Source organism: Methylacidiphilum kamchatkense Kam1, assembly GCF_007475525.1.
In the GTDB taxonomy this organism is placed as follows: domain Bacteria; phylum Verrucomicrobiota; class Verrucomicrobiia; order Methylacidiphilales; family Methylacidiphilaceae; genus Methylacidiphilum; species Methylacidiphilum kamchatkense.
In genome coordinates this window covers 922744-1845489 of the sequence record NZ_CP037899.1, presented here as the reverse complement: position 1 = coordinate 1845489, position 922746 = coordinate 922744, and the positions used below count along the sequence as shown (strand labels likewise).

Annotated in this window: 809 protein-coding genes, 19 tRNA genes, 3 rRNA genes, 2 other RNA genes, 32 pseudogenes, 1 CRISPR repeat array and 2 riboswitches (2 of these 868 cut by a window edge); of the genes and pseudogenes, 454 read left to right on the top strand and 411 right to left on the bottom strand. The window is 40.0% G+C overall.

Going from position 1 to position 922746, the window contains the following annotated elements; translation table 11 throughout:
- Window positions 1-1221 carry the 3' end of a tetratricopeptide repeat protein gene (locus tag kam1_RS08525; protein WP_143958383.1) on the top strand. The gene continues 1317 nt to the left of window position 1, outside the view, so the window shows 1221 of its 2538 coding nt (coding positions 1318-2538); the start codon falls outside the window, past its left edge; it ends in the stop codon at window positions 1219-1221.
- Window positions 1222-1334: 113 nt separating this feature from the next.
- Here kam1_RS08525 and kam1_RS08520 read toward each other — a convergent pair whose 3' ends face one another.
- A complete protein-coding gene (locus kam1_RS08520; RefSeq protein WP_143958382.1) occupies window positions 1335-3281 on the bottom strand; it encodes an ATP-binding protein in 1947 nt (648 codons plus the stop codon).
- A 403-nt stretch (window positions 3282-3684) separates the two neighbouring features.
- Window positions 3685-4809, bottom strand: a complete 1125-nt coding sequence (locus tag kam1_RS08515) for a citrate synthase/methylcitrate synthase (protein WP_039720948.1) — start codon at window positions 4807-4809, stop codon at window positions 3685-3687.
- Between the two features lie 215 nt (window positions 4810-5024).
- Between kam1_RS08515 and kam1_RS08510 the strand changes: the two genes are divergently transcribed.
- Complete coding sequence (locus tag kam1_RS08510) at window positions 5025-5804, top strand: polysaccharide deacetylase family protein (RefSeq protein ID WP_039720949.1); 780 nt, start codon at window positions 5025-5027, stop codon at window positions 5802-5804.
- A 69-nt stretch (window positions 5805-5873) separates the two neighbouring features.
- Window positions 5874-5946, top strand: a tRNA-Phe gene (locus tag kam1_RS08505).
- Window positions 5947-5968: 22 nt separating this feature from the next.
- On the opposite strand, the gene kam1_RS08500 is transcribed toward kam1_RS08505, so the two are convergent.
- Window positions 5969-6409 (bottom strand): DUF3455 domain-containing protein, encoded by a 441-nt coding sequence (locus tag kam1_RS08500; RefSeq protein ID WP_244946042.1) that lies wholly within the window; start codon window positions 6407-6409, stop codon window positions 5969-5971.
- Between the two features lie 138 nt (window positions 6410-6547).
- Here kam1_RS08500 and kam1_RS08495 point away from each other — a divergent pair, with 138 nt between their 5' ends.
- The 3 genes from kam1_RS08495 to panB are packed head-to-tail and all read left to right on the top strand — an operon-like array spanning window position 6548 to window position 8802.
- The gene (locus kam1_RS08495) at window positions 6548-7507 is read left to right on the top strand and encodes a class I SAM-dependent methyltransferase (protein WP_235276882.1); all 960 of its coding nucleotides are present in this window, start codon (window positions 6548-6550) and stop codon (window positions 7505-7507) included.
- 52 nt (window positions 7508-7559) lie between these two features.
- A complete protein-coding gene (folK, locus tag kam1_RS08490; protein WP_039720952.1) occupies window positions 7560-8063 on the top strand; it encodes a 2-amino-4-hydroxy-6-hydroxymethyldihydropteridine diphosphokinase in 504 nt (167 codons plus the stop codon).
- A complete protein-coding gene (gene panB, locus kam1_RS08485) occupies window positions 8014-8802 on the top strand; it encodes a 3-methyl-2-oxobutanoate hydroxymethyltransferase (RefSeq protein WP_143958381.1) in 789 nt (262 codons plus the stop codon). The genes folK and panB overlap by 50 nt, the downstream gene beginning before the upstream one ends.
- Here the strand turns inward: panB and kam1_RS08480 are convergent.
- From kam1_RS08480 to kam1_RS08470, 3 genes are all read right to left on the bottom strand, one after another.
- Window positions 8791-9837, bottom strand: a complete 1047-nt coding sequence (locus kam1_RS08480; protein ID WP_039720953.1) for a hypothetical protein — start codon at window positions 9835-9837, stop codon at window positions 8791-8793. The two genes, panB and kam1_RS08480, sit on opposite strands and share 12 nt — an antisense overlap.
- Window positions 9838-10071: 234 nt before the next feature.
- On the bottom strand, window positions 10072-11139 hold the full coding sequence (locus kam1_RS08475) for a glycosyltransferase family 4 protein (RefSeq protein WP_244946041.1): 1068 nt from the start codon (window positions 11137-11139) through the stop codon (window positions 10072-10074).
- Window positions 11140-11211: 72 nt separating this feature from the next.
- Window positions 11212-12153, bottom strand: a complete 942-nt coding sequence (locus kam1_RS08470) for a glycosyltransferase family 2 protein (protein ID WP_039720954.1) — start codon at window positions 12151-12153, stop codon at window positions 11212-11214.
- Between kam1_RS08470 and kam1_RS08465 the strand changes: the two genes are divergently transcribed.
- Genes kam1_RS08465 through kam1_RS10805 form a run of 3 tightly spaced genes read left to right on the top strand, consistent with a single transcriptional unit; the run spans window position 12152 to window position 13748 of the window.
- Window positions 12152-12937 (top strand): polysaccharide deacetylase family protein, encoded by a 786-nt coding sequence (locus tag kam1_RS08465; protein ID WP_039720955.1) that lies wholly within the window; start codon window positions 12152-12154, stop codon window positions 12935-12937. The two genes, kam1_RS08470 and kam1_RS08465, sit on opposite strands and share 2 nt — an antisense overlap.
- A 35-nt stretch (window positions 12938-12972) precedes the next feature.
- Window positions 12973-13431: a glycosyltransferase family 2 protein gene (locus kam1_RS10810; protein WP_244946040.1), complete on the top strand. Its 459-nt coding sequence runs from the start codon at window positions 12973-12975 to the stop codon at window positions 13429-13431.
- A complete protein-coding gene (locus kam1_RS10805) occupies window positions 13428-13748 on the top strand; it encodes a glycosyltransferase family protein (RefSeq protein ID WP_244946039.1) in 321 nt (106 codons plus the stop codon). The genes kam1_RS10810 and kam1_RS10805 overlap by 4 nt, the downstream gene beginning before the upstream one ends.
- A 29-nt stretch (window positions 13749-13777) precedes the next feature.
- Here the strand turns inward: kam1_RS10805 and kam1_RS08455 are convergent, their stop codons facing one another.
- The 5 genes from kam1_RS08455 to kam1_RS08435 form a co-directional block, all read right to left on the bottom strand.
- Window positions 13778-14731 carry a glycosyltransferase family 2 protein gene (locus kam1_RS08455; RefSeq protein ID WP_143958380.1) on the bottom strand — a complete coding sequence of 318 codons (954 nt, stop codon included), beginning with the start codon at window positions 14729-14731 and terminating at the stop codon, window positions 13778-13780.
- Between the two features lie 77 nt (window positions 14732-14808).
- A complete protein-coding gene (locus tag kam1_RS08450) occupies window positions 14809-15738 on the bottom strand; it encodes a glycosyltransferase family 2 protein (RefSeq protein ID WP_039720957.1) in 930 nt (309 codons plus the stop codon).
- 43 nt (window positions 15739-15781) lie between these two features.
- Window positions 15782-16327 (bottom strand): hypothetical protein, encoded by a 546-nt coding sequence (locus kam1_RS08445; RefSeq protein ID WP_052250426.1) that lies wholly within the window; start codon window positions 16325-16327, stop codon window positions 15782-15784.
- Window positions 16320-16706 carry a hypothetical protein gene (locus kam1_RS08440; protein ID WP_039720958.1) on the bottom strand — a complete coding sequence of 129 codons (387 nt, stop codon included), beginning with the start codon at window positions 16704-16706 and terminating at the stop codon, window positions 16320-16322. Before kam1_RS08440 ends, kam1_RS08445 begins: the two co-directional genes overlap by 8 nt.
- A gap of 116 nt (window positions 16707-16822) precedes the next feature.
- On the bottom strand, window positions 16823-17320 hold the full coding sequence (locus kam1_RS08435; RefSeq protein WP_039720959.1) for a thioredoxin family protein: 498 nt from the start codon (window positions 17318-17320) through the stop codon (window positions 16823-16825).
- Window positions 17321-17442: 122 nt separating this feature from the next.
- On the opposite strand from kam1_RS08435, the gene kam1_RS08430 reads away from it, so the two are divergent.
- Window positions 17443-18894 carry a sigma-54-dependent transcriptional regulator gene (locus kam1_RS08430; protein WP_052250427.1) on the top strand — a complete coding sequence of 484 codons (1452 nt, stop codon included), beginning with the start codon at window positions 17443-17445 and terminating at the stop codon, window positions 18892-18894.
- A gap of 157 nt (window positions 18895-19051) precedes the next feature.
- Here the strand turns inward: kam1_RS08430 and kam1_RS08425 are convergent, their stop codons facing one another.
- From kam1_RS08425 to kam1_RS08415, 3 genes are all read right to left on the bottom strand, one after another.
- On the bottom strand, window positions 19052-19423 hold the full coding sequence (locus tag kam1_RS08425; RefSeq protein ID WP_039720960.1) for a Fur family transcriptional regulator: 372 nt from the start codon (window positions 19421-19423) through the stop codon (window positions 19052-19054).
- 77 nt (window positions 19424-19500) lie between these two features.
- Complete coding sequence (locus kam1_RS08420; protein WP_039720961.1) at window positions 19501-20049, bottom strand: ribonuclease H-like domain-containing protein; 549 nt, start codon at window positions 20047-20049, stop codon at window positions 19501-19503.
- Window positions 20050-20315: 266 nt separating this feature from the next.
- The gene (locus kam1_RS08415) at window positions 20316-21083 is read right to left on the bottom strand and encodes a hypothetical protein (protein ID WP_039721076.1); all 768 of its coding nucleotides are present in this window, start codon (window positions 21081-21083) and stop codon (window positions 20316-20318) included.
- Window positions 21084-21670: 587 nt separating this feature from the next.
- Here kam1_RS08415 and rpsB point away from each other — a divergent pair.
- From rpsB to kam1_RS08390, 5 genes and pseudogenes are all read left to right on the top strand, one after another.
- A pseudogene (rpsB, locus tag kam1_RS08410) lies at window positions 21671-22416 on the top strand (30S ribosomal protein S2).
- 109 nt (window positions 22417-22525) lie between these two features.
- Window positions 22526-23143: a translation elongation factor Ts gene (gene tsf / locus kam1_RS08405; RefSeq protein ID WP_039720963.1), complete on the top strand. Its 618-nt coding sequence runs from the start codon at window positions 22526-22528 to the stop codon at window positions 23141-23143.
- A gap of 297 nt (window positions 23144-23440) precedes the next feature.
- Window positions 23441-24805 (top strand): acetyl-CoA carboxylase biotin carboxylase subunit, encoded by a 1365-nt coding sequence (accC, locus tag kam1_RS08400; RefSeq protein ID WP_039720964.1) that lies wholly within the window; start codon window positions 23441-23443, stop codon window positions 24803-24805.
- Between the two features lie 8 nt (window positions 24806-24813).
- Window positions 24814-25482 (top strand): thiamine phosphate synthase, encoded by a 669-nt coding sequence (gene thiE, locus kam1_RS08395; RefSeq protein ID WP_143958378.1) that lies wholly within the window; start codon window positions 24814-24816, stop codon window positions 25480-25482.
- Window positions 25483-25523: 41 nt separating this feature from the next.
- Window positions 25524-26483 (top strand): NADPH:quinone reductase, encoded by a 960-nt coding sequence (locus kam1_RS08390; protein ID WP_039720965.1) that lies wholly within the window; start codon window positions 25524-25526, stop codon window positions 26481-26483.
- 133 nt (window positions 26484-26616) lie between these two features.
- Here the strand turns inward: kam1_RS08390 and kam1_RS08385 are convergent, their stop codons facing one another.
- The 4 genes from kam1_RS08385 to kam1_RS08370 all read right to left on the bottom strand — a co-directional run bounded on the left by kam1_RS08385 (window position 26617) and on the right by kam1_RS08370 (window position 33563).
- Window positions 26617-27510: a hypothetical protein gene (locus kam1_RS08385; RefSeq protein ID WP_039720966.1), complete on the bottom strand. Its 894-nt coding sequence runs from the start codon at window positions 27508-27510 to the stop codon at window positions 26617-26619.
- 291 nt (window positions 27511-27801) lie between these two features.
- Window positions 27802-30507, bottom strand: coding sequence for an isoleucine--tRNA ligase (gene ileS, locus kam1_RS08380; RefSeq protein ID WP_039720967.1), 2706 nt, complete (start codon window positions 30505-30507; stop codon window positions 27802-27804).
- A gap of 43 nt (window positions 30508-30550) precedes the next feature.
- Entirely contained in the window at window positions 30551-31603 is a 1053-nt protein-coding gene (gene pheS, locus kam1_RS08375; RefSeq protein ID WP_039720968.1) for a phenylalanine--tRNA ligase subunit alpha, read from the bottom strand.
- Window positions 31604-31649: 46 nt separating this feature from the next.
- Window positions 31650-33563 carry a cytochrome c biogenesis protein ResB gene (locus tag kam1_RS08370; protein WP_039720969.1) on the bottom strand — a complete coding sequence of 638 codons (1914 nt, stop codon included), beginning with the start codon at window positions 33561-33563 and terminating at the stop codon, window positions 31650-31652.
- 300 nt (window positions 33564-33863) lie between these two features.
- Here kam1_RS08370 and kam1_RS08365 point away from each other — a divergent pair.
- Window positions 33864-35551 (top strand): annotated as a pseudogene (locus kam1_RS08365) (formate--tetrahydrofolate ligase).
- Between the two features lie 30 nt (window positions 35552-35581).
- Here the strand turns inward: kam1_RS08365 and kam1_RS08360 are convergent.
- From kam1_RS08360 to kam1_RS08335, 6 genes are all read right to left on the bottom strand, one after another.
- Entirely contained in the window at window positions 35582-36046 is a 465-nt protein-coding gene (locus kam1_RS08360) for a universal stress protein (RefSeq protein ID WP_039720970.1), read from the bottom strand.
- A gap of 267 nt (window positions 36047-36313) precedes the next feature.
- The gene (lepB, locus tag kam1_RS08355; RefSeq protein ID WP_039720972.1) at window positions 36314-37456 is read right to left on the bottom strand and encodes a signal peptidase I; all 1143 of its coding nucleotides are present in this window, start codon (window positions 37454-37456) and stop codon (window positions 36314-36316) included.
- Window positions 37453-39273 (bottom strand): translation elongation factor 4, encoded by a 1821-nt coding sequence (gene lepA / locus kam1_RS08350; protein WP_039720973.1) that lies wholly within the window; start codon window positions 39271-39273, stop codon window positions 37453-37455. Before lepA ends, lepB begins: the two co-directional genes overlap by 4 nt.
- Before the next feature lie 252 nt (window positions 39274-39525).
- Window positions 39526-40512 carry an aldo/keto reductase gene (locus tag kam1_RS08345; RefSeq protein WP_039720974.1) on the bottom strand — a complete coding sequence of 329 codons (987 nt, stop codon included), beginning with the start codon at window positions 40510-40512 and terminating at the stop codon, window positions 39526-39528.
- A gap of 235 nt (window positions 40513-40747) precedes the next feature.
- Window positions 40748-41416, bottom strand: coding sequence for a lysophospholipid acyltransferase family protein (locus kam1_RS08340; protein ID WP_039720975.1), 669 nt, complete (start codon window positions 41414-41416; stop codon window positions 40748-40750).
- Between the two features lie 86 nt (window positions 41417-41502).
- A complete protein-coding gene (locus tag kam1_RS08335) occupies window positions 41503-42840 on the bottom strand; it encodes a hemolysin family protein (RefSeq protein ID WP_235276898.1) in 1338 nt (445 codons plus the stop codon).
- A 314-nt stretch (window positions 42841-43154) separates the two neighbouring features.
- Between kam1_RS08335 and kam1_RS08330 the strand changes: the two genes are divergently transcribed.
- The 5 genes and pseudogenes from kam1_RS08330 (at window position 43155) to kam1_RS08310 (ending at window position 48671) form a co-directional block, all read left to right on the top strand.
- A complete protein-coding gene (locus kam1_RS08330) occupies window positions 43155-44480 on the top strand; it encodes a bifunctional folylpolyglutamate synthase/dihydrofolate synthase (protein WP_039720977.1) in 1326 nt (441 codons plus the stop codon).
- A gap of 40 nt (window positions 44481-44520) precedes the next feature.
- Window positions 44521-45198, top strand: coding sequence for an HAD family hydrolase (locus kam1_RS08325; RefSeq protein WP_039721078.1), 678 nt, complete (start codon window positions 44521-44523; stop codon window positions 45196-45198).
- A 94-nt stretch (window positions 45199-45292) separates the two neighbouring features.
- Entirely contained in the window at window positions 45293-45943 is a 651-nt protein-coding gene (locus tag kam1_RS08320; protein ID WP_235276905.1) for a succinate dehydrogenase cytochrome b subunit, read from the top strand.
- Window positions 45944-45958: 15 nt separating this feature from the next.
- A pseudogene (locus tag kam1_RS08315) lies at window positions 45959-47913 on the top strand (fumarate reductase/succinate dehydrogenase flavoprotein subunit).
- Window positions 47910-48671, top strand: a complete 762-nt coding sequence (locus tag kam1_RS08310; RefSeq protein WP_039720979.1) for a succinate dehydrogenase/fumarate reductase iron-sulfur subunit — start codon at window positions 47910-47912, stop codon at window positions 48669-48671. The pseudogene kam1_RS08315 and the gene kam1_RS08310 overlap by 4 nt, the downstream one beginning before the upstream one ends.
- On the opposite strand, the gene kam1_RS08305 is transcribed toward kam1_RS08310, so the two are convergent.
- Genes kam1_RS08305 through pstS form a run of 5 tightly spaced genes read right to left on the bottom strand, consistent with a single transcriptional unit; the run spans window position 48654 to window position 53722 of the window.
- Window positions 48654-49808: a bile acid:sodium symporter family protein gene (locus kam1_RS08305; RefSeq protein WP_143958377.1), complete on the bottom strand. Its 1155-nt coding sequence runs from the start codon at window positions 49806-49808 to the stop codon at window positions 48654-48656. The genes kam1_RS08310 and kam1_RS08305 overlap by 18 nt on opposite strands.
- A 47-nt stretch (window positions 49809-49855) precedes the next feature.
- Window positions 49856-50677 carry a phosphate ABC transporter ATP-binding protein PstB gene (gene pstB, locus kam1_RS08300; RefSeq protein ID WP_079254232.1) on the bottom strand — a complete coding sequence of 274 codons (822 nt, stop codon included), beginning with the start codon at window positions 50675-50677 and terminating at the stop codon, window positions 49856-49858.
- Window positions 50678-50691: 14 nt separating this feature from the next.
- Window positions 50692-51531, bottom strand: a complete 840-nt coding sequence (gene pstA / locus kam1_RS08295) for a phosphate ABC transporter permease PstA (protein WP_039720980.1) — start codon at window positions 51529-51531, stop codon at window positions 50692-50694.
- Window positions 51532-51533: 2 nt separating this feature from the next.
- Entirely contained in the window at window positions 51534-52559 is a 1026-nt protein-coding gene (gene pstC, locus kam1_RS08290) for a phosphate ABC transporter permease subunit PstC (RefSeq protein ID WP_039720981.1), read from the bottom strand.
- A gap of 20 nt (window positions 52560-52579) precedes the next feature.
- Window positions 52580-53722: a phosphate ABC transporter substrate-binding protein PstS gene (gene pstS, locus kam1_RS08285; protein WP_039720982.1), complete on the bottom strand. Its 1143-nt coding sequence runs from the start codon at window positions 53720-53722 to the stop codon at window positions 52580-52582.
- Between the two features lie 961 nt (window positions 53723-54683).
- On the opposite strand from pstS, the gene kam1_RS08280 reads away from it, so the two are divergent.
- The 4 genes from kam1_RS08280 (at window position 54684) to kam1_RS08265 (ending at window position 57435) form a co-directional block, all read left to right on the top strand.
- Complete coding sequence (locus kam1_RS08280) at window positions 54684-55019, top strand: hypothetical protein (RefSeq protein ID WP_039720984.1); 336 nt, start codon at window positions 54684-54686, stop codon at window positions 55017-55019.
- A 7-nt stretch (window positions 55020-55026) separates the two neighbouring features.
- Window positions 55027-55911, top strand: coding sequence for a polyprenyl synthetase family protein (locus kam1_RS08275; protein WP_235276914.1), 885 nt, complete (start codon window positions 55027-55029; stop codon window positions 55909-55911).
- A gap of 101 nt (window positions 55912-56012) precedes the next feature.
- Window positions 56013-56504, top strand: a complete 492-nt coding sequence (locus tag kam1_RS08270) for an FKBP-type peptidyl-prolyl cis-trans isomerase (RefSeq protein WP_143958376.1) — start codon at window positions 56013-56015, stop codon at window positions 56502-56504.
- 256 nt (window positions 56505-56760) lie between these two features.
- Complete coding sequence (locus kam1_RS08265) at window positions 56761-57435, top strand: lipoate--protein ligase family protein (RefSeq protein ID WP_039720986.1); 675 nt, start codon at window positions 56761-56763, stop codon at window positions 57433-57435.
- A gap of 10 nt (window positions 57436-57445) precedes the next feature.
- On the opposite strand, the gene ald is transcribed toward kam1_RS08265, so the two are convergent.
- A complete protein-coding gene (gene ald, locus kam1_RS08260) occupies window positions 57446-58552 on the bottom strand; it encodes an alanine dehydrogenase (RefSeq protein WP_039721081.1) in 1107 nt (368 codons plus the stop codon).
- Between the two features lie 175 nt (window positions 58553-58727).
- Here ald and kam1_RS08255 point away from each other — a divergent pair, with 175 nt between their 5' ends.
- The 7 genes from kam1_RS08255 to recO all read left to right on the top strand — a co-directional run bounded on the left by kam1_RS08255 (window position 58728) and on the right by recO (window position 63401).
- Window positions 58728-59279: an NADPH-dependent FMN reductase gene (locus tag kam1_RS08255; protein ID WP_039720987.1), complete on the top strand. Its 552-nt coding sequence runs from the start codon at window positions 58728-58730 to the stop codon at window positions 59277-59279.
- 653 nt (window positions 59280-59932) lie between these two features.
- The gene (locus kam1_RS10795; protein WP_244946036.1) at window positions 59933-60379 is read left to right on the top strand and encodes a PhoH family protein; all 447 of its coding nucleotides are present in this window, start codon (window positions 59933-59935) and stop codon (window positions 60377-60379) included.
- Window positions 60292-60903, top strand: a complete 612-nt coding sequence (locus kam1_RS10790) for a PhoH family protein (RefSeq protein ID WP_315861687.1) — start codon at window positions 60292-60294, stop codon at window positions 60901-60903. The genes kam1_RS10795 and kam1_RS10790 overlap by 88 nt, the downstream gene beginning before the upstream one ends.
- Window positions 60900-61568 (top strand): hypothetical protein, encoded by a 669-nt coding sequence (locus tag kam1_RS10785; RefSeq protein WP_244946035.1) that lies wholly within the window; start codon window positions 60900-60902, stop codon window positions 61566-61568. The genes kam1_RS10790 and kam1_RS10785 overlap by 4 nt, the downstream gene beginning before the upstream one ends.
- Before the next feature lie 14 nt (window positions 61569-61582).
- Window positions 61583-62518: an HDIG domain-containing metalloprotein gene (locus tag kam1_RS10780; protein WP_244946034.1), complete on the top strand. Its 936-nt coding sequence runs from the start codon at window positions 61583-61585 to the stop codon at window positions 62516-62518.
- Complete coding sequence (gene ybeY / locus kam1_RS08240; protein ID WP_244946033.1) at window positions 62496-62843, top strand: rRNA maturation RNase YbeY; 348 nt, start codon at window positions 62496-62498, stop codon at window positions 62841-62843. Before kam1_RS10780 ends, ybeY begins: the two co-directional genes overlap by 23 nt.
- Window positions 62844-62846: 3 nt before the next feature.
- Window positions 62847-63401, top strand: a complete 555-nt coding sequence (gene recO, locus kam1_RS08235; protein WP_039720993.1) for a DNA repair protein RecO — start codon at window positions 62847-62849, stop codon at window positions 63399-63401.
- Between the two features lie 42 nt (window positions 63402-63443).
- Here the strand turns inward: recO and kam1_RS11085 are convergent, their stop codons facing one another.
- The 3 genes from kam1_RS11085 to kam1_RS08225 form a co-directional block, all read right to left on the bottom strand.
- Window positions 63444-64034, bottom strand: a complete 591-nt coding sequence (locus tag kam1_RS11085; RefSeq protein ID WP_276507615.1) for an AMP-binding enzyme — start codon at window positions 64032-64034, stop codon at window positions 63444-63446.
- 50 nt (window positions 64035-64084) lie between these two features.
- Complete coding sequence (locus tag kam1_RS11080; protein ID WP_276507614.1) at window positions 64085-65605, bottom strand: AMP-binding protein; 1521 nt, start codon at window positions 65603-65605, stop codon at window positions 64085-64087.
- An 82-nt stretch (window positions 65606-65687) separates the two neighbouring features.
- Window positions 65688-66812 carry a glycoside hydrolase family 3 N-terminal domain-containing protein gene (locus kam1_RS08225; RefSeq protein ID WP_143958375.1) on the bottom strand — a complete coding sequence of 375 codons (1125 nt, stop codon included), beginning with the start codon at window positions 66810-66812 and terminating at the stop codon, window positions 65688-65690.
- A gap of 390 nt (window positions 66813-67202) precedes the next feature.
- On the opposite strand from kam1_RS08225, the gene kam1_RS08220 reads away from it, so the two are divergent.
- From kam1_RS08220 to kam1_RS11305, 4 genes and pseudogenes are all read left to right on the top strand, one after another.
- Window positions 67203-67478 (top strand): acylphosphatase, encoded by a 276-nt coding sequence (locus tag kam1_RS08220; RefSeq protein ID WP_039720995.1) that lies wholly within the window; start codon window positions 67203-67205, stop codon window positions 67476-67478.
- A gap of 257 nt (window positions 67479-67735) precedes the next feature.
- Complete coding sequence (gene ilvN / locus kam1_RS08215) at window positions 67736-68209, top strand: acetolactate synthase small subunit (protein WP_009059426.1); 474 nt, start codon at window positions 67736-67738, stop codon at window positions 68207-68209.
- 109 nt (window positions 68210-68318) lie between these two features.
- Window positions 68319-69347: a ketol-acid reductoisomerase gene (ilvC, locus tag kam1_RS08210; protein WP_039720996.1), complete on the top strand. Its 1029-nt coding sequence runs from the start codon at window positions 68319-68321 to the stop codon at window positions 69345-69347.
- Between the two features lie 30 nt (window positions 69348-69377).
- Window positions 69378-70891 (top strand): annotated as a pseudogene (locus tag kam1_RS11305) (2-isopropylmalate synthase).
- A 70-nt stretch (window positions 70892-70961) separates the two neighbouring features.
- Here kam1_RS11305 and kam1_RS08200 read toward each other — a convergent pair.
- A complete protein-coding gene (locus kam1_RS08200) occupies window positions 70962-71174 on the bottom strand; it encodes a hypothetical protein (RefSeq protein WP_039720998.1) in 213 nt (70 codons plus the stop codon).
- A 141-nt stretch (window positions 71175-71315) separates the two neighbouring features.
- Window positions 71316-74096, bottom strand: coding sequence for a phosphoenolpyruvate carboxylase (gene ppc, locus kam1_RS08195; protein WP_235276926.1), 2781 nt, complete (start codon window positions 74094-74096; stop codon window positions 71316-71318).
- A gap of 210 nt (window positions 74097-74306) precedes the next feature.
- On the opposite strand from ppc, the gene kam1_RS08190 reads away from it, so the two are divergent.
- From kam1_RS08190 to kam1_RS08155, 8 genes are all read left to right on the top strand, one after another.
- Entirely contained in the window at window positions 74307-75254 is a 948-nt protein-coding gene (locus kam1_RS08190; RefSeq protein WP_039720999.1) for a tyrosine recombinase XerC, read from the top strand.
- 15 nt (window positions 75255-75269) lie between these two features.
- Complete coding sequence (locus tag kam1_RS08185; RefSeq protein ID WP_052250433.1) at window positions 75270-76643, top strand: 3-deoxy-D-manno-octulosonic acid transferase; 1374 nt, start codon at window positions 75270-75272, stop codon at window positions 76641-76643.
- A 43-nt stretch (window positions 76644-76686) separates the two neighbouring features.
- The gene (locus tag kam1_RS08180) at window positions 76687-77703 is read left to right on the top strand and encodes an ABC transporter ATP-binding protein (RefSeq protein WP_039721084.1); all 1017 of its coding nucleotides are present in this window, start codon (window positions 76687-76689) and stop codon (window positions 77701-77703) included.
- Complete coding sequence (locus kam1_RS08175; protein ID WP_039721000.1) at window positions 77687-78481, top strand: ABC transporter permease; 795 nt, start codon at window positions 77687-77689, stop codon at window positions 78479-78481. The genes kam1_RS08180 and kam1_RS08175 overlap by 17 nt, the downstream gene beginning before the upstream one ends.
- Before the next feature lie 137 nt (window positions 78482-78618).
- Window positions 78619-79155, top strand: a complete 537-nt coding sequence (locus tag kam1_RS08170) for an SCO family protein (RefSeq protein ID WP_235276933.1) — start codon at window positions 78619-78621, stop codon at window positions 79153-79155.
- 85 nt (window positions 79156-79240) lie between these two features.
- Window positions 79241-79666 (top strand): DUF420 domain-containing protein, encoded by a 426-nt coding sequence (locus kam1_RS08165; RefSeq protein ID WP_039721002.1) that lies wholly within the window; start codon window positions 79241-79243, stop codon window positions 79664-79666.
- 78 nt (window positions 79667-79744) lie between these two features.
- Entirely contained in the window at window positions 79745-80563 is an 819-nt protein-coding gene (locus tag kam1_RS08160) for a hypothetical protein (protein WP_039721003.1), read from the top strand.
- 50 nt (window positions 80564-80613) lie between these two features.
- On the top strand, window positions 80614-82056 hold the full coding sequence (locus kam1_RS08155; protein WP_052250434.1) for an NAD-dependent succinate-semialdehyde dehydrogenase: 1443 nt from the start codon (window positions 80614-80616) through the stop codon (window positions 82054-82056).
- A 143-nt stretch (window positions 82057-82199) separates the two neighbouring features.
- On the opposite strand, the gene htpX is transcribed toward kam1_RS08155, so the two are convergent.
- The 15 genes from htpX to kam1_RS08085 form a co-directional block, all read right to left on the bottom strand.
- Window positions 82200-83105, bottom strand: a complete 906-nt coding sequence (gene htpX, locus kam1_RS08150; protein ID WP_039721004.1) for a protease HtpX — start codon at window positions 83103-83105, stop codon at window positions 82200-82202.
- An 85-nt stretch (window positions 83106-83190) separates the two neighbouring features.
- The gene (gene purD / locus kam1_RS08145; protein ID WP_039721005.1) at window positions 83191-84492 is read right to left on the bottom strand and encodes a phosphoribosylamine--glycine ligase; all 1302 of its coding nucleotides are present in this window, start codon (window positions 84490-84492) and stop codon (window positions 83191-83193) included.
- 335 nt (window positions 84493-84827) lie between these two features.
- Window positions 84828-85622 (bottom strand): MBL fold metallo-hydrolase, encoded by a 795-nt coding sequence (locus tag kam1_RS08140; protein ID WP_161792025.1) that lies wholly within the window; start codon window positions 85620-85622, stop codon window positions 84828-84830.
- A gap of 25 nt (window positions 85623-85647) precedes the next feature.
- Window positions 85648-85724: transfer RNA gene (locus kam1_RS08135), tRNA-Asp, on the bottom strand.
- Window positions 85725-85945: 221 nt separating this feature from the next.
- Window positions 85946-86809 (bottom strand): MBL fold metallo-hydrolase, encoded by an 864-nt coding sequence (locus kam1_RS08130; RefSeq protein WP_244946030.1) that lies wholly within the window; start codon window positions 86807-86809, stop codon window positions 85946-85948.
- Between the two features lie 69 nt (window positions 86810-86878).
- Window positions 86879-87154, bottom strand: a complete 276-nt coding sequence (gene infA / locus kam1_RS08125) for a translation initiation factor IF-1 (protein ID WP_039721007.1) — start codon at window positions 87152-87154, stop codon at window positions 86879-86881.
- Between the two features lie 204 nt (window positions 87155-87358).
- Window positions 87359-89536: a carboxy terminal-processing peptidase gene (locus kam1_RS08120; protein WP_039721086.1), complete on the bottom strand. Its 2178-nt coding sequence runs from the start codon at window positions 89534-89536 to the stop codon at window positions 87359-87361.
- Window positions 89533-90798 (bottom strand): serine--tRNA ligase, encoded by a 1266-nt coding sequence (gene serS, locus kam1_RS08115; protein WP_039721008.1) that lies wholly within the window; start codon window positions 90796-90798, stop codon window positions 89533-89535. The genes kam1_RS08120 and serS overlap by 4 nt, the downstream gene beginning before the upstream one ends.
- A gap of 278 nt (window positions 90799-91076) precedes the next feature.
- The gene (locus tag kam1_RS08110) at window positions 91077-92648 is read right to left on the bottom strand and encodes an Rne/Rng family ribonuclease (RefSeq protein ID WP_039721009.1); all 1572 of its coding nucleotides are present in this window, start codon (window positions 92646-92648) and stop codon (window positions 91077-91079) included.
- 123 nt (window positions 92649-92771) lie between these two features.
- On the bottom strand, window positions 92772-93953 hold the full coding sequence (gene rodA / locus kam1_RS08105; RefSeq protein ID WP_039721010.1) for a rod shape-determining protein RodA: 1182 nt from the start codon (window positions 93951-93953) through the stop codon (window positions 92772-92774).
- 2 nt (window positions 93954-93955) lie between these two features.
- Window positions 93956-95602 carry a penicillin-binding protein 2 gene (gene mrdA / locus kam1_RS08100; RefSeq protein WP_244946029.1) on the bottom strand — a complete coding sequence of 549 codons (1647 nt, stop codon included), beginning with the start codon at window positions 95600-95602 and terminating at the stop codon, window positions 93956-93958.
- Window positions 95599-95982 carry a hypothetical protein gene (locus tag kam1_RS10765; protein WP_244946028.1) on the bottom strand — a complete coding sequence of 128 codons (384 nt, stop codon included), beginning with the start codon at window positions 95980-95982 and terminating at the stop codon, window positions 95599-95601. The genes mrdA and kam1_RS10765 overlap by 4 nt, the downstream gene beginning before the upstream one ends.
- Before the next feature lie 31 nt (window positions 95983-96013).
- Entirely contained in the window at window positions 96014-96562 is a 549-nt protein-coding gene (locus kam1_RS08095) for a hypothetical protein (protein ID WP_143958373.1), read from the bottom strand.
- A gap of 30 nt (window positions 96563-96592) precedes the next feature.
- On the bottom strand, window positions 96593-97504 hold the full coding sequence (gene mreC / locus kam1_RS08090; RefSeq protein ID WP_039721087.1) for a rod shape-determining protein MreC: 912 nt from the start codon (window positions 97502-97504) through the stop codon (window positions 96593-96595).
- A 35-nt stretch (window positions 97505-97539) separates the two neighbouring features.
- On the bottom strand, window positions 97540-98676 hold the full coding sequence (locus kam1_RS08085; protein ID WP_276507613.1) for a rod shape-determining protein: 1137 nt from the start codon (window positions 98674-98676) through the stop codon (window positions 97540-97542).
- 168 nt (window positions 98677-98844) lie between these two features.
- Here kam1_RS08085 and kam1_RS11075 point away from each other — a divergent pair, with 168 nt between their 5' ends.
- Complete coding sequence (locus tag kam1_RS11075) at window positions 98845-99255, top strand: type I 3-dehydroquinate dehydratase (protein WP_276507612.1); 411 nt, start codon at window positions 98845-98847, stop codon at window positions 99253-99255.
- Window positions 99240-99584: a type I 3-dehydroquinate dehydratase gene (locus kam1_RS11070; protein ID WP_276507611.1), complete on the top strand. Its 345-nt coding sequence runs from the start codon at window positions 99240-99242 to the stop codon at window positions 99582-99584. Before kam1_RS11075 ends, kam1_RS11070 begins: the two co-directional genes overlap by 16 nt.
- 42 nt (window positions 99585-99626) lie before the next feature.
- Here kam1_RS11070 and kam1_RS08075 read toward each other — a convergent pair whose 3' ends face one another.
- The 5 genes from kam1_RS08075 to kam1_RS08055 form a co-directional block, all read right to left on the bottom strand.
- Window positions 99627-100700 carry a coiled-coil domain-containing protein gene (locus kam1_RS08075; protein ID WP_143958372.1) on the bottom strand — a complete coding sequence of 358 codons (1074 nt, stop codon included), beginning with the start codon at window positions 100698-100700 and terminating at the stop codon, window positions 99627-99629.
- Window positions 100701-100747: 47 nt separating this feature from the next.
- Window positions 100748-101194 (bottom strand): hypothetical protein, encoded by a 447-nt coding sequence (locus kam1_RS08070; RefSeq protein WP_143958371.1) that lies wholly within the window; start codon window positions 101192-101194, stop codon window positions 100748-100750.
- 26 nt (window positions 101195-101220) lie between these two features.
- Window positions 101221-102036 (bottom strand): chorismate mutase, encoded by an 816-nt coding sequence (locus tag kam1_RS08065; RefSeq protein WP_143958370.1) that lies wholly within the window; start codon window positions 102034-102036, stop codon window positions 101221-101223.
- Window positions 102037-102049: 13 nt separating this feature from the next.
- Window positions 102050-103021 carry a tryptophan--tRNA ligase gene (gene trpS / locus kam1_RS08060; protein ID WP_039721016.1) on the bottom strand — a complete coding sequence of 324 codons (972 nt, stop codon included), beginning with the start codon at window positions 103019-103021 and terminating at the stop codon, window positions 102050-102052.
- Between the two features lie 72 nt (window positions 103022-103093).
- A complete protein-coding gene (locus kam1_RS08055; RefSeq protein WP_039721017.1) occupies window positions 103094-103561 on the bottom strand; it encodes an NYN domain-containing protein in 468 nt (155 codons plus the stop codon).
- Between the two features lie 364 nt (window positions 103562-103925).
- Between kam1_RS08055 and kam1_RS08050 the strand changes: the two genes are divergently transcribed.
- The 3 genes from kam1_RS08050 (at window position 103926) to glpK (ending at window position 107850) form a co-directional block, all read left to right on the top strand.
- A complete protein-coding gene (locus kam1_RS08050) occupies window positions 103926-105473 on the top strand; it encodes a DegQ family serine endoprotease (RefSeq protein ID WP_039721018.1) in 1548 nt (515 codons plus the stop codon).
- 41 nt (window positions 105474-105514) lie between these two features.
- Window positions 105515-106270 carry a type III pantothenate kinase gene (locus kam1_RS08045; protein WP_039721019.1) on the top strand — a complete coding sequence of 252 codons (756 nt, stop codon included), beginning with the start codon at window positions 105515-105517 and terminating at the stop codon, window positions 106268-106270.
- Window positions 106271-106341: 71 nt separating this feature from the next.
- Window positions 106342-107850, top strand: a complete 1509-nt coding sequence (glpK, locus tag kam1_RS08040) for a glycerol kinase GlpK (protein WP_039721020.1) — start codon at window positions 106342-106344, stop codon at window positions 107848-107850.
- A gap of 82 nt (window positions 107851-107932) precedes the next feature.
- On the opposite strand, the gene kam1_RS08035 is transcribed toward glpK, so the two are convergent.
- Window positions 107933-108610, bottom strand: a complete 678-nt coding sequence (locus kam1_RS08035; protein ID WP_244946027.1) for a LysM peptidoglycan-binding domain-containing protein — start codon at window positions 108608-108610, stop codon at window positions 107933-107935.
- 17 nt (window positions 108611-108627) lie between these two features.
- Window positions 108628-110700: an NAD-dependent DNA ligase LigA gene (gene ligA / locus kam1_RS08030; RefSeq protein WP_052250445.1), complete on the bottom strand. Its 2073-nt coding sequence runs from the start codon at window positions 110698-110700 to the stop codon at window positions 108628-108630.
- A 130-nt stretch (window positions 110701-110830) separates the two neighbouring features.
- Here ligA and kam1_RS08025 point away from each other — a divergent pair, with 130 nt between their 5' ends.
- Window positions 110831-112609, top strand: coding sequence for an N-acetylmuramic acid 6-phosphate etherase (locus kam1_RS08025; RefSeq protein ID WP_143958369.1), 1779 nt, complete (start codon window positions 110831-110833; stop codon window positions 112607-112609).
- 50 nt (window positions 112610-112659) lie between these two features.
- Here kam1_RS08025 and gatB read toward each other — a convergent pair whose 3' ends face one another.
- Genes gatB through gatC form a run of 3 tightly spaced genes read right to left on the bottom strand, consistent with a single transcriptional unit; the run spans window position 112660 to window position 115918 of the window.
- Complete coding sequence (gene gatB, locus kam1_RS08020; protein WP_143958368.1) at window positions 112660-114117, bottom strand: Asp-tRNA(Asn)/Glu-tRNA(Gln) amidotransferase subunit GatB; 1458 nt, start codon at window positions 114115-114117, stop codon at window positions 112660-112662.
- A 56-nt stretch (window positions 114118-114173) separates the two neighbouring features.
- Window positions 114174-115634: an Asp-tRNA(Asn)/Glu-tRNA(Gln) amidotransferase subunit GatA gene (gene gatA / locus kam1_RS08015; protein WP_039721022.1), complete on the bottom strand. Its 1461-nt coding sequence runs from the start codon at window positions 115632-115634 to the stop codon at window positions 114174-114176.
- Window positions 115631-115918, bottom strand: a complete 288-nt coding sequence (gene gatC, locus kam1_RS08010; protein WP_039721023.1) for an Asp-tRNA(Asn)/Glu-tRNA(Gln) amidotransferase subunit GatC — start codon at window positions 115916-115918, stop codon at window positions 115631-115633. The genes gatA and gatC overlap by 4 nt, the downstream gene beginning before the upstream one ends.
- Window positions 115919-116100: 182 nt before the next feature.
- Here gatC and proS point away from each other — a divergent pair.
- Window positions 116101-117623 (top strand): annotated as a pseudogene (gene proS, locus kam1_RS08005) (proline--tRNA ligase).
- Window positions 117624-117918: 295 nt separating this feature from the next.
- Here proS and kam1_RS08000 read toward each other — a convergent pair.
- The 3 genes from kam1_RS08000 to kam1_RS07990 all read right to left on the bottom strand — a co-directional run bounded on the left by kam1_RS08000 (window position 117919) and on the right by kam1_RS07990 (window position 123084).
- Window positions 117919-118134, bottom strand: coding sequence for a YgaP family membrane protein (locus kam1_RS08000; protein ID WP_039721025.1), 216 nt, complete (start codon window positions 118132-118134; stop codon window positions 117919-117921).
- An 89-nt stretch (window positions 118135-118223) separates the two neighbouring features.
- Window positions 118224-121475, bottom strand: a complete 3252-nt coding sequence (locus tag kam1_RS07995; protein WP_039721026.1) for an efflux RND transporter permease subunit — start codon at window positions 121473-121475, stop codon at window positions 118224-118226.
- Window position 121476: 1 nt separating this feature from the next.
- Window positions 121477-123084: a TolC family protein gene (locus kam1_RS07990; protein ID WP_039721027.1), complete on the bottom strand. Its 1608-nt coding sequence runs from the start codon at window positions 123082-123084 to the stop codon at window positions 121477-121479.
- 323 nt (window positions 123085-123407) lie between these two features.
- Between kam1_RS07990 and kam1_RS07985 the strand changes: the two genes are divergently transcribed.
- Both kam1_RS07985 and kam1_RS07980 read left to right on the top strand, forming a co-directional pair.
- Entirely contained in the window at window positions 123408-124478 is a 1071-nt protein-coding gene (locus kam1_RS07985) for a class 1 fructose-bisphosphatase (RefSeq protein WP_039721091.1), read from the top strand.
- Between the two features lie 22 nt (window positions 124479-124500).
- Window positions 124501-125376, top strand: coding sequence for a phosphoribulokinase (locus tag kam1_RS07980; protein ID WP_009059352.1), 876 nt, complete (start codon window positions 124501-124503; stop codon window positions 125374-125376).
- A 229-nt stretch (window positions 125377-125605) separates the two neighbouring features.
- Here kam1_RS07980 and kam1_RS07975 read toward each other — a convergent pair whose 3' ends face one another.
- On the bottom strand, window positions 125606-126352 hold the full coding sequence (locus tag kam1_RS07975; RefSeq protein ID WP_039721028.1) for a sulfite exporter TauE/SafE family protein: 747 nt from the start codon (window positions 126350-126352) through the stop codon (window positions 125606-125608).
- 413 nt (window positions 126353-126765) lie between these two features.
- On the opposite strand from kam1_RS07975, the gene kam1_RS07970 reads away from it, so the two are divergent.
- Window positions 126766-127740, top strand: a complete 975-nt coding sequence (locus kam1_RS07970) for a CapA family protein (RefSeq protein ID WP_039721029.1) — start codon at window positions 126766-126768, stop codon at window positions 127738-127740.
- A gap of 75 nt (window positions 127741-127815) precedes the next feature.
- Here the strand turns inward: kam1_RS07970 and kam1_RS07965 are convergent, their stop codons facing one another.
- Window positions 127816-129699: a S9 family peptidase gene (locus kam1_RS07965; RefSeq protein ID WP_052250436.1), complete on the bottom strand. Its 1884-nt coding sequence runs from the start codon at window positions 129697-129699 to the stop codon at window positions 127816-127818.
- A gap of 395 nt (window positions 129700-130094) precedes the next feature.
- Between kam1_RS07965 and kam1_RS07960 the strand changes: the two genes are divergently transcribed.
- Window positions 130095-130562 carry an energy transducer TonB gene (locus kam1_RS07960; protein ID WP_052250437.1) on the top strand — a complete coding sequence of 156 codons (468 nt, stop codon included), beginning with the start codon at window positions 130095-130097 and terminating at the stop codon, window positions 130560-130562.
- 34 nt (window positions 130563-130596) lie between these two features.
- Here kam1_RS07960 and kam1_RS07955 read toward each other — a convergent pair whose 3' ends face one another.
- Genes kam1_RS07955 through kam1_RS07940 form a run of 4 tightly spaced genes read right to left on the bottom strand, consistent with a single transcriptional unit; the run spans window position 130597 to window position 135868 of the window.
- On the bottom strand, window positions 130597-131841 hold the full coding sequence (locus kam1_RS07955) for a Zn-dependent hydrolase (RefSeq protein WP_039721030.1): 1245 nt from the start codon (window positions 131839-131841) through the stop codon (window positions 130597-130599).
- Window positions 131825-133237 (bottom strand): dihydropyrimidinase, encoded by a 1413-nt coding sequence (hydA, locus tag kam1_RS07950; protein WP_039721031.1) that lies wholly within the window; start codon window positions 133235-133237, stop codon window positions 131825-131827. The genes kam1_RS07955 and hydA overlap by 17 nt, the downstream gene beginning before the upstream one ends.
- Window positions 133221-134561, bottom strand: a complete 1341-nt coding sequence (gene preA / locus kam1_RS07945; protein ID WP_039721032.1) for an NAD-dependent dihydropyrimidine dehydrogenase subunit PreA — start codon at window positions 134559-134561, stop codon at window positions 133221-133223. Before preA ends, hydA begins: the two co-directional genes overlap by 17 nt.
- Window positions 134562-134584: 23 nt before the next feature.
- The gene (locus kam1_RS07940) at window positions 134585-135868 is read right to left on the bottom strand and encodes an FAD-dependent oxidoreductase (protein ID WP_143958367.1); all 1284 of its coding nucleotides are present in this window, start codon (window positions 135866-135868) and stop codon (window positions 134585-134587) included.
- Window positions 135869-136546: 678 nt separating this feature from the next.
- Between kam1_RS07940 and kam1_RS07935 the strand changes: the two genes are divergently transcribed.
- Window positions 136547-137071, top strand: a complete 525-nt coding sequence (locus kam1_RS07935; RefSeq protein ID WP_143958366.1) for a DUF488 domain-containing protein — start codon at window positions 136547-136549, stop codon at window positions 137069-137071.
- A gap of 111 nt (window positions 137072-137182) precedes the next feature.
- Window positions 137183-137443, top strand: a complete 261-nt coding sequence (locus kam1_RS07930; protein ID WP_039721034.1) for a hypothetical protein — start codon at window positions 137183-137185, stop codon at window positions 137441-137443.
- A gap of 53 nt (window positions 137444-137496) precedes the next feature.
- Here kam1_RS07930 and kam1_RS07925 read toward each other — a convergent pair whose 3' ends face one another.
- From kam1_RS07925 to kam1_RS07915, 3 genes are all read right to left on the bottom strand, one after another.
- Complete coding sequence (locus kam1_RS07925) at window positions 137497-138324, bottom strand: tetratricopeptide repeat protein (protein ID WP_052250438.1); 828 nt, start codon at window positions 138322-138324, stop codon at window positions 137497-137499.
- 33 nt (window positions 138325-138357) lie between these two features.
- Window positions 138358-139923: a GNA1162 family protein gene (locus kam1_RS07920; RefSeq protein WP_143958364.1), complete on the bottom strand. Its 1566-nt coding sequence runs from the start codon at window positions 139921-139923 to the stop codon at window positions 138358-138360.
- Window positions 139924-141336: 1413 nt separating this feature from the next.
- Complete coding sequence (locus kam1_RS07915) at window positions 141337-142257, bottom strand: DUF2971 domain-containing protein (protein ID WP_039721036.1); 921 nt, start codon at window positions 142255-142257, stop codon at window positions 141337-141339.
- Between the two features lie 415 nt (window positions 142258-142672).
- Between kam1_RS07915 and kam1_RS07910 the strand changes: the two genes are divergently transcribed.
- Entirely contained in the window at window positions 142673-143656 is a 984-nt protein-coding gene (locus kam1_RS07910; RefSeq protein ID WP_039721037.1) for a DUF6607 family protein, read from the top strand.
- A 178-nt stretch (window positions 143657-143834) separates the two neighbouring features.
- Entirely contained in the window at window positions 143835-144275 is a 441-nt protein-coding gene (gene cynS, locus kam1_RS07905; RefSeq protein WP_039721038.1) for a cyanase, read from the top strand.
- A gap of 66 nt (window positions 144276-144341) precedes the next feature.
- Here cynS and kam1_RS07900 read toward each other — a convergent pair whose 3' ends face one another.
- The 4 genes from kam1_RS07900 to kam1_RS07885 all read right to left on the bottom strand — a co-directional run bounded on the left by kam1_RS07900 (window position 144342) and on the right by kam1_RS07885 (window position 147574).
- The gene (locus kam1_RS07900) at window positions 144342-145772 is read right to left on the bottom strand and encodes an amidase (RefSeq protein WP_039721096.1); all 1431 of its coding nucleotides are present in this window, start codon (window positions 145770-145772) and stop codon (window positions 144342-144344) included.
- Between the two features lie 435 nt (window positions 145773-146207).
- Window positions 146208-146696: a hypothetical protein gene (locus tag kam1_RS07895; protein ID WP_200885773.1), complete on the bottom strand. Its 489-nt coding sequence runs from the start codon at window positions 146694-146696 to the stop codon at window positions 146208-146210.
- A 106-nt stretch (window positions 146697-146802) separates the two neighbouring features.
- Window positions 146803-147375: an FkbM family methyltransferase gene (locus kam1_RS07890; protein ID WP_039721040.1), complete on the bottom strand. Its 573-nt coding sequence runs from the start codon at window positions 147373-147375 to the stop codon at window positions 146803-146805.
- Window positions 147320-147574 carry a hypothetical protein gene (locus kam1_RS07885; protein ID WP_143958363.1) on the bottom strand — a complete coding sequence of 85 codons (255 nt, stop codon included), beginning with the start codon at window positions 147572-147574 and terminating at the stop codon, window positions 147320-147322. Before kam1_RS07885 ends, kam1_RS07890 begins: the two co-directional genes overlap by 56 nt.
- 350 nt (window positions 147575-147924) lie before the next feature.
- Between kam1_RS07885 and kam1_RS07880 the strand changes: the two genes are divergently transcribed.
- From kam1_RS07880 to kam1_RS07865, 4 genes are all read left to right on the top strand, one after another.
- Window positions 147925-148671, top strand: a complete 747-nt coding sequence (locus kam1_RS07880; protein WP_143958362.1) for a hypothetical protein — start codon at window positions 147925-147927, stop codon at window positions 148669-148671.
- Window positions 148672-148685: 14 nt separating this feature from the next.
- Window positions 148686-151850: a PD-(D/E)XK nuclease family protein gene (locus kam1_RS07875; protein WP_039721043.1), complete on the top strand. Its 3165-nt coding sequence runs from the start codon at window positions 148686-148688 to the stop codon at window positions 151848-151850.
- Entirely contained in the window at window positions 151843-152319 is a 477-nt protein-coding gene (locus tag kam1_RS07870; RefSeq protein WP_039721044.1) for an FtsK/SpoIIIE domain-containing protein, read from the top strand. The genes kam1_RS07875 and kam1_RS07870 overlap by 8 nt, the downstream gene beginning before the upstream one ends.
- Before the next feature lie 309 nt (window positions 152320-152628).
- Window positions 152629-153165 carry a cupin domain-containing protein gene (locus kam1_RS07865; protein ID WP_052250439.1) on the top strand — a complete coding sequence of 179 codons (537 nt, stop codon included), beginning with the start codon at window positions 152629-152631 and terminating at the stop codon, window positions 153163-153165.
- Between the two features lie 36 nt (window positions 153166-153201).
- Here the strand turns inward: kam1_RS07865 and kam1_RS07860 are convergent, their stop codons facing one another.
- Window positions 153202-153795: an energy transducer TonB gene (locus kam1_RS07860; protein ID WP_143958361.1), complete on the bottom strand. Its 594-nt coding sequence runs from the start codon at window positions 153793-153795 to the stop codon at window positions 153202-153204.
- Window positions 153796-154301: 506 nt separating this feature from the next.
- Complete coding sequence (locus kam1_RS07855) at window positions 154302-155342, bottom strand: lipase family protein (protein ID WP_039721046.1); 1041 nt, start codon at window positions 155340-155342, stop codon at window positions 154302-154304.
- Between the two features lie 139 nt (window positions 155343-155481).
- Here kam1_RS07855 and kam1_RS07850 point away from each other — a divergent pair, with 139 nt between their 5' ends.
- The 3 genes from kam1_RS07850 (at window position 155482) to kam1_RS07840 (ending at window position 159977) form a co-directional block, all read left to right on the top strand.
- Complete coding sequence (locus tag kam1_RS07850; RefSeq protein ID WP_039721047.1) at window positions 155482-156807, top strand: NAD(P)/FAD-dependent oxidoreductase; 1326 nt, start codon at window positions 155482-155484, stop codon at window positions 156805-156807.
- A gap of 1108 nt (window positions 156808-157915) precedes the next feature.
- Window positions 157916-159322, top strand: a complete 1407-nt coding sequence (locus tag kam1_RS07845) for a TolC family protein (protein ID WP_143958360.1) — start codon at window positions 157916-157918, stop codon at window positions 159320-159322.
- A gap of 82 nt (window positions 159323-159404) precedes the next feature.
- Entirely contained in the window at window positions 159405-159977 is a 573-nt protein-coding gene (locus kam1_RS07840; RefSeq protein ID WP_039722308.1) for a putative colanic acid biosynthesis acetyltransferase, read from the top strand.
- A 416-nt stretch (window positions 159978-160393) separates the two neighbouring features.
- Here the strand turns inward: kam1_RS07840 and kam1_RS07835 are convergent, their stop codons facing one another.
- Complete coding sequence (locus kam1_RS07835; protein WP_039722310.1) at window positions 160394-160708, bottom strand: class I SAM-dependent methyltransferase; 315 nt, start codon at window positions 160706-160708, stop codon at window positions 160394-160396.
- Window positions 160709-161647: 939 nt separating this feature from the next.
- A complete protein-coding gene (locus kam1_RS11300) occupies window positions 161648-161821 on the bottom strand; it encodes a glycosyltransferase 61 family protein (protein ID WP_079254308.1) in 174 nt (57 codons plus the stop codon).
- Window positions 161822-162941: 1120 nt separating this feature from the next.
- On the opposite strand from kam1_RS11300, the gene kam1_RS07825 reads away from it, so the two are divergent.
- Window positions 162942-163259, top strand: a complete 318-nt coding sequence (locus tag kam1_RS07825) for a hypothetical protein (protein ID WP_039722312.1) — start codon at window positions 162942-162944, stop codon at window positions 163257-163259.
- Window positions 163260-163261: 2 nt separating this feature from the next.
- Window positions 163262-163621, top strand: coding sequence for a hypothetical protein (locus kam1_RS07820; RefSeq protein ID WP_039722313.1), 360 nt, complete (start codon window positions 163262-163264; stop codon window positions 163619-163621).
- A 49-nt stretch (window positions 163622-163670) separates the two neighbouring features.
- Here kam1_RS07820 and kam1_RS07815 read toward each other — a convergent pair whose 3' ends face one another.
- The 5 genes from kam1_RS07815 to kam1_RS11290 form a co-directional block, all read right to left on the bottom strand.
- A complete protein-coding gene (locus kam1_RS07815; protein WP_052250586.1) occupies window positions 163671-164627 on the bottom strand; it encodes a class I SAM-dependent methyltransferase in 957 nt (318 codons plus the stop codon).
- On the bottom strand, window positions 164618-165073 hold the full coding sequence (locus kam1_RS07810) for a class I SAM-dependent methyltransferase (RefSeq protein WP_052250587.1): 456 nt from the start codon (window positions 165071-165073) through the stop codon (window positions 164618-164620). Before kam1_RS07810 ends, kam1_RS07815 begins: the two co-directional genes overlap by 10 nt.
- A 200-nt stretch (window positions 165074-165273) precedes the next feature.
- Complete coding sequence (locus kam1_RS11295) at window positions 165274-165540, bottom strand: class I SAM-dependent methyltransferase (RefSeq protein WP_391524877.1); 267 nt, start codon at window positions 165538-165540, stop codon at window positions 165274-165276.
- 176 nt (window positions 165541-165716) lie between these two features.
- Complete coding sequence (locus kam1_RS07800) at window positions 165717-166214, bottom strand: glycosyltransferase family protein (protein ID WP_052250588.1); 498 nt, start codon at window positions 166212-166214, stop codon at window positions 165717-165719.
- Window positions 166215-166358: 144 nt separating this feature from the next.
- Window positions 166359-166568 (bottom strand): glycosyltransferase, encoded by a 210-nt coding sequence (locus kam1_RS11290; protein WP_052250589.1) that lies wholly within the window; start codon window positions 166566-166568, stop codon window positions 166359-166361.
- Window positions 166569-166647: 79 nt separating this feature from the next.
- On the opposite strand from kam1_RS11290, the gene kam1_RS07790 reads away from it, so the two are divergent.
- A complete protein-coding gene (locus kam1_RS07790; RefSeq protein ID WP_244946024.1) occupies window positions 166648-167196 on the top strand; it encodes a TolC family protein in 549 nt (182 codons plus the stop codon).
- A gap of 707 nt (window positions 167197-167903) precedes the next feature.
- On the opposite strand, the gene kam1_RS07785 is transcribed toward kam1_RS07790, so the two are convergent.
- The 26 genes and pseudogenes from kam1_RS07785 to kam1_RS07670 form a co-directional block, all read right to left on the bottom strand.
- Window positions 167904-169073 carry a glycosyltransferase gene (locus kam1_RS07785; RefSeq protein WP_143958359.1) on the bottom strand — a complete coding sequence of 390 codons (1170 nt, stop codon included), beginning with the start codon at window positions 169071-169073 and terminating at the stop codon, window positions 167904-167906.
- 182 nt (window positions 169074-169255) lie between these two features.
- On the bottom strand, window positions 169256-170440 hold the full coding sequence (locus tag kam1_RS07780) for a glycosyltransferase family 61 protein (RefSeq protein ID WP_143958358.1): 1185 nt from the start codon (window positions 170438-170440) through the stop codon (window positions 169256-169258).
- A 62-nt stretch (window positions 170441-170502) separates the two neighbouring features.
- A complete protein-coding gene (locus kam1_RS07775) occupies window positions 170503-171021 on the bottom strand; it encodes a glycosyltransferase family 4 protein (RefSeq protein ID WP_052250357.1) in 519 nt (172 codons plus the stop codon).
- Window positions 171018-171608 carry a hypothetical protein gene (locus tag kam1_RS07770; RefSeq protein ID WP_052250358.1) on the bottom strand — a complete coding sequence of 197 codons (591 nt, stop codon included), beginning with the start codon at window positions 171606-171608 and terminating at the stop codon, window positions 171018-171020. The genes kam1_RS07775 and kam1_RS07770 overlap by 4 nt, the downstream gene beginning before the upstream one ends.
- A pseudogene (locus kam1_RS07765) lies at window positions 171595-172107 on the bottom strand (class I SAM-dependent methyltransferase); the annotation flags it as partial. The pseudogene kam1_RS07765 and the gene kam1_RS07770, both read right to left, overlap by 14 nt.
- Before the next feature lie 20 nt (window positions 172108-172127).
- A pseudogene (locus kam1_RS11285) lies at window positions 172128-172256 on the bottom strand (methyltransferase domain-containing protein); the annotation flags it as partial.
- Window positions 172257-174709: 2453 nt separating this feature from the next.
- Complete coding sequence (locus tag kam1_RS07755) at window positions 174710-175858, bottom strand: glycosyltransferase (RefSeq protein WP_039720472.1); 1149 nt, start codon at window positions 175856-175858, stop codon at window positions 174710-174712.
- Window positions 175859-175903: 45 nt separating this feature from the next.
- Window positions 175904-177046, bottom strand: a complete 1143-nt coding sequence (locus kam1_RS07750; protein ID WP_276507608.1) for a lipid II flippase MurJ — start codon at window positions 177044-177046, stop codon at window positions 175904-175906.
- A 569-nt stretch (window positions 177047-177615) separates the two neighbouring features.
- Complete coding sequence (locus kam1_RS07745; protein WP_039720474.1) at window positions 177616-177801, bottom strand: hypothetical protein; 186 nt, start codon at window positions 177799-177801, stop codon at window positions 177616-177618.
- A 364-nt stretch (window positions 177802-178165) separates the two neighbouring features.
- Window positions 178166-178921 carry an FkbM family methyltransferase gene (locus kam1_RS07740; RefSeq protein WP_235276573.1) on the bottom strand — a complete coding sequence of 252 codons (756 nt, stop codon included), beginning with the start codon at window positions 178919-178921 and terminating at the stop codon, window positions 178166-178168.
- Between the two features lie 35 nt (window positions 178922-178956).
- On the bottom strand, window positions 178957-179448 hold the full coding sequence (locus kam1_RS07735) for a class I SAM-dependent methyltransferase (protein WP_235276747.1): 492 nt from the start codon (window positions 179446-179448) through the stop codon (window positions 178957-178959).
- A 222-nt stretch (window positions 179449-179670) separates the two neighbouring features.
- Window positions 179671-180525: a glycosyltransferase family 2 protein gene (locus tag kam1_RS07730; RefSeq protein WP_039720476.1), complete on the bottom strand. Its 855-nt coding sequence runs from the start codon at window positions 180523-180525 to the stop codon at window positions 179671-179673.
- 100 nt (window positions 180526-180625) lie between these two features.
- Window positions 180626-181456 carry a class I SAM-dependent methyltransferase gene (locus tag kam1_RS07725; protein ID WP_235276575.1) on the bottom strand — a complete coding sequence of 277 codons (831 nt, stop codon included), beginning with the start codon at window positions 181454-181456 and terminating at the stop codon, window positions 180626-180628.
- Between the two features lie 173 nt (window positions 181457-181629).
- Complete coding sequence (locus kam1_RS07720) at window positions 181630-185409, bottom strand: hypothetical protein (RefSeq protein WP_370657530.1); 3780 nt, start codon at window positions 185407-185409, stop codon at window positions 181630-181632.
- Between the two features lie 333 nt (window positions 185410-185742).
- Window positions 185743-186063, bottom strand: a complete 321-nt coding sequence (locus kam1_RS10755; RefSeq protein WP_244946023.1) for a WD40/YVTN/BNR-like repeat-containing protein — start codon at window positions 186061-186063, stop codon at window positions 185743-185745.
- Between the two features lie 2 nt (window positions 186064-186065).
- Entirely contained in the window at window positions 186066-186722 is a 657-nt protein-coding gene (locus tag kam1_RS07715) for a WD40/YVTN/BNR-like repeat-containing protein (protein WP_244946022.1), read from the bottom strand.
- Between the two features lie 415 nt (window positions 186723-187137).
- The gene (locus kam1_RS07710) at window positions 187138-188181 is read right to left on the bottom strand and encodes a hypothetical protein (protein ID WP_172616765.1); all 1044 of its coding nucleotides are present in this window, start codon (window positions 188179-188181) and stop codon (window positions 187138-187140) included.
- Window positions 188182-188205: 24 nt separating this feature from the next.
- Window positions 188206-188795 (bottom strand): annotated as a pseudogene (locus tag kam1_RS10750) (glycosyltransferase).
- Window positions 188796-189016: 221 nt separating this feature from the next.
- Entirely contained in the window at window positions 189017-189442 is a 426-nt protein-coding gene (locus kam1_RS10745; protein WP_244946021.1) for a glycosyltransferase family protein, read from the bottom strand.
- Window positions 189443-189871: 429 nt separating this feature from the next.
- Window positions 189872-191197 (bottom strand): hypothetical protein, encoded by a 1326-nt coding sequence (locus kam1_RS07700; RefSeq protein ID WP_235276579.1) that lies wholly within the window; start codon window positions 191195-191197, stop codon window positions 189872-189874.
- A 28-nt stretch (window positions 191198-191225) separates the two neighbouring features.
- Window positions 191226-192149 carry a glycosyltransferase family 4 protein gene (locus tag kam1_RS07695; protein ID WP_235276581.1) on the bottom strand — a complete coding sequence of 308 codons (924 nt, stop codon included), beginning with the start codon at window positions 192147-192149 and terminating at the stop codon, window positions 191226-191228.
- 281 nt (window positions 192150-192430) lie between these two features.
- Entirely contained in the window at window positions 192431-193477 is a 1047-nt protein-coding gene (locus kam1_RS07690; protein ID WP_172616764.1) for a glycosyltransferase family 4 protein, read from the bottom strand.
- Between the two features lie 66 nt (window positions 193478-193543).
- Window positions 193544-193927, bottom strand: coding sequence for a glycosyltransferase family 2 protein (locus kam1_RS07685; RefSeq protein ID WP_143958354.1), 384 nt, complete (start codon window positions 193925-193927; stop codon window positions 193544-193546).
- Window positions 193928-194047: 120 nt separating this feature from the next.
- The gene (locus kam1_RS07680; protein WP_039720484.1) at window positions 194048-194473 is read right to left on the bottom strand and encodes a glycosyltransferase family 2 protein; all 426 of its coding nucleotides are present in this window, start codon (window positions 194471-194473) and stop codon (window positions 194048-194050) included.
- Window positions 194474-194562: 89 nt separating this feature from the next.
- On the bottom strand, window positions 194563-195579 hold the full coding sequence (locus tag kam1_RS07675; protein ID WP_052250362.1) for a class I SAM-dependent methyltransferase: 1017 nt from the start codon (window positions 195577-195579) through the stop codon (window positions 194563-194565).
- A 15-nt stretch (window positions 195580-195594) separates the two neighbouring features.
- Entirely contained in the window at window positions 195595-196125 is a 531-nt protein-coding gene (locus kam1_RS07670; RefSeq protein ID WP_235276583.1) for a glycosyltransferase, read from the bottom strand.
- Between kam1_RS07670 and kam1_RS07665 the strand changes: the two genes are divergently transcribed.
- A complete protein-coding gene (locus kam1_RS07665) occupies window positions 196116-197057 on the top strand; it encodes a hypothetical protein (protein WP_143958353.1) in 942 nt (313 codons plus the stop codon). The genes kam1_RS07670 and kam1_RS07665 overlap by 10 nt on opposite strands.
- 10 nt (window positions 197058-197067) lie before the next feature.
- Here the strand turns inward: kam1_RS07665 and kam1_RS07660 are convergent, their stop codons facing one another.
- The gene (locus kam1_RS07660) at window positions 197068-197871 is read right to left on the bottom strand and encodes an arylamine N-acetyltransferase family protein (RefSeq protein WP_039720486.1); all 804 of its coding nucleotides are present in this window, start codon (window positions 197869-197871) and stop codon (window positions 197068-197070) included.
- Window positions 197872-198437: 566 nt separating this feature from the next.
- On the opposite strand from kam1_RS07660, the gene kam1_RS07655 reads away from it, so the two are divergent.
- Genes kam1_RS07655 through kam1_RS10170 form a run of 5 tightly spaced genes read left to right on the top strand, consistent with a single transcriptional unit; the run spans window position 198438 to window position 200310 of the window.
- Complete coding sequence (locus kam1_RS07655; protein ID WP_039720487.1) at window positions 198438-198689, top strand: hypothetical protein; 252 nt, start codon at window positions 198438-198440, stop codon at window positions 198687-198689.
- A gap of 43 nt (window positions 198690-198732) precedes the next feature.
- Entirely contained in the window at window positions 198733-199416 is a 684-nt protein-coding gene (locus kam1_RS07650) for an AAA family ATPase (protein ID WP_039720488.1), read from the top strand.
- On the top strand, window positions 199382-199924 hold the full coding sequence (locus kam1_RS07645) for an AAA family ATPase (RefSeq protein WP_079254213.1): 543 nt from the start codon (window positions 199382-199384) through the stop codon (window positions 199922-199924). The genes kam1_RS07650 and kam1_RS07645 overlap by 35 nt, the downstream gene beginning before the upstream one ends.
- Window positions 199924-200142, top strand: a complete 219-nt coding sequence (locus kam1_RS07640) for a hypothetical protein (protein WP_039720490.1) — start codon at window positions 199924-199926, stop codon at window positions 200140-200142. The genes kam1_RS07645 and kam1_RS07640 overlap by 1 nt, the downstream gene beginning before the upstream one ends.
- 6 nt (window positions 200143-200148) lie before the next feature.
- Window positions 200149-200310 (top strand): DUF4276 family protein, encoded by a 162-nt coding sequence (locus tag kam1_RS10170; protein ID WP_161792013.1) that lies wholly within the window; start codon window positions 200149-200151, stop codon window positions 200308-200310.
- A gap of 196 nt (window positions 200311-200506) precedes the next feature.
- On the opposite strand, the gene kam1_RS07635 is transcribed toward kam1_RS10170, so the two are convergent.
- The 6 genes and pseudogenes from kam1_RS07635 to arsB all read right to left on the bottom strand — a co-directional run bounded on the left by kam1_RS07635 (window position 200507) and on the right by arsB (window position 208239).
- Window positions 200507-200998: a Slp family lipoprotein gene (locus kam1_RS07635; protein ID WP_039720492.1), complete on the bottom strand. Its 492-nt coding sequence runs from the start codon at window positions 200996-200998 to the stop codon at window positions 200507-200509.
- Between the two features lie 172 nt (window positions 200999-201170).
- Window positions 201171-203585, bottom strand: coding sequence for a hypothetical protein (locus kam1_RS07630; RefSeq protein ID WP_039720493.1), 2415 nt, complete (start codon window positions 203583-203585; stop codon window positions 201171-201173).
- A gap of 580 nt (window positions 203586-204165) precedes the next feature.
- Window positions 204166-205035 carry a beta-ketoacyl-[acyl-carrier-protein] synthase family protein gene (locus kam1_RS07625; RefSeq protein ID WP_235276586.1) on the bottom strand — a complete coding sequence of 290 codons (870 nt, stop codon included), beginning with the start codon at window positions 205033-205035 and terminating at the stop codon, window positions 204166-204168.
- 260 nt (window positions 205036-205295) lie between these two features.
- Complete coding sequence (locus tag kam1_RS07620) at window positions 205296-206315, bottom strand: NAD(P)/FAD-dependent oxidoreductase (RefSeq protein ID WP_039720494.1); 1020 nt, start codon at window positions 206313-206315, stop codon at window positions 205296-205298.
- The gene (locus kam1_RS07615; protein WP_039720495.1) at window positions 206312-206992 is read right to left on the bottom strand and encodes a class I SAM-dependent methyltransferase; all 681 of its coding nucleotides are present in this window, start codon (window positions 206990-206992) and stop codon (window positions 206312-206314) included. The genes kam1_RS07620 and kam1_RS07615 overlap by 4 nt, the downstream gene beginning before the upstream one ends.
- A 225-nt stretch (window positions 206993-207217) precedes the next feature.
- Window positions 207218-208239 (bottom strand): annotated as a pseudogene (arsB, locus tag kam1_RS11280) (ACR3 family arsenite efflux transporter).
- A gap of 237 nt (window positions 208240-208476) precedes the next feature.
- Here arsB and kam1_RS07605 point away from each other — a divergent pair.
- The 3 genes from kam1_RS07605 to kam1_RS07595 all read left to right on the top strand — a co-directional run bounded on the left by kam1_RS07605 (window position 208477) and on the right by kam1_RS07595 (window position 210596).
- Complete coding sequence (locus kam1_RS07605; RefSeq protein ID WP_039720496.1) at window positions 208477-208839, top strand: ArsR/SmtB family transcription factor; 363 nt, start codon at window positions 208477-208479, stop codon at window positions 208837-208839.
- The gene (locus tag kam1_RS07600; protein ID WP_039720497.1) at window positions 208839-209273 is read left to right on the top strand and encodes an arsenate reductase ArsC; all 435 of its coding nucleotides are present in this window, start codon (window positions 208839-208841) and stop codon (window positions 209271-209273) included. Before kam1_RS07605 ends, kam1_RS07600 begins: the two co-directional genes overlap by 1 nt.
- 117 nt (window positions 209274-209390) lie before the next feature.
- The gene (locus kam1_RS07595; RefSeq protein ID WP_039720498.1) at window positions 209391-210596 is read left to right on the top strand and encodes a hypothetical protein; all 1206 of its coding nucleotides are present in this window, start codon (window positions 209391-209393) and stop codon (window positions 210594-210596) included.
- Here kam1_RS07595 and kam1_RS07590 read toward each other — a convergent pair.
- The 3 genes from kam1_RS07590 to kam1_RS07580 all read right to left on the bottom strand — a co-directional run bounded on the left by kam1_RS07590 (window position 210478) and on the right by kam1_RS07580 (window position 214320).
- On the bottom strand, window positions 210478-211350 hold the full coding sequence (locus tag kam1_RS07590) for an N-acetylmuramoyl-L-alanine amidase-like domain-containing protein (protein ID WP_235276600.1): 873 nt from the start codon (window positions 211348-211350) through the stop codon (window positions 210478-210480). The two genes, kam1_RS07595 and kam1_RS07590, sit on opposite strands and share 119 nt — an antisense overlap.
- 113 nt (window positions 211351-211463) lie before the next feature.
- Window positions 211464-213086, bottom strand: coding sequence for a glycoside hydrolase family 57 protein (locus kam1_RS07585; protein WP_244946020.1), 1623 nt, complete (start codon window positions 213084-213086; stop codon window positions 211464-211466).
- 58 nt (window positions 213087-213144) lie between these two features.
- Window positions 213145-214320, bottom strand: a complete 1176-nt coding sequence (locus tag kam1_RS07580; RefSeq protein ID WP_039720500.1) for a DUF4912 domain-containing protein — start codon at window positions 214318-214320, stop codon at window positions 213145-213147.
- 187 nt (window positions 214321-214507) lie between these two features.
- On the opposite strand from kam1_RS07580, the gene bamD reads away from it, so the two are divergent.
- The 3 genes from bamD to kam1_RS07565 all read left to right on the top strand — a co-directional run bounded on the left by bamD (window position 214508) and on the right by kam1_RS07565 (window position 217332).
- A complete protein-coding gene (bamD, locus tag kam1_RS07575; protein WP_039720501.1) occupies window positions 214508-215584 on the top strand; it encodes an outer membrane protein assembly factor BamD in 1077 nt (358 codons plus the stop codon).
- Complete coding sequence (locus tag kam1_RS07570; protein ID WP_039720502.1) at window positions 215584-216117, top strand: LptE family protein; 534 nt, start codon at window positions 215584-215586, stop codon at window positions 216115-216117. The genes bamD and kam1_RS07570 overlap by 1 nt, the downstream gene beginning before the upstream one ends.
- Window positions 216118-216318: 201 nt before the next feature.
- Window positions 216319-217332, top strand: coding sequence for a zinc-dependent alcohol dehydrogenase family protein (locus kam1_RS07565; protein ID WP_039720503.1), 1014 nt, complete (start codon window positions 216319-216321; stop codon window positions 217330-217332).
- Window positions 217333-217352: 20 nt separating this feature from the next.
- Here the strand turns inward: kam1_RS07565 and thiD are convergent, their stop codons facing one another.
- Window positions 217353-218126 carry a bifunctional hydroxymethylpyrimidine kinase/phosphomethylpyrimidine kinase gene (gene thiD / locus kam1_RS07560; RefSeq protein WP_039720504.1) on the bottom strand — a complete coding sequence of 258 codons (774 nt, stop codon included), beginning with the start codon at window positions 218124-218126 and terminating at the stop codon, window positions 217353-217355.
- Window positions 218127-218185: 59 nt separating this feature from the next.
- Here thiD and kam1_RS07555 point away from each other — a divergent pair, with 59 nt between their 5' ends.
- The 3 genes from kam1_RS07555 (at window position 218186) to tyrS (ending at window position 221083) form a co-directional block, all read left to right on the top strand.
- Window positions 218186-218572 carry an ApaG domain-containing protein gene (locus kam1_RS07555; protein WP_039720505.1) on the top strand — a complete coding sequence of 129 codons (387 nt, stop codon included), beginning with the start codon at window positions 218186-218188 and terminating at the stop codon, window positions 218570-218572.
- 563 nt (window positions 218573-219135) lie between these two features.
- Complete coding sequence (locus kam1_RS10740) at window positions 219136-219858, top strand: RNA-binding protein (protein ID WP_235276602.1); 723 nt, start codon at window positions 219136-219138, stop codon at window positions 219856-219858.
- A gap of 67 nt (window positions 219859-219925) precedes the next feature.
- On the top strand, window positions 219926-221083 hold the full coding sequence (tyrS, locus tag kam1_RS07545; protein WP_039720506.1) for a tyrosine--tRNA ligase: 1158 nt from the start codon (window positions 219926-219928) through the stop codon (window positions 221081-221083).
- A 154-nt stretch (window positions 221084-221237) separates the two neighbouring features.
- On the opposite strand, the gene kam1_RS07540 is transcribed toward tyrS, so the two are convergent.
- The 4 genes from kam1_RS07540 to kam1_RS07525 form a co-directional block, all read right to left on the bottom strand.
- Window positions 221238-223085, bottom strand: coding sequence for a SulP family inorganic anion transporter (locus kam1_RS07540; protein WP_039720507.1), 1848 nt, complete (start codon window positions 223083-223085; stop codon window positions 221238-221240).
- Window positions 223037-224176, bottom strand: coding sequence for a hypothetical protein (locus kam1_RS07535; protein ID WP_039720508.1), 1140 nt, complete (start codon window positions 224174-224176; stop codon window positions 223037-223039). The genes kam1_RS07540 and kam1_RS07535 overlap by 49 nt, the downstream gene beginning before the upstream one ends.
- A gap of 69 nt (window positions 224177-224245) precedes the next feature.
- Window positions 224246-225358: a 3-isopropylmalate dehydrogenase gene (gene leuB / locus kam1_RS07530; protein WP_039720509.1), complete on the bottom strand. Its 1113-nt coding sequence runs from the start codon at window positions 225356-225358 to the stop codon at window positions 224246-224248.
- 33 nt (window positions 225359-225391) lie between these two features.
- Window positions 225392-225940, bottom strand: coding sequence for a LeuD/DmdB family oxidoreductase small subunit (locus tag kam1_RS07525; protein ID WP_039720510.1), 549 nt, complete (start codon window positions 225938-225940; stop codon window positions 225392-225394).
- A 39-nt stretch (window positions 225941-225979) separates the two neighbouring features.
- Between kam1_RS07525 and kam1_RS07520 the strand changes: the two genes are divergently transcribed.
- From kam1_RS07520 to kam1_RS07480, 9 genes are all read left to right on the top strand, one after another.
- Window positions 225980-226936 carry an aspartate carbamoyltransferase catalytic subunit gene (locus kam1_RS07520; RefSeq protein WP_039720511.1) on the top strand — a complete coding sequence of 319 codons (957 nt, stop codon included), beginning with the start codon at window positions 225980-225982 and terminating at the stop codon, window positions 226934-226936.
- A 20-nt stretch (window positions 226937-226956) separates the two neighbouring features.
- Window positions 226957-228276 (top strand): dihydroorotase, encoded by a 1320-nt coding sequence (locus kam1_RS07515; RefSeq protein WP_052250364.1) that lies wholly within the window; start codon window positions 226957-226959, stop codon window positions 228274-228276.
- A gap of 23 nt (window positions 228277-228299) precedes the next feature.
- Entirely contained in the window at window positions 228300-229511 is a 1212-nt protein-coding gene (gene carA / locus kam1_RS07510) for a glutamine-hydrolyzing carbamoyl-phosphate synthase small subunit (protein ID WP_039720512.1), read from the top strand.
- Between the two features lie 6 nt (window positions 229512-229517).
- Complete coding sequence (gene trpD, locus kam1_RS07505) at window positions 229518-230600, top strand: anthranilate phosphoribosyltransferase (RefSeq protein WP_039720513.1); 1083 nt, start codon at window positions 229518-229520, stop codon at window positions 230598-230600.
- A gap of 107 nt (window positions 230601-230707) precedes the next feature.
- A complete protein-coding gene (locus tag kam1_RS07500; RefSeq protein WP_039720514.1) occupies window positions 230708-231898 on the top strand; it encodes a S1C family serine protease in 1191 nt (396 codons plus the stop codon).
- Window positions 231899-232015: 117 nt separating this feature from the next.
- On the top strand, window positions 232016-235036 hold the full coding sequence (secA, locus tag kam1_RS07495; RefSeq protein WP_039720515.1) for a preprotein translocase subunit SecA: 3021 nt from the start codon (window positions 232016-232018) through the stop codon (window positions 235034-235036).
- A gap of 30 nt (window positions 235037-235066) precedes the next feature.
- Window positions 235067-236305 carry a CinA family nicotinamide mononucleotide deamidase-related protein gene (locus tag kam1_RS07490; RefSeq protein ID WP_039720516.1) on the top strand — a complete coding sequence of 413 codons (1239 nt, stop codon included), beginning with the start codon at window positions 235067-235069 and terminating at the stop codon, window positions 236303-236305.
- 46 nt (window positions 236306-236351) lie between these two features.
- On the top strand, window positions 236352-237014 hold the full coding sequence (gene aat / locus kam1_RS07485; RefSeq protein ID WP_039720517.1) for a leucyl/phenylalanyl-tRNA--protein transferase: 663 nt from the start codon (window positions 236352-236354) through the stop codon (window positions 237012-237014).
- Window positions 237015-237102: 88 nt separating this feature from the next.
- On the top strand, window positions 237103-237801 hold the full coding sequence (locus tag kam1_RS07480) for a lysophospholipid acyltransferase family protein (RefSeq protein WP_039720518.1): 699 nt from the start codon (window positions 237103-237105) through the stop codon (window positions 237799-237801).
- Between the two features lie 156 nt (window positions 237802-237957).
- Here the strand turns inward: kam1_RS07480 and kam1_RS07475 are convergent, their stop codons facing one another.
- The 3 genes from kam1_RS07475 to kam1_RS07465 form a co-directional block, all read right to left on the bottom strand.
- Window positions 237958-238710 (bottom strand): M14 family metallopeptidase, encoded by a 753-nt coding sequence (locus kam1_RS07475; RefSeq protein WP_039720519.1) that lies wholly within the window; start codon window positions 238708-238710, stop codon window positions 237958-237960.
- A gap of 346 nt (window positions 238711-239056) precedes the next feature.
- Complete coding sequence (gene mazG / locus kam1_RS07470) at window positions 239057-239842, bottom strand: nucleoside triphosphate pyrophosphohydrolase (RefSeq protein WP_039720520.1); 786 nt, start codon at window positions 239840-239842, stop codon at window positions 239057-239059.
- A 69-nt stretch (window positions 239843-239911) separates the two neighbouring features.
- A complete protein-coding gene (locus tag kam1_RS07465; RefSeq protein WP_039720521.1) occupies window positions 239912-241033 on the bottom strand; it encodes a DUF362 domain-containing protein in 1122 nt (373 codons plus the stop codon).
- 92 nt (window positions 241034-241125) lie between these two features.
- Between kam1_RS07465 and dnaG the strand changes: the two genes are divergently transcribed.
- From dnaG to kam1_RS07445, 4 genes are all read left to right on the top strand, one after another.
- Window positions 241126-242901 carry a DNA primase gene (gene dnaG / locus kam1_RS07460; RefSeq protein ID WP_039720522.1) on the top strand — a complete coding sequence of 592 codons (1776 nt, stop codon included), beginning with the start codon at window positions 241126-241128 and terminating at the stop codon, window positions 242899-242901.
- Window positions 242902-242955: 54 nt separating this feature from the next.
- Window positions 242956-244833: an RNA polymerase sigma factor RpoD gene (gene rpoD, locus kam1_RS11140; protein WP_039720523.1), complete on the top strand. Its 1878-nt coding sequence runs from the start codon at window positions 242956-242958 to the stop codon at window positions 244831-244833.
- A gap of 539 nt (window positions 244834-245372) precedes the next feature.
- On the top strand, window positions 245373-246413 hold the full coding sequence (gene recA / locus kam1_RS07450; RefSeq protein ID WP_039720525.1) for a recombinase RecA: 1041 nt from the start codon (window positions 245373-245375) through the stop codon (window positions 246411-246413).
- 56 nt (window positions 246414-246469) lie between these two features.
- A complete protein-coding gene (locus kam1_RS07445) occupies window positions 246470-247078 on the top strand; it encodes a hypothetical protein (protein ID WP_039720526.1) in 609 nt (202 codons plus the stop codon).
- Between the two features lie 49 nt (window positions 247079-247127).
- On the opposite strand, the gene kam1_RS07440 is transcribed toward kam1_RS07445, so the two are convergent.
- The gene (locus tag kam1_RS07440) at window positions 247128-249773 is read right to left on the bottom strand and encodes a valine--tRNA ligase (protein WP_039720527.1); all 2646 of its coding nucleotides are present in this window, start codon (window positions 249771-249773) and stop codon (window positions 247128-247130) included.
- A gap of 179 nt (window positions 249774-249952) precedes the next feature.
- Between kam1_RS07440 and kam1_RS07435 the strand changes: the two genes are divergently transcribed.
- From kam1_RS07435 to kam1_RS07415, 5 genes are read left to right on the top strand one after another with little or no spacing between them, the layout of a single operon-like run.
- Complete coding sequence (locus kam1_RS07435; RefSeq protein ID WP_039720528.1) at window positions 249953-250468, top strand: hypothetical protein; 516 nt, start codon at window positions 249953-249955, stop codon at window positions 250466-250468.
- A gap of 6 nt (window positions 250469-250474) precedes the next feature.
- Complete coding sequence (gene xseB, locus kam1_RS07430; RefSeq protein ID WP_039720529.1) at window positions 250475-250720, top strand: exodeoxyribonuclease VII small subunit; 246 nt, start codon at window positions 250475-250477, stop codon at window positions 250718-250720.
- A 30-nt stretch (window positions 250721-250750) separates the two neighbouring features.
- Window positions 250751-252643, top strand: coding sequence for a 1-deoxy-D-xylulose-5-phosphate synthase (gene dxs, locus kam1_RS07425; protein WP_039720530.1), 1893 nt, complete (start codon window positions 250751-250753; stop codon window positions 252641-252643).
- Between the two features lie 22 nt (window positions 252644-252665).
- A complete protein-coding gene (locus kam1_RS07420; protein ID WP_039720765.1) occupies window positions 252666-253868 on the top strand; it encodes an argininosuccinate synthase in 1203 nt (400 codons plus the stop codon).
- Window positions 253869-253885: 17 nt separating this feature from the next.
- Entirely contained in the window at window positions 253886-254575 is a 690-nt protein-coding gene (locus kam1_RS07415) for a dienelactone hydrolase family protein (RefSeq protein ID WP_370657533.1), read from the top strand.
- A gap of 36 nt (window positions 254576-254611) precedes the next feature.
- Here kam1_RS07415 and kam1_RS07410 read toward each other — a convergent pair.
- Window positions 254612-255936 (bottom strand): annotated as a pseudogene (locus kam1_RS07410) (aminotransferase family protein).
- Between the two features lie 60 nt (window positions 255937-255996).
- Between kam1_RS07410 and kam1_RS07405 the strand changes: the two are divergent.
- Together kam1_RS07405 and kam1_RS07400 are read left to right on the top strand one after the other, a co-directional pair.
- A complete protein-coding gene (locus tag kam1_RS07405) occupies window positions 255997-257334 on the top strand; it encodes an APC family permease (protein WP_244946019.1) in 1338 nt (445 codons plus the stop codon).
- A 405-nt stretch (window positions 257335-257739) separates the two neighbouring features.
- The gene (locus kam1_RS07400; protein ID WP_244946018.1) at window positions 257740-258846 is read left to right on the top strand and encodes a hypothetical protein; all 1107 of its coding nucleotides are present in this window, start codon (window positions 257740-257742) and stop codon (window positions 258844-258846) included.
- 25 nt (window positions 258847-258871) lie between these two features.
- On the opposite strand, the gene kam1_RS07395 is transcribed toward kam1_RS07400, so the two are convergent.
- From kam1_RS07395 to lipA, 3 genes are all read right to left on the bottom strand, one after another.
- A complete protein-coding gene (locus kam1_RS07395) occupies window positions 258872-259966 on the bottom strand; it encodes a serine hydrolase domain-containing protein (protein ID WP_039720533.1) in 1095 nt (364 codons plus the stop codon).
- Between the two features lie 54 nt (window positions 259967-260020).
- Window positions 260021-260788: an N-acetylmuramoyl-L-alanine amidase family protein gene (locus tag kam1_RS07390; RefSeq protein ID WP_039720768.1), complete on the bottom strand. Its 768-nt coding sequence runs from the start codon at window positions 260786-260788 to the stop codon at window positions 260021-260023.
- 623 nt (window positions 260789-261411) lie between these two features.
- On the bottom strand, window positions 261412-262275 hold the full coding sequence (gene lipA / locus kam1_RS07385) for a lipoyl synthase (RefSeq protein WP_039720534.1): 864 nt from the start codon (window positions 262273-262275) through the stop codon (window positions 261412-261414).
- 96 nt (window positions 262276-262371) lie between these two features.
- Here lipA and kam1_RS07380 point away from each other — a divergent pair, with 96 nt between their 5' ends.
- On the top strand, window positions 262372-263016 hold the full coding sequence (locus tag kam1_RS07380; RefSeq protein WP_039720535.1) for a phosphopantothenoylcysteine decarboxylase domain-containing protein: 645 nt from the start codon (window positions 262372-262374) through the stop codon (window positions 263014-263016).
- A gap of 46 nt (window positions 263017-263062) precedes the next feature.
- On the opposite strand, the gene kam1_RS07375 is transcribed toward kam1_RS07380, so the two are convergent.
- On the bottom strand, window positions 263063-264520 hold the full coding sequence (locus kam1_RS07375) for a cellulose synthase family protein (RefSeq protein ID WP_039720536.1): 1458 nt from the start codon (window positions 264518-264520) through the stop codon (window positions 263063-263065).
- 415 nt (window positions 264521-264935) lie between these two features.
- Entirely contained in the window at window positions 264936-265511 is a 576-nt protein-coding gene (locus kam1_RS07370) for a hypothetical protein (RefSeq protein WP_235276608.1), read from the bottom strand.
- Window positions 265512-265698: 187 nt separating this feature from the next.
- On the opposite strand from kam1_RS07370, the gene kam1_RS07365 reads away from it, so the two are divergent.
- The 3 genes from kam1_RS07365 (at window position 265699) to kam1_RS07355 (ending at window position 267575) form a co-directional block, all read left to right on the top strand.
- Window positions 265699-266196, top strand: coding sequence for a GIY-YIG nuclease family protein (locus kam1_RS07365; RefSeq protein ID WP_143958352.1), 498 nt, complete (start codon window positions 265699-265701; stop codon window positions 266194-266196).
- Entirely contained in the window at window positions 266180-267019 is an 840-nt protein-coding gene (locus tag kam1_RS07360) for a D-alanyl-D-alanine carboxypeptidase family protein (RefSeq protein WP_143958351.1), read from the top strand. The genes kam1_RS07365 and kam1_RS07360 overlap by 17 nt, the downstream gene beginning before the upstream one ends.
- A 465-nt stretch (window positions 267020-267484) precedes the next feature.
- Window positions 267485-267575 (top strand) — tRNA-Ser (locus kam1_RS07355).
- Between the two features lie 280 nt (window positions 267576-267855).
- On the opposite strand, the gene kam1_RS07350 is transcribed toward kam1_RS07355, so the two are convergent.
- Entirely contained in the window at window positions 267856-268533 is a 678-nt protein-coding gene (locus tag kam1_RS07350; protein WP_039720538.1) for a hypothetical protein, read from the bottom strand.
- Between the two features lie 168 nt (window positions 268534-268701).
- Here kam1_RS07350 and kam1_RS07345 point away from each other — a divergent pair, with 168 nt between their 5' ends.
- The 4 genes from kam1_RS07345 to kam1_RS07335 all read left to right on the top strand — a co-directional run bounded on the left by kam1_RS07345 (window position 268702) and on the right by kam1_RS07335 (window position 271628).
- Window positions 268702-269013 (top strand): hypothetical protein, encoded by a 312-nt coding sequence (locus tag kam1_RS07345; RefSeq protein ID WP_143958350.1) that lies wholly within the window; start codon window positions 268702-268704, stop codon window positions 269011-269013.
- Between the two features lie 49 nt (window positions 269014-269062).
- Window positions 269063-269194 carry a hypothetical protein gene (locus kam1_RS11060; RefSeq protein ID WP_268747052.1) on the top strand — a complete coding sequence of 44 codons (132 nt, stop codon included), beginning with the start codon at window positions 269063-269065 and terminating at the stop codon, window positions 269192-269194.
- 487 nt (window positions 269195-269681) lie between these two features.
- Window positions 269682-270320, top strand: coding sequence for a hypothetical protein (locus tag kam1_RS07340; protein WP_143958349.1), 639 nt, complete (start codon window positions 269682-269684; stop codon window positions 270318-270320).
- Window positions 270321-270404: 84 nt separating this feature from the next.
- On the top strand, window positions 270405-271628 hold the full coding sequence (locus kam1_RS07335) for a hypothetical protein (protein WP_039720542.1): 1224 nt from the start codon (window positions 270405-270407) through the stop codon (window positions 271626-271628).
- A 44-nt stretch (window positions 271629-271672) separates the two neighbouring features.
- On the opposite strand, the gene kam1_RS07330 is transcribed toward kam1_RS07335, so the two are convergent.
- Window positions 271673-272329, bottom strand: a complete 657-nt coding sequence (locus kam1_RS07330) for a hypothetical protein (protein ID WP_143958348.1) — start codon at window positions 272327-272329, stop codon at window positions 271673-271675.
- Between the two features lie 13 nt (window positions 272330-272342).
- Window positions 272343-273941, bottom strand: a complete 1599-nt coding sequence (locus kam1_RS10725; protein ID WP_235276621.1) for a hypothetical protein — start codon at window positions 273939-273941, stop codon at window positions 272343-272345.
- A 175-nt stretch (window positions 273942-274116) separates the two neighbouring features.
- Between kam1_RS10725 and kam1_RS07320 the strand changes: the two genes are divergently transcribed.
- From kam1_RS07320 to kam1_RS07310, 3 genes are all read left to right on the top strand, one after another.
- Window positions 274117-275319, top strand: coding sequence for an SMI1/KNR4 family protein (locus tag kam1_RS07320; RefSeq protein WP_143958347.1), 1203 nt, complete (start codon window positions 274117-274119; stop codon window positions 275317-275319).
- 375 nt (window positions 275320-275694) lie between these two features.
- Window positions 275695-275922 carry a hypothetical protein gene (locus tag kam1_RS07315; RefSeq protein ID WP_052250406.1) on the top strand — a complete coding sequence of 76 codons (228 nt, stop codon included), beginning with the start codon at window positions 275695-275697 and terminating at the stop codon, window positions 275920-275922.
- Window positions 275923-275969: 47 nt separating this feature from the next.
- On the top strand, window positions 275970-276332 hold the full coding sequence (locus kam1_RS07310; RefSeq protein WP_039720547.1) for a hypothetical protein: 363 nt from the start codon (window positions 275970-275972) through the stop codon (window positions 276330-276332).
- Window positions 276333-277177: 845 nt separating this feature from the next.
- On the opposite strand, the gene kam1_RS07300 is transcribed toward kam1_RS07310, so the two are convergent.
- The 9 genes and pseudogenes from kam1_RS07300 to bamA form a co-directional block, all read right to left on the bottom strand.
- Complete coding sequence (locus tag kam1_RS07300; RefSeq protein WP_039720770.1) at window positions 277178-279520, bottom strand: HAD-IC family P-type ATPase; 2343 nt, start codon at window positions 279518-279520, stop codon at window positions 277178-277180.
- 34 nt (window positions 279521-279554) lie between these two features.
- Window positions 279555-279642: transfer RNA gene (locus tag kam1_RS07295), tRNA-Ser, on the bottom strand.
- Between the two features lie 61 nt (window positions 279643-279703).
- Complete coding sequence (locus kam1_RS07290) at window positions 279704-280045, bottom strand: SH3 domain-containing protein (RefSeq protein WP_039720548.1); 342 nt, start codon at window positions 280043-280045, stop codon at window positions 279704-279706.
- A 35-nt stretch (window positions 280046-280080) separates the two neighbouring features.
- Window positions 280081-281447, bottom strand: a pseudogene (locus kam1_RS07285) (3-isopropylmalate dehydratase large subunit).
- Window positions 281448-281566: 119 nt separating this feature from the next.
- Window positions 281567-282667, bottom strand: a complete 1101-nt coding sequence (gene thrC / locus kam1_RS07280) for a threonine synthase (RefSeq protein ID WP_039720549.1) — start codon at window positions 282665-282667, stop codon at window positions 281567-281569.
- Complete coding sequence (locus kam1_RS07275; RefSeq protein ID WP_039720550.1) at window positions 282651-283967, bottom strand: homoserine dehydrogenase; 1317 nt, start codon at window positions 283965-283967, stop codon at window positions 282651-282653. Before kam1_RS07275 ends, thrC (kam1_RS07280) begins: the two co-directional genes overlap by 17 nt.
- Window positions 283968-283978: 11 nt before the next feature.
- Window positions 283979-285040 (bottom strand): UDP-3-O-(3-hydroxymyristoyl)glucosamine N-acyltransferase, encoded by a 1062-nt coding sequence (lpxD, locus tag kam1_RS07270; protein WP_039720551.1) that lies wholly within the window; start codon window positions 285038-285040, stop codon window positions 283979-283981.
- Window positions 285041-285117: 77 nt separating this feature from the next.
- The gene (locus kam1_RS07265) at window positions 285118-285717 is read right to left on the bottom strand and encodes an OmpH family outer membrane protein (protein WP_039720552.1); all 600 of its coding nucleotides are present in this window, start codon (window positions 285715-285717) and stop codon (window positions 285118-285120) included.
- A gap of 349 nt (window positions 285718-286066) precedes the next feature.
- On the bottom strand, window positions 286067-288262 hold the full coding sequence (gene bamA / locus kam1_RS07260; protein ID WP_244946016.1) for an outer membrane protein assembly factor BamA: 2196 nt from the start codon (window positions 288260-288262) through the stop codon (window positions 286067-286069).
- Between bamA and kam1_RS10165 the strand changes: the two genes are divergently transcribed.
- Window positions 288242-288685 (top strand): hypothetical protein, encoded by a 444-nt coding sequence (locus tag kam1_RS10165; protein WP_172616763.1) that lies wholly within the window; start codon window positions 288242-288244, stop codon window positions 288683-288685. The two genes, bamA and kam1_RS10165, sit on opposite strands and share 21 nt — an antisense overlap.
- Window positions 288686-288873: 188 nt before the next feature.
- On the opposite strand, the gene rplI is transcribed toward kam1_RS10165, so the two are convergent.
- From rplI to kam1_RS07230, 5 genes are read right to left on the bottom strand one after another with little or no spacing between them, the layout of a single operon-like run.
- The gene (gene rplI, locus kam1_RS07250; protein WP_039720554.1) at window positions 288874-289452 is read right to left on the bottom strand and encodes a 50S ribosomal protein L9; all 579 of its coding nucleotides are present in this window, start codon (window positions 289450-289452) and stop codon (window positions 288874-288876) included.
- Between the two features lie 58 nt (window positions 289453-289510).
- On the bottom strand, window positions 289511-289951 hold the full coding sequence (locus kam1_RS07245; RefSeq protein ID WP_039720555.1) for a single-stranded DNA-binding protein: 441 nt from the start codon (window positions 289949-289951) through the stop codon (window positions 289511-289513).
- A gap of 6 nt (window positions 289952-289957) precedes the next feature.
- Window positions 289958-290293, bottom strand: coding sequence for a 30S ribosomal protein S6 (gene rpsF / locus kam1_RS07240; RefSeq protein ID WP_039720556.1), 336 nt, complete (start codon window positions 290291-290293; stop codon window positions 289958-289960).
- Window positions 290294-290335: 42 nt separating this feature from the next.
- Entirely contained in the window at window positions 290336-290881 is a 546-nt protein-coding gene (gene pth / locus kam1_RS07235; RefSeq protein WP_052250365.1) for an aminoacyl-tRNA hydrolase, read from the bottom strand.
- A 57-nt stretch (window positions 290882-290938) separates the two neighbouring features.
- Complete coding sequence (locus tag kam1_RS07230; protein WP_039720558.1) at window positions 290939-291601, bottom strand: 50S ribosomal protein L25; 663 nt, start codon at window positions 291599-291601, stop codon at window positions 290939-290941.
- A gap of 170 nt (window positions 291602-291771) precedes the next feature.
- Here kam1_RS07230 and kam1_RS07225 point away from each other — a divergent pair, with 170 nt between their 5' ends.
- From kam1_RS07225 to kam1_RS07210, 4 genes are all read left to right on the top strand, one after another.
- Window positions 291772-294480 carry a sensor histidine kinase gene (locus kam1_RS07225; RefSeq protein WP_143958343.1) on the top strand — a complete coding sequence of 903 codons (2709 nt, stop codon included), beginning with the start codon at window positions 291772-291774 and terminating at the stop codon, window positions 294478-294480.
- A complete protein-coding gene (locus tag kam1_RS07220) occupies window positions 294461-295216 on the top strand; it encodes a response regulator (RefSeq protein ID WP_200885769.1) in 756 nt (251 codons plus the stop codon). The genes kam1_RS07225 and kam1_RS07220 overlap by 20 nt, the downstream gene beginning before the upstream one ends.
- 231 nt (window positions 295217-295447) lie before the next feature.
- On the top strand, window positions 295448-296182 hold the full coding sequence (locus kam1_RS07215; RefSeq protein ID WP_244946015.1) for a helix-turn-helix transcriptional regulator: 735 nt from the start codon (window positions 295448-295450) through the stop codon (window positions 296180-296182).
- Between the two features lie 174 nt (window positions 296183-296356).
- On the top strand, window positions 296357-296650 hold the full coding sequence (locus tag kam1_RS07210; RefSeq protein ID WP_052250366.1) for a hypothetical protein: 294 nt from the start codon (window positions 296357-296359) through the stop codon (window positions 296648-296650).
- A gap of 48 nt (window positions 296651-296698) precedes the next feature.
- Here the strand turns inward: kam1_RS07210 and acpS are convergent, their stop codons facing one another.
- Window positions 296699-297070: a holo-ACP synthase gene (gene acpS / locus kam1_RS07205; RefSeq protein ID WP_039720561.1), complete on the bottom strand. Its 372-nt coding sequence runs from the start codon at window positions 297068-297070 to the stop codon at window positions 296699-296701.
- 3 nt (window positions 297071-297073) lie between these two features.
- Window positions 297074-297817: a pyridoxine 5'-phosphate synthase gene (locus kam1_RS07200; protein ID WP_039720562.1), complete on the bottom strand. Its 744-nt coding sequence runs from the start codon at window positions 297815-297817 to the stop codon at window positions 297074-297076.
- An 87-nt stretch (window positions 297818-297904) separates the two neighbouring features.
- Between kam1_RS07200 and glnD the strand changes: the two genes are divergently transcribed.
- Together glnD and kam1_RS07190 are read left to right on the top strand one after the other, a co-directional pair.
- Window positions 297905-300619, top strand: coding sequence for a [protein-PII] uridylyltransferase (gene glnD, locus kam1_RS07195; RefSeq protein ID WP_244946014.1), 2715 nt, complete (start codon window positions 297905-297907; stop codon window positions 300617-300619).
- An 18-nt stretch (window positions 300620-300637) separates the two neighbouring features.
- Window positions 300638-302362 (top strand): GAF domain-containing protein, encoded by a 1725-nt coding sequence (locus kam1_RS07190; RefSeq protein WP_039720563.1) that lies wholly within the window; start codon window positions 300638-300640, stop codon window positions 302360-302362.
- A 15-nt stretch (window positions 302363-302377) separates the two neighbouring features.
- On the opposite strand, the gene kam1_RS07185 is transcribed toward kam1_RS07190, so the two are convergent.
- From kam1_RS07185 to kam1_RS07175, 3 genes are all read right to left on the bottom strand, one after another.
- Window positions 302378-302450: transfer RNA gene (locus kam1_RS07185), tRNA-Glu, on the bottom strand.
- Window positions 302451-302532: 82 nt separating this feature from the next.
- The gene (locus kam1_RS07180; RefSeq protein ID WP_200885770.1) at window positions 302533-302820 is read right to left on the bottom strand and encodes a cupin domain-containing protein; all 288 of its coding nucleotides are present in this window, start codon (window positions 302818-302820) and stop codon (window positions 302533-302535) included.
- Window positions 302817-303686, bottom strand: a complete 870-nt coding sequence (locus tag kam1_RS07175) for an NAD(P)-dependent oxidoreductase (protein WP_039720775.1) — start codon at window positions 303684-303686, stop codon at window positions 302817-302819. The genes kam1_RS07180 and kam1_RS07175 overlap by 4 nt, the downstream gene beginning before the upstream one ends.
- A gap of 73 nt (window positions 303687-303759) precedes the next feature.
- On the opposite strand from kam1_RS07175, the gene ispF reads away from it, so the two are divergent.
- Entirely contained in the window at window positions 303760-304260 is a 501-nt protein-coding gene (gene ispF / locus kam1_RS07170; RefSeq protein ID WP_039720776.1) for a 2-C-methyl-D-erythritol 2,4-cyclodiphosphate synthase, read from the top strand.
- Between the two features lie 35 nt (window positions 304261-304295).
- Here the strand turns inward: ispF and kam1_RS07165 are convergent, their stop codons facing one another.
- Complete coding sequence (locus kam1_RS07165) at window positions 304296-304883, bottom strand: protoglobin domain-containing protein (protein ID WP_039720564.1); 588 nt, start codon at window positions 304881-304883, stop codon at window positions 304296-304298.
- Between the two features lie 346 nt (window positions 304884-305229).
- Between kam1_RS07165 and kam1_RS10160 the strand changes: the two genes are divergently transcribed.
- Window positions 305230-305367 carry a hypothetical protein gene (locus kam1_RS10160; protein WP_161792014.1) on the top strand — a complete coding sequence of 46 codons (138 nt, stop codon included), beginning with the start codon at window positions 305230-305232 and terminating at the stop codon, window positions 305365-305367.
- An 11-nt stretch (window positions 305368-305378) separates the two neighbouring features.
- Here kam1_RS10160 and kam1_RS07160 read toward each other — a convergent pair whose 3' ends face one another.
- Both kam1_RS07160 and kam1_RS07155 read right to left on the bottom strand, forming a co-directional pair.
- Window positions 305379-306578, bottom strand: coding sequence for a hypothetical protein (locus tag kam1_RS07160; protein ID WP_235276634.1), 1200 nt, complete (start codon window positions 306576-306578; stop codon window positions 305379-305381).
- Between the two features lie 222 nt (window positions 306579-306800).
- Window positions 306801-306872: transfer RNA gene (locus kam1_RS07155), tRNA-Thr, on the bottom strand.
- Window positions 306873-307586: 714 nt separating this feature from the next.
- Here kam1_RS07155 and kam1_RS07150 point away from each other — a divergent pair.
- The 5 genes from kam1_RS07150 to kam1_RS07130 all read left to right on the top strand — a co-directional run bounded on the left by kam1_RS07150 (window position 307587) and on the right by kam1_RS07130 (window position 312161).
- The gene (locus kam1_RS07150; RefSeq protein WP_143958341.1) at window positions 307587-308141 is read left to right on the top strand and encodes a hypothetical protein; all 555 of its coding nucleotides are present in this window, start codon (window positions 307587-307589) and stop codon (window positions 308139-308141) included.
- 103 nt (window positions 308142-308244) lie between these two features.
- Window positions 308245-308931, top strand: a complete 687-nt coding sequence (locus kam1_RS07145; RefSeq protein ID WP_039720567.1) for a lipid-binding SYLF domain-containing protein — start codon at window positions 308245-308247, stop codon at window positions 308929-308931.
- A gap of 412 nt (window positions 308932-309343) precedes the next feature.
- A complete protein-coding gene (locus tag kam1_RS07140) occupies window positions 309344-309937 on the top strand; it encodes a 5-formyltetrahydrofolate cyclo-ligase (protein ID WP_052250368.1) in 594 nt (197 codons plus the stop codon).
- Between the two features lie 70 nt (window positions 309938-310007).
- Window positions 310008-310721, top strand: coding sequence for an SDR family oxidoreductase (locus tag kam1_RS07135; protein WP_039720569.1), 714 nt, complete (start codon window positions 310008-310010; stop codon window positions 310719-310721).
- Between the two features lie 42 nt (window positions 310722-310763).
- Window positions 310764-312161 (top strand): aspartyl protease family protein, encoded by a 1398-nt coding sequence (locus kam1_RS07130; RefSeq protein WP_052250369.1) that lies wholly within the window; start codon window positions 310764-310766, stop codon window positions 312159-312161.
- Window positions 312162-312174: 13 nt separating this feature from the next.
- Here the strand turns inward: kam1_RS07130 and putA are convergent, their stop codons facing one another.
- The 3 genes from putA to miaB all read right to left on the bottom strand — a co-directional run bounded on the left by putA (window position 312175) and on the right by miaB (window position 318058).
- Window positions 312175-315246, bottom strand: coding sequence for a bifunctional proline dehydrogenase/L-glutamate gamma-semialdehyde dehydrogenase PutA (putA, locus tag kam1_RS07125; RefSeq protein WP_039720570.1), 3072 nt, complete (start codon window positions 315244-315246; stop codon window positions 312175-312177).
- A 56-nt stretch (window positions 315247-315302) separates the two neighbouring features.
- On the bottom strand, window positions 315303-316346 hold the full coding sequence (locus kam1_RS07120; RefSeq protein ID WP_235276641.1) for an AI-2E family transporter: 1044 nt from the start codon (window positions 316344-316346) through the stop codon (window positions 315303-315305).
- A gap of 317 nt (window positions 316347-316663) precedes the next feature.
- Window positions 316664-318058: a tRNA (N6-isopentenyl adenosine(37)-C2)-methylthiotransferase MiaB gene (gene miaB, locus kam1_RS07115; RefSeq protein ID WP_039720571.1), complete on the bottom strand. Its 1395-nt coding sequence runs from the start codon at window positions 318056-318058 to the stop codon at window positions 316664-316666.
- Window positions 318059-318259: 201 nt separating this feature from the next.
- On the opposite strand from miaB, the gene kam1_RS07110 reads away from it, so the two are divergent.
- The 3 genes and pseudogenes from kam1_RS07110 to purL all read left to right on the top strand — a co-directional run.
- A complete protein-coding gene (locus kam1_RS07110; protein ID WP_143958340.1) occupies window positions 318260-319399 on the top strand; it encodes an N-acetylglucosamine-6-phosphate deacetylase in 1140 nt (379 codons plus the stop codon).
- A gap of 5 nt (window positions 319400-319404) precedes the next feature.
- Complete coding sequence (locus kam1_RS10720) at window positions 319405-319632, top strand: hypothetical protein (protein WP_244946013.1); 228 nt, start codon at window positions 319405-319407, stop codon at window positions 319630-319632.
- Window positions 319633-319658: 26 nt separating this feature from the next.
- Window positions 319659-321680 (top strand): annotated as a pseudogene (purL, locus tag kam1_RS07105) (phosphoribosylformylglycinamidine synthase subunit PurL); the annotation flags it as partial.
- 246 nt (window positions 321681-321926) lie between these two features.
- Here the strand turns inward: purL and kam1_RS07100 are convergent.
- A complete protein-coding gene (locus kam1_RS07100; protein ID WP_039720574.1) occupies window positions 321927-323381 on the bottom strand; it encodes an excinuclease ABC subunit UvrC in 1455 nt (484 codons plus the stop codon).
- 266 nt (window positions 323382-323647) lie between these two features.
- Here kam1_RS07100 and kam1_RS07095 point away from each other — a divergent pair, with 266 nt between their 5' ends.
- Together kam1_RS07095 and kam1_RS07090 are read left to right on the top strand one after the other, a co-directional pair.
- A complete protein-coding gene (locus kam1_RS07095; RefSeq protein WP_244946012.1) occupies window positions 323648-325744 on the top strand; it encodes a protein-disulfide reductase DsbD family protein in 2097 nt (698 codons plus the stop codon).
- 17 nt (window positions 325745-325761) lie between these two features.
- Window positions 325762-326535, top strand: coding sequence for an aminotransferase class IV (locus kam1_RS07090; RefSeq protein WP_143958338.1), 774 nt, complete (start codon window positions 325762-325764; stop codon window positions 326533-326535).
- Here kam1_RS07090 and kam1_RS07085 read toward each other — a convergent pair.
- Window positions 326442-328520, bottom strand: coding sequence for an NAD(+) synthase (locus tag kam1_RS07085; RefSeq protein ID WP_143958337.1), 2079 nt, complete (start codon window positions 328518-328520; stop codon window positions 326442-326444). The two genes, kam1_RS07090 and kam1_RS07085, sit on opposite strands and share 94 nt — an antisense overlap.
- Before the next feature lie 227 nt (window positions 328521-328747).
- Between kam1_RS07085 and kam1_RS07080 the strand changes: the two genes are divergently transcribed.
- The 24 genes from kam1_RS07080 (at window position 328748) to kam1_RS06970 (ending at window position 358421) form a co-directional block, all read left to right on the top strand.
- Window positions 328748-330082 carry a TolC family outer membrane protein gene (locus tag kam1_RS07080; RefSeq protein WP_039720576.1) on the top strand — a complete coding sequence of 445 codons (1335 nt, stop codon included), beginning with the start codon at window positions 328748-328750 and terminating at the stop codon, window positions 330080-330082.
- 8 nt (window positions 330083-330090) lie between these two features.
- Complete coding sequence (locus kam1_RS07075) at window positions 330091-330969, top strand: efflux RND transporter periplasmic adaptor subunit (protein WP_039720577.1); 879 nt, start codon at window positions 330091-330093, stop codon at window positions 330967-330969.
- 6 nt (window positions 330970-330975) lie between these two features.
- Entirely contained in the window at window positions 330976-332043 is a 1068-nt protein-coding gene (locus kam1_RS10715; protein ID WP_244946011.1) for an ABC transporter ATP-binding protein, read from the top strand.
- 35 nt (window positions 332044-332078) lie between these two features.
- A complete protein-coding gene (locus kam1_RS10710; RefSeq protein WP_244946010.1) occupies window positions 332079-332726 on the top strand; it encodes an ABC transporter ATP-binding protein in 648 nt (215 codons plus the stop codon).
- Window positions 332723-333847 (top strand): ABC transporter permease, encoded by a 1125-nt coding sequence (locus kam1_RS07065; RefSeq protein WP_039720579.1) that lies wholly within the window; start codon window positions 332723-332725, stop codon window positions 333845-333847. Before kam1_RS10710 ends, kam1_RS07065 begins: the two co-directional genes overlap by 4 nt.
- Window positions 333848-333890: 43 nt before the next feature.
- Window positions 333891-335000, top strand: coding sequence for an ABC transporter permease (locus tag kam1_RS07060; protein ID WP_039720783.1), 1110 nt, complete (start codon window positions 333891-333893; stop codon window positions 334998-335000).
- Between the two features lie 96 nt (window positions 335001-335096).
- Window positions 335097-335795 (top strand): response regulator, encoded by a 699-nt coding sequence (locus kam1_RS07055; protein ID WP_143958336.1) that lies wholly within the window; start codon window positions 335097-335099, stop codon window positions 335793-335795.
- 905 nt (window positions 335796-336700) lie between these two features.
- Complete coding sequence (gene amoC / locus kam1_RS07050) at window positions 336701-337528, top strand: bacterial ammonia monooxygenase, subunit AmoC (RefSeq protein ID WP_039720580.1); 828 nt, start codon at window positions 336701-336703, stop codon at window positions 337526-337528.
- Window positions 337529-337625: 97 nt separating this feature from the next.
- The gene (amoA, locus tag kam1_RS07045) at window positions 337626-338363 is read left to right on the top strand and encodes a bacterial ammonia monooxygenase, subunit AmoA (RefSeq protein ID WP_039720784.1); all 738 of its coding nucleotides are present in this window, start codon (window positions 337626-337628) and stop codon (window positions 338361-338363) included.
- A gap of 42 nt (window positions 338364-338405) precedes the next feature.
- On the top strand, window positions 338406-339683 hold the full coding sequence (amoB, locus tag kam1_RS07040) for a bacterial ammonia monooxygenase, subunit AmoB (RefSeq protein ID WP_039720785.1): 1278 nt from the start codon (window positions 338406-338408) through the stop codon (window positions 339681-339683).
- 526 nt (window positions 339684-340209) lie between these two features.
- On the top strand, window positions 340210-341040 hold the full coding sequence (gene amoC, locus kam1_RS07035; RefSeq protein ID WP_039720581.1) for a bacterial ammonia monooxygenase, subunit AmoC: 831 nt from the start codon (window positions 340210-340212) through the stop codon (window positions 341038-341040).
- Window positions 341041-341114: 74 nt separating this feature from the next.
- A complete protein-coding gene (gene amoA, locus kam1_RS07030; RefSeq protein ID WP_009060827.1) occupies window positions 341115-341852 on the top strand; it encodes a bacterial ammonia monooxygenase, subunit AmoA in 738 nt (245 codons plus the stop codon).
- Window positions 341853-341915: 63 nt separating this feature from the next.
- Entirely contained in the window at window positions 341916-343205 is a 1290-nt protein-coding gene (gene amoB / locus kam1_RS07025; RefSeq protein ID WP_039720582.1) for a bacterial ammonia monooxygenase, subunit AmoB, read from the top strand.
- Window positions 343206-344799: 1594 nt separating this feature from the next.
- Entirely contained in the window at window positions 344800-345630 is an 831-nt protein-coding gene (amoC, locus tag kam1_RS07020; protein ID WP_039720583.1) for a bacterial ammonia monooxygenase, subunit AmoC, read from the top strand.
- A gap of 116 nt (window positions 345631-345746) precedes the next feature.
- On the top strand, window positions 345747-346409 hold the full coding sequence (locus kam1_RS07015) for a hypothetical protein (RefSeq protein WP_235276664.1): 663 nt from the start codon (window positions 345747-345749) through the stop codon (window positions 346407-346409).
- 199 nt (window positions 346410-346608) lie between these two features.
- Window positions 346609-348177 carry a glucose-6-phosphate dehydrogenase gene (gene zwf / locus kam1_RS07010; protein ID WP_039720584.1) on the top strand — a complete coding sequence of 523 codons (1569 nt, stop codon included), beginning with the start codon at window positions 346609-346611 and terminating at the stop codon, window positions 348175-348177.
- A 15-nt stretch (window positions 348178-348192) separates the two neighbouring features.
- Window positions 348193-348870 carry a 6-phosphogluconolactonase gene (gene pgl / locus kam1_RS07005; RefSeq protein WP_039720585.1) on the top strand — a complete coding sequence of 226 codons (678 nt, stop codon included), beginning with the start codon at window positions 348193-348195 and terminating at the stop codon, window positions 348868-348870.
- 362 nt (window positions 348871-349232) lie between these two features.
- Window positions 349233-349958 carry a tetratricopeptide repeat protein gene (locus tag kam1_RS07000; protein ID WP_235276666.1) on the top strand — a complete coding sequence of 242 codons (726 nt, stop codon included), beginning with the start codon at window positions 349233-349235 and terminating at the stop codon, window positions 349956-349958.
- A gap of 42 nt (window positions 349959-350000) precedes the next feature.
- Window positions 350001-350072, top strand: a tRNA-Cys gene (locus kam1_RS06995).
- Window positions 350073-350170: 98 nt separating this feature from the next.
- On the top strand, window positions 350171-350935 hold the full coding sequence (locus kam1_RS06990) for a hypothetical protein (protein WP_039720787.1): 765 nt from the start codon (window positions 350171-350173) through the stop codon (window positions 350933-350935).
- Window positions 350936-351104: 169 nt separating this feature from the next.
- Window positions 351105-354143, top strand: a complete 3039-nt coding sequence (locus kam1_RS06985; protein ID WP_039720587.1) for a tubulin-like doman-containing protein — start codon at window positions 351105-351107, stop codon at window positions 354141-354143.
- 30 nt (window positions 354144-354173) lie between these two features.
- Window positions 354174-355769: a phosphate ABC transporter substrate-binding/OmpA family protein gene (locus kam1_RS06980; RefSeq protein WP_039720588.1), complete on the top strand. Its 1596-nt coding sequence runs from the start codon at window positions 354174-354176 to the stop codon at window positions 355767-355769.
- 118 nt (window positions 355770-355887) lie between these two features.
- Entirely contained in the window at window positions 355888-357495 is a 1608-nt protein-coding gene (locus tag kam1_RS06975) for a hypothetical protein (RefSeq protein ID WP_172616762.1), read from the top strand.
- A gap of 209 nt (window positions 357496-357704) precedes the next feature.
- Entirely contained in the window at window positions 357705-358421 is a 717-nt protein-coding gene (locus kam1_RS06970) for a hypothetical protein (protein WP_244946009.1), read from the top strand.
- Between the two features lie 7 nt (window positions 358422-358428).
- Here kam1_RS06970 and kam1_RS06965 read toward each other — a convergent pair whose 3' ends face one another.
- From kam1_RS06965 to kam1_RS06940, 6 genes and pseudogenes are all read right to left on the bottom strand, one after another.
- Complete coding sequence (locus kam1_RS06965; protein ID WP_039720789.1) at window positions 358429-359010, bottom strand: protoglobin domain-containing protein; 582 nt, start codon at window positions 359008-359010, stop codon at window positions 358429-358431.
- Between the two features lie 105 nt (window positions 359011-359115).
- Window positions 359116-360492: an NAD(P)(+) transhydrogenase (Re/Si-specific) subunit beta gene (locus tag kam1_RS06960; RefSeq protein ID WP_039720590.1), complete on the bottom strand. Its 1377-nt coding sequence runs from the start codon at window positions 360490-360492 to the stop codon at window positions 359116-359118.
- A gap of 21 nt (window positions 360493-360513) precedes the next feature.
- On the bottom strand, window positions 360514-360801 hold the full coding sequence (locus tag kam1_RS06955; RefSeq protein WP_079254216.1) for an NAD(P) transhydrogenase subunit alpha: 288 nt from the start codon (window positions 360799-360801) through the stop codon (window positions 360514-360516).
- Between the two features lie 27 nt (window positions 360802-360828).
- Window positions 360829-361919, bottom strand: a pseudogene (locus kam1_RS06950) (NAD(P) transhydrogenase subunit alpha).
- A gap of 299 nt (window positions 361920-362218) precedes the next feature.
- Window positions 362219-362755 carry a hypothetical protein gene (locus tag kam1_RS06945; RefSeq protein WP_039720592.1) on the bottom strand — a complete coding sequence of 179 codons (537 nt, stop codon included), beginning with the start codon at window positions 362753-362755 and terminating at the stop codon, window positions 362219-362221.
- Window positions 362756-362814: 59 nt separating this feature from the next.
- Window positions 362815-365418 carry a TonB-dependent receptor gene (locus kam1_RS06940; protein WP_052250377.1) on the bottom strand — a complete coding sequence of 868 codons (2604 nt, stop codon included), beginning with the start codon at window positions 365416-365418 and terminating at the stop codon, window positions 362815-362817.
- A gap of 273 nt (window positions 365419-365691) precedes the next feature.
- On the opposite strand from kam1_RS06940, the gene kam1_RS06935 reads away from it, so the two are divergent.
- The 10 genes from kam1_RS06935 to kam1_RS06890 all read left to right on the top strand — a co-directional run bounded on the left by kam1_RS06935 (window position 365692) and on the right by kam1_RS06890 (window position 375489).
- Window positions 365692-365762 (top strand) — tRNA-Gly (locus kam1_RS06935).
- Window positions 365763-365836: 74 nt separating this feature from the next.
- Complete coding sequence (locus kam1_RS06930; RefSeq protein WP_039720593.1) at window positions 365837-367393, top strand: coiled-coil domain-containing protein; 1557 nt, start codon at window positions 365837-365839, stop codon at window positions 367391-367393.
- 15 nt (window positions 367394-367408) lie between these two features.
- On the top strand, window positions 367409-368155 hold the full coding sequence (locus tag kam1_RS06925) for a hypothetical protein (RefSeq protein ID WP_143958335.1): 747 nt from the start codon (window positions 367409-367411) through the stop codon (window positions 368153-368155).
- A gap of 96 nt (window positions 368156-368251) precedes the next feature.
- Window positions 368252-369037 (top strand): alpha/beta fold hydrolase, encoded by a 786-nt coding sequence (locus tag kam1_RS06920; protein WP_039720594.1) that lies wholly within the window; start codon window positions 368252-368254, stop codon window positions 369035-369037.
- 148 nt (window positions 369038-369185) lie between these two features.
- The gene (locus kam1_RS06915) at window positions 369186-371036 is read left to right on the top strand and encodes an ABC transporter ATP-binding protein (protein WP_039720595.1); all 1851 of its coding nucleotides are present in this window, start codon (window positions 369186-369188) and stop codon (window positions 371034-371036) included.
- 314 nt (window positions 371037-371350) lie between these two features.
- Window positions 371351-371965 (top strand): YSC84-related protein, encoded by a 615-nt coding sequence (locus kam1_RS11340; RefSeq protein WP_455429709.1) that lies wholly within the window; start codon window positions 371351-371353, stop codon window positions 371963-371965.
- Window positions 371966-372116: 151 nt separating this feature from the next.
- Window positions 372117-372812: a hypothetical protein gene (locus tag kam1_RS06905; protein WP_039720597.1), complete on the top strand. Its 696-nt coding sequence runs from the start codon at window positions 372117-372119 to the stop codon at window positions 372810-372812.
- A 58-nt stretch (window positions 372813-372870) separates the two neighbouring features.
- Window positions 372871-374526, top strand: a complete 1656-nt coding sequence (locus tag kam1_RS06900) for a multicopper oxidase family protein (protein ID WP_143958334.1) — start codon at window positions 372871-372873, stop codon at window positions 374524-374526.
- Between the two features lie 43 nt (window positions 374527-374569).
- Window positions 374570-374968: a hypothetical protein gene (locus tag kam1_RS06895; protein WP_039720599.1), complete on the top strand. Its 399-nt coding sequence runs from the start codon at window positions 374570-374572 to the stop codon at window positions 374966-374968.
- A gap of 53 nt (window positions 374969-375021) precedes the next feature.
- Window positions 375022-375489: a DUF3347 domain-containing protein gene (locus kam1_RS06890; protein ID WP_039720600.1), complete on the top strand. Its 468-nt coding sequence runs from the start codon at window positions 375022-375024 to the stop codon at window positions 375487-375489.
- On the opposite strand, the gene kam1_RS06885 is transcribed toward kam1_RS06890, so the two are convergent.
- Genes kam1_RS06885 through kam1_RS06875 form a run of 3 tightly spaced genes read right to left on the bottom strand, consistent with a single transcriptional unit; the run spans window position 375486 to window position 378427 of the window.
- Window positions 375486-376184 (bottom strand): hypothetical protein, encoded by a 699-nt coding sequence (locus kam1_RS06885; RefSeq protein ID WP_039720601.1) that lies wholly within the window; start codon window positions 376182-376184, stop codon window positions 375486-375488. The genes kam1_RS06890 and kam1_RS06885 overlap by 4 nt on opposite strands.
- Window positions 376169-376615: a YdbL family protein gene (locus kam1_RS06880; RefSeq protein WP_244946008.1), complete on the bottom strand. Its 447-nt coding sequence runs from the start codon at window positions 376613-376615 to the stop codon at window positions 376169-376171. Before kam1_RS06880 ends, kam1_RS06885 begins: the two co-directional genes overlap by 16 nt.
- A 39-nt stretch (window positions 376616-376654) precedes the next feature.
- Complete coding sequence (locus kam1_RS06875) at window positions 376655-378427, bottom strand: hypothetical protein (protein ID WP_039720602.1); 1773 nt, start codon at window positions 378425-378427, stop codon at window positions 376655-376657.
- A 150-nt stretch (window positions 378428-378577) separates the two neighbouring features.
- Between kam1_RS06875 and kam1_RS06870 the strand changes: the two genes are divergently transcribed.
- The 4 genes from kam1_RS06870 (at window position 378578) to kam1_RS06855 (ending at window position 383492) form a co-directional block, all read left to right on the top strand.
- The gene (locus tag kam1_RS06870; RefSeq protein WP_039720794.1) at window positions 378578-379138 is read left to right on the top strand and encodes a bactofilin family protein; all 561 of its coding nucleotides are present in this window, start codon (window positions 378578-378580) and stop codon (window positions 379136-379138) included.
- A 228-nt stretch (window positions 379139-379366) separates the two neighbouring features.
- Complete coding sequence (locus tag kam1_RS06865) at window positions 379367-380362, top strand: aspartate-semialdehyde dehydrogenase (RefSeq protein WP_039720603.1); 996 nt, start codon at window positions 379367-379369, stop codon at window positions 380360-380362.
- A 263-nt stretch (window positions 380363-380625) separates the two neighbouring features.
- Entirely contained in the window at window positions 380626-382812 is a 2187-nt protein-coding gene (locus tag kam1_RS06860; RefSeq protein WP_039720604.1) for a heavy metal translocating P-type ATPase, read from the top strand.
- 20 nt (window positions 382813-382832) lie between these two features.
- Complete coding sequence (locus kam1_RS06855; protein WP_039720605.1) at window positions 382833-383492, top strand: phosphatase PAP2 family protein; 660 nt, start codon at window positions 382833-382835, stop codon at window positions 383490-383492.
- 359 nt (window positions 383493-383851) lie between these two features.
- On the opposite strand, the pseudogene kam1_RS10705 reads toward kam1_RS06855, so the two are convergent.
- A pseudogene (locus kam1_RS10705) lies at window positions 383852-384128 on the bottom strand (hypothetical protein).
- 236 nt (window positions 384129-384364) lie between these two features.
- Here kam1_RS10705 and kam1_RS06840 point away from each other — a divergent pair.
- The 4 genes from kam1_RS06840 to kam1_RS06825 all read left to right on the top strand — a co-directional run bounded on the left by kam1_RS06840 (window position 384365) and on the right by kam1_RS06825 (window position 389806).
- Window positions 384365-385591 carry an amidohydrolase family protein gene (locus kam1_RS06840; protein WP_039720608.1) on the top strand — a complete coding sequence of 409 codons (1227 nt, stop codon included), beginning with the start codon at window positions 384365-384367 and terminating at the stop codon, window positions 385589-385591.
- Complete coding sequence (locus kam1_RS06835) at window positions 385588-386763, top strand: aminotransferase class I/II-fold pyridoxal phosphate-dependent enzyme (RefSeq protein ID WP_052250378.1); 1176 nt, start codon at window positions 385588-385590, stop codon at window positions 386761-386763. Before kam1_RS06840 ends, kam1_RS06835 begins: the two co-directional genes overlap by 4 nt.
- An 18-nt stretch (window positions 386764-386781) precedes the next feature.
- Window positions 386782-388170, top strand: a complete 1389-nt coding sequence (gene bioA, locus kam1_RS06830; protein WP_039720609.1) for an adenosylmethionine--8-amino-7-oxononanoate transaminase — start codon at window positions 386782-386784, stop codon at window positions 388168-388170.
- Window positions 388171-388525: 355 nt separating this feature from the next.
- A complete protein-coding gene (locus tag kam1_RS06825; protein ID WP_235276749.1) occupies window positions 388526-389806 on the top strand; it encodes a putative Na+/H+ antiporter in 1281 nt (426 codons plus the stop codon).
- Here kam1_RS06825 and kam1_RS06820 read toward each other — a convergent pair.
- The 6 genes from kam1_RS06820 to argS all read right to left on the bottom strand — a co-directional run bounded on the left by kam1_RS06820 (window position 389799) and on the right by argS (window position 396492).
- On the bottom strand, window positions 389799-391001 hold the full coding sequence (locus kam1_RS06820) for a DUF763 domain-containing protein (RefSeq protein WP_039720797.1): 1203 nt from the start codon (window positions 390999-391001) through the stop codon (window positions 389799-389801). The two genes, kam1_RS06825 and kam1_RS06820, sit on opposite strands and share 8 nt — an antisense overlap.
- Before the next feature lie 18 nt (window positions 391002-391019).
- Window positions 391020-391091, bottom strand: a tRNA-Glu gene (locus kam1_RS06815).
- 86 nt (window positions 391092-391177) lie between these two features.
- On the bottom strand, window positions 391178-392704 hold the full coding sequence (locus tag kam1_RS06810; RefSeq protein WP_143958332.1) for a hypothetical protein: 1527 nt from the start codon (window positions 392702-392704) through the stop codon (window positions 391178-391180).
- Window positions 392705-392776: 72 nt separating this feature from the next.
- The gene (locus kam1_RS06805; protein ID WP_039720611.1) at window positions 392777-393475 is read right to left on the bottom strand and encodes a response regulator transcription factor; all 699 of its coding nucleotides are present in this window, start codon (window positions 393473-393475) and stop codon (window positions 392777-392779) included.
- A 7-nt stretch (window positions 393476-393482) separates the two neighbouring features.
- Window positions 393483-394574 (bottom strand): PAS domain-containing sensor histidine kinase, encoded by a 1092-nt coding sequence (locus tag kam1_RS06800; protein WP_039720612.1) that lies wholly within the window; start codon window positions 394572-394574, stop codon window positions 393483-393485.
- Window positions 394575-394749: 175 nt separating this feature from the next.
- Window positions 394750-396492 (bottom strand): arginine--tRNA ligase, encoded by a 1743-nt coding sequence (gene argS / locus kam1_RS06795; RefSeq protein WP_039720613.1) that lies wholly within the window; start codon window positions 396490-396492, stop codon window positions 394750-394752.
- A gap of 143 nt (window positions 396493-396635) precedes the next feature.
- Between argS and rpsT the strand changes: the two genes are divergently transcribed.
- From rpsT to rplQ, 8 genes are all read left to right on the top strand, one after another.
- Entirely contained in the window at window positions 396636-396905 is a 270-nt protein-coding gene (gene rpsT / locus kam1_RS06790; protein WP_039720614.1) for a 30S ribosomal protein S20, read from the top strand.
- Window positions 396906-396976: 71 nt separating this feature from the next.
- The gene (map, locus tag kam1_RS06785; protein ID WP_039720798.1) at window positions 396977-397759 is read left to right on the top strand and encodes a type I methionyl aminopeptidase; all 783 of its coding nucleotides are present in this window, start codon (window positions 396977-396979) and stop codon (window positions 397757-397759) included.
- Between the two features lie 78 nt (window positions 397760-397837).
- Window positions 397838-397954: a 50S ribosomal protein L36 gene (gene rpmJ, locus kam1_RS06780; RefSeq protein WP_039720615.1), complete on the top strand. Its 117-nt coding sequence runs from the start codon at window positions 397838-397840 to the stop codon at window positions 397952-397954.
- A 21-nt stretch (window positions 397955-397975) separates the two neighbouring features.
- The gene (gene rpsM, locus kam1_RS06775; protein WP_009058371.1) at window positions 397976-398371 is read left to right on the top strand and encodes a 30S ribosomal protein S13; all 396 of its coding nucleotides are present in this window, start codon (window positions 397976-397978) and stop codon (window positions 398369-398371) included.
- Between the two features lie 58 nt (window positions 398372-398429).
- The gene (rpsK, locus tag kam1_RS06770) at window positions 398430-398972 is read left to right on the top strand and encodes a 30S ribosomal protein S11 (protein WP_052250380.1); all 543 of its coding nucleotides are present in this window, start codon (window positions 398430-398432) and stop codon (window positions 398970-398972) included.
- 28 nt (window positions 398973-399000) lie between these two features.
- Window positions 399001-399609 (top strand): 30S ribosomal protein S4, encoded by a 609-nt coding sequence (gene rpsD / locus kam1_RS06765; RefSeq protein ID WP_039720616.1) that lies wholly within the window; start codon window positions 399001-399003, stop codon window positions 399607-399609.
- A 44-nt stretch (window positions 399610-399653) separates the two neighbouring features.
- On the top strand, window positions 399654-400667 hold the full coding sequence (locus kam1_RS06760) for a DNA-directed RNA polymerase subunit alpha (protein WP_039720617.1): 1014 nt from the start codon (window positions 399654-399656) through the stop codon (window positions 400665-400667).
- Between the two features lie 38 nt (window positions 400668-400705).
- Window positions 400706-401101, top strand: a complete 396-nt coding sequence (gene rplQ / locus kam1_RS06755; RefSeq protein WP_039720618.1) for a 50S ribosomal protein L17 — start codon at window positions 400706-400708, stop codon at window positions 401099-401101.
- Between the two features lie 80 nt (window positions 401102-401181).
- On the opposite strand, the pseudogene ppk1 reads toward rplQ, so the two are convergent.
- The 3 genes and pseudogenes from ppk1 to kam1_RS10700 all read right to left on the bottom strand — a co-directional run bounded on the left by ppk1 (window position 401182) and on the right by kam1_RS10700 (window position 404726).
- Window positions 401182-403334, bottom strand: a pseudogene (ppk1, locus tag kam1_RS06750) (polyphosphate kinase 1).
- A gap of 94 nt (window positions 403335-403428) precedes the next feature.
- Window positions 403429-404379 carry a DNA recombination protein RmuC gene (locus kam1_RS06745; RefSeq protein WP_244946007.1) on the bottom strand — a complete coding sequence of 317 codons (951 nt, stop codon included), beginning with the start codon at window positions 404377-404379 and terminating at the stop codon, window positions 403429-403431.
- Between the two features lie 62 nt (window positions 404380-404441).
- The gene (locus tag kam1_RS10700) at window positions 404442-404726 is read right to left on the bottom strand and encodes a hypothetical protein (protein ID WP_244946006.1); all 285 of its coding nucleotides are present in this window, start codon (window positions 404724-404726) and stop codon (window positions 404442-404444) included.
- A 158-nt stretch (window positions 404727-404884) separates the two neighbouring features.
- Between kam1_RS10700 and kam1_RS06740 the strand changes: the two genes are divergently transcribed.
- The 7 genes from kam1_RS06740 (at window position 404885) to kam1_RS10695 (ending at window position 412065) form a co-directional block, all read left to right on the top strand.
- Window positions 404885-406033: a lysylphosphatidylglycerol synthase transmembrane domain-containing protein gene (locus kam1_RS06740; RefSeq protein ID WP_244946005.1), complete on the top strand. Its 1149-nt coding sequence runs from the start codon at window positions 404885-404887 to the stop codon at window positions 406031-406033.
- A 124-nt stretch (window positions 406034-406157) separates the two neighbouring features.
- On the top strand, window positions 406158-406976 hold the full coding sequence (locus kam1_RS06735) for an SAM hydrolase/SAM-dependent halogenase family protein (protein WP_235276687.1): 819 nt from the start codon (window positions 406158-406160) through the stop codon (window positions 406974-406976).
- Window positions 406977-407029: 53 nt separating this feature from the next.
- On the top strand, window positions 407030-408862 hold the full coding sequence (gene typA, locus kam1_RS06730) for a translational GTPase TypA (RefSeq protein WP_172616761.1): 1833 nt from the start codon (window positions 407030-407032) through the stop codon (window positions 408860-408862).
- Window positions 408863-408910: 48 nt separating this feature from the next.
- On the top strand, window positions 408911-409453 hold the full coding sequence (locus tag kam1_RS06725) for a cysteine hydrolase family protein (RefSeq protein ID WP_039720624.1): 543 nt from the start codon (window positions 408911-408913) through the stop codon (window positions 409451-409453).
- 252 nt (window positions 409454-409705) lie between these two features.
- Entirely contained in the window at window positions 409706-410605 is a 900-nt protein-coding gene (locus tag kam1_RS06720; RefSeq protein ID WP_235276689.1) for a hypothetical protein, read from the top strand.
- A gap of 24 nt (window positions 410606-410629) precedes the next feature.
- Window positions 410630-411745 carry a tetratricopeptide repeat protein gene (locus kam1_RS06715; protein ID WP_244946004.1) on the top strand — a complete coding sequence of 372 codons (1116 nt, stop codon included), beginning with the start codon at window positions 410630-410632 and terminating at the stop codon, window positions 411743-411745.
- Window positions 411742-412065, top strand: coding sequence for a pepsin/retropepsin-like aspartic protease family protein (locus kam1_RS10695; RefSeq protein WP_244946003.1), 324 nt, complete (start codon window positions 411742-411744; stop codon window positions 412063-412065). Before kam1_RS06715 ends, kam1_RS10695 begins: the two co-directional genes overlap by 4 nt.
- Window positions 412066-412086: 21 nt before the next feature.
- Here the strand turns inward: kam1_RS10695 and cyoE are convergent, their stop codons facing one another.
- Window positions 412087-413037, bottom strand: a complete 951-nt coding sequence (gene cyoE, locus kam1_RS06710) for a heme o synthase (protein WP_052250381.1) — start codon at window positions 413035-413037, stop codon at window positions 412087-412089.
- Window positions 413038-413068: 31 nt separating this feature from the next.
- The gene (locus kam1_RS06705; RefSeq protein ID WP_143958331.1) at window positions 413069-414118 is read right to left on the bottom strand and encodes a COX15/CtaA family protein; all 1050 of its coding nucleotides are present in this window, start codon (window positions 414116-414118) and stop codon (window positions 413069-413071) included.
- Window positions 414119-414348: 230 nt separating this feature from the next.
- Here kam1_RS06705 and kam1_RS06700 point away from each other — a divergent pair, with 230 nt between their 5' ends.
- The 3 genes from kam1_RS06700 to kam1_RS06690 are packed head-to-tail and all read left to right on the top strand — an operon-like array spanning window position 414349 to window position 417249.
- Window positions 414349-415329: an AAA family ATPase gene (locus tag kam1_RS06700; RefSeq protein ID WP_039720628.1), complete on the top strand. Its 981-nt coding sequence runs from the start codon at window positions 414349-414351 to the stop codon at window positions 415327-415329.
- A complete protein-coding gene (locus kam1_RS06695) occupies window positions 415310-416251 on the top strand; it encodes a DUF58 domain-containing protein (protein ID WP_143958330.1) in 942 nt (313 codons plus the stop codon). The genes kam1_RS06700 and kam1_RS06695 overlap by 20 nt, the downstream gene beginning before the upstream one ends.
- Window positions 416245-417249: a VWA domain-containing protein gene (locus kam1_RS06690; RefSeq protein ID WP_039720629.1), complete on the top strand. Its 1005-nt coding sequence runs from the start codon at window positions 416245-416247 to the stop codon at window positions 417247-417249. Before kam1_RS06695 ends, kam1_RS06690 begins: the two co-directional genes overlap by 7 nt.
- A 14-nt stretch (window positions 417250-417263) precedes the next feature.
- Here the strand turns inward: kam1_RS06690 and kam1_RS06685 are convergent, their stop codons facing one another.
- Window positions 417264-417953 carry an acyltransferase gene (locus tag kam1_RS06685; protein ID WP_039720803.1) on the bottom strand — a complete coding sequence of 230 codons (690 nt, stop codon included), beginning with the start codon at window positions 417951-417953 and terminating at the stop codon, window positions 417264-417266.
- Window positions 417954-418220: 267 nt separating this feature from the next.
- On the opposite strand from kam1_RS06685, the gene kam1_RS06680 reads away from it, so the two are divergent.
- The 17 genes and pseudogenes from kam1_RS06680 (at window position 418221) to kam1_RS06605 (ending at window position 437115) form a co-directional block, all read left to right on the top strand.
- Window positions 418221-418661, top strand: a complete 441-nt coding sequence (locus kam1_RS06680; protein ID WP_039720630.1) for a division/cell wall cluster transcriptional repressor MraZ — start codon at window positions 418221-418223, stop codon at window positions 418659-418661.
- 75 nt (window positions 418662-418736) lie between these two features.
- Window positions 418737-419696, top strand: a complete 960-nt coding sequence (gene rsmH, locus kam1_RS06675) for a 16S rRNA (cytosine(1402)-N(4))-methyltransferase RsmH (protein ID WP_039720631.1) — start codon at window positions 418737-418739, stop codon at window positions 419694-419696.
- 29 nt (window positions 419697-419725) lie between these two features.
- Complete coding sequence (locus tag kam1_RS06670) at window positions 419726-420064, top strand: hypothetical protein (RefSeq protein ID WP_039720632.1); 339 nt, start codon at window positions 419726-419728, stop codon at window positions 420062-420064.
- Complete coding sequence (locus kam1_RS06665; RefSeq protein ID WP_039720633.1) at window positions 420057-421871, top strand: peptidoglycan D,D-transpeptidase FtsI family protein; 1815 nt, start codon at window positions 420057-420059, stop codon at window positions 421869-421871. The genes kam1_RS06670 and kam1_RS06665 overlap by 8 nt, the downstream gene beginning before the upstream one ends.
- Before the next feature lie 11 nt (window positions 421872-421882).
- Window positions 421883-422059, top strand: coding sequence for a hypothetical protein (locus tag kam1_RS10155; protein ID WP_161792017.1), 177 nt, complete (start codon window positions 421883-421885; stop codon window positions 422057-422059).
- Window positions 422060-422135: 76 nt separating this feature from the next.
- A complete protein-coding gene (locus kam1_RS06660) occupies window positions 422136-423626 on the top strand; it encodes a UDP-N-acetylmuramoyl-L-alanyl-D-glutamate--2,6-diaminopimelate ligase (protein ID WP_039720634.1) in 1491 nt (496 codons plus the stop codon).
- Window positions 423627-423891: 265 nt separating this feature from the next.
- Window positions 423892-425271: a UDP-N-acetylmuramoyl-tripeptide--D-alanyl-D-alanine ligase gene (locus kam1_RS06655; RefSeq protein ID WP_039720635.1), complete on the top strand. Its 1380-nt coding sequence runs from the start codon at window positions 423892-423894 to the stop codon at window positions 425269-425271.
- Window positions 425272-425281: 10 nt separating this feature from the next.
- Complete coding sequence (mraY, locus tag kam1_RS06650) at window positions 425282-426382, top strand: phospho-N-acetylmuramoyl-pentapeptide-transferase (RefSeq protein ID WP_039720636.1); 1101 nt, start codon at window positions 425282-425284, stop codon at window positions 426380-426382.
- Window positions 426383-426407: 25 nt separating this feature from the next.
- The gene (locus kam1_RS06645) at window positions 426408-427127 is read left to right on the top strand and encodes a muramidase family protein (RefSeq protein WP_143958329.1); all 720 of its coding nucleotides are present in this window, start codon (window positions 426408-426410) and stop codon (window positions 427125-427127) included.
- Between the two features lie 15 nt (window positions 427128-427142).
- Window positions 427143-428322 (top strand): annotated as a pseudogene (locus kam1_RS11275) (FtsW/RodA/SpoVE family cell cycle protein).
- Window positions 428323-428327: 5 nt separating this feature from the next.
- Window positions 428328-429437: an undecaprenyldiphospho-muramoylpentapeptide beta-N-acetylglucosaminyltransferase gene (murG, locus tag kam1_RS06635; protein WP_143958328.1), complete on the top strand. Its 1110-nt coding sequence runs from the start codon at window positions 428328-428330 to the stop codon at window positions 429435-429437.
- Window positions 429413-431698, top strand: a complete 2286-nt coding sequence (gene murC, locus kam1_RS06630) for a UDP-N-acetylmuramate--L-alanine ligase (protein WP_039720640.1) — start codon at window positions 429413-429415, stop codon at window positions 431696-431698. The genes murG and murC overlap by 25 nt, the downstream gene beginning before the upstream one ends.
- The gene (locus tag kam1_RS06625) at window positions 431695-432624 is read left to right on the top strand and encodes a D-alanine--D-alanine ligase (RefSeq protein ID WP_039720641.1); all 930 of its coding nucleotides are present in this window, start codon (window positions 431695-431697) and stop codon (window positions 432622-432624) included. Before murC ends, kam1_RS06625 begins: the two co-directional genes overlap by 4 nt.
- 37 nt (window positions 432625-432661) lie before the next feature.
- Window positions 432662-433531: a cell division protein FtsQ/DivIB gene (locus tag kam1_RS06620; protein WP_039720642.1), complete on the top strand. Its 870-nt coding sequence runs from the start codon at window positions 432662-432664 to the stop codon at window positions 433529-433531.
- 30 nt (window positions 433532-433561) lie between these two features.
- Window positions 433562-434800, top strand: coding sequence for a cell division protein FtsA (gene ftsA / locus kam1_RS06615; protein ID WP_039720643.1), 1239 nt, complete (start codon window positions 433562-433564; stop codon window positions 434798-434800).
- Window positions 434801-434837: 37 nt separating this feature from the next.
- The gene (locus kam1_RS06610; protein ID WP_172616760.1) at window positions 434838-435950 is read left to right on the top strand and encodes an FtsZ/tubulin family protein; all 1113 of its coding nucleotides are present in this window, start codon (window positions 434838-434840) and stop codon (window positions 435948-435950) included.
- A gap of 28 nt (window positions 435951-435978) precedes the next feature.
- A complete protein-coding gene (locus kam1_RS06605; RefSeq protein WP_235276691.1) occupies window positions 435979-437115 on the top strand; it encodes a substrate-binding domain-containing protein in 1137 nt (378 codons plus the stop codon).
- Here kam1_RS06605 and kam1_RS06600 read toward each other — a convergent pair.
- Together kam1_RS06600 and kam1_RS06595 are read right to left on the bottom strand one after the other, a co-directional pair.
- Window positions 437099-438946, bottom strand: a complete 1848-nt coding sequence (locus kam1_RS06600) for an ABC transporter ATP-binding protein (RefSeq protein ID WP_039720646.1) — start codon at window positions 438944-438946, stop codon at window positions 437099-437101. The genes kam1_RS06605 and kam1_RS06600 overlap by 17 nt on opposite strands.
- A complete protein-coding gene (locus kam1_RS06595; protein ID WP_143958326.1) occupies window positions 438946-441477 on the bottom strand; it encodes a glycosyltransferase in 2532 nt (843 codons plus the stop codon). Before kam1_RS06595 ends, kam1_RS06600 begins: the two co-directional genes overlap by 1 nt.
- A 108-nt stretch (window positions 441478-441585) precedes the next feature.
- Between kam1_RS06595 and kam1_RS06590 the strand changes: the two genes are divergently transcribed.
- Window positions 441586-442482, top strand: a complete 897-nt coding sequence (locus kam1_RS06590) for a phosphoribosylaminoimidazolesuccinocarboxamide synthase (RefSeq protein ID WP_039720648.1) — start codon at window positions 441586-441588, stop codon at window positions 442480-442482.
- On the opposite strand, the gene kam1_RS06585 is transcribed toward kam1_RS06590, so the two are convergent.
- Entirely contained in the window at window positions 442472-443548 is a 1077-nt protein-coding gene (locus kam1_RS06585) for an HD domain-containing protein (protein WP_039720649.1), read from the bottom strand. The genes kam1_RS06590 and kam1_RS06585 overlap by 11 nt on opposite strands.
- 168 nt (window positions 443549-443716) lie before the next feature.
- Between kam1_RS06585 and kam1_RS06580 the strand changes: the two genes are divergently transcribed.
- The 10 genes from kam1_RS06580 to kam1_RS06545 all read left to right on the top strand — a co-directional run bounded on the left by kam1_RS06580 (window position 443717) and on the right by kam1_RS06545 (window position 458918).
- Window positions 443717-445255, top strand: coding sequence for a TolC family protein (locus kam1_RS06580; protein ID WP_235276693.1), 1539 nt, complete (start codon window positions 443717-443719; stop codon window positions 445253-445255).
- A gap of 112 nt (window positions 445256-445367) precedes the next feature.
- Window positions 445368-445946 (top strand): RNA polymerase sigma factor, encoded by a 579-nt coding sequence (locus kam1_RS06575; RefSeq protein WP_039720652.1) that lies wholly within the window; start codon window positions 445368-445370, stop codon window positions 445944-445946.
- A 100-nt stretch (window positions 445947-446046) separates the two neighbouring features.
- Window positions 446047-446520, top strand: a complete 474-nt coding sequence (locus kam1_RS06570) for a hypothetical protein (RefSeq protein WP_143958325.1) — start codon at window positions 446047-446049, stop codon at window positions 446518-446520.
- Between the two features lie 105 nt (window positions 446521-446625).
- A complete protein-coding gene (locus kam1_RS06565; protein ID WP_039720654.1) occupies window positions 446626-449820 on the top strand; it encodes an efflux RND transporter permease subunit in 3195 nt (1064 codons plus the stop codon).
- A gap of 36 nt (window positions 449821-449856) precedes the next feature.
- On the top strand, window positions 449857-450684 hold the full coding sequence (locus tag kam1_RS10675) for an efflux RND transporter permease subunit (RefSeq protein ID WP_244945999.1): 828 nt from the start codon (window positions 449857-449859) through the stop codon (window positions 450682-450684).
- Window positions 450648-453110, top strand: coding sequence for an efflux RND transporter permease subunit (locus kam1_RS06560; protein WP_244945998.1), 2463 nt, complete (start codon window positions 450648-450650; stop codon window positions 453108-453110). Before kam1_RS10675 ends, kam1_RS06560 begins: the two co-directional genes overlap by 37 nt.
- Window positions 453111-453179: 69 nt before the next feature.
- Window positions 453180-453350 carry a hypothetical protein gene (locus kam1_RS10150; protein WP_161792018.1) on the top strand — a complete coding sequence of 57 codons (171 nt, stop codon included), beginning with the start codon at window positions 453180-453182 and terminating at the stop codon, window positions 453348-453350.
- Between the two features lie 708 nt (window positions 453351-454058).
- The gene (locus kam1_RS06555) at window positions 454059-456758 is read left to right on the top strand and encodes a TonB-dependent receptor (RefSeq protein ID WP_244945997.1); all 2700 of its coding nucleotides are present in this window, start codon (window positions 454059-454061) and stop codon (window positions 456756-456758) included.
- Window positions 456759-456968: 210 nt separating this feature from the next.
- Window positions 456969-457733, top strand: a complete 765-nt coding sequence (locus kam1_RS06550) for a tetratricopeptide repeat protein (RefSeq protein WP_052250389.1) — start codon at window positions 456969-456971, stop codon at window positions 457731-457733.
- Between the two features lie 189 nt (window positions 457734-457922).
- Window positions 457923-458918, top strand: a complete 996-nt coding sequence (locus kam1_RS06545) for a dihydroorotate dehydrogenase-like protein (RefSeq protein WP_039720656.1) — start codon at window positions 457923-457925, stop codon at window positions 458916-458918.
- 339 nt (window positions 458919-459257) lie between these two features.
- Here kam1_RS06545 and kam1_RS06540 read toward each other — a convergent pair.
- A tRNA-Leu gene (locus tag kam1_RS06540) sits at window positions 459258-459340 on the bottom strand.
- A 72-nt stretch (window positions 459341-459412) separates the two neighbouring features.
- Window positions 459413-460570, bottom strand: coding sequence for a cation:proton antiporter (locus tag kam1_RS06535; protein WP_143958323.1), 1158 nt, complete (start codon window positions 460568-460570; stop codon window positions 459413-459415).
- Window positions 460571-460614: 44 nt separating this feature from the next.
- Window positions 460615-460694: riboswitch (Fluoride riboswitch) on the bottom strand.
- 102 nt (window positions 460695-460796) lie between these two features.
- Here kam1_RS06535 and dtd point away from each other — a divergent pair.
- The 3 genes from dtd (at window position 460797) to kam1_RS06520 (ending at window position 462812) form a co-directional block, all read left to right on the top strand.
- Window positions 460797-461234 carry a D-aminoacyl-tRNA deacylase gene (gene dtd / locus kam1_RS06530; protein ID WP_039720657.1) on the top strand — a complete coding sequence of 146 codons (438 nt, stop codon included), beginning with the start codon at window positions 460797-460799 and terminating at the stop codon, window positions 461232-461234.
- A gap of 86 nt (window positions 461235-461320) precedes the next feature.
- A complete protein-coding gene (locus kam1_RS06525; RefSeq protein WP_235276719.1) occupies window positions 461321-462016 on the top strand; it encodes an ABC transporter ATP-binding protein in 696 nt (231 codons plus the stop codon).
- Between the two features lie 4 nt (window positions 462017-462020).
- Window positions 462021-462812 (top strand): ABC transporter permease, encoded by a 792-nt coding sequence (locus kam1_RS06520; protein WP_039720659.1) that lies wholly within the window; start codon window positions 462021-462023, stop codon window positions 462810-462812.
- Window positions 462813-462858: 46 nt separating this feature from the next.
- Here the strand turns inward: kam1_RS06520 and kam1_RS06515 are convergent, their stop codons facing one another.
- Complete coding sequence (locus kam1_RS06515; protein WP_039720660.1) at window positions 462859-463083, bottom strand: hypothetical protein; 225 nt, start codon at window positions 463081-463083, stop codon at window positions 462859-462861.
- A gap of 220 nt (window positions 463084-463303) precedes the next feature.
- Here kam1_RS06515 and kam1_RS06510 point away from each other — a divergent pair, with 220 nt between their 5' ends.
- Window positions 463304-463867 carry a DUF4337 domain-containing protein gene (locus tag kam1_RS06510; RefSeq protein WP_039720661.1) on the top strand — a complete coding sequence of 188 codons (564 nt, stop codon included), beginning with the start codon at window positions 463304-463306 and terminating at the stop codon, window positions 463865-463867.
- A gap of 31 nt (window positions 463868-463898) precedes the next feature.
- On the opposite strand, the gene kam1_RS10670 is transcribed toward kam1_RS06510, so the two are convergent.
- The 5 genes and pseudogenes from kam1_RS10670 to kam1_RS06490 all read right to left on the bottom strand — a co-directional run bounded on the left by kam1_RS10670 (window position 463899) and on the right by kam1_RS06490 (window position 467521).
- Window positions 463899-464252, bottom strand: a complete 354-nt coding sequence (locus kam1_RS10670; protein ID WP_244945996.1) for a hypothetical protein — start codon at window positions 464250-464252, stop codon at window positions 463899-463901.
- 2 nt (window positions 464253-464254) lie between these two features.
- Window positions 464255-465316: a DUF4339 domain-containing protein gene (locus tag kam1_RS06505; RefSeq protein WP_244945995.1), complete on the bottom strand. Its 1062-nt coding sequence runs from the start codon at window positions 465314-465316 to the stop codon at window positions 464255-464257.
- A 191-nt stretch (window positions 465317-465507) separates the two neighbouring features.
- A pseudogene (locus kam1_RS11270) lies at window positions 465508-465725 on the bottom strand (hypothetical protein).
- Between the two features lie 95 nt (window positions 465726-465820).
- A complete protein-coding gene (locus kam1_RS06495; RefSeq protein WP_039720663.1) occupies window positions 465821-466855 on the bottom strand; it encodes an Mrp/NBP35 family ATP-binding protein in 1035 nt (344 codons plus the stop codon).
- Between the two features lie 24 nt (window positions 466856-466879).
- Window positions 466880-467521 (bottom strand): site-2 protease family protein, encoded by a 642-nt coding sequence (locus tag kam1_RS06490; RefSeq protein WP_039720664.1) that lies wholly within the window; start codon window positions 467519-467521, stop codon window positions 466880-466882.
- On the opposite strand from kam1_RS06490, the gene kam1_RS06485 reads away from it, so the two are divergent.
- On the top strand, window positions 467520-468842 hold the full coding sequence (locus kam1_RS06485; RefSeq protein ID WP_235276721.1) for an exo-beta-N-acetylmuramidase NamZ family protein: 1323 nt from the start codon (window positions 467520-467522) through the stop codon (window positions 468840-468842). The two genes, kam1_RS06490 and kam1_RS06485, sit on opposite strands and share 2 nt — an antisense overlap.
- Window positions 468843-468882: 40 nt before the next feature.
- Complete coding sequence (locus kam1_RS06480) at window positions 468883-469236, top strand: type II toxin-antitoxin system RelE family toxin (protein WP_039720665.1); 354 nt, start codon at window positions 468883-468885, stop codon at window positions 469234-469236.
- Between the two features lie 718 nt (window positions 469237-469954).
- On the opposite strand, the pseudogene mdh reads toward kam1_RS06480, so the two are convergent.
- A pseudogene (gene mdh, locus kam1_RS06475) lies at window positions 469955-470877 on the bottom strand (malate dehydrogenase).
- A 112-nt stretch (window positions 470878-470989) separates the two neighbouring features.
- On the opposite strand from mdh, the gene kam1_RS06470 reads away from it, so the two are divergent.
- Window positions 470990-472162 carry a hypothetical protein gene (locus kam1_RS06470; protein ID WP_039720810.1) on the top strand — a complete coding sequence of 391 codons (1173 nt, stop codon included), beginning with the start codon at window positions 470990-470992 and terminating at the stop codon, window positions 472160-472162.
- Window positions 472163-472173: 11 nt separating this feature from the next.
- Here the strand turns inward: kam1_RS06470 and kam1_RS06465 are convergent, their stop codons facing one another.
- From kam1_RS06465 to nadD, 9 genes are all read right to left on the bottom strand, one after another.
- Entirely contained in the window at window positions 472174-472581 is a 408-nt protein-coding gene (locus tag kam1_RS06465; protein WP_039720667.1) for a YidH family protein, read from the bottom strand.
- Between the two features lie 62 nt (window positions 472582-472643).
- On the bottom strand, window positions 472644-473807 hold the full coding sequence (locus tag kam1_RS06460; RefSeq protein ID WP_039720668.1) for a pyridoxal phosphate-dependent aminotransferase: 1164 nt from the start codon (window positions 473805-473807) through the stop codon (window positions 472644-472646).
- A 37-nt stretch (window positions 473808-473844) separates the two neighbouring features.
- Window positions 473845-475014 (bottom strand): nucleoside-diphosphate kinase, encoded by a 1170-nt coding sequence (locus tag kam1_RS06455; RefSeq protein ID WP_039720669.1) that lies wholly within the window; start codon window positions 475012-475014, stop codon window positions 473845-473847.
- 76 nt (window positions 475015-475090) lie between these two features.
- Window positions 475091-476146 carry a tRNA (adenosine(37)-N6)-threonylcarbamoyltransferase complex transferase subunit TsaD gene (gene tsaD / locus kam1_RS06450; RefSeq protein ID WP_039720670.1) on the bottom strand — a complete coding sequence of 352 codons (1056 nt, stop codon included), beginning with the start codon at window positions 476144-476146 and terminating at the stop codon, window positions 475091-475093.
- Window positions 476147-476202: 56 nt separating this feature from the next.
- Window positions 476203-477141: a UDP-glucuronic acid decarboxylase family protein gene (locus kam1_RS06445; RefSeq protein WP_039720671.1), complete on the bottom strand. Its 939-nt coding sequence runs from the start codon at window positions 477139-477141 to the stop codon at window positions 476203-476205.
- Window positions 477142-477370: 229 nt separating this feature from the next.
- Entirely contained in the window at window positions 477371-477658 is a 288-nt protein-coding gene (locus kam1_RS10145; RefSeq protein WP_161792019.1) for a hypothetical protein, read from the bottom strand.
- Between the two features lie 164 nt (window positions 477659-477822).
- Window positions 477823-478845 carry a potassium channel family protein gene (locus tag kam1_RS06435; protein WP_039720673.1) on the bottom strand — a complete coding sequence of 341 codons (1023 nt, stop codon included), beginning with the start codon at window positions 478843-478845 and terminating at the stop codon, window positions 477823-477825.
- A 21-nt stretch (window positions 478846-478866) separates the two neighbouring features.
- Window positions 478867-479304, bottom strand: coding sequence for a ribosome silencing factor (gene rsfS / locus kam1_RS06430; protein WP_143958322.1), 438 nt, complete (start codon window positions 479302-479304; stop codon window positions 478867-478869).
- Between the two features lie 65 nt (window positions 479305-479369).
- Window positions 479370-479987, bottom strand: coding sequence for a nicotinate-nucleotide adenylyltransferase (gene nadD / locus kam1_RS06425; protein WP_039720674.1), 618 nt, complete (start codon window positions 479985-479987; stop codon window positions 479370-479372).
- A gap of 90 nt (window positions 479988-480077) precedes the next feature.
- Here nadD and kam1_RS06420 point away from each other — a divergent pair.
- A tRNA-Pro gene (locus tag kam1_RS06420) sits at window positions 480078-480151 on the top strand.
- A gap of 130 nt (window positions 480152-480281) precedes the next feature.
- Window positions 480282-481376, top strand: coding sequence for a class II fructose-bisphosphatase (gene glpX / locus kam1_RS06415; protein ID WP_039720811.1), 1095 nt, complete (start codon window positions 480282-480284; stop codon window positions 481374-481376).
- A 44-nt stretch (window positions 481377-481420) separates the two neighbouring features.
- On the opposite strand, the gene kam1_RS06410 is transcribed toward glpX, so the two are convergent.
- The 5 genes from kam1_RS06410 to rnhC all read right to left on the bottom strand — a co-directional run bounded on the left by kam1_RS06410 (window position 481421) and on the right by rnhC (window position 487092).
- Window positions 481421-482275 (bottom strand): rhomboid family intramembrane serine protease, encoded by an 855-nt coding sequence (locus kam1_RS06410; protein WP_039720812.1) that lies wholly within the window; start codon window positions 482273-482275, stop codon window positions 481421-481423.
- An 88-nt stretch (window positions 482276-482363) separates the two neighbouring features.
- Window positions 482364-482759: a Do family serine endopeptidase gene (locus kam1_RS10665; protein ID WP_244945994.1), complete on the bottom strand. Its 396-nt coding sequence runs from the start codon at window positions 482757-482759 to the stop codon at window positions 482364-482366.
- Window positions 482681-483955, bottom strand: coding sequence for a S1C family serine protease (locus kam1_RS06405; protein ID WP_244945993.1), 1275 nt, complete (start codon window positions 483953-483955; stop codon window positions 482681-482683). Before kam1_RS06405 ends, kam1_RS10665 begins: the two co-directional genes overlap by 79 nt.
- Before the next feature lie 98 nt (window positions 483956-484053).
- Complete coding sequence (locus kam1_RS06400; RefSeq protein ID WP_052250391.1) at window positions 484054-486126, bottom strand: ATP-dependent DNA helicase RecG; 2073 nt, start codon at window positions 486124-486126, stop codon at window positions 484054-484056.
- Window positions 486127-486174: 48 nt separating this feature from the next.
- Entirely contained in the window at window positions 486175-487092 is a 918-nt protein-coding gene (rnhC, locus tag kam1_RS06395; RefSeq protein WP_052250392.1) for a ribonuclease HIII, read from the bottom strand.
- Between rnhC and kam1_RS06390 the strand changes: the two genes are divergently transcribed.
- The 4 genes from kam1_RS06390 to kam1_RS06375 all read left to right on the top strand — a co-directional run bounded on the left by kam1_RS06390 (window position 487091) and on the right by kam1_RS06375 (window position 491960).
- Window positions 487091-488164 carry an A/G-specific adenine glycosylase gene (locus kam1_RS06390; protein WP_039720676.1) on the top strand — a complete coding sequence of 358 codons (1074 nt, stop codon included), beginning with the start codon at window positions 487091-487093 and terminating at the stop codon, window positions 488162-488164. The genes rnhC and kam1_RS06390 overlap by 2 nt on opposite strands.
- Window positions 488165-488214: 50 nt before the next feature.
- Window positions 488215-489279, top strand: coding sequence for a 3-deoxy-7-phosphoheptulonate synthase (locus kam1_RS06385; RefSeq protein ID WP_039720677.1), 1065 nt, complete (start codon window positions 488215-488217; stop codon window positions 489277-489279).
- 91 nt (window positions 489280-489370) lie between these two features.
- Window positions 489371-489446: transfer RNA gene (locus tag kam1_RS06380), tRNA-Ala, on the top strand.
- Window positions 489447-489983: 537 nt separating this feature from the next.
- A complete protein-coding gene (locus kam1_RS06375; protein ID WP_039720678.1) occupies window positions 489984-491960 on the top strand; it encodes a sigma-54-dependent Fis family transcriptional regulator in 1977 nt (658 codons plus the stop codon).
- 336 nt (window positions 491961-492296) lie between these two features.
- On the opposite strand, the gene kam1_RS06370 is transcribed toward kam1_RS06375, so the two are convergent.
- From kam1_RS06370 to kam1_RS06350, 5 genes are all read right to left on the bottom strand, one after another.
- Window positions 492297-493628, bottom strand: coding sequence for a (Fe-S)-binding protein (locus tag kam1_RS06370; protein WP_052250393.1), 1332 nt, complete (start codon window positions 493626-493628; stop codon window positions 492297-492299).
- 43 nt (window positions 493629-493671) lie between these two features.
- Window positions 493672-495024 carry an FAD-binding oxidoreductase gene (locus kam1_RS06365; RefSeq protein WP_244945992.1) on the bottom strand — a complete coding sequence of 451 codons (1353 nt, stop codon included), beginning with the start codon at window positions 495022-495024 and terminating at the stop codon, window positions 493672-493674.
- Between the two features lie 70 nt (window positions 495025-495094).
- Entirely contained in the window at window positions 495095-496675 is a 1581-nt protein-coding gene (locus kam1_RS06360) for a GMC family oxidoreductase (protein WP_039720681.1), read from the bottom strand.
- A 39-nt stretch (window positions 496676-496714) separates the two neighbouring features.
- Window positions 496715-497290: a hypothetical protein gene (locus kam1_RS06355; protein ID WP_039720682.1), complete on the bottom strand. Its 576-nt coding sequence runs from the start codon at window positions 497288-497290 to the stop codon at window positions 496715-496717.
- Window positions 497291-497322: 32 nt separating this feature from the next.
- Entirely contained in the window at window positions 497323-497712 is a 390-nt protein-coding gene (locus kam1_RS06350; RefSeq protein WP_039720683.1) for a VOC family protein, read from the bottom strand.
- Between the two features lie 292 nt (window positions 497713-498004).
- On the opposite strand from kam1_RS06350, the gene kam1_RS06345 reads away from it, so the two are divergent.
- The 9 genes and pseudogenes from kam1_RS06345 (at window position 498005) to kam1_RS06305 (ending at window position 508722) form a co-directional block, all read left to right on the top strand.
- Window positions 498005-498868 (top strand): methane monooxygenase/ammonia monooxygenase subunit C, encoded by an 864-nt coding sequence (locus kam1_RS06345; RefSeq protein ID WP_039720684.1) that lies wholly within the window; start codon window positions 498005-498007, stop codon window positions 498866-498868.
- Window positions 498869-498964: 96 nt separating this feature from the next.
- Window positions 498965-499714, top strand: a complete 750-nt coding sequence (locus kam1_RS06340; RefSeq protein ID WP_039720685.1) for a methane monooxygenase/ammonia monooxygenase subunit A — start codon at window positions 498965-498967, stop codon at window positions 499712-499714.
- A 44-nt stretch (window positions 499715-499758) separates the two neighbouring features.
- A complete protein-coding gene (amoB, locus tag kam1_RS06335; protein WP_039720686.1) occupies window positions 499759-501000 on the top strand; it encodes a bacterial ammonia monooxygenase, subunit AmoB in 1242 nt (413 codons plus the stop codon).
- A 119-nt stretch (window positions 501001-501119) separates the two neighbouring features.
- Window positions 501120-501632 carry a hypothetical protein gene (locus tag kam1_RS06330; protein WP_172616759.1) on the top strand — a complete coding sequence of 171 codons (513 nt, stop codon included), beginning with the start codon at window positions 501120-501122 and terminating at the stop codon, window positions 501630-501632.
- 24 nt (window positions 501633-501656) lie between these two features.
- A pseudogene (gene ppsA / locus kam1_RS11265) lies at window positions 501657-504096 on the top strand (phosphoenolpyruvate synthase).
- Between the two features lie 56 nt (window positions 504097-504152).
- A complete protein-coding gene (locus kam1_RS06320) occupies window positions 504153-504902 on the top strand; it encodes a hypothetical protein (protein WP_235276727.1) in 750 nt (249 codons plus the stop codon).
- Between the two features lie 304 nt (window positions 504903-505206).
- A complete protein-coding gene (gene wrbA, locus kam1_RS06315) occupies window positions 505207-505818 on the top strand; it encodes an NAD(P)H:quinone oxidoreductase (RefSeq protein ID WP_039720689.1) in 612 nt (203 codons plus the stop codon).
- Between the two features lie 5 nt (window positions 505819-505823).
- The gene (locus kam1_RS06310; protein WP_039720690.1) at window positions 505824-507668 is read left to right on the top strand and encodes a glycoside hydrolase family 15 protein; all 1845 of its coding nucleotides are present in this window, start codon (window positions 505824-505826) and stop codon (window positions 507666-507668) included.
- Window positions 507669-507924: 256 nt separating this feature from the next.
- Window positions 507925-508722 (top strand): class I SAM-dependent methyltransferase, encoded by a 798-nt coding sequence (locus kam1_RS06305; protein ID WP_039720691.1) that lies wholly within the window; start codon window positions 507925-507927, stop codon window positions 508720-508722.
- A gap of 347 nt (window positions 508723-509069) precedes the next feature.
- Here kam1_RS06305 and glgX read toward each other — a convergent pair whose 3' ends face one another.
- A complete protein-coding gene (gene glgX, locus kam1_RS06300) occupies window positions 509070-511214 on the bottom strand; it encodes a glycogen debranching protein GlgX (protein WP_039720692.1) in 2145 nt (714 codons plus the stop codon).
- A gap of 308 nt (window positions 511215-511522) precedes the next feature.
- Here glgX and kam1_RS06295 point away from each other — a divergent pair, with 308 nt between their 5' ends.
- The 4 genes from kam1_RS06295 to kam1_RS06280 all read left to right on the top strand — a co-directional run bounded on the left by kam1_RS06295 (window position 511523) and on the right by kam1_RS06280 (window position 514147).
- Window positions 511523-511756: a hypothetical protein gene (locus tag kam1_RS06295; RefSeq protein ID WP_143958320.1), complete on the top strand. Its 234-nt coding sequence runs from the start codon at window positions 511523-511525 to the stop codon at window positions 511754-511756.
- A 54-nt stretch (window positions 511757-511810) separates the two neighbouring features.
- Window positions 511811-512674: an MNIO family bufferin maturase gene (bufB, locus tag kam1_RS06290; protein WP_039720694.1), complete on the top strand. Its 864-nt coding sequence runs from the start codon at window positions 511811-511813 to the stop codon at window positions 512672-512674.
- A complete protein-coding gene (locus kam1_RS06285) occupies window positions 512634-513575 on the top strand; it encodes an HvfC/BufC family peptide modification chaperone (protein ID WP_039720695.1) in 942 nt (313 codons plus the stop codon). The genes bufB and kam1_RS06285 overlap by 41 nt, the downstream gene beginning before the upstream one ends.
- A 194-nt stretch (window positions 513576-513769) precedes the next feature.
- Window positions 513770-514147, top strand: coding sequence for an arsenate reductase family protein (locus kam1_RS06280; protein WP_039720696.1), 378 nt, complete (start codon window positions 513770-513772; stop codon window positions 514145-514147).
- Here kam1_RS06280 and kam1_RS06275 read toward each other — a convergent pair.
- On the bottom strand, window positions 514139-515257 hold the full coding sequence (locus tag kam1_RS06275; RefSeq protein WP_039720697.1) for a pyridoxal-phosphate-dependent aminotransferase family protein: 1119 nt from the start codon (window positions 515255-515257) through the stop codon (window positions 514139-514141). The two genes, kam1_RS06280 and kam1_RS06275, sit on opposite strands and share 9 nt — an antisense overlap.
- 274 nt (window positions 515258-515531) lie before the next feature.
- Between kam1_RS06275 and kam1_RS06270 the strand changes: the two genes are divergently transcribed.
- The 3 genes from kam1_RS06270 (at window position 515532) to kam1_RS06260 (ending at window position 518965) form a co-directional block, all read left to right on the top strand.
- Window positions 515532-516689 (top strand): glycosyltransferase family 4 protein, encoded by a 1158-nt coding sequence (locus kam1_RS06270; RefSeq protein WP_039720698.1) that lies wholly within the window; start codon window positions 515532-515534, stop codon window positions 516687-516689.
- 26 nt (window positions 516690-516715) lie between these two features.
- Window positions 516716-517855, top strand: a complete 1140-nt coding sequence (locus kam1_RS06265; RefSeq protein ID WP_244945989.1) for a polysaccharide deacetylase family protein — start codon at window positions 516716-516718, stop codon at window positions 517853-517855.
- Window positions 517856-518008: 153 nt separating this feature from the next.
- On the top strand, window positions 518009-518965 hold the full coding sequence (locus tag kam1_RS06260) for an alpha-amylase family glycosyl hydrolase (RefSeq protein WP_235276729.1): 957 nt from the start codon (window positions 518009-518011) through the stop codon (window positions 518963-518965).
- A 34-nt stretch (window positions 518966-518999) separates the two neighbouring features.
- Here the strand turns inward: kam1_RS06260 and kam1_RS06255 are convergent, their stop codons facing one another.
- The gene (locus tag kam1_RS06255) at window positions 519000-519209 is read right to left on the bottom strand and encodes a hypothetical protein (protein ID WP_134390579.1); all 210 of its coding nucleotides are present in this window, start codon (window positions 519207-519209) and stop codon (window positions 519000-519002) included.
- A 75-nt stretch (window positions 519210-519284) separates the two neighbouring features.
- Here kam1_RS06255 and kam1_RS06250 point away from each other — a divergent pair, with 75 nt between their 5' ends.
- Entirely contained in the window at window positions 519285-519701 is a 417-nt protein-coding gene (locus kam1_RS06250) for a VOC family protein (protein ID WP_039720699.1), read from the top strand.
- Between the two features lie 9 nt (window positions 519702-519710).
- Here kam1_RS06250 and kam1_RS06245 read toward each other — a convergent pair whose 3' ends face one another.
- Both kam1_RS06245 and kam1_RS06240 read right to left on the bottom strand, forming a co-directional pair.
- Window positions 519711-520286, bottom strand: a complete 576-nt coding sequence (locus tag kam1_RS06245) for a VanZ family protein (RefSeq protein WP_079254220.1) — start codon at window positions 520284-520286, stop codon at window positions 519711-519713.
- Entirely contained in the window at window positions 520286-521542 is a 1257-nt protein-coding gene (locus kam1_RS06240) for an FIST signal transduction protein (protein WP_039720700.1), read from the bottom strand. The genes kam1_RS06245 and kam1_RS06240 overlap by 1 nt, the downstream gene beginning before the upstream one ends.
- A gap of 216 nt (window positions 521543-521758) precedes the next feature.
- Between kam1_RS06240 and kam1_RS06235 the strand changes: the two genes are divergently transcribed.
- Complete coding sequence (locus tag kam1_RS06235) at window positions 521759-522451, top strand: rhomboid family intramembrane serine protease (RefSeq protein ID WP_143958447.1); 693 nt, start codon at window positions 521759-521761, stop codon at window positions 522449-522451.
- A gap of 67 nt (window positions 522452-522518) precedes the next feature.
- Here kam1_RS06235 and kam1_RS06230 read toward each other — a convergent pair.
- Window positions 522519-523714, bottom strand: a pseudogene (locus kam1_RS06230) (NAD-dependent formate dehydrogenase).
- 326 nt (window positions 523715-524040) lie between these two features.
- Between kam1_RS06230 and kam1_RS06225 the strand changes: the two are divergent.
- From kam1_RS06225 to kam1_RS06210, 4 genes are read left to right on the top strand one after another with little or no spacing between them, the layout of a single operon-like run.
- Complete coding sequence (locus kam1_RS06225) at window positions 524041-525159, top strand: hydrogenase small subunit (protein WP_039720818.1); 1119 nt, start codon at window positions 524041-524043, stop codon at window positions 525157-525159.
- Window positions 525152-526951 (top strand): nickel-dependent hydrogenase large subunit, encoded by a 1800-nt coding sequence (locus kam1_RS06220; RefSeq protein WP_039720702.1) that lies wholly within the window; start codon window positions 525152-525154, stop codon window positions 526949-526951. The genes kam1_RS06225 and kam1_RS06220 overlap by 8 nt, the downstream gene beginning before the upstream one ends.
- A gap of 20 nt (window positions 526952-526971) precedes the next feature.
- Window positions 526972-527658: a Ni/Fe-hydrogenase, b-type cytochrome subunit gene (gene cybH, locus kam1_RS06215; RefSeq protein ID WP_244945986.1), complete on the top strand. Its 687-nt coding sequence runs from the start codon at window positions 526972-526974 to the stop codon at window positions 527656-527658.
- Complete coding sequence (locus tag kam1_RS06210) at window positions 527645-528358, top strand: hydrogenase expression/formation C-terminal domain-containing protein (protein ID WP_052250395.1); 714 nt, start codon at window positions 527645-527647, stop codon at window positions 528356-528358. Before cybH ends, kam1_RS06210 begins: the two co-directional genes overlap by 14 nt.
- A gap of 20 nt (window positions 528359-528378) precedes the next feature.
- On the opposite strand, the gene kam1_RS06205 is transcribed toward kam1_RS06210, so the two are convergent.
- Window positions 528379-529413, bottom strand: a complete 1035-nt coding sequence (locus tag kam1_RS06205) for a hypothetical protein (RefSeq protein WP_039720703.1) — start codon at window positions 529411-529413, stop codon at window positions 528379-528381.
- Between the two features lie 488 nt (window positions 529414-529901).
- On the opposite strand from kam1_RS06205, the gene kam1_RS06200 reads away from it, so the two are divergent.
- On the top strand, window positions 529902-531785 hold the full coding sequence (locus kam1_RS06200; RefSeq protein ID WP_039720704.1) for a heavy metal translocating P-type ATPase: 1884 nt from the start codon (window positions 529902-529904) through the stop codon (window positions 531783-531785).
- Window positions 531786-532274: 489 nt separating this feature from the next.
- On the opposite strand, the gene kam1_RS06195 is transcribed toward kam1_RS06200, so the two are convergent.
- On the bottom strand, window positions 532275-532562 hold the full coding sequence (locus kam1_RS06195) for a CCDC90 family protein (RefSeq protein ID WP_039720705.1): 288 nt from the start codon (window positions 532560-532562) through the stop codon (window positions 532275-532277).
- Between the two features lie 242 nt (window positions 532563-532804).
- Between kam1_RS06195 and sixA the strand changes: the two genes are divergently transcribed.
- A complete protein-coding gene (sixA, locus tag kam1_RS06190) occupies window positions 532805-533287 on the top strand; it encodes a phosphohistidine phosphatase SixA (RefSeq protein WP_039720707.1) in 483 nt (160 codons plus the stop codon).
- 305 nt (window positions 533288-533592) lie between these two features.
- On the opposite strand, the gene kam1_RS06185 is transcribed toward sixA, so the two are convergent.
- Window positions 533593-534708 carry a phosphotransferase gene (locus tag kam1_RS06185; protein WP_143958319.1) on the bottom strand — a complete coding sequence of 372 codons (1116 nt, stop codon included), beginning with the start codon at window positions 534706-534708 and terminating at the stop codon, window positions 533593-533595.
- Window positions 534709-535066: 358 nt separating this feature from the next.
- Between kam1_RS06185 and kam1_RS06180 the strand changes: the two genes are divergently transcribed.
- A complete protein-coding gene (locus tag kam1_RS06180) occupies window positions 535067-535867 on the top strand; it encodes a hypothetical protein (protein WP_039720710.1) in 801 nt (266 codons plus the stop codon).
- Between the two features lie 101 nt (window positions 535868-535968).
- On the opposite strand, the gene kam1_RS06175 is transcribed toward kam1_RS06180, so the two are convergent.
- Together kam1_RS06175 and kam1_RS06170 are read right to left on the bottom strand one after the other, a co-directional pair.
- Window positions 535969-537480, bottom strand: a complete 1512-nt coding sequence (locus kam1_RS06175) for an Lhr family helicase (RefSeq protein WP_143958318.1) — start codon at window positions 537478-537480, stop codon at window positions 535969-535971.
- Window positions 537434-540127, bottom strand: coding sequence for a DEAD/DEAH box helicase (locus kam1_RS06170; RefSeq protein ID WP_052250396.1), 2694 nt, complete (start codon window positions 540125-540127; stop codon window positions 537434-537436). The genes kam1_RS06175 and kam1_RS06170 overlap by 47 nt, the downstream gene beginning before the upstream one ends.
- Before the next feature lie 126 nt (window positions 540128-540253).
- On the opposite strand from kam1_RS06170, the gene kam1_RS06165 reads away from it, so the two are divergent.
- Window positions 540254-540709, top strand: coding sequence for a Slp family lipoprotein (locus kam1_RS06165; RefSeq protein WP_143958317.1), 456 nt, complete (start codon window positions 540254-540256; stop codon window positions 540707-540709).
- A gap of 458 nt (window positions 540710-541167) precedes the next feature.
- On the top strand, window positions 541168-542424 hold the full coding sequence (locus kam1_RS06160; protein WP_039720713.1) for a glycosyltransferase: 1257 nt from the start codon (window positions 541168-541170) through the stop codon (window positions 542422-542424).
- A 669-nt stretch (window positions 542425-543093) separates the two neighbouring features.
- On the opposite strand, the gene kam1_RS10645 is transcribed toward kam1_RS06160, so the two are convergent.
- From kam1_RS10645 to kam1_RS06150, 3 genes are all read right to left on the bottom strand, one after another.
- Window positions 543094-543696, bottom strand: a complete 603-nt coding sequence (locus kam1_RS10645; protein WP_244946194.1) for a DinB/UmuC family translesion DNA polymerase — start codon at window positions 543694-543696, stop codon at window positions 543094-543096.
- Window positions 543697-543794: 98 nt separating this feature from the next.
- Complete coding sequence (locus kam1_RS10640) at window positions 543795-544358, bottom strand: Y-family DNA polymerase (RefSeq protein WP_244945985.1); 564 nt, start codon at window positions 544356-544358, stop codon at window positions 543795-543797.
- A 69-nt stretch (window positions 544359-544427) separates the two neighbouring features.
- Window positions 544428-544955: a LexA family protein gene (locus kam1_RS06150; RefSeq protein WP_216363789.1), complete on the bottom strand. Its 528-nt coding sequence runs from the start codon at window positions 544953-544955 to the stop codon at window positions 544428-544430.
- Window positions 544956-546035: 1080 nt separating this feature from the next.
- On the opposite strand from kam1_RS06150, the gene kam1_RS06145 reads away from it, so the two are divergent.
- Window positions 546036-546299: a hypothetical protein gene (locus kam1_RS06145; protein WP_039720717.1), complete on the top strand. Its 264-nt coding sequence runs from the start codon at window positions 546036-546038 to the stop codon at window positions 546297-546299.
- A 269-nt stretch (window positions 546300-546568) separates the two neighbouring features.
- A CRISPR array of direct repeats spans window positions 546569-547905; the repeat unit is 37 nt; unit sequence GTCTCAATTGCCTTTCGGCTTCATCTCTAAATCTGAC.
- A gap of 275 nt (window positions 547906-548180) precedes the next feature.
- On the opposite strand, the gene cas2 is transcribed toward kam1_RS06145, so the two are convergent.
- The 18 genes from cas2 to kam1_RS06060 all read right to left on the bottom strand — a co-directional run bounded on the left by cas2 (window position 548181) and on the right by kam1_RS06060 (window position 564559).
- Entirely contained in the window at window positions 548181-548570 is a 390-nt protein-coding gene (gene cas2 / locus kam1_RS06140) for a CRISPR-associated endonuclease Cas2 (RefSeq protein ID WP_052250398.1), read from the bottom strand.
- Between the two features lie 2 nt (window positions 548571-548572).
- Complete coding sequence (cas1, locus tag kam1_RS06135) at window positions 548573-549580, bottom strand: CRISPR-associated endonuclease Cas1 (protein ID WP_052250399.1); 1008 nt, start codon at window positions 549578-549580, stop codon at window positions 548573-548575.
- Window positions 549581-549941: 361 nt separating this feature from the next.
- Window positions 549942-550265, bottom strand: a complete 324-nt coding sequence (locus kam1_RS06130; RefSeq protein ID WP_039720718.1) for a glycosyl hydrolase 108 family protein — start codon at window positions 550263-550265, stop codon at window positions 549942-549944.
- Window positions 550253-550624, bottom strand: a complete 372-nt coding sequence (locus kam1_RS06125) for a hypothetical protein (protein WP_039720719.1) — start codon at window positions 550622-550624, stop codon at window positions 550253-550255. The genes kam1_RS06130 and kam1_RS06125 overlap by 13 nt, the downstream gene beginning before the upstream one ends.
- Window positions 550625-550881: 257 nt before the next feature.
- Window positions 550882-551625 (bottom strand): amidohydrolase family protein, encoded by a 744-nt coding sequence (locus kam1_RS06120; protein ID WP_276507674.1) that lies wholly within the window; start codon window positions 551623-551625, stop codon window positions 550882-550884.
- A gap of 287 nt (window positions 551626-551912) precedes the next feature.
- On the bottom strand, window positions 551913-552545 hold the full coding sequence (locus kam1_RS06115) for a CRISPR-associated ring nuclease (protein ID WP_039720722.1): 633 nt from the start codon (window positions 552543-552545) through the stop codon (window positions 551913-551915).
- Window positions 552546-552557: 12 nt separating this feature from the next.
- Complete coding sequence (gene csm6 / locus kam1_RS06110) at window positions 552558-553961, bottom strand: CRISPR-associated ring nuclease Csm6 (protein WP_039720723.1); 1404 nt, start codon at window positions 553959-553961, stop codon at window positions 552558-552560.
- A 127-nt stretch (window positions 553962-554088) separates the two neighbouring features.
- Entirely contained in the window at window positions 554089-555129 is a 1041-nt protein-coding gene (cmr1, locus tag kam1_RS06105; protein WP_039720724.1) for a type III-B CRISPR module RAMP protein Cmr1, read from the bottom strand.
- Window positions 555126-555392 carry a hypothetical protein gene (locus kam1_RS06100; protein ID WP_039720725.1) on the bottom strand — a complete coding sequence of 89 codons (267 nt, stop codon included), beginning with the start codon at window positions 555390-555392 and terminating at the stop codon, window positions 555126-555128. The genes cmr1 and kam1_RS06100 overlap by 4 nt, the downstream gene beginning before the upstream one ends.
- A 26-nt stretch (window positions 555393-555418) precedes the next feature.
- The gene (gene cmr6 / locus kam1_RS06095; protein WP_143958315.1) at window positions 555419-556534 is read right to left on the bottom strand and encodes a type III-B CRISPR module RAMP protein Cmr6; all 1116 of its coding nucleotides are present in this window, start codon (window positions 556532-556534) and stop codon (window positions 555419-555421) included.
- Window positions 556535-556564: 30 nt separating this feature from the next.
- Entirely contained in the window at window positions 556565-556927 is a 363-nt protein-coding gene (gene cmr5, locus kam1_RS06090; protein ID WP_039720727.1) for a type III-B CRISPR module-associated protein Cmr5, read from the bottom strand.
- Window positions 556917-557969: a type III-B CRISPR module RAMP protein Cmr4 gene (gene cmr4 / locus kam1_RS06085; protein ID WP_039720728.1), complete on the bottom strand. Its 1053-nt coding sequence runs from the start codon at window positions 557967-557969 to the stop codon at window positions 556917-556919. The genes cmr5 and cmr4 overlap by 11 nt, the downstream gene beginning before the upstream one ends.
- Entirely contained in the window at window positions 557953-559290 is a 1338-nt protein-coding gene (gene cmr3 / locus kam1_RS06080) for a type III-B CRISPR module-associated protein Cmr3 (RefSeq protein WP_039720729.1), read from the bottom strand. Before cmr3 ends, cmr4 begins: the two co-directional genes overlap by 17 nt.
- A complete protein-coding gene (gene cas10 / locus kam1_RS06075; protein ID WP_039720730.1) occupies window positions 559287-562262 on the bottom strand; it encodes a type III-B CRISPR-associated protein Cas10/Cmr2 in 2976 nt (991 codons plus the stop codon). Before cas10 ends, cmr3 begins: the two co-directional genes overlap by 4 nt.
- Window positions 562263-562454: 192 nt before the next feature.
- On the bottom strand, window positions 562455-562868 hold the full coding sequence (locus kam1_RS11260; protein ID WP_370657532.1) for a methyltransferase domain-containing protein: 414 nt from the start codon (window positions 562866-562868) through the stop codon (window positions 562455-562457).
- A complete protein-coding gene (locus tag kam1_RS06070) occupies window positions 562801-563133 on the bottom strand; it encodes a class I SAM-dependent methyltransferase (RefSeq protein WP_039720732.1) in 333 nt (110 codons plus the stop codon). The genes kam1_RS11260 and kam1_RS06070 overlap by 68 nt, the downstream gene beginning before the upstream one ends.
- Before the next feature lie 113 nt (window positions 563134-563246).
- A complete protein-coding gene (locus kam1_RS06065) occupies window positions 563247-563441 on the bottom strand; it encodes a hypothetical protein (RefSeq protein WP_143958314.1) in 195 nt (64 codons plus the stop codon).
- 521 nt (window positions 563442-563962) lie between these two features.
- Complete coding sequence (locus tag kam1_RS06060) at window positions 563963-564559, bottom strand: hypothetical protein (protein WP_039720734.1); 597 nt, start codon at window positions 564557-564559, stop codon at window positions 563963-563965.
- Between the two features lie 827 nt (window positions 564560-565386).
- On the opposite strand from kam1_RS06060, the gene kam1_RS06055 reads away from it, so the two are divergent.
- Window positions 565387-565581 carry a hypothetical protein gene (locus tag kam1_RS06055; protein WP_143958313.1) on the top strand — a complete coding sequence of 65 codons (195 nt, stop codon included), beginning with the start codon at window positions 565387-565389 and terminating at the stop codon, window positions 565579-565581.
- Window positions 565582-565910: 329 nt separating this feature from the next.
- Here kam1_RS06055 and cmr6 (kam1_RS06050) read toward each other — a convergent pair.
- The 5 genes and pseudogenes from cmr6 (kam1_RS06050) to kam1_RS06035 form a co-directional block, all read right to left on the bottom strand.
- Window positions 565911-566522 (bottom strand): annotated as a pseudogene (gene cmr6 / locus kam1_RS06050) (type III-B CRISPR module RAMP protein Cmr6); the annotation flags it as partial.
- A 613-nt stretch (window positions 566523-567135) separates the two neighbouring features.
- Window positions 567136-567285 (bottom strand): hypothetical protein, encoded by a 150-nt coding sequence (locus kam1_RS10140; protein ID WP_161792021.1) that lies wholly within the window; start codon window positions 567283-567285, stop codon window positions 567136-567138.
- Window positions 567286-567823: 538 nt separating this feature from the next.
- The gene (locus tag kam1_RS06045; protein WP_052250400.1) at window positions 567824-568189 is read right to left on the bottom strand and encodes a helix-turn-helix domain-containing protein; all 366 of its coding nucleotides are present in this window, start codon (window positions 568187-568189) and stop codon (window positions 567824-567826) included.
- A gap of 252 nt (window positions 568190-568441) precedes the next feature.
- Entirely contained in the window at window positions 568442-569125 is a 684-nt protein-coding gene (locus tag kam1_RS06040) for a hypothetical protein (RefSeq protein WP_039720738.1), read from the bottom strand.
- Between the two features lie 886 nt (window positions 569126-570011).
- Window positions 570012-570926: a class I SAM-dependent methyltransferase gene (locus tag kam1_RS06035; RefSeq protein WP_039720739.1), complete on the bottom strand. Its 915-nt coding sequence runs from the start codon at window positions 570924-570926 to the stop codon at window positions 570012-570014.
- A gap of 776 nt (window positions 570927-571702) precedes the next feature.
- Here kam1_RS06035 and kam1_RS06030 point away from each other — a divergent pair.
- From kam1_RS06030 to kam1_RS06015, 3 genes are all read left to right on the top strand, one after another.
- On the top strand, window positions 571703-572047 hold the full coding sequence (locus kam1_RS06030) for a DsrE family protein (protein WP_039720740.1): 345 nt from the start codon (window positions 571703-571705) through the stop codon (window positions 572045-572047).
- A 908-nt stretch (window positions 572048-572955) separates the two neighbouring features.
- The gene (locus kam1_RS06025) at window positions 572956-573267 is read left to right on the top strand and encodes a DUF302 domain-containing protein (protein ID WP_052250401.1); all 312 of its coding nucleotides are present in this window, start codon (window positions 572956-572958) and stop codon (window positions 573265-573267) included.
- Window positions 573268-574056: 789 nt separating this feature from the next.
- Window positions 574057-574629 (top strand): hypothetical protein, encoded by a 573-nt coding sequence (locus kam1_RS06015; RefSeq protein ID WP_039720742.1) that lies wholly within the window; start codon window positions 574057-574059, stop codon window positions 574627-574629.
- Between the two features lie 4 nt (window positions 574630-574633).
- Here kam1_RS06015 and kam1_RS06010 read toward each other — a convergent pair.
- The 3 genes from kam1_RS06010 to queD all read right to left on the bottom strand — a co-directional run bounded on the left by kam1_RS06010 (window position 574634) and on the right by queD (window position 576650).
- Window positions 574634-574706 (bottom strand) — tRNA-Ala (locus kam1_RS06010).
- A gap of 81 nt (window positions 574707-574787) precedes the next feature.
- The gene (lysS, locus tag kam1_RS06005) at window positions 574788-576248 is read right to left on the bottom strand and encodes a lysine--tRNA ligase (RefSeq protein WP_039720743.1); all 1461 of its coding nucleotides are present in this window, start codon (window positions 576246-576248) and stop codon (window positions 574788-574790) included.
- Between the two features lie 39 nt (window positions 576249-576287).
- Entirely contained in the window at window positions 576288-576650 is a 363-nt protein-coding gene (gene queD / locus kam1_RS06000; protein ID WP_039720744.1) for a 6-carboxytetrahydropterin synthase QueD, read from the bottom strand.
- Between the two features lie 127 nt (window positions 576651-576777).
- Here queD and kam1_RS05995 point away from each other — a divergent pair, with 127 nt between their 5' ends.
- From kam1_RS05995 to kam1_RS05975, 5 genes are all read left to right on the top strand, one after another.
- A complete protein-coding gene (locus kam1_RS05995) occupies window positions 576778-577710 on the top strand; it encodes an aldo/keto reductase (protein WP_039720745.1) in 933 nt (310 codons plus the stop codon).
- Between the two features lie 29 nt (window positions 577711-577739).
- Complete coding sequence (locus kam1_RS05990; RefSeq protein WP_039720746.1) at window positions 577740-578021, top strand: DUF167 domain-containing protein; 282 nt, start codon at window positions 577740-577742, stop codon at window positions 578019-578021.
- Window positions 578022-578035: 14 nt separating this feature from the next.
- Window positions 578036-578893: a PDZ domain-containing protein gene (locus tag kam1_RS05985; protein ID WP_039720747.1), complete on the top strand. Its 858-nt coding sequence runs from the start codon at window positions 578036-578038 to the stop codon at window positions 578891-578893.
- Between the two features lie 180 nt (window positions 578894-579073).
- Window positions 579074-579820 (top strand): hypothetical protein, encoded by a 747-nt coding sequence (locus tag kam1_RS05980; protein ID WP_039720748.1) that lies wholly within the window; start codon window positions 579074-579076, stop codon window positions 579818-579820.
- Window positions 579821-579876: 56 nt separating this feature from the next.
- Complete coding sequence (locus tag kam1_RS05975) at window positions 579877-580125, top strand: hypothetical protein (RefSeq protein WP_039720749.1); 249 nt, start codon at window positions 579877-579879, stop codon at window positions 580123-580125.
- Between the two features lie 31 nt (window positions 580126-580156).
- Here the strand turns inward: kam1_RS05975 and kam1_RS11255 are convergent.
- The 3 genes and pseudogenes from kam1_RS11255 to ispE form a co-directional block, all read right to left on the bottom strand.
- Window positions 580157-580845: pseudogene (locus kam1_RS11255) on the bottom strand (radical SAM protein).
- A gap of 60 nt (window positions 580846-580905) precedes the next feature.
- Complete coding sequence (locus kam1_RS05965; protein WP_052250402.1) at window positions 580906-582090, bottom strand: NAD(P)/FAD-dependent oxidoreductase; 1185 nt, start codon at window positions 582088-582090, stop codon at window positions 580906-580908.
- Between the two features lie 63 nt (window positions 582091-582153).
- Entirely contained in the window at window positions 582154-583014 is an 861-nt protein-coding gene (gene ispE, locus kam1_RS05960; protein ID WP_143958311.1) for a 4-(cytidine 5'-diphospho)-2-C-methyl-D-erythritol kinase, read from the bottom strand.
- Between ispE and pyrF the strand changes: the two genes are divergently transcribed.
- The 13 genes from pyrF (at window position 583013) to kam1_RS05895 (ending at window position 594541) form a co-directional block, all read left to right on the top strand.
- The gene (pyrF, locus tag kam1_RS05955) at window positions 583013-583708 is read left to right on the top strand and encodes an orotidine-5'-phosphate decarboxylase (protein ID WP_039720752.1); all 696 of its coding nucleotides are present in this window, start codon (window positions 583013-583015) and stop codon (window positions 583706-583708) included. The genes ispE and pyrF overlap by 2 nt on opposite strands.
- A 109-nt stretch (window positions 583709-583817) precedes the next feature.
- Window positions 583818-585464 carry an AAA family ATPase gene (locus kam1_RS05950; RefSeq protein WP_235276745.1) on the top strand — a complete coding sequence of 549 codons (1647 nt, stop codon included), beginning with the start codon at window positions 583818-583820 and terminating at the stop codon, window positions 585462-585464.
- Between the two features lie 22 nt (window positions 585465-585486).
- Entirely contained in the window at window positions 585487-587034 is a 1548-nt protein-coding gene (locus kam1_RS05945) for a proteasome accessory factor PafA2 family protein (protein WP_039720754.1), read from the top strand.
- A gap of 16 nt (window positions 587035-587050) precedes the next feature.
- Complete coding sequence (locus kam1_RS05940) at window positions 587051-587260, top strand: ubiquitin-like protein UBact (protein WP_235277785.1); 210 nt, start codon at window positions 587051-587053, stop codon at window positions 587258-587260.
- Window positions 587257-588093, top strand: a complete 837-nt coding sequence (locus tag kam1_RS05935; RefSeq protein WP_039722262.1) for a proteasome subunit alpha — start codon at window positions 587257-587259, stop codon at window positions 588091-588093. Before kam1_RS05940 ends, kam1_RS05935 begins: the two co-directional genes overlap by 4 nt.
- A 163-nt stretch (window positions 588094-588256) precedes the next feature.
- Entirely contained in the window at window positions 588257-589024 is a 768-nt protein-coding gene (locus tag kam1_RS05930) for a proteasome subunit alpha (protein WP_039722263.1), read from the top strand.
- A 41-nt stretch (window positions 589025-589065) separates the two neighbouring features.
- Window positions 589066-590457 carry a proteasome accessory factor PafA2 family protein gene (locus tag kam1_RS05925; protein WP_143958310.1) on the top strand — a complete coding sequence of 464 codons (1392 nt, stop codon included), beginning with the start codon at window positions 589066-589068 and terminating at the stop codon, window positions 590455-590457.
- 7 nt (window positions 590458-590464) lie between these two features.
- Window positions 590465-591778 (top strand): signal recognition particle protein, encoded by a 1314-nt coding sequence (gene ffh, locus kam1_RS05920; RefSeq protein WP_039722264.1) that lies wholly within the window; start codon window positions 590465-590467, stop codon window positions 591776-591778.
- Between the two features lie 107 nt (window positions 591779-591885).
- Window positions 591886-592143 carry a 30S ribosomal protein S16 gene (gene rpsP / locus kam1_RS05915; protein ID WP_039722265.1) on the top strand — a complete coding sequence of 86 codons (258 nt, stop codon included), beginning with the start codon at window positions 591886-591888 and terminating at the stop codon, window positions 592141-592143.
- A 99-nt stretch (window positions 592144-592242) separates the two neighbouring features.
- Window positions 592243-592950: a tRNA (guanosine(37)-N1)-methyltransferase TrmD gene (gene trmD / locus kam1_RS05910; RefSeq protein WP_039722266.1), complete on the top strand. Its 708-nt coding sequence runs from the start codon at window positions 592243-592245 to the stop codon at window positions 592948-592950.
- Window positions 592937-593281: a 50S ribosomal protein L19 gene (rplS, locus tag kam1_RS05905; protein WP_039722267.1), complete on the top strand. Its 345-nt coding sequence runs from the start codon at window positions 592937-592939 to the stop codon at window positions 593279-593281. Before trmD ends, rplS begins: the two co-directional genes overlap by 14 nt.
- A gap of 31 nt (window positions 593282-593312) precedes the next feature.
- Window positions 593313-593960 (top strand): ribonuclease HII, encoded by a 648-nt coding sequence (locus tag kam1_RS05900; RefSeq protein WP_244945982.1) that lies wholly within the window; start codon window positions 593313-593315, stop codon window positions 593958-593960.
- Window positions 593961-594100: 140 nt separating this feature from the next.
- Complete coding sequence (locus kam1_RS05895; protein WP_052250579.1) at window positions 594101-594541, top strand: YraN family protein; 441 nt, start codon at window positions 594101-594103, stop codon at window positions 594539-594541.
- 282 nt (window positions 594542-594823) lie between these two features.
- On the opposite strand, the gene kam1_RS05890 is transcribed toward kam1_RS05895, so the two are convergent.
- From kam1_RS05890 to rplU, 4 genes are all read right to left on the bottom strand, one after another.
- Window positions 594824-595174, bottom strand: a complete 351-nt coding sequence (locus kam1_RS05890) for a TMEM14 family protein (RefSeq protein ID WP_039722269.1) — start codon at window positions 595172-595174, stop codon at window positions 594824-594826.
- Between the two features lie 19 nt (window positions 595175-595193).
- A complete protein-coding gene (gene obgE, locus kam1_RS05885; protein WP_039722270.1) occupies window positions 595194-596291 on the bottom strand; it encodes a GTPase ObgE in 1098 nt (365 codons plus the stop codon).
- A gap of 74 nt (window positions 596292-596365) precedes the next feature.
- Window positions 596366-596623 (bottom strand): 50S ribosomal protein L27, encoded by a 258-nt coding sequence (gene rpmA, locus kam1_RS05880; RefSeq protein ID WP_039722271.1) that lies wholly within the window; start codon window positions 596621-596623, stop codon window positions 596366-596368.
- Window positions 596624-596647: 24 nt separating this feature from the next.
- Window positions 596648-596980, bottom strand: coding sequence for a 50S ribosomal protein L21 (gene rplU / locus kam1_RS05875; protein ID WP_039722272.1), 333 nt, complete (start codon window positions 596978-596980; stop codon window positions 596648-596650).
- A 196-nt stretch (window positions 596981-597176) separates the two neighbouring features.
- Here rplU and kam1_RS05870 point away from each other — a divergent pair, with 196 nt between their 5' ends.
- The 8 genes from kam1_RS05870 (at window position 597177) to kam1_RS05835 (ending at window position 605939) form a co-directional block, all read left to right on the top strand.
- Window positions 597177-598520 (top strand): transaldolase family protein, encoded by a 1344-nt coding sequence (locus kam1_RS05870; protein WP_039722273.1) that lies wholly within the window; start codon window positions 597177-597179, stop codon window positions 598518-598520.
- Window positions 598521-598593: 73 nt separating this feature from the next.
- Window positions 598594-600057, top strand: a complete 1464-nt coding sequence (locus tag kam1_RS05865; RefSeq protein ID WP_039722274.1) for a form I ribulose bisphosphate carboxylase large subunit — start codon at window positions 598594-598596, stop codon at window positions 600055-600057.
- Window positions 600058-600084: 27 nt separating this feature from the next.
- Window positions 600085-600501 carry a ribulose bisphosphate carboxylase small subunit gene (locus kam1_RS05860; RefSeq protein WP_039722275.1) on the top strand — a complete coding sequence of 139 codons (417 nt, stop codon included), beginning with the start codon at window positions 600085-600087 and terminating at the stop codon, window positions 600499-600501.
- Between the two features lie 51 nt (window positions 600502-600552).
- A complete protein-coding gene (gene cbbX / locus kam1_RS05855) occupies window positions 600553-601503 on the top strand; it encodes a CbbX protein (RefSeq protein WP_079254302.1) in 951 nt (316 codons plus the stop codon).
- A 9-nt stretch (window positions 601504-601512) separates the two neighbouring features.
- Window positions 601513-602535, top strand: coding sequence for a phosphoribulokinase (locus kam1_RS05850; RefSeq protein ID WP_039722276.1), 1023 nt, complete (start codon window positions 601513-601515; stop codon window positions 602533-602535).
- Window positions 602536-602539: 4 nt separating this feature from the next.
- Complete coding sequence (tkt, locus tag kam1_RS05845) at window positions 602540-604567, top strand: transketolase (protein WP_052250582.1); 2028 nt, start codon at window positions 602540-602542, stop codon at window positions 604565-604567.
- Window positions 604568-604616: 49 nt separating this feature from the next.
- Entirely contained in the window at window positions 604617-605219 is a 603-nt protein-coding gene (locus kam1_RS05840) for a histidine phosphatase family protein (RefSeq protein WP_039722277.1), read from the top strand.
- A 15-nt stretch (window positions 605220-605234) separates the two neighbouring features.
- A complete protein-coding gene (locus kam1_RS05835) occupies window positions 605235-605939 on the top strand; it encodes an HAD family hydrolase (protein WP_143958309.1) in 705 nt (234 codons plus the stop codon).
- Here kam1_RS05835 and kam1_RS05830 read toward each other — a convergent pair.
- The 3 genes from kam1_RS05830 to serA are packed head-to-tail and all read right to left on the bottom strand — an operon-like array spanning window position 605936 to window position 608318.
- Window positions 605936-606310: a DUF488 domain-containing protein gene (locus kam1_RS05830; protein ID WP_052250580.1), complete on the bottom strand. Its 375-nt coding sequence runs from the start codon at window positions 606308-606310 to the stop codon at window positions 605936-605938. The two genes, kam1_RS05835 and kam1_RS05830, sit on opposite strands and share 4 nt — an antisense overlap.
- Window positions 606298-606681 carry a hypothetical protein gene (locus tag kam1_RS05825; protein ID WP_039722281.1) on the bottom strand — a complete coding sequence of 128 codons (384 nt, stop codon included), beginning with the start codon at window positions 606679-606681 and terminating at the stop codon, window positions 606298-606300. Before kam1_RS05825 ends, kam1_RS05830 begins: the two co-directional genes overlap by 13 nt.
- 41 nt (window positions 606682-606722) lie before the next feature.
- Entirely contained in the window at window positions 606723-608318 is a 1596-nt protein-coding gene (gene serA / locus kam1_RS05820) for a phosphoglycerate dehydrogenase (RefSeq protein ID WP_039722282.1), read from the bottom strand.
- 312 nt (window positions 608319-608630) lie between these two features.
- Here serA and kam1_RS05815 point away from each other — a divergent pair, with 312 nt between their 5' ends.
- From kam1_RS05815 to kam1_RS05805, 3 genes are all read left to right on the top strand, one after another.
- Window positions 608631-609167, top strand: coding sequence for a helix-turn-helix transcriptional regulator (locus tag kam1_RS05815; RefSeq protein ID WP_244945981.1), 537 nt, complete (start codon window positions 608631-608633; stop codon window positions 609165-609167).
- Window positions 609168-609256: 89 nt separating this feature from the next.
- Entirely contained in the window at window positions 609257-611098 is a 1842-nt protein-coding gene (locus kam1_RS05810) for a GreA/GreB family elongation factor (RefSeq protein ID WP_039722105.1), read from the top strand.
- Window positions 611099-611142: 44 nt separating this feature from the next.
- Window positions 611143-611466, top strand: coding sequence for an FmdB family zinc ribbon protein (locus kam1_RS05805; protein WP_039722123.1), 324 nt, complete (start codon window positions 611143-611145; stop codon window positions 611464-611466).
- Between the two features lie 49 nt (window positions 611467-611515).
- Here the strand turns inward: kam1_RS05805 and kam1_RS05800 are convergent, their stop codons facing one another.
- Genes kam1_RS05800 through thrC (kam1_RS05790) form a run of 3 tightly spaced genes read right to left on the bottom strand, consistent with a single transcriptional unit; the run spans window position 611516 to window position 613315 of the window.
- The gene (locus kam1_RS05800) at window positions 611516-611758 is read right to left on the bottom strand and encodes an NIL domain-containing protein (RefSeq protein ID WP_009060241.1); all 243 of its coding nucleotides are present in this window, start codon (window positions 611756-611758) and stop codon (window positions 611516-611518) included.
- 2 nt (window positions 611759-611760) lie between these two features.
- Complete coding sequence (locus tag kam1_RS05795) at window positions 611761-612051, bottom strand: ubiquitin-like small modifier protein 1 (protein ID WP_039722104.1); 291 nt, start codon at window positions 612049-612051, stop codon at window positions 611761-611763.
- Between the two features lie 25 nt (window positions 612052-612076).
- Window positions 612077-613315 carry a threonine synthase gene (thrC, locus tag kam1_RS05790; protein ID WP_039722103.1) on the bottom strand — a complete coding sequence of 413 codons (1239 nt, stop codon included), beginning with the start codon at window positions 613313-613315 and terminating at the stop codon, window positions 612077-612079.
- Between the two features lie 76 nt (window positions 613316-613391).
- A riboswitch (SAM riboswitch) is annotated at window positions 613392-613504 on the bottom strand.
- 193 nt (window positions 613505-613697) lie between these two features.
- On the opposite strand from thrC (kam1_RS05790), the gene kam1_RS05785 reads away from it, so the two are divergent.
- The gene (locus kam1_RS05785; protein WP_039722102.1) at window positions 613698-614165 is read left to right on the top strand and encodes a nucleoside deaminase; all 468 of its coding nucleotides are present in this window, start codon (window positions 613698-613700) and stop codon (window positions 614163-614165) included.
- 9 nt (window positions 614166-614174) lie between these two features.
- Window positions 614175-614882, top strand: a complete 708-nt coding sequence (locus kam1_RS05780) for a uracil-DNA glycosylase (RefSeq protein WP_039722101.1) — start codon at window positions 614175-614177, stop codon at window positions 614880-614882.
- Window positions 614883-615209: 327 nt separating this feature from the next.
- On the opposite strand, the gene kam1_RS05775 is transcribed toward kam1_RS05780, so the two are convergent.
- From kam1_RS05775 to kam1_RS05760, 4 genes are all read right to left on the bottom strand, one after another.
- Complete coding sequence (locus tag kam1_RS05775; protein WP_172616758.1) at window positions 615210-617279, bottom strand: TonB-dependent receptor family protein; 2070 nt, start codon at window positions 617277-617279, stop codon at window positions 615210-615212.
- Window positions 617280-618390: 1111 nt separating this feature from the next.
- Complete coding sequence (locus kam1_RS05770) at window positions 618391-618735, bottom strand: glutaredoxin family protein (RefSeq protein WP_039722099.1); 345 nt, start codon at window positions 618733-618735, stop codon at window positions 618391-618393.
- A gap of 44 nt (window positions 618736-618779) precedes the next feature.
- Window positions 618780-619688, bottom strand: a complete 909-nt coding sequence (locus kam1_RS05765; RefSeq protein ID WP_052250551.1) for a deoxyribonuclease IV — start codon at window positions 619686-619688, stop codon at window positions 618780-618782.
- Between the two features lie 2 nt (window positions 619689-619690).
- Window positions 619691-622123, bottom strand: coding sequence for an AsmA-like C-terminal region-containing protein (locus tag kam1_RS05760; RefSeq protein WP_235277671.1), 2433 nt, complete (start codon window positions 622121-622123; stop codon window positions 619691-619693).
- 35 nt (window positions 622124-622158) lie between these two features.
- On the opposite strand from kam1_RS05760, the pseudogene kam1_RS05755 reads away from it, so the two are divergent.
- Window positions 622159-623531 (top strand): annotated as a pseudogene (locus kam1_RS05755) (glycine--tRNA ligase).
- A 37-nt stretch (window positions 623532-623568) separates the two neighbouring features.
- On the opposite strand, the gene kam1_RS05750 reads toward kam1_RS05755, so the two are convergent.
- Complete coding sequence (locus kam1_RS05750) at window positions 623569-627147, bottom strand: DUF6537 domain-containing protein (protein WP_039722096.1); 3579 nt, start codon at window positions 627145-627147, stop codon at window positions 623569-623571.
- Between the two features lie 243 nt (window positions 627148-627390).
- On the opposite strand from kam1_RS05750, the gene kam1_RS05745 reads away from it, so the two are divergent.
- Window positions 627391-627594, top strand: coding sequence for a hypothetical protein (locus kam1_RS05745; protein WP_039722095.1), 204 nt, complete (start codon window positions 627391-627393; stop codon window positions 627592-627594).
- Between the two features lie 185 nt (window positions 627595-627779).
- Here the strand turns inward: kam1_RS05745 and pqqE are convergent, their stop codons facing one another.
- From pqqE to pqqA, 5 genes are all read right to left on the bottom strand, one after another.
- The gene (gene pqqE / locus kam1_RS05740) at window positions 627780-628907 is read right to left on the bottom strand and encodes a pyrroloquinoline quinone biosynthesis protein PqqE (protein WP_143958307.1); all 1128 of its coding nucleotides are present in this window, start codon (window positions 628905-628907) and stop codon (window positions 627780-627782) included.
- A gap of 9 nt (window positions 628908-628916) precedes the next feature.
- Entirely contained in the window at window positions 628917-629189 is a 273-nt protein-coding gene (gene pqqD, locus kam1_RS05735; RefSeq protein WP_039722094.1) for a pyrroloquinoline quinone biosynthesis peptide chaperone PqqD, read from the bottom strand.
- Window positions 629179-629964 (bottom strand): pyrroloquinoline-quinone synthase PqqC, encoded by a 786-nt coding sequence (pqqC, locus tag kam1_RS05730; protein WP_079254292.1) that lies wholly within the window; start codon window positions 629962-629964, stop codon window positions 629179-629181. Before pqqC ends, pqqD begins: the two co-directional genes overlap by 11 nt.
- Window positions 629965-630123: 159 nt before the next feature.
- Window positions 630124-630870: a pyrroloquinoline quinone biosynthesis protein PqqB gene (pqqB, locus tag kam1_RS05725; RefSeq protein WP_052250550.1), complete on the bottom strand. Its 747-nt coding sequence runs from the start codon at window positions 630868-630870 to the stop codon at window positions 630124-630126.
- Between the two features lie 68 nt (window positions 630871-630938).
- Window positions 630939-631019, bottom strand: coding sequence for a pyrroloquinoline quinone precursor peptide PqqA (pqqA, locus tag kam1_RS11250; RefSeq protein WP_079199488.1), 81 nt, complete (start codon window positions 631017-631019; stop codon window positions 630939-630941).
- 276 nt (window positions 631020-631295) lie between these two features.
- On the opposite strand from pqqA, the gene kam1_RS05715 reads away from it, so the two are divergent.
- The 8 genes and pseudogenes from kam1_RS05715 (at window position 631296) to kam1_RS05680 (ending at window position 639790) form a co-directional block, all read left to right on the top strand.
- The gene (locus kam1_RS05715; protein WP_039722119.1) at window positions 631296-632267 is read left to right on the top strand and encodes a beta-propeller fold lactonase family protein; all 972 of its coding nucleotides are present in this window, start codon (window positions 631296-631298) and stop codon (window positions 632265-632267) included.
- A gap of 215 nt (window positions 632268-632482) precedes the next feature.
- Window positions 632483-632932 carry an NAD(P)H-dependent oxidoreductase subunit E gene (locus tag kam1_RS05710; RefSeq protein ID WP_235277656.1) on the top strand — a complete coding sequence of 150 codons (450 nt, stop codon included), beginning with the start codon at window positions 632483-632485 and terminating at the stop codon, window positions 632930-632932.
- A gap of 2 nt (window positions 632933-632934) precedes the next feature.
- Window positions 632935-634502 (top strand): annotated as a pseudogene (locus kam1_RS05705) (formate dehydrogenase beta subunit).
- Window positions 634503-634570: 68 nt separating this feature from the next.
- Entirely contained in the window at window positions 634571-637450 is a 2880-nt protein-coding gene (gene fdhF / locus kam1_RS05700) for a formate dehydrogenase subunit alpha (RefSeq protein WP_039722118.1), read from the top strand.
- Between the two features lie 92 nt (window positions 637451-637542).
- Window positions 637543-637740 (top strand): formate dehydrogenase subunit delta, encoded by a 198-nt coding sequence (locus kam1_RS05695; RefSeq protein ID WP_244945977.1) that lies wholly within the window; start codon window positions 637543-637545, stop codon window positions 637738-637740.
- A 69-nt stretch (window positions 637741-637809) separates the two neighbouring features.
- Window positions 637810-638481 carry a DNA-3-methyladenine glycosylase gene (locus tag kam1_RS05690; RefSeq protein WP_039722090.1) on the top strand — a complete coding sequence of 224 codons (672 nt, stop codon included), beginning with the start codon at window positions 637810-637812 and terminating at the stop codon, window positions 638479-638481.
- Between the two features lie 231 nt (window positions 638482-638712).
- Entirely contained in the window at window positions 638713-639048 is a 336-nt protein-coding gene (locus kam1_RS05685) for a DUF4870 domain-containing protein (RefSeq protein WP_039722089.1), read from the top strand.
- A gap of 151 nt (window positions 639049-639199) precedes the next feature.
- Window positions 639200-639790 (top strand): L,D-transpeptidase, encoded by a 591-nt coding sequence (locus kam1_RS05680; protein WP_235277641.1) that lies wholly within the window; start codon window positions 639200-639202, stop codon window positions 639788-639790.
- Between the two features lie 23 nt (window positions 639791-639813).
- On the opposite strand, the gene kam1_RS11040 is transcribed toward kam1_RS05680, so the two are convergent.
- Both kam1_RS11040 and kam1_RS10610 read right to left on the bottom strand, forming a co-directional pair.
- On the bottom strand, window positions 639814-641364 hold the full coding sequence (locus kam1_RS11040) for an MMPL family transporter (RefSeq protein ID WP_276507598.1): 1551 nt from the start codon (window positions 641362-641364) through the stop codon (window positions 639814-639816).
- Entirely contained in the window at window positions 641322-642617 is a 1296-nt protein-coding gene (locus kam1_RS10610; RefSeq protein ID WP_276507597.1) for an MMPL family transporter, read from the bottom strand. The genes kam1_RS11040 and kam1_RS10610 overlap by 43 nt, the downstream gene beginning before the upstream one ends.
- A 272-nt stretch (window positions 642618-642889) precedes the next feature.
- Between kam1_RS10610 and kam1_RS05670 the strand changes: the two genes are divergently transcribed.
- Entirely contained in the window at window positions 642890-643486 is a 597-nt protein-coding gene (locus kam1_RS05670; RefSeq protein ID WP_039722117.1) for an HNH endonuclease, read from the top strand.
- Window positions 643487-643553: 67 nt separating this feature from the next.
- On the opposite strand, the gene kam1_RS05665 is transcribed toward kam1_RS05670, so the two are convergent.
- Entirely contained in the window at window positions 643554-644138 is a 585-nt protein-coding gene (locus tag kam1_RS05665) for a globin domain-containing protein (protein ID WP_039722087.1), read from the bottom strand.
- 221 nt (window positions 644139-644359) lie between these two features.
- Window positions 644360-644515: a hypothetical protein gene (locus kam1_RS10135; RefSeq protein ID WP_153300116.1), complete on the bottom strand. Its 156-nt coding sequence runs from the start codon at window positions 644513-644515 to the stop codon at window positions 644360-644362.
- Between the two features lie 363 nt (window positions 644516-644878).
- On the opposite strand from kam1_RS10135, the gene ssrA reads away from it, so the two are divergent.
- Window positions 644879-645255: a transfer-messenger RNA gene (gene ssrA, locus kam1_RS05660) on the top strand.
- Between the two features lie 375 nt (window positions 645256-645630).
- Here the strand turns inward: ssrA and purM are convergent.
- Together purM and purF are read right to left on the bottom strand one after the other, a co-directional pair.
- Entirely contained in the window at window positions 645631-646644 is a 1014-nt protein-coding gene (gene purM / locus kam1_RS05655; RefSeq protein WP_039722085.1) for a phosphoribosylformylglycinamidine cyclo-ligase, read from the bottom strand.
- A gap of 17 nt (window positions 646645-646661) precedes the next feature.
- Window positions 646662-648116 (bottom strand): amidophosphoribosyltransferase, encoded by a 1455-nt coding sequence (gene purF / locus kam1_RS05650; protein ID WP_052250548.1) that lies wholly within the window; start codon window positions 648114-648116, stop codon window positions 646662-646664.
- A 78-nt stretch (window positions 648117-648194) separates the two neighbouring features.
- On the opposite strand from purF, the gene kam1_RS05645 reads away from it, so the two are divergent.
- Both kam1_RS05645 and kam1_RS10605 read left to right on the top strand, forming a co-directional pair.
- Entirely contained in the window at window positions 648195-649073 is an 879-nt protein-coding gene (locus tag kam1_RS05645; protein WP_244945976.1) for a M20/M25/M40 family metallo-hydrolase, read from the top strand.
- A 2-nt stretch (window positions 649074-649075) separates the two neighbouring features.
- Complete coding sequence (locus kam1_RS10605) at window positions 649076-649282, top strand: hypothetical protein (RefSeq protein ID WP_244945975.1); 207 nt, start codon at window positions 649076-649078, stop codon at window positions 649280-649282.
- Here the strand turns inward: kam1_RS10605 and kam1_RS05640 are convergent.
- The 4 genes from kam1_RS05640 to kam1_RS05625 all read right to left on the bottom strand — a co-directional run bounded on the left by kam1_RS05640 (window position 649279) and on the right by kam1_RS05625 (window position 652050).
- On the bottom strand, window positions 649279-650322 hold the full coding sequence (locus kam1_RS05640) for a beta-ketoacyl-ACP synthase III (RefSeq protein WP_052250547.1): 1044 nt from the start codon (window positions 650320-650322) through the stop codon (window positions 649279-649281). The two genes, kam1_RS10605 and kam1_RS05640, sit on opposite strands and share 4 nt — an antisense overlap.
- Window positions 650276-651319 (bottom strand): phosphate acyltransferase PlsX, encoded by a 1044-nt coding sequence (plsX, locus tag kam1_RS05635; RefSeq protein WP_039722083.1) that lies wholly within the window; start codon window positions 651317-651319, stop codon window positions 650276-650278. The genes kam1_RS05640 and plsX overlap by 47 nt, the downstream gene beginning before the upstream one ends.
- Window positions 651320-651333: 14 nt before the next feature.
- Window positions 651334-651525, bottom strand: coding sequence for a 50S ribosomal protein L32 (gene rpmF, locus kam1_RS05630; protein WP_039722082.1), 192 nt, complete (start codon window positions 651523-651525; stop codon window positions 651334-651336).
- 75 nt (window positions 651526-651600) lie between these two features.
- Window positions 651601-652050: a YceD family protein gene (locus tag kam1_RS05625; RefSeq protein WP_039722081.1), complete on the bottom strand. Its 450-nt coding sequence runs from the start codon at window positions 652048-652050 to the stop codon at window positions 651601-651603.
- 138 nt (window positions 652051-652188) lie between these two features.
- Here kam1_RS05625 and nrdR point away from each other — a divergent pair, with 138 nt between their 5' ends.
- From nrdR to kam1_RS05600, 5 genes are all read left to right on the top strand, one after another.
- Complete coding sequence (gene nrdR, locus kam1_RS05620) at window positions 652189-652689, top strand: transcriptional regulator NrdR (protein ID WP_009061393.1); 501 nt, start codon at window positions 652189-652191, stop codon at window positions 652687-652689.
- 13 nt (window positions 652690-652702) lie between these two features.
- Window positions 652703-653056, top strand: a complete 354-nt coding sequence (locus kam1_RS05615; RefSeq protein ID WP_039722080.1) for a histidine triad nucleotide-binding protein — start codon at window positions 652703-652705, stop codon at window positions 653054-653056.
- A gap of 188 nt (window positions 653057-653244) precedes the next feature.
- Entirely contained in the window at window positions 653245-654042 is a 798-nt protein-coding gene (locus kam1_RS05610; protein WP_039722079.1) for a hypothetical protein, read from the top strand.
- Between the two features lie 36 nt (window positions 654043-654078).
- Window positions 654079-655281, top strand: a complete 1203-nt coding sequence (locus kam1_RS05605) for a cysteine desulfurase family protein (protein ID WP_143958306.1) — start codon at window positions 654079-654081, stop codon at window positions 655279-655281.
- Window positions 655278-656045 (top strand): phosphatase PAP2 family protein, encoded by a 768-nt coding sequence (locus kam1_RS05600; RefSeq protein ID WP_039722078.1) that lies wholly within the window; start codon window positions 655278-655280, stop codon window positions 656043-656045. Before kam1_RS05605 ends, kam1_RS05600 begins: the two co-directional genes overlap by 4 nt.
- 184 nt (window positions 656046-656229) lie before the next feature.
- Here the strand turns inward: kam1_RS05600 and kam1_RS10600 are convergent, their stop codons facing one another.
- The 4 genes from kam1_RS10600 to kam1_RS05585 all read right to left on the bottom strand — a co-directional run bounded on the left by kam1_RS10600 (window position 656230) and on the right by kam1_RS05585 (window position 660196).
- Complete coding sequence (locus kam1_RS10600; protein ID WP_244946191.1) at window positions 656230-656661, bottom strand: glycosyltransferase; 432 nt, start codon at window positions 656659-656661, stop codon at window positions 656230-656232.
- A 29-nt stretch (window positions 656662-656690) separates the two neighbouring features.
- Window positions 656691-657431, bottom strand: a complete 741-nt coding sequence (locus kam1_RS10595) for a glycosyltransferase (protein ID WP_244945974.1) — start codon at window positions 657429-657431, stop codon at window positions 656691-656693.
- 802 nt (window positions 657432-658233) lie between these two features.
- The gene (glnA, locus tag kam1_RS05590) at window positions 658234-659667 is read right to left on the bottom strand and encodes a type I glutamate--ammonia ligase (RefSeq protein WP_039722076.1); all 1434 of its coding nucleotides are present in this window, start codon (window positions 659665-659667) and stop codon (window positions 658234-658236) included.
- A 184-nt stretch (window positions 659668-659851) separates the two neighbouring features.
- Window positions 659852-660196: a P-II family nitrogen regulator gene (locus kam1_RS05585; RefSeq protein ID WP_009061406.1), complete on the bottom strand. Its 345-nt coding sequence runs from the start codon at window positions 660194-660196 to the stop codon at window positions 659852-659854.
- Between the two features lie 431 nt (window positions 660197-660627).
- Here kam1_RS05585 and kam1_RS05580 point away from each other — a divergent pair, with 431 nt between their 5' ends.
- Entirely contained in the window at window positions 660628-662019 is a 1392-nt protein-coding gene (locus kam1_RS05580) for a dihydrolipoyl dehydrogenase (RefSeq protein ID WP_143958305.1), read from the top strand.
- 206 nt (window positions 662020-662225) lie between these two features.
- Here the strand turns inward: kam1_RS05580 and kam1_RS05575 are convergent, their stop codons facing one another.
- The 11 genes from kam1_RS05575 to kam1_RS05525 all read right to left on the bottom strand — a co-directional run bounded on the left by kam1_RS05575 (window position 662226) and on the right by kam1_RS05525 (window position 674117).
- Window positions 662226-662885 (bottom strand): hypothetical protein, encoded by a 660-nt coding sequence (locus kam1_RS05575; protein WP_079254293.1) that lies wholly within the window; start codon window positions 662883-662885, stop codon window positions 662226-662228.
- Between the two features lie 314 nt (window positions 662886-663199).
- Window positions 663200-663982 carry a class I SAM-dependent methyltransferase gene (locus tag kam1_RS05570; protein WP_039722075.1) on the bottom strand — a complete coding sequence of 261 codons (783 nt, stop codon included), beginning with the start codon at window positions 663980-663982 and terminating at the stop codon, window positions 663200-663202.
- Window positions 663983-664327: 345 nt separating this feature from the next.
- Window positions 664328-664807, bottom strand: a complete 480-nt coding sequence (locus kam1_RS05565; RefSeq protein ID WP_235277617.1) for a hypothetical protein — start codon at window positions 664805-664807, stop codon at window positions 664328-664330.
- Entirely contained in the window at window positions 664794-667271 is a 2478-nt protein-coding gene (locus tag kam1_RS05560) for a hypothetical protein (RefSeq protein WP_039722073.1), read from the bottom strand. Before kam1_RS05560 ends, kam1_RS05565 begins: the two co-directional genes overlap by 14 nt.
- On the bottom strand, window positions 667268-669934 hold the full coding sequence (locus tag kam1_RS05555) for a VirB4 family type IV secretion system protein (RefSeq protein WP_039722072.1): 2667 nt from the start codon (window positions 669932-669934) through the stop codon (window positions 667268-667270). Before kam1_RS05555 ends, kam1_RS05560 begins: the two co-directional genes overlap by 4 nt.
- Window positions 669935-669980: 46 nt before the next feature.
- Complete coding sequence (locus kam1_RS05550) at window positions 669981-670382, bottom strand: hypothetical protein (RefSeq protein WP_143958304.1); 402 nt, start codon at window positions 670380-670382, stop codon at window positions 669981-669983.
- Window positions 670379-670837: a hypothetical protein gene (locus kam1_RS05545; protein WP_235277615.1), complete on the bottom strand. Its 459-nt coding sequence runs from the start codon at window positions 670835-670837 to the stop codon at window positions 670379-670381. Before kam1_RS05545 ends, kam1_RS05550 begins: the two co-directional genes overlap by 4 nt.
- Window positions 670838-670872: 35 nt before the next feature.
- Window positions 670873-671217: a hypothetical protein gene (locus tag kam1_RS05540; protein ID WP_039722069.1), complete on the bottom strand. Its 345-nt coding sequence runs from the start codon at window positions 671215-671217 to the stop codon at window positions 670873-670875.
- A 101-nt stretch (window positions 671218-671318) separates the two neighbouring features.
- The gene (locus kam1_RS05535; protein ID WP_143958303.1) at window positions 671319-672107 is read right to left on the bottom strand and encodes a hypothetical protein; all 789 of its coding nucleotides are present in this window, start codon (window positions 672105-672107) and stop codon (window positions 671319-671321) included.
- 56 nt (window positions 672108-672163) lie between these two features.
- Window positions 672164-672928 (bottom strand): hypothetical protein, encoded by a 765-nt coding sequence (locus tag kam1_RS05530; protein ID WP_039722067.1) that lies wholly within the window; start codon window positions 672926-672928, stop codon window positions 672164-672166.
- A gap of 22 nt (window positions 672929-672950) precedes the next feature.
- Entirely contained in the window at window positions 672951-674117 is a 1167-nt protein-coding gene (locus kam1_RS05525) for a hypothetical protein (RefSeq protein ID WP_161792043.1), read from the bottom strand.
- Between the two features lie 440 nt (window positions 674118-674557).
- Between kam1_RS05525 and kam1_RS05520 the strand changes: the two genes are divergently transcribed.
- Complete coding sequence (locus tag kam1_RS05520) at window positions 674558-675454, top strand: sigma-70 family RNA polymerase sigma factor (RefSeq protein ID WP_039722065.1); 897 nt, start codon at window positions 674558-674560, stop codon at window positions 675452-675454.
- Window positions 675454-677049 carry a ParB/RepB/Spo0J family partition protein gene (locus tag kam1_RS05515; protein WP_039722064.1) on the top strand — a complete coding sequence of 532 codons (1596 nt, stop codon included), beginning with the start codon at window positions 675454-675456 and terminating at the stop codon, window positions 677047-677049. The genes kam1_RS05520 and kam1_RS05515 overlap by 1 nt, the downstream gene beginning before the upstream one ends.
- On the opposite strand, the gene kam1_RS05510 is transcribed toward kam1_RS05515, so the two are convergent.
- The 4 genes from kam1_RS05510 to kam1_RS05495 are packed head-to-tail and all read right to left on the bottom strand — an operon-like array spanning window position 677016 to window position 680872.
- Window positions 677016-677927 carry a hypothetical protein gene (locus kam1_RS05510; protein WP_039722063.1) on the bottom strand — a complete coding sequence of 304 codons (912 nt, stop codon included), beginning with the start codon at window positions 677925-677927 and terminating at the stop codon, window positions 677016-677018. The two genes, kam1_RS05515 and kam1_RS05510, sit on opposite strands and share 34 nt — an antisense overlap.
- Window positions 677917-679119, bottom strand: coding sequence for a DotG/IcmE/VirB10 family protein (locus kam1_RS05505; protein WP_039722062.1), 1203 nt, complete (start codon window positions 679117-679119; stop codon window positions 677917-677919). The genes kam1_RS05510 and kam1_RS05505 overlap by 11 nt, the downstream gene beginning before the upstream one ends.
- Window positions 679116-680087 carry a hypothetical protein gene (locus kam1_RS05500; RefSeq protein WP_039722061.1) on the bottom strand — a complete coding sequence of 324 codons (972 nt, stop codon included), beginning with the start codon at window positions 680085-680087 and terminating at the stop codon, window positions 679116-679118. The genes kam1_RS05505 and kam1_RS05500 overlap by 4 nt, the downstream gene beginning before the upstream one ends.
- Entirely contained in the window at window positions 680084-680872 is a 789-nt protein-coding gene (locus kam1_RS05495; RefSeq protein ID WP_039722060.1) for a hypothetical protein, read from the bottom strand. Before kam1_RS05495 ends, kam1_RS05500 begins: the two co-directional genes overlap by 4 nt.
- A gap of 61 nt (window positions 680873-680933) precedes the next feature.
- Here kam1_RS05495 and kam1_RS05490 point away from each other — a divergent pair, with 61 nt between their 5' ends.
- Genes kam1_RS05490 through kam1_RS05480 form a run of 3 tightly spaced genes read left to right on the top strand, consistent with a single transcriptional unit; the run spans window position 680934 to window position 684597 of the window.
- A complete protein-coding gene (locus tag kam1_RS05490) occupies window positions 680934-682991 on the top strand; it encodes a GspE/PulE family protein (protein WP_039722059.1) in 2058 nt (685 codons plus the stop codon).
- Window positions 682992-683039: 48 nt separating this feature from the next.
- The gene (locus kam1_RS05485; RefSeq protein ID WP_039722058.1) at window positions 683040-683906 is read left to right on the top strand and encodes a hypothetical protein; all 867 of its coding nucleotides are present in this window, start codon (window positions 683040-683042) and stop codon (window positions 683904-683906) included.
- Window positions 683907-683928: 22 nt separating this feature from the next.
- Window positions 683929-684597 carry a hypothetical protein gene (locus kam1_RS05480; protein WP_039722057.1) on the top strand — a complete coding sequence of 223 codons (669 nt, stop codon included), beginning with the start codon at window positions 683929-683931 and terminating at the stop codon, window positions 684595-684597.
- A gap of 24 nt (window positions 684598-684621) precedes the next feature.
- Here the strand turns inward: kam1_RS05480 and kam1_RS05475 are convergent, their stop codons facing one another.
- Window positions 684622-685209: a hypothetical protein gene (locus kam1_RS05475; RefSeq protein ID WP_143958302.1), complete on the bottom strand. Its 588-nt coding sequence runs from the start codon at window positions 685207-685209 to the stop codon at window positions 684622-684624.
- A gap of 40 nt (window positions 685210-685249) precedes the next feature.
- Between kam1_RS05475 and kam1_RS05470 the strand changes: the two genes are divergently transcribed.
- Window positions 685250-685963, top strand: a complete 714-nt coding sequence (locus tag kam1_RS05470; RefSeq protein WP_143958301.1) for a hypothetical protein — start codon at window positions 685250-685252, stop codon at window positions 685961-685963.
- A gap of 29 nt (window positions 685964-685992) precedes the next feature.
- Here kam1_RS05470 and kam1_RS05465 read toward each other — a convergent pair whose 3' ends face one another.
- On the bottom strand, window positions 685993-686652 hold the full coding sequence (locus kam1_RS05465) for a hypothetical protein (protein ID WP_039722056.1): 660 nt from the start codon (window positions 686650-686652) through the stop codon (window positions 685993-685995).
- Between the two features lie 51 nt (window positions 686653-686703).
- Between kam1_RS05465 and kam1_RS05460 the strand changes: the two genes are divergently transcribed.
- The 4 genes from kam1_RS05460 to kam1_RS05440 all read left to right on the top strand — a co-directional run bounded on the left by kam1_RS05460 (window position 686704) and on the right by kam1_RS05440 (window position 691995).
- Complete coding sequence (locus tag kam1_RS05460) at window positions 686704-688833, top strand: type IV secretory system conjugative DNA transfer family protein (protein ID WP_143958300.1); 2130 nt, start codon at window positions 686704-686706, stop codon at window positions 688831-688833.
- A gap of 11 nt (window positions 688834-688844) precedes the next feature.
- Complete coding sequence (locus kam1_RS05455) at window positions 688845-689237, top strand: hypothetical protein (protein WP_039722053.1); 393 nt, start codon at window positions 688845-688847, stop codon at window positions 689235-689237.
- Between the two features lie 287 nt (window positions 689238-689524).
- A complete protein-coding gene (locus kam1_RS05445) occupies window positions 689525-690151 on the top strand; it encodes a hypothetical protein (protein WP_039722052.1) in 627 nt (208 codons plus the stop codon).
- Window positions 690152-690204: 53 nt separating this feature from the next.
- Entirely contained in the window at window positions 690205-691995 is a 1791-nt protein-coding gene (locus kam1_RS05440) for a hypothetical protein (RefSeq protein WP_244945973.1), read from the top strand.
- 416 nt (window positions 691996-692411) lie between these two features.
- Here the strand turns inward: kam1_RS05440 and kam1_RS05435 are convergent, their stop codons facing one another.
- Window positions 692412-693329, bottom strand: a complete 918-nt coding sequence (locus kam1_RS05435; RefSeq protein ID WP_039722050.1) for an AAA family ATPase — start codon at window positions 693327-693329, stop codon at window positions 692412-692414.
- A gap of 266 nt (window positions 693330-693595) precedes the next feature.
- Between kam1_RS05435 and kam1_RS05430 the strand changes: the two genes are divergently transcribed.
- Window positions 693596-694753 carry a hypothetical protein gene (locus tag kam1_RS05430; RefSeq protein ID WP_143958299.1) on the top strand — a complete coding sequence of 386 codons (1158 nt, stop codon included), beginning with the start codon at window positions 693596-693598 and terminating at the stop codon, window positions 694751-694753.
- Window positions 694743-695573 carry a sigma factor gene (locus tag kam1_RS05425; protein WP_244945972.1) on the top strand — a complete coding sequence of 277 codons (831 nt, stop codon included), beginning with the start codon at window positions 694743-694745 and terminating at the stop codon, window positions 695571-695573. The genes kam1_RS05430 and kam1_RS05425 overlap by 11 nt, the downstream gene beginning before the upstream one ends.
- Window positions 695574-695712: 139 nt before the next feature.
- Here kam1_RS05425 and kam1_RS10130 read toward each other — a convergent pair whose 3' ends face one another.
- A complete protein-coding gene (locus kam1_RS10130; protein WP_166791935.1) occupies window positions 695713-695886 on the bottom strand; it encodes a hypothetical protein in 174 nt (57 codons plus the stop codon).
- A 112-nt stretch (window positions 695887-695998) separates the two neighbouring features.
- Here kam1_RS10130 and kam1_RS05420 point away from each other — a divergent pair, with 112 nt between their 5' ends.
- The 7 genes from kam1_RS05420 to kam1_RS05390 all read left to right on the top strand — a co-directional run bounded on the left by kam1_RS05420 (window position 695999) and on the right by kam1_RS05390 (window position 701268).
- Window positions 695999-696901 (top strand): hypothetical protein, encoded by a 903-nt coding sequence (locus tag kam1_RS05420; protein WP_039722046.1) that lies wholly within the window; start codon window positions 695999-696001, stop codon window positions 696899-696901.
- 665 nt (window positions 696902-697566) lie between these two features.
- Window positions 697567-697965: a hypothetical protein gene (locus tag kam1_RS05415; RefSeq protein ID WP_039722044.1), complete on the top strand. Its 399-nt coding sequence runs from the start codon at window positions 697567-697569 to the stop codon at window positions 697963-697965.
- A 39-nt stretch (window positions 697966-698004) separates the two neighbouring features.
- Window positions 698005-698625 (top strand): hypothetical protein, encoded by a 621-nt coding sequence (locus kam1_RS05410; protein ID WP_039722043.1) that lies wholly within the window; start codon window positions 698005-698007, stop codon window positions 698623-698625.
- The gene (locus kam1_RS05405) at window positions 698622-699197 is read left to right on the top strand and encodes a hypothetical protein (RefSeq protein ID WP_039722042.1); all 576 of its coding nucleotides are present in this window, start codon (window positions 698622-698624) and stop codon (window positions 699195-699197) included. Before kam1_RS05410 ends, kam1_RS05405 begins: the two co-directional genes overlap by 4 nt.
- A gap of 142 nt (window positions 699198-699339) precedes the next feature.
- Complete coding sequence (locus kam1_RS05400) at window positions 699340-699810, top strand: hypothetical protein (RefSeq protein ID WP_143958298.1); 471 nt, start codon at window positions 699340-699342, stop codon at window positions 699808-699810.
- 35 nt (window positions 699811-699845) lie between these two features.
- Window positions 699846-700493: a hypothetical protein gene (locus tag kam1_RS05395; protein WP_039722040.1), complete on the top strand. Its 648-nt coding sequence runs from the start codon at window positions 699846-699848 to the stop codon at window positions 700491-700493.
- Between the two features lie 22 nt (window positions 700494-700515).
- On the top strand, window positions 700516-701268 hold the full coding sequence (locus kam1_RS05390; protein WP_039722039.1) for a hypothetical protein: 753 nt from the start codon (window positions 700516-700518) through the stop codon (window positions 701266-701268).
- A 238-nt stretch (window positions 701269-701506) separates the two neighbouring features.
- Here the strand turns inward: kam1_RS05390 and kam1_RS05385 are convergent, their stop codons facing one another.
- Window positions 701507-701980 (bottom strand): c-type cytochrome, encoded by a 474-nt coding sequence (locus tag kam1_RS05385; protein WP_039722038.1) that lies wholly within the window; start codon window positions 701978-701980, stop codon window positions 701507-701509.
- A gap of 132 nt (window positions 701981-702112) precedes the next feature.
- Window positions 702113-702763: a pyridoxamine 5'-phosphate oxidase gene (gene pdxH, locus kam1_RS05380; RefSeq protein ID WP_052250544.1), complete on the bottom strand. Its 651-nt coding sequence runs from the start codon at window positions 702761-702763 to the stop codon at window positions 702113-702115.
- Window positions 702764-702866: 103 nt separating this feature from the next.
- Between pdxH and kam1_RS05375 the strand changes: the two genes are divergently transcribed.
- Window positions 702867-704294: a hypothetical protein gene (locus kam1_RS05375; RefSeq protein ID WP_039722036.1), complete on the top strand. Its 1428-nt coding sequence runs from the start codon at window positions 702867-702869 to the stop codon at window positions 704292-704294.
- On the opposite strand, the gene bioD is transcribed toward kam1_RS05375, so the two are convergent.
- Window positions 704258-704902, bottom strand: a complete 645-nt coding sequence (gene bioD / locus kam1_RS05370) for a dethiobiotin synthase (protein ID WP_052250543.1) — start codon at window positions 704900-704902, stop codon at window positions 704258-704260. The two genes, kam1_RS05375 and bioD, sit on opposite strands and share 37 nt — an antisense overlap.
- 398 nt (window positions 704903-705300) lie before the next feature.
- On the opposite strand from bioD, the gene kam1_RS05365 reads away from it, so the two are divergent.
- The 7 genes from kam1_RS05365 to kam1_RS05335 all read left to right on the top strand — a co-directional run bounded on the left by kam1_RS05365 (window position 705301) and on the right by kam1_RS05335 (window position 710781).
- Entirely contained in the window at window positions 705301-705576 is a 276-nt protein-coding gene (locus tag kam1_RS05365; protein WP_039722035.1) for a ferredoxin, read from the top strand.
- A gap of 208 nt (window positions 705577-705784) precedes the next feature.
- Window positions 705785-706576 carry an RluA family pseudouridine synthase gene (locus tag kam1_RS05360; protein WP_039722034.1) on the top strand — a complete coding sequence of 264 codons (792 nt, stop codon included), beginning with the start codon at window positions 705785-705787 and terminating at the stop codon, window positions 706574-706576.
- The gene (locus kam1_RS05355) at window positions 706533-707357 is read left to right on the top strand and encodes a uracil-DNA glycosylase (RefSeq protein ID WP_039722033.1); all 825 of its coding nucleotides are present in this window, start codon (window positions 706533-706535) and stop codon (window positions 707355-707357) included. The genes kam1_RS05360 and kam1_RS05355 overlap by 44 nt, the downstream gene beginning before the upstream one ends.
- Before the next feature lie 89 nt (window positions 707358-707446).
- The gene (gene ftsH, locus kam1_RS05350; protein WP_143958297.1) at window positions 707447-709366 is read left to right on the top strand and encodes an ATP-dependent zinc metalloprotease FtsH; all 1920 of its coding nucleotides are present in this window, start codon (window positions 707447-707449) and stop codon (window positions 709364-709366) included.
- 69 nt (window positions 709367-709435) lie between these two features.
- Complete coding sequence (locus kam1_RS05345; RefSeq protein ID WP_039722032.1) at window positions 709436-710293, top strand: hypothetical protein; 858 nt, start codon at window positions 709436-709438, stop codon at window positions 710291-710293.
- Between the two features lie 14 nt (window positions 710294-710307).
- Window positions 710308-710643, top strand: coding sequence for a thioredoxin (gene trxA, locus kam1_RS05340; RefSeq protein WP_039722031.1), 336 nt, complete (start codon window positions 710308-710310; stop codon window positions 710641-710643).
- A gap of 64 nt (window positions 710644-710707) precedes the next feature.
- Window positions 710708-710781 (top strand) — tRNA-Met (locus kam1_RS05335).
- A 243-nt stretch (window positions 710782-711024) separates the two neighbouring features.
- Here the strand turns inward: kam1_RS05335 and kam1_RS10590 are convergent.
- The 5 genes from kam1_RS10590 to kam1_RS10585 form a co-directional block, all read right to left on the bottom strand.
- Window positions 711025-711243, bottom strand: a complete 219-nt coding sequence (locus kam1_RS10590; protein ID WP_244945971.1) for a hypothetical protein — start codon at window positions 711241-711243, stop codon at window positions 711025-711027.
- A 17-nt stretch (window positions 711244-711260) separates the two neighbouring features.
- A complete protein-coding gene (locus kam1_RS05330; RefSeq protein WP_244945970.1) occupies window positions 711261-711848 on the bottom strand; it encodes a hypothetical protein in 588 nt (195 codons plus the stop codon).
- Window positions 711849-712004: 156 nt separating this feature from the next.
- Entirely contained in the window at window positions 712005-713339 is a 1335-nt protein-coding gene (locus kam1_RS05325; protein WP_039722029.1) for a sigma-54-dependent transcriptional regulator, read from the bottom strand.
- Between the two features lie 5 nt (window positions 713340-713344).
- Window positions 713345-714379 carry a sensor histidine kinase gene (locus tag kam1_RS05320; RefSeq protein ID WP_244945969.1) on the bottom strand — a complete coding sequence of 345 codons (1035 nt, stop codon included), beginning with the start codon at window positions 714377-714379 and terminating at the stop codon, window positions 713345-713347.
- Window positions 714376-714795 (bottom strand): hypothetical protein, encoded by a 420-nt coding sequence (locus tag kam1_RS10585; RefSeq protein ID WP_244945968.1) that lies wholly within the window; start codon window positions 714793-714795, stop codon window positions 714376-714378. Before kam1_RS10585 ends, kam1_RS05320 begins: the two co-directional genes overlap by 4 nt.
- 214 nt (window positions 714796-715009) lie before the next feature.
- Between kam1_RS10585 and bioB the strand changes: the two genes are divergently transcribed.
- The 4 genes and pseudogenes from bioB to kam1_RS05300 all read left to right on the top strand — a co-directional run bounded on the left by bioB (window position 715010) and on the right by kam1_RS05300 (window position 717974).
- Entirely contained in the window at window positions 715010-715960 is a 951-nt protein-coding gene (gene bioB / locus kam1_RS05315) for a biotin synthase BioB (RefSeq protein WP_039722027.1), read from the top strand.
- 71 nt (window positions 715961-716031) lie between these two features.
- Window positions 716032-716874 (top strand): annotated as a pseudogene (locus tag kam1_RS11245) (sulfurtransferase); the annotation flags it as partial.
- 26 nt (window positions 716875-716900) lie between these two features.
- On the top strand, window positions 716901-717368 hold the full coding sequence (locus tag kam1_RS05305; RefSeq protein ID WP_039722025.1) for a SufE family protein: 468 nt from the start codon (window positions 716901-716903) through the stop codon (window positions 717366-717368).
- A 60-nt stretch (window positions 717369-717428) separates the two neighbouring features.
- On the top strand, window positions 717429-717974 hold the full coding sequence (locus kam1_RS05300) for a DUF721 domain-containing protein (RefSeq protein ID WP_039722024.1): 546 nt from the start codon (window positions 717429-717431) through the stop codon (window positions 717972-717974).
- On the opposite strand, the gene ubiE is transcribed toward kam1_RS05300, so the two are convergent.
- Window positions 717949-718659, bottom strand: a complete 711-nt coding sequence (gene ubiE, locus kam1_RS05295; RefSeq protein ID WP_039722023.1) for a bifunctional demethylmenaquinone methyltransferase/2-methoxy-6-polyprenyl-1,4-benzoquinol methylase UbiE — start codon at window positions 718657-718659, stop codon at window positions 717949-717951. The two genes, kam1_RS05300 and ubiE, sit on opposite strands and share 26 nt — an antisense overlap.
- A gap of 99 nt (window positions 718660-718758) precedes the next feature.
- Between ubiE and kam1_RS05290 the strand changes: the two genes are divergently transcribed.
- Window positions 718759-719472 carry a CehA/McbA family metallohydrolase gene (locus kam1_RS05290; RefSeq protein WP_039722022.1) on the top strand — a complete coding sequence of 238 codons (714 nt, stop codon included), beginning with the start codon at window positions 718759-718761 and terminating at the stop codon, window positions 719470-719472.
- A gap of 41 nt (window positions 719473-719513) precedes the next feature.
- A complete protein-coding gene (gene purH, locus kam1_RS05285) occupies window positions 719514-721046 on the top strand; it encodes a bifunctional phosphoribosylaminoimidazolecarboxamide formyltransferase/IMP cyclohydrolase (protein WP_039722021.1) in 1533 nt (510 codons plus the stop codon).
- A gap of 105 nt (window positions 721047-721151) precedes the next feature.
- Here the strand turns inward: purH and kam1_RS05280 are convergent, their stop codons facing one another.
- The 6 genes from kam1_RS05280 to kam1_RS05255 all read right to left on the bottom strand — a co-directional run bounded on the left by kam1_RS05280 (window position 721152) and on the right by kam1_RS05255 (window position 725276).
- The gene (locus kam1_RS05280; protein ID WP_143958294.1) at window positions 721152-721682 is read right to left on the bottom strand and encodes a hypothetical protein; all 531 of its coding nucleotides are present in this window, start codon (window positions 721680-721682) and stop codon (window positions 721152-721154) included.
- A gap of 532 nt (window positions 721683-722214) precedes the next feature.
- Window positions 722215-722673, bottom strand: coding sequence for an SsrA-binding protein SmpB (smpB, locus tag kam1_RS05275; RefSeq protein WP_039722020.1), 459 nt, complete (start codon window positions 722671-722673; stop codon window positions 722215-722217).
- A 13-nt stretch (window positions 722674-722686) separates the two neighbouring features.
- The gene (locus kam1_RS05270; RefSeq protein WP_039722019.1) at window positions 722687-722968 is read right to left on the bottom strand and encodes a DNA-directed RNA polymerase subunit omega; all 282 of its coding nucleotides are present in this window, start codon (window positions 722966-722968) and stop codon (window positions 722687-722689) included.
- A 15-nt stretch (window positions 722969-722983) separates the two neighbouring features.
- Window positions 722984-723649, bottom strand: coding sequence for a zinc ribbon domain-containing protein (locus tag kam1_RS05265; RefSeq protein ID WP_235277602.1), 666 nt, complete (start codon window positions 723647-723649; stop codon window positions 722984-722986).
- A 114-nt stretch (window positions 723650-723763) separates the two neighbouring features.
- Window positions 723764-724849 (bottom strand): transaldolase, encoded by a 1086-nt coding sequence (gene tal / locus kam1_RS05260; RefSeq protein ID WP_039722108.1) that lies wholly within the window; start codon window positions 724847-724849, stop codon window positions 723764-723766.
- A gap of 355 nt (window positions 724850-725204) precedes the next feature.
- A tRNA-Val gene (locus tag kam1_RS05255) sits at window positions 725205-725276 on the bottom strand.
- A gap of 866 nt (window positions 725277-726142) precedes the next feature.
- Here kam1_RS05255 and kam1_RS05250 point away from each other — a divergent pair.
- From kam1_RS05250 to kam1_RS05240, 3 genes are all read left to right on the top strand, one after another.
- A complete protein-coding gene (locus kam1_RS05250) occupies window positions 726143-726700 on the top strand; it encodes a hypothetical protein (RefSeq protein WP_039722018.1) in 558 nt (185 codons plus the stop codon).
- Window positions 726701-727049: 349 nt separating this feature from the next.
- Window positions 727050-728162 carry an SMI1/KNR4 family protein gene (locus kam1_RS05245; RefSeq protein WP_039722016.1) on the top strand — a complete coding sequence of 371 codons (1113 nt, stop codon included), beginning with the start codon at window positions 727050-727052 and terminating at the stop codon, window positions 728160-728162.
- A 69-nt stretch (window positions 728163-728231) separates the two neighbouring features.
- Window positions 728232-729560 carry a hypothetical protein gene (locus kam1_RS05240; RefSeq protein WP_039722015.1) on the top strand — a complete coding sequence of 443 codons (1329 nt, stop codon included), beginning with the start codon at window positions 728232-728234 and terminating at the stop codon, window positions 729558-729560.
- Window positions 729561-729921: 361 nt separating this feature from the next.
- Here the strand turns inward: kam1_RS05240 and kam1_RS05235 are convergent, their stop codons facing one another.
- The gene (locus kam1_RS05235) at window positions 729922-730293 is read right to left on the bottom strand and encodes a gamma-glutamylcyclotransferase family protein (RefSeq protein WP_268747089.1); all 372 of its coding nucleotides are present in this window, start codon (window positions 730291-730293) and stop codon (window positions 729922-729924) included.
- Window positions 730294-730474: 181 nt separating this feature from the next.
- Here kam1_RS05235 and rdgB point away from each other — a divergent pair, with 181 nt between their 5' ends.
- The 4 genes from rdgB to rnc are packed head-to-tail and all read left to right on the top strand — an operon-like array spanning window position 730475 to window position 733464.
- Window positions 730475-731068 carry an RdgB/HAM1 family non-canonical purine NTP pyrophosphatase gene (gene rdgB / locus kam1_RS05230; RefSeq protein WP_039722014.1) on the top strand — a complete coding sequence of 198 codons (594 nt, stop codon included), beginning with the start codon at window positions 730475-730477 and terminating at the stop codon, window positions 731066-731068.
- Entirely contained in the window at window positions 731065-731769 is a 705-nt protein-coding gene (locus kam1_RS05225; RefSeq protein WP_039722013.1) for a sugar phosphate nucleotidyltransferase, read from the top strand. The genes rdgB and kam1_RS05225 overlap by 4 nt, the downstream gene beginning before the upstream one ends.
- Window positions 731770-731779: 10 nt before the next feature.
- Window positions 731780-732703, top strand: a complete 924-nt coding sequence (locus kam1_RS05220; protein ID WP_052250541.1) for a tyrosine recombinase — start codon at window positions 731780-731782, stop codon at window positions 732701-732703.
- 32 nt (window positions 732704-732735) lie between these two features.
- Window positions 732736-733464: a ribonuclease III gene (gene rnc, locus kam1_RS05215; protein ID WP_039722012.1), complete on the top strand. Its 729-nt coding sequence runs from the start codon at window positions 732736-732738 to the stop codon at window positions 733462-733464.
- Here rnc and kam1_RS05210 read toward each other — a convergent pair.
- Together kam1_RS05210 and hemB are read right to left on the bottom strand one after the other, a co-directional pair.
- On the bottom strand, window positions 733403-735979 hold the full coding sequence (locus kam1_RS05210; protein ID WP_039722011.1) for a [protein-PII] uridylyltransferase family protein: 2577 nt from the start codon (window positions 735977-735979) through the stop codon (window positions 733403-733405). The two genes, rnc and kam1_RS05210, sit on opposite strands and share 62 nt — an antisense overlap.
- Window positions 735980-735989: 10 nt before the next feature.
- Window positions 735990-737000, bottom strand: a complete 1011-nt coding sequence (gene hemB, locus kam1_RS05205) for a porphobilinogen synthase (RefSeq protein ID WP_039722010.1) — start codon at window positions 736998-737000, stop codon at window positions 735990-735992.
- A gap of 81 nt (window positions 737001-737081) precedes the next feature.
- Here hemB and upp point away from each other — a divergent pair, with 81 nt between their 5' ends.
- The 4 genes and pseudogenes from upp to tnpA all read left to right on the top strand — a co-directional run.
- Window positions 737082-737735 carry a uracil phosphoribosyltransferase gene (upp, locus tag kam1_RS05200; protein WP_039722009.1) on the top strand — a complete coding sequence of 218 codons (654 nt, stop codon included), beginning with the start codon at window positions 737082-737084 and terminating at the stop codon, window positions 737733-737735.
- Window positions 737736-738226: 491 nt separating this feature from the next.
- Window positions 738227-739246: a class I SAM-dependent methyltransferase gene (locus tag kam1_RS05195; protein WP_039722008.1), complete on the top strand. Its 1020-nt coding sequence runs from the start codon at window positions 738227-738229 to the stop codon at window positions 739244-739246.
- A 1200-nt stretch (window positions 739247-740446) separates the two neighbouring features.
- Window positions 740447-740737: a hypothetical protein gene (locus tag kam1_RS10125; protein WP_161792037.1), complete on the top strand. Its 291-nt coding sequence runs from the start codon at window positions 740447-740449 to the stop codon at window positions 740735-740737.
- Window positions 740738-740937: 200 nt separating this feature from the next.
- Window positions 740938-741312, top strand: a pseudogene (tnpA, locus tag kam1_RS11240) (IS200/IS605 family transposase); the annotation flags it as partial.
- Window positions 741313-741531: 219 nt separating this feature from the next.
- Here tnpA and kam1_RS10570 read toward each other — a convergent pair.
- The 3 genes from kam1_RS10570 to kam1_RS05175 all read right to left on the bottom strand — a co-directional run bounded on the left by kam1_RS10570 (window position 741532) and on the right by kam1_RS05175 (window position 744698).
- Window positions 741532-742281, bottom strand: coding sequence for a hypothetical protein (locus kam1_RS10570; RefSeq protein ID WP_244945966.1), 750 nt, complete (start codon window positions 742279-742281; stop codon window positions 741532-741534).
- Window positions 742236-742958, bottom strand: coding sequence for a hypothetical protein (locus tag kam1_RS10565; RefSeq protein ID WP_244945965.1), 723 nt, complete (start codon window positions 742956-742958; stop codon window positions 742236-742238). Before kam1_RS10565 ends, kam1_RS10570 begins: the two co-directional genes overlap by 46 nt.
- Before the next feature lie 216 nt (window positions 742959-743174).
- A complete protein-coding gene (locus kam1_RS05175) occupies window positions 743175-744698 on the bottom strand; it encodes a glycosyl hydrolase family 57 (RefSeq protein WP_370657538.1) in 1524 nt (507 codons plus the stop codon).
- 241 nt (window positions 744699-744939) lie between these two features.
- On the opposite strand from kam1_RS05175, the gene kam1_RS05170 reads away from it, so the two are divergent.
- The 3 genes from kam1_RS05170 (at window position 744940) to kam1_RS05160 (ending at window position 746778) form a co-directional block, all read left to right on the top strand.
- Window positions 744940-745623, top strand: a complete 684-nt coding sequence (locus tag kam1_RS05170; RefSeq protein ID WP_152606295.1) for an energy transducer TonB — start codon at window positions 744940-744942, stop codon at window positions 745621-745623.
- Window positions 745624-745689: 66 nt separating this feature from the next.
- Window positions 745690-746271, top strand: a complete 582-nt coding sequence (locus kam1_RS05165) for a hypothetical protein (protein ID WP_039721608.1) — start codon at window positions 745690-745692, stop codon at window positions 746269-746271.
- 3 nt (window positions 746272-746274) lie between these two features.
- Window positions 746275-746778, top strand: coding sequence for a hypothetical protein (locus kam1_RS05160; RefSeq protein WP_039721609.1), 504 nt, complete (start codon window positions 746275-746277; stop codon window positions 746776-746778).
- 74 nt (window positions 746779-746852) lie between these two features.
- Here kam1_RS05160 and kam1_RS05155 read toward each other — a convergent pair whose 3' ends face one another.
- The gene (locus kam1_RS05155) at window positions 746853-747695 is read right to left on the bottom strand and encodes a phosphosulfolactate synthase (protein ID WP_039721610.1); all 843 of its coding nucleotides are present in this window, start codon (window positions 747693-747695) and stop codon (window positions 746853-746855) included.
- 94 nt (window positions 747696-747789) lie between these two features.
- On the bottom strand, window positions 747790-748701 hold the full coding sequence (locus kam1_RS05150; RefSeq protein ID WP_039721611.1) for a LysR family transcriptional regulator: 912 nt from the start codon (window positions 748699-748701) through the stop codon (window positions 747790-747792).
- A gap of 133 nt (window positions 748702-748834) precedes the next feature.
- On the opposite strand from kam1_RS05150, the gene kam1_RS05145 reads away from it, so the two are divergent.
- From kam1_RS05145 to kam1_RS05110, 8 genes and pseudogenes are all read left to right on the top strand, one after another.
- Window positions 748835-749881, top strand: coding sequence for a CmpA/NrtA family ABC transporter substrate-binding protein (locus kam1_RS05145; protein ID WP_039721612.1), 1047 nt, complete (start codon window positions 748835-748837; stop codon window positions 749879-749881).
- 410 nt (window positions 749882-750291) lie between these two features.
- A pseudogene (locus tag kam1_RS05140) lies at window positions 750292-752432 on the top strand (molybdopterin oxidoreductase family protein).
- Window positions 752432-754873, top strand: a complete 2442-nt coding sequence (gene nirB / locus kam1_RS05135) for a nitrite reductase large subunit NirB (RefSeq protein ID WP_039721614.1) — start codon at window positions 752432-752434, stop codon at window positions 754871-754873. The pseudogene kam1_RS05140 and the gene nirB overlap by 1 nt, the downstream one beginning before the upstream one ends.
- A gap of 22 nt (window positions 754874-754895) precedes the next feature.
- Window positions 754896-755255, top strand: a complete 360-nt coding sequence (locus kam1_RS05130) for a Rieske (2Fe-2S) protein (protein WP_039721615.1) — start codon at window positions 754896-754898, stop codon at window positions 755253-755255.
- Between the two features lie 8 nt (window positions 755256-755263).
- On the top strand, window positions 755264-756565 hold the full coding sequence (locus tag kam1_RS05125) for an MFS transporter (protein ID WP_052250501.1): 1302 nt from the start codon (window positions 755264-755266) through the stop codon (window positions 756563-756565).
- On the top strand, window positions 756562-758985 hold the full coding sequence (locus tag kam1_RS05120; RefSeq protein ID WP_039721616.1) for a TonB-dependent receptor: 2424 nt from the start codon (window positions 756562-756564) through the stop codon (window positions 758983-758985). The genes kam1_RS05125 and kam1_RS05120 overlap by 4 nt, the downstream gene beginning before the upstream one ends.
- A 202-nt stretch (window positions 758986-759187) precedes the next feature.
- Window positions 759188-759946 (top strand): globin domain-containing protein, encoded by a 759-nt coding sequence (locus kam1_RS05115; protein WP_244946181.1) that lies wholly within the window; start codon window positions 759188-759190, stop codon window positions 759944-759946.
- Window positions 759947-760003: 57 nt separating this feature from the next.
- Window positions 760004-760663 (top strand): class I SAM-dependent methyltransferase, encoded by a 660-nt coding sequence (locus kam1_RS05110; protein WP_143958292.1) that lies wholly within the window; start codon window positions 760004-760006, stop codon window positions 760661-760663.
- A gap of 17 nt (window positions 760664-760680) precedes the next feature.
- On the opposite strand, the gene kam1_RS05105 is transcribed toward kam1_RS05110, so the two are convergent.
- Entirely contained in the window at window positions 760681-760983 is a 303-nt protein-coding gene (locus kam1_RS05105) for a septal ring lytic transglycosylase RlpA family protein (RefSeq protein ID WP_235277330.1), read from the bottom strand.
- A 424-nt stretch (window positions 760984-761407) separates the two neighbouring features.
- Here kam1_RS05105 and kam1_RS05100 point away from each other — a divergent pair, with 424 nt between their 5' ends.
- Complete coding sequence (locus tag kam1_RS05100) at window positions 761408-761851, top strand: OsmC family protein (RefSeq protein ID WP_039721619.1); 444 nt, start codon at window positions 761408-761410, stop codon at window positions 761849-761851.
- 88 nt (window positions 761852-761939) lie between these two features.
- On the opposite strand, the gene kam1_RS05095 is transcribed toward kam1_RS05100, so the two are convergent.
- The 3 genes and pseudogenes from kam1_RS05095 to kam1_RS05085 all read right to left on the bottom strand — a co-directional run bounded on the left by kam1_RS05095 (window position 761940) and on the right by kam1_RS05085 (window position 763682).
- Entirely contained in the window at window positions 761940-762182 is a 243-nt protein-coding gene (locus kam1_RS05095) for a hypothetical protein (RefSeq protein WP_039721736.1), read from the bottom strand.
- A gap of 45 nt (window positions 762183-762227) precedes the next feature.
- Window positions 762228-763142, bottom strand: coding sequence for a ribokinase (locus kam1_RS05090; protein ID WP_039721620.1), 915 nt, complete (start codon window positions 763140-763142; stop codon window positions 762228-762230).
- 112 nt (window positions 763143-763254) lie between these two features.
- Window positions 763255-763682: pseudogene (locus tag kam1_RS05085) on the bottom strand (secondary thiamine-phosphate synthase enzyme YjbQ).
- Window positions 763683-763778: 96 nt separating this feature from the next.
- Between kam1_RS05085 and kam1_RS05080 the strand changes: the two are divergent.
- Window positions 763779-764159, top strand: coding sequence for a P-II family nitrogen regulator (locus tag kam1_RS05080; protein ID WP_039721622.1), 381 nt, complete (start codon window positions 763779-763781; stop codon window positions 764157-764159).
- On the opposite strand, the gene kam1_RS05075 is transcribed toward kam1_RS05080, so the two are convergent.
- From kam1_RS05075 to kam1_RS05060, 4 genes are all read right to left on the bottom strand, one after another.
- On the bottom strand, window positions 764151-764642 hold the full coding sequence (locus tag kam1_RS05075) for an isochorismatase family protein (RefSeq protein ID WP_244946180.1): 492 nt from the start codon (window positions 764640-764642) through the stop codon (window positions 764151-764153). The two genes, kam1_RS05080 and kam1_RS05075, sit on opposite strands and share 9 nt — an antisense overlap.
- An 80-nt stretch (window positions 764643-764722) precedes the next feature.
- A complete protein-coding gene (lysA, locus tag kam1_RS05070) occupies window positions 764723-766009 on the bottom strand; it encodes a diaminopimelate decarboxylase (RefSeq protein ID WP_039721624.1) in 1287 nt (428 codons plus the stop codon).
- A gap of 61 nt (window positions 766010-766070) precedes the next feature.
- Window positions 766071-767126: a ribonucleotide-diphosphate reductase subunit beta gene (locus kam1_RS05065; protein ID WP_052250492.1), complete on the bottom strand. Its 1056-nt coding sequence runs from the start codon at window positions 767124-767126 to the stop codon at window positions 766071-766073.
- Window positions 767127-767168: 42 nt separating this feature from the next.
- Window positions 767169-769997 (bottom strand): ribonucleoside-diphosphate reductase subunit alpha, encoded by a 2829-nt coding sequence (locus kam1_RS05060; RefSeq protein WP_143958291.1) that lies wholly within the window; start codon window positions 769995-769997, stop codon window positions 767169-767171.
- Between the two features lie 163 nt (window positions 769998-770160).
- Between kam1_RS05060 and kam1_RS05055 the strand changes: the two genes are divergently transcribed.
- Both kam1_RS05055 and kam1_RS05050 read left to right on the top strand, forming a co-directional pair.
- Window positions 770161-771717: an ammonium transporter gene (locus kam1_RS05055; protein WP_235277353.1), complete on the top strand. Its 1557-nt coding sequence runs from the start codon at window positions 770161-770163 to the stop codon at window positions 771715-771717.
- Window positions 771718-772218: 501 nt separating this feature from the next.
- Window positions 772219-772497, top strand: coding sequence for a DUF4242 domain-containing protein (locus tag kam1_RS05050; protein ID WP_039721625.1), 279 nt, complete (start codon window positions 772219-772221; stop codon window positions 772495-772497).
- Window positions 772498-772503: 6 nt separating this feature from the next.
- Here the strand turns inward: kam1_RS05050 and kam1_RS05045 are convergent, their stop codons facing one another.
- Together kam1_RS05045 and kam1_RS05040 are read right to left on the bottom strand one after the other, a co-directional pair.
- A complete protein-coding gene (locus tag kam1_RS05045) occupies window positions 772504-772824 on the bottom strand; it encodes a hypothetical protein (protein ID WP_039721626.1) in 321 nt (106 codons plus the stop codon).
- Window positions 772825-772889: 65 nt separating this feature from the next.
- Window positions 772890-773420: a rhodanese-like domain-containing protein gene (locus kam1_RS05040; protein WP_039721627.1), complete on the bottom strand. Its 531-nt coding sequence runs from the start codon at window positions 773418-773420 to the stop codon at window positions 772890-772892.
- Between the two features lie 139 nt (window positions 773421-773559).
- On the opposite strand from kam1_RS05040, the gene kam1_RS05035 reads away from it, so the two are divergent.
- Together kam1_RS05035 and kam1_RS05030 are read left to right on the top strand one after the other, a co-directional pair.
- Window positions 773560-774003, top strand: coding sequence for a YbhB/YbcL family Raf kinase inhibitor-like protein (locus tag kam1_RS05035; RefSeq protein ID WP_039721739.1), 444 nt, complete (start codon window positions 773560-773562; stop codon window positions 774001-774003).
- Between the two features lie 28 nt (window positions 774004-774031).
- The gene (locus tag kam1_RS05030) at window positions 774032-775294 is read left to right on the top strand and encodes a PQQ-dependent sugar dehydrogenase (protein ID WP_039721628.1); all 1263 of its coding nucleotides are present in this window, start codon (window positions 774032-774034) and stop codon (window positions 775292-775294) included.
- 53 nt (window positions 775295-775347) lie between these two features.
- Here the strand turns inward: kam1_RS05030 and kam1_RS05025 are convergent, their stop codons facing one another.
- From kam1_RS05025 to kam1_RS04960, 16 genes and pseudogenes are all read right to left on the bottom strand, one after another.
- Window positions 775348-775530 carry a hypothetical protein gene (locus kam1_RS05025; RefSeq protein WP_009058665.1) on the bottom strand — a complete coding sequence of 61 codons (183 nt, stop codon included), beginning with the start codon at window positions 775528-775530 and terminating at the stop codon, window positions 775348-775350.
- Between the two features lie 223 nt (window positions 775531-775753).
- Window positions 775754-776125: a hypothetical protein gene (locus tag kam1_RS10225; protein WP_200885780.1), complete on the bottom strand. Its 372-nt coding sequence runs from the start codon at window positions 776123-776125 to the stop codon at window positions 775754-775756.
- The gene (locus kam1_RS10220; protein WP_200885781.1) at window positions 776076-776540 is read right to left on the bottom strand and encodes an ROK family protein; all 465 of its coding nucleotides are present in this window, start codon (window positions 776538-776540) and stop codon (window positions 776076-776078) included. Before kam1_RS10220 ends, kam1_RS10225 begins: the two co-directional genes overlap by 50 nt.
- A gap of 496 nt (window positions 776541-777036) precedes the next feature.
- Complete coding sequence (locus tag kam1_RS05015; RefSeq protein ID WP_235277355.1) at window positions 777037-777942, bottom strand: outer membrane protein; 906 nt, start codon at window positions 777940-777942, stop codon at window positions 777037-777039.
- A 674-nt stretch (window positions 777943-778616) separates the two neighbouring features.
- On the bottom strand, window positions 778617-780302 hold the full coding sequence (locus kam1_RS05010; RefSeq protein ID WP_039721631.1) for a cbb3-type cytochrome c oxidase subunit I: 1686 nt from the start codon (window positions 780300-780302) through the stop codon (window positions 778617-778619).
- Window positions 780303-780318: 16 nt separating this feature from the next.
- Window positions 780319-780801: a cytochrome c oxidase subunit II gene (locus kam1_RS05005; protein WP_039721632.1), complete on the bottom strand. Its 483-nt coding sequence runs from the start codon at window positions 780799-780801 to the stop codon at window positions 780319-780321.
- Window positions 780802-780806: 5 nt separating this feature from the next.
- Window positions 780807-780962 (bottom strand): hypothetical protein, encoded by a 156-nt coding sequence (locus tag kam1_RS10120; RefSeq protein WP_172616757.1) that lies wholly within the window; start codon window positions 780960-780962, stop codon window positions 780807-780809.
- A 21-nt stretch (window positions 780963-780983) separates the two neighbouring features.
- Complete coding sequence (locus kam1_RS05000) at window positions 780984-781238, bottom strand: hypothetical protein (RefSeq protein WP_143958290.1); 255 nt, start codon at window positions 781236-781238, stop codon at window positions 780984-780986.
- A 418-nt stretch (window positions 781239-781656) separates the two neighbouring features.
- Window positions 781657-783333: a 30S ribosomal protein S1 gene (locus kam1_RS04995; RefSeq protein ID WP_039721633.1), complete on the bottom strand. Its 1677-nt coding sequence runs from the start codon at window positions 783331-783333 to the stop codon at window positions 781657-781659.
- A gap of 294 nt (window positions 783334-783627) precedes the next feature.
- Window positions 783628-785745, bottom strand: a complete 2118-nt coding sequence (gene feoB, locus kam1_RS04990) for a ferrous iron transport protein B (protein ID WP_039721634.1) — start codon at window positions 785743-785745, stop codon at window positions 783628-783630.
- Between the two features lie 81 nt (window positions 785746-785826).
- On the bottom strand, window positions 785827-786105 hold the full coding sequence (locus kam1_RS04985) for a FeoA family protein (protein WP_039721635.1): 279 nt from the start codon (window positions 786103-786105) through the stop codon (window positions 785827-785829).
- Between the two features lie 35 nt (window positions 786106-786140).
- Complete coding sequence (locus kam1_RS04980; RefSeq protein WP_039721636.1) at window positions 786141-786788, bottom strand: lysophospholipid acyltransferase family protein; 648 nt, start codon at window positions 786786-786788, stop codon at window positions 786141-786143.
- Between the two features lie 58 nt (window positions 786789-786846).
- On the bottom strand, window positions 786847-788919 hold the full coding sequence (gene aroA, locus kam1_RS04975) for a 3-phosphoshikimate 1-carboxyvinyltransferase (RefSeq protein ID WP_039721637.1): 2073 nt from the start codon (window positions 788917-788919) through the stop codon (window positions 786847-786849).
- Window positions 788920-789444: 525 nt separating this feature from the next.
- Window positions 789445-790335, bottom strand: a complete 891-nt coding sequence (gene sucD / locus kam1_RS04970) for a succinate--CoA ligase subunit alpha (protein WP_039721638.1) — start codon at window positions 790333-790335, stop codon at window positions 789445-789447.
- 12 nt (window positions 790336-790347) lie between these two features.
- Window positions 790348-791531 (bottom strand): annotated as a pseudogene (gene sucC / locus kam1_RS04965) (ADP-forming succinate--CoA ligase subunit beta).
- Window positions 791532-791543: 12 nt separating this feature from the next.
- Window positions 791544-792869, bottom strand: coding sequence for a hypothetical protein (locus kam1_RS04960; protein WP_143958289.1), 1326 nt, complete (start codon window positions 792867-792869; stop codon window positions 791544-791546).
- 175 nt (window positions 792870-793044) lie between these two features.
- On the opposite strand from kam1_RS04960, the gene trxB reads away from it, so the two are divergent.
- The 7 genes from trxB (at window position 793045) to cutA (ending at window position 800260) form a co-directional block, all read left to right on the top strand.
- A complete protein-coding gene (gene trxB / locus kam1_RS04955; protein ID WP_039721639.1) occupies window positions 793045-793977 on the top strand; it encodes a thioredoxin-disulfide reductase in 933 nt (310 codons plus the stop codon).
- A 727-nt stretch (window positions 793978-794704) separates the two neighbouring features.
- Window positions 794705-794887, top strand: a complete 183-nt coding sequence (locus kam1_RS04950; protein ID WP_039721640.1) for a hypothetical protein — start codon at window positions 794705-794707, stop codon at window positions 794885-794887.
- 48 nt (window positions 794888-794935) lie between these two features.
- Window positions 794936-796261 carry a trigger factor gene (gene tig, locus kam1_RS04945; RefSeq protein WP_235277372.1) on the top strand — a complete coding sequence of 442 codons (1326 nt, stop codon included), beginning with the start codon at window positions 794936-794938 and terminating at the stop codon, window positions 796259-796261.
- Window positions 796262-796266: 5 nt separating this feature from the next.
- Window positions 796267-796917, top strand: coding sequence for an ATP-dependent Clp endopeptidase proteolytic subunit ClpP (gene clpP / locus kam1_RS04940; RefSeq protein ID WP_039721741.1), 651 nt, complete (start codon window positions 796267-796269; stop codon window positions 796915-796917).
- A 9-nt stretch (window positions 796918-796926) separates the two neighbouring features.
- The gene (gene clpX, locus kam1_RS04935; RefSeq protein WP_039721642.1) at window positions 796927-798189 is read left to right on the top strand and encodes an ATP-dependent Clp protease ATP-binding subunit ClpX; all 1263 of its coding nucleotides are present in this window, start codon (window positions 796927-796929) and stop codon (window positions 798187-798189) included.
- 67 nt (window positions 798190-798256) lie between these two features.
- Window positions 798257-799363, top strand: a complete 1107-nt coding sequence (gene mnmA, locus kam1_RS04930) for a tRNA 2-thiouridine(34) synthase MnmA (protein ID WP_039721643.1) — start codon at window positions 798257-798259, stop codon at window positions 799361-799363.
- A gap of 582 nt (window positions 799364-799945) precedes the next feature.
- The gene (gene cutA / locus kam1_RS04920; protein WP_143958288.1) at window positions 799946-800260 is read left to right on the top strand and encodes a divalent-cation tolerance protein CutA; all 315 of its coding nucleotides are present in this window, start codon (window positions 799946-799948) and stop codon (window positions 800258-800260) included.
- Window positions 800261-800292: 32 nt separating this feature from the next.
- Here cutA and kam1_RS04915 read toward each other — a convergent pair whose 3' ends face one another.
- Both kam1_RS04915 and kam1_RS04910 read right to left on the bottom strand, forming a co-directional pair.
- Entirely contained in the window at window positions 800293-800946 is a 654-nt protein-coding gene (locus tag kam1_RS04915) for a hypothetical protein (protein ID WP_244946178.1), read from the bottom strand.
- 29 nt (window positions 800947-800975) lie between these two features.
- Window positions 800976-801929 (bottom strand): bifunctional methionine sulfoxide reductase B/A protein, encoded by a 954-nt coding sequence (locus kam1_RS04910; RefSeq protein WP_235277373.1) that lies wholly within the window; start codon window positions 801927-801929, stop codon window positions 800976-800978.
- A 301-nt stretch (window positions 801930-802230) separates the two neighbouring features.
- Here kam1_RS04910 and gap point away from each other — a divergent pair, with 301 nt between their 5' ends.
- The 6 genes from gap to kam1_RS04880 all read left to right on the top strand — a co-directional run bounded on the left by gap (window position 802231) and on the right by kam1_RS04880 (window position 807820).
- Window positions 802231-803274 (top strand): type I glyceraldehyde-3-phosphate dehydrogenase, encoded by a 1044-nt coding sequence (gene gap, locus kam1_RS04905; protein WP_143958287.1) that lies wholly within the window; start codon window positions 802231-802233, stop codon window positions 803272-803274.
- Window positions 803275-803350: 76 nt separating this feature from the next.
- Window positions 803351-804568 carry a phosphoglycerate kinase gene (locus kam1_RS04900; protein ID WP_079254261.1) on the top strand — a complete coding sequence of 406 codons (1218 nt, stop codon included), beginning with the start codon at window positions 803351-803353 and terminating at the stop codon, window positions 804566-804568.
- Between the two features lie 13 nt (window positions 804569-804581).
- Entirely contained in the window at window positions 804582-805349 is a 768-nt protein-coding gene (gene tpiA, locus kam1_RS04895) for a triose-phosphate isomerase (protein WP_039721742.1), read from the top strand.
- Window positions 805350-805355: 6 nt separating this feature from the next.
- Window positions 805356-805676 (top strand): preprotein translocase subunit SecG, encoded by a 321-nt coding sequence (gene secG / locus kam1_RS04890; protein ID WP_039721650.1) that lies wholly within the window; start codon window positions 805356-805358, stop codon window positions 805674-805676.
- Between the two features lie 10 nt (window positions 805677-805686).
- The gene (locus tag kam1_RS04885; RefSeq protein ID WP_235277381.1) at window positions 805687-807276 is read left to right on the top strand and encodes a peptide ABC transporter substrate-binding protein; all 1590 of its coding nucleotides are present in this window, start codon (window positions 805687-805689) and stop codon (window positions 807274-807276) included.
- Entirely contained in the window at window positions 807221-807820 is a 600-nt protein-coding gene (locus tag kam1_RS04880) for an alpha/beta hydrolase (protein WP_235277383.1), read from the top strand. Before kam1_RS04885 ends, kam1_RS04880 begins: the two co-directional genes overlap by 56 nt.
- Here kam1_RS04880 and acnA read toward each other — a convergent pair.
- Entirely contained in the window at window positions 807807-810551 is a 2745-nt protein-coding gene (gene acnA, locus kam1_RS04875; protein WP_039721653.1) for an aconitate hydratase AcnA, read from the bottom strand. The genes kam1_RS04880 and acnA overlap by 14 nt on opposite strands.
- 118 nt (window positions 810552-810669) lie before the next feature.
- On the opposite strand from acnA, the gene kam1_RS04870 reads away from it, so the two are divergent.
- From kam1_RS04870 to treZ, 8 genes and pseudogenes are all read left to right on the top strand, one after another.
- Window positions 810670-811383: a metal-dependent transcriptional regulator gene (locus kam1_RS04870; RefSeq protein ID WP_039721654.1), complete on the top strand. Its 714-nt coding sequence runs from the start codon at window positions 810670-810672 to the stop codon at window positions 811381-811383.
- Window positions 811384-811428: 45 nt separating this feature from the next.
- Window positions 811429-812742 (top strand): Nramp family divalent metal transporter, encoded by a 1314-nt coding sequence (locus kam1_RS04865; protein ID WP_039721655.1) that lies wholly within the window; start codon window positions 811429-811431, stop codon window positions 812740-812742.
- 79 nt (window positions 812743-812821) lie between these two features.
- Window positions 812822-814783 carry a 1,4-alpha-glucan branching protein GlgB gene (gene glgB, locus kam1_RS04860; protein WP_052250493.1) on the top strand — a complete coding sequence of 654 codons (1962 nt, stop codon included), beginning with the start codon at window positions 812822-812824 and terminating at the stop codon, window positions 814781-814783.
- A complete protein-coding gene (locus tag kam1_RS04855) occupies window positions 814761-816206 on the top strand; it encodes an ATP-binding protein (protein ID WP_143958286.1) in 1446 nt (481 codons plus the stop codon). The genes glgB and kam1_RS04855 overlap by 23 nt, the downstream gene beginning before the upstream one ends.
- A gap of 11 nt (window positions 816207-816217) precedes the next feature.
- Window positions 816218-817612, top strand: coding sequence for a sigma-54-dependent transcriptional regulator (locus tag kam1_RS04850; RefSeq protein WP_143958285.1), 1395 nt, complete (start codon window positions 816218-816220; stop codon window positions 817610-817612).
- Window positions 817613-817940: 328 nt separating this feature from the next.
- Window positions 817941-818022 (top strand) — tRNA-Leu (locus kam1_RS04845).
- Window positions 818023-818094: 72 nt separating this feature from the next.
- Window positions 818095-821492 (top strand): annotated as a pseudogene (treS, locus tag kam1_RS04840) (maltose alpha-D-glucosyltransferase).
- A 104-nt stretch (window positions 821493-821596) separates the two neighbouring features.
- Complete coding sequence (treZ, locus tag kam1_RS04835; RefSeq protein ID WP_244946175.1) at window positions 821597-823444, top strand: malto-oligosyltrehalose trehalohydrolase; 1848 nt, start codon at window positions 821597-821599, stop codon at window positions 823442-823444.
- A gap of 800 nt (window positions 823445-824244) precedes the next feature.
- Here the strand turns inward: treZ and treY are convergent.
- On the bottom strand, window positions 824245-827052 hold the full coding sequence (gene treY / locus kam1_RS04825) for a malto-oligosyltrehalose synthase (RefSeq protein WP_039721745.1): 2808 nt from the start codon (window positions 827050-827052) through the stop codon (window positions 824245-824247).
- 547 nt (window positions 827053-827599) lie between these two features.
- On the opposite strand from treY, the gene pgi reads away from it, so the two are divergent.
- The 6 genes from pgi (at window position 827600) to kam1_RS04795 (ending at window position 831751) form a co-directional block, all read left to right on the top strand.
- Window positions 827600-829243: a glucose-6-phosphate isomerase gene (gene pgi, locus kam1_RS04820; RefSeq protein WP_039721659.1), complete on the top strand. Its 1644-nt coding sequence runs from the start codon at window positions 827600-827602 to the stop codon at window positions 829241-829243.
- Between the two features lie 122 nt (window positions 829244-829365).
- Complete coding sequence (locus tag kam1_RS04815; protein WP_052250496.1) at window positions 829366-830049, top strand: TraR/DksA family transcriptional regulator; 684 nt, start codon at window positions 829366-829368, stop codon at window positions 830047-830049.
- Between the two features lie 17 nt (window positions 830050-830066).
- A complete protein-coding gene (gene rpsR / locus kam1_RS04810; RefSeq protein WP_134390553.1) occupies window positions 830067-830318 on the top strand; it encodes a 30S ribosomal protein S18 in 252 nt (83 codons plus the stop codon).
- An 11-nt stretch (window positions 830319-830329) separates the two neighbouring features.
- Window positions 830330-830593, top strand: coding sequence for a 50S ribosomal protein L28 (rpmB, locus tag kam1_RS04805; RefSeq protein WP_039721660.1), 264 nt, complete (start codon window positions 830330-830332; stop codon window positions 830591-830593).
- Between the two features lie 31 nt (window positions 830594-830624).
- Window positions 830625-830828, top strand: coding sequence for a hypothetical protein (locus tag kam1_RS04800; RefSeq protein ID WP_012463350.1), 204 nt, complete (start codon window positions 830625-830627; stop codon window positions 830826-830828).
- A gap of 23 nt (window positions 830829-830851) precedes the next feature.
- Window positions 830852-831751, top strand: coding sequence for a Kdo hydroxylase family protein (locus kam1_RS04795; RefSeq protein ID WP_052250497.1), 900 nt, complete (start codon window positions 830852-830854; stop codon window positions 831749-831751).
- Between the two features lie 69 nt (window positions 831752-831820).
- Here kam1_RS04795 and kam1_RS04790 read toward each other — a convergent pair whose 3' ends face one another.
- Window positions 831821-832387: a bactofilin family protein gene (locus kam1_RS04790; protein WP_039721661.1), complete on the bottom strand. Its 567-nt coding sequence runs from the start codon at window positions 832385-832387 to the stop codon at window positions 831821-831823.
- 125 nt (window positions 832388-832512) lie between these two features.
- Here kam1_RS04790 and kam1_RS04785 point away from each other — a divergent pair, with 125 nt between their 5' ends.
- Window positions 832513-832818, top strand: coding sequence for a Dabb family protein (locus tag kam1_RS04785; RefSeq protein ID WP_039721662.1), 306 nt, complete (start codon window positions 832513-832515; stop codon window positions 832816-832818).
- A 703-nt stretch (window positions 832819-833521) separates the two neighbouring features.
- Here kam1_RS04785 and kam1_RS04780 read toward each other — a convergent pair.
- Window positions 833522-834886: an aspartate aminotransferase family protein gene (locus tag kam1_RS04780; RefSeq protein ID WP_039721663.1), complete on the bottom strand. Its 1365-nt coding sequence runs from the start codon at window positions 834884-834886 to the stop codon at window positions 833522-833524.
- Window positions 834887-835010: 124 nt separating this feature from the next.
- Between kam1_RS04780 and pdhA the strand changes: the two genes are divergently transcribed.
- Window positions 835011-836084: a pyruvate dehydrogenase (acetyl-transferring) E1 component subunit alpha gene (gene pdhA / locus kam1_RS04775; protein WP_039721664.1), complete on the top strand. Its 1074-nt coding sequence runs from the start codon at window positions 835011-835013 to the stop codon at window positions 836082-836084.
- Window positions 836085-836131: 47 nt separating this feature from the next.
- Window positions 836132-837109, top strand: coding sequence for an alpha-ketoacid dehydrogenase subunit beta (locus kam1_RS04770; RefSeq protein ID WP_039721665.1), 978 nt, complete (start codon window positions 836132-836134; stop codon window positions 837107-837109).
- 12 nt (window positions 837110-837121) lie between these two features.
- Here kam1_RS04770 and kam1_RS04765 read toward each other — a convergent pair whose 3' ends face one another.
- On the bottom strand, window positions 837122-838819 hold the full coding sequence (locus kam1_RS04765) for a tetratricopeptide repeat protein (protein ID WP_143958282.1): 1698 nt from the start codon (window positions 838817-838819) through the stop codon (window positions 837122-837124).
- Window positions 838820-839106: 287 nt separating this feature from the next.
- On the opposite strand from kam1_RS04765, the gene kam1_RS04760 reads away from it, so the two are divergent.
- From kam1_RS04760 to kam1_RS04750, 3 genes are all read left to right on the top strand, one after another.
- A complete protein-coding gene (locus tag kam1_RS04760) occupies window positions 839107-840357 on the top strand; it encodes a pyruvate dehydrogenase complex dihydrolipoamide acetyltransferase (protein WP_039721668.1) in 1251 nt (416 codons plus the stop codon).
- Between the two features lie 13 nt (window positions 840358-840370).
- Window positions 840371-841759, top strand: a complete 1389-nt coding sequence (gene lpdA, locus kam1_RS04755; protein ID WP_039721669.1) for a dihydrolipoyl dehydrogenase — start codon at window positions 840371-840373, stop codon at window positions 841757-841759.
- 141 nt (window positions 841760-841900) lie between these two features.
- Entirely contained in the window at window positions 841901-842797 is an 897-nt protein-coding gene (locus kam1_RS04750; protein ID WP_039721670.1) for an NAD(P)-dependent oxidoreductase, read from the top strand.
- A 583-nt stretch (window positions 842798-843380) separates the two neighbouring features.
- Here the strand turns inward: kam1_RS04750 and kam1_RS04745 are convergent.
- From kam1_RS04745 to kam1_RS04730, 5 genes are all read right to left on the bottom strand, one after another.
- Window positions 843381-843749, bottom strand: coding sequence for a 4a-hydroxytetrahydrobiopterin dehydratase (locus tag kam1_RS04745; RefSeq protein WP_039721672.1), 369 nt, complete (start codon window positions 843747-843749; stop codon window positions 843381-843383).
- 95 nt (window positions 843750-843844) lie between these two features.
- Entirely contained in the window at window positions 843845-844723 is an 879-nt protein-coding gene (locus kam1_RS04740) for a c-type cytochrome (protein ID WP_039721673.1), read from the bottom strand.
- Between the two features lie 31 nt (window positions 844724-844754).
- Window positions 844755-845627 (bottom strand): substrate-binding domain-containing protein, encoded by an 873-nt coding sequence (locus kam1_RS04735; RefSeq protein WP_039721674.1) that lies wholly within the window; start codon window positions 845625-845627, stop codon window positions 844755-844757.
- A 48-nt stretch (window positions 845628-845675) separates the two neighbouring features.
- Window positions 845676-845834: a hypothetical protein gene (locus kam1_RS10115; RefSeq protein ID WP_172616756.1), complete on the bottom strand. Its 159-nt coding sequence runs from the start codon at window positions 845832-845834 to the stop codon at window positions 845676-845678.
- A gap of 45 nt (window positions 845835-845879) precedes the next feature.
- Window positions 845880-847715 carry a methanol/ethanol family PQQ-dependent dehydrogenase gene (locus kam1_RS04730; protein ID WP_052250498.1) on the bottom strand — a complete coding sequence of 612 codons (1836 nt, stop codon included), beginning with the start codon at window positions 847713-847715 and terminating at the stop codon, window positions 845880-845882.
- Window positions 847716-847894: 179 nt separating this feature from the next.
- On the opposite strand from kam1_RS04730, the gene kam1_RS04725 reads away from it, so the two are divergent.
- The 3 genes from kam1_RS04725 (at window position 847895) to rnpB (ending at window position 850309) form a co-directional block, all read left to right on the top strand.
- Window positions 847895-849085 (top strand): MFS transporter, encoded by a 1191-nt coding sequence (locus kam1_RS04725; protein WP_039721675.1) that lies wholly within the window; start codon window positions 847895-847897, stop codon window positions 849083-849085.
- Window positions 849086-849168: 83 nt separating this feature from the next.
- Window positions 849169-849786 carry an HAD family hydrolase gene (locus tag kam1_RS04720; protein ID WP_039721676.1) on the top strand — a complete coding sequence of 206 codons (618 nt, stop codon included), beginning with the start codon at window positions 849169-849171 and terminating at the stop codon, window positions 849784-849786.
- A 122-nt stretch (window positions 849787-849908) separates the two neighbouring features.
- Window positions 849909-850309: RNase P RNA component class A (gene rnpB / locus kam1_RS04715), an RNA gene on the top strand.
- A 461-nt stretch (window positions 850310-850770) separates the two neighbouring features.
- Here rnpB and kam1_RS04710 read toward each other — a convergent pair.
- Genes kam1_RS04710 through modA form a run of 3 tightly spaced genes read right to left on the bottom strand, consistent with a single transcriptional unit; the run spans window position 850771 to window position 853265 of the window.
- Entirely contained in the window at window positions 850771-851898 is a 1128-nt protein-coding gene (locus kam1_RS04710) for an ABC transporter ATP-binding protein (RefSeq protein ID WP_244946174.1), read from the bottom strand.
- Window positions 851871-852548, bottom strand: coding sequence for a molybdate ABC transporter permease subunit (modB, locus tag kam1_RS04705; RefSeq protein WP_039721678.1), 678 nt, complete (start codon window positions 852546-852548; stop codon window positions 851871-851873). Before modB ends, kam1_RS04710 begins: the two co-directional genes overlap by 28 nt.
- Before the next feature lie 15 nt (window positions 852549-852563).
- Window positions 852564-853265: a molybdate ABC transporter substrate-binding protein gene (gene modA / locus kam1_RS04700; protein ID WP_235277401.1), complete on the bottom strand. Its 702-nt coding sequence runs from the start codon at window positions 853263-853265 to the stop codon at window positions 852564-852566.
- A 173-nt stretch (window positions 853266-853438) separates the two neighbouring features.
- Here modA and kam1_RS11335 point away from each other — a divergent pair.
- The 3 genes and pseudogenes from kam1_RS11335 (at window position 853439) to kam1_RS04685 (ending at window position 856497) form a co-directional block, all read left to right on the top strand.
- A pseudogene (locus kam1_RS11335) lies at window positions 853439-853811 on the top strand (MerR family transcriptional regulator).
- A gap of 212 nt (window positions 853812-854023) precedes the next feature.
- The gene (gene fdhD / locus kam1_RS04690; protein WP_039721680.1) at window positions 854024-854875 is read left to right on the top strand and encodes a formate dehydrogenase accessory sulfurtransferase FdhD; all 852 of its coding nucleotides are present in this window, start codon (window positions 854024-854026) and stop codon (window positions 854873-854875) included.
- A 146-nt stretch (window positions 854876-855021) separates the two neighbouring features.
- On the top strand, window positions 855022-856497 hold the full coding sequence (locus kam1_RS04685) for a hypothetical protein (RefSeq protein WP_235277405.1): 1476 nt from the start codon (window positions 855022-855024) through the stop codon (window positions 856495-856497).
- A 4-nt stretch (window positions 856498-856501) separates the two neighbouring features.
- Here kam1_RS04685 and kam1_RS04680 read toward each other — a convergent pair whose 3' ends face one another.
- Window positions 856502-856924, bottom strand: coding sequence for a hypothetical protein (locus kam1_RS04680; RefSeq protein WP_143958281.1), 423 nt, complete (start codon window positions 856922-856924; stop codon window positions 856502-856504).
- 102 nt (window positions 856925-857026) lie between these two features.
- Between kam1_RS04680 and kam1_RS04675 the strand changes: the two genes are divergently transcribed.
- The 4 genes from kam1_RS04675 (at window position 857027) to kam1_RS04660 (ending at window position 859683) form a co-directional block, all read left to right on the top strand.
- Window positions 857027-857500, top strand: coding sequence for a peroxiredoxin (locus tag kam1_RS04675; protein ID WP_039721683.1), 474 nt, complete (start codon window positions 857027-857029; stop codon window positions 857498-857500).
- 63 nt (window positions 857501-857563) lie between these two features.
- A complete protein-coding gene (locus kam1_RS04670) occupies window positions 857564-857989 on the top strand; it encodes a hypothetical protein (protein WP_039721684.1) in 426 nt (141 codons plus the stop codon).
- Entirely contained in the window at window positions 857986-858636 is a 651-nt protein-coding gene (locus tag kam1_RS04665) for a Tll0287-like domain-containing protein (protein ID WP_039721685.1), read from the top strand. The genes kam1_RS04670 and kam1_RS04665 overlap by 4 nt, the downstream gene beginning before the upstream one ends.
- Window positions 858637-858768: 132 nt before the next feature.
- A complete protein-coding gene (locus kam1_RS04660) occupies window positions 858769-859683 on the top strand; it encodes an alpha/beta hydrolase (RefSeq protein ID WP_052250503.1) in 915 nt (304 codons plus the stop codon).
- A 45-nt stretch (window positions 859684-859728) separates the two neighbouring features.
- Here the strand turns inward: kam1_RS04660 and kam1_RS04655 are convergent, their stop codons facing one another.
- The 10 genes from kam1_RS04655 to kam1_RS04610 all read right to left on the bottom strand — a co-directional run bounded on the left by kam1_RS04655 (window position 859729) and on the right by kam1_RS04610 (window position 868930).
- Window positions 859729-860952 (bottom strand): molybdopterin molybdotransferase MoeA, encoded by a 1224-nt coding sequence (locus kam1_RS04655; RefSeq protein WP_235277407.1) that lies wholly within the window; start codon window positions 860950-860952, stop codon window positions 859729-859731.
- Between the two features lie 16 nt (window positions 860953-860968).
- Complete coding sequence (mobB, locus tag kam1_RS04650; RefSeq protein WP_039721686.1) at window positions 860969-861502, bottom strand: molybdopterin-guanine dinucleotide biosynthesis protein B; 534 nt, start codon at window positions 861500-861502, stop codon at window positions 860969-860971.
- Window positions 861503-861506: 4 nt separating this feature from the next.
- Entirely contained in the window at window positions 861507-862106 is a 600-nt protein-coding gene (mobA, locus tag kam1_RS04645; RefSeq protein ID WP_039721687.1) for a molybdenum cofactor guanylyltransferase MobA, read from the bottom strand.
- 4 nt (window positions 862107-862110) lie between these two features.
- On the bottom strand, window positions 862111-862902 hold the full coding sequence (locus kam1_RS04640) for a histidinol-phosphatase HisJ family protein (RefSeq protein ID WP_039721688.1): 792 nt from the start codon (window positions 862900-862902) through the stop codon (window positions 862111-862113).
- 26 nt (window positions 862903-862928) lie between these two features.
- On the bottom strand, window positions 862929-864101 hold the full coding sequence (locus kam1_RS04635) for an aminotransferase class V-fold PLP-dependent enzyme (protein ID WP_039721689.1): 1173 nt from the start codon (window positions 864099-864101) through the stop codon (window positions 862929-862931).
- Window positions 864102-864282: 181 nt separating this feature from the next.
- A complete protein-coding gene (locus kam1_RS04630) occupies window positions 864283-865437 on the bottom strand; it encodes a cysteine desulfurase family protein (RefSeq protein WP_039721690.1) in 1155 nt (384 codons plus the stop codon).
- Between the two features lies 1 nt (window position 865438).
- A complete protein-coding gene (locus kam1_RS04625) occupies window positions 865439-866368 on the bottom strand; it encodes a glycosyltransferase family 9 protein (RefSeq protein ID WP_235277409.1) in 930 nt (309 codons plus the stop codon).
- A gap of 19 nt (window positions 866369-866387) precedes the next feature.
- Window positions 866388-866939 carry a hypothetical protein gene (locus kam1_RS04620; RefSeq protein ID WP_039721691.1) on the bottom strand — a complete coding sequence of 184 codons (552 nt, stop codon included), beginning with the start codon at window positions 866937-866939 and terminating at the stop codon, window positions 866388-866390.
- Window positions 866940-866969: 30 nt separating this feature from the next.
- Complete coding sequence (locus kam1_RS04615; protein WP_039721692.1) at window positions 866970-868037, bottom strand: agmatine deiminase family protein; 1068 nt, start codon at window positions 868035-868037, stop codon at window positions 866970-866972.
- A 23-nt stretch (window positions 868038-868060) separates the two neighbouring features.
- Complete coding sequence (locus kam1_RS04610; protein WP_039721693.1) at window positions 868061-868930, bottom strand: carbon-nitrogen hydrolase; 870 nt, start codon at window positions 868928-868930, stop codon at window positions 868061-868063.
- A gap of 130 nt (window positions 868931-869060) precedes the next feature.
- Between kam1_RS04610 and kam1_RS04605 the strand changes: the two genes are divergently transcribed.
- Window positions 869061-869597: a Slp family lipoprotein gene (locus tag kam1_RS04605; RefSeq protein ID WP_143958280.1), complete on the top strand. Its 537-nt coding sequence runs from the start codon at window positions 869061-869063 to the stop codon at window positions 869595-869597.
- Between the two features lie 15 nt (window positions 869598-869612).
- On the opposite strand, the gene kam1_RS04600 is transcribed toward kam1_RS04605, so the two are convergent.
- Window positions 869613-870476 (bottom strand): prephenate dehydratase, encoded by an 864-nt coding sequence (locus kam1_RS04600; protein WP_039721695.1) that lies wholly within the window; start codon window positions 870474-870476, stop codon window positions 869613-869615.
- Window positions 870477-870588: 112 nt separating this feature from the next.
- Here kam1_RS04600 and kam1_RS04595 point away from each other — a divergent pair, with 112 nt between their 5' ends.
- The 12 genes from kam1_RS04595 (at window position 870589) to kam1_RS04545 (ending at window position 881426) form a co-directional block, all read left to right on the top strand.
- Window positions 870589-871608, top strand: a complete 1020-nt coding sequence (locus tag kam1_RS04595) for a bifunctional heptose 7-phosphate kinase/heptose 1-phosphate adenyltransferase (RefSeq protein ID WP_039721696.1) — start codon at window positions 870589-870591, stop codon at window positions 871606-871608.
- Window positions 871605-872144, top strand: coding sequence for a D-glycero-alpha-D-manno-heptose-1,7-bisphosphate 7-phosphatase (locus kam1_RS04590; protein ID WP_039721697.1), 540 nt, complete (start codon window positions 871605-871607; stop codon window positions 872142-872144). Before kam1_RS04595 ends, kam1_RS04590 begins: the two co-directional genes overlap by 4 nt.
- Window positions 872137-872922, top strand: a complete 786-nt coding sequence (gene kdsB, locus kam1_RS04585; RefSeq protein WP_244946173.1) for a 3-deoxy-manno-octulosonate cytidylyltransferase — start codon at window positions 872137-872139, stop codon at window positions 872920-872922. Before kam1_RS04590 ends, kdsB begins: the two co-directional genes overlap by 8 nt.
- Entirely contained in the window at window positions 872919-874532 is a 1614-nt protein-coding gene (locus kam1_RS04580; protein ID WP_143958279.1) for a CTP synthase, read from the top strand. Before kdsB ends, kam1_RS04580 begins: the two co-directional genes overlap by 4 nt.
- Before the next feature lie 27 nt (window positions 874533-874559).
- The gene (gene kdsA / locus kam1_RS04575; RefSeq protein ID WP_039721700.1) at window positions 874560-875348 is read left to right on the top strand and encodes a 3-deoxy-8-phosphooctulonate synthase; all 789 of its coding nucleotides are present in this window, start codon (window positions 874560-874562) and stop codon (window positions 875346-875348) included.
- The gene (locus kam1_RS04570) at window positions 875332-875862 is read left to right on the top strand and encodes a hypothetical protein (protein WP_039721701.1); all 531 of its coding nucleotides are present in this window, start codon (window positions 875332-875334) and stop codon (window positions 875860-875862) included. Before kdsA ends, kam1_RS04570 begins: the two co-directional genes overlap by 17 nt.
- A gap of 13 nt (window positions 875863-875875) precedes the next feature.
- The gene (locus tag kam1_RS04565; protein WP_235277411.1) at window positions 875876-876382 is read left to right on the top strand and encodes an LptA/OstA family protein; all 507 of its coding nucleotides are present in this window, start codon (window positions 875876-875878) and stop codon (window positions 876380-876382) included.
- Between the two features lie 22 nt (window positions 876383-876404).
- On the top strand, window positions 876405-876800 hold the full coding sequence (locus tag kam1_RS10540) for an MGDG synthase family glycosyltransferase (protein ID WP_276507661.1): 396 nt from the start codon (window positions 876405-876407) through the stop codon (window positions 876798-876800).
- Window positions 876801-876844: 44 nt separating this feature from the next.
- Complete coding sequence (locus kam1_RS10535; RefSeq protein ID WP_276507660.1) at window positions 876845-877585, top strand: glycosyltransferase; 741 nt, start codon at window positions 876845-876847, stop codon at window positions 877583-877585.
- An 87-nt stretch (window positions 877586-877672) separates the two neighbouring features.
- A complete protein-coding gene (locus kam1_RS04555; protein WP_039721704.1) occupies window positions 877673-879274 on the top strand; it encodes a glycoside hydrolase family 1 protein in 1602 nt (533 codons plus the stop codon).
- An 18-nt stretch (window positions 879275-879292) separates the two neighbouring features.
- A complete protein-coding gene (locus kam1_RS04550) occupies window positions 879293-879928 on the top strand; it encodes an MBL fold metallo-hydrolase (protein WP_039721705.1) in 636 nt (211 codons plus the stop codon).
- A gap of 100 nt (window positions 879929-880028) precedes the next feature.
- Window positions 880029-881426, top strand: coding sequence for an aspartate aminotransferase family protein (locus tag kam1_RS04545; RefSeq protein WP_039721706.1), 1398 nt, complete (start codon window positions 880029-880031; stop codon window positions 881424-881426).
- Between the two features lie 60 nt (window positions 881427-881486).
- On the opposite strand, the gene kam1_RS04540 is transcribed toward kam1_RS04545, so the two are convergent.
- On the bottom strand, window positions 881487-882383 hold the full coding sequence (locus kam1_RS04540; RefSeq protein ID WP_039721707.1) for a DNA-3-methyladenine glycosylase family protein: 897 nt from the start codon (window positions 882381-882383) through the stop codon (window positions 881487-881489).
- 72 nt (window positions 882384-882455) lie between these two features.
- On the opposite strand from kam1_RS04540, the gene kam1_RS04535 reads away from it, so the two are divergent.
- The 5 genes from kam1_RS04535 to kam1_RS04515 all read left to right on the top strand — a co-directional run bounded on the left by kam1_RS04535 (window position 882456) and on the right by kam1_RS04515 (window position 887274).
- A complete protein-coding gene (locus kam1_RS04535) occupies window positions 882456-883394 on the top strand; it encodes a DnaJ C-terminal domain-containing protein (protein WP_039721708.1) in 939 nt (312 codons plus the stop codon).
- Window positions 883395-883400: 6 nt separating this feature from the next.
- Entirely contained in the window at window positions 883401-883709 is a 309-nt protein-coding gene (locus tag kam1_RS04530) for a hypothetical protein (RefSeq protein ID WP_039721709.1), read from the top strand.
- Window positions 883710-883835: 126 nt separating this feature from the next.
- Window positions 883836-884924: a class I SAM-dependent methyltransferase gene (locus tag kam1_RS04525; protein WP_235277426.1), complete on the top strand. Its 1089-nt coding sequence runs from the start codon at window positions 883836-883838 to the stop codon at window positions 884922-884924.
- Window positions 884925-885039: 115 nt separating this feature from the next.
- Window positions 885040-886734, top strand: a complete 1695-nt coding sequence (locus tag kam1_RS04520; protein ID WP_039721710.1) for a 4-alpha-glucanotransferase — start codon at window positions 885040-885042, stop codon at window positions 886732-886734.
- A gap of 111 nt (window positions 886735-886845) precedes the next feature.
- Window positions 886846-887274 carry a hypothetical protein gene (locus kam1_RS04515; RefSeq protein WP_039721711.1) on the top strand — a complete coding sequence of 143 codons (429 nt, stop codon included), beginning with the start codon at window positions 886846-886848 and terminating at the stop codon, window positions 887272-887274.
- 14 nt (window positions 887275-887288) lie between these two features.
- Here the strand turns inward: kam1_RS04515 and kam1_RS04510 are convergent, their stop codons facing one another.
- From kam1_RS04510 to kam1_RS04465, 10 genes are all read right to left on the bottom strand, one after another.
- The gene (locus tag kam1_RS04510) at window positions 887289-888149 is read right to left on the bottom strand and encodes a sugar phosphate isomerase/epimerase family protein (RefSeq protein ID WP_039721712.1); all 861 of its coding nucleotides are present in this window, start codon (window positions 888147-888149) and stop codon (window positions 887289-887291) included.
- A 10-nt stretch (window positions 888150-888159) separates the two neighbouring features.
- Window positions 888160-888233 (bottom strand) — tRNA-Gln (locus kam1_RS04505).
- A gap of 34 nt (window positions 888234-888267) precedes the next feature.
- Complete coding sequence (locus tag kam1_RS04500) at window positions 888268-889713, bottom strand: NADP-dependent isocitrate dehydrogenase (protein ID WP_039721713.1); 1446 nt, start codon at window positions 889711-889713, stop codon at window positions 888268-888270.
- A 66-nt stretch (window positions 889714-889779) separates the two neighbouring features.
- The gene (locus kam1_RS04495; protein ID WP_039721714.1) at window positions 889780-890271 is read right to left on the bottom strand and encodes a hypothetical protein; all 492 of its coding nucleotides are present in this window, start codon (window positions 890269-890271) and stop codon (window positions 889780-889782) included.
- Between the two features lie 26 nt (window positions 890272-890297).
- The gene (locus kam1_RS04490) at window positions 890298-890822 is read right to left on the bottom strand and encodes a hypothetical protein (protein ID WP_039721715.1); all 525 of its coding nucleotides are present in this window, start codon (window positions 890820-890822) and stop codon (window positions 890298-890300) included.
- 635 nt (window positions 890823-891457) lie between these two features.
- A 5S ribosomal RNA gene (rrf, locus tag kam1_RS04485) occupies window positions 891458-891573 on the bottom strand.
- A 96-nt stretch (window positions 891574-891669) separates the two neighbouring features.
- Window positions 891670-894518, bottom strand: a 23S ribosomal RNA gene (locus kam1_RS04480).
- 133 nt (window positions 894519-894651) lie between these two features.
- Window positions 894652-894725 (bottom strand) — tRNA-Ile (locus kam1_RS04475).
- An 89-nt stretch (window positions 894726-894814) separates the two neighbouring features.
- A tRNA-Ala gene (locus kam1_RS04470) sits at window positions 894815-894890 on the bottom strand.
- A gap of 400 nt (window positions 894891-895290) precedes the next feature.
- Window positions 895291-896814: ribosomal RNA gene (locus kam1_RS04465) — 16S ribosomal RNA — on the bottom strand.
- Together the 16S, 23S and 5S rRNA genes with 2 tRNA genes alongside form the textbook arrangement of a ribosomal RNA operon.
- A gap of 543 nt (window positions 896815-897357) precedes the next feature.
- On the opposite strand from kam1_RS04465, the gene kam1_RS04460 reads away from it, so the two are divergent.
- Both kam1_RS04460 and kam1_RS11235 read left to right on the top strand, forming a co-directional pair.
- Complete coding sequence (locus kam1_RS04460) at window positions 897358-898896, top strand: ArnT family glycosyltransferase (protein ID WP_143958278.1); 1539 nt, start codon at window positions 897358-897360, stop codon at window positions 898894-898896.
- A gap of 224 nt (window positions 898897-899120) precedes the next feature.
- Window positions 899121-899464, top strand: a pseudogene (locus tag kam1_RS11235) (multicopper oxidase domain-containing protein); the annotation flags it as partial.
- 93 nt (window positions 899465-899557) lie between these two features.
- On the opposite strand, the gene nadB reads toward kam1_RS11235, so the two are convergent.
- The 7 genes from nadB to kam1_RS04420 form a co-directional block, all read right to left on the bottom strand.
- A complete protein-coding gene (nadB, locus tag kam1_RS04450) occupies window positions 899558-901132 on the bottom strand; it encodes an L-aspartate oxidase (protein ID WP_052250499.1) in 1575 nt (524 codons plus the stop codon).
- A 30-nt stretch (window positions 901133-901162) separates the two neighbouring features.
- Window positions 901163-902938: a YidC/Oxa1 family insertase periplasmic-domain containing protein gene (locus tag kam1_RS04445; RefSeq protein WP_039721753.1), complete on the bottom strand. Its 1776-nt coding sequence runs from the start codon at window positions 902936-902938 to the stop codon at window positions 901163-901165.
- 113 nt (window positions 902939-903051) lie between these two features.
- Window positions 903052-903309, bottom strand: coding sequence for a membrane protein insertion efficiency factor YidD (gene yidD / locus kam1_RS04440; RefSeq protein ID WP_143958277.1), 258 nt, complete (start codon window positions 903307-903309; stop codon window positions 903052-903054).
- A complete protein-coding gene (rnpA, locus tag kam1_RS04435) occupies window positions 903306-903665 on the bottom strand; it encodes a ribonuclease P protein component (protein WP_235277428.1) in 360 nt (119 codons plus the stop codon). The genes yidD and rnpA overlap by 4 nt, the downstream gene beginning before the upstream one ends.
- A 62-nt stretch (window positions 903666-903727) precedes the next feature.
- Complete coding sequence (gene rpmH / locus kam1_RS04430; protein WP_079254265.1) at window positions 903728-903901, bottom strand: 50S ribosomal protein L34; 174 nt, start codon at window positions 903899-903901, stop codon at window positions 903728-903730.
- A gap of 38 nt (window positions 903902-903939) precedes the next feature.
- A complete protein-coding gene (locus kam1_RS04425; protein WP_039721722.1) occupies window positions 903940-905016 on the bottom strand; it encodes a polyprenyl synthetase family protein in 1077 nt (358 codons plus the stop codon).
- A gap of 149 nt (window positions 905017-905165) precedes the next feature.
- A complete protein-coding gene (locus kam1_RS04420; protein ID WP_009058904.1) occupies window positions 905166-905393 on the bottom strand; it encodes a PUR family DNA/RNA-binding protein in 228 nt (75 codons plus the stop codon).
- Between the two features lie 148 nt (window positions 905394-905541).
- Between kam1_RS04420 and kam1_RS04415 the strand changes: the two genes are divergently transcribed.
- Genes kam1_RS04415 through def form a run of 4 tightly spaced genes read left to right on the top strand, consistent with a single transcriptional unit; the run spans window position 905542 to window position 908526 of the window.
- Window positions 905542-906759 carry an energy transducer TonB gene (locus tag kam1_RS04415; protein WP_039721755.1) on the top strand — a complete coding sequence of 406 codons (1218 nt, stop codon included), beginning with the start codon at window positions 905542-905544 and terminating at the stop codon, window positions 906757-906759.
- 49 nt (window positions 906760-906808) lie between these two features.
- Window positions 906809-907483, top strand: coding sequence for a MotA/TolQ/ExbB proton channel family protein (locus tag kam1_RS04410; RefSeq protein ID WP_039721723.1), 675 nt, complete (start codon window positions 906809-906811; stop codon window positions 907481-907483).
- A gap of 34 nt (window positions 907484-907517) precedes the next feature.
- Window positions 907518-907940 (top strand): ExbD/TolR family protein, encoded by a 423-nt coding sequence (locus kam1_RS04405; RefSeq protein WP_039721724.1) that lies wholly within the window; start codon window positions 907518-907520, stop codon window positions 907938-907940.
- Between the two features lie 13 nt (window positions 907941-907953).
- Window positions 907954-908526, top strand: coding sequence for a peptide deformylase (gene def, locus kam1_RS04400; protein WP_039721725.1), 573 nt, complete (start codon window positions 907954-907956; stop codon window positions 908524-908526).
- A gap of 137 nt (window positions 908527-908663) precedes the next feature.
- Here the strand turns inward: def and kam1_RS04395 are convergent, their stop codons facing one another.
- Both kam1_RS04395 and kam1_RS04390 read right to left on the bottom strand, forming a co-directional pair.
- Window positions 908664-908939 (bottom strand): glutaredoxin family protein, encoded by a 276-nt coding sequence (locus kam1_RS04395; protein ID WP_039721726.1) that lies wholly within the window; start codon window positions 908937-908939, stop codon window positions 908664-908666.
- Window positions 908940-908968: 29 nt separating this feature from the next.
- Window positions 908969-909766: a chlorite dismutase family protein gene (locus tag kam1_RS04390; RefSeq protein WP_039721727.1), complete on the bottom strand. Its 798-nt coding sequence runs from the start codon at window positions 909764-909766 to the stop codon at window positions 908969-908971.
- Window positions 909767-909901: 135 nt separating this feature from the next.
- Between kam1_RS04390 and lptB the strand changes: the two genes are divergently transcribed.
- The 8 genes from lptB to kam1_RS04355 form a co-directional block, all read left to right on the top strand.
- Window positions 909902-910885 (top strand): LPS export ABC transporter ATP-binding protein, encoded by a 984-nt coding sequence (gene lptB / locus kam1_RS04385; protein ID WP_216363796.1) that lies wholly within the window; start codon window positions 909902-909904, stop codon window positions 910883-910885.
- A 179-nt stretch (window positions 910886-911064) separates the two neighbouring features.
- Window positions 911065-912966, top strand: coding sequence for an ATP-dependent helicase (locus kam1_RS04380; RefSeq protein ID WP_039721728.1), 1902 nt, complete (start codon window positions 911065-911067; stop codon window positions 912964-912966).
- A 12-nt stretch (window positions 912967-912978) separates the two neighbouring features.
- The gene (locus kam1_RS10525) at window positions 912979-913974 is read left to right on the top strand and encodes a PHP domain-containing protein (RefSeq protein WP_244946172.1); all 996 of its coding nucleotides are present in this window, start codon (window positions 912979-912981) and stop codon (window positions 913972-913974) included.
- Window positions 913950-916463, top strand: a complete 2514-nt coding sequence (gene dnaE, locus kam1_RS04375; protein ID WP_244946171.1) for a DNA polymerase III subunit alpha — start codon at window positions 913950-913952, stop codon at window positions 916461-916463. The genes kam1_RS10525 and dnaE overlap by 25 nt, the downstream gene beginning before the upstream one ends.
- Window positions 916460-917545, top strand: coding sequence for a 3-dehydroquinate synthase (aroB, locus tag kam1_RS04370; protein WP_039721730.1), 1086 nt, complete (start codon window positions 916460-916462; stop codon window positions 917543-917545). Before dnaE ends, aroB begins: the two co-directional genes overlap by 4 nt.
- A 13-nt stretch (window positions 917546-917558) precedes the next feature.
- Window positions 917559-918671, top strand: coding sequence for a DNA-processing protein DprA (gene dprA, locus kam1_RS04365; protein ID WP_039721731.1), 1113 nt, complete (start codon window positions 917559-917561; stop codon window positions 918669-918671).
- Window positions 918672-918771: 100 nt separating this feature from the next.
- Window positions 918772-921345 (top strand): DNA topoisomerase III, encoded by a 2574-nt coding sequence (locus kam1_RS04360; RefSeq protein ID WP_039721732.1) that lies wholly within the window; start codon window positions 918772-918774, stop codon window positions 921343-921345.
- Between the two features lie 356 nt (window positions 921346-921701).
- Window positions 921702-922746: the start of a phosphoketolase family protein gene (locus kam1_RS04355; RefSeq protein WP_143958276.1), read on the top strand. It continues 1325 nt past the right edge of the window; the window shows 1045 of its 2370 coding nt (coding positions 1-1045); it begins with the start codon at window positions 921702-921704; its stop codon lies beyond the right edge, outside the window.

The following is a 922746-nucleotide window of genomic DNA, read 5'->3' as shown; positions in this document are numbered from 1 at the left end:
CTTTCGAGGGCTCGGATGCATAATGTTGATGATTTTCTCAAAGCAAAAGAAGCTTTTTTGTTGAAATATCCTACAAGTAACTTCCGTTTAGAAATCTATCTTACCGAAGCTAATCTTTGGGAAGAACTCAATCAATTTGACAATGCTATTGGCATACTCGAAAAAGCGCTATCGGATCCTTTAATAAAAAAAGGGAAAGCCATTTTGCTTTTAAACCTCGGAAAACTCTTTTTAAAACAGACAAAATATGCTGAGGCTACCGAAGAATTTATGAGGCTTTGTAATGACTACCCAACCGACAAATTTGTTCCTGAGGCATTATATCTGGCTGTTTTTTCTGATTATCTTGCTGGTCATATAGGGGTGCATGCTGCCAGAGAAAGGATGGTAGAAATTTTAAGAAAGTATCCTTCCGATCCTATTGCCCCGAAAGCTTTGTTTTCGGCTGCTGAGTATGCCTATGATGAAGCGGATTTTTATGGGGCACGATGGCTTTTTGAAGAAGTGCCTAAAGACTATCCCAACAGTGAACTAGGAGATCAAGCTTATTATTGGGCATCAAAAGCAGCGATCGAGTGCAAAGATCTCTCTGGGGCCGTGCTGCTTTTGGAGAAAATTCCAGAAAATTCCCCTATAAAATCCGAAGCTAGATTATTACAGGGCAAGATTTATTTTGATCAGAGCCAATACCCAGCCGCCGTTTCGCTTTTTGATGGGGTTTTGGATAAAGAGCCCACAGGAAAACTGCACGTGATTGCGCTCTTAAGAAAAGCTGATTGCTTTTTTGCCATGGCGGCTAAGGAAAAAAAATATTACCAGGAAGCCTCTTCTCTTTATTCCAATGTCATAAAAGACCCATCAGCTGATATTGAGGAAAAAGACGAGGCTGCTTTCAAATTTGCAGTTTGCCTTCAAAAACTAGGAAGAATTGAGGATGCACTGGCTTCCTTTTTAGATGTTCTCAATGGAAGGACAGATCATATAAAATTTGAAGCTGACCGAGAGAATCCACAAGCACTGCAACCGACGCTTTTCCCTGAGTTTTATTGGAGAATTAAAGCTGGAGTAGAAGCAGCGTTAATAAAGGAAGAACAGAAAGATTGGATGGGAGCCCTTACTATTTACCGAAAGCTAGAATCCCTTGGTGGGCCTACCCAACAGGAATTTCATGAAACCCTGAACAGGCTTAAAAAAGAGCACTTTTTAACAGAAGGCTTCTAAAAGCTTGGCTCCATAACAGAATTTCTTATTCTTTATTAACAATAAGTGTATCAATAAGACGGAGTGGGCTATTGGAACCGAATAGCTATTGGAAAGAATGCATTTTTTTTCGGTCAATGTATCCAAAGGAAATGTGGAAGACCAGAAAGGGAAGGAACGACAAGGATTTCTGGGGAAAAACCTGCGGCACGCAGAATATCTTTTCTAGTTAGTTTTAAGGGTAAACTCTCCTGTAGAGAGGAAAAGCCAACGGATTTTTTGTCTCTTACCGTATCGCGAACAATTTCGTAGACGGTTTGTTGGAGGTCTTCTTCATAGGATGGCTTAAGCTGAGGATCCTGTTTGGAAATCAAATAGCGGGCTAAAGTTTCAATTTGTTCTTTTATGCCTGACTGTTCGAAAAGAGTGTCTCGGTAGGCAGTAATGTAAAGAAGATAAAGAGCAGAGATTTCAGTAAACTTTTCGAAATCAACTAGTTGAAATTGAACAGGTAGATCTTTTGCTTCTTTAAGCTTTGAATGGAAAGTAGGAGAGATAGTGGGAGGCAGAAAACAAATTAGAGAAAGGTTAGAATCTATCTTTTTTTTATTTAGTTCCGATAGGAATGTTTCAGTCAAAAAAGAAGAAAAAGGCTTAAGACTAAGCCAGTAAAGATGTGAGTCGACAGTCCAACAGAGATCAAAATAGGGTTGTTCTAGAATGACAACTGTTATCCAGGAGATGGTTCTGGCTGCAGTTGTCAAAAACCAGCTCATAGGTGCTTGGAAAGGGAGCAGTCGTGGATTTAATTCTATAGCGAGTTTAGCTTCGAGCAGAACTGTTTCGAAATAAGGCATTGTAGAGATTTGTGGATTTCTTAATTGAGGTAAAATTGTGTTGTATCCGAATTCAAAGAATGCAGGAAAGGCTGTTGGCCCTTCGTAGTACCGACATAGCTGTTCTAGGGCCATTTTTTTCTCCTTTTTTAACCCTTTTATCATGGCCAATCTTGAGCCTCCCACTGCCACCATTTCCTCTTTGGTCGGAACCTCCATGCGGATTGTAAGTAAGTGAGGATAAATTTGACTGCTTGTTTGGAGAGCCTGTAGAAGAGGTTCATTCCCAACGATTAATAGGAATCTGTTGGGAAAGGAAAAAAGGTCTGAAAGAAAGCAAAAAAATCTATCGAGCAAAGATTCGCTATGGAGGATATGATCCCAATGATCGAAAACAAGCAGAAAGGGGCGGACCCTTGACGAAAGGTGGAATAGATCTTTAATCTTTAATTTTGCCTCTTCTTCTTTGTCTATTTTTAAAGGTTTATAAGGGATATCAAAAAAGGAAGGTTCGGGACTTACGAATGGTTCCCCCAAAAACCAATTTTTACACATTTCCGTTATTCGCTTGTCTTGTCCGAGGACTGAAAACCCATAGATGACTTTGATCCAATCTCTTGGGTCGTTAGCAAAAGCTCCCCATCCGGTCAGTACTTTTTCCAGAAGGGGAAGGACAAAATGGAAGTCTCTTTTCAGCCATTCCACCCATTCTGGAACGACTTCTTCGGGGAGAAGCGAGGTCGGATTTTTTTTTAAAAAAACAAGAGCAGAACGAATTTTCCTGTGTAAGCTTTTATTTTTTTGGGCGGCTTCATTTACTAATTCAAGAAGAATGCCATAGGCCAGAACATCGCGTTGATTTGCTTGGCCGGGCCAGCATCCTGTCGAGCCAGATTTTTCAGGGAAAAGTAGCTCATTGTAAATACAATGCCGAAGGTATTGAAAAAAACCCGATTGAGAGAAAAGGGGAGGCAGCGAAACAAGAAAAAAATTTGGCGAAAAATACTGGAATAATCTTCCTACTAGATGGCTTTTCCCAACCCCATTAGAAGTGGAATAGAAAACGATGATTTTTTTCTCTACCTCTCTCTTTTGGCTGGAGAACAGGTTAACGATTTGAGTAAAACTCTCTTTCCCAATCCCTTTTACTGTTGGGGATATTTTTCTTGGATCGTAACTGTGCGATCCAAAAAATATATTCCAATCAAGATTGTTTTCTTTTTTGCTATTAAATAAACCGATCATTTTTCATTTATCTAAGCATGAGAGGCTTTTTTCTGGTTATTTTGCAGAAGAAAGAAAGGAGTAGCTAGTTTTTATAAAATTACTCCGCTAGAAAGAAGACTGACAACAGAGACCTTTCTTTTCATAACCCACTGCATCCCACTCAGAACATCCGTTGGTTATAGGCCAGTCTCTTGACTATCTTTTAGTCTGAGCGAATAGGGATAAGACCAAGAGGCATCTTTCTTTTCTTAACATAAATTATCAGCCTTATTTTCTAGTTGCCACGGAATCCCTTCAAGGCGTCAAACTTTAGGCACCTATCAAAGAGGTCGCCTCGCATACACTTTTATCCTTAGGTAGGCGAACATTAAACTTACATCTTTTATTTCTTTTGAAAACTTGAACTATTCACTCTCAAGATTCAATTTCTTTCTTCAATGGGTATAAATGGCTTGGGAAGAGGACCGACATATTCGGCAATGGGTCGAATCAGCCGGTTATTAGCCCTTTGTTCAAAAATATGGGCGCACCATCCAGAAGTTCTAGAAATCACAAAAAGAGGAGTAAAAAGAAAAGTGGGGATTCCAAGAAAATGATAAGTAAGAGCACTGTAGAAATCTACATTAGGATACAGATGCTTTTCCCTGAACATGACTTCTTCAATTCTTTCTGCAATGGAAAAGAGGTTTTTCTTTGAGGGCTCATCGGCAAGCTTTTTAGCCCATTCTTTTATAATATCCGACCGAGGATCACCGTATTTATAGACTCGATGTCCAAAGCCCATGATTTTCTCTTTTTTGCTGAGCATGGATTTTATGCCGGCCTCGGCCTCATCCACTGATTTAAACTGGCTGATTTGTTCCATAGCTGCTTCATCGGCTCCTCCATGCAACGGGCCTCTTAAAGCACAGATTCCTCCAGTAATAGCAGAATAAAAATCGGAAAGAGTCGAAGTAATAACTCTACAGGTAAAAGTCGACGCATTGAATTCATGCTCGGCATGCAGGATGAGGGCGACATCCAGGGCGCGTATTTGAGAGGGGCTAGCAGGATGGCCATATAAAAGGTGTAAAATGTGAGCGGCTATTGTTTTTTCGCTTTCTGATGAAGTTTCAATCGATCCTTTGCCCATATGATATTGATACCAGAAAAGTAGCATGGAAGGCATGATTGCCAGTAGCCTTTTGGCAATACTCAGCTGCAGGCTGCTGCTCTTTTCAGGTTCAAGGGTTCCAAGCATTGAACAGCCCGTCCGTAACACATCCATGGGATTAGAGTCTTTGGGGATGAGTTTTAAAACGGTTTGAAGTTCAGGAGGAAGGGAGCGCAAGGACATTAGCTGATCAATGAATTCATTAAGTTGTGTTAAGGTGGGTAATTCTCCATGGAGTAAGAGAAAGACGACTTCTTCGAAGGTTGCCTTTTTTGCTAAATCATGAATAGAATATCCTCTATAAGTCAAATCCAGTCCTTCTTTTCCTACGGTGCTTATAGAAGTTTTTCCTGCTACGATTCCTTCTAGTCCTGCTTTCGTTGCTTCAGTCATAAATTTGGTCCTTTCTAATAAGTTTTTTTCTTTAAATAAATGTATTGTTCTGTCTCATTGTTGATGAAAGGATGAATTTTTTAAGTATAAAACAATTATGTATAAAACAAATGTAATGAGAATATTGTTTTTATTAATATAAAGTTTTCTTATTTCAAAGATAAAAGAATAAGTTGATGTTGTTTTTTAAAAATGCTAAATAAAAGGCTTTGTCAATGAATAGAAGATTTTTTTTCAAGAAAGTTTTCTTCACACTCTTTGGTTTTAGTATTGGCTATTCTCTTAGAGATGTATTTCCTCTGCAAAAGCCAACTATTAACTATAATGCGACTCCTACAGCTCCAGGCTCTTCTAAAAACCCATTAGATATTGAAGTCCCCTTTGTTCATAGCGGTCCTGGCTTTGGGAGAAGAATTGCAATAACTTTTGATGATGGACCCGTTCCACATACGACTGAAATGGTTTTGCGCGCTTTAGAAAGCAGGAAAATCCCTGCAACTTTTTTCATGCTTGGAGAGCACGTGAAGGCCTATCCTTCTTTAGCCAGAGAAGTGCTTGCAGCAGGACATGAGATTGGCAATCATACATTCAATCATCCCCAACTTTCTAAGCTGTCCGATGCTCAAGTAGAAGATCAGATCCGCGTTACCCAAGACTTAATTGTGGAAGCTACAGGCACTCGTCCGGTATGGCTGAGACCTCCTTATGGAGCATTCCGACGCTCTCAAGCTCATATAGCCTATAAATTCAAGCTAGGGGTGGCCCTATGGAATGTGGATACAAGAGATTGGACGAAGCCAGGGGTACAAAAAGTAATGCAGATTATAGAGAAGGAAACGAGGCCTGGTTCAATCATTCTTTTGCACGATATTCATAAAGAAACCGCACAAATGACAGGACAAATACTCGATTATCTTCTGGAAAAAGAATATGAGTTTTCGACCATTTCTGGATTTATTGGCAATCCCTATGCGCCAGCTCGAGTTCCTTCCTGAAAATATCCTTTGGAGTTGACTTTGACTGCTTTTCCTTTTTTAATCATATAACTGTTTTTTTTTCTGTTTGGCTGGGTAGCTCAGTCGGTAGAGCAGCGGACTGAAAATCCGTGTGTCGGCGGTTCGATTCCGCCCCCAGCCACAGGGTTAGTGAGATTTTTTTTTCAAAAAGATTGGGTCGACCTTGCTAAAAAAAGATAAGTGGCTCGGTAGGATATTTTCGAACATTGATTTTCTTTAGCAGGTGCTTTTTTAGGTGGGAGACCTCCTAGGGTAGCAACCCGAATGACATATTGGACATTACTTAAAAGACCTTTGCCTTCGTGATTTTTAACTTTTAGAAGCAACCAGGGAACAGCTGTCTTTTGTTCTACTTTCGCTAGGGGAGGAAGCAGAGCGGTTATTTTACTCCCATCGTTGAGCTCCCAACTTGGCCCAGCATAATGCTTGCCTATTTGTTTTCCTGATTTATCAAATAGTAAGGCTTGTGGAGCTGTCAATTTCCATTCGAAGCTGTTTTTTTTCCCAATTTGGGGCTGACTGGAATAGATCTGAACCCCTTTTGCCTCGGCTACCAAAACAATCATCGTATGGGATGGAAGCACAAGCCCAGAGTTTTTTTGTCCGAATAAAAGGGAAAATTGGAAGAAAAAGAAAAAAGTTGTTAATAAAAAATTCTTCATATTGAGTTATCTCGTTCCTTTTTAGCAAAGAGGTTTTAATCTATTCAATAAAAAATGCCAATGATGCTCCCTAATATTACGAAATGCAGGATTTGTGGCTGTGAGGCTAGTCATCCTGTGTATATCGCTCAAGAAACCATTATGGGGAGTTTTGAGCGCTTTGTTTATTTCAAATGTTTAGAGTGTGGCTGTTTGCAGATCGATCCTATTCCTACAGATTTGGCAAGACATTACACGGCTAACTATCAGTCCAAAATTTTAGAATTTGGAACGATGGCAAAAAAAAGCCTTTTTAAAAAATATTTAGCTTGGTTCCTTTTGTTTACGGGAAATAAAAAAGAAAGCTCTCTAGGGGTTATAAGAAAATTATTTCCTGGCTTTCTCTGGCAATTTAAAGAACTAGGCATCCATCCACACTCAAAAATTCTTGATTATGGTTGTGGAAGGGCTCAATTTCTCTTAAGGCTGTATAGTTGGGGATTTGAAAATCTTTATGGCTTAGATCCTTATTGGCAAGGTCCAGAAATTGAGACAAAAGAAATAGTCATAAAAAAGGGGGATTATTCTCAGCTAAGGGACCAATTTGATCTAATCGTTTTAAATCATGTGATAGAGCATTTAGAAGAGCCTCTTATTGTTTTGAAAATTTTGAGAGATCATCTCAAGGAAAATGGGGTAATCTTGGTGAATACTCCGCTTGTGGATAGTTACGGATGGAGAAAGTTTGGAAATGCTTGGGCGATGTGGGATCCGCCTCGACACCTTCATATATTTAGCGTCAAATCGATGGCATTGGCTGCTAAAAAATGTGGATTAAAAGTTGAAAAAGTTAAATACGATTCTGGTAAAAATCTTTGGACGACTTCCCAACTCTTTTCAATGAATCCTGAATCGCATTCTGGCTTGGCTATTTCCCAAAAAGAATTGACAAAACGACAAAAGCCTATGAACAAATTTTTAAGGATGATGGAAGCGATAGGGGATAGTGATATGGCTTCTTTTTATTTAAGAATCAGCTGAAGAGACTTGCCGTTATGTTACAGTACCGATTAAAAACCGGTTATTTTTTTCTATGAAAGTAGGCATAGGAGTGGGGACCAATCAGGGGAAAAGAGAAGAGCAAATCAGGGAAGCTTTAGCCTTTTTAAAAGGATTAACCGAAGGAGAACATTTTCTTTGCTCTTCTATTTGGGAAACCGAGCCAGTAGATTGTCCCATAGGCTCACAATGTTTTCTGAATTGTGTTGTAGAAATTGAGACCTCTCTCTCTTCCCGAAACTTATTGCAGTGTCTTCAAGATTTCGAACTTTCTCAAGGAAGATTGCCTCTCTCCCTACGAGAAAAGAATGGGCCTCGACCGATCGATTTGGATATTTTATATTATGGTTCTAACATTATCGTTGAACCTGATCTTCTCATTCCTCATCCGCGCATTAGTCAAAGGCGTTTTGTTCTAGGGCCTCTTGCCGAAATTCGACCAGAACTCATCCTACCAGGATACGCCAAAACCATAAAAAGCCTTCTTCATGAACTCGATAAAAATAACAACAGATTGGATAAGACACCGGAAAAATAGCGGGGAAAAGATTGCGGCATTGACTGTTGTCGATTATCCGACAGCGAAAATTCTTGACGAAGCAGGTCTGCCACTCCTGTTAGTAGGGGATTCTCTTGGAATGGTAGTATTGGGTTATGAAGATACGACAAAAGTCAGCTTGGAGGATATGCTTCATCATGTTCGAGCGGTTGCTCGCGCAAAAGTCAAAGCGTTAGTTGTTGCCGATATGCCTTATGGTTGGAATCGTGATCCTCATCAGGCCCTTTATTGTGCTCAAAAACTCTGTGATGCGGGAGCAGAAGCAGTAAAAGTTGAAGGTGGAACGGAAATTGCCGCTACCGTAGAAATGCTTCTTGCCAAAGGCATTCAGGTGATGGGACATATTGGGTTAATGCCTCAATTCTTGGGAGAGACTCCAAGGTATAGGAAGCAGGGATTAAGTGAAGAGGAAAAAAAGAAGATTAGTGAGGATGCGCTTTTTTTAAGCAGGGCAGGTGTTTTTGCTATTGTGCTTGAGGCTGTAGAAGATCAGCTGGCAGAAGAAATTACCAAAAGAGTGGAGGTCCCAACAATTGGGATTGGCTCAGGCAAATGTTGCGATGGACAGATCCTTGTTTTCCATGATCTTATGGGACTTTTCCCATGGTTTCGGCCAAAATTCGTTCAACCAAAATTAAATTTGGCTTTGCTTATTAAAGAAGCAGCAATGGCTTATAAGAAAGAGGTTCAAGAAGCCCTCCCTAAATCATTTAGATGAAAATTCAGATAGAAAAGCTTGATCTGCGTTTTTTGTACCCTGCAATAAGGCAAGTCCATAGGCCATTCGATTGACATCTTCTAATAACCCACCAATTGGAACGGCCAGCATATGCGCCTTCCAAACCAAAGTCTTCATCTTGCCTTTTGACTCCAAAGGCCACATTTCTACTATTTCCATGCCGTTGTAGTAGATGGCACTCACATAAAATTCGAGGTTGATCTGTTGCCAGCTTTCTTGGGTTTTGAACCCGTAACTGGACCCAAGGGTGAGGGTGCCCATGCCGTTAGCATCGAAAAAATTGCAGTAATAGTTTTGGGGAGGTTGTTGACTGGTCCAATTGCTGAGCAGGGAATCAAGAAGAGCTTGGTAACGGGCGTAAATTTTGGGGCTTGCCTTCGTCATTTTGTCAATTTCTTCTATGGGTTTTACAGGACTATTCCCGTTTTCATAGGGTGGAAGGTTGAGGAGTCCAGATTTTGAATAATTAAGTAGTCTGGACTGTAAATCGTTCACAAAAAAAGTATGGAGGGCTTGTGCAGAATGTTCATCAATTTTCCCCTTAAAGTTAGAAAGATCTGCTTGGAGTTGTTTGATTTCTTCTGTACTTAGGTTCAGGGAGCTTCGGCCTGGTTTCACTCTGAATGCTTCCTGAAGCAGTTTTTTTATTGGAGTTTTCTTGATATCGAATGGTAAGGCATTAAATGGAAAAGCATCGGCCGTGGCATGCTCCAAATGACTAAAGACTTTAAGCGATGGGAATTTGCTTGGATCCCAGTGTAAAAAAGCATTGGAAACAGCCTGTGGATCAGCTGGCACTATGAAACAAGTTTCAATTAGTATCACATGGCCTTTGCTGTTTTTATCATCAAAGTTTCCTAGAATTGTTCCTTCAGATAGACTGGCCTCTGAAATATTGGGAATAGAACTGAAAGAAGCCACTTCCTGGAAGGGGGAAGAAAAAAGGAAGGCTGGCCTAAATAGTATCCAGAACAAAAGAAGCCAAAAACTTAGTTGCTTGTGAAAATTATTCATTTAAAAAAATTTTTTATAGCTTAATAATTAGCAACAAATTACATTACTTTCTGTGTAGGGGGCTACAGGAGCGAATAAACTGATAGTTCTTTTTACTCAATGAGCAAACCTTCATACAGTACTTTCTATCAAGTTTTTTCATCTAATCCAAGTAGAATGGAAGACTTTTGTGCCTTAGAATTTTAAATCAATCATATTCTGCTTCTTCCTTTTATTCAGAAGAAAAGTTAACTCCTATAGCGTATCATATAGCTTTAACATGTTTTTTGCCATAATGTTGTAGGCATAAGAAGAGGCAATTTTTTTATGATAATCCCAGCGTTTTTCTTCTGGAAGTGGCGGCCAATTTCCGATATCAACCATTGCTTGAGATAATGCTTGTATGGACCATGGAGGGATTAGCCTGCCAAACTGACAGGCCTCAAAAGCTTCAGGGATGCCGTCTAAAAAAGAGGCAATGACTGGCTTGCCGCAGGCAAATGCTTCTAAGATAACTAAGCCAAAAGCTTCAGTGGCGATGGCTGGATGAACCAAACAGTCGAGTGCATTGATCCAGTTTTCTATTTCTGAGTTATGAGGGATGAGAAAGAAGTGGTTTTGCAAAAAATAACTTTTTATTTTTTCTTCAAGCAACTGTTGCATGTTCCCTCTTCCAATTAGGAGGAATCGGCTCTTTGGAAGCAGTTTTCGAACTTGGTTTGCTGCTTCGATAAATTCCACCTGACCTTTTCCCACTGGAAAATCATAACTGCCAATCATTCCGAAAAGAAAATGTTCGTCACCAATCCCTAATTGATTCCTTAACTGGGTTGCTTTTTTGGGGTAGAATCGTTGGGTGTCAATGCCCCCATAGACGACTTTAATTTTTCTGTGGTCCCCCAAAAGCGGATCTCTTTGGTGCCGTTCTTTTATTGGACATCGTGGATCGTAATCTCCCTGGGTGAGAACTTTTTTCGTAAATTGAGAGACTGCAACCAAACAGTCGCAAAACTCTAAAAGATAATGTTTGCTGATCCAAGAACCAGGGCTTTTAGCCATATGACGCGAGAGCACAATTTTGGGTTTGGTTGCGGCCAAAGAACCAGCGACAATGGTTGGCCAATAATCTCTGCCATGATGCGCATGCAAAATGGAAATTTCTCGACTCTTAATTATTTTCCCTAACTGGAAAATCCCAGAAAGATTTTTTTCCCAACGGACCGTTTCGATCCCATAGTCTTCTAATAAAGAGGAAAGTTCTGCGTTTTGTGGACAAGCAACGAGGACAGGAATCTCTAATTCTTTGAGACCCTTTGCAAGCAATAGGCATTGATTGTCTGTTCCTCCCCCTTCAGCAGGGAATTGATCAATAGCACTTTCAGCTTGTTTTGCATTTTAACTCTTAGATAGCCCCATGTTCTCAGGCATTCCTTTGAGATGCCAAAGGGCGATTTTATAGCTAATCCTTAAGCGTTCGGAATTACGCCTGCCTAAAGTTAGAAGATACAGGAGGCTTTCAAAAAGCAAAGAAAAGCTAAGCCGTAACAACAAACCGATTTTTAAGAGGAGAAATTCGGGGTAGGAATGGTGGATTTCAAAGTACCTATATCGAGATTTCCAATACTCGATTCGAGCTTCGGCAAGAACCGTTTTAGCTGTTTTCCCTTGCCCATGCCACACTTTGACTTGTGGCAAATGATACACTTGATAGCCCTTTTGTATGACTCTAAAGCAAAAATCAGTTTCTTCAAAAAAGAAAAAAAACCGTTCGTCTAATCCTCCCAATTCATCCCAAATTTTCTTTCGAACGAGGAAAAAGGCACCAATAACGGATTCAACGGCTTGGGGGTTTTTAGGTTTATTTTCTTTACCTGGGAATTTTTTCGGGAACAGCTTTCGAAGCAACGACTTATTCCCTAACTCAGTTAAAAGAGTAGGAAAATTGGCGATGGAATTTTGAAGGGTCCCATCTTCATTAAGGAGTTGTGCCCCGCACACAGCACACTCTGTGTGTGTTTCCATCCAGCTAATAGCTTGTCTGATGGAGTCAGCTTCTAACCTGGCATCAGAATTAAGCAATAAAAGATAGTCGCCTTGAGCATATGTGGCTGCAGCGTTGACTGCTTTGGCAAACCCCAGGTTCGTTTCGGAACGAAGATAAAGGACCCAAGGAAAAAATTTTTTTATCATTTCTTCTGTCCCATCTTTTGACCCGTTGTCGAAGACGATGACTAGCTTGGGAAGAGAGTCTTGGCTTTTTTCAATAGAAAGGAGAGCTTCATGAAGCAACAGTTGGGTATTGCAACTAACTATAATTATCGATAAATTCGCATTCATGGCTGGCTTACCTAAAATCTCTTCCAAACTCGATGACTCCTTTACCCATCTGTCTCATTACCGAAGAGTTTATGGAGATAAGACCCCCATACTCATGTACCATCATATTGGAAAAAGTCCAAAAGAATCAAAATTCCCTTCATTGTGGGTTTCCAATTTGCTCTTTGAAAGACAATTAGGAGAATTCTGGTCAATGGAATGGCCATCCATAACGCTTGGAGAATTTGTCGCAGCAAGTTGTTCGGTTTGTCGTGGGGTTATTATCAGTTTTGATGATGCGTATCAATCTGTTTTTACTCGAGCCTTGCCGCTTTTAAATCGCTTTCGCATGCGAGCCATTCTGTTTGTGGTTGCTGGATATATTGGGAAAACGAACGAATGGGATAGGCCTTTAGGAGAGCCAGCACATAAGCTAATGACTAAAGAAGAGATTAAGGAGTGGATTGCTTCTGGTCAGGAAATTGGTAGTCATACTTTTTCGCATCCGCATTTGCCTCTTCTTTCTAGTAAAGAGCTGAAAAAGGAAATCGAGGATTCAAAAAAGTATCTGGAGGATACTTTCTCCGTACCGATCCGCCATTTTTCTTTTCCTTATGGGCAATACACGAAACAATGCCTGGAGATAGTGGAGCAAGCTGGATATGAATCTGCTTGTCAAATTGGAGAAGGAGTGAATTTGCCAGGAGAAAATCCTTTTGCTCTTAAAAGACTGACTGCCCGTAGGCCCAAAAGGAACTTAAGAACTTTCTTGCATATGCTCTTGCCTTTTAGACATACCGCCTGATTGCTCTCATGGATAAACTGCCGATAAGTCTAACGATGATAGCGAAGAACCAGGCGCATAATTTGCCCAGAAGTTTAGGTAGTGTGGCCTCATGGGTCAGCGAAATTGTCCTTGTCATTAACGATTGTACCGATGAAACGGAATCTGTGGCAAAGCGTTATGGAGCACGTGTGGAAGAAAGACCGTGGAGCTGTCGTAGAGATCAAAAAAATATAGCCCTCGATTTGGCTTCCTATCAGTGGATTTTAGGATTAGACGCCGATGAGGTTGTCTCTGATGCATTACGGCAAGATATCCATAACTTTTTTAGAGAGGATCATCTGAAGTACGCTGGGGCTTATTTTCCAAGAAAAACATGGTTAATCGATCGGTGGATTACCCATGGGGATTTTTATCCTGATTATAATTTGAGGCTTTTTCGAAAAGATTGTGGACGTTGGGGGGCAGTAGAGAGCATGATAAAGTTATCGTTCAAGGAAAGGTTAAAAAGTTGAAAGGAGACCTTCTTCATTATTCGTTTCCTACGATCGATTTTACGATTACCAAACTTCCTGAGTACGCTCATTCTTTTGCCAAAGAAGCATTAGAAAAAGGAAGGTCGTGGAGTTGGCTCGATGTGCTCTTTAGACCGCCCTGGAGATTTTTTAGAAGCTACATTCTGAAATTAGGTTTTCTCGATGGGTTCCCAGGATTTTATGTGGCGTCCATGGCGGCCTTTTCTAATTTTTTTAGGTATAGCAAACTTTTCGAATTGTCTAAAAGCTGCGACCGTAGCAACACTACTCAAAGGGATCTCAATCAAGGAAAATAGAGAACGAGTAAAAGCTGGCTTTTTTAAGCTTATTTCTCTTTAAAGAAAGGCAAGAGACGTCTGCTCATGTATTTGATTTTGTGTATATCTGAAAAGGAAAGCCCTAAAGAAAGAGCAAAGCGATAACGGAAAGGTAATTTTTTTTTCAATAATTCCTTATGTTTTTTGAAATAGGCTTCAGCTATGGAGAGATCTACGGATTTATAGGCTAAAAACTTTTGAAATCGGTTTTTTAGAATCGCTGCTTGTCTTGCTTCAGTGAGCATCTTTTCTTTTTTCAAATATTCAATCATTTCCTCAAGGAGAGCATCATGATCCTTAAGAAGTTCTATAAAATGGCTAACTGCTCGGCTGCGCCTATGGCCTACACGGTAAACAGCTCCAGGAGTAGGACAATAAACAAACTTCAATTTATTGGTAATAGCGCGCATATAAAGGCTATAATCTTCACAAAGATGGAAGTTGTCCCATCCGCCAATTTTAAGCAGGGATTGTTTTCGCCAAATATAGGATCCTATTTGTGGCATATCCCAGGAAAGCCATAGAATTAAGGGATCTTGGTAGGAATCAGCACCTAGCAAATTATTTGGGTGGATGGATGCCCCATTTTTCCAGATTTCAACATAAGTTGGAGAGTATAAGACATCGGCAGAATCGAGCTGTTCTTTTGCTTCCTCAAATTGTGTTTTTATTTTTCCTTTCACTAAATAATCGTCATGATCGATGTACTGAATCCATTCGCCAGTCGCTTCCAAAAGGATTAAATTTCTACTCTCAGCGGTACCTAATGTCTTTTTTAGACTGATAAGCTTAATTTTATCCTTGTATTTATTTAAAATAGAAGGAGTTTCATCAGTGGAACCTGAGTCAATCACTATGATTTCTTTTTTTTCCCAATCCTGGGATAGAGCACTTTCTAAAGTTTGGATAATCCATTTTCCAGGATTATATGCAGGAATGCCAATGGTGACTTTTGGATCCATCTTGTAAAAAGATATAGCATCCTTTTTATTTTATATTCTTTCGATTCTCAACAATTTTCGACTGAACAACACCATTTTCATCTCTGCCTAAAAAGGCTTTGAATCTTTTCTGTAGCAAGAAATCCAAAAAGAGAATACAAAACATTGTATCTCCAAGACCCATCGACATAAAAAAGTCCTAATGCTTTTTGCTTTCTTTCTAAAGCGACTGCTTCCTCTATTTTCCCTTCTCTTGCAAGCCATCTGGCAATTAAAAAGTAGGCTTTACCAATTTCTATTTGAAGCTCAGGATCCATGCGGCCAGTTTGAATCAACCACTGCACCATCCTATCCATACATTTCTTTTTTTGGTTAATGAAATCTAAAGCTTGTTCATGCGGCATAGGCTTGTTTCTATAATTCCAATAAGCTCCAGGAATCGGCGTCAAAGAAAATCTTAAATTCGATTGAATGGCTCTTCCTACAAGTTCATAATCATCAAACAGTGGGGCATCCTCTCTCCAGCCACCAATTTTTATAGCCGATTCTTTTTTCCAAAGATACCCACCTGTTTGCGGCAGTTCGGAGGAAAACCAGAGAGAAAGAAGAGGTTTATGCATCGTTTGGGCCGAGGGGACATATTTCTCTTTTCCTTCCGGAGAAACAGCAATGATAGGGGAATAGAAGACATCGATAGCATCTAATTCGGTTGTTAGAGAAAAGTGGTTTTTAATTTTATTCGGCTCTAAATAATCGTCGTGATCGAGCCACTGTATCCAGTGACCATTGGCTCTTTGCAATGCTTCATTTCTGGCTTTAGCTCTACCAATTTTTTCTTTGAAAAAAACATGCGAAACCGCGCCTCTAAACTTTTCAATAATTTCAGCAGTTTTATCAGTAGACCCATTGTTAATGACGAGGATCTCTTTGTTTGGCCATGATTGATTGAGAGCGCTAAGAATGGCCTTTTCGATCGTTTTTTCGCCATTATAGGTGGGAATGGCGACCGTCACAGCCGGTGGGTTCATTTATTTATAATCTTGGCGAAACTGAGAAAAAAAGAAAAGGGATTTAATGGGCTGCTTCGTTGTCTTGAGAATCTTGAGTGGGCTGAGCAGAAGAGGGCGAAGAGGAAGTATTGGTAGAGGGAGCGGTTGGGGGTTCAAAGGCATTTGGAAGGCTGGATGACTGGGAAAGAGATTTTAACTCACGCATTCGAGAACGCATCGCATCCATTTCCTGATGCATCTCTTTTCTTTGTTCGATCAAACGCGTAACGATCGTGGTCAGACAATCGACTTTTTTTTCTTTGGGAGCCTTTTTCAGTTCTTTAAGAAGCGCCTCAAGCTCTTTGTCCTGTTTATCCAGTAGTCTGCGGAAGCTTTCCTGCATTTCCGATACGACGGCTCGCTGATTTGCATCCAACAGTTGATCCTCAGAACCTCTTTTGAGGTTTTGAGGTTGAGGAGCTTGGGCTCTAAGCGTGTAGGTTCCGGTCCCTATCAGGAAGAAAAAAAGAAAGGAAGCAATCCAGTGATGATGCCAAATAGAAAGCCTCTGAGGAAAGTGGAGAAAACATGGAAAGGAATTCTTCTTTGAAGTGACCCTTTTATTCATGATGTTCTTTATGATTTCCCATCATTTTATGATGCATCGCTTTCATTTCTTCATGCATCTGAATACGCTGATTGACCAGAGTATTTAAAAGGGTAACAACTTTATCCAATTTTTGGTCTTTAGGAGCTTTGTTCATTTCGTTAGCTAGTTTCTTTAATTCCTCATCCTGTTTATCCATCAATCGCTGCATTTTTTCATGCATCTCTCTAGCCATTTTATGCCTATAAGCTTTACCATGAGGATGGGAGTTTTCAGAAGAAGAGGATTGTGCTTGGGGATCAGCTTGAGATTCAGGAGGATTTTGAGCAAAAACTGGAGACAATAATAGGCTTCCAAAAGCAAAACAACAGCTAAGATACTTTAACTTTTTCATTTTCATTGTATTCCTCATCCTTTTTTAAACCATGAATAGAAATTGTGTTTCTTTTTTTAGAAAAAAAATTAGAAGGCTGTCAAGCTTGTCGGATGCAAGGCAGAAATGCATGAACTGAAGCATTAGTTTTTGGAAATGATTTTTTGACGTAATTTCTCAATTTTGTCGATGAATGGTCCGGGTCCTCCAGGCATATAGCCAAAGGTGGAAAGCTCTTCACCGCTTGGAGACAAAAGGATCAATGTTGGAAAAGAATCCACGTTGTATTGGTTTGCTAGATCCTCATTCTGTTTTTTTAATTCTGCCGATTGAGTTTTATGCTGAGGGAAATCTACTTCGAGTAAGACGAGATTTTTTTGAGCATAGTTTATGAACTCTTGGGTTGAAAAAACTTCTTTATCAAGTTTTTGGCACCAAGGACACCAATCAGAGCCGGTAAAATTCATTAACACCATTTTATTTTCTTTCTTAGCTTCAGATAGGGCTTGTGCATAATTGGTTAGCCATTTGGGATTTTCAGCAGCTAAAAGAAAAGGCAGAGATAAAAAATAAAAAAAAAGCGTTAGTATATACAAGCGATTCGTAGTCTTTTTAAGAGGAATAAATTTATTATTGGTCATATAGGTATGATTTTAAAAGTCTTATGGTAAAAATCAACCGCTCTTTCATTCTAAAACTTGTATTTTGTCATTGGGATATAAATTAATTTAAAAGTACTTTATAAATTGTATTAGTATTTACGATGAAAGAAAAAGTCTCTAGTTTACGTTCCACTCCAGCAGAAGATTCCTTTGTCCAGTCGATACTCATTGTGGATGACGAAGAAGACGTGTTTTATTCTTTTCAAAGGTTTCTAGAGGAGTTTCCTCTAAAGGCATATAACGCCAAATCGGGTGAAGAAGCATTGAAGTTTCTAAGATCGAATGCTGTCGATATTGTCCTTATGGATATAAGAATGGGCGGAAAGAATGGGTTGGAAACATTAAAGGAAATAAGAAAGCTTTCTCCCCAACAAATCGTTATCATAATGACCGCCTATGGTACCTGTCAGACCGCTATTGAAGCCATGAAATTAGGAGCTTATGATTATATTCTAAAACCTTTTAACATTCTAGAACTTAAATCGATCCTGACTAAGGCGATGGAAGCTTCTAAACTGACTAAAGAGGCTTCTAAAGAAAGTCCCCATTCCTCTTTCGATAGACATGGCCTTCAAATCATTGGCAACAGCCCGGCCATGCAGAAAGTTTACAAATTGATTGGGCAGGTAGCTCCAACGAATGCAACCGTGTTGATAGTAGGAGAAAGTGGCTCTGGTAAAGAACTTGTAGCACGAGCCATTTATCAGTATAGCCTTAGATCTAATAGACCATTTATTGCTATCAACTGTGCCGCGATTCCAGAAAATCTTCTTGAAAGCGAGCTTTTTGGTCATGAAAGAGGCTCCTTTACGGGCGCCATGGCACAACGGATTGGAAAGTTTGAACAAGGGGATGGAGGCACGGTATTTTTGGATGAAATAGGGGAGATGCCTATTACTACTCAGGCAAAGATTTTAAGAGTGCTTCAAGAAGGGGAGTTTTGTAGATTGGGCAGTAACGAGCCGATCAAAACAGATGTGCGTATTATTGCAGCCACGAATAAAGATCTAGCAGCCGCTGTGGCTAAAAGGGAGTTCCGAGCGGATCTCTATTATCGACTCAATGTTGTTAAGCTGACACTTCCTCCGCTCAGAGAAAGAGTGGAGGACATTCCAGCTCTTGTGGAGCATTTTTTAGCAAAACACCGTCGGTATCTTCCCAATGCAGCTTCGCGGGTTTCACAGGATGCCTTAAAACACCTCATGGCCTATCATTGGCCTGGGAATATTAGGGAATTAGAAAATGTCATTCAAAGAGCGATGGTTCTGGCAACAAGCGCTACGATCCAGAGTTGCCATCTACCAGAAGAAATTCGGCTCTATGAAAAGAAAAAAGATTCAAAAAAGACAAGCTCGGTCGAGCATTTTAGCAAAGAGTTGAATGCCCTTATTGAAGAAACTGTGGCTGCAGAGCGTAAAGAAAATCGAGTCGAAAATCTGAAAACGCTATTCTATTCGATTTATAATCACGTTCTTGAGGAATGTGGAGGAGATGAAGCAAAGGCAAAAGAAATTTTAGGCTTTCATCCTTCTAGCGTTGATGCCATAAAGTAACAACATTCTTTAAACCATTAAAAACGGGTGCGCTACTTTAGCTAGGGCTTAGAGGTTCTAGAGAGTTTCTCATGGGGAAGTAGCCAAGAAAAAGTAAGGGAAAGTCTTAAAGTGGAATCAGACCGCCTTCACTTTTTTCCCTAGATAGCTTTTCTTCTTATTTTGCACAAGAAGGACAACGGCCATAGAGAATAATCTCATGTTCCTGAACAAGAAATCCTTTGGGAACAAGTTCTTCGATCTTGTCAGTGCATTTCCCAAATTCGAAAATTTGGTGGCAGTTGCGACAATAGAAATGATGATGGTGGGCCCTTCCAGAAATTTCATATCGTGGAGACTCTCCTGGAATTTCAACAGTTACGACTTTTTTATTTTCTTTTAGGATTCGTAGTAATCGATAAACCGTTGCAATACCAAGAGAGGGGACAAGTAAAGAAGCTCTAGTTTGAATTTCAGCAGGGGACAAAGGACTTTCGGCGCTACGCAATACACTGACAATAGCTTCCTTTTGCTTAGTTTTCCGTGCCATAAGCTTTAATCACTATGAATAAAGAGGATAGGATAGTCAAGAATGGAGATAGGAAAAGCAATTAATCAGTGTAGAGGTTAATCAATCTGCCAATTCACTGCTATTGGTTCCTTAATACCATTTTCATTAAAATAATACACTTTGCCGTTTTTTATTCCATACTCATGGAGAAGTTTGGTGATCTTCACGTCATAGCAGCAATATTCTGCAATATCCAATAATTTTCCTTCTTTCCACCATCTTAAAGCCTGCAGACCGTGAGCTGTTTTCCCTATTCCTAGAGTGGCTCGGGCTAACTGCTCGAGTTTGATGCGTCTAGAAATTCTTTTTTCGATATCTAAGAGCAGATCGATACAGGGAAGAGTGGATAAACTGAAAACAGCATATGAATCAAGCACTGGGATATCAAATCCCAAGATATTGAAACCGACAATACAATCCGATTCTCTCAGCATGGTTAGCAGCTGATCTACTTCTTCTTCTCTAAAAATGAAGTATTTGTTATGCAGGCTGCTATAGATGACAGCAATGGAAACCCGCATTAAATGTTTTTTTTGCCAACCTCCAACCTCAGAAGCGCTATTCTGTGTTTCAACGTCTAAGTAAATGATATGCTTAGTAGCCACTCTTAAAATATATTCCCTAACATGATCTTCTTGCCAGGATCAACCCAGAAATTGTGAAGAAAGGGAAGCTGCATCAGCTTTCATCTGATCTTTGTCTAGCTCATGAGCTTAAGCAATATCCTCTCCTTTCCCCAAGAGACATGAAATGCTTTCTGTTTGGAATGGACCTCTCAGCCCTAATGCCTGTAAAGGCCTATAGCCTTTTGCTAAGCCAATAAACAACTGGCACGTCTGCTTTTGGGTCTCTTAGATCAAACTTTTTCTAGTTATTGAAAAGAAGCAGGTCTCCATTGGGAAGAGGCTTCCTTTTCTCTTGCCTTTATTGCGGAATAGATGATAGCTTGTTCCCCATATTTGATCCACGGCCCAGGGGGTACAAGGCAATCGTCCACAATTCTCCAATCGGTCAAATTCATACCGCTTAATCCTAAATAATCTCTAACGGCTGGTGAAACATCTAAGCCAGCTTGGTTATGTTCATGCGGTCTGTCTGGGCCAAAGACATAAGAAGCAAAATCACTTCTTAGTGGGCCCACATCTTCCCATTGGGCATAGGCAACTTTTCCGCTTTTCGATCTAATTTCTACCCAACGCCCCTTACACTGAGAGACGAAACGGTTTTCAGGGGAGGGAACCTTATACCATGGCACCCATTTTCTAGCTAAGTCTGGATAGGCTACATCGTTGAAAGGAAGAGCCACATAAAAGGGGTTTAAAGTCGCTGCGAAATGACGCGGCAGAAAACCTACGCGTTTAATAGGGTCATCCAGTCCACCATAATTTTTTCTCCAGTGAACGTCCCATGCACTGGTAGAGCAAGCAGCTCCGCTGATTGGTGTTCTTCCTTCTCCAATCCAAAAAACAGTCGTAACGATATTCCTATGCCAAGGATAAGCATGGTCACGATTTTCAGTTTTTAGATAGTCTTTATACGAATATCCGAAAAGAGAATGGGTAAAGAAATGGGTTAAGAATAATAGGAAAATTGAAAGTAGCAATTTGTAGTGTATCGATTCTCTCCCACAAGCCAGCACTCTCACCTCCTTTCGAATATTTAATTTTGTGCTTTTTTTTCTAGAGATTTTGGAGCGGCGAGTCAATAACTTTTTTTTCTCTATAGATAAAAAAGTTTTTAATTGTGAAAAAGATACATAGACTTGGTTGTTTGAGCTTGACGAATATCTTTTTCTTTTGCTTGTAAGGTTAGGACTAGTCTCTCACCAAGGTTCATTCAAAAATCGATTTTAGGCCTTCACGGCTGTTGGGCTAAGCTCCTGGGCAGTAGTTCTTCATTCCCAGCGTTTCTTCATTCCCAGCGTGAGTCCGATGGTAAATAAATAAGACCCTGAGGCAGAAGGAAATGTTATCAGTGGCAAGCACGTTGGCAAATTCCTTGACATCTGTTTTGACTATCAGTACCGTATCAATTGCCAAAGGAATAAGAGGAGTAGGGATAAGGAAACCATCCTTGTCGACTACGGGTTAATGGAATCCTACAGGATATCTGAAAAAAAACCCGTGGAGCTCTTTTTTTAGTTTTATCATTAGCAACGAAATTAATTGTTGCTAATGAAGAAGGATAAAAGTAAAATAAAAAATTTAATCATAACAATAAAGAAAAATGGTAGAATTAGAAGATCTTATAAAATCTGGAACCTATTTTGGTCATAGGAAAGACCGTTGGAATCCCAAAATGGCTCCCTTTTTACTTGGACTAAAAGGGGGTATTCATTTGATAAACCCAAATAAAACAATGGAATGTTTAAAGAGAGCCGCTGATTTTTGAAAAAAACATCATTTGAAGGGGGTAAGGTTCTCTTTGTTGGATGTAAACGCCAAGCCCAAGGGCTTATTGAGGAGATAGCTAAGAAAAGCGGTTCTTTTTATGTGAATTATCGATGGCTTGGGGGAACATTGACAAACATGGTGACTATCCGCAAATCGATTGCGCGTATGAAGTGGATAGATCAACTTGAAGCCAGTGGCACAATGGAAAGGCTCCCTAAAAAAGAAGTAGCCAAATTGAGAAGAGAGAATGCTAAGCTGCATCGAAGCTTGGATGGGATCAAAGATATGGAAAGGCTTCCTGCGGCCATCGTTATAGTCGATGTGGTAAAGGAAGAGATTGCGGTATCCGAAGCAAGAAAATTAGACATACCTATAGTTGCTATTGTTGATACCAATGGGAACCCTGAAAACATCGATTATCCAATCCCTGCCAATGATGATTCTATCCGTTCTATTCGAACCATTTTGGAAGAAATTGGTAATGCCATAATAGAAGGGAAAAAAGAGGCGGGATTCTCTCTTCCTGTGGAAAATTCCGGCAATATGGCTTCAGAAGCAGCGCTTGTGTCAACCAATTAAGTTCCCAATGATTTAAAATAATAATAATAAGAACAACACTTAAATAAAGCATTCTCTAATTCTTGTTGTTTGATTTCATTTTTTTGGGGTCGTTAATAGAAGGAGATATATGAGCAATGCGATTTCTGCCAATTTAGTCAAAGAGCTTCGCGAAAAAACTGGAGCCGGTATTATGGATTGTAAAAAGGCTTTAGAAGCTTCAGGAGGGAGCCTAGAGGAGGCTGAAAAATGGCTCCGACAACAAGGGATGGCCAAAGCAAAGAAGAAATCTGAAAGACAGACCCCAGAGGGGGTAATTGCTTCCTATATTCATGCTGGCGATAAAATAGGAGTCTTAGTAGAAGTAAACTGTGAAACTGATTTTGTTGCTCGCACGCCAGCTTTCAAAGAATTTGTTAAAGAGATAGCTATTCAAATTGCGGCAGCCAATCCCAAGTTCATCTCCAAGAACGACGTCCCCAAAGCGATCCTAGATGCTGAGAAAAACAAGATTATCAGCACTTATAAACTTGAGAATGACGAAAATATGGATCGCATTGTCCAAGAAAAGCTGGAAAAGTTTTTTATTGATAACTGTCTGCTGGAGCAACCGTTCGTGAAGGATCCCAGCATCACTATTAATGATCTTCTCTGTCAGCGTATTGCTCAGATTGGAGAAAACATTGTCATCCGCCGTTTTGTTCGATTCCAGGTAGGCGAAGAATTAGAAGAGTCCTTCCCTAGTTAAAAAAATATCTTAAAGGGAGCAACGCAGGTTCTTATTGTAGCCTCAAGAAAAAAACATTAGTAGAGAAATGCAGCAGACACCCATAGAATGAGACTAAATTTTGATAGCTGCTATCAGATTTGAGCATCTTAAAGTATTCTGGTTTATTATGATTGGGAGATGTTTGCTAAAAATATAAAAATAATTCTTTTGAATCTTGATCTTGTTTTTTTCTTTTATTAGCATTGGTCTTTGCTCGAAAGAAATATTTCAGATAAATTTAATCTGCTTCTTTTCCTATAGAGATAGGACCCAACAATGTTCAATAAGATCTTAATTGCCAACCGAGGTGAAATCGCATTAAGAATTATCCGAGCTTGTCGTGATCTGGGTATAAAGACTCTGGCTGTCTATTCAGAAGCGGATGAGAAGTCTCTGCATGTTCAACAGGCAGACGAAGCGATATGTATTGGCAGTGGGCCTTCAACGGAAAGTTATTTGAGGATGGATAGGATTATCAGTGCTGCAGAAATAGGGGATGTCGATGCGATTCATCCAGGATACGGTTTTTTAGCAGAAAATCCTCATTTTGCTGAAATTTGTGCCAACTGCAATATCAAATTCATTGGTCCGAAGGCCACAACACTGAAGAAAATGGGGAATAAGGCCATGGCTCGGTTTCATGCAAGAAAAGTAGGCGTGCCCGTGGCACCGGGTAGTGATGGCATTGTGGAGTCAGAAAAGGAAGCTTTGAAAATTAGCCATCAGATTGGCTATCCGGTGATTATAAAAGCGGTTGCAGGAGGAGGGGGAAGGGGGATGAGGATAGCGCATAACGATGTAAGTTTAGTTCAGGGGTTTGTCGCTGCAAAACTTGAGGCAGAAAAATCTTTTGGAGATGGCAGCTTGTACATCGAAAAGTTGATCGAAGATCCACGACATGTAGAATTTCAAATTCTAGCTGATACCAAAGGAAAAATTGTTCATGTTGGAGAACGGGATTGTTCCATTCAGCGAAGAAATCAAAAGCTTGTCGAAGAATCTCCATCTCCTATTATGGATCCGGCCTTAAGAAAAAGAATGGGCAAGACAAGCATCCGACTTGCTGAATCAGTCGATTATGAAGGGGTAGGAACAGTAGAGTATCTGGTAGATAAAGCTGGTAATTTTTATTTCATCGAAATGAATTGCAGGATTCAGGTGGAACATCCGGTGACGGAAGAAGTCTATGGTGTTGATCTAGTCAAAGAGCAGATCCTTGTAGCTGCTGGTTATTCTATAGGCAAAGAATGGGAAGAACTCGAACCTAAAAAACATGCCATAGAGTTTCGGGTTAATTCAGAGGATGGCTTGCAAGACTTTCGTCCAAGTGCAGGCAAAATAGATTTCCTACATCTTCCTGGTGGACCTGGCATCCGCGTCGATTCTCATCTTTATCAAGGAATTGAAATTTCTCCTTATTACGACTCTATGCTTGCCAAAATTATAGCCATTGGCAATTCCAGGGATGAAGCAATCGCTCGGATGAATAGAGCATTAAATGAAACGATTATTGAAGGGGTTAAAACCACCATTCCAATAGGCAAGTCTGTTTTTCAAAATACAGATTTCAAAAGGGGCGATTACACGACCAATCTTATCAACAAAATTCTGGCTGCAAAAAAATCTCTGGAAGAGCATTGAAGGATTGAATGAAACAGGACATTTATAGAAAAAAATTTCTTTTAAGTCAGGCACGATTTTATGGGATTTTGGATCTGGGATATGTTCCTGCTGAAAAACTAAAAGCTTATAGCGAACAACTTGCTGAAGGGAGAGTGGACATTTTACAGCTTCGAGCAAAGAATCTAGAAAAAAAGAAAATCGCAGAACATGCCCGGGCAATACAATCGAGCTTGGTGGAGAAAGAGATTCTTTTTATAATCAACGATTATCCGGATATAGCTTTGGAAATAGAGGCCGATGGAGTGCATTTGGGTCAAGAGGATATGCCAATTGAACAGGCAAGAAAATACTTAGGCGAGGAGTTCTTAATCGGGAAATCGACTCATACGCTCTCTCAAGCTCTAACTGCTGCCCAAGAGCCAGTGGATTATATTGCCTTTGGGCCTATTTTTAAAACACCAACCAAGCCTGATTATCTTCCTGTTGGAATTGAATCGATAGCTGCTGTCAAGGAGAGGATTAAAAAACCGGTTTTTTTTATCGGAGGGATAAATAAAGAAAATATTTCTTTGGTTTTGTCTGCTGGAGCTGATCGAATAGTCATGGTTTCTGCGCTTTTAGGCGCTAAGGATATTCCAGAATTTTGCCGGCAAATGAGAAATCTTTTGTCTTTAAAAGGCCTGCTAGCCAATTAGAAATAGGGGTTTTGGCCATTTTTTATTGCAGTCGATAAATCATGAAAGCCATCCTTGTCTCACGTTTTGGAGGTCCTGAAGTTCTTGAATTGAAAGAGACTCTCATTCCTCAACTACAGCCAGCTTCGGTTCTGATAGCAGTGAAAGCAGCTGGAGTCAATCCTGTGGATACCTATTTAAGGGCTGGTAGTTTTGGTTACCAACCAAACCTTCCGTTTATACCAGGTATCGACGGAGCCGGTGTTATTGAAGAAGTTGGCGAAGGGGTATCAAAATTTCATAAAGGTCAAGCCGTTTTCTTTCAAGGAGTCTTAGGAAGTTATGCCCAATACATTGTTTGTCCTGAAGATCACGTCTTTGAACTTCCTCAAGGTTTATCTTTTGCTCAAGGCGCTGCCATTGGAAGTCCTTATGCGACTGCCTATCATGCATTGTTCCAATGTGCTGGTGCTAAAGCTGGACAAACGGTTTTAGTTCATGGGGCGAGTGGTGGAGTTGGGATTGCGGCTGTACAATGGGCCAAAAGTCGTGGGCTTCGAGTTTTGGCTACAGCAGGAACGGCAAAAGGCAAAGAGCAAGTGCTCGGTATAGGGGCTGAAATGGTTTTTAACCATGGAGAAGAAGGGTACGTTAACAAAATTTTAGAATATACCCAAAATCAAGGAGTCGATATCATTCTAGAGATGCTTGCGAATAAAAACCTTGAGAACGATTTTTCTCTTGTAACGAACTATGGCAAAATTCTTGTTATTGGAAGTCGTGGCAAAATTGAAATCGATCCACGAAATATCTTAAGAAAAGAGATCTCTGTCATTGGTGTAAATCTTTTTCTTGCAAGCTCTTCTCAAAGAAAATCCATATTTGCTGCTATAGAAGCAGGCTTGAAAAATAAGAGCTTATGGCCAATCATCCGTGCAGAAATTCCATTAGAGCAGGCAGCATTGGCTCATAAAATGATTATGCAAGGGGGAGCGACTGGCAAAATTGTTCTCATCCTTTAACCAGTCATTTTTCCTATTAGCTTTTTTCGAACCTCACCAATTCTCTAGTATGCTTTAGGATTTGCCAATATTGTATTGATAACAAAAAAAAGGGCTTCCAACTGGAAGCCCTTTAATTTTAACTTCTAACTTTTTACCAAAACACGTATTTAGCACCAAGCACGCCAATATAGTTCAGCATGTTCCCAAAGTGCATGGATTCATTACCCACTGCAGTCCCATAATTGAGAATCGGATTGTTCATGTAGAGGAACTTAAATTCCACGAACAGACTGAGTTCTCTTGTAAAATAATATTCCGTACCCGCTATCGGAGTAAATACGAATCCACCGTCAGTAGTACTTGCGCCATTAACAATCCCGTGACCTGCTATACTCTGGCTAATGTTACTAGCAGACAGATAGTAGCCACCAACACCCATACCGATATACGGAACCAGTTTCCATGGCGTCACCAACTTTAACAATCCATTAATGGTCATTACCCCTATGTTTAACTGCATCCCCGTATTGGTGCTTGCTCCAGCAAATCCCCCAGGAAAAGCAAGACCTGTGAATCCTGTACCAGACTGAGAATTTCCAATATAAAATCCGTCAAATTCTGCGGCAGGCATTAAATACCACCCTTTACCAGACAGGTTATCTCCCAGTTCCCATCCTTTCCACTGATAACCAACTTTGATACCACCAACCCACTGCCAATTACCACCTAAATTTCCATTGCCAATCAACCCAGAACTGAAAGTTGAGGTATAACGATTGGTATCCATGTAACCAGCGCCCCCATAAAGGCCTGCATATAATCCTTCTTTGGGACGAAATGCTTCTTCCTTGGAAATTTCTTTCTGTTCCTTCATTTCCTTGCTGGCTTCCTTCATTTCTTTATCCCCACCTGCACTTGACAAGTCCGTCGATGTGGAAGCCGCACTATCTCCCTCTTCAATTCCCGCTCTTAAAGGTTGTGTCACTGCAAGTGCAAACAAACCAATTGCAGGTACCAAATAACGGAGTGTTTTCCTCCTCTTCATAGTATATCCTCCTTCTTTTTCATATTTGGAATAACATTTATGCTATTCTTTTCTGTAAGTTTTCTTTTTTTCAAAATTTACAAGAAATGTCAAACAAATTTCTAAAATATTTTGGAAAAATAAGAAATTTTTTTATTTCCCTAATATTGTTACCTAATTTTTTCTTATTTTTCCTATCCATTTCTCCAAAATCTTATTTATAGCAAATACTTACTTACATTAAGGTTCATAGATTGATCAACACTTTTTTGCTAAAAGTTTTCATTTTTTTTTTATTTTTTTCAAACTTAGCTAGCGAATATACGCCTTTTCTTGCAGGACTTTTAAGCATCTCTCGCATACATGTGGAAATTCAGGATCTTCATTCCTCTGAGCAAAAAGACTGAATTTCCAGCACCGCGGACATTTTGCTCCTGGAGCCTTTATCACCTCGATTTCCGTTTTTTCTGCTCGGCAAAGTTCCAGCTGCGAAACCAGCAATACTTCTGTTAAAATAGGAATATCTTTTTCTTCAAATTCATGCGTATGTAGGATTACTTTTGCTTCTAAGTTCTTCCCAATTCGCTTCTCTCTTCTAGCTTTCTCCAGTTCAATATTGGCTAGATCCCTTAATCGCAATATTTTTTGCCACCGTTGCTCGAGGCCTGTTCCCTCCTGTTCGTCTTTTTCGGTAGGGAAAAGCTCAAGATGGATCGAACGCTTTTTCCCAAAAACTCGCCATGCTTCTTCGGCGGTAAAAGGGATAATAGGAGCAAGCAGTTTAACAAGAGATTCAAAGGCTCGGTGCAAGACGGTTTGTGCTGACCTTCTTGAAAGCCAGTTTTTCCCATCGCAGTACAACCTATCTTTTAGGATATCGATGTAAAAACTCGATAGCTCAACAGAACAAAATCGAACTAAAGATTGATAGACCTGTGGAAATTCATAGTTGGCATAGGAGGCTTTAGTTTTTTTAATTAGTTGATCGACGCACAAATCAAAATACCTATCGATTTCCAACAGCTCATCTTTGGGGACCGAATGAATGGTAGGATCGAAATCAAAGAGATTGCCTAAAAGGATCCTCAGGCTATTCCTAATCAGTCTATAAGAATCAGAGAGTCTAGAAAATATTTCCTTGGAAAAGGGAACGTCTTCTGAAAATTCTTCACTGGCCACCCAAAGCCGAAGAAGATCAGCTCCATATTCTTTTATCTGTTCAGATAAGTCTTTAGCACCTGAGGATTTGGAAAGTTTTTTACCATCCAGATCAACCACAAATCCATGAGTAAGCACGGATTTAAACGGTGCCTTTCCTTTCGATGCCACTCCAAGCAGCAGGGAAGATTGAAACCAACCGCGATGTTGATCGCTTCCTTCCAGATACAGATCAGCAGGATTTTCTCCCCTCGGTACAAGTACTGCAAAATGGCTTGAGCCTGAATCTATCCAGACATCGAGCGTATCCATTCCTTTTTCGTAGCCAGTCGGAACCTCAAACTTTTTTCTGAGCTCTTCTGAATCTAGTTGGAACCATAAATCGGTTCCTTGCACTTCGACCATGTCGGCAAAACGTCTGATAATTTTTGGATCTAGAAGCGGCTCACCATCTTTTCTGTAAAAAACCGGGATGGGGACTCCCCAGTATCTTTGCCTGGAAATACACCAATCTTTGCGGCTTTCAACAGCTCCTTTGATCCTGTTTTCACCTCGCTTAGGGATCCATTGAACCTTTTCAATCTCCTGGAGGGCTTGGATTTTGAACGCTTCAATATTGATGAACCATTGGGGCACAGACCGAAAGATAATAGGGGTTTTGGAGCGCCAACAAAATGGATAATCATGGATGTAGAGTTTTTTTGCCCATAAAAGCCCTTTTTCTTCGAGCATATCACACAGAATGGGATTGGCATCGAAAACATTCATCCCAACGATCTTTTCTATGCCGCATTCTTTTGTGAATCTTCCTAAATCATCCACCGGAGAAAATACTGCTAATCCTTTATCGACCCCCAGTTGGTAATCTTCCATTCCATGGCCTGGAGCAATATGGACAATCCCACTACCGGTTTCTTCACTGACAAAATCAGCTGCGTAGACTTTCCCACATCTAGGGAGAAGCGGATGAACATATTGCATCCCTGCTAGTTTTTTGCCTTTAGAAAAAGAAAGGATTAGAGTCGATTCAGCTAGTTTAGGAATTGTGGGTGCCAGCTTGGAAGAAACGATAATATGTTTGCTGCCTACGCTCCTTAAATCATAAGACAAATCAGGGTTTACTGCTAAAGCTAAGTTTGCAGGCAAGGTCCATGGAGTCGTTGTCCAAACAAGAAAAGAGGATCCTTGAGGCAAACCTGCTTCTTTGCAGCTCATCTCAGAAACAGGAAATTCCACATAGATGGAGATGTCTTCCTTTTTCTGATATTCTACTTCAGCTTCGGCAAGGGCCGTTTTACAGCCAATACTCCAAAAGACTGGACGCAACCCTCGGTACACTAATTTTTTTTCGACTAGTTCAGCAAAAAGTCTTAGCTCATTGGCTTCGTAATGAGGATCCATGGTGATGTAAGGATTATCCCATGCTCCTAATACGCCAAGCCGCTTGAACTGTTCTTTTTGTACTTCTATCCATCGCTTGGCATATTCCTGACACTTTTTCCGAATGGTAGGGGGATCATTGGATAAGGAGGGGGTCTCGCTCATCACCTTGTGTTCAATTGGTAGCCCATGACAATCCCACCCAGGAATATAAGGACAGTGAAAGCCAAACATGTTTTTAGATTTAAGAACAATGTCTTTGAGTATTTTGTTCAACCCACTTCCCATATGAGCTTTGCCGTTGGCAAAAGGAGGCCCATCATGAAGAATGAACTTAGGACTGTTTTTTCTCAGTTCCAAAAGGGTTGCATAGACCTTTTCTTTTTCCCATACTTCGAGCCATTGAGGCTCCCTTTTGGGAAGGTCGGCTTTCATTGGAAACTCTGTTTTTGGTAATAAGACAGTAAGACTGTAATCCATGGAAAATCCTCTTTAAAAAATGGTTCTAAAAGTTCCCATTCCTTTAAAAGGAAGGACTTAAATTCTTTAAAAACCGAAAATCATTTTCGGAGAACAATCTCAGATCCGGCACCTTATGGACAACCATCAAGTATCTTTCAATGCCGAAGCCAAAAGCAAATCCAGAATATACTTCTGGATCTATTCCCATATTTAAAAATACTTTTGGATGGACCATCCCACAACCACATAGCTCAAGCCATCTGGGTGCTTCTCCCTCCTGCGTAGCAATGGCCCCATCTACTTCGAAACTTGGTTCAGTAAATGGAAAATAGTGAGGCCTAAATCGAAATTGCAACTGATTTCCTAAAAGCTCTCTAAAAAAATATTCGAGGGTTCCTTTGAGATCGGCAAGACTAATTCCTTTATCAACCACTAACCCTTCGACCTGCCAGAAAACGATCGAATGGGTGGCATCGATTTCGTCTCGTCTGTAACATCTTCCAGGAGCAATCATGCGGATAGGCAGTTGGTTTTTTTTCATGACCCGTATCTGGACTGGAGAAGTTTGAGGTCGGAGGAGGAGTCTACCAGGAGAATTGTCTTCAAGGCTTAGGTTTTCTTTGATATAAAAGGTATCTTGTTCATTCCGAGCAGGATGCCCTAAAGGAATATTTAATGCATCAAAATTGTTGTATTCGCTTTCAATTTCGGGGCCACATTCGATTGTAAAGCCGATTCTTTGGAAAATCTCGATAATTTTTTTTAGAGCAATAGAAACCGGATGCAGTGTGCCAGAAAGATAGGGTCTACCGGGCAGTGTATTATCGGCAAAGGATGGTGATGGAAAAGCAGACTGCGCAAAGGAATCAGCAGTAGATAAGGAAATTTCCTTTTTGTGTAGACTCTCCAGCAGTTTCGATTTGAGCTCGTTTAGTTTTTTGCCTACTATTGGTCTACTTTCTTTGGGTAGTTGGCCTATTTTTTCCAGTAAAGTGGAAACTATCCCCCTGCGTCCAAAATATTTGATCCGCAGGGACTCGATCGCTTCCTTTGTAGTGATGGCTTCAAGCTCTTCGGAAAAACTTTTTTCTAAAATTTCTAATTCTTTATCCATAGGAGGGTATCAAACATTCATGGCAATATTTTGGTATGAAAGAAATCTAAGAGAGGGAACGGGAGTTAAGCGTTGAACAAGCCGCCTTTTCGTCGGTTTTTGCTCCCGCACTCTCTTCTTTATCTAGAACGACAGGAGGTTTTGGACTAATAAAAAACATGGTTAAAATACCAATGCAGATCATAAGAGAGCCTATCCACTTGAAAGGCCAGCCAGGATCATAAAGAACCTGTAAAGTGCTTTCGTTCAAATCTTGTGGGTTCCACGAGGATTGAGAAAACTTGTAGTTAAGCCCTAAGACTGATCTCCAAAATCCTCCAGGATAGGAAGCGGGATAATTCATGTGAGCCTTTCCAATGACAATTTTTTTAGTTTTTGGATCTTCAAACTTAAGGGTGCTGATAAAATCTGAAGGAGCGTCAGAACCTTCATTTCTTGGAACTTCAAATTTTTCCAGGGATACAAAAAATGGCAAGGAGATTACCTTAAAACCAAAACTAATTTGTAAGGGAATATTGTTTAGTACAAAACTTTGTGGATATCCCGAGAGGATCCAAAGGGCTTGGGATTTTTCCTTAGTTTGTTTGTCTTCTATCCAACCATGGATTCCCGGAGGAAGGACCTGAGCGATATTGGCTTGAGAAAGTCTTTGCTTTTGAATTTCACTGGTGATAGTGGCCGAAGGTTCATAGCGCAGTAGGGTGGCTGACCAGTCTGCCCATCCTAAAAGGAAGGTTTTGCCAATAGCCATTTGTCCTTCCTGATAGGATTTTCCATTTCGAAGCAGCTGGTAATTGATCGTTCCATTAGGAGAATCCCATATCCTAAAAACCAATTTTTGGGTGCGATTCTGTTGCCAGTACACATGCACAAGGATGGCTGGATTAAGAGGTTCTCCAGATAAAGAGGTGGGTTTCCCCTCTTTTATCGAAAAATTTGGCCAATACTCAGCCACTTCCATTTTTCCCTCTCCTGGAAGATCGACCACCTTCTGCATGATTTCATTCAATGGCCAAGCCCTTTTTTCTCCATCCTGGCTGATAGCCACAACATAAAGCGATCTATTCGATGGAGAAGGGTTATCCCACAGAAGAAAATACTTGTAAGTTGAATTGACCCCTTCATGAGCATGGATGACAGATTGATCGGGGGCATTGGCAAAAAGGACTGCCGATTCGTGGAAAGTCTCTCCATCCGAGTCGGATGGCTCTTTCATTTCAATTCTTGCCATTCCAAAAAAATCTTCATACCACCTAGAAGGATCGTTCTTCAATAGCACATAGGTGAACTTTTGGTTGGCCATTTTGCTTTTCAACTCAATAAGGACACCTGGGCTTCCAGAATTTTGTTGAGGAGATAAATTTTCACTTAGAAATAGTTCTTTGGCATAATCATCGGTATAAAACTTCAGTCCTGTTCCAGGAATGTCAATGGATCGTGGAGCCTTGGATGAAGGTCTCCAGAGTTCTGCAGGAAATCTATATTCTTCGATTTCCTTCAGGATGGGATTTTGCACTAAAAGGACCGTCTCTTTAGATGTTAATCTGTTTTTTGGTATCCCACCAGCTTCCAAAGTTATAAATCCCTCAAAGCCTTTTTGCAGTCCAATCAAAGCACCGATCAAAAGAATGATAATCCCATAGTGGGTGACAATAAAGCCAATATGTCTTTTTTTCCATGGAATCCGGGTCAATGTCACCGCAAAAAGATTGATGCAAAGTATAATAAGCCAGCCAAAAAACCAGGGAGATTTGTAGATATAAAACTGAGCAACCTGAGTATCTAACCTAGATTCTACAATTGTTGCTATTGCACAGCCTAAAGCGATCGATAAAAGAAGAACAATCGCTAACCGAAGAGAGCCTAACAGATGGATAATTTTCCAATATAACGAACTCTTTTTCCTTTCCTCTATTAGCTTTTTCCGTTCGAGTTCTGATAAACTACTAAATAATCTCACTTTTTTTTACTTGCTTAAAATAAAAGTATATAAAAAAACTTCTTAGATTCTAGGTGCAATAGATTACCTTCTCAAGTACAAAATACATCCCTTGGGGGGTATTTTCGTTCACCCAATAGCCAAATGCTTAGAAGCCGCTTTAGCTTTCATCGGTAGATAGTACTGAAGGATAGTACTGAAAGAACTATATTTTCTTGAAAATAACTGGGATAGAATGAAAAAATAAAGGCAAAGAAAAAAGTAAACAAAAGAGATTTTTTCAAGCATGGCATGGTTTGAGAAAATCCAGAATCAATTATTGTGAAAGAAATACGCTTTTCTCCAGATTTAAAGATAGCGCGAGAAAAAAAACTTTTAGCAATCGAAGAAATAGCAAAAAGAATTGATATTCCTTCAGGATCCATTGAATGTTACGGACATTTTATTGCCAAAATATCATGGCAATATTTAAAAGAACTCTTTTCTCAGCCAAAGCGAGGCAAGCTCATTTTGGTAACGGCTACAACTCCTACTCCTGCAGGGGAAGGAAAAACGACCACAGCAATTGGTCTTACGGATGGATTCAATCGATTAGGTCAAAAAGCCATCCTTTGTTTGAGGGAGCCATCGATGGGCCCCATTTTTGGAGTGAAAGGTGCAGCCACCGGAGCGGGCCTTGCACAAGTTGTTCCAAGAGAAGAGATAAACCTTCATTTTACTGGTGATTTTGCGGCAGTGGCGGCCGCACATAATCTTTTGGCTGCCTTGATAGACAACCATCTTTATCAGGGTAATGCCTTAGGTATTGATCCAAGAAAGGTAAGCTGGGGAAGGGTATTGGATTTGAATGACAGGTCTTTGCGAAAAATCCTTGTAGGGTTAGAAAGCAGAAAATCTTTTCCCAGAGTCTCTTTTTTTGACATCGTAGCGGCATCTGAATTGATGGCCATATTGTGCCTTTCGCAATCTTACATGGATTTGAGAGAAAGGTTAGCCAACATCCAAGTTGGTCGCAGATGGAATGACACAAAGGTTACGGCCGAAGATCTTGAAGCTGCCGGGGCTATGTCGGCTCTACTAGTGCATGCTCTCAAACCAAATCTTGTCCAAACTTTGGAAAATAATCCAGTTTTTGTGCATGGGGGACCTTTTGGTAATATTGCCCATGGATGCAGTTCGGTGATGTCGTTGCATACGGCCTTGCGGCTTTCGGATTGGGTGGTTACTGAAGCAGGATTTGGAAGTGATCTAGGGGGAGAAAAATTCGTTAACATACTATGCCGGCAGAGTGGTTTAAGCCCAGACTGTGCGGTGATAGTCACGACTATCCGTGCTTTAAAGTATCATGGAGGGATGGAGTTGGAATCCTTGGCAAAAAAAGACTTAGCCTTTTTAGAAAAGGGACTACCTAATCTTTTGAGGCATATTGAGATTGTAGAAGAAGGCTTTGGAATTCCTGCAGTCATTGGATTGAACCGTTTTAGCGTTGATAGTGAAGAGGAAATCGATTGGCTTGGGGAAAAACTTACTGACATGGGACATTCCTTTGTCCTATGCAATCATTGGCAGCAGGGAGGGTTAGGGGCTATGGATCTTGCAAAGAAAGTGATCGAAAAAAGTAGCCTCCATAAAAGCAATTGTAAGTTTAGCTATGCAGACTCAGACTCTGTTGTCGAAAAGATTCGCAAGATCGCATTTAATATTTATAAAGCTGGAGATCTTTCCTTCCATCCTACTGCTTATAATGAAATAAAAAGGATTGAAGAAGAGGGACTAGCCCATTTCCCCTATGTATGGCTAAAACGCAATATTCATTTTCTGTTGATCCCAATCTAAAAGGGGCACCTGAAGGACACCATTTTTATGTTAGAGAAATCAGAGCGGCTACAGGGGCAAAATACATTCTTGTTTTGTGTGGGGAGATCAACACGATGCCAGGCTTGCCCAAAGTCCCATCTTCCAGTTTTATCGACATCGATGCGGATGGTAATATCATCGGAACAATTTAAACTTTTTTCATCGGTTTTCTTTTCGTTGTTTTAGGATTCTTCTGAAGTCGAGCGAATCAATAAAATAGGAGCTTTTGCTTTCTTCCTTACAGGAATGGCTGTAGAGCCCCAAAAAATTGATCCTACTAAGCCATGGCAATGGCTTCCCATAACTATCAAATCGACTTTTTTTTCTATGGAGACCTCAGCAATATGACTTGCGGCATCTCCATATTGGATGATGATTTCGGTATCGATGCCTTTTTCTTGGAAAAGCTTGGCTACTGCCATTAATTTTTCTTTATTGATGGCCATTTCTTTAGCCATACTGTTTTCGACCGTTTCGTTAGAAACCACCGTCCATGATTCATATCCAGGAAATGGGAAGGCAAAACCCGCCATGACATGGAGAAGATAGACTTTGGCTTTGAGAAAAAAAGCAAGCTCTTTTACATGAGCAATGATTGGGAAATCTTTTTCATTATTTTCCAGGGCTAAAAGGATCGTTTTGTACATGAAATTAAAAAATGGCTATATTCGCATAGAGAGAAATAATTTTTTTTGTGCACTTCTTTAAAAAAAATATACGATCTAGAAAAAACAGCTAATAGAATAGAATGTTTTTGGGATTGAGTTCTGTTTGTATCGGAGCAGCAGCTGTGTCTTCTATAGCTATAGCTGGCCTTGGCTTTGCTGTATGGAGCTATTATAAAAAAAGAAAAAGTTATCTTTTATAGTTTTCTTTCTTTCTGCACTTCTAGCTTTGATTGCCAATCTGTTTTGTTAATGGATTATTCCCCATCTTTTATTGAAAGGCCAGTAGACAATAAATCCGGTGCCCACAAGATTTTGCATGGGCACAGGCCCCCAAAATCTACTGTCGAGACTATCAGGACTGTTATCCCCCATCGCCCACAGGCATAGTGGTGGAACAGTATAGGTTTCGGTTGGATCGACTAAATATTGTTGATTAGGTAAAATGACATAGCCTTGATAGCCATCTTTTTGCGATTCAATTTTTGCCATCATCTGATTAGGGGGAGTCGCGGATCCATTGATCAATAAAAATGGAGGCCGAATTTGGAGTGTATCGCCCCAGATCCCTACGCATCTTTTGATATAGTATTGAGAGCCTTCGATTCCTTGGAGTCGCAGATTAGCCTCAATTCCCTCTATCCCAGTTGTTTTAAATACGATAACCTCTCCCCGTTTGGGAGGACGAAAATGGTAGATCAATTTATTGACGAGGACTTGATCTCCTGTATCTACTTCAAAATTCAAGACATGGTTTTTGGGCTCGAAGGACAAACCAGGACGAACGCCAAGCTTATACTCTAAAAGGTGAGGATTAGTCCAGAGGTAAGACTGTTCTCCACTATCGAAGGTAAGTTTAGAGTATTCAAAAAACAAAAACTTCCCTCCTTCGATTTTTTCGAGTGTTCCTCCTTTTTTTAAAGAAAGGCTATGGTAGCTTTTGCCAAGAAGAATAAAATCCACAAGCCTTTGGATGAAATTTGGAGGTTTTTCGTTTCTTTCGATAACCTGGATTCCGTACAGCGTCGGTTTCATGGAGTCTGTAGGAATTTTAAAAGGTTGCAAAAAATAAGCCCGGATAGCTAAAGCGACCACTAGCGCTACGAAAAGCACTTCGATGTTTTCTTTCCATCCAGCCCACTTTGATTCAGGAAAAAGAAGATGAAATAATTTTTCTCCTTCCTCCACGAGTGCCTCTAGATTACTATTCTTGTGAGCATGAATGACAGATTGAAACCTTTGGAAATAATCTTGAACTTGTTTGATTTGACTTTCGTTAAGTAAGTCTTTGCGATAATTAAACTTTCTTCGAAAGTCTTTTAAAAATTGTAAAGCCAATTTTCTATTTTTTTTGGCTTGTGCCTCTTTCTTGTTAAGAAGTAGGAAATTCATGATTGTTTTACGTCTGTTTTAAGGATTTCCAGAAAGGCTTCTTGAGGAATATCAACTTTACCAAATGTCTTCATCCTTTTTTTGCCTTCTTTTTGTTTTTCTAACAGTTTTCTTTTTCGTGTAATATCTCCCCCATAACATTTAGCCGTTACATTTTTTCCAATAGCTCCTATATCTTCTCTAGCGATAATTTTGCTTCCTATGGCAGCTTGAAGGGCAATCTTAAAGAGATGTCGTGGAATGCGTTCCTTCAGTTTCTGAATGATCGCTCTGCCTCGGGACTCCGCTTTGGATGCATGGACGATGCAGCTTAAAGCTTCAATCGGTTCCCCATTGACTAAAATATCAAGTTTTACCAAATCACTGATCCGGTAACCTGCTGGTTTATAATCCATTGACCCGTAGCCGTGGGTGATTGATTTTAGCTTATCATTGAAATCCACAAGAATTTCGTTTAATGGGAAGAGGCAGTGGAGGATCACCATATTTTGATCGAGGGTTTCTGTAGTCTCACAACTGCCTCTTTTTTCAGAAATAAGCTGCATCAGCTCCCCGATATTTTCAGAAGGAACAATTAAATAAGCCTTTACTAAGGGCTCTGCGATGTGCTCTATGGTTGAAGGATCAGGGAGTTTGGAAGGATTATCCACTTCCAGGATTTCTCCGGAACGCAAATAGACTTTATACACAACACTAGGATAAGTGGTCAGTATGTCCACCCCATATTCTCTTCTTAGTCTTTCTTGGACTATCTCCATGTGAAGAAGTCCTAAGAATCCACAACGGAATCCCGAACCCAGGGCGACCGAACTTTCTTGACTGATAGTAATTGCTGGGTCATTAATTTGCAGTTTTTGAATTGCATTCTTAAGTTTTTCAAACTCAGAGGAGTTTAGCGGATAGATTCCGCTGAAAACCATAGGTACAATTTCCTGGAAGCCAGGCAATGGAGAGGTAGTTCCACCAGTTTCCCAAGTTATCGTATCGCCGATTTTAATTTCGGAGGGATCTTTAATATTTGCAATAACGTAGCCAGAATTGCCTTCATATAATTCTTCTTCGGGCACCATTTTGGGGTTGAAAATGCCTACTTCTTTTACTTCATAAGACTTCTTTGTCGATAAAAGGAGAATTTTCTCTCCTTTTTTAATTTTTCCAGAAAACATGCGAACATAGAGAATGACTCCTTTAAAAGGGTCATAAACGGAGTCAAAAATTAAGGCTCTGAGAATTTGGTCGGGGAAAGCTTGTGGAGGAGGAATATGGCGAATGATCGCTTGGAGAATTTCATCAATACCAATGCCTTCTTTCCCACTTGCAAGGATGGCTGTATCAGCTGGAATAGCAAGAATTTCTTCTAGTTGCTTTTTTACAAGCTCAGGATTTGCCGTTGGCAGATCGATCTTATTAATGACGGGGATAAGAACAAGGTTATGTTTTTCTGCTAAGAAAACATTAGAAACCGTTTGAGCCTGAATTCCTTGTGTCGCATCGATGACTAAAAGGGCTCCTTCACAGGCCGAAAGGCTGCGAGAAACTTCATAGGAAAAATCGACGTGTCCAGGGGTATCGATGAGATTGAGTTGATAGTATTGCTTGTCTTTGGGATAGAAATAGGTCATGGTTACGGGATGGGCTTTAATGGTGATGCCTCTTTCTCTTTCTAGGTCCATGGAATCAAGCATCTGATTTTGTAGCTTGCTTTCAACAACGGTTCCCGTAATCTGCAGAAGCCTATCCGAAAGCGTCGTCTTCCCATGGTCTACATGGGCGATAATGCAGAAATTTCTAATTCTTTCTCTTGGGATTTTTTCCATTTTTCAATGTAAAGGTGAACCCACTTCAATGATCCATTCGACAAGATATAAGAGAAGCTAGTTTTTAACCAGCCATTGGGTAATTTTCAACAAAATCTTTTTCTTTTTTGCCTTCGAAGAAGAAATTAAATACCAATCCACCAAAACGCTGCTTTTCAATATAGCGGTAGAGAAAAGACCGTTCAATTTGTTTTTATCTTTTCCTCACAGAAGAAAAGAGGATGGATAAAAGCAACAAAAGGTAACCGGAAATTAGCCTTCTATAGGAGCCATAAATTCAGGACCTATAGGTTGAGGGATGGTTTCGGTAAGGATCTTATCAATCAATCGAAGGTCTTCTTGAGTTAAACTCCAGCCTGTAGCGCCAAAGGCTTCCTCTATCTGGCTTGGACGTCTGGCTCCCCAAAGCACAACAGACACTCCAGGCTGCATCAGAGCCCAGCAAGCAGCAAATTGTGCCAAAGATTTCCCGTAGCGGGTAGCAATTGGTCTAAATTTTTCCACAGCTTGAAGATACCGAAGAAAATTCTCGCCTTGAAACTTTGGATCTATTTTTCTCAGATCCCCATCGGGGAAAGTGGATTCAGGCCGAAATTTTCCTGTTAACAATCCCCTGCAGAGTACGCCATAGGTCAGGGTTGCGATCCTCTCTTTAATACAATAAGGTAAAAGTTCTTTTTCAATTTCTCTTTCGAACAGATTATAGGGCGGTTGATTCGTATGAATGGGAGCGGCCTTTTTGAAAAGTTCCATTTGCCTCGGTGAAAAATTACTGACCCCTATAGCCCGAATTTTCCCTTGTTCCTTTAATTTCCAAAGACACTCTGCTGTTTGTTCAAAAGGCACCTTGGAGTCTGGCCAGTGGACTTGATAGATATCGATGACGGAAAGACCAAGGCGCCTTAGACTATCCTCGATTTCCTGTTTGATTCTAGTAGGAGAAGAATTTCTTCTAATTTCCCCACGCTGATTCCATTCAAGACCAAATTTAGTAGCGATGACAATAGGTTTGGATTTTCCTAAGAGTCGAAGGGCTTTGCCAACTATTTCTTCTGCTTTTCCAAAACCATAAATGGGAGCGGTATCAATGATGTTGATTCCCCCCTCAACAGCTTTGATTATTGCTTGGATAGCTTCTTTTTCATCGATTCCTCCCCACATCCATCCACCCATTACCCAGGTGCCAAGAGCGATTCGGGAGACTTTTTCGGCTATAGCAGGAATTTGAATGTAATCCATAGTGTTTTTTTTTCTATTCAGTTATTTATTTCTTAATTAATGGTTAGTGAAAAGCTTTTGGAATGTATTTAATTGCCTCCTAACCAAAAGGCTTCTTTCCAATTCATTTCTCCTTTTAGCCATATGCTGATGGACTATTCTTTCTATTGCTTGCAAGATATTCAATAAGTAAAGGCCACAAGCAGCTCTCTCAACAACCTGGTTTATTGACGTATCAGCTCTTTCATACTTTTACTTACCTAGAAAGCGCTATCGATAATTCGGTTTTCAGTTCAAGCAGTTTATCTTCGGTTATATTTTTGGGGATCGAAAACATAGGACCTACAAAAATGGTACACTTGCTAAATGGAAGAGGAATTTGAAAGCGATCCCAACTGTTTAATTCTATTTTTTTTTCAAGATGATAACTGACAGCTACGATGGGAAAGCCAGAAAGCCTGCTTAGTTGAAGCACCCCCTCTTGAAAGGAATAACAAGGGCCTCGAGGGCCATCAGGGGTGACCGCTATATCAAATCCTTCTTTTTTAGCTGCTTGAATGGCTCTTTTAAAAGCCGAAATGCCTCTTTTTGAAGAAGAACCTGAGGCTGGGAAAAGATTGAATTGTCCTAAGAGTCGACTCAGAAATTTGCCGTCGTTACTACCGCTGACCATGGCAATGAGCTTTCTGGACGGAAAATGTTTTCTGTATAGATAAGGCATCAGGAAAAGGCGGTTATGCCAAAAGGAGAAGATAAGCGGTGTATTAGGGGGAGAGCTGACAATTCCAAAAGGATCATGGAGCTCATAGCGGAGCGTTTTTGCTAAACTGCGAATGAGACTACCTGCGAAAGCAGGAGAAAATTTCCCTCTTGCCCATTTCCTAGCTTCTGTGATCAACGAAGAGCTAAAAATGATGTGGGACATAGGTAGGGAAAAAACTTATTTTATTTCAAAAAAATTACTAAAAAATATTTTTCTTATTTTCCAATGACAATAACGAAATTGAATTTTTAGTGTTCTGCTTCAAAGAAGCTTTCCTCATCGGTTGGCTCTTGGATCCGAATGAGTTTGACTCTTTTTATCTTCTGTGGACTTACCTCTTCAACGACAATATTAAATCCATCAACCGAAAACATTTCAGATTTTTTAGGTTGTCTTTTTATTTTCTCAAAACACCATTCAGAAACTGTTTGAGTCGTGTCAATGGGCAGAGGCCAGTTTGTTTCATTGGCTAAATCTCTTAAGGGGAGATCTCCATCTACCACTGCGTACTCTTTGGTCAGTTCATAGATTGGTCCCTTCTCAATGTCAAATTCGTCTCGAATGTCGCCTACTAACTCTTCCAACACGTCTTCAAAACTGACAAGGCCAATAACTTTTTCATTTTTATCCTTAACAATTGCCAGATGAGTTCTGGCCTTACGAAATTTTTCAAGCATTACGGGCAAAGGGGTAGAGGGAGAAAAAATGAGAGCGGGTCGTAGAATAGAAGAAAGTTTTGTTTGTTCTCCAAGCGTTATATATTGCCATAGAAGTTCCTGAAGAAGGACCATCCCAACCAGATTATCGATAGACCCTTCACATACGGGGAAGCGACTATAACCGGATCGTTGAGCAATTTTAAGATTTTCTTGAATCGGTTGATCAAGCCAGAGAACAACCACCCTATCTTTTGGAATCATTACTTGTTGGGCGGTCGTATTTTTGAGTCGTAGTGCTTTGATCATGATCCGGTTAATTAGTTCATCAAAAGGATGGGCGTGGGCTGAATGCATGATGATTTGTTGGAGTTCATCCATAGAGATGCTCTGGCCCAAGCGTCCAGTTGTCTTAGGAGGTTCAAATCCAAGAAGCTTGAGAGCCCAATTAGCAGAAACGTTAAGAATAAAGATCGCAGGATAAAAAAGAATAGAAGAAATAGTAAGGATGGGGCTTGTAAAAAGAATAATCTTTCTGGCATATTGAAGCGCCAAAAACTTTGGGGCTAATTCGCCAAGAGCAATAGACAAAAAGGTAATCAAGCAGAGGGCAAACAAATAGGAAAGAGAATTTAAAGTGATATCATGAGAGATGCCTAATCGGAAGAGCAGGGCTTTTATCCATCCAGCCATAGCCGGTTCTGCTATCCAGCCTAAGCCTAGGCTAGAAAGGGTAATCCCAATTTGGGTAGCTGATAAAAATAGGGTTGGATTTTGAACGATCTTTAGAGCTAGAGGTAGCCGCCAATCTTTTGTTTTTAAAAGAAGTTTCAGTTCCGTTATCCTTACTTTGATGATGGCGAACTCGGCCGCAACGAAAAATCCGTTTGCAAGGATGAGAAAAACAATAAGCAGGGGTTTCCAGCTCATTTCAAACCAGTTGTTCATGATGGATACAAGACAGCAGTTCAACGGGAAGGGACAATAAAAAGGAAGTTGCTAGAGGAAAATCTATGGATGATGATGCTACCAGTTTACTCACTTTAATTTTTCAATCAATAAATATAGCAGTGGAAAAAAGTGAAACGGAAGCTACAAAAAAAGAAGGAATAAGGGGTTGCACGGTGTGAGGTTCCTTTTTAATTTTTCGCAACATGTAAAAAAAACAACAGAGAAGATAATTTTTCTTATCGAACCCATTCTCAAGCATAAAAGATTAAAAAAACTTAAAAATTTCAACCGGAATGAATAATCCTTTTTCGCAAGATCCATTCTATAGGCAAGCTCTTAAGTTCCTTGGTCAAACCAGAACAGTAGGGATGAAACTTGGCTTGCAAAACATTATAGAGCTGGCCGAGGAAATGGGAAATATTCATGAAAAAATGAATTTTATTCATATTGCTGGCACTAACGGCAAGGGTTCTACAGCTGCATTTATTGCCTCAGCATTGAAAAGGAGTGGATATAAAACCGGTCTTTATACTTCGCCTCATCTCGTTACTATCAGGGAAAGAATACAGATTAATGGGCATCCAATCTCTAGGGAACAATTTAGTCATTGGGTCTTGGAAATTCAAGAAAAGATTGAAAGGATGAAACAAAGAAAGAAGGATTTTGCCTGTACCTTTTTTGAAATTATTACAATGGTAGCCATTTTAGAATTTTTCAGGTGCAAGGTGGATTGGGTGGTTTGGGAGACGGGGCTGGGCGGTCGTTTAGATGCCACCAACATAGTCAATCCTAGACTTACTATCATTACCAACATCGACTATGATCATACTCAATTTTTAGGAGACACTTTAGAATCGATTGCGGAAGAAAAAGCTGGGATAATCAAAGAAGGGGTTCCTGTGATTGTGGGCAAAATGCCTAAAGAAGCCTTGGCTGTCATAGAAAAGAGGGCATTGGAAAAAGGGGCAGAGCTCATTGATATCTGCCAAGTGGTGGGGATGAAACCCATAAAAATGGACTATGAAAGGCAATGGGTGGAAATTGCGAATATTCCTTTTTGTTTAGGCTTAACTGGAATCCATCAACTAGAGAATGCAGCCTGTGCTTTTGCTGCCCTTCGCCTCCTTTTTGCTAAGGAAAATAGTATGGACATAAAGAGGATGCAGGAGGGATTTAGAACGGTTTGCTGGCCTGGAAGATTCCAAGTCATTCGCAGAGCTCCTTTGTGCATTATCGATGGAGCCCATAATGTGGCAGCGACAAAGCAGCTCGTTGCAAACTGGGAGCAGATTGTTGGAGCCGAACCTTATCATTTAGTTTTTGGAGTGCTACAAGACAAAAACTTTCCTATGATGGCTCAAATTCTTAAAAGGAAAGCCGCAAGGGCAACTTTGATCAAACCACCTACCTCTAGAGGTCTAGAACCAAAAGAACTCCTTCCTTATTTTGATGGCATTACAACACAAATCTGCCCCTCCTGGGCTGACTTTATGGCCTCCATGGATGGTTCCTTAGAGCCGATTTTAGCTACTGGCTCCCTTTACTTAATTGGCCAAATTTTGGTCGAGGAATACGAAGGCAAAGAAGAATTCAAATGGAATGAATTATTAGATGGATAAGAAAGCACCTATTTTTTTGTCGGTGGCGTGCAGAAAAAAAATGAAAAGGCCGGCTATAGTCTTCGATCTAGTGGGAACACTGTTACAGACAGCATTGCCTGTGGGCGTCGTTTATTCGAAATTGCTTACAGAATACGGCATTAGAAGCGATCCAAAGGTTATGCACGATAATTTTATAAAAGTTTTTGATCTTTTTAAGTTTCGGCCTCAAGGAACGATTCCCAAAGATGGGAACGACAAAATGTTTTGGGAAAAAATTGTCAAAACGGTGCTTCAAGAAAGTGGGATTCCTCTGGGTTCTTTCTTTTCTGATTATTTCAATAAACTGTATGCTTATTATTCCAAAAAAGAGGCTTGGAAGCTTTATCCAGAGGTTGTGAGCGCTCTTGAAAAGCTCACTTCCCTTGGTTTCCCTCTGTTTGTTGCATCCAATTGGGATAGTCGTGCTCGAACAGTCCTGATGGAATGGGGGATAATGCCATTTTTTTCAGACATTTTTTTATCCGCAGAATGCGGAGTGGCTAAACCAGAAGCATTGTTCTATCACTTAATTCTTTTAAAAACAAGGCAAGTGAGTTCAACAGTTTTTTTTGTCGAGGATGACCCTCAGATGCTGCCGCCATACTCAGAAAAGATCCGCTTTTTTCTTTTAAAAAGACCTATTACAAATCTTTTCGATCTTTTATCTCAGCTCCAAAAAAGCTCTTCTGATCAATGAGAATGATTAAAAAAAAGAATTGCCCACAAAATTTATTTTATTATTATATTTTTTGATGTCATCCCAACCACCTCGATCCTTTTCGACTATAGGCTTGAAGTTCATTTTAGGGCTTAGTGGCTTAGTTTTATTCCTTTTTCTAATAGTTCATATGCTGGGGAACTGGCAGGTCTTTCTGCCTCCCTATTATATGAACGTGTATGCTTATTATTTAAAATCGAATCCTGTAGTTCTTTGGTCCGTGCGGTTATTCCTTCTTGGAGCATTGATTGTTCATGTGAGCACCGCCATAAAATTATGGAAAATTAATCGAGCGGCTCGGCCTCAGCCCTACAAACTTTTACTTCCAAACCAAGCCAGTTTTGAGTCTAGGACTATGATAGTCTCTGGATTGATCGTATTAGTTTTTATACTCTTCCACCTCTATCATTTTAGTTTTAAAGGTCCACCTTTTGGATTTTTCAAAAACTTTCTTTTCCCCTTATCGAAACAAATGATCCCAGACGTTCGAACGATGGTCATCGTGGGATTTCAGAATCCCTGGGTAACCTTGTTTTATGTTTTTTCCCTATCTGTTTTGTTCCTCCACCTCCGGCATGCCTTAGAAAGTTTTCTTAACTCATTGGGGTTTGTGAATAGCAAATCGCTACCCTGGGAAAAAATCGTTGCGCATGCCTTTGCTTTAATTTTATATGTCGGCTTTCTTATCATCCCAATGGCTATTTTTTTGAGGCTAATTCATTAAGAAAAGAGAGTAAAAATGCAAATTTCGGCTGTAGCTCATGGAAGAGATGTTGAATTTCCAGTACCAGATGCAAGGATTCCTTCTGGTCCATTAAGTCAGAAATGGCAGAAGCTTCAACGAAGTATCTCGCTTGTTTCTCCCAATAACCGTCCAAAATATAGAATCATTGTAGTAGGCACGGGTTTAGCGGGATCAGCCGCTGCTTCAGCGCTTGGAGAGCTAGGCTATAATGTGGAGTCTTTTTGTATTCAGGACAGTCCAAGGCGGGCTCATAGTGTGGCTGCGCAGGGAGGAATAAACGCAGCCAAAAATTACCGTAACGACGGCGATAGTGTGTATAGGCTTTTCTATGAAACGATCAAAGGGGGGATTTTAGAGCCAGAGAAGCCAATGTTTATCGTCTGGCTGAAATCAGTACGAAGATCATCGATCATTGTGTAGCTTTGGGGGTCCCTTTTGCTAGGGAATATGGAGGCATGCTAGCAAATCGGTCATTTGGAGGAGTTCAGGTTTCAAGGACGTTTTATGCCAGGGGAGCTACTGGCCAACAGCTGCTCCTTGCTACTTATAGCGCTTTATGTAGGCAGATAGCCTTAGGGAAAGTAATAATGCATCCTCGGACAGAAATTCTGGATATTGTTCTGGTCGATGGGCATGCGAAAGGGGTTATTGCGCGGGATCTTGTTTCAGGAGAAATATCTGCTTATAGTGCTGATGCGGTAGTATTGGCGACGGGTGGATATGGAAATATCTATTATTTGTCGACCAATGGCCGTGGTTCTAATGCCACCGCTATATGGAGAGCTTTCAAAAGAGGGGCAGCTTTTGCTAATCCCTGTTTTACTCAAATCCATCCGACCTGTATTCCTGTATCTGGAGATTATCAATCAAAACTTACCCTGATGTCTGAATCCCTTCGAAATGACGGCCGGATTTGGGTTCCTTCTAAAAAGGACGATAAAAGGGCTCCGGAAATAATTCCTGAATCGGAACGAGACTATTTCCTTGAAAGACTTTATCCAGCCTATGGCAATCTTGTTCCTCGAGACATTGCTTCAAGGGCAATAAAAAGAATCTGTGATGAGGGCCGAGGCGTTGGACCCGGTGGACAAGGAGTCTATCTTGATTTTTCGGATACGATCAAACAGAAGGGAATAGACTATCTTAAAGAACGATACGGTAATCTTTTTGATATTTATAGAGATATCACCGGAGAAAACGCCTATAGGACCCCAATGCGAATTTATCCGGCAGTTCATTATGTCATGGGAGGATTATGGGTGGATTATCATTTGATGTCTACCATTCCGGGCTTATTCGTTCTTGGAGAGGCGAACTTTTCGGATCATGGTGCTAACCGTCTTGGTGCTAGTGCCTTAATGCAAGGGTTAGCCGATGGCTTCTTTATCTTACCTGTCACTATAGCCGATTATTTGGCTAGAGTAGGACCTAAGAAAATCTCCACGGAGAGATCAGAGTTTATAGCCCAACAACAGGAGGCGGTGGAAAAGAACAAAAAACTTTTGTCTATTCAGGGGAAAAAGACAGTTAGTCAGTTTCATAAAGAACTTGGGACAATTCTTTGGAATCGATGCGGAATGATACGAAATGGCAGTGGTCTAAAAGAAGCCTTATCCCAAATTATAGAACTAAGAGAGCAGTTTTGGAAAGATGTGAAGGTGGGAGGGGCAAACGAAGGACTTAATCAATCGCTTGAATATGCTTCAAGACTGAGTGATTACTTAGAACTTGCTGAGCTGATGTGCATGGATGCGGCAAGCAGGGAAGAATCCTGCGGCTGCCATTTCAGAGAAGAATATCAAACCCCTGAAGGAGAAGGGATAAGAAACGATAAAGATTTTGCCTACGTGTCTGTCTGGTTTTATAGAGGAAAAGAAAATACACCCTTGTTAGTCAAAGAGCCTCTTGTTTATGAGGAAACCCAATTTGCGATCAGAAGTTACAAATGAAAATACGATTGAAGATTTGGCGTCAGCCCTCTAGAGCTGCAAAAGGGGATTTTGTCTTTTATGCCTTAGATGGACTCAATCCCAATATGTCTTTTCTCGAAATGCTTGATTATCTGAACGAAAAACTGATATCCGAAGGCCAAGAACCTGTTGCATTTGATTCTGACTGTAGGGAAGGCATATGCGGTAGCTGCTCCCTGATGATCAATGGGAAACCCCATGGCCCAGGCTTTGGAATTACGACCTGTCAACTCTATCTGCGGCAATTTCAAGATGACCAAGAAATCATTGTGGAGCCTTTTCGAAGCCGAGCGTTTCCAGTGATCAAGGATCTCATTGTCGATCGTTCAGCTTTGGACAGAATTATGCAGGCAGGAGGATTTATTTCCACCTTGGTTGGCCAAGCTCCTGAGGCCAATAGTATTGCGATACCGCATGACGTTGCAGAGAAAGCCTTTGATGCTGCCCATTGTATCGGTTGTGGTGCCTGTGTGGCTGTTTGTAAGAATAGTTCAGCTTCCCTGTTTGTGGGAGCGAAAATAGCACATCTTTCTTTGTTGCCGCAAGGTCAGCCAGAAAGGCGAAAACGGGTGCTTCAAATGGTTAGACAAGCTGACAAAGAAGGATTTGGAGCTTGTAGTTTTACGAAAGCCTGTGAGGCTGTTTGTCCTAAAGCAATTTCGGTTGAAGTCATTTCTAGAATGTATCGGGAGTATCTAACAAGCGCTTGGATGCAGAAATTAGGGTGGATTAACTGAGCTACAGTTTTTGAATTTTTGGGTCAGCTGTTTTCCTTTTATGATAGCGGGACCTTCTGTGGAAGCTCCAAGAAGATTGTCTTTCTTGGTCCATGAGGAATAAAAAGCAGCAGCCAGAATCTGCTGAAAAAGGTTGTAAAGAATGATAGGCAAGATAATGGAAGGTTGATTGCCAACGACAGCATTGCTAAGGACTAGCCCCATCCCATTGTTATTCATGCCAAGAGCATAAATGAGGGAGCGCTTTGTAGGCTCACCAAAATGAAAGAGAGCTCCTATCCATTGGCCAGCATGGAATCTTATCAAGCAAAGGAGAAAGACGACGATGCCGATTAAAAGAAAAAAATCAGTATCAGGCTTGTGTATTATAAAAGGAAGGGCGGTAGCAGCATTGGAATAAATTAGAACCAACAAGTTTATTTCGTTGAGTGGTTTAATAATCCGGATGACTTTTTCATAAAGTACATTTCCAGATATCAGTCTAGCAAACATTCCTAAAAAGGAAGGGATGACAATGTCTAGAATGAGGAATTGGCTGTTGATCTGATGACTAATATGTCCGAATAGCTCTGGTTTATAGGTTCCTCCCAAAACTTTTGCTGCCTGAAAAATCATTGGAGTAAGAAGGGGGCTGAGGAGAGTCGAAAAGAAGACTAATCCAAGGCTAAGAGGGATGTTAGCGTTTGAATTTTGCGACCAGCCAATGGTAGAGCCGGCAATAGGCATGGCTATAATCAGGATGAGACCCACAAAAAGATCGTACCGTTCCTTTGGATTATGCCATAGGCTGGAAATAAACCAATAAAGCGAAACGAACAGACAAGGGACTATTAAATTAAAAAAAACGCCTAGGATCAAAGGCAGTGGTTTTGACAATTGGGTTATGAATTCTCTGATTTTTACCCCAAAGCCTCCATTGAAAAGCAGGATAAAGAGCTGGAATATTGGAAAAGTAATCTCTTCTCTCACTCCTAAAAGATTCCAATGAAAGAGGGTTATATCCCTAAGCTTAAGACCAGTTTCTGGGAATAAAGCAGCCAGCAGGTAGGAGAGAATCAAAAAGATAAAAAATTTTTTATGAATTAAATCAAAAAGCCTATGAAAGCCCTTTAAAAGAAGCCTTGGCAAATTGTGCATAATGCTTGGTTTTTGAAGAAAAGTTTTATCTTTTGTGAAAAAAACGATCAGCCAAATCTCCCTGTAATATAATCCTCTGTAAATTTGTGCCGAGGATTGGTAAAAAGTTTCTTTGTTGAATCCATTTCAATCAGCTTGCCGCCGAGGAAAAAAGCCGTATAGTCTGATGTTTTCCCTGCTTCCTGCAGGTTATGAGTGACTAGGACAATGGTGTAGTTTTTTTTGAGACTGACAATAAGCTCTTCGATCTGAGCGGTGGCAATCGGATCAAGGGCTGAACAGGGTTCGTCCATTAGCAAGACTTCGGGCTGTACAGCAATTGCACGGGCTATACATAGCCGTTGTTGTTGTCCACCAGACAGACTTGTGCCTGGAGCCTCCAGTCTGTCTTTTACCTCATCCCATAATGCAGCCATTCGAAGGGACTGTTCGAGTCTTTCTTCTAAAAAGGATCGATTGCGGATGCCTGCTAATTTCAATCCTATCAAGACATTTTCTTCTATGGACATAGTAGGAAAGGGAGTAGATTTTTGAAATACCATTCCTACCCTTCTTCGAATCAAAGTTGGATCGACATCCGGAGCATAAATTTCTTTACCCATCAGTTTCACTGAGCCTTCGACTCTAACTCCGGGAGATAATTCATGCATACGATTGAGACAGCGTAAAAACGTCGATTTCCCACAACCACTCGGTCCAATAATAGCAAGAATCTGTTGATAGAAGATATTCATCGAGATATTAAAAAGAGATTGCTTCGTACCAAACCAGACATTTAAATCACGAATCTCAAAGGCGAAGGAGCCTGTTGGATTGGAGTCTGGATTGGAAGGGGAAGAAGGATAAGAAAAAGGACTTTTATGGGTCATGTGTTATTTTTTTGTTAGCTATTCTTCTTTAAGAGGATTCGTACAGAAAGATGAAGGAGAAATATCAATAAAAGTAGCACGAGGGCACCAGCCCAGGCATCCTTGTGCCACTGTTCATAAGGGGAAATAGCGTATTCAAAAATCTGCAAGGGCAGGGCTGAGATGGGTTCATCAAGTCTATAGGTCCAATATTGATTCCCAAAAGCGGTGAAGAGTAGAGGAGCTGTTTCTCCAGAAATTCTAGCAAGGGCTACGAGAATTCCAGATAAAATGCCCTGCTTCGCTGTTTCAATCAAGACATAACACACTACTTTCCACTTTCTTATCCCTAAAGCCAGGGCAGCATCTCGCAGTTCCTTTGGCACAAGGAGAAGGGATTCTTCGGTAGTCCGTAAGACGAGGGGGATAAATATAAGACTTAAGGCAATCGAGGCAGCTATTACAGAAAATCCATGCATTGGAGAAACAATCCAACCATACACTAAAATTCCAATAACAATAGATGGAGTCCCATTGAGAAGATCGGCAGAAAATCGAACGATTTTTCTTAGCTTCTCATTGCCATATTCAGCAACAAATACCCCACTGAGAATCCCAATGGGAGTGCCGATCAGAAAAGTTAAACCCATCAGAATAAGGGTTCCCACTATGGAATTTGCCATTCCTCCTCCTTTTTCTCCAATCGGTTTTGGCAATTGAGTGATAAAATCGAAATTAAAGGAAGAGGCTCCTGCAACGATCAGATAAACTAAGATAAGAACAAAGGGTAAGATAACAAAAAAGGAAGCAAAGGCACAGAGCAGCTTAATAAGGATATTTTCGAATTTTCTCAATCGATAAAACGCAACCCTCATATTTAACTTAAATTTTTCTTTTGGTTTTCTTTTCCAAACAACTTAGTGAAATCCAAGGGTTCCAATCCATGGATGAAAAGCTGTGCGAGCAGATTCACTACGATAGTTATTGCCCCTAAAAGGAGCGCAATTTCATAAAGAGCACTAATGTGAAGTTCGGATGTTGATTCAGCAAATTCATTGGCAAGCACACTGGATAGAGTATAGGCTGGAGACAAAAGCGAAAGAGAAATCTCGGGCCTATTGCCAATAACCATGGTTACAGCCATGGCTTCTCCTATTGCTCTGCCAAGTCCGAGGATAGCAACACCCAAAAGCCCTTTTCTGATAAAAGGCAGGACTCCGATGCGGATCGATTCCCAGTGAGTAGAGCCAAGAGCAAAGACTGCTTCCTTATAAATAGATGGAACCGATTTGATCATTTCTATGGTAACGGAGATCATGATTGGAAGAATCATGATAGCAACAACGAGAGAGCCGGAAAGCAAACTCACTCCATAAAAATTACCTTGGAATAAGGGAAGAAACCCTAAGTAGTCTTTGAGAAAAGGGACAACATATTTTTGCAACCAGGGGATAAGTTCAAAAAGAGCCCACAGTCCCCAAACAACGCTAGGAATGGCAGATATTATTTGGATCAAGATAATGAGGGGCTTTTGGATCCATCGTGGAGAAAATTCTGTAAGGAAAAGAGCTGTTCCAATGCCTAAGCAGGATGCGATCAATAATGATAATCCAGAAGACATGGCTGTGCCATAGAGAAAGGGTAATGCCCCAAAATGGCCAGATACAGGATTCCAATCATGATTAAACAGAAAGGAAAGCCCGAATTTGCTGACAGATGGCATGCATTTTGTCGTGAGCTCATAGGCTGCAAATACGAGCAAAGTAGGCAACGTAAAAGCACAACAATAAACAAGAAGAGTAAACACATTTTCTTTGAATTTTTGCCCTCTGTTGGGGTGCGCTAGCTCAAAAGGATCGTTATTGGCTGTATTGTGCTGCGAAGAAAAAAGCATCCTTCCCATAAGCGCTCTATTCGATTTATTTATTTATTTTTAAAAATGGCTAGATTTGGACAACTCATTTTACACTCTTTTCCTAGTAAGAGCCAATAAGCCCCCCGTTGGCTCCATGGAAACACAGACAGAGAATTTTTCCTTTTCACTTCCTCCAGTAAATTCAAAACATTTTGCCGAAGAGAGGAAGGCAAGGGGGCATAATCCATCGGCAGGGCGTACGTTTGGCCATCGGTTAAAGCCCAAGATAAAAATTTAATAAGACATTCTAATCTTAATGGAGGAGTCGAGTTAATATTCAGCAAAATCCAAGTCAGCCCGGCGATAGGATAGGCACCTTCTTCAGCTGAATCCGTTAAGGAGATCCGAAAGTCTTTGTGATCAAAAGACCGAGGAAAGGCTTTTGTGACACTATCCATGGAAGGGGCCACATACTGCCCAGTTTGGTTTTGAATCGCTGCCATGGAAAAGTCGTTTTGTAGAGCATAAGCCAATTCGATATAGCCAATGGCCCCATGGATTGTTTTAATGGCCGCAGCAACTCCAGCATTGCCCTTGGCACCTATACCAATCTGCCAACGTACCGAAGTGCCTTTTCCTGCAAGAGTGGCCCAGCGTTGACTTATTTTAGAAAGATATTCTGTAAAGATATAAGTCGTTCCACTCCCGTCTGATCGGTGGATTACGACAATAGGAAGATCTGGTAGGGTCGCTTGTGGATTTAAAGAAACAATTCGAGGATCGTTCCATCGGGTTATTTCACCCAGAAAGATGCCACTGATGGTTTCTTTATTGAGGTTTAAAAGGGGAATATTTGCCACATTATAGGCAATTACGACAGCCCCAGCTACTGTTGGAATATGGATGACTTCACTTGAAGAGCCAGTGAGGAGAGTATCAGGAATTGGACTATCGGAACCGGCAAAATCTATGGTATGGCTTAAGAGCTGATGAATCCCTCCTCCCGAGCCTATAGGTTGATAGTTAAAGCGGACAGAAGGATCGATTTTAGTGTATTCAAAATACCATTTCGAATAGAGAGGATAGGGAAAGCTACCCCCAGCACCATTGAGAATAGGAGGGCTGTGTCCAAAGAATAGCCCGCTCATTCCTAATAAATACGGAATGGTTAAAACTCCTAAAAAGAAGGTAAGTTTTTGAAAAAAAGACATTTTATTTATCCACGACTTGTGGATGCTTTATTATCTTTGTTCTTTTCAATCCTCTGTAGAGGAGGCCGTATTGATGAAACCTTATTATTATTACAATGTTTTCTTTGAAATCCAAACAAAATTAGGATTCGTTTTTTTTGCTCTTACCCATTTAATACCAAGATCTCCCTATTCTTTCTAAAAGTCTAATGGATCTACTCCAAAGGAGCATTTGAAGGAAGCAGCGCCTGTTCTTTATTGGGGATAGACAAGAAAGACTTTTAGAAAAGAATTTGACGTTGTAGAGGCAGCAAAGCTTTGCATGCGAAAGAAAAAAGGCATTGAGAAAGCTCTATCTTCTTTCCTAACAATATATCTCAAGGGACCTGACTAGTTCAGAAACCAAAGGGCAGGAATTGATTTCGTAGAGACGAATGCTCACAGCAAACAGAGAACGCTTGAGCGAAAGTTGAATAAAGCAATGGAAAAGGAAGGGAGCAATTCTCTTCTTGCAAAATTCTTGCAAAAGCTTTCTTCAGGCTTTATTCAATGTTGGTTATGTGGCAAAAAAAAGACTGGTTAGTACGAGTAGCAGAAGAAAAATAGCTGGAAGCACATTGTTGCTTAGGCTTGGGGTGTGGAAAAACTCTAACTTATCCTTTAATAGGAGAGGAGAAGAAGCTCTTGGAGGTCTTATACAGTGGATGCTTTGTAGTTAGGAGGAAAGTAGGAGGAAAAAAAGAGAGGCTTGGAATGGAGAGAAATAAGGCTTTTGTGATAGGACTGACTTTTAGATATTGTCAAAAGGGGCTTGAGCTGCTAAATCAAAACCTCCTTCCAAAGAAAGGCAAGGAGGAAAGAGGGATGGTAGCTTTCTTCTAATCGAAACTTGTCATTCCTTTTTTGATTTTTTCCTTAAGAGCAATCATGGGGAGTAAATAAACAAAAGAAAACATTGGTACATAGAATACAGAAGCATACTATGCTTGAGGATTATTCACAGAGAGAGGAGGAGGGAGTCCCAAGAAAAGAGAAAAAAAGAGTTCTTATCGTGGTGAAAGCTGATCCAGAAAAAAGTCATCGCTTTGCTGAGGCATTGAGGGTAGCTGCTGGATTAAGCATGCATCCTTTTCTTTCTGTTATCCTGGTTTTAAAAGATGATGTGTTAAAAAAGTTGAATAGTGGAGATTTTTCGGTATGGATGGATTCTGAAATTATTGAAAGTGCATGGGCGGAGTTAAAAGAAAATGAATGTCCAATTCTCTCTCAAATTCCGCCCAAAGAGAATATCGATTGTTTAATCCAATTTGATGGATGATAAGGCTATGGAAATCGAAGCTTATATTGCAAAGCAGCAAGGGATCGTAGAGTCGGCTTTAAGAAAATATGTTACGGACAAATCGAAGAAGCCCAGAATCCTTCATGAAGCTATAGACTATAGTTTATTTTCTGGGGGCAAGCGGCTTCGGCCAATTCTTTGCTTAGCTGGGGCTCATACTGTTTGCATGACAACAGATTGTGCCTTGCCTATGGCATGTGCTGTTGAATGCATTCATACTTATTCTTTAATTCATGACGATCTTCCCAGCATGGATAATGATGATTTTAGACGGGGCAAACCTTCCCTCCATAAAATATATGGAGAAGCTATGGCTATTCTTACTGGGGATGCCTTGCTAGCTCTTGCTTTTGAGATTGCCAGCTTATGCTCTCCGTTAGGATCTAACTATCCATTATCCACGATGATTTGGGAGCTAGCGAGGGCTGCAGGCAGTCGTGCCTTAGTGGCTGGCCAAGTTGCTGACTTAGAATCCGAAGGCAAGGACATCGGTCTGATCCAGCTTCGTTATATTCATTGTCGGAAAACAGCAGCGCTCATCACTGTGGCATTGAGATTAGGGGCAATGAGTGCCAATGCCGATGAAAAAACCTTAAGGCTCATAACAAAATATGGAAGATCGCTTGGATTGGCTTTCCAGATCATAGACGATATTTTAGATGTCACTCAAACCACTGAGGTTTTGGGGAAGAGTGCTGGTAAAGATCAAAAAGCCAAAAAAGCTACCTACCCAAGAATTATGGGACTTGAGTATTCAAAAAAAGCGGCAGCCTACTATACCCAAAAATCTCTCTATTATGCCTCAGCTCTTGGAGAAAACGGCAGACTCCTTTCGGAGTTAGCTAATTATTTGCTGGCAAGAAAAAGATAAACAAAGAGGCCTTTTTTGCTTTTGATTCCTTTCTGTTCGCTAGCAGGCCATCAAAAAAACGATCTTGTATGTGAGAGGAAATCTACTTATAGATAGGAGCAATGAGTGCAACCCCTTCTTATTTTTTTCTTAAACGGATTTTCATTGTGCTTTTTTTTGTTGGAGCTCTAATTTCATTTTCAGGCCGTAGCCTACTCTTTGGCCAGGATGATTTTTTTGCTGCAAAACCTTTTCACGAATCAGATTCTGAAAAAATCGTTACCACCCCATCAGGCCTCAAATATATCGATTATACTGTTGGATCGGGCAATCCCGTAGCTCCAGGAAAAAGAATTACTCTGAACTATGTGGGAAAGCTAGAAGATGGCAAGATTTTTGATAGCTCTCTTTCCAGGGGTAAACCGTTTAGCTTTGTTCTGGGCGTGAGTCGAATGATTAAAGGCTGGGAAGAAGGGGTTTCCACAATGAAAGAGGGAGGGAAAAGGCGATTGATTATACCTCCAGATTTAGGTTATGGGACTGAAGGAGTAGAAGATGTCATTCCTCCGAATGCCACTTTGATTTTTGATATTGAAGTACTGAAAGTAGAATAAGTTTTTTCCATCTTTTTTTTCTTGGACACATAGCTCTACGCGAAGAGAGAAGCCTTCTAGTTTTACGAACAAAAAACTGGCTCAAAAGCCTCTATTTTGTCATAAGGAAATAAGTGGCATCTTTAGAGAATGTACGAGCCCCTCTTATAGGATTGCCTACTTAGGCTTAAGGAACTTCTCAGTGGAAGCGGGCTAGACGTAGCTCAAAGCCAAGAGTGTCATTTATTGAAAAGTTATGTAAAATAGTAGCAAGACAATGAAGCATCCACAGCAAAGCTGGAGCTTGGTTATCGAAGGGCCTTTTCATGGGGAATTCAATATGGCCCTTGACGAAGCCTATCTGGATTTTGTTTCTGCCCCGCTGTTGCGGATATACCAGTTTTTAGAGCCAATGCTATCGATTGGCTATTTTCAAAAATGGAAAGAAGTTTCTCCTGATACCAAATTTGTCCGCCGTTATACTGGCGGAGGGGCCGTCCAACATGGAAAAGATTGTGTCTATGCTTTGGTTATTCCTAAGGATCATTTTTTCTGTAAGGTTGCTGCCACAGATACCTATTTTTCTATCCATAAGGCGATTGGGGTGGGAATCAGTAAGTTAGGATTAGAAACCACCCTTTATGGTGGGGAAAAGAAACAGGAAGGGGCTTTTTGTTTTCAGAAACCAGTGAAACATGACTTGATGTGGGGACAGGAGAAAATTGCAGGGGCGGCGCAAAGAAGAAATCGCAAAGGCTTGCTTCATCAAGGAAGTGTTCAGCTTCCTAAAGGCATTTTCTTTGATGAAATGCGTAGAGCGATTGTTAGAGGCTTTGAAGAGACTTTTGGCGTTTATTTTCAGCAAGATGAAATCTCTGAATCGGTCTGGTCATTGGCCAAAGAACTCGAACTAAAAAAGTACAAAACCGAAGCGTGGAATTATATGCGTTAAAACGGCTTAGTTAGAGGAACTTCTCAATGGGACTCCAAGGCATGCCAAAAGCTTCGGCTACGGCCCTACAAGTAAGTTCGCCTCTTATCGTGTTGACGGCGGTTTTAATCGCTGGGTCAACGTTGATAGCCTTCAGTCCATGAGTGGCTAAAAGGTTGATCCAATAGAATGTGGCGTTTGTTAAAGCATAGGTTGCGGTTCTAGGCACAGCGGCTGGAATATTGGCTACAGCATAATGGATGATTCCAGATTTTATAAAAGTTGGATTGTCATGGGTCGTAGGTTTATCGATAGTTTCAATACAGCCTCCTTGATCGATCGAAATATCCATGACGACACTGCCGGGTCGCATTTTTTCAATCATCTGTTTGCTAATCACTTTGGGAGATTTCGCACCAGGATTTAACACCGCACCAATCAATAGATCAAACGAACTGATCCTTTCTTCGATGGTGTAAGGGTTTGCCATAATTGTTTTAATCGTTCCTCCAAAGAGGTCGTCTAATAAACGTAATTTTTTAAGGCTATTATCAAAAACTGTAAGATCAGCGCCAAGACCTAAGGCCATTTTCAAGGCATTTGTACCAACCGTTCCCCCTCCAACAATAGCAACTCGTGCTGGCTCAACCCCTGGTACCCCGCCTAAAAGAATGCCCATGCCTCCATGGTTTCTTTCTAGAATCCGAGCAGCATGTTGTATTGCCACTCTTCCTGCAATTTCACTCATTGGAATGAGAAGTGGTAAAGTGCCATCTGGCAACTTAAGGGTTTCATAAGCGATGGCCGTAACCTCTTTTTCTAGCAAGGCTTCAGTGAGTCGACGATTCGCCGCGAGGTGCAAAAAGGTAAAAAGAATCAAGTTTTTTCTGAAAAAACGATATTCGGTTTCTAGCGGCTCCTTGACTTTAACCACCAGATCACTACCCCATGCCTCCTCTGCCGATACCAGCAAAGCCCCTGCTTTAAAGTATTCTTCATTTGTAAACCCACTCCCACTCCCTGCATCCAACTCCACTAAAATCGTATGACCAGATTCCACCAAGCTTCTTACGCAGGCTGGAATAAGAGAGACTCTATTTTCCCCTTCTTTGATTTCTTTTGGAATTCCAATTCGCATACTTTCAATAATGGATAAATGAATTAATATAGTTGCGTTAATTGTCCCTGCTGTAAAGGCAAACAAAAGATTATTCTTTTCTAATAGATTATTGGAACTTATTAAATGCTAAGAAGTATTAGCCCATGGCCTAAATACATTTTTCAACAACATTGCTGATGCTCTGGAAATGTTTATGATTGGAATAGTAGTTGGTACGAATCGAGTAGGCAGTAAAAGTCGGCTTGTAGCTGCGCAACTGGCACGGATTTATTCAAAACTAGAACAAAAAGTAAGCATCATTGATTTAGGATTGATGCCTAAAGAAGCATGGTCAGGCACGGCTTTTAAAAAAACTCCTCAATCAATCCTTCCAACGATAAGGCAAACAATTGATGCTCAAGGACTTGTCTTCGTTTTTCCTGAATATAACGGCAGTATTCCTGGTCCTTTAAAGCAATACATTGACTTGCTGCCTCGCCAAGAGGCTCTCGAAAAAAAACCCGTTTGTCTGGTTGGGGTGACTCGTGGAAATTTTGGTACCATGAGAGCGTCGCTGCATTTAGAATCTATATTGTTCTATAGAAGAGCATTGATTTTCCCTTTTTCGCTGTATTTGCCTAAGATTGACGAACTTTTTGATAACAAAAGTTTTATTGAAGAGGCAAATGTCCAAAGAAAAATGATGGAGCAATCAAAGAATTTTCTAGAATTCATGCAAAGGAACCATAAGGAGTGTTCTTGTTAGCTTTGTTTCCTTTCATTTCTGCCTAGAAAATTCTAACTCTCTACTCGATAGCAATCCGTATGCTCCATTATTGAAGCTTTTGAGTAGGTCTAGAACTTACCAAAGTAAGTAAGTAGCCTAATAGCTCCTCCTATCTGATTAGAGCAGTCTTACGGCAAGGGCATGCATTGGTGAGTTGAAGCTTGTTCTCTCGATCAAGCTAAAAGAAAAACTTTGGCTTAGAAGAAAAAAGGATTTATTTCTCTGGTGTCGTTGTCCTTGGACGGAGAGAAAGAGTTGACTGAGGGTTTTAGGAAGGCTGTATTTGTAGGAAAGAAAAGAGTTTTTTGGTAAGGATGGAAATTCCAATTTGATATTTGACGGATTTTTAAAAAATGATAATTCTATAAATAGATACTTTAAAAGTGTGAGCATCTTCTATATTCATAAAGATAGGAAAATTTATTTTTTTTCATGATTTGTTGGAGAAACTTGCTTTATAAAAAACTAGTTTCAAATTTGAATTTTTTAAGTTTCTTTCCTCTTTTCTTCTATAAATTCCGCCTTGCTTCGTTTCCCTTTTCTCTTTCTCTGTGGCGACATTCTCTTGTCTATGCGTTTTGGAGCATTGTTTTTTTACAATCCGTTTCATTTTTTCTTAAACCCCTAAAATCATGAATCATTCAGAGATTATTTCATTTGAAAACGGTCGATTTGTTCATGAACTTTTTGCCAATGAAATTAAAAATGTTCGCCTTTTGGAGGAACGTTTTGGGGTCAAGGTAACTACAAGGGATGGCTGGCTACGGATTGATGGGGCACCTGATAATGTACGAAAAACCAGGAAAGTTATAGATCAATTGCAGGATGCCCGAGATCAAGGTTTGGAAATTGGGAAAAAAGATTTTCATAATGCTATGGAATTTGTTGAGAAAGATAACGGTGTTGCGCTCAGTGATTTGCAAAAATCCAAATTAGAAACTTCGACGAAAAAACCTCCGGTAATCCCGAGAACCTTAAATCAAAAAAATACATTGAGGCTATTAAAGAACATGAACTTGTTTTTGGATTGGGACCTGCTGGGACAGGCAAAACCTTCTTGGCAGTGGCGGCGGCATTAGCCGCTTTTAGGGATGAAGAGATCAAAAAAATTATATTAACGCGGCCTGCGGTAGAAGCTGGAGAAGAGCTTGGATTTCTTCCTGGGGAACTCGAAGAAAAAATATTCCCTTATTTGCGTCCCTTATATGATGCTCTGGAAGAGATGCTTGACCCAGACGAACTAAGGAAAATGCTTGAAAAAGGAATCATAGAATTAGCGCCACTGGCCTTTATGCGTGGCAGGACATTAAGTGGCAGTTTTATTATTCTGGATGAAGCTCAAAATACAACGGCCGAACAGATGCTCATGTTTTTAACGCGTTTGGGGCAGAGATCTCGCTGTGTTATTACGGGGGATCCGACACAAGTCGATCTTCCAAAGCATAGGAGTTCTGGCTTGTTTGAGGCAATCAGCGCTTTAAAATCAGTTTCAGGAATCTGTTTTTGTGAGTTCGACGAAAAGGATGTTGTCAGGCATAAGCTTGTCAGGGATATTGTAGAAGCCTATAGGATCCATAGGTCGAACTGTAAGGAAACCAAATGAAACCGTTATTTGAGCAGCTTATTGCCAGGTTTAAAGGAAATCGACAAGAGAGGAAAAGAAAAATTTTTGTAATCCCGAAGTGGGAAAATCGTCTGGAAACAAACGAGCCGATCCGCATTGCTATTTTTCTTTTTTTTATCTTCTTTTGCATTGTCTTAGGCCTTTTTGCTACCGGTCATGTGACCTATTCGCTAGTTTTCCTTTCTTTGATCCTGACAAGTTGTACCGCAATGGTGTTGAATTTAAGTCTTCCAAAGATATTCTATAGCAATTCCAAGCTGCTGCTTGTCTTTGCCGTTATTGCCATTAATTTGTTAATTGCCAAGTCTGTCTATGTCTGGTCCATTCATCAGCCAGGCTTGGAATCGAGGGCCATCTATTTTTATGTTTCCACTGCTGTAGCTCCCCTGTTAGTGACAGCCTTGATAAATGTTCATGCGGGAGTAATTGTCGTAGTGCTTTCCAGTGTCTTTATTTCTCTGCTTGTCAATCCGAGTATTCCTCTTTTAGCTAGTAACCTTTTATCTGGCATTGTTGGGGTCTATTTTATACAGAGGATTTGCCAACGGAGGGATATTTTGAAAGCCGGGATTGCAGTGGGACTGACGAGTCTTGTTTGCGCGGTTGGCTTTGGAATTATTAATGGGGGGATACAGATGTACTGATTCAACAAGCCTTTTTGAGCATCGGGATAGGACTTTTTACTGCGGTATTGGTCAACACGCTTTTGCCTGTCCTGGAAGAGATTTTCCAACTAAATACCGATTTTACCTGGCTGGAATTGTCGGATTTGAATCACCCGTTACTGCGCAGGCTAGCAACTGAGGCACCTGGGACTTATCATCATAGTTTAATGGTTGCCAATATTGCTGAAGCGGCTGCTAATGCAATTGGAGAAAATGGGAGTCTTTGTAGAGTAATGGCTTATTTTCATGATATTGGTAAGGTAGTAAACCCCCAATATTTTGTAGAAAACCAGGGGGCTGATAATCCGCACACCCGACTGACTCCTTCCATGAGTGCCCTGATTATTATTTCTCATATTAAGGATGGAGTGGATCTTGCTTTAGAACATCATTTGAGAAGACCTATTATTGATGCCATCCAACAGCATCATGGGACCTCTTTGGTTTATTATTTCTATAGAAAAGCTTTGCAGAATATAGAGGATTGTAAGATGGGGGTTAAGCTGCTGAACATGGGAGAGGAAGATGTTCCGGAGCTAGATGAATCACGGTTTAGATATCCTGGTCCTAAGCCCCAAACAAAAGAAATAGGGATATTGATGCTAGCCGATTCCATTGAAAGTGCTTCTCGGTGCTTAGAAAAGCCAAGCCTTAAGGACATTGAACAGTTAGTCGAAGATATCGTCTCCCAAAAACTCCAAGATCATCAGCTTGACGAATGCCCCCTAAGTATGAAAGAAATTACTGAAATCAAACATAGCTTTATTTTTTCATTAAAAACGATATTACATACTCGCATTCATTATCCGAAAAGTCCGAAAAACGTTGAAAAATCAACTGATAGTGATTCAGAATCTTCAGAAAGAAGTGCCCTTGCCCTTGCTAAGGCTAAAGAAGGGGTGGAAATTGGCACTGGGTTTAATGCCTAAGGAAATAAATTTTCCACAAAAGCTTTATTTTGTCCTTTTATCTTCAAAAGAAATGGGTGAGGTGCATGCCCGCTTTTTTAATGACCCTACTCCTACCGATGTCATTAGTTTTGATTATGGCGAAATTTTAATTTGTCCATTCATTGCAGAGAAGGAAGCCAATGCTCGGGCTATTCCTGTAGTAAAAGAAGTGTTGCTCTATGGTATTCATGGGATGCTACATCTTTGTGGATTAGATGATCAGACAGAGGTGGATCGACAGAAAATGGAGCGGATGCAAACAAGCATTCTTGAGTCTGTATGGATAAAATTAAATGCAGCTTGATCCATGGAAAAAGAATCAAACCATATTCTATCCACAACAGGTATCGCTTTTAGAAAATATCCATACTCAGAAAGTAGTTCGATCCTCTATTGGATTAGTAGTTTAGGATGCATTAAAACACTGGCTAAAGGCGCTCGAAAGACAGGAAAGTCTTCTTTTGCCCCCATTGATCTTTTTTATGAGTGTGAACTGACTTTCTATGTTCCGAAAAAAAGTGATCTCTATTTATTAAAAGAATATCAGATTATAGATCCAATGCTAGGGTTAAGAAAAGATTGGACGACTTTTCTTTGTTCCACTTATTTTATTGAACTGGTGGTTCAGACCGCCGAGGAACGAACGCCCCTACCAGAATGTTACGCGCTTCTTCAAAAGGCTTTGGCCTTTATTCAAAAAAAACCTATTTCTTTAAAAATCATAGATCGTTACGAAGAGAGGCTTTTAAGTATTCATGGATTAGAAGGTGGGAAAATCGAACAACTGATGGGGCAGGCTCCAGGGGGAGGCAAAAAATTATGGGAAACTAGGAAAAGGCTTGTTGATGCTTTGGGCTTGTAAGCAAAGATATTCTTTCATTATTGTGATATTCGAGAATTATCCTTAACTAGATCGATCCTCCTCTTGATCCATGCTTTCTTTTGGACTAGACTGGTCATCGGCATAGATTGCTTTATTGGCAGCAATCAGCCGGCATCGAAGATAATCTATTTTTCCAAGAGGTGTTTTTGGAAGGGATTCCAAGAAAATAACTTGTTTTGGGATCCAAAGCCTGGAAAAACCCTGGGCAAGAAGATATTTTCTAATTTGCCAATTATGAACCTGCTTGTTAATCAGTAAGGCCAGTGTTTCACCTTTTTTGAGGTCAGGAATCCCTACGATTGCCATTTCAATCTCTTCTCCATGGGTTTGCGACAAACTTTTTCTTAAAGCTTCTTCAATGGTACCATGAGGGACCATTTCTCCACCAATCTTAGAAAATCGACTGGCTCGGTCTTCAATAAAAATAAACCCTTCGTTATCCAATGTCCCTATATCAGCACTTAAATACCAGCCTTCTTGAAAGGAAGCTGCCGTACGCAATGGATCATCCAAATAACCATTAAAAATATTAGCGCCTTTAAAGCTTAATATCCCCCTGGCTGAAAGCGGTAATTCCTTTCGGGTTTCTTGGTCAAATATCCGAATAGACATTCCCGCCGAAAGCTGACCGACGCTTCCGGGTTTGTTCCTTTCGGTGTTAGCTATTGAACCAGGGGCTGGAAAGGATCAACCACATTGGAACTAATCACAGGAGCGGCTTCTGTCGTCCCATATCCTTCACAAACAGGAATTCCAAATTTCGACTCAAAATCAGCTGCAAGCTGACGTTGAAGTTTTTCTGATCCCACAATCACAATTTTAAGACTCCGAAGTTTTTCGGGAGGAACTTTTTTAAGGTACTGCCGTAAGAAGGTAGGCGTAGTAATAAGAAGATCAATTTGGTGCTGTTCGATGAGGTTTGCTAATTTTTCTATTTCCAGGGGATTGACGTAAGTAACTGTCTGAGGACCACCTAATATCGGCCACCAGAGACAGGTCGTTGAACCAAAGCTATGAAAAATAGGAAGGGCACCAAGTAATTTTTTAATCGGAATAGTCGAAAGAATGGTTTTAATCTGGGAAATATTAGCCAAGATATTTTTATGGGATAAGGGGACTCCTTTGGGCTCTCCAAAAGAGCCGCTTGTAAAAAGTAAAATTGCTTCTCTATTTCCCCCCAGTTTGGGAATACCCCAAAGAGTCGTAAGAGCTTTTGTGGACAAATGATCAGCCAAGAAAATATGAAAGAAAAGCGAAAGCTTTGAAAAGGATTGAAGAAGGCTTTCTATTTCGATGGTCCTTTTCGGCCAAGGGAAGTCCTGAAGTTTCTCTTTGATCATTTTGGCTGTGAACACCGTTTTAACCTTGGACCTTTCGATCGAAACGAGGTTCATTGCAGATCCAACGGTTAAATTGAAATTTACAGGAATTTTTCCAGAAAAAACGATCCCTAAATTGACGATGACGGCACCTGCTCCGATCGGCAAAAGGACCCCTACTCGTTGTTCATGGACATTTTTGGAAATCCAACTGGCAACTTTTAAAGCTATTCCCAAAAGGACCTTTCCTGTAAGCGTTTTTTGGCTATAACCATCGATGAAGATAGGGAGGTTTTTTCTCTCTTTAAGATAATAAACAGCTTGCCAACCAATGCTTTCTTCTAGTTCTGAATGCATGGACAAAGCTTGAGCGGAAAGATCATAGAAACTTTTTCTTAGCCAATCCCATCCGGTATCATTAGGAGACTTAGGAGCGCCAACAAGGATGCGACGCGCAATTGGTTTTGAATCCGAATGAGTTAAAAAATGATTCCAGAAAGAATCGATCCAGACTGGAATACGCATGGATTGCGTTGCTTCGATAATATCCAAAACAAACTGTGGAAAGACGGAAACAGTTCCTTGTGGCTCCTCTGTCAATCGAAGGATTATAGCGATCAGTTCCCGCGATTCGATTTTATCTCTTAGCCATTGAACAGCCTCTTCTTTATTGATTTTTCCTAAGCATAGATACCCTCTTTCGAGCAGCTGTTTGCAATCTTTTATCTCTGTTTCTCCCACCGCGATGACAAGCTTTCGAGGAGCGTTTTTTTCAAGATACTCAATGTCTTCTAAAGTTGCAGCGTAGATTAGAAGCAGAGCCCCTTGAGACGATGGAATCCATTCCCTACCAATCCAGTCCATTACATTGTTCCTCAAAAGCTAAAGATCTTTAGGAGAAATAACCATATTTTACCTCTAGAGAAAATTCAAATGGAAAATGGGTTCAATAAATTTCAACAGGAGAGCGTTTCCCATCCTCTGGTGCTCTAAGTTTTGCTCTTTCTTTTCCAAGGACTTTTTCCCTAAGCGAATAGATCTCTGAGTCTATGCTTTGAAACTCACTCAGAGAGAAGGGAAGGGGAGGAGCCAGCCGCTTTCGGAAATTTTCGATTCTCTGCCAGGCAGCTTCCTTTATGGTTTCAGGCAATGAGCTCAAAATAGAGGCGGCTTCTCTAATTAATGGAAAACGATGGCAAAGTAAGAGCAGATCTATTCCAGCTTTGAGGGATAGTTCGAGGGTGTCCTTTAAGGAGTAATGATGAATGATGGCTCCCATGTCGATGTCGTCGGATAAGAGGAGTTTGGTATAATTCCATTCTTTTCTTAAAACATCATGAATGGTTCGAAACGAAAGAGAAGCGGGCAGTCCCTCTGGATCCAGATTCAAGTTGCGAATGTGAGCAATCATGAAACTATCACACAAATATTGAAGGTTTTTAAAAGGAACCCATTCATAAGCCTCGAGTTCTTTTTTGGTTTTAAAAACTTGAGGCAGTTCAAGGTGCGGATCGCATTGCGCGAAACTATAGCCAGGGAAATGTTTGCCACAGCACAGTATTCCCTGGGAGTGGATGCCTTCTATAAAGGCTTTGGCAAAAGAACAAACACTTTGTGGATTCGCAGCAAACGTTCTGCCTTTTAATGAATTGTGTTCCTGTTCAGCAGTTTCGAAATCCAACACAGGGGCAAGGTTATAATTCAGGCCGAAAAGCCTTAATAATTTTCCTGTCAGTTCTCCATGTGTCCTAAGAAGGGCTATATCCCCCTTTTCCCCAAGATCTTTCGCACTAGGGGGTTCACTACCGAATACTTTCAACCGAGAGACCCTACCCCCTTCTTGATCAATGGTTAAAATAGGCTCATGGTTGAGTAGGGATCTCAAAGTGTCGACTAGATTTCTGAAAGCAACCGGATTTTCAAGGTTCCGAGAAAAAAAAATGAATCCTGCGGGCTGAACGTCTCGAATCGTCTCTATCTGCTCTTGGGTAAGTTTTGTACCAGGTAAACCTACAATAAGGAATCTTCCTCCATCACTCAGTGCATGCGTCGAAGAAAAATATCTGCTCATAGATAATCCTATTCCTTATTCTTTTTACCGATAAGCATCAAAGAAAAAAAAGCTATTTTTCTCTCATTGACCCAAGCGAACTAGTAGGGTGTTTTAAGATACCTTGATCCGCCCCCGCCAATCGAATCCCTGCTTAAAGAGAGTCTTCTCAAGCGACATCAATGATTGGAGGCTGGAATTTCCTTGACAGCTTCTTCTCTGAGTTTAATGTGAAAAATTAAGGATAGAAGCTCTAACTCTAAGCCCCTACGCTTCATCCCTGCAACCGGCCATTGAGAAATGCTATGATGGGTTATTACTTTTTTTATTTTAATCAATTTCCTATTGCTTTTTCTTAGGAAAAAGAGATGGTAATTTTTTTAATGAACTGAGAATCTTTCTTGGATTGCTGTGAATAAACAGCTAAAAGCTTATTTTTCTGGTTTTGTTCAAGGTGTTGGTTTTAGAGCGACGGCTAAAAGAATTGCCCAACGTTATCCCCTTGGAGGGCTAGTCCGCAACTTAAAAGATGGAAGAGTAGAATTGATTGTGGAAGGAGAAGAACAAGCAATCAAGGAGTTCATTCGAGAATTAACGCATTCCTATCTGCAATCATACATTTCTCATATGGATTTTCTTTGGGGAGAGCCTGAAGGTAAATATAATCATTTTTATATTGCTCATTGATATGCTATCTATACAGGACAGGAAGAGTGGCACGAGGAAAGACTACCTTTTACAGAAAAGATGGTTTTAGCCTCATGTTAGGAAAGGGAAGCTGGTAAGGCTTACCGTAGTCTAGCGGTTAGTTTTTCTTTAATGCCTAAGTAGCTGAAACAAAAAAATATTTTTTACAAAAGAAAAAGAACTACATTCGAATCTATGCAAAAGATTCGATAAATTATTTTTTATAGAGAGAAAAATATTTGTAATATATCAAGTATATGAGGCATACGTTATCTATTTTAGTGGCGAACCGGTTTGGTGTTTTGACCAGGATTGCTGAGCTTTTCAGCGGCAGAGGCTATAATATTGATACCCTGAATGTAGGTCCAACCCATGATGAGTCTGTTTCTCGGATGACGATAGTGGTCAAAGGAGATGATCAAGTATTAGACCAGGTGACAAAACAATTGAACAAACTCATTGATGTTTTAGCGGTTCAGGATTTTAGGGATGGAGAATATATTGATAGGGAGTTAGTGTTGGTAAAGGTAGCGACGAGCAATAAAAGTCGAGCGGAGTTAATGCAGATCTGCGATATTTTCCGGGCAAAAATAGTCGATGTCGAACCCAAAAATATGACTATAGAAGTGACTGGGGATGAGAGTAAAATTTCGAAATTTATTTTTCTTATGCAGGACTTCGGGATATTGGATTTAAGCAGAACTGGAAAGATCGCACTACCAAGAATCTAAAAAACCTTAAAAGAAGGAATATTGAAAGACTAAACATAGAAAGGCTAATCATCGACTTTTTGAGGTAGAAAAGTAGGAATATTTCATTGTCGATGGTGGAAAGGAAAAAATGACAAAGACTGTATTATTGGATAAAGATGCGGATTTATCGATTTTAAAAACCAAGACCATTGGAGTCATTGGGTTTGGTTCCCAAGGACATGCCCATGCTTTGAATTTAAGGGATAGCGGAATGAACGTAATCATTGGGCTGCATCCTCAGAGTAAATCAATAGACATTGCTAAAAAACATGGATTGGAAGTTTTAACGAATAGCGAGGTAGTGAAAAGAGCCGATATTATTTTTTTAGCCACTCCTGATCTAGTGATTCCAGAGATTTATGCCGATCAGATACTTCCCAATCTTACTCCTGGTAAAATTCTTGGTTTTGCCCATGGTTTTGTGATCCACTACAAGCTTGTAGTGCCTCCTCCTGAAGTAGACGTCATTCTTGTGGCACCAAAAGGTCCAGGGCATCTGGTTAGAAGAGAATACATCCAAGGCAGAGGAGTTCCTGCCTTAATTGCGGCCTACCAGAATCGAAGTGGCAAGGCAAGAGATGTGGCTTTGGCCTGGGCTAAGGGCATAGGTTCGACTCGAGTGGGGGTTATTGAAACAACTTTTAAAGAAGAAACCGAAACGGACCTTTTTGGAGAGCAGGCGGTGTTATGTGGAGGATTAACCTCCCTCATTACTGCTGGTTTTGAAACATTGGTCAACAGTGGGTATGCACCAGAAATGGCCTATTTCGAATGCGTACACGAAATGAAATTGATCGTGGATTTGATTTATGAATCAGGAATTTCTGGCATGAGATTTTCTATATCAGAAACGGCCAAGTGGGGAGATGTTTCGGTTGGCCCCAAAGTCATTGATGAGCATGTCAAAGAAAACATGAGAAAGGTTTTGGAGAACATTCAAAACGGTACCTTTGCCAAGGAATGGATTGAAGAGGTTAAATCGGGAAAACAGCGGTATAGAAAATTGCTAGCCCAGGGAGCTGAGCACCAGATTGAGAAAGTAGGAGCAGAGATTCGTGCACTCTTTCCTTGGCTGAAGCAGAAAAATCTTCAAGGCGTGCAGGCTGCTTACGATTAAACAACAACAACCAGTGAAGAGGGCCTTCCTATGGCTGAAAATCGGCTTATTATTTTTGATACCACTTTGAGGGATGGAGAACAATGTCCTGGAGCCAGTATGACTGCCAGGCAGAAGCTAGAAGTGGCTAAACAGTTAGCCAGGCTTGGGGTCGATGTGATTGAAGCAGGATTTCCGGTTATCAGCCAAGGAGATTATCAATCAGTCCGAGAAATAGCTACGCAAGTGAAAGGACCAAAGATTTGTGGGCTTTCCCGCTGCTTACCTAAGGACATTGAAGTGGCAGCATCCGCCTTGGAACCAGCTGGGAGTGCGGCAAGGATTCATGTATTTCTTGCTACCTCTCAAATTCATCGTCGCTATAAGCTTGCTAAGGATGAAGAGGAAATTATCCAGATTGCGGTCAATGGAGTACGTTTGGCGAAAAGTTTTGTAGAAGATGTGGAATTTTCAGCTGAAGATGCTTCGAGGACCGAGCCCGAATTTTTAGCTAGAATCCTGCAGCAGGTCATAGAAGCGGGGGCAACCACCGTCAATATTCCAGATACAGTTGGGTATGCTGTTCCAGAAGAATTTGCTTCTTTGATCCGCTATCTTTTTGAAAATGTCCCCAATATTCATAAAGCCGTTGTTAGCGTGCATTGTCATAATGATTTAGGCCTGGCTGTTTCTAACTCTTTGGCAGCAATAAAAGCTGGAGCTAGACAAGTCGAGGGAACCATAAATGGAATTGGAGAAAGAGCTGGAAATGCTTCTCTTGAAGAAATTATTATGGCTATACACACCCGTCCCGATTTTTTGGGAAAATCGAGATTGGCATTCAACTGAAAGAAATTCTTAGGACTTCTAGGCTTGTTGCAAGAATGTCGGGTTTGGCTGTCCAGAGAAATAAAGCGATTGTCGGAGAAAATGCCTTTGCCCATGCTGCCGGTATCCATCAAGATGGCATCTTAAAGAAAAGGGAAACTTACGAGATTATTGATCCAAAAATAATTGGATGGGACCAAAGCGAACTGCCTTTAACAAAACATAGTGGAAGAGCTGCGCTGGAAAACAGACTGCGCATGTTAGGCTTCGAATTAGAAAAAGATGAAATAGATAACATTTTCTCCCAGTTTAAAGACATAGGAGATAAGAAAAAGTTTGTTTATGATGATGATTTGATTGCTCTTGTCGAGGGACAAATCTCTCGGATCAAAGAGACCTATCAGCTGGAATATGTAGCAGTAGCTGTTTGTAGTGGAGGGATTCCAATGGCCACGATAAAATTACGGCGTGGCCAAGAACTGCTCGTGGATGCGAGTACCGGTGATGGAGCGGTAGATGCAGCAATGAAAGCTGTAGATAGGATTACGGGTCTGCATGGGCATTTAGTTGAATATGAAGTCAGATCAGTGACAGAGGGAAAAGATGCTATTGGAGAAGTGACCGTTAAAGTGAATTTTGACTCAAAACATTTAGTAACAGGGAAAGCAGCTTCCACTGACGTCCTCGAGGCTAGTGTCAAAGCCTATCTTAATGCGGTCAATAAAGCCTTGTTGTAGGACTGATCAATTTAGGCAAACCGAATAAACAGCCTTTTTTTCTAGATCAAAGGAGTAATTTTTTTGTTCTTTAAAAAGGAGTGGGAGGAATATCGAAAATTTCGCTTTCTGGCCTTAAATACGGAATAAAATGATCAAAATTCAAAAAGATTACGAAAAGTACATAGCCAATGATGATAGCCAGAACAATCGATAAAGAGATGTAATCCCATTCCCGCTTTAAATGGGAAGTGCTCCGATCAAAAGAATTTTTATGATCAAAGCTTTTATAATTATTATCCATCTAGGAGTATTATTGCATAAAATAGGCAATTAGCAAAGAAAAAATCTTTTTTTTTAGTTTGGAAGATAGCACTTTATTTAAGCTTCGAAAGCTCCAGCCTTCTTATGGAAAAAGATCTCTAGGAAGAGCTGGAAGGGAAGACTATCCAGTGTTTCTTAGCCCTGCGCTGATTCCATTGATAGTTAATTCGATGACTGACCGGATCTTGTCAATCTCATTTGGATCGGTGATTGAGCCGCTGCGGTTTCTTCGGATCATCTCTACTTGAATAAAATTGAGTGGATCTACATAAGGATTTCTTAATCGGATAGATCTTTGAAGAATGGGCTCATGATCTAGAATGGAAGTTTGATTGGTTATTTTCAGGATAGTTTCGACCGTTTGCTTGTATTCTGATTCTATTATTGCAAATATTTTGTCGCTGAGGTTTCTGTTGGTGGCTAACGAACAATACAGTTTAGCAATGTCAATATCTGTTTTAGCGAGGGAAAGTTGGGCATTATCTATGACAGTTTGAAAAAAAGGCCATTTTTCGTACATCTGTCGTAGGATGGATAAAGATTCAGGACTAGATTCAATTGCTATTTTTAAACTTGATCCTATGCCATACCAGCCAGGAATAACGAACCGAGTTTGCATCCAAGAGAACACCCATGGGATGGCTCTAAGATCTTCGAAACTTTTAGACTGAAAACGGAAAATAGGCCGGGAAGCAATTTTTAAAGACCCGATTTCGTTGATTGGGGTGACCTCTTGCCAAAAACGCAAAAAATCGACTTCATTTTGAACCAATTGAGTATAGGCAACATAACTATTTTCGGCGATCGACTCTATAATAGTTTTCCAAGATTTTGGAATCACGCTTCTTTTTCTACTCTTATAAATAGCAAGGAGTACCCCATAGGCGGTTTGTTCGAGGATTCGAAAAGCGATATCGAAATCATGATAACGGGTGGACAGCACTTCTCCTTGCTCTGTAATCCTAATTTTTCCGTCTAAAAGCCCTTTGGGTTGGGCTAAAATAGCTTTTGCTGCTGGACCTCCTCCGCGGGCAATGGTCCCCCCTCTCCCATGAAAAAGGATAAGATCGACTCCGTGCGATTGACAAACTTCATGGAGCCTTTCTTGTATGTGATAAAGCCACCAATTAGAAGTCATATATCCGCAATCTTTGTTACTATCCGAATAGCCCAGCATGACTATCTGTTTGTTGTTTCGTTTTTGCAGATACTTTCTATAAAGTGGGTGAGAGAGAAGATCCTCTAGAATCTTTGGAGCTGACTTTAAGTCCGAAAGAGTTTCAAAAAGTGGAGCAATATCAATGAAACAATCGCATATTTCACAAAGATAAAGGACTTCGAGGATATCAGATAAGCCAGAAGTCATGCTGATCAAATAACATCCGCATGCTTCTTTTCCTAAGATCCGTATTGATCTAGAAAAAACGAGGATAGGCCCTAGGATTTCCTTGAGCTTTTCGCTTCCATGGCTGTAAAGAGATGGAAGAGAAGGGAAAGGCTTCTGGAACAAGCTATTTAGAACTTCGACCTTTTCTTCTTCTTTGAGAGTCGCGTAGGATTTGACACCATTGCCATTGAGTTGGAGTAGCTCTTCAATAGCTTCTTGATGCATAGAGGAATGTTGCCGGATATCTAAAGAGAAAATATGGAGGCCAAAGACTTCGATTCTCTGTTTTAGTTTTTGAAATTCTCCCTCAAGAAAAATTCGAGTATTTGGTGCCTTAAAATTCTCTTCAATTGCTTCTAGAACGGCGTTTATGGTATTCAGTGTGAAGCAACGAGGCAGCGGTTCGGTGAAGAAATCGAGCAGATCTTTTTCAGTGATAGTATCGATAGCCATTTCGACTTCTTTTTTTAGAGCTAATAACAATAGGCGGTATGGCTCGTTGGGGTAACTCTCGTATTCTTCTTTAAGAGAGGGAAAAACTTTGAGTTTTTCCTCTAAAAGCCCAAGGACATTTTTGGAGGGGGCAATATGTTGACTAGAAACAGAGAAGACTTCGGAAAGTTGAAGAAGGCTTTGAGCAATTTTTTTTAGGGCTAGATTGCGCTGCAAAATAAGTGTAGCGGCGGTTGTGGCTGTTGTCACTTGAAAGTTCCCGTCCCTATCTCCTCCAATCCATGAGCCAAAGGAGATCCATCTGGGTTTTAAGGAAACTCCAGGGTAATAAATATGAAGGACTCTTTTGAATTCATTATGGAGCTCAGGGATGACATCCCATAGGGTATGTTCAAAATACCAGAGTCCTGTTCGGACTTCATCTAAGACCTGAGGATTTTTTGATCTCGACCGTTCCGTTAGCCACAGTGAAGCGATTAATCGTTCTATTTCGGTCTGAATGGTTTGAGGCAGTCTGACAGTACCAAATGCTTGTTTTAACAGGAAGGATATTTCGCAAAGCTTATTTAATACCGTTTGCCTTTTGATTTCTGTTGGATGGGCAGTGAAAACAAGAACGATCTCCATTTTTTCTAAAATTTCTTGGATTTGCTTTTTGGTAACTTTCGCTTTTTTTAACTCAAACAAAGCCGATTCGATCGATTCTTTAGGAATAGCCTTTTTGGGATAGAGCAGTTGGTTTGCCCGTCTTTTCTTTAAAATCCGAACTCGATAATTTTCTTCAGCAATATTGACCAATTCGAAGTAACAAGTAAAAGCCATAGCCATTCGATAGGCGATGTCAGTATCTAACCCTTGGACTATACGTAGGAGAGCTTTAGTGGCTTCTTCTTTGCCTTGTCGGCTTTCTTTGGCCAATTTCCTTATAGTTTCTTCTATGGCGAGTATTTTTTTACCTTCTAAATTCGTAATGACCCGTCCTAAGGTATCGCCTAAAAAATGGATGGTTTTCGATAAAATGGAAAAATCGTGTTCAGCGGAAATATGAGGTAAATGTTTCACCAATTTTTTTTTAGTTTGAAAGTTTAACAGTTGCTTGGTTTTTTGATTCATCTAAATGAAAAACCTTTGAAAGAAATTTCAACATTTTTTCTATATCCTATGGCCTAAGAAGGGTGTCTGTAACACATCAAATGGCTGCTGAAAGTAAAAGTTCTTTTTTCTCTTTTCTTTTTCTTAATAAACAAGAATGATAGAAAGAGGACTGTTTCGATGGCATTAGAAAAAGAAAAAGGCCTTTTATCACCAGAAGTAGCAGAGTCTCTGAAGAAATTTATCCATTATCTTTCTGAGAAAAATTTTTCTTCTTATACCCTACGGAACTACGGGCAGGCATTAAGAGAATTTTTTTCCTGGGGAAAATGGCAATCTTGTAGAGAGGTAGGGAAGGAAGAATGCAGAAGCTATCTGTATTTTCTTTCTAAAAAACCTGATTTAAAGCAGAGTTCCATCCGATTGAGATTTGCTGCCCTTCGTTCGTTTTTTAAATTTTATTATCAACATCAAGAACAAGGAAAAGAAAGTCCTCTTTCTAATCTTTCCTTACCCAAACTCTTTCGGCCCCTTCCTAGATATCTTAGTTTGGAGCAGATTCGCGCCTTACTCGATGCGCCTTGCCAGAAATGGGAAAAGGAGAAGGAAAAAGGAACAAAATCCAAATGGAAAGAATGGCAATGGAAAAGAGACCAGGCGTGGTTAGAAACCCTTTATGGTGGGGGTATTCGAGTTGGAGAGCTGTGCGCATTAAAGAGAAAAAATTTTTTTCCTGCTGAACTGGCTCTTCTTGTTAAAGGGAAAAGGAAAAAAGAAAGATTTTGCATCATTGGAGAGGTTGCTACCGCTGCTATCTGCGATTACCTTAACGTTTGTCCTTATGACTCCGAGTTTCTTTTCGTTTCTTCAAGAGGGAAGCCATTGACTCCGCGTTTTTTCCAACTTGCTTTGAAAGAATACCTTATGATTGCTGGATTGGATCAGTCGATAAGCCCTCATAAGTTAAGACATACCTTTGCCACGCATCTATTGGAAGGAGGAGCGGATTTGAGGAGTATCCAAGAGTTACTAGGTCATTCTCATTTATCGACAACTCAAATTTATACCTCAGTAAGTGCGGAGCATTTAAGAGCCTCTTATCAGCGCGCGCATCCCAGAGCGCAGTAAACACATCTAGATAATATGAAGTCTTTTTTTCTCCGTTGGCTTTATTCCTTCTTGTTTGGACTTTTTACCATCCTTTGCCTTCCCTATTATTTTATAAAACTGAAACGAAGGGGCAATCCTTTCGATGGAATTGACCAAAGATTAGGATTGTATCCAAAGCGAGAGCTGAACGATGGGCAAGGGGTAGATTTGTGGATCCATGGAGTGAGTGTGGGAGAAGTGATGATCGGAAAAGTCATATTAAAAGAGCTTTGGAAAATAGATCCTAATATCAAAGTTGCCTTTTCTACAACCACTGCTACCGGTTTTCGACTTGCTGGATCGGAACCCAAAGAAAAATGTTTTGTCTTTTATTTTCCTCTCGATTTTCCATGGGCTGTCCGTCGCACTTTTTCTTATCTTCACCCAAAGCTAGTGGTGCTTATCGAGACTGAAATATGGCCGAATTTCTTGGCAGAAGCCTCTGAAAGGAAGATTCCTGTTTTGCTGTGCAATGCTCGACTATCAGAAAGAACGGAAAGGTGGTATAAAATTTTTTCTTGGTTTATGAAGCCTTATCTGAACAAGTTGAGTTTGATATTAGTAACGGATGATTCTGAAATCGAACGATTTGTAAAGGTAGGGTTTCCACCCGAAAGAATTTTTCGATTAGGGAGTATGAAGTTTGACGTCGCTAATTATAGAAGCCAAACGGAACTTTCTTTAGGGTGGTGGACAAAAGTTGGTTGGGATTCAAAAAACCTTGTTGTTTTGGGAGGCAGTACGCATCGGGGAGAAGAGGATATTCTTTTGAGGGAGTTTATCAAGCTTAGAAAACATTGGCCGAATTTGCGTTTAGTCCTGGCTCCTCGACATGCCGAAAGAGCTAAAGAGATCAAAAAGCTCTGTGATCAATTTGGACTTAATTCGAAATTGCGCTCCAGCTTGGAAAAGGAGAAGAATCCAGAAGGCGATTTTGATATCCTTATTGTCGATTCTACTGGAGAGTTGCGTTCTCTCTATGAAAAAGCTGATCTAGTTTTTGTAGGGAAAAGTTTGACAGCCAAAGGTGGGCAGAACTTTATAGAGGCTGCCAAAGCAGGAAAAGCGATTATAGTCGGACCAAATATGCAAAACTTTAAATTATTATTGAATCTTTTTGTGGATCAAAAAGCTATTGTGGTAGTGCAAAACAAGGAGGAGTTTTCGCATCAACTAAAGAGTCTGATTGCAGAGGAAAAGGCAAGAAAGTTGTTAGGAGAAAGGGCAAAAGCCTTGTTTTTAGAGAATTTAGGAGTGGGAGAAAAAACGGCAAAGATTCTTCATGGCTATTTGAGTTTTCAAAAGCAAAATCGGCAAGACTTTGGAGAATATCGTGAATTGAACATCCAAAAAAGTCATGTTAATTAGGAAGTAGTTAGTAGCATTTTTTTTCGAGTTGGAAATTTTTAAAATGAGTACAGATTTTCCTATTCAAACTGAATCTGTAAGAACAGAAAAGATTATACGGCGAACCAAAGTAGAAGTAAAAAATCTAACTTTTTCATATGGAGAGCGTTTAGCTTTAAATAATGTCAGTTTCGAGGTGGCAGAGGGGATGATTGCAGGGATTCTGGGTCCTAATGGCAGTGGGAAAACAACCCTTTTTAGAATTCTTTCCACTTTATTACCTTTGTCCTCTGGAACCGTCAATATTTCTGGGTTTTCTTATCCTGAAGAAAGTGCTTCGGCTCGTGCCATCATGGGTATTGTCTTTCAGTCACCCAGCCTAGATAAAAAATTAACTGTCGAAGAGAATTTGTTGCATCAAGGCCACTTGTATAATTTACATGGCAAAGAGTTGCGGAATCGGATCGACGAATTATTAAAGCTCTTTCATCTTTCTGAAAGAAAAAAAGATCTTGTGGAGACTTTATCGGGAGGGCTCCAAAGAAGGGTTGAAGTGGCAAAAGGGATATTGCATCGGCCGGAAGTCTTAATTCTGGATGAGCCAAGTACGGGAATCGATCCGGCCGCACGCAGAGATATTTGGAACTATCTTTTTACTCTGAGAAAAGAATTAAATCTGACCATCTTAGTTACGACTCATCTGATGGATGAAGCAGAAAGATGCGATAAGGTGTTAATCTTAGACCAAGGAAAAGTCATTGCCTGGGATAGTCCAGATCGGCTTAGGTCTTTACTCCCAGGACTCGTTCTTACGATTCGGTCATCTTCTACAGATATATTAGAAAAGGATATCCTTAGCCTTGGGAGGGCACCTGTAAAACTCAACGGGGCGCTTGTTGTTGAATCGAAAAAGGATGAAAGTCCACAAGCCCTTCTTCAATTTGCAGCAGATTTGTTGGAAAGGCATCAGAGTTATATTACGGCTATGACGATTGCTAAAACCTCTTTAGAAGATGTCTTTCTCCATTTGACGGGTCGTCAATTTATTGTTGGAGATAAAGAAGATGAAACAACCCATTAGAAGAATGGAAAATCTCCCTTTAGCTATTTATACGCTATGGATGCGAGAGGTTGTCCGATTCCTGCGCCAAAAAAATAGAATCATAGGAGCCCTTGGTACTCCTTTGGTATTTTGGCTTTTAATCGGATCTGGGGTAGGAAAATCTTTCCATTCATCCAATGAACCGAACTATCTGCTATACTTTTTCCCAGGGATGCTTCTTCTCATCCTTCTTTTTACAGCTATTTTCTCGACTATTTCCATCATCGAGGACAGAAAGGAAGGTTTCCTACAAGGGGTGCTGTGTGCCCCAATATCGCGTAGTTCGATTGTCTTTTCGAAGCTCTTAGGCGGCACTTCCTTAGGCTTGTTGCAAGCATTACTTGTTTATTTTTTGTCTCTGCCTCTAGGTATCCCATTTAGTCTAGAGCGATTGCTTGGAGTGGTGGTTACTTTATTCTTGCTAGGAATGGCCATGACTGCGGTGGGCTATATTCTTGCATGGCCACTTGATTCTGTTCAAGGCTATCATGCTTTGATGAATCTCTTCCTGATGCCTTTATGGCTCTTATCAGGAGCCTTGTTTCCTGCTGAAGGAGCCTATGGGTGGATTAAAACGCTGATTTTTCTTAATCCATTGTATTACGGATTAGAGATGTTACGGTTTTGGTTGTCTCCACATTCTACTCTTGCTCTCCACACGTTAGCTATGTATTTTGTTATAACATTTATATTTTTTGTGCTTGTCACTGCAATAAGTATTTGGGTGACCGATAAAATAAAAGTGAAAAATCCATGAGCCTGCAACGCCAAGAAAACTCTCAAAGTCTTATTAAGACCCTCGTTGTTCTATTTATATCTCTTGTTGCTATTTCCTTTTTCCTGAACCTAACATCCAGCTACTTTCAGGTAAAATACTGGAAAGCGAGGTCCAACATGCCTAAAATTAGGCAAATTCCCCCTTTTTCTTTTGTTCGATCCGATGGGGTTACGATAACTGCCAACGACTTAAAGGGGAAAATTTGGGTAGCTGATCTCATTTATACACACTGTCCTGGTCCTTGTTCGACCGAAACACTTAGGATGTCTCAGTTGCAAAGTATTCTTGGAAAAATTGAAGGAGTAAGGCTAGTGTCCATTTCTATTGATCCAGAAGAAGATTCTGGAGCTGTTTTGAGAAAATACGCTGAGGGATATCATGCGGACCCTTCTTTTTGGTTCTTTGTAACGGGGAAACCTCAAGAAGTTCAGGATTTTGTGGTCAAGGGGCTAGCATTGGGGATGGGGGAGAATCCTAAAGATAAAGTGCAAGCGGAAGGAAAATTCTTTCACTCGACTCAATTTGTATTAATAGACCAGGATGGATTTATTAGGAAATATTATGATGGACTCAATCAAAAAACGCCAAGGGATATTTCCATAGATATTCTTCTTTTATTACAAGAATCTTCAAAGACGAACAAAGGAACATAAGAAAAGAGAAAACTGCAAAGCGAGCTGGATTTTAAAGTCATTTGCCTTGCTTTTTCTCTTCTAGAAGAAAAGACTCTTCAATTCGATGCAAGTAAAAGATTTGCCTGCTATTAATGCTTCCTTAAATGCCCTGACTTTCTGTTTTCTTTTGTTTGGCTATATTGCCATTAAACGTGGCAGACAGGACCTGCATAAGTGGACGATGCTCATTGCTGTGAGCCTCTCTATTGCTTTTCTTACTTGTTATCTTCTTTACCATTATTATCATGGAGCCACTCCATTTCCTAGGCACGATTGGTCCAGGCCTGTCTATTTTACGATATTGACAACGCACACCATCCTTGCCATAGTCAACCTCCCAGCTATTTTTTTTGCTGTTTACTACGCCCTCACAGGCCAATTCCAGAAACATACCAGGATTACCAAATTGCTGTGGCCTAGCTGGGCTTATGTGTCCATTACTGGGGTTTTAGTCTATTTTATGCTCTACCATTGGTTCACAAAAACTTAGTAATTGTCATTGCCTGTGAAAACATTTCTTGACAATGCTCTAGGATCGCTCATCCATTATTTCTAAAGGATCATTAAAGTGAATGCGTATTTTTTGAAAAAAGGTGTTTTAATCGCTATTTTTCTATTGGCTCTTAGCACTAGCCATGGACTTTGCCAGGAAACTGAATTTACGAAAGCTGAAATTGAGCGAGAAGTTCAAAAATATATATCAGAAAAATCTACCAATGGCATATTCCAATTTCGCGATCCTGTGTCTTATCAAGAACTCTCTCTTGTCTATGAAAAAGTTCGTATGGTCCGGTCCTTGGCTGGATATGGATACTTTGCAACGGTTCAATTTCATGATAGTTTGGATGCTTCTAAGCCTTATGAACTCGATTTTTGGTGGAAACCTAAAGGCACCCAGCTACTCTTAATGGATATAAGGGTATATAAATTTCCAAAGAGGGAAGGAGATAAATGGGTTTTACAAACGCGTAATCCTATTCCTTGGTGGTGGTTACCCTCTACAGAACATCCTGGGGAGTATGAACAAAAGCGTGCTTGGGAAGTTAAAGCAGCCATTCATGAGTATATAGCCCAAAAGTTGAAGGAAGGAGGAGGAGTCTTTTATTTGAAAGATCCTAAGACAGGAAAAGATATTCCTTTGGAATTTGTTGAAATTCATAATCCAGTGAGAAGAATCCCTGGAAAAGAATATTTTGCCTGTACAGATTTTCGCGAAAAAGGCGATCCAGAAAAATTTTATGACATAGACTTTTGGTTCGATGAAAAAAGTGGCAAACTGATTGTTAAAGATGTAAAGATCCATAAAGAGCCTGTCAAAGAAGGGGACCGCTGGATTCAGGTCGAACGATATTCTTTTGAAAAGGATAAGCCTGTAACGGTCCCATAAGTTCTTGCTTTTTTGTTAATAGAAATTCTTTTTCTAAAAGCTAAGTCATTATGTATTCTCAACTTACAAATGAAAAAGTTATTAAACTCGCTAAGATAGGGAACAGCTGGGTGGACACATTGGATAGTTTTGAGCTGATCAGTCCTATCGATGGGAGAGTTATAGGGTTGGTTGCTGATTGTGGTCCAGAGGAAGCTCTTCGAGCAATTGATGCCTCTGAGGAAGCTTTTGAACTGTGGAAAGCTACTTCGGTTGATACCCGATATCAAATTTTATCGCGTTGGGCTCAATTGATTGTGGAAGAAAAAAATCAGTTGGCTGAAATCATGGCTTTGGAAATGGGGAAGCCTCTTAAAGAAGGAAAAAAGGAAGTCGATTATGCTGCTAGTTTTGTCTGGTGGTATGCTGAGGAAGCTAAACGTATTTATGGGTTGACTATTCCTGCTCCGATGCCTTCCAAACGAATCGTGGTACTTTATGAACCTGTTGGGCCTGTATTAGCCATTACCCCATGGAATTTCCCAGCTGCAATGGTTACAAGAAAAGCAGCTGCGGCCATTGCCGCCGGGTGTACCATCATCATTAAACCTGCTGAACACAGTCCATTGACTGCAACCTTTCTTGCCTTTCTTTGGGATAAGGCTGGAGGGCCTCCTGGAGTTTTACAAGTGCTTCCAACGGCTAATCCCGAAAGGCTTTGTAAGGTATTTTTTGATGATTTTAGAATTAGAAAAATTTCATTTACTGGCAGCATACCCGTAGGGAAGGCTATCTATAGGGAAGCAGCTAAAACTTTAAAAGGCGTTCTTTTAGAGTTGGGAGGGAATGCTCCCATGATTGTCTTTGCTGATGCCGACATAGATACCGCTATTAGAGAAGCCATTCAGGCAAAATTTAGGAATGCAGGACAAGCGTGCGTTGCCGTCAATAGGCTTTATGTCGAAAAAAAGATCAGCGAGCCCTTTTGCAGCAAACTAGTTGAAGAGACAAAAAAGCTTGTCCTCGGAGATCCATTGCTTCCAAGTACCGATATTGGTCCGCTGGTTGGCGAACAATCCCTTCACAAAATTCATTCATTGCTTGCTGATGTCTTGGAAAAAGGTGGAAAAATTCTCTGTGGAGGGAAATCCCAAGGGTTGTATTTTGCTCCCACCATTGTTTGGGTCTCTGATCCCTCGGCAAGAATACTTAGTGAGGAAATTTTTGGTCCAGTTTTGCCAGTCATTCCTTTCGAAATGGAAAGGGAAGTTATTAGTTGGGCCAATGCCACCAATTATGGCTTGGCTTCTTATGTCATGACTTCTGATCTCAAAAGAGCTTTTCGTCTATCCGAGGCTCTCCGTTTTGGAATTGTTGGAATAAACGATGGGAGGCCTTCCTGTTGTCAAGCTCCTTTCGGTGGAATCAAAGAGTCTGGAATAGGAAGGGAAGGAGGGCAGTGGGGTATAAAAGAGTTTTTAGAAACGAAGTATTTATCGTTTAACCTCGATTAAGACCGAGAGAAATTAAACAATAAGAGATAAAGCGTTCTGCCCCTTTTTTAGGAAGAAGACTTCTGGCTTTTATTGCAGCAGTAAACTATTTTCTTTTGTAGCCTCGTCTCTTTAGGAAGAGCTTTTTACAAACCTTCTTTTTTCTATTCCTCTGGGAGATTTTCTAGAGCTTTAATTCTTTCCTCAAGCGGCGGATGGGTGGCCAGAAGAGCAAGGATTCCTCCAGGTCGACCATTGATTTTGAAAGTGTTTAAGGCGGGCGCTCGTTCATCAATAAAAGCCGATTCTCCCTCCATAATCTGTTTTAGTTTTTTGAGAGCCGAAAGCATAGCCTCTTTACCTGCCAAATGCGCCCCACCCGCATCGGCACGAAATTCCCTCATTCGAGAATACCAGGCAACAATAAAGGAAGCTAAAAGACCTAGTACAATTTCAGAGATAAACATTCCCATATAAAAACCGATACCGATCGATTCTCTTTCATCATTCCGGCTGAAAAGACGGTCTATAAAAAAGCCTATAATCCGAGAAAGAAATACTACGAAAGTATTCACTACCCCTTGTAACAAGGTCATTGTGACCATATCGCCATTGCTAATATGAGTAATCTCATGGCCGAGCACCCCAGCGATTTGCTTTTTATTCATATGCTCTAGGATGCCTGTGCTGACTGCTACCAGGGCATTAGACCGAGATGGCCCAGTCGCAAAGGCGTTGACTTCAGGACTTTCATAGATGCCGACTTCGGGCATAGGGATATTGGCCCTGTTGGCTAGTTCCCTGACTGTTTCCAACAACCATCTTTCCGCTTCATTAGATGGCTGTTGAATAACCTGAATGTTATAGGCCATTTTAGCCATCCATTTCGAGATGGCCAGCGAAATAAAACTGCCTGTAAAACCTACCACTAAGGAGAAAAGGAATAACGACCAATAATCTATTCCATAGGCGGTTAACCAACGATCCAGATGAAAAATAGATATAAAGAGCGTTAGTAAAACGATGACGGCAATGTTGGTCAAAATTAACAGAAATACACGCTTGAACATGCTATATATATAATGAGAGTACTAAAAAGATGCAAGTGGATCCCGAATGTCTGAGAAAAACTAATTAGTATTTTTTCATCCTTTGCTAAACCTGCTTTAAAAAGAACGAAGGAATATGCAGTTGGCCGATGTCCTTCCTGTAGAACATCCCCTCAAAATGGATGGTATCTATTCGACGATACGCCATTTTTTTCGCTTCTTCCAGGGATTGAGCCCAGCCTACCGAACATAACACTCTGCCACTTGAGGAGACAAGCCTGCCGTCTATCTTTTTTGTTCCCGAATGAAACAACAAGCTTTGCTTCCGTTCCTCCTCAGTAAGACCCTGTTCGTTGAGGGTAATTTCTTTGCCTATTTCAATATGTTCCGGATAACCTTGGGCAGCCACGACGACACCAACATAGTGAAGGTTTTCATTAAACTGAATCTTTAGTGCTTCCAGTTTTGTTTCTGTGAGAGCCTGAGCGATTTCTAAAAAAGAGGTTTGTAATGCTGGAATCAAAACCTGAGCCTCAGGATCTCCAAGTCTGATATTAAACTCCAAAACAGCTGGGCCAAAGCGAGTAATCATTAAACCAGCATAGAGAATGCCTTTATATATAATCTGCTCTTTTTGGAACGCCTCCAGAAGGGGCAAAAGGATTTTTTTCTCTATAGAACTCTGTAGGGAGGCATCAAAGATTGGACTTGGGAAAAAGGCACCCATTCCTCCTGTATTCAAACCTTTGTCAAAGTCAAAAGCCTTTTTATAGTCATGAATCGCTGCCAAAACCCGATAGTTTTGACCATCCAGAAGGACAAAAAGCGAAAGCTCTATCCCTTCGAGAAATTCTTCAATAAGAATCTTTTTGCAGGCAGCTCCGAAGATTTTTTGATCCATTAACTTGCGAATGGAGTTTTCAGCCTGAGTAGGATCATGAACAATCAGAACTCCTTTGCCTGAAGCAAGCCCATCGGCTTTAATAACTTGGGGAAAATGAAAACTTTTGCTAAAATGGATGGCATCGATAGGGTTTTCAAAGATTCTAGCTTCAGCAGTTGGGATTTTGTAATGGACCATAAGTTCTTTGGTCCATGCTTTACTGCCTTCTAGTCTAGCTGCCCTTTTCTTGGGGCCAACGATTTTCAGCCCGATTGATTCAAATTTATCGGCAATCCCATCGCAAAGAGGCGCTTCTGGACCTACTACTGTGAGATCTGGTCGATTTTCCCTAGCCCAATGAAAAAGATTATCCATGTCATAGATCCCAATGGGGAGATTAGTACAGAATTCTTCGGTCCCAGCATTGCCTGGTGCAACAAAAATCTTTTTTACAGTCGGATCTTTTTTAAATGACCAACAGAGTGCATGCTCTCTGCCACCGCCACCAACTACGAGAACCTTCACAATACCTTCTCTCCTTTCTTTTTACATTAATGCCAATTGTTGTAGGAATATTAAGTTGTTATATCCAACTAAAGCTCTTAAAAAAAAAGATATCGATTCCATATTATTAGGCCCTTCTATACCTCATGGACTACAATACTTCATGGACAGTGCTCCTGGTTGCTGCTTCTCCCACTGGCAGCCTCCCTACAAGCAATAAGACTTACCACCTCCTATGGCTACAGGGATCGGTTCCTACTATCCTTTTTATTTTTTCTATCTTTTTTAAGAAAGTAAAAATTTCAACTTTTGCTCACAAAAAAGTTTAACAAACTTACGATTGGTAGGTAGCAGAATTATGGCTCTTTGAGGACATAAATCCAAGGTTCTGAAGGAAGGTCTAGTTGGCTGACCATTATTTCAGAACTGTCGATAAAACGCACATTTTTTTTCCCCTCCAAGTAATTAGCTAGAGGACGGAGGTCAAGATCACCACTGAGACTTGTTTTAAAAGCGATGGGTATTATGATACGAGCGCCAAGATCCAAGGCTATTTTGTCTAATTCTTCGTTAGAAAGCGTTTCATTACCAATTGGGAGAAAGAGAACATCAACCTTGCCGAATTCGGCTAACTGGTCTTGGTTGAGGGGATGGGCTAAATCGCCTAGATGGGCAAAATTGACTCTGTCAAGCTTGAAGACGAATGCTGTATTTTTGCCATGTAAGGATCCTTGAGATTTATCACGAAAGGTTTGTATGCCTTTGAAAATATGACCTCGTGCATTGTTGGGACCTACGGCCGTTATGCTTCGAAAGATTTGTGGGGTGCCGAATAGTTTTTCACCGGCTGATCTATCTTCAGATTCAGAACTAATTAAAACAACATCAGCTTGCAGTCGATCGGGAAACTTATATTTAACAGTATCTTCCCCATAAGGATCAATGGCGACTCGAACACCCGTAGAAGAAATCAGATAGACAAAAGCATGACCATACCAACGAACAAGTACTTGTCCTTCATTTTGAGCGTAGCATTCTGCAGAGAAAAAAATAGGAGCAAGAAGGCAAAAGCATCCAATTAAAAATTCAATAGATAAAGTGATGGATCTTGAAAAAAGGGCAGAATAAGCGCTTTGCAGGCTTCCTTTCACTATGTGCCAAATACCAAAAATTTCTCGGAGCCAACGGGGCTCGAACCCGCAACCCCTGCCGTGACAGGGCAGTGCTCTAACCAATAATTGAGCTATGGCTCCAATTTCAAAATTTAAATTATTCGTGTAGTTTTCTTAACAATCTTTTGCCTTTTGGAAACGGCACCACTTGTCCAAAGGCGATTACGTGCGTGTTTATGTTGAAATACTAGCTCCATGAGGGATAGCTTGCAAGTCAAAAAACCTGAGGAAGGCATAAAGCTCTGCTTGCATTCCATTTCTTGAAAGAAATTAGGCTTTCGGCCCTCTTCACTCTATAAAAGTTACAATATAGTAGGAATTCCCTCATTCAGAAAACAAACTTGTGAGAGAATACCCTTTTTTTTCGCAGCCATGATGAGCCGATAGGCTGGTTCGTGGAGAGGTTCATAACTCATTCGATAAGTTCCAAAATGCATTGGGATCATTATTTTGCCTCGGAGTTCTTGAAAGGCTTGAACAGCTTTTTCTGGATTAATATGCACGTCACGTCCTGAAGGTGGGTCATAGGAACCAATAGGCATCAAAACAACTTCTGGGTGAAGTCGCTCACCAATTTCTGAAAATTTTTCAAAGTAAGCGGTATCTCCGCAATGATAGACAGATCTTCCATCAAATTTGAGGCAATAGCCTCCATAGCCACGATAGAAATCAGCCAAAACTCTTGCTCCCCAATGCTTAGCAGGAGTAAATGTAATTTCGGTTCCATCTATTTCTATTTTTTCCCACCAATTCATTTCTAAAATTTTTTCAAATCCAATGCCTCTCACTAAGTTCTTTACCCCCTTGGGAACAATGATAGGCTGATTTTTAGCAATCATTTTCAAAGTCTTTTTATTTAAATGATCAAAATGTGCATGAGTAATAAGGACAAGGTCGATTGATGGGAGAGCATCCAAAGCAATTCCTGCCCTTTTGAGTCGCCTAATGATAAGCATCCAATTCGACCAATTTGGATCAATTAAAATGTTATGTTTATGGGTTTGCAAAAGAAAAGAGGCGTGTCCTACCCATGTTAAACAGATTTGTCCGGAATTTACTTTTGGGAATTGGGGCCTATGTTCGATTCCTTCTCTCTTTTTAAAAAAAGAAGACATGAGAACATTTAAAAAGAATCTTCTTTTTGTTTTACTAGGAATCGGTTCCATATTTATCCCCATGTCCCGCTATGCCAAAAACAGAAAAACTGGTCTTTAAATAATCAAAAAACTTTTTCTCTATACTTGTTTCTGACGAGGCTTTTTCTGTGTGGCAGGAGGGGGTGGGGGATGAATCCTATCAATGCGATATAAAATTCTTGCTTTTGTCAAATCATGAGGAGACATTTCTAGCTTCACTCTATCCCCATAGGTGAGCCGAACAAAATTTTTCCTCATTTTCCCAGAAATATGGGCTAAAACCTGATGTTTGTTGTCGAGTTCGACACGAAACATCGTCCCTGGTAGGATAGCGACTATCGTTCCTTCTAGCTCAATAGTATTTGTCGATGACATAGAGATAAGCTATCTATCATCTGCCTTTTTTGCATGTAAGACTATTTTGTAAGAATAAATAAGACCTACGCATCATGCCAATAGACTTCTTAAGCATATCATTGCATTGTTTTTCTTTTTGACATTGGCTGACACGTAGCCATTGCTCGAATGCAAATTAATAAAATAAGAAAGTACTGTCAAGGAAATTACAAGGCAAAGGTGTTAAGAGTTCTCATTTTTTAGCACAAGAATGTTCTTTGGTTCTTGCAAAGCAAAAATGTAATCTTTCAGAACATTAAGGGTTTCCAGCATCACAAAATCATTCTTGGGGGATGAATTCAAACTATCATCGAATTTTTCATCCAAAATTTTTGTGTCCTCAAGAGAATTATCCGTGGTAGGACTTGTCTTCTCTACGGTATTTGTGATGATTTTTGGTTCTTTATGATTCTTTACTGACTCAATATCAAATTCGTATATTTTATCGTAAGAAGATTTCTGTTCGGCTCTTGCAGTTTCATAATTCTTTTTGAGCAATGCAAATTCTTCTTTTTCTTTTTTCCTTTGAGCTTCGTTTAAGGAAACAAGCTTTTCGGACATTTTTTTCTTTAATACCTCAATTTCTGAATTCAAATGGATAAAATCAATGCTAGAAGCAATTCGTTGTGCCGATCGGCGTTGAAGGACAGGGACAATGGTGGACAGACCAGTGTTTACTTTTTGAAAATTCATTGGATTAATCTGATCGGCTGGTAAGTAGTTTGGCAAAGAAGATTCACCGATTTCTAAATAATCATCGAGGGAGGGAAAGACAATGTCAGAGGCGACCCCATGCTGTTGAGTCGTCAATCCAGTGATCCGATAAAATTTTTGAACGGTTACTTTCAGTCTACCGGGATCCCCATGAAAATCCCATGGCATAAAATCAGACAACGAAATTAAAGTTTGAACGGTTCCTTTCCCATGAGACACTTGATCGCCAACGATGATTGCTCGTCCGTAGTCTTGTAAGGCAGCAGCCACAATCTCTGAAGCCGAAGCGCTAAACCGACTAATAAGAACCACTAAGGGTCCGCCATAACAATACCTGTTTGAAGAAATAAGGAAAGGTTGGACTCGACCCCGGAAGTCTTTGACTTGCACAACGGGACCATCTTTGATAAACAGCGCCGTCATGTTGACGGCTTCTTCCAGCATCCCTCCTCCATTTTTTCTAAGATCGAGCACAAGGCCAGAAATTTTCTCTTTCTCTAGTCTTTTTATCAAAAGGGCAACATCATCGCTTGCATGTTCATAAAAACCAGGAAGCTGTATCACTCCCAGTCGCTCCATTTTCCCATCTTTTTCGGTTTTTTCATACACGAAGGCTTTGGCTCGCTGTTCGTTCAGCTTCACTTCATCTCGGACGAGGGTCACCGATTTTCTGACCGAATCATCTGGGCTATCTGCAGGGATCACTATTAGCGTAACCTTGGTGCCCTTTTCTCCTCTAATCATTTCAACAACTTTATTCAGCTTCATGTCTACCACATCAACAGGCTCTCCTTTTTCCTGCTGCACGGCCACGATTCGATCGTTTGGCTTGAGTCTTTTATCCAGGTCTGCAGGGCCTCCAGGAACGAGGCTAACGATTTTGGGATAGCCCTCTTCGGATTTTAAAACGGCACCGATTCCCGTGAGAGAAAGCTTGATGCTATTGATTTCAAAATTTTTTGCTTCGCTTGGCGATTGGTAATCCGAATGCGGGTCATAGGCATGGGTTAGGGCATTAAGATAGTAATCAAGAATTTCTTCGGAGTCGGCTTCGCGCATTTCTTTGAGAAGCCTGGCGTATCTTCTCGATATGGTCTTTTTTGTTTGTTCGGGTTTTTCATTAGCCAGTTTGCCTTGGAGCAGCTCAAATTTGATTCTTTTTCGCCATAAATCCTTGGCTTCCTCTTCTGTTTTTGGCCAGGGCATTTTAGATCTATCTGTTTGATAATATTCATCTTTGGTAAAGTCATGAGGCGTAGCCAAGAGCCCTTCAATTAAACTTTCTCTTTCAGTCAGTCTATGGATGTATCTAGAATAGATGTCAAAGGCAGGGGTAAGGTCCTCTTGGTAGATGTAGTCGAAAAGTTTTTTCCCATATTTTTCATTGAATTCATCAATATCAGATTGGAGAAAAACCATGTGACTAAAGTCGAGTGCATCCAAATAGTCTTTTAAAAAGACTTGGGATAATTTCTCATCAGCTGGCTTTTGCGAAAAATGCGCTTGTTGCAGAAGCGAAGCTACCGTTTTTGCTACTTTAGCACATTGGGACTCTGTAAGATCCCCATAGGCAGGAAGCTTATCGAAAAGTCCCCACAAAAGACAGGTTCCAAGAAAAAGAACTAAAATTTTAACTTTTGACTTCATAAACATTCTTCTCCAAAATAAGCCCTAATTTTTTCTGGAATCAACACCCGGCCGTCTTCTTTTTGATTGTTTTCTAAAATAGCTGCTACAAGCCTTGGGAGCGCTGTGCCAGATCCATTTAAAGTATGGCACAATATATTTTTGCCACTGGAGGATTTGTATCTTAAGTTCATTCTTCTAGCTTGGAAATTTTCCAAATTGCTCACCGAAGATATTTCAAGCCAGTTTTGAATACCAGCAGCCCAAACTTCTATATCATAGCATTTGGCTGCTCCAAAGCCCATGTCTTCAGAAGCAAGTAATACGACCCGGTAGCAAAGGTTCAAAGCTTGGAGCACGTTTTCGGCATGCTTGACCATTTCTTCTAAAGCTCCATAAGAATCCTCCGGTTTGGTAATCTGCACCAGCTCGACTTTGTCGAATTGATGGAGCCGTAGTATCCCTCTTGTGTCTTTTCCTGCGCTACCAGCTTCTAACCGAAAACAAGGAGTATAAGCCACATAGCGTAAAGGCAGAGAAGATTCAGGCAAGATTTCTTCTCTATGTAAATTGGTTAAAGGGACCTCGCCAGTAGGAATTAGATAGAGGCCATCATTATTGATCGAATACATATCATTGGCAAATTTTGGCAGATGGCCTGTTCCCATCATACAGGCTTCTCTCACCAAATAAGGAGGCCACACTTCTTTATACCCGTGGTTTTGAGTATGCATTTCAAGCATGAAATGGATAAGAGCCCTTTGTAACTTGGCCCCCTTGCCTAAAAAAAGAGAAAAACCGCTCCCAGAGAGTTTTGCACTTCTTTCTAAGTCCAGTATTCCAAGTTCTTTGCCTAATTCCCAGTGCGTTTTCAAGGGAAAGTTAAGTTGGGGTGGTTCTCCCCAAGTTCTTACGACTAGGTTGGCTTCACTGCCACCGCATGGAACAGATTCATGGGGAAGGTTAGGCAGAGAAAGAAGCAGGGCATTGAGCTGGGTTTCTAAATTCGCAAGCTCTTTTTCCTTTTCTTCAATTTTAGAACCAATTTCTTTTAAGGCTACAAACTCCTCTTCGACTTTTTCTCCCTGCAGTTTTTTTAAACCTATTTCTTTACTTTGTTTGTTTCTTAAAGCACGCCATTTTTCGATTTCAGCCTGTAGACTTCGTTTCTTAGAATCGAGGGCATAGATCTCATCTACGAGGGGAGCCAATCCCTTGGCGCGAGAGGAAAGCTTGAGTTTAGTTTCTAAAAGATTATGCCTAATGAGATTGATATCCAACATGGGAATTTCTTATAAATCGTGCAAAAGTCCTTATTTTATAAAATAAAACTAAAATATTATAATGGTTTCTGAGGATAAAATCGACTGAGAAAAAACAAATTTTTTACTTTTAAAAATACTCTCAGAACTGAAAAGCCAATCATCCTTCCCACCTAATTGTCCAGATAATAAATAACAAGAAAGACCACACTTCCATTACAAGAGCTCCATGTCCAAAAGCATGAGCCTTCTCTACCTTAAAAAACCACCATTTGTTTGGGCCTGTCTTTTTTACTGAGTCAGGTAATATCTTCCCCAGTGATAGCGTTTTGAATTTTAAACTCTTCATAATTGATCCGAGGATCTGTTCGAAAATAGAGTTTTCCTTGCATTCTTCTCTCTAAGTCTACAAGCAGTTCTTCATCTTCTGATTTCAATCGATCTAACACATCACTGTTTAAAATCACCCGTAGCTCTTTTACTTCCGGATGCAACCTGATAACCCTATTAATGGCCCTTTGGATTTCAATGCTCATGGTCTCTGGTGATTTGACCATTCCTCTGCCATGACAATGCGGGCAGGGAATATAAAGGGAATGCCAAATGCTTTCTTGAACCCTTTGCCTTGTCATTTCTACAAGACCAAATGCGGAAATCGGCAGAACATTTATTTTTGCTCTATCCTTCCTAATGCATTCTTTTAGCTGTTCAAAGACTTGATGCTGTTCTTTGCGAGATTTCATGTCGATGAAATCGATGACAACCAACCCCCCAATGTTCCGAAGGCGAAGTTGTCTGGATATTTCTTTGGCAGCTTCGATGTTGGTCTTAAGAATAGTATTATCCTGATCTTTCCCCATTTTTGCTTTCCCTGTGTTCACATCTATAGCCACAAGAGCTTCGGTCTCATCAATGATAATATATCCGCCACTGGGCAGTTCTACCTTACGCATAAAAGCGGTGTCGATTTGTCGTTCGATGTTTAATTTTTCAAAAAGCGGAATGGGTTCGTTATAATAGATGATTTTCCTTTGGGATCTCTTGGAAATCGCTGCGACTAGGTCTTTTATCCGCTTGACTTCCTGCTCGTTGTCGACATAAATCTTTTCGACGTCATCTGTCAGGAAATCCCTAACCGTTCGTTCAATGAGATCAGGTTCCATATAAAGTAAGACAGGGGCGGGGTATTCCTTCATTTTTCTTTCTATTTCATTCCATTTTTGGAGAAGAATAGCCAAATCCCTGATAAAATACCGTGTCTTTTGACCTTCTCCGACTGTTCTTATGATCAATCCCATGCCTTCTGGAATACGCAGTTCGTTTAAGATTTTCCTGAGTCGTACTCGCTCCTTGGGGTCTTCGATTTTCCTCGAAATGCCGAACTGTTCATTAAAAGGCATCAACACAAGGTATCTGCCAGCAAGGGTTATGTTCGTCGTGACCCGCGGTCCTTTTGTACCGATGGGGCCTTTTGTGACTTGTACGACAACTTCGGAGCCAGGTGGATAAATATTAGGAATATCTTCAGCACGGATAGGGCGCACCTTTGACTTTGTGCCTTTTCTTTCGAAAAGTTCTACGCCCACATCAAGAGCCGCAGGAATCGCATCCCAAAAATGCAAAAAGGCATTTTTCCCAATCCCAATATCCACAAAAAGGGCTTTGAGTCCTAGATCCACATTGTTTACTCTGCCTTTATAGATATTTGAAGCGATCTCCTTTTGGCTTCCTCTTTCAATGGCGAACTCCTCGAGAAGGCCATCTTCCAGTAAGGCCACCCGCCTTTCAAGGGGCTCACAACTTATGGCAATTTCTTTGTTGGATCTTTTGTTTGAATGCCGAACTAGACGACGAATGCGATCGAAAATCATGTTGAAACTCTCCATTAGTCTGACTCGATTGGCTTGATGAGTCAGGACAGGCTAAAGGTTGATAAAAAAAAGATATAGGTGAAGTAGGACTAAAAAATATCAAAAAGAGAGAATAAAAAATAATTACTTCAAGTTGCGTCGAATCCATATACTTTCTACAAGACCAAGTCCTATTAAACAAATTATTAAAAAAGTTCCTCCATAACTGATAAAAGGCAAGGGGATTCCTGTAATGGGGACAACTTTTATGGTCATACCAATATTAACAAAAATATGGGTAAAGAGCATAGCAGCTACCCCTCCAGCTACCAGCGACCCCACTAAATCTTTGGCATAAAAGGCGGCTCGTAAGCATAACAAAAGCATGATGCCTTCTCCGATTATAACCGCACTTCCTCCAACAAATCCCCATTCTTCTCCTATCACTGAGAATATAAAATCATTATAAGCAATATTTTTAGGAAGGAAACCGAGCATGTTTTGCGTACCTTTAAGGAACCCTTTGCCCGAAAAACTTCCAGACCCTATGGCAATCAAGGATTGATTGATTGTCCAGCCAGAGCCTAGGGGATCAAGATTTGGATCAAAAAAAGTTCTGATCCGGTTCATTTGATAAGGTTTTAACCCAGGAATGTCCCATCCAAGATGCGAAACACCTATATAGGCGTATAAAAGAACGGCCAGGATCAATATTAAAGGAATGGCAAGATATCTTTTTTTGAGCCCACCTATAAATAGCTGGGCAAAAAGAATAGGAATGAAAACACCTGCTGAACCCAGAGCGGGTTGTTTTAAAATGAGCACAAAAGGAATAAGTACTACAAAACACAAAGTGAGAAAGGAAATCATAGGCCTATGCTTGAATCTATCGAGCCAAAAGCCTCCAAAAAGGATAAAAGCCAGTTTGCATAATTCGGCAGGTTCTATGCCTATGGGGCCAAATCGAAGCCAGCTTTTGGCTCCATTGACTGTTTGGCCAATCAATAGCACAAGAACCAATAGAGGAAGAGTTAACAAAAGAAGAATCCAACTCCATTTGACTAAGAAATGGTAATCAGTGAACGAAACGATAAAAAAAATCACCAATCCTAACATAAGCCAGAGAAATTGGGAAAAGGGAGCATTGCGAAATTCAGCACTAGGACTTGAATAAGTAGCGCTATAAATGACAGCTATGCCAAAAAAAGACAGAGCTAAAACAATGAGAAACAAAAACCAATCGAATTTGAAAAACTTATCAAAAAAGCCAAATTCTTTTGGTTTTTTCTTTGGAGCATTCTCGTTACTGTAGAAGTCGTTGTCCATCGTCAATCATCATCATCGTTTTGACCTGACTGATTCTCAGGTGGAGGCTTAGGTTGGGAAGAACCAGTTTGCTCTTTGGTAAACTCGGTAAGCCCATTGAAATTGCCAATAGCTGGTTTTAAGTAAGTTAAAGTAGGGTTATGTCCTTTTTCAATGTCAAATATGCCTTCGAGAATTTTTTTTGCAATAGGAGCAGCCGTGGCTCCTCCGCTCACTCCTCCTTCAACAAGAATGCAGAAAGCATAACGTGGAGATTCATAAGGAGCAAAGCCTACAAACCAAGCTCGGGTGTCTTTGTAGAGTTTGCCGTTTAATTTTTTAGTCGCTTGGGCAGAACCGGTTTTCCCGGCTACCTTGATACCTTCGATCTTCGCGTTGGCTCCTGTGCCCTCTTCGACCACTCCAAGCATCGCCGATTTAACGGCTTCTAAATCTTGTGGACTGACGTCAAGCTGAGAATGAACCCGTGAAGGCACGGCAATCTTAATTTCTCCTTTATTATTAGAAACGCCTTGAACGATTCTTGGATAGAAAAGGGTTCCACCGTTGGCAATAGCAGCCACAAAAAGGGCCATCTGAAGTGGCGTCACTTGCAAAAAGCCTTGGCCAATAGAAACATTGGCGGTATGCGCGGTAGACCATCTTTCCATGGGATATTTTTGTTTCATCCACTCTGGACCAGGAACGATTCCTGGGGATTCCCCTGGTAAAGGAATGCCTGTAAGCTGTCCAAATCCCGCTGCATTAGCCATTTGTTCTATGTTCTGGATCCCTGTCCTTATACCCACTTGATAAAAAAAGGTATTACACGAATACCGGATCCCATCATAAAGGGTGATATTCCCACGGCCGGTTTTCGTCCAATCATGAAACAAATGGCCGCCAATATCTATTGCCGCAGGGGAATTGATGACCGTTTTAGGGGTAATAGCTCCAGATTTCAATGCAGCTAGGGCAATGAGCAGTTTGAAGGTAGAACCTGGAGGATAGGAAGAAATAGCTCTATTCACCAGAGGATTGGTGGGGTCGGTTGTTAGCTTTTGCCAGTTTTCTTGGGATATTTTTGGAATGAAGTCATTGGGATCAAAATTCGGGACAGAGCACATCGCTAGAATATCCCCGGTGTTAGGATCCACTACCACAGCTGCTCCTCGGCCGACAGAACGCAGTGCGGTCTCAACGATATACTGGATCCTCGTATCTAGGCTTAAATACACGCAATCTCCTAATTGAGGGGGGATATAACTTTCTTCATTGACGATATAGCCGCGGTAATTCACTTTGAGGATTCTGCCTCCTGGTTTTCCCTGAAGCTGGCCATCCATATACCTCTCAATGCCCCACTTCCCCACCATATCCAGAGCGATCCCATCTGGGGATACCTTTTCTTTATCATCCGGAGCAGCTACATAGCCTATCACATGCGATGCTAAGGCCCCATAATTATAATACCTAATAGGTTTGACAGCGATATCTATGCCAGGAACCCCTAAGTTTTGTTCTTCAAATCGAGCGACTGTAGCATAATCTAGGTCTGTTCTTAATGAATATGGAACCGAAGGGCTCGTAAAATAATGCCTTTGCAGTTCTTTGGGATCCAATTTTACAGCTAGACGTAGAGCTTTAAGAATGGGAGCTAAGTCTGTCATGACGATTTTGTAAATGTCTGGTTCTTTTCTGAGAACAAGATTCCCCCCATCATTCTTTGGACTTCAATCCTTGGCGTTTTTCCCTTGTGTCTTCGGGGAAAATCTCGGACAAGCTCGTCTAGATAAAGATCGATTTCAAACATCGCTCTATTTTCAGCCAGTCCAACGCCATTTTTATCCAAGATAGGTCCTCGGGCTCCTGCGAGACGCAAGGAAATTGTCGTTTGATTCCTTAGTTTTGACGCATAGGCTTTGCCTTCGTAGATCTGTAAAATCCATAATCTGGTTAAAAGGATTCCCATAGCGACAATGACAGCAAGAGCAAGCAAGGCGATCCGCAGTCGAACGGAATGGCGTATACCTGGAGGAGTACTTGTCATGGTAAGAGGCTATTGGATCAAAAACCCTTTTCTAAGATAAATTACTATTTTTTTTAAAAAAAGAGGGAAAAAATTCTTCTTGTGAAGGAGAAATTTTAAGGAGAACAAAGATAAGGTCCATAATTAGAAAGAGAGGAATCGATAGCAGAGCACTAAGAAAAGAAATCGATACGCATTTTGTCAAAGGTTCTAAAGACCAGTGCCACTGATGGTTTTCCAATTCAAAAAGTAAATAGCTTATCAAAGAGTAGAAAAATACCCCTACAGATACATAAAGAGGAAACATCCAATAGTTTCCTATTTTTTCAAAAAGTGGTTTAAGAACACTTATAAATAGAAAAAGCAGGATAAGGCTGAGGGTAGTGGTTCCAAAAATACCAGGGATGAGGAGATCGGATAATATTCCTGTATAGAGAGAAAAGCCAAAAGCATAAAAAAAGGGCATTCTGAGAGTAAAATAAATGACAAACAGAGCGCTGATTTCGGGTTTAGCATAAAAGAAAGGGAGATCTGGCAGAATCATTTGTCCGAATATAGAAAGAAAGCCGATAAAAAGAAATAAAAGAAAGATTACAAGCATGCGCGTTTAAAATGACTGATTCACTTTTTGCTATTCCCTTTTCCCAACGAGGATGACAAATAACTCATTAAGTTGTGTGAGATCCACCCCGGTATCGAGGATGACCTCCCGGTAGAGTCCAAAATTATGAGACGCATCAAGGGGTTCCAGCTGAATGACGCTGCCAATGTATAGGCCTGGAGGGAAAACGCCACCTAAGCCACTGGTTAAGACCCTTTCTCCAACTCCTACCTGACTATTCCTTGGCAGATAGATCATCCGAGAATATGGTTTATTTTCTCCGTTTGTCCCAGCCCCTACCACAAGACCCTGATCTTTAGATACTTCTGTCATCGCTGAAATTTTACAATTCTCATTGGTCAAGAGAATAACTTCAGTGGTGTGCCTTGCTACAATACCTGTTTTCCCGACCACCCCACGAGGCGTGACCACTGGCAAATCGGAATAAAGCTCGTTGTCGTCAGCCCACCCGACATCTATCAACAGATCATTCCACCAATTGGTTGGATCCCGACTGATGACCCGGCAGGCTAGAAGCCTATACCTAGAAGCATGGCGAAAGGAAAGCATTTCTTTTAATCTTTCGTTTTCCTGGCGCAAGTGGGTTAGGTAGCTGTTTTCCATGGCTAGTTGCGCATTTTTGGCTTTCAGCTCTTTGAGTTCTAACTGGACTTGATCAAGTGTCTTGAGACTGGACGTATAGTCATCGATCGTCTTGACCGTTTTATCCCATATCCAAATCACAGGGGAAAATAGTTCCAATCCATATTTATGGATGGTTTGTTGCCACGGTTTGGGCAGAACCAACCCAATAAATACTAGAAAAAGAGCCCCTAAAAATATAAAGATTCCTGCCCGATGATAAGCGATTTTAGAAAAAGCAGTTTGTTCTTTTTCCTCGAACAGGGAGGAGTCGTCTTTTTCTACGGTAGTTTTTCGCATTCGAAAAAAAGGAAGTTTCAAGGAGCCATTACTAGTTAAGTCATTGCCGATTTGGCGATTTTATGAAGATATTGATACTCTTCAAGTATTTTACCAGTCCCTTCTGCCACAGCGCTCAGCGGGTCTTCAGCGATATAGACAGGCAGAGCGGTTTCTTCAGCCAAAAGCCTATCAATCCCCCGTAACAGAGCTCCTCCTCCAGCAAGAACTATGCCCCGCTCCACCAGGTCTGCAGATAGTTCAGGAGGACATCTTTCCAGAGTCACCCGTACCGATTCCACAATAACCGATATCGGATCCATCATAGCTTCTCTTACCTCTTGGGAAGTTATCGTTAAGGTCTTTGGAAGACCTGCTACTAAATCCCTTCCTCTTACCTCCATTATAGTTTCTTTCTCTAAAGGATATGCTGAACCGATCTTAATTTTGATTTCTTCAGCGGTTCTTTCTCCAATCATAAGATTATAGGCTCTCCGTAAATAGTTAACGATGGCCTCATCCATTTCATCACCAGCCACCCGAACGCTTCGGCTATACACAATTCCAGAAAGGGATATAATCGCAACTTCTGTGGTTCCCCCTCCAATATCGATGATCATGTTGCCTGAAGCTTCATGGACGGGAAGTCCAACCCCAATGGCAGCAGCCATTGGCTCTTCAACCAAAAACACTTCCCGGGCTCCGGCATGCTTTGCAGACTCTTGAACAGCCCTTCTTTCTACTTCTGTAATGCCGCTTGGAACAGCCACTACGACTCTTGGTCTGCGAAGATGAAAATGCGATTGTACTTTGTGAATAAACGCCTTGAGCATCGACTCAGTCAGATGGAAATCGGTAATGACTCCATCTTTTAGTGGCCGCACCGCTGTTATGTTCCCAGGCGTTCTGCCAAGCATTCTTTTGGCTTCTTCTCCAACCGCTAGGACATTTTTTGTTCCTTGATAGACAGCTACGACCGTTGGTTCCCTCATGACGATCCCTTTGCCACGGATATACACAAGGGTATTGGCGGTGCCTAGATCGATGCCAATGTCGTTGCTGAAGATAGAAGAAAAGGATCGAATAATAGAAAAAGTCTTTTGTTGGAAGCGTTTTCCCCCTTCCAATAAACGAGGAGAATTTTTAGAAACCACTTCGGTAGATGGTTGAATAGAATTCGGATTTAGGTTCATTCAAAAAAAGTTAGGTTAGTAAGATTTACTATTAATAATTGCGAGAATCCCTCTTAAAAAGGGGAAATTTTGCTGATATCCTATGTCCTTCATAACACCATTTTCAGAACCTTTAAAAAGAAAATTTACATTAATTTTGTCTGCAATTATTCTTACATTATTTTTTAGATGAATCAACCTTTCTTTCCAACTCAAAAACCTTTGATTGTTGTTGGAACCATATCTACCCAATATGGTGTGAAAGCCACCTATTCCAATCATCTTCCTATTGATCTGATTGAGTACCGACTGGACTCCATTCTCCTAGAATTGAATTTTACAGAAGGAATCGCTGCATTACAAAGATCTCTCCAAGAGCGTTCCCTACCTGTTTTGCTTACGATTAGATCTAAAAAAGAAGGGGGGATGCTCGAACTCTCTGATTGTGAAAGGAGCGAACTGTTTGAGAAATTTTTTCCTTATGTCGATTGCGTGGATTTGGAGTGGCAAGAATACTCAAAGCTCTCTCCAATTTATTCGCTTTATAAAAATGGAGGGAAAAAATTATCTTCTCCATTCATTCTTTGTCTGAGTTTATAGATTTAGACAAGCTTATTGCTTCTCTTCCAGACATAAAATTACTCGATCCAGATTTTCTAAAGGTTGCCGTAAGAATTGAGAACCTCAGGCAACTCAAGCAGTTGACAGAACTTTTCTTTTCTTATCCTAAAATTCCGTGGTCTTTAATGGGTATTGGCGAATTTTCCCATCTTTCAAGAATTGTTTTGTCAGCCTTAGGATCTCGACTTGTCTATGGGTATATTGACAAACCTGCTGCCCTTGGACAACCTTCCGTTTTAGATTTAAAAGAGAATTTTCAAAGATTAGGAATCATTGCTAAAAATCAATCACTTCCCCAAGCCCTTTAGGCTAGTCCACTTGTAGCAAGAAGGCTCCCTCGAAAAAATCCTTCATTTTAAAAGGGAATCAATAGGAATGAAGCTTTCAGGAAGGACAATAATTTCTGTAAGAGAAAAAGCATTGACTGGAAAAGAAAATAGAGACCACCATACTTTTCCTTCCTTTTTGATGGCTATCCACAGAAAATAGCGGCCTGGAGGAATTTTTGGATTTTGATCTAGTCTTCTCCATTCAAAGTGGCCATCCTTACTGAGCGGAATTTTTTCTCTGATGCTATTGGTTGGTATTTTTTCTAGATCCTTCAAGAAACGCTCTTTTATTTTTCTTTCCGTCTCTTCGGCCTCTAAAAGCTCCCTCTCATTGTTAGCATATTCTTGTTCTAGTGGAGCTATCTCCAACTCGCTGTCCTTAATTCTGGATTGAAGACGGAGGATCTGTTCCCGCAATGCTTGAATCTTAGGTCCAACTTCAGATTGAATTTCTTTGGTCAGTCTTTTTAGTTCTTCGCGTTTAGCCTCGTTTTCTTTTTCAAAATTATGCCATTTTTTAAGTTCTTCTTCAGCCCATAAGCGTTCTTTGGCAGGGTCTATTTCAGGGGGAGGATTATATAAGGCAAGATTATAGGCATTAACCCAAGCTTCTGGAGAGCGTGCCTCCGCAGAAGAAATAGTAAAATCGATTCCTAATTGCTGAGCTCTTTCTTTGAAACGGTCTTCTAATTCGGCCAGTTTTTTATCATATTCTTGGTCGAGCAGCACACCTTCGTTCTTCCAGAGATGATCGGCTTTTTCTTGATACTCTTTAGCAACAACTTGAATTTCTGTTTCGGCTACTTGTTCCTGCTGCTTTAATAGCCTCAGTCTTTCATTCAGTGCAGTGATGTCCGTTCTTGCTTTTTTTAGATTTTCCTTTTTGTTCTGGATGTCTTCCTGGCAAGGGCCAATAGTCGTGAGGTAATTGTCTCTTAAGGCTTTGATGTCTCCAGAAAAGTCATAAACAAGATAGATTTCGTTGGGTAAGGTGATGTCTTTGACTGCTACCCATCCTTCGATCCGAGTTTCTCTCAAGGAGTAATACGCCCCTACGCCAGCAGCCAAAATCCCAATATAGAGAAAAATCCGCAAAAGAATGCTAATCCACTTTCTTCGTGATGAAAAAGTGGATGGCTTGGTTATTTCCTTATTAGATTGGTCGGGCTTAGGGGTTTTGAAGTGGCATATTTAGGAGGGGGGTGAACTTTTCTTATTTCCCGATCTAAGATAAAATCCGGGGGGCTTTGTCGTTTATTGTCTGGTCCTTTGGGAAATTTAGGGGATGTCGAAGCAAAGCTAGAATGGTTAGTATGGGAAGGAAAAGAGATTTTTCCTGTCGTAGAAGCCGTTGAGGAAGACGTAGTGGAAGCTTCAGTAGGAGGATGACTGGTAGGAGCAAAGCCTAGTTTTCTTGGAGGTGGATGTTTTTTATTTTGGATAGAAAGATGGGGAGGGAGAAGATTTCTTGGACCTACTTTTCTTGGAGATGAGCCTTTGGACTGACTGTTAGCATCCTTGAGTTTCCCCTTAGCTGGAGAACTGAAATAGTATCTATCCGCGTTTTTGGGTAACTCTTCAAAATCCATAATATTCTGATGCTTCTTCTGAACAATTACACAGGATAGCTGCCTATCAAAATTATCCAGCCATTATTGTCTGTAAATTTTTTCCATAAATATTCGATACTTTCCTTGTCTGGTTCTTTTGCCGTTTTTTCACAAAGATAAAAAGAATTCTTCGGATTGTTAGCATCTACGCTGCAGTAAAGAACTTTTCCTTTTTGATTCTCTACCCACAGAAAAGTTTCATGGGGAAACATGCCTCCAAGAAGAAAGACCGTTTTTAACGAATCGGCATTTTCTTTTGGAGTCGCATGTTTTTGGAAAAAGAAATATGGGTTATCCACCGACTGAGAAGAGAGAATAGGAGAAAGGTCGATTTCACCCCCTAGCGAAAAAGAGGGAAGAAAGGAAACAAGAAAGGACCGATCTTCTTGGAGCTTTTTTAGTAGGAGATGGATCGAAATTACGATTATGTCTACCTCTGGCTCTTTCCCGTCCCTTGTTTGTGTAGAGTGCATCGAAATGGGGACAAAAATACTACTCGACCCAAATCTAAAAAGAGAAGCAAGGAGACAAGAAAGAAAGTGGCTTTCTGGACAGCCTATTTTTAATCCCCCTTGCTGACTGCGTGAAGAAGAAAAGATTTCTCGGTAGATTCCTTCCAGATTATTATCCCGCAATGGCCCTCGGTTGAGGGCTTTCAGATTTTTTAGATACCTATCTTCTCTATAAGTATCAAGAATAGGATAGCCGCAGGACTTTTTTTTTTCTCCAATCTCCTGGGCAAGTTTCATCCGTAGATTCAGAAACTTCAGAATCCTATTGTCGATCTTTTCTAATTGAGTCCGGAAAATGTCTATGCCCATTGTATTCAATGAATTAATCGAGCAGTCCAACCGCACGTCTTGCTTTTGTTAACGTTTCTTGAGCAATCATCCTTGCTTTGTAGGCCCCATCAGCAAGCACTTCCTCAACATAGCCTGGTTTTTCTTCTAGCTCTTTGTACCTTTCTCGAATAGGTTGAAAATAGGCAAGGAGTTTTTCAAGGAGCAGCTTTTTATAATAAGCATATCCATGCCCCCCTTTTTCCATACTTGCAATAAACTCCTGGTATTCTGAGTCCGTGGCAACGAGCTTATAAAGCGCTACCAGGATGGATCCTTTGGTTGGCTTGGGAGCTTCGATGGGGGTAGAATCTGTTTTAATGCTCATGACCCTTCGTTTAAATTCTTCGAGATCTCCAAAAATTTCAAGAGTGTTATTGTAAGACTTGGACATTTTCTGGCCGTCTATTCCAGGGATAATAGCTACTTCTTCCTGTATGTCTGGTTCTGGGATTCGGAAGACCTCGCCAAAGGTATTGTTGAATTTTTTGGCTATGTCCCGGGCGATTTCGAGGTGCTGTTTTTGATCTTGTCCCACCGGGATAATTTCGGACTGATACAGTAGGATATCCGCTGTCATCAGTACCGGATAAGAAAAAAGAGCCACGGTGGGGGAAAGGCCCTTGGCGACTTTATCTTTGAAACTGTGCGATCTTTCTAGTAATCCAAAAGGGGTGATGGAAGAAAGGATCCAGGCAAGCTCGTGGACTTCTGGTATGGCGCTTTGCCTAAAAAATATAGACTTTGCTGGGTCAAGACCACAGGCCAAAAAGGCCATGGCTATTTTTCTAACGTATTGAGAGAGGTGTTGTGGATCTTTTATGGACGTTAAGGCATGATAATCAGCTATAAAATAAAGCGTTTCGGCTTTGTCTTGCCATTCTATTGCCCGCTTAATCATTCCAAAATAATTACCAATATGCAGAAACCCCGAGGGTTGAATTCCAGAAAGTACCCGTCTCATCATTTGTTTCTTTGTTCTATGTATTAACGAGAAAATGAGATCAACCGTTTACAAAAAAATATAAGCCATTTGCTTTTAGAGTCGGCTATTATGGTGGACCTTTTCTAAGAGTATCTTGAAATCTTCTTGCCGATATGCTATTTCCTGTTGAAGCCATTCTGGACTCATACAGAAAGCTCCCATAGATTCGACTTGTCGTTTTTCTTCAAGATCACTCGTCACAACCGTTACTTGCCTACGAGCCACCGATTCATTCACGTATTTTTCAATAAGCCCATCTGCACTCATGCCCTTGGGAGAGAAAACAACGATAAAATCATCTGAAACGGGAGGAATAGCTACCGGTTCGGGACTTTTTCCATCAAAAACAAGGACCACTTGATAAATCTCTAAATAATGCAGAATAGAAAGCCTTTCGATCAGGAGCTCTCTAGCTTTTCTTAAGCTTTGCCTTTGAGCAACCTTAAGATCATTCCATGCATGAATTACGTTATAACCATCGATTACCAATAGGGGAAGAGAATTCCGTGAAGTGTTAGCCATTCAAACTTTTCCAGAAAGTTGAGGATTTAATAACCTCATTTTCTCCTTTTTTCGCTTATAATACCGTTTCCTTCTTTTCCTTTTTCTATTTTATTCCATTGCTTGCTCATAGTGGTAGACAAAAAAAGTTTTTTCTTTTCTTTTTAGTCAATTGTACACTATTCTATGCTTTCAAGTTGTTTTGACAAGAAATCTTTAAAATTTGATTTATTAATTATTTTTATAAATATATATACATAGTAAAAGTATTAGCAATAAAAAGAGATCATATCTTGTTTTGCCTCTTTTTTTGTTAATGCAAAATTGAAAAATAAGAACGATATCGAATAAAAAAGTGTATTTTCAATAATCATCCTACCGCATTATGAATCAGTCCAAGAAATTTCATCCTTTTTTTATTTTCCTTTTTAGCTTTGTGTTTGTTTTCTTTCTGAGCGATTCGGCTAAATCCTTGAATTGGTTTTCTCAGAATAAGGAAACAAAACCAATCCCTTTTCAACTCCAGACGGATAATACACCTATTCAAAGGCAAAATGCAGGCTTAATTTCAAGCTTTGCTCCCATTGTGAAAAAAGTGGCGCCGAGTGTTGTGGAGATTTTCACCACACAAAAAGTCAAAGCTCCTGAGGGATGGATATTCCCCTTTTTTAATGATCCATTTTTCAGAAGGTTTTTTGGTCCTCCTGATGGCGGGGAAGATCAAAATAATCCAAGAATTTTCCCTATGCCAAAGCCAAGAAAACAAACGGGCTTGGGTTCTGGGGTGATTGTTTCTCCAGAGGGCTATATCGTTACTAATAATCATGTAGTGGATGTGGCTGAAGAAATAAAGGTTTTAGTTGGGGAGCAGAAAAAAGAATTTGCTGGCAAGATCATTGGAAAGGATCCTTTGACTGATATTGCTCTGGTAAAAATAGAAGCTTCCGGTTTGCCCTCCATTGTGTTTACCGACAGTGATTTGGTGGAAGTGGGGGATATTGTCCTGGCAATTGGCAATCCTTTTGCACTAACTCAAACGGTTACCATGGGGATTGTGAGCGGGAAAGGCAGGAAAGACATTGGGATTGAAGAATACGAAGATTTTATTCAAACCGATGCTGCCATCAACCCAGGGAATTCTGGTGGAGCTTTGGTAGATATTCAAGGAAGGCTTGTGGGGATCAATACGGCTATTGTTAGTCCAGGCCGCGTTGGGAACTTGGGAATTGGTTTTGCTGTTCCTTCGAACATGGCCCGATACGTAATGGATCAGATTTTAAAGAATGGTCGAGTGATTCGAGGATTTCTTGGGGTGACGATCTCGGAAGTAACTCCTGATCTTGCTCAAGCTTTTAAATTACCAGAAGCAACGGGAGCATTGGTAGAGCAGGTCAGTCCGGGGACTCCTGCCGATCAAGCGGGAATGAAGGCTGGAGATGTGATTCTAGAATATAATGGACAAAAAGTCACCGATCCAAGATCCTTGAGATTGGCTGTATCCCAAACCCCTCCAGGAACTAAGGCTACCTTGAAAATTTGGCGGGATGGCAAAGAGAAGATTATACAAGCCGTACTCAAAGAAAGAACTCCAGAAGATGTTTCTGCAAACGCTCCCAAACAACAAGAAGAAAATTCAACATTTTTACCAGGGGTAGAGATCGCAGATTTAAATAGAATGATTCGACAGCAATTTGAAATTCCGCCTGATGTCCAGGGAGTCGTTATTGTATCGGTAGATCCAGAATCTCCGGCTGCCAGACCTGGGAGAAATTCGCTGCAGCCTGGAGATGTCATCTTAGAAGTACAGCATCGGCCGGTGCGGACAGTGCAAGAAGCCTTGCAGGCTGTCAAAGGAACCTCTGGCAATGTACTCCTGCGCGTTTGGTCGAAGGGAATTACTCATTTTGTAGTAGTCCCTAGGTCAAACAAATAGGCTAAAGAGGCTATTTTTTATCAGTTGAAAAGCGCCTTTCTATGATCCTTGCGGATGTCGGCAATAGTGTAACCAAAATTGCATTGTGCCAAAACGCTGAAATTAGCCTGCTGAGAAGAATACCCACGGCGCAACTTAGTTATAGTCTCCTTAGAGAAATTGCTCAAAATTTTCCAACGCAACACTGCATCCTGTGTAGCGTAGTCCCCAAAGTCAATGTGTATTTTGAAAATGTCTTTTTGGATAGAATCTATCCCATCGATCCATCTTTGCCCTTAGGCATTACAATCGATTATCCAAACCCAAAAGAAATTGGAGCGGACAGACTGGCTAATGCCATTGCCTTAGCTTCATTCTACGGCTATCCAGCAGTGGCCATCGATTTTGGTACGGCAACGACTTTTGATATTGTCAATCACAATGGGGCTTATTGCGGAGGGGTTATAGCTCCTGGCTTGAATTTGATGCGATCCTATCTTCATGAAAAGACAGCTCTATTGCCGGTTGTAGAATTGAAAGAGCCCTTAAGGGCTATTGCCCAATCGACAGAGGAGGCGATGCGGGTGGGGGCTGTCTTCGGCTATCGAGGCATGGTGCTGTATCTTATTGAAAAAATCAAAGAGGAGCTTGGATGCCCGATAAAAATTCCTGTGATCGCAACCGGTGGACAAGCGCATCTTATTTGCGGTCGGTTGAACATGATTGATCAGATTGATCATTTACTAACTCTTAAAGGAATTCGGATAATTGGAGAAAATTTGATAAAAAGACGCATGATCTCTGTAGATTTGGCATAAATATTCCTGCTTTGGGGTAGTAAGGTTACGGCTTTTCTTTCTCCCTGCTTTTAAAATAACGCCGGCACGTCATGAGAAAACTCATCGGAGTGATTGATCAAGGGACTTCAGGGACTAAATTTTTTCTTTTCGATCCGCATGGCCACATTGTTTTTTCTTCTTTTAAAGAACATCGCTGGTATTGTCCAAAGGAGGGATGGGTCGAACAGGATGCCCTTGAGATCTATCATAATACGCTGAGCTTAGTGGAAGAAGCATATGCGGCAAAATCTTTTTGCCAGTCAGATCTCGTGGCCCTAGGCATTACCAATCAAAGAGAAACAACGGTTCTTTGGGAAAAAAAAACTGGGACTCCCCTTGCCAATGCCATTAGTTGGCAAGACAGCCGGACGGCAAATCTTGTGAATGAATTTTCTAAAACCCCTGCCGGCCTCTACCGCTACCATAGGAAAACGGGTCTCCCACTGGCAACTTATTTCAGTGGAATGAAACTTTTATGGCTTCTGGAGCACATCCCAGAAGCAAGAAAAAAAGCTTCTTCTGGAGATCTGCTCTTTGGTACCATCGATTCATTTTTACTTTGGAAATTCTCCGGTGGTCCTCATGGCGGTAAACACCTGACTGATGTCACCAATGCCTCTCGAACCTTGCTGTTTAATATCCATACGATGCAGTGGGATCAAGAAATCCTTGAAGAATTAACTATACCTTCTGTATTGATGCCTGAAGTCGTTCCCAACGATGCAATCTTATCTGAGGGCAAAGTAGGTGCATTGAAAGGAATCACCCTAGCGGGGCTTATTGGAGATCAGCAAGCAGCCCTGATCGGACAAAATTGTCTGCGGTTTGGAGAGGGGAAGTGCACTTATGGTACAGGAGCATTTTTGCTTGTGAATACGGCTAATCGCCCTATTTTCTCTGATTCTGGGTTCCTCACAACAATCGGCTACCAGTTACGCAATGGACACATAAGTTATGCATTAGAGGGCAGTAGCGCCTCTGCTGGTTCAGCTGTGCATTGGTTGAAGCAGCTGTTGAAGTTGAAAGATGATCAGGAACTAGAAATTTTGGCTTCGCAAGCCTCTGATAATGGGGGCATATACTTTGTTCCTGCTTTTTGTGGACTGTTTGCTCCCTATTGGGATCCGTTTGCTAGAGCCGCTTTTTTCGGTTTGACTTTAAAGACTCAAGCCTGTCATTTAGCTCGCGCAGTCTTAGAGGCAACCGCTTTTCAAGTGAGAGACCTTTTTGAGGGGATGCAAAAGGCATGCGGCAGGAAGATGCAGGAACTGAAAGTAGATGGGGGTATGGTAAAAAATGAACGGTTTATGCAGTTCCAAGCGGATATATTGAATAGAAAAATTTTAGCTCCTGAAAATAGTGAAACAACGGCAATGGGAGCGGCATTTATCACCGGCTTAGCTGGAGGCCTGTTTAATGATTTTGAGCAACTAGGCCAATGGTGGAAAAAAAAGAAAGAATGGGTACCGACCCTATCTTCTTTGGAAAGACAAAAGGAGCTTCGTTATTGGAAAAAAGCCGTTCGTAAAGCCTCTAAATGGATTCAAAAGACGATATGAGAGGATCTCTTCCCGGCATTTTAAAGTCATAGGTGAAATGCTTTGCCTTGTCTAAGCGACATTTTTTGCAAGCAGACTAGATTTATTCGATAGTGGTCCCCTCTTTGGGAGTGGGGGAAGAGGGAGTGGCGGATTGGACTGGTTTTGTTTCTTTTTTGGGAATGAACAGTTTGCTTCCAACTTCAAGCGGAGAGTGAGAGGAGAGATTATTGGATTTACGTATATCCTCTACTGTTACATTCACCCCACTTTTCCGATAGGCATCGGCAATGCTCTCGAGCGTGTCATTTTTTTTCACCACATAATAGTATCCTTTTTCTACCAGTTGAGTCGTTGCCCCTCTATGGGTCTTTTCTGAGCCTATCGCATTGTTTTTTTTAGGATTGGAAGGGGATAAACGCTCTTTTGATGTAGCAATTTTTATTTTTTCAATATCCTTTTCCAAAGAGTTGACTTGCTCTTTTAATTTCCGTATTTCCTCTTTAATGGCTTGGATATTGAAGGAATTTGCTTCAACATTTTGCTCTAATTGATCGAGGATATCGGCTGCTCTTAGCAGCTTTTTCCTTTCTTCTTCACCTTCCAGTTTTTTTGCAATCGTTGGAGTCTCTGCATTCTGATCGTCTTGAGAAAAAAGAGGAGCCGAAGAAAAGAAAAAAAGAAGGAGGAAAAGTAGAAAGAAAAAAAGAGGGACAAGCCTCCATCTTCGGTTGAATTTTTTGGTCCAATCAAAATAAGAATCAAAGAATATCATTGTCATCTTTTCATTTTGACTATTCAATTTTCTTTTAGGAGATTGAATAGTTCCTGTTCGCTTAAAATGGGAATGCCTAATTTTTTTGCCTCGTGCAATTTGGATCCAGGATTTGCTCCTACAACAAGATAATTGGTTTTTCTTGAAACCGTATTGCTGACCCTCCCACCCTTTGAGTTTATTTTCTCTATGATAGATTCTCTAGGTTCAGAAAGCGTTCCAGTGATGACAAAGGTTTTACCATTGAGAGGCCCAGAAGCAGATCCAGCGTGTAAGGAATGGAAATTGAAGCCTAGTTTTCGGAATTTTTCCAATCGCTCCCTATTTTTGGGTTTACTGAAATAAGAAACGATCGATTTAGCCATAATCTCTCCGATAAAAGGAATGGCTAGCAGTTCTTCTTCAGAAGCATTAGCAAGCCGGTCCATTGACCCAAAATACCGCGCAAGTTCTTCAGAAGCTTTTTGGCCAATGTGTGTTATTCCTAGTCCGAATATCAATCTGGAAAGATCCCTTTTCTTGCTTTCTTCTAGGGACCGCAGTAAATTTTGTGCTGATTTTTTCCCCATTCTCTCTAAACTGACTAAAGTCTTTTCATCAAGATCATAGAGGTCAGCGATGTCTTTGACTAAGCCTTTATCAACCAGTTGATCGACAAGAGATTCTCCTAACCCCTGAATGTCAAGGGCGTTGCGCTGGGCAAAATGGAGGATTCTTTCCTTTAGCTGAGCCGGGCAATTTTCGTTACCACAACGCAAAAAGATGCCTTCCCAGAAAAGTTTTTCGCCACAGCTAGGACAATATTCAGGGGGGACAATCTCCTTTTCTTTGCCGGTCCTTTGAGTCGTGTCCACGCCAACGACCTCTGGAATGACTTCTCCTGCTTTTTCCACAAACACGTAATCCCCAATCTTTACATCGAGTCTTTTTATCTGGTCAAAATTGTGAAGTGTGGCACGGCTGACGGTTGTTCCGGAAAGAAAAACCGGTTCCATTTCAGCCACTGGGGTGATAATGCCACTTCTTCCCACTTGAAAAATAACCTGATTCAATCGGGTTCTTGCCCTTTCTGCCCCATACTTATACGCGAAGGCCCATCGAGGGGCTTTTGCTGTGTATCCAAGAATAGGATAGTACTCCCATTCGTTTACTTTAATGGCTGCTCCATCGGTTGGATACGGAAGATCGTTTCGGATATCCTGTAGAGCACAGGTGGCTTCGAAGACTTCGTTTTCGTCTTTACAGTGCCAAAAACGAACGGGAATAGGAATGCCGATTTTCTTTAGGAACTGGAGCCATTCCACTTGCGTTTTACATTCAAACCCCTTTAGTTGGCCTGCTCCATAGAAAACCACCGCAAGCGGTCTCTGAGCCACTACCCGTGGATCCAGTTGTTTAAGGGATCCAGCGGTAGCATTTCTGGGATTAGCAAAAAGGGGCTTGCCTTCCTTCTCTCTTTCCGCATTGAGTCTTTCAAAATCCTTTGGAGACATGTAAGCTTCTCCACGAATTTCTAGAAGTTCTGGAGGATCCTCCATGTCAAGCCTTAAGGGAAGGCTACGGATGGTCTTTAGGTTTTGGGTAATATCATCCCCCACTGTCCCATTCCCTCGGGTTGCTCCAAGGCTAAATAATCCATATTTATAAATTACGCTAATGGAGACACCATCGACCTTTGGTTCTACAGTAAAGCTGATTTTTTTCCCTGGAAGACCTCGGCGTATCCTTTCTAAAAAGGCAAAAAGTTCTTCTTTTGAGTACGTGTTCTCAAGACTGAGCATGGGAACTTGATGGGAGACTTGCGCGAAGCCACTTAAAGGGCTTTCTCCTATTCTTTGGGTGGGAGAATCAGGAGTGATGAGTTCTGGATGAAGTCTTTCTATGGTTTCTAGTTCGTGATAGAGATTGTCGTATTCTTGATCAGAAATCAGGGGACGTGCTTCCACGTAGTAGGCATGATCGTATTTTTGGATGAGTTTGACCAGTTCATCATGTCTTTTCTTGATTTCACTTAACGACAGAGAAGGGTCTAAAGCAGAAGGCTTGTTTTTCTTCACTTCAATCGAAAAATTAAACGGTAAAGTCTTTTCGATCAACTTTTCTCTCTTTTTTTTATTTAAGATATTTCTAGAGAAGAGGGACTGCTGCTCGCTAAGCCTTCTTTTGGGCTCCTCTATTCTATAAAAGATTGTCAGTATAGAAGCCATTCAATATAAAATAGAAAGAATGGGCAGATTGTTAGGCATAGAGGGTGGAGGCACCCATACTCGATGGATGGTCCTGGAGGAGCAAGGAGAAATTGTAGCCAAGGGAAGCGAGGGAGTGGGCAATGTACATCTATTGACGACAAGAGAGTTGGTTTCTCTTTTCCAATCCATAAAAGAAAAAGCTCGAGTCGAGATTGAGCAAATAGGTGCTGGATTTGCTGGCTGCCATTCGGAAAAAGAAAAACAAATCCTCGAGGAAAGTATTAGATCGGTTTGGCCTGAGTCCATAAAAGTCATAGTCGCTGAAGATACCCGTACAGCCTATGCGAGAGCTTTTGAACCGGGGCAAGAAGGGATATTAGTAATCGCTGGAACGGGCTCCAATGTTATCGGCTATAAGGCTGGGATATGGGAAAAGGCTGGAGGCTGGGGACAGCTTGGGGATCCAGGAAGTGGTTATAGAATAGGAAGGGAAGGACTAGAAAGAATCTATTTAGAGTATGATCTTACTAAAAACGTTTCAGCTCTGGGGCAGGCTTTCCTTAGGCATAGTTGTAGGAATGATCTGGATGATTTCCTTTCCTATGTGTTGCCTTCTTTTGGAAAAAAGGATTTTATAGCCTCTTTTGCTCCCATTGTGCTGAGCATGGCAGAAAATGGAGAGGAGAGCTCCTTTGAAATAGTTAATAGAGAAGCCTCTATGCTTGGCTTAAGGGTGCAGATAGTTGCCAGAAGGTTGGGCTTAAACAATCCAAGGATCGCTCTGGTAGGAGGGCTTTTTGAAAATTCTTCTTTTTATACTACTCTTTTCCAAAGCCAACTGAAAAAATTGCTTTCTTTTTCGGAGTGTTTCGTATGCACGACTCCTGGACCTTTGGGAGCCATACGCCTCCTGGGGTACGCTGCTCCTGTTTACCAAAGGAGTATGGAAAATGTTCTTCCGGATAAAACGCAGCGAGAAGCCTTAGACCGGTCTATGACCGAAGAAAGAAATCCTCGTTCTGCTGCTTTGGAGAAAAAATCGATTCCAGAACTTGTGGATCTGTTTATATCTGAAGAGACCTTTGTCCAGCAGGCTTTGGAAAAATGCCGCCGCGAGATTGCTGAGGCTGCAGCCGCCACCAGCTCGATACTAGAAAAAGGAGGCCGGCTCTTTTATGTGGGTGCAGGAACAAGCGGCAGACTGGGCGCCTTGGATGCTAGCGAAATGCCCCCGACATTCAACGTTTCCCCTGAACTGGTCCAAGCGATCATGGCTGGTGGGGCCGATGCCCTTTGGCGCAGTATGGAAGGCATAGAAGACAGTAGTACGGAGGGTTTTAAGAGCGTTTTGAACCGTGGGGTTAGCAGTAAGGACATGGTTTGTGGGATAACGGCCAGTGGGAGGACCCCTTTTGTCCTTTCTGCACTACAAGCTGCTAAAACAATTGGGGCTAAAACCTTACTATTAAGCTGCAATCCCTCTCGGCCGCCTTGTCCTTTCGCTGACTTAGCGATCGATCTGCCAACGGGACCTGAGATTATTGCTGGATCCACCAGACTGAAGGCGGGGACAGCCACGAAAATCGTCTTGAATATGTTAAGCACGATTGCCATGATCCGTACCGGCAAGGTTAAAGATAATTTGATGATCAATCTGCAACCTAAAAGCATGAAATTGCGGTATCGTTCGCTCCGCATTCTAATGCATCTTTATGGATTGGACGAATCGACCGCTATTGCCTTATTAGAAAAAAAAGGATGGTTACTTGCTGCCGTCATCTCTGAATTAGAATCAGGAAAAGCGCGGTTAGGCTAAGGGACACATCTTCTTAATCTTTTTCAAAAACCCAATCTTAATCTAAGCAATCAGCCTAATGCGTTTAATTTCTTTTCCAAAAGCTCATGGACAATTTGCGGATTGGCTTGTCCTTTTGTCTTTTTCATGACGTAGCCTTTGATGGCATTAATGGCTGCGGTTTTCCCAGAGCGGTAATCAGCTACACTTTTAGGATTTGCTTCGATGGCCTCTTGGCAGATCGCATCGAGGGTATCCAGACTGGTGATTTGACCTAACCCTTTTTCCTGAACGATAAGGGTCGGGCTTTTCTTTTCAGTAACCATTAGTTTAACAATTTCTTTAGCTTGCTTCATGTGAAGCTTGCCTTGATCGACGAGGTTGGATAGCTCCGAAAAATATTCCGGTGGAATGGGAATAGTTGTTTCTGATTCTGAGGCTACAGCTAGATAATCGTTAATTAGAAAATTGGCTACTGAGACTTTATTTGCGGATTGAGCAGCTGCTTTTTCGAAATAGTCAGCTAGCTGAGGATCCGCCGCCAATACACTGGCTTGATACTCTGTGAGGCCATAGCTTTGAGAAAGCCTTTGTTTTTTTTCTTCTGGTAATTCAGGGATTCGTTTTTGAGCTTCCTCGATGAGTTCTCCTTCAGTCAGTATAGTCAACAGATCTGGATCTGGAAAATATCTATAATCATGGGCATATTCTTTAGTTCGCATAGGGAAGGTTTGCCCTTTCAGATCATCCCAACGCAGAGTTTCCTGTGATATTTCGCCCCCGAGTTGTAAGGTATGGATTTGTCTTTGGATTTCATACTTTAAAGCCTTTCGAACCGCACTGATGCTATTGAGATTTTTGATCTCGCATTTGGTTCCCCATTTTTCCTCTCCGATTGGCTTGACGCTGACGTTCACGTCGCAGCGAAGCTGGCCTTTTTCCATATCACAGTCGCTCACGTTCCCGTATCTCAATATTTGGCGAAGGGCTGTTAGATAGGCGAAAGCTTCTTCAGGGCTTCTTATATCCGCTTCCGATACGATTTCCATCAATGGGGTTCCTGCTCGGTTAAAATCAATGCCGCTATAGTCTTCAAAATGGAAAGATTTTCCAACGTCTTCCTCAAGATGAATCCTTACCAGCCTGATTTTTTTCCGGGACTGAGCCTGGGGATCTTTTTGTGCGTCTTTAGGAAAAGCAAGTGGATATAACTGGACAGCTCCACCCTTACATAAAGGCTGATCATATTGCGAAATCTGATAATTTTTGGGCATGTCGGGATAAAAGTAATTTTTTCTGTCGAATTTCCCTCTGGAAGCGATTTCGGATCCAAGCATAAGCCCAGTTTGGATCGTAAGAATGATGGCTTGCTTATTCGGAGAAGGGAGGGCACCGGGCAGTCCCAAGCAGATAGGACAAACTCGGCTGTTGGGTAAGGCTCCATATTCTATGGGGCAGCCACAAAAAAGTTTTGTCTGCGTTTTTAACTGGACGTGGACTTCAAGTCCGATGATTGCTTCGTATTCCATAACGTAATAGTTTTTTCTTCGATTCGTTTGAAAATAAAATGCTTTCTATAGAGTATTCATTCAATTACGTTTTTCCCCAAGGGCGGGATGGGTGGCTTCCATCCAGTAGATTTTTGATACAGATGGCCAATGGCAAGAATAACTTCCTCTTTCCAAGCTGGGCCAATGATTTGCAATCCAATCGGTAGCCCCTCTGTGGATTGACCACAGGGAATGGAAAGTCCACAGATCCCAGCCAGATTCACAGCAATAGTAAATATATCAGCTAGATACATTTGCAAAGGATCGTTAGATTTTTCTCCGATTCGAAAAGCACAAAAAGGAGAGGTAGGCGTTAAAAGGGCTTGGCATTTTTTGAAAACAGACGAAAAGTCCTGCTTGATCTTTTCTTTGACTTTTAGGGCACGCAGATAATACGCATCGTAATAGCCAGAGCTTAGCACGTAGGTTCCAAGCAAAATTCTTCTTTTGACTTCCGAGCCAAACCCCTCATCTCGTGTTTTCCCATAGTAATCAAGAAGGTCTTCATAGTGCTTTGCTCGTCTCCCGTAACGGATGCCATCGAATCTCGCAAGATTAGCGGAGGCTTCAGCAGTAGCCAGAATATAATAAGTAGCTACGGCATACGGTGTGTGTGGCAGGGAAACTTCTTCGATTTTTGCCCCAAGAGATTCAAAATGCGCGATGGCTTTATTGATAGCCTCTCGAACTTCCCCATCTATGCCTTCAATAAAGTATTCTTTAGGGACCCCTAAAACCATATTTTTAAGAGAGAGTGTCTCTAGGAGCTCAGAAAAACGAGGTACCGGCATCTTTTCTGAAGTGTTATCATTCGGATCAAAGCCTGAGATTACTTCTAGTAAAAGAGCTGCGTCTTCGACCGTTTTGGTTAAGGGGCCAATCTGGTCTAAACTAGAAGCAAAGGCAGTTAGCCCATAGCGTGAGACTCGGCCATAGGTGGGTTTTAGTCCCACGCAGCCGCAAAAAGAGGCGGGTTGACGTATCGATCCTCCCGTGTCACTTCCTAGGGCACAAAAAGCTTCGTGCGAAGCTACGGCTGCTGCAGAACCGCCACTGCTACCTCCAGGCACCCTTTGCAAATCCCAAGGATTTTTGGTTAGCCCCGTAGCAGAATTTTCAGTGGAAGAGCCCATGGCAAATTCGTCCATGTTCGTTCTGCCCACTAGGATAGCACCCGCTTTTGTGAGTTTCTCGATGACGGTTGCATTATAAGGCGCAAGGTAGCCTTCCAAAATTTTAGAGGCACACCGGCAGGGTTCAGCTCTTACGTTGATATTATCTTTGATGGCAATAGGAATGCCACCTAATGGGAGATCGACGTGGACGGTTTTTGCTCTTTCAATGGCTCTTTCATGGTTTAGATAATTGTAGGCATTGATCTTAGGTTCCACCTCAGCTATTCTTGAGAATAGCGCTTCGGTGACTTCGGTTGGACTGAGTTCTTTGCGACGAAGCAGCCTGCGGAGTTCTGAGATTGTGTATTCGAATAAGTTCACTCGATTATCTTAGGTACAATAAAAAGGTTATTCGCATGATGCGGAGCATTGCGTAAGACATCCTCTATGGCTAATCCTTCTTGAGGAAGATCCTCTCGAAGATTATTTTTAAAACCTTCTTCTTCTCCTTTCAATACCACATCGTCAATTTTTACCTCTTTGAGCTTTTCAATATAGCTCAGAATGGAAGCAAATTGCTCGCCAAACATTTTCTTTTCTTCCTCATTAAGCGATATTCTTGCTAGGTCAGCAACATACTGAATATCGATCGATGGCTTTTCCATTTTCTATGAAGTAAAGAATAAAGGGCGCAGATGCAAGTAGGAAAAATTTACTATCCTATTCTTGATCCTTCCTTTGCTTTCGCATAAGTTTCCTTCATCTTTTGATTCCATCTTTCCCTTTGCTAAAGGAAGCTGGGGTGGATAATAGAAAGCTATTGAAAAACAAATAACATAGATCAAAGATGAATTTAAGAAAAGAGTTTGCCATTTCTCCTACGCGAAACGAGGATTTTCCTGAGTGGTACCAACAGGTTGTTACGGCAGCTGAGCTTGCAGAAAATTCTGAAGTGCGTGGATGCATGATTATAAAACCATGGGGTTATGCCTTATGGGAGAGAATTCAAAAAGAGTTAGATCAGCGGATCAAAGCGACGGGTCATAAAAATGTGTATTTCCCTCTTTTTATTCCACTGGAATACCTTCAAAGAGAAGCTGAACATGTAGAAGGCTTTGCAAAAGAATGCGCTGTAGTGACCCATCACCGGTTAGAGAAAGGCCCAGATGGCAAACTTCATCCTGCTTCCCCCTGACGGAGCCATTGGTCATTAGGCCGACTTCAGAGACTATTATAGGGGCTGCCTTTTCAAGATGGATTCAATCCTACCGGGATCTTCCCTTACTAATCAACCAATGGGCTAATGTGGTTCGGTGGGAGATGCGGCCGAGGCTTTTTTTAAGAACCACTGAATTTCTTTGGCAAGAAGGACATACGGCGCATGCGACTAAAGAAGAAGCAAAAGAAGAAGCCCTTTTTATTCTGAAGCTCTATGAAGAGTTTATGCGAGCTTTTTTAGCTTTACCTGTGATCACAGGAGAGAAACCAGAAAGTGAAAGATTTCCTGGAGCTGACAATACTTTTACTCTAGAAGCTTTAGTACAAGACAGAAAGGCGGTACAAGTCGGCACTTCCCATTTTCTTGGGCAAAACTTTTCGAAAGCTAACAACATTCGGTTTCTTGATAGTCAGGGGAAAATGGAGTTTGCCTGGACGTCAAGCTGGGGAGTAAGCACTAGGCTCATTGGGACATTGATTATGGCGCATGGAGACGATAATGGGTTGGTGCTCCCACCAACTGTTTCTCCCATTCAAGTGATTATTCTGCCACTGTTTAAAAAAGAAGAGGAAAAGACAAAGGTTTTGGATGTTGTTAACTTCCTTGCAGAGGAAATAAAAAAATTGAGTTTTGCTGCTGAACCCATAAGAGTCGAAATAGACAAAAGAGAGATTGGCGGTGGGGTAAAATCCTGGGAGTGGATTAAGAAAGGAGTGCCCCTACGAATAGAAATAGGTTCCCAGGAAGTCTCCTCTGGGTTAATTACTGTAAAAAGAAGGGATAAAGGGGTAAAAGAAAAGGAGCAGCTCCCAGCCCATGTGTTTCTGGAAAAGCTGCCTCAACTGCTTTCTGAAATTCAAAAGGCAATTTATTCTAGAGCTGAGAATTTTCTTAAGCAAAATACTAGGCTCATAGACACCAAAGAAGAATTTTATGAATTTTTTGCTTCTAAAGATTCCAAGGGAAACGAGCTATCCGGTGGATTTGCTTATGCGCATTGGGATGGATCAAGGGAAACAGAAGAAAAGCTCAAGGAAGATCTTAAAATTACCATTCGATGTATTCCTTGGGATCCCCAGAACACTCCAGGAATCTGTCCGTTTTCAGGGCGTCCAAGCAAGGGACGCGTCCTTTTTGCAAAAGCCTACTAGAAGCTTTTGCTTTTTAAAAAAAGCATCATTACTTATTGATGCAGAAGGATTCAGTAAATCAGGGAAAGTTGAAAATGGCTATAAGAACTCAAGAAAGTAGACCTGAAATAGTTTTGGTAGTTTAGTTATTGATAAGAAAAGGATTCAATAGCCAAGCAACAAATAGGGAAAGCTCCTTTACGAATGAAAAGGAAAAAGACCTGCGCCCTCCATTCCCCTATCTTCTCTACTACGAATTCGAATAAAACTCATGACACTTTCCCTTAGAAAAGGGAAAATGTCATGGCTTTTCTTTTTAAGAATGTGCTTCTTTATGAGAAGTGGTAGCCTTCTTTTCTTCGAGTTTCTTCAAGACCATTTCTGCGGGGCAAAATCCGCTAAAAGCTGATTGAAACAAATTCAAGCCAACAAAAGCAGTAAGCAGAAGCCACCACTTGCTCACTAAAGAAAGCAATAGACTGATAATCACAAGACTTCCAGCTAAGGCTCTAACTTTTCTTTCGACACTCATTGTAGCCTCCTTTCATAAAAACAATAGCTAGGATCTAAAGAAAATGCAACTGGATATTACATGAACTAACAGATTCGATGACGCTTTGGTTAGACTTTAGCTTCGACCGGTCTGGGCAGAGGCTTTTCTTTTTCTCCGCCTTTGTGCTTTTTCATGATGAGGTAATAGAATACCGGGACAGCTGTTCTAGAGAGTAGGGTGGAAGCGATTTCACCAGCCATCAAAGATAAAGCCATTCCTTGGAATATGGGATCAAACAGGATGACCGAGCTACCAACGATCACGGAAGAAGCGGTTAAAAGCATGGGTCTAAAACGCACTGCTCCCGCTTCGATGACTGCTTCTTCTAGCTTATCACCGTGAGCCAGCCGCAGTTCTATAAAGTCAACAAGGATAATGGCGTTTCTCACGACGATTCCAGCCCCCGCAATCATACCAATCATCGAGGTAGCAGTAAAAAACATGCCGGTAAGCCAATGAGCAGGCAGGATGCCAACAAGAGAGAGGGGAATAGGCAGCATAACCGCCCAAGGTGTTTTAAAAGACTGAAACCAACCCACAACCAGAATGAAAATGAGGACTAAAACAATAGCGAAAGCAGTGCCAAGGTCTCTAAATACTTCATAGGTTACCTGCCATTCCCCATCCCATTTTACTCCCCAAGAAAGGGGATTAATAGGTTGATGGGTAAAAAGAATTTCTAAAGGTTTCCCATCCGGTCCCGTAATTTTTTCTAGCTTCTTTTGAAAATCGATGATTGCATAAACCGGGCTGCCTACTTCGTTGGTGACGTCAGCAAGGACATAACAAACAGGCATCAGGTTTTTGTGGTAGATAGAAAGGTTTTGATAGCCCATTACTTTGGTGACTAAATGGTCGATTGGGATCAGGCGCATGAACCTAGAAAGCAGGGAAATGGAAAGGAAAGGATGGTCTGTGGATCGGTCTTCTTTCGGCAATCGGACAATGATATCGACTGGTTCGGGTTCGTCCTGTAAGTGAGCTAATCCGGGACTGGAGCCATGCAGTGCAGTCGTAATGGACTGAGCAATTAATTCTGAAGAAATACCGTTGAGCGAAGATTTCACGATGTCTATATCTAGCTTTTCTAAAGGTCGATCGGCTTCTTCATAAGTGGCAATATCAATAATTCCGGCTGTATCTCTAAAGAGTTGTTCTAGCTTGAGGGCTAAAGCCCTTCGTTCTTTAAAGTCTGGACCATATACTTCTAATACCAGAGTCGACAAAACAGGAGGACCAGGAGGCACTTCAGCAACCTGAGCGTGCGCCTTTTCTTTCCAGGCAATGGCATTAATTTCTTTGCGGATACTTTCTGCTATGTCATGACTTTGCCTTTTTCTTTTGTGTTTATCGACTAGGTTGACCTGGAGATCGCCTTGATAAGGGTTTTCTCGCAGAAAATAATGTCGGACCAGACCGTTAAAATTATACGGGGAATGGGTCCCAGCCTGAATCTCTACATTTTTGACTTCTTTAATTTTCAAGACAACTTTGGCCATTTGTTCGAGGACTTCCCTTGTCTTCTCTACAGGAGTTCCTTCGGGCATGTTGAGAATAATCTGAAATTCGTTTTTATTATCGAAAGGAAGCATTTTAGCCCGAACGACTTTTAAAGGAATAAGAGCGACGGAGCCAAGAAGGAGCGCAAGAAGTAAAAGAAGAAAAAGAAAGCGAATAAAGCCATTGTATATAAGTGGGCTCATGATACTACGGTAGATACGGGTCAACAGATCTTCTCCTTTGTCTTTAGCTTCTTTTATATTTTTGAGCAAAAGGTGCGCTGCCCATGGCGTCACTGAAAGAGAGACCAGCATAGAGAAGATCATTGCGGCACTTGCTCCTATGGGGATTGGTCGCATATAAGGCCCCATTAGTCCACCAACAAAGGCCATAGGTAAAATGGCTGCGATCACTGCCATGGTGGCTAAAATAAGAGGGCTGACTATTTCTTCCATAGCACCGATGACAATATCGAGTAGTTGTTTGCCTCTGTTAGTAGCTAAGTGGATATGACGGACGATATTTTCGATACCGACGATAGGATCATCGACGAGGATTCCGATAGTAAAAATAAGGGCAAAAAGGGTGACCCGATTAATCGTAAAACCGAATAAATGAAAGGTTAATAAGGTTAATGCAAGCGTTGTTGGAATAGCAACGATGACGACCAGTGCGGCTCTAAACCCAAGGGCAAACCAAATGAGGATACTAACTCCGACAATGGCTATGCCCATGTGTTTGAGAAGTTCGTTGGATTTATCGGCTGCAGTTTCTCCGTAATTCCTTGTTATGACGAAATGGACGTCCTCAGGCAGAATTTTACCTTGTAGTTCTTTGATCGTGCTTAGGATTTTATTAGCCAGAAAGGTAGCATTGGATCCCTTTCTTTTTGCTAGCGAAAGGGTGACTGCGGGAACTTCTCCAGAAAGCTTCTCTTTTTCATCCCAAGCAGGACCAGGCACAAGACTGACCTCTTTTTCTTCTTGGTCTGGCCCATCCACAATGTTAGCGACATCTTTTAAATAAACGACTTGTCCCTGGTTAACGCCCACAACGAGATTTTCTAAATCTTCTTTAGTGAGAATAAAGGAATTTGGTTCCACATCGATGAGCTTCGGTTCGGTTTCGATGTGCCCTGAAGGCATTCGAATGTTGGTTTGAAGGACGAGATTGAAAATTTCCTGAGGAGAAAGCAGTCTTTTAGCGATTTTATCAGGATCAAAAAAGATTTGAAATTGTCTTTTCCTTCCTCCAATTATGGTTGTTTCGGAGACATCGGCTAGATGATTGATGCTGTCTCGAAGATTGGCTACGATTTTTCTTAATTCAATAGGAGAACGCTTGAGACTATAGAAGGTTAAAGCAAGGATAGGGACGTCATCTATAGACCTTGTTTTAATTAATGGAGTAGAAGCACCCGGAGGTAGGTAGTCAAGGTTAGAATAAATTTTGGTATAGAGTTTGATTAAACTCTTTTCCATGTCTTCGCCTACCTTGAACCTAACGATGAAGAGGGCACCGTTAGGAGCCGCTGTAGAATAGACGTATTCGACGCCAGAAATTTGCCAAAATATCCTTTCTCCATTGGTAACAATTCTTTTTTCCACTTCCTGAGGGCTGGCTCCAGGCATTGAAACGAAAACGTCGAAAATAGGCACGATGATTTGCGGTTCTTCTTCTCTAGGTAGTTGATAGAGCGCAAAACTTCCTAAAAGGATAGAAGCTAATATTAATAGGGGAGTTATTTTCGAATGGGCAAAAAATTTAATAAATCGGCCCGCCCAATTCCCTGAATGATGAACGATTTCCGTTTCTGCCATTTTAGTCTTCTCCTCCCAATTCGTTCGCTAAGTTTTGGACTTGGTAATCATCCAGTTGGCCAGAAAGAAAAAAGAGCTTGGCTTTTGAGGACTCGTACCGGGCAACGCTTTCAAGATAACTGACTTCTACTTGTAACCCATAGGTGCGGGCTTGGATAAGATCGGCAATTGTTTTCCTTCCCTCCCGATATAAGTCTCTTGTCATAACAATGGCCTGAATGGCATCCTGCATCGAATGATAAAGGATTTCAGAATCCCTATAAGCTGTTTCTAAATCGGTTATGGCTTCAGCCAATTTGGTTTGAATGTTGTCTTTTAACACGCTTTCTTCATGGATCAGCTGCTCTTCTTCGGCTTTGGCTCTTTTTATTTTTGGATCTCTAGAAGGATCGAAGAGGGCCATGGTCCCTAACACCCCCACCGTGTAGCTGCGGCCACCGGTTGTAAAATTGTCACTATCAAGCATGCCCGAAGCAAAGCCGTTAACGTTGGGCATAATAGTATCTTTTTCACGTTTTACTTCCGTACGTTGCACCTGGATTTGATGCCGTAAGGCAGCAAGATCCCCTCTATAGAGGATGGCCTCCTGGACCCAACTACTCAAGGGCTTTGAAATTTTTTTGGGTCGAGGCAGATTTTTAGGAATCGCTATTTCTGCTTCCGCTGGCGTACCTGCCAAGGTGTTCAGGGTAACGAGCGCTACTTTTTTTCTGGCCAAATAGCCATTTTTGGACTGCTCAATGGAGGCTGCAAGGGATCTTCCCATGAAAAAGTCTGCTCCAAGCACTAGTCCCTGTTCCATCAGTTGCAATGCTTCATTGAGGTCTGTTTTAGAGGCTTCGAGCTGCGACATTGCTTTGAATAATTCGGCATCGGCAAACAAAAGACCAATCCAGGCATCGATGGACAGCAGGGAGGCTTCCATCCGGGTGTATCTTTCTTCTTCTTCTCTGGCTTTTATAGCGTCCTTCGCTGCTTTCACTGAATCGATAGTTTGCATGGCATCGAATATCGGAAAAATAGCAAGCAACCCTGCATTTTGGTTAGAAACCGTGCCTGGATGATTCAAATTGTGGATGTTAAAATCTTGAGCAGTGAAATTTCTTTCGGTTAAATGCATCATAAAACCAAGGATTGGATTATCAGAAGTAAGCGAATCAGCCCACCCATAGAGCCGTGGATAATAGCCTGATTCAGCAAGAGCCTTTTGGGCAATCGCTTCGGAGAGTTTGGCATGCTTTTTCTTCAGCTCCGGATAATGGGCAAGGATCTTCTTCCATACGGCAATGAACACCGCTTTGCCACCTTTGCCATGAAACGTATGGGAAGAGTGGATGGGTGAGCTTTTCTTATAGGCCATCTCCATCTGCTCTTCTAGAGGAGCTATGGAGCTATTAGGTGCAGGGGGTTGGATAGCTGACCCTTGACTAGTAGAGGTAGTCGCCTGCGCAATTGGTGAGGCAGATGGGATGAGAGATAAAACGGGGGCAGAGGGAGTGCTTTTTTCGGTCTCTTTAAAATCATGAGCCGATTCTCCTTGGCCAATCCCCCTGTCCGTTAACCAGAAGAAGAAAAGAAAAGCAAAAATAAAAACAAATTTTTTGGCCATGTTCCGGTCCTAGCTCAATGATTTTATTGCATTATCTCTATATAAAGAGCTCTTTGAAGCGAATTTTACAGCTAAAAAATATAGGTTTTATCTTTTTGCCTTTCTGATCTAAGAAAAATTCCTCCTCTTTTGGGTACGATCATAAAACATGCCAATATGTAATAACAAGAGATAATAGGAAGAATTTGTTGCTATTCAATTTTTTCTAGCCAGATCGTTTTAAAGAGAGAAAATTAATAAAAAGGACAGTGCTTTTTTATTGAAAAAAGGGGTATTTCTTTTTAAGCATAATGGCAAATATTTTAAACCGAAGCAAATTGGTTATGAGTTATCACAGAGTCACGTTGAGTAAATTTTTGTTAGAACGGCGGAAAGAAGGCGCTATTGATCCTGAACTAGCTTCGTTGATCAATGATATTGAAAGTGCTTGCAAATATGTGGCTGCGGCTGTCTCTAGAGGCAGGCTCAATACCATGGAAGTCAATGTATCGGTCAATGTCCAGGGTGAAGAGCAGAAACCTTTGGATGTCATTGCCAACGACATTTTTTTAAAGATATGCGAGGAGGGAGATCAGCTACAGGGGATGGTTTCTGAAGAAATGGAACAGCCCTATATTATTCCCCCTGAACATAAAAAAGGAAAATATCTTCTTATTTTCGACCCACTAGATGGTTCGTCTAATTTGGATTTGAATTTAACTGTTGGTTCTATTTTCTCTATTCTAAAGGGGCCAGCTGACAATGAGCCGTTGAAAGAGCATCATTTCCTAAGACCGGGTAGAGAGCAGGTGGCAGCTGGCTTTACCCTTTATGGTCCAACGGTCATGCTGATTTTGACGGTTGGCAACGGAGTCCATGGCTTTACCCTTGATCGAGAGGTAGGCATTTTCACTTTAACGCATCCGAACATGCGTATTGCCGAATCGACAAAGGAATTTGCCATCAATGCTTCGAATGAAAGATTCTGGGAGCCTCCCGTTAAAAGATATGTCGAGGAGTGTATTAAAGGAAAGACTGGTCCAAGAGGAAAGGATTTTAACATGCGTTGGATTGCTTCAATGGTTGCCGAGGTCTATAGAATCCTTATCCGCGGCGGTCTTTTTATGTATCCAAGGGATACGAAAGACCTTTCTAAGCCAGGCAGACTCCGTCTTCTCTATGAGGCCAATCCAATGGGTTTCATTGTCGAACAAGCTGGTGGAATGATCTCTACAGGCAGAGAGTGTATTCTAGACATTGTGCCTCAAAGCCTACATCAAAGGATCCCCGTCATCCTTGGATCAAAAGAAGAGGTCGAGCGGCTCAACCAGTATCACGATGATTATGATAGTGGTAAACCGACCGAATTTGATTCTCCACTTTTTTCTGCCAGATCTCTTTTTCGAAACGATTAACCAGAATGGATAGTAATTAGCTATGTCTTCTAAACACCCTATCATCTCCATTACAGGCTCTTCAGGAGCAGGTACTTCTACCGTAAAAGTGGCTTTTCAGCATATTTTCCGGAGGGAAAAGATTAATGCTTTTATCATTGAAGGCGATGCTTTTCACAGGTATGACCGGCAGGAAATGCGTGCCAAAATGGAAGAAATGGAAAAGAAGGGAAATCCCCATTTCAGCCATTTTGGACCGGAGGCCAATCTCTTTGAAGAGCTAGAAGCTCTTTTTAGAGAGTATGGCCAAACGGGAAGAGGAAAATACCGAAAGTATTTACACAATGAAGAAGAAGCAGCACCATATGGACAAAAACCAGGTACTTTTACTCCATGGGAAGAGATTCCAGAGGGAACGGACTTGCTTTTCTATGAAGGATTGCATGGAGCCCTAGTAACCGATAAAGTCAATATCGTCCAATATACGGATCTTCCCATTGGGATTGTGCCCATTATCAATCTGGAGTGGATACAGAAACTGCATCGGGATAAGAAAGAAAGAGGCTATGCGCATGAAGATGTCGTGCATACGATATTGCGGAGAATGCCCGATTATGTGAACTATATCTGTCCACAGTTTTCTCATACGGCTGTAAATTTTCAAAGAGTACCGATTGTGGATACTTCGAATCCTTTTATTGCTCGTGACATTCCTTCTCCGGATGAAAGCATGCTTGTCATTCGATTTCGAAACCCCAAAGGAATTGATTTCCCTTACCTATTATCCATGCTGAAGGATTCCTTCATGTCGAGACCTAATACGATCGTATGCCCTGGATCGAAAATGCCTTTGGCCATTGAGTTGATATTTACCCCGATGATCTGGCAGCTGATGCATAGGAAAAAGCTTAGTTCATAACTTTATCCAGAAGATCTTGCTGGAGGCCTTTGCTTGCTGCTTTGAAGAAAGCGGCTTCAGACTTAATTGTTAACCTGCCCTTACTTTTGACTAGCAGAGCATTCAGGCAAGCTAAACGGGTATCGTTCGGGAAGAATTAAATAAAGAGGCTACTACAGGTTAGGGGAGCAAAAACGGGCTCTTAGCCCAGAAGGCATGCCACATAGGTCTAGGAACAAGAAGCAAGCGGTCAGCGAAGCGATCTAAAAAAGAGCATAACCCCAATAAATATGAGCCAAATAAGGAGAAAGATGCGTGCTGGTTTTTTAGGGAAAATCATGCAGGCATAAGCCCCGCCGATAGCCCCAAAAATGCCTCCCATAACCATTTTGAAGATGATACTCGAGTCGCTTAGTCCTTGAAATAGATGGATACCACCTCCGATCAAGGAAAGAATAAGTCCAAAAGCGATGTCTGTCCCCACCACATCACTGGGACTTAAGGTCGTCAAGCTTAAGAGCAGTAGGGTGCCAAGGGCACCAGCTCCGGAAGAAAAAGTGCCTACTTCAAAACCGATTAAAAAAGCACATACAGGCAGTAATAGAGTATACTTGTTTGTCGTTGGTCTGTAATCCTTTATCGTATGCCACAAGTTAATGAGCGAAGAGATGACAATAATAACTCCAATGAGCAGAAGCATAACGGATTTAAGATGATCCTGCTGATAAATTTTCCGTAGGATCAAAGATCCAAGCACAACGCCGGGAATGCCACCAAGGGAAAGATAAATTAATGTTTTCTTATCAATATGCCCCTTAAAAAAGTAAATCATGGAGCTTGGGATCTTAATCAACGCAGAAAATCCAAGAGAAATTCCAATCGCTATGGTAGGCTCTATCCCCATAAGGATAAGCAGAGGTACGGTCACTGTTCCCCCTCCGACTCCAGTCAATCCAATTAAAAAAGCAACAAAAAAACCAACAATATAAAATTTCATTCTCTACTATCTCTATAGTGAATGTGATATAATATTCTTTTTCTCTTCTGGCAATTCTTTAATGGCCGTTCTTTTAATAGTTCATTCTACAGCAAAGGTTTTTTAGTTAGATCAAAGGAGGATCATTCCGTTCAAAACAATAAAACGAAAAAACATCAATCAATCTATAAAAATCTGGCTATCGGTTCTGTTCCCGCTCAAGTTTCCTGCAAACGCATCTCTAACAGCCTCATCCTCATTGTATTTTTCTTCCCTATTCTTTCTTTATCAGTTCCATGGAATATGTCACAATATCTTAGCTAGGAGACAAGTGGGGATAAAATAACATAGAATAGAGAAGGAAGAGGGGCTTTCTAGAAGAACTGCATGAGGCCTCATCGTGTGAAACCCTACCGCCTACAGAGCAAAAGGGCATGAGGATAATTTTGGTGGGTGATGTCATGCTTGGAAGGCTCGTTGATGAGCTATTAGAAGTAGTGGATTCTTCTTACCCATGGGGTGATCTCCTTCCTCTTTTCCGATGCGCCGATTGGAAAGGCTGCAATCTAGAATGTGTTTTTACTGATCAAACGGAGTTTTATGAGCTGCCGCCAAAAGTGTTTCGGTTTAAATCAGCAGTGAAAAACATTGAAGTGCTTAAAGATGCCGGCATTCGGGTAGTCTCTCTTGCTAATAACCATGTGCTTGACTTTGGCAAAAAAGCCCTGTGCGAAATGCTGGATCATCTTGATGCCGCTGGCATTCTGCATAGTGGGGCAGGAGTCAACCTAGAAGAAAGTCGACTTCCAGCGATCGACCAGATTCAACGATTAAGAATAGGTTTTCTTGCTTTTACTGATAACGAACCTTCCTGGGAAGCTTCAGAAGAAGCGGGAATTCACTATGTTCCTGTACAACTCGATGATCCAAGAGCTCAGACGCTTTTCGAGCTTGTCAAAGAAACAAAAACAAAAGTAGATTTCCTCATCGTTTCAGCGCATTGGGGTTCTAATTGGGGATTTGAAGTGCCTACTGAGCATGTCGATTTTGCGCATAAATTAATAGAACAAGGCGCTGATGTTGTCTTTGGCCATTCCCCTCATGTTTTTCGTGCCATAGAGATTTTTCATCATTCCTTAATCCTCTATTCCTGTGGCGATTTTATTGATGATTACATGGTAGATCCTTATTTTAGGAACGATTGGAGCTTCGTTTTTCTTTTAATATTAGAAGGAAAAAAACTAGTTTCTCTTCGGCTTTTCCCTGTGGTGATAGCCAATTTCAGAGTCCAAAGAGCCAGGGGGAGAGAGGCAGAAGAAATTATCGAAAGAATGATAGCTTTATGCAGGCCTTTTGGAACTAAAATCCACTGGGAAAAGGAAATGTCCTATTGTTGCCTCCAACTCTAAAAGAAGATAAGGCAAAGTAGGGATGCTTTTAGGGGTTGATGCTCCCCCTTCTATGCCATTAGAAAAAAATGGGTGTCATTTCCCTAGATACTTATTGAGAAAAGCTTCCACAGCTTCAAAGAACTGCAGTCTATTCACTGGATTGAGAAAATCATGGCCTTGATCGTGAAAAAGAAGATATTCTACCGTTTGTCCTTTCTTTCTTAAAGCCTCAACGATTTGGTCGCTTTCCATTTTTTTAACACGAACATCGTTTTCTCCTTGGCCTATAAGTAATGGGGCTTTGATGCGGTCAGCGGCAAATAATGGCGAACTACTTTTAAAATATTCACTGTCGGTTTGTGGGTCTCCTAATCTTTTTTTGATTAAGATCTTTAATGGTTCCCAGTAAGGCGGAAAGGAGTTGAAGAGCGTAAAAAGATTAGAAGGGCCCATAGCTTCAATGCCACAAGCAAATTCATCAGGATAAAAAGCAAGGGCTGCCAGCGTAGCATACCCCCCATAGCTAAATCCCATAATGGCAACTTTATGAGGATTGGCGTAGTGCTGCTCAATCACCCATTTTTTTGCGTCAAGAATATCATCAAGCATTTTTTTGCCCCATTGCTTGTTCCCTGCATTATAAAAATCCTTACCATAGCCGGTAGACCCTCTAAAATTAAATTGAAGGACTCCATAGCCCCTATTGGCTAGGAATTGGACCACAGGGCTAAATTCCCAATAATCTCGCGTCCATGGCCCCCCATGCACATATAAAACAAAAGGGAGGTTTTTTGCGTTTTCTCTAGGCAAAGTCAGATATCCTTCGATGAGTAGATTGTCTCTAGCTCTGAAGGCAATAGGTTTTACTGGAGCAAGCTGGTAAGATAAAAGTCGAGAATTGGTGTGGAACAAAAACTCCGCTTTCGTTTGTTTAGGGTAAAAGAGATAATAGGTTCCAGGATCTATGTCAGAAGTAAATCGTATAGTCCACACAGTGTCCTCATAGTTTCTGCTGATAATCTCAATGGTGCCAGGATGAATCGTTTTGAGGTAGGCAAAATAATGTTCCATTTGTGGATCAAAGAATTGCCACTGGGTTTTATCCTTTATAATCGCAACGGCTTCTAGAGAATAAGTTTTGGGATTCGATACAATTCCTGCTACATCATACCGTGGATCTTCACAAAGTACTTTTCTTTGGGCTGAGGCGATGTCCATCGATATGAGCCTTGTGGTATTTGCCTCTTTACTGGATAGCAGCCAAAGAGATTTGTTATCAGGACTAAAATCCACAATTTTGACGTTATCTTCTTCAAGCTGCCACTGGAGAAGTGGTTTCCAAGGAGAAGAGACAGTTTCCCTGACATTAATTACTCCTATCCCATTCGGCATTAGGGCTTGTGCAGCACGGATCTCAAAGTTATGATCGGCTACCCAATCAATGATATTTCCAGGGTTTTCTTCGATCAATTCCAGTTTTTTTGTAGCAAAGATTAGTTTATAGACATCAAAGTATTTAGGGTTTCGTGTATTGATAGCCAAAAGCATAAACTTTTTGTTAGACGGCTCCACGGCAATGACTTGGACCTTAGCATTCTCAAAAGGGGTTAAATCCGTTGGATTTTTCCCATCAAGGCCTACTTGAAAGAGATGGAAATTCTCATTTCCTTTTTGGTCTTCTAGATAGAAAATAGAATTACTATCAGGATGCCAAAAAAAGTGTCTGATGCCCCTTTTTTCTAAGTGAGTAATAGTCCATTCGTTCTTTGTCCCTAAGAGCCTGACGCGAACGTTCCGAACCCCATTCTCTGGAAAAAGGTAAGCAAGTTTTTCTCCATCAGGAGAAATTTTGGGTGCCGCGGCTTCCGGTTCACTGAAGAGAACCGGTAAAGGAATCAAGGATGAATCCGTCCCCAAAAGAAGAGAGGGGGCGAGGAAAAAAGGGAAAATGAGGAATAAGGCTCTTAGAAGTTTCATAACTGTTCAAAAGCTTTATAGTCTATTCAATTTTCAGAAAAGCTAAAGGAATGTCTTTTTTCAAGACACAGTATAAGAAGCAGGAAGTAGGGGATCATGATCGATAAGACTGCTAAGCTTTCTCTGTAAAGTTGTTCCTTTTTTGATTGCTTTCGTTGGAAAAGTAATTTATTGAGCTTCTTTGTAATTCTAAAAAATTATTTTTCTTTTAAAGAATTGGAAGTGACTTCTATCCGAAAGTTTCTTTTTTTTTCTTTTTTTCATTGCTACTCTTCTTTTCTTCTGTGGCCAAACCCCAAAATCTAACTAACTCAGAAAATTCAAATGCAGGCCAAAATTCCGATAGCTATCAATTCACAAGACACCGAAAAAGAGAGCATCGAAAAGTTTATATTATGGTGGAGATTGCTCCGGATGGAGTTGTCAAATCCGCAACTATATATAAGTCTTCCGGCTATCCCGAGCTGGATGAAACAGCCCTACTGTCTGCTCGAAAATGGAGATTCTCAAAAGAAACGAGTCATTCAAACCGGATCCGCCGGAAAATCATTTGCGTTAGATTCAATCCTCCACCGAGGTCAGGATCCCAAAATGTAACTTCTCACCTTCAAAAGGAAGCAGTCGTGTGCTATATTCTTGCTGAAGTTTCGGCTACTGGGCATGTCAAATCCACGACTCTCTATAAGTCCTCAGGTGATGCCGAGCTTGATCGAATGGCTCTCAACGCCGTTAAAAGATGGAAATTACATCCAGCAAAAAAGGGGAATCGTCCTGTCGAATCAAAAGTTATTATTCCTGTTCAGTTCCACTTAAAGCATTATCAGAAAAAGACGGCGGCTAACTCTACTGATATTTCTAGCTAGGCATGATGGGTTGAGGAGGCTTCCGTCTTAACTGCTATGCTTTCTCTGGTAGTTTACTAAGCAGCCAATGGATCGTTTTTTTCACCCATTTTTCAAAAGCGATAACGGCCATTTCTAAATGTTCTATAGCTGAGTCTTCTTTAGGACTATGGGATATTCCCTCTTTACTCTGCACGAACATCATCGCAGTCGGTATCCCTGCTTTAGCAATTTCAGAAGCATCATGAAGAGGGCCTGATCCTAGCAGGTGTACTTTAGAACAAACTTCGAGAATCGATGCTTTGCAAAGCTCCACAAGTTGAGGATGAAACCTAACGGGGTCAATTCTTAGCAGTGGCTCTGCCTCAAGCTCCAGATTTTCTTCATTAGCAATCTTTTGGGCTTCTTTGAGCGTCTCTTCCCACATTTTCTCTAAGTTCGTTTTATCTAGGTTGCGTTCCTCTATGGTCAGCCGACAAACGCCTGGAATGGCTGTTGGAATCCCTGGTTCGAGTTCACAACAGCCAGCCGTTGCTACCCCTTCATATCGATTCGCAACGGAGCGTAAAAAATGGACCAGACGAGCCGCTCCTACGAATGCATCTTTTCTAAGCCACATTGGGGTAGAGCCACTATGATTTGTTTGACCCCTAAAAATGAACCTATGCCGTTCTACTCCAGCGGTCCCAAGAACTACTCCAAGGGGTACAGACAACTTTTCTAAGATGGGCCCCTGTTCGATATGGACTTCTAGATACGCTACGGCTTTGTTTTTAAGCTTAGCCGCTTCACTCACTTTGTCGGCTGATAACCCGTTAGCCTCTAAGACCTCAACAAGCGAAAGACCAGAGGCATCTTTTAATGAAAAGATCTCTTCTGTTTTTAAACTGCCTGAGACAGCACTGGAACCAAACAGGCTTCTGCCAAATCGACTTCCTTCTTCATCTGCCCAATCTACTAAACAAAGCGTAATCGGTGGCTTGACCGAAGTATAGGTTCTTAGGACTTCTAATCCGGCCAGCACGTCAAACGCTCCATCGAGCCATCCGCCAGAGGGAACGGAATCCAAATGCCCACCAATCCAAAGTTCTTCTGGTCTTTGGCCCTGAATTTTTACCCAGAGATTTCCGGCGGTGTCCATTTCAGTGTGAAATGGAAACTCTTGGACTTTGTCGAGAAACCATTTTCTAGCCTTTTGCCAACCGGGACTAAAAGCCACCCTTTGAGCCCCCAAGCCATTATCGCTCAGTGCTTTTAATTCCAATAGTTCCGTAATGGTTCTTTTAGGATTTAGTGCCATGGTTTAAAGAATGCTTATAGGAAGATCGGAAAAGATAGTTGCCGTTTCCTTGTTCGACGAAAAATTGGCCGTTTGCATAAATAATTTTGCCTCTGAGCATGACCATGTCTGGTCCACCTTCAATTGCAAAGCCTTCGTAGAGATTATAATCTAGCTGAATGTGATGGGAATCCACTGACAGGACTTGCCTTTTGTTCGGATCCCATAAGACAACATCCGCATCATATCCTTCAGCTAGCCTGCCTTTTTGTCCCTCTAAACCAAAAAGGAAGGCAGGGGTCTCAGCCGTAAGGCTAACAAACCTTTCCATTGGGAGGTTTCTTTGTTTGCAGCCATAATGAAATAATAAGGCCATTCTTTCTTCTATTCCCGGAACGCCATTGGGAATTTTTGAAAAATCGGATAAGCCTCGTGTCTTCTGGGATAAGAAATGAAACGAACAGTGATCGGTTGATACCACATCGATTAGGCCCAATCGAAGCCCTTCCCATAAAGCCTGTTGATCCTCTTCTTTTCTCAATGGGGGTGAGCATACCCATTTAGCTCCTTCGAAATCCTCTAAGTTGGGTGTATGACCCTTTCTTTCTAAATCTCTTTCAGTAAAGAGGAGGTATTGAGGGCAAGTTTCAGCCCATAGATCGGTCCCTTCTGCTTTTGCCCTTCGGATTTCTTCGAGTCCCTTTTCTGAGCTTACATGCACGATGTATAAGGGCGCTTTAAGCATAGAAGCAACGGAGGCGGCAAAGTGGATGGATTGAGATTCTAATTCTGGAGGCCTGGTACGAGCATGAAATATAGGAGAGATAAAGTGGTTAGCAAGGGCCTTTTTAACAAGATAATCGATGATGTTGCCATTTTCTGCATGCACCATGGTCAAAAGACCATGCTCCTTAGCTTTTTCAACCGTTTTAAAGAATAGTTCTTCATCGATTTGCACGGTATCTTTGTAGGCGAGGAAACATTTGATGCTGCTTACTCCTTTCTCAAGAAGCATTGGTAATTCCTCTAGATGACTTTCTTCCCGAATCACCAAATGAAACCCATAATCAATGAGGGACTTCGATCGGACTTTCTGTTGCCAATGCGCTAGCGTGGCAAGAAGGCTTTGGCCAGGATCTGGAAAGCAGAAATTAATGTGGGAGGTTGTTCCTCCTGCAATTGCTCCAAGATGGCCAGAAAGGAAATCATCGGCCGTTTGGCTTCCCCCAAAAACTGTTTCAAGATGGGTGTGAATGTCTATTCCCCCAGGAATCAGATATTTTCCGCTTGCATCAATGGTTTTTCGTCCAGAAAGATTTTTCCCTAATGCTGCGATTTTTCCTGCTTCTATCCCTATGTCCACTTCAGCTTTCCCATCCGCATTCACCAAAATGCCGTTCTTAATCACTACATCCATAAAGAACTTCTCCGGTCACCTTCTTTCCTATTGCATCTGATAATTTCTTTTGGATGTCTGGGCGCACTGCTAGGTTTTTTGCTTCTATTGTTATCATTTCGATACAAGAATCGACTGGACAAACATGCTGGCAGAGCGAACAGCCCACACAGTCCTCTATTCTAACCTTTGGGAACATCCACTCATGCTTGCCGGAAGGGGGAAACGCAGCGTAAAGTTCTTTGCCATCGGTTAGATCAATGCAGCGGTGGGCGGCATCCCGACAAACTATATAGCAAAGAAAACAACGAATGCATTTTTGTGGATCGATTTGAGCGATCAGTTTGAATGTTGGCTCCAGTTGACGAAAGGGAACTATGTGAGAAAGGGATTTTCCCCTAAAATCAGCAATGGAACTAAAACCTTTTGCTTGCATCCAATGTTTGAGCCCAGAAAGCAGATCATCAATGATCCTAAATCCATTCAGCATCACGGCTGAACAAAGTTGAACAGAAATAGCCCCAAGCAATAGAAATTCAACGCTGTCTCTCCAGTTGGATATACCGCCCATAGCAGAAATTGGAACTTTTTTCTCTTGGACTATTTGCATAGAGGCTACCTTCGCAGTGAGGCCCAGAGCAATAGGTTTGATGGCTTCTCCGGAATACCCACTATAACTGCTTTTCCCTCCAATACTTGGCAGGACTTCAAAGGTGTCAAGGTCCACGCCTGTGATGGACGGTATTGTATTGATGAGGCTTAAGGCGGAAGCCCCACCCTCCATGGCGGCTTGGGCTGTCTGCGTAATGTCTGTAACATTGGGAGTAAGCTTAACAATCAGAGGCAGGCGCGTGACTCTTTTTACCCAAGAGGTCACTTCCCTACAAAGGGTTGGATCTTGTCCTATTTTACTGCCTGTGCCTCTTTCTGGCATTCCATGAGGACAGCCGAAATTTAGTTCGATCCCATCGGCTCCGCTCGCTTCGACTTTTTTCACTAGTTCTTCCCATTTCCCTCGATCGTATTCCTCCATTATCGATACGATCAGGGCTCGATCTGGCCATCTTTTTTTAACTTCTTGGATTTCTTTAAGATTTAGCTCAAGGGGACGGTCAGAAATAAGTTCAAGATTGTTCAAACCTAAAATTCGGTCCCATTTTTTATAGGAACTATAGCGATTCGATACGTTTTCTACGGCTGTGCCGATGGTTTTCCAGACGGCTCCTCCAAAACCCGCTTCAAACGCAGCGTTTACTTGAGCTGCTGAGTTGGTTGGAGGACCAGATGCAAGCCAAAACGGATTTATGGAACGGATGCCAGCAAATTCTATAGACAATTCAATCATAACTAACCCAATCGATCGGTTCTTTAGGAAAAAGAGGCAGCAATAGAGAAAGCGGCTTTTTTCCCATCTTCAACAGCATGGACGGTCGAAAACATTCCTTTTTTCCGTATGCAGTCCCCTCCAGCATATACCCTAGGAAGGGTAGTTTCATATTTTTCATTGACTTTGATAAAACCATTGTCAAGTTCAATGGCCATTGTCGTGATCCATAAGGGCTTTTGTTGACCGGTTGCACGAATGACCAATTGAGCGGGTAAAAAAAATTCTATTCCGTTTTGTTCCTTTTTTTCTGCTGAATCCAGACTGCTGTGGGGATCGACACGCTGGCATTTTAGTCCAACCAATTTGTTTTCTTTTACAACTGCCTCTTTTACCATGGTTAAAAATTGGATGGGAACGGCTTCTTTGAGCACTTTTTCTATTTCTTTGGGATAAGCTCGAGACTGTTCAAGCCTTTTTCTATAAAGAATGCTGACCTGTTCCTTGGCTATCTTCTTTGCTACGAGAGCACAATCAATAGCCGTATTCCCAAGGCCAATGATCACAATATTGTTGGCATCAGGCAAAGACCAAGGCTCTAATTTTGCTTTAGAGAGAAATTCTAGGCTGTCCAGAAAGTATACTTCTCCAGGGATCTGGAGTTGTGGACTCTGACCTAGGCCAATGGCCAAAAACACGGCATCATAAGCAGTTCTGAGCTCTTCTAAGGAAAAGTCTTTCCCAAGCTCCTTTTCTGTGTGTATTGTGATGCCAAGTTTTTTTACTGCTTCGACCTCTTTGAGCGACACTTCAATTGGCTCGCGAAAAGATGGGATAACGTAGGTGGAAAGTCCTCCTGGGAGTCGATTTTTTTCAAATATGACTGCTTCTATCCCCAACTGAGCTAATGTAGCGGCACAGCTAAGCCCTGCAGGTCCAGATCCTACGATGGCAACCTTTTTCTTTTTCTGGATGTGCCATTGTGAAGGAGGCTGCTGCTTAGCCCAGAAATGATCAATGGCAAAACGCTGAAGCCTGCCAATAGCTACAGAGGGCTTGTTTAATTTGGTGATGACACAAGCTCCTTCGCATAGCTCTTCTACTGGACAGACTCTGCCACAGGTGCCACCAAGAACATTGGCTTTTAAAATAACTTCGGCAGCCCCCCTAATATCTCCCGTTTCAATGCGCTTGATAAACTTAGGAATTTCAATACTCGTTGGACAAGCTGTTACGCAAGGAGGATTCCAGCAATAAAGACAGCGGCTTGCTTCTCCTATAGCTTCGCTTAGGGATAGAGGAGGGAGGGATTCTTTTAAAAATTCCATTTTTTTTTCTAGCTATCTTCGTTTTTCTCAAAGAAGAATCTTCTTCAATGAAGCAAATCCTATGCCTTTTCTATCGACTCATTTGAGGACACAGCCCTTTCTGTTATTTTTTTTGGATTAGATAATAGTATCCTTCAATTAGAATAAAGGTAAAAAGGGTTGCGGTCGATTTTTTCAAGAACTTTAAAAGACTGTTTCTTCAAACACCAGAAATTCATAGCCTTACTGTAGGCTGGCTATCGGAGCAGAGCAAATGCTTTGAGGGATTCTCCCTTGCAAGCTCCTTTCCGTTCATTCTACAGAATCTTATGCATTTTGGTTGGTCTTCCTCTGAAAGAGTCCTTGGAGAGGTCTGACTATCCCTTTTAAAGCTTAAAACTTTTATCATCAGCTCGGTTTAAAGGAGGCGCTTATCATGATGGGAAGAAATCGATCAATACCTTTTATCACTACTCCTATATCTAGACTTGCTAAAAAAGCTATTGGCTTTTCCTAGGGAGAGAATATGTGCCATTTCCCAAGTCAGCCCCTGGCAACTAAAAACACCTTGTGTTTGTTGTCTTTAGATTGCTACTAAGGAGTATTTCAAGCAATGGAAAGCTGCAAGCCAAAAAACTACTCGTCCATCAAATAATACTTTCCTTCTATCAAGGAATATTTTGGTTATTTTTATGAAGGATGATTATCAAAAGTATTGGGCATGGAACAAAATCCTTGGAGGAGTTGATTTCCATGCTCAAAGAGGCGAATGTAGAGGCTTTGATTGACGTCCGATCAATTCCTCGGTCTCGGCATAATCCTCAATTTAATAAAGAAACGATTACGGAGGCACTTGCTAAAGAAGGCATCCTATATGTTCATCTCCCGGAGGCTGGCGGACTGAGGCATCCGAAAAAAGATTCTCCTAACAAAGGATGGCAAAATGAGAGTTTCAGAGGGTTTGCTGATTACATGGCAACTGAAAATTTTTCAACTGCTCTTGATCAAATCATTGAACTAGGAAAAGAAAAGAACGCAGCTCTTATGTGCGCAGAAACTCTCCCATGGCGCTGTCACCGTTCTCTCATTGCAGATGCTCTCATGCTTCGTGGAGTAGAAGTTTTTCATATCTTGTCAAAAGGAAAGGAAAAAAAACATGTGCTGACTCCATGGTGTCAGATAAAAAATGGAATAGTGACCTATCCTGCTCAAGAAGAAACGTAAGCTTCCCAATAGGCGATAAACATTGGTCCGTCTAGATATTTTAGAAAAATGATCCGATTAAAAAAAATGGATCTATTATTTAACAATTTAATCACTATATTTTAAAGATAAGTGAACAACAAAGTGCTATTATTGACTTTTTTTCTTCTGATCCTCATTCCTAGCGCTGCATTAGCGGTACTTGTAAAGACACCAAAAGGGTATCGACTGACGATCTTACCGATTAAAGGTGGTCAAGAACTAGTTGAAGATCAACATGTGCCTGTTGGTAAAGTCACGATTGGAGAACTCAAAGAAGTCGTTTATGGAAAAAGTAAAAACGAGAAAAATATTCAGAAGACTAAACCTCGTTCTAGGAAAACAAAAAAGTAATTGTAGTGAAGCTTCTTACTCAGTCTCGTTTTAGGAGTAAAAAGGTTTTTTAGTTATTTTGCCTTTTGATGCGCTATTTCTTTAATTTTCTGTTCAGCTTTCGTCTTTTCTGCTACGTTCTTGGTTTTTTCATAAATTTTTGCTAAGTTCCACCAGGCTTCCATATAATCAGGTCTAAGCTCAATAGCTTTGCGCAAAGATTCAATGGCTTTGTGATAGTCTTTCTTTTCTCCATAGGCGGTTCCAAGATTACACCAGGATTCAGCGAGTTCTGGCTTAAGTCTGATTGCTTTTTTTAACGCTTTGATTGCCTGGGAATACTGGCCTAGTTCAATATAGCAAGCCCCTAAATTGGACCAAGCCTTTGCTAAATCTGGTTGACCTGCTAAGGCATGCTTGAAAGCTTCGGTTGCTTCTGCATACTGTCCTACATAGGCATAACAAGTTCCAAGATTACACCATGCCTTCGCAAAGTCTTTTTTAAGATGGATCGCTTTTTTATACGCTTCGATCGCCCGAGAATAATGACCGAGGTTTTCGTAGGCAATGCCAAGGAAAAAATAGGCGGCCGCTTCAGAAGGAAAAGCTGCAATCCATTGTTTTGAAAACACCAGGAGACCTTTCCAGTCTTTTCGCTGTTCTAACTGGATTGCATTTGTAAAGAAGTGAAGCTGCTTTTCTTGGAAAGCCTTGCCTTTGAGGATTAAGGGTTTATCGGATGGTCTTAATTTGCTTTGGGAAAAGGAAATGGGGGTAGTATTATCGCTGGGCTGCTGAGAATAACTTTCTTGTTGTGTCTTTGGGTTTTGGGCATGGCTTGCTTCTAGAATAGGAAAGAAAAACAAAAGCCATAAATAATAACGCTTCAGCAAAAGTTTCATGAAGTGATTGGATAGGAGACGCATTTTTCAGAATTAGTTGGTACCCACCGTCTTTTGTGACATGGAGGAGGGGAGACGAGCAGCGATTTCTCGGCATACTTCATCTTCTGCTCTTCGAAAGGTCACATCCCTGATTAAAAGAGCTGTGGTAAGAGAAGAAATAGCAATGTCGAGAGGATCAAATGCTGGGGCAAAAGAGGATTCCGTACGGCTTCCAGATACCTCCACTAAGGTTTTGGAAGATTTAGTAGAGACAAACTGTACGGAAAGCCCAACCCTACATGCGGCATACATTAAAGAATAAATCGACATCATTGAGGAAACCTTTCCATAAATAACACAATCGACTCCAAGCCAGTCTCCAATCGTAATGGGATCGGTTGCTAGCATATCAGAAAGCTTTTTCCATCCATGAGCTTTTAAAATAGAATCCGTTAGTTCAATACTTTGAATGGCTAAGTCTCTCTGGGCAAGATAACAGGCTACTCCCCTCCGTAAACGATTCGCGATCGTCCAGCGAAGCTGTTCTCTTTTTTCTTTGGATCGAAAAGACAAGGGAATGCCATTAAGAATGAATTTGCCTTTGGTTGCCTCTTCAACGAATGGCAGCAGCGCAAATGTTTTAGGTTGTTCTATTGCTAGCAGGGGAGAAACAATACGCTGGAACCGAGAAGGATCCATTTCAAGGACATAATCCATGGTTTTTTTCTTACTATGAGCGACAAATTGTTTTTCCTCTAGGAAAAATCGTTGAGGCTCTAGCTTTTTTTCATTGGCTGCCCAGGCTTTGGGAGGTTTTATAAAATCCCTTTCTGAAAGGCTAGTGGAAAGAGAGGCCTCGATAGGAGTATCGGGTGCTTTGGAGGGGATAGCTTTAGGAGCAGACTCAGTAGCATCTCCAAAGACTGGATAGGCCTTTCTTGGAGAGAGGGGAATTCTTAAGACAAGCTCTCGACAAGCTTCATCTTCAGCTCTTTTTAAGTTGATGTCTCTTAAGCTTGTTAAGGTCAAAACAGAAGAGATGCCTATGTCCACAGGATCAAACCTAGGGTTAATATCTAAGAGGTTTCTATTGACACGGCCGCTAAAAAGGACTTTCCCTGTCTTTGAAGAAATGATCTGTATGGAAAGTACAACCCGAATGCCACTACCCATGACCATATAAAATCTCTGATATGGAAAGACTTCTCCATAGACTAGCGCATCGGCTCCCAGCCACTTACCAAGGACTTCAGGCTTGATGGATTGAAGAGAGACTTCCGTCCTAATGTTTTTTGTCTGAAGTACGTGGTCAATTTTAGATAGGGGAACGACCTCAAATTCCCTTGAGGCAAGAAACCCATAAAACACTCTTCTTACTCTTTGAGCAATAGTCCATCTCCAGCTTTCTAATTTGTCCTTATCCCTATTATCTATTTTAACCCCATTGATAGAAAATTTCCCGCTTCCTTTTTCAAGGAAAGGCAAGACGGCAATTGTCTGAGGAGCGTTCTGCTCGTAGTCTGGAGCAATTTGGATTTTGCAGGCACCAGGATCAGCTTCAATGAGATAGTCATACCAGTGTTTTTTGCCATGCGAAGTTAAGCCTTCTTCTTGCAAAAAAAGCGGCTGATCCTCTGCTTCGGTTGGTGCTAAGGGGAGTGTTGAGTGGAAGAGGAACTTGTTTTGGGTTGGAGGCTTGTTGAAAAAAAAAGATTACTACCGTAGGCAAACAAGGAGGATAGATGCCCTGCGCTAAAAAAAGGGAAAAGAACTAATAGGAAGTAGGCAAAAGGAAGTCGACCAAACAATTGCAAAATCAATTTCTCCATTTTTTAAACTTAAATGAGAGAAAAATAGTAAAAAAAATAGAAAAGAGCTAGTACCTTTCTTTTGAGAGAACGGTTTTTACCAGTACACCACTACTTAGGGTTCTATTCCGTTAGAGAGAATCTTTAAAGCTTAACTCTTTGAGAGGTGTTCCTTCTCTTCAGCCATCATCTTTTCTTTACTTAAACCTCATATATCCTAAGAAAGTCTCTTAGAGAGAGGCTCTCTTAAGACTAAGCAGGAGGTTTCTTCAGATAGTTAAAGGTTTGGGTGATCCTATTTTCTTCTTTTAGAAAAGTTTCGTGGTGCATGAAAGTGGTTAAATAGCCCGAGATTTGAAAGAAAAATTTGTTTATCAATAGCTCATTTTGTCTTTTGGTATTCTATATCTATCTTTTAAAGCCTTAGATCAAAAAGGTCTGGAAGAATTATTTTTAATTTAGAAAAGCTCAATCCATCTCTGTACAGGAATAAGCAAGGAAGCATTTTGCGCCTCCGTGTCGCAATCCAGCAACAATATATTGCAAACTAAGACATTGAAAAGCTAGAGTTGGGGTATTAATCAGCTGGATCGGACTGGTTTATCCCGGTTTACTACCTTATCAGGAGGGTAGATTTGTTTTATCAAAGGAATCATAAGAAAGAGGAGGTTAAAGTTTGAGAATAAAATGAGTTATCCTCATTTTCTATGACCTATGAATCTTCTCTTTGGTGATTGTAGTTTATTTTTTTATTGGGTTTATATGGTCTCTAATTGCGGTAGCCAAGTATGATGAATAATCTATTGAATAATCTGTTTTGCTGTGTGCTGGAAAAATAGGACCCTAAACAAATTAGCTGGGGAAAACACCTTTGTTGTGTGCGATATTGAGGGAGCAGAAATTTTTTCTTCTGGCTTCTTACAGAAGTTCCCTTCTTCTTGCTACCTATATTTGTGTGGAAACACATCCTTCAGGAAGCTTCTTGATTATCGAAGTTGGTCAAAAACTTTTGGAAGGGTTCAGTAAAAGCCATAACCTTTTAAGGATTAAGTCCGAACCAAGGACTCTAGGGAAGTGGAAAAGGATTGGTAATAGAAAGCTAGATGCACCAGTTCTTTTTAGAGCAGGAGAAGGAAAAAAACGGTTTCAACAGTTTTGGTTGTGCAGAAACCAAAAAACTTGAATGGGTCTTTTATGAAGAGAACATTTTTTAATCTTTAACTTATTGAAATTCCAAACCGAATCTTCCATGTTCTTTTTTTGCCGTATATATTCTTGCATCTGGGAAATTGGATCGTGTCCTTTCTTTTATTTGTTCAGCAATATCCTGATTTAATCCTAATCCAAGATAAATAGCTTTTATAGACGATTGGGTAATCGGACATTTCACAAGGAACCATTTTTGTATTTGTTCTTGTGTTAACCTAGCAATATCAGCTGCTGCGAAATTAGTTCCTGGATCGTTTCCACTCCACCTTATTCTCCATTCGTTTTCTTTTTCCCAAACTTTTGATTTTGCCTTTTCCATTTTCTTATAATGCCTATCTAGTTCTGTTTCTTGTCGTTCTTGTTGCCACCCACTATTAATCTGATGTTCTTGTCTGTAAAACTGGTAGAACATCTCAGCGGTTATGAGACTCATATCATCTACGTAGTCTATTTGAACCCAGCAAGATAAATTGATGGGAGTACCTGTATATTGCGTGTGCAATTTTTTTACGTCTTTTTCTAATGGATCGGTATTAAATTCGATAGCGACACCCCGATGGCCTCTTCCATAATGTCCCCACATGTACAAATTATCTACTGGACGAACTCCATCTTTTTCTGCACTAGTAGAAAAAAGGAATAGCTGCCTTTTTAGGGATAAAAGGAATTCATCTATTTCGTTTAGAAAACGTTGCCAATTGCTTTCTAGAATACAACGCGAAAACCAATCTATGTCTTCAGGATGTTGTGCTCTGACATGCTGGAGTAGAGCTTGGTAATTTTTTTCAAAGTCTGTTTCAAAAACTAAATAGGGATCAAATGGATCGTTCATTAAATAGTTGTGTATAAAGGTTATCTCCTTTTTTTCTACGACTTCTAATGCATATTTGGGCTCTCCATAGAACCTTATTACACTGGTTGGAATATCCTTCATATGCTTCTAAGATATTGAACAAAAAAGACTTTTTCAAAAGGGTTTTAGTTGTTCTTTGAAACACTCGAACAAGTGATTAAAAAAAAGAATTAAGTTTTTTGCTTAGCTTAATTGCCAGTAAAGTTCTTTTTATCCAATGTCCAAACGAAGGTGTATTAGGATAGCTGAAGGAAAAAATAAGAGCGATTTGCTTCACTAGGGCTTTGTTTTTAGCAAGGGAGAAGAAATGCAGTGAATGCGTGATCAATCCATAGTCTAAGACGGGTTCTATCTAGCAAGCCTTTAGGAAAGAGTTTTTGGAATAAGAGTTTTTTATTCTGAATGAGGAACAATAACAGTGTGAATGGATTGAGTAAAAAATCTAAAGATAATTCTATCCTTGGATAATCCATAAGATTTGGTGTTATCATTCCTTATGCAAAAATGGTTTTTTTTACTTGTTACTCTCCTTGGCATTGTGGCCTTCTCGGTAGTAATTGCCTTTGGACTCTCTACAGAGGAGAGACTTGCTACTGATCGAAAAGCCATACTTTCTATGGCTGGAAATTGGAAAGTCAGCTATCGATTTAACGAGCTTTATCCATTACATCCAGGCTATACCCTTCATCCTCCATACGATATCAAAGGGTATGAAAAAGTAATCGTTATTGAAGAGAAGCCTAAGCATATTAGCCTACAACATTTACTGGTTGATTCTAGCCATAGAGTCATTAAGCATTGGAGGCAGGATTGGGATTATGAAAGAGAGGCTTTTTGGGTATATACAGGCAGTAACAGTTGGAAGACAGTAAACCTTAATCCACAGGAGGTGAAAGATTGTTGGACGCAAACTGTCTGGAGTGTTGATGATTCTCCGCGATATGCTGGTTATGGCCATTGGAACCATACAGAGAGTTATTCGGAATGGATATCAAACAAGTTGGTGAGACCGCTGCCTCGAAGAGAATTATCAAGGCGATCTGACTATAATGTGATGGAATCGGTCATGCACCAGATTGTTTTTCAAGGTGGCTGGCTTATTCAAGAGGATAACGAAAAGTGGATAAAGGGACCATCGAATAATTATGCACTTGTTAAGGAACTAGGAATAATTTCATATCGTTCAGAAAACAAGTTAGACTTCTCTGCCGCTCTTTCTTATATGAAAAAAACAGAAAAGTTTTGGAGTAGTGTTAGAACTGTGTGGGAACAGATATTAGGTAAGTATCAAGAAATAAAATATAAGGGAAAAGGGGAAGGGAAAAAACTGGCAGAAGAGCTCTTTGCGGAAGCTGAAAAGCTTGGTTCTACACATAAGACCGACGAACAATTGCATGATTTGATTACTAAGATTATTGAAAGTCATTTTATTTTGGTACCAAAGGGCAAAGAACAGAACGCTTCTTCTTTTGGTCAATAAATTAATTTTTGCTTTGCAATGGAAGATCTTGAAGGATATGGAGTTTTAGAGATTCTAAAGGAGAGAAATGATTTTTAATTTCAAGTAGCTGAAAAGAGGACAGGTCTTTTTTAAGGTTTTGACACCATCTAATGGATACAGAAGATAAAACAGAAAAAAGTAGTAAGAAGGGTTTTTTATGAATCGAGATTGGATCAGAGAGAAAATATTAGCAGCAAAAGAGAAAAAAAAGCTTTCGTGGGAAGAACTTTCTAAACAAACAGGAATCTCAGAAGTGTTTTTGGTTGCCGTTTGTCTTGGGAAAGCTGTTCCCAAAAAAGAACAAGCAGATTGCTTATGCAATGTTCTAGCTCTAGAGCCTGAAATTTCCGAATACTTACAGAAACCAGTTGATAGAAGTTGGGACAAACAAATACCCAATGATCCAGTCCTTTATCGTTTTTATGAAGCTTTTGGAGTATATGGTGAAGCTATTCGAGAACTCATTTGGGAAAAATTTGGAGATGGCATCATGAGTGCTGTTGACATGGAAATTTCCTTAGAAAAAGTTGAGTCTTCTGCTGGACCGCGGATAAAACTCATACTGAATGGAAAGTTCCTTCCCTATAAGAAATGGTAACAAATAGCCTTTTTCGTTTTTTATAAAAAGAAGATTTCTTCTAAAAGCTTTTTATACCTCGTCCTTTTACGTAGACAATGCTATTGGAGGCCATTTATCTTGCCATGGGCAAGCCTTTTGGAAGGCATAAGCTGCTCTTAGTGTCGTGAAATCATCCAAATGTCTTCCAGCAATCTGAAGACCTACAGGAACGTTTTTTGATGTCCAACCTGCAGGGACAGCAGCTGCGGGCTGTCCAGTCATGTTCATAATGTAAGTAAAAGGAATCCAAGAAAGGAGTGGATCAGCCCTTTCCCCATCAATGATGTCTGGTCCCTGAAAATAGAGAGGAAAGGGAGGAACAGCAGTAACAGGGGTTAGAAAAAGATCATACTGTTCCATAAGCTTACTCATCTCAAAAATCACTTTTCTTCGTATTTTCAATGCTTGAGAAAAGTCTTCAGGCTTAAAACTGCGTTCTAGAAATCTTGTGATGTGACTACTGATTTTCTGGCTGTTTTCACTCACCGCTTTCTTTAGCACTGGCAAATCTGCTCCAAAATATACTAAAGTAGAGAAAGCTTCTGAAGGATCCGGCCAGCCGGGATCCACTTCCTCAATTTTACATCCAAGATCCGTTTCAAAAAGTTCGATTGATTTTGTAACGATTTGTTTTACTTCAGGGTCTATGCGGGCATACCCAAGATCAAGGCTGAAGGCTACCTTTAAACCTTTGAGATCTTCTTTTAAACAGTCATTCCAGCAAAATTCTGCTTTAGGGAGTGAATAAGGATCAGAAGGATCAGGCCCAGAGAGAACGGACAAAAAAAGCACAGCGTCTTCTACTGTTCGACTAAGAGGACCAGCGTGAGAAAATAATTCCCAGTGCTCTAAATCTCTTCCTTTCCCGATAGGCCATGGCAGTCTACCTCTGGAGGGCTTGTAACCGAAAATTCCACAGAAAGAAGCTGGAATACGAATGGATCCTCCACCGTCGCTGCCTAAGGAGAGTGGACAAAGACCGGTGGCAACAGCAGCTGCGGATCCTGAACTAGAACCGCCAGAAGTGTATTCCAAATTCCATGGATTGCGAGTCGCTGGAAAAATCGGATTGTGGCTTGTCGCGCTAAAGCCAAATTCAGGCATGTTTGTTTTGCCAAGGATAAGTGCTTTGGCTTCTTTTAGTCTTTTAACAAGTAGATGGTCTTCTTTAGCTATATAATCTTTTAAAAGATAAGAACCAAAGGTCGAAGGCAAAGAAACAGTGTCAAAATGATCTTTGATGGCTATTGGAATGCCAAACAGAGGAGAAAGCGTATCACCATGAAGAATCTCTTTTTCGAGTGCTTTTGCTTTTTCTTTGGCAGCATCTATCGATAGACATGTAAAGGCATGAATAAGTGGATCGATATTCTTAATTCTTTCGGCATATGTGTCGACAAGTTCAACCGGTGAGAGCTCTTTTTGCTTGATCAATTGGCTAAGCTCAGTCGCACTTTTTTTCCAAAGCTCTTTCATGAATTCTTCCTTTTTGAATGTATATTCAAAAATCAACGCTTCGCAAAGAGGCCGTTTTACGACTTAGCAAAGAGTAGCTTGCCTTTACTTCGCTTTCCAAAGCATAGGTCATTAAACCTTCTTTTTATTCAGTGATACCGTTCATGGAAAACTGGAGCATAGAACAGATCGCCTCTTGCACCGCTAGTTTGCTTTCTTTACGAGGGATGGAAGACTAAATATAGAAAAGCAGGGAGAAGGTTTTTGCTAAGCATTCTTAGTTTTAAATATTAGATGTGAGGATAACCATTTAGTAAGGTCTAAGTTCAGATTTTAGTGATGCTGTGATTGTGATAGCTAGGAATGATAGAGAGGATTTTTATATCAATCGAGCGTTTTATTGCCTATTTTTCAGAAATATTTCAAAAATATTTATATATATTCCTTTTAGAAATCTTAAGATTGTCCTTTTTTCTCCCAGGCTTGTGCATCCTTTTCATAGGGAGAGTTAGCATAACCATTAGGGAGCAAAGATTGAAGGTAATTTTGAAGATAAGATTCAATACTGCCAGCTTGTTCGAATTGATAGACATGGCGACATTCATGAGCTAACAGCTTTTCTGAAAAGTTATTATTACGAATAAAAATTGTATAACCAAGGGCTAAACCAATCATTGAAGGAAAAGAGAGTCCATAGCTTTGAGCTATTTCTAAAAGTTGAGGGTCTTCAGGATGAGGGATCTGATCAACAAAAACGATCCGGATCCTTTCAGGATATCGGACTCCCACTTTTTTTGCCACTATAAGCTCAGAATCAGAAAGTAGGCGTCCTTCTTTTGCTTGTTCTTCTACAACTTTCTTTGCCCAAGAAATCCCACGAGCTATAAGATTATTAATCATTGCGCTGAAAAAATCATTGAATCCATTAGTCATTTCAAGATGCAATTGTATGTTCTTTCTGTTGTCTAAATCTAAGTATAAGAGTTGTTGGAAAAAATTTTGAAAAATTCAAGGGATTGGACGGAGAAACACATAGAAATCCAGATTTTTCCTAAAAAGACAAAAATTCGCCAAAACGGGATTCCTCTCCATCTGTATTCCCATGATATTCCACAACTGCTTCTTTTATTTTCCACAACACATTCGATTCATAAAGATCTTTGACAATCTCCCATTCAGCTCCCTCAACATCTAGTTTTAAGAAATCTACCCCTTCTCCAATCCATTCAGAAAGTCGCCGAATTGAAATTGGTATGGAAGGCTTGCTTCCAACTGAAGGTTTTCCCATTTTGCCTAATACTGGATTATTATTAGGGTAAAACTCTCCAACCCCGTTTTTATTTCCTAAGGCACAATCGTTCACTTGAACGTTAGCAAGGTAATTTTCAGAAATGTTTCTTTTTAGAATACAGGCAAGCTCAGGATCAGCTTCAAAGGCTTCTATTGAAGCTTCTGGATAAAGACTCTTAAAAAAGAAAGTCGCCATGCCAATATTGGCTCCACAGTCAAAGATTCGTGGATTTGGCTTTGTCGACCGAAATTCGTAGATACGATTAAAAAATATTTCTCTAATTAGGGGGGTAGGGACTAGGAGCATATCGATAATGGATTTTCCATTTTCCAAGCTTTAGAATACCTTCTTTTTTTTTCTTTTGAACGTCAGTCAATCCAAACCAAATCGAATCAACTAAAAGAGAGCTTTTAGAAACTCCAGGCAATGGCCTTGACTTGTAAAGATTTAACACCGCGGCAATTTTTTGTTCTATACTTTTGAAAAGAGATGGATTCTTGTCTAAATATTTATCCTCTGGGTTTGGATTCATTTTTCCTATCTTTAGGCCATTCTACTTTTAATGTTCTTAGGATTTTATGTAATCATACTCTTTTATGAGTCTTAGACTTCCGTAAAGCCTTTATTGATTTTGTTCAAAAGTATAAAAGCAGCCTAAGTTACATGTAGTGTTATAAACTCAATATAATAAAATTTCAAAAAGATCTTCGAACTAAAATGAACAGGTTAGAAGATTTAAAGAAAATTAAGGAATATTCTTTTCCCTTTTAATTTTTGTGAATGATCCAGAAATGTGGGGTTAGAAAATCTGAAACAAAAAAAAATTATGCTCGACTTTGAAAGAACTTAGTGTTCAAAATATGGAGTTTAGGGTTGAGAAAAATGGGTAAAGTTTCAAAAGAAAAGAAAAAAAAGACTTCTTTTGATATAAGAGAAAGCTTACTTAAGCGTCTGGAGAAAGCAAAAGAAAGTGGTTTATCGAAAAGCCAGCTTCTTCCTAAAAAGGATAGTTCAGAGGATTACAAAAATCAACTGAACCAACTGATCCAGGAAAATAAGGTCATTAATTTTTCTGAAAGATATTATTTATCTGACTATGCGCCTAATGTGGAAAAGATCGCTGGCAAAATTGAAAAAACCTTAGAATCTTTTTTCCCTGCTGATGAAAAGCCTATTGAATACAAGCCCATTTCTGCAACCCAATTGTACAAGAAATGCTCAAATTGTCCTAAAAGTCTTTTTCAAGAGACATTAGACTGTTTAATCGCCGATGGTCTTCTGATTCCCTTAAGGATAGGCAAAACAAGGTATTATTTGCCTATGGCTCTTTTTTGTAAAGAAGAAAAAAAGGACACTTCTTCTATTAATCCAAGAAAGATTTATAAAGCTTATGAGGAGCTCCTGAAGGAAAATAAGTTTAATAACTTCTCTCATGTTGCTATTGCTTCTTTGCAGAAAAAATCAGGTGTTGATCTAAAGAGCCTTCACGAATGGCTTCTAGAACAGAGTAGGAAGGGTTTAGCCCATCTTTTTGAAGGAGACTGGGCTTTGGCTTCTGAAGAAGAAAAAGAGGCAGTGTTGCAGTATGCAGGCAATAGATTTTTGAGAGTTAAACTTGAGCAATCTTAAAACTTAAAAAGAAGATGAATCCTTTTGAAGAACAAATTGTTAAAGATCCAAGAGTTCTTCCAGATCCTCCTCTTAGTGGATTAAATGAAAGACCCTTAATATTTCTTCTCAAAAAATTCGAAGAGCTAGGTCAAAAAAAAGAACTTCCCAAAGCCTATCTGTTATCTTCACCCGAAGCTGGTTTTGGCAAGACCTATCTTATTGGAAGATTGTTTCAAGAGCTTAAGGGCAAAGCAACTCTCATTTATTTTTATGCGATTATTGATCCTCATCGATTTTGGATAAATATCTTCGATAGGATTCTTACTGAGCTTTCTCGGCCTGAAGAATTTATAAATAAGGGAAATAACCGATCCTATACACAATTTGAAATTTATACTAGCCGCATTATCGGCAATCTCTTGGCTGATCTTATAAATGATAAATTGATTGAACCACAGGAGCTTATTCAGAAGAGTCTTGTCAGAAGAGTTTCCAACGAGTTCGAAGTTGTAGAAGCTTTAAGAAATGCACCCAATCAAAAGGCTGATTTTTCTAATCCTTCTGAAAAATGGATTCAATGGATGCAAGCATCCTATTGGGATTCTTTAGCTCATTGTTGCGAAAATGCTTTATACAAAAGAGGCATCGATATTGGAGAGCTATATAAGCTTATCCCTCTGTTTTGGATCTTTTTCTGGTATTCTGCCAACCATGACCAGCGCCATAGGGAGAAGTGTATAGAATGGCTAACTGGAGAAAGTTTGGAGGAAGAAGATGCAAAAGAAATTGGCCTTCCAACAAAATATATTAAATCTCTGGATTCAACTGTTGATGATCGAAATGATTTATGCTGGCAGCGGGTTTGTCAATTTTGTAACCTTGCATCTTTTGCACGCCCTTTTGTTTTCTGTTTTGATCAAACTGAACGTTATGGAGAGGATGAGTCGTTATGTAGGCAATTTGGATCTGTGATTGGTTCTCTTGTTAATGAATGCAAGAATCATCTAACTATTCTTACGACAAATTCCTATGATTGGGAGATAAGACATAGAAATTATATTCATAAGGCCAATCTAGATAGGATTGCTTATGAAAAACAGTTAGAGTTAGAAGGCTTGAACAGAGACCAAGCCATAGAACTTATCAAGCAAAGGATGAGAAGATATCCTATTGAAGAAAGCAAATATAGAAAGCTTCTTGAAGAATTACCTTCGTTTTTTTCTTCCCAAACAAAAGTAGGAATTAGAAAGTTTCTTCAATGGGCTGAGCAAAGATTAAAAGATGAACCAAACAGAGACGATGGACCAAAAGGAAACGATGAGTTAGAAAAGATTTTTAATGAAGAGAAGAAGAAGTTTCTTTCTGGTCAGGTTATATTTCAACCTGATCTTTTTCTTGAGGCGATTCAATCAGCTCTTTTTGGGAAAAAAGAATCAGTCCAGCAGATAAAACATGATTACTATTCGGTTTGTTGGCAAAATGAAGGTCATCAGATTACTATTTATTTTGGTTGTGATAAAAGTGACAATTGGAAACGCTGGGGCGCAATTGCTAAGAAGACTCTTGAACTATTTCATTCTTTTCAAGCCGAACGTAGACGGTTTTTGGGTGTATTCCTTAGATCCCCCGAATTAAAGGAAATTCCAGGGAAAAATTGGAAGGCTACTAAAGAAAAAGAAACAATCGATAAAGCCAAAAAAGAAGGTCGTTTGCGCATAGAAGCTTTTGATAAGGATAAAACGGCTGAATTCTATGCCCTGGCTATACTTTATCGTAATGCTATTTCTAGGGATATCACCTATTCGAAAGAAGAAGTAGAAGAATTTGTCTCAAAGAAGCTTTCTTCATGGATTGATTCATTAGTCGCATCATCATCTCCTCCACCACAAATCACTCCACTACCACAACCACCTCTTCCTACTCTTACTAATGGAATAGAGGTTACTGTAAGCTGGATTATAGACAAGATTTCGAGCAATGAGTCATTAGGGCCTGAAAAACAACCAGACTCCAATCTAGGTGATTATTTTCATAAGATAATCGCTGACATCAGCAAGGAAGCAAAAGCATCACATTTCATTCGTCCGGATGAGTTGCTAAAAAGGCTTAAAGAAATAATACAAGATAAAATAAAAGGTGATATTAGAGCCAAAGGCGATTTAAAGAAAGAAGAAAAACGATTTTTGGAAGAAGCTTTATATGCTTTTTATAAGGGCTTGCCCGAAGAACTGGCTCGATGCGATAACCGAATAGATCATCTTTTTTGGGAAATTGAAAAGGATATCTATGCCGATTATGTCAAAAAAGACAGTAAAAAAATAAAAATTATTGGAAGAATTGATCGATTAAGTAAAACGACAGCCAATGCTATCGAGTTAGTTGATTACAAAATATCAAGATATGAACCATCTACTGAGAATATTGATGAAAAAGATAAACTTCAGCTTGCTCTATATTCCTGGATGTTAAAACAGTCCGGTCAGGAGCCGACTCGAATAAGCCTTGCTTATTTTCATCCCAATAGAAAAGTCATCGAACTGAATAAAAATGAGCTAGAAAGGCTTTTTAATTTAAAAATAGTTACAGTCCTGGAAAGAATAGCTATCAACGGGAATGAGCCTTACAAGAATTACATAGAGAAATTAAACGAATTTTTTTCTAAGAATAAAATCGATGCTAAAGTGAGTGAATCTAAAACTGCTCCGCAATTCATTCGATTTTTTGTTGAAAAAGATGTAACGGTAAAGTTAACGAATATCGTAAATAGAAAGAAAGACATTCAGTTACATCTTGGGCTAGATGTTCCTCCATTTATCGATGCGGATAAAAATTATGTAAAGATCGATGTAGCCCTCCCTCAAATAGATTGCATAGTTCCTTGGAAAGAAGCATTAAAAGAACTTAAAGGAGATCTTGCATTTCCAATTGGCAAAACGATTGATTTAGAACAATCCGAATGGGTTATCGGTGATTTTACTGATAGCAATTTTCCTCATCTATTAGTAGCTGGAACCACGGGAAGCGGGAAAAGCCAATTTTTGAAGTCGCTCATCGGAGCCATTCTTTCTAAATATCCAAAAAAAGCTAGGGTCTTTTTAATTGATTTTAAAGGGACTGATTTTCTTCCCCTAAAAAGCATAAACAGCCATGAGGAAGCTGAGAATTTGTTGAAACAGGCAGTTCAAGCAAATGAATGATCGGAATGAAAGATTAAAGAAGGAAGGATTTAAAGATCTTACTAGCATGTATATGGCAGGGAAAGAAAACATTCCATATTGGATAATTGTGATGGATGAGTATGCAGATATGATCACAGGACTGAAAGGCGGTAGCAAATCTAAAAAAGAGTTTGAAAGTCATATTCAGCGAATTGCTCAGAAGGGAAGAAGTGCTGGGATTCATCTTGTCATTTCTACTCAAAGTCCTAGGAAAGAAATCGTTTCAGGACTGATCAGACAATGTTTGCCTGGAAAAATCTCTTTTAGAGTAACTGATGATACAGAGTCCTTGCTTATTCTTGATAAAAGCGGTGCGGAGCAGCTCAGGGGTAAAGGAGATCTGCTTTGTAATTTTCAACACGGAAGACTTTTGAGAGCCCAATCTGCTTTTATTACTGATGAAGAATGGAGAAGAGTTGTCCTAACAAGCCCAATGGCTAGCTTATAAAAGCAATACTTCTAAAAAAATAAGCAAAAGCAAATTTGGAAATAAGATGTCATTTAAACTCGATTCCTCTTTATAATTTTTCTCTCTGTTTAGAACGTATTGCCTTCTAAAAGTGAATTTCTTTTCGTGGGATATATTCTTTGGGTTTAGGATAGCCGCTTTGCTTTTTGGAAATTAATAAGAGAGGATAGAGAAAAGAAAAAAACTTCTCTAATTTTCAGGCATTCAAGGTTATGTTTATTTTTTATAGAGGTTAAAGCCCGAATTAAGCAACAAGTGGTTCTTGCTTCTTCAAAGTTGAGTAGAAGTATGCACAGAATAAAGCCTGATGAAATACTCTTGACCGCTTATGAAGGGTTCCCTAATAGCCCTTTCCCAGTTCTTCATTATCAAGGGGTTTTAAAGGAATTTGAAAAAAAACCTTCTGCCGTTGAAGAACTTTTCTATTCGCATCATTGGCAAGGATCTTGGGTAAATGGAATTTATTCGTTTGATCATTTTCATTCGACCACACACGAAGTGCTTGCGGTAGTTAGTGGACAAGCCAAGGTTAGATTGGGTGGTCCTAGAGGCAAGGGAATAGAATTGAGTGTAGGAGACGTAGTGGTGATTCCTGCTGGAGTAGCGCATGCGCGGCTTTGGGCTAGTTTGGGTTTTCTTGTGGTTGGAGCTTATCCAGAAGGCCGGTCATGGGACCTGCGTCGTGGAGATCCAAAAGAACTGCCGATTGTTTTGGATAATTTAGCTCGAGTAGCTCTTCCTAAGACTGATCCGGTTTATGGTGCAGATGGCCCTCTGGTTGAAATTTGGAAGCACATTCTTGAAAGAGACGAAAATAAAGAATGAACATAATAAGTTCATCTGTTGTTTGTGAGCTATGAATTAAGAGACTAAAGAGGGAGAGTCGTTTTCTTCTTCTAATTCAAAGATGATTTCTTCGAGAAAAACTTTTTTAAGTCCCTCTGGGAATTGCCAGTGGGTCTCTACCCAATATTTCGCTGTCTGGTCCAAAAGAGAATAACCTGAAGATTTTACAATCGTTGAAGCAATCACTTTTCCATTATGCACGGTAATTCGAAGGACCACTTTACCCTGCATATGATTTAACCGAGCCAATAAAGGATAGGGAGGAACAGGAAGATGGTAAGAAACTAGACCACGGCTTCCGTTTAGCTCTTTGGTATTCGAAAAATCAATGGGAGCAGCTAGCCTTTCTTCTTTCTTACTCTTTTTAGGAGAAGCACTAGTGTATTTTCCAAGATCTTTTGATACTAGGCTAGAAGAAGGATGCGTGGTGTTCCCATCTGTTTTTATGGGTGTAATTGGTTGAGGTGGATCTTGTGGTTTTGTCTGTTCTGCGAAAGAGTGGGGAAGGGAAGAGGAAGGTTGATCAACAAGAGCAATGGCAACCTCCTCATCCTTTCTTAATAATGCTTGTGGAATAGGTTTCTCTTTTTTTCTTGTGAAAATCTGCAATCAAGCAGAAGCCCATGGATACCAAATGCAAGGATGAGACAAAATAAGAAAGTATAGTTTTTGTTGCCAGAAGAGAGTGTATCTTGCGAAGAGCTTTGTTGAAAGAGTATCGTCTTCATGCTTAAAACATGAACCAAGAAGGTCTTCCTGGAACCTATATAAAGGCCTTTTAGCTGTTAAAAGATGGTCAAAAAACCTGGAATCTAAAGGGAAAAAAGACCAGGAGAAGGATTATGGAAAGGTTTTAGTGGGATTAGAAAATTAGGTCAAAAAAAGATAAAAATGAGAGAATCTGAAATTGAGATCAGTGGGATTGAAAGAGATGAGAATTGATTAACAACGATGGTTAGCTTTGCAGTTTTCTTTATCGAAAACCATTGATCGATCCGATCCTGGCCTAACGGAAGATTAGATTAAGAATTTGGGATTCATCTAAGGATCTCTGGACTATCCTTTCTTTGAGCTCTTGTCAGCAATCTTCTGTAAAGTCAAAAGGTTTTATGGGTTTAAAGCTGATTTTTCATTAACTTATAATACATAGGGATGCTGTGTTGATAGAAAGGGTTCTCACAATCTTTACCTGAACAAGGAGAGCCAATAAGGGTAATTGGAGTGGCTGCGGGGGTGAAAAAGAATGATTGGACGACCGGCAATTGAATATCGGTAGGCAGAAGAGATTCTAGAGGCTTTAGAATGGTATTGATTAAATTGAGGGTTTTAATTTGAATTTTAGTTAAAAGAGCAGAGATAAGGCGGTCGTAATTGTTCCCAAGCTCTTTGATCCCAAGCTGTGAAAGCATAAAATCGATATGAGGCATAGATTTTAAGCTGTTTTTCTCTAAGGGATGCAGAGGATCTGATGGCGTTGGATTATTGACGTCAGATAAAAGCTCGAAAGTGAAAGGCAGCTGAGGAACCCAATCCAATGAATTGATCATGCGAAAAGCCATTCCCTTGTTGCTGAACAGGTGATCAAAGTCGTAGGCATAAAAATCATTACCAGGTTTAGGCTGAGCGAAAACATAGCTTTTGTACTTGTGGGATAGGTTGGTGGGCTGATAGTGCAAATAGGATCGAATGAGGGTTGCAACGGCTGCTCCTTGACTATGTCCGGTGATGTAAATTGGAGAGCCAGAAGGAACACTCTTTCGTAGCTGATTCACTATGCCTTTTTCTGGATGAAGAAGCAGGAGGAGGGCTCCAATAGCAAATCCGGCATGAACAGCAGCTTGAGGATGAGAAGCGAATTGATAGACAATGCATTGATGTTTATAATCAAGTTGGGCATCTGATTGAATTAGAAAAGAAAGAAGGTCCTCTAGAATGCTCCCAAAACTTAGAATGGTCCCTCGAATAACAATGGCATAAGTATCTGTGGATGTCTTTTTCCATAACTTCCATCTTTCATTAAAAGGAGAAAATTCTAATGAATCAAAGATCAATTGCCACTCTGACAGATTATTAGGGATTGGAGTCTGTTCAATCTCAGCGCATAAAGAGGCAAGCCCTAAAGCTTCTTCAAGGTTAAATCCCTCCTTAAATGCCATAAGTGATTGTCTGTTTGGTAAAGAACAATCTCTGTCTAGAAAAGTTGAATGTCAATTATTTTTAGAATTCCAATGAGTATTGTAGAATGTAGTATCCAATAAAGTAGATGAAGAGGAGTTCAACCATTAGTCATTGTTTATGTCCGTTGTCATTCGAAGCAAAAATCCTTTTCAATCGCTTATTCTTCCCTTTAAGACTACTCCGTACTGGTGGGAAACCGTTGAGCCTCTAAAAGTAGACAATAAAGAGATCCCTAACCAAATGGATGTAGCGATCGTTGGCAGTGGTTATACGGGCTTATGGGCATCGATTATTTTAAAAGAACAAGGAGTCGATGTTCATGTTTTTGAAGCCAAAGAACTTGGATATGGAGCTTCTACACGCAATGCTGGGTTTGTGGGAGCTGGATACAAACTGGGAGTGAGCAAGCTATTTAAAATTTTTGGGAAAGACAGGGCTGTGGAACTTTTCAATATTTCTTTGAAGGCAAGAGAAGATATTGAAGAAACGATTCGAAAAGAAAACATTGATTGTGGTTTCGTTGTTCCCGGTCACCTTGTAGTCGCATGGAAGCCAGTGCATCTTGCTAACCTAGAAAAAACAGCGGAACTGTTGGAGAAGTACTTTTCTCTAAAAACTAGACTCTTGGACAAATCTTCCCTATCGGCTTGTATGGAGACGGCCCTCTATCATGGTGGACTTTTTTTACCTGAGGGAGCACTACTGAATCCCGCACGCTATTATCAGGGTGTGCTAGCGCTAGCAATTAAAAAAGGAGTCGATTTTCATCCGCAGACCGAGGTGCAACAGATAGAACAGAAAGGAGGAAAATTTGAAGTCACTTTTTCTGGGAACAAAAGAACCCTTGCTAGAGAAGTGCTTATGGCTACTAATGGGTATACAAGTTCTTCTTTCCCTGAAATTCAAAGACGGATTATTCCACTACCGAGTACAATTGTATTGACTGAACCTATAGATAAAAATCTGTTAGAAAAACTGGTTCATACAAAATCCGCTGTCTATGATACGAAAAACTTTCTTTATTACTTCCGATTTTTAGATGATGGAAAGCTACTTTTTGGCGGTAGAACACAATTAAATTTTAAGAGTTCAATCATAGACGCTTCAAAAGAACTTCGTCGTTCCATATCTATGGTATTTCCAGCACTTAAAGAAATTAAAATTTGGAACGTTTGGGAAGGAAAAGTCGGCTTTACTTTTGATCATTTGCCTCATTATGGCAGATTACTAAACGGCATCCATTATTGTCTTGGGTATTGCGGTCATGGAGTTGCCCTATCTAGCTATCTAGGCAAACTTACTGCGTATTATCTTTTAAACGATCCCAGAGGACAAAGCTCATTGTTAACTCTTCCTTTTAAGAAAGAGTTTTTTTACACGGCTCATCCATGGTTCCTTCCGATGGTAGGGTTGTGGTATAGATTAAAAGACATTCTTTTTTGACTGTTATAACAACATCCTTTGCTCAAGCTAAGCTAGCACAAAAGAGTGGTATGCTTTGTTATAAGCATGAAAGCAAAACTAGCTTCTTGGTTCTCCCCACAAAAAAAGGAAATCCAAATATAAAAAACAGCGAAAATATATATCCTTGCTATATTCGATCCGTGCTCAATCGAGTTTTATAAATCGTTCTTTCGACTGTGTCTTTGAAAGGCCTCCATTCGTCAAGTAGGAAGGGTTCTATTACAGATTGTTGGTCTAAGAACTAAGAATGGAAAAGGCTTTTTGAAAAGAGAACATTGCATTTATGTTGCTAGAGTAATGGAAGAAAAAAGAGCTATTCTTTGCTAAGTTAAAATCCATTGTTTTTTTTTCAAGTGATAATGCAAAGACTTGGTTCTTCTCTTTACTATTTCAGTAAGAACATTGAATATCAAGTCATGAGGAAAGGACTTGTTAAAAGTTTATGCTCAATAAAGTTATTTCTTATTTTTTCTTTAGTTATCTTTTTGATTTCTTAAGAAAAGGCATAGGTATGGAGGCAGAATTGGTAGGAGAGATGCCAGTCCGAAATAGAAAAAGCTTAGATCCAGTCCAAAGGTATTGAATATCTTTACAAAGTAATGAGTGTTAGACTAAAACAGTGAAGTGGAAAAAAACGAATAATTTAAAAAACATAAGAAAGTAACGGGTCTTTTGTGTAACTAAAAACCGGCAAATTATTCGTATCCCAATCGAAGGGTATGTTTAAAAAAAATAGAAAATAAGGAAGAATCTTTTGAAAAATTAAAACTAGTGGATAGGAAAATTAATTTTTTTACAACTCAAGTGTTGACCAATGTGTGATTCAAAACAATTTGGCAAATTGGATCAAAAAAGGAAATGCCCTGCTGATAGTCCTTATGAGAAAATAGAAGGAATGAGATTGGTAATGTTGATCCTGTTTTAGAACTAGCAACGGTTGGCTTTTGGGCTAAAGTGACAGGTAATTTTTCAAAGAAGATTGATGCTCGAATTGTAATTCAATTAAATGAATGATCTCTTAAGAGAAAAATAGCTTCGCCTGTTGCATGATTGTTGAATTAGACACAAAGAAAAAACGAAGGTAAAAATGAAAAGAAAGATTTTTGTTTTTTCCCAATTTTTCTTTTTCTTCTTCGTTCTTACTCTATTGGCCCAGCAAACCTCAAATCAACTGTCTCAAAGTTCATCACCGGCTCTCTTTTATAGTGTAAAAAAACCAGTGGAACTCATTTATCCTAAACAGCTTTCTGTAAACAGACAGAAGACTTGGACTCTAGAAGAGGTCATTCAGAGGGCCTTAGATGCGAATCCCGAAGTGGTAGCTGCTCGTAAAGCGATAGAACAACAAGAAGGGATCAAGATGCAGTTTAAGGCTAAGCTTTATCCTCATGGCGGATTGGTCTACCGGGCTCAAAGGGAGCAAAGCTCTTTGCTGATGTTTTTGCCTACTATCGAGGCTTATCCCTTAACAAGGACAAGTTGGCTTGGTGCTGTACAGATTAAGCAAACCATTCTTAATGTGGAGTCGGTAAAACTGGCTCGTCAACAAAAGGAGCTTGTTGAAAAAGCGATTTGGCAGGCTATGGATATGGCACTAAAGACTACAGCACAGGTAAAGGAAGCTTTTTATTTAACCCTCTTTCGCCAGGAGGTGGTAGATATTCGAGAAGAATTAACGGAGGCAAGTAAAGCGATTGCCGATTATACCATGAAAATGTACAAGGCTGGAGAACTCCCGCAGTATCAAGCTTTGAGTGCACAAGCTGAATATTCCACTGCCCAAGGCGATCTTGCTCAAGCTAGATATCAATATGTGAAGGCTCGAGAACAGCTCCGGATGATCCTGAATTTGCCAAGTGGATCAGAGAACGATCCTTTATATCTTTCTGGAGAAAGCAAGATCGTTCCTTTTGATGTCCCTTATGAGGAGGCTTTAAAAATAGCTTTACAAAAAAGGACAGATCTCAATGCTGCGCTGCATGGGCTCTATGCCGCTCACGCAGCTGTTGCTGCAGCCCAGGCAAGTTATTATCCTAATCTTGATGCTCTTCTTCAGTACGAAAACATCAGCAATGTATACATTCTTTATCCAAAATGGGGATGGACAGCTGGAGTCCAAGGGCAATGGAATTTTTTTGATATTATGGAAAACAATGGAAAGATAAAGGCGCAAAAGGCCTTGGAAGATATTGCACAGGTAAAAGTGACCCAGCTTAAAGTGGATATTCCTGCAGAATTAAGAGAGCTGTATCAACAGCTGAAAAGATCGAAAGAATCTTTTGCTTTTCAAGAAAATGCGGTCAATGATGCCGAAAAAGGTTTTTATCAAGCAAGAAGATTATTTGAAAGTGGGGAAACCAACTGGGTCCAGGCTGTTCTTGCTAGGCAAGCTTTGCTTAAAGCAAAAATTGGGTATGCGGAAGCTAAATATAATTACAATGCGGCTCTTGCAAGGTTAGAATATGCTGTGGGTGGACAATTGCCTAGGGAATAAAATGAGATGAAGTGATGAGGATTATTAGAAAGGGGAAAAGCAATCTCAAGATTTCTAATACTCTCTTTACATAGACTAAGAGATGGAAGAAGAGAATAGTAATACTTATCAGAGGCTTGATCTTTTCCAGTTACCAGTTGGATTTAGAGGAAGGCCTGCTTGGTTGGTTCAGCTTTGGTGGATAGTGCAAGACACTTTATTTAGATTATCTCCTCAATTTCTTTATGGCTGGAGAAGGTTTCTATTAAAGCTGTTTGGAGCAGAAATTGGTAAATGTGTTTTAATAAGACCTTCTGTTCAGATAACCTATCCTTGGAAAGTGAAAATTGGGGACTATTCTTGGATAGGAGACAATGTTGTTTTATATAGTCTTGGAGAAATTGAGATAGGAGAACATGTTGTTATTTCTCAACGATCTTATCTTTGCACAGGGAATCATCGTTATGACAAGATTACATTTGATATAGAAGCTAAAAAAATTGTGATTGAAAAAGAGGTATGGATCTGCACGGATGTTTTTATTGGACCTGGAGTTCGAATTGGACGCGGTACGGTTATTGGAGCAAGAAGCTCAGTGTTTAAGGATTTACCTTCAGGAATGATTTGTCATGGGAACCCCGCCAAACCAATAAGATCGAGACAACCACAAGAATAATTAAGTGGTAGTTTTTTTCCTTGCAAAGACAAAAAGATTAACTGCTAACCAACGGGGAGATATTTTATTATAGATTATTCCTAATCGATATAGAAATTTGTTGAAGAGAAGATATGCAGGTTCAGGATTATGTCCCAAAACGATCCCTTCAAAATGGTACTTTTTTAGTAAATGATTGAGTTTTGATATGGTATTGGCTCGGTAAAATGTAGGATAGCTATCTAATTCCTTTTCTTTAAAATGAACGATGTTTCTAATCGTTTTGTGGTAGCGATTGAGAATAAGGTTTGAGCATAATCGAAAATAACTCAATAAATTGGGCGTTCGAAAACAAATATATCCTTCAGATCGTACAACTCGAAAACATTCTTCAAAAAAAATAGTCAGGTTTTCTAGATGTTCTAATACCCAGTCAGCTACAAGAAGATAGAATTATCTTCAAGAGGCCATGGCTTGTTATCTTCAATAAGTCGAAATTCATCAATGAGAAGATTATCTCTAGCATCTGGATCTATATCTAAGCCAATAACACGCTTACAATGCCCACGAAGATTATAAAGCTCTTTTCTATAAGGATTAGAGTCAAATGCGCTATCTCCCTTTCCACATCCAATGTCAGCGATAATAAAATGAGGTTCAATAAGGGCATGGATGCGAGTGTAAAATAAGATTGTACCATCAATCTGAGTAAATCCACCAAATTGAACTTCTGGATAGAAATGTTGGATCATTGTTTTATTTTTACCAGAAATAAAAAGGCATTTAAGTTTTTTTTCTCATCATCAAGATTTAATACTTGACTAATAAAATCCAAAAAAATAATTGGCCAATTGGGTGTTTCTAAATTGAATAAGAACCAGTTTTGTAAATTCTATGGAATTAAACATATGTTTTCTTTCAGAAATGCAAATGAAAATTCCTCTTTTAAAGTAGATATTATCAGATTGCATAACTCATGTTTTAGGAAAAAGTTGATTGTGTTTTTTTAAATTTAGCACTATAGGTATATTTTTTTGTAAAAACCCATGGTTCTAGGACCGATAACCGCAAAGCAGTGAGGATTTGACGGACCCGAGCTTGATTGTTTGCCAGCAGTCAAACTTCTCTGCCATCTTTACGATGTAATCGCGGGGAAAGAAGATACATAAAATAGCACTACTTTTTATTTTAGTATTAGTCGATGGAAAAATGATTATTTAAATAAACAAGTTATTCACAATGTAGCAAAACATCGTTCTCACAATCTCCTTCGATACTCTGCAGCATTCGTCAAAATGGACAATTTTCAACAAAAATTGGCTATACATGGATTATGCAAGAATTATGCTCGATTACCTAAATATTAGTTACTTTTATACATTTGGCCTTGGATTGTCTTTGCCTTCATATTTGAAAAGAATCATCTAATTTCCTTCTGAGATACATATTAGATAATTTCAATTAATGTTGTTCTTAAAAAGTGTGGATTTACATCCATATCTTCATATTGTGGATTTCTTCCCTTATATGGCTGATAAGAAACTGCTTCTATTCTCCAATATTTCAAATTACATTGATTGGCCAAGTTTTCATAAAAAAACTATTCGATAGTATAGAATGTCCTACTTTAAGAACTGCTGTCACTGGAAAACAAAATACTGTATTGCATAAAGCAGCTCCAAAAGCATCAATCACAATATCACATCAGAAAAAATCTTTGCTTGTTCAGATATTGAATATATCTCAGGTGAGATGACTTCAATTTCAAATTCTGCTAATAATGGCAACAAATCCTTTTCATTAATTATTCTTCGACGTTTGCAATATTGCCTGGATAAATAGATCCTTTTTATTATACTAGTTATAGAGAAACTTCCAAGAAAAAACGCCTGATTCCTTTACATATCCATCTAGGAGTATTTTCAGCTCCCCACCAATAATAAGGAGTAATATATAAATGTTCTATTTTAGCATGGAAAGATGGAGTTAGGGTCAAAAGTTTTTCTATTGTAATATTAACTACGGTTATGGTCTCCTTTAGAAATGGTAGACTAATTTTGTTTATAATAATAGTAACAAAATCTTCCTATCCATATTTTTCTTTGATATATACAAACTTTGAAACTACTTCGAAAAGCCAATGCCCATAATTTTCAGCCAAAATGGGATGTGTAAATATAGCAATAGCTTTTCTTAATCTTATTTTTAATATTGGAAGCTTCCAATAAAGAAATATTCTGTGTTCGTATCTGTTTACATAAGGTTATGGTGGCGTCAAAACAACTAATACATCATCAGAGGAACTCATCACAACTCCTTTATCGAGACATATTCTTGCATTATTGAGTATAGCAATATAAAAGGGATATACATATTATTATAGCATTGACTATTAGCATTATCTAAAAGATCTGTATCACAGATATTACTTATGTCATAAATGATCTGAGCAATATCTGTATTATTTTTTAGAAAAATAGGTGTAGATAAAACCGCTCTTTTTGGTGGACAAAACAGCTCTGAACTAATAGGAAATTTATGGATGACACGGGCTATTCCTAATAATAAATATCTAAATATGTTATAGTAGATTCTCAAAATAATGATGCGAATTGTAGGAAAATAGGTATTAATCAAGAATCTGAGTTTTCTTTTTATATTCATTGATTGTTTATGAATAAAGATGGATATTTAAAGCCTATTCGCGCATGGAAGTGTAAAATAAAATATTCAATATTTGTAGCATCCTTCTAAGATATATCAATCACTTTTGATGGGATAGTTTGGCAAGATCACTATATTTTCCAGAAGAATTTGGTACGAAGAGTGGAATTTCTTTGATTATTCTGATACTATGTCTGCTAATAAACCGATAAATATGTCTTAAGAGAAATCATTAGTTACGATTGTGTAGTAGATCTGGAATTTTTAACTTTAGAATCTATTTCTAGGCTTGTAAAATATGTTGAAGAAGGAGGAGTGCTAGTGATTCTAGAAAGCACCGGTAGAAAATGTGTAGAACTCCCAGATGAAGATTGGGTTTTAATTAAAAAATATGGTTTTACTCCTCCTATCGGAAACGACATTTATTATTACAAAAAAGGAATTACTGTTCCAGGTGATATTTTTAATGAAGAAAAGCCATTTGAAGTATATTCCATTGGAAAAGCAGCGCCACAAAAGGATTCTAAAACGCTAGCTGTTGAAGTAGCCAATAAAAATGTTCCTCTTATTAGTATAAAACCTTTTTGGAAAGGTAAAGATATTATTATAATGGCAGATTATATTGTCCCGCCAAGGTAAGTATGAATGGAGGAATAGAATCTTATCCTATTTTAAAAGATATAGCAACTTATTGTGGAGTGAAGAGTTATTATGAATCTGATAATCCCTATTTATGGATAAATCTTTTAAAGAAAAAAAAATCAGAGGACACTTTTTATTGTTTCATTGGAAGGCTTATGGAATGGGTTTATGATAAAAATCAGAAAGATATAGGTAGAGTGAAGATACATTTTCTTCCACATGCAAAATATCAACTAACGGAACTTATTTCACAAAAACAGATAGGTATTTTATATTCAGATATTTTGAGTGAAAAAGGCATTAATATGAGATTAAATTTAAAGGAAGTAGCCATTGTTAGGCTAAAAAAAATAAAATAGATAAAATTATAAAAAAGCAGAATAATAAATGTTCAAAAAGAATATTCGCCTATACCTTGTTGTCCTTCTTGACAAATAGATAGATAGATGAAGGAAAATGCCCAATAGGCGTGCCAAAAGGAGTTAAATTTTCATCATTTAGCCCGTTATTACCTCCTTGTGGTTGATACTCTGGAAAAACTTTTGCTAGTTCATTTGGACACATATAATGCAAAAGGCTCAGACAAAAAAAGATCTCAAATTTATAATTAAATATAAGAAAGGCATGTAAAAGAGAAGATTCGGTAGCAGGAAAAAATGTTGTTAAGATGTCTCTTGGATAATCATAAGGAAAATAGATGTCATGAAAATGAACATATACTCCACTCTTAAGCCTTGGTAGTACTTCGAGTATTAAAAAATTGACATCTCCACCAGCCCTTACAGCATGAGAAGAATCAATAAACAGAAGATCATTTTTCTCTAGAGTTTCAAATAATTTTAAATCAATCTCTTGTACTTTGCGAGGAATAAGCTGTATTTCAGACATTGATTTAAGCATAGACGAAGGATTTGGTTCAATAGCAATAATCTCTGTTTTTATTCCATTATTGTCATAGTTTTTACAAGCAGCTTTAAGCATACAGTAGGTCGAAACACCTGAACCTACTTCGATAATTCGTTTTGGTTGTAAAAAACGAATCATAGCATGAAGAGCTTGCGCTTCAATATACCCATAGCCTGGGCCAAACTTGTTTTTAACAGCATAAAGATAAGTTGAGTTCCCTAGGTATTCTTTGTGAAAAGGCGAACAGACTTTTTGTAGGTTTTTTAATTGGTTTTCAAGGTTAATTTCTATTCCCAGCATTTCCGATGGATGTGCCCAAGTATGGCGCGTTCGTTCCAATTCGATGGGATTTGGAAGTGGACAGTAATAATGAGCAGGAAGTACATGAATACGAAAGAGCTTAATGGCTGCCTTATAAAAATAGAAAAATAATCGTTTTAAAAGAGTTTTTATGCGCATTTTTTAGCTTCTATTCCTAGTGCATTTTCCCATCGAGACTCAGTTTCTACTGTTTTAAATATATCATAAGAAGAATCATTAAAATATGCTCTTCTTACAGAATTAAAGCCAACGGCTTTAAGTTCAGAGGATAAACTCTTGTAATCCCACATCCATCGATATTTTGAGTTACCATAAAACTCTCTAAGCATAGAAAGCAAATCGTATTTTCTTTTATCTTGCCCCAATCCCGTTCTTTTTAAAAATAAAATTGAAGCTTCAGAGTCAGTATTTGAGCTGTAATTTTTGGCTTCATATTCTAAATCTGGGAGTACACAACGAAAAATTCCATTGGGTTTAAGAATCTTAAATGTATTTCGAAGAGCCATTCTACAGTCTTCCAAGGAAAGATGTTCTAGAACGTGGGAGCAATAAACAAAATCAGCTGAATTTTCAGCAATGGGCAAACCTTTTACAATATCTCCATAGTGTACATTTGATGGAAATTGTATTGTATTAAATATATAATTTAAATAAAGGAAATTTATTTAAAAACATTGTGGGAGTACAATCGAAATTTATCCAGTTAGTTGGTGCAATGGTAGCACAACCGTAATGCACGCAAATCATCTTAGAATTGATATCCATCTCGTATAGACAATATTTTTTACTTTATTCTTGCGACCGTCAAGAGTTGTCTTTTTTTCTTAAGGCTAGAATGTAGGGTTGCGGCTAATACATGTGAAGAAATTATTTTGTTAAACCTTTTATTTTTTAATTCGTTTATATCGCTGTATACTTTCAATCCCAAAGATCTTGCGTGTTCAATCGCATGCGGATTAGCTTCAATGCCAACTTTTTTCTTTGCTGGTAGACTATACAGCAAAAACCCTTCTCCACATCCAAAGTCCAAAACAGCATCATTATTTTTTATGTATGGAATAAAAAAATGAGCATTCCATTCAGCACCTAAAATACCGTTTCGATGTGACTCGAAATATTCTTTCCCTTTTTTATCATTATATCTAGCATTGAATTTTCATTTTTTTTCATTAAAATATATTAAAAACCATAATAAATAATTATAGATTTTAGAATATTATAACATTATTATTTCTTGTTAAGAAAACATTTTATTTCATATTCTTTTAAACTTATTTGATACCAGTAAAACGATTTTAAAATATTAAAAACTAACCCTTGATATCCATCTAAAAATCCTCCTTTTAAAATATAAGAGTATAAAAACCATATAAGAGGTTTCCCAGGAATTGATAAAAAAAAGTTCTTAAGCCATCTTCGTCTTTCTAGTGTGGAACCAAACAAATTCGCTTTTAGTCTATCCCCATGGATAATGTTATATTTTGTTCTAAGTAATGCCTCTCCATCTGAATAAATATTATGCTTGTGAAAAAAATGAGATAAGTTCTCATAATCATTATGTATCATGGGAGATTGTAATTTCCCAATCTTTCCATCAACAATAGGGTGGGAATGGAGCTCTACATCAAGATGAGCTGTTATTTCAGGAATTTCACGGTTTTCAATTATTGTTTTTTTATGTTCAAATAGAATCAATTTCCAAATAGGTGCCCCATGTTTAAGCAATTTTCCCAAGAAATAATAGTGATAGTGAACTAAAAATCCTGAATAAGAAGTAGGACGAGAAAGGGTAGAGCATATTTCATTTTTTAAATCTTCACTGACTTCTTCATCTGCATCTACAACAAGAACCCAAGAATATTTCCATTCTTAGTGACCAGTTATACTTTCTAAGTCCTTTTTTTCCCATTTAAAGGGTACGACAATAGCCCCCATCTTTTCTGCAATTTCGCAAGTTCGGTCTGTACTAAAAGAATCTACAACAAAGATCTGATCAGCCCATGAAACACTTTTAATACATTTCTCTATGTTTTTTTCTTCGTTCTTAGTAGCTATAAGTACAGAAATGGGATATTTCATAATATAATATAATATATATGATTATAAATTAAAAATAACTATACATTTATAAAATCAATATAATGAGACTAAAAAAACTTTGCAAAAGGAAAGATCTCAATGTAGCGCTGCATGGGCTCTATGCCGCTCACGCAGCTGTTGCTGCAGCCCAGGCAAGTTATTTTATCCTAATCTTGATGCTCTCCTTCAGTACGAAAACATCAGCAATGTATACATTCTTTATCCAAAATGGGGATGGACAGCTGGAGTCCAAGGGCAATGGAATTTTTTTGATATTATGGAAAACAATGGAAAGATAAAGGCGCAAAAGGCCTTGGAAGATATTGCACAGGTAAAAGTGACTCAGCTTAAAGTGGATATTCCTGCAGAATTAAGAGAGCTGTATCAACAGCTGAAAAGATCGAAAGAATCTTTTGCTTTTCAAGAAAATGCGGTCAATGATGCCGAAAAAGGTTTTTATCAAGCAAGAAGATTATTTGAAAGTGGGGAAACCAACTGGGTCCAGGCTGTTCTTGCTAGGCAAGCTTTGCTTAAAGCAAAAATTGGGTATGCGGAAGCTAAATATAATTATAATGCGGCTCTTGCAAGGTTAGAATATGCTGTGGGTGGACAATTGCCTAGAGACTGATGATAATTAGTTTACACTTATACTATAGAGTATATTAGGGTTTCTTTTTTGTGTTTGCTGCATCATCAGAGGAACTGATCACAACTCCTTTATCGAGACATATTCTTGCATTATTGAGTATAGCAATATAAAAGGGATACATATTATTATAGCATTGACTATTAACATTATCTAAAAGATCTGTATCACAGATATTACTTATGTCATAAATGATCTGACCAATATCTGTATTATTATTTTTTAGAAAAATAGGTGTTGATAAAACCGCCCTTTTTGGTGGACCAAACAGCTCTGAACTAATAGGAAATTTATGGATGATACGGGCTATTCCTAATAATAAATATCTAAATATATTATAGTAGATTCTCAAAATAATGATACGAATTGTAGGAAAATAGGTATTAATCAAGAATCTGAGTTTTCTTTTTATATTCATTGATTGTTTATGAATAAAGATGGATATTTAAAGCCTATTCGCGCATGGAAGTGTAAAATTAGAATATTCAATATTTGTAGCATCCTTCTAAGATATATCAATCACTTTTGATGGGATAGTTTGGCAAGATCACTATATTTTCCAGAAGAATTTGGTACGAAGAATGGAATTTCTTTGATTATTCTGATACTATGTCTGCTAATAAACCGATAAATATGTCTTAAGAGAAATCATTAGTTACGATTGTGAAAGCATAAAGACAGACATTTTTTTATTTATTTCGAATGATCTGGAAATAAAAATCGATTAGTTTTTGGCTTACAACTTCTTGCGAATAATGAGATTCATAAAAATGTCTGGCTTTCTTTCCCATTTCTAAGAGCCTTTCATTATTTTCTATCAATAAAAGAAGAGAGGAAGCGACTTCTTCTGGATTATCGTTAACATAAATACCACATCCGTATCGATCTAGCCCAAAGATATTACATTCTCTAGTAACAATAACAGGCTTGCCCATTCCTAGCGCTTCCACAACCGCTATAGGGAGTCCTTCATTTTTGGATAAGGTAATGAATATATCAGCTCTCTTAAATAAGTACCATTTATCTTTTCCGTACACTGGACCAAGCCAGTGAATATGGGATTTACTTTGAAGAGATTGGTAAATGCAATAGGCTTTTTGACCATATATTCCACTACTGGGACCAACAACGAAGAAGTGAATTTTGGGATTTTGTCTCCAAGCGTAATCAAATGCTTGGAGCATTTCTATTACCCCTTTTTGGGCGTCAATACGACCTAAAAATAAAAGAACAGGATCATTTTTAGGAAGGATAATTTCATTGATAATGGCTTTTGGCTTTTCTTCTAAAATCTCCTTTGGAATTTCAATAAAATAGGGGATAATCGCACAAAAAGAATTAATTGGTAAAATACAATCATTTTTTTCTTTTTCTGTGACAAATCGAATGGCATTAGCCTTTTCCCATTGTTTTTTGAAATGGAAGAAATAGAAAAAACTTTTTGCTAATGGATGTTTATTGAAATCCCATCGAGAAGTCATGCCATGAGGAGTAAAAATATAGGGAATATTATTTTGTAAAGCTATTTTTGCTGATTGAGAGGTGATTAGAGACCAAATTGAATGAATGTCAAGTAAATTAAACTGAGAAATATGTTGTTTAAGCCAGAAAACCAAATGGGGAGAATGAATCAATTTTTGATTGATTTTTCCTTTAAGTGGGAAAATCCTTAGATCAACTTGTGGATCCAGTTCTATCATTCCACCTTCTTTTGGGTCAATATTTTTATCAGTAGTTAGTAAAGTTACTTTATGGCCTAAATCTAATAGTGTTTTTGCTATAAAAGCAATAGCAGCAGATGGCCCACCGCTCTTATGGTCGATCGATGGAATGACAAAGGCTATATGAAACGGCTTCATTATAATATATAAAAAATAAATTCCTATCGATAAAAAAAACAAATGGATTTATGAATAAAGAATGCTTTGAGTACATTTTTCAATATTTTTTATTCATTATTAATAGAAGATAGTATGGATAAAAATATTTTAAAATAAACACATGTAATTAAATATAAAAAATTTAACATATATAATATAATTTATATATATTGATTAATAATATTTTTTATTGTAATACTTATTTTGTTTATATCTATAATCCAATCTGTATATTGTATATCATCATAATGCGAAGTAATAGGAGTGGCATCAATCTGATAATATATCATGTCATTTAACAATGCTAACCTCTTGTAAAATTCGTTTATCATGATGATTGGTCTAATTTCTATTAACACAGAATTAATGGGGGAAAAAATAATATTGACAAGACCGGCTCCAAAAGGACCAATGACTATTTTTATATTTTGAAATAATTCTACTTGTTGTAAAAAAGATAAATCTTCTAATAACAATACCCTAATATTATAGTCATTTAAACGGTTTAATAAATCATCTTCATTTAATACTCTTCTATTTTTGCATTTTTTTCTAGAAATATAAATAATATTATTGTATATATTATGAGATATAAAATTAAAATTAATAGAAAAATATTTTTTCATCTCCTTCAATAGATAGCGAGGAGGTAGATATCCTCCCCACCAATGGTATGAAGATATATATAGTTTATCAAAAAAATAACATATATGATTGTCTAGTTCAACAACATTATCTAAATTAATATTTAAAGCTTTTAGAGTTTCTTTCTGAAAATCATATTTTAATTTATTAACAATAAATACTTCAAAGATGCTAAGTGTTTTATAAAAATTCTTAAAATATATAATTTTAGATATGACTTCCAGAAGCCAATGTCCATAATTATCTGCAAAACCATAATGAGTAAATAATGAAAGACCAATATGAAATTTTATGCAAATATTTAATCTATAAAATCTAAATAAACCATATTTTGACATTATAAAAAAATTTTTAGGTGACAGTTCTTCTGAAATTTTATTATTATATGTTACAACAATTCCTCTATTACCTAGTAATCTTGCATTATATAATATAACATTTACAAATTTATAATCATCATAATATTTCCATTTATATAAATAAATAAAATAATTATCTTTAAAATCTATTATATCTAGACATTTACCAATATTATTATTATTATTTATTTCTGTAACTATATCAGAACATATACTATCAGGAATAAAATAATTTCTAAAAATATAACGATAAATAAAACGAAAAGGATATAAAAAATATTTTATTATAAAAATGTATAATAATCTAAATATGTTATATTTATATAAAAAATTTAATGACATAAAAAATCCATATTACAATATAATCTTTTATATGTTAAAAATAAATGTATAAAATAGAGATTTCATCCAAGAAAAATCTTAGCTTTTAATGATGCATTATGCCCCATAGTCAATCGAATATCTTTATTATTAGAAAGAAATAATATTTTATCTGATATAAGATCAGGATTGTGTATTGGAACTATAAACCCTTCTTTTCCATCTTCAATAACATCACAAGCCCCATTGTTATCTGTTGTTATAACAGGTAAACCACTAGCCATCGCTTCTAATGTAGCTATTGCAAATCCATCTTCAATAGATGGAAGAACAAATAGCGATGATGAATGGAATAAATCCAAAAGTCTATGATTAGGAATAAATGGATAATGAATAAAAAGATAAGAATAATCTTTTAATATTCTTTTATAGTTTAAATCCATTGCTCCAATTAATAAAAGTTCTGAATGGGGAAGCTTTAATTTTTTAAATGCTTGTACTAAATCAATCTGACCTTTCCGTTGATTAATCTGAGCCACACAGACAATTCTAAAAATGTCATTTTTATGTTCTTTGGGAGGATAAAATCGTTGAAGATTCACTCCATTAGGAATTTAAAAATTTTCTTCTTGTCAATTCCATACTTAATTAAAGAGGAAAGGACCCAATTAGATGGGACTAACAGAAAATCTGATTCATAGATCTCTTCTATTCGTTTTTTTTCTGCAGCCCATAAATGATTTTTCTTTGGTAAGCTTAATCTTTTTTCATCTTCTTCTTCCAAAAGCTTCGCTAATTCAAGTGGATGAGCGTTTACAATTTCCACAAGAACAATCCCATTCTCACTTTTTGTTTTTTTTATTATCCTTAATCCGGTTCCATGAAGAAGGAGATGAAAAATTGGTGCTGAATCCCAATTCTGAAGTACTAAATTTTGCCAAATTTCATGACAAAATGAAAGAAATTGCTCTGCATAATGATCCTGCAAAAAAGGACCTATTCCTCTCATGAGATATTCTTTTATCCAAAGATTCTTCGATACGGAGGCGGCTTTACCAAGATTTTTTGGGGCACCAATTTTTTGAGAAAAATAAAATCGGTTTAAGACACCTTTTTCTGCTAAATAACTTACATAATTGTGAAAATGAAAACGACCACACACTCCAATGTTAACTTTAATTGATTGCATAGCTTGGCTTGTATGCTTCAAGGCAAATACTAAAGAATGGCCACTGTAGACATTTTGTAAAAATTGGGTCTAAAAAAGGGATAATTGGTCGAAGGGGTAAAGATAACGTCCAACCAAAAAAAGGGTAAATTTTTTCTCCTTTTCTCATTAACGCAGTTACTTTTTGACTAATAAAACCACTACAATAGGATATTTCTTCTGGAATTACTTTGGCCTCTTTACACAACTCAAAAAGCATTGCTTTAGAATATCCTCGTCGTACATGACGACCATCTTCTATAGGTTCAAAAGGACCATTGTCTTCTTTGCTTATTGGTTTGTAATGAAGATAAGGGGTCGTGACTAATAATCGTCCTCCAGGGATTAAACATTGAGTTGCGTCTATGAAAAATTTTTTATCATCAAGAATATGTTCAATAACTTCAAAAGCTATTACCCAATTAAATTTTCCTTTCCATTCATCTATGTTCGAAAGTTCTTTTAGATTCATTTGAATAAAGCTGACATTACTTACTTTAGCTAATTTGCTCTAGATACACAAGCATCTATTTCTCTTTTATTCCAAGTTATCCCAATTACTTCATATCCTAATTGAGCGGCTCCAATAGAAAAGGCTCCACTACCACAACCTAAGTCTAAAAATTTTGCTTTTCCATTAGTTTTTGAAAGATGTCTTTTAAGCCAATGTCATCTATCAAAGATAAGGGTATCTCCATGAAAAAAAGCTGCTTTATATCCAAAAAGCTTTATAAGGAAGTCTCGGTCCATAAATAAAAAAAGATGAAAATTGCTGCTTATAATTCATATTTGAAGATCGTTCGTAATTTTCTAGCAAGAAGACAACAGGAATGTAAAAAAGAATTCAATACAATAGGCTTTTTTAAAATAATTGATGTTGGTTCAAGGGATTTATTTTCTTTATAATTAGCATTATATTTTTCGTAAAATTTCCAGAAATATATTCTTTTAGCACTGATAAAATGATAAGCAACTATATTATCGATAGACATAGAATCGAGATCCTTTTTTGTAGGTATTCTAACCTTTTTTTATCATACTGAGCTCCATGATGTAAATGAGCTAAAATAGCATAATAAGATTGATTACAAAGATATATTTATTTATCTTCCCATGGATATCCAAGAAACCATACAAGAAAATCCAAATCATATATGTTTTTACGAATGTAAAATAAGCCTGCATTTGCTTTGCTGATAACTCTAAGATTAGTATTCTGAATATAAAGCTATGGTCTTATACAATATGATTCAGATTGATCCATCATTATAACAATAGAAATCTGGCTATTAGAAAAAGAAAACATATTTATAAATGGTCTAAAAAAGAAAATATCAGCATCACAATATCCATATTTATCAGTATGATAAAAAATGCTAAATCCAGAAGTTTTATTCCCTAAACCGGAAATCGTGATCTAAACATATTTATTTTTGGATATTTAATCAGAATTGAATAAAGCAAATCATCGCTTTCTTCTTTAGAAATTATTCTTTTAATTGGAAGTGAATTTTTTAAAACATGATAATCCTCTTCTGTTAAGGAACCGTCATCATGAATGATCAAATAAATAGGATCAACTGAAAATAAACAAGAGAACCTAATCCTAGACATGCCAATTGAACATCTCTATGATGTAAAACAGAATGAACGATTATAGAATTCATAAATCATATGCTATATTCATACTATATAGTAAATTAATATTAAAAATATGTTTTTATGAATATTATATTAATTTATAATTATAGTTTTTTGTTAACATTTTATATCTATTAAGAATATATGCTATTGCTATTATTACAGGAAATATAATATAAAGATGTAATAGAAATAATAGTTATTAGTATTCCTACTAAAACATATAATAAAAAATGATAAAAATTAATAAAGACCCATCTTTTTTGCGTATGTTATAAATCTTCTCATGCATCTTTGCAAAAATACCAGTAAGAATACTTCCAAAAAATAAAAAACTTATACCTCCCCATCTCATAAAATCTCCGACAATAGAGCATGTGGTAACCCATAAAACGTAATCACTATTCCCGAGTTGTTCCCCTGGAAATGGGTTGTTTTTCCACAAAAAACGTGGTATAATAAAGGTTGTTATCTCTATGAGCATATATAATATTACTGTGAATATCATTGCGATCAATATCTCCTAAATGTGACCATCTATAACTTCTTACATTTAGCATAATATCAAATATGGGAGCTAGTATGAAAGATAGAAATACAAATACAATTGAGATTTATCTAAAATTCCTGTCTCTATCTGCTGCCCGTGCAAAAAATATCAAACTTATAGCAAAAACAACATTTGATCTTGTTCCACTTAATATAGCAATTGTAAGATCTGTTAATAAAATGATCAGTAGTAGAAATTTTCTTTAGAGTACTTAATTTCTTTTTCCATGCCCTGTCAATAAAAAATGGTGTTGTGGTAAATAAATAATCTATAGGCTGTAATATTACTTACCAATCATGAACTTGTCCTCCACCAAGTACCCCTCCTTCACTACTTACTGCTCTTGCTTTTAGCAATTCTTTAAATATAAGAAAAATATTTCCTTTGGCAAGATACAGATATATAAATATCTATAATAAGAAAAATATTACAGATATCCAGTAATAAACATTACCAGAAAAGTCAAAGTCAGTATGTTTTAAAATCAATTCAAATGGCGATCTATTGAAAAAAAAAGAATACCAACTTAACAGAAATATAATGATAATCAGAACGCATAAGGTAAAACTTAGAATAATTACATGTGGAGAGAAGTCTTCTAAATCTCTTAAGAAAGCCATGTCTAGCACAAAAAAATAAATACAACCAATAAGAAAACTATCACTGGTCTTACAATTGAAGTGGGATCTTTAAGTATTGAAATTCCGATTCCAATAAGAAGTAAAAAAAGCGAAAGTATTCCTAATGATTGACAAATAACTAATGAATCACCAAAAATTCCTTCTAAAACCCAGAAAAAACTAAGAAAGAAAACAAGCAACAGTGGAATTTTAATCCCAAGATGATTATCTACCACACTCATCTCTTTTTGTCATATAATTATGTTTATCTTTTAAAAGGTTTTTTTCGAATTCCATGCAAATAAAGAAGATTCTACTATACTCTTTGCCCAGTTCTGAGGGGAATACAATTCGATTTTCTTTTGTGAACATTCACTCATAGAAGCTAGAAGTTTTTTATCCATTTGAGATATTTTCAGCAAAATCAAAGCAAGTTCTTCAGAATTATGAGGATCAAAGATAAATCCATTCTCTTTACTTACTAATTCAGAAACACATCCACAATTTTTTGAAACAATAACAGGCAATCCGCAGGCCATTGCCTCATTGACAACAAGACCCCACGGTTCAATAAGGCTAGGTAAGATGAAAGCCTTAGCCAGAGCATAATAAGGTGGAAGTAATTCAGTTGGTAAGTAATCAAAAAAATGGATGTTATATAGTTTTTGAGAAATTACAAAATCCATTAATTTTTCTTTTTCTTTCCCTTTCCCAATCAGAATCAAATCCCACATTCCACCAGAGAGTTGATATTTTTTATAAGCATTTAAAAGAAAAGAAAGGTTTTTTTCTGGATCCATTCTTCCAATATAAAGAAAATAATTTTTTGGAAGGCTTAGCTTTTGCCTCCAAACATCTTCATTTGCTTTCACTTGTATTGATTGCTTAACAAAAAAGGAATTGTCTACTACTTCTCCGTATTCCCAAATTTTATTTTCTGGATACCCTAAATCTACTAAGTAATCTTTGTGTTTTTTCCCACCTACAAGAGCAGCATCAAACAAAAAATTCATAAACATTTTTTTAAAGTTTTCTTTGATCCAAAATCGTTTTCTATCTGTTTTTAAAGTAGAGAAAAATAAAACCGTTGCCTTTTTCTTTAACTTCATAAGCATAAAACTCTTACGGATCCATGGTTCTCCAAAACCAGCGCCAATAAATACATCTGGATCTAGTTCTTCTAGTTTTTGTTTCATCATTTCCCAAGATTCTTTTTTTGTTATTCTTTCGTACGGTCTGTTGAGAAGAGTAATTAATGGTATGCTATCTTCTCTTCTAACACTCCATGGATGAGCTAAGGTGCTTGAAGAAAGCTCTAAAAAAATTGGGTTGATTTCTTTATATTTTAAAAGCTCTTTAGCACGTGCAATGTGATAAGGACCATAATTAATAAATGCAATGAGTACTTTTATTGTTTTCATGCCATGTGAAAATATGAAAAGAGAGAGTAAGAACGAATTATGCTATTATAAAAAAGTAATATAATAAAATAATCGGTTTATAATATAATTAAATTTAAACAATATTGTTTTTAAAGAACTAATAATAAAACGAGTCTCTTCAAGTTTACAATAATAAGAAGTTAAAAAGAATGAAAAAATGCTGGCTGTAAGTACTATGAATAACTTCAGATAAAAAGAAATTGATGATTTCATTAAAAATGATAAAGTATGGACTAGCAATAAAGACAATAACACTGAAAAAATAGTGAAACCACTTAAATGCATTAAGAATAGGAATAAATTTTTAAAAAAATATTTTAAATGAAGCTTTATTGATAAAAAATAAAATAGTAAAAATGCCTGAATATAGGAGACAAATACTATAAATAAGACTAATAATTCTAATCTTCCATATTTCGTTATAAGCGGAAAGCCTATATATTGTCCTATCGCTAAGAACGAAGTTATAACCGATGGTGTATAAGAATCCCCATTGTTAAAAAATATTTTTGTCGTAAAATCATTTATTGTTGGAGCAGGAATACACATTAGAAAAAAACCAAAGATGGTTGAAGTCCAATCAACTGCTGCTTGATTAAACATGCCATGGCCCAAGAATAGACTGATAATATCTTTTCTCAACATAAAAACAAGTGCCATTAAAGGAATAGCAAAATAAAGATTCGATCTTAAGCCCTTTTCGATAAGAAAGTTCTTGGATATCGTATCATTTTTCACGTGGGATAAGGAAATTCTTTGAAAAAGAACGGTAGAGATTGCAGAAGGAATGAGGGATACCAATATAAGAAGCTTATAACTTAAACCGGAAACGGCAATAGCCCCAGAACCTATTTTTGAAGTACACTGATATAATATAATCAATGCAATAAATGATAAAAAAAATGAAAGTAATGTAGGTAGTCCATCTTTTATTAATTTTCCATGGTCTTTAAAGTCAAAACCAAATGTAATTTTTAAAAATGTATTATATCTAAGATGAATTTTCTTTAGCAACAATGCAATTGTAATAGCCGCTCCTATTCCATAACCTAAAAAATAAAACAAGCCTATTGTAGAAATGCTTTTAGTAATAACTCCAAAAGCTACAAAAATGTTTAAAGTTATTTGACAAACTTGGGTCAATATAAATATCCCTATAGCTAGCAAGGCTATACTCCAAACTGTTATCTATACCATTGGGATCAAGGCTATAGAGAACCATTTTATTAATATCATTGCTGATTCTTGTCCCAAAGGTGTAATTTTTGGGGTCAAAAAATGAACTAAGAGTGAAGGCTTGAAGTAAGCTATAAGCACAACTGGAATAAAACATAAAGCAATAGTATTAGCAAAAGAGGAGACAGTCTCACATCCGTTACTTTCTTCCTTCTGTATTTTCTCAAGAATAAAAGGAATGAGGGTAGGAAAAAAAGCAATGATAAATCCTTGTACCGAAAAAAAAGTAAAGCAGTTCTATATCCATCCACAACTGAAGATATCCCGAATTTCCAACCTAATAACATTTCCACAAGAAATCCAGTTGCTGGGCTGATAATAGAAAAAAAAATCAAAAGAGAGGTTTTTTTGTCCATAAAAGACATATTGCTAAAATAAGATCATTGTAATTATTGAACTATTATTCTATGTGTAGAATAAACCTTCTATATTAAAAAAAATATATATTAAGAAATATCTTTTAATTATTCACTTTTAAGTAAATGAAAAAAGATATTCTATTAATGTTTAGCCTTTCTTGTTAATAAATCTTTATTACAAACGGTCAATCCCATAGTAAGAAGATAAAGAAGATTAGCCATGGAAACGATATTGAAATTAGCGATACCTTGAAATATACCACCAATAAAAGAAAAATAAGCACCTAAAAGCATTATCCTTTGTCCTTCCTCCTCACAAAGCTTCAAAGCAATCCATCCTTCTTTTATAACATAGCTAATTGTTGCTATGAATAGACCAAAGCCGATTATACCTGTATCAATTAGAATTTCAAAAAAGTCACTTTCTGCATGACTGACTGCTGTGGGCGGTCAATTGCCTAGAGACTGATGATAATTAGTTTACACTTATACTATAGAGTATATTAGGGTTTCTTTTTTGTGTTTGCTGCAATTTATTGAGCTTTTAAAGCCTTTGGATGTGTTATCCTTAATTTTTTTTGCTGAAGTTCAGGTGATTATTAATTAAGAAGTGCAATAATGCCATTACCACCATGATATTTTACAAATAATTATAGATTTCTATTGGCATCAATAATAACAAAAGATTTATCTAATTTTTGGTAGATCGTTTTTCAAAGAAGAAATCTCCTTGAACGGCGTTTTTTTCAGAATCATATACAAGATTATAGATTCCACGAAATCTAAACTGTTTAGAGTATAAAAAATTAATAATATCATCTGCTAAAGGTTGCCCAACATAGAGTTCATAGAAGGAAGATTCTATATAAATATACTTAAAATGGTCTAAGAAATTTTTTATTCCTTTGAGTACTTCAAGCTCATAACCTTGAACGTCGATTTTAATCAGAGCAGGAGGGTAGATTTGGTCTTCTTTTATCCAATGATCCAATGGAGCAATTTCCACCAAGACTTCTTCTTTTTTTCTAGTACCAGGGAAAAAGCTTTCTTGTAACTTACTTATTGGAAGTAATGAAGAGGAATCATCTTTTTGTGAAACGTTCATTGGAAATTTTCCAACTACAGAGCCCACACCCCCAGTAAATAAAATAACTTGAGGATCATTTTTAAAAATGGATTGGAAGACTGAAGCAGGCTTTGGAAGAGGTTCAAATGAATAGATCATGGCGTTAGGTAAATAGTGTCGAGCAACTAGAGCAAATTGTCCTCGATTGGCTCCGATATCTACAACCGTCTTACAATCGATCAGTCTTTTTAAAAATTTTTCATGTTCTATCCCAGCGGCTACTCTATGTATTGCTCCTCTCCAATAAACAGGTTTAGTAAGGATTTTAATTAATTTATTTATTTTAGATAGGGAGATGAGAAGCATTAATTGCAGTAACAATAGATTGTATTTTTGTAAAAATATTACTTATGATTTTAAATAGGCTTTTGAGCTAAAAGAACAATATTATCACTAAAAAGTTTGCCTTTTAAAAAAGATGGCCAATAAAAGCTTAGCCATGGAATTTTTCCTTTGTTGCTATAACCAATATTCATATTAATTAAATGATTTTCCTTAGCTAGTCTTAATAAGTCGATTTCTAAAAGTGCAGTGATATGTGCTGGATAATTTCCATTTCCCTCTTGAAACGCGGCAAAATGTCCTCTTAAAAGTAGAGACCCTATACTTCTTAAGCTAAGATTATTTGGTGTTGACACGGCAATTAATCCACCAGGTTTTGTCAATCGAACAAGATTGCGGAAAAAACTCCTAGGATTTTCTAAATGCTCGATGGTTTCTATGGAAACAACAAGATCTGCTTGTTCTTCAATGGGAATGATGTCTTCATTGAGATCACAACAAATAACAGTAATACCATTAGGAACACTATCATATCTTATAATGTCAACTCCAACGTATTTATCGATGTATTTTTTAATATAAGAATAAAAATGACATTGACCACAGCCAATATCTATAACGAGGGAAAATATTGCTTACGAGATAAAACTTCTTTTAAAACCATAGTATATACAGTATCACAACTTATTCCTTTGGTTAACAATGCACGAGAATAAGTGCTCATACTATTATATCGAAAGTTATGAGAAAATAATGAAAAATACTTGTTTTCTGCTTTTCTAAGTAGTTTATTGTTTTACAAGATGATTAGGAAATTTTTCTTTCTTAGAATACTCCCATAATTTTGCATCAATAAGAAAGCGAAACCAGAATGTTTGTAACACATAGAAAATCAATCCCTCAAATCCATCTAGAAAACCTAGTTTAATAAAATATCGATATCCAAATAACAGGAAAGGACGGATGAAAAGGGGTAGCTTATAATAAAGCTGTTTTAATGCTTTTTTTTGTTCAACTGGATTTCCTTGCCATTTAGCTTTAATATTTTTCCCATTATTGAGGTTATAGTAAATCTCTTGGGCTTCTAAAGAAGCCCATCTATTGTGTCGTTGGATCCATTCAGTCAAATCCATTTGGATATCATCAATCATTGTTCCTGAAAGTTTTGCTGTTTGTCCTCGCACATAAAAATGCTGATCATAAAGGCGATCTTCACAGTGTCCTTTCCCTCTTCTGAACAATCTAAGATGCCAAGTTGGAGAAATTCCTCCATGCTTTATTATTTTTCCAAGAAAACGCACTATTCTAGGTAAATAATATCCATCAATTTGCTCTTGATTAAATAGAGTGGGATCTTTTAATTCCTGAATAAGCCCAGGAGTAAGTTTTTCATCAGCATCCAAATGGAGTTCCCAATTATTTTTAATGGGTAAATTTTCAATAGCATAATTTCTTTGTTTGGCATAGTTTTCAAAAGGATGTTGAATAATATGAACTGGATAAGCGTTTAATATCTTTAAAGTATTGTCTGTACTATAGGAGTCTACAATATGGATATCATCTGAAACAGCAAGAGCTGATTGAAGAGTGGAACTGATTGTTTTTTCTGAATTGTAGGTAAGGATTACAACAGATATATACATAATATAAATCTAATTAATAAAAAAACTGATATGTATAGTCAAGATTAGTAGAGCAATTTATTAATAAGTATATTTTGATAAAAAGATGTCGTCTATTGGCTTACTTTATGGGTTTTAAAACGAAAAGTACTGTATTAGAAAAAAGTTCGTCTTCTGAATATTCTCTAAGTTCGTGTTGAATTTCAGGAGTTAACCACTTCTTTCCAAGGTAAGGATATTTGACCCGTTCTTCTAATATACAAAATCTTTGAGAAAATAAAGCCCGATAATCTTTTCGTGAAAGCTTATTAAGGAAAGTATTTGGCCGAAATCTATTTTTTCTAAGATGTTCCCAAGGCTCACTTTTTCGTTTTATTTCGCAATTAACTGTCGAAGGAAACCATTCGGTAAGATGTCCTCCACTGATCCCTGTATAGATGTTTGGTCGAATTAAGGCCAGTCCATTAGAGTCTAACCAGTGAGCTATTTTTGGGATAAGCTTGAGAAGAGAAGGCATTGTTATATGTTCAAAAACATCTTCAGAAATTATTAGATCAAAGCTATTAGGTTGAAATTCTAATTCAGATGCATCACAAAAAAAAAGGTTTTCATTGGAGAACGAAAAATTCATTTTTTTTCCATGTAATTCGATAGCTTTTGCTAAAGTATTTCTTTCGGAAAGATCAAATAGGTAATAACGAATAAATGACTTAATTGCTCTTTCACTTCCATTTTGTTTCCATATTCTTATAATTTCAGAAAACTTCCCGTGAAGAAAAGGAATATCCAAATCCACTCCTTTAACATGAGCACCATAACTTTGAAGAAGAGCCATTCTTAAAGGTCGAGCTCCGAAACCAATCTCAAAAACACGTGAATTTTCTATAGTTTTTCCTGTGAATTTAAAAAGCAATTCGTTATATTCGTCTAAATCATCAAATAATCTCTGCATGCTATCAATTCCTTTAGGTTCATGTAAACGCATGCATAAAATATTGAAGAGTTCACGTATTTTTTCTTTTATACTTATAGGAGCTGTAGAATTAGAAGGCATAATATCTTTATTTCAAAACAAATAAGTATCAATTATTACTTAATAATTATTATAAATAATATAAAGATTAATTATTTATTAATCCAAAATATTCCCCATTGTTTTGGATCAATAGATGATTCAATAGATAAATCATTAACCATTCCTGTATTTTTATTGGACCAATACATTCTTAAAGAATCGATTGTTCCATATTTATCTGAATAAATAATTCCGAAATCTCCTAGTAACTTCTCCTCATGTGAAAAATCAAGTTCAAGCTCTTTTATAGGTATCGTTGCATATAAACTGTATCTATCTTTTTCTCTTATGATGCTTATTTTAGCGTCATTAAGAATTTTTACTTGATCAATTGTTGTTGATCCAATTGGGGACGCAAAAGTCATAGGTTTTTTTGATCCAGAAGCTAGATAGCGATAGATAACGGCGATTGGTTTGCCTTGATATACGGAAAAAACAAGTCTAAAATCGCCCATTTTTATTGATTCTTTTGAAATATTTCTAGATTGTCCGCATTCAAAAATGGCAGCGTCTCCAGTCTTAAAGAGTTGGAATGGGTTTTTCCCAAAGTTGATCATAGGGGATTCATCCATAACATCATGAAATCCAATATAAAAATATTCTTTATCAAAAGTCCAACTTGCTGAAGCTTGATGATTTGAATCAAAACTCCAGTGAGCTGTTTCCTCATTTGATTCCCAATGAAACAGATTTGGATTTGGATTACCTGCTAGGTTATGAGAAAGAGGTGTGATAGTTAAAAAAGTATTTGAAGGATTGTTTTTCAAGCCCAATTCAGGCTCGTCGTTAGTAGTATTTATTAATACAGATTGAGAAGGAAGTCGACTAATTGTTTCTAAACCTTCGATTTTTGTAACAACTGAACATTCTCTTGCATCACTGACGGGTCCAATTAGATAAAAGTTATTATCAGTTGGATTCTTAAAAAATTGACCCCCAAAGCTCTCTCCACCTGCCGAAGTATCAGTGATTTCTATTCTTCGCATTTGTTTTTGAGGAAGAGTATCCGGGGCAGCTCGGCAATCTTTAAATACACTGCCAATGTAGAGACCATCAGTAGTAAAAAAATATCTTTCTCCCAAATTTCCAGCAATACAAAATATCTCCCCAACATTCTCTAAGATAGCAGAACCAATAACATAAAGCGGACCAATTAATCTTCCAGGAGAAGCTTGTGGAGCGGAATGACTACCATGCACTCCTGACCAAGGGTTAGGATAATGCCACAGCACTTTCCCATCTTGGGTGAGCATTTCTAGGGGATCATGATTGATAAGGAGATTTCCTTTTGAATCACACCAACCTTGTGGTTCATCATTGGAAGGAGGCCGAAATAACCCAAAAATTCGTTTTGCTTTTTTTATGCTATATATTGGAGAGCCTGAATCATTAAATCCCTCACAGGGAATTTTCCAAACCGAAACAACATCTTTATTTTGATTGATCCAGAAACTGGAGAGATCAGGGCCTATAACAGGAGCCCACCATTCTCCCCTAAAAATAGGACCTCCAAGTTCTTCTTCTGAAAAGATTTCTAGTTCGTTTTCTTGCACAAGCCCATCTCCATTTAGATCAATCCATAGAAAAGAATTTTGAAGAGGATATCCTCTAGAAAGCGATTCATAATTCAGGAGGTCCCATAATTGCTCTCGTCCTTGATAGTTTCCTTCTTTACTATTCTTCCATCCTTCTCCTAGGAATATTGATGGGAACATTTCTTTTGCCCATTTTAATTGGATCGGATCAGCGAAAAGTTTCTCAGAAATAAATTTGGGAAGACGAAAGTTCTCTTTTAAAAAATAACTGATTTTTCCCATTGCTGTTAACGGTTTGGCATATCCATTTTCTTTCAATTCTGATATGCAGAGGTAATTTTTAAATCCACTAACGATCAAATTTCTTTGTTCAATTGAAAGAAATTGATGGTACATTTCAGGACCAAGACCAAATAAAGCAGTTGATTTGTTCGATCGCCATAATGTGCTTGCTACTCTCCATTGACCTTTTTGCCAATCTAAATCCACTTTATTTGCCATCACTATTCCTTCAGAAGGATTAAAAGGATTGATATTGCACCCTAGACCAGCATAAAAAGTTGATCCACAATATTCTTTTAAAAAATTCCCTTGGGTTGACCAAACACTAATCCTTCTTGGAGACTGGTCCCATTCTGCAACCCATAATCTATTTTTTTCATCAATAGTAATTCCAAATGGTAAAAACATTCCTTGAGGGTCATACTCCCCAAGAAGAGGTCTTCCACCATGTTTACCAATTTCTCTAAGTAGTTTTCCTTCTCTGGAAAATACTTTTACATTCATTGACCTACCCCAATCGGATACGTAGAGCATTCCTTCTTGATCCAAAGCAAGACCTATAGGATGATCAAGTCCGGATGTAATGAAAGGAAATATATCTCCTTGTTGATTGATCTTTAAAATGGAATGATTACTAATCACATAAACTATTCCATTCCCATCTGCAACAACTCCCGTAGGCTGCTCAATATGGAATGAACGGAGAATATGACCTTCTTCATCAAGTACAAGAACTTTGTTTTCATAAAACAAAGAACAATAAAGTCGATTCTTATTGGAGGTAAATCCCATTACTTGTAATTGGCACCATTTAGCATCCAAATTGCCATTTTCTATTGCTTCTCCTTCTGGTTCTCTTGGGGGAGGAGGGTTTAATGAAGGATTAAAATGATAAATGGTTATATAGGGTTGATTGTCTTTAAATAAAACTTGTTCTCCATTTTCAGCATTGAATCTGACTAACCTAATTTCTCCAGCAGGAATGTCATAATATTTGCACGATCCGCCAACAACCATGTATAGGAATGGTCCTAGTCTAGCTAACATACCACCGGCAATTCCGCCATTGCCCCATTTTTTGTGTCCTTCCAAGTCCAAAGCCATAACTGTACAAGCTCCTTCGGCCATTAAAGCAGAAACATAAATTGAATTTTTATCGCAGCTTATGGCTAAGGGGTTTTCATGATTGGAAAGCCATCCTCCTTGTCCATCTGGTGTAAGCCAAGGGGGATTACCCGGATTTCCAAAAGAAAATTCATATCGCAATTTAAAAGGATTGTGGAAAAGTCCTCTAACGAGATATTTTCCAGGAGGTAATTTTTGTCCATAATCATCTTTCCCATCCCACCAATCAATGTTTTTCCCAGCTCTTCTAGGGGCATCTCCTATAAGGTTTCTTAATCTATGGCCTGTTTGATCCTCAATCACTAGGCTAACATGACTATCGAATGGCAAATCGTAGGAAATAGGAATTTTTTCTTTTGTTGGATATAATTGAAAATTTTTTTGCTTATGAAAAGTCGTTAGAACAGGACATGCTTTAGTTAATTTAATTTGACCCCATGCAGTAGGGTCAGTCCAAAAAAAAGAACGATGAGGATTTTGTGGATTAATTAAGTGTGCAAATCGATGCTCGGGCCAATTTTTCCCTTTCACATTGCCCCAAAAAAATTCTAGTCCACAGGACAATTGTATGGATTGAAATTGGCTAACACTATCCATGCTGATTCCTAAAACTTTCCATGGAATCGCAATTTCTTGGTTGTATCCCTTTGCATCCTCATTTTTCTTAAAGGCTACTTGAATGCCTATTTTGCTCCCATCGTTAATATCAAAAGCTTTTGGATCCTTGTCCCACATCCCATAATGAAGGCTAACCCAAGGAAGTTGTTTGACAGTATAAAACCAAGAAGTGATATGAACGATGTTTGATGATGTCTTGATTCGAATTTGTACAGCATCTCCTTTCCATCCCCCTTGAGGATCAATTAAGGGATCTATCCAATTTTCCATTGGTGTGAAATCTTTGAATCGAAAGGAAAAATAAAGATTTTTTTGATCGAACATTGAAGCTATTTCTACAGAATGAGAGTCTTTGAGAGTTGAACAATCATAGCAGCTAAGAACTGTTCCGGAGAGGTCCCATTCTTTTAAGTCTCCATCAATAATTACAGGATTCTTTGCTAGAACAGAATAAAGAGTGTCATTCTCCGTTTGCTGGCTGTAAATGGTAGGATATAAAAAATTTATCTCTAATATGAAAAGAATTAGGAAGAAGTTTTTAAATTTGGAATTTATTATCATTATGCTTTAAACAAAGAAATAAACCCATTTTTTTGATTCCTTCTATTCTGTGTTGGAAAGGAAAATTAAATCTGTAGAAGGAATTCCTGGACAAAATCCAGCTCCCCAAATCCTCACAGTGCTTAATCCAAAAAGTGAGCTGATTTGTTTAGCGCCAGATAAAACGATTTTCCAACTTTTCCCTCCATTATCAGTTTTGAACAAAGACTCAGCTAATTTCAGATAATTTCCATTTTCTACTGCTGCATATCCCCTTCCAAGTTGGTCAAACCAAAGAGCCTTTACCGCTCGTTGAGTAGGGAGTTGATAAAGTCTCCAGCTTGCTCCTCCGTCTTCGGTGACTAAAATTTTTCCATAAGCCAATCCTATCCATCCTTTCCAACTTGTTGCAAAAAAAGAGAATGCGGATTGGGCAGATTTGGAGGAAGAAGAATTTCATTCCAAGTTATGCCACAATCACTACTCTTTAATAAATATGGTGAGAATGAAGGCTTCTTTGCTCCAAGAATATAAATAACAAAACCAGTGGATTCTTTCACGTCTCCAGGTATAGAAACTTTTAAAGAACCAAAAAAAGTCTTTTCATTCCATGTTTTTCCTCCATCAATACTCCAATAACTAGGAAAATCATTGCAAAGTACAAACCGAACAGGCCCTCTACAATACAAATCTCCAAATCCCTGAAGTTTATCAGGAAGAATTTCTTCCCAGTTTATGCCATCATTCGTCGAATGCCAAAGTCTTGCCCAAGCCATCCCATGCTTACCTTCAAGAAGCCATATTTCTTGAGGACCAGTCAATTGGACATGATACCAACCACCTTCTCCTTTCATTTTTTCCCATGTTTTCCCTCCATCAATGGTTTTATAAACTCCGCCATAACCACAAGTCCAACCTATTTGGGAATTCCAAAAGAAGATGTCAAGGAGCTGTCCCGAAGAAAAAGCTTTTTCCTGAATTCCTTGAGTATTGGTAATAATAAAGTCTGATTTTAGGAAGCTTGTTGTTTCGTTAGAAACCATACATAAAGGTGAATATCCCTGCCATAAACCAACTGAAAAACCTTTATACATTAGACTAAAAGCAAATATGAAAATAATATATGACTTAATATTCATATATCATGTTGTGATGGTATATTATATTTTTTAGAAGTTCCAATATGAATGTATATAATGATAAGTATTATATCAGTAATGAGTAAAAACAATCCATCAATAATAAAAAGCGTTGTAGCAGATTGGGCTTTCAAAAGAAATAGAATAAGAACTTTGCCACCTATTAACCAAGAACTGATGAGTCGATGATATGCTATTCCCCAACCAGTGATTATGACGTCCATTGTTGCATAAGTGATTCCAAGAAACATTACTATTAAAAAAATTAAAAAAGTGTTTGGATAATTGAAAGCATAATGATGAATTAATCTTCCTGCTATTATATAAATAATATAAAAAAGAAAAAGAAAAAAGGATACAGAAATAATAACATAAAAAGATATCTATTTGATTTTCGAAATCTCTCATTGCTTTTTTGCATGAGACGTAATCTTCTACATAAATAGTTATTTATAGGTCCTATTGCTAGCATAACAATCTGATTGAGTTTCTGAAACAAAGAATAGATGGCTACAACAGTACTTGTTGCAAATAAAGCGCCAAATAGTATTCCACTAGTATGAGCAAGAGAAAGAAGAATACCCGCTTGAAGAGAAGGAAAGACAAAACGCCATAATTCTTTTGGAATATATACGTAGTTATGGAAAGAATCAGTAATGTTAATAAGATGCTTTTGAACAATATTTAAGGAATAACCACAAATCATCCACCCTATTCCATATGAAAGAAGATCTATACCAATAAGGTAACTTAAATTAAAAAAAGATGAGTTAAAAAAGAATAGTAAAATTGCCAATAGAAAAAAACGTAAAAGAGGGCTAAAAGCCTGGAGCCAACTATAATAGTGAAACCTACCAAGTCCATATAGGAAAGCAAGACAAAAAGATTGACGATTTTGAAATAAACCGACGAGAAAGCTTAGATTAATAAATACAAATGGAATTTTTTCAAAGAAATTTCCTTTTAAATGGAAAGAAAAGATTAGTCCCCATAAAATGCATCCCATAACGAGAATGAGCTTTAATGAAAGAGCCGTTCCGGCCTTTTTGTAGGCTTCAAACACCTTTTTATTATTATGTTCTTGGCTAGATAAAACTTGTATTCCAGCTGATACTCCACTATCTGTCCATGCATTCACTAAAAATGATATTGTTTGAGTAATTATATAAGCAGCGAAAATATTCTGAGGTAGTTTCGCCACTAAGATAAGCATGCTTAAAGCATTTGATATAGAAACAAGTCCATAGGAACTCCATAATGGAAAGAGATTATTTACGTGTTTTTTTAAATGTTCTAAAGATTTTTGAGAGAAATTCAAAAAATCTATAGAAAATGGTATGTGAAAGATGTTAATAGATTTCACAATGTATTCTTAAATAGAACCTTCTTAAATAGAAGTTGCACTTGGCATCTTTTGGGTAGCATCAGATGGTTTATTCTTATGAGACTTATTGGAATTGATAAGCTGCATAAAATGTTTTTCGAGCATTTTTGCTGTTTTTTCAATAACGAAACATTTTTCTACTAATTTTCTTCCATTAGCTCCCATAGCATTTCTCCTAGTGTCATCCTTTAATAAATCTAAACAGGCTTTAGTAATTTCCTCGACATTACATGAAACTACAATACCTGCGTCTGCATCCCTAATCTCTCTCCAAATGTTTACTTTATTTGAAATAATGACGGGTGTTCCCATGGCCAGAGCTTCAACAACTGCTATTCCAAAATTTTCCGTATAGGAGGGCAAAATAAAAATATCCGCATCAGAGAGTAAAGCTATTTTCTGATCGCCAGTAACCATCCCTGTAAATATTACTTTTTTTCAAGATTATATTGTTTAACCCAAGCGGATACTTTCTTTCCATAACCCTCATTATCAGGACCAGCAATGAAAAGAATATTGTTATACTCTTGTATGATACGAGCAAAGGAAGGAATGAGAAGATCTAGTCCCTTTTTAAAATTAATCCTTCCCATAAAAAGCAAAATTTTCTGTCTTAATAAATATGGATGCAGAATTCGAAATTTTCCTTTATGAGTGTGTTGATATTCTTCTATTTTAATTCCTAGAGGAATGATTATTCCTGGAGATTTTATTTTTAATGGAGAAACTAATTCTTTTTCTTCTTGTGATGTATAATGAATAGCAGAAGCATGATGTAAGTTAGGAAAATCAAAAAAAAGCTCATGAGGAAGTTTTAATAGGCGATTTTTCTAAATAAAAAGGGATATAAAAAACCATGTGGGTTCATTATATAAGGAACACGAAATGAACGAGCATAAAGAGCTGCTATTGTAGGAGGAAAACGATATAAGGAAAAAATATAGACAAGATCAAATAGGGATATGGTATTATGTAAAGCCTGCATGAGTGGAATCGAAAAGTAATATTTTCTTAATGGAGCTATAAACGCATAAGTTAAAGGAAAGAAATAAATCTGATAGCCATCTTTGTTTATAGGTTGTTTTAGAGGGATATCTGAAAGAGAATCGACGTTATCATTAGTGGTATAGATTGTAATCTGATGTCTAAGACTTGCCAATGCTTTACTTTGGTCAAGGCAAGCCAATGAAGGTCCTCCATGCCGCAAGGAAAGACTACATATAACTGTAAGAATTCTCATTTATCTAAATAGCTTTTTAGAAGATCCCTATCCTTTGTAACAAAAATATCGATTATATTTTTTCGATTAAATCCATTTTTTTCTAAAAATCACCATAGATTTCTTTTTATCTTGTGATGAGTGAATGAGAAAGTAAGTTTCTACATTGCTTATCATGGTTGAGATGAGAAAATATTAGCCTTTTGATCTACAAAATCAATGACTTAGGAGATAACTGTGAAATAATATTTCTTATGCTCTCAACAAATATCTGAAATAATTGCTTCTATATTACCAAGAGAAAGTATTTCTAAATCTAATCCTGATGGGATGCGAATGAAATTTTCTTTCCAAATGACATAATGGCATAATCATTTTTGGTCTCATGACGGTTCATCGGAACAGATCTCTATGATAAATTAATAAATTAAGTTTCAGATATCCTATTGGCTAGAAGCTTAATTTTGAAACAGAAAGATTGGAAATTCTAACTTTTGTGACAGGTTGATTGATCTGAGAAGCTATCAAACAAAATCCTGTGAAAATCCACGCATATCCATTGGTTGTTCCCTGTCCAGTAATTTGGCCATTGAATAGGATAGGGATAATAAAAGCAAATAGAATAAAAGGCAAAGGATTCTTTAAAAGTCCTGTTGCTTTCCAACATCTGTAACCAAGATAAACAAAAAGAGTTATTCGGTACATTAAGAAAAGAAGGCCTACAATAGGGCCTAATTCGTAAATGTTTCTACTCCAATCATCTTCAACATAGTATTTTTGTTCACCTTGAAATATTGTAAAAGCATTGCCAGCTGTTCCTAAACCAAAACCCAAGAGCGGCACTTTATCAATAATTTCTGAAAATCTTACAATGTCTCCAACGATTCGTTCAATTGCAAGATAACCACCTTCATATTCTGTGGCGCCCGTCCATCGCTCATACATGGCTTCGATATTATTGGAGAATAGGGTGAAAGATAAAAATGATCCAACAATAGCCACAATAATTACAAATATGATTAATTGAGCGAATAACTTACTTGAATGTGATTTCAAACTAGCGATTATAGATCCCAAAAACACTATCGCAGTTAGAAAAAAAGCAGTGCGACTGCCTGAAATTAATAAGGTTGCTAAGATTGCTATACCTGTAATCCATAATAAGTAGCTATTAAAAAGTTTTTGATTTTTATTTTTAGAAAGTCCATAGATAAAAAAAGCTAAAGCACTACCAATGAAAAGAGCTAACCCCCCAGCTTGGGTGAATGTCCCATGAGCTCTCATTATTTCTCCACTTACCCCAAGATTTTTAAATGTTAATTCTGGATCTTCAGCAAAGCCTGCATTAATCGGAGAATCTGCTGGGGATATGGATTGAAAAAAACAAAGTGGTGCCATTGGAATGGTAAAAATCAAAGTCCATTTAGCAATTTTATCGAGTTGGTCTTTTGATAAAGCTCTTTCCATAAGAAAGGGCAGGGGCAAATATAAGAAATAATTTCTTAGACCATACAAAACAAATAATGGGGAAATCTCAGCAAAAAAAGATTCGTAAATCGCTAATAGTATGCCTACTCCAATAAGAAATAGGCCAGGAAGAAATATAGAATTAGGTTTTCGCCATAGGCCTAACCTCATGGCCAGCCAGTAAGTATAGATTACAAAGGGATCTCTGATAAAAAAAAGAATTCTAGAAAATTCCGGTAAAATCCATTTTCTGAGAATTCCCTCTGTCAAAAGCAAAACATAGATCACAATAAGAAGATTACTTAGCAAAATCTTCTTTTTTTCTAATACTTGAATTCTATTCTTTTGACAAGATTGTGGAAAGTAAATCATTATATAATTTCCCAATAGCTTCTGATGTATATTTTTTAAGATGCTCTTTAGCGTTTGATTTTAATGTATACATTTTTTTGGGGTTTCCTAAAAGCTCTTTAATTTTGTATGTTAATTGATTGATATCACCATTTGGGTAGGTAAGTCCACAGGGACCGATGGCTTCTTTTAGCCCTCCTTCTTCAGTACCAATTACGACACAACCGCATGCAATGCCTTCTAGGGCAACTATTCCAAAAGGTTCTTTCCTAGAAGGAACAACCAAGATTTTGTGTTTTTGCATAAGGCTTGCTACTTCTTGGGCATTTTTTGGACCTAAAATACTTACTTCATTCTCTAAGTGGTATTCTTTTTGAAGAATTTTAAGATTATTTTCATCTGGACCATATCCAACAAAAGTAGCTGTCAAGTTTATATTCTCTTGTTTTAAAAGAATAATCGCTTTTAAAAGGTTCTGAGCACCTTTATCTAGCTCCATCCTTCCTACAAAAAGAAGATCTTTCGGGCGATCTTCTGCCAGAGGTAAGCAAAATATTCTGTGATCATAAGCATTGGGTATAACTATCCCTCCGTAAGGGAGATGATCAGTTATTGCTTTACTAACTCCAATAACAATTTTAGCTTTTTTAAGTATCCATTTGTAAAGTAGGCCTTTAATTCCCTTAAAAGAAAGCCAATTTTGAATGATAACACCATACGGCTTATTTAATAAAGCGGAAGCCCAACAAAGCTTGATAGATAAATGATTATGCAAAATCACATCAGCATGTGCTGTGGCATAAAAAACAGTGAAGGGATCTATTTTGCGAATCACTTGGTAAGGGAAAGGATTTTTCTCATCACAATCAACAGATGTGAGTAGAGTAATAGAATGGGTCTGATTATACAACTCTTGGGCAAGTAATTGAGCAAAAGTTTCTAGCCCTCCAATTCGAGGCCAAAACGAATAGCTCGTTAGAAGAATATTCATTTTCTTTTAGATTTATCTTTAATAGGCTTCTAAATCTTGGTGTAGTTTCACGTTTAATTCTGATCCTAATTTTCTCTTGTTTTTAAGCCTCATTGTTTTTCTAAAGGCAAAGACCAGCTGGTCTGCGATTTTTTGTATACTGTAGTTTTTTATAATTTCTGTACTTGCTTTCCCCATTTTATTTCGAAGAGAAGCATCGTTCAAAAGGATGTTAAGCATTCAGTTAGTTTATCAACATCATTGGCAGGGAAAAGAAAACCATTACAATTTTCCTTGATAAGGTCCTGAGCACATCCAACCAAATTTGAGGCTATTATGGGAAGGCCAAAATTCATTGCTTCATTAATCACAAGGCCCCAGGTGTCGTTTGTTGAAGGTAAAACAAAAAGATCTGCAGCAACATAAGCCTTTGCAATTTCTGATTGATCTAGAAAACCAGTTATAATAACATTTTTAATTTTATCATTTTTGATCTTTTCTTTGATTTTTTCTCTTAAAGGCCCATCTCCAACGAGCAAAAGATAGCATGGGATTAAAGGTGATATTCTATGAAATGCCTCTAAAAGTAGTAGTGGGCATTTCATTTCAACAAATCGACCACAAAAAAGAATCACTGGGAGATTATTCTCCACTATCCCAAAATCTTTTCGTATTTTTTCTCTAAGAGGAAATAAATTTTCGTATTGTAACTGGAAATAATGATTGTCAACACCATGGCTTGCTGGATAGAGCCGTTCTTTTGGGATTCCATAATATTCAAGATATTTTTTATTTGCTTCTCCAATATATAATCCATATACCTGTGAAAAAAGAATTTTTAATGGAAAATATTTTACTACTTTTCTCCAAGTTTTTCTCTTATGTAGTAGTACATCTTCAGTACGGATAAAAGCTATTCTTTTATTAATTCTTTGAAGGAATGCGGCGATCCAATTTGTGATCAGATAATATCCATGAATCCAGAGGATATCGTATTTTTCATTCCAAAGATGGGTTAAAATATCTGTTCTTATTGGATTCAAGAAAAATTGTGGGAGATCACTTATGCTACTTTTAGGAAATTCGATCCATTGATAACCTTCTAAAAAAGAAACATTCCAATTTATATCCTTACCATAATCTTTCTGATAGAGTTTTCCTGTTGTTTTTAGGGAATAATAAATCACTGTAAAAGAAATATCTTTTCTTTGATGAAGTTCTCGATATCGAGGAATAAAATAGTGAATTGGATGAGAAACCAAATGCACAACTTTGATTGGTCTGCTTACTGTGTTATTAAGCATAAAAAATATAGTGTAGATTACTATATGCTATTACAAAGGAATATTAGAAATCCCTTTTTCATTCAATATGCCTCGAATGAACCCCAAAGTCATGATTTTTGCATAAATCCATTGCTTTTTTAATATATGGTTGATAAACTCTCGAAAGAAAACAACAAAACGAATACTTATAAATAAGGTTCCAATAATTGGTCCATAAACTTTTCTAGCAAAGAGAAATTGGTTACAATATTGATAGTATAAAAAAGTTTTTGATTTATTCAAAGAGTTACTTCTAACTTCATCAGAATGATGAAGTATAGAAAGTCTATTGACAATAGCAATAGAAAAGCCGGCTTTTCTTGCTCTTGTGCAAAAATCTATTTCATCCCAATATAGAAAATAATCTTCGTCAAAATATCCAATTTTTTCCAAAACATCTTTTTTGACTAGAAGACTACAGCCATGGGTTGAATGCACAAAGTATACTTTTTGATCCTTATCCCTATATTGAGGAATACCTCAGAGATTTCTAGGTAGAATATTTTCTTCTTGCTATTTTTCTTTATCAATTGGCACAAGCACGCTTGATCCAACTATCCCTATGTTACAAGATTCATAACCCTTGAGCTCTTCGAATAGATCATCTAGATAATGAGGAGGATAAATTACATCCGCATTAGAAAAGAGTAGATAGTTAGGAAGATCTTGACCAAAAGCATCTATTCCTTGATTAAGACAGTAAGCATAGCATTTATTCGCGTTTAACCGCAGAATATTTATATCATGACTATTATGAGAATCCTTTTTATATTCTTTTAGAAGATCAACTGTTTTATCTGTAGGTGCTGAATCAACAAAAACAATTTTCTCTATATGATGATTAAAAGTCAACTGTTGAAAAAATAAAAGCAATGGAATGATATATTTTTCTGAGTTATATGTTCCCACAATAATCCCTACTTTATAGCTATTTCTCATACTTTATAAATAATTTTTCTTAGGTTAAAATTAGGAAAGTACCATTATTTTATTTGTAAAATGTAAAGAGACCATACCTAGTTTATTTTTTAGCAATGAAAACGACTTCTTCTCCAGAAAAAGGAAAAAAGAATGTTTTCCATAGTCCCCAAGAAATATCCATAAAGGATGTCAGAAAAGGACAGAATAATAGAATTCTTTACACTAGATTGTGTCTTGAGCATTTTGCTTGCAGCTAACGTACCGACTTCTCCCCTCCAAAGAGTAAAAACTTCTCCTTTTAGTTCTAGTTCTTTCTGAATATGCCAAAAACCTTGTGGAGAAACTAAAACTAGATGCCTTGGAGAGTCAAGTCCACGCCATGATTTTAAAAATCTCTTAGCTAAAGTTCCTGTTGGATTTGGAGAAATGCTGACCAGTTTGCCTCCAGGTTTAAGAGCGATAACGAGCTTTTTGATAATAGAAAAAGGATCCGTGAGATGTTCTATGACATGGTTTAGAGTAATGGCATCATAAGTCTCTTTTGAAAGTTCAACTTCTTCTATTGTAGACTGAATGACCTTGATTCCAATCTCCATCACTTTTCTTGCAGCTAAGGGATCAGGCTCAATTCCTTCTGCCTCCCATCCAAGTTCTCTCATAATATAAAGAAATTGCCCATTTCCACAGCCAACATCTAGGATTTTTCCTTTCTTTGCTTCTAAAAAACGACACTGTCTTTTAGCTTCCAGGTTAATCATTGGATGAAGAGAAAAAAGATTACCAACGATTGAACTTTTTAGTTTCTTGGCTTCTAAATGAAGTTTATACCCTATTGAACATAGTGAAGCAATCCAGATTTTATGCCACAACTGAGTAAAAAAGTTCATAGAATGAGGTTTAAATGGATCCGGATCCGTAGAATTGTGAGTATAATAAGTTTTAGGATATAAATTAGGAATTTCTTGAGGAATCGGACGAGGATCCATGTATAAAGAGTAACAATTCAAACAGCGTTTATAGCTCCACTTTCCTTCAATATCAAAGCATGGATCTTCAGCATCCTTTATTTCTATTTTGCCTTTATCATTACATATTGGACAGTTGAGAACCTCTTCAAGAAGCATAGATTTAAGTAATACTTAATTAAAGGAATTTAAAAAGTTCATTCTTGTTTCTAGAATACCTGAAGCTCCAGTATTAGTTGTTGCAATTATAGGAAAAACTATTACCATCGATTCATGGATTACATAGCCAAATCTATTTTCAATTGAAGGAAGAACAAAAACGGAAGCTTGATGATAATAAGAATATACTTTCTCCCAGGAACAGGGTTCTATATTAATAAAAGAATATTTATACTGATATAAAATAGGTTTCATTAAATGATCAATAGAATCGAGGAGAATCAGGTCGGCATCTTTAAATTTAAGCCTTTTCCAAGCTTCCAATAAATCAATATGACCTTTTGGGAGAGTAATTGGTCCGACACAAAGAACTTTGAATTTTTTTGAGGGTTGTTTTTCAAGATTTTTTGAGCGTGGATAAAATCGTATGAAATTGTCTTTGTATGTAAGGACAAAAATTTTTTCAATCGAAAATCTCTGGGCTATAAATGAGTTTTTGACACTTGAATTACTTAAACCTTTGAAGAAAGTAGGAAATGGTGCCATCAGAATCATTAAAAATAACAGTCATTCAATATTCAATAAACAAATTGGAAAGTTTTCGTCCTGACATAAAGGAAGCGATTATCCAAGTCGGTTGGCTTCTCAACGAAGCTAATTGGCTCCGAAAGCTTTTTATGATTTCTCTAAGCGAAATTAATGAGAATGCTGAATGTGAGGCCAATGTCACATTGCGAAGTATTCTTTTGGCTATCCTGGCTGGGAAGATCTATGAAGGCATCCAATTGTTTTTCGAAAATAACAAAAAGCATACCAACCTCAAAAAGTTAGTCGAAAAACTGTGTCGCGATTGCCAAGAAACCGCTGATAGAAGAAAAAAATTGGAAAAACTTCTGACAGAGAATAAAAAGATTATAAGCAATATCAGACATATCCGGAATAACTTTGCCTTTCATTATCAAGCTTCTCTGATTCCAGCCCAATGGCCACCAATTGTGAAGAAAGAAACCCCATGTCTGCCGATCTACTTGACTGATCATGATGGAGACTATTTGTCTTTTCTATCGACGATCGCCTTTTTTCAGAAGCTTATTGAGCCAATCGATCAAAAGGAAAGACAGGAGATGGAAAAGTGGGATAAAACAAAATGGGAAGAAGCAATTGAGAAGATGGGGAAGTTAATCTTACATGTATCCTCTGTTTATTACGAATTTCTAGTACATATCTTTTCTAATCTCTTAAAAACATATGGTGGGGATAAAGAAGAAGAGCTACCGATTTCTCAGGCTCCAAAATATAACGAACAGGTTATAAAATTTTTTATGCATCCTCCTAGCAAAGAGGAGCTAGAAAATTATAAAAAGCAGCTGAAAAATAGGTCTCTACGTTTCAAAGTAAAGAAATTTCTAGAGTACCTGAAGAAGATCAGCATATGGCTTAAAGGTTTATGTCGAGGCAGTCAGCCGAAAAGGGATTAGTAGATCCTTGTTATTCTTTGAAAGTAAATCTTGTATTGGGAGGAAAAGATAGGCCAAATTCATTTAAGAGAATTTCTAGAAGCTCTTCATCATCTTTCAGTTCCTTTTGGAATAAGGAAGAAGGAGTTTGGACTGTAAATACTTTATTACGCAATATCTTCCGTTCTTTTGGGCAGACCGATTGAACGATTAATGTGTGGGTAAAAGGTGAATCAGGATGAGTGGAGACATAATAGTTTGCTATTTTGTAATCAATTTCTTCTTGAGGTTCTACTGAAAAGGAATAGAGAGTCGACCAGCTTTCCTTTTGAAGAAGCTCTAAGGCCCAGAGGTGTCCTATCCTCTTTATTCGATAAGTCCAACCAAAAGCAGTGGTTTCTACGTTTTCCTTTAAAGGAAGAGGAAGCAGAAGGCCATGGCCACCAAAACCAACATCTGCTAACCAATTGGATCCATCATGGTGGACGAGCAGCGCCATGTGGGTTCTAGGAAGAATTTTATTTGTCCGGTAATGAACCCTTGCAGCTAACCTAGTTATAGGAAATCCAAGGATGTTGAGGATATGAGCAAATAACAGATTGTGTTCAAAACAATATCCACCTCTTTTATTATTAATAAGCTTTCTTTCTATATCTGGTAATGCAAGAGAGATACTTTTCCCAAGGAGGATATCGAGATTTTCAAAAGGAATGTGTTGTGTATGGGATAGATGAAGATCAAATAAGGTGTTTAGACTTCTGGCGCAATCTCCTTTATAATGAATCCGTTTAAAGTAACGATCAAGATCAATGGTCGATTGATTCAGAACTTCCATAGCAAGCTTTTTCTAAACAAAAAATTTTCTATTTACTAACAACAAAACAATCTTGAGCAAATAAAGCTGTAGTTTTGAATAAAGCATAGGACCTACGATTAAAAAAAATAGAAATGTAAGGGCCTATTTTCATCTCTTTTTTATAGCTATTGGTAGCAATATCAAAATAAAATCGTTTTTTTCTTGGATTAGATTGAGGTTTTTAAAGGTATGCTTTTATATAATTCATCATTTTTTCTTTTATTAGAGCTTTATCAAATGCCTATAAAAATAGACAAAAAAGGGCTGTAATATCATTAAATTTATTAATGCGATTCTTTTAAACAAGTCTATTGCTGGATAAAAAGGTTTTTTTAAAACAAGTATTTTAAAAAAATCCGATAAGAATATTTTTGTTATATTTTATCTTTAAGCATACAAAATTGTTTTAAGTAAATTTTTTTTAAAATAAATAGTTTTTAGAATCTATTCAGAATAGAGAAAATCGGAATTTTCTAAAAATTTCTTGCATTTAAATATCTATAATTATATTTATAAAAAAACTAGTCTAGTTTATAGGAGATATAATGAAATTCGAACTACCTATTATATGGAAAAAATCAACACATCAACCTCACTTGTATGCCATTATGGATTCTAAAGGTAAATGGATTGCTGATGTGCCTGATGAGCAGACAGCTATGGTTATTGTTTCTTCTCTGACAGAGACCATGAAAAAAGGACTGCAAGATGGTGAGCAAAAGGTAGATGCTGTTGAAAAACCAAAAAAAGGGGGAACTACAAAGTCCTTACAGCAATACAATAGACTAAAAAAATAGTTGTAAAGTTTATTATTTTTTATTTTTTGAAGCAATTTCTTTTATGATCCGACGACTTTCGCTTGAAAATATCCTAAGTTTTCAATCCCTTCCTCGCCTTGAGCTCCAACAAGTCAACGTTCTTGTTGGTCCTAATATGTCTGGGAAAACTAACCTACTTCGTGTGCTTAAGTTTTTGATCCGTGCCCTTAGTCCTCCTCCAATGGGAGTGGGCGTGCAGCAAGCTATTCGTGAATATGGAGGAATGCCTGAGCTTTGTTGGAAGGGAAGTAAGGCGCTTTCTTTTAGCATTGAGATAGAAATTGAATGGTTTAGACAGGATTTGAAAAGATTGGTTCGTTATGAATATGGTCTTTCGGTTGAGGAAAGTTTTTCATCCCATAGCGTAGAAGTAAGTAAGGAACATTTATACCGTTTGGAAGGAGAAAAGAAAGAGCCAATATTTGAAGCAGAACGAGGAATCCTTCAATCCCTAACTCCTAAAGTGCTTCCTTTAAACACAACATTTCCAAGCGAAAAATCTTTTTTAGAAGTCTTTGGTGTCGAAGGTTTTGAAGGAACAATCTTCCGTCAATATATTGGCCAATGGCGCTTCTATCAACTTATCCCCACTTTCATGAGACAACCCAACTTTGGTGTCCTGATCCCTTTTCTTTTTTCTTTTAGAGAATGGTCAGAATTTTTCAAGCTGGTTGCATTTATTGCTACAGAATCATCAATTTTCTGATCGGTTTAAACAAGCCCTTACCGATCTTCTTCCTCAGATCAAGGATATACAAACTTCTCAAACTGCTTATGGGCCTGTGCTTTTATCAGTATATGAAAAGTATCTAGAGGAAGTACCCATTTCTATCTATCAACTTTCCGATGGCGAGCTTATTTGTTTAGCTTTTCTTGCTCTTATTTTGGCACCTAACGAGCTAGGAGCTTTTCTTTTTTGTATAGAAGAGCCTGAAAATTTTCTTCATCCTTATCTAATAGACGGCCTAGTCGAAGTCTATTTACAACGCCAAAGGGAGCTTGGACCACAAGCAGCGCAATTGCTGATTACGACGCATTCTCTGCATCTGATTAATAACGTTAATATAGAAAACCTTCTAATTACATCCAAAAAGAAAGGCGCTACGCATATCAGCTCTCCAAAAATGAAAAAAGAAGTTCAAGAAGTCCTTTCCCGTGAGGAACTTGGTTTGGGCGACCTCTTTTATTCAGGAACGCTAGAGGGGGAGGATTAGTGGGACGTATTGGAATCCTTGTTGATGGGCGATATGATAATGAAGTCATTAATGCTTTGATTAAGAGACAATTCCCAAATCAGAAACCAATAATCCGTAAATCCCCTCCACGCCAATTCAGCAAAGCGATAGCAATATTAAATGCAAATATGGACGACGATGTAGATGGGTTTATCTGGGTTACTGACGCTGAGCAGGATGATCCAGATGAATTATAAAAAAGCATGGAAATTGAAGTAAGAAAAAATAGGGAAAGAATTACTCGACCTGTTCAATGTGTGGTTGTAGTCCCTATGTTAGAAGCTTGGCTGCTAGCCGATCATACTGCTCTTGAAAAAGTATTAAGGATTAGTGTGAAGGAATTCACAGCCCTTAAAAACTTCTAGATCCCAAAGAGCAACTGAAAATCCTATTTTCCAAAGCCAATCAAGTCTATACGGCTAAGGCAGCCAAAAGAATAGCTGAGCAATTGGACATGGCTTGGGTGAAAAACAAATGCCCAAGTTTTAATCAGTTTATGAGCGCTATGCCAATGCTTAGCCGAATAGCTAATTGATTTACAAGCACGCACAAGATAAAGATTTAAAAGAAAAACCCTGGTCCTATTCCCAAGTACCATCCACTGCTTGGAATAAAGTCTTCTGGCCAGAGATAGATAAAATTGGCATAGAGAAGGAGTTGTTTTTCTTTTCCTTTTTGTAAGCTCCCCACCTTTCCGTAGACCGTAATAAGGCGGCCTTGGGCATAAATTTCTGGATCCAGAAAATCCTTGGTGACTACTGTAAACCTCTTTTTATTTTTGGATGAATATTTAGGTTTTCCTGAATTACCTAGTTCTCTATGTTCTATGAGGAGTTCTGTACGATCTTCTAAGGGCGTATTTTCTATAATTACTCCTCCTAGTAGCACCGAACGGTTTTTAAAGGATTCAGGGTTCTTTAAAAGCAACTCAAAAGAAGGCTGATTTTTAGCTTCCCTACGTATTTCTTTAGGAATCGGAGAAGCAGAGGCAATCAATGCATAAAAGAAGATCCCAAAAAAGAAACAACAAGCTATCTTATTTACTGACTTCATCCTTACCACCGACGAATTTTAAAAATCCTTTTTCCCTATAAAGAAAACTACAAGCCTAATTTAATGTATGAGTACACCAATTAAGATGCTAAGTTGTTATGCAAAAAAGGGGGGGAGGAAAGCGCCAAGGCTGCTTTGATGCAAGCGGCATAAAAAGGGTGACAAGAACAACCTATTTCCAGCTTTCAATGACAATTTGCCTTGATTTTTGATAGGGATATTTCTGAATCAGCTCTTTGATTGGCAACTTTTCGTCTCCTTCGCGCATGAAGTGCAGGAGCACAACAGAAGCCCAGTAATCATTTTCATATTCGGTACCTACGAGCTGAACGGGCACTCCTTTTGCATTGACGGTATGACAAGCAGAACAGCTGACGGGGCCTGCATACCGACCATCGGGTGAATACTGTAGAGCCTGCTTATGGGTGGTAAGATCCACGGTGTTTTCTTCTCCTTCAGCTCTGACTGGATAAAGCCCATGGATCGACTCATGACAGGACTGACAGGCAATTTTACCGTGCGCCTTCGAAAACCGGTAAAGCGAGTATTTACGAGGCTGATCGACAGGGAAATATTTGCCTCCCATGCTTTCTACAAAGGGAGCCGCATGGCAGCTTGCACACTTTGGTTCAGCAGGCGCAAGCCACCAATCGCTCCCTCCTGATGCCTTTTCGTAGGGCACAGGCACACCTTCTTTGGCGTTCCAGGCCAACAGCTTTAAGTTGCCTTTGCTATCCTTTGTAGCCTTTACTAGGGTAGCTCCTTGATGATTATTGAAAAACTCATAAAGCGGATTATTTCCGTCTTTTATTCTCGGATCAGCCATATCCGCAAACCGCTTAGAATCTCCATCAGCTAGCACCTTGATGATTTCATCGACACTCTTATTCCTTAATGTTTTGCCTTCCTGGCTGACTGCATTATCCAGATCGTCATACTTATAGAGTTCATGAGAAAGTTGATTATGACAATTCGTACAGGTAAGCCCGCGGAGCTCCGAGACCGGCTGATCGTTCTCATCTCTAGTACTGACGTTTTCCAAATACCACTTCCCAAGAGAATTCAAAAAGAACGGTGGTTTGACAGCCGGGTTCGTATGAGCATCCCTTCTTAAATAGCACCCGCCTCCAGCAGTCCTTTGATCAGCATTCGCGTATTTATTGTTCCCGTTAGAATCGATGATCTGATAGGGATTCGTATCAAAATTATTCATGTTTGGATTAGTCCAGTGCGTAGGATGGCAGGCCTGACAGCTAACGGTTCGGCCGGCTTTATCATTCATATCAGCTAGGAAGTTCGCATGTACGGCATGAATAGATTCGGTCAGAGGCTTTGCTTTGACAGCTTTATAACCAGTAGTTCCGGGTCTTGGTTCCTGAAGATTTCCAGAAACGTTATCCCCATGACAGTCGGCGCAGTTTACAGATCCAACCGATCCGAGCCGATTCGAAGAAGCATTCGGGTTATAGTCTTTTAAGAAATTGGTTTTAAACATCTTATCGTGGAGTTCGAGCAGATTAATGGAAGAGGCTGAAAGCCTTGCCATGTATTCGGATTCATCGGGATAATTCTTTTTCCAGTACTCGTATTCTTTTTCAAAAAGGACAATGCCAGCTTGTCTGGAAAGCTTCGCTGCCTTGCCATCTCCTGAATGGCACATGACACAGTTAGGAATATCCACAGGATTGGTCCCAAAAAATTCGACTTTTTTCCCTTCGACGGTAATCGGGTTTCCGGAATCGTCATGCAATTGCACGGTAGAATATTGATAAGGTTGAAAATCTTTATCAGTGATCGTTCGAATAGTTCCTTTCCTTACCGAATCATTAAACGCAGTCAGCGGCAAGCCAAGAGCATCCCAGATATTCGAAGCAGTTAGTTTAATGGCAATATTTTTCACTTCTGGGATCATCGAATCGGTAAAAACGATATTCCCACCGTTATCGGGGGCATACTCAAGATAGCCTCCCGCAAGGGGCTTTCCGGAAGGCCCTGCATCGATTGGCACCATGACATCTTTTCCTATATGGATCCGCTTTTTAATCGACCAGTCTTTGGGCAGAGTGCCTTCTAAATCTTTATAGATAAAAAGGTGTTCCCAGACGTAATTCGCCATGTTATCCCCAGGGTCAGCAAGGCTCCCGTTGCCGTTAACGTCTTTTAAAACGGACCAGTATCTCATTTTGTTGCCTTCCGAATAGCTATTGTCTTTGAGATAGTAATAGAGCTTGACTTTGTCCTCTGGGGTTAGCAATTTTGGAAGGGTTCCATTGAGGCCGGAGGCAACGGCTTGAGCTTGGATCGAGTTATAAGGGGGAATGACACAGCAGTAGGAAATATCAAAACCGACACAATGCATCCCAAGCTCATAGTTGATGAAAATGTTGTAGGGATTTTTAGGTTGATAGCCTTGGATGGTTTTTTGGGTTAGGGGATCTTTGATTTCCACAGGCTTAAGTTGCTCCAATCCAAAAGGCGGGTTTGGATCATAATAATCGGCTGCCTGAAGAAACGACGCTGCCCAAAAGAAGATATAACTGAGTACTGGTAGTAAAACTTTTCTAATTTCTCTTTGAAGTCTATGCATGGCTATCTTTCCCAGTAGAAATCTAAAGACTGAATTTGATATCACATATTATATCGTCTATACCAAGTAATGAGGTATTTTTTAAAGAAAAAAATGAGAATAGATAGGGAAATATTATGGGAAAAACAATAGGGGAAAAGCTGAGTCCTCTGCAGAGATAGCAGCCAAACTAACCGCGTATGCCTTTTAGAAAGCTTGAGGAATGTGCTTGGCAGGAGGAGAAAATCAGGCAGTTGTGTTGTCCGCAACTTAGCAAAAAAAAGCTATGGTTTCTGGACTTAGCCTTAAAAAGTTGGCTTAAAAGATCTTTTTTTCCAACGCCTCCTTCATTATTGGATCAATAGATTTGGTTAGGGCTTTCCGGAACTGTTTTGCTCGTTCCATGCGACCGATTGGTTGATAGGCTTTTAGCCTAGGGAATAGCCTAGAGTCTTTCTTGAGAAGTGTTGGGGGAGCAATAACTCTTTATGGCATCTTTGATTGAAGTATTCTTATAGATAGCTGCAAATGGCATTTGATGCCTTTTCCCATGCCATCATTAGTCCTCTGAAAAGTGATTGTTCTGTCCACAACCATCCGCTCAATGCATCATCACGATACGACACCCATGGCATGAAAAGCCTGCACCAAAACTAAACAACCAAAGTTCCTTTTCTATTGGCTGAGATTCAATTCCCTTCTGAAAGGCGAACATAACCGAAGGACTGCTCATATTGCCAAAAGCTTTAAGAACAGCCTCGCTCTCTTCGAATTTGTCACAAGGCAGGGCTTTTCTTAATTCGATCAATACCTCTTTTCCTCCCGGATGGGCAATAAGCCTTTTTGAATCAGTTTGAGAATGCTTTTCGAATCTGTTATAAAGTTCGGATACTGCTTCTGTGGCAAGCACAGGCACAGTTCGATGAAGCTTATTACGGAGTTTCCCAAAAGCGTTTTCGAATCTTAGCTTTTCTCGATTTTTTGGAAGATGCAACGATAAAAAATCTTTGCAATGCCATCCTAACCCCTCTTTCGTATGGTGCCATAGGGTTGTATTGACTCCATCAGCAAAAATACAAAGGCTAACCAGACATCCTGGATCATCGTCCACGTAGAAAGCGGTAGAGGAAAGTTCTACGGCAATGGCAGCAGCGTAGCAATCAGGGTTTTCTTTCAGAAAACCTTTGACCGAATGCAGCATAGGTAACGCTGCTCCGCAGCCATGGCCTACGATATCTATCAAAAAGCTATCGGATCGCATCCCTACTTTTTCAGCAATGTGACTGGAAAGGCCTGGACAGAGGTAGCCTGTGCAGGTACAAACGAAAAGGGCGTCTAGTTCTGTGGCCTTGAGTCCAGATTGGTCCAGCGCAGCTTGTAGTGATTTTGCAGCCAGTGCAGGTGCTAATTTTTCAAAGGCCTTGTTTAACGCTTCTGCCGACATTTCAAAGACGGACTCGATAGGGTCCACAGCAAAATACCGCCGTTCAATCCAACTATCTCCAAGTAGAATTTTTTTACTAACTCCAAAGAAGCCTCTTTCAGGGTTTTAGCCGCTATGGACTGGCCAAAAATTTCCCAGCATTCAGCTTGCGTATAGCCATGCTCGGGGACCATGGAGCAGATGGATTGAAGTATCATAGTCTTTTTATGCATAAAATATAGTTTAGGAGCGGTCAGGAGACTAAACGAATTGTTGGATTTTCCCTGTATTCGTAGCCAGTAGTTTGACTAAGACTCCATGGATCTTGTCAGGGTGTACAGAAAGGAAGCGATGGGCTTTTTGATCAGTACCGATTGGAGAGGAGATTTCTTAAAAAGAAAAGGATGCAAGCAAAGGCCAAGGGTGATCCGAAGGGCAAAGGCCTTTTTCAGTTTTTGGTGGATTTGCCTTGTCGTTTCTGTCCAACTTTTGGAGCCTTGGCCGTAGGCTATGAGCTCATCGAGGGCTAAAGCAGCCGATTCCATAGCCATGGCCATTCCGTTTCCTACAAAAGGAGGGAGCACGCCAAAGGCATCCCCCAGGGCTACCATAGGTTCAGACGTAGTCTGTTGGAACCCGAGAGAAAAAGAAGGAATGGCTACAAAACTCTTCTCCAGAAAGTTGGCCTCTTCTAGGTATTCGTAAGGCTTTGCTAACTGCGATGCTTTAAGATAAGAGGCAAGGAGTTCTTTTTTAGACGCAGCCGAAAATTTCTTATTTTTGAATAACCCACAAAGATTAACGGTGCCATGATCGATTTTGCAAAGCCCAACGTAACCGTCTTTGGCTGCATACATTTCCAGCTCATGTGTTAATTCAATCCCTTGGAGATGCACTTTAAGTCCGATCCAGGGTCCACCCATCGGCTTTTTACCGGTAGCCAAGACAACGGCTTCTTGATGAGGGATAGGATCGCACCGGGTTTTTGTATAGAGGCTACCCCCATGCTCCACGAAAAGTTGTGCAAGCTCTGTGTCTAGCCGTTCTCGAGCGGTTACATACACGGGCAATGTGAAACGCAGCAGGGTCGGTTTACTATCTCCGATCGATAGACTGGCCGATGAAGCGAGCGGAAAACGATTGAGGATCGGCATGATTCCTAATTGCTGGATTACCCTTTGAGGCAGCCCTGAAAGGAATTCCCCGCAGACTTTCTTAAGCGGATAATCGTTTCTTTCATACACAGCGACTGGAATCTTATAACGACGCAGGCCTATGCCTAATGCTAAGCCAGCTAGTCCTCCGCCAATGATCGTAATCGGTTTCATTTTTTTATGGCTTCTAACCGGTAAGCTCCCAAAAGGCTGACATCGATCTTATATTGCCACTGTTTGGGACTGAGATTTAAAAACTCAGGCAGTTCCATCCCCATAAACCCACTCTTGATGCTTAGCCAGCCGTCATGGAAGGTAATTTGATTGAGTCCAACCAATCTGAGCAAGAACAGTTCGAAGAGGGAAAGAGGAGAACGGAGGGGTTCAATACAAAAAAGGCAAAGGGGAGCAAGCTGCCGGATCCAGTTACCGATCCTAGCCAGTTGAGCCGACGAAAAGTGATGCAGCACCATATTGGCTACTATGCCTTGGTAGCTTCCAGGGACAAAAGTACCAGTGTCGATCAGATCAAAAAGATCGGTTTGAAACCACAGCCAATGCACAGGCCAGTGTTGTGGCCTAGGGATCCTATCGATTCCAGTTAACAGTAGATTTTTTTCTAACAACGGATCGGCATAAAGGAATCTTCCCATGGACCCATCGCCAGCGCCTATTTCTAGGAAGTGCACGTTTCCCTGTGAAGAGACTACCTGCCGAAGCCTTTTTTTAAACCATACAAAATTTCCCATTAGGTAGTTAATTTTCTTTAGCCCTTCTCTTCCTTTTTTAGCCAGATGAGAATCATATGCCAACTCATCCAGGTATTCCTTTGCTTCGAGTTTTCTTTGCATGCATCCTCCCCCTCTCTCTTTTTTCCCCCAAGATAGAGCGTGCCAACCTTCTTAAAGTTCTCCAACAAAAAGGAGAGTGTTAACCAAAAGAAGGAAGGACTAGATCTTTCTTTCTCTCTCTTTTTAAAAAATATAGCCTAGAGTAAAGAAAGGAAACGGGAAAGATCTTGTGCCAGGCTTTTCATGCTTTTTAAAAAACTCATAGAAAAGTTAAAACCCAACAGATCAGCCTTTGGTGTACCATCCTTGGGTTTTTTTAACGATTGCCACAACAGAAAGCATGACGGGAACTTCGATGAGCACGCCGACAACAGTCGCTAGTGCTGCTCCAGAGTCTAGTCCATAAAGACTGATGGCGGTGGCCACGGCAAGCTCAAAAAAATTACTGGCTCCAATCAGAGCCGAGGGACCCGCAGCACAGTGAGCCACTTTAAACTTCCGGTTGAGTATATAAGCTAAGGCCGAGTTGAAATAGACCTGCACCAAGATAGGAATAGCAAGGAGCAGAATGACAAAAGGGTTTTGCAGAATGACTTTTCCTTGAAAGCCGAATAGCAAGATAAGAGTAGCCAGCAGGGCAAAGAGGGTAGGGGTATGGAGCAGTTGGAGTACCCTATCGAGCTTTTGTTTCCCTCCCTCTTTAAGGATCCTTGCACGGAGCCATTGACTAAAGAGAAGGGGGATGAGGATATAAAAGAGGACAGAGAGCAATAAAGTGCCCCAGGGCACGTGGAGGGAAGAAACACCAAGGAGCAATCCAACGATGGGTGCGAAAGCAAACACCATGATGGTATCATTAAGAGCGACCTGGCAGAGGGTAAAGTAAGGATCACCGAGGCAAAGATGGCTCCAAACAAACACCATTGCTGTGCAGGGGGCTGCGGCCAATAAAATTAGTCCTGCTAGGTACGAATCGAGTTGATCGGGGGAAGGAACTGGAAAAAGATTTTTTTCAAAAAAAGCCAGCCGAAAAAAGCCATGGAAAAGGGTTTAATAGCCCAGTTGACAAGCAAGGTTACGAGCATGCCTCGGCTATGGGTTCTTACTCGGTGAAGCACACTAAAATCGATCTTCATTAGCATGGGGATAATCATCAGCCAAACAAAAAAGCCGACGACCAAATTCACGTGCATGAGTTCTATGCTTCCAAGGAGCTGAAAAAGGCCTGGGAACAATTTCCCTAATCCGATCCCAGCGCCTATACACAGGGCTACCCAAAGCGTTAAATACTTCTCAAAAAACCCAATCCCCCTTTTTGCTCTAAGGGCTTTTCCTCCATGACTTCCGATTTCATAGAAACTTCCGATTTCATAGAAAATACATTAACCATTATTCTAAAAATATGGAAATATATTTTTTCTTTTTTTTACTTAGTTTGTGATCCTCCGTTTTTTTTGCTTTTCTGTCGTTTTTAGTAACATTTAGGATTGAATATTACAACAGTTCCAATAGAATAAAAATATCATTCGTTGTAACTATTCGATATGGATAATAAGACGGCTCTTTTGATTTTAAATGCGCTGGCGCATAAAACTCGGATTGAGATCTTCAAGCTGCTTATAGCTGGCTCCAAGGGGAGTTGTCCTGGGGAGCTGGCTGAAAAACTGCAAGTGCCTTTAACGACTCTTTCCTTTCATTTGCATCATTTAAAAAATTCGACGCTTGTTGAGGCCACCCAGAAAGGCAGGCAGATTGTCTATCGTGCTGATTTTGGAAAGATCGCTGAGTTAATCGGTTATTTGCTTGAAGACTGTTGCGGCAAAGATGTGGAATCGGTGATTCAATTTTTCTGTAAAACAAAAGAACAAGGAAAAAGTCCACTTTCAACTGAAAGGCAGACCTGCTGATGATGCTCCCATTGCATGTTTTGTTTTTGTGCACGGGCAATTCGGCCCGATCGATCATGGCGGAGGCCATTTTAAATCATTATAGTGGAGGCCGTTTCCATGCCTATAGTGCGGGGAGCAGGCCAAAAGGACTAGTGCATCCTCTTGCTTTGGAAACGCTCCAATTCCATGGAATTTCCATCGATGGGCTACGAAGTAAACCATTGACTGAGTTTTTGCAAGCCAATGCCCCTGCGATCGATTACGTGGTGACGGTTTGTTCTAGTGCTGCAAAAGAGGCCTGTCCACTTTTTCCTAAAAAAGCGATTATTGAACATTGGGATTTGCCAGATCCGGCAGCTGTTGAAGGGGACATAGGCAAACAAAAAGAAGCTTTCCAAAAAATCTTTGACGCCTTGCATCAGAGAATTTTCCTTTATTTTCTTAGTCGCTAAGCTCTTTTTGGGTGGGTTTCTTGTTGACCAAACGAAAAATTTCTCGATTCTGAGCTAATAAAAAAATCTATTTTTCAATAAATGGTTTTATAAACTCAGGATCGTGAAGATTTTAAAATGGATTTGTCCTACGAAAAGCAAGCCCTGGCTTGTATTATCTTTCCCAAGTTCAAGGCTGCTCATACCCTCCTTTTGTCTCTTCTTCTTTTTCCCTCTTTTTTTTCTCTTTTCGGTAGAAATGCTCCGGAGAACAAAAACAAGAAAGATTTAAATAAGAAAGACTTAATTCTTTATTTAATCCCTCTGCCTTGCAACTATCCAACTTGTTCCGCTCAGTGGATCCATGGAAAACTCTCTCTGAATCAAGAGCAAAAGGATCTGCTAGATAAACTTTCTGTCCTCCCGATCGAATCTCCCGAATGGTTCGGATGGGTAGAAGGCCGGCACGAAGGAGTCGGGGTGGGAATCGACTATGTTTGCGATCGACTCATAGTTCAAGAAAAGAAAAAAGGGAACCCTCGCCAATTAACACTTAAAAGCGCCTATCCGTTCATAGAAGCTTGGCTTTTTTGCCGGATCGAAGGCTTAAGAGACATGGCCGTAGGGCTTCGGTCAAGGGATTTCAATGGCCAAATACTGGTGGAAGTCTTTGATTTGGATACAGGCAGAAGGATTAAGGCTGAAGATAAACTAGAAGTAAGCTTTGGGAGGACTGCTTGGGAACAGCTCCTTAGGGAAGATGTCGATTTCCTACCCTATGTGTTTCATCATGGAGAGGCTAAGGACGACTATCCCGTTGCCATCGTCGGCAAAGTGTATGACACAGAACCTGAAAAAAAGACTACCGTGGTGACTCTCCTCTTTAAAAGTGGTAAAAGAACTGAACTAAGGTATCCTGGGCTCTGTCGAAATTTTAAGATTGCTCGGAACGGGACGGCAGGATGGATTCGAGAGGCTCAAAGTCCAAGGGGTTGGTCTTACCTCGAATTTTACAAAGACGGTGCCATTTTTTTAAGAGTGTTTGGCAAATACCCCCAGTTGATCGACTGGTATTTTGAAAGGGAAGGCCAAGGAGTGGTGTTTGGTTCAACAGAAAAAAACCAGGCTCCTTTCTATGAACGCTACGATTTGACCATAGGCAAAAGAATCGATTCAGAAGAAAAACCGGTGTATGACTGGATAGAACTAAAGCCCTGGGCAAAACCTATTGAATCGGAGGGTAAAACGATTTTTTGGTCGACGCAACTGGAGTTAAAGCCGCAGCAGGGAACTGGCTTGTTTCGATTAAATTCAAAGGAACCTCTTTGGGTTCGACGACAATGATGCCGGCGTCACTCGAAATGGAATTTAAATAATCGGAAAGCCGTTTATCTATATAGACCTGATGGTGTGTGGAAGAAGCATGGAGGAAATGAAGAATACCTTGAGAATCCCTGTAGGCAATTCCGACATGGGAAGTATAGGAGTGGAGATCGTGTGTCGTAATGGCAATGATATCCCCATTTTTGATTTTTGGTTCGATGGCCGGAACAGCGGCTTTTGGGATATGATAGACCTTAAGGGCTGAGACCCGATCTTCTATTTTTGCCATGGCGGGTAGAAGATTTGGATTGTGCCGCAGGTAGCGATATTGGTGCCAGCCGACTGTCATTTCCCTGACCTTCCTGTGGATAGGGACGCCGCCAAGGCTTTTGGTCTTATCGACTAAAAGACCCCTTTTTTGATTATCTACAAAGAGTTCTTCTAAAAAATGGATCCTTGAGAGATAGCTTCCAGTGCATTGTCCGTTCCGGTACCTTTCAATTTCAATGAGTTTGAGCAGGGTTTCGGGACTCCAATAGCTTTCGTCATAATGGAGCATTCGGGCGAAAGCTAAACTGATTTCGTAGAACGTCCAACAATCCATGGCCTGGAAATTTACCGAAGGCGATTCGATCTGATCGTCTATTTCAAGGGTATAATGCCGATAGGGGGTGCCTACCAGATAAAGTCCGATTCGGACGGTTCTTTCACCCAAAGGAAGGGCCGCTAAGCCTTCTTCTTTGGCAAAGCGTAGGAGCTTCTCAAAGGTATCCATGCCCACGAAGACCCTGGAAATAGGAAGACAAATCCTACCATGTGCCGAAAAAAGGAGGAGGAAAAGGAAGAAAAGCAAAGGGAAAATAAGCTTTTTTTGAACTTTTCCCACTCTTAAAGCCTATGCCGCTTAGAAAAAATATCAACTAAAATAATCGAGATTAAGGGTTGGAAAAAGATTGTCGGTATATTCGCAGTATTCAAGCAAGCTTTTATTAACCTTTTGTTGGATAATCCCTTGCTGAGTTCTGAAAAGCGGTTTAGATGAGTAATGACTCGTAAATAGGCATATTCTTTGGCAGTGGACTTGCTAATCAAAAAGGGCCAGTCGCTTGCCTGGGCAAGCAATAGCTCTCTTGCTGCCTGTTTCAAAGAGCGAACAGTAGGTTTATTGCCATTTTTATATTTTCTGACGAGTTCCACCAGCAGATAAGCGGCCTCATGCAAATGCTGATAGATAAAATCATTCGTTTCATTAAGCCACATTTTGGAATATCCCTCGAGTCCCCAAGACGAATAGGTTGGACGGCATATCTGCTGGGTAGGATAACGTAGGAGATATTCCAAAGGAGTGGTTAGCTCAAGGATTTCGCTCTGGTGCGCCTTCTTTATGAGTTCTTTTAAAAAAAGCGGACCTTCGAACCACCAATGACCAAAGAGTTCGCAGTCGAAAGGACAAAGGAGGATTGGCTTAGTGTAGGGGGGAAAAAGCGGTGCCGCTTTTTTAATTTCTTCTTCTCTTTTCATGATAAAATTTTCTGCGTGTTCTTTGGCTTTTTCCTGGGCTTTTTGGGGATTATAGAGCGCTTTTTGTTCAGTTTTGCCTGTAATCCTGTAGTATTTGATGCCTGTAAATTTCCTCTGTCCGGTAGGCAGGATGTATGGCCTAATGTACTCTAGATCAGATTCAAAACCTAAATCCCAGTAGAACTCTCTATACACAGGATCTCCAGGATAGCCTTCTTGAGCGCTCCATACTTCTTTGCTTGAAAGCGAGTCACGGCCAAAGGCGGCTGGACCATAAGGAGTGTAGATTGGGGCAAAAAGCCCCAGAAACGGACGAGGCTCAGAAAAAAGGAGGCCATGCGCTTCCAGGACGAACCAGCGGATTTCAGCAGATTGAAGGAAAAATTCAATTCCTGGATAATAACCACATTCGGGCAGCCAGAAGCCTTTAGGATAGGTCTGGAAGGAGTCAAAAAAACTCTCAATAGCCACAAAAATTTGGGCGTTAACTGCCTGTTCTGGATTTTTTAGCAGCGGCAAATACCCGTGTGTGGCCGAAGAGGTGGCCAGTTCTAAAAGGCTTTGTTGTTGATATTTTTTAAACTGGCCAAGCATATCTTCAGCATACGCTTCTGTAAAACTCTTCCAGGCATTCTGAAACCTCTCCTTATAAAATTTCGCAAGCAGCCATCTTTCAGGATCGGCTGTAGCATACCGCTCTATTTCTTTTGAGCAAAGTTCAATCCGTTTGAGAAGGTATCGTTTGTAGCGCTGGATAAGCAGGGGATCCTTTAGCATTGCACAGAGGGTTGGACTTAAGGAAAGGGTGAGTTTACAGCGAATCTCTGCCTGATAGAGTTCTTCGAGCATCCACAAAAGCGGAATATAACATTCGGTGATGGCTTCAAAGAGCCAATCTTCTTCTAAAACCTCCTCATCCTCAGGATGACGCACGAAGGGTAGGTGCGCATGCAGTACTAAGGCTAGATAGCCCAGAGGGGATGATTTCATTGACAATCTCTAGCTGTAAGCCAACGGCCTTTAAGAGTCAAGGAGAAGGAAAAAAGGATTAAGCTTCAGGCAGAGGCCGACTGAAACGGGAAAAGAACAAAACGCGCTTTTCTGTCTGCTGACTTTCTTGATCAAAGGCTTCAATGGGAACTTCATAAATCCCATCAGCAAAATCGAACCGATAAGCAAAAGAGCCATCTTCGGCAAGTTCTATCTTTTTATTGTCGACTTTTAGGAGGGCTTTGGGGGAAGTTTTGCCTCGAATAACGAGTTCAACTTCTAGTTCCAAAGGAAAATGCCTGGTTTCTGGAGGTTCATTCTGTGGGAACGATTCCTCTTTTGGTTCAAATCCAAAAGAAGCAGGCCAAAGGAACTGGAGAGGAAAGCCTTCGGCTTGGATCCACGGAAAGAATTCAAAGCTAGAGGATTCTTTGAGAAGAGTATAAGGGAGGATAGGAAAAGCATACGAACTAGCTAAGGAGGGGTCGTGGGGAAAGAGAAAATTTTGAATCGAATCTGGAAAAGAGAAAAGATCAGAGGTTTGTTCTGAGGATTGGACCAGGGATTCTTTTTCAGTGAGGAGCTGTTGGATTTTCTGAGGAGGAAGCTCAAAGGCCTCAGCGATGGACTCTTTTTTAATGCCTTTTTTTGTGGCTTTTTGGATAAGCTTTTGAAAGGAGAGCTGTGGGGGGAGTGTGGCCAGTCGTATTTCGTTTTTTGCAGAGAAAGAAAGAGGAGGGGTATGGGCTTCAGGGGATTTGGCAATGAGGATAAAATGATTGCTGCTGCGAATATAAAACCCGATTTCAGCATGGTAGCGGGTGTTGGGTTTTGCTTTGGTATAATAGATTCTCTGTGTGGACTCTTCTAATGGCAGTTCGGCTTCCAGTTGAGAGCCATTACTAATCAGCCGAAATACCCAGCGACTCTTTTCGAAAGGCCTAAAGGCATTTTGATCCATGATCCAGTAGGCATGTAAGGAACGTGGGTCTACTGCAAAAAGATAGAAAAAGAGCTGTTTTCTCTTAGTCTTTGGAAGCGAAGCAAGGAGCGGAGGAAAGGCAGAGGGTTGGGTCGCGGCAGCAGATATTTGGGTCTTAGTTTGCGTTTTTCCTTGACCTTTGGAGCTGAAAACTGCTTTGGTCTTGAAAAGAATACTCTTTTTAGCTCCATGTGGTAAAGGAGGGTGGCTGGGAGTAAAGCTATTTAATTTTTTTCCAGTTTTTTTCGACATATTATTGAGATCTGCAGTCTAATAACTTGAGGAAACAAAAAGAATACTTATTTTTGATGATTACAACGCCCATGGAATCCAAAGTTACTTAAATAAAAAAAATTTGAATTTTTTTTTCCTATAAACAAAAAGGTTTTTCCATCGACCAAAAGCTAAACCATTAAAAAGGCAGAAGGTGATTAAGTCAATGAACACTTTTCGTTATCGAAAAGTTTTACTCCTTTTTTTCTTGACTTTTTTCTTTTTAAAGGTTGAGCTTTATGCTCCATTGGTCTGGAGACCTGGAGAAGGCTGGGTTGATGAAAGTACAGGAACGGGTCTTTCCGCTTCCAGTTCAAGGGATCAGCTCAATCTAGCCAAAAAGTTTGAAGAAGCCAAAGATTATGACAACGCCTTGAAAGCGTATCGGATCCTCATCAGGAAATGGCCCTATGCCGTGTTTGCTCCCGAAGCACAGTTCCGTATTGGACAATGTCTGGAAAAAAAGGGGGATTTTCTTGGAGCAAATAAGGCCTACGATCGGATGATCCAGAAATATCCTTCATCCAGTTTTTTCGAACAGGCGCTAGAAAGAAAATTGGCTATTGGGAATCTTTATCTTGCCGGTGAGCCCAAACGGCTGTTCAATATCCCCATGGGTTCAGGGCTGGATATCGCAGCGGATATTTTTGAAAGCATTATTCGGGCGGCTCCCTATGGTCGTTTTGCTCCGCAGGCAGAATTTCAGCTTGGGTTAACTCGGATTAAACAGAAAAAATTTACTGATGCGATTGCCACTTTTAATCGTTTGCTTGATAAGTATCCCAATCATTCCCTAGCGGATGATGCCCAGTATGAAATTGGGTATACGTGGTATGTCGCGTCACAGGCTTCTGAATACGATCAGAGTGCAACGGAAAAGGCGATTGAAGGTTTTGAAGATTACATTGTTCGGTATCCTTCCGGGGATAAGGTAGAAGCGGCTAAAGCCCATATTGCTGAACTCAAAGGAAAGACCACTTTGGGCAGTTTTCATATTGCCCAGTATTATGAAAGGGCTAAAAATTTCAAAGCCGCCTACATTTATTATAGTGATGTGATCAAACAGAACCCCACCTCGGATCAGGCAAAAATTGCTGAGCAAAAAATAATCCAACTGCGGCCACTGGTTGCTAAAGATTTGGGATTGCCTTCCTTAACCTCCAATCCTCCTTCTGCGCCTTCCCCCAGTGGGAACGCTGCTTCCTCCTCCTCCGAAACCCAGCAAACGAAAGGAACCCCTTAATGACACATCGAAGCGCGACCTTTTGGCTATGGATTGTGGGTTTTTTCTTTTGTATGGGTGTTGTTGGATGTTCAGGTGGATACCGGCTTGGTAGTATTGGCGGACCTGCGATTCAGGGGATTAAGACGATTTATGTCCCGACGGTAAAAAATAAGACGGTTATTCCGGGGTTACAATCGATGGTGACCAATGAAATCATCAGGGCTATCGACAATGATGGGACCATGCAAACGTCTAGGAATGTTGATGCGGATGCCGAACTAGATGTGACGATTCTGGATTTCAACAGGGTTATCCTAAGGCCTGAAATTTTGGATCCTTTTACTACCGCTGAGTACAAGCTCATCATTACTGCTTCGGTCACCTTAATTAATCGGAAGCTTGGCAGAGCAACGATAAAGGGGGCTCAGGTCAGCGGCTCTTCCTACTATTTTACTCAAACCAACATGCCTGAAGCCCAAAGGCAAGATCTTCCGTTAGTCGCAGAAGATTTGGCCAATCGGATCGTTAATCTATTGACAGAAGGCTGGTAACTACTCGGGATAATTGAGTCTTTGGAGATCTAGAACACGCTTGCTTTTGTTGTGCAAAAGGAAGAGCGGAACTGAATAGCGTTCTATCCGAAACTTCCCTTTTTTGATTGATCCCTAGGATGGAAAGATCCGGCTTGCTGATTAGCCAGCATGAGTATTTTATTCTGGATATGAAGGGCTTTCCTGTGCCTTTATTAGAGAATGAAAGCAGTAAGGATTTATACTTTTGGACTTGGTGGACTAGTCATGGAGGATCTTGCTGATCCAAGGGAACCCAAAGATAAAGAAATTCTGGTGCGGCTTCGGGCAGTTTCTTTGAACTATAGGGATTTGTTGATGGTCAAAGGGCTGTATAACCCCGATCAAGCTTTGCCTTTGATTCCGTGCTCTGATGGAGCGGGCGAAGTAGTGGCGGTGGGCAAAGCAGTCCAGTCCTTTCGACCTGGGGATAGGGTTGTTGGAACTTTTTTTCAAGACTGGCTAGCGGGTCCGTTCGAAAAAAAATACGGTCAATCCGTGCTGGGCGGTCCTCTGGATGGTACCCTTGCCGAATATATCTTTTTGAAAGAAGAGGGGGCGCTACCGATTCCTAAAAATCTTAGTTTTGAAGAAGCGGCTACGCTCCCTTGTGCAGCACTGACAGCCTGGAATGGGGTTGTAGAAGAAGCGGCCGTCTCTCCTGGGCAAACTGTCGTGGTACAGGGCAGTGGAGGCGTAAGCCTTTTTTCTCTGCAATTTGCGATGGCCTGTGGGGCTCAAGTGATCTTTCTATCACGGAGTGACGAAAAAATAGAAAAAGCCAAAGGACTGGGAGCCAAGGAGGGCATAAATATCACCAGGGAGAAGAATTGGCATAGAAAAGTCCGGGAGCTGACGGAGGGAAGAGGTGCCGACGTACTGATCGACGTACTGGGTGGGGATTTGGAGGAAAGCATTAAGGCTGTCAAACATGGGGGGATGATCTGTTCGATTGGGATTTTGGTTGGATTAAAAGCCCAGATTGATGTGGTATCTCTTCTTATGAGACAAGCAAAAATCCATGGGATCTATGTCGGGAATCGGCTGATGTTCGAGGCGATGAATAGAGCCATTACCACATTGGGAATTAAACCCTTAATCGATACCGTCTTTCCTTTTTCTCAATACAAGGAGGCATTTCTGCGCTTAGAAAGTGGCAAGCATTTCGGCAAGATTGTCCTTCGGTTAGGAGATTAACCGGAAGTTTCCTAAAAACCTCATTGTGGAGGCAAAAAATAAAAGGGACCGATTTGGATTTCTCTTTTTATTTTTTCATAGAGGGTGTGTTTGGCTTTTTCTACCGCGTTAGGTACTTCTAAGCCTTGGGCAAGAAAAACAGCAATCATAGAAGCCATAGAACAGCCCGTTCCATGGGGATTGGCAGAAAAAATCCGCGGCAATTCAAACGAGTAGGTTTTGCCATTGTGGTGGAGCACATCGAGTGTCGTTTTCCCTTGGAGATGCCCACCTTTGATCATGAAGGAGGTGTTGTACTGTTCAGCCAAATCTTGAGCTACTATAGGTAAGTCTTCTGGACCTTCAATTATAAAACCGCTCAGTATCTCGGCTTCTTCTATGTTGGGAGTGACGAGTGTGGCTAAGGGAAAAAGGTTTTTAGGCAGTTCTTCTTCCATTCCAGGTTCGGCAAGGGGATCTCCGTTTCCGGCAGCTAGCACCGGATCAATGACTATGGGAGCTTTAATGCTAAATTTTTGGATTAATTCCGCAATTTTTTCTGGGAGTTCTTTTTTATAAAGCATCCCAATTTTGATTGCTGAGATCGGAAAAAAGTCTAGAATGGAATGAAACTGAGATTCAATAATCGAAAAGGGGAGGGGATATAAGGCTTCAACGCGGCCAGGATGCTCGGCAACAACGCTGGTGACAATGGTTGTTCCGTAAGCTCCAAGGTTAGTAACAGTTTTTAAATCGCCTTGTATGCCCGCTCCGCAACTGCAATCTGATCCACCAATAATAAGTACGCCAATCATCTTGTTAGATCCTAGAAATAAGATAAAATGGATACAAAGAAAAACAAATAAAGATTCAAATGGAAGAATTTTTAAAAGTCAATGAGATCAAAGTAATTATTGAACATCTCGAATATGAACGCTCCAAAAGCCATTCTTCCAATTATCTTTATGTCTGTTTTTATTATATTTCGATTCTGAATTTTAGTCCCAAAACAGTGCTCTTAAAAGGTAGAAAATGGATAGTGACCAACGACTTAGGTGAAAAAACGGTAATTGAAGGCATGGGGATTGTTGGGACTTATCCAAGGTTGAAGATGGGAGAAAAGTTCCGTTATTCAAGCCATCATTTCTATTCGAGACCTAGCGTCGTCGAAGGCTCTTATTTTGGCATTGATTCAGAAGGTTCTCTGATTGTGATCCCTGTCCCTAAGTTTTCTCTTTTGATTCCTGAAGATATTTTTTAGCCGATTAAGCCTCCTGACATAGACTTTTTGCCTACGCGTGGCCACTTTTTTAAGAAATCAAAAGGAGCCTTAATAAAGGGCTTGAGGTGACTTTTGAATGAAAATCCAAAATTAAATGAAAAAATTTTGAACAAATCCCATTTTATTCTATTTTTTTATAGCGGGAAATAAATCAAAAGGCCTGCGGGGGTTAGTGAACGGAATGTTATCACTTAGTTGGTGGCTAAAAACAGGTACAATAGCCAAAAAAGAAGGTATAAGATTGAAGGGCAATTCAATACAATGTGAATCCAGTATGGATGAAAGGGAAGGAATAATTCACCCGCATACGTTCCTTCTTTTAGAAGAGAATGCGTTTTTTCCTGTGCCCACGCGCAGGAAAGACCATAATAGGCCTTCTCTCTTTTTTTTCTTGGGACTATTCTTTATTTTAGCCGTGTGCAAAGGTGTTTACACAAAACGGTTATTCTCATTTGCTTTTTCTCAAATAAAAAGAAGGGAACCATCCGCAGCCAATAATTATCCTCATCCAACTGCTGGATTCCTTAAGAAAGGAAACAACAATGAAAGATCGTCAATTAAGAAGTACTTACAGAAAAGATTCTTCTCGAAGATATTCCAGAAAAAATCGGTATGCCTTACGTTCCGAAGAGACAAAAAAAGTCAAAACTTCTTTTTGGAAGAGTTTAAAAGAAAAGATTTCCTCCTATTTTGGAAATCTTTTTGGTTCGCACCCGACCAAATCTGTTGCTCTTACAAAACGAACGGATAAAAAGGAGGAGACAAAAACCGAAGATAGGAAAGTTCCAGAGAAGTCTTATACAGACGCAAAGGCACTAAGCAAAGCGACTGTGGCTAAATCTAAAGAGCAGGTAGCGACCTATCAGGAATGGTCACCGAAGGCTACCGCGGATCAAAGCACTGAGCCTACCGAAACAAAAACAGTTGCTGAGAGCCTAGAAGAACAAAAAGAAGAGCAGACTCCACCTCCTACACAGTCTATCGAAGAGCTGGTTACTTCCACCAAGCTCTACGTGGGGAATCTTCCTTATAATTTAACCGATAGCGATCTGTTTGAGATTTTTGCCAAAGTCGGACCAATAAAAAATGTGGAGATTATCCGAGATAGAAGGACGAATCGTACCAAAGGTTTTGGGTTTGTAGAAATGGCAGATCTTGATTCCGCTCGCAAAGCTGTGACTATTCTCAATAGAATAGAGGTTATGGGCAGGCGCATCATCGTCACTGGGGCAAAATCCGAAAAAAAAGATTCCACCCAGGGATAAAATCTCCTAAGAGAAAGCTAGGTTCCTATCTTTTTGAACGAAAGGCCATGGAGGTCACCATTGAGCGATGCACCCTCTTTTAAAGATATTGACTAGAGGTACCGAACAGGTCATTTCAGAAGAAGAGCTAGACAAGCTCCTTAGTAGCGGAAAAAAGTTGCGGATCAAGTTTGGCGTGGATCCAACCTCAGCCAATCTTCATCTTGGTCATGCCCTTTCCTTGTTGAAGCTCAGGCAATTTCAAGACTTAGGCCATCAAGTGCTTCTAGTGATTGGTGATTTTACTGCTTCGATTGGTGACCCAAGCGGAAGAAACACTACAAGGCCGCTGGTGCCCAAGGAACAGATCCTTAAGAATGCCCAAACCTATACTGAGCAGGCTTTCAAAATCCTTGATAAAGAGCGCACGGAAATTTTTTGGAACGGCAGCTGGTTTGGGCGCCTATCCGCCGAAGAACTGCTCGGCCTAGGAAGAAGAGTGACGGTCAATCAGCTTCTGCACAGGCAGGATTTTCATGACCGGTTCACTGCTGATCAATCCATCTTCCTTCATGAACTATTTTATCCGCTCTTGCAGGCTTGGGATTCGGTCATGGTGAAGGCTGATATTGAAATTGGTGGAAGGGATCAGCTCTTCAATATGTTGCTAGGAAGAGATTTTCAAAAGGAAGAAGGCCAGAATCCCCAAGTGGTGATAACTCTTCCTATTTTGGAGGGCTTGGATGGCTCAAGAAAAATGAGTAAGTCTTTAGGAAACGATATCGGGATTACGGAGCCTCCGAAGGAAATCTTTGGTAAAACCATGAGCATTTCAGACAGTCTAATGAAAAGATGGTTTCTGGTTCTTTTCGGAGAAGAAGTAGATCCCCTTGCTAATCCGATGGAAGAAAAGAAAAGGCTGGCAGAAAAAATTGTGACTCTTTTTTATGGGAAGGAAGAAGCCATCAAAGCCAGAACGGAATTTGAGCGAGTATTTTCCAAGAAAGAACTTCCCGAAGAGATGCCTGAGTTTTGCTTCTCTCAAAAACAGATGCCGATTGTAGAGCTATTAGTGGCTGTGGGAGCAGTAAAAAGCAAATCAGAAGCCAGAAGATTGATCACTCAGGGTGGAGTCTCTTATCAAGGCAAGAAGGTTACCGATATCCACCAGTCCGTTGAGATCCAACCAGATGCTGTTTTAAGATGCGGGAAAAGATTTTTTGCTAGAATCAAGCCCTCTAGCTAAAACGCTTTTTTTTTGACCATGGGTGCGATCAACCCAGCCGTTTAGGCCTAGAGAGGTGCAAAAGGAGTAGCGGCTTAAGCCAGCTAGTCCTCCCTAGGCTACTGCGTGTGGGATCTGTTGCTGCTATTGGATCGCATGGGGCAAAAAAAGAGGATCATTTTTTAGGGAGTTTTTCGAAGAAAATTTTGACTTCACTCTCCTTTTTGCCCAAAAGTTCTTGAGCCCTGATGAGGGCCTGGCGAGTCGAAAGATTGGGTTGGGTAGGAATCAGTGGGAACACATTTTTTCTACCGATTCGATCTAAGACCCCAGAGTTTCTCAAGACGCGGAAAACAGGACGAATCACCCCACTGATCAATAGAAACTTCCCCTGTTCGGTGAGCCAATGATGCAATTCTTCTAAAGCCATAGCATTGGTAGCATCCAGGTGATGGGCATTCCGCATTCTCAAAATGACCACTCGTATTTTTGGATTTAGAGCAAGGATCTTATTGATCTGGGTTCTAAAAAGTTCTGAAACTCCAAAAAAGAGTTCTCCTTCGATATGGATGATAGAAATATCAGGATGAACGGTCGTTTCCCCTTTTATCTTTTCTCTTAGATCCCCCTGTTCGGTATCAAAAGTGTATTCGACAAAAAAGGGTTCCCCAGCTTGTTTGAGAAAAAACAGAATGGAAGCTCCAATACCAAGGCCGATGGCAAAATCCAGTGGAGTAAGGAGTGCGCCGATGAAGGTGACAACAAAGACCGTAAAATCGAATCGCGTAGCTGTCAGCGCAATTTTGATTTCATTCGGATTGATAAGGGACAGTCCAGCGCTAATGACGAGGGCCGAAAGAGCTGGAATGGGAATATAGCCTAGAAGCGGACCTCCGAATAGCAGGGCTACTGACATGAGGATACCGCTCCATAAATTGGCAAGCTGGGTGGCCGGTTTGCTTGCCCAGTTTAATGCGGATCGTGTTAAGGAGCCTGATACAGGCATACCACTAAAGAAGCTGCATCCGATGTTCGCAATCCCCTGAGCGAACAGATCTCGGTTTAGTTCTAAAGGTTCTCCGGACCTATTGGCAAGCGATCTGGCAATGCCTGTGCCTTCTACGGCAGCAAAAAAAGCGAGGGCAAAAGACATGCTGGCTAGGGTTGAAAACCAGTGAAAATTCATCGTTGGGAGCGTGATTGGCCAGGTGGCCATGGGAATAGGTTTTAGGAATTCAATTGGGAGATGCAAAGAACGCATCAAGGTGCCTAGAAAGCTCATCAAAACAAGGCTAAGGGCAATAGCTGGGAGTTTTGGAAACCGCTTTTTAAGCCACCACCAACAGCCAAGCGAGCAGATACCAATAGCCACAGAAGGCCATTGGATGAGATGCAGTCGGCTCAATGTTTGCACGACAATATCGAAAAACGTATAGGCTTCCGAAAGCTCAAACCCCATCACTCGGTGCAGCTGACCCGCAATAATAAGGAAAGAGGCCCCGGTAATATATCCAACAATAACCGTTCTGGAGACGTATTGAGTGAGGCCTGCCATTCTAAAAAGGCTGACGAGGATCAAAATGATTCCCACAAAAAGCAATACAAAGGGTAGGGTAGAGAGTTTGTCTACTTGCTTCTGGATGTTTAAATAGGTACTAAACAAAAGGACTGAGGTGGCATTGGTGGGACCAAGTACGACGTAGCGGGAGCTTTGAAACAGAGGGCCAAGCAAAGAGGAGATAGCACAAGCATAAAGTCCATACTGGACAGGCAACCCAGCAATGAGAGCATAAGCCATTCCCTGTGGGATGGATAAGAGGGCCACATTGATGCCTGCTTTGAAATCAATTTGAAACTTTTCTTTCGAATAGTTTTTAATTGTGTCCCTGAACGGAGCAAGATCAAAATGCAAATCCTGAATTTGCTCAATAAACCGTCCTTTCCATCGGTTAAAGGATGGAATAGCACGCCTGATCAGAAATTTGATATTACGCTTGAATCTAAACCCATCTTTTGGAGCCATTCTTTGTAAGCCTCGGGGAAAATTTCTGAAGGTTTAATTTCGCTTCTTCCTCCCCAAAAAATGTTCGTATAGGAAACTGGGATACCGACCGACTCTAAATGTTCGTCGATCGCTTTTTTGTGGGATTCCAACAGCCCCTTGTCCTTTCCATGGGCTACAGCCATGATATTGACGTTTTTAAATTCACTGCCTGCTTCCCTCCAATAGCAATGAGTAAGAATTTCAAATCTTCCGATTTGACCACCCGCTTCCCTTTCCATGCCTTGTGGAACAGCCCAGTGGAAAAGGGCATTAAACTTCGTCACTTTTTTCCCGTCATACAAGGGTTTCACATGTTCCAAAAAGGTAGAAAACCGTCCTAAAATCCCAATTTGTTCAAGCTCTTTGGCTATTGAAAAAAATTCCTGGCTACTCATCCCTATTTTGCTTGCTCTTTTTTCCCATAATCCCTCGTCAATTTCTTCCAAAGTCAATTCTTCTTTCAAGGATTTCAGCACAAGCCACTGTTTTTCACTAAGCGTTTTGATGGCAACCGGATGCATGACCGCTGCCCTTGGCGATTTGGATCCAGGAAGAATCGTTTTTCGGCGGATATGTCCCACCCCTAAAGTAAAGATTCCTTTGGCGGGCATGATCCTGTAGTCTTCAGCACCGATAAGACCTTTGAGTAGTTCGCAATGGGTTTGAATAGAAAAGCCTTGGGGGACTTTTAAGGTGCTCCATAGTCGGTACCGGGCACCTGCCGCCGCTGGATCTGTGGAACGAATCACGACATGGCCACTGAATGGATCTTTTTGAAACAAAAAGTCAAAAGCTGCGTGTAGACTATCCTCGGGTATTTTCCAAGCCACTAAGGCACCAGGGGCTAAATCATTAGCTAAAAGAGTTAGCCGGATGCGCCGGATGGTTCCAACAGAAAACATCAAACGGATTCTTTCTAAGACCAGAGCAAGGGGTAGGTTTGTCAAATGGGCAATTTCCCTAAAAGGATCTGCAATAAATCCCTGCAGTCGGTCTTCTGAGACCGAAAGGATTTTTTGATTTACCTCATCTTCAATACTGGCAGTGGAATCAAAAGCTGAAAGCGGCATATTCGTATAAATAATTGGTCTAAATACTATACTTATTATAAAAAAAACTGCATTTTAAGATTTTTTTCTTCAGCTCTCTTGCTGTTTTTTCTTCTTGAAATTTGCTTCAAGCTTCTGAGCTACTTTTTCAGCGAACTCTTCGGTCGTACAATACGTAGAGGAGCCTTTCGCAATGTCCATCGTTCGATACCCATCTTTTAGAACGTCTCTTATAGCATCTTTTATAGCTTGGGCAGCTTCTTCTTCCTGAAAACTGTATTCGAACATCAGCGCTCCGGACAATATTTGTGCAATAGGATTAGCTATTCCTTTGCCAGCAATGTCAGGAGCGGATCCTCCGGCAGGCTCGTATAAGCCGAATTTGGTGGATCCAATGGAAGCACTGGCTAAAAGCCCAAGGCTTCCAGCAATGCCCGCAGCCTCATCACTAAGGATGTCTCCAAAAAGGTTTTCGCAAAGTAGGACATCGAACTGCGTGGGTTTTAATACAAGCTGCATGGCCGCGTTGTCTACATACATAAACTTCAGCTCGACCTCAGGATAGTTTTTGGCAATTTCCTTGACGGTCTTTCTCCATAACAAACTCGATTCCAAAACATTGGCTTTGTCAATAAGGGTCAAACTCTTTTTTCTCCGTAAAGCGATTTCGAAGGCGACTGTGGCCACTCTTTCAATTTCGGAAGTATCATAAACAAGGGTGTCGATTGCTCGTTCCCCTTGCTCAGTTAAAACTCTTCCTTTGGGCTGACCAAAATAAATTCCCCCTGTCAGTTCTCTTACGATGAGCAGGTCTACCCCAGAGGCTATTTCCGGTTTAAGGGGGGAAGCCTCGATGAGTTCTGGATAACAGGTAACTGGCCTGAGGTTGGCAAAAAGCGAAAAAGTTTTTCGTAGGGGAAGCAAGGCAGCTCGCTCAGGTTGTTTTTCTGGCGGCAGACTTTCCCATTGTTTTCCTCCTACTGCACCAAAAAAAATGGCTTGCGATCGCTTACAGATTTCCAAGGTTTCAGGTGGCAGGGCTTTACCCGTTGCTTCTATAGCCGTCCCTCCCACTAAGGCTTCTTCAAAAATGAGTTCAAAACCGTACAGATAGGAAGCTAATCGTAGAATTGGAATAGTGACTCGGACCAATTCTGGACCTATACCATCTCCAGCAAGAACAGCGACACGATAAGTTTTCATAAAGGATAAACAAAATTGAGACGCAATAGAAAATTAAGAGCGTGCGGGAATCATTCCCGTTTTTTTTGCATAGTTAAATATTCCACCTGCTTCAATAACCGCTTTGGCATCTCCAAGAGGCTTTAAGGGATACACCTGATCAGCCACCAACAGCGTCTCTGTTTCTAGGTCAACGACCAGTTCTTGGCCAGTCTCTATTTTTTCTGGAAATCTCTCTCCGATCTCATAAGGAAAAAGAACCCCTGTGGCAATACAGTTGCGAAAGAAAATTCTTGCATAGCTTTTGGCAATTACCACTCGACAACCAGCAGCAGCTAGAGCAATGGGAGCATGCTCTCGAGACGAACCACAGCCAAAGTTTTTCCCTGCAAGGATAATGGGATAGTCCGTCTTGGTTTTTCCTGCTTCGACAAACCGGAGGGGATAGAGCGATTCAGGCAATCCGCAAAGCGCATAGCTGCCCAATTTTTCGAGTTCTTCTGGAACCGTTGGGACATACATTAGATATTGTGCTGGAATAATTTGATCCGTATCGATATTATCCCCCACAACGTAAGCTTTACCAAAAATTCTTTTTGTCATTTTCTTCTTTATCTTCTTTCTATATTTTTCTCTAGATCAATGCAAAACTTAAAACTTGATGCAATAAAAAGAAAGTGGAAAAGAAAAGATTTAGTTTCTTTAGAAGCACTTGATTTGTCTGAAATCGAAGCCATTTTACTGGCGGCCAAAGAGTTTAAGACAATTCTAAAAGAAAACCTTCCTCTTCCTTTTTTAAATAGGCGTACGGCCCTGGCCTTAATGGTTGAACCAAGTACCCGCACACGGGTTTCTTTTGAAATTGCGGCTAAAAAACTAGGCATTTCTTTCTTATCGATTGACTACAAAACGAGTTCTATTCAAAAAGGCGAATCCTTGAAGGATACGGCTAAGAATCTCGAAGCCTTAGGGATCGATTTTCTCATCATTCGTCATCCAGCAGCGGGCTCTGCTGCTTTTCTGGCAAAACTCCTGAACATTTCGGTCATTAATGGAGGGGATGGTGCCCATGAACATCCAACGCAAGGGCTTCTTGATTTGATGACTATTGAAGAGCATTTTGGGACCGTCCGTGGGCTTAAGGTATTAATCGTTGGGGATATTCTGCATAGTCGAGTGGCCCGTTCGACCTTTTGGGCTCTTTCGAAGTATGGGGCAAAGGTGAAATTTGTCGGTCCTATCACCCTCCTGCCTAGCTATTTCAAAGATTTTGGGGCAGAGATTAGCTACAATCTGGATGAGGCCTTGCCTTTTGCTGATTGCATCATTCTGCTCCGACTTCAGCATGAAAGACAAAGAAAAGATCTTTTCCCTTCTATAGGCGAATACATTGCCTCTTATAGCTTGACTACAGAAAGAATGAAAAAGTGCAAAAAAGATGTTCTCATAATGCACCCAGGTCCGGTGGAAAGAGGGGTAGAAATGGAAAGCGAACTGGCTGATTCGCCCAATTCAGCCATTCTAAAGCAGGTAGAGAATGGTTTAGCCATCCGAATGGCTGTGTTCTACTTGCTAGCTAGCTACTTTGAAAATCGGTAATAAAACCAGGTTGGTACACAATGACAACAGAGGAGGCTTATTTAATTTCGGCTGGCCGGCTCATTGATCCGCTGCTAAGGCGCGACGAGGAGCCAGCTACTCTTTATGTAGCCGAGGGTAAAATTGTAGATCCTGCCAACTATCCCAAAGATTTTCCCTGGACGAAAATAGACGCGCAGGGTCTTATCATTCTGCCTGGATTGATCGATATGCATGTGCATTTGCGAGAGCCTGGCGAATCTAGAAAAGAAACGATAAAGACAGCCACGATGGCTGCTGCTGCAGGCGGAATAACGACTGTGGTGGCGATGCCCAATACTATTCCACCCGCCGATCATCCCGACACGATCGCTTGGATCCGTAAAAAAGTGGATAAGGAAGCGGTAGTAAAAGTCTATCCTACAGGATGTATCACTGAGGAGCGGTTGGGAGAAAAACTGGCTCCCTTTCAATCTCTTATTCAGGCTGGAGCCATTGCTTTAACAGATGATGGCAGCTGCGTTCAAAACGCCCGAATTATGCGCCGGGCAATGGAATATGCCTCTGTTTTAGGTGTGCCCATTCTGGATCATTGCGAGGATACGGCGCTATCGGATGGCGGGGTAATGAACGAAGGGCTATGGAGTACGCTGTTGGGGTTGCCTGGTTGGCCCAGTATTGCTGAAGAACTGATCGTTAGCCGTGATATCCTTCTTTGCGAAAAAACCGGGGCTAAAATTCATTTGCAGCATTTAACTACAGAAGGATCCATTCGGTTATTAAGGGATGCTAAAAAAAGGGGGCTTCCTGTAAGCGCTGAAGTTTGTCCACATCATATTGCCTTAACAGAATCTGCCCTCAAAGAGTATGATCCGCGCTTTAAAATGAACCCTCCCTTGCGGACAGAGAAAGATCGAGAAGCCTTGATAGAGGCTCTGGTGGATGGTACTGTAGAAGTCATTGCTTCGGATCATGCACCTCATGCTCTTTTCGAAAAAGAAGTGGAGTTTGAAAAAGCCCCCTTTGGAGTCGTCGGTTTAGAAACGCTGGTGGCAGTTTGTCTCAAAGAGCTCTATTTTTCGAAAAAAATGGATCTGATGGATTTGTTTGCTAAATTAACCGTAGGCCCCAGTCGAGTCCTTGGACTAGAGCCACCCTCCCTACGATATGGATCGGCTGCAGACCTTATTTTGCTAGACCTCAACGCTTCCTGGCAAGTCGACTCCACTGCCTTTTTTTCCAAGGGCAAGAATACACCTTTTGAAGGAATGCATCTAAAAGGAAGGGTTGTTTTGACCATGATAGATGGCAAGATTGTATGGAGGGAAAAAAGGCTAGTGGAGAAACAAAAAACGGTATAGAAAAATAGGTTGAACCCATAAAGATGAAAAAACAGAAAAAGAAGGCATGCTTAGTCCTTGAAGATGGTACGGTTTTCAGTGGTGAATCTTTTGGAGCCGAAGGTACAGCCATTGGAGAGATCTGTTTTAATACTTCAATGACTGGCTATCAGGAAATACTGACGGATCCTTCCTATCGAGGCCAGATTGTGTGCCTGACCTATCCAGAAATCGGTAATTATGGACTTTGTCCTTTTGACCATCAGTCCAGGGATATTCAAGTAGCCGGTTTAGTCATCCGTTCTCTTTCTCTGATACCAAGTAATTGGCGAGCTTTCTGTTCGCTGCCTGAATTTTTAAAACGGAAGGGAGTAATTGGGATCCAAGGAGTGGATACGAGACGGCTGACGCTACACATACGGGAAGCTGGGGTATTGCGTGCGGTCTTGACCACAGAAGACATGGAAAGGACTGAGGCGGTGGCATTAACCCAAAATTGGGACTATTCCAAAGTCGATTTTATAGCTCAGGTAACGACCCCAGTACCCTACCGGTGGGATGAAATAGAAGCGTTGACGCCGATCATTGAAGAGATGAAAGGGGTAGACGGCTGGGATGGCCATAAAAAGGCATTGATTGAAAAATGGAAAGAGAGGCTATCCCGCCTGGCCCCACCCATTTATCGATTAGCGGTCATGGATTTTGGCGTCAAGTTCTCTACTTTACGCTATCTTCGCAGTAAAGGTTTTGATCTGCACGTATTCCCAGCTTATGCGTCTGCAAAACGTATTTTAGAAAGCGATCCTGACGCCATTTTTCTCTCTAACGGTCCCGGAGATCCTGCGTTTTTCGAAACATTACATGCAGAAATTAAACCGCTTTTAGGAGCCAGGCCTGTCTTTGGTATTTGCCTGGGACATCAACTTATCGCTATTGCTTTAGGAGCGAAAACTTTCAAGCTGCGCTTTGGGCATAGAGGAGCGAATCATCCGGTAAAAAATCTCTTTGATTCGACCATCAAGATTACTTCTCAGAATCATGGGTATGCGGTTTGTGCTGAATCTATTCCTGATTGCTTGAAAATTAGTGAAATCAACCTCAACGATGGAACCATTGAAGGGCTGGTGCATAAGACTAAGCCCATTTTTTCTGTGCAATATCATCCAGAAGCTGCCCCAGGACCGCATGATGCGTTAGGCTATTTTGAAGTTTTTTTCAATAAAGTCCGGGCAAGTAAAATTTATCAGGTAGGATAAAACACGATGAAATGGCCGTTGCATGCCCTTACTTTCGAAATTAACTCTGGTAGGGAGTTGGATGAAGGGCAAGTTCAAGAAGCAGTAGCATGGCTATTGAATCCATCTTTTCCTGATTCAGAAAAGGAGCAGTTTTTGGTTTCCATGGCGCGTCGGGGAATGCGGCCCAAAGAATTAGTAGCGTTTGCTAAGGTCTTTTTAGAAAAGAGTCTGAAACTATCCTTTCAAAAGCACTGGGACAGTCTCCCCCTTTTTGATTGTTGTGGAACGGGAGGAGGGGGATTGTCGCTGTTCAATGTTTCCACTGCCATGGTGTTCGTCTTGGCTTCTCTGGGAGTACCAGTCATCAAGCATGGGAATAAGGGGATAACAAAAATCTCAGGCAGTGCGGACGTTCTGGAAAAGCTGGGGATCGCCTATCGGCTTTCTCCAGAAGGGGTGGATCGGTCAATGAGGGAGACAGGTTTTGCTTTTGTTTATGCGCCAGATTATCATCCTAGCTTTATGCAGTTAGCTCCTTTAAGGAAAAGGCTGGGCGAAAAAAAGATACAGACCGTTTTCCATTTCCTTGGGCCATTACTCAATCCTGCTCGACCAATGGTGCAATTAGTCGGAGTGTTTCGAGAAGAGCATGTGGCTCTTTTTGACGCGGCCCTGGAGGCTATGGGGATCGAACAGCGGGTCATCATATATGGGCTAGATGAGCAATCGAATCCTCTGGGAGAGCTAGGGGTCGAAGGGTTAGGAAAAGCTTCAGGCATAGCTTTAGAAGAGCTACGGCCTTTACTGAAAAAACATGCTCTCAAAAGGGGGTATGCTCCCGGATCGATGGCGGAAGCATTGGTGCATTCTCCTCTAGAAAGTGCTCAAAAAATCGAAGCGATTTTCAGAGCTACCCTAAAAGGGTATGCCAGGGGACTGGTGGTAGCAAATTCTCTGGTAGGCCTCTTACAGTGGGGATGGGAAAGAAAAGTAGAAGACGCCCTAGAGGCTATTGAAGAAGCGATTGATTCAGGCAAAGTCTATAGAAAATTACAAGACGCAAGGAATTTTGCCATCGTGTGGCAGAAAGCCTCTTCATCTTATTAAAGCATTCAGAGAAGAAATGAATTTTTTATCGAGAATCTTAAAAAAAGAGCCTATCTTTTCTTTTAGCGTGTGGCAAAGCCTCAGAATGTAAACCAGGAAAAACTCTGATGAATTTTCTTCCCTTTGATTTTAAAGGTTGGTCTAGTCCTCTTTTCTCTTTTTCTCTCTATTCTTGTTTAGAACGGAAGCAGAAAGGAATCGTTGTTTTGGGCCTATGCTTTTTTTTCTTTCTTTCTTCCGGCTGGTCCCAAAACAAAATCCCTTATCGGGCCGAAGATGAACCCACGGTGCTAGTGGTGCAAAAGGTGATGCCTGCCGTAGTCAATATCAGCTCAGAAAGAATCATACAGAAAAGAGTACAGGATCCTTTTGATCTTTTCTTCGGCAGGTATTATAGTTATAAAGAAAGAGTCAAGAGTTTGGGCTCTGGGGTATTGGTCAGTACCGAAGGCTACATCATCACCTGTGCGCACGTAGTGGAAAGGTCCATCGAGCGCAAAGTCCAAGTGACGCTAAACGAAAAAAAGTCTGCAGTAGAAGGCAAAGTGTTAATCGTTGATCCCGCTGTGGATCTAGCTCTTTTAAAAATCGAATCTAAAACTGCCCTTCCTTTTCTTGATATTCAGAGTATCTCCCCCACGTTGCTTGGTCAAACGGTCATCGTTCTGGGAAATCCAGTGGGCTATCAGAATAGTGTTTCCAAAGGAATCCTCAGCGCGATGGACCGGACGATTGAAACCGATGAAGGCAGGATCGAGGGACTCCTACAAACGGATGCCGCGATCAATCCCGGCAATAGTGGCGGGCCAATTGTGGATATTTCAGGTAAGTTTGTGGGCATCAGTTCTGCTAAGTTTGCTGGAGAAGCGATAGAAGGGATAGGATTTGCTATTCCTGCTAAAAAAGTGAATATTTTTTATCAAGAGGCATTGTCCGAAATTAAAAACGGACCTGCCTCTCAAAAACCAGTAACGATTGAGCAAATCTTAGCTAAGAAATTTGGGCTGCATGTCCAAGAGATGAATAGGGAGTTAGCAGAAGCTTTCCATGTGCAGGAGGGAATGGGCTTACTCATTTCTGATGTAGAACCCAATAGCCCTGCAGCCAAGGCGGGAATCAAATCTGGAATGATCCTTTTAGCAATTGGCAACCGGAGAGTCGATGAATTGGAGTCCTATCCCATGCTGCTCAAGGATATTAAAAGTGGAGAAGGAGTCTTGATGACCATTATGGTGGTGCGGGAAAGCCAAGGGTTTTTCCTCAGTCAAACCTCTACGGTGCAGGTATTTTCTAGATAAGATTTTTGCTATTAGCTATCGAAGAGAAAAGCGTGTATTTTTTTCTAGATTATTTTACACATAAAATAAAAAAAGAGTTTTTTCTCTATTCAAGATTGTGGAATAGAAAGAAATGATATGATAAAGCAATTGCTTCAAAAAGTATTTGGCTCCAAAAACGAACGAGAGCTGAGCCGACTTTGGCCCATTGTCCATAAAATCAACGAGCTAGAAAAGGATCTTTTTGCCCTTTCTGATGAGGCTCTGTCCAATAAGACTTTTGAATTTAAAAAACGGCTTAACGCAGGGGAAAGCCTTGATGATCTCCTTCCCGAAGCTTTTGCTGTGGTAAAGCATGTATGCCGCCGGTTTAAGGAAAGCGGTAAAGTGGTTATTGTTCGCGGTCATCCGGTTGTTTGGGACATGGTCCCTTTTGATGTCCAGCTTTTAGGAGGCATTGTCCTGCACATGGGAAAGATTGCTGAAATGGCCACTGGCGAAGGAAAAACTTTGGTTGCCACTCTGCCTGTTTATTTAAATGCATTACTTGGTCAAGGGGTGCATGTGGTCACTGTCAACGATTATTTGGCAGCTAGAGATAGTGAATGGATGGGGGAGATTTATCGGTTTTTGAATCTAACGGTGGGCTGCCTCCAACAAGGACAATCTTATGAGGAACGCAGAGCGCAGTACGCCTGTGATGTTACCTATGGGACCAACAGTGAGTTTGGCTTTGATTATCTTAGGGATAACAGCATCGTAACGCAAAAAGAGGAGAAAGTCCAAAGAGGCCATTTTTATGCGATTATCGATGAAGTGGACAGTATCCTCATTGATGAAGCTCGCACGCCATTAATCATTTCTGGTCCTGCTACCGTTGGCGCTACTCAGGAATATAGTCGCTACAAGCCTCAAGTCAGCCGGCTTGTGCAACAACAAGTGATCGAATGCGCACGCATGGCTGAGGAAGTGCAAGGGTTGCTGAAGGATAAGGCTGCCAATAAAGAAAAAATTGGTCGACTCCTTTTCAAAATAAAGCTGGGTATGCCCAGGAATAAACAACTAATGAAATTCTTGGAAGACCCAGAGCTTAGAAGGTATGTGGATGATGCCGAGCTTTCTCTTTACCAGGATTCGCGTAGAACCGAGTTGTATGCCATAAAAGAAGAACTGCTTTTTTCTATTGATGAGAAAAACAACGAGGTAGACATCAGCGAAAGGGGAAGAAAGTTTTTAAATCCAACCGATCCTGATTATTTTGCACCTCCAGATTTAGCGGCTCTCTTCGATCAGTTAGACAAAAATCCTGGATTGGATGTTCAGGAGAAAGAAAAAATTCGGTTACAAGCCCAGCAAAAATATGAAGAAGCAACCGAAAGGATCCATTGCGTTTCCCAGTTGCTAAGAGCCTACTGCCTGTATGAAAAGGATGTCCATTACGTGATTCAGGACAACAAAGTTGTGATTGTCGATGAGTTTACAGGGAGGCTTATGCCTGGGAGACGATGGAGCGAAGGGTTGCATCAAGCTATAGAAGCCAAAGAAGGGGTACAAATTGATCGAGAAACGCAGACTTTGGCGACCATAACCATACAAAATTATTTTCGGCTTTATAAGAAGCTGGCTGGAATGACAGGCACCGCAGAGACAGAGGCCAATGAGTTTCATGATATATACAAACTAGATGTCGTGGTTATTCCGACGAACAAGCCCTGTCGTAGAATAGATTATGAAGATACCATTTTTAAGACGCGCCGGGCGAAGTACCAACATATAGTCCAGAAGATAAAGGAGCTGCATGCTAAGGGACAACCTGTGCTGGTTGGTACGATTTCCGTAGAAGCTTCCGAGCTTTTAAGTCGCATGCTAAAAAGAGAAAACATACCGCATAACGTTCTCAATGCCAAGCATCATCAACAAGAAGCTGAAATTATTGCGCGTGCGGGCTTACGTGGAGCGGTGACGATTGCAACGAATATGGCGGGAAGAGGGACGGATATAAAGCTAGGGGAAGGGGTTGCGGAGCTCGGAGGACTCTATGTTTTAGGAACAGAAAGGCATGAGGCTAGACGGATCGATCTCCAGTTGCGAGGTCGATGCGCCAGACAAGGAGATCCAGGGATCTCAAAGTTTTATATTTCTCTAGAAGATGATCTGATGAGGAATTTTGGGGATTCTAGGAAAATTGCTTCTCTTTTGACTAGTATGGGAATGAAGGAGGATGAGGAGCTAGAGCATCCATGGCTGACTAAGGCGGTGGCGGCTGCGCAGAAAAGGGTGGAGCAGAGAAATTACATGATTCGCAAACACACCCTACAGTATGATGACGTGCTGAATCTGCAAAGGGAAGTGGTGTATGGGTATCGCAACGAAATCCTTGAAACGGATAATCCGCGAGAAGAAATTTTTGCAGCCGTTCAGGAAGTGATCGAAAAGGAGGTCAAAAGCAGGGTTAGTAGCGGCGAGCATCCGGATTTTGTGGGGCTTACCCATTGGGTAAATCAGATGTTCCCGGTGGTGGTGAAACCGGAAGAAATTGAAAAATTGGGGACTGAGAAAGAGATAAGCGACTATATTTTAGATAAGGTCAGGAAGGCCTATGAATTAAAGATTAAATTTGAGAAAAGCGACGAGTTGATTTCTCTGGAAAGATACATTGTCCTTTCGGCTATTGACAAGCTGTGGCAGGAGCATCTCTACTCAATGGATGGGCTTCGAGGCAGCATTGGATTAAGAGCCTATGGGCAGAAAGATCCGTTGATCGAATACAAGCAGGAAGCCTATCTTCTTTTTGAGGATCTTATGGATCGAATCAAAAAAGAAATAGTCCATAATCTATTCAGATCAGCTTCTAGTGTTGTCGCTTTTGAACAATTTCTTTCTTCTTTAACCCGCAGTGAGCATACCAATCAGCTGCCGGCGGCAGTTCCTCCTGTTGCCCACGAAGAGGAGGAAGAGGGGGGGCAAGAAAAAAAGGCAGCCAAAGTAAGCTTGCCTGTAAGAAGATCCGGGCCAAAAATGGGAAGGAATGACCCCTGTCCGTTGGATCCAAGAAAAAAATTTAAAAATTGTTGTGGTGCCCAAGGAGCCAAATGCTGTTTAAAGATAGCGATGGATTATCCCTATCCAGAAGAAGGGCATCGAGAGGCTAAGAAATGAGCTTAGAGGAGCCTGGAATAGTTCCTTTTGATGAGAATTGAATTGATCAATACGGGGACAGAAATCATATTGGGATATAAGCCCAATACGCATCTAGAATTTTTAGCAAATCAACTCTTTTTCCTGGATGGAAAAATTGCTTTACAACAGACGGTAGGGGATGGGGACGAGCTGAAAGAAGTGATTAAAACTTCTTTTTATCGTTCCACCGTTACGATTGTTACAGGCGGCTTAGGCCCAACATCGGATGATTTGACAAGAGAGGCAGCGGCCGCAGCCCTTAATCTTCCATTGGTCTTTTATCCAGAAGTTTCGAAAAAAGTAAAATCCCAATATGAAGCCCAGGGTATTCAAGCTCCTGAATGGGCAGTGCAAAAACAGTCGTTTTTCCCTGAAAACTCTCTTATTTTGGAAAACCCTTATGGCACGGCTTGTGGCGCTATCATTGAAAAAGAAGGTCATTACTTAATCTTGCTTCCAGGACCACCAAGGGAACTCGAACCGATGTGGAAAAAAAGCGTTATTCCCTGGTGGAAAACGCATTTTCATTCCGAAAAAACCAACCGGTTAGTTTGCCGTATCATCGGAGTGCCCGAATCGGTCATACAAGAAAAAATAGAATCGAAATTGAAGTTAGCGGGGATAGAGGAAATAGGGTATTGTGAAAGCCCCGGAGAAGTCTCTCTAAGATTACTTTTCAAAGACCCAGCTGCTACAGAAAAAATTGCTCAGCTTCTGATCGAAGCCTTCGGCGATGATTTGTATACCCTAGAAGACCAAACGCTCGAAGAGGTCGTAATTAAAAATGCTGCCGCAAAGAATTTGAAAGTTGCTACGGCTGAATCCTGCACGGGGGGCTTGATAAGCAACAGGCTTACCGATGTTCCTGGAAGCTCAGCAGTCTTTACCCATGGTTGGGTGACCTATTCGAACGAAGCGAAAATCTCTCAATTGAAAGTCAACAGCCATCTCTTTTCTTCCGTCGGTGCCGTTAGCAGGGAAGTCGCAGAAGCGATGGCATTGGGTGCTTTGGAAGCAAGCGGTGCAGATCTATCCCTTGCTGTCACTGGCATTGCTGGACCTCAAGGCGGTACTCCTGAAAAGCCCGTGGGGCTTGTTTGGTTGGCCATCGGACGAAAAGGAAAACCGATAAGATCCTATGAACGGTTTTTCCCTTCCGATAGACTAACTTTTAAACGACTTGTATCCCAATTTGGTATAGATCTATTAAGACGATCTATTCTCGACAAAAATTTGCCTAAATGTTAAGAAAATTAAATGTTGCATTAATTTATTTTTTGTTAATTTTATAACCGTGGCAGCTGTCATTCTAAATATTTTTCGGATCCAATTTCCAGATGTAGCGAAAGCCGATCCCGATGGACTGGTCGCGGTGGGTGGGGATTTATCGATTTCTAGGCTGCTAGCGGGGTATCGTTCGGGCATATTTCCCTGGACCGATCGGCCACTTACGTGGTGGTCTCCTGATCCAAGAGCGATATTTGATATAGCTTCTTTCAAGCCTCCCAGACGCCTAGCGCAAAAAATAAGGCAAGGGCAATTTCAATTTTCTATCAACCAGTGTTTTAGCGAGGTGATTCAAAATTGCGCCAAGCCAGCCCCTGGCAGAGAACATACCTGGATCAGTCCACGGTTTATAAAAGCCTATACCGATTTGCATCGCTATGGGTATGCACATAGCGTGGAAGTTTGGTACAAGGGGATGCTAGCAGGAGGCCTCTATGGCGTTGCGATTGGTGGGTTCTTTGCTGGCGAATCGATGTTCCATAGGGTGACGGATGCGTCGAAAGCGGCTCTGGCTTTCACTATTGCCCATCTAAGAGAAAGAGGTTTTGTCCTATTTGATACGCAGGTTGCTACGCCGGTCACCCGGCTGATGGGAGCTGTGGATATTCCGCGCAGTGAGTATCTTCAAAGGCTCTCGCAAGCTTTAAAAGTTCCGACTAGCTTCGTCTAAAAACCTAAAATTTTTCGGGCAAAACTTTTCTTGTCATGGTCTTCAAAAAAGGCAAAAAATCGAATGGTTCGATTTTTTTGACTTTCCTATGAATCAACGTGCTAGAGATGGGTTTTTCTTCTTTTCCGGTGGCATTTGCAAAAGGATTTTAACTTTATCCTCTAAAATGCATATTCAGGGGCTAGATAAAATTCCCTTGAGCGGAGGCTGTCTGCTTGTTTCTAATCATATCAGTCATTTTGATCCCATCATCTTAGGCATGTATTCTCCTCGGCCAATCGATTATGTAGCCGATGGCAAACTGTTCAACGATCTCGTTCTTTCTCAGATTTTGACGAACCTGAATGTCATTCCAGTGGATAGAGAGCGGATGGATCCAAAAGCCGCAAAATCCATAGTCAGTCGCCTCAAAGCGGGTCGATTGGTTGGGTTATTCCCAGAAAGAGGGATCAGGCATGGGAAACATTCTATTTTGCTGGGAGCCAAACTTTCGTTGAGTCCAGCCGTTCTTTGTCAATTGTCCCAGTGCCCAATTTTGCCTACGGTCATTGTCGGCTCCGATCTTCTTTATCAGCCAAAGACCTGGTTTTATAAACCAAGAATATTCGTAAAATTTGGAGAACTGATTTATCCAGAAGCTTCGGAAAAAAGAGGGGAATTGACCAAAAGAATCCATGAGTATCTCCTTATGCTTTTTTGGCAGCTTGTAAAAGAGTATAATATCGATCCGTTTGAATGGCCTTGCTCAGCTCAGCAAAGGTGGAAGGAAAAACCTCGCCGTTTTTGAAAAAAAAAGCAATTCTTTAAAGCTCTTGGCTTCTCTCCTATCCTTTTGATGCGCTCTCTTTCTTTTATTGCCTCTAGCTAATAGGGATTCTGTGAGCACTAGCCTCGATGCTGGTCTTTGATCAAGCTCGCAAGGCAACAACCCGCTGTTTTGTTGCTAAGAGTTAAGTAATGAAAGCGCCGTATTGATCGCTGAGAGATGCGCCTGAACTCTTTTGGCAATATCCCATTCGGATGGGGTCTCGATTGTGTAGATTTTCTTGCAGCCTAACTGAAAATAAAAATAAATCGCTTCTGGATAGCCATTTTTTTCAAACCAACTTTTTTTGACGGGTCTAGAGAGGACGCCCCCATTGTGTTTTCGTCCTTCAATCTTGGGTCGGGTATCGATAGCACAGAGCTTCGATACTTCCTCTAGGATCTTTTTGCCTAAGCAGAGGTTTGCTGGAGTTTCATAAAGATAGACCCCGTGTGCATCGTAGTCCTCATGTAAAATCAAAGCTAAATCAAAGGGCGTGCGATTTTCTAAAAAGAGCCGGATTTCCTTGATAGGAGATAGATCAGCTTTGTGAAAAGCTCTGTTAAGATCGATTCCCTGCTCGTTTAGTCGACTGTTATGTTTCAGTCCCCAGGGATTGATAAGAGGAATCACAGTAAATTGGTAATGGGAAGGAGCCGATGCAAGATTTTCCAACCATTCAATAAGAGCTAGCACACCTGCTGGTTCATCTCCATGGATGCCTGCAGAAAGATAGACATGTTTGGTAGAGGGGCTGGGTGCCGAAGAAAAAAGAGCTGTGATGGGATATTTGCCAATAGTAGCCAGGTGCTTTTTTTTCCAGCCCAGTTTTTTGCTGAGACTTGTAATTTTTTTCTGAACCCACAGTGGATCATGAAACGGTACTGTCATAACTAGAGAACATTTTGAGGAACTAGCCTCTTTAATAACAATTTTTTTTGTCCAGTTCGAAAATCATTAAAATATATAATAGAATTGGAAACTCGGGGCTGATAGCCACGCATCAGAAGCTATTGGCCTTTTTTAAGGAGGTAGCTCACACTCTTTGTTGACTAGTAGTTGAGCTATGGTAGCTAAAAAACATTGGCATCTATCCAGCTTAAAGCTACTCCGAAATAGTGCGCTACTGTGCCCGCAGCATGCAAATTCAATCTTTTAGTTATTTTAGCTTCCTTAAAGATACAATCAAGTCGAAAACGAGCAGGACAGAGCCTTCATTCTATCCTCTAACAGACCGTTAGGAATATTCCTCTTTGGCTCTTTCCCATAGCCTGTCCAGTTCTTCAGGAGACACTGGATTGGCTTTATCTTTGAGTTCTTTTTCGACAAACCGACATCTTTTTTCAAAAGTCAACAAGGAGGCTTTCATAGCTTCTTCTGGATCGATCCCCAGCAATCTTGCAAAATTGATTGCTGAAAAAATAAGATCGCCAATTTCTTTTTTGATCTTTTCTAGGTCCTTTTCCTTGTAGGCCTCTTTGATTTCTTGGAGTTCTTCTTCCATTTTCAAAAGGGGACCTTCTGGGCTGGTCCAATCCAACTGCATTTTGGAAGCTCTGGATTGGAGTTTTATGGCTTTTAGCAGGGGTGGTAGAAGAGATGGAATACCGTCGAACAAGCTTTCTCTATGCGGTTTTTCTGCTTTCTTAATTTTTTCCCAATGCTTATGGACCTCATCGGTGGTGGTGGCTGATTCGGTACCGAATACATGAGGATGACGGCGTATTAACTTGGTGCAAAGATCGTCTAGCACTTCCAAGAAAGAAAAGTTTCCTTCTTCTTGAGCTATTTGTGCATGGAAAAGGACATGAAGAAGGATATCTCCAAGTTCTTCTTTCATCGATGCCATATCTTCCGAGTCAATGGCTTCGATCAGCTCGTAACATTCTTCAATGAGTTTTGCTTTCAAACTCTTGTGGGTCTGTTCTCTATCCCATGGACAGCCTTGGGGCGATCTCAAAATGGTCATAATAGAAAGGATCCTAAGCAAGGGGTCTGTGGGCAGAGAGTCGTATGGATTCATGGCTGACTAAAAAAAGAGAAAAGCAACATTATAATACAAAAGCAAAGTCTTTCAAACAACAGTTTATCTTTAGGGAGGAAAGGAATTGCGGAGAACCTGAATTTTTCTACTGTCAGCTATACCAAGACCATATTCTTCAGCCGTTTGAATGTAATGGGAATAAGGACTCAGTGGGGGAATTCTTGCCGAACTCCTCCAGGCATCCATTTGAGGAAGCACGATGGAATCAATGGCGACAGGATCCGTACTCAAATAGATACTGCCAGTCACTACCGCATATTCTGGGCTGAACTGTGGGCCTCCAGCATACCCGGCAATCAATGCATCCATCACATGGAGGATGACCTTTTTCCTGACGATGGGTTGATCAAGGATTTCAGCGATGGCTGGATCCCCCCACACCCCTTCACCCTGGAACCGCCGCGTGTTATCGACCATTCCTAGAGCAAGCGAAGCAAGACAACCATTCAGTCCGATGTTGGGATTGTCGCAAAACACGGGCACGTTAATAATTTTTGAGCAGATCTGTGTGACAATTTTCGCATAGAAGGATTTATTGCTTACTCGTCTTTCAAGGCTGCTGACTGGAACTCCTTTTTCGTATAATTTGGCAACGTTCTCTTCTGAGTCCGAAGCCTGTTTCTTTTCAAATGGCGAAGGCTTGAGTCCTTGAAAGAGCATGTCTCCCCAGATGAGTTTGCCTAAAATTTCGTTGACATAAAAAACCTTTGGATCAAATCCAGTTTGGGGGATTACCGATTTAACCAGATAGCGGCTATCTTCGGTAAGCGGGAGATAGTTCGCGTTATAAAGATCATCTTCGTATTTATCCCAAACGATGATATGCTGGGAAGGAACCCCTGCTTCCATAAGACTTTCTGCTATGGCATTGACCAAAGCCTTTCTTGTGGACATGACGGTCCCTCCCGATGCGTTGATCTTTATGCCCACCACATCCTTTGAGCTGATATGAAAAAAGCTTGACCAGGCCTCTCGGCTGGAGGATTTCTGAGTGTAGGTTTTCAGAGCGGATTGAAACATCGCTTTCACTATTGAGAAATTAGCTTCATAGCCTACAACCGAAGCAGGATTTTCAACGATGAGCACACGGTGTTTTTCAGTCGTTTGGGCCCAAAGAGCAGGTAACAACAAAAGACAAAATTCAAGCAGTAAAAACCAAAAAGTAAGCATTTTAGAAAAGTCCAATTTTTAGTTCGGTTTTTTATTCATAATAGCGTAAAATAGATTGACACGAAAGCATAGGGTCATCATCCGACTTTGCGATGGATACAATCGGCTTCAAAGAATTTGTGGAAAGGGTACGTAAGGCCAATGACATCGTTGAGGTGGTGAGTGAATATGTGGTCTTAAAAAAAGCCGGTTCAAAGTTTAAATCCCTCAGTCCATTTAAAAAAGAAAAAACACCTTCTTTCTTTGTTGATCCGCAAAAACAACTTTTTAAATGCTTCAGTAGTGGGTATGGAGGGACGGTTTTTGATTTTATCATGTATTATGAAAAGCTCGACTTTTTAGGGGCATTGAAATATTTAGCCCAAAGAGCGGGAATTGCCTTTCCTTCTTCCTTTCGGTCTTCGGAGAAGACAGAAAAGCTATCCCTTCAGCAAAGGCTATGGGATCTGCACAGAGCCGTTGCCGAATATTGGACAACAATACTGCTGGAAGAGCCAGAAGGGGAAGTAGGAAGAGCCTATCTGAAAGAAAGAGGGATAGATCTAGAGACGGCTAGAACCTTTGGCCTCGGCTATGCCCCAGCTCGCTGGGATGGATTGCTCAGATGGGCTTCAGAGAGAAGTGGGTTTCTTGAACTGTTGGAACCTGCTGGTCTTATCGTCCGAACTGAAAATTCAAAAATCTACGATCGGTTCCGTGGCAGACTCATCTTCAGGATCTCTGATGAAACTGGAAAAATTGTAGGCTTTAGTGGCAGGCTTATTGGAACGGATCAGGGTCCTAAATATTTGAATTCTCCGGAAAGCCCGATTTTTTCGAAAGGCAAAATTCTCTACGGGCTCAATGTAGCAAAAAAAGCGATTGTGGAGTCTGACAAAGCGATACTGTGCGAAGGCCATATCGATCTGATCCGACTGCATGCCTCTGGATTTCCCACCGCTGTTGCCACGCAAGGTACGGCCCTAACCGATTACCAAGCTGCTCTGTTGAAGCGGTTTTGTTCGGAAGTGATAGTCGCCTATGATGGGGATAGGGCTGGAGAGGATGCGGCAGTCAGAGCACTGGATATCCTTTTGGAAGAAGGGCTTGAAGTGAAAGTGGCGCAGCTTCCAACTGGAGAGGACCCAGATAGTCTCATTGCAAAAGGTGGCCGAGCCGCTTTCGAACGGATCCTTGCCACCGCTCTGCCTTATCCCTCCTTCGTTTTGAACAAGGCTGCTATAGAGTATTGCCCACAGACTGCTGTAGGGAAAAGTAAAATTGCTGAAAAGATGGCTCGACTCATTGTCAAAATCAATGATCCCATACGTAGGCACGTTGCTAGTCTAGAAGTTGCTGCCCGGATTGGAGTCAGTGTGGAAGCCTTTGAAAAAAAAATAGAACAGACGCTACTTGCTCAACGCGATAGCCAGAAAGCAGTCGAAGAGAAGAGATGGGTAGAAAACAGTATTAGTCCAGCGGTTTCAGAAACGATCTGGTTTTTAATAGAAAATCCCGAGTATGTGCCGCGGTTCCAAGAAGCTCTGCCTCCGGAGGCGTTGAAGGAGATTCCTGGAGGAGAGCTTTTGGCAAAACTGTACAGAGTGGATGCTGAGAGAGAGCAGAACGGAACAACCAATTTTTTGGAAATGCTTTCTCAAGAAGAAAGGGAAAGTGTCGTTTCTTTTTTGTTTCAACTCCAGCAGGAACAACAGGAGGATTATTCTAAAGAAGAACATTTTTTGATGCTAAAAGAGCGGCTTTCTTCGTTATGGTGTCAGCACCGAATAGAAAAAATAAGGCTACAAATCGCTTCTGAAAAGCTATCCTCAGAAGAAATTTCAGCAAAATTAAAGGAGATTGTTGACTTAAGGAAAAAGCTTCTATAATTTAACTACTCGTTGTCAAAAATGTCCAAAGACTGATTCCAAAAGCTCTTCTCTATGAAAAAGAAATCGAGAAAAACCAATGATGTTGTCTCTCTATCTTCATGCTGCTCAACGAATAATAATGGTTCATCCGATCCTTCCAACGATTCGGAGGGGAGGTACAAAAGGGAGGAGGGGGCTGAAAAATGCCTGGATGGTTCTCCAGGAAATTATCCGACTGACAAACAGTGCTCAACGAAACTACTCGTTTTAGAAGACCGTCAGATTGCCTCGAGGCTTGCTAAAATATGGGAAGAGTATCCAGACAGGCAGGAAAAGCTACGCTCTTTGATTAAGCTAGCCAAGGAACAGACTTATCTCACTTACGATGACATTAATGAAGCTCTTTCTGATAGCATTAACAATCCCGAAGAAATCGATGCAGTCCTCGACTTTTTAAGAACCCTAGAAATTGAAATTATAGACAGCTCGGATGTAGATAATGCCAAATCGGCTGTAGTTACTGACATAGAGGAAAGCGAAGGAAGAGAATCGAAGTTGGACATCGTTGATGATCCGGTTCGAATGTATTTGAAGCAGATGGGGCAAGTGCCTCTTTTGACAAGAGAACAGGAAGTGGAAATTTCCAAAAAAATCGAGCAGTCTGAAGCCAATGTAAAGAGCTGTCTGCATAGTTTCCATTTTATTGCGAAAGAATATTTAAATTTGGCAAAGAAATTGGGTCAGGGTAAGGAAAGATTTGATCGGGTCATTCAGGATAAACATGTGGAGTGTCGCGAAGAATATTTGACGAAGTTGCCCGAACTAATCGAACGGCTGGAATCTTATATAGCCAAAATAGAAGACTTATATGCAAAGTTAGTGAAGTTGCCGGAGAAATCCAAAGAAAGAAAAAGTTTGGAAAAAGAGTTCCAAAGAGCTAAGGGTTGCCTTGAGAAAATTTTTGACAAGCTATATTTCAAGCAGAAAGTCATCGAGGATTTCGTCCAAGTTAGCGAATCTTACTATCAAGAAGTACTGAAGTTAGAAAAAGAAAAAGAAGCTTTAGAAAAAAGTGAGTTGGACCCTGAAGCAAAAGAAAAAGAATGTAAGCAACTCAGCTTGAAATTTGAACAGTTAGAACATCAAATCCATTTGCCACTCGATCTTTTCAAAAAGAAGCATGAAGAATTAAAACAATGGCTTAACGAGGCTCTAAAGGCAAAAAGCTGCATGGTTGAAGCAAACTTGCGACTAGTCATCTCTATAGCCAAAAAATATAGCAACAGAGGCCTTTCTTTCTTGGATTTAATTCAGGAAGGAAATATGGGCCTTATGAAAGCAGTTGAAAAATTTGAATACCGCAGGGGCTATAAATTTTCGACGTATGCGACCTGGTGGATTCGGCAGGCGATCACACGGAGTATTGCTGACCAGGCGCGGACAATTCGTATTCCTGTGCACATGATCGAAACGATCAATAAATTGATGCGCGTTCAAAAACAACTAATACAAGAGCTTGGAAGAGAGCCTACCCCTGAAGAAATAGCTGAAGAAACGCAGATGAGCGTGGATAGAATCCGAGCTATCATCAAAATGGCACAACATCCCATTTCCCTTCAAGCTCAAGTGGGAGAAAGCGAAGACACTACCTTTGGAGATTTTATCGAAGATAAAGCTGCTGAAAATCCCTCCGAGATGACCGGCTATTCTCTGTTAAGAGAAAAGATTAGAGATGTGCTCCATACCCTCACAGAACGCGAAAGAACGGTGATCGAACAACGATTTGGGTTGCTTGATGGCTACCCTCGAACTCTTGAGGAGGTAGGCAAACAGTTTCGAGTAACACGGGAAAGAATCCGGCAGATCGAAGCCAAAGCCCTTCGGAAAATGCGTCATCCAACCAGATTACGTCATTTGAAAGGCTTTCTTGAAATCGATCAACTTTTTTAAAGCCTTTTCAGAAAATCATTGTTAATAGAAAAAAAAAGATGGGCTTTGAAGGGTGGGGTAGGCAGTTTTTTGCTGGATTAAGGAATCAGGGTGATATCTTGGCCACGGACCCAACGCCTTAGGGGTATACCGCCCGTAGCAAAGACTAGAAAAGAAGTAAAATGCTGAAGAAGCCTCTGTTTCTCTAGTCCCTAATGGCAAGCTTTTGGGTTAGCGTTTAGGCGGCTGTTGGAATTTAAGGAAAGGATGCGAAGTGGGTGAATGGGATGTTGGTTTAAAACTTCTATAAGAGTAATACCTACATGGACTTTTGACCTAACCCCATTCCAACTGACTAGGATAGTCTCACAGTGGAGACCTTCTGCCTGTTGGAGTACGCAAGCCGTTTCAGACAGTGATGAAGCAAAGGGTTTATGGGACTTAGGGCGATCCCCTAGGCATCACTAGCATAAACTTCCTATTTTGTTCTTTTGATTTCCTAAAAATCCTGTTCGATCTGGAGGAGAAATGCTAAAATAGGATAAAGGAGTATTAGAGTTATGGGAACTAAAGTTGAGGATAAATCGCCATTCAAAGATAAAAGCCTAGAGCTTGCGATTCAATCCATTGCCAAAGAGTTTGGCGAAGGATCGATCTTGCGGTTAGGGGATGATCGCTCAAGGCTTAAGATTGAAACAATCCCCACAGGTTGTTTAACCATCGATAGGGCACTTGGCGTAGGTGGCTTTCCTAGAGGCAGAATCATAGAAATTTATGGTCCAGAATCTTCTGGTAAAACAACCCTTGCCCTGACGGTTATTGCCCAAGCTCAAAAAATGGGGGGAGTCGGAGTGATTATCGATGTTGAACATGCTCTGGATCCTCATTATTGCCGGAAATTAGGCGTGAACATGAACGAATTGCTAATTTCTCAGCCGGATTCAGGCGAAGAAGCTTTGACAATCGCAGAAACGCTCATTCGATCCAATGCTGTGGATGTGATTGTGATCGATTCAGTGGCTGCTTTGACCCCTAGAGCCGAAATAGAAGGGCAAATGGGAGATGCAGTTATGGGAGCGCAAGCCAGACTCATGAGTAGTGCCCTTAGGAAACTGACGGCGCAGATTAGCAAGGCCAAAACCGTTTGTATTTTTACCAATCAGCTTAGAGACAAAATAGGAGTGATGTTCGGTAATCCCGAAACAACCCCTGGAGGCAAGGCATTAAAGTTTTATGCTTCGGTCAGAATTGACATTAGAAAGTTGGCTCAATTAAAGGGACCAGATGGGACGGTTTATGGGAATAGAACGAAGCTAAAAGTCGTTAAGAATAAGGTTGCGCCTCCATTTACTGAATGTGAATTTGATATTCTCTATAATGAGGGTATATCTCGGGAAGGCTCGTTGATCGATTTAGCTATTGAAGAGCAGATAGTCGAAAAAAGAGGCTCTTGGATTTATTTTGAAGGAACGCAACTTGGTCAGGGACGGGAAGCGGTTGTCAATCTCTTGAAGTCAGATCCCGTTCTGTGTGCTAAGTTGGAAGCGGCAACCAGAGAAAAAGTTTTTGGAGCCGATGCTCCTGTTTCCTCGGATAATTGAAAAAAAAGAAAGGAAAACTTTAAGAAAAGTCAATAGCAGATCCTACAACATAACATATGGAATGGATACTGTCATTCACCATCATCGGTTCTCTTTTTGGAACCATTGGTTCTCTTTTTGGAACAATGGTGTGGTTTTTTAAACGCATCGACAAACACTTAGAGGATTTCCACTCGGACATGGATGCTAGGTTGGAAGCTCAAGGGCAGCAGATAGAGAATCTTCGCTTAGAGATGGATGCCAAGATTGAAGCTCAGAGGAAACGGATAGAAGATCTACGTTCAGATATGGATGCTAGGTTGGAAGCGCAAGGGCAGCAGATAGAGAATCTTCGCTTGGAGATGGATGCCAAGATTGAAGCTCAAGGGAAAAGGATAGAAGATCTACGCTCGGACATGGATGCCAAGATTGAAGCCCAAGGGTGGCGGATAGAAGATCTGCGCTTGGCAATGTATTTCAAGTTTGAAGACCAAGGGAAACGGATAGAAGATCTGCGCTCGAATATGGATGCTAGGTTTAAGACTCAAGGGCAGCGGATAGAGGATCTCCGCTCGGAAATGAACGTAGGCTTTGAAGGAGAGGGGAACCGATTAGAACGAATCGAAAAAATTATGGCGAAGGCTCTCAGAGTGGAGTTCGAAGAATTGAAAAAAAGTAGCGAGTAAGCTGAGAAAGAGAACTGGATTTCTGAGAATGGCCTACGAACAACCTCAATCAGTCGGTCTGGATACTACTAATATGTTCCAATTGTTCTTCTAATCTTTTAATTTTTACATCAATAACGTTCTTCTCTTCTTTCCATTGTTCAATTTTTTCTTTTGGGGCTTTAGAAAGAGTTTGTTCGTCGGTTAATCTTTTTTCTAAAAGCAACTGATCTTTTTTTAGTTTAGTTAGTTCTTTATCAATCCGTTTCTTTTCTGACTCAAAATCGATCAATTCCAAAGGCAAGTATAATTCCCCTATTGGGGTAGAGACCAGTGGCATTTTTGGAGGTCTAACATCAATGGAAAGAATCGAGGTGGCCCCAATAAGACCGCAAAGTACCGCTTTTTCAAGGTAAGATATTTCTTTGTCTTTCTTAATCAAGAACTTAATTTTTTGGTTGAAGTTAGGACAATATTGAGCTCTAAGATTACGCGCAGCTGTGACAGTTTCATAAATAGCCTGGGCAATAGACGCAGCCTGTGGATCATAGAGCGGTTTTTTTAAGATTTCCTCTAGCTCTCCATTGGGCCAAGGTTCGAGTTGAATAGTGGTATGACCAAAAGCCATTCGCTGCCACAGCTCTTCTGTTACAAAAGGAACAAATGGATGGAGCCATCTTAAAATAACCGACATGGAATAATCGAAGGTTTCCAAAGCTCCCTGATGCGTTTCTTTAGAATCGAAAGCCAATTCCCATTTGGTTGCTTCGATGAATTTCGAACAGAATTCATTCCAAACAAATTCATAAAGAATGATGGCAGCCTGGTTGAATTCAAAGGCCTCAAACGCTTCATTTAGAATTATAGAGGTTTGAGCCAGTTTTCTTAAAATCTCTTGGGAAAAAGAAGATCTAGAATAATCCCAAGGCCTTGCCTTAGGATTGATGTTTCCAAAACGGATCCGAAACCGACACGCATTCCAAAGTTTGTTGCAGAAATTTCTGCCTTCTTCAATTTGTGATTCCTCAAAACGAATGTCTTGGCCTTGGGGAGCGATACGGAGCAGGCCAAACCGCAAGCCATCGGTTCCGTATTTTTGGATAAGATCGATAGGATCGGGAGAATTCCCTAAGGACTTGGACATTTTTCTTCCCAGCCGATCTCTAATCAATCCAGTAAAATAGACCTTCCGGAAGGGAATATTTTGATAAATGTCATCCGAAAGACTAGGTTTAAATTCTAATCCTGCGATTATCATTCTAGCAACCCAGAGGAAAATGATATCCGGGCCTGTTACCAGAACGTTTGTTGGATAAAACTTTCTCCTTGTCTCCCCGTCCATCGTTTCATAGGCCCAGAGCCATGAAGAAAACCAAGTATCCAGAGTATCTGGATCTCGTTGCCATCCTTCCCCAGGAGATTCCTCTTGGCAGAGGTATTGATCATTTTTCCACCATACGGGGATAGGATGCCCCCACCATACCTGTCTTGAAATACACCAATCTTTAATATTTTTTATCCAATGTTCGTAAACCTTTTCCCAGTAAGTAGGGAAAAATGTGATGAGTTTCTCTTTTACGACTTCGAGAGCCTCTTTTGTCTTTGGATATCTCAAAAACCATTGTTCACTAATCCTTGGTTCAATGGGTACATCTGCTCGTTCGCTGAAACCCACGACATGACTGTAAGGTTGTTGGGATTCGAGGAGACCAAGAGAGGATAAAAGTTCGATGGACTTTTTGCGGGCCTCAAACCGGTCTAAGCCATGAAGAGCCGGCAGTTCAGGGCAATTGATCTTACCGTCAGCTGTAAGGATATCCCTGATTGGTAAATGATGCTCGCAGCCAATCTCAAAATCGAGTGCATCATGGGCAGGAGTAATTTTGAGTACCCCAGTCCCGAACTTTGGATCCACCCTAGTATCGGCAATCACAGGTATTGGCTCTTTGGGAAAAGGCCTCAAACAGAACTTTCCGATAAATTTCTGGTAGCGTTGATCCTCCGGATGAACTGCCAAGGCTGAGTCAGCTGGAATGGTTTCGGGTCGGGTCGTGGCAACGGTCAAAAAAAGAGAGGGCTGATCCGCTAAAGGATAGCGTACGTAGAAAAGAAAGCCATCTATTTTCTTTGGAATGACTTCTTCGTCAGAAAGAGCCGTTTGCGAGGCCGGACACCAGTTGATCATCCGTTTGCCTCTATAAATTAACCCCTTATGATAAAGTTTTATGAAGGCCGTCGCAACGGCTTTGCTATAAGCAGGATCCATGGTAAAGCGGGTTCTTTCCCAGTCCGCCGAGCAACCAAGTTTTTGGAGCTGCTCAAGGATTCGCTTTGAATGACTCTCTTTCCATTCCCATACAATCCGTAAGAATTCTTCTTTGGATAAGGTCCGTGGGTCTATGTTTTTGGTCTTCAGCAGGTATTTTTGAACGGCGACTTGAGTGGCTAAACCGGCGTGATCTAATCCAGGCAGCCAAAGTACCTCGTAGCCTTCCATGCGTGCTTTTCGGGACAAAATATCTTGTATGGTATTGTTTAGCACATGGCCTAGAGTCAGCACTCCGGTAATATTGGGAGGAGGCATGACAATGGAAAAAGGAGGCTTGGAAGAATTCGGGTCGGCATGGAAAATTTTTTGATCGAGCCACTCTCTATACAGCCGGTCCTGAATAGCAGCTGGCTCGTAAGCTTTCGGAAATGTCTCTTCGGTATGCATTATTTCAAATTTATCCTTATTGGGACAAAGGAAAAAAACTTTCTAGCCCCACGGTTGTCTGTTTCGATTAATCTTTAAATCAATCTTCTGCGCTTGCAAGTTCAAATGAGAAGTTATAGAAAAAGGAAAAAGAGATTGTTTTTTTTTGAAATTTTTGTTCTACTAGTGCTTCTAGCTTTATGCCCACCTATTTCATTTGGAATTCCATCTCCGAAGAATTGTCTCATCAGATCCTTCTTTGCGCTCAGCAGTCTGATAAAAAACTGTACCGACTGCTCTTAGACATGGTTTCAAAGGGATTCGGAATTCGGATCAACAAACTGCTAGAAATGCCCAAAATAAAACGGCATGCGTTGTGCAAAAAAGTCCTGTCGCATCCTCGAAGTGAAACGATGAGTTTTTATCTTCTTTCCCACTGGCTTATAGAAACTCAAAGCCCGATGTTATGCCGTTGGCTAGATATGCTAGGCATAGCTCATGATGAAAAAGGCATTCTTGAGGTGGATCCTGAAGAGCCTCCTTTAGAAACCTTACAACAAGCTGTGAACACGCTTTTTGAGGAATTCCCAAAAGAATATGTTTCTATATATCTTCAGGGTTTTTATGAGATGGAAGGAGTGAAGTGGAAAAATCTTGGATCTTTGATGGCAAACGATCCACGGTTTAAAATAGGAACCTATCAACCAGTGACTTGATTGCCTATGAGCCAGATTGACAAGCAGAGTGGGGGAGAAAAAGAGATGCGATTTGAGGAAGCTTTCAAAAGACTCCAAGAGATCGTCAATAGCCTGGAATCTGGTCAAATGCCTTTAGAAGATCTCTTGCAGAAATACGAAGAGGGCAGAAGGTTATTAAAGATTTGTGATGAGAAGCTTAACGAAGCGGAACAAAGGATCATTGTATTGTCCACTAAGCAAGACAACGGCGGTGGAGCCAAGGAAAACTAAAGGAGCAGGTTTTTTCAAGATGGAGGAACTATGGATAGACTCTTAGACCAAATAGACAGTCCTTCGGATCTTAAAAAAATTCCCATTCCTGAATTGCCTAAACTGGCTGAAGAGATCCGGCAGGAAATGATCACAGTGCTATCTAAAAACGGAGGGCATCTTGGACCAAATCTTGGGGTGGTGGAACTGACCCTCGCCTTGCATTACGTTTTTGATGTTCCCAAGGATAATTTTGTATTCGATGTCAGCCATCAAGCCTATGTCCATAAACTGCTGACAGGTAGGAAAAGTAGGTTCCATACCATTCGACAACCAGGAGGGATTTCGGGGTTCATGTGTCGAGAAGAGAGTGAATATGACTGTTATGGGGCAGGGCATGCGGGAACGGCCCTATCGGCTGCTCTTGGAATGGCTGTAGGAAGGGATCGGAAAGGGGGCAAAGAGCACGTCATAGCTCTCTGTGGCGATGCTGCCTTTACTTGCGGCATTACCTTTGAAGCATTGAACAACGTTGCCTCGACAACCCAAAGACTCATTGTCATTCTGAATGACAACGAATGGTCGATTGATAAGAATGTGGGGGCAATAGCGAGTTATTTTAACAAGATCGTTACCAATCCTGCCTATTCCTACTTGCGGGATCGAGTGGAAAAGGTGCTAGAAAAATGGCCAGGCAAAAATGTTCTTAAAGTCGCTAGAAAAGCTGAAGAGGCCTTTAAAAGTCTTCTCTGGCCCAGTGTTATTTTTGAAGAATTGGGCCTGACTTATCATGGTCCTATCGATGGCCATGATATCCCACGGTTGATTTCGACTTTTGAGTTTCTAAAAAATCAAGAATATCCGGTGTTGCTGCATGTGATCACGCAAAAAGGCAGGGGATTTCCTCCTGCCTTAGAAAAGCAAAAGAAATTTCATGGCCTAGGGCCTTATAATCCCATTACGGGGGAAACTCCTACAAGCCCAAGAAAAACATTTTCGGAAGTGTTTGCTGAGACAATGATCAAGCTGGCTGACATGAATAGGAATGTTGTAGCGATCACAGCGGCGATGCCTAATGGGACCGCCTTGGATAAGTTCCAGCCTAAATTTCCGGATAGGTATTTCGACGTGGGTATTGCAGAAGAGCATGCAGTCATTTTTGCTGCTGGCCTTGCCACCAAGGGATTCAAACCTTATTGTGCGATCTATTCAACCTTTCTTCAAAGGGCTTATGATCCTATCATTCATGATGTCTGCCTGCAGAAATTACCAGTAGTCTTCTGCTTGGATCGTGGAGGGCTTTCAGGAGATGATGGACCGACTCATCATGGGCTTTTCGATGTAGCCTATTTACGGACCGTACCAAATATTACGATAATGCATCCGAAAGATGAAGATGAGCTAGCCGATATGCTTTTTACTGCCATGCATCATCCTGGTCCGGTGGCTATCCGGTATCCAAGGGGAACAGGCAGCGGGGTAGCGGTCAAAGAGCAACCGGAATTGATACCTATTGGACGGGCTGAGGTGCTTCAACATGGTAGGGAAGTGGCTATCTTTGGACTAGGGGTAATGATAGAAATGGCAAAAGAATTAGCGGCAAGATTTGAAGAGCTTGGCTATTCAGCAGCTGTGATTAACCCAAGGACCGTCAAGCCATTTGATAGAGGAACGCTTGAGTTTTTTGCTAGGCACGTCGAGCTAATTGTAACGATTGAGGATCATGTGCTAGCTGGAGGCTTTGGCTCGCTTGTGCTTGAGGAGCTGCAGCAGCTCGGATTGCGAACCCCGGTAGTTAGAATTGGCTGGCCAGATCAGTTTATTGAACATGGCAAAGTGGATATCCTCAGGAAAAAATATGGGTTAACGGTCGAGAACGCTCTGGAGCAGTCCTTGAAAATTTTAAAGGGATCGAAGGCCGGAGGCCATCTAGAAATTGCTTGAGACTAAAAGGATTGCAAAGCGCATGAAGATCGTCTTGGCTTATTCAGGGGGATTAGATACTTCGGTGATATTGCGATGGCTTATCGAGCAGTATCAGGCCGAAGTCATTGCCTATTGTGCAAATTTAGGTCAGGAAGAAGAACTCATAGGATTAGAGGAAAAAGCACGGAAGCTTGGTGCTTCAAAATGCATTGTGGAAGACCTCACCGAAGAGTTTGTCAAAGATTATGTCTTTCCGATGCTTCGAGCAGGCGCCATATACGAAAATCAGTATCTTTTGGGCACAAGTATTGCTAGACCCCTAATTGCTAAAAAACAGGTGGAGGTTGCAAGGAAAGAAGGGGCTGATTCGCTTGCGCATGGAGCTACGGGGAAAGGCAATGATCAAGTCCGTTTCGAGTTGGCTTATGCCGCCTTAGCACCTGAGTTTAAAGTCATTTCTCCATGGAGGGAATGGAGCTTTCAGGGAAGAGAAGATCTGATAGCCTATGCTAAAAAACAGGGTATTGAGGTGCCAGTCAGTCGAGAAAAACCTTATTCAATGGACAGGAATATTTTACACATTAGCTATGAAAGCGGTGTTTTAGAAGATCCTTGGCAAGAACCGCCTCAGGACTTGTTTCGGTTAACTAAAAGCCCCGAAGAGGCACCTAACACCCCAGAAGTGGTAGAGTTAGAATTTGAAGAAGGGAACTGTGTGGGGGTCAATGGGGAGAAAAAAAGTCCGGTCGAAATTTTAAAGTCTTTGAATAAGCTTGGAGCAAAGCATGGAATCGGCAGGATTGACATCGTAGAAAATCGTTTTGTAGGAATAAAATCTAGGGGCGTCTATGAGTGTCCTGGAGGCACGATCCTTTATTTTGGGCATCGGCAGCTGGAAACGATCACACTGGATAGGGAAGTCATGCACCTGCGGGATAGCTTCATCCCAAAATATGCTGAGTTGATTTATAATGGATTTTGGTTTTCTCCTGAGAGATATTTCCTCCAAGCTGCATTCGATCAAAGCCAGCGTTTTGTAACAGGAACCGTTCGGCTGAAACTCTTCAAAGGCCAACTCTACACGCTTGGGAGGAAAAGTCCCTATTCGCTTTATAACCCAAAGCTGGCGACGATGGAGGCGGATCAAGGTGCCTATGACCCAAAGGATGCCACAGGATTTATCAAGCTTCAGTCTTTGCGGCTTAGAACAGTTGCTCAATCTCAAAAAGGCCTATTCGGCTAAGCAACAAGCCATTCTTGATTTCTTTATTCCTAGCTGTCATATTTATTTTTGTGCTTCATGAAGGGATCAAAGAAGAAGTCAACGTAACGATTGGGGAAGTTTATCTCCCTGGGACATTAGAAATTCCTCCTGGAGCAAAGGGGATCGTCCTTTTTGCCCATGGCAGTGGCAGTAGCCGCTTTAGTCCGAGGAATCAGTTAGTCGCTAAAGTTTTAAGAGAAAAAGGGTCCGGAACCCTTCTTTTTGATCTTTTAACTTCGGATGAAGAAGCCGAAGACGAGTTTAGTGGCATCTACCGGTTTGATATCGGACTTCTTGCAAAAAGGCTGGTAGGAGCGGCTCATTGGTTAAAAACACAAAAACAAACTAGAAATTATCCAATAGGCTTTTTCGGCTCAAGCACAGGAGGAGGAGCTGCTTTAGTTGCTGCCGCAGAACTTGGAGAGAGAATAAAAGCTGTGGTTTCTCGAGGAGGAAGGCCGGATCTTGCCGGTGAATCGTTAAAAAAGGTGAAGTCTCCGACCCTGCTCATTGTTGGGAGTCTAGATGAGTTTGTTTTAAGGCTTAATGAACAGGCACTGGAAGCCTTGCAGTGTGAAAAAGAACTGGTGGTGATTCCAGGGGCTTCCCATCTTTTTGAAGAACCAGGAGCCCTCGATAAAGTTGCTGCGGTGGCTGCGGATTGGTTTTCTGCTCACTGGCCATAATCCGCTCTCCTTTCATGAACTGCCCCCCCTTTAATATCATACCAGTTGGTTTAGGGATTCTTTTAAAACAGCAACGATTTTCAGAATATCTTCTTCCTTAACGATAAGAGGTGGGCAAACTAGCACCGCTTCACCCGAAAAGCCGTCAGCCATTCCTTGACAAGGATAAAAAAATACTCCAAGTTCTAGCGCCTTTCTTAAGAACCGGTTTAAAAAGCCTTCTTCAGGAGGGAAAGGTTCTTTGGTGATTTTGGATTTTACAAATTCTACTCCCCAAAAAAGGCCTTTGCCGCGTATTTCTCCAACAAAAGGATGATCCGCCAGTTCGTTTTTTAAGGACTGGCCAAGTAGCTCCCCCATTTTCATTGAGTGATCAATAAGATTTTCCGCCTCCAAAATATCGATCACTTTTTTTGCAATCGCACAGCTTAGTGGATGGGAAGTATAGGTAAAAAACATGAAATTTTTTGCTACTTTTTCACATCTTTGGACAAGCTCTTCTCTGACAGCGAGCATTCCCATGGGGATATATCCCCCGATAGGCCTTTTGCACTGACAATAATGTCTGGTCGAAGCTTCCAATGTTCAAAAGCAAAGCGTTTACCTGTCCTCCCAAAACCAGTCATCACTTCATCGACAATTAGTAATAGGCCATGTTTTTTACAGATTTCCGCAATGGCAGGCCAGTACTCCTCAACGGGTACAATCGCTCCGCCACTAGCTCCAATAATAGGTTCGGCAATGAAAGCAGCCATACTATTGCCTGTTTCGGAGTGGAGCACTTCCTCTAGTGCCTGAGCACAGGCAATACCACAAGAGGGATAGGTTTTAGTCCATGGACAGCGATAACAATAGGGAGGAGGGATTTTAGGCCAATCAAGGAGACAGTGTTCCAAATGCTCTCTTCGTAACCGATTGCCACTAGCTGATAAAGCGCCAAGGGTAATGCCATGATAGGAGGTCCAACGAGAAAGGATTTTGTTCTTCCAAGGCTTATTCTCAGCTACTTGATACAAAAAAGCAAAACGAAACGCTGCTTCTACAGATTCTGCGCCTCCCGCCGTAAAGTAGAACCGATAAGGCTCGGTTGGAAACCACTCGGATAATTTTTTAACAAGCCCTGCGAGTGCATCCGATAACCAAACGGGAACAATATAATCTAGTTTTTTTATTTGCTCCTGAGCTATTGCCGCGATTTCTTCTCTGCCTTGACCAATATTGACAACAACTGCCCCTGAAGCCGCATCAATAATTTCCTTGCCTTCTTTAGTGTAGAGATAAATGCCTTGAGCCCGCTCTATAAAGAGCGGTAGGGTTGTTGGGGTTGGCTCAAAAAAGAAATAAGAAGAAGGCAGGCTCATAGGAATGTAAAGTAGAAAATTAATAGGCCTGCTGACAATCGAAAAGAATAGGAGAATTAAGTGGTATTTTCAGTAGAAACAAGGAAAATGGGAGGGGAAATGATCGGCCTTAAGAAAATATCGGCTCTAACAGCTATCTCAATCGTAATCGCTAATATGATAGGCACGGGCGTATTTACAACCCTTGGCTTTCAAGTGAAGGAAATTGGTTCGCCCTTTGTCATCCTTTGCATTTGGATTTTGGGAGGCATTGTTGCTCTTAGTGGAGCGCTTTCCTATGCAGAACTTGGAGCCATCTTTCAAAGATCAGGAGGAGAATATCTGTTTTTAAGTAAAATTTATCATCCGATGGTAGGGTTTTTGGCAGGATGGCTTTCGGTTACTGTGGGCTTTGCTGCTCCTTCTGCGGCCACTGCGATGGCTCTTGGAAAGTATTTTCACTATGTCTTTCCCATGATACCACCTCTTTGGATTTCTTGTTGTGTGTCAGTTCTCGTTTATGCTTTGCATCTTCGGAGCCTTCGCTGGGAGTCAATTTTCCAAAATATTTTTATTCTGGTCGAAATCTTTTTGATTTTGTTTTTTATTGTGAGTGGGATTGAGCATGTAGAAAGGCCAAAACTCGATTTTCTTCCAAAACCAGAAGATCTAGCTGTTTTTTTTAGCCCGCCTTTTGCCTTGTGTTTCATTTACACGATGTATTCCTACTCCGGATGGAACGCTGCAGCCTATATCGCTGGAGAGATTGAAAATCCCAAGAAAAACATTCCTCTTGCCCTTATTTTAGGAACGACCATCGTGGTCATCATCTATACTTTTCTGAATGCGGTCTTTATATTTTCTGTTCCTCGAGATCAAATTTCAGGTCAAATTGAGGTCGGCGCCATTGTGGCTAGAAAAATTTTTGGGGAGTGGGGAAGCCGGTTTGCCGGGTTTTTAATTGGCGTAAGCCTCATTTCTTCTCTGAGCGCCATAGCATGGACTGGACCAAGGGTGGCTGCAGCTATAGGAGAGGATTATCCTTTTTTTCGTATTTTAAGTAAACGTTCTAAAGAAGGCGTACCTTACGTGGGGTTATTACTTCAGGCCCTTATTATGTTTTGCCTTCTGTTTAGTTCTTCCTTTGCAAAGATAATCACTTACGTGGAGTTTGCTTTGGGCTTATCAACCGTTGTTACGGTGCTTGGAGTGATCATACTGCGTTGGAAAGCCCCTGAACTCAAGCGTTTTTATTCTACATGGGGCTACCCATTGACTCCCTTACTCTATGTCATCATTGAGTCTATCATTCTGTTGCAGGTATTCAGACAAAGACCAGTGGAATCATTGCTAGGACTCTCTACTTTTCTATTGGGTGCCATTGTTTACTTCTTCTCGAAGAAGGCTTGCTCGAAGTAAGGCCTCGGAGATAAAAAGTCTACTCTAAAAGGTTGGCAGGGCTTTGGGGATCAAAAAGTCTTGCATCTTACCTTGCGGTTTTCTCAGGCCGACTTTACCGGAGCTGGTGCTAACGCACAAAACAGCTACTAGAGACTTTGAGCCTGTCGGAGGAATCGGCTACCTTTAGGAGTTTTGTAAATCCGTTTTTTGCTAAGCTAAAGGTAGTTTTTTCTAGACGCCTCTAACCGCTCGATCACACTTCCTAAAGAACGGACTCGCAGGCTATGCTTTGAAAGAGGTTTTTTTCTCTATTCTTAAAATTTATATTCCTCACGAGTTTTTTCTCTTGATTGATATCCATCGAACGATTATCACCTTTTTTTCGATGCGCTTCTCTAATCTTGTCTTTCAAAAGCCTATTCTTTGGGATCGAATCAAGCGATGGAACAAAAAATAAATATCGAATCCAAATCGAAAATGCCCAGAAGCCTATGGCTTCTTTTTTTTGTCTTTGGTTGGTTGGCATCTCTTTTTGGACAACTTGAAGAAGAGGAGGCAATCCCTGAACAAACAAAAACAGGAATTGATGCCATTAGTTTGTTTTTAGGGGGATTGCCAGTCAAAGAACATGATTCTGCTTTATTATATGCTTACGAAAAGTCGCCAGCCTGGCAGCAGTATGCCCAGTTACTGGAAAAGCAGTGGCAAAAACGCGACTCCTGGTCCTGGACACCCATTCGAGTTTTTTCTGAAAATAAAATCAGCAAACTGGATGATCCCTATCTGCCTGTATTCTATCCTTTTAGTGGGCCTGACTTAATGTTCGCCTTGGCTCTTTTCCCTTTAGCTTCCACCTATGTTCTTGCCAGTCGGGAATCTGCTGGAAACTGCCCAGATATTGAATCAGTAAAGACCTTTGAAAGGACTTTCCCCCTGATCCTTGCTTCCTTACACAGTTATTTTAAAGCCGGATATTTTGTGACAAAAGAATTACGTCAGGATCTTCCTATGCTGGGCGGCAATGTGCCTCTTTTTCTCATTATGATTGTTCGCTCTGGTGGTAGAGTCGTCGATTGCAAAACAATGGGTTCAAGAGCCATTATTCGGTTTTATTCGAAAGGGAAGCTCAAAACCCTTTACTATTTCCAGTCGGATCTCTCCAATGGGGGATTTGAAGGAAGCCTTATGAATTTTCTTTCTTCTTTGGGGCCTTTCAATACGGTTATTAAATCGGCTTCTTATCTACTGCATGGGAGCAATTTTTCATCTCTGAGAGAGTTTCTCCTTTCCCATAGCGAAATGATCATTCAAGATGATAGTGGTATACCCTATCGGTATTTGTTCGCTGGTGGACGGAAAGTCGAGCTTTTTGGCGTCTATACCCCGCCTTTGAACATATTCAAGGAATTTTATCAAAAAGATCTGGAAGAGGCGTTTGCTCAGCAGAAAACCGAGCCTTTGCCATTTGGCTTTGGCTATAAATGGAACCCTAAGGAAGCAGGATTGATCATTTCACTAAAAACTCAGTAAGAAAAAGCAAGTGGATGGAAAGGCTTTAGCGAATCAAGGATAGGCTATTGATTTTTCCAAAAAGCAGCTTTAAGAAAGTCCTGTCTGAAAACCCACCACCATGTGACTGTCTAACGATAATTAAGTGCATTGAAGGAATAACCAATAATCTTTGATTGGCTGAACCAATCGATTCAATAAGATCGCTAGGCGCATCGTTACAAAGACTGCCTCTATGCCAGTTTTCTTTTTCCCAAGGTTTGCTTAGTTCCTGTTCAACGTCTATTTCTCGTCCATAGGGCGCCAGAGTATTTACCCAGAAACCAATCCCGTAGAGGGGGTTTACTGAACTACCTTGAAAGCATTCTTTTAAATAGGGCCATGAGATAATATTTTTCCCTCCATACCAGCCTTTCTGGAGGATCAATTCGCCAAGTCTTGCCCATTCCCTTGGGGTCAATCTAAAGCCTGCGGCTAAAAGAGGATTGCCATGTCCATCTTTCTTAAATTCGACTTGTTGAATACCCAGTGGGAACAGTAATTTTTCTTCGATATATCTAGAAGTAGTCATCCCCTTTTGCCTTAGTTTACGATTGAGGATCTCGCAAAAAATCTGTAAATGACTGGGGCCGTATGTAAAAACGGTTCCCGGCGCTCTTACTGGTTTTAAAAGGAGGGCATGAAGATTCCTATCCAAAAAACCGTCGTTGTGTAGATAGAAGGCAGGCTCTATGCCATCGGTAAAATGCAAAAGATCATAAATTGTTATTCTTTTTCTTGGATCATTATGGTTGCCATTGCTCCATTCCTCTATTGTTGAAGCTACGGGTTCTTGTAAGGAAAAAAGCCTTTCTTCCAAGGCCTTCATGGCAATAACCCCCCAAAAGCCTTTTGTTCCACTGAATATCCGGTGCCGAAGATAAGGGCTGTTGCCCGGCGCATATTCTTCGTGAAGGACTTGGCCATCTTTGATAATAAGAAGGGACAAATGGTTATGTGCTCTGGAATAGGAAGCAGCTTTCTGGATTTGTAGATCCGAAAGGTCGTAGGTGGGTTTTGAAAGAAGAAAGGAACGACCGCTACCAAAGAGAAAGAAAAAATAACAAAGGAAATAACCTAGCGCCCTTAAAGACCCCTTCATAAAAGCTTGCAAATGCGTTTTTACCAGAAAGTGGCTTGAAGAAAAAGTCTTTTTTTAACTAAGGAAGCTTTTGGTTCCTAAGAGAGTTTCCATCTTTTTCAGTTGTTTTCTTTTCTTAGTTTTTTTGTGAAACACATGACGATGGGCGTCAGTGGGCCTAGAAAGAGGCGCCCAAATTTCAGGTACAGGGCTAATCCCAAAGTCTCCAAGCCGCTTTTCTTCATAGATCCCTTTGGCAAGGGCTACCGCCAGGGTCTGTCTATAAGAAGGACTAGCCAAGAGCTTGTTTTCATATGGATTGGTCATAAAGCCACATTCACAAAGTACGGAAGGTATCGTAGGATTACGAGTGAGTCGCAGCCTGCGTCGAATCACGCCAAGATCCTTTGCTCCGGTCATTTTCACAAGACTTTTTTGGATCCTAGTGGCCAAACCATAACTATTAGCATGCCAGAAATAAGTTTTTATGCCCCTTAATTTCCGATTGGACAGAGCGTCACAATGAATGCTCACTAAAACCGCTCGTTTCCCAAGTTCATTAGCGATTCTTACCCTTTCATCTAGATCGACAAAACGATCATCTGTTCTTGTCATGATGACTCTGAATCCCATTTTTCTCAGTTCGTTGGCAAGTCTTCGAGCTATATCAAGAGTCAATTCTTTTTCCATCAAATAATGAGGCGCTTTTTTCCCACTGCTGCCTCCATTATCAATACCACCATGTCCAGGGTCAATGAGAACGGTCGTAAAGGAATCAATCGCTAGCAGAGAAGTCGGCAATAAAAGAAAAAGATAGAAAAGAAGTGTCTTAGAAATTTTCACAACCAAATGCCATTTTTTTTGTTAAATGCTTTTCCATTTTAATGCATAGCTAGCCTTTCGCAAGCTTTTGTACGCAAAGTTTTATAGTGTCAGCGCCGGGACATCTGTCCTCTTCAAAGGATGGTACATAGGCGCTTATTTGCCTTGGCCCTCCTGTTTATATTGGCAGATGTTCTCTTTTGAGAAGCTTTTTCCTTTTGTATTCAGATGGGTTATGCCTGTGTCCAAAACTACTCTCCTTTAGCATGCCTTTTTTCAGCGAAGTCAACAGGGCTTACATAACTTCCTTAATCTCAATCTGTTCAGTAGGTAGACGATGATTATTGGCATCAATCAACGCAAGGTGGATATGGTATAAGGCGGTTGAGGTCCTTCTCTATGGTCAGCAATGTCAATCCCCTTAGGCCTAACACTCTGCAATGTTCTGTAAGTGGCATGCCTTATCGTTCTTTGCCTTGCTATTCTTTGCCGGAGTCGAAGTCTGGCAGGGAGGGCTAGCGTAGTCAAACTTTAGTCGCAAGCATGAAGTGCGACACCAGGATATGGTGAGGGTATCCTACGGAAAGAGCCTATACAGACTGCAAGATGTGGTTAGAAGCCCATCCCATTAAGGGGATAGCAAATTATTCCTGCTGCTTCAGGTGTTCATCGGCATGATAAGAACTGCGGACTAAAGGACCGGATTCCACATGGCTAAATCCAATTTTTAATCCATATTCTTTCCAGCTTTGGAATTCTTCTGGACTAACCCATCGGTCGATCGGAAGATGATTTTTTGAAGGCCGTAAGTATTGCCCCAAAGTAAGGATTTGAACGCCCACCTGTCGAAGTTCTAAGAGGGTGTTTTCTATTTCCTTTTCCGTTTCTCCAATTCCAAGCATGAAGCCGGTTTTCGTTAGAAAGCCTTCTTTTGCTGATGTTCTAAGAACTTCTAGGGATCGGTCGTATCGGGCTTGAGGACGGACCAATTTTTGTAACCTTGGGACAGTTTCTACGTTGTGGTTCAAAACATCGGGTTTTGCCTCGAGCACCTTCCTTAGGCTTTCTCTATTTCCCCGGAAATCTGGAATAAGGACTTCAATCTTGGTATGAGGGTTCAAGGCCCTGACTTCTCTAATCGTTTGGGCCCATATGTCCGCTCCACCATCTTTTAGATCGTCTCTAGCCACAGAGGTGATGACAGCATATTTCAGTCCCATTGCTTGGATGGCAAGAGCAACGTTTTTCGGCTCCTCGGGATCTACCCCTAAGGGCTTCGCTGTAGTTACTGCACAGAACCGACAGCTGCGCGTGCATCGATCACCTAGAATCATTAGCGTTGCCGTTTTCCTGCCCCAACATTCTCCAATATTCGGACAAAGAGCACTCTCACAGACCGTATGAAGATGGTAAAAACTAACTATATTGCGAATTTCGTTATAAGCAGCTCCTCCAGGTATTTTTGCCCTGAGCCAGGCGGGTTTTCTTGCCATAAGTGATTGTTCCATAGCTAAACAATTAATTGAGATCTTCTCAAAGAAGCAATAGATTTGTTCGTGCGAATAAAAAATGATATGGGGTGGTTCTAGGAGAGAAGAAAAACAATGAAGGTATTGATCACCTGCGGTCCAAGCTTTGAACCAATCGACGAGGTCCGAAGGATCACAAATTTTTCCACTGGTAGGCTTGGCATTCAATTATCCTCCTTTTTTTCCCTTTCTGGCGTTGAAGTGATCTGTGTGCTTGGCAGTTTATCTACCGTCCGACCGCAGAATCCTCCATTTAAGCTCTATTCTTTCGATACAAACGAAGGACTATGGAATACCGTTAAAGGGCTAGCTCAAGAACATAGCTTTCAAGCTGTCTTTCATGCGGCTGCGCTTTGTGATTTTCAAGTTAAAGAAATCGTTGATCAAGAGGGAAAAGAAACAGTAAAAGCCAAAATAGCCACTGATAGAGAATATTGGATGCGGCTAGTTCCGGCTAGGAAATTACTAGAAAATTTTCGAGAAGTTTTTCCAAAAGCCCTACTTACGGGTTGGAAATACGAAGTCAGTGGCAATTACGAGACGGTCTACAAAAAAGGAAAGCAACAGATTGAACGGTCTGGATCAGATTATTGCGTGCTCAATGGTCCTGCCTATGGACAAGGATATGGAATTTTAAACAAACAAGGAGAAGTCTTTCATGCCAATTCCGTAGAAGACATAGGAGCATTTTTTATTGATAAAATAGTAGCCTCTTCCTGAAGAACGAATGAAAGATTCCCTTCCTTTTTTAAAATTCCTGTTTGACTTAGGGCTTAGTAGGTATCCTTTTCATTTTGATGATGGAATAGAGAGTGGCAATTCCTACATAACCGAATCCTATGGTATGAAGGAAAAGAGTGGGAACAGATACCCAAAGATGCTTCTGAAAAGCTTGAAAGAGCGCGATACTAAACACAGTAGCAGCGAATGTTTCCAATAGGGGAAGGGTTAGACTATGTTCGACTTTGTAAATCGGTTTTTGGGGATTATAAGAACCATTTTTGGGGGTGCGCACAAATATATTGTTTTTCCCAAATAAGCCGTCGATGACCGATTTCGTATTGGCAAAAGTCATGCCTAGAGCCATTGCCATAGAAAAAGGCAAAATAAAAAGAGTGCTAAGCTCGAACTTCTTACTCAAGATCAGAATGACAGACAGATAGGAAATGTAAAAAAGAGAAATCACGGAGAAAAGCATCCCAGCAATTATTTGCACTGAGGATTTTTCTTGAGGTGCAGAGAAAAAAGTAACGGCATTGAGAATAACCAGAAGCGCAACGATAGGATGGATAGAATGGGCAAGTAAGTGAAATAACCCTTCAATTTTGGAAGTTGTAGGAAAAGAGCCGCGCAGTAAAGAAAGAAGGTGTTTTTTTGCGGTTTGAATCGCACCTTTGGCCCACCGATGTTGTTGGGTCCTAAAAGCGACAATAGGGGATGGAAGTTCGCTTGGAACAACCATTTTTTGAGTATACACAAATTTCCATCCTTTAAATTGCGCTCGGTAACTGAGATCTAAATCTTCGGTTAGAGTGTCTCCTTCCCATCCGCCCGCATCAATAATGCATTGTTTTCTCCAGACCCCAGCGGTTCCATTGAAATTGAAAAAAAGATTTTGTTTGTACCGAACGGGTTGTTCCAAAAGAAAATGTCCATCAAGAAACAATGCCTGACAGCGGGTAAGTAGATTGGAATTGCGATTTAAATAACCCCATCTAGCTTGAACCATGCCAATTTTTGGAGAGGAAAAGTATGGAAGAGTATTTTTAAGAAACGATGGAGGAGGAATAAAATCCGCATCGAAGATGGCTATAAACTCGCCTTTTGCTTTTTCCAGTCCATATTGTAAGCCGCCTGCCTTATAACCTGCTCTTGTTCCTCTTTGGAGATGTTGAATGTCAAAACCCTTTTTTTTAAAATCAGCGACTAGATTCGAAACGATGGCCGTGGTTTCATCCGTAGAGTCGTCTATAATTTGAATTTCCATTTTCTCTTTTGGATAATCGATAGCACACACCGCATACAGCAAGCGTTCTACTACCGATTTTTCATTATAAATCGGAAGTTGGATCGTTACTTTTGGACAACAATCCGCAGCGAGTATGCCCTCTTGCTTCTTTTTCTCTGCATTAGATCCTAGGAATAGTCTCAACACAAGGCTGATCCGATAGATTCCATGAATCAAAAGCATCAGTGCAAGCATCAAAAAACCGAAGGATATCATAGAAAATCATCCTTAGTAGTGAATTGTTTTTTTGGACAGCTGAGCATATGGCTCGAGACTGAAGAGAAACAAGCAGCTAAAGGTAGCCTTTTCCATAAAAAGAAAAAAATGACGAATTTTCTCTTCGAAGCCCTGTCCATAACCGGAATTTTCTAAAAGTGCATCCTTAATTTCGCGACGAATATATTCGGACAACCAAACGATTATCAAGCCAAACCATTTATCTGCTTCTTTTTGATGAAATCAAAGAAAAAAACAAGACAAGATTTTCATAATTCTGGAGTTGTAATGGTTGCTTGCTGCTAAATGGTTACCAATCAATCCTTTTAGCATCTTTCATTGATTAGAAAAACAACAATCAGGATATTTTTCGACATTCATATAATTTTTTTTGCTAGAACTGCTGCCCAAAGTTTTAAGGAGCCGTAATGGCCACTTCTTCTAAAATCCATTTTCCTCCTTTCTTTTTCCAACGCACATAGTCGCAGACTTTTGGACTTTGTAAAAAAAAGCTTTTATCTTTCTTTTTCCATTTGCCTTTAGCCTCTTTCTTAAGCAGATCACGATAGCTTAGAGCTTCAGCATGAGCCGTATCAAAAAGTTCATTATAGGTTGGTCCTTCCATTTTTGTCTTGTAAAAAGATCGGTTCGTCTTTTTTGTTTCATCAAAAAAAAGATGAAACAATGGACCTTTAGATTTGAAATCCTTTTCGATTTTTTGTTGATCAATTCTCCATTGGAAATTCGGATTAGAAAGATTCCCTTGCGTATAAATAAGAACGAGGGCGGGCGGATTTTTGGGAAAAAAATGAATGATTTTGGATTCCTTTTTGTTTCTTACCGCTTCTATATACTCTTTCATTGCCTCTTTGACACTTTTGGAAGAAGCAATTGGAAGGATAGGTAAGACTGTCATAGCTAAAAGAAAAACCAAAACTTTTTTACAAGAGGAAGGCAAAAGAGAAAAGGCTGCCATATCCAAGTGTGCCATCTTAAAATTTAAATGGAGTGCAGCTTCCATGTAACGTTAAGTAAGCTACTCCAGTAAAAAGAATTATGTAGCCTAAAATGCTAAAAATTTCGTTCCAATTCGGTCTTTTTATGGCATTAGTTTTAGCATTCAAAAAGATAAAAAAAAGAAAAAAATAGTCTTTCTAAAACAATTATCATCAAGAAAGATGAGTCCTCAAAAAGAAAGATTTATCCCTTTTTCTTCTTCTTTTTCTCTAACAGAGATACCAGCTAGAAAGGGATCCTATCTGCTTATTTTCTTTTTAGGCAAAACAACCATTTTTTTTAAACAAACCAAGAGGCAGATAGCTGAAGGATGGTATTGTTATTGTGGTTCGGCCAGGGGCAATGGTGGCTTACGCAGCCGTCTTTCTAGGCATACGTCAGTTTTTAAAACCGTTCATTGGCATATTGATCTTTTGACCCCTCAGGCCTGTTTTGTAGCTATCTGCTTGTATGAACGCTTAACTCCCTTTCTAGAATGCTTGCTGAGCCAAGGATTGATCCATTTTTATGGTTTGAAGACCCCTTTGCCGGGATTTGGCTCGACGGATTGCCAGAAGAAGTGTATAAGCCATTTGTTGTATACTCCAAAGGAGTTGGATTGGGAAAAAATGAGCACAAAAATCATAGAGAAGATCGAACACCATGAAAAACAAGAATAGACTGAAGCTGAAGCTGTTGTTTTATGTCCTCTTTTGGGCTATTCCACTGCTTCGATCAGCCATGGGTGAAGAAGCTGGCTTTATTGAAAAGAATCTGCAGGCCAGAGCAGCCCTCGTATGGGATGTGGACCAAAAAAAAGATCTGTTTAGTCGCGATGCCGACTCACAGTATTATCCGGCAAGCACAACAAAAATCATGACTGCACTGATCACCTACGAAAAGACCAAACTGGAAGGGACCGTTACCATCCAGTCTGGAGACCTCGGTCTATCGGAATGTCCTGTGGTTCGCTTTCTGCCAGGAGAAAAATACTCGGTCAAAAGTCTCCTCTATGCCATGCTTCTTTCCTCGAGCAATGAAGCGGCTATGGCTTTGGCCAGACATTCCGGTGGGACTGTCATGGCCTTTGTCGATGAGATGAATAAAAAAGCAAGAACTCTAGGATGCTTGCACACCCATTTTCAGAATCCTCACGGGATTTCTTATCCAGGTCACATGACCTGTGCAAACGATTTGAGGAAAATCTTTGAAGCTTTTCTGGCTGTCCCAGACCTTGTAAAAATCGCTGCTTCTCCCAATTATGAACTATTGACTGTGGATGGTAAACCCATCCAATATCTCATGTCGACCAATAAACTGCTCGATCTTTATCAGGGTATGGTGGCTGGTAAAACTGGTTGGACCCCTGAATCCAGGAATACTTTCGTTGGGTTGTGCCAAAGAAAAGATAAAAAACTCATTATTGTGATCCTAGATAGCCCTAATAAATGGCACGATGCGCTTGTGCTCTTACAACCTTTTTTGGGAGGTCCATTGCCATAACCCGTTGTAATGGCAGCCTAGAATAGAAGCAAGGCACATGGCTCAAGGGCTCTTGTCTAAGCAGCTCATGGTGGAGGGAATACTCTGCGAGGAACCCGCTTGCAGGCGCTCTTCTCCTCACGGCTGCGTTCGGCAACTCTAAAGGGTTCCTAGAAATCCTGCCGACCATGAGGACAGCTTGAGCGTGAGCGACATGTCCATTAGTGACAATGATCAGGTGGTATATTGTCTAAAATACATCACCTATCTATTTCCAAGAAGTCGTTAGGGTAATAGTAGCCTGGAAAGGGGCCAATGCTCTCTAGCTTCAGTCGTAAACACCATTTCGGGAATACGATCTGGGAAGAAAGAGATGAGATGAGAGGCTCATCCCATTTAGGCAATAGGGAAGTGTCATTCTAATAGCTATTGCCTATGGCGTAGTGGTTCAGTAAGATATGCGTTGAAGTATTTCTTTCTGAATGAGGACAGGTGCCAGAGCGGTTGATTGGGACGGTCTTGAAAACCGTTAGGGAGTTTCCCTCCCTCGTGGGTTCGAATCCCACCCTGTCCGCCATTTCCGTGTACGTAAGGCAGGTGGGCTTTTATTTGATCTTTTCATGGGCATTCCCAGGCAAAGAGCTTGCACTGACCAAAGGAAAATTCTCAACCGCTTTGACTCAAGGTGGTTTTCTTCATGTTGGACAATGTCCAAGAAATTTTTTTCCTCTCTTTTTTATACCTCCCCTGTAAGGATATTATTTCTCCGATGGGCGTTACTGAAGAATCATAGATCATCATCCAAAGTTTTTTTAAAAGAAAACATTCTAGAGCATGGGATTGTCCATTGGGTGTGTTTACCTGTACCAGGCATACCATTCTGCTTTAATTTTTTGATCAATAGAATGAATATTTTGCCACTGCCAATAGACTCTACCATTTGAAGTTTTGTAGCCATCTGGAGAGAGTTTAAAAAAATTGCCGCATAACCATTGGATAAAATAGGGAGAGTTGGGTTTTCCGATTCCAGGAATGATTCGATTGATAGAGCTGAGATCTAGAGTAAAAGTCATATACATGGGTTCGGAAGAGTTTCCGTTGACAATATAATGGAATTCATCAATTTTCCCTTGTTCTTGGGCCGGAAGAACATTGAATTCAGCTTGTATGATATAATTAAAACCACCATGGGCATGAAAAGGCTCTGAAAGCCAGACATATTGGGCGTAGTGGGATGCATAATGTCTAGCAAAAATTTTTTCTGCTTCTTCTCGTGGATATTTTTTCATAGGAATTGGAGAGCCATTAAGCCATCCCCTGACCCACAATGCTGGGAATTGAGGGTCCTCAGGCAAAAATAGATTGCCAACTCCTGGTATAGGAGAAAGTACTGAAGAATAGCGTTGATCAAAAAAGATGTGCGGTTCCTGGAGCATGGTTCCAGGCTTTTGAGTGAGAAAGAGTCGAGCATAGGTGTCTAATTTTTCATAGTAAGCGAAAAAGAAGAAGGAAAGAAAGAGAGACAAAAAACCCATTTTGCCTATTTTTGATGAAAAGGCGTTATTCTGCAATTCTTTCTTTCTATCTGGATTGCGGATGCTCGTTGGTAGGTTGTTGTGAGATAGAGAGGAAAGGGTGTTTTGTTGACTTTATTCTTGGTGCTTTTCATAAACATCAGCCACAAACAGAAAATAAGGTAACAATTGACAGAACTCCAAAGCCTGCTTCTAGAAGGTTCATTTCGGTATCGGCTAAGTCTGCCACAAGTTCCGCACAAAACCCCATGCCATGATCAGTATAAATTGTGTAATGCTGGGCGTCGAGGGCTTGTAGGGGGGGAACATGTCCAGGACAGAAGCCGTCACAGCCTAGCCACCAAGAGGGAACATTCGTTCTATATCTGGCCTAAACAAGCACCTCTTCAACAAAGACTTAGGCAAGTTATGCCGTTAGCAGGGCTACAAACAGAAATGGCAGAACGGCTGGTTTATTTCTGGCCCACCATAAGAACATAAGTCGTATCTACTCGAGCCACGGTCATGGGTCGGCGACCAGCCGCTAGAGGTGGCTCTTGTTCAAGTCCTAGGAAAGTCCTTTGAAAAAGTCACCGATGTGGTCGGCGTAATCAATGGGCTAAGGGTGGCGCACGCTCGTTTTGTCTGTGAAATGAGCGATGCAGTAGGCTCTCTCCAGTAGGAATCTATCGAAGTAGCTTTAAAGCTGCTTAACCCTTTGCCTAAGTGACATCGGAAACTCCGGTTTTAGGCAAGTAGGGATGTCAAAGCTCTAGTTATCAAGGATTATCAAATGGAATGACACAAAGTAAATATTAAAAAGTAAATATTAAAAAGAAATAACAATAGCAACCATCCAACTTTCCGCGAAATATTGGGTCAGTTAGCATGGTTAGAATGTTTTTGAGTAGGCTTTCTTATTAATTGGAATTTCTTCTCATCTTTTACTTAAGAGCCCTTGGAACATTTGATTTGCTTGAGGGAAGAAAATTAGCCCTTCGGCTATTTCTTCTTTCTTCGATAGCAGCTGCTAAGCAAATAGCTCGCTGGCAAACCTAAAGTTTTTGGGAACGGTTTCATAGGATTGAGAACTGCTGAGGCAGGGATAAAACAGAAAAAAAACAGCCTTGGAATGCTCCCTAATAGCATTGGAAGCCTATATAAAAGATATGCAAATAAAAGATATGAAAAGATACAACTGGCGTAGTGAGAAGCGGATAGTTTTCTTTTTCCTTTTTTTTCTTTGTACCGTAGAGCTCTTGAATGCTGAACCCAAGCTTTCAAATTTATTAAGAAAACCCACGCTGGATATTAAAGACATTAAAAATCTTGTCCAGACGATGACATATAATCCGTTATGGGTAATAGCAGAAAATAAAGACTTTAGGGTTCAATATTATCCCAGTTACCATCCAAAAGGAAATAAGGATGTCGCCATTTACAAAATCGCCATTTCCAAAACGGTTTATACCTATACTTGCCCGAGTACTAGTGATCGAGCCATAAAAAAAATTGTAGCGGTTGATAATGAAAGAAAGGAATTAATCGATGCGCCTATACCGACTCTTTCTGGGAAAGCGGTTATATCTTATAGTAAGAAAAATATCGTTATAACATTTGATGGGAGTAAAGTTCAGTGTCGTCCTGAGGATATCATAAAAGGCTTTGGGAGTAAGAGAGAGCATTGGGAAAAGGATGGTTCTTTAGTGATACCTTTTTGGAAACAATATTCAGAAATACCGACTCCTCTAAGGTATAAATTCATAGCCAATAGGCTAGTCGAATTGCAGATTAATGATACAAATTAATGGTACCACCAGATCTTTCCCTTCTCTTCGACACCGCATAGGCTAAAAAACTACAACTAAAAAACTACAACACTTGCTGAAAAAATGAAAAGAGCTTTAGCAGTCCTTGTAGGAGAAATCCACACTACAAATCACTATAAGTCCTTGATCAACGCGCTACCTCAACTAGACCAACAAGGCTTTGTAGTAACCTTGGAACTAGCAAGGGATTTTAATCCGCTAATCCAACACTTTATGCGGAAAGCTAGCCAGATATATGAAAAGGCTAACGAGCATAAAATAGATGCGCAAGAAGCCGAAAAAAGAGTCGATCAGCTGGAAGCCAAAATGATATATCAAATGCAGAAAAGATACCCAGCTGTTTTAGCTTTGCCTTTTGACGTGAACGTGAAGAAGTGTTCTATCAAAAAGGAAAAGGGCCAATGGATCATGGTGGACAAAAGCACTGGAGAAAAATTTCCTACACCTCTTGTGTCTCATTATACTGATGTAATCAAAGAGGTAGTAAAGCATAATGTACAGAATCATGGGAACCTACAGGTATATGCGGTGGACATTAGTACTAAAGAAATGAAGGAGCAGGTTAAAAGTAAGAATTTGTATCTTCAAATAGGTTTGCCTAAAACGTGTCAACAGCCTATTGAGGAGTACTTAAAGAAAGCAAGAAAAAGCGCTTTTCTTGGGAAAAGTCCAAAAGAAAGTCTACGAAAAAAACTCTTCGAGACGCTTCAAAAAGAAGGGATTATTCCATACAATTATCAAGATCTTTTTGACGAATTGGATAAGGTAGCGAACTTACAACGCAAGGAGAAGTTTGAGGTTCAATGCGATTTAGAAAATATCGAAATTGGAAAATATGTACCTGCTCCAACACCTGCATTTCTGGATTATAGGGATCGAAGGATGGCTGGAAATCTAGAGTACAAAGAGGATCACAGGTATGGTCCGTGTAACATTAAAAGAGTGGCAGAAACTAGACATTTTTATTATCCAGGCTCTAGAGTGATCCATTGGGGAGGGGCGTTTCATTTAGGAGAGTATAAATGGAAGAATAATTTAGGAGAAAGACAAACCAATCTTTCCAAAGAAGTGAAGCAAGCAGGTTTTCCCTATATTGTTACAGCTGATGGATATACGAATGAATTGAGAAATTATCCAACAAATTATGTGTTTGAAAGTCAAAGAGGTTTACAAAAGGCGATAACCCATGGGATAAAAATCCAAACGACATCTCCTGGGCATTTTCCTCTGCCTCTTTCGGAGCACGTTCAACAAAAAGGAAAAGATCCACGTGCCCCAAAAAAATAGAAATTCAGAATATCAAAACAACATGCGCCATTGGCGCATATAAATCATCGATACCAGGCATACCATTGGACGCGGATTTTCTGGTCGATGCTTGAGATATGGGTCCAGCGCCAGCTGACGGTGCTACCGGCTCTTTGGTAACCGGGAGGTTCTAGCCTGAAAAAGGTGCCATAAAGCCACTGGACATAAAAAGGGTTATTTTGTCTACCGATTCCAGGAATTGCCATAGTGATGGCACCAAGATCCATCGTAAAGGTCACCTCTTCGATTGGCCGGTCCACGTGATCCCAGTTTAAGATACAGACGTATTCATCTATTTTTTGGGTGCCTTCTGCCGGCAGCACGACAAACTCCGCCTGTTTATGCAGTTCCCCACTGCCAGTATACTCCTCAGAAAGCCAGACGTATTTGGAATGCCGAGAAACCAAACCCGTCCCAATTGCCTGCGCTCTAGTATATTTTTTCATGCTCAGTGGATGGCCATTAATCCAGGCCCTGGCCCATAACGCCGGATATCTGGGATCTTCCGGTATATAGGCTTGAAAGACTCCACTATCATAAGAATTGACTTTTTGATCGAAAAACACGTGGGGAGTGAGGGCGTAGGGGTAGGTTTTTTCTCTAGTCAGGAAGAGCTTGGCATAGGTATGGGTTGATTCGATATAATTATAAAGGAAAAAAAAGGAAAACAGGATCGTCATGGCATGTCTTTTCCTATTTATACTCCTTTCCAACAATAGCTTTTAGGACGCCTCCTACTCGGCTTTGGATGTTCTGTCCAACGCCCTGCAGTCCTTCCATGCTTGCCCCGTGCACCCTGCCGAAATGCCCGCTAAAGCCTTCTAGCAAGGCGCCAGCCATGTCTGAGAATGCTAAAGACCAACCATAAGCGACTCGAACGGCTACCAGCGGGAACATCGAACCAGCATAGATAAAAGCGGCAACAATGTTTATGCCAAGGGAGTAGAGCACCCAGGCTCCTGAAGCCTGTAAAAACCCTAGAATAGTATAGACCACCGCACACAAAAAGGAACTTTTAGCCGAAGCACCTTGTTCAAGGCATTGCTGAATCGGAATACCTCCTGGAGCCCCGTTATTGGTAAGAATGGATTGGAGAAAGACTTGTAAGAGGCTTGAAAAGCCGCCTCCGCTGCCTCCAAAAAGGTTGGAAAGGCTAAGTCCGTTAATCGGCCAGCCGATAGTCGCTTCAATGATCATAGGAACCATCGCTCCTAGAGTTGTGGCACCAGCTACAAAGCCCATGTCTCCGCTGACACTAATGCCAAAGAGGGTATTAAAAATAATGTCAGCCATCATATACCCAAGTCCGGCTAGGATACAGTAGAGGGGCGGAACGATTGATACGGCGACTAGGCCTATAAGCATTGGCCTCCAGAGACCCCGGAAGGAAGCAAAAAAAGTCAGTGGTACCAGAGCAATCCCAAACCCAGTCAAGGCTTGATAGGCTGCCTCACTACCCCCAAGCAATATGATCTGACTAAAAATGATAGTGAATATCGCTCCAATGCAAAGGAGAGCGGCTGTTAAAACAAGAGCAAAAACCCAGCCGATAGAAGTCATAAGGGGTATCGCCCAGATCTGCATGGCAGTTACGGTTTGAGAAGCAACTGGACTGATATCATTTGGCATCATAGCCATCCATGAAAGAAGTCCCTGAAAGGCTTGATTGAGATATTTGTATACCACTGGATTAAAGATCGCCAAGTTATTGGCCAGTCCAAACATGCGGCTTACAAAGATCGGTCCAAATTTAAAATCGGCTATATTGCCCGGACACACTCCTCCTGGTGAAGCCACAGCTCCAACTCCACTGGACGGAGGCACATGGATCCAACATATCCACCATTGGGTTGGGGTACTCCCTGCAGGTGGATCAAAGGCAAGGTTAGCGATTTGTTTTCCCCAGTTGAGTCCTCCTTGAATCAAGGCTTGCCTGGCGGCATCAATAAGGTGCTGAGGAAATTGTGCATACACAACGATCCAAATCACGACTGCATGAATGGTATAATCGATGAGTTCATCGATAATGGGTCTTCCGAAGGCCACTCGAAACCCTCCGACGGCTGCTGCCATGAAAAATAAAAAAGGGGCGATGCTTACTGCAATCTGTTCGCCTTCTTCTCTAGCTTGCTGACCAAACTGAAAAACTTTTTGGATAAGAGGACCAAGACTTGGATCGATCCCTGATAGAGACCCATTGGGTTGATAGCCACCTGGTTGTTGAGAGTAGGCAGGGATGGTAAAAAAAAGAAAAATAAAAAAAGAAAAAATAAAAAGCCTCTTTCTGCTCATTTCTTTTTCTCTTGCACTATTATTAATAGAAAAAAGAAAAGTTTTTGAGGCTTGCTTAGAAAAGAAAAGTCTGAAGAACTTTTTGCATGAAGACTCCAAAATGCATGCGCCAACGAACGCATGGTTTTGTTTCAGTTTTCGTTAACATGAATGTTGGATAGAAAGGTAAAAGAAAATGAGTTTAGATCACCAATTATATACGTTATTGGAAACGCTTCGTTCTTATGAAGCAGAAGAGCCTTATATTGTATTCAATCCACCTGCTTCTCCGCAAGCGATAGAAGAAGCCGATAAAATAAGCCAAAAGGAATTTGGAGTGGCAATTCCAGAGGTATACAAGGATCTTTTGGCTTATGCCAATGGGTTTAGTTTTGGATTGGGTTATTTTTATCCAGTAATTGACAGTCAATCTTCTCTTCCGTGGTTAAGGGAAGAAGATCCAAAGGAAAGTAACTTTTTTTATTTTGTTACACGTAATCAGTATGTAAGAACGCATTATAAAGGGCTTTATGACCATAAGCTACTTTTAGGCGAATCTTTAAGTCTAGCTCGGAGATATCTCTACGATAGTTCTTCGGGCCTTTACTATACGGTCTACAATAAAGGAGGACTGTGTAATTTCATCAATCCAACAAAGGATAGGGAGAGTTATGAAGATTTGTATTCGTTAATAAAAGCAGAGGTAGAATTCATTTTTTATAATTTAAAACACGCACAAAAAAGTTTGGATCCGAAGCTCATAGCTTGTTTACATGCGCATAGGAAAAGCAGATATGCTTTAGAAGGCTGTTTTCTGCCACCAGCAAGCCCTTCGGCAATAGAAAAAGCTGATAGAAATTTTTACGGAGAATTCGGAGTCTCTATCCCTCAATTTTACAAGGATTTTTTAGCGTATAGCAATGGTTTTTGGAGCAAGCTCATCATTTTAGCATCAATTCCTGATGAGACTTCTCCAATCGAGTGGTTGCGTACTGAGAAGGATGAATCATTCAACAAAGTGACTCCATTTTATTTTATTTCTTCCTTAAATCGTTATATTAGGGAAAAAGCGAAAAGAGAACTAGCAGGTAGATTGAAGGATGAGGTAGAGAGAAAAGCAATCGTTAGAGTTGATGAGTTAATAGATGTTTTTTTTGGGATATGTAGTAGAAAGTGTCACATTGAATATATGTATAGTGATCATAGAGATCAAACATTTTATGGAGGTAGTTTTTTTCTTTGTATAGAAGAAGGTATCAAAGGTTGTATAAGTAGGAATGATCCAATAATAAGAGCACACTACTTTAATGATTATCCAAGTTTACGTTCTCTTTTATTAACAGCCATGGATCCTACAAAAAATATATTACATGTTGAGAAAAATAAACCTGAAGAATGATTGTGAAAGGGGCTAGTACATAGGATCTTTTAGTTGTGGGCTTACAGCGATCTACTGGGGGGGGGAGGGGGGGAGAGTCAATCAGTTTTTTATTCCAAGGAGGCTTGTCCCCTTTAAAAGGGGGGATAGCAAAGGGCTTGTTCTTCATCTTTTTCTATTTGATTGAATAGTTGAGCAGGGTTATAGACAGGAAAAGTTGGTGGGGATCTGAATCTCTTAGTTAGCATGCACAAGAGGTTGGGGTCAGTTAAAGGCCTGTAGGGATGGATCCTTCCAGATTGGATGGCAAGAGGTGGAAAAGACTCTGCAAGGCGATCGATTATTTTTTTTTTAGTTCAACGTTGTATCTGGCTATTAGAATTGTATTTTAAAGCTGTGAAAGAACCATTAGAAGATAGAGCAAAAAAGGCAGCAAGGATTATTGCCTCTCCACAAGAATTTAAAGTGTGTGAAAGTTGTGGCTCAATTGTGGCGAAGAAAGCTGTATTTTGCCCCAATTGTAATGGATACCGGTTCGATGGTTCGAAGGAAATGGTGATCGCGCAAGCAGAAATTTTGGGCAAAAGGGAGTCGACGTCGATTTCCCAAGAAGATTATCTTTAAAAAAAATTGGCCCATATTCTGCTTTAATAGAGAAAAAAAACCGCATTATGCACAAGGGGTTATTCTTTCTATTTTTTTTGTATTTTCTATCCTCTACCATTGGACAAAGTACTATAGTTCAAACCTCTAAAGGAGAAAGGCTAACTATTCTTAACAGTTATGAAGAAGCTAAAGCCATTCCGCCTGGGAAGACCTTTGCTATGATTTGTGGGAAATGCAAAGGGGTTTGGATGACAATAGTTAGAAAAGCTAGCAAGGAGCATCTTTCATGGTTTGATTCTAGTCAATGGCAGAATTGCCCGGGATTATGCAAAGGTTTGATCCATTCAAAAGAGACAAAAACCCACAAGCAGCTTTTTCTATGCAGTCATTGTGGAGAACATTCGGCCTTTGCCTGTTGCGGCTCTTGAAGGTAAAGATAATCCTGGACATTGCGGGATAGCAGCAGTTCTACAACCAACGGCAAAAAATGTCTCTTGGTTCTGAATGGAAGGAATATAGGCCTAAAGTATAGAGCTTGTGTGTGGGTATACCAAAGTAGGCAGGGATGTCGGAGTTGGAGTTCGTGATCAACTTTGCCATTGGAGTCTGAAACTACTCTATGCTTATTTGAATCGAAATGCTTTAGGCTGGTAAAATCCTAAGAGGCGTACCACTTTTCTTGGGTGAAACCTCCTTCTTTCTTCTTTGGCTTATCCCCTTGCTTTTCTTTTTGTAAGACTTCTGGGTGTTTCTGCTATTAAAAACATTCGCAATCGTGCGCACAGTTTGCTTCCTGCTCCGATGCGTCTTGCTCTGAGCGCCTTCGTGTCTGACAGGCCTGACTTTCCCGACTACAGCAGAGCCTCTCTCTGCCGCAGCGCCAACGTTACCGGGTGGACTTGTCACGGGGTAGGGCAGTTACGGTTGCCAGCCGTTTGAGGTTGAGCGCTGCGTTCGGGTCGCAGTCGTGGACTGCCGCCACGTTGCGGGCAGTTCTTTTTCCAGATCTTTCAGCCTCAACGCTTCGTTCTTCCAACCACAGACCGAAGACAGTCTGCTGCTCGGATACGATGACAAGCTGCCTACTATAGCGCCTGGGCTTTGCCGCTATGCCTGTCCTAATAGGGCTTTCCAGGTAGTCAATAATCCCTATTATGGTTGGATAATAAGCGCAATTTAAGCAAACGAGGTCCTTGGACTGTTGGATGTTCTAGGAGAATATCCTGAGCGGAGGCGATAATCCCATGGAGATTCCCAAAGATATAGGCTATTGCTAAAGATGAAGTCTTCGGAACAGCCAAACTTTAAAAAAATCTAGCATGAAGAAATAGAGGAAAGTGGCTATGACAATAGCCATGAGCGAAGCAAATCCAATGCTTTCCATGCCAATTCCCTTTGTAGCCTGGAACGTTAGGCCTAAGAGCACCATGGTCGAGGTAACTATCATCCAGGGGCTTGGAAGGGAATGCCACCAGTTGCGTCGTTCTCTGACCAGGTAGAGGGTAGCTTGCCCTTCCAATACGAGAAGGATGAAACTAAGGGATTGGAGATGAGATGGATCCAGCTTTAAAGTATATTTAGCTACCAAAAAAAGGCTGAAAGAAAAGAATAGCAGCATACTACCGATCGTTGTCCCTGCAATAACGATCGATCGGATTGGCCATTTTCGGATCCGATTGGATGGTTTTACTCTATCTGTCACTAGGGAAAGCGTGAGCACATCATTATAAAGGACAAGAAGAACACCAAGAAATGGATTCAATACAAAAGTATTTCCAACGATTAGTCCTAGCGTCATAAAGAACGCTACTTCTACCGTTTTGACCATTTTGTTGAGGATATAAGTAAGGATCCTTTCGAAAATAGCACGGCTGAGCAGGATTGCCGGAATGATATCCATCAGGCCTGGATTGGTAAGAATAAGGCTAGCAGCGGATTTTGCGATATCGACAGCGTTAGCAACGGCTATTCCTACTTGGGCTTGTCGCAGCGCTGGGGCATCATTGACGCCATCGCCTGTCATTCCTGTCACATGGTTTTTCTTTTGAAATGCCTGAACAATTCTATATTTATCCTCAGGGAAGACCCCAGCTATAATGTCGTAGTTCTCAATTTGTTGCGGATCAATAGCTGAGGAATCGGATAAGGTAATCGAATGTTCTCCAATACCCACTTGTTTTCCTATGGATTTCGCAGTGTATTCCTGATCTCCAGTGACCATAACCACTTTGATACCGAGCCATTGAATCTTTGCGATTAATTCTTTTGCATCCGTCCTCAGTGGATCCGAAAAACCGATAAGCCCTAGCAGCGTATGGGCAGCAGGAGAACCATAGGCAACGGCAAGGATGCGTGAGCCATCGGCCTCAAGTGTTTTTGCTTGATCCAGTACTTCTGTAGCATTGATCCCTATCGTTTTTAGTACGGTAGGAACAGATCCTTTGAGGACTATGCACTGCCTTCCTTCTTTATCTTTGTATATAGCCTTAGCCATTTTAGTCTTAGGATCTGCGGGAATATAGTGTAGAAAGTCCAGACCAAGTTCTTTGGTAGACAAATGAAGTTCGTCTACTTTTTCAAGGATAGCTTTATCGATAGGATTTTCTCCCAGCGGATCGGAACAAAGCGCAGCAAAAAGCAGGAGATTTTGCTCTGAACAGGGAGCAAAGGGCTTTAAAATCTGAAGCTTGAGTTCATTACACGTCAACGTTCCGGTTTTGTCTACAAGCAAAACGTCCATAGTTGAGGCGTCTTCTAGAGCAGAAAGTTTGGTACAGAGCACGCCTTTTTCTGCAAGCTCTTTTGAGCCTAGGGCTGTAGCCAGAGTGAAAACAGAAGGCAAAGTAACAGGAACAGAGGCAATAAGAATAACAAGGGCATAAGGTAAGAGAAAGGATAGGGGAGCCATCTTTATAATTCCATAAAGAAAAATTAATGCGATGAGCAGACTATCTACATAGACCAATGCTTTAACGATATTGAATATGACTTTTTGTGCTTCACTTGGGGGAGAGGCAATTTCAATCAACTGAGTGGTTTTCCCAAAGTGGGTTTTTGCTCCTGTTGCAATGACAATGCCACGCGCTTGTCCTGCTTCCACAAAAGAACCGCTTAAAAGCCTTTCTTCTGGGTGAACGGTACGTGGGAGAGACTCACCAGTTATTGCTGATTCATTGACTTCTATTTCTCCATCGATGAGTTGCAGATCGGCAGGGACAATATCCCCGCTGCGTAAAAGGACAAGATCCCCACGAACCAGTTCTTTTGCAGGGATTGTTGTCCATACGCCATCTCTGAGTACTCGAACGTTAGGAGAAAGTTTATGGAGCAGGGAACGCAGGGCACGTTTCGAACGGTACTCTTGCAAAAAAGAAAGCATAGAGGAACAAACAAGGAATCCAGCAATAGCGATCCCATCATGAATTCGGTGGAGAAGGATTTCTAAAAGAATCGTTATTTCAAGCATCCATGGAACAGGAGCCCAAAATTTCGAAAGAAACAGGAATAAAGGGGATTCTTTCTTTTCAGGGGGAGTATTAGGACCCTCTGCTAACAACCGTTTTTTTGCTTCCGCCCATGATAACCCTAAGTAAAGCTTGTTGCTGTCGTAAGGCACAAAGGTTTTCCTAGCTACGATCAAGGAAACAAAGCGGACAGAGAGGGATTCGAACCCTCGAGTCGGTTTAGCCGACTACACGCTCTCCAGGCGTGCCCGATCAACCACTCCGGCATCTGTCCAGTGCTTATTATTATAAATGGCAAAGTGTAATTAGAAAATGTATTTTCTTAAGACCCCTTGTTACCAATTTGGACCAAAACTGCTTGAAGGAGCGCCATAATAAGCATCTTGCTTTTCAAGATAGGATACAGGAACAAATCCTTTTTTGCCCCGCGTGGTTTCTACCCGAACGAACCCTTCGCCTGTGGAGCCAAGCAGTTTTAACCGTGTCCCTTTTTCTAGATAACTATCGGGCACTTCTTCTCCGGGCCCTTGAGTATAAAAAGGAGTCTTTTCCTTAGTCACTAAATTATATTCATACCCTCCAATGGTCGAGGAACAAGAGAGGAAAGTAAATGCCATAATAGGCAGAAGGATTAGAGGCCAGTTCCATTTTTTTATTTTCGAAATCCACCTTCCCATCCTTTTATTATCTCCTGATTTTCAACAAAAAGAAGTTAGAGAAATTCTCTAGGATCCGTAATTTTTCCTTTAATGGCGGAAGCCGCCACCGTCATTGGAGAAGCCAAATAAACAAGGGAAGCTTTATCTCCCATCCGCCCAGGAAAATTTCTGTTTGTCGAAGAAATACACACCAGCGGCTTATTAACCCTCCCAAAGGTGTCCATTGGTCCCCCAGACAGGCTGCACAGGAGGGATTTTCTGTAATTTTCACTCCTGCCTGAACTAATATTTCCCACAGGCTTTGTCCTTCCATCTCTATTTTGTGGAGTTGATCGACGATTTCTGGGGTAGAAGGTACGGCGAAAGTTTCTACGCTTACCGTATTGTTTTTAAGAATCGAGGCAAAAGCAATAAAATCGGTGAGCTTGCCTCCAGTACAAGAGCCGAGATAGGCGCGATCAATTTTTACGGAAGCCAGTTCTTTAGCCTTAAATCTATTAGCTGGATTAGGTGGGGCTGCCACAGTCGGTTCAATCTTAGAAAGATCGATCGAGTAAGAAGCAAAGAACTTTTGATTTTTTTCTAACTCAACGATTTCGAATTCTTTTTTGGTGCCATTCTTTAAAATCCTCTGATTGACATAGTCGATAGTTTTCTGATCTGCTGGGAATATCCCATTTTTAGCGCCTGCTTCTATGGCCATATTCGCCATCGTCATTCTGTCTTCGATCGAGAGGGAAAAGGCTCCTGGGCCTTCAAACTGCATGGCCATGTAAGTAGCTCCATCAAACCCAATTTCCCCAATGATGTAAAGGATGAGGTCTTTGGCCATGACTCCTTTTGGAAGTTCTCCATCAAGATAGAATTGGATAGTTGGAGGAACTTTGATGAGCAGTTTTCCGGTTCCCATTACAAATCCTGCATCCGTATTTCCGATTCCCGTTGCGAACTGGTTGAAAGCCCCCGCTGTGCATGTATGGCTATCGGTTCCAAAGAGCACTTCTCCAGGTCGGACATGGCCTTTTTCAGGAAGCGCGGTATGGCAAACACCAGCATAATGCCTTCCGTACTGACGTCGTAGGGGCCCTTTAAGAGGATCAAATTTCCAGTTCCCATTGGGATCATCAATGACGTCATAAAAATAGGGAAGGCCCTGTTCTTTTGCAAAAGCTCTTAAAATGTCCACATTTCTATTGGAAAGAGAATCGGAAGTAAAAATGTAGTGATCGGGCATGATCACGATTTTGTAAGGATTCCACACGCGGGCGTTTTTCCCAAATTCCCTTTTAAAGACGCCAATGGTTCCGGGCCCACAAACATCATGTGTAAGGAGAATGTCGGTCTCCACCCAAATATTATCTCCAGGAGAGACTTTCGATCTTTTGCTAGCTTTTGCAAGTATCTTTTCTGTTAACGTCATAAGTAAAAAAAACAATAGATAATGGAATTAATAACAATAAATAATCCTCGTAGGGAGGAATAGTCATCTAATCCATAAGAAAAGAATAAAAGGAAAAAGTAATCTTTCTCAATCGAATTTTAGTTTCTTTTTTTTGCATTTTCTAGAATTTCTAAGGCTTTATCAATCGAAGGAGGGATCTGGTGGTGTGGGAAGGAACTAAAGAAAGATTCAGAGAAAGCTGGGTCTTTGAGGCCATGCCCTGTGAGGGTCATCACCACAGTCGTATTCTTAGCAAGGGTATTTTCTTTACAGATTTTCAAAAAACCAGCAAGCGATACAGCGGAGGCAGGTTCGACAAAAATGCCTTCTTTGGTAGCCAGAAACTTATAGGCTTCAATGATTTCAGAATCCGTGACGGAATCAATTTTTCCAGAGGATTCTCTGGCTGCTGCTACAGCTTTTTTCCAACTTGCTGGATTACCGATTCGTATAGCTGATGCAATCGTCGTTGGATTTTCTATGATTTTGCCTTTCACAATAGGAGCCGCACCTTCTGCTTGAAATCCGAGCATCTGAGGCAGTTTGCTTGAAAGCTTGCTTTCATGATATTCTTTATAGCCTTTCCAATAGGCGGTAATGTTCCCGGCGTTTCCTACAGGCAGAATATGAATGTCTGGAGCATCGCCTAAGGCATCACAAATTTCAAAAGCTGCTGTTTTTTGTCCTTCAATCCGACTTGGATTGACGGAATTAACTAGTTCAATCTCCGGTCTAAGCGCGGCTAGTTTGATAACCATTCGCATGGTATCATCGAAGGATCCATCAATCTCCACGATCTCTGCTCCATGCATAACGGCCTGCGAGAGTTTTCCTAAAGCGATCTTTCCACGTGGAAGAAAGACAAAGCATTTTAAATCAGCTCTTGCCGCATAAGCGGCTGCTGAAGCGGCGGTGTTGCCGGTGCTAGCGCAGATAACCGTTCTTTTATTTTGTTCCAAAGCCTTGGTGATGGCAACCACCATCCCTCGGTCTTTAAAAGAGGCGGTAGGATTGAGGCCTTCATACTTAAAATAGACTTTCAATCCTTTCCCAAAAAGCTGGGGAAGTTTTGTTGAAGGGATTAAGGGGGTATTGCCTTCGAGAAGGGTAATATCTGGGCAATTAGCGCATACGGGAAGGCGATCCCGGTACTGCTTAATTATTCCCTGCCATGATCTTTCATTATTCACTTTGAGCATGAAAATCCTCTACTCTATATATCACTGGGTTTCCCTTAAGAAAAGGAAGTTTAGACATCTCGGCACAAGCCTCTGTAAAGTCTTTTTCTTTGGCATCATGGACCATGATAATAAGAGGTACGCCTTGGGAAAGGTTTGAGACCTCTGGTTGAACGACAGAGGATATGCCAATATTCTTTCGTCCAAGGATTTGAGCGATAGACGCCAGTACCCCTGGTTTATCGACGACATTAAGCCTGACATAATACCTGGAAATAATTTCCGAAATAGGCATAATCTTATATTCGCTCTCAGTGCTGGAAAAGAAAATCCTTGCATGATAGGCATCCGAAGGATATCTTGCAAGTTCTACCAGATCGCTCAGTACGGCGCTGGCTGTGGGATCCCCACCTGCTCCCCTTCCATAGAATAACTGATCGCCCACTATATCTCCTTTCACAATGACGGCATTGAATGCTCCAGAAACCGAACTAAGAATATGATCTTTTTTAAGTAAGGTTGGATGTACCCGAATTTCAACCTTTTTCGAATGGGGATGTTTTTTTATAATGGCCAGCAGTTTTAAAACATATCCCAGATCCGCCGCATACTGGATATCCATGGGATCCACAGATTCAATACCGGCTGTATAAATTTCTTCGACTTTAGGCCAGAACCTATAGGAGAGGGCACAGAGGATAGCTGCTTTATGCGCACTGTCTTCACCGCTCACATCTAGTTTTTCATTTGCTTCCGCATAGCCAAGTTCTTTGGCTTTCTTGAGAGCCTCAGCATAAGAACTTTTCTGGCTTGTCATCTCGGTGAGAATATAATTGCAAGTGCCATTGACGATCCCAGCAATCATCAGAAATCGGTTCGCTACCAGTCCATCTTGAATAGCCTGTAGAAGAGGAATGCCTCCAGCTACACTGGCTTCAAAAAGAATCCTTCTTTTTTGTTCAAAAGCAAGGTTGGCTATCTGCTGCCCATGGTTTGCCAGAAGGGCCTTGTTAGCGGTTACGACATCCTTTCCTTTTTTTAAGGCACTTGTAATAATTTCATAAGAAATATCAATCCCACCGATTAACTCTACTACCGCTTCAATCTCCGGATCGTTGACAATATCTTGCCAATCAGTCGTCAGGATCTCTTTAGGGATGCCTAAGTTATATCCTTTTTGGAGCGAACGGAGGGCAACCCTCTTGATTTCAATAATTTTCCCTGATTTTTCTGCTAATAATTTTTTGTGGGTTAATAGGTTATGCCATACACGAGAGCCAACGTTACCTAGGCCAATCAATCCGACATTAAAAGCTTTCATATTCAAGAAACCTATTCGGTTGAGAGGTCTTGATCAGCCTCAGAGGGCTTGGCTTCCCTCCCCAGTTGTTTTTCCAATTTCTTGAGTCTTTCCCAGATTTCAGGAAGCCGATTATAGAGAACTTCTAGTTTGTGGGTAAGCTGTATTGGTCGCGCATGACGGCCTGAAAGAACAGAATAAGGCGGGACATCTTTGGTTACTCCAGATTGGGCCGTGATGGTGGCTCCCTCGCCAATATGAATATGCCCAGCGATGCCGACTTGGCCAGCCAATGTCACTTGATTGCCGAGAGAAGTACTGCCAGAAATCCCTGTCTGAGCGGCAATAATCGAATGTTTGCCAATCACGACATTATGCGCAATCTGCACAAGATTGTCGATTTTAGAGCCTTCTTGAATCCAGGTTTTCCCAAATCTGCCTCGATCGATCGTAGTATTGGCTCCAATTTCCACATCATCGTCGATTTGGACTATCCCAACTTGTGGAATTTTTTCATGCTTTCCATTTTTTCTTTCATATCCAAATCCATCGGATCCGACAACGACTCCTGAATGCAGAATCACCCTTTTGCCCAGCACCGTTCTTTCTCGTACTGTCACATGAGGATAGAGAAAAGAATCGTCTCCAATAACACTTTCTTTGCCAATAAAAACGAAGGCCCCTATGGTTACCCTATCGCCTATCTTGACGCCATCTTCGATCACAGCATAGGGTTGGATACTTACCTCCTTGCCGATTTCTACCTCCTTGCCTAGAATGGCTGTGGGATGGATGCCAGGTGCATAGGCAACAGGCTTTGGACAGAAAAGGGAAATGATCGCTGAAAAGGCAAGGGAAGGGGATTCTACCCGAATCAATGTTGCAGGGGCTGAACCCTTATAATTTTTTGAAACAACGATGGCCGAAGCTTTCGTTTTTTCAACGGCCGATTCATATCTTGGATTACTTAAAAAGGTGATTTGACCTTTGGTAGCATCAAAAATGTCGGAGACACCTGTAATCTTTAACTCCGGATCTCCTTCAATAATGCCTCCAACAAGCTCGGCTAACTGTCCAACTGAATAAGAGACCACTTTTAGATTCCTTTAAAGTGGATGGGTTCCTCCAGCCTTGAAGCAAAAAAGCCCAACCCTCCCCCCCTACTAAGGGATCATGGAGATGTAGAGGCAGCCTTTGGCTGAGGTTTGGTCGCATTTATTGTTCGAATGACTTCATCGGTAATATCCTTAACGTCTTGACAATACAGTAAGACATTGGTGCCACTAAGGCTTTTACCTGATTTATCAAAAACGAGCGTAAATTTTTCGCGGCTACTGATTTCTAAAATCGCTTTGGTGATATCATCGATAATGTTTTGACGGATCCTTTGGGAACGGTCTTCTAGTTCCTTTGTTCGGACATATTGAAATTCTTGGAATTTCCTTTGCATGGCTTGGAAATCTTGAGCTTTTGCTTCGAAAGCCTTCTGTTTTTCAGCCCGAGCCGCTTCAGAAAGAGTCTTATCCTGAGCTGCATCGTGCATTTTTTTGGCCTCTTCTCCAACCTTGTTTAAGTCATTGGCCATTTCTTGCCGCTCCTTTTCGAAGGCAGCCACTTTGGATTTCATTTCGGCATCGGCTTCTTTGGTTTTATAAAAATCATTGAAAGCTTTTTGAAGATCAACAACGCCAATTTTCAATACCTGTTGAGAATACCCAGATGTAATGGATAAAGCACATAGAATAGTAGTAAGATAGATAAATGGTTTCATAGACTTTTTATTTTTTCTTCATTATGAATGGAAATCCTATAGCTAAGTTAGAAGGTTTTAAGCTTTCTTTCTAAGATCTTTTCCCTTCTAAATTACCCCTTTTTTAATATAGTTTACAGCTAGAAAATATATGGGATTTGTTTCTGCTTACAAGCAATTCCTTTTTCCCATATTGACAATTCTTTTTTTAGTTTTAAGAACCATTATCAAAAATAAAAATTCTTGTTTTGTCAAATCATTTTCTATCCTTTTCGTTTTCGATCCTCAAACCATTGCGATCGCCCTTCTCCTTTAGAGTTTTAGAGAAGATCCCAACGGCTTGCTCCTAAAGGCTGCTTTGCTTCGTTCCTTAAAAGGAATAGCCGACATCAAAATAAAACCTTCCCGTTTTATTCAACCAACTCTGTCTCAAATAAGGAATACCATAGTCCAATCGTAGGGGGCCAATAGGTAAAAACAATCTTAAACCAAAACCATAATCGGCATCGATATTAATTCCTTGGCCAGCAACAAAGGGAGTAGGGACATATTGATTGGGTCCAATCAGGGATCCAGCATTAAAGCCCATATCATTGAAAACCGCAAATCTGACTCGATCGACTACAGGGAAAGTAAACTCTAAGTTCCAAACCGCCATGGTTTGGCCCCCGATGGGGAAATCCAAAGGCAGGTAATTAGGACCGACTAGATTATAATCGAATCCTCGCAATGACCGAGGGCCACCTACAAAATAACTATCAAAAAGGGGCACGAAACTGCTTTTCCCATACTGTTGGACAAATCCTGTAGTGAGATGATTCCACATGATAATATCCCATAGAGGGAAATTTTCAAAATGGGATATATCCAATTGTAGTCTGTAAATGTCTGTTTGGCCTAGGAGTGGCCCCCCAGCGCCTAAGATATTGAAATCCAGGAAGGTACCATGTCTGGTGACAAAGACGCTATCTCTGCTATCGTAAATCAAATCCATGGTGATATCGCTTTGTGTTCTCGATCCTCTGTTCTGAGCAAAAACGGGAATGTTCTCTACCTCTGGGAGGTAGCCCCACAGATCATAGACATTAAAATCGTAGCGGGTCGACAGGGTAAACCATTGATTGAGTCGTTTGGCCAAGCGCAAGTCTAAGCCATACTGGGTTTCGTTAAAGCCGTTATAAAACTGCAGATAGGTAAGTTGGTTGAAAAACAGATCGAAACCAACCATAAGTGGTTGATCCATAAACCACGGCTCAGTGAAAGAAAGCATGGCACTTTCCATAAAAATGCCTAGCTGCAACCGAAACCGGAATTTCTGACCGGCACCCGTAAAGGAAGGGGGATTAGCGATGTCAAAATTCCCTTGGTTTAGCTCGACAAAACCAAGCAGGCTCTCAATGGTGCTGTATCCAAGTCCAAAAGTCACATTTCCTGTTCTTTTTTCCTGGACAGAAATAACCATGTTTTTCCGGTTGGGAACGTTGGTGTCTTGGGGATTTATTTCCACTTTTTCAAAGTAGCCGAGGTTTTCTAATCTTTTCTTGCTTGCCTCCACCCGAACGCTGTCATACACATCTCCTGGAGTGACGGCAAGCTCTCTGCGGATGACCTTGTCTTTGGTCTGATTGTTCCCCTGAATAATAATTTTATCTATGTAGGCCTGGCTTCCTTCAGAGATTTTAAAAAGCAAATCAATCCTACCATTTTCTATATTGGCTAGTCGTTCGGGTTTTATTTCGGCATCAATATATCCTTGCTTGCCATAGAGATCACGAATCGCTTTAATGTCATCATCTAGTCCTTTTGGAGAAAAGACGCTGCCTTCTTTCATTTTGATGCTGTCGAGTAGATCCGAATTAGGATAAATGACATTTCCTTGAAATTGTATGGTTCCCACTTTGTATTGGATGCCTTCAAAAATGCTGATGGTTACCACCATTTTTTCTTTTTCTGGGGTAGAAATTTTGACATCTTTTATTTGCATATCGATATAGCCGTGATCCTGGTAAAATTCTTTGAGCTTTCTTAGGTCTTCCTGTAGTTGGTCTTCTTTAAAAATCCCTGATTTATTAACAAAAGACAGAATGTTCTTTTTTTTCGTTTTGAGCTGTTTTTGTAGTTCGGCATTGCTGAAAGCTTTATTCCCAACAAAATTAACCATAACGATAAACTGCTTTTCTCCTTCGGAAATGGAAAAGCTGACGATGGCACGGCCAAATTCTTCGTTGACATCTATTTTATAAGTCACCTGAGCATTGCCAAATCCATGATTTTGATAATACTCCCGGATTTTTTCAGCATCGGCTGAGACTTGAAACTCACTTAAAGGATCCCCAATCTTTGTTTTAACTTGTTTTCTGATCCTTTCTACTGGGATTTGTTTTGCTCCTTGAATGGTGACTTCTTTCACTAGGGGTTTAGGTTGAACGATAACGATGACCTTGACTCCTTCGGCTACTGTTTCGGTGGTAATCCTCAAATTGGTAAAGAGACCAGTGGCATAAAGATTTCTGACATCTTCTTCGATGGTTGTTGCCGAATAGGGTTGTCCCACCGTTGTGCGCATGTTGGAAAGGATCATAGACCGGTTTACGGACTTGGGGCCGACGTAAACGATCTCTATTTCTTTGACTGTTGGTCCTTTCTTCTGGCTTTCAGCCCCACTAGGAGGACCAACTATTTTTTTTGGTTTTTTTTTGATTGGTATTGCCTGTGGGACAGGCTTTTCAGCCTGCTCTACAGGATGTTCCTCCTCAGGAGGAGGTTGGGGTGGGGTGGGGGGGTAAGGCGAGGAGCCGATGGGAGCAACTGTTCTCTTTGTTCTTGGGCGAGGTTCGATTGGTTTGCAGGATTTGTTGTAGGTGGATTCGATTCAGGAGACAATCCTTTAGGTTGCGGCTGTGAATCGATGGAGGAGGGCAGCGGAGGTAGATTCAGACCATCAGCAGTGGACTGGCTAAAAGATACTTCTATGAGGCCTATCAAATAGAGGAAAAGAATGGGGAATAGCGCTCGAAGGAGAACTTCTTCTCTGGTTTGCTTAAACAAAAAGAGAAAAGCATTGGGTTTCACAGAGCTTTCCTTTCCCTGCTATCCCCGTCAAACTATTCACCATAGCAAAGAGGCAAAGTGGGTTAGTTTTTTTATTAAAACCGTTTTCGGCAGGGCTGCATGTTGCTATGTGGAAGAAGAAGTTTCACCTTTCTTAGTTTGAGTCTTTTTTGTTTGAGCTCCCTTTTTATTTTTCTTTTTTTTGTCGTTTTTTTTCTCTTGGCTAGCAGTTGTTTCCGTTTCGGTTTCTTTCTTTGGGAAGACCAACTCCACCTGAAGTTGAGCTAAAACTTCTTGATGAACATGAACGGGTACAACATGCAATCCAGATTCCTTAAGCGGTCTTTCGAGAGAAATTTTTTTCCGGTCTATCTCGATTCCCTCTTGGGCAAGCTTCTCACAGATGTCTTGAGAAGTGACGGCACCGAAGACTTTCTTGGTTTTTTCTTCGCCAATCAGATTAAAGGTCAGTCGGAGAGAGCCAATTTTTGAAGCTAGTTCCAAAGCCGCTTCTTTTTCCTTCTCTTCTCTTTCAGCTCGAATTTTTTTGAGCCGCTCGACTTGCAATTTTGTGGCCGAGGTGGCCAGGGTAGCCAATCCTTTAGGAATCAAATAATTCCTGGCATATCCAGCTTTGACTGTTACTAGATCTCCTTCAGCACCAACTTTATCAAGTTTTTTATTGAGAATGACCTCTATATTCATAATAAACCCTATGCAATGGAAGGTTTTTTTTCTATTTCCCTGTCCTTGTTGTCAAGAACTAAAAGGGAACATCATCTTCATTAATTTGTTGTTCTTCAGGGGGAGAAATGGTCGTTTCGGCTTTGGAAGGAGAAGATTCTGATCCTGCCGCATTACTTCCCGTTCCTTTAGTCTTTCCCAAAAACTGAATTCTATCGGCTCTGACTCGCATCCGAGTCCTTTTTTCTCCTTCCTTGGTTTCCCACTGCTCCATCTGCAACCTTCCTTCGACAAATACCAAAGAGCCCTTTTGAAGGAATTCTTTACAGGTTTCTGCCTGTCTACCCCATATCACAACTTCTACAAAACAAACTTCATCTTTTACCTGGCCATCTTGGGCCCGATACGAACTGTTAATCGCAAGAGAAATATCCCCTACGGGGGTCCCTTTGGGAGTGTAACGACATTCAGGATCCCTAGTCAAATTTCCCATGAGGTAAACCTTATTTAAATCAGCCATAAGATCTTAAGTCAAGAGCGTCTCTACATCATTCTTTTGAATAGTAATACGACTCGGTTCTCTTTTCACGTAAAATTGTCTGTAAATCGCAGGATTAATTCTTAATTTTGCTTCGAGTTCTTTTAAAGAATGAGGAGGTATTTCAAATCCGAAGTTTACGTAATAACCCGAATCAATTTTTCCAGCGACCCTTTCAAATTTTCTTCTGTCCATTTTTTGGATATTGAGGATCTTTCCTCCTAGAGTCGTTATCGTTTTTTCAATCTGCTCGATAAGTTCTTTGATCGCTTCTTCTTTCCCTTGGATATCGAGAATATATAAAGCATCATATGTTCTATTCATGATACTGTCCCTAGCATTCCATTTTTTTATTAATACATACTTCTACGAACTAAATTTGTTCAAGGCAATTTCAACTCCTTCCTTTTGTAAACAATCAAAAAAATCTATTGCTTTTAGGATCATCTCCTTAACTTTTTCCTTTTCTTCTTCCTTAAAAGGCTTCAAGACATAATGAACCAGTTCTTCCCCTTCAGGTAAGGGCCCTATGCCCAAACGCAGTCTTGGAATCTCTTCAGAATGCAGTTCGTCAATCAAAGACTGCAATCCTTTATGCCCCCCAGAAGAGCCTTTAAACCGAAATCGCAGTTTTCCCAAAGGTAAAGAAATATCGTCGAGAAGAACTAATATTTCTTTTGGATCGCATTTCCATTTTTTTAGAAAAGCTCCAACGGCTTTACCGCTCAAATTCATATAGCTTAGAGGGAGCAGAAAGCAAAGATCTTCTTTTAAAGCTACTTTAGCCAAGCTCTTTTTATCTATAACGAATGAAAGCCGTTCTTTTTTTACCAGCTCCTCTACGACTTTCCACCCTATATTATGCCTGGTATCCTCGTATTCCTTTCCGGGATTTCCAAGCCCTACCACCATGCGAAACACGGCATATTTCCTTTAAGTAGGCCATACAACTGAAGAAGGAGAGCCAGCTTATTCTCCTTTTGATTCTTCAGCTTTTGGCTTCTTTTCCTTAATGACTTCCGGTTCAGCAGCTTCTCCAGCCGGGGCTTCAATTTCTTCTTCTCCTTTAGTTGCCACCAAAGAGAGGACCACTTGATTTTTGGGATTGAGGCACTCCACTCCTGGTGGCAAAGGAATATCCGCCACGTGAAGCGATTCCCCCATTTTCAACTGTTCTATAGAAACCGGGATGGCATTGGGAAGATCTTTAGGAAAACAGCTTATTTTGAGTCTTCGCAGCGAAATATCTAGATTGGCAGTGCCGGATTTTAACGCTTGGGGTTCTCCAACAAAAACAAGGTCAATTTCTGCGTGCAGCTTTTCATCCGAAGATAGCTCGTGGAGATCCAAATGGATGAGTTTATCGGTAATCGGATGGATTTGGATTTCTTGAAGAAATGCCAGAGTCGATTTTTTCTCTTCGGTATCTATGATTTCTAGGTTTAAAAGCACTTTTTCCACTCTTTTGCCATGAAAAAGGTCTCTGAGTTCTGTTGCTGGGATCTCAAGAGGAAGATTGGATTTCTTTCCGTAAAGAATAGCTGGGATCCGTCCATTGGCTCTGAGTTTTTTGACAGCGGACTTGCCGACGGCTTTCCTTATGTTAGCCTTTAATGTAATAGATTGTGCCATAGTGATTGCCCCTTGTTAATTGCTGCTGTATTATAATAGTCGATAAAGATATTTGTCTATCAATAGAAATCAATTGGAGTTACGGTTATATCGGAATGAATTAATTCCATACTTACCTTTATTAACAATTTTATTTTATAGAACCATATACATAACTTCTATTTTGAGTAATGCAAGAGGAAATAGAAAATCGACCCAATCCAGACGCCTTGCTTGAGGTAGTAGAAAAGGAAGAGGGGGAGAAACGTCGGGGAAGCTTGAAAATTTTTTTAGGGATGTGCCCTGGAGTGGGGAAAACCTATGCGATGTTACAAGCTGCGCAGGTGGAATTAAATAACGGCAAAGACGTTGTGATCGGCTTTGTAGAGACCCATGGCCGAAAAGAAACCGAGCAGTTAACCAAGGGGATCCCTATCATTCCTAGGAAAATCGTTCACTATAGGGATATTCTTCTAGAAGAGATGGACTTAGATGCGATTCTCAAAAGAAAACCCCAGCTTGTGCTTGTCGATGAATTAGCTCATACCAATGCGCCGGGAATGAGGCATCTGAAGCGCTATCAAGACGTTCTAGAGATACTCGATGCCGGAATAGATGTTTTTACCACGCTCAATGTGCAGCACATTGAAAGTCGCACAGACATGATCAGTCAGATTACAGGAGCCCCTATTTATGAAAAGGTCCCCGATAGCATTGTAGATATGGCTGAGATCGAACTGGTCGATCTTTCTCCAGAGGATCTCCTGAAACGGTTAGCAGAAGGCAAAGTCTATATTCCCGAACAAGCGAGGGCGGCAGCCTTGAATTTTTTCAAGGAAGGCAACTTAAGGGCGCTTCGAGAAATTGTCTTAAGATTAGCAGCGGAGAAGGCTGGAAAGGACGTCCAGGAATATATGCAGATTATGCATATACTGGGGCCCTGGAAAATATCGCACCGGCTGCTAGTTGCCGTCAGTGCAAGCCCTTCATCAGAAACGCTCATTAGATGGACAAGAAGACATGCAGAAAGTTTAAAATGCCCTTGGTATGCGGTTTATGTAGAGACCAGTAGGGTGCTCTCAGAAGAGGACCAACAAAGACTTTCAAAAAACATTGAATTAGCCAAAGAACTTGGGGCAGAAATCATTACTACGACAGATGAGGATATAGTTCGTGGAATTATTCGCATTGCCAAACAACGAAACATTACGCAGATTGTCTTGGGAAAACCCAGAGGAAGGGGGTTGCTCGAATGGTTTAAAAGCAGATCATTACTGCATAAATTGGTGCGGGAAAGCGGCCAGATCGATATTCATATCGTTGGAGATGATGAAAGTGTAGCAAAAGCGCCGAAAACTTTTCCTCTTATCCCCCAATCCAGTTTTTCTCAATACGGAATAACTTGCTTGGTCATTCTAGCAATTACGCTCCTTTGCTTATGGTTGAACCAATGGATTGGGAGCCGATCCATTGGAATGATTTATCTGTTAGGTATTGTCATCATTGCGCTTTTTGTTGGGAGAGGACCCGTCCTCGTTGCGGCCTTATTAAGTGCCATCATCTGGGATTATGTTTTTCTTTCTCCTCGGTTTGTAACGGGGATTCAGGGTATTGAGAACGGATTTGTTGTGTTTACTTATTTTGTCGTTGCTCTGGTCTTAGGTCAGTTTATTGCTAGATTAAGAGCTCAAGAAAAAGCGGAGAGAAGAAGAGAAGCCAGAATTTCTGCTCTTTATATGCTCAGTCAGGAACTTTCTCAAGCGGCTGGACTCGATGAGATTGTTATAAAAGTGGTCGAGCAGCTAACCCACGTTTTCCAAGCGGAAGTGGCCGTTTTTCTAGTGAATCCTTATAACAATAAGCTTTCTGGTCTTCCCCATTGGGCAAGTACCTTAAAGGTGACAGAAAAGGAAGCAGGAGTCGCCAATTGGGCTTTTGAACATGGCAAAGCGGCAGGCAGGTTTACAGAAAACCTGCCTCTGTCCAAAGCCTATTATGTTCCCCTGACCACGCATAAGGGATGCGTAGGGGTTCTTGGGATAAACATTCCGGGGATCCAATCGCTTTCTTTCGATCAAAAAAGCCTCATTCAAGCTTTTGCTAATCAGATCGCTCTTGTCATTGATCGGCAAAGGCTTGCTGAGTTGGCCGAGCATGCTAGGGTAGTTGCCGAATCTGAAAGACTGAGCCGTACGTTTCTTAATTCCATTTCCCATGAAATGCGAACGCCTCTAGCAGTTATAACAGCCGCGGTCGAATCGTTAAGTAAGGAAGATCGCTTGATCAGCAGCACGGATCAGCGAGTTTTATTGGAAGAAATCAAATCCGCAACATTTCGGCTCAATAGGCTGGTGCGCAATCTACTGGATATGGCAAGAATCGAATCTGGTAGATTTAAATTGAAAAGAGAATGGACTGACATTCATGATTTAATCAACCTTGCCTTAAAAGAAACCGAAAAGGAGTTGGCTGGTAGACCTCTTACAGTCAACATTCAGCAGGGCATTCCCTTAGTCCGGATCGATTTTTCGTTGATGTTAGAAGCTTTAAATAATCTTTTACTCAACGCTGCTATACACACCCCCGCTGGTTCCCCTGTGGAACTAAATGTTTCAGTAAAGAAAAATGCTTTGGTTCTCCAGGTGGCGGATAGAGGACCCGGCATCGATCCTGAAATGTTAACCCGAATTTTTGAAAAGTTTTATCGAGGCACAGGCGCTCCTCCGGGAGGGACAGGATTGGGGCTATCGATCGTTAAAGGCGTAGTCGATGCGCATGGAGGAAAGGTGCAGGTTCAAAATCGTCCGGAAGGAGGTGCTGTCTTTTCCATTATCCTCCCCTTAGAAAATGTGCCAGAAACCTTCCCAATGCCGCAAAAGGATGAAACCTCAAAAGTTTGAACAGTCAGAGGCGATGAATAAAGAAAGACAGATGCCACATGCTGTACTTGTCATTGATGATGAGCCGCAAATGCTCAAATTGTTAAGATTGATTCTTGAAACAAAAGGCTATCGGGTTTATGTGGCTGCCAAAGGGGAAGAAGGAATATTGGAAGCAGCTCAGAGAAGGCCTGATCTCATCATCCTTGATTTATTACTTCCAGATATAAGCGGAATCACTGTTATCCAAAGAATAAGGGAATGGAGCCAAGTTCCTATTCTTGTTCTTTCGGCAGTGGATCAGGAAAAAGAGAAAGTCCAGGCTTTGGATAGTGGGGCTGATGACTATTTAACCAAACCTTTTGGAGATGAAGAACTAATGGCCAGAATGAGAGTGTTGTTCCGAAGGCTACAACCTCAAGAATGCCTGCAAGTTTTTCGGACTGATGGCTTGGAAGTCGATCTTGTCCACAGGCGGGTCTTTTTTAACAAAAAAGAGGTTCATTTGACGGCTACGGAATATAGCATCTTAAGACTACTGATCCGTCATGCCGGCAAGGTGTTGACCCACCGGCAGATTTTGCAGGAAATATGGGGGCCTCATTCAGTTGAGCAGATCCATTATCTGCGAGTGTATATGGCCAGGCTAAGAGAAAAGATAGAGGAAAATTCTGTGCAGCCAAAATTACTCCTCACAGAGCCTGGAATCGGGTATCGGCTGATGATTTTAGATCCAGCGGATACCGCATCAAAATAAGTTGACACTGTTTCTAATTTTGCAGAAAAAAAAAGCGATGAATTTAGCGAAAATTGAACGGGGGCATGGAAAGATATTTCTGGAAGGTGGAGGCAGATTGCTGGGAATTTCTATGCTCAGGGTTGGAGTTTAGAAATTGTTGAATCACGCCTTGATGGCTCTTTTGATTGGTCGAGAAGTTTTCATCGAAACAGCCTTGAGATCTGTATCAATAAGCTTGGCTATGGCATTGTGTATTCGGAGGAGGCACAAGTAGAGTTTCGACCTGGAACGGTAGGTTTTTATGCGCTTACAGATAAGGACCTACGCGCTGAAAGAATCGGCGGGGAATATGCGCAGTTTGTCACAGTGGAATGGTCAAGAAATGCTCTGGCACAGGAACTTAAAGGATTGGAAGAATGGCTTTTGCCATCGGTAAAAGCCTGGCTAGAGGGAAAAAGAGAAGAACCGTTAATCGGCAATCCTCATGAAATTTCCTTTTCTTTGGAATCACGTCTGGAAATTCTTTTGTCTGGGACTCTTTCTCAACCAGCTCTCTCTCTTTATGCTCATGCTATTTCCTTGGAAGCAGCGGCAGAAGTCCTCTTTGAGCCTATGCATACGGAAGAAAAGATCTGTCCGCTTTCTCCAGCTCATAAGTTGATTGTCAGTAAGGCAAAAGAATATCTTAAAGTACACTTCACAAGCGCTATTCGGCTTTCTGATTTAGCTCGGTATCTGGGAGTAAGTCCTTCTTACTTAAGTCGACTTTTTTCTAAGGAAACAGGAATGTCTATTCCTGTGTATGTTAGAAATTTGCGCATAGAAAAAGCTGCCGAGCTATTGAAAAGAGGCGATTATAATGTTACCGAAGCTGCTTTCGCTGTTGGCTATTCAAGCCTGAGTTATTTCAGTAAGGTCTTCTGTCAAGTCATGGGTTGTTGTCCCTGCGTCTATCCTTCCCCAAAGAGGTTAGTGAAAAAATAAGTCCCAAAGTTTGTTGCAAGGCTCTGCCATAAACCACTCTCGATACATTTTTTAAACTTCTTGTTTCTGTAGTGAAAATCGGCTAGTCTCTATTTCAAAAGAAGAATCGGCTCATGGGAATCTTATGTCCATGGAACGATTCGAAAAAGAAAAAAAAGAAAGAAGGAATATTTCATGGAAAAGAGCGAAAATTGTCAAAGCGCAACGAAATCCTGCTGTGAAAAACAGGAAGATCTGATTGAGTATCTTCTAAGCAGATATAAAGAGACAAGCGGTGAAGCTTGGGAAGAGGTTTTTAAGGAAATCCTCAAAGAAAAAATAAGGGCCAAATGGGGAGCTGAACTTGAGAACGGGGCCGAACATTACGTTGAGGCAATGGATAAAAGCTGGCAAGCAAAGGTGGCTGCGGCTAAAGCGCTGTATGAGTTTAAGGAAGGAATGATCAAAGCGATCTTCTATAAGGAATAAACGAAGGTCTAAATGTTGTTTCCTATAGGGGGAAGATCTCAAGGCCGATCAACCCGTGAGAATGACGACGGCAGCACTGGTCGAACGGCAATGAGAAAGGCTGATGTAGGTAGAGCTTACGCCTTTTGAAGAAGAGAGTTTAAGAACTTCCCCATGAAAGAAAAGTTGGGGTGCTCGATTTTTCTTAGCAAGCACTTCAATATCTTTCCAATAAGCGATAGGACTTCCTAGAGCTTTGATCGCGGCCTCTTTTGCTGCAAATCGAACTGAAAGATGAGGAATGGGATTGGCCATTGAAAAGCAATAGGCCAGTTCGGATTCTCTATAAATCTTTTTTAAAAATCGGTCCCCAAAACGGCTTAAAACCGATTCAATCCGACTGTTCTCCACCAAATCGATTCCAACGGCTATGATATCCATGAGTTAAGCGGCTTTTTCGATCAAGCTAAGCATTTTCTTTAGAGCATTTTCAAGACCTAAAAAGAGGGCTGCCGAAATAATCGCATGGCCAATGTTGAGCGTGTGAAGGAAGGGAACGGAACGAATATATCGACTAACATTTTTATAGTTTAGCCCATGGCCTGCATTAACCTGTAGCTGCAATTCATGGGCAAGCAAAGCGCATTGCTTATGTTTTTCAATTTCTTTTTCGATGAATTCTAAATCAGTAGCCATGGCATATTGGCCCGTATGCAGTTCAATACAATGGGCGCCCGTTTGCTTGGCGGCTTTTATCTGGTCGGGATCGGGATCTATAAAAAGGCTGACAATGATGTTGGCTTGAGAAAGTTCCGATACCACCTTCCTGATTGATGGGAGGTGGCTAACCACATCCAGGCCGCCTTCGGTTGTAACTTCTTCTCTTTTTTCTGGAACCAAGCAAACCTCCTCTGGTTTAATCTGCAAGGCTATTTCGACCATTTCGGAGATGGGAGCCATTTCCATATTCAAATGTTTGACCGCAGAGCGGAGAAGTTGCATATCTTCTAGCTGAATATGCCGCCTGTCCTCCCGCAGATGAGCTGTGATAGAGTGGGCTCCTGCATCCTGAGCTATTTTTGCAGCTTCGAGGGGTGATGGCTCAGCATTAAAAGCAAAAGGGTTATGTTTATACCTTGCCTGCCTGAGCGTTGCAACATGATCGATGTTGAGTCCAAGTTGAATCATAATGTTAATTTCTTTCTGTGAGCAGTCTTTGTAAAGAGTATGTCGTTGAGTTATGATAATGGAAAAGTTAAGCGTTGCAAAAGGAAGATGAGTTCATTCGATAAGTCATTAAAGGAAATAGAAAAAGAACTGATCCAAAGCAAGAAAAAGCCAAAGGATCTTGTTTTGTTTTACAAAAATTTTCTTAAAAAAGAATTGCATCATTTGCGAATGGAGGGGGCTTTAGGGACTAGCGGCAAATCGATTGCTAGGAAGCGGGCAGAACTCTTCATGGTCATATTGACCCATATGTGGGAAATGGCTTTAGAACAACTCTTTTCCCCTATGGCCTTTGAAGAGCCATCCGTTGCGCTTGTGGCGGTAGGTGGGTTTGGAAGAAAAGAGCTTTCTCCAGCTAGTGACATCGATTTGCTCTTCTTGTATGATCCTCAAAAAGGGGCAGAGGATGTTATTTATGAATTAATCCACAAGATTCTATATTTTTTGTGGGATATAGGATTGGATGTAGGACATTCGACCCATCAACTAGAAGAAATTATTGCTTGGGCAAATCGAGATTTGCAAACGAAGACGGCTCTCCTTGATGCCGATTTGATTTGCGGTTCACAACAGCTATGGGAAAGATTTCAAAGGATTTTTGAGCCTTCCTGTATCAATGGGAAAGAAAAGGAGTTCATCGAATGGCGTTTGGAAGATCTCAAAGAACAGCATAGGAAATATGGAGCGACGGTATTGGTTCAGGAGCCTAACATCAAATGGGGCTGTGGTGGCCTTCGAGATTACCAAAGTCTTTTTTGGATCGCTAGAGTCAAAGAAAAGATCACCCAAAAAGAACAGATTGTTAGCGAGAAATGGATGGAGCTAAAAGATTGGGAAAAATTAGAAAATGCCTATGATTTTTTGCTTCGGGTTCGGGAAGAACTCCATTTTCGAGAAAAAAGAAAATTTGATCTCTTGACTTTAGGAAGTCAGGGGAAAATTGCCACGGCCTTAGGATATCCGCAAAAAGATATTTTGGCACGGGTCGAAGAGTTCATGCGACACTTTTATGATCATGCGCTTCAAATTTATCTTATTGCCAATACGACTGCTCAGGCAATTGCTGCTCAAAAAAAAGGCTTTCTTTCTAAAGGGAGGACGAGCAAGCCTTTTGGCTCTTTTGCTATAGAAAACCATAGCCTGGAAGTTGTTAATCCAGAAAAATTGACTGAAAATCCCCTACTTATCCTCAAAGCCTTTTCTTTTATCCAACGGTGGGGACTAAAAATAGGACCTACCTTAAAAATCCAGATTAAAAATAGGTTGCATTTAATTCATGCCAATTTTTTGCGTCGTCGAGATGTTCGGAATTTAATTCGGCTCATATTTTCCAGAAAAGGCCAGGTTGGAGAAGTCTGTCGACAAATGCATGAGATTGGATTACTTGGAAAACTTTTTCCAGAATTTGCCCCCTTACGCTGTCTTGTCCAACATGAGTTCTTTCATCGCTATACGGCTGACGAGCATACCCTGAAGGCTATCGAAGTCATCGATTCCCTCCTTGGGGCAAAAGAAGCCCCTTATAAAAACTTTGCCTCTTTGTTTCATCAATTACAGAATCCTTTTATACTCTATTTGGCCATTCTTTTACACGATACAGGCAGGGCAGCCAATCGAAGAAAGCATCATGAAGAACTGAGTGCGGTCAATGCCATGAATGCAGCCAAACGGCTCAGATTGTCTGCTGAAGAGCTTTCCGATCTTGTTTTTTTGGTGGACCAACATCTTTTGATGGGACAGATAGCCGTCAGACGAAATCTGGAGGATGAGGAAACAATTTTAGATTTTGCTCGGCGGGTCGGCTCTCAGCAAAGATTGGATATGCTCCTGTTATTAACGTTTGCGGATCAAGAAGGGACAGGGGAATCCAAAAATTGGACAAGCTGGAAAAATCTGCTTTTGTGGGAGCTTTATCATCAAACCTCACGAGCATTGGCTAACAGAGAAGAGTTTATTATCGAACGGAGAAAATCGATCGAGCAGATAAAAGAAAAAACGAAGGCGAGGCTTTCTTCTCGAATCGACGAGGAAGAAGTAGAAGCGCATTTTAATAATCTGCCTTTACGGTATTTTCAAACTTTTTCCGAAGAAGCCATCTCTATTCATATCGAGCTCATTCACCGTTTCTTTATGAATCAAATTGACTCCAGTTCCAATGTATTAGCCCCGGTGGTGAAGTGGATCGATAAACCCGAATTAGATCATTCTGAAGTGATTATTGTCACATGGGATAGGTTAGGAGTTTTTTCTAGGATCTGTGGCAGTTTTTCTATTCTTGGTCTTTCCATTTTAAGCGCTGATATCCATACGCGCAACGATGGCATTGTCCTCGATGTGTTTAAAGTGTGCACTTCCAACAAGGAGTTTGCTTCTAAAGAGCAGTACAAAAATGCTTTTTGTAAAATCCTTGAAAAAGCCTTTCTTAGCGAATCATTTGATATTACTGAGCAGCTTACTAAAAACAGGACCATTATCAAAGAGGATTTCGAAGGAGAATTTCCTACCTCCATTACTTTCGATCAGGATTCCTCTAAAAAATACACTATCCTGGATATTCAAACCCCTGATAAACCAGCTCTTCTGTACAGAATCTCTAATGCGCTCTTAGCGTTAGGCATAGAAATTGTTTCAGCTCGAATCGCTACCGAAAAAGGAGCCGCTTTAGATACGTTTTATATAGTGAACAAAAATGGGGAAAAAATAGTTAAGGATGAAGAGATAAAGGAAATTTTAAGGAATATTCGAAAGGCTGTCGGAATTTAGTTCTAAAGAATCATGAACATGAAAAGTGCATCTGAGGATAAAAACAACGTCTTGACAGCCAAAAAAGCTAGTCTGTTGTCCATAAACAAAATCAAACGACTGCTTACTGTCCAAGGGGTGATCCGGCATTTTTTAAAAATAGCCATTGACCTCACCCAATCTGACAGTGGCTCCTTTGTCTTATTCAATCCAAATACAGGTTTTCTTGATATCGAAGCAAGCTTTGGGCTCAAGCGAAGAGCTAAAAAGACGAAACTTAGGGTGGGGGAAGGGATTACCGGCTGGGTAGCAACTTCTGGAAAGACCCTGCGAATTGACGACGTTTCAAAGGATTGGCGTTATGTTTCCATTGATCCAAGGATACGTTCCGAGCTGGCGGTGCCGATCGAGTGGCAGTCAACCATCGTAGGGGTGCTGAATGTCGATAGTCATGAAAAATGTCATTATCGGCCACAACACGAAAAGCAATTAGAAACCATTGCTTCTGAAGCAGCACAGTGGCTTTCCTATGCCTGGGAAATAGAGAAATTGCGTCAACAGGCCAAGCAGCTTTCTACCTTGATTGAGATTGGACGAACGATCGTTTCTCAAGAAGACTTAGAAAAAACCTTAGAAGGAGTGGTTCGCAATGCGGTCTTTTTTATGAACGCGAATAAGGGCAAGCTATTTTTGCTGAATCGGGAAAAGTCAGAGCTCCTTCTCATTGCTTCCTATGATAGCAATAAGGAAGACATAAAAAAAGAGAAGATGGTCATTTCGTTAAGCGAATCGATTTTTGGAGTCGTCGTTAAAAAATGCAAGCCCTTAGCCATTCAAGATATTCATGAAGAATCTTTGATGCATTGTCCGGAGTTTGCTTTGGAAAATGAAATGGTCTCATTCTTAGCAGTCCCTTTGGTATTCGGCAAAGAGTGTCAAGGGCTTCTTGCCATTTTTACCGCTACTCCGCATCGATTTTCAAACAGTCAAATTCAACTTCTCCAAACCCTAGCTGATCTTTCCGCAGTGGCCCTAGCCAAGGCTAGGCTTTTAGAAAGAATTGTTCAAACCGAAGAGAACCTGAGGGAAGGAGAAAGATTGCTTTCCTTGGGACTGCTTGCGGCGGAAATCGCTCATGAAATCAGAAATCCTCTGACCGTCATCCATATGCTTCTCCATAGTCTTAAGATGAGAATCAAGGAAGATCCAGTTTCTCAGAGGGATTTAGAGGTCCTCGAAAAAAAGATGAGTCAACTCAATCGGATTGTAGACCAAGTCCTTGTTATTGGAAGGTCCACCGAGCCTGCTTTGGAAGTAATGAAAGTGGAAGAGATCATCGATGACGTCCTCCTTCTTTCACGCCATAAACTGGCGGGGCAGAGGATTGAGGTGCAGACCAAAATATCTCCCTTGCTCCCTAACCTAAAAGCGGATAGAGCGCAAGTTGAGCAGGCTGTGCTCAATCTTATTCTCAATGCAATTCAAGCTATGGGAGAAGGAGGCAGGTTGGAAATTATAGCTGAAATTCAACACAATGATGCCGAGCCTTACTTAGCCATCCGAGTAAAGGATACAGGTTCTGGAATGACCCAAGCAGAAATTGAAGACATTTTCGTTCCTTTTCTCACACGGAAAAAGGAAGGAACCGGACTGGGGCTGGCGATTGTCCAAAAAATTATGGAAAATCACAGAGGCAAAGTCGAGGTCCATTCCACCTTAGGGCAAGGAAGCACTTTTTCCCTACTTTTCCCTCTCCTTGATTAGTTGGTTAGGAAAAAATAGCCCCAACGGGATTCGAACCCGTCCACCGGCCTTGAGAGGGCCGTATCCTAACCGACTAGATGATGGGGCCTGAAGATCGATGATAGAAAAACTTTATCGATGTTTCTGTCAATACTCAACAATACTCAATGTTAAGAAAAAATCTATCGAAGCTAACCGATTTTATAATGTTTTTTTACTTTTTTTACTATTTCCCACTGACAAGAGAGTCCTTTAGGAAAAACGACCAGATCGCCTTGAACAATTCGAATGGGCTTATTATTGGCACTAGAAATGATTGCTTCTCCTTCCAGTAGATAACAAGTTTCTTCTTCTGGATAATGCCAGTCGAATTTAGAAACCTCTTTTTCCCATATCGGCCAATGACTGATTCCAAGTTCCTTTAGCCGTTGCTGGGTAGGATTTTTTTCTATTCGAATTTCCATGGATTGATTATTCATAGGATTTGATAAATGGCTTCGAAAACAGAAGAATAATCGCAATTTTCAAAACCTTGATCGATAGCCTTGCGGATAAGCTTTTCGTAGGCTTTTAAAGGCTCCGATTGGATCGAAAGCTTTTCTGTTTCCTTCAAGCATAATGTTAAGTCTTTTAAGAGTAGCTTTAAAGTAAAATTAGCTGAAGAATAATCTTTGTTTAGAATTCGAGGCAGTTTTTTATCGAAAGTCGCACAATAAAGACTACTTTTTCGGAGGATTTCCATAAATAGCTCAGGATCGATCCTTTCTTTTAAGACCATGGAGAAGCTTGTAGAAAAGGCAATAATAGAAGAAATAATAAGTTGATTCAAGGCGAGTTTCAAAACAGCAGCTTTTCTTGGATCCCCTGTAAAAAAAACTTTACCCAGCGCTGATAAAAGCGGATACCAACGGTGGTATTCTTCTTCACTGCCTCCAAACATTAACAGAAGGGTTCCACTCTTTGCTTCGTTTTTGCTCCCTAATACAGGTAGTTCGACAAAAGACCCTCCTTTTTCTTGGATTTTGAGCGCTAGCTCTTCGGATTCCTCAGGGCTAATGGTTCCCATTTGAAAGAAAGTTTTTCCATGGAAAGCACTTGGCACGTTAGACTCAAAAAGGAGATTTTTAGTAACGGTGGCATCAGAAAGGACAAGGAAAATAGCATTGGCAGCTTCTATGGCTTCAGAGACAGAGCTGCACAACTTTGCTCCAAGAGCGATAAGATCCATTGCTTTTGAAGCGGTACGGTTGTAAACCAAAAGAGAGTGGCTAGTAAGGAGCCATCTTTCAGCTATGCTATGCCCAAGTAGACCCGTCCCTATGAGAGCAATTTTATGAACGCTCACGTAAAAATTAAAACAAAGGAAAGAATAAAAAAAAATAGATTTTTATTTTTTTTGCATCCGTTAATGTATGACCATGATCAGAACAGGAATTGGATATGATGTGCATAAGCTGGTTAAAGGAAGAAAACTGGTTATTGGTGGAGTAGAAATACCTTTTGAATTTGGTCTTTTGGGACACTCAGATGGCGACGTGTTGATTCATGCAATGGCGGATGCTATCCTTGGAGCTATTGGCAAAAGAGATATTGGCTTCTTTTTCCCTAATTCGGAGCAAAGATGGAAAGACGTTTCTAGTTTAGTTTTTTTAAATGAAATTAGCCAGCTGCTTTCGAAAGAAAATTGGAAAGTTGAAAATATAGACTCTGTCGTTATTTGTGAACAGCCAAAACTGTCCCCTTTTATCGATGAAATGAAAATAAAAATTAGTTTGTCCTTAGGAATCGATCCTTCCCAAATTGGGATTAAAGCAACAACCAACGAAAAACTTGGGTTTCTTGGAAGAGCTGAGGGAATCGCTGCTTTTGCTAGCTGCCTTCTCTCTAGTGCTCCTGTTCCTTCCTATGCTTCCCCTTGAGTGGATCTAAGATCAAAGGGTCATTAAGCAATGAGTCAGCGTCTTTGGGACAAAATTTCCTGGATCTGATCTAATTCAATAAGAACAAGCCGGTCAAGGAGTTGCAGCTCTGTACCTGTTGCTTGGGAAAGAGCAATAAGGTAGTGGTGCAAATAACTTTCGGCAGTCAATGCTTGGGCTGTTGCCGCCAGCCGGTGCAAGACTTCGGTAGCGCTTAGAAATTCATTGTAGGAAAGATAATTTGAAATTTCTTTCCCAATGAAATTCAATATCCAGCCCCACATCCCTATCATCATTGGATTTTTGACTTTTCTCCGAATGTGAATAATTCCGACCGCTGCTTGCCAGGTCCAGTATTGTAGATCAAAGGGACCATCTAAGGTTCGTCTCCACCAATTTCTAAGCGTCCATTCCCTTTTTTCTCTTTCCGTTGGATCAAAAATAGAAGCCGTTGGAGGATGACTATACAGAAGGTCATAAAATCCTTTGACAAGTTTGTCTTCTAGAGGATAAAGGTAAGGCCTTAATGAGAGCAGTTTTTCTCCATCTTCCGGGTCGAAACGGCAACTTTCTGGCATCTGCTCAAGAATGAATTGAGTGACAGCAACTATGTTGGCATGCATAAAGTGCAAAGCTTAGCAATTGGCATGAAAATGGAAAATAAGGAAAGCTACTTGCTCCTTTTCTAGGTAAAATTCATATCATAACCCTTCCAAAATCGGATAGCTCTTAGGATATTGTCTGTAGTCTCATCACATTTTTGAATACTCTTTGCCAGATTATAAAAGCTGGGAGTAATAAATATAGAAAGGGCACAGGCTCTGCTAGGAGTGAGGGTCGGCATAGGTTCTTTGCATCCTGTCTAGGTTGCCAAAGAAAAGTGTCGGTATACCCTCTTTGTTGTACCACTGTAGGCTTTAGGAATCGCCATGTGGTATAAGCTACCTCCCTGTATCGTTTGCAGCGCTAGTGAAGTTTAGCTCGTATTGCCTACAGCTTCCAAGAGCGCTTGGAGCCGATGGGGTAGGAGGAGAGAATTTTCTAGATTTTACCAAACTGCTTACTAAGCAACCGACTCGAAGATGGGATCTTTCTGTGCGACTATAAAAGCTAAGAGACTATATAGGAATAATCTTTGCCCGTTTGTTGAATTTTACGATGGTACCTCTGGGAAGAATCGCTCGAGTAAATTGTACATCCATGCCATTTCTTCCATCATTCTTTATTACCTTACCAAAGGCTCTGGTGCCTTCAGGGATAGTATAAGATAGCACTCTTATGGTTCTTGTAATGCGAATGGTCACATCTGAGCCTATTTTTCTATACACAGCGGCTGCCCGAAAGAAGGCAACTTTGACAAAGCACGGCTCAAATTTAGCATAGGGGTGTTCTTTACTAGTTTTGATTTTTTCCTTTGTTGCATTTTCTGTCGTTGCAACCATTTCGTGTTTTGGAGAAAGAGGTGGTTGTTTCTTTTTCTCTTCAGCAAACCTCCTCAAAGCTTCCTGTTTTTCTTTTGGATGTTGTTCTAACTCTAAATACTTACGCCAAATTTGTTCCCATACTAAGATTTCATCCCTCCTATCGTTGGCCATCTGCAAAGCCGTTTTTAGATAAGTTCCTGGAGTTTTAATACCCCATGGAGCATCTTCTATTTCAGCTTCAAGGGTCCATCCCCCTAGCGAATTTTCCGATGCTCTAACAGCTGCTTTTAACTGCAGCTCTTCTCCTTGCCTAAAAGCTATTTGTTGATGGGTGTAATCGTAAGTCATTCCAGAGGGAAGCGAAGGAATAAAGACCGTATTTTCTATTTCTTTGATTGCCATCTCTCTAAGATCTTTTGGAATTAGATCAATAGACTTTAATTCCTCTGGGTTTTGAAGGACAGGGGTGGAAGCAACTTTGTAGATATCCATGTCGATTGAAACCCTAAAGGAACAGTCAATACGCAAACCGATGGGGGTTTGTTCTATCTGCTCTATATTGATTTCTATGATGCTCAGATATTCTGGAATGGCTTGTTCGACAGCCGCCTCAATTTGATCGATGGTAGGCCTATTTTTCTCTAGGGTCTGATATGCCTTATGAATATCGAGAAGGAACCCAAGATGAAACTTAAAAAGATAGAAGGAGACAAATACAATAAGAATGATAAGGGTAGTGCCAATAGCTATTATTTTTTTCATGATGAGATCCTTGAGTAATTTAAATCCATTGACCCTTTTTCGTCTTGCTGAGAGAAAAAGAAAATAATGATGATCCATCCAGCTTGTTGCACTGGAACCAGTTGGGGAAAAATTAATCGCAATGGGTTTCAATACTGCCTTATGGAGCTGGCGAAAAAGTGCAGAAAGAATAGAGAGGGCTCCAAGAATAGATGCTCTAAGGTCTTTTGAAGGCTAAAGTCAGAAGATTCGGGTGTCTCTTAAGGCTCGAAGGGGCCTTTTTTTGAAATGCCAATTAGGCTTTTTTTGGTGGGTTCTCATCTATTGGGGGAAAAAACTTAAAGCAGCTACCAAAGCAATTTTAGCAGGAAGAAGAGCCGGCTGAGGGATTCGAACCCTCGACCCACGGTTTACAAAACCGTTGCTCTACCTCTGAGCTAAGCCGGCAATGTGGCACTACTGTAACCCTCTAGGGATGGGCTTCTTGACAAGCTCCCCAAACTCTGTGCTCATCCCATAGGGAACATACCCCATTTCAGGTACTGGGCTTGAGGTGTGACTGAAGCTAGACAACTTTCTTGCTCAGTCTCCTGCTATGCAGGAGATTTTCTGATGCTTTTTAGAAACTCACATCATTGCACTCATGCCAATGCCATCCAGGTTTAGCCAGCTAATAACCATCCACTGGTCCTAAAAGCTAAATTTTGTCCATTCCCCGCCTGCAGAGCTTGTGGCAGGTACCACATTCCAGACACAAACTAAACAAGCTTGGCCTGTTTCTGATCAGGCACTTAAACCGGTATCTGCTTCAAAGGAGTCTATGCTTCTGCTGAGGCAGATCCACCATTATACCATTCCTGTTATTCTAGCTTTATCAGGGATAGATTCAAGCCAAAAAACAAGATGGAGCCAGCCTAAGCAATTTCATCCAATCCTCTCGATCGGATAGCTATTCTCGCACATCTCCTTTTATGAGCAATCATTGCAAAAGAAAAATCCTATGCTTTTCTATTTTTTCTATCCTTCCATCCAATAAAGAGATATGGTAAAAAAAGATAAAAACCGTTGTTAGGAAAAATTCCTACAATCTTCAAAGTATAATGAGGTAAAATGCTTGCAATTTTTGCTTGATTAACAAACATATTGTTAAAAAAATTTTTTATGAAAAAAAGTTTATTCCCGATAAAAGTATTTTTATTTTTCAGTTTTCTTCCCATAGTTTGTTATGCGGCCGAAATCACATCGATTAAAGGAGGAGATCAGAATAGCGTGGTTACCACCTATGGGATACCGGTCCAAGCAGGTAGTTCTATTCAAGTAGGCCAAGTGATAAAAACGGACTACTTTTCCGTTTGTACGATCGGATGGAAAGATAAAGGGGAAGAAGCGACCGTCGATAGCCTTACCGTCGTTACATTAAAAAATGAAAATCCTATTGTCTTTGAGCTAGATAGAGGCAAGATTGAGTTTAGTTCAAAGGATTTTAAGGTGATTACAAAAGGAGGGACCTTTACTTCTCAGACATCGGGAAAATTTTATGCTTCTTATGCTTCTGGCGAACAACAGTACGCAGCAGAACAGGGAGAGGCAACCCTCTTGTTAAATGCAAAAAATGAAACATATCAGCTTCATTCAGGGGAGATGGTCTATGTAAGAGCAGATGGCACCGCCGAAAAAAGACCAATCTCTCAAGATAAGAATCAAGATAAAAAGTAACGGTCTTTCTTTCTCTGTTCCTTGTTTTCCTCCATAAGGCGTTTCAGAAATTATAAAAAAGATTGCTTAAGCTAACTATTTTGATTATCAGAGAATTAACCTTATGAATTCAACACGTTCTCTTTTTTTTAATAGATTCCTGGTTGCGTTTATCCTTTCGTTTTTTGGTCTGATGGGGCCACTCCATGCCTCTTGGAATTTAAAAGAAATAGTCCACGATGCCTCTGCGGTCATTCATCAGTTTAAACAGGAAGGGAAGATTCCAAAATCAGTATGGGATAAAGCAAAAGGGGTAGCTTATCTGGAAGTAACTAAAGGGGGTTTTGTCATTAGTGGAGAATACGGCAAAGGCCTTGTTGTTGTTCGACTTCCTATTGGAGGTTGGTCAGGACCATCAGCAATTTCAATGAGTGGCATTGGGGTGGGGTTACAAGTGGGTGGAACCAAAACTGACTATGTGATTATTCTTAATTCAGACAAAGCTGTCAGACAATTTTCTCGTGGGGGTAAAGTCCACTTAACAGGCGAAATGAGTGGGGTTGCTGGGCCTGAAAGCGAAAGACAGGCTTTGATAAAGCCTAAAAGTAATATCTATACTTATCGATCTACGGAAGGGCTCTTTGGTGGCATTGCTCTGCAAGGGGTAGAAATTCGTGAAGAACCAGAAGTCAATGAACGTTATTATCATAGAGCTGTTAGTCCCTCTGAAATCTTCTCTGGACAGGTACAACCGCCTAAAAGTGCCCAGAGCCTTATCGATACATTGAATGAGCCTTACCCTAAAGAATAACTATCATTTTCCCTGATGATTTCTCTATAGAAATAGGGAAAATATTATGGAATATATACCTATTTCCTTCTTTAGCTAAAAATTGTAATTATTCTTTTGTTATTATTTTTTGAGGGCTATGATATTGCCTGTAAAAAAGAGTAAAAAAAAACAGTAAAAGTGATTTTCATGAAAAAAAGAGAAAAAAAGAAAAAAAGATTCTACCCAAAGATCCTGTGGTGGAAGCAATGGATAAATTAATAAAGAATTCGGATGTTTCTCGTGACGAAAAATTTAATAAGCTTATGCAGCATAATCTTTTTTTACAACGACGTCATGAATAAAACTTTAAAAAAAATGGCATAGAATAAAGAAAGGTTTTATATTTTCTTTTTTATTTTACATTTTCTTTTTTTTCAGATTTTTATACTAAATGGCTATTACTACGTCTTATTCTTTAAAACAGGTTCAAAGGAGGCTTTTAAAATCTAAAGTGATGGGTTGCTTGAGGGAGGAGGATCGAAAAAAAGCTTCCATTGAGATCACACATCGGTTGTGCAGTCATCCGGTCTGGCAAGATGCTCGTGTGGTCACCCTTTATTCTTCTCTCCCCTCTGAACCGGACACCTCTGATACTTTCCGATTAGCCAAAGCCAGCAAAAAGAAAGTTTTGTTCCCAAAAGTGGTAGAGAAGCAACTTTTGTTTTTCGAAGTAGAAAAAAAGGAAGATCTAGAAAAAAATTTCATGGGGATCATGGAACCGAAGTCTTCCTGCATTGAAGTTCCAAGCCAAGAGATGGATCTGATTCTTGTTCCAGGAGTTGGCTTTGATCGTCAAGGTCAAAGGCTTGGCAGAGGCCTTGGATTGTATGATCGCTGTCTTTCCACACTTCCATCAAAAGTATGTCGAATTGGCCTTTTTTTCTCTTTCCAGGAAATTCATAAAATCTATACCGAACCTCATGATCAACGGCTGGACCTTATAATTACTGAAAAGGAATTGATTCGAGTCGTTTTGCGATCTTAATATTTTTTGATTTTTTCCAAGAGCTTTTAGGAGCTTGCTGCCTGAGTAGGTTCTGGGCATAAGGTAGTCTATGGAAGCTAATTTTTTAAATGGAAAGATCGCCATAGTAACAGGTGCCAACAGTGGAATAGGCAAAGAAATTGCCTATGCTCTGTCTGCTTCTGGAGCTAGCGTTGTGATCGCTTCTCGAAGAATGGAGTTAAATCAACAAGTCGCTTTAGAAATTGAGGCCAAAACATTTGCTAAAATTCTACCCTTGGAAATCGACGTTTCTAAAGAAGAAAGTTGTATCCGGCTTATTACTGAGACCGTCAATTGTTTTGGGCGCTTAGATATTCTTGTGAACAATGCCGGCATTGGGATTTATGCTCCATTAGATGAGTTGTCCACCTTAAGTTTTGATCGGATGCTCAAAACCAATCTTTATGGAACCTTTTGGTGTTCAAGGGAAGCTTTTAAGCAGATGAAAAAGCAGCAGACAGGAGGGTATATTATCAATATCTCCTCTCTGGCAGGAGTGGATGCTTGGGCGAATACGGCAGGTTATAGCGCTTCGAAGTTTGGTGTAATGGGCCTGACGAAAGCCATGGCCGATGAAGGAAAAAGGTATAATATAAAAGCGACTGCCATTTGCCCCGGGATGGTGGCTACTCCGATGACTGGGGTGGAAGGAGTGTTCTATATACAGCCCGAAGATATCGCTCAAACGGTTCTTTATCTATTAAGTTTATCAGAGGCGTGTTGGCTGACCGAAATTGTGATTCCACGGAAAGGGGCGGAATGAAAAATCTGTAGCGGGTGGTGTGTTCTTTCTGTTTTACTCTTTATGAAGGGCAAAGAACCTCTAAAGCAGTCTTTTTTTCTTTTTTCTTTTTATGCCCTTTGTCTTAGTTTTTTTTCTTCAGGCCTTCTTGCCTTAAGTAGCGAGCAACAAGTAGCAGAGCAACGGTTAAATATACTCTACCGGAGTGGCCTTTTTGAAGAAGCTTCTAGAATGGCAAGGGCTCTTTTGCAAAAGAATCCTTCCTGTTTTTCTTGCTGGATGATTATAGGTGAGACTGCTCTTTGCAGGGGGAATCTTGAGCTGGCAAGAGAGGCTTTTCATAGAGCCTTAAAAATTCAGCCTGGAGAGAGACGGCCAAAGGCTCTTTTAAAAGAAATATACATACGGCAGGATCGTTATTCCCTTGCCGCTCCACTCGCTTATGAACTGGGTGAATTAGGACTAGGTGATCTTTTAAAAAGCTTTAAAGACCAAAAGCCTTTTGCGGTAGACTCAACCAGAGAACAAGCAGTTGTTCGGTTCAAAGACTTTGTTCCTTATCCAATTATTGAAACTGAATTATCGGGAGGGATTAAAGCCCGATTTATGATCGATACGGGATCAACCTACGTTATTTTGAGTCCGCGCCTTGCCAATAAGGCTCAAATAGTACTGTTCAGAAAAGAAAAAGAAACGAGTACGATGGGAAGCTATTGGATTCAGTTTGGTAAAATCCATTCTATGAACATTGGAGGGGCAACTATCAGGAACATTCCGGCCGTGGTCCATTCTTTGTTAGCCATCCCTAGGACAGGATTGGAAATTGATGGGATCCTTGGAGAAAATTTTTTGTCTCATTTTCTTCCAACATTCGATCTTCGCGGCAGATGGAAAAGTGTTCCTAAATTCTTTTTCTTAAGATTTTCGAAGGACGATCCTCTATCCAGCTTCAAAAGCTTGAATTTAAGTGACGGAAAAATAAGAGTCATTCCCTTTCTCATAGGACCAGCACAGACGCTTGTGGTACAAGGGAAAATCAACAATAGTGTGCCACTTTTATTCCTATTAGATACAGGAACTCCTGGATATTTTATGTGTTCTCCACTAGTGGCTAAGCTCTCAAAGGTTTGGCTACAGCAAAATTTTTTTTCGGATCAAAGCGGACCTTTCATTCATCATGAGAGTGGTCAATCGATTGACATGCACTGGGGGTTGGGCACGAGCCAAAGCCCATTGGAACTTGGACTTGCTAATCAGCTTGAAATCATGGGTGAAAGAATCCGAGGGATCTTGCAAGGGGGTGTTGGATCCTTGCCAATGGACATGAGCTGGAATTTAGGATTTTGGACAGGGGGGATGATCGGTTTTGGCTTTTTTTATGATAAAGTCTCGACGATCGACTACAAGAACCAAAAAATCTATTTTTTTATACCCGAACAAAAGGCTTCTCAACACAAATAAAATCCTTTGCCATTTAAGAGCCATCTAAAAAATAGAGGGAGGGATCTCCTAAAGCAGCCGTATTAATGGTAGAGACTCTTTCATAAACGAAGCGCAAAAGATAATTTGGTCCTCCGGCTTTTGGCCCTGTTCCTGAAAGACCTTCTCCACCGAAAGGTTGGGATTCAACGGTTGCTCCTATCATGGAGCGATTGACATAAAAATTACCAACAGGAGCTTCAGAAGATAGCCTTTCTATTTCACTATCCAGCCTTGTTTGAAGTCCCATAGTCAGACCGTAACCTTTTTGGTAAAGCTTTGAAAGGAGCCTACGAAGTTCGTCTTTAGAAAATGATATAACGGGAAGGATAGGACCAAATATCTCCCGATCGATAAGATCTATCGAAGGAATTTCGAATAGCTGAGGAGCAAAGTAATAACCATAGGCTGAGGCGGTTTTCCCAATAGGTGCTTGAGTCAATAGATGCCCATGCGTTCGAAAAAGATGAGAAAATTGATTGAGTGTCTCCAGCTGAGAGGGACTGATAATTGGTCCAACATCAGTTTCTGAATAACGCGGATCGCCAACAAACATGTCTTCCAAAGCATCTGATAGCATCGAGAGCAACTGTTTGGAAATCTCTTTTTGGACAAGCAGCACTCTTAATGAGGAACACCTTTGGCCAGCATGATTGAAGGCTGAATGGATAATGTCTTTGACTGCTCTTTCTATTGCCGCCGTAGCATCTACCACCATGCCATTGATCCCACCTGTTTCTGCGATCAGAGGGACAATGGGGCCTTCTTTTTGACTTAGGCATCGAGCGATAATTTTGGCTGTTTCAAAAGAACCCGTAAAGGCAACACCCCGCACGGAGGGATGTAGGATGAGCTTTTGTCCAATCTGTCCATCCCCAGCGACGACAGAAAGAGCTTCTTTAGGAATGCCTGCTTTGTAGGCAAGCTCTGTGGCTAACAAGGCGATAAGAGGGGTTTCTTCAGCTGGTTTAGCCACAACCACATTGCCAGTTAATAAAGCGGCTACCAGCTGGCCTAAAAAAATAGAAAGCGGGAAATTCCAAGGACTGATACATACCCACAGGCTCCTTCCATGATAGTGTAGTTTGTTTTCTTCTCCCATTGGGCCAGGAAGCAGGATGGGCTTAGAAAAAAGCCTAAGCGCTTCTTTGGAGTAGTAATGACAAAAATCTATTGCTTCTCTTATTTCAGCAAGGGCGTTTGGAATCGTTTTCCCTGCCTCCGCGCACAAAAGATAGAGAAAATCATGCCTGTATTCCCAAATTTCCTTGGCAAGCCTTTGGACCATTTCTACCCTTTGTTCGACCGGTAGTCGGTCCCATTCCAAGGCAAAAGAGGCAGTATTAGAAAGAACCTTTTCCATTTCAGCATCTGAAGGTAGCGGGACTTCCCCAACTACTTCTTTGCTATTGGCAGGGGATAAGACCCGTAATCGGCTAGTGGTAGCGTTCTTAGAAAAGACCTGGAGAGGTGAGAAAAAAGGTGGTTTCCTCCTTCCAAATTCCTCCCAAACCTCCGGATTGGATAGATCGCAACCAGGAGCATTTTCTCTATCTCTATAAAGGAAAGGCGGTAAAGGAATTTTCGTATTTTCTAAATGCTCTCTTTTTTGTAGTTTCTGCAGCGGATTCCAGTACAATTTGTCAAAATCAAAAGGCGCCACGAAGGCATCCAATCCTGCTCCGTTTTCTATGAGTCTTCTTGCCAAATAGCCAAACAGTTCTTTGCCTGTTCCAATTGGAATATACACTCTGGTGGAAAATCCTTGCGTTTTCAGATAGTTTTCTACAGCTTCTCCTAAACCATAAAGTCTTTGAAATTCAATCCTGTTTTCTTTTCGGGAACTATAAAACTCAAGGACAGCTGCAATTGTTGCAGGATTGTGCGTAGCAATGCGAGTGGATAATAGTTCTCTATGTTCGTACAGCTTGCTTACACAAGCCATATAGGAAAGTTCGGTTAGCTCTTTTAAGGTATAAACGGGATATTGAGCAAGACCTAATGATTGGGAGCGGATGATCTCATGATCCCAGTAGGCCCCTTTGACGAGGCGAATGGAGAGTTTTCTTTTTTTCTCTTTGCACAGTTCTCCCAAATAGTCGATTAGAGATTCACTATTTTTTAAATAGGACTGAACAACAAATCCTAATCTATTATAGCCCTCAAGATCCCGATCTGATAAAAGGCTTTCAAGGAGTTCCAGTGAAAATTCAAAGCGAAAATATTGTTCGGCATCGATACAGAGACTGATGTCTTTTTCATAGGCACTCAAACAGAGAGATTTTAGTTTAGAGTATATTCTCTCAAAAGAAATGCGGCCGTAAGGAAGCTCGTATTTCGAATCTAATGCGGACAATTTCACGGAGATTTCTGGATCTGACCGTGGGAAGGAAGCTTTGATCATCCCTAGTAACTCAATTACTTTATGACAGTTTTCCCAGTGCCTTGTGCCATCTCTACTGCCTAATGCATCTTCTCCGAGAAGATCCAAAGATATAGGTATTCCTTTGGCTACTAGACCAAGGAGCTTTTTCTGGCTGCTTTCAATATCTGGAGCAAAAACGAATATGTTAACCAATACCTTTGTTACGATGCGCAGAAAAGTTTTGAGGACTGCATCAGTTAGGAAGGAGGGTAGGGGAAGAGAGGGGCAGTGAGTAAGCAAAAATTTTAACTTGCTCAATAGATAAGAAGTCCATTGGTTGCTGTCTGTATTATGCCAATTTCCTCTTCGAATTGCTTCTTTAAACAGAAGAAGAGCTGTTTCATCGTTAGGCATTCTGGGTAAGGCCTCAGCTAGCCTAAGAAGCAGGAGACCTTCGGTTCTATTCAATGGATAGGCTTTTGTCAAGGCTTCGGCTAGAGATCTTTTCTGGTGCAGACCTATAGACTTGAGCATCGAGTTGAGCCTATTGTTTATTTCTGGAACAGAAAGATCGAGCTTTTGAAAAGAGGAGATCAATTCTGTTGCTCTCTTGGCTTCAGGCAAGGCAGCCAACTGTCTCATTTTTTTTCGGCTAGCTCTTGAGACATAAGCGGAAGTATAAAACTGAAAATAGGCGTTCATGAGGAAAGGGGATTAGAAAAAATTTTTCTATTTTGAGAGGATTGCCAAAGGAAAGTTTATGGCGTGTCTACAAAATCTTTCCAGGCGACCAGGAGCGCCGCGATGATCGTTGGCCCTGCAAAAAGACCCAGCAAGCCAAAAGTACTAAGCCCTCCAAGCGTTCCTAGCAGGACCCAATAAAAAGGAAGGTTTACTGCTCCACCAATTAAAACGGGTCTTATAAAATGATCGGCTATAAACAGAACGCTAAAACCGAAAATGACTATCCCAATGGCTTGAATGATCATTCCTTGGGCGATAAGAAAAAGCGCCGCGGTGCAAAAGACTGGTGGAGCCGCAAAAGGAATCATCGCCAGAATCCCCGTAATTCCTCCAAGGGTAACGGGATCTGGTAAGCCCACAATGGCATAGGCGATTCCTAAAAGAATGCCTTCGCCTAAGCTCACTAAAATCAAGCCATTGACAGTTCCTCGAATGACCGAAACAAGGTGTAAAGCGTACCTTTCTCCAGCAGTGCCCAGAAGCTTGCGGATAAGACATAGTGATTTTTTCCCAAGTATTCTGCCATCCCGGTAGAGAAAGAACAGAGTAAGCAGAGTGAAAGCTAGGACTTCCATCCTATGGATAACTTGAAACCCAATAGTTTTACCCCATCGGAATAAAAACGCTGAATCGATATGAGCCAAAGTCTTCGAGGCAGCTTCCGGCGTTGCCAGATTGCTATTCCAGCGTATGGTTAACCAATTGCCAATAAAAGGAATATGTTGTAACCACTCGGGAGCAGGAGCCCCTTCTCTTTGTGCATGTGCGATAAATTGACCGAGGACCATGGCTTCCTGTCCTGCTTTAAACACCCCATAGATTAAGGGACCAAAAAGTAAAGCGCCAACTAATAGGGTAAAAAGTAAGGAGCTAACCCAACTAGGGGTTTTGCGCGGCAGTTTGAGTCTTGCCCAACTATAGAAAGGCCAGGTGGCAATAGCGATAAGGAATGCCCAAGCCATAGCGACAAGAAAGCCGTGAAGAATCCAAAAACCCAATAAGACAAAGAGGACCGAAGCGATGATCCTAGCGGTTTTTTGGTAGGTAGTTGGTGTCATGGATGTCATTGTATTGCTAGGAAGCAAAGATTGTCCAAGATTACACAATGGTATGTTGAGGAGGTCTTTTCCACTTTTTTTGGATGCTCAAAGATGTAATTTTCCACATAAAGCAAAGGAAAATCAGCCAAAAATAAATCAAAAATCCTTTTTTCTAAAATACTTTTTCTCTGATCAATCGTAAACCGTAAGCTTTACGGGCTTCTATTGGTGATAAAAATGTTCCCTTCTGTAAGATTTCCTAAATATTTTTTTTATTCAAAAAGGAAGCAAAATTAATGATTATTAGTAGAGTCCCTTTGCTATTTTTCTTTTTTTTACCTAGCGGAGCTTATCTCTTCTTTTTGGTCAAAGGCTGGTTGATCCTCGAAGCCAGAAAGTATCGGAATACCATAGAAGGTATGACCTGTAGTTTGTAAAATTTTTACTGGTAGCAGTTCTCCTCTCCATCGCTCGTTTTTAGGTATAATGACAAGATGATTGGTCCTTGTCCGTCCCTGAAATCTTTCAGCTTTCTTTTTGCTTTCTCCTTCAACTAAAATTTCTACCGTCTGCCCCACAAGTCTTTGCGATTTTTTTAAGGTGATGGCGTTTTGGATCTCTAACAATCGGTAATTGCGCTCAAATTTTACGTCTTCGCTCAGCTGCTCGTTCAGATTGGCTGCAGTGGTTCCTTCCCGAGGAGAATATCGAAAAATAAAAGCGTTGTCAAATTGTACTTCTTCAAGTAATGAGCAAGTCTGAAGAAAATCTTCTTCCTTTTCTCCAGGATACCCCACAATCACATCCGTAGAAAGAGCTATGTCAGGAATCTCTTTCCTTAACTTTTCGATAAGCTGTAGAAACTTTGAACGGGTATATCCTCGGCGCATAGCTTTTAATATTCTGTCGCTCCCTGATTGTACAGGAATATGCACATGCTCACACAGTTGAGGAATTTCTTTAAGAGCTTGGATAAGATCTTCTTTAAAACCAATGGGATGTGGAGAGGTAAACCGCAGTCGTTCTAAAGTTTTTAGGGTACTTAATTGTTCGAGAAGTTGTACAAAAGGAGATTTTCCGTTTTTCCAAGAAAATTCTTTGGCTCCGTAGCGATTAACAATTTGGCCAAGCAAAACAATTTCTTTTACCCCGTTTGCTGTAAGGTTTTGTGCTTCTTCGAAGATTTCGGAAATTGGTCTAGAGCGCTCTTCACCGCGGGTTGAAGGGACAATGCAAAAGGCACAATGCATGCTGCAGCCTTGCATGATAGAAACATAGGCTACCGCTTGTCTTTTCTTTGCTAAATGCTTGGTGATCGCATTTTGAGAGTTTGCTTCTTCAGAAAGATCTACATAGCATTGCTGCCTTCTTGGATTTCTATAAATTTGATCAGCAATTTCTGCAACTTTATGGAATTTTTGTGTGCCCAGGATAAGATCAATAAAAGGATATTTTTTGGCTATTTCTTCCCCACGGTTTTGTGCCATACAGCCAATAATTCCTAATACAACCGAAGGATTTTTATCTTTAAGCCCCTTCAGAGAAAGCATCTTATCGATGGCTTTATCTTCAGCCATAGCTCTTACAGAACAGGTATTAATGAGAATGATGTCCGAAAGCTTTTCAGAGGGAGCAATTGTATAGCCCTTCTCAATAAAATCCTGGAGGACCTGCTCCGAATCCCTGACATTCATCTGACATCCAAACGTTTTAAGAAAAACCAATGGCATAATCTTTTCTGTTTTTGTTCGAAAAAATCATTTTGTTTTAAAATAACAAAATAACCTATTTTATAAGAACCATATCAAGACTGTATAGAAGGACATATAAAAAAAGAAGCTTTCCTTTATCTTTCTTTATTTTTATTGACCGTAAAAATACAATTACTCAAGGAACTTCCTAAATCTTATTGGAGCCTTCAAAACAGAGCCATGAAGATTGAAGCAAGAGATTATCGTAGCGGACTGCCCCTGTCAATCAGTATCGAGAAGGGTGTATACAAAAAAATCGACAGGATACCAAACAGTCCCGATTCTTTTTGGCTTCCCTGGATAGCCCCAGGACTTGTTGATCTTCAAATCAACGGTTTTGGAGGTGTTGATTTAAACAGCGAAGGACTTTCTAGCGAGCGGTTTGAAATACTTTGTCGGAAACTTTTTGAAAATGGCTGTACCCATTTTTTAGCTACCATTATTACTCGTCCTAGGAATAGCTACCAAAAACATCTTCAAGAACTTCACCAGCTCGTTCGCGCTTTGCCGCTCAACTGTATTGGCTTTCATTTAGAGGGACCTTTCCTTTCCTCTACGGAAGGCTGTCGAGGAGTCCATCGAATAGAATGGATGATGAAGCCTGATCTATCCTGGTTAGACGAAGTTATGAAGGCCTCTGGGGGAAAGGTCAAGTTAATCACGATTGCCCCTGAAATAGATAGGGAGCTTTCGTTACAATTTATAAAAAACGCGGTTGCTTTGGGATCGGAAGTAGCTATTGGGCATTCAGAAGCTTCATGGGAAATTATAGAATCCGCTATCATTGCAGGAGCTAAGCTTTGGACGCATTTAGGCAATGCCCTTTCTCCTGTTGTTCCTAAATTTCAGAATGTGCTGCTCAATGTTATTGCCTCGGATCTTCCCTATGCTTCTTTGATTCCTGATGGTAAACATGTGCCTATGGTAGCCTTTCGGGCATTAGCCAAAGCTTTGGGTTCAAGAGTCATCCTCGTTTCTGATGCGATGGCTGGAGCGGCTGCTTCTCCTGGAATTTATCACCTAGGGCATATAGAAGTAGTAGTTGATCCTCAAGGTAAAGCCATTGAGAAGCAAAGTGGTCGACTCGGGGGCTCTACCTTACGACCTTTTGATGGAGTCTTTCTTGCTCATAAAATGACAGGAATACCCTGGTGGGAGTGGTGGGATGCCTATTCGGTCCGTCCTGCCGAAATCCTGGGCATACCTCATGGTTTAACAGAGGGCAATGAAGCCAGTTTTTGTCTGTTGGATCTTTCTCCTCGGCCGATCTTGAGAGAGCTTTACCACAAAGGAAAAAAAGTATATCCTTCTAGCCAATAATAGACATGAAAACATCTAATGAGGGGTTAAGTACTGAAAATGGTGATGTACTTGAAGAACTGAAATCCTTTGGGCTGTCCATTGACGAATACCAAAGGCTTGTCCAGCTACTGGGTAGAGCCCCTACGCGGGCTGAAATGGCCCTGATCGGTGTCATGTGGAGTGAACACTGTTGTTATAAAAGTTCGAAGAGTGAACTAAAAAGTTACCCACAACAGGCAAAAGGGTCTTAGTTAAAGCGGGAGAAGAAAATGCAGGCGTAGTCGATCTGGGTAACGGATGGGCTGTTGTATTTAAAATTGAATCTCATAATCATCCCAGTGCCGTAGAGCCCTTTCAGGGAGCAGCAACAGGAGTTGGAGGCATATTCAGGGACATTTTTACGATGGGGGCTAGACCAGTCTGCTTTATGAATTCTTTGAGATTTGGAGAGATTCGAGCTGAAAAAAGTACTCAAGCCGCTCACAATGCTTTTCTGCTTCGGCATGTCGTAGGAGGCATTGCACATTACGGGAATTGTGTGGGAGTGCCTACTGTGGGCGGGGAACTAGCCTTTGATAGCAGTTATGAGGGCAATCCATTAGTCAACGTCTTTTGTCTTGGAGTGGTCAGGGTAGATCAGATCCAGCGGGGTAAGGCCGAGGGGATTGGGAATCCGGTTTTTATAGCTGGATCAAAGACAGGAAGAGATGGACTTAAAGGGGCAGCTTTTGCGTCGCGGAAACTGGAAGAACATAAAACCGAAGATCGATATTCTGTTCAGATTGCCGATCCTTTTATGGGAAGGATCTTAATGTCGGCTTGTCTTGAGCTGTTTGAGGAACCAGGAGTAGTAGTTGGGATACAGGACATGGGAGCGGCAGGATTGATCTGTTCGACTTCTGAAACGGCCGCGAGAGCAAAGAGGGGCATGGAAATAAATTTGGATGATGTTCCCGTACGGGAAGCAGATATGCTAGCTGAAGAAATCTTGCTTTCTGAGTCACAAGAACGAATGCTTCTAATCATCCATAAAGACAAAGTAGACCGAGCTAAAGCGGTCTTCGCTAAATGGGGGGTGCCTTTTACTCAAATTGGACAAGTAATTAAAGAAGAAAAACTTTGTTTTTATCATCGGGGCAAAAAAGCCATCGAGATTTCTCCAGAATTGATCGTCCATCAAGCTCCAGTTTATGAATTGCCTGCCACAGAGCCATTGATAACAAATACGTCTGTTCTGCCTTTAGAGAAAATACCGCAACCTCTAGATTACAAAGCTTTCCTGTTGGCATTTGCTGCCCTTCCTCAAAATTCCTCTCGAGAATGGATTTATAGGCAGTTTGATTATCTTGTAGGATTGCATGCCATTGAAGGCCCAGGCGCAGATGCTGCTGTATTGAGAGTGTTTTTAGGAAATGAGCCGGTCCGCTTAGCAGCTACTTTAGATGGGAATGGACGCTATTGTGGTATAGATCCCTATAATGGAGCAAAAATAGCCGTGGCTGAAGCAATAAGAAATTTGTCAGTGGTAGGAGCTTTTCCTCTAGGGATAACCGATAATCTAAATTTTGCTGATCCTAATGATTCTTTTGTTTATTGGCAGTTTAAAGAGACGATTAGAGGCATTGCTGATGCGTGTCGGTTCTTTGATATCCCTGTGACAGGCGGCAACGTAAGCTTTTATAATTATTCTAAACTTGGAGCCATTCTCCCCACCCCGGTCATTGGAGCCGTAGGGTTGATTGAAACCGATATGCCTATCCCCAAACTATCCTTTCAACACCCCGGAGAGACGATTGTTCTTCTGGGTGGTTGGGGCGAAGGTCTCCAAGGCTCCTTATATCTTCAAGAACGATTGGGAATAACTGGAAATCAACTTCCATGGTTCCAGTTAGAAGCAGAAAAGAAACACAACGAAGTTTTACTTCTTTTGATTTCAGAAGGATTGGTTTCGTCTGCCCATGATCTATCAGAAGGGGGACTGGCTTTGGCCTTAATCGAAAGTGTGGTAAGTGGAAGAAAAAAACTGGGCTGTTCGATTGTTTTCCCCACGAATCGTAGGCTTGATGAGCTACTGTTTAACGAAGCCGGAGCTAGAACAATAGTTTCGGTCCCCAAAAACAAACTGTCTGCAGTTCTTTGGAATTGCCAACAGAAGGGACTAGAAGCAGTCATTATAGGAGAAGTCCTTGAGGATTATGTCCTGAAGTTACAGCAGGGAGAAGAAAGCATCGAACTAAAGGGAACAGAGATCGAAGAGTCTTGGAAAAATGGGCTTGAGGCCATCCTCTCAACAACCTGAGACGATAGTGTGAGTTTTGCGCTCCAATAGAAGGGCTCCATTAGCCGATGGATAACTAAAGTTTTAACTCTTTCCCTATACACCCAGTAACTGACCCCGACTGCAAAATTTTTCTTCTTTCCACCCAAACTGGAGGCACACGGCAACTTAGAAATGGATCAGAGTGAATCGAAGACAAGGAAAAGGAGAAAAGCGATAAAAAATAAGATAAAATTTTTCCTAGATGAATCCCTATTAACCATCCAATCAATTTCGTGAAGCAAGAAAGGAGAAGATTTTTTCAGCAAGTTTTTTCCCAATTCCTTTGACAGCTGCGATTTCTTCAATAGTAGCCTTTCTCAGTCTATCTACAGAGCCAAAAGATTGAATGAGTAGTTTTTTTCTGTTTTCACTTACCCCAGGACATTCATCGAGAATGCTTTCTTTCATTCTTTTTTTCAAAAGCAGTTGATGATAGGCATTAGCAACCCGATGAGCTTCGTCTCTGATTCTTTGGAGTAAGCGTAAAGCCCCGCTGCTTTTATCAAGGATAAGGGGCTCAGAGCATCCAACCCGGTAGATTTCTTCATTTTCTTTAGCAAGTCCAATCAAAGAAAGGTTGCTTAATCCAAGGGAATGTAACGCTTTCAGGGCGCTCGAAAGCTGACCTTTGCCTCCATCGACAATGATCAGATCGGCTAGTTTTCCTCCCTCCTCAAGGATCCTTTTATACCTTCTTCGAATGACTTCTTCCATGCAGGCAAAATCATCTTGTCCAACAACGGTCTTAATTCGGTATCGCCTGTAGGAAGAACGGTCGGCTTTTCCCTCTCGGAACAAAACCATCGAAGCCACTTTGTGCAGTGAAGAAATGTTAGATATGTCGAAGCATTCGATTATCACTGGAAGTTTAGGAAGTGAGAGGACAGTTTTTAGTTCCTCTAAATCTTCGAGTGGAGAAAGGGCTTTTGGAAGTTGTTTAGCAAAACGTCTGGTCGGCTTTGTGGTTTGTTCTAAGGCTTCCAATAAATCTCTTAGTTCTGCGGCTTTTTCAAACTCTTGGGCCCGAGCGGCTTCCTCCATTTTTTGGCGTATTTCCTGAATCATTTCTTTGGACCTGCCTTCAAGAAATTCACAGGCTTTTTGAACCCTTTGATAGTATTCAGCCTGACTTACTTTGCCTATGCAGGGTGCCGAACAATTTTTTATGATATGGTCCAGGCAGTGTTTGTAGTCTTTTTCGGTAGGAATCACAGCTGAACAGGAACGCAGGCCAAAGTTTTTTTTCATTAAGTTGAGGGTGGTTCTCAGTGCACCAGCACTAGCGAATGGACCAAAATATCTCGCATTGTCTTGTTTTTTTAACCGCGTAATTTGAAATCTTGGGAATGGAGTGTTTAAATCGACTTTGACCAACAAGAACCGTTTATCATCTCTAAAGCTTATGTTATACCGAGGTCTAAATTCTTTAATCAGTCTTCCTTCTAAGAGTACTGCTTCGGCTTCCGAATGAACGCAGTAAAATTCAAGATCGGCTACTGCCTCGACCAGTGCCTTTAATTTTCTATCCCCACTAAATTTTTTCGACGGATGGAAATACTGGCTAACCCTTTTGTGAAGATCCACGGCTTTGCCGACATAAATAATCCGGTTGAGCTTGTCTTTAAAAAGATATACCCCTGGTTTATGAGGAAGCATTCTGATTTTTTCTTGCACCGACATAGCCTATTGTTTACAACCTCCCGTAACATATTAAAAAGCGTTTTTGTTTTATTCCCATATAATGTAAGCCACTTTTAAAAAGAGAAAGGTCATTATTTTTTTTCCCTGTTAGCAGCGAATATGATTAGTTCTTTATAAAAGAATGGTTAAACTTACTTATCACAAATTTTATGCCTTAGATGAAAGCTTGTTATTGTAGATTGTCGTGCCTTTTTTTTCTCCTTATTTTTTATTTTTCTTCCACTGCTTTAGCGGCAACATCGAATGTGGCTAAAAGCAAGCATGTAGAGGCTAGTCTTTTATCTGAACTTGATGCTATTGCTCCGGGTAGTCATTTCTATGTGGCCGTTCGGCTGAAAATGGATGAGGGCTGGCATACTTATTGGTTGAATCCAGGAGATGCTGGTTCGGCTACTAAAATCGATTGGACTCTTCCTGCTGGATTGCATGCAGGGCCGATTCAATGGCCAAGTCCAACTGTTATCTCACTGCCTCCTCTTACTAGCTATGGATATGAAGGAGAATGCTGGCTGTTGATACCTATGGATCTGTCTCAAGAGCAGCAGGTGGGTTCTACCGTAACGCTGAAGGCTGATGTCCAATGGGTTGAATGCGCACAAAGTTGTCTTCCTGGAAGTGCAGCTCTTACATTGACCTTGCCAGTTGAAAATAGTCCAAGAGTTGATGAATCTTTGAAAGAAAGTTTTCAAAAGGCTAAATATGAAATCCCCCGTAGTCCTCCCTCTTCTATAGAAATAAGCTTTTTAGCCTCGGAAAAAAATCTTACCCTCTTTTTTCAAAATAAAACCGGCAAAGTCCTTAATTTCGAATCGGCTCATTTTTTCCCTTATCAGAATGGAATTATTCAATATTCTGCTCCACAGCAGATTCGATTACGAAAAGAAGGGATCTCGCTGGAAATTGCGCGTCCCAGTAACGCGGGGGCAGTTACGGAGCCTCTAAGTGGGGTATTCACAGCAAAACTTTCGGATTGGAAAGGTATTGAAAAGATTAATTGGGATATTCGAGCTAAAAAATTCATTTCCCCCAAAACGGAACCGCAAAAAAAAGAGGTTCCATTTTATTTCAACAAAAAATTTTTTTCTTATTTAGGCCTTGGTTTTATTGGTGGACTAATTCTCAATCTGATGCCCTGTGTGTTGCCGGTGATTTCATTGAAAGTCTTAAATTTGGTAGGTGCGGCTAAGGAAGAGGGCAGTTCTTCCATAATCCATGGGCTTTTGTTTGTATTGGGCGTGCTGAGTTCTTTTTGGATTGTGGTAGGGTTGTTAATTTTTTTAAGAGAAAAAGGATTAGAATTAGGGTGGGGTTTTCAACTGCAATCGCCACCGTTCGTTGCTTTTATGGCTCTTTTCTTTTTCCTTATTGCTTTGAACTTACTGGGAGTCTATGAGATTGGCCTCTCTTTGATATCTGCTCAGTCTTTAGTTGAAAAGGCAAAGGGATATTTAGGCTCATTCTTAAATGGGGTTTTAGCAACCTTAGTAGCCTCTCCTTGTACGGCTCCATTCATGGGATCGGCCATTGGTTTTGCCCTTGCACAACCACCGGTTGTCATTTTCCTGGTCTTTACTTCGCTTGGCTTGGGGATGGCTTTCCCTGTCTTTTTGTTGTCAGTATTTCCAAGCCTCTTGAGATTGCTGCCAAAACCTGGGCCATGGATGGTTGCTTTTAAACAGTTCCTTGCCTTTCCAATTCTTGGTGCGGTGATTTGGCTGATTTGGGTTTATGGAAAACTCCGAGGAATTGATGGAGCATTGGATATTCTAGTGGCGTTGCTTTTTATCGGCTTTGGCTCTTGGATTTATGGTAAATTTAGTACTCCCTTTCATCCGCTTGGAGTGCGAGTGGTATCATCCCTCCTTGCCTTGGCTATCCTTTCAAGTAGTTTTTATTATGCGGTGGTCGAAACGGAGCGGCTTTTTGCACTGAAAACGGCTAAAAAAGAGGAATGGATTCCCTTTTCGGAAGCTAAATTAGAAGAATATAGACAGCAGGGAATTCCTGTTTTTGTTGATTTTACCGCTTCTTGGTGCCTTACCTGTCAGGTGAATAAAAAGATAGCATTGCAAAACCCGGCGGTGAAAAAAAAGTTTGAAGAAGTCGGTGTTGTGAAAATGGAAGCGGATTGGACCAATCGGGATCCAAAAATTACTCAAGCGTTGGAAAGCTTGGGAAGAAGTGGAGTACCAACCTATGTATTTTATGGTGTCGATTCCTCCTCGCCTATCCTTTTGCCAGAAGTCATTACTCCAAACATGCTTTTGGATGTGTTAAACAAAATCGAAAAAGCCAAAAAACAGAAAGAAGCACAAACGAAGAGCGAGGAATTTTTTCAATAAGCTTATTCTACCTACTTATGGAGCTGCCTATCACCTTTTCTCCTGGTTTTGGAGTTTTTGAAACCCTTAGAGTAGAAAATGGAACGGCATTTTTTGTTGAAGAACATTGGAGAAGTCTATTGGAAAGTGCAAAAACACTAGGGCTTTACCCTAAAAAAGATTTCCGCAATGAGAGCCTTCATTTACCTAAAGAAGCAAGTGGGAAATGGCGGTGGATTGTTGGACCTAGAGAAGAAAAAGAATTTTTTGAGCCCCTTCCTGTTGAAACCAAAGAGGGCTTTTCCTTGGAGATTTCTGAGGTTAGGGTTGGTTCCCGAAATTGGGACAGTAGGTTAAAAACATTAAGTTATCTTTCCCACTTTCAAGCGAGGCTTTCAGTCAATGCTGATGAAGCGATGCTATTAAATGAGCAGGGGCAAGTGGTTTCTGGAGCAATGAGCAATATTTTTTTTGTGAAAAAAGACAAGGTTTTTACTCCCTCTCTGCAGACAGGATGCCGCAACGGAGTAATCAGGCAGTGGGTGATGTCGCAGATCGAGGTGGCAGAAGAACATTTTGGTCCAGAAACTCTCCAGGCTGCTGATGAAATTTTCCTAACCAACAGTTGGATAGGCATCAAGCCGGTTGTGCGATTCGAAAGCAAGATTCTCAAAAAAGGAAAGATCACCACTGAGCTGGAGGGACTATTGGCCAATGCTTACAGCTTATTTAAGAAACTCTCTTCGGAATCGGGGATCCGTTCCCAATCCTTTAACCAGGGGAGAGAAGAACTATCCGATGGGGCTCGGTAGTCACTTCTTGGGCTCAGGGAGCCTCCAGAACCAACTTTAGGAGCGTTAGCTATGCAGCTTCTTTTGAATTGGCTCATTCGGAAAAAGCGGTCAAGGAAGACTTTTAACCAGTGTTTTATTTGATCTATCCTATAGGCTTCCTTATTTCCTTCAATTTCTGGCCAATGGCCCCTATTCGGATCATGCCATGCAGTCCATGCTAAAAAGGCGGTCTTTGTAGGTAAATACCCATATCTTAGCGTGTAGTATAAATGGAAGTCTTGGAGGTTATAAGGCCCAATTTCTTTTTCGGAACTTTGCAGAAATTCCTGACCATCTTCTCCAGGAATAAGTTCAGGACTGACAATCGTATCAAGGACTTCGTTGAGAACAATACTCACTTGTTGGCCTAGCTCCTCCTTTTTGGAAACCCAACGAACAAGAAATTTGATAAGCGTCTTAGGGACACTGGCATTAACATGATAATGAGCCATGTGATCGCCAACGCCATAGGTAGACCAACCTAACGCAAGTTCGCTTAAATCACTCGTGCCAACGACCAATCCCTTTACTAGATTAGCAAGCCTGAACAGATGATTGGTTCGTTCTCCCGCCTGAACATTCTCAAAGGTAATGTCGTAAAGCTTTTGTCCTTGGGCAAACGGATGGCCAATGTCTTTAAAAAGCTGTAGGCAGCTAGGTCGAATGTCTATGAAATATTCTTGAGCACCAATGGCTTCAATAAGTTTGCGAGCTTGCTCAAGTGTTTTTTTGGTCGTTGCAAAACCAGGCATCGTGCAGGCCACAATGTTTTTTCGTGGTAATCTCAATATGTCCATTGCTTTTGCGCAAATAATGAGAGCATGGGCAGAATCGAGTCCTCCGGATACTCCAATTACCACTTTAGAAATCCCCGTAGCTCTTAATCGCTGGACCAGTCCTTGAGTCTGGATGGAAAAAACTTCCTGGCAGCGTTGATCCCGTGTCAATGGATCAGTTGGAACATAGGGAAAGCGTTCCAGTTCTCTTTCTAAACAAAGAAAGCTATCTTTTTCTCTGCCTAGAGAAAAAGATAAGGTTTTGAATGCTTCAATCTCGTTACGAAACTCTAATTTCGTTTGTCCAAAACTATTTTGACGCATCCTATCTGCTTGGAGTCTATCCAGATCAATCTCAGCAAAGATAATCTGTGATTCATAAGAAAATCTTTGAGTTTCTGCTAGCTTCGTCCCATTTTCGTAAATCAGCCCTTCCCCATCCCAAGCAAGATCCGTAGTGGATTCCCCAAATCCAGCTGCACTGTAAAGGTAGGCGGCTATGCACCTTCCAGACTGACTGGCAACAAGAAGTTTTCTGTAGTCACTTTTGCCAATTGTCACATTGGAAGCCGAAAGATTGACTAGGATGGTAGCCCCGGCAAGAGCTGCAAAAGAAGAAGGGGGTAGTGGTACCCAGAGATCTTCGCAGATTTCCACTGCCATTTTAAATAGAGGCTGTTCCTCCCACTGGAAAATCAAATTAGTACCAAAGGGAATCTCAGATTGGCCTAATAAATCAATGGATTTTTCGGTTGCAAAAGAAGCTTGAGAAAACTGCCTTGGCTCGTAAAACTCCCGATAGTTGGGAAGATAGCTTTTGGGGATGATGCCCAGTATTTTTCCTTGACAAAGCAGAGCGGCACAATTGAAAAGGAGCTGATTGACTTGTAAAGGAAGCCCCACAAGCAAAAGCAGAGGAAAGGAAACCGAGGCTTCGAGAAGTTTTGCTAAGGCTTTTAGAGAACTATCAAGCAGTGCTGATTGATGAAACAGGTCTTCACAGGAATAGGAAGAAATGCTTAGTTCTGGAAAAACGACGAGCATCGATTTGTTTTGAACCGCTTTTTTGCTCAGCTCAATGATCTGTTCAATATTGTAAAAAGGATCTGCTACTTTGCCTACAGGAATAGCTATAGCTACTCTTACAAAATTGTGATTATAAAAATTAAAAAAATTATATCTTTCCATTATTAAAATATTTTTTGATTATCTAGGAGAAGAAAGAGAAAAGAAAAGAAAAATTCGTCCATTCAGGCCTCTTTTTCTCTTTGCTCAAGAAGCTAGCAAAGGGAAATCCTCTTAAGACCTACTGGAGATGCTCCTCAAGAGTGTGGAGCGAAAAGTAGCGTTTAGTTTCTCAGCCGAATTTTTGCTTTAAGCATTCTCTGTTTAACAGTATAATATAGAATGAATCTATGATTCGACAATTCCAGAAATATTATTGCCTTTTCTTTCCCTTTTGTTTATGGTTTTGTACGATGCTTGTGCTAGCCTCTTCAGCTATAGCCATAGAAGATCTAGTGCAGGTTTTTCATCAGGCTTTGGAGTCTGATCCCATTCTTTCAAGGGAAAGCTATCTTTTTAATGGGTCTCAGGCTGGAGTATCCCTGGCTAAGGCGGCGCTAGGCCCCACCCTTTCGCTAAACTCCGCTGCCGGAGTGGGCAGTTTGATTGATGTGAATATCAATTCCTTTTCTCTTGCGACAGGAACCTCTTTTGAATTTTACACCGTGCTTTTAACGCAGCCTCTGTTCGATGGCCAAAAGCTATCCGCTTTGAAAGCTGCTAAATATCAAAAAGAAGCTCAAAGTTCTGCGGTCCAATATCAAAGACAGCAGCTCATCTTCCGTGTTATTCAAGCCTATTTTGGAGTTTTACAAGCCCAAGCCAACGAGCGGGTTTCGGAAACCGAATTGGCTCTTTATGAGGAGATTCTTAAGCAAACCGAGGCTTTCTTGAAAATAGGAAAAGGAGATATTGTCGCTGTCAAAGAAGCAAAAGCTAGGTATGATTTGTCACAGTCCAGCCTTATTACAGCAAAAAATGCACTGAATATTTCAAAGGCGATTCTAGAAAGAATCACTCATAAACCCGTAGGAGAACTTGCCGAGGTCAAGGAAATTTCTCCAATGAGTCCAACCCCTAATGAACTGGGGCCATGGGTTCAAACGGCCATGGCAAATCAGCCGTTGATCAAGCAAGCAAAAGCTTTAGTTGACGTTTCCTATGCTCAGCTTGAGCAGAATAAAAGGGGGCATTGGCCAGTTTTATCTCTCGTGGGTTCTTCCAGCCAGTTGGCTGTCAATGCAATTCCAGTCAATTTGCAGGTAGCTGCGGGTTTTTTGACTCTTTCTGTTCCACTGTATGATGGGCAGATTGATCAACGAATTAAACAGTCCCAAGCTCAAGCCAAAGCCACCTCAGAATTTTTAAGAAATACTTCAGATCAGACAAAATTAGATACAGAAGAAGCATTCCTAAATTTGCAAAGTAGCGTCCTTCAGCTCAAAAGCGCTAAAACAGCTTTAGAGTCCGCTAAAACTTCTTACGCAGCTACTAAAAAAGGCTATGAGTTGGGGACAAGATCGGTCATCGATTTGTTGACAGTGATTTCTGATTTGTCGAATGCAACAAGAAATTATTATAATGCACTCTATAATCATCTTGTATCTCGGGCTCAGCTAAAAGCCGCTGCCGGTATCTTAAATCAAGAGGATATTCTAGCTTTCAATAGCATTCTTAAAAGGTAAGAAGAGCCATGACAGCGAAGAAGAAAAAAATCATGCTTGTGCTTTTTGGCACCTTGATCATTCTGTGCTTTGGCCTTTTCTATTATATTCGACTTCGGCTCTCTGCCTCTGAGACCTTGACTATTTATGGTAATGTCGATATCCGCGAAGTTCAGCTGGCTTTTTACGATACGGGTAGAATTTTGAAAATCTATGTGCAGGAGGGGCAGCGGGTAAAAAAGGGCGAGTTATTAGCTGAATTGGATCCAGTTCGTTTTGAAGATGCAGTAAGACAAGCCGAACATGCGGTGGCGGTCGATAAGGCGGCTTTAGAAAATGCAGAAATTACCTACAAAAGAGACGAAGCACTTGCCAAGGAGCAATACATTTCTCTCCAAGAAAGAGACAATGCCTTAGCAGCATTGAAAGAAGCTAAAAACAAACTCAAGGCTGATGAAGCTGCTCTTTCTCTTGCGAAAAGAGAATTGCAGGATGCCAAACTCTATGCTCCACAAGACGGAGTGATTGAAGATAGGATTCTAGAGCCAGGAGATATGGTTACCCCTCAAACGCCAGTTTTCACAATGGCGCTTGACCGTCCTGTTTGGGTAAGAGCCTATGTTCCTGAAACCTATCTTGGAAAAATATTTTTAGGCATGAAAGCCGAAATTCTCACTGATAGCTATCCAGGCAGTGTTTTTCAGGGCTGGATCGGTTTCATTTCTCCAGTTTCTGAATTTACTCCTAAAAATGTCGAAACGCCAGAGTTAAGAACGAAGCTTGTTTATCAAGTCAGAGTCTACAGTGAAAATGCTGATTATAGGTTGAGATTAGGGATGCCCGCAACAGTACGGATACCATTAAATCAACCGTATCCACCCGAAAAACCTCCCTTAACTATGGATTAAGCCCTTATGGATGGAAAATCCTACTGTGTTCGATTACAGAATGTAAGTAAATCCTTTCAAACAGTGAGAGGAAAGCATTTTGCAATCAAGGAGCTTTCTTCTACAATTGGCTCTGGAATAATAACCGGGATTGTCGGCCCTGATGGCTCAGGCAAAAGTACCCTATTGCGTCTTCTCTCTGGAATGTATGTACCGGACTGTGGGCAGATCGAAGTTCTTGGGCTTAGTCCCATAGAAAATAAAGAGGCTTTGTCAGCTCAGCTAGGCTATATGCCTCAGAATTTTGGGCTCTATGAAGATTTGACTGTAGAAGAAAATCTCCGGTTGTATGCTGATCTCTACTGTCTGCCAAAAAATGAAAGAGAAGAGAGGTTTAGGGAACTGCTGGCTATGTCTGGGCTTAGCCAGTTTATGAAAAGACTTGCCGGAAGCCTTTCTGGCGGAATGAAACAAAAACTAGCCTTATCCTCAGTGCTACTTTCTTCCCCAAAGCTGTTGTTGCTGGATGAACCGACCGTTGGCGTAGACCCTTTGTCCAGAAGAGAACTTTGGAAAATCTTGTTTGATCTAGTCAAAGATCGTGGACTTTCTGTGGTGATCAGTACTTCTTATTTAGGGGAAGCCCGGTATTGCCAGGATATCCTCCTTTTGGACAAAGGACAAAAACTTGTCCAAGGAAGTCCTTCGTATTTAGAAGAAAATGCAAGGGGTATCGTTTTATTGATTCATTCGGAGAAAATGGATTCAAAAGAACTTTTATTGGAAATTTCGTCAGATCCTTCCGTGATCGATCATTCTTTCGAAGGAAAATATATAAGAGTTCTGCTTCAAAAGGACAAAATAGATACATTCTTAAAGGAAAATGAAAAATTTGGGATTGTTGCTATTCCTGCAGAAAGAAAAATTGCTGATTGTGTATTGTCTTTTTATCCTCAAAGACAACAACCCTCTCTCTTATCCTCCAAAGAAGAGACAGCTTTGAAAGAGAAAAGAAAAGAGCGATCCATGGAAAAAGTAATTGTTGTAGAGAGGCTCTCCCGGTTTTTTGGAAAATTTGAAGCTGTAAAAAAATAAGCTTTTCGGTTAATCTAGGAGAAATTTTTGGAATCTTGGGACCAAATGGAGCAGGTAAATCGACCACATTTCGAATGCTCTGTGGCCTGTTGCCTCCCTCAGAAGGAAAGGTATCTGTAAGTGGTTTCGATTTGAGGACTTCTCCAGCATCCGCTCGTTCTCGAATCGGCTATGTCTCCCAAAAGTTCTCCCTTTATACCAATTTAAGCGTTTTTCAAAATCTCCTATTTTTTTCCCGGGCTTATGATCTCTCAGGTGAAAAACAAAAAAAGCGGATTGCTTCGGTAATTGAAGAGTATGAGCTTGGATCGGTTCTGGATAGTGACGCTGGGCGGATTCCTTTAGGATTTCAGAAAAGGTTGGCTATCGCTTGTGCTACTTTGCATGATCCGGATATTCTTTTTCTTGACGAACCGACTTCTGGAATGGATCCTCAAAGTCGAAGAGAATTTTGGATAAGAATGATCCGTTTCTCAAGGCGGAATACTACTTTACTTATCACCACCCATTATTTGGAAGAAGCCGAGTATTGTGACCGGCTAGTGATCATTTCAAGGGGGAAAATTTTGATCGAAGGTAGTCCTCAAGAGATTAAAAAACCTTTTCAAACTGTGGACAATCCTACCCCTACTATAGAGGATGCGTTCATAGGATTGATAGAACAGAGTAAAGAGGAAAATTGAATTTTTTTTTTAATCAACGACTCTTTGGATTTATTCAAAAGGAATGGATCGAAATTCTACGAGATCCATCAAGCTTTGGTATTGCTTTTGTGCTCCCTTCGATCTTACTTTTTTTGTTTGGATATGGCATTTCTCTAGATGCGATCCACCTACCAATTGGAGTGGTTGTGGAGCGTCCCACAAGCCTTTCGTCTAGTTTTGAATCTAGTCTTAAAAATTCCATCTACTTTTCTCCAATATCCTATGAGACAATCCAAAAGGCAGAGTTTGATTTTGAGGAAGGTCGACTTTTGGGCATCGTCTGGTTAAGGGGTAATTGGAATAGAGAATCTTTGGCTTTTGATAAAGGAAGGATCCAGACAATAGTCAATGGAACGGATGCCAACACCGCTCGGCTAATCGAAGGCTATCTATTGGGAGTATGGATGGATTGGCTCAAACGGGAAAAAATTGATCGGAACCTACAAGTAAACTTGCCCGTTAGCCAAGAAATCCGAGTTTGGTTTAATCCTGCTCTGATTACAAAGAATTATCTAGTTCCAGGCATCATTGTCATTAACATGACGGTGGTTGGAGCTTTGCTTACTGCTTTAGTTGTTGCCAGAGAGTGGGAAAGAGGAACCATGGAAGCCATGCTTGCCACCCCTCTGACGAAGTTAGAACATTTCATTGGCAAACTCCTGCCCTATTTTGCACTTGGAATGGGAGGGATGTTATTTTCTTTTTTGCTGGCTGTCTTTCTTTTTAAAGTACCTTTTAGAGGATCTTTTTGGGTTCTTTTTCTTTCCTCGATCTTTTTCCTGCTTGCGGTACTGGGAATTGGCGTATTGATTTCAAATCTTTCGAAAAACTCTTTTGTTGCAAGCATGGTCGCAATCGTTACTAGTTTTTTGCCGGCCTTCATGCTTTCTGGTTTTATTTTCGATATTAACTCCATGCCCGTTGGTATCCAGTTTTTTACTCTTCTGTTCCCAGCTAGATATTTTGTTTCAATTCTTCAAACCCTTTTCCTGGCTGGGAATGTCTGGAGTGTATTGGTTGGAAACCTCTCGGTGCTGGTCCTTTTTGCTATTGCTATCAATGGGGTTTCTTATTTGTTGTGGAAAAGACGATTGGAATAAAGGCAGAGGGCAGAGAAGAGTAGAGAGAAGAAGTAAAAAAAATATGTGGAACCGGGTTGTTGGATTGATTATTAAAGAAATCCTTGTGTTTATACGGGATCCACGGAGTCGGTTTGTTCTCATCGTTCCCCCAGTCATTCAAATGTTTGTCTTTGGCTACGCCGCAACCTTTGATCTTTTTAAAGTTTCCTTTGCTCTGTATGACGAAAATAGAACGTACCATTCCAGAGAATTGATTTCGAAATTTAAAGGCTCTCCAGTCTTTATCTTAAAAAAGGAAATTTTTAATGAATCCCAGCTTACCGATGAAATTCAAAAAAGAAATGTCCTTTTCGTGCTCCATATCGATCAGCGATTTGATCGTGATCTACTTTCTGGAAGGAGTGGAAAAGTCCAGTTGATCATAGATGGAAGAAATTCTAATACGGCAGCTATTCTCTCTGGCTATGCTAATCAAATCATTGCTGATTACAATGCCGATTGGCTGAAACGCAATGGAGGGAATGCTCCTGTTTCCCAAATTTCTTTTCGTGCCTTGCACAACCCAAATCTTCTTTCCCAATGGTTTATTGTTCCAGGATTGATTGCTATTTTGACTTTTGTCGTTTCGGCCATGACCATTGGACTTTCCATTGCCCGAGAAAAAGAAATGGGCACTTTTGATCAGTTGCTTGTTACTCCCCTTAGGCCAATAGAAATTCTGATAGGTAAAACCATTCCAGGTTTGATTTTTGCTTTACTCGAGGCTACCCTTATTTTGCTTGCTGCTCTTCTTTGGTTTAGAATTCCTTTTAATGGAGATATATTGGTTCTTTATTTAGGGCTTCTTTTTTTTCTCTTTGCCATCATTGGGATAGAGCTTGCCATTTCTTCCATTGCGTCCACTCAACAACAGGCTCTCCTTGGAGTGTTTTTCTTTTTGGTTCCCTCTATCATATTATCTGGTTTTTCTACTCCTATTCGCAATATGCCTGAGTCGATCCAAATGCTGACCTATCTTAATCCTATGCGGTATTTTCTCATCATTGTTCGAGGTGTTTTCCTAGAAGGTAGGGGATTGGATACTTTGTGGACTCAATATTTTCCTCTTTTGATTATTGGCTTTATAAGCATGAGTTTTAGCTGGTTTTTGTTTAAAAAAAGGCTTTATTAAAAATAATAAAAAATTTTATATGCAATTACTAATAATAGAAAATTGCTACCGTTCATAGTATAGTTTATAGTAAGACTATATGCTGAGGGAGAATATATGATTCAGAATGAGAAAATACACAAAGTTTTAATAGTCGATGATCACACGATATTGAGAGAAGGGCTCTGTCAGCTGATTAATTCTACACCTGGAATGAGTGTGTGTGGAACAGCAAAAAACGCTCATGAGGGTTTTGAACTAATAGAAAAAACACAGCCTGACCTTGTGCTGGTAGACATTTCTCTTCCTGGAAAGAGCGGTCTGGAACTTATTAAAGATATCCATGCGGTCTATCCGGATATTGCCATTTTCGTTTTGTCTATGCATGAAGAGTCATTATATGCGGAAAGAGTTTTGCGAGCAGGAGCTCGTGGATATCTCATGAAGAGTGAAGGAGGAGAAAAATTGATTGCTGCTCTTCAGAAAGTTATGGCTGGGGGAATTTCTGTAAGTGATCAAGTAGCTAACCGCATCCTCCAAGGGGTTTCTGGCAAAAGAAAAGCGTTGTCGATTAGTCCTATTGAAGCTTTAAGCGACCGGGAATTTGAAGTTTTTCAATTAATAGGCAAGGGGTATGGGAGTAGACAGATTGCTGAGCAATTGAGCTTGAGTGTAAAAACTGTAGAAGCTTACCGAGCGAGCATTAAACAAAAACTCTATCTCAAAAGCGGTCCTCAACTTGTTCATTATGCCATTTCTTGGCAGCAATCTCAAACAAGTGGTGTCGATTCCAATACGCTGCCTACAAAAAGCTAATTTTTTTAAAAGAGTATCTATGGAATCCCATCCCCATTTGAGTGGATAGGTTCAAAGCGCCGATAGGTGCCTTAACAATTATGTTTTATGGCTTGTAAACTAAAGCACTTGAAACGAGGATAACAGAAAGAAAACAAATAGGCATCTTCTCCTAGCAAGGATATTTACTATTTGAAGGAAACAACCAGAAAAGAGCCTATCCAGTGCCTCTCTGCGGGCAAGTCTTTTTTGTCCAGCTGCTCTTTTTTATACAGACAGCGCCATAATCCCTTGAGAAGGGCAATACATCTAAATATCATAAAGGGCTAATAGGGTCTGATTTTTCCTTTTAACAAGTAGGATCCTTTCCAAAATGGCTTCTCTATTCCCTTTCGAAAAACCGCTGATCATAGGAGGTTGCCTTAAAATACAGGTCTCAGGTTTTTATAGCTTCAGTTGGAAGGGGATAGAGGACTGCCCATTTTTAAATGCGAAGATACTGGATCTGCCTAATTTATATTAGGTTATAGTCCTTTTCGTAGGGACTGAATTATTATTAGGGTAAAATAATAAATAGGATGATTATAAATACAATAGCTACGACAAAAAAAACATATAAAAAAATATGATTATATATATAAATATGATATGCATATACAAATACAATGTTTATCAGAAAATCCTCATCATCATTTCCTTTTCAAAGGATTTCGGACATAGCGATACGAACATTCCCTCTTTTAATAGGAGATAACACCTAAGTTATAATCCATCATTTTCCTCCATCTCACTAATTGCCTAAAAAGAATATAGATATTACGGTTGCAAATGAAGTCTGGTTGGCATACCGGCTTCAATTATTGGCTTTCGTTTTCAATATAAAAATGAAAGCCGTTAGGTATGAATAACTAAATAGGAGGAATTCTATGGCACAAGCAACAACTGCTACGACTATTGCGATTCCTGAAAGATCGCTTTTTTCATGGAATCGAATGTGGTTGGGTATTGGTCTACTTAGCGGTTGGTATATTCTGGTCAATCTATATGAAAGAGCATTTGCTTTTACAAAAGGGCTGGATTATACCTCCCCTGAGTATCAGACCTATTGGATGAATCTGCTTATAGCAGAACTGGCTTTGGAGGCGTTGGCTTTCATTGCCGTATGCACCTGGCTATGGGTGACTAGGGATAGAAATTTAGAAAATATTTCTCCTGTCGAAGAACTCAGAAGGTACTGGAATCTTGGACTGTTTATTGTGGTCTATACGGTAGGACTTTACTGGGGAGCCAGTTACTTTACTGAGCAAGATGGGACATGGCATCAAACGGTGATTCGTGATACGGATTTTACTCCAAGTCATATCATCGAGTTCTATCAAAGCTATCCTATATATATAATACTAGGAGTAGGGTCCTTCATGTATGCCATAACCAGGCTGCCCATGTTTGCTAGGTCTTTTTCTATTCCCTACGCGGTACTTGTTGGATCCCCGCTGATGATCTTTCCTAATGTGGGATTGAACGAATTCGGTCATACCCGTTGGTTTATGGAGGAACTTTTTGTGGCTCCACTCCACTGGGGTTTTGTGGCCTTTGGATGGGGCGCATTAGCGATCATGGGGGTTTGGCTCCAGGCATGTCCTAGGGTCTATGAGTTGATCAAGCAGGTCTATTTAGGGAAAACAGCTACTTCGCCATTAAAAGTAATGGAAGAACCCGAAAAATCGGTTGATCCAGCTTACTGCGAAGTCTGAAAGGGGAATCGAAAAGAAAAATCAAAATCAAAAAATGATTCCATTAGGGGCGGTTCACACTCAATTACCGCCCCTAAAAAAACAGATTGGAGGATACATGCAACTTGCACAAGCGAATGCAGAAGCAAGGATTCTTGAAAGAAAATTTGACATTGTTGTTATTGTTTCCATGTTTTTTGCCTTTATTGGAGGCTATCATATTCATCAGATGCTATTGGCTGGGGATTGGTCATTTTGGATCGACTGGAAAGATCGGATGTGGTGGCCAGTGGTTGCGCCAATTGCAGATATAGCTTTTCCAGCGGCTGTTCAATCCATTCTTTGGACAAAATTCAAGATGCCTATTGGAGCAACCTTTTGCACTGTTGGCCTTTTCTTTGGCCAGTGGATGAATAGGTACTGGAATTTCTGGGGTTGGGGTACTTATCCTCTGAACTTCGTTTTTCCAGAGACATTGATTCCTCAAGCGGTTGTTCTCGATGGGGTATTAATGATTTCAAATAATTTTGTCATTACTGCGCTTGTAGGCGGAGAACTTTGGGGATGGCTTTTTTATCCAACTAATTGGCCCATGATCGCTCCTTATCATGTGCCGGTGGAATACTATGGACAGCTTATGAGTATGGCTGATCTCATCCAGTATCAATACATCCGGACTTCTACCCCTGAGTACATACGCATGGTGGAAACCGGAACGATGAGAAGTTTTGCAGGGGGAGTGCTTGGCGTTTCTGCATTCTTCTCTGGTTTTGTGTCAGCCTGTATGTACTTTTTGTGGTGGTTCTTTGGGAAGTTTTTTGGTTCGACAAAGTTTGTCAGGCATTCGACCGTCTAAGGGTTTAAATAAATGAAGACAAGGAGAAAAGCTGTGAATCAAATGGTAGAACATGTAGCGACTAAGACAAAAAAAATTCTGCTTTCTTTTCTATCCCTAGGCCTTGTAATGAGTTGGTTTCACTCGCCGAGCTATGCGGTACAGGGGATGGGAGCAAAATCTCAGGAGGCATTCTTACGGATGCGAACAGTTGTGTTTTATGACACTCTTTCGTTTGCTCCTACTAATAGGGTAAAAGTCGGCGAAGAGTTTAGTTGTACTGGCAAAGTCATGTTGATGCCAACATGGCCAGAAGAAATTCCTTTTACAGGAATTTCCTTTTTTAACTTCTTTGTTCCTGGCCCTCAGGTTTTACGGAAAGCAATCTGGGTAAACGAAAAGTATTTTCAGTTTAATTCGGTGGTGCTTGAAAAAGGAGGTACATACGCTTACAAAATGGTGTTGCAAGCAAGAAATCCTGGAATCTTTCCGATGGGTCCAATGCTGAGCATGGAAGGGGCTGGCCCTTTTATTGGTCCAGAAGAATTCTTGACCATCGAGGGAACAAAAGGAAGTTTTACTAATCCTGTAAAGACCTTGTTAGGAAATACAGTTGATCTAGAAAATTATGGCACGGCCCGAATGATTACCTGGACAATATTCACAACGCTAATCGGGGTAGTATGGTTAGGATACTGGCTTGCAAAGCCATTTACAAGAAGGTTGGGACTAGTTGCTGCTGGTAGAAAGGAAGAATTGTTTAATCCTTTGGATAAACAGGTTTGCTTCCTTTTTACCGTTGGAACAATTGTAATAGTCGCTGCCGCAGCCTTAATAACAAAGGCACAATATCCAGTAACCATCCCTATCCAGGAGACGAAGTATTATATAAAACCCCTTCCTCCTGAGCCGACACTCATTCAGGCAGAAGTTACGGATGCGACTTACGACGTTCCTGGCAGAACCCTTTCCTTTCATATCCAGGTCAAAAATGTTGGGGATAAGCCCGTGGTGTTGAAAGAATTTCTGACGGCGAATGTCCGGTTCTTGAATCCAGATATCCCTGGGAATACATGGAATCCATCCTTTCCTGAAGTGAATGGTGGACCAATGAAAGTAAGTCCTTCAGAGCCGATTAATCCAGGAGAGACCAAAACGATAGAAGTTTCCATGCAAAGCGCTGAATGGGAAAACCAAAGATTAACCATGTATAACGAGACGACAAATCGCTTTGGGGGGCTGCTTTTCTTTACCGATCCGAGTGGTACCAGGCAGATTTATGCCATAGCTGATCAGATTGTCATTCCTAAATTTGGAGTGGCAATAGGTGGAGGCATGTAAGGCAAGAGGCTTCATCAAAAAACTAGAAATTAAAAACCCTTTCTCGCCATGGACGAGAAAGGGTTTTCTGTGAAAAGAATTAGTTATAAAACTCCATAATATCGAAGGGGTTATCTTTCCTTTTCGGTGATATTCATTCTTATAAGCCACTTTTATCCCCTACATAATAATATATTAAATAGAATGATGAGAAAAATAACATACATGATTCTACCTATTTAAATTCTGTATCATTTTTATTAATTCTTTTATTTTTATATGTCTGTAAGATCCTAAGGTGTAATCTTATGTCATATACGGGTTATACCTTAGATAGAATACAGAGTATGATCTAATTGTCATGGGCAAGAAGGATGAGTTACGGTTGCCATGAACATTCGAGTTAGCGAACCATAACTTGTAATGTTATAAGGATGGGGAAAAGAATAGCCTAAAGGGATAAAGGGAAGGCTATGCTATAAGAGTAAAAATCCTCATCTTCTATTCAATAAAAAACAGAGACTAATCGGTAAAAGGAGGTTGATACATGGCACAAGCGACAACGCAAACGGTCTCGATATCGATACCGGACAAGTCAGCCTTCTCTTGGAAAAACCTCTGGATTGCTCTAGCCATCATCACAGCCTTTGAAATTGCTGTGAATGTCTATGAGCGAGCCTTTGCGTTTGCCAAGGGATTGGACTACTTCACTCCGGACTATCAGACCTATTGGATGAGTATCCTCTACACCGAGCTGATTCTTGAGCCGACGACACTCATCGCGCTCTGCTCCTGGTTGTGGGTGACCAGGGATCGTGCGATGGAAAACCTTGCCCCTGCAGAGGAGTTAAGGCGGTATTGGAACCTTGGATTATTTGTCGTGGTTTATACCGTTCTACTCTACTGGGGAGCAAGCTACTATACGGAGCAAGACGGCACATGGCATCAGACGGTGATTAGGGATACGGACTTCACACCAAGCCACATCATCGAGTTCTATCAGAGCTATCCTATCTATATTGTGGCTGGGGTAGGATCGATGGTGTATGCAATGACAAGATTGCCTCAATATGCGAAAGCATTTTCAGTACCCTATGCGGTGCTGGTTGGCTCTCCCTTGATGATCTTCCCCAACGTCGGTTTGAACGAATTTGGTCATACCCGTTGGTTTATGGAAGAGCTGTTTGTGGCCCCATTGCACTGGGGATTCGTCATGTTTGGGTGGGGAGCTCTGGCAATTCTTGGCACATGGCTCCAGATATGCCCAAGAGTGGTAGAACTGATCAAACAGGTCTACTATGGCAAGCCGGCTACGCCACCTGCGGTTGTGTTGAACGACCCTGAAAAAGCTACGGATCCGGCTCTATGTGAAGTTTGATACTAAGAAATAAAGGATTCGATGGAATGGCGGGTTGATTCAACTCGCCATTCCAAAAGAAAAGGAGGAAAAATATGCAACAAGTAGCTGCAGAAGCCGAAGCAAGGGCACTCGAAAGAAAGTTCGACATTGTCGTTCTTGTATCGATGTTTCTTGCTATCCTTTCTGGCTTTCACATCCATCAGATGCTGACAGCCGGGGACTGGTCTTTCTGGATCGACTGGAAAGATAGAATGTGGTGGCCAGTGGTTGCGCCTATCATGGACATAACTTTCCCAGCAGCTTGTCAGGCTATCCTGTGGACAAAGTTTAAAGCGCCTATAGGAGCAACCTTTAGCTGTGCCGGATTGTTTTTTGGTCAGTGGATGAACAGGTACTGGAATTTCTGGGGTTGGGCACATTACCCTTTGAATTTCGTTTTCCCTGAAACGCTTCTTCCGCAAGCGATTGTCCTCGATGGCGTTTTAATGATCACCAATAACTTTGTGGTGACAGCGCTCATCGGAGGAGAGCTGTGGGGATGGCTCTTCTATCCTTCGAATTGGCCCATGATTGCTCCATACCATGTTCCTGTGGAATACTATGGACAGCTCATGAGTGTTGCTGACCTAATTCAATATCAGTACATCCGAACCTCCACTCCTGAGTACATCCGTATGGTCGAAACAGGAACAATGAGAAGCTTTGCTGGAGGCGTGCTTGGAGTCTCGGCATTTTTCTCAGGGTTCTGTTCGGTCATTATGTACTTTATATGGTGGTACTTCGGATATTTCTTCGGGTGGACCAAATTTATAAAACATTCGAAGGTGTAAAGTATAGAAGGAAGAGGGGAGGATGGGAGAATCTTCCCCTCAAACACAAAAGGAGAAAACGAAGTGAAAATATTCAACTGCGAAACTGGGATGAAAAAATTAGTCAGAGTAGGAGGAGCAATTTTGCTCTCCGGGCTAATGCTGGCTCCTATGTCATCTCTTTTTGCTGTGCAGGGAATGGGAGCAAAATCTCAAGAGGCATTCTTGAGAATGCGTACCGTTACCTTTTTCGATACCCGATTTTCATTTACTCCTAGCAATAGGGTGAAAGTCGGAGACGAATTCACCTGCACGGGTAAAGTGATGCTCATGCCAACATGGCCTCAAGAAATTCCTTTTTCAGGAATATCCTTCTTTAACTTCTTCGTTCCTGGACCACAGGTGTTGCGGAAGGCTATTTTTGTCAATGAAAAGTACTTCCAATTTAATTCTGTGGTGTTGGAAAAAGGAGGAGTTTACGAATATAAGATGATTAATCAAGCCAGAACACCCGGAATATGGCCTGTTGGTCCTATGGTTAGTATGGAAGAAGCTGGACCGTTCATCGGACCGGAAGAATTCTTGACGATTGAAGGCTCTGGTGCTGGTTTTACCAATCCAGTAAAGACCTTGTTAGGGAATACAATCGATCTAGAAAATTATGGGGAAGGCCGAATGATAGCTTGGACGCTGCTAACTTCTGCCATTGCGGTAGTCTGGCTTGTATATTGGTGCTCTAAGCCCTTCACAAGAAGGCTTGGATTAGTGGCAGCTGGAAGAAAAGAGGATCTATTCAGCCCCATGGATAGACAGGTCTGTTTCCTGTTTACCATCGGAACGATCGTATTGGTTGCTGCTGCAGCAATGATAACCAAAGCTCAGTATCCAATAACGATCCCGATTCAGGAAACAAAATACTATATCAAACCTCTGCCTCCGGAACCAGCTTTAATTCAAGCTGAAGTCACAGATGCGACTTACGATGTTCCAGGCCGCACCCTGTCATTCCATTTGCAGGTTAAAAACATCGGTGATAAACCTGTCGTGTTAAAAGAGTTTTTAACTGCTAACGTCAGGTTTTTAAATCCCGATGTCCCTGGAAATACTTGGAATGAAAACTATCCTGAAGTAAATGGTGGTCCTATGAGGGTAACCCCATCGGAACCAATCAATCCAGGAGAAACAAAGACATTAGAAGTCTCCATGCAGAGTGCAGAATGGGAAAATCAAAGACTCACAATGTATCATGAGTCAACGAACCGATTTGGTGGACTTCTGTTCTTTACGGATACTTCTGGAACACGTCAAGTCTTTGCTATTGCCGACCAAATCGTCATTCCAAAATTCGGCGCTACCATGGGCGGCGGTATGTAATTATATATAACAATTCGTACTTAATTAGACAAAAGCCCTCTTCTAGGATTCTGGAAGGGGGCCTTTTGTTAATGGGGATAATCCCAATTCGTTTTCCTTTAAGGCTCATATCCTGGAATGTTATTTTAACGGATCAACAGGTTTTTCCTTGTGCATCCTGCCTTGCGATTAAATCTGGCTAACCATACCGAAGTTGATCGAATACCTATTGGTCGTTTTGAAAGAGCAGAACAAAATGGGCAGTTCTAGTGGTTTCAGAAAATTTAGTTTTGTTGATCTATGGTTTGTTTTTCACCTCTCTATAGCAAAAATGAATATTTTTACTCAGCCTCTAAGCTCAGATAGATTTTCCTCATCCTTTCTCTAGTGGAAATGATAGCCTGCAATCGCCTAGGAATTCCCTTAAGAGATTAGGAGTGTATCCGCAACCTTTCTCCTTTGTTTTTCGATTTACATGAATAAAAAAATGCACTGACAGCACCAACCCAATAGCCAGCTATGTTATAGCTATAGATCTCAGAAATATTGATCCAAAAGGTTAACTGGCTGGTAGAGTGCATCACAAAGATACATAATTCAAAATATTTAATTCAACTCGAATGGAACTTCTTAGCACTAGAAAAGGATATCAATCATAGGCTTTGTTTCCAGTCCATTCTACTCAGGAAGAACCATAAAACACCACTATGGAACTGCTCTAGGGATAGGCATGGCAAAAATTGCCAGAAGAATTTCCAAGAATAAAAAGGGAGTGGTAAATGTATAAGTAGCATTCAAAGTAAAGCCTACAATGTTGGAATAGCAGGAAGTGTTTATCGGCAGGAGGTTCTGTGTCACACTACCTACAGGAATGATAAGAAAAACATTGCATTTACTTAAATTTTTAGAAGGGAATGGATAGTTATTTTCAGTTTTTATCTACTCCAAATTTTTTCTATTCGAGGATAAAGAGAGATGAATAATCAATAGTCTAACGGTCCGTCCTATCCGCGGCATGATACAACCCTGGATGCAACGTTGACGAATCGAAACGTTGGGCAATCAACCTGTCTTCTATTTTCCCATCGTATCAGAAGTGAAATGGATAGACTTAACACTATTGGTGCACCCTTTCTGCTCCTTAACTGCTCCATTTTAGAAAGAAAAGCAATAGAGTCGTGTGATCATCAATCAAACAATTGATTCCAGAGTTAGAGAATTTACATGAACTATTTCTGAAGATCTGAAGAAAAAATCAAGGCACCTAGCTAATGGATTATGATTCAATGAAATAAAGACAATAGGAGTCATAACTTGTTATTAATTAGGTAAAAGAGAAAATATTTTTTATAGATTAGCCTAAAAATAAACTATTTCTATAAGATATATTAATAATATGATTTATTATTTATTATAATATATATTTAAGAATCTTTTAAATAGATGAGAAAAGCAATCAAATAAAAATAGAAGAATTATAAACCTTGTGATGATACCAGGAATATCCTAATATCAAATACAAGAAATGTCTGTTTGAATCCTTAAAAAAGATTAATTGATTATAGTTAGTCTCCATTAGAGATGGAGACGATAATGGATTAAAGGAGGTTGATATATGGCACAAGCGACAACGCAAACGGTCTCGATATCGATACCGGACAAGTCAGCCTTCTCTTGGAAAAACCTCTGGATTGCTCTAGCCATCATCACAGCCTTTGAAATTGCTGTGAATGCCTATGAGCGAGCCTTTGCGTTTTCCAAGGGATTGGATTACTTCACTCCGGAGTATCAGACCTATTGGATGAGTATCCTTTACACCGAGCTGATTCTTGAGCCGCTGACACTCATCGCGCTCTGCTCCTGGTTGTGGGTGACCAGGGATCGTGCGATGGAAAACCTTGCCCCTGCAGAAGAGTTAAGGCGGTATTGGAACCTTGGATTATTTGTCGTGGTTTATACCGTTCTACTCTACTGGGGAGCAAGCTACTATACGGAGCAAGACGGCACATGGCATCAGACGGTGATTAGGGATACGGACTTCACACCAAGCCACATCATCGAGTTCTATCAGAGCTATCCTATTTACATCATAGCTGGGGTAGGATCGATGGTGTATGCCATGACAAGACTTCCCGCCTATGCGAGAGCTTTCTCTGTACCCTATGCGGTGCTGGTTGGCTCTCCCTTGATGATCTTCCCCAACGTCGGTTTGAACGAATTTGGTCATACCCGTTGGTTTATGGAAGAGCTGTTTGTGGCCCCATTGCACTGGGGATTCGTCATGTTTGGGTGGGGAGCTCTGGCAATTCTTGGCACATGGCTTCAAGCTTGCCCAAGAGTCCTGGAGCTGATCAAGCAGGTCTACTATGGCAAGCCAGCTACGCCACCTGCGGTGGTGTTAGAGGACCCAGAGAGAACAACAAAAATGGAATTGTGCGAAATATAAGTTGAAAAAAAAGGGCGGGAAACCTATAATTATTGGCAAGGTTTCCCGCTCGAGCCTATAAAAGAATGATTATTGGGAGTATTCAAATGAAAAAATCTCCGAAAAGCAATAAGAAAATGCAAATAAAAATATTGGCTATCTTGTGTGTGCTCCTTTTTTCCCCATTTTTCTCTCTTTCTTCGCTCTTTGCGCACGGCCGATTAGTTCCTGCTAAACCTTTATGCCCCATTCAGCAAAAAGGCGATTTTGCGATTCATATGGATGTTTTCCCACATTCTAAACTTTCTGATCTAGAAAAATGTGGAACTGTTTATTGTCATGAAGTGCCTTTTACTGGCAATATGACACTTGTATTTGATCTTTACAGTGTTCAAAATGTTCTTAATCATACCCCTGTTCGCATTGAAGTGATTGAAGAGCCTTTACATCGGTCCATAGCTTCTATTCCTCCAACCATTTATTCTAATGGTATTGCAAAAATTCCTGTGAATTTTAATCATCCTGGCCATTATAAGATTGTGTTGCATGTGCCAAAATCCGCCTCTGAAGAGTTGCTGAATAAGGTTGATTCGATTAGCCAAGATCAGGTTGCTCAGGATGTTGACTTTATATTTCCTCTTGCTGTGGGTATGCAGAAATATACTTTAGGATGGGTTGCTACATGGGCGATGGGGATTCTTTTGGCTACTTTTGTTCTGAGCTTCATTCTCTATGATGAACGGTCTTTTTACGTTAAATGGAAAATGAGAAAAATGGCTGAAGAAGAAGAGTCAGAATAAAAAAATAACACAGTATTTTTAACCTTAAGAAAACAACTTTTGTTTTTTCTCTAAGGTTCGGCAGACATCCTTATTATATATAAACCTTAGGATCTTTTGTTATTGAATTGATTTTTTTTAACAACCTCTCAATCAAAAGAGTTTTTAAGTATTTACTATTTTCATCAAAAAATAGTCTTCCAGTAAAAGGGGTTTTTTCATGCAAAGCCATAAAGCTCATCGGTCCACCATCTCTGGTTATCCCACAAAAATTGATCCGACAGCGGTTGTTATTTTTGGAGCGACTGGTGATTTGACCCAAAGGAAGATTATTCCTGCTTTTTATCACCTTCGCAAGCATGGGCGACTACCAGATCATTTTGTCATTGTAGGTTTTGCACGCAGACCGTATGGAGAAAAAGAATTTAGGGCGCTTTTAAAACAATCCCTAGAGGATTATTCCCATACGCATCCTATAGATCCAGAGGTTTGGCAATGGCTTGAGGAAAGAATCTTTTATTTGCAAGGGGATTTAGCAAATCCTGAAGATTATGTGAAACTTGCCCATCTCCTCAACTCTTTGCCTGAATCCAAGTATTATAAGGATAACCATCTTTTTTACTTAGCAACCGCTCCAAAGTATTTTCCTATTGTATCGGAAAATTTGGCAAAAGCTGGCTTAAATCCTCAGCCTGGAATCTCTGGACAAAGACGGCTCATTGTAGAAAAGCCTTTTGGTACAGATTTAAAATCAGCCAGAGAGCTAAATTCTATTCTGCAAAAATATTTTCCTGAAAAAAGTATCTTTAGAATCGATCATTATCTGGGTAAAGAAACAGTTCAAAATCTCCTTTATTTTCGGTTTGGTAATTCGATATTTGAGCCTCTCTGGGACAGAAAATATATCGATCATGTACAAATTACCGTTGCTGAGACGCAAACCATCGGGAGTCGTGGAGAATACTATGATGCCACTGGAGCTTCACGGGACATGCTACAAAACCATTTGATGCAGCTTTTCAGTCTGATTGCCATGGAGCCTCCAGCTTCCCTTGAAGCCGAGTCAATTAGAGATGAAAAAGTGAAAGTTTTAAAGTCTGTACCTATTCCATCTTCCGAAGAATGGCTGCACAATAGCGTCCGTGCGCAGTATGGACCTGGGATTCTGGGAGGAAAAACAATTAAAGCTTATAGGGAAGAAGAAAAGGTCTCTAAGAATTCTCTTACAGAAACCTATGTGTGCGTGAAACTTGAAATCGATAACTGGAGGTGGAGTGGGGTACCTTTTTATTTAAGAACTGGAAAAGCGTTGGCTAAACAATTCAGCGAAATTTGTATTGTTTTCAATCGGCCTCCCTGCGTCCTGTTTGCAAACAGCACCAAAAAAGTGGCAAGAAACTGGTTGAAAATTCGTATTCAACCCAACGAAGGGATTCATCTTCTTTTTAATACCAAAGTGCCCAATCTACCTGCTCTGCAGGAGGCAAAGATGGATTTTTATTACAGGAGATATGGAGATCATTATTTTCCAGAAGCCTATGAAAGATTACTGTTGGATGCCCTGAATGGAGAATCAACCCTTTTTACCCGATCGGATGAAGTAGAATATGCTTGGAGAATTATCGACGCTTTAAGAAACGCATGGAATGAGGAAGAAGTTGATTCTATTCCTCTCTATGCTCCCGGCTCTATGGGACCTGTCGAAGCAGATGAATTGTTGCGAAGAGACGGCCGCTATTGGGGACCTCCTCCAAAGGAAGAAGAAGAAATACAGGAAGCTGAAAGTTAAATGGTATGAAAAACTATGCATCGGATAGATGTGATCTCTTTTGAAAGCTTAGAAGAGTGGCTTGACTACCTTACTTTATCTTTTAAAGAAATAGTAAAAACTGCCTTATATCATAAACCAATATGCCATGTGGCTTTATCGGGAGGCAGCACGCCAGTTCCTTTTTATGCGCGATTGTGCACAGAAACATTACCCTGGGGAAAAATTTGTTTTTGGCTTGGTGACGAGCGCTGGGTTCCAATTGAAGATGCTCAGAGTAACGAAGGAATGATTCGGAGAACTTTAGGAGCTACGAATAAGGAGTTCCAATTTTATGGATGGCATCTCTCTGAAGAGCCTTCTCAAGCAGCTGCACTCTATGAAAAAATGCTGCTTGAAAAAGTAGGGAATCCTCCCATTTTTGACTTGATCTTATTAGGCATTGGAGAAGATGGCCATACCGCCTCACTTTTCCCTAATTCAAAGGCTCTGGATGAAAAAGTACACTATACCGCTCTTTCGCTTCAGCCTACTAGCGGACAAATCCGACTTACCTTTACATTTCCTTTGATAAACATGGCACATCAGATCTGGTTTTTGGTGTCTGGTAATAAAAAACAACCAATCATTGAAAAAGTATTGTCTGCGGCTCCTGAAATTCCTGCTGCTAAGGTCATGGCCAAAAACCAAAAGTTGATTTGGCTGAAGGCTTAATTAACCAGCTCTTCCCCTCCACCGAATGTTGGGCAACTTGCCTTCTTTTTTCATTGCCTCAGAGTAGAGAGGGACAGTCCTATTGCTTTTGAAGCTTTTCCTACGCTGGCTCTCCTCTCCATTTTATAAAAAGTAGAATATTCGTGCAGTCTTTAATCAAGCAGCCTGAGCCTTCTGGTTGTATGGAAGTGGTGTTCGTGAGAAGTTAGGAGTTGTGCTCGGGTTTTTTGGCTTTTAACACTCCATTTTAGTGAATTTGAAAAAGGAGATTGAATAGTTATATGGCATACCGCATACATATAACTACAAAATAATGTAAAAAGTTTTAATTATTCTTTTTTTCTATCTTTGTGAGCAGGGGATTGAATAATAAAAAAAGACCAATTAGACTTTTTAGGATAAAAAGGGAAGAGCTTTTATACGTTTTTTGGGCAACTACCACTATTTTTATTTTATGGAGAGGAACATGGGGATGGAGTGAGGTGTTGGAGAATCAAAAAGAAAAGGATAAGGTTTTTTTTCAAGCCTATCAGGATGCTCTGGTGGCCTTTAAAAGGCTCAAATTGGAGGAAGCGCAAAAAGCTATTTCTAGGGCTATAGAATTAAGGCCAAATGATCCACGTACGATCGTTTTAGCCGCCAGGATCTATTTAAAGCAGAAGGATTATGAAAGGGCAGAAAAAGAGTTGTATAAGGTTTTCAAAATACAACCAGATTATGGTCCCGCCTATCAATATTTAGGAGAGGTTTTCTTTGCAAAAAAAGATTTCAAAGAAGCATTGTATCGGTTCGAACAAGCGGCATTACATGATCCTATGAACAAAGAAATCCTCTTGAAAAGGATCTATTGTGAAATTGGATTAGGAAGGCTTTTAGGTGCAGAGAATTTGCTTTCTAAATTAAGTGCTTTTGATGAAGCTTCTCCTGGCTATTATTTCGCTAGGGCAGCACTGTGTCGGTTCCAAAAAAAATATGAGGATGAAAAAAATTTTCTTGATACCGCTCGCATCATATATGGTAACGATGCTTTTAGTCAGTATCTTGCTGACTATGAATCCTTGTTTGCCAAAAAACAAACATTGAATTAATTTGTTGGCTGAATCAAGGGATGTTATAAAAAGGAGAGCAAGGGCGGGGTAGCCAAGTGGTAAGGCCGGGCTCTGCAAAAGCCCTATGCGTGGGTTCGATTCCCACCCCCGCCTCATTTTAGAAAGCCATTGGAAGGGGGGCTTATCTCCAGATGGTGGAATAGCCTTAAGCAAGAGGTTGTATATTAAAAAAAAGAACTGAAGAGCATATTATGGTGTATTTTAAGATATTCTTTTGGCTGCTTTCTGCTTCTTTTTCTTATATGCTTAAAAAAGAGCTTCCTCTTTTTTTTTATTCCATGGCAATCGGAGCGTTGCTAGGGGCTGTGTGCTGGATAATTGCCAGTACCTATACTCTCCTATGGAATAAAAAATTTAGGGCCAATCCGATCCATCATTTTTTTTGTGGTTTAGCGGCCCTTGCAACGACTCTTTTTGTGATCTGCTTTTTTTCTTTGAAATATTCTAAGGAGGTTGGCAAACTGATAGTTTTTAATTGGGCTTCCAAAATTTTAAAGGATTCTCGTTGGGAAGATTGGACTCTAGCTCAATCTTATGAAGCGATTCGAGTCAGTGGAAGAGAAAAGTTTCTTCCTCCCCCCCAAGCTCAATTCGTTCCATTGATAGATCCCTATTCCAGAGCGATTGTAGCCAATATCTATGCAAGGAATGCAGCATACGATTTTTCAAAAAATCATCCTGCTCTTTCTTTGATTATCCGCCCAGATGTTTCTGTACCCAGCCGAGCTCTACTCCAAGACATGAACGCTTTTTTCCAAAGTAGCCCTCAAGTATATCCTGTGGATAGGGCTCTCAAAATCGTTACCTACTACCTCATTTCAATTCTCGATTCTCAAATGGGAAGGCTCGTTGTTTTATCCCGGTCGATTCTTGCATTGCTTTTTGTTGTCTTTCAGCTTATCCCTTTTAGCTTGATTGGATGGGCAGCTTATCAGGACATTCGAGTCAGGACTTAGTTTTTTAACTGCAAAAAAAATACAAGTTCTGTATTTACAAAAGTGGTGATTTTAACACAATACAGTAAGACAGAAAGGATCTTTGCTTGTGTGTAGGGGAAAGGCCAGGTCGGATTTGAAGCGATTAAAAACATCTCGAACTTTGGGGAGAAGCATTGAACCTTAAAAAATGAATGCAAATCATCTCATTATCGGTTTGGGTGGAACGGGAGGAAAAATTATACGAGCGTTCCGAAAGACCATCTTTCAAGAATTCAGGAAAATCGATCCTCCCAATGTCCGGCTCTCTTACCTTTATGTTGATTCCAGCGATGAACTGATGCGTCTTGATGATCCTAGTTGGAAAGTTCTTGGACAGAGTGTTCAAATTCCACCAACTAGTCAACTTTTGATAAAATCTTCCAATTTGGCTTCAATCCTTGAGGACCTGCCTAGTTATCCTGGTATTCAGCCTTGGATTGGAGACAAAACCATTTGGAGAGACATCCTCAATAGTATTATTGGGGATGCCATCGGAGGGCAGAAAAGGAGGCTGGGAAGATTTCTTTTTGCTAGCCATGCCGACGAATTTTGTCGCAGACTTACCCATCTTGTAAACGAAATTCAAAAGGGTGGCCAACAGGATGTTACTTTTCATGTTTGTTGTGGCTTGGCGGGTGGAACAGGCAGTGGGACACTAATTGATTGTGTGAGTCAAATAAGGAAAAACTATCCAGATACCCTTCAATATCGAATTGTTCTTTATACGTTACTGCCCGAAGAGCATCCGAAACCCAACTGGAATACTGGAAATTATCATGCCAATGGCTATGCCGCTTTGCTTGAACTCAATGCGTTGAGTATTGGCAAGTTTTATCCCTGTGACATTGCCGGGGATGGAAGAAAATTAGAAGAACTGAAAACGCCTTTCAATGGGTGCTATGTTTTTACCAATTTCAACGAAAACGGACTGGCCGTAGATATCTCAGAAGATATACCTAACATTCTGGCTGATTTTCTTTACCAAAAAATTGTGACAGTCAGAAACATTAACTGGGAGTCGCTCGGGCGGGCTGAGAATGCAGAGAATGGGGACGGAAATCCTGAAACGCTGCCCGGGTCAAATGATCCTGTTCGTTCGAAAAGGTTTTTAACTTTTGGTGTCAAAAGGCTTTCTGTACCTGAATCTGAAATTTCTGAGTACATTGCCTTTCAATTTGCTCGGCAAGCAGCCTTGCAGCTTCGCTATAACAACTGGTCAGAGACGGATGGCTTTTTAGCCGATCCACGGAATCTGGATATGGTGAGCTATGTGAGTAGCCCCGAACAGCTCGAGCGATGGATGCTCAGCGATGAACACTTCATTTTGTCTGCTCCGATTCTTGAATCGGATGGGGTAGGCTCAAAATGGCAGCCTGTGAGCCGGTATTGGATGAATGTGACGACGAATTTAAAAGAATATGTGCAAGGAAAGGAAACTGCAGATAAATGGTTAGATCGGTTGAAAAGCTTGTTGGATACAAGGTTTCAAGAGCAATACAGAGGGCAAGGTGTTAAAGCTTTTTATGAGACAGTAAGTCAATCGACTAGAGAAAGAGCCAGAGAAATAAGGCAAAAATTGGAGCGTGAGCTTTTTTCTGATTGGATTAATGGAACAAAATCCGCTCACGAAATCAGCTCTCTTCTGGGAGCTTTAATGCCTCATTTAAAAGCTCGATTCGATCGAATAGAAGAAGAAATCACCAAATTGAGACCACAGGAAGAGGAATTGGCCAAAAAATTGGCGGAACAACAAAAAGAGTGGGCTAAAGTGGGTGTAATTTCAGATATGTTTGGGAAAAGGAAACGACTTTTTGATGCAGCTTCTACTGTATTGCAAGATCTCTATACGGTGCGGACAAAAATAGAAGGTTGGCAATTTGCTAAGAAATTCCTGCCTGTGATCATTGAAGAAATCGTTTTATTAAAGGCCGACGTGGATAAGGCTGCATCGATGATTGCTGAATCTATTAAAGCATTTGAAGATCAAATAGCTGTTCGTTGTTCTGATCAAGGGGCAATGATCGATTTAAGAAAACAGGTGATCCGTTTTTACGACCCGGAGCTTGTTAAAAATGTTACAAAAAGACTGATTAAAGATCAAAAAGAAGCAACCACCCAAACCCAAAGAGTTAGAACGGCTATTGCTGAAAAGCTTGGAGAAAAACTCGATTTTAAGACTCTAAATGAAAGGATTTCTAAGACAGTTTTTCTCGATACTCTAGAAAGACAATGCATGGAAAATGCAAAGATTGCGCATAACAATTTGGTGCAGACCGAAAGCGATCGGCTTATTGGAGTGAGTATTATTGAAAAACTAAAAGAGAGATATGCGGATAGACAGTCTCTTCGACTCTACTTAGACAACGTTGTTAAGGCCGCAGGCAATTATCTTATCTTTAATTCGGATGAGAAAAGAAGAGTGGGACAAGGCATTAATCCTACAGCACAAATAGCTGTATCAAATTTTACAGTCATCCTTCCAAAAGCTCCAGAAATGGAAGATTACATAAAAGTTCTCAAGGAAGTCTTTTTTGAATGTATTCGTAATCCAAGCAAAGAGTTTATTGAAAATGACACTCGGCTCAATGAAATCATCCTTGTGAGCATTACGAACCTGTTCCCTCTGCGCATTGTCCAGCATGTGTCTTTTCTAAAGTCCAAATATTTAGAAAGAATTAATGGCTCTGATTCGAAAAGAGCCCGTATGGAGTTGCATATTGAAGGGGATGGCCAAACCCTTCCTTCGCTTTTTGTTCCTACTCGAACAGAATTGGAAGACAGGTTAGCTCCCATTCTTCTTTTAGGAATGGTCCTGAAGGAAAAAGGAGAAGATGGGACTGAAAAAGAAATTCTTCAAAAAATTGAGACAGAAACTGGAGCGTTGCAGTTAGGCTTTATGCAAAAAGATGAATATGGGTTTGATCAACCTGTTTATCTTGGAGGAGACGATTTTTCTGAAACCCTTTCCAATATTAGGGAAGAAGCAGGGATACTTTTAGAGCAGAAGATTGAGGCATTGCTTAAAAGCTCAGAGATGAAGCTAGAGCCAAAAAGAAGAGAAGTCGAATCTGAGATTGTCAAAAAAGTTAACAGTCTAAGAGGAACAATAAAGCCAACCGATCCAAAATCGAGAAGGTTGGCCGATTGGGGAAAACTGGCAATAAAAAAGGTTCGTGGCGAACTGTGATCTCCCTGTGATCCTATTTTTTTCATTTCAATGACAAAAAAAGGGATTTGCGATAATTTTGGAAATTGCCCTTCCAAGGCTGACCAACATGTAGTCATTGAAATTGAATCAGATAAAGAATTTGTTTGTCCTGATTGTGGCAACCGTCTTATTCCTCTTGATGAATGGGAATCAAGAAAGAAAAAAAGATCGCTTATACCATTTCCTTTTATTTTATTAGTGTTGACGGGAGTAATCCTTGCCGGGATTGCTTTTTCTTTCTTCAAAAACTCTTCTTTTGTAAAGAAAAAAGCGGGCCTTTCTTCATCTTTGCAGCCAAAGCTTCTTTTTAGCATTACCACTGAGGATTGTTTAGCTCAGAGTCTTGTTCGGCCATTGGTTTTAGGATTTTTACATGAGGACCTCAAGGGAAAAGAGATCGGTTGGAGAGAACAAAATCCTCAATCGACTGAGCTTTCTTTTCTGCTGCCAGATAAAACGCAAGCCCTTATTAACATACAAACTCAAAAGACAACAGATGGATTTGACCATTTAGTATCGGCAAAAAACGAACTATTAATTTCCTGTCGGAAAATTCAAGCTGAAGAATTGAAAAGATTTCCTTTTGATATGACTGCTCCAGACCATGAAATCGTTATTGGCCAGAGTGCCATTGCTGTTTTGGTTAATAAGCAGAATCCTCTAAATTCCCTAAGCTTAGAACAATTAGAGAAAATCTTTGCAGGCAATATTACGCATTGGAAGGAACTAAATCTACCTTACCAAGGGAAAATTATTCTCTTTGTCCCTGATCAACGCTCATCCTGTAGCAATCAAACGCTTTCCAGTTTTTTTCGGCACCTGCCTGTTGATGGGGCTCGTATTAAAGCCGTAGGAGTCGAAGAAGTGAAAAAAGCGGTTTTGGAAAATCCAACAAGCTTAGGCATTGCAGATTATCCATCTGTTTCAGAAATCTCTGGAGCTAATGGAAATGTAAAGATCCTTTCTTTGTTTATGAAAGGGGCTGAGGCTTTCAAACCAAACCGCTTTACAATTGGTACTGAGGAGTATCCATTAGCCTTTCGGTTGTATCTTTATGTCACTGATAAAAATAGTTCCTGGATACATAAATTCATTCACTATGTTTTATCCACTCAAGGTCAAAAGTGTGTTTCATCATTGGGCTTTGTCGGCAGTGGTATAGAAGAAGCAAGCAGCGGATCGATTCCTACAAAAGGAGCCGATGAGGGGAATATCATTCCTCTTAATGCATCGGAAAGATATAAAAGTTTAGTAACGGGAGCCAAAAGAGTGCCTTTTGACATTCGGTTTCGTTTTGGCAGTAAGGAATTGGATAACAAAGGGATTGTCGATATCAAAAGGCTTGCGCAATTTCTTTTGGAACCAGCGAATAAAGATAAGGGGGTGCTGTTGATTGGTTTTACGGACAACGTAGGCAACCACACTTATAATCTGGGGCTTTCCTTCGAAAGGGCACAGAGCGTTGCCAACGCTTTGAAGAAAGAGGGAATAACAGTGGTCAATGTTGCTGGGGCAGGAGAGGAAATGCCAGTTGCTTCTAACGATACGGAAGCAGGAAGGGAAAAAAACAGACGAGTGGAAGTTTGGCTTTGTGCGAAAAAATAGTGAGGTTTAGTAAAATATTAAAGTAAAAAATGTGTGATTTATTGGTAATATTTTTAGTGACTTTTATTAAATTTTCAAATAAACTAAATACAAACTAATTTCCTTTATGAGATTTGATTTGAAAAAGGAAAAGATTTCGAAGGATTTAGGAAAAAACGGATTGATAGAAGACAGAGAGGCGGAAGGCCTTTTTGTCGAACAAACGGAAGCTCCAAAGGCAAGAACTACAGGGATAAGGAAAGGCAAATGCATTAATTTTGGAGAATGTGAGGAAGCGGGAAAAATCACTGAAGTCCCTGAGGGAGCTGAATTTGTCTGTAAAGCTTGTAAAAAGCCTCTTGAAGAGGTAACACGATATGCAGCTAGAAGTTCTAGATCTTTGTTCCCATTGATCGGTGGGATTGGGCTGGTGATAGTCGCCGTTTTGGCTCTTCTTTTTGTTATTCCTCTATTTAATGGAATGATAAATGGTCAAAAGGGGATTTTCAAAGTTTTGGAGTCTAAGCCATCGTTACTTCAGGCTGAAGAAGCTATTAAAGCCCAAATCCCTAAGGGATTTGCTTTTGTTGATATCAAAGAAAAGAGCGCTGTTAAAGATCAAAATGGACAGTGGAATTTGGATTATGAGGTTACGGTTCAACCGCAGCTTACGCTTTTTTGGGTACCCGTAGGGCCTGTGCTTCCTGGAAAGGAGCGATTGGAGGGTGTTCCTAAAGATCTTCAACCTTGGGCAAAATCTCATATTAAAGATCTTCTCTTTACCTTGGATCAAGAACCCGGCATGGTCTATTATCAGGATCAGAAACGAACGGCTTTTGAAGCTAATCAGCCTGTTACTTTAGATTGGAAGGTAAAAGCGATAAAACAAGCTGATGGTGGATGGAAATTTTTGAATGAAGAGAATAAGTTTCCTTGGGCTGCGATGCCAGAACAAACTATCCCAGGAACACAAAAAACGGTCCTCTATTCAGCTTATGATCTGGCTACAGCCCTAAGGCAAGAAGATAGTCAATGGGTAGATCTGGCCAATCGGCTTAAAGAAATAGATAAGCAAGCGGCTCAAGTTTATATGGATGCGAAATCCGAGGTTTCTAGTCCTGGCCGAAAACCTAAGTATTTGCAGCCTGGAACCGGTGGACCTACGACTGCTGCTGAGGGAGCGGGAATAGGGGCTGCTGGAGGAGCACTTATCGGAGGGCTTGCTGGAGGAGGAGCTGGAGCCGGATGGGGAGCTCTTGGTGGACTAATACTGGGAGGGTTAGGAGGAGGTTTGTATTCGTATGAAAAGGAGAAAAAAGCTTGGCGTGCAAGAGTAGCAGCCCATAACGCAGCACTTCGAAGGGCTGCTGCCAAAGCAAGGGAAGAAAAAGAAAGATTGTTAGAGCAATATGCACAAGAACTAAGGCAAATGGCAGAGAATAGGAGATTAGCATTATCAGGGGTTAATCCAATTCCCAATCCGTCTTCACAATCCCCTCAAATCCCTGCTTCTCCTGCTCCCTATATGCCTACCACTTCTTCTCAACCTCTTCCTCCTCCTCCTTTTCCATCCAATTCGCCAGCATCTTCTCCTTCCTATCCTCAGTTTCCTGGTTCTGTTCCTCCTGCAGAAGGGTATGGTCCTCCTCCTGGAGCTCCTCCTTTGCCCCCTCCGCCTTATCCTCAAGGATCTTCTTATCCGCCTCCTTTTGCTCCTCCTCCCTCCCCTCCTCCGCTGGTGCCTTAATGGAAGTTTACAACTTTTGTTGTCATTTCGTTCCTTTGGAGGCATAAGGTGATTGCTCTTTAACCCATTTGTTCTAGGGAGAAGAGATAGGTCAGATGAAGAAAAATATTTAAGATTTGGTGTGTCTAAACTTTTTATGATTCCATGGGGTAATCCCAGAATGCGTTCATGATCAAAGATGGATTGAATTTGTTAAAAGAAGCCTTTTTTTGTTTCTCTATCAAAGACCTCTTTATTTTTGGTTAACCTTGTTGTTTTCTTTCTTCCTTGCTGGTTTCTGCTGGTGGCTTGCAAGTCACTATACACAGTTGTGGAATCGGACATTCAAAGTTAAATTGGTCCATCATCTCTTTTGTGGCATAGCCTCTTTGATGACTTTTATTTTTGTTAGCACATTTTTCTGTCTAGGCTTTACAAAGACTGCTGGAAGAGATCAGATAAACAGATGGGGTTATGAATTGGTCCAAAATGGGGAATGGGAAAATCGCACTTTTGAGCAGGCAAGAAGAGCTGTCTGGGACTTAGGAATTGAACCAGCCTATGAATGGACCAGCCCTCATTTTATTCCGACTACAACCTATCAAAGCCGATTAACTGTTGCGACAATTTATGTTACTAATGCCACAAAAAACTTCCTTTCCATACATCCCTTTTTAGGAAAGATCCTTGATTTAAATATTACAAAAGCTGAAACTCTCGCTAAGAAAGATATGGATGCATATTTTGCTATTGGAAGAACAACCTATGATGATCGTAGAGCTATTGGATTAATTTCTTCCTATTTGATATGGTCGTTGGATCAACAAACTCCAAGACTTTCTTTTCTTTTTAGAGTCCTACTGGTTGTTCTTTTCCTTTTTACACAATCTATTCCCTTTACTCTTATTGGAATCGCTGCGTATAAGGATATTAAAATTCAAACGTGAGATCCAATTAGCTCAGGCTCTTCGGGTCAATATCCGCTACCTCAATGGCTACCAGTCTATCGAGAAGGGCCAACTCGGTGCCAGTCGACTGGGCTAATGCAACGATATAATTATGGAGATAGCTTTCGGCAATGAGTGACTGAACCGTAATGGCTAATCTATGCCAAGAATCCATAGCCTCGAAAGTGTCTTGGGGAGAGTAATTCATGGAGAACTCTTTTTGCAGGGTAAGTAGAATCCATCCCCAAATGGAAATCATCATGGGATTTTTGACCTTCCTTTTGATATGAATGACTCCGACTGCTGACTGCCAAGCCCAGTAGTTTATATCAAAAGGTCCAGTGATAGTTCTTTGCCACCAGCGCTGAAGATCGGGCTCTCGCAAAGGTCTTTCATCTGGCTTAAAAATGCTTTGAGTTGTTGGATAGCCAAACAAGATATCGTAAAAACCTTTGACGAGTTTTTCAGAAAGTTTTTCATGAAAAGGTTTAAATTTTTGAAAAACGGCTTCGTCATGAGCATTGAATCTTAGAGAGGTGGGGATCATGTCGATGATTGTTTGGGTTAACTCTTTAATATTTGTTTTCATAGGAAGAAGAAGGATGTAAGAAGAATAGGAAAAGAGAGGGGAGATGATCAAGGAAAAAGATTAAGAAAAAACTAAAGATATCCGAGCCAAAAAGAAAAGCCTGATTTAATTGGAATTAATGGAAATTAACAGTTCATTGAGTACCTTTTTCGCGTCTCCAAAAAGCATGATCGTCTTTGGCGAATAAAAGAGGTCATTATCAATACCTGCAAATCCTGTGGACATGCTACGCTTGATGAAAAGAATCTGCTTGGCCTTATCGACATCCAATATGGGCATACCGTATAAAGGAGAACCTGGATTTTTCCTAGCGGCTGGATTGGTAATATCATTGGCTCCTACGACCAAAACGATGTCTGTTTCAGGAAAAAGAGGATTAATCTCTTCCATTTCGACAAGTTTATCGTAGGGTACATCGGCTTCCGCCAGCAACACATTCATATGTCCCGGCATTCTGCCAGCCACTGGATGAATAGCAAATTTTACTTCAATATTTCTATTCTCTAGAACATCTGTTAGTTCTTTTACCACATGCTGAGCTTGAGCCGCAGCCATACCGTATCCAGGCACTATTACGACTTTTTTGGCTGCTTCAAATAAAATGGAAGCTTCTTTAGGGGATAGGCTTTTAACGATTTTCCCATCTCTTGAGGGATCAGCTACTTCAAGGACCTGCCCGACTCCTCCAAAAAGAACGTTAGTAAAAGAACGGTTCATTGCTTTACACATCTGAATGGAAAGAATCAATCCGGAACTCCCATCTAGTGCTCCAGCAATGATCAGTAGCTTATTGTTGAGCAAAAAGCCCATAAATGAAGAAGAAAGACCTGCATAAGCGTTAAGAATGGAGATTACCGTTGGCATATCTGCTCCGCCAATCGGCAAGACTAAAAGAATGCCAAAGAGCAAAGAAAGGCAGACGATTAAACCGAAAAGAAAAGGATGACTGCCTCCTTTAATGACTAAATAGGCGATTAAAAATAAGCTGAAAGCAAAAACCGAAAGACTTACTAAATTTCTTCCTGGATAAAGAATGGGTCTAGTTGGAATAATTTCTTGAAGTTTGCCGAAAGCCAATAGGCTACCAGTAAAAGTTAAGAAACCTAAAAGCACTTCGATACATAAAACAATCAGTTGAGGCATGGAAAGATTGGTCCCGTGCAGAAAATATTCTGTACTTCCTACGATGCCAGCGGCTAAAGCACCAAAAGCATGAGATAGAGCAGTTCGTTGTGGCACGGCTGTCATTGGCATCAGCATAGCCATTGGTGTACCTATAGAAGCTCCAATGACTATACCAATAGCGATCCAGAGATAACCATGAATTTCGGGTTTGAGCAGGGTGGCGACAATAGCCAGAGCCATACCTGCTGTCCCCGCCCAATTACCCCATCTGGAAGTTTTGATTTCACTCATCCATTTTAAAGAAAGAATGAAGAGAGCCGCTGAAGCGATATAGACAAATTGGATGATGTTCTCCATAGAGCCGTACTTCCCCAAAAATTATTTACTTTTCCTGAACATTTTCAAAATTCTATCGGTAATTAAAAAGCCGCCAACCGCGTTAATGGAGGAGGCGATGATGGCAATGGTACCAAGGACAATGACCCATGTTTTCTCTCCTTCTCCTGTAAGGGCTAGAGAACCGACCAGGGAGATCGAAGAGATAGCATTTGTCAAGGACATTAGAGGAGTATGTAATAAGCGTGAGACGTTCCGAATTAATTCCAGTCCTAAAAAGGATGCTAAGACAAAGACATACAGATTAGTAATCCAATCACTCAGTGTCATGGTGAACCTCCTAGAAAATGGAAAGTTTTAAGATAGTTGTTGGTTTAAAGCATTAAGAACTTTTTCATTGACTATTTTCCCCTCACGAATAACCAACGTCTTTTGAATGATTTCATCTTCCCATTGAATAGATAATTTATTTTCTTTAAAGAAAAGAGAAAGAAAGGATTGGATATTTTTCGAATAAAATAAACTGGCTTGTGGAGCCATAGTCGAAGCTATGTTGAGTGGCCCATGGATAATCACATGATTTTGGACGACAGTTTTTCCTGGTACTGTCAATTCACAGTTCCCCCCTGTTCTGCAGCCAGATCAACAATGACTGAACCAGGTTTCATCATTTCTACAGCTTCCTTTGCAATAAGCTTTGGGGCTTTAACGCCTGGAACAAGGGCGGTGGTGATGACGATGTCAGCTTTTTTACATTGGTCGATAATAAGTTGGCGTTGTTTTGAATAAAATTCTTCGGATTGGGCTTTGGCATAACCGGATCGGTCTTCAACGTCCTGAGCGGTAATTGGTAAATTGACAAATTTAGCACCCAGACTTTCAACCTGTTCTTTAGCTACTGGTCTAATATCATAGGCTTCCACGAGTGCTCCTAAACGTCTGGCCGTAGCGATAGCTTGCAAACCAGCAACCCCTGCACCAATGACGAAGACTTTGCAAGGGGGAATGGTGCCTGCGGGAGTGGTAAGCATGGGTAAAAATTTAGGAAGGGTATTGGCCGCCATGATTAAAGCCTTGTATCCAGAAACGGTACTTTGAGAACTCAGAGGATCCATAGACTGAGCCCTACTAATTCTTGGGATAAGATCTAGGGAAAAAACGGTGAGCTTTTGGGCTGCAAGCTCTTTGACTAAGTCTAGATGTAAGAGTGGATAGAGGAGGGAAATTAGTATGGAGTTTTCAACAAAATGGGCTATGTCTTCCTTTCTTGGAGGATGAATGAGACAAACAATGTGGGCGTTTTTCAGGACTTCGTGAGCTGTAGGTAAAATTTTTGCTCCTTTATCATCGTACATCTCATCGAAGTAACCCGCATTGATACCAGCCCCAGATTCGACGCAAACTTGTAGTCCATATTTCAGAATAGAAGGTAAAACTTCTGGGACCATGGCAACTCGATTTTCGCCCGGAACCTTTTCTTTGAGAACACCAAGAGTAGCCATATTTTTATTCCAAACCTAAAAGAAAGAATAGGAAACTATTCTTTTGTCGACAAGAAATCAAGAAGCTTTTACTTAATTTTCTCTTCATGCTATGACGCCACTTTTCTTTTAGCTTCTGTTACTTAATGGAAGATGCAATTTATAGTATCTCAAGAATACATCTTGTTTCAAAATAAAAGAAAAAACTATCTGTATAAAACAGAGGAGAGTTTTATTAAGGCAATAGAGGGAAGAAAAAACAAGCATTAAGGCAGTTTCGGTTTTTCTTTGTTTGAAAGAAAATGGAGTTGTTCTAGGGCATGGTTTAAGTCCCATTCTGAATTTTTTCCATAATTATGTCGGCAAAAATACATACAACGCAGGATGACCACCTGTCTCATGAGATCTCGTATGGTGATGAGTTTGCTGCGCCATCTCTCCAAACTTTGTTTTGAGAGGGGACTGTTTAAATCAATAGAACGATTCTCCTTTATCTGAAATTGCCCGAACCCATAGACTTCTTCTGTATCTAAAGTGGAAGGAGGATGAAAGAGGGGCTTATAATGTTGCCCATCGTCAACAAGATGAGCTATCCAGGAGACGGAAACGATAGGGGGTCTTTTTTTCCCGATAAATTCAATGTTTAAAATAGTCAATTTTTCGCCAGCTTCTGGATAAAGATCCTTAGTAAGGATAGCGGCAATTTTTTGCTTGATCTCTTCTTGGTTTGAAAGACCAAGAAGATTATGAACTTGTAGAATTAAAAACAAAGCAAAAATCCAAGACTGCTTTATTCTATACACAATCTAATATATTCAGAAACCAGTTAAAATCTATTTCAGATTGAGTTCTCCTTAGAAAATCAAAATTTAAAGACAACCGTGCTTTGAATCCAAAAAGGCATTCCAGGTACGATGTCTTCAAAATTAAAAGTACGGGTGCCATTTGCCCCCATGCCAAAGGCAAGCCAATAGGGTTCATTGGTAAAATTATAAAAATAGAGTCTTGCTTCCCACCGAGGCCCTGCATAGAACAAGGTGGCATTCAGAATAAATTGTGTGGGAATATGCGTCGTGTAGTTGTATCCAAGGAACTGTTCACTCATTAGCAAAGCTCCCATGGTTATTCCTACGCCACTATCATGCCTGTAGGTAATAAGCCCACTGAAAATTTGATCTGGAAAACCCAGAAAGTTATAGATTCCCACCGGATACATTTGATTGTTATTGAGTGGCAATTGTTGTTGCAAGGCAAAAGCTGTCGAATAGGTTTGGTACATCGGAGGACCGTGGCCGATGGTGGTCCAGTCTTCTGTGCCATGCATATAGGCATAGCCTAATTTAGCCCAAAAGTGACGATTGGGTTGGTAGTTTAGACTTGTCTCAAATCCATTGACTGTTGAGGGGGTTGCTGGCCCTGTGCGGTTATTAAGGTAGGTGTATTGAGAAAAAGCATCGAGGGTAGCAAAAAAAGAGTGGTGCAGAAGATCGATCTTAAATCCTCCTTCGTAAAGCTCATTTGTTAAACGGAATTGTGAGGACTCGAAAAAAGGGGAAAACCCACCCATATCCGCTGCATTTACCACATAGCCCCAGTTGAAGTCAAAATAGGCACTTAGCCATGGAAAAATTTTGTAAACGGTACCGATATCGATAAGGGGAGTCAGTTGGGTGGTAGAAAGTTGGCGGAAGAGAATGGGGGGAGTTCCTGGTGGGGTTTGAGCAGAAACAAAATATCCGGTTGCCCGTGCTCCAAAAATGACTGAAAGCCTATCAGAAATATTTATATTATCTAAAAAAAAGGGGGAGACTGCACCATAATGGCAATCGGTACTCCCAGCTGCTAAGTTGGCTGGTTCAAAATAATATCCTTGAGGAGCACCAGGGATAGGCCACTCCCCGCCAAAAGGAGCTTTAGGATTTCTGATTCTTGCTTGAAAATATTTAGAGAGTTCTGCATTCCAAAGCAGGGGATTTTGGTTTATAAGGCTGTAGCTATTAAGGACAATGAAGGAATCGGAATTGTAATCCAGATTTTTTTGGTAATGCAATTCGACTCCTGTGTCGATTGTATGAGAAAAAAGAAGACTACCAAGAACAGGGTAGCGAAGCATGGGGGTGGTATTGTTGCTATCTGGTGGGGGTGTTTCAAAATTCAGTCTGCATTCGGTTCTGTTGTCAATTTCATAGTCCCCTCGGCATGATTCATCATAAAAGAGAGGATGCAGGATCCATTGGTCGTCGTGGTACCAAAAAAAGGTGTTGTTGAGGACTTGAAAATTTTCGTTGAGGGTGAACTTCTGGATGACTTGGGTTAACCCAGTTGTCCCATAGCCTCCATCGGTTGGATTGAGCAGTACATTTCTTCGACTGATCCCTACAGGAGTTCCAAGGTAGGAGGAAGCGGGCGGATTATTAACAACTCCAGTGTTTGCAAGGGTGGGAGAAAGAGCTCCAGGTAAATAAAGCCCGTTGTCGATCAATGCTTGAGTTGGTCTATTGATCATACCCCACATCGGTGTGAAGTCGTATGTGCCTAAGTCCGAGTAGAGATCGATCGAGTAAGACTCCGAAGGATGATAGCCAAGAGCAAAATAAAAGTTTTGCTGATCATTCCTTTGGTACTGATAATAGCTTCCGTTTTCTTGCCCCATATAACTGAATCGGTAGGCCAATTTTTTTTCTTTGTCTATTGGCCCCCCTATATCGGCTCCCCACATGTATTCTTCATACATCCCAATCGTATCCCAAACATAACCACGGAAATTGTCAAAATAGGGCTGTTTTGTAATATAATTGATATATCCACCAGAGACTTGTGTGGCTCCAAATACCGCATTGGATGGTCCTTCGACAATATCCATCGATTCGACCATGTTATAGTTCCAAGGAATGTTTTGCTCAGAATTGTTATTCAAGGTTTCCTCGATGCCATTAATTAGGGTCAGTCCATTACGACCCCTTATCGTGGGAGCACTGGCTATTCCGTAGTTAATCTGAGTCAAAGCCGCAGGCACAAGATAAGCAGTGGAAAGAGGATCCAGATAGCCGAATTGACCAATGCCTGCTGATTGAGCCAATCCATGAGAAATAGGAGTGACATTGCGAGGAATGTCGATAACATCCAGGGGGATAGCATAGACGGAGGTGTTCGATTTGGCATTAGGCAACATACTTTCGGTGGCTCCAACGCCAACGACAGTTATTTCCGGTAGGACATAGGAACTGGAGCTAGCGTTATCCGTGCTGAGATTGGTCGGGGACTGTGTTTTTTTTGCCTCTTTTGGAATTAACTTCTCTTTTTCTCTAGTAGTGGTAGAGTAAGGTGGCTGGGAAGCAGTTCCATTCTCTGCATGGCTATGGACTGAGAAAAAAAAGCTCTCCAAAAAGACCAGAATCATAATCAATATTGATGGTGATTGCAACGGGCTTTTGCTCCTATTTTCTTTGGTTGGAAGGAGTTTCATAAAATTTTTTTTAAATGATTGTGAAATAAAAAAAAATTAAAAATGTAAACTATAAATTACATAAGTTTTGTAAAAAATAAGCAATGATTATGCCAACTTGTATTGATTATCGAGTCCGCAGGATTGTTTGATGAGCCACAAATATTGGGTGAATACTTTGGGAAATAAGATCGTTTTAAAATAGAAAAAATAGAAAAAGAGAATCCCCTAAACGGTTTTGACAGAAGTCCAAGCTTTTGGCAAACTTATTAGAAGATTGCTATGGGTGGGACTGCGGGTGTAGTTCAATGGTAGAACACGGGCTTCCCAAGCCTGAAGCGAGGGTTCGATTCCCTTCACCCGCTCTTAATTTTTCTATTTTATCGTTATTGTCATGAGAGCATGAGAGTTTTATCTTTATTCATATCCTTCCGTGGTTATGAATGGAGCCAAAAAGAAAAGACTTTATTTTATCTTGCTATTTTTTTTATCGATTTTTTTATTCCCGGCCTCTAAATCTATTGCTTCGACCGGAGATCAAGACCATAAGCCAGTTCCTCAAGACTTGTTTCTAGACATTTATGTTACGATTCAAGAAGGAGATAGGAGTTTTGAAAAACAAGATTTTAGAGAGGCTCTTGAGAAATATAAACAAGCCGAAAGCAAACTCCTTGACTTAAGGAAAACCAATCCCAAATGGGAGCCGAGGTTAGTGGATTATCGATTAAAGTATGTCCAGGAAAAGGCCTCAGAAGTGCAGAACAGGTTAGCCGGGTTGCCTGTGCCTACAGGTCCTTCCCCTGCACTTGAAGAATCTCCTGAAAGCAAAGCTTTGGAAAACAGGCTTGCTGAAATAGAAGCAAAGCTAGCAAAGCTAGAACAGTCGAAATCCCTTCCTGCCTCTGAATCGGAGCAGAATAGAGAGGCCCAAGAATTGCAAAATCTTTTCCAAAATTTGCAGAAAGAACTCATTCAAGTTAAAATGGCAAGAAAAAAGCAGATGGAAGCTCAAGAAGAAAAAATCAATGTCCTTTCTTCACAGGTAGCTTCTCTACAGAAAGAGCTAGCCGTTGCTAAAGCTCAAAATCGGAATGAGACCGAAGTTCTAAACCTGCAAAAAAAACTGAGCGCTCTGGAAGAAGAACTTAAAAAAGCAAACGCCCTCAAACCTACTCCAAAGCAGGTTGAAAGTGAGGTTGCAAAAATGAGAGAGCTATCCGAAAAGGTGAAATCCTTGGAAGCTGCTCTCCAACGAACAAAAGAAGAACAACTGCGAATTACTCAAAACAATATCGAACAGAGTGCCAAGGCTAATCAGATTGTTCTTTTGGAGCAAAGGGTTCAGAAACTAGAAGGAGAATTGGCTCAGGCCAGACAGGAACAATATCGGTTGACCCAACTGAATCCTGCTCTTATCGATTACCAACAGCTGAATATTTTAAAAGAACATATGCAGAAAATCGAAGAACAGATGGCTGAACTTTCTAAGAAAGGGGAACTTAAGAGACTCCAGACCAGAACTACAGAAAATGCTACAGAAATGGAAGCATTGAAAAGTCGGGTCAATAAACTTGAAGCAGAACTTGCTCAAAGCCGTAAGCGTGAAGAACAATTATTAAGCTCAGTTTCGAGTCAAAACGTAACACTTCAAAAAAGAGTTAAAGAATTAGAGCAGGAGCTAGCCAAAGAAAAAGGCAAAATGTTGACCCAAAGTAGTCCACCTCTTGGACTAGACCATCAAAGCCGGGCTGTTTCAACTGTGCCACCCGCTAGCCAACCTGTTGAACAATCACAAACTTATTCTTCCAGTCCTCAAGAAAAGCAATTGGCAAAAAATCAAAAAGAGTCCTCTGGGCAACAAAAAAATGAGCTTCCAAGTGCTTCTTCTCAGAAACATGTCCAAAAGAAAAGATCTCGCCACAGCCGCAGTGCCGAAGAGGAGCTTGTGCATTCGTGGAGAAAAGTCAAAAGAGAATTCTTTTCTCTTTTTAGATAAAATATAAATGCAATAATGGCTTTCTGGGTGCGTTTCTTTTTGTTGTGCAGCTTTAGTATTGTTTTTTTCTTTGGTAAATTGATCTGCTTGGCTGCAAAAGAAAAGGTATCGGCAAGAACTTGCTGCCAAGGTCCGCTTCCCTTAGGATCCTGGCATAAGGATATTCCAACCACGACATTTTGGATAGGGACAGACATTACCAAGTGGAGCCCTAAGGGAATTTTTAGAAGTTCATGGGATGAGCATTGGATTAGGAACTATGGAGGAGAAGATAGTCCAGAAGCTAGAGCTGGGTTGCTACCCGGAACACATGCAGCAACTCTCAATCCCTTCTACGTGGCCCTCCCTTTCAACGATATTGCTTATCCTGTTACTGCCAGGAAATGGATGCCGTGGTTCGATCCTTCGGTACCCAAGGGAGTATCTCAATGCAAAGGCCATTGGGTAGAAATTAAAAATAAGTGGGGGAAAGAAGCCTATGCCCAGTGGATGGATGTAGGCCCCTATGTGGCAGATGATTACTGTTATGTCTTTGGTGCATGCAGGCCAAAATCAAAATCGGGTTTAGATGTTTCACCCGCAGTGAAGGAATACCTTGGCTTGAATGGATACGATAAAGTCAGCTGGCGCTTCGTTGATGAAAAAGAAGTACCTCAAGGACCGTGGTTAAAATATCTTGAGGAAGCAATTCTCTATTCGGTAATAAAAAAAGAGAAATGGAGCGAAAAGCTAATGAAAGTGAGCAAAAAAAAGAAAAGGTAAAAATCAGAGCAACCGTAAAAAACAATCCTAAAGGGGAAAAAAAGTAGTCCTTTAGAAGAATGAATTGGCCTTTTTATTACCAAGGCCTTGGAGAAGATGAAGCTATTTTATAGACAAATAGGTTCTGGGGGCCCCAACGTATTTTTACTCCACGGCTTATATGGGAACAGTTTCAATTGGGCTTCCATCGCTCAATCATTAAGCAACTTTTATCAAGTTTTTTCTTTTGACTTAAGGAACCATGGTCATTCCCCAAGTTCTTCTTTCATGGATTATTTCCTAATGGCAGAGGACATTTGTCAAACGACTGAACCGCTGGGGCTTTTTCCTGTTCATTTAGTCGGTCATTCATTGGGAGGGAAGCTAGCTATGGTTTTTGCTTTATCTTTTCCACAATGGGTCAAGAGTCTTGTTGTGGTGGATATAGCGCCAGTCGATTATGGGAAGGAAGCCCTGCAAGAGCACTTAAAAATACTGGAAACCATGAGAAATTTGCCTCTCTCAGAGTTAAAAACAAGAAAAGAAGCTGAAATGCTTTTGTTAAAAACGATCAACAATAAAACCATAGTACAATTCCTTTTGACCAATCTAGAATATCAATCGGAACGGTACGGCTGGAGAATAAACCTAGAGGGGATTAGAGCATCGATTGAAAAACTCAATGCATTTCCTGATCTCCATGCTTATTTTCCTGGAAGAACTCTTTTCATTGCTGGAGAAAGATCGAATTATCTAGAAGCATCTTCCTTCCACCAACTCTCATTCTATTTTCCCAAGGCTACTGTTGTAAAAATAAGGGATGCGGGCCATTGGGTACATTTTGAAAAACCAAAAGAGTTTCTAGAAGCGTTGATTCCTTTTCTTAAAGAAAATAGTATTTAAAAATTTTGGCTGTTGTCTCGTAGCACTTTGTGATTGTATAAAAGTTCTCTATTGTTTATAGCTTATAGTCGCATCGTATACAGAAAAGGAATGGAGAAGGTTTTTTGGAATTCCTGCCGTTGTTGGATTAAAAAACAGCAAAAGACTCATGCAAGAACTTAAAAAAATTATTATTTTCTCCATGCCTTTTTTAAAAAGGCGGATGCCTTTGATCCTTGCAGGTTTGATTTCCGGCTTTCTGTTTGGGGCTTTTAACGGAGCCTATCTTTTTATTCTAAAAGCGGCCATTGATAATTTTTCGGCTCCAGCTACCCATCAACAAGTCATCAGTTCAACAGAGAAGATTGCCAAAAAGCATTTTTATCAAAAGGTAATGGAACAGTTAGGCAGATGGCTTCCGAAAGCTAACGAGCCACTTGACTGGAAAAGAATCTGTGGTGGCATTCTGATCTTACCATTGATAGCCATCTTTAGAGGCTTGTTAAGACTGCTTAATTCTTATTTCATGACTCTAGCAGCAGCCAAAATCGTTGCAGATTTGCAATCAGCCATACTATCCAAGTTGCATTCTCTATCGATGGATTTTTTTCATAAATCGACTACAGGGGATCTGGCAATTCGTATCCTCAATGATACGAAAGCCTTTTATGACTCAGTCAGTGTTCTTTTTACCGATGTTGCTAAAGACCCCATAACCATCATCGCTATCCTTTTTTCCTGTGCTCTGATCGATTGGCGGCTAACCATAGTGGCCATACTTTTGGTGCCAGGCTGTATTGTTCCTGCTATTACCTTAGCCAAAAAGGCTAGAGAAGCCTCCATGGGAATCATCTCATATTCGGTTGCCCAAAGTAATCTATTGTTCGAATCGCTATCGGGGATTCAGGTAATTAAGGCTTTTTGTTTAGAAAAGAAAAATGTCGAAACGTTTAGGCACCAGGCAAATGAATTAGCCAAACATGCAGCCAAGATGTCCATTGCAGGGACCATGGTTAGTCCAATGATCGATGTTGTAGCTAGCTTTGCATTGTCCCTGCTGATTTTATGTGTTATTTGGCAAAACATTAGTATAGCGAACATGGCGGCTATTGCTAATGGAGCTATCCTGTTTTTTGCTCCGATAAAGAGGCTAGCTGATGCAAATGTGAAGATCCAAGAAGGTGCATTCAGTGCAAAAAGGCTAACCGATCTGTTGGATACTCCTTCCACTGTCCAGGAAAAACCTGATGCCAAAGCCATTAAAACATTTAAAAAGCAGATAGAGTTTCAGAATGTGACCTTCAATTATGGACATGAAACCGTTATAAAAAATCTTTCCTTTATCATTCCCAAAGGGAAAAAAATGGGAATTGCTGGCAGAAGCGGTGCAGGAAAAACGACATTGACTAGTCTTCTGTTCAGATTTTATGATCCTGTTTCTGGTTCTATTTTGATAGATGGAGAAGATTTAAGAGATCTTAAAATTGAAGATCTTAGAAATATGTTCTCGTTGGTGAGTCAAGATGTTGTTATTTTCAATCGATCGATTGCTGAAAATATCGCTGTTGGGAAAGCGGGAGCTAGCCGAGAGGAGATTGAGCAGGCTGCCAAGCAAGCTGGAGCGCATGAATTCATAGAAAAGCTGCCTCAGGGTTATGACACGATTATTGGTGAAAGAGGGGTGAAACTTTCTGGAGGGCAGCGGCAGAGGCTTTCCATAGCTAGAGCCTTTATTAGAAATAGTCCAATTCTCATTCTAGACGAAGCGACCTCTAGTCTTGATTCCCATAGTGAATCGGTTGTACAGCAGGCGATCTATCAGTTAGAAAAAGGCCGGACAGTACTCATTATTGCCCACAGACTGTCGACGTTAGCAGATTGTGATGAGATTCTTGTGCTCGACAAAGGTGAGATTGTGCAGAGAGGGAATTTCGGGGAGTTGCTAGCTCAGGAAGGTCTTTTTAGATCGATGGCTCTCCATCAAGGAATTGCCACTACATTGGAAGGAGTCGCTTCGTAGAAGCTTTGCAAGCTTTTAGGCGGCTATAGCCGATGATGATGACCCATTTTTTTAAGAATTGCCAGTTCTCTTTGACTCCTCTTCATCATTTTTCCTTTGAAGGCCTAAGAGCAAAATTACTTTGCTTGGGAAAGAGGCGACAGTTCGGTGCGAATACTACTGAGAAGGTTCCCTTTCGAACTTCTTATTGGAATAAGTATAAAAATGAATTTGTCTTTATCTTAAGTTTTTTATGCTTTTTGCAGTCTTCTTTTGCTTGGGATTTACAAAAAACAGTTAATCAGGCAGCTTCCATAATTCGGCGGTTTAAAAGCATGCCTGAAAAATCGATTCCTCGATCTGTTTTTCAAGATGCCAAGGGTTTTGCAATTTTAACAGTCATTAAAGCAGGTTTTATTTTTAGTGGTAGGGGTGGTACGGGCTTAGTAGTTGCAAAGACTCCAAAGGGTTGGTCTGGTCCTTCAGCGATTACGGTGGGAGGGATCGGCTTTGGTTTCCAGATAGGAGTCAATGCTACGGAATTTATTCTTGTCCTGAATACTCCAGAAGCTGTCGAAGCTTTTGCAAAAGGTGGGAATTTTAATATTGGAGGTAGTATTAGTGCAACGGCGGGTCCCGTCGGAAGAACGGCCGAAGCAGGAGTGATGCCAATGGCTGCTATCTATACTTACAGTCAGAGTCAAGGAATCTTTGGAGGCATATCCATAGAAGGAACAGCAATTGTGGAGGCCCTGATACCAATAGAGAATATTATCACAGGGATGTCAGTCCTTCGGAAATTCTTTCCGGAGCCATTAAGCCCCCTCCCGGTGCCAAAATCCTTATTGATGCTTTGCAGGCTCCCTATGAAACAGAAGAAGAACCAGAAAAATAACCTTAACAGGAGGACCATCAGGAATAGCCGTATAGGGAGTCATTCTTTTCCCTAGAGATTAAATCTGACTTTTAATTAGGACTTTTTCTTTGCTAAAGATATTTTGCAATTGTTTTTTCTTTCTATTTTAGGTTTATTAAATGGTAGGTAACTAACAATTTTCAATTAGTATTTTCGAATCAATTGAAGTTTGAAAGGAGAAATAAATGATTTTTACATTGCCTTTAGCACTAAAAAGGTTGTGCAAACAAAAGGAATCTACCGATTGCAATGATGATTGTTTCATAAGGAAAAGGAGAACAGGTTTTGGTAGTTGGATATCGAAAAATGTGAAGAAAAATATCGCTTTTATTTTTGCATTTCTTAGCTTTCCTCTTTTTTGCTTTGGTCATGGAGGCAGCGATAATGGAGGAATGGAGTGTGGGATTCTTTCTCAGGGTGGATATGCAATTCATCTAGATGTCTATGTTTATGGGAGGATGGGGCAATTTAAGACTTATTGTCAAAATATTCCCAATACTGGAAAAATGACCATGGTATTTGATTTGATTACTCCTGATTTGAGAACCATTCCCTTAGAGGTTAAAGTTGTGGACGAATCGACAGGTAAACCGATATTAGAAGTCCCTCCAAAGCTCTATTCTTCTGGGGTTGCCTCCATTGATGTGACTTTTGAGAAAACGGGGAAATATATGACACATATTACCCTAGTGAAAGGAGATGGCTCCAATCCAATTGTCTTTAAGTTTCCTATTAATGTAGGGCTTTCTAGCTTTTTGACCAGTCCCATAGTTATGGGGGGTATTGTCCTTGGGATTGTTGTAGTGGGAGCGCTTATTTTCTTCTTCGTCTCTAAAAGGAGGAGAGAAGCCGCTTCTTCTATTGCTTCAAGTAAAGCTTGAAGAAAGATGATTTTAATGGTAATATATGTTATATCATGTGTTAATGATTGAGTAAAATATGAATGGATTTTTTAAGTTTATAGAGTTGCAGACAACCAAAGGGAAGACCAAGCTGTCTTATTTTATAGTGTTGATTTTAGTTGCTCTGATGGGAGGGGGGCTATTTTTTTGGTTTAAAGGAGCTAAGCCTAAATACGATTTTTCTGTCGATCCGGATCAATATCCACTTGTCAAGGAAACGCAGTATGTGCATCTGAAAAATGGGGATACCTATTCGATAACTGCCCAAAAGCTTCGGACTAAAATAGGCAATGCAGAAATTAAGATGCTTGGTTACAATGGGTCAGTTCCTGGGCCTTTTATTTATGTAAATCAAGGAGATGAGATTACCCTGGAGTTTAAAAATCTAACGGGGCTGCCTTCGACTATTCATCATCATGGGGTGCGAGTAGATAACCGTTATGACGGAGTTCCTGATGTCACCCAACCGGTTGTACCCAACGGCAAAAGTTTTACCTATAAGCTTAAATTTGATGATCCGGGGGTCTATTGGTATCATCCCCATTATAGAGATGATTATGCTCAAGAGCTTGGATTGTATGGCAATTATATTGTCATTCCTAAAGATCCAACCTATTGGGGGCCAGTCAATAGAGAAATGCCGCTGATATTAACTGATATTCTAATTAAAGACGGCAAACTACCTGAGTATTTTCAGGATTATTCCAATTTTGTTTTTATGGGTCGCTATGGGAATACCTTTCTTATTAATGGACAAGTTCAACCTACTTTTGATGTGCAAAAAGGCGAGGTGATCCGTTTCTACCTAACAAACACCTCCAGTGTGAGGCCTTTCCGGGTATTTATTCCTGGATTAAAGATCAAACTGGTGGGAGGAGATAATGGGAGAGTCGAAAAGGAACAATTTGTTGATGCGGTTGTTATCGCTCCTTCAGAAAGACAAATTGTAGAGGTATTCTTTCCTTCAACGGGCGAGTTCATCCTAACCCATCATGCAGTGGATCCTCTTGTTGGCCCACGCACTTACCAACTAGCGAAGTTTCGAGTAGGCGACCAGCCCGTAGCGGTCTCCTATGAAAAAGAATTCCAACAGCTAAGGGAAAACAAAGAAGTTATTCAGGAGATCGAGCCGTTGGTGGCTAAGTATAAATCCGCTAGGCCCGACAGGACAATTCGACTGTCGGTGGCGGTTTCCAAAAAAGAGGCTTCAAAATTTTCTGAACCAGGAAGCTCGACGCCAACGCAATCTGCAGCGTTCCCTGGTCTTATTACCATGCTTGCAAAAACAGGGGCGAAGGTTGAATGGGAAGATCATATGTATTTGCAAAACAAGATGTCGACTTCCAAAGAAATTACATGGCAGATCACCGATCTTGGCACTATGAAAACTAATGGGGCTATTATGGATTGGAATTACAAAAAGGGGGATTATGTCAAGATACGGATTATTAACGACATCCATTCACTCCATCCAATGCAACACCCAATGCATTTTCATGGGAATAGGTTTCTTGTGCTTGCTGTCAACGATGTGGAAGAAACGAATCATGTCTGGAAAGACACTTTTATGGTAGGCGCTGGAGATGTTGTCGATATCCTTTTAGAAATGTCTAATCCAGGCAAATGGATGTTACATTGCCATATTCTTGAACACTTGCATAGCGGGATGATGGCAATGTATTCTGTGGAATAACAATCAGTTAGCTTTTGATTTTTTATAAGGAGGAAAATAGTTTATGCCTAAGAATCTTTGTTCCAAGGGATTTGGCTTTTTTTTCTTTTTTCTTTTATTTGGTGCGTTGTCTATTTTTCCTCTTTATGCGCAACATGATCAGCACGAAAAACATAAGAAGATGGAGATGGAGCAACAATCGGAAGAGGAACATGAAGGGCACAAAATGGGAGGAATGGATCATGGCATGATGGGAGGAATGGGCCACGGTATGATGGGGGGGAAAGGGGGAATGGCTTGTTGTGGTAGTTCACAGGACTTCGATCAACTGCTCAAAGAAGTTGAAGGAACAAAGAATCCGAAAGCAACAGCAAGAAAGCTAAGAATGAAAGCTGATTTGATGAAAGCAGTTGCCGAAGTGCTCGAAAAATATGCAAAAGAACTTGAATCTACTAATCCCTGAGTTTTAATTACCCAATAGTCAATAGCTTGGGCTATTGATACAATGATAAATTTATGAAAAAATGCATTACTCTCTCTCTTTTTCTGTCAATCCTGTGTTTTGGAATTGCTTATCGATTAGTTGCTCAAGGGGTTCCACCTGCTTTGGATTCAGCTTTACAGGAGTATTTCAAAATAGGGAAATCATTATCTGACGACTCTTTGAAAGGAGTACCAGAAGCCGCAAAATCTTTGAAGGAAATTGTTCAGAAAAATACTCCTTCCCTTTTTCCTGAAGGGCTTTTGGGTAAAGTGGATACTCTAATGGGAGCCAAGGATCTTGATTCGGCAAGATTGGCATTTAAAGATATTAGTGATGTCTTGATTGGGGTATTAAGATCAAAACAAATCAAAACTGGCAAATATTTTGTTCTTACCTGTCCTATGGCTCAAGCTAGTTGGATTCAACCGGATAAAGAGGTCAAGAATCCCTATTATGGTTCAGCGATGCTTCTTTGTGGGGATGTGACAGAGGAATTTTAGTGTTTTTTAGCCTCTTTTTTTTGTTGAACAGCCGTTTGAGTAAAAATTTCAGGGGTGGTTTGTGACATTTCAAACCTTATGACGGACAAAGATAAGGAAAGCCTATCATACGGATTGAGCCGTATTTGAGGAGGGATAGAAAAAGGTTGCAAACTGCTAAAAAGATAGTGGATTTTATTTTTTTTAGAAATGAAAACGAGGATTAGCGTTTCATTATTTTTTGGTGTTTTTTCAGCAAAAAGGAGATAGCTTTTATCTAGGGTGTCCGTTCTTCCAACAAAAGCATGGATGGCATCTCGACGAAATTTCTTTTCGATAGTTTTTCTTTGCTCTTCGTTTAAAGAATCCAAAAATGGTTTTAAGCCGTTAGTTGGATCAGGTAACTCTTCACTAAACTCAACGTCTGCTCTGTTGGAGGGGGAGCTTTTTTTAGCTGGCTGTTGTCCATAAACTTGGGTCTTTGAAGGATTCTGTCCTGTTGAGTTTTCCTGAGGAGAGGAGGAATGGTATTGTATGGGGTTTAGAGGTGTTTGCGGTTGAGGATTAGAGGGCAGTGGATAATCATACGGAGAATCGGAGGAGGAAGCATCTTGAGAAAGAAAGGGTTGTTGAGCAAAGCTGAAAGATAGACTTGTTAAGCTAAAGAGAAAAAAGAAAAAAACCGTGTTTTTCTTTTGTCTCATTTCTGAATCCATTTCCCATTGTCTTGTTGAATATACTCTCCAGGGAAACTCATTTCTTGCCATTTTTTGGCGTACTCTTTTTCAATTTCTTCTAAGGGTTTGGCCTGAATCTTAGCTTGTGTTAAGTAGAGTTGTGTTCTGTCCTCATTTTCTTCAGCCACTACTTTTTTAGCCCAATTTCTGTAATTTTCCTCTTTAGGAGGATTAATTATTTCCAAATAGCCCTCTCGATTTTCTCCGATGACACGGGCATTTTTTAGACTTTGCACCTCTCCAGACCGTAGCCTTCTTCGGTCGGCAATCATGGGGTCAAGTCGGATCCGGGTGGGGGACTCTTTTTCAGTAATGACAACGCCCATATTTACATTAATCTTGACAGGTTCTGGGGTGGTTACTTTGACAGTTGGAGTGCAGCCAAATAGCCAAAAAAAGAGAAAGAACAACCTTTCCTTTTTTATTAATGTTTTTAAAAAAATAAGCAATTAATGTTCGAAAGAAATTGTTTTTTCACTCGCATTTAATAAATTTTGTCCAATTGGGGGACCTAATTTTGGGTCCTGTGTCCAGTGGAGAGAAAAATTCCTCTTCCCTTGAGGACCATAGAGTCCCATAAGTAGATTACTATCAGGATAACTATAAGTTAATTTAATAAAACCGTTTTTATATCGATAATTTCGAAGCGAATCGACAAGAAGTGCAAAAAATTGGCTAGCAGTACCCTTCCAGGATGGAGGAATATTCTTTAGAAGCATATCTACATCTTTTATATCCAAATATCCTGGGGCAGAGAGTAGAAAAAAACCTTCAACATTTTCGATGTAGGATCCAAAAGCCTTCATTCGCATTCTTCCATCGATGTTCCCTCTGAATACAACATCTTTTTTCCCCATACAAAGCTTTTCTATTAAAGGACTTAATTTGGCTCCAGAAATCGTCATCCATCCATCCCATGGAAATCCGCTTTCATAGCCTACTTGGAATCCACCATGGGTATATCCATCAAAAAGAGAAAAACCATAAAACCCATAGATTCCTTCCTTTTGGAAGGTTACAGACATCCATCCATTGGTTGCCTTAAAGCCTCTCCAATTTAATTCATTAAATCGTATGGAGTGGACAAGGTTATTAGCTGTATTACTTTCCGGAGGCAAATTGAAGGCTATTTCTCCTCCAGTTACTTCCATGGAAAGCCCATACTGAGGATAATCTATTCTTCCAGGGATAATGCGAAGCACATTCTTAAGGCTCACTTCCTTCCAATTATTCAAAGGAAAATCCTGAGCAGTTGTTTCAAAGATGAAAGGAAGTTCAAAACTAGGTTCTCCGAAAGCCGTCACAGTGAGATTCCCATACTTTAAGTGGAGCTTTTTTATATGCCAATCTTCTAGAGTATCGAGTTTGTTCGCTTTTATTTTCAATTGACGTTGCAATTCACGGAATTGGTCTACATACCAAAAAAGATCGGGACCAATGAAAATAGTAGGCCGAAATACGGTGAGTTCTTCTACCCGATGATGAACAAGCCCAGTCCAGGAAAATTTGACTCTTATGGATTCAATAGAGATAATTTTACTAAGCGGATCATAGGGAGACAATAAGACAATGTCGCTGCCAGTAGCTTGTTCTAAAATTTCGTTATTAGCAGTAATTCCTAAAAGAGGAACGTGGGATAGAACAAAAGGGCTACCCTTGGAACCCAAAAGCAAGGGAATGGGTGGTAATTGAGGATGGATTCTATCAATATTGAGAATAGCGTTTTTTATCTCCAGCTTCTCAACAATCGGGTTGAATTGGATTTTAAAAAGCAAAAAATCCAATGTTGGCGGTAAGGGAGGCTGGAAGGGTTCGGTGCTCCCTATTTTATCCTCTAAAAATTTAATCATTTCACTTGTCCAGATTTCTGGGGAATCCACCGCTAGTTTTTTTATTAGCTGTCGGCTAAACAACTCCATCCAATCCCATTCGATCTGAGCCTCCTTTATTTTTGCCATTTCTCCAAGTTCTATTTTCTCTAATTTTAGACTATGTGGCGTCACCCATTTGACCTCTTCTATTTGTAGAGGAAGACGATAATGGTGAGCAATGCTCAGGAGGATAGACTTAGGATTATGGTAGAGATAATAGGCAATTGCCAGTAACAAGCAGATCAGCAGCGAGGTAAATAGGAGGATATTGAAGATCAGTTCTAGAAAGAGCCTTTGGTTGGGAGAGGGAGTTTTTTGAGGGTTGTTTTCAACGACTCCTATACCTAGCATTTTCAAAAAATCCTTTTTGTCTTTGGCTTATCATTTTATGTTGTGTAATAAAAGAAAAAGAAAATTTTGCTGTCTTTTTTCATCAATTCCGACCCTTGCGTATTGCAATCAATTAAGGTAAAAGAGAAGAAAGAAAAGAGGAGTGCAAAAGTGAATTTTCATCAGTTAGATAAAGCTGAATCCCAAAAACCAATGGATGAATCCTCAAAGGTAACTATTCTGGATCAACATAGCGAATTTCAAGGATCCGTAGGTTTTAGCGGTGAATTACAACTTAATGGCAAACTCGAAGGGGATATCCATTCAGAGGATGGGGTATTGCTGATAGGCCCTAATGCAATTGTAAAAGCTGAAATAAAAGCAAAAACAATTATTGTCAGAGGACAAGTAGAAGGGAACCTTTTTGCAAAAGAAAGACTAGAACTGCTCAATACTTCCAAAGTATTTGGCGATATTAAAACCGCCTCTCTATTGATCGAGCCAGGGGCAATCTTCGTGGGCAAGTCAGAAAGCCTTCTATTAGATCGCATTGAGAAACCGAATTTTTCTTCGTTTTTTAAGATTCTATCGGCCTCAAAAAATGAACCGATGGCCAAAAAGGCTTCGGTGGTTCAACAAGAAGCCTCCTCTCAGAAACCTTCTCCAGTAACTAAGCCCTCCGAACAGAAGCCATCGGTCCAACCAGAAAGTAGGCCGCTCTCTGGTAAGTAGTTTCTGAGTCTATAAACTTTGGTATTTTATTGAAAAGCTTAAAAGTTATGGGAGCAGAATGGTCTGTTCGTTTCTTTTATTAAAAAAATTGAGAAAAAGAAGAAAGCAGTATTGTATTATGGATAGAGGAATTTACTATTGAAGTTGGTATTATTCTCGAGCGAAAATCAGAAGACTCACCTTCTAGATTTTTCCACAGTCAACTAAAAGGAAGGAATCATAGAGGCTATGGGATTAAAAATTGGAATTGTTGGGGCGACAGGGGCTGTTGGTGTAGAAGCAATTAAGCTTTTGGAAGAGAGCAAGCTGCCAATATCTGAGCTGCGCCTGTTCGCATCGTCCAGATCAGTCGGTAAAAAAATTGGGTTTTTAGGAGAAGAGCTTCCAATTGCAGAACTATCTTTTCATGCTTTCAAAGGTCTTGATTTTGTAATTTTTAGTGCAGGCAGTTCAGTTTCACAACAGTTTGCTCCGATTGCCAAAGAAAGTGGGGCGATTGTTATTGACAATTCCTCTTTTTTTAGACTCCAACCCAATGTTCCCTTGGTTGTTCCAGAAGTTAATAAAGAAGATCTAAAAAGTCATAAAGGAATTATTGCCAATCCTAACTGTACGGCGGCTATCCTCTCGGTTGCTTTGTGGCCAATTCATCTGGTGGCAACGATTGAGCGAGTGATTGTCTCTACTTATCAAGCGGTCAGCGGAGCTGGCGCCAAAGCCATATTGGAATTGGAGACTCAGCTACGTCATTTTGTCTATGGAAAGCCGATTGTTCCTGAAGTTTTTCCAGAGCAAATCGCTTTTAATGTTTTTTCTCATAACAGCCCGGTTACCGAAAACGGGTATAATGGAGAAGAAAACAAGGTGATGCAAGAAATTCGGAAAATTTTCCATTACCCAAATCTTAACATCTGTGCTACTTGCATCCGAGTTCCTGTTTTTAGAGCGCATTCTGAGTCAGTAGTGATTGAAACTGCTAAGAAACTAGATGCGCAGCAAACAAGAAGTATACTTTCTAAGGCTCCCGGAGTTTTAGTCGTCGATGATCCTCAGAATGGATATTTTCCAACACCACTTAAAGCTTCTGGAAAGAAAGAAGTATTAGTGGGAAGAATTAGAGAAGACCTGTCTCATCCTCGTGGGATTGCCTTCTTCTTAAGTGGAGATCAACTGCTGAAAGGAGCAGCTTGGAATGCTGTTCAAATTCTTCAAGCTCTTCTTTAGGTGTTGTGCTTTGTTTTGCCTCTGTTTCTTAAACAAAGGATCTTTCCCAGTGGGAAGCTAAAAGCCAGCTTCGCCTGTTACTTACAATTATTAACAAAAAGTAGAGAGGATAATAACTTGTGTCAGGCTGTGGGCTTCTGTGGTTTTCAATCGTTTTTGGCTATATTCCGACAAACTCTCTTTATGATCAGTTTTAATAGGTTTTAGGGAATCAAAAGGGAATTTTTTTAGGAACAGTTAAGCCTTGTGCATATATTTTTCAAATGAAAATAAAGTTACGAATCGAAGGTATGACATGTAGTAATTGTGTGAGGCATGTTCGAAACGCACTCACACAAGTTCCCAAGGTAGTGTCGGCTCATGTGGATCTGGAAACATCTCGGGCGGTAGTAAATGCTGAAGAAGGCTGTCAGCCGACACAGCTCCTGGAGGCGGTTAAGAGTGCTGGCTATGAGGCAAAGTTGATGGAAGAAGAAGATGAAGAGGAGGCTTCCAGGCGTTGGACCCGATCTCTTTTGTTGGGTATCTCTCTGACAACTATCCTTTATATAAGCCAATTTACCGTACGATCCCCTCCTTCCTGGTTAGGGAACTTCCTCTTTAGCCTTTCGGTACCCTCTTCGTGGATGACGACATTGTATGTGCATTGGAATTTCTTCTTTGGCCTTTATCTGTTTTTGCTAGCGCTACCTGTTCAAATAATCAGTGGCTCTTCCTTTTATATAGGAGCCTATCGTCAGATTCGTAGTGGCAGATTGGACATGGACACCCTTGTTTCTCTGGGCAGTTCTTCAGCTTTTCTTTTAAGCACTTTGGGTCTCCTCTTTCCTGGAATTATAGAACATTACTACTTTGATGAAGCGGCAGCCATTATCACTCTGGTAAGTGCCGGACATTGGCTGGAGGCAAGGGTCTCAAGTAAAGCCAATAGAACTCTTAAGAAGCTTTTGGAGCTGGCCCCTCCTTATGCAAATCTTTTGTTGGACAATAATGTAGAAAAAAAAGTACCAGTTGAAACCCTTTCTGTCGGTCAAAGAGTAGTTTTGAAACCGGGTGAACGGATCCCGGTGGATGGAGAGGTAATTGATGGAGAAGGCATTGTAGATGAAAGCATGCTAACAGGAGAAAGTAGACCAGTTGATAAGACTCCTGGTAAAAAAGTATTTGCAGGAACCCTTAACCTTAATGCTCGGCTTGTGATCCGCGTGACTTCTTCAGGAGAAAAAACGGTTCTTGCCCATATTGCTGAAGTTGTTTTGAAAGCTCAAGAAAGTCGGGCTTCCATTCAGAATTTTGTGGACAAGATAAGCAGTATTTTTGTGATTGTGGTTATAGCTATAGCCATTGTGACAGCTTTGGGATGGGGAATGTCAGGAAAGACCAAATGGGAAACGGCACTAATTAGAGCGGCTTCTGTTCTCGTAGTAGCCTGTCCCTGCGCTATGGGGCTTGCGACACCTGCGGCAATTATGGTGGCATCAAATCGACTGGCTTCTTTAGGGGTACTGATCAGGGACGGATCTGCCCTAGAAAAATGTGGAAAAATTAAAGATGTTATTTTCGACAAAACTGGAACGTTAACTGAACCTGTATTAAGTATAGACGATCCAACTTATTTCTTTCAAGATCCTTCCTTTGCAGATGCGCTTGCTTATTCCCTTTGCAAATCAAGTCTCCATCCGATAAGTCGTGCATTGGCAGAAAAGTGTAAAAGTGCTCAACCTGTTCCTTTGATGCAGTGGCAAGAAAAGCCAGGAGCGGGCATTCAAGCGATTTATGGAGATCGAATAGTAAGGTTGGGTTCTGTTTCATGGCTAAAAAGCCTAGGTGTCAGTGGTTGGGAGCAACAAGTCAATAGTGCTGTTGGAATTGGATTATCTATGGACGAGAAACTGTTGGCTTTTTATCCTGTGTATGCTCCTATTAAACCTTATGCTAAAACGGTCATTGCAAAACTCTTAGCTAGAGGCTATACCGTATACATCCTTTCTGGAGATAAAAAGGAAATTGCCATGAAATTGGGAACAGAAATAGGCATTCCCCCTGAAAACATAATCGCTGAAGTCCGTCCTGAAGAGAAGGCCGCTGTCGTTAAGCGGCTTCAGGAAAAGGGTAAATCGATTGCTTTTATTGGAGATGGGATAAATGATGCTCCCGCTTTAGCTCAAGCAGATTTGGGAATTGCCGTTTTGAATGCCAGTGATATTGCTAAGGAGTCCGCTGATATTGTCTTGCTGAATGCGGATATAGAGATTATTCCAGTCCTATTAGAAATCAGTGATAAAACCCTTAAAACAATAAAAGAAAATCTTTTTTGGGCATTCTTGTATAATACCTTAGCTATTCCTCTTGCGGTGATGGGAAAAATGTCTCCTTCGATTTGCGCGGCCGCTATGGGATTATCTGATCTTTTTGTTATTGGGAATGCTTTGAGGCTTTATAAACGATAAATTTATCTGTCTTTTCGTCGATGTCGCTGGATCTTTATGTCTTTTATTGGATCAATGGAGCGCATACGCCATGGCTGGATCAGTTGATGCCGTTTATTTCTGATTTGGGGAATTTTCGTTTGCCTTTATGGTTGCTTGGAATTTCCCTCCTTTATTTTGGAAAATTTAGAGAACGGTTGTTTGTTATTTTAGTGCTTTTTTCTGTTCTAGTTGGTGATCGGTTAATTATTGATTCAATCAAAGAAATGGTCCATAGACCAAGACCTTTTCAGGTGCTTCCCAATGTTAGAGTTGTGGAAAAATCTAATCATATCTACTATTCCAATCCTTCTAGGACAGGAGAGCGGGCAAGGGGAAGGTCTTTTCCTTCTGGACATGCAGCCAATAATACAGCTGCTGCGGTCATGGCTACAGCCGTATATGGATTGCCAGCTATTTGGTTCTGGTTATGGGTTTTCATGGTAAGCTACTCAAGAATATACATGGGAGTGCATTATCCTTCAGATATTTGTGCTGGTTGGATTATCTCCATAATTTATTCCTACACATTCCTTTATTGCTTGCATTGGCTTTGGAAGAAATATGCTCCAATATGTTTTCCAAAACTCTACGCCCAATATCCTACTTTACCCCTTAATCTTCCTTTCATTAAAAAGGAAAGGAAAAAAGAGCTTTCTTAAAGATGTTCTTTTATTTTTCTTTGAAGGTCACGCGGCACTGATTGGCTAACAATCCTCTTGTTTCCAAGGGATTGTTCTTTTCTTCTTTTAGGTCTATCTGAGCCTATAGCTAAAGACATATATATTAGACTGCCAAAAACATACACAATCGTGCGCACAATTTTCTTCCTGCCCAGACCCGTCTTGCTGACGCATTCGTATCTGACAAGTCTACCCCCTGGATGGCAATCGCTATGGCTGCGCTATCGCTCTTGTCATGTTGTTTGAATTCCTTGGCAGACAGCCAATCGCTCTCCAACGGATAATCCGATGCAATTCTGTATTTCATGGGTTGCCTCCTTCCTCAGCGCCTCGCTTAGCTAATCTCTGTAGTTTCTTAACCCATCCAACCTAAAAGAAAAGCAAGGTAGGATTGTCATCCGCTCTTGCACCATTTCCTGTTTGGCTGACAACCGTTCCTGATTGAGCACCATCCATTCGCAGCCATTGACCTTGGCAAAATGCTCGTGTCGGCTCGGATACCGCATTTCGCAAGCCGATAAATTCATCGATTTGTGTTTCGGTATACAGGCGTCGGTGGCTGTCCTTCCGCGCCACCGGAACGAACCAACCTTCGCACTCCCATCGATGCAGCATCTTGACTGATCCCCCCCTCAGCAGCTTTGCCGCTTTGTCCGTTCTAATAGGACTCTCCAGGTAGTCAATAAACACTATTTGCAAAACTAGAGTTTAGCTCAACACTTTTTGAGAGGAGCTATTTGAAGGAAAAAAATATAAGGGAAAAGTCTTTTTATCTTTGGATGTGTGTGAGGAGTCTTATTCATACAATTTTGCCTTTATTTTTATTTTCCTTCAAATAGAATTCAAACTGAATGTTTCTTCTCAAAGCTTCCCATGTTGTATGTAAACCGGGGTTGATATTATCTCCTGGAGCAATTCGAATCAGAGGAAATAAAATAGTCGAGGTGGCGACTTCTTTGGAAGCGCTCGAAGGAGAAAAAGTCCTTGAATTAGGCAATTCCATAATTTTTCCTGGGTTTATCAATTCACACTGTCATTTAGAATACACGCTTTTGAAGGATAAATTGTCAGCTTCCAAAGGATCTTTTGTGGATTGGCTGCAGACTATTATTCAATTTAAGAAAACATTATCGGCAATTGACTATCTCAAAGCCCATAGCATGGGTATCGATTTACTTTTGAAGTCAGCCACTACCTGTGTCCTTGATGTCGTATCCATACCAGAAGTTTTTCTTTTTGAATCCCCTTATCCATTACGGGTCTTTAGTTTTCTTGAACTTATCGATGTCAACTGCTCTTCTTGGACGGATGAAAAATTAGCTGGCTCTCTTCTTTTTTTTAGCAACCGAGCTTCTTCGACAGCTATCGGACTATCTCCTCATTCTCCCTATACGGCAAGCCCTGAATTATACGCGTTATCAAAGAGGTGGTGCCTTCAAGAAAATGGATTATTAATGACTCATGTGGCAGAATCTTATGAAGAATATGAGATGTTCACGCAAAAAAAAGGAGGGTTGTTTGATTTTATCTCTCGGGTAGAGCCAAGGAGTGCAAGGTTTAAAAAATCCACCCCACTCCGTTTTCTTGCTGAAAATGAGCTGTTAACTAAAAATGCCTTTTTAGTCCATCTTAATTATCTAGACGAGACTGATTGGGATTGGTTTAAAAAAAATTCTTGGAATGTTGTTTATTGCCCTAAATCGCATGCCTTTTTTGGTCATGATCCTTTTCCTTTAAGGCAGCTTTTATCTAGAGGAGTCAATGTCGTTTTGGGAACCGACAGCCTGGCCTCCAACGACTCTTTAGATATGAGAAAAGAAATACAGAAGGCTCGACAAGCTTGCCCAGAAATATCCATAGAGGATTGGTGGAAGATGGTGACAGTGAATCCTGCTAAGGCTTTGGGACTGCAAGGCAAACTAGGAGAAATTGCTGTCGGTGCCTATGCGGATCTAGTGGCTATCCCTTTTAATTCTTCTTCTTCTTCTGATCTATTGGAAGCGCTCCTTTATGAACAAAAAGAGCCTTCGATTGTTATTATCAATGGAAAGATTGTTCATTCTGTAGAAGCTTTATGATTGTTGAAGGAGAAAAAAAATTCATTCAGAAGTTAGCAAAGGGGCTTGATGAGCTTAAAAATAAAAACCTCTTGCGAAGACTAAAGGATTTTCGGCCGATAGAAGGGATGCGGGCTGAATATGAAGGAAAACAGATCATAAATTTTTCATCAAATGATTATCTTGGGCTTTCCCAACATCCACTAGTCAAGGAGAAGGCGCAGCAGGCAATCCAGGAATATGGAGCCAGTTGTTCGGCTTCTCGGTTGATATCAGGAAACAATCCCCTTTTTTCTCCTTTTGAAAAAGCATTGGCACAATGGAAAGGGAAAGAAAAGGCCCTGATTTTTCCAACGGGATATAGTGCAGCCATTGGGACTATACCAGCTTTAGTCGGCAAATCGGATTTGATTTTAATGGATAAGCACTGCCATGCTTCATTATGGGATGGAGCCAGATTAAGTCAGGCTACAATTAGGGTATTTGGGCATAATGATGTCCAAAACTTAAAACAGATCTTGGATAGATATACGGCAAGCTACGAAAAGATATTGATAATTAGTGAATCTATTTTTTCTATGGATGGGGATGTAGCCCCACTGGCAGAGATGATTGAACTCAAAGAGAGGTATGAAGGGTTGCTTTTATTAGATGATGCCCATGCTGAAGGCATAGTAGGGGAGGAGGGCAATGGTCTAGCCAGTTGCCTGCAGGTAATGGATAAGGTAGATGTCTTCATGGGGACTTTTTCTAAAGCGTTAGGATCTCAGGGAGGCTATATCGCCTCGTCAGCTCTGCTTATAGATTGGGTAATCAACAAAGGCAGATCGTTTATTTTTTCTACTGCTCTTAGTCCTTCATCCATTGCAGCGGCTTGCTCTGCCCTCCATATCATTAAATCGGAAAGTGGCACAGAGCTAAGAAAGAAACTAAAAGACAACGTTGCTTATTTTTTGGAAGAAAGCCCTAATAGCCGTCTTTTCTTTTCTCCCCTTATTCCCATACTAATTGGAGAGGAAGCTAAAGCCATCCAAGTATCCCAAGAGCTAGAAAAAATAGGGATTTATCTTCCTCCTATTCGTTATCCCACAGTTCCTAAAGGGACAGCAAGATTAAGAATCTCGCTGACAGCACTCCATTCTACCGAACAAATCGACTATTTGAAAGGCGCTCTGAAAAAATGTTTGGAGTAATAACATCTATAAGCTTTTATGTCTGAAGTTAATTCGATTATTGCGGCTGATAAACAATTCCTTTGGCATCCGTTTACTCCCTATAATAAATGGTTCGATCCACCCTATGTACCTCTTGTTATAGACAAGGCTGAGGGTTGTTATCTTTTTGATAAGAAGAATAATAGGTTTTGGGATGGCAATTCCTCAATCTGGACTACCACCCATGGGCATCGTCATCCGCGTATTATTAAAGCGATATTAGCATGTCTAGAAAAAATCGATCATGTTTCCTTTTTAGGGAATACTCATCAGTGGGCGGTTAATCTAGGAAAAAAACTTTCTTTGCTTATTTCTCAAGGTAGCGCAAACAAATACAGAGTTTTTTTTTCTGATAATGGTTCTACCGCTGTAGAAACAGCAATTAAAATAGCTTGGCAGGCTTTGAAACAAAGAAAGGAAAAGGAAAGGACTTTATTTCTTTGTTTAGAAGGCAGTTATCATGGAGATACAGTAGGCGCCATGAGTGTTTCTTCTATCCCATTTCAGAGCCGATTTAAAGAGTTGCTTTTTGAGTCGGAAAGCCTGCCTGCCCCATCCTGTTTCCACTGCCGATGGAATAGGGCTAAAAGCAGTAGAGGAAGCGATGCAAGAGAATCGAAAATATGTTCTTGGGAATGCCTTGAGGCACTGAAAAAAGCAATCGAAAAAAACAAAAAGAGACTGGCAGCGATGATCATAGAACCCAAAATTCAAGGAGCATCAGGAATGTGGATGCATCCTGAAGGTTATTTAAAAGAAGCCTTTAAGTTAACTAAGGAAGCTGGTGCTTTTTTTATCGTCGATGAAGTTTTCAGTGGCATGGGCAGGACAGGCCAATTGATCGCATCACACAAAGAAGGTGTGTATGCCGACTTTATCTGTTTGGCTAAAGGCTTGTCGGGAGGTACCTTGCCCATAGCCGCAACCCTTATTAGGGAAGAGATCTTTGATGACTTCAAAGGAGGCTATGAGGAAGCTTTTCTTCATGGACATAGTTATACGGCTAATCCACTAGCTTGTGCTTCGGCTTTGGAAAATTTAAAAATTTTCGAAGAAGAAAACACGCTCCGATGGATCAAGGCGATTTCTAGCCAATTGAAATCTTCTTCTACTATTTTTTGGCAGCATCCTTTAGTGGGAGATGTGAGGGTAGAAGGAGCGGTGTTAGCTGTAGAAATCCTCAAAAATAAAAACGGGCTTATCGATTCTAATCTTGATATAGGATGGGCTGTCAGCGAACAGGCAAAAGCCTATGGTCTTGTCACTCGACCTATCAAAGATGTTCTTATTCTTGTTCCGCCCTATTGTTCGTCATTGGAGGACATTGAAGGGATGGTATGGGCCTTATATAAAGCTCTCAATGATATCCTACCGGTGGGTAAATAAAGGAATGTTTTCTACTGCTATTGGAGGTAGCAAAAAAGCTTTGGGCCTGTCAGACGCCGCAGAAACCTTGCTCCTTGGCAAAGCTGAATGTCAGCTGACTACCTGTTCAGACAGGTTTAAAGAGGTCTAAGACTGTCGGATAGATTTGATAATCCCTATGGGACTGCTGTAATAATAATCTATTGGATAGGCAACAAGCAGGTGTGCTGCTTTTTTGTGCCTGTTTTGATTGGATCAATTCCCATTGAAAAAAATGGGGATAATTTTTTTTATTTTTAAGTATGGTTTTAGATCCTTTTGATTATTTAGCGACTGGATTTTTTTTCTAGCCGTTTTTCATACGTTGGTTTCTCCTGTGCTATTTCGCAAAGGAGAAACGTTGATCGATTATGCATGGCAGAGAAGTGGTGGGAAAAGGGCTAGGAGCCATTGGCTCTATTTCTTTGGGGTACTCGTACGTTATCTAGGTGAGGTTGAAATCATTTTTGGATTATGGCTCTTGCCGCTTTTAATGGTCTCTTTGTATCGGTTCGGTTGGAACGCAACCTTTGATAAGTTAAAATTGAAAACGGAATATACCGAAGCTTTATTTGTTGCCGTTTTAATGACTATCTCTTCGGCTCAACCAATTCTCTATATATCGCAGAGGCTTATAGGATTTTTGGTTCGAATAACAAAAGACAGCGTAACCAGTTGGTGGTTTTTGATCTTAACACTCGGCCCTATTTTTGGGTCTTTCATCACGGAAGCTTCGGCAATAACAATCAGTGCACTATTGCTAGCAGAAAAGTTTTTCTGTTTAAACCCAAAACAGTCTTTAGCTTATGGGACGATAGGACTCCTATTTTTCAATGTTTCAATTGGAGGGACTCTTACGAATTATGCAGCTCCACCGGTTGTGCTGGTTTCTCAAAAATGGCAATGGGATAGCTTCTATATGCTTGTACATTTTGGGTTTGTCTTTGCCTGTGGCATAGTCCTTGCCAATCTCTTGTATTATTTTGTGTTCCAGGAGGAATTTAAAAGGTTAGAAAAGGAAAGACTAAGTCTTTTGGCTGAAACTGGGCAAGCTGAATCTCTGAGAGAAAAAATTCCTATTTGGATAGTTATTGGCAATATTGGGTTCCTTGTTTCTACGGTCATTATAAAAGACTATTTTTTACTTTTATTTGGAATCCTCGTTTTTTTTCTGTCTTTTGTGGACGCCACAAAACCTTATCAAGGAGAAATCCCTCTGCAAAAAGCCTTTTTAGTGGGATTCTTTTTGGCCTCTCTTGAAGTCTTTGGGAATCTTCAGTCTTGGTGGATCAATCGGCTATTAAGCCACATGTCTTTTTTGCCTCTCTACGTAGTTTCTGTTGCGCTGAGTTCTTTTAATGATAATGCTCTTATATCCTACTTAGCTACATTAATTGTGCCAGAATTAGACGAAATGAAAAAAAGAGCTATTATTGGGGGTGCTTTATCTGCTGGTGGCTTAACGATTATAGCGAATGCTCCAAACTTAGTAGGATTGTCCCTTCTTAGAAAATTTTTTCCTGAGGGTATTGCTTCCACTAAGCTTTTTATAATGGCATTAGTCCCAACGATATTGGTAGGTATTCTTTTTATTCTTAAAGAATGGATCTTTAAGTAGATAGGGAGGATTGGGCAATACGAGCAAGTCTTTTTAAGGCATCTTTTTTTTCTATATATCCTAATTTAGCTTTTCTTATCGTTTCTTCTAGAATCCCAATGTTCCGGTCATAAGAAACTCGATCAATAGGATAGGGGATCCCATCTTTGCCTCCATGAGCAAATGCATAATCGGCCCAACGCCGACCATTGACCTGCTTTGGAAAGTCTTCAATTGGATCCTTTCTGCAGATCGGGACTCCAAACAATAGTTCTGCTACAAGGGCAAGACTCCGAATTGTAGCTGGACCAACCTGTGGGGTTTCAAGAAGCGATTGGAAGTCTTTTGGATCTCTTTCGTAAGCTGAAAGGATAGCTTTATGAAGAGCTTTAAGGTTTATTAAACGGATATCAGTGCTGCTAATAGTATGTCGGGCAGGGGCAAAAAGGGTGGGGCCACAAAGAATTTCAGAAATTAAATTGAAGGTTTTTTGAGGATTTTCTCTAGCTAATTCACTACAAGTTTGTCTTGATTGCTCGGCTTCTCCAGCAATCATATTAAGAAGAATGCTTTTAGCGGGGGGTTGCCTATTTTTGTCGATTTCAGATTGCAAAAGGTGACCTTCCATCTCTTCAGATAAATCATCAATTGCTGCATGAGGGTTACAGACAAAGTTTTTAGTGCTTTCTCCAAGCCAATGGTATCGACGTGCGTAGCGCGTCGTTTCGTTCATGCCTTGTTGGATGACACACCAGGAACCAGAAGCGGTGAAAAAAAAACAGTGATGATAGAGCGCAAATCCATCTTGAAGGGCTGCAGAATCTACTTTTGCGACAAGCCTAGAGGTACGCATGAGACTTTCTGCAGCATTAATTGCTAAGCGATCGGCAATCCTGGCGATTTCCTCTGGGGTCTTTCTCGATTCTCCGCCTTTGCCACCAGCCACGAAGATACCGATATCCCCATATCTCTTTTGTGCTTCCTTTAAGGCACCACAGCAGACCGTAGTCAGTCCCGAAGAATGCCAATCAAAACCTAGAACACATCCGAACGCTTGAAACCACCAAGGGTCAGAAAGCCTTCGGAGCATTTCATCAGGGCCATACTCTTCGACAATCAACTGGGTCATAGCCCCAGCCAGACGTACCATCCTTTCAAAAAGATAACTAGGGGCTTTCCCATAGTGTAAAGGAAGATAGGCCGTTTTTCTTTTCATGAAAAGCAGCACCACAATCGACCCCAACGGGATTCGAACCCGTGCTGCCACCGTGAAAGGGTGGAGTGCTGACCACTACACCATGGGGTCAACCAGTTATAGATTTAGCAAAGCAGACATAACATATTGGTGCAAGAAAAATAAAGAAGCTACTTGGATCATAAAAAAAATCAAGCTTAAAACAAGAAGGCTATTCCAAGAAGGATCAAGGCAGAACAGAAAGTGGCAAGTTTAGAACGGACATTAGGGCCAAAATAGTTAACGAATATTTCAGCTCCATTGGTGTCATTGGCCAAGATTTTCGTTTCCGTAGCGAAGGAGACACTAAACCGATAGAGGGAAATAAAGAGTAAAAGGATGGTAAAGGAGATCACTAAAAGCATAAAAACAACAAAAGGACGTAGGGGAAAAGGGTTAGGATTCCATCCTGAAGGAATATGGATTTCAAAAGATCCTTCCGTGTGGAAAGCTCTGGCATCTTTTGTCTTAGTTAAGATCTTTATTTGCCAATTTCCTGGATGAGAAAAATTTTTTGCTGAAAAGTAATAAGCCCCTTCCTTTTCCTTTTTCAAGGAAGGAGCAATGACATGAAACGGACTGGAGCGATCATTGAGGATAAGAACGAGGCTTTGTATAGAAGACAGCGAATTATTTTCAACACTAGAAAGTTGTAGTTTAAAGGGAGCAGGAGAAAGGGGATGGAAAGAGAAGGAAAAGATGCCGGTTTTACCGACAAAATGCTCTTGGAAAGGCAGCAGGGCAGAAGAAAAAAGAGAAGTGCCTCGGAAGGCTATCAATAGCAGAAGAATCCAGCAAGTCCAGCATTCTAAAACATAGCTAGGAAGAGAAAAGGAGGTTATTTTTATGCTGCTTGGCAATGGGAGTTTTCTAAAGGAAAACTGGAAATGATTTGGCCCTAAAGATCTCATGAGTATCCCGGTAAACCGCGGCTCTGCCAAAAGTTGATGATAGATGCGGAATAAAAGCAAAAGACTACAAAGGATGCAAAACCATGGAGTAATAAGGAAAAAAGGACTGGTGGTATAGAGGGAGCTTTCAAAGGAGAGCCAAAGCAGGCTTAAAAAAAATAGCGCCATAGGAATATCCAGAAGGCTACCTAGCCTAGCAAGGGAAAAACTCAACACCCTTCTGATACCTTGTCCTTCCACAAGGGGGACCACGTTCAAAAGAAAAATCAGAGAACTACCAGAAAGTATTTCTAAACAAATTATTTCCAGACAGGTCAAAAAACCGAAAGTGGAGAAGGATTTCACTTCTCTAAGATAGAAAACTTCGCCGATGAGCAGGAAAACCCCACTGGCCAATCCAATGAATGGAGGAGGGCTCGATTGGTTAGCCTGTAGGAGGCTGTGCAAGAAAAAGGCTATAAGGAAATAGAAAATCCCTAGTCCAATTAAAGGAGAGGGATGAACAATCAGCTTAAATACATAACCTGCTGAAAGACAAACAAAAGAAAAAAATACCAGAAAGTAAAGCTTTTTTCTTAGTGGCTGGTAGTTTCTCTGAGAACAAGGTTGGAGAATCTTCAAAATTTTGGGGAAAAGAAGAAAAAAATTTATAAATATTCCCCAACATAAAGAGAAACCCAGAAGGATTAAAAAGAAACTAAAGGATTGTAATGCTGAGGAATCAAAAAGAGAGGGAGGAAGAATACTGGAGTGGTGGAGGTAAGAGGAATTCATGCAGCAAAAGTTTTACGCACAAAAGCATTCATTTGGTTTCTTAAAAAAGAAAAAAATGTGCAAAAAAAACAGTTAAAAATCTGTTTGCCCAGAAGAAATATTTGTTTGATGCCATGAGATGGCATAATGAACCAGCTCAGTGCCACTCTGTAGTTTTAATTTTTGTTTGATACTAGCTCTATAAGCCTCGACAGTTTTGATACTTAAATGCAGCTGTTCGGCAATCTGTCTGGAGCTAAGTCCTTTGCCGATCAATTGAAAGACTTCCAGTTCCCTATCGCTCAATTTTCCTAAAGGGCTAGCCTTGAAAGGTGAGCTTTTTTTCCCTGTAAAGCCTTCTAGGATCCTGGAAGAAATTTCATCACTAACAAAAATGTTGCCCTCTAGAATCCTGTTGATAGCTTGCAGTAGTTTTTCACCCCCTTCCGATTTCATTAAGTAGCCTCTAGCACCTGCTCTTAACAGCCTTTCAGCAAACAGTGATTCTTCATGCATGGAGAGCACCAGAATCGGAATTTCAGGGTAAATAGCATGAATGTCTTTGACAAGCTCCAGACCGCTTTTGCCTGGTAAGGAAATATCAACTAGAACAATATCTGGTTTTAACTTTTCGACAAGTTCAAATCCCTTTTGCGCATTTTCAGCCATTCCGCATACATAGAGGGATGGATCTGTTCCAATAATATGCGCTAAACCCTCTCGGAGTACGGCATGATCGTCAACGATGAGCACCCCTCTTTTTTTGGTTTCGGTAGATCGTTCCTTCATCATATTATTCTTACCCATTGGTTTTAGTATTTTGGAAAGAAGGCAAACTGCAAATGATTTTTGTCCCTTTTCCAGGCAGAGAATCGATACTCAAATTAGCACCGATCATTCCCGCACGATAGAGCATCGACCGGAAACCTAACCCTTTATTTATCCCCTCTTTCATTTTCATCCCAATGCCATTGTCTTCCACTTGAAGAAAAACCGTTCCGGATGTCTCCCCAAAAGTGATGTCGACGTGCGAGGCCCCGGAGTGTTTGATCACGTTATTAACAGCTTCTTGGGCGATTCGATAAAGTTGGATAGCAAAAGAAGGGTTGGGAACAACAGGTTCTCCAATCAAATGAAACTGACAGGTGATGGGGGTGTTTTTCCCCGTATTTTGAGCCAAGTCCATTAAGGAAGCAATCAGATCGGAGGTAGACATCGCCAGTGGCGCTAGTCCTTTAGCTATGTCCCGAGCTGAAGTTGCTGCTTCTCTAGCTAACTTGGCGATTTCAGAGGCTAGCTCATGACCTACGGCTGACTTTTCTCGAAGTTCTTGGGATAAAAACTGAGCTTTAAACTCAATACCAATCAATAACTGGCAGAGACTATCATGAATGTCTTGGCCTATTCTTTGTCTTTCGTGTTCGCTAGCTTCTAAGGCTGCCTTTTCTAGAGCTTTTCTTTCTCTAATATCCCTTACAAGAACGCTTAAAACTTTTCCTTCCTTTAAGAAGACTTCGCTCACCGAGATCTCCATGAAAAAAGTTGTTTTGTCTTTCTTTTGACCTAAAAGTTCATATTGGTTGATTGGTTTTTTTTTCTTTTTAGCTAAAAAGGTTCGGATCCACTTCTGGCGATAGGGAGGGGCAAGGAGTTCGACGAAGGGTTTGCGAAAAAGTTCCATTCTATAATAGCCGAAAAGCTCTTCAGCGGCCTTATTGGAAAGCTTAATGTTCCCTTCACTATCTAAAACAAGTAACCCTTCGGCAATATTATGGATAACATTAAAAATCCATTGAGCGATACTACAGTAAGAAGGTTCTACTTCTCCTTGAAGACATTGAGAAATAGTAAAAGTACATCTTTTCTCTTCATCGAGCCATCCGTTATCCATCGTAATAGAGACAATATTTTCGTTCTAAATAATAACCTTATACAATATAGGCAATAATTGTATGAATATAAAATGATTATTCCATAAAAAAAATTATAGAAATTGATTTTTTCTCTGGAGTTCTAATCTTTCTGGCATTCCTTCTTCTTACTGGCAAGCTTGTCTGTCCAATCTATTACATTTCTTTCAAAGGCTCGATGCCTAAAAGCTCTAGTCCTAAAGAAAGGGTGCGTTGCGTAAAGTCGCAAAAGGCTAGGCGTAGCTGCTTTGAGGATTCCGTCGATGCACCTAAGACAGGGCATTGTTCATAGAATTTGTGAAAGACTTTTGCCAGGTGATAGAGATAGTTACAAAGATGGTGCGGGCTATTTTCTTTGGCTGCAAGGAATAAGGAATATTTGAAGCTTAAAACCGCTTTCATCAGTTCTATTTCTTGAGGGTGGAGGGTGTCGGTTTCGAATTTTAAAGAGGTAAAACCTAGGGTAGAACCACAACTAGAGGAAGCAGCTTTTTTTAAAATAGAGCAAATTCGAACATGGGCGTTTAGAAGATAAGGTGCGGTATTCCCTTCAAGAGAAAGGAGTTTTTCCCAGCTAAAAATATAATCGAGGATTCGATTTTGAGAAAGATCGGCGTATTTCAAAGCCCCTATTCCGACAGCATTGGCTATCTCTCTTTTTTTATCCTCAGACAAATCCTTTCTTTTTTCATCTATAATCTGGTAGGCTCGATTGACCGCTTCCTCTAAAAGCTCCCTTAGCTTTATTGATGTTCCTTCCCTAGTTTTGAGAGGTTTTTTGTCTTCTCCAAGGATCGATCCGAAATAAACGTGTTCGAGCTGAATATTGATGCCGAGTAGTCGAGCAAGGGCAAAAAGTTGCTGGAAGTGCAGTTTTTGTCTTGAGTCAGTGACATATATGATTTTATGGGCTTGCCAGTTACTCAAACGGAAAAGAAGGGTAGCAATATCCGTTGTGGCATACAGATAGGCGCCATCAGTTTTTTGGATGAGCATGGGCTTATCAACTAATTCTGGGAAGTCTTTGTTGAAAAACACACAAACGGCCCCTTCGCTGTATCGAGCAATCCCTTTTTGAAGAAGTGCTTCGACAACCCCTGGAAGCATAGGATTATACACGCTTTCTCCAAGGGAATAATCGAATTTTACATTAAGCTTTTGATAAATTTTGTCTAATTCTTTTAGGGAAGCATGGACAAAGACATCCCAAAGTTTTAAGTTTTCGCTGTCACCAGACTGTAATTTTTGTAATTCTCTTTTTGCTTCTTCCTTAATGCTTTCAGATTCTTTTGCTTCTTTTTGGATTCTCACATAGAGTCCTTCCAGATACTCCAAGGGTTTTTCGGCTAAATCAAGCGGATTGCCGTATTTTTTGTATCCTAAAAGCACCATTCCAAACTGTGTTCCCCAATCTCCAAGATGATTGTCCGCAATGACACGATGGCCTAAAAAAAGATTGAGTCTTCTTAAGACATCTCCAAGAATCGTGCTGCGAAGATGGCCTACATGTAATTCTTTTGCGATATTTGGGCTTGAAAAATCGATCACGATTGTCTGTGGCTCTTTAGTCTGTTCAATGCCAAGTCGAGGGTCGGAACGGATTGCAAGGAAAGCATTCAGGTAAGCCTTTGGTTTTACTTTAAAATTAATGAATCCATTGCCTCCGACTTCAGGATAAAAAGTTACGGAGTTTTCTCCAATGATCCTCGCAAACTCTTCGGCTAATTTCCTTGGATTTTCTTTGAGTTGACTGGCCATTAGAAATGCGATATTGGTTTGATAATCTCCAAAGGAAGGATTGGAACAGGGTTCGACTATTGGAATATGGTCGGTTTGACCAAATTTTTCAGAAAGGGCTGCTTTTAGTTTTTCAAAAATCCAATCTTGAGGAATTTTCATAGTTCTTTTTAGCTGAGCTCTTACAAATTTTTTTTTATCCCATCTTCGGAGGATCCAAAAGAAGATAGTGAGGAAGAGAAGTTTTTAAAATTATTTTTCTTTTACTTGACATTCCATCAAATGTTCTGAAATTACTTTTTCTTATGCCTAATACAAAATCGGCTGAAAAGAACCAACGGAAAAGCGAAAGAAAGCGCATTTTTAATCTAAGAGCGAAGAAAGAATTAAAAGAGCAGTTAAAACAACTCAAGGCATTGATTGATGCCAAAAAGAAAGAGGAAGCTCTGTCTTTTTTCCCCACCATTCAATCCTTACTGGATCGATTGGTTAAAAGAAAGAAGCTTGTAGCCAATACTGCGAATCGAAAGAAGAAACGATTATTGAAAAAAATTGAGAAAATTAGTTCTGTTTGAATCGCTAACTCTGCTATGTTTATATTATATTTAATTTGATTTTTCTAATTTTTTCACCTTTTACTGTTCCAGTGATACCCATTAAAAGAGGCAAAGAAATTGAGGCGATGCGGCGTAGCTGCAGAGTCGTCACAGAAATAATAGAAAAAATAAGGCCTATTCTTGCTCCAGGGATCACTACGGAGGAAGTGGATAAGTATGCGGCCCATCTTATCGCATCCTATGGAGCAAAGAGTGCGTTTTTAGGTTATAGAGGCTTTCCTGGAAATATCTGTATATCGATCAATGAAGAAGTGGTCCATGGGATTGGAGGCAAGAGAAAAATCCAGTATGGAGACCTTGTAAAGTTAGATGTAGGTATTATTCTTGATGGGTGGATAGGGGATACAGCCAAGACTTATCCTGTCGGAACGGTTGATGTAGAGGATTTACGGTTAATTGAAGTGACCAACAAAGCCCTTATGCTTGGCATCGCACAGGCGCAAGAAGGGAATAGAATTGGGGATATTTCTTCGGCAATTGAAAGGTATGTTCTTGAGCAAGGCTATCAAGTAGTTAAGGAGTTTGTAGGCCATGGAGTAGGTCGAAAACTCCATGAAAAACCTCACGTTCCGAATTTTGGAAAACCAGGTCAAGGACCCAAGTTAAAAGCAGGAATGATCATAGCCATCGAACCAATGGTTAACAAAGGATCTGGAAAAGTGCTCATGATGCCAGATGGTTGGACCGCTGTTACGGAAGATGGGCAAAGATCAGCTCATTTTGAGCATACCGTTTTGATTACCAAGAATGGCCCGGAAATTTTGACTTTAACCGAAGATAATGTAGAGTTAGCGTATCATACCGCTTTTTAGGATAAAAAAATCTTGATTTTTTTTCTTTTTTGATTATTGAAAAACCTTCTGCTTTTTTAATTAACACTAGGAGAAGCAATGAAAGTAAGAGCTTCAGTAAAAAGACGGACAGCCAATTGTCAAGTCGTTCGAAGAAAAGGAAGAATTTATATTATAAATAAAAAGAATCCTCGCTTGAAACAAAGACAGGGTTAATTTTTAAATTGAAAGGATAGAATGGCTCGAATTTTAGGTGTAGAAATACCAGGTAACAAGCCTTTGATTGCTGCATTGCCTGTTATCTATGGCATTGGCAGATCGAGGGCAAAGCTCATTTGTGAACAGGCCGAACTCAATCCTCAGATGAGAGCGAAGGACCTGACAAACCAGCAGATTAATCGGATTATACAGGTAATCGAAGAAAATGGTTTTGTCATCGAAGGGGATCTCAGACGAGAGGTTCAACAAAATATAAAAAGATTGCAGTCCATCCGTTGTTATAGAGGATTAAGGCATATCCGTGGGCTTCCTGTAAGAGGACAGAGAACTTCTACGAATGCTAGGACAAGAAAAGGACCTAGAAAAACCATCGGTGTGGTCAGAAGAAAAGAGGCTAAGAAGGGGAAGGTTTAAGGGAGTTCTGTTTTAAGTTTCATGGAGAGTTAGTGATTGTGTGGAAAGGGAGGATACAATGGCAGATGGTAATCAAGAAAAAAAGCAGAAAGTAAAAAAAGAGGAAGGCAATTCTCAGATGGCGCCAACTACAGAGTTGGCAGGAAAAGCTCAGAACATAAAAAAGAAAGAAAACCAGGGGGAAGATTTATTGTCGACGCCATTGGAACAAGAGCAAGAAAAGATAAAGATACCTAAAGTTCGCGCAAGCAAGGCGATTTATAATGGAATAGTGAACATTTTGGCGACCTTTAATAATACTATTGTGACGATCACCGATATGAGTGGGAAAACGGTGGCGTGGTCCAGTGCCGGCAAGTGTGGGTTTCGCGGGACTAAAAAATCCACGGCGTATGTGGCACAGCTGGTTGCACAGGATGCTGCTAGGCAAGCTATGGGACATGGAATGAGAGAGGTCATTGTAAAAGTCAAAGGGCCTGGAACCGGAAGAGAATCGGCGATCAGGGCCTTGCAAGCGGTGGGATTGGAAGTCACCTCAATCTTAGATGTGACTCCAATACCTCATAATGGGTGTCGACCAAAGAAGCCGCGTCGCGTCTAAGTAAAGAAAAGGGGGGAGAAACAAAATCATGGCAAAATATATTGGTCCAAAAGCGAAGATTTCTAGACGGTTTAATGTAGCTTTGTTTGGCCCAAGTAAGGCTTTAGAACGGAAGCCTTATCCACCAGGAGTTCATGGACAGCGGGCTACAAAGAAGAAATCGGATTATGCGGTAGCCTTGGCGGAGAAGCAAAAGTTGAGGTTTATGTATGGGATCATGGAAAAGCAATTTCGAAGGTATTTCCAAATTGCTCATAAAAAGAAAGGAGTAACAGGAGAAGTGCTCTTTCAGCTTCTTGAGCAAAGGTTAGACAACGTCGTCTATAGACTTTGTTTTGCAACCAGTAGAATGGAAGCTAGGCAACTAGTAAACCATGGTCACATATATGTCAACGGCAAGAAGGTGAATATACCAAGTTATAGAACTAAACCGGGGGATGTTATTGAAATTTGCCCTAAGCCTCAATCGAGAAAGTTGGCCTTACGCAATCTTGAAGCCATGAAAGGTATAAGGATTCCCGATTGGCTCTCCCTAGAAGCAGATAATCTAAAGGGGACGGTGAATCGGCTTCCAACCAGGGAAGAAATACAACCTATCGTCAACGAGCAACTGGTTGTGGAGTTGTATTCAAAATGAACATTGGGATGCAAAATCCTTTATAGAAGGAGTGGTAGGGTGTTATGGCTATACGTTTAGGAAGATTTGAGATGCCCCGTTCCATCGTCAAAGATGAAACGGTATCGAATGCGACCTTTGGTCGTTATATCATTGAACCCTTTGAGTCGGGATATGGTCATACCTTAGGTAATTCGTTGCGCCGTATCCTCTTGTCATCTTTAGAGGGAGCGGCCATTGCCTCGGTGAAAATCGATGGGGTTATGCACGAATTTACCTCTATTCCTGGGGTCGTCGAAGATGTGATAGACATCGTTCTTAATCTGAAGAAAGTCTTGATTAAAATGCCAGATAGAGAGACTCGGACTTTCCGCATCGATGTCCTGAAAGAAGGCCCAGTAACTGCCGCAGATATTCAAGTTGACCCAGGGGTGGAAATCGTCAATCCAGAACAGCTCATTTGTACGCTTGACCAAAAAAAGCATTTAATGATGGAACTAGAAGTGAAGGTTGGAAGAGGTTTCCTATTAGGCGAATACAACAAGAAACCCGACCAATCCATTGGGGTCATTCCTATCGATTGTCTTTTTTCTCCAGTACGACATGTGAAATATGAGGTGGAAAATACTCGGGTTGGACAGAGGACCGATTACGATAGACTCATTTTTGAAATATGGACCGATGGTAGAATAGGGCCTGATGAGGCAATTGTCCAAGCAGCCGCTATTCTCCAACATCATCTTGATGTTTTTGTTCAATTCGGGAAAGAGCCGGTGGAATTTGAAAAACCAAAACCACCCGTTAAAGAAGAAGAAAATAGGCTTCGAAAGATTCTTAATATGAGCGTCAATGAAATAGAACTTTCAGTCAGAGCAGCTAATTGCTTGAACAACGCCAATATTACTACGGTTGGTCAGCTGGCTATGAAGACGGAAGCGGAAATGCTGAAATATAGAAATTTTGGGAAGAAATCCTTGAATGAGATTAAAGAAAAGCTTGCCGCGCTTGGTCTTTCCCTAGGAATGAAATTCGATCCGAGTATCTTAGAACAACCAGAGGAGAAAACATACAGGGAGTAAACAGGGACTTTCTCTGGGTATGGTAGAGGAGGCATGAGATGCGACATCAGAAAAGAACACAGAAATTAGGTAGGGATTCTCAGCATAGGGCCGCGTTACTTGCTAATCTGGCCGTAGAGCTTATTGAGCATAAAAGAATAAAAACGACTTTAGCCAAGGCTAAAGCGTTGCGTCCATTTGCCGAAAAATTGGTTAGCCTTGCAAAAAAGGGAACACTCCATGCTAGGCGACTCGTCGTCAGTAGAATCCATGATAAGAAAGCTGCTCGGATTCTTTTTAATGATATTGCTTCTCAGATGCAAAACAGAAATGGCGGCTATACACGAATTTTGAAACTAGGCAATAGACTATCGGATGCTTCGGAAATGGCATTGATTGAATGGACAGAAGGTCAAGTGGTGGAAACGAGCCAAAAGACTCCCGAAAAAACCTAATTGCCTAAACCAAGGATCTTTTGCCGCTGGTTCTTTCTTTAGAAAAGCCACTCTATCCAATTAAAAAATGAGAAGAATCGCTAGAGAAGATTTTGGTTTTGGTTTTCTATAGCCAGTGGTTGAACAGCTTTGATGGGAATTTCCGTTCCTTCCCTTCCTTTCGATTGGATTAGTTGTTCTTTTCTTGCTTTTTCTCTAAAGTAGAGTTGAGCCTGAAAAGGCTCTTTTTCTGGTTTGATTCGTCTATAAATACCATTAGGTAAAAGTTCTCTGGCTTTGACGTTATCCGCTAGATAAGCCTCTAAAATTTCGTGCACCTTTTCTTTTAATTTGGGATTTTCTATAGGAAAAATAACTTCGATTCTCCTATAAAAGTTTCTTTGCATCCAATCCGCACTCCCTGAATAATATTCAGGATTGCCGCCATTCTCAAAATAGAAGATCCGACTATGTTCCAAGAACCTACCTACAATGCTAATGACTCTAATATTTTCACTGACTTGTGGAATCCCTGGTCTTAAACAGCAAATGCCCCTGACTATAAGATCAATTTTAACACCAGCAGAAGAAGCAGCATAAAGATGTTGAATGATATCTTCATCAACAAGGGCATTCAGTTTTGCAATGATTCTAGCTTTTTTCCCTTCTTTGGCATTGTTAATTTCTCTTTGGATCATCTCCTTTAGTCTGCTGGCCATATTAAATGGAGAAACGATAAGTTTTTCGATGCCATGAAATCGAGAAAGCCCGGTCAATATGTTGAAAAGAGTCGCTACTTCTTTCGTTATCTCCTCATTGGTGGTTAAAAGGCTCAGATCAGTGTACAACCTTGCCGTGCTTGGATGATAATTGCCTGTAGCGAGGTGAACGTACAACCTAATTTGATCTGGATCTCTCCGGATGATTTCAAGCATTTTACAATGAGTTTTCAATCCAACAATACCATAAAGAACATGTACTCCAGCTTCTTCCATACGCCTGGCCCATTGGATATTGTTTTCTTCGTCGAATCTGGCTTTAATTTCGACCAAAGCCGTGACTTGTTTGCCATTTTGGGCTGCTCGAATAAGAGCATGAACGATCGGAGAATCTCCACTGGTTCGATAGAGAGTCATTCTTATTCCAAGGACGGAAGGATCAATGGCTGCTTTCTGTAAAAAATCGACAATGATTCCAAAGCTTTCATACGGATGGTGGAGAAGCACATCAGTTTTGCGAATCACTTCAAAAAGATCAGGTTTTCCACTTAGTTCTAAAGGGATAACAGGGGTCCATGGCCTATCTCTTAGGTGTGGAAATGCTTCATGGTTACAGATAGGTAAAAGATGAAGGAAGTTCAAAGGATCAGGATTGCGATAGGAATCTCGATGATCAAGATGAAGTGCTTTCAACAGAATTTCTTCTAGTTCTCTTGGACATGTGGCTTCTATTTCTAGCCTGACAGCGTTGCCTCTGTTCCTCTTTTTTAACTCCTCTTCAACGGTTTGTAAGAGGTTCTCTGCTTCTTCTTCATCGATATAAAGCTCACTGTTCCGAGTAATTCTGAAGGAATTGACATCTTGAATTTCGTCTCCAGGGAAAAGCGTGTCTAGAAAGTTTATGACCAGATCACTTAAAAGAATAAATCTAAAACCCGATTTAGAATTACTCCCAGGCAATGTGATGAGGCGTGGCAAAATCCTTGGAATTTGAACAATGCCAAAATTGTGCATATGAGAGGCATTAGGCCGTTTCAAAGTCAAGATCAGATTAAGGCATTTGTTGACTAATTGAGGGAAAGGATGACTCGAATCAACTGCCAGAGGAGTCAGAACGGGAAAAATTTCTTTATCAAAATAGGTTTTACACCATTCTAGCTCTGATTCTGTCAATTCATTGTGGGTGCATAAAAAGATCCCATTCTTTTTTAAAGCTGGCTTAATCTCCTCGTTCCAAATTTTGTATTGTTTTTCAACGAGTTCATGTGTCCTTTTTTCGATTCCTTCGAAAACCTGAAGGGGAGTCAACCCATCAGCACTCTGTTCTTCACTTCCGTTTTCTATTTGCTGTTTGATTCCTGCGACTCGAATTTCAAAAATTCATCTAAATTGGAGCTAAAGATACAAAGGAACCGAAGTCTTTCAAGCAAAGGCTGTTTTGGATCGGCAGCTTCTTCCAAAACTCTCGCATTGAATTCAAGCCAGCTTAGCTCTCGGTTAATAAAATATTCAGGCTTATTAAAAGTTGCTAGCATCCCTTTTGTTTTTTAACTCTACTCTGAAGTTTGTTTCTTTCAAGAAACTGTCTACAATTCTTAAAGCAAAAAGGCATTTTTTTCATTCATGACTCTAGGACGACTGGGGCGGTATGTCCTTAAGAGTGGATTCGATTTCAGGGACATCACCCACCTCTTCGGAAAATGCTCCACTCGTTTTAATTTTTTTTGTCGAAGGAATGATTTTTCCCTGGCAGAGGGTTGCAATTTTGTTGAAAGCCTCCATCGAGCTTCCCAATGCTTTGCGGAGTCTGTTTAATAGTTCCATGAGCTCTACAAAAGAACTGTAAAGCTCTTTGATTTCATGGGCAATTTTTTCGACCTCTTCAGTCATTTGTTGTTGTTGCCAGCCAAGAGCAATTGCTTTGAGCAAGGCAAGAAAATTGATCGGTGAAGCAAGAAGGACTTTTCTTTCTAGGGCATATTGAAATATTTCTGGATCTGCTTCAAAAGAAACAGATAGAAGCCCTTCATTTGGTAAGAACATGATGACATATTCAAATGCATCGGTTTGATTCTGACCATAGTCTTTTTTCCCTAAGTCTCTGATTCTTTCCTTGACCGCTGCCAGATGCTCCTTTAATTTTATTTTTCTTGTGGTTTCGTTATCCGCTGTCATAGCCTCAAGATAGGCTCCCATCGGCGTTTTTGCATCCACATATATCTTTCTATTCCCAGGGATATAGATGATCATATCAGCTCTTTTGTCTGCATCCGGAGGCTGTGGAATATAGGAGACGTGTTCTTTCATTCCGGCCATTTCTACAAGACGCTGGAGTTGATATTCTCCCCATGATCCTCTTACAAGAGGAGATTTTAAAGATTGTTCCAGTTTTATTGCTGATTCATGGAGTTCTTTGTAAGCCACGGATAGATGGGTTAAATGAGCGCTCAGTGAGCTATAAGCTCCTTCCCTTTTGCTTTCCAAGGTTTTTATCTGTTGATCCAAGGCTTCCAGGCTTTTTTCAATCGGTAAGACTATTTCTTTGAATTCTTGTTTTTTTAGATTCCAGTCCGCTTTCATGCTCTCAAAGAGGGAATGAAATTGATAAGTAGCCTGCTCCAGAATATTTTTGGAATTCGATTCTAAAACCTGCAATGCGAGGGATTGAAACATAGTTTTGAGAGTGTCTTGAGCCGCTGTGACCCAGAGAATTTTTCTTGTTCAGCCTGCTTTTGAGCTTCAAGAGTGGCTATTTGTAGCTCTAACTCTTTATTTTGAGCCTGTAATTTAATCAAATTTTCGTTTTCATTCTTATATCTTTCTAGATCTTTTTGAAGCAAAATGTATCTGGGTCTTAGTAGCAGCACCGCTAAAAGAAACCCGATTCCCACTCCAACAAGAATGCCTACGATGAAAAAGCTGTTCATTTTAATTTTTTTTCTTTCAATACAGTCCTTTTTTTGAGCGATAAGTAAATAGTTTTCTTCCTATAGAATAATGTTTTAAAACACCATAGAGGTGGACCCAACAGAGAGAGGTAGAAAAAGTTAGAAAGGGAGGCAAAAGTCATCTATGCTTTTTTCTTTTGAAAAGCGATCGTAATGATAGAAGGCTCTTATTAGAAGCTAGAGAAGAACAATTGGAGTGCGAGTTGAAAAAAAAATCGATAAACCCTGAAAAAGAATCTTTGCATGCAGCTGCAGTCGACTTCAGTGATCTTCAACAAAAGCCAATTGAGAGAAAAAAGGAAAGTAAAAATTTTTGGGGGATTGTACTCAAAACCCTCATTTCTTTTTCTCTTCTTTTTTATTTAGGTTCAAAGCTCAACTGGCAGAAATTTTTTGCTTATTGCCAATCGATCGATCTTATACTGCTTAGTTTTGCCTTCATATTTTGTGCCTTACAAACTATTCTTTCTTCTCTGCGCTGGAAAATCCTGCTTTATGCTTTGAACATTCCTATTAAGGGTTGGACAGCCTTTGAACTAGCAATGATTGGAAAATTTTTCAACGCTGCCTTACCAGGGGGAACCAGCGGGGATTTTGTGAGGATCTATTATGCTATGGAGCTTTTCCCGAGGAACAAAACGGCAGTGTCTGTTTCCATCCTTTTTGATAGACTGATTGAAGGGGTGATGCTTCTTGTCTTGGGATCTCTCTTTGGGCTATTGTTTTATAGACAACTCAATGATCAACCTTTGCTTCAAAAAGCGGTTCTTTTTCTTTTAGGTCTCACTCTTTTAACTCTTTTATTTTTAGCTACCCTTCCTATGCTTCTGAAATTTGGCATCCAGTTATCGCAAAGATATCTGGAAAAATGGAAAAGGCTAGAACAGGTCCTTAAGGATATTCTCCATGTTTTAGATGCCTTTAAGGATTGCTATGGTCGAATCTTGGCCGCTTGTATTCTTTCTATAGGAGTGCATCTATCGGCCATTCTAATGTTTGTTTTTGTAGCTGCCTCCCTTCATATGCACTTGCCTCTATGGCTTCTAGCGGTGGTGATGGTTGAGATCACCCTTATCGTATTCCTTCCGATCAGCATCTCGGGTCTAGGCGTAAGAGAAGGAGCAGTAGTGCTATTGCTTGGTTCTTATGGCATCAGCCCAGAACTTGCTTTGGGTTTTTCATTACTATCTTTCAGCGTTGGAATACTCTGGAGCTTAATTGGAGGAGTATTTTTCTTGGCTTGGAAAAAAAATAAAAACAACAGCGTTTCTCTTCCTACCAAATAAAAAAAATGGGATTGACATGGAGAAAAAAGCCTTATTTTTAAAATCTCTCCTTTCTAAAGGCTTTCTTTTGCTTTTTTTGACTGGAATAATGATTGTATATTCGGGCTGCAACAAAAAGTCTCATATGGAGCATGCTTTTGATTCAAGGCCGATTATAGGACTTATTACCGACTTTGGTTCTAAAGATCATTATGTAGCACAACTAAAAGGAGTGATTTACTCTATAGATCCTTTTGCTCGGGTCATTGATCTCAATCATGAAATTGAACCTTATAATCTTACCGAAGCGGCTTTTCTTATTGATCAATCAGCCTTGGAATTTCCTGCAGGTTCTATTTTTGTGGCCGTAGTGGATCCAGGAGTAGGAACGGAGCGTAAGGGCATTCTCCTAGAAACCAAAGCCCATAAGTTTTATATCGGTCCTGATAATGGGATTTTTAGTCTTGTCATAGAGAGAGAGGGGGTAGCGGAAGTATGGACTCTGGATAAAAAAGAAATATGGAAAAGGGAAGAACCAAGTCATACATTTCATGGAAGGGATATTTTTGGTCCGGTGGCGGCCTATCTAAGTCAGGGGGGAAAACCTCAGAATACAGGTTCTAGAATGCCAAAAGAAAATCTTCATTTGTTGAATTTCTCTCCTCCGTCGACGATTGGACAGAGTGTTTCCGGACAGGTCCTTTATATTGATCATTTTGGTAACATTATTACCAATATCCCTATGGGAATGGCTTCCTGGATCAAAGAAGGGAATTTGGTTCGAGTGCAGATTGGGAAAATAACGCTTGCAGCTCCCTGTGTAAAAACCTATAGTGAGTTGCCTTTGGGAAAAGTTGGCGTATTATATAATAGCAGCGGCTACTTAGAGATTTCATCAAGTCAGGGATCAGCGGCGAAATTGCTCAAAGCGCAATCCGGTAACTCCCTGTTACTTCACCCATAGCTATGTATGAACGAAGAATTAAATAAATAGTGTATATATATAAAGTTTAGATTATGGAAAAGATAAAAAACATTGCGATTATTGCTCATGTTGATCATGGAAAAACAACGTTAGTAGACCAACTGTTGAAACAGTCTGGCTCCTTTCGGCAAAACCAACAATTGACCGAAAGAATAATGGATAGCATGGACTTGGAAAGAGAAAAGGGGATCACCATCCGAGCAAAGAATGCCTCTTTCCAGTATGAGAATTACAAGATCAATTTGATTGATACACCTGGACATGCCGATTTTGGAAGTGAGGTAGAAAGAAGTCTAGGGATGGTTGATGGCGTTTTGCTATTGGTAGACGCTGTAGAAGGGCCTCAAGCGCAAACTAAGTTTGTATTGAAAAAAGCTTTATCCCAAAATCTCAGTCCGCTGGTGCTCATTAATAAGATTGACAGGGCAAATGCCCAGCCTATTAAGGTTCTAGACCAGATTTTCGAACTCTTTCTTGAATTAGAGGCTTCTGACAAACAGCTAGATTTTCCCGTATTGTATGTTTCAGCTAAAGAAGGCATCGCTTTGAAAGAATGGAAAAAAGAAATCTCAGTTGAAGATAAGAAGAACGGCTTCAAGCCACTTTTTGAAGCTATTTTGACTCATATCCCTTCTCCGACTATCTCTCAGGACCCAGTTTTTAAGCTTTTAGTCGCCAACTTGGATTACAGCGATTATTTAGGCAGAATTGCGATTGGCAAAATTTTTTCTGGTACAATTAAAGTGGGTTCTCCCCTTTTTTCTTATCAAAAATCTGGGAAAACGAGTCGGGGAACTGTCACAGCGATTTTAGGCTTTAAAGGATTGGAACGGATAGAGCTTTCCGAAGCTTCTGCTGGGGATATAGTCGGAATAGCTGGTTTGGAAGAAGTTTATATTGGAGATACGATATCAGATGTCGAGGATACTATTCCCCTGCCACGAATAGAAGTAGATCCGCCTACGGTTCGCATGCGGATCCTGGTTAATGATTCGCCTTTAGCAGGCAAAGAGGGGAAACTTCTGACAGCGAGACACATCTATGGAAGGCTTCTCAAAGAAGTAAGAACCAATGTAGGGCTTAGAGTTGAAGAAACGGACGTACCTGGCGCCTTTGAAATTAGTGGTAGAGGGACCATGCAGATAGCTATTCTTGTCGAACAAATGCGCAGAGAAGGGTTCGAGCTTATGGTTAGTCGACCAGAAGTGATTTACAAAGCTGATTCTTCTGGTATCCTCTTCGAGCCTTATGAGCTCTTATCGGTAGATATCCCACAAGAATGCCTTGGGCCAGTAATGGAAATGCTTTCGAAAAGGGGTGGCAATATTCGCATGATGAGAAATAGTCAGCAGAGGGTTTTTATGGAGGCGTTAATTCCAACCAGGGGCTTAATTGGGTTTGAAACTGAATTTGTTAATCTGACCCGAGGGGAAGGTTATGCGAGTCATCTCTTTCATGCGTATGGCCCTAAGCAGGGAGAAATTGAAATAAGGAGCAATGGGGTTCTTGTTTCAATTGCAAAAGGTATTTCGACAACTTATGCTTTGGAAAATCTCCAACAAAGAGGCATCCTTTTTATTGGTCCGGGTGAAGAAGTATATGAAGGGATGGTAGTTGGGGAACATAAAAGACCTGGGGATCTTCTTGTTAATCCTTGCAAAGCAAAGCATTTGACGAATATTCGTTCTCAAGGCGAAGGCAAAGCTATTGGACTAGAACCGCCGAAGATTTTTAGGCTTGAAGAAGCGATAGAATTCATTAGTAGTGAGGAACTTGTTGAGGTCACTCCAACAAAGATTAGGATTCGAAAAAAAATATTAGATTCGAATGACCGGAAAAAAGCTGCCATAAAAATAGGTTCATAGGATAGACTGAGGGTGTTTTCCAATGGAACTTCAACAATAAAAATCTCTATGGAGGCTGTAGTTGTTATTGACATGCTTGAAGATTTCGTTGGTGGGAAGCTTGCTTCTAGAGAAGCAGTGAAGATTATAGAACCGATCAGAAAATTAAGTATCGCGGCTAGAGCTAAAAAAAAGCCGGTTATTTATGTTGGGGATGCCCATCTTCCTAGTGATCCAGAAATAACAATCTGGGGGGAGCATGCCATGAAAGGTTCCCCTGGAGCTTCTATTATCAAAGAACTGGCCCCAAGCCCATCGGATATCGTGCTTGAAAAAAGGACTTATAGTGGGTTTAGGGAAACAGGACTGGACCTCGTACTAAGATCTTTGAAGGTGGATACCATTATCTTAGTGGGTCTGCATACCCATCTGTGTATAAGGCATACAGCTGCCGATGCCTTCTTTTTAAACTATCATACGATCGTACCAGTAGATGGGGTGTGTGCCTTTAGTCCCCAAGAACAGGAAAGTGGGCTAGAATATCTTCACAAATTTTACGCTGTAGAGCTCTCCACGGTATCCTCAATCATTGAAAACTGGAAAAAAGAATGAATCAATAATTTCCTTTATCCTTTCCTGCTCTTTGTAATAAAAGGATTATTAAGGCAAATAGCTGAATGAAAAATAAAACTTTTCTTCATCTCATCAATTTAAACATAAAAGAGAATTTTATAACTAACTATCTATTTTGAATTATAGTCAGTGTTATATTTTTTTTATCTTTTTTACTGTTTCTATTTTTTTTTCTGCTTTGCTAAGAAATGCTCTCCCACTCATTTCTCTCTTTCTATAGGAGTTTTTTGTTTGTTTCTTTTAGTCCCCATGGTCCTTCTTTCTACAAGAGAGATTCTATGGGCTGATACAGTATTCTGGCCTGGGGAAGAGATCGCTGTGCAAGATATCGTTGAAACGATGAATCAAGCCGATTACGGGAAAGGATGGATAGGCAAGTGGAGGAAAATGACCGAAGAGACAAGAAACCGACAAACATCCTGGCTTACTCCGCTTGTGACTGAAACTCCAAGATTGGAGCAACGCATTCGGTATGATGTCTACGATCAAACATTACCAAATGGGAATAAAAGATGGAATATGGGTGCAGGCAAGGGAGTCAATTTAATTGTTGGTCCGACCCTAGAATTTGCTTTTTCTCTGCCACAATACATTTATTACCCAGGAGAAGGCCGACTCGATGGGTTTCAAGGGGAAAGTTTTTTAATTAAAAACAGAATTATGGCTTCTCCTGAAGGACAGAAAAATTATGTCTTTTCGGTCATGCTTGCTGCTCACTCCCCTCTAGGACAAACTCTTCCAGACTATCCTGCACACTGGATCTGGGATCCTATCGTCCTCTTTGGCAAGGGCTTTGGAAATTTTGATTTTATGATCAATTTAGGAAGTCAATGGGCCGATGGAGCCAATAGAACCTTCGGTATTCCCTACTTTTATAACATTGCCTTGCAATATAAAATTGGCTACGTCACCCCAACAATCGAAATTAATTCTACTTCAAGCATCGATCAGCTTTTCTTTATTGGAGCTCCTGGGCTTTTTATTACCCCTGAAGTTTTAGTAGGAAGATTTCGATTCAAAGATGATTGGAAACTTTATTTTGGTATTGGATATCAGATCGCCATTGATAAAAAGACAGTCGAAAAGGAATATTCGAATGCTTTTGTAGTGAAGTTTCATTTGCTTTTTTAAGGATTCTGCATCAAAAAGACAAAGATGGACATAGGTTTTTTCGATCCTCTTCTTTCTTCCCCCAATAAAGAGGGAACAAAAAATTTTTCCTGGTACCTTGCTAGTCTTTTATGCTTCTTGTTCTTTTCCCATGGATTTTCAGAGCCGATCCCTGAGGCAATAGATAGGCAAAACCCAAGCCACCTTTTTCATGAAGGGAGGATAGAGGCGGCGGCCCGTGTAGCCTTCGAAGCTTTCCTCCGGGATCCGAAGGACTGGAAATCATTAAAGATCCTTGGGTGGGTGGCTTTGATGAAAAACCAACTTGAAGATGCCAGTAGGTTTCTTCAAAAGGGATTGGCATTAAATCCTGAAGATACCGAGATGAAGAGGCTATTGGCAATTTGTTATTATAGAGAAGGAAAGCTTGAACAATCGGCTGACTTATTAACTGAGATTAGAGAAGGGTGGACTGCCAACCTTCTTACTCAACTGGAACCGAAGGCATTCGATGTGCTGGAACCACAGACTAGTATCAAACTTGATGAGTCCTATCCTTTTGTGGGTATTCCAGTAAAAATATGCAGGAAAAAAGTCTCGTTTTTTCTGGATACTCGCAGTTCGTTTACTGCTCTGGATAGAGCTCTTTATGAAAAAATAAAAGATATTAGGCTTCTTGATACCATTGCCCTACAGTTCTGGTTCAACTTTGCAGGCAAATGGTCCATTCGAGCTAGAACAGGGATTATCCAATCGCTACAAATTGGAGATATGAAAATAGAAAGAATTCCCATCCTTTTAGCTCGATGGAAAGGCACCTATCTTTTTCCTCAACATGTGCCACAGATAGTTCATGGAGTGATAGGAACAGATATGATGCGACAATTTAATGTAACGATAGATTATCCGAAGAAAGAGCTTTTCTTACAAAAAAGAGAGGCCTCTTTTTCTGAACGATCTTTTCTAGGGATAAAAGATGGATCGACGGTTACGAAGCTTCCTTTTTACTTAACTCCTGGAGGACAGATTCTGATTCAAGGAAAGATTAATGATCAAGAAGGAATCTTTTTTATGGTGGATAGCCTGGATGTGGGAAGAGCTTTTACCTTTTCTGAATGGATGCTTGAGAAATTCCATTTGCCTCGGTATGGGGGTGGATGATCGGCTTAAGGAGAGGTGGAAGATATCCTTCCATTTACACGATTGTTCCCAAAATACAGATTGGCAATATTGTCATGGAAAATGTAAAGGCCGATATAGGAAAAAGCTATGATTTTCCACCTGCTATTGACCATAAGCAAGGATTCCACATTGGGGCGATTGTGGGGAATAGCTTTTTGAAGTCTTTTATTGTTACTTTTGATTTCCAGAATATGGTATTGATCTTGCAATCCAAAAAAACGACTGCTACCGACCAACTGCCCACAAGCCCGTTGGCATCTCATAGAACTGCAACTGGGATCAACGAATCGGATAATTGACTGATTGGATAAGAAAGCACTCTATTTTTTCCAGCAAAGGGCTAAAAGAGTAAAGAGCAACGGCAGGTAGGCAATCGAAGCAAAGAAAAGAAGACGGGCTGCTGTTAAAGTTCTTTTGAGGTGTAAAAAAAGGGCGGATAAAAAGAAAAGCATGCCTAACAGAAGCGCTCCCCAAAGATATAAACGCCCTGCCTGATGGGTGAAGTAGGGCAAAAGAGAAGCCATCAACAACAAAAAGCAGAAAAGAAGACTCTGCAGTGTCAATTTTTTGCCACTAGAATCTACTACGACAAGCATTTTAAAACCGGCTTTTTTGTAATCGCTTCGGTAAATCCATGCAATAGCATAGAAATGTGGCATTTGCCAAAAAAAGAGAATGCAAAAAAGGAAGATAGGCGTTAAGCGCAGGATGTTTGCCTCTTGAGCAGCATAGCCAATGACTGGAGGAAGAGCACCAGATATAGCTCCAATCCAGGTATTCCACGGGCTTATCTGTTTAAGAGGGGTATAGACTCCGACATAAATGATAAGGCTAAAAAGGGCAAGTCCAGCAGCCACAAGGTTAGAAAAATTCCACAGATAGAGAAATCCTACAATGGCTCCAATAATGGCAGTAATGGTGGCCTCTATAGCGTCAAGACGATGCGCTGGTAGGGGCCTGTCTTTGGTTCTTGACATTTTGCTATCCTGACGGCTTTCTAGTACTTCATTTAGTACAGCAGCCGAAGCAGCTACCAGTCCAGTACCGATCACGACATGAAGGGCTTTCCCTATATCCAAAGAACTGCCTGAAGCTAAAACAAAACCGAAAAAAGTGGTAGTTAGCACCAAAAGGGTAAGACGGAACTTGATGAGCTCAGCAATATCTTTTAACAGAGACCGACGACGCGCCAATGAGGGCTTCAGGGAACTCTGCAGTAAACCATTTTCTCTCTGAGGTTGGTTTGAAGTTTCTATCTTAAAGCTTTTCATATCTAAAAAGCAGAAATGGTTGCTAAAGGGATCATTGTCCAGGGTTAGAGTAGGTCGAAGAAGGATTGAACAACACTCTTAAGTCGTTTTGCTTGGTTTTGATCAACCATTCTCCTCGGTAAAGGATAACTGTTATGAGGGAAGAGAGGAATAAGATGGCAGCACCCACAAGAACATGAGCGGTAGTAATGATATTTTCTTTGCCTGTCCAAATGACGAAGGCTCCCAGGAGGATCTGTAAAGCTACAAGGCTGTGTAAGAGCCTAGCCATAGACAGAATGGGGGAGCGGGGGGCCTTTTTTTTAAGGACAAAAAAAGAAAAGACAGTAAGCAAGAAAATAATCAAAGCGACAAATCGATGGACAAGCTGTAGATGAATCTGTCCAAGGGTTGTTGGAGGCAAGCCCATGGCTTGCCTTCTTGCATTAATATTCGCTAGATCCTCAGGAGTGAGTCGGGGGAGAATTTGTCCGTAAGCAAGGGGAAAATCGGTAATGGATAGTCCTAAATGTGCATGACGCATAGCTGCTCCTAAAAGAAGCTGGATATACACAATGAGAGAAAGGGATAAAAAAAGAAGCGGCAGGCTTTTGGTGCCTACCACATACGAATTGTCTTTCTGCAATTGATCCTCGGTGATCCAATACTTAGAAGTGGCCAACCAAATAATACCCACAAGCACTAAAAAAGCTTGAGCCAGTGCCGCATGAATAATCCCAATCTGATCTTTCATCCACACCACTCGCAATCCTCCAAGGATGCCTTGAAAAATAACAAGAAGAAGAGCAAAGCAGCCTGCCCATTTGACCCAGGCGCGTTTTTCTTTAAATAAAAGAAGAAAGAAAAGAATAATGGTTAAAAAACCGACAGCCGAAGCAACAAGCCTATGACTATGCTCGTAGAAAACTCCTCCAATCCATCGGGATAGAGGAAAGCTAAACATATTGTAGCCAAAAGTTGTTGGCCAATCCGGAACAGCCATACCAGAATTGGTACTGGTCACCATGGCTCCCACAGCGATTAATAAAAAAACAAAAAAAGTAAGAATGGCTGAAAAAACATTAATAAGTCTATTTTTCACTTTTCCTATCCTATTTTAATGTCCTAGAATGAGAAGGAATTCATCAATTTTTTTTCCGAAACTCTCTCTCAAGAAGAATCCTATTCTAAATATAGCCTTTTTATGTTTTCTTCCACAGAAAAAGTTAGGACCCTTCTCGGTAAGAAGAGGAGTGGCAAGAAGTTTTGTCATCAAATAGCCAAAAACTCCTTTGATTATGCCGGGAAAGTCCAGTAGTTTAATGCAATCCTATGACAAGAGGTCAAGAATGGTCGGAGAGAGTGTTATCTGAAATCAAAAAAGCGATTATTGGGCACCAAACAATCATTGAAAGACTGTTGATTGGATTGCTCACTGGAGGGCATATTCTCATTGAAGGCATGCCTGGATTGGCTAAGACCCTTCTTATCAAAACGCTTGCTAAAGCGGTTGGTCTGAAGTTTGAACGGATTCAATTTACTCCAGATCTTCTACCAAGCGATGTGGTAGGAACGATGATTTTTCAGCCCAAAGAGGGTCGCTTTTTTCCACATTTAGGCCCCATCTTTGCCAACCTTGTCTTAGCTGACGAAATCAACAGAGCTCCAGCCAAAGTTCAAAGTGCTTTATTGGAAGCCATGCAGGAAAAACAGGTGACTATTGGGGGGACTTCGCATCGCCTGCCTGATCCCTTTCTTGTCATGGCGACACAAAACCCAATCGAACAGGAGGGTACCTATCCATTGCCTGAAGCACAATCCGATCGGTTCTTATTCAAGCTTATTATCGGGTATCCTTCGGAAGAAGAGGAAATGAAAATGCTTAGGCTTTGGGGGAAGTTGACGGAGGAGCCAGAAATAAACCCGGTTTCTTCCCCTGAGGAAATACGGGAGATAAGAAAAGAAATTGATCAGGTCTTTGTCAGTCCTATGGCTGAACATTATATCCTGGCGTTGGTACGAGCGACTAGGGAGGCTGTAAAAAATTCTTCAGAGGGCATTCAAAGGTTGAGCTATGGAGCCTCTCCTAGAGCCTCTCTTGCCCTTTTCCAAGCAAGCCGTGCTCTTGCCTGGATCAGAGGTTCTGATTTTTTAAGTCCTCCATTCATTCAGGAACTCTATATCGATTCTTTACGACATAGAGTTGGATTGAGTTATGAATCGGAAGCCGAGGGTAAGACGGTGGAAAGCATCCTTGAAGAAATTCTTAAAACTGTTTCCATTCCCACAGAATATGGCGAAGAAAGAGGCTGAACCCTTCGTTTTTTCAAAAGAAAAAGTTAAGGAAGCCTTGCGGCTTCTGCGTCGTATTGAATGGACGATAAAAACCACTTCAACCTACCTTTTTTCAGGAGAGTATCGATCGGTTTTCAAAGGCAAAGGGAAGGAGTTTGACCAGGTGGTGGCCTATGAGTTTGGGGATGATTTTAGGGATATTGATTGGAATGTCACGGCCAGGCTTGGAGCACTCTACAGGAAAAAATATATTGAGGAGCGAGAGTTGGTCATTGTCATAGTCATCGAAGATAGTCCCTCATTGTTATTTGGTTCGGGAGCAATGACCAAAAGACAGACGGTTATGGAAATTGCAGCTATTTTAGCTATTCTGGCCACCGGTTTTAGACATAGATTAGGCATAGTCCATGTTTTTCCTGGTGATTATTTGTTTATTCCTCCAGCCAAAGGAAGAAAAAAAGTTTTCTCTAACATGGTAAAGATCTGTAGCTTAGCTCCACCTTCCCTGCTGTTAGAACAACCAGTGGAAATTCCTTGGGCTTTTCTCCAAAGGGTCTTACCGAGAAATACCATATTGTTTTGGATTGGAGATTTCCCTCTCAGACCGATCCCTCAACAATGGTTCGCTTTGTCCCAGCGTTTTGAAATTCTTGGTTTTCGAGTCGAGGATCCCTGGGAGCAAGCGCTACCTATGAAAGAAAGTTTTTTGGCTTTTGATCCGGTTACTGGCAAAGTGGTCAAAATCGATCCTAGCAAACCAGAAACAAAAAAAAGACAGCAACAGTGGCGGCTAGAAAGAGATAAATGTTGGAATAGCCTCTTTCCCAATCGGTCTTCGAGATGCTCTTTTACCGTTGGCAAGTCCATCTTTGCCGATCTATTGCATTTTTTGCTGAACGCTCAACCATTAAATAATTGTATTAATATAATTCCATGGTAGCTCTGGTTGTTTTTGCAAATCCCTCCTTTTTTTTCTTACTTTTGCTTTTACCTCTTGTTTGGTTCTTTCGGAGGTATAGAAAAGAAGAACCTTTTTTTCTCCCCTTTGCCTCTCAATGGGTAGGAACCGAAAGAAAAGGACCGATCAATAAGCTTCCTGTGGTCTGTTGCTACCTTGCTTTTGTGTTGTTTATTATTGCCCTTGCTCGCCCACAGGAAGAAAAAGGTAAAATCCCCATAAGGAAAGAAGGCTACGATATCGTTCTTGTGCTTGATATTTCTGGGAGCATGCTTGCCGAAGATTATGAAATTGATCAAAAGATGGTCAGCAGGTTAGACGTCGTTTTAGATGTGGTGAAAGCCTTTTTAGATAAAAGAGTCAACGATCGTATTGGATTAGTAGCCTTTGCAGGAAGAGCTTATACTGTATGTCCTTTGACTTTTGATCATCAGTGGATAAAAAGAAAGATTGATCAATTACAGGCCGGAGCGATCGAAGATGGAACGGCTATTGGAGATGCTTTAAGCCTGGCTTTAAGCCGTCTTGAAGGCAAAAAAGAGTCAGAGGCACGACACAAAATTGGGTCCTTCTTGATCCTCTTGACTGATGGAGCAAATAATTGTGGGAATCTCCTGCCTTTGGAGGCTGCCCAATTGGCGGCCCGAAGTTCTATTCCTGTGTTTGCTATCGGGGCGGGATTAAGTGGGGAGGTAACAATGCCAGTCTTAGATGAAGAAAGACGGAAGATCGGCAGTCAAACAGTAATTTCGGAAGTGGATGAAGAGCTCTTACGGAAAATAGCTCAATTGACTGGTGGAGAATATTTTAGAGCAACCGATAGTAATGCGATTCTTTCGGCTTTCCAGGCTATTGATGCCAAAAAAAAGATTCCTTTTGAACCTATCGTGGTCACAAAAAAAGAAGAGCTTTTTCCCATTTTTTTGGTTTTGGGCCTGTTCTTTTGGTTTTTGGCTTTTCTTATCTCAAAAAGAATCTAAAGCCTTTTTTGGTGTTAAGTAATTTCTACGTTTTGCTTATACTTTATGACTTTTCCTTCCTCCAGAAGAACCCCATGCCAAATAACTCCAGGAAAGAGCACTGTTTTTTTACCCAGAATGGAACCTGGATTAAGGACTGCATTGCATCCAATTTGGATCCCATCACCCAGAATTGCACCGAATTTTCTTAAACCAGTGGGATAAATGTTCCCATTATACTTTATTTTGATTTCGGATCCATCGAGTTTCAAATTAGATAAAATCACTCCAGCTCCAAGATGGACCTTTGTTCCTAATATCGAATCTCCGACATAATTGAAATGCGGCACTTGGCAATTTTTAAAGAGAAAAGAATTTTTGAATTCGCAAGAATTACCCAGAATGCAACCCTCTTCGATGATAACGTTTTTTCTGATGAAGCAGCCTGTTCGTATTTGACAATTTTCTCCAATCCAGGCAGGACCTTCGATCATTGCTCCAGGATAGATAATAGTTCCCTTGCCCACGTAGACTTTTGGTCCGATGTAACAGCTCTGGGCAATTTCTCCATGAAGACCTGGACATAGAATTTCTTCTAAATACGTTTCGATTCGGGGGAGGACTTGCCAAATCTTTTCTATCGTATGGAACAATTTTTGATGGCGTGTTTGAGAAAGATCGAAAAATTGAACCGGATGAAAAGAAGGGAGCGGAGGGATTTCCATAGTCCTTATGATTACGTAGCAATCCTTTCGATGAAAAGACTTTTTTGGAAAACAACCAATAGGGTTCCTTTTGTAACTTAAAAAAAATTCTAGATAAGGATGGATGAGATAGCTTTGATTAAAAGCAAGAGAAAAATTTAACAAAATTTCAAGCAAAAAGTTTTATTCAAAATCAAAAGTTTTTAATGACAGGGCAGAAAAATTTGAGTATGAATAATAGTGGTGAAAAATGGAAGAAAGTAGAGAAAAATGGAATAAAATCCAATTATGGGGAAAAAAAGAGCTACCTATACTGACATTTTTGAGCATGCCTTTGACGAAAAAGGAAGAATAACTGTTCCTTCCGAATGGAGGCAGGAAGGGTATGATAGCCGGCTCTTTGTTTTCCCTTCCAAATTTCACCACTTGAAAGTCTATCCAGAGTCCTGGATGGAAGAAATTCATCAAAAGATTGAAACTTTAAGATTACAAGACCCGATCAGGCAACAGCTAGAGCTCCTGGCTCAGATTTCTCAAGCAGTGAGCTGGGATCAGCAGGGAAGGATATCAATCAAAGAAAGACTAAGAAAACATTCACAGATTGGGAAAGAGGCAGTATTGGTGGGCCGTTTAGATCATTTTGAAATTTGGGATCAAAAGAAATGGCAAGAAGAAACGGCTGGAAAAAGCACTTCTTTTGAGGAAGCAATTGAGGGCATGGGACTATGAGAGGAGAGGAAAAATGAGGACAAAAGAAGGAGGATGATTAGCAGAACTTAAAATTTAGGAAAAGAAAAAGGTGGCATGGAAAAGAAAAGAGAGGAAGGCCAACTGCTCCATGTTCCTGTCATGCTCAAGGAGTTTTTGGAGCTTTGCCAGCCGCAAGAAAATGAAAAATGGATCGATGGTACTTTTGGGTATGGGGGGCACACGACCGCGCTTCTGGAAAAAGGATGTAAGGTCTTGGCAATGGATATGGATGAGCAAGCTCAGCAAAGAGCGGGGTTGCTGAGAGAAAAAGGGCATCATTTTTACTTTTTCCGAAAGAATTTTTCGGAAATGGCGGTAGCTTGCGCTCAAATCGGTTGGGATCGGGTCGATGGAGTGTTGTTGGATCTTGGGGTTTCGTTAGGACAATTGAAGGATCCACAAAGAGGGTTCAGTTTTCAATTTCCTGAAGCTCCTTTGGACATGAGAATGGATAGTTCGAAAGAAAAAACAGCCGCCTTTTTGTTGAACAACTTCAGCAAAGAGCAATTGATAAGGCTTTTTTCGGTAAGCTGCAAGCCAAATGAAAGCCAAAGGCTTGCCGAAGAGGTGGAACGATTTCGATCGATTCGGCCTATTCTGCGAGTCAAAGATTTTTTAGAAATTATTTTAAAAGCACGCTTATCGAAGGCAAAAGGGCATGTGGCCACTCGACCATTTCTTGCTTTAAGAATGGCTGTCAATGAAGAGCTCGAGCATCTTCAAAAAGGACTTGAAGAAGGAGCAAGGCTTTTAAAGGAAGGAGGAAGATTAGCTGTGATTAGCTTTCATTCAGGGGAGGATAGGATTGTGAAAAGATTTTTTCAGAATCATTGTCTTCCCAAAGGGCGACACGAGACGGAAGGGGAGACAGAGCGGGAGGTTTTTTTTTGCAGAATAGAGCGGCGTTTGGTTTCTAGAGAAGAGAGCAGAAGCAATCCAAGGGCAAGAAGTGCGAGGCTACGGATTGGCTGGAAAATCCGATCGGAAGAGGAAAGGCAACGACTCATCAAATGAAATTCTAAAAAAATGAAAAGGGAGGATGTATGAAAAATCGACTGAAAGATCAACATTCGATCAAATTGTCCATGATGTTCGTTTGGATAATGGCTGTCTTTATTACTATGTTTGGGGGGATCGAATTCCTTTATTTGAAAAATAGAGTGCTTCGTATCTCCGATGAACTGAAGATTCAAGAGGAGGAGCTTGCGGATATGAAAAGGAAAAACAGCCGACTGGAAGCGATGCTTGCTAAAGGCAGCTCTCCCCAAGAATTGGAGAATAGGTTGAAGGAGTGGAAAATTGGATTAGTCAAAATGTCTGAGCTTGAAGTAATCATGATGGAAGAGTCCGCACCAATTGACTTTTTCGCAGGCAATGAATAGTCTTTTGTTTCAGCCTGTAGAGTCCAAGAAAAATAATCTTTCGACAGACAGGACGAGATCCAGGGCATTGATTGTTTTTGCTTTTTTAAGCCTTGGGTTTACAGTGATTTCCCTGCGCTTGTTGCAAATTCAGCTTTTTGAACACGAAAAATATTTGGAACTTGCGACCACGGTTCATACGGTTCGCAAGGTGCTTCCCCCAAAAAGGGGCTACATAGTCGACTGTAAAAATGTGCCCTTGGCTCAGAGTTTTTTGACTTATAAAGTGCGATTAGATGGGATGAATGTTCAGGAACCAGCCCTTACCATACAAGAACTCGAAGAGCTCCTTGGTCTAGAAAAAAATAGCCTCCTGCAGAACTTCCGGCGGATGGACCGGTCCTATCTTTTAGCTAAGGGGCTTTCAGAAGAAAAAGTGCAAGCACTTGAGGCTTTCGAAAAAGAAAAATTGAAACAATGGAAGAAAAAAAGACTGCCTGCGGAACATTTTTTGACTTTTGAAGAGGACTACAGCCGCATTTATCCCTGTGGAAGGGAAGCGGCCCCACTGATTGGGTATTTGGATGAGAATGGAAAGGGAGCGGCGGGAGTGGAAAAAGCAATGAATGAATGGTTGGAAGGAACGCCGGGAGAAAAGTGGATAGAAAAAGACGTTTTTGGGAAAGAAATTGCTGCCTACAGGGGATTGGAAGTAAAACCTGTGGATGGATGCAACGTTAGTTTGACGCTTGACAGCGTGATCCAACACATTGTCGAAGAAGGCATTGATAGGGTTGAAAAGGAGTTTTGGCCTAATGGGATTATGGCCATAGTCATGAATCCTAAAACGGGAGAAATCTTAGCGATGGCTCAAAGGCCTTCTTTTGATCCAAACAGAAGAGAAAAATGGAACATTGCTTTTCTGAAAAATAAAAATCTTACTGATCCTGTAGAACCAGGATCGATTTTTAAAATCGTCACGCTTTCAGGAGTCCTCGAAGAAAAAATATTTAGTTTAGACAACAGTACGATCAACTGTGAAAATGGTGCATTTTTTTATGGGGGAAAGACCCTGCATGACAGTCATCCCTATGGAATGCTGAGCGTTCGGGAAGTAGTCATGAAATCAAGTAACATCGGTTTTGCCAAAATGGGCTTGGAATTAGGAGAAAACCGACTCTACCATTATGCGAGGGCCTTTGGCTTTGGAGAGCCAACCGGAATGTTGCCTGGACAGGGAGAATCGGCAGGCATTCTTTATCCTCCAAGGCTGTGGTCAAAACTTTCGATAACACGCATCCCCATGGGGCAGGAAATAGCTGTGACCCCCATTCAGATGATTCGGGCAATGGCTGCTATCGCTAATCATGGCTATTTAGTCAAGCCAATGATCATCAAAGACATTAGGAATCCACAGGGAAAAATTATCCGAAGTTTTTCTCCTGTTATCATTAGAAGGGTGATCTCGGAAAGAACGGCCAAATTGGTGACTTCTGCCCTTGTATCTGTGGTTTCTCCAAAAGGAACAGGGGCTAAGGCAGCGATTATGGGCTTTACGGTCGCGGGCAAAACGGGGACTGCTCAGAAAGTAGTGCATGGTAACTACGTAAAGGGAAAATACATTTCTTCTTTTATTGGGTTTCTTCCTGCCGAAGATCCTGAATTTGTACTGATGATTATGGTCGATGAACCGCATGGTACGCAATATTATGCAGCCTCGGTTGCCGCTCCTGCTTTTAGTTATATTGGCTCTGAAATTGCACAAGCCCTTAATTTGACTCCCAAGTGCGTCCCTGCCCAGGCGATTCGTATCGAAACGGAAAAGTAGATCGATTCTTTATGGAACGAACAGTGAAGGCTGAGAAGCTCTTTTGTAGTTTTTCTGCTTTTATGACAAAAATCCAAAGATTAGCCCTCCATCTTATCTGTATTATTGTTCTTCTTTTGAAAAGAAGAACGAAGGCGGTCTTTTACCATCTTCGGGGGATTGCAAGGGTATTTTCTCAAGAAAAATAAATAGAGTCTTCTTTAGCGTTGTTGCTTTTTAGTGGAAAGATACTTTATTGCGATTTATCGCAACCTAATTTAGCTCATGAAGCTTTCTGATGTTTTGTCTGATTTAGAGCCTCTTGCCATTAAGGGATCGATCGATTGGGAAATAAACACTATAGTGTATGATTCGAGAAAAGTCGTAGAAGGATCTCTTTTTTTTGCTTGGAAAGGGCAGAAGACCGATGGACATCGATATATTGTAGAGGCCATAGAAAGAGGCGCCAGGGGGGTCATTTGTTCTGAAATGCCTGCTTGGCAAACATCAAAAGAAACGACTTTTGTTCAGGTGAAGGATCCTAGAAGAGTACTAGGAAAAGTAGCGAGTGTTTTTTATGGGGATCCTTCCAGTCATTTGTCTGTTATTGGCATTACGGGGACTAATGGGAAAACGACCACTTCTTTTTTAATGAGACATTTGTTAGCAACCCAAGGTTGGAAAACTGGGCTTATTGGTACGATCTACTATGACACGACAGTTGATCGAATCCCTGCAAGCCGAACTTCACCAGAAGGAAGCGATTTGCAGCAGCTTCTCTTTCAAATGCTGAAAGCTAATTGCCAGGCTGCTGTCATGGAAGTTTCCAGTCATGCCCTTGAGCAGGGAAGAATCGAAGGCACGGAATTTCGGATCGGTATTTTTACTAATCTTACTCAAGATCATCTGGATTACCATCAGACGATGGAGGCTTACCGGCAGAGTAAAGAAAAGTTTATTTCTTATATTCGGACAAGGAAAGAGGGGGAAGGCGGAGTGGTTTTGAATATCGATGATCCCCAGTGGAGTGCTCTTGCTGAAAAGTTAAAGGGTAGAGTGAATATGGTTACTGTTAGTGCCCAAGGCAAACCAGCAGCCAAACTTAAAGCAAGATCGATCAAATATGACCGGTTGCAGACAGTGATTTTGGCAGAGTGGGCGGGGCAGTTGTATCAACTAAACAGTCCACTTTTAGGTCGATTCAACGTGGAAAACCTCTTGCTTTCCCTTGGAGGCACACTTTTGCTAGGGATACCGTTGGAAGCTGCCATACGCGCCTTAGCATCTTTTCCTGGAGTACCTGGTAGAATGGAAAGATTTTATGCTAAAGATGGGCTTTTGGCCATCGTCGATTATGCTCACAGTGAAGATGCTTTATTGAAGGTAGTTTTGACGCTTCGGGAAATTCAGTCCTCTGGGCGGATTATTCTTGTGGTTGGGTGCGGTGGGGATAGGGATAGAACCAAAAGACCAAAGATGGCTAAAGTGGCTTCAGATTATGCCGATTTGGTAATTTTTACATCTGATAATCCAAGAAGTGAATCACCTGAAAGAATCTTTGAGGACATGAAAAGAGGGGTTGATAGTTCTTCTAAAAGGATCTATTGGATAGTGGATAGAAAGGAAGCGATCCGAAAAGCAATTCAGATAGCTAATCCAGGGGATATTGTATGTGTGGCAGGGAAAGGCCATGAAACCTATCAAGAGATTGATGGGGTATTTTATCCTTTTGATGATAGGCTTGTGGTTAGAGAATGCTTGTTGTTAAGGGATTAATCACTTTTCATTCCTGCTGTTTGAATAGAATAGAAGTAGCCCCTTCTTTCTACCTAGCTTGAGAGCGGCATTATAATACCAATAGCCAGAGGCATAGACCTTCAGGCCTTGGAAATGGCTAGGTGGCAGCCATAGAAAGGCGAAGATACATTAAAATCTTGAATGGGCATCCGAGTAGTTATAGAAAAGGTTAAAGAGCAACGAGGCGGCTATTTTTACTGCAACTATCATCCTAATTGGTTGGGGTTGAAGGGCCGAAATAAGAATGGAGCAGCTTTCAGTTGAACAAATTGCGGAATGGACTCAAGGGAGGATCATTGGGGGAAAAGGATCGGCCATGGTCGGTTCGATCAGCACTGATTCTAGGACAGTCAAAGAAGGGGACTGTTTTGTGGCTTTGAAGGGAGAAAAATATGATGGGTTGGATTACGTAGCCTCGGCGGCTCAGAAAGGGGCTGTTGCTGCTATAGTGGATCGTGAGCTTCCTTTGTCTATGCCTCTTTCGATTCCTGTTATTCGGGTAAACAATACGCTCGAGGCATTACAGCAATTGGCCTTCTTTTACAGAAAAAAACTACCAGCTAAGATCGTTGCCATTACGGGTAGTAATGGAAAGACTAGCACGAAGGAGATGATTTCGAGTGTCTTGCGCGTAAAATACAAAACTGTTTCTACTTCTGGAAATCTAAATAATCAGATAGGACTTCCTCTTTCTGTATTGCAAATGGATCATACAACTGAATATGGGGTCTTTGAACTGGGAACCAATCATCGTGGAGAAATTGCTTCCCTGAGTCGAATTGTTGCCCCTGATATAGCCATTATCACCAACATTGGCAGTGCGCATGTGGGTAATTTCGGTTCTGTGGAAGCGATTGGATGGGAAAAAACGGATCTGTTGACTTTTGTTTCTCCTAAAGGATTTTCGATTCTAATGGAGGATGATGAATGGTCCAAACGGTTGAGCGTTCGTAGTGCAGGACAAGTTATTTGGGTAGGGAACCAAGAAAATTCACTGTGTTGGTTGGATCAGATTTGGTTAACTCTAAAGGGTATTCGCTGTGGAATTTCTCGTCATGGAGAAAGCTTTGAAGTCTCTCTTGCGACCGTTTCCAGAGAGATGGCGAAAAATGCGCTCTTTGCTGCGGCTGTTGGTTTTTTGGTCTCCCTTTCCTCGGAAGAAATTGCTTTTGGGCTTGAAAAAACGGTTTTTCCTCTTGGTAGACTTACGGTGCATCCCATCAGAATGGGGTATCTCATTGATGATAGTTACAATGCTAATCTTCAGTCGGCCATGAGCGCCTTAAGGACGCTTATTGAATTTCCTTTTGAATCGGAGAAAATTGCTGTGCTAGGTTCCATGGGAGAGTTAGGAGAGCATGCTAAAGCTCTCCATTATAAACTTGGAAGGTTTGCTGGGAGCTTGCCCCTTTCTTTTATTATTTTTATTGGTCCCCATTGGGAAGATATGGTGGAAGGAGTTAAGGATGTTGGTTTTCCGCTCAATGCTGTTTTGGGAACAGAGGATCCGCAAGCAGCTTATTCTCAGTTGCAAAAGCTTTTGAACCGTAAGCTCACCCTGCTTATTAAAGGATCGAGATTTTTAAAACTTGACAGGATCGTCGAAAAACTTCTTTCTGTTTAGCTTTAAAATCATGCTTTATTATCTTCATCTTTATTCTGCTCATCTTGGGATATTGAACGTCTTTAAGTACATCACTTTTCGGGCTATGGGGGCGGCCATTACTGCCTTGGTTTTTTCTTGGTTATTGGGCAAGCCAATGATTCGGCTTTTAAAAAGATTGAAGGCTGGTCAGCCCATTCGAGGTAAAGAAGTGGTCCGGGATCTTGCAGCTCTTCATGAGACCAAGTCGGGCACGCCCACGATGGGAGGGCTGCTCATATTGTTTGCCGTAACCTTTAGCTGCCTGCTTTGGGTTATACCGCAAAACAAGTTTTTTTGGCTTACCCTTCTGAGTATGCTTTTTATGGGAGCAGTTGGTTTTTTGGATGATTTTAGGAAAGTGGTTCAAAAAAAACATTATGGTATTCCTGGTAAAGTCAAACTGATTGCCCAAGGGTTAGTCGGAGCGATCGTTGGAGTGGTTCTCTTTTCTGATCCGGAAACATGTAAGCATGCCCAAAGGTTGACCATTCCCTTTTTAAAGGAGTTGAACGCTATTGATATTGGATGGCTTGCCATTCCTTTTTTTATCCTGGTCGTTATGGGAAGCTCCAATGCGGTTAATCTGACAGATGGACTAGATGGACTAGCAGCGGGCTGTTCTATTGGCGTTGCGTTTGTCTACGCCGTCTTTTCTTATGTATCTGGAAGAGCGGATATGAGCAGCTATCTTCTCATTCCTTATGTCAAAGGAGTCGGAGAATTGACTATTTTTTGTTCAGCGCTCATTGGTGCTTGTATGGGTTTTCTATGGTATAATTGCTATCCGGCAGCAGTGTTTATGGGGGATACAGGCTCATTGGCTATAGGTAGTGCTCTAGGGGTAGTGTCGATCATCATCGGTCAAGAACTCCTCCTTGTCATAGCGGGGGGAATATTTGTGATCGAAGCTCTTTCTGTTATTTTACAAGTGGCTTCCTATAAACTTACGGGTAAAAGGATTTTTGCGATGGCTCCTCTCCACCATCATTTTGAACTAAAAGGATGGAGTGAAACTGCTGTGACCGTAAGGTTTTGGATCCTCAGTTTACTTTTTGGACTGCTTGCCTTATCAAGTCTAAAAATTAGATAAGATTTTAGATGAAAGTCGATATATAATGAGTTGGAATTTTAGAAAATATGGAAGAAAAAAAAGCAAAGCTTCGAAGCCTTCTTTTGGCCTAAAGGTCATTGCTGTTTTGATTTTGGTTCTGGGAATACATCTTTTAGTAATCGGTTCGGTGGCTGTCTATTATTTGCTTCATTCCAAAGGAAGAGTATTAAGTCAACATCCAGGAGGATCCCAGAATTTGAATTTTCAGCCTCCCTCCCAGCAAAAAATGCAATCGGAAAATCCGGAGTCAGCACCTCAAAATTTGCAAGTCCCACAGCAGCCACAAGTCAGGCCGCCTACAAGGGAAATATCCGTTCATATAGTCAAGGAAGGAGAGAGTCTTTTAAGTATTGCTAGGCATTATAAAGTCAGTGTATATGAACTTAAAAAGTATAATCCCTCTCTAGGCGATACCCTTGTCCCGGGTCAAAAAATAAGGATTCCCATGGCAGAAGAGGAAATGGCTGAAGAATCTATGCTTCTTAAAGAAGCTGATGGCAAAAGGATCTATGCCGTTCGACAGGGAGACAGCCTTTGGAAAATAGCGCGGAAGTTTCATCTTTCTGTAAAAGACATCGTGGATGCCAATGCGATCAAGGATCCTACGAAGTTAAAGATAGGACAGGAATTGGTCATTCCTAATCCAAAAGAAAAAGAAAAAGATAGTTCTTCCCCATCCTCTGGTTCCAGCTCTCTGCAAAACGCACCACCACCACCACAATAGACTTTAGTTTTTCCGATGCAAGAATTAGATCTGTTTCACCAAAAGACAAAGAAAATCAATCAATTTTCTGGGTATTTGCTAGTCGCCATTGCTTTAACTTTACTCTCTATTGGCATTGTAGCCCTCTTTAGTGCTTCCGGGAAATTTGTATTGGAAAAAGAAAGTCAGATTTCTAGTTTAATGTTGCGCCAATTCCTTTGGATTGCTATTGGGCTCTTTAGCTGCTTGGTTTTTAGTCTGATCGATTATCACAAACTCCTACAACTGTCCATTTGGCTTTTGATCCTTGGCTTTTTTCTTCTCATTCTCTGTTTTGTTCCTGGAATTGGCCATAAGGTTCATGGTTCTTCTCGATGGATTTCCATAGGTGGATTCAATGTAGAGCCTTCAGAATTTTCAAAAATTTTTATCTCCCTTTTTTTTGCTCACATCCTGTCGAATGCCAAAAAGACAGGCCCTTTTTTTATGTCTCCCTTTTTTACGGCTTTTGTGACGGTGGGACTTTTTGTTAGTCTTTTAATAGTTTCTGGAGACCTTGGATCGAGTCTTCTCTACTTTATGGTTTTTGTCCTTTTTTTATACTTGGGGGTATTTCCTTGAAATGGATCCTTCCTATCTTAGGCTCGGGTATCCTTATCGTGCTTGTCATTGCTTTGTTAATGCCAGAAAGAAGATCTAGACTTTTGGCTTTTTTGGCGATGGATCAAGATAAAGAAGGGAAGTCTTATCAGGTTTGGCAGTCCTTGATCGCTTTAGGTTCTGGGGGATCAGTGGACTTGGATTAGGAAATAGTCGTCAGAAGATGTTTTATTTGCCAGAGTCGACTACCGATTTTATTTTTCCTATTATTGGTGAAGAACTGGGTCTTTGGGCAACCCTGCTTATCGTTGGGCTTTATCTAAGTTTTATTTTAACCGCTGGATGGATTTCTCTTTTTGCTCCGGATAAAGAGGGGTTGATGATTGGTACAAGCCTTACCTCCTTGATAGGCATGCAGACACTAGCAAATTTAGGCGTCGTAACTGGCTTGCTTCCGAATAAAGGCTTTCCTTTGCCCTTCATTAGTTATGGAGGATCGAATCTTGTTTTTTGCCTTATGTCCGTAGGTGTGCTATTGAACATTCATCGACAAAGGCCTCCAGAATTTCGCATCAAAATAGAAGAGAAAGGGGCGCAGCGCTCTATCAGTCTCTAAGGATTATGAAACCGTTCCATATTCTCATTCCTTGTGGAGGAACAGGAGGTCATCTATTTCCAGGCATTGCCGTTGCCGAAAAGCTAATCGAAAAGGGTCATCATCCTCTACTTATCCTCTCAGACAAACCAGTCGATAGGGAAGCGATAAAAAACAAAAAAAATATTGCTTGGGACTCACTCCCTGTGGCAGGATGGCCAGGGTTGTTTTCAAGTAAAATTATCTCTTTTTCTATAAAACTTTTTGATGGATATAAAAAGTGTCGGTCGATCTTTTTGTCTTTTAAACCTGATTTGATTTTGGCTTTTGGTGGTTTTATCAGTGCGTTGCCCCTTTTTATGGGAGCGAATCGAAAGTTGCCAATGCTTATCCATGAGGCCAATGCTGTTCCAGGCCTTGTGACGCGGCTTTTCTCAAACCGTGCGGATTTCTTGCTCTTAGGGATGGAAGAGTGCGAGGTTTCCCTGTCTCCAGATAAAAAAATATTCACAGGCATACCGATTCGCAAGGAACTCAGCCGGCTTCCCAGGAATGAAGCTTGCCAAAGAACGGGGCTTGAACCAAGCCGCAAAACCTTATTTGTTTTTGGAGGCAGTCAAGGGGCTAGTGGCATTAATCGACTGATGCTTCAATTATTACCGCTATGGATTGAGCAAAAAGAAACTATTCAATTTATACATTTGACTGGGCCAAACGACTATGAAGACTGTTTGAAAGCTTACAGCTCCTACGGGTATCGAGTTGTGGTGGAGCCCTTTTCGCATAGGATGAATCTTTATTATAGTTTAGCCGATTTGGTGATTAGTAGAGCTGGAGCAATGACTTTAACAGAGATCTGCGCCTTTGGTCTACCAAGCATCCTTATTCCTTATCCCTATGCGGCGCATGATCATCAAACCAAAAATGCGAGAGTTTTGGCAAAAGAAAAAGCGGCTTTTGTATTTGAAGAATCGAAAACGACGCCGCAGTCTTTAAAAGAGTCCATAGACTTAATCCTTAACAACGGCCAACTTGCCAAGGAGATGGGGGCAGCTGCTCATGCTCTCTTCAAGGCTGATGCAACTGATAAAATAGTGGAGATAATCGAACGATGTCTGCTAAAGAAAGAGAATTAGTTCAAAACATCCTCAAGAATGACCGCTCGAAGATTCATTTATTAGGAGTTTGTGGCAGTGGGATGGCCCCGCTGGCTCTACTGTTACTTGCAAGAGGCTACAAAGTCAGTGGTTCGGACCACGAACCGACTGAAAAAGCACAAAAACTAATAGCCCATGGATTGGAGTTTTATCCAACTCATGACCAATCTCAGGTATTAGCTGCTGATCTAGTGTGTTATTCATCGGCAATACCTTTAGTCAACCCTGAATTGGAGGCTTGCCGAAAATTTGGCATACCACTTGTCAAAAGAGCCTTTTTGCTTTCTCTTTTGGCCGCTGAAAAAAAAGTCATTCTCGTTAGTGGGATGCATGGAAAAAGTACGACCTCTGCCATGATTGCCTGGATCCTCCAGGAATGTGGGCTAAATCCTTCCTTTTATTTGGGAGCTGAAACGATTTCTCTTAGAGAGAGTGCGCGGTGGAGTCCTGGAGAATATATGGTCATTGAAGGGGATGAAAGCGATGGCAGCTTTTTGTATTTTTCTCCGCATGCTCTGGTAGTTTTAAATATCGAGGAAGAGCATCTCAATTATTATGCAGATATTCATTCTATCGTGTTGACTTTTAGAGAAATGGTTGCCAAAACCACCGATACAGTTGTCTATAATCAGGATGACCCTCATTGTCAACTCATCGCAGAGTGGAAAAAACAAGGAGCCATCAATTATAGTTTAAGAGAAAGAGCAGCGGCATTTTGGATGAAGGCTGCAACAAGTACATCAGGATATCATTTCTATAAAGGGGAGGAATGGCTCTGTGAACTTTCTTTATCGATTCCGGGTATTCAAAACGTGCAAAATGCCCTTGCTGCTTTATCGCTGACAACGACCCTTGGAGTTTCGCCTTTGAGAGCCGCTCGTGCCCTTGGGAACTTTTCAGGGATTCGAAGAAGGTTTGAATTAAAATTTAAAGGCAACTATTTTGAACTCATCGATGATTATGCCCATCATCCGACAGAGATCAAAACGACGTTGAGTTCGGCAAAAGGACGTGGCAGAAGAACGGTTGCGCTATTCCAACCTCATAGATATAGCCGAGTGAAAAAGATGCAAAATCTTTTTTCACAATCTTTTTCTCAAGCCGATGTCGTTGTGGTAACGGAGATCTTCTCAGCTGGAGAGACTTCTAATGGGATAGATGGAGCTGCGTTAGCTAAAGCCATTAAAGAACAAGGGCATCCAGCAGTTTTCTTTGAGCCTGATGAAACGAGACTGATCCATAAAACAATCTCCATCTTGCAACCTGGGGACACCATCGTAACCATGGGGGCAGGGGATATTTATAAAACAGCGGAAAAATTAACAGAGTATCTGCGTATGATTGATTACCTTAAAAGTAAATTGTCGGCTGATGCAAAGCTTTTGATGAATGAACCGTTAAGTAGGCATACGACCTTGAGGGTTGGAGGGCCTGCTGAAATTTGGGCAGAGCCAGCAACCGAGGCTGATCTTGCCTTGCTTTTGCGATTTGCCAAAGAACAGGCTTTGCCTGTGGTGTGGATCGGCAAGGGAACGAACCTTCTTGTTCGTGATGGTGGCATCAAAGGCCTCTGCATCCATTTAGCTCACCCAAATTTCTGTGATATACGTTTTGAAGGTCATTCGATATTTGCCGGATGTGGGGCCAAATTGCGGACTATAGTCTATGAAGCTAAAAAGCATGGACTTGGAGGCCTTTCCTTTATGGAAGGCATACCTGGTAGTTTGGGAGGCGCCTTAAGAATGAATGCCGGAGCTATGGGGGGATCGACTATGGATGTGGTCAAAAGAGTCCGCTTTATGGATATGGAAGGGAATATTGGAGAGATTGATCGGCAAGAACTGGAAGTTTTTTATCGAAAAGTCCCTTTTTTTGAGAATCACATTGCTCTTTCAGCTCAACTTATGGCTAAGCCAATGGATAGCGAGACTATCGCAAAGGAATTAAAAGAATTTTCAATGAAACGGGTAGAAAGCCAACCTGCGGGTTCTAGTGCAGGCTGTATTTTTAAAAATCCAAAAAGCATTCCAGCTGGAAAATTAATTGACGAACTAGGTTTAAAAAACAAGGCAGTAGGTAGAGCAAGGGTTTCGGAAGAACATGGGAATTTCATTATCAATGAGGGAGGGGCAACGGCAAAAGACATATTAGAGCTAATTAGCTTGATTCAAAGGGAGGCTTTTGAAAAAAGAGGCATCGTGCTAGAAACAGAAGTCGTCATTTTGGGAGAAGAACAATGAAGCCAGGATTGCCTAAACATATAACTGTTTTGAAAGGAGGTCCCTCCGCAGAAAGACAGATTTCTCTGAAGACAGCTTCGGCAGTTGAAAGTGCGCTTTGTGCTCTGGGCTATGAGCTGACAGCAGTCGACGTAATCAATGAAAAGTTCGAACTGCCTGAATCAACGGAAATCTGCTTTTTGTGTATTCATGGGACATTTGGAGAAGACGGACAAATACAAAGACTCTTAATGCGTCGAGGCATTCCTTTTACAGGTAGTGATGCGGCTTCTAGTGAAAAGGCTTTTGATAAGGTTTGGAGTAAGAAACTATTTGTCCAAGGAGGTATTCCTACGCCTCCTTTTTTTGTTGTGGGTGAAGAAAAAAAACTCCCTTTTGGTCCTCCCTACGTCATCAAACCATCAAGGCAGGGTTCAAGCATTGGGGTAGAGTTTGTCTATACTATGGAGGATTTTGAAGAAGCGGTTAGAAAATCAAAACAATTTGATCACGTCGTGATAGCGGAAACGCTTATCAAGGGAAGAGAATTGACAGTGGCAATTTTAGATAACAAAGCACTTCCTATTGTGGAAATTAAACCCAAAAAGGGGTTTTATGACTACCAAAATAAGTATACGAAGGGAGCTTCAGAATACATTTGTCCAGCTTTGTTGACTAAGAGTCAAGTGGAGGCGGTCCAGAAAACAGCTCTGGATGCTTTTCATGTCCTAGGCTGCTCAATTTACGGAAGAGTCGATATCATTTTGTCAGAAAACGGGGTTCCTTGGGTTTTAGAAATAAATACAATCCCTGGAATGACTGAAACCAGTCTGTTCCCAATGGCTGCAAAAGCAGCTGGGCTGAATTTTGCAGAACTTTGTGAAAAGATTGTAGAACTTTCTTTCTTCAAATGGCGCGCCAGAGAGTCTTTTGGTGTCAGGATCTAAAAAGCGGTAGAGTCCAAATCTTTCCAAGGAGCATGATATGAAGGTAAAGAACAGGCCAAGAAAGAGAAAAAAGAATCGACTCAAGAAAGCTCCAATGGAGCTTTTGCACGTCGAAGGCAAAGAAAGAGTGCCTAAAAAAGGGATCAAATTTTCTCTTTTATTAAAATCGTTGTTATATATCGGAATGTTTGTGATTGTGACTTTCGGAGGATTTAAAAGCTGGAATTATTTTAAAAACAATCTATTAGCGCGTTACGGCTATCAGCTTAAACACATCAACGTTGAGCTTATCGGGAGCGGACGCCTCACAAAAGACGAGGTTCTCCGTGCTTCAAATGTGCATGTTGGAGATAATATCTTTAACCTGTCGTTGAAGGATATCTATTCGAAAGTTTCTTCCATTCAAGAAGTAGATAAAGCCCTTGTCCGGAGGGAACTTCCCGATCGCATCCTAATAAGGATTTGGGAAAGAAAACCTGTTGTGAGATTGGCAGTGAAATCCAAAGAGAATAGGAAGTATTGTCTTGATGAAAAAGGCTATCCATTTGTAACAGAAAACAGGGAGGATCTTCTTTCTTTGCCAGAAATGGTGGGGGTTCCTTTGAAATTGATTGAAGGGAAAAAAAGAATAGAAGAACCGGAGGTTTCTGCTGCCCTTAATTTGCTTCATATATTAGAAAATTCTTCTTTACACTTCGCCTTTGATCCTCAAACTATCGATGTGTCAAGGCCACTTTCTATTGGTCTCCTTACAAGAGATGGAGTCCGGCTTACCTTCCGGATCGATCATTTGAATGAACAGGTACAAAGGCTGCAAAAAATTTATTCTTTTTCTCAGAGCCATGGCCGTAAAATCTCCATGGTCGATCTAACTCCAGAGCAAAATGTACCAGTAATCTTTCAGTAATGAATAAAGTTTGAATTTTGGGAAACGATAATGTTTTGGAAGAAAGAATGGCCAATTCTTGTTGGGCTTGAAATAGGGACAAGCAAAATAGCTTGTTCGGTGGCTGAACTAAGGGAAGAGGGCGAGCTCTACTTATTGGGGATTGCGGAGAGCCCTTCGCTCAATGTTAGAAAGGGGGAAATCGTCGATTTTGAGCTAGCTCAAAAATCGGTACATGATGCTATAGTAGAAGCTGAAGCAAAAACCAATGTAGCGATCGAAGAAGTCTATCTGGCCATTAGTGGAGCCCATATCCGATCTTTCAATTCTAAAGTGGTTATCAGCCTTGGAGAAGAAGGAGATCGCATCGACCAAAAGCACTTAATGGAACTTAGGTCTCTGGTCAGACAGCAGGCCTTGCCGACGGGACAAATCCTTCTACATGACCTATTGAAAACCTATTCTTTAGACGATGGCACACTGACGGAAAATCCTATTGGTCTTTTTTCAAAGAAGTTGACAGCGGAGTATCATCTCATTTCAGGCATTGCTACGAGGCTTCAAACGACTGTCCGGTGCGTAAAAGAGCTTTCTATTGATATTCGCAATTACTGTCTGAGTATCTTTGCAACAGCTCAAGCGGTGCTCACACGGAGTCAGAAAATGCATGGAGCAATTGTTATTGACCTAGGAGCAGGGCTAACCGACTATATCGTGTATCACGGAGGCATTATCGTTCACTCTGGAGTGATCGGGGTAGGGCAAGATCATTTAACCAATGATTTAGCTCTAGCCTTAAGAATTCCATTTCCTCAAGCAGAAGAAATAAAGAAACATTTTGGTTCTTTTAAGTTAGGCTCGGAATCCATAAAAAAGAGACTGACAACAAGCAATCATCCCCTTCCCGAAGAAAGATTGGTGCCTTATAATGCCATTGTAAAAATTATGAGAGCCCGGCAAGAAGAAATTTTTGAGATTATCAAAGAGGATCTCGAAATGCAATCATTTTGGCCTCATTTTACAGGGACCATCTACTTGACTGGCGGCGGAAGCAAGATCGATGGAGTAGAAGAGCTAGCTCAAAAAATCTTTGGCTATCCTGTGAAATTAGCCGAACCGCTGCCTTTTGAAGGGGATCAATCCTATCTCAATAGACCGGATCTGTATACCGTTTTAGGCTTACTCAGATATGGACGGATATTCGAAATGGAGAGTCTAAAGGAAGGACCGCTTGGAAAAATGCGTTCTTCACTCTTGCGATTTTTAGGAAATATCAAATTTTTAAATTAATAACACTTTCATTTACACAACAAAAGGAAGGGTTCTTTTGACGAAAAATGTCGTTGTTGGGATAGGAGGAGCGGGGATTAATTTACTGGACGAATGGATCTTGGCGGAAGAGCCTCGTGGCCACTTTTATGCCTTGGATGCTGATTTTTCCAGTGTAGAAGCAAGCCTTGCAGAAAGAAGAATACTACTTGGCAAAGAGGCGACAAAGGGGTTAGGATCATGTGGGGATTTGGAATTGGCATCGAAGATTTTCGAGGAAGAAGAACCGAGAATTGAACAGATGTTGGAGGACTGTGAGCATTTATTAGTTTTATCTGGGCTTGGAGGAGCAATGGGCAGCGCAGGGCTCCGATTCTTTTCTAGAAAAGCCAGCGAAAGAGTCAAGACTCTCAGTGCTATAGCTTTTCTTCCGTTTCATTCTGAGGCCTTTTTGCGTCGAGACACAGCAAGAAAAACCGTGCAAGAACTTTTAGAGTTTCCTCATCAGTTCATTTTTTTCTCTAACGAAAAAGCAAAGGGAGTTTTTGGTCCAGCAGATGATCCCCTTCGGGTGTATAGAAATCTCAATAAAAAAGTAAGCTCTATCATTTCCTGTTGGTACCACTTAACCCAAGCGGCTACAGAAGAAGCTCCTTTTGATAGCATCAATTTCCCTTCCCTTCTCTTTGTCGAAGACTTTTATAGTTTTTCCTTACGAGGGGTAGAGAAACTACCAGATACGATACAACCTTATTTGCAGCCAGCTAAGGATGCCGCTTCAGAACAGAATAGGAAGGTGGCCTGGGTTTGTTTTTTTCTTTCTCCTCCGAAAGCTGAGGAAGACCTACGAAGCCTTTTTCAGGCCGAAGAAAGCTTGTTCGACCGTTTCTATATGAGTATTATTCGAGAAGATATGGGTGCTGGAGAGGAGGGGTTTGTTCTTATTGGTAATGCGGCTGGAGAAAAGTTTATTGAAAGAGAGGTAGACAAACAACTCGAAAGGATCGATGCCGACCTTGCGGATGATAAAAGCTCTACACAACCTGCCGATGGCCTTCAAAAAGAGAGTATTTCTACTGGTATTTTTACCAAAGGCTATAAAACGATCCATAAAGGCGTTAATTTGGATCTGCCTGCTTTTTTAAGAAAAGGGATCTCTATTAAAATTTGAAAACTGACTGCTGGGCATGCATAGAAAGATGGCTTTAAAAGATTCTCTCATAAATAATCCTCTTCGGTTGACAAGGATTGGCAAAGGCCTATCCCAAAAGGAACTTGCTTCCAAAATTGGGGTAAGTCGCCAAACCATTCATGCGATGGAAAGTGGGCGCTATGTACCTAATACGGCCGTTGCTCTTAGGTTGGCTCGGGTTTTAGGAAAAAGTGTCGAGTTTCTTTTTCCTTATAGCCCGGATTTTGTAGATGTCGATTGTATTGTTGGGATGGATCAGCAAAATACACACACTGAAAAAAGCCCAGAAAGATTGGTTGTGGGAGAGGTGAGAGGAAAGAAGATTGCATGGCCTTCTACCAGTCTAGACTTAAATCTTGGGTATGTTGAAGCGAATGCTTTTCGAGTACGTTCTGAAGGGAATTGTCGACAACTCAGGCTTCTTTGCCCCTATTCAGAAATAGAAAAACAAATTTTTTTGGTTGGGTGTGATCCTGCTCTTGGAATGCTCTCTAATCGTCTTGCTAGGTATTCTGACTTTAAGCTATGGTGGTTCAGACAACCAAGTCTTAAAGCCCTAAGTTCTCTACAGTTGGGATTTGCTCATGTTGGTGGTTTCCATTTTCCGAAAGAGCATCCAAAAAACAATATCGCAAGTGGTACCGAAGCATTGGCCAAAACAGGAGGCTTGATTTTCGCTTTTAGTAAATGGGAAGAAGGGTTCGTGGTGAAACCTGGCAATCCATTGAGAATACGACAAATAGAAGATCTCCTCCGAAAAAATGTCCGGTTTGTCAATAGAGAAGATGGCTCTGGAACCCGAATATTGCTTGATAGCTTGCTAAACAAGGCAGAGATCCAACCAGATCAAATTAACGGATATCGCATCGAGCTACCTACTGCTTTGGATGTTGCCAAGGCTGTTGGGTATGGATTTGCCGATGTTGGATTAAGTTCGAGGGCTTGTGCGGAGATCACTTCCTTGGATTTTGTTCCGCTTTATGAGATGGAGTTTTGGTTAGCTATCCCTCATGATTTAATTTTGCAGCCTGCGGTAGAAAAATTTCTGGATTTTCTCAAATCTGGGGATCTTAAAAATGATTTAGCCTTATTACCTGGTTATAGTTTTGAGGCTTTAGGGGAAATAGTCAAAGAGGTTCAGTAGAAGGTGAGAAAAAATTGCCTGCTTTCCATAGGTGATAGAAGACCCCTTTTTTGTCTAATAGTTCTTTACCGCTTCCTTCTTCGCAGATTTTCCCATCTACTATCACAAGAATACGTTCCCAAGAATGGATGATGTGGAGCCTATGGGTAACGAAAAGGGTAGTCTTATTCTTCATCAGGTGCAGTAAGGAAGACATCAGTTCTAGTTCCGTTTTTAAATCTAAGGAGCTGGTTGGTTCGTCCAAAAGAAGGATTGGAGAATTTCTTAAGAAAGCTCTGGCTAAACCTATTCGTTGTCTTTGTCCCCCGCTGAGAAGTGCCCCTTTTTCTCCTACAATCGTATCATATCCTTTAGGCAGTTGGCTAATAAACGAATCGACGGAAGCTTCTTTTGCTGCTTCGATGATTTCATCGTGACTGGCTCCCTCTTTCCCGAATTTGATATTTTTTTCGACGGTCGTATTGAATAGAATAGTATCTTGTAAGACGAGAGAAATATGTTGGCGTAATGATTTTTTGGTGATGCTTCGTAGGTCGATGCCGTCGATAGTGATAGCACCTTCGATTGGATCATAAAACCTACAGAGTAAGGAAAGAATGGTTGTTTTTCCGGATCCTGTGGGACCTACAATAGCAACGCGTTCTCCGGGATTGATAGTGAAACTTATATTTTTGAGAACAGGCTTTCCTGGGTGATACCCGAAAGAGACGTTTCTAAATTCTATTTTACCTTGTGGAGCCTTCAAAACGATTCCATTAGAAGGCTCTGAAACTTCATTAGGAATCTCAAAGAGCTCGAAAATTCTTTTCATACTACTTGTGGCACTTTCCAAAGCCCAAGACGTGTAACTGAGCTGTTCCATCGGTTGATATAAGGAAGCCAGATAACTTAGAAAAATCCATAATTGCCCAATAGATAATCTTCCTTTCCAGACTTCATTCGTCCCTATGAAAAGTATCAGGGCTGTTCCGAAGGCTGTGGTCATTGTTATAAGAAGGGAAGAGAGATTACTAGTCTGCAGGTATTCAAAGTTGGCGTTCAGACTGTTCCAAGCTGCTTTTTCAAAAGATGCTATCGATTCTTCTTCTTTAGAGAAAGCTTGAATCAACCGCATTGAAGAAATTCTTTCTGAGGTCTCTGCCAAAAGATTGCTTTCCTGTTCTTGGACTCGGGTACTTTTTTTCCTGATGTTAGCGGTATTGGCTGAGATAATTGCCCATAACAAAGGAGCAATTCCCAGGGCGGTTGTGGCTAGATATAGATTAAGCTTCAGCATCACCACTAAGGTGCCAATGAGCAGGAGGGAAGAACTAAAGATAGTGCTAAATCCCCTAATCAACATGGTCAGTATTGATTGGCTATCATAGGCAATTCGATAAACTATGTCTCCACTTTTGGTTGATTCATGGAAACGTAATGGAAGATATTGAAGGAAGGAGAAAGTATCAGTTCTTAATTTCAGAAGTGCTGATAGCCCTATGCGATAGAGTAAAGAATTGATTAGAAGGGTTAATTGGCTATGGATCAAATAGATCAGAAATAAGGTTGCACAGCCAATAAAAGCTGTGGTCATAAGATTCTGACTATAACCATGGGGGAGGTGATTGATGGTTTTTAGCAGCACATCGTCAATGAGCCATTTCACTGGCCAAGGTCTTAGGATATTTAGCCCCACAGAAAGAATAATCAAAAATGCGCAGAGAAGGAGTTTGGGAAAGAAAGGTTGATAATAAGGCAACGTACGCTTATAAATGGCAAAGGAATCAAAAAGAGCAGGTATAAAAGAAAGCTTCTTGAGTCGATGCGTTGTTGGGTGGGTTGCATTCTTCATTAGATTTTTGTCAAAAGGGCTTCTTTGGCAGCTTGATCGATGAAAGCCATTAGTTTAATGAACATCCTTCTTTGTTTGATTCTCAAGTAAAAAGAAAGAAGGGCTAGCAGAGGTAGTGTAGCCAAGAGCGAAGTCTGTCCTACTCCAATCCATAGAAAACATGTAGCTAGAAGCATAATAATTAAGATTAATTTGTGGAGGGTTGTTGGTTTAGCATCCAATTTTATTTTTATAATCCTCTCATTTTGAGGATAGATTTCAGTAAGACTAAGCAGGGGGCAGTCCCAGAAGGTGTCTGCATAGAGAAAAATATCCCAACTGTCCCAACCAGAGTCTAAGGCATAACGGCAAGCTTTTTCATCGAGTTTTTCAACAATCTTTTTTAAAAGGCTAATTCTATCTTGGCCTGTTTTGGACCAATAAGAGAGGATAAGAGGCGTTTGTATTGTGAATATTGCAGGGATCAGATTGGTACTGTTCCCTGGAAAAGCTAATGGCAGCTTCCGAGAAAAAAACCAGTGCTTATGTCTTGTAAGGCCCCTAACAATGGGTTGGATAACGACGAGGAAAAAAAGGAGAAGTTTAGAAGTAAATCTCAATTTTTTGGGATCAGCTTTCAGTTGGGCAATATAGCTTAAGGCTGACGAAAGAGGAGGAAGGAAAGGAAGAAAGAACCATAGTCTAGTTCTTTCAATAGTAAAAAGGAGCAGAGAAAGAAAAGAAGCAGCCATCACATACTCGAAACTTCTTGTGAGAGTAGCCCAATAATTTTCTTTTCCAGGGTATAAAAATTGAAACAATCCGGTTCCAAAAACACCTTGATAGATGGAAGATTTTCTCAAAGAGAAAAGATTAAAATTTTGTTCATATATTTGCCCCTTCCAGATTGCACTGCCCAACGCTCCAAAGGAATGGGGATGTTTAAAACGAAGGAGCGCTTCGGCTTCCCCATAACCTATTTGCTGTTTGAGATATTCTTTGATCGTAAATCTTCTATAATGCCAAACGATTGCCGAAGGATTAAATCCGATTTGGTATCCATTAAATAATATTCTCCAACAAATATCCACATCGTCTCCAGCTTTCCGAAAAGTAGGATCAAAATAGCCTACTTTCTCAAATATCCATTTCCAAAAGGCCATATTACAGCCAGGAATATGTTCTGCAGAGCTATCAGTCAGCAGTACATGACTGGGGGAGCCAGGTGCTAGGGATATAATTGCCTGGATAAGACCTTTGGGGATAGGAGAATAGTTAGGTCCTCCACAGGCCACGTATTGTTTATCAAGCAGGGTCTTGACGAGAAAGTATAGCCAATCGGGATCGGCCATACAGTCTGAATCTGTAAAAACAACAATTTCTCCAGAAGCTCTTTTAATACCTTCGTTTCTGGCGACTCCTAACCCTTTGTTTGCTTGATGAATAGAAATAACTTCAGGAAATTTTTTGAGTATCTCCTGGGTATGATCCGTTGAACCATCGTCGACCACTATAATTTCATAATCTGGATATTGAATGGCCCTCAATGAGGAAAGACAATCAGAAAGAGTATTGGCTCCATTGTAACTGCAAACGATCACAGAGACTTTCGGAGTGCGTTCCAAAGGAAATCTTTGGTAAAGGGGAAGGGGGTGTCCTTGGAAAAGTTTGCTAATAATCCAATAACTTTTTTTGGGTTCTCTATTTTTGGTTACCAATCCAAAAGCCCAATCTTCTATTTCCATCCCTCCAGTAAACCATTCATCTGTCCAGCTGAATATGATCGTTCCAGCTAGTCCTGTTTGGAAAACAATCCGAATATGTTCTCCAAGTAGCCATGCTTGATCGTCCTGTCCGTGCCTCAAGGAATCCATGCCAAACTCACTTAGAAGGAGTGGTTTTTCTCCTGCTAGATTTTGCAGTTTGTACAAATAGGCTTCCAAGTCTTTGGGGTTGTGCAAATAAACATTGAAACTATAAAAATCTACGGGATATGGTTGGAAGTATTCCGTTGGGGGGAAATTGGCATAGCTGACAAGAGCTTCCCCATCAGTATCTTTAATAAGGAGAAGCAAATCGGAAATGAGTTTTTCAATTTTTTTTCTTCCGTAAAAACGAATGCAGTCTGGGGGCAGTTCGTTGTCGACAAAATAACCTAATAGGGCTCGATGGCCCACATACTCTTTTACTTTCTGTTTTATCCATTGTTTAAAAGCATTGAATGAGTGGGGATCGGAAAAGTAGAGGTATCTTTCTGTCCAAGGAATAGAAACTAAAATTTTTAGCCCGTATTCTTCTGCTAGATCTAACAACCAGCAAGGAGGAAAATGATAGGTCCTAACCGTATTTATCCCTGCTTTCTGCATGAGTAGAAAATCCGTTCTGACTTCTTCTGCAAGAGGAAAATATGAATTTGTCGAATCCCTTGGTCGGAAAGGGCCATAATTAACTCCTTGGATGTAAAACTTTTTCCCTTTGTCGTAAAAAAATTTGGAATGAATTTTTATTCTTTGAGAAAATAGTTGAGATTCAGAAGGAGCTGATGTTGTCACAGCTAAATGTCAGGGCAAAAGTTTAATTTTAAGCTGTCTGAAAAGAAAGAAAATTACATTCTTTAAAAAGTATTATAGCTTAAAGAATAAAAGGATTTAAATAAAAAGATGGAAGCGAAGCAAGATTTGGAACGATTCGGTCTTCGAAAAATAAGAAGCGGAAAAGTAAGAGATCTTTATGCTTGGAAAGAAGAACTTTGGATGGTGACCACTGATAGAGTATCTGCCTTTGATTGCATTCTACCGGAAGTCATTCCAACAAAGGGTATTATTATTAATCAAATAGCCTTGGGTTGGTTAGAAAAAACCTCCTTGCTTTTTCCCAATGCGCTATTAACTGAGGAACTTCCCCATGAAGTGAATCTGCCAGAATGGAAAGGTAGGCTGATGCGAATGCTTCCTTGCGATCCAATACCGATGGAATTTATCGCCAGGGGTTATCTAGTGGGTAGCGGTTGGAAAGAATATCTTGAAAAAGGGACAGTAGGCGGCTACCGACTACCCCCTCATTTGACTTTTGGCAGTCCATTACCTGAGCCTTTATTCAGTCCTACAACAAAGGCTAAAGAAGGGCATGATGAGGCGCTTGATATAGAATCAGCCAAGAAAATCCTCGGGGATGATTACGAGCTTTTAAAAAATATGACCCTAGATCTCTATCTTTTTGGGAAAAAATATGCCTATCAAAAAGGCTTGATTCTTGTGGATACAAAATTTGAGTTCGGCAGAAGAGACGAAAAACTCTATTTAATTGATGAAATGCTTACACCAGACAGTTCTCGGTTTTGGTTGGTCGAAGATTATGAAAAACACAAAGGAAATTCTGCCCATTACGATAAGCAGATCATACGCAAGTATCTTGAACAATTGAAATGGAACAAGCAGCCACCCCCACCACATCTCAGTCAAGAAATCATAAGAGAAACACAAAAGCGGTATAAAGAAGTCCTTTCCAGGCTTTTTCCAGAACGACTTAAAAAGCTAGAAGCCTCCATTAGTCCATAAGGTTTTCTGGAGCGGTCTCCTCAGTCGAAGGCTTTGGGGTGGATGTATACTTGCTTAAGGGAGCAATAGGATAGCCTTCTAGAGGAGGCCTTCTTTCAAAGATGCCAGGTACAACTTCTTTCCCCTCTTCATAGGCGCAACGAAACATCTCTAATTTTGCATCCAGATTATCGAGGATATGAAGAATCCAAGCCTCTGGCGTCCTTGGGGTCACAGGAGAGCCATATTCTCTAAGACCGTGATGGGAAACGATTAAGTGAAGGAGATGGACTCGGACTAGATCTGAAGGGGGAATCAAGGCTTTGTGAAATTCCTCGCTATGTTGCAGGCTTCTCCACAAGGAGTTGACAATTTCTACCCCTATTGGGATGTGGCCAATGAGTTCGGCTGTTTTGCTTCTTTTCATGACAAACCCCTGTTCTTGGAAATCGTTTTCCCAGAGTTTTCCACAATCATGGAAAAGGATCCCCGCTTTGATAAGGTCCCAGTTGTACACAGGATAAGCTGCCATCAACCCTTCGGCAGCTTGGATCATTTGGCATACATGTCTGAGCAAGCCACCACGGAAATTATGATGGTATTCTCTAGCAGCCGCCGCCCTTTTGAATCTTTCTCCATAGTCGATTAGGAATTGGGAACATAAGCGATTAAGGCGAGGATCTGCTATGGAGCCTATTTTTTTTTGAAGCAGTTCCCAATCCGCTTGAATTTCAGCATTGCGGTTTGGTTCAAGAAGTTCTTGTATTTCTTCTTGGTTTAAAACCCTCAGAGTATGGACGATCGCTTGCAAACCATAGGAGCTATTGCGAAAAGTCGCTGAAAATTCGACAAAGGCGTTCTTTGGCAGTGTTAAAAAAGAAGCATAGGCTTTTGATTCCTGCCATATTTTAATTTTTTTGTTTCCTGAATGGTCTGCAATTTCAATATCTAGGAAAAAAGATCCGTTTCGGGTAGTAGATTCTTTTGTAGATACTAGTTGGCAGCGAATACTCCCACTTAAACTTTCTATTTGTCCTATTCTTTCAGAAAGTTCGCTAAGGCTCTTTATTTTTTCTTCCGTCTGCATTAAATCGCATCAGTCGGGTTTTGATAGTAAAATTATGTTTTAAAAAGAAAAAAAACGGTACTTCTCTATTTAATTGAATTTTTAGAAAAACGGAGATAAAAAAAGGGAAAAAAAAACAAAATTTTTGGATAAAGTTTAGTTTTCTTTGTTATAAAAAGGGCAATGGTCATGGTAGTAATAATTGTCCTTTGGTTCTTCCTCAGTCCGCTTATCCAATCATTCGCTGAAGAAAGACTACCGACTGTGGAAGCGCAAGTTCCTGCAGTGGAAGAAGGCAAACCACCGCCAAGAGCACTACCTCCTATTAGTCAACCTGTTCCTGGTAGAATTGCTCCTTCCTATACCCCTCCTCTTGAGGAATTGCTGAAAGCTGTTTCTCCAATTGCCCACAAACAATCCGATAAAACAGCACTAGACCTCTTTCAATGTTTCCAACTTGCAGCCGCAAGGTGGAATCAGCTAAAGATAGACTATCAGGGCATGATTGCTCAGCAAGCCGTTGTATCTCAAACGCTTGCTCAATTTTATCCTCAAGTCTCTTTCTTAAATGAACAAAGTTTTCAAAACAGCGTTGGCTTTGCCCCAACCTTAGGGGGCATAGCCTTTGGAGTCGCACCAAGTACTTACTTTTCCTTAAATTCCCTCAGTGGTACATGGACTATTTTCAATAGTTTTCAGAATGTCAACCGGCTGAATGCGGCTCGGGCGACTGCCGCTTACTCCGCTTATCATATGGAAAGGGATTATCAACTTCTCTACGCGAATCTGGCTTCAGCTTTTTATAGCGCGTTGATGTACGAAGGGAGTATCGCCATATTGAACGATCAGATCGATATTCTGCAGGCACTTGTCAATGAATTAGAGTATAGGCAAAAAATTGGAAGATCGAGGCCAGCCGATGTGTTCCAAACACAAACGAATTTAGCGGCAACCGTAGCTCAAAGGGAAAATTACAAAGGCTTCTACAATCAGTTTCTGGCTCTTCTTACCTATTATTTGGGGATTCCACCTGAAAAAATAAACATAAAAGACACCCAAAGCCTGCCTTCGACAAAGAACCTAGAAGAGTATCTTGCCCAGGTTGGTTCTAGGCCCGATGTATTGGCTCAAGTCCAACTGTTGCGCGCTCAGAAAGCTGGATTGGCTGTTGCCAGAGGTATGCTTGGTCCCACCATCTCTGTTAATGGGTTTTATCTTTTGACTCATGACCCACCTGTCCCAAACGTCTGGAATGTCAACGTGATCACTTCGATGCCCATCTTCAATGGTGGTCTATATACCTCAACGATCAGGCAGCAAGAAGCCCTTGTGCATCAAGTGCAACTTCAATTGGAAGATTTGAAAAGGCAAGCGGATGAAAATGTGCGTATTTCCTTTGCTCTCTTTAATGCTGCGATCAGTCAAGTGGTACAATTGAGGGAGGAAACAGAGGTGGGAGCCCTTTATTACGCTGCCCAAAGAGATGATTTTCAAAGAGGAGTAGCCGCTTTGCTGGATGTTCTTGTTGCTTTAAATACCTATCAAACAGCCAGACTCAACCTATTTCAGGCCGAAATGGGAGCAAGGATGCAATTGGTTAACCTCTTTGTGGCTGCAGGCACAGTACCTAGAAATCCAGAAGGATCTGCGATGCCGGTTCAAAAAATTATCAAAACGCAACCTGCGGAACTCCAGCCAATTGATCCTTCCCAAATGTTATCAAGGTAAGGGCTTTGGGCTGATTCAAAATTTTTTACTTGTCCGAAGCGCTGAGCCTTTTTAAGATGATAAGACAATTGTCTAGAGGAGGCCAAGTAATGACCTGTAATGGAGAAAAAATATGGAATATAGCGATTCTGAATTAATGGCACTGACGGCAAAGGGGGATGATGAGGCCTATGGTCTTCTTGTACAAAGACATTATCAAGCGATTTATGGAGCCGCACTGAAAATGTTAAAAGATAAGTTTCTAGCCGAAGAAATAACTCAGAAAGTTTTTCTTCAAGCCTATAGAGCCGCAGGCCGCTATGAACCAAGGGCAAAACTAAGGACCTGGTTATATACGATCTTACGAAGACTGGTTCTCAATCAATTTCGGAAAAAGGAGATCCAATCTTCTCCTCTTGTGACGGAAAACGGCGAAGATAAAGATATAGCTACCTATCAGTCGGCAATGTCTCCTTTGGACCAGCTCGTTAAGCAAGAGCAGATGGAATGGATCGAAAAGATCATTGATGACTTACCTCCAAGACAACGATTAGCAGTCATATTGAAAAGCTATGAGGACCTTTCGTATGATGAAATAGCAAGGATTCTTGGGGTGAGTATTCCCGCCACAAAATCCCTACTTTTTAGGGCAAGAGAGACCTTAAGGCTTGCTTTTCAAAAATGGGAGGCAAGTGGTAAGAGAATAGACTGAGGAAAACAAAAACTTTTTTTAAGAAAATTTGTTTTGCCTATATAATAGTTTAAGCAGAAGGAAGCATGGTCATTGAGCATTATAGAGGGAAACTTTCTTTATGGCTCGTTTGTGGTCTTTTGTTTTTTTCTGTGGCTACTTCCGGTATGGCTCGAGGGGGGGAGGTAGAGGGGGAGGGTTTGGACATACACGAGGACTGAAGCAACCCCATCCAACAACTGAAAAGATAAAACTTTATCGTTCCGCATCCACAACAAAAGCGGTCAATCCTCTTTTCCCTTCCTATAAAAGTTACCCTGCAGGCCTCCATGGCATCCGTCATCTCAGAGAATCGGTTTTCCCTAGTTATACGAAATTTACCTCTGGCCAATTTCTACAAGGCAATCGGCCTGGTTCGGCAACAATAATGATTTCTACCAACTATTTGGGTTCGACATATATTGGGCAAGGACGATTTGGGCCAACCTCTGGAATAAGCTATTCAAAAACAAAAAATGAATTTGTTCCTACTACGGGTATAACGGTACCTCCTTTTGTTTCTGCTTTGGCCACAGGTTCCCAACCACCTCGATAGCTATTTTTTCTCACTAACGACAAAACACGCTATATTTTCAAATAAACAAATTGTTTATGGATGGACTCTGAGGTCTTGAAGATAAAACGATAAATTGATCATTTTATGACCCTTTCTGATCTTTCCATTCGCAGGCCTGTATTTGCGTGGATGCTGATGGTAGGGTTGATTTTTTTTGGTATTGTTGCTCTTTCTAGATTAGGAATTAGTCAGCTTCCTGAGATCGATTTCCCGATTATTACTATAAACCTGCAATGGAATGGGGCCTCTCCAGAAATTCTTGAAACAGAACTTGTCGATCCCATTGAACAAGCAGTGATTTCGGCACAAGGGCTAAAAGGGATCAGTTCCTATATTCAATTAGGGCAGGCATCCATCATTTTAGAGTTCGAACTCGGTAGAAACATCGATTCAGCCTTGACCGAAGTACAATCGAAGATAAGCTCGGTCAAATTACCAATGGATCCAACCCAGCAGGTGGGCATGCAACAGGTCCCCACTCCTGTTCCGCAACCAATCCTTGTCAAAGACAACCCTGAAGAGCAGCCTATTTTATTGATTGGGGTCTTTGGAGAGCACAAGACACTTCATGATCTTGTCACTTTTGTGGATCTTGTGCTGCATGACGAGTTACAAATTGTTCCAGGTGTTGGTCAGATTGTGTTAGCGGGTTATAATGTCAGAAATTTAAGAATTTGGGCAGATAGTAAAAAGTTGGCGCAGTACCAATTGACCGTTCAAGATCTTCAAACGGCGATCATGCAGGAACATGTGGAAGTGGCTGCAGGAGATCTTGAAAACCCGCATAAGCAATTCAATGTGAGAGCTATGGGGGAAGGACTGAGTCCGGAAGAAGTAGGCAATATTCAAATTAAAAAAAGGGGCACAGAACTCATTTATAGATCGAATATACGAATAAAGGATGTGGCAAAGGTTGAAGACGGATTGGACGATATTCGACGCATTGCGGCTAGTAATGGACAGACTATTATTGGTGTCGGCATAAAAAAGCAACCCGGAGCAAATTCCGTGGAAGTGGCTCGATTGGTCAAAAAAAAGTTATTGGAAATTCAACCCTTTCTTCCAAAAGGAATCCATCTGAGCGTAGTCTATGATAGAACAAAACATATAGAAGATTCGATTAAGGAAACCTTATTTACCCTTGGGCTTTCAGCTGTTATCACCAGTTTGGTCTGTTATCTGTTCCTCGGAAGCTGGACTGCTACCCTTAATGTGTTGCTTTCTATCCCCACTTCTGTTCTTGGAACCTTTATTGTCATCTACTTTTTAGGTTTTACTTTGAATTTTTTTACTCTCCTTGGTCTTTCCTTGGCCATTGGGATTATTGTGGATGATGCGATCATGGTTCTTGAAAATATCTATAGGCATCGAGATATGAAAAAGACAAGGGTGATGGCAGCCAGAGATGGGGCTAGAGAAATCACTTTTGCTGCTATGGCTGCCACTGTGGCTATTATCGCCATTTTTCTCCCTGTGGCTTTTATGAAGGGGGTCATAGGCAAGTATTTTTATCAATTTGGTCTTACGATTTCGGCTGCAGTAGCTCTCTCTCTGTTGGAAGCCATTACCCTAACACCGATGCGCTGTTCTCAAATTATGGATGACTCTTACCAAAGAAGAGGCTTAGCCTATATCGTTGATTACTCCTTCAAAAGTCTTGCCAAAGGGTATAAGCATCTTTTGAAGTTTTGTATTTTTTATCCCTGGCTTGTGATCTTGGGGGCTTTAGGTGTTTTTCTTTATTCGTTGAAACTTTTCAGTTTTCTACCCCAGGAACTGATCCCCACTCAAGACGAATCTTCTTTCATTATTCGGATTCAAACTCCTGTGGGTTCTTCGATTTATTATACCGAAGAAAAGCTCAAAGAATGTGAAAAACTCATTCTTTCTCATAAGGAAGTCGATAAAGTCTTTGGCGAAGTAGGAGGAATGATTCAAAGGACAGGAGCGACTGATGGGAATCTTGTAGACAGCGAAGTCAATGTTGGAACTATTTATGTCACCTTAAAAGATAAAAAAGAAAGGATACTTTCTCAAAGGGTTTTGATGGACACCATAAGGGAAGAATTAAATAAGATTAAGGATCTTCGGGCTACCCCACAAGATCTTTCTATTCGAGGATTTACCACTGGGAGGGGATTCCCTGTCGAATTGACTATTCGTGGGGAAGACTACAAAGTGCTGGAAAAAATAGTACAGGCAGACATCGAAGAAATGAAAAAAAGCGGCTATTTTGTGGATCTGGACACAGACTTTAGAGATGGAATGCCCGAAGTCAGAGTCTATCCCGATAGGTTTGCCGCAAACGCTTGTTCGATTCCCATTCAGAACATTGCTAATACAGTAGCGATCGCCATTGGAGGCATCGCCCAAGGACAATTCACTAATGGAGAAAGACGGTATGACATCCGGATAAGGTTACGAGGCGATGAAAGAGTAGGACCAGAAGATATCGCTCGGTTGGGGATCCGAACTAATACCAATGAGTTCATGCCCATAACTTCCGTAGCTAAGCTTCAGACTGTCCAAACCTATCAAACACTGACAAGAAAAATGCGAGAAAGAGCAATTACTATCTTTTCTAATGTTGCTCCAGGAAAATCCCAGGCTCAAGCATTGGCAGTGGCTAAAAAGATATGCAGCAAAAATCTTCCCAAAGGCTATAGACTTTTTCTAAGTGGTGGAGCTGCCTCCTTCGAGGAAACATTCCAAAGTCTCGTCTTCGCTATTTGGGTTGGCGTTGTGATCGCTTACATGGTTTTAGCCTCTCAGTTTAACAGTTTTGTCCATCCTTTTTCTGTGCTCCTTGCCTTGCCATTTAGTTTGAGTGGAGCGCTGTTGGCGCTATGGTTTACTCACCAATCCATTAACCTTTACAGTATGATTGGCCTTGTTTTGTTAATGGGTATTGCCAAGAAAAATTCGATTCTTTTGGTTGAGTTTACAAATCAGCTTAGGTATAAAGGGCTCTCTATTAAAGAGGCCATATTAGAAGCGGCCCCAATTCGACTTAGGCCTATCCTTATGACTTCGATGGCGACGATTGCTGCCGCCATCCCTCCGGCTCTTGCCTTAGGCCCTGGTGCTGAAAGCCGTATCCCCATGGCGATTACCTTACTTGGCGGTATTGCTGTCTCAACGGTGTTCACCTTGTTTGTTGTCCCTGCCGCTTATCTTTTACTTTCTCGTTTTGAAAAGTCTAGGCCCTTAATGATCCAGCCTCAGACTGCTGCTGTGGGAAAAGAAGAAGAAGAAAGTTTAGTAGAGAAAAAGGATTAAGCCTATTGATTGTGATTTTGTAAGCAAAGAGGAATCATGAGCTTTCCAGAATTTGCGATTCGCCGACCTGTAGCAGCTTGGATGCTTATGGCAGCATTGGTCTTTTTTGGGCTACTCTCTCTTTTTTCTCTTGGAATAAGTAGATTTCCAGATGTCACTTATCCCGTGATTACCGTAGTCACCCAGTGGCCTGGAGCAGCACCAGAAGTTATGGAGTCAGAGATTGTAGATCCTTTGGAAAATGTCCTTGTATCTGTCCAAGGAATCAAAGACATCGAATCGACTATGCTTCCAGGGATAGCCAATATCAAATTAGAATTTTATATCGATAAAAATATCGATGCAGCCTTGCAGGAAGTTAATTCTAAGGTCCGAAGCGTTCGTCTTCCCACAGATGTTAATCCGCCCCAAATTTTTAAAATCAATCAGGATGATAGTCCGATCCTCTGGCTCGCTGTCACATGGGATAGACCTCTTAAAGACCTCGTTCGCTATGTTGATAAATACATACGGGATCGGTTTATGCTTGTTCATGGCATAGGCGATATCCAACTTGGGGGCTGGGCGGACAGGAATTTGAGGATATGGTTGGATAGAAACAAACTTAATCAATTGCAGCTTTCTCCCACCGACATTCGTGACATGCTTCAGGCAGAAAATATGGAGCTTGGAGCAGGGTATTTGGAAAGTAAAACCAACGAAATCAATGTGAGGATTATGGGAGAAGCTAGATCAGAATACGAAATGCAGTCTTTAGCATTGAACCATAGAGCTGCAGGAGCTAGTGGCATTCCTATCACCGGGATTGGAGGCAGTCAGGGAGGGGAATGGGGGTCACAGGTGCTGGAAGCAATCAGTTTTTAACCAACCCAGCAATGACAAGTGCAGCATCAAATCTGCTTTCCAATACGCGGGGAGCTTCTTCCGTTTATATTCCTTTATCAACGGTGGCTTCCGTTGAAGATGGGATTATGGATCTAACCCGGCTTTCTCGTAGTGATGGCCAACCTGCCATCGGCTTGGGTATTCAGAAGCTTAGGGGGTTTAATGAAATTGCTGTGGCTAAGGAAGTCAAAGACCTTGTCAAAGAGCTTAAAAAAGATCTGCCTGAAGGGATGGCAATCGGACCGCGTTTTGATTCTTCGGTATATACCCAGGAAGCCGTTCATGAAACAGAATTTACTCTTTTACTAACTATATTTTTTACGGCTTCTGTCTGTTTGCTTTTTCTGGGTTCTTTTCGGACAACATTAAATGTCCTCTTTTCCATTCCCATTTCAATTCTAGGGAGTTTTATATTTTTCAAATTCCTGGGCTACACGCTTAATTTCTTTACGCTTTTGGCTTTGTCTCTGGCCGTGGGGATTGTTGTCGATGATTCCATTATGGTGTTGGAGAACATCACAAGGCATAAAAATTTAGGGAAAGACCCGCAGACGGCAGCTCTGGATGGAGCCAATGAGGTGTCGTTTGCTGCCCTCGCTGCTACTCTTTCGATCGTTGCGGTTTTTTGTCCAATTCTTTTTGTAGGTGGGGTGGTCGGAAAATTTTTGTCTCAGTTTGGTGTGGCTTTAAGTGTAGCAGTTCTCATTTCACTGTTAGAGGCCTTGACGCTTGCGCCCATGCGTGTGGCTGAATTTTTAAATGTAGGAAAAGAAGAAAAAAAGAATTATTTCGAAGTTTGGCTGGATAAAGTTTTTTGGGAATTTGCTCGAATCTACAGAAATCTCTTAAAGCTTGCCCTTCAAAAAAGATGGTTAGTGGTAAGCGTTTCTTTTTTGATATTCTTCTTGTCCCTGCGGCTCTTTCCCGCCCTCCATAAGGAACTCTCTCCTTCTGAAGACATGGGTATAGCTTTAATCCGGATTGAAACCCCTGTTGGTTCTTCTCTAGAACATACAGGAGAAAGAGTCCGCTTTCTTGAAGAGTATCTTAAACAACAGCCTTATGTGGCTCATGTCTTCAGCAGTATAGGCGGGTATAGTGGAGGTCAGGTTAACTTTGGAGCTCTTTTTATTACGCTTACTCCAAGAAAAGAAAGGAAGCTGCGGCTTCAAGAGATCCTTAAAATCTGGAGGAAGGAATTCAAAAAAGCTGCTTATCAAGATCTGCATATAAAAATTATCGACATTAGTCAGAGTGCTTTTAGCTCTAAGAGAGGGACTAATATCGAGTTGAGCCTATTGGGCTCTGAATATTCAGTTTTGAAAGAGGTATCTCAAAAAATTCTAAACGAGCTTGATAAAAGTGGAATGTATACGGATCTGGATACTGATTACCGGGAGGGAATGCCAGAAGTGCAGATCATACCGGATAGGGACAAATGTGCGTTAGCCAATATTTCGATGCAGCAGCTGGTTGATTCTGTCCGCTATTCCATTGGTGGTGCCAGGCAGGGTATGTATACCAATGAAGAAGACATTCGTAGGTATGATATCCGAATCCGATTCATCCCAGAACAGTGGAGAGAGCCAAAAGATATTGAAGATATACCGCTTTGGACCAATTATGGAGGAGAGCCTATTCATCTTAAGGATGTCGCTAGCCTGCGCGTCGTCCCCAAACTCATGAACATGACAAGAGAAAATAGACGTCGGGTGATTACTCTTTTTGCCAATGTGAAACCGGAGTATAGCCAGGCCAAAGCTCTCGACTATGCGATGGAAATTTGCCGAAAACTCCTGCCTCCTACCTATTCTGTCCAACCAGCTGGTGCTTCTCAAACAGCCAAAGAAACCTTTGGAGCTTTCCCCTATGCATTAGGCTTTGGGCTCATCCTTGCTTATATGGTTCTAGGCATCCAGTTCAATAGTTTTCTTTTCCCTTTGATCATTCTCTGTGCCATTCCTTTTTCGATCACTGGAGCCATCTTTTCCCTTTATATTTCAAAGCTTTCCTTGAATCTTTACAGTGGCATAGGGCTTATTCTCCTTATGGGTTTAGCTATGAAAAATTCGATTCTACTGGTCGAATTTATTAATAAAAAGAGGTTCGAAGATGGTTTAGATACTTCTGCAGCGATTCTTGAAGCTGCTTTCATTCGGCTAAGGCCAATTCTTATGACTTCGCTAGCAACGATTTCTTCAGCAATTCCTGCGGCTCTTGGACTTGGTCCTGGAGCAGAAGTCAGGGTGCCTCTTGTTATTGTAGTCATAGGAGGCATCGTTGTTTCTACTTCTTTTTCCCTGTTTGTGGTTCCTTGCATTTATAGTCTTGCAGCAAAGATTGGTGGAAAACCACCGGTGGATTTAGAAGAATGGCCTGAAGTCCAAAAAGTAGCTTCCTTATGAGCTTCTTTTTCCCCACTGCTTATCTTATCTTTAACAATAGATTTCAAAGGCGAATAGAAGATTAGAAAAGTGTATTTTTGGTTGGTAACAAAAGGAATAGAAACGGGCAAAAGTCAGCAGACGAATCGTCGTTGGGGTTTGCTTACTTTGCCTGCAGCAATCCCTATTTTTCTCTTCTGTGGTTGGAAGCTCAGGCATCTGTCGGTGATCAGTCCGCTGGGAGCCTTGTCTGGCTTGTAGAGTAAAAGGTTTGCCTGCGTAATCTGAATGCTGGAATCAATCTGAGGATTTGGATGGGAGTTTCATTTTCTTGAGCAAGTTGAGTGGAAAGCTCTTGAAGAAACATAGAAGAAGCTATTGGAATTGTTTTGTTTGGGTTTAGAGAAAGGTTTTAGAGTAGTGTGGCCGTACAATGTTTATTGATAAGAGAGCTAATTATTAGAAATAAAATTTTCTGCTGTTATCTTGGAATTGGCTGAATAAGAAGCATCTTTGCGACCCTTGTGGCCAACAAATACAGTTGATTGACCATGTGGCAAGGTTTAGGGAAATTTCTGCAGGAAAATTCGTCTGAAGGGTAAAATCCTGAATCTAAAATTGCTTCTACTTGAAGCTACCTTTGTGGACACCTTTCCCACTTTTAGACTTTACAATAGAAGCCTCTTCACAGGTATTTTTAAAAAGCATCCCCTTATCTCTGTCCTCTAATCTTTAGCTAAAGTCGTTCGTTTTTTATCAATATTCAGAATGTAAACTAAAAGTTACTGCTTATCTGTATGGACATCAAAAAGATAACAAAAATAAGATTGTCATAAAAAAGTCATAAAGTTGTCATAAATAATTTACATAACTGTCACTACCTTTTGTCTTTTTTTTAGAGTAAACAAGAGGTCGTGTTCTAACGGTTTTCATATCGTTATAATGTCTAGGAGGAATTTAGGAGGAAAAATGATAAGAAAGAGGAAAGAAATTTGGATAATACTTTTCTTTACGACCTTATTGTTTATAAATCTCAATCTTTTTGGTCTTGATGATGAGGATGTTACTACTAATAATCCATCATCTGATTCCCAATACAACGGAGAAAATCAATCTGGAAAGCAAAAATCCAAACAAAATTACATTCCAGTTTATAATCAAAGGGAATCGGCTAGTGGCAGGATCACAATGCCAGAGGTGACTGTACAAACAGAGGCTCCCCCAAGTGCAGTGGAAACCTTTGGTGCTCCGAATGCAGCGGTTCTTCCAACCGAACAAGGTCCTGTGTCCTCTACTTATGGGATACCCATGAGCGTAATGGATACACCCCGGCAAGTAACACCTGTTAATCCAACTATGCTTAAAGCAGCAGGAACGGTTTACCAGGGCTATCTTGATCCCTTGAGCGTTTCTCAGATTCTTCCGACAGCTTATACACAACTCAACTGGGGGATGGGCAATGCGATCACTATTCGTGGAAGGCAAGCACTTCCATATATAAACGGCATTGAAATGACTCTTCAAAACGATTCCATGGCTGGAGTTCCTTTTAGCTGGAATATGGTTGAATCAATGGACATTACTGAAGGTCCTGCCAATGCGGTTTTTGGAGCAACACAGCCTACGCCTGGAAGTGTGAACTATATAACCAAACAGCCCTATTTTGACAAGTTTAGAGGATATGTTTGGGATACCACAGGGATGTACAGCCAATATCTTTGGGGAGCTGATGTTGGAGGCCCAGTCAATGATAAAGTGGCCTGGCGTTTTAGCTATATGGGGCAGGAACAGGGTAGTTATTATAATAACATTTACAACAATCAGCAGAATTTCTATGCGGCCATTGGAGCCAAACCTTACGAGAATTATACAATCGATTTTTATTCTGATTTTGGGACCTATTCCTTTATGCCTCAGTTAGCTGATCAAATCAACAGGCCAACCAATGCCCTCATCGATAACGGACTGTATACCGCTGGAATGCTTCCTCCTGGAGCATTGGCTGGAACTTTAGTCAGTCCTTTTTTTGTGCCTGTAAACAGAAGAGCTGACATTGTGAATCCTGCAGGTGGGGGCAATGCGATGACTGGAATGCTTCAGCTTATCCAACGGATAAAAGTGTCAGATAATATTGAGATTGTGAACAATACCTTTGCTTGGTATACGCGTAGCTCCTGGATCGAACCTTCGTTGTATGTGGATGCTTATCTATCAGGGGATTATGAAGTGGATAACAGAACAGAAATTAGAGTGAATTTTGAAACTCCCTTAGAAGCTGCTGCTCCTGAGAAGGGGTCAAAAGAAATGAAAGAGTATAAAGAAACCTCCAAAAGCGAAGGTGATGAAGAGGTTAAAAAATCCTTTTGGGAGGGAGCTATTGGCGAAATGTTAATGCGGCATAACATTGATGCAGGCATTGAATGGCATTATCAAAGGAACCTTGACTATTTTGGCGACGCTTTTTGGAATGCAGGCAATGTTTGGAGCATGATGACAACCAATCCCTATAGTTGGAACGCCGTCTTTTTAGCACCCTTTGCAAAAGCTGTTAATAATCCAAAAGGACCTGCGGGTGGAGAATGGCAGATTCCTGGAGCTCCTCCTGGATGGTTTTATGAGCCTTTAAATGGCGCTTCTGGAAGTACGGATTGTAACTATTGGACGGTCAATCCCTTTTATCAGCATAATATTGACTGGACAAGCAAGTTTAGTCTGCTATTTGGAGCGAGAGCAAATTTTTACTTTGTCGACGCTTCCACGCCTCCAGGACCAGTTGGAGCTCCGTTTGCACACTTTAGCACAGCAGCTTTTGCTCCTCTTGTAAACATAAGCCCGGTCTATAAACCCTTTCCATGGATGACCGCCTATTTTGATTTTAACTGGCTGCAGACCACCAATGCTGCGGTCATTGGAGGATATGCTCCAACGTTTGCTCCAAATTCCTTCAGCGAGGTAAATCAGCTGATAGAAGGAGGAGTGAAGTTTAACATTCTAAAAGACAAGATGTACATCACCACTGCTGCTTTTACACAAAATCAGATCCTCAATAATTTAGGGTTTTTGCCTAATGGGGCTCCTTTGCCTGCTACCCCTACGAATGTAGAAGGTTTTGAGATAAATGCTTCCTATCAGCCTGATCGCCATTTTTGGGCAAGGTTGGGCTATATTTATATGAGAGCGGTTGAGGAATGGTCGGGTTTTCCTCCAGGACTTCATGGGCCTGGGATGAGACAGTTGACACCCATCCTGCCTTATTATACTGGAGTGCCTATAGCCGGAGGACCATTCGTCAATGGACCCTTTCCTATCTCTGGTTCAATGCCTTCCTCCAATTATCCTTTTATTGGTTTTCCTGACCAGTATTTTAGCGGTACTGTAACTTATACCTCTGACGTAGGCCTTGGAGTAACTCTTGGAGCCATTGTGATGAGTGATCAATACCTTAATTACTGGTATAATACAAAAATTCCAACGCAGTTTATATTAAATGCTCAGATCTTTTATACCCAGCCTAAGTGGGAGGCAAGGCTTTATCTGTATAATTTTACAGATGAAAAGTACTGGTTGCCTTTTGGACTTGGATCGGCAGGTTCGCGTGCTTTTAATATGAGCAGCATTATTGCTGGTTGGCCATTCTGGATTGAAGGAACAGTTGCCTATAAATTCTAAAACTAGGATAAAAGAACTGAAATAGAACAAATTTCACCTGGCGATTTTAAATAATAATCCTCCTTCTTCATCTTCTGCATTGGGTTTTACAGAAATCGCCAGGTGATTTTTTTATTATTCGAGAATCTTACAAGTATTCAGTATAATTTCTTTGTTGTAGGAAGAATAATAGGTTGATAATCTGGGCTTAGTGATTGCTTCGTAGATGATATGACAGGATGCTTGGCTTTTCTACTTGGCTTTTTGCTTGCAGCGCTTCCGACTGGATTACAAGAATTTCAAGCTGGCCTCAATGCGCAATATCATAAATCTTATGAAGAAGCAGTGGAGCATTATACGCAGGCAATCGATTCGGGGGAGCTTTCTAGGGAGACTTTAGCCATAGCTTATAATAATAGGGCCGATGTCTGGTTAGCTCTGGGGCATTATTATAGAGCTATTTCCGATTATAATAGGGCTATAGAACTCCATCCTCAGCCCGATTATTTTAATCGGCGAGGCATTGTAGAAGCCAAATTGGGTCAGTATGAAAAGGCTATCAAGGATTATTCTGAATCCATAAGAAGAAATAGATCCAATGCCTATGTCTATAACAACAGGGGTTGGGCTTTTTATAAAAAAGGAAATTATCTTCTCGCCATCAAGGACTTCGATGAAGCACTTCGACTGAAACCAAATTATGCGTTGGCTTTCGACAACCGAGGTTGGGTCCATTTTAGAAAAGGAGAAAGAGAGGAAGCTCTCTCGGATTTGAGTCGAGCTATTCAGTTGGAACCGAACAATCCAGAATTTTATAATGACCGGGGAATTGTTTTGACCGATTTAGGAAGGTTTGATGAAGCTATAAATGATTTTAATAAGGCGCTTAACCTAAAACCTCATTTTACAGAAGCCGAAAAAAACAAGGAAATTGCCTTAAAAGGGAAAAAAGGGATAAAGCTAGAAGCCCTTCATTCTCTCATTTATTGGAAATGAGGCAGCAGGGACTTGCTCTTCTGAGGCGTTAGCTGACGCAGCAGAGCCCATGCTTTGAATGAGAATTTGGAAGATTTTAAGGGATGGTTCACTGATTTCTAGATTCATTGAAAACCAGTAACTGTCCGAAGAGAAACAGACAAAATCTAGAGTTGCTAAACCCAAAAGAAACACTTAGGTTAAGAAAAGATGACTCTGCAGGTACAGTATCTAGGGCTTACTTTACGGTCTCCCTTAGTGGCTGGGGCTTCTCCTCTTTCCTCTTCTCTTTCAGGTATTCAGCAGTTAGAACAAGCTGGAGCTGCGGCCATTGTTTTGCCATCCTTGTTCGAAGAGCAGATTATCAAGGAAGCAATTGCTGAAAAACACTATACAGATTTGAGTGGTAAGTATGCAAAGTTTTCTGCACTTGAAGATTATTTTAGCCCAGAATCGTATCTTCATTTGATAAGAGAAGCAAAAAACAAAGTACAGATTCCAATTATTGCAAGCCTCAATGGAAAATCTCCAGGATGGTGGTGTCGATTCGCCAAAAAAATAGAAGAGGCAGGAGCAGATGCCTTAGAGCTCAATATTTTCTGGATGCCTACAGATATGGATCAATCGGCTGATTCCATCGAGATGTTTACACTTGATATTGTGCGTCTTGTTAGACAAGAGATCCAGATTCCCCTAGCTGTAAAAATTAGTCCCTTTTATACAAATGTAGGAAATATGGCAAAGAGGTTCCTAGCTGCAGGAGCGAACGGACTTGTTTTATTTAATCGATTTATGCAGCCTGGAATAAATACAGAAAAGATTGAAATTAAAAGCCAAATGCTATTAGGAACAAGCCGTGATACTTTTCTTTCTTTGAGGTGGATTGGAATCTTATTCGATCGCTTAAAAGTGGATTTGGCAGCGACTGGAGGTGTTATGGAACCAAAAGATGCTATCCAGTTGATTTTAGTGGGTGCGACCATCGTCATGCTTTGTTCTGCGCTTTTAAAAAATGGGCCTGAATATCTAAACGTCATGGAAAAAGGGCTTGTTAATTGGATGGATAAGCATGGCTATTCTTCTTTAGAAGAATGGAGAGGTTTATTGAGCCAAAAGAGATGTCCAGATCCTGAGACCTTTGAACGAGCCCAATATATCAACTCTCTTATTTTGGATAGGGAAAAAGAAAAGAATATCGGTAGTTAAAAAGAGGTTCAAGAGAGAGAAACAAAAGTTGTCAAACTGTTCTTTTTCGTCTCCTCTACAGAATAAAGAGCCTACCTTTTAATTTCAGTTATCTTCCTAAAGGCTATCAAGCATCAAAGAAAGAAATCCTATAAGTGGTTCCTGGTCCAATCTTTAAGTAGTTCTCCATTTATTTTTGAGAAGACTCTTATTGGATATAGTTTTGTTTTACTTGTGTTGCTTTTCTTTATGTTTTTTTTTAATTACGCATTTGCAACCCAAAGGCATTTGTTCAACCATCCAAAGGTTTTCATAAGGTAGAGAAAGAGAAGTCAAAAGAAAAAATCTTTTTGACTTTTGTGCCGGTGGAGGGAGTCGAACCCACACCCGGTTGCCCGGACCAGATTTTGAGTCTGGCGCGTCTGCCATTCCGCCACACCGGCAACGCTTTTAGCCAGAGAAAATTACATTATATATTTTTTTAAATCTTGTCGAAAAAAAACAATGCAGTTTCTTTATGTTCTTTTTTCCTTCAGATGATGCCAGGGAATGAAGAACCGATTCGCGACCAGCGTCGGGATAATAGCTGTGGTAATAATGACTGGAATTAAAATCGAATACTGTTTTTGAGAAATAATTTCGTGAGATAGCCCATAGAGACAGCAAATCACATTAAAGGTTAAACCAGTCGACATAAGTAAAGTAGTATAGGCTGCTTCTTGCAATTTCTTTCTTTTTACTAAAAAAGGGAAAATGCTAATAAATTTTGAAAGCTGTTGCAGAATAAAAAAAAGGAAAACAGGCAAAAAACTTTTTGTTAATTCAGTTAAATCGACAAATGATCCAGCTCTAATAAAATAAAAGGGAGTCAGCATGCCTAGCGTTACGGTACGCAGCCGTTTAATGAAATCATGGTGTTGTTCAATCGATCCTGCTAATGTCATGCCGATGATATAGGCTGGTAAGACAGCTTCTGAACCTGCCCATACGGCAATACCTCCAAGGGTAAAAAGGAAAAATAGGAGGTATTTTATTTCTAACTCTGAGGGTTTGTTTGCGTAGTATTTTAGAAAAACAGGAGTGATTTTGGGTAAAATGAGGGCACAAATGAGGACTGTTCCTGTTAATACTCCTGTTTTCCAACCGAAGGGAGCAAAAAGGAATCCTAATAGGAGCACGGAGCTAAGATCGTTGATAAAGCAAGCTACTAAGAGCCCCTTTCCGTAGCTTGTTTTGTTCAGTCCAAGTTCCAGAAGAACCGTATACATAACGGCAACTGAAGTAGCAGAGAGAGCAATTCCACCAAGTAAAGAGGCTCTCCAGTTCCACTGAAAAATGGCGTGCGCAAAAAATGAACAACTTAAGAAGGGGACAAAAAAAGTTAGTAGACCAATAAATGTAGCTTCCTTCCATTGTTTTCGAAAAGAAGTTGGATCGAGCTCAGAGCCAGCCATAAAGGTGAGCATAATGGCTCCTAATCCAGCAAGAAAAGTAATCCAGCCTTCTTTAGGATTGAGTCCAGTTTTGCCGAAGAGTATAGTAGCTAAATATTGGCCTAAGATACCAATTATTATTTCAATGAGGGCCGCAGAAACCCTAAACTGAAGAGCTAGCAATGCGGCGAGCACTGCTAAAGCCATCCAAAAAGAAGCTAAGAACCAAGTGTGCTCCATTGGAAAACCCTTCGTATGTTGCGAATCTTTTTCTTTAGCAAATGGTTGCCGTAGGAGTTATCACTTCTTAAATAAGAAGGGTTTTCCAAAATATTGGATGGTAAACTCCATTACCAAATGCTTTTCTTTAATAAGGAAAAGGAGGGGTGTCAAGACTTAGGAGATTAATTTTTTTAGCTTTCATTTTTTTTAATGACTATAAAGAAGAACGTATTGTCTTTGTAGAATGATTGGATTGATTCAGAGAGTAAAGGAAGCGGCTATCAAGATAGAAGATCGATTGGTTTCTTCTATTGGAAGAGGCATTTTATTGTTTTTAGCTGTGGAAAAGGGAGATGACGAAAAAAAAGCCGATCAGATGATAGAGAAAATCCTACAGTGCAGAATTTTTCCAGATGAAAATGGAAAAATGAATCGCTCGCTTCTTGATATTAATGGAGAACTATTAATAGTTCCTGAATTTACACTTGCGGGAGAATTTTTAAAAGGCAAAAGACCTACCTTTCATCATGCAGCTCCTCCAGAAGAAGGTAAAAAACTTTTCGATTATCTTGTGGAAAAAGCGGAAAGTAAACATGGCTTAGTCAAAAAAGGCTGTTTTGGAGTAAACATGACGGTATACTTAATAAATGAGGGCCCAGTCAGTTTTTGGATTAGGACATGAACTTTATATTTATCCGAAAGACATAGGCTAGGAAAAGGGAACGGTTGTTTGGTTTTATGTCCAAAATTGCCATAGAAGTTAAAAACTTGAGGAAAGATTTTGGGAAACTCGTGGCTATTGATCAGATTTCATTTTCGATTATGGAGTCTGAAATTGTAGGATTTCTTGGGGCAAACGGTGCAGGTAAAACCACACTAATCTATCTGCTTTTGGGATTACTGACACCCACTTCAGGTACCATACGCATCTTTGGCTTCTGTCCATTATCGGCAAGAAATGAAATCCTTTCCTTTTCCAATTTTGCATCTGGGTATATTAGTCTGCCTTCTAATTTAACTGTCCGAGAAAATCTTCTTGTTTTTGCTCGCCTTTATCGGGTGAAACAACCAGAGCTAAAAATAGACTTTCTTTTGGATCTGTTGGAAATTACACATCTGCAACATAAGGTAACCGGTTTTTTGTCTGCAGGAGAGTTGACTAGAGTTTGCCTCTGTAAGGCTTTGTTGAATGATCCAAAGCTGTTGTTTTTGGATGAACCAACAGCCGGATTGGATCCAAGCATAGCTGATAAGGTCTGTGAGCTTTTGTTAGAACTAAGAAAGAAATCTGGAGTTACAATCATTTATACTTCGCATAATATGCGGGATGTGGAAAGACTTTGCGATCGGATTATTTTTATGAAATCTGGAAAGATCGTCACACAGGGGATTCCTCTGGAAATAGTGCAGGAGTTTAAACAGAGAAATCTGGAAGAACTGTTTATAGAGCTAGCTAGGAAATAAATCCATGAGTCTAGAAAGAATATTGGGTCTATTTTTACGTTATACCTACGTTTATAGACGCAGTTGGATTCGAGTTTTAGAGTTTGTTTTTTGGCCCGTAATGGACCTTCTTGTTTGGGGATATCTGACTCTTTTTCTTTCTAATGCAGAGAAAAGCATTTCCAGCCCATTTCAATTTTTAATCGGTGCGATGATTCTTTGGGATGTGCTCTACAGGACTCAGCTGGGGATCACAGTATCTTTTTTAGAAGACGTTTGGTCAAAGAATTTAATCAATCTTCTTGTGACACCACTAACTATTCAGGAATTTTTTACAGCGATTTTTCTAGTGGGGATCTTCAAATCTCTTTTAATTCTTGGATTATTGGGATTTTTAGCGGCTCTTTTCTATCATTTCCATTTGACGCAGATTGGTTTCTATTTACTCCCACTGATTGGGAACCTTTTTCTAATGGGTTCTGCTTGTGGTGTTTTGACCATTGCTTTATTGCTGCGATGGGGACAGGCTGCAGAGTCTCTTGCATGGGCTATACCGATTCTTTTTCAACCGTTTGCGGCTGTCTTTTATCCGCTCTACGTTCTTCCTAAATGGATACAGCCCCTTTCGTTTCTTGTCCCTGCAACACACGTTTTTGAGGGATTAAGAGGTGGGCTACAAGGGACCTACTCCTATAGCCACCTCTTTTGGGCAACTTTTTTAAACTGTTGTTATTTAGGTTTTTCTTTTTTTCTTTTTCAGCGCTTTTTTTTAAGTGCTAGAGAAAAAGGATTACTGGTTAAAATTGGAACTCAATGAACCTTTTCGCTGTTCGCCCTATTTATGCTTTCTTTAAAGGCTTCTTTTATTTTAAAGAAAAGCTCGAACCCATTCCTTCTTTGAGCGGTAGAGGTTCCTTTTTCTGCTCCTTTATTTTCTTTTCGGAGGGGCTGGCACCAAGAAAACTACTAAACACCGTCGCACCAACAAGAGCCAGAATCCATCCTCCAAAAAGGAGGAAAAGTACGATAAATCCGACGAGTGTACCAATAGAAGAAACCAAAAAGGCAATAATATCATTTATATTCATAGATTCCTCCATTAATTAGTAAATATTATGAATAAAAGTACATTAAAAGCAAATAAGAATATATAATTTTTACTCAAAATGTGTGCGAAGGAAAAATACTTGAAAAATGTTTTTGAAAATCTTTTTATCTATATTTTAAAAAGAATCACAACCATTTTTTTCTATAAAGAATAAGTAATACTTTTTTTTAAATATATTAAAAAAATCGATTGTTCTATATATGACAGAAAAATCAATTGAAGAGAAGGCGTACGAAATTATTAATGAAAAGCTAGAAGAAGATCGAAGAAAGGAAAAGTGGCTATTTCATGTTTCTTTTTCGATCATTTTGATGGCTGTATTGGGAACGATTGTCACGGCGGATTCGGAAAATAGTGTGACAGAAGCCATTATATTGCGTAATGAGGCAGTTCTTTATCAGGACAAAGCGACGGATATGTGGAATTTTTTTCAAGCAAAATCCATGAGAGAGACGGGGTATCGTATTGCCAATATTTTAAATCCTCGGCCTGAATTTGAACAGGAACTGAAGAGGTATCAGAAAGAGAAGATTGAAATAGAGCAAAAGGCAAAACGGCTAGATGAAATGGTTGAGGAAAGAGTAAAAGCCAGCGAACGATATTATAGGAAACATCATATTTTCAGAATATCAGGAATTCTTGTTCAGGTTGGCATTGCTTTGTCTTCTGTTTCTGCCTTGATGAAGAAAAAAATGGTATGGTATTTAGCAATATGCCTAGCTACAGGAGGACTCGTTGTGTTTATAACAGCCTTGCTGCGATGAGGAGCCTTCTCAATCTGCTTCTAAAGGGATACTAAAATGGGAATATCCATTTTGTTATTTTTAGGAAGATATCCTTCATGGTAGTTTCTTTTTCTATGTCATGTTTTTGAAAGCCCCGGCTCGAGGAAATACCCAGAGAGTAAATGGGAGTTTGGAAATGTTTTTCTATTGTTTCTATGACATAAGAATAAAGAAAAGAAGCTAGGGTTTCACATTCCGTGGCGGATTTTTGCAATTCAGTGGTTGTATCTGCTTTCGGTTCTACAAGGATACAAAGAGATCCAGTAAAGAGATCTTTCCCATAGCCTGAAATTTTTTCTGTCCATTTCCCCTGATTTTCATAGGCCCCTATTTGGATTTGTAAATCTTCTTTTTCGGCTTTCAATTCTATAAAGCCGTAAGTTTCAGAAAGCCTGAAAAAAGAAGATTCTTATTTTGAAAAAAACCCTCGTAGACTGCGGGTAATTTTTCTATGGAAGGAGGGAGGTTTTGAGAAAAATCAGTTTCTAGCCTTTCTTTGAGCAGGGATAAAGTAGAAGCCTTAGCTTTCAAAACCAATGGGGAAAGCAGCAAAGACTTTGGGGAAAATGGAGGCAAAGAGGGCCAGGCTGATCGGAGTACATAGGATCCATTATGAAAGGAAGATTGATAGAGGAACCAGCCTGAAAGCAGGAAAAGTAAACCAACTCCATAGTAGGGAATAAGTATTAGCCCAAGAATCCACAATAATCTGACCCAAGTCATCATGTCGATTGATTTGAGCCTGACTAGCTTGTTTTTTTCTAACCACAGTTGCCAAGGAAATGCCCTTTTTTTATGAAAGTGACAAAGAGAAAAAGGAGAAGCCACATCAGGATATTTCATCAGGATAGTTTTGACTATCTGTTTGACATGCTCTTGGCTGAGGTCAACCACTCGGAAATGTTTTTTACGTTCCATAACGGCCATCGTGATGTCCACTTCCTGTTCAAACTGCCGAAAAGGGGTATAGATAAACTGAAAGTGAACGGAGGAACGAGCAAGGATGTCTTTAGATTTTGGATGGGGAAACTCTAGCCTATATTCAAGCCAAACGGTTGCTTCTAATGGATGAGATCTAGAATGAGAAGCTTTCGTCCCATACAAAGCAAGTTCTTCATCCATCCAGAATGCAATCTGTTGCGAAGTCTTCAGTAGTTGAAGAAAAGGATCGGTTGGAGTCTCTTTATCAAGCCCACTTGTTTGAGACACTGGGTTGTTGGTTTCAGCTGCTTTTTTTCCCTCAGCTACTTGCTCCTTCTTTTCCTGTTCAGCCTCCTGAATTAGTTTTCCGAGTGGTTCCCAATCTTTAAGGTCTTTGTGCCATGCAAGGGTTTGGGTATTTATTGTTCCTTTTTCTAGCAACTGAAGGATCTCATCCATAGAAAAAGGCCCCTCTTTTTTGCCAGATTGAACGATATAAATTTCCATAGCCATTTTGTATCTGTCTCAGGAATCTTTGAATGGGCTACAAAGACAAAATGCCAATTGTTATATAGTTAAAATTTTGGGAAGAAAAAAGTTTCCCTATAAAATACGCAAAATGAAATCAAAGAAAAGAAAATTAGAATGGAACGGGAATAAAGAAAGAGTTGGCTTATAAATACGAAAAAGCAGCTGGCTTAGGATTCCATACTTTTTCTCCTACTTGCCAGCCACTTGCTTCGATGATTAATTACCCAATCAAGAAGCGCTTTTTCAAAGCCAATATCATATCCCTTTTTTCGCTTTCAATCCATTTATGTTTTAGAATTTCTTCTCTTTCCAAAAGAAATTCTCGATAAAGAGTCGAATTTTTCAATAATACAGATATACACTCCATCTCTTTATTTTCCTCCATTCCTCTCCTCCAAAGATCCACAAATTTTTCAGCTAATATAATTCAAAAGTTGCGATTGAAATTATAGTATTTTTTAAGAATGCCACATTAGATTTTTATTTTAAAAAGTCAACAATTTTTTTAGCTGCTTCTAAAAAAACCTTGCTTGTTTGTCTATCTGGGTCTGATAAGACGATGGGCATGCCATGATCGGAAGAAATCCTCAATTCAGCTTCTATGGGAATTTCTCCTAAGAATGGAACCTTTAGCTTCTCGGCTTCCCTTTTGCCACCTCCGGAACCAAAAAGATCGTATTTTTTATTGTCACTAGGACAAAGGAAATAACTCATGTTTTCTAAAATTCCTAAAATTGGGACATTGACTTTTTTGAACATAGATACGGCTTTTCTTGCATCGACAAGAGCTACTTCCTGAGGGGTTGTAACGATTACTGCCCCCGAAAGACGAACGGTTTGAACGATTGTCAGTTGGATATCACCTGTACCAGGAGGAAGGTCGAGCACTAAGAAATCAAGATTTCCCCAATCGACGTTTTTTAAAAATTCCTGAGTATAGCGAGTCACTAACGGACCTCTCAAAACGGCAGGTTGATCTGATTCAAGAAGAAAGCCCATGCTCATTAATTTTAATCCATAACGTTCGATAGGTATGAGCTGCTCGTCAACAGAGATTTGAGGTGATTCAACCGTTCCAAACATCATGGAAATACTTGGTCCATAAATATCACAATCGCAAAGTCCAACATGGAACCCGATTTTATGGAAAGCACAAGCGAGGTTTGCTGCAACCGTGGATTTACCCACCCCTCCTTTGCCGCTAGCTACAGCAATGATGTGCTTGATTTCAGATCCTTTTGGAGCCATTCTCTGTGTTAGGGGAGCTTCTGGTCTTTTGATGACAACCTGGATGTTGCTAATCGCGGTCATGGACGAGAGGGTGGTTTTAATTTCTCTTTCCAATTGTTCGGGAATATCTGGATTAAGGCTTGAAAGCTCGAGTTTTATATAAATGCTTTCGTCTGTCGTTTCGATCTCTTTTACTAGACCAAAAGAAACGATGTCCCTACTAAATCCAGGGTACCGAACTTTTCTGAGTTGGTTTAAAATTTCTTCTTTTTTTAATTCTGGCATAAGACATTATCCATTAGTTTTTTTTCATCTATGTAATGGAGAACCGGAGAGCAGGTTAAGCAACATAAACAAATGGTAAGCAGAGAATTCTAAGAAGTGATATACTGGAGGGAGATTTAAAAATATAAGAATCGCAATGAACCAGAAAATGCCCATTTGGTGTTCCCACTGATCAGGGATTCTGAAAATGTTTTTTACGATTGTCCATCCATCGAAAGGCATCACAGGCAGCAAATGAAAAACGGCAAGAAAGATAGAGGCAAGGACAAAAGTGGCAAAAAGCTCGCTTAATTTATGATCTTGTGGAATAACCACTTTGGCGATAAGAAGGATAAAAAAAGCAGTTATTATATTAGCCAAAGGTCCAGCTAGAGCAATAAGAATACTTTGTAGTCTAGGGTTTTTTAACAGAGATGGATTAGTAGGGACGGGTCTACCCCATGCGAAAAAACCAAAGCCTCCAGGGAGTAGGAAAATATTGATAGCTGGTATAATTAAAGTCCCAAATAAGTCCATATGAACGAGTGGATTGAATGTTAAGCGGCCCTCTTCCTTAGGGGTTCTATCCCCCATAAGGGTAGCCACCATTGCGTGAGCAAACTCATGGATGGTAATAAGTGGAATAAGAAGAAGAAAAAGATAAAGTCTATCGATAGAGGGGTTCATGGAGAAAAGTCTTTATCGGATTGTAAATGGGTTCATTAAAGAAATATTAAAAAAGAAGGTTCTCATCGTATCGATCCATCGACTGATTTTGTCTTTTTGTACATTAGTCATTATAATACATTCCATTTATCTGGATGATTTGCAAGCTACAGTCATCGATTTGGGGATCGATGTACTTGTGGAAAATCATTTTCATGGCTTGGAAGGGAAAAAAATTGGATTAATCACAAATCTTTCGGCTGTCAACAAAAATGGAATTTCTACTCTAGAACTTTTTTATCATTGTCCACAAGTAAATCTTGTTGCCATATTTACTCCCGAATACGGTCTCTATTGCATGGGTTCAGATAAACAAAGTACTGCTTCTTACATTGATCCTTATACAAACCTTCCCGTATATCCACTCCAAGGAGAAACAGTAAAACCAACAGATGACATGCTTGCCAATATAGATGTTCTTGTTTTTGATTTACAGGATATTGGGACAAGAAGTTTTACATTTTTAAGCACAATGGGATTGGCTATGGAAGCAGCGGGAGAAAATGGGAAAGAATTTTATGTCCTTGATCGGCCAAATCCCCTTGGAGGCGAACGTGTTGAAGGGATGCCTTTTAACAACTCTTTTCGTTCTTTTTATAATGAATGGGATATTCCTTACATCCATGGTATGACTCCCTGTGAAATTGCTGGAATGATTAATGGAGAAAATTGGATTTTTAAAAAACCGAAACTCACCCTTGTCCCCATGAAAAACTGGCAAAGGCATATGCTTTGGAAGGATACCGGGCTTCCTTGGATGCCCCTTTCTCCCTACTTGACTGATGAAGAAAGCCCTTTTTATTTTGCCATCAGTTCTTTTTTAGGCTTAAGTCCTCTGCTTAATAACGGAATTGGAACCGCTTTGCCTTATAAATTAGTAGGGGCTCAAAAAATAGATCCTTTTACTTTTGCTAGGAACATGAATAAAAGAAAAATCCCTTTTTGTTATTTCAGGCCAGTTTTCTATTGGCCTTTTTTCGGAAAATTTCAAGGAAAAACTTTGGGTGGTTGTCAGATACACATTCAAGACTTTTCTAAAGTCAAACTTGTGGAAATAGGTCTTACTCTATTACAAGAAATGATGACAGAGCTAAACCAAGATCCCTTAGCCTCTTTGACGGCTGAACAACTTGAATTTTTTGATCGCTATTGTGGGACGGATGAAATTAGAAAAGAGCTCCTGTCTGGAAAGAGGGTTCAAGCTATTATGGATAATTGGATCCCTTATTTAGAAAACTTTAAAGAAAAAAGAAAAAAATATTTATTATATCCATCTGATTAAAAAGAATTTTTAGCAATTTTAAACAAACAAAAGACCGCCTATGGATACTGATATTGAAAAATTGTTCGAAAAGCGGATAGAGGAAAAGAAGCCCTTTCAAATTGTTTTTTGTCATCAAAGTCAGCAGGATCTCTCTCAGCTTTCCAAAACTGTACAGTTTCAAATTCTGGATTGTCTAGAAATGATCCCAGAAGTCTTATCAAACCCTCATTCAGATTGTTTAAGCAAAGCGGAAAGAGATAACAGAACCCTCTATCGGTTCCGATGCAAGGAATACCGGATATATTTTGAAAAGACTGACTATGGGATAGTAGTGCAGAGAATTTTACTCAAAAATACCCTAGCGGACTTTCTTTTCCGATCCAACTTAACTTTTTCTGACACCAATCCTTAATTGGTAACTGCCACTGTATCTTTAGGCAGAAACTAAAGAGGAAATGGCCTGGTCGTCTCATTCTAACCTATAAAGCCTTTTCCCAAGCAAACATCGAATAACTTAGATCGATTCTCTATCCTTTGAGGGGTAGATGTGACTTGAGATGTAATAAGAAAAATCACGTTTACCATTTTTCTTTTTCTAACCTCTCCAACAAACCGATACTGAAGTATTAGAATAAGATTAGACTTCTCTATCTAATGCCTGCAACAGTACATGTTACTCGCTCCCTTAGCTTGGACGCTTTTCTTGCCACAGTCTTAAGAAATCGGCAGCCAATTTTTAGTTTGCTCGTGTTAGAATGTTTAAAGAGGTAGGTTTTTTATCTTTTTGCTCCATCCTCTCAGAAAGAAAATTTTCTTTTAATTTTTACTCTTTTGATCCAATCCCTATTCCTTGATCGTCCAACCTAGAAGGACTTCACTAAGCTTTGCCACCTCCCCGTTGCAAGGAACAAGCTCAAGCAAACAACAACCTATGGGTTCGGCTAAAAATGCGTTCGTTGGCGCATGATTCTTTATCTTTCCTTGCTTCTGTTCTCGATGGATTGTTGTTGAGGAGGTAGAGAGAAGAGAAAGAGCTGCTCTTTCTCTTCTCTTTATCTAAATGGGATGCACAGAAGCAGAACCAAAAGGGTTATTAACAATAAAAAAAGTTGGATATAGTACTTTCTTTACTAAGAAAGATTTAATTTTTTGATATTAGAAGCGACATGTCGAGCGCTTTGTTGTAATGCCAAAAGTTCATCTTCTCTCAAAGGAAGCTCTACTATTTTTTCTATTCCATTTTTTCCGAGGACCACTGGAACGCCCACATATTGACCAGTGATTCCGTATTGACCTTCACACCAGGCAGAGCAGGGTAACAACCTTTTTGATCTTTGACAATACTTTCTACCATTTCAAGTATTGCTGCAGAAGGAGCGTAATAAGCACTTCCTTTTTTCAAAAGCTGGACGATTTCGGCTCCTCCATCCCGTGTTCTTTTAATAAGCTGTTCTATTTTCTCTTTAGAAAGGAAATGTTCGATACTCACCCCAGAGACCGTTGCGAACCTTGGTAAAGGAACCATTTCATCTCCATGTCCACCTAACACCATTGCTTGGACTTCCTGAGGAGCTATCCCAAGTTCTGAGGCGATGAAATAACGAAATCGAGCAGAATCCAAAACCCCAGCCATTCCCATCACTCTGTTTTTAGGAAGCTTCGTTTTAAGGGCGATAAGATAGGTCAACACATCGACCGGATTAGAGACTACTATCACTATTGGGTTTTTGGAAAACCGTGCAATATTTTCGGCAACCCCACTGGCGATTTCCGCATTTCTGTTGAGTAAATCTTCTCTGGACATGCCAGGCTGTCGAGCTAATCCGCTAGTAATGACATAAATATCTGAATTGGCACAATCTTCAAACAGATTCGTTCCGACAATCTTTGATTCAACTCCAAGTAATGGAGCAGACTCCATCATATCTAAGGCTTTGCCTTGTGGCATCCCCTCGATAATATCATGGAGAATAACATCTCCTAGGTTTTTTTCCCAGATTCTTTGGGCTGTCGTAGCCCCAACAAAACCGGCGCCGATGACTGATATTTTCATTTTACCATTTAAGAACGCTTTTCAAAGAAAGACAAAATTTTTTTTAAGTTTAATCTCATTCTGTTGGGAAAATGCATTTGAATATTTTTTGTATTACAACAAAATATTTGATGTGACTCTTTGGAGAAATCCCTTCTTTCTTTGTTGTTTCCTTCTTTTTTTGCAGCCCCTAAAAGGGCAATCCTTATATGATGATGAAATTCCACTCAAAGAAAAAGACTTACGAGCAATCTTTCAGTCCCCGATCCTCTTTTCTGATAAGAGCCTTTATCGGAATTCCAAAACAAGGATATTTTCTAATCTCTCTTCTGGAAATTCGAATTTTATTTCTTCTGGAGGAAAAAATTTTGAGCTCGTTGAAGATCAAGACAGTTATGGGATAACTTTTGAGAGTAAGCCAACAGAATCTTTATCTATAGTGTTGAGTCCTTCGACTGCTATTCAAAATGTTGCGCCTCTGAGTGGAGGACAAGCAGCGATTTTTCCCTTTGCTTCTCTTTCTCCAATGATTGGTAATCTTATGTCCACAAACACAGCTTCCATGTCCTGGAATCTTGATCAATTTTCAGCTAAGGGTTGGATCAATCAAACTTCTACTTTTAATAACTGGCAAACCTATGAATTTATGACAGAAGGGACTGGAATGGATTTTTCGTATCAAGCAAAAACGCTTACCACTTTTTCTATATCTGTAGCTAACAATGTCAATCAGTATGGGATGATGATTCCCAATTGGTCTTATTTATATAATCAATCAGACTCGCTTTTAGCAGTTAGGATGGAGCAGCCAATAAAAAATACTCCATTGACCTTTTGGACCGAAAGTTCCATGGATAAAAACACTGCTATGTCTGGTTTTGAGAATTTCAACTACTACTATGGTTGGACCATACCCAGTGTGAAAAGCGGCTTAAATTGGTTTGTTGATCGAAATAGTCTCTTTTCTATAGGAGCCTCTGCTTCTGAGTTGCTGTACACTCAAGGATATGGATCAGAAAATTTCAAGGATATCTTTGGAGAATGGAAACAGAAAGTTTCTTCGAAAGCGGCACTCAACTTAGGGACAGACTTTCAGGATTGTAATTATACAGCTGGCTCTCAAAGCTTGCTAGATACAGATCAGGGCAGTAGGCTTTTTCTATCAATTGGGCCACAAGTTCAACTTTCGAAGGACTTTTCGGCTAGATTGGATATGAAATATCGACTGGGTGATCCAAACTTGAAGTACGAAGCCTTACAGATTCCAGAAAGGTATTTTCTTTTCAGTGTCCAAGGGAAGTTTTAAGAGTTAATACTCTATGATTTAAATTCAGACTGTAGAATGACATTTTTCCCAATTAAAAACGCAAGAACCAAACCCGCTAGTCCAATTAATAAACCCAATAAAGTATTGACCCATGCTTTTTCTACCTCAAACAGTTTGTTGCTGTCTATCTGTTTAGCGTTTATATAAAAACGGATAGAAGCAACAAAAATGGTGAACACTCCAATAGACATAAAAGCAAAACCCATCCATTGCACCACGGGATCAAAAAACCTGGAATCCTGATGATGGTTTTTATTATCAAACATTACCCGGATATAGTCCAAAAAAAGAGTAAATTTCTCGATAAGAAACCCAAAGGCCATAATAGCAATTCCGGTACGGATCCAAGCAAGAAATGTTCTTTCATTAGCTGAATGATCGCCGAAATTTTTTTTCATTTTATTGCACCAGTCGATCGACAACAAGACTGCATCAAGGCGATCTATCTGGTAGCAGGCACTTATAGTTTTTCAATAAACCGACAAAAGCGGTCCAGGCCGGTTTTGATTCTTTCCATGCTTGTTGCGTAAGAGAGTCTAATGGATTGATCATCCCCAAAAGCTACTCCAGGCACCACGGCGACCTTTTCTTCTTCGAGTAGTTTTTGGGCAAAATCTGAAGAATTCATCCCTGTTTTTGATATATTCACATAGACATAGAATGTTCCTTGAGGAGGGACAAAGGAAATTTTCTCTATGTCTGAGAGGATCTTCATAATGTAGGCCCGTCTTTTTTTGTATTCTTCGACCATATTTTCCACACAATCTTGTGGCCCCTTGTAGGCAGCCAGTGCCCCTTTTTGAGCGAACGAGGTTGGATTGGAAGTCATATGACTTTGGAGAGAGGCGATCTGTTTAGCTGCCCATAAGGGAGAAGCAGAATATCCTAGTCTCCATCCGGTCATTGCGTAGGTTTTGCTAAAGCCATTAACGGTAAAGGTCAGCTCGTAGACCTCTTTGCTAAGAGAAGCGATGCTGAAATGTGTCAGATCGTCATAAACGAGCTTTTCGTAGATTTCATCAGAAAGAATCAGTATGTCTTCTTCCAGGGCAACATGTGCGATACCCTCCAACTCTTCTTTGGAATAAATACTTCCAGTCGGATTCGAAGGGCTATTGATAATGATCATTTTTGTTTTTGGCGTCATCGCCTCTTCAAACTGTTTAGGAGTGATTTTATAACCGTTTTCAAAAGATGTTGGGACAATGACCGGTTCAGCTCCTGCTATCTTAACCATTTCAGGGTAGCTGACCCAATAAGGGGCAGGGATGATCACTTCATCTCCTGGATCAACCGTTGCCAGAATAACATTTATGCAGGCATGCTTCGCCCCACAGCTCACGTTTATTTGTTCCGGACTGTAGTCTAAAGCATTATCTTTTTTTAGCTTTTCGCAGATAGCCATTCTCAGTTCAGGGATTCCCGCAGAGGGAGTATAGCGGGTAAAATTGGCGTCTAGAGAACCCATAGCGGCTGCTTTGATATGCTCTGGGGTGTCAAAGTCAGGTTCTCCAGAAGTAAAATTAACTATATCTTCTCCTTTTTGAGCCAATGCTTTGGCCTTGCTGTCCAAAGCCAGAGTAAGAGAAGGACTAATCTTCTGGACTCGAGATGAAACTTCCATAATGGCTTCCTTTTCGTTACATGTTAAAATTTTTGATTTAGCTACCGTAGGTTTCTTCTATAAGAGAAACAAATGAATTTTGTTCCATTTTTAAAATCTTAATTTCTCTTTCGGCATTTTCTGGGGAATCAGAGGCATGCGCTGCGTTGACCATAATGCTTTGACCAAATTCCCTTCGAATAGATCCTGGAGGTGCCTTGGCTGGGTCAGTAGGTCCAAGAACTTCTCTGACTTTTCTAACCGCATCGATGCCTTCGTAGATCAAAACGATGCATTTTTCCTTCCCTGGCATTGTTCTTTGTTCGATAGGGCAATTTTTGGGATTGATGCCTGTCATAAATTGAACGATCGAGTGGAATTGTTCTTCGGCATAAAGCGGTCCGATAAGATTAGCGAGTGCTTCTTCCCTTGAAGGGTCCAGTCTAATGGCAAGTGCTGATTCAAGTAATTCTTTGGCTTTTAGTCCTGCTGGTTTTTTAAGTTTTTCTCTTAGGGCTTCCCTCACAGGGGCATAAAACTCTTCGGCTTCAGCGACACTCATATGATGAACTTTAATGGCTGTTATCGCTAGTTCGGTTCGAGAAAACATATCGATTACATAACCGGGTCTTCCACTGGGAAAACGGAAGTTATCTGGTTTTAAGATGACAACGGCTCGTTGATGTCCTGGTTTATTGTAAGTGGGGATAAGATGCGAAAGAATCCCTGAATCCCGGTCATAGTATTTCTTCCATAAGAGCAGCTTGGCTTTTGCCTCTTCCACAGAGGGTGCGGCAAGAACGGCAGGCTCAAAATATTTTACCGTACCATCTCTATTGTAGATAAGATCACCAAAGGTATCCCGGATCGTCTCTCCGCCTTTGCTTTGATGACGGATGTTGCCAACAACTTCCCTAGTTCTTGCGACAGCATTTTCTCCTCTAAATAAAAGGACCATGACCCTCTGACGAGCGCCCGTCTGAGGATTGGGCATGAAGTTTTCAAGAATGTAATCTCGAATGAGCTCCTGTATTTCTCTATCTTGAGGATCACTTTCGGTCACAATCATTTTAGAATATTCTCTCACGAGCTCGGCGCTCGGCGAGTACATAGCTGCTCCAACAAGTTCTAAAGAACTTTGTGAAAGTAGCCGAGAAAGTATGACCCCTGTTCTTGATTTATAAAGCGTATAAGGATTAATAATAACGTAACTAAGTTCTTGTGCCATAGGATGATAGAATGCTTTTGGTTTTTTCTTTAAAAAGTTTTATGTTTTACTGCTAATTTAATATTATTTTGTCCTTTCAGAAACTGTTTCCATTTAGTTCCCTTTTGAAATTAATCAACGATAGGTTTGGATTTACTTCCATACTTTTTGTAATTGGCAGACCCAAAAGATAAAATAAGGCGGCAACAAAGGCAATCATAACCGCATTATCTGTACAAAACTTTTTATCTGCAATCAGGATTTCAATGTCTGACTCCAGCGCTTTTTGCTCGAGGAGAGTCCTAATCCTCTGGTTGGCAAGGACACCACCTGAAGCGGCAATACAGGAGAGACCAAAGGCTTTGGCTGCACTAATAGTTTTTTCCTGAATCACTCGAGCAATAGCTTCTTGGAAGGAGGCGCAAACATCGAAGAAAAATTGTTCTTTTTCTAATAGCTCTTCTTTTCTTTTCTCCACAAAATATCGGACCGCCGTTTTCAGGCCGCTGAAACTAAAATTATAATTATTTTTTTCTATGAGACTTAAAGGGAAGGCATAAGCGTCAGCGTTCCCTAGTTTGGCCCATTTTTCTATTTCTGGTCCTCCTGGATAGTCCAAACCTAGCAGTCTACCAACCTTATCGAAAGCTTCACCGGCGGCATCATCAATGGTGGAACCAATCATCTCGTATTTTCTTGGCCCATCCACTTTTGTCAGAATAGTATGTCCTCCACTGACCACTAACCCAAGAAAAGGGAATCTCAGCTTTTCTTCTCTGCCTATAAAAGGAGAAAAAAGATGACCTTCTAAATGGTTCATCCCATAAACCGGTATGCCAAGACCTTGGGCTAGGCCCCTAGCAAAAGCATTGCCCACGAGTAAGGAGGCCATTAGTCCTGGTCCTTCGGTTACAGCGATGGCCTCAACATCTTCTAGATTGAGACTACCACGCTTGATCATCCCTTGCATAAGCATAGGAAGGTTTTTGGAATGCTCCCTAACGGCAAATTCTGGTACTATCCCACCAAATGGTTTGTGGAGAAGGGCTTGACTGATACACTGATCGTCGACAATCTGGACTTTGCCATTAGTCATTCTGATCAGCGCAAGCGCAGTCTCGTCACAAGAAGACTCTATGCCAAGCCATAACATAGAAAAAAATTTTCTATTGAATTCATGAAAAGTCTAGAAAAAGAACAAAAGATCACTTATTTTTTTAACTTTTCTCTGAACCATTGGATTGTTAATTTTAACCCTTCTTCGACATCGACCATAGGTTTCCAACCCAAATATCGGATCGCTCTTGTAATATCTGGCCTGCGTTGTTTTGGATCATCTACTGGAAGAGGTTCGAAAACTATCTTTTCGGGCACTCCGGCTAGTCTGCAAATGGTCTTTGCAAATTCTAGGATAGTCATTTCTTTTGGGTTCCCCAAATTGATGGGTTCATGATAGTCTGAATGGGCAAGAGCCAAAACCCCATCAATTAGATCGGAAACATAACAGAAACTGCGTGTTTGTGAGCCGTTGCCGAAAACCGTTAAAGGTTTTCCTTCCAAAGCTTGAGATATAAAAGCGGGCACCACTCTCCCATCTCTTAATCTCATACGAGGTCCAAAAGTGTTAAAAATTCTAACAATATAGGTTGGGATTTTGTGGACCCGATGATAGGCCATGGTCAAGGCTTCAGCAAACCTTTTGGCTTCGTCATATACTCCTCTAGGTCCAATAGGATTGACATTTCCCCAATAGTCTTCGGATTGAGGATGGACAAGTGGATCCCCGTAGCATTCAGAAGTAGAAGCAAGACAAAAAGAACAGTTTTTAACTTTAGCCATTCCAAGAGTACGATAGGTGCCTATGGAACCAGCTTTTAAGGTTTGTATTGGCAATTCAAGATAATCGATCGGACTGGCAGGGGAGGCGAAATGAAAAATGATATCGATTGTTCCAGGTATATTGATATATTCGGTTACATCTTGAATGATCAAGTCGAATCTTGGTTCGTGCTTTAAGTGTTCTAAATTGGCAAGGTTCCCAGTAATCAGATTGTCGATCCCGATGACTCTATAATCCTGGCTTAGCAACTTGTCGACTAAATGGCTTCCTAGAAACCCTGCAGCCCCTGTAACTACAGCAACTTTCATAGGCTTGTTCGTAAAAAAGCTCTTCTTTAAGGCTACCCTTTTATCTTCTTTTGTTTAAAAAAAGTCTTTGAAGGGGATACCGTTCAAAAGAAAAAAGCACAAGAAAATTTAGCAAATTATTTTTTTTACATTTTTTATTATCATGCAAATGAAGAAATTGTAAAAGAATTTCCAAAGTATTGTAATTGCGCAGATTGGCGGCAAACCTCATAGATGCCACGGCAAACCTCTATTGATCTCTTAAAAGAATGGGTTTTTTTCTGGAAAAGAATCCTGCAGTATAGAGGTTGCAGCCATGCTCCTCAAAGCTAGCGATAAGATCGTTGGGCATAAGAAGCAGATGAAGCAGGCAAGCAGCCGCTTCTTTCTTTCCAGGCCAGAGAATGGCAGCGTTAGCGAACAGCTGGTCAACACTCGGCACGGTGAGCCAGTCTTGCAGGAAGTGGTTGGTCTTCATCCAGACCGAGTGCAAGGTCGAGCAGTCTATTCCTAATGGTGGGGCGGTTGGTATCGACATGGCATCGACTGGTTGTCTAAGAAGTGAGCGATGCAGTCAGTTCGTCAACAGTAGGAACTCACCGAAAAGACTCAGGAATGGCTCAATACCATGCCTGAGCGCCTTAGGTGTCTTTGGCCTTCAGACTGGGGGAATGGCAATGCTTCCTGTCACTGGTTCAGGAATTATTGTGGATTTGCTATTTTTAGAAGTTTGTGAAGGTTTTCTCGGCTCCCCAAGGCAATAAGGGTCATTCCTGGACAAAGCACGGTTTTCCCACCTACGGAGTGGGTCCAGGTTCCATCGGGCAGTTTGCATGCAAGAATGGTGACATTCAAATTGTTTCGAATTTGAGACTGAGCGAGAGTTTGACCGACAAGGGAAGAGCGCTTATCAACCAAGATTTGTTCAACGACAAGCTCTGTACCTTCCACATTGGCAACTTCGCAAAAAAAGTCAGCGACTTCAGGACGTACCAGCATCGACACAATTCTCCAAGCAGAGACTTTTTGGGGAAGTAGTACTCGGTTTGCTCCTGCTTTTATCAATTTATCTTCAAAGTTCTTCGAAGAGGCTCTTGAAACAATTTGCAAAGAAGGATTGAGAAATCTCGCTGTCAATACAATCAAAATATTTTCCTTGTCAATAGAAGTAGTCGCCGCTAGTCCGGCGGCCTCCTTTATTTTTGCTTCGCATAAGATTTCCTCATCGGAGCCGCTCCCGAGGATTGCTAGCTCTCCAGAAGCGGTTAAATGAGCAATTTTTTCTGGATCGGTATCGATAATCACATAGCTTTGTCCTTCCGATTTAAGCTCTTCGACGACATATCTGCCGGTTCTTCCATAGCCACACACGATAAAATGGTTCTTTAATTTTTGAATCATCTTTGTTCTCCGTTTTCTTTCGGCATTTTCTTTCCATTCTCCGGAGGAAAAATAAGCTAAAGCACTCGAAGCTGAGTAGCCAGCCAAACTCACTCCGCAGATAATGAGAAAAATGGTAAATATTTTTCCCTCTGCAGAAAGGGGGACGACTTCTTTGTATCCCACCGTACTTAAGGTAATAACGGTCATGTAAATGGAATCAAGAAGAGATATTTTTTCAATCACCATGTAGCCAATAGTACCGAGGCAAAGCAAGAGAATGAGAATGGAAAAAGCGGTCTGAAATTTTTTAGCGGAACGGTGTTGGGGATCAGAGTAGGGCACAGATTATTTTATAGGAACAAATTATAACACGGGGGCATCTCCCCAAAGTTTTTCGAGTTCATAAAAGGCTCTTTCTTTTTCAGTAAAAACATGGATAAGGAGTGGGCCGTAATCGATGATGATCCAGTGGCTTTTGGGAGAGCCTTCGATATGGATGGGTTCAAGACGAAATTCTTCTCGGATTTTTTTCTCCAGTTCAAAAGCCAGCGCTTTTAAGTGAGGTTCAGAAGTTGCTGTGCAGACGACAAAAAAGTCGACAAAAGAAGAGATCTGCCGTAGATCTAAAATGAGAGGATCGAGCCCCTTTTTTTCTAGAATAATCGTTTTACATCTTTGAGCCAGCCTTAGATTGTCCCTTTCTAAAGTGGCATGAGAAGAGGTAGGTGGAAAGGGGTCAATTTTGTTTAAAACAATATCCAGAACTGCCTTTTTTTTCCTAATGGCTTTTCTTTGACTCATGAGACAATGCTCTTTTATGACAAAAAGAAAAATGAAATTGCTGAGAATAGAAACAATACAATCTATCAGGCCTTTTGTTCATTATCGGTTTTATTTGGTAGATAGATCGAATGTTTTTTAATATAACGGAAAACCGCACTTGGTAAAAGATGAATTACAGGAAGATTTTTTTTCACTCTTTCACGAATTTCACTAGAAGATATATCAATATATCTACTTGTTGGCAAGATCCTAAGATAACTCTTTTTTTCGAATGGAAAACCAGCCCTTGGAACTACAATAAATTTAACGATTTTGATGAGCTCAGCAAACTCTTTCCATTTTGGAAGTCCTTGGACTTGATCCGAACCAATAATCCAGAATAGCTCAATCTGTTGAAAGAGCTTTTGGAATGCCTTTGCCGTATGGATAGAATAAGAGGGAGCAGGGCTTTGCAATTCAAAGGAAGATAGTTCAAACTTTTTGAAAGGTTTGATGGCAAGCCGGATCATTTCTAGTCGATCTTGAGCGGAAGCGATAGGATTGGTTTTTTTGAATGGGGAACGAGCACAAGGCATGAAGATGATCTTCTCCAGAGCCATTTGTTCAAGGCAATCCATAGCGCTAATCAAATGACCATGATGGATAGGATCAAAGCTTCCACCAAAGATCGCTATCCGTTGAACTGAGGTATTTCTGATCATAAAAGAACCGTTAAATTATAATTGACATTTCGTTTATAAATTGGATTTGTTACTCATTGTTCTTGTTCTTGTTTGAAAAATAATAAAAAGCGGGCCGTGGCGCAGCCTGGTAGCGCGCTTGCTTGGGGTGCAAGAGGTCGCGAGTTCAAATCTCGCCGGTCCGATTGTTATATTGTTTTATTTCTTTCTCCATTTAATATTTTTTAGTATTATTATTGTTTATAAATTTCATTTATTGTTTTGAATCTTTTTAAAAAAAACCCGAACGCCTCCTTTATTTAGGCTATGAAAACCATGGAACGTTACCAAGTAGAAAATTATCCGGATATAGAACGCATCATTCAATTCGATTTTGTACGAGCAACAGAAGGAGCTGCTTTAACTGTTTACCGGTGGCTAGGCCGTGGAGAAAAAGAAAAAGCGGATGCGGCCGCTTCTGATGCGATTCGAGGTATGTTTGATCTCATGGATATCCGCGGAGAAGTTGTCATTGGCGAAGGGATCAAAGACAAGGCTCCAGGAATATTTAAAGGAGAAAAACTTGGCCGATGGACTGAAAATGCTCCGTTATATGATATAGCCGTCGATCCAATTGATGGAACCACCAATGTTGCTAAGGGTAGCGGAAGCTCTCTGTCTGTTATTGCTGCTGCTTCCCCTGAACCAGGAGTAGAGTGCGCGCTCTTGGATATCCCCTGTTTTTATGTCATGAAATTGGCTTATGGGCCACAAGTCAAAAATTATATTCGGTCCTTAGGGGTTGATTGTCTGAAACTCACAAGCCCTGTGGATGAACTACTTCCTATCATTGCTAGAGGGCTGAGAAAAAGATTGACTGATCTGGTTGTATGTGTGTTGGATAGGCCTCGACATGAACGATTAATCAAAGAAATACGGTCTATGGGCTGTGCCCTTCGGCTTATTAGCGATGGGGATGTGACGGCTGCAATGTTGCCTTCGTTGCCATCAGGAGGCATTGATGTGTACATTGGAATTGGAGGAGCGCCCGAAGCAGTCCTAGCAGCAGCAGCAATCAAATGCCTGGGAGGAGAAATCCAGATTATGGTATGGCCAAAAGATGAAACAGAAAGGCAATTTTTAATCGAGCAGGGTTGGGAAGACCGTCTCAACCAGATTTTCTATACTGATGATTTAGCTAAGGGAGGCAACATTATTTTTTGTGCTACGGCTATTACGGATTGCCCAGGAATTCCAGGCGTTCGGTTTACAGATAAGTATGCCATTACGACTTCCCTTTTAATGAGAGCTAAGAATAGAACCATAAGAAAAATAGAGACTTATCACAACCTTAACTACAAAACTATTCGGCTCCGGAGCGAAATGGGTGAAAAGCTTGTCAGTACGCCAAAATTTAATGACGTTCTCTAGGGATCCGTTGGGGCTTTTTCTATCCTAGTTTCTGTGGCTACCACTTACTTTTTTTGGTCTTTTTTCAACAAAGCTATACGAGCTCTTTCTAAAGCAGCACGTTCGGATTTCGTTAAACTGCCTATACCGCTTTTAGCAATTTTATCCAGAATGGCATCTATTGTTTCATCTTCCTCTGTTTTTTTCTTATTATAGATAGAAGAAGACTCTGGGGCCTTCGGTTTTTGTGTCTTTCGTTTGGCCATTCCTATTTTGAAAGAGGGTAAATACTGAAAGATTTTTCTTCCAAGTATCGAATAAGTGGCAATCGCCACTGAACTCCAACACCAGAAGAGATGGATCCAAGACTTAGAAGCGATATCGATCAACGAGAAAAGAGCAAGGAAAATAATAGCCACCCATTTTGCCTTGATGCCAAGAAAAAGCTCTGAGGAGGGGAATAAACAGGTGTAGGCAATGAATAAGGAAAAATGAATGAGATCTGACCCATTCATAACTCCACGGATTGTTGGATCAATAGCTGAAAGGCCTAAAGAAAAGACAGCAGGCAAGAAAATAAGCGAAAAATAAAGAAGCAAATATTTAAGTCTTCCTAGGACATGTTCAACATCATGGCCAAACCAGTAGAGAACCAGCATGTCAAGGGCGAATGCCAGAGAAGGGGTATGAACCCAGGGGTAAGTTAACAGTTGCCAGAGCTTGGTATGGAGGAGTACAGCGCGCGTATTGAAAGAAAGTTCCACAAACCAAGAGGAAAAATCTAAAGCTGCAGCGAATACCCCAATAATAAAACAGACACAATGAGCAAGAATCAGAACACCGGTGACATACACCGGCCTGTTTTTCACCCAGAAGAGGGGCTCGCCGCTCTGTTCGTTGGACCAGTACGGCATGTTCATAATTTTGCTCAATATTGGATGATAAACAATCTTTTTCTCTTTAAACAAAATTGTAAAGTGGGATTTCTTTTCTCAATCTATTTTTTTTCTAAGGCTTGAGCAACACAAACATCTGGTTATTTCCTCTCTGGAGGAAAACGGCCACGCTTTCCGTTGCTGGAATCTGATTGATCAGCTGCAGGAATTCAGCAACCGAATGGATCTTAATTGGGGCGCTTCCAGGCCTTCTAATTTCTTCAATAACGTCTCCTGGATAAAGCAGATCAAAGGCCGGATAGCCTCCTTCTACATCAACCAGATAGATGCCAGTAGCTTTTGGACTCAGAGATAAGCGCGATCTTAATGTTGGATCTAGATCGACTACATGAAGGCCACCAAAAACATTTTGAAGATCTCCAGTGACAGTCACTTTCCAGGACGGATTGCCTCCAGATTCATCGTTAGCGCCACTGGCAATATTTTCTGGCTGTTCGGTAATTTCCACATAGATCTGATGTTTTTGCCCATCTCGGTAAAAAACGATAGGAATTTTGCTGCCTGCTGGGATTGAGAGACAGAAATTCTCAGCTCGGCAGGATCCTTAACAGGCAGCTCATTGTACTTGACGATGATGTCACCTCGTTGTAGGCCAGCTTTAGAAGCGGGGGAATGAGGTTCGACTTTCGTAATCAAAGCCCCTTCAGAGGTAGGCAAGCCAAAGATTTGCTGTAAGTCTTCGTCTACTTCCTGTGTTTCTACTCCAAGAAAGCCACGAATCACTTTGCCTTTGGTCAAGAGACTGGCATAGGCGAACTTTGCAAGCTTACTTGGAATGGCAAATCCGATGCCATTAGAACCCCCGTTTCCAGAATAGATCGCGGTGTTAATTCCAACGAGCTCTCCCCGGACATTAATTAAAGCTCCCCCAGAATTGCCTGGATTAATAGCGGCATCTGTTTGGATAAAGTCTTCGTAGCTTGTAGAAGAAAGGGTAGGGTTCCTTCCTTTGGCACTGACGATACCACGGCTTACAGAGCCTGTCAGGCCAAAAGGATTACCCACAGCAAAAACTTGCTCTCCAACTTGTAGGGCATCCGAATCCCCCCAATTGAGTACTGAAAGATGCTGGGCAGATATTTTTAGTACTGCTACATCTGTTGGAGAATCGATTCCCAAAAGCTTGGCTTCGTAGCGACGACCATCGAAAAGTTGTACTCTGATTTCTCTAGCGTTTTTCACTAAGTGGGCGTTGGTTAGAATGTTCCCATCATCGCTCAGAATAATGCCTGAGCCAAGAGATGTTTCTTCATCCATGGGGGGTTTTTTCCAAGTTTTTCGTTTTTGTTTGGTCTCTTTTTGATTTCCATCCTCCAAATCCGCAGAACCTTCGACAGGCCGTGCAGAAAAAATATTAACCACAGCAGGTAAGGCTTGTCCTATAATCCGAACGTATTCCTCGTTAATGGTCTCAAGGAGATTATTGCGAAAGACTCCAATTTCTTTCGGATGAACGGGTAAAGCTCTAGCCACTGGAACTTCAACGGTGGTAGGCGGAGCTGATTTTTGGGAGCTCGAAGAAGTAGGTTTAAAAATTAAAAAAGCGGACAGACCTATTAATAGACCAACAAGCCCTGCAATCAAAAAACCAGAAAGGGTAAGAAGAAATTCTCCCTTTTTTGTTTCCTTTGGCATGAAAGTCATAATATGGTTTGGTTTCTCTGAAAGTAAATAACTTCAAAATAATATATACTGAGAATTTTTTTATGGTATAGCAGATATTAGGGCATTGATAACGAATTTTATGATTCTAGCAGATCGAGATTTTCTTCGTTTATATATTTACGAAGTTTGATGTTGATTAAAAGATCAGGGTCTTCTGAAAGTATTTTTAGAGCTTGTTGCCTTGCAAGCAGAAGCAGGTTTTCTTGAACGATGGGATCGGCAGTGAGGTAACTGCTTTTTCCACTTTGAAGGGATCCAAAAAACTCCCCCATGCCTCGAATCTTCATGTCTTCTTTGGCAATTTCGAATCCGTCTCTGGAGTATTCTAAAATTTTAAGTCTCTTCCTACTTTCTGGAGTTGGGTTATCGGCAATGAGAATACAATAGGAAACAGCTGGACCCCGACCAATCCTTCCACGTATCTGATGGAGCTGAGCCAGACCAAATCGATCAGCACCCATCACTAGCATGATTCGTGCATTGGGAACGTCAATGCCCACTTCAATGATCGAGGTGGCTGCTAGCAGTGCAATTTTATTCTTTCTAAATGACTCAAAAACTGGCTCCCGTTCCGAAGGATCCATTTCTCCATGGACCATTCCAAGGGGAAAGTCAGAAAAGACTTTTTTGAGTTCTTCAAATCCTTTTTCCAAGGACTCTCCTACATATTCCTTTGATTCATGGATAGTAGGATAGACTACATAGGCTTGAGCGCCTTGTCGTAGCAACCCTCTAATAAATTCCCATATTTTAGGAAGGGCATCTGAAGAGCGAATTTTGGTTACGATCTTTCCCCGGTTAGAAGGAAGGACATCGAGAATAGAAAAGTCTAAATCGCCATAGAGCGATAAGGCCAGTGTTCTGGGAATAGGAGTTGCTGTCATCGTCAATATGTCAGGATAGATTCCTTTTTTGGCAAGGCTCGTGCGCTGTTCGACTCCAAATTTATGCTGCTCATCGATGATGATTAAACCAAGAGATTGTGGATCGAAAGAGCGAAAGAGTAAGGCGTGAGTTCCCACAAAGACTTTACCTGGAAGAGAACCCAACGAACGGTCTTTTTCAAATTGGAAAAGATCTTCTTTATAGGAAGACTCTAAATCAGTCTTTTGTCTGGATTCCTTCCCTACATAATAAATGGGAATAGACATGGAGTGTAGCCAATTTTTTAAGGTCAGAAAATGCTGACTAGCCAAGGCTCCGGTAGGAGACATAAACAAAACATCTTGTCCTCTTTCGACTGTTTTTAAGGCAGCGTAAATGGCTACAAGGGTTTTCCCTGAACCCACATCGCCCATAAGAAGCCTATTCATGGGTGTGGGAGCTTCTAAATCTTTTTCGATTTCAGAGATGGCTTTTTGTTGAGCCGAAGTTGGAACAAAAGGGAGGGAAGCTAAAAAACCACGACAAAGGGACAGACGCTTAGGCGGCCGTTGGATTTTAATTTTTGATCTTACAAATTTCCTGTAGGCCATTCGAAACTGCTCAACGAAAAATTCGTGATAGGCGATTCGTTCCCTGCATTGTTGAGTTTGATCAAGAAAGTCGGGAAAATGCACTTTGTGAATGGCGAAGGAAAGGGTAGGAAGTTTAAGTTCCTCAGGTAATGGATAGGGATCGGCAGATTCAGGATTAATTTTTTGTAGCTGCGCTTGGATGATCTCTCTTAAGACTTTTTGGGAAAGACCAGAGGTTGTCGAATAGATGGGAACAATTCGACATAAGTGCAGAGAAGCTAAAAGCTCTTTTTCCTCTTCAAAAGGTTCGACTTCCGGCTGCCACATTGTCCATTTTCCTTTGTATAGCCGCACTGTTCCATAAACAGCAAGTTTTTGGCCTACTGAAAGGTACTGTGGTAAGCTTTTCCAAAACCAAATGCAAACCAGTTGTTCTCTTTGATCGCTCAAAGAAAGAAGGGTAGTCTTCACAGTTGTTCTGGCCTTAAGTTGGCCTTTTTGGACAGTTCTGATGATTCCTTTAAATAGTAGAGCTTCGTTTTCCGTCACTTCGAATAAAGATTTTTGCTCCTTGCGGTTCTCATACCGAAAAGGCAAATAAAGAAGAAGGGTTTTTTTAGAAACAATCCCAAGTTTTTCGAGTAGTCGTGCCCGTTTGGCTCCAATATGGGCTTCCTTTACCAGTTCGTTCATCTCTATTGGTTGGGTTTAACAACTTAGTAAGAAATGTTTTTCAGTTTCTTATAGGGCACAATTGGCCAAAATTTGTTGGATGGTTTTGAAATGTATTTTAGCGACTTTCTGAAGGGTATCTTTACCACAACGCAACAATATGTCTTTAGCAAGCTGTGCTGCTTTTGAAGAAGCTCCTTTGGGTAATGGCAAGCCGATAACTTGGCTTAATTTTGCCAACTCCTCTACAAAAGTCAGTCTTGCAAGGATGGAAGCTGCAGCCACTGCTGGATCCGATTCGGCTTTGGTTTTCTGTTCTAGTAATTGATCGGCTCCAATCCTTTTAAAAGATTGTTGAAGGACCCATGGTTGGGCAAACCTATCACAGAGTACTTTTGGGGAATCGTTGAGTTCCAAGGAGAGTTTTTTGTAAACCCAAGCATGTGCCCAAGCTAAAAGCAAATTAAGATTTTTAAATTTTTTTTCGTATAGTTCATTATATCGTAAAGGGGGCAGCGTTAAGAGGGCATATTTGGTTCTTTTCTTTATTTCTAAAGCAAATTGGTTTAGCCGTTTGATGCTTGAAATCCGTTTGCTGTCTTTGATCCCCATTTCGAGGAAGTCCTTTGCGGTTTGTGGCTCAACAAAAACAGCGGCAATGACCAGAGGTCCAAATAGATCTCCTTTGCCGCATTCATCAATTCCAACATGCGCTTCGAAATATTCAGGATGGACCAGGAACTCATAGCCAATAGTAGCTTGTTGGAGAATTTCAGGTTCTATCACGTTGCGGGAAAATTCCAGGGCTTCTTTACCCTGTACGAGCACCTTACCCGTTTTATAGGCTTGTACCACTACCCCTTTTGATTTGGCTCTAAATAGCCCATGATCCATGGTTGAGAACTCAAAGCCTTTTTGATCTAAGAATGCTTTAAGTTTTTCAATTTGTTTATCGCTCAGGGTGAATGTAAAAGAAGAAGGAGTCATGGAAAATGGTAATAATATAGCTTTTTGTCTAGAAAGAATCGACGCAAAATTCAGAGAAACTTTTCCCAGAAGACTTTTTGAATGGCATGGAGAGAATGCTTATTCCTATCCATGGCGGCAAACCCAAGAGCCTTATGCGATCGTCGTTTCTGAATTTATGTTACAACAAACTCAAGTAAAGACTGTTATTCCTTACTATTTAAAATGGATGGAAAGATTTGAAAATTGGGAAAGGCTTGCCAATGCTTCTGAAGGAGAGGTTCTAAAGGCATGGGAAGGGTTGGGGTATTATGCAAGGGCAAGAAATCTCCATAAGATAGCCAAAATTGTTTTCTATGAAAAGCAAGGAATATTGCCCTCGGAACCTACAGAACTTTTAAAATTACCCGGTATAGGGCTCTATACGGCCAATGCGATTGCCAGCCTTGCCTTCGGAAAAAAAACGGTAGCCCTTGATGCTAACGGCATCCGTGTTTTGGTTAGACTTCTATCGATTCATCAGCCAGTTAACAAAGTAAGGGCGTTAAAGGAGCTTTCTAGAATGGCTATGAATCTCCTTTCAGAAGATAGTGATTTTTCTCTTTTCAATTCGGCACTAATGGATTTTGGTCGGGCAGTATGCAAAGCTCTTGCTCCAAAATGTATGATTTGTCCTTTGAAAGAAATCTGTCAAGCGGAGCAGCCCGAGCAGCTGCCTTTTAAGCCAAAAAAAAGAATCGAAGTAAGAAAAGAAAAGATAGCGATTCTTAGAAAAGAAGATTCTATCTGGTTACATCAAGCAGACTCCAAGACAGGGAGGTACCGAGGCATGTGGGTATTTCCAAATTTCGATCCTTTTGCTATGGAACAAAAAACCATTCTTTTTTCTTTGCCTGCCTTCCTCTCTAGATATAAGATTTTCCTTGAGGTGTGCGAAGCAGCCTGGAAGCAAGAACAGCTCTTCCAACCTAATCTTTGGCAGGGAGAGTGGATTAAAAAAGAGAAAATCTCCTTTTTACCTCTCCCAGCTCCCCATCGGAGAATCTGGATGAAATTGATGACAGAACGAGCATTTTCTCCGCATCCTGGCTAGAACTTTAGTTGATTTTTGATCTGATTCCGAATAGAATATAAAATTCTATTATGATTCCGATTATTAATGTTCATGTCAAACAGGTAGAAAGACTGATTTCACCTGCTGAACTGCAAAGACTCCTACCGATCACGGATAAAACTTATCAAACGGTGATCGAAGCCCGAGAAATTATACAAGCTATTTTAGCTGGTGAAGATAACCGTTTTTTAGTTGTCGTTGGACCTTGTTCCATTCATGATCCTAAGGGAGCAATCGAATATGCAAAAAAGTTAAAAGAAATAAGAAAAGAAGTAGAAAAAGAACTCTTTATTGTCATGCGGACTTATTTTGAAAAACCTCGGACCACAGTAGGATGGAAGGGATTAATAAATGATCCTGAATTGGATGGGTCCTGTGATATCGAAAAAGGCTTGAAAATTGCGCGTACTATATTGCTAGAAATTGTTGGGATGGGTATTCCCACGGCAACTGAATTTTTAGATTCCACCACACCCCAATATATTTCTGATTTGGTCTGTTGGGCAGCTATTGGAGCTAGAACCATTGAATCGCAATATCATAGAGAAATGGCTAGCGGCCTTTCGATGCCGGTGGGTTTTAAGAACGGGACGGATGGTTCTTTGCAGATTGCATTGGATGCTCTAGGTGCTGCCATGTATCCACATAGTTTTCTTGGAATTGATGAACAAGGAATGACCAGTATCATCCGGACAACTGGGAATAGATGGGGGCATGTCATTCTTCGGGGAGGGAGGACACGGACGAATTATGATCCTGAGAGTATCGAAGATGCGGTTCGTCGGCTAAAAGAAGCTGGTCTTCCTCCTAGGCTTATGATTGATTGCAGTCATGCCAACTGCGGAAAACAACACAATATACAAAAGACAGTGTGGTATAGCATACTGGAACAGAGGATTAAAGGAAACCTGAACATTATTGGTGCGATGCTCGAGAGTTATCTTTATGAGGGGAATCAAAAGATTCCAGCCGATCTATCCCAGTTAAAATATGGAGTTTCCATTACAGATCCCTGTATTGGATGGGAAATGACCGAAGCCCTTCTTTTAGAAGGCAGTAGAATGCTCGAAGAAAATAAATTGGCGCTCCCATAAAGAAAAAATAGTTGAATTGGGCACATAGCCTTGACTCTCTTTGTTTTTTCTCTTTTTATTACAAAAAAGAAGCTATTTTGCTTGAATACGTGGGGTCTTAGCTCAGTTGGTAGAGCGCCTCAATGGCATTGAGGAGGTCAGGGGTTCGAATCCCCTAGGCTCCACCATCCTAAATGAATCTTTGGCTTGGTGAAGATAACCTAAAAAAGCTCAATCATCCTGCTTAGAGAAACTGCGTCTACTAAAAGAGATCATGCCCTCCCCCCAATTTGGGGCTATTGTAGTTTCTTTTAGTCTTTAAAATTATAAGAAGGTCTATAAGATAAAATGGCTCTTGTTGAAAAGAGTTTGGACTGGTCTCTATTGCTCGATTTTTAGCTAATTTTTTGTTCATTGTGCTAATATGGATGTTATTATCTTTTAATTTTAACAGATTTAGGCACTACTGGAACAAAATGAGCAAGAGGAAGATATCAAAAGTCACAAAAATGATTTTGTTGTTTAGCTGTAGAGATCTTGAAGAACGATGAGAGAGAGTGCAGAGAATACTCAATGTCATGTTTTGCTAAATCAATGGAAGGGCATTGATCTTTATAAAAATCAATTAAAAATATTTGTTTATTGGAAAAAATAAAATTTGACTATGTATTATTAAATTATTTATTAGAACCATAAAATAAAAATATTGGTTTTTATACCGACATATGACGGACATTATTCAGGAATGGGAGAGATTTACCTTGGGTAATGCAACTCACCCTAGGGTTAGAGATGAAATTTTGAAAAGTTGGGAAAGATGCAAAAAATATGGTATTGATAGAGAAAAACACTCTCCAGTGCTTCTTTCTTCAAAAGAAGAGAAACTTAACTTAGAGTTAGATTCTTTTTCTTTTCTCCAGCCTTTATTTCCCTTGCTGCGAATGCAAGCGCTTGATTTTGATTGTCTCATAGCCATTGTCAATTCTGAAGGAGTGGTCACCTTTGTCGATGGACCAGAAAGATTATTAGAAAAAGCGAATTTTTATAAGCTAGTGATTGGAGCTAATTGGAGTGAAAAATATTGTGGATGTTCAGCCATTGGGGCAGCAATTGAAGAAAAAAAGCCTATTTCAGTTATAGGTCCAGAACATTATTGCGCTTCTCTTCATGACATTTGGTGCACCTCTGCAATCATTCACAAACCTGAATCCAAAGATCTATTTATGGCTTTAACGATGATTGGGGACATCGCACACAAGCCTATCCCAATCAGTATAGCCATAACCAATAGCTCTCTTATAGAAACCAAACTGACCGCCATTCTTTATACGGATAGGGTTTATCTTTATAACAAATTTGTAGAAAAGAAGGGCTTTTATAGTACTTTTCCCTTTTTATTGATTGATTCTTTAGGAACGATTTTACATTGTCCAAAAGAAATTCTGGCAGAGTTTCAGGCCACAAAAATGGATTTTGTCTCTATAAGGAATAGACCTAGAATTTCTATTGATCAGCCTCAGGTTTTTGAATCAGATATTGTTCTGGGAAAGATGGTCGTTCCCGCTTTGATCGAACCCATTGTCCGTGAGAACAGAATTATTGGTTATATCATAGAACTTTCTAATAGTTATGTTTCGGCTCCAGCAGGTTCAGAATCGTTGAATTTTTCTTGTTTTTTATTTAAATCTCAAAAATCTTCCTCTGAAACGACTGTATCACATTCGCCTGATTTGATTATTGGCAAATCCCCCGCTTTTGTAGCTGCAATGGAAGAAGCAAAAATTGCCGCTCAAAATGATTTGCCTGTTCTCCTGTTAGGTGAAACGGGTACCGGAAAAGAAATATTTGCTAAGTTTATCCATCAAAATAGCCGAAGAGCAAAAGAAACCTTTTTAGCAATCAATTGTGCTGCCATTCCGAAGGAACTAGTGGTAAGTGAACTCTTTGGATTTGAAGGTGGAACTTTTACTGGTTCTTCGAAAGAAGGGAGAAAAGGGAAATTTCTTTTAGCTAATAATGGTTCTATTTTCTTAGATGAAATTGGTGAACTTCCACTCGAAATTCAAGGGACTCTGCTTAGAGTCCTTGAAGAGTTTGAAATTTTTCCCATAGGAGCAAAAAGTCCAATTCCCGTTGATGTTAGGGTTATTGCAGCAACCAATAAGGATCTCAAGCTGTTAAGCACGCAGGGAGCATTTAGACAAGATCTTTTTTATAGGTTAAACATTTTTCCAATTCATCTTCCTCCATTACGAGAAAGAGATAAGGATATAGAATTGCTCTTCATTTATTTTATTGAACAGATCTCTGCGAAATTGAAATTTTATCCCTCGATTGATTGGGATGAGATTTTACCGATCCTTTACAATTATTCCTGGCCTGGAAATGTAAGGGAGTTGAAAAATGTGGCTTTTAGGCTTATTGCTAAAAACCTTCAAAGCAAAGTGATTAAGCCGGCAGACCTTCTTTCCATTCTACACAATGCTAGAAAGGAAAATGAAGAAGGACAATTGCTAGACAAACAGGTTCTTAACGGGACGAACTCCTCTGGTGAGGCAACTCCTCTCCATTTCAAAAAATATAAAAAAGAGCTATTTTTTTCTGCATTGGAAAAAACTGGAGGAAATGCAAGTAGGGCTGCAAAACTATTAGGGGTACACCGGAGTACTCTCTATAGAAACCTTAAAAAGTTCCATTCATAAGGATCCAAAAGGGCATTGGAAAATCGGCTGTTTCTCTTTCTTTTCCTTTGCGCTAGCTGTTTTAGACTAAGCTGTTTGGAATATCTCTGCGTTAAAAAACCCTCTTCTGGTGCTCTCTTTGAAACTACAGATAGGTTTGCTTTGGGCTGTAGCGAAAAGCTCCCATCGCTTCTAAGGATCATTCTCTCATTACTTGGCTAGCTGGGCATTGAAAGAAGGCGATAGGAGTCCAACCTAGTCGGATAGAAAAAAGAGGATCAAGAAGCACCCTTCTGGAATAGTACAGAGAAAATTCTCGGAAGCCCCTATGCTTGCCATGATCAAGCACTATTTTATTTAATGAATGAGTCCAGCCAGATTGGCTTCTTTCTTTTCAATGGATCCTCCATCTCTCTCTTTCATCCTATAGTATTGTGCAAGAAGGGAGATAGGATGGATCGTTTGGATGTTTAAATGATGTTTTTTCAATCCCTTTTCTATAAAGAGTAGGCAGCCAGGATTGGCTGTGCAAACTACTGAGGCGTTTGTTTTCTTTATTTTTTCTACTTTTTTATTCAAAAGCTTATGAGCCATTTCTGGTTGTAAGATGTTATAGATCCCAGCACTCCCGCAACAGTGATCGGCCTCCTCAAGTTCTATAAATTGAATACATGGCAGAGAACGGAGTATGGCTCTAGGCTCATTTTTAATCTTTTGCCCATGGCATAGATGGCAGGCATCATGATAAGTAATTACTGTGTGAGATTGGCTGGTACAGGGAAATGCCTGAGGAGGAGAAAATCCTATCTTTATTAGCCATTCATGGATATCATAGACTTTTTTATCCCATACTTCAGCCTTTTGTCTCCAGAAAGTTCCCGGGGGAAAGAGATCTGAGAAATGTTTGAGATGAGATCCACAACCAGCAGAATTCGTTATAATTGCATCCAATTCTTCTATGGGAAAAGCGGCTAGGAGTTTTTTAGCTAGCCGTTCTGCTGTTTCCAACTCACCATTGTGTGCATGGAGAGAACCACAACAACCTTGCTCAGGAGGACATATAACTTCACATCCGTTATATAGGAGAACATCAGCGGTATCTCTGTTAATTTTAGAGAAAACAAGGTCTTGGACGCAACCAGTCAAAAGGCCTACTTTCCATCGAGCAGGTGTATTGATTGGAATTTCTCTTGTGGAAATGATTTCATAGGAAAAGTGAGGGGCAATAGAAGGAAGCTGGCCAAGCATATCTTTTAGCTTGGCTGGAAGAAATGGAAGGCTTTTAAAAAACCTATCCAGTCCCATTCTTTGATAAATTCGTAGCAGTCTGCCAAAGGTTCTTAATCTCCAGGATGAAAGAAAGAGATATTTAATAAGGAAAGTCCTTGCGAGCAGCCGTAAGGGGTTATTTAAGATTTTCGACTTTTCAATGTCTTGCCTGGAAGCTTCAAATAAGGTCTTGTAATCCACGCCGACTGGACAGGCTGTTTGGCAAGCTAGGCAACCGAGGCAAAAATAGAGCTCATGAGCAAAAGAAGCGGTCAGATCCATTCTTTTTTCAGCAATAGCTCTCATGAGGGAAATCCTACCCCTAGGACTATTGCGTTCTATTTTGGTTTCTTGGTAGGTAGGACAACTAGGAAGGCACATTCCACAATGAATGCATTTTTGAATAACTGCAGGATCCATTAATTGAAGTGAGTTTTTGGAGTTTAATGGGCTCATTATTGAATCAGTCAAAGATTTTCCCAGGATTTAAAAGATTCTCAGGATCTAGGATTTTTTTTATGCTTTTAAGCAATTGAAATTCTTCGCTTTTATATTGATAAGCTAGAAATTCTTTTTTAGCTAGTCCCACTCCATGTTCTCCAGTAATGGTTCCTCCCAGTTTTATGGCATAAAGGAAAATTTCTTTCATTGCCCTAAAGACTTTCTCCATTAAATCCTTATTGCTTTCATCCCCTAAAAAAACTGGGTGCAGGTTTCCATCTCCCATATGTGCATAGACCGCAATTTCGACGGCATAGGTTTTTGAGATTTGCTGAATTTTACGAATCATTTGGACAAGCGAACTTCTTGGAACAGTAACATCTTCTAAAAGAACCGTAGGTGCTTTTCTTGCGAGAGCTGAGAAGGCAACTTTTCTTGCACTCCACAATTGCTCTTGTTGTTTAGGATCCTCAGCGATTTTGATTTCTAATGGACCGTATTGTTTAAGAACTTGATTGATCCGAGTGATTTCATCACGGACTGCTTGAGGGTGGCCATCCGATTCAATGAGCAATACGGCTTGGCTTTCTTTGGGAAAACCTGCTGGCGAATAGGCTTCGATGCACTCAATGGTCTTTTGATCAAGAAACTCTAGAGCACTAGGGATTAAGGCTGCTTTTATGATTGCTGATGTAGCTTCAGATGCTGCTTCAAGGGTAGGAAAAGAAGCTAGTATCACCTGCCTTTCTTGTGGCTTTGGAATAAGCCGAAGCAATACTTTAGTAACAATGCCAAGCGTTCCTTCAGAGCCTATAAAAAGATCCTTTAAGGAATAGCCTGCAGAATCTTTTACGCATTTGTTCCCTAACCATACCACCTGGCCATTTGGTAATACCACCTCCATTCCTAAGACGTAATTCCTTGTTACGCCATATTTTAATCCTCGGATCCCCCCAGAATTATGTCCCACATTGCCACCTATGGTCGAAATTTTATAGGAGCCGGGATCGGGCGGGTAAAAAAGAGAATACTTAGCGGCTTCCTCTTGTACAACTTGAGTGGTAATTCCAGGTTCGACCAAAAGGGTCAAGTTATCAGGATCTGTTTCTAAAATTTTATTCCATTTGGTCATAGAAAGAACAATGGAGTTTTTTTGAGGCACAGCGGCCCCACTTAAGCTTGTTCCAGATCCTCGAGGAAGGATGCAAGCATGGTTTGATTTGGCCCATTTCAGAACCCAGAGAATATCCTCAATAGAAGAAGGAAATAAGACAGCAAGCGGAGCATGATAAAAAGTGGCTGTAGCATCGAAGCTATAAGGGATAAGATCTTCTTTGGAAATTAAAAGGGAGCTTTCAGGAAAATGATCGATCAAGCTCCTAAGAACTTCGTTGGGAACGTTTAGACTAGTCATAAATCATAATAAAAAGCACATCGAGCGATTCTTAAAGCCTCAATGCTTTCATTTCCCTTATAATGTATTCGGCTTGTCGAATAGCCAATGCGGATATCGTCAACGTGGGGTTTTCACAAGCTCCTGTAGGAAATAGGCTCCCGTCAGATATGAAAAGATTTTTTACTTCATGGCATTGACCATAAGAATTTGTCACAGAGGTTTCCGGATTATTTCCCATCCGGCAGGTTCCTAAGTTATGAGTTGCTGGATAAGGGGGAGTATCGTAAACTTCTATGGCCCCTGCAGCCTCATAAATTTCTCTTGCCCTTTTCCAGGCATATTCGCGCATCCGTTTATCATTAGGATGATCATTAAAGGTAATAACAGGAATCGGCATTCCGAATCGATCTTTTTTTTCTTTGTGTAAACTAACTCCATTGGTCAGTTGAGGAAGATCTTCTCCCACAATCCACATGCCAGCAATATGGGTGTAGTTCTCCATCAAGTTCTTCAGTGGCTCGCCCCATAAGGCTCTTGCTTGTGAAGTGGAGGTATTGGGGCCAGGTCTAAGAAAAATCGATAAAAAGGCCGGTCCGAGCATAATTGTTTCAAGATGAAATCCACCCACAAAGCCTCTCTTTGGCTCGTTTTTGGCAAAATTATCTATAAGTCCCATCATAGTTATGCCCTTATAGGCATGTACGGGTTTTGGAAATAGGGCATAAGAAGAGGCAGTTAAGTGGCGCATATAATTTTTCCCAACCATTCCACTGCCATTAGCTAATCCATGAGGAAATTTAGAAGATTCTGAATTTAATAATAGCCTGGCCGTTTCAATACTATTGCAGGCAACACAGATAACTTTTGCTTTGAGTTGATGAAGTTTTCCTTGGCTGTCTGCATAAATGACGCTTGTTGCTTTTTTCCTAGAATCTGTTTCAATACGAATTGCTTGGCATTGTGGCCTCAAATCTAAATTACCTGTTTGCTCTGCTTTGGGAATGGCTTCATAGAGAACATTCCATTTTGCTTTAATCGTACATCCTTGAAAACAAAAACCACATTGATCACAGGGAGGCCGTCCATCAAAAGGAATACTATTGATAGCCATAAAGCCTGGTGTTGCCTGGATCCCAAGTTTTTCAGCCCCTCTTTTCATGACCAGAAAATTGGTATTTCCTGGTTGAAAAGGCATGACTCGGCCAGAAACCCCAAGAGCCTTTTCAGCTTTTTCATAGTAGGGTAAGAGATCTTCATAGCTGATTGGCCAGTCAGCTAGATTAGCTTTCGGAATTTCTCCATATAGAGACTTTACTTTAAATTCCCATGGTTGAATGCGTAAGGCCGCTCCTGCCCAGTGAAGAGTCGTTCCTCCAACTGTTTTACATGTCCAAGCTGCAAGACCGGTGATATCTTCTCCTTGCGTTTCTCTTGGATCAAGCCATGCTGTCTTTAAGAACATGGCCCATTCATCGTTTTCAAAATCCTTTTCAGGAACGAGCCGTGGACCTGCCTCTAGCGCTACAACTTTAACTCCTTGAAGACAAAGCTCCCGGATTAGATTTCCTCCTCCGGCTCCTGTCCCTATGACGCATACATCAACCGTTTCATTAGAAAGTGTCGTGGCCATAACTTATATCTTATTTTTAAATTTTTAAGAGTTTTTATGCTACCAATCGAGTTGATCGAATCCTTTGTTTACATACCCTCCAAGATACTTCCCATTCTCATTCATTGAGGGGCCAGGATAACCAATAGCTGTCCATACCTCTTTATCATTATAGAAGGTAGAGAGAATTTGATTGAGAAGGTCCTGAAATATCTTTTGGTCTTCTGTTCTTTTGACTATGTTAGTTCCTTCAGGCAACGAAAGAAGGTAGAAGTCTTTTTTAGTTAATTCTTGAGAGTATTTCTGCAGCAAATCTAAGTAGGCTTCTAGCTTGTGTTGTTTATTGGAATTCTTGTTGGTAGACCAACTTTCAAGGAGGTGATTATATGAGATGGTCCTTGCCTTTTCATAGACCTCACCTTGATGAGGCACAACAATGGCTATAAACTTATGAAGGTTTTTTTGCTGAAGATCACTAAGAAAGTTATTCTGAACATTATTTTCAATTAGCTTGGAGGTTCCAAAAAATGAATGATTTACGGAACAACAACTTGAGCTCAGTAATTGGTGTTTTTTATCGACAAAAAAGAGGGTACCAAAAAAATAAAAGAAGAATTTTCTTCTAGAAATTTTCATAATTGAAGCTTGCCATCGATCGAATCAACAGTTCATTCTTTTTTCTTTTCTTCTTGGATCAGTTCAATTTCATAGCCATCCGGGGCATCAATGAATGTAAAATACTGTCCGTTTTCAGCTTTCTGGATTTCATCAGTAAATGGCCATCCCATTTTGCTGCATTTGATGCGAGCCTCTTCAAGATCATTAACAGAAAAAGCCAGATGCGTTAGGTCTGGAGGTACGACGACTTTCCCACTATCAGGATACTCACAGAGTTCAAGCAGGGTGCCATTTTCTGGAGCTTGTAAAAAAACCAATTTGGAGCCTCTTGGAGAAGTAATCCGTCCGACTTCTTTAAGACCGAGAAAATTGACAAAATAAAAGAGTGCTTTTTCCAAATTCGAAACACGATATCTGACATGTAAAAAACGATGAACCATTAATCCTCCTTCTTTTTAGTCAGATTTAGAGCAAAAAATGTGCCATCTGAAAAATACAGGATGAAAGAAAAAGACCAGTAGAAATGAAATGATGCAGATGATGCATTTAGCAATGAGAAATGTAGCTATATGCAACAGTAATAGAAAATATTCATCCTTTATTTTTCAAAGAAAAGTAGATGGCTAATCCGAAAGGCAAAAAAAATGTTAAAATTGGCATACCTTATGCTCGAAAATTATGCAGAAGCGTTCATACGCAAAAACCAGAAAAACAAAAAAAGGAGGATAGTGTATGGCTAATGAACGAGTAGCAACAGTTGGAGCAATGGATGTATCATCCGTTGCTGAGCTGGTGCCTAGAAAGGAATATTTTAATAACTGGAGATTCTATCTATATTGTATATTGATATCGCTCTTCTATGGAGCTTGCATGCTCTATCAGAGAGCATTTGCGATCACGAAAGGAATTGATTATACCTCACAAGACTTCCAGACTTATTGGATGAATCTTTTCTGGGGTATAACAATAATGAATGTTATAATTTGGGGACTGACATGGGGTTGGATCTGGTTTGTCTATAGAGATCGTCATTTGGAACAGCTAAGTCCAGGAGAGGAATTAAAACGCTGGTACTCGAACTGGCTAATCACCCTTGGGGTGTATGCGTGGTGTTTAGTATGGGCGGTCTTCTTTGTTGAACAGGATGGAGTATGGCATTCATCCATGATTAGGGACACAGAGTTTACTCCTAGTCATATCTTCAATTTTTATCTTAGTTGGCCTATTTTTATTAACTTTGGAGTAGCTGGATTGATGTTAACCAGAACAAGACTTCCGGTAATGGGCAAAAAATGGTTGCTGCCCTTAGTTATGGAAGTAGCTTGGCCGATAATGTTTATTCCATTAATTGGAGAAAACGAATGGGGGCATAGTGCTTGGATTTTAGAAGAATGGTTTGCCGCTCCGTTGCACTGGACCTTTGTGCCTTTTGCATGGGCTGCTGTTTGGTTCTTAGGCAATGGATTTGACATGTTTCCAAGGATAGCTGCAGTTCTAAAAGCAACCTATTTTGGTGAAAAATGCATGTCAGCTGCAGAGGCTATGGAAAATCCTGAGGAAGCCACTAATCCAGTGCATACACTCCCTGGAATGTAATTTTAAAACATTAATTTCCTGGTCACCAACTATAAATGGGAAGGGAGAGTAATAAGGGAGAGTACTCTCCCTTCCACAATACTAAAAAGGAGAAAAATGCAAACACAGACGATAAAGACTTCCCCAGAACTTCAAAAAGAAGGTTTAGAAGTAGGGAAAAGAATTCAATTTGTAGCATGGGTCATCATAGGAATGACTGTGACAGTAGGGACATTCGCTTCTCAGTCATTATTAGAAGGAGACTGGAGCTTCTGGATAGATTGGAAAGATCGTCGTTATTTTCCAATTTTAGGAGTCATATCCTATATGTTGATGTTAGTCAGCGTACAAGCAGCTTGTTGGATTAAAGCTAGACTACCCGTAGGAATGACTTTATGTGCGGTAGGAATCAATCTCTGGCAGTGGTTTGAAAGATATGTCAATTGGTGGGGATGGTTCAGTTATCCAATGAATGAATTGTTTCCAGAGACTGTCATTCCATGTGCTATTGCTGCGGATTGTGTTTTACTTTTATCTAGAAAGCTCCTCTTGACTTATCTTTTCGGTGCCTATGCTTTTGCTTTAACCTTTTACCCAGCGAACTGGGTCATGATTGCTCCATTTCATCAACCCATAGAAGCCTTAGGCCAAACCTTGAGTATAGCCGATTATATCGGATTTTCCTATGTCCGCTCTGCTATACCAGAGTATTTAAGAATGATTGAAAGTGGTACGCTTCGTACTTTTGAAGGGGGAGCCTTAGGCCCGGCCATATTCTTCAGTGGTGTTGTTGGTATCTTTATATATGCAATATTTTGGTGGATTGGAGATCAGTGCACCAGAAACCGTTGGGTAAAGAAGATCTAAATATCAGAGCATTCAATAACAAACGCTAAAGGGGAAAAATTGCCATGAAAATAAAAAATCACTCCATCATCACGCTAATATTAGCATGTACTGTAATAATCGCAATTATTGCTTCTTCTCACCTTTATGGCTCTGGAATAGGGGAAAGGGCTCAGGAAGCAATTCTGAGGATGCGGACCGCCCAATTTTACGATGTTCGCTTCTCTTCCAATCATTTGAAAGTAGGCGATGATCTTGTAGTCACTGGAAAAGTCATGATTTTGCCTATATGGCCGCATGAGCTTGGTTTTTCTGGTATTGGCTATATCAATTTCTTTGAACCCGGTCCAAGGCTGGCCCGCAAGGAAACTATCGTTAATGGCCAGCCTGTGTTTTCAAGCATGATCGTGAAGCTTGGAGACACTTATGACTTTAAAGAAGTGTTGACCGCACGCAGACCGGGTACTTGGCCTGTGGGTGTTACAATGAATATTAAAGATATTGGACCCATTGTAGGGCCTTCTATCAAAGTAACGATTGATCCTTCCTCTGCTCCATTTACAAATACAGTCCAAACCTTGACCGGACAAACCATTAATCTAGAAAACTATGGATTAAGTCGGGCCTTTGGTTGGTCCATCCTTTGGGTATTGTTAGGAATTGGTTGGCTCTATTATTGGCTTATTCTTAAACCAACAGCTCCAAGACTAGGGCTTGCCTACTTGGAAAAAGAGGACGAATTGGTTACCAAGCAAGATCAAAGGTTTGGATTTTTATTCTTGGCCATTGTGATCGTACTCGTATTTGGTGGGGCTTTTCTTACCTCCAAGCAGTTTCCAATTGTTATACCCCTCCAAAAAACCTTTGTAAGAATTGACCCTTTGCCACAGGGACCAACCTTTGTTGAAGCAAAAGTCAGTAAAGCAACCTATTATGTTCAGCAACGAAGCCTCGATTTTGATTTAACTGTAACCAATAAAGGAAATGAAAAAGTATATTTGCGACGGTTTCAAACAGCGAATGTTGCCTTTTTGAATCCGGCTGCTCCTGACAATCAGTGGCCAGCTGATTCTCCAGAAGTCAATGGCGGAGAGTTGCAAATTACTCCTAATGAACCCATTCTGCCTGGTGAAACAAAACTACTACATGTAAAAGCTCAAGGAGCAGCTTGGGAAGTAGAAAGACTCTCTACTATTTATAAAGAATCCTCCAGTAGGTTTGGTGGGCTCATCTTTTTTGGAGATGCAGCAGGGAATAGAAATATCATCGCTATAGCAGATCAGTTTGTCATTCCAGTCTTTCAATAATACATATTTCAATGAAACATAATTATATAGATAGATATATATCTGTAATCATAATTATGTATCTTGTTATATGTAAATATACTATATCGAATGGTGAAACGATAGATAAGTGTGGATTTGTGGTGAATAATTACTTTGCGGCTCATTTTACGATCTATCCAGAATATCCAATACCATATAATCGTGGATGTTTAATGAATGCTTATTGCAACAAAATCCCACACAGTGGTATGGTTTCACTGGTATACGATATAGTTGGAATCGGCAATATTTTAAATGATCATAAGATAAACATATATATTACCTATAAAAATGAACCTGAAAAATATCTATATTCATGGTCTGAAGTTCCTGTAAACGGGGTAATATGGAAACGTGTTTATCTTAAGCCAGGATCATATATATCAAAAATAAATATATTCTGTGATCAAGGAATACTAACAAAACTTAACCAATATGGGATCTTATTAGAAGATAAAAATGTTAATTTTGTATTTCCATTTATAGTAGATAGGGAAAATGTATTATCATGGATAAAATACAAAATTATGATAATAACGATAATAACCATCTTAATATGTGTTATTATCGGAATGATATTCCGGATGGTGCAAAAAAATACATGTAAGTGAAACAATGAAGCAATGGGGTATAATATGAATCATAAAGCTGTATATAATAGCATAGATTATATTTTATGGTATAATCAAATAACATTGGAAAATATTGCTGAAGTAGGGGGTAAAAATGCTTCTCTTGGAGAGATGATGAAAGAATTAACACCATTTGGAATAAAGATACCAAACGGTTTTGCTATAACATCATGGGCTTATGAACAATTTATAAGCTTTAATAATATTAGAGATGAAATTGATCAGAGATTACAGGCTGTCAATTATTCTGACATAAATAGCGTTAAAGAAGCTAGTAAATACATTAGAAATATTATCATTAATTCTAAATTCCCTTATAAATATAAAAAGGCAATAATTAGTGCCTATAAATTTTTATCTAATGATTCGGGGATAGAAGATGTTGATGTGGCTGTCAGATCCAGTGCTAATGTTGAAGATCTTCCGCTTGCTAGTTTTGCTGGTCAACAAGACACTTACCTTAACATTAAAGGGAATGCAAATCTGTTAAATGCAATCAAACTCTGCTACGCATCCCTCTATACGGATCGAGCCATAATGTATAGAAAGGAGATGGGATATGAACACGTTCATATCTCCATGTCCGTGGGTATACAAAGAATGGTGCGATCCGATCTAGCTTGTTCTGGCGTCATGTTTACTCTTGATCCTGAATCAGGATTTAAAAAAGTCGTCCTAATTAATGCTTCTTATGGGTTAGGCGAAAATATTGTCCAAGGGGTAGTCAATCCAGATGAATACTACGTCTTTAAGTCCACCTTAATGAAAGGCTATAAGCCTATTATTCAGAAGAAATTGGGGAGTAAGGACATCAAACTTGTCTACGACATCGATGGGGAAAGATTAATGAAGGGGCTTATGTTAAAAATGTCCCTGTCCCCATTGAAGATAGAAACAAGTATGTCTTATCTGACTCTGAAATATTAACTCTTAGTAAGTGGACATGTATAATAGAAGAACACTATACACGCAAGAACGAGCGTAGTACGCCCATGGATATAGAATGGGCAAAAGATGGTCTCAGTGGAGATCTTTTTATTCTTCAAGCAAGACCGGAAACAATACACCGAGGACAAAATAAAAAATCTATTCAAGTCTATCAGTTAAAAACCAAGAGCAAAGTTCTTGTTGAAGGGAAAGCGGTTGGGGAAAAAGTCGCTCAAGGGAAAGTTCGAATTATCCAAGATCTCCAACAAATGGATCAATTTCAGCCAGGCGAGGTGCTGGTTATTGAAAAAACAGATCCAGATTGGGAACCAGTAATAAAAAAAGCGGCAGCAATTGTAACAGACAGAGGGGGAGAACCTGTCATGCCGCTATTGTTAGTAGGGAACTTGGGGTACCGGCAGTAGTTGGAACCGAAAATGCCACACAGGTGCTTCAAAACGGAATGCTTGTAACGGTAAGCTGCGCTGAAGGGGAAGTTGGGAAAGTCTACGAAGGCAATATTCCATACACGATCGAAAAGATCAATCTTACGGAAATTCCTCGTCCAAGAACAAAGATTATGATGAATGTGGGCAATCCACATAAAGCCTTCGATTTTTCGTTTCTTCCCAATGATGGCGTTGGGCTAGCTCGCCAAGAATTTATCCTTACTAATTACGTCAAAGTTCATCCTATGGCCTTGGTGCACTTTGATCGGCTCAAGGAAGGGCCTGAAAAGATGAAAATTCGCCAACTGACAGAGAATTATCCAAAGAAGACTGACTACTTTGTTGATAAACTAGCCGAAGGCATCGGACTGATTGCTGCGGCCTTTTTCCCAAAGGATGTCATTGTTAGGCTGAGTGATTTCAAATCTAATGAATATTCCAACTTGTTAGGGGGCACAGACTTTGAACCCATTGAGCGAAACCCAATGCTGGGTTTTCGAGGAGCTTCTCGTTATTACCACCCTCGCTATCAACAAGGATTTGCTTTGGAATGTCTAGCCCTTAAGAAGGCCAGGGAAACCTTTGGTCTTTTGAACATTAAGGTGATGATTCCAATGGTTAGGACCGTAGCAGAAGGAAAAAGAGTCATAGAGGAGTTAGAAAAAAACGGACTGCGGAGAGGGGAAAACGGCTTGGAGGTCTTTATGATGTGTGAAATACCAAGCAATGTCATTTTAGCCGAAGAATTCTGTGAAATTTTTGATGGCTTTTCCATTGGTTCCAATGATCTAACTCAGTTGGTGCTGGGGGTGGATAGAGATTCTGAAATTATTGCTTCCCTTTATGACGAGCGGAATGAAGCGGTGAAAAGATTAATCGCTTCCATGATTCAAACCGCTAAAAAGAACAAAAGAAAAATTGGGATATGTGGAGAAGCACCAAGTAATTATAAGGATTTTTTAGAATTTCTTATAAAAGAAGGTATAGACAGTATCTCTGTTAATCCTAATTCTATATACTCCACACTTTTAAGGGCTTCCGAACTAGAAATGAATATAAACAAATAAAAAATAAATATGAGGTATATATGAAAACTATAATGAAATTATATAAGCATGTGTACATGAAATATGTATATGTTATATTGTTTGTATGTATTGTAATGTTAAATAATGCATCACTTCGTGCAAATACAAGTGATAGCCTATCAGAAGATCAGAGCGAAGGGGATCAGTCAAAAACCTATATAGAGCATAGGAAACAACTGTTAGAAAATAATGAAATAAGCAAGCCTAAACCTTATCATCTATTCGTACTGGGTGGTTTTGGACCTGCTTTTCCCTATTCTGGATCTTCAACTTTAAATGGAATGACAACGGATTTTGCAAAGAACTACTCCTATGTTCCAGCGGTTGAAGTTGGAGTGCTGTGGTATGATCCTTCGCGGTGGAAACATTTAACCTTTGGGATTGCTTTTGTCGGTGCTTTTTTAGGTAATCAGAGCTTGTCATATGTCCAAGGATTACAAAAAATGGATAATAATTCAGCAATAGGGGGCTTCTTAGGACTATCTGCCATTGTGGGATATGTTACTGGAAAATTTGTTCCTTACATCGGTATGGCAGGAGGTGGTGTAGTCTTGAGTTTAGAAAGCAGTAATGCCTATTTGGGCTCTGTGTGGGGAAGTTGGTATTCTCCAGTACTAGGGTTTAATTACTTAATAGACAAGCATTGGTTTACCGGTGCTACCCTATTCTGGCTCTTTGATCAGAATCTCAATGGGTATCATAATTCTAAGGCTGGCATCAATGCTTTTAACCTGAATCAAGTTTATGAGCCATTACTTACGGCCAATATTGGGTTTATGTTCTAAAAGAATGGATTGCTAACTGGAAGAATAACTATAACAATACCTTCTTTCTTACCTGCTGAAATTTAAAAGCAAAAAGTTAATGAAAGACTAACGTACAGACCGCTTCATTAGAGTTCTTTTCTATTCTTTTTCCTTCTTAAAAAGGAAATAAAACTTTTGAAATACGATAAGAAAAAAAAAATTTTTTCTTATCGTATTTCTTTTTTTCTGCTCCATCCTTTTTGCTTGTAAAACCAACTTAATAAGCATATGGATTGGAGAAATAATTTGTGAGGCAAGTTTCCGATAGGGAAAAAAATCCGTTATGAAAATCTACGTCGTCTTTTATTCGATGTATGGACATATTTATAAAATGGCCGAAGCGGTGGCTCAAGGAGCAAGGTCAGTAGCCGGAGCTCATGTAGAATTGCGACGAGTCCCTGAAACCCTACCAGAAGCTGTGCTACATAAAATGGGTGCTATAGAACCTCAAAAAACCTTTGCGCATGTCCCTATCTGTTCTATCGAAGAGCTTGGGGAAGCTGATGCCATCATTTTTGGAACTCCTACAAGATTTGGTAATATGTGCGGTCAGATGAGGCAATTTTTGGATGCAGCCGGAAAACTTTGGTTGTCAGGTAAGCTGATCGGAAAAGTTGGTAGCGTTTTTTGTAGTTCTAATACACAACATGGTGGCCAAGAGACAACATTGTTAACATTCATGATTACTTTGCTGCATTTGGGAATGGTCATCGTAGGACTGCCTTATTCTTTTACTGGACAAATGGCAGTGGATGAAATTACTGGCTGTTCTCCTTATGGAGCTTCCACAATAGCTGGAGGTGCTGGTGAAAGAATGCCTAGCGAAATTGAATTGGCTGGAGCTAGATTCCAAGGAAAACATGTTGCTTCCATTGCTGCAAAACTGAGTAAATAATTCGTATGGCTTATCAGCCAATTGAAAATCACGCCATCATTGGAGATATGCACACTGTGGCCTTAGTGGCCATTGATGGGTCTATTGATTGGTTATGTATTCCTTATTTTGATTCTCCAAGTGTCTTTGGTTCCTTGTTAGATGACAAAAAAGGAGGATGTTTTAAAATTGCTCCTTCGGAACACCATCTTAGCTACAAACAGTTTTATTGGCCTGGGACCAATGTCCTTGTTACAAGATTTCTTTCTACACAGGGGGCAGCTGAACTTACCGACTTTATGCCTGTTGGCTCATCAGAGAATACAGGCTCTCATAGATTTCGGCTGATTCGTCGCCTAACGGCGGTACGAGGCACAATCAGCTTTAGTTTGGAATGTCGTCCTGCCTTCAACTATGCCCAGGATCAGCATGAAACTGAACTCACCACCATAGGGGCGGTTTTTTCAACAGAAAAACTAAGACTCTTATTGACGACAGACAAACCACTGCAAATCTCCGAAAATGGGGTAGTTTCGAAGTTTACCCTTAGAGAGGGACAGACCTGCGATTTTGCTTTGGTCCAACTCTTGCCTGGTTCCGAATGGGGGGTGCATCTATCGAGTAGGGAAGCAGAAAATCTTTTTAGGCAAACCGTTTGTTATTGGAGAAATTGGATTGCCCGTTGCAAATACTCGGGAAGATGGCGTGAGATGGTATATCGCTCAGCCTTAACTTTAAAACTTCTTACTTTTAAGCCAACAGGAGCCATCATAGCAGCACCAACGACCAGTCTTCCTGAAGAAATTGGTGGCATCCGGAATTGGGATTACCGGTTTAGTTGGATTCGTGATTCTGCCTTCACTATTTATGCATTTATGCGACTTGGCTTTACTGAAGAAGCTCAAAGTTACATGGAATTTCTTTCGAAGGTTTATAGAGGTTTTTCAAGAAAAAATCCACCCTTACAAATTATGTATGGAATAGATGGTAGGCATGAATTGAAGGAAATGGAGCTGAACCATCTGGATGGATATAAAGGTTCAAGACCGGTTCGAGTGGGGAATGGTGCCTATCAGCAATTACAACTGGATATTTATGGAGAGTTGTTAGATGCGGTTTATCTGTGTAACAAGTATGGAGCTCCAATTTCCTTTGAGGAATGGCTTGAAGTCAAACATCTTATTGAATGGGTTTGTGAAAACTGGCAATTAGAAGATGAAGGGATCTGGGAGGTAAGAGGGAAGAAAAGACATTTTATCTATTCAAAATTGATGTGCTGGGTGGCCTTGGATCGTGGCATGCGATTAGCAGAGAAAAGATCCTTCCCTGCCGATATTTCTAGGTGGAGAAAGATTCGTAATGAGATCTATACATTTATTATGGAAAAGGGGTGGAATGCGAAACAAAAGGCATTTGTCCAATCCTATGGCAGTGAGGCACTCGATGCATCCATTCTGATGATGCCTTTGGTGTTTTTTATTTCGCCTGTAGATCCGATGATGTTGAGTACCTTACAAGCTATCATGCGTTCCTCCCATGAGGGGGGACTTTTAGCAAATAACTTGGTGTATCGATACAATTTCAGGAAAACAGACGATGGCTTAGCAGGCAAAGAAGGGACTTTTAATATCTGTACGTTTTGGCTTGTAGAAGCGTTAGCTAGGGCCGGTCAATACCAGCCCCAGTTATTGGAAGAAGCCCATCTGCTATTTGAAAGGATGCTTGGCTTTGCCAATCATGTAGGCTTGTATGCCGAAGAAATAGGGTTTAGCGGAGAGGCATTAGGCAACTTTCCTCAAGCATTGACACATCTTTCATTAATTAGTGCAGCCTATAATCTGAACAAGGTTCTTGAAGCAAAAGGAGGATAAAAAGAATCATTCTCCGGTGCCCAAAAAAAGTTTGAATGCTCTCCCTCCATTTTTCTTAGGCATTGGTGAGAATAGATGCACAGGGAGAAAAATCCATAGGCGACAAATAAAACTTTTCGCATAGAAAATAAAGCAGAAAAAACTAAGAAAAGCTTTTTTCAAAATACTGACTAAAAGAATGGAAGGAAAATTATTCGAAACTTTCTATCGTTTCATTCTTTTGTAGGGTATCAGTATTCTTTGTATTTTTGTATGTATGCAGCTTCGTTTTGATTTAGATTCTATTGAACTAGCCAAAAACTACGAAAAATTTAGCGATTCACAATTCTTCCATGGCAAGGTCCTCATTGACATGCTTAAAATCAAGCCATCGGACTTTGTGCTAGACATTGGCTGTGGCACAGGAAGACTGACTCAATACATTTCAGAATCACTGAGATGTGAGAAAATCATTGGAATCGATCCATTGCCCTACAGGATCAAAATTGCAAAAGAAAAAGAAACAAAAAATCTTTCTTTTGAGGTGGGGGGAACTTCGGATTTGCATCGATTCCAAGAAAATTCTTTTGATTGTATCTTTTTGAATAGTGTTTTTCACTGGATAGAGAACAAAGCAGAAGCTTTAGAACAAATAAAAAGAATTTTAAAGCCTGGAGGAAAAGTTGGAATATCAACGGGTGATAAAAATTACAAAACTCCGATTAGAGAACTAGTCGAGCAAACCGTAAGAAAATACGTTAAAAATGCTTTTGAATTTTCCTTTTCGCCTTTTCTATTGAGTTCTGAAGAAATTAAATCACTACTCAATACAAGTGGGCTTCACCTCGAACAATTCCGCCTTTTTGAATATTCAACCTTTTCACATAGTCCTGAAGAACTGATTACTTTTCTGGAATCAAGTAGCTTTGGGAATTTCCTTTCTCAAACTCCTTTGGAATATAAGTCCCAAATTCTTGCGGATATTAAAAGAGAGCTTGAAAAATTAAGGACTCCAAAAGGCATAGAAAGAAAACATCTCTGTATATTGGTGGTGGCTACAAAATCCGAGCGATAAAAAATAACCTTAAGAAGAAAAACAGATTTTTTTTTCTCACCCTTCGCATCTCCTTGTATTTTGCATACTTCATGAGGTGATCACTCGGCAGCCATACTGATAGAGATTGCTGCCTATGCAGGCAATGGTGGTGAGGGGGATATCTGCATAGGCATTGGCCGGTTTGCTTGTGAAGGGAGTGATGTAGACAGCTTGCTAGCAACAGGAACTCACCGAAGTCAGCCAAGGACAGCTGAATGACCTGCCTGAGCGCTTTATTACTCTCCGGCATTCAGGCTAGGGAGGATGTCATTTTGCCAAAGAGCAAGAAAAGACTGAGTAGGATGGAAGAGAAAAGAGAAAGTCTCTTATTCTTTTGGTCTTAATCCTCTAAAGAGAACGAGGGATCGATTTTTTAGTTGGTAATTAGATTCTCCAGGAAAGTCTTCTTCGGGAAGCTGCCCATTGGATGTGTCTATCACTCTAGTCCAACTGCGATTATTTCTTCTTGTCGGTAACTTGAAGACAATGTCATTTTCAGACCCATTAAAACAGATCAGGATAGAATTTCCTTTTATGGGTTTACCCTCTGAATCAATATCTCCTATGAGATCACCAGCCATATAGACTTGAAAAGATTTAATAAATCCAGCGTTCCACTTTTCATCCGTTAAAGGGCTGCCATCACAGTCCAACCAAAGAATATCTTTTATGTTGGTGCCACGAATTGTTCTTCCATGAAAAAATTTGCTTCTTTGAAACACCGGTTCTTCCTTACGGATTTTTATCAATTTTATAACAAATTGCAGAAATTCATTCTTTTCTTGCTCTTCTAAATTCCAATCTAACCATGTCAATTCGTTATCCTGGCAATAAGCATTGTTGTTTCCTTTTTGACTATGTCCTAATTCATCTCCAGCAAGGAGCATTGGCACTCCGATAGAAAAAAGGAGGGTTGCAAGAAAATTTTTTCTCTGTCGTGTTCTAAGCTCTAAAATTGATGGATCATCGGTTGGGCCTTCTATTCCGCAATTCCAGCTATTATTATCGTTATTCCCATCTCTATTCTCTTCTAGATTTGCTTCGTTATGTTTCTGGTTATAGCTTACAAGATCCGTGAGAGTAAAACCATCATGGCAAGTAACAAAGTTAATACTCGCATAGGGCTTTCGTCCACTCTGCTCATACAGATCACTCGAACCTGCCAGCCGATTGGCAAACTCAGGCAGTGTGCCAAGATCCCCTTTCCAGAATTTTCTTACATCATCTCGGTATCTACCATTCCATTCAGCCCATCCGACAGGGAAATTGCCAACTTGATAGCCCCCATCCCCTACATCCCACGGTTCAGCAATGAGTTTTACTTGAGAAAGAATGGGATCTTGCAAAATAGCATCGAAAAAAGTTGATAGTTTATCCACTTCGTAGAGTTCTCTGGCAAGAGCGCTTGCTAGATCAAAACGAAACCCATCAACTCCCATCGTGTCGACCCAGTAGCGAAGGCTATCCATGATCAGTTGAAGGACCCTTGGGTTTTGCATGTTAAATCCATTCCCACAGCCACTAAAATCCATGTAGTATCTAGGGTTATCGACAGAAAGTCTATAGTAAGCAGCATTGTCAATGCCCCGGAAGCAAAGGGTAGGGCCTAATTGATTGCCTTCGGCTGTGTGATTGTAAACAACATCTAGAATGATTTCGATCCCTGCGGCATGCAGGGCTTGGACCATGGTTTGAAATTGAGCAATGGGATCAAGATCTGTTTGAGAAGCTACAAAACGCTGATCGGGAGCAAAAAAACCTATAGTATTATACCCCCAGTAGTTCACGAGTCCTTTTCTTATCAAATGTTCTTCAGAGATATGTTGATGGATGGGCATCAATTCTACTGCTGTAATCCCTAGATTAAGCAGGTAGTCAATGACGGGTTTGGAAGCTAGGCCTAAAAAAGTTCCTCGGAATTCGGGTGGGATTTTCTCATTTTTCTGAGTAAATCCTTTGACGTGTAGCTCATAAATGATGGTCTTATGCCAAGGGATGGAGGGCTTAGGCTCCTTTTTTCCTGTGGACTGATTAGAATCTACTACGACCGATAAAGGAACATAGGGAGCACTATCTGTTTCGTTAAAAGAAAGATCCGATTGAGGATCATTTATTTTATAACCAAAAACAGCCTCATTCCAGTTGAGTTCCCCTTTAATAAGTTTAGCATAGGGATCGAGCAAGAGTTTATGAGGATTAAACCGATGCCCTAGCTGTGGTTCATAGGGACCATGAACTCTGTAGCCATACAATTGGCCTGGTGCCAGGGAGGGAATATAGACATTCCAGATATAATCAGTACAATCGGTTATCGGTATTTTTGTTTCCTTTCCCGTTGAGTCAAACAGGCAGAGCTCGACTTTGGTGGCATGTTCAGCATAGAGAGCAAAGTTGACCCCTTGCCCATCCCAGGTTGCTCCTAAAGGATAGGTTCGGCCAGGCAATGCGGTATATATAGTATCTTTTTCCATAAACTAAACTTCAGTTGGTTTAATTTTGAGAAAGTATATAAAGAGAAAAGGAGTTGTGAGAAAGAAAAACAAAAGATTCTTTTCCATAAATTCTAGATTTGAGCAAAACAGCTCATAGGGCTTAGCGTTTTATTTATGGTGTGATTTAGCGGAATGAGTTGGGAGGAGGGAGATGGAAAAATGGGATCGAAAAAGGTTAGAAATACAAGATCTTTCTAAAAATATAAATAATTGGTTTTTTTCTTGTAGAAGTTAGTAGCGAAGGATAAAAGAAAAAGAGCGAATCTTCTAAAAGGAATATAAAGAATATGAAAAAACAACTTCGTTCTGCCGTTGTGGGCACGGTGATGGTTGGAATGCTTGCAGGCACTGCTCTGAATGGGCAGGTGAAAAACCTTGATAAATTAGCTGGAAAATCAGCAGATCCTAGAGCCTTTGCTGAAATGAGTTGTAAAGGAAAGCAAAGCTGCAAAGGGAAGAAAAAAAGCAAGAAGGGCGAAGAACCTCAAAGCTCAGAATCGAAAACCTCTAGTTGGTGTTAAGTTTTTGACTTTGTTTAGAGTCTATCTCTGTGCCTCTTTTTGCATGGAGAAAGCATGTCTTTGAAGTTTTCAAAGTTTTTCGAAGCCTACGGAATAGGGATTGGCTTAAGGATCCCTCACTACCAGCATATATTGGAGAAGAAACCAGGGGTGAGCTGGTTTGAGATTATTTCTGAAAACTTTATGGGCAATGGAGGCAAGCCAGAGATCCTATTGGATAAGATACTGGAAAGCTATAAAGTAGTGCCGCATGGGGTAGGGCTGTATTTTGGTTCGGTTGATCCGCTAGATCGCGAGCATTTAAAACGACTGAAAAAACTTGTTCAAAAAACAAAAACTCCCTGGGTATCGGACCATTTAGCTTGGGGTAGTGTGGATGGAACCTATGTCCATGATCTTTTACCGATGCCTTATACCTTAGCGGCAGCAAAACTGACGGCTCAAAAAATAAAAGAAGCCCAGGATTTTTTGGAAGTTCCGATTGGGGTGGAAAACATTAGTAGTTATGCCCAGTATCGCTCTTCTAAAATGACGGAGTGGGAGTTTTTAACCGAAGTGGTTGAAACGGCAGACTGTGGCATCCTCCTTGATGTGAATAACCTGTATGTCAATTCGCAAAACCACGGATTTAATCCCCTAGCATATTTGGACCATATTCCTTTAAAAAGAGTCATACAGTTTCATATTGCTGGACATAGTCGACTTCCAAAGTACCTCCTCGATACCCATGATCAGCCTGTATCCTCAGCGGTGTGGGACCTCTACGGCGAGGTTATCCGACGGTGTGGTCCACGGCCAACCCTCCTCGAATGGGACGATGCCATTCCTTCTTTTGAGGAGGTCTATCAGGAAGCCTTAAAAGCCAAAGCGTTTATCGATGCCTATCAATCTACAGAGCCTAGATGCGGAAAATCCTGAAAGCTTGAGAAAGCTTCAACGATTGGTTCTAACCTGGATCCGTCGTCCGCTGAATTCCAAGGATCGGATCAGGAAAAGGGCCGAAGATGGAAAGTCTATGGAAGCATTGGCACAAGAGGTCTTTGCACCTAGTCGGACGATGACCAGCTTAGAACGCCTTGAAGTTTACAACCAACAATATTGGTTTAAAATGCTTGAGGCTTTCTATCAGGATTTCAGCGGGTTGAGCTATCTTATTGGAAAAAGGCGATTTAGAAAACTGCTAGAAGCCTATTTAGAGAAGTATCCGCCTCGCTCTGCTAGACTCGGGGATATTGGATCAGAACTAGAAGCCTTTTTAAAAGAAAATCCAGATTTTTTAGGTGCTACTATTCAGGAAGCGGCTATAGACATGGTTCGATTGGAACGGGCTCTGTTTAGAGCAATTGATGCCCCAGCCTATCCTCCTTTGTCTTCTAGGGATATTATGGAAGTAAAACCTGAAGCTTTGAGAATAAGCCTTCAACCGCATATGAGCCTGCTTGAGCTTCAATTCGCCATCGAAGATTTTCTCCTTTCTGGTTTAGACAAATCCGGTATGGGCACTTCAGAAAAGGGGATCGTTGATAGGCGCAAGCATCCGGTTAAAAAACTCAAGCGGCCTTTTGCTCTTGAAAGACAAAAGCATTGGGTAGTGGTGCATCGGTTTAGGAACGTTCCTTATATTAAACCAGTTGAGTATCCAGTCTTTTGTTTTTTGAGTCTCTTAGACAAGGGGCATACCCTTTATGAAGCTTGTGAAGCCTTTGAAACAAGCAAGGAGAAGGGAGAAGAAAATTTCTCTGAGTTAGAACTATTGCAACGGGCTCAAGAGTTTATGGTATTGGGTTGGTTTTGTCGATATAGGGAAAATGTTCTCTAACGAGCTAATTCCTATAGTTAGGCTTGGCTTGGTAGTGGCTTTGAGCTTTCTTTTAATCCTTAGTTTTTTTTGCTTCAGATAGTCCATATATCCTCAACTGATAATCAATCGGGGTCTTTTTTTTTCTTCTGGGTTAGTTTTTTCTCTAAATCTATTGACATTTTTTAAAACGCATCCATACATTGGCAAAGCGAATGGCTCACAAAGTTCTTATTTATATCAAACCTACATGTTCTACTTGCCGCAAGGCGGTTGGTATTCTAGATGAAATGAAAGTCGATTATGAAAAAATCGACTATTTTAGCCATCCTTTAAGCAAAGAAAAGTGGGCAGAGCTTTTAAAAAAAATGGGGAAAAAGCCTATGGAAATACTAAGAACCAAGGAAGAGACTTTTACAGAACTTAAGCTTGATAAGCATCCGTTCAGTGAGGAAGCGTTGGTTGAAATAATAGCTGCCCATCCTGAACTCATTCAAAGACCGATTCTTGAAATTGGAGATAAAGCGATTCTTGGAAGGCCTCCCGAATGCATTAAAGAATTTCTTCGCTCCGTTTTTAATCGTTCATCTTGATAAAATGTTTTTCAAAGCTTCGAGTAATATCTCAATATTTTCTTTCCTTGCTCCTTCTGCCATAAGACCAATCCTCCATATTTTTCCTTTAAGCGGTCCTAATCCAGGTCCGATTTCAATTCCATAAGCATCAAGCAGTTTTTTGCGCAGAGCAGCTTCGATTGTTTCATCAGGAACGGTGATCGCATTAAGTTGCCAGAGGCGACGGTCTTCGGGAGTGAAAAACTTCAAGCCGAGTTGGGCTATTCCTTCTTTTAGCATCAAATGGGCTTGGTAATGGCGTTGCCATCTATTTTGCAGTCCTTCTTCCAGAATCAGTCTTAGGGATTGATGCAGTCCATAGTTATTATTAATCGGTGCCGTGTGATGGTAGAGTCGTTCCTGGCCCCAGTAACCATAGAGAAGGGAACAATCAAAATACCAACTGGGAATTTTCGTTTTTCTTTTTGCTATCACCTCAAGGGCCCTAGGACTAAAGGAAACGGGAGATAATCCAGGAGGAGAGCCGATGCATTTTTGGGTAGCGCTAAAGGTCGCATCCACTTTCCATTGATCGATAAAAACAGGGGATCCTCCAAGAGAAGTGACCGTATCAAGAATGAACAGAGCCCCGCTTTCAGCGACAATGGGAGCCAGTTCTTCCATTGGATTGCAAATTCCAGTCGAGGTTTCAGCATGCACTAAAGCCACTATTTTGGGCCTTTCCTTTTTTATTGCCTCTTTGAGCTGTTCGGCTTCGATCGATTGTCCCCATGGCACTTCTAAGGTTTTGACTTCTGCTCCCAGTTTTATTGCTAGATCAGCCATACGCCTGCCAAAAAGCCCATTAATTCCTACAAGCACTCTATCGTGGGGCTCTAGTAAGTTGACAAGACAAAACTCCATGCCAGCGCTTCCTGTGCCACTGATCGGAAAAGTAAATTCATTGGAAGTTTGAAAGACAGCTCTTAGCATTGTCTTTATTTCTTCCATAAGAGAAAGAAAAAGGGGATCTAGATGGCCTATAGGTGCACAGCTCATTTTTTCAAGGACCGACGGATGCACTGGACTAGGTCCTGGCCCCATCAATAAGCGCTTGGGGATATGGAAAGGTTGAATAGGAAAACTCATAGAGTCCATTTTTTAGGCAGGATTGAGAAAAAAGAGTAACGACTCTTTAAAAATAGGAAAGAAAAAAAGAAAGCCAACTGTAGAGAAGCTTTGACCCAAGGGCTGATGGCTAAAAAAGAACAATAAGCAAAAAAAATTCTAAATCAATATACAGAAAAATATTTATTTTAAATTAGGCAAACCCTTACTCTGCTCTAGGGTGGTTATAGATTATAATCTGGATTTATTGTATTAATCATCACAATGTTAACCTGTTGAGTCTTTAAAATACATTATGAAAATAGCCATGTTGTCTTGGGAAACTCTTCATTCAATTGCTGTTGGAGGATTAGCTGTACATGTGACAGAGCTAGCCGCCGCGTTGTCCCGTCGGGGCCATCAAGTACATGTTTTTACTAGAAGACAGAATTGGATGAGCCACTATGATTGTATTGATGGGGTGCATTATCATCGGTGTGATTTTGCTTTTCATCCAGATTTTGTAACCGAAATGCATAATTTATGCAGATCATTTATTGGGCATCTTTGGAAGGAAGAAGATTATGCTGGGGGCTTTGACATTGTCCATGCGCATGACTGGTTGACCTCAATGGCTGGGAAATGGGCAAAATGGGGTCGTGGCAGACGCTTTGTTTTTACCCTTCATTCTACGGAATATGGTCGCTGTGGGAACTGTCATCATGGAGGCAATTCTGCTAGGATCCGTCACCTAGAAGGAGAAGGTGCTCATTATGCCGATAGAATTATAGCTGTATCCAATCAGTTGAAATGGGAAATTGTTTCCATTTATCATCAATGGGAAGGCAAAATCTGGGTTATTCCCAATGGGATTAGTGTGACTCCTTTTAGCGGTTTTATTGATCCGGCAGCAGTCAAGGCAAGATATGGTATTGGACCGATGGATCCAACATTTCTTTTTTGTGGCCGATTGACCCATCAGAAAGGCCCAGATCTTCTTTTAGAAGCGATTCCTTGGATTCTTAAATTCAATGGCAACGCCAAGTTCATTTTTGCGGGTGATGGATACTTGCGCTCTCAGCTGGAATCTCGATCTTGGCAGCTTGGTATCCGGCATGCTGTACGATTCATAGGACATAGGTTTGGGGCGGATCTGCATGATCTTTTTCGTGCGGTGGATGCGGTTGTTCTTCCTTCGCGGAACGAGCCCTTTGGCATAGCCGTTCTTGAGGGGTGGGCAGCGGGCAAGCCTGTCATCGCAACGCATAATGGTTCAGAATTTGTATGGCATGGGATAAATGGCTATAAGGTATATCCAACCCCAGAATCGATAGCATGGGGCTGTTGCGAAATCATGAAAAATTTTGAGCATAGTCGTTGGATGGGCCAAAACGGCCGAAAGGCAGCAGAAGAATCGTTTAGTTGGGATTCAGTTGCAGCACTAACGGAACGTTGTTATTATTCCTTATTTTAGGGCATTTGTGAGGGGCTTCTTAAAAGATGGAATCCAAAGGAGTTGTGGTTATGCCAAAAATATGTCATGCCCTTGGCCTTCATATGCATCAACCTCTAGGGAATTTGAATCTATTGTTAGATACTAATCGGTGGGAAGCACAGCAGATTCTTTTAGCTTATGAACGGCCTATCCACTTCTTAAAACGGTATGGAGATAAGGCCAAAGTCCATTTTGGCTTTTCTGGGACCTTGCTGGAACAGTTTTTAGATCCTTCAATCCAGCAAAAGAGTCAAGATATTCTTGATCTTGGAAGAATGCTTGAGGCCTACAAGCAACTTTCTAATATCGAGCTTGTGGGCATGGGGTATTTTCATCCCGTCTTTCCCATTATCCCTAAAGAAGATTGGGAAGAACAACTATGGCTGCATCGCCAATGTATTGAAAAGGTTTTCGGCAGAAGGCCTAAAGGTTTTTTTCCTCCCGAAATGGGTTTTACCATGGAAATGATCCCTTATTTGGTGGAGGCGGGCTATAGCTATGTCATTGTGGACAGTGCTCATATTCGCAGACAAGACGGTCAACCTGCCTCCCCCTATCAGGGGTATCTTGCCGAATGGAAAGGGAAAAGTATTGCCATTGTCCCTAGAGAAAGAGATTTAAGCAATGCCCAACAAAGCGGAATGGATCCGGTATGGTTCATGGGGGAAGCAAAGAATAAGACGAAGTCATGTGCTTCTCCTGTCTTGATCACAACATGGACGGACGGTGAAAATGGAGGATGGTTTAGAAACTTAAGCGATTCGGCGAATTTCTGGGGCTATTTCTTTTCACCTTATCTGGAAAAAATTGAGGCTCAAGGAGATATTGAATTGGTATTTCTGGCTGATTATCTTGAGCAACATCCTCCGACAGAGAAGGTGCACGTACAGACTGGGGCATGGAATGTTGGATCGACCTCAGGATACGATTTTTCACAGTGGACAGGCTCTCAATCCCAAAAGCAAGCTCTAGAAGCCATCTACAGACTCAGTGCCAAGTACTGGGAAAAAGCTAAAGAACAACCTGCGCACAGTGAGCCTGAATATACAAGGAAACTTCAAGAAATGCGCAAACTATTACTGCAATCAGAAACGAGTTGTTATCTCTTCTGGGGGAGTCGTGGCTTCCTAAGCTTTATGAACTGATTGATCAAGCTTACAAAGCAATACCTTAAAAAAGAAGGTGCCTACTTGTAAAGTCTGCTTATTGGAATAACAGGGGCGAGGGCTAGGCTGCTTTCATAAGTATTTATTGATTATTCACTAATTATTTTTAAATTAAAAAAAACTTAAAGAATAATGGGAAGAGAGCAGAAAAAAATTTGGATCTATAACATTTTCCCAAGGCTTTTGGGTACCATAAAGGATTGGGAAAATCATCTAGAGAGGATTGTTTGGATGGGTTTTGACGTAATTTTTCTTAATCCAATTAGCCCTTGTGGTGCTTCTGGAAGTATCTATTCCATATTAAACCCAAAGGCGATTGCTCCCGAATATGGAACCGAAGAAGCATTCCAGCGGTTTGTAACCCTTTGTCATCAGCAAGGGCTTGAAGTATGGGTTGATCTGGTGGCTAATCACATTGCCATAGATTCTCCTTTAATCAAAGAACATCCTGATTGGATTGTTTGGGAAGGAGGACAGCCAAAAAATCCTGGTTGTATTGACAATGGTCAGTGGATTAGTTGGAAAGATCTTGCTCAGCTTGACTATTCAAATAAAGGTCTCGTTGATTATCAGAAATCGGTCATTAAATACTGGTTGGATTTGGGAGTCGATGGATTTAGAGCGGATTACGCCTATGGGATTTCACCAGCCATTTGGAAAGAGTTGATTGCCTCTGGCCGGTCGATCCTTCCGGAAGTTCTGTTTTTTGGAGAAGCTTTAGGTTGTCCTCCAGAACAGGTGGTCAGCATTGCCAAAAGCGGCTTTGATTATATGGCAAGCTCCATTTTTTGGTGGGATGGGAAAGCGGAATGGTGGCCGCAACAGCGGGAACTCTACAGGCGGGAATCGATCAAACTCATTGGTTTTCCTGAGAGTCATGACACTGCACGTTGTGCTTCTTTTGAAGAAGCTCTGTTAAAACTGCATCGAGCCTATGAGCAGAGCGATGGCGTACTCATTCCAGCGGGCTTTGAATTTGGATTTAGAAGAAAACTAGATGTAGTCAAAACCACCAAAAGATGGTGGATAGAGGAGTTACCTGGTCGATGGAACCTGTCGGAAAGAATTAGGCAGTTGACTCATTCCTAAATCAATTTTCCCCTCATAGCATAGGGGGGGATCGTTAGCCATGTGGTTTGTACGAACGCCATTCTAATTTGCATTCAGAACATTTTAAGGCACCGTAGACATTATAGTAACTGCTATAACCAGTACTTGTATCCGACTTGGCCAACGTCATTTCATCATGGATATGAGCATGATGATGGCATAAGGCTCGACCGCAGGCTGCACAGGTTCCCCGGGCTTCTTCTTCGCAAAACCAGCATTTCATATACGTTTTTTTTAAATTAGAATTGAAAAGAGCTTACCAGAGAGATACTAAAAAAACAATAAGATTCTTTTTCTTATGGTTGCAATGCAGGCTATCCACCATGTTACTCTTCCCGTAAAAGATTTAGAACGCTCGATTCGGTTTTATACTGAAGTCCTTGGTTTAAAACAGATTGCTAGGCCTCCTTTTTCTTTTCCTGGTGCTTGGTTTGAGGTTGGAAACCAGCAGCTGCATCTAACCGTTGGGTCTTCTCCACTCCCTAATACAGAAAGCCTTAGGATAGACACCAAAGCCAGACACGTCGCTTTTCGGGTTAAAAACATAACGGAGGCTTTGACTTGGCTAAAAGAAAGAGGCTACAGCGAAGAGTCAACCGATCCAGCCTTCCGACTAAAGATCAATCTGGAAAGTGTTGCTGGGTTTCCTCAAATCTTTCTTTTGGATCCCGATGGCCATCTCTTGGAAATTAATTCTGAAAGTGTCGCCCATTAGCTAGGAGAGTTATTTATTTCTCTTTAGTTTTATATTTTTATAATCAGAAAAATGGTTCATTTTTTTCTTTGCTTGAGAAAGTCTAAGCATGCCAACGCTAAGGATTGCACCAGCGGTTGCTCCAAGACAGTCTGCTAACCAGTCATAAAAATCACATTGTCGGCCAGGGATAAGTCTTTGATAGTTTTCGTCGATCATTCCAAAGAGTGCAGCGAGGGCTATCCCATAGAGAAGTTTCATGGAAGCTTGGCAAAAAAGCCACCCGAGAATCGAATAGGCAAAAAAGTGGAGGATTTTATCCGATACATTTTTAGTGATTACAGAAAGCGTAGACCCTGGCAACGAAGAAAAGGCGAGGATTAAATCACAGTACAAAAAAGCAAGGACCCATTTACCAATCTTTCGGTGCATGTTGAAAGAATGGTTGTAAACGTAACCTTGAAAACGGATAGAGAAAAGAAAAAATAAGAAATTTATGGAAAAAAGTTTGTGATTTTCAATTGCGGACAGGCAACGAAGCTTCCTTGTTTGAGGTTCCAGCACGAAAATCCAATCCCTAGTTCTTTTTGAATCAGCTAAGGGCATTAACGGGTAATCGGCTCATCGCCAAGCAGCCAGACCGTCGTAGTTTGATTGTGATGGCCTACAGTGCCTGCGATAGTGTAGCCTGTTTCCCCATAAGTCGAAGCTCCAATCAGGGGTACATTTTCGCCGACTACAGATTTAACAGCTTGGATTTCTGCTCTTCCGGTTCTAAGTCTTTCAGACTGTTGGTGGCAAAGGATACAGTTAAAGAGCACAACGGCGGCAATTTTTTGAGGATACCCCGCATCGGCTATGGCTCTTTGTACGGCCAAACGGGTAGATTCAATCCGGCTTTGAGAATCAGCCTCGAGCAAGGAAACTCCTGAGCCTTGAGGAATTTCTGAAAAGAACGCCATCGAACCATCCTTTTGGATGGCAGCCGGGCTATGGATATGCCAGTAGTGACTCACTGGTTCTACTATTCCAAAAGGATGACTATTAAAAGCATTAAAGGCTTCTTGCCATGAGGAAGAAGCGGTCAACTCCATATAGACATCAGCAGCTCTGCGGTGATTTAAAGAATAGACGACTCTTCCAAAGCTTTCTGTTACAAACGCTCCTTTGCCAGGTACGGGACGGAAAGCGTTTGCTATGCCTACCCCATTCTTTAGAGTAGTGGCTAGGGCAAGAACCGAAAGAGCGTTTTTTTCTGCCTTCTCGTCTGCATAACAGTAGGTCTCGGTGACTCTTTCTAAATAGAGAGAGTCAGCCCCGCTCCCTCCGGAAATTCGGACTCCGCGCCCAACATATTCGCAAATGCCTTTCAGGCATTTCTCTTCGGTTCCAATCTGAGAATGAGCGACAAGCAAAGAAAAAGGAGTAGCTTTGAGCAAATCCGCCGGTTTTTTCCCGGAAAATCCTAAATAGAGGAGTTCAGGATCAAAATGAAGTCCTTCAAAGGCTTTTTGCACGATGGCTTTGGCGCTGTTTTCGGCGTCGACACCAATGGTTCCATAGGAAACATTGGATTTTAAGACATTTGCTAATGGCTCAATGGAAAGCATGAAAATACCCCCACAAGTCATCGCTTCTTCTATGCCGTTAAATTCCCCAGCGCTCGATAGTCCCCACAGATGACCGCTTAATGATTGTTTAATTTGACTGACTACCTGTTGTTGATTAAAAGTGCTTGAGGCAAAACAAATTGAGAATTCAGGCTGGCGAATCCCTTGTTTTTTAAGGGCATTAAGGACTTCCTCTACAGTTTTCCCATAAGCCAGAGCTGTTTTGACAAGAGAATTATCTATCGTGTTCATTTTAGAAAAAGGTGGAAAAATAACAAAAAGAAAAAACGGGTTGCTTTATTCTAAAAATAGTAAGTTGGAACGGACAGTGGCAAGCATTTTCGTTTTTGTTGAAGTTAGGTAAAATCCTTGTTTTCGGATAGGTTTTTTTAAAAAAATAAGGCTATTATTTGTTTTGTAGGAGTTCGGCTTTTCTAAAGATATCATTTGAAAAGTAATTTGTGTCGTATGATTCCCATTGCTGATACCATACCCAGTACTAGAAGACCATATGTAAATAATTTGTTAATTTTGACCAATGTGCTTGTCTTTCTTTACGAGCTATCTCTTGGCAAACAACTACAAAATTTTCTTCTGGATTATGGCAATGTGCCTGTTCGTTTTGTCTATTGGACTGAATTTGGTGGGGATACGTTAGATCCACACCGCTACATTCCTTTTATAAGCTCCATGTTTCTGCATGGAGGGTTTTTTCATATTCTTGGGAATATGGTTTATCTTTGGATTTTTGGAGACAATGTCGAAGATCGTTTTGGTCACATAGGATATCTTTTTTTTTATCTCTTCGGTGGTCTTGTTTCTGAAATTGTTCAGATCGTTTCTGATCCGCATTCCACTCTACCTATTATTGGAGCGTCTGGAGCCATTGCAGCCGTTTTAGGCGCTTATTTTGTTTTTTATCCTTATAGTCGGATCATCACCCTAGTGCCCTTTTTTGGATGGTATACCTTTGCTGAGATTCCCGCGGTTTTCTATTTAGGATTCTGGTTTTTCATGCAGCTTTTCAGTGGCTCTCTGATGGCAATGAGTCCAGAAAGTATGGCTGCAGGAGGAGTGGCCTGGTGGGCTCATGTGGGTGGATTTGTCGCAGGAGTGGTGGTAGGCTGGATCCTCAAGAAGATTTTCCCGATCGAAGACTGATAGAAAAAATACGGCTTTTTCTCCTGAATGGAGAAAAAGCCGTGGTATTAGTTAAAAACCTGGATTGTTATTTATTTTTTAATAGTTCTTCCACCCCTTTTGTCGTACTGCCTGCTGTGTAGGAATGGGCCCCGACTCCTGCAAGCTTGCCGCCTTTTACAATCAGGTATTCCTCTCGGATCGGCCGACCCTCAAAAAGCATTCCAAAATTTCCCTTGTCCCGGCAGCATATCGAGCTTGAGCTGAAAGGGTTGTTCCTGAATAATGGGGAGTCATCCCATTGTAAGGCATAGTTCTCCAGGGATGATCGGCAGGAGGAGGTTGCGGGAACCAAACGTCTCCTGCATAGGCTGCGACTTTACCACTTTTCACAGCTCTTACCACAGCGTCTCGATCACAGATTTTACCTCTAGCGGTGTTCACAATAAAAACACCCCGTTTGCATTTTTCAAAAAGCTGATCGTTGAAAAGATGCTCGGTAGAAGGATGCAAAGGACAGTTGATGGTAATGACATCACAATGAGGGACCATTGAATAAACATCTGGGTGATAGGTAACACCGAGCTCCCTTTCGATTTCTGGAGGCAGCCTATGCCGATCTGTATAGTGCAGGTGGACATCGAAGGGTTTTAGTCTTCTGAGCACGGCCAGTCCGATTCTACCTGCTGCGACGGTTCCGACATGCATCCCTTCCAGGTCATAAGCTCTTACGGCGCAATCGGCTATATTCCAGCCTCCTTTGACAGCCCATTCGTGCGCAGGAAGATAATTCCTCACAAGCGAAAGAATCATCATGACCACATGCTCAGCCACGCTAATGCTATTGGAATAGGTAACTTCGGCGACAGTTATGCCTGCTTCTATGGCTGCCTGAATATCCACATGATCTGAACCAATCCCTGCCGTAATAGCCAGTTTTAAATTTTTAGCCTTCTTAATGCGCTCAGGAGTTAAATAGGCAGGCCAAAACGGCTGAGAAATGACGACATCAGCAGTGGGTAGCTCTTTTTCGAAAACAGAATTGGGTCCGTCCTTATCCGAAGTAACAATAAATTCGTGTCCAAGTTCTTCCAGATACTTCCTTAGACCGAGCCCTCCCGAAACAGATCCTAAGAGTTCCCCTGGCACAAAATCAATCCGCTTGGGATTAGGCACCGTTTGACCATCTGGATACTTTTCAATTTTAGGGATCGAATCCCGAATGTAAGATTTTGGATAGCCATCCACTGGATCGGGATAAAGAACACAAAGTACTTTTGCCATATTTTTCTCCTTTGGTTTAATTAATAAAATTTATACACCTAAAAGAAGTATAAGTAAATAAAATATTATCTAAAAATTTAATTTTAGTAATATATAAAAATAATTAATATTATTTATCTTTTTACAAATTATATTTTTAGCTCTGATTCTTTATTCCATTCGGTTTTCGGATGGACTATCCTGATCGTAAAAGCGTGGAAAACCCTAATAGTATCGTCAGGGAGAAGATGACTTTTATAGGGCATTCGAAGAGCCTTTATCAAGGCCCAAAGCTCAATTGTTGAGAGCCAGGGGGCTGGGGTATAATGGAAGGGAAAAGAGGGCGAATGAAATACGAAGAAGAAAGTTTTTATGCTCTGATTCATAAACAAGGAATTAGCAGAAGGAGTTTTATAAAGTTTTGTACTCTTTCAGCTTTCAGCTTGGGGCTTGGCATAGATGTAGTCCCGCAGATGCTCCATGCGTTTGAAACCAAGCCGAGAATACCCGTTATATGGCTCCATGGCTTGGAATGCACATGTTGTTCAGAATCCTTCATTCGCTCAGGCCATCCCCTTGTTAAAGATGTGATTCTATCAATGATATCTCTTGACTATGATGAGACGCTCATGGCTGCTTCCGGATGGCAGGCCGAACAGTCCTTAAAAGAAACAGTTGAAAATTATAAAGGCAAGTATCTTTTAGCCGTTGAAGGCAATCCTCCAACCAAAGAAAACGGAATGTTCTGTATAGTCGGAGGCAAACCGTTCCTAGAACACCTTCGGTGGGCGGCAAAAGATGCCAAAGCAGTGATTGCTTGGGGCAGTTGTGCTTCTAACGGTTGTGTGCAAGCAGCAAAACCTAATCCTACAGGGGCGACTCCTATCCATAAAATCATTCAGGACAAGCCAATTATTCGTGTTCCAGGTTGTCCTCCTATTGCAGAAGTCATGACGGGAATCATCACCTATATGGTCACCTTTGACCGGTTCCCTGAATTGGATTCTCAGAACAGGCCAAAGATGTTTTATAGCCAGCGGATTCATGACAAATGCTACCGGCGTGGTCATTTTGATGCGGGGCAGTTTGTGGAACAGTGGGATGATGAAGGGGCAAAGAAAGGATATTGCTTGTATAAGGTGGGCTGTCGTGGGCCGACGACCTATAACGCCTGTTCGACTACTCGGTGGAACGGAGGAGTAGCGTTTCCGATTCAGGCTGGCCATGGATGTATTGGCTGTTCGGAGGATGGATTCTGGGATAATGGTCCTTTTTATAGTAGGCTGTCGAAGATCGAATTGTTAGGAGTCGAAACGGATGCCGATACGCTTGGCTTTAGCCTTCTTGGAGCAGCAGGCCTGGGGATGGCTGCGCATGCAGTCGCTAGTGGGATTTTCAAAAAGAAAAGAGAAGAAGCCTCGGCGGCTGATGCTGTAAAAGACCAAAAAGGAAAAAAGGATGAATGACCAACAAAAGGTTTCGGGTAGTTCTCCGTTGAACAGCTCAGAGCGTAGAATTGTGATCGACCCGATCACGCGGATTGAAGGCCATCTGCGTTGTGAAGTGAATATTGATGCAAACAATACGATCCACAATGCAGTCTCTAGTGGAACCATGTGGCGTGGTATTGAACTGATCGTCAAAGGAAGAGATCCAAGAGATGTCTGGGCATTTACCCAAAGAATCTGTGGAGTCTGTACGGGCGTACATGCTTTGGCTTCGGTACGAGCTGTGGAAGATGCCCTTGGCATAACAATTCCAGACAATGCCAACTGTATCCGTAATATTATGCATTTGGCACAAATGGTTCAGGACCATTTGGTCCATTTCTATCATTTGCATGCACTCGATTGGATCGATGTCATTTGCGCATTAAAGGCCGACCCCAAAGCCACTTCTGAAATTGCTCAGAAAATATCTTCCTATCCCAAATCCTCTCCAGGGTATTTTTCTGACATCCAAAATAGGTTTAAGCGGTTTGTGGAAAGCGGCCAGCTGGGGTTATTTAAAAATGGATATTGGGGGCATCCAGCCTATAAGTTGCCTGCTGAAGTCAATCTGTTAGCTCTCTCTCATTATCTAGAAGCTTTGGATTTTCAAAGGCAAATTGTAAAAATCCATACGGTTTTTGGTGGAAAAAATCCTCACCCTAATTGGCTTGTTGGTGGGGTGCCCTGTGCCATTAATATCGACGAGACCATGGGAGCAGGAGCCCCCGTTAATATGAGTCAGCTCAACTTAGTCTCTTCGATTATTGACCGATCGATTGAGTTTGTTGAAACGGTCTATTTGCCAGATATTCTTGCGATTGGCTCCTACTATAAAGATTGGCTTTATGGCGGAGGTCTGTCTTCCAAAAATGTTCTTTCTTATGGGGAAATCCCTGAGCAGGCAGGCGATCAATCTTCAGCTCATCTCTGCTTTCCGCGAGGAGCGATCCTCAATGGGAATTTGAACAACGTCCATGAGGTCGATCCCAGGGACTCGTCTCAAATCCAAGAATATGTTTTTCATTCTTGGTATAAATACCCTGATCCTGCCGAAAGCAGGCATCCTTGGGAGGGGATAACTGAACCTTATTTTGTCTTAGGGCCAAACACCAAGGGAAGCGGAACACACATCCAACAGTTGGATGAACAAGGTAAATATTCTTGGATTAAAGCCCCGCGGTTTAAAGGAGAGCCTATGGAGGTGGGGCCCTTAGCAAGGTTTCTGATCGGTTATGCTTCGGGAAGAGAGGAATTTAAAGAACTGATTGAACGATCGCTTCGTCAATTGGAGCTTCCTTTAGAAGCCCTTTTTTCCACTTTAGGCAGAACACTTGCTCGGGCATTGGAGGCTTCTCTCTGCGCAAAGCTGCTCAAAAGATTTTATCAACGCCTCCTTACAAACATTCAATCTGGTCAAACGACAACAGCTGACACCACTAAGTGGGATCCAGCCAGTTGGCCTATTCAGTCCAAAGGGGTCGGTTTGGTCGAAGCACCTCGAGGCGCTCTTGGTCATTGGATTCGGATAAAAGATGGAAAAATCGAAAATTATCAAGCCGTTGTTCCCACCACTTGGAATGGCTCGCCTAGAGATCCAAAAGGAAAGATGGGTGCCTTTGAAGCCTCGCTTCTGAATACCCCATTGGCAAAGCCAGAAGAGCCTTTAGAGATTTTACGCATCCTCCATAGTTTTGATCCTTGCTTGGCCTGTTCCACCCATCTCATCGATGCAAAAGGAAGGAAACTGGCCCAACTGAGAGTGGTTTGAAAGCATCCTCCATGAAGCCAATGAAAGAAAAGACTCTTAAGACTAAACAGGTATATGTGTATGAAGCCCCCCTAAGGCTTTGGCATTGGATTAATGCGGCATCTATTTTCGTTCTAAGCCTCAGCGGGTATTTCATTGCACATCCTCCGCCAAGCATCGGAGGAGAAGCCTTCGGGCATTATAATTTTGCCTTTATCCGATACGTTCATTTTGTAGCAGCACTTCTGTTCGATGTAGGACTTATGATTAGAATCTATTGGGCGCTTGCTGGCAATAGGTTTGGAAGGGATTTTCTTCTTTTACCTTTGTTTGATCGTTGTTGGTGGACTGAAGTGTTGAAAAAAATCAAGTGGTACCTGTTTTTGGAAAAAGAGCCTATAAAATATGTTGGAGCGGATCCATTGAATCGGTTAGCAACGTTTTGTGTTTTCCTTTTAGACTGGTTCATGCTTATCACTGGATTGGCTTTATTTGGAGAAATGGATGGGATGGGAACATGGGCATATTACTTGTTTACAATTTGGGTCCTTCCAATCTTCGGTAGCAGCCAAAACTTGCATACCTTTCATCATTTAGGAATGTGGCTGTTTGTTATCTTTATCCTGCTCCATGTCTATGTCGTAATTCGTGAGGATATTCTGGGGAGAGTCAGTGTCATCGAAACGATGATCAACGGCTGGAGGACTTTTCGGGATGATCGACCATAGGTTGATAGAAATGCAAACACTGCTTGAAAGAATCTTCTATTCTTTCCTTGAGGCACAGAGTAGGAAGGAGTCAGAAAAAATATCTCTTAGCGCGCCCACTGATATCCAATCAGTTGCCAATTTCCTAAGCGTAGGGGAAGTCGAAATCACTATTGATAAGCCACTCCCTCTTTTTATCTTCGAGACTCAAATTCTTGGACTTTGGGCCATTTGTCTCTCCAATAGGCTTCAATGGCTTGAAGTAGGCCAATTGCCTTCTGCCTTATTGGAAACTCAAAGGTCTCTTCCCTCTATTCCGAGATTTTCTCTTAAAGAACTTGGCCTTTCCAGTGGTGGACTCATGAACTCACCCTATCTTCTGGTAGAAATCAGCCGGCTGGCGACTGAGTATGTAATAGAAGAAAAACCTCAGGTTATCCAGCTTAGCCTCTTGCCACTGTCCCTGAAAGACAAGGAGTTTTTAAAGTTGACTTTAGGCTTGGGCAAGACGCTTATCCGCGTCAAAGGCTACGGGGACTGTCTCATCAAGAATTGTCAGTACAAAAATATCTGGTGGATCGAGCATTTTAATTCAGAAGGCAAAAGCTTATTGCAAGCAATTGAGATCGACGAAGTGCCTGCCATAGTAATGGCAGCTAAAGAAGATTTGGACGAAAGTCTCTTGAGAATAAAAAAGTTACAACAAGAGCTATCCATTTAATCATTGCAAGAGAGAAGACGCTAGGGAGAGAAAATTCGAATCAGTGGAGCAAAAAAGTCCTTGGCCCCATTTGAAGCCCCTTCTTTTTCGATCTTCGGAGGATGCGCTAGTTCGATCCGAACGATCAATCCTCCAGCGCGAACAATTTCTTTTACCTCTGCTGGACGGTCTTTAGTGATTTCGATGATATCTTTTTTGTCGATTTTTAGGTGTGGTAGACTCGAAGAAAATATCGCACTATCGTACCTTTCTCCAAAAGGGAAGATGATGCCGGCAGTGATCACTCCTTCAATAATTCGACGCGTAGCAAGACCAGCTTCATGCGCAATAAAAAGCCCATCTTTGTAAGGAGAATCCACAGAAAACCTTCCATAAGTCCAAGTATTGATTGGGTGGATGCCTCTTTTTTTAAAAGCTTTGCCTATGTCCGAAAAATGAACGATCAGCGGTCTTTTCTCTGTCCTATTGTTGCTTTCTTCTTGCCCTGTTTCTGCTTCTCCCTCTTCAAGCGTTTCGTCAGTGGAGCCGGCTCCCTTCCTTGACGTAGGTTGCTTTTCCTTTTTTTCCAATTTTTCGGCTTTGGGAATCGATAGAATTTTTGGAACAGAGGAAAGCCTTAGCCTAGCATAAAAGGAGCCGGCTTGAATCATTTCAAGAACCTCCGCTGGATTTGATTCAGCAATTTCAAATCGTGTTCCTTCTTTAAGTCCAGGAATATCAAAGGCTGTTTCGCAAATAGCCATCTGTACAATGACTTCGGTTGGAGATACTGTAAAAGAACTCATTTTTTGCAAGAAACTATAACTGAGTAGCTTAGGAAAACCGGCCGCAAATACCCCATCCTTCACTGGTGCCCAAGCTGTGAATTTCCCATAGGTCCAGACGTTCTTTGGTTTGGTGCCCAGTATGGAGACCTTTTTATGTAGTTCAGCAAAGGGGACTATGGTTTGAGAATGATGGTTTTGCTTTGATAAAGAGCGAGGATGAGGAAAAAGGGTAAGCGAGCATAAAAAAATGCTAGAAAGGATAAGGATTTTCTTTGTTAGACTTTTCAAGCTTTTTCTAAATTCAATGTTTTTTTAAATAAGATCTATACATCTATACTAGGGAAAAGTTTAGAAAAGCATAATTTTTAGTCCTTGCTTTGCAGCAGGTTGCTTGGGGCTGTCATTTATCCCTCTGATTCCAACAATGCTTTCATCTTTTTTTTAAAGCATGAAACTAAAAGCATTTTTATCATTTGTCTTATTCATTGGTCGAACACAGAGGAATGGTTCTCTATATGAGAGAACCACTTCCTGGAAAGCCATACAATAATCGGCGCAATCTTAGCTTATGTTCGAGATCTTGCAAGCCGGATAAAACCATAATGAACTTCCTAGGTGGTTGCCTACCGTTTCTGTATACCAATTTTGCTAATAAATCATAACCCTAGAGGTTAAGAGGCAATAGGAAGATACTTGATAGGACAATGTCATCAGAGAACATGTCTTTGTTTTTGATTTAGAGACAATGGGATGTAATCCTTAGAAAGAGGCTGTCTATGAGTCCAGAAACATACAGAAAAACGGTGGGGCAAAAAAGGACATTCATAGAGAAAGGGACTGAGCTCATCGCTCTTGGCTCTTTGCTTTCTATTATTGCGTATGTGGTGCTCCGTTATTTATTGAAGCTAGAGCCATTTGTTGCCACTCTGCCTCTTTTTTTTAGCTACAGTATCGGTGGTATCCCTCTTCTCATTGAGTTGGGATGGAAATTGTTTTGCCTTGAGTTTGGTTCTGATCTTCTGGCTGGAATTTCGATCATTAGCTCTTTCCTTCTTGGAGAATATTTGGCAGGGGCAATAGTAATTTTGATGCTGAGCGGTGGACAGCTATTAGAAAGATTAGCTATCTATCATGCTTCTGCCGTGTTGAGAGCGCTTGCCCAAAGAATGCCCACGGTAGCTCATCAAAAACTGAATGCTTCTGTCAAAGATATCGGTTTGAAAGAGGTGATCGAGGGAATCGAGCTTATCATTTATCCACACGAAATCTGCCCAGCCGATGGGGTCGTTATCGAAGGCAAAACGGTCATGGACGAAAGTTATTTGACTGGAGAACCTTTCATGATTTCAAAGACAGTTGGTTCCACGGTTCTTTCTGGAGCTATTAATGGGAATGCGGCTATTCGCATCCGAGTTCTTAGAAAACCGGAAGACTCTCGCTATGCAAAAATAATGGAGGTCATTAGAAAAACCGAAGAAGCTAAGCCTAGAATAAGAAGGCTTGCTGAACAGATAGGGGCTTTTTATACTCCTTTGGCCATTTTTATAGCTACTGCAGCGGGTATGGTTGCTAGTAGTCCACTTCGATTCCTCTCAGTTATGGTCATTGCTACTCCTTGTCCCCTGCTTTTGGCGATTCCTGTAGCGATCCTTGGGTCCATTTCACTTTGTGCGCGTCGATCGATTGTAGTGAAAGACAGTCAAGCTCTTGAACTCATCAGCAAATGCCAGACAGCCATTTTCGATAAAACTGGTACATTGACTTATGGACTGCCTAAGCTTGTGGAAGAATCTTATGCTAGCTTTTTTGAACCCCGGTTTGTCTTTGAGTTAGTTGCAAGTCTAGAACGATACTCAAAGCACCCGCTGGCAGCGGCTGTTTTGCAAAAGGCTACAGAAAAGAAAATCGAGTTCAGGGAGCTCTCTGAAGTGCATGAACCTTCAGGAAAAGGTCTTTACGGACAGTTTGGAAAAATGAGTGTTAGGATTACAACTAGGTCCAAGTTGCCCTCTAATATCAAGGGGCTAGAACAGATGCCTAGAGAAAGTGAAGGGTTGGAATGCGTAGTGTTGATCGATGAGGTGTATGCGGCTACTTTTCGTTTTCGAGATGCTCCAAGAGAAGAAAGTAAACCATTTATCGCTCATTTATCGGCTAAACATGGATTTAAAAAAGTTCTTATTGTTTCTGGTGACCGAGAATCTGAAGTCCGTTATCTTGCTAAACAGGTGGGTGTATCCACCCTATATGCTCAATGTAGCCCTGAGCAAAAACTTGAAATTGTTAGAAAAGAGACTAACCAAGCAAAAACCTTGTTTGTAGGCGATGGCATAAATGACGCTCCAGCCATGATGGTGGCAACCGTTGGGATTGCTGTGGGATTAAATAGTGAGCCGACAACAGAGGCGGCTAAGGTTGTTATCATGGAAAATACGTTGATGAAGGTCGATGAGTTTCTTCATATCGGCAGAAGAATGAGGATGATTGCCCTGCAGAGTGCTATTGGTGGAATGATGCTAAGCTGCATGGGCATGGGCATTGCGGCTATAGGAGGATTGACCCCAGTAGAAGGAGCCATTTTTCAAGAAATCATTGATGTATTCTCATTGCTTAATGCGCTTAGAACCGTTTTTCCACCCAAAACTATCAGAGATTTTTAATTAGATTCTGTTTCTTTTGCTGTGTTCTGAAACTCCATGCTTGTTGCTCTCTATTCGTTTCTTGATTAGAATCAAAGCGTACTGACATGGAATAGGAAGTATGTCATCCTTGTTTTTCTAGACATAAAATTCAGTCTTATGCCTACTAGTCTGAAATCTTATTGCTGGCATTTCGTCTGCTATCTAAAAATCTGGTGCCATAGTGTACTGTCAATCCACTTGTTTGCCTAGGTGATCTGTTAAAACTTTGTCAGATAGTTTTTTATGTCTCATAAAAACCTAATGCCTTTCCTTTCTCTTCCATTACCGTTCCCTTTGGCAATCTGACGACTTTTCTCTAATACTTTGTTCCACTGCTGCTCAAGTGTCCTGTGGCCACTATGATTCTTTTTAGAAAAGATAAACAGTTGTATCTTTGTGATAGGAATTTATCAACTGATCTTTAGAGAGGACTGAACTGCTAAAAATACATTTCTTTGAAGATTTTTTTCAGAGATGGATTTTTAAAATGATGCCTAAAAGAACGATGCTCCCCATGAGTAATCCAAAATATTGAGAGAGGCGTTTATCCAGGTTTTCAATTTTTGATTCTAGTTTGTCTATCCGAAGACTCAGTTGCATTTCCAGCCGCTGTTCTGCGTTAAAAGAGGCGGTTTTTTTATTTTCTTCAAGAAATCCTTCAACAAGCGCTTCAGAGATAATCTCAGCTTGTTTTTGAGTCAAACCAGCTTCTTCTAGCCGCTTACTGAGTTTTAGGGTATCAAATGTAGAGGCCATTTTTTTCTTCTCCTTTTGTTGAATAAAAAGTTCGTCTTTAATATGGTTCTTTGCATTCTAAAAAGAAAACTCGAAGTAAAAAGCTTTCTGAATGAGTTCTTAGTTTTTTATACGCCAACTCTTAAGCTACTGAAAAAACTCTATGGTTTATCTGCTTCGTCGTTTTCTTCAGAGGAACTGATCATTGACCTAAGTGGGGAAAAGGATGTAAAAAGAAAAGAATCAACAAGGGGGTGTCCTTTATGAATCTTTATTTGATTCGTCATGCAACAGCCGAACCAAAAGCGGATACGGATGCTCAGAGAAATTTGGTTCCTGAAGGTAAAGAAGAAGCAAAGATTGTGGGAAAAGGATTTAAGAAGCTTGGGATAAAACCTGATGTAATTTTCAGTAGCCCTTTAAACCGAGCCTTGCAAACGGCAAAGATGATAGCCCAGACATTGAAATTTGAGAACGAAGTGGTGATTATTCCTGAACTGGAGAATGGGCATTCGGCCTCTGAACTACTGGAAGTGATTAAAAAGTACGATAGCCAATCCTCTCTTTTACTTGTTGGTCATATGCCAAGTCTTGCTGAGTTTCTATCCGATTTTATTGGTGCCAGTAGACCTCAGGCCTTTCCGTTTGATAAAGGAGGAGTCGCTGCCATTCGATCTGAACAGCTTCGGCTAGGTGTCTGGGAATTGAGATTCATGTTGCGTCAGAGTCAACTACGTAAATTTTAAAAATTTTTCTATTTTCTCCTCCTCCTCCTTTGGGTTTACTCTCTGCAGACCCGAAAGCTAAGGATTCGTAGAAGAGGAAAAGAGAAAACAAAGAACTGTCTTGTAGTCAACCACGCCGCTTCCTGTAGCAGTTGGTGTCTATCTGCAATTCAAGAAGCAAAAGCTTATAACAAACACATAGTGGCTATGAATAGCCTTTTATGGAGAAGGGAGGATGATAGAAAGAGCCGGTAGTGTTTCTTGTATGGTCTTTCTATTCAAACAAGCTGTTTTTTTTTCGGTTAATTGGAGAGGGTGCAGACTAGCTAAAAAGTCAATTGCCGGTTAAGCATCTTCCGAATCGATTGAAAAAGCACCTCTTTTTCTTCGGTTAGTAACATATAGCTTGTAGAAAGTAGGTTTTCTTTTGTTTGCGGTGTAAGGCATCCCAAAGCGTCAGGTCCTATGCATCTTCGAAAGATTTCAGCTCCAGCGATTTTAAATGCCAAAGTTAGCTCAAAGCTCTCCGGCAACCTGTAATAGCTTAAAGCATAAAAAAAATGCTCCACTAATCCAGCTAGAAGAAGGTGGGATAAAAGTAGGCCCAGGTCGATTTCTGGTCTTCCGCAAATCATCGATTCAAAATCGGATATCCCAACACCGGTTCCTGTTCGGATCCAGCTAAATGGTAAAAAATTTCCATGAATCAGTGTTGGACCTTGGTCTAAGTAGTGATACGCAGCCTGTTTCATCGCAGAGTAAAATTTCCAGTCTGCAAGAAACTTTCGTTTCAGCCGATTGATGCTCTCATTTTTTTTGTAATCCGAAAGCGATTTTTTTTGTTTCATGGGGCTGACAAAAAGATTCCTCCAGTGATACTTACGCATCGCTTGATTCTCGAACTTCACAATCATTTTCTTTTGGTAAAAGGTGGAGTGCAGATAAGATAGAAAATCGAGGAGAGAAGTTAGTTCGTCGATAGAGAAGGGCTCTTTTTCATAGATTGCTGAGTAATCCTTTTTCCCGAGCTCGGATAAGATGAGCAAATAGTTTGTTTTGTCTACATAAAGCAGAGAGGGTACATAGCTTCTCAGTATGGAATCTTTGGAGCAAAGCGAATAAAACTCTGCTTCTTTGAGAATTCGTCCCATAGGCGCTCGACTGGACGGACAACAATCAATCCATGGCCTGGATTGTTTTAAAAGGAATGTCCTATGTGAGGTTTCTACTCTGACAATTTTATCTATTCTACGGGCCGATTCTGTTGTTAAGGATACAATCGATTCTTGAGGGTATAAAAATTGGATCGATTGTAAATAGATTTCAACTTTCGGTTGCTTTGCTTCTAAAAAGAACAGTTCTGGAAAATTTTTTTCCCAATCTTCGTAATCCTTGGGAAGCCTTTTGTTTTTTAGGTTGGAAACAAACGGAGAGAAAATCATAAATTCCTATTCCTTTCTATATATGAGAGAATCCTTCGTTATTTCCTATTCCTTGTAGTAGAAGTTCTTCTATATTTTAGGGTTAAAAAGGATTGCGCTTGCTGCCTAATCCTTATTCCTAATCCATTAGAGAGAATCACACAGCTTTCTTGGAGAGAAGAACGGAAGCATTAACCAATACTGCTGTCAATAAAAAATTGAAAAAATAATAAAGTTATACAATCAATGAAACAATTTTTGAGGTTTTAACGAAGATATGGCTTCTGAATTTTCAATATAAAAGCATACATGCTACAAAAAAAGATTTCTTTGCATTCTATCTTGTAATTGTTAATAACTTTGATTCATATTTTTTATTATGAAAGCTTATGAAAAATTTTTGGCTACAGCCATTCAACTTCGAACCTTGCCAGATGAAACCATCAATCTAGTCAACGAGCTTATTAAATCTATTGTCTCGTTACATCTTACAAATGACAAATTACAGCATTTGAATGTAGAGACTTTGGAGGAGGACAAATCTCCAAAACTTTCTTCAGATATTTTTTTAAAGGTGATTGAAAAAGCAGGAGAATCAGGAATTACTCTTGATGAGCTCTCTGATAAACTTCGTTGCCCAAAAGCTACCGTAGAGAAGATGCTTACAGAGCATTCGCAAGATATTGAGTATGTTGGAAAAGAACGGGTCGCACTGAAGAAATTCGTTCAGCCTGCAGCCCTTCCATCCTCTTTAAGAGGTCGGAGTCGGCTGACTGTAGAAAAATTTATTGAAATTGTTAAAGAAGCGCCAATACATATCGATGACTTAGCCGCTAAGTTAGGAGTCAAATCGAGTTCCTTAAGGGTCTTTTTAAGCAGACATAGAAAGGAGTTAAAAAATATCCGACTTGAAAAATCTTACTTTAAATTTGTGGAGTCTTCTAGAAGAGGGCAGGATAATATAAGAACAGAAAAAGTAATGGCGATACTGGCTGAAGCGGGAGGCAGAATTTCTAATAAAGATCTTGCCTTTAAACTTGGAAAAACCACTCGCCAAATTTCAAATTGGTGGACCTCTTTGATCCGACGAAAAGCCAAGCAGCTGGAAAAGCTCGATTATAATCCTAAAGAACATGTCTTCTTATTAAAGGCAGCAACCGAAAACTCTGAGTCATCCTAAGTATCGCTTTCAGTTTTTTGGCTAAAGTTTCCTCTTTTGGTTGAGGCCATTCGCTTAAAAGATCTGTGACGGCTCTCTTTTTTTTAATGAACGAGCCTATTCTACTGTTGGACTGGCTTCTTAATTATTTCACTAAGGGAGGAGGGATCAAAAACTGATACAGAAGGTTGGAAAGGAGAGGATACCTCTTCTTTTATTTTTTTAAGCATGGTAATGGCCTCAGGCAGTGCAAACTGTTCTCCCATCCCTTCGATAAATTGACCGGCTAGGAGCTCTTCTCGCATTTCCATAAGCCTCAGGATGGGGAGCAACTGAGGCCATAGTCCATAATAAACGTTTTCTTTTTCGAGGAGTTTTTTAAAAAAAATACCGTACCGACGCAGCAACATTCTCAGAAGCTTTTCTATTTTCTTTTCAGTTGAAAGAGCTGACTCAGTAGTTTCTGATAATCTCGGTGTAGATTTTTTTTCTATACTCAGCTTATAGGTCTCAGCAGTCCATCTTCCCCAACTTGAAGAAAGAGCGAGTCTTAAAGAAAGAGAGAGTCTTTTCTTTTTAGAAAAAAAATGTCGTAACGCACTAACACAATCCGCTCTGACCAAACCGCAGCCCACTAGTTCCCTAAGATCGCTTTCTATTTCCCATGGGGCAGCTTTACTTGCTCCTAACAATTCATCAAAGAAAAGCGCTCTTTTTTCAACGATCAGCTCATACAGTCTTTTTGCCCTAGAAGAAAGGGCTAAGGAAGGAATAGGTAGACAAGGCTGTTTTTTAAAGACACTTGCCTGTGCTCTTTCTAAGAAGGCTATTGAACAGGAAGAATGGCTAAAAGAAGCACTCTTTCTATTGCTTTTGTTTTTAATCACCCAGACAATTCTTCCTGAAAGGCTTAATTGATCCAGCCAGGAAGGATCGTAATTTTCCATTCTAGAAGGCAGAATTTCTTTTTCCCATGATTCCAGAGGCGCAAAATAGCCTTCCAGCATTTTAAGAACTGCAAAAAGTCCTTCTAGCCCGCAAGCTTTAGTGTCGGCTGTCAGCCGTTGCCACTGGTAAAGAAAACGTTGGTAAAGCTCAATAGCAACCGGTTGTATAGCATTCCTACAGTAGGTTCTAGAAAGCTTATGGAGTTGCGATAAGACCGAACGATGACACCACGTACTCTCCTTTAATCCTTTCTGAAAATGACCTCTAAAAACAACGCCTTGAGCCTCGAGGAATTGAAGCGCTGTGTCTACCTCTTCGACTGAACGATTAAGTAGAAGCGCAAGTCTTTTAGAACTCACTGGCCCTTCGTATTGAAGCCTTGCTTGCAGTAGTTTGGATAAAGCCTCTACTAGACTAATAGAAGCGTTCTCATCGGTCTTAGAGAAGTGTCTGGGGTAAAGAGCTGAAAAGCAGGCAAGCCACTGCTGAGCAAACCAAAGGTTGTATCCAGTAGAAAGATGGATACAGAAAATCTTCCCTTCTTTACGTAAGGCTTCCGCCCATTCGGTCAGTCCATTGTCTTTGCCTGGGCTCCATATTCTATCCTCATTGGTTAGAAACCCAACAGAAGAAAGAAAATCAAAAAAGACTTCTCGATCCTTTGGTTTTTGCCAATAGGAAGCCATGAACTGCTCGATGGCTTGCTGATTGGAGCTGCGTCCTGATCGTGAGTTCTTCTGGATCGTATGTTGTTTTAAAGGGAACCGATCGGCTCCTCCGCTCTTCTAGTGGGGCAGGATCCAGGTAGGTATAAGGGGCTGAGGAGAGTAAAGCGACTGCCGGAAAAGAAGGGTTGGTGGACTCTCTATGTGTCAGGAGGAGGGCTCCTTTCTCAATGGAAGCTAAAAGTTGTTCAAGCCCTCTACAGTCCAGAACCTCTTCCAAGCAATAGGCAAGGGTTTGTTCTACAAGAGGATGCTTAGGGATCGATCGGTTCCCAATGATATTCTCAAGGCAGGCCGTTGCTTCTGGAAAAATAAGCGAAAGGAGGTTTTCAGCTTCCATCTTTTGGACTAAAGGAGAAGAGAATTTGCCAGCTCTTATTTTGGGGATAGCCAGAGCGGTTGTGGCCGTCCATCGCCATCTGATTCCAAAAAAAGGCGCATCGATCAAAGCTTGAATAAGTAGTTCGCGAACAGAATGAGAAGAAAGAAAATGCATCAGATCTTTGAGAGGAAAACTGTGAACGGTCGTTAAGGATAACACTAATCCCTCTTCGGAAGCAGCAGCTTGTAGTTCAAAATTAAATTTTCTACAGAACCTTTTGCGCAAGGCTAGCCCCCATGCCCGATTCAATCTTAACCCTAAGGGAGAATGAATAACCAGCTGTGTGCCTTCGGTAGGATCAAAAAATCTTTCTAAAACAATATTATCAGCACTCGGGATGGTGCCAAGAGTAAGGTTGGTCAGAAGAAAAAATCGAGCAAGCTCTTCAGCAGCTTCTTTAGAAATCTCAATAAGCTCTTCAAAATGTTTTGAGAGTGCTGTCGCTGTAGTTTGGTTCTGAAAAGATTGGAGGAACTCGGCTGCTTCTTTTCTTATCGTATCAATAGTCTGGTTTAGCAAAGGACTCCTCGCCGGCGCTTCGCCAAGCCAAAAAGGAATCGTAGGATTCGATCCGGCAGCATCTTCGACCAGGACTTTCCCCCGTTTTACCTTTTTGATTTTCCATGGATGATTTCCAAGAAGGAAGATGTCACCAATTAAGCTTTCTAAGGCGAAATCTTCGTTGACAGTTCCGATCCTTGTTTCGTCAGTCTCCAAAGCGACAATATAGTCTCCTGAATCCGGGATCGTACCTCCCGAAGTTAAGGCTCTTAGTTTTGCCCCTTTTTTGGCTCTTAGCCATCCGTTGGAATCAAAAAAAAGGAGGGCGCGTTGGCTCCCTCTTAAAGGATGAAACCCGTCACAGAGCAATTGCGTAAGTTCATGAAACTTTTCAAAAGATAGGTTTCTGTAGGGATAAGCTTTTGAAAAGAGTGCATAGAGTTGTTTTTCCTCCCAAGGTTCAGCAGCCACTTCAGCTACTATCTGTTGCATCAGAACGTCAAGAGGAGCTTCCGGAAGGTGGATAGATTCAATTTTACCCTGTTTTAAAGCATACAGAAGGGCAACACACTCGACTAGATCATGGATGTCCAATGGGAAAAGATGACCATGAGCCAGCCGTTCGTTTTGAGGATTATGATTCGACCGGCCAATTCTTTGAATAAAAGAGGAAACCGATCGAGGAGAGCCCATCTGGCATACTCCTTCCACTGTTCCAATGTCAATACCAAGTTCAAGAGAGGACGTAGCGACCAGAACGTTGAGCTTGCCTTCCTTAAACTTTTTTTCTATGGCTTTTCGGGTCTCTTTAGAAAGACTGCCGTGATGGGTCCCAATCTTTTCTGGATCCATTAAAAGACCAAGATGATGAGCCATTTTTTCGGCTAATCTTCGAGTGTTAACGAATACAAGGGTAGTGTGGTAGTGATTGGTTAATTGGATAATCCGGCGATAAATTTTATCCCAGCCTTCCTGCGGCATGACATGCCCAAGAGGAAGAAAAGGAAGTTCGAGCCTAGCGTCTAATTTTGAGGGTATTCCTAGATCAATAATGTGGCAGGGAGCAGAAGGGGATAGAAAATGGCCCAGTGTTTCCATAGGGCGCATGGTGGCGGATAATCCGATTCGCTGGATTGGTCTTTTGCAGACATGCTCTAGCCGTTCTAAAGAAAGAGAAAGATGAGCCCCTCGATTGTTGTCTGCAATCCAATGGAGTTCGTCCACAATGACCGTTCGAACTGTTTGCAGGATTTTTCTCCCTGAACTACTAGTAAGCAGTAAATAGAACGATTCAGGTGTAGTAACTAGTATGTGTGGGGGATGAAGGCATTGTTTTGTTCTTTCATAGGCGGAACAATCGCCCGTTCTAACAGATATAGTTAATGGAGTCAGGCGTGGCTCTCCAGATTTCGTAAAATGAGGGATTTCAGACAAGGGTTTTCTTAAATTTGTTTCTATGTCGTTTCCAAGAGCCCTTAAGGGAGAAATGTAAAGGAGGTAGACGCTTTCAAAAGGCGTAGAGAAAATGGTGTTTTTCCAAATCTCATCAATAACTACAAGGAATGCTGCTAAAGTTTTTCCTGAGCCAGTTGGGGAAGATGCGACAACATTTTTCCCTTCTCGAACAATAGGCCAAAGCGCTTTTTGAACCGGCGTGGGAACACCGTAAGTATGTTCAAACCATCGTTTGACCTGAGGTAAAAAAGTATGCAGACAATTTTCCATGATTGCTCAACATAACGTTTTTTTAGCTTCCTTAAAAAAGCTTTTAGTTTCTTGGAAAATCGGATTTTCTGAATTTAAAAAATATTCTTTTTCTAAATTAAATTATAAATTGAATATTTTTTTTTTATGCGGGTAAAGTCGCTTCCATTTTTCATTCTCCTCTTTTTTTCTACCGCCACTTTTTCTCTAGCAGGTCCCTTTACCAAAGAAGAAAAGCTCATTCTTAAAACCGAACCTCCTTTTTCTGCCATTATGGCGCATCCTGAGGCTTATATTGGGACTCGATTGTTTGTCGGAGGAGTCATTGCTCAAGTCCAAAACCTACCTGATCGATCTTTGATGGAGGTTATCCACAAACCCCTGTCCAAGAGCTTTAAGGTGCCTCTTGCAACGGACTTGAGCTATGGAAGGTTTTTAGTCTCCACAAGAAAGTTTCTTGACCCTTCCATCTATACGAAAGGGAAAAGTGTAACGGTAATAGGAAGACTAAGCCGGGTACAGCCAGGAATCATTGGAAAAAGACCCTATAAATACCCAGTAATTTCTGCTTCGCATATCCATCTGTGGTCTGATACTTACTAAATCTATCGATTTTTTTAATATTCTGAATTAATAGGAATGAGGATAAATTTTAAAGACTCTTAATCCCCTTAGTGATCCTAAGATATATTCTCAAAAATATTTCAATGGTTTTACTGGGTATCTTTCTTTATTAGAAACTGATCTTCTTTTACAATCTGCTAGTAGTAATGAAAAATGATGAGAAAAAAGATCCATCAAAAAAGGAATCTGGAAAAACCGGCTTTTATGTTTTTCTGATTCTTTTGTTACTGTCTCTTCTTTATTTTGGTTTGCTGTTTTTCTCAGCCGTCAACCAATCTAGTCCATATGAAAGGATGTTTCATAGGTAAGAATCAATAGCGATATTTTTCTCCAGTTGACGGTAAGAAAAAAAAAAAACCGAAAGGATTATTCCTAAGAAGAAATTGTTGTGTTTCATCTGCAAGATGGAGATAATTGCATTGGAAAAACTTACATAGGTGAAAATCGCTTGGTTTAGTCCTTTACCTCCGCAAAAATCTGGGATTGCTGATTTTAGTCGTAATGTTCTGACTTATTTAAAGAAATTTTCCAAACTCATCCTATATGTTGAAGATTATTGGCCAACGGAATCCTTGGCTAGGGATTGTCAGGTTGTTCGGTATGTTGAAAAGTCTCGGATCAGTTGGAGACTGTTGGAGCAAGTGGAAGCCTGTGATCTAGTCTTCTTTAACATGAGTAATGATTTTCGCTTTCATTCTTATGCTTACGAGTTGTTGTTGAGATATCCTGGGATAGTGATTCTGCACGATTACGTGCTGCAGTTCTTTTACGCTGGTTATTATTTAATCGAAAAAAGAAATTTTTCAGGCTACCTAGAAAAATTCAAAGAATTATACGCTTTGGATTTGCTCACAACACACCCAGTGGCAGATGGACGTACGGTCATCTTGAATTTTTTAAAAAAAATTTATGTGGATCATTCTATCCTTTGGTATCCAATGAATGAAGAGGTCATTTCAAAGGCTTCTGCACTGATCGTCCATTCTGATTTTGCGCTTCAGAACATTAAAAAGAAGTTCTTGTCAAAACCGGTCGTTAAGATTGATCTTCCTTATACGTTGCCTGAGGAGACTTTGGTTTCTTTGCCGTCTAACCCGTATAGCTTTTCGGTGCCAAAGGATAGACCTAAACTCATCGCAGCTACTTTCGGCTATGTGCTACCTAACAAAGCCTATGAACTGGTGTTCAAGGTATTGCAATCTAATCCCATGCTGCAAAACCATATGGAATACTGGATCGTTGGAGGGACGTTCTTTTGGTATAATATTCACAGCCTTGCGAAAAAATATAAGCTGCAAGCCATTGTGAAGATCTTTGGATATCAGGAGCCTGAAAAAGTGCAGGAGATTCTTTCATGCGTGGATCTCTGCATTGCCTTAAGGGATCCGACAATGGGAGAAACGTCTAGTTCGCTGCTTAATCAAATGCTTTTGTCTAAGCCAGCGGTAGTTCTAAATGTAGGTTGGTATGCAGAACTGCCCAATAGCTGCGTTTTCAAGCTTAATCCGGAGTCTGCTGAAAAAGAGTTGGAAGAAATCTTGAAAATGTCTCTTTTTAACCGATCTGAACTTATAAAAATGGGCAATAGGGCAAAGGAATATGTTTTAGCTCATCATACGCCAATGCATTATGCTCAAAAGCTGATGGAAGTGGGGCGACAGTTCAATGAATTGATTAATAAAAAAATTGATTGAATGACTAATCATCATTTCCGTGTCTGCCTTGCTGAGTTCGTTATATTATCTGCTGTGAAGTTTGGGTTATGGGAATAAAACTATTATAGAGGCCTGATAACTTTCTGCTTCTTGCAGGACTTAAGGATACGCATTCTTATTAGCCTTGTCAGGCAACGCATGGGTTGGCTGCCTACTAGGAAAGATAGCATGGTCGTATCCTTTACTAAAAGGAATACAAGACTGCTTCTATCCCTTCCATCTTATCTTGCTCTTTTACAGGCTTCACATTACGCGATCAAGCATGGCCCCTTTTTAAAGAGGACGGCTGCAAACAAAGTAGGTAATTCCTCTGCTGATCTTCTGATATAATTGTAAACTTCATACTCTGTTTGGCTATAATTACAGACAGGTTAGCTTCTTTTTTCTAAATCCTCTTTTTGCTATTCAGACCCGATCCTTGCGTTGCCTACTTCAATATGCTCTACATTGCCTTTTGTCTTTACTGAATCTCATGATGTTTTTTTTCGTTGTACAGCTTCTGCCTGCCTTTTTTATAGAAGCAGACCTTGTTGACTTATTCTGCTTTTGCCCTGTCTGGGCTGTTATCATCCATTTTTTAAGAGGTAGGGGATTTTCTTGCAGCGAGCTATAAGCGCCTAAAACGCTAATTTCTTAATTTTCCAGAGTTTAGGCTCGGACTGTTGGAATTTCTTTCCATCTGCTTGTGTATCTAGGGGTTTTTCTTTCTGCTCGCAGCCGCCAATTTTCGCTGAACAGTTCCGTTCCTACCCTCAGGGCTGGCTTGCTTCTACCCATGGACCAATCATCCAAAAGTTGGGAAAGAGTGCGTAATTTTTCTTTTTTTTCCTCTTTGCTTGACCAGAAAGCGAGCTGACGATTTCCTTTTGGTTGAAGATCGAAAAGAAGCACGCCTGATTTTGTATAGGTTCTGTTGGGTTTATAAATGGACTGGAGAAGACTTTCTCCTTTGTCCAACAGAGTGATCGTATCTTCCACTGGCTCTATAAACCGAAGAGTTGCTGAGGTCACTTGCCCAGGAAAAGACCCATGCCTGACGAATACTGTCATGCTTCCAGCGGCTAGACCGAAGCGTCTGAGCTTCCCTCCGGCTTCATTCACAAAATTAGCCGTAGCCGCTTGTAGCTCGTCCAGTCGAAAAAGAGCTTTTCCAAAAGTCTGCGATGAAAGGATCTGCTTTGGAGGTTTGGCGTTTTCTTCGAAATCAAAACAGCTTACCCCTCTTAGTTCCCATACCGTTCGTTCTAGCATCACGGAGAATAGTTTTCTTATATGGAAAGGATCCGCATTCCTCAGGTCAAGACCACTGTGGATCTTAAGTTCTTTTAGTCTTGCAGCTAGCTTGTGGCCTATCCCCAGACATCTTCTACTGCTATGGTGCTCAACGCTGCAGTTATTTGATCCTCGTTAGCAAGGAAATTGACTCCTCGCAGATTATCCGCTTTTTTCGCAATTTTTGAAGCGACTTTCGCTAGCGTTTTCGTAGGCCCAATGCCTATGGTTACGGGAATGCCAGTCCATCTCCAGATTTTTTTTCTTAATTCGCTTGCATACTCATAGGGTGAGGGGCTATCCGTTAGATCCACCCAAGCCTCGTCGATACTGTACACTTCTACCAAAGGAGCGGAGGCTTCAACAAGCTCCATGACCCTGCTGCTGATGTCCCCATAGAGAGTGTAGTTGCTCGAAAGAGCTATCAGCTTATGGGATTGAAAAAACTCTTTCCACTGGAAAAAAGGAGCTCCCATCGGAACCCCCAGGGCTTTAGCTTCTTTGGATCTGGAGACAACACAACCGTCGTTATTTGAAAGCACCACCACCGGTTTGCCTTCCAAAAAAGGATTAAACAGCCGTTCGCAGGATACATAAAAGTTATCGCAGTCGATGAGGCCGAACCTTTTTTGTTTGTTCATGCTAACAAACCTTGTGAATGACGGCGGTCACCACTCCCCAAATCACTAGCTCTATTTCCTCTTTTATTTCTATAGAAAAGCTTTGCTTTCTTGATGGTGTGGCACCGACAGTAGCCAAGCTCTACCTCCTTCTATCCGCAGCTTCTTAACTGCTAGCTCTCCATTGATAGCCGCTATCACAATCGATCCGTTTTTCGGCGTTTCAGCCCTGTCGACTACTAGAATGTCGCCGTTTCGAATCCCTTCTCCTTCCATTGAGTATCCGCTGGCTCTAACAAAAAAAGTGGACGAGGGCCGTTTAACCAGAAGTTCGTCTAGACTCAGACTTTTTTCTAGATAATCGTCACCCGGATTGGGAAAGCCGGCAGCAACCAGACTACCATAAAGAGGATATTCCCAAGGCTTTTCTTCTTTTTTTAGTCTGTAAAACTCAGAGATTTTTCCTTCCGATGAGAAAACCAAGGCTGGTTGACTCTCAGTCGGTAGTCCTTCAGGAGGATAAGAAGAAAGCGTGGCAGTGAGGAAAGTCTCAAGCGGTTCGTCACAAAGCGCGTTTCTTTCTCTTTCTAGATAGCGATCTTCAAGCTTTTCTTTCATAAGGAATAAAAAAATATAAAACGAACTTCTTAAACGAAGAAGAGAAAAGCGACGAATTTCAAGCTTCCTGTAAAGGAATTACAGGGGAGCAGGATGCTGTTCGTTTGATTAGACCGATAGGGTTCCTAACACTTAAGTTGGCTAATTAGTAATCTGGAATTGTTAATCAGGCTATTGGAAAAAAATCTTACCATACACAATTCAACCTTAAGAGATACCAAAGTAATGAATAGTGAGTGATATGGATGCAATTTCAAAAATATGATGACAAGAATATTGTTCAAGTTGATCCTCAGGAAGGACTACTTGATTGAAAAATCAAGACAGCTTTTGCTGACTGTAGACCTTAGAAACCAGAATAATAAAAGAAAAAGATATCCTTGAATTGAATGGAGCTGTTGGATTTTGAGTTCGAAATGATGTAAAACAAAACTTAAACATTGGCCATAGGAAAGATCAGTAAGAGTCTTGCAGTCCAAGCAATGGGAGTCGATATAGGTTACCACTGTCGTAGGTCTTGAGAAACTACAGGAATAGTGCGACTAATGCGGGTGGTGTGTTAGTGAAATGCAAGAGCTAAACAAATTAATAAATGCTAAATACCGCGAAAAGTGTTTTTTTCTATAAAGCATTCTTAGAGCAGGGATGATTAAAACACCCATAGACCACCTAATTAAGTTCATGGTTTTTATTCTACCGTGAATGGTTGCAGGCTGGGTTTGTGTCATTTGCACTTTTATTCTGCAATGGACTTGAAGTGTTATAAGCCATTAGTGCTTAGTAATGAAACGTTTTTTTTCATAATTTCTTAGGCAGGGTTTGAATAGGGGGTAGGAAAGGATAGTTATTTGTCTTATAAACCACATTGACGTTAAAAGCGCCCTACATCCTAGTTCTCCTTGTCAATGTTCTTTGCATCTAGACACTTTCAAAAGATACCTTGATTTGTCTTTTGGCTTCGCTTTTAGCCCTGATTATTTATTTGTTTGGTTGACAGGGAAAAATAACTAAGTCGTCTCAAATGCCTTTCGGCTTTGTTTCGAGTTCTGACAATTAATGAGAGTCAAGACAAGAAAAAGAATGTCTTTACTTGTCCCAATTGCCTTTACTTCGTTGCTAGTTATGGCATTTGAAGATCCTTGGGCTGAGGAAAACTCTAGTACAAGAATGCTTGAGTTTTATAACAAAGCTCAAGTGCCTTTTTTATTGTTGGATCAAAGGGCTCTAGGGGTGCCGAATATTCTTTCCGTAGCCGAGTCCCTAGGAGATGGAAGTAGCCTTTCAGATTATGGCACACTGCATTATGAAAGAACCCCCGGAGAGGGTAGGGGAATTCCTCCCTAGAAATAAGATAGTCTATTAACAAGCTTTTTCTTGGCTAAGTGCCGGGACTACTTAGTGTAAGTCACTTCGGGAAATTCGAGCAAACGCTCCATGCGCTGCTCATTCTGTCATCCTAGGGTATGGAAGGATACCGGGATACACATGTACTTGAATCAAATAGCTTCATTTTAGGGTAAGCCTTCAATGAGGCAACATTTCTCGGGGAGCACCCATCCAGTAATGTCTTTATTCGGTTGTCCAAGTCTCTGCAGCAAGTACCAAACGACCCAGTCTCAATTGCCTTTCGGCTTCATCTCTAAATCTGACCCACTAAAGGATGCAATCGTTAGTCTTGCTATTGATGGAAGGTCTCAATTGCCTTTCGGCTTCATCTCTAAATCTGACTGAAAATAAGCGTAAACAATGCAATTAATTGTAGATGGATGTCTCAATTGCCTTTCGGCTTCATCTCTAAATCTGACAATTTCCACTGTGTTATCTAAGCGAATTCCTTTCCCTTCGTCTCAATTGCCTTTCGGCTTCATCTCTAAATCTGACTGGAATGTTACTGGAAAAAATCCAGAGGAAGTCATCAGAAGGTCTCAATTGCCTTTCGGCTTCATCTCTAAATCTGACTCGTGTTGTGTAATTTAATGGAGGAAAAAGTTTCTGTTTTCTCAATTGCCTTTCGGCTTCATCTCTAAATCTGACAGGGTTTGGGAAAAGTAATGAAGCTGAACGATTAGATGGTCTCAATTGCCTTTCGGCTTCATCTCTAAATCTGACTTGGAGAAATTATAAGAACAATCGAAAAATTTGGGACAGGGGTCTCAATTGCCTTTCGGCTTCATCTCTAAATCTGACCCAGAGAAAGAGCATGATTTAGCAAGGTTACTGGAATATCGTCTCAATTGCCTTTCGGCTTCATCTCTAAATCTGACTTGCCCCCGATTAATTGGGTCTATATCCCGATTCAAGGTCTCAATTGCCTTTCGGCTTCATCTCTAAATCTGACAAGAAAAACCCTAAACCTTGGAGGTTTTATGAAGATAACTGTCTCAATTGCCTTTCGGCTTCATCTCTAAATCTGACAGGGTTTGGGAAAAGTAATGAAGCTGAACGATTAGATGGTCTCAATTGCCTTTCGGCTTCATCTCTAAATCTGACTTGGAGAAATTATAAGAACAATCGAAAAATTTGGGACAGGGGTCTCAATTGCCTTTCGGCTTCATCTCTAAATCTGACCCAGAGAAAGAGCATGATTTAGCAAGGTTACTGGAATATCGTCTCAATTGCCTTTCGGCTTCATCTCTAAATCTGACGATAGAAACACCTGATCAAGCTGGTCTTGTTGAAGATATTGTCTCAATTGCCTTTCGGCTTCATCTCTAAATCTGACACCATGCAGGCTATTGCTAATCACTTAAGCGCTATCACTATGTCTCAATTGCCTTTCGGCTTCATCTCTAAATCTGACTTGGGCAAGATTATCTATTTGTCACTTCCAAATTAGTGGTCTCAATTGCCTTTCGGCTTCATCTCTAAATCTGACTAAGGAAAATTGCTTCGGTAAATATTTCTGTGAAAAATGTCTCAATTGCCTTTCGGCTTCATCTCTAAATCTGACTGCGATATTCTAATATATTGATTATGAACATAATATAGCCCATTCCGATATTGATGCATGATTTATTTTGGCACACTTTATGCTTCAAATTTAATAAAAAATGGTCAAAAATAATAAATTATTCAACATAAATAGTTATTATTAGGTATTGGCAACGCTATTTTACAGGGACATGAGCCAATACCTAAATTGGAAATTTTTTCAAAAAAACTACCGTCATTATTTTTGCAAATGCTCTTAACTATATTAAGAAATTTTATAATTTGCAATATATTTTATACTAAAAAGCAGATCACTTTTTCAGAGCATACCATGGTCCCAGCTGTTTTTATTTCTTTTGCCATTTTAGCATCAATTTTGTAGGATACAATTCTGTCTTCTTTAGGATCGATTTCCAAAAGAAGTTTTTCCCATAGTTCTTCTAGCTCTGATTCTTCTAAATAACATTCAAATACGCTAAACTGCACTCTTACTCCATAGTCTTCACAAATTTTTGCTATCTTATGTAGTCTTCGATCATCGCAAATATCATATGCAATTACAGTGAGCATTTTTTTTTCTCCGGGTGGATTTTTTCGGCTAGGAAAAGGGGTAAAAGCTTCATACCACCAGTAGGATGGATCTTCGTTCTGTTTTTCAGTATTTGATTTATTATCATCTTGCATACTTAATTCATTAAAAATGGCTCAAATTTTTCTGGATTTTCCAACGCAGCTTTGAATGAACAAACAGAGGCATCAAGCTGAACTCTTAAGGTTGTTCGGCATCCAGCAAATTCAGATAGGAACTGTCTTTCGAGTCTAGTTTCATATTGAGTAAGAAACTTTCTTCTTCCCAATTCATTTAAGTAACAGCCACCATTTTTCTTTTCGAAATGCTCATGATTAAGGATTTTATGGCTAAAGAGATCCAATGCCAATGCTTCCACAATTACAGGTCTGAATGGTTCAATAAGATCTAAGGCAAGTGACCATCTTTCATTTTCTGGAGCATGCAGGAATCCTAAAGCTGGATCCAATCCATGAAGATGAATTAGGGCAGTCATTTCATTATAAAGAAGAGTCGCTCCAAATGAAATACATGCATTCACAGGATTGAGAGGAGGACGAGTGGATCTTCGCTCAAAAGGAAATTCTTTTGGCAAAAATGAAGCCCAAGTTTGAAAATAACGTGCTGTAGAGGCTCCTTCATATCCTCTGACTTCGTCAACAGTGGCTGCTGAGGATACATTGAAAAGGATTTGGTTAAGCCATTGAAGATCATTTTCTATATTAATATTTCTATTTAAGCTTAGCCTTTGTAGAGACCGTCTTTGGTTATAAATTTTGCCTTTGATTAGCTGTTTTGAAAAAATTAGGATTGATTTAGGATCAAGGCTATTTTGATACTGTTTTTGTCTCCATAACCCATGAGAATTCGAAGGAGGAAGGAATCCACCTAAGATTTGTCCATTAAAACTCAAAAACGAGATTGGAATATTACGGACCAATAGTTCACAAAGGGCAGGGGTGGTTATTGAGACAGTTTGATCTAGAACCAGTCTTTCCAGTTCTCTTAGGGGTATCTCTCTGATGACTTCTTCTGAACCAGTTTCTTCATTTTGACTGACGACTTGGAGCCTTTCCGAATAGAGAGAAACTTTGGTATAAGTTTGAAGTAAATAGGCAGAAGGCATAATCAATTATTATTTTTTTAAGGATTATAAAAAAAATGTTTTTCATTCGAAAAAGAAAAGACATGGATTGACGTCAACATTAATTTAATTCACAAGCTTTTTTGATTGATTAGTCTCTGTAATTTATTTTCAACTTCTTTTTTTAGTTTGGTTTGATCTTCGAAAGGAAGAAAAGCAGCAGTAATTGAATGAGAAATGATCCTAAGAATATCCATTCTTGTAAGTTGAGCGTATGATAAGTTCATTATAATGCGCTTCAAATAAGCTAAGCAGCCTAAATAAATTCACTTTATAACAGAATTTCAAAGTCATCTCTCCTATTATTCCATCCTCCACTACTCCAGATGCTTTCTGTAGGAATTTAATAGGCAGTTTCATAACCTACATTCATCCCCATGATTGCAAGGAATAAACAAAGCTTAAAAGGCAGCTTATGAAGATTATACCTATAAAACTCATCCACACATATCTTTACTGCGCAGGTAAAGGTTAGGTTCTTAATATCCACATCGGGATGACTTCTCTGGTCTATCCCATATTTCGTTAGTCCTCCTGGGTCATCAGGATCGTCTTCGCTCACTACATTCCCTTCCTTATCAAACTCACACTCAAACTGGCTAATGGCAATTACTGCCGCTAGCCATAAGTTCATGTATTGTTTGTCACTAATCTTTAGTTCTTCCACCTGTAAACTCCTCTTCCAACTTTCTCTAGATGATTTTTCAGTCGATAAAGTTCTGTATTTATGGAATGCCTATTCTTCCCAGTAAGCTGCATAAGCTTATCTATTGTGAACGATTCAGTGGGATTTTCCATAAACACGGATTTTAAAGTTCTTGTATTAGAAGATCTTTTCCTAATATGTTTTACTATCTGCTTTGATTCTGAAAGAGGATATTGTCTTTGTCTTTTTTCTATTTCATCTTTATACTTATTTTTCACCCACACAATCCCATGAGCAGCAACTTTTACAAATCCTCCATAAATAGGATGTCTTGATTTTAAAATATCTATGATTTTGTTATAAGAAGTTTCTACTTTCATGTTGCATTCTTCGATTCTATCCTTTAACCAACCTGCACTAAATGCGACTACTCTATTTGCAATAATATTCTCTTCTATGAAAGAGCAGTAAAGCTCGTTTATGTCTAGGTATTCTGCTCTTATTGCCCTGTCCCTTAGCTTTTCAATGTCTACTTGCTTATTGAAATAAGACTCAACATAATCAAGCGCTATTTTAGCTATGTTAATATCTATTTCTTTTCCGCTATATTTACTTAAATCATCAGTGTGGTAATAAGCTAAAAGGCTTCGAAGCTCTGCATAAATTCCTTTAAAATATTTTTCCCGGGATATGAAGGTTTCCCTTCCATCGGAGAAAACCCTTTAATCTGAAAATTAGCATATGGGCACATTTCAATAGCAATATGTCTATCGACAACTGTTCTTAAAAGATCTTGTGAGTTATTTAAACTTAATGCATGGCCTAGTCTTCTAGCATGGAGTTTAAAAATAGCTTGCCATATTCCTTCGGCATCGTCATTTTCTCCTGCATGTGCTGTGACAGCTATGCCGCAGCGATGGATGAGGGTAAAATCATAAGAAAAAAGTTCAGCCCTTGTTTTTTTGGATTCGAAACCTGCCAAATCTACTCCCACAACCGCACAATTCCCCCATTTTAAAGGAAAATGTTGATTGGCGGTTATAGCTAAAGAGAGATGGCGGCTTAGGGATGAAAGATTGGGGCTTTTTCTATCAGCAATAATAATAAGATTAATCTGACAGAATGCTTCTGGATTTTCTTTTTTCTTTTTATCCATTGCCTTTTGAAAATGTTCTCTTATCTCTTGCAAGATGACCCAAGCGGATCGATTATTCGTGGGATCTGCGTAATTATTGGGTGAACAACGTATTTCAGCATAGATAACACCATCTTTGCATAACTCTTCGTAAAGAAGTTGACACTGTTTTTCTAAGCATCCTGGCTCTTTAAGAAGTTTGGATCCATTAGCATCTCCTAATTTCATGTAAGCTTCTAGGCCTATTTCTTTTTTTGGTCTAGGTCAACCCTCAGGAAAATCTGGAGGAGGGGAAAATTGAGAACTGTTTTTTGATTGTTTTCTAACTTCTTCTAAAAGGATGCCATGGGTAGCAAAGCCTCCCAGATGACAGTGCAAATCTATCTTTGGCAGTTGCTTGAACCAATCTATATCTTTCTTAGGGTCTATAGGTTGGTTCAACCAATCTATGTATTTATCATTAGCAATAGCAAGGATAGAGAAAGGGAGATTTTCTTTCTTATCCCAAGCTTTTGCTTTTAATGAAAGATTTTCTAAGGTCTTTTTACATTCTTCCCATAAACTGTTTTTTTATGCGAATCGTTAAGAAGATAGTGGTAAATATTTCTTTCTTTATTTTGTATATTTTGTATAAAAGAGTCTAAGGAATATATGTTAGGATCGAGCTGACGCAGTTCTTCAAAACCAGGTTCCTCTCCAAGTTCTACGTAAAAAATCCTCTTTTCTTTCTTTGCTTGTTCGTAACTTTCTTCATCCTTTGGTTCTACTACTCCTCTGATAAGGATATGGAATATCCCTTTGGAACCAAAATTAGAAGCTGCTTTGTGAAGTACAGCTCCCATCGATTTAAAACCTCCAGCAATACAAGCATAAGGTAGTCCATGTTTGTTCAGATGATACAAATACCACCGAAAAATAGTTTCATTACAAAATTGGATTTGCTCATTAGATTTGATTTCATCAAAATTTTTGAGTTGCCATAGCCCAAAAATACAATCCTTTTTGGAGAAGTAAGAGAAAAGTTTTTCAAAATTTCCTTCAATTTTGGGACCCGTTCCTGTCAAACAGTGAATTTCATCCCAAGAAGATAGATAATCTGCTGCCTCCATTACCACAGGCCATGTTACACCTAGAGTACACAAAAAAATGTTTTTATTGGCACTCATATATCCTCCCCTTTAAAACTTTTCATTTTTTAAAGGAAGACCAACTTTTCCTCTTATTGGAAAGAATAGTTGACAGTATTTTCCCAAGCCTGCGTCTTTTAATTTTTTTCTAAGGACACTTAAACATTTCCTATAATCGTCAGGACAAGGATTCCATTCTTTGAGAAGGTGCTTTAACTGTGGATTTTCTTTTTCCCATTTTTTTAAAAAAGAAGGAAAGTACTCATTTATTTCCTTATGGCTTTCTATAGGGGGAAGCTTTTGTCTTCTTCTTTCCCAAAGGAATGCAAAGAATGACAGTTCTCTGCCATGGAGCTGAATCTTCTTTTCATTTATAATAAGCTCACCCGTTTGATAATCAAAATCCAGCTGGGGGTTAAGCTCTTTAATTTCTTTCGAATATTGATAGACAAGATCAGTAAAACGACCTGGAAATCTTCCAAGCTCTTTAGGAAAAAGCTCACGGAATTTTACAAAGGGAATGGTAGCTAATTCAATTTTAGCATCTTTTGCATAGACTTCTTGGCCAGACGGCATTCTTAGAAGCTGTTCTTTTTGTTGCGGAAAATAAAACTTTGGTTGAAGCCGTGGGTCATCGTAAGGTTCATTGACTAGTACGTGAGTTAGTCTATCGTCCTCTCTACCAAGCATAGAAACAGAGCTGTAGAGAAGAATGCCCATTGTTTTTCTTCCTCCTGCAACCGAAGCGATCAGACGGGTGTCTGGATTTTCTGTGATTTTTCTGACCTCTTCAAGAATACAATCGGCTGCTTCTTCATTATCTTTAATCGAACGAATATCTTCTAATTCTACGCACTTGCCTTGGGATAAAAGGGGAGAGGAAATAATTTTAATATCCCTTAAGATGATGAAGTTTTTATCTATAGCTTTTTCAGTAATCAACCATTCTCTAAATTCTTCCCAAATTGGCTTTGAATTTGATTTTGATCTGAGCAATTCGGAATCGATAGATTTTTTCCCGATAGTTGTTGTAATTATATCAATAAAACGAGGATATAAGGGCGGAGATTCATGAGCTAATGCCCAGATGGTTTCAGGAATAACAGCAGGAGAGGTGCCAACAACGGCCAACAAAATGATTTCTTTTTCTTTGTTCAAGAGCATTTTTAAGAAACCAAAGATTGGATTTTTTCCACCAGAAGTTGAGGCAAAACTACCGTCTCTGGTTTGATGCCTCTTTGTAATTTTCCAAGCTTGATAATCAGATTGGGAGAAGTGGAAATAACTTGAGCAATGTGGAATCTTTTCTGTGATTGATTCAAAAATTTTCCAAAGTTCATTTTCTTCTTTCCCAGTTGGAATTTTAATGATTTCATAAGAAAGATTTTTGTCAGAAAATTCTTTTTGGAGCTCATTCCAGTTATCCCCTTTTTCAATATCTTCAGTAAGGGCCATGTTAATAGTATCAGGCTTAATATAAGAAGCTAATGCTACTGGAATTTTGTTTCATATGTTTAATTGTTAGGAAAGCAATATTGTGTCGATTTATACTTACCATTCCCGAGAAAGGAAAGTTGATGCTTCATAAGAAGTTAAACTCAGATAATTGACTGTCATTTTTTATTTTGTTATAAAGATCAAGAGACACTTCTGTTCCTATAGAGTTTATATAGACTTTTTTGTTTTCTGGCCATTTTAGCGCTTCGATGAAAATAACCAGTGCAAGATATCCTTTTATTGATTTGAAAGGACGTAAAAGGATTGGAGAGGCAAATCGACCTTTAGAGTCTGGTCTAGGGTACCAATTAATATTATTTTTAATGTTTCTTTTAGAGAAATGTTGAATGATTGGAAGACCCAAGGCAGGTCGATACACTTTCCCCTCCCATTTGTTATTATTGGCAATAGCCAGTCCAGCTTCGCGGTCATTTTTAATGTATTCCTTATATTTATATGCCCTTGTCGTTTTATACCACTTCCATAAAGACACACGAGCGGAATTAGAATCAGTAAAAGTATCATTATTAAGCTTTTTAATTAGAATGTTTTCTGGGTGTTTAAAAAAACTAAGCGCTGTTTTTAGGTCGTGGGGTGGATAACTTTCTCTACTAAAGGTCAAAGCTCCAAATCCTTTTCTGGACATAAATCCAAGACCACCTAGAGACACCCAAATAGAAATTAATACATCGATACTTTCCTTTAGTTCATCTGTTTTTTGGAATGGCTCTTTTCTTCCTTTCCAGAAAATAGATAATTCAAATGCTGTATTTTTTTTGATAACTCGTCTATCTTTTTGTTGTCTTAGAGGAAAAGGAACAGAAGCACGATAAGCACGATCCGCTCCAAGATCGGTTCCATTCATTTTTTCTGAAAGTATGTTTGAGGGTGATGATAACCTAAGGATTAACTTTGAAGCTGAAGGATTGTTTGTAGTCGATCCAAAAATCATATCTTCCTGTTCGCGTACATCTTCTGAAAGGATTTTAAAGCCTCCAAGTACTCTAAACCACCAACGCAATTGGCCACGAATAGATGGGATTCTTATTTCCGCTCTTTCTTCTGGTTCTGCACCCCCACAAATGCATGGAGTAATGAATTCAATTTTGTATTTGTTCAAAATCATGGCAATTTTTCCTTTCTTTCTTTGGCCATTCTATATAACTCCTGAACGATTGGCCCCCACTTTTTTCTTTCTTTGTTAGAACCTTTTTGAGACATGTTTTTAATCTCTTCCCAAACATTTTGTTTAAATTTTATTATGCAGATGTAAAAAATCTTCTTTTCAGAGTCATTTGTCTTATTGAACTTACTAAGGAGTTTATCTTTGAACTGCTGGTCATTTGTATTTCTATGAAGGATAAAAGCTTCCTTTTCTTCTGGACTCATCCCTTTTGTAAGTTCTTCAATCTCTTTTAGTTCTGCTTTTTTCTTTTCTTCTTCTCTTTTTTTCTTTTCTTCTTCTCTTTTTTTCTTTTCTTCTTCTCTTTTTTCTTTTCTTCTTCTTCTCTTTTTGCTGCCTCTTTTTGTTTTTCTTCTTCTTTCTTTTCTTGAATTTTCTTTTCTACTTGGCTTGTACAGATTTGATACCACCCATAGCCGGCAGCCGTTTTGGCTCCAATTCCTAAAGTTTCCAAACCCTCTTGAAGCCAGCTTTCAGCTAATTTTTTTGCTTTTTCACTAGCCCTTTGAGAAGATTGGAGACAAAAAACAAAGATATGAAATGGACTTATAGCGGGGAAAAATACTGGGATAGGATCTTCTGTATCCCAAGCTTTAGAATATTCTTGGTCTTGGGCATAGTATTTTTGATGATGGCACGCAATGACGTCTAATTCTAAGTCTCCTGTTTGCTTTGGTTTTTCAGCTGTTGGATAGAATTCAGTTGGAATAGGGTAGGCGGCTAGAAAGCGGACAGTTCCTGCATAATTGGGAATGTTTTCAAGAAGTTGTTCTAAGGTATCAGAATTTCTAGTCGGGATAGAGAAAGTTTCCAATAAAATCTCTGCAGCCTTTCTTACAAGAGAGAGTTGGGAGTGACATCCATAATAAAAATCGGATGAATCTTTATGTTTTTCTTCCCAATCAGAAGAAGTCCATCCAAAGACAAGTGCAATTTCACTTAGAAGCGTGGGTTTTTCATCATCAGTAGCTTCTAGAAGCTTTTCTATTGCCATTCTTCGTGCACATCCCTTGACGGCGCTACCGGGAATATATGGGATTCCAAATCGGTCTAAGCATAATCCAGCATTTTCTAAAACTCCTCCAGCCATATTGACCATTAATCGGGATCTTAGTTGGGCATAAATAAGACTAACTTGTGGCAATTGATTACAAAATTCCCACCAAGAAAAGAGTTTCTTTTCCATCAATTGATTATTTTTAATCTTAAATGCTTTAATAAATTGGCGTTTGCGATCGTCTTTTGTTAGTTTTGGATTGAAGTATTTCTCGAGGAAAAGAGAGCGAGATTCTATTTCAGTTGAAAGGGCATTTTTTACTTCTTCAATAAGTAACAACTGAGTATTCATAAAACAACGAGTTAAAATTCCATCCGTTAATCAGATTTTTTTCTTGGCAAAGCGTTTAAGATAAGAAAGGTATTTAAGAGTTTCATAAGTGGCCTGTTGGAGTTTTGAAGATGGGCTTTTAGTAAGATCTTCCAGCATTTGTTCGGCTAAGGATTTATTATTATCCTTGGCAGTGATAATTTTTCTTTTGAGAAGGTAATGAGCTACTGCATCCATTGCGTTGCGAAGAGGTTCTCTTTCGTCCTTCTCTTCAGAAACAAAAGCAAGTGTAGCCAACAATCCATTGGCTATAATAAGTCCAGGCAGCCGATTAACGCTTTCTTTTCTAAGAGATTTTGCTTTTTCCAAAGCATGTGTAGCACGAAACAGATCGAGGTTTGAACTATTGTTCATTGCTCTCTTCTCCTTTTTTAGATAACTTTGAAAAAACTGTAGTACAATATCCAAGACCGGTCCCAGCATCTGCTCCAAATTGAAATATTTTTTTCTCAATAATTTTTTCCTGAAGAAGATCGAATGGATCCTTCTCAAGATTGTCTAGGCTTCTCAATGCACTTTTCCGGACGATGCAATAAAAGGCGGTTTCTGATGGGACATTCTCCTGATTGAATAAGGCGCCACTTTCAGCAGTTCCTGTTTTATCATCAATTTTGACATGTTGAGCAATTTCACAGGCTGATTGGGTGAAAAAGCTCATCATTCCATCACTTATGATAACGACCCGGTCTTCTATTTTTTCCCAAATAGGATCCTTAGATATCAAAGTTCTCAAGTGATTAAGCAAGTCAATATTTGATGGAAGTTCACCGGCATGTTCGAAGACATATTCCTCAAGAATTACTTTGTCTTTTTCGCCTTCTTTTATTGCCAATAAACCATCTTTTTTGAACAAAGCTTGATTATCAGATAAAGAAGGGTGGTCAAAAGGGGAATTAAGACCAGTATCTCGGGCATAACGGTTTAAAATCAGCGGACAGGTTATCCAACCAAAACAGCCCTTAGGAGATCGAATTGGGAAAAAGAGTAGCTTTGCCTCTGAAAATTGAAGAACCCCTCCCTTTGCCTCTTCGTCTGCCCCTGTTCCGAAAAGAGTTTTTCCTTCTTCGTTTCTTATATATTCCTTTTCCTCATTACTATTTACTTTCTTTACTTTCGGTTCGACCCATTCATCAGCGAAGACTCCTTTTATCGCACTGCCAGGAATAATTGGAAATGCCGTATGTCGTTCTCTTATAATGGGCAGATCGATGGCTCCAACCGATCCCCCAGATCCTATGTGTAATGGGGTACGAGTAAAAAAATAAATGATTGCTGTATCATCCATTGCTTTTTCTCCTGCTTTTAAGTTTTTAGTATAAAAGACCCCCAAGAAAATGCTTTTATTATGACATTCATGGACATGCTTCCCTTTCTGTTTCTTATAACTTCCAATCATCCCATATGCCACACAGCCCAAATCCAAAGCCTTTTTCCCCCAAGTAATCCGATCGACATCTTTTATGAAGAGCAAGGTAAAGGTTTTTGGTATCTTCTGTAGTTTTTGTTTCAAAGTAATAAACGGATCCTGCTGGAACGGCCAATAAAGTAGGACGAGGTCCTCTGTCTAGAATTTCCCAACCACCAATCACTATTGGTTTTCCTATTCGAGCGGCTACAAGAGTTGCTTTGATAGGTAAGGCTGTATCTTCTTCAGGATTGTATTTCCACTCAGGATTGTCCCTACGCTGTCTACGGAACTCACGCCTTTTTTCTTTATCCACTACCCGTAGGGCAACATTTTCTTCTTGTTTTTGAGCATTAATCCATCCTGGAAGCCATCCTTGACGAAAGACTGCCGGGCTGATTAAAACCCATTTCAGTCGAGTAGTAGACTCTATTGTTTTCAGTAGAGTAGTAGACTCTATTGTTTCGTCTGTAAGCGGCTGAAGTGTTTCTGCTTTCTTGATCCTAAAAAATCGACCTTCTCCTCCAATATTGATCGTAGTATCAACTAGAGTTTCCACTGGAACTTCCTTTTGATTTCTAGGTTTGTGGGTAGGAGGATCATTGATAACCAATCGCAATCCTATTCCTTCTCTAAGTCTTAGATGTTCTGCGGCAAAGAATTGACTTTCTTTAACAGTCTGACTTGCAGCATCAATGGCTATTCCAATTCTATATTCTGAGTCCCAAAGTGGTTCAGTTGGTTGGTAGGTGGGTTCTTTGTTTTCTAAATAGTTTGCATAGAACCCAGAAGGAACCCATTCTGGAAGCTTGTCTTTGGAAGGGCTAGTTTGAGAAACTACAGGATATTGGAGGGGAGCGGGTAGATCTGATTTTCCTAATAGATCTGATTTTTCTAATAGATCTGATTTTTCTAATAGATCTGATTTTTCAAATTTCGGATTGAATGGTTTTAAAAAGCAGAATCTTTTAATTGATGAGTTTCCTGTGGGATAATGCGATAAGGAAAGGTCTAGTGGAATTGGAAAATAAACTTTGTTGTTTGTTAAGTCAACAGGAAAAGGCCCAATAGTATGAATCCAGTTATAGGCCTCGGTCCCAATTTTCCCTTGAGGTTGACCATGGCGAGAAAATCCATTTGTTTGTGATGTGGGCGTTAGACCAGAAAGGGAAAGCAAAGCAGATCGCACAGCTGAATGAATTGTCATGGGTAGTGGCCAACGAGCGCCTCGGCCATAGCTGCTGCCAGCGGATAGAGGCCTGTTATCCCGAAAAAAACAGGTGTCAAAAGGAATAAGATCAAAAGTCGTCACAGAACATCTCCTTTCTTTTTGAAGAATGCAAAGGTATGGAGTGGACCAAGAAAATCTTTTAATCTGCTGCAGTTTTCTAAGTATTGAGTTAGAGAATCAAAAAGATCTTCTTTCAATTTTATGTCTTCTTCATTATTGGTTAAAAAGTGTTGATCGAGGGCAAAAGAAATATCGTTTTTAACGACTTGCTTTATGTCGTCATCTAGCTGGTCATCATTTTTCTTGTTTAGGCAATAAGGAGAGGTTAATTCAGAGATTCTATAGGGAAGCTTCCCAGAAATTTTTTTCTTTTTATAAAGCTCTTCGAGCTTGGTAAGAATTTGCAAAGGAAGATCTATTTCTTCTGAATCTATTTCTTCTGAATGAGTATGGGAAGGATGATCCCATTTTGATCCCCATTGAATAATTTCTCCTGAGCGTTTGAAAAGACTCACGACGAAAGCTTTTTTCCCGTAGCCTTTATTATCAGGAGAAAGCTTTGCGATTTTTTCAGCTTTTCTAGCCTCTTCAACCAAGTTTTGCAAAGGACTATGAATATGTCCAATGGCGATACCAGCCGAGATATCCGCATTTTTACCCATGGTGATGAGATGGTATTCTCGAGGTATATTAATTTTTCTTTTCCATCCTTCCCATTCCCCATTTAAACTAACAAAACCCCATTGATTTTTGGGTGCAGGCAGTGCTCCTTTAAACAATTTATCATCAACAAGCGAAGGATCTCCTCGAAACGCTTTTCTTAAAGCATAGGCACAGCTTAAGGCATATTCTGCAGGAAGCATAGCTAAGACATCATCACCACCTGCATAAATTAGCTGTCCGTAATATGCTGTTACTATGTAAGGAGCAAGATAAACAGAGAAATTTTCAAGGGCGGTACTTAATTCAATATGATAACTTGGGAATAAAGGCCTTTTGACATCTAAGATCTCCTTTAAATCATTATTCTTCTCGAAATACTCTTTGGCTTCCTTGGAAAGCTGAAATTTAAAAGCCGGGGCGTTAGCTCCACTAAGCCACTTTCCCATCGAATCCCCATCCATAGCTAAAATAGCAATGTAAGGAGTAGGCTCAGACTGCAGACGGCTTTGAATCTCTTTGAGAGACCCAAGTAGATTTTTTTCTAAATGCAAAGAAGCTTCGTTTTTCGTTTTGTTTTCTTTGATTTCGCGTTTCAGTTCAGAAATAAAAAAGAGGCGAGGACTTTCTTCTATAAGAAACTTTTTTGCCTGTTCTTTATCTTTTTTATTAAAAGCTTCTTGAATTAACTCATAGAAAGAATCTATTTTAGCTTTAGTATCATTATCGGTGCATTTCTCTAGCTCTTCTTTGCCCCAATAGTAGGCTGCGACATCGGGTACTGAATCAAAACCTTCGTGGCTAAGGTGATGTTTTTCTTTTAAATAAGCTTCATCCCAGATCCTTTTGATAATATTAATGGCTCCCAGTCTTTCATTTTCCTTGAACTTTCTGGGTAGCTTCTCATACAAAGTATCTTGCCATTTTTCATCACCAATACATTCCTCTTTACCCGAATACATGTCTTTGGGCACCCCACTGCGGCTATGCAATTTTTCTGGATCTCCAAAAAAAGAGAAATTCCGGGTATTTCTTCTTCCAGCCAGAAGAAAATCTGTGAGAGCATAATGTGCAGACCAGCAAAACCCTGGATTGTCAATAATCGGACGATTTTTAGTATCAAATTGAATCTCCCCATTCTCGTTTTTGTAGTTGCGAGGGTCTAAATCGCTTCTTGGGATACGGCGGGAAAGATCGTAAACTTTATTAAGATTATCAGCGGAATGATCTTCAAACGGTAGTTGCTTCAACAACCACATTGTTGTTTCTATATTCTTCCAAGGATAGACTTGCCAAGAAAAGTTAAGAAAGGATTGAAGCTGTTCTTTCCATCGTTCTTCAATCCTTTCGTCCCAATAAATTTCATTCTTTTTCAGATACTTGATGCATGCGTTACTAATGTTATTAAGCTCTTCTCTGATTTTTTCTTCTATGGCCTTTGTGATTATATCGGTTTTATTATAAGGAATTAGCGCAAGAAATCGGTTTGGAAGGTTTGGAGTTAAAACTTGGGAATTATAGCTAAGCTTACCTACTTCTTCCTCCCACAAATTCTTATTATCATTAAGAGTCTTGACTTTACAATAAAGCTCGTCTTTATGCAAAAAATCGAATAGAGGTTGGTCTAAAAGGGCCGGATATATAATAGAGTCAGGTCCCAAACGATCCGTGACCGCCTTGATGCCATGTGCTACCAAAAAGGAAAATAAATAGCTGCCACTCCATAAGTCTTTGGTAGTCCTTGCTTGAGCTATAAATTCTTGAACTGGACCAAGTTGGAAAAGAAGAAAAGCAGGTTGAAATTGAAACTTGATCTGATAGTCAGCTTCTCCGAGTTCAATCTCTGTACAACCTTGAAGGGCACTAGTAATAGAGCAATGCGTCCAGATTGTATGATCAGGGATTCGAGTATCGGCTGGTGAAAAGACAAGATGAGGGTCTTCTTTAGAAACAAATTTTTTCCAAAGTCGCCAATGGATAAAAAATTTGGCCCAATCCTTGCCTATTCTTTTCTCAAAGCCATCAAAAGATTGGTCCTCTACTGATTCATAATCGTAGTTTACTGGCTGATTGCTAGAAATAATCTCTTCTGCTTTTTCCGGAGTTATTGAATTTTTGAATATTAGTGTACCTTCTCCCAGTGTATGATGGTAAGGAGAATCTTTGTCTCCATGAAAAGGAGATTTTAATATAGACGGACGTGGGAAAATCAAACGATCCGCTGCTGCCGCAATGTGATCACAAACTTTATAGAAAAAGGTTTTTGCTTTTTTTACATCAAGCTCTGCATTTTGAATTAAACTATCAGCAATTTCTTGATGCTCTTTAAGGTTATAAGCCTTACACGGTGGATCATGCAGTAAAGCTAATAATTTGCGTTGCCAGAAATTCATAGGAGGATCTTATAAAAAAATTAGTTATAAAAAAGAATTGGAACGTATTGAGACGTCCGTTTTAAAAAAAAACAAAAAACATAGCCCCGCCTTAACTTTTACTTAAGGTATTTATTTTGTTTATTAAAAGCGTATAAAAAAAAATTGCAATAGGATTTTTTTTAAAATAAGGTAAGAGGATATAAAGATAGATTATAAAATATTAATTTTTTGAGCCACTAAAAAAAGATCTTCTCCATCTGCCTCGCAGATTTTTTTTGACCGAAATTCTTCGCATTGAAACAAAAGGGCTAATAGATAATCATACAGAGACTCTGCATGATATTTTTGAATAAATCCCCAAAGATAAATTTTGTGGGAATCTGCCGAGAAGGACTTTTGCTCTAAAGCTAAAAAACCACTCTTTTGTAAGCATACTTTGAGGTTATTACTATTGAATAAATGGATATGACGTGGAGGTTCCAGTCCTCTCCAATAGAAGCCAAAGAGGCAATGTGCAATTGATTGCGTGTTGGGAGTAAGGATAATAATTTTTCCTTCAGGTTTTAGAAGTTTGGAATACCTCTTTAAGCTCAGTAATTGGATCAAGGAGATGTTCAATAACATGGCTGAGCACAATCCAATCAAAGGATTCGTTAGGAAAATGGGCTTCTTTTAAACTTTGAAATATTTTTTTAAGTTGGTATTTCTTTTTTATATATTCAAGAGCTTGCCTGTCGATTTCTATTCCGCTGACTGACCAACCTTTTTTATGCATTCGATGTAAAAATCTTCCTTTGCCGCACCCAACTTCTAAAAGGGAACTAGGAGGTTGGTCCTGAAGGAAGAGATACCGCAATTTGTGTTGCTCAGTTGCTATTCCAAAAGACATTGCTAGGAAAGCACTGAACATCCTAAAGAAAACTTTGAAAACTAGAGAAAAAGGAGAACGGAAAACAAGCTGAGGCTTATGAATATGGTAGTGGGTGTAGAGTTTTGGTATGTCTATTGGCAGAGGCAGAGGACTAATCCAAAGGAGATTGCATGAAGGATCGCTGCATTGGAGGATGTCCCATTTTCCAGGAATATAAAAAAGTTGTCTTCAAGTTGAGAATACAACACTTTGCCTTGAGAACCACAAAGATAACATTCCTTTTTGTTAATCCAATTAATAATATCTCCAGAATAATGGCTTTCCATACAATAGGCTAAAATTCTGGATTTTGCTCTTTCTGGAAAGCCTGAGGATGTATGGAGACATTCCAAATAGTGGATCTATAGACTTAGGCTAGATTTTTTATGCATAAAAAACTAAGACTTATGCCATGTGATTTTCTTTTGGTTGTCTAAATTAATAAGCCATATAGAGGGATGAAAAGCTTGTTGTATATTAGGCGAATCCCAAAACAGTCGATCATCAATGATAATATGCGGTCTTGGTGAACGGATGAACAAAAGTGCTTGAGCACTACCTATCAAAGGATGTGGAAAGTTTAATAGTATTTTTTATGTTTTAACAACAGGAGAATTTTTAATTTAGTCTATTGGCTTGTGAGAAACTTTTGAGTTTAAAGGCTTGATACAACAACCCCTTGATTTCCTAAAAGGCAAAAGAGTACAATGGTGAAATTTCTATAGAAACTTGCCAAAGGTTCTTCTTATGCGTATTACAGAAAAGAAAGAACCATTCTTAAAGCTGCAGTAAGATAAGCTCACAAACTTCATTCCTCTTCATCATCATTGTCCCAAGATCCCTCGTCATCATCTAGACTTGAGGATAAGTCGAAGGGGTCCTCTCTATCGTGCCAGGAGTAGGATTTATACAGGTGATAGGGTTGACTGTTAAACCGAGGAGTAGTGAATCGTTGTCTATAGTAATGACTATCATTATCATCATCAAATTGCGAGCCAAGAGAAAAATAGTCCGCAGAGGAAGAAGAAGCTTTGTGTTCTTTAAAGTATCCAGAACTGCTTCTGGTATTGATCCAAGTGGAAGATTTTGTTGAATCAGAAGGGGAATTATAGAAATACGAATTTCCAGTTGTAAAGCCATTGGTAAAGGTTGGTCCAGGCAGTGTATTAAAGAAGTAGGAGTTTCCAGTTGTAAAGCCATTAGTAAAGGTTGGTCCAGGCAGTGTATTAAAGAAGTAGGAGTTTCCAGTTGTAAAGCCATTGGTAAAGGTTGGTCCAGGTGAGGAAGAGAAAAAATTAGTGGTATTGTTAGTTGTTCCATTTATAAAAAATTGGGCCTTGAGAGGATTTAAGAGTAGAGATAAAAAGAGAATGCACCATGATAAGGAAAAAGAAATTATTTTCATATAAGTACCTTACTCATAAAAAAGATTAACCTTTTCTTTTTAGACATTCTTGCATGTCTTTTTTTTAATTTTTCTTTAAATGAACACTGCTCTGTTCTGTTTAGAAGAAATTTTCCAAAATTTTATCTCTTATTTTTCTATCCTGTTCAGTTGCTTGTATTCTCCAAAAGATAAGACTAAATTATCAACTACAGCATTTGACTGCATCATTCCAGCCTTTATCTTTGCCGCAATCTGTAAGTCCTTGGAATTCTCATGTTGCCATGTTCTTGGAGAATGTTCATATTTAATTTAGTCTTAATAATGGTCCTCCCTAAAGTTTTCTTTTCTGCCTTTAATGGATAATAGGCAGGTTCCTGAATATAAATATCTTCATGATAAGCCTTTCTTTGCATAGGCGCATAAGAATCTTTATTTATCAGCAGCGCATATTTTTTTCCTTTGGGTGAAATCCTCATTGACAAAAGATACTATTTTTTTCGTCAATATATTCTTTTAATATAGGTTTTGGATATTTCTTGTTTATTTTTTCATTCAGAATCTTATCGTGTGGTGCTTCGAATAGTAAAAGATGATACTGATCCTTAATTTGGATAGGTCTAAAATAAACAGCGCTTGCTTGTCTAGGATTAGCTGAACCTAGGGGAGAACCATTTTTTTTTTGCAGAATATTTTTTTCTAAATTTATCTTTTAAGATTGTTTGAGCCGTTTCTAAAAGACTTTTGCACGTTGGAAATGGTTTGTGACAAAATCCCCAACAAAAACCATCATATGTATTCAAAATCTCTTGATACTCTTTAAGATTTTGGGGTGGTTTTTTTGCTTTGTGGTAAACTTTCTGGATGAAAGGAACCGGCGCAACGCGTTGACCGAAAACCAATTGAACCAAAAAGAAGAAAAGCTTCGAGTGCCTTCTGAAATTTGTTATACAAATCCTTCGGAAGATTCTTTCTCCATAAAATTTCGATTTGAGCTTGGGTTCCAGGAGGAATATCTGCATATTGTCGATTGGAAGCTTTGACAAAAACAAAATACCAAAATACCCCAGTTATGCCAGTTATTTTTATCTATCTTTAGCGTCTTGTGTTCAGGAAGAGTAGTTATGTGAAGAAGAAAAGAACTGCTCAAAGACTCCTTCTTTGTGACTCCTCCAAAACTTCTCTTTCTTCTGTTTTAGTTCCACCAAGAACCCGAAATCACCATCTAAGTTTTCCTCGAATAGAAGAAGATCTCAATTCTGGTTGACTCTGATTGGCTCCTGCACAAAAACAACGAGTAATAAATGTGATTTCGTGCTTTTCTTTATTCATGGTTGATTGAATTTTGTTGCCAGATATTTCAATCCCTTGATCACTTTAGAATTTTTGTTGTTTTTTCTTTTTGATATAAATCGGGATTAATTTCTATAAGATACTTAAAAAGAGATATTTGACAAATCTCATCTTTTAGTTTTTCATCATTTAAAACCCCTTCCTCTTCATATGAAAATGGTTTGATTTTTCCTCTATGTTCGTCTTCTTTCAGCTTAGAAAGTTTGTCAAGCCATTTAGGATCAGGCTTTATGCTTTTTCTTTTATTGACTTGTAGTATTGACTGTTTGATCCGATCATTCTCGTTGCAATCAAATTTTCCGTAATCGGCGGCTGTTTTTGCTCCAATGTCAAAGCATTGCAATCTTTCTGCAAGCCATAATTTTGCCGTCGATAAAAGATCTGCTCCCTCTTCAATTACTCTTCTATGTTCAATTGGAAGAAGAACGAAAGCAAAATACAGTCCTGGAGCAATAGCTGGGAAAAACACTGGGTTTGGAGCTTCGTCATCGGTAGCATTATCTATTTGCCCTTTATAGTAATTCTCATGGTGACAGCAAATCACATCCAATTCGATATTAATTTTGATTTCTGCTTTGTCCACTTTGAGCAAAGATAGATCGAAAGGATAAGCGGGTAGAAAAGAAACAACACCTTTAAAATTATTTAAGTTTTCCTACAGTCGTTCTTTTTTTAGGATGATTAATTTGATTAATAAGATATGAGCAGCTTCCTCTCTTATATCAATCCATTGGCTATTACTACCAAAAGCTAAATCCGAATTTTCTTCCTTCCAATCTTCACTAGACCATCCAAAGATTTTTCAATCTGAAGAAGCAGCTCTTTTTTCTTCTCCTTATCTTTGCTGTTAAGAAGATTCTGTATTGCCATTCTTTTTGCGCACCCCCATTGACTGCGCTACTAGGGATATAAGGGATTCCGAATCGGTCCAAGCATAACCCGGCATTTTCTAAAACTCCCCAGGCCATATTAACCATTAATCGAGATCTTAGTTGACCGAAAAGAACATTGTTATTTAGAAAATTATTGTCAGCATTAGAAAAAAAACTTTGGAACCAGGAGAATAGTTTTTGATAGTGACAATTAATTGGGCTTTCAGGAAAGGACTTGAGTATTTATAATTTATTCTCTATATCCGCTATTTTTTCGCTATTTTTCCTTATGGTTCTGGTTCAATAGATGTTTTTTTTTTTTCCTTTTCTAGTGATTGAATCAGGCTTTGTACTTTTATGGAGGAATTTCCACTAAACGACTCGAGCTAAAGAAAAAAGCCGATATTCCTTAATTTTAAAATCCAAAAAAGGAAATTTATCCAAAAGAAGACTTAAGGAGTCGCACTGTTTGACTTCTTCTCCAAGGGTTTTTCTTAAGTCTTTGGTCAGCCAGATTGGCATATGACAGGTTTCTTCTTTATAAGTTCTAAATTTTTTTTGAAAACAAAACGTTTGATGAAGCTGCTAGATTGAAGTGATACAGTCTTAGCTATAATTTGAAGATTAAGTGAATGTCCACTCAATAATTCCTTTTGCATGTCCTGTAGGGTAGGACTAAGTAATAATCTGCCAAATTTCAATTGCCTACTCAAAGAGTGTACTAGGAGTGTGTTTTGATGAAGTTTATGGAAAAGGTACATCAAAAAAGAAGTCACCTCGATCATCATGTTATCAAGGAAAAAAAAGATCCCTTTTCAGGGTCTTTTCTGATCGAATCGATTCCCTTACTCTTTTAATAGTAAAAATAGTTTTTTCCCAATCTGATGATCCATATAGCCTTCAATGCATCCAATCGTAGAGATTCTATAGAATAGGAAAATAGGATCAAAATCCTATTTTAGCTTTCTTTCTGAAACCATCCTTTACTAGTAGCTTGTTTTTTCTCCTCATAAAACAATCATGATTGGATTTGGACTACAGCAATAAGTTCTAACGGCACTTATAGTCTTTTTGATATTTCTTTTAACAGGCTCATCAAAGCTTGATAGATGTCTTCTGGTAATTTGCGAAACTCCTCTACCTCCTTTAAGTCAATCTTCTGGAAGCTATAACCGTTCTTGCCATTGTGGTGAAAATTCATTTCTCCTCTGCCAAGTATTAACCAATCCATAGAAATATCTAATTTTTCGCATAACAGTGCAGCATGTTTTAAAGAAATACTTTTTCCCTGTTGCCATCGACATATGGTGCATTCGTGTATTCCTAGTTCTTTAGCTAAAGCGAGCTGTTTATTACATAATCGAGCACTTAATGCTTCTTTGATTCTCTTTCCCCTATTTGGATCATGATTCTTGTATGTTTTCATGCATTATGAAAACATTTTGATTATACACAAGTATTTGATATTTAAAAAGTTATAATAATATCATCATATTATTTATCCATCGTCTTTAATTTTTGTTATAAAATCAGTCTGCTCCTGTTAATTACATGGAAAGAGAAGGCAAATTTTTATTTTTGCGATTTGCCTTCTCTTCCAGTTAAGAATAATCAATCTCCACAATCATTATAATGATTTATGTGTTGATATGAATCTCATCCCAATAATCATTATAAATCACGCTATTGGTTCTGGCTCTCCTTTTACCACTTTCCAATCCCCCGTTGAGGTATAAATCACGGTGCACTTTTCAAATGCGAATGAAGTAGGAACATGGACAACTGCAGCCTGATTGGCTACCTGTTCCCAATTGGCAAGTACATTGCTTCCATATTCACCGATGCTTATGTAGAACCGCAATTTTGGGGTCAATATTCTTGTTTCTTGAGGTTCAGGAGACCAAGTCATGCCCATAAACCCTGAGGTTGTCTTTACCCCAAAAGATTGGTTGCAAAACCAATCATTGTCTTGATTCTTGACTTTATCAAATCTGTTAGACACAATGGAAATCGTATTGGTTGGAGATACTTTTGGCAATTTTGTCAACGTCGGTCCTTCATTAGGAGGTACAGTTGAATAATTTGCTTCCCAAATTTCCCCAATGTTAGCGTCTTCCACAATATTTGATACAATCTTGACTCCGAGACCAACCGCATTATTACTCGCTCCTGCTCCTATAACGTATTGAACCGGGATTTCAAAATAATTATGACCATTTGCATTATTTCTAATCCTCAATCTCACATTGGAATTAGCAAATACGCGTTGATCATTGACAAGTTCCTGTGGAGGAGCAAGAAAGCACCAAAAATTCTGTGCATCCGCTCCATTGTTTACTACATATATTCTATATATATCCATGCTTATTCTCCTTTTAATAGTTTTTTATTAATACACTGAATCTAATTAGTTCATATAAGTATTTTGTAGAACTATGGATTATAAAATCAACTTCTATTGATTGCATAATGTGCAATTATAAAAAAATCCATTGCACTATGAGCAAGATGATGTTTGTGTCTAATTAAAAATAACAACCTGCTAAATGCACATTATAAAATGGCTACAACGGTCTCATATATTATGAAGGTGCTTGAAAATAAGGACATTGTCTTCTAGCCAGAAGAATACATGCATTTTTTATCTATTTTTTTATTATGTTTTATAGAATGAACTCTTAGAAAGGCAATTTAGGAAAAGAAAGATAGAACCATTCCACAGAATCATCAACATCGCATTTTTAGTTGATTCCAATAAGATGAAAAACTATTGCTTCTAGAAATCATTAAAAGAAAAATCGAATATGCATCAGAAAGCAAAGACAAACGGAGAGAAGTTATTTTACATGTGGCAAGCAAGATCATTATTCACTGAAAATGATCTAGCTGGTGATTGTGTTCCCATACTTTTTCTTATTAGAATGTGAAAACTAATTTTTAAAAAATCCCATTCCTTATTGAAACCATTTTTTTAATAAACATCTAAAGAAGAGTAGACTTTTAATTGATTTTAAAGGGACTAATTTTCTTCCATTCGAAAGCAAGTGGATCAAGAGTCAAGAGGGATTATCGGATTATCATTAAAGGAGGTGGAAGAAGAAGGGATTTTAAAACCTAAAAAAAATCTTCGGATTTAGTGCCTATTTATGGAGAACATTTGATTGCACCGCTAAATAGAAAAAAATGGATCTATTTCATGAGGAAGTGATGTCTTTTCAATCATATGGGTTGGACTTTTACACAAGATATTAGCTCTTTAGATCTATTTTTAAAAAAGCTTTTGAGACAACTGTCTTAGGTTTATGTCCAATTAGAATGAGGGTTCTATATTTCATTGGTATTCCCTGAGAAGTCATTGTTTCTGACAGTTTCTGTTTAAACAAAGACAAAATTCGCTGTCTTTTCTCTTCGGTAATTCCTGCTAAAAAATTACCAAAATCGCTTGCTTCCAAAAATTCGATAACTTCTTTTGGAGATTTTACATAATTGGTTTTCTCCTCTACCATTAATGAGTCGATAATAAAGCCACTTTTGATGACTAAAGATTGGAGTTCTTCCTTACTTATATGATAAGGCACAACAAGGTCTTTGGATGCTGTCGGACCAAGCACTGCTTGAATTGATTCACTAAGAATTTTGAAATTTTTAGAATGTTGTTCCTTATCTCCAGTGCATAAGCCTAATCTACCCCCAGGCTTAAGAATCCGAAAAATTTCTTCTAATGCCCGCTTTTTATCCAATATCCAGTGGAAAACATAATTGAGATAAACGACATCATAAAAATTGGAGGGAAGACTGGATAAATCATCAGAACCTCCAATCCTAAAGGAAAGATTTTTATCCTTTTTTTGGTTTGCTAGGTCAATTCGGTACGGTGAGGGGTCTATCCCAAGCACCCACCCTTTTGGCTTAACAAACTGAGCTGTATATGCGGTTAATTCGCCCGAACCACATCCAATATCTAATACTTTCTCTCCGGCTTTAATCTTTAATAAATGGATCAATTTTTTACCCTGCCGGAATTGTGGTCGGCTTAGCCGCTGGTAAGATAAAGCAAGAGCAGGGGAATCACGAGAAACATCAACTGTAGCACCAAAGAAATCTGAAGTTAGGTTGCTTAAAGAAATAAATACGATAATAAGAAAAAATACATGTTTTTGCACCGAGGCGATATTTTATCCTTTCAACTATTAATAAACTCTTAAAGAGTTTACTGAAATAAAGAAATCAAAAAAAGGTTTATTCTTCGCTTCTTTTCCCTTTTTAACAAGTTTCTTTGAGAAAAGTCATAACTACTGGATTGTTGAATCTATCAAGTTCTATCCACATCTTTTTCTTATCCAGAGTTAAAATATATTTTCATGCCATAGTCTCTTACCTCCCAAAAGGAACCCAGCGACTGTTTCCCACGTAGTCATTGGTGCGATGTGGCTGGAGCTAATTACATAAGGCACCGCATTTCATCCATGATAGAAAAATGTGTTCTTCCAAAGCTGTTGATTTTCTTCAAGTTTTAATCTCTAAATGAATTGGAGAAAGCCTGCATAAGCGTTGTCTGCAGATTCAGGATTGTTGCCTATCAGTTGGTGGCTCATCGGTTCTAAAGGCTCAGCGTACTTGGAAGAACCTGGATTCTAGACTATTTCAATCTAGTTTGGAATGAAGGCTAGAAACCCTTATTGTAAATTCCTTTTAAATAAGTACTGGTTCCAATCTGTTCATCGAGTTCATCTTTAAGATTAAGATACAGTCATAAGTGCCAAAATCGGAAAAAAAATCAATCGAATAATCTTTCTGAGAGCAGAAGAATAAAGAAAAACAAAATTTTCTTTATTTTGTAGAAATGAGCGAGTTGATTAATTTAAAGACAAAAAATCTTGTAAAACAATATGGGCAATCGTTGAATAGAATTATTGTCCAAAAACATGGTGAATCATGAATGAAATCTATTCTTATTGTAATTACAATGGGAAAAGAGGCTTTCCCGCGAATAAATTCTTTACTCCATATGACACAAGTTTTAGCCCAACAAAAGGATACAAAAGTTGAATTACTTCTCTTAGGTCCTGGGGTTGAGCTACTTCGTGCCAATCAGAAATCTTCGCCAATATTTTCAGAAGCCTTTAGTCAGCTTCGTCAGATTGGAGTCGATATTGCTGCCTGTGCAGTTTCTTTAGAAGCCTTTGGAGTTCCTGTCGAACAAATGCTCCCTGCAAGAGTTGTAAAAGGCGCTGTGGAGATCAATGAGCGAATAGATCAAGGAGTTAGGATTCTAACTTTTTAAGGATACGGAGGCTCTCAAAGAACACCTTTAGGAATATGAAAATAAACAGAGAGCTTTTTCTTTTTCCATCTTCAATCCTCTGTTTAGGGTAGTGCTAAAGAGAGAATAATTAAAAATTAGGACTTCACTAAATGACTGGAAAAGAAATGGCACTATCAGTCTTCTTGAATAGATATCTCGATAAGTCCTTAATCAAGAGCCAGAGAAAAACTTAAGTGCTTTGGACAATACCTCGATGCGTATCCCTGCTATTTCGAGAGTGGAATAGGTTTGCCAATTGTTAGACCTATAAAGCATGAGATCTATCGGGTTTAGGCCCTTTGGAAACTTATTACCAAAATCAATTCCGGATTAAATAGCCTTAAGCCGAAGCTTCTGCTCCTGTTATCCAATCAATATTTTAAGACCATTGATGTGGGGTTGTGGCGTTAGCCGATGAGATTAAGTTGGAAAATCTGGATGCGGCTTTAGCCGTTCAGAAAGTTAAATAGTAGTAATAGTAGATTCTGGAAAAGTCGAAATGTTCTGGTTCAGTATATGATGAAGCCTTTAGCATTATTCTATTCCCATCTTTACAGAAGTTGATAGAAAGAGAACAAATTGAAAATATCTTTGGTGGTTATTGAGTATGAAGCTTTATACCGATTCGAACTGAATATAGCAGAATTATAAGAAACAAAAGAAAAAGCAAGGATTGGATAGTTATTCTGTGATGGCTTCAGATTTGACAATCTGCATAAAATTAGATTAAGAGTGCATTATACATGGCTACCAATAATTTTCGAAATTCTAATAAATTCTCATAAATAGATGGAGAAGGTATGCCTGGACCCTTGCCTGAAGGAATAGTACGATATTCTTCACCGTATAAATTTTTAGACACAATTTTGCGGTTGAAAAGCGCATTAATGACAGAAGGTTTTCGGCTTTTTGCTACGTATGATCATAGTCAAGCTGCAAAAGAGGTGGGTTTAGAGCTGCCACCGACTGCTGTGATTGTCTTTGGAAATCCTTTAGCAGGAACAGAATTAATGCTCCAGTCTTCTACTCTTGCCATCGATTTGCCTAGTAAACTTCTTATTCGGCAGAACCTTGATAAAACCGTTGATGTCTTTTTTCATCGCCTGTCTCATCTTTGTCAATATCATCAACTAACAAACTTGATTTCTAAGGCTGAAGCCTTTGACCAACAGATTATTGCGCTAATCCAAAATATGTGAATATGTGAACTATGTTTATCTTTGTCTGAATCCATATTTTGTTTAGAGATTTCAATGATTTCATAGTCTTTATGATGAATCTTAGACAAGATGTCATGCTTATTGGAATAAGTCGAAGTGTGAATTCAAGAAGTATCCATTTCTCTTGCTCAATATTCTGTAGTGGAATAAACTAAAAAAACAGTGTTTCAATCTTTTTGATGGAATCTTTTCTCTATACTACTATTATTCCCATCCATTTCTAAAAAGCCAAACTTTCTTGTCTAGCATCAAAAACTCACATACCACACACCGTAATGTCTATTCTCCTCAGGAAAGATTTTTTTATCTTGAGAACACCTAAATCTTTTATTAGTAGGATCACAGGCTGATCCACCTAGTCCTCTAACAAATATCTCAAACGACTACGAATAAAATCTAGAAGCCCTGTTAAGTTCGCTAAAAGTTGCTTTGATCCTCTTTTGCCCTCAACAAAACCTTCTTCATGGAGCTGATTCGAAAGCTCATAGTCCAGGAAGTTATAAATAAAGGCTTGAATAAATTCATTGTAATGAATAGGAAGAGTAGCTTTTTTGTCTTCAGGTTTTAATCGTAAGATTAAACGCATGGATTAAAAATAGGATTTACTATTTTTGTTTTTAAAAGAAAAATATCTTTTCCTAAGAAAATTTTTAATCCCTTTAATTATCAACAGGTTAAAAAAATATTTTTATAAAACCAATTTTTTTCTTTACGAGTGGATGGTAGAGGATTAAAAATGTCATTACATTAAATACTTCTTATGACAACATGAGACTATTCTTTTGTCCTTTATTCATATGGATTTTCGGATGGATCTTTGGGTTATCTTCTCCTTCTTTTGCTGACTGTGGGCATGTGTGCAATAAAAATGCAGGACGTTTTAAGTGTCCTGTAATGGAAAAAGAAGGGTATTCGGTGCATATGGATCTTTATACGCAACAATCCATTTATCAGGGCCAAACCTTTTGTGATAATATGCCTGATCCGGGTCAAGCCACTATTGTTGTTGACTTAATCAGTGATAAGGCAAGAGCGGCTTCTGTGGCTGTGAAGCTCTTTTCGGACAATGACAAGCTGCTGAAGTCATTGGCATTTCGGTCGTATCCGAATGGTACCATTTCCTTGCCTGTTTATTTAGAGAAAGGCAGGTACAGGTTGGAAGTGATTCTAAAGGATAAGCCAAACAATCAGCTTACTTTTGATTTTCCCATTACGGTAGCAATAAAACCTTGGAATTATTATCTTGTGGAAAGCAAAATGGGTATTTTGCTTTGGGCTACGAGTTTAGCCATGATTTTGAGTTTCTCCTTATTTCGTCTGGATCGGGCTGTAAGGCGTTAGATTCTGGAGGTTAGGGGATTCGAACCCCTGACCTTCTCATTGCGAACGAGACGCTCTACCAACTGAGCTAAACCCCCCTTTCTATATATTCAATACAATTTATTCATTAGAGAAAAATGCAAGCAAAATAGAATCACTAAGGAGAAGCAACCTGATTCTTATTTTTCCTCTTTTGGTCGAAGGAGTGGGAAAAGAATGACATCCCGGATTGATTCTTGGCCGGTGAAGAGCATGGTCAATCGATCGATCCCCATTCCGATTCCTCCCGCCGGAGGCATACCGTACTCTAAGGCTAGAAGAAATTCTTCATCAATTTTTTGTTTTTCTTCTCCTACCTGTTTTTCAAGCCGTTCTCTTTGCACAATCGGATCGTTTAGTTCGCTATAACCCGGCGCCAGTTCCTGACCGTTGACGATCAGCTCAAAAACATCAACGAACTCTGGCTTCACCTTATTTTGTCTGGCTAGTGGCACTAGATCTGCAGGCAGTTCTGTAACAAAAAGTGGACCGATTGTTCGAGCTTCGACTAGCTTTTCAAAAAGATGTTTAGCAATATCACTTTCAGTATATTCTTCTTTGACTTCGATCTCAAACTCCTCAGCGACCTTTCTTTTTTCTGCCTCATCCAAAGTAAACCAGTCTTTGCCAATGGCTTCGCTAAGCACCTCTCTGAACGGTTTTTGTGGCCACGGAGGGGTCAGATCAACGATTTTATTTTCCCCTAAGTGCTTGGAGGCAGGAAACTGCAAGGTACCAAAGACGCGTTGAGCCACGTGAACAATTAGCTCTTCGAGCAGTTGTGCCATCGAGCGGTAGTCTCCATACGCACAATAAGCCTCTAGCATCGTAAACTCCGGATTATGTTTTCTAGAAATGCCCTCGTTCCGAAAATTCCGGTTTAGTTCGAATACTTTTTCGAATCCTCCGACCAGCAGTCTTTTCAGATAAAGCTCAGGGGCGATTCTTAAATAAAGAGGAATTCCAAGGGCTTCGTGAAAAGTTTTGAATGGATTGGCTGCTGCCCCTCCGGCTACTGTTTGCATCATCGGGGTTTCGACTTCTATAAAGCCTTTTTGGTGAAGGAAATGACGGATTTCTTTAATGATCTGGCTACGATTAAAGAACACTTTTTTGACTTCAGGATTCATTATTAAATCCAGATATCTTTGTCGGTATCTGGCTTCAACATCATGCAGCCCATGCCACTTAGAAGGAAGAGGGCGTAGCGACTTTGCAAGCAGCTGCCAGCTTTTCACTCTGACGGTCTTTTCTTTTGTTTTTGTAAGAAAACACTCTCCTGCTACTCCAATGATATCTCCGAGGTCCAAATGTTTTAGCTGCTGGAATGCTTCTTGGCCAACCGATTGCGGATTAGCATAAATCTGCATTTTTGCGCTTTGATCCTGTATATGAGCAAAAAAGCTTTTCCCCATATCCCTGATGGAGAGAATGCGGCCTGCGATCCGAACGGACAGGTTCTCGACGAAACTAGTAATAATTGTTTCAATCGGTTGGGTATCGGGATAGGGCCCTCCGAATGGATCGATGGCTTGGGATTTCCAGTAGTTCAGTTTTTCCTTCCGCAGTCTCAGAAGTTCTGATTCTTGAGTTAAAGACATAATGGTTAGTTCCTCTCTGCTGAAAAGTTCTTCTACAATCTATTCTCCTCTGTATATGCACCGTGTTCTGGCTGTTTCCTGAACGGTGATTTCATACAGTCCAGGCAGTTTATCCTGAAGCTTTTTCCAAAACCACCCAGCCATATTTTCTATAGTTGGATTTTGGAGTCCTTCAATATCATTCAAATAACTGTGATCGAGCTGTTCGATCAAAGGAATAACAGCCTCGGAAATTTTGGCATGATCATAAAGTATGCCTCGGGTAGGGTCGACTTCTCCTCGTACGGCCACAGTGAGCTTAAAGCTATGGCCATGGATCTTACGACATTTATGGCCTTCGGGAAAAGAAGGTAAAGCCTGAGCGGCTTCAAAATCAAAGTCTTTAGATAGTATTACTTGCATGCAAATTTATGCTTGGTTCATTTTGGACAAATGCGCAAACAATCAATAAAATAGAAAGTAATCGATTTTTAAAAGCTTTTTGTGCAAAGTGTATCTATAAACGGGTGGAGTTCAAAAAGAAACGTCTATGGAATATACAGTTCTTGGCAAAACAGGTTACAAAGTTTCAAGGCTAGGACTTGGAACCGCTGAAATTGGCTTTGAGCATATGCAAACGGCAGCCGTTTCTGAGTTGCTGCTCTTTGCTTTAGATCATGGTATCAATCTCATCGATACGGCTCGGGGCTATGAACAGTCTGAAGAGCTGATTGGCAAAACGGTTGCTCATCGAAGAAGAGATTTTATCCTTGTCACGAAGTGCGGCTATGGCGAGGTGGAAGGCAAAGAGTTTTTACCCCCTTGGTCTAAAGAAAAGATTGCGGCTTCAGTGGATCAATCTCTCAAAAAACTGCGAACCGATCATATTGACATTATGCTTCTGCATACTTGCTCAAAAGAAATTTTAGCGAAAGGCGAAGCTCTAGAAGCTTTACTCGTAGCCAAAGAAAAGGGGAAAATACGGTTTATTGGTTATTCTGGAGACAATGAGGAGGCCATCTATGCTTTGAGTCTTCCTGAAATTGATGTATTAGAGATGAGTTTGAATGTGACCGATCAGAAGAATCTCGAAAAAGTTTTACCGGAAGCCAAAGCTAAAAATGTGGGTGTTTTAGCAAAAAGACCCTTGGCCAATTGCCCCTGGAAAGATCCTACGGAATTGAGTCCTTCCTATGCAAGGGAGTATGGGGCTGAATACAGGAAAAGGTTTGAGCAAATGCGGCTAAAACCGGAAGATTTTGGCGTAGAAAAAAAGGATTGGCCCAAGTTTTTCTTGCGTTTTGTACTTTCTTTTCCCGAAGTGCATTCGGTTATCGTTGGCACGACAAAGCTAGAGCATCTCTTTAAGAATATCGAAACCTTACAAGAAGGTCCCCTGGAGGCGTCTGTACTCCAAAAAGTAAAAGAGGCTTTTCGGAAAGCCGAACAGAATTCAGCAAGCCCTTGGCTTGCACAAGGATAAGAAAAGAGAAGAGACAGCGGCATCTTTTTATGGTCTCGGCACGACTGATGATCAAGGTGGTAGCCAACGCAAAAAAAACTGAGGTCGTTGGCAAGCATGGAGAATTGATTAAAATCAAGCTTTCAGCTCCACCCGTGGAGGGAAAAGCCAATGAACTGCTTCTTACTTTTCTTTCTGACCGGTTGGAAGTCCCCAAAGGATTGTTGCGTATTGAAAAAGGAGAAAAAAACAGGCTTAAAACAATCGTCATTGAGGAATGGTTAAGGAAAGATAGCCCGCAAGATTTTCTCCTGAAAGCAAAGGTTAAGTAACAGGAAGAAGAACGATGAGCTTTTTTTTTAGAGGCTTTCTTCTAAGCCAAAAGAGAATTTCCTACTGCTTCTTTTTTCTTCTCTTTTTAGTCTTTCCTTTTTCTTTAGTTTCCGCTCCACTAAAATTTACGCCTGAGCTAAAGGACTGCCAGCTTTTTATAGAAGATGAAGAAGGGGTGCATCCAAAATACCCCTTCGTGATCAATGCGTATACGATCATTCCTTCAGATGCTCTGCTACGAGTGATTTACGTAAAGCCGCAGATGGATCTTCTCTCCGGTAACCCTCAAACAGCTGAAGGAGAAGGTGGAGAAAAAGGAGGATTAGCTGCAGCCGCTTCTCGGTCCACCCCGGCCTTAGAATCAGAAGGAGCATTCCATACGGATAGTCCGGAAGAAAAAGAAATGAAAATGATCCATCAGACAGTATGGAAGACGGGACTAGCGTTTTGCCAGGCTTTTGATTTTCTTGATGCGGATGATTTAAGAATTATCTTTCAAGAAAAAGACAAAAAGTCTTTTAAGGATGAACCGATTAGCTTTCCAGAAGGCATGATTCTTGCCCAGATCGATTCGAAGGTCTTTGTGGTAGCGCTAGAAGTGGGGGGGAAAGGCTACGAATACGGAATGAAATCTGGGGATCAGATCTTGGCGATCAACGATATAGGGATTAATGGCGGTCTTTCTGATTTTTTGTCTATCTATAGGAAAGAGAAATTTGGGCTTACTGGAGCTAAAAATTCGATCCGTTTTCTTGTGGCTAGACAAGGAGAAAGCAACCCGGTGGTTGTGTCGATACCACTGCCTCCATCGCTCCAAGGAAGTATTTTGGATGAACCTTTTGTGACTGAGCCAGTTAAAAAAAGAAAGTGATATATTTTTTATTTTAAAAAATTAATATTTTTTTTCCTACCAGATAGAACTTTTAAAAATTGCATTATTGACACTCTTAAGAATTCATGGCATAAAATCCGTGCACATTCTAGAAGAGGAGAAAACATGCGAAAAAGAGAACATATCTTTTTGTAATTAAACTTTGGCAGTCATTTTTCCATGTTTATCGGTAGATTTTTATCCGTTGTCGTTTTTGTAGGCGTTGTTGTATCGGCAGTTTTTGGACTTCTTATTGTCAAACAAAAAAATCAGTTCAAGGCTGAGTATGCACGCACCTCCGAAGAGTTGAAAAAAACGAGCGAACAGCTAGAAGAATCGAAAGTCTTGCTAGAGAGGACTTCGAAACATTTAGAGGAGGTAAAGGCTGAACTGGCCCAGGAAAGAGAAAGGGCTCAAAAGCTTGATAACGATCTTAAAGAAACCCAAAGTCAACTAGCCGATCTCCAACAGAAATCGGAGAGCAGTTCTTCGTTAGCCAATCAGCATAAATCCGAATTGGATGCGTTGACAGCTAAGCTTGAAGAAGAAAAGAAAGCCAATCAGGAAGCCTCAGAAAAAATAGAAAACTTAGTCAAGGAAAAACTTGCTTTGGAAGATAGCATAGCTCGGCTGACCAATGAATTAAACAAGTTCAAGCAAGCCTCTCCTGCGGTTGCTCGAGCTGTCTCCATGAGAACTGGTATTCGTGGGAAGGTGGTTTCTGTCAACCGGAACTGGAATTTCGTCGTATTGAATATTGGAGAAAAAGATGGATTAGTTGAAAATGGAGAGCTTGAAGTCTTCCGCAACAAACAATTTCTTGGAAAGATAAAGATTGTCTCGACAGAACCTTCCACAGCTGTTGCTGATATTGTGATGGATTCACTAAAAGGAAACATTCAGCCCGGAGATGATGTTTTAAATTAGAAAAAAAGAAAAAATATTTTTGATTTCTTTATTAAAAAAGACAAAACTGGTTTGCTATGAAAGCGAAAATGTTGAATTTACTTTGGGTCTTGTCCCTTTGTGTGATGATGAGCGTTGTGGGAGGCTGTGCATCCACTTCAAATTCCACTACCCCACAAGCCAGCCAGGATTCTTCTAAATCCAAAAAGAAGAAGAAGCAGAACCAGGAAAATGTTACTTCCATGCCTTGGAATACTCCTCCTTCATGGCAACAAAATGGACAGGCGGGCTCGTATATGGGAGGAATGCCAGGGGCAGGATTCTGAAGAGTTTGAGGGAGGGCTAATCAAGAAGTTATTACACTCCGCGTGCTTCCGGATGCCATATGTATTTATGGATCTGAAGCCCCAGTCTAACATTTAGTCTATCGGCTAAAATCCATTCGGAGAGGATCCTTGGCTCTAGTTCGCCAAAGACAGGAGAAAAAGTGATTGCTCTGACTTTAGTGAGTCGTTCTTTTTCTTCGTTTAGTTTGGTCTTTGCCCATTGGTAATCTTCGTTATTCCCAATGACAAACTTCAGTTCGTCTCTTTCGCCAAGCCAATCGAGATTGGCTAGTAAGTTCTTTTCGCTTTCTCCACTTGATGGGCATTTCAAATCAACGATCCGATGGACCCTTGGGTCTACATGGCGGATGGACAAAGAGCCGCTAGTTTCCAAAAGCACCTGATAGCCTAGATCGCAGAGCAAGCGGAGCAGATGCAGAGTATTTTTTTGAAGGAGTGGTTCTCCCCGGTCACTTCTACAAGTGGAATGTTAAATTTTTGAATCTGATTAATGATAGCCTCGATAGGCAGAAGTTTGCCTTCTGAAAAAGCATACGTTGTGTCGCACCACCGGCACCTCAAATTACATCCGGTTAGTCTTATAAAAGCACAAGGGTAGCCAGCAAAAGTACTTTCTCCCTGAATGCTTAAAAACAGCTCGTTTACCACAAGTTTTAGCTTCAAAACCTCTTCCCTCGGAAGCAACGTAATGCCATCCATCCAGAAAAAAATAAATCCAGAAGCAATTTTAGCAACACAAAAGCCTGTAAGAAAAAGCGACTAATCGAGGGAAATCCTATGAGAAAGCACCTGAGGATCAGCTGCCACCCCTTCGCTTAAAAGGGCTCTTGCTTCGGGCACCTTCCCTGGGATATTCCATAATAGCACCCCCATGAGTTTCGAGGAATCATGATAATAAAGCACCCCCTTGGAACTGTCCGCGTTCCAAAAAGAGATGACAGGAAGGTTCCCATCGGCTATGCCCACACTTTCGTAAGAAAAATTGAAAAAATCAGAATAGAAGGAAGGAATATGCTCATAAACAAGAGGGTTTCCAGCCATGGCTTTGCCGGCACATTCTCCCATTTTTCTTGCATTATCTTCATGTTCTACCCTCAGTCGCTTCCCAAGGGGTGGGCAATAAAAATTCGCCACATCCCCGGCGGCATACACCCCTTCGCAGCTCGTTTGTAGATATTCGTTAACAACAATCCCGTTTTCTACTTTGATGCCCGCCTCCTTGGCTAATTCGACATTGGGGATAATCCCAAGGCCTGCGACAACACAATCAAAGACGAGTTCTTGGCCTGTGGAACTGACAATGATTTCTTTGTCCCCCTCTTTCCTATAGTCTTTAACGGATTGATTAGGGTAGAGGCGCACTCCCTTTTGTTCAAAAAAGGCGTTGAGCCGAAGGGAAAGTTCTAAGGGAAATATCCGGCGGCCTATGCCTTCTTCCAAAAAGATCATGCTGACTTTTTTCCCAAGCTCGCACAAACAGGAAGCAATTTCAGTTCCGATAAATCCACCGCCAATGATCCCAAAATGTTCTGCCCTTTCTGTTATTTCCCTCAGTTTGTAATAATCAGCAAGATTACGGTAATAGATAATGGATTGATCCTTAAAAGGCAGCGTTCTTGGCCTTCCCCCCGTTGCTATAAGAAGCTTTTCAAAACTATAAGTCTTTTCTTTATCCGTATACAGCCTGCGATTGGAAAGATCAAGAGCAAGGGCTGTTTCTCCAAGAAAAAGGTCTGCTTTTTTTGACTCGGTTCGACACCATATCCTTTGGACCGGCCTTCCTTTCCACAACCCCTTGGAAAGAGGAGGGCGGAGATAGGGTGGATATGGCTCCTCAGAGATAATACCGATCGCTTTATTCTCGTCGATGGAACGAATGGCACGAACTGCAGCATCCGCTGTCATCCCCCCGCCAACAATTAGGTATGGATAATGAGCTATCATGGCAATATTGTGAAAAGAAATATAGAAAAGATCAAAACATAATTTTTTCTGCTTAAGAAGAAGCTAGATCGACTCGAGGATTTCAAAAGAACGGATCCAACAACAGGAGCCCAAATAGTTTTTAGCTTCCTGGATGAGCGACTCAAAAAACTGAGGATCTTCTTGGTTAAAAAGGGCAAAGAGAGAGCTACCACTGCCGCTCATCAGGCAAAGTTCTGGATGGAATCTATTGATGAGCCAGCTTTTGAGCGTTCCTAGCCAAAGATATTTTGAAAAGACGACTTGTTCGAGGTCATTGAGGGGTTGATCAATCGTTGCTGGGTCTGGGGGATGCACGGCGCCTTGGTCCAGCAGTTCTCTATATTTCTTATATGCCCAAGGAGTTTGTACCGGAAAGCCTGGATAAAAAAGGATCCCTTTGCGCGGATAATGAATGGTCGCTGGTTGGAGCTTTTCTCCTCGGCCAGTACAAAGAGCTGGTTTTTTTAATAGAAAGAAAGGCACATCACTGCCCAGCTGGGCAGCTAATTGGAAAAGAGTATCAATAGAATCTTTTATTCCAAAGAGTTCTTTTAGGGAGGAAAGGACTGTCGCCGCATCACTGCTACCGCCTCCAAGTCCAGCACCGGGAGGAATCACTTTGGTTAGTTTTATTTTTAAGCCTGATTGTATGGAATAATGAGATAAAAAAAGCAGGGCTGCTTTGAGGGCTAGATTGTTCGCATCTTTAGGAACATCGAAATGGCCGCTAGTCTCCAATACTATGCCATCCTCTGTTCGTTCGATATAGATATTGTCTCCAATAGATATTGGAGCCATGAGGGTTCGGATCTCATGGTAGCCATCCTCTCTTTTTCCAAGAATACGTAGTCCAAGATTGATTTTTGCCGGAGCAAAGCTATTAATATAAGATAAAGTGTCCATGGAATTAAAACCAATTGTTGCTTTGGATTTATCCGATGTGTCCGAGGCTTTGAATTTGGTTCATTTGTTAAGGCCGCTGATCGATTTTTTTAAAGTAGGCAGTCAGCTTTTTATGGCTGGAGGGGCAGATGTTATCAAGAAAATTATTGATAGCGGTGCCGACGTCTTTCTTGATCTAAAATTTCATGATATTCCTAAGACTGTTTTTAGAGCAGTTTCTGAAGCTGTCAAGCTCAAAGTAAAGTTTACAACGGTTCATGTTTTAGGCGGGGAAGAAATGCTCAGGGAAGCGGTTGCGGCAGCTGCTGGAAGTGCCACAGAAGTCATTGGAGTAACTGTGTTGACGAGTGCTGAGCAAAAAACACTAGAAAGAGTTGGCATCGATCGGTCGGTTGAAGAAGAAGTGCGGTTATTGACGAGATTGGCACTGGAGGCTGGGCTCAAAGGCATAGTCTGTTCGGGCAGAGAGCTAGTGACTATTCGAAAAATGGAAAAACAGCCTGATTATATCATAGTGCCTGGGATTCGGTGGGAAAAACTGGCTGGAGATGATCAGAAACGGACCATAGATCCGAAAGAAGCTGCAGCCCTGGGAGCAACACACATTGTAGTCGGTAGATCTATACTGCAAGCTAATGATAAACTAGGGTTGGTGCGAAAATTGCTTAGTGAGCTTAAAAAGGATAAATTATAGGAAGAGCTTAATGAAGAAAAAAATAACTTTTTTGCATGAAAACAAAACCATTGGTATTGTTTGAAACATGGCAAAAAAAGTTAAAGACACTGGAATGAAGGACACCTCTATGACATTCGAAAAACTTGATTCGCTGTCGACCCTCCAAATAGTTGATCTGCTTGGGCAGTCTCTGGTCAATGATGCTTTCAGTAGGGAAGCCTTTTTTTATCTAAGAAAGCGGGTGGGGGATCTAGAAGAGACCTGTGATAAGGCAAGAGAGGCAATTGAGAAGCTAAATGAAGCTGTTGAAAAGCTTTCTTCTCCAGCCAATCGAGTAGGGACGCTTTTGGATCTTCCTAAAAGTGACGTAGGGCTTGTGGCTCAAGGAGGTTCTGAATTCTATTGTCTTATTGATCCGCGTTTAAAAGGGGAAACATTGCTTATTGGCACAAGAGTGCTTTTAAATGAAGCCTATGCTATTGTAGGCGACTTAGGTTTTGATGCTTCAGGACTGATTGTAAAGATTTTAGACGTTTTACCTGACAATCGGTTAAGGATCAGTCATGAAGGCAGTTTTGGTACGTTCATCGTCATTCGCTCTTCCCCACTGATGAAGGAGCGGTTGAAGCCAGGATTAGAAATTCGGTTAGACCCTTCTCATCGAGTGGCAATCGAAGTGGTAAAATCGACCAAGACCTCATCGAAGCTCTTAGAGAGAGTACCAGAATTGCCATGGGAGAAAGTCGGTGGACAGAAGCAGGCGATTGAAGCGATTAAGGATGCTGTGGAGCTTCCTTTCCTCTATGCTGATATTTTTGCCAAGTACAAGCACAATGTGCCTAAAGGATTTTTGTTGTACGGGCCGCCTGGATGCGGAAAGACACTTATTGGCAAAGCTACGGCGTATAATCTAACAAAAAAGCTTCGAGAAAAGACTGGGGAGGAGAAGCGAGAATATTTTATGCATATTAAAGGCCCTGAAATCCTCAACATGTGGGTCGGTGAATCGGAAAGGCAGGTTAGAGAGATTTTTGAACAGGCCAGAGAGCTAGCCAAGGAAGATTATCTTCCTTTTATTTTCATTGATGAAGCCGAATCAATCCTTGGGACTCGAAGAGCGGGAAGATTTAATAGTATACTGAATACCCTCGTTCCGATGTTTTGTGCCGAAATGGATGGGATTGAGTCGATGCGACAGGCAGTTATTATTCTTGCTTCTAACAGGGCTGATCTCATCGATCCGGCAATCTTAAGGCCTGGAAGAATTGACAGGAAGATCAAAGTTAACAGACCAGGGAAAGAAGAAGCAAAGGAAATTTTTAGGATCTATCTTACCGAAGATCTCCCTTATGACACAAGCCTTATGGAAAGGTTTGGAGGAGATCCAAAGAAAGTGATCGATTTTCTTATCGAAAAGGTAGTCGAAGAACAATACGCTCGAACGGATCGCAACCAGTTTTTGGAAGTGACTTTAAGAAGCGGCAAAAAAGAATATCTCTACAGGGGCGATCTGAATAGTGGGGCTATTATTGCTTCCATTGTAGAAAGAGCAAAGGGGATGGCCATAAAAAGAACCATTGTTGATCCTCTTCAGGGAGGGATACGCCTGGAAGATCTGCTTTGTGCCTTGGATGAAGAATACATTGAAAATGATATATTCCCTCCTTCGGATATTACGGAAGATTGGTTGAAGCTCGTGGATTATGATCCACAGAATGTTGTAAAACTATCGCCGATTATGCCTAGAAAAAAGATGGTTTCTGGAGTAGTATAGTAAAAAAAAGAAGTGAAGTTTTATGGAAAAAAAGAGGCTTGTGCCCTGGTCAGTGTATTTTGGGTTAGAAACTGAATTTGGGATTTCTGTTTTAGAGAATGCCGATATTGATGTTGTCGAAGAGTCGATTCATTTAGTCCGTTCTGCCTCTCAGCTTGGCAGTCCAAACCTTTGGGATTATACCAAAGAAGATCCTCATCAAGATGCTAGAGGATTTCGGGCAAGGGAATTGCGGCAGGATGCGGATGAAGCCAACTTTTTTTCTCAAGATCGACAAAGACCCTATAGTTTTGAAGAAATAAAGAGTGATTTTGTCCTGCGCAACGGGGCTAGACTTTATAACGATCATACCCACCCGGAATATTCCACAGCGGAATGTTCGACGCTGATCGAACTGATTGCTCAGGATAAAGCCGGAGAAAGGATATTGGAAGAATGTGCCAAGGCATCCAGTAAAAAAAGACGCCATACCGTTTGCATGTACAAAAACAATACGGATTTTGCTGGTCACAGTTACGGGTGCCATGAAAACTATTTGATCCCCCGTCTCATTCCTTGGGATAGGCTTGTCGAAGGCATGCTTCCCTTTTTGATTACCCGACAGATCTATGCGGGAGCAGGAAAACTTGGATGGGAAAGAGAAGATCATGGGATGCCAGGAGGCTATCAGATCTCACAGCGAGCCGATTTTTTCACGGAGCTTGTCGGGATTGATACAATGAATCGTCGGCCGATCATCAATACTCGGGATGAACCGCATGCCAATCCGAAGCTGTATCGAAGGTTTCATGTGATTCTTGGCGATGCGAATCTTTCAGAATTTTCAACTTGGCTCAAGGTAGGAACTACTGCCTTAGTCTTAGAAGCCTTGCAGTATGAGCGTATCCCTAAAAGATTCTTTTTGGCTGATCCGCTCTATGCACACCGTAGCATCTCGCGTGATCCGAAGTTCCGCTGGGAAATAGAACTAGCGCAGGGAGGGAGGACCACGGCCATTGAACTGCAGAGTGACTACGCAGATTGGGTTGCCCGGTATGTGGATTTAGATCATCCGGAAAAAGAAAAAGTATGGAAGGCATGGAAAGAGACCCTTCAAACTTTGGCAACCAATCCCTATGCGTTGAAAGACCGATTGGATTGGATGGCGAAGTTCTGGCTACTGCAGACATTTCGGGAGGATCAGAACCTTTCTTGGGAAGATCCTTGGCTTCAAAGTCTTGATTTGGAGTATCATCTGGTTGATCGGAGCCGAGGCTTGTTTTACGCTTTGGAGTCTGCAGGGGATATTATCCGATTAACGACTGATGAAGACATTTGTCAGGCTATACAACAGCCTCCTTCCTCGTCTCGGGCCTTTGTTCGAGGCAAATGTATCCAGAGATTTTCAAAAGATCTTATTAACGTCCAATGGGATTATATTGCCTTTCGGTTCAATGGGCAGACCTATAGACTGGATTTAGCCTCTGCTTTTCCAGGAGTGGATCTGGAGGTCTATTGCGAAGTGATCGATAATGCGAAAAGCGTGGGGGACATCGTAAAGAACTTGAATTTGAAGCCCATGGGGAATTGATTAAATTGTACAAACAATGAAAAACAACATGGAGGTAATCATGCTCATGCCTGAGCAAGGACAGAAAAACAAACAGGTTATTCCGGCTCCAGGACCAGGAGGAGGCAGTGGCCCTGGACCACAGGCTCCACAAGTAGAAAAACCGAACACAGAAGAAATTCTTAAGCGTATGCGCAAAGTCGACCCTGACCAAGCGCGCCGCTACAGGCAGAGGACTGGAGAGTGAATCAAAACCCACATCTAAGGTTTTCTTCGCCTGTTGAAGCGGGCAGAGAGGAAAGACTAAAAGGGGATTTTGTGTCGTTACTGAGGGAAAGTGGCATAGTCTTTCCTTTTCCTGCTGCCGCTGAGCTTCCCACAAAACCGACTTCGGAAAGGGTATGGGTAGAATCAACAACAATTTTAGCCTTTTATTATAAAGAAGGAGTGATTGTAGCAGGGGATCGGAGGGCAACGGCGGGCAATCTTGTTATTCATGAACGAGCTGAAAAAGTGATTTCAATTGACCGAAACACGATTTTAGCCATAGCGGGCACGCCCGCAACGGCTTTTGAGATTGCCAGAGTCCTTCAGCATTCCTTTGAGTTTTATCGAAGAAGCCAGCTTCAGCCTCTTAGTGTTGCTGCCAAGGTAAGAATGGTTAGCAAGTTACTGAAGGATAACATGGCTTTATCCTTGCAAGGCATTGGGATTGTGGTGCCGTTGCTTGCCTTGGCAGATCCCTTTGGTAAGGAGGAGCCGACTATTTATTTTTACGATGCTTTGGGAGCTCAGTTTCAGACCGTAGATTTTGCGGCCTCCGGGTCTGGCTCTCCTGCTGTTCGAAGCATTCTGCAGTATATTAACAGATGGAGTGGAAAGCCAAGTATAGAAAGGAATGAGGATGAAGCTATTAGGCTTGCCTTACAGCTATTAGACATTGCTGCCGAGTCGGATACGGCTACTGGGGGAGTCAATCGAAGGAATAGAATCTATCCACAGGTAAAACTATTGAAAAAAAGTGGCGTGGTCGAAGTAGCTGAAGAAAGGCTAGCACAACTGTTTGCTGAAGCCGGATAGCTTCAGCAGTTCCCATTATTCTTTTGCCTTTTTAGCACGGAGCTTCCACTATCTTTTTCCCCATCATTAACTTTTCATCTTTATGCTTTCTTTTGAACATCGACAAGAGAAGGTTTTGTTTTTAATCTATAAAAGCTTTATATAAATAAAAGGAGATAATGTTGTGATAGAGGAGCCTTACAGATGGCTGGAAGCCATTGCGAACAGAAGAGAGTATATTGAAGATCAACTGCAAGCTGCGCTGCCACTAGCTGTTGTTAACGGTGAGCCAGGGATAATCCTTGCGACGAAACGAGCAGGCACTCCTAAAATATATGAGATTTATGATCACTTAGCTATGGGGTGTATAGGCCATCCGGCGGATATGGAAAAGATTAGGCAATCAGCCATTGAGTTGGCTCATCTGGAAGGCTTTACGAGATCTAGAGAAGATGTTTCGGCTCGGCGGATTGTGACCTACAGTCTAGCGGTAGGCCTTAAAAATGCATTTGAGCAGATTTTTTCTGCTCCTTTTCTTTTTAGGTGCTTGTTTGTTGAACTTGGAGAAAAGCTCGAAAAGGACGAAGGATGGATTGTTGACTATGACGGAAGCTACTGGACCAGTTTTGGCAGGGATATGAGCAAGGGACTCTTGATCAGTGGCAAAAAGGAAATAATGGAAAAGTTTCGGACAGAAAGAGAAAGCCTTGGCCCGTTGGAATGGAAGAGCCTTAAAGAAATGGTTCTCTATACTATAAAACTAATATTATGGGCATCTGAGCCGGAATCTTTGAAAAGCACTTTGACAGAGGGATTACGATTGGTTGAAGAAAAGATGGAAGTAACGACGCTTGCAGACTATGAAATTGTGCTTTTGGATAGGAACTATTATGACCGGCAGAGTTTTACGGTTGGCAATGATGCTTTGTTGGGCTTTTCCTCACCCTCATAGGAGGTAGTTTTATAGCTGATAATAAAAAGGATGATTTTTCAATGAAGCGAATCGTAGGCATCGAAACCGAATATGGGTGTCTGTTCAATCATGGGGCTGATCCACTATCAGTTCCAGAACAGGTGAAAGATTATCTTATTTTAGAAAAAAAAATTGGGTTAATTGATATTCATGATAGGGATTACGATGAGCCCGCAGGAAATGGAGGATTTTTGTTCAATGGCGGCAGGCTCTATATTGATATGGGGCATGTGGAGTATTGTACTTCAGAATGCAAAAATCTTGCCGATCTTGTGGCTTCTGATTATGCAGGAGAGCGATTGTTGCAAACGGCATTGGATGAATTGGGGTTGAGTGAGAGCGTTTCTTTTATCAAGAATAACATTGATCATTATACGGGGGCGACGTTTGGTTGCCATGAAAATTATCTCCTTCGGCGTAACGCCCCTTTGACTCAGCAAAACGTGGAATCCCTGTTGGCATTTCTTGCGATCAGAGGACTGATGGTGGGAAGCGGTCGGGTGGGCAGTGTGTTGACTGCAAAAAAATACAATAAGAAGGATGGCAAAACCGTTCCTTTTCAAATCATGCAGCGGGCAGATTACATACAAACCGAAATTTATGAATGGGTTCAATTTAACAGAGCGCTGATCAATGCCCGCGACGAACCCTTGAGCGATCCCTGTAGATTTCGTAGACTTCACCTGCTATTGGGTGATTCCAACATTCTTCCCTTTTCTCAAGCTTTAAAAGTAGGAACCACCTCGCTCGTTTTGGATCTTTTAGAATGCCGAATGCTGCCAAAGATTGCTTTTGCCGATCCCGTAAAAACAATGCAAGCTGTTTCTCATGCAGCGACGGCGGATTGTTTGATTGAATTGGCTGATGGGAGGAAGTGGACGCCTGTGGACGTGCTTTCTGAGTATTATCTTCAGGCTGAAAAACTGGATGAAAAAGATGAAGATGCGCTGTGGGTTTTAAAAGCTTGGAAAGAAGTGCTGGAAGGATTAGCTGGGAATCAAGAAAAACTGATTGGGAAAGTAGACTGGATCACCAAGCGCTTTTTGCTCGAATCTTTTTGTAGGCAAGAAAAGATAGCTTGGGATGATCCCTGGCTTGATAGTTTGGATTTAGAATATCATCAGATCGATAGGAAAAAAAATTTTGTCTGGCTTCTTCCCAATACTAGTTATGAGGATCTTGCTTTACCCGCATGGCCACAGAATAACTATCTTGCAGAACCTCCAAAAAATACGAGAGCCTATGTTCGCAGCCTGCTCATGAGACAGTTGGCTAAAGAAAATGTTTCCTATGTGATCGATTGGGATTATGTTCAAATAGGTAATTCGAAATATTATTCGTTAGATGATCCTTTTATCTGCGTTATGCCAAAGACGACAAAACGACCGTATTTTGATACAATCCATTGGTAGATGATTTATGTTAGAGCTTTTACAGCAAAAACTGCAGTCGCTTTTTAAGAATCTAAGAGGCTATGGAAAACTCAGTGAAGAGAATATTTCTGGAGCCATAAGGGAAATTAGGTTGGCTCTTTTAGCTGCTGATGTTCATTATCAGGTCGTTAGGGATATTTGTGAAGAAGTCAAACAAAAGGCTCTAGGTACAAAAGTCTTGGAAAGCATTCGGCCTGGGGATCAATTCATCAAGATTTTTCATGATGCTCTCATTGAATATCTTGCTTCAGAAAAACAGGGATTATCGACTGAACGGCCTTTAAGAATCTTACTGTGTGGGTTAAACGGGTCTGGAAAAACGACCACAGCCGCTAAACTTGCTTTATGGTGCAAAAAGAACAAGGAAAGGGTAGGGCTTGTGGCAGCGGATCTAACGCGGCCAGCTGCTAGAGAGCAGCTAACCAAGCTTGCTTCGCAGATTGATGTTCCGGTGTATGCTCCAGAAAAAGAGGAAAAAATAGAAGCTTTCCTTTCGAGAGCCCTAGAGCAGACAAAGCAAGATCGGTTATCAGTCGTCATCTATGATACAGCAGGGAGGCTAGATTTAGACGAAGAGCTTCTAAAAGAATTACAGCTTGCCTATTCTGTGGTTCTTCCTCAGGAAGTCCTTCTTGTGATTGATTCGGCAACTGGCCAAAAGGGGGTAGACATCGTCAAGGCTTTCCTTGAAAAAATTCCTGTTTCGGGGTTGATCCTTTCGAAATTTGATGGGGATGCCAGAGGAGGAGCTGCCTTTTCTGTTAAGAAAGTCACAGGACTCTCCGTTTTGTTTTTAGGGACGGGAGAAAAGGTTGAGGCTTTTGAGCCATTCCGGGCGGAACGATTGGTCGATCGGCTCTTTGGATTTGGAGATATTGTTTCTTTTGTTGAGAAAGTGGAAGCCCAGATAAAAGAAGAGTCGCTTGCTGAAATCGAAAAGAAAATACGTTCCAAGCAATTCGGATTAGACGACTTTCTTGTCCAAATGCGAATGCTTAAAAAGCTAGGACCATTGGACCAACTTTTGTCTTATCTGCCTGGATTCCCAGGGAAGGGACAGATTGAGATCGATGACAAAAAACTCAAAAGGATTGAAGCCATTGTCCTTTCCATGACGCCTGAAGAAAGAAAAAATCCTGACATAATCAATGGCAAAAGAAAATTAAGAATAGCTAAAGGCAGTGGGACTACTGTCCCGGAGATCAATGAGTTTTTAAGACGATTTGATTCTGTCCGAAAACTAATCAAAAAGTTTTCTGCTTCTAAAGAAGGCTTCAAGTTTCCTTTTTTTAAAAACTAAAGCTTGTTTTTTATCTTTCCATTTATATAGTTTATTTTTTCTTTAGATTGAAGATTTGGTACGAATAAATAGAGTTTTTATCAATACTTTCATAAGGAACGATAGCTATGGCTGTAGTAATTAGATTACGTCGGGAAGGAAAGAAAGGTAGGCCCGTTTATAGAATTGTTGTAGCAGAAAAGAGGTGGCCTGCTAATGGCAAGTATTTAGAAGAAGTTGGATTTTATAATCCAATGGCTGAGGGGCCAGATTTTTGCAAACTTAAGATGGAGCGAGTGGAATATTGGCTTCAGAAGGGGGCAAAGCCAACAGAAACTGTCAATCATCTTATAAAGAAAGCATCAAAGAACGTCGCCGTTCATTGAATGAGATTTGAAACTGGGGATATTTTGTAGATAAAATAAATCGATCCGTACATAGAGAAATAAACAAACGAGAAAAGATCCATTCTTTTCTCTGGTAAAGTGAGAATTGATGTAATCACCCTGTGTCCTAAAATCGTTGAGGCTGCTTCAGGAGAAGGAATTCTAAAACAAGCTATCAAAAAAGGGTTGTTGCGTCTTTTTATCCATCAGTTGAGAGATTATGCAAAGGACAAGCATAGGACGGTAGACGATAGGCCCTATGGAGGGGGTCCTGGAATGGTCTTGAAATGTGAGCCAATATTTGATGCTATGGAAGCCATAGGATATGATAAGGAAAAAGATACGGTTGTATTTCCTTCTCCGTCCGGCTTGCCGTTTAGCCAAAAATTGGCTGCTAGCTTAGCGAGCAAACAACGGTTGATTTTTATTTGCGGACAGTATGAAGGGGTGGATCAGCGGGTGATAGATCAGCTTGTAGACTTAGAGATTTGTATTGGGGACTATATACTTAGTAATGGAACGATTGCCACCCTTGTTATTATAGATAGTGTGGTGAGGTTGATCCCAGGGGTTTTAGGCAACGAAAATTCGGTTCTTGACGAATCTTTTAAAGATATGTTACTTGAAGCTCCCCAGTATACCCGGCCTAGAAAATTTAGGGATTGGGAGGTTCCAGAGGTGCTTCTGTCGGGAAACCACAAAGCAATTAGTACATGGAGAAAACGGCTAGCGGAAGAAAAAACTGAAAAATTTCGAAAAGATCTGTGGGAAGCTAAGAAAAAGGAGACTCAATATGAATCTGATTGAAAAAATTGAATCAACTCAGCTAAGAAAAGACATCCCTTTCTTTTCTCGGGGGGATTTTGTTACGGTGATGACCAAGGTCGTGGAAGGAGAAAAGGAAAGAATCCAATCTTTTTCTGGCATTGTCATTAGTCGGAAAGGCAGGGGAATTAATGAGTCTTTTATTGTCAGAAAAATTAGTTATGGAGAAGGGATTGAGCGGAATTTTAAATTGCATTCTCCTGCTATCGAAAAGATCATTGTTGAAAAGAAGGCACCTAAGGTAAGAAGGGCAAGACTCTATTATTTACGGAAACAAAAGGGCAAAGAAGCGATGCTTGGGATGAAAAAATAACATAGGGGAATAAGGGGAAAAAGGTCGTTCGTTGACTCTGTATGGCTCCCTCGATCTGACTTTTGAAAAGAACCTCGCTAGGGATGGGTATAGGCTTATAGCAGGAATTGATGAAGTTGGCAGGGGTGCTTTGGCTGGACCAATCGTTGCAGCGGCTGTGATTTTACCACTGGAGCTGCCTTTCCATCAATCTTTGAAAGATTCCAAAAGCGTAGGAGAGAAACAGAGAGAATTGGTTGTTCGGTGGCTGATCAAAGAAATTGAAATAAAGTATGGGCTTGGTTTTTCCTCGGTCGAAGAGATAGAAAAATGCAATGTTCATAAGGCAAGCTTGTTGGCCATGAGAAGAGCGGTTTGTTGCCTTGATGTCGAGCCTGATCTTCTGCTAATAGATGGAATATGGAATTTGCCAGGGATTGAAATTACCTCCATTCCCATTGCTCAAGGAGATGCTAAAGTAGCATCTATTGCTGCCGCATCGCTCGTTGCTAAAGTAAGCCGGGACCTGTGGATGACAAAGCTTGGATCTCTCTATAGAACTTACGGATGGGATAAAAACAAGGGATATGGTACTCCTTCTCATTTTGAGGCAATAAAAGCAAACGGATTTAGCCCTTTTCACAGAAAATCTTTTTTTAGGAAAAGAGAATTCTTCGGTCAATATGAGGGTTATTTGTAAGAAAGAGGAGCTTTTTAGGCCCTCATCCAATGCTTTTGTCAGGTAGCCTGGAAATTAGAAGCGTCGTTATATTTAGAAATAACTCATCAAATTCAAACGAGCATCGGCCTACTATTTAATACTAAGGACTGATTGTATCCATGGGAAGGATCTTTTTGCTGCCTCTGCTTGGGCTACTTCCCTTAAAGCAAGATCCTCTGAATGCTCAGCTTTGGGTGGAAAAACGAGCCGCAAAACTGGCAGCAAGTTTTCTTCGAAAAATAGGATTTGTTATCCTTCTAAGAAATATAACGATTGAAGGATACAAACTTGATCTTGTATGCCGAGAGAAGCAAAGCCTCGTGTTTGTAGTGGTGAAAAGCGGTTATGCGGCCACATGCGAAGAATGGCAGATGCGGATAGATCAGAAGGAAAAAAGCCGGCTGATTGCTGCTGCCTATGGCTATTTGAGGCTTTTAAAGAAAGCTTCTGTACCTTTTCGTTTTGATACGGTTGAAATTTTATTCTTAGAAAAGAGTTTTCCAAAGATCATGCATACTCGGAACGTTTTTGGAAGAGAAATTTATGCTAAGGAACTATAAATAAATCGTAGGAAGAACATCACTTTCACCAGCCTTCTGAATAGGGGCATTAGTTTCGCATTGCAAAGCCTGTTAAAGCGGCAAAAAAAGAAGATGTTCCACTCTATTTTTGGCTTCCGGAGCTAGGGCTAGAATAGTAAGAAAAGAAACTAGCCTTGGCTCTTCATGCTTCTTAACAAAAGAATCTCATTGAAATGATAGAGGCTGCTACGGATGGCACTGCTTTCCTATTCCAATCTAATCAATCCTTAACTTCCGTCTCTAAGATGAAAAAAACCTTTTTTATTTTTGGGCTAAGTATAGGTAACCGAGTGTTAACAGAGACAAGAAGAGCATTATGGAAAGAAGAGAAGCAGCAAAGAGTTTGTTTTTGTTTCCAGCTTGTACCAATTTCCAAGTTATGGCTGCTCTCCACAATAACATAAGGCTAAAGAGGATAATAAGGATAAAAGAAAGAGGTAAGACGAAAGGCAGTTTAGAAAAGTAGCCAAGGAGTATGGAAAGAACGCCCATGCCTCCACCGCTGAAAAGAGAGGTTTTAGCTTTTTGGGGATTAGACAAATAGCCTACGAACCCAAGAATGAGGAGGATGATTCCATAAAGGATTAAACCGGTGGAAATTCTTTCTGTCATATTTTAATGAGCAACCGCATTATTGTAAGTTAGAAAGTTCGATTTTTGAAGAAGGAAATGATGTTCTTACTACTAAGACCATTTCTCGACATTGTTCTAGGAACTGATGGATCCCGCTTCCTTCACGAGCGGAGAGGAGCAATAATGGATAGCCCGTTTTTTGTTCAAACTCATAGGCTAGTTGTTTGGCGGTGCCAATTGGCAGGAGATCTATCTTGTTTCCCACGACAATAAAAGGCTTTTCTAATAGTTTTTTATTATATTTTTCAATTTCTTCCTGCAGCATATAGAATACAGATATTGGGTCTATCATCGGATCAGCAAGATCAAGCACATAGACGAGGATACGGGATCTTTCTACGTGTCTAAGAAAGTAAAATCCAAGTCCCTTTCCTAAATGCGCTCCTTGGATGAGTCCTGGTATATCGGCAAAGGAAATTCTTAAACCATCCTCATAACTAACGATGCCTACATGAGGTCTGATGGTAGTAAACGGATAAGGCGCTATTTTTGGTTTTGCACTCGAAATCTTAGAAAGTAACGTCGATTTGCCTGCATTAGGCATTCCCAAAAACCCGACATCCGCAATAGTTTTTAGTTCCAGGAGAAACTGTCCTGATTCTCCTTCCTCTCCTTCTTCCGCATAGCGTGGAGCTTGATTGATAGGACTTCGAAACTGAAAATTACCTCTTCCGCCTCTTCCCCCTTTGCAAAGGATAAAACGCATTCCAGGTTCCAACAGTTCGACCATTTTATCCATCGGTTCTCCGGGTTTGGGAATAGGCAATAGGTCTGTGGAGGAATGGAGCAGTTGGGCTGCTGGCAGCCGGTAAACGACCACTCCAGGGGGGATCTCTAGCTCGAGGTTTTTCCCATCCCTCCCCTTTCTTTTTTTACCTTTGCCTGCTTGCCCGTCTTCTGCAAACTGGTGTGGGGAAAAAAAGAATGGAGTCAGATCCGTAACCTGTGGGTTAACTTTTAAGATGACATCGCCTCCTTTCCCGCCATCCCCTCCATCGGGCCCTCCGTGAGGACGAAAAGCTTCTCGACAAAAGCTAACGCAACCATTACCTCCTTTTCCCGCTTTGGCTAAAATACGCACGTAATCTGTAAACATTTTTATTCTATTAATGAGGTTTTATAATAACTATAGCAAAAAAGAGAGGAAAAAGAAGGTGGGAAGGGATAGGATCAAGAGAGTTCCGTCAGAGGTCTGACGTGCACCACTCTTCTTTGTCCGTCCCAAAAAACCTTCCCATCAACCAGGGAATAGAGAGTAAAATCTCTTCCCATGCCAACGTTTTTTCCTGGATGAAATTTTGTTCCTCGCTGTCGTAAAAGAATATGGCCAGCTTTGACAATTTCTCCGCTGTATTCTTTTATGCCTAGTCTTTTACTATGACTATCTCTACCGTTTCTTGTACTGCCTTGACCTTTTTTGTGAGCCATAAAGACCTCTCCCGGTGTAAAAGGTTACTGATTTTCAGCTGGATAATGGATCTTCTTAACTTTGACAAGTAAAAGTTTTTGTCTGTGACCCACGGTTCGGTGGTAGCCTTTTCTGCGACGGAATTTAAAGGCCACAACCTTAGGTGCCTTTATTTCAGAGATACATTCTAGTTCAACCGAGGCACCAGGAACAAAGGAAGTACCGACATGCCTCTTTTCCCCATCCTCTATGTAGAGAACTTCCTCTATTTTAATCGTATTCTCTTGGGTAGGTCGCTGACGAGGCAATTCGATTGGGAACTGTTCGCCTTCACTAACCCAGTATTGCTTTCCCCCTGTTTGTATGATTGCTTTCATAGGTCCAAATTAAAGAATCTAACTAAAATGGAAGATTGTTAAAAATGCAAATGAAAATTTATATAATATCTCTTCGAAATCTATAAAGAAAATTAAAAATATTTACTTTTCTAGTCGCTCTGTCTGGGTATCTTCTTTTAAGGGTGTTTCCTAACCCACTTCTATACCGTTTACTTATCCCTGGAAAAGGAAAACTATGAAAACAAAAAATATTACGGATTACCTTACACCTTTAGAAAATACGGCTCTTGAAATTATTGAACGGGTACGAGGTAAAAATAGATTGAAAAAAGCAGTCAAGTATCGTTCGCATCCATTATTGCAGGCACTCAAAAGAGTGGGCACCACCCATATTTATGTGGATACCGCTGATTTTAAAGAACTTTCAGATCTTATCGTTTATTCTGAAGACCAAGACCAGTTTGTTTATAATAAAGAAATCGATGGCAATACCACCAATCAGCCGCTGGTAGCAAAGATCTTCGATAGCTTTGCTAGAGAAGGTTCACAGGAAAGTCTCGAAGTATGGGTAAAAGAGCTAAAAAAGGCTACTCCTTCCTTAAGTTTTTCTAAAGCTGCTAGCATTCTGTATACCATCATTAATGGAAGAATAGGCATAGAAACCACCGAGAGATATGGAGTGGATAGGAGATGGGAAATCAGCCTTGAATTGCATACGGGGCTAGCTGCAAGCATGGAGGAATCCTTTAGAGCAGGATGGTGTCTGCATGCTAGCAATCCCAATTGTTTTGTCAAAGTTCCTTTTACACCGCACCTCCCCCACTGTTTTGTGATTGCTAGGGAGCTAGAAAAAGCGGGTATTGCTGTTAATTTTACGGCAACTTTTTCGGCAAGGCAAGTTGTTGCGGCCGCTCTACTGGCAAATCCACATCGCAGTAACGTCTTTATTGGTCGGCTCAGTCAAGGGCTAGAGTCCGCATTATTAGGAGAGCATGTGGTATTGGAGGCTCAAAGACAGCTTCGAAAAATAAGGAGTGCCTATGGGCTACAAACTTTAAACATTGTGGCTAGTATGCGCCGGTGGCAAACTTTTCCCCTCACAGCAGGCTGTGATGTCTATACTGCCCCATACAAAGCGCTCAAAGATTTCTTAGAACAAAAGGAAGTGCTTCCCGAAAATATCATTTCTCAGGAGCATAAGAGCTATCTGGAAGAGCTCCATTTAAAAGATGAGGTATTGAATACAGTTGGCAGAAAACAGATTGAGCGTCTTTTTGTGGTTGAGCCGCAGTTTATTGAATTTCTTCTAGAGTTACGAAAGACTCCTGAATTTGAGACGATCGATGGAGAAGGATTACAGAAAAAATTTGATCAAGCTGGATTTGGGGATTTCTTTTATGCACCGAGCGCCCTAGAGTGGAAAGAGTTGAGAAAATCGAAACTGCCAGATTTAAATTCAACGTTGACAAAGAATATCGCAATGGATACGCTCTATAGCCTTTTAGCTTTTGGTGATTTTTCCAACTTTCAGGAAAAAATGGATGCGGATACTATTCAAAAGATAGAAAAATCTTTTTAAATCATCTTTTTGGATTTTTCTTTTTGGTAATTTATTCTTAAAATATAAAAGAAACAAAAAAAAGGAGTAAGAAATGACAGTTGCAGGTGATGGAAAAGCTGGAGCAAAAAAGAACAGGTGGTCTGCTGGGGTAACTCCCTATGCGGAGATGGGCTATTATAACGCTGACTACGTACCAAAGGATACGGATATTTTAGCAGCATTTCGGTTTGTGCCTCAAGAAGGAGTAGAACCCATAGAAGCAGGGGCTGCTGTGGCTGGGGAATCTTCCACAGCAACCTGGACAGTAGTATGGACAGATAGGTTGACCGCCTATGAACATTACCAAGGCAAATGTTACCGCGTAGAAAAAGTCCCTGGAACAAACCAATATATAGCTTTTATTGCATATGATCTGGACTTGTTTGAAGAAGGTTCAATAGCCAACATGTCCTCGTCCATCATCGGCAATGTCTTTGGCTTTAAAGCTCTAAAATCTTTAAGATTAGAAGACTTACGGATTCCACCTCATTATACAAAGACCTTTCATGGACCTCCCCATGGGATCATGATGGAAAGAGAGTATCTCAACAAATATGGTAGGCCACTGCTTGGAGCCACTGTAAAACCCAAACTGGGGTTATCTGCCAAGAATTATGGAAGGGTAGTCTATGAAGCGCTGAGGGGAGGACTCGATTTTACTAAGGATGATGAAAACATCAATAGTCAACCATTTATGCGGTGGAGAGACCGGTGGCTTTTCTGTATGGAAGCTGTGAATAAGGCTATGGCAGATACTGGGGAAATTAAAGGCCACTATTTAAATGTGACAGCGGCTACCATGGAAGAAATGTATGAAAGGGCTGAGTTTGCCAAGGAGCTTGGCAGTGTGATTATCATGGTAGACTTAACAGCTGGATTTACAGCGATCCAATCGATGGCTAGGTGGTGTCGAAAAAATGGGGTCTTACTGCATCTTCATCGTGCTGGGCACAGTACCTATACCAGACAGAAAACCCACGGAGTGAATTTCAGAGTAATCGCTAAGTGGATGCGGCTGGCAGGAGTGGATCATATCCATGCAGGCACGGTAGTGGGGAAGCTCGAGGGAGATCTTCATTCGGTGCAAGGCTATTATAAAACATTAAGGACACAGTACACAGAAGCCGACCCGATGCTTGGTCTTTATTTTGAACAGGATTGGGCTTCCATGCCTGCGGTCATGCCGGTGGCATCTGGTGGCATCCATGCCGGTCAGATGCATCTACTCTTATCGTATCTGGGTGAAGACACCATCCTGCAGTTTGGAGGGGGGACGATTGGACATCCAGATGGGATTGCTGCAGGGGCAACAGCTAACCGCGTAGCCGTTGAGGTTATGGTGCAAGCAAGAAACGAAGGCAAGGACATCCTTAGGGAAGGGCCAGAAATTCTTGAAAAGGCCTGTCGGTGGAGCCCAGCGCTAGCGAAGGCTATTGAAACATGGAAGGATATCAGCTTTGAATTTGAATCGACTGATGTGCCTGATGCGGTGGTGATGCCGACTGTAGAGGTTTAAAAACTTAATAACTAAAGGATAACGATTATGAGAATTACCCAAGGTACCTTTTCTTATCTGCCTGACTTGACTGATGAAGAAATAGCTGCTCAGGTTCAATATATTATAGACCAGGGATGGTCGGTCATGATTGAATATACCGACGATCCTCATCCGCGGAATACTTATTGGGATATGTGGGGACTGCCTCTGTTTGATATCAAAGATCCGGCGGCGGTCATGGAGGAGTTAAATAATTGCCGAAAGGCTTTTCCAAACCATTATATTAAGATTAGTGGTTATAACAGGCAGCAGGGCTATCAAACGACCATGATCAGCTTTATTTGCAACCGGCCGAAAGAAGAGCCTGGTTTTGCACTACAAAGAACGGAATGGGAAGATAGGCAGCAGAAGTACCAGATTAAGCCCTATGCGTTGGATAAGCCAAAGGGTCAACGGTACTAAACCTTTGCGGTGTATCGTCAGCTCCTAAAATCAAACAGAAAGAGGTAAGTGATGGAGGTTCAGCAGAAAGAAGCGTTTGTTTCTATGGAGGGTGTTGAGGCGGCTGGAATCGTCGATGTGGAAGAACAATTAACTCAGTTTCGGATCGATGATGTGCTTAACGATCTTGAAAAGGAGTTGATTGGTCTAAAGCCAGTTAAACAAAGGGTTAAAGAAATTGCTTCTTTTCTGATGGTCCAAAGGCTTCGAGAATTGGCTGGAGTCATTACTGAACCTCCTTCCTTACATATGTCTTTTACGGGTCCTCCTGGTACAGGGAAAACGACTGTTGCGATGAAGATGGGGAAGATTTTACATAGACTTGGCTATGTTAGAAAGGGACATTTAGTATCGGTAACACGAGAAGATCTTGTTGGGCAATATGTGGGTCATACGGCCCCTAAGACAAAAGAAGTGATTAAGCGGGCCATGGGTGGGGTTCTTTTTATTGATGAAGCCTATGCTTTATACCGACCTGAAAGCGAAAGGGATTATGGGCAAGAAGCCATAGAGATTCTTTTGCAAGCCATGGAGAATAACCGGAAAGATCTAGTGGTGATCTTTGCTGGTTATCAAGACAGGATGGAGCTTTTTTTCCAGATGAATCCTGGATTAAGATCTCGGATCACGCATCATATCCAATTCCCCAGTTATACCTTTGAAGAGCTGATGGCAATTGCTGAACTGATGCTAAAACAGCAGATGTATACTTTTGATGATGCCTCGAGAAAGGCCTTCGAGGAGTATTTAAGACTACGAATGCAACAACCACTCTTTGCTAACGCCCGAAGCGTTAGAAATGCTATAGATCGATTTAAACTTCGGCAAGCGGCTCGTCTGATCGAAAAAGGGGGAAAAATCCCTGCGACCGAACTGATGAGAATCGATGTGTCCGATATTCGACAGAGTCGAGTCTTTCAGGAAAATCAACCAAAAGAAGAGAAAGAAATAACCAAGTCTTGATCTAAACCTATGCGACGGCCAATAATGCTTGGAATCGTTGGAGACAGTGCGGCGGGCAAGTCCACGTTGACAGGTGGATTAGTGAACCTATTAGGTGCTGATCGAGTGACCCATATTTGTACCGATGATTATCATAAGTATGATCGGAAAGAAAGAGCTCAGATTGGCATCACAGCATTACATCCAGATTGTAATTATTTGGATATCATGGAGCAACACCTAGAGAGGCTCCATTATGGGCTGCCCATTTTAAAGCCAGTGTACGATCATTCTAATGGCACCCTTGTTCGTCCTGAATACATTATGCCCAAAGAATTTATCATCGTGGAAGGGTTGCTCGGCTTCTATACTCGAGTCATGCGTCAATTTTATGACGTCAAGGTCTACTTGAATCCTCCTGAAGAACTCCGTAGAATTTGGAAAATAAAGAGGGATACGACCAAAAGAGGCTATACAGCAGAGCAGGTGCTTGAAGAGTTGGTCAAAAGAGAACCCGACTCAGAAGCTTTTATTCGACCGCAACGAGAGTTTGCAGACATTATCGTTACATTTTATCCTCCCAAAGGGGTGGATCCTGAAAAAATAGACGGGCATTTGAACACAAGACTTGTTTTGCGGCCGACCATCCCTCATCCTGATTTTTCGTATCTTATTGATAATCGGGCTGAAAATTCTGGAATCCGGCTTGAATTGGGTAGAGACATGGGAAAGCCGGTGGATATTCTTGAGATTGATGGGAATGTTCCAGAAGAAGAGGCCTTAAGATTAGAAGAAACGATCTGGAAACATCTTCCTAAAGGAGTGCCACCACTCAATCTGGATCGATTAGGTAGATATCTGGATAGAAATGAGATTAAACATAGTCATCCTTTAGCTTTAACTCAACTGCTTCTTGCCTATCATCTGTTGAGAGCGTATGATGAGAATGCTACTATTCCTTTTGCTCCCCCAGTCGATGCGCTTTCTAGGATTAGAAGGCAAAGAGAGTTGAGCCTTAAGGAAATTAACACGGAGATCAAACGCAATGGATAAGAGCATGGATCGCACAATAAAGGATTTACTTCAAGATGAAGCATTAGAGCAACTAGCTGTTAATGTGATTAGGGGATTGTCTATGGATGCTGTTCAGAAGGCAAATTCAGGGCATCCAGGAACACCTATGGGGCTAGCTGATGCCGCTGTAGTGCTTTGGACACGGTTTTTATCTTTTGATCCTGAGGCACCCGATTGGCCTGATCGGGATCGGTTCGTTCTGTCCTGCGGACATGCCTCGATGCTGCTTTATAGCTTGCTTTTCTTATGTGGGTACGGCCTGACTTTAGAGGATTTAAAAAATTTTAGACAGTTTGGTTCAAAAACAGCAGGTCATCCCGAGTATGGACACACTCCTGGAGTTGAGACAACGACTGGTCCTTTAGGACAAGGGATATCTAATGCGGTCGGGATGGCATTGGCTGAAAGAATTTTGGCAAGCCGGTATAATAAAGCTGATATGGAGCTTTTTAACCATTGGACCTATGTATTTGCCAGCGATGGAGATTTAATGGAGGGGATTTCTCATGAAAGTTGTTCCTTAGCTGGGCATTTGGGGCTGGGCAAGCTGATCGTCTTGTATGATGACAATGGCATTACAATAGATGGGCATACCTCGCTTGCCTACAGCGACAATGTGCAAGAAAGGTTTCTTGGATATGGATGGGAGGTCCAGCAGATCAATGGCAATGACCGCAAGCAGGTAGAAGCAGCTTTTTTAAGGGCGAAGATGAGCATGGATAAGCCGCATCTGATTATTGCCAAAACTCATATTGGTTATGGCAGCCCGCATAAGCAGGATTCGGAAAAAGCGCATGGGGAACCTTTAGGGGAGGAAGAGGTGAGATTAACTAAAGAAAGACTCGGGTTGCCTCCTGATGTTACGTTCTATGTTCCTGAAGAAGTAAAAGAGTATTTTCGTGTTTTTGCTCAACAAGGTAAGAAAAGAAGAAAACAGTGGCTCGAGCTCTATGAGAGCTATTCCAAAAAGTATCCAAAAGAGGCTTTGGAGCTAGAGAAAGCATTAAAGAATGAGCTGCCGGAAGGGTGGGATAAAGATTTGCCAACTTTCCCCTTAGATAAACCGATTGCTACACGGGCTGCTTCTGGTAGTGTGATTAATGCCATTTTCTCTAAAGTTGACTCCCTCATTGGGGGTTCTGCTGATTTGACTCCTTCAAACAATACCAAACCGAAAGAAGCAAAGGATATTACTAAAGGGAATTATGCAGGCAGGTATATTCATTATGGAGTCAGAGAACATGGGATGGCAGCAATAATGAGTGGGATGGCTTTGCATAAGGGAATAAGACCATATGGTGGGACCTTCCTTATCTTTTCGGATTACATGAGACCCACCATGAGATTGGCTGCAATGATGAAACTGCCTGTAATTTACATTTTCACTCATGATAGCATAGGTTTAGGGGAGGATGGGCCAACCCATCAGCCTGTCGAACAGCTTACCGCTCTTCGGGCCATACCGAATATGACGGTATTCAGACCTTGTGATGCCGCAGAAACAGTGGAAGGTTGGAAAGTAGCTTTAGAAAGAACAGATGGGCCGACTGCCCTGGTCCTGACCAGGCAAGCTTTGCCTGTACTTGATCGATCCAAGTATGCTCCTAGTTCTGGAGCTAGGTATGGAGCATATGTTCTTTCGGATATGGCTGACTTTCGGGTCATTTTGATTGGAACTGGTTCAGAGGTACATATTGCTTTGGAAGCTCAACAACTACTGGCACAAAAACAAATCCCTACAAGAGTCGTTTCTATGCCTTCTTGGGATCTATTCCTTCGACAACCTGCGCAGTATATCGAAGAGGTGATTCCATCACGGATTCGGGCTAGGGTAGCGGTGGAAGCTGGAGCAACACTCGCATGGAACAAATGGGTTGGACTCGAGGGAGAGGTAGTAGGCTTAGATCATTTCGGAGCCTCGGCACCCTATAAAGTGATCTATCAGCAGTTTGGGATTACTGCTGAGAAGGTTATGGAAGCAGCCATTCGATCCTTAGGAAAACTACCATAGGGTTATTGGACAAGTCCTTGAGTTCAAGAGGCCTATATTCTTTAATAAGATGGGAAATCTCTATTTGGCGCGGCATTGTAAGACTGCTTGGAATCTAGAGCACAGAATTCAGGGTCGTACGGATATTCCTTTATGTGAAATTGGGATTGAAGAAGCAAAAACGAATGTCGGCTTCCTGGAAGCATTGAAGATTGGTAAAATTTATGCGAGTCCTTTGACAAGAGGAAAGCAGACAGCTGCAATCTATGCCGCCGCTCTGCAGGTACCCTACGAAACAAGAGATGGGCTATTGGAAATGGATATGGGGGAGTGGGAAGGGAAAACAGCTCTAGAACTTTCTGCTCAAATCCCTTCTTTATACCTGCAATGGATGGAAGATCCAAGGAAAGTGCCTCTGGTTCCTGGCAGTAAAGAAGATGTGTTTACAGCACAAAGGAGGATTCTTAGCACCATCCTTACTATTTATAAAGAAAATGACGAGGAGAAGAATGTTCTGGTCATTCTCCATAAGTATGTATGCTCCCTTTTACGATGCGCGCTTCAAGGGTTAGAGCTAAATCATTTCAAAAAAGAAATTATCGAAACAACGTTGCCCCAAAACCTATCTATTGTATCTTCAAAGGCCATTGAAAAGTGCCTTTCCATTTGCTAAAAGATTAGTAAGTGCATGCGCAGGCTAAAAGCAATCATTTTTGATTTTGATGGAACGATTGCCTTCAGCGAAAAGGAAGCCCATCTGCCTGCATGCAATGAAGCATTTAGAACACTCGGTATACCTATCCAATGGTCTTGGGAAGAATTTATAGCTCTGCTGGAATTGCCTGGTAATCAAGCAAGGATGGAGTATGCTTATAAACAATTGTATCCTTCGGTAGCGGAGGAAGAATTAAAAAAAGTATCGAATCTTTGGGCTGAAACGAAAAAAAAACTTTATATTGAAAAACATGTCGATAAGGCACGCCTAAGAGAAGGAATAAAGGAATTAATCGGGCAAGCCGTGCAGGAGAGAATAGCTATTGCTATTGTTTCTACTTCTATTGAAGAACAAATCGAAGCCTTTCTTGTTCGTCATCTGTCTGAATTAAGGCCTCATATTCATCCTATTCTAGGAAGACGAGCTGGAACAAAAACAGCTTCAGACTCCCCCCTTTATAGGAAATGTCTAGAAGAGCTGGGCTTAGGAGCAGAACAGGTGATTGCCATAGAAGATTCGATGAACGGGTTACGTTGCGCATTGAAAGCAGGGATAAAATGTGTTGCCGTTCCTAATGATTATACGGCGTGTGCAGATTTCAAAGGAGCAGTCTTTGTAACGGCTGACATATCTAGGCTTAATGTTTCCCTGCTCGATTCGCTTCTTAATCCTGCTTAGGCATTATCTTTGAGTTTTGATTCAATAAAAGATTTTAAAACGACTGCCTGATTATGCAACCTGTCTTTAGCACTGTAGAGGAGAGTAACAGTTGGGGAAGGGCAATTGCTTAGGTGCTCTTTGATGGCATTTTCTTTACTAGTAAGTTCTTCTACATACTTTTTCGAAAATGCCTCCCATTTTTGAGGATCGTGGGCAAACCATTTTCGCAATTCATCCGAAGGAGCCCATTCTTTTGCCCAAAAATCGATTTTTAATTGTTCTTTTTGCATTCCCCTGGGCCATAACCTATCAACAAGGACCCTGTAGCCATCTTGTGCAGAAGGCTCCTCGTAAACGCGCTTAATGCGAATTTTTTTTACCATTCCCATGTAAACAGTTCGAGTCCTCCTCCGGGAGTCATGACCTCTGTGCTATTAATCGTCCACGTAGGATGAGGCTGTCTTGGATCCTTAGCCATGAACTTTTGTCCATATCCCATTTCTTTGGGAGCCAATGGATTAATAATTTGAGGCCCTTGTCTTATTCCTTCAGGAATAATGCCCGTAGCCCGGGGAGGAAGAAGGGTAGGGGCTTTTTTTGCCTTTTCTGGCGCGGGCTTGATAGGAATTGGTTTTGGTTTCTTTTCAATTTTTTTAGCCTGAGAAATTTCAGGATCACCTTTCTGCGTATTGGCTGCAGGAAGCAAAAAGGGGATGCTTACAAAGAAAAGGAAGCATAATGAGCCTGCGATACGTTTCACAAGAAAACTCTAGCATTATTCCTTTTAAAGAACAAAGGAAATCATAGAGAAATTAACCGCACATTATAAATATCCTCCGTATTGCGTATTTGAGCTAAGACTTCAGGACTAGGTACGTTGTCTAAGTTAAGTATGCTAATTGCCTTTTCTTGGGCCTTTGCTCGGGCAAGCGACATCGCTGCAATATTGACGGCGTGTTCTCCAAGGATAGTCCCAACTTTGCCAACGATTCCTGGCCTGTCTTTGTTTTCTAGCAATAGAAGAATCCCCTCCATAGAGGCTTCAATGGGATTGAAATTGAGTTGCACGAGTCTGTGTGACTTCCCGTAGAAAGTTGAGGCAGCTTGAAAGACAAGTCCATCAGTTTTGGCTTCAACGCCAATAATCTCAGTGAACTCTCCGGCACTACTCATTTTGACTTCTTTGACAGTGATGCCGAGGGTATTGATCAAGAACATGACGTTGACCTCGTTGACTTCTTTGCCAGCGACTTTTCGCAAATATCCCTTTAAAACAGCACGAGTCAGCGGGCTTGTATCATATTCATTGATTTTTCCAGAGAAATAGATAATCAGCTCGTCAATTCGGTTGGGAATCCATTGGCTCATAAAAAATCCCAGCTTTTCGCCCAGTGCCATGTAAGGACTAAGAATAGAAAGCACTTTCGGATCAACACTCGGCACATTAACAGCATTCCGGATTATGCCATGGCAAAGGAAGTCTATGATCATGCTTGCGATTTCGGTCCCAACATTTTCCTGTGCTTCGACTGTGGATGCAGCCAGATGCGGGGTGAGAATGACATTCGGCAGTCCGCGGAGAGGAAAGTCAGCTGGCGGAGGTTCAGGGTCATAGACATCGAGTGCGGCGCCTGCTACCCATCCTGATTTAAGCAGCTCCAGCAAGTCTTCAATCCGAATTAGCCCACCTCGGGCGCAATTGATGAGCCTGATTCCCTGTTTGCATTTTTTTAAGTTTTCCTTGTTGATGATCCCTTCGGTTTCAGAGGTAAGAGGGACATGAAGGGAAAGAAAATCCAAATCAAAAAAGAGCTCTTCCAAATTGTTGACAAGTTCCACTTGCAAATTTTTCACCTTCGTGGGTGAGAGGTAGGGATCGAAGCATTTAACTTTCATCCCAAAGGCAAGGGCTCGTTTAGCTACTTCCATTCCAACTCTCCCAAGTCCAATAATGCCTAGGACCTTTCCAAAAAGCTCGATGCCTTCAAAATTTTTTCGTTTCCATTCCCCACGTTGCATGGAGGCATGGGCTTGGGGCACATTTCTGGCAAGAGCAAGAAGCAGGGAGAAGGTATGTTCGGCTGTAGCAATCGTATTGCCTCCGGGGGTGTTCATCACTACTATCCCATTTTCTGTTGCTGCCTCGACATCGACATTATCAATACCTACACCCGCTCTCCCAATGACCTTTAGCTTTTTTCCTGCCTCGAGAACTTTTCGAGTTATCTTTGTCTGACTGCGGACAATCACTCCGTCGTATTCAGAAATGATGGAGAGAAGATCGGGTTCTTTTAAGCCATATTTTTCGTCTATTCTAATTTGCCCAGAAGCTTCTAATTCAAGAATCCCTTTTTTGGAAATAGGGTCAGCGATAAGGATATGATATGGAATAGTCATAATAATTTACTCATTGAAATTCATTAAGAATACATTGAATTTGTTAAAAAGTTATTTGCACTTTTTCATAGAAAAATTCATTGAAAGAGAGAGAAGAATAAAAGCATTTCTTTTTTTTTAAATTTTTTCAATAAAAAAAGATCGCTTTATTAAGCAAATATTTTTGCAATGCAATTCCAATGTAGCTTTAAACAGTATGAATAGCCTTTTATCCAATTTGATAAAAGATTCTCGTTATAATATTCTTTTTGAATTGAAGATAAACCCTGGACTTTCCATAGGGGAACTGACTAAAAAATCAATCTTTCGTACATGGGAGTCAAACAACATTGTGCAGCCCTAGAAAAGGAAGGATTTTTAGAAACTCGTAAAAGGCAGAAATCTGTAGGAAGACCAGAAATTGTTTATTGCTTAACGGAGAAAGCGGACATTTTTTTCCCTAAAGATTGTTCTTCTTTTACTGAGCAGCTGCTAAGAGCTATAGAATCCATTTATGGGTCCTTAGCGGTTGATCGACTGATCCATTGGATATATAGAACGGAGGGGGAACATCTGAGTCAGGCTGTCAGTGCGTTGAGCTTAGTGGATAAAGCTAAAGAATTACTGAGTTTTAGAGAAGAAAGGGGTTATATGGGTAAGCTTGTTATTGAGGAAGGGGAAGAGCTAAAAATCATAGAATATCATCATCCTCTTGTAGCGCTGTTAGATAAGTATCCAGTGATAAAAAAATTCGAAAGGAGAATGTTTGAAAAAGTTTTAGGCGTGCCTGTGCGACGTATTGAGGATAGATCTTATGGGAGCTATTGCTGTAGCTTCCTATTTTCTGAACCCTCTTCTCCTTTGGAATAAAAAAAGAAAAATAAAATTTCTTTCATTGATTTTAATTAATCTTCTTTATTATTGTTAAATTGTTCATATGTATTAAATTTAATTATCATATGACAACCGAACTAATTGATATTATTTCTAGTAAAGAGGATGACGAGTGGGAACAAAGTATTAATTCAAATAATTTTAAAGAAGGGGTCTTTTGCATTCATCGGAGTTGGGGATTGGGCAAAGTCAAGAAGATAGATGAGAGTAATGATTGTGTGATCATTGATTTTAAAGGCAAGCCTTCGCATCAAATGGCTCTTGATTTTGCTTATTCTTCTCTCACCGTCCTCTCTTCTAACCATTTGTTGGTTTTGAAAGAAGAAAAGCTATCCTATTTGCAGAAACTTTCTCTTGAGAATCCAGTAGAGTTAATTAAGATTTTTGTTCTTTCTTTTCGGCAAAAGGCTACCCCAGAGCGCTTGCAAGCTGTCCTATGTCCTGAGGTCGTCTCTGCTGACCAATGGAAGAAATGGTGGGAAAATTCAAAAAAAATAATTAAAAAATCTGCCTCGATCCGTATTCCTACTAGAAAGTCTGAACCGATTGTTATTTTAGATAAAGCTCCCGATAACTATTCCCTATTTATTGGAACTCTTCAGTCAGCACTACCTCCACGAAAAAAGATTGATGCATTATACAAAATACTCAAAGAGATAGAGAGTTGGAACGATCAGGATCAAGCTTTGAAAGCGATTGCAAGCATAGAGAGTCTATTGCAACAGGCTAAGGAGGATTCCTTTCCTACATTGGATTTTGTTTTATTGAAAGAAGAAATTATCCAAAAAGCTAAAATTTCTCTGCCTTCTGAAAAGGAAGAAGATCTCTTTGTTTATATTCCCGAAAAGTATGATCTTCTTTTGTCTTCCCTTTTACGATTATCGTCAATAAACCAAGAAAGAGTTTTGTGGTTACTTTGGGAGAGGAAGAATAAGCCTATTGAGCTGTTTTTCGATCTTTTGACCAATGCGGATGGAAAATTAGCAGATAATATCGTTAAGATTTTTGAGCAATCGGGCTTAACAGACCTATTGCTTGAAAAATTTAATAGATTGATCAGAGAAAGAGCCCTATCCGTTGAATTATTGTACTGGCTTTGTAGAAACAAAAACAATCTGCTTCAGCCCCTTTTAAATTCTGATCTTTTTTATTGCATCCTTTATGTTCTAGAAAGAGAACTCGGTTCGGTTGGAAAGAAAGCTGAAAAATTATACGATCTTTTAACTACTGGGACAGGATTGATTCAGGGTCTACTGTCTGCCTCTTCTCTCGATGACGTCAAGGATATCACCCGTACGGTACTCCTTAGCCCGGTTTTTAGAGAACTCGATAAAAGATCGTTGCTAGGAGCTATTGTCAAGGTAAGGCCGGAAGTTCAGGAATTGATCAGTGGGAATCGTGGAATCGAAGGAGAAAACACCTTAATTGTGTCTTGGAGTAGTTTGGAAGAAAAGAAAAGAGAACTGGATGAGCTAGTGAGGAAAAAGATTCCAGAAAATAGCAAGGAAATAGCGCATGCTAGGTCTTATGGGGATCTCAGAGAGAATCATGAATACAAAGCAGCCAAAGAAATGCAAGCAGTGTTAATGCGAAGGAAAGCCGAACTTGAATCGATGATTAGCAAGGCTAGGGCTACAGACTTTTCAGATGTGGATACATCCGTAGTAAATATTGGAACGGTTGTTCATTTTACGGATTTGAAAACTAATACTCCTAGTTCCATAGCCATTCTAGGGGCATGGGATAGCAATCCAACTAAGGGGATTATTTCTTACCTTGCGGCATTTGGTCAGTCTTTACTAGGTCATAAACCAGGGGATGTGGTTCAGGTAGCAATGGAGGATGGCAACACAAAAGAGATCAGGATTGACAAAATAACCCGATGGATTGATGCCCCTTCTGTTTGAAACTTAACTAACAGCAATTTTTTTCCTCAACGAAAGGAATGGAGATGCCAACCTATTTATACGAATGTAGGAAATGTGGTAAGGAATTTGAAATTTTCCAATCGATTACCGAACCTCCTTTACTCTGTTGTCCAGAAGAATGCTGTGCTATGAAACCCTGGGCAAAAGGAGAAGTTAAACGAATTATCTCTGGTGGGATGGGTCTTTTATTCAAAGGTTCTGGTTTCTATATCACTGATTATCGCAGTCCTAGTTATATGAAAGCTGCCAAAGCAGAAAAAGAAGCTTCAACTACAAATAAAACAACTGGTGGCAATAGCAGTGCTTCGAATAGTAGTTCAGCCAAACCTAAAGCTGGGGTGGAGTAAAGCGCTTACTTTATTCAAACAGTCCACAGCGATCCACTCCCCATTTGGCTTATCCTTCGATGGTGCTAATTTCCACAGGCTCTACATGCACCCCTTGGGATTCTAGCCAAGAAACTGCCTCTTTAATAACTTCTGGATTGCCTTCTAGTTCAATGCCTATAATGCCAATTTCTCCAGTGATACTTGCATTTCGGATGTTGAAAATGAGATCAAAATTCCTACTCAACTCCCATATCAAGGGCCTCTTACAGAGATGCCCATCCAAACTGAGCCAATAGCGTTGTTTGATCATCTTTATCCCCCAGCAATAGCGGGGACTATGCTTACTTCATCCTTCTGTTGGAGTGGAGTATCCAAACCGTTTAAAAACCGGATGTCTTCCCCATTAAGATAAACATTAACAAAACGCCTAATCTCTCCTTTTTCGTTGCATATGCGGTTCAAAATCCCTGGGCATTGGGATTCTAGATTATGCAGCAGTTCTTTGATCGTCTTTCCAGAAACATAGACAATTTCTTTATTCTGTGTTAGTCCACGAAGTGGAGTGGGGATCCTTACAGCGATGTCGTTTAGCGTTGTATTCATAAGTATTCATTACTCCTTTGCTTTTTTATTTTTCAAAGTCAACTATTTTATCAAAATCTTGAATATACGGGTCAATCACATCAATGGGGTTTAAATGATCTTTGAGGACTTCTGCAGTTTTTAATCCGTTGCCTGTAATACACAAAACTACTTGGCTTTCTTGGGGTATGTATCCTTTTTGGATCAATTTTTTTGCACATCCTACCGTAACGCCACCAGCGGTTTCAGCGAATACACCTTCGGTTTCAGCCAAAATTTTTATGCCTTCAATAATTTCTTGATCAGTGACATCTTCAGCATATCCACCGGTCCGCCGAATTGTCTGAATCGCATAATAACCATCGGCAGGCGTTCCAATAGCCAAAGACTTAGCAATCGTGTTTGGATTGGCTATAGGCCTGATCAAATCCGTTCCTTTTTTAAAGGCTGCCGTAATGGGATTACAACCAGAGGCTTGGGCCCCATGAATAGCATAGGGTTTTTCTTCCACCAACCCACAGAGAATGGCTTCTTGATAAGCTTTATCTATTTTGGTCAATAAAGAGCCACTAGCCATGCAGATGACCGTATGATCCGGAATTTTCCATCCCATTTGTTCTAAGATTTCAAAGCCCATCGTTTTCGAACCTTCAGCATAATAAGGTCTAAAATTGACATTGACAAAGGCCCAGCGATATTTGCCAGCAATTTCCGAACAAAGCCTATTAACTTTATCATAGGAGCCTTTAATACCGATAACCCTCGTATTATAGACCAAACTCCCTATGACTTTTGCAGGCTCAAGATCAGCAGGAATAAGAACGTAACTTTTAAATCCATTGGCAGCAGCGTGAGCAGCCAGACTGTTGGCAAGATTGCCTGTTGAAGCACAGGAAACGACTTCATAATGCAGCTCTTTAGCTCGAGAAAGGGCAACAGAAACAACCCTGTCTTTGAAAGAAAGAGTAGGAAAATTGACCGTGTCATTCTTAATGTAGAGTGCTTTTACTCCAAGTATCTTAGCTAATCTTTTAGCATCGAGTAGGGGGGTCATTCCCGTATGCAGTCCAACAGTGGGTTCCTCTTCCAAAGGAAGAAAGGGTTCATATCTCCACATCGAATAGGGTCCAGATTCGATCATTTGCCTGGAAACATATTTTTTAATTTTATGATAATGGTAGGTTGCTTCCAGAGGCCCAAAATCGAATTCACACACATGAAGCGCTTCTTTAGGATAACTCCTGCCGCATTCCTTACACTTCAAACAGTCAAAAAATTCTTTCACGATTTATTCCTTTGTGATGCTTATCGAGGATTGCTTTGAAGGAAGAAAAGGCAAAAAATAAAGAGAAAGAAACTTCCTCTCATCCTCCCCTTAACTTCAAAGGGCTGGGCTTGGCACCTAGACGAAAAGAGTTCTTTTCCGGTTGCCGCGGCTTCACAGGGCCAGTCCCTCCACCGCTCTCGATAAGAGTTTTTGACTACTAAGCATAAAGACCTTCGTTAAGTTGTCAATAAAAATAAAGCAATAAGGCAAAGAAAAAGAGTAGGAATAAAGAAAAAGCTTAACAAAGATCATCTTAGTAAATTTTTCGATCCATTAGTTTATCATCAAACTATGCTTGCAATCGTCTTTCTTCAAAGCGAATATCATAAAAAAAAAATTCATGAATAGTCATCAGCATTATTCTGATCCTTTCTGGAAAATTGCTCTGGAGGAGGCAAAAATTGGATTTGAAGAAGGGGGAATACCAATCGGTGCCTGCCTTGTCTACAAAGATAGAGTGCTTGGAAGAGGAAGAAACCGTAGGGTACAATTGGGCAGCGTTATAAGGCATGGTGAAATGGATTGCTTAGAAAATGCAGGACGCTATCCACCAAAAGTTTATCATAACGCCATTCTCTATACGACCCTTTCTCCGTGTTGGATGTGCACGGGAGCCATTCTCCTCTATGGAATAAAAAAAGTTGTCGTAGGGGAAAATCATAACTTTAAAGGACCTGAAGAAGTCCTTGTACAGCATGGGGTAGAAATTATTCATCTCGATGATGAAGAATGCAAAAGATTATTGACTTCTTTTATCGAATCGAATCCTGAGCTGTGGTTCGAAGATATAGGAAAAATCACTGACTAGGGGCATTTGATGGATCCAAAAGATCGAGCACTTTCCGATCTAGAGGAAAGAGTGATTGCTTGCCGTCTCTGTCCGAGACTTGTAGCCTGGAGGGAAGAAATACTAAAGCATAAACCGAAAAGATTTGCCAAAGAAACGTATTGGTCCAGACCCGTTCCAGGATTTGGAGATAGTTCGGCTAAGCTACTTATTGTTGGGCTTGCCCCAGCAGCTCACGGAGGAAACCGTACTGGTAGAATCTTTACGGGCGATCGGAGTGGGGATTTTCTCTTCGATGCCCTCTACCGTTTTGGATATTCCAACAGTCCATTATCGATTGGAAAAAACGATTCTTTACTCCTTAATAAGGTCTACATTACGGCTACAGTTCGCTGTGCGCCTCCTAAAAATAAACCGCTTTTAGAAGAAATTATTAATTGCAGGCCATATTTGATAGAAGAATTAAACATTCTAAAAAACGTTCATATCATTTTGGCTTTGGGCCGCATTGCTTTTGATGGAATCTTTGAAACACTTAAAATTATGGCCAAAGAAAAAGGTGAACCTTTTCCAATCAAAAAGCCCGCCTTTAGGCATGGACTCGAACTATCCCTCCCGGATGGTAAAATTCTTGTCGCTTCCTTTCATCCCAGCCAACAAAACACCTTTACAGGTAGACTCACCAAGAGCATGTTCGATGCTGTTTTTAAGCGGATTGATCAACTTTTAAATAGCTAGGCATTTAGCTCATCTCATACTGCCAGGACTACAGATCCATGCTATGGAAAAAGGAGCGAAGAAGGCTGGAGAGGGACAATGGGAAAAGGGGTAGACCACCTGCCTATTTCTTTTTTCCTTATACGGTCTGAGCCTGTGGTCAGCATAGTTCTTCAAATTCATTGCCACAGAGAGGCTAGCAACTTTCTTGGTCTTAAATTATCCAATTCTTTTAAGCCATGGGGAAGGGCGTTATCAAATTCCTCGAACAGGAAATCATCCTTAAGAAAAGAAGAAGGGTTTTTCAATTGCTAAATAATTAGAAAAAATCAAATCTCTTAGTGAAAATCAAAAGTTCCATGAAATTCCCCCATAAATAGCCCAACCATCTCCAGGCCAAAAATATGTTTGTTTTGACACCGGAATCTTTCCTCCATTAGAGGCGTCAAAAACATCACTTACCATCGCTACATAATGTTCGTTGGTTAAGTTCCTTCCGTCTAAATAAATGGAAAGATGTTTTTTTGGGTTTTGATATCCAATCCGAAAACCGAGCAAAGCCGTCCCTGGAGCAAATGTCGTGTTCACCAGGTCTACTGGATAAGTGGACCATGCCATAACATTGGGTCCGATGTAAAATCCAGAAGGATGCATATATAACAGTTGAGCCATATAGGAATATTCAGGCACCCCAAAAAGTTGATCACCCCTTAGAGGTATCTCTTGATGCGTGATTGGTGAAAAAAAATTCCCATTTAAATAAAATCGATACCAATCAAAAATCTGATAGAGCACAAGCTGATCCAGGTTTTGGGGGTCGGCATTGCTAACCATTAACCCCCTAGCCAGGGTGGTATTGAGACTGATTTCAATGCCACGATGAGTGGTTGGAGGAGCATTAATTGTATAAATTAAAGTATTAAGAGGAGGATTTAAAGAGACTTCAAGCAGTTCGTTTGTTACCCAAGATTGAAAAAAAGCAAAACTCCAATTAAATCTATCCCATTGGCCTCTGGTTCCAATCTCTGCTGTAATGGCATTTTGAGCTCGATTAGGGTATAAAGCAAGGTTGGGTGGTAAAGCGGTAGGGGAGATTGCCGTTTCATAAAGAGAAGGGGGTTCAAAGCTCCTTGCTACACTGGTATAGACTTGATTATAATGGTCCACTTGATAAAGAAGTCCCAATTTAGGATTGAATTGACTAAATGTCAGTGTGGTATCGGCACTTCGATGAAGGAGATCTTTATAAGCTTCATTAGTCAACCGATCGTAAACAGCTTGTAAAGCAAGATTAATAGAAAATTTTTCGTTAACCCAAAATTGATCATAGGCATATACGGGGATATTCACGACGGTCATATTATATGTGGCCATCGGAGTTCCCTGAATAGTTCCCAAAAGCCTATTCCAATTCTCTTGATAGAACTCACCCATTGGCATGATCCCAGCAACAATCAAGTTCCGATGTCCGTAGAGATCCATGGTATTCGTATAGTTGCAGGGCAGAGAGAAGAAATTATTGGAGCTCTGGAAAAAAAGACCATAAAAAGTTATCTGATGGAGATTAGTCCAAGAAATTCCCATGTTTACGGTTTGTTGTGGATCAATCGTATAGGTTGCTTTATCGGCTACTCGGGTGGTGTCCCAAAATTGCCGATAGTCTCCCTCCACATAGGCTGGATTAGCTGTGGTAGGATCCGTTAAGACTTCCTCAAGAGCAAGAGGCCCAGGAACTTGCCATTGCTGGTTGGAATAAGTAAAGTAGATGCGATTTTCGACAGTTGGCGTGATCTTATAGCCAATGTTGGTGTTCAGCCAAGCATTATTAAAGCTGTTGTGAAAGCGATAGCCTTCTGCGGAAGCATCGGAGAGAACAGCAAAATAATCTGTCTTGGATTCCACACCAGCTGTTTCAATGGAACCTTGTAGCCAACCAAAACTACCGGCTGTAAAATAAGCGGAATAGGGAGGTGCAGTATAGCCAGTGTATGTGACGAAGTTTACGGCTCCAAAAAGTGTTGCAAATCCATAATTAAACGCCTCGGCTCCACGAGAAATCACAGAATACTGATAAGCCAATGGATCAAACTGCCCTTGATTAAACAGCACGCCATCTGGAGGGTTTAAGGGGAGCCCATCTTGTAAAAACCATATTCCTCTTTCAGTCCCTGCTCCAGTCGATAGGCCAGATCCCCTAATTGATATTCGATAGGCGTTAGGCCCGGTAAATCCAGGTTGGGTCCATATGCCTGGTTGAAACAAAAAAAGATCTTGCAACGTAGCTGCTCTGCCCTGACGGACTCGTTTGGCTTCAATAAGATTGGAACTTGCTGGCAGTTCATTTAATAATTCTTGCATTTTTTGTGCAGAGAGAACAGTTAAAGAAGGCTCAGATTCAGAGACCTCCACTTCCGGCATAACCACTCTGGTACTTGGGTTAGAGGATTCCTGAGATGGCTGACCATGTAATGACCCAAAGTTTATGCTGTTTATTATATAAATTATAAATAGCTTCTTTACTAAATTATAATGAAAACTTTTCATTCATATATATGATTTCATAATCATATATAAATACAATTGAAAGGTATTATATATGTTAATAATTTACACTATGACATAATGACGACAATATTGTGCAAAATTTTATCTAGCCAAATGACGTTGTTATTTTTTATATTTTAAAATATTACGATAATATGAAAAATATGTATATATTAATTACATTCTTAATATTTTTTTTGAATGCAGCTATTTGTGGTTATATAGGAGCTTAAGGGTGAGACAATGGAAGTGGGATTTTTAAGGAATTCGCTAAAAGACAAAGATAAAAAGAAATCCCTTAGGATTGCTTATGGCCAGATGAAAGAGAACAATCCTGTTTTATTACCTAAATAAATCAATAGAGGCTGTTATTGCCTGAAAAGTTTCCGGTAAAGCTAATAAAAATCATATTACAATTAAAACGTATTCATTGAAATAATTACTATTTAAAAAGTATTAGTTGGTATAATTTGCTATGATTGATTAAAAACGTAGAGCCTTCTGAAAATAGGATGCAGAAATCTGCTGTGCTGCTGCATTTATGAGAGCTGTGCGGGAGCACCAATCAAAAAAACCTTCTTCTTGCCCAATAAAGTGAAACCTGGACGATTCTTAGATCTGTGCGTTAAAGGGCAAATCATCAAAGAAAGATGATTTTTCAGGATAAATTCTTATCTAATCATGACAATCCTATCGAATAAACGCCCTTGGCCATTTATTTGTGGATGAACAGACTAGAGGCTATGATTCTCACGGCAGGTGGATAAACACTTAGATTAGCAATGGGCAAGGTTACACTCCGACCTTGCCCATTGCTCTGCCCAGCCTACCTGAGAACTAACAGCTCAGAAAATAATGACAAAAACGGAGTCATAATCACTTACGCGGTAGTTCTCAACCTTTTTCAATGATGTAACGGATGGCTTTCTTTACGGCCCCGTCTATTATTTCTTAAAGAGTAGAGATCCTAGCTACCCAAACGATTTTATAGTTCAAAATTTACTCTTATAGGCTGACTCTGATGATGCTCCCCTGAGCAGGCTTGATTAATAGGTACATCAACTGGCTGGTCTATCCTTTGGACATAATTTTTGGCAATGAGCCACTCTTCCAGTTCCTGACCACTGATATCAGCAAGCATTTCGCCATTGACTTCCACGCATGGAGAAAAAGGCTGCCCACTTTTCATAATCATTTCCTCCATGTTTTCAGGATAATTAATGATGTCTTTATCTTCGTAAGGGAGATTGTATTTCTTCAAAATAGCTCTTACCCCGTTACTCCAACCACAAGATGGTTTTAAATAGGCAACAATACGTAGATTACTCATGGCATTTACTATATTTAGATTACACTTTTTGACTAGAAATTTTTTTAATAAACTAAAATTTTTCTAAGATTCTGACAATCCGCCTCTACGCCATTTTCTTTAGGAGTTTCCAAAACCATAGGCAAGCCCGCAAATCGACTATCTTCGATTATCCTTCGGAATGGTTCCAGGCCAATGGTCCCTTCTCCAATATGGGCGTGCCGATCCACATTTGAGCCAAAAGGGCTGCTTGAATCATTAAGATGAAACGCAGCAATTCTAGAGAGGTCTAGAGCAGCTGCAATTTTTTCAATCAATGCTTCATACCCTTCCTTGCTTTTTATGTCGTATCCTGCTTCCCAAAGATGGGCAGTATCTAAACAAAAACAAAAACGTTCTGGCTTTTTTAATCTTTCAAAGATTGCTTGGAGTTGTTCAATATGTCGTCCAATCTGGCCGCCTTGACCCGCCATTGTTTCAAGGGCAATTTTTACCTCTTTTGCTTCGGTCATCTCCATCACTTGATTTAACCGAGTTGAAAGAGCCTCAATGGCTTCTATTGGGTTCTCTACTGCAGAACTGCCAGGATGCAAAACGACAAATGGCAGAGTGAGCTTTGCGGCTACAGCCATTTCTTGGATCAATGCGTGGATGGATTTTCTCACTGTCTGCTCTGTCGAAGCACAAAGGTTGATTAAATAGCTGCAGTGGCCAAAAAAAAAGATTCTATATTTTTCTTTTAAACTTAAAAATTGCGCTACATCTTCTGAATCTACTATTGGGTCTTCCCATTTCCGACAGTTTTTCAAAAAAATTTGCGCAGCACTAAAACCGCAATCTTTTGCACGCAAAACCGCAAATCGAAATCCACCAGCAATCGAAACATGCGCTCCAACAAGTCTAGATTTTATCTCCTCAGGCAAAAGGGGATGTTTACACACTTCTTGCTTTGGTAATCTCTCTTTAGTTCCCATTTTTAAAAAACCTTAGATTTCCAGACTGGAGAAGCAAGCTTTCCGGTCCCATGATATTCAAAGAGCTGACTGATGGGATAGAGCAAATAGCCCATGGGACCCCGCATATTAACTCGCATATCCATGTCGAGATTATCTCGGATAAAATCGTATTTTCCAGAGCCTAGGACTGAAAAAGTAAAACTAGAAATTTTCAGGTCTTTAGTGAAAATACAACCATCTTTGATATTAAAACTAGCTGAAGCTTCATCGGCTCTAGCCATGGCAAAATCGGTGTCTTTTGTACTTAAAGAGGTAGAAATGATTCCTAAAAAAGGGATAGACATAATATAGCCATCATGAATTTCAATTTTCCCATCCCCTTTAAGAGAATAAAGATCTCCCAAATTTCCACCAAATTGAGTTTTAAAATTAAAGATTCCAGAATCTTTTTCGTTTTTAAATATTGTTAGCATCGCCTTATGAAAATTCCCACGAGTGATGGTAAAATGAGTGTGAAATGGAATCGTCTTCCGCCACAAAGTGGAAGTATAAACCCCTTGAATGGGTCCATCGAAAAGAAAGCCGTGATGAACTTTGATGGTTAATTCCCTGCCTTTTAAGAAGATTTCTCCTTTGGGTTTGGTTAGAGGAAAGGTGACTTTAAAAATATCCAGATCCATAACAGAGGAAGAGACTACCTCGATATGCAAGTCCGTTTTTGGTTCTGTAGAATTTTTATCCAAATCAACAATTCCATTGACTTTTAAAAAAGGGGGAGAGTGAAACCGGTAAGGTTTGACATAAGAATAAAATTCTTTTCCAAGAGCTGGTGCTGATTCGATGACGTTGACTGAAGAACAAAGGTTGGTGATCCATACCACTTTTTTTTGAAAATTATGTCGAATGGTTCCGTTGACTGTTCCTTCTGGACGACTGACTTGTAAGTTTGGTAAAAACAGCTCGTAGTTGGAAAAAGTAAAATCCGATTCTGCTGATTTAATGAAGACTCCTTGATAAATAAAATTATTTATTAGATAATGACCAAAATAGACCCATTGCTTAGGATCGTGTGCAGGACCTCGGATTTCTAGGTTCACGACAGGAAATTCTTTATTGAATTCTGTGACGTCCAAGATCCTATCAAATTCAGTTCCAAAAAAATTTTTGAAAATCTTGGGATTTATTTTATTACTGTTAATTTTTGTCCAGATGGTGGAATGAAGCCTATCCCAAAGCAATTCTCCAATCAACGTCCCATCGGCAGTTTTTAGCTTAATTTCTGGGATAAATAGTTTCTTCCCATCATAAGCGATGGGTAAGGACAGCTCGCTCAACTGATTGCCACAATAGGAAAAATTATGGCAATGGATGTCTACGACCAGACTAGTCATCTTCTGCTCTCCCCATTTTGTAGTCAGTCGACCACTGAAAGTGGGTAAATCATTGAATTTTAAGTTTTCGATTGCCTTTTGCCAACTTTTGTCCAGTGCTGTTTTTAATAAAGTGACATCGGCGCTACTAAGAAATTCGACAAACAAATTAGATCCTTTAAAGTCTATTTCTCCCCATGCCGACATTTCTCCTCTAGGGAGTTCAATGGTGAGTTCTTCAACCTGTAATACTCCACTGTTGAGTCTTAGCTCAGCAAAAATATTGTCAATAGGAGCGTTCTTAAACCAAAGTTTTTTAGAGGATAGTTGAAAGGTAGCGACAGCATTTTCTGGATTTTTAGTACTAAGGTTAAATGCTCCTTCAAGCAGAAGTGGTTTTTGGGTTTCCACTTGATCCAAAGTGGCAATCACTTTGGACCATAGCGTATCGATCCACTGAATTTGTTCTTCGGTCTGTGGATAAAATGGAGGAAACCCATTGAGCTCAATCTTGCCCTTAAGATCAAAATTTATATTAAGAATCCTACCGTTGGCTTTTTTAACTTCTATGGCATCAGCTAGGAGCTTGACTGAAGCGTTGACCTGATGGATTTCTAGTTCATTGTGTGGAGTCAGAGGAATCGAAATCGTTGCGTTGGAAACGATGGCACTTTGTATTAGTGGCTGACCCCTCCACCAGGAATACCATCCAACGGATAGATAAACTTTATCGACTTGCAGCCATATCGATTGTTTGTCTTTTGCACGGAAGACGACGACTCGATTAGCTATCAGATTACCCTTGGGATCAATGGAGAGTTTATCTAGAGATATAATCATTCCACGGGATTCCAGTTCAGAAAGAACAAAGCGTTTGATTGGTGATGGGAAACCAAAATAGCGAAGGTAAAGAAAAAGACCTAGGATAATCCCTATTAAGGCTAAAATAAAGAGAAGGAGCAGCTTTTTTGTGAACGAACAAAAACTACACCATAGGGCAAAAGGCAGACGATACGGAACAACTTCTGTGGAAGTTTGTTCTTTTTTGTCGATGGCTTCAGATTTTGGTGTCTTTTTATGCACGTACAATTAAGATATACTATTCATTTTTGGAAGTTATGACAGAATTAACGCTTTTAGAAAAGATTGTTGCGCTGTGTAAAAGAAGAGGTTTCGTTTTTCCTTCTTCAGAAATCTATGGAGGAATTAATGGGGTATGGGACTATGGTCCACTGGGGGCCGAACTGAAGAATAACATCAAAATGTCATGGTGGAAAGCCATGACACAGCTAAGAACGGATGTGGTGGGGTTGGATGGCTCCATACTAATGAACAGGGAAGTATGGAAAGCCAGCGGTCATGAAGAGCAATTTGCCGATTGGTTTGTAGACTGTAAAGTCTGTCATGGCAGGTTCCGATTAGATCATTTAAAAGAGAATGCTTGTCCGTTACATCCTTCAAAACATCCAGGAGACTGCGGAGGGGAATTGACTGAACCAAGGCGGTTTAATCTTCTTTTTAAAACTTATGTTGGCCCTCTGGAAGAAGAAAGCACTCTGACCTATCTAAGACCAGAAACAGCTCAGTCGATTTTTGTGCAATTCAAAAATGTTCTGGAAAGTTCCCGAATGAAAATTCCTTTTGGAATAGCCCAAATAGGAAAAGCGTTCCGAAACGAAGTGAATCCAAGAAATTTCATTTTCCGGTCTAGAGAATTCGAACAGATGGAACTTGAATATTTCATCCCTCCTGATACCGGCTTTCAGTATATTGAAGAATGGAAAGAACAACGGATCTTATGGTATGAGTCTATTGGGATTCCAAGATCGCATATTCATGTTCGCGATGTGCCAGAGGAGGAAAGAGCGTTTTATTCTAAAAAAACCTACGATTTAGAATATGATTTTCCTTTTGGCAGGCAAGAACTCGAAGGAATAGCCTATCGAACGGATTTTGATCTCAAACAGCATGCCACTTTTAGTGGAAAATCTTTAGAATATTACGATGAAGAAAGAAAATGTAAATATATTCCCCATGTTGTCGAACCGAGTGCTGGCGTCGATAGAACTCTTTTAGCCTTACTTTGTGAGGCCTATAGGGAAGAGGAGGTCCTTGGAGAAAAAGGAGAAAAAGAGAAACGCGTTGTACTCGGGTTTTCTCCAAGAATTGCCCCGATAAAAGTTGGGGTATTTCCTCTTCTGAAAAACAAGATGGATATAGTTTCTAAAGCTAAAGAGGTCTTTAGGCTATTACAAAAACATTTTAAATCGTTTTATGATGAATCTGGAGCGATTGGGCGCCGATACCGACGAATGGATGAAATTGGAACACCCTTTTGTGTGACGATCGATTTTGAAACATTAGAAGGAGTAAGGGAAGGAGTACTGGCTGGGAAAAAAATACGGTGACCGTTCGTTACCGGGATAGTATGAGACAGGATAGAGTCATGATTGAGGAGCTTGTAGATTTTCTTAAAGAAAAAATTGAATAGCAAGGCAGCTCCCTTTGCTATTCTTTAGAACTTCAGGCTAGGACAGCAGGCGCTGTTCTTTTTGGCTATTACTACTAATAGCTGCAATAATTTTTGAAGCCTTTTCCCGAGCTGCTGCCATTTTTGGATAACGGATTTCTCTATATCCTTTTATCTCTTCAGGCAATTTGAGAAGATCTACCCAAAGTTGATATTCTTGCGCAGTCGAGTAATCAAATCCTTTGCAAAGAGAAAGGAACCAATCCCGAAAGGCTCTTTCATGAGCATGCCAGCCAGGGAGAAGTCGTCTCAAAAATTTTGCTCTTTTCATAAGCTGAAGCATCCACTGAGAAGATTTCAGTCGAAACCTAATCCTCAGTTTTCCGATAACAAATTCTGGACAAGTCCAGTGCTTGTAAACGACCTTGTCTCCTTTGTCAAAATGAATGTGGAGTTTCTGTAGATCTTGTGATATGGTTTGCGGTTCTGTCAGAAGCCTTGCCACTTCGACCTCATCTTTGATAGCCATGCATTTGTAGAGGTTTTCGATGGCCGCCTTGGTTGCTGCAAATTGGAATTGAGCTTCGTCTTTAATTAAAATGGATCGTATGGCATCGAAATAGAGCTGGGCATAATTGATGTCTTCGTAAAGATATAAATTTTTGAGTCTTAAGCTAAAAGCTCGAATTGTTGAGGTATCTAATGGATAGGAAGATATCTCTGAGTTCCATTTCCATAGTTTTTGAGCCTCTTGTTTTTTGGATTTCTGGAGTTGATTAATGAATGCATCCCACTCTTGATGGCAATCTTGAATTGATGCTTGCTCACTGTGTTTCGCTGTTTCTAGACTACCCGTAACTAGGGCTCTGCCAACGGAAAAAGCTTCGAAGTTTATTGGAGTTGCTTTGCCGAGGGTTTCCTGCACCGCCCATTCGATGCTTTCTAGAGAAAAAGGGAGTAGTCCAGCCTGAAAGGCTGCTCCAACAACCATAAGATTGGCATAGAGCTTGTTGTCAAAATATTCCTCAGAAAGGCGGGAGAAAGGAAACTTTAAATACTTGTTTGGATTGATCATCGAAAGAATTTTTTCTTCGAATTGCTCAAAACTAAGTTGATCCTTTCCAAGCAACGAGCGGACTGTTTGAGTAATCGTTTCGTTAAGAATCAGTGAGGTTTTTTCTGGAGAAGCAACCCGGTAGCGGCCTACTGGATCAATGATCCTGGCTGTTTCTAATGGATCCAACCCCAAAATCAGATCCGCATCCCCATAATTACCAATTGGGGTAATCGGCGGATTGTCTCCTTCTGATTTAGGATAGAAAACAATTTGAGAGACAACGGAGCCGTTTCGGATAGCTAATCCATTGCGATCGCAAAATTGCACCCCATATCCTTCCCTATGCCCTGCTCTCACAAGGACAGCAGTAACACTGGCAATCCCCATTCCCCCCACTCCAGCGACGACGATTCGAAATGGCTTCGTCAAATTTTCTCTACGTGGTAAATCCAATTTTAAGCTTTCTTTTTTAGAAGTCGATCGAGGCGAGCTTCGATAAACAGTTAGCTCTTCAAAGGCTGGACAGGCTCCAACCCTAGCACATGCTCCATCAGCTATGCACCAGGATAAGTCGGTAGCCATCTTTTTCCCAAAATCAGTTTCAACAAAAGTTAATCCTGGACAACCTGTGGCTAGCGTACATTCCAAGCAGAATTCGCAGACTTCGGGATTAATAAAAACATACCTTTTCTTTGGAATATATCCTTTTTCCCTTAATTCTTTCCTTTCTCTACTTGTTTGCCTGCGGTGAGAGACAATGGCGCATTCCTTTTCGGCAATCACCACCTTCACCCCATCTTTCAGAAGGGTGCGCTCTAGAAGCATTTTATAACTATCTCTGGACGCAGGATTGAGTCTATAGATGGGAACACCAGTTTTTTCAGTCACCGAAGCAATAATTTTTTCTATGTCCTGAGAATCAGTTCGGTCACCGAGAAGATCCTTATCCAGAGCTGGGGTTGTTTGATGCCCAGTCATAGCAGTGGTTCTATTATCCAGAATAATGTAGGTGATATCTTGTCCATTTTTAACGGAGTTGGAAATGGCAATCATCCCAGAATGGAAAAAGGTGGAATCACCCATGAATACCACTTGTTTGTTTTTAATAAAAGGATCGATTCCTAATCCTGTACCTCCACCCAAACCCATGCCACTGTAATTATGCATTAGGTTTTGAAAAGGTTCGAACATCAGCATCGTATAGCAGCCGGTATCCCCATGAAATACAAGTTCAATAGGATCGGATTGGTACCGGGATTTCATGTAGTGAGGATTCTTAAAATCTTTTTGGATTTCTAGAAGCACGGCCGCTGAATCTCTGTGAGGACAACCAGGGCAGAAGGTGGGTGTCCTTAATGGGAGATTAAAAGAAACCCTTGAATTACTTTCTAAAGTAAAACTTCTGAAAGAACTTGTCCTCTCATTGCTTATCGACAGTTTGGAGAAAAGAGGGCTCAATATTTGAATAAGGATAGAAGGATCAAGCCCCCCTGTTGAAGGAATACCTTGGAGTCCAAAAGGAAATTTTTTCCCATAAACTTTTTTTGTAATTCCTTCCTGATTAAAAAGCAAAACGAGGGATTCTTCAACAAAAGCCCTTCTTTCTTCTATCACATAAAGTTCTTCGACGGCTTCGGCAAATGGAATGACAACTTCAGGATTTAAAGGATAAGATAAACCGAGCTTTAAAATAGGGATTTGTCCATACATTCCAAGGCTGCTTAATGCCTGTACGAGATAACAATAAGCAAGGCCAGAACTAACAAAACCTATTTTTTTGCGACCTTTTTTCTGATCCAAAAATTCACTTTTATCTATTCCTAGCTCCTTGGCTTTGGACCAAAGAAGCCGATACCGAAAAAGATAATCTTGTTCTCTTTTAGAAGTCCTTGGTGGGAGAATGACCCGGTTCTCTAAGTCTATTTCTGAGCTGTTCAGCAAAAAAGGATTAAGGGCATTGTGAATGGGAAAATGGTTTTTCTTCACAGAAACCGTACCCCCACCATCGGCTTGATTGGTCGTGACTAAATAGCCTATGAAAAGATTGGAATGCCTGGAGAGAAGAAATCCTAAATTAATCCAATCTTTCATTTCTTGGATTGTGGAAGGCTCTAAAAGAGGCATATGAAGATGCTTGCAAAGAAAGCGAGAATCAGCTGGAGCTTGAGTTGAATCATTCCATGGATCATCCCCTATGATGACAATTGCCCCTCCTTCAGGGTGACTGCCGCAGAGATTACCCAGTGCTAATCCATCGGAAGCCACATGGAACCCAACACTTTTCATGGCTGCAACAGCTCTTAACCCTGCCATCTGTGAGCCGTTAAGCATGGCCGCAGCCAAAGCCTCATTATTGGCAAGGATTGCTTGAATCCCATGTTCTTTTAGCAAACCAGCAATTGATTCAATTGAATCGAAAATTCCGGAGATAGGGGAACCAGGATAGCCGGTTAGAAGATGAACCCCTCCATCAGTTTCAAGAAGTCCTTTAACGATTGCCTCATTACCAGTATAAACTTCAAAACCTTCTTCTTTGAGAAATCTTGGATCGGCTGCAGTAATAATACTCTTAGTTGCCATGAAATAATTTTGTAGTTGTATTATAGCTCTTATGAAAAGTAAATCATTATAAAAATGTTAGTTTCGTTTTGATTTAAAAAGAACTTGCCGATTGTCTTCCTCTAATTCATATTTTTTTTGAAAAAGGGGGGGAGGGAGGAGAGAGAAGGAGGCACATAAAAATAATGTAGCTTCAAAGTAAAAAAGAAAATCCTAGGGAGACTTTTTAATAAGAACAAACGATAAATAAAAAGGAGTTTTTTTATGAAACACATGAAAAAGTATCTTACAGTTCTGTTTTCTATCGTTGTTTGTGGTTCGTTTTTTGCCACTCAAGGCCATGGACGGATGATTCAGACAACAAGAGGGGATATGGTTATTGTTGGAAAACAGGGGAATAATTACTTAGGGAAATCAGGAGAATGTCCATCCTGTAAAAAAGAAAAGAAACAGAAAAAGACTGAATAAAGAGTTTTGTTATAGAGTGGATTTTTTAAAAAAAGCCAAAGGAAACAAAGCCTTTGGCTTTTTTATTTTATTAAACAAAGCATTGTCTAGTTTTCGTACGCTTTATTCCTTATAAACAGATTGACCAGCGATGGGATGATTTTTATGTATTCTTCTCTTAAGCGGAGAAGTTTCCTAAGGCATAATTAGGAGCATAAAGCTTTTGAATTTTTGATGTTTCGATAAACAAACGTTGGTTCTTCAGATGTATTATTTTCTGGTGCGTTTATCTCTTCTACAATCTTTTCAATGAGATGATGGTGTGGAGAATAAATGCAGGTAGGATCAGTTGCAGAAGCATCGGCGGTGAACAAGAAGGCTTGACAGCGGCAACCACCAAAATCGATTTCTTTGCGAGGACAACTCTTGCATGGTTCGGGAAGAAAATCGGTCCCTCGGAATTTGTTGAAGGCTTCCGAATTCCACCAGATATTCTCTAAATGGTCTGATCGGATGTTTGGAAAAGAAAGGGAGCGGATGTCACGTGCGCTTTGGCAGGGTAAAACTGTTCCGTCAGCTGAAACAGTCATGTATACTTTAGCCCATCCTTGAAGACAAGGTTTTGGAAACGGACTATAATAATCGGGGATTACAAAAAGAATTTCCATCTTCCCCTTATACTTTTCTTTTGCTCTTGAAGCTTCTTTAGCAGCCTTTTCCACTTGATGTCTCCTAGGAAGTAACTCCCTTCTATTATGTAGAGCCCAACCGTAGTATTGGGTATTAGCCAGTTCTAGCCTCTGAGCCCCTAAGGCTGCAGCGAAATCTATAATTTCAGAGATTCTTTCGATATTATGTCGATGAATAACGACGTTAATCCCTAAGGGAATAGAAAATTCATTAATGAGCTGGACGGCTTCTATTTTTTTTTCAAAGCTCTTTTTTACTCCTGAAAAAAGATCAGCACTTTCGGGCCTGCAATCCTGAATGCTCAGCTGAATGCTGTCCAATCCCGCTTCTTTTATCTCTTTTAAAAGTTTCCTGGTGATCAAGGTTCCCCCTGTACTCATATTCGAATAAAACCCTAGGTCATGAGCGGTACGAATCAAAATAGGCAGGTCTTTTCGCACCAATGGCTCGCCCCCAGAAAAATAAACTTGCAAAATTCCAAGTCTTTGAGCCTCCTGAAGAACTCTCATCCACTCTTCGGTAGACAGTTCGTCCTTCAACCATTTCGAATATCCTAGGGTATTACTGCAATATGGACACTGTAAAGGACAGTGAAAGGTCAGCTCACAGAGTAAGGATAAGGGTAACAACTTTGAGTTGGACATACAAAGCTTTTAATTGAGTTGAATAAAACCCTTTTCACATAGGGTTAATATAAAATCCCATACATCTTTTTCCACCGCAACTCTGTCGATAGAATATTCTTTAGATAGTTCGGTAACAATCTCGTCAACTTTTCTCTTTCCATCACACAAAAGCAAGATTTTATAAGCGGTTTGGTTTAGGAAAAGGAGTCCTTCTGGATACAAAAGAACTGGCTTTTGTCTTGCCTGATCAAATTTGAGTCTTGCTTTCGAGGAAAGAGTTGGGATTTTATCAGAGTGCATAGGGAGGCTTGGGCGAACAAATCCCCAACTGGTAATGCATATAGAGTGCATCGAGCATCGACCAAAGTAGATCACATTTGAATTGTAAGGCTTCAATGGCGGCAAGCTGCAGTGATTGGGTAGTACATCTTTTAAGCACAAGATCAAGGGTAAATCGGACGTCTTTGGGTGCTTGTTCAACTCTTTTTTCGAAATATTTTAATCCTTCAGGATCGATCCACGGATAATATTTTGGGAAAGCTGAAATCCGTATCCTATGTATGGTAGGGGCAAAAAGCTCTGTCAGAGAAGAAGCCATGGCGATTAACCAATGTTGTTCTCTACAGAAATGGACATAAGCATCCACAGCATACCGAACTGCAGGAAGCAGAAACCGATGAGACAAAAGGTCTTCCCGACTAAGCCCGACAGCCTTTCCTAGATTAAGCCATCGTTCAATACCGCCAGGATCTTCTCCGAACCCATCATGATCATGGATCCTGGATATCCAGATCCGCCGCAATTCCCTCTCTGGACAGTTCGACAAGATCGCGGCATCTTTGATGGGGATCTGTTCCTGGTAGTAGAACCGATTGGCTACCCATCCCTGTAAGGCCTCTTTGGTGAGTTTGCCTTCGTTCATCAGCTGGTGAAAAGGGTGTTTGTCATGATAGCTAGTATTTCCTATTGATCTGAGGACCTCTTCAAATTGGGCAGGAGGCAGGGGAAGTTTTGAAACAAATTCTTCTTTCGGTACAAAGGAAGGATAAATAGGTAAAGCATCAAAGGAAGTCATCGGAAGAACATCATAGCAAAAGTTTCATCCCATCGTAAGCAATTTCTATCCCTAAAGAACGCACAGCTTTTGCCTGTGCCGAATCAGGATCAAGCATGGGATTGGTATTGTTGATATGAATGTAGATTTTTTTAGGAATTTGTAGAGTGCTTAGCCAGCTTAGCGATCCGTTTTCCCCCCCACAGGAATATGCCCCATTTCTGAAGCTTTTTTATCTTTAATGTTCCAAAGTAAAAGTTCGTTTTCTGACCAAAAAGTCCCATCGACAAACAGGCATTCGGCTTCCTGAATAAATTCTTCCAAACTGGTGCTTATTGCTGGTAAAGCAGGACAATAAACGACTTTTAACCCAGATTCATCCTCGATACTTACCGCAATCACATCACCGGGTTGCGGCTCTCTTTTTGCATACGGTGGGGGACCTCCCGGTAACTCAAAAGCATCAAAAAGCAACGAGCCTATTTTTATTGGAAAAGAGCTTCGTTTCAATCGAACATAGGAAGACAAGATTCGAACAATTGGATAGTGCTCAGAAATTAGATCCCAAGTGCTCTCAGAACAAACAACCTCTATTTCTTTGCCTTCACGTAAGGAAAGAAGGCCAGAGGCATGATCAATCTGTCCATCAGTTAGAATAATAGCAGCAAATGGAGAAGAACGAATTTCAAGGCCGGGAGGCGCCAGTTCTGGATGAAGAGCTAATTGAGTAGGCAAATCAATCGATGCGTTTAAAAGAATCCACTTTTCCCCCTCCATCCGAACAGCTATAGAGGATTGGGTTCTTCTAAAGGAAAAAACCTCTTTCTTTTCCTTGATTTCAATCCGGGCGCGAACACAGTTTGGACAAAGACAATTCCATTGTGGAATACCTCCTCCTGCTCCCGAACCTAAAACTATGACTTCCATATTGGAGCACAAAGGGCAAAGACAGGATTGTCTTTGCCCTTTGTGGAAGCTTTTTAACTCATCGAAGATTAGTTCTCAGCAACAAACGCGTAGGCTGTCACTTCCATGCAGAGATTCATTTCTTCGAATGCAGGTTTTTCCCAATTCATGAGTCCTCCTATTTTAAATAAAATTAATAAATTATTTTTTTCTCATTCAATTGCAATTTTTATTGAAATGCAATTTCAATTTTTTAAATTTTTCTACATTGATTATTTTAATGTAACTCAGAAGAACAGCAATCTAAATAAATTATTTTGTCTTTTTTTTCAATGATTATTCAACAAAACGGTTTTTTTAATTTCTTTCTCTTGAAATTTAAGATCTTATCATTCTCTACTCTTTCGATCCGTTTGTGGGTCTTCTTTTTCATTCCTTTTCTTTCTATGTTGATTTGTTTTTCCTCCGTAAGAGCTGGCGTTCATCCTTTAGCCTATGTCAGTTGTGAAGGAGGCATAGCCATTATTGATATTGAAAAAAACGAAAAACTCAAAACAATTTCCCTTCCCGGCAGCATGCTCAGAGGGATTGGTATTGATAAAGAAGGAAAAACTCTGTTTGTCGCTGACAAATCGACTCAGTCCTTGCTAATTCTAGATGCGAGCAATGGACAAATAAAAAATACGATACGGCTGGGACAAAATCCTGAATTTTTGCGATTGGATCCAGAAAGGAAATTTCTCTTTGTTTCTTATGAGCCAGAGCTTTCGGAGTCAAGTCCTATAGGAGCAAAAATTGCCCAGATTGATATCCAAAAGGAAAAGATAGACAATGAGTTTTCCGGAGGAAAAGAAACCGAAGCCATAGAGTTTTCTAAAGATGGATCGAAACTATTGGTTGCAAATGAGGGAGAAAATTCCATTGGCCTTTATGATATTGAAACGCGACGGGAAATCCGCCGGATAGATCTTCAGAAAATTGGTACAAGACCTCGAGGTTTAAAGAGGGCACCTCAAGAGGAAATCTATGCGGTGACTTTTGAAAACAGCAATACCTTAGCTTTATTCGACCATAATTTTTCTCTTCTTAAAGCGACGACCACCGCTTCTGGTCCTTATGGAGTAGCCTTCGATCCATCAGGAAAAAGGGTTTTGGTACTTGCTTTCCGGGATAGAAAACTACAAGTGTTCGATTCCCAAAATCTGAAGCTTTTAGCGGAAGCGCCTGTAGGTATGCGAAGCTGGCATTTTACTTTTAGTCCGGATGGAAGAAAAATCTTAGTTGCCAGTGGCCGCTCTGATGCCATCCATGTTTTCGATGCGAACAATTACAAAGAACTAGCCAAGATTGAAGGAATAAAAATGCCTTGGGGAATAATCACTTATCCCTTAAGTTATGGAAGTCTGGATAGCCCATAAAATATTTTAATGAATATTGTAAAAAAATTATTTTAATAATTTTTATTTTTGAATATTGATTGATAGGGGAAAATCGGATAATTACATTAGTAAATGCATTTATGATGTTATGTTACAGGAAACAACTAGACGGAATAGTTATTAAAAAAAATTATGATAATCAAATTTAGGAAACAAAGAAAGAAATTTAATTAGAGAACGGATCGATGAGAACAATGGATCAAAAACTTCTGGACAGCTTAGCTTTCTATTCTACGAAACCCAATGGGCTTATTCCCTTCTATCATAAAGTACAAGAAGAAATTGGATATATTCCCAAAGAATTTCTACCTCAGATTGCTTCTTCTTTTAATCTTTCTCAAGCGGAAGTGTATGGTGTTCTTACTTTTTATGCTGACTTTCGAACTAAGCCTCCGGGAAATAACATCTTAAAGATTTGTCGAGCTGAAGCCTGTCAAGCTAATGGCTGTCATAAGGTGATAGAAAAAGCAAAAGAAACGTTGAAAATTGATTTTGGTGGGACGACCGCTGATGGCAAAGTGACATTACTGCCAACTTTTTGTTTTGGCAATTGCGCTAATGGTCCTTCGGTGGCCCTCAATGGAAAGCTCTACGGAAGAGTTGATGCTCGAAAAATTGAAAACCTAATCCACTCCTTACGCTAGTTATGCACACCCTTTATATAGCCAAAGATTATTCAGCCATCGCCGTAGGCGCGGACGAGGTGGCTTTTGCAGTTGAAAAAGAAGCTTTCTTAAGGAATATCCCCATTCGGATAGTCCGTACGGGTTCTTATGGACTTTATTGGTTGGAGCCGGTTATAGAAGTCGAACTAGAAGGAGGCAAAAGGATCGCCTATGGGCCAGTGACTGAAGAGGCGATTGGTTCCTTATTTGATTCAGGTTTTTTAGAGGGTTCAGACCATCCTCTTTGTTTGGGAAATCTTCAAGAGCATCCCTATTTGAAAAAACAGACACGGTTGATTTTTGAACGAATCGGAAAGAACGACCCTTTGTCATTAGATTCTTACATGGCTTGGGGGGATTTCAGGGACTAAAAAAAGCGATTGAATTGGGTCCAGATAAAGTCATTGATCAAATTACAAAATCTGGGTTAAGAGGTCGAGGTGGGGCAGCCTTCCCAACTGGCATCAAATGGAAAACGACAAAAGGGGCTATCGCTTCCCAGAAATACATCGTTTGCAATGCTGATGAAGGGGATTCAGGAACCTTTTCTGATAGAATGGTTATGGAAGGCGATCCCTTCTTACTCATTGAAGGAATGGCGATTGCTGGATTTGCTGTAGGAGCTGATAAAGGATATATCTATCTTCGGTCTGAGTATCCGCTTGCCCACGAAATACTCAACAAAGCTATTGCGGTTTGCAGATCGCAAGGAATATTGGGCAGCCCACTCTTTGGTTCCTCCTTTTCTTTTGATTTAGAGGTTTTTCTTGGAGCAGGAGCTTATGTCTGTGGAGAGGAAACAGCTCTTCTTGAGAGCCTTGAAGGCAAAAGAGGAATGGTAAGGCCCAGACCGCCTTTGCCTGCTGTTAAAGGATTGTGGGGAAAACCCACCGTCATCAATAATGTGATCACGCTCGCCTCTGTTCCGTGGATTTTGTCTCATGGAGGAGAGGCCTACGCAGCCTATGGAGTTAACCGATCCAAAGGTACTTTGCCAGTTCAACTCTCTGGAAATCTTAAGTATCCAGGACTTGTAGAAATCCCCTTTGGCATATCTCTTCGGGATCTGGTTTATGGCTTTGGAGGAGGCACCCGTAGCGGGAGGCCACTCAAAGCCATTCAAATTGGAGGTCCTTTAGGTCCTTATCTTCCCGAACATCTTTTGGATATTCCGCTAGATTACGAGGAATTAAGCAAAATCAAAGGGATTGTAGGCCATGGGGGAATCATTGCCTTTGATGATCAAACAAATTTGGCGCATATGGCTCATTATGCCATGGAATTTTGTGCGGAGGAATCTTGTGGAAAATGTACGCCTTGCAGGATTGGTTCGACCAGGGGCATGGAGTTAATGGAAAAAATTTTAATGGGAAAAGGGTCTCGAAAAGAGCTAGAGCTGCTTTTCGATCTGTGTGATACGATGCTTCATGCTTCGTTATGCGGCTTGGGAGGAATGACTCCCTTCCCTGTTTTGAGTGCGTTGAGACATTTCCCAGAGGATTTTGGCTATTGTAAAGAAGAAATTTGTGCCTTTGCGGGCGCTTTTTAAAGCAAGAGAAAAAAGAGGACAGAAAAAAAATTACACCGCTAGAAAAACAGAAAAAGGAGGACGAAGCCATGTTAACAGACAAACGCATAGATCTTGGAACGCCTGGAAGCCCTATCGAGTGGATTAAATATAGAAACGGCCATAAAAATGGTGCTCTTCAAAATAAGACGGCTCGGTTTGTTGCCGAATCCGAGATTCAACCAAAAACTGTAACTCTAACCATTGATGGGATAGAGGTCAGCGTTCCTGAGGGAACTTCCCTTTTAAGGGCTGCAGCATTACATGGAATTATGATTCCCAAGCTTTGTGCTACAGAAAGCCTTGAGCCTTTTGGATCTTGTAGGCTTTGTCTTGTGGAGATAGAAGGCAAAAGAGGGTATCCAGCCTCCTGTACGACCCTTGTAGAACAGGGCATGAAAGTTAAAACATATTCTGAAAAGCTTGCCAAGCTCCGTCGCAACGTTATGGAATTGTATATTTCGGATCATCCCTTGGATTGCTTAATGTGCCCTGTGGATGGAGACTGTGAGCTCCAGGACATGGCAGGTGCTGTTGGATTAAGAGAGGTCCGTTATGGCTTTTCAGGAAAAAATCATCTAGCAAGTCCTAAAGATAAAACAAATCCTTATTTTACGTTTGATCCCTCCAAGTGCATTGTCTGTTTTCGATGCGTCCGTGCTTGCGATGAAATTCAAGGAACTCTGGCTCTCACTGCCCGGCATAGAGGTTTTGATTCTGTTATCACTCCTGGTCCTACCCATGAGTTTCTGAGTTCAGAATGTGTTTCTTGCGGAGCCTGCGTTATGGCCTGTCCAACAGCCGCATTGATCGAAGATACGGTCATAGAAAAGGGCCTACCCGTAAAATCAACGATTACAACCTGTGCCTATTGTGGAGTGGGTTGTTCTTTCGAAGCTCAAACCCAAGGCAATGAAGTCATTCGAATGGTGCCCTATAAAAATGGTCATGCGAATCATGGACATTCTTGTGTTAAAGGCAGGTTTGCCTGGACTTATGCGCTGAGTCCTGAAAGGCCATTAAAGCCTCTGCTCCGTAAAAAAATCGAAGATCCCTGGAAAGAAGTGAGCTGGGAAGAAGCTATTGCTTATGTCGCTTCGGAATTTAAAAGAATAGCTGATAAATATGGTAGAAATTCGATTGGGGCTGTGAGTTCTTCTCGATGCACCAATGAAGAGGACTATCTTGTACAAAAGCTAGTTCGAGCAGTCTTTCACAATAACAACATTGATACTTGTGCTCGGGTCTGCCATTCTCCTACAGGTTATGGATTGAAGGCAGCCTTTGGAACCTCAGCAGGTACGAATCCCTTTGATTCTATTCAGTTTTCTGATGTCATTTTTGTCATCGGTGCCAATCCTACCGATGGGCATCCTGTTTTTGGTTCCCAAATGAAACGTCGGCTTCGCCAAGGTGCACGTCTAATTGTAGCTGATCCAAGAAAAATCGACCTAGTCAAAACACCCCACATTCGAGCCGATTATCATCTTCAATTAAAGCCGGGGACTAATGTCGCTTTGTTGAACGCTATCGCCTATACGATCCTTGATGAAGGGCTCGAAGATAGGAAATTTATTGAAGAGAAATGTGACAAGGTCTCCTTTGAAAAATGGATGCAATTTATTCGAAAGCCTGAGAATGCCCCAGAAGCGGTTCAGGAAATAACAGGAGTCCCTGCCGAAACCATCCGAGCTGCAGCAAGACTGTATGCTACCGGGGGGAATGCGGCTATCTATTATGGGCTTGGCGTAACTGAACATTCTCAAGGGACAACTGCTGTCCTTGCCATAGCGAATCTGGCTATGCTTACTGGAAATGTGGGCAAAGAGGGAGCAGGAGTTAATCCTCTGCGAGGTCAAAACAACGTGCAAGGCTCCTGTGACATGGGTTCTTTCCCTCATGAATTTTCAGGCTATAGGCATGTATCGGATTTTGAAACGAGGATGCTTTTCGAAGAAGCATGGAACGTCCCCTTGGATCCAGAACCGGGATTAAGAATTACTAATATGCTGACGGAAGCTGTGTATGGTAATTTTAAGGGCATCTATGTGCATGGGGAAGATCTTACTCAATCGGATCCTGATAGCAATCACGTCATTCAAGCCCTAAAATCAATGGAGCTGGTGGTCCTTCATGACATTTTCCTCAATGAAATGTCGAAGTATTGCCATGTGTTTTTGCCTGGTTGTTCCTTTTTAGAAAAAGACGGGACTTTCACCAATGCGGAAAGAAGGATTCAAAGGGTCAGACAAGTGATGCCTCCGCTCTGCAGAAAACAAGAATGGGAAGTGATTCAGGAAATCGCTCAAGCAATGGGTTATCCCATGCATTATAATCATCCCTCAGAAATCATGGATGAAATTGCTAGACTTACTCCAACCTTCCGAGGGGTTAGCTATGAGAAACTTGACAAATTAGGAAGCATTCAATGGCCCTGTAATGAACAGGCGACTGAAGGAACTCCAGTTATGCACAAGGAGAAATTCTTCAGAGGCTTAGGACAATTCCATATTACTGGGTATGTCCCAACGCCAGAAAAGCCATCCAGGCGTTTCCCCCTTATCCTCACAACGGGCAGGATTTTGCATCATTACAATGTGGGTACGCAGACACGGCGGACGCAAAATGTCATCTGGTTTAAAGAAGATATCTTAGAAATTCATCCATCAGATGCTCAAGAAAGGGGAATCAAAGATGGGGAGTTGGTAGAAGTGACCAGTAGAAAGGGCAGTGGAATTTTCAGGTGTAAAATAACCGAAAGAGTGCAACCAGGAACTGTATATGCAACTTTCCATTTTCCTGAAAGTCGTGCGAATATTGTCACTACTGAAATTTCAGATTGGGCAACAAACTGTCCGGAATATAAGGTAACTGCTGTGCAAGTGAGCGCTCTTGCTAAAGAAGCAAAAGAAAAAACCGTTGCCTGTTAAGAAGGAGGGCATTACACCTATTGTAAATTTTATATAACATCTTCGTTTCAATGAACATAGTTATGAAAGAGGGGTATGAGGATCTCATTTTTATGGCTAACCAGATAGGCGATTTTTTTAAAAATTATCCTACTACTGAAGAAGCCGTAGAGGGGATTGCTAATCATCTTCGGAAATTTTGGTCTCCTTCCATGCGACAAAGGATTATTGGCTATGTTGAGAAAACTGAGGGAGGGGACCTGGCTCCCCTTGTAAGACTAGCCGTTGAAAAACTAAAAAGTAGTAGCTAGGTTGAAATTTCTTTGCGTTTTTTCTTCGCAATGGATTTCTTTGTACTCTCGATTTAAATAAAAGCCATAATGGGAAAGAAAATTGGCTTAGCTGCATATCTGATTGATGATCCAGTACAAGGGGCTCTTTTTTTCCTAGGGAAAAAATTGGCGGTTAAAGATTCGAAAGGGAATATTGCTGGAATCATTGTTGAGACGGAAGCGTATGGCGGAGCTGAGGATAAAGCCTGTCATGGCTATGGGAAACGGCTGACGCCAAGAAATAAAATAATCTTTCAGCAAGGAGGCATTACTTATGTCTATTTTTGCTACGGCATGCACCATCTTTTGAATTTTGTTTTGGGTCCAGAAGGAGTTCCCATGGCTGTTTTGATTCGTGGGGTGATTATTACAGAAGGAAAGGAGTTGGTTAAACAAAGAAGGAAAGGTAATCCTGAACATCACTGGGCAGATGGCCCTGGAAAAGTCACCAAAGCTATGGGAATTACTCTAGCTGATAATGGGATTTCTTTGATTGGAGATCGCATCTGGGTGGAAGAATCTGGACTTGAAGTTCCAGATTCAGAAATTGAGAGAACTCCTAGAATTGGTGTCGATTACGCAGAAGAATGGGCAAAGAAACCTTTGCGTTTCGTTTGGAAACAAGCGATGCAACGTATTATGCCTTCTCTAATAAATGCTTCTTCCAGTTCCCTTAATAAGGATAGGGTGAAAACGGCTTGTAGTCCTACTACACATTGAATCATTCTCATGAAGCTATTGAAGAAGAGTGGAGAAAGCTGCTGACTGGGTTGTGGATACTCCTAATAGAAAGGAATGGAAGCCTATCCCAAAGGGGCCATTTGAGTCAGTTGTATTCTTTTTATTAAGCGGCATCGAACTTATAGACAGATCATAGCTGTTTACAAACAGGCTGCTATCTCAGAAAAAACATTTGAAAAACAGCTCAAATCGTCCCAATTGTTTACAGAGATGATTTCATCAGAAAGCAAAAACCTTGCCCTTTTGGCGCACTTAGCTCCTTTGATTGGGTATTTTTTTGCGATTGGACAAATCTTAGTGCCACTTACCATTTTTTTGCTCGCCAAAGATCCCTTCGTTAAAATGCAGGCTAGAGAAGCCTTGAATGCACAGATCAGCTTTACTGTTTATTTTTTGATTTGTCTGTTCCTCTTTTCTGTGTTGATCGGTTATCTTCTTATATTTTTTTTAGGGATCTTTGTAATTTGGACGATGATTTCAGCCTCAATCGCTGTATCCAAAGGGAAAACTTATAATTATCCCTATATTTTTAGATTGGTTTCTTGAATAGAAGGTTTGTTTTTCTTTTGCCAAAAGGTTCTTGATATTGGAATGTATCCAGTAGGATACGATATCTATCGCTCTTCCTTTGTTTTTCGATATGATGCGATTTTTGATTCTCTTTTTTTCACTATTCTTTCCTTTTTGCTCTGGTCCTATGAAAGCCATTTCTTTAAACGACTTTTTGGATCTTTTTGGCAAGGAAGAAAATGTTCAAAAAGGGTATCCCGGGCAAACAGTCGTCAAAATTTCTTTGAATAATCAAGCGCTTTATATTGTGAAAGGTGGAAAAATTGTTCTTGCCACTCATGTATGCACAGGTAAAGGAGATACGACTCCAACTGGCCATTTCAAAGTGCTAGATAAGCAACAAAGGAAAAGGTCTTCCAGTTACGGATTTTGGGTTAAAGATGGGAAATATATTCCATCAGATATTTCAGGTCGACCTGGAGAAGGCTGGAAATACGTTGGCTATCCAATGCCCTATGCCGTAGAATTTTTACCTGGTTACTACATTCATCAAGGCTATGTATGGCCTGTGCCAAGAAGTCATGGCTGTATTCGGCTTGAATGGAAAGAAGCTGAAAAGCTATACCAATTGGTTGACATCGGGACTCCAATAGTGATTGCTAGGACGCAGACGGAGGATAAAAGGATAGGTAGAAGGCTTAAACAGCCCAAAAGTTATAAAAAAGCTGACCCGCCACCCTTTCTTTTGGTATCAGAAAAAGCATTTAGTCCTTACTAGAAAATTCTTTATTTTCAAAAAATTTATTTATTCGCAAGGGTTTCTTCTGCAGGAAGATCGATCGTCAGCTCGTTATCTTTTTTTTTCTTGTTACTCATCAAATAAAACACCTGTGGCAGGATAATCAGGCTTGTAATTAAGCAAAAGCTAATAGCTATCGTCATAACCAAGCCTAAACTGTATAGTCCTTGATACGAGCTTATGAGTAGAGAAGCAAACCCGATGACAGCTGTGAGACCGGAAACGAGAATGGCTTTGCCTGTACTTGTAGAAAAAAGTTGGGCATTCCCATCTTCACTATACCTATCCACTGTATAGATCCCATAAGCTACGCCTGCTCCGATAGCCAGAGGCAAGGTAATAATGTTGGCTGGATTAAAGGGAATGTTAAAAAAACCCATCCATCCCAAGGTCCATATAGCAGCTAATACGAGGGGAAAAAGAGCTAGAATAGAATAGAGGAGATTTTGAAACCTCAAGACAATAAGGATAACGATAGCTACGAATGCCCATTGAGCAGCTTCCGTATAACTCTTTCTTAACAGTTCTATATACTCATAATTTTGAACAGGAGTTCCAGTAACTTTTGGATCAACTTTACGAATATCGTTAACGAATTGCACATCAGCTTTCCTTTCCCATACATTTTCTTTAGGAATAATTTCAATGAGAATTTTCCCGTGAGGAGAAAGGAATCGTTCCAGAACCTCTTTCGGAAGGTCTTCTTTGGTAACTCCTCTAGAAATGTCTTGTGATCTTAACCAGAGCAGCCCACTTTCCATGGTACCGAAGATTTCAAATTGAGCTCTACTAAGCCGCTTGTTTAATTCAGTTCTTGGAAGCTTATTCATTTGCTTTTGAATACGGCTTAGTGCAGGGATGAGTTTTGAAAAAATATCCACCGCTTCTTTTGCCTGTGGAGCAATCGAGACGAACTTTTGTGCTGTTTTGTAGCCCTCTTCAGACTTCTGGAGAAGATCGTCGATATCCTTTTTCAGTCTATCAGCGTTGACTTCTTTTTTCGAGGAGTCTAAAGGAACATCCTTAAGCTTATTGACAATGTCTCTGATAATTTGAAGTTTTTCTTCTTGTTGCTCGGGAAAAATAGTTGTCAACGTACGGACTTCGGCAACAGAAGGTAAAGCCTCAAAAGCCTTGGCTCTTTTTTTTGCTTCTTCTTCGTTATCGGCGACAGATAAGGCTGAAATCATCCCGCGAGAAGGGGAGTTAAGTAGCTCTAGTTCTCGTTGGACACAATCGAGATTTTGATTTTGTAGATTCAACAGATTGTAGTCAAATCCCACTTTTGGAATCATAAACGCAAAGAAAATAGTAGCCAGTGAGGCTAGCGTCAAAGTGCCTCTTGGAGAGAAAAACAAAATGGTATTAAACCATTGGGGCGTTGTCCAGGTGGTTTTAATCGTAGACTGTCGGATTCTGTTAAGCCCTATTTTAGAATCGATCCAGTAATACATAGCTGGCAGAAGGGTTAGGCTGCTTAAAAGGCAAAAGAGAATACCAAATCCCGCAACTATCCCGAACTCCTGTAAACCAATAAAATCGTTAAAACACATTGTAAAGAAAGCAATAGCTGTCGTACATCCCCTGTAAAGATTGCGGCTCCTGTGTGTTTGGAAGTCGTTTTAAGAGCCTCTAGGATAGTTTTTCCTCCAGAAATTTCTTCTTCATATCTACTCATGTATTGAATACTAAAATCGATTCCCATTCCTATTACCATGGCTACGAAAGCTTCAGAAATAATGTTCAGATGACCAATGGTTACCATGGGAAAAGCCAGAGACCAGCACAAAGCCATTGCCAGAACAATCAAACCGATAGCAGGGCGAAGGATTTCACGATAGCTGATAAAAAAAAGCAAACTAACAAGGCTAAAAGCTAGAAGAGCCGAATTTAGGCTATCTTTCGAACTTTCCTGTAACTGGTCATCTTCAAGTACCGGCTCTCCAGTCAGCCCGATCGATAGGGAAGGGTACTCCATTCCAATATCAGCAATAATTTCTCGGATTTTTTTTATCGTTTCCGTTCTTTTTTGCCCATCGCTTGCCCCTTTGCCTGGAGAAGCAGTCACAAGGACTAGTTTGCCATCCTCGAAAGAAAGAAATTCATGATCTTCTAGAATAGATCGAATGTCTTCAACTCTAAGATTAGACATGTCTTTGTCCTGAAGCTGGAGCGAAGATTTCTGGACCTTTACTTGATAATTTGGCTTTTGCTCAAGCTGGTCAGCTAGCTGGTTCAAAATAGAAATAAACCGGTCGATAAAAGGAATAAATTCTTTCCAGTTTTCGTGTTTTCGGAGATAAGATTCTTGGAATTTTTCATTTGCCTGGTTTAAAATAGTGTTCAGATCGAGTTTTATTTCAGGTTGTTCTTTAAGGGCTTTGACGTAACCGTCAATTTCGGAATCGATTTTTTTAAGATCATCGAGCGAAAGATAAAGCAAAAGATGGGTTTCTAGTTTTGAAAGATCGAGTCTATCTCTTACATTTTGCACTAGGGGAGCAAGTTCTCTAAGCTTTTTCCCAACTTCTAAAGCAGCTTTTTTATTTGCCTCGGGATCATCCCCATGAATCACTACGACATAATCTTCCGCAACGCCAAATTCCTTCCGATATTCCAAATAATACTTATGAATGGGCGAATCTTTTCGAATCAAGGCATTGGTGTCGTTGATGACTTTAAATTGCGTAGAAAGAATCCATATGGATAATCCTGTCAGACCAAGAAATAATAGAATAACTATTCGGCAATGCAGGCAGGTTTTGTGCAAAAGCCATGCCAGAAAATTTTCTAAGTTTTTTTTCATTGAGAGGTAATGAAACAAGCATTTACATTATTGGATTATTTTTTACACTCCAAAAAAATGGGATTCAAGAATAGCCTTTGTAGGATCATTAAAAAGATTAATATTTTTTTATCAAAATTATTATAATATTTATTGTTTTTGGAAATCTTAGGCAAGTAGAAAAATAGGGAGGGCATTTTGGAATAATTCTTCTTTTAATGAACAAAAAGGATTCTTGACACCAATACATTCACAAATTACACATTGGATTGTTGCAACAAAGTTCAAGGGACATTTTGAATTCTAGTGTTCTTATTCTTAACAGGCTGTGGCAAGCCGTTAATTGGTGCACAGCTCGGAGGGCTTTTAATCTTCTTTATTGTGGACATGCTTACGTGGTCCATAAAAACAAAGATGATTTTTATACCTTGGATTTTTTTGAATGGAAAGAACATTCTCAAGCATACCATGGGAGCGATGTAGTTCATACGGTTTCTTTTAAAATCAGAGTACCAAAAGTTATTTTACTGCTCCTTTTTGAAAAAGTTCCAATGAAGGAAGTTAAATTTACTAGGCATAATGTTTTTGAGAGAGATGGGTATCTTTGTCAGTATTGCGGGGGAAAATTTGACCCCTCTTATCTAAATTTAGACCATGTGATCCCTAGAGAGCGGGGCGGAAAAACAACTTGGGAGAATGTGGTTTGTTCCTGTATTCGATGCAATAGCAAAAAAGGGAATAGAACGCCTCAAGAAGCTGGAATGAAATTACTTAAGAAGCCGAAAAAGCCTAAATGGCGTCCACTCTTTATTGCCGGGAAGTTTCCCATTGATGAATCTTGGGAAAAGTTTTTGGATATTAATAGTTGGGAAGTCAATATTACTGAATAATGATATAGATTAATTAAATTAATCTATATCTATCAATGGAATTAAAGACAGATCCTTCCAGAAGCAATTAGGAAATAAAGAAATTTTTAATCTCTGCAAAGGGAATGCGACGGGGAGGTTCAAGAGTGGTTCTTCTATTGATGATGCGAATAGAAAAAGATTCGATCCATTGCCAGAATTCTTCGAGAACTGAGAAAGGAAAATTAACTTCTTTGAGTGCGTACTTATAGCAAGCAAGCCATACTTCTCTTGCTTTTTCGTCTATGGTTACTGAAAAATGACGGGAGCGCATCCTTGGCTCTCCCCTAGAGGCAGTATAATATGATGGTCCTCCACACATCTCTACCACAAAATCAGCTGAACGTTTCACCAATTTTTCCATCCCAGCTTTATCGGTTGGAAAAAGATAGAAAATTTGGCTTTTTAGCAAATTTTCATGATGCCTTAAAACTAGTTTTCTAAGAAGCTCTTCCCCAGCAATTTTAAACACTCTTTCAGAAGGAAATATGACCTCTGGAAATATAAAATCTACACGCTCAGGACATACATGAATTTTATCAATTGTAGTACCAGCTCTTTTCTTGCAACAACACGCCTTCGGTGGATCTTCATCAAAGCTCTTCGTTTGGCTTTCGGAACGAGGAATAGACATAGAATTTCAGTTTGATGTCATATTTTACAGACAAAACGTATTTTATAAAAGCTATTTCTCGATCAGTTTGTGGATAATTCTGTTTTGGGGGATTTTAAGAGTAAGGATAGGGAGATTTTCTGACGAATGTTAGTCATTATTCTTAACTTCTTTATTCATTCCTAAAGGAAAAAGGAAAAGTTTTTTCCTTTAGGATAGAAGTACATCTTTATATTCTCTTTTCATCCGCCGATCCAAAACCGTAAACCAATCATCATCCCCATTACTACTCTGAGCAAAGCAAGAAAGAAGAAAAGAGCGAATAGATAAAGAAGTTGCCGTATGATGTTTTTATCATTGTCGTCTCCCTGTGGAGGCCATTTGGGATTACCAACCATGTTTTTAACTTATCTCCATAAGCAAAAAATGGAAAATGAAATTGCAAAAAAACAGCATTGTGGCTCTATAACTTAAAACTAGAAAAGAATCAGAAGGAAGACTTTTCTCCTATGCAATCGAAAGAACCATTTAAATTTCCTAATGCAAAGAGTACCGAGAAAAAATGCTTAATAAAACTAACGACCTTGATGAGATCATTGGTGTTTTTAAGCTTCAGTATAAGGGGTACCTAACCTAGAATGGTAAACATATATTAAGTTTGAAAAGCAGAGGAAAAAATAGTAGAAAAAAATTAAATAGTATATTAAATATTTTTGATTAAATCTAATTGTATTTTTTCTCTCTTTTGATATATTGCATATGGGGGCGTACCGGTAATCGATTCTCCGGTTCGAACTTGGAAATTGTGCAAGTCGAGGGCTTTAAGTAGGTTGGCCTCGTAAAAAAACCTGCTTTAATTTATAAATGCCAACGAAGAATTGGCTCTTGCTGCTTAATACATAGTAGCAAGCGTCTTTTTCCACTTTCTCCGGCGGAGTGGAAAAGGGCGTGTCAATCAGCCGGAAAGCGTTGAATAATTGGAACCTGTTATTCAACGCGATTAAAAAAGGTTCACGTTGTAGGAAAATGGGTTCGTGGTTCCTTGGTCCTACAACGGTTAATTGAAAAACCACTAAACTTGTAGGACAATTTTCAAGTTCCCGAGAAGACGAGGGTTCGACTCCCTCCGCCTCCACCATTTTTATTCTTCTTTAGAAAAATTCTTAGCTTCTTTGTTTTCTCTTATCCATTGTTTCAAAAGAACCTAATCTATCTTTGGTTGGGATTGTAAGAAGGGGTTATCAATCAGATAGTCTTCAAGAAAGCAAGGAAGAGTTTGACCGATTTTATAAGAAGAAAAGATGAAAAGGGAGTAGGAGAAGGTTGAAATCTATCTAAGCCTGCTGGATAAGGAGGTAGGAAATAATACCCTGTTGCATAACTAGCAGCTAACCTTTTAGATTTTTAAATCCTCATCTCCTTCTTGCAATCTTTACCATTTTATTTAGTTGAGCTTCAAAAAATTGCTAAAAAAATAAGCATACATGCTTATTTAGAGCTAACCCCTAACCAGTTATATTTTCAATTCTACCTTCCTTGTTCCTGAAACTATTTGTCCGATTAAAAAACCTTCAACATTACTCAGACATACTTCTTTGGATTCAGGGCCAATAATAAGACATAACCCAATTCCCATATTAAAAATACTGTACTGTTCTTCGATCGTCATAGCCCCAAGACTTGTTAAAAAAGAAAATATGGGAGGGATAGGCCAGCTATTTGCATAAATAATAGCATCCACTCCCTCTGGAAGTATTCTAGGTAAATTTTCAAAAAACCCACCACCAGTGATATGTGCAATACCTTTAATGGGTATAAGCTTTTTTAAGAGCCTAATCTCTTCAAGGTAAGATTTATGCACCTCTAATAGTTCATCGACAAGAGGTCGGCAAAAACCAGGAGGAGTATCCCAAAGATTATAATGCTTTTCAGCAAACAGAAGTTTTCTGACTAAAGAATACCCATTGGTATGTAAGCCAGAGGAGGGAAGACCAATGATTAGATCTCCCGGACAAATCATTTTTCCATCGATTATATGCTCTTTTTCAACGACTCCCACAATGGCACCTACTAAGTCAAAATCTTTTTCTTTGTAGATCCCAGGCATTTGAGCCGTTTCTCCACCTAACAAGGCACAGTTTGCATTCCTACAGGCTCTTTCCATTCCTTCTAATATTTTTATTAATACTGATGGTTCAAGCTTTCCACATCCTATGTAATCAAGAAAAAAGAGCGGTTCAGCCCCAAGCGTGGCGATATCATTAACACAATGGTTTACAAGATCTTCACCCAGACCATCATACCGATTGGCCATTTGGCCAATGAGTAATTTTGTTCCCACCCCATCAATACTTGACACAAGGACTGGATGATGGAAAGTTGGAAAAGCTGCAGAAAAAAGACCCCCAAAACCACCAAAACTCCCAATAACTTCAGCTCTTTGAGTAGAGGTTATTAACTTTGGAATTGTTGATTTAAAAGCCTGGGCTGCTTTGAGATCCACACCTGCTTGAGAATAAAGATTCATGGAAACTAGACTGAATATTATTTAGTAACATTTTCAAAGAAAGACCTTCTTTCTAGAATCATTTTATCGAAATCAGGATCAAAATCTACTGGGTATTTGCCTGTAAAGCAGGCTGTACAAAACTCTGTGTTCGCCTCTAAGCATGCTTTGATGAGAGCTTCGTGAGAGAGATATCCAAGAGAGTCTGCTCCAAGATACTTACAGATATCTTCAATTGCCAGTTGATTAGCTAAAAGACTTTTTGGATTAGGAAAATCGATCCCGTAGTGACAAGGATAGCGGTGGGGAGGACAGCTGACTCGAATATGGACTTCTTTGGCTCCAGCCTCCCTCAAGTTAACTACTCTGGCTCGAGCGGTTGTACCTCTGACGATTGAATCGTCTACCACTATCACTCTTTTCCCTTTAATAGCTTCTTGAATGAGATTAAGTTTTATTCGGACACTAAAATCCCGAATTAGCTGTGTGGGTTGAATAAAGGTTCTTCCAATATAATGGTTCCGGACAAAAGCGGGGTAATAAGGAATACCAGACTGTTCTGCATAGCCAAGAGCTGCATAATTTCCTGAATCAGGGACCGGAACAACAATATCGGCATCAACCGGATAGAGCTTAGCCAATTCTTTACCCATCTGAATTCTGGCTTTGCTTACATTAAGCCCAGCAATGTTGCTGTCAGGACGCGCAAAATAAACGTATTCAAAAATACAAAAGGCTTTCTTAGTTGTTTGTCCATTTATAAAATAGGACTTTAGCCCATCTTCTCCAATAAACAGCACTTCTCCTGGCTCAATATCTCTAATGTATTCGGCATGAATCAGATCGAATGCACAAGTTTCACTAGACACAACGTAGCTGTTCTCTATTTTTCCAAGGCATAGGGGGCGAAATCCTAAAGGATCTCTTGCTGCGAATATGCCTTTTGTGGTCATGAGAACACAGGAAAAGGCTCCTTTGACTCTTTGTAAGGCATTGAGAAAACTACCGACAATGTCTTCTTGTGCCGGTTGGGCCATAAGATGAAGAATAACTTCAGAATCGGAAGTCGTTTGAAAAATTGAACCTTTGTTTTCCAATTCTCGCCGAATCGAAACCGCGTTGACAATATTGCCATTATGAGCTAAAGCCAGTTCGCCCTTCGAACAAGAAACTACAATAGGCTGAGCGTTTAAAAGCGTGCTGGAACCTGTTGTCGAATAACGAACATGCCCAATGGCCATTGTGCCTTGAAGAGAAGCTAAGGAACGACTGTCAAAAACTTGAGAAACAAGTCCCATGCCCCGGCAAACTTGAAAATGGTTCTGACAAGGATCAAAGCTAGCTATTCCTGCACTTTCTTGGCCACGGTGTTGCAGAGCGTATAAGCCATAATAGGTTAATTCCGCCGAATTGACATGACCATAGATAGCAAAAACGCCGCATTCCTCTTTAGGATACATGCTTTTGGTTTTGCCAAGAGAATTGTCAGCCACTATATTCAACTTTGAGTAGAAGGTTGGTTACTGTTTTTAAAAATCTCTTTTTTTAATGCAAGCAAATTAAAACCCGCTATGACACTTGAAGAAATAGCAAAAAGAATTTTTTCCCTACCAACAGCCCCCTTGCATGAAAAATTCATTGCTAAGGAAATATATTCTATTTTATCGGAATATCCGCAATCAAAAATAGAAATCGATCCGTTTTCTAACCTTTTGGTTCAGTTAGACTTTGTTTCGGACGACAAAGACAAACCTCTTCTTTTATTTGTAGCCCATATGGATCATCCAGGATTTTATTCTGACAGCCAAAGCCATGTCTATTTGCTTGGAGGCGTAAACGAATCCTATTTAGAAGGGGCAAAGTTGATTTTTTTCAGTCAGGATCATGGAGAAAAAGTCGGAGAGTCTGTTATTAAGGGCCATCAGAACAAAGGAAAATTTAAAATGATACAATGCGAACCCACAGCGCCACCAAATTCAATTGGAATGTGGGATCTTCCTCCATTTTTCAGCCAAGATGGAATTTTTTACGGCAGGTCCTGTGACGATCTTGTAGGAGTTTGCTCCTTACTTTACATGTTTATTCAGATAGTTTCAAAGAATCTAAAGACCAAAATAGCCATACTTTTTAGTCGTGCTGAGGAAATCGGATTTTTGGGAACCTTAGCTTTTCTTAAAAAGCAGATTTTAAATCCAGAAAATACTATCATGATTTCGATTGAAGCAAGTATGGCTCAGGGTTATGGATCTATGAATGAGGGCCCAGTATTAAGAGTAGGGGATAAAACAAGGCTCTTCGATGCTTCTGTAGTAAGCTGGCTTGAAAAAGCTTTAGAAGATTACAGAAAAGTACATCCAGAGTTTGTCTATCAAAAGAAATTTATGGGAGGGGGACTTGTGAAACCACTCCTTTTATTGAATTTGGATATCGCTCAGCTGCACTCTGTTTAGCTATGGATAATTACCATAATATGGCCATTGGCAATCAGATCGCCATGGAATCTGTTTCAATAAAAGATTGGGAATTTCTTTGTTCCTTTCTGCTATGGCTAGCTAGCTATCCAAGGGAGTTGAATGCTATTGGATGGCAGAGGAAAGAAAGGCTACTCGACCTCCAAGAAAAGGCTATTGATCTTTTAAAACAATTTCCTCTTTTTTAAGTCTCTCCATTTTTTTTAGATTTATATTCGAAAAGAACACTTCCCCATGTAATTCCAGCCCCAAAGGAAACGAGCACAATAATGTCTCCATCTTTAATCCGGTTTGAAATGATAGCTTCATGAAGCGCAATAGGAATACAGGCTGAGGATGTATTGCCATATTTTTCCATGTTGACAAAAAACTTTTCGCTAGGGATGTGAAGTCTTTGAGAAAGTGCTTCAATAATTCTCAGATTGGCTTGATGAGGAATGATGCATGCGATGTCTTCAAGAGAACGCCCAGCATTTTTTAAGCACCTCAAAAGAGATTGTTCCATCGAATCAATCGCTAGTTTAAAGACTTTTTTACCAACCATGTGGAGATAATGAAGTTTATGATGTATGTTTTGAGGGGTTAAAGGAAGCTTAGAACCGCCAGCGGGAATGTACAGGGTTTGCCAATGAGATCCATCGGCCCCAATATTAAATGATAACCGCTTATTTTTATCTTGCCCGGCAGCTATTATTGCAGCACCCGCTCCATCTCCAAACAGAACACAGGTATTTCTGTCTGTCCAATCAACAATCGTCGAAAGCTTCTCAGCACCAACTACAAGAACGTATCTAGCAGAACCAGAAGAAACAATGTGGGAAGCAAGGACAAAAGCATAGATGAAACCGGAACAGGCAGCCTGGATATCGAAAGAAGGTATTGTACGGGCACCGATTTTTTGTTGAATGTAGCAAGCAGTAGAAGGAAATATAGTATCTGGAGTGGTAGTAGCGACAATAATAAGATCTAGATCCTCAGGAGTTAACCCGGCATTTTGTAAGGCTATCAACGCTGCTTCTGCCCCCATTTCTGAAGGGGTTTCTTTTTCATTTGCTATTCTTCTTTCTTTAATCCCTGTTCTTTCCGTAATCCATTGGTCGGTAGTATCAACCATTTTTTCAAGATCATAGTTAGTCAAGATTTTTGATGGTAAATAAGTTCCGGTACCGACAATAACTATCTCAGGTAATTGGTAAAGAGGTTCTTTTGTGCTCTTCGATAAGTTCATGATGTGCTTTAATTTCTTCGATAATAATATGGTTGACATTTTGAATCAACGCTTCCCTTGCTACACGTATAGCATTGCAAATAGCTTTTGGAGTCGAAGATCCATGAGCAATGATACATGTTCCCCTTATTCCCAGGAGAAGAGCTCCCCCATATTCTTCATAATTTGTTTTTTTCTTGACGGATTCAAAGGCTCCTTTGGCAAGAATAGCACCAAGGATACGAATGGGATTCTTTTTAAATTCTCTTTTAAGCCAGCGGACTACAGCCGTAGCTACACTTTCAGAAGTCTTTAAGACGACATTGCCGACAAATCCATCACAGACCACAACATCCACTGGATTTTCAAAAAGATCTCTTCCTTCAATATTACCTACGAAATTTAAATTCGATTTGGATAAAAGTTTGAAAGCGCTTTTGGTCAATTCATTACCTTTGACATTTTCAGTACCTATGCTAAGCAACCCGACTCGTGGATTGGATACTCCAAGAATTTTTTTAGCATAGATGCTTCCCATAATCCCAAAATCCAATAAGTTTTCGGGAGTAGAATCGATAATGGCGCCTGAATCGATTAATATAAAGGGATTTTTTTCAGTGGGAATGACGCTGGCTATACCCGCCCTTGATATTCCAGGTAAAGTCCTTAAGTATACTGTAGCTGCAGCCACGACAGCTCCAGTATTTCCTGCAGAAACAACGGCATCTGCCTCCCCTTTTTTTATCAACTCTACACAGCGGCTAATCGAAGAATCCCTTTTATGTCGAACACTTTCTATTGGGGGATCCTCCATACCAACGACCTGAGAGGTATGAAGAAATTCCACTCGTTGTTGAACAGCTTGTCCATTTTTTTTATAAAATATTTCTTTGACGATTGGTTCATTGCCAACCAAGATAAGATGTACATCTGGGAAAAGATGGAGAGCTTCGATAGCTCCAGAGATAGGAGAATCTGGAGCGTAGTCCCCGCCCATGGCATCGAGAGCGATCTTCATTGGTGCTCATTGAGTTAATGTTCATCTGTCGTTTTTTGAGTGAGAACTTGTCGGCCATTATACATTCCCGTTGCTGGGTCCACATGATGGGACTTTACCCAGTTTCCTGTTTTTTTGTCCTTAGAAATCCCTGGAGGGGTCCAACGATTGGCCGCTTTTCTTGATCTTTTTCTGGCCTTTGAAGTAATTCTTTTAGGTACGCCCATAAATCTTCCTATGGTTTAAAGTTATAACTCTACTTTTTTTAAATACTTTTTATATTTTTTTGAAAAGGAAAGTGTCTATCTTTTTATAATTTTTTCAAGTATTTTCCAAATGCCTGCATCATGAATAGAGGTCTCTTTATGATCTTCAAAAAGTTCCTTGCCAAAACAACCATTAGCAACTTCAGGCCCACAAAAACCAATCATTGGCAAGGCCAATAAAATATCTTCTCTAATTCTATTGGATAGATCAATTACCTCTGGAAAAGGAGCATGAACTTGTACCGAAAAATTGGAAATTTCTATCGGATATTCAAACCATTGACAGCATCGGCCACATTGAATAAGCACGGATGTTTTTAAATTTCCATTGAAATAGATCTCTTCCTCATCTTTATAAGCAGTGAGATGTATTTGAATTGGGGCATGCTCTTTTATATGGGGTTCTTTTAAATCAAGTAAAGAAGCATGAATCGAGCTATCAATCATCAATGTTTCTGCTGCAAGAATGGAAGTAAGAATTTTCATAGAATTGAAAGGGGTTGAGGTTTAAGTAGGAAAAAGCACGAAACGCTTGTAAAATAGTCAATTTTATCTATTTTAAAAATAACGTTAATGGTTGATCTCAGTAATTGAATAAAATATGATTATATTGTCATTTCAAGTATGAAATGTATGAAATGCGGAAATATGGAGGATAAGGTTATTGACTCCAGGCCAATAAAAGAGGGCAGATCGATTCGAAGACGTAGAGAATGCTTACAATGTGGATTTCGGTTCACGACCTATGAAGAAATCCAAGAAATTGAACTTTTAGTCAAAAAAAGAAATGGTTTGATTGAACCTTTTGATAGAAATAAGCTGATGCTAGGAATTCAAAAAGCATTGGAAAAAAGGCCAATAGATCAAGCTCAAATTGAAGATTTTGTTGATCAAATTATAGAAGAATGTAGTACCGAAAAGTCTTCCATTATTCCATCCTACTTGATTGGCACAAAAGTCATGAACAAACTGAAAACTATTGACGAAGTAGCTTTTATCCGTTTTGCTTCTGTCTATTGTAAATTTCACGATGCGGAAGATTTTATGAACGTTATTTCAGAACTTAAAATGAATGAAGCTCGATCTAAAGATATTCCTATGCTTTCTCCCGCTGCTTCCCAATAGGAAAAATTGAGCTATGCCTTCCCTTTTCAGTCAAATCATCGCTAGGAAAATACCAGCCGATATCCTCTATGAGGATAGCCAGTGCGTTGCGTTTCGTGATATACATCCCGTAGCCAAAGTTCACGTTCTTATTGTGCCTAGGAAAGAAATTCCAAGACTTGGCGAAGCCTCGGAGGAGGATATTCCCCTTTTAGGACATCTTCTTTTGACAGCTAATAAAGTCGCCGCTCAGCTAGGAATTTTTCATTCTGGATTTAGAGTCATTATCAATAATGGTCCAGATGCAGGAGAAAGCATACCTCATCTTCATGTTCATTTGATTGGAGGAGAACCACTAGGTTGGGGACATGGGGGGACCAATATTTAATGTTTTTTGGTTGGAAAAATACGAAGAGGAGAGTTTAATAGAACAAATAGGAAAAATTAATTAACTATTGGTAAGAATGTAAGAGTCCAATGGGAGTTAGTCTTCCTGGATAAAAAATAAAGAGCGTTTTTTTCTCGTTGAAACTGAATTTTTGAAGGGATCTAAAGTACTTATCAAGGAGTTATACTATGCATGAAGAAGCTTTTCAGACTTCTGATACTCCTGAAATAGAAAAGTCGAGCTTTTTTCTGGATATTAAAAAGGGCTTCTCTCAAATCTTTTCTGATCCATGGTGGTGGATGAAGGTTTTGATCGGAGGATTTCTTCTCATTAATCCTTTCCTTTTAGCGTTAATTCCTAAAATAAGCTCTTCTTACAGTACCGAAAGACTACCTAGCACTTTTTTAGGTCTTCTCATCATTAATGTATGCACTTTCTGGTTTCCTCTTGGCTTTACTTTTGAAGTTCTTCGAAGAGCTAAAACCGGTAAGTTAAATCAACTACCAGAATGGAAACTCTCTTTGTTATGGAATTATGCTAGGGAAGGAGCCGCCAAACTGACGATTGCTTTGACAACTCTTATCCTCCCTGCTATTCTTTGGATTGGGATTGTTTATTATATTTTTATCCAGCTTTTAGAGTTGCCTTCTAGCCTTTTATCCCTTTTTATTCCCCCAATCCTATGGTTTGTTATTCCTTTTTGTGCTGTAGCTTGTTGCCGGTGGCTTGACGGGGTAAATGTTTTTGATTGCGCTTTAAATTTTCCAGAAAACTTTAGGATTTTTGCCCTTGCAAAAACTGATTACTTGATTGCCTCAGCATTTCTTTTAGGCATTAATTCGCTGACAATGGCCTTTTATTATACCATCCCTTTTGGTGCTTTTTTTGGTCTGTGCTTGGTCGATACTTGGTTTGGCCCTATTTATACAAAAACTGTAAAAAAGCATAAATCTTCTTTATATACCTTAGACAGCTCACAACGTTGATTTTTACTAGAATAATGGTCATCAACAGTTCAATACATGGAGCGTTCTATAGACAAACTAATTTTTTTGGATCACCAATCTGTTTCTCCTGTTTTTAAAGAGGCTCTAGAACTTTTCTATCACTATTCCCTCGAACCTTTTTCCCCCACCAGTATCCATCAACTGGGGATTCAATCAAAAAAGACCTTAGAATCATCTTTAGAGTCTTTTAGTTCTTTTATTGGATGTTCTCCCAATGAACTCGTATTTACTGGTGGCATATGGGAAGCGATTATCCTTGGAATTGAAGGGTTTTGGAGAAAAAATTCGCTCAAAGGCAAACATATTCTGACAAGCCCTATCGAACAAAGACCTATTTTGTTGCTTTTAGATAAGCTAAAAAGGGAGGGTGCCCAACTTACCTTTTTGCCAGTAAATCAGGAAGGAATGATTGACCCCAAAGCAATCGAAGAGCTATCAACTCCACAAACCATCCTTTGCTGTCTTCAATGGGTTAATCCTGAAATAGGAACCATTCAAAAGATAAAGGAAGCTGCTGAAATTTGTGAAAAAAACAGTATAGCTTTATTTTGCGATGGTTCTTATGCTGGAGGCTGGATTCCCATTGACTTAAAAAAAATCCCTATTTCGCTTTTGGCTCTTAATCCTAATCAATTCAACGGGCCCAAAGGAATTGGGGTACTTTATATCAGACAAGGAATAGAAATAGAACCGATTATTCCAGGGCTCAATAGAGAGTTAGGGTTATGGGGAGGAACAGAAAATATGGCTTCCATTGTGGCTGCTGCTAAAGCAGCTGAAATTACGACAAATATTTTTAAAGAAAAAATAGAAAAAATTGGTTATTTTCAAAAAATGATCTGGGAAAGAATTTCTACTAGCATCCCATTGGTATCTCTCAACGGTCCAGAACTTGGTCCAAACCGTTCCATCCAGAATTTGAATATAAGTCCCGAATTTATTGGAGGAGAAGCACAGGTATTAAGTTGTGATATGAAAGGAGTTTTGCTTTCAAGCGGGCCTAGTTGTGTACAAAAAAATTTGAGAATTTCCCATGTATTTAAAGCTGTGGGGTTGGAGTACCAAAAGGCTATGTCCAGTGTAAGAATCAGTTTGGGAATTACTACAACCAAAGAAGAAATCGAAAGATTTCTTGATATTTATATCGGAGTGGTTACCAAACTCAGAGAGATGTCTATTGGTTGGAAAAAATTTCTTTCTAAAAAGAGTAGCGAATGAAAAATGAATGGTTTCGGTTTTATCAACTTTCAAAAAAGAAATGTTTAGCTGTTTTTGAAGCTCTTAAAAATCTACCACCAACAATAAAATTTGGTTTTCCATTAGTCTGGCTTTTAAGTGTTATTCTAGCATTTCAGCTTGATTTTCTATTTTACAGTTTTTTTATAATAAAAGGAGATTCTCTTTTTCACACTTTTGCTGAAAAAATAAGTTATTGGGGTGACTTTCCTCAAGGAACAATTCCTCTTTGCGTGAGCATCTATTTTTTAGGAATTTTATTTAAAAAAGAGAAATTGAAAGAAGTAGCCATTGGATGTTTTTTTTCGGCCCTTATAGCTGGAGCATTGGTTGATTTAGGAAGAAATATCTTAGGACGCGCCCGACCTTCGGCAAGTGCAACCGAAGCCATACAAGAATTAGGATATATCCCTTTGCCTATTGTTAGTTTTCAAAGAATCCATCCAAATGGTTCTCTAGTTGATGGCTTTTATGGCATCCAGTGGTTGACCATGTTCCATGGATTTCCTTCTGGACATGCAGCAACTTCCATGGCAACAGCAGCTAGTTTTTTAGGACAAATGCCTAAGTTAGGATATTTTCTGGTTTTTTTGGCCCTTTTAGTTTGTTGGTCCAGAATGGCATTAGGGAGACATTATTTTTCAGATGTTGTAGCGGGTGGTCTAGTGGGATTTCTATTGGGATTCATATTTAGCAAATCGGAAATCCAAAATTATGGAGTTGCTTTTCAAAAGATTGAAAAATGAAAAAAGAAGAACTGATTTTTATAAAAAATTGGAAAAAAAGGGGAGTTTCAAGCTGACAGCTTGAAGATTTTATTCATAAAGAAAAAATGAAAAATGATGCTAAATTGATTTCTTATTAAGAAAATCATAGACATTTTTTTTTTCATAATTTTTGGGAAGCTTCTATCACAAAAACAATACTTGCTTAGCTAGCATATTTAAGAGCGCTTTTCTGTATGAAAGAATTCGAAATAGCTTCATAATAGTAATACCAGAGTTTCTCAAATGATCTTTTCCAGCTGTATTTTTGATGAACATTCAACGCAAGGTTTTTCCCGATTGTTCTTAAATCTAATGTTCGCATTTTTTCTACAGCTTCAGCTAAGGAACGAAAATCTTTTCTATCTGCCCAGTACTCACTGAATCCTTCTTCGACTAAATCCTCCATATGCGTTCCACGGAATCCCACTACTGGACAGCCACAAGCTTGGCTTTCGATGGTCACTAATCCAAAAGTCTCAACGATTCCAGGATGAATGAAAAGATCTGCAGACCGATAATAATCGGCAAGTTCTTTTTTCGAATCTACTCTTGTAATCCAACAGATTCTATTAGAGGCTTTTATCGCTTTGAGAATCTCATTCCTTAAGGGGCCATCACCAATAATTAATAGCCAATAGTCTTTTTTAGAGGAATAATCCTGAAGAAAAAAAATGTTTTCAGCAATAAACCAATGTTTTTTTCCTTTGCTAACCTGCCAACATACAATAACAGAAAAGCATCTCTTGGGATTCCGAGTTTTAACCGATAGTTGTTCTTTGGTGGCTCAGGAGTAAACGTCTTGGTATCTACTCCAAGGCTGAGATGGACTCCGTTTTTGATACCCCAGCTTCGCAGTAAATTTAAAAGAGAAAGAGTGGGGACAAAAGTAAAGTCGAATTGATTGTAAATTTCCTCTGCATACCAGCGAGAAAAGGTAAAAAAAGCCTTTTCTAAAAAAGAATTTTTCCAACCAAAATAGGTTCGAACATAAGCATCTGGAAAATGAGAATGGTAGTAGCCAACAACAGGAACTTTGAGTTTTTTTGCAGTCCAAGAGACAAGCCATGAAGATTGATAAGGATCCCCAGCTTCTATAATATCTGCTTTTATCTCATGCAAGAGATCGGTAACTTCTGTAAGGTTCAATAAAATCCTATGTTGAGAAAACTGATTGATTAATGGAGACTTAATACTAAATATGTGGATAGGGGGGTCGTGAATAGAAAAAGTTTTTTCTCCTGGAATGATGAGAAAATGCTCATCTTCTTTTTTTTGACGGATATAATCCTGCTTTTCGTCTATATATCTTTTGACTCCTCCACCAGGAGCATAAAACTGTGTAATGTCGCAAATTTTTATTCCCATTTTGTCCGAAATAAATGGAAAAACAATTTAAGTGCTTTCATTTTTTAGGCATATCTTTATAGGATAACAACTTTAAAAAATCATTTTTCTTTTATTTTGATTTGATCATAAAATTTTTTCTTCCTCTCCTTCAATTTCTATAAAAAAAGAGAGGATTTCTATTCATTCATAAGTTGTTAGAGATTTAACAATTGGGAGATCAGATTAAAAATTTTTTTCTAACCGTTAAGTAATTCATAGGAGAATGTCTCCGATGTTTAGGGCAAAATAAGACATAAGTCCCGTTGGAAAACTAGATTATCAACTGGGAGCGCAGGCAATGGAGAACACCTCTTGTCCATATTGAACCATACTTCAATTAGCCGATGTCCTGGAATCGTGATCAACTGTCACAATCGGATGGGGTAGAAGGCTTCCTTCTTTGAACTATACTGGTAGAGTCTTAAAATGATATCGTATAAGGAGGCCATCGCAGATATAAAGGCAGGGGACAAGCCAAACCAGCAGAGAAAACTTTCTTCATTATTTCTCATGCCTACCGAACAGTTAGGGAAGCTCGTTGCATAGACCGGATCCTGTAGTTCTCTATGCTGCAACAGATCTTAACTGGAATCTGAACAACTACAAACGAGCATTCCCGTAACTGTCGAAAAGAAAAGTAGAAATTGAATGGCACAGTAAGTGATAGATCAGTCCATATGAAAAGCCATATGGATAAAGTAAACGCAATCCAATCTTGTGCACTTATCTATGCCATTCTCTAAATTCCATCTAGGGAGGATCTCACACCTATCATTAAGCTCTAAATATCATAATACATGTAGAACTCCAATGGATGAGGTCGTATCCTTAGCATATCATAGTCCTTTTTGCGTAACGTCAGCAGTGTTTCAATTGCATCCTTCGTAAAGACGTCTCCTTTCATAAGGAACTCATGGTCCTTCTCAAGGGCCTCGATGGCACCACTTAAGGAATCAGGGACTTTGGGAATGTTTTTTAATTCTTCAGGAGGAAGCTCATAGATATTTTTTTCCATAGGCTCACCAGGATCTATCCTGTTCTGAATACCATCAAGACCTGCCATAAGCATGGCCGCACAAGCTAAATAAGGATTGGCAGAAGGATCTGGAGTGCGAAACTCGATTCGCTTTGACTTGGGATTAGCCGAGTAGGTAGGGATACGAATAGCCGCACTTCTATTTCTTGCAGAATAGGCTAGATTAACTGGTGCTTCGAAACCAGGAACAAGCCTTTTAAAGCTATTTGTTGTTGGATTGGTGATAGCGGTGAGGGCAGGGGCATGTTTGATGATACCACCAATATAATGAAGAGCCATTTCACTTAGCCCTGCATACCGGTTTCCAGCAAAAAGAGGTTTGCCTTCCTTCCAGAGTGATTGATGGGTATGCATCCCCGATCCATTATCTCCAAAAATAGGTTTGGGCATAAATGTAACGGTTTTACCATATTTTCTAGCCGTATTTTTTATTATATACTTATACATCATCATATCGTCACCGATTCGGAGTAGGGTATTGTAGACGATATCTATTTCTGCTTGTCCTGCTGTTGCAACTTCATGATGTTGTCTTTCGACTTTGACCCCCATCGATTCAAGTGTTAAAACCATTTGATCTCTTAGATCCTGTAAAGTATCCGCAGGGGGAACAGGAAAATAGCCTTCTTTATGGCGTATTTTATATCCAAGGTTTTGTCCATTTTCTTTCCCACTGTTCCATATTCCTTCAACAGAATCGACTTCGTAATAAGCGAAGTTAGCTTGGTTATCATACCGAACACTGTCTAAGATAAAGAATTCAGCTTCAGGTCCGAAATAAGCGGTATCTGCGATTCCAGTGCTTTTAAGATACGCTTCAGCTCTTATGGCAATACTACGAGGATCCTTAGAATAGGTCTGAAGAGTGATTGGGTCATATATGGAACAGATCAAACTCAAAGTAGGTTCGGCAATAAAAGGATCAATAAAGGCGGTATATGGGTCGGGCATTACAAGCATATCCGATTCTTGTATGCCTTGCCATCCGCGAATAGAAGATCCATCAAAACCTATCCCTTCGGAAAAAGATTCCGGAGTCAATAGGTCTAAACCAATTGTAAAATGTTGCCAAGTTCCTAATAAATCGCAGAATTTCAGATTAACCAGTTTTACATTATGCTCCAGAGCAAAAGCTATTACTTCTTCTCCAGTAGCACACCTCCTATAACATTCAGGCATCGTTTCCTCCTCTGATTGGGTTAAATATTGTTTATGTTGTATCTTTCAAAAGGAAAATTTAGATCAAAGACTTTGAGAATTATTATTTTTGAGAAAAAAAAACAATTATCTTGAGATAAAAAACACACCGAATTGCATCCATACATCCCATCTCTAAGACTGAGAAAAGAGAACTAGAAGCAAATCAAATAGCATTCTCACCTTTTTCTTCTGTCCGAATACGTATTGCTTCAGTAACGGGCAGAACAAAAATCTTTCCATCACCAATTTTTCCTGTTTTTGCCGATTTAATGATTGCTTCAGTAGCTTTTGGCAAAATCTCCTCCGTAAGCACTATTTCAATTTTCACTTTTGGTAAAAAATCAACCGTGTATTCACTGCCACGATAGATTTCAGTATGTCCCTTTTGACGGCCAAAGCCTTTGACTTCGGTTACCGTAAGGCCGGCTATACCAATTTCTGTGAGTGCTTCTTTAACTTCTTCCAATTTAAAAGGTTTTATGATTGCTTCTATTTTATACAAAGCCATGTGAATTCTCCTCGTTCGTTCCTTGTCAACATTTAATATTTTTTATCTTATTGAGTCAATCATTGATAGAAAACACCAACTTAGTAAGCAAAAACCATGCCACCAAGGTTTTTAATTTTTTCTCTCATTTTCCACAACCATCCGAACATCTAAGCAATTGTTTGTAGATCATTTTGTTGTGGAGAGCAAGGATTTTCTTGGGGATTACAAAAAAGCATCGAGGTCTAAAAAATCAAATAAAAATTAGAAGAATGATTTAGCTTTCGGCAACAGATAAGAATTCCCTGCGAATTTTACATAACATATATTGTGCGAAGTGATATTATCTCTTTTTTTCTTTTCTCTTATTCCATTATGGTTCCTCATGGAACAATTCTCCCCACATGCCTTTTTGATTTGTCATCTACGCTATTTTTTTTATTATCAAGTCTATGGCTACAAATTTAACTGTTGATGTCGCGATTATTGGTGCTGGTGGTGGTGGCTATCCAGCTGCTTTTTTTTTGGATAAAGCTGGATTTAGAGTGTTAATGGTTGATCCTATTGGAAATCTTGGTGGAAATTGTTTGGCTGAAGGTTGTGTCCCATCGAAAGCTGTTAGAGAGGCCAGTTTAATTCGTTCTTATGCTAAAAAATATTCTTTTTTTGGACTTTCCGGCCCTTCGCCCCAAGTTGATTGGAATGGAATTCTTGCGCATAAAGATCGTGTCCAAAAAACACGATATGAATTACATAAGTCAGAGATTCAACAGTCTGGCATATTGTTCTATAAAGGCATTGGAAAAATTGTTGATGATAAAAAAATTGAAGTGTCTACTGAAAATGAAAGTTTTTATGTTACTTTTAAATATTTAATTATAGCAACTGGAAGTCGTCCACATACCCTTCAGATTCCTGGTTCTGAACTAACAGTTAGTTCCCATGATCTGTTTAAATTAGAATCCTCAGTCCCCTTTCCCACCAAACCCATCATCATTGGTGGTGGATATATCGGAGTTGAGGTCGCTTCGATGTTTGAAAATCTGGGTTGTAAACCGTCTATTCTTGAATTTTCAAAGAGCTTGATTGGAGGATTTGACAAGGAACTCTCTCAATTTCTCTTCCAAAGACTTCAAAGCAGGATATCGATCGAACTAGAAGCTCAAGTAAAATTTGTAAAAGGTAAAGAGGGAAATTATGAAGTTATTTATGTTAAAAACGGTCAAGAATTGTCCTTATTTGGAGATCTTGTTATAATGGCTACTGGTAGAGAATGTGTTAGCCCTGAGGGTATTGAGATTTTAGGATTTCAACGTTTTAAGGCTCTGCCTGTTACCAACACCCTCCAACTATATGATTTTCCTCACATTTATGCCCCTGGAGATGTCAACGGAAAAAGCATGCTTTTTCATTCGGCTGTTCTTCAAAGTCGAATCACTGCCCATAACATTGCAGCGGGCGGACAATCAGTTGCCAGAATGGATTGGAAAAGTGTGCCCTATGCAGTATTTACAGAGCCAGAAATCGCAAGTGTTGGGTTGACTGAAGAAGAAGCCATTCACATGTTTGGGCACCGAATTGAAGTAACAAAGTACGAGTATGCTATTGATGCCCGTGCAGAAATTCTAGGAGAAACGGAGGGATTCATTAAACTTATTTTTGATTGTGAAGATAAGCGACTTCTTGGTGCTCATATTGGGGGCATCGAAGCTTCTCAATTAATAGCTCCTTTAGCCTTAGCGGTGCGAGAAGGACTCGATGCAGAGGCTTTGGCTCGCGTGGCCTTTCCTCATCCGATGATTTCAGAGGGAATCAATAAGGCAGCTAGAGCATTTTCTCCCTAGATTTTTTTTTATAAGACAGATAGATAAATGTTATTGCGCGATCAACTGACGATATTTGCAAGTGATAAAACTTTCATGAGAAAAGATCGCCCCTAAAGCAAGAATAGCCTAACTTTAGACATGATTGATTAATGAAAATTTATCAATTTCTAGCTTCTTCTTATCCGCATGCAATCTTCTGAATTAATTACAGTTCAAAAACATCATCAATGGATTTTCCTTTTAATAGCTTGGAAAATGATTGCTTCTTCTTTTGCTTGGATCCAGGGACCAAATGGCAAATTTTGTTCATCTGCAAATCTCCAATCTACCCTATCTCCAGAATGGATCCCTAGATAGTCTCTTACCGCAGGCGAAACATCTATTCCATAAGGAGCCTTTGGCCTACTATGTCCAAAAACATAACTGGCATCATCAGTAGTCCATGGCCCTACATCCATCCATTGAGCAAAACACCTTTTACCTGTGGCTGGTGCTCTTATTTCTATCCATCTCCCAAAACATTTCGAGCCATTTCTCTTCGTCCATGCTACGGGAACAAACTTTCTAGTAAGTTCTCTATTCGCACTCGTGGTATCATTAAATGGCAAGGCGACATAAAAAGGGTTTTCTGTTGGAGCAAACCTTGCTGGGAAATACCCTATCCTTTGGATGGGATGATCAATTCCTCCATAATTATCTCTCCAGTGAGGATCCCAAGAGCTCATAGTTCCAGGTGGACTAAAATGCGCTCCTACCCATGCTGCTCTTTCCCCTATCCAAAAAATAGAGGCTCTAATTCCATAGTGCCAATCAGAAGCAAAAGTACTCAGTGCAATGTTTACTAACATGAAGGACAAAAAAGCTTGGATTATTAATTTTTTCATTCTTTTCGTCCTTTTTTTTTGATTTTGAAGATGAGTCATTGCTTCTTCACTCGTTAAGAGTTTCAATCCTCTTAAGGATTTTTCCACTCTCTCTTGAGATTAGGATCCAGCCTTTAGCCAGTGTTATTGCCAATTGTAGGATTGAAAGAAAGTAGCTGGATTTTAGTCAGGAGATTTTATGCTCTAAATACAAACTATGTCAATCATTAAATAGAAGATTTTAAAAAGAAAATTCTTTATAGAGATTTGAAGAGTTGATGAGATATAAGTTTTGATTCTACCTCTCTAGCCTTATACGAACAACTGTTAGGCAATCATTCAGAAGTCTTTGACACTTGTTTTGAATCCTGTTCAGTTAACTTGCGAACGATGACAAAGTTCGACATGAATCTGACGAGTTTAAGTTGAGTCTTGTATCGATCCAAAAAGGTATTTATTGCTCCAACAGGTCCAAGATCACCTGGTGGAGCATTTAAAGCCCATCTTAAGTGTTTTGTCATTGAATATCGATTGCAAATAATCACCCCTCCATGTTTGACTCTATCCCAAACGTTGATAAGATCAGCTAACATGATATCACTTCTTCCTGATCCATCGACATAGGCTATATCAATAGAGTTCAATGGTACTTCTTTAATTTTTTCTGTAGACAATCCTTTTAAAATCTTGAACTTGTAGGCTTGTCCGGAAAGAGAAACATTGGAAATGAAGGTGTTGTAGGAATGTTCTCCGAAGTCATCTATAATGATTAAGGTCGACGTGGAATCCGTTAAGATATTTTCAAGCATCCAAAGTGCAGATCTGCCTTCATGAACGCCTATTTCAAGATAAGTGAGATTTGGCTTTCCTTTGAATTCAGAGAGGTCTTCTCTCCAAAAAGGAATTCTATCTGTAAAAGTATCTCTAGTAAATTTATAAGGCTTTAAATAAATTGCAGCTGATAATTGAGAGCTAAGGAATAATGGATTTTGAAAAAAACTCAAACACGAAAATAAAAGCAGTAGAAAAAACAGAAAATTTATTTCATTTTTTACATCTGTTTCTTTCTGTAGCTGAAGACTTTTTGGATTAGAATTCTTTTCTTTTACAACTTTCATAAAACTAAAAGAATTTTTTATTCACTAAAGAATGCATATGTAAATGTTAATAACATTATAAGCTTTAGATAATTTAATGTATTAAATAAAATAATGGTCAAAAGTCTCCTTTTGGAGTAAATAACATTAGGAAAAAATCCTATTTTAATGCTTCAGGAATTTGGTTTTCCCTGGAGAGAATTTTATCAATACCAAAATGTTACAGATCTTTTTGATCATATATAAAAATAGATCTATTAATAAAATTAATGATTTGGTAGCTTCTGCCTCTATTTGTATGACTCTTCTTCTTTACAGTTTAGTAGTCTGAAAGAGGTTTAAATCTAATAGGGTGGCATAGAAAAATTATCGAACAATAGGAATGGTTTGATAGCTGCCAGGATATTCTACTCCGCTAGCCTCGTCTTTCCTTGAAGGAACGTAACTAGTTCTGTAGGTTGGAGCATTAACTTTTTTCCCTTCTGCAGGTAATCCATATTCAGCTTCACGTTTCCACTTTTCATTAAGGATTTCTGCTGTAGCCTCATTTTTCCCATCAACAACTCCTTGTTGGTAAGAAGTCATTCGTTTTTTGTCAAAATATTTGTTGAGAGCATAAGCTCCAACAGCTCCAACTCCTGCTCCAACTGCTCCGGCCGCATTGGATTTCCCAATTTCTTTTCCCGCAAAAAATCCAGCCGCTCCTGCTGCACCAATACTCCCATAGCGTACAAGATTATCACCGGTTTGAGCCATAGGCCCATCATATCGATTGTAAACCTGAGTGGAACATCCATTAATCAAAAAATAACAAGATACAAAAAGGTATCCCTTATGGAAGTTCATACAGAATTTTTTGAGACTCATTGTCTATTCCTCCTGTTTTATCTACTAATAGGTTTTCCCAAAAAATTCTGTCCGAAAGAATGGCATCCATAATTGCTTCTTCTATTCTCCGAACTTCTTTTTCCCAACTAATCTCTCCCCCTATTGACTTGCTAATATGAGTAATGATTGCTTGCAAAAGAAATGGATTTTCTCTCATGGTTGTAGCTAAAGAATCAGTCCACATCTCTATGGCTTCTTTTTTGGATAACATCCATTGAGCCACTATAGGTGCCTGACCTCCATATTTAATTATGAGGAATACCGATCTGTTCCAATGTTCGGCGAATTGAGGACTTTCTAACCACCTCGTAAGAAGATTTCGCATAATCACGGGATCTTGAGCTATGACTTCTCGAAGATCTTCTGTGGGCGTTCGACCATTGGCAATGGCAATTTTTTGAGCAATTTTTCTTTCTTCATCTCTTTCCAAAGTATTTTCAGTGGCAAAAACCAGTACATTATTCAAATCGCTGAGTCCATCACACCCTATAATCGCTTCAAGGACCCTTTTTCTTTTTTCTTCATCCTCCCAAATAGTATCCCAATTAGCTGCGCAGATATCAGCCAGCTCATAATTCCACGAAGCTATCCCATGAAGTATAAGTTCCATTTCTTTTCCCGTAACAAGAATGTTGGTTACTCTTTCTATTGCTGTTTTTGCTGCAGGAAGAGCACATACTCCTCGGTACCATTTCCAAAATTCTTCTTTATCGGCTATCCAGTGGTTTTTTAAAATTTTTCTTAACGACTCAGGAATGATCGTTTCCACCCAAAGCCTATTTATTATGTATTCCCAACCCGGTCCCATCGCCCATTTAACAAAAGAATCGATGTAGTATTGAGCCTCTTCTCCTAAAACAGGTTCTCTTTTTTCAATAGCTTCCTTTAATTGATCCTCCGCTCGCTTAAGCCACGAGTCATATTGTTCTACGGATATTTTGTGTTCGGGTTGATTACAAATCCATCTGCCAAAAGCATCAAACGATTCTTGATCATTGTTCAGAATACTTTCAAGCCAAGCTAAAGCACACTCTGGAGAATACTGGATAAGAAGAGGAAAAAATTTTTCAATGATCGGTGGCTTTCCTGTTTTTGAATAGACAAGATCAGCCCATGCTTCATCATTTCTTAACAAATAATGGCCTATAGCATCCCCAATGGAAAAAAGATCAGCTCTAGTCAATTGACCGTTATGATAAGCTTTTCTTAATGAGGAAGGAGTCGCATTTCTAGTTTGTTCGCATAAACTCCAACTGCTACTTTTCTGGATCTCCCCTTCCCATTTCGGTCCTGCTTCCCATATCCATTCCATTGCTAGCTTACTAATTGCCTCTTCTTTGCTAAGAGTTTGACAAAGAGCTTCTCTTGTAGCTTCAGAAGCTGCTTCAGCTGGACGAGTAAGATGCCAAAGAATAAAATCAATGTATCTGGGGTCCTTATCAACACACACTAAGAATCTTTTGTAAGCTTCCTCTGTCAGATCAATTCTAAATGGAGTTTTCTTACCCATTAAAGCTTCCCACAGCCACAAAGGCCTTCCTTTCAGTTCCTGTTTGATTGCAGTCTTACCAACAAGATAATGAATAAAAAAATCTTTTCCTTCATAGGAGTGTAAGGCTTGCTTGAATAATTTAGATAAAATGTCCCAACTTTTTTTGTTTCTTTCTAGCCGATAAGAATATTCATGGGACAAAACAGGATCCTTTCTGACTTGTTCCCAAACATTATCCCAAAATGCATTATAAAAAGTATCTTCGTTTCTAGGATACGAAGAAGCTAAAAAGTATGCCCCTCGCCCATCATTTCCAATTCTGGAAAGTCTTCTAGCCACTTCCCAATTTTCTTCTATATTTTTAATCTTTACTGGCCTTATATTTACGGCTTTTAAGAGCGTTTCCATAACCAAGTCTGGGAGGGCATCCGGAGCACCATTCTCCCAATCTTTCAACGCAAATAAAACAGGGGGATAACTATTTGGAGTATAAAGTAAATAGTTTCTTAATGTCGAAATGGCTTGAGGATTAGATAATAAGGAAATCCATAGCTTTGATTTCCCATCGTGAGCAATCTCTAAAACCTCTTTTTTAGCTGTCTCACTTCCGACCCTTAATTGATGAAATCCTTCAGAAAGAGCATCAGCCAAAAGCCCATCTCCTCGGAGAAGATCATTTTGAATAAGACCTAGTGCTTGGTCTCTTTTTAGAAAATCCAGAATTTCGGTATCCATCCAATCTTTTCGGATGAAATGGTTCGATTCTCCACTGGCTATCATCCATTTTAATGAGCGGTCTGACCATCCAGATTCAGCTAAAATGGGATTGAGATCCATTTCTTCTGGAAGTTCCTTACCTAAGGATGAGACACTAGAAACAATGACATAAATTAGAGAAAAAAAGATGCAGAGAAAAACAAACCGTTTCATTTTTTTAGCAAAGACTCATAGGAGACTAAACTGGATGATGCTACCTTTGTCTTTTCTTCTCTAATTCCTAATGGATATTTTATAGATAGTGCTTCTAATGCTTTCCGAATGTCACCAGGGAAGGCTGCCTTGGCCGCATTCCATGCTGGAAAATCATTAGGAGTGGTTGTGGTTAACCAATATTCTTCTGGCTCAATTTCAGCACGAATAACCCCTGATAGAGCATCAGGTCCCCTTCCCCTCAGATAAAAAGCTTCTCTCCATAGTTCTACCTCGCCATCTATATGAACCCTAGCCGATGATCGTAAATGAGTTAACAAATCCCTTTGACCTTGTGTGAGCTCAAGTTCTTTAACAGCATATTCAATATGATGTTCGCTTCCTTGAGGAAATAAAATCCAAGTGTCAACATTTTGTATGACGGCTTTCGCAACTGATGGATTCTCTACAAGATCCAGGATAGCTTGAGATTCTCCAATGACTGCACATCTTTTTTTCCTATAGGTTTTAAAAGCTTCTATAATCAAATTAGCCGTAGCAGGATTAGATACATGTTGCCACATTTCTCCAAAAACCAACATTTTAAAAACATTGGGGTTGGATAGGATAATATCTGACACGAATAAGACAGCCATTGGAATGAGAGCAGCTGCTAAATCCTTATCCTTAGAGATATATTCAAAATCGAAATGGACTACTCTCGTTTTCCAATGAATTTGTGTGGTGCCATTAAACCAACATTTATACCTACCATCAATAAAAGCCTTAAGGGATTCAGCTAGAAATTTAGCGTCGGATCTATAAGCCATTTGGCGTGCAAAATCATCTAGCGTTACATAAAAAGCTTTATTTTTTACAGCATTAGAGAAAGTTTGCCTTGTTAAAGATTCAAGAATGTTTTTTTCCTCGATGCTCAGACTATTTCCTCTTTGAGAAGTAGCAAGTATTTCTAAACAACTGACCACCTTAGTTAACTCATAATCTGAAGGCTCTATCAGTTCTCCACTTTTACTTCTCCGAGTATAAACCTCAAAGGGGTTGAAGCACTTTGGGGTAGCCATGTCCAGTCTAATAGTGGTTCCACCGCAAAGCTCAACGAGTCTGTCATAACTATTGCCTTTATCTAAAATCACAAGGATACTACCTTCCAAAAGATGTCTAAGAACAATCAGTTGTGCTAATGCACTTTTCCCAGACCCTTTTACTCCGCTGATGTAAAGCATGGAAGCACCTTCGTTTCTTTTGTCTTCCAAATCGAAAGGAACTAAACCTCCTGTCGTGTTTCCAAAAAGATAAATAGGCTTTTCATCACTTTCTAATCCTCTGCAAATAGGCATCAAATCTGCTGCCATTCGTCCTCTTACAAGAAGTGGCCGAGTAAGCGGAGCATAAACGGCCGGCATTTCACTCATTAACACCGGCAAAAGGCTCGATTGTTCAATCCAACCTTTTGCTCTTGAGAGATCCCCAAAACGATTAAGCAATATTTTGGCTCTTTTTTTGATCTCTTCTTTTTGTTTATGCCAAAAATGAATGGTAAGCTGAATTTGAAGAAGATCATCCTCTCCCGAACGAATGTCTCTTAATAGATTTTGGGCTTCTTCTATTTGCATCCATGCTTCGATATTTTGTATACCGGATTCTCTTCTATTTTCATGAGGTTTATAGAGCATATCAATAAGGTTTAATCCAAGACGCATCCTTTGATCCGCCCAGTCTATACGTTTTCTCAGTTTTTCTAATTCTTTTATTTTATCCGTCTTCCTAACTACAAGACTTACACGAACATCACGGAAGGGTAATCCTACAGTTAACTTTTCCATATCTCTAGGGCGTGTTTCCAAGGGTAATCCAACCATTGAAACCAATCCGTGATAGTAATCCCCAATTTGTATCATATCTTTATGAATCCTTACTTCTTGAACCATCCAGGCATCCACAAAGGGCATCCTATCGTAGTCATAATTTACTTTCATGGTCTCTTCGACAGCTAATCCCGGATTCCACAGCCTGAAAAAATAATCCGCTATTTCATATGCATCCAGAGGGAAAAATCGTGCAGAAGCTTTCCTTAATATTTCTGAAAAAACAGCTTCAGCTGCTTTTATACTTGAGACTGCCGAGTCAAACTGTGTTTTTGATATCCTTTTTCTTACAGCTTCCGAACTCTCTCTGCTCCCCATACGTAAAAACCATTCAGTTTCTCTCAGATGATCAGAAGGAGCAACCGTCAAAATTGTGTGGGTTTCAATCCTTACAAGCTTTCTTTTCGCCATTCGTTGAAAAAGTCTCTTTGCTTTTCTTTCTCTAAATTCTTTTACTTGTTGATCTGAAGGAATACTAGCAAAGGCTTCTAGGAGAGGACCGTAGTCTCCATTGCATGTAAAAATATGCTGGGTTTGTGATATTTCATGAGGAAGCTGGGTAAGCAAAAGCCTAAGTTGGTTCTGTAGATCGGAAAGACGAGAAGGGCTGGCTATGTCGGCTTGAGGGAAGTAGGTCCTGTAAAAGGCATGAACCGCACCAAATTTGTCAATGATATATCTATCGTACAGCCCTGCATATGGACACGCATCAGCCCAGTCTATGAAAGAAGGAATTCTCTTTTTATTAAAAAGCTGACTCTTTACAAATAATCGTAATGGTGAAACAAAATTTTTCATAGAGCTTTTGCGTTTATAAAAAGAAGTCTTTTATGAATGGTCTAAGCTAAGAAATATTTTCTTCAAATATTGATGCAGGATTATAAGATAACTGAACATTAAAAAACCGGTGTTCATAAATTTTGGGAACTCTATGGTAATCGATGATAAAACGTAAAAAATGTGGAGGTTTATCGCTCAAAAAGACTCGAATAAATGCGTAGATTATTACGAAAACACATAGGGAAAAATAAAAGTTATGAGTATAGTTATGAACAATGAGAAAGGTAGCAGCAGGGACAAAGATCAGTGGACCTTCCAATCCCAAGAATGTTTCTTTTTCATTAATTAATCCCACAGATTTGCATACGGGCAGACCATTTTTATCCCTTTCTTTGTCGGTTTTTTGGTTGAATGTTGAATAAGGTAAAGAGGGAGTAAAAAAAAGATTAGATGGATTTTTCATCATTTTATGCTGTTCAATAAACCATGAACTAAATGAGGACCGGCATAGATGACCGCTGCACCTACTATTGCACCGATAGCAAAAGCAGGGCGTCTAAAAAAAAGCATTAAGCCACCAAAAACTAACAGAGATAGACTAATCCAATATAAATAATCTTGCAAAGAGCTTATAAATCCAGGAATTGGATTATCAGATTGATTATTCAAGCTACTCGAACCGTTTATAACATTAAAGTAGATGGATCCAAGTGTTTGAGCTGTCAGTAAAATTATCGAACCAGCCACAAATGCTCCCCATCTTTCCATTTCGACAGTATGCAATGCATGATTGATCCCCAGATATACAGTATAAAGAGATAAGAAAGAAAGAAAAAGGGAAGACTGAAATCCCCATATTTGAGAAAGAGCCTGTTGTAAGGGATCACACAAATAACATCCCCAAAAGATTTCTCTACTCATCTGAACCATCCCCTTCAATTAAATGAAAATAGGCCTTATTGAGAAACAGCTCTAATTCCATTAGCAAGATGAGGGCCTCCATAGATTACTGCTGCAGCAACCAATGCACCAATTGTAAAAGCTGGCCTGTTAAAAAACCACATAACTCCCCCAAATACCAATAAGCAAAGAGAAATAAGATAGCCGTAGTCTGAAAAGGCCATCTGCAATTGTTGCAAAGTAGTAAATCCTTCAGCATCAGCTCCATTAAGAGGTGTTACATTTAGAACTCCGGTTCCTCCAGCACCATAAGAAATAGAAGAGTTAAGGACGTAGCAACAAAAGATGCTTAATATAGCAATAATAAGTCGTAGCTGAAAAGAAAAGTATCTTGTTTTCATATTTTCTTAATAGGAATGTAAAAAAAAGAATATAACTTTTTGTTAAAAAAATATTTTAAGAAGCTGAAAACAAAAGGAATAAAAAGTAATTGAGTAGTTTTTTATTTAAAATTCAGAAGAATTTGATTTTGGTTTTCCATCATCTGTTTGTTGATCTTGTTGTCACATTTTTGAAGAAATAAAACGATATCTGGCCATTCATATTGATTTAATTTTTTATAAATGGGATTACTTTTGTTTCTCAAAAAAGATTTAAAAGGAGAATAAACGTTTCTGAAATCGAATAAATTAGAAGAAGCTTCCCATCCCCCTTCTCCAGTCCATATTTCTTCTTTTCTGTTATCTTTGGATTGGATAATTATCCAAATTGGTGAGGCTATAGGCTTAACTTCCCCATTGTCTGAATGGAAAAGACTTAATGTTTGGCATAAGCTGACAGTCTGATTTTCTTCAAAATTGGGCTGAATTTCTTCTCCAATGTTCACAGAGGCTTTAAGGAAATAGTGGCCGTCTTTGTTTTTATCTATCCAAATTGGCAAAGACTCGGAGATTTCCCCATCTGGCTTAAGCCAACAAACCCAAACAATCCATTTTTCTGTTCGATAGGAAAATCTCTTTTCAAACGATCCTTGATCGAATAGATCCTCTTGTGAGGTTAAAATTGGGTTTTTTGGAGTAATGCTTACAGCAGGTTTTTGTTCTTTAGTAGTTGTTTTATTTTTTAAATAATTCGATTCTTTTCTTTTGAAAGGCAGAAATAAACTACTTCCCTTCCCTAAATAATCAGGTATTTCTTTGGCATCCGAAATATAAGGGACAAACAGGGAAAAGGACAGAAAAGGGAGCATCCAAGCTAAAATCTCTTTCAAAATTCGATTCTTTTTAGCCATAACTGAGTTACTTTTCCATTTTAAAAATCAAAAAGAAAACCAATCGTAGCTTGGAGCTATTTTGGCAAAGGATATTCTTCTTGAGTATTGGGAGGGATATGCGCCATCGATTGCATATTATTTTTCTGTTCTTTTTCTATGGAATCAATGGATTCTACTGAAGAGGTTTGCTTGGAAGAATTCTCAGAAGTTGCCAAGTTCTGCAATACTGCTATATTCCGAAGCAGAGCTGCTTGTCGTCTTGAAAGTGCTGCTATTTCCTCTTCATATGCCTTTTTCTGTTGTTGACCATTGGAACTTACAATGAAAAGTTTTCCATCCTTTGATTCAACATTAAACAACCCAGAGTTTCTTAAAGGAATGATGAGATCGGCGGCGGTAATTCCTACAGGTTCAATGGTAATTATCAGATTGCCTCCGATCTCTCTAGCTATTCGTTTAAGCTCCATAAGTTCTGTGATTCGAAAATCCAAAACTATCGGTTGAAAGCTCTCGTTATTTGGAATGATTGATTGTGCTGGCAATTCCTTCTGGATTTGTTCTTTACTTTCTCCTATCTTGTCTATCGATTTGTTTTCTCTTGGAGTGAGATTAGCTTCATTTTTCTTTAAAGCCTTGCTTTCTTTATTGGATAAATTCGATAAATCTCCTTTTAGAGGAAGAGAATGAGCAGATGGATTTGATACTTTCAAAGGAAGGCTTAGATCAGACCCATCATCAGCCCATAGAGCAATTGAAAAAGAGACAAATGTCCAAAAAATAAGCAGAGTCAGTTTTGAGACCGTAAACGTATTTTTTATTAAAATCAAAGTTTTTCTCATTATAGTCCTCCCTTTCTTTCATTTATGAATAGGATGCAGGATCTTTTTTAGGTTCTGTTTTAGATTTTGAAGAGAAAAATTCTTTTTCTTGAAAACATAGGGAGATATTTTTGATCTTTGAAATCATGTTGTAGATAGTTTTTCCTAAGCCGTAGCGGATCTTTCTAAATAATCGAAATGCAACTGCTGGCGCATTTTTTGTCAAAGATATTGTCCTGAACATTGCCCACAATGGGATGGTAATCCCCAAGAAGAGAAATAAGGATAAACAAAAACTAACTAAACAAAAAAAACCAGCTTCCCATGAAAGCTCCCAAAATCCTGAGAAAACTATCTTAAAGGTTTCAGGCAAAAATTCTAAAAAGGAAAATAAACAGTAAGTCTTACTCAGAGCATGTCGTATATCATGGCTTGCAGAATGAAAGAATGCTAAGAAGCCACCTCCTTCGTCAAAAATTGCTCCATAAAGGGATGTAAATAAGAGATAACACAAAAAAGAAAGAATGATCCAAAGGCAATTAGGAATGAACGATAGAAGGAAAAATCGGTAGGATTGTCCCATCAACTGTATATGCGGTTTAAGTGGCAGTGTTAATCCAAAACACAAACAGAGAAAAAGGGAAAGAAGCATAAGACATTCTTCGATAAAATTGAGTACAATTGGGATTAGGAGATAGAAGAAGAGAGAAAGCTGTGAAAGGATATAGGAAAAGAAGAGAACCGAGTGAAAAAATCCTTTACCTGTAGTAATAAGCAGAAAGAGAAGTAATTTTTTGATTTTTTCGGAGGGAAAGTCATAAGGAAGAAATTTCTGAAAAGTTTCTTTTGCTTTGGCTTCCAATTCCTCATATCGGTGTGGGAAGTATTTCCAAATACCTTGGCTCTTTTCTACACTATATTCTAATGAAAATTTTGATCCAAAAGAGCTTTTAGAATTAGACAACCAGTTATCCCACCATTCTCTAGGATTCTTTCCCTCAATTTTCATTCCTTCTATATTGATCTGGCCGATGTGGCTAACGAGGCCCTGCGTAATAATTCCTTCTATCGGATCAAAAACCATTTTTGGGATTCCAGAAAGAACAGTCATTACAATGAGGAAGCAAAGAAGATAATCGGCCGCTAGATAACACATCCTTTTTTTTCTAAATATTCTCAGTCCTCCAGCTGCTAAAAGAAATCCAATCAAAAAAGGAAAGGCTTTATAAAAGAAGGAGATAGCCTGAGCGAAAAAAAGAGAAAAAATTTCACTTTCTTGTTGGTTTAGCTTTAGAGCGAGGTCATGGGAATATGATTGGGAAGAAACCTCAACATTTTCCGCTCTAACTGATGGTAGAAAAAATAAAGGAGAAAAAACGAAAAAGAAAAATAAGGATCGAATTACTTTCATAAGTAATGAGTAATTCGATCGAGTACAAAAAAATATTTATTTGAAAGCTTAAGATGGCTGAAAATAAGCCTAAAGCAAGATTATAAAGAATTACAAAATAATAAAAATCAAATTTAATATTTAAAAAATAAGATAGAAAATAAACAAATGTTACAGATATGTTACAGTAATGTTACAAATATATTTTATTCTTGCCGAGAACCTATGCTTGTTTACAATGGTCATAGCCAAATACTATCATGAGAACCAAACTAGCCAAATCTTTGGATCTTGTTAGTAATCAGCAACATCATTCTGCCCACTATGAACAGAAATTCAAGGAAGAACTTCCACTTATTCTTAGAGCAAAAGCTGCAGATGCGGAAGCCTTGGAATGGCTTGCTAAAAATTCTTTACCTATAAGACAGCAAGTAGCTCGTTTTTATTTACCAAACTTAGCTGATCAATGGCCTGATGCTGAAAACGTTGGATGGATTGGAATTCTTGATGCTCTTGAAAAATGGAATGAGAATTTCAATATCCGATTTTTAGATTATGCCATTCATCATGTGAGAAATAGGGTTAGAAATTATGCCAATGCTTGTAGAGCTACTGTTCGCAGGCCAGCGTCGATGTACAGATCGTATAGAAAAATAGAGAGATTTTTAGAACAAGGACTAACCGTTGAAGAGATTACTGAATTATATGGATGTTCTCTCCATGACATGGAAAAAATACTCCATGTATACTCTGGAGATTTAAGCCTTCATTTTTCTGCCTTAGACGACTCCGAAACCTCTCTCATGGACCTTTTGGTTTATCCTGACAATACAGCTGAAGAAGAAGAAAAAGAAGAAAAGCTGCAGAAACTTTCTATTGCGTTGTCTCATCTTGATGATATTTCTAGAAAAATAGTATTATACTTTTTTGGGATTGAAGGAGAAGGAGCTAAAAAAAGACCTACTGCCTGGATTGCTCAAAAACTAAGACTTTCTAGAAAGAAGGTTCTACAACTTTTAGAGAAATCTCTAAATCAACTTAAAAGAGATTTTTTTCTTTTTGAGACTTTAAATATCCGACATCCCCTACCTACTGGGATATCCTCTACAATGATAAACGTCAATTTTTATAACGACTCTTCATTAGATTACGAATAATGAAAACGAAAAATCAAAAGTCTCCTTCTATCACCCTAATTCCAATTGAAAAAATTAAGTTATCCAAACACAATCCTAGAAAACAATTTCAAGAAGACAAAATTGAAGAACTTGCAGTAAGCATAGAAAAAATCGGACTCATTCATCCTATTTTAGTCAGGCCAATAGAAGAAGGTTATTATGAAATAGTTTCAGGGGAAAGAAGATGGAGAGCCTGTAAGAAACTGAACAAAGAGTTTATTGAGTGTTTTATTCATCCGATGGATGAAAAAATGGCTCTTCAAATACGAATAATTGAGAATATTCAAAGACAAAATCTTAATCCTATAGAAGAGGCTGAAGGGTACAAAAATCTTTTGCAAGGAGGGATGACTATTGTGGAATTGGCCTCAGTCATAGGCAAGGGTAGAGATTATATCAGTCGAATGGTTACTCTATTGTCTCTCCCAGAAGCTGCAAAAGAGGCGATAATATCTGGAAAATTGGCCAAACGCGCAGGATGGTATATCGCTAGAATACCAGTGCCTCAATTACGAGCTGTTGTTGCATCTGAAGCGATCGCAAAATCTTTAACTGTTGCTCAAGTAGCCAAGATGGTATTAGAAAATTTTCTTCTTGATTTAAGAAAAGCGAACTTCTCCATTGCAAAACCAGATTTAATTCCAGGTGTTCCAAGTTGTCTTGATTGCACTAAGCGAACAGGCAATTCAAAAGATCTATTCGAGGATGTAACAGATGACATGGTCTGTACAGATCCAGAATGTTTTGCCAAAAAGAGAGAAGCTGACTGGCGTTTTCAATGCTATAAAGCTCAAAGTGAAAATAGAGAAATACTTTCTGATGAAGAAGCAACAAGACATTTTGTTCCAGGAACTTCTAGACTTAAAACTAATTCTCCTTTTATTGATGTTGATTCAACATGTGATTGGGATAAAAAAGAAAGAAAATGGGCATCCTTATTAGCTGAAGAATTAACCATAAAAGATAGTAAGCCACTTTTGCATCAATACTTAGCACGGAGCCCCATTGGAACCATCCATAGGCTTGTTAAGAAGGAAGATGCGCTTTTTCTTTTACAAAGACAAGGGTTTACCTTTGCAGCCAAAGCAATCAAAGAATTGAAAGAAAAGGAAGAGGCCAAAAGAGAGAGAAAAAAGAAAGAAGAATTTTTGAATTTGAGCTGTTCTTCTCTCATATCCAAAGTATGTGATAAGATCAAAACAGAGAATATTGATCGATCCTATAATATCTTTTTATCTTTGGCACTACGTGTTCTACCAAGAGAGGTTTCTACGTTTGTCTTCCAAAGACATAATTATAAGCTTGGCACAATGGAAGAATCATTAAAAATGCTAGAACATATTGATGAATTGGAGTCAAAGGCAATCCTTTTAGATTTATTGCTTTCTACTGATCTTTTTTTAAATAGTTATAGCGATCTTCCTCCTCATCTTACCAGCATTTGTCACATTTTATCCATCGATATTTCCAAAGTGGTTGATGAAATAAATTCTGTCAATCAATCTAATTCATTTCTAATCAAGAAAAAAGGGCTTTTAAATTATTGTGGCACTGAAATCACCACAACATCTTGATCTGGTGGAGCAATCTTTTCTACTGTATGACCTTTGTATAAAACTTTAACTTTTCGATTAGGTAAAAATTCGACTACCACAAATCCACCATTTGGAGTTTTAACGACAAAGTTCTGTCCTGGTTTCCCAAGAGGAACTTCTATCGTGGTTAATGTGGAATTATATTTTTTTAAATCTTGGTTTTTTGCATTTTTAACGGTGGGTTCTTCTTCCCCAACAGTAATAAAGGATGATGTCTTAGTTACGTTAAAGGTGGAGGGTTGGGCGATAGTTCCCATATCTGGATCTCCTACTACAATGGAAGGAAAATTGGTGGAACTATATTTTTTGCTTTGTGATTTTTTTTCTAACGCATTCATTAATGCGGCTTCTTTATACTCTGGGGAAGGAATAGACTCTGCCAAGGTAGACTCCATTTTTTCTAACCTATTTTTCATATTAACAAGATCTATTTCTACTCCTTTATCTTTGCTTGGAGGGTTGTCTTCACTAGGGTTAGGAACAATCATTTGTCCATTGTCCGCTCTGATATAAGGTTTTCCAGAGAGCTCAGCCTCTTCAAGAGTAGCCCAGTGTCCAGGATCAATAACGGTCCCTACATAATGTCCACCAATCCACTGTCCTGTTTTAGGATGTACCCTTGCTTTTGTCCATCCAGTATTTATAACCGGCAGAACATACGCAGGTTTGCTTCTGTCATAAACATCATATGGCTTGGTATAGTCGTAACTATTTTGTATTAACGCTGGATCAATTGGCATCGCTGTTTTTTTCTGTGAAACACAACCTATAACAAAAAAAATAGCAAGAGCACAAAGTGTATAAAATTTTATATTCATACTGTTTTGAATAGTGTTGAATGAATTTTCATCTCCCATAATCAGCTTTTGAAATATCCATGTAACTTTTCAAAAAGACCCTAAATCTAGTTCCTGCTGGAACAAAAACATAGGGCTTATATTGCTCAATATCTTGAGCAAGAATGTTCATGATTTGTTGCATCGCGTTAGTGCCTGCATACATCCCACCCATCATCATTGCCTGTTTTGCCCCATTATAAGCTGGCTGCCCATATAGACCCCAAGGAGTAAGTCCATATGGAGACATATAATAATTAAAGGATTGATATTCCATGGCATAGAGAAAGGCTTGCCCCATGGCTGCTAAAATTGGCCCCAAAAGTTGTTTGCCATATTCACTAACCCTGTATCCTTTGATTCCTTCTGTTCCATCAGTATGGAGGGCGACTCCTTGAATTGGCAAAGATCTACCGTCTTTAAAGATAATTTTGTCGATATGGACCATCATTCTGTCCCGTAAAGCTGTTCCTCCGGCTGAAGTGCCAATTAATCGATCGCCAGGCTCAAGAAGAAGATTCCCTTGAAAGTAAAAGGGAAGCCAAACGGCTCCTACTACATCGACATCTGTATTAGAACTAAAAGCGGAATTTACCAAGGCTGCTTCTATCATCTCACCTTGGGGTGAGAACGAATTAATATCAATATTTGCAAATGGTCCTTCGGAGCCTCCTTTGTCCTCAGTGCCATTAGTTTCAAGAGCTGAAAGAGAAAGATTTCGGAAAAGATATCTTTTTCTTGCCCATTTTATGATCACCGGCTGATCTGAAGCTTGAGAATCCCTAGCCAAAGCTTTTTGATCGACTATCCCGCGAGGGACAGGAGCAATTCTGTTCGGGGGTTGTTGTTCTAAAACTCCAAGGGAACTTTTGTCCTTAGAAGTTGGAGGGGCTTTAACTTGAGTAGGAGGAAGGATTGGCTCTGGAATATTTTCTTTTGCCTGTGCAATTTCTTCGGGAATAACCGCCTTTAGCTTCGATTTCTCCCCTTTTTGTACAATGATGTTCTTCCTTTGTTCTTGAGCCTCATTCTTTATCTTTTTCTCTAAACTTAAAGGTAAAGTTTGTCCTCTAAAATAGGTATATCTAGCAGATTCAATCGTCCTATACATCAACCCTGAGACAAGATGAATGGGTTTAATATAGTAAAAAGTGGCAACAGATAATATGCCTATAATGATGAGGAAAAATTTGTTTTTAAGGAACTTTTTCATTTTTTACTTTCTTTCCAGATTAAAGAAAAAGGTTGATCTGGAGAAAATGGAGGATTAGAGATAATCAAAAAACCGCTGGTTATTCCTCCAGGAGGTAATATTACCTTATTTAATGATACATAATCTGGTATAAAGCGGCTTTGTCCAATTGCTACCCTTAAAGTCGACTCATCTAACCTTACGCGATAAGGATAAAGATTCTTCCATGCGAAAGAAATCGCTAATAGACCAGAAGAAAATCTGTAAAGATAATAATAATCAAAGCCGGTAATTTTTGAACGTTTAAATATTGCTATTCTACTCACATCCATCGGCTTTAAAGAACCTTCTCTAACCAAAAGATCATAGTTGGCGATAATTTGGGCCACACTTTTGACTGAAGAGATTTCTTCGTCCGTTCCAGCGGAATAAGCAACAAGCTGAGTGGACATTAAAGAATTATTTTTACTAAAAGGGCTAACTCTAATAAGGCTCAATGCCTTTTGAAAATCTGATTCTACAAAAATATGATAAATTCTCGTTCTGTTTCCTTGGAAAAAAACTAAAAGAGAAGTATCACCCGTGGTATCGAGAGATCTTAGTATTAGTTTTGCACCCTGTTTACTTATATGAATCAATTTACCGTCTCCAATCTCCCATCCAACTATTGGCTCTGAAAATTCAATGGCTAGCGGATATCCTGGAGAAATTCGAAGGATTTCTACCTGACCGTCTTCCTGATGAATCAATCTAACTTTTTGTTGAAGAAACTGGAGCAGTTCATCTTCTGTTAACTCTTCTGCCTTTTTACCATTAATAATAACAGGAGGAGCATCTTCTTCTGCAATTTGAGGCGAAGAATTTGAATTTATGTTTCCGTTCTGAAACGATGAATTGAGAGCATTCCTAGAGTCAAGCGGATCGATTTGTTGGCCCCTGGCAATAGGGAAAAACAGTAGGAGCAATAAAACAGAGAGTTTTCTTTTCATTTTTCAGATCCTCTTTTCTTTGAAGGTAAAATAGGTTCTTTTTTCAATATTTCAGGCGAACTAACTATTGGAACTGTATAAGACCAGACTTTTTCTGCTTCTGCCCCCTGAAACTCTTCTACTCCTTCGAGTCTTAATCCTAAAGGATTCATCGGTGTGTTGCGGCCTTGACTGATATAAAAGAGAATAACAATTGATTCACTTGTAACATCTGGCATACCATTTTGAATTTTGTAACGAGCCCGATCACATTTTCCGGCAACTATTAAATAGCTTGGCAATTTTGGAGAGTTGTATTTACGCACTTCTCTCAAATTCCATACAATTCTTTCTCCATTTGCAGCGTTCATCGCCAATGGAACATAGACTTCTTTAAATGCGGCAGCGACCTTGGGAGAAACGCGATCGGCAACTGTTGAAAGGGAATAAGATCCAGGACTTACTTCATAAAGAGCTTTTCCCACCTCATGGAGGAAAGAAAAAATCATGTTTTCATTTAATTTAAATATTTCAGTTTTTGGCCAAATAACATATCCAGGGAGATCGACAATCATCCGAGTTGGCTCATGAATCTTCAGATATAGTGCAATACCAAGAAATATGATCGCTATAGCTTGTAAGAAACAGAAAAGCAGAAGCCAACTATTTACAACAGCTAGATCTTCCTTCCATTCCCATATGGTTCTTAAAAACGCGGGCAGTCTTATTCTTTGAACACCGTATAATCCATCCCTTTCTCTTTCGGGTGGATTGACCTCATGTGGGTTTCGAAAAATAAAACTCATAATAATCAAAGTATTAATAGGCCATTACGGAAAAAAATTTGCGCCAACAAACGCATAAGTTATGCAAACGAAACATTGTCTTTCTGTTCAAAACGATTTTGAAAACTTTCTTCTCAAAGAACGGTTGATCGTTGCAGAAAATCTTAAAGAGTGGAAAAAGTCTGATTCATTTTTTGATTTAGAAAAAACGATCTTACGATTTTCTACCCTTTTTTCATGGGAAAGATGGTCGGAATCATTTACCAATCGTAATGGATGGCCACCACTATATCCTGCTGATAGAGATCATCCCCTGCCCTCTTCAGCTTTCTATCCTGTAGGCAAGAAGCTAGAAAAAGAATTCAATGCGATAATCTTATGGGACAGTCCTTTTTATGTCATTGGTATTCTCAATCCTTTTCGCTTACATGAGATTGAAATTTTTGCTGCAATTAATTTTCCAGATAAAGCAAGAATTTTTTATCTCTTACATCCTAGCGATTTAGCTAATCTTATCCTGAAAAGGGAAAGAGGGGTAGAAGGTTTTCCTGATTGGGAGCAAGAAGATAAGGAAAGTTGGTTAAAGCTGTTAAGGTTAGAATCATCATTGTATCCAAGGGTGGCTGACATTCTTGAGCAAATTCTTTTTGGATCCGACCCAAAAATTGTTATTCCAGAAGGAGCGGTGCAAGCTTGTGCTGCCATCAAAGGATTTGAAAACGCTCTTTTATGGAGGAAGTCTCCTACCTGCTCTTGGGTTCTTACGCCAGAAGCCTTTAATTCTAAACTAGAAGATCAATTGATCGAAGCTTTAAAAACAAAAATCCAACTAGTGATTTGCTCACCAGGTTATTTCCAAAAACTATTTCTTCTGGTTAAAAAAGAAAACAAAATTAAAGGAATTTTACCAGGAGATCCTCTTCACGTAAGGGAATGGCCTCAAGTAGATTTAAGTCATTTTAACGAAACAGGAATCACTCTTTATCATGCTATCATGAGCAGTGCCATTGATATGGGGGCCAGCGATATTTCCCTTGAACCTAAAGATCACAATGTGCGAGTGCGTTTTCGCATAGACGGTGATTATTATGAACAAGCTCCCCTAAGCAGACTTCAATATCAGATTCTATTGGACCGAATTAAGCTTTTTGGAAATATGGCTGCCGATCAAAAAGGAATATTTCAAGATGGAAGTAGTAGCTATCAATACAAAGGGATTCGTTATGACCAACGGTATAGTATTGTAATTGGCCAAGGGATGGAAGAGCATACAGCCATTCGTATTTTTTCTTCTCGAATTCCAACCCTTGATGATTTGAATTTGCCGCCAATGGAGCATTCCTTCCTTTTGTGGTTTTTAGCGAATGGACAGGGGATGTTTGTCTCCACGGGACCGACAGGAAGTGGAAAAACAACTACTCTCTATGCTATGCTACAGCATATTAGTTCCCCTAGAAAAAAAATAATTACCGTTGAGAATCCAGTTGAAAAACATTTTCCCGATGCTATGCAAATCGAGGTTAGAGAAAAAGCAGGAATTACATTTGCTACTGCTCTAAGAGGAATAGTTCGACAAGATCCAGACATCATTATGATTGGGGAAATACGTGATATGGAAAGTGCTCGAATTGCCATTGATTCAGCATTAACTGGCCATCTCGTATTTTCCTCTATTCATGCAACTGATCCAGTGGGAGTAATAGAAAGAATGGTTCAGAGTTTTGGTATTGATAGGCTTGCTGTTTCCTATGCTCTGAAATTGGTTGTTTCTCAAAGACTCGTTTCAAAATTATGCCCTTATTGCAAAAAAATAAGAAAGGCCACGGCAGATGATTTAAAATATTTTCCCAATTGTCAGGTTGCAGAGCCTGTCGTTGCAGAAGCTAGGGGTTGTCAAGCATGTAGAGGAACAGGGACGGCTGGAAGGATGCCGATTCTTGAACTCCTTCCATTCGATAGTGAAATTATTTCTTTAATTGAAAATGGTGCAAGCCCTAACAGAATACGAGCTCATAATGAAAGTAGAGGCTTTAAACCATTAGCGATTCAAGCTACAGAGCTCTTTTTTACAGGGGTGATATCCAAAGAAGAAGCTTTGCTCCTACTTTCTTCTCGCTCGTATTCTAGCATATTTTGTTGATCTTTTATCTAAAATTTTTTCCAGGCTATCGCCTAACAATATATAAGTATGAATAATCCTCAAGTTCATCTTAATGCCACTAGGAGCTTGCCTTTATCTTCTCTTCTCTACGGTAGCTTTCTTAGTCCAAGTTTTCGTGAAATTAACATTCTAGATCCGCCTTCTTCTAATGTTAATGAAAACACTTTCAAAGAGATGTCTACTACAAATTATCCAGATAATATTGTAGAAGAGATAAAAAAAGAACCATTATCTTTTGCTCCACTTGAAAAAGAAACTGTAAAAAATTCAGGATCCATTATAGCTACCGGAAAGGAAGGAAAAATACAGCAATTAAAAGCAATAGAAAAGCTGCAGAATAGAGAAAGAATGAATCAGCCTGATTCTTTTTTATTAAGAGCTGTAAAAACGATGACTCGATTAGGAGGTCCAAAGTACGCAGCACTTTTAGGGGCGGAAATTGCAGGTCCGGGAGTCTACAGATCCATGCAATCGTTGGCGCATGGAAAAATTGATGAGGCTATGTTTAATATGAGTGAAGCAGCCATAAAAGGAGCGACAGCTGTAGGAATTGGGAAAATAGGTGAAAAGTTGGGAGAAAATGTCCTTGGTGGAATTCCTTTGATTGGGAAACCCATGGGTGGATGGCTTGGATGGGTTGTTGGCTCTTCTATGGGAGAAAGAATTGGTGAAAAGATTGAAAAAATAGTAGAAAAGTTAAAAGCACCTACTGAGAAAATAGAAAATATACAGAATTCCGAAAGGTTTTATACGAAGCTTCAAAATTATCAACATCCAATCAATCGAGATTTTTATTTACCTGAAAACTTTTCCTCAGTTTCTAATTCCAATTTTCAAACACGACCCCAGCTTTCCTATTTAAATACAAAAGAAGGAGAAGGAATAGCACGATAAAAATTTAAAAGGAGGATGCACCATGAACGAACAAAACAAACGAGTAGAATTAATTGCACATCAGGGAGGAGAGGAAAAGCCTTCGGCGCATATTCAATCATTTGATCACATTCCAATGAATCCATCTTCTATGGATATTATGGATGGGACGACAAACAAAACAAAAAATAGAAACAAAGAAAGTGAGAACAGATCCCTTCCTGTCCAGCAACACTCTACCTCAAAGAATTCCATTGGAGCCTTATCGAATATTGAGACACTAAATGCGATAGGCTTGGCTAGAGCTTCTGCTAAAGAACAGCTGAAGCAGGGAATAGATTCAGCTTCAAACCCTCAAAAATGGAATGGCATGTGTACCTGTATGTGTCTGGAAAGAAACAATCAAAGGTTAAGCTCTTTGGATTGGAAAAGAATTGAGGGAAAAGCCAATAATATGGTTAATCAAAAAACAACGGAAACCCATTCCGCACCTTCCTATTGGAATATTCCTGGAATAGGAAAAGGGCCCTTTCTACAACAAGAATTCTGGCAGAAGGCATTTGATGGGAAAAAAAACCAGCAGTCTCTAGAAAAAGAAAAGGAAGAGGCACCCATTTTTAATCCTGAAGGCTTAAATCCTTCGCCGATCCAAGGAATTTATCGATCAAGTGCTTTTCTTGAACAAAAGAAAGTACAGGAAAAGATTCGATAAACAAAAATTGTAATTTAATTTATTTCAACTATTGGAAAGCAATTCGCAAAAAGCTTTCTTTTGTTTGAAAGCGTTTTTCAAATATTCTGTTGCAATTTTTAATTTGGACTGAACCTGTTGCTTGGTAAGTCCTAAATAATAGCCTATAGAATCATGGTTTAATGATTCTACTGGGAGAGATTGATTTTGGAATGTTCCAATAGCACAAATCCCCATACAATTAAATGGACAATTTTTGTTCTCAAGGGCCATTTTCTTTTTTTTACAAATTTGTACAAACTGACAGAGGGCGATAGGTTGTAAATTGTTTTGCTGAACTTCTTTTGATTTTACACAAGAAAATAAAATAACTAAATCCTCATAGTACACTTGCAAAAGATCTTTCGGCCATTGAATTGGATGAACTAATAAGTTTAACCAACCTCCTTCTACGGGAATTGATTCAATTGCTTTGTTATTTGGGAATTGGTCAAAAGTTAAAAGATTAGCAGGAATAGGAGGCAGTAATCGTGGCAATGTGTCGATGGTGTTTTCCCAAAGTATTTCTTGAATGACTTTTTCTGTGTCGTAAAAAAAACGATTTGATGATGAAAATGAAGCAAAAACATTCATAAGTGTTTAAAAAAATTCTTCTATTTCTATTTATAATAGTATGCAACCTCAACCAATTGACCCGGCTGACTATTTGGAAAATTTTAGATTTAAAACAATTTTTCCTGCGTATTATGATCCAGGAAAATTTCTCCATTTTTTTTCTGGTCATCCACGCCTAGCTAAAGCAGATCTTATTATCATTTCGGAGGATTTGATTCAGCCATTTTGTCAGTATGCATCTATCTATCCTTCTTTACCCTGCTTTTTTGGCGTCCATACAACAGTCGATCGACTTAGTGAAAAAAATCTCTCTTTTTTTGAAAATCTTAGTTCATCTTGGCATTATTCCTTCATCGCTTGTACTATAATCAACTTGGCAGTTATCGAATCATGCTCACTTTTTTTACAAAATTATTTTTATTTTAAAAATACCCCCTCCAATGCCTCATCAATGGTTCATCCATTTTCTCCTCTTTTGGGTTGGTGTTATTATGAATCAACTCAATTTTGGTTTGAAGATTATGCTCCAATTGTCGGTAAAAGAAATGCCTTTGTTGATGATCCAGCTACTTTCAGTCAGCAAGCAAAAAAAATTCAGGAGTTTTTTTTACCTTATAACACCTTATTTTCTGAAGAAGAAAATCCGTATTATTTTATAACTGATAACGTTACTACTTTAAATTTTATTGAATCTCTGTATAAGAATAAGGAAAAAAGCAACGCTTTAATCCCTATAGAATTGAGAAACAAGAGTGTTTCTGCTGATCAATAGCATCTAAAAATAATTTAGGAATTAAGAATCTATTCTTTTCCTATTCTCCAAAAGATCCAAAGACAAGCAATTTGAGAAAGAATAGCTAAAAAAATTCCTTTTTTCCAAAAAAAAGCTATGAGAGAAAAAATAGCAGTAAAAATCCCTAGAAAAATACCTACCCGAATAAGTTTTATCCTATTGTCTTCGTTGTTCAGAAAAATACTTTTTAGCTTATCGATAAACTCTTGAAAAAAGATTTCTTTCTGAACAACACAATCTCGATCAATTTTATGCGCCAACAAACGCACATTATGAAATTCATTATCATTAATAATGAGAAAATGCATTGCTCTTTGCCCATTGATCAGAATAGAACCACGAAATGATCCTAAATAATTTCCTCTTGGCAGTTTCCTGTAATTTCCTAGCAGAATTATTTTAGAAGTCTTGTCGGCTTCAATTCTTTTCGACAATAAGGCTTCTAGAAACTCATCGAAATTGTCAAATCCATAATCGATCCAAGCATTTTCTCTTAAGAGTAACCAATGATTCCCATTGGTGTTTTGGGCATAGATAAGTGAACCATCAGGCCAGATTTTAGGCCAAAATTCTTCATAACTTTCAATCCAGAATCCATCAATTAGATTATCGCTAACCGCATCTGCCCATTTTTTCCAGGGTTCAGGCCATTCGATAATAAAGTTCATATTTTAACAATAGATCGCTATCAATAAAGTTGACCTATTTAATGTATAAGAATGAAACTATTCCAAAAGATCAGAGAGACTTTAGTTGGATCGATCGGCCCTCAATATGTAAAACCAAGAGAATCTCTTTCTGCTAAAGTCAAAGGAAATTATTGGCCACGGCATCCAATAAGTTCTTCGGATTTTGGAAAATTGTATTTTCGAGTTGAAACAGAACCTCAGGAGCTAACGGATGAATCTGGCAATCCTCTAACTATTAAAGATTTATTCTCACATATGAGCATTCTGGGAGGATCAGGTGCTGGAAAAACTCGATTTGTACTGACTCAAGTTTTGGAAAGCCTTTTTAGAGCAACTGATCTTAGAGATCCTAAAGAAAAAGCAGAATTAAAATTCTCGGGATTTATTATGGATGGAAAATGCGAGCTGACTGAAATGGTATTATGGCTTGCTAAGAAATATGATAGAGAAAAAGATATTTTGCTTTTTGGTCCTGAGCATGATCTTGCTCTAGATCCATTTAATAATCCGGACTCCCTTCCATCAGAGCTTGCTGATTTAATGATTACTTTAAAACAGGCAGTTGATGATGGAAAGACAAGCCAAGATCCTTTCTGGGATGCGGCTGGAAGGAAATTGTTTAGCTCCATTTTTCAACTTCATCGAGAACTTGTTATGGCAGCTCAAAAGGGAATAATTGAAGAATGTCCTCCACCAATGTCTTTCCCTCTTCTTAATCTTCTTGTCATGGATCGAGGACAGCCTGCAAACCAAAGCCAAATATCTTCAGTGGAAAGTGTTTTAAGAGAGAATAAAGAGAAAATTTTTCAGGGATTGGAAAAAATCAATCGTCTTATCAACAGGATCGAAAACCTGATCCAAGAATGGAAAAAGAAAATTAAAGACATATATGTTGCAAGTAAAAATGCGCCGGAAAATGAAAATGAAGAAGAGAGGGAAAAGAGACTATGGAAGAAAATTGAAACAGAAAAAATTTTAAAATATTTAAATGGGGAGCAAGCTTCGAAATCGCATTTTGGTTCTTCTAGCATCCTTTCCTTATTTAATGGTTTGCGTTCTTTTCGTGCTGCTTTTTTTTCTTATTCTCAAAATGATGAGTTTCACAACAATCTTCTTCTAGTGTGCTCGGAACTAACAGATCGACTAAAAAAACTTTTAAAATCTTTTAAATTTGGGGTTCTTCCCAACCTTGAACTTTGGGAAAGCTGCCTAAGTCTTATTGATGAGATTGATCAATTATTGGCCTTATCTAATTTGATAAACAATATTGAAATCCCTGCTCCTGAATATGGCCCTTTGCAAAAGTGGTTAAGTTCCTACGAAAAAATCCTCCATCATTATGGTAAAGATCCCTATTCCGATGAAGTTTACCTTTATTTCAAAGGTGAATATCTAAATATTGCCAATGAAAGAACCTCAGGTTCCATCGGTATGACTGTTTCGGTTCTCACATCACTGATGACTCAGCCGCCTTTTGATCGAATGGTAAGTCCCAAAGGAAACCTCAATTTTGCAGATATCATTGATCAGGGAAAGATCCTTGTATTGGATATGAATTTTTCTAGATGGAGAAATGCGGCAAAAGTGGCAAGCATACTATTAAAACTCGATTTTTTTCGGTCAGTCCTTTCAAGAAAGCAACTAAAAATTGATGGCAGACCAATTAACCAACAAAGGCCTGTAATTTATCTCTGCGATGAATTTGCTACCGTGGCAACCACAGGAGATTGGACTGGAGAAAGAGGTTTTTTTGATAAGGCAAGGGAATATAAATGTGGTTGTATTATTTCTTTTCAATCTTTAGCTGTGTTGGAATCCCGAATGATTAAATCTGAAATAGAAGCCATTCTAACCAATACAGCAACGATCATTTTTTTAAGAAATCCTCATATGGAAACCAATGATTATGCCTCTAGGCTTTTTGGGGAAATTGAAAGAAGTGACGGTTATCTGTATAGAGGAACACAAGAAATTCTTTTTGATTTATCAAAACCTATCGCCCATCAAGATTTCCAAATTCAATTTCGCAAAGAGCCGATTTACCCTCCTTATATCTTTTCTAGACTTAAAGATGGAGAAGCCATTGTGAAACTTCACCCTCGGTTTGGGAAGAAAAGCATAAAAAGAGTTCAATTTCTGCTTCATCTTATCCCTAGATAGAAAGGAATGTTATGCTTGATCATGTGACTAATCCGCAGCCTCCTGTAAACAATAATAATCTGCATATCATCGGATTACTAATGCTTTGTTTGATCTGTGGTGTTATGACCGTTACAGGGGATCATCTATTATTTTCTACCGATAAGCTTAATTTTTGGGAACTTCTGGAAGCTTTTCCAATAGCTCTTCTCTATATGCTTCTACACTCTCGGCGAGAGGCTGATCTAGTTGTTTTTCTTTTCGAAGTTGCCCTACTATCCTTTCTTTTTTTGGGATTATCTAATCTTTATTCACGTTTTATAGGCACACCGAAAAGGATATGGCAGATGGTTAAAGAAGGAGAGTTTCAAGCTGAATTAAAACAAAAATTTACAGACATAATTAGAGCAAAAAAAGGAATGTGAAGATCTGTTCTTCATTTGTATCTATCGATTTACTCTTCTACTATGAATATGAAACAATGGAAAAATGCTTCACCTTTTCTCTTTAGCTTTCTTTCTTTCCCTCTTTTCCTCTCTTTATTCTATTTTAAAAACAAGACAACATCGGATGTCCTTCATTTTTTGGTACGCGGCCTTTTTTCTCTAAGCAGTAAGTCATTAAATCAGATGGGAAGCTTTTTAGACGTAGTTTTAAATGACTGCTCTACAATGATCGAAAATGGATTTAAAGAAATTGGAGGCCATAGAAAATGAGTAAAAAAATTGTTGGTAATTGGAAAGAGAAAGAGTATGCAGAAGAAAAGGAAGAGACAGAGCTTTCTAAAATTGTTTTTCCAGAGGACTTAGGAATTCATTTTAATGAAGAGTTAGAATCCTCTTCTCTGTCATTAAGAGCTATTCTTTTTGAAGCCTATTTTTATCAAAGATTAGGCAAAGAGATTCCAAAAAATTCAAATAATGAGCCTTCTTTTCCTGCCATTATCATAGATCGGAATTTTTTTCTTAGTCTTTTAGATGGAGAATATCCTTTATGGGCTCAAATGTATGACGAAGCTCCTGAAGCATGGGAAGAATGGTTTATCATCGATAATCCCAAAAAACCTGGCACTGTTATTTTATCTATGCCTATAGAAAAAAAGGAAATTGGCAATCATTCCATTGAATTTATTAAAAGTTCATTGCATCCATTGAAAAACGAGCTGTTGGAGTGTTGTAAAAAATTGAGTGCTAGTTGCCAACATCTTTATTCCATCTGGGAAAAAAGAAACTTTCGCTTTGTCGTCTTTGACAGGTTACCAAAAGATTTTGTCAATAAGAAGTTTAGGCTGGAGCAGATTGATAAACAAAAGAAAATTCCAATGGAGGCGAGAAAATGAAAAAGGGATCACTAAAAAAAAGAATTATTTTACAGTTCTTTCTCATATTATGCATGCAGTTTCCGCTTTTTTCTGACTCCTCACCCATCATTCCTCCCATTCAAAATTATTCACAGGCTCCTTCAGCTCCTCCTGTTACTTCTGGAGGGGGATATCCTGTTGATGTGACTGGATTTTCTGGGAGTGCAGCCGATGCAATGAACTATATCGTAAATAGGCTTCAAGACATTCAAAACATCCTCCGAGATAATGATGAGCATGTTCAACATATTGATCAAATGATCTCTGGAACAAAACAATTAAGTCAACAACTTGCTTCTCTTACTTCAATTGGAAATTATGAGAATGCTGTCTCTCAGGTCCATGTTCCCCAAAATCCATACAATGATCCAAATTCTGGCTCAAACTTTTTAAACACATCGATATCTCAATCTCAATCTTTAAATGGAATGCTCACTCAACTGCCTTATGGTCTTCAATTTGACGGTAATAATTTTAATGGCATGGGTCTGGGCTATATAGGGAATATCATGGGATTGTCAGGTCTTCCCATTGGATTGGATGCTTTCCCACCTTTTATGTTGACTTCTCTTTCCCCCCAACAATTCGGGGTAGGCAGTTCTCTTGCTCAACAATTTATGGGAGGAAGTAATTTAGGAACAATGGTCGGAGGGTTAGGTTATATGGCGATGAATTTCTTTCCAATGTACATGGGTTCCAATCCTCTATTTAGCAATATTGGTGGATTGATGAATTTATCAGGTCCACTAAGCTGGGGAATTCTTGGCAATCAGCTCTCATCAGGGAATGGGCTTAATGGTCAAATAAATTTGGGATCTGTTTTGCCTAGCATTTTAGGCAATGCCATGGTATTGGGATCTAACGCCTTGATTAGATCATCATCCCCAAATGATCCTTTATATCAAGCTGTAATATGGGGAGGAAATGCCTTGCAACAGCTTCTTTTCTGGATGAATAGCAGTTCCCTCAATGGACTTTATAGTCCTGTCAACGGAATCAATCAGTCGAATATCTATGGCCTAAGCCCAAATCTTTCGGAAATATATTCTGCAGGTGCGTTCGGGGCTGTAGAAGATTATTTAATTCGATCCAATTTAAGGAAACAGCCGAATTTTTTGTATCAATTTACCAAAAAGTATCAAAAGCAAATAATACAATTTACTCTAAAAACAAAACCAGGCGAACCTGTCCTACTCTTTGCATCTAATAGATTGGATAAAACCGTTTTCCCTTATGCTTCTCTGCTATCGATAAGAAGCGCACAGCAAACGGATAGCGAAAGGCCAATTGAGATCTCACATAGAAAAGAAAATAACTCAGAAAATATGCTAGTCCTCCCAGTTCAACTACTTAATCCAAGTTGGGGATCAGGCACTCTAGTTACAGGAATAAGTCCACAATCTTATCAATCTTATATGATATTAATACAGGCAAATACCGCTCGACTACAGCAAAATGTTGCAGTAGAAAGATTAGATGCTCAACTCTATCAAGATACAGTGAATGTCATACAAAAATTAACCCAACTCCAAACTGATCTCAAATCTCTCAGAGAGCAATGCCAACAAAATTATCTTTTGGCCATTCCACAAATTTCTCAGCTAGAGGTTATGGTAACAAATCAAATCAATAACCAACAGCAGTTTTTAGAAAAACTGAAAAACAATATAGAAAATTATAGACAAACTCGGTATCAGTTGCTTCTAGATCGGTTGCATGTCATTGACATGATGAGAGAAAAAGCCGCTCTGGAAGCTGGACAAGCCGCCTCCCATTATTTAAATGAAATACAAAGTCAAATTCCTTCACCAGGAGAAACCTAAACAACTCTACAATGCTAAACGCTATCTTTCCCAATGAAAAAAATTCTTACAAGAATTTGACATGGTGCACGACAAGCCATTCCGTTGATGGCGAGGAAGGATAGGCTGGGGGCGAGACGGTCCTTGTCTTTTATTTCAACGTGGTGTCTGCTGCTGTTGGTTGAACTAGCACACGATGCGCTGACGCTACTTGAGGCGAAGCAAGACGGAGTGCTTTTCTAGTAGCATTACTGTACGAGGGGACGCCCCTAGCGCAGTAGGCAGCTGTGCATGCCCTTAAAGACTCTTTTAGGAGAATGGAAACGAAGGTCTTAGGTGGGTATTTCACCAACAGAGGATAGAGGCATGAACAGATAAGTCTATTTTTTTTAAAGTCGCATGCGCCATCGAACGCTTTTTATACAAGAAAAAAGTTTTTATTCACGTATTCCATTAAAGTGGATTCTGCAAAGATTTTTAATTTCTGAAAGGAGATTTCTCACTTCGGATGCTAAAGCCATAGGGTTTTGATCTAGATACTTTCTATCTTGAGGTAAAGGAAGAAGCCCTGTGAGCAAAAATTGACTCCATTCTAAAAGAGTCATATTTTGATTGCGAATGCGCCAACAATCGCTTATCAATCGAACAAGCTCTGGAGGGGAAGGTTTTTTCTTTACACCAGGATGTCTTCGCAATTGATTGGCTGCATTTATAAAGATTTCACAAAATTTTTCAGAAGCCCATGGATTGTGCATTCTTATGAGTTTTGTTTCCATTTCAACAGTTGGCCAGTTCATATAGATAACCCGACATCTTCTTAACAAAGCTTCCGTAGCATCACGTAGATCATTTTTTGTGATTACAATTAAAAGGTTAGTATTGTTAGCCTTCAATTCGCCTCCCAACTGAGGGACAAATATTTGAGATTCGTTAATAAAATCGAGTAAAAAACTGTCAACGGAAACATCGGCTTTATCTAGTTCGTTGAGAATGAGTACCGTTTTGTTTTCTATAGAAGAAGTTATAGCCAGAGGAATGATACCAGGAACAAGTGTTCCATCGATGGATTTATCTCGCAGAAGTTCTTCTTTTCCACATCCAGGAAAAAATTGAAACAACATATGTCTTGCCCCAATGGCTTTAGCAATTGCCTTACCCAAAAATGTTTTTCCAATACCAGGAGGACCATCCAACAACACTGCAGAAAGCGCAGTCCCCTCTCCCATTGCATGGACTGCACATTCTACCACTCTTATAGCGGCAATATCCGTAATAATATAGTCTTCTGGAAGTATCAAACTTGAAACATAGTCTTCTTTAGATAAGGAATAAAAAGGATCCACACTTTTTTTCATTGCAACCTATAATATAGGTATGAAGCCATTCAGCTTTGAATATGTTTCTTTTAAGAATATTCAAGAAAGTCTTCCGCTATATCAACCAGGTTTACATATTTTAGATCATCTAAGAAACCTTAAAGCAATAACATTAACAAAAGATCAAAACATACCAAAGGAACAAAAAGAGAGTACTAAATCTTTTCAAATGCCCATTTCTTTTCCAGAAAAAATTAAAAGATCCATTGAAAGATAAAATCGATTAAACACACACTTCAGATTTTATGATAGAACTTAATGGATTTGCTCTTTTAGATAAAAAAGAGATTGAATTAATTACTGGCAAGGAAAAAGACAGATTTTTATGGCTTCCTCTCCATTCTCTCAATTATGAGGAAATTTTAAAAGTACAAAATATTGTTCGGAAAAATAAATACCTTAGAAACAACCCAGAACAGGTATTAAGACAACAAAAAAATGCTGCTTTTGACATCAAAGAAAAGGCTCTTCTTTGTTCGATGCTATATGACATTTGTACAAACGAACGATGGGAAGAAAATCTTCGTTTTATAAATGATTCAGCCAAAGAGAAGAATCAGAAAAAAACACGATCAGTTCCAGCATCTTCGGATGAAGTACTCTTTTTGGATAAAGGAACGTTAAAATGGATAAAAAGCTTTTCACAAAAAGTGCGTAGTTCTTTATCTGATCAAGAACGAAAAGAGCTTGGAGATCTTTTTCAAGGACTTTCCAACATATATGCTGAAAAATATGAAAAAATATTACAGTATCTCTCTTTTTTTTCTTCTATAAAAAAAGACAATGATAAAGATCCTTCTCCTTTTGCCTCTAAAGGCTATTATAAAGCAAAAACGGATTCAAGAGGAAGAATCATTGCTAATGGAAAAGGCGAAATTCTTCTTGAATATATTCAACCCATAGCTCCAATTCCTGTAAGCCAATACATTCTTAAATTTTTTGACACAAAAGCAGAAAAAGCTCAACCTGCTCAAAATAATGGCCGTTTGTTGCAATCGTTGGATCTGTTTTGTGGAGAGGTAGTTGGAGGAATAAACAACTTTTTTGATAATTATTTAGCTGCCGTCTCAAATAACGAAATTAAAGATCCTTACGCAAGAGCCTTTGCCATTTTTTATTGGACATTAAAAGATTTTTTAGAATCAAGAACTGGCAATTATTCTTCAACCAAAGAGAAGTTTATCTTTAGTTATAGAACAAAAAAAATTTTATATGAGCTATTCTTAAAAGAAAAAAATTCTCTTTTTAAGAAAGAAATGGCAGATATCGAAGGCAAAGAAAGCAAACATTTAGAAATTATATCTCAGAACCTTAATCGTTTAAAAATCATCCCTTCAAACCTGCTTTTTCACTTAGCGAAGAATAAGGAAGGAATAAAAAAAGAAAAGTCTTATGAAAAATAAAGCACAATGGGTCAAAAAGGAAATAGATTGGAGAGAATCGATCAAAAAATTCCAAATGGCTTTGCATGAAGAAAAACTATCTTTACTTCAGATTCCATCTATAAAGAAAATTCTTATTGAGAAGATTATTCATCTTCATGAACCTTCTAAACAAAAGAGAATTAATGCCAAAGAAGTAGTTTTTTTAATTTCTTTACTTCGATCCAAACATAACTACATGGACGAAAAAGTATTAGCAGTGCTAGATAAATTACGATTGAACATCATATGGTGGAACAACCTCAGAGAGGAAGCTGAAAAAGACAATGGGAAAGAAGCTATAATATGGAAAAGAAAAAGGCAAACATTAGCTGAAGCAACGGAACCATTGATTATAAACGGTATTGAGTTGATCCACAGGGTTGTCAAAACGAACAACCTAAATATTAAAGAGGCGGTCTTTAGTGATGGAATTATTGGCTTTTACAGAGCCTTAGAAAGGTACAATCCTTCTTCACAAAATCCATTTCCAAACTATGCCTTATACTGGATCAAAAATGAAATTGCCGCCGAAGCATTAAAATCTAAAACAGTTCAGATTAGTTCTTATCTAAAAAAGAAAAATTCTTCTCAAAAGAACCTCAATTTAGAAGATCCAGAAAACAATATTAATAATCCGCAAATAGTTAGTTTGGATGCTCCAATCAATAATGAGGGTGATCAATTGCATACCATTATTGCTGGACCAAACGGTATGCAACAATCATCGGATAATGAAGAATTAAAAAAGAGTGGATTCAAATCATTGAAAACGCGCCCAATGACATTAAATCTGTTTTAGTTTTAAAGTATTTTTATCCTGTATGGGAAATACAAAACGATCGGTATTTTTTAGGAATAGAAGCATTTAATTGCCGCCAAAAACTTTCCCTCAAAAGATTATTAGTAGGAATAGAAAAAGGGAGGGAAAGTTCAAAAAATCAATGAAATAGCCTTCCGATCCAATGTACGACTTCTTCCATAGCGTTCCCTATAATCTGCCATCCGTTTCTGCACCAACCTCGCAATGGCTCTGGACAGAACCGGTCTATGGCTATAGCAATGAGAAGTGTCATCATTGCATCAAAGAGAAATTGTCCAACTTTTCCTCTCATGGTTTTACTAATTGCTGATTAGACTATTTTTCATCGTTACTGGTTGCTTTTTAAACTTGGAAAGAGCATATAAAAGATTTTTTTTTACAAAACTTCAATAAAGAAATTTAAGATGGATACGATTTATCCTTTATTGATTTATGGATTGCTCCTTTATTTTTTCAGAACTCCTCCATTAAATCCCTTTCCATTGCATTTTCCATGGAATTTTTCTTACACATTTATTTTTTTGCCTATTTGGCTTCATAGCCTTCTTAAACAAAATTTTAAAAATAAGAACCTTCTTGCTTTCCTTTGGATAGCCCTGTTTGCAAGTCTTAATAAATTTAGTTTTCTTTTTCCTTATTACTCCTTCTCCTATTCTTTAGAATCCTTCGGATATATTTTATCAAATGCTTCCCTCTTTTTTTACATCATTTATATCGGCCTTGCATGGGCACAACGTCTAGCGTCAGAAAAAGCCGTAGCAGTAGAAGAAGAAAAGAAAGAAAGTATACATTCCTTTTTTGAACTATTGGTCATCTTAAAAAATGATCCTGGTTTTTTAGTAATTCCTGGAGTCTCACACAGATCCATAAGATCTATTGCAAGAAACATTTATATTATTCCTAAAGAAGCATTACAGTTCATTTCCAAGGATAATTTGGAAACATGGTGTCCATGGCATGAAGAATTAAAAGTCGTTGAAAATTTTATTCTAGAACAGCAAAATGAAATACAGAATCTTAAAAGCTGCCTTTTAGAGTATTCCGAAAGTAAAGACAAAGCTGAAAAAAAAGTTGAAGAATTACAAAATCTTTGTTTTGAAATGGAAAAAAGTCGGGATCAGCTCCTTAAAGACATTCATAAGATGCGTTCGGAGAGTCGTTTAAACCAGGTTTCGGATTTATATAGGCTTTCCAATGAAGAATTAGCAAAAACAAAAGAAAATCGGATTCGGGAAATAAAAATTATAGATCAAATTCTTTCTGTAAGGGTTGGCAATTACTCACCAAACGATGAACAAAATGAGTAGATAGGTTTTTAATTATAGCTTGCTACCGCTGATAGACGGGCAGTGACTTCTATGAACTTGGAGGTTGCGAGTCTTGCGGTTTGCATGGCCGATGCCGGCTGATGAAGCAGGAAATAGCTGATAGAAATGTCATAAGCCATTTTTCCCATAAGCTGCAGAATAGTTTAGAGCAAAGGAAAAAAGCATGAATCATTTTCGAGGCATCTTTTAAACAGCTGTCAGTTTTCAAAATTAACCTCTTTTTGCTCCATCGACATCGGCTTAATAGGTCCAGTAAGCTTACTTTTGAAAATCCTAAAAAAATAAAAGGAAAAAATAATCGTAATAGACCTCGATAAACAGCACGTTTCAAATCCATTTTATTTTCAGTTATAATTCTTTGTCCCATGATCCAATGGAAAGGTCGACTTTGAATTTTCCATTCCCAGAAAACACACCAACAGAAATAACAGAAAGGAAAAACGAAAAGTAATGTTAGTCTATTGAAAATCTTGGCACAAAGAGAAAAAAGCAAAGCTAATTCAAAACCACTAATAAGCCATCTTTGAAAAAGAGAGCATTTATCTGATTTATTAGAAAGAATGTAATTTTTTTCCATTATAAAATTTTCTTTTTATTAAATAGGTCGGCCATTTTTCAATTTGAACGGACCTAATAAAAAAGAGATGGGAAAAATAACAATCAACCGATTGAGTTTATTTTTTTTCTTTAATCTCTTTTATACAGGATGCTCTATTCAGTCTTCTTATTTGCCGAGTTTTCCTCAAAACATAGAATGCCAAAAGATTGATTATCTGCTTTCTGCCTCCCAATTAAGGGTTGTTCCATCGAAAGAAGGTTTTACGCTTTCAACTCCGCTCGTCTATGCAAATAGAATGCTTTTACCGATAGGAACTGAAGTTCGAGCTAAAAGAGTTTTTCCTCAAACGTTGCCTCCGAGATATATTGTGGAGGCTATTCGGTTAAATTCCAAATCCTCTTTTGTTCCAGCAACCGGTGTCGTTTTTTATTCAGAAGGAAAATATTGGCTTACCTTAAGCAACCTCTATTTACCCAAAAATTGAAGAGTTAAAACTAATCGCCATACAACAAAGATGAATCAAATGAAACCGATAGATAGGGAGAATAAAACGAAAGAAAATAATTTTTTGCTTTCCATGGGAAGAGAGCAGAACAAAACGACTTCGATCGGAACTAAAAATAATAGATGGAAAGGAATCGAAAATATTGTCGGTTACTTATTTCTAATCATTTTATCAACGATCTTTTTGTATCGAATTATTCAACTCTTTACGATTTTGAAAAATTATCCTTGGAAGGCCAATTTCAAAGAAGAAGAAAAAATTCTACATGAAAAAGAAAACATTGAAAAGCTGCTGTTGTGGAATGATAGATTTCACAAAGAGATTATTAACGAAATCTATCCGGCTAATCTTGTTGCTGCTGTCTGTTTTTCATCAGTTCCTGGACTACAGATTGAGCAATTCCACATGGAATTGCTTGATACTTCTCGTAGGATTAAGTGCACCCTGAAGGTTCGTTCTGAAGATCCAAATAGCATGGAAACTTTAGGTTTTTACTGTGCTCTTGTTTCTCTGGCTTTTGAAAAGAGTGTGGGGAAAAAAATAAAATTCGAATTTTCCAATATTGAACTGCCCAAAGAAAAAAAGGAGCAGATAAGAGCGACTTTGACTTGCTTTCTTTCTAAAGAAGATCTGCGATGAAAAATTTTATTCTGAGAGTTTCTTTTTTTATTTGTCTATTGGGTCTGGCTTGGGTTTTTTCTGAGGTGCTCATTGGCTATGTTCAACAGGAAGCACGCAAAAAGCTGAGGATGGAAAAGGAATATGAACAAGCAGAAAATTATATTCATAGAGTTTTTACACAAGAAAAAAAGGCTAGAGATTCTAAAATATGGTATGAATCAAGGATAAAGCAGAGCACAGAAGCCATATTGATTGATGTTCTGTCTCGTTTTCAAAGGCAAAGAAACGATTTTAGGCTATTAAGCATTTTTCATGACCCTATGGGGATTGGCATTAGAGCCGAAGCAAGATCTGGAGCTGTAGTTCAGTTTTTAGAATTTTGCTCCGAAGAACTTCCTGATTTTACTCCAGTATCGATTTTACTGACTCCTCCTTCTATTAATCAGAATGCTGGAGCTCTAAACTGTGAGTTTATTTACAAACGCAATGGTTTTGAACAATCGCCATCAAAAATGAATCCATTAAAACCCATGGAGAAAACCAATGAGAAAATTCAGCTTCTTTCACCTTTTCCTTCTCTTAAAAAATAATCAAGAGCACACTGACCCACATTCCCTAATTCCTAAATTGCCACTGCCTATTTGGAGATTTTTATCAGCCCATCCCTTAATATTTTTAATGCCTTTAGGCGCTTTTATTCTCTTATTAGTGAAGACACTGGATGAAGGAAAAATGCTAATAAGGAAAACGGACCCCATCGAGACCTATGACTCGCAATACGATCAATTCTGTGATGCAATTTCCCATTCAAATATTTCTTCTTTGACTACCAGAAAACCTGTTCCTCTCCCTGCGAATGGCATTGATGCTTTTGGCCTTCCTGTTCAAGGAACATTTTTAACTGGATCATCAGCGGATAATCCAAAGGATTCCCTAGCTGATCTTGCTTCAAGTATCCCGATTCGAGGATTTCAAGAAGGCAAGGAAGTTATCATTGGAAACCGAGTGTTTCATCCTGGAGATGTGTTTTTGTTAAGAACCTTAAATCAATTGCAAAAAATTAAAGTTCTTTCTATCGAAAGCAACGTTCTTGTTCTGCAAGATCAAGCTGGAGTAGAAGTAAGAATCCCCTGGCCAAGGGTTGTGATGGATGAACAGGGTGTCTATGGAGAGATCCAGATTTATAATTCTTTGAAAAGATAACCCCTAATACGCATTTTCTAATATTTTCCAACAACATGAAAAGAGCTAGTCTTAAGATTTTTGTGATTTCTTATTTTTATCTTTCCTTTTGTCTTGCTCAAGAGCCTCAAGAATCAGCATTTTCTTCTAACGCTTTGGATATCGATATTGGATTTAAAAAAAGAGATTTAACCTCTGGAGAGGAAATGCTGCAACATAATTCTCTTGATGATGATAAACCATACGTGATTTTTGATATGTCTCTAAACGATTTTCTTGTGGCTATGGCTCAACGAGCAAAATGCAATTACATCCCCAAAAAATCAGTAGAAGGCAGAGTGAGTGCAGTTTTTTATGCTACCGATCCTATTTTAATGGCTAAAACAGCCTCACAGGCTAATGGGTACAAGCTTCTAACCAAAGAGAAGATCTTTGAAGTTAAAAGAGAAGAAAGTGGAATAAAAAATTCTTTGCCTTCTCTTTATACTCAGAAAAAGAATCGAAGAGTGAATGATCTTAAATCAGTTGAAAACAATGGAGTCTTTAAAGCTAAATTGCATACAACCGCTCATGGCCTTTCACACAGCATTAAATCAAACAGATCAAAAGGGCCTTTGGCAGTGAAATCAAAGCAAGAACTCAAAAAGCTTAAAACACTTAAAATAAAAATGAATCATCCAAAAGAGCAGAGAAGAAAATCGTAACATATGGAAAATATTCTTTTTAATGATTGTTCAAAAGGAGATCCTATCTTTAATTTCTTTATTTTTTTTATGTTTTTGTTGTAAAGCCTTTGAACAGACCTTAGAAAAATCTTTTCACAAGAGTCGATTGGACAGTTACGCTCAACTTATTCTTTTACCCAGTCCAAACCAACCTGGAACTTTACAAGCTCATGTGATTTTTACTCAACAATACGAGGTGCATACCTATGATTATGAGCATTGGGAAAAGAATGTTCCAATTTTTGAAGAGGATCCAAGATTTCCTGCTTTGTGGATGAAATATTGGGTTGACGGAGTCACTGTTCCTATCATTCGAAAACAGATCAGCCAGTGGAATTGGTTCTATGTAAAAACAAAACACAACTGTCAATATTTTTGGGCAGCAGATATCTATTGGCCTAAAAATAAAACAGTGAAAACGCTTTTGCAGGCTGAGTTTCTTGTATTGGCTACCTCTGCTACTAAAGATTCTTTCGAGTATATAAACAATGTTGGAGTTACTGGTAGTGGTTCTCCCCCCTTCAATGAAATTTCATTTACTTTTGATCTTTCAGGGATCGCTCGGTCAATCCCAGCGATTGGTAAAACAAATTCTCCTTTCTATCTGCAATGGATCTATGGGAGCTTTTTCTCTATATATCCAAAAGGATATCAATTAGAAAAAGGAAAAGTGCGGTGGCAATTTGAAAATGTTTGGAAAATCGACGAGAAATTTAAAGTAGAATGGTATGCGTGGTATAGATCGATAAAATAGATTGGATGAGAAAAGAAAATCTAGTACTCTAACCTTGAGCTCTCCTACAGAGCAGAGTTATTAGAACTCGAAGCCAACAATAGCCTTCCCAATTCAAAGACTTTAGTTTATTCTACCATTTCTGTTTTCACACTACAAAAGCCCTAGTTTTTAACTAGGGCTTAACGATTCGACCCGCAACTTCCCCACTCCTATTGCTTGCTTCCATCTAAGCAATACTCTCTCTAAAGAATCGTTTTTAAGGCTTTATATCCTCATCAGGGATAGCATTAACGTCTGCTTCACTCAAAGGAGCTGTTCGACTTTTATATTCTTCTCTAGCAGCTTTGACTTGTTCAACCGTTACTGGAGTTCCTTTGTTTCCCCATGATTGTCTAATGTAGGTTGCCACCGCAGCAATCCGATCGTCGGATAATATGGCTTTCCAGGGTTGCATCACTCCGTTGTATTGAGTGCCATCGACCTTAAAGGGCCCTTGCAAGCCATTTAAAATAATAGCAACAACTCTTTTTGATCCCCCATTAACGAGTTTTGAACCGGCTAAAGGAGGGTAAACCCCAGGCACACCCGTACCTGTCGGTTGATGGCAAGCAGCACAATTCATTTCATAAAACTTCTTTCCATCTTTCATTATATCTTGAGCAAAAAGAGAAGATGAGAAAAAAAGAGAGGAAATTCCTAGAACAATAGCTTTGTAAAATTGTTTTTTCATATAGAGTAATGCCTTTGTTAGTTAACTTGTTTTACTTATCCATATGGGTTAATTGTTAAAGTTCTTTCTTATAGAAGAACTTAAGATAAAAATTTTTGTCAATCATAAAATAAAATTTCTTTTCATTATCTGCTAAGGAGCCAGACGTTCAATTTTCCATTGGCCCGAAGCTTCTTTGGAATAAAGAAAACGGTCATGGAAACGATTTTCTCTGCCTTGCCAAAATTCTACTTTTTCTGGAATTAGTCGATATCCTCCCCAGTTGTCAGGCATAGGAACGGTTAGGGATGCGTATTTGGCTTTATTTTGATCGAAAAGAGTTTCCATATAGGTTCTATCAGATGGAATGGGTTGACTTTGTGGAGAAGTATAGGCAGAAATTTGGCTTAAGAAAGGTCTCGTTCGGAAATAACGAAGGGACAATTCATAGCTAGTTTTTTCACAGGTGCCACTGACACAAATTTGTCTATAAAGAGTTGGCCAATAACAAGCAAAAGAGGCTTTTGGGTTTTCTTCAAGATGTTTGCCTTTGATGCTTGAGTAGTTTGTAAAAAAAAGAAAGCCTTTGTCATCAATAGCTTTGATTAAAACAAAGCGAACTTTAGTTTCCCCTTGATTATTGGAAGTAGCTAACGCTACAGCATTTGGTTCAAAGGGTTCGGTTTCTAGGGCAACCTCGTACCATTTGATGAACTGTCGTAAAGGATTGGCATCTAATTCTTCTATAGAGAGAGCTGTTCCAAAATAATCCCTTTGTTTTTCTTTAAGGTACATGATGCTCATATCTACGATTTTTTCTTGAATATGACAAGTCACAGAAATACAAGAAGTCAATACTCGCAATAGTTTTTGAATTTTCCTATGAGCGAGTAGATTATTCTATCGCATGGATAAAACAACCTTAACCACTCATCAAAAGGCACTACAAATCAATCTTGATTCCCAAAAATATGGAACGTTTGCTGAAATTGGTGGAGGACAAGAAGTTGTCCGCTGGTTTTTCAAAGTTGGAGGAGCTGCTGGAACGGTTGCTAAAAGCATTTCTGCTTATGACATGACAGTCAGCGACGCCATATATGGGCCTACTGAAAGATACGTCTGTCAAGAAAGGCTTTCAAGAATGTTAGACCATGAATATGACCTTTTAATCGACAGACTAGAGGTTAAGCGAGGAAAAAACACACAATTTTTTGTCTTTGCGGATACCGTTACCATTCAGGGATATCAACAACGAATGGATTGTCATGGTTGGATGGGAATTAGATTTCAAGACAATCCAATGGGAAAATGGAATGATGTTATCATCCATGTTCGATTTCTTGAGCAGGAAAGACTTCAACAGCAAGAAACACTCGGGATTTTAGGAGTCAATTTGATCTATGGAGCCTTTTATTACAATCAAGATCTAGTGCTTTTAATAGAATCTTTGATGGACAATATTGCTCCAGGGAAAATTGAAGTCGATTTAATCGATACCGCAGGGCATTTATTTGAAAAAATTGACTTAAGATTGTTGAACTTACAACTCCTAGTTTCTGGGCTCACTCCAGTGATTCTGTTTACCCCTAATGGAAAAGCTGTTCAGCCTTCGGATCTTCTCTACAAAAAAGCTATATTGATTGAAAGGGGAAGGTTTGAACCTGTGACAAATCTCAATATGGAAATGATGGAAGTGGCTAGAGCTAAATTTCTACAGGAACCAGAAATTGCCGATGTCCCTAAACTAGAAATAATGGAGATTACTACTCGCAATCTTTTAACCGAAATGGGAACGATCGATAAAGACAATTTTATCCAAAGAATTGAACTACTATGTGCATTAAAACAACATGTACTAATTTCAAATTACGCTGAATTCTATGAAATTTCGACTTATCTGAACCGTTTTACCAAAAATCTCATTGGTCTGGTTCTGGGAATTCCCCTCCTTCAAGAACTTTTTAACGAAAAATACTATTCCTATGTCGAAGGAGGTATCCTGGAAGCCATGGGCAGACTTTTTAAAAAGAAAATCAAACTTTATGTCTATCCAACTTATGATCCTCAAACCTCCAAGCTTATAACAGCCGAAAATCTAGAGATAAAAGGTTCAATCAAACATATCTATAATTATCTTTTGGAATCGAATCATTTGGTTCCCCTGCACCCGATCAATCCACCCCTTAAATCTTTTTCTCCAAAAGAAGTTACAGAATATATCAAGTCGGGAGATCCTCGGTGGAAAGAATTGGTTCCAATAAGAGCAGTGGAAATTATCCGTGAAAAAAGGTATTTCGGTTATAAAGAATTAGAAGAAGCATCTTCTAACCATTGAGGGCAACAAAAGGGACTTTTTCTAAAATCATCTATTAGGGCTATTGGGATATTATATCTTGTTTCAATAAGTTCTATCGCCATGGGAACAACGCCCAAAGAAGCATATTGGTTCAATATAAGCCCCTTGATAGCAATATCTGCGGCTAGGATGTTTTCGATTGTTAGAAATGTATGGTTAAGATATCCGAGTCGGGTATGCGCAACAATAACAACAGGACAGTGGAGGATTTGAACGAGCTCTCTTAAAAGCCATTTTCGTGAAATAGGTGTCAGCCATCCACCTATCCCTTCAATAACAACATGACTAAAGCCCTCCACCATGTGAGTAATCGCTTTTTGCACGTCCATAAGATGGATGATTTTTCCTTCTAGTTCTGCAGCAATCGCAGGAGCCATAGGCTCTGAAAAATAAAAGGGATTTAAGTTATCTAAACTGATTCTTTTATCGGATGCTTCCCAAAGCCTTATAGCATCCTCTCTTCCACCAGTAGAAATAGGTTTTAAGCCAATGGCATTGTATCCTTTTGCCCTCCAATATTTCACAAGCTCATAGCTAAAGGCTGTTTTTCCTACCCCAGTATCTGTTCCTGTTATAAAAACGGTCATTGTTAAAAATGGGTTTTCTTTTATTTATATTTAAGGATTGTCTAAAGATGTATCTAATAAAAATGAAAAAAAATCTCTTCTTTTTCTTTTTTCATCCTTTCTAGTCCCTTTTTTTTGATCTATATATAAAATTTTCTAAAAATTGGAACTATTTTTCAAAGAACGTAGAATGGTTCTGTTACAAACATACTGTTTCTTAATATCTCTTTGACATAATGAAAAATTGTTTTAAAAATATTGACGTCTGTGAAAACGGATTGAATCGGAGACCATTCAGGGACTGGAGCGATGGAGGTCCTTGCAAAGGTCGGAGCGTAAAAATCTCGTCACCGTTATTGGGGCTTGACGGGAATAGTACATTAAGTATAAATAGAAAGTAGAGAATAATAGAGGTTAAAATGGCTGATAGAAATAATAAATATCCAGGAAACGTTTTTGGAAAATATTACGTCGATACGCAATGTATAGATTGTGATTTATGCAGGGAGACGGCCCCTGCAAATTTCAAAAGAAACGATGATGGTGGCCATTCCTACGTTTATAAGCAGCCTCAGACACCCGAAGAAGAAGAACAATGCAGGGAAGCTAAGGAAGGCTGCCCTGTAGAAGCCATTGGAGATGACGGAGACCTCGATGTCATGGAGATAGAAGTAGGAAGGTCGACTGAATCTTAAAAAGATTCTATTTAAATTGCTATTCTGAAGGTTTTATGGGGGAAATTCGACAGCAGTCGATTTCAAAAGTAGAGATGGAAAAAGGAGTGGGGCAAAGAATAGATACCTTTTTAGCTTCGATTTTAAAAATATCGAGGAACAAGATTAAAAAAAAATATTAAATGGGACGCTTCGTTTCAAAAATGGTACCCCCATTGAACCTTCTTATTTGATTCGAGGCCTAGAAGAAATAGAAATTCTTGATGCGGAAGAGGACGATAATACATTTTCTCCTCGTCCAGAGAATATCCCTATAGATATCCTTTTTGAGGATGAAGAAGTTCTAGTCATTAATAAACAAAGAGGTATAGTCGTCCATCCTGGATGTGGTCACTGGTCAGGGACTATAGTCAACGCTCTACTTTTCCACTATGGTAATTCTTTACCTTGTGTTACTCTTCATCGTCCCGGAATTGTCCATAGATTGGACAAAGATACCACTGGAGTAATGATTATTGCAAAAACAGAAGGAGCTCTAAAAGCACTTCTTTGGCAATTTGCTGCTAGAAAGATAACAAAAACATATATTTGCTTATGCAAGAACAGGTTTCCTTATCAATCCTTTACCTATAAATCGAACATACAAAGGCATTCTACAAATAGAAAAAAAATGTCTGTTCATTTGACAAAAGGAAAGGAATCAGAAACTCAATTTTCTCTTCTGTATGCTTCTTCAGAAGCTTCAATGCTAAAATGTCGGCCTATTTCTGGAAGAACCCATCAGATTAGGGTTCATCTCGCCCATCTTGGGTATCCTATTATCGGTGATCCATTGTATGGGAAAGGCGTTAGAAAATATGCATTTCCAATGTTGCTTCATTCCTATGGATTAAAGTTTTTGCATCCGAAAAAGGAAAAAATTATCGAAATTTTTGCTCCTTTCCCGCAAGATTTTAAAGAGGCATTAGAATTCTTTTATGGAAAAAATCAACCATGGAAAGATCCAAACTTTGATCTATAAATATCTAGAAATCCTTCAAAGCCTTGGCTATACCCATCTCTTTTTCCCAAGGACTCTAAAAAAAGAGACCAAACAATCCGTAGAAATTTCGAAGACAAATAAGCGATCGGATCTTTCCTCTTCTCTCCATACCAGCTATCAGAAGATAATACCAAAGGAAAAGGTGGAACAAGAGCTCAATCTTTTAAAGAAGAGGGTAGAAAATTGTCAAAGCTGCCAGCATCTTGTGGCATTCCGTACTCAGACTGTCTTTGGTTCAGGAAATCCTTCGAGTAAATTGATGTTTGTGGGCGAAGCTCCTGGAGCAGAAGAAGATCAACAGGGAGAACCCTTTGTTGGTCCAGCTGGTCAGCTTTTGACAAAGATGATCAAAGCTATGGGATTAAGTCGCGATCAAGTCTACATAGCGAATGTCTTAAAATGTCGCCCCGACATCCCTAAAGGCCAAAAAGGAAATCGAAAACCAACTCCAGAAGAAATGGCCACCTGTCTACCCTATTTGTTATCTCAAATACGGTTAATTAATCCAAAGGTGATTGTGGCTCTTGGGGCTACGGCTTATGAAGGGCTGACAGGAAAAATAGGAATAAAAATTAGCGAAGTTAGAGGAAAATTTATCGATTTTAATGGAGCGTTCTTAATAGCTACATATCATCCCTCCTATTTGCTCCACAACCCTTCTCTTGCAAATAAAAGAAAAGTTTGGGAAGATATGCTGGCAGTGATGAGCAAACTCCAGATGCCTATTTCTGAAAAACAGAAGAAATATTTTCTTTCTTAAAACCTTTTGAATTACTTCTTTATTAGTTTCTTTTTAGATTTTATATTTTCCAAAATACTTCATGTAGTTCAGTTAAATCAACTCCAGCAATGAAACTTTCTCCTCCCAAAAAAAACTTTCCCACACAAAAAGAGCCTGAACCCCCTTTTCCTTATCTAAGATTTCTTGTTCAGATTGGAATTGCTCTATTTCTCGTGTGGTTATGGCAAGAGAGCCTTCATAAGGCTACAGTTTCGACCATTCCTTACAGTGAATTCCTTAACAAACTAAATCAAAAAGAAATAATTGAATGTAAAATTACTCCAGATGAAATCTATGGAAAAATGCTGATTTCAAAACCGGAAGAAAAAGGGAGACCACCAAAAATCGGGCTTTTTTCAACGGTAAGAGTTGATGATCCAGATTTAGTAAAACGCTTGCAAGCTGCGGGAGTTGTCTATGGGAGCGTCAAACCTAGTTTACTGTCACAAATTCTTTTTTCGTGGGTCGTACCGATCCTTATTTTTTTTCTGGTTTGGTTTGCTCTTGCCAGGTTTGTTGGAGGAGGTGGAGCCGGTTATTCCCTGCTGAATATTGGGAAAAGCCGAGCAAGACTCTTAGTAGATGAAAGTACAGGGGTAACATTTGCCGATGTGGCAGGATGTGATGAAGCGAAGTATGAGCTGCAAGAAGTGGTAGATTTTTTAAAAAACCCCTCTCGATATAAGGCCCTAGGAGCAAAAATTCCCAAGGGAGTGTTGCTGGTAGGACCGCCAGGAACGGGTAAAACATTGTTAGCTAAAGCGGTTGCCGGAGAGGCTAAAGTGCCTTTTTTTTCTATTAGTGGTAGTGAATTTGTAGAAATGTTTGTGGGAGTGGGTGCGGCGCGTGTTCGAGATCTTTTCGGGCAAGCCAAAGCCAAAGCCCCTTGTATAATTTTTATTGACGAATTGGATGCCATTGGAAGACAAAGAGGCATAAGAATTCAAGTTGGATCGGATGAACATGAACAGACTTTAAATCAACTCCTTGTTGAAATGGATGGTTTCGATCCAAACGAGGGAATAATCGTTCTTGCTGCAACCAACAGACCAGAAATTCTTGATCGTGCCCTTTTGCGTCCAGGCCGTTTTGATAGACAGGTTGTCGTTGATCTACCAGATGCCAATGGGAGAGAAGCAATCCTAAAAGTTCACGCTAGAGGAAAACCTTTATCTTCAGACATCAATTTCAAAGAAATCGCTCAGGCTACCATGGGTTTTTCAGGAGCCGATCTGGCCAATCTCCTTAACGAGGCAGCTCTTCTAGCTGCAAGAAGAAAATCAACGTGTATTGAACAAAAGGACCTCTTTGAAGCTATGGAAAAAGTAATTGCAGGCCCGGAAAGAAAAAGTCGCGTACTTTCTGAAAAAGAGAGGGAAAGAGTTGCTTATCATGAAGTGGGTCATGCGCTTGTTGCCTTTTATTTAGAGCACGCTGAACCAGTAAGAAAGATTAGCATTGTCCCTAGAGGCAGAGCTGCTCTTGGTTATACTTTACAACTTCCTGCTTCTCAGCAATATCTGTTGAGTAAATCTGAACTGCTTGATCGCATTTGCGTAGCAATGGGCGGAAGAGCCGCTGAAGAATTGATATACAAAGATGTTACAACTGGAGCCGAAAATGATCTAGAAGTAGCGACAACGATTGCTCGACAAATGGTGTGTTTATATGGAATGGGAGAAAAATCAGGGCTTGCTCATTATGTGCCCCCACAGCCGCTCTTTGGAGGACTTGATAGTTCCTATCTGAAGGAATGTAGTAATGAAACAGCCCGCATTATCGAATTAGAAATAGAAAAGATTCTTGAAGAAAATTATGAAAAGGCGAAGTCTATTTTACAGCAACACCTTAAAGAATTACAAGAAGTCACAACTATTCTGTTGAAAAAAGAAACTCTCAGTGGTGAAGAGTTTAAAAGTATTTTAGATAAGGTGAAAAATCAAGAAGGAGTCTCCTACTCTTCCTCTTCCTCTGCAAACAGCTCTTAGTTACTAATAAATCCTATAGTACTTGATTCTTTTTTTTCATTTGACCAATTTGAGGAGAAATGTCACTCTATGCCTATGGCCTTGAACTTTCCTTTCCGCAAGCCAAGCTCAAACGATCCAATAGAGACCAAAGAGAAACAACCCATTCCGCATTCTCCGAGTTCAGTTCCTCACTCTTCTACCCCTTTTCCTATAAAAAGTCCACATACTCCTCATTCAGAATCCGTTGGCACAAGTTCTTTCATCCATTTTCATGTTCCTTTTATTCCAAAGTCTTCTTTGCATAGTCCTTTACCCTTTCCTCCCGGTTATTTCTTTTCTCAACAAATGGCACAACCACCCAGTCCTTTCCAAGGAGTTTCTAGCGAACCTAGCGAGTTGAACAAAAATCCAGAGCTTGGTAAGCCTTCTTTCAAAGTAGGCAATTTCCCTCTTAATCCTCTTTCTCAACAACCCTTTCAAAAACCCAATGCCCCTTTTTCGTTTCTCAAACCCGAGGAAAAAGAGAAAAAGAAAGAAGAGCCTTTTTCCTTTTCTTTCAAACAAGATAGTAATGTTGGTAGCCCTCCTTCATTGAAGTCTAGGCATTTGTCTCCTATAGAAACTTCTCAACCAGGAAAAAGAGAATTTTCCACGACGCAGGAAAATCCTTCCTCATTTGCTTCTTTTCCTACTGAATCTATTAAGACCCATGAAATGCAATCTGCTGGTAATGGGGAGACTCATTTAAGAAAGGATAAAAAGCAGGAACAACAGACTTCACTAAAAAAGCCAGAAGAGGAGAGAAGAAAAGAATCTCGAAAAGAGGAAAAGGAGAAAAAAAGCGCCAATATAGGCATGCCAAATAGGATTGTTTTAGGATTATCAGCTCTTGTGAGTCTTTTGACAGCCACCTATTTTGTATTAGCATATTATGATATATTTTAAAAGGAGTAAACACAATGGCCTCACAATTAATAAAGAGTATAACCTCAAAAGAATTTGAAAATGAAGTTATAAAGTCTCCTCAAGTTGTCGTTGTTGATTTTTGGGCTGAATGGTGTGGTCCTTGTCATATGCTAAGTCCTGTTCTTGATGAGTTAGCCAAAGAGCTTGATGGTAAAATTAAATTCGTCAAAGTAAATGTGGATCAAGAACCTAATTTAGCTTATCAATATTCAATTCAATCCATACCGACTCTTCTAATCTTTAAAGGAGGGCAGATCAAAGGGAAACAAATTGGGGTCACTTCGAAAAACCAGATCCTTAATAAAATAAAGGATGCCGAAATGTCTTGAGGATTTATTGAAAAAATTTCCTCTTGCTTTTTGTGATAAACTTTTTTTCAATTATATTTGACATCGCGGGGTGGAGCAGCCCGGTAGCTCGTCAGGCTCATAACCTGAAGGTCGCTGGTTCAAATCCAGCCCCCGCAATTTTTTTTCTAATTATTGCTTTTTTAACTTAGCTTTCTTTGGCCTTCTTTTTTTAAATCTCCTTTTTGTATCATTTCTAAGGCGTATTTTCTCTCTGCTACGATTACCAGCTTTTCTTTTTCAATTTATCAGTAACTATTGTTATTTTTGCCATCTCCAAAATCATTGGATTCTTGACGCTCTCATTGAGGCTACGCTAACAGTCTAAGCCGATAAAAAAACAAACAAGCTTAGAGCAATCTCCTAGAAATTACCCAAAGCGTAACCTATTCCCACCACAATATTGTTTGAAAAATATTGAATGGAACTAATTTCCCTATTCCCAACATAGTCTCTAGAGGATCCGAGCCATCCAAAAAAAGACTCAATCCGCAGTGACCATTTATCAGTCCAATGATAACGCATCCCCACATCCATAAGGGCGGTCGGAACAATTTGTATCCCTGCACCCTGTGGAGCCAAGATACCAATTCCACTCCCTAATCCAATAATAGGTTCCCACTGCCCAAGCCGATACCCAACAGTTCCAAAAGGAAGACTAGACCTGTGTTTGTTGAAACAGTATAAGATTGTGATCCAGAATGAACAGAAATCAATGAACCATTGTAAGCAGATGTCAATTCAAGGGTAAAACTAAAATGACCAAGTTTTTCAGGATTGTACCAATAATAACCAAAAGTAGGAGAAAGAATGGTGCTAAAATCATTATTCAAAAAAACTTTGGAATTTCCTCCTTCAATATGCCCTCCTGAGGATCGGATCCATTGCGGTCCAACAAAACCTGCAACAAAAAATCCGCTTAAATTCTTTTCGTTCTCTTTTCTTTCTTTTTTATCAGGATTTTCTTTTAATAATACTCCTTCATCTTCACCAATAGTTAGTCCAATGCATCGAAGAAATGGCGAGAATGAAAATAAGGAAGCAAGAAAAAATAAAATATAAACAACAGCTTCTTTTTTCTTGGTTCTCACAAGAATGGGATAGTGGTAAGCCAATCCATTGGAGCACCATTTTAAGCAAAATTGGAAAAGAGAAAATCCAAGAGGTAAATCAAGGATGTTTTTCATGGGCTTTTGGATTTAGCAAGTTTTATACCATTTTTTGACCTTATGATGTTTTTAGAGAAAACAAGCCCTTCTTCTAAGTAACCAATACGATAGAAAAGAATGTCTGTTGTACAGAAAGAAGTCGGTCGATTGAACCAATGACCAAAAATCAGTCGATTATTCCAATGTTTCGATCCTATGTTCTTTCATCTTAAGGTAGAGTAAACTGCGATGAATTTTTAACCGACGTGCCGCCTCAGCACGATTGCCCTGACTTTCCTCAAGAGCTTTTTCTATAAGAAGCTTTTCAAGCTTTGCAATGGCCGAAAAGAAATCTAATTGTAAAAGATCTTCTTTCTCTCTCACATCGAATGCCTCTTTTTCAATAGGAATGCCAAGATCCTCTACCTCTATAGACTGTCCTCTAGCAATAATTCCTGCCCGGCGAATCACATTTTCAAGCTGACGAACATTTCCAGGCCAGGAATATTCGAGAACGGCTTTTTCTGCAGCTGCGCTTAATTTTTTGAAGGAACCAGGAAAGTGTTTTTCAAGAAAATGATTAGCAAGCAAAAGAACATCCGGTCCTCTTTCTCGAAGAGCCGGAAGTTCAATCTGTAAAACCTGAATACGATACAGCAAATCCTCCCGAAATTTTCCTTTAGAGACAAGATCCAATAAATTTTTGTTGGTTGCAGCTACGATGCGGACATCAACAGGATAGGTCGTTTCAGAACCGATTGGAGTTATGGTTTTTTCTGACAAGACTCTCAACAGCTTTGCTTGCATAGCTAGGGGCATTTCCGCAATCTCATCTAAGAAAAGGGTGCCACCAGAGGCTTCTAAAAATTTTCCTTTACGATCTCGTAGTGCACCCGTGAAGGAGCCTTTGAGATGGCCAAAAAATTCGCTTTCAAAAAGCGTTTCTGGAATTGCAGCACAATTGACTGCTATAAACGGTCCCACTCCCCTCGAACTGTGTCGATGAATAGCTTTTGCAACTAATTCTTTTCCAGTACCTGTCTCTCCAACGACTAGGACAGGACAATCGGAAGCAGCAGCAAATCCAATGGTTTTTTGAACGCGCCGCATTGGTAGACTCTCTCCTATAAGCTCCTCAGGCTCATCAGGCTGTTTTATTGAAAAAGAGGAAAAGGAAGATCTTTTTAAGGCCCTTTCAATAACTTCTTTAATCTCTTGTCTTTTAATTGGTTTACTCAAATGGTCAAAGGCTCCCCTTTTCATCGCCTCAATCGTATTGAAACTGCTTGAATAGGCTGTCAATATAACAACTGGGGGATGTTGACTAGAACTACATAGCTTTTCAAGCAGTATGAGACCGTCATGCTCTTTTAATTTTAAATCCAGAAAAATGAGACTAACTTCTTTTGCCAATTCCATGACTTTATTGGGGTCTGCCGTTTCTAATACGGAATAACCTAAAGAGTGGACAGTTTTAGAAAAAACGTACCGAAAGGCGTTGTCGTCGTCTACAATTAGAATATCAGCCATAAGCCCTAAGTACTATTTGGTAAATAGATTTCGAAACGAGCTCCTCCTTCCCTTCCCTTTTTATATTCTATCCGTCCATTATGAGCTTCGACAATCTCTTTTACAATCGAAAGTCCAAGACCAAAACCACTGCTTTTCTTCGTAAAAAAGGGCTCAAAAATCGACTCCCGGAGATCTTCCTCAATACCCTTTCCTGAATCTTCAACAGACAGACAGAGTGAATTGTCTTTTTTTTCTAGCGTTACTTCAATCCATCCTCCTTTTGGAGTATGCTCTAGGCTATTTTGAAGAAGATTTTCAAAGGCTCTTGCCATACTTTTGGGATCAAAAACCCAATTCCCTTCACAAGGAAAAACTCTCAACTCTACTCCGCATTTGTTTGCAAGTAACCCATATTTTTGGATTTGAGATTGAATCCAAACGGATAGATCGATTAGCTGGGGCAGGATTTCCCCAGCATGAGACAGCAGGACAATGCTTTCAAGCAGCTTGCCCATGCGAGCCACTTGATCCAATATACGATTTAAGCCTTCTTTGTTCATCGTGTCTGTCTCTAAAGCGTTTTCAGCTTCAAGCTGTATGGTAGCTAGAGGGTTACGAAGTTCGTGAGCTAACGTGGCTGCCATTCTTCCTAGAGCGACTATTCGCTCGTTTTTTAACAGCTTATGCATTAATTCTTCTTTTCTATTTTTTTCCTCAATGAGATTTTTCTTCGCATTGATTAAGGTAACTACAAGTTTGTCCAATTCATCAAATCCAGTAGAACCCAAAGAAGGGATTTGGTCAGGAGGAGTGGTAGCAATGATTTGTTCGATTCGTGCAATTTCTTTTGACCAAGCATGGAGGATGCGTAATCCAAATATCCCAAATAAAAGAGAAAAAATTAATAAGAAAGATAAAAAAACGGCTAATTTTTCGTAGTCTGATACCAGGCGGATTGGCACTCGAGTCATTGTCCATACAACGGTTTTGCCCTTTTTTGATTCTAAAGGTGTAACGTAAAGGAGCATAGTTTCTCTTTTGCCGTCGAACTGTTTCAATAGAGATTTCCTTTTTTTAGTGATTCCAATGCCAAAGTTACGATTCGATTCTTTTCTGCCGCAGGGACATCTAGCTTTAAAGAACCTTCATATGTTGGATAGCTGTAGGCAATAAAACCCTGTTCGTTATCCCATAATCCACCTTCCACACCATTAAATGCCGAAAGCGAGTTGGCAATAACCAGATTAAAGGAATTTCCTTCTGTCCAATCTTTCAAGTCGAAAAGAGACTTGACATTTTCTTCTATTTTCATCGCTCCGTTACGGACCATGTTTTTGCCAATCGATATTCTGGCTGAAACTCCCCAAAACAAAGCAATAAGACCACAAATGCCAAAGGTAATACCTAGAAGAATTAAAAGAATCCAAAGGAGGAGAAGGCCTATCCAAAGAGGATAACGGCGGAATATTAGCATAAGGGAAAAATCAATATAACTATTGGTTCAGAAAGGAGCAAATAAAGATCTCCCTCCATTCATCACCGAATGATATATGAAAATGGGTTTCCTAAGCATGAGGATACTCCAAGGAGAAAAAGTTTATATTTGTTTCGATATATATTTTGTCTTTTTTTACTAATCCAATGGAAAACATTGTTGTTAAAAAGAAGATCGACTATTGTTGAGATTCATGAACGACTATCATACGATTGAGCAAATATATTCTCAACCTCTTGAGGATTTAATCCAGCAGGCATTACAAGCCAAAAAAGTATTTGGGAAAAATGATCTGCAGTTTTGCCAACTTCTTAATATTAAGAGTGGGGGTTGCAGTGAAGATTGTAAATATTGTGCTCAGAGTGCTCATTATCGCACCTCAATTGAAAAAAGTAGCTTGCTTGATGAAGAGACAATTTTTGAAGCTGGAAAGAAAGCGAAGGAAAATGGAGCGACTCGATTTTGTCTGGGTGCAGCTTGGAAAGGCTTATCTCATGAAGAATTAAAAACAAAGCAAATCTGCAAAATTATTTCTAAAATAAGTTCTTTGGGCTTAGAATTATGTCTTTCCCTGGGATTTTTGACAGAAAAAGCTGCTTTAATGCTGAAGGAATCAGGACTCTCCGTATATAACCACAATTTGAATACTGGTCCTAATTACTATCCCAAAATAGCTACCACACACAGTTTCCAAGATAGACTCCAAACTATAGAAATAGTTCAAAAGGTAGGGCTAAAACTCTGTTCTGGAGGTATCATAGGAATGGGAGAAAGTTTAAAGGATCGGCTGGAGATGCTCTATTATCTGAGGACTTTACCAGAACCTCCAGAAAGCGTTCCTATCAATGTCTATATGCCAATAAAGGGGACGCCTCTATATGCTCAAAGCAATTTTTCCTATATCGATCTGGTTAGAATAATTGCTACGGCAAGGATTCTTTTTCCTACCTCTCGGATTAGACTGGCAGCCGGTAGGAAATTGCTTGATGAGTCCATACAGACTTTATGTTATATAGCCGGAGTCAATTCTATTTTTATTGGAGAGAAACTGCTTACGCAAAACAATGTTCAATTGGAAACCGATCTGGCTTGGCTAAAAAGACTGAACTTACAAAAGGAAGGTTACACAAAACTATACTCCTGATTTTCTATTTTTCTTTTTCCCTCTCTTTTTGTATTTTATTCTGTATTTAAAAGAAACACTATGAAAAAACCTATGCTCATCCTGAAGTTTTAGTCGAAACTAGCTGGCTACAGGATCATCTTAACGATCCGACAATAAGAATAATTGAAAGTAATGAAGATCCTCTCCTGTATGATACAGGGCACATCCCCAACGCAGTCAATATTGATTGGAGAGCGGATCTCAACGATCCATTAATTAGAGATTATATCTCTCCCGAAAAATTTGCCAAACTCTGCAGTGATAAAGGAATAAGCCCCCAAACCATCTGTATTTTCTATGGTGATAAGTCCAATTGGTGGGCGTGTTACTCCCTTTGGGTATTCCGACTATTTGGTCATACCGCTGTAAAGATTCTCAATGGAGGCAGAGACAAATGGATAAAAGAAGGAAGACCGCTCACAAAAGAAAAGCCGACATTTCCTAAAACAGAATATCCTGTTCCCTTAACTCGACATGATTCGGAAATCAGAGCCTTTTATGAGGAAGTCTTGCGCTTTTGCAAAGAAAAGAAAGGACCTCTTATTGATGTCCGTTCTCCAGGCGAATACACGGGAGAGCTTCTCCATATGCCGGAATACCCACAGGAAGGGGCATTAAGAGGTGGACATATTCCGGGAGCTAAAAACGTACCATGGAAAACCGCAGTCAACGAAGACGGTACTTTCAAATCGGCAGAAGAGCTATCGAAGATTTACGAACAAGACTGTGGGATTTCAGATGACAAGGAAACAATTGTCTATTGTAGGATAGGCGAACGATCAAGCCACACATGGTTTGTTTTAACCTATCTTCTCGGCCATAAAAACGTAAAAAATTACGATGGCTCTTGGACAGAATGGGGTAATCGTGTGGGAGCTCCCATTGAAAGATAAAATCTTACAACTAAATTAACTCAAAAATGGAAGAGTTACCAAAAGCTTTAAAAGACATTATTTCTACTTTCGAAGTTTTAGGAGAAGAAGAAAGACGAGAAATGCTAATTGCTTACAGCGAAGCTGCTCCTCAATTTTCTCCAAAAGAAGGTGAGTCCTATGTTCTTACTGATGTCCGAAAAGATGAAGAATGCACCGATATGGTCGGTGTCTATCTTCTTTCCGATGAAGAAGGCAAGGTCTATTTTCGGATGCATTTAGGCCCTCATGTTCAAACTCTGACAAAAGCCATGACTTCCATTCTTTGTCAGGGCTTAAGTGGTTCCCTACCCCAACAAATCGTCAATATACCAAGTACCTTTATAAGCAAAATTGTTGGCGGAGAGCTCTTTAGGGTGAGGAGTCAGACTGTTTATTATGTATTGGGGAGAATGAAAAGTGCTTGTAAGCAATTATTAAGTAAGAGAACGATTGAAAATGGTCAAGTACTCTAACCTAAAACAAGGGATTGGATAGGCTGAGATAAAGATCAGTCCAAAAAAAAAATTCTCAAGATGAAACAAAAGATCCTTTCTGGGACAGAGGCCGGATTTCCAGTATTACGGATCGATAGTAAGAACTATAACGATTGTTGGTTTGATACTCTTTCTTCATTTTTAAAAGCCCATCAACAAACCAATTCTTTTTCTAAAGAAACCTTAACACTGTATTTTTCTAGAAAAGCTCCAACTCTACTTTATGACCGATTTCTCGAGGCATCTGGCAAAGATGGAAACGGTGACCAACTTTCCAATCTTCCAAATAATCCCGTATTGCGAGCGAAGTGGTATAGAGAAAGTCTTTTTGAAAGTCTTTTCAAAAGATTAGAAAGGAAAAGGCTGCATCATCCAGCAGCCCTGCAAGCTATATGGAAAGAAGCCGTTGGAACTCACCTGGCTACCTACAGCGTGCTTATCTCGATTAATGAAGAGAAACAAACCGCCTTTTTTCGTTGTGTTTCTAGTGTGATATCCTATGAAATTACCAAGAATCCAAAGATCATAGAAAAAATAGCTTCGCTTACAGGCAAGCCGATCAAGTTTTTAAAGCTGATTTATTAAGAGCAGTTTCTGGTTTTTTTCCCCAATGAATCGTAACAATGCCAAAAGTCATTGGCACAAAGCCGCAGCAGTCGAATCCAGCGTTCTGAAAAAGACCTACAAGCTCTTTGGGTTGGGGAAAGTCTAAAATCGATTGTGCCAAGTAAATATAAGCATCTTTTGGAGCGCCTACAAAAGAGGCAAGCAGTGGCATGAGCTTCTGCAGATAGAACAAATAAAAAGGTCTAAGAATAGTCTTAGGCATAGAAAACTCCAACACGTAGAGGGTACCACCAGGCCGTAATACTCTTAAAATTTCTCTTAATGCAAGCATTCGATCTTGGAAGTTTCTGAGTCCAAAGGCAACAGTAACAACATCAAAACTCGATTCGACAAAAGGCAGACTAGAGGCATCAGCTATCAGAAGATTGTCAAGCCCTTTCTCTTTAGCAAGAGCGATCATTTCTTGAGAAATATCCACCCCATAATATCGAAGGATAGTGGGAGAATTTTTAAGGATAGCCAAGAGAAGATCTCCGCTTCCTGTTGCCAAATCCAGTAAAGAGGAAGGCTTTAGGTCTGCTACTTTTCTGGCTAATCTTTTTCTCCACAATACATCGATCCCAAGACTCAAAAAGTGGTTTAGAAAGTCGTATCTACTGGCCACCTTGTCAAATAGTTTGCCTATGGAGTTTTGTTGGGTCATTGTCTATCCGCTTTTTAAAATAGTAGCGACAGGATAGATGATAGAGTTGAGTAGAAAAAAGTAAACAGAACAAAATAAATATGTTATGGTAGTATAAATATGCAATACCGAATTGATTTCCATTGTCACTCTAGATTTTCTGCAGATGGAGTATCAGAACCGGAAGCATTGGTCCGCGTTGCAAAGGAAAAGGGATTGAACGGATTTGCTCTCACCGATCATAACACGTCTGCTGGAATTGATTATTTGGAACAAATCGGATTAATCAGAAAAGACGGGTTACCTGTGGATAATTTTCTGATTCTTCCCGGACAAGAAATTACCACCAAAGAAGGCCATCTTCTAGCTCTTGGGATAAAGCTACCAGACTTAAAAGGAATTCCTGCAATTGATGCCGTCTCTCTTATTCATTCCATGGGAGGACTCGCCATCGCTCCTCATCCCTTTGATTATTTTCGTGCCGGAATTCGAAAACGGTTTCTGGACAAACTTCCCTTAGATGGGATAGAAGTTTTTAATGCGGCTGTCACTTTTAAAAGATGCAATCAAAAAGCTATGGCTTATGCAAAAGAAAGAAGACTTCCAATGATTTCCGCCAGTGATGCTCATGATGCAGAGGTTATAGGTACGGCACTAACTATTGTAGAAACGGACGATTTTTCTGTCCAAGGCATTCTTCGGGCTATTCGGCATGGTACCCTTTTAGAAAAACGATATATTTCTACGAAGGAAGCTTTAAAAAAAACATGGAATAATGTTTTTCGGTTTAGAAGTAGACATCTCATGACCAAATCGATTGGTAATGATATGTAAAAAGAATAGACAATTTTTCATTCTAGAAAGTTCTTCTCCTTATGAGTACAGCATTCATTTCAGTGTATGATAAAACTGGAATTGTCGAATTAGCTAGAGTTTTAAGCCAAGCTAGAATAGACATTATTTCTACAGGTGGAACAGCTCGACTTTTAAAAAATGCTCACATTCCTGTTCAAGAAGTTTCGGATGTCACTGGCTTTCCTGAACTTCTAGGAGGAAGGGTCAAAACATTACATGCAAAAATTCATGCCGGCATTCTTTACAAAAGGGACGAAGCCCAACATTTAAAGGAAATTGCTGAACTAGGAATTCCTCAAATTCAATATGTCATTGTCAATTTTTATCCCTTTACTACCGCAATAAAAAAAGACCTATCGACGGAAGAAATATTGGATTTTATCGATATTGGAGGATGTACTCTGGCAAGAAGTGCAGCAAAAAATTATCCGCATGTTACCGTTGTTGTGGATCCCACTGATTATTCTGAAGTAATGCATCAAGTGCAGACTATGGGCTCGACCTCGTTGGTCTTGCGTAAAAAACTCGCTTTTAAAGCCTTTAACTTAACCAGTTATTATGATAGCCAGATAGCTCGTTTTTTTCAAGAAAAGTTTCATATCCGCCAGTTTCCACCGGAGTCGAGCATTCCCCTCTACGATTATTCTCCATTAAGATATGGAGAAAATCCTCATCAGCACGCTGCCCTTTATGGAGATTTTTGGAATTATTTTCAACAACTCCAAGGAAAGGATCTTTCTTACAACAATATTCTTGATATTGATGCAGCAGTAAGAACCTTACTCGAATTCCCTGCGGAGAAAGCCGTTGCCGCGATTTTTAAGCATACTTCTCCCTGCGGGATAGGAATGGGAAATACCGTTACAGATGCCTATCTTAAAGCCTTTGAAACGGACCGAGAATCACCCTTTGGTGGAGTGATTGCCATCAACAAACCACTTGATTCTTCTTTGGCACGGCTCCTTTCAGAAATTTTTGTTGAAGTCGTTATTGCTCCAGAATTCGAAGATGAAGGATTAAAGCTTTTACAAAAGAAAAAAAATTTGAGGCTAATTCAAGTTTGCTTCGAAAAATTACCCTTCCCTCGTTTTGTCATCCGTTCCCTTTTTGGCAATTCTTATCTTCTTCAGGAACCTGACACCATCCTTCTAGATCAAGATAAAATAGAAGTCGTTAGTTTAAGGAAACCGACTCAAAAAGAAATCGACAAGTGTATGTTCGGTCTTAAAGTGGTCAAACATGCTCGCTCCAACGCCGTTGTTTTTTCAGATTCCGATAGAACATTAGCAATAGGATCAGGCCAGGCTTCAAGAGTCGATGCGGTAAGAATAGCAATTGAAAAAGCCAAGCGCGAAGGCATATCCTTGCAAGGTAGCGCAATTGCTTCGGATGCCTTTTTCCCCTTTCCTGATGGAGTGGAACTAGCGGCAGCCGCTGGAGCATCCGTAGTGATTCAACCAGGGGGAAGCGTGAGAGACAAAGAAGTCATCGAAACCGCTAATAATCATAATATGGCTATGTTGTTTACCCATATCCGCCATTTCTTGCACTAATCTTCTATCATATGCATTCTAAGTTTCCAAACTAATCGATATTATCAATAAATATAACAAAGATCATATAATTAGTATTGCTATTTAAGCATAATTTATCGAGTATTACACTCCCCTATAAACGTTAGCAATTTGGTTTTCAGATAAATTAAAGAAATTTCTTATGATATCTCTGTATTTGATTTTTTCCGTATCATTCAAAGATAAGCAAAAGTCCCTTGCAGCAAAAACATTAGCTGGAATTGAAGGAGTATCTCGAAAAAGCTCAGCAGATACTTTAGTAGTGTAGTTATTAAACGCAGTGATGCACACCTTCCAATAGTTTCCAACTTCGTCCACTAAATAATAATATCGTGTATTGAAAGAAACAACATCTTGGGGGAGTCGTATGCATTTATATTTACTGATAAATTTTTGTTCAAAATCACTGAGAAAAGAATTATATCTAGAATCAATGATTGATAATAGGAAATATTCTTTATTATTACTACAATTAGACAAAACATAACAATTGTTGCTTTTAGTATTTTTTGTAGTTAGTATTTTTTCAAGCTCTTCAAGAAAATAAGGTGTCCCATATGCTACATAAGATGAACTCCATAAGAGGAATATCAATAGATGTAAATATTTTATCATAGTATACCTCCAACTTTAAATCTCGAATAAAACAAACAATTTCTAATTGAAATAGAAATGAATATGACGAAGAACAAGTCTGAAGTTTAAAAATACTTTAAACTTATTTTTAATTATGTCAAATATCATTAATTTTATAATAAGATAGAAAGAAGGAAGAAAAAGTAAGAAGATAAATTGAAAAGCCACCTTTAATAGTTGCCTATCTTATAAAATTGTGTTGGAGTTGCTTCTTTTTCTAGATAGAGGAATGTACTCCGCATTGAATAAAGATTAGGAAGACACGAAGAATAGAAATACTTTTAAAAAGAATTATAATTAATTGTTGAAGACATGAATTTTAAATAGCACACCAAACCTAAAAAATAATTTCTAACAACTGGTACGTGATATCACAAATAGAAGTTTCTGAATTAAAGCTGTTGTACAGCTCCATTAAAATAAGAAAGGGAAATAATAGAACGTATACTTCCCTCAACTTCAGAACGCATTGAAGTAATATAACTCCATGCAGGAAAACAGCTAATTAAATTTAAAACTCTCTTCTTCTCTTTAGAATTCTGCTAATTTCTCTTTGAGATTCTTGTTCTTTTATTTTCTCTCTTTTATCCACTTGGCTCTTACCTGAAGCGATCCCTAGAAGAACCTTGATCTTACCCCTACGGTAATAGAGTTTTAATGGCACAATGGTTCTGCCTTGTCTAGAAATAGCACCCGCAAGCTCTCCTATTTCTTTTTTATGAAGCAGTAATTTTCTGGGTGATTTCGGATCTCTAAGCGCATAAGTGGGCGCTTTTTCATATGGGGAAATATTCATCTGATACAGAAAAGCTTCCCCGTTTTCTATCCTAGCAAAAGCTCCTTCCAAGCTTCCTTTCCCCTCTTTTAATGATTTCACTTCGGATCCTAAAAGAACTATTCCTGCTTCCAAGGTCTTTATGATGTTATAATCTCGCCTTGCTTTCCTGTTAATAACAAGGTCTCTGTCCATATTCCGGAGAAGCTTATGATAAACTACTTGGCGTGCTTTCTTCTTGTGGATATTCTCCTGGAGCCTTTTCCTCTGTTGCTTCTTCGATGGGTGCCCAACTCAGCCTTCCTTCGGCAATTTCCTTTAGAGCAATTTGCATGAGGTTCCAATGAGGTGAAGTTTCAATGAGAGGCTTTGCTCCTTTGGCGAGCAATCTGACTCTTCTTGAAACCATGTTGACTAGAACTTCAGGAATTTCTACTTTTGCTAAAGCTGCAGATAACAGTTGATTGATATTTTCTGGAGAAGTGTTCATCGTAATTTTCAAAAGTTACTCCGAAAAGAACAAAATTCTACCACAATATTCACAGAAAACAAGTGCATCGGATGCCTTAACTTTCAAATAGGCTTGTTTTGTCATTCGCATATGACAGCCCCCACAAGTTTCATCAACGACCGGCATAATTGCGGTCCCAGGTTTTGAAGCAGCAATTCTTTGATAGATTTGTAAAACATTAGGCTCTAGATGGCTTATATAAGCTTTTCTTTCTTCTAGTAATTGACTAAGACTCTTTTCCAAATTTTCCTTTTGTGTAGAAAGGGCTTCAGTTTTCTTTTTTACTTCTAAAGCGAAATGATGAAATTGTATATCTGCTTCTTTATACGTTTTTGAAACCCGTTCCTTTTTCTCCAAAAACTCTAACACTTTGTCTTCTAAATCCGAAATTTTTTGGGTGGCATTATCAATCTGATGAGACAATGCTTGATATTCTTCGTTTTTTCTCGTTGAAAGCTGTTGGGTTTTATACTGGTTAATTTTTGATTTTAATCCAGCAATTTCGGCTTCCATCTCTTTTATAGATAAATCAATCTGCAAAAGCTCCTTTTTATTTTGAGCAACCTTCTCTTCTTCGATTTTAAGCTGCTTTTGGAATTTTTCAGTTTCTACTGGAATTTTGGCTAGTAATTTGCGTATTTCAATAATCTTTTTATCCATCTCCTGCAATTTTAAAAGAAAAGGGATAGATGGATGCATAAGAATAAAAGTATAGCAACAGAGATAAAGTAGTGCCAATAAATATGTAAGGAAAATTCATTTAAGGAAAATTCATTAAAAGGCTCTTAACAAGGAGGCTTTTTTCTTGAGAGAACTTAAAAGATCATTCCATGAATTGACAAATGATTCAGCCCCTTCTTTTTGTAGCAGCTGGCCTAACTCATCAACCCTAATTCCTTGCTGATGATACTGAGCGATAATTTCATCAGCATTCCCGCCATCTCTAGGCAAAACTTCTCCAATCTGCCCATGGTCAGCAAAAGCCAAAAGGGTTTCTTCTGGCATGGTATTAATTGTGTCAGGGGCTACCAAATTTTTAACATAAAGAATATCTGAAGCTTGAGGATCTTTGGTCCCTGTGCTAGCCCATAAAAGTAATTGAGCATTGGCTTTTTTCTGAGCAAGCTGCTTCCACCTATCCGATTCCAAAACATCCCTATAAGCTTTATATGTCTTTTTGGCAATGGCTATTCCCAACTGATTTCTTAATGAATCCCCCACCCTATTCATAGTCGCCTTGTCCCATCTACTTACAAATAGGGAGGCCACAGAAAAAACATTTTCCAATGGAAGTCTCTCAGCAATTCTTCTTTCAAGTCCTCTCATGTATGCCTCAGCAGCCTCTAAGTAATGTTGAGGTGTGAAAAGAAGGGTCACATTGATTGGAATACCCTGGAAAATGGACTTTTCAATTGCGGGCAAACTTTCTTTTGTACCAGGAATTTTTATAAAAAGATTTGGTCTTTGAAATACCTGATGCAGTCTTTGAGCTTCTAAAAATGTATTTTGAGCATCATAGGCCAATAAAGGAGAAACTTCTAAGGAAACCCATCCATCTTTGCCAAAAGTGCGTTCATAGATTGGAGAAAAAAGATCGGCTGCTCTTCTAAGATCTTCTATTGCCAATTGGAAAAACAACTCTTCTCCTTCTAATCCTTTATGGGAATACTCGAGGATACTGTGATCATAAAAATGCGATCTAGCAATAGCGTGGTCAAAGATCGTTGGATTGGAAGTCAATCCAGTAATAGAATACTCATCGATGTATTTTTTTAACACTCCTTTGTCTAGCATTTCTCTAGAGATATTATCTAGCCACAGGCTTTGTCTTAAATCGTGAAGTTTTTGAGTTGGTTTCATAGTCTCAAGCTTATAAGCTCCTTTTAAAAAGGAGAAACAAAAGGGATGAAAAATAGTTCCTTTCTATTTTTTTATTTCTGCCGTTTTGCAAAAGCTAAATAATTATTCTTTCATTAGAGAGATTAGTCCATGAGATTAGTACTGTCTACGAGCGTGGCTGCGGTTTTTAAGCAAAACGGCAATAGAGCTAAGGCCATATTTGTTCTAAGGTCAGGACACGTACAATTCGCTTGAAAAGAAAGCGAGGAAGTCAGATCGTCAACAGTAGGTATCCAATAAAACGGCTTTAGGTCGGCTCAATGGCCAACATAAGTTACAGAAAAATCGGCAATAAAGTAATAATTCCTACTTTCTTTGCGCGGTACAGGACTTGAACCTGTGACCCCCACCGTGTCAAGGTGATGCTCTGCCACTGAGCTAACCGCGCAATTTTCTTATGTGTAAGGTTGTAGAGCTCCCTACTTCAATAATGCAGTGCAAAATCCCATCTATACATTAAGTTCAGGATATTCCTATCCTAACATCATCTGGGAAACGGCTCCACAAGATATACTGAGTTTTATACGGAAATTGATCGCTGTCAAGCTGATTGCTCTCCCATAAAACATTTGCAATTTTTCGGGATCCGAAAATTCTTTTGGTTTTTGCTTTTGTCTAGAATTTTTAGCCTCAGTCACTCTCTACTTTATGGGGATAATGATAAAAAAATAGCATCATAGCAAAATTATAAGATTGGGAAGAGCAAGCAACACACAGCAAAGTGAGTAAAAGTATCATTTCAAATACATTGTGTATATCTTTAAGTTTTATATAAACTTTCTTTACTGAATGAACTAACTCGGTCTTAAATGATCTTTTCTATCTTGCGATTGCACAAAAAGAAATGAATATAGGCTAAGAGTATCTACGCATTGAAGAAAAATCTAAGAAAAAAAGTGATAGGAGCATGAGGAGCCTTTTTAGTTTCTTAACCGCCACTTTCTCATTCCCCATAATCGCGACTATAGGAGCGAAGTAGAAGAAGAGGAGTATGACGAAAAGCAAGAGGAGCGCCTGCAGTATTTCATCTTCGGGCAGCATAGAGATCTCCTAGAGATTACGTACTGTTATGATCCTCGCCGGCAGTGCTTTTTCAAACTCCACTTCTATTATCCTGAATTTTGCGAGGAATACTCCGATTTTTCTTCTTTTTTAAAAACCGAATTTTTTTTATTTGATGATTGAAAACGCTGGCACGCAAAGAACAGTTCTGCGGGGGCATGTCCTATATAAATAGAAAAAAGGAGATGCCCAATGCCCGAAGAACAATCCTGGAAGCCCGTTAGAGTCAAAAGAATCCACCCAAAAGAAGTAAAGGAAAAAAGGGATAAATTCTATAAAACAGAAAGAAAGAGATATCTCAAAACGCTTGCGACAAAACATAGGAATTTATTGGAACAGCTGGGGATTTCTAATGATGAAATAACCGAGATGAAAAATTTAGGCAAGGTGCCCCAAGGCTGGACAGTAGATCATTCGATTCCTACTTTTCTCTCCGGGTTTCTAAAGGATCCCAATGCCTGGGATAATCTCGTGTTGATGCCAAAGGAAACTCGCGCTTTTAAAAAGAAACATATCGATGATGTATATGAAAGGGTACTGAGAACGCTAGGATATAAGTACCAAGGCTATCCTGAAGATGGAGTGGGCCAAGAGCTTGGTTATCCACAGCTTATTCATCAAGTTAAATATTATTATAATAGAAATAAAGGACTCTATCCCGTGGTTACGGCGAATGAAGTAGGTAATACCGAGCAAAAAATTCTCGAAGCTAAGAATTATTCGAAGGAGCAGGGGTTGTTGTTTGCTTGAGCTTGCTCCTTGCAATGGGGAGGTGGCAAAGCTTAGTGAAGTCCTTCTAGGTTGGACGATCAAGGAATAGGGATTGGATCAAAAGAGTAAAGATTTTGGGAAAAGAAAATTTTCTTTCTGAGAGGATGGAGCGAAGAAAAAAAAAAATCCTAACGCTAGGACAAAAAGAAATGCGTAAGGAACCTGAGGAAAGGATCTTCTAGCAAAAGATATTAAGCTTGTGAAGGACAAAAATTCAGGTTTTTTCTGGAAGGACGATTAACGAAGCGTGTTGATACTCAGTCTAAAAAGTTGAGAAAAGCCTAGCAGCCCATGATAAAAGAAAAGAGTTTAACTATTATATTTTATTATGCCCCCAGCTTCAGAATTACAAACCCTATTGGCAAGGCTCCAATCTTCTCAAAAGGAGCATCCTTATATTGAAATCAATCCGCCAGCCTCTCTTGAGGCAATAGAATCCATAGACCTGGCCTGCCAGAAGGAATTTGGCCTCGCTCTGCCTCAAGACTATAAAGAACTGCTAGCTTCCGCCAATGGCTTTTGTTTTGGCTATGGCAGGTTTTATCATATTACTGATCCTCTTTCCCCAAATCGATTGCTTAGACAAGAAGTCCTTACCGATGAGAATATCTTTCGGAACAATCTTTACATTCGCAATTTCGATCTCAAAACTGATAGTTTCTTCTGTAGCTTATCTCCCCCCCATCATCTATTGCTAGGCGAGAGCGGATATCGCAGCTATCTCTACGATGCTTTGACTAAGCGCTATTACATAAGATGCAGTGAAAGATATTTTGGGGTTTTCTATCCTGAAGGAGAAAAGATTCCTCCCGAAGGGAAAAATATTTTTTATTCGGATTTGTACTCGTTGCTTAAAGCCGAACTGGAATATTTTTTTCGTTATCTTGAGCCTGCTCCAAGACTGTTAGAAGCTCGGGAAATCCAGGTGATTCAAAAAGCACGAATGGCTGAACAATTATCCATCGAAGGAAGCTTTCTTCCGCCCGCTTCTTTCAAGGCGATTGAGCAAGCAAACCGCCGGTTTCTTAAAGAATTTGGATTTCCGATTCCAGAGTTTTATAAAAAGTTTCTCGCCTTTAGTAACGGCTTCCGTACCGACTATTCGATATTCTTCCACATTCCCGACGAAGACTCCCCTACCGAATGGTTAAGGACTGAAGAGCATGAGGAGCCTTTTCGGTTTCTTAACAGCGACTTTCTCATTCCCCATAATCGCTACTATAGGAGCAAAGTAGAAGAAGAGGAGTATGACGAAAAGCAAGAGGAGCGCCTGCAGTATTTCATCTTCGGGCAGGATAGAGATCTCCTAGAGATTACGTACTGTTATGATCCTCGCCGGCAGTGCTTTTTCAAACTCCACTTCTATTATCCTGAATTTTGCGAGGAATACTCCGATTTTTCTTCTTTTTTAAAAACCGAAGTTTTTTTATTTGGTGATTGAAAACGCTGGCACGCAAAGAACAGTTCTGCGGGGGCATGTCCTATATAAATAGAAAAAAGGAGATGCCCAATGCCCGAAGAACAATCCTGGAAACCCGTTAGAGTCAAAAGAATCCACCCAAAAGAAGTAAAGGAAAAAGAGGCTGAATTCGAAAATAAAGTAAAAAAGGAATATCTCAAAACGCTTGCGACAAGACATAGGAATTTATTGGAACAGCTGGGGATTCCTAATAAGGAAATAGACAAGATGAAATTAGGCAAGGTGCCCGATGGCTGGACAGTAGATCATTCGATTCCTACTTTTCTCTCCGGGTTTCTAAAGGATCCCAATGCCTGGGATAATTTCGTGTTGATGCGAAAGGAAATTCACGATTTTAAAAACAAACATATCGATGATGTATATGAAAGGGTACTGAGAACGCTAGGATATAAGTACCAAGGCTATCCTGAAGATGGAGTGGGCCAAGAGCTTGGTTATCCACAGCTTATTCATCAAGTCATTGGATATAGTTATAATAAAGATAATGGACTCTTCTATCCCATGGCTACGGCAAATGAAGTAGGTAATACCGAGCAAAAAATTCTCGAACCTAAGAATTATTCGAAGGAGCAGGTAGGGCAACATGTAGCAGAGGTTGAAAAAAACTATGAATTAAAAGACAAAGCGAAGCCGCTCAAGAAGAGTAAATTCTTCGGATGGATAGGAACAGCCCTAACACTTTTAGGCATAGGCGAAGAAGCAAAAGCGGCTGTTCGGGAGGGGAAGGAAACAGGCCATTGGGCTCAATCTTTTGGTAAAGCGCTCTCAAGGGTTGGTTTGCCTCTGATGGGAAGCAGTCTTGGCGGGTCAGCAGGCGCGATCTTCGGTTCAGTGCTCTTTCCTGGAATTGGGACAATGGCTGGAGGAGTAGTAGGAATGGGGGTGGGTGGATTTTTTGGAAGCATAGCCTCGGAGAGAGTCGAAGAGTTCATGGACCGACTCTCTTCCCCTGCTCCCACTTTTAACCATGAATATGTGAGAGCAAGCGCATCGGCCACTAGGGAAGACCAACAAGTGGCCCTGCAGAAAGAAAAACAAAGGGAAAAGCCAGAGGAAAAAGAAAGGCCAACAGGAAGAGCGTTTGGACTCGAAAAAGACTCAGGACAAAAAGCTGATGCAGCTAAGGAAGAAAAAGAGGCCAAAGGGCTCGCCTCTCAATCAAGACAGGGCCTTAGTGTAGCAGAATGCCTTGCCAAAATCCAACAGGAAATAGGCCTAGCAAGCTACCATGGGAACGTAGAGCTAAAAGATCCAGAGAAAAGCATAGAGAAAATACAAAAGGAGAAAAGACCAACACCCTTTCTCTTCTCCCCTCCCCCTCAACAACAATCCATCGAGAACAGAAGCAAGGAAAGATAAAGAATCATGCGCCAACGAACGCATTTTTAGCCGAACCCATAGGTTGTTGTTTGCTTGAGCTTGCTCCTTGCAACGGGGAGGTGGCAAAGCTTAGTGAAGTCCTTCTAGGTTGGACGATCAAGGAATAGGGATTGGATCAAAAGAGTAAAAATTTTGGGAAAAGAAAATTTTCTTTCTGAGAGGATGGAGCAAAGAAAAAAATCCTAACGCTAGGACAAAAAGAAATGCGTAAGGAACCTGGCAAAAGGATCTTCTAGCAAAAGGCATTTGGATCTTTGAGTTGGAAGCCCATCGGACAAAAAAAGACAGCCAATAAAAAAATAGTTTAATATTTACTTTTTAAAATGCAATAAATCAATTTTTATTCAGAAAAAAAGCTTTTTTTATATATTATCCAATCTCCATGTTCAATTAATAGTTTATTTTGTATCTTGTTACAATATACATATGCATAAGCTTCCAATTGATGATATTCAGAATTTAACAATCTTATACACACCTTTTCTCTTTTAAACAAAAAAGGAACTCCTTCAATATAATCGAGTTCTTTCAAGATTTCTTTATTAACAACATAGAGTTCTCCTTTGACTTTTCCATTTCCAGGAATAATAGCAGGATATTCTCCCAAATCATACATAAGGAAATGATATAAAATACCTAATCCTATAAACTCGCAACAACTCAAAATAGAATTCCTACATTGTCCTTTTCTCAATGTTCCATAAACAAATATCTTTATAGAATTTTTTTTTGACTGACATTATGATTGAAATTCTATTATAATATAATTTAAAGCTAATATTTTTTTTAAAAAATATTATTTTTTTCTATAATATATTCATGCGAAAAAGACTAAAGGAAAAATTTGACTATGTTATAAGGATAGAAACAAGATAGAAAAATTTTATTTAGGCATGCATAAACTCCTATTGGCCTCTTCGAACATAAACAAATGGAAGGAATTTTCTCGTCTTCTCTACCCAAATGTTGTTGTCCTTCTATCTGAAGAGCTCAGACGATATTTGCCTCAAGAATCTTTTACAAGCTACTTAGAAAACGCCCGACTTAAAGCCATGGCTTTGTCAGCCGTATATAGTGATCTGGTTGTTTCCGATGATTCAGGTTTGGAAGTTACCTCTCTCAAGGGCGAACCAGGGGTTCACTCAAGCCGATATGCGGGGGAAAAGGCTAATAGCAAAGCAAACATTGTAAAACTACTTCGTAATCTCCAGAATGCAAAATCGTTAGATAGATCCGCAAGATTTGTTTGCTCGTTGGTCTTGGTCAAACAAAAAAAAATTCTTTTTGAAACGACTGCTTTTTGTTATGGCATAATAGCAACTGAACCAAAAGGGCATAGAGGATTTGGATATGATCCTATTTTTATTCCTCAAGGATATTCGTTAACAATGGCTGAGCTGACTGAACAACAAAAGGATATGATCAGTCATCGTGGAAAAGCTTGTCAACAATTAAAGGCTTTTCTTGAAGAAAAAAAGTGGCAATGAAAGCGATTATTCTGGCTGCCGGTAAAGGAACTCGAATGGGATCGTTAACCCATGACTTGCCTAAACCGATGCTTATGGTTAAAGGGAAGCCCATACTAGAATGGATTATTCTGGGACTGCATCAGGAAGCAAAGGTCGAACATTTTTGTATAGTCGTTGGATACAAAGCTGAGAAAATTCAAGAATATTTTAAAGAGGGTCAATTTTTGGGCATAAAGATTGATTACCGATTTCAAAAAAAACAAGATGGAACCGGAAAAGCCCCACTGGTTGCTAAGGATTTGATCTCAAATGAACCTTTCTTTTTGTCCTATGGAGATATTCTCTTAGGCGACCGTAGAGAATATGGTCGGATGGTTCGCGCATATAAAGGCGATGGGCTTGTGGGATTGACTGATGGAAACGACCTATCCAAGGGAGGGGCTGTTTTTATAAGTTCTGATGGTCAAATTATTGATATTATAGAAAAACCTCAAGACCCTGCCCTTTCTAAAGGAGCCTTTTACAACGCAGGCATCTATTTAATAAGCCCAAAGATTTTCGACTTTATGGAAAACCTTAGTCTATCCCCTCGCGGAGAATATGAGCTGACAGATGCTTTAAGAATGTTTTCTCAACATGGCAAACTCTATGGCTTTTTAATAGCTGGTAGTTGCGTAGACGTAAGGGATCCACAAACCCTAGGTTCATTAAACTCTTAGAGTAAAAACTGTGAAACAAAGTACAGCTATTGATAGGTGGAATGAAAATATAGAAAAAGTACTTGCCTATTTTGCTATAGAAAAAAGCCACTCGGTCAATACACAACTACTTTACCGACAAGTTTTAGAAAAATTCGCCCTTTGGGCTGCTTCTCAACAACTTACCCTTCAAAAAATCCAAAGCTGTCATGTGGAACAGTTTTTGAGAGAAGAGAGTAAGAAGGGACTAGCTCATAGTTCCATAAAAATTATAATTATTGCCCTTCGTCATTTTTTTCAATTTTTCAAAGACCGAAATGAGATTAAGGAAAATCCATTATACAAAAAAGAACTTCCTTCCATCCAATCTCGATTGCCACAGTTTTTAACAAAGAAAGAAATTGAAAAAATTCTTAATTTAGAATTCCCTAACAATCCCTTAGGATGGAGAGATAAAGCCATTTTAGAGCTACTTTACAGTTCCGGTCTTAGAGTCTCTGAACTCATTAGCTTGAAGTTAGAAGCTTACAACCCAGAACGTTCTCAAATAAGGGTTTGTGGAAAAGGGAACAAAGAAAGAGCCATCCCTGTAGGAAAATGTGCAAAAGAAGCTCTTGATAAATATATTTTAAAAGGAAGAAATTTTTTTGTGAAAAAGAAGTCTGAGGGAGAAATTTTCCTAAGTCGCCTTGGCAAACCCTTAACTCGATCCAGAATTCGGCAGTTGGTGATCCAGTATGCTACTCAGGCTGGTGTTGATAAAAGGGTTTATCCTCATCTTTTTCGACACACTTTTGCAAGCCATCTTTTAGAAAACGGAGCCAATCTAAGGATTATCCAAGAACTCCTTGGTCATGCCAACATAGCAACCACACAAATTTATACCCATGTGAATTTAAAACATCTTAAAGAGATTCATCACCGTTGTCATCCCAGAGCTAATGAAAATATATAAAAGTAACTAATCACAAAAAAATTATAGTATCGATGTATCTTGCAGAATTAGAAGACAGACTCGGTCATACATTTAGAAATAATCAATTACTGGAAGAAGCTTTAACGCATCCTTCCTACTTTGTTGAATCGATGAAAACAACGGGCAAAGATTTCCAAAGATTAGAATTTTTAGGAGATGCTGTCTTGGGGCTTGCTATCACAGAAAAGCTGTTTGAAATTTTTCCCTCTTTTGATGAAGGAAAACTGACTAAACTCAGGGCAAAATTGGTCAGCCGAAAAGTTCTTTCTCTATTGGCCTCTTCTTTAGGAATCGGTAAATATTTAAGGTTGGGAAAAGGGGAAGAAAAAAATCAAGGGAGAACCAAACCTTCGAATCTGGCTAATGCCCTAGAGTCAGTTATAGGAGCATTGTATCTAGATGGAGGGTGGGAAAAGGCAAAGTCCTTTGTCTTCCAACTGTTCTCGCCATTATTTGTAGAATTACACAAAGACCCCTCTGCTTTTTTAGAATATGAAAATTCAAAAGGCTTGTTACAGGAATTTTTACAAAAAAAAGGAATGGAACTGCCCGTCTACCGAATTGTTTTGGAAAGCGGAGAAGCACACAACAAATGGTATGAAGTGGAGGTGCTTTGGAAAAATCAAGTTTTAGGTAAAGGATCGGGGAAAAGCAAGAAAGAAGCTGAACTTCGAGCTGCTAAGGAAGCTTTTGAGAAGTTAATTTCTCAAACACCAACCGATTTGATTCAAGAGTCCTGAAATAGGCTTCCATAAAGTTGGTTTTGGAATCAAAGCCAAGCATCCGAGCCAGTTTTTCTTTTGCTATTTCGTCTAAAGGCAATACCGTTATGGGGCTATTTCTTTCTCGCCTCATAACCGATTCGATCCGCCTAAGAAAGACATAGCCCTCTCTAGCTAACCGAGCAGTATGCGCATCTTCTTTTTCTAATAGTAAAAAAGCTTTCCACATGCTTGGTTCTCGTATTTGCTTACCCATTAGCCAAATTTGGAATCCAAGCTCGATATCCATAAGACCTCCTGGTGCTGTTTTGATCCGGCATTCAATAGGTACAGAACTATCCCTTTCTTTTTGGATCTTCTCACGGAGTTCAAAAAACTCCTTCCATGGGATTCTCCGACTCCAATCTACCCACAAGTCGTCAACAAACCGGATAAATCTCCTACCATGTTCTTCGTTTCCACAAACAAAGCGAGCTCTATGTAAGGCTTGAATTTCCCAAAACATGGCTACAGACCGGTAGTAATGTTCATACATTTCCTCCTCAAGTACAATGGGACCTTCTCCATGAGGCCTTAACCTAAAATCAAAATTGTAGAGAATGCCACTTGGTAGCATTTCAGAAACAAAACGATTCAGTTCTAAAGCTCCATTCAAATTATTCCCTATAAAGAGACAATCCAGGTCCGAACCATATCCAAGTTCTCTCCCCCCAAACCTTCCCACTCCAATGATTGCGTTAGACTGTGCATGACAAAGATTGCATGCATGCTTAAGAATGGCTTCGGCAAGTGCTGTATATTCCTCTTCTATGTCAACAAGAGAGGCAATTCCAAGGATATCTCTCAAAAATATCCTGAAGAGTTCCCCTTTTCTATAAAGGCGATATTTGGTCCGGTGATCTTTTTTGATCCAGGTCAATTCGTTGAAAAAATCCTCGACTGTCTTCTTTGTATAAAGTCCATCGCTTCGGCATATTTCCTCAAACAAGTCTGGTTGAGACAAAAGAATTTCGGTAAAAAAAGAACTCGAATCAAAAAGCCGCAAAAGAAGTTCCAGTGCCTTGGGGCTTGACGCGAAGGATTCAAAAAGCATCGCCTTGGTCCCATATTTTTCAGCAAACTGCACAAATCGGCTTAAACAAAGATTTGGATCTACGGTTTTTTTCAATGTCTCTTCTAGGATTGGATAGAGCCTTTTTAAAGATTTCGAAGCACGCGCAGAAGGCTTGATCGGATCACTGTCCAATAAAGATTGAATGTCTTTATAGGCTTTTTGAGGATCAGGAAAGATTTCAAAATGAAAGATAGATTCTCCTTTTTCCTTTGAAAGTGGGAAAACCGATGAAAACAACCTTCGAACAGTCATTCGATATGTTTCTAGTTTTTCTTCAAAGAGCTCAAGCTCTAGACCCAAAGAGGAGGCAATAGCTCTTTTTTGATCAGTATTTTCAGGAATCAAGTGTGTCTGAAGATCCGCCACCATTTGCAGTCTGTTTTCCACTTGTCTAAAAAAATAATAGGCTAATTTAAGTGCTTCCATTTCCTTTCTTGGAACTAATTGGCATTCAGTCAAGGCTTCCAGAGTTTCGAGGGTGGACCTACTCTGGAGAATGGGATAACGTGCTCCATATACCACTTGAAAGGACTGGGCAATAAACTCTATTTCTCGTATTCCACCTTCTCCAAGTTTGATATTTCTTTTTTTGGTAGATTCATCCAAAAGTTCTTTTTCTATCCTCGACTTTATTTCAAAAACCTCTTCAAACATTTCCTCAGTGATATGCCTTGGAAAAGAAAATAGGGAGCGAAGAATTTCAAATTCATAAGCCAAAGCACTGTCTCCAGCCGATTTTCTTGCTTTAATCAAAGCCATTCTTTCCCAACTCTCACCCAAAGCCGAATAATAGTATTCACAATATTTGATCGATGGAACAAGTATCCCACTATTCCCATCAGGCCTTAGTCGGAGATCTATTCTATAGAAACCGCCATAAGCCATTGAGAAGAGCTGAACGATTTTTTTCCCCAGTCGATTAGCCATATCATGATGACCGTTCGACCCATTATGAAGAAATAAGAGATCAATATCTGAACTGTAGTTGAGCTCCTTTCCACCCAACTTTCCCATGGATAAAATAGCAAAAGGCAAGGCTGGAAATCCCAATTGCGCTTTTGCCAGATCCAAAATGATCTCTATGGAAAAATCAGCAAGCAAAGAGAGAGCCTTTAGTACCTTTTCCAGACTCCATACAAGAGCAAAATCGAAAAAACCGATTCGGAGAATTTCCCTTTGTTTCAGCTTTTTTAAAGCCTCTATACGATTTTGTAAGTTTAAAGAACCATTTGCTAGTTCTTCCCAATCGATTTTAAGTCTACCAAGACCACGGTAATGGGTAGGATCAGAAATTTCAGGACTTTTCAGCCACTCTTCCCATTCTGGATGAGCTTTGAATTGAGTTCTAGCAAACTCCGAAAAATCCTGAAAAGCTTCCAATGCTATCTCTTTGTTTACAAATCGACCAAAATTTTCCATACATTCCAAATTAAAGATTAAATGAAGGATCTTTTGCCAATGATTGAGCGAAATATGTTAATATGATATCGGCCCCCGCCCGTTTTATAGCTACTAACGATTCAATAGCAGCTTTTTTAGGATCTAGCCAACCGTTTAAGCCCGCAGCCACAATTGCCGAATACTCTCCCGATACCTGATAGGCCGCTACGGGCAGAAGGGTATTTTGTCTAATTTGGTATATAATATCAAGATAGGGGCCAGCAGGCTTAACCATGAGAATATCGGCACCTTCTTTTTCATCGAGCAGTGCTTCTAAACATGCTTCTCTCCTATTGGAAGGATTAAGTTGGTAGGTCATTTTATCAAGATAATATCCCCTTTTTCTTGCAGAACCAACCGCTTCTCTAAATGGTCCATAAAAGGCTGAAGCAAATTTAGCTGAATAAGCAAGAATGCCTGTTTTCGTTAATCCTTCGGAATCGAGAGCCTTTCTTATTTGACCGACCCTTCCATCCATCATGTCTGAAGGAGCTACAAAATCAGCTCCCATTTTCCCAAGCATCACCGCCATCTTTGTTAATATTTCGACAGTCGCATCGTTATCCACATCGCCTAGCTGTTCATTCCATAATCCATCATGGCCATGGGTCGTGTATGGATCTAATGCAACGTCTGTGATAACAAGAAGCTCAGGAATGTTTTTTTTGATCGCTGAAACTGCTTTTGGGATTAATCCTTCTGGATCCAGAGCAAGAGAGCCACTATCATCCTTTTTTTCTTTTGGAACACATGGAAATAAGGCCACAGCATTAATCCCCTTTTCTCGGAGTTCCGAACAGACTTCTAAAAGGTTTTCTAAAGAATACCTGAAAATGCCAGGCATCGAGCCAATCTCTTCCTTGCCTTTTTTTTCCTGAATAAACAAAGGGCAAATCAGATCACTGATTGTCAGCTGGGTTTCTGTAAGTAAGCTTCGAATTTGTCTGCTTGCCCTATATCTTCTAGGCCTTCTCGATAGATCGAGTTGTTTTTCTTTCATAGCTTTTAAATATTACTTAGAATCTAGTAAAGGTGGAAAGAATATTGCTTTTATTACTTGAAAGTACAGCTTTAAAATCAAATGTCATTACAGATAATAGAACATTCTTTGCTTATTGATCGGTTAACACGACTCAGAGATAAGAACACACCCAAAAGCCTTTTTGGACTTTACATGGATCAAGTCTCTTCTATATTAGCTTCCTTTGCCACTAAAAGTCTTTCCTTGGAGCCTACTGAAATCGAGACTCCTCTTGAAAAGACTTCGACATTTATTTTTGGTCAAGAAATCATCCTAACTCCAATTCTTCGTGCGGGTCTTGGCATGCTAAAAAGTTTTCAGTTGCTTATTCCAGAAGCCCAAGTCTTTTTTTTAGGAGCCGTAAGAAATGAAAAGACATTAGAAAGTACCCTTTATTATGGGCCAATTCCCAGTATAAAGCCCCATCATCATATCTTCATTCTCGATCCTATGATAGCGACAGGGCATACCATGGTCAAAACGATTAAATTTTTAAAAGACTGTGGGGCCATATCCATCAGAGTCGTCTGTTGCATCGCAAGTCCCGAAGGAATTAAACAAATCCAGCAGGCCTTTGACGATGTTGAAATTATCACTGGATGTGTGGATCGTGAAATCAATCCCAACGGTTTTATTCTTCCTGGTTTAGGGGATGCTGGAGATAGACTTTTTGGTCTATTTGAAGAATCTTCCGTTTCCAAAGGATCTCCTTAATACTGTCTAAATAGACTAAAAGCTGACTAGCTAGCCCGTCGTGGCCGATTGCACACTCGCCCTACCCTTTGTCCGCTATAGCTTTCTTACCACAGGCTCAAGACAGTAGAACTCATGACCAAATTCCATAAATTGATCGCTGCATTGAGAATGCGATGGAGAATTGCTCCACTGGCTAGATATGTCCTCTTACACATAGCCAGCAACAGATGCCTAAGCTACCAGCCACACTAGTAGATCATGACCGAATGAGTCTTGCCATCAAATCGTAGTCTTTTCTACATCCTCGTGACTAGCCAAGCTTCGAAATCGACCTGCGTCATGTTTCCAATCTGAGAAAGAGCATATTGTTATAAAAAAAACTAATAAAAAGATACAGCCTGAAGTAGATAAAAAAAGCAGAAAGAAGCCAAATTTGTGTGTGGGGTGATAGTTACCGATATCTTTATTAGATTTACTTTATTTTAAAAAAATAGTAAACCCAATATAATATGAGCAAGACTTCTTTTGAATTTCCTTTCAATCCTTTACATCTCTTTACATTTATTAATGATACAAGAGCAAATCATATTTTAAAAACCGCTTTTCAACTGCACATTTTTAAGATCCTTAACAATCATAAAATGACTCTTAGAGAAATAGCCAATATCACGGGAGCAAGCTTAAGAGGCCTTAGTTTTTTTCTGGATGGGCTTACGGCATTAGGCCTTCTTGAAAAAGACAAAGAAAGCTACCAACTTTCTTCCCTTTCCAAAGAGTTGTTAGTTGAGGAGAGCCAAGATTACATTGGTGATTTCTTACAAGATTCATTTCTTAATGAAGACTGGAAAATGTTGACCGAGGCGGTTCTCAAAGGAGGCCCTCCAGAAGGAGTAGAAACGCAAAGCAAAGCTGAAGAGTTCTTTCCAAAGCTGATTAGGTTTCTTCATATTTTGCATCGGAATCCTGCAGTAAAGGCAGCACAAGCAATTATTGGAGAAGCTACTTCTTCCCATACACTTGAAGTGTTAGATATAGGCTGTGGATCGGCTGTTTGGAGTCTTGCTATTGCCTTGGCTAATAAACAAACAAAGGTTACAGCAGTGGATTTTCCCAAAGTCCTTGCTTATACTCAAGCTTATGTTCAAAGACATGGAATGGAAGATCGCTATGAGTTTTTAGCTGGAAACATTGAGGAGATTGAATATCCTCAGAAAAATTTCAACCTTGTAATTTTTGGTCATATCCTCCATTCAGAAGGAGAAAACAAAAGCCGGAGATTATTTAAAAAAATTGCAAAAATTATAGATACTGATGGGCGAATTGCCATTTTAGAATTTTTACCGAACCGTCAGCGCACTGAACCAATAGAAGCTGTGCTCTTTGGACTACGCATGCTGGTAAATACAAAAGAAGGGGGTATTTATTCTGCAGAAGAATATGAAGAATGGCTAAGAGAAGTTGGATTTACAAAATTTTCTTACTATGATATTGGCTACCATTCTCCGCTGATAGTTGCTGCTAAAAAGTGATCATCAAAAACATACCTTAGAACATCTATTTTCATTTGTCTAAAGACAGGCTAAAAATGTTCTTATATTTTGGTATTCGAAAGCAAAGGTTCGACTTCACCGACTAACATCCCATACCACTATTTTATCATAGGCAAGTCCCTGCTCAAGCTAGGCCAAACCTATGTAGACCATGTACCAGATCAGCTTTGAATTTTTAATAACCTGCTTACAGCCAGATCCTTCTCCACTATAATATTCCTTGGTTTTCATCAAGTATATGATCCGTTGCCAGAATCTCACGGCTAAAATACATCAGCTAGTTCCAATGCACTATGACGATGATGTTCCCCCTCAGGTTTGACAGTGATACTCCCAATCCCCTAAAGGGGATGGGCTTCTAGCCACGTCTCACAAGCTATAGAGGCAGTTCCCGGAGGGAACCCGCGCCGTTTCCGGCGTGGTGCTTGACGCTTGCGATTCGGCTAAACAACTTCGGCCCGTGTCTAGGCTACTACTACGCCGGATAGTTCCCAGACTTAGATACGTGATGCGTTTTGGAAACAACACCACCTGACCATAGGCAATTGCATGCATATTCACTGCGCCCACGATATCCCTGTGGCCTTTGAATCCACACGCTTTCCATCACCAGTTGCGTCCTTTCGGTTTATGGCGATGGCCGCATACAGGACATCGGCTGGACGTACCACGCTCCTCCCCGATGAAGCACACGATGCGGTCTTTCTTGCACCGTACTCCCACTGGCTCATGCGCTGGTTATGATGACGACCAGCTCGGTTTTTTCTCACCCCATCTGGGTTGCCTACGAAAAGCGACTGTATTTCGTGCTCTTTGCAGAAGTCGATGACTTGACGTGTCCCCTTGTGACGGAGATCACACGCATAGGGCGTTTGCAACGCAACGTGAGCTTCGCGCCTCTCCGCCCAAGCTTGCGCCAACGCCGCGAACCCTTTGCACAGCGCAAACGCTTTTTCTGGATTTCGCCAAGCTGTTTGCTGTGCAATCGCTTCAGAGAACGAATCCCGCGTCCGGAAACGACCAGCGCCTTGCCATCATTGGATACAATTGCCGCTTGATGAATTTGCCCTAGATCTGCCGTGGCCCGTTTTTCGTCTGACACCGAAGCAGTCAAATACTCATCAGCCTCGCTGACAGTAACAGGCAGTTCGTTATGAATCCCATTCCAGACAATTTTACATGCGCAAGGAGTGTTCAGCCACTCCGGGGGTGGAAGCCTCAAGGATGGTCGGCCGCGTCCCATCGGCAACTCAATGCGATGTTCTTCCAGATGCATGGCTTGGGCTGGCTACAGCAACGGGTAGAAGCATTTGTCCTTGTAGGGGTAACGGATGTTCTGGCGTCCAGCCTTGCGATTATTCTTGGCTGACTGCACAGCAGCCTCAACTGCTCGAAATACTTGCTGAATACGCTGCGAGTGCAGGGAGAATTTACCTCCTCTGGTTGCTTCGTGAAACTGGCTTTTGCTAGGCCATGGCTGGTTTTTGAGCCTAGCTGCAAGGTGCATGTCCCGGCACAAGATCCAGAGGCGAGCAGATTCCATCTGCCCATCCCGAATGAGGGATGGCAAACGTCGGGGAATGCCCTTTAGAAACAGTATGCGTACCCATTCTACTTCTGGTATGCTAGTGTTATGAACGAGCCCCTGCAAGGCAGGAAAAACGCGATGGACGCATTACCAGATTGCTTATCCTTTCGTCTGGATTCCGAAATATCGCCGAAAAGTGTTGGTCGGCGAGGTGGAAAGCGCCTGCAAACGGTTTATCGCGGAGTGTTGTGCGCAACACGGATTTAGACTGCTGGCCTTGGAAACCGATATCGACCATGTCCATTGTTTGGTATCCGCACCGCCGCGATGGGCTCCAGCGACCATCGTTGGTCTGCTGAAAGACTACCCGTCGAGGAAATTGCGGGAACGGTTTCTAAAGCTCAAAAAGGTTTGCGGACATGAGCAGCTCTGGACGCAGGCGGACTACGTTGGTACTGCCGGAAGCGTCTCTGCGGAGGTTGTGCGCAGATACATATCGGAATGCCAAGTCAAGTAAACGCTTTCATCCCATCCATTGAAATGGATGGGTATTCCCGCGTCGCGCCACTATCATAGTGTTGGGCCTTTCAACCTCTCTTTCAATTAGCGCTCAAACATGAAGAAGCACATGATAGATTACTCCCATCCACGGACAGTAGATATTGCCTGCCTTTAGTTCAAATCACAAGTACGATGCTTGTAGGCAAGAATCATGCTTGAGCCCTAAGGAGAATTTTCAATACCACCATTGCCATGATAAAGTTGCCATCCAGTTCATTCCATATTGAACACCGTTCCAAGATTGATAAACGGGTTTGACAATCTGAGCCGTAAGGAAATTTCCTTGCAAGGCACTTTCTGGAGAGATTGCTACTTTTTGGAAGCCTTCTCTTGCGAAACCTGGCATCCTCATATTCATACCTAAGGCTGCTCCAGCCCATTCTCCACCTGTCCAAGTTGCAACGATATCAGGCATTGCAATAAAAGGGGCTGTTCGAATTGAAAGTTCGTTAACAGGGTTAGCCCCATGAATCCCACCTTGATAGGAACCAACACCACTGACATTAATAGAAATCCAATCGGTAAAGTTATAAGCAATCCAGCCATTTCCAAAAAACGAATTTCCCCATGCATACCCTTGAGAATTTCGACCAAGAGGAACAGTCGTATAACCTTGCACCCCCCATCCCCAATCCCTCGCTTCGCTTTGTCCAAGATACGTTACCGCCCCAATGAAAGCTGGGACACCTAAACCAAGCTGCATGTCATAAGGGAAAACACGGTGTCCAGCCATATCAGACATTGTTTCATCAATCGATCCTGTAGGAGCTGAAAAACCGAAGTTGATTTGAAGCCTATGCCTATGGAAATCTAACAGTTTATAGATCCATTGAAAATTAACGTCTCCAAGGCCAACAGCTTTCATAGACATGCGGCTTCCTAGAGGCATAGGCTGTAAAGGGAATCCTCCAGAACCAGTATGCATTCCCCCACTCCATGCATTCCTCCTGACATAAATCCGCCCATGGGCAATCCTACCATATCCATTTGCTTGTTCCATATGGGAAACATTGCCATAAAAGTTAAATTGTCCGTCAATCCAAGCATGAGCATCGGCATGTACTGTTCCATAAACATCGAAACATCACCCATAGCCACGGGTTTACCAGCAAAGCGTATGGCTTCTAATCCATTGAGATTCATTGCATCGCTCCCCTGATAATAATCTGGCCCCATGTTCATATACATCCACCAGAAACCAATCATCGGTTGGTATTTCCTATGCATATGAGCGGTTCCCATTAGGCCAGCTGGAGCATCACTAGCTGCTATTTTGTCCGACCATATTTCTCGAGAATCTAAATCTACTTTGCTATTTTCCCAGGGTAGAAGCAGAGAAGGTTCTCTACCCAAAACAACCGTTTCCGGAGCTATCGAAGTGGGTATATTTTGAGTACTTAAAGATGGGTCTTTTCTATTGGATAGTTTATTGAAAATCTCAGTTGGAGAAACATTCGGCAAGTTTTGATTCTTTTCTTTTGTTTTATCAATAATAACGCCATCATCTTCGTTGCCTGCAAAACAAAACTCTTCCAAAGACCAAAAGCTTAAGACACAAACACAACAAGTAATACGATGGAAAAATAGATACAATTTTTTCATGACAAAAATGGATCTTCTAAAAGACACAAGCAAAAAGCAGAAGGCTTTATTCCCAGAAATTTATTCTATCTCTGAAGAAAAATTGGTGTTGGGACTTAGAAAAATAAGAAAATGTTAATTTTTCAATCTAAGGCTGCTTTCCTTATAAAGACTGAAAAGAAGAGAAAAGTGATCTGTTTTTAAACAAAAACTTTTCTATTAGAAAGAAGATAAAATTTACCTAGAAGAATGGTACAAACAAGGTCGGCAAAGCAAAGAAAATCTTTTAAAATAGCCTCTAAGTGTCTTTATAAAGCTACTGTTTTTTCTAAAAATTTTTTCTATAAATTCGATCCCTCGTCTACAAATTTCTTTTCCATACTCAGTCCAGAGTCCTGTACCCCAATATCTAAAACAACTTGTCTCACTCACTAGCAGATAAAACAAAGCTTGCCTGTACTTCTCTTCATTTGAAGAAATTCCCTTTTGAAGTACTTTTTCATAAAAAAGGCTACTTAACCGTTCCATTGGACCAAGGAGATCTCCGTAACCCTTCACCCAAGAAATGTTGTTCGTCCAACTTCCTCCTTCCATGGAAAAACGAGGATTTTCTTCTTTTATCTTTACGATTGTTTCGGAAAGTTTTCGTGTGCCATCCCCTGGTTCGAACTTTTGAAAAAGATAATGTTGATGGATCGGTTGAATAGGAGGATAGTCTTCTTGTTTTAGTCCTAACTGTTCGAGATAAGCAAGATATTCGCTAACGTTTACAACCGGGGTAGGACTATAAGAAGATTCTCTTATAACTTCAAAATATTTCGAGGGAAATTCATTCATCATGACTCCTCCATTCTCCCCATCAGCGATTTGGGTAACGAGTGGAGGGAGAGCTTTACCACAAAATTGAATACGGTTAAGACCCTTAGCCTCATACCATGGTTGCATTTGACCCACTAACTTTGTATCGGATCCCTGAGTTTTTATAATAGCAATGATCGAAGCTACCTCTCCGTTGGCGTTTACACAAACAAGTCGATGAGGAATATGCTTAAAGGACAGAGGATGACCATCCGGTCTTTCCACCGTATGCTCTTGAACTAAAACCCATTTGTATCCACAATCTAACAGTGTTCTCACAAAAGCATAGGCAACATCAGGATGGTTGGGAAGGGCCATCTCTGGTGGAGAAAATCCCCTGACACGAGACAAAGCCTCAAAGCCAAAAAGACTACCAAAGTGTTGTTGCCAGGCTTCAACATGCAAACGAAAATCCTGAATTGGAGTGGAAGGAGCTACGGTGTGTCCCCAGGCTGTTCCGAGAAATTCTGTTGCTTTTCGACAAGCAGTATCGTTAGCAAGAGTATTGAGTGCATCCAGGATATCTCGACTTCTCATTTGTTCAAAGCCATAAAGCAAGCAACCCGAATAGTCGAGCATCACCCTGGGCTGTTTATTTTGCGAGAGTAATTCAGGAATAAACTTTCCCATTCGTTGATAGCACCACTGAAAAACAGGCGCATTATGGTTATCGCCCTCCCCCAAATGTTCCAGCATGAACTGTAAGTTACTGATTATCCGAGCAGATCTTAAGTCTGTACCGCCAGCTGGTATTAAAGGCTGATGCATATGAAGAGCAATGGATGCGGCACTTTTTATCTGCTCGAAATCAATTCCAGTAGTATCTAAAGTAATCTTCTCTTGTTTTTGTATTGCCTCTTTAAGCTCTTTTTCTTTACCGCAAAAAACAGGTAACTCACCCATCATATGTCCTCCAGTAGTGCATTTCTCTAATATTCTTTCCCTGTCAGGCAGTTTATATTCCCAACTTTTCCTTTCGGAATTTTTTTTTCAATTCCAACAGCCTAAAACCATTTTCTGCAATTTACAAGCTCTTGACGTAAGCAATTAAAAAACGAGCAGAAAGGCATCATTAAGTCATTTGTAATTAGAGAGTTATAAATTGGCATGCTTTTTGCTTTTACAAGTAAAAAAAGAAAAAGAAATGATTGCTAAAGCTTTTGGTTATTTTTCAAAAGAAAAACTGGCCTATTTACTTTGTATGTTTTTAGCTGCCAGCGTTCATGGATTGCTAGCACTGATTTCTCTTCCAAACAAGAATAGTTCTGAAATAGAAAAAAGTAATTATTTTTCTCAAACAGATTCTTCTTCTTTTATTGACCTTGTTTCCAGTTCAGAGCATTCTTCTTCTTCTCTCCCTATTGCTGAAGCCCCAAAACCTCCTCTTCCCCCTATTCCTTCTCCGTTGCCAGCTAATCCGGAAGGACCGAAACACCTCCTGAATAGTCCGCGAGCTATTCCTCAATCTCAAACAAAAAGATGCGCTTTCCATACGCCTAACAAACCTAACAAAGAGTATATTCAATATTCTTTATCCACTTCTTTCCTTTCCCCACCCCCTTATCCATATGAAGCTCGTCTTCGGCATATGGAAGGGACGGTCGTTATTCTGCTCGATGTGCGGAAAGGAAAAATCGTCAACTCTCAAATCGTTCGCTCTTCTGGATATCCTCTTCTTGATAAAACAGCAAAAGATTGGATAGATTCCCATTGGAAATTTCCACTGCATGTTAATCGGGTCATTAAAGAAGCGGTAACCTTCGAACTGGATGATTCTCCTCCCCTATCCAATGAAAAATACTATCAGACAAGTTATATTCCTCGGTAAAAATCTATTTTAATCTTGATGGACGCTTTTTTTTTCCTATAGTTAGCTACCGTTTTGCTAGATTTCATGTCTATTTTTCAAAAGTATTGGATCGTCTTTTTTTATACCCTTTTTTTGGTCTTTTCTTCCTTAGTCTTCGCTAACAATCAGGAGATAAACAAGAAGAATAGTATCCAAAAGAAGGTAACCTCAAAAGAGAGTGAAACTGGCTACCTAATTGAAAACAAAAAAGAACTATTTAAAGTTCAACGCCTTCGCTCGGCAGCGATACAAAAACGAGGGATTTGTCCTTCCAATCTTTGGGTCTATGGAAAATTTGAAGCACAAAGTGGTCCACAAGATGGGTTAATTGTATGTTTGATAGCTGGAGATAAGACCAAGAGAATAGCCAGTTCTTCTGGAATGGCTGTGGGTGCAGGTATCATTTTTTGGCCATTGATCGGCGTTCCAGCATTTTTCAGCAGTCAGCACCTCGATCATGTGATTCTAGTCGTTCATTCGAGCTGTCCTCCAATTAAAAAGAATTCCATTCTTTATATCTCTCCAGAGGCCCCTGCAAGGGTCCTTGTAAATATGAAAACAGACGCTGGGTATCATCTCATGGAGTTAGAAATGATTTCCCCTCCTCAAATATTGTCCCAAGAATAAACGATGAAACATGCTTTTTTATCCTTTGTTTGGATATTTTTATTCTTCTTGGCTTTTTCTTATGCGGCAGAAAAAAATACGGCTCTAAAAGAATATAAAAGACTTGGGTTTAGTAAAGAAAACTCCCACTTGGTTCCAATAGAAGAAATCCCAAAACTTGCCGATATCCAAGGGGAACTCCGTGAAAACCTTTGGTCTTATGGAGAATTTGCCTTTAAATCAGTCATTGCTCCTGAAGTCATCGAAGCGATTCCCTTACGATCTAAATTCCAAATATTAGAAGAAACTCCTAAAGTTCATTCTAATAAAAGGATGGAGGGAACAAAAACATTTGTTTTAATTGTCAGTCCCAAAAAATCACTAAACAACCTCATTAAAAAAGCTCCAGCAACATTCTCCATACCTGCGACAACTCCCGCAAAAGTCGCTGCCATTGTCCAAAATTCAGAGAAAAACTTCATCATTACTTTAGTAACCGTTGAACCACCAAAAATTTCTCACGACTGAATTCATTTTTTTGTACAAATAGGAGATTCCAGAAACACAGATAATTATCCTTAGAAAATAGTCCGTTGACCTTTTTATGACTTTTTATATGTCACTACTCGACCCCAAGTGCTTTTCGTTCCCCAAATCCCTGACCGTAAACATTCTAATTGAACAATCTGACTGTGATCGACAAAAAGATTCACCTCCGGGCCATAGTCCTTAATATACCAAGAAAATACCTCTGGATCAGCTGCTTCGAACATTAGTGTTTCCAATCCTAGTTGATCAATAAACTCTGCTATAATCTCCCTTTTCCACACAGCAACATTTTCAGTGATCCCTTCTGATTCTACCATTATTAGATAGGCCCCAGCCTCTAGAAACCTTTTTGCCTGTTTGATTGCCCATTTTGTACTTTTTATTCCTTCTGCTTCTAGTTCTTCAGCTCTAGTAGCCCCTCCGGCTCCAAACTGTACTCCTACCTCCGGTTTCACTTTTAAGCCCACTTTTTGCACTTTTTCAACGAGGCGAAGCAAATCATCAAATGGAACGGTAACAAAGCCAGCTGAAATCTCAATAATATCAAAACCGATCGATTTGCACTCATTCACATAGTTGTCAATCAATTCTGACCCCATCGTCAATACTCTTTCGATGAATCCTCCCGTGGATACCAAAACATTGTGACTATGGCAAAGGTTTATGATGTCTTCCAGGGCTCTTTTAGACATCAATGTAAAAGAGCCCCCAGCAAACTTAAGAATATCAATATAGTTTCCCATTGTGTCGAATAAATCTTCTAGATAGTGCTTACCAACAGGGGTGTAATAAGGTCCACGGATTTCAGTGAGGCCAACTTTTCTAGGCTTCTGTTCTCTTTCATTAAGAGGAATAAAGTCAAATGCCCGCTCGTTTTTTTCATTAGCAACATCCATAGGCGGCTCCTTTGATTTTTTTATGAATTTTATGAAAAAAAATCTTTTAGTATTGAAGAAGAGTAAAAGAAAAAAGAAAGTCCACCAAGTTTAATCAGCTTACTTTTTTAGGAAGAATTGTTTTACAGAGCTCCAAAAAAGTGGTTTCCAAAAGGCTGAGTTTTCTTCCCATTTTATATACGAAGACCCATTTTCTGATAATAGGTCTGGCAATTAAAGAAAGAGAGAGAAGCTTGCCTTTTTTTAGTTCTTCTTTGGCAATCCAACCTGGTAAAATACCAATCCCAAGACCCATTTTGACCATCTCCTTAATGGAGCCGGTTTCAGCTAATTCGATGAAATTTTTTGGATACAAAGATTGTTCGGCAAATGCCTTCTCTACAATATGAAAAGTAGTATCGTTCTTATTTTTTATCAAATAATGAGCAGTTTCTATCTCCTTTTTAGAAATGTCCTTTTTTCGAGTAAGCGGATGAAAAGAGCTAACTAGAAAAAGGACTTCATCCTGGAAAAGTTCTAGCATAGCCAATCCTTCAAAGGGAACTATTGGCTTAATGGTAAGGGCAAAATCCACTTTTTTCTGTTCGACCAATTCAATCGCCAAAGGAGAATTGGCTGGAATGATTGAGAAAAGGCAGTCTGGAAAACTTTCTTGGAATTCCCTGTAAAGCTGTGGAATGAAATATTGACAACTAAGCGAGCTTGTTGAAAAAACAATTTTTTTGGGTCCTTCCCTTTTAAGATTTTCTATATCAATTCTGGCTTTTTCCATTCCTGCCAAAATTTCTTTTGCTAAGACTAAAAATTCTTTCCCAATAGCCGTAAGCGAAGGATTCTTTCCTTCCCTATCAAAAAGTCGACATCCTAATTCTTCTTCTAACGATTGGATTGTTCGACTCACAGCCGGTTGACTCAGATGCAATGATTTTGCGGCCTGTGAAAAGCTTTCGGATTCAGCAGTATTGACAAAAATGTAAAGAGCTCGACTATCGATGGGATAAGCCATACTATTTTTTTATAAATCCTATTCTATTTATACATGTTATTCAATATCCATTTGGATCCCCATTTGGCATTCTAACTGCTTGATAAAAGAGACAAAGTATGGACAAAGGGACACAACCCGAGGAGTTAGGACATTGAGAATAGGATCTAAAATAACCATTGGTTACATTCCTTTGATCGATTGTGCTCCGTTGGTCGTAGCTTTAGAAATGGGATTATTTAAAAAATGGGGTTTTGACGTTCAACTTAGCCCTGAGCCTGGCTGGGCAACGATCCGGGAGAAGATTGTCTATGAAGAGTTGGATTTTGCTCAAGCCGTCTGTGGTCTGCCCATAGTCTTGAACTATGGTTTAAAATCGGTTCCCTGTCGATGTTCAACGGCCTTCGTTTTGAATCTTAATGGCAATGCAATCACTCTTTCCAAAAAATATGGCTCGATCTTAGAAAATGAACCTCTTGAAAACTATGGAAGGATTATAAAGGCTACCAGCACCTTTCCCCTACTTTTTGGGGTAGCCTCCACTTTTTCAAGCCACTATTTTCTCCTTCTCCGATGGCTTCAAAAGATAGGATTAAATCCACAAAGAGATATTCGCTTTGTTCCCTTACCTCCTCCCCAAATGCCTCTTCACCTCAAAGAAGGGTTTATTGATGGCTTTTGTGTTGGAGAACCATGGAATTCTGTTTCACTGTTCGAAAAAACGGGTTTTTGTGTGGCTACAAGTCTTGACCTAGCTCCTAGACATCCCGAAAAAGTGTTGCTTGCAAATGCAAAGTACAAAGAAAGAAAAAGGGAAGAACATATACGGATTGTTGGCTGTCTTATAGAAGCCTGCCAATGGGCAGACAGCCCTCATAACAGGCAGGATTTGGCCGACATGCTGCACTATGGAAGATGGATTGCTCAGCCTCTTGAAGTGCTTCAACACAGCCTTATTGGACCTTTTCGAATGGGAAAAAATATCTTTATTCCAGGACAGGCATTTCATGTCTTTAGTCAAGGCAATGCCAATTGCCCCTCAAAAGAAAAGGAACAGTGGATTGTTAATGAAATGGTAAATTCGGGATTATTAAAGATAGGAGAAAGAAAAAGCCGATCGTTTTTTGATACCGAAATTTATAAGCAAGCCGAAAAAATAGTAGCTCAACAAAAAACAAATACCTTGCCCATTTCTATTTGAATCATTCTAGAAAAAACAGAAAAATGGCTGTCAATAGGAAGCACGCTAATAGCTTGAATCAAGCTAAATTAGCTAAGAATTTTTTTTAAAGATTTTTTCGAAGACCTATTCCATGCTTTAACGCAATCTCATCCCTTTTCATTACGACTGTCCCTTTCCTATAAAACCAATCCATCTTAAGAGCAAACCTTTTCTCTATCCTCTCATTTTCTCTCCATTTAATCAAAAACGACCTTGATCCCATAACCATGCGAAATGAATCCAGTGCTAAAGAATATAATAACTTTATATCATAGATATGAGATGATATATGCGTTTATGTAATAGATTGATTCCAAAGATTTCATGGAATATTTTAACCAAATTGTTAAATAAGGAATATTATTTGCTTTTCTTGTTTCAAACGAAACATGATAGAAAAGCATAATAAAGAAAGAATCTATACAAAATATCCAACGCATTGTCCCTTTTGTAGTTATCAGTGTGCCATATGGGTTGTCCAGGATAGCCATGAGTTTAGGGTAGAACCAAGAGACTTTGCTACAAATAAAGGTGAAATTTGCATTAAAGGATGGCAGGCCACTGCCTTAATTAGGCATCCTAAAAGAGTTCTTAATCCACTCATCCGATACAAAAAAGATAATGCCTTCAGAGAATCTAATTGGGAAGAGGCTATTTCATTTATAGTAGAAAAGCTTTCCCAGATTCGATCCCATTGGGGAAATAGTTCTATATTCGTTTATGGGAGCGGTAGTCTAACCAATGAAAAAGCTTATCTCCTTGGAAAATTCGCCCGTGTTGTCTTGCAAACTTCAGCAATCGATTACAACGGAAGATATTGCATGGCTTCGGCATCTAAAGCTCTTGAAATGGCTTTGGGAATAGATAGAGGGCTACCCTTTCCCATCGACTATATTGCCCATACTGATTTGCTCTTACTGGTTGGAACAAACCCACTGGAAACCATGCCTCCCATTCGGACCCATTTTGACTGCTTGAAAAAAAGGAACAAAAAAATCATAGCTATTGATCCAAGGCCTACCCCAACAGCTACCTATGCGGATGTGCATCTGCAAATAAAACCCGGAACCGATGGAATCCTAGCCAATGGTTTGCTTTATCTGTTGATCCAAAAGAACAAGATCGACCACTTTTTTATTCGTAATTACACTTATGGTTTTGAAAAAATCCTTAACTCTGTTTCTTCTTTTTGGCCTGCCAAAGTCGAAACTCTGACGGGTATTTCTCAAAGAGAGTTATTCAGGGTAGCTGAACTTTTAGGAACCGAAAAGAACATTGTCATTCTTACTGGAAGGGGGTGTGAACAGCAAACTCAAGGGGTCTTTAATGTCCTTTCCTTTATCAACCTTTCTCTAGCTCTTGGAATTGTAGGAAAGGTAAATTCAGGATTTGGTACTTTAACTGGTCAAGGCAATGGGCAAGGAGCCAGAGAATTAGGGCTCAAACCTGATCAACTGCCAGGCGCTCGAAGCAATCTTGATTTATTCGACAGGAAATATATCTCCAGACTCTGGCAAATCGATGAAAAGGACCTACCATCTTCTGACAAAAGTGTAACCGAAATTTTTGAGTCCCTTGAAAAGCCGCATGGTATTAAAGCGATGCTCGTTTTTGGAGCCAATCCTATTGTATCGTCTCCGAATAATTCAAAGCTCAAGCGGCTTTTCCCTCAGTTGGAATTTCTCCTTGTATGTGATCCTTTCCTTTCCGAAACGGCAGCGATGGCTGATGTTGTTTTACCCACAGCAATTTGGGCTGAAGAAACAGGTACAGTTACAAATCTAGAAGGCCGTGTCTTGCTCAGACCAAAAATCTTAGATCCCCCAAAACACGTTAAAACAGACCTTGAAATCATTCACTTACTAGCTGAAAAGTTTGGCTTTGGATTAAGATTTTCTTCAGATCCACAAGCCATCTTTGAAGAACTTCGAAGAGCTACCGCTGGAGCAGCTGCAGATTATTCTGCAATTACCTACCAAAGGCTTTCTAGAGGAGAAGAACTGTATTGGCCATGCCATTCTTTCCTAAGCAAAGGTCAAAAAGATATCTTCCTTCCCAAAAGATTCCCAACAGATAACGGAAAAGCAAAATTTCATCCCGTTCATCCCATCGCTTCTCCTGAAGAACCAAACAGCGAATATCCTTTCTACCTCACAACAGGAAGAACTTTATATCATTACCAAACAGGGGTTCAGACCCGGCTTATTCAAAAACTCCAAGAAAAGGAACCTTCTGTAATCGTTGAGATAAACCCAGCCGTTGCGCGTCATTTTGGAATAAAAGATGGTCAATATGTCTTGGTAGAAACAAAAAGGGGAAAGGATACTTCAAAGCAAAGTTATCTCCTAATCTACGGCTCGACACTCTTTTTATCCCTTTTTATTCCAATGCACAGGCAGAAGCCAATGCGCTGACTTTATCCCTTTTTGATCCTCTTTCCAAAATGCCTTCATTCAAGCTGTGTGCAGCTAAGATTCAATCCCCTACAGGGCAAACCACGCATACTGCAATAAGAAAGGAAAAAAAATAATGAAAAAAGAAAAACTCCTCATCATTGGTGCCGGAATGGCCGCTATAAGATTCCTGGAAGAACTGGTCGAAATCGGAGGGATAGAGCACTATCAGATTACTCTGCTTGGAAAGGAAAGCAGGGTTGGCTACAACCGAATTTTGCTCTCCAGTGTACTTGCTGGGGAAACGGAGCCTCAGGCAATTGAACTTAAAAGCTTACAATGGTTTCAAGAGCATAGAATTGTGGTCAGACCCTGTTGTGAAGCCTTACACATCGATCCTATCAACAAAAGAGTATGGACTGAAAAAGAAAAAATTCCATATGACAAACTTCTCTTGGCCACAGGGAGTGTTCCATCGATCCCTAAACTGCCTGGGATTTTCGATCAATCAGGAAAACTTGCCCAGAGAATATACACATTTAGAGAAATCAACGATTGTAACAATATTCTCAGGCTCCTTTTTGATGCAGAAAAGGCAATCGTCATTGGCGGAGGACTCCTAGGGATAGAAGCAGCCTTTGGTTTAATGAAAAGAGGGCTACAGGTCAGTCTTATTCATCTTATGGGCCATTTGATGGAAAAGCAGCTCGATGAAATGGCGGGAGCTATTTTAAAACAGGAGTTAGAAAAACTTAACATCCAAGTCTCGACAAAAACAAGAACGATCGGCATAGAAAATAAAGGCAATAGCCTGGCCATCTTATTTGAAAACAACAAAGAAGCCCTAGTAGATCTTGTTGTTATTGCTACAGGAATTGAACCAAACTGTCTTTTGGCTAAAAACTCCGGGATCGCTGTAAATAAAGGCATTCTTGTCAATTCTCGTATGGAATCGATTTCTCATCCTGGGATCTTTGCTATAGGCGAATGCATCGAGTTTAATGGCCAAACCTACGGTTTAGTTGCCGCTGCTTGGCAGCAAGCCGCTATCGCCGCACGATCACTCTTAGGCAAAGCCCATACACAAGGCTACAATGGTTCTCTGCCAATTGCTCGATTGAAAGTTGCCGGAATCGATCTTCTTTCTTTTGGTCGCATTGAACCAGAAGGTGGGGAAGAGATTGTGCTCTATGCCGAACCAAACCGAGGAATTTATAGGAAAATCGTGATCAATGAAAAGAAGATTGTTGGAGGAATTTTCCTTGGACCTTCATCTCACGCATTAGACGCACTGCAGTTCTACGAAAAATCCCTCCCCCTAACCTGTGCTCCAAAAGATCTTCTAACCGAAGGAACCATCATAACAAAAGAAGAAACAATAGAAAACAAACCAGAGGATTTTCAAGTATGTAACTGCAATGGAGTAACGAAAAAAGAAATTTTACAAGCTATTCAAAAAGGTCCTTCTACCCTCAAAGAAGTCATGACCATTAGTCGAGCTGGAACTGGATGTGGCAGTTGCAAGGGTCTTGTGCAAAGACTCTTTGAGAGTACAACTCAAAAGTCAATTTCTGATGATCCTTCCATTCATTATTATGTACCTTGCATTCCTTTGAGAAAAAGAGAATTGATCGAAGAGATTAAAAAAAGACAACTAAGAAGTGTTTCAGCTGTCTTTCAACAACTAGCAGGAGGAAAAGAAGAAGCTGCCTCCAAACCGGCTTTAGCCAGCCTTTTAAAAACCATCTGGGGCAAATCATACAAAGAAGAACCAGATGCGAGATTCATCAATGACCGAGTGCATGCAAATATCCAAAAAGATGGGACCTATTCGGTAGTACCCCGAATCTATGGAGGCATCACCACTCCTGAGCAACTACGAAAAATTGCTGATGTCTCCGAAAAATACAGGATCCCCATGATAAAAATTACAGGAGGCCAAAGAATAGACATGCTTGGACTAACAAAAGAGCAACTGCCTTTGGTATGGAAAGAGCTGGGAATGAATTGCGGTCATGCCTATACGAAAGCTTTCAGAACCTGCAAAACCTGTGTAGGAATCGAATTTTGCCGATTTGGTGTAGGCGATTCTACTAAGCTTGGGATAGCAATTGAAAAGAGATTTCAGGGAGTAGAAACTCCAGCAAAGCTTAAACTTGCGGTAAGTGGTTGTTCGAGGAACTGTGCAGAAGCCACGGTCAAAGACATTGGGGCTGTAGCTATTGGAACAGGCTGGGAAATTTATATTGGAGGGGCTGCAGGGGCAAGGGTTCGAGCTGGAGATCTTCTCACAATCGCTAAGGATCATGAGGAAGCACTTTTATGTATCGGCCGCTTCATTCAATACTATCGAGAAAACGCAAAATATGCAGAAAGGAGCTATAGTTTTGTTGAACGACTGGGAATAGAAGCAATAAGATCTGCAATACTTTCAGCTCCTGAAGCCGAAAAAAACAGATTGGACAGAGAAATAGAACAGGCAATAGCAGCCTACGAGGATCCTTGGAAAGCTGCGCAACAGGAAGAATTTCCCTATCAATTTACTTCTGAAACAAGCTGTCCCAATCCCATTTCCTAAAATCCTAAAAGGAGAACGAATAATGAATAGCAATATACTGGATAATGAAAGGGTCTATCAAGTATGTCATATCAACGAACTAGTCAGTGGCATAGGTAGATGCTTTCGAATTGGAAAGATAAAAATTGCCCTCTTTAAAACCCATTCGGGAAAAATATGGGCCGTCGAAGGCAAATGCCCACATCAAGGAGGGCCAATTGCCGAAGCTCTCTGTGACGAAAAGATCTTCATTTGTCCACTTCATGCTTACCCTTTTTCTTTTGAAACGGGCAACTGCACAATCTCTGAAAAGTTTCGAATTAAAGTTTATCCTACCTTTGTAAAAAACCACCAGATTTTTATAAAAATCCCCATGGCTTCAAACACCATTAGCCTAACGTAATGGCTCTCATGAAAACGCCCTTCTTTCCTAATATCTTTATCAATAAACAAAGCCTTTTGACCCTTTGTTCTTCTTTTCTCTATTTCGATATCAGTTTTGCCATTTGGGTGATTCTAGGGGCTGTGGGGACCTTTATAGCAGATGAACTGAAGCTGACACCACTAGAAAAAGGGATTATGGTGGCTCTACCTATTTTATCTGGGAGCGGTTTACGAATTGCCTTGGGAATAGCTGAATCAGGCTTTGGAGGGAAAAAAACGGCTCTTATTGCCATGGGAGTTTCGGTTATCCCCCTCGTCTGGGGTTTTGTATTTGCCCATACTCTTAAAGAAATATATCTCATCGGTATCCTTCTTGGAGTTGCTGGAGCAAGTTTTGCCGTCGCCATTCCAATGGCAAGCAGGTGGTTTTTGCCGCAACACCAAGGACTTGTTTTAGGACTGGCTGGAAGTGGAAATAGCGGCACGCTTCTTAGCACACTTTTCGGTCCTATGATTGCACACAGATACGGGTGGCATTCGGTTTTCGGCTTTTTCTTCCTCCTCTTATTCATTGTTTTCCTTTTCGTGCTTTTCTTTGCTGAAGATGCTCCTCGTCTCCAGAATGAAAGAATGACTGGGGAAAGTATCATTCGAGTGCTCTGCCAGAAAAAGACATGGCTTTTATCCCTTTTGTATAGCCTTTCATTTGGTGGTTTTATAGGTTTTTCAAGCTATCTGGGATTCTTTCTTGTCGATGAGTATGGAGTAGAGAAAGTGGAGGCGGGTGGACTTCAAACCTTGCTTATTGCCTCTGGAAGCCTTTTAAGGCCATTAGGTGGAGCCATAGCCGACAAATTGGGCGGAATAAAGGTATTGTTTCTTTTGTTTAGCTTAGGTAGCTTTTTTGCTTTTCTTCCCTCCTTTTACTTTCCTCTGCTTCTAGAATTAACTCCAATATTTTTTATGATGGGATGTCTTGGCCTAGCTAATGGAGCCATATTTCAATTGGTGGGCACGCAAACTGCCTCCCATATTGGCTTAACGACAGGAGTTGTCGGAGCTGCAGGAGGTATTGGCGGTTTTCTCTTACCCATTTTTCTGGGAAAAATCAAAGAATCTTTTGGTTCATGTTCTTTTGGTTTCAGACTCTTTTCGCTTTGTGTGTTAATTTGCGGAATCATCTCAATCATCTTGCTGTCAGAAGGCAAAAGACCTTTCCCTTCCTATCCTTTTTTGGAAAGTCTGTATAAAAGCAAGAAATTCTCTTTCTTCCCTTTATTATCTTTTGAATCCAAAGAGAAAGGGGAGATCGAAAAAAGAAAAAAATGAGCCAGAGGCAGATTGTATTTTATCTGACTCCCCTTTTTTTAATCACTTGTCTTTATCCTTCTAATGGAGTGGGTTCCACAGCCAATGCTGTGGCAGGAGATGCTTTAGCCGTACCACCAATAAAAGTCAAAGGGCAAGTACCAATAGAACCGAAAGAAAAGACTTCCTTTTTGATTTCCCCTTCGGAAGGTTTCGGACCAATGGACATTTTAGATACTCCTCGCACCGTTTTTACAATTAACAAAACACTCATTCAGGCGCTAGGGATGGGATTGCAGCCTTTTTTAGATCCTCTAAGCATGGCCTTTTATATCCCTTCTGCTTATTCATCGGTAAACTACGGACTAGGGATAGCTCCCTTCTCAAGAGGCTATCCTTCTATTCCCTATATTAATGGCATTGAAATGAACATCCAAAATGGCGCCTTCCAAGGAATCCCGATGAATTGGAACATGATTGAATCGTTCGATTTTATCGAAGGTCCTGCACAAGCAATCTTTGGAGCCACTCAAACAAGCTCTGGAGTGACCAACTATTTAACAAAACAACCCTATTTCGATTCTTTTCGTGGATCAGCTCAATGGACCACTGGGATGTACGAAAAATATATGTGGCTCATAGACATAGGAGGACCAATCTTTCCAAATATTGCTTATAGAATCAGTTATCAAGGTATGGAAAATGGAAATTATTATCAATATGTTCACAACGATCAACAAAACCTATATTTTAATGTAGGAATTCATTCTTCAGAGAACTATCGAGTCGATTTTCTCGGCGATTTCGGCACCTATGACTATACTCCCCTTTTTATGTGGATGAATAGGCCAACGGAAAACTTAATTGAAAATGGTCTCTATTCTTCTGGATCTCTTTCACCCTCCTTAATCAATGTGGGACAACTAAATAACCCTCCCTATTCCTTCTATGCCGGTCCTCTTCTTCCAATCAGCCGTAGGATCCTCCTTCAAAATCCTGAAGGCGGGGCTCAGGCTTTGCTGGGAATGTTACAGTTGATTCAGAGATTTTCAATTAATGACCGATTAAAGATTTTAGACAATACCCTTGTGTGGTATAACCGGGAACAACTCCTGCAGCCACCTGTTTATTATTGTCTTTCGAATAGGGGAGATTATGAAATTGGGCACCGAACGGAGTGTGTTGCCAATATCGAATTTCCAGAAGCTAATTCAGCTTTTTCATTCACTGATCTGATGGATAGTGGCATTGAATGGCATGTCCAAAGAAATCTCGATTATGTAGCCACCTCTTTTTTCGGAGCAAATAGTTGGGATATGGTTTCAAGCTTTCCTACTAGCTGGAATATGCTTTCTTCTTCTTTTTTCCAAAAGAATCTCCTAAATCCCCATGCAAAATTTGGGGGGCTTTGGCCAATTCCTGGAGCCCCAAATGGCTATTTTTTTAATCCTTTAAATAGTTCTGGAGGATCAACAAATAGCTTTTTTTTCTCTATAGCTCCTTTTATACAGCAAACAATAAGCTTAAACCAATCTTGGAGCCTTTCTTTAGGGCTAAGAGATACCAACTACTTTGTACAGGCTCAAACTCCTCCTGGAACTCCTCCAATACTTTTTAAGGATTTCAAAACAACCCAATCCCTTCCCCTCTTTTCAATCAGTCCTAGTTACATTCCATTTGATTGGATGAACATTTATTTTACATACATCATCGAATATACTACTGATGCAGCAGTTCTTGGCGGGTACTCTCCTCTTTTTAATTCCCAATCCTTCCATCAATGCGATCAGCTCTATGAATCTGGCATAAAATTAAACATTCTAAATAAGCGGTTGTTCATTGATGGCACAATTTTTTCTCAAGACCTTTGGATCGATAATGTAGGACTGACTCCTACAAAGACAACAGTGAGTGGTTTTGAACTAGACTTTTCTTATAAACCTTACCAATCATTGCTCTGTCGGCTGGGCTATGCATACCAATATGGGATTGAAGACTGGAAAAATGTCGGTCATGGCCCCTTAGAAACTCAAACTTACTCTACCAGTGAGGCACTACTATTTTCTTTACCTCTAAACAACAATGCTTTTTTCCCTGCTGGCGTTTATCCATTTATTGGCTGGCCTACAAATGTTATAGATGGCATGATCAACTATGTTTCTTCTTCAGGATTAGGATTTACGGTTGGGCTTAGTTGGTTGAGTAGACAATTTCTTGGGTATAACTATGCTGATTCCATTCCCCCTGAATTTATTATTAGAACACGGCTTTTTTACTCCCTACCCCACTGGCAATTTTCCCTTTATCTTTTCAACACGACCGATAATAAATACTGGTTACCTTTTGGGGTAGGAATTCAAGCGGCAAGAATTTTTGATTACGCTAATATTGTTCCAGGAATGCCATTTTGGATTCAGGGAACCTTAAGTTATTTGTTTTAGATTCTTAATTTCAGAAAAAATTTCTTTTTACTTTTTCCGAGGACTACCTTGGTATGAAGCTTCTCAACGAGTTAAAGAACATTAAAGAACATCTTGAAGAAAATAAATTTATTTTATATAGCTTCATTTACAAAAATTGTAAATTAATTTTCTTTTTATGACTCAAGAGCAAATAAAACTAATCCAAAAAAGTTGGCTCTATGTGATAGATAAGGCTGATGAAGCAGGGCTACTTTTTTACAAAAGGCTCTTTGAGGTAGAACCTAATGTACGATCTCTTTTTAGAGAGAATATTGAGAAACAAGGTAGAAAACTAATAGATGTCTTAAATTGGATAGTTTTAAACCTTCAAGATATCGATACGGCTTTGGATGCTGCAAAGGAATTAGCCCGTCGGCATGTGAAGTATGGAGTGGAAGTGGAACATTATCCTTTGATTGGTCACACTCTTATTTGGACGCTTGGAAAAATTATTGGGAAAGAATGGACAAAAGAATTGGAACAAACCTGGATAAAGGCTTATGAAACGCTGGCCCAGGTTATGATTGAGGAACATAAAAAAAGCAAATCTTTCGAATATCTCGTACGGTATCTAGAACAAGAGCTTTCTCAAATAATATCTGATCTTTTTGCAGCGAACCCGGATATTCTTGGTATCGTCATCTCTACAAATAAGGGAGCTACAGTTAGTCGATGCAGTTTCTCAAACTATTCAAACATTATTGCTTCCGTTGTTAGTTCCACTATTGGACATGCCAAAAGGCTATGTGAATTAGCAGGAGCAGGAAATATATTGGAAACAAAGATCACTGGCAGCCAGGTACAACTTTACATTTGCATGGCTGGCCCCCATTCGGCCATTGGGATCCTTTATCCCACTAAGTCTTATGAAGGCATGATTACTCTTTTGCTTCGAAAGGCAGCAGAAAAAATCAAAACCCTTTTGCTTACTTTCCCTTAACAGAGATAATACCTTCAGAGACTTAAGAAATTCATAAATAATAGATTGCATAAATCAATGGAAAGAACGCTTGAGCCTGAACTAATGCTGGATCCTCATCAAGCTTTAGCCTATGCTTCGGCAGACTTTTCCACTGCTCATCAGGCAGTTATCGAGCGATTTGCCGCCATTTTTTCTGCTTTTAATGAAGGTTTAGTTCTCGATATGGGCTGTGGGACAGCTGACATTTCCATTCGCTTTGCCAAAAGATTTCCAAGGGCAAAAATTATCGGTGTTGATGGTTCCCCTTCAATGCTCTCTATTGGGAGAAAAAGAATCGAAGAATATCATCTTTCCCATTCCATTCAACTTTTTGAAGGGGTAATTCCAACCTGGTCCTATCCAGCTCCTTTTGATGTTCTGCTTAGCAATAGCTTATTACATCATTTGCCAAGGCTAACATTAGTATGGCAAGCAATCAAAAAGTATGCTAAAAAAGGAGCTTTTATTTTTTTCGTAGATCTTATTCGGCCTGAATCAATAGAAAAAGCCAGACTGCTGACTGAAAGCTATGTCGGCAATGCTCCCTTTCTTTTAAAAAGAGACTTTTTTAATTCCCTACTTGCCTCTTTTACAATCGAGGAGATAAGTCAAGAAATCCAATCTAAAAATCTCTCCTTTACTGTGGAACAAATCTCAGATTTCCATTTTATGATTCATGGAATCTTTAATGGATAAAAAGTTCCAATCTTTATTCAATAAGCAGCATATCGAATCACTTTCAATTCCACAGGAACAATGCCCGAATGGATCATTTCTAGCTTTTCAGCTGCAGGCTTTGACAAATCAATGATTCTGTTTTTAATGAATGGTCCCCGATCATCAATACAAACAATGACTGTTCGATTATTTTTTAAATTGTGAACTTCAACATATGTTCCAAAAGGCAAGCTCCTGTGAGCAGCTGTAAACTTGTGTTCTTTTACAAGTTTTCTTCCCACATGACCAGGCTCCGCATACCAAGAAGCCAGCCCTCTTAGCCTAACCTCTGTTGGCATATGGGAAATAGCTTTTTTATGAAAAGGAAAAAGAGAAAAAAGGAAAAATAATAAAAACATAATATTTTAAACACATTTATTTAAAACTTATTCTTCTAAAAAAAATAAAAATTAATGTCAACAATTTTTCTTAAAATATTAAATGAATACATATTATTAAAATTAATTAAGTTATGGGTATTCCGTTTAAATTAGTAGATAGAAAAAAGAAAAAATATCTAATTCCCCTTTTTACAAAAAAAATATGTAAAATTATTATGTCTTTGTAATTCAGTAAATTACAAAGATCAGTTAATCTTTTTTCTTTTGGTATGAAGCTTGAAAAATAAAAAAATTTTTCTTTTTAAAATAAGATTTTCTTCTATTTGCTGAGACAGCACAAGAAATAATTTGATGAACCGGAGAATTTTGATATTGTGATGACATGCATCCACTTCCCCATCACTATAAAGTTGTTACCTCTGGAGGTCCCTTTGGAAATCTTATTGCAAGAGGTATAGATGAAGATTTGCCGCCCATTGAAATCAACGCTCCTGTACAATATGGAGGACCTAAGAACACATGGTCACCGGAAACCCTCTTGCCTGCCTCATTATCCAGCTGTTTGATTTTAACATTCGATTCTGTTGCCGAAGCGAATCATTTTCGCTGGCATAAAATTGAATGTCAAGCTGACGGAACTCTCGATCGAAAAGATGGGGTAAGGTATTTTGTCCATTTTTCCCTGAAAACCAAACTTTTTGTCCCTCCAGGCACAGATAAAGAGAAAGCTCGAAGGTTATTGCGTAAAGCAGAAGAAAATTGCTTGATTACTCAATCTTTAAAAGGGGCTGTAGAATTAGAATCAGAAATTATCGAAAGTCAATAATGTTATTTTATTAACATTAGTTAAAAAGAAAAACTTATAAATAATTTAAAAGAAGTCCTTTCTGGGCTACAGAAAAGATGTGTCTCTTTTAATGAGAGCAACCGCATCCTCCCCCACACCCACAACTTGAGGATGGATGAGAAGAGGAAGACACCGAGGATTTTTTGGCGGAGGTAAGTACCCCTAATCCTCCAGAAATTATCCGTTGAATCGGTTCGCCTGTTTCAGGATGATGGGTTAATGGCTTATCTGTAATACTCTGTTCAATTTCGTATCGTTTTATTTCTTCTCCTTCTTTTGTAGGAATAGTCTCATAAACGTACGTGATCATTTTCCCTCCCTCCACAGCACTTTTTCTGTATTTTTTTAACAACAACTATATGCCATTTTTCAAAAGTTGCAACACTTGCTTGGGATCTGGAATAGCATTCATCGTTCCTAAACGGCAACAGGCTAAAGAGCCAGAAATTACAGAAGCTTTCAGAGCTTCTTCTATGGATTTTCCCATTTCCATCCAAGCACTGAATGTTCCCAAAAAAGCATCTCCAGCACCAGAACTATCTACAACCTGAACTTTAGGGCTTGGGAAATGGACAAAGGATCTATTTTTCATAGACAGAAATGCACCTAATTCTCCTGCTGTTACAACCAATGCAGTGATTCCATAACGGAAAAAATGGGCTTTAGCTTCTTCCATAGTTTCCAAAAACGAAGAAATCTTAGTCAATTGACAGTATTCCTTCTCATTAAGCACTAGCAAATCGGTTAAAGATAGAAGAACTTCGAGTCCTTCGAAAGAGGGAGAAAGATTCAAAATAGTTGTCGCTCCTTTTCTTTTCGCATAGGCAAACGACGATTCGACGGACTTCACAGGAATCTCTAACTGAGCTAATACATAATCGGTCTCTTTTAAAGAAACCAATTTTGGGAGGATTTGTCCAGCAAGGAGATCGGCATTAGCTCCGGGAACAACTGTGATCCGGTTGTTGCCAATTTTATCTACTTCTATCCATGCCATGCCAGTAGGATGCTTGTCAGATGCTACAATAAAGGACGTATCCACTCCATATTGCTGGAGTGTCTGAAATACTTGCTGGCCAAAAGGATCACTTCCGACAGAGGCTATAAGCTTCGGCTTGATTTTCCATACAGCTGCTCCCACCGCTTGATTTGCTCCTTTTCCCCCAACAGAAATATGTGATTCTAGAGCTAGGACTGTTTCTCCTTCTTTAGGGAACCTTTCTACTTTGACTGTCACATCGATATTACAACTTCCTATGATCCAGAGCATATAACCCTTTCCTATCTCCCAAAAAAGACGATTTCTATATTGGTACTCTTTTCATCTCATCCCTTTAAAAGAATGGGTATGCCCTCCCCATGGCCACCTCTTTATAAAAAGCTTACTTATTGAAAGGAAGGAAGGTAAGTTGAACTTTTCTTGTCCTAGGACCATCAAATTCACAAAGAAAAATCCCCTGCCATCTCCCCAATCTCAACCGCCCCCCCTAACATTACAATGTACAGAGTTCCCTAAAAGAGCTGTTTTAATATGAGCTGCAGTATTGCCTTCGGTATGGTGGTAGGAAGGATCGTGCCATGGGACGATCCGGTCTAGAACATAAAGAATATCTTTTATGACATTGGGATCTGCATCCTCCTGAATCGTTATCCCAGCTGTTGTATGAGGAATGAAAATGTGCAAAAGACCATCATACCAACCCCGATGTTGAATTTCTTCTTCAATCTTATCTGTTAAACTTATAAATTGTGAGTGTTTCGCACTTCTTATTTCTAATTCACTAAAATAGTTTGATTCTTGAGTTTCCATAAATTTTTGTCTTCCACCGCTTTTCTTGCCTGATTGATGGCATAATTATTGCTTTTTAAAAGTTACGATTGACTTAAATTTCTCTCTTTTACTTTTATGGATTCTTTGCTGAAAATAGAGGCGATCGTCAAACCTTTTAAACTAGGGGAAATAAGAAAAAATTTATTCAAAGAAGAGATCTTTTCTATTACAATTTATAAAGTTAAAGGTTTAGAGGAAGAAGAAAATAGAATCGAAAAATATAGAGGCGACGAATATTTCCCAGTATTAAAAACACTCTATAAATTAGAAATTGTTGTCCACAAAAACAAGCTGCAAACGATCCTTACTGCGCTTGATAATATTATAAATATAGACAAAAACTCAGGTGGCAAAATAACTATTACTCCTATCTCTAGGGTTTATCTGATCGTTGCCACTAGTTCCTTGACCAAGAAACATATTTCACAGCTACCCCAAACCTCTATCCTATTTTAAAATAGAAAGAAATTCCTTGAAAAAGTCTCCTTCAGCTTTTTCGATCATTTCCCATGCTATCGCTTCAACTGAACTAATCAAAACTCTATCCTGCCTCATCTCTTCTATCCCCAACTGATGGTCAATTTGATTTCTTGAACTAATAGCATCTCCTAACACATAAGGGGTCTTATCTCTCATTCTCAGATCGTACACTGTTTGGCGTACGCAGATATGAGTTTCTATTCCGCAGACAAGAATATTTTTTGGAATATCAGCAGGCAAGACGGGGCTTGCCGAAAACGTATTTTTCGAGAGCCTAGGAACTTCTCCAGCTACTTCAAGAATCTCCTTACAAGTCGTACCTAATTTTTCAGGTACCTGCTCGGTGATATAAAGAGGTAGTGAAAATAATTTTGCCAATTTGACAATCTGTACGGCTTTCTGCACAACCCTATCCCGATTCTCCATCACAGATAAAAGTTTATCCTGAAGATCGATCAAGAGAACGGCCGTTTTTTTGTTTCGATCCGCCAGTTCATCCTCTTTTTTTATTTTATTCCCAACCTTTTAACAATCCCTTTTTAAGTCAACTCTTCTTCCAGGGCAACGAGATCCTGGTAGCTTTCTCGTTTTCTAATTAATTTTACTGTCTTACCTGAAACCATCACCTCTGCAGGTTTGAGTCTAGAATTATAATTAGAAGCCATGGAAAAACCATAGGCACCCGTACTGAAGATAGCAAGATACTCTCCGGCCTGCACTTTGGGTAAAAGTCTGTCGATTGCAAAACAATCAGAAGATTCGCAGACCGGACCCACAACATCGACAACTTCCATCCTCGGGTCCAACTGTTCTCTTAGTGGAATAATTTGATGATACGCGTCGTAAAAAGCAGGTCTGACAAGATCATTCATTGCCGCATCAACAATTATAAACTTTTTAGCTCCCCCTTTTTTAACATAAAGAACTTGGCTGACCAATATGCCTGCATTTCCAACAAGAACTCTTCCAGGTTCAACCAAGAGCCTCATGCCAAGCGGTTTGACTAAAGGAAGGATCGATTCAACATATTGAGCCAGCGTCAAAGACTCTTTTCTTTCTTTCCACCAATCTTCTCTACCACTTTCTATGGCTTGTTCATATACTATTCCAATGCCTCCCCCAATATCTAAAAACTCCGCTCCATATTTTTGCCTTGCCTTTTCAACAAGAGGAAGGACTTTTTGTATTGCCTGCAAAAAAGGCTCTACCTGTTGTATTTGCGAACCGATATGGATCTGAATGCCTTTAAGAAAAACCCCATCAAGCTTGGAACATTTGTCAAAAAGTTCCGAAACTTGAGAAAAAGCAATTCCAAATTTATTGACCTCACTGCCCGTAGTAATTTTTGCATGGGTAGCAGCTTGCACGTCAGGGTTAATTCGAAAGGCTACAGGAGCTTGTATGGACAGCTTCTTCGCAATGGCATCAATCGTTAAAAGCTCTTCTTCACTTTCTACAATAAAACTGTAAATACCCACACGCAGAGCTTCTTCAATTTCAGATCGGGTTTTCCCAACGCCAGCAAAGGTGCATTTTTTCGGATCCCCTCCGGCACGAAGAACCCTATAGAGCTCACCTCCACTGACAAGATCAAACCCGCTTCCCTGGTTAGCAAGCAATTTTAGTATCCAAAGATTAGAATTGGCTTTGACAGCATAACAAATTAAATGATCAAGAGGTTCCAATAGCGTTTCAAATCTGGTGTAATGATCAATAATTGTTTGAGCAGAATAGATATAAAGCGGGGTTCCATACTCTTTGACAAGACTTAAAACTGGCACATCTTCCACATACAACTCAGAATCTCTATAATAAAAATGATGCATATTTTTTTTATTAAAACTATAAAAACATCGTTTTTAGGGAAATAAAAATAGGAGTAAAGAATTACCAATTTAAAACAGCACCTGATTGATACTCCGTTACTCGAGTCTCAAAGAAATTTTTCTCTTTCACTAGATCCATTACTTCGCTCATCCACGGAAAGGGATTTTTAGAGCCATATTTTGCTTTAAACCCGATTCTTTCTAGTCTTCTATCCGCAATATATTCGACATAATCTTTAAAGAGCGCACTATTAAGTCCTAAAATTCCCCGTGGTAAACAATCTTTCGCGTAGGCATATTCAAGCAAAACGGCTTGATCGATCATCGCTTCGATCTCTTTCTGAAAATCAACTGTCCATATTTCAGGGTTTTCCTCTTTTATTCCATTGATTAGATCAATACCAAAATTAAGATGAATGGTTTCATCCCTCAAGATATATTGAAATTGTTCCCCAATCCCCGTCATTTTGTTTTGTCTATGAAAAGATAAAATCATGACAAAGCCACTATAAAAAAAGATTCCTTCCATAATGACGTAAAATCCGACAAGATTTTTTACAAATTTTTGGATATTTTCCACACTTTCAGTGTTAAAATCGCTCCGAAGAATATCTTCTGTCAGAGCCATCTCAAATTGGTCTTTATTTGAAATGGAGTTAACCTCATGATACATGTTAAACACTTCTCTTTCATCGAGCCCAAGAGATTCGACAATATAGAGAAAAGCATGGGTATGGACAGCCTCCTCGTAAGCTTGTCTTAGCAGATATTGTCTTGCTTCCGCATTGGTAACGAACTTGAAGATCGCCAGGACAATGTTGTTGCCAACAAGGCTTTCTCCGGTAGCAAAAAATCCTAAATTTCTCATAATGACAAGCCTTTCCTCATCAGAAAGCCTATTGGATTTCCAAAGTTCCACATCCCTTTGCATAGGGACCTCCGAAGGAAGCCAATTGTTCGCACATCCATTTAGATAGTGTTCCCATGCCCACTTGTACTTTAAGGGCATTAGCTGATTAACATCTACAGCCTTACAATTAATCAATCTTTTTTCCTGTACATTGATTCTTTTGGTAAGATCATAAGGTCGACCGCCGCCACCTACACAACAGCTCATAATGTACCTCCCATATCTATTTTTCAAATTGGCTATGCCTGCTTACTGACAGCTTTCGCATTCTGAATCAAGAGCACAAGCGTTTTTTTCTTTGTTTTCTCTTTCTACTTTGATGTTTGAAGAAGGACTCCTACTTTTCATCCATCGTGGCTGAATGCCTCGAACATTTATATCTAGAGTCGACTTTTCAACAGTTGTTGCTGCCCTTGATCTCAGATAATAGGTTGTTTTTAAACCCTTTTTCCAGCACAAGATATACATTTGAGAAATTTTCCAACCGCTCGGTTCATCAATATAAAGGTTTAGAGACTGTCCCATATCGATCCATTTCTGTCTACGGCTAGCGCATTCGATAAGCCACGAAGGATCAATTTCAAAAGCAGTGGCATATAGTTCCTTAAGAGACTCGGGTATTCTTTCGATGTATTTAACCGATCCATCATAATATTTTAAATCATCGACCATTTCCTGATCCCAAAGTTGCAGTTTTTTCAGGTCTTCAACCAAGTAAGGATTGATACTAATAAAATCTCCAGAAAGATTTGATTTGACGTATAGATTTTTGTAACTCGGCTCTATCGACTGAGAAACTCCCGTAATATTGGAGATTGTAGCTGTAGGGGCAATAGCTAAAAGGCAGCTATTTCTTAGTCCATGCTCTTTAATTTTCTTTCTTACAAAATCCCAATCTTTGGTGCTGCTTTTGTCTACTTCTACAAATCCCCCTCTTTCCTGTTCCAACAATTCAATAGTATCGATGGGTAATAATCCCCTGTCCCATTTCGAACCACGAAAAGAAGGATACGCTCCCCGTTCCTTTGCTAGATTGCACGAAGAAAGAATAGCATAATAGGAAATCATCTCCATAAGCCGATCGGAAAGTTCCACAGCCTGAGCACTAGCATAAGGAATTTTTTTCCTATAGAGTAGGTCTTGAAATCCCATAATGCCAAGACCTACCGGTCTGTGTTTTAAATTAGAATTTTTGGCTTCAGGAATTGGATAAAAATTGATATCAATCACATTGTCTAGCATTCGGACAGCGATATTGATTGTGTTCTCGAGCTTTTTTTCGTCTATATTATTCGATTCGTCCAAGTGAGCTAGAAGATTCACTGATCCTAAATTACAAACAGCGACTTCTTCGGCACTAGTGTTCAAAAGAATTTCAGTGCAAAGATTCGAACTATTGATAACCCCAACATGATCTTGAGGAGACCGAATGTTAGAGGGATCTTTAAAGGTAATCCAAGGATGGCCAGTTTCAAAAAGAAGGGTAAGCATTTTTCTCCAAAGGGTCATGGCTGAAACCCTTTTGAATAATTTGATTTCTCCTTTATCTGCCATCTGTTCGTATTCGAGGTATCTTTTCTCGAAAGCCTTTCCATAGAGATGATGCAGATCGGGCACATCACTTGGACTGAAAAGCGTCCAGCTGCCGTTTTCTAGGACCCTTTTCATAAAAAGATCTGGGATCCAATTTGCGGTGTTCATATCATGGGTGCGCCGTCTCTCATCTCCTGTATTTTTTCGAAGCTCTAAAAAATCTTCTATATCTAAATGCCAGGTTTCCAAATAAGCGCACAAGGCCCCTTTTCTTTTACCGCCTTGGTTTACAGCAACAGCCGTATCATTAGCCACTTTTAAGAAAGGGATTACCCCTTGACTTTTCCCATTTGTGCCACGAATCAATGAACCAGTCGCCCTCACATTGGTCCAATCATTGCCTAATCCTCCAGCCCACTTAGAAAGCTTCGCGTTATCAGAAATAACCTTGAAGATACTTTCTAGATCATCCTCTACAGTCAATAAATAACAAGAACTTAGCTGCGGATGCACGGTTCCAGAATTAAAAAGGGTGGGAGTAGAGGACATGAAAAGAAAGCTTGAGAGAGTATCATAAAAAGTAATTGCCCAAGACTCTTTATCCGACTTTTCGTTCAAAGCCAAGCCCATTGCTACCCGCATCCAGAAATATTGAGGTGTTTCAAATCTCCTTTCTTCATGATGGAGCAAATATCTGTCGTAAAGGGTCTGTAGGCCTAAATAGGTAAATTGTCTATCTCTTTCCAACTTGAGAGCTTGAGCCAGTCTTTCAAGATCAAATTCAAGCAACTGTGGAGATAATCGACCAATCTTTACTCCATATTCCACATAATTAGGAAAATAAGCCTTATGGTAGGCTGCTGTCTCATGGATACTAGGAACGATTAAAAGAGCTTCCTGATAGATTTTACTCAACATCAGTCGCGCAGCCACATAAGTATATGCAGGTTCTTTTTCTACCCATGTCCTGGCCGTAAGAATCATAGCTTGCAGGATTTCTTCTTCTTTTATGTTGTCGTAAAGGCCTCGAACCGTCTCTTCAGCAAGATCCCTCCACGAACAGCGATCTTCAAGACCTCTACAAGCCTCCATAAGCATCCGATGTATCCACGCCAAATCCAATGGAACAGTATTTCCATGCCTATCAATCATGTGGATCGACGCGCCTTCTCTATTCTGTATAGTTCTAGCCTTGCCTCGCTCTGCCCTATAGAGGATATAACGCTTGGCTACGGTATGGTGTCCCAGCTCCATAAGCGTCAGTTCAACAAGGTCCTGTATCCGTTCTACTTCAAGCCTTTCTCCTCGATTGGCTAGTGCTGCTGATTTTATCGCCACTCGGTTGGTAATCTCTTCGATAGCTAAAAGATCTTCTCTGGAAAGAGTATCCCCTGTGCTTTTCTTTCTTTCCGCCCGAAACGCTTTTTCAACAGCAGCATAGATTCGACCAATATCAAAAGGGACCACTCGACCATCTCTTTTGACTATTGACAAATTAGAAAGACCGTAATCAAAACCAGAAAAAAAAAGCTGTTGGTGATCCATCATCGTCCTCCTAATATAAAATAACTATACTAAACTTAATTCTTTTCACAATAAAGCACGCTATATAATGTAGATTGATTGTTTGAAAATACTATTAGTTGTGTACTATAAAAAAAAGAAAAAAATAATAAACTTTTAAGCCATCTCATTTAAAAATATTGGCATGGATTTTGCTTATTATTTTTCGATGAAAAATCCTTCTTCTACTGTCATTATAGATCGAAGTCGTCCCAAAATGGAAGCATTTATTTTTTTAGGGATCTTGGCTGCAATTCTATTAATAGCCATGGGAATTGTTTTTACACATAAACAAAGCCCAGCGGCAGCCACTCAAGCACCTTCTCCACCTCCAACGCTGGAACAACGCGTTGCAGGCCTGGAAGCCTATATCACCAATTCTGACCCCTCGGGAAGCAAGATTGCGGGAAGTTCAGGACCGGGACACAATGCTTGGCTTCTGACTTCTACTGCGCTGGTCCTTTTTATGACCCTTCCGGGTCTGGCTCTTTTTTATGGAGGACTTGTGCGGTCAAAAAACATTCTTTCAGTGCTTGCTCAATGCTTGGGTATTACAGGGCTTGTAACTGTACTTTGGTGGGCAATCGGGTATAGTCTTGTTTTTGGAACGAATTTTTCAGGTAGTCCACTTGGTTATTTTCTTGGTGGTACGGAATATTTCTTCCTTAAAGGAGTCGACTCAGCCCCGAATACAAACTATTCCTTCTGGGTCTCTCAAAATGTCTACTGCATGTTTCAAATGATGTTTGCGGTTATTACTCCAGCTTTAATCATGGGAGGCATTGCAGAACGGATGAAGTATTCAGCTGTTTTAATTTTTATAACATTATGGATGCTTTTGGTCTATTTTCCTCAAGCTCACATGGTTTGGGGAGCAAGCGGCATGATGAATGGGGTATTTAACTCTGGCGCAAAGATTCCTGCTATTGATTTTGCTGGAGGAACAGTGGTCCATATGACTTCAGGATGGTCAGCATTGATCCTGGCTCTATTGCTTGGCAAAAGAAAGGGATTTGGAACAGAACCTATAATTCCTAATAACATGACCTACTGTATGGTCGGAGCAGCCATCCTTTGGATTGGATGGTATGGATTTAATGCGGGTAGTGCAGTGGCAGCGGATGGGATTGCTGCCAACGCCTTTATGACTACTACACTTGCCACGGCGGTAGCTTCTCTTACTTGGCCTATGCTTGAATATACCCTAAAGGGAACACCTACAGTTCTTGGGTTTTCTACGGGAGCGGTAGCTGGTCTGGTGGCTATCACTCCAGCCTGCGGTTTTGTTAATAGCACAGGGGCAGTGATAATTGGACTGGCCGCAGGGATCATTCCTTATTTTGCCTGCTCAGTTATTAAACCCCTTTTAAAATACGATGACGCACTCGATGCTTTCGGGGTTCATGGAGTCGGAGGTATGCTTGGAGCGTTTTTAACGGGAGTCTTTGTCGATCCTACTGTAAATGCCAATTTGTTAAGTGAAGCAGTGGCAAAGAAAAATGGTCTGGCAGCAAGCATCACAAGTGGTACTTTGTGGATAGCTCAGTTAAAAGCAATATTGATCACTATTGTTATTGCTACTCTGGCTTCTGTTATCATTGGTTTTGTTGTAAAAGCTCTTGTCGGATTACGAGTTGATGAAGAAGTAGAAGCTCAAGGGCTTGATATTTCTGAGCATGGGGAACAAGGCTATTCAATCTGATATCCTACCTACCTCCTCTTTGTAAAAGTAAAAAGGGCTTCATAGGGAATGCATGAAGCCCTTTTGCGTCTTTTTTATTCGGTATGCTTTCCGATATATCGCAACCTATATCAAAAAGTGATTAACATGGAAGCCTAACAATTTTCCATAAAAGAGACTAATAGCGTAGGCTCCTTGTTTTTTAGCCTATTGTATGAAAACCAAACTTGCCCAAGATTAAGAAGATAAGGAATCTTTCAATCAGTTTACTTTTGTGTTCTCTGCAATTGATCCTCTGTTTCCAATTTCCGTAGGGAGCATGTCGGTTCGTTCCGCATCGAGTATAAGTTCACAACGCTAATGTACTTTTAGCATATTGTGAATTTTGATCCATGCCCTCAAATCTAAAATTTGAGGGCATGGTAGCACCCGAAAAAAAAATGATTGCCAACAAGTAATCGAATAGGCTAATTCTTTATTTTATAATTTACAAAACGCAATTTTTAACAAGAAAGGAATGATATGCCTAGATATGTTATTGAAAGAGAGATTCCTGGGGCAGGCAATTTATCGAATGAAGAGCTTGCCAAAATATCCGCCAAATCCTGTTCGATTTTAGATAAAATGGGCCCACAAATTCAATGGATAGAAAGTTACGTTACTGGAGATAAAATCTATTGTATTTATATTGCTCCAGATGAAAAAACCATTCGAGAACATGCAGCTCAAGGAGGATTTCCTGCCAATCGAATTGCAGAGATTAAAAATATTATATCCCCCTTTACTGCTCAACATAAATAACATCTATTACTTTAATGCCAGCTTTGTTACTTGATCAATGCCCTTATTATTTAAAACAAAATAAGGGCATTTTTTCTCTATTGCTTTTTTCGAAAAATCTTTTTGGATATTTGAAGAAGATTTCTTATTATCGAGGGACAATTCGGCAAGCTCTCTTACCTTGACTTTCCCTTCTGGAACTTCCACCTTTTCTGCCCCCATAATTGGAAGGATTGTGAGTCGATACCCTTTAGTCGTAAGCATCATATCAGCTCTTGCAAACTCCCCTCCAAAAATCACAACAAAAATAGCAGCAAGGAGAAAAGATAAATTAATTTTTCTTTTCATAGTATCCATAATAAAAGGGGAAAATAGATTTCCTTCAACTATTAAAAATAGTAAAAGGTATCATTTTATAATCCCTTTTCAATTGGATAGCCTTTCCTAATCCAGTCTTGAGCAAAATCATGAGGAATAAATAGAACTTTAAGATTTGTGAATTCCTTTTGTTTAAGAGCATTAAATGCTGGCCGAATATTGGGACACTGATTCCATGGACAGCATCCGCAATAAAGAACAATCTGTTGATTCTTGGAAAGCCCAGAGACTTTTTTCTCTAAACTAGCAATCCCCTCTTTGTCTTTTCCTGAACCAACATAAATCGATCCTGGGATATGACTAGCTTTGTAAAGAAAAGAAAAACCCACATGGAAAATAACAAGATCTTTTTTTTCGTTGCCTTTTCTCAAAGCTTCAACAAGTTCTTGTGGAGTAATAACTTCATCCCTCTTCCAAGGGTCTTGGGGGTTGATCTCAATTTCTTCACTTTCCTTATCAAGGGCAGTAAAATCGATTTTTGAGTTTTGCCCTCGGCCAAAGGAGCTGAAGAAAAAAAGGAAAACAATCAACCAGACTAGAGCTTTCCATTCCTTCTTTGTATTCAACTTGCTTTCTTTCCTTTGTTATTCTTATTCTCAATGGGCTTGATTTTCAAGCAGCTACCAGTTAAAAAAAATTATGGCCGCTAAGTGGTTGTTCCTTTCTATTGTCTTCTTTACTTTTTACATAAACAAAGGATTGTCTATGAAGTTGTCTTCACCTGATTTTGAAAATGGTCAGCCATTACCTTCTTTCTGTGCTTATGGTGCTGAAAATAAATCTCCAGAATTGAAATTGGAAGATGTTCCACAAAACACAAAGTCCTTAGCACTCATTATGGATGATCCTGATGCTCCACGAGGAACTTGGGTACATTGGGTATTATGGAATATACCACCTGATGTCCATACGATAAAAAAGGGACAAACACCTGATGGCGCTGTCCCAGGCAGAAACGATTTTGGTAACACCAGATACGACGGTCCCGCTCCCCCATCTGGAGTTCATCGATATTATTTTCGGGTTTATGCGCTCGATCAAACATTGAATTTACCGAAAGGATCCACCAAAAGCGATCTACTAAAAAAAATCCATGGTCATGTGCTTGCTTCTGCAGAGCTAATGGGGACTTTTGCTGCATCTAGATAATCGATCTATACAAAAAAAACCCGCTGCAATGAATGCCTGGAATAAAATAATAGTCCTTTTCTTTGTCTTTTTATGCTTGTTATGGATAGAAAAGACCCATGCCATACTCATCAGCGAAAACATGAGTCCTCAGAAAATCACGATTGATCTTCAAAAACTTCCAAAACCTGTTGTCCAGGGTTCAAACAACTGGCCTCAAATTGTTCCACCACCTGCTAAAGCCACTCTTCATCTTCCTCCTGGATTCAAAGTAAATATTTATGCTAAGGATTTAGATAATCCTCGATGGCTTGCCCTAACGCCTACAGGAGATGTTCTTGTCGCTGAATCTTACTCAAGCCGAATCATGCTGCTTGAAGACAACGACAAAGATGGCGTTGTAGATAAAATTTCAATTTTTGCTGATATTTCTAATGGTCTCCACTTACCTTTTGGAATGGTCTTTTCGAAGGATTCTTTTTATGTTGCCAACACCGATGGTGTGCTTGTCTTTCCTTACAAAGAAGGGCAAAAAAAACTAGAAGGAAGAGGGAGAAAGATTCTTTCTCTGCCAGGGAGTGGCAATCATTGGAGTCGGACTTTAGCTTTGTCTCCAGATGGACAAGTTCTTTTTGTTACGGTAGGTTCAAAAACCAATGTGGATGAAGATCCTCCTCCGAGGGCATCCATAGTAGCCTTAAAAATAAAATCAAACAGCTCAGAGATATATGCCAGAGGTTTAAGAAACCCGGTGGGGCTTGCCTTTTATCCTCATAGCTCGGATCTTTATGTTACAGTAAACGAAAGAGATTGGCTTGGTGATGATCTTGTGCCTGATTATCTAACACGAGTCGAGAAAGGGGAATTTTATGGATGGCCTTATTGCTACTTAAGCCCTGAATTCATCGATCCACGTTGGAAAAATAGAATTGAAGGAACGAAAGCAAAGGAGCTTATACAATCAACAAAAACTCCTGATGTTCTCTTTCAAAGTCATTCTGCAGCTCTTGGGTTAGCCTTTCCTCCCCCTGATTCTAACTTGCCAGAACATTACAAAAATGGGGCCTTTGTGGCTTTTCATGGCTCCTGGAATAGAAAGCAGGCGACTGGATATAAGATTGTTTTTGTTCCTTTTGGAGAAAACCATCGGCCAAAAGGATATTATGAAGATTTTTTGACTGGCTTTTTGCTTAATCCTTATCCTTCCAAAACCTGGGGAAGACCATGCGGACTATTATTCTTGCCAGATGGAAGTCTTCTTTTAGCTGATGATGGGAATAATATCATTTACCGGATTTTCTATGCGCAATAACCATCCCCTCCAAATGGGTAGAATATTTTTCATTTTGTATTATAACATTTTATCTAAGGCTGCGAGGGAGAAGGAATCTTAGCCTGCTGTTCTTTTTGCATCCTTTCCAATCCATTCTCAATAGCTTTATTCTCTACAACTTGTCTTTGAGTCCTTTCAAAAAGATGGGTCAGATGTGGAGCAAAAAACAGCAATATAAACGCTAGAACAACAAGTAATGCTTTTACTATTTTCATTTTATAAATGTATTAAAATAAGGAAATATGTCAATACATGTAAGATCATCACACTTTTTTGGAAAAGCTATTTATAATTGTTGGGTCTTGGAAAATTTGTTGACTGGGTGGCAAAAAATTTTTCCCCTGAAAAACCTCCTCCTTGTAGCATCGAAAAGCTTTGTTGCTTTCTATCCTTTATCCAATATTTCTTAGAAGATTTTGTAAAATGCATCAGTAAAAATTAGTGCTTAGGACGAAAAACCGTGTTTGAACAAAATTTCTTAGGAATCCCTTCCCAAAGCCTAATTCCTCCTAAAAATGCAAATTGATTGCTACCCAATAATGTATTTGAAGGCAAATCAGTAAGAAATTTGGAATTTCCTCCCCCTACGACTATATAATCGACTTGGAGCATATATCGGAAAAGCTCAATCACTTTAAGGACATGTCGATTCCATTTTCTATGACCTAATTCTTTTAATCCTTCTGTACTCACATATTCCTCTACCGTTTTGCCTTTGCGATAGGGACAAGCTTGAAGTTCAAGAGGCTGTAGAGTACCTTTAACAATAAGAGCTGATCCAAGTCCTGTCCCAAGGCCTAAAAATAGCATAGCTCCTCCCCAATAACATCCTAATGCCTGCATTCGCCGCATCATTAATTACTTTGCAAGGTAACCCAAAAGCAGCTGTAAAATCATAATTTTTCCAACCTAACCCCAAATGTTTTGGCTCTTCTATTGGTTTGTTTTCTTTGACTGGCCCTGGAAAACCGATGGCAATCTTTGAATATTTTTTTTTCAAAATATCTTCCTGGACTGCTTCGATAAGTTTTTTAGGCGTAAAATCTTTCCCTGAAGGTATTTTTTTCACGTCATCTACTTCTGAACAATAGACCTTGACATTATGCCCCCCAATGTCGATTACGAGAAGGTCTTTCCCCTTAGAAAATTCTGAACTTATAGAAGAATTGAACAAGGATTGAGGGCTATCAAAAGGTGTGCTTTCAATCGATTTTTTCTGGATCATCTTTTTTATAAAATATAAACTATGATAATCCGCTATTAGTTCTCTCTATCTATCATTTTTCCATTTCTTCCCATATAAGATCTTTCTCTTCATGAAAAATTACTGAAAATACAAGACATAATATTTTTTCTACATATTATATATTTTTCCAATTCAAAAGGTTTGCTTTTTAAGAGTCACAAAATAAAGCTAAAAAAATCATATTTTTTCATTGCCATCGAAAAAGAATGTAAATAAGTGTGCAATTCCTTTCCTATTGAAGAGCCTCTATGACCGCATGGGTTCTGACAGGCATATTGCTCGGCTACGACAAAAAGCTGCCTATGGCACTATCCATTAAATGCATAGCTAAAAGAAAAATTTTTAGTTCAGGATATAGCAGTTGAATCTAGAGGGAAGAATCAATGAAGAAGCGTCTGCTTTCTTCCAGATCGATAGGGCACTATGGTGATTGCGTTGTTGCAACTCAAGATCATCTAAAAATCTTTACCTTCTCTTAAAAATTATATCGGATGCCTCCAAGGGCCATGTTGAAAGACTGAGGATATTTTATTAACATGGTATTTCCATTGATCATTTGATAGGAAAATTCCGTTTCTTTTATCCAAAGAATTTTATATTCAATAAAAGCAGTCCAATGATCGGTAAAATTGTATTGTACTCCAGCAAGTCCTTGCCCTACAAATGCTCCTTGAGAGTAGCTATGACCGGAAAGATAATTTATTCCACCTGGAGCAATAAAGTTAGTTCCTGAAGAATCGAGATAAGCCCCACCAATACCTCCTCCTATATAGGGAACAATCTTAGTAGGATTTACAAATCGAATCACACCATCAAAAACAAAGATGCCCATATTTAATTGAGAATTAAAACCATACGGAGTGTTAGTCATGGTGGTGCCTGCAACTCCTCCTACTAAAGTAGAAGAAATATTTTCTTGACCTATATAAAAAGCTTCAAATTGAGCAGCCGGTTGAAGCCAATAATCGCCATGAGAATCTAGCTTGTAGGAAGAAAAGTTATAACCAACTTGAATTCCTCCTACTCCAGCAGTATCTCCATGTGTTTTTCCACCAGCAGAAAACAAGGGTGGAGAATTCAAAGCACTAATTCCATTACTCATTGGGAAGGCAGCACCTCCAAAAATACCGAAATAAATTCCAGTTTTAGGACCCAAGACTTCTTCCTTACTTATTTCTTTTGGATTTTTTATTTCATTTCCTTCTTTCTGGGATGGAGCTTGAGAAGCTGTATCTTGTTGAGAAGAAGTATTCTCAGCGTCACCTTCGGCTCTAACCTGAGTATCTGCAGAAACGGTAGAGGCACTATTATTTAAGCTTGCTGAAGAAGCATCATTTACCGTCTGATTTTCCTGAGTTGTAACTGGCGGATTAGTATCCACAACAGGTATTTCTTGTCCATAAAGTGAAAAACCAAGAAAACAAAAAGGTAAAAGACTTAGGCACAGTTTCCATAAGAAAGTTCGCCAGAGATAGCGATTTGTCTTACAATTATAAAAAAAAGGATTCATTTTAACCTCTTGTGATCGTTCTTCCTCATTTTTACTCTTAGCTAAAATTATTACTACTCTCCTATTATAAAAAGCAAATTCCAGACCTTCTTATTCCCGTCTATTTTTTTATTTTAAAGCCCATCCTCCGCTTCCTTTTTTTAACAAAATCAATAATTCCTTGCACGTTACATTTTTGTTACAATTCCATTGCTCAGGACTCTTGATTCTATAAGCAAAGGAGCCATTTTTTCTTTTTTTAGCCTAAATATTCTGATATTTAAAAAAACTTCATGGATGGAAAAAGTTAATCTTTGGTTTGAAAAATAAATAGTTTCTAAAGAGCGAAGCAATTTTTTTCTCCCCTGTTCGGCCAATGAAATGAGCAACTGTTTTGTTGCGATCAACTGGATCCATCTTAGCGCAATGCAGAGGTGAGTAGATGGGCTTTAGCATCAATACATTACAAATCACCAACATTGATACAGGGAGGAAGACATCAACGACAAAAAGTAATACAAGATTAGACAAAAAACCAAGGAGCTCTGTTGCAGGATCTTTTTTTTTCAGAATCCCTGAAAAGGTGGAGAAGTTAATTTTGGCGGCAGGTGTGTAAGCAAGAAAGGACCGTAGACCAAAGCAATTAAAATAAAAGAGAGTAAAACCCAATAAGAGAGTTTATCGAGTATCAGTTGCCACCCTGATGGAGCAGCCCCAAGGTAGGTTTCAGTAAAGGGCAAATCCCCTGTGCTTTCCATTTTTTTGCCTTGCATCAAAGTAAAGAAAATAACGAGAAAGAAAAGCACACAGCCAATGAACATAATGGTCCCACCAATTCCAGTCAGCGCACCGGCCAGTTTCCAGCCCGGTAAAGGCTCATAATTGATAATAGCTAAAGCAGTTCTTCTTGGCATACCCAGTATTCCACCAGAAATCTCGCCTCGTGCAAAAATCAATATACCAAGAAAATACACCCACGGCTGCCATTTTGCGATTTTTTCTAATACTAACTTCCTCCCTGTTAAATAAGGAATAAGCCAATAAGCGATTCCAAAGTAAGAAAGAGTAACGGCCGAACCAAGGGTAAGGTGGAAATGCCCAGGAACAAAAGTCGTATTGTGGACCAGAAGATTCATATTATAGCTAGCATTCATGATTCCAGTTATTCCTCCAGGCAAAAAAGCGATCATGGCCAAGACCTGAGCGCTCACAGCAGGGTTGGTCCATGGCAGTTTTAAGAACCAACCAAGTATCCCCTTTCCTCCATTGGCTCTGCCTCCAATTTCTAAGGCATACATGATAGAAAATGCGGTAAGGAGACTAGGGAAAGCTATCCCAAAGGTGAGGAATAGGACGGCAATCTTATAGTAATTACCTACCCCTGGATCAGTATATTGATGGTGGAATCCTACAGGTACCAGGACCACAAACATAATAAAGGCAATTCGAGCAAGAGAGTCACTGAAGAGCTTACCACCAACCATCCTGGGAATGAAGATGTACCATGAAACATAAGCAGGAAGTAACCAATAGTAGACGATCTGATGGCCCGTATACCAAAAGAGTACTCGGCTCAAAAGTGGATCAGAACCTGGAAGGAGATTCAAAGACCAAGGGAGCAAAAGGAAAAGATCCTCACTTGCTGCGCCCAAAGAAGAAATATCCCACATGATATAGGTCATTATTGAAACATAAGCCATGAGAGGAATCCTCTCTCCTTTATGTTCCTTTCTCCATTCTGCTAGAGCCCATAGTTGGGCAGCGGAAATAATCCAAGTACTAACTACCGCTAGCGCAATTCCAAAATAAAATGCCCAATGGGCTCGTAACGGCGGATAGAAAGTATAAAGCACACTGGCCTTGCCAAGAAATATAGGAATTCCAGCAAACACTGTTCCCAACACCAATAATACAAAAGACAAAGCAAGTAATTTTGAGTTTAGGTTCCTGCCTAAAGCTCTAGCCGTGGTCAAAGAAAGCCATCCATTGGCTTCAGCAAAAGTGAATATAAAAGCATTAAGCACTCCATGGGCTGTCAACCCTTCATAATAGGTTTTCATCCCAGGCAAAAACGTAAAAAGGCTAATCCCTGCATAATTCAATCCTTGGACAAAACCCTGAAAAACCCCAAAGGCTAGCGCAGCGAAACCAAAAAGGATAAACCATAAGATCCAGCGGCGGTTTGCAGGGGAAAGTTCAAAATGTTTTGGGTCTTGGACCACTTCAGTTTGGGCTTGAACAATAGCGCTCATCTTTGCTTTTCTAGTGTTATTTTACAGTAATAGTTCCAGTCATGAGATGGTGCAGGGTACCACAGTACTCATGACAAATAATTCGATAAACTCCAGCTTTATCAAATTTGTGCCTAAGGATAGAAACCTGTCCAGGTAAAAGCATCATATTCACATCTGTATTAGGAATGAAAAAACCATGATCGATATCCAAACTAGTCCCATAGAAGGTAACATCAGCCCCTAGGGGAAGTTCTATTGAAGGAGGATTAAACATCCAGGCTTGTCCGAGCACCACGACTTTATATTTTCCAGGAGCCACTTCCTGAACTCCTGGCTGATCAAATGGTGGGGTTCGCATAGTTGCCGAAGCCAAAGCCTCTCCAGGATTTGGAACGATCTGACCAACATCAGTAGGAACCCTAACAGCCAAAATTACCGAGGCATAAATAAGAGCTACTATGAAAGCCAAAAGTATGCCTACTGCAAGCCAGACATAAATTTTTTCTAGTTTTTCCATCTAAACTACCTCCTTCCGACCATTTCAAAAAACATGAAAAGCCACATCCCAACAAGAATGGCAAGATAGAGGATCAAAACAAAAAGAGTTCCAACAGGAGGAGGAATTTTTTTTTCTGGGGCTACTTGCTGTTGCTTTGGTTTTAGTTGAGCCTCGCTCATACATTTTCTCCTTTTTAAAAATCAACTTTCGATCTCTTTTGAGAGCAAACAACGAAGCTGCCTAGAAAAAAATCCAGCCACCACAAAAAAAACCATAAGCCAGATCAATGCATACAAGCCATCCATGGGTTTCCCCATCCCCTCAAGAAAAATATTTAAAGAGCCCCATCCTAAAAATGAAATTAAACTAAGAGCAAAAAAATAAAATAGAACAATCCCCGTCAACCCCGTTTGACATTCATATTGTCCAGATAAAGCTGTCTCTTGATCTGTCATGATATGTCCTCTGTATTCTAAAATAAAAAATTATAAGTTCTATTCTTTTAGGATAAAGTATTTAACAAAAAAAACAATAGAGAAGAAATCTCTAAAAACTGACACTATTTTTCCCCTATGCTTAGCATAGTGGAAAATATGGAGATGCAATAAAATGTGTTTTTTTCTCTAACTTCATTGAAAGGATGACTTATCAAGAAATCGACAGAAAAGAAGAGGGAGCAAAAAGTGCTCTCTATTTGTAGGTAGCAATAAATACGGAAATCCTGTTGTCGATTTCTTCTTCTTAGCCTTGTCTAAAAGCCTTACATCCTATTTTGTTCAAGAATAATGGTGTTTAGTAGCAAGAGTGTGGTCAAGCCCAAAAAACCTATTCGGTATGTTTAGTTTTACCAACTTGGGCTCTACGAAAGGTCTTTTAACTTTTCTTTTTTGATTCTCCAGGCCGATAATCTTCTTCTGCTTTGCTGAATGCATCTTCTAAAGATCCAAGCTCTTCAGCTGGCCTACTAAACTCCATCTTTTCTCTTTCTTTTTCAAGCTGTTCAGGGGTATAATGAAGTGCTTTAATAGAAAGACCAATGCGACGTTCCTCTTTATCAATTTTAATTATTCTAGCACTCACCTCTTGACCAACCTTCAGCACGTCCTTCACTTTAGCTACCCGATCCGCACTTATCTGAGAGATATGTACTAGTCCATCGATTTCATCAGCAAGTTGAATAAATGCACCAAAACTAGCAATTTTACTCACTTTTCCGCTAACTATTTCTCCTACCTTGTATTTCTTTTCAATTTCTTTCCATGGATCTTCTGTCAACTGCTTGATTCCAAGAAGGATTTTCTGATTGGTTTTATCAATCTCTAGCACCTTTGCTTCTATTTCTTCCCCTTTTTTAAGGACTTCTGAAGGATGGTTGATTTTTCTTGTCCATGACAAGTCATTGACATGAATGAAACCATCTAAAGCATTTTCCAATTCAACATAGGCACCATAAGCTGAAAAGTTCTTCACTTTACCTTTGACGATGGTACCAGGAGGATAAAGTTCAGAGGCTTTATCCCATGGATTTACTTCCAAAGCCTTTAGACTTAAAGAAAGCTTCTGTTCTGCCTTGTTTATATCAAGCACCATCGCTTCTACTTCTTGCCCCATAGAAAGGACTTCACTTGGTTTTGTTATCTTTTGTGTCCATGATATTTCTGAAATATGCACCAACCCTTCAATTCCAGGTTCAAGTTCTATAAAGGCTCCATAAGGAGCAAGATTGACTACTTTCCCTTTGACCTTTGTGCCTACAGGATATTTTTCCTCTATATTTTCCCAGGGATTTGGCGTTTTCTGTTTTAGTCCAAGAGAAACCCTTTCCTTTTCTCTATCCACATCGATGACAACCACCTCGATTTCTTGACCTACTTTAAGAATTTCAGAAGGGTGATTGATACGACCCCAGCTCATATCTGTAATATGGATAAGCCCATCAATGCCATCCAAATCAATAAAAGCTCCAAAATCCGTAACGTTTTTGACTACTCCTTTTACAAGATCCCCAACATGGACTTTTTCCAAAAATTGAAGTCTTTTTTGATTTCTCTCTGCTTCTACGATTTCTCTTCTTGATAAAACGACATTCTTTCTTTCTTCGCTAATTTTGACGATTTTGCAGGTTAAAGTAGCTCCTTCATATTCCTTCAAATTTTTGGGCGGGACTACATCGATCTGAGAAGCAGGCAAAAAGGCCTCCACTCCAATGTTCAACATTAATCCTCCTTTAACAACCTGTTTAACTTTTCCAGTAATCGTCCCACCTTCTTCAAATGTTTTTAAGATCTTATCCCAATTCTGTTTCTGTGCTGCTTTTTGCCTAGAAAGGACAACCATCCCCTCTTCATTTTCCAAGCTCTCCAATAAAACTTCTATTTCTTGTCCAACCTGTATCGATTCAGGCTCTTCAAATTCGCTTAGGGGAATGATACCTTCGGACTTGTAGCCAATATCTACAACCACTTCCTTAGAATTTTTGTCTACAACCCTTCCTTTGACAATGCTACCTTCTACAAAATCAGGAATCGACGCTAAAGTCATTTCTGCCATTTTTATCCTCTCTTATTATAACTTTTGTAACTTTTCCTTTTTTCAATGCTCCTTAAAAAAAATGTCTCTTATTAGAAAAAAATTAGGAATAAAGAAAAAATCAAGAGCTGTCACGGTTAGGCTAGATCTCAAGAGAATGGATCTACCTTTTTTTCTTTTATACATTTGTCACAGCCACATGAACCACTGCCCTTTCTCCTGTAAATCCATATTAGATAAATCAAGGCCATGCATACAAGAATACCACTAATCACACTCTGCCATTTCATTTAATAGTTCCCTAAATTCACCTACTTAACTAAAACCTAATAATAAACCTATTTGATAAAATAGGAAAGCACAAAAATAAGCAAAGGAAGTCATATAAGCAAACTGAAAAAGCGCCCATTTCCAGGAACCTGTTTCTCGTCTCACAACAGCAACAGTACTTAAACATTGCAAGGAAAATGCAAAATAGATCATCAAAGAAAAACAAGTTAAAGGACTGAACACTTCTTTCCCATCTGGCCATTTATCCTTGCGCATAGCTTGAGCCAAAGGAAGAATATTCTCCTTGGTTTCCTCTCCTGTATAAATTACCCCCATGGTGCTGACGAACATTTCCCTGGCTGCCTGGGCACTTAAGAGCCCTACGCCAATTTTCCAATTAAAACCTAGAGGTTTAATGACTGGCTCAAGAAAATGTCCTATTCTCCCAGCAAAGCTATGTGAAAGTGCTTGGGAAGAAGACTCTCCAGGAAATTTTGGATGAGAGGTTAAAAACCACAACAGAATAGAAACCGAAACAATGATCGTTCCGGCCCTTTTGAGAAATGCTAAGGCCCTTTCATACATTTGTAAGCCAATCGACTTTATTGATGGGCGACGATAGGGGGGTAATTCCAAAAGTAAAAAGGACTGTTTGCCTTTAAAGAGAGTCTTTTTAAAGATCCAGGCAAAGAAAAAAGCCCCTCCTATACCCAAAATATAGAGAAAGAAAATAGTAAAGGAACTCCATAAAACTGGATGGGAATGTTGAGAAAAGAGCACACCACACATAAGAACATAAACGGGAAGGCGAGCTGAACAACTAGCAAAAGGAGCTATGAGGATAGTCAAAAGCCTATCTTTAGGATTGTCTATTGTCCTAGCAGCAAGGATCCCTGGAATCGCACAGGCATGACTGCTAAGTAAAGGCAAAAAAGATTTGCCATGAAGACCTACCGCATTCATGAGTTTATCCATTAAAAAGGCTGCTCTAGCCATATAGCCCGTATCTTCTAATAAGCCAATGAAGAAAAATAGCACAAGGATCTGAGGCAAAAAGACAACTACATTGCCAGCTCCTCCAATGATTCCCTGACTTATAAGATCCCTTAGTTCTCCAGGAGGGAAAACCGCTTGAAACTTTTCTGAAATAGCTCTCATTCCTGCATCTATTAAGTCTTTTGGATAAGATCCCATCCCAAAAACCGCTAGGAACATCAATGCCATCGCCATAGAAAAGATCAACCATCCCCAAAAGGGGTGTGCCACATAACGGTCGATCATATCACTTAAGCCTCTAGAAAGATGTACCCCTTTTTTGACAGCACCTTTCACAAGATGCTGCAAAGTTAGGAATCTTTCCCTAACCACGGCATCCCTCCAGTTGGGCTTTAATTTCCCGATTTTTTCCTGAGCCCGTTTTACTGGCTGAATGAGAAAATCCATACGAAACAACTTTGCTGTTGTTTCAGGATCTGGAGAAAGCAAAAGAAGAAGAAGCATTATTTTACTAATTGGGCCAATTCCCTGAATTTCACTCTGATTTTCAAGGGTCGTAATTTCTTCCTGTATAAAATCTGGATAATTCAGAACAAAAGGTTTCGAGCGAGCGATTTCTTTACTTAACACCGTTTTTAACTGAACGATACCGTTCTTTTTATTTGCCTGGCAGGGAACCACAGGACAGTTAAACTTTTGGGAAAGTACCCGACAATCCACTTCCCACCCTTTGGCCGCAAGTTCGTCGATCATATTGAGGACGATGACTACAGGTCTGTCCAATTCCAGAATTTGGCTAACTAGATACAAACTTCTTTCCAAATTGGAAGCATCAACAATACAGATAATGCCGTCAGGTTTAGGAGTGTCTTCTCTCAAACCTAAAAGCACTTCAGTCGTGATTTTCTCGTCAGGAGAATTAGGCAGAAGGCTATAAGTTCCCGGTAGATCGATCAGTTGGCATTTTTCTCCATAAAGAGTGTAAAAAATCCCCACTTTTTTTTCAATGGTAACGCCCGGATAATTTGCAATCTTTTGCCTTAAGCCTGTCAGAGCGTTAAATAAAGTGGTTTTTCCACTGTTTGGATTGCCTACAAGAGCAAAAGTGAAAAGCTTACTGGCTGAATCTGATTTGAAAACCCGCTCATCTTTTTTTACCAATGCCATAATAACAAGCTAATAAAAACAAAAAGAACGCTATAACAACTACTTCCCTTAAAACAAAAAAAAGACAAGCTTTGTATGCTATTAAATAGCCGAATCTTTTTTGGCAGAAGTAACGAAGATTCTTTTTGCTAATACCTTGTTTAGCCCTATCTTCGAGCCACAAACCAAACAAACCGTCATCGCTCCATGAGCAATCTTTACGACTTCTGCCTTTTCGCAAAATCCCAACTCCCTAAGCCGATGACATTCGACGGCGTTTCCCTCTATCGAATGGACATAAAAGATAGAGCCAATATCCGCTTCGGCTAGAGAAATAGTATTTTTCCTATCGCTGTTAGCTTTCCTTTCTTTTTCAATCATCTAAGTATAGTTTTACTAATATTGTAAAATTTCGCTTAGACAAGCAAATCCTTTTGTACAGAATCCATTTTAACATCGAAGTGGAGGGATGCTATTTTTTCCATCATTTCATCAGCGACACTCTGGTAGTACGATTTCTTAGAAAGTCCAGAAGGGCAAGCCATAGGCCAATAATGCTTACCTATGACTACCCTGATCGGATGAGGCTTTGGAATTTTAGCTGTCCTTGGAAAGGCCTCAAAAGAACCAAATATCCTTATGGGCAACACAGCCACTTTCGCTTTTGCAGCGATATATCCCACCCCTGGAGCAGCTTTTTGCAAAGTTCCTGAAGGGCTCCGCGTTCCTTCTGGAAAAATAAGGATGGACTTTTCTTTTTTAAAAAGATCTAGAATGAGCCGAAACGAGCCCACTTCCGGTTTATCTCGATCAAGAGGTATTGTGTTTAAATAGCCAATAAGTTTTCCAAGTAGGAAGTTGTCAAACAAAGTTTTCCTGGCAACAAAGTAAATTTCTTTTTGAAAAGCACAGCCCACAATGGGTGGGTCAAGATAGCTACAATGATTTGCTACAATCAATACTGGAAAAGAGGGGATATTTTCCTGTCCATAGACTTTAAAATCAAAAAAGAGTTTTAAAAAACCTAAAGTCAGAAGACGGGCAAGCGCATAACCTTTTTTCACAGATTTGCCCTAAATTCGGTTTTAAAAAATTGTTTAATGAAAAAACCTTTGATCTCTCTCAATCCGTTTTCACTCTGGAAATAGTTAATCCTTTTTTCCAAAGAATATCGAGAATTTTTTCGACCACTTTCTGAGCAGAAAGCTTTGTAGTATCTAATTTCACAGCATCCGCAGGGCAGAGTAATGGAGCAGAACTTCTTGATATATCCAATCTATCTCTTTGGGCCACATTATCTCTTTCACCTTGTTCTTCTCTCCTCTTTTCTCTTTCTTCCAAATTAGCATCAAGAAAAAACTTATAAGGGCTCTCAGGGAAAACCACCGTACCAATATCCCTGCCCTCCACCACCAATGGCTCCTTATAAGCAAGTTCTCTTTGAAAAGGCAATAGCCATTCTCTGACTTTTCGATAAGAAGCAACAATCGAAACAGCTTCATTTACTTCTGAACTCCGAAGCTCTTTCTCTGTAGGTTGTTGGTCATCTACTAGTATAGAAGCCTGAGAAAAAGAGTCCTCTTTTTGAATAACACATCGTAAGTTTAACCTTCGGCAAGCTTCGACGACCTTCTCCTCGTCATGAACATCGTATCCCAAAGCGAGAATTTTCCAGGTTACTGAACGGTAAAGGGCCCCTGTGTTAAAATAAGTAAATCCGAGCACCTTGGCTATTTCTTTAGCGACCGTGCTTTTACCGGAAGCCGTTGTCCCGTCAATAGTAATGACAGGATAAGGCAGTTCTTTTTTCCCAAGCTCCGTAGCTTTGGCAATTTTTTGGGATCCCATAATAAATTGTTTGATTTTTTTAGTTTCTTCCACCCAGCCTTCAGTAGAAGATTGGGTCAAGGCCCGTAAATCTTCCTGAAAGCCTGGATAAGAAGTAGCAATACAGTCCACGTCATCTATTCTAGAAGCCTTGTTTGCTCTCAACGCAAGAATAGAAAAAGCCATGGCAATCCGATGATCTCCAAAACTTTCTACTCTTGCTGCTTGCACTGTATTCTTCCCTTTGATCCTCATCCCATCTACTAACTCTTCTACCTCCACTCCAAAGGCTCTTAGATTGGTTACAATTGCTTTGATTCTGTCTGATTCTTTAACTCTTAATTCCTGAGCATTTCGAATTTCCGTTACTCCATCGGCCAAAGCTCCGACCACTGCTAAAATGGGAATTTCATCGATCACCCCAACAATCTCTTCTCCTTGAATAACCGTTGCCCTCAATTTATTGCCACGTACCCAAAGACTGCCTATAGGCTCTCCTTTCGAATAAGATTCTATAGATTCTTCAATTTGCGCTCCCATTCTAAGAAGAATATTTAACAATCCTGTTCGGGTTGGATTCAAACCAATAGAGCGCACTCTTAGCTCGGAATGAGGGATAGCCGCAGCAGCACCAATCCAAAAGGCGGCTGATGAAAAATCTCCAGGCACCTCTATATCGGTAGCCTCTAATTTCATTCCTCCATGCAGAATAATCTCTCCCTTTTCTCTAATTGTTCGCACTCCGAATTGTTCAAGCAGTCTTTCGGTATGGTCTCTACTTGCTACCGGTTCGATAATCCGAGTAATTCCCGAAGCAAAAAGACCTGCAAGCAAAATACAGGATTTGACTTGAGCACTTGGTATGGGTAACCGATAGTCAATGCCTTTGAGAGTGGATGGTTCTATGATAAGTGGCGGGGTATCCTTAGGTCCATCGGCTCGAATTTTTGCTCCCATCATTCGGAGAGGTTCTATAATCCTACTCATAGGCCTCTTAGAAAGAGAGTAGTCTCCTATAAGCTTAGAGTAAAAAGGCTGAGCCGAAAGGATGCCAGCAAGCAGTCGCATCATCGTTCCAGAATTACCACAATCAATGGCTTCAAAAGGAGGAGAAAGGACTCCAGACCTTCCCTCAATGGTCAGATGTGTTTTCCCTTGTTTTTCTACACTTACACCCATCGCCTCAAAGGCTCTTAGAGTGCATAAGCAGTCTTCAGAAGGAAGAAAATTGCGGATGGTGCTTTTGCCTCTAGCTAAAGAGGCAAGCATCACCGCCCTATGACTGATGCTTTTATCGCCTGGTACCCTTACTTCCCCTTTAATAAAAGCAGCCGGCTCTACTATAAGATAAGAATTCGTATTAGCCATCGTTTCTAGTCTCTACCTTATTTATATTTGTTTCATCGCGTTGTCCTCTATATACATAGTCATTCTAAATTATTTATCAATAAAGATAAGAGAAGAAGCTGTTAGCCTTTTCTTTTTCTTCTAAGAGACAGCAATGCCTTATCCACACTTTTAAGCAAGGCACCTTATTTCTTTCTCTCCTCACTTTTCTTCTTTTTGCAGGTTTTTACTACCTCTAGCAGCCCCAGCAGAACCGCCGCTCAACAACAATATCTACAACAGACAAGAACGGACACCCTTGCTTTCACTGTTACTCTGCCTATTTGAGACTATCCATTAGCTCAGTGCGCCTGTTCCTATTCTTCTACAGTAATTGGAAATAAAATTGGCTTGCTATAGCCAGCTTTCTACCGAAACTGTCTCTGGGATATTTTGCGATAGAAGGGTATAGATTGCGTTAAAATACGGAATTCAGAGCGCACAGTAAGATTATATAAGATGCACTTATCAATTAGAGAAGCAAAGCGTTCTACGCTTCCCATAGAATCACTTTTTATCTTTCCATTCCTCTATCGCCGCATACACTCCTCTGCCTATTTCAGACACAGAGGGGATAACTTTTATTCCAGCCTCCTTAAATGCCTCAATTTTAGCCGCAACAGTTCCTGACTGTCCAAGAATAATTGCCCCGGCATGTCCCATCCTTTTACCGACAGGAGCTGTAAGACCAGCAACAAAAGCTGCCACGGGTTTCTTTGGATTTTCTTTTATCCACTTGGCGGCTTCTTGTTCTTCCACCCCTCCAATTTCTCCAATAATAAGAACCGCTTCTGTCTGTGGGTCTTCCCAAAACAGTTCCACAACTTCCCGAATGGACAGGCCATGAATCGGATCTCCACCTATGCCTACGCAACTACTCTGTCCTAATCCTAACTGTGTTAGTTGCCATACCGCTTCATAGGTTAAGGTGCCACTCCTTGAAACAACCCCTACCTTTCCCGGCTTATGAATGTATCCAGGCATAATGCCTGCTTTTGATTCTCCCGGAGTAATTATTCCAGGACAATTAGGACCAACAAGTCGGGTATTTTCTTGAAAGAGTAGACGCTTGACTTTTGCCATATCAAAGGTTGGGATTCCCTCCGTAATACATATAATGAGATCCATCTGACAATCTACAGCTTCCACCATCGCATCAGCGGCAAAAGGAGCTGGAACAAAAATGAGAGCAACATTGCAATCCGTTTTTTCTTTTGCTTCCTTAAGCGTATCGAAAATAGGGACATTATTTTCGAAAAATTCTCCCCCTTTTCCTGGGGTTACCCCTGCGGTTATCTTTGTCCCATATTCCATACAGAGTCGCGTATGAAACGCTCCGTATTTTCCAGTAATCCCTTGAACAACTACTCGATCTGTTTTTCTTAGCAGAATAGCCATAGGAATTTATAATTATTTTTTTAAGAATTGGACGGCTTTTCGAGCCGCATCTTCAAGATCATCGGCGAAGAGATACTCAAGGGAGGAGTTTTCTAAAATTGCTTTTCCTTCTTTGACTCGTGTCCCTTCCAGCCGTATAACCAAAGGAATAGAAGGTCGATGAGTCTTTGTTGCCTCTACGATTGCCTCCGCAATAAGATCGCAGCGCATGATCCCACCAAAAATGTTAATTAAAATCACTTTTAAATTCCGATTTGATAATAAAATACGAAAAGCATTCTCCACCTGCTTTTGATCTGCCCCCCCGCCAACATCAAGAAAATTAGCGGGTCTGCCTCCAAAACGATCCAAAATATCCATAGTAGCCATAGCCAACCCGGCTCCATTGACCATACAACCAATCTGACCATCTAGTCCGACATAGTTGACTCCAGAACGAATCGCTTCCACTTCTTGTGGATCATAAATCGTTTCGAAACGGTAGGCTAAAAGCTCTTTCTGCCTAAACAAAGCATTGTCATCTATCGTTATTTTGGCATCTAATGCCCAAAATTTCCTTTCCCTATCCATCGCTAGAGGATTGATTTCGCAGAGACTTGCATCGTATTTGATAAAAGTCTTATAAAGCGATTTTAGGATGCGAGAAAGCTCAACGAGTTCCTTACCTCTGAATCCAAGATCTAATCCAAACTCTCTGGCTTGAAAATCCCAGAGGGAATAATCAGGCAAAACAAATTTTTTAACAATCGCTTGAGGATTTTCCACAGCAATCTTTTCGATTTCGACTCCACCAGCACGGCTTCCCATGAGAAGCAACGAAGCAGTCGAATGGCTATAGGAGATAGAGAGATAAATTTCTGAGCTTATATCGATAGATTCGCTAACAAGCACTTTTTTAACTAATTGTCCCTGCTCTCCAGTTTGAGCAGTCACTAAAATAGAGCCAATCATCCTTTGGGCAATTTGTTTGACTTCTTCTGGACTTTGACAAATCTTCACTCCTCCCTCTAGTCCATTAAGAAATCTTCCTTTACCTCTCCCCCTGCAGCTATCTGTGCTTTAACAACCAAAGGTCTTTTAGTAAGCTTACAAGCAATGTCGAAGGCTGCCTCCGGGGTTTCTGCAACCCCATATTGAGCAACAGGGACCCCTTCTTTTACTAACAGCTCTTTTGCAGCATACTCAAGTAAGTTCATAAAGCCTAACAATTAACCAACTTTCAAAACCTCATTATGCTCTTTTTGGTGTTGTTGTACCTCTCTCCCATAAGAAGCAGGAACAATAATCGCATCTTTCATCCCATGAATAATTTTTTTGTCCGATGGGCAGATCGTCACCAGAACCCCACAAAGGTGCACCTTTGAGTCAAAGACAAAATAATAAGGGGAAACACGAGCTCTTCCTTCCATTTCTTCTATTTTTTCGCCTTGAGCATAGGGATGTCTGACAAGTTTGCCACGAATGAATTTTTGCATGATCCAAGGATGATGAGGAAAATCAGCAAGAGCTGTAGCGATTTTCTCTTGCCACTGAGAGGCAGGCATATCGGAGCCGATATAAACACCCCTAGAACCCCACGCTAAGGGGCTGAAACCAGAAACTTTCAATACAAGTTCTCTTTGCGATTGGCTAAATGCCCCCACTTCCTTCCAACTTTGCACCTCAAGTCCTGGCAGCACCGCATTATAAGGAAGAGGCGATGGATCAACTATCCATGTATAAGGAATTATCTGCTGTAAAAATCGCATCCCTTTTTCGGTAAGGTATCTTTTCCAAAAGTCCGCCAAAGATCTGACCCAAAAAAACCCCAACAGGAGTTTTTCTTCTAAATAAGGCTTCAAAGGAGGAGTAATCCTGTGCTTAGCTGGAGAATAACTTTTTCGGATTTCGGTTAATTTTTCCCAATCAAAACATTCGAAAAACCGATAGACCGGTTCAGAATCAAACCGGAAGCTTTCTGCATGACGCATTCTGTCTTTGCCTACAAGATATTCAAATTCTGGCCAATAAGTCATCGCCTCTTCAGAAACAACGACCACTCCTTCGGGGAAAATACTGTTGAATCCTCGCTTCATCCCATCGCTTCCACCAATCAAGAAATCATTCCATCGCCCATAGGTCTCCTGAAGCCAAGCAGTCAATCCAATGCCTCCCGGCACGCTATCAAGTTCGCAAAGCGCAAATCCTTCGTCAGTCAATATGAGATCAGGCCGAATGACAACAGGCAAAGCGTTTTTTAGCTCTTCACTTCTGGAAATTTTAATAAGATCTGCCGGTTTTCCTTTATCTAAAAGTTCAGCAATAAATGCAGGAGACTTTCCTTTTACGCTCCATTTATAGAGAAGGTCGGCGGCTCCATAAAACTTTTGCAAATAGAAACCTAATCGGTAGAGAATCTCCACATACCGCTCTTCTAAATAGAAACTATAAGGACTTATTTTCCACTCTTTGTCTTTAATTAATCCCGACCGTGGAACATGATCCCGAATAAATTGAATTTTTTGAAATAGAGCGTTCAATGGTATTGAAGTCACTAGAAGTTTAGATTCAAATCAAAACAAAAATGAAGTCAATAATTTTTTTTAAATAAAATACTAAAAATTTCAATATTTTAATTTATCTTAAAATACATTTTATTAAAAAAATGTTTTTAATAACAATGTACTATCTTTATTTAAATACTTAAAAATAATCTATAATATCGGTTCCATGGAAGAAGTAATCATTATAGGTTCAGGATGTGCTGGTTGGACAGCGGCCATTTATCTTGCACGAGCCAAGCTTTCCCCTCTCCTCGTTACGGGCAGTGAACCAGGCGGGCTTTTGACAACAACAACTCTTGTTGAAAATTATCCTGGCTTTCCTTTAGGAATACAGGGGCCAGAACTAATGGAAGCGATGAGAAAACAGGCCGAAAGATTTGGAACCAGGGTCAAATATCTTTCCGTAGTAACCGATTTTCAGTGTAATGGAAAAATAAAGAGAGTCAAAATAGATGATGAATGGCTTGAAACAAAAGCAGTAGTTATTGCAGTTGGGGCGAGACCTAGAAAACTTTCTGTTCCTGGTGAATCTGAACTTGAAACAAAAGGTGTTAGTTATTGCGCAACGTGTGATGGGGCATTGCCCGTTTTTAGAAACCAACCTCTTGTGGTAGTAGGTGGAGGAGATTCAGCTTGTGAGGAAGCCCTTTATCTAACCCGATTTGCTTCAGTCGTTTATCTGATACATAGAAGAGATGCCCTGAGAGCCTCATCTATTATGGCTGAACGCGTACTGAATGAACCAAAAATAAAAGTGATATGGAATAGCGTCATTGAGAAAGTTTTAGATCCAAAAGAGGATAGAGTTACCGGTGTTTTGTTGAGAAATGTGAAAGAAGGAACAACCAACTTATTGGAATGTCGAGGCCTTTTTGTAGCCATTGGACATGTACCAAACACGCAAATTTTTGAAGGAAAAATAGAACTGGACGAAAAAAAGCTCATTAAAACCACCGAAGGAACTAAAACAAGTGTGGCTGGAGTATTTGCCTGCGGCGATTGTGTAGATGGTGTTTACAGACAAGCCGTCACCGCTGCTGGCATGGGTTGTATGGCTGCCATAGACGCTGAAAGATATTTAAGAGAGAAAAGTATCTAAGATAGTGTCAATCAGAGGTTTTGTAGCCCCTCATTGGAATTTAAACGAGCAGTATTCTGACTGAACTTCCAGAGTATTGCTAAAGTTGATAGTTCCAATTATTAGCCTACCCATGTCTTTTCCCATCCTTGATGATTCGGTTAGTTTTTTGCACGGTTGATTTTTTCGAATCTCTTTGACCATCTTAAAAGAAGCCTGATTGCAAGCACTTTTTTGTTGGTTTGCTTCCTGCTAGCTCAATGGGATGCAATCCCTGTGAAAACACACTGAGAATAGGCAGAGGGGTCACAAACCTAGACACAGGCTAGAATTGTAGGAACATTCTCATCTATCCATAGATAATCGCAGGGGCGCATGGCGCCTTTACATAGCCTTAACTAACTAAAGCACACCGATACAGGCTTTTTTTTTACGTTGGATAACTGGCCAAATAGCAATGCATCCCCACAACATTAAGTTGTAGCCGTCAGCAGCGAAGCAATCGATACAGTTTTTCTCCTACTTGCAGTCAATGGATAGGATATTTCTACACCATTCTACAAAAAAGGATCAAAATTAATTAATTGTATAGCTTTAAAAGTAGGCTATTAATAAATAATAAAAAAGTCTACTCTCTACTGATAACTTATCAATTGAGTTGACTAAAACAAAAGAGCAAATAGGGGTAATTAATTCCATTTAGGTGTAATATTTTTTAAGTATTATCTCTAAAGAAAACAGGCTAACAATGTTAAAAATAGTTCCATGGTCTTTTGGACGGCTAGCAGTAGCGATCAATCTTTCTATGCTAGCAAGACAGAACTATGGCCTGGAAATTAAAGAACTCCTAGCTATTAATGTTCTAGGAAGGCTTATCAAGCAAAGATTTATATCTTATGAACTAGAGCATACAAGCTCTAAAGGTCGATGAAGTTGTTTAAAGGGTTACTCTTAAGCATCAACACGGAGGTTTATGGGAATGACTGAGAATGTTATGGAAAAACCCTCTTTGGGTTGTAAAGTTGAAGATATTAAGGGATGTCGGAAACGGCTTTATATTGAAATTCCTTTTGAAGAGACAATCCCAGAAAGAGAGAAAATAGTTCTTGATTTTGCTAAAAAGGCTAAAGTCGCTGGTTTTAGGGTTGGAAAAGCACCAAAGGAAGTTGTTGAAAAAATATATAAAAAAGAGATCGACAGAAAAACTGAAAACGAACTACTCAAGCTTGTTTATGAAAAAGCTATTAAAGCACATAACATAGACGTGGTTGCATTAATCGATCTAGAAAACATTCGATACCAACCAGGAGAACCTTTTTCTTTTTCAGCTATTATTGATACCAAACCTGATTTTACTCTCCCTAAATATACCGATATTCCCGTTCCTAAAGAAGATACGGAAATCAAACCAGAAGAGATCGATCAAGCCATCGAGTCAATAATGGAATCGAAAGCCACTTTTGTCGATGTTCATGGGAGAACAGTAGCCAATGGGGATTTTGTAGTTGTCTCTTATGTGGGGACTCTGGACAATCAGCCACTTTCCAAGCTGCTTCCAACAGCGGGTGTGATGGCTAAAGGGGAGAACCAATGGATTTTGATTAAAGAAGGAGTTTTTTTACCGGGTTTCACAGATCAATTGATTGGAATGGAAGCTGGGCAGAGCAAGACCTTTGCGATCAGTTTTCCTGAGGATTGGTTTTTAGAGCCGTTGCGAGGAAAGGAAGTAACCTATACTGTACAACTTCACGCCATCAAATCAAAAATCTTACCTGTTCTTTCAGATGAATTGACCCAGGAGGTTGCAGGTCTCAATAAAAAAGAGTTTGTGGAAGCGATAGAAAAATCCATAAAACAAAGTAAAGAGTCGCAGGCTCGTCACAGACAGAAGTTAAAAATTATTGATTATTTGTTGTCTTCTTCCGATTTCTCACTTCCAGAATCTGAAGTAGAAAAAGAAGCCGAGTGGCTTTTTAGAAAGGTGATTGTTGACATGCAACAAAAAGGGACTCCTCTTGCTGTTCTTGAAGAAAAAAAGGAAGAGATTTATTCTAAAGCTCTGATTCAGGCAAGAAGAAAAACCAAATTGCATTTTCTTCTTGAAGAAATAGCGAAAAAAGAAAACATTTCCGTAACCAAAGATGATTTAGCAATTGCAATTCATAACCAGGCATTAAAACAAAGGATGGAACCAAAACAATTTTTAAAGAAACTTCCTTCTGAAGAGTTAAACGCTCTAGTGAATGAGGTTTTTAATCAAAAAGTTTTAGATTTTTTATTGGAAAAAGCAAAGATTGAAAATTGAAAATTATGACTAATCCTATTATTTCCCAAGTCATTCCCATGGTTGTGGAACAAACTGGCCGTGGGGAAAGAGGCTACGATATATTTTCTAGGTTGCTTAAGGATAGAATTGTATTTATTGGCACACCGATCGATGACAACATTGCCAATTTGGTCATTGCCCAGCTCCTTTTTCTTCAAATGGAAGATCCAAAAAAGGACATTAGCCTATATATCCATTCTCCTGGAGGGTACGTGACAGCGGGTATGGCCATTTATGATACAATGCAATTTTTAAGTTGCGACGTTAATACTTATTGTATCGGTCAGGCTGCAAGTATGGCAGCCGTGTTACTTGCTGCCGGAACAAGAGGCAAACGGTTTGCTCTACCCAACGCCCGTATTATGATCCATCAGCCTCTTGGTGGAGCACAGGGCCAAGCCTCCGACATCAGCATTCAAGCTCAAGAAATATTAAGAACCAAAAGGTTGTTGAACGAAATCCTATCGTATCATACTAAACAGCCCATTGAACGATTGGAAAAAGACACGGATCGAGACTTTTTTATGTCCGCTGAAGATGCAAAAGCCTATGGGCTCATTGATGAGGTGGTCAAAACCAGAGTCAGTATTAGACCAGTCCCCCAACCACAAATTATAATGGGAGATGGGAAATAGAGTATAGTCATGGCAAGATCAGTGCATATAACTATGTGCTCTTTCTGCGGGAGAACCCAAGCAGAAGTGCGTAAGCTGATTTCTGGACCAGGGGTATATATCTGTGATGCTTGTGTTGAGGTTTGCCATAGTATTCTTGAAAGGGAACTTCGCGAAGAGCCAGCTAAAAATCAAGTTAAGCCAAAAATTCCAAAGCCTACTGAAATCTTTGCTCGACTCGAAGACTATGTCATAGGTCAAACCACTGCAAAAAAAATTCTTTCCGTGGCTGTTCACAATCATTACAAAAGAATATTCAGTGGTGAATTGACTGATCTTTCTTCTCTGAATCAAATAAAAGATGTCGAAATTGAAAAAACTAATATTCTCCTTGTTGGCCCCACAGGTTCTGGTAAAACACTCCTTGCTAAAACCTTTGCTCGACTTCTTGATGTCCCCTTCTGTATAGCCGATGCCACTTCCCTCACAGAGGCAGGTTATGTAGGAGAAGATGTGGAAAGCATTCTTTTAAGACTGCTTCAAAACGCTAATTTTGATGTTAAAAAAGCAGAAATGGGTATCGTTTATATTGACGAGATAGACAAAATATCTAGAAAATCTGACAGCCCATCGATTACAAGAGATGTTTCAGGAGAAGGTGTCCAACAAGCTCTTCTTAAAATGCTTGAAGGGACTATTTGCAATGTTCCTCCTCAAGGAGGACGCAAGCATCCTCATCAAGAGTTTATTCGAATCAATACCGAGAACATTCTTTTTATTTGTGGTGGCGCCTTCATTGGTTTGGACAAAATAGTTGCCCGAAGACGGGGCAAACAGGTGCTTGGTTTCCAACATGCTTTACAAACAGAAGATTCCCAATCGAATGGACAACTTGAAGTCGAACCTGAAGACCTCATCTCCTATGGCATGATCCCCGAATTTGTGGGCAGATTTCCAGTGATTGCTACCCTTTCTGAACTAACTGAAGATGAACTGGTTAGGATCTTGACCGAACCTAAAAACGCGATAATAAAGCAGTATGTAAAACTTTTTGCCTTGGACCATATCAAGCTGACCTTTGCAAAGGAAGCCATTAGGTTTTTTGCTCAAGAAGCAAAAAAGAAAAAAACGGGTGCCCGTGCTTTAAAGAACATGATTGAAAAAATCATGCTAGATATCATGTTTGAGCTTCCTTCTAGAACAGATATTGAAGAAGTTATTATTTCGCGTCTAGTAGCTGAAGGAAAAAAAACCCCAATTTTGAAACGAAGACAGGAAAAAGAAGCCGCCTAAAAAGAAGTTTTGCCTTTTCTCGAGAAGAGACTTCTCAGGTAGATAAATTTTATTTTTATTTGGACCCATGAACATTCTTTTTCCTAAGAAGCGCTGTCGAGTAGTCGTTGGCATGAGCGGAGGGGTTGATTCTACTGTGGCTGCTTTGCTTTTAAAAAAAGAAGGATTCGATGTTATAGGAATCACTCTCAAGATATGGACAGATTCCTGTATGAGCCGTTCATTAGAGAAATGTTGTGGACCGGAAGCAATCAATGATGCTAGAAACTTGGCCGCTCAAATTGGTATTCCTCATTATACAATTGATGAGGCAGATTTTTTCGAAAAAGAGGTTATTCATTATTTTTTAGACGAATATAGACAAGGAAGGACTCCTAATCCTTGTGTGAAATGTAACGAAAAAGTAAAATTTGGGAGGCTCTGGTCTAAAGTCAGGTCTTGGGGAGCAGAATATATTGCAACAGGTCATTATGCGGTTGTGGAGCATCAGGATACTACTTCTCCTAGGTTAAAAAAAGCAAAGGACAAAACAAGAGACCAATCCTATTTTCTTTTTTCTCTTTCTCCTATCCAGCTTTCGAGAATGCTTACTCCATTAGGCTATCTAGAAAAGAAAGAAGTAAGGGCTATTGCAAAAGAAGCCGGTCTTTCTGTATGGAACAAGGAAGAAAGTAGAGACATATGCTTTGTAGCTGGAAAAAATTACAAAGATTTTATCGAAGAAAAAATAGATCCCAAAGAATCGAATGCCGGCCCAATTTTAGATGAAACAGGAAGGGTGATTGGTGTCCATCAAGGCATTGAACGCTATACTGTAGGCCAAAGAAAAGGGCTTCCAGGTGGCCAAGGCCGTCCACTCTATGTGGTTGATATCGATCCTTTATCAAAAGCAGTTAAAGTTGGAAGCTGGCAAAGTCTACTTAAAACTCATTGTTATGTGGCGGGAGCCCATTGGATTGAAAAAGAAATTCAAACTACCCGAAAAGTTACAGTAAAACTAAGATATAATTATCCGGAGGTTCCTGCTTTTATCACGCTTTTGGAAAATGGTCGATTCAGAGTAGATTTTGAATCCCCACAATTTGGAATTTCTCCAGGACAAGCAGCCGTTTGTTACGAGGGAGATACCGTGCTTGGAGGCGGATGGATAGAAAGGGATCCACCTAAGGATTGATCTTTTACTTGGAGAACGACAAGCCTTGACGTTCATGGTGGGGAAGGATAACGCGGGAGGGGGACGAAGCCTTCCCTGTCTTTCGTTTCAGTGTGGTGTCTGCTATTGGCGCACGATCGTAGCTTGAGACGCAGTAGGCAGCGACTACAGAAGGCCTCTGCAATAGCGTTTCTGAAGGCCTAGAAGATCGTTGCGCAGCAAACAGTTGGACACGCCTTTAAGGCTGTTAGGAAAATGGAGAGGGCGACCTTGGCCGGGTATTCTACCAACAGATGGGCGTGATTATCCTTGCCCCCATCTTGATCAGATATGCTTTGAAACATTTAACGCATTCAAGCTTTCCAAAACGAATAGATGCCCAATGGCCATCAAGAGCTGCAAATGCGCCGCTTTGCCGGCTTGTGGTTTTTCGTGTTCAACGAAGCGCTGGCATTGTAAAAGGAGCGTTACGAGTGTAGAGAGAAAAAGCTCGGCTACACATTTTTTTTCTTGAAACCTTTCGCTTGGTGATAAGCATTGTTCAGCTCTTTTCTGTTTATTAAAAAATAGAATTCAGAGAAGATTCATTTTATAAATAGAATCATGAAGCCGCGTGTCGTTTTGATGAGCTGTTCAGATAAAGAAGAAGGAGAAAGATTGGCAAAACTTATTGTTAAAAAACGACTTGCTAGTTGTGTCAATATTATCCCTCTCGTTTATTCGTTCTATTGGTGGGAAAACAAACAGGAAGAAACACAAGAGGCTATGCTTATTGCCAAATCTTCAGAAGAAAAGTGGGAAGAGTTGATGCAGTTCATTAAGGAAAACCACAGCTATGAATGTCCAGAAATTATAAGTTTTGAACCATCTCAAGTTTTTCCTCCATATTTACGTTGGTGGAAAAAGGAATTAACATAGACTCAAAAAAAATCCCTGCAATACCTCTCTGCCTATCTATTCAATGAATTTGTGGGAGCACTTTCTCCAACCAACTGCTCATCAATGAGGGTAGGAGTAATCTTTGTCGATAAATATTTTTCCAGCTCAGCCTCATCTTTTGGCAACAAAGGAGGCAATTTATAATTTTTGGGAAGAATCTTCAGTCTCTTAGCTGCCTCAATAAATTCTGGAGTATAGAAATAAATATTTCTATGTTTGGTAATACTCTCAACCACCCACTTGGAAGTATTTTTTAATCCTATAGAGTTTATTTTATGCATTAAGTTGATCTTTTCGATCTCAACAGCGATCTCCCATGGTATGCCCATATTTGTCAAAGGAGGAATGGGCGATTCCGAATTCCTATCTTCGTATAGGAGATAAACCTTTCCATGAACAGATTGGATATAATAGGTAGTTCCTATATGGGTTTGGTCAGGTGTTTCTATTTTTTCTAGAATATAATAGAGCGAACCGTTTTTTGATTTATGCTTTTGCAAAAGAATCACTGGCTTGTCATCGAAAAGGTAATGCCATATTTTAGGATCAAATTCAAAAGGTGCTTTAAGGTATTCAACTGATTTGTTTTCCACGGCTTCTAAATCAGGAACAAGAAAAAAAAATACTGTGAACCAATAGTAAAAGGCCAATAAGGGTTTAGCCATTTTGTGATAATATGCCACCATTTTCCCATTTATCTCCTATGACAAGCATTGCTTAAATGATGCTTTTCTAAATAGTTTTGATGATACTCTTCAGCGGGATAAAAAGGAGCAGCAGGGAGAATAGCTGTAGCAATTTTCTTTCCAAAATATTTCGATTTTTCTAAATTTTCTTTGGATTGAAAGGCTTCTTGTCGCTGTTCTTCATTATAATAAAAAACAATAGGTCTGTATTGCGGGCCAACATCAGGTCCTTGTCTTTCAGCCGTTGTTGGATCATGGATTTGCCAAAACAGCTCCAAAAGTTTCTTATAGCTAACTATAGTGGGATCATACAGCAGATAAACAGTTTCGGCATGGCCGGTCGTTCCCGTACACACTTGTTCATACGTTGGAAATGGCACAGTGCCTCCCGCATATCCCGCAACCGCCCAGATTACTCCTTCTACTTTTTTGAAAGAATCTTGAATGCCCCAAAAACACCCTCCAGCAAATGCGGCTTGAGAAAGCTTCCTACCGTCAGTGGTAACTTTGTCATAAAAAGACTGTGGAGTGAAAACAAGCGAAGCGGAATTAACACAATAACGAAGGCCAGTTGGCTTAGGTCCATCTTCAAAAACATGTCCAAGATGAGCTCCACAGCGGGCACAAAGAATTTCGGTACGAATCATGCCTAAGGATAGATCGACTCTTTCCACGATGTTTTCCTTTGCAACAGGAGAGAAAAAACTTGGCCAGCCAGTGCCAGAATGAAATTTGGAATCCGAAGAAAACAAGGGAAGTCCACAAGAAGAACACTTATAAATTCCCTTTTGATGTATATCGAGCAAGTCTCCACAAAAGGGAGCTTCCGTTCCAGCTCTTCTTGTAATGCGAAAAACTTCTGCCCCCAACAAATATCTCCACTTGGCATCATCAAACTGAATTCTTTGAGAAGACACTGGACCAACGAGCTTCCCATCAATATCGATAAAATATAATTGCATGCTATGTTCCTTCTTTGGCTTCAAAATCGCTTTAAATCCAAAAACCGATCCTACAACAAAAATAATAAATATAAAAATTATACTCCTATTGCTTCCTATGCCCCCAAGTCGATTGAAATTCATCAAATTTAATAATTTTTAACTTTATTCTTCATCCACTAGTGTATAAGTAGTTTAGCCATTATTGGTCAAAACTGATAAAATAACAGTTTCAATTTTTTCCGTTGACGATGAAATTCACTATTTATAGTATATATAAACTTAATTTGTCTTCAACTAAGACAAAGGGAGGAGATATACGATGCCGAAAGTCGCAATCAATGGATTTGGGAGAATAGGAAGGCTGATTTTAAGGGCAATTGCTGAGCAGAAGCTTTTAAACGAGTTAGAAGTTGTTGCAGTCAATGATATAGTCTCAGCAGACAACCTTGCTTATCTGCTAAAATACGACACAAACTATGAAAGAAGTCCTTTTCCGGTCAAAAGCTCAAAATCAAAAGACAGCTTAGAAGAGGACGATTTACTTGAGGTCGATGGACATACCATTCAGTGTCTTTCCATAAAAGAGGGTCCTTCGGCGATGCCCTGGAAAGAATTAGGTGTGGACATCGTATTTGAATCGACCGGTTTATTTACAGCAGCTAGCAAGGCCATTGGTCATATCAAATCTGGAGCTAAAAAGGTTATCATTACTGCTCCAGGAAAAGAAGCAGATATTACCGTGGTCATGGGGGTCAATCATGAACAGCTCGATATGGGAAAGCATACGATCATTTCCAATGCTAGTTGCACTACTAACTGTCTGACTCCTTTGGTCCATGTGCTCCTGAAAGAAGGGTTTGGTATAGAAGAAGGATTAATGACAACCGTCCATAGCTATACGGCTTCCCAGAGACTTCAAGATGGTCCTTCGAAAAAAGATTGGAAGGGTGGAAGGGCCGCAGAAGGCAACATTATCCCCGCAACGACAGGAGCTGCCAAGGCCACTACACTAGTTATTCCTGAACTTAAAGGAAAGCTGACTGGAATGGCCTTTAGAGTTCCAACACCGACAGTTTCTGTAGTCGACCTCACGGTGAGAACTACAAAAGAAACAAATTATGCTGAAATTTGTGGGGCAATGAAAAAGGCCAGTGAAAGTTATTTAGAAGGTATTCTTGGATATACGGAGGAACAAGTGGTTTCCAGGGATTATTTGAAGGATTCACACTCCAGCATATTTGATGCAGGATCCGGAATTGCCTTAAATAGCCGCTTTTACAAATTAATTGCCTGGTATGACAATGAATGGGGATATTCCTGTCGTTGCGTTGATCTTGCTAAGTACATTGCAAGTCGGATCTGAGCGTTAACTATTTAAAAAAAAACAACTCTTTGATTTCGATCAAAGGAGGGTACTTATACCCATCAAGAAAGGATTTATTGTGAAAACCACTATTCGTGATCTTTCTTTAAAAGGCAAAAGAGTTCTAGTCAGAGTCGATTACAATGTACCCTTGGAACTAGACAAGGCCACCAATAGTTATGTGATTACCGATCAGACACGAATCCTTGAAACACTGGAAACACTAAAGTACTTAATAGATCAAAAAGCCAAGATTGTACTGATCAGCCATCTTGGTCGACCTAAAGGCAAAAAGAATCCAAAAGAAAGCCTTGCGCCTATTGCTCCTCTTTTAAGCAGATTACTCGGTGTTCCTGTCAAATTCGTAGGCGACTGTATTGGGCCAGAGGTAGATAAAGCAAAAGAACAATTAGCCGAAGGAGAAATTCTGCTTTTAGAAAATACAAGGTTTCATCCTGAAGAAGAAAAAAATGATCCAGAATTTTCAAAAGCACTTGCTTCTCTCATTGATGTCTATGTTAATGATGCTTTTGGATCAGCTCATAGAGCCCACTCCTCCACTGAGGGCGTCAGTCATTTTGTGAAAGAAAAAGCCATTGGATTTTTGATGGAAAAAGAACTGAAATACTTAGGTCAAGAGTTAGAAGCCCCAAGAAGACCTTTTGTTGTTATCTTAGGTGGAGCCAAAGTTTCAGACAAAATAGAGGTTATCAACCGCCTTTTAGAAAAAGCTGATAGCCTGTTGATTGGCGGGGCAATGGCCTACACTTTTCTCCTAGCTCTAGGACACAAAGTTGGCAATTCCCTTGTAGAACCTGATAAAATCTCTGTGGCCACTGAAGCCCTAGCAAAAGCAAATGAAAGAAATCTAAAGTTTTTGCTCCCCATCGATCATCTTGTCGCCACATCGATCGATTTCGAACAAAAAATAGCCAAATCCCTCGAATGGACTACTGGGATTGACATTCCTGAAGGAAGGCTTGGGGTAGATATTGGACTTCAAACCATGCAGTCTTACGGTCAGGAAATCAAAGGCGCAAAAACCATTTTATGGAACGGGCCTATGGGCGTTTTTGAAATCCCTGGTTGTGAAAAAGGAACTTTTTCGATAGCTAAAAGCATCTCTGAAAATCCTTCAGCTATTAGCATTGTAGCAGGTGGAGATTCGATCAAAGCATTGCACCAAAGTGGATTATCCAATAAAGTAAGTTTCATATCAACAGGAGGTGGAGCTACACTCGATTTTCTCAAAGGAAAAGTACTTCCGGGCATAGCATCTATTCCGGATAGATAATCAAATAATGCCTATGAATACCCGAAAAAAAATTATCGCCGGAAACTGGAAAATGAATAAAACTGTTTCCGAAGCAAAAGCTTTTGTCCATGCCCTTCTTAAGGAATTAGGCGACTATTCGGCTGCTGATATAGTGATCTGCCCTCCATTTACGGCTCTTCAAGCCGTTAGTGAACTACTAGATCATTCTTCTCATGTGCGTCTTGGAGCCCAAAATTTATATCCGGCTTCTCACGGTCCTTATACCGGAGAAATTTCTCCTTGGATGCTTAGGGAATTTTATTGCCACTATGTCATTGTTGGACACTCAGAGAGAAGAATTCATTTAGGAGAATCAGACGAGTTTATCAACAAAAAGGTTAAAGCCGCTTTAGCAGCCTCTCTGCATCCTATCCTCTGTATCGGAGAAGCACTTGAAGAACGACAAAGAGGCATTTGGAAAGAAAAAATAGGATCCCAACTAGAGTTAGATTTAATGGCTATAGAAGAAAAACAGGTTGTTGATTGTATCATTGCTTATGAGCCGATCTGGGCCATAGGAACAGGCAAAAATGCTACTTCAGAACAAGCTCAAGAAGTTCATTTTTTTATACGGGAGCAGCTGACAAAACTCTTTTCTGATCAAATTGCTCAAAAAATCCGGATCCAATACGGTGGAAGTGTCACTCCGCATAATGCCCAAGAGCTTCTTGCTTGCCCTGACATTGATGGCTTACTTATAGGAGGGGCAAGCCTTGACGTTCTCTCATTTTCCTCGATAATATTGAACAAGAAATTATAAAATAATATGTATGACTTTTTAATCGGTTTTTTTCTGGTTATCTATGTTATTACCTGCATTTTTCTTGTATTTGTCATTTTGATGCAAAGAAGTAAGCAGGAAGGATTAGGTGCTGCATTCGGTAGCTCTGTCACCGATACTTTATTTGGAGCTCACACCTCTTCAATTCTCATTAAAATAACGGTTTGGCTTTCTGGCACTTTCTTTTTTCTTTCGATATTATTAGCCTTTCTCTATGCTCATCGAGCCAGTAGCCATACAACTATTCAACAAAAGCTACATAAAGCCGATGTGGAGCAACACCAAACGCTTCCATCGAAAAAATAACCCAACACTCTTGTTGTTAACTAGTCTCAAAACTCTTTTATTGCTTTTTCCTTTGTTGAGCTCTTTTTTCTTATCCGCTTGCAAAGTAAAATCAACATCCGATCAAATCGTTATCATCAATGGGCCAGAACCTGAATCTTTAGATCCTCACGTTATAACAGGCCAATTAGAGGGAAGGATTGTCAAAGCCCTTTTTGAGGGACTGACTACATGGAATGCAAAAGGAGAGATTATTCCAGGAACTGCCGAAAGATGGGAGTGCTCGCATGATGGTAAATGTTATCGGTTCTATTTACGCAAAACTTTCTGGACTAATGGAAAACCAGTTGAGGCAAAGGATTTTGTCCTTTCTTGGAAGAGAGCTCTTGATCCCAATCAGGGATCTCGATACGCGGATCTTTTTTTTTGGATCGCTAATGCAAAATCTTATTATGAAGGTAAAATCAGCGATTTCTCATTGGTTGGCATCAAAGCTATTGGGCAATCGATATTAGAAGTACAACTTGAGGATCCGATCCCCTTTTTTCTTCAGCTTGTTGCTGAGCCTGTATTCTTTCCGCTCCCCATTGACACAATCAATGTCTATGGAGAGGATTGGATAAAAGTAGGAAACATCGTTTGCAATGGTCCTTATATTTTGGATGAGTGGAAGATCAATGATAGAATAGTCCTTAAAAAAAATCCTCGTTATTGGGCGCAATCCTCGATTAAAACAAAAGAGCTTGACTTACTTACCACCACTAAAGCTTCGACTGCTTTTAATCTTTTCTATTGTGGAATTGCCGATCTTATTCTTGACAAGGGACTCGTTCCTACCTTTTTTATAGAAAAAATTCGACAAAAGCCCTATTTTCACTCCTCTCCAATTTTTGCGACTTATTTCTATCGATTCAACACCCAACGCAAGCCTTTGAACGACAGCCGGATTCGCCGTGCCCTAGCTATGGCCATTGATAAGTCACGTCTTGTTAGAATAATAACTCGAGGGGGGGAACTGCCAGCTGGCTCTATCACTCCTCCCGGAATACCAGGATATAACACGCCTTCTGGTCTTCCCTATAATCCCGCAATGGCCAAAAAGCTTCTAGCTGAAGCCGGATATCCAAACGGTCAGGGGTTCCCTCCCCTTTCTATACTTTATAACTCTGGAGAATTAAACGAGCAGATAGCTACGGAAATTCAAGCAATGTGGCAAGAAAATTTAGGCATACATGTGGGACTGAGGAATCAAGAATGGAAAGTCTATCTCAATTCACTTTCTCAACTTGATTTTGATATTGCTAGATCAAGTTGGGTCGGGGACTATGCCGATCCCACAACATTTTTGAATCTTTTTACCCAATTTTCCTCTAACAATGAAACAGGATGGGTTAACAACCGATACGAAGAGTTGCTAACAAAGGCACAAAAAGAAGTTAATCGTTCCCATAGATTCCAAATCTTGCAATCTGCTGAAAAGATCTTGGTGGAAGAAGAACTTCCCATTGTTCCCCTCTATTTTTATTCAGGTATCTTGCTTTATGATCCAGAAAAAATTGGAGGTATTGAACCCAATCTTCTCGATGAACACCCTCTTTCAAAACTATTTCGCAAGAAGTAGCAAGAAAATAAATATTGGATTTTATGGTCTTGGTCCCGCCTCTTTCCCTTATGTTAATTATCAGCTGGCTGAATTAGGCAAAAAAAATTTGGCTCTTGTTTTCCCACCCACCTCTTTTTTGCGTCTTGACTGCATTGCAAGAGCCTGCAAAAGAACTGATTCCTCATTGACCATCTTTGGATACAGCAGAGGAGCCATATCAGCGATCAATCTCTGCAAAATGCTTCTAGCGAAACAAAAAAATGTGGATTTCCTATATCTTATTGATCCCATTGCCTACTTCACCAATCGTCTTAGTATCCCTGAAAATGTCATTCAGGGATTTGTGTGCTATCAAAGAAACGGAGCTAGAACCCCCTTTCTCTTTGGCCGCTTCGGAAAAGGAATAGCTGATTATGTTTTTTGTGGTCAAAAGACAAAGAATTTTATGATAGAACAAGCTTTTAAAATTGAACCATCAAGAGTAGTTATGCATGAAGATATGGTTGAGTATAGCTTGTTCAAAGCAAAAATAACCCTCGTCTCCCTGCTCAACGAAGAGTAGAATCCTTCAAAATACGTCTTACAACGTAAGGTAAAATCCCTCCATGAACGTAATAATTAAATTCAGCTTCATTATCAATCCGGCAGAGTAAGGAGATATTTCTTACTGTTCCGTCAGTTTTTTTTATTTCTAAAAGTACACGCTGTCCCGGCCGAATGAAATCTCTCGATTGAGGAATAGAAAACAGTTCTGAACCGTCTATACCTACCGATTTTATACTTTGACCGGGTTCAAACTGAAGGGGCAAAACACCCATCCCAATCAAATTACTTCTGTGTATTCTTTCGAAACTTTCTGCAATAACTGCTTTGACTCCCAAAAGTTTGACCCCTTTAGCAGCCCAATCTCGAGAGCTTCCCGAGCCATATTCTTTTCCTGCAAATACAATCAGTGGCACCTGCTCTTCTTTATAAAGCATAGCTGCTTCATAGATTGACATCTCTTTTCCATCAGGCATATGTCGGGTGATTCCCCCTTCTTTACCTCCAACCATAAAATTTTTCAGTCTTACATTCCCAAAGGTCCCCCTTACCATTACATGGTGATTTCCACGACGCGATCCAAAACTGTTAAAATCTTGAAAGGCTACTCCCTTCTCTAAAAGATAACGACCGGCAGGAGAATGGAGAGGGATCGTGCCGGCCGGAGAGATATGATCGGTCGTAACAGAATCCCCAAGCAAGCATAATGCTCTAGCGTTAATAATAGGAGCAGGCTTTGGCGTTTCAGAATAGATAGCCTCCTCAAAAAACGGAGGATACTGAATGTAAGTATTTGACGGATCCCAGCAATAAAGTATTCCTTTTTGATAGTCGATTCTAGACCAAGAATCATTTTTTTCTAAAAACTCTTCATAAAGCCTACGGCAGGTATCTGGTTGAATAGTTTTATTTATTACTTCACGGATTTCTTCAGAACTTGGCCAAATATCTTTTAAAAAAACCTCTTTGCCATTTTGATCTCTGCCTAGTGGATCTTCCAAAAGATTTTTGAAGATAGATCCTGCAAGCGCATAAGCAATAACCAAAGGAGGCGACATGAGAAAATTGGCTTTTACTGAAGGATGAATTCTTGCCTCGAAATTTCGGTTTCCAGAAAGAACGCTGGCAACCACCAGATCGTTCATTTTTATTGTCTGCTCAATTTCCTCAGAAATAGGTCCGCTATTCCCAATACAAGTTGTACATCCAAAGCCAACAATGCTGAATCCAAGCTGATCCAAGAATTCTTGAAGGCCGCTTTTTAATAGATAATCTTCAACGACTCTAGAACCAGGAGCAAGAGAGGTCTTCACAAATCCAGGGACCTTCAATCCCTTGAGAACAGCTTTTTTTGCTAATAGTCCCGCCGCTATCATTGCAATAGGATTAGAAGTATTGGTACAACTAGTAATAGCGGCTATGACAATAGAACCATCTCCAATTTCAGTCTGCTCATTGCTAGGTCTAAAAGGATAAGAATGGATTCTATATTTTTTTTCTATCTGTTGCGGGTCCTTACCGTAGCCCTGCGAAAGCGCTGGTCGAGTCAATAATGAGTAAAACTTTTTAGGAAGTTCTGAAAGAGAAATTCTATCTTGTGGTCTTCTAGGTCCGGCCACCGATGGTTCTACATTACCCAGATCAAACTCAAAAACATGAGAATAAATGACGTCGGAAGTTTCGGTAGGCACTCCAAAAAGATTTTGAGCTTTATAGTACTTTTCGATCAAATCAATCCAATGCGGCTCCCTGCCAGTTTGCTTGAAATAGAAAAGGACCTGCTCATCGATTGGGAAAAAACCCATTGTTGCTCCATATTCTGGAGCCATGTTTGCAACGGTCGCTCTATCTGGTACAGACAAAGAAAGAACACCAGGACCAAAAAATTCAACGATTTTTCCAACAACTCCTTCTTGTCTCAATCTTTCGGTAAGAGCAAGGACAAGGTCAGTTGCAATGACCCCTTCTTTGAGAGTCCCCACTAATCTGACCCCAACCACTTCCGGTATAGACATGTAGTAAGGTTCTCCAAGCATGGCTGCTTCAGCTTCAATGCCTCCCACTCCCCACCCAACGATTCCAAGTCCATTAATCATTGTGGTATGGGAATCAGTTCCCAACAAAGTATCGGGATAGAGAACCGTTCTCTGATCTTCTTTTTTGCTTAAAACACCCTTGGCCAAATATTCAAGGTTAACTTGATGACAGATGCCTATCCCAGGAGGGAAAATTCTAAGACGCGAAAAAGCTGACTGTGCCCATTTTAAAAAAGAATATCTTTCTTTATTTCTTTCTAATTCCTTTTCTAAATTATATTGAAGAGCCCCTTTGATCCCAAAAGTATCCACCTGAATGGAATGATCAACAACGAGATCTACCGGTATAAGTGGCTCGATTGAGCGTGGGTCCTTTCCCGCCTTTTGCACAACATCTCGCATCGCCGCTAAATCGACTAACAAAGGGACACCAGTGAAATCTTGAAGAAGGATCCTTCCGACATAAAAAGGAATTTCATCTTTTGAAGGAGACGGCCAAGCAAAGAATTTTTCAACATCTTCTTTTTTGGCTTTACCTTCGCAAGCATTTCGAAGAACAGATTCCAGTATGAATCTCAAAGACAGGGGAAGTTTATCTAAATTGGGGAAAAACTGACGCTGAAGCTCTGGAAGGCTGTAATAAGAATAAGTCCCCTCCAATCCCGCCACAGAAAAGGATCGTACAATTCCAGTAAGAGAAAAAAAAGAATTCATAGTTCTATAAAATATATCAATGTTATTTTCTTTTTGTTATGAATTTTACAACTTTATCAAGAAAAATCATTTTTCTTTTAAATTTTTAGGATAATCTAAATTATTAAAGTAACAATCAATGAAGAAAACAAACAGACAATCAACTATACAACTTAGCACTTCTCAAGAAGATTATCTCAAAGAAATCTTTCTCCTTTCTGAAAGAGGAGAGCCTGTCACCACTTTAGCGCTAGCACAAAAAATTGGGGTCAAATCCGCCTCTGTCACCGATATGATCAAAAAACTAGTGGAACTGGGGTTAGTTCAAAGAAAACCCTATCAAGCCATCTATCTTACTGAAGCAGGCAATCGCGTAGCTTTAGAAATCCTTCGACATCACCGTCTCCTGGAAACATTCCTAGCAGAAAAATTAGGCTACCGCCTCGATGAAGTACATGGGGAAGCTGAACGGTTGGAGCATGTCATAAGCGAACAATTTGAAAAAGCAATTGCCCGGATGCTTGGTCATCCTCGAAGGGATCCTCATGGTGATCCTATTCCTACTTTTGACCTGGTGATGCCAACCGACACCACTGAAAGAACGCTTTACTCTCTTAAAAAAGGAGATAGAGCTCAAATTACAAGAATCATGTTACAAGATAGACAATCCTTAAAAAATTTCAAGACCCTTAACTTGCTGCCAGGCACCCTCATCACAGTCTTAGACAAATTCGAAGACTGCATGCAGCTTTCCATCTTAGGGCAAGAACAAAAACCAATAAAAATTCCTCTATATATAAGTGAAAAGATCATGATTGTCCCTTCTTCCTTAACAAGCGGAAAAACCCAATAACATTTCAATATACCTTCTTGCTGCAGTCTTCCTTTTTAAAGATAAATGAAAAAAACAGAAAGAGAATTTCAGCTAAAACGTTCTCAAATTGATTCTTGGGTCATACAAAGAGCAAAAGAAATTCTTGAAGGAAAAGAACCCAAAATAATAAACAGGTTTTTTCCGTTCATTGGACCAGCCTTCATTGCAGCCATTGCTTATATCGATCCTGGAAACTATGCTACCAACATAGAAAGTGGCTCAAAATATGGATATACTCTTTTATGGGTGGTCTGTTTTTCTAACCTGATGGCAATATTTATCCAATGGCTTTCTGCTAAAGTAGGGATGGTTACTGGGAAAAACTTACCTGAATGGATAAGAGATTCCATTCAAAGCCCCTTTTTTAGATATTTTTACTGGATTCAGGCTGAAATCATGGCTATAGCCACAGATCTTGCTGAATTCATTGGCGCCGCTATCGGCTTTAAAATTCTTTTTGGCTTTCCTCTCATTTGGGGTGCTTGTCTGACAGCAATCACCACTTCCATCATTCTTTATCTACAAAAAAGAGGGTTCAGACTGATGGAACTAATTGTTGGTGCTTTTGTGGGGATAGTCGCCCTATGTTACCTGCTCGAATTGTTTATAGCTCACCCAGATAGTGGTTCTATCCTTTACGGATTATTTATTCCACATTTTCAATCTACTGAAAGCATCTATTTGGCAGCCGGGATTCTTGGAGCCACCGTCATGCCTCATGCTATCTATCTTCATTCGGCCTTAACCCAAGATAGAATTAATACAACTGATTGCCTAAGCAAAAAAAAATTACTTCAGTATTCCTTGGTGGATGTTTTTTTGGCCATGGGAATTGCTGGTGGTGTTAATATGGCCATGCTGATTGTTTCCGCAGCCATTTTCCATCAAGGCAATATTGCTCCTAATGGTTTGGAAATGGCTTATCAAACCCTCATTCCTGCCCTTGGTTCTTTTGCATCGACCATTTTTGGACTTTCTTTGCTCGCTTCGGGAATTTCTTCATCCGCCGTAGGGACGCTAGCTGGACAAGTAATTATGCAAGGCTTCGTTCATTTTACCTTTCCAATATGGTTTAGAAGACTTTTTACCATGTTGCCAGCGGTCTTTTCCATTTTACTCGGCATAGACAGCACCAAACTCATGATTTTTTCTCAAGTGGTACTAAGCTTTGGGATCGGCTTTGCGCTGATCCCTCTACTCCTTGTGAATCAAAATAAGGCCATTATGGGAGTATTTAGCGCAAGTCCTTTAGTATCCATAATAGGATGGGCCATCGCTCTTTTTGTCATTCTGCTAAATATATTTCTTTTAGTAGATTCGATATCGAAAATTTTTTAAAATTACAAACCGGTGATGATTTTATCTGTTCATTCCATACAAATAATAACTCAGTGAGAGTAATTTAAAACAATCTGATATGAATAACACCTCAAAGCCTCTTTTGCCTTCTGCTAAACCCCATTCTCCTAGCCTTTTTAGCGAGCTAGACATCCATCATTTTAAGAATGGAACCCTTTACAACCTTTACGAAAAATTAGGATCTCATCTTACAAGTTGGCAAGGAGAAAAGGGAGCGTATTTTTCGGTGTGGGCTCCCAACGCTGAATCAGTCTCTGTGATTGGCAGCTTTAACCAATGGGATCCAAAAGCAAATCCTATGGTTTTCAGGGAGGATCAAAGTGGCATATGGGAAATCTTTATTCCAGGGGTAGTCAAAGGAGATCTCTATAAGTACTATATTAAGTCCAAAGCCAACGGAATTGTTACGGTCAAGGGTGATCCTCTTTCTTTTTTATGGGAAACCCCTCCCAAAAGTGCATCTATTGTTTGGCATTTAGACTATACATGGCTCGATAAAGAATGGATAGATAACAAAGAAAAAAACAATTGTTTAAATTGTCCATGGAATATTTACGAAGTGCATCTTGGATCCTGGCAAAGAAAAAAAGAAGAAGCCAACAGATTTCTGACTTATAGGGAGATTGCCCCTTTGCTAGCCAACTATGTCAAAGAAATGGGTTTTAGTCATGTCGAATTCCTCCCAGTAATGGAACATCCATACTACGGATCCTGGGGTTACCAATGCTTGGGTTATTTTGCTCCTACCAGTCGCTATGGGACACCTCAAGATTTTATGTTTCTCATTGATTATCTGCACCGAAACGGTATCGGAGTGATTCTAGATTGGGTGCCTTCTCATTTTGCCACTGATGGGCATGGGTTAGGATTATTCGATGGCACACACCTTTATGAGCATGCCGATCCCAGACAAGGCTATCATCCAGACTGGGGAAGCTATATTTTCAATTATGGAAGATATGAAGTTAAAGAATTTCTCATTAGCAGTGCCCGTTTTTGGATCGAAAAATATCATGCAGATGCTTTGAGAATTGATGCAGTCGCTTCAATGCTTTACCTCGATTATTCAAGAAAGCCTGGAGAGTGGATTCCCAATAAATATGGGGGCAACGAAAATCTCGAAGCCATAGCTTTTCTACGCACCCTAAGCGAAACCCTTTATCAAGAATTTCCTGGCATACAGCTTATTGCTGAGGAATCGACGGCTTATCCGTTGGTCACACGACCCGTATATGCCGGAGGCCTTGGGTTTGGATTCAAGTGGAACATGGGCTGGATGCATGATACTCTCTTTTATTTTTCTCTCGATCCCATCTATAGAAAATATCATCAAAATCGGCTAACATTCAGTGCCTGGTATGCTTTTCAAGAAAACTTTATTCTTTCTCTATCCCATGACGAAGTAGTGTATGGAAAAGGCTCTTTGCTAAGGAAAATGCCTGGAGATAACTGGCAGAAATTTGCAAATTTACGTGCCCTATTTTCTTACATGTACTTTTTTCCTGGGCATAAACTTCTCTTTATGGGTGGAGAATTTGGTCAATGGGATGAATGGTATCATGAAAAAAGCCTTGATTGGCATTTGGCCTCTGAAGGATTCCACAAACAGCTACAGTCAATGGTGAAATATCTTAATTTCCTTTACAAATCCGAAAAAGCCCTCCACGCTAATAATTTCTCTCCCAACGGCTTCTATTGGATAGACTTTTCAGATTATGAAAAAAGTATCATAAGCTTCATAAGAAAATCTCCTGACGAAAAAGATCATATTCTTTGTGTTTTTAATTTCACTCCTGTTCCAAGGCTCAATTATCTAGTAGGAGCCCCTTTTGCTGGATTTTGGAAAGCAATTTTCAACAGCGATGCCCCGGAGTATGGCGGCAGTGGTTTGGGCCTTACGAAAGGAGAAATGGCTTCACCTCTCGTTTGGCAAGGCCAACCCTATTCTCTTTCTCTTACCCTCCCTCCCCTTGCTTGCATCGCCTTTAAAAAAACGCATGAAGATAAGCTCGAAAATTAAACTTGCCGCTTTCCTTCTTTTCTTCATTATCGGGACGCTAGGATTTGAAATGGCTTGGGTCTCTGCTTTATCCTTAAAAAATATCCGACAAATTCAGCTTCTTTCTGAAAAAATTCGATTGCTAAACGACATCAAATTGCTTGGATACAAGTTAATAAAAGAAATATCCGATTATATCGATGGCCAGAACCCTTATGACAAAACTGATTTTCTCTATTTTTCAACGCTCATAAACGAAAAGCTTGTTTCGATTGAATCTCTTTTTTCAGACAATGAAGAAAAGACTTCCTTTGAGGCTATTAAAGAGCAGTGGAAGAACTTGAATAGCTGTAGCTTAGGAATACTCGAAGAGGCTACAAAATTAACTAGAAAAGAGCTATTGGAAGCCAAAAAAGAAGAAATAGAAAAAAAGGAATATTATCAGTTTGACAAAGTAATCGCTGATTTTCAAAACAAGGTCTATTTACAAGCAATTAATAGTATCACAGAGAAAGAACAACAGTTGGTGAGCTTTAGTCAAACTGTTTTCCCTCTCAGCTTCCTTTGCAGTGGAGTTATTCTATGGTTGGTCTATAGATGGCAAAATCTCGGCATTTCTCTTCCTTTGCAAAAACTGATCGAAGTTGTTGAAAATGGAAAAGCAGAGCCTAAAAAAATAATTTTCCCCTCATTCCATGGAGAAATAGGAAAACTGTCTGAGGCCTTCGCCCATCTTTTTGAAAAGATTGACAAATTTCAAAGCAAACTTATTGAATCAGAACGAATAGCATCGATTGGAGCAATGTCTGCAGCTGTTGCCCATGGAATTAAAAACCCTCTTTCGAGCATACGGGCTTTAGCTGAAGTCTCTTTGCTTCAAGACAATCTGGATGAATCTGCAAAAGAAACTCTTAAAGAAATCATGAAAGAAACGGACACGCTTAACAACAGGATTAATCATCTTCTTTCCTACACAAAACCATCAGTTCCAAATCGCCATCCAACCAATCTAAATGATCTTTTAAAGGCACTCATTCCTAGTGTTTCTCGAACACTTCCAAAAGCTATCACCATCGATTTGCAACTGGATCCTTCCTTACCACCCATTCTTTCTGATTCCTCGCAAATTGAACAAGTGATTCTAGAGCTGCTTGCTAATGCTATCAACGCGAGTGAAAAAGGTGGTTTAATTCAAATAATCACCCGTTCTGATCTCGTTCAGAAAGCAGTCCTTCTTGAAATTATTGATCATGGTAAAGGCATTCCTAGTGCTATCATGGACGCAATCTTCCAACCATTTTTCACCACATCTACAGAAGGAACTGGTCTCGGTCTTGCTATTGCTAAAAGATATTCAGAACAAAATGGCGGACTATTGACCATACAAAGTGAAGTAGGCAAAGGCACTACTGCAAGTATTAAGTTTTCAAGCTTTAATGGCTAAGGACAAAACCAATGGGGCTTACAGTTCTTGTTGTTGAGGACGAAAAGAATCTGGCTCTTTCTTTAAAACGGTTTCTGGAAAACAAAGGCCATGAGACTACCGTTTGTTTCGATGGCAATAGAGGCTTAAGCCAATGTCTGGAAATGAATCCTGAACTGCTCCTTGTTGACTGCCGCCTGCCAGGAATAGGAGGCATTGAGTTATTGAAGAAAGCAAAAGCCGTTCATCCAAATCTCTATTCAATTGTTTTTACGGCTTTTGGATCAATCGAAGATGCTGTGGAAGCCATTAAGTTGGGATCTTTTGATTATATCCAGAAGCCGATTGATCTCCAAAGATTAGGACAATTAATTCTAAAAATAGAGGAAACCATTCGGTTAAAAAGAGAAATTGACTATTATCGAAAAAGAGAAGAAACTGAACTAGTGGGCTCTTCCCTAGCCATGACTCGTGTTAGGGAAATAATTCAAAAACTTGTCGCCCTTCCTTTGGACAAGTCGCCTCCCACCGTATTAATCACCGGAGAAACTGGAACTGGTAAAGATGTCGTCGCCCGTCTGCTCCACCGAAAAAGTTCCCGATCAGACAAAGCTTTTATTCATGTCAATTGCATTTCTCTTCCAGAAAATCTTGTCGAAGACGAGTTGTTTGGACATGAGCAGGGCGCTTTTACGGGAGCTAAAAATGCAAAGCCTGGCTTGATGGAAGCAGCCGATGGGGGAACGCTTTTTTTGGATGAAATCGGAGATTTTCCGATTAATCTGCAGGGAAAATTACTAACAGCCATAGAAAGTAAAAAAATTCGTCGCTTGGGCAGTGTTAAGGACAGGGAAATTGATCTTTGGATTATTGCTGCGACAAATAGAAATCTAACAGAAAAAGCCAGCTTAGGATCATTTCGCCCTGACCTTCTCTACCGACTGAACGTTGTCTCCATCTATTTGCCTCCTTTAAGAGAAAGAAAAGAGGACATAGCCGAGCTTCCCAACTATTTTCTTAGAAAATACGCTGCTCATTATGGAAAAAATATTCAAGGATTAGAAAAAGAAGTAATAGAGAGTTTTCAAAACTACAGTTGGCCTGGAAACGTTCGCGAACTTTCACATAAAATCGAGCAAGCCGTCTTATGGTGTGAAGACAATATTATTAGTTTACGGCATATTGATGCAGTTTTAAAAAATAGGTTTCAAGACAATAGCTTCTTCCCTCAACCTTTTGTTGATAAAAAAGAACTCATAAAGTGGCTACTTAATGAACCATTCTCTTTAAAAGCATTTGAAGGAGAATTAATAAAAACGGCTCTGGAAATGACGCATGGGAACTTTTCTCAAGCAGCACGCCTTTTAGGGGTTACTCGAGACTGGCTTAGGTATAGAATTGAAAAAAAAATGTTCGATTCTGATTGAGCTTCTGCTTTCCTCCAGTTTTACGATATTGGCAAAGTATGAGACATACAAGAATGCCAGGGCAAATAGGTGCTCTCCTAAAAAAGATTTCGGGTACCCATTCACTAAATGGGAGCTATCCTCTATATTCCATCTATTTTTTTGGCTTGAAAAAAGCATTCATAGATCTAGTATAAAAAAATTGAAAGTAGTGTATGCCTCCTGCCTCGACAGGAACAACGGATATAAAAACCGTATCGTGTGCTAGCTAAATGTTCAATTCCTATAAGGAATGTGGAATATTAACTAATGATTGAAAGTTTATAGAAAAAAGCCGATTGTCTTTTATGCACTCGTGGCGGAATCGGCAGACGCGCAAGCTTGAGGTGCTTGTGGGTTTTCCCGTGGGAGTTCGAGTCTCCCCGAGTGCACTTTTTATACAATAGATGTTTTTCTTCCCTTCAAATTCATTTCTCATTTAAAGTATAGTCCTGCTGACATGTATGGACAGTCAATCCTTCAACAGAACAACGCATAGACAGCTAGGAGAAAAATCGGAATATGCTCCACCTCCGCTTTGGTGGAAGGATGCCATCATCTATGAAGTCCACGTCAAATCATTTTTTGATGGCAACGATGATGGGATTGGTGACTTCATAGGAATGACTCAAAAACTGGACTACATCAAATCGATTGGAGTGAATGCCATTTGGTTATTGCCTTTTTATCCTTCTCCTTTGAAAGATGACGGATACGACATATCTGATTACTGCGCTGTGCACCCTGATTATGGTGAGCTAAATGATTTCAAAATTTTTTTACTGGAAGCTCACAAGAGAAACTTAAGAGTGATCACCGAGTTAGTTATTAATCATACTTCTGATCAGCATCCATGGTTCCAAAGGGCCAGAAATTCTCCTCCGGGAAGCAATTACAGAAACTATTATGTCTGGAGTGATAATCCGGAAAAATTTAAAGAAGCTCGAATTATTTTTAAAGATTTTGAATCATCCAATTGGACATGGGATCCTGTAGCAAAAGCTTATTACTGGCACCGCTTTTATTCTCACCAACCGGATTTAAACTTCGATAATCCTGAAGTTAAAAAAGAAATTTTTAAAATTATCGATTTCTGGCTTGGAATGGGAGTCGACGGGTTGAGATTAGACGCAGTGCCTTATCTTTTCGAAAGGGATGGAACCAGTTGTGAAAATCTGCCTGAAACCCATCAATTTCTTAAAGAACTCCGCAGCTATGTTGACACCCATTATGCCAATCGGATGCTTCTTGCAGAAGCTAACCAATGGCCAGAAGATGCCGCAGCTTATTTTGGCCAAGGGGACGAATGCCACATGGCCTTCCATTTCCCACTGATGCCAAGGATTTTTATGGCGATGCGAATGGAAGAAAACTATCCTATAGTGGATATTCTAGAACTAACCCCCCTATTCCTGATTGTTGTCAATGGGCCACTTTCCTTCGTAATCATGATGAACTGACCTTAGAAATGGTCACCGATGAAGAAAGAGACTACATGTACAGGGTCTATGCGAAGGAGTCTCGAGCAAAACTCAATCTAGGAATTCGGCGAAGACTTGCTCCTCTTCTCGATAACAACAGAAAAAAAATGGAACTCATTTTTACGATTCTCTTTTCTCTCATGGGTTCACCAATCATTTACTATGGGGATGAGATTGGTATGGGAGATAATATCTATCTGGGAGATCGCAACGGAGTTCGAACCCCAATGCAATGGTCTGAAGAAAAAAATGGGGGCTTTTCAAAGGCTAATCCTCAACGACTCTATTTGCCACTGGTCATAGATCCTGAATATCACTACCAGGCCGTTAATGTGGAATTGCAACAAAACAACCTCTCTTCCTTTCTTTGGTGGATCCGGCGTGTGATCAGCATGCGGAAAAAATATCTAGCATTCAGCCGTGGAACCATAGAAATCATCAATCAAAGCAATCCTAAGGTTTTAGCTTTCATTCGAAAATACAAAGAAGAGATCCTATTGGTTGTTATAAATCTTTCCCGTTTTACTCAAGTTACGGAAATCAGTCTACCTGATTGTATCGGCTACATTCCAACAGAAACATTCGGTAAAGCTACTCTACCAAAAATAACCGAAAACCCTCTTTTATTTGTCCTTTCTCCCTATGCTTATTTCTGGTTTTCTCTCAATCCCTCCTATGACTCTTCTCAGCAACAATTAGAAAGAGTTTCAACGATTGCTCTTGAAGAGGTCCCTTCGCCATCCTTTTGGTTAAGCTCAGAGGGGGAACGTTTTGCTTCTAAAGTCCTGCCCTTGTACCTTTCTCAGTTTAAGTGGTTTAACCTTCTGGGCAAAAAGCTGCTGCGGGTAGAAATCCAGGATGCAATCGAATTAAAAGCCCTCCGGTTTTTAGGAGAAGATATACAGTGTGTATTGTTTGCTTTTTATTATGATGTAGGGAATCCAGAACCATTTTTCTTTTTTCTGAAAAAAACTGAGAAAAAAGACGTTGATGAAATCGGAAAGAAAAATCCAGAGTGCGTGTTTTGCAAATTCAAAGAGAAGGAACAAGAGGGACTGCTTATAGATGCCATGTATGAATCGACATTTCGTTCCTGGATGCTTGATTGGATTGCCTCTGGAAGACATATAAACTTAGGAAAAGGTAAAGTAGTGGCAAAGCCTTCTTCAAAACTTGAAGAAACTTGTAGAGAAGGACAACTCCCCATCTCCTCTCAAGTGCTTCCTGACAAACAAAGAAATTTGTTGATCAACTTTGAAAATAAAATAATGTGCAAGTTTTACAGACCACTAAACGAGGGGATCAACCCTGAAATAGAAATTTTAGAATATCTAGAATCGAAAGAAAGCCTTCCTTTCTTCCCTAAGTACCTTGGAAACGCTGAGTTTTTATCTACAGACGGGACAGTCCATTCTTTATGCTTGATAGAAGAATTCATTCCTAATCAAGGGGATTGCTGGCAGCTGACCATCGATTCTTTAAGTCGATATTATGAAAGAGTCCTCGAATCAAAACAGTTGTTTTCAGCTCCTAGAGATCTCCTAAAGATGGATCCTTTACAGTGGCCTTCCGAATGTAAGGCAATCTTGGAAGGAACATATGTAGAAAAATTACGGTCGATCGCTGAAAAAACTGCAATGATGCATAACTGGCTTTCCGCTGAAAACAAAGATCCAAACTTCTCCCCTGAACCGTTTACAACATGGTACCAACGCAGCCTCTTCCAATCAGCTATGGAATATCTTTTGCGTCTTCAAAGACAATTGTCGAAAAACAACAAGGATTTAAAAGACAAAGAAATTCTAGGTTTTTATGAAAAAATAGAGATCATTGAAAAACAACTTCAACAGATTCTGATTGCTGGCAATTACGGGTTAAAAATACGGATTCATGGGGATTTTCACTTACAACAGCTTTTGTATACAGGAAAGGATTTCGTAATCATAGATTTTGAAGGAGAAACAGAAATACCATTTAGCCAAAGAAAGTTAAAAAAAACGCCGCTAAAGGATATTGCTAGTATGATCTTTTCTCTCTATTTAGCAGCATTTTCGGCTCTTGAATCCTCCCTGCTGATTTCTCAAGATAAGCCATGGCTAGAAGATATTTCGCTCTGCTGGCATAGGTATGCTACAGCCGTTTTTGTGAACCGATACTTAGAAGTGGCAAAATCTGAAATTCTCCCACAAACAAAAGAAGAAAAAGAAAGGTTGCTCCACTTTTGCTTGCTAGAAAGGGTGCTCTATGAAATAGAATATTCCTTGAAAAGATCTCTGATGAAAGAAGCATCTTTTTTATGTAAAGCAGTTCTGTCTTTTCTTAATTTTCCATTGACCTTGATCAGCCAAACAAAAACAATACCTATGGCTAAGAATCAATGAAGGAAGTAATTCAGTAAGGACCGTTCTTTTTTCTCTCACAATGGTTCTCTCACAATGGCAGAAGAACAACTTTTTTTATAGGACAGAGTTCAAGGATAATGAACATGTTGTCTTCTATAATTCCAGTTGGTTCCATTTGTTCTAATGATGCAGTCTCTTTTGTTGTATGGGGCCCTTTCCTTTCGGATTGCGCTGTACACATATACGAACCAGAAGATCTAATCATCCCAATGGAAAAAGATAGTCGTGGATATTGGAGAGGCTTACTAAAAACCTACGAGAAAAAAAACAAAATTAGGTATAAATACAGAATCAACAAGCTAAAAGAATATCCCGATCCAGCTTCTCAATATCAGCCTTACGGCGTCCATGACCGATCCGAAGTTATCGATTTTTCAGCAATTAAAAAAAGCGAAATCACTGAAAAAAGACCCACTTTAGATGATTACATTATCTATGAATTGCACGTGGGCACATTCACTCCACAAGGCACTTTTGAGGCAATCATACCCAGACTACCAGTCTTAAAAGAATTAGGAATAAATGCTCTAGAACTTATGCCTGTAGCGCAATTTCCAGGAAAAAGAAATTGGGGTTATGATGGGGTTTATCCTTTTGCCGTTCAGAATAGTTACGGAGGACCATGGGGATTGCGCAAATTAGTAGATAGTTGTCATCAGATTGGCATGGCAGTGATTCTTGATGTTGTATATAACCACTTAGGCCCGGAAGGTAATTATCTTAGTCAATTTGCTCCTTATTTTACCCAAAAATATAAAACACCCTGGGGAGAGGCCATTAATTATGACGATGCTTATTCTGACGAAGTTAGAAATTTTTTTATATATAATGCTCTTTTCTGGTTTTCCGAATATGACATAGATGCTTTAAGGCTGGATGCGATTCATGCCATTTATGACGAAAGCGCGTATCTTTTTCTTGAGGAATTAGCCGATAAAACAACAGAATTTTGTCATACATTCAATAAAACCCATTTCCTTATTGCCGAAAGTGATAGGAATGACCCCAAATTCATTTATCCGAAAACCTTTGGAGGCTGCCATCTCCATGGACAATGGTGTGATGATTTTCATCATGCTCTGCACGCTTATATAACCAAGGAAACAAAAGGATATTATTCTGATTTCGGCTCCCTTTCACATATTGCAAAAGCTTTTAAGCAAGGATATGTCATTGATGGGTGCTATTCTTCTTATAGAAAACGCAAGCATGGAAGAAAACCTCAACATGTCAAAAGAAGCCAACTGATCGTTTTTTCTCAGAATCATGATCAGATTGGAAATAGGTATTTAGGAGAAAGACTTTCTTGTCTAATTGATTTTAGTGAACTCAAAATAATTTGTGTATTGACTCTTCTTTCAGGCTTCATTCCGCTTTTGTTCATGGGTGAAGAGTATGGAGAAAAAAATCCTTTTCTCTACTTTGTCGATCATGGGGATCCCAATCTTCTAGAAGCCGTTCGAAAAGGAAGAATGAAAGAGTTTGCAGATTTTCATGGAGACAAAGAAGGATATGATGCAACAAAACAAGAAGCTTTCAATAAATCTATTATTAATTGGGAATTAAGGACTGAAGGGACACACGCCATTCTATGGAAATTGTATCAGCATACGATTGCATTACGCCAAAAATATAAATCTTTAATATGCTCTGCAAACATCTCTCCTACGGTAAATTTTAATGAAGAAGAAAAGCTCTTTTTCTTTTTTTTTAACAATAAACAGGAAAGCCTCCTTGGAATAACTAACTTCGACTCAGTAGAAAGGAGATATTTGATCGAGGAAGAAGTTGTCTATCCATTGGAAAAAATTCTTGATCTTGCTGACGAAAAATGGAGTGGATCAGGATCTATTTCTCCTGACCAAATAGTTGCCTCCTCCACCTCTATTCCGATCAGTCCAAAAAACATCGTTCTTTACTATAGTTGTTGAGATCTCTTACCGTTAAATACGGTAGATCTTCATCCATTCTACGCTTTGACATAATGCGCCCAAAGTGGTGAGATGCCGAAGGCACTGCAGACCGCCGAACGATCGCCTATGCCTACTTTTTATCCATAATCAAAAAGAGGTTTGGAAGGGTGGATCCTCGAATGTTGTTGTGTCAGGTAGGATCTGACGTTCGAAGGCATCTGGCGCAGATCGTACGGTGTGCCTAAAATCAGTCATGGCAAAGCAGACAATCAGCTTAGAACCAATCTAGACAGCTTTGAGTAGATTGGAGGGAGTAGCAGAGAAAAACAGAAAGACCTTTTGAATTAGCTTATAGTTGAACTCTTTAGAAATGGCATTATCTACTAAGGCCAAAATCACAACTTTTGCATACTCCAAGCTGCACTGCAGGAATCGACCAGTGTGTTCCATGACATTGATGTTCATTTCAAGATCAGCCAGAAACTCATGAGCTTAGTTCGGTTACGGTTGGCTTTACTCTCAATTTCAAAAAGGATATTGGTGACCCGTTTGGTCGTAGCGGCTTGCATTGCCTTCAATTCGGTTAATCTAGTTTCGGACACATGCAAATATCGGGAAGCCGATAGGGTTTTTAAAAGCCGGTTCTTTGACAATGATCTCCCACTGGTGTCTGTTCAAAGGAAAATAGCATCTTTCCTTTCCAAATCCAATACGAGATAGTTATCTAGAAGATGTCCTGCTTTCTTATTGCTTAACTTCTTACAGATTAACAGAGTTAGTCATTTTGTGTTCTAAGTCTAGTGAACACTCCATTCTGTCTACTCTCTCTTCGTAGTCTGTCCAAACCATAAACCCACAGGGAGTATATCTAATGCTTCGCCAACATTGACTTTCCGATCCCATTTTCTTTTTTCCCCATCTACCAGCAGAGAAGACCATTCCAAAGGCGCCTCTTCAGGCAACATCAAGATAGTATCATGCCAAATTCCACCTCCAACAGGAAACTGGCCTTCTTTGCATAGCTCCGTGCAGAACCTTGGGACTATAGCTATAATCCAGCAGTTGGCTTGTTGCCTAAGAAAAGCAAAAGCATTCCTTGCTTTCGACCCTTGAAAGGTCAATGGAATGTAGGATTTAGAACCGAAAACTTCAGGAAATTTCTTTCTAGCCTGCAAGCCCTTATAGGTGAGCCAAAACTTTATGCGGCCATCCGCACTGTTCATTACAAGTTCTTCGACCAAAGCCTTTTCATCACTTACCTCTATAAATTCCATCAGAATTTTTTTTCGCCAATCGAAATCAATGGGTCTGCGATTGTCTGGATCAACAAATGAAAAATCCCACAGCTCACAACCCTGATAGAAATCTGGAATTCCAGGAGATGCAATTTTTAAGAGCAGCTGTGAAAGAGAATTAATGATTCCAAAATGGGCAATTTTCTTTTGAAAAGGAAGAAAAGAGTCCCAAAACTTTGAATTCTTCGGATTTAAAAGACTCTCAATAAACTGGCAACATTTTTCTTCATAAGCGGTATTGGGATTCTGCCATCCAGAAAAGCTTTTTGCTTCCCTGCTGGCCTTTATGAAATACTTTTTAAATCTGTCCAAAAAAGAATCGATTTCCGAAAGGTCAAAAGGCAAATGTCCAATAAGAGATTGATAAATGAAATATTCCGCATTATAATCCGGAACCATGATGTTCCCCACTTTGGACTTTTCCGGTTCATTGATTTCTGTCCATTGATATAGAACCTTTTCCCATTCTTGTGGAATTTCTGAAAGTACATTTATCCTTGCCCGAGCATCTTCCCCTCTTTTGGTATCATGCGTTGAAGTGGCATTGAAAGTAAAAGGCCACCACAGCGCTCTTTCTTTTAGAAAGGAATGAAATGTTTCTGAAGAAATCCCTAGGATGGATGGATCATTGCCAACTTCGTTAAGAGAAAGTAACCTATTGTAGACATAAAAAAGACAATCTTCGAGTCCTTTTGCCATCAGTGGGCAACTTAGTTGCTGGAAGCGTTTGATAAAATTTTCTCTTTCCCGTTCTTCCTCCTCGGAAAAAGAATGTTCTATTTCCCGAAGAAAAAATTTGAGGATAAAATCCAATTCCACTGAAAGTTCTGGAAGGGTTTCTTTGGCAATATTGACAGCTTCTTCCAAAAACATTCTATCTTGTTTACTCATTTGACCATTTGAGATATATGTTCTGTAAACAGGAAAACAGGAAAGGACCTCAACAAGAGCTCTCCGGATCCCATAGATAGTGACATCTGGGCCAAACCAGAGACGAGAACAAAGAGAATGCAGGATCAAAGCAATTCGGTCAAGGTCGCCAGCAAGCCTCCTTCCAATAACAAATCTTTTCTTTTCTCTTAAAAGTTCTTCATATTCTTGATCTATCCCAGTGTACCTTCGATAAATTCGATCCATAATGGGACCATTTTCTGGGTTACAGAAAAGCTGAGTAAGAAGAGCTAAAAAATCGTACCCTGTCGTTCCTTCAGTCTGCCAACCAATAGGAAGTGTTTCTTTTAACGGACGCAGAATCTTTTCAACAATGGTATAGATCCCTGGAATTCTTTTTCGTAAAGCGCTTAAATATTTTTCAGGATCAAGCAAGCCATCAATGTGATCGATACGAAGTCCAGTAATTTTGCCTTCCTCTATCAATCGGTAGATAAGACAATGGGCTTCTTCAAAAACTTCTTCCCGTTCCATACGAACAGAAATAAGATCGTTAATGGTAAAAAACCTTCTGTAGTTAATTTCCTCCGAAGCCACTCTCCAATGGGAAAAGCGAAAATATTGTTCGGTAAGCAACTTGTCCATGAGAAGAAAATGCCCTGGCTCTGTCTTGTCTTCCGAATTGAATAGTTCAATAGTCCTATCCACGCACACTCTGATCAGCACATTTTTCGTGTAAAGTTCATTCAATATGTATTTAATGAAAGAAACCTGTTCGATACGTTCTTGTCTAGATTCGGAAGCTCCAATATTCTTAAGGGTATAAACCACACCGAGGAGTTTTAGATAATCTGGATCTTTTGTATCTACCCGCTTTCGAATCGTATTTAGGACGGAAGTCAGAATGGTTGCATAGCTCTCTATTTTCAGAGGAAATTGAATATCATAATAGCGGACGTAAAAAGAACCCAAATCAAAGACCAGCTTTATTTCTCCCTTGGACAAGGCTTCTCCATAATGAGGTCCAAGAAAGGGAGCAAGCACCCTTCCCTTCAAAGATTCATAAGGATGGTTCCATTCGATATCAAAAAATTCATAGTACCGGGAGTAAGGTCCATGCTCGAATACATCCATGAGCATGGTGTTTTCCTTGCTGTAGGCCATGTGATTAGGCACAAAATCTTGAATCCATCCCATTCCTTTTTCTTTCAACTTTAAAACTATATTTTCATAGACAAGAAAATCTCCTAACTCAGGATTAATCTTTGTATAATCCACTACATCATACCCATGGGAACTGCCTGGCTTAGCTTTGGTAATGGGAGAAGCATATATATCTGAAATTCCCAATTGCGCAAGATAATCGATGATCTTTGCCAGTTTTTCGAAATTAAATGACTTATTCAATTGAACTCGATAAGAGGCTAATGGAATTCTCATAACGATCATTCATTAAGATAAAGAAGTTCAACATAATCTATCTTCTGTTTTCGAATGAGAAAAGCAATTACAATGAAGGGTATAAGACAAAGAATTTCCTTTAAAGCTTTTAGAAAGATTTAGCCAAAACACAAGTCCCTGCAAGCTAGCTTTTAGCCTGCCGCCCGTGCTGAAAGAAAGGCTTTCAAAACTCCTTCCTTTTAAGTGCAGCTCATCAAGGTTTAACAAAAGTGGTTCTTTGCCAACAATTTTGAAACGACAAAGAGAGGTTTACAAAAAGAAAGAGAGACAAATTCCTTGAGCAGCTGTGGCAACATCCAATGAGATAGCTCAAGGAGTGGCATGATTGTCTTGAGCCTATTAGCCAAAGCTAAAGACAGCAAGAATAGCTTTCTAAAAAGAAACTTCCTTTTTATTTTTTAGTTTTATAGAAATAAAAGCATTGTTTTAAGAAAGTAGAAGGAAATAACTCTTTTTCTACCTACAAACTTTATAGGGATAAACGATCATTCTATCCATTCAAAAAAAACTTTTAAAGGAACTACTTATGAATAGCTCACTTTCCCCTAGGCTATGGCATGCATTAAGTGAACACTATCAAAAAATTTCTCCACTCCACATGCGGGATCTTTTTCATTCCGATCCTCAAAGATTTGAGAAATTTTCAATTTGTTGGGGTGATTTCCTTTTCGATTATTCAAAAAATAGAATTACTGAAGAAACTCTTTCTCTGCTTTTGCAAGCCGTCACAGAAGTCGATCTTCCTGGATATATAGAAAAGATGTTTTCAGGGGAGAGAATCAATTTTACTGAAAATAGGCCAGTGCTTCATGTCGCTTTAAGGAATAGATCTGATCGGCCAATTTATGTAGACGGAAAAGATGTTATGGCCGATGTCAAAAGGGTTCTAGAAAAAATGAAAAACTTTGCGGAAGCAGTCAGATCTAAACGATGGAAGGGATATAGCGGAAAACCCATAAAAGATATTGTAAATATAGGTATCGGAGGATCAGATCTAGGCCCTCGAATGGTCACCCATGCCCTAAAACCTTATGGACATAAAGAGCTTAACGTTCATTTCGTATCGAATGTGGATGGAACAGATATTGCAGAGGTACTAAAAGCAATTGAACTAGACTCGACCCTTTTTATCATCTCCTCAAAAACATTCACTACCAAAGAAACCTTAACGAATGCACATACGGTAAGAAAACGGCTGATAGATTATTTTGGCGATCCAAAAGCAATTGAAAAGCATGTCGTAGCTATATCAACCAATGAAAAAGCGGTGAAGGATTTCGGTATTAGCCCAGAAAACATGTTCGAATTTTGGGACTGGGTTGGTGGGAGATATTCCCTGTGGTCTGCTATCGGATTATCTATCGTTCTTTATATAGGAATGGATCAGTTTGAAGAACTACTTTATGGGGCTTATCTTGTGGATGAGCATTTTCGAAATAGCCCTCTAGAAAAAAACATCCCAGTGATCATGGGGCTTCTTGGATTTTGGTATGGCAATTTTTTTGGAGCTCAAACTTATGGCATTTTTCCCTATGATCAGTACTTAGAACTTTTTCCAGTTTATCTCCAACAATTAGACATGGAAAGCAACGGGAAACGAATTCGCCGAAATGGAACCGTTGTGACCTATACCACAGGACCTATTCTGTGGGGAAATCCCTGTACCAATGGTCAACATTCTTTTTTCCAGCTTCTCCATCAGGGCACGCATCTCATTCCTTCAGATTTCATTGCTCCCATCCAAACGCATAATCCCATTGGGAATCACCATCTTATTCTTCTTTCCAATTTTTTTGCTCAAACAGAAGCCTTAATGAAAGGTAAAACAGAGCAAGAAGCTAAAGAAGAAATGCAAAAAGCGAAGATGAATCCTGAAACTATCGAAAAACTGCTTCCACATAGAACTTTTCCGGGGAATCGGCCATCAAACTCCTTTCTTATCCAAAAAATAACTCCAAGGACTCTTGGTAGTTTGATCGCTTTTTATGAACACAAGATTTTTGTTGAAGGATTGCTCTGGGATATTAATTCCTTTGATCAATGGGGAGTAGAACTAGGTAAGCAGCTTGCTACAAGGGTTGAAGAAGAGTTAACCGCTGGTTCATTACTCTATGAGCATGACGCTTCGACAAAAGGACTGATTGAATTTTATTTGAAACAATCCAAATAGGAAGATAGGAATTTTCTAAAAAATAATAGAAAGAAGCTAATTAGCAGTTGCCGAAGAAAAAAAAGAAATTAATCTTTAATGTTAAAAAACATCTACTTGATGTGGATGTATTCATAAAAATAATGAGAAAGAAAAAGAAAAAAACAGAAGAAAAGACCGAACCTGCCGCAAATGAAAAGGTAGCAAAGCAAAAAGAAAGTACTGTACAATCTAATGCTATGTCAAACTTTGAGAATTTAAGCAATGCATCTAATGAAGTAACTATCTCCTTTGACAAAGGAGATAATATTAATCCAAATCTTAAAATTGCTGATTTATCTGAAGAAGAAAAAAAAGCATTTTTGCAGCTTCAAAAAGAACGGCTTTTAGACTTGAGGGAACAAATCATTGAGCAAATGGAAGGGGTTTCTTCGGATGTTTTAAAATCGAGGCCCGAAGGTGGAGAATCTACTGGGTTTGGTGTCCACCAAGCAGATGCTGGTACCGACGTGTATGACCGAGATTTTGCACTTAGCTTGCTATCTCAAGAAAATGATTCTCTTTTTGAAATTGACGAAAGTCTAAAGAGAATAGAAGAAAATACCTATGGAGTTTGTCAAATGTGTGGCAAACCAATTCCTATCATCCGCCTGCTAGCTATTCCGTATGCCCGGTTTGATATCGACTGCCAACGTCAATTTGAAAAAGAAAAGATGTATCAACTTAGAAAAAGATGGGAATCTGTACCTCAATTTGCAGATACTGAAGAGCTCTTAGAAGAGGAACATGGAGAGGAAGAAGAAGAAAAAAAAGAAAAAAATGATTAAATAAAGGTGGTGCAGCTATGGGTAGAAACAGTGGTAATTTAAAGGAAAAAAAGAGGAAAAAGAGAGCGTTAACAACTCCCAAAGTTGTTAAAAAAAGAGTGGACATCGATGCAGAAGCTATAGATTTTAGAAATGTTGAGCTACTTAAAAGATATGTAACCGAAAACGGAAGAATTCTTCCAAGAAGAATTACAGGGCTGCCTGCAAAACTTCATAGGCGACTAACTAGGGAGATAAAAAGGGCTCGAAACGTTTTGTTGATGAAATAAGGAGAATTTCTATGTCTAGAATTTGTCCAATTCATGGTATTCGACCTGCTAAAGGTAGGAGAATCATCAGAAAAGGGAAAGCTAAAAAGAAGGGAGGTATAGGCTTACATACCACGGGGAATACGCCACGGTTGTTCCTTCCAAATTTAAGAAAAAAAAGTATTTTCGTTCCAGAGTTGGGAAGGAAAGTTAAAATACGGGTCTCTGCAAAAGGATTAAAAACCATGATGAAAAGAGGAGTTTTTCCTCTCCTAAAGGAAAATGGATTGATTTAATTTTCAACGAAACTTAAAAAAAGGTGCTTTTATGGCATACCAAGTTGTGAGCAAAAAATCAGGAAAAACCTATTACCTTCATTCAAGGGAACAGGTTCTTAGAAACGGGCATAAGGTTACTCTTTACTATTTTTCTACCCAGATTGGAGATGGGGCACTTGATGCCTTACCTAATGGATATGTTGTCACGGAAAGCGAACGGACTGGGCTTCCTATTTTAAAGAAAAAAAGATAAAGATAACCTACTAAGTGCGTTTTATGGATATTTATTCTTTAGAGCATCCTGTCATACAATTTGAAGCGGACCGTTGGGATGCGGAATTTTCAAAAGAGATACAGGAAAAGGCAATAGAATCCCTGGAAAATGGCTCTGTCCTCTTTTTTCCCAGGCTCAATTTTTCTCTTTTACCTGAAGAGACAAAATTTCTTGAGCCTTCTTGGGTTAGTGGAGCAAAAAATATTAGCTATGATCCAAGGAATTCTAGCCTCAAAGGTGTTGAAGGAAAGACAGAGGATCTTAAATTGCTCAGTGGGATGCTCAAACGATATGCCCAAAAGACAAAGGAATTTCTTCATCTGCTTTTCCCTTTTTATGGCTCTTCATTAAGAATAGCCCGCACAAGTTTTCGGCCGGTAGAAATTTCTGGTCGACCAACTTCGCCAAGAAAAGATGATACAAGACTTCATGTGGATGCCTTCCCATCTAGCCCCACGGGAGGAGAAAGGATATTGAGAGTTTTTTCTAATATAAACCCCAGTGGTAAACCAAGAAGTTGGAGAATTGGAGAGCCTTTTCCGCAATATCTCAAACACCTTCTTCCTCAACTAGAATCCCCTACCCCTGGTAAACGCTTTCTTCTTTATGCTCTTGGAATAACTAAAGGATATAGAAGTCTATACGACCATTACATGCTCCAGCTTCATGATAAAGGAAAACTCGATTTGCAATATCAAAAAAATTCTCCTCAGGTGGCCTTCGATTTCCCAGCAGGAAGTACTTGGATTGTTTTTACAGATCAAGTACTACATGCAGTAGATAAAGGGCAGTTTCTCCTAGAACAAACATTTCATATTAAAATAGAAGCTTTGAAACATCCTGAGAAATCCCCTCTCAAACTCCTGGAAGCTGCGCTCAACAAAAAGTTAGTATCAGTTTAAAGCTATAAAATGCCCCATTACGTTTCTCACGAAGCTCTATATCCATTAGAGCTCAGACAAAAAAGCGCTCTATCTATCTCGGAGCGATTTGGCTGTGCATTCGCACTTTCCACTAAGAATCGAGCCTTCCTCAACCTTTAATCGGCGGGTTTTAACATCCCCAAAAACCTCAGATCCATTTTTAAGCTCTGTTAAATCAGCAGCATGAATGTTACCAGAAAATTGTCCTGAAATTAAAACACTGCCTACCTCAACTTGAGCATGCACAACTGCCTTTTCTCCAATAATAAGTGTTCCCTCATTCGAATAGATCTGGCCTTCAAAATGACCATTTACAACTAATTGATTTTGAAAGGCAATTGAACCTGAAAATTTTGTTCCCGTTGCCAACACATTAAATAGTTTTTCGGAAACTTGTGCTTCTCTAAAACCTTTTTTTGGTTCACTACTGGTAACTTCCCTTTTGATTTCGATTGTTTTTTCTTGTTCCCTTTGTTTTTCTTTTTCTTGCAGGGATTTTTCCAATGGAACAGGGGTGGGAGGAGGACTACCGAATGGCTCAGGAGGCGTAGGAGGGATTATTTTAGTTTCCTGCGGTTTGTTAGGTTCGCTTTTTCTTAGAAAATTTCCAATCATAGATCAACTTCCTTGTTATCTATGAAATTAAAAAACATAAGCTTCTTTGCCAACTTTTTTCTCCTTTTAAAAAAGAGTTTTTTGGTTTTATTATCTAATCGTCATTAAATAACATTTTTACTTCTATGATTCATCATCTATGTTTTTTATCTTCTCAAAACGTTTCGAGTCCTGAACAAATCGATAATCTAATGATTGAAACTCGAGTAAGATTATTGAAAATACCAGAAATAATGAATTTAAGAGTAGGCAAAAATATTTCGCCCAATGGCTCTTATTTCTTCTTTTTTTCTTTCGATGTGGATTCCATAGAAAAACTGGAGCTGGTTAAGCAAAGCCCTTACTATTATCAATTTGAAAAACAGATATTGGCTCCACTTTCCGCCATCAGAACCGAATATGATTTCGAAATGGAACCTAGGAGCAAATGATCCTTCCCTATCCCCTAAAGAGAATGGACTTCTAACCTCCTTTTACACGTTTTAGACCATTCTAGGGGGAATCCATACCATTTTCTAGAGTGGCGCTTGCCGTCTGCGACTAAAATTAGATAACGCTAGCCCTTTTCTAAGCTCCTATTACATTAGAGAATGCCGGGAGGTAAATAAAAAAGGGGATGAGATGCAGATTCAGCCCCCCAAGACATTCCTAGAGCCTTCAAAGCTACACTTCAGGCATAGAGCTAGTTCTTATCTGTAGGCAATGGCCTCCTAAGGGAACATCGCAGAATATTACGCCCAAGGAAGATTAATCCTTCTAGGAATGGAAAGATTTTGTATCCGCACTGCCTCGATGGGTGCCTGCCCACCACGTGTGCCTGGTAAAAGGAGATACATCAAGGAAGTTGCATGGGCAGTTTCCCATGCTCAAAAAGGCAGGCAGTGGCGAGCAGCTTTGAATATAGGCATACTATGTGGAAACAACAGAAAGTATGACAAAAGAGGTTATCCAACTATACATCTATAAGCGCTATGGTAAATAGGCGCTTTTAACCTATATCAAGCAAGGGATCGTTCTATAAAAAAATACAGCGATATCCATAATATATTGAAAGACATGAGAATCTGAGCAGTCTGGGCCACTTTTCTAATGGGTGTAAGCTTTAATAATTTCATTGCTAGGACCACTTGTAACTTAGCTCCATTTGGTTTCTTTTAGAACTATTGTAATGATTTGTTCCAAAATTCGTATCACAGAGCCTATTTGTTTAAAGGTGACAATCAATGGAGGGGTAAAACTGAGAACATTCCTACAAGGTCCTTCCGTGAGAATTATAATTCCTTTTTGAAGCATCTTGATAACAATTTTTGCGGCAATCTCTGGGGCAGGACAACCTTTTTCATCAACGATATCGACCCCCAAAAACAAACCTTTGCCACGAGGATTTTTTAAACAGCTAAAACGTTTTGATAAGTTATTAAGCAGCGATAAGAAATATTCCCCCTTTTCTTTGATGAGAAGCTGTTCATGCTTTTTTTCTAATTCCTTGATCTGTTCGATAGCCATGCGACAGCCAATTGGGTTACCAAGAAATGTGGAAGTATGGATCGCTTCCCCGTCATTTTTAGGCCAGCTATCCATCACATTTTCTCTTCCAATACATGCTGAAATAGGAAAGGCACCAGCCATAGATTTCCCAAGACATATGATATCTGGTACAATCCCAGCTACATCACAACCAAATCTTTTTCCGGTCCGATAAAGGCCAGTAAAAATCTCATCGGCTATGAGCAAAATATTGTGTTTGGCGCTTACCCTACGCAAAAGAGGGAGGAACCAATCCGGTGGTTCAACAACCCCTCCCCTTCCTTGAAGCGGTTCGAAAAGAATAGCTCCATAGCCCTCGTGCATCATTTTTTCTAATTTTTCTTCGAAAAGTGGCTCACAAGGACAATTCTTTAGAGTCAAACTTTGAGATTTCTCAATACAATAAAAACAACTAGGATAGGGAAGAAAAGAAGCAACTGGAGCATATAATCCTTCCAAAGGTTTTCGAAAATTATCTAGTCCATTGACTGCTAATGCTCCCAAAGAAAGCCCATGATATCCACCGTAAAAAGTAATAAATTTGTTTTTTTTCGTATGGAAAAATGCTGTTTTTAATGCAGCTTCTATTGCATCGCTCCCAGTACAGCCCAAGATGACTTTCCCTCTTTGATGTTCCCATTTTTCAAAGGTAATTTGAGAGAGCAATCGACAGAGCTCTACTTTTTCTTTTGAAGGATAGACATCACCCAGCACATGCCAAAGTCTGTCTAATTGCTTTATAAGAGAACGATAGATTTTTGGATGGCTATAGCCTAAAGCGGCGACACCAAATCCTCCACTGAGGTCTAAATATTTATTCCCGTCGACATCCCATACGTGAACCCCTTTTGCTTTCTGCCAGAAAATAGGACCGTTAGAGGAAATAGCAGTGATATTATGACACTCATAACTGGAAAGCTCTTCAGATAATGCCCTTGACTTTTTTCCAGGAATATTTTTTTCTTTTCCCATCAGACTTTATTTTTCAAAACTTAGTGGTACATTTGCTGCTTATTAGATAAGATGCAATATTGAACTATCTTCTTTTTTTTAGGTGAAGTAAATTATAGAGTGAATCCATAAAAAAGGAAACATTATGGTTGACAATATATCCTTCTCAGAACAGGTACACGAAGACTTTAAAAGTAGTGGTCTTTCAGAATTACCCAAGGAAGTGAGACTTGAGCTGTACAAGACGATGGTTTTGATACGAAGATTTGAAGAAAAATCTTCTCAATCTTTTATGCAGGCAAAAATTAAAGGCTTTTGTCATCTTTGCATTGGACAAGAAGCCATCGCAGTAGGTGTTTGTACAGCTATAGGGCCTGAAGATGTTGTTATCACAGCCTATAGAGATCATGGCATAGCCCTGGCTCGAGGAGTTTCCCCTAAAGCATGCATGGCTGAACTTTATGGAAAATCAACAGGCACATCCAAAGGCATGGGGGGGTCGATGCATCTTTTTGATAAGAAAAAGAAATTTTTCGGTGGTCATGCTATCGTAGCGGCCCAATGTCCCATAGCTGCAGGCGTTGCCTTTGCTCAGCGATATCTTAAAGAGAACACTATTACGGTGTGTCTTTTGGGTGATGGAGCCGTTAATCAAGGGGTATTTCATGAAACTCTCAACCTTGTTTCCTTATGGAAACTTCCTGTCGTGTATGTTATAGAGAATAATCAATATGCAATGGGCACCGAAATTCACAGATCGACTGCTGGTTTGCCCCTTGTAAAAAAATCTGTTGCCTACGACATGGCGGGCATGGTTATTGATGGGATGAATGTGGAAGAAGTAAGGAAAAAAGTGCTAGAAGCAGCCAATCTTGCCAGAAACGAAAACTGCCCTGTTTTAATTGAAGCAAGGACTTATAGATTTAGGGGTCATTCAATGTCAGATCCTGATACGTACCGAACAAAAGAGGAAATTGCGGAAGCTAAAAAAAGAGATCCAATAGCCCTTTATAGCCAACTACTCTTAGACCAGGGGATTTTAACAAGGGACCTCATTACTCAGATTGATAAAGAAATCAAAAAAGTGATTCAAGAAGCTGTGCAATATGCTGAATCGAGTCCTGAACCTGATCTTGATTTGGCAAGGAAAATTTGTTTTGCAGAGGAAGATCTGATCGAGCCGCCTCAAAGGCCCTTGTATGGACTTATTGTCGACTAAGATTTTAAGCACAAACAGCTTAAACTATTCAATAAGAGGGAAAAATCATGGCTAATCTTACTTATCGACAGGCTCTCAATGAAGCATTGAGTGAGGAACTTGAAAGAGATCACACTGTATTTTTAATTGGCGAAGAGGTTGGAGAATACGGAGGAGCTTTTAAAGTTTCTCAAGGACTCTTAAAGAAGTTTGGACCAGAACGGATCATTGATACGCCAATTTCAGAAGCAGCCTTCACAGGCTTAGCCGTTGGAGCGGTAATGTATGGTCTAAGGCCAATCGTTGAGTTCATGAACTGGAGCTTTGCATTGGTTGCTTTTGATCAAATTATAAACAATGCTGGTTCCATTAGATTTATGTCTGGAGGTCAATTTAAATTTCCTATAGTCTTTCGCGGTCCTTCTGGTGGCGGAACTCAAATAGGAGCCACCCATTCTCATGCCCTGGAAAATTGGCTTGCCAATGTTCCTACCTTTACTGTCATTAATCCAGCTTTTCCTGCTGACGCCAAAGGACTATTGAAAAGTGCCATTCGGTCGAACAACCCTGTTTGTTTTTTCGAAGGAGAAAGACTTTATGGGATTCAAGGCGAGGTACCCGAAGAAAAAGATTTTCTTGTACCAATTGGTAAGGCACAGATTGTTACCGAAGGAAAAGATGTAACTGTGCTTTCTAGCGGTTTTTCAACACACGTCGTGCTTCAAGCCTTAGAAACACTATCCAAGGAGAACATTTCGGTTGAAATTATCGATCTAAGAACCATTAAACCCTACGATTTCGATCTAATTGCTTCTTCCATACAAAAAACCAACAGACTTGTCATTGTCGAGGAAGGGAAACCTTTTGCTGGCTGGGGAGCTCAAATTGCTTATGATGTGCAACAACTTCTGTTTGATGAACTCGATGCGCCCATTTATCGAGTTTCAAATTTAGACATTCCCAATCCATACAATGGAAAACTAGAACAAGAGATCCTACCCAATCCCTTAAGAGTAATACAGGCCGTTCACAATGTTTTAAAATAGAAAGACAAATAATTATCTTTGGGTTGAGTATCCGATTTTTTGTTCTAGTCGTTCATCCTTAGGAACTCCCAATGAAAGAGCATCTCTATAGTGCCGTTTCGCTTGAGCTATCAAGGGAGGATTATAAGAGACATATACTAAAGCTAAATCGAAATGAGCCATTCCATCATATGGGTTCAATTCAATAGCTTTATTCAGCTCTTTGGCAGCCAATAATTCTAATCCCCTTGCCTTGTAAATTTCTCCAAGCTCTTTTCGAAGTTTAGCATTTTGAGGATCCAGTTTTACGGCTTTTTCGACCATTTCAGTCGCAGCTGCTAAAGAACCATTCTGAAAATAAAGCTGTCCCAACAAAGCGTAGGGCATTGGATCTCTAGGAAGGAGTTCAACTGCTTTTTTCAAATACAGAGAGGCTTCAGAATTTTTTTCCATTGCTAGAGCTACAAGGCCTAAATTCAACCATCCAATGCCGCTTGATGGATCAAGACTAAGAACTTTATGATATACCTCATAGGCTTCCTTATATCTTTTCTCACTATAGAGCCTTGCTCCTCGATCAAAAAGATTTCGAATCTCTTCCACGACCGATTCCTTTCTGAAAGCCAAGCTTTGCGCGGATGGCTCAACTTGCGTCTTTTGCTTCAAGGCTGTCATTGATTCTTTAGTAACTTTAGAAGCCAATCTCTCTCCCAAAACCTCTTCTTTTTCTCCTATAAAAGCCAACAATTTATTTGCTTTTTCTAATTCTAAAGCCAAGGCTTCTTTTTCCTCCTCAATCCGCTTTTGTTTGTCCAAAAGTTGGCCAAGGGTTTTTTTAAGAACCATATTTTCCCTCTGAAGAATAGCTAACTGACTGGTTTCGTTTGGCTTTTGAGAGATTTCTTTTTGATTATGTAAACTAGATTGGACATCTTGAAGCTCTTTTTTCAATAGGTTATTTTCTTCCTTTAGCTGTTGAGCGGTTTTTTTTGCTTCCTCCAGAGCTTTTTCCAATTGGTAGGTAAGACTTTTTCGATTCCTTTGTTGGTCTTTGATTTGGGGAAGATGGGAGAGTTCTTGTAATGTCATTCCCTGAAAGGCTTGGTTTTTTGTTGATTCGGTTTTGAACGTTTCCGTTCTTGACTTCGGCTGATTGTAAGGGAGATTCTCCAGAAGAGCTTCCTTTTCCTTTCTCAATAATTCTAGTTGCTTGGAGAGGTTGGCTATCTTGTTTTTGAGAGCTTGCAGTTCCTCCAGGCTTACGGGAGGTTGGGGATTGATCAACAGACTTAGGTCGTTGTTTTGTTCGAAGTCTTCCTGAAACTTTTTTTTTTCGGTAGTAGTATTCTGAGCATTTAAACGAGAGAGATGCTCGAGCTTTTCCTTAACATATTTGGTTCGATAGCGGACAATAGCTGTTTCCCATTCTGGATAAGTAGCTCTTAATGAACCAAGTAAACTGTAGGCGATTCGATATTTTTTTTCAGCTTCTAGATAATTTTTAGAAGAAAGAAGACCATCAGCTTCTCTTGTGATAAAATAAGCTTCCAGAAACCAATCCTGAGGCGTTGACACCCCATCTGTTTTTGGAGTAGGAGTTGATTTTTGTATTCTGCCGTGGCTTTCTAGAGGTTGAAAGAAAAAAAGGAAAGAAGAACAAACAATTAAAAAAAAAGTCCTATTAATATTCAGGATAGGCCCTATTCTTTCTTTATTTTTAATGTCTGGCATTTTTGCTTATTGAAAATTGTCTAAGCAATAAAATATCTTTGGAAAAAAAGAAGCTTCAAGCTCTTTCTCCAAGAGTCAGAAAGAGTAGCCTCTTTTTCCATTGGTTGTTTTTTAGTTGTGATAAAAAACAACTTTGAGTTAATTTTGTTTCTTTAAAGTAAAAAGATTCAATACTTTCACATTGATAATAGAGAGAGAACGACATTATGATTTTTAATGATTGAATAAAAAAAAAGCATTCTTTACATAAAAAATAACATCATTTAAAAACAGATTACTAATCCTCAATGAAAGAAATTACTATGCCTTTGTTGAGCCCTTCGATGTCCGAAGGGCAGATTGTTAGATGGTTAAAAAAAGAAGGAGACCCCATCCAAGAGGGGGAAGTGATTGCGGAAATTGAAACAGATAAAGCAATCATGGATTTAGAAGCTTTCGAATCTGGTGTCCTTAAAAAAATTCTTCTTCCAGAGGGGGGAAGAGCTCCAGTCAACGCTCCTATTGCTTTAATAGAATCGGAATCGGAAGAAGCCATTTCGGCTCCACAAGTTCAAAAAGAAGCGATGGAGACGAAAGAAACTAGTTCTTTGACAAAACCAATCGGCCAACTTAGAGAAGTTACTACAAAAGAGCCTTCCCAAAGGATAAAATCTTCTCCTTTAGCCAGGAAAATTGCTCGAGAAGAAGGTATTGAACTTTCCTCAATTCAAGGAACTGGTCCTGGTGGCAGAATTCTAAAAAGGGATGTTTTGGGGTCTTTAGAACAGAAAGCTCTAGAACAGAAAGAAAAGCTCCCTGTTCAAAAGCCTCCTGGTATTTCTGCTACACCACAACTCGGTTTGTCCGAGACCAAAATTCCTCTTTCAATGATGCGGGAAAAAATCGCAAAACGTCTTTTAGAGAGCAAGACTACCATTCCCCATTTTTATCTAGAAACAGAAATCTTCGTTAGCTCTCTTTCGCGTTTGAGAAATGAGCTTAACCTTTATTATTCGCAGCATGAGCAACCATGGAAATTCACTTACAACGACTTCTTCTTAAAGGCTACCGTTGAAGCTGCAAAAAAAGTACCTTCCGTCAATGCTTCCTGGAACATTGATTCTATCTTAAAACATAACGTTATCAATATTGCTCTTGCTGTGGCATTAGAGGATGGACTCATCACCCCTGTCATCAAAAACGCTCAAGATAAATCTCTCATGACCTTATCGAAAGAAGCAAAGGAACTTATACAAAAAGCCCAAGAAAGAAAACTCTCCCCAGAAGAGTACATGGGAGGAACCATTACCGTATCAAATTTAGGAATGTATGGCATTGATAACTTTTTTGCCATTATTGACCCTCCTCAAGCAATGATACTGGCGATAGGAGCAGTTGTAAAAAAGCCCCTAATCGATTCTCAGAACAATATTATTGTAGGGGAAGTTGTAAGAGTCACTGCCTCATGTGACCATAGGGTAATTGATGGAGCAACGGGAGCAAAATTTTTAAAGGAATTTAAGTCATTGTTGGAAAATCCGCTCTCCATGCTAGTCTAAAAAAAATCCATCTATGAATAATACACTAGATTTGATTATTATTGGTGGAGGCCCTGCTGGCTATGTCGCAGCGTTGAGAGCCTCTCAGCTAGGTAAAAAAGTGGCTGTTGTCGAAGCAGATAAATTGGGAGGGGTGTGTTCCAATTGGGGATGTATTCCTTCAAAAACCTTACTTAAAACAGCTGAGTTTATTGAAAAATGCAGAAAAGCTGATGCCTTTGGACTGGAAATTTCAGGACTAAAATTCGATTATAGTAAAGTGATTGCCCGAAGTAGGCAATCTGCTAATCGCATGTCCTCTGGGGTAGAATATTTATTTAAATCAAGAGGAATTCAATGGATTAAAGCCAAAGGCAAAATTAACAAAGATAAAAAAATAAGAATGACTTTCCCTGATGGGAAAACTGAAGAACTTTCTGCCCCCTATATTCTTCTTTCCACTGGATGTAAAGCAAAAACTTTACCTTTTATCAAAGTCGATGGCAAAATGATATTTACAAGCCGAGAGGCTTTAGAAACTACCAGACTTCCCAAAAAAATTATCATTGTCGGAGGAGGCGCTATAGGGGTAGAATTTGCCTATTTTTATAAGTGTATGGGATCTGAAGTCATTATCGTTGAAATGGCTTCGGAAATACTCCCTGGAACAGACAGTGAAATTTCTAAAGCGTTGCAAAAAAGTTTCTCTAAAAAGGGCATCACCACCTATTGTTCAACGGTTGTAGAAAAATGTTGGAATATTAAAGAGAAAATTCATGTAAGATTGAAAGGAGCGGTTAACGAAACAATCGAATCTGAAGCGATGCTTCTTGCTATTGGAGTATCAGCTCATCTAGCAGATGTTTTGGAACCCGGTTTTGAGCTTCGAACCCAAAATGGATTTATTGCTGTTGACGAAAAATACCAAACGTCCGTAGATGGCATCTTCGCAGCTGGAGATATTATTGGTCCACCTTTACTTGCTCATGCTGCCTTTAGAGAAGGATGGGAAGCTATCGACTGCATCTTTCTTGGAAAAACCTCCACAAGACCTCACTTTGTTCCTTCCTGCGTTTATTGCCAACCTCAAGTGGCTACGGTAGGGATGACTGAAGAGGAGGTTAAAAAAGCAAGTATTCCATATAAGGTTGCTAAATATCCATATAGTGCTAATGGAAAGGCTGTTGCCTCTGGTGAAATTGAAGGATTTGTCAAATTACTCATTAGCGACCCTGAAGGAGAAATTCTAGGAGCACACATTATTGGAGAGGATGCAAGTGAACTTATTGGTGAATTTTCTCTAGCAAAAACCTTAGAAAGCACAGCCGAAGAGCTATTCCTAGCCATTCATCCACATCCAACTTTATCAGAAATGGTCGGAGAAGTTGCACTTCTGGCAGAAGGTAAGGGACTCCATCTTTAGTTTGGTTGTTACTAGAAATGCCAGCTAATTACACTTGACTTAAAACCGAAAAAAATTTTTAACTGGATAGAAGACTATTCTTAGTGAAAGAAAATTAGTATAATAATTAATCGAATAGGATTATTAAAAAAGGAGCGAAGTATGAGTAAAAGAATTGGTTTTGTAGGTGTAGGAAGAATGGGAGCTAATATGGCAAGACGCCTTCATGATTTAAAATATCCTGTTACTGTTGTATACGACATTAATCAAAAAGTCGCAGAAGAAGTAGCAAAAGAAATAGGAGCAGAAGCAACAACCAAACTTGCTAGAGTAACAGAGCTGGCTGATGTGATTTTCACAGTGGTGTCTGATGACGCTGCGATGTATAAAATTTTTGCTAAAAATGGGGACAGTCTTTTGATTGGTGCCAAAGGAAAAATATTTATCAATACCGCTACTGTTTCCCCAAAAACTCACATAGAGATTGGCAAACTTTGTGAAGAAGTAGGCGCCGAAGCTATAGAAGCATGCATGGCTTCAAGTATTCCTCAAGCAAGAAATGGTACTTTATATTTCATGCTTGGTGGCAAAAAACAGGTTATTGATGAAGTCGAACCTATACTCAAGGACATGTCGTCCTCGAGGCGTTATTGTGGTGAATTAGGTTCAGCAGCAAAAGTCAAAGCCCTTGTGAACATGGTGATGAACATCAATACTGCGGCTCTAGCTGAAGGCCTGGGACTTGCAAAAGCACTTAACCTCGATTTAAATATGATTAGAGAAGTCTTTTCGCAAACTGGGGCAAACTCTAGAGTGTTGGAGACAGATGGAGAAGATATGCAAAATAGAGAACATACTTGTTTCTTCTCTGCCGAACATGCCTTGAAAGACAGTGGCATTGCTCTTAATTTAGCAAAAGAAGCAGGATTGAACCTCCCACTTGCCCAAGCCACCTACAATCAATATCAGAGATTGGTTAAAAAAGGATTTGGTCAATACGATAAATCCGCCATATCCGAGTTGACATTTCCAGATCGTCACGGATTGGATAAAGACTAAATCTAAATTGGTATTCTAAACCCTTCATCCTAGACCAGGAATAAACAAAAAGGGAGGGATGAGAACATTTTCTGGCTTCAACCACCCTCAAAAAGAGTTTAGGTTGTGGCTAGAAAAGTTTATAGCTTGTGAAACGGTGCGAGTACCTTATTTCCTTGAGTGGAAATAGGGGAGTTGATGGAAAGCTCGACCGGAAGCCCGAAAAAGATACCTTACAAACTCATAGGGGAGGGAAAAGCCTCCCCTATTTTTTTCTTGGTTTTGTAGCTAGAATAAGAAAGAAGGAATCATCACTAAGCAAGGACAGAAGCGACGAGGCAGAGCTTAACGATTTGATGATCCCTAGAAGATTGTAGCTGCTGCGAATAAAGATCCAATCGCCAATGATCAAATGATATCATCACAGCCCTCTATCTGAGGAATCTCTGGAGATATAGTAAACCAAGGGACGAGTCACCGTTTTCTAGTTTCAAATGGAAATATCCAGACCACACAAGCACCAACTTGGATTATCCACATGAAAACGATCTACAGCCTCTAAAATAAGAAGCTTTTTCTCTTCAAACGATCCGAAAAGAAAATGTCACGATTCAATATAATCTTTTAAAAGTGGTTGATAGAGGCTATCTGTTTTTGCTGCCATAATAAAATCGTTACGATGTAATCCGTTGATCTTGTGGGTCCACCACCAGACTGTAACTTTTCCCCATTCCGTCAAAATAGAAGGATGATGTTTTTCATTCTCGGCAAGTTTTCCTACTCTTTCGGTAAACATCAAAGCCGAAGCAAAATCAGGGAACTCATATTTTCTTTCCAACATTTCTACCCCATTTTTTTCGACAATTTTCCATTCAGGAATTTGCCTACTTAGCAGTTCCTTCTCTTCTGGTGTCACTTTGGGGGCATCTCCACGGCAAGCAACGCATTTTTCTTCAGAAAGATTCTGTCCCATAATACTTACATTGTATCCAATGTCCAAAACTAAGCAATAGCCTTGAACAATACAAAACCAACAAACTTTAAAAACCTTATGAACCTCTCTTTTCTTTATTTTGGAGCTACGTTATAGACTTTTAGTACATTGAGTAAGGCTTCAGCGCATTTTGTTACATAAACCATAGAGCTTTGTTCTTGACCTTCAAATCCTTTAGGTGCGGGATATGCTTTGGAAAACGCTATCATTTTAAGTTTCCTTGACGAATCCAATTCCATTGTATAAAAAGCAGCCAAAGGAGCCCATAAGATAGCCCCATCTACTTTCCCTGCTAAAAGATCTTCTACTGGTTTTCCTAGTTCTCTTTCTTTGTCAGGATATACTTTAGGTTTGGCATGAAGCAAACTAGCTATTTCTTTTCCAGAACTATTATCGAGAATAGCAAGTGTAGCGCCAGCAAGTTTACTGTCTTCTGCAGATGAGAAATTCTTTGAAGAGCCATCAAAAACTAAAACGTATTGGTTTTGATATCCCGTCAATTTAGGAAGAACAGCTCTGAGCCAATGAGGGTCAGCTTCCACTATAGCACATGATTTCTTATCTATATTTATTTGACCCGATGCTCCAGCGGCCTGTTCGGAAGCTGCAACTTTACAATACCTTACAAAGGTAATAACCTTCCAAATTTCGTCATCAGTCAGTACCCCACCAAACATTCTTGGCATCGTTTGTTGAGGAATCTGTCCTTTAATGAGTTTAAATAAGGTCTGATCGTCGCTACCAAAAACCCATGTGTCATCTATAAAAGAAGGACACATGCCACCTCCTCCCCCTGCTCCATGACAGCCGTTACATCCCATCTTAAAGTATAATTCTTTACCCTGAGAAACGACCGTTTTGTCTGAGGGAGTATAAGGATTTTTCGCTTGGGCAAAAAGACTGCTCAATGGCAACAAAGACAACATTAAATAAACAATGCTAATTTTTTTCATTCTTAGCTCTGATAAATAAAAGTTAATATTGTTAGTTGACGGTTTTTGCTGAAACTTCGTGGCTTTTTCCGATATTCGTGTTTTGTTCGATATCAGCTGTAGTTTTCAGCAATGGAACACCATATTCTTCCAGAACCTGTAAAATTTCTCCACGTTTCGAATCAATAACCTGATCAAGTTTGTTTTTAAGCTCTTGATCCCCCTTTTTGACCCCCATGGAAATGTCAAAGGCCATTGGAATTCTCGGATTATTGCTTGTCAAAGGAACCATAACAATGGCAGCACCTTTCTTTTTGATGTAAAACCCTGCCACTGGCCCCCAAACAAGACCAATATCAATTTTATCACTCAAAACCTCTTCAACGATTTTTCCAGGGAAATCTTCAGGATGAAACACAGGATCAAAGAATGGGGAATATCCAACAACATTTTCTATAATCCCTTTTTCAGCAAGAAGTTGATGGGGCGGACTGTTTATCAACACCCCTATTTTTAAATGCTTCAAAGCGGGATCATCCAAGGATTGAATGTTTAAACCCTTGTCCTTCTTATAAACCATTACATAGGAAGTCCTATAATAAGGTTTTGTAGTTAGCACTTGCCCCCAAGTCGACGGCACTCCAATAATCACATTGCATTTTCCTATTTTCAATGTATTTCGAACAAGACCACGTTGATGAGCAAACCAATAATAAGATAGAGGAACATGCAGGGAATCGGCTACGATTTGAGCGATTTTATTCTCAAATCCTTCCAATTTTTGATTCGAAAAAGGAAGATTTCCTGGATCCGCGCAGGAGCAGAGTTCCTCTGCCTTGCATACGAACCCTATGCAAAACACAAAGAGGAGGCTAAATGATAATATCTTTAGCCTATGTAAAAAATGAAACCTTAATCCAACCATTTTTGCTCCTTTTCCTTTTCTAGAACCTATCCCCTGTCCTCTATTTCTTCAAGGATTATATCCACTTTTCCCTAGAAGCTTAGACTGATTAAAAAAAGCCAATCCGATTCTTCTAAAAAGGATTGGTTTGTAAGCTGCTTCTGCCTTTTTTGCAAAACAACCAATCGCTTTGATCAAGGCTATCCAGCCGCTGCCATACAAACACATGGGTTTTTAGACAGCGGCTGGATAAAGTGAATTTTCAATGGAAGATTATTCTAGCGAAAACACGTAGAGCTCTCCTCCAATTGTAGTAGCTTTTGGAAGGCCGGCTTGATAAGCAACTCCAACAGCCCCAAGACCCGCATAAGGATCATCGGGAGGAAGATTTTGAGCCACTGCAATCCCAAACCATCCTCCAACTCCTGAATAGACAGCAACGTATTGCTTTTTATCAGGACCCAAAAAGGTAATTGGATTCCCAATAATTCCAGAGCCCAATTTCTGTTGCCAAAGAACCTTGCCAGTCTTGATATCTACTGCCTTAAACCATCCATCCATCGTTCCATAGAACGCAAGCCCACCGGCTGTAACCACAGGTCCACTCCATACGGGAAAATGCTCATGAATCTCCCAAACTCTCTTCCCTTTAAGAGCATCATAGCAGATAAAAGCTCCATAATAATCATCCTTGCCTTCATGCCCAGAATACATGAGCACATTCGCACCCACATACGGTGCCCCAGCCGTATAGGTAGCCTCAACCCCTTCGTAGTTCATACACATATTGTTGGTGGGCACATAAAATAACCCTGTTTGAGGAGAAAAGGCCGCAGGCTGTTGATCCTTGCCTCCCATTGAATTCGGACAAATCCCTTTGGTATCAACTCCCTGTTTTGTCCTTTTTTCTGGGATTTCAACAGGTCTATCGTTTTCTTTACTTATTTCTTTAGCCCAATTTTCATAAACAAAGGGTTGTGCTTCTATTAACTGACCTGTCCTTCTATCCAAAACATATGCAAATCCATTTCTATCGAAATGAACAAGACAGGGGGTTTTCTTCCCTTTTACCGTTAAATCAGGAAGAATCATTTCGTTGATCCCATCATAATCCCAAGCATCCCATGGAGTCATCTGATAAGCCCATCTAGCCTTCCCAGTATCAGGCCTTCTAGCAAAAATAGTGCAGGACCACTTGTTGTCTCCTCCTTTCCTTTGTTCTGCATTCCAAGTTCCAGGATTGCCTGTCCCATAGTAAAATAAATCAAGGGCAGGATCGTAACTGTACCATCCCCATGTAGTCCCTCCACCCAGTTTCCATTGTTCCCCTGGCCAGGTTTTAGTTCCATCCCCTGGACCACCATGCTGTGGAAACTCTTTATTGAAGTCAGAATCTATCAGAACCTCTTCATCTGGGCCTTGGCTATAAGCTAACCATACCCTATTGCCTGTATTGATATCATAGGCTCCTACTCTTCCTCTGACTCCAAATTCTCCTCCGGAGACCCCAACCAGAACCTTATCTTTAACGACCAAGGGGGCTCCTGTAATGGTCTCTCCCTTAGTCACATCTGCATGCTTTGCTTTCCAGAGTTCTTTTCCGGTATTCGCATCAAGGGCAATAACTTGACCGTCCAATGTTACCATGAATATTTTTCCATTCGCATAGGCAAGACCTCTGTTCACCACATCACAGCAAGCAACTGCCACTGCTTGACTATTCTGCACAGGGGTATATTGCCATTTGATTGCGTATGGTTTTTGAGTCAAATCAAGGGCGTAAACATGATTAGGATAGGCCGAATGGACATACATCGTCGTGCCTACCACTAATGGTCCGCCTTCGTGTCCACGCAAAGCCCCGGTTGAAAAACTCCAGGCAAGTCGCAGATGGGACACATTTTTGGTATTGATTTGATTAAGTTCACTATACCGCGTATTTGCGTAATTTTTGTTTTGCATGACCCATTGGCCGGGTTCTTTTTCAAGTTTAATCAACTCGTCATTCGCTTTTGCAAGCGAAAAAGAACCAATCAAGCCAAAAGCAGCCAACAATGTCGCATTCCTAGCCACGGCATACTTTTTAGGCTTTTTTAATTTTACTGTCATCGCTTCCTCCTATTATTAATTCTATGGTGCCTTCCATTTACCACTCTTGTGAGTTAAGTCAATAACAAATGTAAGGTTTTCATTGACAGACAACAAAAAAGCTGTCTTTCCGTTTCATCAGGTCTTATTCACTTGAGTGTTTTTGTTAGCATTATCACTTATATAATTTTTTTCACAAAATGAAGCTTTTTTTTCGAGAAGGTTTATTTAGTTATAAATCCTATAGAATTGCCTTTATCGGTCAGTCGATCTCTTTTATCGGCAGCTGGATCCATTTTATCGGCCAGAGTTGGCTTGCCTACCAGTTGACACATTCGCCTATAGGGCTTGGAATGGTTGGTTTTGGTTCGACCATCCCTTCTCTTCTTTTTTCCTTTTTATCTGGAATGACCGCTGATAAGTTTCCAAAATTAAAAATTCTTATCTTGAGTCAATTTTCCAACTGCTGTCTTTCTTTCTTTCTGGGGCTATTAAGTTATCTAAGAATGATAAACTTCTACGAACTCCTTCTGCTTGCTTTTGCAATGGGTGTTTTCAATAATCTAGAGCTTCCCTCTAGGCAAACCTTACTGCTTTCTTATCTTCCAAATAATGAGATTAAAAGAGCCATTGCTATGAACGCTTTTCTTTTCAACTCCGCGCGGCTTATAGGACCAGCGCTAGCTGGCATTATCCTTCCATTGTATGGACCTTCTATTTGCTTTTTTATAAACGGAATTTCCTATATCCTTTCTATTGGTTCTTTTATTTGGGCTTCATCAATCAATGAACGGGTCAAAGACCAGCCCTCCGATCATTCAACAAAGAATAATTTTTTTGTCCTCATTTCTAATCCTGAAATTTTTTATCCATCTATCGTCCTAGGGATTGTTACTCTTTTTGGTTGGTCCTATTCAGTTCTTCTCCCTTATATCTCTTCGCAGATATATCATCAGGGTTCTAAAGGATTGGCTCTCTTCTACAGTGCTAATGGCTTTGGAGCTATTAGCGCAGCTCTCTTGATATCTTTTTTTCCTAACCGCTTCAATTCCTCAACCTTGCAAAGTCTCTCTATGATCATATTCTCTTTTTCTCTTTTTCTTTTCTCCTTTTTTCCCCCATTTTTCTTTTCCATTCTTATTGTTTCATTTCTGGGTTTTAGTCTTTCCCTTTTTGTCTCCGCTACTACAATGTTTCTTCAAGAAAGAACCTCCGATTCTATGCGAGGAATGACCTTTGGACTTACTACTTTTTTTTTCCAAGGTTTCTTTGCCATCGGAAATCTCTTAATGGGGTCTTTGGCTCAATTCCTTGGTACAAAATTGAGTCTAATGATTGGGTCAGTCATTTGTTTTACGGCGTTTTTTTCTTTGCGCATCCGTTCTGAATGATGAGGAAGTATTCCTTCATCGAGCCTCTCATTTTTTAGAGCAACTTTTTTTTCTTTTTATTTTTTTTCTAAAAAAATCCTTTTATGCCTTTCTCTCCAATTAACACGCTTTTTTTGGATGTCGGAGGGGTACTCTTAACGAATGGATGGGATAGTACTGGGAGAAAAAAAGCAGCTGAGGTTTTTGGGCTTGATCCTGTTGAATTTGAAGAAAGGCATCATTTAACTTTCGACACATATGAACAAGGAAAACTGACTTTGCATGATTATTTAAAAAGAACCGTTTTCTATCAAAATCGCCCTTTTAGCATGGATGATTTCAGGCAGTTTATGTTCAGCCTCTCCCGTCCTTATCCAGAAATGATAGAACTAATCAAGAGCCTGAAAAATAAATATAACTTAAGGATAGCGGTTTTAAGCAACGAGGGGAGAGAGCTGCAAATTTATAGAATTCAAACATTTGGTCTTTACAACTTTATCGATTATTTTATTGTTTCTTCTTTTGTGCACCTAAGAAAACCTGATGTTGATATTTTTCAATTGGCGCTTGATGTATCTCAGTCTCCTCCACAATCTGTGCTTTATATAGAAGATCGACCAATGTTCGTCGACATTGCCCGCAGCCTTGGTATTGAGGCTATTAGACATGAATCCTTTGAAAAAACAAAGGCTGCATTAGCTTCTTTTGGGCTTGTTTCTTGAATTTCTATTAATGGTTTATTTTTTACAAGCTACTAGCCCTTTCATGAAGTCTAAACCGCAATTGTCTGATTGCTTAGTTCTATTTGCAAGAAACAAAATGATTGACTATTGTATTAAAAAGATACCAAGGGGATGCCGCCGCTCGGTGCTTTTTCAAGCACCGAGAGGAAAGTCCGGACTCTTCAAGGCAACAATCCATTGGAAACAATGGGCTTGAATAGGCGAAAGCCATTCAAGACGGAAAGTGTCACAGAAAAAATACCGCCCAAAAGAACTTTGGGTAAGGGTGAAAAGGCGGGGTAAGAGCCCACCGCATGGATGGTAACATCCATGGCAGGACAAACCCATTGTGGAGCAAGGTCAAGCAGGGACAATGGTAGCCTTGCCATTCTCAAACTTAGATTTGAGATGTCCCAGGTAGACCGCACCGCTCCTTGATTGAGCGGATCCCTCAAGGATAGACAGATGGCGGCAAATCCAGGAGACTGGATTACAGAATCCGGCTTATTCCCCTCGGTATCTTTTATCTTTTTGCTATTCTACCTCTAAAATCCTCTAAGTAATTCGGAACTGCAACTTGCTTTGAGTAAGTAAGTCAAAAGGGCTATAAAAACTTGGTTTTTTGCTGCGATATGCTCCCTGTCTCATTTTCAAGGTTGAGAGATATAAAGAAAAAACAATTGATTAATCGATCAAACAGCACAAAGAAGCTCCTAGAGGGGGATAAATCAGATGGCTCTTTTGAGTTACATCTTCTTTACGTAGCTATAATGGGACCAGGGCTTAGGCTTCACTGAATAGAAAGACCGCTTTGGTTTCAGAGATCAGCCAATACTTACAAGAAAACAAAACCCTGGTTTACCAATAAAATAGTCGAATGCTCCTATTGTAGTCACACCCTACGCATCCCCTATCAGAAAGGCTTTGCTGGAGCCGTTCATTAAAAATCACTCTATAGTCTTTCTACTTAAAAATCTCTTTCTATCAAGTGTATTCCCCCGCCTTAAGTAAAGAACAAACGCTATCCCCTTCTCTTATTTTCATTTCAAAAAGAGCGTTATGGCTTATCAGTGCAGTTAAGACCATCCCACAATCTATAAAAACCTGTGCAAAACCTTCGTTGACTTTTATTTTTTTAATGATTCCAATAAAACGGTTTCTTATGCTGAACCCTTGTAGCCCGCCTGCTGAACTTGATACACCGTCCGGCTTACACAGAGAAAGATCTTCTGCACGAAAAACACAAAAGACTTTTTTTCCGCTCATGAATTTTCCTATATTTTCTTTCAAAACAGCTTCCACAAGCCCAATGGGTGTCTTCATCCTTACATTTCCATTGGCTATATCAAGAATTTCCCCTGGAACAATGTTTTCTATACCGATGATTTTAGCGACCTCAACCGTTTCAGGTTGCATAAACACATCTCGTAGCTCGCCAAATTGGAGGAGTTTCCCACGATCAATTATACCGACAAATCGAGCCATTTGGACAATTTCAGTTTTATCATGACTAATCAATACTGTCAGCCTACCGTTTTCAGAGGCAATTTCTTCAATGAGCTGTCTTAGGTATTCTTTTGATTTAAAATCAAGACCATTTAAAGGTTCATCGAGTAAAAGCAACTTAGGCTCTCTGGCTATTGCCCTGGCCAAAGCCACTCTTCTCCTTTCCCCTCCAGAAAGGGTTTGAGGCCATCGCGCGGCCAAATGTTCAATCCCAACTTTTCTCAAGGCTTGCCTTGCTTTATCCCTAGCTTCTGCTTGACTGAGTTTGAGTTGGTTTTTAAGCCCATAACCCACATTGTCTTCAACTTTTAGATGAGGAAAAAGAGCGTCTTCCTGAACCACATAACCTATACTTCTTTTGTAGGGAGGAATATTTATCTTTTTTTCTGTATCCAGCCATAGTTCTTCGCCAACTTTAATAATTCCGTGATCTGGAATATCTAGTCCAGCGATACAGCGTAACAGAGTCGACTTTCCGCTCCCTGATGGACCAAAGATCGCCATTAAAGAAGTTGGAAATAGAGGAAGGGTTAATTCTACTTGAACTCGACAATCTTGGGAAAGATCCTTTTCTATTTTTAGACAAAAATATTTTTTCTCTTCCATTGGCTATTTGAAGTTGAATATACAAGAAAAAGGACAAAGAATGAAAATAAGAGAAGTACGAGCGCCGTTGTATTTGCCTCTTGGTAATTGAGTCCTTCTACTTGGTCATATAAAGCTATAGATATAGTTCGAGTTTTCCCTGGTATATCCCCTCCCACCATGAGCACAATACCAAACTCTCCTAAGGTGTGAGTAAAACTTAAAACGGTCCCACGCAAAAATCCTTGTAAAGAAAGAGGAAAGATGACCTTAAAAAAGGTATTCCATGGGCTTTCCCCACAACACAAAGAAGCTTCAATAAGCTTGCTATCAACCAGACTGAAAGCTCCTGCTAAATTCTGAACCATAAAAGGCAAACTATAAATTATAGAGGCAATGAGTAAACCTTCGAAAGAAAACACTAGGGATTTTCCAAATAATCTGGAATAGACAGTACCAATACCTGAATTACCAAAAAGAATAAGCAGATAAAAACCAAGAACAGTAGGAGGCAAAACTAAGGGCAAACTGACCATGGAATCCACAAGTATTTTCCACTGTCTTTTTTTGCCAAAACTCAGCCAATAAGCAAGAGGTATACCTAACAGATACAGGCAGATGGTTGTCCAAAAGGCTAATTTTAAACTTAACCAAAGTGCTATCCAATCCACGCTTCCAATCCGGTTTTATGGGCAAAACCCATATTTTTTTAAGGTCTTCTGACTTTCTTCGCTTAAAAGATAATCTTTAAATTTTTTAGCAATGGAAAGATTCGCTGCCTTTTTTACAATAATGCCATATTGAAGGATTTTTGGATAAAACGAATGAGGAATTTCTACATAATCACCCTCATTTCTAGCTTTAGGTGACAAAGCAATTGCCAGGGGGATAAAGGCAAGTTCTGCATTTTTTCCTTCAGCAAATTGAAAGGCTTGAATGACGTTCTCTCCATAGACAAATTTGGAATTTAATTTCTCCCACAAACCTGCATTCTCTAAAGCAGTTTGAGCTATTTTTCCATAAGGAGCGTGCTGTGGATTAGCAAGGGCTATTTTCGACACTTTCTTGTTAGTGAGCAACTCTTTCCAATCTTTTCTCTCTCCAAACAAACCTTTTCGCATCCAAAGAACTAGTTTGCCTTCCGCATATTGGAACGGCTCTTCAGCTGCATAACCTTTGGTATATAGTAAAAAAGGATATTCTTTATCTGCAGAAAGAAAAATGTCAAAAGGCGCCTTTCTTAAGATCTGTTCATAAAATTTTCCAGAGGCTCCATAGATAACTTCTACCTTCACATCAGGATTGAGAGTCTGAAAAGGACTAACAATCTCAGGAAGAACAAACCTCAAATCCGCTGCAGCAGCGACCGTTAATGTAGCAGTCTGCAATGGCTTTTGACTTTGAGCAAAGCAATCCGAAAAAGGGTGTATTAAAAAGAAGCATAACAGACATGTAAAATATATAAAACGCATAGCTATTTTTAAATAACCTTAAGGGAATTGTCAATGAGGAAGCTAAACTCTAGTTATGCAAATAGTGCCGATAGTGTATTATTGACTACATGGAGAGCCCTATTAGAACGGGCAAATCGGCAAAACTGCTGGGGGGGGTAACAGTCAAGACGCTGCAACGATGGGATCACGAAGGCTGGTTCGTTCCGGTGGGGCGGACGAACAGCCACCGACATCTTTATACCGAAACGCAAATCGTGGAGTTTGTCAGCTTGCGCAAGGCGGTATCCGAGCCGACATGAGCATTTTGCCAAGGTCAATGGCTGCGAACGGATGGTACTCAATCAGGAATGGTTGTCAGCTGAACAGGAAAGGATGCAAGAGCGGATGACAATCATGCCTTGCTTTTCTTTGAGGTTATATCGGTTAAGAAACTACAGAGAAAAGCAAAGCGAGGCGCTGAGGAAGGAGGCAACCCATTAGGGGCTCTGCCGTAGTCGGGAAAGTCAGGCCTGTCAGATACGAATACGCTCAGCAAGACGCGGCGGGGCAGGACGAAAACTGTGCGCACGATTGCGCATGTTTTTGGTAGCAGAAATAAGGGACAAAATGTTGTAATTCTTTTAAATCCATTATTTTCTTTTCATCTTTTATTCTTTAGCGAATGTTTTTAAAGATTAGTAAGGTTTTGAAGCATGATGGAAGAACAAAGGCCAGGATCGAAAGTACCGGTTCAAATATGGGAATTTTCTGATTCGAACAAAAGGAACAGGTTGGACTATGTGATTACTGAAGAACCCTTAGAAATTCGACTTAGGGCAGGCAGTGAAGAAAAAACGCTCGCTGTTACTATGAGAACACCAGGTGCAGATTTTGATCTGTCCCTTGGATTTATTTTTTCTGAAGGAATTGTGACTGGTCTAGAGTCCGTGCATTCCATTTCCTATTGCATAAGAAAAGAAATTGCAGAAGCACAGAGATACAACACGCTTTTGGTTACCCTGAATCAACCCCATCTCCCAGCAATGGGACAGTTTGAAAGACATTTTATGACTTCCAGTGCTTGTGGGATTTGCGGAAGGACTGTTGTTGATCTATTGGACAAAAAAGAAAACGTTTCAAAAAGCTCCCAAAACCATTGGAAAATCTCAGCAGACATCCTTTATAAGCTTCCTGAGGAATTTCAAACACGACAAAACCTTTTTAAGACGACCGGAGGATTGCATGCTGCCGCTTTATTCGATATTGAAGGGAACTTGATCCAAATCAAAGAGGATGTTGGAAGGCATAATGCGATGGATAAATTGATTGGACATGCTCTTCGAGAAGGTCTTATTCCAATGGATAAACACATTGTTATGGTTAGTGGTAGGGCAAGCTATGAGCTACTTCAAAAAGCTTACATGGCAGGGCTTAAATTTTTCTGTTCTGTCTCTGCTCCCAGTAGTCTGGCAGTCCTTGTTGCCAAAAAATTTTCTATGACTCTTGTTGGATTCCTCCGTAAAAAAAGATTCAATGTCTACAATGGGATTGATAGGATAAGCTAAGCATTTTTCTTTTTTCTGCTCCTAATCTTTTTCCTACCATTGCATTGAATGGTTTTCCGAATAGATTTTAATTGATGCCTTCTCATTATAAGCGTGTTTTTTTAACCTTAACGGGCATTTTTTTATCCTTTTCTATCCTCTGGGGGATGAGTATTTGGCAAAGACAAAGTGACCAAAAACAAAATGAAATTACAAAGTTCAGATATGAACTGGGTAAGGAACTGGATAACTTATCCCCTTTAATGCAGCAAATTGAAACAGAAAAAAAGCAATTTGACACGCTCTATGAAAATACTTTGAGGTCCTCTTTGCCAGAACAGGTTCCGATATCCTTGATGGAAACTTCTCTCTTTAGATATCAAAACCTTGTGGATGAGCTTTCTGCAAAAATTGCCAAAATCAATACCGAGATTTCCTCCCTTGTAGCGAAGTGGAATTTATCTTCTCAGTCCGATTTATTCGATCCTGTTCTTCTGCATCGATGGACAGCCATCAATGCAAAAATAGACACCTATTCTTCAGATCTTCACTTGCTGCAAACAGATATCCAACTTGCTTATCAGAGAAGAAACGAACTTTTAGCGGCCATAGCCCAGCAAAAAGAATCATTAAAACGGCAAGAAGCCCTGGCCGCCTCTAAAGCTGCTGCTTATGCTACAACTACGGCTCCTGCTCTTGCCAGTGCCTCTGCTCCATCACCTCAACCCTATATTGGAAGCGAAGAAAACAATACACAATTAACCTATTCGGGCAACCCATGGGGAGGCTATGGGTATGGATGGGGATGGGGATGGCCCTGGTGGTGGTGGGGTTGGGGCTTTGGCTTTGGATTTGGTTGGGGATTGTGGTGGCCATTCCTATGGGGTCCCTTTGGATTTTTCCCGGTTGTAATTGAAAAAAATGTCTTTGTTACAAAAACTACCACCCATCAACATCCTGGCACCATGCAACATATGGGGAGCCATCCCATCCATGCGATTCCTTCTGCAGGCCATCCTTTTAACCATCCTGGATCTTTTCATGCTAACCAACACCAATTGGTCCATGCAAATGGGATCCATAACACGGCTCATGCACTTTCTCATGCTTCCACTCAAAACCCTCTTCATTCCGATTTTCATCAGCTGCTCCACCAGGATCATCAAAACCTTACTGGCTTACATCAGGCAAACTGGGCACATGGGCAACCTAATGGTTCTCTTTCCCCTGTCCATCCCCAACATTTAACCTACCATGGTCTTCATGATATCACAGGCCATACACTAAATACGCCTTCTTTTGGTCATCTGGCTTCTCATTTTAGAGGTGGAAATGGATCTTCTCATTTTGCAGGTCAGTTAGGCAATGCACACATCCATACTTTTTCAGGAATAAGCAGCTTTCACGGAAGTACTGGAATCCCCCACGGATTCATATTCCATGGGGCCAGTGGTCTAGGTCATGGAGGATTTTATGGACATCAAGGGTTTATAGGGCACCAAGGCTTTATTGGGCATCCGGGAATGTTTCATGGTGGAATGGGTGGATTCCATGGAGGAATGGGGGGCTTTCATGGTGGAATGGGTGGATTCCACGGCGGAATGGGCGGTTTTCACGGAGGAATGGGAGGCTTTCACCGCTAAAGTTTTATTTGGTCTTTGTGTCCTGTGATGCTTCTTCCATATCTTTTTGAATTTTTCCTGCTTCATTTCCTATAGCCTTTTCAGCTTTTTTCAGCTGCTCTTGAGCTTCTTTTTCCCATTGGTTCCATTGTTTTAAAAAATCCTGTTGTTCTCGAAGATATTCTTGATGAAGGGCTGCAGCTGCTTTCCGGTTTTGTTTAGCAACTGCTTGTTGCCAATCATTAAATATTTTTTCTATTCGACTGTGTTTTTTCTTTAAATCCGCAACCTTTCTATCTTTTGATGTATTAACAGTAGATGCATTAGTGTTCGCATTGGCGTTTTCACGTTGACGGTTTTGAATAGGGTCAGATGGATTTTTCCCAAAAGTTTCAAAACAAAGAGAGCTAAAAAGCAAAAATGATAAAGAAAAGGAAAAGATTTTCATAGGTAACAATTAAATCGAGAAAAAAGAAAAAATACAATGGCAATTGATCTAGCAGTGGTCTTTTTCGTTTTCTTTTTTTTCTTTCTTTTATAAGTTATTGATATGAATCAGACTACGTTACCATTGGAAATTGGAGCTGATGTTCCTGATATCATTGCTATTGACCAAGATGGCAATAGTATTCCTTTACAAGCTATTGCTAAAAAAGGAACCTTCTTATTTTATTTTTATCCCAAGGCGGATACCCCTGGTTGCATTAAAGAAGCCTGTAATTTAAGAGATAATTATAAAATGTTGATAGATCATGGAATTAAAATATTCGGCATTAGTATGGATACAAAAGAGGCTCAAAAAAAATTCAAAGAAAAATACCATCTTCCCTTTCCTCTTTTGGCAGATCCTGAAGGAAAACTCGTGGATAAATTTGGGGTTACCAAAAAAAATGGCCATGCTTCAAGACAGTCTTTCTTGGTTAGAAACGGGAAAATTGTATGGCGTAATCTAAAAGTTAAACCTGAGACTCATGCACAAGAAATCCTAGAAGAGATCAAAAAACTCAACGAATCAACAGAGTAGTCTTTACTAACTTTAAAATTTCACAAAAAACCCCTCCATATGAAAAAACAATTCTTTTAAAAAATGCATTATTCATTAAAATTCTGGATTCAAGCTCTCCTTTCTTTGTTATTTGGATGCATTCTTTTTGCTAAGCCCCATTTCCTCTATTTCTTAATTGCTTCTTATTTGCTTCTTTTTTCAATTTTTGGTTTCTTTTTCCATCTTCCTCTGCTGTTTTGCCTTTGGACGGCTTTATGCGGTCTCCTTATTTTCCTTTTTCCAAACTTGATAGCCTATCTAGTGGCTTTGCATTTTGTTCTGTTTGGGCTTTTGACATTTCTAACAATAGGGCCGTCCTTTTTCAGCTTTTTCCCTATGGCTATAGCTATTCTTCTTTTTGTGTTTCCAAATGCTATTGCCTATCTCATTGGTTCCTATTTGATTGTTAACGGCATAGGCGCTCTCTTAAGCCTTTTTATGCAACATAAAGGAAGATTTATGATATGAAATGGAATATAGTTATTTTTAAGAGATCCTTTGGATTGTCGTGCTTTTTCTTTCTTTATTTTTCTTTCGTATTCATTTGCCAATCACAACAGGAACCGGTTACTAGCATTGCTTCGATGGAAAAAAGTCAAACAATCGAAAAAATTGCCGCTCCTATAGCACAAGAGCTTCAAGAAAGTCTTAAAAATACCTTAACATCAAAACTTAAGGAAGTTGGACCAATAGAAACCCTCAAATTTTGCAACTTACAAGCCTTAGCTTTGACAGATCAAATAAAAGAAAAGCATGGTGCAAGAATCACCCTTTTAAAAAGGACCTCTGATAAAATAAGAAATCCTCTAAACAAGCCCGATTATCCAGAAAAAGAGGCTCTGGAAATTTTTTTAGAGGCTCAGAGAAGACATGAACCTTTTCCTTCTAGTTATGTCCAGAAAGTAGAACAAAATTGGACTACGAAATACCGGTATTATAAACCACTTTTTATCGGCAATATTTGTTTAAATTGTCACGGATCTCTAAGCCAGATGAGTCCATCTCTTAAAGAAGAATTGCAGAAAAGATATCCCTTAGATGAAGCGACTGGATATAAACTCGGGGATTTTAGAGGATTAATTACTGTAGAGGTCAGTTTATCTGAAGGAGACTGAAGGTATAGCTAAGGGCTTCCAAGGCCTATTCTTTCTTGTTGTCAGTGGGTAGCCTCTCTTTATAGTATCAACAAAAAAGCAAAGATGAAATGACTCTTTTTCAATGGTAATCGATTGGTTCAAATACTTCCTATGTTATTTTCTCTTCTTCTTTTATTCTGTGGCTTTGTAATTCTTTCTAGTTCTATTCTTGTTTTAGGCTTGTATTTTTTTGGAAAAATCTTAGCAAACCTCGCTGTGACGGTACCACCCGCAGCAAGCCCGAATCTAAATCCTGAGTTGATTGGGTTAAAATATCAAAATTGGAAAATCCTATCAAAAGACAACATAGGACTAGCGGCTTGGTTTATTCCTCCACCAAGCTCTTCTCCCAAGAAATCCCCAATCATTGTTATTCATGGATTAGGAGCCAATAAAGAATTTATGATGAGTTATATTCAGCTAGCGCATACTCTAGAATTTCCTGTTCTAGCCATTGATTTACGAGGGCATGGGGAAAGTGATCCTGCTGTAGTCACCTTGGGTTTGAAAGAAAGCATGGATATAGAAAGTTGGATAGAAGAACTAGAAAAAAAAGGATATAGTTCCCCTATTCTGTGGGGAACTTCTCTTGGAGCCGTCACAGCTCTTCTTGCCGGCTCAAAACTTAATGGAAAAATCAGTGCAATAATAGCCGATGCTCCATTCGATACTCTTTATAATGCATTAATAACCCATGCTAAGGTACTATTTAGACTGAACGAGTTTCCAATGGTTCCAATCGTTTCATGGCATCTCAAAAGAAGTTATGGCATCGATGCTCATAAAATTGATTGTGTACAGGCAGCACAAAACATTGATTGTCCTCTCCTCATTCTTGCTGCTGAACATGATGTCAGAATGCCGATTAATATGGTTCAAAGAGTCTTTGATGCGGCAAAAAATCCTAAATTTTGGTGGGTCATTCCTAATGCCAATCATGAATTAAGACTATTCAATGATGATTTTAAAGAAGTCATTACGAACTTTTTGTGCATCAATAAAGAATGCCAAATGACCTCTCAATGATAGAGCTATTAAAGGTGATTGGTCAGAATAATTACTTAGCGCCAATCAAAGTCGCACACAATCTACAAGCGTATTTTTGGGGATGAGGCTCAACTCTTGAGCCAAACTAATAAGAACATCGGCTTTTGTCGCAGGAAAAACCCCTGAAGGATCTGCCAACGATACCGGATGAACCATTATTTTGCCTTGGCAATCCTCTTCTTTTGCAAAATAGTATTCTGTTCTCCCAGGTTTTTTTGCTATATCCATCGCTAGATGCGCCTGAAATTTTAAAAACGGATTTCTAGACCATCCCATGAGTTTGGCAACAGCCTTTCTTACCAGTTCATAAAAACAGACCACAACCGCTGCAGGATTCCCAGGAAGAGCTATAAATGGAATTCCATGAAAAGACGCAAAGGAGAAGGGACGACCGGGCTTGATAGCAATTTTTTTAAAATAAATTTTACATTGTGTATCAATAAATTTAGCAACAAAATCTTTTTCTCCAACAGACAATCCCCCAGTAGATAATATAAGATTGGCATTGCACCTCTTGGCCTTATCCATTTCCTTTTCTAGTTCTTCCATATCGTCAGCTATTATATTTCCTCCAATCACCTCCACTCCAAGCTCCTTTAAAGCACTGAAGAGAAAAATCCTATTGCTATCATAAAGCTGACCCATCTCAAGAGTTGCTCCAACTGTTTTAAGTTCAGTCCCCGTGCTTAACAAGTATACAACCGGTTTGCTTTTTACTCTTAGGTGGGTAATGCCTAAAGTTGCTAAAAGATTGATCGTCCTGGGATCTACTTTTATCCCTTTATGAAAAAGCAATTCCCCTTTTTTGATTTCCTCCCCAGCTTTTCGGATATTTTCACCCTTTTTATAGGAACCTTTTATTTTGACGCGGCCATTCTCTAGATGAATCTCTTCTTGGACGACAACCAGATCAAAGGGCTTAGGCACAACCGCCCCTGTGGCTACTCTAACGCATTGATTGGGGTGGAAATCTTCCAAAATGGGCATCCCTGCATACACTTCAGCTGCCACGACAAACTCTTTTTCTTTATTTTCTAAAAGAGCTTCTGAACAAAAAGCATACCCATCCATCATTGAGATATCAAAAGGAGGAAAGGCCGTAGGGGAAAAAATATCCTCAGCAGTGACTGAATTTAATGATTCATCTAAGGGAAGAAGTTTATCCCCTTTGATTTCGTGAATGGTTTTCTCTATTATCTCCAAGGCTTGAGCGATGGAAACATAAGTAAAAGGTTGTTGATTCATCATTAATATGTATTTTCTTTCAACGACTTAAAGAAACTCTGGCATCTAACAAAAAAGAACTTATAGCCGTTACATCGTCTCTAAAAAAAACGGGTAAGTTTTTAAAAGAACTTATCGGTACTCTTTGTTCAGTAATGAACCCAAGGCAATTATCTGTTTCTCGCAACACTTCTTCCCCTTGTTCAATCCTATCGATAAAACAAAACTTCGGGAATGGATCCTTCTTAAATCCTTCGATCAAGATAAAATGATACTCAAAAGAGCGCATCAGATCAAAAAATGCATTGAGAATTATTTGTTGAGAACACTCACAATCCACAATCATTGCCGCTTGCTTTTCTGAAATGATGCAGACGCTTGAAGCTCCAGATTCTTTAAACTTGAAACTATCTTTTCCAGGACAATCCATTTGAAACCCCTTATGGGCGTGCTTTAAAGCCCCAACTTTATAGCCTTTAGAAGCAAGCAATGCAACAAGTTTACATATTAGTGTGGTTTTTCCACAACCGCTTCTTCCTACAAAACCAACAATAGCTAAAGCTTGTTTTTGCATTCACCTAGCTTTTTTCCATCCAATCAAACATCTTATTGGCTTCCTCAAATGCTTCAAGGGTATTGATGTTAAAAAATCTTTGCGATGCCTCAGTCCAATCCACTTTAAGCGCTGCGACTTTTCGATAAAAGCCTTCGACTCGTCGCTGTCCTGAGAGCAAATATTCTTCTAGCTGTGGCAATGCGGATTTTTTGAAAAGAGCAAAAAGAAACTGTTCTTTTTGTCCATCCGAAATATAAGCAACCGAAGCAGAAGAAGAAAGGAGTTTTTCAAGAAGGACTGTCTCCCATCCAACTTCAAAAAAAGGACAATCACATGGAAGAACGAACAACAAAGGACTTTGTATATTCAGAAGCACTGAATAGATCCCTCCTAATGGTCCAAGCTTTTCTACACAGTCTTTTATAACAGGCCACCCGTATTTTGCATATTCATCGAGAAAACGGTTGGCACTGATCCAAAGGGTTTTTACCCTAGGTGCAAGTTTTTCAGCAGCATAAACAAATAACGGTTTTCCTTTAAGCAGTAAAAGCCCCTTTTCTTTTCCTCCCATCCGTTTGCCTTGCCCCCCGCATAGTATGACCCCATCGCTGTCAATTTGCATTTTTTTATAAAGGATAAACGACTTTTTTCCTTGAATTAAATCGTGTCAGCTCCCTGTAACCAACCTCTTTGACTAGGCAAAGAGCTTTATCAAAGTCGCTGCCGACTTCGGCAGGACTGTGGGCATCAGAACTAATTAAAATAGGAATTCTTTTTTCATAAGCCATTTCTAGAAAGCGTTTTTCTGGATAAATTTCTTGAACTGGTTTTCTGAGACCTGCCGTATTAATTTCAAAAGCAAGATGATGATCAGCCATCGCATTAATGGCTTCTTTGTAATAAAAAGAAAGATCTTGTTGTGGTTTCCGGTTAAATTTTTTTACCAAATCAGGATGTGCTAAAAAATCGAAAAGGCCCGAACAAGCCATCTTTGTATACAAAGCAAAATATTCAGTCCAGACGGCTTCAACTGAATATTCATCCCATTTATTTAATTTTGAGGGATTATCAATGTCCCAATCCTTAGAAATATAGTGTACGGAGCCTATAAGATAGTCCCAGGGAGCTAAAGTCGCTAAAAACTGAATATGCTTTTCATACCCCAAAAGAAAATCACACTCTAATCCAAGCCTTATAGGATAGTTTGGAAATTCTTTTCTTGTTTCTTCAATCATTTGGAAATATTCTCCGAGCTGATCAATAGACATTCTCCAGTCATCGAAATAATGTGGCATAGGGTTATGATCTGCAAACCCCACTTCGACTAGTCTGTTTTCTATCGCCACTTTAACATACTCCGACGGTTCTCCAACAGCATGACCACATAGTGGAGTATGAAGATGATAGTCAAAAAGCATAACCTCTTTCCAATACAAAGGAAATCTCAGTCTTTATGGGATAAGATTTCAATAGCTCTATTAATTTCATCTTCGGTGTTATAAAAGTGCGGAGCAAATCGAATATACCAATTTTTATTCCTATCCATCCGAAAAGAAATTATTATTCCTTGAGATTTTAATTTGGCAAGCAGTTCTGTAGGATCAACTCCAGTTGCTGTTGCAGAAATTATTCCAGAACATCGCTCAAGGGGAAAATCGTCTGACAAGCATTTCCAACCAATTCGATTTAGACTTTCTCTAAGATACTGATGTAGAAAAAGAATCCTTTCTCTGATCTTATCAATACCGATTGCAAGCAAAAGATCCATCGAAGCCTCCATTCCAATAATGCCTAAAGCATAGAGAGCCCCACTTTCATAGCGTCGAGCTCCTTTTTCTAATTCCATTGTTTCCTGGGCAATAAAATGGGGAGACTTGACATTCCATGCGCCAAGCAAAGAAGGAGCTAGGTAATCCTGTAAGGATTCTTTGCAATAGAATATCCCCGCTCCAAGAGGACCTAGAAGCCACTTGTGAGAATCAGCACTGAGAAAATCAAAATATTCAGAGTCCATAGTTGAAATGCCTAAGGACTGTATCCCATCTAAACTAAATAAAATGCCCCGATCATGTAGCGCTTTGCCAATTTCTTTGTAATCCAAAAGATAACCTGAAAGATAATGGCAACTAGCCAGTGCCACAAGCTTCGTTTTGGAGCTAAGGACACTCAAAACTAAAGGCAAGGTTATTTTGCCTGGTTCTTCAGGACATAAAGGAACAGCTTTAACCCCAAATTTTTCAAGATTTTTCCATGGATAGACATTGGTTGGATAATCATCTGGATAATAGACAACTTCATCTCCTGGCTTCCATGGGATACCATTGGCTACCAAATTAAGCCCAAGAGCGGTAGGGCCTAGCAAAGCTATTTCGGAGGGCTTAGCATTGATTAATTTAGCAGCTGTTTCTCTGGCTTTTGTAATGGTTTCAAAAAACGATTCTGTTTCTTGACTCCAATCAGAAGACTCAAATGCGGCTTCTGATATCTTCTCTGCCGAAGGAGCGGGCAAAGGAGAAACGGCCGCATGAGCCATGAAAACTCTATTCCGTGTTACAGGAAAAAGCGTATTTCTTAAATTTTCTATGGAAAGAATATCTTCGATCGAACATTTTAGCATGAAAGTCTACTAATATAAGTTACATAAATAAGTTATATAAATATCTTACATTATCATCCAACTTTTTTTAATAAGGCACACTCCTATCCCCGAATACAGGCACTTTAACAACACCTCACAAATGACTTGAAAGGGTATTTCCAATGATTAAAAAAGCTGTAGCTTAAGAAAAAAAGATGAACTACGAAGATTTGGGTAATTTTTTTCTTATTTTTTCCACAGACTTTTTAATCTCGTCAACAGCTCTATGAATCTCTTCTTCAGTATTAGACCTTCCTAAGGAAAAACGAACACTTGATTTGGCTTCTATAGGATTAAGACCCATGGCTGTCAATACCCTAGATGGCTTCAATGAACCTGTTGTGCAAGCTGATCCACCGGAAGCATATATGCCTTTTTGGTCAAGATCAAAAAGAAGAGTTTCTGAATCCACGCCTTCAAAAAGAATATTTGTCGTATTAACAATTCTTTGCTCTTTATCGCCATTGACTTTTGTAAAAGGAATTTCTTCTAAGATTCTCGATTCTAAAAGATTCCTTAGCTGCAAAATCCTCTTATTATCTTCTTCCATGTTCTGAGAGAGGAGCTCGATAGCTTTACCCATTCCAATAATGGCCGGGACATTTTCTGTTCCAGCACGACGATGCATCTCTTGAGATCCTCCTCGCATAAAAGGTTCAAACTGTTTCCCTTTACGAATGAACAAGGCACCAATCCCTTTTGGTGCGTAAAACTTATGACCAGTCAAAGAAAGAAAGTCAACGGGAACCTTAGATAGATCAATCGGAATTTTCCCAATCGCCTGCACCGCATCGGTATGAAATAACACCCCTTTTTCTTGACACATCGCTGCGATTTGCTCGATAGGAAAAACTACGCCGGTCTCGTTATTGGCCCACATCACAGAGACTATAGCTGTATCTGCAGTCAGATGTTTTTCTATCTCTTCTATCTTTAACAAACCAGATGCATTCACACCAATTCTCAGAACTTCAAACCCTCTTTTCTCCAAATCAACGCATAACTCATAAATAGCGGAATGTTCCGTGGCTGTCGTAATGACTCTTTTTTTGCCTGTGGTTCGAAGCGCCGACAGGATCGCAGCATTATTTGATTCAGTCCCACAGCTAGTGAAAACAATTTCTTCTTCTTCGCAACCTAGAAACCGAGCAAGAGCAATCCTTGATTTTTTTACATACTGCTTGGCTTCCTGACCGAGTCGATATGGACTGGAAGGGTTCCCATAGTAGACAGAAAAAAAGGGAACCATTTCTTTAAGAACTTCAGAATCAACAGGAGTAGTTGCATTGTGATCCAAGTATATGAATCGGGTCATTTTAAACACCTTCTTTTAAACATTTCAGAAAACAACTAAAAACTTCATCTACGCTAAATGTTAGTCTTCTTTCCTTATTCCACAATATTTTGAATCTTTTGTCCAGTCTTGGGTACATCCAAGTGGTTGGGTCTGTAGGACCAAATAAAGCAATTGAAGGACATCCAACGGCCATAGCCAACTGTGTTATACCACTATCATGTCCACAGAATAAGTTACACAATTTGAGGATAGCACCCACCGATGGAAGATCTTGATTTATTATTCTTACATCGGCTGGAATCTCACTTAACTCTTTTCTTTCCATTTCAGCTGGCCCCATTATGAGGATAAGCCGACAGCCCATTTTTTGTATGCGCTGACAAAAAGAAAGCCAATTTTCTACTGGCCAACATTTTTTTTGACTTCCACTTCCAGGATGAATAGCAATTTTTACTTTTTCCTTTTCTATGCCACATAATAAGCCTAATGCCTTTTCGTCATCTTCTTTAGAGGGAAAAATCATTGGCGGGGGAAGACAGTCTAAAGAATTTATGATGCCTAATTCCATAATGGGCTTAGCAAGCCATTCCACAACATTTCCTACGCCTCTGAAAGGTGGACAGTAAATCACTTTTTTGACTCCTAAAGCATAGAGATTTTTTCTCAAAATCCCTTGTTCATCAGGGGTATAACAGAGAACAATGTCAACAGACGCAAAATAGTCTCTAAGAGCTAATCTGGGGATAAGATCTTGAGAAAAAAGAGGGGTAAAAAAAGCTTCTTCTATATCGTAAACCTTATCAAAATAATACCGATTTTCGCCTAGAATCCCAAATCTACGAGTTCCAAGGAGATCCAGCTTGGAAGGTTGCGCCAGATTCTTTAAAATATAAATAGCTGGTAAAGTCTGTATAAAATCCCCCAAGCCTCCAGCCCTGATGATCAGCATTCTGTCTTTATAAAAGATCTTATGCATCGATAAAACCAAGCAAAGATAATACCAGGCCAAAAAGGAGAGTGAAAAGGGCGATCAATTTAATCTTTCTTTCTGAAGAACAAAAGTACAATATCTTATCCCTAGCGAGATAAGGCATACCAACGAAAAGAACACCTACAAGTATCCAGCCGTAAGCTAAGAGCACAAGGAGAATCCGCCAGCTTCGCATACTTAAAAAGGTGCCATCTAAAATGACATTCGCTCCCAACAAAAGCAAAAGCGCTAAGGCCCTTAGGGAAATGAAGTCCTCTATAGCCACTATCACCAGTATTCCAAATATAAAAGCAAAAAGAATAAACCAAATCCTATACTGCGTATATTCACCAAGATCCATAGTCGCCAATAATATGATGACCCAGAGTACCGAAGTGCCCATTAGCACCTTGCCTAGAAAATCATTTCTAGGAAAATTTTTAAGGAATTGACAAAAAGAGGAGGGATATAAAAAAGCGATCGTCCCAAGAAGCAGATGTATGAATCCGGTTCCAAAGGCCACAGCTTTCAAAGAAAGATGATAAATCATATAATGGTTCTCTTTTATCTTTATCTTTTCTTACCAACCTGGTTCCTGTTGAGTGATGCAGTGAATGGCTCCCAATCCCCAAACTAAATCTTTGGCAAAAAAAGGACAGATTTTTCTTTCGGGAAAAAGACCTTGCAAAATTTCTTGAGCTACTTCATCCATTGGGTCTTCAAAAACAGGAACAAAGAGGGAATGATTTGTCAGATAAAAATTTAAATACGAAGCGGGCAATCGCATTCCATTTTTTATGACAGGGTTAGGCATTGGCACTTCGACTATTTCAAAAGGCTTCCCTCGGTAATCACATTCTTTAGCTAATTGTTCGATATTCTTTCGAAGACTTAGATAATTGCCATCCGAAGCATTTCGTTCAAATGCGCAAGCTATGGTATTGACACTCACAAACCTGCTGTACTGGTCGACATGGCCATCGGTATCATCCCCCATGATTTCCGCCTCTAGCCAAATTACTTTCTTGATTCCAAGAAATTCATAAAATATCTTTTCGATTACTTTTAGGCCAACTCCAGGATTTCTATTGGGATTATCAATACTTTTTCTGGAAGCAAGAAGCACTCCACTGCCGTTGGAATCGATAGCCCCTCCTTCCACAACAATCCCTGGGGAAAAAACCCGCATTCCTAAGTATTTTCCAATTCTTTCCGGAACACGATCATCCAGATCATAGGGAGGATATTTTCCACCCCAGGCATTATAAATAAAGTCCACAACGGCTATTTCCTCTTCGTTGCGAACAAAAATCGGTCCATGATCCCTACACCATGGTTCATATGCGGGATTTTCGTATAAAAAAATTTTTTTGTTGATTTCTCCCCCCCGCTCTTTGAAAAGATTCTCTACCTCAACAAACTGCGTTTTATCAAACACGTTTATTCTCACCAACTCATCCTGGGAGATAGCCAATGCCAGTTGAATCCAGATTTCTTCAGCTGCATGGGAAAGTCCTGGAAAACTTATACTTTCTTTTCTAGGCCAAGTAAGCCAAGTTGCTCTATGCTTTTCCCATTCGGCTGGGAATATAAAACAGCATAATGAAGCAGTTAGAGAATTTTTATTTCTGAAAGAGCCCGTATGCATGGATCTAGCAAATAGCTACAGAATTAAGGAAAATATCTTCGAGTGATTTGTTCATAAAGGTCGATCCTCCGATCCCGTAAAAAGGGCCAATTTATTCTCGTCTTCTCTATGAGGCTAAAATCCAGTTCTCCAACCAGAATTTCTTCTTTTTCTCCAGCTTGTTTGATGATTCTACCAAAGGGATCAACCAAAAAACTTCTCCCCCAGAACTCAATACAACGACTTTTTTCGTCTCCTTCTACCCCAGTTCGATTAATGGAAGCTACGAAAACTCCATTGGCAATGGCATGTGCTCGCTGAATAGTTAGCCAAGCTGTCAACTGATCTTGTCCAAAGGCCATTTTTTCTTCTACAAGCCATCCGATAGCGGTAGGATAAAAAATGATCTGAGCCCCCTTTAAGGCAGCAATTCTAGCAGCTTCTGGAAACCATTGATCCCAACAAATTAAGACTCCAATTCTTGCATAACGGGTCTGGAAAACAGGAAAGTCGTTGTCTCCAGCTGCAAAATAGTATTTCTCAAAATAACCTGGATCATCCGGAATATGCGCTTTTCTATAACAGCCCAAATAGCTTCCATCTGCATCCACTACAATAGCCGTATTGTGATATAATCCAGGAGCCCGCTTTTCAAAGATCGATCCAATCAATACAACCTGAAGTTTTTTAGCAATTTCCATGAAGCATTGAAGGGTAGGACCATTAATGTCTTCAGCCCAACTAAAAAATTCAGGATCAATTCGATTACAAAAATAACGGGTTTTAAAAAGTTCCTGAGTACATATAATCTCTGCGCCGAGTTCTTTCGCTTGGCTGATGAGTTCCAAATGATGAGCCAGTCCTTGAGTCGGATCAACAGCTCCAATGCTTTGAATAAGCGCCACCCTTACCATTTAGATCTTTCTTTTTAAAAATATTTTGATAGTTTTCTTTCACAAACGACGAAACGTCAATGAACTCTTTCATTAACCATACATTTCTATTCTATTGAAAGTGAATATTCTGATTGGCAACTCAAAAAAAATGTTATTTTTTTTTCTAAGCCTTTTCCTACTTGGAGGCTGTTCAATCAGCCCCATTACAGGATCCTATCGTCACAAAGCTAGTAAACAACCCTCATTTTCCTTACTATCAGCTCGTCCTAGCGCATTCATCGGCCAAAACGTTCTTTTAGGAGGAGTCATCCAACGATGTATGAACCATGAGGGAGAAAGTTTGATGTTGATTATTCAAAAACCTCTAGATCCCACAACAGACAAGCCAATAGTACAATCTCCTTCCAAAGGAAAATTCTATTTATGGTACAAAGGGAAAGTCGATCCCAAAGTCTATTCAACTGGCAAAACGATTACTGTTGCTGGAAAGATCGTCTCTCCATTTAAAACTAGTATAGAGAGCCCACATTATTTAATCGTCGAAGGGGAAGAGTTTTTTCTGTGGCCCAAAGAATCGCTCCCTTCTTATACCCAAAAAGTTCCCACAAAAACCATTCTAGAAAATGTATGGGAACCGGTTGGATTTGAACCATGGACCACAGGATGGGGAGAAGGATGGTGGTAAGAAGTAGTTCTAGCTTTAAACATTAAAGGTTTCCCTTATGGGATAAGACCCCAAAGATTTAAGCCAAATAGCATATTGTTCAGCCTTACGAAGAGCCTTTTCCAAAGGAACCGACTCTTTGCCTGCTTGAACCGATAACAAAAATAGATACGTATTCAATTTTCCAGGAATAGGCCTGGAAACAATCCTTTTGATGTTTAATTTGCCATCCCTGAAAGGTTCTAAAAAGGAACACAAACTTCCAGGCTCATCTTTTACTGAAAAAACAATGGTTGTTTCGGCAGTCGATCCTACGCAAGGAAAAGGACTTAAGACAAAAAATTGTGTGAGATTGACATTTCCTTCAAGTACAGGAAACTCTAGGATATCTAGCTTATAAATTTCTGCAGCTAAACGAGTCGAAAGTGCCGCAGAATAAGGATTTTCAGAAACTATTCTCGCTGCCTCTGAAGTACTAGCTGTCTTCTGTATTTTAGCCCGTGGAAACTTTGTTTTCAGCCATTTCCTGCAATAAAAAAGAGGAGTAGGATGGGAATAGATCTCTTTGATTTCTTGACCTTTTCTTCCAATCAATGCCAATTGAACATTCAACGAAAGCTCTTCTTGAATATAAAGATGGAAGTCTTCTTCCAAAAGCAAATCAACCGATTCAAGAATCATTCCTCCAGTGGAATTTTCAATTGGAATCAATCCAATCCTTTCTTCTCCATCGGCAAATGTCTTGACAAATTCAATAATATCCTCTATAGAGCCCAGAGAATGGTGTTGCCAATCAGGGAATCTTTTCTTGACTACAAGATGAGAAAACGTCGCTTCGGGGCCCAAATACCCGACCTTTTTATTCACCTTTTTTCTGTCGTCTATTTGCTCCACTTTCATAGTCTTTTGAAATTTAATTAAGGTTTATTCAAAAAAAACGGTTTAAAAATATAAGATAAAAAATGATTTTTCATATACTGGACTCATTATTATAAATCTTGCATGCTTTGTTATGTTTTTTTCTGCTAACGCCATCGACCATTTTTTAGTTCGCTTTTCAAAATTAAGGGCATTAGTTATTGGAGATCTCATGCTCGATGAATTTGTTTGGGGAAAGGTTTCTCGTCTTTCTCCTGAGGCTCCTGTACCAATCGTAGAAGTCCAGAAATGTTCCTATTTTCCTGGAGGCGCAGCTAATGTGGCTCGGAATCTGCTTGAATTTACAAAAGAGGTTTCTGTTTTAGGAGTTGTTGGAGAAGATGAGGCAGGGAAAAAATTGCTTCAATCTTTGGAAAATTTTGGATGCAACCTGCGTGGCATTCAAATCATCCAAAATAGGCAAACGACCCAAAAAACAAGAATTTTCGGCAGGCAACAACAGGTAGTAAGGGTGGACAGGGAAACAAAAGAACCAATCCCTAAGGAAATTACCCAGAATATTTTGCTTTACTTAGAAAAGGAATTGGATTCTAAAGATCTTATCATTATCGAAGATTATGCCAAAGGGTTGCTTGATCAAACGATCATCGATTTTATTTTAAATCATACCAAAGGTAAGGACATCCTTGTTGCTGTGGATCCCCATTCAAACAACCGCCTCAACTGGACAGGAGTGAGTGTCGTTAAGCCAAACAGAAAAGAGGCAATCGCTCTTGCAGGCTTTCCAGATGTTCACGAAGAAGATCTGACAAAGATTGTGGAAGCTGCCAGAATACTCCAAAAAAAATGGCACTGTTCCTACATCCTTGTCACTTTAGGGGAAGAGGGAATGCTTCTGTTGGAGAGGGAAGGAAAACCTAAAACCATATCGGCTGTTTCTAGAGAGGTTTTCGATGTTTCTGGAGCTGGAGATACAGCTATCAGTCTTTTTTCCCTTGCGCTTTCAGCTGGAGCCACTGGATTTGAAGCAGCTCTGATTGCCAATCATGGGGCGGGGGTTGTTGTTGGAAAACTAGGAACCGCCACCTGCACTCCTGCCGAACTCAAACAAAGCATTTTATCTTTCCCTCCTACGATCGACTCAAGACTATGAACAAGGCTGTTTTCTTTGATAGAGATGACACGCTGATTAAAAATATACCCTATTTAAAAAACGAAAAACTGATAGAAATTCCCCATGGCTTGGATCAACAACTTTTGAGACTTAAAAAAGCGGGTTTTCTGTTATTCATCGTTTCGAATCAATCGGGTGTTGCCCGAGGACTGCTAACAGCCGGGGACGTTGAAAAGGTCAATCAGAGACTATTAGAAATGGTTGGTAGCAGTTTTTTTGAAAAGATCTATCTTTCTTATGAAGGACCTACACAGGAAATCACTTGGGACAGAAAACCACAGCCGACAATGATTTGGAAGGCTACTAAAGAATATGATATCGATTGTGGCAGATCTTTTTTTGTGGGAGATAGACTAGCTGATGTCCTTTGCGGCAGAAACAGTGGATGCAAAACTATTTTTATAAACCTGGGAAGAAAAAACCTCGATGCGTTTGTAGCCTGTCGGCTTGCGACCTATGTGACCTTTTCTCTTTTTGAAGCCATTGATGTAATTCTTTCTGTTGAAAATGAGTAATCGCAGCCTTTTTTTGAAAGAAGCAAAATCTCATTCTGAGTCCTTCATGACAACCATCATTGTTATTCCTGCTAGATGGGGTTCCAGTAGGTTTCCTGGCAAACCATTAGCGATGTTAGGAGGCAAACCACTCATTCAATGGGCTTGGGAAAGGGCTATGGAATGCAAAAGAGCAAAGAAAGTTGTGGTAGCCACTGATGATCAAAGAATTTTTGACGTAGTGAAAGGTTTTGGCGGGGAACCATTGATGACTAAATCGAGCCATCTTTCCGGAACGGATCGAGTAGCTGAAGTAGCCGCTTTATATAAGGCAGACAGATATGTAAACTTCCAAGGGGACGAACCTTTTCTTCCTGGGAAAGAAATAGACAGGCTTATTGAGGGCATGGGAGCAGCTCCAATTGCCACCCTAGCAAGAAAACTTATGGAGGACTCCGAAAGGAAAAATCCAAATGTCGTAAAAGTTGTTTGCGATGTAGATGGTTTTGCCATTTATTTTAGCAGAGCACCAATACCTTTTCTGAAAAATAAAACGATCAATTATTCGCTGCAGGCGCATGTGGGTATTTACGCATTTTCATCATGGGCTTTACAAAAATTTATTTCTCTTCCATATGGAATATTAGAACAAGTGGAATCCTTGGAACAACTCAGGGCAATAGAGAACCGAATTCCTATTCGGGTGGTTTCTACTGCCTATCAAACTGTGGCTATAGACACCCCTGAAGACTTGTCGAAGGCCGACCAAATGCTTAAACATAATAAAGAGCTGCTATGAAATATATTTTTGTTACAGGTGGAGTAATTAGTTCTCTGGGTAAAGGCATTACAGCAGCAGCCTTGGGAACTCTATTAGAAAGAAGGGGAGTCAAAATTTCCTTACAGAAACTAGATCCCTACCTCAATGTTGATCCTGGGACGATGAACCCCTATCAGCATGGTGAGGTATATGTCCTTGAAGATGGAGCAGAAACTGATTTAGATCTTGGTCACTACGAAAGATTCACAAACGTCAAACTTTCCAAGCTTAATAATACAACCACAGGACAAATCTACGAAGCGGTCATTCAACAAGAAAGACAAGGAAAATATCTAGGCAAAACCGTTCAAGTCATTCCCCATGTGACCAATGAAATAAAAAACCGAATTATGCGAGTAGCCGAAAGTAGCGGCTGCGACATCTTGATCACTGAAATCGGAGGCACAACCGGAGATATTGAAGGCCTTCCCTTTCTTGAGGCTATCCGACAGATGGCTTTAGAAGTTGGTTCTGATCACGCTTTGTTCGTCCATGTCACCTATGTGCCTTACATCAAGGCTGCTGGAGAGCTCAAAACAAAACCAACCCAGCAGAGTGTTGCGAAACTACGAGAAATAGGCATTCAGCCTCATGTTCTAGTTTGCCGATCCGATCATCCCCTGACGGAGGAAGTTAGGGCAAAACTTTCTCTCTACTGTAATGTCTCCATTGAAGGGGTCATCGAAGAGTTAGATGTTCAACATACTATTTATGAAGTTCCTCTGATGCTTCAGAAAGAAAAACTAGATGCTCTTGTCTGCAAGTATTTGAAACTTGATCTGCCCGAAGCCGATTTAACAGATTGGAAAGCTTTTGTCGAAAAAATTATGCATCCTTCGCATCAGCTTTCTATTGCAGTGGTAGGCAAATATATCGGTCATCAGGACGCCTACAAAAGTATCTATGAAGCGTTGACCCATGCGGGAGCATTTCTTTCCTGTGGAGTGGAAGTCAAAAAAGTGGATGCTGAAGAAATCGAAGAAAAAGGGGCCGAAACGCTGCTTCAAGGATCAGATGGAATATTGGTTCCTGGAGGCTTTGGCAGTCGAGGCATTGAGGGAAAAATAGAGGCAGCAAAATATGCACGGCTTCATCACATTCCCTATTTTGGATTATGTCTTGGCATGCAGACCGCTATTATTGAATTTAGTCGAAATGTTGTTGGACTGACCGATGCCCACAGTACAGAGTTTGAAAGTATGACCTCAAACCCTGTGATCTGTTTGCTTGAGGAACAAAAAAAACTTTCTAGCCTTGGAGGGTCCATGCGGCTTGGTAGCTCTCTATGCAAACTCCTTCCCAATACAAAAGCTTATGAAGCCTATAGGCGGGATACTTCTAGAGAACGGCATAGGCATCGTTACGAGTTTAACATGGCCTATAAGCCCCTACTTGAAAAGTTCGGTTTGAAGATATCTGGTACAACAGAAAATGGAGAGCTGGTAGAACTGATTGAATTAGAAAATCATCCCTGGTTTGTTGGCTGTCAATTCCATCCAGAATTTCAATCCAGACCTAATTGCCCACATCCGTTATTTGTAGCTTTTTTAAAAGCCTCACTGGAACATCGAAAGAAAACCCATTCCTAGAGTAATATTCCTTTTATAGGAACTGTCATGAATACAAAAAAAGAGCCTTTTATTGTCATTGCCGGTCCCTGCGTGATCGAATCGATGGAACTTCTTATAGATACTGCCCTTGAACTAAAAAAAATTACAACTAAATACCAGCTTCCTTTTTATTTTAAGTCTTCCTTTGACAAAGCAAACCGCTCCTCCATTAATTCTTTTCGTGGCCCAGGCCTGACAAAAGGGTTAAACATGTTATCAAAAATCAAAGAAAAAACGGGCTGTGCCCTCACGACTGATGTGCATCTTCCAGATCAAGTAAAACCAGTAGCTCAAATTGTTGACATCCTTCAAGTACCTGCCTATTTATGCAGGCAAACCGATTTAATCTTGGCTTGCGGAGAAAGCGGAAAAATTGTCAATGTAAAAAAGGGACAATTTTTAGCTCCTGATGACGTTGATCTTATAGCTGAAAAGCTCCAATGGGCCGGCTGCAAAAATTTCTTTTTTACAGAAAGGGGCAGCTGCTTTGGCTATCATGATCTTATTGTCGATATGCGAGGGATTGTTCGCATGCGGTCTAGAAAACATAAGGTTATCTTTGATGCCACACATTCAGTTCAACGACCTTCAGCACTTGGTAAGCAGACAGGAGGGGAAGAAGCCATGGCTTTCCCTTTAGCCAGGGCCGCTGTGTCTATTGGCATTGACGGACTTTTTTTTGAAACGCATCCTTATCCAGAAAAAGCCATGTCAGATGCCTCGACAATGATCCCACTGGGCAAAGTGGATCAAATGCTTGAATGCCTTTTAAAAATCCATGAAGCCGTTCCTTAATGTTTTTCTTTTTGTTTTTCTATTTGTTCTAGAGGATGGTCTTTTTGCCGACTCTCCCTCATTACCTTTAGGAGCAGTGATAAAAAATTTCATTTTACCCCAGAGAAATGCAGAAGGAAAACTACAAGCAACCATACATGGAGAAGAAGCAGTTGCAGTGAGCGTAAATAGAATAGAAATACGGAAAATGAAAATCGAACTTTTCGATAACGATCGAGTCACTACTACTATCCTCTCTCCTCGATGCGACTTTTGGAAATTGGACAATAGGCTTTCCACCAAGAATGGAGCTGAAATTGAAAGAAAAGATTTAAAGCTTACCTCTAACATCATGGATTGGGAAATCGATAACAGAAAAGGAATTTTTCGGGAAAATGTCCGTATGGTTCTTTATAAACTACCCCTTGGAAAATCGAATCAAAAAAAAGAGCCTTCTTCTCCTAGCCATGCACCAACCCCCTCGCTTCGAACCGGGGCACTGCCTCTTCGTGGAAACCTTGAAACAAAACCATAAATTCCATAGAGCGATGAAACCCTTTTTGTTATTACTCCTTTTTTTCTTTCTCCGATTGAATGTTTTTGGTCAATTTCCAGAAGAAAACCCACCAGAACTGCTTTCCAACCCTGATGCTACAGTCGTCACATCGAATACTTTCCGAATGGATCAAAACAATCATCAAGGATTTTTTAGTGGCAATGTCATCACCATAGCGAACAATTTTAAAATGCGATCGAATGAAATGACCGTTTACTTTGATGAAAGTGGTTCTGAAATCAAAAGACTTATTGCCAAAGGAGATGCAGTGCTCGTACAAGAAAAAAGGACTGCCAAAGCATCTCAAATGGAATATATTGTTCCAGAAGATAAGTTAATATTAACGGGCAATCCCGAAGTGATTGAAGAAAATAAAGACCATGTGACAGGCAATGTGATTACAATATTTCGAAACACCAATCAGATGTTTGTGGATGGACACAGCCGCGTGATTCTCCTAAGAAACAGTCAACCACAAGAGCAGCAACAGAAAAAATAGTTTCTTTTAATCCAAAAGATAAGTGAAAAATTTAGAATCAATACGAGTTTTAATCCTATCAACAAGTGCCGGCACTGGACACGTTCGTGCTGCGGAAGCATTGGAAAAGGCTTTTCTTGAAGATCCAAGAGTAGGACAAGTGATTTGCGTAGATGCTTTAAAATTTACCAACAAAATCTTCAGAGACTTTTACTCAAAACTTTATATCCAGCTAGTTGAAAGAGCTCCTTCTTTTCTCGGTTGGTGGTATCGAACAACCGACGAGCCTTGGAAAACCGATAAAATGAGACTCATGCTCGATCGGTTAAATACCAAACCACTTATCGATTTTATTTCTAGGTACCGGCCTCAAGTGACCGTTTGTACTCATTTTCTGCCCGCTGAGATCATTTCCTATTTGATTTCTCAAAAAAAATAGATTGTCGGCTATCGATCGTTGTGACGGATTTTCATTGCCATGCAATGTGGCTTTGTCGAGTTTTCCACAGGTATTTTGTTGCCAATGAAGAAAGCAAAATCCATCTGATCAATCTCGGCATTCCCAAAGAAAGAATCATTTTCAGTGGTATTCCGATTGATCCCATATTCAAACCTTCTCCAAGCAAGATTGAGCCGAAAAAAAGCCTTGGCTTTGATCCGGAGCTTCCTGTAATTTTGATTTCAGCTGGAGCCCTTGGAGTGAGTCCTGCTGAGGCCATCCTCGAATCTCTAGAAACGTTGCAAATGCCGATACAGATCGTTGTGGTCTGCGGAAAAAACCCACAAATGGAGGAAAAGATCCGAACAAAAGCCTCAAAGCTTTCCAATCATACTATTAGAATATATGGTTTTACAGATTCAATGCATAAACTGATGGATGCGGCTGATCTTTTCATTGGCAAGCCAGGCGGATTGACCGCTTCAGAAGCTATGGCCATGGGCTTGCCAATGATTATTATTTCTCCAATACCCGGTCAAGAAGAATTTAATAGCGATTATCTGTTAGAAAAAGGAGTTGCAATAAAATGCAATGAATTTACAACATTAGCCTATAAAGTAAGTTATCTTCTTTCCCATCCCCAAAAATTGCAACAAATGAGAAAAAATGCTTTTAAACACAGTACCCCTAAGGCTGCCTACAAGATTGTCAAAATTTTGTTGGAAGACGAGCTTAATCCCCCTGAACCAGTTTGCTTGTCACCAGGACAAAAAGAACACGCATGACGCTTTTCCATTTATTCGACCAATTAAAAACCGAATATTTTAATTTATTTTATTGAGAATTGTTTGGTCAATACAAAGGAGATCGTTATGGTTAAGAGACCCGTCGCCTCCAAACACCCCTCCAGAGAAAATGAAAAAAATGTATCCTTTGAATGGCCCCATCATGAATTTTTATGGGGCGTGGCTACCTCCCCCTATCAACACGAAGGAGGAATGAATGGAGAAGGCGAACCGCTCAATAATTGGGCATGGGCAGAACGGGATAATCAGGTCGAACCTTCTGGGAAAAGTTGTAATTTTTGGAATCTGGCGGAAGAGGATTTAAAAAGAGCAAAAGCCCTTGGTCTTAATGCCTTTAGGCTTGGAATAAGTTGGAGTCGGATACAACCAGTCTATGATTTACCTCATCCTGAGAATCCTTCCTTTTTAGAGCCCCCTCCCTTTGATCCAACTGTTCTGGCTAGATACTCTGAAATCCTTGCCTATTGCAGAGCTCTTGGTTTGGAACCAGTGGTTACCCTTCATCATTTTACCCATCCTGCTTGGTTAGGACTTGATGCATGGATTCATCGATCCACTATCAATCATTACTTACGTTATGTGGAGTATACTATAAAATATCTGTTGGAACATCTGCCGAAAGATTTTCATTGTGAACCTCCAAGATTTTTCCTTACCGTCAACGAACCTAATATGCTCGCGACCTGTCATTATCTGTACGGATATTTTCCTTCCGGGGCAAACCGGGGAATTCATGCAGCCACCACCTGTTTAATCCATCTACTCGAAGCCCATTCCAGAGCTTATTTTCTGATTCACTCTCTGTATAAGTCCCATGGCTTAAAACCCTATGTCAGTTTCAACAACTATTCCAGTAACCTCTATTGGCTGGATTTAGCCTGGTTAGATCTTCTGCACGCTAACTATTTTGGTATCAAAAAACAAAAACTTTTCTCCTATCTTTGGGATAGAGCAAGACAGTTAGATTCAGCCTTCGATAAAGCACGATTTAGCTCTATATCTCTTGCTCGAAAAGCCTTAGGTTTTCTTCTCAAAAAAGCGCAACATTTTCTCGCTTATGCCTGTTCGTTCGAAAGCGCTTGGAAAGAACTACTTGAAGTTATTTATGCTTCCAAACAAAGGCCTTTTGATTTCATAGCATTTGACTACTATGATCCTTTTGTCGAACACGCCTTACGATGGCCAAGATGGAATGACGAATTACCAAAACGCAATAAAACTTTCCATGAATGGATGATGGAAGCTTTTACAAGTAAATGGTGGGATTGGAGAATGCTTCCTGAAGGATTGGCCTTTGTTACCCATCAACTTACTCATTATCAATTACCTTTATTGATTTCTGAAAATGGGCTAGCTTACCGCTATACTCCTTCAGGGATGATGGAAAAAAGAAGAGATTCTGTATTAAGAAGTCATTATATTCGAGCGCACGTCCGCATCGTAAACAAACTTCGAGAAGAAGGAGCACCGCTTTTTGGCTATCTTTATTGGTCTTTGGTTGACAACTACGAATGGGGCTCTTTTTCACCCCGATTCGGCTTGTATTCTGTAGATTTCCAAAACGGACTCTATAGGAAAGAAATTGATGTTTTTGGAGAAAATCCGGCAAAAATTTATGCTGAAGAGGTTCAAAAGGCCAGGATTAACAGGATCAGTTGGAAAAAATAGTTATTGGAAAAAATAGTTATGAAAGACCCAATTATTTATACAGGAGGAGAACTCCAAACCAATGCGTATCTCATCTCTGGAAAGCATGGTTATATTTGTATTGATGCTCCGCAGGGCATCACTTCATTTCTTAAGCAGAAGAAAATTGAAGTAGATAGTCTTCTTCTTACCCATGGACATTTTGATCACATATGGGAAGCTCGTTTAATCGAAAAATCTTTTCACTGCACTGTCTATGTTCATCCTTCCGATTATAATTTAGTCCAAAATTCCGGAGGTGTTGCCTATATGGGTATCAAAGGAGCCATAGCCCCTCCAGAAGAAATCATTGCTTTACCTGTACTTGCAGGCGGCAGTGTGCATTGGGGATGCAATGGAGTAGAATTTATCCTTTTTCATATTCCAGGACATAGTCCAGGGAGTGTTGCTTTTTATGTTCCAAGGATGCATGCTGTCTTTTGTGGGGATATTCTTTTTGCTGGTTCTATAGGGAGAACAGATCTTCCAAATGGAAATTTCTCGGCCCTTCTGGAAGGAATTAAAAACTATCTTTTTTCTTTGCCTCCTCAAACCGTTGTCTATCCTGGGCATGGCCCGTCAACAACCATTCAGAAAGAAAAAGAAACAAATCCTTTTTTCAAAGTGAAAGATTAAAAATTCTTTTCCTGTTTATTAGATAAAATAAAAATTGTCTTTTTATTCTTACCAACAAGCATTATTAGAAAAAATAAGATTTTAAAACAGGGAAAAGCTGATGGACATTAAAAAAATTATAGAATCTCGAATGGGTGAAAATTATTCACTTCATTATCAATATATCAATAGAACGCTCGTTCAGGTTCAAAGGATCATTGGGTTTGATAAAATTTATACCAGAGCACAAGGTGCTTATCTGTTTGATAAAGAAGGCAACAGATATCTGGATTTTCTTGGAGGTTTTGGCGTTTTTGCTGTTGGCAGAAACAATCCAAAAGTAAAAAAAGTGATCGAAGAGGTACTCGATTTGGATTTGCCGAATATGGTCCAGATGGATTCAGCTCTCTTGAGTGGTCTCCTTGCTGAAGCCCTTGTAAAACGATTTGAGGCCTGTGGAGCCTCTCATCTGAATGCCATCTTTATATGTAATAGTGGGACAGAAGCTGTAGAAGGGGCTATAAAATTTGCTAGAGCTGCAACAAGACGGCCTCGAATCCTTTCTCTTACCAACTCTTTTCATGGACTAAGTATGGGTTCTCTATCCGTCTCAGCAAATCCCTATTTTCATGAAGGATTCGGTCCTTTTTTACCCGGCTGTGAACATGTCGTTATGGGAGATTTAAATGGTCTAGAACATGAGCTAAAAAAGGGAGATGTGGCTGCTTTTCTTTTCGAACCTGTCCAAGGAAAAGGAATTTATTTTCCAAGAGATAATTACTTTGAGGAAGCTCAAAAATTATGTAGAAAATATGGCACTTTGCTGATTAGTGATGAAGTTCAAACAGGTTTAGGGAGAACGGGAAAATGGTTTGGATTTGAACATTGGAATCTTGAGCCAGACATTGTGACGCTTGCAAAAGCTTTAAGTGGTGGCTATGTGCCTTGTGGAGCTATAGCTACCCGAAGAGAAATCTATCAAAAAGTCTTTAATCGGCTCGATAGATGTATCGTTCATTCCTCAACGTTTGGGAGGAATAATCTCGCCTGTGCTTGTGGGCTTGCTACCTTATCCATACTAGAGGAAAACAACTTAATTGAGAACTCCAAAAACTGTGGAGAAAAGATTGAAACGGCTTTGATTGGTCTCCAAAAAAAATATGATTGGATTAAAGAAGTACGGGTCAAAGGGCTTATGATTGCCATTGAATTTGGTGAACCCAAGTCCATCACTGGAAAAATGGCATGGAAGACCATTCATTCAATGGACAAAGGGCTTTTCCCTCAATTAATTGTTTCTACCCTCATGTCTGAACATAGAATATTGAGTCAAGTTGCAGCAAACAATCTGGACATTGTCAAATGCCTTCCTCCTTTGATCATAGGAGATGAAGAAATCAACTATTTTATCACTTCCTTGGAATCGGTTCTTGAAGAATTAAAAAAATTCCCTGGGCCCTTGTGGAACTTAGGAACCAATTTCTTAAAAGCGATGAGAGCACAAAAAACAGATGGTTAGAATAACAAACAGGTTTTTCAACCCTCCGAAGAAAAAAAATCAGCCTCTTTAGTTGACTCTTTATTGATATTCCCAAAGCCCCCCCTTTTTCCAGAAAACGGAGCGAGACCAATAAAAAAGATACTGTTGGGCGTATCCTGCAAAAGGACCAAAATAGCTAGAAGAAAAGCTCAGAAGCTCCTTTTTCGATATTTTTCTTTTCTCAAGAAGATTGAAATAAAAGGTTTGCAATACTCTTTCCATCCATCTATCAATAGGAAAGACTTCCATTCTAGCGTATCCAAAAAGCAGAACACAATCAGCTATCTTCCTCCCAATTCCTGGTAGTTCCAAAAGGGTTTGTCGAATAGTGTCTGTTGAGGCAGTTGCTAGCATTGATAAAAATTTTTTATTCTCTTTTGCAAAAATGGAAGCCACTTTCCATACATAGTCGGATCGAAATCCAAGTTTACATTGTTCTAAAAGAGAAGGTCCTTTGGTTAAAATATCTTCAGGGGAAGGAAAAGAAAAAAATCCTGGCAAGACCTCTTTTCCATAAAATCGCCTTAACAATTGGGTGATTTTACGAATTTGAATGATAGGCTTGGCGGACGAACAAAGAAAGCTAAGGATAGTTTCCCAAGGATCCTGTTTTAAAATCCTCAGTTTTTGAGAAAAAAGCCTTGCTTGGTTTAAGATAGAATCATCGGAAGGAAAACTGTTAAAAACTTTTTCAAGATCGAATGTGGTTTGAAAATATTCTTGGAATTCATCCAATGATCCTAATGGACTATAAATGGATAATTGATCGCTTGCTGGAAAAATTGCATAAGGAATTGTCCCAGCTTGTCCAATCCATCCCCCCTTATCTAATCTTTTCCAAGAGAAAGTCTGTCCACAGCCTAAAGTGGCATCCAGGTTCAGACATTCACTGGATATCGTCCCAATAAAGGGCCAATCATTGACGATTTGATCCATTTGACATTAAAGTTTAATATTTTAATGCATTGTTAAAAACCAACTGATCATATTATTTTTGAAATCCCATTTATGAAGTTTAAAAATTATTACGAAACATTAGGAGTCGACAAAAACGCAACTCAAGATGAGATCCGAGCTGCCTTCAGGCGCCTTGCCAGAATTTATCATCCGGACGTCGCTAAAGACAAAAAAGAGGCAGAGGAGAAATTTAAAGAAATAAACGAAGCTTATGAGGTCCTGAGCGATCCAGAAAAAAGAAAAAAATATGATCAGATGTTCCTTTCTTGGGATAGAACCCAAGAAGAGTTTGTCCCTCCTTTCTGGTCATATCCTAAAGGTTGGGAACACCAAGGAGAGTATGGACCAAGTTTTGGAGGCACTGGATTTAGCGATTTTTTTGAGATGTTTTTTTCTGAACCTGGTGGATTGTTTTCAAATTTGTTCCATAAAAATGGAGAAACATCTCTGAAGAAGCAAAAAGGGAGAGATTTAACGGCTGAGATCTTGGTCAGCCTTGACGAAGTGCTTCACGGATCGGTGCGACAAATCACTGTAACTCGTCCTATGGATGGTGGGAGCCGTAAAGATACCTATCAAATAACTATTCCTGTTGGTATTGAGGAAGGGCAAAGGATCCGCCTAGCTGGACTGGGAGAACCTTCGGCTTATGGGAAACCAGGAGATCTCTTTTTAAAAGTTAAATATGCAAAACATCCTTTTTTTAGGGTAGAAGGCAAAGATCTTTATTATGATCTAGAAATCCCACCATGGGATGCCGCATTAGGCGCTACCGTCCAGATTCCAACACTAGAAGGCAAAGTTAATTTAAAAATACCAGCGGGGTGCAAATCTGGAACCAAACTTCGATTAAAAGGACTTGGCCTCCCTTACTTGGATGGGAAAAAAAGAGGAGATCTTTACGCTGTTATATCTATAAACGTACCCCAAGCAGTCAACAATGAAGAAAAGAAACTTTGGGAACAACTAAGCAAAAAGAAACACTTGTAAGAGAAAATGAACCCTAAAGAAAAGACAAACGACCAAAATCTTCTCTCCCTTTCCATTCCTGGAATGGGTGAAGGAAAATTAAGACTTTATTCTCTTGAAGCCTTGTCCAAGGAAACAGGCATAGATTTAGAAATTGTTTCTTTGTATCTACACCTTGGCTTAATTACTCCTTGGGAAACTGTTCATGATAAGCTTTATTTTAACGATGATGCAGTGTTTTTACTTAAGCAGTTTGAAAGATTAAGACTTGAACATCGGATGGGATTTCAAGCTTTACGCAGTTTTTATAGAATGTTCAAGACCTTGCAAAAATAAGATCACTGAGATCATGTTCTTTCTTTTTCTCTTTTCATGAACACTGCAAAAAAAAGCCAGCCGTTCTTTCTTTCTGAAATCTTCTCAATAATAAAGGAAAAAGGCCCTATACCCTTCAACGAGTATATGGCCTTACATTTAGGACACCCCAAGTACGGCTACTATGTCCAAGGAACAAAAAAACGCATAGGGAAAAATGAAGATTTTTTTACAAGTGTTTCTGTAGGAACGCTATTTGGTGATTTTCTTGCAATGCAATGCACTGAAGTTTGGAAGCAGTTGGGGAAAAGGGATTCTCTTTGGATCCTTGAGGCAGGAGCTGGAGGAGGAGAACTGGCCTGTGACATCGTTGATTGGTTGGACAAGAACGAATCGGAATTATCAAAAAACTTGTCCTACCTTTTTCTTGAGCCTTTTTCTTATAACCAAATTCAACAGAAAAAGGAGATTCATCAACGGATTGGCACTACTGACCGTTTCTTTTGGATTACTGAATGGGAAGACCTTCCCATGCTATCTGATTTCACTATCCTCATTGCCAATGAATTTTTAGACAGTCTGCCGGTAAAACGAATAAGTTTTCAAAAGGGAAAGTGGATGGAGCATTATGTCGGAATTAATCACGAAAATAAACTTTGCTTTATCGATCTGCCAGTTAAGGAAAATAGTCAGTTAGCATGGATGATTGACGAGTTAGGGATTCCAAAAATAGAAGGGTACACAACAGAAATTCATCTAGAAGCAATGGAATGGATTAAAAAAGCTAGTGCTAAAACCTCCTCTTCTCTGTTTTTCATCATTGATTATGGTTTAACCAAAGAAGAATATTTTGCACCGTGGCGCTCTAAAGGTACCCTTCGCTGCTACAAAAGCCATCAAGTTTTTGCCAATCCACTACTTTTTCCTGCCGATTGCGACATTACAACACATCTGAATTTTGGCTTAATTCTTAAAGCCGCTGAAGAAAGCGGGCTCGAAGCCATTGGATGGCTAAATCAACATCATTTTTTCATGGGATTATTAGATAAAATGTGTATTATAGACCCCCTTTTCCTTGTTAAAAATCCAAAAAGAGAAAGCTGGATAAGAAAATTTTTTATGCTTTCTCATCCTCATTTCATGGGAGAAAATTTTAAATTCCTTCTCCTTGTTAAAAACCCCTCCCAACCTCTCTGTTTATCGGGTCTCAAATTTTGTCGTTCCAAAAGGCCCTAAAAGAGGAGTTGAATTGTTTTGTTTCTATTCAAAAAGAATTGTATTCTAACACAATTAAATTGAAGACAATTTTATCCTTTTTTCTTTCGTTCTTACAAACGTTTTTACTTTTTCTATGCGACCAATCAATATAGATGAAAAACGGGTAGGACTTCTTGCCCCGGTTTTTTCATTAAGGAGAGAAAACGATTTGGGAATTGGGGATACCAAAGCGGTGCTTTCCACAATCGATTTTTGCAAACAGATGCATATAAACTACTTACAAATCCTTCCAATAAATGAGACCAGTGAAGACAATAGCCCCTACAATACTCTAAGTTCCATTGCTTACGATCCCATGCTCGTTACTATGGAGCCTGATTTTATTCCTGGACTTAGTTCAGAAGATTTAAAATTTTCGAATTTAGAAAAAGAAAGGCTTGAAGATCATTTGATTGACTATAAGACCGTAAAATCGATCAAGAAAAAACTTTTCGAAAAAGCCTTTTATAGGTTCATTGCTTCCTCTCACCTTGTCAAGAAAAAGGAATTTATACTTTTTTGTAAAAATAACCAAGATTGGCTTGCTACCTACACTCTTTTTAGGTTTCTTGTGGACGAAAATGCTGGAAATACACATTGGAACGATTGGCCAGAGGAAATAAAAACTTACGAAAACGCAATCGAATGGCTTAAAAGACAAAAAGATCAAAAGTGGATTTTAGAAAAACGCCGTTTTTATTCCTTTATTCAATGGGTTGCTTATACTCAATGGAAACAAGTAAGAGAATATGCTGATTCCAAAAACATAAAACTGATGGGAGATATTCCCTATGGCATTAACAGATACAGTTCAGATGTATGGGCTAGTCAAGAACTTTTTGATTGTCAATGGAGTTGTGGTGCCCCACCAGAAACTTTTTTTCAAGGAGATGAGTTTGTAAAGAAATGGGGACAAAATTGGGGCTTCCCTTTGTATCGATGGGAAAATCATGAAGCTGAATCTTTTCGTTGGTGGAAGAGAAGGATCCTTCAAACAACAAAAATTTTCCATGCTTTTCGGCTCGATCATGTTCTTGGATTTTTTCGAATCTACGCCTTTCCTTGGTTCCCTGAACAAAATAATGAATTCCTTTCACTCTCTACCGAAGAAATAAAATCAAAAACGGGAGGGAAGCTTCCACGATTTTTCCCTGGTCCTGATGAACCAGAGACGTCTGCCCTTATTAATGCCAATCAAGGGAAAAAAATACTAAGTGTTATCCTTGAAACCGCGAAAAATGAAATCGTCATTGCTGAAGATCTTGGTTTAGTCCCTCACTACGTTAGACCTCTTTTACAAAAAATGGGGATTCCAGGTTTTACTATTCCGATGTTCGAAAGGCTAGCTGACCATTCCTATAAGCCAATCACCCAATATCCTGCCCTATCGGTCGCTACTTATGCTACCCACGATCATCCTCCTTTGAGGGTTCAATTTAATCAGCTCTGTCAAAGAGCTGCTCAAAATCCTAATAGTGAAGAGAGAAGAGAGCTACAGAGAATTGCTGATTTTCTCGGATGGAATATTTCTGAGCTTCCAAACCATTATGACTCACGACTCCATCTCAGATTTATTGAAACTCTTTTACATTCTCCCTGCTGGCTTGTTGTTTTTACTATTAGTGATCTTTTAGGAATAGAACTTCAATTCAATCATCCTGGTTCAAGACCTGAAGACAATTGGAAAGATAGATTAGATAAACCCATAATGGATTATCTCGAAGAACCAGAATTTGGTAGTAAGCTAAAAAAAATCAAGGAGCTTATAGATCAAACAAAAAGATCATAAATTTTCTTATGGGCAACAGATAGCAACTGAAACCATCATCAAAAAAGAAACTCTTCTTCAATTTTTTACTTTTTAAAAATATTCAATTATTCAATACTTTTAAGAGTTAAAATGAAGTCTGGTGCTATCAAAAAACAAATCTTTTCCTTGGGATTAGCATTGCTTCTGCCTATGTTGATCTTTGGGGGATGTGATCAAGCCGTTTATCTCTGGCAGTATGGTTCTATAACAGGTCCAGGGAAAAAGAATGCGCGTGCCGCCTTTGAACAAGACCTTTTCAATCCAGAAAATAGTAAAAAATTAAATATAGTAGGTCACCAAATCGTCGTGAATTACGTAGACATGCCTTCAATTAATCCATGGACTTCCCAAGAGGAAGCAGAAGTTCATGTGACCATTCAAGTCAAATTTAAAAATGGTAGAATTTTTCAACAAACCTATGATGGAACAATAATCCATACCCACGGAAAAGAATGGCACGTAAGTCCCATGTTAGTAAAAGCAATTGATACACAGCTTTCCGCTGTAAGTCGATCATGAAAGAGAAAGAAGTCTTAAGGATCCTTTTCTATTTTCCCCTTTATTTTCTCAAGACTCTGAAGCCTTGCTTTTTGCAATAAAGCTTCAGGATTATCTTTAAAAGATAAACCATTAATTTCTAGAAGAAAATCCCCTTTAAATTTTTCTTCTTTCAAAGCCTCAATAAAGTTTTGCCAATTGATTATCCCATCCCCAGGGACAAGATGGTCATCCTGCTGGCCTAAAGTATCCTGAATATGCAAAGAGACCACTCTCTTAGCGATTTTTTTATATTGTATATCAATATCTGCTTGATGGTTTAATAAAACATGCCCTGTATCGAAGCAAATCCCTACATCTTCTGGAAAAGAGGAAACAAGATGAAAAAGAAAGTCTAAATTCGATCCAAGGAATTGAGGCAATAAAGTTTCTAAAGCTAAAATTACTCCTAATTTATGGGTATATTGATAAATGATTCCAATATTTTTTCGAATCAACTCAAGTCTCTTATTTTCTTCTGTTAATTCAGAAAACTGATTTTTTTCCACCCCAGAAGGATGGACCACAAGAATTTCTCCGCCAATTTCCTTTAATGCCTTAGCCGCAGCTACAGTCACATTTATAGATTGTTCTTGAATGGAAGGATCTGGATGAGAAAGGTCAAAGGAAGGATAAAAGGGACTGTGCAAACTAATCGCCTTTAAATTAAAAGCTGCAAGTTGAGTTTTAAGCTCCTTAAGCTCTTTGAGATTTTGGACATCAAAATGGGTGTATTGTAATTGAGAATCTGGAGAAGACCAAATTTCAACGACTTCGAATTTTTCTTTAGCAATTAAAGGTAAAACTTCAAATATAGGCCTATCAGAAAAGACACTTGTTGAAATACCCAGTCTCATACATCCTTTTTGGCTGCCCGGCATGGACTCGAACCATGACTAAAGGCTCCAAAGACCTCTGTGCTACCATTACACCACCGGGCAATACTGCTCTATTATTCCTGGTTGCTTTGCTTCTTTATTCCCCCTGGCTACGAGAATATCCCTCTATTCCGTTAAAAGTATACAATAACTCTGTTTTAGTGAATTCCAATCCAATTTTCTGGATTCGATCCAAAAGTCTAACAACATCACCATGAGAAATGGTTGAATTATTTTCTTTATTTTTAATAAAACGGCATTGATAGGGACCAGCCAACAAAGCTTCCTCAAAGCAAGCAGGCCATACGGACATGCCTCTATTCGCAATCGATTCCAAAATAAATGGATCAGAACAGCCCTTTAAATGGTTTGCTAATTGAGCTGGATAAGGAGGATATTCAACAAAAACATCTACTCCAACTAGCTCTTTTCTTTCTTGAGGAAGAACAATAGAAAAATTTGTTTTAGGATTTTCTTTAAATTTAGTGGAACAAAAAGGTTTTAATACCTCCGGTTCTTTCCCTAAATTCTGGATGATTTGATCGGAAAATTCTTTTGTACCAACTTTTTTTCTACTGACCCCTTCTCTAAAAATGTCATACGTATGAATGCCTTCCTCTATGGTCCTAAGCCAAGCATTATAGACGCGATCAGCAACCGCATTTTGTCCAATGTGAATAAGCATTTGAACAGCGGCCAAAAGAAGCCCAGAAGGATTGGCAACATTCTGTCCGGCTCTCCTAGGCGCAGATCCATGAATAGCTTCAAACATAGCATATCTATCACCAATATTGGCCGAAGAACCAAGGCCAACAGATCCTGCAATCTGAACGGCTACATCGGATAGAATGTCCCCGTAGAGATTAGCCAGAACAATCACATCAAAGGATTCTGGACTGTCAGCGAGTTTAGCCGAACCAATATCAATAATCCAATGCTCCTTTTCAATATCTGGATATTCTTGCCCAACCCTTTCAAAAACCTTATGAAACATCCCATCTGTAATTTTTAAGATGTTATCCTTTGTAAAACAACTCACTTTCTTTCTTTGAAAGCAACGAGCATATTCAAAAGCATACCGAATAATTCTTTCGGTTCCCTGAAAAGACAAAACTTTCAAGGCTTGATAGGAATCAATACTCTGTCTATGTTCTATTCCACTGTAAAGATCCTCTTCGTTTTCTCTGACAATAACTAAGTCCAATTTTGGATGTTTTGTAAAAATAAAAGGATGATAAGCTACACAAGGCCTTACATTTGCAAAAAGCCCTAAAGCTTTTCTAAAGGTGACATTCAAGCTTTTAAAGCCACCTCCCTGTGGAGTTGTTATTGGTGCCTTTAAAAAAACTTTTGTTCTTTTTAGACTTTCCCAAGCTGAAGGATCGATCCCAGTGGGGTTTCCCTGCATATAAATTTTTTGACCAATTTCTATGGTCTCAATCTCCAACTCAGCTCCAGCAGCAAAAAGGACTTTTAAAGTGGCCTCCATGATTTCCGGCCCAATGCCATCTCCATAAGCAACAGTAATTGGTACTTTTTTCATATGATTTATTTTTTTAAATTTATTAAATTATTTCATTTTTAATCCATATTAAAGACTTAATTTCCATCAATTAGCCAAGTATTTAATTACCCACCATCGAGATTGCCCCCCAGTTGCAGAAGAAAGGCCAACTAAAACAGGGGCTGCAATGAACAAGCCTGGGCCGGTGGCCGCACTTGCCCCATAAGCCCCTGCAACCCATATGGCTTGCCCGGCAGCAGATCCAAGGGCAGCGGTTGCTCCGCCCGGTAAAACCCCATAAGCTTGGTACTCCAATAGGCCATCTGCCCCCATTTTTTTAGCCTTTTTAGTAATATCTTTTAGTAAAGAGGATTTTCTCAAACCACTTCTTCTATCATGAATGATACCGATAATCTTGTATGGCCGAGGAGGCAATCCATCATACCAGACATCAATACCATTAATTTGTTGAACAGAAGCTCCTTTCCCTTTTTGCCTTCCTCCTCCTTCATAAGGAATATAATTAGTTGAGGAACAGGCCCAGACTCCTAATAAAAGCAAAAAAAACAATAGACTTTTCTTTAGAAGACTTTTCATTCTTTATGCAGAAAAAAGTTTTTTATTTACTTCTCCTTCTTATCGTTCTGCGAGCGAATATACTTAAATACCCACCAACGTGACTGTCCGCTTTGTGCTCCAGAAAGTCCTGCAGAAGCCGGTCCAGCATAGGGCAACCAACTTCCCATTGTTGATCCATAGGATTGAGGAAAGTACATTGCGTTTGTGCCAAAACCAGCCGCAGCTGCAGCTAATTGATTGGCAGCAACTGCATAAGCTTGATATTCAATAACCCCATCGGCACCAATTGACTTTGCTTTCTTAACAACATCCTTGATCAATCCAGAAGAAAAAAGACCACTTCTTTCATCGTGAATTACTCCAATAATCTTATACTTTTTGTTCGGAAGACCATCAGACCAAACTTCAATTCCCTGGATAACCCTTTTCCCTCCCCCTTTTCCTTCTTGTATTCCATCTCCATGATAAGGAAAATAATTGGTATGTACACATCCACAAAAATACAAAAAGAGCCCAGCCATTAGAATTATTTTAAAAGAATTATTAAAAATATTATCGATAAAATTCATAAATTTTATCTTTTCATCAAATTTAGGTAATTCTTTTAAAGAAAACGCACCTCAGTCAATAAAATAAAGCAATTAGGCAGATGCAGGAATTTCTTGTTCTTTTGAAAAGATGAGAGGAAATCGCCTCTTTATATCAAGTATGTTGGCTTGCCATGGATTTAAAATAATAAAGATGCAAACTGACTGCATCTTGTCCAAGGAATTGGCTTACTGAAGCGGAAGACCCGCATTGGGTAGTTCGTTGAAAATAAGCCAGTTCCTCGTCAAGCTGCTCTCCAGTGTATCATTAGATCTCGGAGATACAGGACAGCCGATACCCAATATAGAGCATACAGCTCAAGTAGAAGGAGTTAAAAAGAATAAACATCCCTATCTTCAGCTTCGAACTGGTGGGGCCGTTTCCAAGATGCTCACGTATTTTCTCTAGAAGCCCATCGGAGATGTAATACTCTAGACGCGGGAAAAAATTATCTAGCTTCAGTCTCAAGAATTAAGCACAAGCCTAGAACGAGGTTTTACCTTTCCCGTATCCAATCCACAGCATTGAGGCTAGATAGCAGCCCCGAGCTTTGAGGTCTTATGCTCCGTCATCAAGAGAAAAAAAATCCCTTACTTAAATAAGTAAGGGATTTTATTTCTGGCAACGCCCTACTCTCACGTACCCTATCGGTACACTACCATCGGCGAAGACATGTTTCACTTCCGTGTTCGGGATGGGAACGGGTGGTTCCATGTCTCTATGGTCACCAGACCTCTTCCTTTGTATACAAAGGAAGAGGTCTAGAGACCGACTTCGTTCTTTGAAAACTGCAGGTTAATTGAGAATAAAAGACCTAAGCACTTAGAGAACTACAAGCCAATCGGGCTATTAGTACCGCTCCGCTCCATGCATTACTGCACTTCCACGCGCGGCCTATCAACGTGGTAGTCTACCACGGCCCTGATGGGGAGATCTCATCTTGGGAATGGCTTGGCGCTTAGATGCTTTCAGCGCTTATCCTTTCCGGACATAGCTACCCGGCGCTGCGCCTGACGGCACAACCGGAACACCAGCGGTCCGTCACTCCCGGTCCTCTCGTACTAGGGAGTGAACCCCTCAGATCTCCAGCGCCCACAGTGGATAAGGACCGAACTGTCTCACGACGTTCTGAACCCAGCTCGCGTACCGCTTTAACCGGCGAACAGACGGACCCTTGGGACCTTCTCCAGCCCCAGGATGCGATGAGCCGACATCGAGGTGCCAAACCGAGCCGTCGATATGGACTCTTGGGCTCGATCAGCCTGTTATCCCCGGCGTACCTTTTGTCCGATGAGCGATGGCGATTCCACATTCAACCACCGGATCACTTGGTCCTACTTTCGTACCTGCTCGACCCGTCGGTCTTACAGTCAAGCTCCCTTCTACCCATGCGCTCGACGCACGATTGCCAACCGTGCTGAGGGAACCTTAAGAACTCCTCCGTTACTTTTTAGGAGGAGACCGCCCCAGTCAAACTGACCAGCTGCCATTGTCCCAAATCTCGATTCAGAGAGTTTGGTTAGAACTTCCGTTACGGAAGAGTGGTGTTTCATTGGCGACTCTGCTTCCTCCGAAAAGGAAGCTTCACAGTCTCCCACCTACGCTAAGCAACCATAACAGAAGTCCAGTAACAGCATACAGTAAAGGTGCACGGGGTCTTTCCGTCCTACTGTGGGTAGGCGGCATCTTCACCGCCACTATAATTTCACTGAGCATCTCTTTGAGACAGTCGCCAACTCGTTACACGATTCGTGCAGGTCGGAACTTACCCGACAAGGAATTTCGCTACCTTAGGACCGTCATAGTTACGGCCGACATTCGCTGGGACTTGGGTTCAAAGCTTCGCCTTGAGGGCTAACTTCTCCCCTTAATCTTCCAGCATTGGTCACGTGTCACTCCCTATACGTCGTCTTCACGACTTTGCAGAGAGCTGTGTTTTTGTTAAACAGTCGGTTGGCGCTGTTCACTGCGACCTCCTTTGCAGGAGGCACCCCTTTTCCCGAAGTTACGGGGCTAATTTGCCGAGTTCCTTAAAGAGATTTCACTCACGCGCCTGAGTATACTCTACCCACCCACCTGTGTCGGTTTCCGGTACGGGCACCTTAGTCTACCCGGAAGCTTTTCTTGGCATTTCATTTGAAAGATCCCCTCAGGATTTCTCCCTCAGGTCCCCTTGCGGGACAAGGACTTTCAGCACCTCGCCTTTCTCTTGAAATGCGTCCCTTCCGGTTAAATGTCGGTGGTGCTGGAATATTAACCAGCTTGACATCGTCTACGCCCTTCGGCCTCAACTTAGTCCCCGACTAACCCTGGGAGGACGAACCTTCCCCAGGAAACCTTGGGTTTACGGCGGGCCGGATTTTCACCGGCCTTATCGTTACTCATGTCTGCATTCTCACTTCCAAACACTCCACGGTCGGTTACCCTCCCGCTTCACAGTATTTGGAACGCTCCTCTACCGTGTCTTAACGACACCCGCAGCTTCGGTATGCAGCTTAATCGCCAATCATTTTCGGCGCAAAATTTCTCGGTGAGTCAGCTATTACGCACTGTTTAAATGATGGCTGCCTCTAAGCCAACATCCTCACTGTCTAAGAAATTTCACATCCTTTCCACTTAGCTGCATTTTGGCACCTTAGCTGGCGGTCTGGGTTGTTTCCCTCTCGACGATGAAGCTTATCCCCCACCGTCTTACTCCCATGTTCCACCCTGTGGTATTCAGAGTTTGATTGGATTCGGTACCCTGGTAAGGGCCCTAGTCCATTCAGTGCTTTACCCCCACAGGTCAGCACATGAGGCTAGACCTAAATCTATTTCGAGGAGAACCAGCTATCAGGGGGTTTGATTAGTCTTTCGCTCCTACCCACAGCTCATCGGAGACGTTTTCAACCGTCACCCGTTCGGACCTCCATCACCGGTTAAGGTGACTTCATCCTGGCCATGGGTAGATCACCTCCCCTTCGGGTCTACTGCCTGCAGCTCAAACGCCCTATTCAGACTCGCTTTCGCTTCGCCTCCATCCTAAAAGGATTTAGACTTGCCACAGACAGTAACTCGCAGACTCATTAAGCAAAAGGCACGCCATCACCCTTTCGGGCTCTGACACCTTGTAGGCACACGGTTTCAGGTTCTATTTCACTCCCCTCATCGGGGTTCTTTTCACCTTTCCCTCACGGTACTGGTTCACTATCGGTCGCCAGGTAGTATTTAGCCTTACGCGGTGGTCCGCGCAGATTCACGCGAAGTTTCCCGTGCATCGCGTTACTCAGGATACCACCAGGCGTTGCGCAAGCTTTAAGATACAGGCCTCTCACCTTCTATGGGGCGACTTTCCATCCGCTTCTCCTAGCTCTACAACTGCCTATATGGTGGTCCTACAACCCCAGTCAGCAAGCTGACTGGTTTGGGCTGTTCCGCTTTCGCTCGCCACTACTAACGGAATCGCTTTCGCTTTCTTTTCCTCCGCTTACTGAGATGTTTCACTTCAGCGGGTTTCGCTTATCCAGGTCTATGGATTCAACCTGGTATGGTACGACATTACTCGTACCGGGTTACCCCATTCGGAAATCCCCGGATCAAAGCGTGCTTCCCACTCCCCGAGGCTTATCGCAGGTAGCCACGTCCTTCATCGCCTCCTGGCGCCAAGGCATCCACCATGTGCCCTTGCTTGCTTGTAACTCTCTTTAAGTACTCTTAAATGTTTTACTCTCAATCACCTGCAGTTTTCAAAGAACAGTAGCCTTTTAAAACTTCTCCATTCCCCAAATTATCAGAAAAATCTCTGTCAGGAAAATCGGAATGCCCACCATCTGGGCCTGACTGGGCTCGAACCAGTGACCCTGCGCTTATCAAGCGCATGCTCTGACCAACTGAGCTACAGGCCCAATCGAACTTAGCATATTATCACTCACTTAATTTTTCTCAAATTACCCAACTATGCTCCAAGCCCAATACCTTTGGGCCAATCGTATGCTGGTGGAGGCAAGGGGATTCGAACCCCTGACCTACAGCTTGCAAAGCTGCCGCTCTCCCAACTGAGCTATGCCCCCGATAATCTATTCGTACGATTATCGTTTCTTTCCTTCTTTTCCAAAGCAGGCCAAGGTGATTCATTCCTCTTTGCCTGACAAAGTATTTTGTCGTTGCTTTCTCTCCCTCCCAGAAATGCCTATCTCTGGAGTAAGAGATACTCAACAACAAAATCAGCTAGCTAAAGTCAAAATGGACCCTCTTACCTTCTCCTAGATACTATTCTAAGCCGTTGGTGTTAGCTTTAAAAGGCTATGGTCGCCAGTTCAACAGAACTGAGTTGTGCAGAATCCTTATTATAAGGATTGCAGTATCATTTTTTTTACTTGCCTCCAATCAATGATTGCAGGGCAAGTAATCGACCTAAGCAACGAATATCTTCGGAATCTTACCGAATACTATCGCTGCTTTACTCCTTAGAAAGGAGGTGATCCAGCCGCAGGTTCCCCTACGGCTACCTTGTTACGACTTCATCCCAATCACTAGCCATACCTTCGACAACCTTACGGTTGGCTTCGGGTACAACCAGCTTTCAGGATGTGACGGGCGGTGTGTACAAGGCCCGGGAACGTATTCACGGCGCCGTAGCTGATGCGCCATTACTAGCGATTCCGGCTTCACGAAGGCGAGTTGCAGCCTTCGATCTGAACTGGGCCCGGTTTTTGGGATTTGCTCCACCTCGCGGTCTTGCTTCCCTCTGTACCGGGCATTGTAACACGTGTGCAGCCCAGGCCATAAGGGCCATCCTGACTTGACGTCGTCCCCACCTTCCTCCCCGTTATACGAGGCAGTCTGTTCAGAGAGCCTTTCGGCAACTGGACATAGGGGTTGCGCTCGTTGCGGGACTTAACCCAACATCTCACGACACGAGCTGACGACAGCCATGCAGCACCTGTGCCGTTCGCCCTTGCGGGCCATTGCCTTTCAGCAACTGAACACGGCATGTCAAGGCCTGGTAAGGTTCTTCGCGTTGCATCGAATTAAGCCACATGCTCCACCGCTTGTGCGGGCCCCCGTCAATTTCTTTGAGTTTTAGCCTTGCGGCCGTACTCCTCAGGCGGTGCGTTTAACGCGTTAGCTACGGCACTGGCGGGGTCGATTCCGCCAACGCCTAACGCACACCGTTTACGGCTAGGACTACCGGGGTATCTAATCCCGTTCGCTCCCCTAGCTTTCGTGTATCAGAGTCAGGTACCGTCTAGGAAGCCGCCTTCGCCACCGGTGTTCCTCTCGATATCCACGCATTTCACCGCTACACCGAGAGTTCCGCTTCCCCCTCCGGTCCTCTAGCTAGACAGTATCGAATGCAGTTCCTTTGTTAAGCAAAGGGATTTCACATCCGACTTATCTAACCTCCTACACACCCTTTACGCCCAGTAAATCCGAGCAACGCTTGGGACCTCTGTATTACCGCGGCTGCTGGCACAGAGTTTGCCGTCCCTTCCTCTCCCTGTACAATCAAACTTCCAGGTTTATTCAACCTGAAAGCCTTGGTCCAGGGTGACAGGAGTTTACAACCCGAAGGCCTTCATCCTCCACGCGGCGTCGCTCCATCAGGCTTTCGCCCATTGTGAAAAATTCTCGACTGCTGCCACCCGTAGGTGTCTGGGCCGTGTCTCAGTCCCAGTGTGGCTGACCACCCTCTCAGGCCAGCTACCCGTCTTAGCCTTGGTGGGCCATTACCTCACCAACTAGCTGATGGGCCGCGGGCCTCTCCTGAAGCGTAAGGCCTTTACAGGTCCCCTACTTTGATCTTTCGATCACATGCGGAATTACCCCATCTTTCGATGGGCTATTCCCCACTTCAGGGTAAGTTCCCACGTGTTACTCACCCGTTCGCCACTGAACTTGTTCCTTGTTGCCAAGGAACAAGCTTCGTTCGACTTGCATGTCTTATCCACGCCGCCAGCGTTCGCTCTGAGCCAGAATCAAACTCTCCGTAAAGAGAAAGATTCTTGGCTAAATGCTCTAAATTTTAGAGCAGGCCACAAAACTACTGCAAAACCTTACATAAGGTTCTGCACAACTCAATCCTGTTTTTAGGCGACCAAAAGTTATCAAAGAACAATTTTTAAAATTTTGCTTTATCGTAGGGAGTTTATCCTATTCACTCTCCCATTTTAGTCAATAGATTTTTTTTACTAAAAAAAAGAAAATTTATTTTTTCATCACAAATATAATACTTCGTAGAGTAATTTCAAATAGCCAAATAATCTTGTTATAAGATTGTTCTCTGTTATTATTCTTAATTCTTTCTAAATTATAACGCATCCAACAAATGGATTCCATTAACAGCCCTTCTCAGTTAAAAAAAATCAAACCCCACCCCCCTTCCATTGGATAAATCTTTTTTGTCATTCTAAACAATGGTTTTTTTTGCCACCCCTCTTCCTATTTTTCTTTGCCTTTGTTCTTCTTTCCTCCGGATCTTATTCCCTACCACTAATTGATCGTGACGAACCAAGATTTGCTCAGGCGGCAAGGGAAATGCTTCAAAAAAGAGATTTCATCGTTCCCTTCTTTAATGGTGAATTCAGGTTGGATAAACCACCCTTAATTTATTGGTTGATGGCCTTCTTTTATCAATTGTTTGGAGTTAATGAATTCTCTGCTAGACTCCCCTCGATCCTTTCTGCTTCAATACTAGCCACTGTTCTCTACGGCATAAGCAATCGCTATTGTTCTTCTATCCGATGGGTAGCACCTATAGGTTTTATTGTCTCCGTACAGACCCTTATTCATGGTAGATTAGCCACTGCCGATATGGTCCTAGTACTCTTTGAAACACTTTCTCAATGGGCATTTTTAAATTTACTTAAAAAGAAGTCTCATTTGTGGTTTTTTATTTTCTGGATTTCTCTTGCACTCGGTTTTCTTGCTAAAGGACCTATAATTTGGTTTATAGCCTTTATTACTTATTTGCTTCACCGGTTTGTTTTCTGGAGGAAACCTCTACCTATTGCCAATATTGCTCCAGTTCCAGGTTCGCTGTTGTGCCTTGCAATAGTCAGTTGCTGGGCTATCCCAGCATTGATCGAAACAAAAGGGCTTTTTTTCAAAATAGGCATTGGAGAACACATCATTCATAGAGGCATAGAAGCTTTTGATAATCGCCCATTCATTCCTTTCTATTATTTTGTATCTTCTTTAGTAAGCCTCTATCCAAACTCCGCATTTTTCGGATTTTTCTTGGAAACCTTAAAGAAAAACTGGTCAATGGAGAATAGTTTTTTGCTTTCCTGGTTTCTAGCTCCTATTCTCATTTTTTCTTTCTATGCCACGGAACTTCCCCATTATATCATGCCAGGCTTTCCCGCTTATTTTTTGTTAATAGCTCAAGGAATTAGTGAAGCCAAACAAACCAGATTTTCTTTTCTTTTTGCTCTCTTTTTTCTTGGATTATTTGCAATCCTTGCTTTAAGCCTTATATTTTTTTGCCTTTATCAAGGATGGCCTCAAGACAGTTCAATGAAGGATATTCCAATACTTGGAGCTTTGGTCCTTCTTTCTTTATCCCTTTTTGGTTTCACACTGCTTTCGTACCTAAAAAATCGTTCCCTCTCTATTCCTTCTGCCTTCATTATGGCCCTTCTGTATGCTTTGCTTGCTTCTTCCCTCTCTTTTTTATCCAAAGACTTACGGCTTCTTTCCCTCACCCTCAGACTCTCTGCTATGTTTAAAAATATGCCCGCTACCTCTATGAACTGTGCCTTGGGATATACAGAACCAAGCTTAGTTTTTTATTCGAATAGAAATTGGAGATGGGATACCGCCTTGCCAACTTCTCCTAAACCGCCCTTTTTTTTGATCCAATTGGAAGAAGAAACCTCTCTTGGAAAAGGACTAATGCAATCCTTTGAAAAGACCAAACAGCCCCAAAAAAAACAAGAAAAAGCAATTTCATTGGCCCCCTTCTCTCCACCCCCTGCATTGAAAAATCAAGAAAACCTCGGAGAAGGAAAGATAGAAGGATTAAATCTTGGAAGAATATCGTGGTCAAAAATTTATTATCATTATCATTATTGAACCTAGCGTGCTTCCTCTGAGAGATTTCATTAATTCATAACCCTAGAGAAGAGCCAAATCAACTAGGAAGGGTGGTCGCCCAATAAGATTTTCTGTTTTATCTAATTTTCTAAAATAGATTAAAAAAATATTTCTTTGCGCATCAACTATTAGCACTAAAAAGTAACTTTCATCCTAAATTGTGCCTATTTGTTTTTCCTCTTTAAAATGATTTCTATGTACCCATGCATTTCCAGAGGACTCAATGGATTAAGAGCACCATTTTTACATTTCAAAAACTACTTCTCTTTCTTTTTGCTCTCCTATTGTACTTTAAAGGACTTCGAGAGACTCTCCATAGTGAATCCCGTACTTTTGAGCTCACTATAGAAGATACAATTATTACTCTAGTCAAAGATCAAAAATTCCACACTTTTGCATTCAATGGCCAGGTTCCCGGCCCCTTATCCATGTTAAATATGGGGATGACTTAACTATCAAAGTCACAAACCTTACTACTCTGCCACATACGATCCACTGGCATGGCATTCTTCAAACCGGCACTTGGCAAATGGATGGGGTACCAAATATTGTCAATTCTATATCATCTTTTTGCTACTTTTAATATAGGGATTATTACTTATTTTGCTTGCCGATATATTAAAAAACAAAATTCTATAATTTATAGAGAAGGAAGTGCGACAGAGGTGTCTTGAGGTATATCTAACTTTTTTGGATAATCAACTATCCAATGAGCTCCTCTACTCTCTTTTCTTTGCAGCGCACTTTCAATAATAACAGCTGCTACCAAGGCCATATTCTTGGCTTTGACTTCAAGTAAGGATACTATTGCTTCTTTTTTTTCTTTATTTTTAAAAAAATCGATCTTCAGCCCAATTTCCTTTTTCGCCTTTTCCAGTCCAGCAACCGATCTCACAATACCAACACAATCCCACATTAATTTTCTTATTTCATCGATAACTATCAAGGTCTCACTGGCACTTTGCTCTTTTTTTTCAACCACAAGACAATACGGAAAATCCGAATGAATATCCGATCTTAAAATACTATTTTGGCTTATTGAAGATTTTGCCGCTCTTCCAGCTACGACGATTGCTTCTAACAGCGAATTGCTTGCTAATCTATTTGCTCCATGAAACCCTGTGCAGGCTACCTCTCCTGCTGCCCATAATCCAACAATCGAAGTCCTCCCATAAGTATCTGTCGCTACCCCTCCACACTGATAATGTGCAGCTGGAGCAATGGGCACAAGATCTTTAGACATATCGATCCCTTGGCTCAAACAATAGGAAAAAATATAAGGGAACCTTTCCTCTAACCATTCTCTTTGTTTTCCCCGAATATCCAAATAAACATAGGGAATATTTTTTTCTTTCATTTCCAAAAAAATCGCCCGACTAACAATGTCTCTGGGTGCTAGTTCACCCCTCGGATCCACACGCTTTAAAAAATGTTCCCCGCTTTGGTTTATAATTTTTGCTCCTTCTCCTCTTACCGCCTCACTAATCAGAAACTTTTGGGAACTTTGTTGAAAAAAACAAGTAGGGTGAAATTGAATCATCTCCATGTTTTTCAACAAAGCTCCAGCTCGATACGCCATGGCAACTCCATCACCTGTCGCACTTGATGGATTAGTTGTATGGAGATAAATTCCTCCGCAGCCACCAGTGGATAACAACGTATGGGGCGAAAAAAAAGCTCTAGTAGTCTTTTTTATTTTATCAAAAACATAGGCCCCACAGCAAATCCTATCGATGACAATAAGATCAATAGCCCATTGGTTTTCCCAGAGGATTATTTGTTTCCTTTTCTTTGCTTCTTTTTTTAATGCTTCAATAATTGCCATTCCCGTGTGGTCCTTAACATGATAGATCCTTCGATGGGAATGTCCCGCCTCTAATCCCAAGTCATAATTTCCTTCTGCATTCTTTGTAAATGGAACGCCAAGGCGTATTAAGTCTGCTATCCGCATAGGTGCTTCTTCGACAAAAGATTTAACGATGTCGGCCTTGCATAATCCATCTCCTGCCTTGAGTGTATCGGAAATATGCGACTCAAATGAATCTTGCGGAGAACTGACACAAGCTATTCCACCCTGAGCATACCAAGAACTGGAATGAGTAAAACTGCCTTTTAGTAAGACATCCACTCTGCCAAAACGTGAAGTTTCCAAGGCAAAAAACAATCCTGCAATACCTCCTCCAATGACAAGAAAATCCGTTTCAACTCTTTCCATTATTTCTATTAAAACCTAAAATGAATGATTTTATTTCAACAACGAAATTTTATGAGAGGCTTTGTGCTTCTTAACCCGGTGTAAAACAGGGAGAGGTTTTTTCAAATTTCGATAAGTTTGTACAATTGTCACTAAGTTATTAACTGTCCAATAAAGTGACAGAGCCGAAGCAAAATTATAGAAAAACACAAGGAAAAAGACAGGCATCCATTGAAAAACTTTTAATTGCGGATTGTCTGAAGCCTGAGGAGTCATCCGAGACAGAAGAATTTGTGTTCCAACCATTATTAATGGCAGAGGATTAATATCCAAATTAAGCATCGGCAAATGATAAACAGTATCTGGTTGCGTTAAATCTTTAATCCATAAAAAAGATTGGTTCCTTAATTCCACGGAACCCTGCAGCATTGTATAAAAACCGATAAAAATGGGTACTTGAACTAGCATTGGTAAACAACCACCAAGTGGATTCACTCCATATTCCCTATAAAGCTTCATCATTTCTGCTTGCATCTTATCAGGCTGGTCTTTGTAGCGTGCTTGAAGTTCTTTGAGTTTAGGAGAAAGCGCTTGCATAGCTTTCATATTACGGTTTGCGCTTGATTGAAGCGGCCAAAAAATTCCTTTCAGTAGCAAAGTAAATAGAATGATGTCTAAGCCATAATTAGGTACGAAAGAGTGAAAATGGACCATGCACCATACCAAAGGTTTCACTACCCATCCCCACATGCCATACTCCATAACTTTATCAATATGATCTCCCAGTTTGTGAAGTCGGGCATATTCTTTAGGACCACTATAAACTTTAAACTGAACGCTTAATATAGAGTTTGGTTCTAAGGATAGCTCAGAAAAACGAGCCCAGGCTTTCAGACCTACAGGTAGACGGCTTTGGCCTTCCTGTTCCAATGGAAATTGAGAAAGCTCCACAGGGATAGCTTCAATTTGAAAGGGAGGGAGACTCGATGGAGGAATTACAACAATGGTAAAATATTGGTTCTTAACAGCAGCCCAACGGAGAGATTCTGTCGGACTAGTAATAACGGTTCGAGGACCTCTCCAGTAAAACAATCCTAAGAAGCCTGCAGGATTGAAGTCTGGAAGGCCAATGCGACCAAATCGAGCTCCTTTAAGAGTAAGCCAGTTAGCAGCAATATTCTGGATCGCATCTTTCGCATGGATTGGAGAAGCTAACCCTATATTGAGTCTTGATGCTGGAAGATTTACGGAAGTTGAAGATCTATTGACCAGTCGCTGTTCCATAATAATCTGGTAATCTTGGCCAAGAGTAAAAACCCTTTCCAAGCTTACTCCTCCAGAAAGATCCCTTTTAAAAATGACTTTCCCCTCTTTCGTTTCGGATTGATATCCACTAAGATGATATTTCCCATCCCAACCAGAGAGATTAAGTAGAGGTTCTTCATCAAAACGATTTAAAAGAATGTTTTCTCTTCCTTTTGGACCTCGATAAAAGTGCTCTTTTAGTTCAATATTTTGAATCGCTCCTCCCCATGAAGTCAAAGCCACACGAATTTTATCGTTTTCAAGATAACTTAGCGTTTCTTTTCCAAGAGCAGGCGATTTTTCGAAACTTTCAAGGGGACTTAGAACCTGGCTTTCCTCATGATCCTTAGGAGCTTGTGCATTGGTGGCTAGCTCTTCAGAGGCAGAAGACTGTGGAAGCGAAGAAGGGGATTGCTCACTCTGACTTGGTTGATTCCTAACGTAATGATATTCAACATAGATTTGCCAAACCAAAAGCAAAACAAGACAAATGCCGAAACCAATCCAACCTTTTTTGTCCATAACCAATAGTTTGTTAATTACTAAAGAAAAACCAAAATTCCTTTCTTCTATCGATATTTACAAGAGATTTTTCCATTTTAAAAAAAATTCTGCTCAAGATGAAACTTATTTTTTTATCCTGATTTTTTTCTGAGAGATTTTACCTTATCGGGAACAGGATCCCATCCTTTACCTCCCCAAGGATGACATCTCAGCAACCTTTTCGATGCAAGGAATAGCCCTACTATCACCCCGTGTTTCTGTACCGCCTCTTTGCAATACTGAGAGCAGGTTGGATAATACCGGCAAACACCGTAAATTCCAAAAGTTTGACGAATCGAACTTAGGCCGTATCGATAAAAGGATAAAAGAAAAAAAATTATTCTTTTCATATTCTACTAAAAAAATGTATCGCTTTTTCGCCTAATTCGATCATATCTTTTCTCATTTCTTTAAAATTTGCTGTCAAAATCCTCTCTTTTGCGATCCAACCAAAGGAATAGGGCGCAAGCTTAAAGGGGGCGTATTGTCTAAATATCTCCCTCATTCTTCTTTTAATAAGGTTTCTTTTGGCAGCTCCGCGGATCTTTTTTGAAACTGCAAAAAAAACTTTAGGGAAAGAATCGATTTCTCTTGGTAAAAGAAAAAGGATAAAAAAAGGAGAAGAAAACTTTTTCCCATGAGAAAAAAAACGGGCAATTTCGTCTTTTTTTTTAGCAATGAGTCGCCGTGGTAATTTATTGTTCAAGTCGGTTGAGCAACCAAAATAGACCATCAAATATACTAAAAGCCAAAGCGCTCTGAAAAAAATCACGAAGAAGTGTGACGACTAAATTTTCTTTCTGTGTTTTTAGGGACCAACCGCCATCTCCCTTTTTTTCTTCTCCTTTTCAATATCATCCTGCCACCTTTAGTCTTTGAGCGATTTAAAAACCCATACTGTCTTTTTCTTGTTCTTTTTGAGGGTTGGTATGTCCTTTTCATAAGATCCTTCCCATTTTAACCAATTAAAAATAAATAAACTATAATGCTGACTGGGCATTGACAAGTTCTGCTAAATGCTTGCCTAAGATATTGCTCACATCGAGTAAATATTCTTTCTCATCACTTTCTGGTAAGAGATCTAGCTCTTTTTTCCCTTGCTCAAGGAAATTCATAGCCGTCTGAAATGTCTTTTGGAGAACTCCTTCCTTTACGATCCATAATTGAATTTTTTCCCAATCTTCAGAGACGCCGTTTTCAAAAATTTCGACAATGGTTCTTTTCATTTCTTCGGAGCCTTGTTGGTACAGATAAAGGATCGGCAAAGTCAACTTCCCCCCTCCTAAATCTGTTCCCAATGTCTTTCCCACATTTTCTTCATTTCCGAAAAGATCCAAACAATCATCATAAATTTGATAGGAAGATCCTAGTGCTTGACCATATCTGCCCAAAGCTTCGGAAATAGATTGGGAAGCCGAATTCAGTCTTGCGGCAAGTTCACAAGGAATACGAAAGAGCTCGCCTGTTTTCATTTGAATGATTTTCAAATATTCCTCTTCCAATAAATTCCAATCAAAACGTCTTCTTGTCTGAAGAATCTCTCCGCTGCAAACCACACAGACTCCATGAGCTACACTTTTAATAATGTCAGGATGCAGCCGACAACATACCTTAAGAGCCTGTGCAAACAAGCTATCACCAAGAAGTACTGAAATTTCTGAACCCCATCTGGAAGTCACCGAAGGCAGTCCTCGACGCATAGAAGCCCCATCAAGGATATCGTCATGGACAAGAGTTGCCAAATGGATCATCTCAACAACCACAGCAAGATAAAGATGATCCTCAATTATCCCTCCACTTCCCTTTGCAGACAGCAAAACAAGAAGAGGCCTAATTCTCTTGCCTTCGCTCTCTAAAACATAGCGAAAGAATGGAACAACACCCGCATCAAATTCTTCCGCTTGGTTTAAAATTTCCCTGTCTATCCAACCAAGATAGTCTTTGAGTTGATTTGTCAAATTATGAAAAATATCCGGTTTTGATGCAATCGGCTTTGCATTGTTTTTAAATATTGTCATCTTTGCTTCATTGTTGCGGGCGATCTTATTTTCGATCATAAACAGTAGCCAGTGCCACTAATATCTCTAGTAAAATGCCCATCAGTTTTTCTCTTTTAAAGAAAAACCATAAGATAAGTATAAGCCATCCCCTTGCGTCAAGTTGGTTAGACTAACAGCAATAGTAGCTTTCAAACCAATTTGACCCTCTAGGCCGTTGCATTGGAAGAATCCTTACAAGCATCGATCATGGAATCGAGTGCTTTTCTAAATTCTTCCAATCCAGGTGCAGGAATGATAATTGCATCCCTTCTTCCTCTTACATCTTCAGTAATTCGAAGAAACCTCCCCCTTCCATTTTCTTTTAGATCAAAGAAGAAGTTCTTTCTTTCAACAGTAATTTTTTCACTTTTTATGTTTTTTTGCTCGCCATCCATTTCTAGAACTCCTCGCTGGTTTTAGAGTAATGTTTAAAACGCCTATTTGTCAAATCCTCGTTTTTGATCTTTAAAAGAAACCGTTTATACTTTGCCTTTTCTCTTTTAATGTGCAAAATATTTTTTGTGCCATAAAGCATTGTTTATTGTGACTAAACAAAAATCACATTTAAGAGGTTTCCTTCTCCTTTCTTTTGTTATTCATTTGGCTATTACTTTATTTCTTGGATCTGGAATTTTAAAACAATTTTTTCCAAAAAGTCCTCCTCCTGATTCCCCACCACCCACCTTAACCATGCTTGAAATGGTCCAACCTGAAAGTTTTATTCCTACCGAAGAATGGCAAAAAACAGATCATCCTGATCCCCACGCTCTTCTTCAATCCGATCGTTCCACCGCTTTAAGGAGCCAAGAAGCTCCGCAAAAACCAGATTCTCCTCTTCCTCAACTTTCGGGAGACCCCCGCTCATCGATGAGCTACGTTGATCAGCCTGCGTCAAGGCCTTCACCTCCAAGACCTAGCGGTCGATCTACTCCAGCTCAAAAACAAGCACCTCCCACAAAACAATTTGAACAAGAAAACCAACAGAATCAAGCTTCTTCCAACAATGAAGCTAAAATTGAAAATAAATCCAAGGAAGAAACTAAAGAAAATCACCTTCAGAAAGATAATCAAAAACTGACAACAAAATCTGAAGAGGCAACCCCTACAGAAAAGCCTTCCGAAGACAACCCCTCCAAAGTGCTAGAAAAGCTTCTCAAAGAGATAAACAAACCATCTGAAGAGTTTTTAAAGAAAGAAGATCCAAACGGAGATCCTCTCATGCCCTTTCAGAATAAAACTCCCAAAGAACCATCAAAAGCAACAGACAAGGAACCTTCAAAAAATGCAACCACGACTTCTACTACTTCCAAACAAACGGATTCCAGTCAACCTAAATCTTCTTCCCAATTTAGTCCCCCTCCCAATCCCCCTCCTTCTCCTGAATCCTTTGAAAAGCATAGAATGCAAATCTCAGGAGGACGTACAGCGGAACTAGGCCCTGTTTCTCCCTCTGCACGTGAAACCGAGCTTGGTCGATATAAGGCAAGACTTTATCGTGCGATTGGCTCCAGATGGTACTTAGAAGTAGAACAAAGTATGGGGTTGCTTGCCATTGGCTCTGTTAGAGTTCGGTTTTATGTCCAATCCGATGGTACTATAAGCAGTCTCCAAGTTATCAGTGAAGATGGCATTACTGAAGTTTTAAGATCGATATCTCTTGATTCTATTCGTTTATCGGCACCTTTCGGTCCTTTTTCTGAAGCCATGAAAGGACAGATTGGAGATGGATTTTGGGAAGAAATTACCTTTACCATTTACTAATAGAAGAACAGTGCTATTTTTTTTGAATAATATCGCTTGAGGAGAGCTTATGTCGTTTGCCATCTCTTTTAACTGGAACCAACTATCTTCTTATTTTGCCATTAAGAACTTTATCGAAGGAAGTGGTCTATTCATCTATCCAGTCATTCTCTGTTCGATTATTGGACTAGCAATCATTCTTGAAAGATCCTTTTCGTTACGTCGCTCGAAAATTATTCCGAAGAAATTGGTCAAAGCCATTGAAGAGCTTGGCTGGGGAGAAAATCCTGAACGCATAGAAAAACTTTGTCAGGATCAAAAGTCCACTTTAAGTCGACTCGTCTATCTTTGTCTACAAAATATGTCTTGGTCGAAATTCGAGAATTCTGAGGCTCTGCAAGTCAAAGCCCGCTCTGAAATTGCTCAATTGGAAAAAGGATTAGTTATTTTGGAAATTATTGTGGGAATCGGCCCTTTGCTTGGCTTGCTGGGTACCTTATCGGGACTTATAACTATCTTTGGTAATGTCGGAACCCATGGCATGGCAACCCAAGGAGCGGCAATAGCTCATGGAATTTCTGAAGCTCTTCATACTACACTTGCTGGATTAGGAATTGCGGTTCCCTGCTTAATCGCTCACAGTCTTTTTACTAGAAAAGTCGAAGCTTATGCTGTTGAGATGGAAAATATCTGCTCTGAGCTTTTAGCAAAAATTTATACGGAAGCCCCTACCCCTGAATATTGACACCCTTTAAAAAATATTTTTTCTATAACAAAACATGGAATTCAGACCTAGAAGTAATCGAAGACCGTTAATTAACTTAGTTTCTTTAATCGACATTCTATCCATTGTGTTGCTCTTTTTTGTCGTAACGACAACTTTTCAAAGAGAAGAACCTGCTGTTAAAATCGATTTACCTAAATCAGTTCGTTCCAAACCAGTAAGATCCGATCTTCCGAAAATTATCTTCGTTACCGAAGACAAAAAAATCTTTCTAGATAATAAACCTGTAGAACCTGAGCATCTCGGAGAATTATTAAAAAAAACAATTACTGAAAATCCCGACACCAAAATTGCCTTAAAAGCAAGTAAAAATGCACCTTTTGAAATAATCATACAAGTCATGGATGCAGTCAAATTTGCAGGAATTCCAAATTTACCTACATTTACTGCAGAAGAAGATAAAACCAACCGGAATTAGTTTTGTTCCCATTATGATCTTAAACATTATACTGTACGATAATCCAATTCTAAGAATAAAAGGAAAGGCGATCGAGGCCTTTGATCAGCAGCTTAAAGATTTAGCCTCTGACATGCTAGAAACCATGGCCTTTTACAAAGGCGTTGGGTTAGCCGCTCAACAGATAGGTAAAGCCCTTCAGTTTGCCGTTGTTGATGTCAGCAGCTCTAAAATTCCTTCTTCCTTGCTTATTGGCGGAAAACCTGTTCCAGTCGAAGAGCATATGCCGCTTTTTCTTATTAATCCTACCTTAAAATACACCCGATCCAAAGAAATAAGCAATGAAGGATGCTTAAGCTTTCCAGGGCTTCGTATTGATGTTCCTCGGTCGAAAAGAGTCGAGGTCAATACCTTTGATCTCAATGGAAAGCCTAGAAAATTTGAAGCCGGTGGTTTTCTTGCCATTGCTATTCAGCACGAATACGATCATTTACAGGGAAAACTTTTTATTGACTATCTTTCAGCGGAACAGAGAAAAACAATCAAAGAAGACCTTGAAAGAATCAAACGAGGAGAACCTATTCTATCCAATAAGGATAAGGAGTAATTCAAACTTGTATCCACACACTGAAGCAAATAGCGGCATGATTTTAGGCATACCTGTTATTTCATTTGGTCCATTAGCCCTGCCAATATACTTCGCTTTCTAATTGAGAGGAAGAGAAGTCATTTTGCTCCATTACCTTATGCACGCCTCTCGGTTGGGTCTTTTATCCTTTTTCTTTGAAAAAAAGCCAAAAGTTCTTTTCCTCCAAAATCGGCAAGAACTTCATCTTCCCATTCCAGTGTAGGAGCTCTAGATTGTCCAGAAATCTTTACCATCCGCTTGTAAGATTCCCTGTCTTTTAAGACGTCAATTCGCTGATAAGTAATGCCAAACCTTTTTAAAAGCTCTTCAGCTTCCTCACACCAAGGACAGCCTTCTTTTACGTAAAGGATGATTTTTTTTTCCTCTTTCATGCATTTTTAAAACTTTCTTTGGTTGCTTCTTATGTTTGAACTCTTTTTATTGCTTCATTTAAAGACATCTGCAAGCCACAATAAAACGAACCGAACTCTGCAAATTTAGCGCTCACTGGATCAAAACGCATTTCATAAACGATTGACTTAATATCATATGGATCTTTTGCATATAAGCTTACCGCCCATTCCCAATCATCCAATCCCGTAGCTCCAGTGATGTACTGAACAACCCTCCCACTATATTTTCTGCCTACTTTCGCATGGCCTTTCATCAACTCCTTCCTTTCTTTAAATCCAAGAGCATACCAATTTTGACTGTTTTCTCTTTTTTTCCTCATTGGATAAAACGAGAAAAAGGGATAATCAGGCAAAGTAGGATATAGCCGAACAGTGGTGTAATACTCCATAGCTTTTTCAAAATCACTTATTCGGTTCAAAAAATCCTCCGTTCCAGGTTGAATTCCAGAAGAAATTAATTCTTCTTCAAACTCTTCTCTCGTCGTAGTATATTCGGATTTTTCAGTCATCGAAAAAAAAGAATAATGCAGGTTCCAACCATCTAAGCTAAAAGTTTTTGTAAGCCTTTTTTCAAACTCCTGCATTTTATGTAAATCAGGCCCTAGAATCATGAATCCAATGTCACAATGACATAGCATACAAAACGTTGCGATTTGAAAGCCTTCTTCGTTTTTAATTCGGTCAACTATAGAACCGATTTCAACTTCAAAATTGGGATGAACCTGTCCACTTTTCCTTTTCCAATGATCAATTAAAAAAAACAAATGAACAACAAAAAGCCCTTCTTTTGCCTTCAATTTATTCATTTAAAAAACTCCTTTTGGGATTGAATGATACTTGGTAGAATGCATTGCATCTATGGCATAATTACATTTTTTTGAGCAAAAAATAGTATTGTAAAGTATCACTTTCTAAATGCTAATTCACATGCCTTTTCTATAATGAATACAAAATATAGTGGCAATAGTTCTCCTTCATCCACCAATGAGCTATCTAAAAATCCAAATAGTCTTTATCCCAATACTATGCGTTCTCATTCCTTGAGTGAAGCCTTAAAAACTTTTAAACAAAAAACTCAACTCCCCTCCGCTTTCCCATCCAATACTTCTCCTTTACCTTTAGAACAACCACGTCAAACTCCCTCTTCCAAGTCCACTACTCAACTGATTTCCAAAGGTCCATCCTCCAAAGGAGTAAGCAGTGAAGCCCTCATTAGATCTGTTCAACTGGTAAAAGAATATGGTGGAAGAAAAGTGGTTAATGGAGTGGATCTTGTTGTTAACAAAGGAGAAATTGTAGGGCTTTTAGGTCCTAATGGGGCAGGGAAAACAACCACCTTTTATATGCTTGTAGGCTTAGTGACGCCGACAAAAGGAAAAGTATTTATTGAAAATGAGGATGTAACAAAAATGCCAATGTATAAGAGAGCGAGAAAAGGATTAGGATACCTTCCTCAAGAAGAATCGGTATTTAGAAAGCTAACGGTAGAAGAAAATCTCATGGCTATTCTTGAATTCCTGGATATTTCCAAGGAAGAAAGAATGCATCGGCTCGAAGAGCTTATTCGTGATTTCGGGTTGGAGAAAGTAAAAAAAACCATAGCGATGTCTTTGAGTGGTGGGGAGAAAAGGAGACTTTCTATAGCAAGAGCATTAACAACCTCCCCTTCGATTTTGCTGCTCGACGAGCCTTTTAGTGGAGTCGATCCACTGGCTGTTTATGATCTGCAACAGCTTGTTTTAAGTTTAAAAGAACGAGGCGTTAGTGTGCTCATAACAGACCACAATGTCAGAGAAACTCTCTCCATCGTTGACCGTGCTTATCTTATATATGAAGGAAAAGTCATGAGCCACGGCACAAGTGAATTTTTAATCAACGATCCAATCACAAGAGAACTCTATCTTGGTCCTCGATTTAGTATGTAAAATCTCTTCCTTTGCTACTTTACCCAGACAAAAAAGTCGAATTGTACTATATTGTTTTCATTCTTATATTTTTCCTTCATTTTCAATAGGTAGAGAGGTGTCAAGAAAAGGTTTTTTAAAAAAACCATACATAGTATTTTTCCAAACCAAACTACAAAAAAAATAAAGAAAAGAAGCCTGTGATCGATTACGAATCTGAACTCAACGAAGAACAGAGAAAAGCTGTAACCGCTCCACTTGGTCCAATCCTAGTTATTGCAGGGGCTGGAAGCGGAAAAACTCGTACTTTAACCTATCGGGTTTCCTATCTAATCGAAAAACAAATCAAACCTGACCATATCCTTTTGGCCACTTTTACCAACAAGGCCGCTAGAGAAATGCTCCACCGAGTTGAGCGGCTTGTAAGAGCAGATACCTCCAAAATTTGGGGAGGGACTTTTCATCATCTTTGCAATAGGATTTTAAGAAATCACGCTACAACCATAGGTTTCGAGCAAAACTTTACGATCATAGACAGGGAAGATTCCCTCAGTCTATTGTCTGAATGCATTCAAGAATTGAATATAAAGCATAGCGGCAAACTTTTTCCTTCTCCAGAAGCCTTGCTTGAAATTTTCTCTTTATCAGTCAACAAAGTAAAGCCTCTTTGGAAAATCATCGATGAGTCTTTCCCTCATTTTTCTGCTTATGCTGAAGATATTTCAAAGCTTCAAAAACTCTTCAACGAACGGAAAAAAAAGTCTCAACTTGTAGATTACGACGATCTCCTATCCTATACGGTAAAACTTTTTCAAGAAAATGAAAAGATCTGCCGCTTTTATCAATCTTATTTTGAATACATTCTTGTCGATGAATATCAAGATACCAGTCGGATTCAAGCAGATTTCATCGATATGCTCGCTCAACGCTCTCATCAAGTCATGGCGGTAGGAGATGATGCTCAAAGCATTTATTCCTGGCGCGGTGCAGAAATTGAAAATATCCTTACATTCCCTAAAAAATACCCATCAGCTTTAGTCGTTAACATAAAGACAAACTATCGAAGCACCCCCGAAATTTTAGCTTTAGCCAATGCAGCTATAGAAGCCAATCAGCTCCAATTTCCAAAAGAGTTAAAAGCCATTAGGAAAAGCCTCAAAGAAAGCAAGCCGCTTCTGCTTAGCTGTTCAACGGCTGCTTCTCAATCAATAGAGATTGCAAACCAGATCGAAAAATTTAAAGCCCAGGGCATCGATTATAACGAAATCGCTATTCTCTATAGAGCACATTTTCACGCATTAGAAATCCAACTTGAGTTGACCCGCAGAAAGATTCCTTTTGAAATAACTAGTGGCATCCGTTTTTTTGAACAAGCTCATATAAAAGACATTTGTGCCTTTTTACGATTTTATATCAATCCATACGATGAAACTGCTTTCAAACGAATTGTAAAGATGTTTCCTGGAGTTGGACAAAAAACGGTGTCGAAACTTTGGGAAGAATATATAACTATCACAGGTTCAATAGAAAAACTCAATCCCCCCAAAGTCTCATCAAAGGCATGGAAAAATTGGTTAGATCTCCAAAAAATATTAGCTTCTAAAGAGTATGAAAATAATCCTTCCAAACAACTCGAAGCTATTCTTAATGGAGTGTATATGGAATATTTAAAAGTCCTTTATGAAAGCTATCAGAGAAGACTCGAAGACATTGAAGGGCTTATTAGTTTTGCTTCCAATTACGATTCCACCGAAAACTTTCTTTCCCAGGTTTCCTTATTAACAGGAGTGGATACAGCTCAGGACGAAAAAAATGGGGTTCGTTTAAGCACGATTCATCAAGCCAAAGGATTGGAATGGAAAATAGTTTTTTTGATTATGCTGTGCGATGGACTCTTTCCTTCCAATTATTCTTTAAAGCATGCCGCACTCCTTGAAGAAGAAAGAAGGCTTTTTTATGTCGCTGCAACCAGGGCAAAAGATCAACTTTTTCTATGTTATCCCCGCAGTAGGTCGTTTAACTATCGAGAAACTCTTTATCTCCCCTCACGCTTTGTTGAAGAAATCCCAAAAAATCTTTTGGTCGAAGCAAAACTGCCTTAATCTATTGTTATTATGAGTGATGGCTTTGTTCACCTCCATCTCCATTCAGAATATAGTCTTCTTGATGCATCCGCTCGAATCAAAGACATCGTCAATAAAGCTAAACAGTTGGGCATGCCAGCGGTAGCGCTCACTGATCATGGCAATCTTTATGGGACGATCGAATTTTATAAAGCTTGCATTCAAGAAAACATCAAACCCATCATCGGCTGTGAAGCTTACATAACTGCTGGAAGCCGCTTTGACCGCAAAGGTAATAGAGAGAAAATCTACCATATTACGCTCTTAGCTAAGAATCAACAAGGCTATAAGAATCTTTTAAGACTCATTTCCTTAGCTCATCTAGAAGGATTCTATTATAAACCCAGAATTGATCGAAGTTTGCTTAAAGAATATGGCCAAGGGATTATTGGTACGAGTGGCTGCATGAATGGGGAGATTCCACAGAAAATTTTGGAAGGAGATATCAAAGCGGCTAAAAAACTTACCGAAGAGTATAGCCGTCTATTTGACCCCAATTGCTTTTATTTAGAAATACAAAACCATGGCTTAAAAGAAGAAGCCACAATAAGAGAAGTGCTCGCCGATTTTTCTAAGAGTTTAGGACTTCCTTTGGTGGCTACGAATGATGTCCACTACATAGAGCAAGAAGACTCACAATTCCATGATGTTTTACTTTGCATAGGAACAGCCAGCCAGATCAATGACACTAAAAGAAAGAAATATCCTTGCGCTGAATTTTACTTCAAATCCCTCCAACAAATGGAAGAGCTTTTTAAGGAATATCCTCAAGCACTAGAAAACACGTTGACTATAGCCAACCAATGTGATGTTTCCATTGAGTTAGGTAAAAACCGGTTCCCGGCCTATCATCCTCCTGCTCCCTATAGTCAAGAAGAATATTTAAAAAAGCTTTGTTATGAAGGCTTAGAAAAAAGATTTGGCGACAGGAACCTAGAGGAAAAGGAGAAAATAAAAAGAGATTGGATTATGAACTGTCCATTATAGAAAAGACAGGTTTTTCGAGTTATTTTTTAATCGTATGGGATTTTATCCATTATGCTAAAAAGGAAGGCATTCCTGTCGGTCCTGGCAGGGGTAGTGCAGCAGGTAGCTTAACAGCCTATGTCCTAGAAATCACCGATATTGACCCTTTAAAGTATGGATTGGTCTTCGAAAGATTTCTCAATCCACAAAGGGTTTCTCCTCCTGATATTGACATCGATTTTTGTTATAACCGCCGTTCAGAGGTTATCGATTATGTCAGGAAAAAATATGGGCAGAGATCTGTCGCCCAAATTATTACTTTTGGGACGATGGGGGCAAAGATGGCGGTAAGAGATGTAGCAAGAGTGCTTGGGCTTAGCTATCAAGAAGCGGATCGTATTGCCAAGATGATCCCAACTGACTCTTCAATGACCATAGAGAAGGCCAAAGAACTCAATCCGCTCCTCCAACAACTCTATGCTCATGATCCACAATGCCAAGAAGTTCTTAATATTGCCTCCAAACTTGAAGGATTAACTAGACAGGCCGGTGTGCATGCAGCAGGAGTTGTTATCTCTGATGGAGATCTTCTGGATTTTGTCCCTCTTTCTCGCGGAGACCATGAGGAAATAGTGACTCAATGGTCCATGGAACCCATCGCAGAAATCGGACTGCTGAAAATGGATTTCCTAGGGCTAAAAACGCTAACGGTCATTTCTGAATGTTTGGAGCTTATAAAAAAAAGCGGGGAAAATCAAACACTTGATCCCAACCGCTTTCCCCTCGATGACAAGAAAACTTACGAGCTTTTGAGGCTTGGATGGACCATAGGTGTATTCCAGCTGGAATCACCAGGTATGGTTGAGCTAGCTAAAAAGCTTAAACCAGGGAATATCGAAGATATCATCGCTCTAGTGGCTCTCTATAGGCCAGGACCAATGGAAAATATTCCTGCGTATGCTGAGAGAAAGTTAGGAAAGGTGCCTATAACCTATGATCATCCTCTTTTAGAACCGATTCTAAAGGATACGTACGGGGTTATGATCTATCAGGAACAAGTCATGCAAGCGGCTAGCGTTTTGGCTGGTTATTCTCTAGGAGAATCAGATCTTCTGAGAAGAGCCATGGGTAAAAAAAAGCCTGAAGAAATGCGAAAGCACCGAAGCCTATTTGTAAAAGGGTGTAAGGAAAAAAACAACATTCCTGAAGAAAAAGCGAACCAGATTTTCGAAACGTTGGAAAAGTTTGCTGGTTATGGTTTTAATAAAGCTCATAGCGCCTGTTATGGTTATTTGGCTTATGTTACTGCTTATCTCAAAGCAAACTTTCCTGTATTTTACCTTTGTACGCTTTTATCTAACGAGTTAGGAGACACCGAAAAAATCTCCCAACTTGTTTCCGAATGTAGACGAATGGGGATTGCCGTTTTACCACCCGATATTCTCAAAAGCGAGGTACGCTTTTCAGTAGAAAATGGAGCGATCCGCTGGGGACTTTCCGCAATCAAAAACGTAGGAGAGTCTGTTGCTGAAGCAATAGTACGAGCAAGAAAAAAACATGGTGATTTCGCTTCCCTGTATGACCTGTGTGCGCATCTTGACTGTCCATTAAATAAAAAGTTTTTAGAAAGTCTGATTAAATCTGGTGCTTGTGATAGCCTTAGAAAAAGTAGAAAAGAATTGCTTGAGAGTCTTGGAGAGGCAATGGCTGCAGGAAACAAAACTTCCAAAGAAAGGTTAAGTGGCCAACAGAATCTTTTTGAAGAACCCAAAGAAAACAATCCTTATGTTTCTGACATAGCCGAAGAGTATCCACTGAACCTTCGGCTCCAATGGGAAAAGGAACTATTAGGAATCTATTTAAGTGGTCATCCAATTGATGAATGGATTCCCCTGATCAAGTTATTCCAACAAATCCCAATTTCCCAGCTTCAAGAGCTGGCTGATAATACTCGGCTTTATATCCCTGGAATCATCACTCAAATTGAGAAAAAGACTTCCCAAAAATCCAAAAAACCCTATGTGAAGCTTACGCTCGAAGATCAGACTGGGCATATCGAAGTCATTCTTTTTTCCGACACATTCCAAGCAATTTCCACAAGTGAATGGGGAGCAAAGGCTTTTATTGTAGAGGGTCAGATAAATAAAAAAGAGGAAAGCGTTTCGATTCGATCTTCACATCTTTTTACTATAGAAGAAGCTATTGAGCAATTAAAACCCATGCTTTTTTTGACCATTCCCGAAGAAAACTGGACTCCGAACCATTGGAAAAAACTTCACGATATTCTTTTAAAGCATCCAGGCAATGCTCCTGTTGTATTAAGATATCTAACAAAAGAAGTCGTTTGCGAAATCGCTACCGACGAAACCTTTAAGGTTAATGTTTTTCCTTCGCATCTGCCTTCCCTTTTGCAGGAGTTAACCGCTCTGCTCCCTCAAGATTCCTTAAAACTGAAATTTAATAAATCTTCTTACAACCATTCCAAGCAAAGATCTCTTCACTACTCATGAATAATGAAAGTCTTATTATAAGGGTATCGACTCCAAGTAGAAACTATTCGGTTCGGATAGGCAGAGGCCTCCTACAGTCATGTGGTTTGCTTGCCTCCCAATTAGGTTTGGAAAACCGAATCGTTCTTTTACATGACGAAGCAGTCAAAATGTATGCCTATCAAATAATCGATTCACTGAAAGGCTATGGCTTCAAGCCTGAGATTATTGCTATTGCTTCGGGAGAAAAATCAAAAAGTTTTAGGACTTTAGAAGCAATTGTCAAAAAGCTTGCAGAAATGAAGTTGGATCGCAAAAGTACGCTACTAGCTCTGGGCGGAGGTGTTACAGGTGATCTCGTTGGATTTGCTGCTTCTATATTCCTTAGAGGGATATCTTTCATTCTCATTCCTACAACCCTTTTAGCAATGGTTGACAGTTCAATTGGAGGGAAAACAGGCATTAATCTTCCTCAAGGAAAAAATTTAATTGGTTCTTTCTATCAGCCTCTTGAAGTATGGATCGATCCTGAAGTTTTGCATACGCTCTCACCAAGACTCCTCAGTGCAGGTATGGCTGAAGTCATCAAATACGGAATGATTGCTGAGGAAAAGTTGCTGGAGGAAATTGAAAAAAAAGAGGAAGCCAATCTTCTTGATCTGATAAAAAGAAGTGTGGAAATCAAAGCAAAAATAGTAAGCGAAGACGAACAAGAAAAAACTGGGAAAAGAGCTATTCTCAATTTTGGCCATACTCTAGGACATGCCCTAGAAGCAGCCAACAAGTATAAAGATCTTTTGCATGGTGAAGCCATTGCTATTGGAATGCATGCTGCCTGTCTGCTCTCCCATTGGTTATTGTCTTTTCCGCTTTCTTCGATTGAAAGATTAAAACACATTTTGCAATTATATTCTTTACCTCTGATCGCTAAAGGCTTTTCCAAGCAAGCAATCTTCCATGCCCTTGATTTAGACAAAAAAAGAGTTCAAGGCGTGAATTCCTGGATTCTCCTTCAGTCTATCGGTTTTCCTGTTATTAGCAAGGAGGTCAAAAAAGCCGATGTGGATCGAGTCCTAAAAGAAATCGTAGTACAAGGTCACTAATCGAACGGTTGGCATGAACAATGATTATAAAGTTCGACTTTATCTTCGCCTTTTACAAATACCTGGCATAGGATTGGCAACGGGAGCAAAAATCATCACCGGTTGTGGTGGCATTGAAAATGTTTTCAATGCTACATTCAAAGAGATTGCTGAAAAATGTGGGTTAAACGAAAAAATCACTCAGAAAATTTTCCTACCTATTGACGAATATAAGATTAATGAGAAAATCAACCAGTGTAGGAACCTTGGCATAGAGGCAATTTGTTACGAGGACCCTACGTATCCTTCGGTACTTAAAGCTATTGATTCTCCGCCCTTACTACTTTATTGCAAAGGACAGATTCCAGAAAAATGGAACTATGGTATTGCCATTGTGGGAAGCAGAAATCCAACCCCTTATGGCATACAAATAGCAAGAAGACTCGCCTATCAAATTGCTAGGGTTGGATTTGCTGTCATTTCAGATTGTGCTTTGGGAATAGGTACCCACGCTCATCTTGGAGCTCTGGCTGCAGAGGGAATCACATGGGCCGTAATGGGTTTAGGACTGGAGAGGTGTCATCATCCCCCTCAGAATCTTCAATTATTAGAAAGAATCACGAAAAAAGGATTGATCCTTAGTGAATTTCCACCTAGAACAGTCTCTAGCCGATCTACTGTTCTTCTCAGCAATAGGATTATTAGTGGCTTATCTATTGGGGTGGTGGTTGTGGAAGCTGCCCAGGGATGTGGTTCACTCTTAACTGCTCGCATAGCTTTAGAACAGGGCAGACAACTTTTTGCCGTTCCTGGTAGAATAGACAATCCCTATGCTTTTGGTCCCAATCAGCTTATCAAAGAGGGAGCAAAGCTTGTGGGTGCATTAGAAGATATTCTTGAAGAGATTAATTATCTATTCCCTTTGGTCCATTTGAAGGCAGGGGATAAAGAGAGAGCCGAAAAAATTAAACTTTCTAAGGATGAACAACAGGTGTATCTCGCCATGGATGCTGAAGAAATTTCTGTAGAAGAATTGCTCAAAAAAACAGGGTTAGCTTCCGCTACCCTTCTTTCCGTATTAAATCGATTAGAGATGAAAAAAATCATTCACCAGCTTCCTGGAAGACGTTATGTCCGGACTTTGTAAAGGAAAAAAACTAGAATGGCTCACTGAGATGCTTTTAGATTTCTTGTGTAAAATATTTTAATAAATATCATTGAATAAGCAAAACAAACAAAAGCACGAGATGGGTAAAACATTAGTTATAGCAGAAAAGCCGAGTGTAGCTCAAGATATTGCCGAAGCTTTGGGAGGTTTTCCTATAGGACGACATGCGGTTTATGAAAATGAAAAGATGGTGATTAGTTCAGCCGTCGGACATGTCGTTGAACTCTGTCTTCCTGCGGAAATGGATGTTCGACACAAAAAATGGTCTTTAGCCAACCTCCCCATTCTCCCTGCTTCCTTTTCCTTAAAACCGATAGAAAAATCGAAAGAAAGACTCGATCTTCTGATATCCTTGCTCCACAGAGAGGACATTGATCTGATTATCAATGCTTGCGATGCTGGAAGAGAAGGAGAGCTTGTTTTCAGGTATCTCATTCGCTATGCGAATGTCAATAAACCCATACAAAGGCTCTGGCTTCAGTCGATGACCAAAGAAGCCATTATCGAAGCTTTTAGAAATCTAAGAGCACTAAGCGAAGTCGAGGGATTGGCCTGTGCAGCTGTATCAAGATCAGAAAGCGATTGGCTTATTGGCATAAATGGAACAAGGGCCCTTACAGCCATCCATTCCAAATCCAATGGATTTAGGCTGACTTCCGTCGGTAGAGTACAGACTCCGACCTTGGCAATGGTTGTAGCGAGGGATAAAGAAATCCTTCAATTCAAACCTCAGACTTATTGGGAAATTGTGGGAACATTTCGATCCCGTCAAGGAGAATATAAAGGGAAATGGTTTTTAGAAAAAAGCTCTCAATCAGACAAAGATGACAATCACCCTGAACGGCTATGGAATCAGGAACAATGTCAGAAAATTGTGGAAAAATGCTTAAACAAATGGGGGAATGTCACTGAAGAAAAAAAACTTTCCTTACAATCCCCTCCTTTACTCTTTGACCTCACAACACTACAAAGAGAAGCCAATTATCGTTTAGGCTACAGTGCCCAGAAAACCTTACAGATTGCGCAATCCTTATATGAAAATCACAAACTGATTACTTATCCTCGGACAGATTCAAAATTTCTTCCTGAAGATTATGTCGATAGGGTTAAGGATGTGCTGAAAAGTCTTTCTAATGAATCATTTCAAGCTTTTGCTAAAGAAATCTTAACTCATGGATGGGTAAATCCAAAGAACAGGATCTTTAATAACCAGAAGGTTTCCGATCATTTTGCCATTATTCCAACAACAAATACCCCCAAATCCCTCAATGCTAGTGAGGAAAAAATTTATCAACTTATTGTAAGAAGATTTCTGGCTTCCTTCTATCCACCAGCTGAATGGGATGTAACAAAACGAATTACAATTATAGAAGGGGAAGCTTTTAAAACCGAAGGCAAAAGCCTTAGGTCTGCTGGCTGGTTAAAAGTTTATGGGGCCATACAATCTATAGAAAATAAAGAGGAAAAGGAACAATCGCTTTGTCCAATCGAACAAGGGGAAAGAGTGTTAGCTATTGCATTGGAAACCGTTACTAAAGAAACAAAACCCCCAGCTCATTTTACAGAAGCAACCCTTCTTTCAGCCATGGAAAGTGCAGGCAATCTTGTTGAAGATGAAACGCTTCGGGAAGCCATGTCGAAAAAAGGGTTGGGAACCCCGGCAACCAGAGCTGCAATCATTGAAGGATTGATAGAAGATGGATATATTCGAAGGCAAAAAGGAAGAGAACTTTTAGCTACCCCAAAGGCATTTTCCCTCATTGAACTGTTGGAAGCCATCAATATCCAAACCTTAAGATCCGCTGAACTTACTGGAGAATGGGAATTTAAACTACAGCAGATGGAAAAGGGGAACTATCCTCAAGAAAAATTCATGAAAGAAATCTACCAACTGACCGAATCGATTGTCGAAAAAGTCAAAGCATTTGGTTCAATCGATAATTTCAGAAAACCTCTTCCCATTTCTAGTCCTCAAGGTCATTCCATCGAAGAAACTTTATACGAGTATAAATCCCTTGATAACTCCTTTCGCTTGACAAAGTATATTGCTGGACGGCCATTATTTCCAAATGAACTGGAAGGTCTACTAGCCAATAAAGAAATTGGTCCACTTAAAGGCTTTTATAATAAAAGCGGAGATCCCTTTAGTGCCTCTTTAAAATTAGATGATGAAAGTGGTCATGTCAGTTTTGTTTATGAAAAAAAGGAACCTCAAGAAAACGTCGACGAAATTCTTTCTGAAGAATCTCTTGGGAGTTGTCCTTTGGATCAAGCATCAGTAGTGGAAACAAAAGGATACTATGCCTGTGCCAATTTTCTTCAATCCTCTCATAATGGAACCCGCAAGTGTACCTTTAGAATCAACAAAGAAATTCTTGGTCAAGAATTATCCAGAGAGGAAATGCAAAAGCTTCTGAAAGAGAAAAAAACCTCTCTTCTTACCCAGTTCCGATCTAAAAAGAGAAAGAAAAACTTTTCAGCCTATCTTGTTTTGAACGAACAAGGAAAGCTCAGCTTCGAATTTCCTGCCAAGGAAAGCAAGAAGAATGGAGCTATTAGCCGATCCAAAACAGGAGAAACTTCTAAAAAAAGAAGATCATCAAAAAAGACCTCTAAAACTAAAAAGAAGCAATCTCCAAAAAGCAAGAATTAGTGACCCTCTGCTTACCCATATTCCCTATCAGGTTATCTGAAAGCCGTTTGAGCTGGGTAGCTAAACCACAGTAGGAGCTGTTGTTAGAATAGGCTTTAGAAATAGAAAAGCGAAAGTGCAACTTTTGTACTATTTAGGCAATATTCTTTGGTCGGTAACTCCATACCAGAGAGTTCGTTAGTTATAGAAAGCTTATTAGTTAGAGAGGATGATGGCTTAACGAACCTTGAACGGAGCCCGAAGGAAAGTATTCTTTTAGAAACTTATTTTCTTCTTTTAGCTTTTATTGATATAGAAATTTAAACAAGCTTCACTCCCTAAATCCTAAAAAGTCTATTACTACAGGAGATGTACTTATGGCACCGGATATCGAAAACATTGATCTGCACATTGAATATTGGAACGCTGCAAATTATCTGGCAGCTGCCCAATTTTATTTAAAAGAAAATCCTCTGCTTCGAGTTCCATTAAGACCCGAACACCTAAAACCACGCATTCGAGGGCATTGGGGATCAGCCCCTGGATTAAATCTCATTTATGTTCAGCTCAATAGGTTAATTCAAAAAACTAATGCTCAATTTCTTTTTATTACCGGACCCGGGCATTGTTCCTCAGCGATTCTGGCAAACCTATATCTGGAAGGAACTTATACAGAATTTTATCCTGAAATTTCTCAAGATCTAGATGGTCTCACTCTTTTTTGTAGGCAATTTTCTTCCCCTGGTGGAGTTCCCAGCCATGTAAGCGCCATGACGCCTGGATCTATCCACGAAGGGGGTGAACTGGGTTACTCTCTTTTGCATGCTTTTGGTGCCGTATTCGATCATCCGGAGCTTATTGCAGCAGCCGTTGTAAGTGATGGCGAAGCTGAAACTGGACCATTGGCTGCCAGTTGGCAATCAATAAATTTTCTCAACCCCGCTAGGGATGGAGCTGTCTTACCGATTTTCCATGTAAATGATGGAAAACTTTCTGGGCCCACTATCTTCGGAAGAATGGAAGATAAAGACATAGCCATGTTTTTTTCTGGCATGGGTTATGAGCCTCTTTTTGTGTGTGGAAGCGATCCAAGGCAGGTCCATACGGATCTAGGCATTGCTTTAGAAAAATCCTATGCAACGATTCGGCAAATTCAGCAAGAGGCAAAAGAAAAAGGAGTGCATTCCAAGCCCCGATGGCCCATGATCGTGTTGAGAACTCCTGATGGGTGGACGGGCCCTAAAGAAGTGGACGGAGTAAAAATAGAAGGCACTTTTCGTTCTCATAGAAGTCCACTGATGGATGCACGAGAAAATCCTGAACATTTAAAACTTTTAGAATCTTGGCTTAAGAGTTACCATCCCGAAAAGCTGTTTGATGAATCTGGAAAACTACGAAAAGATCTTTCAGATCTTGCTCCAA

Excerpts from the sequence above, each read along its gene's own strand:
- kam1_RS08520 (WP_143958382.1), bottom strand. The coding sequence starts at position 3,281 with ATGATCGGTTTATTTAATAGCAAAAAAGAAAACAATCTTGATTGGAAT.
- kam1_RS08515 (WP_039720948.1), bottom strand. The coding sequence starts at position 4,809 with ATGACTGAAGCAACGAAAGCAGGACTAGAAGGAATCGTAGCAGGAAAA.
- kam1_RS08510 (WP_039720949.1), top strand. The coding sequence starts at position 5,025 with ATGAATAGAAGATTTTTTTTCAAGAAAGTTTTCTTCACACTCTTTGGT.
- kam1_RS08495 (WP_235276882.1), top strand. The coding sequence starts at position 6,548 with ATGATGCTCCCTAATATTACGAAATGCAGGATTTGTGGCTGTGAGGCT.
- folK (WP_039720952.1), top strand. The coding sequence starts at position 7,560 with ATGAAAGTAGGCATAGGAGTGGGGACCAATCAGGGGAAAAGAGAAGAG.
- panB (WP_143958381.1), top strand. The coding sequence starts at position 8,014 with ATGAACTCGATAAAAATAACAACAGATTGGATAAGACACCGGAAAAAT.
- kam1_RS08480 (WP_039720953.1), bottom strand. The coding sequence starts at position 9,837 with ATGAATAATTTTCACAAGCAACTAAGTTTTTGGCTTCTTTTGTTCTGG.
- kam1_RS08465 (WP_039720955.1), top strand. The coding sequence starts at position 12,152 with ATGGCTGGCTTACCTAAAATCTCTTCCAAACTCGATGACTCCTTTACC.
- kam1_RS08470 (WP_039720954.1), bottom strand. The coding sequence starts at position 12,153 with ATGAATGCGAATTTATCGATAATTATAGTTAGTTGCAATACCCAACTG.
- kam1_RS10810 (WP_244946040.1), top strand. The coding sequence starts at position 12,973 with ATGATAGCGAAGAACCAGGCGCATAATTTGCCCAGAAGTTTAGGTAGT.
- kam1_RS08455 (WP_143958380.1), bottom strand. The coding sequence starts at position 14,731 with ATGGATCCAAAAGTCACCATTGGCATTCCTGCATATAATCCTGGAAAA.
- kam1_RS08450 (WP_039720957.1), bottom strand. The coding sequence starts at position 15,738 with ATGAACCCACCGGCTGTGACGGTCGCCATTCCCACCTATAATGGCGAA.
- kam1_RS08445 (WP_052250426.1), bottom strand. The coding sequence starts at position 16,327 with ATGAATAAAAGGGTCACTTCAAAGAAGAATTCCTTTCCATGTTTTCTC.
- kam1_RS08440 (WP_039720958.1), bottom strand. The coding sequence starts at position 16,706 with ATGAAAATGAAAAAGTTAAAGTATCTTAGCTGTTGTTTTGCTTTTGGA.
- kam1_RS08435 (WP_039720959.1), bottom strand. The coding sequence starts at position 17,320 with ATGACCAATAATAAATTTATTCCTCTTAAAAAGACTACGAATCGCTTG.
- kam1_RS08430 (WP_052250427.1), top strand. The coding sequence starts at position 17,443 with ATGAAAGAAAAAGTCTCTAGTTTACGTTCCACTCCAGCAGAAGATTCC.
- kam1_RS08425 (WP_039720960.1), bottom strand. The coding sequence starts at position 19,423 with ATGGCACGGAAAACTAAGCAAAAGGAAGCTATTGTCAGTGTATTGCGT.
- tsf (WP_039720963.1), top strand. The coding sequence starts at position 22,526 with ATGAGCAATGCGATTTCTGCCAATTTAGTCAAAGAGCTTCGCGAAAAA.
- accC (WP_039720964.1), top strand. The coding sequence starts at position 23,441 with ATGTTCAATAAGATCTTAATTGCCAACCGAGGTGAAATCGCATTAAGA.
- thiE (WP_143958378.1), top strand. The coding sequence starts at position 24,814 with ATGAAACAGGACATTTATAGAAAAAAATTTCTTTTAAGTCAGGCACGA.
- kam1_RS08390 (WP_039720965.1), top strand. The coding sequence starts at position 25,524 with ATGAAAGCCATCCTTGTCTCACGTTTTGGAGGTCCTGAAGTTCTTGAA.
- kam1_RS08385 (WP_039720966.1), bottom strand. The coding sequence starts at position 27,510 with ATGAAGAGGAGGAAAACACTCCGTTATTTGGTACCTGCAATTGGTTTG.
- ileS (WP_039720967.1), bottom strand. The coding sequence starts at position 30,507 with ATGGATTACAGTCTTACTGTCTTATTACCAAAAACAGAGTTTCCAATG.
- pheS (WP_039720968.1), bottom strand. The coding sequence starts at position 31,603 with ATGGATAAAGAATTAGAAATTTTAGAAAAAAGTTTTTCCGAAGAGCTT.
- kam1_RS08360 (WP_039720970.1), bottom strand. The coding sequence starts at position 36,046 with ATGTACAAAACGATCCTTTTAGCCCTGGAAAATAATGAAAAAGATTTC.
- lepB (WP_039720972.1), bottom strand. The coding sequence starts at position 37,456 with ATGAATTTCCTACTTCTTAACAAGAAAGAGGCACAAGCCAAAAAAAAT.
- lepA (WP_039720973.1), bottom strand. The coding sequence starts at position 39,273 with ATGGAAAAAATCCCAAGAGAAAGAATTAGAAATTTCTGCATTATCGCC.
- kam1_RS08345 (WP_039720974.1), bottom strand. The coding sequence starts at position 40,512 with ATGGATTACATTCAAATTCCTGCTATAGCCGAAAAAGTCTCCCGAATC.
- kam1_RS08340 (WP_039720975.1), bottom strand. The coding sequence starts at position 41,416 with ATGTCCCACATCATTTTTAGCTCTTCGTTGATCACAGAAGCTAGGAAA.
- kam1_RS08335 (WP_235276898.1), bottom strand. The coding sequence starts at position 42,840 with ATGAGCTGGAAACCCCTGCTTATTGTTTTTCTCATCCTTGCAAACGGA.
- kam1_RS08330 (WP_039720977.1), top strand. The coding sequence starts at position 43,155 with ATGAATAATCCTTTTTCGCAAGATCCATTCTATAGGCAAGCTCTTAAG.
- kam1_RS08325 (WP_039721078.1), top strand. The coding sequence starts at position 44,521 with ATGAAAAGGCCGGCTATAGTCTTCGATCTAGTGGGAACACTGTTACAG.
- kam1_RS08310 (WP_039720979.1), top strand. The coding sequence starts at position 47,910 with ATGAAAATACGATTGAAGATTTGGCGTCAGCCCTCTAGAGCTGCAAAA.
- kam1_RS08305 (WP_143958377.1), bottom strand. The coding sequence starts at position 49,808 with ATGCACAATTTGCCAAGGCTTCTTTTAAAGGGCTTTCATAGGCTTTTT.
- pstB (WP_079254232.1), bottom strand. The coding sequence starts at position 50,677 with ATGACCCATAAAAGTCCTTTTTCTTATCCTTCTTCCCCTTCCAATCCA.
- pstA (WP_039720980.1), bottom strand. The coding sequence starts at position 51,531 with ATGAGGGTTGCGTTTTATCGATTGAGAAAATTCGAAAATATCCTTATT.
- pstC (WP_039720981.1), bottom strand. The coding sequence starts at position 52,559 with ATGGGAAGGATGCTTTTTTCTTCGCAGCACAATACAGCCAATAACGAT.
- pstS (WP_039720982.1), bottom strand. The coding sequence starts at position 53,722 with ATGTCTTTTTTTCAAAAACTTACCTTCTTTTTAGGAGTTTTAACCATT.
- kam1_RS08280 (WP_039720984.1), top strand. The coding sequence starts at position 54,684 with ATGCTTGAGGATTATTCACAGAGAGAGGAGGAGGGAGTCCCAAGAAAA.
- kam1_RS08275 (WP_235276914.1), top strand. The coding sequence starts at position 55,027 with ATGGAAATCGAAGCTTATATTGCAAAGCAGCAAGGGATCGTAGAGTCG.
- kam1_RS08270 (WP_143958376.1), top strand. The coding sequence starts at position 56,013 with ATGAGTGCAACCCCTTCTTATTTTTTTCTTAAACGGATTTTCATTGTG.
- kam1_RS08265 (WP_039720986.1), top strand. The coding sequence starts at position 56,761 with ATGAAGCATCCACAGCAAAGCTGGAGCTTGGTTATCGAAGGGCCTTTT.
- ald (WP_039721081.1), bottom strand. The coding sequence starts at position 58,552 with ATGCGAATTGGAATTCCAAAAGAAATCAAAGAAGGGGAAAATAGAGTC.
- kam1_RS08255 (WP_039720987.1), top strand. The coding sequence starts at position 58,728 with ATGATTGGAATAGTAGTTGGTACGAATCGAGTAGGCAGTAAAAGTCGG.
- kam1_RS10795 (WP_244946036.1), top strand. The coding sequence starts at position 59,933 with ATGAATCATTCAGAGATTATTTCATTTGAAAACGGTCGATTTGTTCAT.
- kam1_RS10785 (WP_244946035.1), top strand. The coding sequence starts at position 60,900 with ATGAAACCGTTATTTGAGCAGCTTATTGCCAGGTTTAAAGGAAATCGA.
- recO (WP_039720993.1), top strand. The coding sequence starts at position 62,847 with ATGGAAAAAGAATCAAACCATATTCTATCCACAACAGGTATCGCTTTT.
- kam1_RS11085 (WP_276507615.1), bottom strand. The coding sequence starts at position 64,034 with ATGTCTATTCGGATATTTGACCAAGAAACCCGAAAGGAATTACCGCTT.
- kam1_RS11080 (WP_276507614.1), bottom strand. The coding sequence starts at position 65,605 with ATGGACTGGATTGGTAGGGAATGGATTCCATCGTCTCAAGGGGCTCTG.
- kam1_RS08225 (WP_143958375.1), bottom strand. The coding sequence starts at position 66,812 with ATGAGCAGATATTTTTCTTCGACGCATGCACTGAGTGATGGAGGAAGA.
- ilvN (WP_009059426.1), top strand. The coding sequence starts at position 67,736 with ATGAGGCATACGTTATCTATTTTAGTGGCGAACCGGTTTGGTGTTTTG.
- ilvC (WP_039720996.1), top strand. The coding sequence starts at position 68,319 with ATGACAAAGACTGTATTATTGGATAAAGATGCGGATTTATCGATTTTA.
- kam1_RS08200 (WP_039720998.1), bottom strand. The coding sequence starts at position 71,174 with ATGGATAATAATTATAAAAGCTTTGATCATAAAAATTCTTTTGATCGG.
- kam1_RS08190 (WP_039720999.1), top strand. The coding sequence starts at position 74,307 with ATGGCATTAGAAAAAGAAAAAGGCCTTTTATCACCAGAAGTAGCAGAG.
- kam1_RS08185 (WP_052250433.1), top strand. The coding sequence starts at position 75,270 with ATGAAGTCTTTTTTTCTCCGTTGGCTTTATTCCTTCTTGTTTGGACTT.
- kam1_RS08180 (WP_039721084.1), top strand. The coding sequence starts at position 76,687 with ATGAGTACAGATTTTCCTATTCAAACTGAATCTGTAAGAACAGAAAAG.
- kam1_RS08175 (WP_039721000.1), top strand. The coding sequence starts at position 77,687 with ATGAAACAACCCATTAGAAGAATGGAAAATCTCCCTTTAGCTATTTAT.
- kam1_RS08170 (WP_235276933.1), top strand. The coding sequence starts at position 78,619 with ATGCCTAAAATTAGGCAAATTCCCCCTTTTTCTTTTGTTCGATCCGAT.
- kam1_RS08165 (WP_039721002.1), top strand. The coding sequence starts at position 79,241 with ATGCAAGTAAAAGATTTGCCTGCTATTAATGCTTCCTTAAATGCCCTG.
- kam1_RS08155 (WP_052250434.1), top strand. The coding sequence starts at position 80,614 with ATGTATTCTCAACTTACAAATGAAAAAGTTATTAAACTCGCTAAGATA.
- htpX (WP_039721004.1), bottom strand. The coding sequence starts at position 83,105 with ATGTTCAAGCGTGTATTTCTGTTAATTTTGACCAACATTGCCGTCATC.
- kam1_RS08130 (WP_244946030.1), bottom strand. The coding sequence starts at position 86,809 with ATGGAACCGATTCCTAGTAAAACAAAAAGAAGATTCTTTTTAAATGTT.
- infA (WP_039721007.1), bottom strand. The coding sequence starts at position 87,154 with ATGTCATCGACAAATACTATTGAGCTAGAAGGAACGATAGTCGCTATC.
- kam1_RS08120 (WP_039721086.1), bottom strand. The coding sequence starts at position 89,536 with ATGAAGTCAAAAGTTAAAATTTTAGTTCTTTTTCTTGGAACCTGTCTT.
- serS (WP_039721008.1), bottom strand. The coding sequence starts at position 90,798 with ATGTTGGATATCAATCTCATTAGGCATAATCTTTTAGAAACTAAACTC.
- kam1_RS08110 (WP_039721009.1), bottom strand. The coding sequence starts at position 92,648 with ATGATTTTCGATCGCATTCGTCGTCTAGTTCGGCATTCAAACAAAAGA.
- rodA (WP_039721010.1), bottom strand. The coding sequence starts at position 93,953 with ATGGACAACGACTTCTACAGTAACGAGAATGCTCCAAAGAAAAAACCA.
- mrdA (WP_244946029.1), bottom strand. The coding sequence starts at position 95,602 with ATGACAGACTTAGCTCCCATTCTTAAAGCTCTACGTCTAGCTGTAAAA.
- kam1_RS10765 (WP_244946028.1), bottom strand. The coding sequence starts at position 95,982 with ATGACAAGTACTCCTCCAGGTATACGCCATTCCGTTCGACTGCGGATC.
- kam1_RS08095 (WP_143958373.1), bottom strand. The coding sequence starts at position 96,562 with ATGCTTGTAATCTTTCTTTTATTTCTTTTTATCGGCTTTCTTTCTATA.
- mreC (WP_039721087.1), bottom strand. The coding sequence starts at position 97,504 with ATGCGAAAAACTACCGTAGAAAAAGACGACTCCTCCCTGTTCGAGGAA.
- kam1_RS08085 (WP_276507613.1), bottom strand. The coding sequence starts at position 98,676 with ATGAACCTAAATCCGAATTCTATTCAACCATCTACCGAAGTGGTTTCT.
- kam1_RS11075 (WP_276507612.1), top strand. The coding sequence starts at position 98,845 with ATGAATCAACCTTTCTTTCCAACTCAAAAACCTTTGATTGTTGTTGGA.
- kam1_RS08070 (WP_143958371.1), bottom strand. The coding sequence starts at position 101,194 with ATGGATTTTGAAGAGTTACCCAAAAACGCGGATAGATACTATTTCAGT.
- kam1_RS08065 (WP_143958370.1), bottom strand. The coding sequence starts at position 102,036 with ATGGGCATAGACATTTTCCGGACTCAATTAGAAAAGATCGACAATAGG.
- trpS (WP_039721016.1), bottom strand. The coding sequence starts at position 103,021 with ATGATGAGACGGGTACTTTCTGGAATTCAACCCTCGGGGTTTCTGCAT.
- kam1_RS08055 (WP_039721017.1), bottom strand. The coding sequence starts at position 103,561 with ATGGCTAACACTTCACGGAATTCTCTTCCCCTATTGGTAATCGATGGT.
- kam1_RS08050 (WP_039721018.1), top strand. The coding sequence starts at position 103,926 with ATGAATCAGTCCAAGAAATTTCATCCTTTTTTTATTTTCCTTTTTAGC.
- kam1_RS08045 (WP_039721019.1), top strand. The coding sequence starts at position 105,515 with ATGATCCTTGCGGATGTCGGCAATAGTGTAACCAAAATTGCATTGTGC.
- glpK (WP_039721020.1), top strand. The coding sequence starts at position 106,342 with ATGAGAAAACTCATCGGAGTGATTGATCAAGGGACTTCAGGGACTAAA.
- kam1_RS08035 (WP_244946027.1), bottom strand. The coding sequence starts at position 108,610 with ATGACAATGATATTCTTTGATTCTTATTTTGATTGGACCAAAAAATTC.
- kam1_RS08025 (WP_143958369.1), top strand. The coding sequence starts at position 110,831 with ATGGGCAGATTGTTAGGCATAGAGGGTGGAGGCACCCATACTCGATGG.
- gatB (WP_143958368.1), bottom strand. The coding sequence starts at position 114,117 with ATGGAATACGAAGCAATCATCGGACTTGAAGTCCACGTCCAGTTAAAA.
- gatC (WP_039721023.1), bottom strand. The coding sequence starts at position 115,918 with ATGGAAAAGCCATCGATCGATATTCAGTATGTTGCTGACCTAGCAAGA.
- kam1_RS08000 (WP_039721025.1), bottom strand. The coding sequence starts at position 118,134 with ATGAGTGTCGAAAGAAAAGTTAGAGCCTTAGCTGGAAGTCTTGTGATT.
- kam1_RS07995 (WP_039721026.1), bottom strand. The coding sequence starts at position 121,475 with ATGGCAGAAACGGAAATCGTTCATCATTCAGGGAATTGGGCGGGCCGA.
- kam1_RS07990 (WP_039721027.1), bottom strand. The coding sequence starts at position 123,084 with ATGGCCAAAAAATTTGTTTTTATTTTTGCTTTTCTTTTCTTCTTCTGG.
- kam1_RS07985 (WP_039721091.1), top strand. The coding sequence starts at position 123,408 with ATGAGTTATCACAGAGTCACGTTGAGTAAATTTTTGTTAGAACGGCGG.
- kam1_RS07980 (WP_009059352.1), top strand. The coding sequence starts at position 124,501 with ATGTCTTCTAAACACCCTATCATCTCCATTACAGGCTCTTCAGGAGCA.
- kam1_RS07975 (WP_039721028.1), bottom strand. The coding sequence starts at position 126,352 with ATGAAATTTTATATTGTTGGTTTTTTTGTTGCTTTTTTAATTGGATTG.
- kam1_RS07970 (WP_039721029.1), top strand. The coding sequence starts at position 126,766 with ATGAGGATAATTTTGGTGGGTGATGTCATGCTTGGAAGGCTCGTTGAT.
- kam1_RS07965 (WP_052250436.1), bottom strand. The coding sequence starts at position 129,699 with ATGAAACTTCTAAGAGCCTTATTCCTCATTTTCCCTTTTTTCCTCGCC.
- kam1_RS07960 (WP_052250437.1), top strand. The coding sequence starts at position 130,095 with ATGGTGGAGATTGCTCCGGATGGAGTTGTCAAATCCGCAACTATATAT.
- kam1_RS07955 (WP_039721030.1), bottom strand. The coding sequence starts at position 131,841 with ATGGCACTAAATCCTAAAAGAACCATTACGGAACTATTGGAATTAAAA.
- hydA (WP_039721031.1), bottom strand. The coding sequence starts at position 133,237 with ATGGATGTAGTGATTAAGAACGGCATTTTGGTGAATGCGGATGGGAAA.
- preA (WP_039721032.1), bottom strand. The coding sequence starts at position 134,561 with ATGATTGAATTGTCTATAGAATTTGCTGGCATCCGTTCCATAAATCCG.
- kam1_RS07940 (WP_143958367.1), bottom strand. The coding sequence starts at position 135,868 with ATGGAATTTTTAAAAGAATCCCTCCCTCCTCTATCCCTAAGCGAAGCT.
- kam1_RS07935 (WP_143958366.1), top strand. The coding sequence starts at position 136,547 with ATGATTATCAAAAGTATTGGGCATGGAACAAAATCCTTGGAGGAGTTG.
- kam1_RS07925 (WP_052250438.1), bottom strand. The coding sequence starts at position 138,324 with ATGAAACTTTTGCTGAAGCGTTATTATTTATGGCTTTTGTTTTTCTTT.
- kam1_RS07915 (WP_039721036.1), bottom strand. The coding sequence starts at position 142,257 with ATGAAGGATATTCCAACCAGTGTAATAAGGTTCTATGGAGAGCCCAAA.
- kam1_RS07910 (WP_039721037.1), top strand. The coding sequence starts at position 142,673 with ATGCAAAAATGGTTTTTTTTACTTGTTACTCTCCTTGGCATTGTGGCC.
- cynS (WP_039721038.1), top strand. The coding sequence starts at position 143,835 with ATGAATCGAGATTGGATCAGAGAGAAAATATTAGCAGCAAAAGAGAAA.
- kam1_RS07900 (WP_039721096.1), bottom strand. The coding sequence starts at position 145,772 with ATGAAAGAGCTTTGGAAAAAAAGTGCGACTGAGCTTAGCCAATTGATC.
- kam1_RS07885 (WP_143958363.1), bottom strand. The coding sequence starts at position 147,574 with ATGAATCCAAACCCAGAGGATAAATATTTAGACAAGAATCCATCTCTT.
- kam1_RS07880 (WP_143958362.1), top strand. The coding sequence starts at position 147,925 with ATGGGTAAAGTTTCAAAAGAAAAGAAAAAAAAGACTTCTTTTGATATA.
- kam1_RS07875 (WP_039721043.1), top strand. The coding sequence starts at position 148,686 with ATGAATCCTTTTGAAGAACAAATTGTTAAAGATCCAAGAGTTCTTCCA.
- kam1_RS07870 (WP_039721044.1), top strand. The coding sequence starts at position 151,843 with ATGAATGATCGGAATGAAAGATTAAAGAAGGAAGGATTTAAAGATCTT.
- kam1_RS07865 (WP_052250439.1), top strand. The coding sequence starts at position 152,629 with ATGCACAGAATAAAGCCTGATGAAATACTCTTGACCGCTTATGAAGGG.
- kam1_RS07855 (WP_039721046.1), bottom strand. The coding sequence starts at position 155,342 with ATGGCATTTAAGGAGGGATTTAACCTTGAAGAAGCTTTAGGGCTTGCC.
- kam1_RS07850 (WP_039721047.1), top strand. The coding sequence starts at position 155,482 with ATGTCCGTTGTCATTCGAAGCAAAAATCCTTTTCAATCGCTTATTCTT.
- kam1_RS07845 (WP_143958360.1), top strand. The coding sequence starts at position 157,916 with ATGAAAAGAAAGATTTTTGTTTTTTCCCAATTTTTCTTTTTCTTCTTC.
- kam1_RS07840 (WP_039722308.1), top strand. The coding sequence starts at position 159,405 with ATGGAAGAAGAGAATAGTAATACTTATCAGAGGCTTGATCTTTTCCAG.
- kam1_RS07835 (WP_039722310.1), bottom strand. The coding sequence starts at position 160,708 with ATGATCCAACATTTCTATCCAGAAGTTCAATTTGGTGGATTTACTCAG.
- kam1_RS07820 (WP_039722313.1), top strand. The coding sequence starts at position 163,262 with ATGAATGGAGGAATAGAATCTTATCCTATTTTAAAAGATATAGCAACT.
- kam1_RS07815 (WP_052250586.1), bottom strand. The coding sequence starts at position 164,627 with ATGCGCATAAAAACTCTTTTAAAACGATTATTTTTCTATTTTTATAAG.
- kam1_RS11290 (WP_052250589.1), bottom strand. The coding sequence starts at position 166,568 with ATGAAATATCCCATTTCTGTACTTATAGCTACTAAGAACGAAGAAAAA.
- kam1_RS07785 (WP_143958359.1), bottom strand. The coding sequence starts at position 169,073 with ATGAAGCCGTTTCATATAGCCTTTGTCATTCCATCGATCGACCATAAG.
- kam1_RS07780 (WP_143958358.1), bottom strand. The coding sequence starts at position 170,440 with ATGTCATTAAATTTTTTATATAAATATAACATATTTAGATTATTATAC.
- kam1_RS07770 (WP_052250358.1), bottom strand. The coding sequence starts at position 171,608 with ATGCAATCAATTAAAGTTAACATTGGAGTGTGTGGTCGTTTTCATTTT.
- kam1_RS07755 (WP_039720472.1), bottom strand. The coding sequence starts at position 175,858 with ATGAAAACAATAAAAGTACTCATTGCATTTATTAATTATGGTCCTTAT.
- kam1_RS07730 (WP_039720476.1), bottom strand. The coding sequence starts at position 180,525 with ATGTATATATCTGTTGTAATCCTTACCTACAATTCAGAAAAAACAATC.
- kam1_RS07725 (WP_235276575.1), bottom strand. The coding sequence starts at position 181,456 with ATGCAGAGATTATTTGATGATTTAGACGAATATAACGAATTGCTTTTT.
- kam1_RS07720 (WP_370657530.1), bottom strand. The coding sequence starts at position 185,409 with ATGGAAAATTGGATAGATCCCTTAATTGATCCTCAAGGGGGATGGAAA.
- kam1_RS07715 (WP_244946022.1), bottom strand. The coding sequence starts at position 186,722 with ATGGTTTCTAACGAAACAACAAGCTTCCTAAAATCAGACTTTATTATT.
- kam1_RS10745 (WP_244946021.1), bottom strand. The coding sequence starts at position 189,442 with ATGAGAATTCTTACAGTTATATGTAGTCTTTCCTTGCGGCATGGAGGA.
- kam1_RS07680 (WP_039720484.1), bottom strand. The coding sequence starts at position 194,473 with ATGAGAAATAGCTATAAAGTAGGGATTATTGTGGGAACATATAACTCA.
- kam1_RS07675 (WP_052250362.1), bottom strand. The coding sequence starts at position 195,579 with ATGCTTCTTGAAGAGGTTCTCAACTGTCCAATATGTAATGATAAAGGC.
- kam1_RS07665 (WP_143958353.1), top strand. The coding sequence starts at position 196,116 with ATGGTGCCATCAGAATCATTAAAAATAACAGTCATTCAATATTCAATA.
- kam1_RS07670 (WP_235276583.1), bottom strand. The coding sequence starts at position 196,125 with ATGGCACCATTTCCTACTTTCTTCAAAGGTTTAAGTAATTCAAGTGTC.
- kam1_RS07660 (WP_039720486.1), bottom strand. The coding sequence starts at position 197,871 with ATGGAAGTTCTGAATCAATCGACCATTGATCTTGATCGTTACTTTAAA.
- kam1_RS07655 (WP_039720487.1), top strand. The coding sequence starts at position 198,438 with ATGAAATTCGAACTACCTATTATATGGAAAAAATCAACACATCAACCT.
- kam1_RS07650 (WP_039720488.1), top strand. The coding sequence starts at position 198,733 with ATGATCCGACGACTTTCGCTTGAAAATATCCTAAGTTTTCAATCCCTT.
- kam1_RS10170 (WP_161792013.1), top strand. The coding sequence starts at position 200,149 with ATGGAAATTGAAGTAAGAAAAAATAGGGAAAGAATTACTCGACCTGTT.
- kam1_RS07635 (WP_039720492.1), bottom strand. The coding sequence starts at position 200,998 with ATGAAGTCAGTAAATAAGATAGCTTGTTGTTTCTTTTTTGGGATCTTC.
- kam1_RS07630 (WP_039720493.1), bottom strand. The coding sequence starts at position 203,585 with ATGCATAGACTTCAAAGAGAAATTAGAAAAGTTTTACTACCAGTACTC.
- kam1_RS07620 (WP_039720494.1), bottom strand. The coding sequence starts at position 206,315 with ATGAAACCGATTACGATCATTGGCGGAGGACTAGCTGGCTTAGCATTA.
- kam1_RS07615 (WP_039720495.1), bottom strand. The coding sequence starts at position 206,992 with ATGCAAAGAAAACTCGAAGCAAAGGAATACCTGGATGAGTTGGCATAT.
- kam1_RS07605 (WP_039720496.1), top strand. The coding sequence starts at position 208,477 with ATGGATAATAAGACGGCTCTTTTGATTTTAAATGCGCTGGCGCATAAA.
- kam1_RS07600 (WP_039720497.1), top strand. The coding sequence starts at position 208,839 with ATGATGCTCCCATTGCATGTTTTGTTTTTGTGCACGGGCAATTCGGCC.
- kam1_RS07595 (WP_039720498.1), top strand. The coding sequence starts at position 209,391 with ATGGATTTGTCCTACGAAAAGCAAGCCCTGGCTTGTATTATCTTTCCC.
- kam1_RS07590 (WP_235276600.1), bottom strand. The coding sequence starts at position 211,350 with ATGGATACCTTTGAGAAGCTCCTACGCTTTGCCAAAGAAGAAGGCTTA.
- kam1_RS07585 (WP_244946020.1), bottom strand. The coding sequence starts at position 213,086 with ATGAAATCATCCCCTCTGGGCTATCTAGCCTTAGTACTGCATGCGCAC.
- kam1_RS07580 (WP_039720500.1), bottom strand. The coding sequence starts at position 214,320 with ATGTCGAAAAAAACTGGAAAAAAATTAAATAGCTTTACTCCCAGCCAC.
- bamD (WP_039720501.1), top strand. The coding sequence starts at position 214,508 with ATGAACACTTTTCGTTATCGAAAAGTTTTACTCCTTTTTTTCTTGACT.
- kam1_RS07570 (WP_039720502.1), top strand. The coding sequence starts at position 215,584 with ATGACACATCGAAGCGCGACCTTTTGGCTATGGATTGTGGGTTTTTTC.
- kam1_RS07565 (WP_039720503.1), top strand. The coding sequence starts at position 216,319 with ATGAAAGCAGTAAGGATTTATACTTTTGGACTTGGTGGACTAGTCATG.
- thiD (WP_039720504.1), bottom strand. The coding sequence starts at position 218,126 with ATGATTGGCGTACTTATTATTGGTGGATCAGATTGCAGTTGCGGAGCG.
- kam1_RS07555 (WP_039720505.1), top strand. The coding sequence starts at position 218,186 with ATGGAAGAATTTTTAAAAGTCAATGAGATCAAAGTAATTATTGAACAT.
- kam1_RS10740 (WP_235276602.1), top strand. The coding sequence starts at position 219,136 with ATGAAAGATCGTCAATTAAGAAGTACTTACAGAAAAGATTCTTCTCGA.
- tyrS (WP_039720506.1), top strand. The coding sequence starts at position 219,926 with ATGCACCCTCTTTTAAAGATATTGACTAGAGGTACCGAACAGGTCATT.
- kam1_RS07540 (WP_039720507.1), bottom strand. The coding sequence starts at position 223,085 with ATGGCTCCAAAAGATGGGTTTAGATTCAAGCGTAATATCAAATTTCTG.
- kam1_RS07535 (WP_039720508.1), bottom strand. The coding sequence starts at position 224,176 with ATGCCGCTTTCAGCTTTTGATTCCACTGCCAGTATTGAAGATGAGGTA.
- leuB (WP_039720509.1), bottom strand. The coding sequence starts at position 225,358 with ATGAAAACTTATCGTGTCGCTGTTCTTGCTGGAGATGGTATAGGTCCA.
- kam1_RS07525 (WP_039720510.1), bottom strand. The coding sequence starts at position 225,940 with ATGACAAAAAGAATTTTTGGTAAAGCTTACGTTGTGGGGGATAATATC.
- kam1_RS07520 (WP_039720511.1), top strand. The coding sequence starts at position 225,980 with ATGCAAAACTTAAAACTTGATGCAATAAAAAGAAAGTGGAAAAGAAAA.
- kam1_RS07515 (WP_052250364.1), top strand. The coding sequence starts at position 226,957 with ATGACAACAGAGGAGGCTTATTTAATTTCGGCTGGCCGGCTCATTGAT.
- carA (WP_039720512.1), top strand. The coding sequence starts at position 228,300 with ATGAAAAAACAGAAAAAGAAGGCATGCTTAGTCCTTGAAGATGGTACG.
- trpD (WP_039720513.1), top strand. The coding sequence starts at position 229,518 with ATGAAATGGCCGTTGCATGCCCTTACTTTCGAAATTAACTCTGGTAGG.
- kam1_RS07500 (WP_039720514.1), top strand. The coding sequence starts at position 230,708 with ATGAATTTTCTTCCCTTTGATTTTAAAGGTTGGTCTAGTCCTCTTTTC.
- secA (WP_039720515.1), top strand. The coding sequence starts at position 232,016 with ATGATAAAGCAATTGCTTCAAAAAGTATTTGGCTCCAAAAACGAACGA.
- kam1_RS07490 (WP_039720516.1), top strand. The coding sequence starts at position 235,067 with ATGAGAATTGAATTGATCAATACGGGGACAGAAATCATATTGGGATAT.
- kam1_RS07480 (WP_039720518.1), top strand. The coding sequence starts at position 237,103 with ATGAATCAACGTGCTAGAGATGGGTTTTTCTTCTTTTCCGGTGGCATT.
- kam1_RS07475 (WP_039720519.1), bottom strand. The coding sequence starts at position 238,710 with ATGACAGTACCGTTTCATGATCCACTGTGGGTTCAGAAAAAAATTACA.
- mazG (WP_039720520.1), bottom strand. The coding sequence starts at position 239,842 with ATGAATCCATACGACTCTCTGCCCACAGACCCCTTGCTTAGGATCCTT.
- kam1_RS07465 (WP_039720521.1), bottom strand. The coding sequence starts at position 241,033 with ATGCTTACTTTTTGGTTTTTACTGCTTGAATTTTGTCTTTTGTTGTTA.
- dnaG (WP_039720522.1), top strand. The coding sequence starts at position 241,126 with ATGGATACAATCGGCTTCAAAGAATTTGTGGAAAGGGTACGTAAGGCC.
- rpoD (WP_039720523.1), top strand. The coding sequence starts at position 242,956 with ATGAAAAAGAAATCGAGAAAAACCAATGATGTTGTCTCTCTATCTTCA.
- recA (WP_039720525.1), top strand. The coding sequence starts at position 245,373 with ATGGGAACTAAAGTTGAGGATAAATCGCCATTCAAAGATAAAAGCCTA.
- kam1_RS07445 (WP_039720526.1), top strand. The coding sequence starts at position 246,470 with ATGGAATGGATACTGTCATTCACCATCATCGGTTCTCTTTTTGGAACC.
- kam1_RS07440 (WP_039720527.1), bottom strand. The coding sequence starts at position 249,773 with ATGCATACCGAAGAGACATTTCCGAAAGCTTACGAGCCAGCTGCTATT.
- kam1_RS07435 (WP_039720528.1), top strand. The coding sequence starts at position 249,953 with ATGCCCACCTATTTCATTTGGAATTCCATCTCCGAAGAATTGTCTCAT.
- xseB (WP_039720529.1), top strand. The coding sequence starts at position 250,475 with ATGAGCCAGATTGACAAGCAGAGTGGGGGAGAAAAAGAGATGCGATTT.
- dxs (WP_039720530.1), top strand. The coding sequence starts at position 250,751 with ATGGATAGACTCTTAGACCAAATAGACAGTCCTTCGGATCTTAAAAAA.
- kam1_RS07420 (WP_039720765.1), top strand. The coding sequence starts at position 252,666 with ATGAAGATCGTCTTGGCTTATTCAGGGGGATTAGATACTTCGGTGATA.
- kam1_RS07395 (WP_039720533.1), bottom strand. The coding sequence starts at position 259,966 with ATGAAGGGGTCTTTAAGGGCGCTAGGTTATTTCCTTTGTTATTTTTTC.
- lipA (WP_039720534.1), bottom strand. The coding sequence starts at position 262,275 with ATGGAACAATCACTTATGGCAAGAAAACCCGCCTGGCTCAGGGCAAAA.
- kam1_RS07380 (WP_039720535.1), top strand. The coding sequence starts at position 262,372 with ATGAAGGTATTGATCACCTGCGGTCCAAGCTTTGAACCAATCGACGAG.
- kam1_RS07375 (WP_039720536.1), bottom strand. The coding sequence starts at position 264,520 with ATGATATCCTTCGGTTTTTTGATGCTTGCACTGATGCTTTTGATTCAT.
- kam1_RS07370 (WP_235276608.1), bottom strand. The coding sequence starts at position 265,511 with ATGGCACACTTGGATATGGCAGCCTTTTCTCTTTTGCCTTCCTCTTGT.
- kam1_RS07365 (WP_143958352.1), top strand. The coding sequence starts at position 265,699 with ATGAGTCCTCAAAAAGAAAGATTTATCCCTTTTTCTTCTTCTTTTTCT.
- kam1_RS07360 (WP_143958351.1), top strand. The coding sequence starts at position 266,180 with ATGAAAAACAAGAATAGACTGAAGCTGAAGCTGTTGTTTTATGTCCTC.
- kam1_RS07350 (WP_039720538.1), bottom strand. The coding sequence starts at position 268,533 with ATGGGTTTTTTGTCTCTCTTTCTTTCCTTCTTCTTTTTCGCTTACTAT.
- kam1_RS07340 (WP_143958349.1), top strand. The coding sequence starts at position 269,682 with ATGCAAATAAAAGATATGAAAAGATACAACTGGCGTAGTGAGAAGCGG.
- kam1_RS07335 (WP_039720542.1), top strand. The coding sequence starts at position 270,405 with ATGAAAAGAGCTTTAGCAGTCCTTGTAGGAGAAATCCACACTACAAAT.
- kam1_RS07330 (WP_143958348.1), bottom strand. The coding sequence starts at position 272,329 with ATGACGATCCTGTTTTCCTTTTTTTTCCTTTATAATTATATCGAATCA.
- kam1_RS10725 (WP_235276621.1), bottom strand. The coding sequence starts at position 273,941 with ATGAGCAGAAAGAGGCTTTTTATTTTTTCTTTTTTTATTTTTCTTTTT.
- kam1_RS07320 (WP_143958347.1), top strand. The coding sequence starts at position 274,117 with ATGAGTTTAGATCACCAATTATATACGTTATTGGAAACGCTTCGTTCT.
- kam1_RS07310 (WP_039720547.1), top strand. The coding sequence starts at position 275,970 with ATGCACAAGGGGTTATTCTTTCTATTTTTTTTGTATTTTCTATCCTCT.
- kam1_RS07290 (WP_039720548.1), bottom strand. The coding sequence starts at position 280,045 with ATGGGAAGGTGGATTTCGAAAATAAAAAAATGGAACTGGCCTCTAATC.
- thrC (WP_039720549.1), bottom strand. The coding sequence starts at position 282,667 with ATGCTCAAAGTGAATAATGAAAGATCATGGCAGGGAATAATTAAGCAG.
- kam1_RS07275 (WP_039720550.1), bottom strand. The coding sequence starts at position 283,967 with ATGAAAGCTTTTAATGTCGGATTGATTGGCCTAGGTAACGTTGGCTCT.
- kam1_RS07265 (WP_039720552.1), bottom strand. The coding sequence starts at position 285,717 with ATGAAACCATTTATCTATCTTACTACTATTCTATGTGCTTTATCCATT.
- bamA (WP_244946016.1), bottom strand. The coding sequence starts at position 288,262 with ATGCGCACAACGGTGGGACAACCCTATTCGGCAACAACCATCGAAGAA.
- rplI (WP_039720554.1), bottom strand. The coding sequence starts at position 289,452 with ATGAATATAGAGGTCATTCTCAATAAAAAACTTGATAAAGTTGGTGCT.
- kam1_RS07245 (WP_039720555.1), bottom strand. The coding sequence starts at position 289,951 with ATGGCTGATTTAAATAAGGTTTACCTCATGGGAAATTTGACTAGGGAT.
- rpsF (WP_039720556.1), bottom strand. The coding sequence starts at position 290,293 with ATGAATAGAACATATGATGCTTTATATATTCTCGATATCCAAGGGAAA.
- pth (WP_052250365.1), bottom strand. The coding sequence starts at position 290,881 with ATGGTGGTAGGGCTTGGAAATCCCGGAAAGGAATACGAGGATACCAGG.
- kam1_RS07230 (WP_039720558.1), bottom strand. The coding sequence starts at position 291,601 with ATGGCACAATCTATTACATTAAAGGCTAACATAAGGAAAGCCGTCGGC.
- kam1_RS07225 (WP_143958343.1), top strand. The coding sequence starts at position 291,772 with ATGCAAGAGGAAATAGAAAATCGACCCAATCCAGACGCCTTGCTTGAG.
- kam1_RS07220 (WP_200885769.1), top strand. The coding sequence starts at position 294,461 with ATGAAACCTCAAAAGTTTGAACAGTCAGAGGCGATGAATAAAGAAAGA.
- kam1_RS07210 (WP_052250366.1), top strand. The coding sequence starts at position 296,357 with ATGGAAAAGAGCGAAAATTGTCAAAGCGCAACGAAATCCTGCTGTGAA.
- acpS (WP_039720561.1), bottom strand. The coding sequence starts at position 297,070 with ATGGATATCATAGCCGTTGGAATCGATTTGGTGGAGAACAGTCGGATT.
- kam1_RS07200 (WP_039720562.1), bottom strand. The coding sequence starts at position 297,817 with ATGATTCAACTTGGACTCAACATCGATCATGTTGCAACGCTCAGGCAG.
- glnD (WP_244946014.1), top strand. The coding sequence starts at position 297,905 with ATGAGTTCATTCGATAAGTCATTAAAGGAAATAGAAAAAGAACTGATC.
- kam1_RS07190 (WP_039720563.1), top strand. The coding sequence starts at position 300,638 with ATGAAAAGTGCATCTGAGGATAAAAACAACGTCTTGACAGCCAAAAAA.
- kam1_RS07180 (WP_200885770.1), bottom strand. The coding sequence starts at position 302,820 with ATGAATAATCAATCCATGGAAATTCGAATAGAAAAAAATCCTACCCAG.
- ispF (WP_039720776.1), top strand. The coding sequence starts at position 303,760 with ATGATCAGAACAGGAATTGGATATGATGTGCATAAGCTGGTTAAAGGA.
- kam1_RS07165 (WP_039720564.1), bottom strand. The coding sequence starts at position 304,883 with ATGCATGCCAACATAGTTGCTGTCACTCAATTCATTCTTGAGCAGATG.
- kam1_RS07150 (WP_143958341.1), top strand. The coding sequence starts at position 307,587 with ATGAAAAAAAGTTTATTCCCGATAAAAGTATTTTTATTTTTCAGTTTT.
- kam1_RS07145 (WP_039720567.1), top strand. The coding sequence starts at position 308,245 with ATGAATTCAACACGTTCTCTTTTTTTTAATAGATTCCTGGTTGCGTTT.
- kam1_RS07140 (WP_052250368.1), top strand. The coding sequence starts at position 309,344 with ATGGCTATTACTACGTCTTATTCTTTAAAACAGGTTCAAAGGAGGCTT.
- kam1_RS07135 (WP_039720569.1), top strand. The coding sequence starts at position 310,008 with ATGGAAGCTAATTTTTTAAATGGAAAGATCGCCATAGTAACAGGTGCC.
- kam1_RS07130 (WP_052250369.1), top strand. The coding sequence starts at position 310,764 with ATGAAGGGCAAAGAACCTCTAAAGCAGTCTTTTTTTCTTTTTTCTTTT.
- putA (WP_039720570.1), bottom strand. The coding sequence starts at position 315,246 with ATGAACGCCTATTTTCAGTTTTATACTTCCGCTTATGTCTCAAGAGCT.
- kam1_RS07120 (WP_235276641.1), bottom strand. The coding sequence starts at position 316,346 with ATGACACCAACTACCTACCAAAAAACCGCTAGGATCATCGCTTCGGTC.
- miaB (WP_039720571.1), bottom strand. The coding sequence starts at position 318,058 with ATGCCATTGGTTTTTCTTAAAACGTTTGGATGTCAGATGAATGTCAGG.
- kam1_RS07110 (WP_143958340.1), top strand. The coding sequence starts at position 318,260 with ATGAAGATTGAAGCAAGAGATTATCGTAGCGGACTGCCCCTGTCAATC.
- kam1_RS10720 (WP_244946013.1), top strand. The coding sequence starts at position 319,405 with ATGAAAACATCTAATGAGGGGTTAAGTACTGAAAATGGTGATGTACTT.
- kam1_RS07100 (WP_039720574.1), bottom strand. The coding sequence starts at position 323,381 with ATGTCGGTGCAAGAAAAAATCAGAATGCTTCCTCATAAACCAGGGGTA.
- kam1_RS07090 (WP_143958338.1), top strand. The coding sequence starts at position 325,762 with ATGGAGCTGCCTATCACCTTTTCTCCTGGTTTTGGAGTTTTTGAAACC.
- kam1_RS07085 (WP_143958337.1), bottom strand. The coding sequence starts at position 328,520 with ATGGAAAGATATAATTTTTTTAATTTTTATAATCACAATTTTGTAAGA.
- kam1_RS07080 (WP_039720576.1), top strand. The coding sequence starts at position 328,748 with ATGATTCGACAATTCCAGAAATATTATTGCCTTTTCTTTCCCTTTTGT.
- kam1_RS07075 (WP_039720577.1), top strand. The coding sequence starts at position 330,091 with ATGACAGCGAAGAAGAAAAAAATCATGCTTGTGCTTTTTGGCACCTTG.
- kam1_RS10715 (WP_244946011.1), top strand. The coding sequence starts at position 330,976 with ATGGATGGAAAATCCTACTGTGTTCGATTACAGAATGTAAGTAAATCC.
- kam1_RS07060 (WP_039720783.1), top strand. The coding sequence starts at position 333,891 with ATGTGGAACCGGGTTGTTGGATTGATTATTAAAGAAATCCTTGTGTTT.
- kam1_RS07055 (WP_143958336.1), top strand. The coding sequence starts at position 335,097 with ATGATTCAGAATGAGAAAATACACAAAGTTTTAATAGTCGATGATCAC.
- amoC (WP_039720580.1), top strand. The coding sequence starts at position 336,701 with ATGGCACAAGCAACAACTGCTACGACTATTGCGATTCCTGAAAGATCG.
- amoA (WP_039720784.1), top strand. The coding sequence starts at position 337,626 with ATGCAACTTGCACAAGCGAATGCAGAAGCAAGGATTCTTGAAAGAAAA.
- amoB (WP_039720785.1), top strand. The coding sequence starts at position 338,406 with ATGGTAGAACATGTAGCGACTAAGACAAAAAAAATTCTGCTTTCTTTT.
- amoC (WP_039720581.1), top strand. The coding sequence starts at position 340,210 with ATGGCACAAGCGACAACGCAAACGGTCTCGATATCGATACCGGACAAG.
- amoA (WP_009060827.1), top strand. The coding sequence starts at position 341,115 with ATGCAACAAGTAGCTGCAGAAGCCGAAGCAAGGGCACTCGAAAGAAAG.
- amoC (WP_039720583.1), top strand. The coding sequence starts at position 344,800 with ATGGCACAAGCGACAACGCAAACGGTCTCGATATCGATACCGGACAAG.
- kam1_RS07015 (WP_235276664.1), top strand. The coding sequence starts at position 345,747 with ATGCAAATAAAAATATTGGCTATCTTGTGTGTGCTCCTTTTTTCCCCA.
- zwf (WP_039720584.1), top strand. The coding sequence starts at position 346,609 with ATGCAAAGCCATAAAGCTCATCGGTCCACCATCTCTGGTTATCCCACA.
- pgl (WP_039720585.1), top strand. The coding sequence starts at position 348,193 with ATGCATCGGATAGATGTGATCTCTTTTGAAAGCTTAGAAGAGTGGCTT.
- kam1_RS06990 (WP_039720787.1), top strand. The coding sequence starts at position 350,171 with ATGGTGTATTTTAAGATATTCTTTTGGCTGCTTTCTGCTTCTTTTTCT.
- kam1_RS06985 (WP_039720587.1), top strand. The coding sequence starts at position 351,105 with ATGAATGCAAATCATCTCATTATCGGTTTGGGTGGAACGGGAGGAAAA.
- kam1_RS06980 (WP_039720588.1), top strand. The coding sequence starts at position 354,174 with ATGACAAAAAAAGGGATTTGCGATAATTTTGGAAATTGCCCTTCCAAG.
- kam1_RS06965 (WP_039720789.1), bottom strand. The coding sequence starts at position 359,010 with ATGAAAACAAATATTAAAGAGTTAACCCAAACAATCATCGACATGATC.
- kam1_RS06960 (WP_039720590.1), bottom strand. The coding sequence starts at position 360,492 with ATGGAGAACATCATCCAATTTGTCTATATCGCTTCAGCGGCTCTCTTC.
- kam1_RS06955 (WP_079254216.1), bottom strand. The coding sequence starts at position 360,801 with ATGACACTGAGTGATTGGATTACTAATCTGTATGTCTTTGTCTTAGCA.
- kam1_RS06940 (WP_052250377.1), bottom strand. The coding sequence starts at position 365,418 with ATGAAACTCCTTCCAACCAAAGAAAATAGGAGCAAAAGCCCGTTGCAA.
- kam1_RS06930 (WP_039720593.1), top strand. The coding sequence starts at position 365,837 with ATGAATGGAGCCAAAAAGAAAAGACTTTATTTTATCTTGCTATTTTTT.
- kam1_RS06925 (WP_143958335.1), top strand. The coding sequence starts at position 367,409 with ATGGCTTTCTGGGTGCGTTTCTTTTTGTTGTGCAGCTTTAGTATTGTT.
- kam1_RS06920 (WP_039720594.1), top strand. The coding sequence starts at position 368,252 with ATGAAGCTATTTTATAGACAAATAGGTTCTGGGGGCCCCAACGTATTT.
- kam1_RS06915 (WP_039720595.1), top strand. The coding sequence starts at position 369,186 with ATGCAAGAACTTAAAAAAATTATTATTTTCTCCATGCCTTTTTTAAAA.
- kam1_RS11340 (WP_455429709.1), top strand. The coding sequence starts at position 371,351 with ATGCCTGAAAAATCGATTCCTCGATCTGTTTTTCAAGATGCCAAGGGT.
- kam1_RS06905 (WP_039720597.1), top strand. The coding sequence starts at position 372,117 with ATGATTTTTACATTGCCTTTAGCACTAAAAAGGTTGTGCAAACAAAAG.
- kam1_RS06900 (WP_143958334.1), top strand. The coding sequence starts at position 372,871 with ATGAATGGATTTTTTAAGTTTATAGAGTTGCAGACAACCAAAGGGAAG.
- kam1_RS06895 (WP_039720599.1), top strand. The coding sequence starts at position 374,570 with ATGCCTAAGAATCTTTGTTCCAAGGGATTTGGCTTTTTTTTCTTTTTT.
- kam1_RS06890 (WP_039720600.1), top strand. The coding sequence starts at position 375,022 with ATGAAAAAATGCATTACTCTCTCTCTTTTTCTGTCAATCCTGTGTTTT.
- kam1_RS06885 (WP_039720601.1), bottom strand. The coding sequence starts at position 376,184 with ATGGATTCAGAAATGAGACAAAAGAAAAACACGGTTTTTTTCTTTTTT.
- kam1_RS06875 (WP_039720602.1), bottom strand. The coding sequence starts at position 378,427 with ATGCTAGGTATAGGAGTCGTTGAAAACAACCCTCAAAAAACTCCCTCT.
- kam1_RS06865 (WP_039720603.1), top strand. The coding sequence starts at position 379,367 with ATGGGATTAAAAATTGGAATTGTTGGGGCGACAGGGGCTGTTGGTGTA.
- kam1_RS06860 (WP_039720604.1), top strand. The coding sequence starts at position 380,626 with ATGAAAATAAAGTTACGAATCGAAGGTATGACATGTAGTAATTGTGTG.
- kam1_RS06855 (WP_039720605.1), top strand. The coding sequence starts at position 382,833 with ATGTCGCTGGATCTTTATGTCTTTTATTGGATCAATGGAGCGCATACG.
- kam1_RS06840 (WP_039720608.1), top strand. The coding sequence starts at position 384,365 with ATGTTTCTTCTCAAAGCTTCCCATGTTGTATGTAAACCGGGGTTGATA.
- kam1_RS06835 (WP_052250378.1), top strand. The coding sequence starts at position 385,588 with ATGATTGTTGAAGGAGAAAAAAAATTCATTCAGAAGTTAGCAAAGGGG.
- bioA (WP_039720609.1), top strand. The coding sequence starts at position 386,782 with ATGTCTGAAGTTAATTCGATTATTGCGGCTGATAAACAATTCCTTTGG.
- kam1_RS06820 (WP_039720797.1), bottom strand. The coding sequence starts at position 391,001 with ATGAAAAGAAAAACGGCCTATCTTCCTTTACACTATGGGAAAGCCCCT.
- kam1_RS06810 (WP_143958332.1), bottom strand. The coding sequence starts at position 392,704 with ATGAATTCCTCTTACCTCCACCACTCCAGTATTCTTCCTCCCTCTCTT.
- kam1_RS06805 (WP_039720611.1), bottom strand. The coding sequence starts at position 393,475 with ATGATGAAGGAACGATCTACCGAAACCAAAAAAAGAGGGGTGCTCATC.
- kam1_RS06800 (WP_039720612.1), bottom strand. The coding sequence starts at position 394,574 with ATGGATAACGGATGGCTCGATGAAGAGAAAAGATGTACTTTTACTATT.
- argS (WP_039720613.1), bottom strand. The coding sequence starts at position 396,492 with ATGAAAATTCCTCAAGATTGGATTTTTGAAAAACTAAAAGCAGCCCTT.
- rpsT (WP_039720614.1), top strand. The coding sequence starts at position 396,636 with ATGCCTAATACAAAATCGGCTGAAAAGAACCAACGGAAAAGCGAAAGA.
- rpmJ (WP_039720615.1), top strand. The coding sequence starts at position 397,838 with ATGAAAGTAAGAGCTTCAGTAAAAAGACGGACAGCCAATTGTCAAGTC.
- rpsM (WP_009058371.1), top strand. The coding sequence starts at position 397,976 with ATGGCTCGAATTTTAGGTGTAGAAATACCAGGTAACAAGCCTTTGATT.
- rpsK (WP_052250380.1), top strand. The coding sequence starts at position 398,430 with ATGGCAGATGGTAATCAAGAAAAAAAGCAGAAAGTAAAAAAAGAGGAA.
- rpsD (WP_039720616.1), top strand. The coding sequence starts at position 399,001 with ATGGCAAAATATATTGGTCCAAAAGCGAAGATTTCTAGACGGTTTAAT.
- kam1_RS06760 (WP_039720617.1), top strand. The coding sequence starts at position 399,654 with ATGGCTATACGTTTAGGAAGATTTGAGATGCCCCGTTCCATCGTCAAA.
- rplQ (WP_039720618.1), top strand. The coding sequence starts at position 400,706 with ATGCGACATCAGAAAAGAACACAGAAATTAGGTAGGGATTCTCAGCAT.
- kam1_RS06745 (WP_244946007.1), bottom strand. The coding sequence starts at position 404,379 with ATGAAAGCGGACTGGAATCTAAAAAAACAAGAATTCAAAGAAATAGTC.
- kam1_RS10700 (WP_244946006.1), bottom strand. The coding sequence starts at position 404,726 with ATGAACAGCTTTTTCATCGTAGGCATTCTTGTTGGAGTGGGAATCGGG.
- kam1_RS06735 (WP_235276687.1), top strand. The coding sequence starts at position 406,158 with ATGGAGCATGCTTTTGATTCAAGGCCGATTATAGGACTTATTACCGAC.
- typA (WP_172616761.1), top strand. The coding sequence starts at position 407,030 with ATGGAAAAGATAAAAAACATTGCGATTATTGCTCATGTTGATCATGGA.
- kam1_RS06725 (WP_039720624.1), top strand. The coding sequence starts at position 408,911 with ATGGAGGCTGTAGTTGTTATTGACATGCTTGAAGATTTCGTTGGTGGG.
- kam1_RS06715 (WP_244946004.1), top strand. The coding sequence starts at position 410,630 with ATGGACATAGGTTTTTTCGATCCTCTTCTTTCTTCCCCCAATAAAGAG.
- kam1_RS10695 (WP_244946003.1), top strand. The coding sequence starts at position 411,742 with ATGATCGGCTTAAGGAGAGGTGGAAGATATCCTTCCATTTACACGATT.
- cyoE (WP_052250381.1), bottom strand. The coding sequence starts at position 413,037 with ATGAAAAGCTTTAAGATAGAAACTTCAAACCAACCTCAGAGAGAAAAT.
- kam1_RS06700 (WP_039720628.1), top strand. The coding sequence starts at position 414,349 with ATGACAAGAGGTCAAGAATGGTCGGAGAGAGTGTTATCTGAAATCAAA.
- kam1_RS06695 (WP_143958330.1), top strand. The coding sequence starts at position 415,310 with ATGGCGAAGAAAGAGGCTGAACCCTTCGTTTTTTCAAAAGAAAAAGTT.
- kam1_RS06690 (WP_039720629.1), top strand. The coding sequence starts at position 416,245 with ATGGTAGCTCTGGTTGTTTTTGCAAATCCCTCCTTTTTTTTCTTACTT.
- kam1_RS06685 (WP_039720803.1), bottom strand. The coding sequence starts at position 417,953 with ATGGAAATCCCTCCGCTCCCTTCTTTTCATCCGGTTCAATTTTTCGAT.
- kam1_RS06680 (WP_039720630.1), top strand. The coding sequence starts at position 418,221 with ATGGGGAAAAAAAGAGCTACCTATACTGACATTTTTGAGCATGCCTTT.
- rsmH (WP_039720631.1), top strand. The coding sequence starts at position 418,737 with ATGGAAAAGAAAAGAGAGGAAGGCCAACTGCTCCATGTTCCTGTCATG.
- kam1_RS06670 (WP_039720632.1), top strand. The coding sequence starts at position 419,726 with ATGAAAAATCGACTGAAAGATCAACATTCGATCAAATTGTCCATGATG.
- kam1_RS06665 (WP_039720633.1), top strand. The coding sequence starts at position 420,057 with ATGAATAGTCTTTTGTTTCAGCCTGTAGAGTCCAAGAAAAATAATCTT.
- kam1_RS10155 (WP_161792017.1), top strand. The coding sequence starts at position 421,883 with ATGGAACGAACAGTGAAGGCTGAGAAGCTCTTTTGTAGTTTTTCTGCT.
- kam1_RS06660 (WP_039720634.1), top strand. The coding sequence starts at position 422,136 with ATGAAGCTTTCTGATGTTTTGTCTGATTTAGAGCCTCTTGCCATTAAG.
- kam1_RS06655 (WP_039720635.1), top strand. The coding sequence starts at position 423,892 with ATGGAGCAGCTTTCAGTTGAACAAATTGCGGAATGGACTCAAGGGAGG.
- mraY (WP_039720636.1), top strand. The coding sequence starts at position 425,282 with ATGCTTTATTATCTTCATCTTTATTCTGCTCATCTTGGGATATTGAAC.
- kam1_RS06645 (WP_143958329.1), top strand. The coding sequence starts at position 426,408 with ATGAGTTGGAATTTTAGAAAATATGGAAGAAAAAAAAGCAAAGCTTCG.
- murG (WP_143958328.1), top strand. The coding sequence starts at position 428,328 with ATGAAACCGTTCCATATTCTCATTCCTTGTGGAGGAACAGGAGGTCAT.
- murC (WP_039720640.1), top strand. The coding sequence starts at position 429,413 with ATGTCTGCTAAAGAAAGAGAATTAGTTCAAAACATCCTCAAGAATGAC.
- kam1_RS06625 (WP_039720641.1), top strand. The coding sequence starts at position 431,695 with ATGAAGCCAGGATTGCCTAAACATATAACTGTTTTGAAAGGAGGTCCC.
- kam1_RS06620 (WP_039720642.1), top strand. The coding sequence starts at position 432,662 with ATGAAGGTAAAGAACAGGCCAAGAAAGAGAAAAAAGAATCGACTCAAG.
- ftsA (WP_039720643.1), top strand. The coding sequence starts at position 433,562 with ATGTTTTGGAAGAAAGAATGGCCAATTCTTGTTGGGCTTGAAATAGGG.
- kam1_RS06605 (WP_235276691.1), top strand. The coding sequence starts at position 435,979 with ATGGCTTTAAAAGATTCTCTCATAAATAATCCTCTTCGGTTGACAAGG.
- kam1_RS06600 (WP_039720646.1), bottom strand. The coding sequence starts at position 438,946 with ATGAAGAATGCAACCCACCCAACAACGCATCGACTCAAGAAGCTTTCT.
- kam1_RS06590 (WP_039720648.1), top strand. The coding sequence starts at position 441,586 with ATGGAAGCGAAGCAAGATTTGGAACGATTCGGTCTTCGAAAAATAAGA.
- kam1_RS06585 (WP_039720649.1), bottom strand. The coding sequence starts at position 443,548 with ATGCAGACGGAAGAAAAAATAAAGAGCCTTAGCGAACTTTCTGAAAGA.
- kam1_RS06580 (WP_235276693.1), top strand. The coding sequence starts at position 443,717 with ATGGTAGTAATAATTGTCCTTTGGTTCTTCCTCAGTCCGCTTATCCAA.
- kam1_RS06575 (WP_039720652.1), top strand. The coding sequence starts at position 445,368 with ATGGAATATAGCGATTCTGAATTAATGGCACTGACGGCAAAGGGGGAT.
- kam1_RS06570 (WP_143958325.1), top strand. The coding sequence starts at position 446,047 with ATGGCTCGTTTGTGGTCTTTTGTTTTTTTCTGTGGCTACTTCCGGTAT.
- kam1_RS06565 (WP_039720654.1), top strand. The coding sequence starts at position 446,626 with ATGACCCTTTCTGATCTTTCCATTCGCAGGCCTGTATTTGCGTGGATG.
- kam1_RS10675 (WP_244945999.1), top strand. The coding sequence starts at position 449,857 with ATGAGCTTTCCAGAATTTGCGATTCGCCGACCTGTAGCAGCTTGGATG.
- kam1_RS06560 (WP_244945998.1), top strand. The coding sequence starts at position 450,648 with ATGGGGGTCACAGGTGCTGGAAGCAATCAGTTTTTAACCAACCCAGCA.
- kam1_RS06555 (WP_244945997.1), top strand. The coding sequence starts at position 454,059 with ATGATAAGAAAGAGGAAAGAAATTTGGATAATACTTTTCTTTACGACC.
- kam1_RS06550 (WP_052250389.1), top strand. The coding sequence starts at position 456,969 with ATGACAGGATGCTTGGCTTTTCTACTTGGCTTTTTGCTTGCAGCGCTT.
- kam1_RS06545 (WP_039720656.1), top strand. The coding sequence starts at position 457,923 with ATGACTCTGCAGGTACAGTATCTAGGGCTTACTTTACGGTCTCCCTTA.
- kam1_RS06535 (WP_143958323.1), bottom strand. The coding sequence starts at position 460,570 with ATGGAGCACACTTGGTTCTTAGCTTCTTTTTGGATGGCTTTAGCAGTG.
- dtd (WP_039720657.1), top strand. The coding sequence starts at position 460,797 with ATGATTGGATTGATTCAGAGAGTAAAGGAAGCGGCTATCAAGATAGAA.
- kam1_RS06520 (WP_039720659.1), top strand. The coding sequence starts at position 462,021 with ATGAGTCTAGAAAGAATATTGGGTCTATTTTTACGTTATACCTACGTT.
- kam1_RS06515 (WP_039720660.1), bottom strand. The coding sequence starts at position 463,083 with ATGAATATAAATGATATTATTGCCTTTTTGGTTTCTTCTATTGGTACA.
- kam1_RS06510 (WP_039720661.1), top strand. The coding sequence starts at position 463,304 with ATGACAGAAAAATCAATTGAAGAGAAGGCGTACGAAATTATTAATGAA.
- kam1_RS06505 (WP_244945995.1), bottom strand. The coding sequence starts at position 465,316 with ATGGAAATTTATATCGTTCAATCTGGCAAAAAAGAGGGGCCTTTTTCT.
- kam1_RS06495 (WP_039720663.1), bottom strand. The coding sequence starts at position 466,855 with ATGCCAGAATTAAAAAAAGAAGAAATTTTAAACCAACTCAGAAAAGTT.
- kam1_RS06485 (WP_235276721.1), top strand. The coding sequence starts at position 467,520 with ATGGAGAAAAGTCTTTATCGGATTGTAAATGGGTTCATTAAAGAAATA.
- kam1_RS06490 (WP_039720664.1), bottom strand. The coding sequence starts at position 467,521 with ATGAACCCCTCTATCGATAGACTTTATCTTTTTCTTCTTCTTATTCCA.
- kam1_RS06480 (WP_039720665.1), top strand. The coding sequence starts at position 468,883 with ATGGATACTGATATTGAAAAATTGTTCGAAAAGCGGATAGAGGAAAAG.
- kam1_RS06465 (WP_039720667.1), bottom strand. The coding sequence starts at position 472,581 with ATGAAAAAAAATTTCGGCGATCATTCAGCTAATGAAAGAACATTTCTT.
- kam1_RS06460 (WP_039720668.1), bottom strand. The coding sequence starts at position 473,807 with ATGGAAGTTTCATCTCGAGTCCAGAAGATTAGTCCTTCTCTTACTCTG.
- kam1_RS06455 (WP_039720669.1), bottom strand. The coding sequence starts at position 475,014 with ATGGCACAAGAACTTAGTTACGTTATTATTAATCCTTATACGCTTTAT.
- tsaD (WP_039720670.1), bottom strand. The coding sequence starts at position 476,146 with ATGTTATGGCTTGGCATAGAGTCTTCTTGTGACGAGACTGCGCTTGCG.
- kam1_RS06445 (WP_039720671.1), bottom strand. The coding sequence starts at position 477,141 with ATGAAAGTTGCTGTAGTTACAGGGGCTGCAGGGTTTCTAGGAAGCCAT.
- kam1_RS10145 (WP_161792019.1), bottom strand. The coding sequence starts at position 477,658 with ATGTCGATACCAACCGCCCCACCATTAGGAATAGACTGCTCGACCTTG.
- rsfS (WP_143958322.1), bottom strand. The coding sequence starts at position 479,304 with ATGAGTCAAAGAAAAGCCATTAGGAAAAAAAAGGCAGTTCTGGATATT.
- nadD (WP_039720674.1), bottom strand. The coding sequence starts at position 479,987 with ATGATCAGAAATACCTCAGTTCAACGGATAGCGATCTTTGGTGGAAGC.
- glpX (WP_039720811.1), top strand. The coding sequence starts at position 480,282 with ATGGAACGTTACCAAGTAGAAAATTATCCGGATATAGAACGCATCATT.
- kam1_RS06410 (WP_039720812.1), bottom strand. The coding sequence starts at position 482,275 with ATGAACATGCCGTACTGGTCCAACGAACAGAGCGGCGAGCCCCTCTTC.
- kam1_RS06405 (WP_244945993.1), bottom strand. The coding sequence starts at position 483,955 with ATGACTTTCATGCCAAAGGAAACAAAAAAGGGAGAATTTCTTCTTACC.
- kam1_RS06400 (WP_052250391.1), bottom strand. The coding sequence starts at position 486,126 with ATGAACGAACTGGTAAAGGAAGCCCATATTGGAGCCAAACGGGCACGA.
- kam1_RS06390 (WP_039720676.1), top strand. The coding sequence starts at position 487,091 with ATGGAAAATGGTAATAATATAGCTTTTTGTCTAGAAAGAATCGACGCA.
- rnhC (WP_052250392.1), bottom strand. The coding sequence starts at position 487,092 with ATGACTCCTTCTTCTTTTACATTCACCCTGAGCGATAAACAAATTGAA.
- kam1_RS06385 (WP_039720677.1), top strand. The coding sequence starts at position 488,215 with ATGATTCCGATTATTAATGTTCATGTCAAACAGGTAGAAAGACTGATT.
- kam1_RS06375 (WP_039720678.1), top strand. The coding sequence starts at position 489,984 with ATGACGGACATTATTCAGGAATGGGAGAGATTTACCTTGGGTAATGCA.
- kam1_RS06370 (WP_052250393.1), bottom strand. The coding sequence starts at position 493,628 with ATGGATCCTGCAGTTATTCAAAAATGCATTCATTGTGGAATGTGCCTT.
- kam1_RS06360 (WP_039720681.1), bottom strand. The coding sequence starts at position 496,675 with ATGGCCACGACACTTTCTAATGAAACGGTTGATGTATGCGTCATAGGG.
- kam1_RS06355 (WP_039720682.1), bottom strand. The coding sequence starts at position 497,290 with ATGAAAATTTCTAGAAGAAAATTCTTCTTTTATTTTTTTGGTACCCTC.
- kam1_RS06350 (WP_039720683.1), bottom strand. The coding sequence starts at position 497,712 with ATGGTTCATCGTTTTTTACATGTCAGATATCGTGTTTCGAATTTGGAA.
- kam1_RS06345 (WP_039720684.1), top strand. The coding sequence starts at position 498,005 with ATGGCTAATGAACGAGTAGCAACAGTTGGAGCAATGGATGTATCATCC.
- kam1_RS06340 (WP_039720685.1), top strand. The coding sequence starts at position 498,965 with ATGCAAACACAGACGATAAAGACTTCCCCAGAACTTCAAAAAGAAGGT.
- amoB (WP_039720686.1), top strand. The coding sequence starts at position 499,759 with ATGAAAATAAAAAATCACTCCATCATCACGCTAATATTAGCATGTACT.
- kam1_RS06320 (WP_235276727.1), top strand. The coding sequence starts at position 504,153 with ATGAAATATGTATATGTTATATTGTTTGTATGTATTGTAATGTTAAAT.
- wrbA (WP_039720689.1), top strand. The coding sequence starts at position 505,207 with ATGAAAATCTACGTCGTCTTTTATTCGATGTATGGACATATTTATAAA.
- kam1_RS06310 (WP_039720690.1), top strand. The coding sequence starts at position 505,824 with ATGGCTTATCAGCCAATTGAAAATCACGCCATCATTGGAGATATGCAC.
- kam1_RS06305 (WP_039720691.1), top strand. The coding sequence starts at position 507,925 with ATGCAGCTTCGTTTTGATTTAGATTCTATTGAACTAGCCAAAAACTAC.
- glgX (WP_039720692.1), bottom strand. The coding sequence starts at position 511,214 with ATGGAAAAAGATACTATATATACCGCATTGCCTGGCCGAACCTATCCT.
- kam1_RS06295 (WP_143958320.1), top strand. The coding sequence starts at position 511,523 with ATGAAAAAACAACTTCGTTCTGCCGTTGTGGGCACGGTGATGGTTGGA.
- bufB (WP_039720694.1), top strand. The coding sequence starts at position 511,811 with ATGTCTTTGAAGTTTTCAAAGTTTTTCGAAGCCTACGGAATAGGGATT.
- kam1_RS06285 (WP_039720695.1), top strand. The coding sequence starts at position 512,634 with ATGCCTATCAATCTACAGAGCCTAGATGCGGAAAATCCTGAAAGCTTG.
- kam1_RS06280 (WP_039720696.1), top strand. The coding sequence starts at position 513,770 with ATGGCTCACAAAGTTCTTATTTATATCAAACCTACATGTTCTACTTGC.
- kam1_RS06275 (WP_039720697.1), bottom strand. The coding sequence starts at position 515,257 with ATGAGTTTTCCTATTCAACCTTTCCATATCCCCAAGCGCTTATTGATG.
- kam1_RS06270 (WP_039720698.1), top strand. The coding sequence starts at position 515,532 with ATGAAAATAGCCATGTTGTCTTGGGAAACTCTTCATTCAATTGCTGTT.
- kam1_RS06265 (WP_244945989.1), top strand. The coding sequence starts at position 516,716 with ATGGAATCCAAAGGAGTTGTGGTTATGCCAAAAATATGTCATGCCCTT.
- kam1_RS06260 (WP_235276729.1), top strand. The coding sequence starts at position 518,009 with ATGGGAAGAGAGCAGAAAAAAATTTGGATCTATAACATTTTCCCAAGG.
- kam1_RS06255 (WP_134390579.1), bottom strand. The coding sequence starts at position 519,209 with ATGAAATGCTGGTTTTGCGAAGAAGAAGCCCGGGGAACCTGTGCAGCC.
- kam1_RS06250 (WP_039720699.1), top strand. The coding sequence starts at position 519,285 with ATGGTTGCAATGCAGGCTATCCACCATGTTACTCTTCCCGTAAAAGAT.
- kam1_RS06245 (WP_079254220.1), bottom strand. The coding sequence starts at position 520,286 with ATGCCCTTAGCTGATTCAAAAAGAACTAGGGATTGGATTTTCGTGCTG.
- kam1_RS06240 (WP_039720700.1), bottom strand. The coding sequence starts at position 521,542 with ATGAACACGATAGATAATTCTCTTGTCAAAACAGCTCTGGCTTATGGG.
- kam1_RS06235 (WP_143958447.1), top strand. The coding sequence starts at position 521,759 with ATGATTCCCATTGCTGATACCATACCCAGTACTAGAAGACCATATGTA.
- kam1_RS06225 (WP_039720818.1), top strand. The coding sequence starts at position 524,041 with ATGAAATACGAAGAAGAAAGTTTTTATGCTCTGATTCATAAACAAGGA.
- kam1_RS06220 (WP_039720702.1), top strand. The coding sequence starts at position 525,152 with ATGAATGACCAACAAAAGGTTTCGGGTAGTTCTCCGTTGAACAGCTCA.
- cybH (WP_244945986.1), top strand. The coding sequence starts at position 526,972 with ATGAAAGAAAAGACTCTTAAGACTAAACAGGTATATGTGTATGAAGCC.
- kam1_RS06210 (WP_052250395.1), top strand. The coding sequence starts at position 527,645 with ATGATCGACCATAGGTTGATAGAAATGCAAACACTGCTTGAAAGAATC.
- kam1_RS06200 (WP_039720704.1), top strand. The coding sequence starts at position 529,902 with ATGAGTCCAGAAACATACAGAAAAACGGTGGGGCAAAAAAGGACATTC.
- kam1_RS06195 (WP_039720705.1), bottom strand. The coding sequence starts at position 532,562 with ATGGCCTCTACATTTGATACCCTAAAACTCAGTAAGCGGCTAGAAGAA.
- sixA (WP_039720707.1), top strand. The coding sequence starts at position 532,805 with ATGAATCTTTATTTGATTCGTCATGCAACAGCCGAACCAAAAGCGGAT.
- kam1_RS06185 (WP_143958319.1), bottom strand. The coding sequence starts at position 534,708 with ATGATTTTCTCTCCGTTTGTTTCCAACCTAAAAAACAAAAGGCTTCCC.
- kam1_RS06180 (WP_039720710.1), top strand. The coding sequence starts at position 535,067 with ATGAAAGCTTATGAAAAATTTTTGGCTACAGCCATTCAACTTCGAACC.
- kam1_RS06175 (WP_143958318.1), bottom strand. The coding sequence starts at position 537,480 with ATGGCTTCCTATTGGCAAAAACCAAAGGATCGAGAAGTCTTTTTTGAT.
- kam1_RS06170 (WP_052250396.1), bottom strand. The coding sequence starts at position 540,127 with ATGGAAAATTGTCTGCATACTTTTTTACCTCAGGTCAAACGATGGTTT.
- kam1_RS06165 (WP_143958317.1), top strand. The coding sequence starts at position 540,254 with ATGCGGGTAAAGTCGCTTCCATTTTTCATTCTCCTCTTTTTTTCTACC.
- kam1_RS10645 (WP_244946194.1), bottom strand. The coding sequence starts at position 543,696 with ATGCTAGAACGAACGGTATGGGAACTAAGAGGGGTAAGCTGTTTTGAT.
- kam1_RS10640 (WP_244945985.1), bottom strand. The coding sequence starts at position 544,358 with ATGAACAAACAAAAAAGGTTCGGCCTCATCGACTGCGATAACTTTTAT.
- kam1_RS06150 (WP_216363789.1), bottom strand. The coding sequence starts at position 544,955 with ATGAAAGAAAAGCTTGAAGATCGCTATCTAGAAAGAGAAAGAAACGCG.
- kam1_RS06145 (WP_039720717.1), top strand. The coding sequence starts at position 546,036 with ATGTCTTTACTTGTCCCAATTGCCTTTACTTCGTTGCTAGTTATGGCA.
- cas2 (WP_052250398.1), bottom strand. The coding sequence starts at position 548,570 with ATGCAAGATGATAATAAATCAAATACTGAAAAACAGAACGAAGATCCA.
- cas1 (WP_052250399.1), bottom strand. The coding sequence starts at position 549,580 with ATGCCTTCTGCCTATTTACTTCAAACTTATACCAAAGTTTCTCTCTAT.
- kam1_RS06125 (WP_039720719.1), bottom strand. The coding sequence starts at position 550,624 with ATGAAAGTAGAAACTTCTTATAACAAAATCATAGATATTTTAAAATCA.
- kam1_RS06115 (WP_039720722.1), bottom strand. The coding sequence starts at position 552,545 with ATGAGTGCCAATAAAAACATTTTTTTGTGTACTCTAGGTGTAACATGG.
- csm6 (WP_039720723.1), bottom strand. The coding sequence starts at position 553,961 with ATGGCCCTTACTGAAGATATTGAAAAAGGGGATAACTGGAATGAGCTC.
- cmr1 (WP_039720724.1), bottom strand. The coding sequence starts at position 555,129 with ATGATTTTGAACAAATACAAAATTGAATTCATTACTCCATGCATTTGT.
- kam1_RS06100 (WP_039720725.1), bottom strand. The coding sequence starts at position 555,392 with ATGAGTCCAGAAGAAAAGGAAGCTTTTATCCTTCATAGAAATACAAAT.
- cmr6 (WP_143958315.1), bottom strand. The coding sequence starts at position 556,534 with ATGAATACTCAGTTGTTACTTATTGAAGAAGTAAAAAATGCCCTTTCA.
- cmr5 (WP_039720727.1), bottom strand. The coding sequence starts at position 556,927 with ATGAACAATAGTTCAAACCTCGATCTGTTTCGTGCTACACATGCTTTG.
- cmr4 (WP_039720728.1), bottom strand. The coding sequence starts at position 557,969 with ATGATTGGAAGTTATAAGAAACAGAAAGGGAAGCATGTCCATGAATGT.
- cas10 (WP_039720730.1), bottom strand. The coding sequence starts at position 562,262 with ATGAATTTCTGGCAACGCAAATTATTAGCTTTACTGCATGATCCACCG.
- kam1_RS11260 (WP_370657532.1), bottom strand. The coding sequence starts at position 562,868 with ATGTTATTGAACATCTCCTTGATCCAATTACTGAGCTTAAAGAGGTAT.
- kam1_RS06070 (WP_039720732.1), bottom strand. The coding sequence starts at position 563,133 with ATGTCTTTTGGAATAGCAACTGAGCAACACAAATTGCGGTATCTCTTC.
- kam1_RS06065 (WP_143958314.1), bottom strand. The coding sequence starts at position 563,441 with ATGGAAAGCCATTATTCTGGAGATATTATTAATTGGATTAACAAAAAG.
- kam1_RS06060 (WP_039720734.1), bottom strand. The coding sequence starts at position 564,559 with ATGAAAATAATTTCTTTTTCCTTATCATGGTGCATTCTCTTTTTATCT.
- kam1_RS10140 (WP_161792021.1), bottom strand. The coding sequence starts at position 567,285 with ATGCCAATCTGGCTGACCAAAGACTTAAGAAAAACCCTTGGAGAAGAA.
- kam1_RS06045 (WP_052250400.1), bottom strand. The coding sequence starts at position 568,189 with ATGAAAACATACAAGAATCATGATCCAAATAGGGGAAAGAGAATCAAA.
- kam1_RS06040 (WP_039720738.1), bottom strand. The coding sequence starts at position 569,125 with ATGGATATATATAGAATATATGTAGTAAACAATGGAGCGGATGCACAG.
- kam1_RS06030 (WP_039720740.1), top strand. The coding sequence starts at position 571,703 with ATGAAATCTATTCTTATTGTAATTACAATGGGAAAAGAGGCTTTCCCG.
- kam1_RS06025 (WP_052250401.1), top strand. The coding sequence starts at position 572,956 with ATGACAGAAGGTTTTCGGCTTTTTGCTACGTATGATCATAGTCAAGCT.
- kam1_RS06015 (WP_039720742.1), top strand. The coding sequence starts at position 574,057 with ATGAGACTATTCTTTTGTCCTTTATTCATATGGATTTTCGGATGGATC.
- lysS (WP_039720743.1), bottom strand. The coding sequence starts at position 576,248 with ATGTCTTTAACTCAAGAATCAGAACTTCTGAGACTGCGGAAGGAAAAA.
- queD (WP_039720744.1), bottom strand. The coding sequence starts at position 576,650 with ATGCAAGTAATACTATCTAAAGACTTTGATTTTGAAGCCGCTCAGGCT.
- kam1_RS05995 (WP_039720745.1), top strand. The coding sequence starts at position 576,778 with ATGGAATATACAGTTCTTGGCAAAACAGGTTACAAAGTTTCAAGGCTA.
- kam1_RS05990 (WP_039720746.1), top strand. The coding sequence starts at position 577,740 with ATGGTCTCGGCACGACTGATGATCAAGGTGGTAGCCAACGCAAAAAAA.
- kam1_RS05985 (WP_039720747.1), top strand. The coding sequence starts at position 578,036 with ATGAGCTTTTTTTTTAGAGGCTTTCTTCTAAGCCAAAAGAGAATTTCC.
- kam1_RS05980 (WP_039720748.1), top strand. The coding sequence starts at position 579,074 with ATGTTTATCGGTAGATTTTTATCCGTTGTCGTTTTTGTAGGCGTTGTT.
- kam1_RS05975 (WP_039720749.1), top strand. The coding sequence starts at position 579,877 with ATGAAAGCGAAAATGTTGAATTTACTTTGGGTCTTGTCCCTTTGTGTG.
- kam1_RS05965 (WP_052250402.1), bottom strand. The coding sequence starts at position 582,090 with ATGATAGCTCATTATCCATACCTAATTGTTGGCGGGGGGATGACAGCG.
- pyrF (WP_039720752.1), top strand. The coding sequence starts at position 583,013 with ATGGAATTAAAACCAATTGTTGCTTTGGATTTATCCGATGTGTCCGAG.
- ispE (WP_143958311.1), bottom strand. The coding sequence starts at position 583,014 with ATGGACACTTTATCTTATATTAATAGCTTTGCTCCGGCAAAAATCAAT.
- kam1_RS05950 (WP_235276745.1), top strand. The coding sequence starts at position 583,818 with ATGACATTCGAAAAACTTGATTCGCTGTCGACCCTCCAAATAGTTGAT.
- kam1_RS05945 (WP_039720754.1), top strand. The coding sequence starts at position 585,487 with ATGGAAAAAAAGAGGCTTGTGCCCTGGTCAGTGTATTTTGGGTTAGAA.
- kam1_RS05940 (WP_235277785.1), top strand. The coding sequence starts at position 587,051 with ATGAAAAACAACATGGAGGTAATCATGCTCATGCCTGAGCAAGGACAG.
- kam1_RS05925 (WP_143958310.1), top strand. The coding sequence starts at position 589,066 with ATGAAGCGAATCGTAGGCATCGAAACCGAATATGGGTGTCTGTTCAAT.
- ffh (WP_039722264.1), top strand. The coding sequence starts at position 590,465 with ATGTTAGAGCTTTTACAGCAAAAACTGCAGTCGCTTTTTAAGAATCTA.
- rpsP (WP_039722265.1), top strand. The coding sequence starts at position 591,886 with ATGGCTGTAGTAATTAGATTACGTCGGGAAGGAAAGAAAGGTAGGCCC.
- rplS (WP_039722267.1), top strand. The coding sequence starts at position 592,937 with ATGAATCTGATTGAAAAAATTGAATCAACTCAGCTAAGAAAAGACATC.
- kam1_RS05895 (WP_052250579.1), top strand. The coding sequence starts at position 594,101 with ATGGGAAGGATCTTTTTGCTGCCTCTGCTTGGGCTACTTCCCTTAAAG.
- kam1_RS05890 (WP_039722269.1), bottom strand. The coding sequence starts at position 595,174 with ATGACAGAAAGAATTTCCACCGGTTTAATCCTTTATGGAATCATCCTC.
- obgE (WP_039722270.1), bottom strand. The coding sequence starts at position 596,291 with ATGTTTACAGATTACGTGCGTATTTTAGCCAAAGCGGGAAAAGGAGGT.
- rpmA (WP_039722271.1), bottom strand. The coding sequence starts at position 596,623 with ATGGCTCACAAAAAAGGTCAAGGCAGTACAAGAAACGGTAGAGATAGT.
- rplU (WP_039722272.1), bottom strand. The coding sequence starts at position 596,980 with ATGAAAGCAATCATACAAACAGGGGGAAAGCAATACTGGGTTAGTGAA.
- kam1_RS05870 (WP_039722273.1), top strand. The coding sequence starts at position 597,177 with ATGAAAACAAAAAATATTACGGATTACCTTACACCTTTAGAAAATACG.
- kam1_RS05865 (WP_039722274.1), top strand. The coding sequence starts at position 598,594 with ATGACAGTTGCAGGTGATGGAAAAGCTGGAGCAAAAAAGAACAGGTGG.
- kam1_RS05860 (WP_039722275.1), top strand. The coding sequence starts at position 600,085 with ATGAGAATTACCCAAGGTACCTTTTCTTATCTGCCTGACTTGACTGAT.
- cbbX (WP_079254302.1), top strand. The coding sequence starts at position 600,553 with ATGGAGGTTCAGCAGAAAGAAGCGTTTGTTTCTATGGAGGGTGTTGAG.
- kam1_RS05850 (WP_039722276.1), top strand. The coding sequence starts at position 601,513 with ATGCGACGGCCAATAATGCTTGGAATCGTTGGAGACAGTGCGGCGGGC.
- tkt (WP_052250582.1), top strand. The coding sequence starts at position 602,540 with ATGGATCGCACAATAAAGGATTTACTTCAAGATGAAGCATTAGAGCAA.
- kam1_RS05840 (WP_039722277.1), top strand. The coding sequence starts at position 604,617 with ATGGGAAATCTCTATTTGGCGCGGCATTGTAAGACTGCTTGGAATCTA.
- kam1_RS05835 (WP_143958309.1), top strand. The coding sequence starts at position 605,235 with ATGCGCAGGCTAAAAGCAATCATTTTTGATTTTGATGGAACGATTGCC.
- kam1_RS05830 (WP_052250580.1), bottom strand. The coding sequence starts at position 606,310 with ATGGGAATGGTAAAAAAAATTCGCATTAAGCGCGTTTACGAGGAGCCT.
- serA (WP_039722282.1), bottom strand. The coding sequence starts at position 608,318 with ATGACTATTCCATATCATATCCTTATCGCTGACCCTATTTCCAAAAAA.
- kam1_RS05815 (WP_244945981.1), top strand. The coding sequence starts at position 608,631 with ATGGGAGTCAAACAACATTGTGCAGCCCTAGAAAAGGAAGGATTTTTA.
- kam1_RS05810 (WP_039722105.1), top strand. The coding sequence starts at position 609,257 with ATGACAACCGAACTAATTGATATTATTTCTAGTAAAGAGGATGACGAG.
- kam1_RS05805 (WP_039722123.1), top strand. The coding sequence starts at position 611,143 with ATGCCAACCTATTTATACGAATGTAGGAAATGTGGTAAGGAATTTGAA.
- kam1_RS05800 (WP_009060241.1), bottom strand. The coding sequence starts at position 611,758 with ATGATCAAACAACGCTATTGGCTCAGTTTGGATGGGCATCTCTGTAAG.
- kam1_RS05795 (WP_039722104.1), bottom strand. The coding sequence starts at position 612,051 with ATGAATACAACGCTAAACGACATCGCTGTAAGGATCCCCACTCCACTT.
- kam1_RS05785 (WP_039722102.1), top strand. The coding sequence starts at position 613,698 with ATGAATAGTCATCAGCATTATTCTGATCCTTTCTGGAAAATTGCTCTG.
- kam1_RS05780 (WP_039722101.1), top strand. The coding sequence starts at position 614,175 with ATGGATCCAAAAGATCGAGCACTTTCCGATCTAGAGGAAAGAGTGATT.
- kam1_RS05775 (WP_172616758.1), bottom strand. The coding sequence starts at position 617,279 with ATGCCGGAAGTGGAGGTCTCTGAATCTGAGCCTTCTTTAACTGTTCTC.
- kam1_RS05770 (WP_039722099.1), bottom strand. The coding sequence starts at position 618,735 with ATGAGTAATCTACGTATTGTTGCCTATTTAAAACCATCTTGTGGTTGG.
- kam1_RS05765 (WP_052250551.1), bottom strand. The coding sequence starts at position 619,688 with ATGGGAACTAAAGAGAGATTACCAAAGCAAGAAGTGTGTAAACATCCC.
- kam1_RS05750 (WP_039722096.1), bottom strand. The coding sequence starts at position 627,147 with ATGGCAACTAAGAGTATTATTACTGCAGCCGATCCAAGATTTCTCAAA.
- kam1_RS05745 (WP_039722095.1), top strand. The coding sequence starts at position 627,391 with ATGAAACACATGAAAAAGTATCTTACAGTTCTGTTTTCTATCGTTGTT.
- pqqE (WP_143958307.1), bottom strand. The coding sequence starts at position 628,907 with ATGTCCAACTCAAAGTTGTTACCCTTATCCTTACTCTGTGAGCTGACC.
- pqqD (WP_039722094.1), bottom strand. The coding sequence starts at position 629,189 with ATGCACTCTGATAAAATCCCAACTCTTTCCTCGAAAGCAAGACTCAAA.
- pqqC (WP_079254292.1), bottom strand. The coding sequence starts at position 629,964 with ATGACTTCCTTTGATGCTTTACCTATTTATCCTTCCTTTGTACCGAAA.
- pqqB (WP_052250550.1), bottom strand. The coding sequence starts at position 630,870 with ATGGAAGTCATAGTTTTAGGTTCGGGAGCAGGAGGAGGTATTCCACAA.
- pqqA (WP_079199488.1), bottom strand. The coding sequence starts at position 631,019 with ATGAATTGGGAAAAACCTGCATTCGAAGAAATGAATCTCTGCATGGAA.
- kam1_RS05715 (WP_039722119.1), top strand. The coding sequence starts at position 631,296 with ATGTTGATTTGTTTTTCCTCCGTAAGAGCTGGCGTTCATCCTTTAGCC.
- kam1_RS05710 (WP_235277656.1), top strand. The coding sequence starts at position 632,483 with ATGGATCAAAAACTTCTGGACAGCTTAGCTTTCTATTCTACGAAACCC.
- fdhF (WP_039722118.1), top strand. The coding sequence starts at position 634,571 with ATGTTAACAGACAAACGCATAGATCTTGGAACGCCTGGAAGCCCTATC.
- kam1_RS05695 (WP_244945977.1), top strand. The coding sequence starts at position 637,543 with ATGGCTAACCAGATAGGCGATTTTTTTAAAAATTATCCTACTACTGAA.
- kam1_RS05690 (WP_039722090.1), top strand. The coding sequence starts at position 637,810 with ATGGGAAAGAAAATTGGCTTAGCTGCATATCTGATTGATGATCCAGTA.
- kam1_RS05685 (WP_039722089.1), top strand. The coding sequence starts at position 638,713 with ATGATTTCATCAGAAAGCAAAAACCTTGCCCTTTTGGCGCACTTAGCT.
- kam1_RS05680 (WP_235277641.1), top strand. The coding sequence starts at position 639,200 with ATGAAAGCCATTTCTTTAAACGACTTTTTGGATCTTTTTGGCAAGGAA.
- kam1_RS11040 (WP_276507598.1), bottom strand. The coding sequence starts at position 641,364 with ATGTGTTTTAACGATTTTATTGGTTTACAGGAGTTCGGGATAGTTGCG.
- kam1_RS10610 (WP_276507597.1), bottom strand. The coding sequence starts at position 642,617 with ATGAAAAAAAACTTAGAAAATTTTCTGGCATGGCTTTTGCACAAAACC.
- kam1_RS05665 (WP_039722087.1), bottom strand. The coding sequence starts at position 644,138 with ATGTCTATTCCTCGTTCCGAAAGCCAAACGAAGAGCTTTGATGAAGAT.
- kam1_RS10135 (WP_153300116.1), bottom strand. The coding sequence starts at position 644,515 with ATGGTTGGTAATCCCAAATGGCCTCCACAGGGAGACGACAATGATAAA.
- purM (WP_039722085.1), bottom strand. The coding sequence starts at position 646,644 with ATGAATCTTTATTCTCAAGCAGGTGTGGATCTCAAAGCAGCCCAGGCT.
- kam1_RS05645 (WP_244945976.1), top strand. The coding sequence starts at position 648,195 with ATGACACTTGAAGAAATAGCAAAAAGAATTTTTTCCCTACCAACAGCC.
- kam1_RS10605 (WP_244945975.1), top strand. The coding sequence starts at position 649,076 with ATGGATAATTACCATAATATGGCCATTGGCAATCAGATCGCCATGGAA.
- kam1_RS05640 (WP_052250547.1), bottom strand. The coding sequence starts at position 650,322 with ATGAACTTATCGAAGAGCACAAAAGAACCTCTTTACCAATTACCTGAG.
- plsX (WP_039722083.1), bottom strand. The coding sequence starts at position 651,319 with ATGAAGATCGCTCTCGATGCCATGGGCGGGGACTACGCTCCAGATTCT.
- rpmF (WP_039722082.1), bottom strand. The coding sequence starts at position 651,525 with ATGGGCGTACCTAAAAGAATTACTTCAAAGGCCAGAAAAAGATCAAGA.
- kam1_RS05625 (WP_039722081.1), bottom strand. The coding sequence starts at position 652,050 with ATGAAAATTCTTACTTCCATTCTTGCAGCAGAAACATTGATGATTGAT.
- nrdR (WP_009061393.1), top strand. The coding sequence starts at position 652,189 with ATGAAATGTATGAAATGCGGAAATATGGAGGATAAGGTTATTGACTCC.
- kam1_RS05615 (WP_039722080.1), top strand. The coding sequence starts at position 652,703 with ATGCCTTCCCTTTTCAGTCAAATCATCGCTAGGAAAATACCAGCCGAT.
- kam1_RS05610 (WP_039722079.1), top strand. The coding sequence starts at position 653,245 with ATGCATGAAGAAGCTTTTCAGACTTCTGATACTCCTGAAATAGAAAAG.
- kam1_RS05605 (WP_143958306.1), top strand. The coding sequence starts at position 654,079 with ATGGAGCGTTCTATAGACAAACTAATTTTTTTGGATCACCAATCTGTT.
- kam1_RS05600 (WP_039722078.1), top strand. The coding sequence starts at position 655,278 with ATGAAAAATGAATGGTTTCGGTTTTATCAACTTTCAAAAAAGAAATGT.
- kam1_RS10595 (WP_244945974.1), bottom strand. The coding sequence starts at position 657,431 with ATGGGAATAAAAATTTGCGACATTACACAGTTTTATGCTCCTGGTGGA.
- glnA (WP_039722076.1), bottom strand. The coding sequence starts at position 659,667 with ATGCCTGAATGTTATAGGAGGTGTGCTACTGGAGAAGAAGTAATAGCT.
- kam1_RS05585 (WP_009061406.1), bottom strand. The coding sequence starts at position 660,196 with ATGGCTTTGTATAAAATAGAAGCAATCATAAAACCTTTTAAATTGGAA.
- kam1_RS05580 (WP_143958305.1), top strand. The coding sequence starts at position 660,628 with ATGGCTACAAATTTAACTGTTGATGTCGCGATTATTGGTGCTGGTGGT.
- kam1_RS05575 (WP_079254293.1), bottom strand. The coding sequence starts at position 662,885 with ATGAAAAAATTAATAATCCAAGCTTTTTTGTCCTTCATGTTAGTAAAC.
- kam1_RS05570 (WP_039722075.1), bottom strand. The coding sequence starts at position 663,982 with ATGAAAGTTGTAAAAGAAAAGAATTCTAATCCAAAAAGTCTTCAGCTA.
- kam1_RS05565 (WP_235277617.1), bottom strand. The coding sequence starts at position 664,807 with ATGAACTTCCATAAGGGATACCTTTTTGTATCTTGTTATTTTTTGATT.
- kam1_RS05560 (WP_039722073.1), bottom strand. The coding sequence starts at position 667,271 with ATGAAACGGTTTGTTTTTCTCTGCATCTTTTTTTCTCTAATTTATGTC.
- kam1_RS05555 (WP_039722072.1), bottom strand. The coding sequence starts at position 669,934 with ATGAAAAATTTTGTTTCACCATTACGATTATTTGTAAAGAGTCAGCTT.
- kam1_RS05550 (WP_143958304.1), bottom strand. The coding sequence starts at position 670,382 with ATGATGAAAAATCCATCTAATCTTTTTTTTACTCCCTCTTTACCTTAT.
- kam1_RS05545 (WP_235277615.1), bottom strand. The coding sequence starts at position 670,837 with ATGAGTAGAGAAATCTTTTGGGGATGTTATTTGTGTGATCCCTTACAA.
- kam1_RS05540 (WP_039722069.1), bottom strand. The coding sequence starts at position 671,217 with ATGAAAACAAGATACTTTTCTTTTCAGCTACGACTTATTATTGCTATA.
- kam1_RS05535 (WP_143958303.1), bottom strand. The coding sequence starts at position 672,107 with ATGGCTAAAAAGAATCGAATTTTGAAAGAGATTTTAGCTTGGATGCTC.
- kam1_RS05530 (WP_039722067.1), bottom strand. The coding sequence starts at position 672,928 with ATGAGAAAAACTTTGATTTTAATAAAAAATACGTTTACGGTCTCAAAA.
- kam1_RS05520 (WP_039722065.1), top strand. The coding sequence starts at position 674,558 with ATGAGAACCAAACTAGCCAAATCTTTGGATCTTGTTAGTAATCAGCAA.
- kam1_RS05515 (WP_039722064.1), top strand. The coding sequence starts at position 675,454 with ATGAAAACGAAAAATCAAAAGTCTCCTTCTATCACCCTAATTCCAATT.
- kam1_RS05510 (WP_039722063.1), bottom strand. The coding sequence starts at position 677,927 with ATGGGAGATGAAAATTCATTCAACACTATTCAAAACAGTATGAATATA.
- kam1_RS05505 (WP_039722062.1), bottom strand. The coding sequence starts at position 679,119 with ATGAAAAAGTTCCTTAAAAACAAATTTTTCCTCATCATTATAGGCATA.
- kam1_RS05500 (WP_039722061.1), bottom strand. The coding sequence starts at position 680,087 with ATGAAAAGAAAACTCTCTGTTTTATTGCTCCTACTGTTTTTCCCTATT.
- kam1_RS05495 (WP_039722060.1), bottom strand. The coding sequence starts at position 680,872 with ATGAGTTTTATTTTTCGAAACCCACATGAGGTCAATCCACCCGAAAGA.
- kam1_RS05490 (WP_039722059.1), top strand. The coding sequence starts at position 680,934 with ATGCAAACGAAACATTGTCTTTCTGTTCAAAACGATTTTGAAAACTTT.
- kam1_RS05485 (WP_039722058.1), top strand. The coding sequence starts at position 683,040 with ATGAATAATCCTCAAGTTCATCTTAATGCCACTAGGAGCTTGCCTTTA.
- kam1_RS05480 (WP_039722057.1), top strand. The coding sequence starts at position 683,929 with ATGAACGAACAAAACAAACGAGTAGAATTAATTGCACATCAGGGAGGA.
- kam1_RS05475 (WP_143958302.1), bottom strand. The coding sequence starts at position 685,209 with ATGAATGTTTTTGCTTCATTTTCATCATCAAATCGTTTTTTTTACGAC.
- kam1_RS05470 (WP_143958301.1), top strand. The coding sequence starts at position 685,250 with ATGCAACCTCAACCAATTGACCCGGCTGACTATTTGGAAAATTTTAGA.
- kam1_RS05465 (WP_039722056.1), bottom strand. The coding sequence starts at position 686,652 with ATGAACTTTATTATCGAATGGCCTGAACCCTGGAAAAAATGGGCAGAT.
- kam1_RS05460 (WP_143958300.1), top strand. The coding sequence starts at position 686,704 with ATGAAACTATTCCAAAAGATCAGAGAGACTTTAGTTGGATCGATCGGC.
- kam1_RS05455 (WP_039722053.1), top strand. The coding sequence starts at position 688,845 with ATGCTTGATCATGTGACTAATCCGCAGCCTCCTGTAAACAATAATAAT.
- kam1_RS05445 (WP_039722052.1), top strand. The coding sequence starts at position 689,525 with ATGAGTAAAAAAATTGTTGGTAATTGGAAAGAGAAAGAGTATGCAGAA.
- kam1_RS05440 (WP_244945973.1), top strand. The coding sequence starts at position 690,205 with ATGCAGTTTCCGCTTTTTTCTGACTCCTCACCCATCATTCCTCCCATT.
- kam1_RS05435 (WP_039722050.1), bottom strand. The coding sequence starts at position 693,329 with ATGAAAAAAAGTGTGGATCCTTTTTATTCCTTATCTAAAGAAGACTAT.
- kam1_RS05430 (WP_143958299.1), top strand. The coding sequence starts at position 693,596 with ATGATAGAACTTAATGGATTTGCTCTTTTAGATAAAAAAGAGATTGAA.
- kam1_RS05425 (WP_244945972.1), top strand. The coding sequence starts at position 694,743 with ATGAAAAATAAAGCACAATGGGTCAAAAAGGAAATAGATTGGAGAGAA.
- kam1_RS10130 (WP_166791935.1), bottom strand. The coding sequence starts at position 695,886 with ATGAGAGGAAAAGTTGGACAATTTCTCTTTGATGCAATGATGACACTT.
- kam1_RS05420 (WP_039722046.1), top strand. The coding sequence starts at position 695,999 with ATGGATACGATTTATCCTTTATTGATTTATGGATTGCTCCTTTATTTT.
- kam1_RS05415 (WP_039722044.1), top strand. The coding sequence starts at position 697,567 with ATGGGAAAAATAACAATCAACCGATTGAGTTTATTTTTTTTCTTTAAT.
- kam1_RS05410 (WP_039722043.1), top strand. The coding sequence starts at position 698,005 with ATGAAACCGATAGATAGGGAGAATAAAACGAAAGAAAATAATTTTTTG.
- kam1_RS05405 (WP_039722042.1), top strand. The coding sequence starts at position 698,622 with ATGAAAAATTTTATTCTGAGAGTTTCTTTTTTTATTTGTCTATTGGGT.
- kam1_RS05400 (WP_143958298.1), top strand. The coding sequence starts at position 699,340 with ATGCTAATAAGGAAAACGGACCCCATCGAGACCTATGACTCGCAATAC.
- kam1_RS05395 (WP_039722040.1), top strand. The coding sequence starts at position 699,846 with ATGAAAAGAGCTAGTCTTAAGATTTTTGTGATTTCTTATTTTTATCTT.
- kam1_RS05390 (WP_039722039.1), top strand. The coding sequence starts at position 700,516 with ATGATTGTTCAAAAGGAGATCCTATCTTTAATTTCTTTATTTTTTTTA.
- kam1_RS05385 (WP_039722038.1), bottom strand. The coding sequence starts at position 701,980 with ATGAAAAAACAATTTTACAAAGCTATTGTTCTAGGAATTTCCTCTCTT.
- pdxH (WP_052250544.1), bottom strand. The coding sequence starts at position 702,763 with ATGAGCATCATGTACCTTAAAGAAAAACAAAGGGATTATTTTGGAACA.
- kam1_RS05375 (WP_039722036.1), top strand. The coding sequence starts at position 702,867 with ATGGATAAAACAACCTTAACCACTCATCAAAAGGCACTACAAATCAAT.
- bioD (WP_052250543.1), bottom strand. The coding sequence starts at position 704,902 with ATGACCGTTTTTATAACAGGAACAGATACTGGGGTAGGAAAAACAGCC.
- kam1_RS05365 (WP_039722035.1), top strand. The coding sequence starts at position 705,301 with ATGGCTGATAGAAATAATAAATATCCAGGAAACGTTTTTGGAAAATAT.
- kam1_RS05355 (WP_039722033.1), top strand. The coding sequence starts at position 706,533 with ATGGAAAAAATCAACCATGGAAAGATCCAAACTTTGATCTATAAATAT.
- ftsH (WP_143958297.1), top strand. The coding sequence starts at position 707,447 with ATGAAACTTTCTCCTCCCAAAAAAAACTTTCCCACACAAAAAGAGCCT.
- kam1_RS05345 (WP_039722032.1), top strand. The coding sequence starts at position 709,436 with ATGCCTATGGCCTTGAACTTTCCTTTCCGCAAGCCAAGCTCAAACGAT.
- trxA (WP_039722031.1), top strand. The coding sequence starts at position 710,308 with ATGGCCTCACAATTAATAAAGAGTATAACCTCAAAAGAATTTGAAAAT.
- kam1_RS05330 (WP_244945970.1), bottom strand. The coding sequence starts at position 711,848 with ATGAAAAACATCCTTGATTTACCTCTTGGATTTTCTCTTTTCCAATTT.
- kam1_RS05325 (WP_039722029.1), bottom strand. The coding sequence starts at position 713,339 with ATGGCTGATATTCTAATTGTAGACGACGACAACGCCTTTCGGTACGTT.
- kam1_RS10585 (WP_244945968.1), bottom strand. The coding sequence starts at position 714,795 with ATGCTAATATTCCGCCGTTATCCTCTTTGGATAGGCCTTCTCCTCCTT.
- bioB (WP_039722027.1), top strand. The coding sequence starts at position 715,010 with ATGAACGACTATCATACGATTGAGCAAATATATTCTCAACCTCTTGAG.
- kam1_RS05305 (WP_039722025.1), top strand. The coding sequence starts at position 716,901 with ATGGAAGAGTTACCAAAAGCTTTAAAAGACATTATTTCTACTTTCGAA.
- kam1_RS05300 (WP_039722024.1), top strand. The coding sequence starts at position 717,429 with ATGAAACAAAAGATCCTTTCTGGGACAGAGGCCGGATTTCCAGTATTA.
- ubiE (WP_039722023.1), bottom strand. The coding sequence starts at position 718,659 with ATGACCCAACAAAACTCCATAGGCAAACTATTTGACAAGGTGGCCAGT.
- kam1_RS05290 (WP_039722022.1), top strand. The coding sequence starts at position 718,759 with ATGCAATACCGAATTGATTTCCATTGTCACTCTAGATTTTCTGCAGAT.
- purH (WP_039722021.1), top strand. The coding sequence starts at position 719,514 with ATGAGTACAGCATTCATTTCAGTGTATGATAAAACTGGAATTGTCGAA.
- kam1_RS05280 (WP_143958294.1), bottom strand. The coding sequence starts at position 721,682 with ATGATAAAATATTTACATCTATTGATATTCCTCTTATGGAGTTCATCT.
- smpB (WP_039722020.1), bottom strand. The coding sequence starts at position 722,673 with ATGGACAGAGACCTTGTTATTAACAGGAAAGCAAGGCGAGATTATAAC.
- kam1_RS05270 (WP_039722019.1), bottom strand. The coding sequence starts at position 722,968 with ATGAACACTTCTCCAGAAAATATCAATCAACTGTTATCTGCAGCTTTA.
- kam1_RS05265 (WP_235277602.1), bottom strand. The coding sequence starts at position 723,649 with ATGGATAAAAAGATTATTGAAATACGCAAATTACTAGCCAAAATTCCA.
- tal (WP_039722108.1), bottom strand. The coding sequence starts at position 724,849 with ATGAAACCAACTCAAAAACTTCACGATTTAAGACAAAGCCTGTGGCTA.
- kam1_RS05250 (WP_039722018.1), top strand. The coding sequence starts at position 726,143 with ATGCCCGAAGAACAATCCTGGAAGCCCGTTAGAGTCAAAAGAATCCAC.
- kam1_RS05245 (WP_039722016.1), top strand. The coding sequence starts at position 727,050 with ATGCCCCCAGCTTCAGAATTACAAACCCTATTGGCAAGGCTCCAATCT.
- kam1_RS05240 (WP_039722015.1), top strand. The coding sequence starts at position 728,232 with ATGCCCGAAGAACAATCCTGGAAACCCGTTAGAGTCAAAAGAATCCAC.
- rdgB (WP_039722014.1), top strand. The coding sequence starts at position 730,475 with ATGCATAAACTCCTATTGGCCTCTTCGAACATAAACAAATGGAAGGAA.
- kam1_RS05225 (WP_039722013.1), top strand. The coding sequence starts at position 731,065 with ATGAAAGCGATTATTCTGGCTGCCGGTAAAGGAACTCGAATGGGATCG.
- rnc (WP_039722012.1), top strand. The coding sequence starts at position 732,736 with ATGTATCTTGCAGAATTAGAAGACAGACTCGGTCATACATTTAGAAAT.
- kam1_RS05210 (WP_039722011.1), bottom strand. The coding sequence starts at position 735,979 with ATGGAAAATTTTGGTCGATTTGTAAACAAAGAGATAGCATTGGAAGCT.
- hemB (WP_039722010.1), bottom strand. The coding sequence starts at position 737,000 with ATGAAAGAAAAACAACTCGATCTATCGAGAAGGCCTAGAAGATATAGG.
- upp (WP_039722009.1), top strand. The coding sequence starts at position 737,082 with ATGTCATTACAGATAATAGAACATTCTTTGCTTATTGATCGGTTAACA.
- kam1_RS05195 (WP_039722008.1), top strand. The coding sequence starts at position 738,227 with ATGAGCAAGACTTCTTTTGAATTTCCTTTCAATCCTTTACATCTCTTT.
- kam1_RS10125 (WP_161792037.1), top strand. The coding sequence starts at position 740,447 with ATGCGCAAGGAGTGTTCAGCCACTCCGGGGGTGGAAGCCTCAAGGATG.
- kam1_RS10570 (WP_244945966.1), bottom strand. The coding sequence starts at position 742,281 with ATGCATACTGGTTCTGGAGGATTCCCTTTACAGCCTATGCCTCTAGGA.
- kam1_RS10565 (WP_244945965.1), bottom strand. The coding sequence starts at position 742,958 with ATGAAAAAATTGTATCTATTTTTCCATCGTATTACTTGTTGTGTTTGT.
- kam1_RS05175 (WP_370657538.1), bottom strand. The coding sequence starts at position 744,698 with ATGGGTGAGTTACCTGTTTTTTGCGGTAAAGAAAAAGAGCTTAAAGAG.
- kam1_RS05170 (WP_152606295.1), top strand. The coding sequence starts at position 744,940 with ATGATTGCTAAAGCTTTTGGTTATTTTTCAAAAGAAAAACTGGCCTAT.
- kam1_RS05165 (WP_039721608.1), top strand. The coding sequence starts at position 745,690 with ATGTCTATTTTTCAAAAGTATTGGATCGTCTTTTTTTATACCCTTTTT.
- kam1_RS05160 (WP_039721609.1), top strand. The coding sequence starts at position 746,275 with ATGAAACATGCTTTTTTATCCTTTGTTTGGATATTTTTATTCTTCTTG.
- kam1_RS05155 (WP_039721610.1), bottom strand. The coding sequence starts at position 747,695 with ATGGATGTTGCTAATGAAAAAAACGAGCGGGCATTTGACTTTATTCCT.
- kam1_RS05150 (WP_039721611.1), bottom strand. The coding sequence starts at position 748,701 with ATGGCTTATCCCATCGATAGTCGAGCTCTTTACATTTTTGTCAATACT.
- nirB (WP_039721614.1), top strand. The coding sequence starts at position 752,432 with ATGAAAAAAGAAAAACTCCTCATCATTGGTGCCGGAATGGCCGCTATA.
- kam1_RS05130 (WP_039721615.1), top strand. The coding sequence starts at position 754,896 with ATGAATAGCAATATACTGGATAATGAAAGGGTCTATCAAGTATGTCAT.
- kam1_RS05125 (WP_052250501.1), top strand. The coding sequence starts at position 755,264 with ATGAAAACGCCCTTCTTTCCTAATATCTTTATCAATAAACAAAGCCTT.
- kam1_RS05120 (WP_039721616.1), top strand. The coding sequence starts at position 756,562 with ATGAGCCAGAGGCAGATTGTATTTTATCTGACTCCCCTTTTTTTAATC.
- kam1_RS05110 (WP_143958292.1), top strand. The coding sequence starts at position 760,004 with ATGGAAAGAACGCTTGAGCCTGAACTAATGCTGGATCCTCATCAAGCT.
- kam1_RS05105 (WP_235277330.1), bottom strand. The coding sequence starts at position 760,983 with ATGCCAACAGAGGTTAGGCTAAGAGGGCTGGCTTCTTGGTATGCGGAG.
- kam1_RS05100 (WP_039721619.1), top strand. The coding sequence starts at position 761,408 with ATGCATCCACTTCCCCATCACTATAAAGTTGTTACCTCTGGAGGTCCC.
- kam1_RS05095 (WP_039721736.1), bottom strand. The coding sequence starts at position 762,182 with ATGATCACGTACGTTTATGAGACTATTCCTACAAAAGAAGGAGAAGAA.
- kam1_RS05090 (WP_039721620.1), bottom strand. The coding sequence starts at position 763,142 with ATGCTCTGGATCATAGGAAGTTGTAATATCGATGTGACAGTCAAAGTA.
- kam1_RS05080 (WP_039721622.1), top strand. The coding sequence starts at position 763,779 with ATGGATTCTTTGCTGAAAATAGAGGCGATCGTCAAACCTTTTAAACTA.
- lysA (WP_039721624.1), bottom strand. The coding sequence starts at position 766,009 with ATGCATCATTTTTATTATAGAGATTCTGAGTTGTATGTGGAAGATGTG.
- kam1_RS05065 (WP_052250492.1), bottom strand. The coding sequence starts at position 767,126 with ATGAGCTGTTGTGTAGGTGGCGGCGGTCGACCTTATGATCTTACCAAA.
- kam1_RS05060 (WP_143958291.1), bottom strand. The coding sequence starts at position 769,997 with ATGGATCACCAACAGCTTTTTTTTTCTGGTTTTGATTACGGTCTTTCT.
- kam1_RS05055 (WP_235277353.1), top strand. The coding sequence starts at position 770,161 with ATGGATTTTGCTTATTATTTTTCGATGAAAAATCCTTCTTCTACTGTC.
- kam1_RS05050 (WP_039721625.1), top strand. The coding sequence starts at position 772,219 with ATGCCTAGATATGTTATTGAAAGAGAGATTCCTGGGGCAGGCAATTTA.
- kam1_RS05045 (WP_039721626.1), bottom strand. The coding sequence starts at position 772,824 with ATGAAAAGAAAAATTAATTTATCTTTTCTCCTTGCTGCTATTTTTGTT.
- kam1_RS05035 (WP_039721739.1), top strand. The coding sequence starts at position 773,560 with ATGAAGTTGTCTTCACCTGATTTTGAAAATGGTCAGCCATTACCTTCT.
- kam1_RS05030 (WP_039721628.1), top strand. The coding sequence starts at position 774,032 with ATGAATGCCTGGAATAAAATAATAGTCCTTTTCTTTGTCTTTTTATGC.
- kam1_RS05025 (WP_009058665.1), bottom strand. The coding sequence starts at position 775,530 with ATGAAAATAGTAAAAGCATTACTTGTTGTTCTAGCGTTTATATTGCTG.
- kam1_RS10225 (WP_200885780.1), bottom strand. The coding sequence starts at position 776,125 with ATGCTATTTTTAGGCCTTGGGACAGGACTTGGATCAGCTCTTATTGTT.
- kam1_RS10220 (WP_200885781.1), bottom strand. The coding sequence starts at position 776,540 with ATGATCCAGAAAAAATCGATTGAAAGCACACCTTTTGATAGCCCTCAA.
- kam1_RS05010 (WP_039721631.1), bottom strand. The coding sequence starts at position 780,302 with ATGAGCGCTATTGTTCAAGCCCAAACTGAAGTGGTCCAAGACCCAAAA.
- kam1_RS05005 (WP_039721632.1), bottom strand. The coding sequence starts at position 780,801 with ATGGAAAAACTAGAAAAAATTTATGTCTGGCTTGCAGTAGGCATACTT.
- kam1_RS10120 (WP_172616757.1), bottom strand. The coding sequence starts at position 780,962 with ATGAGCGAGGCTCAACTAAAACCAAAGCAACAGCAAGTAGCCCCAGAA.
- kam1_RS05000 (WP_143958290.1), bottom strand. The coding sequence starts at position 781,238 with ATGACAGATCAAGAGACAGCTTTATCTGGACAATATGAATGTCAAACG.
- kam1_RS04995 (WP_039721633.1), bottom strand. The coding sequence starts at position 783,333 with ATGGCAGAAATGACTTTAGCGTCGATTCCTGATTTTGTAGAAGGTAGC.
- feoB (WP_039721634.1), bottom strand. The coding sequence starts at position 785,745 with ATGGCATTGGTAAAAAAAGATGAGCGGGTTTTCAAATCAGATTCAGCC.
- kam1_RS04985 (WP_039721635.1), bottom strand. The coding sequence starts at position 786,105 with ATGATTGAAAAAGAAAGGAAAGCTAACAGCGATAGGAAAAATACTATT.
- aroA (WP_039721637.1), bottom strand. The coding sequence starts at position 788,919 with ATGGCTAATACGAATTCTTATCTTATAGTAGAGCCGGCTGCTTTTATT.
- sucD (WP_039721638.1), bottom strand. The coding sequence starts at position 790,335 with ATGGCTATTCTGCTAAGAAAAACAGATCGAGTAGTTGTTCAAGGGATT.
- trxB (WP_039721639.1), top strand. The coding sequence starts at position 793,045 with ATGGAAGAAGTAATCATTATAGGTTCAGGATGTGCTGGTTGGACAGCG.
- kam1_RS04950 (WP_039721640.1), top strand. The coding sequence starts at position 794,705 with ATGTTAAAAATAGTTCCATGGTCTTTTGGACGGCTAGCAGTAGCGATC.
- tig (WP_235277372.1), top strand. The coding sequence starts at position 794,936 with ATGACTGAGAATGTTATGGAAAAACCCTCTTTGGGTTGTAAAGTTGAA.
- clpP (WP_039721741.1), top strand. The coding sequence starts at position 796,267 with ATGACTAATCCTATTATTTCCCAAGTCATTCCCATGGTTGTGGAACAA.
- clpX (WP_039721642.1), top strand. The coding sequence starts at position 796,927 with ATGGCAAGATCAGTGCATATAACTATGTGCTCTTTCTGCGGGAGAACC.
- mnmA (WP_039721643.1), top strand. The coding sequence starts at position 798,257 with ATGAACATTCTTTTTCCTAAGAAGCGCTGTCGAGTAGTCGTTGGCATG.
- cutA (WP_143958288.1), top strand. The coding sequence starts at position 799,946 with ATGAAGCCGCGTGTCGTTTTGATGAGCTGTTCAGATAAAGAAGAAGGA.
- kam1_RS04915 (WP_244946178.1), bottom strand. The coding sequence starts at position 800,946 with ATGGCTAAACCCTTATTGGCCTTTTACTATTGGTTCACAGTATTTTTT.
- kam1_RS04910 (WP_235277373.1), bottom strand. The coding sequence starts at position 801,929 with ATGCAATTATATTTTATCGATATTGATGGGAAGCTCGTTGGTCCAGTG.
- gap (WP_143958287.1), top strand. The coding sequence starts at position 802,231 with ATGCCGAAAGTCGCAATCAATGGATTTGGGAGAATAGGAAGGCTGATT.
- tpiA (WP_039721742.1), top strand. The coding sequence starts at position 804,582 with ATGAATACCCGAAAAAAAATTATCGCCGGAAACTGGAAAATGAATAAA.
- secG (WP_039721650.1), top strand. The coding sequence starts at position 805,356 with ATGTATGACTTTTTAATCGGTTTTTTTCTGGTTATCTATGTTATTACC.
- acnA (WP_039721653.1), bottom strand. The coding sequence starts at position 810,551 with ATGAATTCTTTTTTTTCTCTTACTGGAATTGTACGATCCTTTTCTGTG.
- kam1_RS04870 (WP_039721654.1), top strand. The coding sequence starts at position 810,670 with ATGAAGAAAACAAACAGACAATCAACTATACAACTTAGCACTTCTCAA.
- kam1_RS04865 (WP_039721655.1), top strand. The coding sequence starts at position 811,429 with ATGAAAAAAACAGAAAGAGAATTTCAGCTAAAACGTTCTCAAATTGAT.
- glgB (WP_052250493.1), top strand. The coding sequence starts at position 812,822 with ATGAATAACACCTCAAAGCCTCTTTTGCCTTCTGCTAAACCCCATTCT.
- kam1_RS04855 (WP_143958286.1), top strand. The coding sequence starts at position 814,761 with ATGAAGATAAGCTCGAAAATTAAACTTGCCGCTTTCCTTCTTTTCTTC.
- kam1_RS04850 (WP_143958285.1), top strand. The coding sequence starts at position 816,218 with ATGGGGCTTACAGTTCTTGTTGTTGAGGACGAAAAGAATCTGGCTCTT.
- treZ (WP_244946175.1), top strand. The coding sequence starts at position 821,597 with ATGTTGTCTTCTATAATTCCAGTTGGTTCCATTTGTTCTAATGATGCA.
- treY (WP_039721745.1), bottom strand. The coding sequence starts at position 827,052 with ATGAGAATTCCATTAGCCTCTTATCGAGTTCAATTGAATAAGTCATTT.
- pgi (WP_039721659.1), top strand. The coding sequence starts at position 827,600 with ATGAATAGCTCACTTTCCCCTAGGCTATGGCATGCATTAAGTGAACAC.
- kam1_RS04815 (WP_052250496.1), top strand. The coding sequence starts at position 829,366 with ATGAGAAAGAAAAAGAAAAAAACAGAAGAAAAGACCGAACCTGCCGCA.
- rpsR (WP_134390553.1), top strand. The coding sequence starts at position 830,067 with ATGGGTAGAAACAGTGGTAATTTAAAGGAAAAAAAGAGGAAAAAGAGA.
- rpmB (WP_039721660.1), top strand. The coding sequence starts at position 830,330 with ATGTCTAGAATTTGTCCAATTCATGGTATTCGACCTGCTAAAGGTAGG.
- kam1_RS04800 (WP_012463350.1), top strand. The coding sequence starts at position 830,625 with ATGGCATACCAAGTTGTGAGCAAAAAATCAGGAAAAACCTATTACCTT.
- kam1_RS04795 (WP_052250497.1), top strand. The coding sequence starts at position 830,852 with ATGGATATTTATTCTTTAGAGCATCCTGTCATACAATTTGAAGCGGAC.
- kam1_RS04790 (WP_039721661.1), bottom strand. The coding sequence starts at position 832,387 with ATGATTGGAAATTTTCTAAGAAAAAGCGAACCTAACAAACCGCAGGAA.
- kam1_RS04785 (WP_039721662.1), top strand. The coding sequence starts at position 832,513 with ATGATTCATCATCTATGTTTTTTATCTTCTCAAAACGTTTCGAGTCCT.
- kam1_RS04780 (WP_039721663.1), bottom strand. The coding sequence starts at position 834,886 with ATGGGAAAAGAAAAAAATATTCCTGGAAAAAAGTCAAGGGCATTATCT.
- pdhA (WP_039721664.1), top strand. The coding sequence starts at position 835,011 with ATGGTTGACAATATATCCTTCTCAGAACAGGTACACGAAGACTTTAAA.
- kam1_RS04770 (WP_039721665.1), top strand. The coding sequence starts at position 836,132 with ATGGCTAATCTTACTTATCGACAGGCTCTCAATGAAGCATTGAGTGAG.
- kam1_RS04765 (WP_143958282.1), bottom strand. The coding sequence starts at position 838,819 with ATGCCAGACATTAAAAATAAAGAAAGAATAGGGCCTATCCTGAATATT.
- kam1_RS04760 (WP_039721668.1), top strand. The coding sequence starts at position 839,107 with ATGAAAGAAATTACTATGCCTTTGTTGAGCCCTTCGATGTCCGAAGGG.
- lpdA (WP_039721669.1), top strand. The coding sequence starts at position 840,371 with ATGAATAATACACTAGATTTGATTATTATTGGTGGAGGCCCTGCTGGC.
- kam1_RS04750 (WP_039721670.1), top strand. The coding sequence starts at position 841,901 with ATGAGTAAAAGAATTGGTTTTGTAGGTGTAGGAAGAATGGGAGCTAAT.
- kam1_RS04745 (WP_039721672.1), bottom strand. The coding sequence starts at position 843,749 with ATGGGACAGAATCTTTCTGAAGAAAAATGCGTTGCTTGCCGTGGAGAT.
- kam1_RS04740 (WP_039721673.1), bottom strand. The coding sequence starts at position 844,723 with ATGAAAAAAATTAGCATTGTTTATTTAATGTTGTCTTTGTTGCCATTG.
- kam1_RS04735 (WP_039721674.1), bottom strand. The coding sequence starts at position 845,627 with ATGGTTGGATTAAGGTTTCATTTTTTACATAGGCTAAAGATATTATCA.
- kam1_RS10115 (WP_172616756.1), bottom strand. The coding sequence starts at position 845,834 with ATGTGTTTGTATGGCAGCGGCTGGATAGCCTTGATCAAAGCGATTGGT.
- kam1_RS04730 (WP_052250498.1), bottom strand. The coding sequence starts at position 847,715 with ATGACAGTAAAATTAAAAAAGCCTAAAAAGTATGCCGTGGCTAGGAAT.
- kam1_RS04725 (WP_039721675.1), top strand. The coding sequence starts at position 847,895 with ATGAAGCTTTTTTTTCGAGAAGGTTTATTTAGTTATAAATCCTATAGA.
- kam1_RS04720 (WP_039721676.1), top strand. The coding sequence starts at position 849,169 with ATGCCTTTCTCTCCAATTAACACGCTTTTTTTGGATGTCGGAGGGGTA.
- kam1_RS04710 (WP_244946174.1), bottom strand. The coding sequence starts at position 851,898 with ATGGAAGAGAAAAAATATTTTTGTCTAAAAATAGAAAAGGATCTTTCC.
- fdhD (WP_039721680.1), top strand. The coding sequence starts at position 854,024 with ATGATGGAAGAACAAAGGCCAGGATCGAAAGTACCGGTTCAAATATGG.
- kam1_RS04685 (WP_235277405.1), top strand. The coding sequence starts at position 855,022 with ATGAGTATTTGGCAAAGACAAAGTGACCAAAAACAAAATGAAATTACA.
- kam1_RS04680 (WP_143958281.1), bottom strand. The coding sequence starts at position 856,924 with ATGAAAATCTTTTCCTTTTCTTTATCATTTTTGCTTTTTAGCTCTCTT.
- kam1_RS04675 (WP_039721683.1), top strand. The coding sequence starts at position 857,027 with ATGAATCAGACTACGTTACCATTGGAAATTGGAGCTGATGTTCCTGAT.
- kam1_RS04670 (WP_039721684.1), top strand. The coding sequence starts at position 857,564 with ATGCATTATTCATTAAAATTCTGGATTCAAGCTCTCCTTTCTTTGTTA.
- kam1_RS04665 (WP_039721685.1), top strand. The coding sequence starts at position 857,986 with ATGAAATGGAATATAGTTATTTTTAAGAGATCCTTTGGATTGTCGTGC.
- kam1_RS04660 (WP_052250503.1), top strand. The coding sequence starts at position 858,769 with ATGTTATTTTCTCTTCTTCTTTTATTCTGTGGCTTTGTAATTCTTTCT.
- kam1_RS04655 (WP_235277407.1), bottom strand. The coding sequence starts at position 860,952 with ATGATGAATCAACAACCTTTTACTTATGTTTCCATCGCTCAAGCCTTG.
- mobB (WP_039721686.1), bottom strand. The coding sequence starts at position 861,502 with ATGCAAAAACAAGCTTTAGCTATTGTTGGTTTTGTAGGAAGAAGCGGT.
- mobA (WP_039721687.1), bottom strand. The coding sequence starts at position 862,106 with ATGCAAATTGACAGCGATGGGGTCATACTATGCGGGGGGCAAGGCAAA.
- kam1_RS04640 (WP_039721688.1), bottom strand. The coding sequence starts at position 862,902 with ATGCTTTTTGACTATCATCTTCATACTCCACTATGTGGTCATGCTGTT.
- kam1_RS04635 (WP_039721689.1), bottom strand. The coding sequence starts at position 864,101 with ATGCTAAAATGTTCGATCGAAGATATTCTTTCCATAGAAAATTTAAGA.
- kam1_RS04630 (WP_039721690.1), bottom strand. The coding sequence starts at position 865,437 with ATGACCCGATTCATATACTTGGATCACAATGCAACTACTCCTGTTGAT.
- kam1_RS04625 (WP_235277409.1), bottom strand. The coding sequence starts at position 866,368 with ATGCTGATCATCAGGGCTGGAGGCTTGGGGGATTTTATACAGACTTTA.
- kam1_RS04620 (WP_039721691.1), bottom strand. The coding sequence starts at position 866,939 with ATGATTTATCATCTTTCTTTGAAAGCTGTGGCCTTTGGAACCGGATTC.
- kam1_RS04615 (WP_039721692.1), bottom strand. The coding sequence starts at position 868,037 with ATGCATACGGGCTCTTTCAGAAATAAAAATTCTCTAACTGCTTCATTA.
- kam1_RS04610 (WP_039721693.1), bottom strand. The coding sequence starts at position 868,930 with ATGGTAAGGGTGGCGCTTATTCAAAGCATTGGAGCTGTTGATCCGACT.
- kam1_RS04605 (WP_143958280.1), top strand. The coding sequence starts at position 869,061 with ATGTTATTTTTTTTTCTAAGCCTTTTCCTACTTGGAGGCTGTTCAATC.
- kam1_RS04600 (WP_039721695.1), bottom strand. The coding sequence starts at position 870,476 with ATGAAAGTGGAGCAAATAGACGACAGAAAAAAGGTGAATAAAAAGGTC.
- kam1_RS04595 (WP_039721696.1), top strand. The coding sequence starts at position 870,589 with ATGTTTTTTTCTGCTAACGCCATCGACCATTTTTTAGTTCGCTTTTCA.
- kam1_RS04590 (WP_039721697.1), top strand. The coding sequence starts at position 871,605 with ATGAACAAGGCTGTTTTCTTTGATAGAGATGACACGCTGATTAAAAAT.
- kdsB (WP_244946173.1), top strand. The coding sequence starts at position 872,137 with ATGAGTAATCGCAGCCTTTTTTTGAAAGAAGCAAAATCTCATTCTGAG.
- kam1_RS04580 (WP_143958279.1), top strand. The coding sequence starts at position 872,919 with ATGAAATATATTTTTGTTACAGGTGGAGTAATTAGTTCTCTGGGTAAA.
- kdsA (WP_039721700.1), top strand. The coding sequence starts at position 874,560 with ATGAATACAAAAAAAGAGCCTTTTATTGTCATTGCCGGTCCCTGCGTG.
- kam1_RS04570 (WP_039721701.1), top strand. The coding sequence starts at position 875,332 with ATGAAGCCGTTCCTTAATGTTTTTCTTTTTGTTTTTCTATTTGTTCTA.
- kam1_RS04565 (WP_235277411.1), top strand. The coding sequence starts at position 875,876 with ATGAAACCCTTTTTGTTATTACTCCTTTTTTTCTTTCTCCGATTGAAT.
- kam1_RS10535 (WP_276507660.1), top strand. The coding sequence starts at position 876,845 with ATGTGGCTTTGTCGAGTTTTCCACAGGTATTTTGTTGCCAATGAAGAA.
- kam1_RS04555 (WP_039721704.1), top strand. The coding sequence starts at position 877,673 with ATGGTTAAGAGACCCGTCGCCTCCAAACACCCCTCCAGAGAAAATGAA.
- kam1_RS04550 (WP_039721705.1), top strand. The coding sequence starts at position 879,293 with ATGAAAGACCCAATTATTTATACAGGAGGAGAACTCCAAACCAATGCG.
- kam1_RS04545 (WP_039721706.1), top strand. The coding sequence starts at position 880,029 with ATGGACATTAAAAAAATTATAGAATCTCGAATGGGTGAAAATTATTCA.
- kam1_RS04540 (WP_039721707.1), bottom strand. The coding sequence starts at position 882,383 with ATGGATCAAATCGTCAATGATTGGCCCTTTATTGGGACGATATCCAGT.
- kam1_RS04535 (WP_039721708.1), top strand. The coding sequence starts at position 882,456 with ATGAAGTTTAAAAATTATTACGAAACATTAGGAGTCGACAAAAACGCA.
- kam1_RS04530 (WP_039721709.1), top strand. The coding sequence starts at position 883,401 with ATGAACCCTAAAGAAAAGACAAACGACCAAAATCTTCTCTCCCTTTCC.
- kam1_RS04525 (WP_235277426.1), top strand. The coding sequence starts at position 883,836 with ATGGCCTTACATTTAGGACACCCCAAGTACGGCTACTATGTCCAAGGA.
- kam1_RS04520 (WP_039721710.1), top strand. The coding sequence starts at position 885,040 with ATGCGACCAATCAATATAGATGAAAAACGGGTAGGACTTCTTGCCCCG.
- kam1_RS04515 (WP_039721711.1), top strand. The coding sequence starts at position 886,846 with ATGAAGTCTGGTGCTATCAAAAAACAAATCTTTTCCTTGGGATTAGCA.
- kam1_RS04510 (WP_039721712.1), bottom strand. The coding sequence starts at position 888,149 with ATGAGACTGGGTATTTCAACAAGTGTCTTTTCTGATAGGCCTATATTT.
- kam1_RS04500 (WP_039721713.1), bottom strand. The coding sequence starts at position 889,713 with ATGAAAAAAGTACCAATTACTGTTGCTTATGGAGATGGCATTGGGCCG.
- kam1_RS04495 (WP_039721714.1), bottom strand. The coding sequence starts at position 890,271 with ATGAAAAGTCTTCTAAAGAAAAGTCTATTGTTTTTTTTGCTTTTATTA.
- kam1_RS04490 (WP_039721715.1), bottom strand. The coding sequence starts at position 890,822 with ATGAATTTTATCGATAATATTTTTAATAATTCTTTTAAAATAATTCTA.
- kam1_RS04460 (WP_143958278.1), top strand. The coding sequence starts at position 897,358 with ATGCTTCAAAAAAGAGATTTCATCGTTCCCTTCTTTAATGGTGAATTC.
- nadB (WP_052250499.1), bottom strand. The coding sequence starts at position 901,132 with ATGGAAAGAGTTGAAACGGATTTTCTTGTCATTGGAGGAGGTATTGCA.
- kam1_RS04445 (WP_039721753.1), bottom strand. The coding sequence starts at position 902,938 with ATGGACAAAAAAGGTTGGATTGGTTTCGGCATTTGTCTTGTTTTGCTT.
- yidD (WP_143958277.1), bottom strand. The coding sequence starts at position 903,309 with ATGAAAAGAATAATTTTTTTTCTTTTATCCTTTTATCGATACGGCCTA.
- rpmH (WP_079254265.1), bottom strand. The coding sequence starts at position 903,901 with ATGAAAAGGACATACCAACCCTCAAAAAGAACAAGAAAAAGACAGTAT.
- kam1_RS04425 (WP_039721722.1), bottom strand. The coding sequence starts at position 905,016 with ATGATCGAAAATAAGATCGCCCGCAACAATGAAGCAAAGATGACAATA.
- kam1_RS04420 (WP_009058904.1), bottom strand. The coding sequence starts at position 905,393 with ATGGATGGCGAGCAAAAAAACATAAAAAGTGAAAAAATTACTGTTGAA.
- kam1_RS04410 (WP_039721723.1), top strand. The coding sequence starts at position 906,809 with ATGTCGTTTGCCATCTCTTTTAACTGGAACCAACTATCTTCTTATTTT.
- kam1_RS04405 (WP_039721724.1), top strand. The coding sequence starts at position 907,518 with ATGGAATTCAGACCTAGAAGTAATCGAAGACCGTTAATTAACTTAGTT.
- def (WP_039721725.1), top strand. The coding sequence starts at position 907,954 with ATGATCTTAAACATTATACTGTACGATAATCCAATTCTAAGAATAAAA.
- kam1_RS04395 (WP_039721726.1), bottom strand. The coding sequence starts at position 908,939 with ATGAAAGAGGAAAAAAAAATCATCCTTTACGTAAAAGAAGGCTGTCCT.
- kam1_RS04390 (WP_039721727.1), bottom strand. The coding sequence starts at position 909,766 with ATGAATAAATTGAAGGCAAAAGAAGGGCTTTTTGTTGTTCATTTGTTT.
- lptB (WP_216363796.1), top strand. The coding sequence starts at position 909,902 with ATGAATACAAAATATAGTGGCAATAGTTCTCCTTCATCCACCAATGAG.
- kam1_RS10525 (WP_244946172.1), top strand. The coding sequence starts at position 912,979 with ATGAGTGATGGCTTTGTTCACCTCCATCTCCATTCAGAATATAGTCTT.
- aroB (WP_039721730.1), top strand. The coding sequence starts at position 916,460 with ATGAATAATGAAAGTCTTATTATAAGGGTATCGACTCCAAGTAGAAAC.
- dprA (WP_039721731.1), top strand. The coding sequence starts at position 917,559 with ATGAACAATGATTATAAAGTTCGACTTTATCTTCGCCTTTTACAAATA.
- kam1_RS04360 (WP_039721732.1), top strand. The coding sequence starts at position 918,772 with ATGGGTAAAACATTAGTTATAGCAGAAAAGCCGAGTGTAGCTCAAGAT.